This is a genomic window from Spirosoma agri, assembly GCF_010747415.1.
GTDB classification, from domain to species: Bacteria; Bacteroidota; Bacteroidia; order Cytophagales; family Spirosomataceae; genus Spirosoma; species Spirosoma agri.
In genome coordinates this window covers 230,687-1,153,432 of record NZ_JAAGNZ010000002.1, presented here as the reverse complement: position 1 = coordinate 1,153,432, position 922,746 = coordinate 230,687, and the positions used below count along the sequence as shown (strand labels likewise).

General features: G+C 50.5%; 739 protein-coding genes and 1 tRNA gene (1 of these 740 running past the window's edge). 393 read left to right on the top strand and 347 right to left on the bottom strand.

The genetic code is table 11. The features are described 5' to 3' along the window. The 3 genes from GK091_RS21410 to GK091_RS21400 all read right to left on the bottom strand — a co-directional run. Positions 1 to 357 carry the 5' portion of a hypothetical protein gene (locus tag GK091_RS21410; protein WP_164041910.1) on the bottom strand. Its footprint begins 30 nt before the window's first position, so 357 of the gene's 387 nt are visible here — the first part of the coding sequence; it begins with the start codon at positions 355 to 357; the stop codon falls past the left edge of the window. 176 nt (positions 358 to 533) lie between these two features. Continuing rightward, positions 534 to 3,053 (bottom strand): PspC domain-containing protein, encoded by a 2,520-nt coding sequence (locus GK091_RS21405; RefSeq protein WP_164041909.1) that lies wholly within the window; start codon positions 3,051 to 3,053, stop codon positions 534 to 536. A 21-nt stretch (positions 3,054 to 3,074) separates the two neighbouring features. Beyond that, the gene (locus tag GK091_RS21400) at positions 3,075 to 3,485 is read right to left on the bottom strand and encodes a PadR family transcriptional regulator (RefSeq protein ID WP_164041908.1); all 411 of its coding nucleotides are present in this window, start codon (positions 3,483 to 3,485) and stop codon (positions 3,075 to 3,077) included. A gap of 296 nt (positions 3,486 to 3,781) precedes the next feature. On the opposite strand from GK091_RS21400, the gene porU2 reads away from it, so the two are divergent. Next, positions 3,782 to 7,798 carry a putative type IX secretion system sortase PorU2 gene (porU2, locus tag GK091_RS21395; RefSeq protein ID WP_164041907.1) on the top strand — a complete coding sequence of 1,339 codons (4,017 nt, stop codon included), beginning with the start codon at positions 3,782 to 3,784 and terminating at the stop codon, positions 7,796 to 7,798. Continuing rightward, on the top strand, positions 7,798 to 8,880 hold the full coding sequence (locus GK091_RS21390) for an acyltransferase family protein (RefSeq protein WP_164041906.1): 1,083 nt from the start codon (positions 7,798 to 7,800) through the stop codon (positions 8,878 to 8,880). Before porU2 ends, GK091_RS21390 begins: the two co-directional genes overlap by 1 nt. Positions 8,881 to 8,894: 14 nt before the next feature. On the opposite strand, the gene GK091_RS21385 is transcribed toward GK091_RS21390, so the two are convergent. From GK091_RS21385 to moaC, 11 genes are all read right to left on the bottom strand, one after another. Then, complete coding sequence (locus GK091_RS21385; RefSeq protein ID WP_164041905.1) at positions 8,895 to 9,557, bottom strand: thiamine diphosphokinase; 663 nt, start codon at positions 9,555 to 9,557, stop codon at positions 8,895 to 8,897. Positions 9,558 to 9,831: 274 nt separating this feature from the next. Continuing rightward, positions 9,832 to 10,587 carry a 3-deoxy-manno-octulosonate cytidylyltransferase gene (gene kdsB, locus GK091_RS21380; protein WP_164041904.1) on the bottom strand — a complete coding sequence of 252 codons (756 nt, stop codon included), beginning with the start codon at positions 10,585 to 10,587 and terminating at the stop codon, positions 9,832 to 9,834. Positions 10,588 to 10,680: 93 nt separating this feature from the next. Further along, positions 10,681 to 11,412, bottom strand: coding sequence for a phosphatase (locus GK091_RS21375; RefSeq protein WP_317166335.1), 732 nt, complete (start codon positions 11,410 to 11,412; stop codon positions 10,681 to 10,683). Between the two features lie 41 nt (positions 11,413 to 11,453). Continuing rightward, the gene (gene kdsA / locus GK091_RS21370) at positions 11,454 to 12,305 is read right to left on the bottom strand and encodes a 3-deoxy-8-phosphooctulonate synthase (protein WP_164041903.1); all 852 of its coding nucleotides are present in this window, start codon (positions 12,303 to 12,305) and stop codon (positions 11,454 to 11,456) included. Between the two features lie 23 nt (positions 12,306 to 12,328). Further along, positions 12,329 to 13,432 carry an iron-containing alcohol dehydrogenase family protein gene (locus tag GK091_RS21365; RefSeq protein WP_164041902.1) on the bottom strand — a complete coding sequence of 368 codons (1,104 nt, stop codon included), beginning with the start codon at positions 13,430 to 13,432 and terminating at the stop codon, positions 12,329 to 12,331. A gap of 32 nt (positions 13,433 to 13,464) precedes the next feature. After that, the gene (locus GK091_RS21360; RefSeq protein WP_246202345.1) at positions 13,465 to 14,670 is read right to left on the bottom strand and encodes a DegT/DnrJ/EryC1/StrS family aminotransferase; all 1,206 of its coding nucleotides are present in this window, start codon (positions 14,668 to 14,670) and stop codon (positions 13,465 to 13,467) included. A 122-nt stretch (positions 14,671 to 14,792) separates the two neighbouring features. Next, the gene (locus GK091_RS21355) at positions 14,793 to 15,299 is read right to left on the bottom strand and encodes a nucleoside deaminase (protein WP_164041901.1); all 507 of its coding nucleotides are present in this window, start codon (positions 15,297 to 15,299) and stop codon (positions 14,793 to 14,795) included. 3 nt (positions 15,300 to 15,302) lie between these two features. Continuing rightward, the gene (locus GK091_RS21350; protein ID WP_164041900.1) at positions 15,303 to 16,088 is read right to left on the bottom strand and encodes a nucleotidyltransferase domain-containing protein; all 786 of its coding nucleotides are present in this window, start codon (positions 16,086 to 16,088) and stop codon (positions 15,303 to 15,305) included. A 101-nt stretch (positions 16,089 to 16,189) separates the two neighbouring features. After that, on the bottom strand, positions 16,190 to 16,798 hold the full coding sequence (locus GK091_RS21345; protein ID WP_164041899.1) for a DUF6992 family protein: 609 nt from the start codon (positions 16,796 to 16,798) through the stop codon (positions 16,190 to 16,192). A 29-nt stretch (positions 16,799 to 16,827) separates the two neighbouring features. Next, a complete protein-coding gene (locus GK091_RS21340; protein WP_317166334.1) occupies positions 16,828 to 17,430 on the bottom strand; it encodes an NTP transferase domain-containing protein in 603 nt (200 codons plus the stop codon). Further along, on the bottom strand, positions 17,402 to 17,890 hold the full coding sequence (moaC, locus tag GK091_RS21335) for a cyclic pyranopterin monophosphate synthase MoaC (RefSeq protein WP_164041898.1): 489 nt from the start codon (positions 17,888 to 17,890) through the stop codon (positions 17,402 to 17,404). The genes GK091_RS21340 and moaC overlap by 29 nt, the downstream gene beginning before the upstream one ends. A 122-nt stretch (positions 17,891 to 18,012) precedes the next feature. Between moaC and GK091_RS21330 the strand changes: the two genes are divergently transcribed. The 4 genes from GK091_RS21330 (at position 18,013) to GK091_RS21315 (ending at position 22,043) form a co-directional block, all read left to right on the top strand. After that, complete coding sequence (locus tag GK091_RS21330; RefSeq protein WP_164041897.1) at positions 18,013 to 19,203, top strand: molybdopterin molybdotransferase MoeA; 1,191 nt, start codon at positions 18,013 to 18,015, stop codon at positions 19,201 to 19,203. A 15-nt stretch (positions 19,204 to 19,218) separates the two neighbouring features. Beyond that, positions 19,219 to 20,151, top strand: a complete 933-nt coding sequence (locus GK091_RS21325) for a carbon-nitrogen hydrolase family protein (protein ID WP_164041896.1) — start codon at positions 19,219 to 19,221, stop codon at positions 20,149 to 20,151. A 29-nt stretch (positions 20,152 to 20,180) separates the two neighbouring features. After that, positions 20,181 to 20,999, top strand: a complete 819-nt coding sequence (locus GK091_RS21320; protein ID WP_164041895.1) for an AraC family transcriptional regulator — start codon at positions 20,181 to 20,183, stop codon at positions 20,997 to 20,999. Between the two features lie 75 nt (positions 21,000 to 21,074). Beyond that, positions 21,075 to 22,043: a nitrilase family protein gene (locus tag GK091_RS21315; protein ID WP_164041894.1), complete on the top strand. Its 969-nt coding sequence runs from the start codon at positions 21,075 to 21,077 to the stop codon at positions 22,041 to 22,043. Between the two features lie 43 nt (positions 22,044 to 22,086). Here the strand turns inward: GK091_RS21315 and GK091_RS21310 are convergent, their stop codons facing one another. The 4 genes from GK091_RS21310 to GK091_RS21295 form a co-directional block, all read right to left on the bottom strand. Continuing rightward, a complete protein-coding gene (locus GK091_RS21310) occupies positions 22,087 to 23,082 on the bottom strand; it encodes a glycosyltransferase family 9 protein (RefSeq protein WP_164041893.1) in 996 nt (331 codons plus the stop codon). 53 nt (positions 23,083 to 23,135) lie between these two features. Continuing rightward, entirely contained in the window at positions 23,136 to 24,194 is a 1,059-nt protein-coding gene (locus GK091_RS21305; RefSeq protein WP_164041892.1) for a DUF4249 domain-containing protein, read from the bottom strand. 2 nt (positions 24,195 to 24,196) lie between these two features. Further along, on the bottom strand, positions 24,197 to 26,608 hold the full coding sequence (locus GK091_RS21300; protein ID WP_164042964.1) for a TonB-dependent receptor: 2,412 nt from the start codon (positions 26,606 to 26,608) through the stop codon (positions 24,197 to 24,199). 146 nt (positions 26,609 to 26,754) lie between these two features. After that, the gene (locus GK091_RS21295; RefSeq protein WP_164041891.1) at positions 26,755 to 28,488 is read right to left on the bottom strand and encodes a helix-hairpin-helix domain-containing protein; all 1,734 of its coding nucleotides are present in this window, start codon (positions 28,486 to 28,488) and stop codon (positions 26,755 to 26,757) included. A gap of 114 nt (positions 28,489 to 28,602) precedes the next feature. Between GK091_RS21295 and GK091_RS21290 the strand changes: the two genes are divergently transcribed. Then, positions 28,603 to 28,935 (top strand): 2TM domain-containing protein, encoded by a 333-nt coding sequence (locus GK091_RS21290; RefSeq protein WP_246202344.1) that lies wholly within the window; start codon positions 28,603 to 28,605, stop codon positions 28,933 to 28,935. Positions 28,936 to 29,016: 81 nt separating this feature from the next. Here GK091_RS21290 and GK091_RS21285 read toward each other — a convergent pair whose 3' ends face one another. Continuing rightward, positions 29,017 to 29,811 carry a thymidylate synthase gene (locus GK091_RS21285; protein WP_164041890.1) on the bottom strand — a complete coding sequence of 265 codons (795 nt, stop codon included), beginning with the start codon at positions 29,809 to 29,811 and terminating at the stop codon, positions 29,017 to 29,019. A gap of 321 nt (positions 29,812 to 30,132) precedes the next feature. Here GK091_RS21285 and GK091_RS21280 point away from each other — a divergent pair, with 321 nt between their 5' ends. From GK091_RS21280 to topA, 6 genes are all read left to right on the top strand, one after another. After that, on the top strand, positions 30,133 to 32,739 hold the full coding sequence (locus GK091_RS21280) for a response regulator (protein ID WP_246202343.1): 2,607 nt from the start codon (positions 30,133 to 30,135) through the stop codon (positions 32,737 to 32,739). 233 nt (positions 32,740 to 32,972) lie between these two features. Next, positions 32,973 to 33,701: a hypothetical protein gene (locus GK091_RS21275; RefSeq protein ID WP_164041889.1), complete on the top strand. Its 729-nt coding sequence runs from the start codon at positions 32,973 to 32,975 to the stop codon at positions 33,699 to 33,701. 2 nt (positions 33,702 to 33,703) lie between these two features. After that, on the top strand, positions 33,704 to 36,475 hold the full coding sequence (locus tag GK091_RS21270; protein ID WP_164041888.1) for a TonB-dependent receptor: 2,772 nt from the start codon (positions 33,704 to 33,706) through the stop codon (positions 36,473 to 36,475). Between the two features lie 39 nt (positions 36,476 to 36,514). Further along, on the top strand, positions 36,515 to 37,630 hold the full coding sequence (locus tag GK091_RS21265; RefSeq protein WP_164041887.1) for a DUF4249 domain-containing protein: 1,116 nt from the start codon (positions 36,515 to 36,517) through the stop codon (positions 37,628 to 37,630). A 24-nt stretch (positions 37,631 to 37,654) separates the two neighbouring features. After that, complete coding sequence (locus tag GK091_RS21260) at positions 37,655 to 40,069, top strand: hypothetical protein (protein WP_164041886.1); 2,415 nt, start codon at positions 37,655 to 37,657, stop codon at positions 40,067 to 40,069. Between the two features lie 402 nt (positions 40,070 to 40,471). Next, positions 40,472 to 43,192, top strand: a complete 2,721-nt coding sequence (topA, locus tag GK091_RS21255; protein WP_164041885.1) for a type I DNA topoisomerase — start codon at positions 40,472 to 40,474, stop codon at positions 43,190 to 43,192. 124 nt (positions 43,193 to 43,316) lie between these two features. Here the strand turns inward: topA and GK091_RS21250 are convergent, their stop codons facing one another. After that, the gene (locus GK091_RS21250; RefSeq protein ID WP_164041884.1) at positions 43,317 to 43,568 is read right to left on the bottom strand and encodes a hypothetical protein; all 252 of its coding nucleotides are present in this window, start codon (positions 43,566 to 43,568) and stop codon (positions 43,317 to 43,319) included. Between the two features lie 271 nt (positions 43,569 to 43,839). Further along, positions 43,840 to 44,334: a DUF3299 domain-containing protein gene (locus GK091_RS21245; RefSeq protein ID WP_164041883.1), complete on the bottom strand. Its 495-nt coding sequence runs from the start codon at positions 44,332 to 44,334 to the stop codon at positions 43,840 to 43,842. 67 nt (positions 44,335 to 44,401) lie between these two features. Here GK091_RS21245 and GK091_RS21240 point away from each other — a divergent pair, with 67 nt between their 5' ends. From GK091_RS21240 to GK091_RS21215, 6 genes are all read left to right on the top strand, one after another. Further along, positions 44,402 to 45,967, top strand: a complete 1,566-nt coding sequence (locus tag GK091_RS21240; protein ID WP_246202342.1) for a sensor histidine kinase — start codon at positions 44,402 to 44,404, stop codon at positions 45,965 to 45,967. A gap of 4 nt (positions 45,968 to 45,971) precedes the next feature. Further along, on the top strand, positions 45,972 to 46,610 hold the full coding sequence (locus GK091_RS21235) for a response regulator transcription factor (RefSeq protein WP_164042957.1): 639 nt from the start codon (positions 45,972 to 45,974) through the stop codon (positions 46,608 to 46,610). Positions 46,611 to 46,807: 197 nt separating this feature from the next. Then, positions 46,808 to 47,443 carry a peroxiredoxin gene (locus tag GK091_RS21230; RefSeq protein ID WP_164041882.1) on the top strand — a complete coding sequence of 212 codons (636 nt, stop codon included), beginning with the start codon at positions 46,808 to 46,810 and terminating at the stop codon, positions 47,441 to 47,443. A 273-nt stretch (positions 47,444 to 47,716) separates the two neighbouring features. After that, on the top strand, positions 47,717 to 47,962 hold the full coding sequence (locus tag GK091_RS21225) for a hypothetical protein (RefSeq protein WP_164041881.1): 246 nt from the start codon (positions 47,717 to 47,719) through the stop codon (positions 47,960 to 47,962). 113 nt (positions 47,963 to 48,075) lie between these two features. Then, on the top strand, positions 48,076 to 48,849 hold the full coding sequence (locus GK091_RS21220; RefSeq protein WP_212592990.1) for a glycoside hydrolase family 25 protein: 774 nt from the start codon (positions 48,076 to 48,078) through the stop codon (positions 48,847 to 48,849). A 94-nt stretch (positions 48,850 to 48,943) separates the two neighbouring features. Beyond that, positions 48,944 to 49,183 carry a hypothetical protein gene (locus tag GK091_RS21215; RefSeq protein WP_164041880.1) on the top strand — a complete coding sequence of 80 codons (240 nt, stop codon included), beginning with the start codon at positions 48,944 to 48,946 and terminating at the stop codon, positions 49,181 to 49,183. A gap of 57 nt (positions 49,184 to 49,240) precedes the next feature. On the opposite strand, the gene GK091_RS21210 is transcribed toward GK091_RS21215, so the two are convergent. Next, the gene (locus GK091_RS21210) at positions 49,241 to 50,908 is read right to left on the bottom strand and encodes an ArnT family glycosyltransferase (protein WP_164041879.1); all 1,668 of its coding nucleotides are present in this window, start codon (positions 50,906 to 50,908) and stop codon (positions 49,241 to 49,243) included. 118 nt (positions 50,909 to 51,026) lie between these two features. Continuing rightward, entirely contained in the window at positions 51,027 to 51,875 is an 849-nt protein-coding gene (locus GK091_RS21205; RefSeq protein WP_164041878.1) for a 2OG-Fe(II) oxygenase, read from the bottom strand. 199 nt (positions 51,876 to 52,074) lie between these two features. Here GK091_RS21205 and pgi point away from each other — a divergent pair, with 199 nt between their 5' ends. From pgi to GK091_RS21185, 4 genes are all read left to right on the top strand, one after another. Further along, positions 52,075 to 53,730, top strand: coding sequence for a glucose-6-phosphate isomerase (gene pgi, locus GK091_RS21200; protein ID WP_164041877.1), 1,656 nt, complete (start codon positions 52,075 to 52,077; stop codon positions 53,728 to 53,730). 290 nt (positions 53,731 to 54,020) lie between these two features. After that, the gene (locus GK091_RS21195; RefSeq protein ID WP_164041876.1) at positions 54,021 to 54,896 is read left to right on the top strand and encodes a PorT family protein; all 876 of its coding nucleotides are present in this window, start codon (positions 54,021 to 54,023) and stop codon (positions 54,894 to 54,896) included. Between the two features lie 184 nt (positions 54,897 to 55,080). Then, complete coding sequence (locus tag GK091_RS21190; RefSeq protein ID WP_164041875.1) at positions 55,081 to 55,977, top strand: hypothetical protein; 897 nt, start codon at positions 55,081 to 55,083, stop codon at positions 55,975 to 55,977. A 99-nt stretch (positions 55,978 to 56,076) separates the two neighbouring features. Then, the gene (locus GK091_RS21185; RefSeq protein ID WP_164041874.1) at positions 56,077 to 56,643 is read left to right on the top strand and encodes a precorrin-2 dehydrogenase/sirohydrochlorin ferrochelatase family protein; all 567 of its coding nucleotides are present in this window, start codon (positions 56,077 to 56,079) and stop codon (positions 56,641 to 56,643) included. A 118-nt stretch (positions 56,644 to 56,761) separates the two neighbouring features. Here GK091_RS21185 and GK091_RS21180 read toward each other — a convergent pair whose 3' ends face one another. The 3 genes from GK091_RS21180 to GK091_RS21170 all read right to left on the bottom strand — a co-directional run bounded on the left by GK091_RS21180 (position 56,762) and on the right by GK091_RS21170 (position 58,699). Further along, a complete protein-coding gene (locus GK091_RS21180; RefSeq protein ID WP_164041873.1) occupies positions 56,762 to 57,568 on the bottom strand; it encodes a PhzF family phenazine biosynthesis protein in 807 nt (268 codons plus the stop codon). Between the two features lie 81 nt (positions 57,569 to 57,649). Then, positions 57,650 to 58,336 (bottom strand): HAD-IA family hydrolase, encoded by a 687-nt coding sequence (locus tag GK091_RS21175; protein WP_164041872.1) that lies wholly within the window; start codon positions 58,334 to 58,336, stop codon positions 57,650 to 57,652. Between the two features lie 75 nt (positions 58,337 to 58,411). Then, a complete protein-coding gene (locus GK091_RS21170) occupies positions 58,412 to 58,699 on the bottom strand; it encodes a YciI family protein (RefSeq protein ID WP_164041871.1) in 288 nt (95 codons plus the stop codon). A 219-nt stretch (positions 58,700 to 58,918) separates the two neighbouring features. Between GK091_RS21170 and GK091_RS21165 the strand changes: the two genes are divergently transcribed. Beyond that, complete coding sequence (locus GK091_RS21165; RefSeq protein WP_164041870.1) at positions 58,919 to 61,372, top strand: prolyl oligopeptidase family serine peptidase; 2,454 nt, start codon at positions 58,919 to 58,921, stop codon at positions 61,370 to 61,372. A gap of 61 nt (positions 61,373 to 61,433) precedes the next feature. On the opposite strand, the gene GK091_RS21160 is transcribed toward GK091_RS21165, so the two are convergent. Both GK091_RS21160 and GK091_RS21155 read right to left on the bottom strand, forming a co-directional pair. Beyond that, the gene (locus GK091_RS21160; protein ID WP_246202340.1) at positions 61,434 to 64,004 is read right to left on the bottom strand and encodes a T9SS type A sorting domain-containing protein; all 2,571 of its coding nucleotides are present in this window, start codon (positions 64,002 to 64,004) and stop codon (positions 61,434 to 61,436) included. Positions 64,005 to 64,318: 314 nt separating this feature from the next. Beyond that, entirely contained in the window at positions 64,319 to 64,813 is a 495-nt protein-coding gene (locus GK091_RS21155) for a hypothetical protein (RefSeq protein WP_077920058.1), read from the bottom strand. Between the two features lie 412 nt (positions 64,814 to 65,225). Between GK091_RS21155 and GK091_RS21150 the strand changes: the two genes are divergently transcribed. The 5 genes from GK091_RS21150 to GK091_RS21130 all read left to right on the top strand — a co-directional run bounded on the left by GK091_RS21150 (position 65,226) and on the right by GK091_RS21130 (position 71,746). Continuing rightward, positions 65,226 to 67,823, top strand: coding sequence for a sialate O-acetylesterase (locus tag GK091_RS21150; protein WP_164041869.1), 2,598 nt, complete (start codon positions 65,226 to 65,228; stop codon positions 67,821 to 67,823). Positions 67,824 to 67,922: 99 nt separating this feature from the next. After that, positions 67,923 to 68,663, top strand: coding sequence for a peptidase (locus tag GK091_RS21145; RefSeq protein ID WP_164041868.1), 741 nt, complete (start codon positions 67,923 to 67,925; stop codon positions 68,661 to 68,663). Between the two features lie 78 nt (positions 68,664 to 68,741). Next, positions 68,742 to 69,572: a transglutaminase family protein gene (locus GK091_RS21140; RefSeq protein ID WP_164041867.1), complete on the top strand. Its 831-nt coding sequence runs from the start codon at positions 68,742 to 68,744 to the stop codon at positions 69,570 to 69,572. Positions 69,573 to 69,691: 119 nt separating this feature from the next. Then, positions 69,692 to 71,086, top strand: coding sequence for a phosphoglucosamine mutase (gene glmM / locus GK091_RS21135; RefSeq protein WP_164041866.1), 1,395 nt, complete (start codon positions 69,692 to 69,694; stop codon positions 71,084 to 71,086). Between the two features lie 303 nt (positions 71,087 to 71,389). Next, positions 71,390 to 71,746 carry a YtxH domain-containing protein gene (locus GK091_RS21130; RefSeq protein WP_164041865.1) on the top strand — a complete coding sequence of 119 codons (357 nt, stop codon included), beginning with the start codon at positions 71,390 to 71,392 and terminating at the stop codon, positions 71,744 to 71,746. Between the two features lie 236 nt (positions 71,747 to 71,982). Here the strand turns inward: GK091_RS21130 and GK091_RS21125 are convergent, their stop codons facing one another. The 4 genes from GK091_RS21125 to GK091_RS21110 form a co-directional block, all read right to left on the bottom strand. After that, positions 71,983 to 72,516, bottom strand: coding sequence for a DUF2911 domain-containing protein (locus tag GK091_RS21125; protein ID WP_164041864.1), 534 nt, complete (start codon positions 72,514 to 72,516; stop codon positions 71,983 to 71,985). Positions 72,517 to 72,633: 117 nt separating this feature from the next. Continuing rightward, the gene (locus tag GK091_RS21120; protein WP_164041863.1) at positions 72,634 to 73,791 is read right to left on the bottom strand and encodes a PepSY-associated TM helix domain-containing protein; all 1,158 of its coding nucleotides are present in this window, start codon (positions 73,789 to 73,791) and stop codon (positions 72,634 to 72,636) included. 253 nt (positions 73,792 to 74,044) lie between these two features. Beyond that, complete coding sequence (guaA, locus tag GK091_RS21115) at positions 74,045 to 75,577, bottom strand: glutamine-hydrolyzing GMP synthase (protein WP_164041862.1); 1,533 nt, start codon at positions 75,575 to 75,577, stop codon at positions 74,045 to 74,047. A 141-nt stretch (positions 75,578 to 75,718) separates the two neighbouring features. Continuing rightward, positions 75,719 to 76,906 carry an exo-beta-N-acetylmuramidase NamZ family protein gene (locus tag GK091_RS21110; protein ID WP_164041861.1) on the bottom strand — a complete coding sequence of 396 codons (1,188 nt, stop codon included), beginning with the start codon at positions 76,904 to 76,906 and terminating at the stop codon, positions 75,719 to 75,721. A gap of 286 nt (positions 76,907 to 77,192) precedes the next feature. On the opposite strand from GK091_RS21110, the gene GK091_RS21105 reads away from it, so the two are divergent. After that, on the top strand, positions 77,193 to 78,419 hold the full coding sequence (locus GK091_RS21105) for an ABC transporter permease (RefSeq protein WP_164041860.1): 1,227 nt from the start codon (positions 77,193 to 77,195) through the stop codon (positions 78,417 to 78,419). A 27-nt stretch (positions 78,420 to 78,446) separates the two neighbouring features. On the opposite strand, the gene GK091_RS21100 is transcribed toward GK091_RS21105, so the two are convergent. Then, complete coding sequence (locus tag GK091_RS21100; protein WP_164041859.1) at positions 78,447 to 78,977, bottom strand: DNA/RNA non-specific endonuclease; 531 nt, start codon at positions 78,975 to 78,977, stop codon at positions 78,447 to 78,449. 398 nt (positions 78,978 to 79,375) lie between these two features. Between GK091_RS21100 and GK091_RS21095 the strand changes: the two genes are divergently transcribed. The 3 genes from GK091_RS21095 to GK091_RS21085 all read left to right on the top strand — a co-directional run bounded on the left by GK091_RS21095 (position 79,376) and on the right by GK091_RS21085 (position 85,861). After that, complete coding sequence (locus tag GK091_RS21095) at positions 79,376 to 82,747, top strand: methylmalonyl-CoA mutase family protein (protein ID WP_164041858.1); 3,372 nt, start codon at positions 79,376 to 79,378, stop codon at positions 82,745 to 82,747. A 199-nt stretch (positions 82,748 to 82,946) separates the two neighbouring features. Beyond that, positions 82,947 to 84,647: a sialate O-acetylesterase gene (locus tag GK091_RS21090; RefSeq protein WP_164041857.1), complete on the top strand. Its 1,701-nt coding sequence runs from the start codon at positions 82,947 to 82,949 to the stop codon at positions 84,645 to 84,647. Between the two features lie 113 nt (positions 84,648 to 84,760). Then, complete coding sequence (locus GK091_RS21085; protein ID WP_164041856.1) at positions 84,761 to 85,861, top strand: glutaminyl-peptide cyclotransferase; 1,101 nt, start codon at positions 84,761 to 84,763, stop codon at positions 85,859 to 85,861. Positions 85,862 to 85,945: 84 nt separating this feature from the next. Here the strand turns inward: GK091_RS21085 and GK091_RS21080 are convergent, their stop codons facing one another. Then, positions 85,946 to 86,278 carry a YegP family protein gene (locus GK091_RS21080; protein WP_164041855.1) on the bottom strand — a complete coding sequence of 111 codons (333 nt, stop codon included), beginning with the start codon at positions 86,276 to 86,278 and terminating at the stop codon, positions 85,946 to 85,948. A gap of 274 nt (positions 86,279 to 86,552) precedes the next feature. On the opposite strand from GK091_RS21080, the gene GK091_RS21075 reads away from it, so the two are divergent. From GK091_RS21075 to GK091_RS21055, 5 genes are all read left to right on the top strand, one after another. Beyond that, entirely contained in the window at positions 86,553 to 87,566 is a 1,014-nt protein-coding gene (locus tag GK091_RS21075) for a bile acid:sodium symporter family protein (RefSeq protein ID WP_164041854.1), read from the top strand. A 122-nt stretch (positions 87,567 to 87,688) separates the two neighbouring features. Beyond that, positions 87,689 to 88,084 carry a hypothetical protein gene (locus GK091_RS21070; protein ID WP_164041853.1) on the top strand — a complete coding sequence of 132 codons (396 nt, stop codon included), beginning with the start codon at positions 87,689 to 87,691 and terminating at the stop codon, positions 88,082 to 88,084. A gap of 133 nt (positions 88,085 to 88,217) precedes the next feature. Then, entirely contained in the window at positions 88,218 to 89,630 is a 1,413-nt protein-coding gene (locus GK091_RS21065; RefSeq protein WP_317166333.1) for a GH1 family beta-glucosidase, read from the top strand. Between the two features lie 96 nt (positions 89,631 to 89,726). Beyond that, positions 89,727 to 90,125: a DUF2267 domain-containing protein gene (locus GK091_RS21060; protein WP_164041852.1), complete on the top strand. Its 399-nt coding sequence runs from the start codon at positions 89,727 to 89,729 to the stop codon at positions 90,123 to 90,125. A gap of 219 nt (positions 90,126 to 90,344) precedes the next feature. Then, positions 90,345 to 91,859 carry a Gfo/Idh/MocA family protein gene (locus GK091_RS21055; protein WP_164041851.1) on the top strand — a complete coding sequence of 505 codons (1,515 nt, stop codon included), beginning with the start codon at positions 90,345 to 90,347 and terminating at the stop codon, positions 91,857 to 91,859. 92 nt (positions 91,860 to 91,951) lie between these two features. Here GK091_RS21055 and GK091_RS21050 read toward each other — a convergent pair whose 3' ends face one another. Beyond that, complete coding sequence (locus GK091_RS21050) at positions 91,952 to 92,353, bottom strand: hypothetical protein (RefSeq protein ID WP_164041850.1); 402 nt, start codon at positions 92,351 to 92,353, stop codon at positions 91,952 to 91,954. Between the two features lie 88 nt (positions 92,354 to 92,441). Next, the gene (locus GK091_RS21045; protein WP_164041849.1) at positions 92,442 to 93,587 is read right to left on the bottom strand and encodes an FG-GAP repeat domain-containing protein; all 1,146 of its coding nucleotides are present in this window, start codon (positions 93,585 to 93,587) and stop codon (positions 92,442 to 92,444) included. 72 nt (positions 93,588 to 93,659) lie between these two features. On the opposite strand from GK091_RS21045, the gene GK091_RS21040 reads away from it, so the two are divergent. Continuing rightward, entirely contained in the window at positions 93,660 to 94,673 is a 1,014-nt protein-coding gene (locus GK091_RS21040) for a glycoside hydrolase family 113 (RefSeq protein ID WP_246202339.1), read from the top strand. Between the two features lie 19 nt (positions 94,674 to 94,692). Here the strand turns inward: GK091_RS21040 and GK091_RS21035 are convergent, their stop codons facing one another. Further along, positions 94,693 to 95,541: a helix-turn-helix domain-containing protein gene (locus GK091_RS21035; RefSeq protein WP_164041848.1), complete on the bottom strand. Its 849-nt coding sequence runs from the start codon at positions 95,539 to 95,541 to the stop codon at positions 94,693 to 94,695. A 109-nt stretch (positions 95,542 to 95,650) separates the two neighbouring features. Between GK091_RS21035 and msrA the strand changes: the two genes are divergently transcribed. The 4 genes from msrA (at position 95,651) to GK091_RS21015 (ending at position 99,193) form a co-directional block, all read left to right on the top strand. Further along, a complete protein-coding gene (gene msrA, locus GK091_RS21030; RefSeq protein WP_164041847.1) occupies positions 95,651 to 96,310 on the top strand; it encodes a peptide-methionine (S)-S-oxide reductase MsrA in 660 nt (219 codons plus the stop codon). A gap of 88 nt (positions 96,311 to 96,398) precedes the next feature. Beyond that, on the top strand, positions 96,399 to 97,607 hold the full coding sequence (locus tag GK091_RS21025) for an MFS transporter (RefSeq protein ID WP_164041846.1): 1,209 nt from the start codon (positions 96,399 to 96,401) through the stop codon (positions 97,605 to 97,607). Between the two features lie 35 nt (positions 97,608 to 97,642). Beyond that, complete coding sequence (locus GK091_RS21020; RefSeq protein WP_164041845.1) at positions 97,643 to 98,305, top strand: HAD family hydrolase; 663 nt, start codon at positions 97,643 to 97,645, stop codon at positions 98,303 to 98,305. A gap of 108 nt (positions 98,306 to 98,413) precedes the next feature. Further along, complete coding sequence (locus GK091_RS21015; protein ID WP_164041844.1) at positions 98,414 to 99,193, top strand: carboxypeptidase-like regulatory domain-containing protein; 780 nt, start codon at positions 98,414 to 98,416, stop codon at positions 99,191 to 99,193. Positions 99,194 to 99,219: 26 nt separating this feature from the next. On the opposite strand, the gene GK091_RS21010 is transcribed toward GK091_RS21015, so the two are convergent. From GK091_RS21010 to GK091_RS20990, 5 genes are all read right to left on the bottom strand, one after another. Then, positions 99,220 to 99,621, bottom strand: a complete 402-nt coding sequence (locus GK091_RS21010; protein ID WP_164041843.1) for a hypothetical protein — start codon at positions 99,619 to 99,621, stop codon at positions 99,220 to 99,222. 286 nt (positions 99,622 to 99,907) lie between these two features. Continuing rightward, complete coding sequence (locus GK091_RS21005; RefSeq protein WP_164041842.1) at positions 99,908 to 100,390, bottom strand: MOSC domain-containing protein; 483 nt, start codon at positions 100,388 to 100,390, stop codon at positions 99,908 to 99,910. 53 nt (positions 100,391 to 100,443) lie between these two features. Then, a complete protein-coding gene (locus GK091_RS21000; protein WP_164041841.1) occupies positions 100,444 to 101,448 on the bottom strand; it encodes an NAD(P)H-dependent glycerol-3-phosphate dehydrogenase in 1,005 nt (334 codons plus the stop codon). A 172-nt stretch (positions 101,449 to 101,620) separates the two neighbouring features. Further along, positions 101,621 to 103,042, bottom strand: coding sequence for an efflux RND transporter periplasmic adaptor subunit (locus tag GK091_RS20995; protein ID WP_164041840.1), 1,422 nt, complete (start codon positions 103,040 to 103,042; stop codon positions 101,621 to 101,623). 95 nt (positions 103,043 to 103,137) lie between these two features. Then, positions 103,138 to 104,646 (bottom strand): TolC family protein, encoded by a 1,509-nt coding sequence (locus tag GK091_RS20990; protein ID WP_164041839.1) that lies wholly within the window; start codon positions 104,644 to 104,646, stop codon positions 103,138 to 103,140. An 82-nt stretch (positions 104,647 to 104,728) separates the two neighbouring features. Here GK091_RS20990 and GK091_RS20985 point away from each other — a divergent pair, with 82 nt between their 5' ends. The 4 genes from GK091_RS20985 (at position 104,729) to GK091_RS20970 (ending at position 108,491) form a co-directional block, all read left to right on the top strand. Next, entirely contained in the window at positions 104,729 to 105,526 is a 798-nt protein-coding gene (locus GK091_RS20985) for an aminotransferase class IV (RefSeq protein ID WP_164041838.1), read from the top strand. A 382-nt stretch (positions 105,527 to 105,908) separates the two neighbouring features. Continuing rightward, the gene (gene mazG, locus GK091_RS20980; protein ID WP_164041837.1) at positions 105,909 to 106,733 is read left to right on the top strand and encodes a nucleoside triphosphate pyrophosphohydrolase; all 825 of its coding nucleotides are present in this window, start codon (positions 105,909 to 105,911) and stop codon (positions 106,731 to 106,733) included. A gap of 33 nt (positions 106,734 to 106,766) precedes the next feature. Further along, positions 106,767 to 107,498: a metallophosphoesterase family protein gene (locus GK091_RS20975; RefSeq protein WP_164041836.1), complete on the top strand. Its 732-nt coding sequence runs from the start codon at positions 106,767 to 106,769 to the stop codon at positions 107,496 to 107,498. A gap of 30 nt (positions 107,499 to 107,528) precedes the next feature. Continuing rightward, entirely contained in the window at positions 107,529 to 108,491 is a 963-nt protein-coding gene (locus tag GK091_RS20970; RefSeq protein WP_212592989.1) for a polysaccharide deacetylase family protein, read from the top strand. Between the two features lie 44 nt (positions 108,492 to 108,535). Here GK091_RS20970 and GK091_RS20965 read toward each other — a convergent pair whose 3' ends face one another. The 5 genes from GK091_RS20965 to GK091_RS20945 all read right to left on the bottom strand — a co-directional run bounded on the left by GK091_RS20965 (position 108,536) and on the right by GK091_RS20945 (position 114,331). Beyond that, complete coding sequence (locus GK091_RS20965; RefSeq protein ID WP_164041835.1) at positions 108,536 to 109,273, bottom strand: potassium channel family protein; 738 nt, start codon at positions 109,271 to 109,273, stop codon at positions 108,536 to 108,538. A gap of 153 nt (positions 109,274 to 109,426) precedes the next feature. Next, complete coding sequence (locus GK091_RS20960) at positions 109,427 to 110,377, bottom strand: aldo/keto reductase (protein ID WP_164041834.1); 951 nt, start codon at positions 110,375 to 110,377, stop codon at positions 109,427 to 109,429. Between the two features lie 143 nt (positions 110,378 to 110,520). Beyond that, positions 110,521 to 111,993, bottom strand: a complete 1,473-nt coding sequence (gene guaB, locus GK091_RS20955) for an IMP dehydrogenase (protein ID WP_164041833.1) — start codon at positions 111,991 to 111,993, stop codon at positions 110,521 to 110,523. Between the two features lie 203 nt (positions 111,994 to 112,196). Then, entirely contained in the window at positions 112,197 to 113,543 is a 1,347-nt protein-coding gene (locus GK091_RS20950; protein ID WP_164041832.1) for a leucine-rich repeat domain-containing protein, read from the bottom strand. A 365-nt stretch (positions 113,544 to 113,908) separates the two neighbouring features. Then, a complete protein-coding gene (locus tag GK091_RS20945) occupies positions 113,909 to 114,331 on the bottom strand; it encodes a DUF2141 domain-containing protein (protein WP_164041831.1) in 423 nt (140 codons plus the stop codon). 40 nt (positions 114,332 to 114,371) lie between these two features. On the opposite strand from GK091_RS20945, the gene recJ reads away from it, so the two are divergent. Continuing rightward, positions 114,372 to 116,111, top strand: a complete 1,740-nt coding sequence (recJ, locus tag GK091_RS20940; RefSeq protein ID WP_164041830.1) for a single-stranded-DNA-specific exonuclease RecJ — start codon at positions 114,372 to 114,374, stop codon at positions 116,109 to 116,111. Between the two features lie 211 nt (positions 116,112 to 116,322). Further along, complete coding sequence (locus tag GK091_RS20935) at positions 116,323 to 117,585, top strand: chorismate-binding protein (protein ID WP_164041829.1); 1,263 nt, start codon at positions 116,323 to 116,325, stop codon at positions 117,583 to 117,585. 39 nt (positions 117,586 to 117,624) lie between these two features. Here GK091_RS20935 and GK091_RS29400 read toward each other — a convergent pair whose 3' ends face one another. Further along, positions 117,625 to 117,792 carry a hypothetical protein gene (locus GK091_RS29400; RefSeq protein WP_170312759.1) on the bottom strand — a complete coding sequence of 56 codons (168 nt, stop codon included), beginning with the start codon at positions 117,790 to 117,792 and terminating at the stop codon, positions 117,625 to 117,627. Positions 117,793 to 117,834: 42 nt separating this feature from the next. Further along, on the bottom strand, positions 117,835 to 118,095 hold the full coding sequence (locus tag GK091_RS20930) for an adhesin (RefSeq protein WP_164041828.1): 261 nt from the start codon (positions 118,093 to 118,095) through the stop codon (positions 117,835 to 117,837). Positions 118,096 to 118,291: 196 nt separating this feature from the next. On the opposite strand from GK091_RS20930, the gene GK091_RS20925 reads away from it, so the two are divergent. The 4 genes from GK091_RS20925 to GK091_RS20915 all read left to right on the top strand — a co-directional run bounded on the left by GK091_RS20925 (position 118,292) and on the right by GK091_RS20915 (position 122,226). Continuing rightward, entirely contained in the window at positions 118,292 to 119,335 is a 1,044-nt protein-coding gene (locus GK091_RS20925) for a glycoside hydrolase family 130 protein (RefSeq protein ID WP_164041827.1), read from the top strand. 69 nt (positions 119,336 to 119,404) lie between these two features. Beyond that, a complete protein-coding gene (locus GK091_RS29630; protein ID WP_246202338.1) occupies positions 119,405 to 120,052 on the top strand; it encodes an ABC transporter permease in 648 nt (215 codons plus the stop codon). Continuing rightward, positions 120,025 to 121,131, top strand: coding sequence for an ABC transporter permease (locus tag GK091_RS20920; protein WP_317166344.1), 1,107 nt, complete (start codon positions 120,025 to 120,027; stop codon positions 121,129 to 121,131). Before GK091_RS29630 ends, GK091_RS20920 begins: the two co-directional genes overlap by 28 nt. Before the next feature lie 21 nt (positions 121,132 to 121,152). Next, a complete protein-coding gene (locus GK091_RS20915; protein ID WP_164041825.1) occupies positions 121,153 to 122,226 on the top strand; it encodes a gluzincin family metallopeptidase in 1,074 nt (357 codons plus the stop codon). Between the two features lie 27 nt (positions 122,227 to 122,253). On the opposite strand, the gene GK091_RS20910 is transcribed toward GK091_RS20915, so the two are convergent. Then, positions 122,254 to 122,925 carry a DUF6624 domain-containing protein gene (locus tag GK091_RS20910; protein ID WP_164041824.1) on the bottom strand — a complete coding sequence of 224 codons (672 nt, stop codon included), beginning with the start codon at positions 122,923 to 122,925 and terminating at the stop codon, positions 122,254 to 122,256. 82 nt (positions 122,926 to 123,007) lie between these two features. On the opposite strand from GK091_RS20910, the gene GK091_RS20905 reads away from it, so the two are divergent. Next, positions 123,008 to 125,995, top strand: coding sequence for a S9 family peptidase (locus GK091_RS20905; protein ID WP_164041823.1), 2,988 nt, complete (start codon positions 123,008 to 123,010; stop codon positions 125,993 to 125,995). A gap of 99 nt (positions 125,996 to 126,094) precedes the next feature. Here GK091_RS20905 and GK091_RS20900 read toward each other — a convergent pair whose 3' ends face one another. Then, positions 126,095 to 126,487, bottom strand: coding sequence for a DUF1573 domain-containing protein (locus GK091_RS20900; RefSeq protein ID WP_164041822.1), 393 nt, complete (start codon positions 126,485 to 126,487; stop codon positions 126,095 to 126,097). A gap of 221 nt (positions 126,488 to 126,708) precedes the next feature. On the opposite strand from GK091_RS20900, the gene GK091_RS20895 reads away from it, so the two are divergent. The 3 genes from GK091_RS20895 to GK091_RS20885 all read left to right on the top strand — a co-directional run bounded on the left by GK091_RS20895 (position 126,709) and on the right by GK091_RS20885 (position 129,933). After that, a complete protein-coding gene (locus GK091_RS20895; protein ID WP_164041821.1) occupies positions 126,709 to 128,019 on the top strand; it encodes a sensor histidine kinase in 1,311 nt (436 codons plus the stop codon). Then, the gene (locus tag GK091_RS20890; protein ID WP_164041820.1) at positions 128,016 to 128,687 is read left to right on the top strand and encodes a response regulator transcription factor; all 672 of its coding nucleotides are present in this window, start codon (positions 128,016 to 128,018) and stop codon (positions 128,685 to 128,687) included. Before GK091_RS20895 ends, GK091_RS20890 begins: the two co-directional genes overlap by 4 nt. 136 nt (positions 128,688 to 128,823) lie before the next feature. Further along, positions 128,824 to 129,933, top strand: coding sequence for a hypothetical protein (locus GK091_RS20885; protein ID WP_164041819.1), 1,110 nt, complete (start codon positions 128,824 to 128,826; stop codon positions 129,931 to 129,933). A 67-nt stretch (positions 129,934 to 130,000) separates the two neighbouring features. Here the strand turns inward: GK091_RS20885 and GK091_RS20880 are convergent, their stop codons facing one another. After that, positions 130,001 to 131,212, bottom strand: a complete 1,212-nt coding sequence (locus GK091_RS20880) for an alpha/beta hydrolase family protein (protein WP_164041818.1) — start codon at positions 131,210 to 131,212, stop codon at positions 130,001 to 130,003. 469 nt (positions 131,213 to 131,681) lie between these two features. Here GK091_RS20880 and GK091_RS20875 point away from each other — a divergent pair, with 469 nt between their 5' ends. From GK091_RS20875 to glgX, 5 genes are all read left to right on the top strand, one after another. Next, entirely contained in the window at positions 131,682 to 132,407 is a 726-nt protein-coding gene (locus tag GK091_RS20875) for an OmpA family protein (RefSeq protein WP_164041817.1), read from the top strand. A gap of 9 nt (positions 132,408 to 132,416) precedes the next feature. Then, the gene (locus GK091_RS20870) at positions 132,417 to 132,629 is read left to right on the top strand and encodes a hypervirulence associated TUDOR domain-containing protein (protein WP_164041816.1); all 213 of its coding nucleotides are present in this window, start codon (positions 132,417 to 132,419) and stop codon (positions 132,627 to 132,629) included. Between the two features lie 8 nt (positions 132,630 to 132,637). Then, positions 132,638 to 132,985 (top strand): DUF3140 domain-containing protein, encoded by a 348-nt coding sequence (locus GK091_RS20865; RefSeq protein WP_164041815.1) that lies wholly within the window; start codon positions 132,638 to 132,640, stop codon positions 132,983 to 132,985. A 137-nt stretch (positions 132,986 to 133,122) separates the two neighbouring features. Then, positions 133,123 to 133,578 (top strand): ferritin-like domain-containing protein, encoded by a 456-nt coding sequence (locus GK091_RS20860; RefSeq protein WP_164041814.1) that lies wholly within the window; start codon positions 133,123 to 133,125, stop codon positions 133,576 to 133,578. 236 nt (positions 133,579 to 133,814) lie between these two features. After that, positions 133,815 to 135,929, top strand: coding sequence for a glycogen debranching protein GlgX (gene glgX, locus GK091_RS20855; protein WP_164041813.1), 2,115 nt, complete (start codon positions 133,815 to 133,817; stop codon positions 135,927 to 135,929). An 82-nt stretch (positions 135,930 to 136,011) separates the two neighbouring features. Here glgX and GK091_RS20850 read toward each other — a convergent pair whose 3' ends face one another. From GK091_RS20850 to GK091_RS20835, 4 genes are all read right to left on the bottom strand, one after another. Then, positions 136,012 to 136,740, bottom strand: coding sequence for a DUF3891 family protein (locus tag GK091_RS20850; protein ID WP_164041812.1), 729 nt, complete (start codon positions 136,738 to 136,740; stop codon positions 136,012 to 136,014). Between the two features lie 83 nt (positions 136,741 to 136,823). Then, a complete protein-coding gene (locus GK091_RS20845; RefSeq protein ID WP_164041811.1) occupies positions 136,824 to 137,327 on the bottom strand; it encodes a pyridoxamine 5'-phosphate oxidase family protein in 504 nt (167 codons plus the stop codon). Positions 137,328 to 137,425: 98 nt separating this feature from the next. Beyond that, positions 137,426 to 137,842: a four-helix bundle copper-binding protein gene (locus GK091_RS20840; RefSeq protein ID WP_164041810.1), complete on the bottom strand. Its 417-nt coding sequence runs from the start codon at positions 137,840 to 137,842 to the stop codon at positions 137,426 to 137,428. Between the two features lie 36 nt (positions 137,843 to 137,878). Then, positions 137,879 to 138,100 (bottom strand): DUF2188 domain-containing protein, encoded by a 222-nt coding sequence (locus GK091_RS20835; protein WP_246202337.1) that lies wholly within the window; start codon positions 138,098 to 138,100, stop codon positions 137,879 to 137,881. A gap of 487 nt (positions 138,101 to 138,587) precedes the next feature. Between GK091_RS20835 and GK091_RS20830 the strand changes: the two genes are divergently transcribed. From GK091_RS20830 to GK091_RS20810, 5 genes are all read left to right on the top strand, one after another. Next, on the top strand, positions 138,588 to 139,265 hold the full coding sequence (locus GK091_RS20830; RefSeq protein WP_212592988.1) for a response regulator: 678 nt from the start codon (positions 138,588 to 138,590) through the stop codon (positions 139,263 to 139,265). An 82-nt stretch (positions 139,266 to 139,347) separates the two neighbouring features. Beyond that, complete coding sequence (locus tag GK091_RS20825; protein ID WP_164041808.1) at positions 139,348 to 140,757, top strand: sensor histidine kinase; 1,410 nt, start codon at positions 139,348 to 139,350, stop codon at positions 140,755 to 140,757. A gap of 157 nt (positions 140,758 to 140,914) precedes the next feature. Further along, positions 140,915 to 141,727: an acyl-[acyl-carrier-protein] thioesterase gene (locus tag GK091_RS20820; protein ID WP_164041807.1), complete on the top strand. Its 813-nt coding sequence runs from the start codon at positions 140,915 to 140,917 to the stop codon at positions 141,725 to 141,727. After that, positions 141,702 to 142,616 (top strand): DUF1338 domain-containing protein, encoded by a 915-nt coding sequence (locus GK091_RS20815; protein ID WP_164041806.1) that lies wholly within the window; start codon positions 141,702 to 141,704, stop codon positions 142,614 to 142,616. Before GK091_RS20820 ends, GK091_RS20815 begins: the two co-directional genes overlap by 26 nt. Before the next feature lie 34 nt (positions 142,617 to 142,650). Then, entirely contained in the window at positions 142,651 to 143,481 is an 831-nt protein-coding gene (locus GK091_RS20810) for a sugar phosphate isomerase/epimerase family protein (protein ID WP_164041805.1), read from the top strand. Positions 143,482 to 143,488: 7 nt separating this feature from the next. Here the strand turns inward: GK091_RS20810 and GK091_RS20805 are convergent, their stop codons facing one another. The 4 genes from GK091_RS20805 to GK091_RS20790 all read right to left on the bottom strand — a co-directional run bounded on the left by GK091_RS20805 (position 143,489) and on the right by GK091_RS20790 (position 147,956). Then, the gene (locus tag GK091_RS20805; protein ID WP_164041804.1) at positions 143,489 to 144,550 is read right to left on the bottom strand and encodes an aminotransferase class I/II-fold pyridoxal phosphate-dependent enzyme; all 1,062 of its coding nucleotides are present in this window, start codon (positions 144,548 to 144,550) and stop codon (positions 143,489 to 143,491) included. Between the two features lie 38 nt (positions 144,551 to 144,588). Further along, positions 144,589 to 145,608, bottom strand: coding sequence for a dipeptide epimerase (locus GK091_RS20800; RefSeq protein ID WP_164041803.1), 1,020 nt, complete (start codon positions 145,606 to 145,608; stop codon positions 144,589 to 144,591). Between the two features lie 107 nt (positions 145,609 to 145,715). Beyond that, positions 145,716 to 147,341, bottom strand: coding sequence for a hypothetical protein (locus tag GK091_RS20795; protein WP_164041802.1), 1,626 nt, complete (start codon positions 147,339 to 147,341; stop codon positions 145,716 to 145,718). A 12-nt stretch (positions 147,342 to 147,353) separates the two neighbouring features. Further along, a complete protein-coding gene (locus GK091_RS20790; RefSeq protein ID WP_164041801.1) occupies positions 147,354 to 147,956 on the bottom strand; it encodes a hypothetical protein in 603 nt (200 codons plus the stop codon). A gap of 660 nt (positions 147,957 to 148,616) precedes the next feature. On the opposite strand from GK091_RS20790, the gene GK091_RS20785 reads away from it, so the two are divergent. The 18 genes from GK091_RS20785 (at position 148,617) to GK091_RS20700 (ending at position 168,610) form a co-directional block, all read left to right on the top strand. Continuing rightward, positions 148,617 to 149,444 carry a polysaccharide biosynthesis/export family protein gene (locus GK091_RS20785; RefSeq protein ID WP_164041800.1) on the top strand — a complete coding sequence of 276 codons (828 nt, stop codon included), beginning with the start codon at positions 148,617 to 148,619 and terminating at the stop codon, positions 149,442 to 149,444. A gap of 39 nt (positions 149,445 to 149,483) precedes the next feature. Next, on the top strand, positions 149,484 to 151,835 hold the full coding sequence (locus GK091_RS20780) for a GumC family protein (protein ID WP_164041799.1): 2,352 nt from the start codon (positions 149,484 to 149,486) through the stop codon (positions 151,833 to 151,835). Between the two features lie 42 nt (positions 151,836 to 151,877). Next, positions 151,878 to 152,564: a sugar transferase gene (locus tag GK091_RS20775; protein ID WP_164041798.1), complete on the top strand. Its 687-nt coding sequence runs from the start codon at positions 151,878 to 151,880 to the stop codon at positions 152,562 to 152,564. Between the two features lie 9 nt (positions 152,565 to 152,573). Then, positions 152,574 to 153,902, top strand: coding sequence for a flippase (locus tag GK091_RS20770; RefSeq protein WP_164041797.1), 1,329 nt, complete (start codon positions 152,574 to 152,576; stop codon positions 153,900 to 153,902). Between the two features lie 42 nt (positions 153,903 to 153,944). Next, positions 153,945 to 154,952 carry a glycosyltransferase gene (locus tag GK091_RS20765; protein WP_164041796.1) on the top strand — a complete coding sequence of 336 codons (1,008 nt, stop codon included), beginning with the start codon at positions 153,945 to 153,947 and terminating at the stop codon, positions 154,950 to 154,952. Continuing rightward, positions 154,949 to 155,599 carry an acyltransferase gene (locus tag GK091_RS20760; protein WP_164041795.1) on the top strand — a complete coding sequence of 217 codons (651 nt, stop codon included), beginning with the start codon at positions 154,949 to 154,951 and terminating at the stop codon, positions 155,597 to 155,599. The genes GK091_RS20765 and GK091_RS20760 overlap by 4 nt, the downstream gene beginning before the upstream one ends. 12 nt (positions 155,600 to 155,611) lie before the next feature. Then, complete coding sequence (locus GK091_RS20755) at positions 155,612 to 157,006, top strand: hypothetical protein (protein ID WP_164041794.1); 1,395 nt, start codon at positions 155,612 to 155,614, stop codon at positions 157,004 to 157,006. After that, the gene (locus GK091_RS20750) at positions 157,003 to 157,776 is read left to right on the top strand and encodes a glycosyltransferase family 2 protein (RefSeq protein WP_164041793.1); all 774 of its coding nucleotides are present in this window, start codon (positions 157,003 to 157,005) and stop codon (positions 157,774 to 157,776) included. Before GK091_RS20755 ends, GK091_RS20750 begins: the two co-directional genes overlap by 4 nt. 27 nt (positions 157,777 to 157,803) lie before the next feature. Continuing rightward, entirely contained in the window at positions 157,804 to 158,352 is a 549-nt protein-coding gene (locus GK091_RS20745) for a serine O-acetyltransferase (RefSeq protein ID WP_164041792.1), read from the top strand. 5 nt (positions 158,353 to 158,357) lie between these two features. Next, positions 158,358 to 159,440: a glycosyltransferase gene (locus tag GK091_RS20740; RefSeq protein WP_164041791.1), complete on the top strand. Its 1,083-nt coding sequence runs from the start codon at positions 158,358 to 158,360 to the stop codon at positions 159,438 to 159,440. Further along, positions 159,437 to 160,567 carry a glycosyltransferase family 4 protein gene (locus GK091_RS20735; RefSeq protein WP_164041790.1) on the top strand — a complete coding sequence of 377 codons (1,131 nt, stop codon included), beginning with the start codon at positions 159,437 to 159,439 and terminating at the stop codon, positions 160,565 to 160,567. The genes GK091_RS20740 and GK091_RS20735 overlap by 4 nt, the downstream gene beginning before the upstream one ends. A 1-nt stretch (position 160,568) precedes the next feature. Then, a complete protein-coding gene (locus GK091_RS20730) occupies positions 160,569 to 161,699 on the top strand; it encodes an acyltransferase family protein (RefSeq protein WP_164041789.1) in 1,131 nt (376 codons plus the stop codon). An 18-nt stretch (positions 161,700 to 161,717) separates the two neighbouring features. Next, positions 161,718 to 163,082 carry an MBOAT family O-acyltransferase gene (locus GK091_RS20725; protein WP_164041788.1) on the top strand — a complete coding sequence of 455 codons (1,365 nt, stop codon included), beginning with the start codon at positions 161,718 to 161,720 and terminating at the stop codon, positions 163,080 to 163,082. Between the two features lie 6 nt (positions 163,083 to 163,088). Continuing rightward, entirely contained in the window at positions 163,089 to 164,102 is a 1,014-nt protein-coding gene (locus GK091_RS20720; protein WP_164041787.1) for a hypothetical protein, read from the top strand. After that, the gene (locus GK091_RS20715; RefSeq protein ID WP_164041786.1) at positions 164,099 to 164,776 is read left to right on the top strand and encodes an acyltransferase; all 678 of its coding nucleotides are present in this window, start codon (positions 164,099 to 164,101) and stop codon (positions 164,774 to 164,776) included. Before GK091_RS20720 ends, GK091_RS20715 begins: the two co-directional genes overlap by 4 nt. A gap of 529 nt (positions 164,777 to 165,305) precedes the next feature. Continuing rightward, positions 165,306 to 166,073 carry a polysaccharide lyase gene (locus tag GK091_RS29860; protein ID WP_164041785.1) on the top strand — a complete coding sequence of 256 codons (768 nt, stop codon included), beginning with the start codon at positions 165,306 to 165,308 and terminating at the stop codon, positions 166,071 to 166,073. Positions 166,074 to 166,271: 198 nt separating this feature from the next. Then, positions 166,272 to 167,450: an acyltransferase family protein gene (locus tag GK091_RS20705; RefSeq protein ID WP_164041784.1), complete on the top strand. Its 1,179-nt coding sequence runs from the start codon at positions 166,272 to 166,274 to the stop codon at positions 167,448 to 167,450. A 65-nt stretch (positions 167,451 to 167,515) separates the two neighbouring features. Next, positions 167,516 to 168,610, top strand: coding sequence for an acyltransferase family protein (locus GK091_RS20700; protein WP_164041783.1), 1,095 nt, complete (start codon positions 167,516 to 167,518; stop codon positions 168,608 to 168,610). A 124-nt stretch (positions 168,611 to 168,734) separates the two neighbouring features. On the opposite strand, the gene GK091_RS20695 is transcribed toward GK091_RS20700, so the two are convergent. Both GK091_RS20695 and GK091_RS20690 read right to left on the bottom strand, forming a co-directional pair. Further along, entirely contained in the window at positions 168,735 to 170,240 is a 1,506-nt protein-coding gene (locus tag GK091_RS20695) for a capsule assembly Wzi family protein (protein WP_164041782.1), read from the bottom strand. Between the two features lie 251 nt (positions 170,241 to 170,491). Further along, positions 170,492 to 172,111, bottom strand: coding sequence for a carboxylesterase/lipase family protein (locus GK091_RS20690; protein WP_164041781.1), 1,620 nt, complete (start codon positions 172,109 to 172,111; stop codon positions 170,492 to 170,494). 153 nt (positions 172,112 to 172,264) lie between these two features. Here GK091_RS20690 and GK091_RS20685 point away from each other — a divergent pair, with 153 nt between their 5' ends. Continuing rightward, on the top strand, positions 172,265 to 172,996 hold the full coding sequence (locus GK091_RS20685) for an NUDIX hydrolase (RefSeq protein ID WP_164041780.1): 732 nt from the start codon (positions 172,265 to 172,267) through the stop codon (positions 172,994 to 172,996). A 76-nt stretch (positions 172,997 to 173,072) separates the two neighbouring features. Here GK091_RS20685 and GK091_RS20680 read toward each other — a convergent pair whose 3' ends face one another. Then, positions 173,073 to 174,548: a hybrid sensor histidine kinase/response regulator gene (locus GK091_RS20680; protein ID WP_164041779.1), complete on the bottom strand. Its 1,476-nt coding sequence runs from the start codon at positions 174,546 to 174,548 to the stop codon at positions 173,073 to 173,075. A 91-nt stretch (positions 174,549 to 174,639) separates the two neighbouring features. After that, positions 174,640 to 175,059 (bottom strand): response regulator, encoded by a 420-nt coding sequence (locus tag GK091_RS20675; protein ID WP_164041778.1) that lies wholly within the window; start codon positions 175,057 to 175,059, stop codon positions 174,640 to 174,642. Positions 175,060 to 175,585: 526 nt separating this feature from the next. Between GK091_RS20675 and GK091_RS20670 the strand changes: the two genes are divergently transcribed. Further along, positions 175,586 to 176,230 (top strand): porin family protein, encoded by a 645-nt coding sequence (locus GK091_RS20670; RefSeq protein ID WP_164041777.1) that lies wholly within the window; start codon positions 175,586 to 175,588, stop codon positions 176,228 to 176,230. 53 nt (positions 176,231 to 176,283) lie between these two features. On the opposite strand, the gene GK091_RS20665 is transcribed toward GK091_RS20670, so the two are convergent. Beyond that, entirely contained in the window at positions 176,284 to 177,750 is a 1,467-nt protein-coding gene (locus GK091_RS20665; RefSeq protein ID WP_164041776.1) for a sigma-54-dependent transcriptional regulator, read from the bottom strand. A 91-nt stretch (positions 177,751 to 177,841) separates the two neighbouring features. Beyond that, the gene (locus GK091_RS20660; protein ID WP_164042946.1) at positions 177,842 to 178,255 is read right to left on the bottom strand and encodes a response regulator transcription factor; all 414 of its coding nucleotides are present in this window, start codon (positions 178,253 to 178,255) and stop codon (positions 177,842 to 177,844) included. Between the two features lie 431 nt (positions 178,256 to 178,686). On the opposite strand from GK091_RS20660, the gene GK091_RS20655 reads away from it, so the two are divergent. The 5 genes from GK091_RS20655 to GK091_RS20635 all read left to right on the top strand — a co-directional run bounded on the left by GK091_RS20655 (position 178,687) and on the right by GK091_RS20635 (position 182,716). Beyond that, complete coding sequence (locus GK091_RS20655) at positions 178,687 to 178,848, top strand: lmo0937 family membrane protein (RefSeq protein ID WP_164041775.1); 162 nt, start codon at positions 178,687 to 178,689, stop codon at positions 178,846 to 178,848. Between the two features lie 447 nt (positions 178,849 to 179,295). Further along, positions 179,296 to 179,547 carry a YtxH domain-containing protein gene (locus GK091_RS20650; RefSeq protein ID WP_164041774.1) on the top strand — a complete coding sequence of 84 codons (252 nt, stop codon included), beginning with the start codon at positions 179,296 to 179,298 and terminating at the stop codon, positions 179,545 to 179,547. Positions 179,548 to 179,583: 36 nt separating this feature from the next. Further along, positions 179,584 to 179,958 carry a YtxH domain-containing protein gene (locus GK091_RS20645; RefSeq protein WP_164041773.1) on the top strand — a complete coding sequence of 125 codons (375 nt, stop codon included), beginning with the start codon at positions 179,584 to 179,586 and terminating at the stop codon, positions 179,956 to 179,958. Positions 179,959 to 180,106: 148 nt separating this feature from the next. Next, positions 180,107 to 181,495: a TolC family protein gene (locus GK091_RS20640; RefSeq protein ID WP_164041772.1), complete on the top strand. Its 1,389-nt coding sequence runs from the start codon at positions 180,107 to 180,109 to the stop codon at positions 181,493 to 181,495. Between the two features lie 84 nt (positions 181,496 to 181,579). Continuing rightward, complete coding sequence (locus tag GK091_RS20635; protein ID WP_246202336.1) at positions 181,580 to 182,716, top strand: efflux RND transporter periplasmic adaptor subunit; 1,137 nt, start codon at positions 181,580 to 181,582, stop codon at positions 182,714 to 182,716. 119 nt (positions 182,717 to 182,835) lie between these two features. Here the strand turns inward: GK091_RS20635 and GK091_RS20630 are convergent, their stop codons facing one another. Beyond that, positions 182,836 to 183,300, bottom strand: a complete 465-nt coding sequence (locus GK091_RS20630) for an Lrp/AsnC family transcriptional regulator (RefSeq protein ID WP_164041770.1) — start codon at positions 183,298 to 183,300, stop codon at positions 182,836 to 182,838. Positions 183,301 to 183,474: 174 nt separating this feature from the next. Between GK091_RS20630 and ald the strand changes: the two genes are divergently transcribed. Both ald and GK091_RS20620 read left to right on the top strand, forming a co-directional pair. Beyond that, a complete protein-coding gene (gene ald / locus GK091_RS20625; protein ID WP_164041769.1) occupies positions 183,475 to 184,608 on the top strand; it encodes an alanine dehydrogenase in 1,134 nt (377 codons plus the stop codon). A gap of 232 nt (positions 184,609 to 184,840) precedes the next feature. Beyond that, positions 184,841 to 185,116 carry a globin family protein gene (locus GK091_RS20620; RefSeq protein ID WP_246202335.1) on the top strand — a complete coding sequence of 92 codons (276 nt, stop codon included), beginning with the start codon at positions 184,841 to 184,843 and terminating at the stop codon, positions 185,114 to 185,116. Positions 185,117 to 185,119: 3 nt separating this feature from the next. On the opposite strand, the gene GK091_RS20615 is transcribed toward GK091_RS20620, so the two are convergent. From GK091_RS20615 to GK091_RS20595, 5 genes are all read right to left on the bottom strand, one after another. Continuing rightward, on the bottom strand, positions 185,120 to 185,410 hold the full coding sequence (locus GK091_RS20615) for a hypothetical protein (RefSeq protein ID WP_164041768.1): 291 nt from the start codon (positions 185,408 to 185,410) through the stop codon (positions 185,120 to 185,122). Positions 185,411 to 185,440: 30 nt separating this feature from the next. After that, entirely contained in the window at positions 185,441 to 186,238 is a 798-nt protein-coding gene (locus GK091_RS20610; protein WP_164041767.1) for a DUF3298 and DUF4163 domain-containing protein, read from the bottom strand. A 134-nt stretch (positions 186,239 to 186,372) separates the two neighbouring features. After that, positions 186,373 to 187,116 (bottom strand): LytR/AlgR family response regulator transcription factor, encoded by a 744-nt coding sequence (locus tag GK091_RS20605; RefSeq protein WP_164041766.1) that lies wholly within the window; start codon positions 187,114 to 187,116, stop codon positions 186,373 to 186,375. Positions 187,117 to 187,223: 107 nt separating this feature from the next. After that, complete coding sequence (locus GK091_RS20600; RefSeq protein ID WP_246202334.1) at positions 187,224 to 188,249, bottom strand: sensor histidine kinase; 1,026 nt, start codon at positions 188,247 to 188,249, stop codon at positions 187,224 to 187,226. A 234-nt stretch (positions 188,250 to 188,483) separates the two neighbouring features. Beyond that, a complete protein-coding gene (locus GK091_RS20595) occupies positions 188,484 to 189,176 on the bottom strand; it encodes a histidine phosphatase family protein (protein ID WP_394351882.1) in 693 nt (230 codons plus the stop codon). 1 nt (position 189,177) lies between these two features. Here GK091_RS20595 and GK091_RS20590 point away from each other — a divergent pair, with 1 nt between their 5' ends. Together GK091_RS20590 and GK091_RS20585 are read left to right on the top strand one after the other, a co-directional pair. After that, the gene (locus GK091_RS20590; RefSeq protein WP_164041764.1) at positions 189,178 to 189,594 is read left to right on the top strand and encodes a hotdog fold thioesterase; all 417 of its coding nucleotides are present in this window, start codon (positions 189,178 to 189,180) and stop codon (positions 189,592 to 189,594) included. Between the two features lie 47 nt (positions 189,595 to 189,641). Next, positions 189,642 to 190,925: a Gfo/Idh/MocA family protein gene (locus GK091_RS20585; protein ID WP_164041763.1), complete on the top strand. Its 1,284-nt coding sequence runs from the start codon at positions 189,642 to 189,644 to the stop codon at positions 190,923 to 190,925. A 161-nt stretch (positions 190,926 to 191,086) separates the two neighbouring features. Here GK091_RS20585 and GK091_RS20580 read toward each other — a convergent pair whose 3' ends face one another. From GK091_RS20580 to GK091_RS20570, 3 genes are all read right to left on the bottom strand, one after another. Beyond that, positions 191,087 to 194,065 carry a DUF7149 domain-containing protein gene (locus tag GK091_RS20580; protein ID WP_164041762.1) on the bottom strand — a complete coding sequence of 993 codons (2,979 nt, stop codon included), beginning with the start codon at positions 194,063 to 194,065 and terminating at the stop codon, positions 191,087 to 191,089. Positions 194,066 to 194,171: 106 nt separating this feature from the next. Next, complete coding sequence (locus tag GK091_RS20575) at positions 194,172 to 194,651, bottom strand: hypothetical protein (RefSeq protein ID WP_164041761.1); 480 nt, start codon at positions 194,649 to 194,651, stop codon at positions 194,172 to 194,174. 145 nt (positions 194,652 to 194,796) lie between these two features. Next, complete coding sequence (locus tag GK091_RS20570) at positions 194,797 to 195,363, bottom strand: hypothetical protein (protein WP_164041760.1); 567 nt, start codon at positions 195,361 to 195,363, stop codon at positions 194,797 to 194,799. Between the two features lie 153 nt (positions 195,364 to 195,516). Here GK091_RS20570 and GK091_RS20565 point away from each other — a divergent pair, with 153 nt between their 5' ends. After that, positions 195,517 to 196,386, top strand: a complete 870-nt coding sequence (locus GK091_RS20565) for an SDR family NAD(P)-dependent oxidoreductase (protein ID WP_164041759.1) — start codon at positions 195,517 to 195,519, stop codon at positions 196,384 to 196,386. Positions 196,387 to 196,473: 87 nt separating this feature from the next. Further along, positions 196,474 to 197,712 (top strand): FG-GAP repeat domain-containing protein, encoded by a 1,239-nt coding sequence (locus GK091_RS20560; RefSeq protein WP_164041758.1) that lies wholly within the window; start codon positions 196,474 to 196,476, stop codon positions 197,710 to 197,712. 79 nt (positions 197,713 to 197,791) lie between these two features. Here GK091_RS20560 and GK091_RS20555 read toward each other — a convergent pair whose 3' ends face one another. The 7 genes from GK091_RS20555 to GK091_RS20525 all read right to left on the bottom strand — a co-directional run bounded on the left by GK091_RS20555 (position 197,792) and on the right by GK091_RS20525 (position 200,930). Continuing rightward, the gene (locus GK091_RS20555; protein WP_164041757.1) at positions 197,792 to 198,142 is read right to left on the bottom strand and encodes a hypothetical protein; all 351 of its coding nucleotides are present in this window, start codon (positions 198,140 to 198,142) and stop codon (positions 197,792 to 197,794) included. A gap of 1 nt (position 198,143) precedes the next feature. Then, positions 198,144 to 198,491, bottom strand: coding sequence for a hypothetical protein (locus GK091_RS20550; RefSeq protein WP_164041756.1), 348 nt, complete (start codon positions 198,489 to 198,491; stop codon positions 198,144 to 198,146). Positions 198,492 to 198,552: 61 nt separating this feature from the next. Next, entirely contained in the window at positions 198,553 to 198,897 is a 345-nt protein-coding gene (locus GK091_RS20545; protein WP_164041755.1) for a hypothetical protein, read from the bottom strand. Positions 198,898 to 198,974: 77 nt separating this feature from the next. Then, positions 198,975 to 199,313 (bottom strand): hypothetical protein, encoded by a 339-nt coding sequence (locus GK091_RS20540; protein WP_164041754.1) that lies wholly within the window; start codon positions 199,311 to 199,313, stop codon positions 198,975 to 198,977. A 90-nt stretch (positions 199,314 to 199,403) separates the two neighbouring features. Continuing rightward, positions 199,404 to 199,766, bottom strand: a complete 363-nt coding sequence (locus GK091_RS20535; RefSeq protein WP_164041753.1) for a hypothetical protein — start codon at positions 199,764 to 199,766, stop codon at positions 199,404 to 199,406. A gap of 138 nt (positions 199,767 to 199,904) precedes the next feature. Further along, positions 199,905 to 200,525: a hypothetical protein gene (locus tag GK091_RS20530; protein ID WP_164041752.1), complete on the bottom strand. Its 621-nt coding sequence runs from the start codon at positions 200,523 to 200,525 to the stop codon at positions 199,905 to 199,907. Between the two features lie 24 nt (positions 200,526 to 200,549). Then, a complete protein-coding gene (locus tag GK091_RS20525; RefSeq protein ID WP_164041751.1) occupies positions 200,550 to 200,930 on the bottom strand; it encodes a hypothetical protein in 381 nt (126 codons plus the stop codon). Positions 200,931 to 201,197: 267 nt separating this feature from the next. Between GK091_RS20525 and arfB the strand changes: the two genes are divergently transcribed. Continuing rightward, positions 201,198 to 201,599, top strand: a complete 402-nt coding sequence (gene arfB, locus GK091_RS20520) for an alternative ribosome rescue aminoacyl-tRNA hydrolase ArfB (RefSeq protein ID WP_164041750.1) — start codon at positions 201,198 to 201,200, stop codon at positions 201,597 to 201,599. Between the two features lie 57 nt (positions 201,600 to 201,656). On the opposite strand, the gene GK091_RS20515 is transcribed toward arfB, so the two are convergent. The 8 genes from GK091_RS20515 to GK091_RS20480 form a co-directional block, all read right to left on the bottom strand. After that, positions 201,657 to 202,928, bottom strand: a complete 1,272-nt coding sequence (locus tag GK091_RS20515) for a dipeptidase (RefSeq protein WP_164041749.1) — start codon at positions 202,926 to 202,928, stop codon at positions 201,657 to 201,659. 49 nt (positions 202,929 to 202,977) lie between these two features. Next, positions 202,978 to 204,441 carry a SusD/RagB family nutrient-binding outer membrane lipoprotein gene (locus GK091_RS20510; protein WP_164041748.1) on the bottom strand — a complete coding sequence of 488 codons (1,464 nt, stop codon included), beginning with the start codon at positions 204,439 to 204,441 and terminating at the stop codon, positions 202,978 to 202,980. A gap of 87 nt (positions 204,442 to 204,528) precedes the next feature. Beyond that, on the bottom strand, positions 204,529 to 207,672 hold the full coding sequence (locus GK091_RS20505; RefSeq protein WP_164041747.1) for a SusC/RagA family TonB-linked outer membrane protein: 3,144 nt from the start codon (positions 207,670 to 207,672) through the stop codon (positions 204,529 to 204,531). A gap of 393 nt (positions 207,673 to 208,065) precedes the next feature. Then, positions 208,066 to 208,758 carry a 3-keto-disaccharide hydrolase gene (locus GK091_RS20500; protein ID WP_164041746.1) on the bottom strand — a complete coding sequence of 231 codons (693 nt, stop codon included), beginning with the start codon at positions 208,756 to 208,758 and terminating at the stop codon, positions 208,066 to 208,068. A gap of 123 nt (positions 208,759 to 208,881) precedes the next feature. Then, positions 208,882 to 209,940 carry a hypothetical protein gene (locus tag GK091_RS20495; protein ID WP_164041745.1) on the bottom strand — a complete coding sequence of 353 codons (1,059 nt, stop codon included), beginning with the start codon at positions 209,938 to 209,940 and terminating at the stop codon, positions 208,882 to 208,884. 76 nt (positions 209,941 to 210,016) lie between these two features. Continuing rightward, a complete protein-coding gene (locus tag GK091_RS20490) occupies positions 210,017 to 213,073 on the bottom strand; it encodes an FAD-binding and (Fe-S)-binding domain-containing protein (protein WP_164041744.1) in 3,057 nt (1,018 codons plus the stop codon). Positions 213,074 to 213,098: 25 nt separating this feature from the next. Beyond that, positions 213,099 to 213,578 (bottom strand): DUF1648 domain-containing protein, encoded by a 480-nt coding sequence (locus tag GK091_RS20485; RefSeq protein ID WP_164041743.1) that lies wholly within the window; start codon positions 213,576 to 213,578, stop codon positions 213,099 to 213,101. A gap of 200 nt (positions 213,579 to 213,778) precedes the next feature. Then, entirely contained in the window at positions 213,779 to 214,807 is a 1,029-nt protein-coding gene (locus GK091_RS20480) for a DUF4097 family beta strand repeat-containing protein (protein ID WP_164041742.1), read from the bottom strand. Positions 214,808 to 215,631: 824 nt separating this feature from the next. Here GK091_RS20480 and GK091_RS20475 point away from each other — a divergent pair. Then, complete coding sequence (locus GK091_RS20475) at positions 215,632 to 218,877, top strand: SusC/RagA family TonB-linked outer membrane protein (protein WP_164041741.1); 3,246 nt, start codon at positions 215,632 to 215,634, stop codon at positions 218,875 to 218,877. Between the two features lie 23 nt (positions 218,878 to 218,900). Beyond that, positions 218,901 to 220,337 (top strand): SusD/RagB family nutrient-binding outer membrane lipoprotein, encoded by a 1,437-nt coding sequence (locus GK091_RS20470; RefSeq protein ID WP_164041740.1) that lies wholly within the window; start codon positions 218,901 to 218,903, stop codon positions 220,335 to 220,337. A gap of 140 nt (positions 220,338 to 220,477) precedes the next feature. Here the strand turns inward: GK091_RS20470 and GK091_RS20465 are convergent, their stop codons facing one another. The 22 genes from GK091_RS20465 to GK091_RS20360 all read right to left on the bottom strand — a co-directional run bounded on the left by GK091_RS20465 (position 220,478) and on the right by GK091_RS20360 (position 266,971). After that, positions 220,478 to 221,614, bottom strand: a complete 1,137-nt coding sequence (locus GK091_RS20465; RefSeq protein ID WP_246202333.1) for a PA14 domain-containing protein — start codon at positions 221,612 to 221,614, stop codon at positions 220,478 to 220,480. 65 nt (positions 221,615 to 221,679) lie between these two features. Further along, positions 221,680 to 224,064: an ABC transporter permease gene (locus GK091_RS20460; protein WP_164041739.1), complete on the bottom strand. Its 2,385-nt coding sequence runs from the start codon at positions 224,062 to 224,064 to the stop codon at positions 221,680 to 221,682. A 319-nt stretch (positions 224,065 to 224,383) separates the two neighbouring features. Continuing rightward, positions 224,384 to 226,762: an ABC transporter permease gene (locus tag GK091_RS20455; protein ID WP_164041738.1), complete on the bottom strand. Its 2,379-nt coding sequence runs from the start codon at positions 226,760 to 226,762 to the stop codon at positions 224,384 to 224,386. A gap of 207 nt (positions 226,763 to 226,969) precedes the next feature. Beyond that, positions 226,970 to 229,423, bottom strand: coding sequence for an ABC transporter permease (locus GK091_RS20450; RefSeq protein ID WP_164041737.1), 2,454 nt, complete (start codon positions 229,421 to 229,423; stop codon positions 226,970 to 226,972). 266 nt (positions 229,424 to 229,689) lie between these two features. Then, a complete protein-coding gene (locus GK091_RS20445; RefSeq protein WP_164041736.1) occupies positions 229,690 to 232,095 on the bottom strand; it encodes an ABC transporter permease in 2,406 nt (801 codons plus the stop codon). A 39-nt stretch (positions 232,096 to 232,134) separates the two neighbouring features. Continuing rightward, positions 232,135 to 232,431, bottom strand: coding sequence for a hypothetical protein (locus GK091_RS20440; RefSeq protein ID WP_164041735.1), 297 nt, complete (start codon positions 232,429 to 232,431; stop codon positions 232,135 to 232,137). Between the two features lie 47 nt (positions 232,432 to 232,478). Continuing rightward, positions 232,479 to 234,899, bottom strand: a complete 2,421-nt coding sequence (locus tag GK091_RS20435; protein ID WP_164041734.1) for an ABC transporter permease — start codon at positions 234,897 to 234,899, stop codon at positions 232,479 to 232,481. Position 234,900: 1 nt separating this feature from the next. After that, entirely contained in the window at positions 234,901 to 237,324 is a 2,424-nt protein-coding gene (locus GK091_RS20430; RefSeq protein WP_164041733.1) for an ABC transporter permease, read from the bottom strand. Between the two features lie 46 nt (positions 237,325 to 237,370). Continuing rightward, a complete protein-coding gene (locus GK091_RS20425) occupies positions 237,371 to 239,761 on the bottom strand; it encodes an ABC transporter permease (RefSeq protein ID WP_164041732.1) in 2,391 nt (796 codons plus the stop codon). A gap of 64 nt (positions 239,762 to 239,825) precedes the next feature. Next, positions 239,826 to 242,252 (bottom strand): ABC transporter permease, encoded by a 2,427-nt coding sequence (locus GK091_RS20420; protein ID WP_164041731.1) that lies wholly within the window; start codon positions 242,250 to 242,252, stop codon positions 239,826 to 239,828. A gap of 22 nt (positions 242,253 to 242,274) precedes the next feature. Next, positions 242,275 to 244,737 carry an ABC transporter permease gene (locus tag GK091_RS20415; RefSeq protein WP_164041730.1) on the bottom strand — a complete coding sequence of 821 codons (2,463 nt, stop codon included), beginning with the start codon at positions 244,735 to 244,737 and terminating at the stop codon, positions 242,275 to 242,277. A gap of 6 nt (positions 244,738 to 244,743) precedes the next feature. Next, a complete protein-coding gene (locus tag GK091_RS20410) occupies positions 244,744 to 247,170 on the bottom strand; it encodes an ABC transporter permease (protein ID WP_164041729.1) in 2,427 nt (808 codons plus the stop codon). An 11-nt stretch (positions 247,171 to 247,181) separates the two neighbouring features. Then, positions 247,182 to 249,605 carry an ABC transporter permease gene (locus GK091_RS20405; protein ID WP_164041728.1) on the bottom strand — a complete coding sequence of 808 codons (2,424 nt, stop codon included), beginning with the start codon at positions 249,603 to 249,605 and terminating at the stop codon, positions 247,182 to 247,184. Between the two features lie 65 nt (positions 249,606 to 249,670). Next, entirely contained in the window at positions 249,671 to 252,088 is a 2,418-nt protein-coding gene (locus GK091_RS20400) for an ABC transporter permease (protein WP_164041727.1), read from the bottom strand. A gap of 105 nt (positions 252,089 to 252,193) precedes the next feature. Continuing rightward, positions 252,194 to 254,563 (bottom strand): ABC transporter permease, encoded by a 2,370-nt coding sequence (locus tag GK091_RS20395; protein ID WP_164041726.1) that lies wholly within the window; start codon positions 254,561 to 254,563, stop codon positions 252,194 to 252,196. 44 nt (positions 254,564 to 254,607) lie between these two features. Then, positions 254,608 to 255,237, bottom strand: coding sequence for a hypothetical protein (locus GK091_RS20390; protein WP_164041725.1), 630 nt, complete (start codon positions 255,235 to 255,237; stop codon positions 254,608 to 254,610). Positions 255,238 to 255,439: 202 nt separating this feature from the next. Continuing rightward, positions 255,440 to 258,073 carry an ABC transporter permease gene (locus GK091_RS20385; RefSeq protein ID WP_246202332.1) on the bottom strand — a complete coding sequence of 878 codons (2,634 nt, stop codon included), beginning with the start codon at positions 258,071 to 258,073 and terminating at the stop codon, positions 255,440 to 255,442. Between the two features lie 41 nt (positions 258,074 to 258,114). After that, on the bottom strand, positions 258,115 to 260,823 hold the full coding sequence (locus GK091_RS20380) for an ABC transporter permease (RefSeq protein WP_164041724.1): 2,709 nt from the start codon (positions 260,821 to 260,823) through the stop codon (positions 258,115 to 258,117). Between the two features lie 11 nt (positions 260,824 to 260,834). Next, positions 260,835 to 263,453 carry an ABC transporter permease gene (locus GK091_RS20375; protein WP_246202331.1) on the bottom strand — a complete coding sequence of 873 codons (2,619 nt, stop codon included), beginning with the start codon at positions 263,451 to 263,453 and terminating at the stop codon, positions 260,835 to 260,837. Between the two features lie 13 nt (positions 263,454 to 263,466). Continuing rightward, positions 263,467 to 263,802 (bottom strand): PadR family transcriptional regulator, encoded by a 336-nt coding sequence (locus GK091_RS20370; RefSeq protein ID WP_164041723.1) that lies wholly within the window; start codon positions 263,800 to 263,802, stop codon positions 263,467 to 263,469. A 219-nt stretch (positions 263,803 to 264,021) separates the two neighbouring features. After that, the gene (locus GK091_RS20365; protein ID WP_164041722.1) at positions 264,022 to 266,631 is read right to left on the bottom strand and encodes an ABC transporter permease; all 2,610 of its coding nucleotides are present in this window, start codon (positions 266,629 to 266,631) and stop codon (positions 264,022 to 264,024) included. A 1-nt stretch (position 266,632) separates the two neighbouring features. After that, positions 266,633 to 266,971, bottom strand: a complete 339-nt coding sequence (locus GK091_RS20360) for a PadR family transcriptional regulator (protein ID WP_164041721.1) — start codon at positions 266,969 to 266,971, stop codon at positions 266,633 to 266,635. Positions 266,972 to 267,329: 358 nt separating this feature from the next. Between GK091_RS20360 and GK091_RS20355 the strand changes: the two genes are divergently transcribed. Beyond that, on the top strand, positions 267,330 to 267,902 hold the full coding sequence (locus tag GK091_RS20355; RefSeq protein WP_164041720.1) for a hypothetical protein: 573 nt from the start codon (positions 267,330 to 267,332) through the stop codon (positions 267,900 to 267,902). A 37-nt stretch (positions 267,903 to 267,939) separates the two neighbouring features. Continuing rightward, a complete protein-coding gene (locus tag GK091_RS20350; RefSeq protein ID WP_164041719.1) occupies positions 267,940 to 268,320 on the top strand; it encodes a PH domain-containing protein in 381 nt (126 codons plus the stop codon). A gap of 241 nt (positions 268,321 to 268,561) precedes the next feature. On the opposite strand, the gene GK091_RS20345 is transcribed toward GK091_RS20350, so the two are convergent. From GK091_RS20345 to GK091_RS20285, 13 genes are all read right to left on the bottom strand, one after another. After that, a complete protein-coding gene (locus GK091_RS20345) occupies positions 268,562 to 271,165 on the bottom strand; it encodes a permease prefix domain 2-containing transporter (RefSeq protein WP_170312758.1) in 2,604 nt (867 codons plus the stop codon). A 77-nt stretch (positions 271,166 to 271,242) separates the two neighbouring features. Continuing rightward, complete coding sequence (locus GK091_RS20340) at positions 271,243 to 273,852, bottom strand: ABC transporter permease (protein WP_246202330.1); 2,610 nt, start codon at positions 273,850 to 273,852, stop codon at positions 271,243 to 271,245. Continuing rightward, positions 273,849 to 274,193 (bottom strand): PadR family transcriptional regulator, encoded by a 345-nt coding sequence (locus GK091_RS20335; protein ID WP_164041717.1) that lies wholly within the window; start codon positions 274,191 to 274,193, stop codon positions 273,849 to 273,851. Before GK091_RS20335 ends, GK091_RS20340 begins: the two co-directional genes overlap by 4 nt. 148 nt (positions 274,194 to 274,341) lie before the next feature. After that, entirely contained in the window at positions 274,342 to 275,286 is a 945-nt protein-coding gene (locus GK091_RS20330) for a winged helix-turn-helix domain-containing protein (RefSeq protein ID WP_246202329.1), read from the bottom strand. Between the two features lie 102 nt (positions 275,287 to 275,388). Continuing rightward, positions 275,389 to 275,913 carry a hypothetical protein gene (locus GK091_RS20325; RefSeq protein ID WP_164041716.1) on the bottom strand — a complete coding sequence of 175 codons (525 nt, stop codon included), beginning with the start codon at positions 275,911 to 275,913 and terminating at the stop codon, positions 275,389 to 275,391. Positions 275,914 to 275,926: 13 nt separating this feature from the next. Then, the gene (locus GK091_RS20320; RefSeq protein WP_246202328.1) at positions 275,927 to 276,337 is read right to left on the bottom strand and encodes a hypothetical protein; all 411 of its coding nucleotides are present in this window, start codon (positions 276,335 to 276,337) and stop codon (positions 275,927 to 275,929) included. 240 nt (positions 276,338 to 276,577) lie between these two features. Continuing rightward, positions 276,578 to 278,995 carry an ABC transporter permease gene (locus tag GK091_RS20315; protein ID WP_164041715.1) on the bottom strand — a complete coding sequence of 806 codons (2,418 nt, stop codon included), beginning with the start codon at positions 278,993 to 278,995 and terminating at the stop codon, positions 276,578 to 276,580. 181 nt (positions 278,996 to 279,176) lie between these two features. Beyond that, positions 279,177 to 279,779, bottom strand: coding sequence for a hypothetical protein (locus tag GK091_RS20310; RefSeq protein ID WP_164041714.1), 603 nt, complete (start codon positions 279,777 to 279,779; stop codon positions 279,177 to 279,179). A 167-nt stretch (positions 279,780 to 279,946) separates the two neighbouring features. Continuing rightward, positions 279,947 to 282,364 carry an ABC transporter permease gene (locus tag GK091_RS20305; RefSeq protein ID WP_164041713.1) on the bottom strand — a complete coding sequence of 806 codons (2,418 nt, stop codon included), beginning with the start codon at positions 282,362 to 282,364 and terminating at the stop codon, positions 279,947 to 279,949. A gap of 183 nt (positions 282,365 to 282,547) precedes the next feature. After that, the gene (locus GK091_RS20300) at positions 282,548 to 284,905 is read right to left on the bottom strand and encodes an ABC transporter permease (protein WP_164041712.1); all 2,358 of its coding nucleotides are present in this window, start codon (positions 284,903 to 284,905) and stop codon (positions 282,548 to 282,550) included. 91 nt (positions 284,906 to 284,996) lie between these two features. Further along, complete coding sequence (locus GK091_RS20295; protein WP_164041711.1) at positions 284,997 to 285,674, bottom strand: ABC transporter ATP-binding protein; 678 nt, start codon at positions 285,672 to 285,674, stop codon at positions 284,997 to 284,999. Positions 285,675 to 285,728: 54 nt separating this feature from the next. After that, the gene (locus tag GK091_RS20290) at positions 285,729 to 286,976 is read right to left on the bottom strand and encodes an efflux RND transporter periplasmic adaptor subunit (RefSeq protein ID WP_164041710.1); all 1,248 of its coding nucleotides are present in this window, start codon (positions 286,974 to 286,976) and stop codon (positions 285,729 to 285,731) included. Between the two features lie 178 nt (positions 286,977 to 287,154). Continuing rightward, positions 287,155 to 288,861, bottom strand: a complete 1,707-nt coding sequence (locus GK091_RS20285; RefSeq protein WP_164041709.1) for an ArnT family glycosyltransferase — start codon at positions 288,859 to 288,861, stop codon at positions 287,155 to 287,157. Positions 288,862 to 289,030: 169 nt separating this feature from the next. Here GK091_RS20285 and GK091_RS20280 point away from each other — a divergent pair, with 169 nt between their 5' ends. Further along, positions 289,031 to 290,407 (top strand): sigma-54-dependent transcriptional regulator, encoded by a 1,377-nt coding sequence (locus GK091_RS20280; protein ID WP_164041708.1) that lies wholly within the window; start codon positions 289,031 to 289,033, stop codon positions 290,405 to 290,407. A 68-nt stretch (positions 290,408 to 290,475) separates the two neighbouring features. On the opposite strand, the gene GK091_RS20275 is transcribed toward GK091_RS20280, so the two are convergent. Continuing rightward, a complete protein-coding gene (locus GK091_RS20275) occupies positions 290,476 to 290,967 on the bottom strand; it encodes a hypothetical protein (RefSeq protein WP_164041707.1) in 492 nt (163 codons plus the stop codon). Positions 290,968 to 291,060: 93 nt separating this feature from the next. Continuing rightward, the gene (locus GK091_RS20270; RefSeq protein WP_164041706.1) at positions 291,061 to 291,813 is read right to left on the bottom strand and encodes a lysophospholipid acyltransferase family protein; all 753 of its coding nucleotides are present in this window, start codon (positions 291,811 to 291,813) and stop codon (positions 291,061 to 291,063) included. A gap of 199 nt (positions 291,814 to 292,012) precedes the next feature. Here GK091_RS20270 and GK091_RS20265 point away from each other — a divergent pair, with 199 nt between their 5' ends. Continuing rightward, positions 292,013 to 292,957, top strand: a complete 945-nt coding sequence (locus GK091_RS20265; RefSeq protein WP_164041705.1) for an acyl-ACP desaturase — start codon at positions 292,013 to 292,015, stop codon at positions 292,955 to 292,957. Between the two features lie 3 nt (positions 292,958 to 292,960). Continuing rightward, complete coding sequence (locus tag GK091_RS20260; RefSeq protein ID WP_164041704.1) at positions 292,961 to 294,343, top strand: sensor histidine kinase; 1,383 nt, start codon at positions 292,961 to 292,963, stop codon at positions 294,341 to 294,343. A gap of 106 nt (positions 294,344 to 294,449) precedes the next feature. On the opposite strand, the gene GK091_RS20255 is transcribed toward GK091_RS20260, so the two are convergent. The 3 genes from GK091_RS20255 to GK091_RS20245 all read right to left on the bottom strand — a co-directional run bounded on the left by GK091_RS20255 (position 294,450) and on the right by GK091_RS20245 (position 300,788). Beyond that, entirely contained in the window at positions 294,450 to 295,832 is a 1,383-nt protein-coding gene (locus tag GK091_RS20255) for a RagB/SusD family nutrient uptake outer membrane protein (RefSeq protein WP_164041703.1), read from the bottom strand. A gap of 6 nt (positions 295,833 to 295,838) precedes the next feature. Further along, the gene (locus tag GK091_RS20250; protein ID WP_164041702.1) at positions 295,839 to 299,057 is read right to left on the bottom strand and encodes a SusC/RagA family TonB-linked outer membrane protein; all 3,219 of its coding nucleotides are present in this window, start codon (positions 299,055 to 299,057) and stop codon (positions 295,839 to 295,841) included. A 345-nt stretch (positions 299,058 to 299,402) separates the two neighbouring features. Beyond that, on the bottom strand, positions 299,403 to 300,788 hold the full coding sequence (locus tag GK091_RS20245; RefSeq protein ID WP_164041701.1) for an MATE family efflux transporter: 1,386 nt from the start codon (positions 300,786 to 300,788) through the stop codon (positions 299,403 to 299,405). Between the two features lie 197 nt (positions 300,789 to 300,985). Between GK091_RS20245 and GK091_RS20240 the strand changes: the two genes are divergently transcribed. The 3 genes from GK091_RS20240 (at position 300,986) to GK091_RS20230 (ending at position 303,787) form a co-directional block, all read left to right on the top strand. Beyond that, positions 300,986 to 301,801 carry a DUF4290 domain-containing protein gene (locus GK091_RS20240; RefSeq protein WP_164042929.1) on the top strand — a complete coding sequence of 272 codons (816 nt, stop codon included), beginning with the start codon at positions 300,986 to 300,988 and terminating at the stop codon, positions 301,799 to 301,801. Positions 301,802 to 301,886: 85 nt separating this feature from the next. Further along, positions 301,887 to 303,194, top strand: a complete 1,308-nt coding sequence (gene murA, locus GK091_RS20235; RefSeq protein WP_164041700.1) for a UDP-N-acetylglucosamine 1-carboxyvinyltransferase — start codon at positions 301,887 to 301,889, stop codon at positions 303,192 to 303,194. A gap of 137 nt (positions 303,195 to 303,331) precedes the next feature. Then, positions 303,332 to 303,787 carry a ferritin-like domain-containing protein gene (locus GK091_RS20230; RefSeq protein ID WP_164041699.1) on the top strand — a complete coding sequence of 152 codons (456 nt, stop codon included), beginning with the start codon at positions 303,332 to 303,334 and terminating at the stop codon, positions 303,785 to 303,787. A 144-nt stretch (positions 303,788 to 303,931) separates the two neighbouring features. Here the strand turns inward: GK091_RS20230 and GK091_RS20225 are convergent, their stop codons facing one another. The 5 genes from GK091_RS20225 to GK091_RS20205 all read right to left on the bottom strand — a co-directional run bounded on the left by GK091_RS20225 (position 303,932) and on the right by GK091_RS20205 (position 308,918). After that, positions 303,932 to 304,795, bottom strand: coding sequence for an aldo/keto reductase (locus GK091_RS20225; protein WP_164041698.1), 864 nt, complete (start codon positions 304,793 to 304,795; stop codon positions 303,932 to 303,934). Between the two features lie 110 nt (positions 304,796 to 304,905). Further along, on the bottom strand, positions 304,906 to 305,763 hold the full coding sequence (locus tag GK091_RS20220; protein ID WP_164041697.1) for a prephenate dehydrogenase: 858 nt from the start codon (positions 305,761 to 305,763) through the stop codon (positions 304,906 to 304,908). Next, positions 305,760 to 306,920 (bottom strand): pyridoxal phosphate-dependent aminotransferase, encoded by a 1,161-nt coding sequence (locus GK091_RS20215; RefSeq protein WP_164041696.1) that lies wholly within the window; start codon positions 306,918 to 306,920, stop codon positions 305,760 to 305,762. Before GK091_RS20215 ends, GK091_RS20220 begins: the two co-directional genes overlap by 4 nt. Positions 306,921 to 307,078: 158 nt before the next feature. Beyond that, a complete protein-coding gene (locus GK091_RS20210) occupies positions 307,079 to 307,630 on the bottom strand; it encodes an NUDIX hydrolase (protein ID WP_164041695.1) in 552 nt (183 codons plus the stop codon). Positions 307,631 to 307,649: 19 nt separating this feature from the next. Then, complete coding sequence (locus tag GK091_RS20205) at positions 307,650 to 308,918, bottom strand: glucuronyl esterase domain-containing protein (protein WP_164041694.1); 1,269 nt, start codon at positions 308,916 to 308,918, stop codon at positions 307,650 to 307,652. A 178-nt stretch (positions 308,919 to 309,096) separates the two neighbouring features. On the opposite strand from GK091_RS20205, the gene GK091_RS20200 reads away from it, so the two are divergent. Beyond that, complete coding sequence (locus GK091_RS20200) at positions 309,097 to 309,684, top strand: hypothetical protein (protein ID WP_164041693.1); 588 nt, start codon at positions 309,097 to 309,099, stop codon at positions 309,682 to 309,684. 93 nt (positions 309,685 to 309,777) lie between these two features. Here the strand turns inward: GK091_RS20200 and GK091_RS20195 are convergent, their stop codons facing one another. After that, positions 309,778 to 310,716, bottom strand: a complete 939-nt coding sequence (locus tag GK091_RS20195) for a nucleoside hydrolase (RefSeq protein ID WP_164041692.1) — start codon at positions 310,714 to 310,716, stop codon at positions 309,778 to 309,780. A gap of 290 nt (positions 310,717 to 311,006) precedes the next feature. On the opposite strand from GK091_RS20195, the gene GK091_RS20190 reads away from it, so the two are divergent. The 4 genes from GK091_RS20190 to kdpA all read left to right on the top strand — a co-directional run bounded on the left by GK091_RS20190 (position 311,007) and on the right by kdpA (position 316,413). Beyond that, positions 311,007 to 312,674: a M28 family metallopeptidase gene (locus GK091_RS20190; RefSeq protein ID WP_164041691.1), complete on the top strand. Its 1,668-nt coding sequence runs from the start codon at positions 311,007 to 311,009 to the stop codon at positions 312,672 to 312,674. Between the two features lie 162 nt (positions 312,675 to 312,836). Further along, complete coding sequence (locus tag GK091_RS20185; protein ID WP_164041690.1) at positions 312,837 to 314,180, top strand: sigma-54-dependent transcriptional regulator; 1,344 nt, start codon at positions 312,837 to 312,839, stop codon at positions 314,178 to 314,180. A 358-nt stretch (positions 314,181 to 314,538) separates the two neighbouring features. Next, positions 314,539 to 314,619 carry a potassium-transporting ATPase subunit F gene (locus tag GK091_RS20180; protein ID WP_100990970.1) on the top strand — a complete coding sequence of 27 codons (81 nt, stop codon included), beginning with the start codon at positions 314,539 to 314,541 and terminating at the stop codon, positions 314,617 to 314,619. Between the two features lie 90 nt (positions 314,620 to 314,709). Continuing rightward, a complete protein-coding gene (kdpA, locus tag GK091_RS20175) occupies positions 314,710 to 316,413 on the top strand; it encodes a potassium-transporting ATPase subunit KdpA (protein WP_164041689.1) in 1,704 nt (567 codons plus the stop codon). On the opposite strand, the gene GK091_RS20170 is transcribed toward kdpA, so the two are convergent. Further along, complete coding sequence (locus GK091_RS20170; protein WP_164041688.1) at positions 316,400 to 316,750, bottom strand: toxin-antitoxin system TumE family protein; 351 nt, start codon at positions 316,748 to 316,750, stop codon at positions 316,400 to 316,402. The genes kdpA and GK091_RS20170 overlap by 14 nt on opposite strands. Then, on the bottom strand, positions 316,747 to 317,043 hold the full coding sequence (locus GK091_RS20165) for a hypothetical protein (RefSeq protein ID WP_164041687.1): 297 nt from the start codon (positions 317,041 to 317,043) through the stop codon (positions 316,747 to 316,749). Before GK091_RS20165 ends, GK091_RS20170 begins: the two co-directional genes overlap by 4 nt. 31 nt (positions 317,044 to 317,074) lie before the next feature. On the opposite strand from GK091_RS20165, the gene kdpB reads away from it, so the two are divergent. From kdpB to GK091_RS20130, 7 genes are all read left to right on the top strand, one after another. Next, complete coding sequence (kdpB, locus tag GK091_RS20160; RefSeq protein ID WP_164041686.1) at positions 317,075 to 319,159, top strand: potassium-transporting ATPase subunit KdpB; 2,085 nt, start codon at positions 317,075 to 317,077, stop codon at positions 319,157 to 319,159. Between the two features lie 118 nt (positions 319,160 to 319,277). Beyond that, positions 319,278 to 319,841: a K(+)-transporting ATPase subunit C gene (locus tag GK091_RS20155; protein ID WP_164041685.1), complete on the top strand. Its 564-nt coding sequence runs from the start codon at positions 319,278 to 319,280 to the stop codon at positions 319,839 to 319,841. Positions 319,842 to 319,954: 113 nt separating this feature from the next. Further along, on the top strand, positions 319,955 to 321,097 hold the full coding sequence (locus GK091_RS20150; protein WP_164041684.1) for a porin: 1,143 nt from the start codon (positions 319,955 to 319,957) through the stop codon (positions 321,095 to 321,097). A gap of 17 nt (positions 321,098 to 321,114) precedes the next feature. Continuing rightward, complete coding sequence (locus tag GK091_RS20145; RefSeq protein WP_164041683.1) at positions 321,115 to 322,245, top strand: sensor protein KdpD; 1,131 nt, start codon at positions 321,115 to 321,117, stop codon at positions 322,243 to 322,245. Then, positions 322,242 to 324,035: a sensor histidine kinase gene (locus GK091_RS20140; protein ID WP_164041682.1), complete on the top strand. Its 1,794-nt coding sequence runs from the start codon at positions 322,242 to 322,244 to the stop codon at positions 324,033 to 324,035. The genes GK091_RS20145 and GK091_RS20140 overlap by 4 nt, the downstream gene beginning before the upstream one ends. A gap of 32 nt (positions 324,036 to 324,067) precedes the next feature. Next, entirely contained in the window at positions 324,068 to 326,017 is a 1,950-nt protein-coding gene (locus GK091_RS20135) for a KUP/HAK/KT family potassium transporter (RefSeq protein ID WP_164041681.1), read from the top strand. Between the two features lie 158 nt (positions 326,018 to 326,175). Further along, a complete protein-coding gene (locus tag GK091_RS20130; protein WP_164041680.1) occupies positions 326,176 to 326,481 on the top strand; it encodes a plasmid stabilization protein in 306 nt (101 codons plus the stop codon). Positions 326,482 to 326,672: 191 nt separating this feature from the next. Here the strand turns inward: GK091_RS20130 and GK091_RS20125 are convergent, their stop codons facing one another. The 4 genes from GK091_RS20125 to GK091_RS20115 all read right to left on the bottom strand — a co-directional run bounded on the left by GK091_RS20125 (position 326,673) and on the right by GK091_RS20115 (position 330,790). After that, the gene (locus tag GK091_RS20125) at positions 326,673 to 328,244 is read right to left on the bottom strand and encodes a SulP family inorganic anion transporter (protein ID WP_164041679.1); all 1,572 of its coding nucleotides are present in this window, start codon (positions 328,242 to 328,244) and stop codon (positions 326,673 to 326,675) included. Positions 328,245 to 328,477: 233 nt separating this feature from the next. After that, positions 328,478 to 328,609 (bottom strand): hypothetical protein, encoded by a 132-nt coding sequence (locus GK091_RS29855; protein WP_262889201.1) that lies wholly within the window; start codon positions 328,607 to 328,609, stop codon positions 328,478 to 328,480. A gap of 126 nt (positions 328,610 to 328,735) precedes the next feature. Next, complete coding sequence (locus tag GK091_RS20120; RefSeq protein ID WP_164041678.1) at positions 328,736 to 330,103, bottom strand: HAMP domain-containing sensor histidine kinase; 1,368 nt, start codon at positions 330,101 to 330,103, stop codon at positions 328,736 to 328,738. A 3-nt stretch (positions 330,104 to 330,106) separates the two neighbouring features. Beyond that, positions 330,107 to 330,790, bottom strand: a complete 684-nt coding sequence (locus GK091_RS20115) for a response regulator transcription factor (RefSeq protein WP_164041677.1) — start codon at positions 330,788 to 330,790, stop codon at positions 330,107 to 330,109. A 493-nt stretch (positions 330,791 to 331,283) separates the two neighbouring features. Here GK091_RS20115 and GK091_RS20110 point away from each other — a divergent pair, with 493 nt between their 5' ends. The 8 genes from GK091_RS20110 (at position 331,284) to GK091_RS20075 (ending at position 337,582) form a co-directional block, all read left to right on the top strand. Further along, positions 331,284 to 332,498: a sterol desaturase family protein gene (locus GK091_RS20110; protein WP_164041676.1), complete on the top strand. Its 1,215-nt coding sequence runs from the start codon at positions 331,284 to 331,286 to the stop codon at positions 332,496 to 332,498. Between the two features lie 17 nt (positions 332,499 to 332,515). Beyond that, a complete protein-coding gene (locus GK091_RS20105) occupies positions 332,516 to 333,526 on the top strand; it encodes a DUF1684 domain-containing protein (protein ID WP_246202327.1) in 1,011 nt (336 codons plus the stop codon). 15 nt (positions 333,527 to 333,541) lie between these two features. Continuing rightward, a complete protein-coding gene (locus tag GK091_RS20100) occupies positions 333,542 to 333,811 on the top strand; it encodes a hypothetical protein (RefSeq protein ID WP_164041675.1) in 270 nt (89 codons plus the stop codon). Positions 333,812 to 333,832: 21 nt separating this feature from the next. Further along, entirely contained in the window at positions 333,833 to 335,023 is a 1,191-nt protein-coding gene (locus GK091_RS20095; RefSeq protein WP_164041674.1) for a methionine aminotransferase, read from the top strand. Between the two features lie 15 nt (positions 335,024 to 335,038). Next, positions 335,039 to 335,512: a DUF4395 domain-containing protein gene (locus GK091_RS20090; RefSeq protein ID WP_164041673.1), complete on the top strand. Its 474-nt coding sequence runs from the start codon at positions 335,039 to 335,041 to the stop codon at positions 335,510 to 335,512. 9 nt (positions 335,513 to 335,521) lie between these two features. Continuing rightward, a complete protein-coding gene (locus GK091_RS20085) occupies positions 335,522 to 336,070 on the top strand; it encodes a carboxymuconolactone decarboxylase family protein (RefSeq protein ID WP_164041672.1) in 549 nt (182 codons plus the stop codon). Beyond that, a complete protein-coding gene (locus GK091_RS20080) occupies positions 336,070 to 336,873 on the top strand; it encodes a mycofactocin-coupled SDR family oxidoreductase (RefSeq protein WP_164041671.1) in 804 nt (267 codons plus the stop codon). The genes GK091_RS20085 and GK091_RS20080 overlap by 1 nt, the downstream gene beginning before the upstream one ends. 310 nt (positions 336,874 to 337,183) lie before the next feature. Further along, complete coding sequence (locus GK091_RS20075) at positions 337,184 to 337,582, top strand: hypothetical protein (protein ID WP_164041670.1); 399 nt, start codon at positions 337,184 to 337,186, stop codon at positions 337,580 to 337,582. Between the two features lie 156 nt (positions 337,583 to 337,738). Here GK091_RS20075 and GK091_RS20070 read toward each other — a convergent pair whose 3' ends face one another. Next, the gene (locus GK091_RS20070; RefSeq protein ID WP_164041669.1) at positions 337,739 to 338,806 is read right to left on the bottom strand and encodes a PLP-dependent cysteine synthase family protein; all 1,068 of its coding nucleotides are present in this window, start codon (positions 338,804 to 338,806) and stop codon (positions 337,739 to 337,741) included. Between the two features lie 282 nt (positions 338,807 to 339,088). Here GK091_RS20070 and GK091_RS20065 point away from each other — a divergent pair, with 282 nt between their 5' ends. The 5 genes from GK091_RS20065 (at position 339,089) to GK091_RS20045 (ending at position 346,695) form a co-directional block, all read left to right on the top strand. Further along, positions 339,089 to 340,372, top strand: coding sequence for a TolC family protein (locus GK091_RS20065; protein ID WP_164041668.1), 1,284 nt, complete (start codon positions 339,089 to 339,091; stop codon positions 340,370 to 340,372). Between the two features lie 2 nt (positions 340,373 to 340,374). After that, positions 340,375 to 341,334 carry an efflux RND transporter periplasmic adaptor subunit gene (locus tag GK091_RS20060; protein ID WP_164041667.1) on the top strand — a complete coding sequence of 320 codons (960 nt, stop codon included), beginning with the start codon at positions 340,375 to 340,377 and terminating at the stop codon, positions 341,332 to 341,334. 85 nt (positions 341,335 to 341,419) lie between these two features. Then, a complete protein-coding gene (locus GK091_RS20055) occupies positions 341,420 to 344,602 on the top strand; it encodes an efflux RND transporter permease subunit (protein WP_164041666.1) in 3,183 nt (1,060 codons plus the stop codon). 862 nt (positions 344,603 to 345,464) lie between these two features. Next, on the top strand, positions 345,465 to 345,971 hold the full coding sequence (locus GK091_RS20050; protein WP_164041665.1) for a hypothetical protein: 507 nt from the start codon (positions 345,465 to 345,467) through the stop codon (positions 345,969 to 345,971). Between the two features lie 175 nt (positions 345,972 to 346,146). Then, positions 346,147 to 346,695, top strand: coding sequence for a DUF4468 domain-containing protein (locus GK091_RS20045; protein ID WP_164041664.1), 549 nt, complete (start codon positions 346,147 to 346,149; stop codon positions 346,693 to 346,695). Positions 346,696 to 346,707: 12 nt separating this feature from the next. On the opposite strand, the gene GK091_RS20040 is transcribed toward GK091_RS20045, so the two are convergent. Beyond that, positions 346,708 to 347,370, bottom strand: coding sequence for an endonuclease III domain-containing protein (locus tag GK091_RS20040; protein WP_164041663.1), 663 nt, complete (start codon positions 347,368 to 347,370; stop codon positions 346,708 to 346,710). Between the two features lie 33 nt (positions 347,371 to 347,403). Continuing rightward, positions 347,404 to 348,702, bottom strand: a complete 1,299-nt coding sequence (locus GK091_RS20035; RefSeq protein WP_164041662.1) for an OmpA family protein — start codon at positions 348,700 to 348,702, stop codon at positions 347,404 to 347,406. Between the two features lie 297 nt (positions 348,703 to 348,999). Here GK091_RS20035 and GK091_RS20030 point away from each other — a divergent pair, with 297 nt between their 5' ends. Together GK091_RS20030 and GK091_RS20025 are read left to right on the top strand one after the other, a co-directional pair. Continuing rightward, positions 349,000 to 352,071, top strand: a complete 3,072-nt coding sequence (locus GK091_RS20030; RefSeq protein WP_164041661.1) for a SusC/RagA family TonB-linked outer membrane protein — start codon at positions 349,000 to 349,002, stop codon at positions 352,069 to 352,071. A 44-nt stretch (positions 352,072 to 352,115) separates the two neighbouring features. Beyond that, complete coding sequence (locus GK091_RS20025; RefSeq protein ID WP_164041660.1) at positions 352,116 to 353,468, top strand: RagB/SusD family nutrient uptake outer membrane protein; 1,353 nt, start codon at positions 352,116 to 352,118, stop codon at positions 353,466 to 353,468. Between the two features lie 101 nt (positions 353,469 to 353,569). On the opposite strand, the gene GK091_RS20020 is transcribed toward GK091_RS20025, so the two are convergent. The 6 genes from GK091_RS20020 to GK091_RS19995 all read right to left on the bottom strand — a co-directional run bounded on the left by GK091_RS20020 (position 353,570) and on the right by GK091_RS19995 (position 360,301). Continuing rightward, complete coding sequence (locus tag GK091_RS20020) at positions 353,570 to 356,383, bottom strand: M14 family metallopeptidase (protein WP_164041659.1); 2,814 nt, start codon at positions 356,381 to 356,383, stop codon at positions 353,570 to 353,572. 345 nt (positions 356,384 to 356,728) lie between these two features. Next, the gene (locus GK091_RS20015; RefSeq protein WP_164041658.1) at positions 356,729 to 356,956 is read right to left on the bottom strand and encodes a hypothetical protein; all 228 of its coding nucleotides are present in this window, start codon (positions 356,954 to 356,956) and stop codon (positions 356,729 to 356,731) included. A 111-nt stretch (positions 356,957 to 357,067) separates the two neighbouring features. Continuing rightward, the gene (locus GK091_RS20010; RefSeq protein WP_164041657.1) at positions 357,068 to 357,397 is read right to left on the bottom strand and encodes a hypothetical protein; all 330 of its coding nucleotides are present in this window, start codon (positions 357,395 to 357,397) and stop codon (positions 357,068 to 357,070) included. Between the two features lie 84 nt (positions 357,398 to 357,481). Next, on the bottom strand, positions 357,482 to 359,077 hold the full coding sequence (locus tag GK091_RS20005; RefSeq protein ID WP_164041656.1) for a peptide chain release factor 3: 1,596 nt from the start codon (positions 359,075 to 359,077) through the stop codon (positions 357,482 to 357,484). Positions 359,078 to 359,177: 100 nt separating this feature from the next. Further along, complete coding sequence (locus tag GK091_RS20000) at positions 359,178 to 359,555, bottom strand: DUF423 domain-containing protein (RefSeq protein WP_164041655.1); 378 nt, start codon at positions 359,553 to 359,555, stop codon at positions 359,178 to 359,180. Positions 359,556 to 359,641: 86 nt separating this feature from the next. Continuing rightward, positions 359,642 to 360,301, bottom strand: coding sequence for a YggS family pyridoxal phosphate-dependent enzyme (locus tag GK091_RS19995; RefSeq protein ID WP_164041654.1), 660 nt, complete (start codon positions 360,299 to 360,301; stop codon positions 359,642 to 359,644). 186 nt (positions 360,302 to 360,487) lie between these two features. Between GK091_RS19995 and GK091_RS19990 the strand changes: the two genes are divergently transcribed. The 4 genes from GK091_RS19990 (at position 360,488) to rplI (ending at position 362,721) form a co-directional block, all read left to right on the top strand. After that, positions 360,488 to 361,429, top strand: coding sequence for a hypothetical protein (locus GK091_RS19990; protein WP_164041653.1), 942 nt, complete (start codon positions 360,488 to 360,490; stop codon positions 361,427 to 361,429). Between the two features lie 124 nt (positions 361,430 to 361,553). Then, positions 361,554 to 361,928, top strand: a complete 375-nt coding sequence (gene rpsF, locus GK091_RS19985; RefSeq protein WP_164041652.1) for a 30S ribosomal protein S6 — start codon at positions 361,554 to 361,556, stop codon at positions 361,926 to 361,928. Between the two features lie 2 nt (positions 361,929 to 361,930). Then, entirely contained in the window at positions 361,931 to 362,182 is a 252-nt protein-coding gene (gene rpsR, locus GK091_RS19980) for a 30S ribosomal protein S18 (protein ID WP_012925715.1), read from the top strand. Positions 362,183 to 362,277: 95 nt separating this feature from the next. Further along, a complete protein-coding gene (gene rplI, locus GK091_RS19975; protein WP_164041651.1) occupies positions 362,278 to 362,721 on the top strand; it encodes a 50S ribosomal protein L9 in 444 nt (147 codons plus the stop codon). A gap of 59 nt (positions 362,722 to 362,780) precedes the next feature. Here rplI and GK091_RS19970 read toward each other — a convergent pair whose 3' ends face one another. Continuing rightward, positions 362,781 to 363,152, bottom strand: coding sequence for a hypothetical protein (locus GK091_RS19970; RefSeq protein WP_164041650.1), 372 nt, complete (start codon positions 363,150 to 363,152; stop codon positions 362,781 to 362,783). 268 nt (positions 363,153 to 363,420) lie between these two features. Here GK091_RS19970 and GK091_RS19965 point away from each other — a divergent pair, with 268 nt between their 5' ends. From GK091_RS19965 to GK091_RS19880, 18 genes are all read left to right on the top strand, one after another. Beyond that, complete coding sequence (locus GK091_RS19965; RefSeq protein ID WP_164041649.1) at positions 363,421 to 364,455, top strand: GSCFA domain-containing protein; 1,035 nt, start codon at positions 363,421 to 363,423, stop codon at positions 364,453 to 364,455. Between the two features lie 51 nt (positions 364,456 to 364,506). Next, positions 364,507 to 365,610 carry an Mrp/NBP35 family ATP-binding protein gene (locus GK091_RS19960; protein WP_164041648.1) on the top strand — a complete coding sequence of 368 codons (1,104 nt, stop codon included), beginning with the start codon at positions 364,507 to 364,509 and terminating at the stop codon, positions 365,608 to 365,610. An 87-nt stretch (positions 365,611 to 365,697) separates the two neighbouring features. After that, positions 365,698 to 365,964, top strand: a complete 267-nt coding sequence (locus GK091_RS19955) for a NifU family protein (RefSeq protein WP_164041647.1) — start codon at positions 365,698 to 365,700, stop codon at positions 365,962 to 365,964. 12 nt (positions 365,965 to 365,976) lie between these two features. Next, complete coding sequence (locus GK091_RS29625) at positions 365,977 to 366,102, top strand: DUF433 domain-containing protein (protein WP_317166343.1); 126 nt, start codon at positions 365,977 to 365,979, stop codon at positions 366,100 to 366,102. Between the two features lie 233 nt (positions 366,103 to 366,335). Then, positions 366,336 to 367,994: a D-alanine--D-alanine ligase family protein gene (locus GK091_RS19945; protein ID WP_164041646.1), complete on the top strand. Its 1,659-nt coding sequence runs from the start codon at positions 366,336 to 366,338 to the stop codon at positions 367,992 to 367,994. A 179-nt stretch (positions 367,995 to 368,173) separates the two neighbouring features. Then, positions 368,174 to 369,931: a phospho-sugar mutase gene (locus GK091_RS19940; protein WP_164041645.1), complete on the top strand. Its 1,758-nt coding sequence runs from the start codon at positions 368,174 to 368,176 to the stop codon at positions 369,929 to 369,931. Between the two features lie 180 nt (positions 369,932 to 370,111). Then, positions 370,112 to 373,363, top strand: a complete 3,252-nt coding sequence (locus GK091_RS19935; RefSeq protein WP_164041644.1) for a SusC/RagA family TonB-linked outer membrane protein — start codon at positions 370,112 to 370,114, stop codon at positions 373,361 to 373,363. Positions 373,364 to 373,381: 18 nt separating this feature from the next. After that, positions 373,382 to 375,112: a RagB/SusD family nutrient uptake outer membrane protein gene (locus GK091_RS19930; protein ID WP_164041643.1), complete on the top strand. Its 1,731-nt coding sequence runs from the start codon at positions 373,382 to 373,384 to the stop codon at positions 375,110 to 375,112. A 122-nt stretch (positions 375,113 to 375,234) separates the two neighbouring features. Then, positions 375,235 to 376,524 carry a Gfo/Idh/MocA family protein gene (locus GK091_RS19925; RefSeq protein ID WP_164041642.1) on the top strand — a complete coding sequence of 430 codons (1,290 nt, stop codon included), beginning with the start codon at positions 375,235 to 375,237 and terminating at the stop codon, positions 376,522 to 376,524. A 66-nt stretch (positions 376,525 to 376,590) separates the two neighbouring features. Then, on the top strand, positions 376,591 to 377,010 hold the full coding sequence (gene tsaE / locus GK091_RS19920; RefSeq protein WP_164041641.1) for a tRNA (adenosine(37)-N6)-threonylcarbamoyltransferase complex ATPase subunit type 1 TsaE: 420 nt from the start codon (positions 376,591 to 376,593) through the stop codon (positions 377,008 to 377,010). Positions 377,011 to 377,059: 49 nt separating this feature from the next. Further along, complete coding sequence (locus GK091_RS19915; protein WP_164041640.1) at positions 377,060 to 378,271, top strand: alanine dehydrogenase; 1,212 nt, start codon at positions 377,060 to 377,062, stop codon at positions 378,269 to 378,271. A gap of 73 nt (positions 378,272 to 378,344) precedes the next feature. Beyond that, positions 378,345 to 378,749 (top strand): hypothetical protein, encoded by a 405-nt coding sequence (locus tag GK091_RS19910; RefSeq protein WP_164041639.1) that lies wholly within the window; start codon positions 378,345 to 378,347, stop codon positions 378,747 to 378,749. A 462-nt stretch (positions 378,750 to 379,211) separates the two neighbouring features. Then, on the top strand, positions 379,212 to 381,212 hold the full coding sequence (gene gyrB / locus GK091_RS19905; RefSeq protein ID WP_164041638.1) for a DNA topoisomerase (ATP-hydrolyzing) subunit B: 2,001 nt from the start codon (positions 379,212 to 379,214) through the stop codon (positions 381,210 to 381,212). Positions 381,213 to 381,281: 69 nt separating this feature from the next. Beyond that, on the top strand, positions 381,282 to 383,627 hold the full coding sequence (gene ppk1 / locus GK091_RS19900) for a polyphosphate kinase 1 (RefSeq protein WP_164041637.1): 2,346 nt from the start codon (positions 381,282 to 381,284) through the stop codon (positions 383,625 to 383,627). 41 nt (positions 383,628 to 383,668) lie between these two features. Then, complete coding sequence (locus GK091_RS19895; protein WP_164041636.1) at positions 383,669 to 384,247, top strand: Uma2 family endonuclease; 579 nt, start codon at positions 383,669 to 383,671, stop codon at positions 384,245 to 384,247. A gap of 147 nt (positions 384,248 to 384,394) precedes the next feature. Beyond that, positions 384,395 to 385,636: a NupC/NupG family nucleoside CNT transporter gene (locus GK091_RS19890; RefSeq protein WP_164041635.1), complete on the top strand. Its 1,242-nt coding sequence runs from the start codon at positions 384,395 to 384,397 to the stop codon at positions 385,634 to 385,636. Positions 385,637 to 385,842: 206 nt separating this feature from the next. Further along, a complete protein-coding gene (locus GK091_RS19885; protein ID WP_164041634.1) occupies positions 385,843 to 387,222 on the top strand; it encodes a glutamine synthetase family protein in 1,380 nt (459 codons plus the stop codon). An 88-nt stretch (positions 387,223 to 387,310) separates the two neighbouring features. Beyond that, entirely contained in the window at positions 387,311 to 388,354 is a 1,044-nt protein-coding gene (locus GK091_RS19880) for an aminoglycoside phosphotransferase/kinase family protein (protein WP_164041633.1), read from the top strand. Between the two features lie 82 nt (positions 388,355 to 388,436). On the opposite strand, the gene GK091_RS19875 is transcribed toward GK091_RS19880, so the two are convergent. The 3 genes from GK091_RS19875 to GK091_RS19865 form a co-directional block, all read right to left on the bottom strand. Continuing rightward, the gene (locus GK091_RS19875) at positions 388,437 to 389,513 is read right to left on the bottom strand and encodes a phosphotransferase family protein (protein ID WP_164041632.1); all 1,077 of its coding nucleotides are present in this window, start codon (positions 389,511 to 389,513) and stop codon (positions 388,437 to 388,439) included. Positions 389,514 to 389,647: 134 nt separating this feature from the next. Then, on the bottom strand, positions 389,648 to 390,907 hold the full coding sequence (locus GK091_RS19870) for an acyl-CoA dehydrogenase family protein (RefSeq protein WP_164041631.1): 1,260 nt from the start codon (positions 390,905 to 390,907) through the stop codon (positions 389,648 to 389,650). A gap of 127 nt (positions 390,908 to 391,034) precedes the next feature. Then, the gene (locus GK091_RS19865) at positions 391,035 to 391,742 is read right to left on the bottom strand and encodes a hypothetical protein (protein ID WP_164041630.1); all 708 of its coding nucleotides are present in this window, start codon (positions 391,740 to 391,742) and stop codon (positions 391,035 to 391,037) included. A gap of 456 nt (positions 391,743 to 392,198) precedes the next feature. Between GK091_RS19865 and GK091_RS19860 the strand changes: the two genes are divergently transcribed. Then, positions 392,199 to 392,567: a DUF7674 family protein gene (locus GK091_RS19860; protein ID WP_164041629.1), complete on the top strand. Its 369-nt coding sequence runs from the start codon at positions 392,199 to 392,201 to the stop codon at positions 392,565 to 392,567. 38 nt (positions 392,568 to 392,605) lie between these two features. Further along, positions 392,606 to 393,160 (top strand): GNAT family N-acetyltransferase, encoded by a 555-nt coding sequence (locus GK091_RS19855; protein ID WP_164041628.1) that lies wholly within the window; start codon positions 392,606 to 392,608, stop codon positions 393,158 to 393,160. Positions 393,161 to 393,268: 108 nt separating this feature from the next. Here the strand turns inward: GK091_RS19855 and GK091_RS19850 are convergent, their stop codons facing one another. From GK091_RS19850 to GK091_RS19835, 4 genes are all read right to left on the bottom strand, one after another. Further along, on the bottom strand, positions 393,269 to 394,015 hold the full coding sequence (locus GK091_RS19850; RefSeq protein ID WP_164041627.1) for a GLPGLI family protein: 747 nt from the start codon (positions 394,013 to 394,015) through the stop codon (positions 393,269 to 393,271). A gap of 35 nt (positions 394,016 to 394,050) precedes the next feature. Further along, on the bottom strand, positions 394,051 to 396,897 hold the full coding sequence (locus GK091_RS19845; RefSeq protein WP_164041626.1) for a TonB-dependent receptor domain-containing protein: 2,847 nt from the start codon (positions 396,895 to 396,897) through the stop codon (positions 394,051 to 394,053). Positions 396,898 to 397,151: 254 nt separating this feature from the next. Next, complete coding sequence (gene pabB, locus GK091_RS19840; RefSeq protein ID WP_164041625.1) at positions 397,152 to 398,471, bottom strand: aminodeoxychorismate synthase component I; 1,320 nt, start codon at positions 398,469 to 398,471, stop codon at positions 397,152 to 397,154. Positions 398,472 to 398,473: 2 nt separating this feature from the next. Beyond that, a complete protein-coding gene (locus tag GK091_RS19835) occupies positions 398,474 to 399,505 on the bottom strand; it encodes an NYN domain-containing protein (RefSeq protein WP_164041624.1) in 1,032 nt (343 codons plus the stop codon). A gap of 253 nt (positions 399,506 to 399,758) precedes the next feature. Here GK091_RS19835 and hisB point away from each other — a divergent pair, with 253 nt between their 5' ends. Beyond that, a complete protein-coding gene (gene hisB / locus GK091_RS19830; RefSeq protein ID WP_164041623.1) occupies positions 399,759 to 400,907 on the top strand; it encodes a bifunctional histidinol-phosphatase/imidazoleglycerol-phosphate dehydratase HisB in 1,149 nt (382 codons plus the stop codon). Between the two features lie 327 nt (positions 400,908 to 401,234). Then, positions 401,235 to 401,804, top strand: coding sequence for a 1-acyl-sn-glycerol-3-phosphate acyltransferase (locus tag GK091_RS19825; RefSeq protein ID WP_164041622.1), 570 nt, complete (start codon positions 401,235 to 401,237; stop codon positions 401,802 to 401,804). A gap of 11 nt (positions 401,805 to 401,815) precedes the next feature. Here the strand turns inward: GK091_RS19825 and lpxB are convergent, their stop codons facing one another. Next, positions 401,816 to 402,943 carry a lipid-A-disaccharide synthase gene (gene lpxB, locus GK091_RS19820; RefSeq protein WP_164041621.1) on the bottom strand — a complete coding sequence of 376 codons (1,128 nt, stop codon included), beginning with the start codon at positions 402,941 to 402,943 and terminating at the stop codon, positions 401,816 to 401,818. Between the two features lie 3 nt (positions 402,944 to 402,946). Continuing rightward, positions 402,947 to 403,363, bottom strand: coding sequence for a 6-pyruvoyl trahydropterin synthase family protein (locus GK091_RS19815; RefSeq protein WP_164041620.1), 417 nt, complete (start codon positions 403,361 to 403,363; stop codon positions 402,947 to 402,949). Between the two features lie 268 nt (positions 403,364 to 403,631). Here GK091_RS19815 and rfaD point away from each other — a divergent pair, with 268 nt between their 5' ends. Continuing rightward, positions 403,632 to 404,597: an ADP-glyceromanno-heptose 6-epimerase gene (gene rfaD, locus GK091_RS19810; protein ID WP_164041619.1), complete on the top strand. Its 966-nt coding sequence runs from the start codon at positions 403,632 to 403,634 to the stop codon at positions 404,595 to 404,597. A 69-nt stretch (positions 404,598 to 404,666) separates the two neighbouring features. Here rfaD and GK091_RS19805 read toward each other — a convergent pair whose 3' ends face one another. The 4 genes from GK091_RS19805 to GK091_RS19790 all read right to left on the bottom strand — a co-directional run bounded on the left by GK091_RS19805 (position 404,667) and on the right by GK091_RS19790 (position 409,258). Continuing rightward, entirely contained in the window at positions 404,667 to 406,001 is a 1,335-nt protein-coding gene (locus GK091_RS19805) for a HAMP domain-containing sensor histidine kinase (RefSeq protein WP_164041618.1), read from the bottom strand. Beyond that, a complete protein-coding gene (locus GK091_RS19800; protein ID WP_164041617.1) occupies positions 405,998 to 406,669 on the bottom strand; it encodes a response regulator transcription factor in 672 nt (223 codons plus the stop codon). Before GK091_RS19800 ends, GK091_RS19805 begins: the two co-directional genes overlap by 4 nt. A 54-nt stretch (positions 406,670 to 406,723) precedes the next feature. Beyond that, on the bottom strand, positions 406,724 to 407,563 hold the full coding sequence (locus GK091_RS19795) for a hypothetical protein (protein WP_164041616.1): 840 nt from the start codon (positions 407,561 to 407,563) through the stop codon (positions 406,724 to 406,726). Positions 407,564 to 407,659: 96 nt separating this feature from the next. Next, on the bottom strand, positions 407,660 to 409,258 hold the full coding sequence (locus GK091_RS19790; protein ID WP_164041615.1) for a S8 family serine peptidase: 1,599 nt from the start codon (positions 409,256 to 409,258) through the stop codon (positions 407,660 to 407,662). 125 nt (positions 409,259 to 409,383) lie between these two features. Between GK091_RS19790 and GK091_RS19785 the strand changes: the two genes are divergently transcribed. Beyond that, the gene (locus GK091_RS19785) at positions 409,384 to 410,679 is read left to right on the top strand and encodes an aminopeptidase P N-terminal domain-containing protein (protein WP_164041614.1); all 1,296 of its coding nucleotides are present in this window, start codon (positions 409,384 to 409,386) and stop codon (positions 410,677 to 410,679) included. A gap of 78 nt (positions 410,680 to 410,757) precedes the next feature. On the opposite strand, the gene GK091_RS19780 is transcribed toward GK091_RS19785, so the two are convergent. Together GK091_RS19780 and GK091_RS19775 are read right to left on the bottom strand one after the other, a co-directional pair. Further along, the gene (locus GK091_RS19780) at positions 410,758 to 411,375 is read right to left on the bottom strand and encodes a TetR/AcrR family transcriptional regulator (RefSeq protein WP_164042923.1); all 618 of its coding nucleotides are present in this window, start codon (positions 411,373 to 411,375) and stop codon (positions 410,758 to 410,760) included. 499 nt (positions 411,376 to 411,874) lie between these two features. Then, positions 411,875 to 412,306: a WapI family immunity protein gene (locus GK091_RS19775; RefSeq protein WP_164041613.1), complete on the bottom strand. Its 432-nt coding sequence runs from the start codon at positions 412,304 to 412,306 to the stop codon at positions 411,875 to 411,877. A 203-nt stretch (positions 412,307 to 412,509) separates the two neighbouring features. Between GK091_RS19775 and GK091_RS19770 the strand changes: the two genes are divergently transcribed. From GK091_RS19770 to GK091_RS19750, 5 genes are all read left to right on the top strand, one after another. Continuing rightward, on the top strand, positions 412,510 to 413,718 hold the full coding sequence (locus GK091_RS19770; RefSeq protein ID WP_164041612.1) for a saccharopine dehydrogenase family protein: 1,209 nt from the start codon (positions 412,510 to 412,512) through the stop codon (positions 413,716 to 413,718). A 108-nt stretch (positions 413,719 to 413,826) separates the two neighbouring features. Continuing rightward, positions 413,827 to 414,552, top strand: coding sequence for a hypothetical protein (locus GK091_RS19765; protein ID WP_164041611.1), 726 nt, complete (start codon positions 413,827 to 413,829; stop codon positions 414,550 to 414,552). Between the two features lie 93 nt (positions 414,553 to 414,645). Further along, positions 414,646 to 415,428, top strand: coding sequence for a hypothetical protein (locus GK091_RS19760; RefSeq protein WP_164041610.1), 783 nt, complete (start codon positions 414,646 to 414,648; stop codon positions 415,426 to 415,428). 63 nt (positions 415,429 to 415,491) lie between these two features. After that, positions 415,492 to 416,313, top strand: coding sequence for an energy transducer TonB (locus GK091_RS19755; RefSeq protein WP_164041609.1), 822 nt, complete (start codon positions 415,492 to 415,494; stop codon positions 416,311 to 416,313). Positions 416,314 to 416,317: 4 nt separating this feature from the next. Further along, positions 416,318 to 416,743 carry an energy transducer TonB gene (locus tag GK091_RS19750; protein WP_164041608.1) on the top strand — a complete coding sequence of 142 codons (426 nt, stop codon included), beginning with the start codon at positions 416,318 to 416,320 and terminating at the stop codon, positions 416,741 to 416,743. An 81-nt stretch (positions 416,744 to 416,824) separates the two neighbouring features. Here the strand turns inward: GK091_RS19750 and GK091_RS19745 are convergent, their stop codons facing one another. Beyond that, the gene (locus GK091_RS19745) at positions 416,825 to 418,507 is read right to left on the bottom strand and encodes an amino acid permease (RefSeq protein ID WP_164041607.1); all 1,683 of its coding nucleotides are present in this window, start codon (positions 418,505 to 418,507) and stop codon (positions 416,825 to 416,827) included. Positions 418,508 to 418,704: 197 nt separating this feature from the next. Between GK091_RS19745 and gldA the strand changes: the two genes are divergently transcribed. Both gldA and GK091_RS19735 read left to right on the top strand, forming a co-directional pair. Further along, entirely contained in the window at positions 418,705 to 419,622 is a 918-nt protein-coding gene (gene gldA / locus GK091_RS19740; protein WP_164041606.1) for a gliding motility-associated ABC transporter ATP-binding subunit GldA, read from the top strand. Positions 419,623 to 419,787: 165 nt separating this feature from the next. Continuing rightward, positions 419,788 to 420,405 (top strand): REP-associated tyrosine transposase, encoded by a 618-nt coding sequence (locus tag GK091_RS19735; protein ID WP_164041605.1) that lies wholly within the window; start codon positions 419,788 to 419,790, stop codon positions 420,403 to 420,405. A 161-nt stretch (positions 420,406 to 420,566) separates the two neighbouring features. Here the strand turns inward: GK091_RS19735 and GK091_RS19730 are convergent, their stop codons facing one another. After that, positions 420,567 to 421,100 (bottom strand): DUF4136 domain-containing protein, encoded by a 534-nt coding sequence (locus GK091_RS19730; protein ID WP_164041604.1) that lies wholly within the window; start codon positions 421,098 to 421,100, stop codon positions 420,567 to 420,569. A 120-nt stretch (positions 421,101 to 421,220) separates the two neighbouring features. Then, on the bottom strand, positions 421,221 to 422,261 hold the full coding sequence (aroB, locus tag GK091_RS19725) for a 3-dehydroquinate synthase (RefSeq protein WP_164041603.1): 1,041 nt from the start codon (positions 422,259 to 422,261) through the stop codon (positions 421,221 to 421,223). Positions 422,262 to 422,383: 122 nt separating this feature from the next. On the opposite strand from aroB, the gene GK091_RS19720 reads away from it, so the two are divergent. Then, positions 422,384 to 423,628 (top strand): MFS transporter, encoded by a 1,245-nt coding sequence (locus GK091_RS19720; RefSeq protein WP_164041602.1) that lies wholly within the window; start codon positions 422,384 to 422,386, stop codon positions 423,626 to 423,628. Between the two features lie 191 nt (positions 423,629 to 423,819). Beyond that, positions 423,820 to 424,728: a manganese catalase family protein gene (locus GK091_RS19715; protein ID WP_164041601.1), complete on the top strand. Its 909-nt coding sequence runs from the start codon at positions 423,820 to 423,822 to the stop codon at positions 424,726 to 424,728. Between the two features lie 130 nt (positions 424,729 to 424,858). On the opposite strand, the gene GK091_RS19710 is transcribed toward GK091_RS19715, so the two are convergent. Further along, complete coding sequence (locus tag GK091_RS19710; RefSeq protein ID WP_164041600.1) at positions 424,859 to 426,001, bottom strand: pyridoxal phosphate-dependent aminotransferase; 1,143 nt, start codon at positions 425,999 to 426,001, stop codon at positions 424,859 to 424,861. 381 nt (positions 426,002 to 426,382) lie between these two features. Here GK091_RS19710 and GK091_RS19705 point away from each other — a divergent pair, with 381 nt between their 5' ends. The 3 genes from GK091_RS19705 to GK091_RS19695 all read left to right on the top strand — a co-directional run bounded on the left by GK091_RS19705 (position 426,383) and on the right by GK091_RS19695 (position 431,964). Then, positions 426,383 to 429,550 carry a SusC/RagA family TonB-linked outer membrane protein gene (locus GK091_RS19705; RefSeq protein ID WP_164041599.1) on the top strand — a complete coding sequence of 1,056 codons (3,168 nt, stop codon included), beginning with the start codon at positions 426,383 to 426,385 and terminating at the stop codon, positions 429,548 to 429,550. Between the two features lie 42 nt (positions 429,551 to 429,592). Beyond that, a complete protein-coding gene (locus GK091_RS19700) occupies positions 429,593 to 431,116 on the top strand; it encodes a SusD/RagB family nutrient-binding outer membrane lipoprotein (RefSeq protein ID WP_164041598.1) in 1,524 nt (507 codons plus the stop codon). An 80-nt stretch (positions 431,117 to 431,196) separates the two neighbouring features. Next, the gene (locus GK091_RS19695) at positions 431,197 to 431,964 is read left to right on the top strand and encodes a DUF4397 domain-containing protein (RefSeq protein WP_164041597.1); all 768 of its coding nucleotides are present in this window, start codon (positions 431,197 to 431,199) and stop codon (positions 431,962 to 431,964) included. Positions 431,965 to 432,068: 104 nt separating this feature from the next. Here the strand turns inward: GK091_RS19695 and GK091_RS19690 are convergent, their stop codons facing one another. Continuing rightward, positions 432,069 to 433,208: a T9SS type A sorting domain-containing protein gene (locus tag GK091_RS19690; RefSeq protein WP_164041596.1), complete on the bottom strand. Its 1,140-nt coding sequence runs from the start codon at positions 433,206 to 433,208 to the stop codon at positions 432,069 to 432,071. A gap of 160 nt (positions 433,209 to 433,368) precedes the next feature. Further along, positions 433,369 to 434,082, bottom strand: coding sequence for a GNAT family N-acetyltransferase (locus GK091_RS19685; RefSeq protein WP_164041595.1), 714 nt, complete (start codon positions 434,080 to 434,082; stop codon positions 433,369 to 433,371). Between the two features lie 366 nt (positions 434,083 to 434,448). Here GK091_RS19685 and GK091_RS19680 point away from each other — a divergent pair, with 366 nt between their 5' ends. Then, positions 434,449 to 435,762, top strand: coding sequence for an MFS transporter (locus tag GK091_RS19680; RefSeq protein ID WP_164041594.1), 1,314 nt, complete (start codon positions 434,449 to 434,451; stop codon positions 435,760 to 435,762). A gap of 3 nt (positions 435,763 to 435,765) precedes the next feature. On the opposite strand, the gene GK091_RS19675 is transcribed toward GK091_RS19680, so the two are convergent. The 5 genes from GK091_RS19675 to GK091_RS19655 form a co-directional block, all read right to left on the bottom strand. Then, positions 435,766 to 436,875 (bottom strand): ABC transporter ATP-binding protein, encoded by a 1,110-nt coding sequence (locus GK091_RS19675; RefSeq protein ID WP_164041593.1) that lies wholly within the window; start codon positions 436,873 to 436,875, stop codon positions 435,766 to 435,768. A gap of 175 nt (positions 436,876 to 437,050) precedes the next feature. Beyond that, entirely contained in the window at positions 437,051 to 438,388 is a 1,338-nt protein-coding gene (locus GK091_RS19670) for a hypothetical protein (RefSeq protein WP_164041592.1), read from the bottom strand. Positions 438,389 to 438,391: 3 nt separating this feature from the next. Beyond that, positions 438,392 to 439,201: a carbohydrate ABC transporter permease gene (locus GK091_RS19665; protein ID WP_164041591.1), complete on the bottom strand. Its 810-nt coding sequence runs from the start codon at positions 439,199 to 439,201 to the stop codon at positions 438,392 to 438,394. A gap of 21 nt (positions 439,202 to 439,222) precedes the next feature. Beyond that, a complete protein-coding gene (locus GK091_RS19660; RefSeq protein WP_164041590.1) occupies positions 439,223 to 440,074 on the bottom strand; it encodes a carbohydrate ABC transporter permease in 852 nt (283 codons plus the stop codon). Beyond that, a complete protein-coding gene (locus tag GK091_RS19655; RefSeq protein ID WP_164041589.1) occupies positions 440,071 to 441,396 on the bottom strand; it encodes an extracellular solute-binding protein in 1,326 nt (441 codons plus the stop codon). Before GK091_RS19655 ends, GK091_RS19660 begins: the two co-directional genes overlap by 4 nt. 201 nt (positions 441,397 to 441,597) lie before the next feature. Between GK091_RS19655 and GK091_RS19650 the strand changes: the two genes are divergently transcribed. After that, the gene (locus GK091_RS19650) at positions 441,598 to 443,508 is read left to right on the top strand and encodes a DNA polymerase III subunit gamma/tau (protein ID WP_164041588.1); all 1,911 of its coding nucleotides are present in this window, start codon (positions 441,598 to 441,600) and stop codon (positions 443,506 to 443,508) included. A 129-nt stretch (positions 443,509 to 443,637) separates the two neighbouring features. Here GK091_RS19650 and GK091_RS19645 read toward each other — a convergent pair whose 3' ends face one another. Together GK091_RS19645 and GK091_RS19640 are read right to left on the bottom strand one after the other, a co-directional pair. Further along, positions 443,638 to 444,021 (bottom strand): hypothetical protein, encoded by a 384-nt coding sequence (locus GK091_RS19645; protein ID WP_164041587.1) that lies wholly within the window; start codon positions 444,019 to 444,021, stop codon positions 443,638 to 443,640. A 447-nt stretch (positions 444,022 to 444,468) separates the two neighbouring features. Further along, on the bottom strand, positions 444,469 to 445,575 hold the full coding sequence (locus GK091_RS19640) for a tetratricopeptide repeat protein (protein WP_246202326.1): 1,107 nt from the start codon (positions 445,573 to 445,575) through the stop codon (positions 444,469 to 444,471). Between the two features lie 108 nt (positions 445,576 to 445,683). Here GK091_RS19640 and GK091_RS19635 point away from each other — a divergent pair, with 108 nt between their 5' ends. The 15 genes from GK091_RS19635 to GK091_RS19565 all read left to right on the top strand — a co-directional run bounded on the left by GK091_RS19635 (position 445,684) and on the right by GK091_RS19565 (position 460,246). Further along, complete coding sequence (locus tag GK091_RS19635; RefSeq protein WP_164041585.1) at positions 445,684 to 446,925, top strand: M16 family metallopeptidase; 1,242 nt, start codon at positions 445,684 to 445,686, stop codon at positions 446,923 to 446,925. 12 nt (positions 446,926 to 446,937) lie between these two features. Next, positions 446,938 to 447,291, top strand: a complete 354-nt coding sequence (locus GK091_RS19630; protein ID WP_164041584.1) for a nucleotidyltransferase domain-containing protein — start codon at positions 446,938 to 446,940, stop codon at positions 447,289 to 447,291. 20 nt (positions 447,292 to 447,311) lie between these two features. Then, a complete protein-coding gene (locus GK091_RS19625) occupies positions 447,312 to 447,680 on the top strand; it encodes a HEPN domain-containing protein (protein WP_164041583.1) in 369 nt (122 codons plus the stop codon). After that, positions 447,677 to 448,156, top strand: a complete 480-nt coding sequence (gene ispF, locus GK091_RS19620; RefSeq protein WP_164041582.1) for a 2-C-methyl-D-erythritol 2,4-cyclodiphosphate synthase — start codon at positions 447,677 to 447,679, stop codon at positions 448,154 to 448,156. Before GK091_RS19625 ends, ispF begins: the two co-directional genes overlap by 4 nt. Positions 448,157 to 448,177: 21 nt before the next feature. Next, positions 448,178 to 449,305, top strand: coding sequence for an amidohydrolase family protein (locus GK091_RS19615; protein WP_164041581.1), 1,128 nt, complete (start codon positions 448,178 to 448,180; stop codon positions 449,303 to 449,305). Positions 449,306 to 449,339: 34 nt separating this feature from the next. After that, entirely contained in the window at positions 449,340 to 450,440 is a 1,101-nt protein-coding gene (locus GK091_RS19610) for a mandelate racemase/muconate lactonizing enzyme family protein (protein WP_164041580.1), read from the top strand. 28 nt (positions 450,441 to 450,468) lie between these two features. Then, complete coding sequence (locus GK091_RS19605; protein ID WP_164041579.1) at positions 450,469 to 451,029, top strand: GNAT family N-acetyltransferase; 561 nt, start codon at positions 450,469 to 450,471, stop codon at positions 451,027 to 451,029. A gap of 82 nt (positions 451,030 to 451,111) precedes the next feature. Next, on the top strand, positions 451,112 to 452,398 hold the full coding sequence (locus tag GK091_RS19600; protein WP_164041578.1) for a serine hydrolase domain-containing protein: 1,287 nt from the start codon (positions 451,112 to 451,114) through the stop codon (positions 452,396 to 452,398). 239 nt (positions 452,399 to 452,637) lie between these two features. Continuing rightward, complete coding sequence (rhaT, locus tag GK091_RS19595) at positions 452,638 to 453,672, top strand: L-rhamnose/proton symporter RhaT (RefSeq protein ID WP_164041577.1); 1,035 nt, start codon at positions 452,638 to 452,640, stop codon at positions 453,670 to 453,672. A gap of 89 nt (positions 453,673 to 453,761) precedes the next feature. Continuing rightward, positions 453,762 to 454,502, top strand: coding sequence for a (Fe-S)-binding protein (locus GK091_RS19590; protein WP_164041576.1), 741 nt, complete (start codon positions 453,762 to 453,764; stop codon positions 454,500 to 454,502). Positions 454,503 to 454,513: 11 nt separating this feature from the next. Next, on the top strand, positions 454,514 to 455,902 hold the full coding sequence (locus tag GK091_RS19585; RefSeq protein WP_164041575.1) for a lactate utilization protein B: 1,389 nt from the start codon (positions 454,514 to 454,516) through the stop codon (positions 455,900 to 455,902). After that, on the top strand, positions 455,895 to 456,485 hold the full coding sequence (locus GK091_RS19580) for a LutC/YkgG family protein (RefSeq protein WP_164041574.1): 591 nt from the start codon (positions 455,895 to 455,897) through the stop codon (positions 456,483 to 456,485). The genes GK091_RS19585 and GK091_RS19580 overlap by 8 nt, the downstream gene beginning before the upstream one ends. A gap of 158 nt (positions 456,486 to 456,643) precedes the next feature. Next, positions 456,644 to 458,221, top strand: coding sequence for a serine hydrolase domain-containing protein (locus GK091_RS19575; RefSeq protein ID WP_164041573.1), 1,578 nt, complete (start codon positions 456,644 to 456,646; stop codon positions 458,219 to 458,221). A gap of 161 nt (positions 458,222 to 458,382) precedes the next feature. Next, entirely contained in the window at positions 458,383 to 459,429 is a 1,047-nt protein-coding gene (locus tag GK091_RS19570) for an aminopeptidase (RefSeq protein ID WP_164041572.1), read from the top strand. Between the two features lie 28 nt (positions 459,430 to 459,457). Then, positions 459,458 to 460,246 (top strand): DUF3108 domain-containing protein, encoded by a 789-nt coding sequence (locus tag GK091_RS19565; RefSeq protein WP_164041571.1) that lies wholly within the window; start codon positions 459,458 to 459,460, stop codon positions 460,244 to 460,246. Positions 460,247 to 460,334: 88 nt separating this feature from the next. Here the strand turns inward: GK091_RS19565 and GK091_RS19560 are convergent, their stop codons facing one another. Beyond that, positions 460,335 to 461,417: a GNAT family N-acetyltransferase gene (locus tag GK091_RS19560; protein WP_164041570.1), complete on the bottom strand. Its 1,083-nt coding sequence runs from the start codon at positions 461,415 to 461,417 to the stop codon at positions 460,335 to 460,337. Positions 461,418 to 461,445: 28 nt separating this feature from the next. Continuing rightward, positions 461,446 to 462,855 (bottom strand): chromosomal replication initiator protein DnaA, encoded by a 1,410-nt coding sequence (gene dnaA / locus GK091_RS19555; protein WP_164042921.1) that lies wholly within the window; start codon positions 462,853 to 462,855, stop codon positions 461,446 to 461,448. 300 nt (positions 462,856 to 463,155) lie between these two features. Between dnaA and GK091_RS19550 the strand changes: the two genes are divergently transcribed. Both GK091_RS19550 and scpA read left to right on the top strand, forming a co-directional pair. Then, complete coding sequence (locus GK091_RS19550; protein ID WP_164041569.1) at positions 463,156 to 464,532, top strand: methylmalonyl-CoA mutase family protein; 1,377 nt, start codon at positions 463,156 to 463,158, stop codon at positions 464,530 to 464,532. 15 nt (positions 464,533 to 464,547) lie between these two features. Continuing rightward, the gene (gene scpA / locus GK091_RS19545) at positions 464,548 to 466,740 is read left to right on the top strand and encodes a methylmalonyl-CoA mutase (RefSeq protein WP_164041568.1); all 2,193 of its coding nucleotides are present in this window, start codon (positions 464,548 to 464,550) and stop codon (positions 466,738 to 466,740) included. A 38-nt stretch (positions 466,741 to 466,778) separates the two neighbouring features. On the opposite strand, the gene GK091_RS19540 is transcribed toward scpA, so the two are convergent. From GK091_RS19540 to GK091_RS19520, 5 genes are all read right to left on the bottom strand, one after another. Beyond that, the gene (locus GK091_RS19540; protein ID WP_164041567.1) at positions 466,779 to 468,206 is read right to left on the bottom strand and encodes a hypothetical protein; all 1,428 of its coding nucleotides are present in this window, start codon (positions 468,204 to 468,206) and stop codon (positions 466,779 to 466,781) included. 274 nt (positions 468,207 to 468,480) lie between these two features. Next, positions 468,481 to 471,630 (bottom strand): efflux RND transporter permease subunit, encoded by a 3,150-nt coding sequence (locus tag GK091_RS19535; protein WP_164041566.1) that lies wholly within the window; start codon positions 471,628 to 471,630, stop codon positions 468,481 to 468,483. A gap of 84 nt (positions 471,631 to 471,714) precedes the next feature. Next, positions 471,715 to 472,818: an efflux RND transporter periplasmic adaptor subunit gene (locus tag GK091_RS19530; RefSeq protein ID WP_164041565.1), complete on the bottom strand. Its 1,104-nt coding sequence runs from the start codon at positions 472,816 to 472,818 to the stop codon at positions 471,715 to 471,717. A gap of 10 nt (positions 472,819 to 472,828) precedes the next feature. Further along, complete coding sequence (locus tag GK091_RS19525) at positions 472,829 to 474,262, bottom strand: TolC family protein (RefSeq protein WP_164041564.1); 1,434 nt, start codon at positions 474,260 to 474,262, stop codon at positions 472,829 to 472,831. A 39-nt stretch (positions 474,263 to 474,301) separates the two neighbouring features. Next, positions 474,302 to 474,925, bottom strand: a complete 624-nt coding sequence (locus GK091_RS19520; protein ID WP_164041563.1) for a TetR/AcrR family transcriptional regulator — start codon at positions 474,923 to 474,925, stop codon at positions 474,302 to 474,304. A 341-nt stretch (positions 474,926 to 475,266) separates the two neighbouring features. On the opposite strand from GK091_RS19520, the gene GK091_RS19515 reads away from it, so the two are divergent. Beyond that, positions 475,267 to 477,696: a TonB-dependent receptor gene (locus tag GK091_RS19515; RefSeq protein ID WP_164041562.1), complete on the top strand. Its 2,430-nt coding sequence runs from the start codon at positions 475,267 to 475,269 to the stop codon at positions 477,694 to 477,696. A 69-nt stretch (positions 477,697 to 477,765) separates the two neighbouring features. Here the strand turns inward: GK091_RS19515 and GK091_RS19510 are convergent, their stop codons facing one another. The 5 genes from GK091_RS19510 to GK091_RS19495 form a co-directional block, all read right to left on the bottom strand. Then, positions 477,766 to 480,240: a zinc-dependent metalloprotease gene (locus GK091_RS19510; RefSeq protein WP_164041561.1), complete on the bottom strand. Its 2,475-nt coding sequence runs from the start codon at positions 480,238 to 480,240 to the stop codon at positions 477,766 to 477,768. A 210-nt stretch (positions 480,241 to 480,450) separates the two neighbouring features. After that, complete coding sequence (locus GK091_RS19505) at positions 480,451 to 481,317, bottom strand: tetratricopeptide repeat protein (protein ID WP_164041560.1); 867 nt, start codon at positions 481,315 to 481,317, stop codon at positions 480,451 to 480,453. Positions 481,318 to 481,424: 107 nt separating this feature from the next. Beyond that, on the bottom strand, positions 481,425 to 482,474 hold the full coding sequence (locus tag GK091_RS19500; protein WP_164041559.1) for a lipid A deacylase LpxR family protein: 1,050 nt from the start codon (positions 482,472 to 482,474) through the stop codon (positions 481,425 to 481,427). 173 nt (positions 482,475 to 482,647) lie between these two features. Continuing rightward, positions 482,648 to 482,782 carry a hypothetical protein gene (locus GK091_RS29850; protein ID WP_262889200.1) on the bottom strand — a complete coding sequence of 45 codons (135 nt, stop codon included), beginning with the start codon at positions 482,780 to 482,782 and terminating at the stop codon, positions 482,648 to 482,650. Positions 482,783 to 483,052: 270 nt separating this feature from the next. Further along, positions 483,053 to 485,284 carry a S9 family peptidase gene (locus tag GK091_RS19495; protein ID WP_164041558.1) on the bottom strand — a complete coding sequence of 744 codons (2,232 nt, stop codon included), beginning with the start codon at positions 485,282 to 485,284 and terminating at the stop codon, positions 483,053 to 483,055. Between the two features lie 248 nt (positions 485,285 to 485,532). Between GK091_RS19495 and GK091_RS19490 the strand changes: the two genes are divergently transcribed. Both GK091_RS19490 and GK091_RS19485 read left to right on the top strand, forming a co-directional pair. Continuing rightward, positions 485,533 to 488,727 (top strand): SusC/RagA family TonB-linked outer membrane protein, encoded by a 3,195-nt coding sequence (locus GK091_RS19490; protein ID WP_246202324.1) that lies wholly within the window; start codon positions 485,533 to 485,535, stop codon positions 488,725 to 488,727. 23 nt (positions 488,728 to 488,750) lie between these two features. Continuing rightward, positions 488,751 to 490,055, top strand: a complete 1,305-nt coding sequence (locus GK091_RS19485) for a RagB/SusD family nutrient uptake outer membrane protein (RefSeq protein WP_164041557.1) — start codon at positions 488,751 to 488,753, stop codon at positions 490,053 to 490,055. Positions 490,056 to 490,118: 63 nt separating this feature from the next. Here the strand turns inward: GK091_RS19485 and GK091_RS19480 are convergent, their stop codons facing one another. The 3 genes from GK091_RS19480 to GK091_RS19470 form a co-directional block, all read right to left on the bottom strand. Further along, positions 490,119 to 491,183, bottom strand: coding sequence for a Gfo/Idh/MocA family protein (locus GK091_RS19480; RefSeq protein WP_164041556.1), 1,065 nt, complete (start codon positions 491,181 to 491,183; stop codon positions 490,119 to 490,121). Positions 491,184 to 491,457: 274 nt separating this feature from the next. After that, entirely contained in the window at positions 491,458 to 492,489 is a 1,032-nt protein-coding gene (locus GK091_RS19475; RefSeq protein WP_164041555.1) for a galactitol-1-phosphate 5-dehydrogenase, read from the bottom strand. A 73-nt stretch (positions 492,490 to 492,562) separates the two neighbouring features. Then, a complete protein-coding gene (locus GK091_RS19470; RefSeq protein WP_164041554.1) occupies positions 492,563 to 494,167 on the bottom strand; it encodes an McrB family protein in 1,605 nt (534 codons plus the stop codon). 163 nt (positions 494,168 to 494,330) lie between these two features. Between GK091_RS19470 and GK091_RS19465 the strand changes: the two genes are divergently transcribed. After that, complete coding sequence (locus GK091_RS19465) at positions 494,331 to 495,197, top strand: hypothetical protein (protein ID WP_164041553.1); 867 nt, start codon at positions 494,331 to 494,333, stop codon at positions 495,195 to 495,197. Here GK091_RS19465 and thrA read toward each other — a convergent pair whose 3' ends face one another. The 3 genes from thrA to GK091_RS19450 all read right to left on the bottom strand — a co-directional run bounded on the left by thrA (position 495,198) and on the right by GK091_RS19450 (position 499,016). After that, positions 495,198 to 497,669, bottom strand: a complete 2,472-nt coding sequence (thrA, locus tag GK091_RS19460) for a bifunctional aspartate kinase/homoserine dehydrogenase I (protein ID WP_164042917.1) — start codon at positions 497,667 to 497,669, stop codon at positions 495,198 to 495,200. It abuts the gene before it with no gap. Between the two features lie 233 nt (positions 497,670 to 497,902). Then, positions 497,903 to 498,406, bottom strand: coding sequence for a DUF4126 family protein (locus tag GK091_RS19455; protein WP_164041552.1), 504 nt, complete (start codon positions 498,404 to 498,406; stop codon positions 497,903 to 497,905). Between the two features lie 211 nt (positions 498,407 to 498,617). After that, a complete protein-coding gene (locus GK091_RS19450; RefSeq protein ID WP_164041551.1) occupies positions 498,618 to 499,016 on the bottom strand; it encodes a nuclear transport factor 2 family protein in 399 nt (132 codons plus the stop codon). A gap of 243 nt (positions 499,017 to 499,259) precedes the next feature. On the opposite strand from GK091_RS19450, the gene GK091_RS19445 reads away from it, so the two are divergent. The 14 genes from GK091_RS19445 (at position 499,260) to GK091_RS19380 (ending at position 518,864) form a co-directional block, all read left to right on the top strand. Further along, entirely contained in the window at positions 499,260 to 499,979 is a 720-nt protein-coding gene (locus GK091_RS19445) for a ferritin-like domain-containing protein (RefSeq protein ID WP_164041550.1), read from the top strand. A gap of 14 nt (positions 499,980 to 499,993) precedes the next feature. Then, positions 499,994 to 500,731: a ferritin-like domain-containing protein gene (locus GK091_RS19440; protein ID WP_164041549.1), complete on the top strand. Its 738-nt coding sequence runs from the start codon at positions 499,994 to 499,996 to the stop codon at positions 500,729 to 500,731. 132 nt (positions 500,732 to 500,863) lie between these two features. Continuing rightward, entirely contained in the window at positions 500,864 to 502,222 is a 1,359-nt protein-coding gene (locus GK091_RS19435) for a neutral/alkaline non-lysosomal ceramidase N-terminal domain-containing protein (RefSeq protein WP_164041548.1), read from the top strand. Between the two features lie 113 nt (positions 502,223 to 502,335). Continuing rightward, positions 502,336 to 502,932: a Holliday junction branch migration protein RuvA gene (ruvA, locus tag GK091_RS19430; protein ID WP_164041547.1), complete on the top strand. Its 597-nt coding sequence runs from the start codon at positions 502,336 to 502,338 to the stop codon at positions 502,930 to 502,932. Between the two features lie 667 nt (positions 502,933 to 503,599). Continuing rightward, complete coding sequence (gene sov, locus GK091_RS19425) at positions 503,600 to 511,246, top strand: T9SS outer membrane translocon Sov/SprA (RefSeq protein WP_164042915.1); 7,647 nt, start codon at positions 503,600 to 503,602, stop codon at positions 511,244 to 511,246. Between the two features lie 144 nt (positions 511,247 to 511,390). Further along, positions 511,391 to 512,449, top strand: coding sequence for an aldo/keto reductase (locus tag GK091_RS19420; protein WP_164041546.1), 1,059 nt, complete (start codon positions 511,391 to 511,393; stop codon positions 512,447 to 512,449). Between the two features lie 74 nt (positions 512,450 to 512,523). Next, positions 512,524 to 512,907, top strand: coding sequence for a glycine cleavage system protein GcvH (gene gcvH, locus GK091_RS19415; RefSeq protein WP_164041545.1), 384 nt, complete (start codon positions 512,524 to 512,526; stop codon positions 512,905 to 512,907). 116 nt (positions 512,908 to 513,023) lie between these two features. Next, complete coding sequence (locus tag GK091_RS19410) at positions 513,024 to 514,328, top strand: dihydroorotase (protein ID WP_164041544.1); 1,305 nt, start codon at positions 513,024 to 513,026, stop codon at positions 514,326 to 514,328. Continuing rightward, the gene (locus GK091_RS19405) at positions 514,325 to 514,876 is read left to right on the top strand and encodes a DUF4199 domain-containing protein (protein ID WP_164041543.1); all 552 of its coding nucleotides are present in this window, start codon (positions 514,325 to 514,327) and stop codon (positions 514,874 to 514,876) included. The genes GK091_RS19410 and GK091_RS19405 overlap by 4 nt, the downstream gene beginning before the upstream one ends. Before the next feature lie 49 nt (positions 514,877 to 514,925). Beyond that, entirely contained in the window at positions 514,926 to 515,447 is a 522-nt protein-coding gene (locus GK091_RS19400; RefSeq protein WP_164041542.1) for a DUF4199 domain-containing protein, read from the top strand. A gap of 70 nt (positions 515,448 to 515,517) precedes the next feature. Beyond that, positions 515,518 to 516,243, top strand: coding sequence for a gliding motility-associated ABC transporter permease subunit GldF (gene gldF, locus GK091_RS19395; RefSeq protein ID WP_164041541.1), 726 nt, complete (start codon positions 515,518 to 515,520; stop codon positions 516,241 to 516,243). Further along, on the top strand, positions 516,236 to 516,616 hold the full coding sequence (locus GK091_RS19390; RefSeq protein ID WP_212592987.1) for a VanZ family protein: 381 nt from the start codon (positions 516,236 to 516,238) through the stop codon (positions 516,614 to 516,616). Before gldF ends, GK091_RS19390 begins: the two co-directional genes overlap by 8 nt. A 68-nt stretch (positions 516,617 to 516,684) precedes the next feature. Beyond that, positions 516,685 to 517,581 carry a phosphogluconate dehydrogenase (NAD(+)-dependent, decarboxylating) gene (gene gnd / locus GK091_RS19385; protein WP_164041540.1) on the top strand — a complete coding sequence of 299 codons (897 nt, stop codon included), beginning with the start codon at positions 516,685 to 516,687 and terminating at the stop codon, positions 517,579 to 517,581. Between the two features lie 215 nt (positions 517,582 to 517,796). Beyond that, positions 517,797 to 518,864: a fatty acid desaturase family protein gene (locus GK091_RS19380; protein WP_164041539.1), complete on the top strand. Its 1,068-nt coding sequence runs from the start codon at positions 517,797 to 517,799 to the stop codon at positions 518,862 to 518,864. Positions 518,865 to 518,915: 51 nt separating this feature from the next. Here the strand turns inward: GK091_RS19380 and GK091_RS19375 are convergent, their stop codons facing one another. Continuing rightward, on the bottom strand, positions 518,916 to 519,803 hold the full coding sequence (locus GK091_RS19375) for a DNA/RNA non-specific endonuclease (protein WP_164041538.1): 888 nt from the start codon (positions 519,801 to 519,803) through the stop codon (positions 518,916 to 518,918). A 109-nt stretch (positions 519,804 to 519,912) separates the two neighbouring features. On the opposite strand from GK091_RS19375, the gene GK091_RS19370 reads away from it, so the two are divergent. Further along, positions 519,913 to 521,961 (top strand): tetratricopeptide repeat protein, encoded by a 2,049-nt coding sequence (locus GK091_RS19370; RefSeq protein ID WP_246202323.1) that lies wholly within the window; start codon positions 519,913 to 519,915, stop codon positions 521,959 to 521,961. Between the two features lie 95 nt (positions 521,962 to 522,056). Here the strand turns inward: GK091_RS19370 and GK091_RS19365 are convergent, their stop codons facing one another. After that, entirely contained in the window at positions 522,057 to 522,506 is a 450-nt protein-coding gene (locus GK091_RS19365) for a DUF2846 domain-containing protein (protein WP_164041537.1), read from the bottom strand. Positions 522,507 to 522,648: 142 nt separating this feature from the next. Further along, a complete protein-coding gene (gene mdh / locus GK091_RS19360) occupies positions 522,649 to 523,590 on the bottom strand; it encodes a malate dehydrogenase (RefSeq protein WP_164041536.1) in 942 nt (313 codons plus the stop codon). Between the two features lie 219 nt (positions 523,591 to 523,809). Here mdh and GK091_RS19355 point away from each other — a divergent pair, with 219 nt between their 5' ends. From GK091_RS19355 to GK091_RS19340, 4 genes are all read left to right on the top strand, one after another. Next, complete coding sequence (locus GK091_RS19355; RefSeq protein WP_164041535.1) at positions 523,810 to 524,271, top strand: YkvA family protein; 462 nt, start codon at positions 523,810 to 523,812, stop codon at positions 524,269 to 524,271. A gap of 170 nt (positions 524,272 to 524,441) precedes the next feature. Then, entirely contained in the window at positions 524,442 to 524,645 is a 204-nt protein-coding gene (locus tag GK091_RS19350) for a Sec-independent protein translocase subunit TatA/TatB (RefSeq protein ID WP_164041534.1), read from the top strand. A 138-nt stretch (positions 524,646 to 524,783) separates the two neighbouring features. Next, positions 524,784 to 526,220, top strand: coding sequence for an Asp-tRNA(Asn)/Glu-tRNA(Gln) amidotransferase subunit GatA (gene gatA, locus GK091_RS19345; RefSeq protein WP_164041533.1), 1,437 nt, complete (start codon positions 524,784 to 524,786; stop codon positions 526,218 to 526,220). A gap of 87 nt (positions 526,221 to 526,307) precedes the next feature. Beyond that, entirely contained in the window at positions 526,308 to 527,942 is a 1,635-nt protein-coding gene (locus GK091_RS19340; RefSeq protein WP_164041532.1) for a lytic transglycosylase domain-containing protein, read from the top strand. A gap of 102 nt (positions 527,943 to 528,044) precedes the next feature. Here the strand turns inward: GK091_RS19340 and GK091_RS19335 are convergent, their stop codons facing one another. Both GK091_RS19335 and GK091_RS19330 read right to left on the bottom strand, forming a co-directional pair. After that, positions 528,045 to 529,826: an ABC transporter ATP-binding protein gene (locus GK091_RS19335; protein WP_164041531.1), complete on the bottom strand. Its 1,782-nt coding sequence runs from the start codon at positions 529,824 to 529,826 to the stop codon at positions 528,045 to 528,047. Between the two features lie 146 nt (positions 529,827 to 529,972). Beyond that, the gene (locus GK091_RS19330) at positions 529,973 to 530,674 is read right to left on the bottom strand and encodes a hypothetical protein (protein ID WP_164041530.1); all 702 of its coding nucleotides are present in this window, start codon (positions 530,672 to 530,674) and stop codon (positions 529,973 to 529,975) included. A gap of 156 nt (positions 530,675 to 530,830) precedes the next feature. Here GK091_RS19330 and nusB point away from each other — a divergent pair, with 156 nt between their 5' ends. From nusB to GK091_RS19290, 8 genes are all read left to right on the top strand, one after another. Beyond that, entirely contained in the window at positions 530,831 to 531,967 is a 1,137-nt protein-coding gene (gene nusB, locus GK091_RS19325) for a transcription antitermination factor NusB (protein WP_164042909.1), read from the top strand. A 121-nt stretch (positions 531,968 to 532,088) separates the two neighbouring features. After that, the gene (locus GK091_RS19320) at positions 532,089 to 532,391 is read left to right on the top strand and encodes a YtxH domain-containing protein (RefSeq protein WP_164041529.1); all 303 of its coding nucleotides are present in this window, start codon (positions 532,089 to 532,091) and stop codon (positions 532,389 to 532,391) included. A 100-nt stretch (positions 532,392 to 532,491) separates the two neighbouring features. Next, positions 532,492 to 532,944, top strand: a complete 453-nt coding sequence (locus tag GK091_RS19315) for a DUF1573 domain-containing protein (RefSeq protein ID WP_164041528.1) — start codon at positions 532,492 to 532,494, stop codon at positions 532,942 to 532,944. 11 nt (positions 532,945 to 532,955) lie between these two features. Then, positions 532,956 to 533,279 (top strand): preprotein translocase subunit YajC, encoded by a 324-nt coding sequence (gene yajC, locus GK091_RS19310; RefSeq protein ID WP_164041527.1) that lies wholly within the window; start codon positions 532,956 to 532,958, stop codon positions 533,277 to 533,279. A 65-nt stretch (positions 533,280 to 533,344) separates the two neighbouring features. After that, the gene (locus GK091_RS19305; protein ID WP_164041526.1) at positions 533,345 to 534,040 is read left to right on the top strand and encodes a YbbR-like domain-containing protein; all 696 of its coding nucleotides are present in this window, start codon (positions 533,345 to 533,347) and stop codon (positions 534,038 to 534,040) included. Positions 534,041 to 534,097: 57 nt separating this feature from the next. Beyond that, positions 534,098 to 534,706 carry a dephospho-CoA kinase gene (gene coaE, locus GK091_RS19300; protein ID WP_164041525.1) on the top strand — a complete coding sequence of 203 codons (609 nt, stop codon included), beginning with the start codon at positions 534,098 to 534,100 and terminating at the stop codon, positions 534,704 to 534,706. 50 nt (positions 534,707 to 534,756) lie between these two features. Next, a complete protein-coding gene (locus tag GK091_RS19295; RefSeq protein WP_164041524.1) occupies positions 534,757 to 536,421 on the top strand; it encodes an amidase in 1,665 nt (554 codons plus the stop codon). Between the two features lie 131 nt (positions 536,422 to 536,552). Beyond that, positions 536,553 to 537,125 (top strand): DUF4136 domain-containing protein, encoded by a 573-nt coding sequence (locus GK091_RS19290; protein ID WP_164041523.1) that lies wholly within the window; start codon positions 536,553 to 536,555, stop codon positions 537,123 to 537,125. Positions 537,126 to 537,206: 81 nt separating this feature from the next. Here the strand turns inward: GK091_RS19290 and GK091_RS19285 are convergent, their stop codons facing one another. Beyond that, the gene (locus GK091_RS19285) at positions 537,207 to 538,103 is read right to left on the bottom strand and encodes a nucleotidyltransferase family protein (protein ID WP_164041522.1); all 897 of its coding nucleotides are present in this window, start codon (positions 538,101 to 538,103) and stop codon (positions 537,207 to 537,209) included. A 229-nt stretch (positions 538,104 to 538,332) separates the two neighbouring features. Here GK091_RS19285 and GK091_RS19280 point away from each other — a divergent pair, with 229 nt between their 5' ends. The 7 genes from GK091_RS19280 (at position 538,333) to GK091_RS19250 (ending at position 544,808) form a co-directional block, all read left to right on the top strand. After that, positions 538,333 to 539,520, top strand: a complete 1,188-nt coding sequence (locus GK091_RS19280; protein WP_164041521.1) for a homogentisate 1,2-dioxygenase — start codon at positions 538,333 to 538,335, stop codon at positions 539,518 to 539,520. 73 nt (positions 539,521 to 539,593) lie between these two features. Beyond that, the gene (hppD, locus tag GK091_RS19275) at positions 539,594 to 540,730 is read left to right on the top strand and encodes a 4-hydroxyphenylpyruvate dioxygenase (RefSeq protein ID WP_164041520.1); all 1,137 of its coding nucleotides are present in this window, start codon (positions 539,594 to 539,596) and stop codon (positions 540,728 to 540,730) included. Between the two features lie 25 nt (positions 540,731 to 540,755). Beyond that, complete coding sequence (phhA, locus tag GK091_RS19270) at positions 540,756 to 541,481, top strand: phenylalanine 4-monooxygenase (protein WP_164041519.1); 726 nt, start codon at positions 540,756 to 540,758, stop codon at positions 541,479 to 541,481. A gap of 94 nt (positions 541,482 to 541,575) precedes the next feature. After that, a complete protein-coding gene (locus tag GK091_RS19265) occupies positions 541,576 to 542,013 on the top strand; it encodes a MarR family winged helix-turn-helix transcriptional regulator (RefSeq protein WP_164041518.1) in 438 nt (145 codons plus the stop codon). 35 nt (positions 542,014 to 542,048) lie between these two features. Continuing rightward, a complete protein-coding gene (gene fahA / locus GK091_RS19260) occupies positions 542,049 to 543,221 on the top strand; it encodes a fumarylacetoacetase (protein ID WP_164041517.1) in 1,173 nt (390 codons plus the stop codon). Between the two features lie 44 nt (positions 543,222 to 543,265). Then, entirely contained in the window at positions 543,266 to 544,165 is a 900-nt protein-coding gene (locus tag GK091_RS19255) for a flavin reductase family protein (protein ID WP_164042907.1), read from the top strand. 52 nt (positions 544,166 to 544,217) lie between these two features. Further along, positions 544,218 to 544,808 (top strand): DUF4142 domain-containing protein, encoded by a 591-nt coding sequence (locus GK091_RS19250; protein WP_164041516.1) that lies wholly within the window; start codon positions 544,218 to 544,220, stop codon positions 544,806 to 544,808. Between the two features lie 83 nt (positions 544,809 to 544,891). Here GK091_RS19250 and ggt read toward each other — a convergent pair whose 3' ends face one another. Beyond that, positions 544,892 to 546,694, bottom strand: coding sequence for a gamma-glutamyltransferase (gene ggt / locus GK091_RS19245; RefSeq protein WP_164041515.1), 1,803 nt, complete (start codon positions 546,692 to 546,694; stop codon positions 544,892 to 544,894). A 227-nt stretch (positions 546,695 to 546,921) separates the two neighbouring features. Between ggt and GK091_RS19240 the strand changes: the two genes are divergently transcribed. The 4 genes from GK091_RS19240 to GK091_RS19220 all read left to right on the top strand — a co-directional run bounded on the left by GK091_RS19240 (position 546,922) and on the right by GK091_RS19220 (position 551,693). After that, on the top strand, positions 546,922 to 548,163 hold the full coding sequence (locus GK091_RS19240) for an ABC transporter permease (RefSeq protein ID WP_164041514.1): 1,242 nt from the start codon (positions 546,922 to 546,924) through the stop codon (positions 548,161 to 548,163). A 154-nt stretch (positions 548,164 to 548,317) separates the two neighbouring features. After that, the gene (locus GK091_RS19235) at positions 548,318 to 548,806 is read left to right on the top strand and encodes a hypothetical protein (RefSeq protein ID WP_164041513.1); all 489 of its coding nucleotides are present in this window, start codon (positions 548,318 to 548,320) and stop codon (positions 548,804 to 548,806) included. 353 nt (positions 548,807 to 549,159) lie between these two features. After that, positions 549,160 to 550,254 carry a recombinase RecA gene (gene recA / locus GK091_RS19230; RefSeq protein WP_164041512.1) on the top strand — a complete coding sequence of 365 codons (1,095 nt, stop codon included), beginning with the start codon at positions 549,160 to 549,162 and terminating at the stop codon, positions 550,252 to 550,254. Positions 550,255 to 550,370: 116 nt separating this feature from the next. Then, positions 550,371 to 551,693 (top strand): DUF3667 domain-containing protein, encoded by a 1,323-nt coding sequence (locus tag GK091_RS19220; protein ID WP_317166342.1) that lies wholly within the window; start codon positions 550,371 to 550,373, stop codon positions 551,691 to 551,693. 177 nt (positions 551,694 to 551,870) lie between these two features. Here GK091_RS19220 and GK091_RS19215 read toward each other — a convergent pair whose 3' ends face one another. The 8 genes from GK091_RS19215 to GK091_RS19185 form a co-directional block, all read right to left on the bottom strand. Next, entirely contained in the window at positions 551,871 to 553,151 is a 1,281-nt protein-coding gene (locus GK091_RS19215) for a citrate synthase (protein WP_164041511.1), read from the bottom strand. A 194-nt stretch (positions 553,152 to 553,345) separates the two neighbouring features. Beyond that, positions 553,346 to 554,575, bottom strand: coding sequence for a metal-dependent hydrolase family protein (locus GK091_RS19210; RefSeq protein ID WP_246202377.1), 1,230 nt, complete (start codon positions 554,573 to 554,575; stop codon positions 553,346 to 553,348). 134 nt (positions 554,576 to 554,709) lie between these two features. Then, on the bottom strand, positions 554,710 to 555,105 hold the full coding sequence (locus GK091_RS19205) for a hypothetical protein (RefSeq protein WP_164041509.1): 396 nt from the start codon (positions 555,103 to 555,105) through the stop codon (positions 554,710 to 554,712). Between the two features lie 57 nt (positions 555,106 to 555,162). Beyond that, positions 555,163 to 558,054, bottom strand: a complete 2,892-nt coding sequence (gene uvrA / locus GK091_RS19200) for an excinuclease ABC subunit UvrA (RefSeq protein ID WP_317166329.1) — start codon at positions 558,052 to 558,054, stop codon at positions 555,163 to 555,165. Between the two features lie 249 nt (positions 558,055 to 558,303). After that, positions 558,304 to 559,908 carry a S8 family peptidase gene (locus GK091_RS19195; protein WP_164041508.1) on the bottom strand — a complete coding sequence of 535 codons (1,605 nt, stop codon included), beginning with the start codon at positions 559,906 to 559,908 and terminating at the stop codon, positions 558,304 to 558,306. A gap of 138 nt (positions 559,909 to 560,046) precedes the next feature. Continuing rightward, positions 560,047 to 560,973, bottom strand: coding sequence for a sugar phosphate isomerase/epimerase family protein (locus GK091_RS19190; RefSeq protein ID WP_164041507.1), 927 nt, complete (start codon positions 560,971 to 560,973; stop codon positions 560,047 to 560,049). A 36-nt stretch (positions 560,974 to 561,009) separates the two neighbouring features. Continuing rightward, positions 561,010 to 561,132 carry a hypothetical protein gene (locus GK091_RS29845; protein WP_262889199.1) on the bottom strand — a complete coding sequence of 41 codons (123 nt, stop codon included), beginning with the start codon at positions 561,130 to 561,132 and terminating at the stop codon, positions 561,010 to 561,012. Positions 561,133 to 561,155: 23 nt separating this feature from the next. After that, the gene (locus GK091_RS19185; RefSeq protein ID WP_164041506.1) at positions 561,156 to 562,265 is read right to left on the bottom strand and encodes a DUF3500 domain-containing protein; all 1,110 of its coding nucleotides are present in this window, start codon (positions 562,263 to 562,265) and stop codon (positions 561,156 to 561,158) included. 252 nt (positions 562,266 to 562,517) lie between these two features. On the opposite strand from GK091_RS19185, the gene GK091_RS19180 reads away from it, so the two are divergent. Beyond that, entirely contained in the window at positions 562,518 to 563,576 is a 1,059-nt protein-coding gene (locus tag GK091_RS19180; protein WP_164041505.1) for an LBF_2804 family protein, read from the top strand. Positions 563,577 to 563,589: 13 nt separating this feature from the next. Here the strand turns inward: GK091_RS19180 and gldE are convergent, their stop codons facing one another. From gldE to mutY, 3 genes are all read right to left on the bottom strand, one after another. Further along, positions 563,590 to 564,936 carry a gliding motility-associated protein GldE gene (gene gldE / locus GK091_RS19175; RefSeq protein ID WP_164041504.1) on the bottom strand — a complete coding sequence of 449 codons (1,347 nt, stop codon included), beginning with the start codon at positions 564,934 to 564,936 and terminating at the stop codon, positions 563,590 to 563,592. Between the two features lie 39 nt (positions 564,937 to 564,975). Next, a complete protein-coding gene (locus GK091_RS19170) occupies positions 564,976 to 565,539 on the bottom strand; it encodes a single-stranded DNA-binding protein (RefSeq protein ID WP_164041503.1) in 564 nt (187 codons plus the stop codon). 75 nt (positions 565,540 to 565,614) lie between these two features. After that, positions 565,615 to 566,703 carry an A/G-specific adenine glycosylase gene (mutY, locus tag GK091_RS19165; RefSeq protein ID WP_164041502.1) on the bottom strand — a complete coding sequence of 363 codons (1,089 nt, stop codon included), beginning with the start codon at positions 566,701 to 566,703 and terminating at the stop codon, positions 565,615 to 565,617. 141 nt (positions 566,704 to 566,844) lie between these two features. On the opposite strand from mutY, the gene GK091_RS19160 reads away from it, so the two are divergent. The 3 genes from GK091_RS19160 to GK091_RS19150 all read left to right on the top strand — a co-directional run bounded on the left by GK091_RS19160 (position 566,845) and on the right by GK091_RS19150 (position 570,040). Then, positions 566,845 to 567,147 carry an HU family DNA-binding protein gene (locus tag GK091_RS19160; protein ID WP_164041501.1) on the top strand — a complete coding sequence of 101 codons (303 nt, stop codon included), beginning with the start codon at positions 566,845 to 566,847 and terminating at the stop codon, positions 567,145 to 567,147. A 65-nt stretch (positions 567,148 to 567,212) separates the two neighbouring features. Further along, on the top strand, positions 567,213 to 568,079 hold the full coding sequence (locus tag GK091_RS19155; RefSeq protein WP_164041500.1) for a tetratricopeptide repeat protein: 867 nt from the start codon (positions 567,213 to 567,215) through the stop codon (positions 568,077 to 568,079). A 398-nt stretch (positions 568,080 to 568,477) separates the two neighbouring features. Then, positions 568,478 to 570,040, top strand: a complete 1,563-nt coding sequence (locus GK091_RS19150; RefSeq protein ID WP_317166328.1) for an Rne/Rng family ribonuclease — start codon at positions 568,478 to 568,480, stop codon at positions 570,038 to 570,040. Positions 570,041 to 570,145: 105 nt separating this feature from the next. On the opposite strand, the gene GK091_RS19145 is transcribed toward GK091_RS19150, so the two are convergent. Together GK091_RS19145 and GK091_RS19140 are read right to left on the bottom strand one after the other, a co-directional pair. Beyond that, positions 570,146 to 571,261, bottom strand: coding sequence for a lysophospholipid acyltransferase family protein (locus GK091_RS19145; RefSeq protein WP_164041499.1), 1,116 nt, complete (start codon positions 571,259 to 571,261; stop codon positions 570,146 to 570,148). Positions 571,262 to 571,273: 12 nt separating this feature from the next. After that, a complete protein-coding gene (locus tag GK091_RS19140; protein ID WP_164041498.1) occupies positions 571,274 to 571,450 on the bottom strand; it encodes a hypothetical protein in 177 nt (58 codons plus the stop codon). A 252-nt stretch (positions 571,451 to 571,702) separates the two neighbouring features. Here GK091_RS19140 and GK091_RS19135 point away from each other — a divergent pair, with 252 nt between their 5' ends. Beyond that, complete coding sequence (locus GK091_RS19135) at positions 571,703 to 572,668, top strand: LytTR family DNA-binding domain-containing protein (protein WP_317166327.1); 966 nt, start codon at positions 571,703 to 571,705, stop codon at positions 572,666 to 572,668. 9 nt (positions 572,669 to 572,677) lie between these two features. On the opposite strand, the gene GK091_RS19130 is transcribed toward GK091_RS19135, so the two are convergent. Beyond that, complete coding sequence (locus tag GK091_RS19130; protein WP_246202321.1) at positions 572,678 to 573,412, bottom strand: response regulator transcription factor; 735 nt, start codon at positions 573,410 to 573,412, stop codon at positions 572,678 to 572,680. Positions 573,413 to 573,604: 192 nt separating this feature from the next. Between GK091_RS19130 and GK091_RS19125 the strand changes: the two genes are divergently transcribed. Continuing rightward, the gene (locus GK091_RS19125; RefSeq protein ID WP_164041496.1) at positions 573,605 to 573,994 is read left to right on the top strand and encodes a hypothetical protein; all 390 of its coding nucleotides are present in this window, start codon (positions 573,605 to 573,607) and stop codon (positions 573,992 to 573,994) included. A gap of 176 nt (positions 573,995 to 574,170) precedes the next feature. Here GK091_RS19125 and dnaG read toward each other — a convergent pair whose 3' ends face one another. The 4 genes from dnaG to GK091_RS19105 form a co-directional block, all read right to left on the bottom strand. Then, positions 574,171 to 576,222, bottom strand: coding sequence for a DNA primase (dnaG, locus tag GK091_RS19120; protein WP_164041495.1), 2,052 nt, complete (start codon positions 576,220 to 576,222; stop codon positions 574,171 to 574,173). Positions 576,223 to 576,580: 358 nt separating this feature from the next. Further along, positions 576,581 to 576,820 carry a hypothetical protein gene (locus GK091_RS19115; protein WP_164041494.1) on the bottom strand — a complete coding sequence of 80 codons (240 nt, stop codon included), beginning with the start codon at positions 576,818 to 576,820 and terminating at the stop codon, positions 576,581 to 576,583. Positions 576,821 to 576,915: 95 nt separating this feature from the next. After that, positions 576,916 to 579,015, bottom strand: a complete 2,100-nt coding sequence (locus GK091_RS19110; RefSeq protein ID WP_164041493.1) for a carboxy terminal-processing peptidase — start codon at positions 579,013 to 579,015, stop codon at positions 576,916 to 576,918. Positions 579,016 to 579,115: 100 nt separating this feature from the next. Further along, the gene (locus tag GK091_RS19105) at positions 579,116 to 579,889 is read right to left on the bottom strand and encodes an FKBP-type peptidyl-prolyl cis-trans isomerase (RefSeq protein ID WP_262889197.1); all 774 of its coding nucleotides are present in this window, start codon (positions 579,887 to 579,889) and stop codon (positions 579,116 to 579,118) included. A 385-nt stretch (positions 579,890 to 580,274) separates the two neighbouring features. On the opposite strand from GK091_RS19105, the gene atpA reads away from it, so the two are divergent. From atpA to GK091_RS19085, 4 genes are all read left to right on the top strand, one after another. Next, positions 580,275 to 581,849 (top strand): F0F1 ATP synthase subunit alpha, encoded by a 1,575-nt coding sequence (gene atpA / locus GK091_RS19100; protein ID WP_164041492.1) that lies wholly within the window; start codon positions 580,275 to 580,277, stop codon positions 581,847 to 581,849. Positions 581,850 to 581,932: 83 nt separating this feature from the next. Continuing rightward, entirely contained in the window at positions 581,933 to 582,820 is an 888-nt protein-coding gene (gene atpG, locus GK091_RS19095) for an ATP synthase F1 subunit gamma (protein WP_164041491.1), read from the top strand. Positions 582,821 to 583,097: 277 nt separating this feature from the next. Then, positions 583,098 to 583,667, top strand: coding sequence for a DUF4136 domain-containing protein (locus tag GK091_RS19090; RefSeq protein WP_164041490.1), 570 nt, complete (start codon positions 583,098 to 583,100; stop codon positions 583,665 to 583,667). Positions 583,668 to 583,777: 110 nt separating this feature from the next. Then, positions 583,778 to 584,065 carry a hypothetical protein gene (locus GK091_RS19085; RefSeq protein ID WP_164041489.1) on the top strand — a complete coding sequence of 96 codons (288 nt, stop codon included), beginning with the start codon at positions 583,778 to 583,780 and terminating at the stop codon, positions 584,063 to 584,065. 186 nt (positions 584,066 to 584,251) lie between these two features. On the opposite strand, the gene GK091_RS19080 is transcribed toward GK091_RS19085, so the two are convergent. Next, complete coding sequence (locus GK091_RS19080) at positions 584,252 to 585,181, bottom strand: DUF6607 family protein (RefSeq protein ID WP_164041488.1); 930 nt, start codon at positions 585,179 to 585,181, stop codon at positions 584,252 to 584,254. A 220-nt stretch (positions 585,182 to 585,401) separates the two neighbouring features. Between GK091_RS19080 and GK091_RS19075 the strand changes: the two genes are divergently transcribed. Next, entirely contained in the window at positions 585,402 to 585,746 is a 345-nt protein-coding gene (locus GK091_RS19075) for a DUF6686 family protein (RefSeq protein ID WP_164041487.1), read from the top strand. Positions 585,747 to 585,755: 9 nt separating this feature from the next. Further along, positions 585,756 to 585,971 (top strand): hypothetical protein, encoded by a 216-nt coding sequence (locus GK091_RS19070; protein ID WP_164041486.1) that lies wholly within the window; start codon positions 585,756 to 585,758, stop codon positions 585,969 to 585,971. A gap of 70 nt (positions 585,972 to 586,041) precedes the next feature. On the opposite strand, the gene GK091_RS19065 is transcribed toward GK091_RS19070, so the two are convergent. The 3 genes from GK091_RS19065 to GK091_RS19055 form a co-directional block, all read right to left on the bottom strand. After that, positions 586,042 to 586,575, bottom strand: coding sequence for a ferritin (locus tag GK091_RS19065; RefSeq protein ID WP_164041485.1), 534 nt, complete (start codon positions 586,573 to 586,575; stop codon positions 586,042 to 586,044). A 109-nt stretch (positions 586,576 to 586,684) separates the two neighbouring features. Continuing rightward, positions 586,685 to 587,044 carry a hypothetical protein gene (locus GK091_RS19060; protein WP_164041484.1) on the bottom strand — a complete coding sequence of 120 codons (360 nt, stop codon included), beginning with the start codon at positions 587,042 to 587,044 and terminating at the stop codon, positions 586,685 to 586,687. A gap of 74 nt (positions 587,045 to 587,118) precedes the next feature. Further along, on the bottom strand, positions 587,119 to 588,465 hold the full coding sequence (locus GK091_RS19055) for a peptidoglycan DD-metalloendopeptidase family protein (protein WP_164041483.1): 1,347 nt from the start codon (positions 588,463 to 588,465) through the stop codon (positions 587,119 to 587,121). A gap of 227 nt (positions 588,466 to 588,692) precedes the next feature. Between GK091_RS19055 and GK091_RS19050 the strand changes: the two genes are divergently transcribed. Continuing rightward, positions 588,693 to 589,646: a homoserine kinase gene (locus GK091_RS19050; protein ID WP_164041482.1), complete on the top strand. Its 954-nt coding sequence runs from the start codon at positions 588,693 to 588,695 to the stop codon at positions 589,644 to 589,646. 41 nt (positions 589,647 to 589,687) lie between these two features. On the opposite strand, the gene GK091_RS19045 is transcribed toward GK091_RS19050, so the two are convergent. After that, a complete protein-coding gene (locus GK091_RS19045; RefSeq protein WP_164041481.1) occupies positions 589,688 to 591,013 on the bottom strand; it encodes a lytic transglycosylase domain-containing protein in 1,326 nt (441 codons plus the stop codon). Positions 591,014 to 591,784: 771 nt separating this feature from the next. Here GK091_RS19045 and GK091_RS19040 point away from each other — a divergent pair. Next, positions 591,785 to 594,148 carry a glycoside hydrolase family 20 protein gene (locus GK091_RS19040; RefSeq protein WP_164041480.1) on the top strand — a complete coding sequence of 788 codons (2,364 nt, stop codon included), beginning with the start codon at positions 591,785 to 591,787 and terminating at the stop codon, positions 594,146 to 594,148. On the opposite strand, the gene ubiG is transcribed toward GK091_RS19040, so the two are convergent. Beyond that, complete coding sequence (gene ubiG, locus GK091_RS19035; RefSeq protein WP_164041479.1) at positions 594,149 to 594,967, bottom strand: bifunctional 2-polyprenyl-6-hydroxyphenol methylase/3-demethylubiquinol 3-O-methyltransferase UbiG; 819 nt, start codon at positions 594,965 to 594,967, stop codon at positions 594,149 to 594,151. A 441-nt stretch (positions 594,968 to 595,408) separates the two neighbouring features. Here ubiG and GK091_RS19030 point away from each other — a divergent pair, with 441 nt between their 5' ends. Beyond that, on the top strand, positions 595,409 to 596,884 hold the full coding sequence (locus GK091_RS19030; protein ID WP_164041478.1) for an APC family permease: 1,476 nt from the start codon (positions 595,409 to 595,411) through the stop codon (positions 596,882 to 596,884). Positions 596,885 to 596,915: 31 nt separating this feature from the next. Here GK091_RS19030 and GK091_RS19025 read toward each other — a convergent pair whose 3' ends face one another. After that, a complete protein-coding gene (locus tag GK091_RS19025; protein ID WP_164041477.1) occupies positions 596,916 to 597,929 on the bottom strand; it encodes a LacI family DNA-binding transcriptional regulator in 1,014 nt (337 codons plus the stop codon). A gap of 275 nt (positions 597,930 to 598,204) precedes the next feature. Between GK091_RS19025 and GK091_RS19020 the strand changes: the two genes are divergently transcribed. From GK091_RS19020 to GK091_RS18995, 6 genes are all read left to right on the top strand, one after another. Further along, the gene (locus GK091_RS19020) at positions 598,205 to 601,237 is read left to right on the top strand and encodes a SusC/RagA family TonB-linked outer membrane protein (RefSeq protein ID WP_164041476.1); all 3,033 of its coding nucleotides are present in this window, start codon (positions 598,205 to 598,207) and stop codon (positions 601,235 to 601,237) included. A gap of 121 nt (positions 601,238 to 601,358) precedes the next feature. Further along, positions 601,359 to 602,834 carry a RagB/SusD family nutrient uptake outer membrane protein gene (locus GK091_RS19015; RefSeq protein ID WP_164041475.1) on the top strand — a complete coding sequence of 492 codons (1,476 nt, stop codon included), beginning with the start codon at positions 601,359 to 601,361 and terminating at the stop codon, positions 602,832 to 602,834. Positions 602,835 to 602,961: 127 nt separating this feature from the next. After that, positions 602,962 to 605,496, top strand: a complete 2,535-nt coding sequence (locus GK091_RS19010; RefSeq protein WP_164041474.1) for a glycoside hydrolase family protein — start codon at positions 602,962 to 602,964, stop codon at positions 605,494 to 605,496. A gap of 18 nt (positions 605,497 to 605,514) precedes the next feature. Further along, the gene (locus tag GK091_RS19005) at positions 605,515 to 607,251 is read left to right on the top strand and encodes a sodium:solute symporter family protein (protein WP_164041473.1); all 1,737 of its coding nucleotides are present in this window, start codon (positions 605,515 to 605,517) and stop codon (positions 607,249 to 607,251) included. Positions 607,252 to 607,346: 95 nt separating this feature from the next. Continuing rightward, positions 607,347 to 609,398: a glycoside hydrolase family 2 protein gene (locus GK091_RS19000; RefSeq protein WP_317166325.1), complete on the top strand. Its 2,052-nt coding sequence runs from the start codon at positions 607,347 to 607,349 to the stop codon at positions 609,396 to 609,398. Beyond that, on the top strand, positions 609,373 to 611,736 hold the full coding sequence (locus tag GK091_RS18995) for an FAD-dependent oxidoreductase (protein WP_164041471.1): 2,364 nt from the start codon (positions 609,373 to 609,375) through the stop codon (positions 611,734 to 611,736). Before GK091_RS19000 ends, GK091_RS18995 begins: the two co-directional genes overlap by 26 nt. A gap of 106 nt (positions 611,737 to 611,842) precedes the next feature. Here the strand turns inward: GK091_RS18995 and GK091_RS18990 are convergent, their stop codons facing one another. The 10 genes from GK091_RS18990 to GK091_RS18945 all read right to left on the bottom strand — a co-directional run bounded on the left by GK091_RS18990 (position 611,843) and on the right by GK091_RS18945 (position 624,602). Further along, complete coding sequence (locus tag GK091_RS18990; RefSeq protein ID WP_164041470.1) at positions 611,843 to 612,631, bottom strand: hypothetical protein; 789 nt, start codon at positions 612,629 to 612,631, stop codon at positions 611,843 to 611,845. A gap of 163 nt (positions 612,632 to 612,794) precedes the next feature. Beyond that, a complete protein-coding gene (locus tag GK091_RS18985; protein ID WP_164041469.1) occupies positions 612,795 to 613,571 on the bottom strand; it encodes an SDR family NAD(P)-dependent oxidoreductase in 777 nt (258 codons plus the stop codon). 71 nt (positions 613,572 to 613,642) lie between these two features. Further along, positions 613,643 to 614,473: a ThuA domain-containing protein gene (locus tag GK091_RS18980; RefSeq protein ID WP_164041468.1), complete on the bottom strand. Its 831-nt coding sequence runs from the start codon at positions 614,471 to 614,473 to the stop codon at positions 613,643 to 613,645. 33 nt (positions 614,474 to 614,506) lie between these two features. After that, on the bottom strand, positions 614,507 to 615,676 hold the full coding sequence (locus GK091_RS18975) for a Gfo/Idh/MocA family protein (protein WP_164041467.1): 1,170 nt from the start codon (positions 615,674 to 615,676) through the stop codon (positions 614,507 to 614,509). An 87-nt stretch (positions 615,677 to 615,763) separates the two neighbouring features. Then, complete coding sequence (locus GK091_RS18970; RefSeq protein ID WP_164041466.1) at positions 615,764 to 617,152, bottom strand: putative oxidoreductase C-terminal domain-containing protein; 1,389 nt, start codon at positions 617,150 to 617,152, stop codon at positions 615,764 to 615,766. A gap of 92 nt (positions 617,153 to 617,244) precedes the next feature. Beyond that, entirely contained in the window at positions 617,245 to 618,663 is a 1,419-nt protein-coding gene (locus tag GK091_RS18965; RefSeq protein ID WP_164041465.1) for a Gfo/Idh/MocA family protein, read from the bottom strand. Between the two features lie 125 nt (positions 618,664 to 618,788). Continuing rightward, entirely contained in the window at positions 618,789 to 620,957 is a 2,169-nt protein-coding gene (locus GK091_RS18960; RefSeq protein ID WP_164041464.1) for an alpha-glucuronidase family glycosyl hydrolase, read from the bottom strand. Positions 620,958 to 620,996: 39 nt separating this feature from the next. Beyond that, positions 620,997 to 622,208 (bottom strand): mannonate dehydratase, encoded by a 1,212-nt coding sequence (gene uxuA, locus GK091_RS18955; RefSeq protein WP_164041463.1) that lies wholly within the window; start codon positions 622,206 to 622,208, stop codon positions 620,997 to 620,999. Positions 622,209 to 622,350: 142 nt separating this feature from the next. Further along, positions 622,351 to 623,634, bottom strand: a complete 1,284-nt coding sequence (locus GK091_RS18950) for a mandelate racemase/muconate lactonizing enzyme family protein (RefSeq protein ID WP_164041462.1) — start codon at positions 623,632 to 623,634, stop codon at positions 622,351 to 622,353. 23 nt (positions 623,635 to 623,657) lie between these two features. After that, positions 623,658 to 624,602 carry an RraA family protein gene (locus GK091_RS18945; protein WP_164041461.1) on the bottom strand — a complete coding sequence of 315 codons (945 nt, stop codon included), beginning with the start codon at positions 624,600 to 624,602 and terminating at the stop codon, positions 623,658 to 623,660. Between the two features lie 411 nt (positions 624,603 to 625,013). Between GK091_RS18945 and GK091_RS18940 the strand changes: the two genes are divergently transcribed. The 4 genes from GK091_RS18940 (at position 625,014) to GK091_RS29390 (ending at position 631,104) form a co-directional block, all read left to right on the top strand. After that, positions 625,014 to 626,042, top strand: a complete 1,029-nt coding sequence (locus tag GK091_RS18940; protein ID WP_164041460.1) for a LacI family DNA-binding transcriptional regulator — start codon at positions 625,014 to 625,016, stop codon at positions 626,040 to 626,042. 369 nt (positions 626,043 to 626,411) lie between these two features. Continuing rightward, a complete protein-coding gene (locus GK091_RS18935; protein ID WP_164041459.1) occupies positions 626,412 to 629,384 on the top strand; it encodes a DEAD/DEAH box helicase in 2,973 nt (990 codons plus the stop codon). A 191-nt stretch (positions 629,385 to 629,575) separates the two neighbouring features. After that, positions 629,576 to 630,832, top strand: a complete 1,257-nt coding sequence (locus tag GK091_RS18930) for a DUF418 domain-containing protein (protein ID WP_164041458.1) — start codon at positions 629,576 to 629,578, stop codon at positions 630,830 to 630,832. 95 nt (positions 630,833 to 630,927) lie between these two features. Continuing rightward, on the top strand, positions 630,928 to 631,104 hold the full coding sequence (locus GK091_RS29390; RefSeq protein WP_170312755.1) for a hypothetical protein: 177 nt from the start codon (positions 630,928 to 630,930) through the stop codon (positions 631,102 to 631,104). A gap of 68 nt (positions 631,105 to 631,172) precedes the next feature. Here the strand turns inward: GK091_RS29390 and GK091_RS18925 are convergent, their stop codons facing one another. Further along, positions 631,173 to 631,685 carry a phosphoribosyltransferase family protein gene (locus GK091_RS18925; protein ID WP_164041457.1) on the bottom strand — a complete coding sequence of 171 codons (513 nt, stop codon included), beginning with the start codon at positions 631,683 to 631,685 and terminating at the stop codon, positions 631,173 to 631,175. Between the two features lie 211 nt (positions 631,686 to 631,896). Here GK091_RS18925 and GK091_RS18920 point away from each other — a divergent pair, with 211 nt between their 5' ends. From GK091_RS18920 to GK091_RS18910, 3 genes are all read left to right on the top strand, one after another. Then, positions 631,897 to 632,481, top strand: coding sequence for a YcxB family protein (locus GK091_RS18920; RefSeq protein ID WP_164041456.1), 585 nt, complete (start codon positions 631,897 to 631,899; stop codon positions 632,479 to 632,481). Positions 632,482 to 632,590: 109 nt separating this feature from the next. Beyond that, positions 632,591 to 634,846, top strand: coding sequence for a S9 family peptidase (locus tag GK091_RS18915; protein WP_164041455.1), 2,256 nt, complete (start codon positions 632,591 to 632,593; stop codon positions 634,844 to 634,846). Between the two features lie 86 nt (positions 634,847 to 634,932). Continuing rightward, positions 634,933 to 635,097 carry a hypothetical protein gene (locus GK091_RS18910; RefSeq protein ID WP_246202320.1) on the top strand — a complete coding sequence of 55 codons (165 nt, stop codon included), beginning with the start codon at positions 634,933 to 634,935 and terminating at the stop codon, positions 635,095 to 635,097. A gap of 80 nt (positions 635,098 to 635,177) precedes the next feature. Here the strand turns inward: GK091_RS18910 and GK091_RS18905 are convergent, their stop codons facing one another. Both GK091_RS18905 and GK091_RS18900 read right to left on the bottom strand, forming a co-directional pair. After that, positions 635,178 to 635,585 (bottom strand): Dabb family protein, encoded by a 408-nt coding sequence (locus tag GK091_RS18905; protein WP_164041454.1) that lies wholly within the window; start codon positions 635,583 to 635,585, stop codon positions 635,178 to 635,180. A 192-nt stretch (positions 635,586 to 635,777) separates the two neighbouring features. After that, on the bottom strand, positions 635,778 to 636,995 hold the full coding sequence (locus tag GK091_RS18900) for an NADP-dependent isocitrate dehydrogenase (protein WP_164041453.1): 1,218 nt from the start codon (positions 636,993 to 636,995) through the stop codon (positions 635,778 to 635,780). Between the two features lie 189 nt (positions 636,996 to 637,184). On the opposite strand from GK091_RS18900, the gene GK091_RS18895 reads away from it, so the two are divergent. Beyond that, complete coding sequence (locus GK091_RS18895; protein ID WP_164041452.1) at positions 637,185 to 638,924, top strand: amidohydrolase; 1,740 nt, start codon at positions 637,185 to 637,187, stop codon at positions 638,922 to 638,924. A gap of 136 nt (positions 638,925 to 639,060) precedes the next feature. Here the strand turns inward: GK091_RS18895 and GK091_RS18890 are convergent, their stop codons facing one another. Both GK091_RS18890 and GK091_RS18885 read right to left on the bottom strand, forming a co-directional pair. Continuing rightward, a complete protein-coding gene (locus tag GK091_RS18890) occupies positions 639,061 to 639,903 on the bottom strand; it encodes an endonuclease/exonuclease/phosphatase family protein (protein ID WP_164041451.1) in 843 nt (280 codons plus the stop codon). A gap of 293 nt (positions 639,904 to 640,196) precedes the next feature. Then, entirely contained in the window at positions 640,197 to 640,550 is a 354-nt protein-coding gene (locus GK091_RS18885; protein WP_164041450.1) for a hypothetical protein, read from the bottom strand. 376 nt (positions 640,551 to 640,926) lie between these two features. Between GK091_RS18885 and ffh the strand changes: the two genes are divergently transcribed. Further along, complete coding sequence (gene ffh / locus GK091_RS18880; RefSeq protein ID WP_164041449.1) at positions 640,927 to 642,246, top strand: signal recognition particle protein; 1,320 nt, start codon at positions 640,927 to 640,929, stop codon at positions 642,244 to 642,246. 171 nt (positions 642,247 to 642,417) lie between these two features. Further along, positions 642,418 to 642,861 (top strand): hypothetical protein, encoded by a 444-nt coding sequence (locus tag GK091_RS18875; protein ID WP_164041448.1) that lies wholly within the window; start codon positions 642,418 to 642,420, stop codon positions 642,859 to 642,861. 70 nt (positions 642,862 to 642,931) lie between these two features. Here the strand turns inward: GK091_RS18875 and GK091_RS18870 are convergent, their stop codons facing one another. Continuing rightward, entirely contained in the window at positions 642,932 to 644,662 is a 1,731-nt protein-coding gene (locus tag GK091_RS18870; protein WP_164041447.1) for a S41 family peptidase, read from the bottom strand. 164 nt (positions 644,663 to 644,826) lie between these two features. Then, positions 644,827 to 646,809 (bottom strand): acetoacetate--CoA ligase, encoded by a 1,983-nt coding sequence (locus tag GK091_RS18865; protein ID WP_164041446.1) that lies wholly within the window; start codon positions 646,807 to 646,809, stop codon positions 644,827 to 644,829. A 245-nt stretch (positions 646,810 to 647,054) separates the two neighbouring features. Between GK091_RS18865 and GK091_RS18860 the strand changes: the two genes are divergently transcribed. The 5 genes from GK091_RS18860 to GK091_RS18840 all read left to right on the top strand — a co-directional run bounded on the left by GK091_RS18860 (position 647,055) and on the right by GK091_RS18840 (position 653,208). Continuing rightward, complete coding sequence (locus GK091_RS18860; protein WP_164041445.1) at positions 647,055 to 649,010, top strand: pseudouridine synthase; 1,956 nt, start codon at positions 647,055 to 647,057, stop codon at positions 649,008 to 649,010. Between the two features lie 86 nt (positions 649,011 to 649,096). Then, positions 649,097 to 649,756: a deoxyribose-phosphate aldolase gene (locus tag GK091_RS18855; RefSeq protein WP_164041444.1), complete on the top strand. Its 660-nt coding sequence runs from the start codon at positions 649,097 to 649,099 to the stop codon at positions 649,754 to 649,756. A 71-nt stretch (positions 649,757 to 649,827) separates the two neighbouring features. Further along, positions 649,828 to 651,285 carry a TonB family protein gene (locus tag GK091_RS18850; RefSeq protein ID WP_164041443.1) on the top strand — a complete coding sequence of 486 codons (1,458 nt, stop codon included), beginning with the start codon at positions 649,828 to 649,830 and terminating at the stop codon, positions 651,283 to 651,285. Between the two features lie 70 nt (positions 651,286 to 651,355). Further along, complete coding sequence (gene gcvT / locus GK091_RS18845; RefSeq protein ID WP_164041442.1) at positions 651,356 to 652,462, top strand: glycine cleavage system aminomethyltransferase GcvT; 1,107 nt, start codon at positions 651,356 to 651,358, stop codon at positions 652,460 to 652,462. A 35-nt stretch (positions 652,463 to 652,497) separates the two neighbouring features. Next, positions 652,498 to 653,208, top strand: a complete 711-nt coding sequence (locus GK091_RS18840) for a 2-phosphosulfolactate phosphatase (protein WP_164041441.1) — start codon at positions 652,498 to 652,500, stop codon at positions 653,206 to 653,208. A gap of 78 nt (positions 653,209 to 653,286) precedes the next feature. Here the strand turns inward: GK091_RS18840 and acpP are convergent, their stop codons facing one another. The 3 genes from acpP to GK091_RS18825 all read right to left on the bottom strand — a co-directional run bounded on the left by acpP (position 653,287) and on the right by GK091_RS18825 (position 656,250). Then, positions 653,287 to 653,526, bottom strand: coding sequence for an acyl carrier protein (acpP, locus tag GK091_RS18835; RefSeq protein WP_164041440.1), 240 nt, complete (start codon positions 653,524 to 653,526; stop codon positions 653,287 to 653,289). A gap of 138 nt (positions 653,527 to 653,664) precedes the next feature. Continuing rightward, positions 653,665 to 654,999 (bottom strand): TolC family protein, encoded by a 1,335-nt coding sequence (locus GK091_RS18830; RefSeq protein ID WP_164041439.1) that lies wholly within the window; start codon positions 654,997 to 654,999, stop codon positions 653,665 to 653,667. A 132-nt stretch (positions 655,000 to 655,131) separates the two neighbouring features. After that, complete coding sequence (locus GK091_RS18825) at positions 655,132 to 656,250, bottom strand: HlyD family secretion protein (protein ID WP_164041438.1); 1,119 nt, start codon at positions 656,248 to 656,250, stop codon at positions 655,132 to 655,134. A 176-nt stretch (positions 656,251 to 656,426) separates the two neighbouring features. On the opposite strand from GK091_RS18825, the gene GK091_RS18820 reads away from it, so the two are divergent. The 3 genes from GK091_RS18820 to GK091_RS18810 are packed head-to-tail and all read left to right on the top strand — an operon-like array spanning position 656,427 to position 658,968. After that, positions 656,427 to 656,924, top strand: a complete 498-nt coding sequence (locus tag GK091_RS18820) for a MarR family winged helix-turn-helix transcriptional regulator (protein ID WP_164041437.1) — start codon at positions 656,427 to 656,429, stop codon at positions 656,922 to 656,924. Continuing rightward, the gene (locus GK091_RS18815; protein WP_164042895.1) at positions 656,924 to 658,309 is read left to right on the top strand and encodes an NAD-dependent succinate-semialdehyde dehydrogenase; all 1,386 of its coding nucleotides are present in this window, start codon (positions 656,924 to 656,926) and stop codon (positions 658,307 to 658,309) included. Before GK091_RS18820 ends, GK091_RS18815 begins: the two co-directional genes overlap by 1 nt. A gap of 35 nt (positions 658,310 to 658,344) precedes the next feature. Further along, positions 658,345 to 658,968, top strand: a complete 624-nt coding sequence (locus GK091_RS18810; RefSeq protein ID WP_164041436.1) for an HAD family hydrolase — start codon at positions 658,345 to 658,347, stop codon at positions 658,966 to 658,968. Positions 658,969 to 659,059: 91 nt separating this feature from the next. Here GK091_RS18810 and GK091_RS18805 read toward each other — a convergent pair whose 3' ends face one another. Continuing rightward, positions 659,060 to 659,515: a hypothetical protein gene (locus GK091_RS18805; RefSeq protein WP_164041435.1), complete on the bottom strand. Its 456-nt coding sequence runs from the start codon at positions 659,513 to 659,515 to the stop codon at positions 659,060 to 659,062. A 130-nt stretch (positions 659,516 to 659,645) separates the two neighbouring features. Between GK091_RS18805 and GK091_RS18800 the strand changes: the two genes are divergently transcribed. From GK091_RS18800 to GK091_RS18765, 8 genes are all read left to right on the top strand, one after another. Then, positions 659,646 to 659,942, top strand: a complete 297-nt coding sequence (locus GK091_RS18800; protein WP_164041434.1) for an SCP2 sterol-binding domain-containing protein — start codon at positions 659,646 to 659,648, stop codon at positions 659,940 to 659,942. A 253-nt stretch (positions 659,943 to 660,195) separates the two neighbouring features. Further along, entirely contained in the window at positions 660,196 to 662,169 is a 1,974-nt protein-coding gene (locus GK091_RS18795; RefSeq protein WP_164041433.1) for a sensor histidine kinase, read from the top strand. A gap of 156 nt (positions 662,170 to 662,325) precedes the next feature. Beyond that, positions 662,326 to 664,167: a malto-oligosyltrehalose trehalohydrolase gene (treZ, locus tag GK091_RS18790; RefSeq protein ID WP_164041432.1), complete on the top strand. Its 1,842-nt coding sequence runs from the start codon at positions 662,326 to 662,328 to the stop codon at positions 664,165 to 664,167. A gap of 32 nt (positions 664,168 to 664,199) precedes the next feature. Further along, positions 664,200 to 667,001 (top strand): malto-oligosyltrehalose synthase, encoded by a 2,802-nt coding sequence (treY, locus tag GK091_RS18785; protein WP_164041431.1) that lies wholly within the window; start codon positions 664,200 to 664,202, stop codon positions 666,999 to 667,001. A 291-nt stretch (positions 667,002 to 667,292) separates the two neighbouring features. Next, positions 667,293 to 668,231: an SDR family oxidoreductase gene (locus GK091_RS18780; protein WP_164041430.1), complete on the top strand. Its 939-nt coding sequence runs from the start codon at positions 667,293 to 667,295 to the stop codon at positions 668,229 to 668,231. A gap of 249 nt (positions 668,232 to 668,480) precedes the next feature. Continuing rightward, positions 668,481 to 668,852, top strand: coding sequence for a BlaI/MecI/CopY family transcriptional regulator (locus GK091_RS18775; RefSeq protein WP_164041429.1), 372 nt, complete (start codon positions 668,481 to 668,483; stop codon positions 668,850 to 668,852). Further along, the gene (locus tag GK091_RS18770; protein WP_164041428.1) at positions 668,849 to 670,738 is read left to right on the top strand and encodes a M56 family metallopeptidase; all 1,890 of its coding nucleotides are present in this window, start codon (positions 668,849 to 668,851) and stop codon (positions 670,736 to 670,738) included. The genes GK091_RS18775 and GK091_RS18770 overlap by 4 nt, the downstream gene beginning before the upstream one ends. Then, positions 670,735 to 672,114 (top strand): M56 family metallopeptidase, encoded by a 1,380-nt coding sequence (locus tag GK091_RS18765; RefSeq protein WP_164041427.1) that lies wholly within the window; start codon positions 670,735 to 670,737, stop codon positions 672,112 to 672,114. Before GK091_RS18770 ends, GK091_RS18765 begins: the two co-directional genes overlap by 4 nt. 109 nt (positions 672,115 to 672,223) lie before the next feature. Here GK091_RS18765 and GK091_RS18760 read toward each other — a convergent pair whose 3' ends face one another. Together GK091_RS18760 and GK091_RS18755 are read right to left on the bottom strand one after the other, a co-directional pair. Then, positions 672,224 to 672,727 (bottom strand): SixA phosphatase family protein, encoded by a 504-nt coding sequence (locus tag GK091_RS18760; protein WP_164041426.1) that lies wholly within the window; start codon positions 672,725 to 672,727, stop codon positions 672,224 to 672,226. A gap of 149 nt (positions 672,728 to 672,876) precedes the next feature. Beyond that, a complete protein-coding gene (locus GK091_RS18755) occupies positions 672,877 to 673,683 on the bottom strand; it encodes a 3-keto-disaccharide hydrolase (protein WP_164041425.1) in 807 nt (268 codons plus the stop codon). A gap of 119 nt (positions 673,684 to 673,802) precedes the next feature. Between GK091_RS18755 and GK091_RS18750 the strand changes: the two genes are divergently transcribed. The 4 genes from GK091_RS18750 to GK091_RS18735 all read left to right on the top strand — a co-directional run bounded on the left by GK091_RS18750 (position 673,803) and on the right by GK091_RS18735 (position 682,800). Continuing rightward, the gene (locus GK091_RS18750; protein WP_164041424.1) at positions 673,803 to 675,716 is read left to right on the top strand and encodes a family 16 glycoside hydrolase; all 1,914 of its coding nucleotides are present in this window, start codon (positions 673,803 to 673,805) and stop codon (positions 675,714 to 675,716) included. A 30-nt stretch (positions 675,717 to 675,746) separates the two neighbouring features. Continuing rightward, a complete protein-coding gene (locus GK091_RS18745; RefSeq protein WP_164041423.1) occupies positions 675,747 to 677,804 on the top strand; it encodes a c-type cytochrome in 2,058 nt (685 codons plus the stop codon). 231 nt (positions 677,805 to 678,035) lie between these two features. Continuing rightward, a complete protein-coding gene (locus tag GK091_RS18740; RefSeq protein WP_164041422.1) occupies positions 678,036 to 681,221 on the top strand; it encodes a SusC/RagA family TonB-linked outer membrane protein in 3,186 nt (1,061 codons plus the stop codon). A 46-nt stretch (positions 681,222 to 681,267) separates the two neighbouring features. Then, complete coding sequence (locus GK091_RS18735) at positions 681,268 to 682,800, top strand: SusD/RagB family nutrient-binding outer membrane lipoprotein (RefSeq protein ID WP_164041421.1); 1,533 nt, start codon at positions 681,268 to 681,270, stop codon at positions 682,798 to 682,800. A 132-nt stretch (positions 682,801 to 682,932) separates the two neighbouring features. Here GK091_RS18735 and GK091_RS18730 read toward each other — a convergent pair whose 3' ends face one another. The 8 genes from GK091_RS18730 to GK091_RS18695 all read right to left on the bottom strand — a co-directional run bounded on the left by GK091_RS18730 (position 682,933) and on the right by GK091_RS18695 (position 690,491). Continuing rightward, positions 682,933 to 683,379, bottom strand: coding sequence for a hypothetical protein (locus GK091_RS18730; protein ID WP_212592985.1), 447 nt, complete (start codon positions 683,377 to 683,379; stop codon positions 682,933 to 682,935). An 89-nt stretch (positions 683,380 to 683,468) separates the two neighbouring features. Beyond that, a complete protein-coding gene (locus GK091_RS18725; RefSeq protein ID WP_164041420.1) occupies positions 683,469 to 683,807 on the bottom strand; it encodes a hypothetical protein in 339 nt (112 codons plus the stop codon). A gap of 49 nt (positions 683,808 to 683,856) precedes the next feature. Then, entirely contained in the window at positions 683,857 to 684,468 is a 612-nt protein-coding gene (locus GK091_RS18720) for an RNA polymerase sigma factor (RefSeq protein WP_170312753.1), read from the bottom strand. A 215-nt stretch (positions 684,469 to 684,683) separates the two neighbouring features. Then, positions 684,684 to 685,676: an L-histidine N(alpha)-methyltransferase gene (gene egtD / locus GK091_RS18715; RefSeq protein ID WP_164041418.1), complete on the bottom strand. Its 993-nt coding sequence runs from the start codon at positions 685,674 to 685,676 to the stop codon at positions 684,684 to 684,686. Next, positions 685,643 to 686,824, bottom strand: coding sequence for an ergothioneine biosynthesis protein EgtB (egtB, locus tag GK091_RS18710; protein WP_164041417.1), 1,182 nt, complete (start codon positions 686,822 to 686,824; stop codon positions 685,643 to 685,645). Before egtB ends, egtD begins: the two co-directional genes overlap by 34 nt. Positions 686,825 to 686,900: 76 nt before the next feature. Beyond that, on the bottom strand, positions 686,901 to 687,173 hold the full coding sequence (locus tag GK091_RS18705) for a UBP-type zinc finger domain-containing protein (RefSeq protein ID WP_164041416.1): 273 nt from the start codon (positions 687,171 to 687,173) through the stop codon (positions 686,901 to 686,903). 134 nt (positions 687,174 to 687,307) lie between these two features. Continuing rightward, on the bottom strand, positions 687,308 to 688,969 hold the full coding sequence (locus GK091_RS18700; protein ID WP_164041415.1) for an FAD-dependent oxidoreductase: 1,662 nt from the start codon (positions 688,967 to 688,969) through the stop codon (positions 687,308 to 687,310). A 112-nt stretch (positions 688,970 to 689,081) separates the two neighbouring features. Then, the gene (locus tag GK091_RS18695) at positions 689,082 to 690,491 is read right to left on the bottom strand and encodes an ATP-binding protein (RefSeq protein ID WP_164041414.1); all 1,410 of its coding nucleotides are present in this window, start codon (positions 690,489 to 690,491) and stop codon (positions 689,082 to 689,084) included. A gap of 146 nt (positions 690,492 to 690,637) precedes the next feature. On the opposite strand from GK091_RS18695, the gene GK091_RS18690 reads away from it, so the two are divergent. Next, complete coding sequence (locus GK091_RS18690; protein WP_164041413.1) at positions 690,638 to 691,543, top strand: ChaN family lipoprotein; 906 nt, start codon at positions 690,638 to 690,640, stop codon at positions 691,541 to 691,543. 14 nt (positions 691,544 to 691,557) lie between these two features. Here the strand turns inward: GK091_RS18690 and GK091_RS18685 are convergent, their stop codons facing one another. Continuing rightward, positions 691,558 to 692,631: a hypothetical protein gene (locus tag GK091_RS18685; RefSeq protein WP_164041412.1), complete on the bottom strand. Its 1,074-nt coding sequence runs from the start codon at positions 692,629 to 692,631 to the stop codon at positions 691,558 to 691,560. Between the two features lie 147 nt (positions 692,632 to 692,778). On the opposite strand from GK091_RS18685, the gene GK091_RS18680 reads away from it, so the two are divergent. From GK091_RS18680 to GK091_RS18655, 6 genes are all read left to right on the top strand, one after another. Beyond that, positions 692,779 to 694,008, top strand: coding sequence for a putative sugar nucleotidyl transferase (locus tag GK091_RS18680; RefSeq protein WP_164041411.1), 1,230 nt, complete (start codon positions 692,779 to 692,781; stop codon positions 694,006 to 694,008). 55 nt (positions 694,009 to 694,063) lie between these two features. Then, positions 694,064 to 695,203 (top strand): DNA polymerase III subunit, encoded by a 1,140-nt coding sequence (locus GK091_RS18675; RefSeq protein ID WP_164041410.1) that lies wholly within the window; start codon positions 694,064 to 694,066, stop codon positions 695,201 to 695,203. Positions 695,204 to 695,279: 76 nt separating this feature from the next. Further along, positions 695,280 to 695,768 carry an ATP-dependent zinc protease family protein gene (locus GK091_RS18670; RefSeq protein WP_246202319.1) on the top strand — a complete coding sequence of 163 codons (489 nt, stop codon included), beginning with the start codon at positions 695,280 to 695,282 and terminating at the stop codon, positions 695,766 to 695,768. A 71-nt stretch (positions 695,769 to 695,839) separates the two neighbouring features. Next, on the top strand, positions 695,840 to 696,748 hold the full coding sequence (rimK, locus tag GK091_RS18665) for a 30S ribosomal protein S6--L-glutamate ligase (protein WP_164041409.1): 909 nt from the start codon (positions 695,840 to 695,842) through the stop codon (positions 696,746 to 696,748). A gap of 53 nt (positions 696,749 to 696,801) precedes the next feature. Beyond that, positions 696,802 to 697,353: a hypothetical protein gene (locus GK091_RS18660; RefSeq protein ID WP_164041408.1), complete on the top strand. Its 552-nt coding sequence runs from the start codon at positions 696,802 to 696,804 to the stop codon at positions 697,351 to 697,353. Positions 697,354 to 697,637: 284 nt separating this feature from the next. After that, on the top strand, positions 697,638 to 698,549 hold the full coding sequence (locus GK091_RS18655; RefSeq protein ID WP_164041407.1) for a TIGR01777 family oxidoreductase: 912 nt from the start codon (positions 697,638 to 697,640) through the stop codon (positions 698,547 to 698,549). 95 nt (positions 698,550 to 698,644) lie between these two features. Here GK091_RS18655 and GK091_RS18650 read toward each other — a convergent pair whose 3' ends face one another. Continuing rightward, the gene (locus GK091_RS18650; RefSeq protein ID WP_164041406.1) at positions 698,645 to 700,084 is read right to left on the bottom strand and encodes a mandelate racemase/muconate lactonizing enzyme family protein; all 1,440 of its coding nucleotides are present in this window, start codon (positions 700,082 to 700,084) and stop codon (positions 698,645 to 698,647) included. A 198-nt stretch (positions 700,085 to 700,282) separates the two neighbouring features. Between GK091_RS18650 and GK091_RS18645 the strand changes: the two genes are divergently transcribed. The 4 genes from GK091_RS18645 to GK091_RS18630 all read left to right on the top strand — a co-directional run bounded on the left by GK091_RS18645 (position 700,283) and on the right by GK091_RS18630 (position 703,785). Beyond that, positions 700,283 to 701,221, top strand: coding sequence for an RraA family protein (locus tag GK091_RS18645; protein ID WP_164041405.1), 939 nt, complete (start codon positions 700,283 to 700,285; stop codon positions 701,219 to 701,221). A gap of 12 nt (positions 701,222 to 701,233) precedes the next feature. Continuing rightward, positions 701,234 to 702,166, top strand: coding sequence for an RraA family protein (locus GK091_RS18640; RefSeq protein ID WP_164041404.1), 933 nt, complete (start codon positions 701,234 to 701,236; stop codon positions 702,164 to 702,166). A 161-nt stretch (positions 702,167 to 702,327) separates the two neighbouring features. Further along, complete coding sequence (locus GK091_RS18635; protein WP_164041403.1) at positions 702,328 to 702,786, top strand: regulatory protein RecX; 459 nt, start codon at positions 702,328 to 702,330, stop codon at positions 702,784 to 702,786. An 81-nt stretch (positions 702,787 to 702,867) separates the two neighbouring features. Beyond that, positions 702,868 to 703,785 (top strand): glycosyltransferase, encoded by a 918-nt coding sequence (locus GK091_RS18630; protein WP_164041402.1) that lies wholly within the window; start codon positions 702,868 to 702,870, stop codon positions 703,783 to 703,785. A gap of 131 nt (positions 703,786 to 703,916) precedes the next feature. Here GK091_RS18630 and GK091_RS18625 read toward each other — a convergent pair whose 3' ends face one another. Beyond that, positions 703,917 to 704,966 carry a ribonucleotide-diphosphate reductase subunit beta gene (locus GK091_RS18625; protein ID WP_164041401.1) on the bottom strand — a complete coding sequence of 350 codons (1,050 nt, stop codon included), beginning with the start codon at positions 704,964 to 704,966 and terminating at the stop codon, positions 703,917 to 703,919. 380 nt (positions 704,967 to 705,346) lie between these two features. After that, positions 705,347 to 705,754 (bottom strand): Hsp20/alpha crystallin family protein, encoded by a 408-nt coding sequence (locus GK091_RS18620; protein WP_164041400.1) that lies wholly within the window; start codon positions 705,752 to 705,754, stop codon positions 705,347 to 705,349. A 378-nt stretch (positions 705,755 to 706,132) separates the two neighbouring features. On the opposite strand from GK091_RS18620, the gene hemC reads away from it, so the two are divergent. The 7 genes from hemC to GK091_RS18585 all read left to right on the top strand — a co-directional run bounded on the left by hemC (position 706,133) and on the right by GK091_RS18585 (position 713,881). Next, complete coding sequence (gene hemC / locus GK091_RS18615) at positions 706,133 to 707,059, top strand: hydroxymethylbilane synthase (protein ID WP_164041399.1); 927 nt, start codon at positions 706,133 to 706,135, stop codon at positions 707,057 to 707,059. Then, the gene (locus GK091_RS18610) at positions 707,056 to 707,493 is read left to right on the top strand and encodes a GNAT family N-acetyltransferase (RefSeq protein ID WP_164041398.1); all 438 of its coding nucleotides are present in this window, start codon (positions 707,056 to 707,058) and stop codon (positions 707,491 to 707,493) included. The genes hemC and GK091_RS18610 overlap by 4 nt, the downstream gene beginning before the upstream one ends. Positions 707,494 to 707,561: 68 nt before the next feature. Then, on the top strand, positions 707,562 to 708,791 hold the full coding sequence (locus tag GK091_RS18605) for an ABC transporter permease (protein WP_164041397.1): 1,230 nt from the start codon (positions 707,562 to 707,564) through the stop codon (positions 708,789 to 708,791). Positions 708,792 to 708,989: 198 nt separating this feature from the next. After that, on the top strand, positions 708,990 to 710,657 hold the full coding sequence (locus GK091_RS18600; RefSeq protein ID WP_164041396.1) for a M1 family metallopeptidase: 1,668 nt from the start codon (positions 708,990 to 708,992) through the stop codon (positions 710,655 to 710,657). A 37-nt stretch (positions 710,658 to 710,694) separates the two neighbouring features. After that, positions 710,695 to 711,819 carry an AAA family ATPase gene (locus GK091_RS18595; RefSeq protein ID WP_164041395.1) on the top strand — a complete coding sequence of 375 codons (1,125 nt, stop codon included), beginning with the start codon at positions 710,695 to 710,697 and terminating at the stop codon, positions 711,817 to 711,819. Beyond that, positions 711,816 to 712,382: a hypothetical protein gene (locus tag GK091_RS18590; protein WP_164041394.1), complete on the top strand. Its 567-nt coding sequence runs from the start codon at positions 711,816 to 711,818 to the stop codon at positions 712,380 to 712,382. The genes GK091_RS18595 and GK091_RS18590 overlap by 4 nt, the downstream gene beginning before the upstream one ends. A gap of 122 nt (positions 712,383 to 712,504) precedes the next feature. Then, on the top strand, positions 712,505 to 713,881 hold the full coding sequence (locus GK091_RS18585) for a cystathionine beta-synthase (RefSeq protein WP_164041393.1): 1,377 nt from the start codon (positions 712,505 to 712,507) through the stop codon (positions 713,879 to 713,881). A 143-nt stretch (positions 713,882 to 714,024) separates the two neighbouring features. Here the strand turns inward: GK091_RS18585 and rsgA are convergent, their stop codons facing one another. After that, entirely contained in the window at positions 714,025 to 714,951 is a 927-nt protein-coding gene (gene rsgA, locus GK091_RS18580) for a ribosome small subunit-dependent GTPase A (protein WP_164041392.1), read from the bottom strand. Positions 714,952 to 715,005: 54 nt separating this feature from the next. Beyond that, positions 715,006 to 716,286, bottom strand: a complete 1,281-nt coding sequence (locus GK091_RS18575) for a 3-deoxy-D-manno-octulosonic acid transferase (RefSeq protein WP_164041391.1) — start codon at positions 716,284 to 716,286, stop codon at positions 715,006 to 715,008. Positions 716,287 to 716,348: 62 nt separating this feature from the next. On the opposite strand from GK091_RS18575, the gene GK091_RS18570 reads away from it, so the two are divergent. Further along, positions 716,349 to 716,657 (top strand): phosphoribosylpyrophosphate synthetase, encoded by a 309-nt coding sequence (locus GK091_RS18570; RefSeq protein WP_164041390.1) that lies wholly within the window; start codon positions 716,349 to 716,351, stop codon positions 716,655 to 716,657. 54 nt (positions 716,658 to 716,711) lie between these two features. After that, complete coding sequence (ytxJ, locus tag GK091_RS18565) at positions 716,712 to 717,041, top strand: bacillithiol system redox-active protein YtxJ (RefSeq protein WP_164041389.1); 330 nt, start codon at positions 716,712 to 716,714, stop codon at positions 717,039 to 717,041. Between the two features lie 63 nt (positions 717,042 to 717,104). Here the strand turns inward: ytxJ and folB are convergent, their stop codons facing one another. From folB to GK091_RS18550, 3 genes are all read right to left on the bottom strand, one after another. Next, positions 717,105 to 717,455, bottom strand: coding sequence for a dihydroneopterin aldolase (folB, locus tag GK091_RS18560; protein WP_164041388.1), 351 nt, complete (start codon positions 717,453 to 717,455; stop codon positions 717,105 to 717,107). A gap of 83 nt (positions 717,456 to 717,538) precedes the next feature. Then, positions 717,539 to 718,441, bottom strand: coding sequence for a DivIVA domain-containing protein (locus GK091_RS18555; RefSeq protein ID WP_164041387.1), 903 nt, complete (start codon positions 718,439 to 718,441; stop codon positions 717,539 to 717,541). A 118-nt stretch (positions 718,442 to 718,559) separates the two neighbouring features. Beyond that, positions 718,560 to 719,459: a WD40 repeat domain-containing protein gene (locus tag GK091_RS18550; protein ID WP_164041386.1), complete on the bottom strand. Its 900-nt coding sequence runs from the start codon at positions 719,457 to 719,459 to the stop codon at positions 718,560 to 718,562. Positions 719,460 to 719,535: 76 nt separating this feature from the next. On the opposite strand from GK091_RS18550, the gene GK091_RS18545 reads away from it, so the two are divergent. Then, positions 719,536 to 720,162: a 4'-phosphopantetheinyl transferase family protein gene (locus GK091_RS18545; protein ID WP_164041385.1), complete on the top strand. Its 627-nt coding sequence runs from the start codon at positions 719,536 to 719,538 to the stop codon at positions 720,160 to 720,162. Between the two features lie 155 nt (positions 720,163 to 720,317). On the opposite strand, the gene GK091_RS18540 is transcribed toward GK091_RS18545, so the two are convergent. After that, positions 720,318 to 721,193, bottom strand: coding sequence for a transglutaminase-like domain-containing protein (locus GK091_RS18540; RefSeq protein ID WP_164041384.1), 876 nt, complete (start codon positions 721,191 to 721,193; stop codon positions 720,318 to 720,320). 130 nt (positions 721,194 to 721,323) lie between these two features. On the opposite strand from GK091_RS18540, the gene galE reads away from it, so the two are divergent. The 9 genes from galE (at position 721,324) to GK091_RS18495 (ending at position 730,284) form a co-directional block, all read left to right on the top strand. Beyond that, positions 721,324 to 722,358, top strand: a complete 1,035-nt coding sequence (galE, locus tag GK091_RS18535) for a UDP-glucose 4-epimerase GalE (protein WP_212592984.1) — start codon at positions 721,324 to 721,326, stop codon at positions 722,356 to 722,358. Positions 722,359 to 722,439: 81 nt separating this feature from the next. Continuing rightward, positions 722,440 to 723,501 carry a dTDP-glucose 4,6-dehydratase gene (gene rfbB, locus GK091_RS18530; protein ID WP_164041382.1) on the top strand — a complete coding sequence of 354 codons (1,062 nt, stop codon included), beginning with the start codon at positions 722,440 to 722,442 and terminating at the stop codon, positions 723,499 to 723,501. A 79-nt stretch (positions 723,502 to 723,580) separates the two neighbouring features. Then, entirely contained in the window at positions 723,581 to 724,441 is an 861-nt protein-coding gene (gene rfbA / locus GK091_RS18525; protein WP_164041381.1) for a glucose-1-phosphate thymidylyltransferase RfbA, read from the top strand. Positions 724,442 to 724,826: 385 nt separating this feature from the next. Beyond that, positions 724,827 to 725,123, top strand: a complete 297-nt coding sequence (locus GK091_RS18520) for a hypothetical protein (RefSeq protein ID WP_164041380.1) — start codon at positions 724,827 to 724,829, stop codon at positions 725,121 to 725,123. Between the two features lie 376 nt (positions 725,124 to 725,499). Next, positions 725,500 to 727,014: a glycoside hydrolase family 43 protein gene (locus GK091_RS18515; RefSeq protein WP_246202318.1), complete on the top strand. Its 1,515-nt coding sequence runs from the start codon at positions 725,500 to 725,502 to the stop codon at positions 727,012 to 727,014. A gap of 439 nt (positions 727,015 to 727,453) precedes the next feature. After that, positions 727,454 to 727,864: a PH domain-containing protein gene (locus GK091_RS18510; RefSeq protein ID WP_164041378.1), complete on the top strand. Its 411-nt coding sequence runs from the start codon at positions 727,454 to 727,456 to the stop codon at positions 727,862 to 727,864. A 190-nt stretch (positions 727,865 to 728,054) separates the two neighbouring features. Further along, positions 728,055 to 728,552 (top strand): hypothetical protein, encoded by a 498-nt coding sequence (locus GK091_RS18505; RefSeq protein WP_164041377.1) that lies wholly within the window; start codon positions 728,055 to 728,057, stop codon positions 728,550 to 728,552. A 135-nt stretch (positions 728,553 to 728,687) separates the two neighbouring features. Next, the gene (locus GK091_RS18500) at positions 728,688 to 729,497 is read left to right on the top strand and encodes a sensor histidine kinase (RefSeq protein ID WP_164041376.1); all 810 of its coding nucleotides are present in this window, start codon (positions 728,688 to 728,690) and stop codon (positions 729,495 to 729,497) included. Positions 729,498 to 729,624: 127 nt separating this feature from the next. Continuing rightward, positions 729,625 to 730,284, top strand: a complete 660-nt coding sequence (locus GK091_RS18495) for a response regulator transcription factor (protein WP_164041375.1) — start codon at positions 729,625 to 729,627, stop codon at positions 730,282 to 730,284. A gap of 40 nt (positions 730,285 to 730,324) precedes the next feature. On the opposite strand, the gene GK091_RS18490 is transcribed toward GK091_RS18495, so the two are convergent. After that, the gene (locus GK091_RS18490) at positions 730,325 to 731,113 is read right to left on the bottom strand and encodes an SDR family oxidoreductase (RefSeq protein ID WP_164041374.1); all 789 of its coding nucleotides are present in this window, start codon (positions 731,111 to 731,113) and stop codon (positions 730,325 to 730,327) included. An 87-nt stretch (positions 731,114 to 731,200) separates the two neighbouring features. Here GK091_RS18490 and GK091_RS18485 point away from each other — a divergent pair, with 87 nt between their 5' ends. From GK091_RS18485 to GK091_RS18465, 5 genes are all read left to right on the top strand, one after another. After that, positions 731,201 to 732,007 (top strand): DUF547 domain-containing protein, encoded by an 807-nt coding sequence (locus GK091_RS18485; protein WP_164041373.1) that lies wholly within the window; start codon positions 731,201 to 731,203, stop codon positions 732,005 to 732,007. Positions 732,008 to 732,116: 109 nt separating this feature from the next. Further along, positions 732,117 to 733,580: a DASH family cryptochrome gene (locus GK091_RS18480; RefSeq protein WP_164041372.1), complete on the top strand. Its 1,464-nt coding sequence runs from the start codon at positions 732,117 to 732,119 to the stop codon at positions 733,578 to 733,580. 75 nt (positions 733,581 to 733,655) lie between these two features. Beyond that, positions 733,656 to 734,237: a LemA family protein gene (locus tag GK091_RS18475; RefSeq protein WP_164041371.1), complete on the top strand. Its 582-nt coding sequence runs from the start codon at positions 733,656 to 733,658 to the stop codon at positions 734,235 to 734,237. 90 nt (positions 734,238 to 734,327) lie between these two features. Then, positions 734,328 to 734,762, top strand: coding sequence for a TPM domain-containing protein (locus GK091_RS18470; protein ID WP_164041370.1), 435 nt, complete (start codon positions 734,328 to 734,330; stop codon positions 734,760 to 734,762). Next, positions 734,743 to 735,606: a TPM domain-containing protein gene (locus GK091_RS18465; RefSeq protein WP_212592983.1), complete on the top strand. Its 864-nt coding sequence runs from the start codon at positions 734,743 to 734,745 to the stop codon at positions 735,604 to 735,606. The genes GK091_RS18470 and GK091_RS18465 overlap by 20 nt, the downstream gene beginning before the upstream one ends. A gap of 92 nt (positions 735,607 to 735,698) precedes the next feature. Here GK091_RS18465 and GK091_RS18460 read toward each other — a convergent pair whose 3' ends face one another. The 3 genes from GK091_RS18460 to GK091_RS18450 form a co-directional block, all read right to left on the bottom strand. Then, positions 735,699 to 736,241, bottom strand: coding sequence for an NADH-quinone oxidoreductase subunit J family protein (locus GK091_RS18460; RefSeq protein ID WP_164041369.1), 543 nt, complete (start codon positions 736,239 to 736,241; stop codon positions 735,699 to 735,701). A 19-nt stretch (positions 736,242 to 736,260) separates the two neighbouring features. Beyond that, the gene (locus GK091_RS18455; RefSeq protein ID WP_164041368.1) at positions 736,261 to 738,015 is read right to left on the bottom strand and encodes a 4Fe-4S dicluster domain-containing protein; all 1,755 of its coding nucleotides are present in this window, start codon (positions 738,013 to 738,015) and stop codon (positions 736,261 to 736,263) included. 87 nt (positions 738,016 to 738,102) lie between these two features. Beyond that, the gene (locus GK091_RS18450; protein WP_164041367.1) at positions 738,103 to 740,511 is read right to left on the bottom strand and encodes an alpha-ketoacid dehydrogenase subunit alpha/beta; all 2,409 of its coding nucleotides are present in this window, start codon (positions 740,509 to 740,511) and stop codon (positions 738,103 to 738,105) included. A 243-nt stretch (positions 740,512 to 740,754) separates the two neighbouring features. Here GK091_RS18450 and GK091_RS18445 point away from each other — a divergent pair, with 243 nt between their 5' ends. Further along, positions 740,755 to 741,195 (top strand): DUF1573 domain-containing protein, encoded by a 441-nt coding sequence (locus GK091_RS18445; protein WP_164041366.1) that lies wholly within the window; start codon positions 740,755 to 740,757, stop codon positions 741,193 to 741,195. 121 nt (positions 741,196 to 741,316) lie between these two features. Here GK091_RS18445 and GK091_RS18440 read toward each other — a convergent pair whose 3' ends face one another. Together GK091_RS18440 and GK091_RS18435 are read right to left on the bottom strand one after the other, a co-directional pair. Further along, positions 741,317 to 741,586 carry a hypothetical protein gene (locus tag GK091_RS18440; RefSeq protein ID WP_164041365.1) on the bottom strand — a complete coding sequence of 90 codons (270 nt, stop codon included), beginning with the start codon at positions 741,584 to 741,586 and terminating at the stop codon, positions 741,317 to 741,319. A 181-nt stretch (positions 741,587 to 741,767) separates the two neighbouring features. Next, positions 741,768 to 742,559: a matrixin family metalloprotease gene (locus tag GK091_RS18435; protein WP_164041364.1), complete on the bottom strand. Its 792-nt coding sequence runs from the start codon at positions 742,557 to 742,559 to the stop codon at positions 741,768 to 741,770. A 174-nt stretch (positions 742,560 to 742,733) separates the two neighbouring features. On the opposite strand from GK091_RS18435, the gene GK091_RS18430 reads away from it, so the two are divergent. After that, a complete protein-coding gene (locus GK091_RS18430; protein WP_164041363.1) occupies positions 742,734 to 743,882 on the top strand; it encodes an acyltransferase family protein in 1,149 nt (382 codons plus the stop codon). 2 nt (positions 743,883 to 743,884) lie between these two features. Here the strand turns inward: GK091_RS18430 and GK091_RS18425 are convergent, their stop codons facing one another. The 8 genes from GK091_RS18425 to GK091_RS18390 all read right to left on the bottom strand — a co-directional run bounded on the left by GK091_RS18425 (position 743,885) and on the right by GK091_RS18390 (position 755,884). After that, complete coding sequence (locus GK091_RS18425; RefSeq protein ID WP_170312752.1) at positions 743,885 to 744,805, bottom strand: alpha/beta hydrolase; 921 nt, start codon at positions 744,803 to 744,805, stop codon at positions 743,885 to 743,887. A 64-nt stretch (positions 744,806 to 744,869) separates the two neighbouring features. Beyond that, complete coding sequence (locus GK091_RS18420; protein WP_246202317.1) at positions 744,870 to 746,102, bottom strand: serine hydrolase domain-containing protein; 1,233 nt, start codon at positions 746,100 to 746,102, stop codon at positions 744,870 to 744,872. A gap of 139 nt (positions 746,103 to 746,241) precedes the next feature. Then, positions 746,242 to 747,798: a capsule assembly Wzi family protein gene (locus GK091_RS18415; protein WP_164041361.1), complete on the bottom strand. Its 1,557-nt coding sequence runs from the start codon at positions 747,796 to 747,798 to the stop codon at positions 746,242 to 746,244. A gap of 43 nt (positions 747,799 to 747,841) precedes the next feature. Further along, on the bottom strand, positions 747,842 to 749,221 hold the full coding sequence (locus GK091_RS18410; RefSeq protein ID WP_164041360.1) for a sugar transferase: 1,380 nt from the start codon (positions 749,219 to 749,221) through the stop codon (positions 747,842 to 747,844). Positions 749,222 to 749,410: 189 nt separating this feature from the next. Beyond that, on the bottom strand, positions 749,411 to 750,934 hold the full coding sequence (locus GK091_RS18405) for a capsule assembly Wzi family protein (RefSeq protein WP_164041359.1): 1,524 nt from the start codon (positions 750,932 to 750,934) through the stop codon (positions 749,411 to 749,413). 164 nt (positions 750,935 to 751,098) lie between these two features. After that, positions 751,099 to 751,632, bottom strand: coding sequence for a T9SS type A sorting domain-containing protein (locus tag GK091_RS18400; protein ID WP_164041358.1), 534 nt, complete (start codon positions 751,630 to 751,632; stop codon positions 751,099 to 751,101). Between the two features lies 1 nt (position 751,633). After that, positions 751,634 to 753,319 (bottom strand): beta strand repeat-containing protein, encoded by a 1,686-nt coding sequence (locus GK091_RS18395; protein WP_317166323.1) that lies wholly within the window; start codon positions 753,317 to 753,319, stop codon positions 751,634 to 751,636. A 1,917-nt stretch (positions 753,320 to 755,236) separates the two neighbouring features. Continuing rightward, positions 755,237 to 755,884, bottom strand: coding sequence for a transposase (locus GK091_RS18390; RefSeq protein WP_246202316.1), 648 nt, complete (start codon positions 755,882 to 755,884; stop codon positions 755,237 to 755,239). A 257-nt stretch (positions 755,885 to 756,141) separates the two neighbouring features. Here GK091_RS18390 and GK091_RS18385 point away from each other — a divergent pair, with 257 nt between their 5' ends. The 6 genes from GK091_RS18385 (at position 756,142) to GK091_RS18360 (ending at position 761,570) form a co-directional block, all read left to right on the top strand. Continuing rightward, a complete protein-coding gene (locus GK091_RS18385; RefSeq protein WP_164041357.1) occupies positions 756,142 to 756,813 on the top strand; it encodes a class I SAM-dependent methyltransferase in 672 nt (223 codons plus the stop codon). Positions 756,814 to 756,934: 121 nt separating this feature from the next. Next, complete coding sequence (locus GK091_RS18380; RefSeq protein ID WP_164041356.1) at positions 756,935 to 757,681, top strand: glycosyltransferase family 2 protein; 747 nt, start codon at positions 756,935 to 756,937, stop codon at positions 757,679 to 757,681. 42 nt (positions 757,682 to 757,723) lie between these two features. Next, the gene (locus tag GK091_RS18375; protein WP_164041355.1) at positions 757,724 to 758,581 is read left to right on the top strand and encodes a glycosyltransferase; all 858 of its coding nucleotides are present in this window, start codon (positions 757,724 to 757,726) and stop codon (positions 758,579 to 758,581) included. Positions 758,582 to 758,585: 4 nt separating this feature from the next. Then, positions 758,586 to 759,902, top strand: a complete 1,317-nt coding sequence (locus tag GK091_RS18370) for an O-antigen polymerase (RefSeq protein WP_164041354.1) — start codon at positions 758,586 to 758,588, stop codon at positions 759,900 to 759,902. A 26-nt stretch (positions 759,903 to 759,928) separates the two neighbouring features. Next, complete coding sequence (locus GK091_RS18365; RefSeq protein WP_246202315.1) at positions 759,929 to 760,612, top strand: glycosyltransferase family 2 protein; 684 nt, start codon at positions 759,929 to 759,931, stop codon at positions 760,610 to 760,612. 25 nt (positions 760,613 to 760,637) lie between these two features. Beyond that, positions 760,638 to 761,570, top strand: a complete 933-nt coding sequence (locus GK091_RS18360; RefSeq protein ID WP_164041352.1) for a glycosyltransferase family 2 protein — start codon at positions 760,638 to 760,640, stop codon at positions 761,568 to 761,570. Here the strand turns inward: GK091_RS18360 and GK091_RS18355 are convergent. From GK091_RS18355 to GK091_RS18340, 4 genes are all read right to left on the bottom strand, one after another. Further along, complete coding sequence (locus GK091_RS18355; RefSeq protein ID WP_164041351.1) at positions 761,548 to 763,176, bottom strand: glycosyl hydrolase family 28-related protein; 1,629 nt, start codon at positions 763,174 to 763,176, stop codon at positions 761,548 to 761,550. The genes GK091_RS18360 and GK091_RS18355 overlap by 23 nt on opposite strands. A 98-nt stretch (positions 763,177 to 763,274) precedes the next feature. Further along, positions 763,275 to 765,083 (bottom strand): glycoside hydrolase family 71/99 protein, encoded by a 1,809-nt coding sequence (locus GK091_RS18350; RefSeq protein ID WP_164041350.1) that lies wholly within the window; start codon positions 765,081 to 765,083, stop codon positions 763,275 to 763,277. 724 nt (positions 765,084 to 765,807) lie between these two features. After that, positions 765,808 to 767,187 (bottom strand): autotransporter outer membrane beta-barrel domain-containing protein, encoded by a 1,380-nt coding sequence (locus GK091_RS18345; RefSeq protein ID WP_164041349.1) that lies wholly within the window; start codon positions 767,185 to 767,187, stop codon positions 765,808 to 765,810. A 107-nt stretch (positions 767,188 to 767,294) separates the two neighbouring features. Then, positions 767,295 to 769,019, bottom strand: a complete 1,725-nt coding sequence (locus GK091_RS18340) for a tail fiber domain-containing protein (protein WP_164041348.1) — start codon at positions 769,017 to 769,019, stop codon at positions 767,295 to 767,297. A 1,181-nt stretch (positions 769,020 to 770,200) separates the two neighbouring features. Between GK091_RS18340 and GK091_RS29620 the strand changes: the two genes are divergently transcribed. Next, positions 770,201 to 770,500: a transposase gene (locus tag GK091_RS29620; RefSeq protein WP_246202314.1), complete on the top strand. Its 300-nt coding sequence runs from the start codon at positions 770,201 to 770,203 to the stop codon at positions 770,498 to 770,500. A gap of 161 nt (positions 770,501 to 770,661) precedes the next feature. Here GK091_RS29620 and GK091_RS29615 read toward each other — a convergent pair whose 3' ends face one another. The 7 genes from GK091_RS29615 to GK091_RS18305 all read right to left on the bottom strand — a co-directional run bounded on the left by GK091_RS29615 (position 770,662) and on the right by GK091_RS18305 (position 779,511). Then, the gene (locus GK091_RS29615) at positions 770,662 to 770,856 is read right to left on the bottom strand and encodes a hypothetical protein (RefSeq protein ID WP_246202313.1); all 195 of its coding nucleotides are present in this window, start codon (positions 770,854 to 770,856) and stop codon (positions 770,662 to 770,664) included. A gap of 180 nt (positions 770,857 to 771,036) precedes the next feature. After that, entirely contained in the window at positions 771,037 to 771,804 is a 768-nt protein-coding gene (locus GK091_RS18330) for a glycosyltransferase family 2 protein (RefSeq protein WP_164041347.1), read from the bottom strand. 868 nt (positions 771,805 to 772,672) lie between these two features. Next, positions 772,673 to 773,419, bottom strand: a complete 747-nt coding sequence (locus GK091_RS18325; protein WP_164041346.1) for a hypothetical protein — start codon at positions 773,417 to 773,419, stop codon at positions 772,673 to 772,675. Between the two features lie 4 nt (positions 773,420 to 773,423). Further along, a complete protein-coding gene (locus GK091_RS18320) occupies positions 773,424 to 775,010 on the bottom strand; it encodes a lipopolysaccharide biosynthesis protein (RefSeq protein WP_164041345.1) in 1,587 nt (528 codons plus the stop codon). Positions 775,011 to 775,048: 38 nt separating this feature from the next. Further along, positions 775,049 to 776,014, bottom strand: a complete 966-nt coding sequence (locus GK091_RS18315; protein ID WP_164041344.1) for a GDP-mannose 4,6-dehydratase — start codon at positions 776,012 to 776,014, stop codon at positions 775,049 to 775,051. Continuing rightward, the gene (locus GK091_RS18310; RefSeq protein ID WP_164041343.1) at positions 776,011 to 777,105 is read right to left on the bottom strand and encodes a Wzz/FepE/Etk N-terminal domain-containing protein; all 1,095 of its coding nucleotides are present in this window, start codon (positions 777,103 to 777,105) and stop codon (positions 776,011 to 776,013) included. The genes GK091_RS18315 and GK091_RS18310 overlap by 4 nt, the downstream gene beginning before the upstream one ends. An 18-nt stretch (positions 777,106 to 777,123) precedes the next feature. Then, positions 777,124 to 779,511, bottom strand: a complete 2,388-nt coding sequence (locus GK091_RS18305; RefSeq protein ID WP_164041342.1) for an SLBB domain-containing protein — start codon at positions 779,509 to 779,511, stop codon at positions 777,124 to 777,126. A gap of 218 nt (positions 779,512 to 779,729) precedes the next feature. On the opposite strand from GK091_RS18305, the gene secA reads away from it, so the two are divergent. The 4 genes from secA (at position 779,730) to GK091_RS18285 (ending at position 786,933) form a co-directional block, all read left to right on the top strand. Next, on the top strand, positions 779,730 to 783,134 hold the full coding sequence (gene secA, locus GK091_RS18300; protein ID WP_164041341.1) for a preprotein translocase subunit SecA: 3,405 nt from the start codon (positions 779,730 to 779,732) through the stop codon (positions 783,132 to 783,134). Between the two features lie 118 nt (positions 783,135 to 783,252). Next, a complete protein-coding gene (locus tag GK091_RS18295; RefSeq protein WP_164041340.1) occupies positions 783,253 to 784,335 on the top strand; it encodes a hypothetical protein in 1,083 nt (360 codons plus the stop codon). A 79-nt stretch (positions 784,336 to 784,414) separates the two neighbouring features. Then, complete coding sequence (locus tag GK091_RS18290; protein ID WP_164041339.1) at positions 784,415 to 785,542, top strand: glycosyltransferase; 1,128 nt, start codon at positions 784,415 to 784,417, stop codon at positions 785,540 to 785,542. Positions 785,543 to 785,994: 452 nt separating this feature from the next. After that, positions 785,995 to 786,933, top strand: a complete 939-nt coding sequence (locus GK091_RS18285; RefSeq protein WP_164041338.1) for a 3-oxoacyl-ACP synthase III family protein — start codon at positions 785,995 to 785,997, stop codon at positions 786,931 to 786,933. Between the two features lie 80 nt (positions 786,934 to 787,013). Here GK091_RS18285 and GK091_RS18280 read toward each other — a convergent pair whose 3' ends face one another. The 11 genes from GK091_RS18280 to GK091_RS18230 form a co-directional block, all read right to left on the bottom strand. Beyond that, the gene (locus GK091_RS18280; protein WP_164041337.1) at positions 787,014 to 788,990 is read right to left on the bottom strand and encodes a M1 family metallopeptidase; all 1,977 of its coding nucleotides are present in this window, start codon (positions 788,988 to 788,990) and stop codon (positions 787,014 to 787,016) included. A gap of 76 nt (positions 788,991 to 789,066) precedes the next feature. Then, the gene (locus GK091_RS18275; protein ID WP_164041336.1) at positions 789,067 to 789,675 is read right to left on the bottom strand and encodes a cytochrome c oxidase subunit 3; all 609 of its coding nucleotides are present in this window, start codon (positions 789,673 to 789,675) and stop codon (positions 789,067 to 789,069) included. A gap of 91 nt (positions 789,676 to 789,766) precedes the next feature. Further along, a complete protein-coding gene (ispE, locus tag GK091_RS18270) occupies positions 789,767 to 790,573 on the bottom strand; it encodes a 4-(cytidine 5'-diphospho)-2-C-methyl-D-erythritol kinase (protein WP_164041335.1) in 807 nt (268 codons plus the stop codon). Positions 790,574 to 790,677: 104 nt separating this feature from the next. Continuing rightward, positions 790,678 to 793,131: an OmpA family protein gene (locus GK091_RS18265; protein ID WP_164041334.1), complete on the bottom strand. Its 2,454-nt coding sequence runs from the start codon at positions 793,129 to 793,131 to the stop codon at positions 790,678 to 790,680. 817 nt (positions 793,132 to 793,948) lie between these two features. Then, entirely contained in the window at positions 793,949 to 795,346 is a 1,398-nt protein-coding gene (locus GK091_RS18260; RefSeq protein ID WP_164041333.1) for an ATP-binding cassette domain-containing protein, read from the bottom strand. A 64-nt stretch (positions 795,347 to 795,410) separates the two neighbouring features. Continuing rightward, positions 795,411 to 795,971 carry a hypothetical protein gene (locus tag GK091_RS18255; RefSeq protein ID WP_164041332.1) on the bottom strand — a complete coding sequence of 187 codons (561 nt, stop codon included), beginning with the start codon at positions 795,969 to 795,971 and terminating at the stop codon, positions 795,411 to 795,413. Between the two features lie 150 nt (positions 795,972 to 796,121). Further along, positions 796,122 to 797,840, bottom strand: a complete 1,719-nt coding sequence (locus tag GK091_RS18250; RefSeq protein WP_164041331.1) for a GMC oxidoreductase — start codon at positions 797,838 to 797,840, stop codon at positions 796,122 to 796,124. A gap of 88 nt (positions 797,841 to 797,928) precedes the next feature. Next, complete coding sequence (locus tag GK091_RS18245; protein WP_246202312.1) at positions 797,929 to 798,570, bottom strand: gluconate 2-dehydrogenase subunit 3 family protein; 642 nt, start codon at positions 798,568 to 798,570, stop codon at positions 797,929 to 797,931. 473 nt (positions 798,571 to 799,043) lie between these two features. Then, on the bottom strand, positions 799,044 to 799,661 hold the full coding sequence (locus GK091_RS18240; protein ID WP_164041330.1) for a prolyl oligopeptidase family protein: 618 nt from the start codon (positions 799,659 to 799,661) through the stop codon (positions 799,044 to 799,046). A gap of 105 nt (positions 799,662 to 799,766) precedes the next feature. Further along, a complete protein-coding gene (locus GK091_RS18235; protein WP_164041329.1) occupies positions 799,767 to 800,966 on the bottom strand; it encodes a M20 metallopeptidase family protein in 1,200 nt (399 codons plus the stop codon). Between the two features lie 71 nt (positions 800,967 to 801,037). Then, positions 801,038 to 801,733: an RDD family protein gene (locus GK091_RS18230; RefSeq protein ID WP_164041328.1), complete on the bottom strand. Its 696-nt coding sequence runs from the start codon at positions 801,731 to 801,733 to the stop codon at positions 801,038 to 801,040. Between the two features lie 169 nt (positions 801,734 to 801,902). Here GK091_RS18230 and GK091_RS18225 point away from each other — a divergent pair, with 169 nt between their 5' ends. From GK091_RS18225 to GK091_RS18190, 8 genes are all read left to right on the top strand, one after another. Continuing rightward, positions 801,903 to 802,856 (top strand): stage II sporulation protein M, encoded by a 954-nt coding sequence (locus tag GK091_RS18225; RefSeq protein WP_164041327.1) that lies wholly within the window; start codon positions 801,903 to 801,905, stop codon positions 802,854 to 802,856. Then, positions 802,853 to 803,743 carry a hypothetical protein gene (locus tag GK091_RS18220; RefSeq protein ID WP_164041326.1) on the top strand — a complete coding sequence of 297 codons (891 nt, stop codon included), beginning with the start codon at positions 802,853 to 802,855 and terminating at the stop codon, positions 803,741 to 803,743. Before GK091_RS18225 ends, GK091_RS18220 begins: the two co-directional genes overlap by 4 nt. After that, a complete protein-coding gene (locus GK091_RS18215) occupies positions 803,727 to 804,524 on the top strand; it encodes a DUF4129 domain-containing protein (protein WP_164041325.1) in 798 nt (265 codons plus the stop codon). Before GK091_RS18220 ends, GK091_RS18215 begins: the two co-directional genes overlap by 17 nt. Beyond that, positions 804,517 to 805,710 (top strand): DUF4350 domain-containing protein, encoded by a 1,194-nt coding sequence (locus GK091_RS18210; protein ID WP_164042883.1) that lies wholly within the window; start codon positions 804,517 to 804,519, stop codon positions 805,708 to 805,710. The genes GK091_RS18215 and GK091_RS18210 overlap by 8 nt, the downstream gene beginning before the upstream one ends. 109 nt (positions 805,711 to 805,819) lie before the next feature. Then, positions 805,820 to 806,794 carry an AAA family ATPase gene (locus tag GK091_RS18205; protein WP_164041324.1) on the top strand — a complete coding sequence of 325 codons (975 nt, stop codon included), beginning with the start codon at positions 805,820 to 805,822 and terminating at the stop codon, positions 806,792 to 806,794. A 19-nt stretch (positions 806,795 to 806,813) separates the two neighbouring features. Continuing rightward, positions 806,814 to 807,947, top strand: a complete 1,134-nt coding sequence (locus GK091_RS18200; RefSeq protein ID WP_164041323.1) for a hypothetical protein — start codon at positions 806,814 to 806,816, stop codon at positions 807,945 to 807,947. Next, positions 807,944 to 808,753 (top strand): tetratricopeptide repeat protein, encoded by an 810-nt coding sequence (locus GK091_RS18195; RefSeq protein ID WP_164041322.1) that lies wholly within the window; start codon positions 807,944 to 807,946, stop codon positions 808,751 to 808,753. Before GK091_RS18200 ends, GK091_RS18195 begins: the two co-directional genes overlap by 4 nt. 4 nt (positions 808,754 to 808,757) lie before the next feature. Then, positions 808,758 to 810,119 carry a DUF58 domain-containing protein gene (locus GK091_RS18190; protein WP_164041321.1) on the top strand — a complete coding sequence of 454 codons (1,362 nt, stop codon included), beginning with the start codon at positions 808,758 to 808,760 and terminating at the stop codon, positions 810,117 to 810,119. A gap of 72 nt (positions 810,120 to 810,191) precedes the next feature. Here the strand turns inward: GK091_RS18190 and GK091_RS18185 are convergent, their stop codons facing one another. The 4 genes from GK091_RS18185 to GK091_RS18170 form a co-directional block, all read right to left on the bottom strand. Next, positions 810,192 to 810,413, bottom strand: a complete 222-nt coding sequence (locus GK091_RS18185) for a hypothetical protein (protein ID WP_212592996.1) — start codon at positions 810,411 to 810,413, stop codon at positions 810,192 to 810,194. Between the two features lie 82 nt (positions 810,414 to 810,495). Then, positions 810,496 to 811,350, bottom strand: a complete 855-nt coding sequence (tatC, locus tag GK091_RS18180) for a twin-arginine translocase subunit TatC (protein ID WP_164041320.1) — start codon at positions 811,348 to 811,350, stop codon at positions 810,496 to 810,498. A gap of 101 nt (positions 811,351 to 811,451) precedes the next feature. Further along, the gene (locus GK091_RS18175; protein ID WP_164041319.1) at positions 811,452 to 812,741 is read right to left on the bottom strand and encodes a serine hydroxymethyltransferase; all 1,290 of its coding nucleotides are present in this window, start codon (positions 812,739 to 812,741) and stop codon (positions 811,452 to 811,454) included. 225 nt (positions 812,742 to 812,966) lie between these two features. After that, positions 812,967 to 813,836 carry a helix-turn-helix domain-containing protein gene (locus GK091_RS18170; protein ID WP_164041318.1) on the bottom strand — a complete coding sequence of 290 codons (870 nt, stop codon included), beginning with the start codon at positions 813,834 to 813,836 and terminating at the stop codon, positions 812,967 to 812,969. 155 nt (positions 813,837 to 813,991) lie between these two features. Here GK091_RS18170 and GK091_RS18165 point away from each other — a divergent pair, with 155 nt between their 5' ends. Continuing rightward, positions 813,992 to 814,825: a phytanoyl-CoA dioxygenase family protein gene (locus tag GK091_RS18165; RefSeq protein WP_164041317.1), complete on the top strand. Its 834-nt coding sequence runs from the start codon at positions 813,992 to 813,994 to the stop codon at positions 814,823 to 814,825. Positions 814,826 to 814,957: 132 nt separating this feature from the next. Then, positions 814,958 to 817,066 (top strand): protein-disulfide reductase DsbD family protein, encoded by a 2,109-nt coding sequence (locus GK091_RS18160; protein ID WP_164041316.1) that lies wholly within the window; start codon positions 814,958 to 814,960, stop codon positions 817,064 to 817,066. An 87-nt stretch (positions 817,067 to 817,153) separates the two neighbouring features. Here the strand turns inward: GK091_RS18160 and GK091_RS18155 are convergent, their stop codons facing one another. The 4 genes from GK091_RS18155 to GK091_RS18140 form a co-directional block, all read right to left on the bottom strand. Further along, complete coding sequence (locus GK091_RS18155; RefSeq protein ID WP_164041315.1) at positions 817,154 to 818,191, bottom strand: fatty acid desaturase; 1,038 nt, start codon at positions 818,189 to 818,191, stop codon at positions 817,154 to 817,156. Between the two features lie 1,063 nt (positions 818,192 to 819,254). Continuing rightward, on the bottom strand, positions 819,255 to 820,472 hold the full coding sequence (locus GK091_RS18150) for a pyridoxal phosphate-dependent aminotransferase (protein ID WP_164041314.1): 1,218 nt from the start codon (positions 820,470 to 820,472) through the stop codon (positions 819,255 to 819,257). A 77-nt stretch (positions 820,473 to 820,549) separates the two neighbouring features. Continuing rightward, a complete protein-coding gene (gene folK / locus GK091_RS18145) occupies positions 820,550 to 821,032 on the bottom strand; it encodes a 2-amino-4-hydroxy-6-hydroxymethyldihydropteridine diphosphokinase (protein WP_164041313.1) in 483 nt (160 codons plus the stop codon). 75 nt (positions 821,033 to 821,107) lie between these two features. Beyond that, a complete protein-coding gene (locus tag GK091_RS18140) occupies positions 821,108 to 822,121 on the bottom strand; it encodes a formylglycine-generating enzyme family protein (RefSeq protein ID WP_164041312.1) in 1,014 nt (337 codons plus the stop codon). 174 nt (positions 822,122 to 822,295) lie between these two features. Between GK091_RS18140 and GK091_RS18135 the strand changes: the two genes are divergently transcribed. Next, positions 822,296 to 824,197, top strand: coding sequence for an ABC-F family ATP-binding cassette domain-containing protein (locus tag GK091_RS18135; protein ID WP_164041311.1), 1,902 nt, complete (start codon positions 822,296 to 822,298; stop codon positions 824,195 to 824,197). An 88-nt stretch (positions 824,198 to 824,285) separates the two neighbouring features. After that, on the top strand, positions 824,286 to 824,927 hold the full coding sequence (locus tag GK091_RS18130; RefSeq protein ID WP_164041310.1) for a DedA family protein: 642 nt from the start codon (positions 824,286 to 824,288) through the stop codon (positions 824,925 to 824,927). Positions 824,928 to 824,993: 66 nt separating this feature from the next. Here GK091_RS18130 and GK091_RS18125 read toward each other — a convergent pair whose 3' ends face one another. The 3 genes from GK091_RS18125 to GK091_RS18115 all read right to left on the bottom strand — a co-directional run bounded on the left by GK091_RS18125 (position 824,994) and on the right by GK091_RS18115 (position 829,330). Further along, on the bottom strand, positions 824,994 to 827,429 hold the full coding sequence (locus GK091_RS18125) for a 3-hydroxyacyl-CoA dehydrogenase/enoyl-CoA hydratase family protein (protein WP_164041309.1): 2,436 nt from the start codon (positions 827,427 to 827,429) through the stop codon (positions 824,994 to 824,996). Between the two features lie 71 nt (positions 827,430 to 827,500). Beyond that, positions 827,501 to 827,971, bottom strand: coding sequence for a MarR family winged helix-turn-helix transcriptional regulator (locus GK091_RS18120; protein ID WP_164041308.1), 471 nt, complete (start codon positions 827,969 to 827,971; stop codon positions 827,501 to 827,503). A 102-nt stretch (positions 827,972 to 828,073) separates the two neighbouring features. After that, positions 828,074 to 829,330: a TlpA family protein disulfide reductase gene (locus GK091_RS18115; protein ID WP_164042879.1), complete on the bottom strand. Its 1,257-nt coding sequence runs from the start codon at positions 829,328 to 829,330 to the stop codon at positions 828,074 to 828,076. Between the two features lie 128 nt (positions 829,331 to 829,458). Between GK091_RS18115 and rsmH the strand changes: the two genes are divergently transcribed. The 3 genes from rsmH (at position 829,459) to GK091_RS18100 (ending at position 833,529) form a co-directional block, all read left to right on the top strand. Continuing rightward, positions 829,459 to 830,379 carry a 16S rRNA (cytosine(1402)-N(4))-methyltransferase RsmH gene (rsmH, locus tag GK091_RS18110; RefSeq protein WP_164041307.1) on the top strand — a complete coding sequence of 307 codons (921 nt, stop codon included), beginning with the start codon at positions 829,459 to 829,461 and terminating at the stop codon, positions 830,377 to 830,379. 123 nt (positions 830,380 to 830,502) lie between these two features. After that, on the top strand, positions 830,503 to 832,044 hold the full coding sequence (locus tag GK091_RS18105) for a YifB family Mg chelatase-like AAA ATPase (RefSeq protein ID WP_164041306.1): 1,542 nt from the start codon (positions 830,503 to 830,505) through the stop codon (positions 832,042 to 832,044). A gap of 129 nt (positions 832,045 to 832,173) precedes the next feature. Continuing rightward, positions 832,174 to 833,529: an AGE family epimerase/isomerase gene (locus tag GK091_RS18100; RefSeq protein ID WP_164041305.1), complete on the top strand. Its 1,356-nt coding sequence runs from the start codon at positions 832,174 to 832,176 to the stop codon at positions 833,527 to 833,529. A gap of 99 nt (positions 833,530 to 833,628) precedes the next feature. On the opposite strand, the gene GK091_RS18095 is transcribed toward GK091_RS18100, so the two are convergent. The 8 genes from GK091_RS18095 to GK091_RS18060 form a co-directional block, all read right to left on the bottom strand. Continuing rightward, positions 833,629 to 837,198 carry a ThuA domain-containing protein gene (locus GK091_RS18095; protein ID WP_164041304.1) on the bottom strand — a complete coding sequence of 1,190 codons (3,570 nt, stop codon included), beginning with the start codon at positions 837,196 to 837,198 and terminating at the stop codon, positions 833,629 to 833,631. Between the two features lie 248 nt (positions 837,199 to 837,446). Further along, complete coding sequence (locus tag GK091_RS18090) at positions 837,447 to 838,604, bottom strand: aldose epimerase family protein (protein ID WP_164041303.1); 1,158 nt, start codon at positions 838,602 to 838,604, stop codon at positions 837,447 to 837,449. 68 nt (positions 838,605 to 838,672) lie between these two features. After that, entirely contained in the window at positions 838,673 to 840,328 is a 1,656-nt protein-coding gene (locus GK091_RS18085) for a sodium/sugar symporter (RefSeq protein ID WP_164041302.1), read from the bottom strand. A 78-nt stretch (positions 840,329 to 840,406) separates the two neighbouring features. Continuing rightward, positions 840,407 to 841,105, bottom strand: a complete 699-nt coding sequence (locus GK091_RS18080; RefSeq protein WP_164041301.1) for an L-ribulose-5-phosphate 4-epimerase — start codon at positions 841,103 to 841,105, stop codon at positions 840,407 to 840,409. Between the two features lie 88 nt (positions 841,106 to 841,193). Beyond that, complete coding sequence (locus tag GK091_RS18075) at positions 841,194 to 842,735, bottom strand: alpha-N-arabinofuranosidase (protein WP_164041300.1); 1,542 nt, start codon at positions 842,733 to 842,735, stop codon at positions 841,194 to 841,196. Between the two features lie 80 nt (positions 842,736 to 842,815). Next, complete coding sequence (gene araA / locus GK091_RS18070; protein ID WP_164041299.1) at positions 842,816 to 844,306, bottom strand: L-arabinose isomerase; 1,491 nt, start codon at positions 844,304 to 844,306, stop codon at positions 842,816 to 842,818. Further along, positions 844,284 to 845,969: a ribulokinase gene (locus GK091_RS18065; protein ID WP_164041298.1), complete on the bottom strand. Its 1,686-nt coding sequence runs from the start codon at positions 845,967 to 845,969 to the stop codon at positions 844,284 to 844,286. Before GK091_RS18065 ends, araA begins: the two co-directional genes overlap by 23 nt. A 156-nt stretch (positions 845,970 to 846,125) precedes the next feature. After that, positions 846,126 to 846,827: an NUDIX hydrolase gene (locus GK091_RS18060; RefSeq protein WP_164041297.1), complete on the bottom strand. Its 702-nt coding sequence runs from the start codon at positions 846,825 to 846,827 to the stop codon at positions 846,126 to 846,128. 376 nt (positions 846,828 to 847,203) lie between these two features. Here GK091_RS18060 and GK091_RS18055 point away from each other — a divergent pair, with 376 nt between their 5' ends. From GK091_RS18055 to GK091_RS18045, 3 genes are all read left to right on the top strand, one after another. Next, positions 847,204 to 848,652, top strand: coding sequence for a glycoside hydrolase family 125 protein (locus tag GK091_RS18055; protein WP_164041296.1), 1,449 nt, complete (start codon positions 847,204 to 847,206; stop codon positions 848,650 to 848,652). Between the two features lie 118 nt (positions 848,653 to 848,770). Further along, positions 848,771 to 849,115, top strand: coding sequence for a hypothetical protein (locus GK091_RS18050; RefSeq protein ID WP_164041295.1), 345 nt, complete (start codon positions 848,771 to 848,773; stop codon positions 849,113 to 849,115). A gap of 64 nt (positions 849,116 to 849,179) precedes the next feature. After that, entirely contained in the window at positions 849,180 to 849,707 is a 528-nt protein-coding gene (locus GK091_RS18045; protein ID WP_164041294.1) for an ABC transporter permease, read from the top strand. Positions 849,708 to 849,739: 32 nt separating this feature from the next. Here GK091_RS18045 and GK091_RS18040 read toward each other — a convergent pair whose 3' ends face one another. Continuing rightward, on the bottom strand, positions 849,740 to 850,672 hold the full coding sequence (locus tag GK091_RS18040) for a sugar phosphate isomerase/epimerase family protein (RefSeq protein WP_164041293.1): 933 nt from the start codon (positions 850,670 to 850,672) through the stop codon (positions 849,740 to 849,742). 179 nt (positions 850,673 to 850,851) lie between these two features. Between GK091_RS18040 and GK091_RS18035 the strand changes: the two genes are divergently transcribed. After that, positions 850,852 to 852,303 carry a Gfo/Idh/MocA family protein gene (locus tag GK091_RS18035; protein ID WP_164041292.1) on the top strand — a complete coding sequence of 484 codons (1,452 nt, stop codon included), beginning with the start codon at positions 850,852 to 850,854 and terminating at the stop codon, positions 852,301 to 852,303. Between the two features lie 150 nt (positions 852,304 to 852,453). After that, positions 852,454 to 853,155, top strand: a complete 702-nt coding sequence (locus GK091_RS18030; RefSeq protein ID WP_164041291.1) for a hypothetical protein — start codon at positions 852,454 to 852,456, stop codon at positions 853,153 to 853,155. 71 nt (positions 853,156 to 853,226) lie between these two features. Here the strand turns inward: GK091_RS18030 and GK091_RS18025 are convergent, their stop codons facing one another. Then, positions 853,227 to 855,746, bottom strand: a complete 2,520-nt coding sequence (locus tag GK091_RS18025) for an NHL repeat-containing protein (RefSeq protein WP_164041290.1) — start codon at positions 855,744 to 855,746, stop codon at positions 853,227 to 853,229. A gap of 207 nt (positions 855,747 to 855,953) precedes the next feature. Between GK091_RS18025 and GK091_RS18020 the strand changes: the two genes are divergently transcribed. The 7 genes from GK091_RS18020 to GK091_RS17995 all read left to right on the top strand — a co-directional run bounded on the left by GK091_RS18020 (position 855,954) and on the right by GK091_RS17995 (position 859,732). After that, a complete protein-coding gene (locus tag GK091_RS18020; RefSeq protein WP_164041289.1) occupies positions 855,954 to 856,997 on the top strand; it encodes a class I SAM-dependent methyltransferase in 1,044 nt (347 codons plus the stop codon). A gap of 96 nt (positions 856,998 to 857,093) precedes the next feature. Beyond that, positions 857,094 to 857,399 carry a (2Fe-2S) ferredoxin domain-containing protein gene (locus GK091_RS18015; protein WP_164041288.1) on the top strand — a complete coding sequence of 102 codons (306 nt, stop codon included), beginning with the start codon at positions 857,094 to 857,096 and terminating at the stop codon, positions 857,397 to 857,399. A 67-nt stretch (positions 857,400 to 857,466) separates the two neighbouring features. Further along, on the top strand, positions 857,467 to 858,156 hold the full coding sequence (locus GK091_RS18010) for a YjjG family noncanonical pyrimidine nucleotidase (protein ID WP_164041287.1): 690 nt from the start codon (positions 857,467 to 857,469) through the stop codon (positions 858,154 to 858,156). A gap of 49 nt (positions 858,157 to 858,205) precedes the next feature. Further along, positions 858,206 to 858,985, top strand: coding sequence for a 3-hydroxyacyl-CoA dehydrogenase (locus tag GK091_RS18005; RefSeq protein WP_164041286.1), 780 nt, complete (start codon positions 858,206 to 858,208; stop codon positions 858,983 to 858,985). 157 nt (positions 858,986 to 859,142) lie between these two features. Next, a complete protein-coding gene (locus tag GK091_RS29610) occupies positions 859,143 to 859,283 on the top strand; it encodes a hypothetical protein (protein WP_246202311.1) in 141 nt (46 codons plus the stop codon). A 3-nt stretch (positions 859,284 to 859,286) separates the two neighbouring features. Beyond that, the gene (locus GK091_RS29605) at positions 859,287 to 859,421 is read left to right on the top strand and encodes a type II toxin-antitoxin system RelE/ParE family toxin (protein ID WP_246202310.1); all 135 of its coding nucleotides are present in this window, start codon (positions 859,287 to 859,289) and stop codon (positions 859,419 to 859,421) included. Positions 859,422 to 859,423: 2 nt separating this feature from the next. Further along, entirely contained in the window at positions 859,424 to 859,732 is a 309-nt protein-coding gene (locus GK091_RS17995) for a HigA family addiction module antitoxin (RefSeq protein ID WP_164041285.1), read from the top strand. Between the two features lie 230 nt (positions 859,733 to 859,962). Here GK091_RS17995 and GK091_RS17990 read toward each other — a convergent pair whose 3' ends face one another. The 4 genes from GK091_RS17990 to GK091_RS17975 all read right to left on the bottom strand — a co-directional run bounded on the left by GK091_RS17990 (position 859,963) and on the right by GK091_RS17975 (position 866,323). Beyond that, entirely contained in the window at positions 859,963 to 862,896 is a 2,934-nt protein-coding gene (locus GK091_RS17990) for a TonB-dependent receptor (protein ID WP_164041284.1), read from the bottom strand. Positions 862,897 to 863,293: 397 nt separating this feature from the next. Further along, positions 863,294 to 864,184 (bottom strand): FKBP-type peptidyl-prolyl cis-trans isomerase, encoded by an 891-nt coding sequence (locus GK091_RS17985; RefSeq protein ID WP_164041283.1) that lies wholly within the window; start codon positions 864,182 to 864,184, stop codon positions 863,294 to 863,296. 87 nt (positions 864,185 to 864,271) lie between these two features. Further along, positions 864,272 to 865,327, bottom strand: coding sequence for an MBL fold metallo-hydrolase (locus tag GK091_RS17980; protein WP_164041282.1), 1,056 nt, complete (start codon positions 865,325 to 865,327; stop codon positions 864,272 to 864,274). 39 nt (positions 865,328 to 865,366) lie between these two features. Beyond that, a complete protein-coding gene (locus GK091_RS17975) occupies positions 865,367 to 866,323 on the bottom strand; it encodes a fasciclin domain-containing protein (RefSeq protein WP_164041281.1) in 957 nt (318 codons plus the stop codon). Between the two features lie 370 nt (positions 866,324 to 866,693). On the opposite strand from GK091_RS17975, the gene GK091_RS17970 reads away from it, so the two are divergent. The 5 genes from GK091_RS17970 (at position 866,694) to GK091_RS17950 (ending at position 873,414) form a co-directional block, all read left to right on the top strand. Next, positions 866,694 to 867,431 (top strand): isoprenyl transferase, encoded by a 738-nt coding sequence (locus GK091_RS17970; protein ID WP_164041280.1) that lies wholly within the window; start codon positions 866,694 to 866,696, stop codon positions 867,429 to 867,431. 97 nt (positions 867,432 to 867,528) lie between these two features. Beyond that, positions 867,529 to 870,120: an outer membrane protein assembly factor BamA gene (gene bamA, locus GK091_RS17965; protein WP_164041279.1), complete on the top strand. Its 2,592-nt coding sequence runs from the start codon at positions 867,529 to 867,531 to the stop codon at positions 870,118 to 870,120. Between the two features lie 168 nt (positions 870,121 to 870,288). After that, positions 870,289 to 870,897, top strand: coding sequence for an OmpH family outer membrane protein (locus GK091_RS17960; protein WP_164041278.1), 609 nt, complete (start codon positions 870,289 to 870,291; stop codon positions 870,895 to 870,897). Between the two features lie 19 nt (positions 870,898 to 870,916). Then, positions 870,917 to 871,573 (top strand): OmpH family outer membrane protein, encoded by a 657-nt coding sequence (locus tag GK091_RS17955; RefSeq protein ID WP_164041277.1) that lies wholly within the window; start codon positions 870,917 to 870,919, stop codon positions 871,571 to 871,573. Between the two features lie 269 nt (positions 871,574 to 871,842). After that, on the top strand, positions 871,843 to 873,414 hold the full coding sequence (locus tag GK091_RS17950) for a hypothetical protein (RefSeq protein ID WP_164041276.1): 1,572 nt from the start codon (positions 871,843 to 871,845) through the stop codon (positions 873,412 to 873,414). Positions 873,415 to 873,494: 80 nt separating this feature from the next. On the opposite strand, the gene GK091_RS17945 is transcribed toward GK091_RS17950, so the two are convergent. Both GK091_RS17945 and GK091_RS17940 read right to left on the bottom strand, forming a co-directional pair. Next, positions 873,495 to 874,310, bottom strand: a complete 816-nt coding sequence (locus GK091_RS17945; RefSeq protein ID WP_164042877.1) for a lipoprotein signal peptidase — start codon at positions 874,308 to 874,310, stop codon at positions 873,495 to 873,497. An 84-nt stretch (positions 874,311 to 874,394) separates the two neighbouring features. Continuing rightward, complete coding sequence (locus tag GK091_RS17940) at positions 874,395 to 875,630, bottom strand: proline dehydrogenase family protein (RefSeq protein WP_164041275.1); 1,236 nt, start codon at positions 875,628 to 875,630, stop codon at positions 874,395 to 874,397. A 275-nt stretch (positions 875,631 to 875,905) separates the two neighbouring features. Between GK091_RS17940 and GK091_RS17935 the strand changes: the two genes are divergently transcribed. Continuing rightward, positions 875,906 to 877,009, top strand: a complete 1,104-nt coding sequence (locus GK091_RS17935) for a chorismate mutase (protein ID WP_164041274.1) — start codon at positions 875,906 to 875,908, stop codon at positions 877,007 to 877,009. Positions 877,010 to 877,111: 102 nt separating this feature from the next. Here the strand turns inward: GK091_RS17935 and GK091_RS17930 are convergent, their stop codons facing one another. Then, entirely contained in the window at positions 877,112 to 878,044 is a 933-nt protein-coding gene (locus GK091_RS17930) for a DUF4249 domain-containing protein (RefSeq protein ID WP_164041273.1), read from the bottom strand. Positions 878,045 to 878,056: 12 nt separating this feature from the next. Then, positions 878,057 to 880,474, bottom strand: a complete 2,418-nt coding sequence (locus GK091_RS17925) for a TonB-dependent receptor (protein ID WP_164041272.1) — start codon at positions 880,472 to 880,474, stop codon at positions 878,057 to 878,059. Between the two features lie 228 nt (positions 880,475 to 880,702). Between GK091_RS17925 and GK091_RS17920 the strand changes: the two genes are divergently transcribed. The 6 genes from GK091_RS17920 to GK091_RS17895 all read left to right on the top strand — a co-directional run bounded on the left by GK091_RS17920 (position 880,703) and on the right by GK091_RS17895 (position 887,910). Then, entirely contained in the window at positions 880,703 to 882,043 is a 1,341-nt protein-coding gene (locus GK091_RS17920) for an NAD(P)/FAD-dependent oxidoreductase (RefSeq protein WP_164041271.1), read from the top strand. A 384-nt stretch (positions 882,044 to 882,427) separates the two neighbouring features. After that, positions 882,428 to 882,844 carry a hypothetical protein gene (locus tag GK091_RS17915; RefSeq protein ID WP_164041270.1) on the top strand — a complete coding sequence of 139 codons (417 nt, stop codon included), beginning with the start codon at positions 882,428 to 882,430 and terminating at the stop codon, positions 882,842 to 882,844. Between the two features lie 433 nt (positions 882,845 to 883,277). Next, the gene (locus tag GK091_RS17910) at positions 883,278 to 885,452 is read left to right on the top strand and encodes a S46 family peptidase (protein ID WP_164041269.1); all 2,175 of its coding nucleotides are present in this window, start codon (positions 883,278 to 883,280) and stop codon (positions 885,450 to 885,452) included. Positions 885,453 to 885,671: 219 nt separating this feature from the next. Then, positions 885,672 to 886,232 carry an RNA polymerase sigma factor gene (locus GK091_RS17905; protein ID WP_164041268.1) on the top strand — a complete coding sequence of 187 codons (561 nt, stop codon included), beginning with the start codon at positions 885,672 to 885,674 and terminating at the stop codon, positions 886,230 to 886,232. Between the two features lie 15 nt (positions 886,233 to 886,247). Then, on the top strand, positions 886,248 to 886,871 hold the full coding sequence (locus GK091_RS17900; RefSeq protein WP_164042875.1) for a hypothetical protein: 624 nt from the start codon (positions 886,248 to 886,250) through the stop codon (positions 886,869 to 886,871). After that, complete coding sequence (locus tag GK091_RS17895) at positions 886,855 to 887,910, top strand: hypothetical protein (RefSeq protein ID WP_164041267.1); 1,056 nt, start codon at positions 886,855 to 886,857, stop codon at positions 887,908 to 887,910. Before GK091_RS17900 ends, GK091_RS17895 begins: the two co-directional genes overlap by 17 nt. Here GK091_RS17895 and GK091_RS17890 read toward each other — a convergent pair. Next, the gene (locus GK091_RS17890; protein WP_164041266.1) at positions 887,903 to 888,430 is read right to left on the bottom strand and encodes a cupin domain-containing protein; all 528 of its coding nucleotides are present in this window, start codon (positions 888,428 to 888,430) and stop codon (positions 887,903 to 887,905) included. The genes GK091_RS17895 and GK091_RS17890 overlap by 8 nt on opposite strands. A gap of 123 nt (positions 888,431 to 888,553) precedes the next feature. Next, complete coding sequence (tpiA, locus tag GK091_RS17885) at positions 888,554 to 889,318, bottom strand: triose-phosphate isomerase (protein WP_164041265.1); 765 nt, start codon at positions 889,316 to 889,318, stop codon at positions 888,554 to 888,556. Between the two features lie 239 nt (positions 889,319 to 889,557). On the opposite strand from tpiA, the gene GK091_RS17880 reads away from it, so the two are divergent. Next, the gene (locus tag GK091_RS17880) at positions 889,558 to 890,823 is read left to right on the top strand and encodes an aspartyl protease family protein (RefSeq protein ID WP_164041264.1); all 1,266 of its coding nucleotides are present in this window, start codon (positions 889,558 to 889,560) and stop codon (positions 890,821 to 890,823) included. Between the two features lie 24 nt (positions 890,824 to 890,847). Here GK091_RS17880 and GK091_RS17875 read toward each other — a convergent pair whose 3' ends face one another. Both GK091_RS17875 and GK091_RS17870 read right to left on the bottom strand, forming a co-directional pair. Then, positions 890,848 to 891,882, bottom strand: coding sequence for a sensor histidine kinase (locus tag GK091_RS17875; protein WP_164041263.1), 1,035 nt, complete (start codon positions 891,880 to 891,882; stop codon positions 890,848 to 890,850). An 84-nt stretch (positions 891,883 to 891,966) separates the two neighbouring features. Next, positions 891,967 to 892,677, bottom strand: coding sequence for a response regulator transcription factor (locus GK091_RS17870; protein ID WP_164041262.1), 711 nt, complete (start codon positions 892,675 to 892,677; stop codon positions 891,967 to 891,969). A gap of 285 nt (positions 892,678 to 892,962) precedes the next feature. On the opposite strand from GK091_RS17870, the gene GK091_RS17865 reads away from it, so the two are divergent. The 7 genes from GK091_RS17865 to GK091_RS17835 all read left to right on the top strand — a co-directional run bounded on the left by GK091_RS17865 (position 892,963) and on the right by GK091_RS17835 (position 899,242). Further along, the gene (locus GK091_RS17865; RefSeq protein ID WP_164041261.1) at positions 892,963 to 894,114 is read left to right on the top strand and encodes an AI-2E family transporter; all 1,152 of its coding nucleotides are present in this window, start codon (positions 892,963 to 892,965) and stop codon (positions 894,112 to 894,114) included. 172 nt (positions 894,115 to 894,286) lie between these two features. Then, positions 894,287 to 894,358 (top strand) — tRNA-Arg (locus tag GK091_RS17860). Between the two features lie 182 nt (positions 894,359 to 894,540). Continuing rightward, on the top strand, positions 894,541 to 895,845 hold the full coding sequence (locus GK091_RS17855; RefSeq protein ID WP_164041260.1) for a site-specific integrase: 1,305 nt from the start codon (positions 894,541 to 894,543) through the stop codon (positions 895,843 to 895,845). A gap of 115 nt (positions 895,846 to 895,960) precedes the next feature. Continuing rightward, on the top strand, positions 895,961 to 896,836 hold the full coding sequence (locus GK091_RS17850; RefSeq protein WP_164041259.1) for a hypothetical protein: 876 nt from the start codon (positions 895,961 to 895,963) through the stop codon (positions 896,834 to 896,836). 91 nt (positions 896,837 to 896,927) lie between these two features. Further along, the gene (locus GK091_RS17845) at positions 896,928 to 897,260 is read left to right on the top strand and encodes a helix-turn-helix domain-containing protein (protein ID WP_164041258.1); all 333 of its coding nucleotides are present in this window, start codon (positions 896,928 to 896,930) and stop codon (positions 897,258 to 897,260) included. Beyond that, positions 897,257 to 897,691 carry a hypothetical protein gene (locus tag GK091_RS17840; RefSeq protein ID WP_164041257.1) on the top strand — a complete coding sequence of 145 codons (435 nt, stop codon included), beginning with the start codon at positions 897,257 to 897,259 and terminating at the stop codon, positions 897,689 to 897,691. The genes GK091_RS17845 and GK091_RS17840 overlap by 4 nt, the downstream gene beginning before the upstream one ends. 75 nt (positions 897,692 to 897,766) lie before the next feature. Beyond that, the gene (locus tag GK091_RS17835; protein WP_164041256.1) at positions 897,767 to 899,242 is read left to right on the top strand and encodes a hypothetical protein; all 1,476 of its coding nucleotides are present in this window, start codon (positions 897,767 to 897,769) and stop codon (positions 899,240 to 899,242) included. Between the two features lie 54 nt (positions 899,243 to 899,296). Here GK091_RS17835 and darG read toward each other — a convergent pair whose 3' ends face one another. The 3 genes from darG to GK091_RS17820 form a co-directional block, all read right to left on the bottom strand. Further along, positions 899,297 to 900,346: a type II toxin-antitoxin system antitoxin DNA ADP-ribosyl glycohydrolase DarG gene (gene darG, locus GK091_RS17830; protein WP_164041255.1), complete on the bottom strand. Its 1,050-nt coding sequence runs from the start codon at positions 900,344 to 900,346 to the stop codon at positions 899,297 to 899,299. After that, a complete protein-coding gene (gene darT, locus GK091_RS17825; RefSeq protein ID WP_164041254.1) occupies positions 900,346 to 900,981 on the bottom strand; it encodes a type II toxin-antitoxin system toxin DNA ADP-ribosyl transferase DarT in 636 nt (211 codons plus the stop codon). The genes darG and darT overlap by 1 nt, the downstream gene beginning before the upstream one ends. Positions 900,982 to 901,326: 345 nt before the next feature. Next, positions 901,327 to 904,791 (bottom strand): class I SAM-dependent DNA methyltransferase, encoded by a 3,465-nt coding sequence (locus tag GK091_RS17820; RefSeq protein ID WP_164041253.1) that lies wholly within the window; start codon positions 904,789 to 904,791, stop codon positions 901,327 to 901,329. A gap of 309 nt (positions 904,792 to 905,100) precedes the next feature. Here GK091_RS17820 and GK091_RS17815 point away from each other — a divergent pair, with 309 nt between their 5' ends. Then, complete coding sequence (locus tag GK091_RS17815) at positions 905,101 to 905,931, top strand: hypothetical protein (protein WP_164041252.1); 831 nt, start codon at positions 905,101 to 905,103, stop codon at positions 905,929 to 905,931. Positions 905,932 to 906,605: 674 nt separating this feature from the next. Here the strand turns inward: GK091_RS17815 and GK091_RS30080 are convergent. Further along, positions 906,606 to 907,610: an acyltransferase family protein gene (locus GK091_RS30080; RefSeq protein ID WP_164041251.1), complete on the bottom strand. Its 1,005-nt coding sequence runs from the start codon at positions 907,608 to 907,610 to the stop codon at positions 906,606 to 906,608. Positions 907,611 to 908,376: 766 nt separating this feature from the next. On the opposite strand from GK091_RS30080, the gene GK091_RS17805 reads away from it, so the two are divergent. Further along, positions 908,377 to 910,080 (top strand): AMP-binding protein, encoded by a 1,704-nt coding sequence (locus GK091_RS17805; protein ID WP_164041250.1) that lies wholly within the window; start codon positions 908,377 to 908,379, stop codon positions 910,078 to 910,080. Positions 910,081 to 910,168: 88 nt separating this feature from the next. Here the strand turns inward: GK091_RS17805 and GK091_RS17800 are convergent, their stop codons facing one another. Beyond that, positions 910,169 to 910,639 carry a LytR/AlgR family response regulator transcription factor gene (locus tag GK091_RS17800; protein WP_164041249.1) on the bottom strand — a complete coding sequence of 157 codons (471 nt, stop codon included), beginning with the start codon at positions 910,637 to 910,639 and terminating at the stop codon, positions 910,169 to 910,171. 259 nt (positions 910,640 to 910,898) lie between these two features. Between GK091_RS17800 and cysM the strand changes: the two genes are divergently transcribed. The 4 genes from cysM (at position 910,899) to GK091_RS17780 (ending at position 916,414) form a co-directional block, all read left to right on the top strand. Continuing rightward, complete coding sequence (gene cysM, locus GK091_RS17795; protein ID WP_164041248.1) at positions 910,899 to 911,771, top strand: cysteine synthase CysM; 873 nt, start codon at positions 910,899 to 910,901, stop codon at positions 911,769 to 911,771. A 51-nt stretch (positions 911,772 to 911,822) separates the two neighbouring features. Next, the gene (locus GK091_RS17790; protein WP_164041247.1) at positions 911,823 to 912,899 is read left to right on the top strand and encodes a quinone-dependent dihydroorotate dehydrogenase; all 1,077 of its coding nucleotides are present in this window, start codon (positions 911,823 to 911,825) and stop codon (positions 912,897 to 912,899) included. A 116-nt stretch (positions 912,900 to 913,015) separates the two neighbouring features. Continuing rightward, positions 913,016 to 915,643, top strand: a complete 2,628-nt coding sequence (locus tag GK091_RS17785; protein WP_164041246.1) for an FtsK/SpoIIIE family DNA translocase — start codon at positions 913,016 to 913,018, stop codon at positions 915,641 to 915,643. A 129-nt stretch (positions 915,644 to 915,772) separates the two neighbouring features. Beyond that, on the top strand, positions 915,773 to 916,414 hold the full coding sequence (locus tag GK091_RS17780) for a LolA family protein (RefSeq protein ID WP_164041245.1): 642 nt from the start codon (positions 915,773 to 915,775) through the stop codon (positions 916,412 to 916,414). A gap of 86 nt (positions 916,415 to 916,500) precedes the next feature. Here the strand turns inward: GK091_RS17780 and upp are convergent, their stop codons facing one another. Beyond that, positions 916,501 to 917,148 (bottom strand): uracil phosphoribosyltransferase, encoded by a 648-nt coding sequence (gene upp, locus GK091_RS17775; protein ID WP_164041244.1) that lies wholly within the window; start codon positions 917,146 to 917,148, stop codon positions 916,501 to 916,503. Between the two features lie 130 nt (positions 917,149 to 917,278). Here upp and GK091_RS17770 point away from each other — a divergent pair, with 130 nt between their 5' ends. The 4 genes from GK091_RS17770 to GK091_RS17755 all read left to right on the top strand — a co-directional run bounded on the left by GK091_RS17770 (position 917,279) and on the right by GK091_RS17755 (position 922,163). Next, positions 917,279 to 919,078 (top strand): hypothetical protein, encoded by a 1,800-nt coding sequence (locus tag GK091_RS17770; RefSeq protein WP_164041243.1) that lies wholly within the window; start codon positions 917,279 to 917,281, stop codon positions 919,076 to 919,078. 112 nt (positions 919,079 to 919,190) lie between these two features. Then, positions 919,191 to 919,778 carry a D-sedoheptulose 7-phosphate isomerase gene (lpcA, locus tag GK091_RS17765; protein ID WP_164041242.1) on the top strand — a complete coding sequence of 196 codons (588 nt, stop codon included), beginning with the start codon at positions 919,191 to 919,193 and terminating at the stop codon, positions 919,776 to 919,778. Positions 919,779 to 921,153: 1,375 nt separating this feature from the next. Further along, positions 921,154 to 921,657, top strand: coding sequence for a DUF6265 family protein (locus GK091_RS17760; RefSeq protein WP_164041241.1), 504 nt, complete (start codon positions 921,154 to 921,156; stop codon positions 921,655 to 921,657). Positions 921,658 to 921,734: 77 nt separating this feature from the next. After that, positions 921,735 to 922,163 (top strand): GNAT family N-acetyltransferase, encoded by a 429-nt coding sequence (locus GK091_RS17755; RefSeq protein ID WP_164041240.1) that lies wholly within the window; start codon positions 921,735 to 921,737, stop codon positions 922,161 to 922,163. Between the two features lie 33 nt (positions 922,164 to 922,196). On the opposite strand, the gene GK091_RS17750 is transcribed toward GK091_RS17755, so the two are convergent. Beyond that, a complete protein-coding gene (locus GK091_RS17750; RefSeq protein ID WP_164041239.1) occupies positions 922,197 to 922,646 on the bottom strand; it encodes a hypothetical protein in 450 nt (149 codons plus the stop codon). Positions 922,647 to 922,746: the final 100 nt, after the last annotated feature.

The following is a 922,746-nucleotide window of genomic DNA, read 5'->3' as shown; positions in this document are numbered from 1 at the left end:
ACGGGCGTTGCTTGCGGCTGCGGTTAGCAAGAATTCCCGCTCCGACTTTTCGGTCATCGTGAGGTGGGCTGTGGGGCCTGCCTGCGCAACGAAGTAATATGGTTTACCCGGCTCGAAGTGAATGGAATAAGGCTTCTTGTTTATGATCAGGGCTAAACTGTCGCCAGTGGTCTGGACAATAATCCAGGTGCGGGATTTGATGTGAATGGGCTTCTCCGGACTATTGGCCGTTTGTATGTCGACCGAAACACCGGCAGCCGCATTGAAGATATTCACCTTTACCAAAGCTGCTGCCTGTGCATTGACCAGTGAATGCGTTAACAACGTAATAAAAATAATACTGAGTAACTTTTTCATAGCGTTCGAACGTGCCTGACTACGTTTAGTCTACGGTAATCTGATTTAAATATAACGTTCCTCGCCGAATCGCCATCAATTCTATCAATATTACCAAAAGTAAACGGGTACCGGAGTTAATCAGACCCCAGTCACCCGTTTATTTTACGTACTTGTTTGTATAGGTACCGATCAGCTTACTGGCGAGTCACTTTGCTGGCTCCCGATGTTTCGGAATCGAGCGAACCCACCTGACCTAGTGTTGCGTGACTGGCTCCCGTTGCATCAACCGACGCTTTGTCGATACCCATGCTGGTGGCTTCTACCTTACTGGCTCCATTCAGATCGGCCTCTAGCTCATTGGCGTGGCCGCGCAAGACCGCATTCGATGCACCGGACAGGCTGAGGGTAAGTTTTTTGACTGAACCATCGAACACCGTTCGGCACGCACCACTCATCTCAATATTCAGGTCGTTGTAGTTCGGGAAACCGGTCAGACTGGCTTTCGAGGCCCCCGACAGTTTAAGTTCGTTGATGGACGGAACCGTGATGGTCAGGCCAATACGTTTGCGGTTGCTCCAGTCGAACAGGCCGTTACGGTCAATCGATACGTTCAACGTATTCCCATCGACCTTCACGTTTACCTCTTCCAGATCTTTTTCGCGACCATCAGCAACCACTTTGTAGGTAGTACCCTGACGGAAACGAACCACAAACGCGCCCCCAACGTCTACTTTCGAAAAATTGTTTACGTTGAACTGACGGGTATGATCGCCAACATGGTCAAAGTCGTCGCCCAATTCGTCAGTTACGGCGTTCTGCACATCATCGGTGATGTCGGTCACATCGTTGTCTTCACTAGTATAGTCGCGGTCTTTTTCGCGTGGGTAGTTGATACAGACCAGCCCATCATTTTTCGTAAACTTCCAGAGGCTCGACGACATCCGGTCAATTTCTTTTCCACCAAATTCATTCCGGATAAAGCGGGCGAAATCTTCGGTCATCCGGAATGGTTTCTCGTACGGAATCATCAATTCGATATCCAGATCCTGCGCCCGGAAACGCGCATTCGGTTTCAGTTCAAGTGCGTTGTCGAAGCGTACGGTCGAATCTTTAATGGTGTAGGTGTATTTGATCTCACGGGCGTTCTGCTGCGCTTCGGTCCGGTTCGAGCCCTGTGCTTTAAACTGTTGCACCAGATTTAGCGTCGTACCTTCGTACCCTTTCAGCTCGATGGACGGACGCCAGTCGTCGTTGTCCTGATCGTTCATGGCGAAGGTCGGCGTTGCCGCTGGCACCGTCAGTACGCTGGTTTCTTCGACCGTTCCCCGGCGCTGGAAGCTATTGATCAGGGGGGCAGCGGTTCCGGCAAATATAACCAGACTGACAAGCCACACACCCGCTATCGTTAACGCTGTACGGCTGCTCAACACGTTGCGTGTCGTGATGAGCATGACGCCTAAAATAGCCAGGCCAAAGGAGGGCAGGAAACCAGCCAGGAAGGCCGATAGTACCATGGGAGCCGTTATATCATTGCGAATCATGTTGATGGGTATGCTGCCAAAGTGAGCACCCGATTCAAACCCGATAAAAGCACCCACCACAGCCAAACAGGCTACCATACAGGCGAAAGCAACCACCAGCATCAACAGACCAGCAAAGACCCGGATAATCGTCAGCGTACCCGCCAAGAGCGGACCCAGCGCGCTACCCAATCCACCAATGATCGTCGCAATTGCCCGGAAGGGGAAGAGCAATATCCGCGTCAGCGTACTCTCATTATTGGGCGACTCGTTGATATTCAGGTTTTGTTTGATGCTATTCTCGATGTTCGAGAGCGTGATGGGCTGCCCCTGCATTTCCATTTTCTCAGTCAGCGTATTGGCCTGTGGCGCAATGATCCACAAAACCAGATAGAGCAGGAAGCCAACGCCGAAGAACACGATCCCCAGCACAAACAATAACCGGATAATACCCCGATCAACGCCGAAGTAAGCTGCAATTCCTGAGGCTACACCACCGAGTACCTTGTCTTCCGGATTTCGGAAGAACTTTTTAACCGTTTTGTCTTCTTCAATCGTAGTGACTCCTGGTAAAGCAATCCACATGGCGATGTAAATAATGACCGTGAAGCCACTCAGCCCACCAAAAAAATCACCGTTCGACGCGCCACCTAGTGCGGGTAAACCAGCCACCAGCAGAACGAATATCAGGCGCACCCAAACAACGTCCATGTTGAAGTAATGGGCCAGGCCAGCGGCCACCCCACCCAACGTTTTCCGGCGCATATCCCGAACGAGTCGGCGGGGTTCGGCATACGTTCCGCCTACGGGTTGCGATGCGTAGTCACCCGTGTTTTGACTTCCCGTCTGGTTGCCCGTTGCCTGCGAGCTACCCGATGCAGCCGCCGAATGGCGACCACCGCTGGTGACCAGCACCTCTTCTTCCTCAACGGCTTCAAAATCGGCAACGGTCCCCATAGCCGCAACGAGTTCGTTCACGTCTTCGAGCGATACCGCCTGCTTGTCGGCGGCTTTGAGTTTAGCCAGCAGTTTTTCCGCGATCCGGTTCTCAATGTCCGTGACGATTTCCTGGCTGTCTTCATAGGTCGAAAAGTACTGCTGTACCGACGTCAGGTAGCCCCTGAGCTTGTCGTAGCCATCCTCTTCAATGTGGAAGATGACCCCACTTATGTTGATACTTATTGTCTTTTTCATGGCGATTGAAACGTGAATAGGTTAAGCGTTGGTTGAAGGAGTGATGGGATCGGACGCATTCGTCATGGGTGCGGCATTGCCGTTGGCCGGTTTCTTGTGCTGATCAGTCTTGCCAACGATGGAGTTCACGGATTCGGCAAGTTCCTGCCAGGTATCGTTAAGCGACCCAAGCGAATCACGGCCCAGATCGGTCAGAATGTAATATTTTCGCGGTGGCCCTGACGTTGATTCTACCCATTTGTAGTCGAGCAAGCCCGCATTTTTGAGTCGAGTCAGCAGTGGATAAAGGGTACCTTCCACCACCATGATTCGCGCAGACGTCAGTTCATCGAGCATATCGGAGGCATACACTTCGCCCCTCGATATGATGTGCAGTATGCAGAATTCCAAAATTCCCTTTCGCATCTGCACCTGAGCATTTTCAATATTCATCGGTGTTTGTGATTTAAGTAGTTGTTCCAATCCGACGTTGGACAATCCGGGGCGTCGACTCTGGCAGTTACGAACTCCTGATTACAACGACTGAATGCGATCGGGTTTACCACCGACGGTTAATCATCATCCGAAATCCGTGCATCAAAGGTAGCATAAGGTACTATGTGATGCAAGGTACCTTTTTAAAAATTTCAGCTTGATCTGATCAACGGCAAAAAAAACGGGTGAGTGGTAGTCTTACGGTATGGCTGGAGACGAAGTTTTTGTAACTTTATCTACCATAATGTACCCTTATGCATAACTATTGGCTTTGCGGTCTTTGTAGCCTGATTTTCAGTCACCTGTCCTTGGCGCAGCGTCCGGTGGCGGGGAACGAGTGGATTCGCTACGACCAGACGTATTTCAAGTTACCGATTGCCCAACGTAATGTGTATCGGGTCACCATGGCTGACCTACAGCAGGCAGGCGTTCCCGTTCAGACGATCAATCCGAAGACGTTACAACTCTTCCATCGCGGTATTGAACAGGCGATTTACGTAGACGGCGAAGCGGATAACCGATTCGATACAACTGATTTCGTGGAATTCTACGGTCGTGGCAACGATGGCGCGCAGGATTCATTACTCTACCGACCCATCAGTGCCCAGCCCCACAAGTACTACAGCCTTTTCAACGACACAACGGCCTATTTTCTGACCTGGCGGCTCGACGGTAAGCCCGGAAAACGAATGGATACCTACACTGATACCGATCTTACGCGGTTGACACCCGACCCCTATCACTGGGCAGAAGACATACGCGTATTTACCGACACCTATCCGGGCTGGGCAGCGGGCATTCCTCCCAAGGTTGAGTACAGCTATTTTGAAGCGGGTGAAGGCTATACGGGCATTGTCCAGCAGAAAGGTAAATTCTACGATAATACGTTTACCACGACGAATGCTTTTCGCGCTGGGCCATCACCGCAACTGGCGGTCTTGCTGGTCGGTCGCGACTACATCAATCATACGGTTCAATGCCACGTTGGGTCCTCTACGGCGTCACGACGTTTACTCGATTCACTGCGTTTTCAACGCTATGACAATACCCTCCTGCTCAGCGAGTTACGCTGGTCTGACGTTGGCGAAGATGGGCAATTCGTGGTTTCGACCGTCTCGTTGGGTGAACAGTTTACAGCCGATCCGTATTCTGTATCCTACATTCGGTTGCGTTATCCCCAGCGTTTCGTGGGCAACGGACTGCCTCTGCAAACCTTTCAACTTACGGCAAATACAGCTGGCCGTTCGCTGGTAACCATTGAAAGTGTGCCTGCTGCTTCCCAATTCTGGGACATTTCAGATCCTACGGCTCCAATTCGAATGGGCAGTACCACCTCGTCCGGATATTCCGTCAGTCTGGTTGTGCGTGATACAGAGAGCAGTCGTACGCTGCTCCGTTGCAGCGAACCCATACGAGTTTCCCGCATCTCGCCCGTAACGTTTACGAACTGGTCAGGTCGCCGGCCAACGTACGTCATTATCAGCCACGAATCCCTGATGAAACCGGCCAGTGGGCAACCCGATGCAGTACAAGCCTATGCTGCCTACCGAGCATCCATCGCTGGTGGTCAGCATGATACACTCACAACAACCGTCCAGCAGCTCTTCGATCAGTTCAGCTACGGCGAACGCCATCCACTCGCCATTCGGCGGTTTGCCGATCAGCTGCTTCGGCAGAGTAGTGGCGCGGTCAACCGACCCCGTTTCTTGCTGCTCATTGGCCAGGGTCGCAGCACACCCGGCGTACGGCGTAACCCCAATCAGGCGACAATCGATCTGGTCCCCACGGCGGGGTTTCCCGGCTCCGATGTTGTGTTTACGGCTGGTTTGGATGGGAAACCGCAGGATGTACCGGCGATTCCGACGGGCCGGCTCAATGCGACAAAACCACAGCAGGTCATCGATTATCTGAATAAGGTCAGGGAGTTTGAAGCACTACCGGCAACCCAGCCGTGGCGCAAAAAACTACTGCACCTGAGCGGTGGCTATACGACGAACGAAGCGATTTTATTTCACGCATTGCTAAAGGGATACGAAAAACAAGCCGCAGCCGAATCGCTGGGGGCGCACGTAATAACCGTTGCCAAGCAAACCGATAGTCCGGTTGAGACGATCAACGTCGCCAGACAAGTCAATGAGGGGGTGGGGCTTATGACATTTTTCGGCCATTCGAGCCTCGATGTAACGGATTTGGATATTGGCTTTTGCTCAAACGACGCATTGGGCTACGCGAATAAAGGCCAGTATCCACTCATGCTAATCAATGGCTGCGCCAGCGGGAACATCTTTTACAGTCAGCCAACCTTTAGTGCCGACTGGCTACTAACGCCCAACCGGGGCGCTATTGCTGTTATTGCCAACAGCCACTTGGGGTATGTTGATGTGCTGGATCGATACAGCCGCCATTTCTACGACTTACTAGCCGACAGCACGTTTCTGACAAAGCCGATTGGCGAGATCCAGCAGGAAACCATCCGGCGCACCCTGGTACAGACACCCGATGGCTTCGATTTATCAAACACGCAACAGATGGTTTTACAGGGCGACCCGGCCATTCGGATCTTCCCGTTCGACACGCCCGATTACGCTATGGCAGCCGGTGGGATCACCATTCGTGATTCGAAAAATCAGGCCCTCTCGACACTGAGCGACTCGGTACGGGTAACGATGGTAGTCGAAAATCAGGGGCAATACCGGAAAGAGTTAATTTCTGTTCGCATCAGCAGACAAGTCAATGGCCGCCAATCGGGTGTGTATACCCTAACCTTACCACACGCGGTTGCCTTTCGCGACACGTTCACGCTAAGTCTGCCCAACGACCATTACGCGATTGGCCTGAATCAGTTCGACGTTACGCTCAACCCGACGAATAGTATACACGAACGCAATCGGACTAATAATCAGGTCAGTATAGAATGGATGGTTACCGGCCCAGGTATCGCGCTGATTTATCCGCCGGTCTCCGACACGATCAACTCGCGCACCGTCCGACTAACTGCTCAGTCTTTTGCTCGTGACGTACGCTCCTTTGAGCTGGAACTGGACACGACAACCCGGTTCGACAGTCCCAACCGACTCAGCCAGCGCATCAGGGCTGAAACCACGATTAGCTACCCGGCTACACTGACCGCTCAGTCCGGAACAAGGTATTATTGGCGAGTCCGGGAGTCAGACATCGCGCCGAACGAATGGGTAACCGGTTCCTTTACGTTTGACTCCACCAGCACTATGCAGGGTTTGCCCGAAGGTCAGATTCAACTGGGCGCGGCCTTACCAGCCGATCGTCAACAGGGTGATGTGGTTGCGATACCTATACTGTTCACCAATCTAAGCGCCTACGCCTTCACCGACTCGCTAACCGTACAACAATCCATCTATACAGCAAAATTTACCCAGTCGCTCACCACCCAATGGCGGATAAAAGCCCCCGCTCCTGGTGACACGACGCGTTTCATCACCCACATTCCGACCGAAAATCTGGCAGGCACGAACCGACTCATTCTGACGGTAAACCCACGAATCTTACCGGAATATTCCTTTATCAATAACACCGTTGACCTGCCGATACAGGTACGACCGGATCCGGTTGGGCCGCTACTGGAAGTCGCCATCGATGGCAACCGAATTGACGATGGTGCACCCGTATCTGCGCGACCGACCATTGACGTGTTGGTAGCCGATGACAACCGCTCCCTAATCCGGCGCGATACGGTGGGAATAGATATGTTTTTGCAACGGCCCGGAAACGATAATCTGTTCGAACGACTTAGCTGGCGCAATGCGACGAGTCAACCCGCCGGAGCCGATACTATTTTTCGGATTCGCTATGCATCACCGCTATTGACCGAGGGCCTTTATCAGCTGCGCGTCACCGCCCGCGACGCGGTAGGCAATGCCGCAGCCCCGTATCAGATCAGTTTTCGGGTGATCAACGAGCGGGAACTAACAGACTTTACGATCTATCCAAATCCGTTTCGCGATCGGGTGACGTTTGCATTTCGCCTGACGGGCGACAAAGCACCCGACGCGATTACACTGACAATCACAGACCTGAATGGGCATGTACTACGTCAGTTGACCGCGAATCCGGCAAATTTTTCTAGCCGCATCGGTCTGAACGAATGGCACTGGGATGGCTGTACCGATTCGGGCGAACCAGTCCCGGCCGGGTTGTATTTCCACCATTTCATGATTCATGAAGCTGGACAAGATTGGCCCCTTGCCGACACGGTACGGAACAAACTTCGCGGTCGTCTGATTCTTATCCGTTGATGGTTGCGCGAAATCCGAATCAGGGCAATACTGTTCCCCGTTATATTCCCGCGTTGACGGGACTACGAGCGGTAGCGGCTTATCTGGTTTTCGTGCATCACTACAACCCAGTTGCAGACGATGGCTGGTTACATAGACTGGTAGCGCAGGGGTACGCAGGTGTCACGATTTTCTTTGCTCTCAGTGGCTTTCTGATCTATCACCGATACGCTAATGCTTACCTTGATACGACAAACTGGTCATGGCGAGCATATTACCAGAACCGGTTTGCCCGAATTTTTCCAGTATACATACTGGTACTGGCCTTAACGATTGGTGTTGCGATCTGGCGCGGTCAATCGGTGAGTTGGTTTGAGGTTGGCGTTAACCTGACATTGATCAAAGGTTTTTTCGAGCCGTACAAATTCAGTGGCCTTGCCCAAAGCTGGAGCCTGACCGTCGAGGAATGTTTCTACTTAACAGCGCCCTGGTTGTTCGTCGTTCTCCGCCGTTGGGGACCGATATGGCTCACGGCTTTTCTGGTCAGCGCCGGTCTCTTTTTGTGGCTGGTCGTCGGCGGACTACACTGGCATGGTTTGTTCGGGAGCGTGCCTTTTGTGCTTTTTTACACGTTTTTCGGGCGCTCTTTCGATTTCATCGTTGGTATGTGGCTTGCCTGGCAGTGGCATTCCGGCAGGTTAACGGGCGTACGCTATACGACCATATATGGTCTCGTGCTAGTAGCGGTCTGTGTAGGTTGGCAAACCTGGATAACGGGTCAGGCCAGCAGCTCGACCACACTCGTATGGAGCGAATTTATTGCCTATAACCTTGGCCTATCCGTTGGTATTGGCTTCTTCGTGCATGGGCTGCTCTGCGAACCATCTCGTTTAAAACGAGTTTTAGCCCAACCCATAGCACTCGCTTTAGGCCAAAGTTCCTACGCGTTTTACCTGATTCACATTGGCGTCATCAGCAAACTCATTCAGCAAAAATTGACCGGTACAAACCTAGGATTCCTGTTTATGTGTTTAATAGCCCTTGCTTACGGTTTGTACCGCTGGGTGGAGAAACCCCTGCAACAGCGCTTTAGAGCGGGGTAAGTACTACTGACAACCTAATCCCAGCATTCCATAATGAGCAAATCGCCGGTTTGCGCTTCGACACGAACGAACCCATCGACAGCCGCTTCGTTACTGCTGCTGGTCCGGTAACCAAGCGTCAACGTAGCGTCCTGAAGGTTGTAGGTTAACCCTTCAGATGTGAAACCCGTTACCGTTCCGACCGGGATCAGCGAAATGGGGGTTCCGGCTGCGTACCACTTCTCAAACCGGCCAACCAGTGGAAATATTCGGGAGTGATCATCGATCATGACGATACGAATCCGGTCCTTGTAGCGCACGATATTTGTCATATTCGTCAGGCTATGATCAGCCCGGCGACCCGTTGCCCAGACAATATTGACAGCCGGATAACCGCGTTCAATGAGGTACTCAATACCTTTATCGAGGTCCGTTTTGTCCTGGTCCGGCGTATGGACGATGTCGATCGGGTATTGCTGCGACCGAACCTGATCAAGGTCCATATCGCGGTCAAAATCGCCGAGCAGCACGTCGATTTTAATACCCAGTTCCAGCACCCGCCAGATCGCACTGTCGAGCACAACTACCGTCGGGCTCCACTCCAGCAATTGCCCCAATAGGTCGGGCTGGCAGGCTTCGCCATTGGCAATTAGTAGAGCAGGCTCTTGTTTTTCGCGGACAACGTGATGTGAGGACATAGTTGGGCAAAGATAAATCGGCAAGTCGTATCGATACCGATTATTTTTGGTCTGATTGATGGGGCCGTTCTAATACCTGCTCAACTGGCTCGGCTAGATTAAGCCCTACGGGTTCTGGTGATTAGTTTCACTTCGCTCGCCCCACCGACATGTTCCTGTTTTCCGTCCAGACGTACTTTCTCCAGCCCTACACACTCAAAGCAGTGGCGTGTTTATTGGTGTGGGCCGGGTACAGTATCAACTCTGGACGCAACTCAAAACCAACCGTTCTCAGCTATTGCACGCTGCGTAGCGCCTTTTCGATGTCGGCAGGATCGTCAATGCTCGGCGTTTGATACCGCGTTTCGATAAGCTTGATCCGGTAACCGGCTTCGAGCCAGCGGAGTTGTTCCAGCGACTCCGCCTGTTCGAGCGGAGAAGGGGGCAGTAGGGTGATCTTTTCCAGAACATCAGCCCGATACGCGTATAACCCAACGTGCCGATGATAAACATGGTGCTGGTGCCAGACAGCCGGATCTAAACCCCACAGGTACGGGATGGCCGACCGGCTAAAATACAATGCTTCATTGCGCGCGTTGACCGTAATTTTGGCCTCTTTGGGATTGTGCAGCAAGTCAGCGGAATCGACGGACGCCATTTGCGTGGCTAATTCGACCGAACCATCCAGCATGGCCGCCAGCTCGTCAATTTGCTCAGGATCAATGAAGGGTTCGTCACCCTGAATGTTAATCACATAATCCGACGAAAGCGAGCGAACATCCGCTTCGGCAATCAGTCGGCTGTACGCTTCCCAGCATCGATCCGTACCGCTCGGGTGGTCGGTCCGCGTCATAACAGCCTCACCACCAATACGCAGAACCGCTTCCACAATGCGCTCGTCATCCGTTGCCACAACGACTTTGTCCAATGACTTCGCCTGCCAGGCCTGTTCCAGAACGCGCTGGATCATTGACTTGCCACCGATGTCAGCCAGTGGTTTCCCCGGAAACCGGGTTGACCCGTAGCGCGCAGGAATTATTCCGATAATCATAATTGGCTTAATGAATGTGAGATTTTAAACACCGGATTATGGACGCTATTCGTAGAACAACCTAGTATCCTTCATCCAGTATCTAGCATTTATTTACACGGTTTTAGGTTCCGGGCCATCCGGTCCGACGAGCCAGTAGCTGGGTTCGATGGCTTGCCGCTGCTGGTAATACTGGTCATAAACGGGTCGGTAGCGCAGTCGTTCACCCATGACGGAATCGAACTGACCGAGCAATCCTAACATCAGTTCACACCCTTCACGCACCGCAAAATGACCGCTCTCATTACCCGTCACGTAATCGGCGTACCCGTTGCGAATCACATAATCGGTAAACAGTGGGTTGGCATTCCGACGCACCATGATGCGCACGCCAGCGACTTGGGCAACGGACAGATCGAGGGCATCATCGAAAAAAAACGCGACTTCGCTCGGTTGTAGCTTGTGCTGATCCAGAAAATGAGCCAGCACCTCTACCTTGTTCTTAGCCTGTGAATAACAGGCATGAAAATGTTCCCGACGTACGAGGGCATCGGCCAGGCCGTTGATCACGCCCGTGATGATCGCAACGGCGGGCAATTGCCCTCCATGATGCAGCCAGAAACCAAATCGGAGCAGGTTGGTACCCATCGAATCGACCTCACTGAACGAACTGCTGCCCGCTTCGGTTTTGACCCCGTCGTTGAACACGCCATCCCAGTCGAACACGATGGCCCGAACGGCCTTGAGCTTCTCAGTCAGTACGTCGGGAGCTGTTACAAATTGGCCGCCAAGCGCCGTAAAAGTCTGTTCGATATCAATCATAAAAAAGATGTAGGAATTGGGCATAGGATCTGGTTGATAGATCCTATGCCCAATACCCTACATCATTAAGCTAGTTCTGGTAACGTGTTCCGGTATTTTACTTCGACTGCGTGCAGTTCGAGCAAAGGCTTCAAAAATTCCTCCAGATAGCGAATATCCAATTGGCTGGCGGCATCGCAAAGGGCCTCCGATGGGCAGGTGTGCGTTTCCACGAACAACCCATCAACACCCGCAGCCACCCCCGCCCGAGCCAATACGGGCAGGTATTCCCGTGCTCCGCCTTTAGCATCAGCCGATGGAATCCCGTATTTCCGGATGGCATGGGTTACGTCGAACACCACGGGGTAGTTAGTGCGTGCCATGTGGTAGAAACTGCGCGGATCAACCACTAAGTCGTTGTAACCGAAGGTATAACCGCGCTCGGTCAGGATGATCTGGTCATTGCCGGAATCTTCGACTTTTTTGACCGGATGCTTCATATTTTCCGGAGCCAGGAACTGACCGTGTTTGATGTTCACGACTTTTCCCGTTTTTGCCGCTGCCACCACGAGCATGGTCTGCATACAGAGATAAGCCGGAATTTGCAGGACATCAACTACGTCGGCAGCGGGTGCGCACTGGTCAGGATAGTGCACATCGGTCAGCAATGGAAAGCCGAACTGCTCCTTTACCTTAGCCAGAATCTTCATGCCTTTGTCGATACCAGGGCCATTGTAATAGTTCAGGCTGGACCGATTATCTTTCTGGAACGACGATTTGTAAATGATCTTGATGCCAACCCGCTCCTGGATTTCCCGGAGTTGTTCGGCTACCGTCATCATGATTTTTTCGTCTTCAATAACGCAAGGTCCGGAAATGAGGAACAACTCATCCGACCCGCATTCGATGTCGCCAACGCGAACGATTTTTTGAGACATTGTAGTCAACAGTTAGAATAAATTTATAGCCGCCGGAACAGATCTTTCAGTACATCAATGGTGATGACCTCCTGCCAGTTGTCGCCGATAGCGTGTAGCCACATGTGCGGCAGATTGTACGATACGTGCGCCATCTGCGTGATTGTATCGTCGCTCCAGTCTTTGGACAAGCCCTGCGGCAGGTCGATCTGGTGATAGGCGACCATTTCCTTGAACTCAGCAACGCCCTGCGGATAGTAATCCTCGAGGTGATTCATGATCAGGCAGTTGGCATAGCAGTGGCGGGTTCCCAGAATCTTCGACAGTCCGTAGCTCAACGCATGGCAAACGCCCACCTCAGAGTAGGTCAGGCTAAGCCCGCCCATCATCGAAGCAACCATCAGTTTGTCGTCGTTTTCGGGGGTCTGACCGGAGTGTTCGCCCAGATACACTTCCCGGCAAAGCTTCATCGACTGCTCGGCATAGGCGTGTGAATAGGCGTTGTTCAGTCGACCATTCTCCGATTCTACGCAGTGGATGTAGGTATCCATACCGGTGTAGAACCACCAGTTACGGGGCACGCTGGCAATCAGTTCGGGGTCGAGCACGATCTGGTTGAACACGGTCCATTCGCACTTCAGGCCAAGTTTTTTAACCGGACCGGTCAGTACAGCCGTCATCGACACCTCAGCGCCCGTTCCCGAAATGGTCGGTACACCAACGTGGTAAACCCCTGGCTTTTTGATCAGGTTCAGGCCCTGATAGAGCGTCGATGATCCTTCGTTGGTCAGCATCAGCGACAGCGCTTTGGCAATGTCCATGATGCTACCACCGCCGATACCAACAACGCCCGATGGCAGCCCTTTTTTGGCCAGAATCTCATCGCGGAGCTGATCGATCTGATCGGTTGTGGGCTCGTGTTCTTCGACGCTGATGTAATAACTCAGATCTTCGGCATGAGCCGGAACCTGCCCTTCGAGCGGTTTGCCCTTGAAGTAATTGTCGACCAGAAAGACAAAATAGCCTTCGTTGTCGGCACGATGCGGAGCCAGAATAGCATCAAGTTGCCCGAAACTACCCCGTCCGTAAACGGTTTTCTCGACCCCCTTGAAATTTTTGTGTATAGTTGGTGTTGGCGTTGCTACCATTGTGTTGTTAAACCGTATTGGTTATAAAGACTTTACGCTTCTACCAGGGTTGCTTTCCGAGCGGCCGCTTCGATGTTTGCCGCCAGCGCAGCGACTTCATCGTTTGTCCACGTAGCGCGAATACCAAACGAAACCAGCCGACCGATCACCGCTTGTGCATTCGGAATATCAAGGTTATTGTAGTCTTGCGGAGCGCCGAATTTTTCGATGGGCAAAGCCGAAGCCGTACGCATCTCTTTGATATGGTCCCACTGGTTGATGAAGTGGTACATATTCGTGAACCAGTAGTTGAATCCACCAACGCCAGCGGCATTTAGTTCGGCAACAAACCGGCCAGCCGTTTCGGTATCCGGTAAGAGTAAATTCAGGAACGTAGCCGAGTCGCCATTCGTGTCGGGAATGCGGGCAAACGAAACACCCGGCACCTGACCCAATGCCGTCATGAGCTGCTTTTTATGCGCATTATTGTTCTGAATAATCTCCGGCACCCGGCGCGTTTGGACTAGACCAACCGCTGCGTGAAGTTCGCTGATCCGGTAGTTGAAACCCAAAACCGGATGTTGTTCCATACCCCGGTTAGAGCCAATATGGTCGTGGCCGTGGTCCGAGTACGAGTCAGCATAGTTGTAAGCCTTCTCATCATTTGTGACCATGATACCTCCTTCGCCAGCCGTAGCAATCTTGAAAAAATCGAACGAATAAGCGCCGGTTTTACCCCACAAGCCTGTCGACACGCCTTTGTAGCTCGCGCCCATAGCCTGTCCGGCATCTTCGACCAACACGAGGTTATGCTCATTAATGACCGCCATGATAGCGTCCATATCCGCCATTTGTCCACACATGTGCACCAGACAAACACCTTTGGTACGGGGTGTGATAGCCTTCCGGATGCCATCGGCACTTAGGCAAAGCGTCTCGTCGATGTCGGCAAAAACAGGTAGTGCGCCCACCATCAGGACCGCTTCGATAGTCGCAATGTACGTGAACGGGGGGACGATTACCTCATCGCCCGCGCCAATGCCAGCTGCGACCATAGCGCACAAAGCCGCCGTGGAACCGCTCGATACGGCATGGGCGTATGTCGCGCCGACTAGTTTAGCAACCTCAGCCTCAAACTCGCGGGCTTTGTAAATATTGTTGCGTATCGCTTCGTGATTGTATCGAAACAGGATGCCGGTCTCCAGCACATCGTTGATTTCTTTGCGCTCGTCCGCTCCGAAGAATTCCATTCCTGGCATAACGTAATCAGTTTTTTACAAAAGTACAGTTTTTCTCTTTGACGGGATTTACCTGATTAACAGGATTTAGTCTTGAGAAGCCAAATCCGGTTAATCAGGTAAATCCCGTCGGATTGGTTTCATCAATAGGCTATTCGTTTTTCCTGGGCAATCCACTCGTTGAAGACAACGTTGGCTTCGTCGCGCAACACTTGCTGCATCGGAATGCGACGCTCCTCGCGGGGTTTCTCTAACTCACTGTAAATGAAATGATCATCAAACCCGGCACGGGCCGCGTCGTAATGAAAAGCCCCGTAAACAATTCGGCTGGGCCGCGCCCAGTAGATAGCGCCCAGGCACATCGGGCACGGTTCGCAGGAGGCATAGAGTGTACAGCCGTCCAACTGAAACGTGCCCAGCTTTTGGCAGGCATCGCGGATGGCAACGACCTCAGCATGTGCAGTCGGGTCGTTTGTCGAGGTCACCTGGTTGCTACCCCGGCCAACAATTTCGCCGTTGCGTACAATAACCGAACCAAAGGGACCGCCCTGTCCGGACATCATACCCTCGCGAGCCAGCCGGATGGCTTCCCGCAAAAAATCATCGTCGTTAGCCAGGGGCTGACTCGTCTTTATTTGCTGCTGTTGCATTTGCTAAACTGTGGTCAAATAAGTCATAACGGCCTTCTGTGCCGCATCGTTCCGGTGCAATGCAGCCGGAGCCTGTACATCACGCAACGCAAGGTATAAACGGACACAGGCCTGTAGACTGTCAACTAACGCATTTCGGTCAGGCGTCGCGATGGTTTGTATCAAGCTCACCAAATCTGCGGGATCAGCAATAGTTTCCAGTCGTCGTACCCCTCTGGGCAGACTCCCTTTTTTCAGGTGCAGCATAGGCCCAAGCACTACATTTCGCACAAACGAAAGGAAATCCATAGCCTCAAAATACTCACCCCGTCCAACTTTCAAGGCCGCATAGTGCATCCATATCCAGAAGCGATCTTCGGTCCGCTGGTAATCAAAGGGTGGATACAGAGCCTGCGACTGTTGAAGAACGCTCGTCAATGCACCATCGCGTTCCCAGACAATGACCGGGTCTTCGACACGCTGGTCAAATTCATCGATGGTCAAAAACTTAATATCGACATGCAGCAAAGGTGATTCGTACAACGCAATCAGCAAGCGCGGCTCACCAACGTGATCACCCCGAAACGACGATAACAGCGTACCGAACCGGGATGCGTAAGCGCGCATCGCATTCTCATCTGGCGCTACAGCGTTGGCTGTTATCAGTACCAGATCGAGATCCGAGTAGGCATCCATAGCGCCTGTTATCCAGGAGCCGCCAACGGCTAATCCGATGGCATCCGGGTCGTTACAAAGCAGCGCAATAGCGTTATCAATAAACGATTGAAAAGGCAGTAAATGGTCTTTCATGTCTCCTGCGCCGGAGCGCTAGTGCGATTAGTGAATTATCGCAAAACCGAGCCTCACACCGATAAGTTCAGCGATTAACCAGACCCCTACAACCCTAACCGTTACTTGATTGGCACAACGATCCCTACACCCATCGGGCCGGCGGATATGAGTTTGACCTCTTGTTTGTCACCCCTGTTTTTAAAAATAACGTAGTTAACCAGATCGAACGCGAACAGGAACCCACCCTGTATCATAATCGATTTACCATATCCCTGCAACTGATCGCTCTTGTCGGGATGCGATTGACTGCGTTCGCGCAGATACGCCCCACCCACGACATACGCAACATCTAACCCCACGTTCAGCAGCAGGATTTGCTTCATGGTTTCGTGCCGTCGGACGGCCTGCGCCAGCGTTTCGCCCTTGGCATCTGCTTTTCGTGAGCCCAACAAACCGACTCCCGCAATGCCCAGATTGACGAGATTCCAGTATACATTCATTTGGTGAAAATACTTCGTCTCACCCGATGCTTGACCAGCGGCAATACTACCAACCGCAATATTCGCCAGTGCGTAACCGCCCAGCGTCAGCCCAAGCGTTTTCTGGTGCCGAATCCGCTGCTCACTAAAGTCGCGCAGTTCGGGTGAAGGCGTAACCCGCTGAGCGGGCGCCGCCGTCCCCAAAAGCACGGACCCGGCAGCGAACAGTAATCGTCTGAATGGATTCATCGCATAGCGTTTTCCTGTAAACCTCTGGCTTAGGACCGATGTTTTAGCGCAGCCTGCGCAGCGGGATCGTTGATGTTCACCAGCTCACGAATGTCGGGAGCGGTCAGCAGGTGGGCATCGGTGATCATCAGCATCTGACGGGGTGAATAACGGCCAGCCGCAACAGCGTTTTGCAGAGTCGGCAGGATCAGTGGTTCCCAGATGCAGAGCAACGGTTCCGGAAACCGACCGTCAGAATCGTAAAAAGCGGTCGCCGGCTTCGACGCATCACGCCCCCCGACCAGCGCATCGAAGGAGCGCGTCGTCAGCAGCGGCATATCGCAAGCCACCACCAGCCAGGCAGCATCGGGCGCGATCTGAAACGCGGATAAAATTCCATTCATTGGACCGACCAGATTGGCAAATGCGTCCACGATCAGGGGCTGCGCCGAGTCGGTCAGTTCAGCCGCCTGCCCCGGGTTGACCGACCAGAACACCGTATCGCAATACGGCAGAAGCAGATCAGTCATGTGTTCGCGCTGGGGTTTATGGTGGTAGGTCAGTACCGATTTATCCTGACCCATACGCGTACTGCGCCCGCCAATCAGCACAAGGCCACTGAGTTTACGCCCGCTTGAAATCCCGTTTTCCACCTGTTTTTTCCATCAATTTAGTTTCCTTGATCACAATGTCATGCGACAGGGCTTTGCACATGTCGTAGATGGTCAATGCAGCCACCGATGCGCCGACCAGTGCTTCCATTTCGACGCCGGTTTTTCCTTCGGTCGACACCAGACAGTCGATAATGGCATCTGGCCCATCGGTCGTGATTATGATCTGGCAACTGTCGAGTCCGAGGGAGTGGCAAAGCGGAATCAGGTCGTCGGTTCGTTTGGCTGCCATCGTACCGGCAATGATCGCCGTCTGAAAAACAGGCCCTTTTTTCGTTTGAATATCAGAACCAGACAAGCCAGACTTACTTAGATGCTGCATGATGTCGGGGCCCAACGCGACCACACTGCGGGCGCGGGCCGTTCGGCGACTACTGGTTTTGGCCCCCACATCGACCATCGCCGGGTTGCCGTTTGCGTCAAGGTGCGATAACGTACTCATAAGCTTTTCAACGGGTGATTAAATCGGCCAGACACCTGGCACTGCGAAGAGGCAAAGGTATTCATCCATTTGTAGAGTAGCGTTTTTTCGGCGTACATTGTGCGTTCATTCTCCCACTGTTTATGCTCTCCGTTGCCGACGCTTTTTCCATCACTCAACAGCACCTGTTGACGCTACCCGCTGAAACGGTCCTACTCACCGAGGCCACTGGCCGCACACTCCGCGAAGCCGTTCGTGCCGACCGCGATTTCCCCCCCTTCAACCGGGTTGCCATGGATGGAATCGGCATTCAGTTTTCGACCTACGCCACCGGGCAACGGATATTCCCCGTAGCTGGCCGACAGCTGGCCGGGCAACCGCAGCAAACCCTAACCGACGCAGGTGCCTGCCTGGAAGTAATGACAGGCGCGATACTTCCCGACGGGATCGATACGGTTGTTCGCTACGAAGATATAACAGTTACGGATGGTCAGGCAACGGTGACGATCAGCGGCATTGAGCTGGGTCAGCATATTCACCGTCAGGCGGTTGATCGCCGGGCAGGCGATGAATTGCTGCCCGTTGGCACACGGCTTGATCCGTCGGCCATTGCCGTAGCTGCTTCAGTGGGCCAAGCCACCTTGTCGGTCACTGTCCTCCCCCGCGTGGCGCTGATCTCAACGGGTGATGAGTTGGTGGATGTCGATGAAACGCCCCTCCCCTACCAGATCCGTCGGTCGAATACCTACATGCTTCGGGCGTCACTGTTGACGATGGGTATATCGGCCACGTTGCACCACATCATCGACGACGAAGCGGTATTGGCCGACCGATTGGCCAGTCTGCTGGAAACGAACGATGTTTTGATTTTGAGCGGGGGCGTTTCAGCGGGGAAAGCCGATTTCGTTCCGGCAGTTCTGACGCAACTTGGTGTTCAAAAACAGTTTCACCAGATCGCTCAGCGCCCTGGAAAACCACTTTGGTTCGGCACGACCGCCGACAAGACAGTTTTTGCGCTGCCCGGCAATCCGGTTTCAACGGTGTTGTGCGCGTATCGCTACGTATTGCCTTACCTGCGGGCGTCGCTGGGGTTAGCACCCGCCCCGCCACGTTATGCGCAACTGGCCACACCCGTTACGTTCAAGCCCGCGGTTACGTATTTCCTGCCGGTCCGGCTCACGTCCGAACCCGACGGTCGGATGTTGGCGCACCCACTGCCCGGTTCAGGTTCCGCCGATTTTGCGAATCTGTTAGCGGCCGACGCGTTCATGGAATTACCCGCCGATCAGTCTTCGTTTGGCGCGGGCGAAGCGTTCCGGGTATGGGGTAACTAAAAGCAGACAGCGTCAATGAGAACGTTTAAAACCGTAAAGGTTGGCGTCGTACAGGCAACGCCCGCATTATTCGATCTGGAAGCGAGTATCGATCTTGTTGTTTCCTGGATCGAGCGGGCAGCGCAGGAAGGTTGTCAACTGCTGCTTTTCCCCGAGTCGTTCATTCCCTGCTATCCGCGCGGCCTGACGTTCGACGCTATCGTTGGACGACGTACCGATAAAGGCCGGGCCATGTGGCTGGATTACTGGTCGAACAGCATCGAGGTGCCATCCGTACAGGTCGATCGAATTAGTGAGGCTGTAAAAAAAGCGGGGATTTTTATCGCACTTGGCGTAACCGAACGGGAACCACTCGGCGGTACCTTACACTGCGCTTTGCTCTATTTTGGTCCCGATGGCACATTCCTGGGGAAACACCGCAAGCTAAAGCCAACCGGTCTTGAGCGATACATCTGGGGCGAAAGCGACGGCAGTACACTCGTTAGTTTCGATACGGAACTGGGGCGCATCGGGGGGCTGATCTGCTGGGAAAACTACATGCCGTTAGCCCGGATGGCAATGTATCAAAAAGGTGTCGAGCTTTATCTGGCGCCTACTGCGGACGCGCGCGACTCCTGGCAATCGACCATGCAACATATCGCGTTGGAAGGTCGCTGCTTCGTACTGGCAAGCAATCAATTCGTTCGAAAGGCGGATTACCCAACGCGGTATCAGGACGATCTGGCCGATGAACCGGATATGATGAGCCGGGGCGGCAGCGTTATTATTTCGCCACTCGGCGAGATCTTGGCGGGACCGCTCTGGAATCAGGAAGGATTATTGACCGCAGAACTGGACTTCACGACGCTAGCCAAGAGCAAGCTGGATTTCGACTGCATTGGTCACTACGCGCGACCCGATGTCTTTAAACTGGACGTAGTTGGTCAGCCGGCCAGCATCAAGGTTTGACGGTAACCCAGAGAGCGAAGACAACGTTTATGCAATTAACGCCATCACCAGAACTTGCGGGACTTGTCAAGCACTACCTGATTATCGAGAGTCAGGCAGTGACTGGTCGCAACCACCGTTTTTTTCCCGATGGGCATCCCGGCCTTGTTTTCTCTTATGCGGATTCCATTTTCCAGCCTACGACGAACACACAAAATGGCAGTCCGCTAGATAGCTTCGTTTACGGGCAGTTGGATCGGTATCACAACCTACGCTCCGGGAAAAATATTGGTATGCTTATCGTTGTTTTGCATCCCTGGGGATTACACGCCATTTCGGGCATTCCCGGCATCGAAACGACGAACTATCTGATTACTCTTTCCGACGTGTTTGGTTACGAAGGCGTACAGTTACAGGAACAAGTAGTATCGGAAGTGACCACAATCAGCCGCATTAACCGAATCGAGCATTTCCTTCTTAAACGCTGGAAAAATATCAACCATGAGTCAGTTTCCATTCAAACGGGGATTCAGCTTATTCACAGTACGCAGGGAATGGTGCCGATTCAGGCACTGACCCGTCAACTGAACATGACGGAACGTAGTCTGGAGCGTCGTTTCGACAAGTTTGTTGGCCTTAGTCCGAAACAATATTCCCGAATAGCGCGTCTACAAAACTGCCTCAAAATTCACCGGAGCAACCATGCCATGAGTTTGACCGAGCTGGCGTACACGGCTGGTTATTACGATCAGGCCCATTTCATCCGCGAGTTTACGAATCTCGTCGGTATAACACCCAGCCAGTACAATGCCAATACACAACGTCTGGCCGTGAACGTGATGCTGCTGACAACTCCGCCTGTCCTCTGATCTGTTTGTCGGATTTATACAATTGTCTGGTTTCACCGTCATTTACTTTTGTTTCAACCAACAAAAACAGACAGGATGAATAACCTTCTTATTGCAACGGCTCAGTTTGAAAACGCAAGTGGTGATAAAGCCTATAATCTGGGTATGATTCGGGAGCTATCAGCCAAGGCCGCCCAGCAAGGTGCTCAGGTCGTCGCCTTTCATGAGTGTTCTGTAACCGGCTACACCTTCGCCCGTCAGCTTTCCAGAAACCAGATGCTGGACCTGGCCGAACGTATTCCAGATGGCGACAGTACTCAGGCGTTGACGCGTATTGCTCGTGACAACAATATTGTGGTGCTGGCGGGTCTGTTCGAAAAAGATGAACAGGATCAGTTATTCAAAGCCTACGTATGTGTCGGGAAAGATGGGCTGATCGCAAAATACCGAAAACTACATCCCTTTATCAATCCCCATCTGTTGCCCGGCGATCGGTACGTGGTATTTGACCTGTTCGGCTGGACATGCGGTATTTTGATCTGCTACGACAACAATATCATCGAGAATGTACGCGCTACGGCTTTGCTGGGGGCTGACATTATTTTCATGCCGCACGTTACCATGTGTACCCCATCGCCACGACCCGGCGCAGGCTTCGTGGACCCGGCGTTGTGGGAAAATCGGGAACTGGACCCAACTTCTCTTCGGTTGGAATTTGACGGGTTGAAAGGTCGGGCGTGGTTGATGAAATGGCTCCCCGCCCGCGCTTACGACAATGGCGTGTACGTTGTCTTCAGTAATCCAATCGGGATGGATGACGACCAGTTAAAGAATGGCTGTTCGATGATTCTGGACCCATTCGGCGACGTTGTAGCCGAATGCAAGCAGTTAGGCGACGAGGTCGTCACCGCAACGTGTGATCCCGAAAAGCTCTGGAAGGCCGGTGGTCATCGTTACCGCAATGCCCGACGCCCTGAACTGTACCGCAACATACTGGGTCAACCGCATGTTGCCGAACAAAAAGTTGTTTGGTTAGAAGATCAACCGTCTTCCGGCGATCAATAGCGAGACGACGAGTGGCTGTTTTCAGGAAAACCAGTAATGGAATTTATTCCAGATTTTTCTTCTTGCGAAGCTCCTTGATTTCGAAATCGAGTGGGAGTTCGTTCATGCACTTGAAGTGCTTCAGCGGGCACTGATCGAAACCGATTTTGGAGCACGGACGACACTCCAGCCCCGTTTTTTCGAGCACGACGTACGGTGTCTTGTAGGGGTACATACCCAGTTGGGGCGTAGTATTTCCCCAGATCGAGTAGACTTTTTTCCGGAGGGCAGCCGCAATGTGCATGAGTCCGGTGTCATGGCTGAATACGATCCGCGCGCCCTGAAGAATGGACGCCGATTGGTTCAGATTGTATTGACCACAGGCGTTGTAAACCAGTTGATCACCAACGGCACGTATTATTTCATCGCCCGCTTCGCGGTCTTCTTTGCCCCCCAGCAAAATGATGGGGTGGTTTATTTTCCAGCAAAGTTCGATCATCCGTAGCACCGGCAACTTTTTGGTCGCGTGCTGCCCGCCGATGGCGTAGGCCACATAATCGTGGCGGTGGGTTTCGGGCAGCCAGTCGGTTTCTACCTGATCTTTGTAGGGAATAAAATAATCCAGTCCCCGCCCATCATTCTGAACGCCCAGCGGCTGCACGGTTGCCATGTAGCGATCCACAATGTGGATGTTCGGCATGGCATTCACCTTCCAGCGGACGTAGAGCCATTTGCGCAGATTCAGTTTGTCGAAGCTGTAGGATCGAACGCCCAGACGGAGCTTGATGATGCGCGTCCGCAGGTTGTTATGCAGATCGATAATGTAGTCGTACCGTTCGGCCCGGAGCTGGCCAATCAGGTCGTTCAAGCTATCATCGAGAAAATAACTTTTATCGATATACGGGTTATTCTCGACAATGGACTGATACCCCCGTTTGGTACAGAAATGCACCTCAGCACCCGATAACTGCTGTTTCAGGCATCGCACAACGGGCGTCGTCAGAACAATGTCGCCGATGGATGAGAAGCGTAAAACGAGGATTTTTACCGGGGGGGCCATAGTATGCTGTATTTTCGCAAAAATACTATTTTTTCAAGAGGCAACCAAACCATTCAATAGGACCACCAACGCGGTGTCACAGGAGTTCGGTACAGGCTGTTTTCGCATTCGACACAGGCGGCCCGGTCCGGCACATAGAAGGGCGCATCGACATCGGGCGTACCCTGTCCGGTACTCCGGTCGACGAAGATGTATTGTTCGGCAAGACCCGTTGCGCCGAAGTAGCCAAACACCATAGTAGCCGGGTCGCTCACACAATGCATATTCCCCTGCACCGTTGCCGGAGCGGCATCGAACAGGCCGCCCGTGTTGGTCGTCAGTTGCCGTACGCTCTTCCAGAATGTGTAGGCTCCTTTGCTGATGGCCTGCTGCTGCACCTCCAGATAATACCGGCTGGTTGCTTTGTAAGGTACGCGCATAATGAATTGCCGGCTGATTTCGCGCCCGTTGATGTTGGCGTCGGAATTCACGCTGATACAATTGTAGCAGCGCACAATATCCCAGCAGGGCGAACAGCAGGGCAATCCCAGAATCCGGCCATCGAGTTGTTCTTTTTTGGAGCAGATATCGATCCCTTCATAGTGCGCCCAGTCCCATTTGTAGTAGTCGCCGGTCGTTTCGGGGTCTTTCATGTCCAGATACACATTCCAGCCCTGGTTTTTAGCGCTGACAAGCGACTCGCCTTCGACGGTATATTCGTAGTACAATTTCTGAATTGGTGGAGCGGCCCGCAATACTTCGGTATCTGATTCATAACGCTTTCCATTTTTCGTCACAATCGTCACTTTATACGTTCGTCCGGCCACCCCCTGCATACCCGTCGCTTTTGTTCGGTAAATCCCACCCGATGATAGTTCGGTCAATGTCTCGCGATTACCCTGATTGTCGTCAATGGTTACGATGGCCCCCGTTTCGAGAAGGTTTAAACTTTTGTACGAATAATCGGCGGTGCGCGTCAGTTTGATGGTGTACGGGCCGGGCTGGTTAGTAATCTGGCCTTCCACGACGAGCGAGACGGGAATACTAACCGTATCGGGCTGAAATTCAGTCACGCAGGAGAGGACACCCAGCAGCACGCCAAACCCACACAGTAGTAGTCTGAAATGATTCATGATCAGAACTTAAAATTATAGGTGAGGGATGGGAAGGCGGTTCCGAAAATAGACAGCTTGTACGCATCTGACGAGGAAGCCGGACTTAGCTTGTAGAAGACCGAGTAGGCATTCTTGTGGGCGTACACGTTATAAATCGCGAATACCCAACTGCTCTGGTTGCGCTTTTTCTTGATCGGATTCTGCTCGAATGTCATCGAAAAGTCGAGCCGGTGGTAATCCGGCACCCGTTGTTGATTCCGGTCGAGGTAAATAGGAACGAGTACCCCGCCGATGCTGGCCAGCGCCGACGGTTGTGTTGTTGGTCGACCCGTGCTGTACGTAAAATTCAACGACAAGCTGAACCAGGCCGACGGACGGTAAACGGCCAGTGCGTTTAAGGTGTGCGGTTTATCGTAATTAGCCGCGTAGGCCCGTCCGTTGTTCACCCGTTCTTCGGGGTATGGACTGTCCATCGTCAGAAACGTACGGGCGTAGGTATAGCTGATGAAACCACTCCAGAGCCCTTTATTTTTACGCACTAAACCTTCAAACCCATACGCCCGGCCACTGCCCTGCACGATTTGGGTTTCAACCGCTTCGGCCAGTTGCAGCTCAGCCCCATCCCGGTAGTCAATGGCATTGGTCAACGTTTTGTAGTACACTTCACCCGATGCTTCGATGACGTTGTTGGTGGAATTATGGAAATAGCCCAGCGACCACTGATCGGCAATCTGCGGCTTTGTGTAGTTATCGCTCAAATGCCAGCGTGAGGTAGGTAAAGCCGCCGTCGTATTCGTGATTTGCTGGATATACTGCCGGAGCCGACTATAGCCGGCCTTGATGGCGTTACCCTCACCTACCGACCAGCGAACGGCCAGCCGGGGTTCTAGTCCACCCGCCGTGTGGTAAACCGCACCTTTCCCGTAAGCCTCCGTCGAGGTCACCGTTTCGTCCTGACGAGGGCCATTTTCCTGATACGTCCGAACCGTTTCAGGCCCCCGGTTGAGCAACGTGGAATACCGTAACCCCGCGATCAGCGACACATTGGCGTTTACTTTCCATTCGTCCTGGATATAGGCCGCCAGTTCGTAAGCCCGTTCCCGCGCCAGATCGATCGGTAACACATTGGACGATGGACCGGGTATGCGGGTGTTGGGCTGAATGAGGTAATCGATGGCGCTGATCCCGACCTGCCACTGGTGCGTCTCGTTGGGCGTGTACGTCAGATCGGATTTTAACTGACGATGCCAGATGCCCGACTTCAACTGGAACGCATTCGACGAATCGGGCGACGACAGATCAGCCTGATAGCGGCTGAGTATGGCCGACGTGGCCAGGTTCAACTGTTTGCTGACGAAGTAATTCCAGCGCAGTGATCCGGTCAGGGTCTGGTAATTGAACTGGGTCGATGACGCGTTGATCTCCTGCCCCGACAGCGAGTCCGAAGCCAGCTTAAATATATCCCGACTCACGTAGCCCGTGAAGGTAAACGTGTGCTGTTCGCTCAGCTGGTATTTGAGCTTAGTTGTCAGGTCGTAGAAATTGGCCTTTGTGTCTTTCAGGTTTGGGGGGGCCAGCTTAAATAGGAAATCATTGAACGAAGCTCGGGCGGCCAGCAGAAACGATAGTTTGTTTTTGACGATCGGCCCTTCAATACCTAACCGGCTCGAAATAATACCGATACCGCCATTTACGAGCCATTTGGTAGCATCTGGTTCCCGAATTTTCACATCCAGCACCGACGAAGCCCGTCCGCCGTACGTAGCCGCTACCCCACCCCGATTGAGGGTTACATCGCGAACGACATCGGGATTGAAGACCGAAAAGAACCCCATCAGATGGCTTGAATTAAAGATCGGCGCATCGTCGAACAGGATCAGGTTCTGGTCGGCGCTGCCCCCCCGAACGTTGAAACCCGGCGCTCCTTCACCCACGGTCGTGACGCCCGGCAGCAGTAATAGACTACGCACAATATCGACCTCACCCATCAAGGGCGGAATGCGCCGGATGCTACGAATCGACAGTTGCGAAACGCCAATCTCGACCTTCCGCACATTCCGATCCGGCGTTTCACTCGTTACGACAACCTCTTCCAGATCTTTGGCGTCATCGTCCATCAGCACTTCCCGAAAGAGCGTTTTTTGCAGCGATATCGTGTCCTCTTTTGTTCGGTAACCAACGTGTGAGAACCGGAGAATGTACTTACCGGGCGGTAACTGCACGATATAGAAGCCATCTTTGGCCGTTACGTACCCTTTCGATACGTCAACGACCACAATGTTGGCCCCCTGAATGGGTTTACCGGTTTTGGCATCCCGCACGTAGCCCGTCGCCGGGAACAGTGTCGGTGGAGCATTGGGAGCACCCCGTTGCTGAGCAAATGCCCTGTTAAGCAGACAAACTCCTAGGAACAGTAACGGTAAGAAGCGCATGGAACTGGGTTTAGGAAGCGCAGCATCGGCGGCCAGAAATTGCCAATAATAGAATGTATCAGTGACATAAAGGGATAAATTCACGGATTTACCCTGTTTTCACGAATCGTTAACCTATTATTAATTTCTATGGCCGCTATACTTTCTTACCTACGGGTGCGTTCCCGGCGTTTTTGCAGGTAATCACTCATTTCGGTCAACGTCAGGGCGTTAAAGGTCATCTCCTTGGTCAACCCGCCTTTACGACCGATGGCGACGCCGTAGTGCATATCGAGCAAGCCGGCCAGATCGTGCGCATCAGGGTTGATGCTCAACATCACGCCCTGCTGCATGGCATAATCGATCCAGTGCCAGTCGATATCGAGTCGGTAGGGGCTGGCGTTAATTTCGATCACAACCTGGTGCTCCGCGCAGGCGTCGATGATAGCCCGGTGGTCAATGGGGTAGCCTTCGCGGGCGAGTAAGAGCCGGCCGGTTGGATGACCCAGAATAGTCGTGTAGGGATTTTCGATGGCCCGGAGTAAACGCGTAGTAGCTTTTTCGAGCGACATGGTCAGGGTCTGGTGTACGGAAGCCACCACATAGTCGAAAGAAGCCAGCGTAGCGTCGTCGTAATCCAGCGAACCGTCGCCCAGAATGTCCGACTCAATGCCTTTAAATATCCGGAAGTCACTCCCGAAACCGGCGTTTAGCTGATCGATCTCCTGTTGCTGCTGCCGAACCCGATCACTGTCGAGACCATTGGCATAGCTGGCCGTTTTGGAGTGGTCGGCAATGCCGAAGTACGTGAGTCCGAGTTCGCGGCAATAGGCAGCCATGTTCGCTACGGATTGCTTACCATCCGACCAGGTGCTGTGGTTATGCAAGGTGCCCCGGAGGTCTTCCCACGTAACCAGTTCATCGTTCTGATGGCGGCTGGCCCAGCGAAACGCAAACGCATCTTCGCGCATTTCAGGAACGATGTAGGGCAACCCGGCTTTCGCATAAATACCCACTTCTACTTCGGCGGTTTCCAGGTCGGCCTCTGCCGCGTTTCCAAGGCCCAGCTGCGCTACATGAAGCAGCGGAAAGCCCCCGTTACCAACCTGTTGAAGATGCGCATCGGTTGCCGTCTGGATAAATAACTGGCGATTCAGCTGAGCGGCCGGATAGAACAGCAATTCAACCTGCACATCAAAACCTTGCAGTTTTCCCCGCCACACAAACGGCGATGACGCTAATTCGTTCTGCTCCAGATTGGGGAGACTCGCCAGCGTTTTCATCGCCGAAATCGGGTCGCTGGTTTGTATCAGCAGTTGGACCGCATCGACCTCCTGCGCCTTCCTCCGGACCTGACCGCTGATCTCGACCCGGTCGAACTGTTTTATCAGTTCATCGTGCAACAGGTTGGCAATCATAGCTGCTTTGTCCATGCGCACCTTTCCCTGTTGCTCCTGCAAGAACTCCAGTGCAGCCAGAATCTTCTCCTGCGTATTGGCCCCGAATCCCTTGATTTTGGCAATCTGCCCCGTTTCGCCAGCCAGTTGCAGGTCGCGAAGGTTGTCGATACCCAGTTCCTGCCAAAGCGTCCGTACCTTTTTAACACCCAATCCCTTGATCCGGAACATATCCAGAACGCCCGTTGGCGTCTGAGTCAGTAGCTCATCCAGATCGGTCAGGTGCCCCGTTTCTATGATTTCACGAATTTTACCGGCCATGGATTTACCAACACCGGGCAGTTGGATCAGCTCATCGACCGACAGTTGGGCCAGGTCAGCGGTGGTTTTATCCAGGTTGAAGGCAGCCGTCTGGAAGGTTCGGGTACGGAACGCATCCCGATCATGGAGTTCCATCAGGCGGGCTGTCTGTTCGAGTAAATCAACGATTTCGGAATTGGTCATAGCAATACAGGTATTCACTCCGCAAGTTAGGCAATTGGTCAGATTTGACGCGCAAGGCAGCCACGGATCAGCCTACCTTTATTCCATAAATCAGCGCACCGAACACGACTCACAATGAACACATATCAGTTTGCTATGGAAACTCCTTCTGTAAGTTCCGCCGACCGTAATCCTCTTCTGTGGAAACAAGCGAAAGCCCGCGTCGGCTTTAAGCTGCATCTACGGTCTTATCTGGTTGTCAATGCGGGTCTGTGGCTCCTGTGGGCCGCAATGGCGCTTCTAATTCATACGCCGGGTCGAGACGGGCTCTTTTTCCCGTGGCCTGTCTTCTCCTCACTTGGCTGGGGCTTTGGCCTGGCTGCGCATTACTTCCGCGTTTACAGCAACGGCGGCAGTGCGGAAACTATGATCGAGCAGGAATATCAGAAGCTGGCAAGCCAACAGTAATTGGCTATTGAGGAGACTAGATAATTGGGTAACTAAAGTGACTGGCTTCGACTGGTTACTCTAGTTACCCAGTTCCGTTTTTTACACCGCAACCGGCGCTTTTATGGCCGGGTATGGGTTATAATTTTCCAGCGAAAAATCGTCGTACGTAAAGTCGAAGATCGATTTCACGGCCGGGTTCAGACGCATCGTTGGCAACGGGCGCGGTTCGCGGGAAAGCTGTGTGTCAACCTGTTCGAGGTGGTTCAGATACAGATGCGTATCGCCCCCCGTCCAGATGAACTCGTGTGCCTCAAGCCCGCATTCCTGAGCGATCATCATCGTCAAGAGCGCATACGAGGCAATGTTGAACGGAACGCCCAAGAACACATCGGCACTCCGCTGATACAACTGGCAGGACAGTTTTCCATCGGCCACGTAGAACTGAAACAGCGCGTGGCAGGGCGGCAGCGCCATACCCGGCACATCGGCTGGGTTCCAGGCGGAAACGATCATCCGGCGCGAATCCGGCGAATTTTTGAGTTGTTTCAATACGTCGCTCAACTGATCGATCGAGCGACCATCCGTAGTGGCCCAGCTTCGCCACTGACGACCATATACCGGCCCCAGATCGCCGTTCTCGTCGGCCCAGTCATCCCAGATCGAAACGCCGTTGTCTTTGAGGTACTTAATATTGGTATCGCCTTTGATGAACCAGAGCAGTTCATGAATGATCGACTTGGTATGAACCTTTTTGGTCGTCAGCAGAGGGAACCCTTCCTGTAAGTTAAACCGCATCTGGTAACCGAATACGCTGATGGTTCCGGTGCCGGTCCGATCGGTTTTACGCGTGCCCGTTGCGAGAATATGGCGCAGTAGGTCGTGGTATTGTTGCATCCGGCAAAGTAACGAAAAAGCGGTTGTATTCGGTAGTTTTACTGAATGCGTGTTCCCTGAACGAGGTTGGCTACCTGTTTACCAACTACCAGCAACAGCGTTTGCCGTGTGAACAAGTGAGCCGAATTTAACCAGACAGCTTTGTTTATGTTTTATCGTTTACAAAAAACTTATTATTTATTTATTTTTATATTTACGACTTCCTCTACCTTTCCTCCCTCAGCGTTAAACCCATTACTTCGACTAGCTATGACCGTATGTTGAAGCCCATTATCTTTAGCAGGAACTCATACCCATCTCTATTTTGCCTGGTTCTATTTTATGAATGCGACTACACGTATTGGCTGGATGCTAGCTGTTGGCTTATTGATCCCAATACTTATCGGTATAAATGCGCAACGCACAACGCAACGAATGGTCAACCAGAATACGTGGCTCATTCATACGCATTTGGTCTTACAGCGAACGCAGCAGGTACAGGCGCATTTAACGAATCTGGACAACGATCTGCGGGGCTTCCTGCTTAGTCAGAACAACTCGGTTTTTAAAGCGGACTATGACCGGAATGCCCGGATCATGACGCAGTACCTGCAACAGGTAGCCAAGCTAACCGCTGACAATTCACCCCAGTATAAACGGGTGCAGACCATTCGCCAACTTCTCGGGCAAAAGCTGAACTACGGCAACTTATTGTTCACAAAAAGTACGGACGACAAAGGGCTTACCCGGCTCGATTCGGTAGAGACCTTTATGGGATTGAGTGATAATTTATTTCATGAACTTCGGACGATAGAAGCGGTTGAAAATGAGCTCTTAAACGTCCGGGCCAACGCCAGCGAGGAGTCTGCCTCCTACGCCAATCAAAGTAGTCTGGTGGGTGCTATTGCGGCTCTGGTGATCATCATGTGGGCATTTTACCGGCTCATGAAGACGGTGAAAGATACGACCCGGCTGAATCAGCAACTCAAACACAATGAAGATCAGCTTAAACGATTCATGGAAGCGGTGCCCGTCTCCATACTGGTTATCAATAAAGATGGGAATCTGTTTTACGCCAATCAGGCCGCATCCGATCTGTTTGGCGGCATTACCCAACTCACGTCCTATTCTGACATCCTGAACCGACTCACCGTTTATCAGTTTCCTGACGGTAAGCCCTATCCAATGGAACGGCGGCCCGCCTACCGGGCGCTGCGTGGCGAAACGTCGCAGGTAGACGACATGGAACTACGAATCGGCGATAAGCGCATTCAGATCCTGAGTTCCTCCCGTCCGATCTACGATGCCGATGGAACCCTGCAATACGTCATTTCGTCCAATATGGACATCAGTGACCGGGTCCTGTCGGAAGGTCGCTTGCAGGAAGCGAAAGAACTGGCCGAACAGGCATCCCGGCTGAAAGAGAATTTCCTGGCCAATATGAGTCACGAGATTCGCACCCCCCTGAACGCGGTGATCGGTTTCTCGAATCTGCTGGAAGTGACGCCCCTCAACGAGGAACAGGCCGAGTTCGTGAAGCTTGTTCAAACGGCCGGAAAAAATCTGCTGACGATCGTCAATGATATTTTAGATATATCCAAGATCGAAGCGGGCATGATTCAGATGGAGTCAATCCCGTTTAGTATCCGCTCACTGGTGGTTTCCCTGCAAACGATGCTCCAGTCGTCGGTGGCCGACAAAAATCTAACATTGGTCGTTGACATCGACCCAACGCTGCCCCCAATGGTGCTGGGCGACCCAACCCGGCTCACCCAGATTTTACTGAACCTGCTCAGTAATGCGATCAAATTCACCAAAGAAGGCGCTGTAACGGCCCGGATCTCGCGGCAGGACAACCATGAAAAGTTGGTTCGTGTGCAGTTCAAGGTAAACGATACTGGCATTGGCATTGACGCGAATGCATTACCACACGTCTTTGAACGGTTCCGGCAGGCGAGCGATTTCACAACCCGCTACTACGGGGGTACGGGCCTGGGACTCAACATCGTCAAGTCGCTGACCCAGATGCAGGGCGGCTCAATTACCGTAAGCAGCGAACCCGGCGTAGGCTCGGAATTTACGGTGGAACTCACCTACCCCATCGCGCTGGAACTGGACCAGCATGCCCTTGGCAAGCGTTTAAACGAGTCGGAATCGGGCAAAAAAACACTGACGATTCTAGCCGTGGAAGACAATGTCATGAATCAGAAGCTGGTTTTGCAGGTCATCAAACGGTTAGGCTACAAGGCCGAACTGGCCGAGAACGGTCAGCAGGCATTGGCTATGCTTAAGGAGAACGCATTCGATCTGATCCTGATGGATATTCAGATGCCGGTGATGGATGGTTACCAGACGACCCGACACATCCGGTCGACGCTCAACAGTACCATTCCAATCATTGCCATGACGGCCCACGCGCTGGCCAGTGAGCGTGAGCAGTGTTTGCAGGCGGGGATGAACGACTTTTTGCCCAAGCCGTTTCAGATGGAGGATTTGCACCGGATGATCCAGCACTATGGGTATAATGCCATCGAACAGGCTCCCGTCGTACCGATACCGGAACCTCAACCCGTCCAGCCCGTGCCCGTAGCCACAACCGCCTTCTCGATGGACCCCCTGCTCAACTCGGTGGGTCACGATATGGAACTGGCGCTGGAATTACTGGAAATTTACCTGGATAAGACACCCGCCGAACTCAGTCAGTTACGGCAATTGCTGACGGACGGTGACGTAGCTGCGATTGGCCGTATTCTGCACACGCAGAAAGCACCGGGCATGATGATGGGGCTCCAAAAAGCCACGGATCTTAATTTGATAATCGAAAAACTGGTTCGATCGGATAAAGACATCACGGAGATCGAGCCGCTCCTGCAACAATACATTACCGTTGTGGAAGACGGGCTACCCCTCATTCAGGAAGCGATGCAGAACGGTATCAATCAGGAATAGGGTCTGGCTGGATCAATACGAACAAATTAGTTAGCAGCTATTGGACCAAGCAGATGAGAAACTAGTCGGTGAACTGGGTATAAACTAGCCGTCTTTGTCTCTGTCAAGACAGGAATTAGTTAAGTTTTTGTGTCGCCTTCCAACGGTGCGGCAGCATTTAGAATCGGACAATATTGTGTCATCCCTATTCTAAAGCAGAACTTATACTATTTTTATGGCTTCATGCAGACGATATGCACCACCGAATTCTTACACTTAGCTGCCTCTCTCTGTTTCTCATCGGCAAGGCTGTCGGACAACCGGTAAGCGCGGACAGTTCGTTTCTGGCTGCGGCCCGGAACCAGGCCGTCACTAGCTACGAGACTGCGCTTACCGAGAAGACCCATTTATACACCGGGCACGAGTTCATTCCGCACGACCGTCGCATAAAAATTCACCCCTATTTTGCGACCGATAGCCTGCAATCAGGGTCGATCACCTACAACGGGCTGGTGTATCACGATGTGATGATGTTGTATGACGTTGTCCGTGACGAGCTGGCTATTCAGGCTCCCAAAAATGTGTTCCGGATTCGGCCACACACCGAACAGGTTCGTACTTTTTCGTTGGGAAATCATCAGTTCGCCCGCATTGTCGGCGATAGTGCCGCCGGGGTTCGCACGGGCTTTTATAACATCCTGCACAAGGGCCGCGTCCAGTTTCTGGCGAAGCGCATCAAAGCGGTTCACGAAGATATTTCGGGCGGTGTCTACAAGGCCGATTACCTGGTCAAAGACCGCTACTACATTCTGAAGGACGGACTTTACCACGAAGTACGAACCAAGCGGTCGGTATTCAGACTATTTCCCGACCAGTCCGCTTCGCTCCGGAAATACCTTCGCTCGGCCCGGCTCAAGTTCAGCGAGCAGCGTGAGGAGGCCATAACGGCACTTGTGAAGCAGTACGAAAAACTAACGCCTTAACGATGGCCCAACTCTACCGCACCATTCTTCTTTTCGTTACCCTGACCGGCATGTTCACCCACGCATCGGGGCAACAACAGCCAGCGAAACCAATCAGCGGAGACTTCGCAAACCTCCGTTTCGAGCAGTTTGCGAAAGAAATCGAACGCGTCAGTCCCTACCGCTTTTTTTACAACGCCAGCGAAGTCGACAGTCTGGTGGTCAATTTACAGGTCAAAAATCAGCCCCTTCAGGCAGTGCTGCGGCAGTTTTTTGAGGGGACCAGGTATTTCTTCGCCATTGACCAGAACCAACGGGTCTACATAACGCTGGATCGACCGATACGAACCGAGTTACCCATTGGCTTTTTCCGGGGTGGTAACGGCCAGACAACCCTCGATTCAACGGCGAACGACTACCTGACGCAGGGGAAGACCAAACGCGTTGAAACCGAAACGAAGGTGTACGACATCGGCAAACGGACCAATCCCATACGGCCCGGTCGCTCAACCATTGCCGGTTCGGTGCGCAGTACGTTGTCGGGCGAGCCAATTGTCGGAGCGGCTGTTTACGTCGAAAATCCGCGGATGGGCACCGTAACGGACCAGTTCGGCTATTACTCCATCACGCTCCCCAGGGGCCGCTACGACCTGAAACTCCGCAGTATTGGTCAGAAAGATACCCGTCGCCGGATCATTCTCTACGCGGATGGCAAGCTGGATATTGAGATGGAAGACGATGTGATTGCGCTGAGAGAAGTCGTGATCGAGGCCGAAAAAGACGTGAACGTGTCGGGAATGCAGATGGGTCAGCAACGGGTCGACATCAAGACCATCCGGCAGGTTCCAACGGCGCTGGGTGAAGCCGATCTGCTGCGGGTCATTCTGACGTTACCGGGTGTAAAATCGGTGGGCGAAAGCTCAACGGGGCTTAACGTGCGGGGGGGCGCTACCGACCAGAACCTGATTCTGTACAACGACGCGCCAATCTATAACACCTCGCACCTGTTTGGCTTCTTCTCGGCCTTCAATCCGGACATTATCAAGAGCGCCGAACTCTATAAAAGTGGCATTCCGTCCCGGTTTGGCGGCAGGCTGTCGTCGGTACTAGAGGTGCAGACGCGCGACGGCAACAAAAAGAAACTCGTGGGTTCGGGCGGTATTGGTCTGCTGACGGGTCGGCTAACGCTGGAAGGACCGCTGATCAAAGACAAAACGTCGTTCATCATCGGTGGTCGCTCGACATATTCCAACTGGCTGCTGAAGCAACTGCCAAACTCCTCGTTCAAGAACAGCTCGGCCAATTTTTACGATCTGAACCTGCACGTTACGCACGATGTCAACGAGAAAAATACGTTGTACCTGACGGGTTACCTGAGCAAAGACGACTTCCGGCTCAACAGCGACACAACTTACCAATACCAGAATCAGACCGCCACGCTGAAGTGGAAACATATCATCAATAACAAGCTGTACAGCGTTTTTACGGGTAGTTACAGCGGCTATAAATACAACGTCTACAGCGATAAAAACCCGGTCAATGCCTATAAGCTGGATTTCGCGATCAGCCAGTCGCAAGTAAAGGCGGATTTCAATTATTATCCGACCAACAAGCACGCGGTCGATTTCGGGATCAGTTCAACGTATTACAAAATTGCACCCGGCAATTTCCAGCCGCGGGGCAGCGAATCGTTGATTCTTCCGGATGTGGTTTCGGGCGAGCAGGGCGTCGAAAGCGCGGTGTACATTGGCGACAAATTCGACATCACCGATCAGTTGTCGATCAGTGGTGGCCTGCGTTACTCAGCCTACACGTATCTGGGACCAAGATCGGTTTTCCAATACGCGCCGGGTGTGGCCAAAACGACAAACACGATTACGGACACCATCGCGTATACCAACAATCAGGCAATTCAGACCTATCACGGCCCCGAGTATCGGCTGGCCCTTCGCTATGCCCTCTCGCCAACGACCTCCATCAAGGCGAGTTTCAACCGGATGCGGCAGTACATTCAGATGCTCTCCAACACAACGGTCATCTCCCCCACCGACATCTGGAAACTGAGCGATCCGAACATTAAGCCACAGATTGGCGATCAGTACGCGCTGGGCTTTTACCGGAATAACCGCACCAACACCATCGAAACGTCCGTTGAGGTTTATTACAAGACCATGCAGAACATGCTCGACTACCGGAGCGGGGCCGTTCTGTTCCTGAATCACCATATCGAAACGGATGTTGTCAATGCGCAGGGAAAAGCGTACGGTATCGAATTTCTGGTCAAAAAATCGACGGGTAAACTAAACGGCTGGCTTAGCTATACCTACGCCCGGACGCTTCTACGGACCAATAGCCTCAATAGTGCGGAGACGATCAATCAGGGAGCCTATTACCCAAGCAATTACGACAAGCCACACGATGTTACCATGATCGGTAATTACAAGATCAACCGGCGGTTTAGCCTGTCGCTGAATTTTACGTACAGCACAGGTCGCCCCATCACGCTACCCATCTCAAAATTTACGCTCGACGGGGCGCAGCGGCTGCTTTACTCCGAACGCAACCAGTACCGGGTTCCAGACTACTACCGCGCTGACTTTGCAATGAACATCGAAGGCAATCACAAAGTCAAAAAGCTGGCGCACAGTTCCTGGACCATTGCAGTCTATAACCTGACGGGTCGGCGGAATGTCTATTCGGTCTACTTTAAGTCGGAGAACGGCGTCATCAATGGGTATAAATTATCCATTTTCGGGCAGCCGATACCGTCGATTACCTACAATTTCAGATTCTAAGAACGCGGTCAACACACGTGCATTCAGCACATTATAGACATGAAAAAATCAATTTTACTACAGTCTGTGATCTGGGTAGTGGTGCTGCTAGCTGCCGGCTGCGTTGATCCCTACCGCCCGCCCGAAGTTACCTCACCCAACACCTACCTGGTGGTGAGTGGCTTCGTCAACAGCGCACCGGGCACCACATCTACCATTCAACTGTCGCGCACGCAAAACCTGACGGATAAGAAGGCGCCAACCGTCGAAACAAAGGCGGTGGTCACGGTCGAAAGTTCAACGAAGGCAACCTACACCTTTCAGGAGGGAAGCGGTGGCGTTTATACACTGTCGGGTGTGGTGCCGCGCGCGGGTGAGACGTATCGGCTCCGCATCCGTACGGCGCAGGGAAAAGAATACCTGTCTGATTTTGTACCGGTTAATGTTACCCCACCCATCGATAGCGTAAGCTGGCGCGTGGAGAACGATGGCGTTCAGATCAACGTCAATGCGCACGACGCAACGAACAAAACACGCTATTATCGCTGGGAATTCGATGAAACCTGGGTCTACACGTCGGCGTACAACTCTCATTACGAGCTTGTAAATAAACAAATTTTACGCCGAACGGAAAGTGTTTATCAGTGCTGGGGAAGTTCGACCGACAAAACGATTCAACTGGGTTCGTCGGCCCGGTTGAGCAACGATGTTATCAGCCAGCGGCCACTGCTCTTTATTGACGGCGCATCGGTCAAGCTCAGTACGCGATACAGCATACAGGTCAAACAATATGCACTGACCCAGGCGGCTTATGATTATTACGACCAGCTGGCCAAAATAACGCAGAGTGTCGGGTCAATTTTCGATCCGCAACCGTCGCAAATTACGGGCAACATTCACTCAACGACCAACACCGGGGAGCTGGTTATGGGCTTCTTCCGGGTTGGATCGGTCGAAGCCCGTCGTATTTACATCGCGAAGACACAGTTACCACCCTGGATTCCAGGAACGGGCCACGGTAGTTGTGATGTCGATACTATGTCAGCCAGCGATATTCTCATGAAAGAGCCAGGTATCATCGACGAAGTGGATCGATTATACCTGACGACTTCCCTATACTGCCTCGACTGTCGATTGAAGGGTGGCGTAACCAAAAAACCAGACTTCTGGGAATAACCGGCTTTTTCCGCTTCTTATCCGATGCATTCATTTCAAAAACGATACCTGTTCTTTATTGCGCTGCTGCTGAGTGAATTGGCTACGTTTGCCCAGTCGCCAACAGCCGTTAACCCGATCGCTCAGTCCTTTGACACCTATCGGCGGCAGACGCTTCAGGAAAAATTATTCGTGCACGTGGATCAGGCATTGCACTTCACCGGCGAAACGGTGTGGTTTAAACTCGCCTACGTAGATGCCACGTTTCATCGCCCGCTCGATGTCAGTAAAGTCGCCCATGTCGAACTGCTGGACCACGATCAGAAACCAATTCTACAAACTAAAGTGTCTCTGTCAGCGGGTGCTGGCAACGGCAGTTTATTTCTGCCCGCATCGATTAATTCGGGCCATTATCTGCTTCGGGCGTATACAAGCTGGATGCGCAATTTCAGCACAGACTACTTTTTCGAACAACCCCTTACGATCATCAATCCCTTCAGACCGCTGGACGTACCGGCAGCGAAAGAAGCCGCCAGCCCGGTCGTTCAGGTATTTCCGGAAGGGGGCAATCTTGTTCGCAACCTACCAAGTAAGGTGGCGTTCAGCGTAGTCGATGCGGCTGGCAAGGGCATAACGGCCAAGGGCTGGCTGCTAACGGCGCAGAACGACACGGTGGCCCGGTTTAACACCCTTGCATTCGGTATTGGCAGCTTCTCATTTACGCCATCAGGTACGAACGTGTATCGGGTCGTCGTGACCGATACCAAAGGCCTGACCATTACGAAATCCTTACCGACGATTTATGAACAGGGCTACACCATGCACCTCGATGAAGCGGAAGGCAATCAGATAAAACTAACCGTCAACACCACCAATGCGTCGGCGTCGGGCGTTTACCTGTTTGCGCATACCCGGCAGCTCATCAAGGTGGCCGAAATGCGCCAGCTTCAGGGCGAAACGACGTTTCTTATCGATAAAAGCAAACTCGGTGAGGGCATTTCTCACCTGACCCTTTTCGACGCCGACCGTAAGCCCGTTTGCGAACGGTTGTATTTCAAACGGCCAGCGGAACCGCTCGCCATGACGCTGGCCACCGATCAGAAACGGTACCCCTACCGAACCAAAGTAACGCTGACCGCTTCCGTTCAGGCAACTGCGCCAAAAACCGACCAGGCTGACTTGTCGGTTGCCGTTTACCGCGTTGATTCACTATCGGCCGTCAATCCGAACGATATTCTGAGTTATCTGTGGCTGTCGTCCGATCTACAAGGGGTTGTCGAGTCGCCAGCCTATTATTTTCAGCCGGAGAATGCCGACGTTCGACAGGCAACCGACAACCTGATGCTGACCCACGGCTGGCGTCGGTTTAACTGGGAAACGGTGCTGGCCGATCAGACCAATAAAAACGCGAAAAAGGGTTTCCAGTTCATCCCCGATTACAACGGCCTGCTTATTCAGGGGCGCGTTACGAACCCTACCACGAATGCCCCCGTCCCGAATGTGCTGGCGTATCTATCCGCGCCGGGCAAACCGGTTCGTCTGTTTGCGGCCCGGAGTGATTCGACAGGGCGGCTTCGGTTCGAAATGCAGGATTTTTACGGTACGCAGGATGTGATCGTTCAGACTAATCCGCAGGACAGCCTCTACCGATTGACGATCGACAGCCCATTCGCGGAGCAGCCCCCCGCCACCCGTCTGCCGGCATTAGTCCTTGATGAGAACCAGACCGAGCCTATTCAAAATCGGTCGGTAGCGATGCAGGTCCAGAATACATTCTGGAATGAGCAGTCACTTCGCTATACGTATCCGACCGTCGATAGTGCGGCTTTTTATGGCATTCCCGATGAATCGTATCGGTTAGATGCCTACACCCGCTTCCCGACGATGGAAGATGTGCTCCGAGAGTATGTACTGGGCGTGCAACCCCGGCAGCGGCAGGGTCACTTTCGACTTGTCGTACCCAATGCGCCGTATCGCGAACTTTTTGACGAGAATCCGCTAGTTCTGATCGATGGCGTTCCGGTGTTCGATATGGATAAAGTGATGGCGTTCAGTCCACTCAAAGTGCAGAAGCTGGACGTAATCACGAGCCGTTTTTTTCTGGGTTCTATGGTTTTTTCGGGCATTGTCAGCTACATGACCTACAAAGGCGATCTGGCGAGCTTTCCCCTCGATACGCGCCTGCTGAAACTCGACTACGACGGATTACAGCTTCAACGCGAATTTTACGCGCCCCGCTACACGACAGACAAACAACGGACAAGCCGCCTGCCCGATGCCCGCACGCTCCTGTACTGGAACCCGTCGCTACGGACCAATGATCAGGGAAAGGGTCAGATCGATTTCTTCACATCCGATGTGGCCGGTTCGTATCTCGTTGAGGTAAATGGCCTTACAGCCAGCGGTAAGGCCGGATATCAGCGACTGATTTTCGAAGTACAAAAGCAGGACATTCCCTAAGTCCGGTTCTATGGGAAACCAAATTTCCGGCTGCGGACGGTCATAACCCGATTCCAGGGCTATCGGGTAACCGGTAAACGCCATAAATCACGGCTGTTCGGGCGATTTAGGATACGATGTAAGCCGGTACTGTACACCTTTGTTAAATTTCTGCCACGTTCATGTGAGATCAGGACCGCGCACATGTAAAATAAAAGCATCTATTACCTTCTTTTTGATGCCATTACGGGCTACGCTCGAACGTTGAGCCCTTACATCGTGTTAATTTAGAATAGATACGCTCCCTTCTTTATTTCAGTGCCCATAACTTGTCGATTTGCACAAGTGAGCACTTTTGCGTCTATATTTGACGCGGACGATGAGGAAGAACCAGAGGAGACAGTACCAACCTGAACACCAACTATGTCGAAAAACTTAGTCATTGTGGAGTCGCCGGCGAAGGCGAAAACCATAGAAGGCTATCTGGGTAAGGACTTTACGGTGAAGTCAAGTTTCGGTCACGTTCGCGATTTGCCCAAAGACGGGCTGGCCGTAGACGTGGCGAACGGCTTCCAACCGTCTTACGAAATTTCGCCCGATAAGAAGAAACTGGTTAGTGAACTGAAATCGCTCGCAAAATCGGCGGACGAAGTTTGGCTCGCTACTGACGATGACCGCGAAGGAGAAGCCATTTCCTGGCACCTTAAGGAAGCACTCGGCCTTCGCGACAATACCAAGCGTATTGTTTTCCGCGAAATCACAAAGAATGCCATCCAGAATGCCATTAAGACCCCGCGCACGATTGATGTGGATTTGGTGAATGCCCAACAGGCCCGGCGTGTTCTCGACCGGCTGGTCGGGTATGAACTGTCGCCGGTGTTGTGGCGTAAAATCAAAGGCGGTAGTGCTGGACTGTCGGCGGGTCGCGTTCAATCGGTTGCGTTGCGGCTGGTTGTTGAACGCGAACGAGAGATCGACAAGCACCAGTCGAAGTCTTCGTTCAAGGTATCGGCCCAGTTCATCGTTGACGGCTCCAAAGTGCTGAACGCCGAACTACCAAAAAACTTTGCGACAGCGGCCGAAGCGCGGAATTTTCTGGAAGCGTGTATCGGTGCTTCGTTCACGATCAAGAACCTGGAGGTAAAACCGGCCAAGAAATCACCGGCTCCACCCTTTACGACCTCAACGCTTCAACAGGAATCGTCACGTAAGCTCGGTTACTCCGTCGACCGCACCATGCGGATCGCGCAGAACCTGTACGAAGCCGGTAAGATCTCGTACATGCGTACTGACTCGACCAATCTCTCGCAGGAAGCGATTGACAAGGCGGTTGCTGAGATTGGCAGCGAGTTCGGGCAAAAATATATTCAGACACGTCAGTTCAAGACGAAAAATGAATCGGCTCAGGAGGCTCACGAAGCCATCCGCCCGACGAATTTCAACGATCGCAATGCCGGAGCCGACCGCGACCAGAAACGGTTATACGAGCTGATCTGGAAACGGGCGATCGCGTCGCAAATGGCCGATGCCCAGCTCGAACGGACCACCGTAACGATCAGCATCCGGTTTGCGAATGGAGCCACCGTAACGGTTCAGACGAACGTTGACGACAGCCCGTTTGCGGATACACCAGCCACCCCGGCGAAGGGCTTCCCCAGCGAACTCGTTGCGCAGGGTGAAGTGATCAAGTTTGACGGTTTTCTGCGCGTTTATCTCGAATCGAAAGATGATGAGGAAGACGAAGACGCCAAAGGCATGTTGCCTCCCCTCTCGGTGGGTCAGGTGCTGAACCTCGGCCAGATGAAGGCGACGGAGAAGTTCTCGCGTCCGCAACCGCGTTACGCCGAAGCATCGCTGGTGAAAAAACTCGAAGAAATGGGAATCGGTCGTCCATCGACCTATGCGCCAACCATCTCGACGATTGTTAATCGGGGTTATGTTATCAAGCAGGACAAGCCGGGGCAGGAGCGTAAATACCTGGAATACACACTTCAACGCGATCAGATCAGCGAAACGAGCGGTAAAGAAACGTTCGGCTCCGAAAAAGCCAAGCTGTTTCCGACCAACACGGGTATTGTCGTCAGTGACTTTCTGGTCGAATACTTCCCCGATATTGTGGATTACAAATTCACGGCGACGGTTGAGAAGGATTTCGATGAGATTGCCGATGGCCGCATGAACTGGAAAACGATGCTGGAAGGTTTCTACGGCGATTTCCACAAAAATATTGAAGAAATTCAGGGCTCGTCGGTCGTGTCGTTCAAGACTGGCGCGCGCGATTTGGGCCTTGATCCACGAACGGGCAAAAAGATCTCGGCGCGGCTTGGCCGATACGGTGCTTATGCTCAGATTGGCGAATCGACCGATGAGGAGAAGCCGCAGTATGCAAACCTGCGCGATGGGCAGCTGATCGAAACCATTACAATTCAGGAGGCTCTTGACCTCTTCGCATTGCCGCGTGAAGTGGGTTTCTTTGAAGACAAGCCCATGACCATCGGAATTGGCAAGTTTGGCCCCTATGTGAAGCACGACGACAAATACGTTTCGCTGACCAAGGAGGATGACCCCTATTCGATTGATGCCGACCGCGCAACGGCCCTAATCCAGGCGAAACGGGCCGAATCGGTCAGCGAAGCGCTGGGTGAGTTTGAAGGCAAGCTTGTCTCAACCGGTAAAGGTCGTTTCGGACCATACGTTAAATTCGAAGATAAGTATGTTTCGCTGCCCCGCAACGAATCGCTGGCTGGTCTGACGCTTGAGCGTGCCATCGAGCTGATTCTGGCCAAACGCGAGGTCGAAGCAAAAAAATACATTAAGGAGTTTCCCGAAAATCCAGCGATCAAAGTCATTAACGGTCAATACGGTCCGTATCTGGCTGTTGGCAAACGAAACGTTAAGATACCCAAGGATATTGATCCGGCGACACTAACCCTGGAAGATTGCCTACAACTGGCGGGCGACGATCCGGCGGCTTCCAAGACTAAGGCTCCGGCGAAGAAAGCGGCTTCCGCAAAACCAACGTCAGCGAAGACAACTTCCACAAAAGCAACGTCAACGAAGGTAAAAGCAACCGACACGACGGCCAAAAAGCCAGCAGCGAAGAAAACGACTGCCACCGTAAAAAAAACGGTAGCGAAAAAGTAAGTACGTCCGCCTAACAGTGGCGTATTCTCTTTGGCAAAAGCTGTTATAGAAGCAACAATCCCGCAGTCAGACGATTGCGGGATTGTTGCTTTTGTGGCTAGTGCCTGACCATTGACCACTCCTTTTAGATTCGGCGCCAGCTTTTGAGCTGAGCGACAAAAAGCCGCTTTTTCAGTCTTACCTGAGCCTTGTCCGAAGAAACTTCAGGGGCTGATTTGCTTGTAGCGAAACGACTCAGAAAAAAACGGGTACTGGCCGTAGGCTCTCCTTCCGGCGGTTTCTGTATCGAACGGATATAATTCTGCTGAACACCGACGAGCTTAACGCCAGCCACAAACAGAATACACAAAATTAGGTAGGTGAAGAATGATTTCATGACGAACAGTTTAGTGGATAGAGTCCGGTATAGTTGATGACAAAGTCGATTAGCAACTATATTGACCGGATCAAACATACATCATTTAATCGTTCGCTCAACGATCACTACACAATTGGTGCGTTTCGCTCAACGAATGGTCAGTTTTGCTTTGCGTACGGTCTACAGGAACGGTTCAGCCGTCAAATTGACGAAACAAAAAAAGTCCCCAACCCTGTCAGTTAGGATTGGGGACTTTTGAAAGAGCTAGGTATAGTAGCGCCGTATTGCTTTACTCCTCGATCATCTCGGCGTCGGCCAGAATGTAGTTGAGTTCGTAAATATTATCGGCGTTCAGTTTAAGCGTTCCCCGGAAGGTACGGCGCTCATCGGTTTTAAATTTCTTTCCTGTTTTTTTGAATTTCAGCGACACGACAGACTCCGGTCCTGCGCCACCGCAAAAGAAACAGGCGCTGTAGGGAAAAGCCGACAAAACGTACAGATTCGACTCCAGATCAACCGGCAATACATAACCCGTTAGGTCAACGGTTTTGCCGTTGAGTTTCTGAATACCCTGTCCAAACGTCGGATAAAGCATATAAACAGACTCTTCGGCGTACCACTTCTTCTTGAACGTGACATCACGTAAAACCTCCCACGACAATTTTACCGGCTCAGCAGAAGCGGTTGTTGGTGTGGTTTCACGGCCTGGGCGTACAGGCTCCAGTGGCCGGAAAGAGAAGGCAACAAAACTGGCGAATAGCAGAGCGACGAGTAACCGGTTCATGGCGTTGGGCACAGTATGGGACAAGTGTGAAGTAAAACTACGAAATTTACTACATTTACTCAATATTTTGGCTTCGATCAAACTGACCGTGACCGACTTTCTCAGCGATAACACAAAAAACGATCAGGCAATTCCCTTTCGCTTCACGCGCCTGTATGTTACCTTATTTCTCATCCTGGCAGTACTGCTTACGGGTGGACAACTTCTCACACAATGGCGGCTTAGCACAGTGCAGGATGAATTGTGGATCATCCGGTACACGGCTCTTCAGCGGCATCAAAGCCAGCAAATTGTTAAGCAGGCACTTCAGGTGACCGACAGCAAGGAGGGCAGTGACTTCAATCAGAACCTGGCCGAACTGCGCCATGTGTTCAGCGCCTTCGAACGTTATCATCTGGAGAGCCGTCAGGGACAAGTTACGGACCATAATGTCCTGATTCCCAATTCCGACACCATCCAGCGGCTCTACACCAACATCAGTCCGGAATTTAACGCTATTCAGCAAAGTATCGGCAATCTGATCAAGTTACAGCGCCCGGAAGATGTGTCGCAGCCCGTCGTTCAGGCCAGCCTGAAATTGCTTCTTGCCAATGAAAAGCCTTTTCTGGAAGAGATCGATGGTATCGTACGCCAACATACCAGTGAATTGCGTAACCAGTTGATCCGGCTGGAATCGATCGAATTGTATTTATACATAATCTCCATTGCCGTCATGCTCGGCATCGGTTTCCTGATTTTTCGGCCTGCCACTCACCGATTAAAACAGACGATTGCCCAACTTATCGAAGCGGAACGTCAGGCCAGTATTGCCAATAAGGAATTATTATACGTCAATAAGTCGCTGAACGAAACACGTCAAAAATTATTCGAAGCTACTCGATTGCAGTATCAGCAGGAGATCGACGAACAGAAAATCCGTACGTCTTACCTGATGGCCGGTCAGGAGGATGAGCGCAAACGCCTGTCCCGCGAACTGCACGACGGGCTGGGGCAAATGTTAACCGCGATCAAACTACAAATTGAGGGACTGGAAGCCGGACTCAGACGCGCATCGGCGGAACCCGGCAAAACTGATCTAATGGCACATTCGAAAAGTATTACGAACCTCAAAAAATTAGTTACGCAAACAATCCAGGAAACGAGAACAATTTCTAACAATTTGATGCCTAGCGTGTTGAGTGATTTCGGCATCGTCCCCGCTATCAAAATGCTGGCAGAAAATGACCGCAGTGAGACTGTCGATGTAACATTCGAATCGAACCTTACTGCGGATGATCCTCGTTTAGATAAAAACGTAGAAATCATGCTCTATCGGATCACGCAGGAAGCGCTTAGTAATGCCGTGCGCCATGCACACCCCTCGCACATTCATATCGAATTGATCGAACGGCAAAACTATGTTCACCTGCTTGTCACCGACGATGGGCGAGGTTTCAGACCGGTAAGCCAACGCTCAAAGCTTCCCAGCCCAACCAAAAATGGACGTGCTCCTTCGCAGGGTTTACACAACATGGAGGAACGAGCGAAACTCCTTAATGGTCGATTGAAAATCAGTTCAGTGCCCGGAAAAGGCACCAAAGTTCAAGTAAGTATTCCGTATAAGTTGCAATCTGCTCACTATGACGCCAATTAAATTAATGCTGGTGGACGATCACTCGATTGTCCGCGACGGAATTCGGCTACTCCTGGAACAGGCCGAAGGATTAGAAATTATCGATGAAGCCAACGACGGCGAGGAAGCGCTCGAAAAACTTAAATCGCATCAGCCCGATCTGGTCCTGATGGACATATCGCTTCCCGGTATGTCGGGCATTCAGACGACGCAGGTTGTCAGCCGGTTGTATAAGAATGTGCGAGTTTTGATGCTGTCCATGCACAACAATGAAGATTACATTCTTCGGTCGGTAGAAGCCGGCGCCTATGGCTACATCCTTAAAGATTCGTCGTCCGATGAAATGATCAAGGCGATACGCATGATCGCGCTTGGTGAAAAATATTACAGTTCACCCGTGGCATCGATCATTCTGAGCGGCTACATGCAGCAGCTCAAAAAAGGCAGCAAACAAAGTCGGGAAGTACAACCATCGCGTTTGTCCAACAAAGAAAAAGAGATATTGCAGTTTCTGGTCGATGGCATGAGCAGCCGCGAAATTGCCGAACGCCTTCAACTCAGCGTCCGCACGGTCGACAACCACCGCGCGAACATGATGCGCCGGTTACAGGTGCGCAATGCCGCTGAACTGGTTCGGATTGCAGTCGAAGAAAAGCTCATTTGATATGTGATCGGCAATCAGACAACTTGCCACTGGTAAGCGTCTCAATTGCCAATTTACCTTTTTCCCAATACCTGAATTGTGAACCTAGAAAATCTTTTCTACGTTTGCCCTGTAAAACCGGTTTAATACGCCGGTTTTTCCATTTCACCATTACTATATTAAGTTTATAGATTTAATCAACAAAACCTTTTTCTATTATGTCACTTCGCTTAGGAGACATCGCGCCCGATTTTGAGGCCGACACAACGCAAGGTCATATTCATTTCCACGAGTGGCTCGGAAATTCGTGGGGAATGTTGTTCTCCCACCCTGCTGACTTTACACCGGTCTGCACCACTGAATTGGGCCGGACTGCCCTATTGAAAGACGAATTTGGTAAGCGTAACGTAAAAGTTATTGCCGTGTCGATCGATGACCTCGAATCGCACAATCGTTGGACACCCGATATTAAAGACGTAACCGGATCAGAAGTCAACTTCCCGATCATTGCAGACGCCGACCGGAACGTGGCCACGCTATATGACATGATCCACCCTAACGCCAGCGAGAAAACAACGGTGCGGTCAGTATTCGTGATTGGACCCGATAAAAAAATCAAGTTGACCCTGACTTATCCAGCTTCCACGGGTCGTAACTTCAACGAGTTGATTCGCGTTATCGATTCGCTGCAATTAACGGCCGATTACCAGGTCGCAACACCCGCCGACTGGCAGCAAGGCGACGACGTCATTGTGACCCCAGCGGTATCGAACGATCAGTTGGAGGAAAAATTCCCGAAAGGCGTAACGTTTGTTAAACCTTATCTGCGCACAACACCACAGCCTAATAAATAGGCTTGACCCTTTGCGCCATCTCGCGGTAGAAGCCGCTGGTTAGTAGTCAGGTAGACTGGGTGTAGCCCGGACAAAAGCTGACTGATAACCAGCGGCTTTTCAGCAAATTTTCAGAAAGCCAGCGCATTAAATGATCGCGTTCAGTACCTATTTATCGACCCGCTGTTCCCATATCCTAATCATTCAGACTGACTTCAGCCTATCGTAAACAAATACATTGACCGACTCGTTAAGCCTTCGTTACGTATCAAATGCACTAAACTATTCAACGTTATGGCTAAGCAAAGCAATACCAACCCACAGCACGACGAAGGCCCAGTTGCAACAGCAATTGAAGAGCAAACTGCCAAATTACCATCCGACATTTTTCTGTGGGCGGCTCTAGGGTCGATGGGTGCCTCGTTGTATTTACAATACCAGGGCGACAGAGATCGTAGCTTGTTTGTTGGCCAATGGGCCGCTCCTTTCCTGATCCTGGGTCTTTATAATAAGCTGGTTAAACTCGAAGGTCACGATTGATTCCAGCCTGATCATCTAGTACTTGGCTCTCTGCACCCTGTAGAGAGCTTTTTTTTGTTCGTCACATTCGCGGGTAAACCTGTATTTTCGCCCCTGAACGTAAGTAGTCCTGCATGAAAGCACGCGTTTTAATCAATATCATTCTTCGACGCTATGGTCTCTGGATTGCCGCGTTCATGGTGTTGCTCATTGGGTATTTAATTTTTCGGTCCTATCGGCAGGATGATATGGACTGGCGTTTTGTGCGGGCTTTCGGGATTCGTCTACCGATGCGCTACGGCATTCATGGGATCGACGTATCGCGGCACAACGACCGCATCAACTGGAAACGGGTGCGGCAGATGGAAGCCGATGGCGTACGACTGCAATTTGTTTTTGTAAAAGCGACCGAAGGGGCAACGATGACCGATAAACACTTCGGTAAAAACTGGCAGGAAGCAAAGAACTCAACGCTCCGCCGGGGAGCGTATCATTTCTACCATCCAACCCGCGACCCCGTTAAACAGGCCCAGAATTTCATCCGGCACGTTGATCTGACAACCGGTGATTTTGCGCCCGTTGTCGATTTTGAGGTTACGAACGGCCAGTCCGACGAAACCATTATCAATGGCCTTCGCCTATGGCTGGAAACCGTAGAAGAACATTATCAGGCCCGACCGATCATTTATACCAACGGAAATCTTTATAAGCGGTATATAAAAGGAAATCTGGATGAGTATCCGCTCTGGATTGCCGACTACTCCACAAAGCACCTCCGCTCCTACGATGCCGATCACCTGTATTTGTGGCAGCACAATCAAAGCGGCTGGGTACAGGGCATTCGCGGACAGGTCGATTTCAATGTCTTCGTTATGGACGAAAAACGCTTGGGCGAGATCTGTTTGTAGGTTCGTTTTTCCAATTAGCGACCACACAATTCAAGAAAGTAGAAACAAAATAGTAGCTTTGCAGTTCAGTAAAAGAAAAATAACGTTACAGACCATGAATAAAAAACATTTGCTACTTGGCTTATGCTTCGCTTTTATCGGAGCTACGTCGCTCACCAGCTGCGACTCGAAAAAAGAAAACAAAGCCGAAGAGGTGCAGGATCAGAAAGAAGACGTGATCGAAGCACAAAACGAAGGCGACACAGCAGCCGTGCGTGAAGAGCAGGGTGAGTTGGATTCTGCCCGTAAAGATTACCGCGAAGCTGTTCGCGATTCAGTTAAGAAAGCTAACTAGTACAAATAAAGTTGTTAACGCAAAAACCAGCCAAGAGCTGGTTTTTTGCGTTACTGATCAGGGCTGATGACGGCGGAGGTAAAAGACAAATCCATTCTCCTCGCCTGTCTTCTGAATATCGGGCAACGAATCAAGTACGGTATGGGTTTCGACGTTCTTCTTGATAAACCAGACATCCTTATCGATCTTACCGCGTAGAAGCCAATTTTCGTCGTAATACTTGGGATTGGTCACGGCCGGTTTCTGGGTATAAAAGAAAGGCCCGTAACTCCGGTAACCATATGATTTTACGTATACATCCTGCCCCTGCGCCTTCTCAAAAAAACGCATGGCCGCATCCTGCGAAATGCCTTCAATGCGGCCAATGAAGAACCACAAGGTCAGCGTTATAAAGACGGCCATACCACCGAACAACGCAACAATGGCCCGTTCGGTCTGTCGTTGACTGAACCAGATCAGGCTCAGCGTCAGAACAATGAACAGCCAGACACCCGGAATGACCTCCCAGCCCGTCCAGTTGATTTTTGCGTCGAGGTTAGCCTGCGTGAACGCATCCTGATCGGCAAACGATTTCACCAGATCCATCCGGTGCGCAAGGATAGGTAAGCCAATCGTTGCCAGCACATAAACACCGCCAATACCGATCAGTCCCGCCCGGAACCAGTTGTTGAACCGGATCTTGTTCGCTTCCAGCTGCGTCAGGGTAAGGGTAGCCATGTACGTCAGCGGAAAGTAACACATCGACGAATAGTGGACAATTTTGGACTGGACGATACTGAACAGAATCAGAACGACCCAGAACAAGATCAGCATCCACTTCCGAAACTCACGCTGGTAGTTGCGTTCGATCATCAGCGGAGCAAACGCCCGAAGTGCGAAGATGGACGCCGGAAAACACCCGACCAGCAATATGACGAAGTGATAGCCAAGAAATCCGGAATGGCCGGCGTCGGGTGTACTGAAGAGCCGGAAGTTGTATTTGATAAATTCGGTGATGAAAATCGGGCCTTGCAGGAAGGTTTCGAGACCATACCAGGCTACCGAAATCAGCGTGGCCGATACCGAATAAAACAAAAACTGCACGGGCGTGATAAACCAGCGAAAACGGCTCAGTACCCAATAAACGCCCAGCGTCAGACAGACGATCAGATACGCTACCGGTCCTTTCGTGTTGATACCCATTCCCAGGATAAACCCACCGACAAACAGATATCCCCACACACTGCGGGGAATCAGCGTACTGCTGGCGGTACCTTCCCGCTTCCAGGAAGCAAAGATCAGATTAACCAAGCCAATGAAAATAAACAGATTAAAAAACGGATCGATGATGCCTGATCGAAAATAGAGATGCGGAGTAACTGAACCCAAATAGGTTAGTGCCCAGATCAGACCAAACCGATGACCATGCAGCTTCGCGCCCAGATTATAGAGATAAACCAGCGAAATAATTCCGCAGATAGCATTCGGCAGGCGAGCCGCAAATTCATTGGTGCCAAAGATGTTCATCATCAACGACTGGCACCAGAAAAAAAACGGAGGTTTTTCGTAGAACGGTTTGAAATCAATGTGAACCCGCACATAATCGCCCAGCACAACCATTTCGCGGGAACACTCGGCAAAGTTGATTTCGTCCCAGTCAAATAGCCGGACACCCCCCAGAAAAGGAATGAACAGCAGAATGCCCACAGCAGTAAAGAGGAGCGAATAGAAAAGTTTTTGATTCATACGTAACGCAAAAAAGCCCTGTCCACAAGGGTGAACAGGGCCGTAAAAGTAATCAAAAAGGTTTAGCCAGCGTTCCGACAGGTTTTATCCGACTCAGATGTGTCATTCGTAGGCCGGCTTATTTCTTGCCACTGAGTCGATTCAGTACAGAACTGATGAACGCATCGTCAATGCTGAGCGTACGCTTGAGCATAGTATAGGTAGCTACCATTTTCTTGTCCAGCCAGATCAGAATCGCTTTGGCCCCATCATCCGGACGAGCTTTGTAATTCGTTGACCGCAAGGTTGGCGTTACGGCTTCTTCCGTAAAATAGTACAGCGCAATCGACTTACGGGTTCTGTCGTCCGGACACAGGATCGGATCGGGCAGACCGTGGTATGAATCCTCGTCGGTGTTAAAAATAACGCACCGGTTAAAGATTGGCGCTATTTTCTCCACAACACCTTTCATCTGGCGGTCCCAGAGTTCGAGGTCACCCCGGTACTCCGGCTTCCAGTCGTGGTTGAGGTAGATCAGCAGATTCACCCGCCGACGCCAGTTCCGTTTGTGCGGGTGAACCGTGAAATCAGCGTGGACGTTCAGAAAGCCATTACGCTTGGACTGGTGAAGCCCACCGCCTTCCAGCGAATCATCGGAAATCAGGTTGGGAATGCCCGTCAGTTCGCTAAGATACGCGACGAATTTAGGCGAGTTCATTTCACGAATAACCTCCTGGATGGCCGCTGGCAACAAGCCCATTTTGTTGAGACCGTGCTTTTTCTCATTCACGTGAACGTAATGAATCCAACCAGCATCACCCACGGCCGGAAAAGACGCGAGCGCACGTTCGGCGGCCCAGGGTTCCAGAAAATTCTCAAGCGCAATGTGCGGGTAAGGTTGGTTCTGCTGGTAACGCTGAGCATCGGCTGGCAGGGTTTTCTGCCAACGATCATAGTCGAAAAGCGTATCGGTCGCAATGGTATTCATACCACAGGGGTAAGTTGATAGTTGAGGTAGTTTACAAGGAAACCGTTTTGAACTAAAAAAGATTGCGCTGGAAATACGATATTCGCGCCGAGATTCTGAACCGATTTATTGGTTTTAGCTTTCAGTTCTTAGGTAGGCGATCAGAGTATTGCCCGTCAGCAACCGAAAACCAAACCGGTAAACACTAAACTCTCTTCCCATGCTCCCGAATCATCGATTTACCAGCCTCCCGGCTTATGCTCAGTTACAGGCTCATTACGACGTTCTGAAAGACCGACACTTACGCGATCTGTTCGCTGACGATGCGGAGCGTTTTCCGAAGTTTACCCGGCAGTTTGACGACATCTTGCTCGATTTCTCGAAAAATCGTATCACCGATGAAACGCTCGGCTTACTGCTCCAGCTGGCCGAACAGGCTGGCCTGACCGAAGCCATTGGCAAGATGTTTTCAGGCGATAAAATCAACCGGACCGAAGATCGTGCGGTGTTGCACGTTGCCCTGCGCAACCGCGCCAATACGCCCGTAATCGTCGACGGAGCCGATGTGATGCCGGACGTCAATGAGGTGCTGGCGCATATGAAGGAATTTTCGGAGCGTATCCGGTCGGGCGCGTGGAAAGGCTACACCGGTGAAGCCATCACTGACGTGGTCAATATCGGTATCGGGGGTTCTGACCTCGGTCCGGTCATGGTAACCGAAGCGCTGAAACCGTATGCAAGCCCCAACCTCCGGGTACATTTTGTATCGAACGTCGATGGTGTTCACATCTACGAAACGTTGCAGACGGTGAAGCCTGAAACGACGCTGTTTTTGATCGCATCGAAGACGTTTACAACGCAGGAAACAATGACCAATGCCCAGACCGCCCGACAGTGGTTTCTGGACACGGCCAAAGACGAAGCAGCCATCGCGAAACACTTTGCCGCTCTGTCTACGAACAAGTCGGCGGTTGAGAAATTCGGGATCGATCCGGCCAATATGTTCGGCTTCTGGGATTGGGTTGGCGGGCGCTATTCGCTCTGGTCAGCCATTGGTCTGTCAATTGCGCTGTACATTGGCTACGCTAACTTCGAGGAGTTGCTGGAAGGCGGTCATGCGATGGACGTGCATTTCCGGGACACACCGCCTGAACAGAATTTGCCGGTCCTTCTGGCATTGGTTGGTATCTGGTACAATAATTTCTTCGGTGCGCAGACGGAGGCTATTCTCCCCTACGATCAGTACATGCACCGGTTCGCGGCTTATTTTCAGCAGGGCGACATGGAAAGTAATGGTAAATCGGTTGACCGCGAAGGCAATCCAGTCGACTGGCAAACGGGCCCGATCATTTGGGGAGAGCCTGGAACTAATGGCCAACATGCCTTTTATCAACTGATTCACCAGGGAACGAAGCTGATTCCCTGCGACTTTCTGGCTCCGGCCATCAGTCAGCGCCCGCTTGGCGATCACCACAAGATTCTGCTGGCCAATTATTTTGCGCAGACCGAAGCGCTGATGAACGGAAAAACCGCCGATGAAGCCGCCGACGAGCTCCGCAAAGCGGGTAAAAGCGAGGACGAAATCAATTTCCTGACTCCGTTTAAAGAGTTTTCGGGGAACCGGCCAACCAACTCGATTCTCTTCAAGCGGTTGACACCCCACACGCTGGGCAGCCTGATTGCGCTCTACGAACACAAGATATTCACACAGGGCATCATCTGGGATATTTACAGTTTTGACCAGTGGGGCGTGGAGCTGGGTAAACAACTGGCCAGCCGGATTCTGCCCGAGTTGCAGGACGATGTACCAGTGAGTACCCACGACAGTTCGACCAATGGACTGATCAATGCGTATAAAAAACTCCGTGGCGAATAAAATTTTGTTTATCTCCGAGATTCGTTGATTAAGAGGTGTTTCACCAAATACTGACGATATCTTTCGATTTTCTTCCATTAGACGTTCAAATCGATCTGTTAAATTGATTATAACGGACCATTTAAGGAAGTTTGGCTCATTTCGTAAAAATAGAAGTAAACAAACGAAGCATATTACTAGAGCAAGAAATTAGAATAATCTAAAAACATTGTTTGTAACAGGGCTGTTAATGGGGTGTGGTAGCAATATCACACCCTTGTTATATACAACTCAACGCTGTTTAAAACACTATGAGAACTCAACTTACTCTGCTGGCATCGTGCCTGCTTGGTGTTGGCCTTGCAACAGGTCAGAGCACCACTAACATGTCCTCGACCACATCGGGCACATCTACCTACAATGCGTCGCCAGTAACCGACACAACCAGTACGTCGAACACCACGTATTCAACGACACCAACCACAACGGACAATTCGTCGAACACGAACAGCACCTACTCGACAACGCCATCGACAAATAGCTACAACAACGCTAACGCTGGCACCACGACAACAACAACGACGGATTACAACACGACAAGTACCCGCGATAAAAAGGCGAACGATTACAAAAACTTCGTATTCGGTATCTACGCTGGTTTGAACACAACGAAATTCAAAGGTGAAGCAGTCAATCCAACCGGCGGAAACGACAAACTGACGGGTCGCCTTGGCTACCAGGCTGGTTTCTTCGTACGGGGCGGTGGCCGTTTGTTTGGTCAGATCGGTGCTGAATACTTTGCGTCGAGTTCTAACTATTTCGTTGCCGGATCGGGCCAGTCGGCCTCGGACATCAAAGATCGGATCGATCTTAAATACATTCAGGTTCCTGTTTACATCGGTTACAAACTGGTCGAATCGGATCGGGGTATCTCGGCTGTTCGTTTACAGTTAGGTGTGGAATATGCTAACCGGATTGGCTCGAGCAGCAATTCATTCGGTAACCTGAACAACCTTGAGTTCAAAAATGGTACGTTCAACGGATTGGGTCAGTTAGGCTTCGATGCGGGCCCGGTATTTCTTGACCTGACCTACCACTATGGCTTCAGCAACACAATCGCTCAGAACAATGGTTTTGCTGGATCAGCTCGTAGAATCCTGAGCGCCAGCGTAGGCTTCAAGTTCTAGTACGACAAATAAATAATCAGTAAAGAAAGGCCGTCTCCATAAAAGGCGGCTTTTTTTTGACTGGTCTGGTCAGCATCGTTACTGGAAAATAGTAATGCTGACCAGTAAGGAAGCCAAACATTCGATAAGGGTACCTAGTTGTTAGACCATACAGGCTTACGCCTTTTTCTCAACTCAACACGTTATGAAAACATCACTAAACGCAGCACTATTGCTGGCCGGCGTATGCACTGCCAGTCTATCATTCGGTCAGCAAAACTCAAATAACGACCGTTATGACCGGGATTACCGCCCATCGCGTCAGGACGAACGTCGCAACGAACAGCGGTTTGATGATCGTATGGACGAACGACGGGATTACAACCGCCGGAATGACGAATACCAGCGGTACGATAATCGGTATGAAGACCGGATGGGCAATAGCCGGAATAACAATCGGTCATTCGACGAACGCGATCTGAGCAGAGCGTATGATGAGGGTTTTGAGGACGGGCAGCGTAGTGTAGCTGTTGAAGAACGTAAAGAGCGTCGGGAGAACTACAAAAACTTTACATTTGGCGTATATGCCGGTGCTAACTCAACCCGTTTCCAGGGCGAGGACGTACAGGGTAATAATTTGAGCGGTCGGCTTGGGTATCAACTGGGCTTTCTGGTACGCGGTGGTGGTCGTTTCTACGGTCAGATTGGTGCTGAATACTTAACATCGAGTTCTGATTTTTTCCGGGCTGGCGATGGTCAGGTAACGGGTGTGAAAGACATTACATCGAACGTCGATCAGAAATACATTCACGTTCCAGCTTATATCGGGGTTAAACTGGCTCAGTCAGAGCGTGGTATCTCGGGTGTTCGTCTGCAAGTGGGTGCTGAATACGCGGCCCCCCTTGGTGTGAACAACAACGCGTTTAACTTCACACAGGGCGATTTCGCTGCGGCTACTATCAATGGACTGGCAAATATCGGTTTCGATGCGGGTCCGCTGTTCCTGGATTTTGTTTACCACTACGGTTTTGCTGATGTACTTAACAGTGTTAGCAACACCAAGCGCCGGATTCTGGGCGTTAACCTGGGCGTGAAGTTTTAATTGATATCCATATCGGTTAATAATCGGTAGTGGTTCGTTAATAGTCGTAAGTTTGCTAATAGCTACTTCAATCGACTGTCGACGAACCACTTCTTTTTTATGAACACCCTATTCCCGATTTTTGTAAAAGCCGAAAACCTCCACATACTTATCGTGGGTGGCGGTTATGTGGGACTGGAGAAAACAACGGCATTGCTGGCTAATTCGCCCAATGCCCGGCTTACACTTGTCGCGCCCGAGATTCGGGATGAAATCCGGGAACTAGCGCAACAGTATCCCAAAATGGAGCTGATTCAGGAGCCGTACCACGCACTTTTTCTGGCCGATAAAGATCTGGTCATCGTCGGCACAAATGACAAAGACGTAAACCGTCAAGTACAGGCGGATTGTAAAAATCGCCGTATTCTGGTCAATGTGGCCGACACGCCCGATCTGTGCGATTTTTACCTGAGTTCGGTCGTAAAAAAAGGTGACCTCAAGATTGCGATCTCGACCAATGGCAAGTCGCCAACGTTTGCCAAGCGGTTCCGCGAAGTACTGGAAGAGATTCTGCCCGACAGTTTGCAGGAAACGCTCGATAACCTGACGGCCATTCGAAATAAGCTCAAAGGCGATTTCGTGCAAAAAATGGAGAAACTCAACGAGATTACGAAGGTGTTGAAATGAGACTCGTCAGCGTCTGTGACGAACTGGGTCCGATAGGCCGTATTTTAAAAATACGGCCTATCGGACCCAGTTTTTGCAGTCATCCTGTTTGGTAATTCAGGACCCGCAAACCCAACAATCAATCACCCGATACGATCTCACCGGTCAGGTACAGCTGCACCTGCCCCGAAATATCGACACGTTCGCCATTAAGTTTGCAGCGCAGATCACCCCCTCGTTTAGAGAGTTGGCGGGCAGTCAGTTCCGTTTTACCAAGTTGTTCGGCCCAGTACGGAACAAGCGTCGTATGAGCCGAACCCGTTACCGGGTCTTCATCGATACCGGATTGAGGACCAAAAAAGCGGGAAACGAAATCAACACCCGAATCAGCGTCACCAGGGGCTGTTACGATAACACCCCGCGCGGGCACGGTGCTCATCTCCCGAAAATCGGGGTCCAGTGCTTCAATCTGAGCTTGTGATGTATAGACCAGCATGTAATCGGTTTTGCCTTTGTAAACAGCTAGAGGCTTTTCGTTAAGGCTGGCCAGGAGCGCGGGCGGCTGTAGATTGGCCTTGTGCACACTATCAACGGGGAAATCGAGCGTAAGCCAGCCATCTTTGCCCCGACACACTTTTAGCGAACCACTGCGGGAATTAAAAAAAAGCTGCTCCGCTTCAGGTTTCTGTTCCAGAAAAAAGACGACATAGCCCGTAGCCAATGTAGCATGACCGCACAGATCAACCTCAACGGTCGGCGTAAACCAGCGGATGTGGTAGGTGTCTTCGTCTTCCGTTTTAACGTAAAAAGCCGTTTCTGCCAGATTGTTTTCAGCCGCTATTTGCTGCATCCGTTCGTCAGGTAACCACTCGGTTAGCGGGACAACAGCCGCCGGATTACCGGAGAAAAGCTGGTCGGTAAACGCATCAAGTTGATAAATACGCATGGTATTAACGGGAAAGGCCATTAACGGTACGAATCTGTTTTACAGACTGATTACGTTCGACCAGGTTCGGGTTTATGTTGGTTAGGACTGTTTTTCGTGTTGTATTGCCGTTAACGTGTCCAGCGAAAACTTGGTCAGGGCGGGTATGATCAGATCAGCAATGGCAAATTTGGGGTGATCCAGTTCGAAGAGTGCCGGAACCGCTACCGTAATCATGCCTGCCGAGTGGGCCGATGTCAAGCCACTGCCTGAGTCTTCGAATGCAACACAGTCTGCCGGTAGCACACCTAACTTACGGGCCGTTCCCAGATACACATCGGGAGCAGGTTTATTACGCGCTTCCAGTGTGGCGGAGTGCCAGAGCGTCAGGTAATCGCGGATGCGAAGCCGGTCAACCACAACCTCGATCAGGCTCATAGGTGATGCCGACGCAATGGCCGTGGGTATGCCGAGCCGGAAAAATAGCTCTAGTATGCCGATGGCACCCGGCATTGGTTCAGCCAGGTTAGCAATGCGCTCATGAACACCAGCGGTGATGGCACTGCCCAGGTCGGCATTCGTACGACCGGCCAACGCTTCGTCACTCCAGGGGGCGCGGGCATACCAATAATTCACCACATCCGGAATCGGTAAGCCGGTTGTTTGTTTACATTCGTCATCAGTCAGGAACAAGCCTACGGTCGCGAATACCTCGCGTTCCATAGCCCGCCAGTGGGGTTCCGAGTCCACCAGCAGCCCATCCATATCAAATATTGCTGCGTGTATCAAAATAAGTTGGTAGTAATTAAAGCAATGCGGTCAGCGACGAACGACAATTCGGTATTTGTTTGCTGACCACGTTATTCATACGTCGGCTTTGCGAAAAGGCTTCACGTCGATTTTTTCCCAAACGCCCTGCACGATGTACGGATCAGCGTTGAGATAATCGGCCAGTTGCTCTTCCGTTTCCAGGTCAAGCAGCAGCATCGAGCCGATCATGTTTCCAGCCGGATCAAGGAGCGCCCCACCAAGGATGAACTGGCCTTTTGCTTTTAGCTCACGCACGAAGTCAAGGTGAGCAGGCCGGACAGCCATACGCCGTTCAGGCGCATCGGCACTGGTGTGATCATAAGCATGAACAACGTATTGCATTGACGCAAGGAAAGATTTTGTTAGGCAAGATACCATCTTTCAGGAAACTTACCGAGTAACCAATCCAACCCCGGCCATAAAAACTTTATCGTTTACCCACGTTGCCCGGCTTTTGAATCACTTATTTCGCATTTCCTGATCGCTTCTTCACCGATAAGCTACGTCATTAGCGGGTTTGTGGCTAATTTGAGCCTCGCAACTTGAATTCGTATCGCTTTTATGACAAAAACTACTCTTCATCAACGTGGTTCGTCCCTCTACGGGCCACTCCTGCTGGCGTTGGTTTCGGTTAACGTCTTTGCCCAGCCAGCTCCGAAACAGGCCCCGACAGCCGCACGTATTCCGCTTACCATCGAGACGATCATGCAGGACCCGAAGGTATGGATTGGCACCTCTCCCTCAAATCCCTACTGGTCCGACGACTCGAAAACGCTGTATTTCAACTGGAATCCCGACAAGAACAAAAGCGATTCGCTGTATAAGGTGAGCTTCACGGGTACCAGGACGCTCACTCCCTCGCAGCCCCAGAAAGTCAGTCCGGCGGAGCGTCGTTTGCTTCCCACCGAACCCATTGCTGCCTTCAATCGGGCGCGTACGCAACGCCTTTTCGAACGGCAGGACGACATTTATTGGCTTGATGTCAAGAGCGGGAAAATCCGTCAACTGACCAATACGGTCGAGGCTGAAAGTAATCCCGTTTTCTCGGGCGATGAACAACAGGCTATCTTCCGGCGTTCGTCCAACCTGTTCAGCATCAATCTCCAGACCGGCGAACTGATCCAGCTGACTGACTTCCGGCCAGGGACTAAAAAAGCCGATGCGAAACTAACCGACGAAGAAAAATTTCTGAAGCAGGACCAGCTTCGACTCTCGACGGTGCTGAAAGAGCGGAAAGAAAAGAAAGATGAAGCCGACCGGATCAGCAAGGCCGACCTGCCCAAACGGCCCAAAGAAATTTACCTCGACGACAAACAGCTGTTCAATCCACAGGTGAGCCCCAACGGTCGCTTTGTCACCTATCGCCTGTCGAAAAATCCCGCCAATGCAAAAACGGCTCAGGTACCGACCTACGTTACGGAGTCGGGCTACACCGAAGAACTACGGGCTCGCACGAAAGTGGGTACGCCGATGGCGACGCAGGAATTTTTTGTCTACGATAGCGTCAAGGATACAGTTCGGGCGGTGAGTGTCAAGGATATTCCCGGCATTGGCGACAAACCAGAGTATTTAAAAACGGCGGCTAAAGCAAAAGCGGATACGGCAAAAAAAACACGGCCCGTTAGTATCGCTGGTCCCGTCTGGTCGGAAGATGGTAAGATAGGGGTGGTCGTTGTTCGATCGCAGGACAACAAAGACCGGTGGATCATGCGCTTGGATCCGGAAACCCTCAAGCTAACGCTGCTCGATCGACAGCACGACGAAGCGTGGATTGGCGGACCGGGGATCGGCTCTGCGAATACGCCGGGCAACATGGGTTTTCTGGCCGATAATCAAACGCTCTGGTTTCAGTCGGAAGCGGATGGTTATTCGCATGTTTATTCGATCAATGCGCTGACGGGCGGCCAGAAAAAGCAGTTGACCTCGGGCAAGTTCGAAGTGCAGCAGATCCTCGTTTCCAAAGACAAATCGCACTTTTTTATTCAGACCAACGAAGTCCATCCCGGCGAGCAGCACTTTTACCGAATGGCTGTAACGGGTGGTGAGCGTGTTCGGCTGACAACGATGACGGGTGCCAATGAAGTAACGCTTTCGCCCGACGAAACGCGGCTGGCCATTCGCTATTCGTCCACCAACCAGCCCTGGGAATTGTACGTAGCAGAATTAAAGGCCGATGGCAAAAAAGGAGCAGGACTCACGACCGCGCTGAAACTGACCAACTCGCAGACGGATAACTTCAAGAGCTACCCCTGGCGCGAACCAACGCTCGTCACCATTCCGGCCAGTGATGGGCAACCGATTTACGCCCGCCTGTATAAGCCCGATAAACCGACTGGTAAGAGTGTTGTGTTCGTTCACGGGGCGGGTTATCTGCAAAATGCCCACAAGTGGTGGAGCCAGTACTTCCGCGAATATATGTTCCATAACCTACTCGTAGACAAGGGCTATACGGTACTTGACATCGATTATCGGGCGAGTTCGGGTTATGGTCGCGACTGGCGTACGGGCATCTACCGGCATATGGGCGGCAAGGACCTGACCGACCATGTCGATGCGGCCAAATGGCTGGTGCAGACGCAGGGTGTCGATGCCAAACGGATCGGCATTTACGGCGGTTCGTACGGCGGCTTCATCACGCTGATGGCCATGTTTACGACACCGGATGTATTCAAAGCGGGGGCCGCACTTCGTCCCGTAACCGACTGGGCGGCCTACAACCAGCAATACACCGCGAACATTCTGAACGAGCCCCAATCCGACTCGTTATCGTATCGCCAGTCGTCCCCCATTTATTTTGCCGAGGGGTTAAAAGGCTACCTGCTCATTTGCCACGGCATGGTCGATGTCAACGTACATTTTCAGGATACGGTCCGGCTGATGCAACGGCTTATCGAACTGAAGAAGGATAATTGGGAAGTGGCCGCGTATCCGATGGAAGATCACGGATTTGTGGAACCAACCAGCTGGATGGACGAATACAAACGCATCCTGAAATTATTCGAGGAACGATTGTGATTACTTGATATGGTAAAGGCTTCCGCAACGTCGGAAGCCTTTACTTTTTTATATCTGTGTGTTACTCGACCAGTACCCGAATGACCGATTGACGGCTACCAGCGTTAGCTTTCAGCAGATACTGACCCGGTGTAATACCCGCCAAAGGCCACTCCGCCTGTCGTTTGCCCGTGAACGCGGGTATCTCATATGCCCGAACCGAACGACCCGATATATCCAGCAACTGCACCTGCACTGACTGGCGCTGCGTCTGTTCAATGTCGAGCCGCAAGCGATCCGTGACTGGGTTCGGCACGACTCGCACCGACAAATCGCCCACGGGTTCCGACAAAGCCGTTACGACAAACGCAACATAATCGGAGGGGGGCGACGCACAGCCATTCTGGGTGACAATAACATAGTAACGGCCACTCTGAAAGGGCACCAGCGTAGACGATGTCGCATTTGGTAACGGTTTGCCAGCGGTCGTATCGACCCGGATATACCATTGAATACCCGTCACCTCAACGACCGAAAGCGAGTTGCTGTTCTTTACAACAACGGGTTTGGGTGGAACGGGAGCCAGGGCTTTTACCGTGACAAACGTAGTGGTCGTGGTACATCGGTTACTGTCTGACACACTAACCGTATACGTACCCTCGGCCAACCCCGTCTGCGCCTGGGTATAGGCTCGCAACGTGTCTCTGTTTTCGGTTTGCCAGTAATAAACGAACGGTTTGGTCCCTCCCACAACCTGAACAGCCGCTTCGCCATCGCGCCCACCCGTACAGGCAACATCTTTGATTCGTCCTGCCGTGAGCGATATCGACGCGGCATCGGTAACGGCCGCTGTTACCGAATCGGCACAACCAACTTCATCCGTAACCCGGAAGCGGTATGTGCCGGGCGGTAACCCGGCAAATTGATTGCTAACCTGAAGAGGGCGACCGAGCAGCTGAAACTGGCGGCCGGTTCCGGTACCACCGGCAACGGTTAGCGCAACACTGCCCGTCGGACATACGCAACAGGTGGCCGCCACCGTGGACGCCTGTATTTTTAACGCATCGGATTTACCAACCTTAACTGGTAATAAGGCGGTACAGCCATTGGAATCGGTGCCGACGACCGTGTAATCACCCAAGGCAAGGTTTTTGAACGTAGCACTCGCCTGTGGGATTTTCGTGGATGCCAACTGGTACTGCACTGAGCCAGTTCCACCGCTTGGTTTCAGCGTAACACTCCCGCTGTTGTCCCCAAAACAGTTGACGGGTGTGACGGTAGCCGTAAGCTGCAAAGGCTGCGGTTGTGGAACCGCCACTGATTTTTTACCCAAACAACCATTGCCATCCTTAACCGTAATCTCATACGTAGTGGCGGCTAAGCCCGTGAACAACGTACCGGCCTGGAAAACACCCGTTCCAATCTGGTATTGGTACGATCCGGTGCCACCCGTCGAGGACACGTTGATCGTTCCATCGGCTGAACCGGTACATTTGGCCGACGCGACGGTTGTTTTAATATCAAAGCCCTGAGGAGCACCAATGACGGCGGTCTGCGAGGTGGCACAACCCGTTCCATCAACCACCGTAACAACGTAGGTCGATTTATCTTTCAAATCGAAGAACGATTCACCCGTTTGCAGGGGGCCTCCGTTGATCTGAAATTTATAGGGCGCATTGCCTCCACTGGCGGCTACCAGTATACCCCCGTCGGACCCACCCGAGCATTTGGCGTTCACCGCTTTTGCCGTCAATACTACGGGCACCGGCTGCTTTATTTCCGCCGTTGTCTGAGCACTACAGCCGAGCACATCTCTGACCGAAACCTGGTAGGTACCGGCTTTCAGATTGGCGAAAATATTGGACGTTTGCGTAGACTGGCCATTCAACTGAAACTGTTGAGGACCCGTACCACCCGTGGCACCGATAAAGATCTGGCCGGTGCTGGACCCAAAGCAATTGGCCGGTGTAGGAATAGCTTTTATCTCTATACCGGGTGCAATGGTGAGTGCTACGGGGACACTGGATACCGTATTGCATTGGTTCGACAAGGTAACGGCGTAAGCACCAGCCTGGGCCAGGCTGACGCTGGGAAGCATTAGTTGGGCGCTGGTCGCACCAGCAATGGCTGCCCCATTTCGCGACCAGGCGTAAGTAATGGGAGAGCCGGTTGCTGTTGCCGAAAATGTTACGGCCATTCCTTCACAGGCAGATGCAGCCGATGGTCCGGCGGTAATAGTAATCGGTTGATGAACCGTAACCAGACTACTAGCCGATGTAGTTGTTCCCTGTGGGCCGCTAACCGAACAGGTAGCGGTGTAGCTCGTTGACTGGGCTGGCCTGACGCTGATACTCGCTCCCGTCTGACCGGTTGACCACCGAACCATTCCGGTGGCAGGGCAACCCGCCAACGCCAGAGAAATGCTCCCTCCCGAACAAACAGCGGGCGAAGCGGGCGTAAACGTCAATACCGGATCGGCCAGCGGGCTGTTACCCAACACAGAACCGGTCCCAGCGAGTTTGGCGTCGGTATGAAGATAGGTTACGGCTTTTGCTGCTTGTGGTGCCGCTACCAACAGGAATAGAGAACACGTAATTGCCAGCCAGCAATGCGTGAGGTTAAGCCAATAAAAAAATGGTAAACGTACGTTCATGAATCAAGTTGAAATTGTTAGACTTAGCGCAGGGCAAAGTTATTCGATTACAGGTACCAGTCTACAGCCGTGGGAGTGTACTTTTTATAGTGGTGCCGGAGAAGTATGTTGAAGGGTGTCTTTGCGCCGGTTGATGGTAGATTTCCGGCATTTCGGTTCGTATAAAGCTTATGAAATCAACGATCTAGCTGAGTGTAAATCGCCAGCGCATCGGCTATGTTCGGTCTCTCTCCCTCTACTTGTACGGCGACGATCTTAGGACGGGCGAAGCGGATAAATCCGGTCTGGAGTGGTGTTCGGGTTTATTGTGTTACTTAGTAAAACAGGCCCCAATCGTCGGGAGCGTCGTTGTCTTTATCGAAACCATTTACCCACTCGACGAACAGTAATCGAAACTGCTCGATCTCATCCCGCAACACGTTCAGGTAAGCCGGTGTAGCCAATTTTTCAGCCTTGCAGTAAGAGGTTTGGGCTAACAATTCCCGAGCGTGCATTTTAATGATAACCGCATTTTCCATGCGCAGCGTGTACAGATCACCTCCTTCAGCCCCAACGATTTTAGGAGCCAGCATCATCGCGTTTGCCAGCATCTGCTCATGCATCATCAGCACATCGTCTTCTTTGTTGATTGTCTCGACGATGGCCTGCGTCAACTCCATGAGTTCATTGGCCTTCCGTAAAATGGGCAGGTTCTTGATGCGCCGGTTCTCGGCTTCCATTTCAGCGCGGGCTTCCTCGGGGTCGTAATCCTCGTCGAAACCGTCCCAGTCCATGAAACTGTCGTCGTCGTCCTCGTCGTCAAAGTTCATCGCGAATTGGCAAAGGGGTTCAATACCTTCTTATTGACAAAGTAACACAAACCTTTCTCCAAAACAAACCGATTGAATCGAAAACTACCCGTGCCACAACGTTGATGATCAGGGTATCCGTGATTTAGTTTGAGCTATCCATATGATCTGTTTCTTTATACTGTTTTACGAAGGACTACTTCTGGCCCGTCTCCCGATTGTTGCCATACGAAGCGCGCAGTTCGGCCTTAGGTACGGATTAAAATTTTACATATCAGTAACTTTATATATAACCAATAAATAGTCTAGCACTATATTTGAGTATAGTACAAGTAGTAGTGTTGTTATTTCGCCAATAAGGTATACATACAATTAATAACCTTAGCAAACGAAGTAGTATTTCTCGTAGTAAACGTGTAGCGCTTTATTCATTATGAAATTAGTTGTACAACCCTTCTTACTAGTGGGTTTGACGGTTATGTTGTGGATCATTGGACCAATGCAGGTTGTTGCTCAAATCGATGTTACCTACCCCGTCAGCCGGATGATCGTCCAACGCGACAATAACAACAAAGCCCTTGTCCAGATTGCTGGCAGCTATGCCCAACCTATTGATGCTGTGGAGGCCAGGGCCGTAGTTCGTACAGCCGGACAGGGCACAACAACCAACTGGACAACCATTCAGACAAATCCGCTCAATGGTCAGTTCAATGGTACGATGACCATCACGGGAGGCTGGTATCAACTTGAGGTGCGGGGCAAATTAAACGGAGCAGTTGTAGCAACGGATGCGGTAGACCGGTTTGGCGTTGGCGAAGTCTTTGCGATTCTGGGTCACTCCAATGCGCAGGGATCGAGTTGTATCGATTCGAATGGCAACGACAACTGTCCAACCATAGCGGGAGCCGTTGACGACCGCGTAACCGTCGTACCAGTTGACCAGACTACGCCCGAATTTCTACAGTACGAAAAAACTGCCGATACCCGCTACCTCCCCGGTCTGGTGTTCAGCCAGCTGGCTACATTCAGTGGCATATCTCCGTTCGCCAAAATGTCGTGGTTCTGGGGGCGTATGGGTGATCTGCTGGTGCAGCGCATCAATGTGCCAGTCCTGATTTATAATGCCGGTTTTGGGGGAACCAACATGGAACAGAACTACAAAGCAGCCTCCAATATCCCGTTCGATCATTGGTTTGTTAACTACAGCATACGGATGCCTTACGCTAATCTGCGTAACCTGATGAATCTCTACGTTCCCTCAACAGGGATTCGGGCGGTGCTGCTGCAACATGGTGAAAATGATAGGAACAACGCAACAGACCTCATCGTCACGCATCATTATGGCGTCATTGATTCGGTACGGCGTCAATTCAACAAACCCAATCTGGCCTGGATCATTGCCTTGTCTTCCTACGTTGGCGGTCGCTTCGAGAATGTCCGGGCGGCACAGCAGACAGTCATCAACCGGGCCAACTACCTGACCTATCAGGGACCCGATCTCGACGAGGTAACGGACCGCCCCGATGGTATCCACTTTTCGCCTACGGGTCAGACGAAGGTGGGCGAACGATGGGCCAATGCCATTACAGATACGTATTTGCAGACGATACAACCGTATGCCGCTGAAGTTCAGCCCCTCACCAGCCTTTCCTGCGCCACGGGTAACCAATTGACACTAACGCAACCCAGCGGGTACGAATATACCTGGAGCACGGGAAGTACATCACAAGGGCTAACGGTTGGTGCCGGAACGTACTCAGCACGATTACGCAACCCCCAGAATAAAGTCATTTTTCCGCCCGCGGTTACTGTCCCGAGCATTGTTCGTCCCGCCGTACCGACGATCACAACCAGCGGGTCGATGTCGTTATGTGAACCGGGAAGTGTTACCCTAACGTCCAGTTATACAGGAAAAAACCTTTGGAATACCTTCGAGACGACCTCGTCCATTCAGGCGAATGCAGTAGGCACGTATTACTTGAAGGCGATTAACTCCGTGTATGGTTGTCAATCCGATGCCGCCAGCACGTACATCAGTAATGCCATGACCGATCTGTCGTTGGCCCTGGCCGTCAGTCGCCGAACGCTAGCACCGGGCGATACCGTCACGGTTACGTTAACGGTTACCAACGAAGGTGGCTGCGATGCCGGAGCCGTTACAATGCAGAATCGATTACCCAGCAACATGACCTTCGTTTCATCGGCCGATTTGACCGCATCAAACGGCGTTGTCACCGGTAATCTTACCAACGTAGCCCCCGGCCAGTCCGTTTCACGTCGGTTTGTGGCCCGTCTTACGGCTGAAGGCACTTATTCGAACGCGGCCCAATTGATCGCTCAATCGAGACTGGATCCCGACAGCCAGCCAAATTCAGGTACTGGCGACGGGCAGGATGATGCGGCAATGGTCGATCTGCGCACAAAGTCCGTAGGGACACTCGCTTTATTTTCGTCGCCTAATCCCTATCAGACGCCCCTCCCAGCCCTGCAAAGTAATCAACCCAAGCCTGATTCTAACAAGGCCGATCTAAGCCTGGCGATAGAGCTTGGTCAGCGGAACGGTAAGCCCGGACAGACAGTTACCATTACGCTTAAAGTAGCGAATCAGGGCGGCTTGGCTGCCACTGGAATTCGGGTTTTGCACAACTTACCCACGGGCTTACAGGTGGTCGCAACTTCGTTGCCAGCCAATATGACGGCGAATGGCTCAACGGTAACGGGTTCGATCAGCCAGCTGGCGGCAGGTCAGACAGCAAGCTTAACCTTCACTGCTACCGTCACTGGCCAGGGTAACCTGATCAATACGGCACAGATCATGGCTGCCGACCAGCCTGACCCAGACAGTACACCCGGCAATGGCACGACCAATGGCGAAGATGACACCGCTCAGGCTGATTTTCGCTCAGCCGGTGCAGCAGGAGCACGAATGGCAGCCACTCCCGCTGCGACGGTTTCGCCTAGACAAGTAACCGATCTACCCAAAGTAAATGGCCAGATTCAGCATCGCTTTTCGGGTAACGGCCAGCAGTAAAAAGGGAGTTTTTGAGAAAACCAATCGTTAAAATCGAACAAAAATGGGGGTAACCCGTATATTTGTTGGGTTTAGCACCTGCTTTTCCCACTGTACATAATGACATATTGTTTAGGAATTAAAGTCGCGTCGGGTTTGGTGGCCATCGCCGACAGACGGTTGACCTCCGGCTCCGAAGTCTCATCGAATCGAAAAATTTCGGTTCATGAAGTTGAGAATCACTCCCTGTTTATCATGACATCGGGGTTGCGATCCGTACGCGACAAGGCCATTACGTACTTCAAAGAAGTGATTTCTGAACAGGATCGCTCGTTCAATAAATTGTACAAGGCCGTCAATGCCTTTGGCGAACAGGTCAAGCGCGTTGCGCAGGAAGATAAAGAATCAATTACGGCTAGCGGTTTGAATTTCAATCTGAATGCCATCGTTGGTGGTCAGCTGGAGGACGACGAGGAACATAAACTGTTTATGTTGTATCCCGAAGGTAACTGGGTTGAGGTCGATCAGGGCTCGCCGTTCAAGATCATCGGTAATTCGGGCTACGGAAAACCACTTCTGTTTCGAAACCTGTCCTATGAAACCAGTCTCCCCGAAGCCTTAAAAATCGGATTTCTGGCTTTCGATGCCACCCGAGTCAGCGCCAACGACGTAGATTATCCATTAGACGTTGTCATTTATCCCAAAGACAGCTTCCACATGACCGAATACCGGCTGGAAAAGGAGGACATGGACGAAGTGTCGCACCAGTGGAGTGCCCTACTCAGCAACTCTGTCCGAAAATTACCTACTGACTGGATGGACCCAATTTTCGAGAAAGTACGTTCGGTTAAAAATGTATAACCACTTCTACGTGGTGACGTATATCTGTTGATCTGGTAGTAAACTACAATCGACTGGTATACGTCATCATTCCAGCACATGCTTCTCCACGTCCGGCACGAATCCGAATACACCTATGATAGTCCGGTTGCATTAGGCCCTCAAACGCTGTATCTGTACCCCCGGACGTATCCTTATCAACGGTTGCAGGAATACAAACTGAGTATCGACCCAAAGCCGTCGCGCGTTGTCCGGAATATCGACGTAGAAGGCAATGTACAGCAGTTAGCCTATTTTAGCCACCCGACGCACCATCTGCACGTAACGGCCGAGATAACGCTCCAGTCCGACGAGTTCAATTCATTCGACTTCGTTTTATTCCCCTTCGATACGCAGCAGGTGCCATTTCGGTATCCGAAATATGAGCAGGATTTGTTACAACCATACATGGAGCGGGTTGGCGTGACGCCCCGAATAGAAGACTGGGCCAAACAGATAGCCGCGAAAGCAGGCTGGCGAACGACGGGTTTTCTGATGATGCTGAATCAGACCATCCGGCAGTTCACATACGAGATTCGGGAAGTAGGGGCTCCTTTTCCACCGGAACAGACGCTCACCCTGCGCAAAGGCTCCTGCCGGGATTATACCACACTGTTCATGGCTGCCTGTCGGAGTCTGGGTATTGCCGCCCGCTTTGTGAGCGGTTACCTGTTCGGAAATCCACAGCAGGAGCACCAGCTACACGCCTGGGTGGAGGTGTATCTTCCCGGCGCTGGCTGGCGGGGCTTCGACCCAACCGAAGGGTCACTAGTGGTCAATCGGCACATATTTCTGACCTCGACGGCTAAACCGGAGTTAGCCGCTCCAATTAGTGGTACCTTTACGGGGCGGGCAAACTCGACCCTGCGATCGGAGCTACTATTTGCCTGACCAGCTGTGAGTCGGCACTAGGGGCAAAGTTTTTTTGCGCTTACACTATTGCCCCTTGCCCCTTACTCCATCAAACTTATCTTTGCACAGTTATCAGAATTCTTATCAGACCCTTCAACGTGGCATTAATTAAGTCTATTTCCGGGATACGAGGAACGATTGGAGGGCGCAGCGGAAACGGACTGACGCCCTTGGATGTGGTTAAATTTACAGCTGCCTTTGGGCAGTGGCTCCGGCAACGTAACACAGATAAACAAACGGTTGTAATTGGTCGTGATGGTCGCCTGTCGGGCGAAATGGTATCGAAGTTGGTAACCGCAACCCTACAGGGACTTGGTTTACATGTGATTGATCTGGGTCTCTCAACGACACCTACCGTTGAACTTGCCGTAACAGCAGAAGGCGCGTCGGGTGGAATTATCATTACCGCCAGTCATAACCCAATACAATGGAATGCGCTCAAGCTTCTCAATGAAGCGGGCGAATTTATATCGGCAACAGACGGAGCCGAAGTGCTGGCAATTGCGGATGATGAATCGTTTGATTTTGCCGAAGCTCGTAAACTGGGCCAGTACCGCGCTGATACAAGCTGGCTCCAGAAACACATCGATCTGATTCTGGCACTTCCCCTCGTTGATCGTGATGCGGTTGCCGCCCGCAATTTTCGGGTCATCATCGATGCCGTCAACTCGACGGGGGGGATTGCGGTTCCGATGTTGCTCGAAGCATTGGGCGTAGAGAAAGTGGCGAAGCTGCACTGCGAACCGACGGGCAATTTTGCGCATAATCCAGAACCGCTGCCCGAAAATCTTCGGGACATTATTAAGGAAATGGAAAAAGGGAATGCTGACCTTGGCATTGTGGTAGACCCCGATGTTGACCGGCTTGCCTTGATCTGTGAAGACGGTTCGCCGTTCGGCGAAGAATATACACTGGTGGCCGTTGCCGATTACGTGCTGAAGCGCAAACCGGGCAACACTGTATCGAACTTATCGAGTACCGTTGCTCTGCGTGATATCACGCAAAAATATGCCGGACAGCATTTTGCTTCAGCCGTTGGCGAAGTCAACGTGGTCGACATGATGAAGGAAAAAGACGCGGTGATTGGTGGCGAAGGCAATGGGGGTATCATCTATCCAGACCTCCATTATGGCCGCGATGCGCTGGTAGGCATTGCGCTCTTCCTGACGCACCTGGCAAAGTCGGGTAAGTCGGCTTCTATGCTGCGACGAACCTATCCGAACTACTATATTTCCAAAAACAAAATTGAACTGACCCCCGACATTGATGTTGATGCAGTGCTTGACCGGATCCAGGCTAAATACGCCAAAAATCCGATCAACACGATCGATGGCGTGAAGATTGAATTCGATAAAGAATGGGTTCACCTACGTAAATCGAATACTGAACCGATCATTCGTATCTACTCCGAGTCAGACACGCTGGCTACTGCCGATCATCTGGCCGGAAAAATCATCAACGACATTCGCGAGGTTCTTGCCGAGAAACGATAAGAAACTAGTTGGCACCATTTTCTAAGCTGGTGGGTCTATCAACTATAGGCCCACCAGCGCTGTTTATAGCCGGTCTGCCCGTTTGGTGACCGGCTTTGCTTTGACATGTGCTGGAACTCTCCGCGCATTATCAACTACTATCTTGTGGAATAAACTACTCATTTAACGACATAAGAAAGCTTGACTATACTGCATAGTAATTTCTAACCAGTTGTTTACCAGAAACATAGCGATTAGCTATGTCTATGGCATAGTTTTTATGGAATAGAGGTAATCCCAACATGAATCTAAACAACCAAAATTATGAGTTTTCTTAAAGGAGTACTGGCAGGATTAGCTATCGGTTATTTAACAGCTCCCCGCAGTGGTAAAGAAACCCGCGATAAATTAACGCAACGTGCCAACGATCTACAAGGTCAGTGGGAAGATGGCGTTTCGCAGGTGAAATCACAAATTGATAGCCTGGTAGGCAAAGTCGAAAACAAAGCTGATCAGTATGCCGATAAGGCCGAACAGAAGTTTGATCAGTATAAAAACGATGCGCAGTCGACATACAACAAAGAAAAAGCGAAATCATCGTACAACAATACGGTAGATGACGCAGCAGACGCAGCAAAGTCAGGCATCAACAAGGCCGAAGACGCGCTGAAGTTTAACTAGTCGTCTGTAATAGAATAGATCGTCACTCACCTGTTGACTGATGATGATCTACTCACAAATTGCTAAGACAAAGAAAAAGCCTCTACCGATCTGGTGGAGGCTTTTTCTTTGTGGGTTAACTAATTACTGAGCTGTTATCAACTAGCGAACACGCTGATCCGGACGGTATAAAGGTAAAAAAGCACAGTTCTTTTGGTAGCATTTGTGCCATTTCATGAGCGGATTACTCAGCTCCCCTATTGAATAGCAATGGGTACTTCAACGTTCTCCCACTTTAGTACGACGCCTTTGTTGGTTACATCATACACCAGTTTCTCATTCATTTGTGCTGACTTTTTCGGCTTGGCTGTTACGCGAAGCTGATCCTGCGCCTGATCATATTTGAACGCACCCCATTGATTCGGCACTTTGTTAAAAATGATGGTCCACTCCTTCTCGTCGGGAATCGCAAAAAAACCGTACTTACCAGCGGGCAATTCTTTACCCTCTACCTTGATAGCTTTGTCAGTCTCAAAGGTCGTTGCTTCGTTCGCACCAGCGCGCCAAACCTGACCGTAGGGAGCCAGTTTACCGCTTGGTTCCCAAACTGAACGTCCTTTCACGGATGGACTACTGTAATTGATGGTGATGGTAGCATCTTTTACTTTTCCGCTAGCCACAGCAGGTGGGCTTGGCCGATTCGCTTTATCGCCTTGCGCCCATGCCATCATGGTCATCAGAACCCCGGCGAGTGTCAGGGCAAGTATCCGGTTAATGCGTGTCGTTGTCATTATCGTAAAGGTGTTAGAATTGACGCCTAAAATTGAGAAATCTTTCGGCCAAAACCGCGCAGGTACAGCTGGTTTTTTAGCTTACAGCCCGCAATCGTCAACATGCTGTTATCCATACTACGCCATCGAACGAACGCGCACCTGGCGGCTCACTGGTTTTTTCTTGTTCCGGCGGCCCCACCAGACTAGCATGCCTGTTACGGGTAAGCTGGCGCAGATCAGGCTGGCGCAAAACGCCAGAATTTTACCGGGCAGTCCCCAGATAGCGCCGACATGAATGTCATAATTCATCCGCCGAAGCGTATTCGCTATGGTCACGTTATCGTGGTTGCCACTGTAAGGGCTGTCAACCGGAAGTTCTTTCAGCGTACGCTGGTCGAAATAGTGGTAGTCAACTTTGTAATACGTACCGGGCCGATAATTGACATACGAATAAATTGACTCACCGGGCAATTTCGGGAAGGAAAGATTGATCCCCTGCTGGGTCGGATTTTCCCGACGAAGTTTCAGCCAAATTCGGTCCACGCCCGTTGCCACCGATGCCACAATAGGCGTAGCAGTCGTATCGGACGGCGGTATCACGTACTCAACCGATCCGGTGCCGCCCGTGGCCCGATAGACCGCTTTCGAAAACCATTGAAAGCCCCACACCAGGCCCGTTACGGCAAACACCAGACCAACAGCCAGCACATAAAAGCCCAGTACATTATGCAGGTCGTAGTTTTTCCGGCGCCAGGCCGCGTTCCATTTGATGCTGAATCGCTGTTTAGCGGCACTTTTGTTTTTTGGCCACCACAACATCAGTCCGCTGATCAACAAAAACAGAAAAACAAGTGTACCTGATGCCGCGACTGGTTGCCCGATTTTTTCGGGTAACCACAGGTAATAATGCCCGTGCAGGATGAAATGAAAGAAGTCTTCGTCCTCGTCCCATACCTTCAGTACGTCGCCGGAATAGGGGTTCAGGTAGACGACATAATAATACTCAGGATCAGCGTTGTAAAAGCCCACGGTTGCGCTTCGGCCGGTTTCCTCATAGAGAACGCCATTGGCCGTTTTTCCTGGCAGAGCGGCTTCAGCCTTCGCTTTTAATATGGAGGGTGGCAGCAACTTCCCCCCGACTGGTGGCTGCACGAAACGATACGACTGGGTTGCATTCTTGATCTCCTGCTCGAAAGCCAGTATGCAACCCGTAACGCTAATTATAAAGACAATCAGTCCGGATGAGAGTCCGAGCCAGAGGTGAATTTTCCCAATTAGTTTTTTTCCTGTCATCGTCGGCTTGTCCAGTCGTTAGATGTGCTACCAGCAATAGTCACGGGTACAATCGCTATTCCTTATTTCTATTTATATTAATTCTTAATTGCAAAGCTAAGTACTGATTCTATATAATAGCCACATTTCTCGTAAAATCTGAAAATCAGACTTCCTACTACCGACTCTTACCGATATGTCAGCAAAAAAAACGTCCAGCACTGGCTAGTACTGGACGTTCTGCATCGAATTAATTCAACCGTAAACACTCAATTTATTCCCACTCAATGGTTGCGGGGGGCTTCGATGAGATGTCATAAACAACCCGGTTGACCCCTTTGACGCGATTGATGATTTCGTTGGAAATATCGGCCAGGAACTCGTATGGAAGATGAGCCCAGTCGGCGGTCATACCGTCGATGCTCGTTACAGCCCGCAAGGCAACAACCCGTTCGTAGGTACGCTCGTCGCCCATGACACCAACCGATTGTACGGGTAACAACATGGCTCCGGCCTGCCATACTTTGTCGTATAAGCCTTCGCGCTTCAGACCATCGATGAACAACGCATCAACCTGTTGCAATATCTCTACTTTCTCCGGAGTTACATCGCCCAGAATACGAATGGCCAGACCAGGACCGGGGAACGGGTGACGGCCCAGAATAGCTTCGGGCAAACCGAGCGTGCGACCAACCGACCGCACCTCGTCTTTGAATAGTGTATTGAGCGGCTCTACTACCTTCAACTTCATAAAGTCGGGCAAGCCACCCACGTTGTGGTGCGATTTGATCGTGGCCGAAGGACCTTTCACCGAAACCGATTCGATAATGTCGGGATAAATGGTTCCCTGACCAAGCCATGACACACCCTCGATGAGATGCGCTTCATGATCGAATACATCGATGAAGGTTTTACCAATAGCTTTGCGTTTGGCTTCCGGATCGCTCAGACCAGCGAGTGCTGTATAGAACTGCTCCTTGGAATCGACTCCTTTAACGTTCAGCCCCAGCGTTTTGTACGATTCCAGAACGCCGGAAAATTCATCTTTCCGGAGTACACCGTTATCGACAAAAATGCAATACAGATTCTCGCCAATGGCCTGATGGATAAGCATGGCCGCTACGGACGAATCGACCCCGCCCGACAAACCCAGTACGACCTTATCCGTACCGATTTTCTCCTTCAACTGAGCAACGGTGGTCTCTACGAATGACTCTGCCGTCCAGTTTTGGGAGCAGCCGCAAATGTCAACCACAAAATTTTGGAGCAACTTTTGTCCCTGGAGCGAGTGCGTCACTTCGGGGTGAAACTGGATGCCGTAGGTGTCTTCACCGTCAACCTGAAAAGCAGCCACATGAACGGTATCCGTAGACGCGATGATCTTGAAATTGTCGGGAACACTCGTGATCGTGTCCGCGTGGGACATCCAGACCTGCGAATGCGGATCGATGCCCTGCATCAGCGGACTATCGGTGTTGACGGTGCCTAGTTTAGCCCGGCCATACTCCCGAATAGCGGATGCCTTCACTTCGCCCCCGCTGGTATGCGCCAGCAATTGAGCACCGTAGCACACACCCAGAAGCGGTAATTTGTGCCGGAAAGCGGCCAGATGCACCTCAGGTGAATCAGCGTCGCGGACGGATGACGGACTACCCGAAAGAATAATACCCTTAACGTCAGCGGTAATTGTTGGGATGTGATTGTATGGATGGATTTCGCAATAAACGTTCAGTTCGCGCACCCGACGGGCAATAAGTTGGGTGTACTGTGAACCAAAATCCAGAATCAGAATCTGTTCAGTGGCCATGATGGGTCTCTAAAATGCAAAGTTAGGTCATTTTTTGAGACAACCTTTACCGGAATGCTTCTTTTCAGACAGGATTTACGGGATGGACAGTGCGCTACGAACCCAGAAACCGTGCTCATCCTGCAAATCCTGTCCTACACGTTACGGGTACAGCAAATACTTCGCCCGGGTTTGTTTGTAAGCGCCAAGGGCCGGTTGCCAGCTTTTTCGGATGGTGGCTTCCGACACGCCCGCGATCATCTGCAAGCGAAGTTGATCGGTTCCCGCCAGTCGGTCAATCCCTCCATTAGCCAGGAAAAACTTACTTTTATCGCTGGCTTTCTTATAAAAGTCGAAGAAGTAATCCAGCATCATTTGTTTCTTCGAGATACTGACTGTCGACAGATCCAGGCCGTAGCAAAGCTGGCCTTCCATCGGTGGATTGATGGAACCGGGTTTATCGACCGGGGTAAACGTGTACGCTCCATATTGGGTGTAAGGCGAACCGATGACCTGAAATTGCTTATCGGTCCCACGCCCGACACTGACCACCGTTCCTTCAAAAAAGCAGAGTGACGGATACAGCAATACCGCCTGTTGATTCGGCAGGTTCGGCGACGGGCGGACAGGCAGCACGTACGGCGTCTGGTGGGTGTAGTTTTTGACGGGCACTACCGTCAGCGGGCAGGTTTTACGTCCGGCCAGCCATCCTTCGCCGTTGATCATCCGGGCCAGCTCGCCAACGGTCAATCCATGAACCACCGGTATGGGGTGCATACCGACAAACGATTTAAATTTCGGGTCGAGCACCGGCCCATCGATGTAATGTCCGTTGGGATTCGGACGATCAAGAACAATGAGGGGCTTATTGTTTTCCGCGCAGGCTTCCATAACATAATGCATGGTGCTGATGTACGTATAAAACCGCGTCCCTACGTCCTGAATGTCGAAAATGACCACATCCAGCGAATCCATCTGAGCAGGCGACGGTTTTCGGTTCTGACCATATAAAGAAGTGATGAACACGTTAGTTCGTTGATCGCGGCTGTTACTAATTTTTTCACCGTCGGTGGCTTCCCCCCGAAAACCGTGCTCCGGCGCGAAGATTGTTTTTATCGTCACCCCTCGGGCAATCAGGCTATCGACCAGATGCGATGTGCCGATCCGCGACGTATGATTGACAACCATGCCAACGCGCTTTCCCTGTAAGGCAGGCAGGTAAAGGGCCATCTGATCAGCACCCGTCTGTATGGGTCCGGACGATACGGACGAGGTCTGGGCTTGACAAGCAATACTCATCACGCTGAAAGCGATGAGGAAGATAGTACGGACGTTACGAAATAAAGTCATGACTGTATGGTAAAAGCAAGTCCTGCAAAACTCACACTTTTTAGCATGTGAACCGTTGACAACGCGCAAAACTTTGTCAACGACTGGCCTCTGCTGTATTTTTTGTGCCAGTTCATCGACTTGTCCGTTAGCTTTGCAGTTACATACAATACCAATACACGTAGATTGTGCTGTACTTTGCGTATCAACCCGTATTGCTTCGCATCGAACTAGAACGGTTCCCGGTGTTCAGTCTACAACAGTAGCAGCAAACACACAAACCGTGAACCCTAAATAGAAACCCGCTTTGAACGTTCCCATCTTTCTAGCCCGCAAGGTACGAAACGCGCCTGAGGGCAGTTTTTCTGCGACTGTCACTCGTGTTGGTGTTGTCAGCATTGCACTTGGTCTGTCCATTCTGATCGTTGCGTTTGCGGTATTGTTCGGTTTCAAAAACAATATTCAGCAGAAGATTTTTCTATTCGGAGCCCATTTGCAGGCTGGCAAATTCACGAATAACAATTCGTATATGGAAACGCCCCTGTCCCTCAATACGCAACTCTATCGTGATAGTACCAACATTCCGGGCGTCAAGCATATCCAGGCCGTCGCGTTAAAAGCCGGTATTCTAAAAACCAGCGAAGAGCTGACGGGAGTAATTCTGAAAGGGGTAGGCAAGGATTATGACTGGAACCTGTTTCAGGGATCGCTCGTGGCTGGTACGGTGCCAACCGTTGGCGCTGATACCGGCAACGGATCAACGCAGCTGATGATCAGTCAGTACATGGCCAATCAGCTAAAGGTTAAGGTCGGTGAGACGATTCCGCTGTACTTTCTTGGCAATCCGCCCCGCGCCCGCAAAATGACCGTAGTAGGCATCTACGAAACGGGGCTGGAAGAGGTGGACAAGACCATTGCCCTCGGCGACATTCGACTCATTCAGCGCCTGAACAAATGGGGAATCGATTCGGTAGGCAGCTACGAGATTTTTGTGAACGACTTCAAGCGCCTGAACCAAACGGCCAATACGATCTTCGACGTGATGGCTCCCGACATGCGTCTGACCCGCGTCACCGATCAGTATCGACCGCTCTTCGACTGGATGGTGCTGCTCGACCGAAATATGGTGATCCTGCTGGCGCTGATTACGTTTGTGGCTTCCTTCAACATGGTATCGGTTCTGCTGGTCCTGATGATGGAGCGAACGCCGATGATCGGATTGTTGAAAGCACTGGGTAGTCAGGACCCGCTCATCCGGCGCATGTTCCTGTTTGTTGGTCTGAACATGGTCGGTTGGGGATTACTCATCGGCAATGTGGTCGGGTTGGGACTCTGCTTCATTCAGGATCGCTTCAAACTGATTCCGCTCGACCCCAAAAATTATTTTATGAATTACGTTCCCATTGTCTGGGACTGGCCAACCATTCTGGCGCTGAATGGCGCAGCCGTGGTACTTATTGCGCTTGTTCTCTGGTTATCGACGTTTATCATCAGCCGGATTCAGCCGGTAAAGGCGCTGTCGTTCAAGAAATAGCTCAGAAACGCGTGGGCATAAACCTGCTCAGTTTGGGTGTCTGCGTACTTCGAGTGGCATACCGGGCTTGCTCAGTCCCTGTTCGACCCAGAGAGGCCGCTGGCTATCCGTATCTTGAGCCCGATAAATCCAGTAGGTAAAATATAGCGCGCCCGGTGTAGCAACGGCCTCTCGTTCAAGCGCCCGAAACGGGCCGACGTTCACCGAACCCAACTGAGGAACCAGGTTAATATCCGTTGGCCCACCAAGCGTATGCGGAATAGCATGGCCCCGATGATAGAGCGGTCCGCCACCGAGTGGCGCATCCGCCATGCGTGCTTTGGGACGCGGTTCCATATTCTTTCCCGTACTGAATCCCCAGGCCGCAATGAGTCGGCTGCACGCGATATCAAACAGATAGGAAAACGTACCGGAACGGGTTTCGATCACGTCGTTGTCCGACGTCAGGTGGTCATACTCTCCTAGCCAGATGGAGATCAAATCCGGAATTACACGTCGCTGATAATCAGCGGGTGATGCATGATGGGGCAAGGTCTGTATAAACGAGTAAGTAGCCATTAGGAATACGATTTTCGACTATTTATCGAGCTTTCAACTCAGTGTAAACTTACCCAGACGCTCAACACTAAACTGACTCAGCTCCCCAGAACTAGTGCTTTACCAGATTAATCCGGAGCTGAAAATTGATCAGCAGATAGGTTGGCCCAAGCGGGAGCTTAGCCCGACCAAACCCGCTACTCTTCAGTTTAGTAGCGTACAGATGAAACGTCTTTCGGAACCTTAGTCGGTAAAACCGCGGAAATCGGTATCATTTGGCGTATACACACGTTGGCTGGCATAACTTTCAATAAAAAGAAATGCCCCTGATCAGGAATAGAATAGTGCTTGCGTTTACCGCATAAATTTGTATAATTTCGTTATTTAACAAAAATAATCGAATATCTATTTCTCGTCCGATGATTGCTCAACAGCCAATTCCCAGTCAGCCAGCGGCCCGCTCCTTTACGAACAAGATTCGCATCGTAACCGCAGCGTCGTTGTTCGATGGTCACGATGCGGCCATTAATCTGATGCGCCGGTTGATGCAGGCATCGGGTGCTGAGGTTATTCATTTGGGCCACAATCGGTCAGTCGCTGACATTGTCGACTGCGCTATTCAGGAGGATGTACAGGGTATTGCGGTAACGAGCTATCAGGGCGGCCATCTGGAATTTTTCAAATACATGCACGATCTGCTGAACGAACGCGGAGCGGGCCACATCAAAATCTTCGGTGGAGGGGGCGGCACGATTCTACCAGCGGAAATTGACGAACTACACGCGTACGGCATCGCGCGTATCTACTCGCCCGACGATGGCCGGACAATGGGGTTGCAGGGCATGATTGACAATCTGCTAACACAATGCGATTTTGATCTTGTAGAGACCGGTCGGAATGCCGCATCACCGCCGGTGCGGCATTCCGACCGGTCTCTACGTAGGACGGCAAACCAAAACCAGATCGCGCGGCTGATCACCACGGCCGAAAACAGGCCGGAAAAATTCGATCATTCGGGGTTAGCCCTTGCCCATAGCTTCACTAAAGTGCTGGGTATTACAGGTACAGGTGGCGCGGGCAAATCGTCGCTGGTCGATGAGTTGGTACTTCGGTTTCTGCGCACATTTCCCGACAAAACATTGGCCATCATTTCGGTCGATCCCTCGAAGCGCAAAACGGGTGGGGCGCTGCTCGGCGACCGCATCCGGATGAACGCCATCCATTCGCCAGCCGACGCAGTCCCACGTGTATACATGCGCTCACTGGCGACGCGGCAATCGAATCTGGCATTGAGCCGCCATGTGCAGGATGCGATTGATATATGCAAAGCCGCTCATTTTGATCTGATCATTGTCGAAACGTCGGGCATTGGCCAATCAGACACCGAAATTACCGAACACGCCGACAAAACGCTGTACGTGATGACGGCGGAGTACGGTGCGGCCACACAGCTGGAAAAGATCGATATGCTCGACTTCGCCGATGTCATTGCGATCAACAAATTCGATAAGCGCGGTTCGCTGGATGCGCTGCGAGACGTCCGCAAACAATACCGGCGGAATCATAACCTATGGGATAGTCCGGACGAAGACCTGCCGATTCTGGGAACCATTGCCGCTCAGTTCAATGATCCGGGCATGAACGCTCTGTTTGCGAGACTGGTGTCAATTCTCGGTTTACCCGAACCCACAGCATCAACAACCGAACCGCATACGCCGGGTATTTCGATCATCGCACCGGATCGCGTTCGCTACTTGGCGGAGATCGTGGAAGAAAGTCGCCGGTATGACTCGTTTGTGCGCGAACAAACAACCTTAGCGCGGCAGCTTTACCAGCTTGATGGTACGATAAAAATGGTACCGGACAGCCCCCTCAGTGACGAATTGCAGAAACTATACATTGAACTGAACGCTCGTTTCAATCCCGACTGCCGTGCTCTAGTGCAGCAGTGGCCAGCGATGCAGAAACGCTATACAGCCCCGTTTTATGAGTTCACTGTTCGGGGGAAAACCATTCGGCAGCCGCTCTATTCGGAAACGCTTTCGCACCTGAGCATACCCAAAGTCAGCTTACCAAACTACCACGATTGGGGCGATGTGTTGCAGTGGCTACTCACCGAAAACGTACCGGGGGAGTTTCCGTACACAGCGGGCGTGTTTCCACTCAAACGTGAGGGTGAGGACCCAACGCGCATGTTTGCGGGTGAAGGCGGACCGGAGCGAACTAACCGGCGCTTCCATTATGTATCGAAGGGCTTACCCGCCAAGCGTCTTTCAACGGCGTTTGACTCCGTTACCTTATACGGCGAAGATCCCGCCATGCGACCGGACATTTTCGGCAAAGTTGGCAACTCAGGCGTCAGCGTCTGCACGCTTGACGACGCCAAAAAGCTCTATTCCGGCTTCGACCTGTGCGATCCGGCTACCTCCGTTTCGATGACCATCAACGGTCCTGCCCCCATGTTGCTGGCCTTTTTCCTGAACGCAGCCATCGACCAGCAATGCGAGAAATACATGGCACAGGCGGGAATTTCTGTTGACGGGCTGGGCACGGACTTCCACCCACGCTACCAGGGGAAGCTGCCCGATGGCAACAATGGTCTCGGGCTGCTGCTGCTGGGCACTACGGGCGACAAGGTATTACCTCGGGAGGTCTACGAAAAAATAAAAGCCGATACGCTTCGAACGGTGCGGGGAACGGTACAAGCCGATATTCTGAAGGAAGATCAGGCGCAAAACACCTGTATCTTCTCGACCGAATTTGCGCTCAGGATGATGGGCGACAGTCAACAGTACTTCATCGATAATCAGGTGCAGAATTTCTACTCCGTTTCCATTTCGGGGTATCACATCGCCGAAGCCGGGGCCAATCCAATCTCGCAGTTGGCCTTCACCCTATCCAATGGGTTTACGTTCGTTGAATACTACCTCAGCCGGGGTATGAACATAGACGATTTCGCCCCAAATCTATCGTTTTTCTTCTCGAATGGTATGGACCCGGAATACACGGTGCTGGGCCGCGTGGCCCGACGGATCTGGGCGAAAGCCATGCGCAATAAGTACAAAGCCAGCGACCGTTCGCAGAAACTCAAATACCACATTCAGACATCGGGCCGGAGCCTGCACGCGCAGGAAATAGCTTTCAACGACATTCGCACCACGCTACAGGCGGTACTGGCTATTTACGACAACTGCAACTCCCTGCATACCAACGCCTACGACGAAGCGATCACCACGCCTACCGAAGAATCAGTCCGTCGAGCAATGGCTATCCAGCTGGTTATCAACCGCGAGTTTGGGTTGACTAAGAATGAAAATCCCTTGCAGGGTTCATTTATCGTTGAGGAGCTAACGAATCTGGTCGAAGAAGCGGTCTACCAGGAATTTCTGGCGATCAATGAACGGGGTGGTGTATTGGGAGCGATGGAACGCATGTACCAGCGCAGCAAAATTCAGGAGGAATCGATGTACTACGAGACGCTGAAACACAACGGCCAGCTGCCCATCGTTGGCGTCAACACCTTCCTGGACCCTGCCGGTTCGCCAACTATCGTCCCAAAAGAAGTCATCCGCTCCACCGACGAGGAGAAACGCTACGCCGTTGATTCCTGCCAGGCTTTTCAGCACCAGCACCGGGCTGAATCGGCAACGGCACTGGCGGCTTTACAAACAACGGCACTGGCTAACGGCAACATCTTCGAGAGTCTGATGGAAGCGGCAAAAGTATGCTCACTAGGGCAGTTATCCAATGCCCTTTATGCCGTGGGCGGTCAGTATAGACGCAACATGTGACGACCCTGAACCCTCAATATCTACTATTCGTATCAACTACCTGTTTATAAGCCAATTACCACCTTCAAAACAACGCAAATCGTTTATTGAACGGTGTATTCCACTCATACAACCAGGTATCGCAAAGTCATTGTAATGCATTTTCCGTTTATTTACGGCATCATTTTACGGCCTCAGGTATCCACACGGGTTTTGCATCATGACAGTTGTGTTACGTTTATTGAAAACGGCTCAATTTCTTTTCCTGTTTGTATCGTATACCGGTTTCGCGCAGTTACAGCTTACGTTTCCAACCAGCCGATTGGTGCTCCAGCGTAACAATAACAACCAGGCGAATGTACCGGTAGCAGGCCAGTGTCCTGCCAATGCGACCCAAGTCAGGGCTCAGTTAACGGTTCGTCAGGGAGGTCTGTCTACGGGTTGGATCGTTCTGGATAACGCGCCCAGCAGTGGGTCCTTTCAGGGAACATTCACCGGCGTAACGGGTGGCTGGTATGATCTCGAAGTGAAGGCTTATGCGGGCGCAACCGAACTGGCGTCTCTAACAACACCACGCATTGGCGTTGGTGAAGTGTTCATCACGTCCGGGCAATCCAATTCCTGGGGCGTCAACTGCTACAGCGGACAGGCCAGTGATGACCGGGTATCCATCATCAATTATTGGACCGGGCAGGCGGGGCAATTCTCGGAAAGTTCGTTACCGTTTGTGGTTAGTCACGCCGATCTGGCGACGGGCATTACCAATACGGGCATGTTTCCGGGTGCTTACCTGTATGTGTGGGGAGCCCTTGGCGAACGACTGGTTTCTCAATTGGGTGTACCGGTCATGTTCTATGGCGCTTCGTATTCAGGCACGAACTCCAAGCACTGGGTACACTCGGCCAATGGCGAAGAAAGTTTTCAGAATTTATCGCAAAATATGCCGTATCGGTTGTTGGGGGCAACCATCCAGCACTACCTGAAGCGAACGGGCGTACGGGCGGTTTTGTGGCATCAGGGCGAGGGTGATAACTACTACCAGTCACGAGACGATTACCTGACCAATATTGGTACGGTCATCAATAAATCGCGCGCGCAGCTGGGCTTCGGCAACCTGAGCTGGGTCGTTTCGCGGGTTAGTTACATTCCTGCCGCCCTGGGTAGTGAATACGCCAACCACGAAACGGATCAGAACATCATTGATGCGCAGAACATTCTCGCGGGGCAGCCCAATAACTGGACAGGACCGGCTACAGATGGCATGATTTACCCGAACTATCGGCGAGCCGACTATTTTCATCTTCACTTCGATGCCGACGACTGCCCGGCATTGACTGATGTGTGGACGCAGGCACTCCCCCCAACCTACTTCACAAGCACTCAGCCTTCGCTGCCGGATCGAACGGTCTTGCTGACAACGGGTTACGTTTTCCCCTTTACTACCTCGGCGGGTCAGTCGGTTCAGGTTCCTTATTTTTCGCGGGTTCCGGTGCGGGCCGATAACCAATATACCGTCGATATGCTGACTGAGACCGGCTGTTACCTGGGCACCCTGACGGCAGGCACCGCCAATCCTCTATCCGTTACGTTACCGAGCTGGGCGAATGGCCGGTATCGTTTTCGAGTCAACTCCACATCACCCGCCACAACCGGCGAACCTAACGAACCAATAACCGTCAACGGCTCGGGTAGTGGATTACCGCCGAACCTGCCGGCATTGGTATTGAGTACGGTGCAGAACGGCAACTGGGATAATCCACAGGTATGGTCGTGCGGACGCATCCCTACCGTAGCCGATACGACCGAGCTCAGACACGTCATTACGATACCCGCTGGCGTTCAGGCACAAACGGGTTTTCTTTATTATAAAAATGGCGCTCAGCTGATCTACCAGAGCGGGGGTTCGCTCCGAATCAAGTAACTTCGGTTTTTAATCCTCTTTCCAGCCTCAGACTGCTAATAGCTATTTTTCGATCTTGGTAATCTGTAGCCTTTCATCCCGTATCTTTCTGCGTCTAAACAGGTCAGCAATCAATGCAGGTTTTTCGAGAGTGCCATCGCGTCATTTACTTTTTTCTGATCCTGTTGACGTGCTTTTGGGGTTCATCATGCCAGAACAAAAAGGAATCAGCCACAACAACTAACGAGCCGGAAACGCCGTCGATCGTTGCACTCACTAAGACAACCTACAAACTTGGGGACACGATTTCCATTCAGCTTAGCCAGCCACTTACGCAGGTTGCCGTCCGCGTTGATTCTAATTCAGCGTCCATCCTTCAACAGACGAATGATCAGTTGCGGGTGCGATCTGCCGATCAGAAATTAGGGATGCACCAGTTGATCATCAGCGGAACAACAGCCAATAAAGTCTCCTTTTCGGATACACTTGGCGTTGAATTCTGGTCCGATGTTACGCCGACAACGCTGGCTTATTCGGTTCTCAAGACTTATCCACACGATTCAACGAGTTTTACACAGGGACTGGAGTTTTATCGGGGAAATTTATACGAAAGCACCGGCCTGAATGGGAAGTCGAAGCTGATGCAAGTCGATTTATCCACAGGGGCCATTCGTCAGTCGGTGCCGCTGCCGGAGCAATACTTCGGCGAAGGGATCACCATCGTGAACGACAAAATTTACCAGCTGACCTGGACGTCGGGTGTTTGCTTTCGCTATTCGATGAAGTTTACGCTGGAAAAAACGCTCACCTACCACACGCAGGGCTGGGGATTGACCCACAATGAATCGACACTTATTCTGAGTGATGGCACCAACCGGCTTTATTTCCTCACCCCCGACTTTCAGCCGAAGGGCAGCGTATCCGTTTACGACGACAAGGGACCGGTTGTGAATCTGAATGAGCTGGAGTACGTGAACGGGTATGTGTTTGCGAATGTCTGGCAAACCAATCGGATCGTTCAAATAGACATGGCATCGGGGAAAGTCGTCGGGAATTTGAACATGGATGGTCATTTACCGAAGGGTGTCAACACGCAGATCAATGTACTAAACGGGATTGCGTTTCAGCCCACGGAAAAGGCTTTTTATGTCACGGGTAAAAACTGGCCCACTTTATATAAACTAAACGTCAAGCTACCACCGGCTCTCGGAAAGCCAGGGTCAATCGCGCTTTGATGACCATCTGGTAAGGCACAAATCCGGTGCTGTTCGTACTGAGCCAGATTTACCTCAAACAGCACCGGACGTTAGGAATACCCGCTAGTTGGCCGTGTCTTCGATGACTGCACCAGGTGCCATGCTTTTCACCGAGTCAATGCCCGCTTCGCGACCCGACTCACGCTCATTCAACGGGCTTGTACCAATAACCTGACCGTTTGTCGCCTTCAGATTGAAGTAGAATTTACTATTGACCGATACTTTCCGATCATAACGGCTATCAGTCGCCGAGTTTTTCCGAACGGATTCAACGCCATTATAGCAGTTAGCCTTGGTGGTATAGCCTTCACTCGATAACACAGTTTGCCCATTGTCCGCTTTGAGCACGAACTGAAACTCGCCGTTTGTTCTCGTCGAAATAAGAAATTTTCCCATATAGTGAATGCTGGCTTTAGGCTAACGAGTTAGTTATCAGTTAATACTATAAAGAAGTGAATAATTTTATGACAATTAGTCAAGTTATACGAAAATAAGTTACATAGACTGGTAGGATGTCTGTGTAGCGGTTGCAGCGCGGGAGGGATCCCGCGATTTTTAGCTAGCCAGCACGAGTTTCCACCCGCGCTACAGTGATTACACACCTATTAATTTACCCAATCGACGGAGGACGTTCTAAACGAAAGCGTTTCCAGGCCAGTTACCAGTTTGTATGGCAAAGACTTCGTTAAGTACACTGCTGGCCCGCGTTGGGCTCGATTGGTTCATTCTCGCTTTACTGGCGATGATCGGACTGGCTAAAATCTGGCCCGAACCCGGCATTCAGGAAGGCCCCTTATCTTTATCGTCGATTGCTACGTATGGCGTTTCGCTGATCTTTTTCTTCTATGGTCTGCGCCTGAACTTCGATCAGCTACGGGTCGGCCTGCGAAATTATAAACTGCACTTGGTCATTCACCTGACCACCTTCATTGTCTTTCCGGCGATTGTGCTGGCTGCCCGTTACTGGCTCATGACACCCGATACCGAACTAGTATGGCTGGGTATTTTTTACGTAGCCGCTCTACCGTCCACCGTTTCGTCATCGGTGGTGATGGTTTCCATTGCGGGTGGAAACATTCCGGCGGCTATTTTCAACGCCAGCATCTCCAGTCTGATCGGCGTATTTATAACGCCACTCTGGATGAGCTATTTGCTGAGCAGTACAACCGGTCAATATGACCTGGCGGGTGTGATCGGGAAACTGACGCTACAAGTTATCGTTCCTGTTATTCTGGGTCTGTTGCTCAACCGGCGGCTTGGGTGGTTTGCGGAGCGGCACAAATCGCTGCTCCGTTACTTCGATCAGGTTACTATTTTATTGATTGTTTACACCGCCTTCTGCGAGTCGTTCAAGCTCAATTTGTTTGCCGCTTATTCGCCCAGTGATCTGCTATGGCTGGCGGCTCTGCTGCTCGGGCTCTTTTTTCTGGTCTTTGGTTTTATCACGCTACTCAGCAAACCGCTTCATTTTAGTCGCGAAGACCGCATTACAGCTCTGTTCTGCGGCTCAAAAAAGTCGCTGGTACAAGGTAGTGTTATGGCTAATGTCCTGTTTCCGGGTACAATGGCTGGTGTGGCCCTCCTACCGATCATGATCTATCACGCCCTACAACTCATCGTCGCCAGCATAATCGCCCAGGCTATGGCACAACGGCAGGCCACGTCTGCGGTCACTCGAAAGTAATTTCAGCGGGTTCAGCCCTTAAAATCCGGCATTCAGCCAGAATGCCTCATAGGTCGGTTAAACGTTGATCCTCGGTTCGCTTCTAAGAATCAGTAACGCAAAACAATAAACACATACTGATCATGAAAAAGACAATCGCAGCCGCCCTTACTTTCTTCGCCCTGTCAACCGGTGCAACCTTCGCGCAACGCGTTTATTCGCAGCCTTTCGATAATCGTGGCCCACAACAAGGTGGCGCTCGTTATGACAAAGATCAGCGTCAGGACGACCTGAAAATAGACCGGATCGATGCCATCGTTGGCTTATCGCGTCGCCAGGAAAAACAGTTGCATAAAATCGAAGACAACTACGACCGCATGGCGTCAACGTCCCGGCTGACTCCCGACGGATACCGTCAGCTCCAGCTTCGCAAACGGCAGGATATGCTGGCCGTACTGACCTCAGCCCAACGCGATCGCTTATTCGCCCAGCAACAACAATACCGTCCAGGCAACGCGCCATTTGGCCGCCGAGGCTAAACGTCAGCTCGTTTGAACCAACATTCGCCAGTCAGGGTAGTTATTTACCTGACTGGCGAAGCTGTTTTAGGGCAAATCGCTACTTTTGAGGGCCTCGTAGTCAACGAAACGTATTTATAGTCTCCACAAAATCGTGCCTGCTCCACTGACCGATTATTCAACTTTTGGCCGTCATTCATTTGGTCCTGACTTTATTTGGGGAACGGCCACAGCCGCCTACCAGATCGAAGGAGCCGTTGACCGCGATGGCCGATCACCCAGCGTCTGGGATACGTTTAGCCATCAGAAGGGAAAAATAAAAACGGGCGAAACCGCCGATAGTGCCTGCGAATTCTACGACCGCTATGAATCCGACCTGCTGCTGCATAAAGAGTTAGGTTTTGATTCATTCCGGTTCTCACTGTCTTGGTCGCGCATTCTGCCCGATGGCGTTGGCCCCAGTCAGGGTGGTCGTCTGAACGAAGCAGGGCTTGCCTTCTATGACCGACTTATCGATCACTGCCTGGCCCTCGGCATAACCCCCTGGATCACGCTCTACCACTGGGATTTACCACAGGCGCTCGAAACGAAGGGCGGCTGGCCCAATCGCAGTATCGTCAACTGGTTTTCGGAATTTGCCGATGTCTGCACCAAAGCTTTCGGTCATAAAGTCAAGCACTGGATCATTCTGAACGAACCGCTGGCCTTCTCAGTGCTGGGTTATTTCACGGGCCAGCATGCCCCCGGTCGGCGGAGTTTCCGGAACTTACTTCCCGTCATTCACCATACCGCGCTGGCTCAGGCCGAGGGGGGGCGTGTTGTCCGGCGCAACGTGTCGGGGGCACACGTCGGTACTACGTTTTCCTGCTCCCCCATCGACCCGTTTACCTCCTCCACTCGCGATCAGGCGGCTGCCGTTCGCGTGGATGCGCTCCTGAACCGGCTCTTCATCGAACCGTCGCTTGGTCTGGGTTATCCTAAAGAACTGTCGTTTCTGGCTGGAATCACGAAAAAAGTAGCGAAACCCGGCGATATGGAACAACTTGCGTTCAACTTCGATTTTATCGGGCTGCAACACTATTTCCGGGCGGTCGTGGAGGGATCTTATTTTATCCCTTACCTGTGGGCCTCTCAGGTATCGCCCCTTCAACGCAACGTTCAGACCATTACCGAGATGGGCTGGGAAGTGTATCCGGAGAGCATGTACCGTGTCATCCAGCAGTTTTCGCAGTACGAAGGCATCAAAAAGATCTACATCACCGAAAGTGGAGCGGCTTTTTTTGACACGGTTCAGCAGGGTGCCGTGAACGATGTAGCCCGACTCGATTACCACCGAAACTACCTGCAACAGGTCTTGCGAGCGAAACGCGACGGATTCGCGGTGGACGGTTATTTCGCCTGGACGTTTCTAGACAATTTCGAATGGGCCGAAGGATACCGACCGCGCTTTGGGCTAGTGCACGTCGATTTCCGAACCCAGCAGCGAATCATAAAAGCATCGGGACGCTGGTTTCAGCAACTGCTGTCGAATGAACATCAGCTGGCTAACCTGACCTCGACCGTATGACCGGTCCGGCATGACTTATACGCAGCTATGTTGTTTCAACTCTTTTCAAACTCCGTCCTTCATCCGGTAGTTAACGGGCAAACAACTAACAACGTTATGCAGTATCCAGAATTCATCCATGAAGCCAAAGAAACACTAGGCGTACAAACCGAAACCGAGGTTCTCGACATCACACGGGCCTTTTTGCACACACTTACCGAACATCTGGCGGGCAATGCCGCTGATAACCTCGGTGCGCAACTCCCCGCCCCCCTGCTCGACATCATTCGGGAAGTCAGCCCCGAAGAGCGCGATCAGGGACAACGCTTCAAACTAACAGAATTTTATCAGCGTGTAGCGGACAAACTCGACACCGATGAAGAAGCGGGACAGCGGTATACGCAGCAGTTCGTTCACCTGCTAAGCCGGATGGTCACCGAAGGCGAGTTACACAAAATAAAAATTACCCTATCCGACGATTACGCGCCCTTGTTTGAGTCGATCCAATCCGCGTAGTTTACACGAACAGAAGATCTGCCAAAACCCGGACGACTTGATTCTTATCTTTTCGTCCGGGTTTTAGTATAAAAATAACCTCAACTTAACCACAACGGACCAGTTATAACAGAGCGTTTTCCCCGTTACTATTGATTTACTGGAAAAAACCGCTCAGGACAGCGGTAGATAAACAAATGAACCTGCTTTTGTAAAATGGATCTGTACAATACTCATTTTATGAATCAACCAGATAATTCAACGCCCGGCCCGAATTCGCCAACGTCCGACAAAGCAGTAACGTCACGGCGGCAATTCATCCAGGCTGGCGCTTTGGCTGCAACCAGCTTTTTGATCGTTCCCCGTCACGTATTAGGCGGTAAAGGCTTCATTGCCCCCAGCGATAAGCTCAATATTGCCGGCGTTGGTATCGGCGGTAAAGGGTTCGGCGACGTAAACAATTCGTTCAATAACGGCGCTAACAACGTTTCGGCGCTATGCGACGTGGATTGGGGCCTTCCCCGCGTTAAAGAAATTTTCGGAAAATTCCCGAATGCCAAGCGGTACAAGGACTTCCGGGAAATGCTCGATAAGGAGGGTAAAAATATAGATGCGGTAACAGTTTCGACGGCTGACCATACCCACGCTATCGTAGCCATGGCGGCTATGCAACGTGGCAAACACGTGTACGTTCAGAAACCAATGACCCACAACATCTACGAAGCCCGGATGCTTACCGAAGCAGCCCGCAAGTATAAAGTGGTGACGCAGATGGGCAATCAGGGGTCATCGAACCCACAGCAGAAACAAATGGTCGAGTGGTACGACAAAGGGTTACTTGGAACGGTGCACACGGTACACCTGTGGACAAACCGTCCTGTCTGGCCACAAGGAATTCCCGTTCCCACACCCGCTTCCGAAACCCCCGTCGATCTGGATTGGGATCTCTGGCTCGGACCGGCTCAGAAAGTGGGTTATACGCCCGCTTATCACCCCTTCAAATGGCGTGGCTGGTGGAACTTTGGCGCGGGTGCGCTGGGTGATATCGGTTGCCACATCATGGACGTACCCTTCCGCGTACTTGGCCTGGGTTACCCAACCGAAGTGGAAACCAGCGTTGGCGCCGTATTCCTGAAAGACTGGACGCCCGAATACATTCCCGAAGGTTGCCCACCATCATCGCGGGTGGAGTTGAAGTTCCCGGCATCTTCCAAAAACAAGTCAGCCGTTACAATGACCTGGGCAGATGGGGGTATCCGTCCGTTCCGGCCAGAAATGCTGCCAGCGGGTGAGCCATTCCCGGAAAACGGGGAGAACGGCGTATTCCTGATTGGTGACAAAGGCATGATTGCCTGTGGTATGTACGGCGACGATCCGAAGTTTTACTCGAAGAGCGGTCAGAAACTGGAAGCCGCTCCGAAGCCAAAAAGTGGACCGAACGGCGTTGCTCTACCCGAGAACGGCCACCAGGTTTACTGGACCGAAGCGTGTAAAGCAGGGTTCAACAGCAAGGAGCACAAAGCACTTACCTCATCGTTCGATTTTGCCGGTCCGCTGACGGAATCGGTGCTGATGGGTAACCTGGCCATCCGTAGTTATATGGTTCGTTCGCCGAAAGCAGACGGCAAAGGATTTAACTACACCGGTCGCAAGCAGCTGACCTGGGATGGTAAGAACATGAAGATCACGAACTTCGACGAGGCTAACCAGTTCGTTAAGCGCGAATACCGTGAGGGCTGGTCGCTGAACGCCTAAGCGGGTTCTTAGTCAAGGGTAAAAAAGTAATCGGGTGCTTGAGAAGTAGATGTCATCTACCTGTCAAGCACCCGATTACTTTTTCGCTCGATTTACTCCTTCACAAATAACGACTGCACCATTGTCCGAAGGCGTTCGTGGCTGACGTAGGCCCAGATGAGGAGCATGTACATGGAGAAATCCTGGTAAGATACGGGAAAAGGCGTGTTGTTAAGATAGTACCGCGTTGCCGTAAAATCGAGCGTTGGCGTGAAGCCCAGCAGGTTTTCATAACCGAGTAAAAAGGTCAGCCCAAGGGCGTAGAACAGATACTGCGGCTTGCGAAACGCCCACAAAACGCCCGCCAAAACGGTGGCACCAAAGCCAAGGTAGTGCTTCCAGGTGAGCGACACGTCGGTCGTTGTGGCGATGTAAACGGAGTAAAGTTGTGCGGCTGCCAGTACAATTAGAATCAGACCATAGCCATAGAATTCTTTTAATTGAGCACGTTGCATAAAGACAGATAGCTTCTTTAGAGGTTCATACAAAAAATACGGATGTTAAAAATACAACAAAACCTCTACATAGATAGACTAACTGTCCTTATTTTTTTTGCCCTGTTTCATTAAAAAATACTACTAATCCATCTTTACCAGCTACTATAATGTCTTTACGACCGGTTTTGTGCAAATCGGCGATGGCAAAATAAATACCAGTCCCTTTCCCCACACCGGCCTCTCCGTACGCGATATCATGCTTCACGAATTGCTTCCGGGCGCTGTTCCACGTAAAATAATAGAGTCCAACGGGATCATAGCAACCCGCGTCATTGTCGTTGTGCGCCCGAAAACGCTTACCCGTTACCAGATCAGGCCGACCATCGCCCGTGATGTCAACCCATTCGAGACAATGGTACTGCGAGTTTTTATCGTCGATTAGGTGTTTGGTCCAGCTCCGCTGCCCGTTGCCATCCGTAGTTTGTTCGTACCAATGCAACCCGTAACCGTGTCCCTGCCCGACAATAAGGTCGTTGAGCCGATCACCGTTTACGTCAGCCACAATGATGGGCACACTAGCCGTACCAAGCGCGAACTCTTTGTGCAGTGTCCACGGTCCGGTCGTCCGGTCGGCGGGTGCTTCGAGCCAGCCATCGCTCACGACAAAATCGCCATGCCCATCCTGGTTCACATCGCCGAAGCCTAAGCCGTGGCCCTGCGTTGGCGCAACGGTCACCATCTTGAACACACCCGGACTGGTTAGCTTGGCGTACTTTAGCGCATGACCCGGATTATTCGGAACGATCTCGAGGGTACCATCGCCGTCAACATCCCAGGCACGGGTGGTTTCTACATTGCCCACGTTCCCAATCTCATGCAACGGCCAGAGTTTAGCGTCTTTACCCGATCCCGGATTTTCGACCCAGCGAAGCGTTTGATCGAACCAGCCACCCGTCACAAAATCCAAACGACCATCGGCATTTACGTCCATTGGAATCGTCGAAAAATCATCGAAGTACTGGTCCTTCCGGGGCTCGTTCCCGATTAGATGCCGACGGCGAAAATTGGGTCCTTCATACCAGAAATCACCCGAAACAAGATCGAGCGTATCATTTTTATCAACGTCGAAAACGCCAACAGATTCGTAACTTTCGGAAGCGACAAAATAGCGTCTGAAACGGGGGGTCGGGTCCGGCGCAATGGAGCCGCTGACAGTACAGAGAACAAGCAGGCCAATGACAATTCGTTGCATACGCAAATTAGGTTGACGGATAGCTTAGACTATAATAAATCCATTTCCCAATGTAATTTACTTACCGTCCTTATGACCAATCGTTTCTTTTTGATTGTATGCGCCTTCCTGAGCTGTCAGACGCAGCCGCCTTTTCAGTACAGCGGTCCCAAGTTCAAGGGGGTCAATCTGGTGGCTCCACCGCGTCAGCCCGACTCGCTGGCACTGGCACCGGTTCGGGCCATCGGTGGCGACTGGGTAGCGATCGTGCCGTACGGCTTCTGCAAAAAGGGCGATCCACATTTTTTCTTTAGTGAAAATCGCAAAGAACAGAGCAAGTGGCAATGGTGGGGCGAAACAACGGCGGGTGTGACCGGCACCGTACAAATGGCCAAGCGGCAGGGCCTGAAAACGATGCTGAAACCACATGTCTGGATGCAGGGAGGCTCCCACCTCGACCTCGAATTTACGACGGAAAGCGACTGGCAGTCGTTCGAACACGATTACGCGCAGTACATCCTGCACTTTGCCAAACTTGCCGATTCGTTGCAGGTCGATCTGTACTGCATCACAACTGAGCTGGACCGGTTCGCCATTGCCCGTCCGGCTTTCTGGCAATCCCTGATCGGGCAGGTCAGACAGATCTATAAAGGTCCCCTGACCTACGCGGCCAACTGGGACCGCTATGAGAAAATTCCCTTCTGGAAACAGCTCGATTACGTTGGGGTCGATGCTTATTTTCCAATCGCCGACGAACGCGAACCAACAGTGGCCGAACTCGCACGGGGCTGGAAAAAACCCATGAAAGCCTTGCAGCAGCTAAGCAGTCAGGTGGAAAAACCGATTTTGTTCACCGAATTTGGCTACCGCAGTTGTGATCATGCGGCCCAGCGTCCGTGGGAATCCGAAACGGACTGCATACCGAATGCAACCGTTCAGGCCAATGCCTATGCGGCTTTACTCGAAACGGTCTGGCCACAGTCCTGGTTTGCGGGTGGTTTTCTGTGGAAATGGTTCATAGATGCCGATCCGCGTCATCGCGATCGTGACCAATTCAGTCCACAGGGTAAAGCGGCAGAGATCGTACTGACAAAAAACTGGAACTAACAACGCGAACGCCAGCCACTTAGCCAACCAACGCCTTACGGTAGGCACTAGGCGTCTGCCCCGTCACAGCCCGGAACGTTTTGTTGAAATGAGAAAGATTGTTGAATCCGACCGCAAAACCCACGTCGGCCACCGTTCGGGAGGATTGCAGCAGTCGCCGGGCCTGGTTGACCCGATATTCATTCACGAAATCGGTAAACGTCAGTTGCGTTATGCGTTTGAAATACCGACAAAACGCCGGGACAGTCAGGTTGGCCAGATCCGCCACGTTCCGAACGTCCATTGGCTGCGCATAATGCGTTTCAACGTACTGACACACCTGATTGATCCGCTCCTGCTCTTTCGGATTTAGATCAAACCGAATCCCATCGGCGTGGAGCGGCTGGCCATCGGGCGCATCGGCCAATTGCTGTAACACCCGCAACAAAGTCAGCAGTCGCTCGAAGGGCGGCTGATCAGGAAGTTGGGCTAGCCACGGCCCTACCAGTTTCTTGGTCTCATTGCCGAAGGTCAACCCCCTATGTGCCCGTTCGAACAAACGCCGGACGGAGGTCAATTCCGGCTTATGCAGAAATGGTTCACCCAGAAAGTCATCGCGCATCTGCACGACGATTTCTTCAAATTGCCCCTCCTTCCCGTAACTGAAGTTCAGGTGGGGCAGGTTTGGGCCGATAAATATCAGTTCACCCTCGTCGTACCGAGAAACGTTGGTGCCGACGCGTCGCTGCCCATCCCCAAACGGAATAAAAACGATCTCATACTCGGGATGATAATGCCAATAGACCCGGCAGGTTTCAGGCTCGGTAGTATGAATAACCCGAAACGAACTGCCGGCTTCGGGCTCTATTTTTTCGAATTGTAACTTCATAATCTTCCGTCAGGAACTCGCGCAAAAATATCGTCCAACCAACCCACCAAAGAAACCGCAACCCATTTTTAAACGTTTATGAAGTAACAGAATGCTAACGACAAATTGCATGAAACGGATTCACTTATTTGCGCTGACGATACTCCTGCTGGCGGGGTGCGCACAAGGCCAGTCTCAGGATTACACACCAGCGAAATTACCGACGCCTAAAGCGGGTGAAGCCGTAGCCACCTTTGCCGGTGGGTGCTTCTGGGCTATGGAAGAAGGGATGAACCAGCTCAAAGGCGTCAACGAAGTCATTTCGGGCTATTCGGGGGGTACGGTCAAAAACCCAACGTACGAACAGGTCGGCACGGATCAAACGGGTCACGCGGAGTCAGTACAGGTTTATTACGACCCTAAGGTAATCACCTATCCGCAATTGCTCGATGCGTTTTTTGCGGGTCATGATCCAACCACGCTAAACCGCCAGGGACCCGATGTTGGCCGCGATTACCGGTCGGTCGCTTTTTACCGGACACCCGCCGAGAAAGCAGAAATTGAAGAAGCCATCCAACGCGTGAACAGTTCCAAACACTACAGCGGTAAAGTGGTAACGGAAGTAGTGCCGTTCAAGGTTTTCTACACCGCCGAGAACTATCACCAGAACTATTTCGCGCTGCACCCCGACCAGCCTTACATTCAGCGGGTGTCGCTGCCTAAGGTTGAAAAGCTTCGAAAAGCGATGGCGGGTCACCTGAAAAATAGTACGGGGTTGACAATGAATTAGTCTATTCCGACCTGAAATAGGTAATACACCATCAGTTACGGATAATAGATTAGTGAAATAGCCAGCAATTGCTGGCTATTTTTGCAGTATGAATACTACATTTTCGGTCGATAAGCCGCATCGGAATCCGTTCGTCCGCAACCTGCTGACGTTTTTTCTGAACCGGCATGCCTTAGCGGTTGGACTGGTCTTTGCTTCCGATAGCATTCTCTTTGGTAGTTGGGTGGCTCACATTCCACACGTGAAGGAGAAACTGCACCTTTCCGACGCAGAACTGGGCTTAACGCTCTTTGCCATGCCCGTTGGCTTGCTCATTATGAATCCCGTATCGGGTTGGGTTATTGCCAAACTGGGTGAAGCGAAAGCGTGTTTCTGGTCGGCAATCGGGCTGGCACTGGCGGTTTTAATTCCACTCAATGCGCCAAATCCGGCGATTCTGGCCATTGGTCTATTTTTGATGGGTCTTAACGCAGCCCTCATTAATGTCGCCATGAACACCAGCGCAACCAATCTGGAACGGTCGCAGGGCATTGTCATTATGTCTTCGTGTCATGGTATGTGGAGTCTGGGGGGCCTGCTGGGATCGGGTATTGCCGGAGGGGTTATTGCGCTGCATGTTTCGCCATCGGTCCACGTCGTGGTCATGTCGGGCCTGATTCTTGTCCTAACGCTGGTTCTACAACCTATACTCGCCCAGATTCCGTCGAGCAGCCGAACGGAAACCGGCGAGAAAGCGGGGTCTTCGTTCGTTATGCCGAACGTTGATCTGTTGCTGATGATCCTGATTGGTTTGGCACTGGCCATGGGCGAAGGGGCCGCTTTCGACTGGAGTGCGGTTTACCTACGGGAAACGCTTGGTGCCAGTAGTCAGATTGCTGCGCTTGGCTTCGGCAGCTTCTCGCTGATGATGACAAGCTTTCGCTTCCTGGGGGATGCTATCATTCCAAAAATCGGCCCGAAACGCTGGTTGCAGATCGGGGGGTTGTTGGCTGCCTTCGGACTGTTCGTTGCCATCGCCTTTCCGTACCCGGCAACGGCCCTGATCGGCTTTGCCATACTCGGAGCAGGCTGTTCATTGGGCGCGCCTATACTCTATGCAGCTTCCATGCGCGTACCGGGCATTCCTCCCGCTGCCGGGCTGGCTACGTTCGCGACGTTTAGCTTCATCGGCTTTTTGGCTGGGCCACCCATTATCGGGTTTGTAGCCGAAGGGTTTGGCTTGTATTACGGCCTTGGTTTCGTCGCTATCATGCTTTTGATCTCTGCCGGTCTGTCCCGGATTGTAAACTTATTTTAACGCCTGCCTGTGCAAATCAGGGTTCGGCTACAACTATGAAAGCAGTAATTTTTGATATGGATGGCGTGATCGTAGATACGAATCCGCATCACCGCATTGCCTGGCGCGAGTATTATCAACGCTACGGAAAAACATTGAGTGACAGCGATTTCATTCAGTATGTATCGGGCAAGCACAATACCGATATTGTAGCTCATTTATTTGCCGACCGTACACTTTCGGCTGAAGAGTCTGCACGATTAGCGCATGAAAAAGAAGCGTTATTTCGCGAACTCTATCAGCACGACATTACGCCCGTTGCCGGTATCGTTGACTTTTTGAAAGCCCTGAAAGCGGCTGGTATTCGTACGGCGGTGGCGACTTCGGCACCGGCCGAGAACCTCGATTTCATTATCGATGCGCTCAATATTCGTTCCTATTTCGACGCACTGCTGAACGAAAGCATGGTGAATCACCCCAAACCTGATCCGGAAATCTACGAGAAGGCCATGGCGCAACTAGGCGTTGAGCCGTCGGATTGTGTTGTCTTTGAGGATTCGATGACGGGCATTCAGGCGGGTAAAGCATCGGGAGCGCGCGTGGTTGGTCTGGCTACAACCGAGACGCCCGACGAGCTTCGTCCTTTCGTGGATGATGTTATTCATGACTTTACGGAAATGAATCTGGATCGTCTTCAGCAACTCGTTAAGGTTTTTTAACGCCGGAATTACCTTTTGCAAAACCAAAAAAAACGTAACTTTACGTACTGACTGTGTTCAACCTGTGCCATTGCGCTGAGCAGTGGCACAGGTTGTTTTATAAGCCCTATGCGTTATCTCATCGTCTTTTTTCTGATCGTATCAATGGCACTCGTCCAGCCGGGCACTGCACTGGCCCAGGGCAAATATGTGATTGGAACCGTTATTGATCAGACGAATCAGAAAGGGGTTGACAAAGTGACGGTCATCAACCAGCGAACCCGCCAACGTGCTCGTACGAATGCAACGGGTCGTTTTTTCCTGACCGCGGTCCCCGGCGACTCGCTCATCCTGACAAGCCAGCTTTATAACCGTATCGGCATTCGCTACGACGGGTCCGATAACCCGACCATTACGGCGCTGGCCTTGCCGCCCATGCCCTATCGCGTTGTCGATCTGGCAGAAGTAACGGTTACGGGGAAACGGTACGAAGAAGTGAAGCGCGAAATTCAGCAGATACTGGACGAACCCACGGCGTCAAAGAAAGTAACGGGTGAACAGGCGTTTGATCGGCTGGCCGACGGCGCGGGCGTTACGCTGCTGTACGAAATGTTCGCTAAACGACCTAAATCAGATCGCAAGGCTTATTTTATCATGCAACAGGATCGTCGTCATGCGCTCGCGCTGGAACGCTTTCGGTTACTGGTCGAGCAATCAACGAACTTGAAAACGGACGAGGTCGATCGATTCTTCGACTTCTGCGATCTGGATGATGAATTTCTGCTCAAGGCCGAAGACTACGACCTTATCAACACCATTCAGCAGTTGAGAAACCGCTACCGGGATGGCTTCAATCGACCCAGTCGCCTTTCCTCTGACCCGGCGGATAAAACACCCAAGCAACGCTAGGTTTGTTGCTAATTTACTACAATCGTTTACTTTGTTTTCGCGTCCTCCTTTGGCTTCAGGGCACCGCGCGCGATGGGTTCCGGCTTTGATTTTGGTGTTGTAAAGCGAAGCAACGTAGCGGTTGGGAACGACGATTTCGGTAATCGGGTGATCAGTAACTGATAGGACCGCGTGCCGATAACCAGATTGTAATACGTCATATTGTTCGACTCCTGCGCTAGTCCCCAGTTAGCGACCGGTTCTTTAGCCAGTAATGTCTGGTCTTCCTCCGACAAGGCCGCAAAAGCCGTATCGGGTTGAAAGTGTTTGCCGGTAATATCTTCGATCGTTGTGACGACGGCGGAGGGCGTAGTTGGAGGGGTTGTCGTTTGAGCTGCGGCTGACACGCCGATCAGCAGTAATGGCAGCATGTTGAGTATTCTGTTCATAACGTTGTGTCAAAGCAATGCCTTTTTGATGTATAGCTGGTTACTGTATCAATCGACAGCAGACGCAGCGGAAAACAGCCATGTCAACGAGTAAGCAGCCATGCGTTTCGCTCGTTCTTCAGTATAAACTCATTTTTTTGGATTAAGTCCCTGACACAAGGGCGATTAATTTAGTGGCTATCGACCAAAGTAGACGAAACAAGCAAGCCTGCACCCATATGCTCCAATCTCACAAAGGTCGACCGGATCAATACCTGTGTGTTTGTTGGGCAACTAGTAAATGCCTTTAGTTAGCCATTACAACCACGTCATCACCCACGCTTATTGTCCCACCGGTCACTACTTTTGCGGTCATGCCACCGTGCCCGCGCATGGCATTATAGCCACCCGGCCCCAAAGCAGTTTCCATTTTAGAACATGGGTGACACTGGCCCGTAATTTTCAGGACTACATCGCCAATATGAATCTGCTGGTCTTTCAGCGCCAGCAAGTTCAAACCCGACACCACGATGTTTCGACGGACGAGCGATGGATCCAGCACGTCGCGACCCGTCAAGGCTGCCACGACCGGTAAGTGCTCGGCCTGAATGAGCGTAACGTGTCGATTGCCACTCTGTCCGCTATAGTGATCACCAATAAGCCCCTTCTTTTCAGACACCTCGACCGATTGAACGACCTCGGGCGATACACGCCTTTCGGCTCGGATACCAATCCACTCAACCCGACCGGGCCGGGGAAACACGTTAAACAAGTCTTTGATATTCTCCATGCGTAGCCTTTGATCGCCCGAAAATAGCCCGGTAGACGAGCACGTTGACCAGATTATTTCAATAACTCTTTAAGCGTATTCATTGCGGCACCGGGCGCTGCTTTTTCGTAAAGAATTGTATAAACAGCATCAACAATCGGCATTCTGACGCCGAAACGCTGGTTGACTTCGTAGATACTTTTCACGGCATAATACCCTTCGGCAATCATGTTCATTTCAGCCTGCGCCGATTGAATCGTATAGCCACGACCGATGAGCGTGCCGAACGTTCGGTTTCGGCTAAAGGGCGAATAGGCCGTTACCAGTAAGTCACCCAGGTAGGCTGACCCACTCAAATCGCGGTGCTTGGCATGAATCGCGTCCACAAATCGCCGAATTTCCTGCATCGCGTTAGACACCAGTACCGCCTGAAAATTGTCGCCATAACCCAGGCCGCGCGTAATACCACAGGCCAAAGCGATGATGTTTTTCATAACGGCACTGTATTCAATTCCGTAGATATCATCGACCGGTGTTGTCTGCACAAACCGGCAGCGCAGCAGGTCAGACACGTTCTCGGCACAAACCGGATCGGGCGAAGCAATTGTCAGGTAGGACTGTTTCTCGAGCGCAACCTCTTCGGCATGACAGGGTCCGGCAATGACCGACATTCGTTGAGTGGGCACGTTGTATTGTTCACTGACCCAATCTGTTACGAGCTGATTCGCCCCCGGTATCATCCCTTTGATCGCCGAGATAACACATTTGCCGTCGAAATGCTCGGGTCTGATTCCTGTCAACGCATCGGATACGAAAGCCGCTGGAACGGCCAGCACGATATACTGACTATCGCGAAACGCGTCCCGAATTTTCGTACAGACTTTCACCTTTCGGGTATTAATCTGCACATCACTGAGGTAACTGGGATTGTGGCCAAATTGCTTAATATGCTCCGCGTCAGACGTTTTGCGAAGCCACCACTTTATACTGACATTGTTCTCGGAAAGGATTTTGACGAGCGCCGTTGCCCAACTTCCTCCACCTACCATAGTCAGCCGAACGGGTTGCGATACTTTCATGGGGTAAAGAAAGGAAGAAAGCCGATGCAGGACAAATTTTGTGGCCTAGCCTTACCCAGCTAATCACCCAATACTCAACACTGAAGAGGGCAAAAGAAATGGTAACCTACCCGCCAGTTTTTTAAAGCTGACCCGGTAGATTACCATCCATTGATGCAGATTGACTAGTACGTTACTCCTTCTCGTCTTCTTTCTTTTTATTCTTGTTCGGATCGCGCTTGATGATCAGTTCACCATCCTTGAGTTTCTTCGACACGGCAACGAACGGACCTGATACAATCTGTTCGCCCTGTTTCAGCCCCGACATAATTTCGATATTCTCAAAATCGCTGATTCCTGTTTTCACCTCGCGCTGCGTGGCTTTTCCGCCCACGTTGACAAAAACGATCTCTTTGGGTTTTTCTTTCCGTTCGATCTGTTCGACCGGTTTCTGAACCGCGTTAGTAGCCTCTTCGCTTTCCTGCTCTTCTTTTTCTACCTGTCCCGTAGCGTCGATACCAGCACCCCGCGTCGTAACGGCAGCGATAGGAACGGATAGTACGCCATTTTTCCGGTCGGTGATGATCTCGACCGAAGCGGTCATGCCGGGCTTGAACGGATAGCCTTTCTTATCTTTTTGTGCCAGTAAATCTGAGTAGGAATTATTCAGAATCTTGACCTTCACCTCGAACTCGGTAACCGCATCGGCCGAAACCGTAGCGGCCGCACCTGATGAACTTGTTAATCCATTGGCCGTATTGGCGATTTCATAGACGATACCCTTGAATTTACGCCCGGCCATCGTGTAGGAGTCAACTTCAATATCTGCTGTATCGCCCATATTGACCCGAACAATGTCGTTTTCATTGACATTGATTCGCACCTCCATATTCTGGAGATTGGCGATCCGCATAATCTCGGTCCCGGCCATCTGCGACGTACCTACCACGCGTTCGCCCAGTTCGATATTCAGCTTCGAGACCGTTCCACCAACCGGCGCATAAATCGTGGTTTTACGCAGGTTCTCGTTGGCATCGCGCAGACTGGCTTCCGCGCTCTGTATATTGAACTGCGAAGCACGAACGTTGGCATTGGCCGCTTCGACCTCCTGTTTGGCCACGTTGAAGTTGGCTTCGCTCGTTTCCAGGTCGGCGGAAGAGACTACCTTGTCGGCATATAGTTTACGGGTTCGGTCGTAGTCGGCTTTGGCCCGAATCAACCGGGCACTCGACTGGGCTACGGACGCTTTGGACTGCTCCAGTTGGGCACGACTCTGGTTGACGGTTGCTTTGGCCCGCGCCAGCAGCGATTCGTAATTATCAGGGCGAATACGGCACAACAGCTGGCCCGCTTTGACGGGATCACCTTCGTTCACATAGAGCCCGATTATTTCTCCCGATACGTCGGGACTGATTTTCACTTCAACCTGTGGCTGCACCCGTCCTGATGCACTAACCCGCTCGGTAATGTTTGTTCGATTAACGGTCGCAAAATCTACTTCTGTCGATTTCGGTTTTCCGATTATCCCGGCCTGTTTAGCGGCTACTAAACCGCCAACGACCAGAATGATCAGCCCTCCTAGTATCCACCAAATTCTGTTTGATTTCTGTTTCATGCTGGTTGACTTGTGAATGAGCGAATATATGAATAGTTTGACGAGAAATTAGCCTCGGGAACACCAGTCCGGTCATTCATCAATTCACCCGTTCACTAATTGAATGCAAGTGGTTTATTTTGGTAATAGTCTAAAATCTTGGTTCTGAACACATAATCGTACTTGGACTGAACCAGACTGGCACGGGCACGATCGAGATTTGTTTTGGCAATGCTGTAATCAGTCGCGTTGATAGCACCGGCATTTAACCGGCTTTCGGCAACCTGAAACGCCTTTTCAAGTGAAGTAACCTGCACCTGTGTCGCACGGAATTTATTGGCAGCCGCCCGCATGCCCGTATAAGCCGTTTCAATTTGCTGACGGAGCGTCAGGCGCGTGTTCTGAGCCGTTAACTCGGCGGTCTGCTGCTGAATTTTCGCCGTCGTGATCCGATTTCGGGATAGATTACCCTGAAAAATAGGCACCCGCAAAAAGAGTGACGCCGACCGGTTGAAGTTATTTTTCAACTGATCAGCATACGTTACATCGGCAATATTGAAATTCGTGACATTGGAATAGACGGGTTGTTGCGCGCCCGTGGCATCGGTGAAGAACCCGGTGATCTGCTGGCTCGACGTACCGGTCGCCACTTGCTGCTTGTTAGCCGCACTGGAATAAATACTGCTCAAGTTCCCGTTCAGCGATAAGGTTGGGTAAAGCGCCCCTTTGGCCACCTGAACGCCCAACGCGGCACTTTGCACGCGCATATCGGCTCCTTTCACCTCCGGCAGATTCGTAGCTGCAATATCAAACAGTTGCTGCACAGTTGCCGTGTAGGGATCAAGACCGGGATCGGGCACATTGATGGGCTCAACCTCAAAAGCCTGATTGATTGGTACGTTCATGGCCTGAAGTAAGGCAACGCGAGCCAGATCAAGCGTGTTTTGCGCCGTAATCACATCAACGTCATTACCGGCCAACGTCGCACGGAGTTCAAACAGGTTCGCTTCGGGTGCTGATCCCGCATTGACCAGTCGCTGGGTACGATCGAGTTGAGCCTGCGTCACTTCGGCCTGACGCTGGGCAACCGCCAGTTGCTCCGCGCCCGTCAGTACATTCAGGTAATTCTGGGCAACCGTCAGCGACACGTTGTTTTGCGTAGCGTTTAACTCGTGGCGGCTGGCCTGAAGGATCAGGTCATTCTGCTTGATGGTGTTGCGCAGGGTCATGCCATTGTAAAGCGTGACGGCCCCGTTCAGCTGATAACTGCCCGAGACAATAGACTGCTGGATAAATCCGTTCGATTGCGGGTTAATACTCCGTCCACCGTTTAGTCCCTGGTTGGCCTGAAAGTTAGTCGTCGGTAACAGGTTTAACCGGGACTGGCGTAACTGCAAGTCGCTGTTAGCGACGGTCAATTGCCCTTGCCGAACCTGAATGTTGTTCTGTTGAGCGATATCGATACATTGCTGTAAATTCAGCCGGGTTGCCGTACCATTCGCCAGGGATGTCGTTGCAGCGCCAGCCGGTAATGCACTGGATGTGGTCTGTGCGTACGTTCCTGATAAACCTGTTGTTAGGATCAGAGCGACAACGGCCCCGATTTGTTTCCACGCCACGTGCATGTTCGCTGGATTTTGATGGTTCAATGTTACAAACTTACCTTCGGGGCAACTATCATTTTGGGATAAACGGCGCAAACTAATCATGTTTCTGGTCTATAATTCGGATATACAAACGGAAGACGAATTTCGAGTACCGGCCAACGACCGGGCTTTTCAGTATGGGGACGGGCTTTTTGAAACCATCCGCTACGAACACAACCACCTCTGGTTCCTGCCTGACCACATGGCCCGGTTAACGTCAGGAATGGCCGCTCTGCATTTAAAGTTACCTATACACGTTACTGAACTATCGATTCAGCAGCTTATCCATAAGCTGCTTTTGGCCAATGGATTAGTTAACCAACCGGCCCGCATTAAACTTCAGGTCTGGCGCAAGCCCGGTGGCCTGTACACGCCCACCTGCCAGGAAGCCAATTATCTGATCACGGCTCAACCGGGAAACCCATTCCGTATAACCGAACCAACAAAAATAGGAATTTATGAAGACGTTCGGTTAGCGGAATCTCCAATATCGGCTTATAAAACGTTAAATTCGTTACCCTATGTTTTGGCCGGTTTATACAAGCAACAGCACGGGTTCGCCGACGTGCTCCTCCTGAACACGGATGGCTACCTAGCCGAATGCGTGGCGTCTAACCTGTTCTGGTTTAGTCAGCAAAGGCTTTTTACGCCTTCGCTCAAAACGGGTTGCATCAATGGCATCGCCCGGCGGCAGCTACTTCGGCATTTTTCCGATCAGGAAGAAGGCTTTTTCCTGCCTTCCGCGCTGGCGACGGCTGATGCTGTTTTTGCCGCAAATGTTATGGGTATTCAGGTGTTCAGCGGTAAACTGGATGAGGATCAGCTTAATTCATTCAACTTGCTTTTTACGGAGTGTTAGTTTTCATGTTGTCTCTACACCCATCAAGTGCCGTGCCAGCGTTGATTATCCTTTGTCTGTCAATGTGTTACAAAAACGATATCTAGTCTCTCGTCCGTTCTCGGACAGTTCATCGATCGAAACCGGACACGTTATTTCCTGCGTATTGAGGCAACAACTTTGAGAAACATGTGGCTCGTTAAGTCGTCATCTGTTTTGTGGCGATCAATCCAGATACTCGCCTTCTTTTCGCACCTTTTCTGCTATCTTTACCTATAGAGATCTGTAGCCACGGTGGCATTAAGTTCATGCAGTGGCCAACCCTATTTGTCCCCGGCTTTCCATACAAGTCATTTTCTACGAACCGATAAGGCCAGACGAGTCTTATTGATTGATGAGCCCAATGAAGCAATTTCAAGAGTTACCGCCCCGCCGTCAGGAACAGTTGATGGCGTTCGATCGATTACTAACCATCATGGATGAGCTGCGCGCCCAGTGCCCCTGGGATCGCAAACAAACGATGGATACGCTTCGGCATTTGACCATCGAAGAGACCTACGAACTCTCCGATGCCATTCTGGAGAAAGACAGATCCGAAATCCGCAAAGAGCTGGGTGACATTCAGTTACACCTTGTTTTCTACGCCAAAATTGCGTCGGAAGCTGCGGCCGACTCATCCGATCATTTCGATATGACCGACGTACTGAACAGCGTCTGCGAGAAACTGATCAGTCGACACCCGCATATTTACGGCGATGTCGTTGCCGAAACCGAAGAACAGGTAAAAGCAAACTGGGAGCAGCTTAAGCTGAAAGAGGGGAATAAATCGGTGCTGGGTGGCGTACCGGGCTCGCTGCCTGCGCTGGTGAAGGCCATGCGGATTCAGGAGAAAGCGCGGGGAGCGGGTTTCGACTGGGAAGAAAAGCAGCAGGTGTGGGAAAAAGTCGAAGAGGAGATGCAGGAATTTAAAGCCGAATTCAACACCGATACCAACGAAGCAATCGACTCCAGCCGAGCCGAAGGTGAGTTTGGTGATCTCCTGTTTTCGCTTGTCAACTATGCCCGTTTTATCGATATTAATCCTGAAACAGCCCTTGAGCGTACAAACAAAAAGTTTATTAAACGCTTTACGTATCTGGAACAACAGGCCCGTGCCGATGGCAAATCGCTTAGTGACATGACGCTGGCCGAGATGGACGTTTACTGGAACGAAGCAAAAACGATCTAAAAGAACTGCCCTTACGGCTTACACTCTCAGTCTATGCGCATCGCCTTTATCACTGATTTACACATCGACACGGCTGACAAAAAGCCCCAGGGTGTCGATGTGCGGCAAAATTTCCTGAATGCGCTGGCTTCTCTCGCCGAGCTGCAACCTAGTTGCCTGGTGATCGGCGGAGACATTTGTAACACGGTTGGCGATCGATCGATTTACACGTGGGTGAAGCAGGAACTGGACAAACTGCCTTTTCCATCGTACGTCATTGCCGGTAACCACGACGATTCAGCATTACTCGCCGATGTATTCAAACGACAGAACCACCTCCACAGCAACGAGCTTTACTACGCGTTACCGCTCGAAGGTCGGCCGACGTTGTTTTTAGATACATCGAAGGGAGTTCTATCGCCCGAGCAATGGTCCTGGTTGCAAGAATATATGGCCGCGCTCCGCGACAACAACGTGCTAATTTTTATGCACCACCCGCCCCTGCCCGCTGATGTGACCTACATGGATACCCACTACCCCTTTCGGCAGAGTGAGGAGTTTCTTGAGTTAGTCAAAGAGTTACCGTGTCACGTTACGGTTGTTTGTGGACATTATCACGTCGAAAAAGTCGTTCAGCGGGGCAATCTGCTCGTGTTGTTAACGCCATCGACCTTTATTCAGATGAAGCACGATCCGGCAGACATGGTCATCGATAATCATTGTGTTGGCATTCGGGAAATTAACCTGACCACCCACGGAACCAATAGCACCGTGCATTATCTTTGAGTCCATTTTCGTGCCGATTTCTTTTCAGTAATGCCTCGCTTCCTGTCTATCAGCTGTTTGATCCTGCTGATCTGTACAAAAACCAGTGGTCAGATCAGCAATTACCGGGTTTATTTTGGTGCTACGCGGACACAACCTCAGCAGATTATTCTGCGCCAATGGCAACAGAACCGCGAAACCCGCTATCTGACGGTCAACCCCCAAACGCTAAAAACAGCCGTCGTCAATTTACCGGCCAGTGCGGTTCAGCCGCTATCATGGCCCCAAATAGGTCAACAGTTTAACCGAACCCCTTACCTGCGTGCGTGGCAGGGCGAACAGCAGCGGGACCACAACTTACAGGACGCCGGTCTGGAACGAGCCGATACCACCGAGCGCGGCTTTAGCTTAACGATCGATCTGTGCCCATCGCATAAACCACTCGATCGTTCGGTTTTTGAGCAGTTGATTGCGTCTTTTGAACCGGAAGAAAAACCCGTCCCGGTAACGATAACGATTACGGGGCTGTGGATGGAGAGTCATGCTCAGGATCTGGCGTATCTGAAGGGACTGGCGAACCGGGGCGATCTGGACATTACGTGGGTCAATCATTCGTACCACCACCGCTTCGATCCTCGCCTGCCGCTGGCGGTCAATTTCCTGCTGGAACCCAACACAAATCTGAACGACGAAATTCTGCTCAACGAACAGGCAATGCTCAGCAATGGCCTCATTCCTTCGCCTTTCTTTCGGTTTCCGGGTCTGGTCTCCGATAAAGCCGTGTTCGACCGTGTGCTCACTTTCGGTTTATTGCCAATAGGCAGTGATGCCTGGCTTGCCAAAAATCAACAGCCGAAGCAGGGTAGTCTGGTGCTTATCCACGCCAACGGGAATGAGCCGCTGGGCATTGCCGACTTTATCAAGCTCATTCGGCAGAAATCAACGGCCATTCGAAACAAGACCTGGCTGCTGTATGAACTACCAACCAGTGTCGCCGACGCGTCAGAAAAGTGATCAGATGAGAAACTTGGCTGACTTTAGAACAGATGAGTTAGTGGCTACGCGTCAAGGCGTTTCTCCAACGCATCGATTTTCTGCTTCAACTCCCGGATTTCGTTGATGAGCACCTCCAGGTCGTCCTTTTCTTTTTCCTGATCCTCTTCCAGAAAGAAGTTGGCAACGTAACCGGTGAATGTACCGAACAGGCCCACCCCGGCAATCATGAGTACGGCGGCAATAAACCGACCTAATGTCGTAACGGGAAATTTGTCGCCGTAACCCACGGTCGTGATCGTGACGAATGCCCACCAGAGCGCATCGGACGGTGTTTTGATATTTGCTTCCGGTACTCGTTCGACGTACAAGATCGCGACCGCACCAAAGATCATCAGCAAGACCGAACTGAGCAAGACGACGGACAGTGTCCCGTTGGCGCGGTTCCGGAAGATATAGGCCAGAAATTCGCGCATCGAACGAAACGCCCGCACCATGCGCAGGATACGAAAAACACGGATCAATTGCCCCAGCCGAAACCAGTCCAAAGCCGGGATACTAGCCAGCAGATCGATCCAGCCCCAGCGTAAAAATTCCAGTTTGCTGGGAGCCTGATAGAGCCGTAAAAAGAAATCGAACAGGAAGTAGACGCAAATACCTGAATCGATCTCATCGAGCAATTGCCGGGTATCCTCGTGGAGCGGCACCAGTTCACGAAAGAGCAGTGCCAATACGACATAGACCGACAACACCAGCATAATAACCTGATGCAGCGTCAGTCTTGAAGGCGTCGGTTGATTCATTCGTTAGCAGGCGGTTTGAAACCGTAAACCTATAACTAGAATCTTAAATCTACTTGCAAGAACGACTAATTTACGTATCGTGGCCTTTAGTCTGCACAGCTGTAGTCTGGCGATCTGCGGCTACGTGGACTAAAGGCCGCGATACGTAACTAGCTATTGGGCGCTGGCTGTCGTTAGCTTGTCGATGGCCTGCTGATCCAGTTTTAACTCGGCGGCTTTGGCAATATCATGCAACTGATCAACGGTGGTGGCACTGGCAATAGGCGCGGCAATACCCGGCTGCGCAATCAGCCAGGCCAACGATACCTGAGCCGGTGTAGCCCCATACTGCTCCCCTACTTCATCAAGTGCTTTCAGGATAGCAAAACCCCGATCGTCTAGGTATTTTTTAACGCCCTGCCCGCGCGGACTCTTCGACAGATCCGCTTCCGACCGGTATTTACCCGTCAGAAAACCACTTGCCAGGGAGTAATAACTGATCACGCTCAAGCCGTACTGCTCAACAATGGGTGCGTACTTCGTTTCGTAGCTCTCCCGTTCGTACAGATTGTACTCCGGTTGCAAACTCTGGTAAGCGGCATAATTCAGGTTATCGCTGATCTTCAACGATTCGATCAGTCGCTCGGGGGTAAAATTTGACGCGCCAATGACCCGGATTTTACCTGCCTTGATCAATTTATCGAATCCGTCGAGGGTTTCCTGAATGGGCGTATTCAGATCGTCGTAGTGCGATTGATACAGGTCGATATAATCCGTTTGCAGCCGACGAAGCGAATCCTCAACGGCAGTCTGTATGTAGTTTTTGCCTAATCCCTTTTTATCGGGGGCCATTTCTGCGCCAAGCTTGGTAGCGATCACCACCTGATCACGCTTTCCGCTCTTTTTCAGCCAGTTGCCAATGATTGTTTCCGACTCGCCACCCTGATTACTGGGCACCCAGCGCGAATACACATCAGCGGTGTCGATCAGGTTGAAACCGGCGTCGACAAAGGCATCCAATAGTTGAAAAGAGGTAGACTCGTCGGCTGTCCACCCGAATACGTTACCGCCGAAGGCCAGCGGAGCTACCGACAGATGCGAACTGCCAATGGTACGTTTTTCCATTACGTTGTTGGTTTTGTTGCCATAGCCTGATAAATAGCCGTGGTTTTCTGACAACGGACCCAATCCATGAACAGTTTCGTACAAACGCAGAAAGGAGCTAACAGTATCTGCTGGCTCCTTTCTGCGTTTTAAGGCAGTGATCACTATCTCACCGAATAGTTCGGCGCTTCTTTCTGAATCGAAATGTCGTGCGGATGGCTTTCGCGCGAACCAGCCGTGGTGATTTTCACGAATTTAGCTTGTTGCAGCGCCGTAATATCAGCGGCACCGCAGTAGCCCATACCCGCTTTCAACCCACCAACCATCTGGTAAACGATCTCGGAAACTTTGCCCTTGAACGGAACCCGTCCGACAATACCTTCCGGCACCAGTTTTTTGATGTCGTCTTCGGCATCCTGGAAGTACCGGTCTTTTGACCCATCTTCCATCGCTTCTACCGATCCCATACCCCGGTACGTCTTGAACCGACGCCCTTCGTATAGAACAACTTCACCCGGTGCTTCTTCCGTTCCGGCCAACAGTGATCCGATCATAACCGTGCTGGCTCCACCGGCAATAGCCTTCGTAATATCGCCCGAAAAGCGAATACCACCATCGGCAATAACTGGAACGCCTGTGCCCTGCAATGCCTTGGCCGATTCATAAACGGCTGTCAGCTGTGGCATACCGATACCAGCAATAATTCGGGTGGTACAGATGCTTCCCGGTCCGACGCCTACTTTCACGGCGTCGGCACCCGCGTCGGCAAGGGCTTTGGCCCCTTCGCCCGTAGCTACGTTCCCGGCAATGACCTGAAGTTTTGGGAAACGCTCTTTAATGGCACGAACTGCATTCAAAACGCCAATATGGTGGCCGTGGGCCGTATCGACACTGATAACATCAACACCCGCTTTGACCAGAGCTTCGATACGCTGTACATAATCGTGCGTAACGCCCACAGCCGCACCAACACGTAACCGGCCCAGTTCGTCCTTGCAGGCGTTCGGGTGACTCTTTTTCTTCAGAATATCTTTGTACGTAATTAAACCAACAAGTTGATACTCGTTATTAACGATCGGCAATTTTTCGATGCGGTGCTCCTGAAGAATACTTTCGGCCTCTTCCAGCGTTAGCCCTTCGCGCGCTGTGATCAGCTTTTCGCGGGTCATAACGTCGGTAACCGGTCGAGAGAAATCAGTCTGGAAGCGTAGATCACGGTTGGTCAGAATACCAACCAATGTACCCGAATCGTCAACGACCGGGATGCCCCCGATCTTGAACTCACGCATAATTTTGTGCGCGTCGCCCAGGTTGGCGGTTTCAGCGAGCGTAATGGGATCGATGATCATCCCACTTTCTGAACGCTTGACCTTGCGGACCTGATCCGCCTGGGCCTCAATACTCATGTTTTTATGAATAATTCCGATGCCTCCTTCCTGCGCCATCGCGATCGCCAGCGCCGACTCCGTAACGGTGTCCATAGCCGCTGAGATGAGCGGAATGTTCAATCGGATGGTTCTGGTAAGTTGGGTGGTGGTTTGCGTATCGCGTGGGAGAACCTCCGAATAGGCAGGCAGCAGCAATACGTCGTCGTAGGTGAGAGCCTCGTAAAGAAACTTACTCGTATCTAAGCTCATGGCAATTAACAAGTGATGTTATTTGCCGGATAAAATTACGAATAAATTTTGAATCGCCAAAAAGCAGCCTCTTACTTTCTATTGCAGACGCAGGCCACAAGCCATCGTTTATGATGGGTTTGCAGGTGGTGATTACTCGAACAGACAAAGCCCGTATGACCGATTTCGGCCAATCGTACGGGCTGTCGATGAGCACTTAGCAATTATGGGCAAACCTGGTAATTAGCGGACGCATCCTTGCTCCAGTCTTTGGTGACGATGGAAAGACTACTGACGCAGATAGTTTGAATATTGTTTTTGGCACAAGACACTTGACTTAGCTTGGTATTACTTCTAAGATCTAATGCCGTTAATTGATTACCGTAGCAACCCAGAAACGTTAACTCCCTCGCGTTGGTAACATTTAACGTGGTTAGCTTATTCCCAGCACAAACCAAACGACCCAACGCTACGTTTTTACTGACATCCAGTGCGGTTAGATTATTAGCATTGCATTCCAGTGTTCCCAGCCCTACGTTTTTACTGACATCCAGCATTGTCAGCCGACAGCCGTTGCAGTATAGAAAAATTAGCGCCGTGTTGTTGCTAACGTCCAGCGCGCTCAAACCATAACATTGCAGATAAATTAGCGCCTTATTTTTGCTAATATCCAGTGTGTTTAAATTGCTACAGGATAAGAAGGTCAGGGCTGTGTTTTTACTGACATCCACCGAACCGACGCTACTACCAGCAAAAGATAGATAGGTCAGGGCTGTATTTTTGCTCACATCTAACGAAGCCAGGCGAATACCTGGTGAGATAACAGCGTCGGTGTTGCAACTAAGTTTTGTCAGCATTGTATTGGCACTAAGATTTAACGAGGTTAGGTGATTGCTGCTACAATCCAGTTCCGATAGCAACACGTTTTGGCTAATGGCCAACTCGGTTAGCTGATTAAACGAGCAGTCCAGCTTTGACAGCGGATTTTTACTAACATCCAGTACGGTCAGGCTATTAGCGGGACAACTCAATTTAGTCAGACTGGAAAAGGCCTCAATACCTTGCAGGCTTTTGATTCCTCTTGCCGCTAGATCGAGCCCTATCACGGTTTGCGCAGTAGCGGTCAGTATTTTTCCATCCTGAACATCGTCGATTTTAAGGTCGATCAGGGCTTTCTCAAAATTGACGTCGGGAATTGCAGAGTACGGATACCCACCAGTAGTAAAACTAAAAACAGCTGTAGTCGTCGCTTTTTTGCTATCGGTAGCTACAACAGTACCGCTCAGCACAGCCGTGTAGCCAACATTCTTGAGCGTGTACGTGGTATCGGTCAGATTGTTGGCCAGCGTGTCTTTCCAGACTACGTCGTACGTGACCGGGTCACCGTCAGGGTCTTTGGCTTTGGTCCAGGTGAGGATTACATCGGCATTGACCGCAGCTTGCTTAGCTGATACCGAAAAGGCAGCTGGGGGGCGGTTAACAGGAGGTTGGTCAGGTTGCGGATTATCTGTTTTACGGCAAGCAGCAACAAACAGAGTAAGAAGGAAAACAAGGGTAAACGATTTACGCATTATTGACGTGACGTTTATGAATATAGGCAAAAAGTTACGGATGGAACAGGAGTCGGCTAAACGTTACCAACGGGTCTTTACCTGAACAGAACAAGATGCTTCAGACGAGTTGGCTCCAGAGCGACGGGCAGGCGAAACCGTTAGATACGTTCGAAGAGAGAAAACAGGCTTGTTTCGCCTGATCAAGAAGGTTCTCATGGACACACGTTCTGTAAAGACCTAACGCTTCACGACGGCTTGATCGGTACAGAAACGACCATGAGAACACAGTACGACGTTAAGCACTTTAAAGAAAGAGCTAAAATACCTTACATCGAAGCGGAGAGACTATATTTGTTTACGGCCATATGTGCTCCTACACCCGTCTAATTCAGTTTTATGCTGATCGATTTATTGCTGTTACCGACGCTGAACTGACAGTCGCTGAATTTTGGTGCCGACATGGTTGGCCGGAAATTATTGCTGAATCCATAAGGTTCCTTGGGAATGCCGAATACGCGCTTGTCCATTTTGCCATTCCCGTTTTCGTCGTGATAAACAGCAATGGCGTATTCGCCCGGATCAACGGAAAACGTTGTCTGAACGCTCTTTTCTTTGGCTTCCAGTTTCTTGCCTTCCAATGGTTTTCCTTCGGGAAACGTATTCTTCGCGTTAAATAACGCAATGTAAACATCTCCCTTCATGGTACGGACGTTCTGTACATCGACCTGTAGATTAGCCTTTTTAGGCGATTTAACCGGCTCACCGCCGGACATGAACAGGCTTAAAGCCGAAAGCAAAATGAACATAGACGCAGTGTTTTTGTAAAAACGGATTTATCTTGCAATTATGATAGCCCAACCGCCACCTCCTCAAAAACGATGGATCACAAAACCCTTCCCCGATTCGGTGGAACAACGGTCTGCTATCGAATCATTAACCCAGTCGCTCAACGTCAGCCCTTTTCTGGCAGCGTTGCTGGTGCAGCGTGGTGTGTATAACTACGACGCGGCCCGTGTGTTTTTTCGACCAGAAATCGGCCACCTTCATGACCCCTTTGCCATGAAGGATATGGACCGCGCGGTTGCCCGTCTGAAGCGCGCCATGCAGCCCGAACGGCAGGAAAAAATCCTGATTTATGGCGATTACGACGTCGATGGCACAACGTCCGTGTCATTAGTCTATGGCTTTTTGAAAAATTATCACCCAGCCATCGATTACTATATTCCGGATCGGTACAAAGAAGGCTACGGCATCTCGCAGCAGGGTATTCAGTGGGCCGCCGAAAACGGATTTTCATTGATCATTGCGCTCGACTGCGGCATCAAATCCATTGAGCGTGTGGCCGAAGCGAAGGCACTTGGCGTCGATTTCATCATCTGCGACCACCACCGGCCCGGTACCGAACTGCCCGATGCAGCCGCTGTGCTGGACCCCAAACGGGACGATTGCGACTACCCCTACAAAGAACTGAGCGGCTGCGGGGTGGGGTTCAAATTGCTACAGGCGTTCTGTCAGCACGAGCAGATCGACATCCAGCAGTTGTATCCTTATCTCGATCTGGTAGCGGTCAGCATTGCCTCCGATATTGTTCCGCTCACGGGCGAGAATCGCGTAATGGCTCATCACGGCCTGAAGTACCTGAATGCAGCCCCGCGCACAGGTCTGAAGGCGTTGATCAAAATAGCGGGCTTTTCGAAGGAGCTAGATATTACCAATCTTGTGTTTGGCCTGGGTCCCCGGATCAATGCCGCCGGCCGAATTCAACACGCCAAAGCCGCCGTACAGCTTCTGCTGGCCGAATCGGAGGAAGAAGCCGATGGGTTCGCGATGGCGATCAACAAGCATAACAACAGCCGACGCGAATTCGATAGCAGCATCACCGAACAGGCACTGGCTATGATCCGGCAAAATGAAGCCATGCTCAGCGCCAAGACGACCGTTCTCTACGATGCGACTTGGCACAAAGGCGTCATCGGTATCGTTGCCTCACGTTGTATCGAGCATTTCCATCGCCCGACCATTATCCTGACGCAATCGCACGATAAAGCCGCCGGATCAGCACGGTCGGTGCCGGGCTTCGATGTATACGAAGCCATTGAAGAATGCGCTGACCTGCTGGAACAGTTCGGTGGTCACACGTTTGCGGCTGGCATGACGATGTCCGTCGATAACATCGATGCCTTCCGGCAAAAGTTCGAAGAAGTCGTGTCGCGCAAAATAACCGACGAGCACCTGACGCCCCTCATCGATATTGATCTGCCGCTGGATTTCAGTGAGATCAACGATAAGCTCGTCCGAATTCTTAAGCAGATGGGGCCCTTCGGTCCACACAATATGCAGCCCCTATTCATGACGGAGAACGTCTACTTAGCCAGCGACCCGATCATCATGAAGGAAAAGCATTTAAAAATCAGTGTGAAGCAAAGTCGGTCGGGCCATACGATCACCGCCATTGGCTTCGGTTTTGCGCACATGGCCGATCAGCTCCGTCGTGGAATGCCCTTTTCGATCTGCTACCAGGTGGAACAGAACGTCTTCAACGGGAACGTGTCGTTGCAACTGATGCTGAAAGACATCCGGATTTGACCGTAACGCGGGCACCCTGTCCGCATTGACTTCACGTTCGCGCCAATGCGGACAGGATGTCCGCGTTACATGGCTCCTTTGATTAAGTCTATCGGGGAATGATCAGAAGAATCAGAACGAGAGTTTCACAACTGTTTTGTTATAGTTCGCACAAATTCCCCTTACAAACTGTTATGCCAGTAATCGTCCCTAATCCGGTCGATTATTGACTATGCAATCTGATAACGTTAGCTCGATCGTTTCAACAACCCATTCTTCCGGACGTTGGCCCAGTCCTGTTGATTTTTGGGAAACGGCTCGCACCATAGGCTTGCCCGCTGCTCTCTGGCGCTTGCCTAATCAGCAGACTAAACATCTGATCGTCTCCTTCGACGAGGTAGTACCCCGCGTTTCGGCCGATCTGGAAGAACTACCCGCCGGTTTTCTCGTTAGTCCCTTCGACAATTTTAACTCCGATACGGCATCACCCGCTCAAACCTTATTTCTGCGCGCTGATATCCAGGCTATTTTTTCCGACGCGGAGCCGACACACGTCACCGTCACGCCCGGTGAAACAGCTGACCAGTTCAGCGATCTTCTCGCAAAGCAACCTGAACATAATAGCCACGTGAGCCTGGTAGCTCCGACGCCAATTGCCGATCCGGAAGCCGAAGCGCAGTACATAGCCAATGTTGCCGAAGCCGTTAGCGCCATGCAACGGGGTGAATTCAGAAAGGTAGTATTATCCAGAACGAAACAGCTACAGTTTGACGATGCGCCGAATGCCGTTGCGCTGTTCGATAAGCTGTGCAAGAAATACCCGACTGCGTTTATTTCAGCCGTATCCATCCCCGAAAAAGGGCAGATATGGATAAGCGCGACACCTGAACGGTTGGTTAGCATCGATGCCAACGGCATTTTCCAAACGAATGCTTTAGCCGGAACACAGTCGGCATTTGAATCCGATGGTACAATGAAGCGTCCGTCGGAAGCGATGTGGTCGCAGAAAGAAATTGAGGAACAGGCGCTGGTAAGTCGCTACATCATCGAGTGTTTCAAGCGAATCCGGCTACGGGAATATATTGAAGAAGGACCAAAAACGGTTGTTGCCGGCAATTTGATGCACCTTGGCAGCAGCTTTACCGTTGATACGCAGGCTGTGCGATACCCGCAACTTGGAACCGTGATGTTGCGCCTACTTCACCCAACGTCAGCCGTTTGCGGAACACCCCGCGATGTGGCTGTCAACTTTATCCGGCAGCACGAAAACCACGATCGTGATCTGTACAGCGGGTTTCTTGGCCCGGTAAACACCGGCACGGCGAGTGAATCACCAGCCAGCGATCTGTTTGTGCATATCCGCTGCATGAAACTGGAAGGTACACTAGCCACCCTATACGCCGGTGCCGGCCTGACCGAATACTCGGTGCCCGAACGCGAGTGGCAGGAAACCGAGTTGAAATGCCAGACGCTGCTGTCCGTCATTATCGACTAATAAGCAACCAACAGCGGCCACTTATTAGTCGATAAAATTTTATTCGTCTGCACCTTCAGCAGGATCGTTTGGCGCGCGGGACCCTTCTTCTGATGTACGATCACCAGCCTCGCTGGCTGCCGATGACTGAGTTTCAGAGTCTGGAGCAGTCCCTTCGTTGTCGGCATTGGCCGTCGTAACCAATGGTTCTTCTTCGGATGGTGTCATGCTTTCTGTCAATTAAAGGGTTAATGTAACGTAGAGTGGGGTTTACTCCATGCTGTCGTCGTCCAGGTCGTCTTCGATACTGTCATCGTCCAGATCCTCGTCCAGGTCGATGTCATCTTCGCTGAACTCGTCTTCGATATCGGCTAAATCGTCTTCACCATAGCCACTGGCAGCTCCAGTGCCCAGTTCATCAAATTCAGCTCCGTCGAAGTCGTCCTCATCGTCGTCGAAGGCGGCAGTTTCAGGGTCAGGGTTCAACATCAGCACGTCTTCGTCCTGATCAAACGTTGGCTGGTAAATCATGGTTGGAAATGTCTGTTAAGTGATTTCAATCGTCATAACGCGGCTATTTGCCGGATGTTTGGCCGCGCCGTAAATTTATTGACTAATCGCACATAAACACCACCTCAAATTTTGAGTTGATCAATTTATGGCGCTGAGCGAGCCGTGTATGGGTGATACACAGTAAACTACAGGCCGGTGAACCTAAAAAATCCCGATGAAAAATTATCAACTCCGCCGATTATCCGACCAGCCCATTCTAAAAACGAGCGATGTTAAACCCTCTGTCGATGGATTCAACGTTCTGGGTGCCTTTAATCCAGCGGCCTGTCTTTTCGGCGATGAGGTTATTTTGCTCCTACGGGTGGCCGAAGCACCAGCTCTGGAAGCAGGGCGCATCAATATACCGCTCATCGAAGAGCAGGATGGTGTTCTGGGGCTAACCGTAAAGCAGTTTGATGAACCCAGTGATCCCTACGATCCGCGCGTGGTCCCACTGGACGGTAAAGTTTATCTAACGTCATTAAGCCATCTGCGTATCGCCCGCAGCAGCGACGGCATTCACTTCACCATCGATGACGAGCCGTTCCTGTTTCCCGCCCGGATGGACGAATCGTTTGGTGTCGAAGACGCCCGCATCACGTTTCTGGACGGTAAGTACTGGATTACGTATACAGCCGTGTCGGAACATGGTCCGGGTGTGGGACTGGCCGTAACGACCGATTTCAAAACGGTTGAGCGTATCGGCATGATCTTACCGCCACCCAATAAAGATGTCGCTCTGTTTCCGCAGAAGATCAACGGTAAATACATGCTTCTGCACCGGCCTATGGTGTCGGACATTGGTAAACCATCGATCTGGCTGGCGGAATCGGAAGACGGCATTCACTGGGGAAATCACCGGTTTCTGTTTGGCGGTCGCGGCTTACCCGACAACCCGTTTGCGTGGGAAGGCGGCAAAATTGGTGCCGGACCTGAGCCAATCCTGACCGACGAAGGCTGGCTTTTGTGCTACCACGGTGCCGACCCGACCCACGCCTATTCACTGGCCCTGGCTCTGCTCGACAAAAACGATCCGGCAACGGTGCTCGACCGATCCGACGCCCCCCTGCTGACGCCCGAACTAGCCTGGGAACGCGAAGGATTCTTCCCGAATGTCGTCTTCTCGAACGGATGGGTTCAGTGGCCCGACGGTCGTATCTGGGTCTATTACGGTGCCGCCGACTCGGGCGTGGGCCTGGCCGAGCTGGTTCGGGCGTAAGTTCAGGCATGTCTTCAAGATCCTGATTTTAATTGACTTAATTACGCTGTTACGTATCTTGTGGACCTTATGAATCCACTCCTGACCATTGCCCGCTTTGAGTACTCGTATAACCTCCGCCAGCCAACATTTTATCTATTTGTGGCGCTGGTTTTGGGGCAGGGCATTTGGTCAGGCTATCAACAGGAAGTCCTATTTCCAGTTGCCAGTCCAGCGGCAGGTACTTATCACGTTCTTTCTTCCTTCGGAGCGGTCGTAGCGTTCATTACAGTCCTACTCGCTGGCCAATCGCTGACGAAAGATAATGAGTTTAACACAACCTCCCTCCTGTATACCTTACCCATAACCAGCCGAACGCACTTTGCGGGTCGGTTTTCAGGAACATACGCAACGGCCCTCACCCTGGCTGCCTTTTACCCGATCGGGGCACTGCTCTATTCAATCGTCTACACACACGCTGTAACCACTATTTCCGGGGAAGCCTTAATCGACGGTTTTATTCGGCTAGTAGCCCTAAACTGCTTTATCCTTGTCAGCATCACCTTGTCGCTGACTGTTTTTTTTCGAAGTGTATGGGCGCTTATGTCGTTCTTTTTCTGGCCGTTCTGTACTTCATACTGGCTGAATCCGACAGAACAACCCAGTTCAACGCCGACATCTGGCTTTTGCTCGATCCGTTTGGCGTTGCTATGGTTCGGGATTCCATTGATAGCATGACCACCGATACGGACCTGCTCACGTTCTCTGACCTGCTTTTCATTAACCGTTTGTTATGGATTGGGCTGGCGTTAGGTATGCTGGCTCAGGCAGAAGCCCACTTCTCATTCGATACGTTCCGCAATGATCAGGCGGCCAGGGCATCCACGACCGACAAACCAGCCGACCCCGTAGTGAACGCCTACGCTGTTCCAGCCGTACGCTTGCGTTTTGATTGGCGGGCGCGCTGGCGAACCACGCTACATTTAGCCAGACTGGAGTTCGTGAATTTGGAGCGGCAGCCTTCGTTTCAGATTACAACTGGTTTGCTGGTTGTTCTGGCGGTGTTGCTGGCAACCGTTTTTACGGTAAATCCTGATTTTCCGGAGTTGCCTATCACATCGCGCATGACGGCGCTACGTCTGCCGATGGGTTTATTTATCGGTCTATTTTTAGTCCTCATGACCGGAGAGTTGATTTTTACGGAACGCACAACCGGTTTCTGGCCTATTTACGATGCCCTGCCTCAGCCTGATTCAGTGCTGTTTGTTTCCAAACTACTGGTGCTGGCTGGCTCAGCGATCATCTTGACGTTTGTCCTCTTTCTCACCGGTATCGGCATACAGCTGGGCCAGGGATTTTACCGTATCGACTGGGGCCAATATGCATCCGATTTGCTCTTAGATGGTTTTATGCGGTACTGCCAACTGATTGCTCTCGCATCGCTGGTTGCGGTGCTGACCAACAACCGCGTTATCTGCCACCTAGTCAACGTCTTCATTTTCCTGACCTTGACCCTCGTTTATCAGTTTGGTGCACACGCTGATTTCACCTGTCTATATTCGTTCCTCCCCGGCTCCAGTCGCTATTCTGAGTTGATCGGCTACGGCGCAAACATGCCTGTCCGGCCCACGGTACACCTCATTTGGTGGGGCGTGGCGGGTTTGTTGGTTATTGGCTCTGTTCTGGGTTGGAATCGTGGTTTGCCTGACAGTTTACCATTGCGCTTCAAACAGTGGTCTTCACGATTTAGTTGGTGTTATGGTTTGGTAAGCTTGTTCCTGGTGCTGTTTGTACTTTTTTTCTCCCTTCAACTCTAGACGCGCCGACAACAGGCTGCGATGGCTCAAACAGCCATTACGTATAACCGCCAAATTATTCTGGTTCAGTCAGTATCCGGTGAAGTCATTCGTGTTCAGATAAAATACCACCACCCTTATCAGGTACGACAACTACGGAATGCCGTTCAATTCGCCATCCACAAAGGCGAACGATTGTTTGGTCATTATCCTTATCCCTCCCTTGAGATTCTGGAAGTGCCTACTGGCTCTGCTCCCATCTGGTCAAAGCCGGGTCAGATTGCCATCTCCGAGAAACAAGGCTGGACAGCCGATTATCGACAGCCCGAGAAGCTGGACCATATTGACTATCTGGTTTCACGAGAAGTGTTCAGGCAGTGGCTAGTTCATCGCATTCAGCCATCGCATCAGCCGGGCGAGGGTTTCGTTCGCCAGAGTCTGGCCGACTATTTGGCCCTGGACATAATTTCCAGACAATACGGAACCGACCGACTGACGCAGCGGCTTCTACAGCGCAAAGCTTTGTATGTACGGAACCGGAACCGTATTCATAAACCGGAGGTTCCGGTATTGAAATCCACTGGCAACGATGCACTGGAATACGGTCGGGCAGCCCTTGCCCTGAACAGCATTGGTCAGATATGGGGCAGTAAACCGCTTAGCCTGACAATCGCTCAATTTTATAGGCAGGCGGTTCAAAAACCCGGTTCAGCAACGGCCAGCGCCTTTGCCAATACGCTGGCAAACAACCTCCCCGATTCACTTCACTATTTGACTACCTATCTCAGTGATCAACTGTGGTTTGATTTTAAGGTGGGACGCATTGCTGCGCTACCCGATAGAATGACCATCAGTGTTTTCGCGACCAAATGGCGCGAAAACACTGATGGTCAACGGCACTACATACCCATTAATGATTTTGTTCCCCTTGTTGTAGTGGATGAGCAGGGACGGGAGATATACCGCCAGCTTGCCCATCCCAACCCAGACAAACCAGAGGTTTCGCTCCCTGCGCTACCAACAGCGAGAGCCGTACTCATCGACCCACTCGGCGCCTGGCCCGAACTCAGCAGACACGATAACAATAAGCTGCTTAAAGCAGCAACGTCCCTGTAAGTAACACGATCAACGGCTAGACCTTCATCAGTCCAAACGGTATGTTTTACGCATAAGCTCAATCGTCAGGGCCGGATCATACGACGCATTCACCCGATTCGCGTTTTCGGCAACGGTGAGCGGAAAGCCAGCCTGTTTGCGCCGTTCGTTTACACCTCGGTAGTCATCGATGGGCCACACAAAACAACGCGACTGCGCCGACCCTTTGATTGGCTTACACGTCACCTGCGAACCGTACATCTGCGGCTTCCCGGCGCGCATCAGCGACTGATCGAGCATCAGCGCGTAGTGGTACAGAGGCAGCTCACCAGACTCGGCGGCTTTTTTCACGGCCGGCAAATAGGCATCCACCTGACGGGCATGCTGAAGAATATAAAAAGCAAACTCGTTTGTGGGTGTACCAACCAGCGTTTTGCCTGGATAGCCATGCTCATTCATCAGCGCCACAACCCGGTGGAGGTTACTGGTATCAATTTTAGCCTGCTCAGCCCAGAGCATACTCGCCAGTTTGATGCGTGTTGTCTTGTACACCGCGCTCAAGCTATCGCTTAGTGGCCTGTTATTGCCAAGCTTCGTCAACAGTTGCCGGTTGCGCTGGTCCAGCACGTACATGCTATCCAGTTCTTCTTTAAGTTTAGTTTCCTTCTGACCGAATGAGCAAAAAGGTAAACAAATGATCAATAGTAGTACAATTCTCATAATCGAACGATAATTCACGCAATAATCCCTTTAATATGGCCCATTTCTCCGTATTTTCGTTGGTTGTTAACGTTTCTCCTTTATGTGTCGCTTCAATCAACTTTTATTCTGTTTACTCCTCTCGGGTTCTCTGATTGCCCAAAATCAGAAACGACCGCTGAATGCCTCAGACTACGACCGCTGGCAAGGCGTGCGGCTCGAAAAATTATCCAACGATGGCCGCTGGATCGCTTATCAGATTGACCCACAGGAAGGTGATGGCCGGCTGGAAGTGGTCAGCACCGGCTCCGCCACCAATCGAACCCGCTACGTCTTCCCAAGAGGGTACATGGCTCAGTTTACGCCCGACAGCAAGTTTCTGGTAATGAAACTAAAAGCGAAGGCGGCTGATACAAAAAAAGCCAAATTAAAAAAGAGAAAGCCGGACGAAATGCCGAAAGATAGCTTATTGGCCTTGAATCTGGCAACGGGTAAGCCAACAAAACTACCGAACGTCAAATCATTTGCCTTCGGAAAAGAGGCAGGTTCCTGGCTGGCTATTGTGCAGGAACGCCGGGACACCAAAGAAGCACCCGTGGCTAAGCCGATGATGACGACAAAAGATACGTTGACGCCATCGGCCCCGATTTCGACAACGACCGTAGCTACCCGGAAGGGATCCGTCAAAAAGCCGAAAGGTGACGATCTGACCCTTCTGAACATGGCCGATGGTACCCGCAAAACCGTCCGCTTCGTCTCTAATGTGGTTATTTCCGACAATGGGCATACGGTATTCTACAGTAAGGAATCGGCGAATGACTCGCTGAAAACGGGCGATAATGCGGTGCCTGGGGTGTTCCTGTTCAACACGATCAATGGCCAGACAATGCTGGTCGATACCAGTTCGAAACGAAAGATCTACAAAGGGCTGGCGATCGACAAAACGGGCGATCAACTGGCGTGGATGGCCTCCGCCGATAGCGCGGGTGCCGACGTAAAAGTGTTCTCGCTCTACTACAAAAATTTGTCATCAGCGACTCCGGCAAAAGGTAAAAAAAGTAAAACTGCTTCGGTCGAACCACCCTTTCGCGTGATTGCCGACACCCTGACAACCGCACTGCCCAAAGGCTGGTCGGTGAATGAATTTCGTGAACCCAAGTTTGCGAGCGACGGGAAAAGGCTCTACTTCTCAACATCCCCTATCGCGCCAAAACCAACGAAAGATACGCTGACGCCCGACGATGAGAAAGTAAAAATGGATATCTGGACCTGGACTGACAGTCGCCTGCAACCCATGCAGCAACGTCGGCTCAAGGAAGAGAAAGAACGCGGTTTTCTCACGCTGTATGACCTCACTTCGGGCAAGGTAATTCCCCTGGCCAACCGGGAAGTGCCGACCGTTACGTTTGATGAAAAGAAGAACACCCGCTACCTGCTGGGCCTGAGCGACCTCCCCTATCAGGTACAGGCATCGTGGGACCCCGGCCATACGGATCTGTATCTGATCGACACCCAGACCGGCACTAAAAAGCGGATTGCCAACGATGTAATGGCTTCGCAGCCCCGCCTTTCACCCGAGGGTAACTATGCGTACTGGTTCGATGAGCGCGATTCGCTCTGGCGGGCGTGGTCGGTCATGGATGGTAAACGCCTGGACCTGACACGCGGCTTGCCCAGTAAGTTTTTTGACGAAGAGCACGATACGCCCAACCTTCCGGGTGCCTATGGATCAGCAGGCTGGACGTCCGGCGACCGCTACCTCTGGCTCTACGATCGCTACGATATCTGGCAAATCGACCCCACGGGCCGCGAGAAACCCACCAACCTGACTGCTGGCTGGGGCCGTAAGAACAAAATCCGGTTGCGTCGCGCGGAGATCGACGATGATGACGACATGTCATTCAACCGGCGTTCGGCAGAAAAATCGATCGATCCTAAGTCTGAATTATTTCTGACGGGCGTTTGGGAAAGTGATAAGGCAACAGGCATTCTAAAGAGCAAGAATGGCCTTGCCGTGACCGAACCAACGGTATTGACCCGCAGCAACCACCGCTATTTCGGTTTGAATAAGGCCAAAAATGCGCCAGTAATGACCTTTTATCGGGGTAATTATCAGGAGCCGATCAATCTCTTTCAGATAGATACGACCCTGGCCTCGCCGGTGCAATTGACCCGCGTTAATCCGCAACAGGACAGCATCCGCTGGGGCTCCGTGGAAATCGTAAAATGGATCGGTACGAACGGGATCAAGCTGGAAGGATTACTCTTTAAGCCAGAAGGTTTTGACCCAGCCAAGAAATATCCGATGCTAACGTATTTCTACGAACGAAACGCCGAAACGCTCAATGATTATCGGGCTCCATCGCCCAGCCGCTCAACGATCAATATACCGTACTGCGTCTCGAATGGGTATCTGGTCTTCGTGCCGGACATCGTGTACACGACCGGACAGCCAGGACCGAATGCGTATGATTGTATTGTTCCCGGTGTGCTGAGCCTGCTCGATAAAGGGTTCGTTGACCGCGATAGACTCGGCATTCAGGGGCAGAGCTGGGGTGGTTACCAGACGGCCTACATCATCACCCGCACCAACCTGTTCCGGGCCGCCGAAGCGGGTGCCCCCGTTGCCAACATGACCTCGGCCTACGGTGGAATTCGCTGGGAAACAGGCATTAGCCGGGCCTTCCAGTACGAAAAAACGCAGAGCCGCATCGGTGGTACGCTGTGGGACAAACCAATGAATTACATCGAGAACTCGCCGTTGTTCTTTGCCAACCGCATCGAAACGCCCCTGATGATGACCCACAATGACGCCGACGGAGCCGTCCCCTGGTATCAGGGTATCGAGTTGTTTTCGGCCCTGCGCCGGTTGAACAAGCCCGTCTGGATGCTGGTCTACAATGGGGAAGGCCATAACCTGACCCAGCGTCATAACGCCAAAGATTTAAGCATCCGGCTCTATCAGTTCTTTGATTACTACCTCAAAGATGCTCCCATGCCAATCTGGATGAAAGAAGGGCGTTCAGCCGTTGAGAAGGACCGTGGTGAGATGAAATACGGACCCAACATGAGTGATTCTCCGAAAGAGTAAATCAACCGTTTTTCTGTAATCAGCGGAATGGGTTGCTAATGCATACGCCGTATCTTGAAGATACGGCGTATGCATTAGCAACCCATTCCGCTGGCTGTTTTACTGAGCTGACGCTGGTTCCTTTACAACCTCGCCTTTGATGTAAAGAGTCTGCGCACCGCCTTCGGCATTGGACTCCACCGTTACGGTTTTATTAAACGCCCCTGCCGAAGCCGCGTTGAACGTCGCCTTGATCGTTCCTGACTGACCAGGAGCAATAGCGGCTTTCGGATAATCGACCCCCGTACACCCGCAGGAGCCTTGAGCACGGTTAATAATAAGCGGTAATTCGCCTTTGTTCTTAAACGTAAAATCAGCCGTGACGGGCTTGCCCTGGGCTATCTTCCCAAAATCATGCGTTGATTTATTCCAGGTAAACAACGCCGACGGAGCAACCATCGCTACCGAAGCCAGCAACACAACCAGTGAACCAAAAAACAGGATACGTTTCATAAATACAATTGATTTTTAGGGTTTGTAACCTCACTTGCCGCTCACCCGAACGACGCAACAAACCTACACCATCGATGACCAACCGCCTGTTAAGCGATTCCTAACGTTTGTTAATGAGTTGTTAACGAAGCCGAATTGAGCGATTGAGGTATTGAGCGAATGCGTGAATAAGCCGTACTTTACAAGCAGGAATCCGTATTCGACTGTCTACTCGTCAAAGCATGTCCCGTCTTCGTCTGCTGGTTGTTCTTTCGGTGTTGTCCATCATTGGCATTCTGGCCGTGCAAGCCGTGTGGGTGCGTAGTGCCTATGCCCTTCGAGAGCGACAGTTTCGGCAATCAGCCTTTATTGCCTTGCAGGACGTAGCCGACGAGGTAGCACGGCTGAACCGGTTTACGTTGAACCGGTACGCCGTCACGCAACTTTCGGCAGACTATTTTATCGTTAATACCGACGCACCTATCGATCCGGTAACCCTCGAATCGTTTATCCAGAAATCGCTACAACAGCATAATCTCATCACTGATTTTGAGTACGGCATCTACAATTGCGAGAGCGATCGGATGGTTTACGGCGCTTATGTCAGCACCGGCAGCACGACGGTTAAGAAGAGCCGTAATTTCCCCAAATCAGCCCGGTACACCTATTATTTCGGCATTCGTTTTCCGAACCAGTCGGGTTTTGTCGCGGGCCAGTTGAGTGGATGGGTGTGGTCAACGGTAGCGGTGTTGCTGGTGGTTGTCTTCTTCGGCTACACACTGATTGTGGTCCTTAAACAACGGCGGCTGACCGAGGTGCAGCGCGACTTTATCAACAACATCACGCATGAGTTACAGACGCCCGTTTCAACCATTCGGATCGCGGCTGATGTGCTGCAATCCGACACGATTACGCAGCAACCCGATCGACTCAAACAGTATGCCCGCGTGTTGAGCGAAGAAAGCCAGCGACTGCAGAAGCAGGTAAGTAACGTATTGCAATTGGCCCGCTCCGAGCGTAACGGCTTTCTACTGGAGTTAACAACCGTTGATCTGCACGAGATCATGACCGCTGCGGCCACTGCGTTTGCGCCCCACATCGAACTCGATCTAACTGCGACTAATCCCATCATCCGGGCGGATCGCTATCATCTGGAAACGATGCTGAATAACCTGATCGACAACGCGTTAAAATATTGCGACAAACCACCCTGCATCGTTCTGCACACCCACACCGAACGGGGTACATTACGCTGGTCGGTGGGTGATAACGGGATGGGGATTGCACCCGAACACCAGCAGGCTATTTTCAGGCAATTTTTTCGCGTACAGTCCGGTCATACGCATACCGTGAAAGGCTTCGGGCTGGGTTTGTATTATGTTCGACAGATCATTCGGGCGCATGGCTGGACCCTTACGCTGACTAGTAAGCCGGGCGAGGGCAGTACGTTCGTCATCAGCGAACGAATTGCCCTCGCCCGGCTTACGTCGATTGCTTCCCGGTTTGCGCTGTTACGGGTTTATACGCGACTTTTCCCTCTACTACGACCTTGACACCGGCCCGCATTCTGTTCGTTGAAGATGACGTTAATCTCGGTTTTGTGATTCGGGATACGCTCGAAAATGTGCCGTTTGCGGTGACGCACTGCATCAATGGTGTCGACGCCTGGGTTACTTTTCAGACCGAGCGATTTGACATATGCCTGCTGGATGTGATGCTACCACAGAGCGACGGATTTACGTTGGCGCGCCAAATCAGGGCCATCAACGCGCGGATTCCGATTCTGTTCCTGAGTGCGCTGGCCAACAAGGACGATCGCCTGGAGGGACTTCGGCTTGGTGCCGACGATTACCTGACCAAACCGTTCAGCATCGAAGAACTGATCCTGAAAATCAACGTGTTTCTTCGCCGAACGGCACCGATAACGGAACCGAAGGCGCTGGCCTCTGTCCTGCTCGACTATCCGAATCTAACCCTTACGCTCAATGGGCAAACGCAAATCCTTACGCATCGCGAAGCCGATGTAATGGCCTATCTGCTCGCCCATCCCAATGTGCTTGTCCGGCGGGATGAACTGCTGCGGGCGGTTTGGGGTGACGACGATTATTTTATGGGTCGCAGCCTTGATGTGTTCATCTCCCGACTTCGCAAACGACTCGCGAATACTCCCGGCATCCGGATCGACAATGTGCACGGCGTAGGATTCGTTCTGCGTCAGTAGTCGCTTCGTTTGCTGGCTCGCTAATTTTTCCGAATTTTGGCTGCCGGATGTTGGCCATTCGCTAAACGGCCAGCACTAATTGATCGATTAGTGCTGATAGCCGAACTGTCCACGATCTAACCAAACCATTCAGTTTATGACTTACCGAATACCGGCCATACTGCTGGTAATCATTGGGTTTTCCTGTAGTTGTAGAACGACAAAATTACCCACTAATACCGCGCCGACTACGGCTTCCATCACCGAAGAGGGCTTGTTAAATTGCTTCACGGCAGGTACTTCCCTGAATGGCCAACCCGTTTGGTGCGAAGCGTCAGCCGTACTGTTCGACGGTAGCAACCTGTTGATCGCGAATGACAAAGATATGCCTGCCGGGCTGAGTCCGGTTTTCACAAAACCACTGGTAACACGGGCCGACTCGACCAAACCACCGACCTATCTGACAAATCCGGCTTTTGCAGCGGCTCGAAAATATGAAGATTTTGCCCGCACACCGGACGGAAAATTTGTCTTGCTAACCACCGCTTTCGATCGGGTAAAGCCCGGCAGTCACGACTGGGACGGCTACAATACCATCCTGTATTGGCGAAACGGTGACCCGGAACACCCGCTCGTCCTGGCTCCTGACGATACCAGTCGCACGTCTATTGCCTATCGGCAGCGGATTGCGCAGGTGTTGGCGACGGATGAGTTCCCCGGCTCGATCCCCTATTTCAAGGTCGAAGGACTAGCCGCTACCGACAGCCACTTATTGTTCGGTATTCGGGAAGAGGGTAAGTCGTACAGTGAGTTTAAACATCGGATCAAAGTGGTTAGCGTTTCCTATACCGTCGAAAAAGCTGGTGATATGTCCCGTATTCGCCTGGCTGATGACTGGAAACTAATCGCGGATTTCAACCCCGTTCTGACGGAACCCAGTCTGCCTCAACCATTGGCGCTTTCCAGCCTAGAGTACGATGCGAAACGCAACCGGTTCTGGCTGGTAACCTCGCTCGAAGCCAATGGAAAACTAGATGCGTATTTGTGGTCAATCAGTCCAGATAACCTCTACGCCAACAAGCCATTCACGCTCATCCGTGACTTACAGGGACAACCCCTGCGCATGAACCACAAAGCCGAGGATATAACCCCGCTGGATGCCAACCGACTGCTGCTCATTCACGACGATGATCGCACGCAAACTACAATCGGTTCACGGACGCGCCAACCTAATCAGGCCGCTTATACCATCGTTACGGTCCGCTAAAACGCAACGCTGCCCGAAAGAATGGTCTTTCGGGCAGCGTTTTTACTACAATCGGGAAGTTAGTCTACTACTGAATCGAACTAAAGAAATCGTACGTACCACTGATGTACGGCAGTATAGACGACGCGTGATTACCACCGGGTATGGTAATCAATTGTACATTAGCAGCGCCTTGCTTCTTCATGGCGTCGTAAGCGTTCTGCGAATTCAGGAAAAATACCGTATCGTCCGCATCACCGTGATAAAGCCGGAGTGGCGTTTTAGGCTTCCAGTCGTGAATGTCATTATCCTGAACCGCAGCCAGAAAGGCATTGTCGGTACCATCGATGACTCCTTTTTTGAACGTATCCGTGAACGTCTGATTCAGACTGACGTTAATGTTGATGTCTAAACTATTGGCCGCCACCTGCGTAGCGATCTGCGTGGCATACGGTTCTTTGAAGTAGTAGGATACCGGACGATTAAGACCATAAAGCCGATCGTAGGTTAACAGCACCCATACGTAAAGCCGGTTGATACTGGCCACACCGCTTGTCGTTCCGTTGATGATCTGCTTCATAAAAGCGGGCTTGTCGTAAGCCCCTGCCCCGCAACTCGACGCGACCAGATTGAACTCGCTACCCGTTTCTTCCTCAATTTTCTTCTGCAAAGCCAGCGTTGCATACCCCCCTTCGGAGTAGCCCGCGATAAACAGCCGCTTGTTCCAGTTAATGCTCTTGTCGCTCAGAAAATCACGCGTTGCGCGGATCATATCCAACGACGCAGTGGCTAAGCCCTTACGGTGTTCATACGTATGTAGAATGTCCTTCGATGCCCCATAACCGATATAGTCAGGCGCGGATATAACGTATCCCTGCGAAGCAAACAGGGTCCCGAACGTATACACTTCACTACTCGAACTAAAATTTGATGGTGCTTCACTGTCCCCAATAATTGTACCGTGTTGCAGACTCAGCATCGGGGTGGCATTGGTCGTTGTTGGCACAACCACCGCCCCCGAAGCCGTGATGGATTTACCATCGGTATTGGTCGTTGTGTACTCCAATCGGTATACGCTGACGCCGAACTTTATAAATGCCTGGAGTAGCTGAGACGAGCCGGTGTAGCGACTTCGTAACTGTTCGGGTGTGAAAGTGCCAAGCAGTGTGCTTTTCGTCAATACACGGGCAGGAGCGGGTGTTATCGGATCCGAACCGTTTGACTGTTTACAACTTGTGGGAACAAGGAAAAGCATACTGCTGATCAGCAGCAGGGATAAAATCGATTTAGGTGTAACCATGAACGAGCGATAAGGAAACTGTAGAGGTACTTTCCAATAAATTAACGCGATTCGGCGTGTTTTCGTTTGTCCTGTTCTGGATAAATTCATAGCGCACGAAAAAGCCTATACCTCTGATTATCAGCAATAAAACTAGTTAACAGCCTGTACATAAGAACGCTTACTCATCTTGACAGCTACCTTGGGTAAGGCCATTTGATTACTCTACTAAAAGAGTGTGGTATTTGTGGAGTCGTTTCCACAAAGTAGGCATTCGGCTTCCCGCTTCACCCTATTTATCCCCGGCCAGCTCAAAACGCTGAAATGTTTTTTCACTGGACTTACGTACTTACCAACTCACTGTATATTAACTGATTATAAGACTGTTCATTAGCTATACCGTTTGATAGATTCCGGCTCCTATTAAACTTTAATTAAACTGGTATAGCTTTTGGGCATCTACAGGTAGTACCAATCATTCACGATAACTATGAAAGTTCAGCTTAAATCAGTCGGGACGAGAACACTTGCCATTCTCTTAGCAGCAAGCCTTTTGTCGGCCGGAACCATCACAAGTTGTAAGTCTCAGAAGAACAACATGAACAAGACCCAGAAGGGTGCTGCTGTCGGTGCTGGTGGTGGAGCCTTAGTGGGAGGTATTATTGGTAAAAAATACGCAAAAGGAAACACTGTTCTTGGTGCGATCATCGGAGCTACGGTTGGTGGTGCAGCGGGTGCTGTCATTGGCCGTAAGATGGATAAACAGGCCGAGGAGATGAAACGTAGCATGCCAAACGCTCAGGTTGAACGGGTTGGTGAAGGTATCAAAATCACATTTGGTTCTGATATTTTATTCGATGTCAACTCATACACGCTAAAGCCTGAAACGAAAAGACAGCTGACAGAATTTGCCCAGACGCTTAACAAATACGAAGATACCGATATCCGGATCGAAGGTCATGCCGACGCAACGGGTTCCGATGATCTCAATCTGAAGTTGTCGCGCCAACGGGCCGATGCTGTCGGTAGTTACCTGGAGTCGCAGGGAGTCAAAACATCTCGTGTGGACGAAATTGGTTATGGCGAGGCACAGCCTATCGCCGACAATTCAACCGAGGCTGGCCGTCGGAAAAACCGTCGGGTTGACATAGCAGTATCTGCCAACAAGCAGATGCAGCGTGATGCCAAAGACGGAAAATTGGATTCAACTAACTAAGCGATAGCGATGGCAACGGTGCAAAAAGGTGATAAAGTTGAGTGGAAGTACGGAAAAGGTAATGCCGAAGGCACCGTTACTGAAGTTCATGAAGAAGATATTAGCAAAACCGTTCAGGGAACGAAAGTCAAGCGGAAAGGCTCGGCGGAGGAACCCGCACTCGTTCTCAAGCAGGGCGATAAGAAGATTGTAAAGTCAGCCAGTGAAGTGACAAAGAAATAAAGGTACGTATGGCAACGACAGCAATTGACGATACAGAGAAAAAGCAGATTAAACACGAGTTCGACGACGTTGTAAACATGTCAGCTTCTCAAATAGAGAAGTGGCTGGAAACGGAAGAGTCGAAATCGGTGGGTCAGAAAAAAGACGGTGACAGCGAGTCCGTCGGTCATCAGTCTGGCGAGAAGATCATCAAAATCCTCTCGAAGAAGTCCGGCGAGCTTTCTGACGATGATTATGCGCACATGCAGAAAGTCGTTAGCTATGTCAAACGGCACAGTGCTCAGAAACCAGACAAAGTCGAAGGCTCGAATTGGGAATATTCGTTGAAGAATTGGGGACATGATCCCCGCAAGTAATGTACAGCAATCGTTTATGATCTATCTATTGATTTGTAATCGACCACTGTGAACCGTTGCCCTTCTGATTTACTCAATACTCAAGAACGTTAAGCAGTTTTTTAATTCACTCAATACACAACCAAATCAAAACCGTTATGGATGTCAAAGAATCACGTGGAGAAATCCTAGACCAGCTCAATCGTTTGCTAACCCGGAACCATGATGCCGAAAAAGGCTATCAGGAAGCCGCTGAGAACGTTAAAGACTCAGAACTTAAAAGCTTATTTCTGGCCCAATCGCGCCAGCGCGGAGAGTTTGCCCTTGAAATAGACCGGGAAATCCGGACCCTAGGCGGAGAACCAGACAACGGTACGAGTATCGCTTCTGATCTGCACCGTGCCTGGATCAATATAAAGTCGACGTTTTCCAGCGACGATGATAAAGCAACTGTCGAGGAGTGCAAACGGGGTGACCAGGAAGCCCTCGAAAACTACAATTCTGTTCTTCAGGAAACGGACTTAGTTGCCAGCACCCGAGAATTACTGTTGCGTCAAAAACAGAGCATCGATTCGGCTCATGCCTCGATGTCTCGACTGGCCTTGGTAGTGTAGTGAATGGTGGGATCGGAAAGCCTGCGCCCATTGGGAGCAGGCTTTTTTGTTTGTTTGCCAACTCTCATTATCAAATTCCTGGTATACTACAAACCGCTCTTCAGAGGCAAAACATTATCTTTTATCAGGCAGTTAATTCAAGTAGAGTCAGTCTCTCAATTATTGAAATGCGCCACGCTGACTCGATTAAACAGATTGCCTTAATCGGCGTATGAATCATTCCTACAAACAACGTTATGAGTAAACGTACATCGGAAGCCTCCGGCCAGGAGACGGTCCAATCAAAACCAGGTAAACCTTATCCCCTTGGTGCCACTTATGATGGCGAAGGCGTAAACTTTGCCTTATTTAGTGAGAACAGCACCGCTGCTTTCCTTTGCCTGTATGATTCAGCGGATCCCAGCCGGGAAACAGCCCGCATTCCACTTACCGAGCGTACGGAATTAGTATGGCACATTTATTTGGACGGCTTACAGCCAGGACAGCTCTACGGGTATCGTGTCGATGGCGAGTATGATCCAAAATCGGGCTATTTCTTCAACCCAAACAAGCTCCTTCTGGATCCGTACGCTCGCGCGATCAACGCGCCGGTCAATCACGATGATTCATGGCTTGGATACGATTACAAAAGCACCTCCGATGAGCGTTATTTGATCCTGAGTAAGGAAGACAGCGGCCCTACCATGCCAAAGTCAGTGATTGTAGACTCCGCTTTCGACTGGGATGATGACCAGGCTCCTTCGGTTCCATTGCATCGTTCGGTCATGTATGAGATGCACGTCAAAGGCTTCAGCCACTTGCATCCTACCATGGAGGAAAGCATCCGGGGTACATACGCAGGATTGGGCTCACAAGAAAGTATCGATTATCTGAAGAAACTGGGCATTACGGCGGTGGAACTCTTGCCTGTTCACCAGTTCACCGATGAGAGCTATTGGGGCTATAACAGCATCGGCTTCTTTGCTCCTCAAAATACGTATTCGTCATCGGGCATGGCGGGCCAGCAGGTGACGGAATTCAAGCAGATGGTCAAAAATCTGCACAAAGCCGGACTGGAAGTTATTCTGGACGTAGTGTACAACCACACCGCAGAAGGCAACCAGTTTGGTCCAATGCTGTCGTTTCAGGGAATCGACAACCGAGCTTATTATCACCAGGTCGGCGATCAACCTGAGTATTACATGGATTACACGGGTACGGGTAATACGCTTAACCTGAGTCATCCACGTGTTCTGCAACTGGTTATGGACAGCCTGCGCTATTGGGTAACGGAGATGCACGTTGATGGATTCCGGTTTGACCTTGCCGCTGCGCTCATTCGTACGGATGAAGAAATCGGCCGTGTATCCTCCTTCCTCGACACGGTAGCCCAAGATCCTATTCTGGCACAGGTGAAACTCATTGCCGAACCTTGGGATATTCAGTCGTATCAGGTTGGTAACTTCCCGGTTCGCTGGTCAGAATGGAACGGTAAGTTCCGCGATGCCCTTCGTGGCTTCTGGAAAGGTGATGACGGTCAGGCAGCCGAAACGGCACTTCGGGTATTGGGCAGCCCCGACCTGTATGCCAACGATGGCCGTTCACCGGCTAACAGCGTTAACCTCATTACGGCACACGATGGCTTCACGCTGAACGATCTGGTGAGCTATAATGAAAAGCATAACGAAGCCAATGGTGAAGATAACAATGACGGCTCGAACGACAACCTGAGCTGGAACTGTGGAGCTGAAGGGCCAACAGATGATGAGGAAATCAATGCGTTGCGCGAGCGGCAAAAACGTAATTTCCTGGCAACATTGCTGCTTAGCCAGGGAACGCCAATGATCGTGATGGGTGACGAATGTGGTCGTACCCAGCATGGTAACAACAATGGCTACAACCAGGATAGTGAGATTAGCTGGATGGACTGGCATTGGAATGAGAAACAACAGGCGTTGTTCGACTTTACCAGCCAGTTAACGGCACTTCGCCAAGAAATGCCAATCTTGAGCCGACGCAAATTTTTCGGCAATGAGCAGGTTAACTACGTGCGCCCCGACGGTCAGGAAATGACGTCCGACGACCTCAACAATCCCGGTACACATTGCCTGGCGTTGTTCATCGACGGGGTTCGCGTGACGGAACAAACCGAAGATGGCCAGGATATTGGCGACGAGCAACTGCTATGGGTAATGAATGCGTTCTGGGAAGATATTCCGTTCATGCTTCCTAAGATTGGTCGTAAACAGTCCACGTGGGAAGTTGTTGTCGATACGTTCGATGGCAAAGTCAATCCCAAAACTGATCCGATTAAAGGAGGCCACGAATTTACGGTTCCAGCCCGCTCGTCGGTGTTGTTACGCGTGAAATAAGCTTCGTTTACAATCAGGTTCAAACGCAACGCGGGGATAGAGTCAATACTCTATCCCCGCGTTGCGTTTGAAAAAGCTACCGTTACTTCTTCTCGAATTTCCATTCTTTGTTGATCACTTCGGCGTCCTGAATTGCATTATACAGTTCTTTGTCATCAGCGAAAGCCAACTTGGTTAGTTGAAACGCTTCGACATGAACGGTAAACGAAGGATCCTCAAACGGCCACGGATCAACACACAGCGAGCCATTTGCCTGTTCGTAAATGTAGTACGATACACCATCCGGACCAAGACTGATCTCCGAACGCCGTCCTTCAGGCTGAACCTGATCCATGCACAGAATCAACGATAACGCATCGCACCACTGCACAAACGCATACGCGTACTGAGCATCCGACTTGGTTGCTTTGTACTGCTTTCGCCACTTCTTCTGATTACCAACCTGCTGGTCGAGAAACTGATCCAGTTCCTTTTCCTGACCCCGTTTCGACTCATACAAAAACGACGTATGCATTGACATCATCAATGCATTCCAGCGGCTTTTCTGCAAACCGATCTGAATCATGTTTCGGCACTGCTCAACAGAATACTGAAGCAGTTTGAAATCGAGTGGAGCACCGGCGGTTGTCAGATGATTTCGCCCCTCCCACGGATCCTGTCCGTCATCGTGCTCCGTCAACGCAACCAACGTCTCTATCCAGTTTGTGGGGCGTTTGCTCACCTTCCACTGCAAAGCCAGCTGGAAAGCCAGCATTCCATGTGCCTGCTGATTAATAATCTGCCATCCCGAATCGATTTGGGTAACAATCATAGCCTGTAAACGCAGGAACGAGTGCATCAGCGACCCTGTCAGGTTTTCGCTAACGCACTCGTTCCTGCTTCCTTATTTTTATATTAGTTGTATACTTTTTCGTTCTCGCCCATTTTTGGTGGGTTGCCCGTTATGGCCGCTGCCGCCTGCTGGAACAACCGGACCATTGTGCTATCGCTGGAGTCCCAATACTCAGCCATCTGGGTGTGTACCTTCAACAAAATCAGTTCCGGATCATCTTTGCCCTTTGGAAACCAAGCTTTAGCCTGCGGGTTCCAGAGTTCATCAATTTTTGCCCGGTCATCAAGCTCGTCGGCTGTACCCGAGATCGACACATAATTTGCATCACCAACATCTGAGAATGACAGATTGACCCGATGCTGGTTATTATCGATCTGATCTACTTTAGGAGACGTGCGTTTTGTAAAGAACCAGATGGTTCCGTCTTCATCCATTTGCAAGGCAGCCATTGGCCGACTGACAAGGTTCCCCTGATCGTCAACGGTGGTCATCATAGCCATGCGGATATCTTCGACCATTTCCTGGATTTTTTCCAGTTGTTTGTTCTTTTGTGGTTTAGTTTCCATAGCGTGAGTGAAAAAGAATCAGCCGATAGTCGTCCGTCAGTAGCCTGAGCTGATACCCGACTAACGACCGTGACTATCGACCGACAATTATTAACTGATTAATTATAAAGTGTTTCGCGTAGATCGATGCCATAAAACAGCGACGCAGGCGTATTGGTTGGGTTTTTCGACTGGCCCTCTGTCTGATAAGCCATGGCCAGAATGCCAACACAACTGCATATCGTTTGCTGACACATGGCATATACCTGCTGACAACGCTGCGTATCGAACTGGCTTACTTCCTGGGAACACTTTTCGCACACTTCGATGCATGCTTTCGCCAGCAAACGCGTGTTTTCCGAACCCCGGACATAAAGCATAGCCAACTGGCGACACAGGTCGGCGCAATCGAGGTTTAAAAAAATACTCCGGTACCAGCTTTCGATGTCTTCGGAACGAGAACACTCCGTCGCGAACTCATCACACAAAGCAGCACAACTGATTAGTGTATCGTAAATGTTTTTTTTCCAGATCATCGCTCGTTGAGTTTGTAAGATAGATTAGGAGATTCGCTACACGTGTGGTTGCCAACTCGGATTGACCGGACTTGCCTGCGCCAAACGTGCCCACTGGCGAGCTTCACTAACGCTAAATGCTATTACCCGCTGTTTATCGAGCGCGCCCTGTTCCAACAGGCGATTCGCAATTTCGATAGCCTTCGCCCGTGTACTTGGGCTGAGTGAGCGCATGGCGGCAGGAAAGTGAGTCGGTGTCCACATGGGGGTGTTAGTCATCTTGTTACGATACGTAATGCGTTTATTGTGCCAGTTCTTTTCACGGCAGTTACACATCTTACGCATAGCAGCACACACCTCTCATTGTCAATACCATAGAGCAAAAAATAGTGTATATATTCTCACTCACACCCTTATCGTTCAGAGACACTGTGTAGAAATTATCTGGTGAGTGTGGATGATTTTACCCACTACATTCCCCAACATTTAGTCACCCATCAGCTGTATGACTCATCCCGGTATCAGACTATACACAAACATGCCGTTATTTATCTGGCTTATCTACCTGAAATGGAGTCAGCTTAAAAGTGCATTAATAATTGATGATCTATACTAAAAAGACGCTCAACATCAGTTATAAGAAAACAAGCCTGATTAAGCCGAGCAAATGGCTTTCTACGACAATTTCCCGACCAATGTTACCACTATAGGCGAATAAAGAGGGTTGTCGCTTTTAAATCAGAAAATAGCTATGTATGTTGCCGATATGAAGATTCTTGTGGTTGAAGATGAGCCAAAATTGGCTTCGTTCGTAAAAAAAGGGCTGGAGGAGCAATCCTGCGAGGTCGATGTCGCCTACGACGGGCAACTGGGGCGCAATATGGCCCTCAGCAACACCTACGACGTCATTGTGATGGACGTTAACCTTCCTAAAATGAATGGATTCGATGTTGTCCAAGCACTCCGACAGGAACGGGTCAGTACACCCGTGCTGATGCTGACGGCCATGAGCTCCGTAGACGACAAATTGACGGGTTTCGAATCAGGTGCCGACGATTACCTGGTAAAACCGTTCGAGTTCCGGGAGTTGATGGCGCGGCTGCGGGCGCTCACCAAACGGGGCAGCGAAGCCGGTATGCAGGCCAACGTATTGAAGGTGGCCGATCTGGAACTGGATCTGAATGAAAAGATCGCCCGTCGGGGGGATAAACGTATAGAGCTTACCGCCAAAGAATTCGGGCTGCTCGATTACCTCATGCGCAACCGGGGACGCGTCGTATCACGGGTGGACATTGCCGAAAAAGTCTGGGATATTCACTTCGACACCGGAACAAACGTGATCGATGTGTACGTGAACTTTCTGCGTAAAAAAATCGACAAGGATTTTCCAAACAAACTGATCCACACCGTGATTGGGATGGGATACATGCTCAAAGAGGAGTAAGCGTCAAGAAGTGGGATAATAGGTAACCAGGGGCCTGATTCGCTCTTCGTTTAGCCCGTTCGCTCCTAACTACTCAGAAAGAATGAATATCCGTACCCGCTTAACGTTACTGTTCGTCCTGCTGGTTGCTTCGATCCTGCTCTTGTTTTCGGTGTCGGTCTATTATCTCTACGATCAGTTTCGCCAACAGGAGTTCGAGCAGCGGCTGGCAGAAAAGGCACTCACTACCGTGCGGTTACGCGAAGATGTTGGTGAAGTGCCAAGGGCCGATCTACCGGTCATGGCCGATGAGCAGGTTACGATATACAATAATCGGGGTATTGTTCTTTACAACCAGGGTAGGCAACGGCCGCGCTTTCCCATATCGCCTGGACTGATCCAGAAGATCACCGTCAAAAAACCCCAATACGTTCGTGCAGGAGCCATCGAGGCTGTGGGTGTTCGGTACACAAATCATAGTGGAGCTACCTTTGTTATTGTCGCTTCGGGGAATGATCGCTATGGGTTCAGTAAACTCGACCGACTGCGGCAGATTCTGATTTTTGGCTGGATTCTGTGCCTGTTTATCGTCGGTATTGCGGGTTATCTCTTTGCTACCGATGCCCTGAGACCAGTAGCCGAGTTGATTGCGCAGGTCAATTCGATTTCGGCGACGAACATTCACGAGCGACTTCGTGTCGGACGCCAGCGCGATGAACTGGCCGATCTGGCCCGTACGTTCAACGCCTTACTCAGTCGGCTCGAAGAAGCCTTCGTTTCGCAGAAGAGTTTCGTTTCCCATGCCTCCCATGAGCTGCGCACTCCACTGACGGTAATGATGGGCCAGATCGAGGTAACCCGTCTTCAGGCCCGTTCCACCAACGAATACGAAGCGGCTTTCGATGGGCTGCTCGATGAGGTAAAAAACATGATCCGGCTTGTCAATGGCCTGCTCGAACTGGCCCGTGCCAGTGCCGATGCCGCCACCCTTAATTACCAGTCGGTCCGGATCGATGAACTACTCTGGCAGGCCCAGAGCCAGCTTATTCAGAAACGCCCTAACTACCAGATTGATATCGACTTCGAAAACCTGCCCAGTCAGGAAGAAGACCTGGTCATTATTGGCGAGGAATCACTGTTGCAAACGGCCTTCCAGAATCTGATGGAGAACGGCTGCAAATACTCGCCCGACGAACGCGTATCCGTTCGGCTATCGTTTGAGCCTGGTCAGGTTCAGCTTACCTTCGCCAATCGGGGCTATGGGATTCAGCCGGCCGATTTACCCCACATCTTTGAACCGTTCTACCGCTCCGAGTCCACAATGACGATTCAGGGGCACGGTATTGGGTTGGCGCTGACACAACGAATCATCGAGCTGCACAAGGGAAAAATCAGCGTAGAGTCGGTTATCGGCAACGAGACGAAATTTCGAATAATCCTGCCGAGTCCCCTTGCCGCCCTTCCGGATTCCGTTGGCACGACTAGCTCGACAAAAATAGTACAGCAAAGTTGACTCCTCAGAACGGATAGCACCGCTCATTCATTCACGATGATAACCTGTGGCAGGGACCACTTTTGGTTGTACGTTCATCCCTAAATGATTAGTAGAAATAGCACTCCTGCTAACCGGTAGACGGAAATCAATCTGTACATCATGCTACCTTTGCCTCATGGCATTTATCCAGACGGACACCTTTACATTACGCGGCTACGAAACCGATGCGTTCGGGCGACTGAGCGTCCCGGCCCTGATGAACCTGATGCAGGAATCGGCCAATCGAAACGCGATTGAATACGGGATCGGCATCAACGATCTGGCCCGGCAAGGGTACGGCTGGATGCTGATGCGCTTCCGGTTGCGGATGCACACGTATCCTCGCTACGGGCAGACGATTCAGGTTATGACCTATCCCACGAGTGTCGAAAAGTACTTCATTCATCGTGATTTTCGAGTACTGGCCGACGATGGTACATTACTGGCAGATGCGGTCAGTATCTGGCTTGTCTTCAGCATGGATAAACGGGCAATGGTTCCCCTGCCTGACTTCATTCGTGCCTTATCGCTGCCGCCCGGTATAGACCCGTTGCCCAAATTAGCCCTTAAACCTGATTTCCAGAACAAGCCCTTTGCGCCTACTCACGAAAACGAAGTAACGGTTGGCTGGTTCAGTATCGATCAGAATCAGCATGTTAACAACGTATCGTATGTGGAATGGTTGCTCGACGCGGTGGATAGCAATACGTTACAAACGCGGGAATTAGCCGAAATTGATTTAGTTTACCGGACCGAAAGCCATTGGAAAGATCGACTCCTGATCCGGTCGGTTTCAGAATCGGACGACACGATCAATCACCGGATCGAACAGAGCAACCGGCAACCGGGCGAATCGGGTAAAGATGTACTGCTGGCGCAAAGCCGGTGGCGGACAAACAAGAACGACAACGCACAAACCTACGATGAACTCTCCCAGCACAACCGATAAGCAGACACTTGACGCGGTCCTCGATGGGCTGATGCGCCGGTACACTGAACGCGTGCCCGACGTGCGAGCCGTAATCGATGCGATGATCGATGCGGGCATTATTCAAACGTCCGATGAGATCGAAAATGACCACATCGCGTTCCGGACCATGGGCGTTCCTAACCTCGGACTAGCGTCGTTCGAGAAAATTTTCCTGCATTACGGCTACGAACGGCGCGACGAGTACAACTTCATCGAAAAGAAATTATCGGCCTATTGGTATGCCCCACCGGCCCCCGAATACCCCCGCATCTTTGCCAGTGAACTGCGCGTCGACGAGTTGTCGGACGAGGCACAGCGCATCATTCACAACTACACCGACACCGTCACGAGCGACCCCGTCGATGCCCTAAATCTGGACGATGCGGAAGCCGTTGATCAGTTTCTGCACCAGCCCCTCTGGCAAACACCTACATTAGCTGATTATCAGACGCTGTTGAAAGAAAGTGAATATGCGGCCTGGGTGATTTACAACCGCTATTACCTGAATCATTTTACAATCAGTGTTCACAATCTTAAGCCGGGGTACAGTACGATCGACGAGTTCGTTGCTTTTTTGACCGACCGTGGTTTACGGCTCAATTCGGCAGGCGGCACCATCAAAGTCAGCCCCGATGGCGATTTACGACAGGCATCAACGGTTGCCCAGATGATCGACGCTGAGTTTACCGGTGGTGATGTGTTTCGTATTGCCGGATCGTATGTCGAATTTGCCGAACGGCGCGTACTACCTCCCTTCCGCGACTTGCCCGCCGATCAGATCACTCGTCAGCACCGGCGCGAGGGATTTGAGACCGGCAACGCCGACAAGATTTTTGAGAGTACGTTTACCACCCAGACCGGCAACTAGTTTATCCAACCCCCTAAACCTACGCCTTACGAACATGAAACTCTCCCTCCTACTTGCCGGACTGTTGTCTGGTTTTCTGGCACTGGCGCAAAAACCGGCACCCGTCGGTCTGCAACTCTACAGCTTCCGGAGTCAGTTTGCCAAAGACGTTCCCGGTACAATGGCAAAGGTAAAACAGCTGGGCTTCCGGGAGGCCGAGATCGCGGGCACCTATGGGCTGTCTCTAACCGACTTCCGTCAATTGCTGGATCAGAACGGCATCAAAGCCATCAGTACAGGTGCCAGCTATGAGGACCTCGACAACAATGTTCCGAAAATACTCGCAGAAGCAAAGGCATTGGGGGCAAAGTACGTTACCTGCGCCTGGATTCCTCACGGTGGCGACGCCTTCACGATCTACGATGCCGACCGCGCTATCGATGTGTTCAACACCGCCGGGCGACTGCTGGCCGACAATGGAATTACGTTCTGCTACCACACGCACGGGTACGAATTTCAGACGTATCAGAACGGTACCTTTTTCGATTACCTGGCGCAAAATTTCGACCCCAAATTCGTGAACTTTGAGATGGACGTCTTTTGGGTGAAAGCGCCGGGTTATGATCCGGTCGCTCTGTTACAAAAGTATCCGAAACGCTTCCTGTTGATGCACCTCAAAGATCGCAAACCCGGCACACCCGATACCAACACCGGCCATTCGGATATTGAGTCGAACGTGACGCTCGGGCAGGGCGACGTGGGCATTGCCGCCATCATGAAACAGGCAAAAAAATCAGGCGTCAAGCACTTTTTTATTGAAGACGAATCTTCGCGTTCGATGGAGCAGATGCAGGGCAGTTTAGCTTTTCTGGAAGGCTTAAAATAAGGAGCACTTAAAAACAATAGGCATAGACGCATTCGGCCAGCTTCTGTATATCCGCCAGTTCGTGGAAAGCGCTGATCACGATGCGGGTATTGGCACGATCGGCGGCTGTTGGATAAGCAAACGAATAAATGAAGATGCCCTTTTCCAGCAGAAATGGATATAAATCATCGTGATCAGTAAAAAACACGGGATACCCACTGGCGTGCGTGAACAAGCCGGTTGGCATCAATAGTTTTTCCGCTAGAATCAGATTCTGTCGGAGTTTCTCCCGACTCTCGGCATAAAGCACATCGGCCTGTACGTAAGCCGCCAGATAAGCCGGTGGAATGGGTGAGCAGGAGCCAAAAAAGGCCGTCCTACGGATTGCCTTGAGGGTTTCAGCAGTGCCTAAAATTACCCCACCCGGCAGTCCCATTGCCTTCGCAGTAGATGCCGTAACAAGCAGGTTAATGGTATCCTTCTGCGCTATCTGGGGCCAGATACCACGCCCCGCATTAAGCACACCCAGCCCATGCGAATCATCGATAACGAGTGTAATGGGACGATCATCTGGCAAGTCCCGTACCCAACCGAACGAGTAATATTCAGAACGGACAGCCTCGATTGAATTGAGCAGAATCGCGACGGGTCCGGGCTTTATCGTTTGCAACTGAGCCGGTAGTTGGGCCACCCAATCAGCGAAGGGCATAATTGGTAAAGACACCGTTGGTCCGTTCCAGATGGCAGGATGGGCATTTGGTCCGTAGACGAACTCAGTATAGCCCAGCCGCAACCAATTGACGACTGCCTGGCCGGCCATCATTCCCGACGAGAGCGTCAACGCTGTCTCTGCGCCCACAAATTGGGCTAGTTTCGCTTCGGCTTCTTCGTAGACACTCAGTTGCAGATTACCGTTCCGTGAACTACCGAATACCGTGCCATATCGACCAATAGCGTCTGTCAGCAGTTGCTGAAAGGCCAGGTTTTGTGGTAAGCCCAGATAGGCCGTACCGCTAAAAAACAGATACTCCCGATCGTCATGCTTGATTATGCGATTGGGAAGGCTATCTATGGCAAACGTTGTTGACATCGTAAAAGTCATAAAATCGGAACGAAACACAACTCAGGCTATCGGGTGAGCAAACGGGCTCCTGTGCCACTGCTATTAGCGTAAATAACGCGTCCGTAATCGAACGTGACGCCCGTAGCCGGATCGTTGGCAATAAGTAGTGAACCATCAAGGTCGGCGTAATCGAGTAAAGGAAGTAGCTGGGCAATGGCTGAAATACCAACGCTCGATTCGGTCATGCAGCCGACCATGACCCGCAGGTTCAGTTCACGAGCACGGGCAATCATACGTCGGGCGGGCGTCAAGCCACCGCACTTCGTCAGTTTGATGTTGACACCGTGAAAATACCCGGCGCAGCGCTCGACATCGGCCTCAACGATACAACTCTCGTCGGCGATGATGGGCAGTGTCGATTGGTCAAACACCATCTTCGCTCCTTCCCAATCGCTGGCGGGTAAGGGCTGTTCAATAAATTCGACGCCCAATTCGGCCAGCACCTGCGATTTCGCCAGGGTATCGGCCACGGTCCAGCCGCAATTGGCATCGACCCGAAACACAGCCTCGGTATACTGGCGTAGCGTCCGAATGATTGACAGGTCAGTTTCTGGTCGTCCCAGTTTAATCTTATACAGTGGCCAGGGCAACTCCTGCATTTTTTCGACCATTCGCTCGGGAGTATCCAGCCCGATGGTATAATTGGTCAGCGGACTGTTGGCCGGATCGAGCCCCCAGAGTTCATAGAGTGGCTTTTCCTGTTTTTTGGCCCATAAGTCCCACGCAGCCTGATCAAGCGCACACAGCGCGAACGGGTTCTGCGCCAGAGACTGATGCATGTCAGCCCAGAACGTTTCAGGATCAGTGAGCGTATAGGCTTCTATCTGCGGGCGAATTGATTCGAGGGCCGTGACCATGCCGTCCATGGTGATACCATAATAGCGGGTAGCCGTTGCTTCGCCAAATCCCCGATACGCTCCGTCCCGAAGTTCAACGATCAGCGTAGGCTGTACATCCCGACTATCATGAGCAATGGTAAATGTATGGTTCAGGCGTAAATCGACGCGGTGAAGGAACAACTGCATGACGTATTTCTTACGTTTTCAGCCGAAAGTTACGGGGCAGAATTCATAAAAGCCCACAACTACGCCTACCCGGTCAATCCCAGCACGGGTTACCCGTCAATCTACCGTCATTTACAGTACATTTCAGCCTTGATTTTCAGCACCCATTCGGGTTTATCGACCAGATAATCATTCTGCCGTAGCGGCCAGGAAGCCCCGCCATCGGTACTGGCCCGGAAGTCGTACGTTTTGCCAAGCTGTAGTTTATAGGAAGCCACTTTACGCTGGGTGCGCGTGGCAATGATCAGGTCGCGCCATTCGTCCTGACCCGATAGACTATACTGCGTCCGAATTTCGGCGGGTAGTGCCGATTCATCGAGTTTCATTCCGCCGGGGCAGGAGAAATAAAACTCCAGTTTCATAACAGGCGGTACAGGCAGCTCGCTCAGGCTAAGCGGGATCGGGGTCTCATTACAGGTAGCGACCTTAACCGACTCCGCAATCAAACCCCCTTTCGATCCCTTTCCCCAGGCGTCCGTTTCATCGTAAATCTGTAATTTCAACTGACGCCCCCGCGCCTGATTATAGACCCGAATCACTGAGCCGTTATTGACATTGGCATAAAAGCCACCCACCTGAGCGCCCGTAGCGACATCGATCAGTTTGCACAAGTAATTAACGTCAACGTTATTCAGCTTACTGCTAACGATTTTGAACACAGGTCCGACATCGCAGACCGATTCCGTCCAGGTAGCGACATAGGCCGCAGCAGACGGTGCCAGCGCCTGGTACTCGAGATTACCAGTTTGTGCATTTCGCCTAACTACGCCGGGTACTTCTTCCTGCCATCGGTTGGCAAATGCGTCGTAGCTATACAACGGTATCGAATCACCTACCTGAACCGCCCGACCCGTTTTACCATTGACCGTTGCCGGATTCAGTTCCATTGACCACGGCACAGGTTGCGAAAATTTAGTCGCCAATTGGTACAACTCGTTATAGACCTCCACCGTCATTGACCCGGCAATGGACGATACACGCAACGTGCCGGGTGATGGTGACCCATTTCGGCCATTGACATACGACAGAATGCCACCGCCCGGCACCTGACTCGTCGCATCGCTGGTGGTCCGGGCGTTCGTGTGAATAACGGACATGGTGAGCGATCCACCTACTGGTTGACCGTCGCGGTCGGTAAGTTTCGTGCCAGATTGAATGGTAACGGTAGCCTGATCGACGGTTTTCGTTTGCTCAGCCGTGGTAAGCTTTATGACGGCTGACACAGTGCCATCCGTACCTGCCCGTCCGGTTGTGCGGGCGGCTGTAAGCGTGCGGGGTGGTTTGAGCAGATTGATCCGGCGAATATAACGCGTCACCCGATTTGAATTAGTCAGGGTAGTCGGCTGAACAACGGTCAGGTAATCGTCGGCGGCCACGACGGCCGTAAACCGGAACGGCTTCTGCGCCGACAACGCAACGGCAGGCGATGCCGCCAGTAGTAGATTGCCGTCCGAGTTTATTTTATAGCGCGTCGTATTCAGCGTCGTCACGACCTGGCTGGCATCAGGTCCGGCCACGACAACCTGATTATTCTGGGGCAGACTATTTCCGGCAGGATCGTAGAAGCGATACTCAACAACACCCGCCTGAATCGGATCTTTCACGCGAAGCTGAATTCCGTCGAGCGGGTTATGGCAGGAATCTATCGACGCAGCTACGACGATCAGGCAATACAACAGGTTACGACGTTTCATACAGACCGGCAATTAATGGGAGCGATTGAGGGCGTACGATAGTGTGATATTGACAGAAGGCAGGTAGCGGTAGTTCGACAGGTTACGCTCAACGATGGGCACCTGTTCATCGATGTTCGTCGTTTCTAGAAAGCCCTCGTATGCAAGCTGAACGCGGGGCCGACCGAGGTAATAAACGCCCATCTCGAATCCTATATTCAGGCGCTTACCGGGCATCATCTGACCAAATCCCCAACCGGCATACCCCACGACCGACTGCCAGCGGAAGCCCAGATCGACAGTGCCAACATCGTCAGGCGTTAATTCCAGCCCACCCAGGTTCAATTTATTGGTGGCCGTAATCACGAAATTCATTGCCGGATGCCAGGTATAACCAGCACCTGCTGTCACGAAAAAGGAGCCATGCGTCAACGGATACCACTTCAGACTGGCTTCGGCAAAGCCAATGGTAAAGTCAGGAGCTATAACTATATAGGAGTCGGGGGCTGTTTTGACACGAACCTCCTTGCGATAGGCTATGTATTGACCACCAAACCGGGCAACCAGGCGTTTAGGTGAATTTAGTACCCGATTGTAATACAAGCCAATACCCGTCGTGCCGACTCTGATACTCACAGACGGCGGTGTTAGTCTCTTGTCTGTCGAGTCTGGCTTTAACTGCGCTGAGTGGGCTAAAGTGACCACCGTGAGCAAGTAAGCTACCAAAAGCATATTTCGCATATCACTAAACTCCCTCCACCTCTTGTTAAATATTCAACAATAAAGGTAACATAAATTTATGGATGAGTAGGGCTATTTAGCTAGAAAAATACCCGATTTTTAGTTAAACTATATAAAATAAGGTAACACTACATTTAATTTATAATTAAATCTAAGCAAAATATAATTTGGTCAATTCTAACTTAAACAGAATTAACACTATAGAAGCGAGCATGCTGAATTTTATTTAGATACCTTCTGATAAATATCCATGACCATTTTTATGATTATTCTACCTACGACTATAACTAAACAAAGCAAATGAACCATTTTGGCTATAATCGACAAGAATTAAGATATAAATTAACTTTTTAAGATTTTTGTAAATAAATAATTTACTAAATTTGTATAAAGCTTTTCATAGCAACAACTAGTATATATACTCAGCCAGAAGACATGAATATATTAAACAATTGTGACTCATACTCACCTTAGTGAACGTCCAATGCTTTGTCAGCGGACGTTGATCGCCACTCTTTTCTTTCTCATTCCAGACGTTTTATACTCTTTGATCGCATGAAATCATTTTTAACACACTTTATACGTAATCAACACTTAGGAGTTATCATAGTAACGCTTGCATTAGGTAGTAATCTCCTGACTGGCTGCGTCTCAACAAAGCAATTATCTTATTTTCAAGATGAAGCGGGAAAGCTGGATACACTAACCGTGGCCGCCCGCTACGTACCTACTATTCAGCCCGGTGATGTTCTCTCCGTGCAGGTAAGCAGTCTGAATCCGGAGGCATCTGCTTTCTTTAATCCATACACCTCGTTTGCCGTGGCCGACCGCAGCCCCCAAGCTAGTTCATCGGCTAGTACCACCCCACTTCCCGCCGTAAACGGCTATCTGGTTGACAATACCGGCATGATCGAATTACCGGTATTAGGTAAAGTAAACGTCAGCGGCCGAACGGTCAACCAACTCAAAGATCAACTGCGTGGATCGCTGAAAGAATACCTGAAAGAACCGACAGTAAACATCAGAAATCAGAACTTCCGGATTTCGGTTATGGGTGAAGTCACCAGACCGTCATTGTTTACGATTCCCAACGAGCAGATCACGTTGCTTGAAGCACTGAGTCTGTCGGGCGATGTAACGATCTATGGCCGCCGGGACAACGTGCTGGTGATCCGGGAAGAAAACGGTAAGCGCACCTTCTCACGCATTGATCTTACGAAACGGGACCTGTTCACTTCCCCCTTCTACTACCTACATCCAAACGACGTAGTCTACGTTGAGCCAGGTCGGGTTCGGGCCGCTACCGCCGACAGAACGAACCAGCTTGCCCCAGTCATACTGGCTGCTATGTCCTTTCTGGCCATTATCGCTTCCCGATTCTAACCTCATTCCTTATCCAATAGTAAATAAACAGGCATTACTATGTCGAATCAGAACAACTATGCCTATACGCCTTATCAGGTGTATGAGGCTGACAACACGCCCAATCTTCGGATGCTGCTGATGCGCTATGCCCGACACTGGAAGTGGTTCATCTTGTCCGTGCTGCTGGCCATTGGTGCTGCTTATGCCTATCTGTTATATCAGACACCAATTTATACGATAGAAACAACCCTCCTTATCAAGGATGACAAGAAGGGACTAAGTGAAGAGAATATTCTGAAAGAGATGGATATCTTCTCGCCCAAAAAAGTCATCGAAAATGAGATGGAAATTCTGAGATCACGCGCCCTGATGGGCAAAGTGGTTGAAAGCCTAGGCCTTGATGTCCAGTACTTCAGGCCCACCAATACCGTCAAAAAGGAAATCTTTGATGAATCACCCGTGCGTCTTATCGTCGAAAAGGCCAATCCTTCACTATACGGTACGGAGCTGGAACTGACTGTACCTAGCTCCAACAAGGTTCGGATCAACAATGTCGATTACCCGATCAACCAGAGCATACAAACATCCTACGGCCGTCTGCGCGTATTTGCCCGTCATGCGCTGAAAGCGAGTGCCGAGCCCCTGCTTATTCAGGCGCAGCCAAAACGCATCGCGATCAATAATTACTTGAAAAACCTGACGATTGCGCCCAGTAGCAAAGCATCAACTGTATTGCAAATGACGCTTGACGATGCGGTTCCTCACAAGGGAGAAGCCATCCTGAACAAGCTTGTCAGCGAGTATAATCAGGCAGCTATTGTCGATAAGAACATTGCCGCATCGAATACCCTAAACTTTATTGAGGATCGGCTGCAATTGATCGCCGGTGAGTTGTCGACTGTCGAAAAAGGAGTTGAATCGTACAAGTCGGCAGAGGGGATCACAGACCTGAGTTCGCAGGCCCAAGTATTTTTGGAAACGGTGAAAGACAATGACAACCGCCTGAATCAGACAACCATTCAACTGGCTGCCATTCAGGATATCGAGCGTTACGTTGCCCGAAAAGCTACCGAACGGGGTGTCGCTCCGTCAACGGTTACAATCAGCGATCCGGTCCTCATCGGCCTTGTCACCAAAATGGGCGAATTAGAGCTTCAGCGCGACCAGCTGAGTCGGACAACGACGGCCAGCAACCCCATCCTGCTGTCGCTGGAAAGTCAGATAAGCGCCACGAAAGCGAGCCTGGCGGAGAACATCAGCAACGTTAAACAGGCCGTACTAGGTACCCAGCAGCGCCTACGTATTACGAATCAGCAACTTGAGAATCAGATCAGAACCATACCGCACAAAGAGCGCGCGCTGGTTAACATCACCCGTCAGCAGGTCATTAAAAATAACCTGTATACCTATTTGCTGGAAAAACGCGAAGAAACAGCACTTTCCTACGCATCGACCGTGGCCGACAGCCGTACGATTGATCCACCCAGCAGCGGTACCGATCCAGTGAAACCGGTTCAGCGAACGATTTTCATGTTGTTTGGCCTTGTCGGACTTCTATTACCAATCGGTGTTCTTGGCGCGCGGGATGCGCTCAATAACCGGGTTAGCCGCCGGTCCGATGTCGAAGCTATCTCCCAGGTGCCGATTTTAGGGGAGATCGCTTCCAGCCGTAATGTCGATCCAATGGTTATGATTTCGGGTCAACGTTCTGTCATTGCGGAACAGATCCGGGCACTGCGAACAAATCTCCAGTTTCTGCGCAGCAATCCCGTCGACAGTCAGGTGGTGATGTTCACATCAAGCATCAGCGGTGAGGGCAAGTCTTTTTTATCACTGAACCTTGGCGCAAGTCTGGCACTGGTCGGTCGGCCAACGGTAATTCTGGAAATGGACCTGCGCAAGCCTAAAATTCATTCGGTTGTGGGTGTGAACAATACGGTTGGTATCAGCAATTACCTGATTCAGGAAGCCACCCTGGACGATGTGTTACAGGAGATTCCCGGCTTTCCGAATTACTATATCATCACCTGCGGACCCATTCCACCAAACCCCGCCGAATTGCTGAGTAGTCCCGCACTGGGTCAGTTGTTCCGTGAACTACGCGAGCGGTTCGACTATGTAATCGTCGATTCTCCGCCGGTTGGTCTGGTAACGGATGCGCAATTGATTTCGCCCTACGTGGATGCAACGATGTTCATGGTGCGCCATGACCATACACCAAAAGCGTACCTGCGCATGATCGACAATCTGTATAAAGAGCATCGATTCCAGCGGTTAAACCTGATTCTGAACGCTGTCGGTGGCGGTGAGTCGTATCAGTATGGCTACGGGTACGGCTACAACAACTACGGTGGCTACTACGAAGAGTCTACTAAAATAGCCAAGACTTCGACCCGTAAACGCAAATAGTACAGTGAGTTATCGTCACGATCTATATTCTATCTTATTGATATGCTTGACTTTTCTTTGCAATCGCTTAACGACCCAGCGGTACTCAATGAATCGTTTTCGGCAGACGGTAATGCACTATTCCGATCGGACCGAAAGTACGAACGGCTAAAACGTTTATTCGACATTTTAGTGGCTGGTATTGTGTGTATGTCGTTACTGCTTTGGTTGGTGCCGGTCATTGGTCTGTTAATCCGGCTCACCTCACCCGGTCCCATGCTGTTCATGCAATTGCGTACCGGTCGAAACGGGCGTCCGTTCCGGTGTCTGAAGTTTCGCACGATGGCTCATACGACGGATGGGGAGTTCAAACAGGCTACCAAAAACGACCTGCGGGTCACGCGTGTTGGCCGGTTTCTGCGTAAGTCGAATCTGGACGAGCTACCCCAGGTGTTCAATGTGCTCCTGGGCGACATGAGCATCGTGGGACCCCGCCCCCACCCCATCCAACTCGATGCAAAGCACTGGAAAACGCTGCCGGGTTATCAGGCCCGGTATGCCGTCAAACCTGGCATAACGGGGTTGGCCCAGTCTCGTGGCTGCCGGGGAGAAACCGCGCAACTGGTTGACATGCAGCACCGGATCAAGTACGACCACTTTTACATCCGGAAACAATCGCTGCCGCTGGATCTGAAAATCTGTCTATGGACGGCCTACAAAATGGTTACCGGTGACGAAAAAGCTCATTGAGCCTACCCTATGATAAAAGCTTTCCAGAGACGAGTGAAGAGTGGTCTGGCTCAAACGCTGGACGTGAATAGTGCCGAAACAGCATCCATTCTGAAGAATATCGGATGGCTGCTTCAGGGCAAACTCATTAATTACATCCTGATTTTCGCGGTTGGTATCTATACGATCAACCGGCTGGGGCCGGAACGATACGGTGTCTTTACGTACTGTTATGCGCTCTCATCCTTTTTTACAACGCTGGTTGGCTTTGGCTTGCGGGAAATCGTTATTCGGGAATTGGCCAAAAACGCCGAAAATCGACGTACAATCCTCGGCACGGCGGGTGCATTGATGGGCGGTTTCAGCCTTGTGTCCTATGGCCTTGTTATCGGTGTCGTTTATGTGTTGCGACCCAGCGATGATTTTTCGCATCAGTTGGTTTCGCTGCTGGGGGTATCGCTGTTCTTCGTTCCGCTTACCGTCTTTTCGTTTTACTTCGATGCACAGTTACAATCGAAAAAAGCGGTCGGTGCGGCCAACATAGCATCGATAGCCACCAGCGCGGCTAAAGTGACGGTAGCAACGGTCTCGAAAAATCTGTTTCTGTACGGCGTAGCTACGCTGACCGAAAGCTTCATCACGGGCATTGGCCTGCTGTATCTGGCGATCAAAGAACAATTGCTGAACGGGTTGCGATTTGACCGGAGGTTCGCCCGAATGCTGTTGCGTGATAGCTGGCCATTAGCGGTATCGAACATGGCGATCTGGCTGTTTATGCGAGTTGACCAAATTTTGGTTCGTGACATGGCGGGCGATTTCGAAAGCGGCATCTACGCAACGGCCAATCGATTCGTCGATGCGGTGTACTTCGTACCGATGATCATTCAGTCATCTTTTCTACCCAAAATTGTCAAGGCGCACCAGAAAAGTCTGGCCGAATTTCTTCAAAGTCTGGCCCACCTCCACAAAATAATGGTTGGTGCCGCCTATGCCATCATTGTCGGCTTCGTGCTGTTCATCAAACCGTTCATTGTCTTCTTTCTGGGAAATCGGTTTGAAGCGAGTGCAGACGTTAGTTTGGTACTGGTCATTACGCTCTTGTTCGTTGCCCTTGGTGTAGCCCGGAATGCGTATGTCTACACCCTCAACCTGTCGCACCTGTTTCTACGCATTACCCTGATCGGTTCGGTACTGAATATTGGGATGAATATGTTTCTGATTCCCCGTTACGGTGCGTACGGGGCTGCTATATCGGTGCTGGTTACACAGTTTTACGTAACGTTTCTGAGCAGCTTCATCCATAAACCATTACGTCCGACCGGCAAGATCGCGCTGAAGGCATTATTGCTTCAAAGCTGAGCTATTTCCTGGAAAGCCAACGTACACATAACGTTTAAACTCATGAACAAAGGTGTTTCGGTTGTTATTTGCTGCTACAACAGTGCCGCCCGGTTGCCGGAAACACTGGAGCATCTGACAAAGCAACGCGTATCTGATAAAATCAAGTGGGAAGTCGTTGTTGTCGACAATAATTCTACGGACGAAACCGCGCAGGTGGCTCAGCGACTGTGGGATTCGTATTTGACAACTATTCCGCTGACGATCGTTAATGAGCCGCAACAGGGCCTTATCCATGCCCGTATGACGGGAATACGGGCCGCTACCTACGAGTACCTTATTTTCTGCGATGATGATAACTGGCTCTGCACGAACTACGTGACTGACAGTTTTCGGATTCTGGAATCGAACGATCGAATCGGTGCTTGTGGTGGTCAGGGTGCTCCGGTTTTTGGTGGTAACAAGCCGGATTTCTTCGATGGTTGTGTGCACGGGTATGCACTTGGTCCACAAGGCCGGAACGAGGGTGAAGTGATGGGCAGCACGCTCTACGGAGCGGGTTTGGTTGTGCGACGTTCGGTCATTCTGCGGGTACTGGACTCCGGATTCCAGACCAAGTTAAGTGGCCGTTCGGGTAAAACATTGTCGGCCGGTGACGATGGCGAACTGACCACACTAATCAAGATTCTGGGATATCAGCTTTGGTACAGTCCGTATCTCGAATTTGAGCATTACCTGCCCGAAGGTCGACTACAATGGTCATACATCACTCGCATGTTTCAGCAATTCGGTAAAGGCAACGGGGTCCTTCAACCATACTATGCGCTAGCCGAACAAACCAACAGCCGAAGCTGGACGTATCACTTTTTTCGGCGCGTTTATTATACGCTGCGTCGATTGACCGCACCCAGATCCGTTCGAGAAAAATATATTGTTCTCCTAATGGATGCCACGATGCTTACCACGATGGTCTCGCAACGTAAGCACTTCTCATCCACCATGCAGGACCTGCTACGGGTTAAGAAAAACTTTACGGCGCTTACGCCACAACCTATTCTGAACCGGTCATGAGATCTGCAATCAGTTTAGTCCTCAATTCAATACGCAACTGGCAGCTGGCGTTGCAAACGGCTCTTTTTTATCAGAAGATGCGGTTATTCTACCCTAACGTAACACTAGGCAAGAACATACGACTGTATGGTAAGCTGATCTGGAAAGTAGCGCCGGGTGCAAAAATCGTCATCGGCGACAATGTCGTTTTTCGCTCATCGACCCAGTACAATGCCATTGGTCTCTACAATCCCGTAATCATTTCGGTCGCTAATGGCGCAACACTACACATTGACCACGACTGCGGTTTTTCGGGTACATCCATCAATGTTACGTCATCGGTAACGATCGGTCCGTACTGCAACCTAGGCGGCAACACGTCGATATGGGATAATGACTTCCATCCGCTTGATTATCAGTTGCGACGGACCCAACTGGAAGGGTTTCGGAAGGCTGCTATCGCTATTGGTGCTGACTCGTTTATCGGCGCGAACTCCATCATCCTGAAAGGAGTCACCATTGGTGAAAGGTCGATTGTTGGAGCGGGCTCAGTCGTTACCCGCACGATCCCCGACGATCAGATCTGGGCGGGGAACCCAGCTCGCTTCATTCGGGATGTACCAGCTTCGACGTTAGCCGAAATCACTCGGCCAGCCTATTCACTCTAAACCGAACGAATCATGCTTGGACTCCTACTGACCGGGCTGGCGATCTACCAGTTTATTTTCACCAGAAATTATTATTGTTCCTTACTCATCTTTTTCGGCCTGATAACCAATGGTTTTCAACTCATTCCGGCCTCTATTTTAATGGCGGCTTCGCCGGTCGATAAACTAACAGACTTAGCGCTATTGTACATTGTCGTACTGCTGTTTTATCGGTTCGACACGCTTCAGAATGTGATTCGTCGCGAAGGCGTTTTCAAATGGGTAGCGGCCTTTGTTATCTTCGTACTGGCCGACGCGTTCTATAGCTGCGTTGTGCTGGACTACAGTTTCTCCGGAGTTCTCAAAGTACTGAGAGCCAATCTGTTTTTGTTGAGCTTCGGCGTTTTCTTCATCGTGCCGACACACGTATTGATTCGTGTTATGCGCACAGTGTGTGCCATCACAGTCGTACTGTGTGTAATTTTTCTGATTCAGATTCCGCTTAAAACATCATTTCTGGCAGCGCAGGCAGCCGGTAGTGAAGCCATCACACACGATATAGAAGGTTTCGGATTTACCCGTTTCTACAACACACCGGTCTACCTGACACCCGTATTTTTCTACTATCTGTTTGTGCATCAGTTCCGCTCAAAAATGATGCAGGTTAGTGTAGTCGGCATTCTGGTACTAACCGTAGTGGCCCCTATGCACCGTTCCTATATCATCACACTCTTTTTTGTCATTGTTCTGTACGTGTTGGTCACGCAACGGAACAAGCGAACGATGTACCTAAGCGCGATCAGCGTTGTTGCCTACCTAGTTTCGCTGATCGATGTGGTCAGTTACCGGATCAACGAAGCGTTTACGGATCTCGGCCGGACGTTGTCGGGCTCCATGGTGCTCGGTCAGATGGACTACAGCGACAATACGCTCACGTTTAGAATTGCCCACTTGCTCGAACGGTTTCAATACATTATGTCGCTGCCATTGGGTTGGCTGTTTGGTATTGGCCTCCTGGGAGAAGATACCAAGCAAGCTAATAAGCTACCCTTCGAGGTTGGTATTTTTCAGGAGCGCTACGATCGCGTCGCGCAGATCGAAACCGGCGATATTCCGTGGTCAATGCTACTGTTACAGGTTGGCCTCGTCGGTGCCATTTTCTACACAATCGTACTGGTGATGTTGGCAAAGCATTTTTACAAACGGAAAGCAACCTTATACAGTGTTGCCGGATTGCTCTGGGTTACAGAAGCTCTGCTTGCCTCAATGCTTGGCGTAGAAATGATTCTGATCCCATTCCGGGTATTCATGCTGTTCATTGCGGTAATAGCAACGAAAGCGTCAGGAACTATCCCCAGTATAGTATTTCCCGCCGAACCACCTGTTCAGAAAACAAACTACTCATCTTTTGAAACGATACCCGTATGATCGCTACCAAGCTGCCCAAAGTATCTATTGTTACACCATCGTATAATCAGGGTCAGTTTATCGAAGCAACCATTCAATCGGTTCTTGGTCAAACGTATAAGAACATCGAATACATCCTTGTCGACGGCAAGTCTACCGACGAAACAATGGCTGTGGTCGATCGGTATCGTGATAAAATCGACATCGTTATCCACGAGAAAGACCGGGGCCAGTCCGATGCGATCAACAAGGGGTTTCGGGCGGCTACCGGCGATCTGGTGGGCTGGATCAATTCCGATGATTTGCTTCACGCTGATTGTGTCGAGCAGATTGTCCGGCTCTATCAACAGCATCAGGACGGTTCTATTTACTACGGCAGCCGGGTAGACTGGATCGACGGGAAGGGCAATTTCATCGAAACCCGGCAAGTGACCATATCCGGCAAATCGCAACTGCTGACCAGCAATTATGATGTCATGCAACCCGGCTCCTTTTACCCGACCGAGCTCATTCAACGCGTGGGGTACGTAGACGAGTCGATTCATTATTGCATGGATCTGGACCTGTGGCTGCGTTTGCTCAACCATGGACCCATTTATTACTACTCCGATAAATCATCGGCCTGTTACCGTCGGTGGGAAGCGACAAAAACCAGCACGGGGGGGCATCTGTTCCTACGCGACATTCGTCAGGTTTTGCGCAAACACGGAGCAACTCCCTACTCCAAAGCAACGCTGAAAACTCGTTACCGGGCTTTCAAAAGTATCGTTAAGGCAACGCTGTCACAATAAACTGTATTCCTTCGGGACATCAAGATCATGGACGCGATCATAAAGGCTGATTTATACCGGTATACAGGCCAGACAGGTTTTCGGGCTTTCATGAAGTGTTTGCTGACACCCGGATTTCGGTACACGTACTGCTTTCGGAAGGTATCCCGACACGGCAAATTTAGTCTGCCCGGTGCCTTTTATCGGTTGTTTTATTACCACTACACGTTCAAGTTTGGCTTCCAGATCAATCACAACACCAAAGTTGGTAAAGGGCTGGTCATTCAGCACTTTGGCCCGATCGTTATCAATAAACAGGCCGTCATTGGCGACAATTGTTACATCGCCCATAACGTCACGATCGGGCAAACAAACCGGGGCGAACGCAAGGGATGTCCAACAATTGGCAACAAGGTCTGGATTGGAACCGGCGCCGTTATCGTCGGCCGAATCACGGTGGGCGATAACGTTCTGATCGCACCCAACACATTCGTCAATTTCGACATACCCGCCGATAGCGTCGTTATCGGTAGTCCGGCAAAAGTGATTGCGAATAAAGAAGCAACGGCAGATTACATCGTTAACACGGTTGATTAAAAGTTATGCGAATCATACATCTAAACTTTGGTTTGGAAACTGGCGGCACGGAAACCATGCTGGTGGATATTCTCAACGAGCAATGTCAGTTTGTGGATTTGCATCTGGTCATTATCAATGCAACCTACAATCCGGCATTGCTGGCCCGGATCGACCAGCGCGTTCAGGTTCACCTGATCGACCGGCCGGCAGGGAGCCGCAATCCAGGGTATCTTGTCAAGCTAAACAGGCTACTATGGCGGCTTAAGCCCGACGTTATCCACTGTCATAATCCCAAAGCCGTGACGTTGTTACGTCAGTCATGCCGGAAGTACCTCACGGTTCATGACGTTACAGTACCAACTACGTATTTCCGCCAATACAACCGCCTGTTTGCTATTTCTTCGATTGTTCAAACCGATATCAAACAACGTTCAGGGCTGGATGCTGCCGTAATTTATAACGGTGTTCCTGCGGCAACGATCCGTCAAAAATATCCACCCTACAGCAATGGTCCTTTCCGGATGGTTCAGATTAGCCGGCTGATGCACCAGAAAAAAGGCCAGCACATTCTGTTGCATGCACTTAATCAGCTGATTACAGAGTTTGGTCTGGATACGATACACCTCGATTTTATTGGCGAAGGTGATTCATGGGCTATACTGAAAAATATGGTAACCGAGCTGAAACTGGAACCATATGTTTCGTTCCTCGGCCTGAAAGACCGTGCTTACATCTACCAGCAGTTAGCCGAGTATGATCTGCTTGTGCAGCCTTCGCTTTATGAGGGATTCGGTCTGACGGTGGTTGAAGCCATGGCGGCTGGCGTTCCGGTTCTGGTATCCGACATCGATGGACCGCTGGAAATCATAAACACAGGCACGTTCGGCACCTCGTTTACAACCGGCAACGCCGATGATTGCGCTGATCATATCCGAACAATAATAAGCGAGTCCACGACCGATCATTTCCAGCAGAAAATATATCAGGCGAAAGTACACGCCCGGTCAGCCTTTACGGTACAGCGTACTGCTCAGGAGTACCTGGATGCCTACGCGTTGCCTGATAACGTACCCTTTATTTCTTTTTTATCTGCCAAAACTGTATGATAACCGCTAGCGCACCTCCTGTAACATCCGTTTCAATTCCGAGGGAAGTAGCCGAAAAGGTGCTGACCGTTGGTTTCCGCCACCGCCCCTATGAAGGCGGCATCGGTTACCTGATTTACGTGTACGAAAAGTATTTCGGCGTATTCAAGTACATCACCACGCACCGAATGGTCCCTAACAAGCTTCAATTGGTGTGGTATTTTATCGGTCAGTATGTTAACCTACTACGAACCCTGATCAAGGACCAGTCGATCCGGATCGTTCACATTCATGGGGCATCTTATGGTAGTTTCTATCGAAAATTCATCGTATTCCTGACGGCTAAATATTTATTCGGGCGGCAGACGATTTACCACATGAATGGCTCGGAGTTCAAAGTATTTTTCACCGAAAGCAGCCCTGTCATGAAAAATCTGGTGCGCTTTATGGTTGAGAACACCGATGTTATGCTCTGTCTGTCCGAATCTTGGAAAACATTTTTCGAGGCTAATTTCCGGATGAAGCGAATTGAAATATTGGGCAATGTTATCGATATGCCCCAACGCAGTACGGCGTTGACAAATCCGCTGGGAAGCGGTCCGCTCCGGGTTCTTTTCCTGGGCCTGATTGGCAACCGGAAAGGTATATTCGATCTGCTGGATGTGGTCCGACAGCACAAAGCCGATTGGAACGGTAAACTTGAGCTAACCATCGGCGGTAATGGTGAAGTCGAAAAACTTCAGGCATTCATCGAACAGCACCGCCTGGAGACGATCGTTCGTTTTGAAGGCTGGGTATCGGGTGATCACAAGCAAAAGCTACTCTCCGAAAGCGACGTATATATCCTGCCGTCATATAACGAAGGGCTGCCCTTATCTATTCTGGAAGCAATGAGTTATCACCTGCCGGTCATCTCGACGCCGGTTGGCGGCACAGCCGAAGCCGTTGTCGACGGTGTCAATGGCTATCTGGTACAACCCGGTGATAAACAGGCAATTTATGAACGGCTGAATGGCTTCATCGAAAATCCGTGTCTGGTTCGCCAGATGGGCGATGAGTCGGGCTATATCATTCAGCGTTACCTGCCGGATGCTATTTTCCCGAAGCTCCATTCAATTTACAAGGACTTACTCGCTCAACCACAGTAACATGTCACAACTAAGTCAACAACGAGCCAATACAAACTATATTCCAGGGCTGGACGGTTTCCGAGGTGTAGCCATACTGCTGGTGGTATTCAGCCACTACGGGTATGGTCATATTCTTCCCGGCGGTTTTGGCGTAACGCTTTTTTTCTTCATCAGTGGCCTGTTGATCACCCGGCTCATGATTGCCGAGTATGAGAAAAAGCAACGCATCGACATGAAAAGTTTCTACGCCCGGCGGCTTCTTCGGCTTTATCCGGCACTGCTGTTCATGGTCGTCATTGCGGTTCTGTTCACGATCCTGATTGGCTGTGAGGTGAACATGAATGAGATTTTATCGACCGTATTTTACTACCGGAACTATTACATGATCTATGCCACGCCCGAGGTATCGGCGATGTGTTCGAAGGTGTATAACATTGTCTGGTCACTGGCGGTCGAGGAGCATTTTTACATCGTTTTTCCAATCCTCTTCATCGTCCTGTTCCGGTGGAACAATCTGTTTATTGGTATTCTGATTGCAGCGATAATCGGGGCTATGTGCTGGCGATTGCATATTGCCTCGACGCAGGGATTGAGCTATGCCGTAACGGATCGGATCTACCGTTCTACCGACACACGCTTCGACGCCATTCTGTTCGGTTGCCTGACCAGTCTGGTCTTACATCGTACGCCAAACGGCTCCTACATTCGCTTTGCCGGTCACTGGCTGCCGTATGGTGTAGCTGCGCTGCTGTTGCTGTTCACGCTGGTCTACCGTGACCTGTTTTTCCGCGAAACGATCCGGTATACGGTTCAGGGAATGGCTTTATCTGTACTCGTTCCAGCGACCCTATATCACAAAACATATAGCTGGCTGTTGACCAAGTTAAGTGTCCCCTGGCTGATTCAGGTGGGGAAAGTCAGTTACTCGCTGTATATGTTTCACTGGGTGGGCGTTTGCTTTGCGGAACATTACGTAACGCCTTACCGCGCCACCTTACCCTGGATGGCGGTGGCGGCATCCGTTGGCATCGTTCTTACCCTGATCAGTTACCTCTATGTTGAAAAACCGACCATGAAACTCCGAAAACGCTTCGGCTCCAACGTCGACGTGACCGAGAAAATGAACATCAATCCGGTGGCCAGTCATTAAGTTAACCGCTCTTTTGTCATGCTTTTCAACTCAATTCAATTTTTCATCTTCTTCCCGATCGTCACGGCGCTGTATTTCTGGCTGCCGCAACGCTTTCGATGGATCTTACTGCTCGTTGCCAGTTGCTACTTCTACATGGCCTTCATTCCGGTCTACGTGCTGATCCTGCTCTTCACGATCGTTATCGATTACTACGCAGGTATTCTCATCGAACAGTCGACCGGGCAGCGACGAAAGCTTTTTCTGGTGATGAGTCTGGTTGCGAACATTGGCGTACTGGCCGTTTTCAAGTATTATAACTTCTTCATTGATAACATCAACGTGCTGCTGGGCATCACCGGGCAGGATCAGATGAGCTACTGGAAACTTATTCTTCCCATCGGCCTGTCGTTCCACACGTTTCAGGCAATGAGCTATACCATTGAAGTCTATCGGGGCAATTTTCCGGCAGAACGGCATCTGGGTTATTATGCCCTGTATGTGATGTATTACCCGCAACTGGTTGCCGGTCCGATTGAACGCCCGCAAAACGTGCTGCATCAATTTAAGGTGAAGCACGATTTTGATTACGACCGGGCCGTCGATGGGCTAAAAATGATGACGTATGGGTTATTCAAGAAAGTCGTTATTGCCGATAATCTGGCCGCTTACGTTGACTATTATTACGGCCATCTGGGCACCCAATCCTACAATTCGATCGCGGCCATTTTCTTCTTTTCAATCCAGATCTACTGCGATTTCTCGGGCTATTCCGACATGGCGCTGGGCGCATCGAAAGTGATGGGTATCGAGTTGCTGAAAAACTTCAATTATCCCTATTTTTCGCATTCCATTACGGAGTTCTGGCGCAAGTGGCACATGTCGCTGTCGACCTGGTTCCGCGACTACCTCTACATACCGCTGGGCGGCAACCGGAAGCACAAACACCTCAACGTATTTATCGTATTTATGACATCCGGCTTATGGCATGGTGCCAACTGGACCTTCGTTATCTGGGGAGCCATTCACGGCGCGTTTCAAATTCTGGAAGACACCTTCAATTTGAAGCAGAACAAAGGCATCGTTGCTCTCCTGCTGACCAACGTGGTTGTTGCGCTGGCCTGGGTTTTCTTCCGTGCGTCCGATGTTCGTACCGCGCTGCACGTCATTGCAAACAGCGTCAACACGCGCTTCGACTGGCATAATCCGCTTCTGTCCAAGAAGATCATGCTGGTAACAGCGTTATTCATGGCCTGGGAGTATGTCATCAGCCGGAACGGATTTCTGCCCGTGCTCAACGCCTTACGACCTGCGGCTCGCTACAGCATGTACTACATCATTGTGATTGCCATTCTGTTCCTTGGCCGATTTGGTAGTGGTCAATTTATCTACTTTCAATTCTGATCGGCCATGAAAAAATTCGTAAAAAAGCTCGTCTTCCACAGCTTTCTACTGTCAATAGCCACGGTCGGTATCATTCTGGTCCGCTACGTGGAGCGTACGCACCAGGCCATGCCTGACCTGCGTAGTCTACCAACCAATTTTATTTCTAACTCGGTCTGTTTTAACGCTAAGCTCGATCACGCCAGACAAGGCAACCGGTTTCTTTCTGCCAAAACGCTGATCATGGGTTCGTCGATGGGTTTGAATAATATCTCGGGGGATATTTTGACGAAAACTTTCGGCGACAGATCCTATAATTTCTCGTCGTGGGGATTCAAGCCGCACGAAACGTATCAGGTGCTAAAACAGATGGAAGGCAAACTTTCGGCCCAGCGGCTGATTATACCGTTCAACAACACCGAGTTCCTAAATGATGCTAAGCAGATTGATTACAAAGGGGTTTACGATCATTTTTTCGTAGCCAATATGGTCAGTGTACTTCATAATTTCTTTACCAATTTTTCGATAGACAGCTTCGTTAAAGATTGGTCGTTCCGGACAAAATACATCTATTTCGACAATGCAGGCTTCACGCTGAAATTCGCAGAAGACGGCTCCGTTCCGTTAAGACCGAAGAATTTCATTCGCCCACTGGAAGCAAAGGGACTTATCTATTACGATACGACTGGCTTTTCAAAATTCAGCCGCAGCCTCGACTCCATAAGCCGCTATTGTGATCGTAATCACATCGAACTAACCTTCGTTTACCTACCCTGGCGGAAAGACATTCTGACGCCTGAGCGAATAAAACAGGTTCAGTACGTGTCTACGTATCTGACGGCGAAACATCATGACAAATTCGTGAACTTATCGCGGCTGGCGGTTGACGATCATGATTTTGTTGATGTTGGCCACATGTTCCAGGGGGGTGCTGCCACGGTAACGAATGCATTAGTCGATAGTCTGACGACGCGTAAAACCATCGCAAATCTCCGAAAACAGGACACAGCTTCTCCACGTAATAGACTAGCGTCGTTATGAAACGGCTTCTGACTACTATTGCCAAACTAGCCCGCGATATTCGGCATCTGCCCAATACGATACGGTTCAATTTCCATTACTTTCCGGTCAGAACAGCCATGCACTTGCCTGTAATGGTTTCGGCGAATGTCAGACTGGTCGAGTTGAAAGGGAATGTAATTCTCAAGGGCCCTGTCGAGCATCGAATGATTCGCATCGGTTTTGGGCACGTTGGTATTTTCGATCAGAAAAACTCCAGGTCCATTTGGGAAGTATCCGGAACGGTACAGTTTGATGGCACAGCGCAGATTGGCCACGGGTCGAAAATCTGCGTACGGGGCAATCTGCGCATAGGCACAAATTTTACCATCACGGCCGAGAGTCAGATTGTCTGCTTTCATGAGATTGTGTTCGGACGCGACTGTCTGCTATCTTGGGAGATCCTGGTCATGGATACCGATTTTCACAAGCTTTACAATGGTGGCGGTCAGCAGATCAATAAAAACCGATCGATTAGGGTCGGCAATAAAAACTGGATCGGATGCCGCGCACTCATCTTAAAGGGCGCATCGACCCCCGATAACTGCATCATCGCAGCTGGCAGCACGGTAAGCCGACAACTACTAACGGGCGATGTCGTTCTGGCGGGTTCACCCGCTGATGTAATCCGAACAGGTGTCACCTGGGAAAAATAAAATCATTATCACGTATAAACCGGCCTGAACACACTGTTCAGGCCGGTTTATTTTTGCTGTCACATTAATATCAGATTATAAATACAGCGCCAGAACAGGCCATGGTCTTTAATGTTTATTAAATATATCTTAAAAGGATAAACTGATAGTTATCATATCATCCAATAAAAGACTTTATATTGAACAAATCGAAGTATACATTAAAATTAAAATACAATTAAAGTCTGATTATCAACACATTATACAACATAAGGGCAGATTAAATTTAATACTTATCCAAGTTGCCGGTTTGTGACTGTATTTAGATTGTCTTGTCAAAAAGACAAATCAATGTAAATACATGAAATTTCTTAATACCTTCGATTTTACCTTTTCTTCAGTAAACGTCACTCTTCGTTTTTTTGTAAATTGCCTTACAAACACTCGCAGCTCCCTCCGTATCTTGTTAACCCTAGTATTCCCTTTCATACTGAATGCAGGATTGAGCAGCTGTTCTGCCCCTGACACAGTTACTCCCCAGACAAGCGAAGTGTACAGCTCTAGCCGGGAAGCCGCCAGCAGCCTAAGCGTCGAAGGTTTTGAACAGAATACGCTAGCCAGCTCCTGGTATACTGAACTACGAGCCGATAACGCAGGTAAACTTGACGATAAGTTTGCCCGTGTAGGCAGACAGGCAATGCGCTTTAGTTGGAAACCAAGCCAATATGATGGCACGAACAACTCGTGCCATGCTGAACTAGCCAGCGCATTTTTAGACAGAAACGAGAATGAGCGCTGGTACGGTTTCAGTGTATACATGCCAGCAGCAAACATGGCTGACGACGCCGAAATTGCTAATATCATGCAGTGGCACGCTTTTCCAGATCCTGGCTTTGAAGGTACAGTACCCCCGATCAATATGACGCTGGAAGCAAACAACAAACTGACATTCAGTTATCGGGCTTCCAACGTAGCTATTACGAAACCATTGCAACATGCTACCAGCCAAAAAATTATGAGCCTGGGTACCGCTCAGTATGACCGCTGGGTTGATTATGTAGTTCATATCAAATGGGATCCAAGCGGCACGCAGGGTATCGTACAGGTCTGGCAGGACGGAAAGCTGAAAATCGATGAGCAGAATGTATCGGTCGGCTATCCTAACTCACGCAACTATTGGAAATTTGGCTTATACTGCTGGACAGGTAAAGCCACGCACAGCGAACGTGTCGTTTACTACGACGAAATGCGGGTAGGTAACGCCGATGCCAAATACAGCACAGTAGCTCCAGGACGTGGAAACAACTCGGCGAAATAATTCTTTAGACCATTCTCTTTCACCTATGCTGTAAGTTCATTAGACTGACTACCACCTTTAGTAGTAGCTTTTATTGAGGTCTAGTCGTAATTTTTTACGAACAGACCTCTTTTTTTTTGTAGTCAACTGTTCTTTTTTACTTTACTAATTTTTATAATCATTAACTTTATGTAGTTTTATTCGTCAAGAATTAACTATATGCAGAACAGCTACACACCAGAGTCTACAGCGGTTTCACAAGATGGTCATCTACGTTTTTTAGACGGTCTGCGTGCTGTTGCGGCCGTGTTTGTGGTCATTCACCATCAGCAACAGCCTCTGCCGACCGGCGATAAGCCTCTACTCCTTCAGCTTTTGTATCGTTTCTTTTTCCATGGTCATTATGCCGTGGATCTGTTCATTGTCTTATCCGGTTTCTGTTTGATGCTGCCGGCGCTGCGTAATAATAATCAGCTGGTGAGCAATTCACCCCTCCTCTTTTTTCGCAAACGTGCCCAGCGAATCCTGCCCCCTTACTTTCTGGCGATGGCCTTGTCGTTGCTACTGATCAGTACGGTGATCGGCCAGAAGACCGGTACCCGCTGGGATGCGTCCATTCCCGTTTTACCATTCGATCTGTTCACGCACGTTCTCATGATTCATGACATCTTCACCAGCACGGCGCCTAAAATCAACGGCGTTTTCTGGTCGATTGCGGTCGAGTGGCGGATTTATCTTGTCTTTCCGCTGCTCTTATTGCTGTGGCGACGCCTAGGTGGCTTTACAACGACACTGCTGACGACGACCCTTTCGCTGTTGGTCTGGCATGTGCTTTCGGTAATGCAGTTGCCAGACATCAACCTGACTCAATGGGGACTTTGTCCTCATTATCTGGGTCTCTTTACGATGGGCATGATGGCCGCTTACATTGCATACTCACCGTCGCCGTTGTGTGCAGTTATTCAGAAAAAGACGCCCTGGTTGCTACTAACTACTGTTTTCGGCGTTAGCATTCTTCTGGCAACGCGATTCGACACGCTGCTTCCCTGGGTATATACGGATGTGCTGGTAGGACTGGGATCCGTCTGTTTGCTGGTTGCCCTAAAAACTGGTCGATTCGGCCGGTTGAAAGCGTGGTTGTCCTGGCAGCCCTTGGTACTGATCGGTACCTTTTCGTACAGCATTTATTTAATTCACATGCCCATCTTACAGGTTATTCAGCAATACCTGATTTTTCCGCTGAATCTCGATGCATTGGGCACGACACTTTACCTGCTTTTCATCGGCACCGCTTTGGTCATTTGTCTGTCTTACCTGTTTTATCTTCTCGCCGAGCGCCCGTTCATTCCGAAGAAGAAGACTACCTATCAACAGGTTAGTTCCATTTCTGTATCCTAGCAAACAACCGGACAGACGGTTATCTACTATCTAAGTCTTACTACTTATTAAAAATAATAAACAGCATGTCTGGTACCCGTAAACACGTAAAAAATCTTGATGGCGTTCGTGGAATTGCAGTCGTATTAGTGTTGCTCGTGCATGGCGGTCATGGGCATTTCGAGGGTGGCTGGATTGGGGTTGATATATTTTTTGTGCTAAGCGGTTACCTGATCACGTCGCTTCTCCAGAACGAATTCGCGCAAACGGGAACAATCGACCTCAAGAAGTTTTATGCACGACGAGCCCTTCGATTAGTTCCTGCGCTGTTGATCGGAGTCCTGCTTGGTAACCTCATATGGCCTTACTGGCAACGTATGGGTGGTGGTGATGGCGACCGAACGTTGGCTACTATGTCCAGTCTTTTCTACTTCACGAACTGCATTTCCGGCTCTCTGTCAGGTCCGATGGCTCACCTTTGGTCCTTATCCGTCGAAGAGCATTTTTATTTTTTCTGGCCGCTGGTCGTTTTGTTTTTCCTTTTCTCGGCTCCTTTTTCGGCCCGGTTACTATTCATCGGTGCCTTGATCGCAGGGGTGTCAGCATTTCGCATTTACGTGTATTCGGCGGGAAATCCTACGTTCGGCCTGTTCATGCTCGACTCCTATCGATTTACCTTCTGCCGGATCGACACGATTTTACTGGGTTCGGGGCTGGCGATTTACCTGAAACATAAGCCCGCTGTTGCCCTGAGTCGCAAAACCTATACGGCTGCTCTGTTTACATCACTGGGACTTCTGGCGATTGTTACGACAACCATTGTCAGAGAAAATGAAGTATGGAATCTGGGTGGTTTCCTGGCCAGTGATCTATTGTGTTTAGCGATCGTATGTATTGCCATCAACATGCCCGATCACGTTCTACTTACCAATCCGGTCATTCGGTGGTTCGGTACGCGTTCCTATGGTTTGTACGTCTATCACATTTCCATATTTTTTGCGTTCGAGCTTTTCAGAGAACCGCACAATACCCGTAACCTTCTCATGATTTCGGTCCTGCGCTTTGCCACTTCGTTCATCATCGCCGAACTATCTTACCGCTACCTCGAACAACCTATTTTACGATACAAAGCCAGATTCAAGGCATCAACGGAGTTCGTTGAACTCGAGCCTGCGAAGTAACTAATCGGGACACCATCCAATCCACAATCACCCGCGCAGTGTTAGTCGACTGTACCTGACACTACGCGGGTGATTGTATCGTTAGTGGCCTTGCCAATTCGTAAAGCACTAGTCTTTCTTGTACTTATTTAACGCTTCGCCAGACTTTCCGAATGCTGATGCGACCGCCGACGCTGTTGTTGAGTAATTGCCCCTGATCGACAGCGACTGCCGTTTTTAACTCCGAGCCACCTAACCATTTCAACGGCCATATAACCCAGCATACACCCGAAAACTGGCTGACAGGCTCATCGAACGGCGTCCGGAACGTGCCGTAATTATGGCTATACGATAATTGGGTTTGCAAGCGTACACCCGACGAAAACGATCCTGATGCGCCCACATAAACTACCTGCACCCGATTATTGGCAATGGCCCACTTATTGTAGATACTAAGGTTTGGCTTCGCGTTCTGTAATTCCGGACGGAGATCCTGCCGACGGGTTAGAAACGGATTCCCAATGACACGGCCCTTCTGAACCCATCCATTCATGTACTGGTAGTTGTTGAAATAATCATCCCGACCATCATAATGATTCCCTGTGCTGGACATGGGGCCGCTCTGATCCATGGTGTTCATGTATTCGAAAAGAAGGTGCTGTAGTTGAAAACCAGATCGGGCCGTTGGCTGCCGCTGCATACGAAAACCATACAATCCGTCGGGAAAATTAGCAAACGCAACGCCGGACTTATCCTCGAACGGATGCTGGTAATACCCCATCGTTTGCCACTGACCCAGTTTAATTTCTGCCCCTACATCGATCGATCCCAAGTGATTACCGAACCGATTAATGCCATCGAACGCAGTATGGCTGGTCGATTCCAGTTCATCAGGCTGCTGGGTCGTTACGACATACAGGTAGTCGTTGAATGAATTCGGTAATTGGCCATTACGCGCAACCAGGTCTGGCAGATAGGCCGAATGTCCTCCCCACTGAGCATTATGCAGTATACCGCCGGTTAAACGAATACGCCAGTTTGGGCGGCCAATTCGCACATAGAGTGCTTTCTGGTGCAAATAAGACTGCTGGATCGAATCAGAATTAGCAAACCAGCCATGCGCGAAAAAAGCGTGAACCGAAACAACATTACCCGTGAAACCCAAAGGCGTGAAGTCGTTTGTGCCGATCTGTATTTTGGTAAGCGGCAGCGCATTGCCCGACCAAGAATAGAAGCCGGAAGACAGCGTTGAATCGCCCAAGCCAATCCGTTCTTTCCGGCGACCTACCCATAGGCTAAAGTGACTCAGATCAAGCGATATATACGCCTGCGGCAACAGAACAGCCGACGATTGAGCCGCATTACCAACCGCCTGTACAGCATAACTTATGAATCGTTGGGGGTGCTTGTTACTGAGTCGGAACCGTTCGCTAAGCCCAACACTGAATGACCCCGCCGGGCTATTGGCCGGAATGACACCAAATTGATTTGCCTGTAACCAAAACGGGATTCGCCCACCCGATGCCGACATTCCACTTAAATCGATGTCCAGCACGGTTACTCGGTGCGCTGACAAAGGGAGCGAATCAATCTGCGCTGTTGCTGATAGACTACCGGTTACCATACTGATGATCAGGAAAAATTGCTTCACAGATTTTACGGTTTGTAGTATGTCAAAACTAGTATCGACCCAAGAGAGGCAGTTATAGCCTATATAGACAATCTCTAATTATAAATTTACAAATAAAATAAACTTATAATTAAAATTAGAAGGAATTTAGCTCTTATTGGCCAATGGTTTATTTGCTTGCCAGTCAATCTGATTCATACAGGTCCGTAAAAAGGAAAAGGTTCTGAGTAGCAAAGCCGCCCAGAACCTTTTCAACCTGATTGGTAAAACGCCTACTTTGTGTATAGTGGATCGAGGAACAAGTAGCGGTCTCTGTGTTGCTCCGGCTCCTGCCGGGTGTTTACGTCGATATGCATAACCGGAACGGCACTACCCGCCTTGATCGCCGACCAGGTGGGTAACCCAGCACCGTTTGGATTACCGGTTTTTATGAAGTTAGCAAAATAGTTTTGCATCACTTCCGACACTTTATAATCATCGGGTGTCCAGGCATAGACTTTATTCGCGGCCAGATTACCCATGGCGTATTCAATTTCAGCAGAATGAACAGCCCCACGAGCGGGTGGTGCTTTAGGAGCTGGCGCATCGCTTTTGACAACACCTCCGGCCAGGCCCGGTGTGGCATTGCCCATTTCGGGTGTCATGGCAGGCCGGGGCCGGGAATACAGATACCGATATACTGGCTTACCACCTGTTTTGCTTTGTATATCCGCCCATTTCCAGGTGCTGTATCCAATGAATCGGTCACTGGCCAGATCGGTAGCTGCCTGTGTGATTTCTTCTTCGGTGGTGCCTGTGTATAGTTTTGATGCTTCAGCCGCACGGTCACCATACAGCTTCTGTAATGCTTTCGTGTAGTTTTCGGGTGTTGGTTGTTCCTGCCCCAATACAGCCCGACCACTCATCTCTTCCGAGTTCCAGCCAACCAGCAGCGGGACATGCGCCTGTTCGCCGGCAGCATAAAGCTGAGATGGTGCTTTTGGGAAGAAATAACCGTCAACTGTCGTGGGGAACCGGCTGAACTGTGGTTTTGCCGTTGCTTCCAGAAGCTGCTCGGCGGGCATAGCCCGTAGTTCAGCGAGTGATTTTGCACCCATACCCGTTGCAAAATCGACACCGTATTTCTCCCCTTCCGCCAGTGGAGCAGGCGGCAACGTACCTAATAATGAACCACTTTCGCCAATAGCACCAGCAATGAGATTTTTCGACAGTGGCGACACCATCTGCGCACTAACCGATACTGATCCCGCTGATTCGCCGGCAATGGTTACCCGTTTCGGATCACCACCAAAGGCAGCAATGTTCTGCTGCACCCAGCGTAAAGCTGCGCTTTGATCCAAATAGCCGTAGTTACCTGACGCCTTATGTGGTGATTCCTTGGTGAGTTCGGGGTGAGCCATGAAGCCGAACAGGCCCAGGCGATAATTGACCGTAACCGCTACAATACCTTTGCTGGCCATATTTTCGCCATCGTAACGAGGCTCCGACCCGTCACCAGCCACAAAGCCACCGCCGTAAAAGTAGACCAGCACCGGCAATCGTTCTTTGGCCGATTTTGCGGGTGTCCATACGTTCAGGTACAGGCAATCTTCGCTCACGCCATCCGAACGAAAACCCATATCCCCGAACAGGGCGCGCTGCATGGCCCGTGGTCCAAATTTTTTCGCCTGACGAACACCCTGCCAGTTTTTAGCCGGTTGCGGTTCTTTCCAGCGTAATTCGCCAACGGGAGGCTGCGCAAATGGAATGCCTTTGAATGAATTGACTCCACTCGGTTCCGCGATGCCCTCCAGCGTGCCATTAACGGTTTTGGCTTGGGGTGCTTCTTTGCTTGTCTGCGCAACAGCGGTAGTTAGTTGCATGACGGCCAAAAGAATAAAAACATGTTTCATAGGTAAGAATTTGACAGCAAAAATTTGACAGTGTAACAGGTTAAATAAGCGTAGGAATCCAATTTAGCCTATATTGTAGCAGATTGAGACAATAATAGATAGTTTACCCGTAATCACCAAATTTTTGTTAGTTGCGGTTGTAAATTGGCGCCTATGAACAACCCGTTTAGTCAGGACGAAATCAGAGCAGACGGGGCGGGTTTTCTACCTGGCCTTGCCATCGACTGCGTTATTTTTGGTTTTCACGACAACCAGTTAAAAATTCTGCTGCTGGAATATCAGAACACGGACCTGTTTGCGTTACCGGGTGGTTTTATTCAGGAGAACGAAAATCTGAACGACGCGTCGAAGCGCATTTTGGTCCAACGGACGAGTTTGACCGACATTTATCTTGAGCAGTTCTATACGTTCGGAAGTATGGAACGGCATAATCCGGATCCGTTACGGGCCATTCTGATAGGCAAGGGCATACAAGCCACTGACAATCATTGGCTGCTAAACCGTTTTGTCACCGTGGGCTATTACGCGCTCATCGACTTCACAAAGGCAGTACCGATTCCGGACCTACTCTCGGACACATGCGCCTGGTATGATCTGGTTCGATTGCCCCCGCTAATGCTGGATCATCAGTTGATTGTGCAGAAAGCATTGGAGACGCTACAAGACGACCTTGATCGTAAGTTGATCGGGTTCAATCTACTGCCCGATGTGTTTACAATGAATGACCTACAAAGCCTGTATGAAACCATTCTGGGTCAGCCGCTGCACCGGTCCAGTTTTCAACGAAAGATTCTCGGACTGGGTATTCTGGAACGGCTCGACAAACACTACAGTGGTGGAGCGCACAAAGCGCCTTACCTGTACCGGTTTCTGCCGGACAAGTGACGCAGCCTGCTAGACACCGGACAGCATGAATAATCAACTATTCCCTGTCCGATGTCTACCAGCCAGCAGCAACAAGTTATTTAGGAAAATAGAGTCGGAACGTAGTTCCGTGCCCGACCAGACTGTCTACTTCAATGGAGCCCTTATGGCCATTGATTATGTTTTGCGTGGCCGTCAGACCCAGGCCCATACCGCCAGATTTCCCCGTAAAAAATGGATCGAAGAGTCGTTTTCTGTCCGCTTCGGTGATGCCTCCGCCATTATCGGCGACCTCTACGTACACCCGACTGTCTTCGGTACAGCCCGTTTTCACGGTCAGCATTCCTTTCCCTTCTTCCATCGCTTCAACCGCATTGACAAGAATATTGACCAGCGCAGTTTTCACCTGCTCTTTGTCGATAAGCGCGCTGCAATCGTCTGTCGAGTAGTGCACGTCAAGACGCATCCGTTTCAACTTAATGCGATCGCTGATGAACTGAAGCGTAGCTTTCACGACGTCGTTAAAATCTTGCCGACGGCGCTCAAGTTCGCGGGGTTTAGACGAGTTGAGCATCTCGGTGATGAGTTGCCCGATACGATCCACGTTTCGACCGATAATGTCCGTGAACATCGTCACATACTCATTATCCATTTCCAGCTCATCTTTGAGTTGTTCCAGCGCCAGGCTCAGGTTGGTCAGCGGATTCCGGACTTCGTGAGCAATACTGCGGGCAATCTTGCCCGTCATGGTTAGCTTCTCAGCCAGGATCAAATCCTGCTGTGCCCGTTTCTGATCGGTAATATCACGAACAATGCCCTGATACCATTCGGGCAGACCGGCTCTGTCTTCTACGGCCCAGACAGAGATCAGGCAAATCCGTTTACGGCCACTTTTACTGATCAGCGTCGTCTCAAAGTCTTTGATCTGCCCATGCTCACGGACGTTAAAGCGCAGCTCACGCAGGAAATCCAGTTCTGTGAAAAGTCGGGCGGGTTTCAGTTTGCGCAGTTCATCGCGACTATAGCCCAGCAGCCGCTCTACGGACGGGTTAGCATCCTGAAAGCGCAGCTGTTCATCAGCAACGAAAATAGCATCGATCGAGCGCTCAAAGAGTGAACGGTATTTATTTTCTTTCTCGGCCACCTCAGCCAGCACACTGGCTTGCCGAAGCGCGTACCGAATACTGCGTCCCAGCAGTTGCGCATCGATTCGACCTTTTACCAGATAATCAGCCGCCCCAAGTTCGAGCGCCGACTGATCGACCGTCAGATCGTCCTGACCCGTCAGCAGGATCATCGGTGCGCGGCATCCGAGTCGAAACGCTTCCTGAATAAGATGAATACCCGTATGGTGGCCCAGCCGATAATCGATCAGATAAACGTCGTGATCGTTCTGTTCGAGGGCTTCCAAGCCCCGCTCATAGCTATCGACCCAGTCGAGTTTAATGTTTGCGTTTTCGCGAGCCGATACAAGTGCTTTGGTAAGCATGTAGTCATCCTCATCGTCTTCGATCAGAAGAACGCGGATAATGTCATTTTTTATAGATACGTTGAGAGTAGGTTCGGCAGTCATACAATTTTCGGGTTATCCCCCACAGTTTGGGCTTATATCATGAACTAGTCAACTTTCTTTAATTGATACTCTTAAGACGCAGCCTAATCGCCTAAGGTAACTTTACCGTATCCATCCAATACGTTTTAAGGGCACCTATCATTTCAACCATCCGATTGAAACTAAACGGTTTTGTTATAAACGAGTTAACGCCCAGATTATAACTTCTGATCACATCCTCGTCGGTCGATGATGTTGTCATGACCACGATTGGCAAACGCCGGAGTGCCGGATCAGCTTTGATTTCAGTAAGTGCCTGAAAGCCGTTTTTACGAGGCATATTCAGATCTAGAATCAACAGGCTGGGCCAGGGAGCCGTTTGCTCAGTAAATCGCCCCTCCCGTCTCATATACTCCATGAGTTGTTCGCCATCTTCAACGAACTTAATCTGTTTGTCGTAGCCATTCTGTCGCATTGCCTGCTCCAGAAGCATGCGATCATCGGCATCGTCGTCGGCAATAAGCACAGTCATCGCAGTAGATTTCAGACTCATACAATTAAAATCAAGCAGTTACGGGTAAGAAAACCTGGCGGTAGTTATCGCCGAGAGGCAAGTCGCACACATGACAACCTTATCAACTGGCATCGTGCTGTTTAGACGTAGTTACCGTTATCAAAAGTAAAGAAAAACTGTCAGCTATAACGTGTTCACAACGAACAAAGTACTAACGCCACACCTCATTCTGATTACCTATTACTATTCGCCTTGCCTGACAAGTAACGTTCACCAGCAGGCTAATTTTACCCCGAAACAAGAGGATGAACCAAATTGACCCTTACTATGAACGTTTATTCCCTATTCTGTGGAAACAGGTCCGCACTATTCGCTGACAGAGGAACAAATTAGAAAAGTCCAATTAAACACAAAATTCCCAAAGGCCCTGAAATACAGACAAACACAGTAACTAACCGAAATTTTTGCCGAATCTGGCACGAATTTTTAACGGTGAGTCCGGCAACGGGACGTGTTCCTGCTACAAAGTCCAACATTCAACACTATGAAAATCTCAGCAAGTACTCTCTTTACAGCAGCTATCCTAACGATTGGTACTTACGTGTCAACGTCAACCGAAGCGGTGGCCCAAGGCAAAGTTCGGGCGGGTATCAAGGGTGGTTTAAACGCAAGTTCACTTTATTATGACAGTCAGGGTGTAGCGAACAAAAATGAACGGATCGGCTTTCACCTTGGTGTGTTTGCGCAGGCACCTATTGGCGAGTTCTTTGCCATTCAACCGGAGTTATTGTATACCACGAAGGGTGCATCAGCCGATTATAACGTTCTGGGCTTCAACGGAAAAAACACCTTCCGGCTCAACTACGCCGAACTACCGGTTCTGGCTACATTCAAGCTAGGCCAATCGGTTGAATTGCAGGCAGGTCCCTATGTTTCTTACCTACTGAATTCCAACGTTAACTCAAACGGCGATTTTGGCTCTGGCACATCAGCGATTAACCGCGATAACTTCAATAAAGTCGATTATGGTCTGGCCGGTGGACTGAATGTCTATTTCGGAAAAGCATTCATTGGTGCAAGGTATGCGCAAGGCTTTCAAAATATTGCGAACACGGGGGCTGCTCGTACAGTACTGGGTAACGCGAAAAACGGAGTAGGTCTACTTTCGGTAGGTTTCAGCATCAACTAAGTCAAAAAGCAGGGGGTGAATCGAATTATCGGTCCACCCCCTACTTTTTTGACCTACAAATGAATATCATACGCTTTGAGCTTATTGTAAAGCGTTTTACGATCAATGTTCAGGACTTCAGCAGCCTTTGTCTTGTTGTAGCCCGTCTTTTCGAGTACTTTCAGGATGGCAGCCCGTTCTGCATTTTCGGAAACCGATTTCAGATTAGCCGCTGACTGACTAATGACCGGAACACCGGGACGAGCCACGTCATAGCTTACCTGAGCCCCATTGCTCAATGTATCTGAAGCCGTCAAGTACTGAGGAGTAACAATTTCTTGCGGCAACACATCGGCCTCTATGTAGTCACCCTGCGTAAGCAATACAGAGCGTTTCACCACATTCTGTAGTTCACGAAGGTTGCCATGCCAAAAGTATTCTTTTAACTTCTCCTTCGCTTCGTCATTGAAACCGATAATGTCTTTCTCCAATTGCTGATTGGCCAGCTCCAGAAAATGTTCGGCGAAGATCATCACATCCGCCTTGCGTTCGCGAAGGGGGGCCAGATGAATCTCAAACTCAGCAATCCGATGGTAGATATCTTCCCGGAATCGTCCCTGCCGAACGGCTTCGCGCAGATCCTCATTCGTAGCGACGATGATCCGTACGTCAACGGCAATATCCTGGTTAGACCCAATCCGCCGAATTTTACGCTCCTGGAGAACCCGTAACAGCTTGATCTGATTATCGTACGACAGGTTACCGATTTCATCCAGAAACAACGTTCCGCCATTAGCAAACTCGAAGCTACCGGCTTTATCGGCCATCGCCCCTGTAAATGAGCCCTTGACGTGGCCAAACAGCTCACTACCTGCTAGGTCTTTACTTAGTGCGCCACAGTCGATGGCGACGAACGGCTTATCGGCGCGTTTACTTTTGAGGTGAATCGCATTAGCGACAAACTCTTTACCCGTGCCGGTTTCGCCAGTAATGATGACCGACATATCCGTCGGAGCAATCAGATCAATATGCTTCTGAAGTTGTTCGGCCACCCGGCTCTTGCCGAAGATGAATCGTTTGCCATCGGGTGCGATGAGACTTTTGGCCGCTCTGGTCGGCTTCACCGACGTTGCAGTTGCAGCCGATGCAGACGAGTCGGCCGGCTGACTCAGCGATTGAAGACGACGTTCGAGCGCACTCTTAATCGTATACAGGATCTCATCGGGGTAAAGGGGCTTGGTAACATAATCATAAGCTCCGTGTTTGACGGTTTGAACCGCAACCCGCACATCAGAATAGCCCGTAATTATTATAACAGCCGTTGAGGGGTGTAATACCTTTATCCGGCGCAACATCTCTAAACCGTCAATATCAGGTAATTTGAAGTCACAGATAACCAGTTCGAACGATTCTTTCCGTAGTAAAACGAGACCGTCCTCACCCCGTTGGACCGACGCCGTTTTATAACCTTGCTTACTCAGAAAACGCTCAAGAAGCAGGCATATATCATTGTTATCGTCAACGATTAAAATCTTTTCCATGAAGTAGTAGCAGCCGATTCGAACAACCTATGCCAATTAGTAACGAATGAATGGTCGAGAATGATGCTCCCGGCTACATAAACAAAGATACTCAAACCTGAATGGTTTGCAAAGCCAGTTCAACCGAGCGACGCGTGAATGGTTTTCCTACAAAATAGTCGGCTCCCTGTTCCGTAGCCCGCTTACGTTCCGCCTGTCCGTCGAAGGCGCTTATCATGATTATCTTGGCTTGTGCCTGATCTTCTTTGATAAACGGCAGTAGATCAAAGCCAATCCCATCGGGCAGGTTCAGGTCCAGAAAAATAGCGTCGAATTTCTGTGTGTTCAAACACTGACGGCCTTCTTCAATAAAATGAGCGCAAGTTGGAATATAACCAAGCTTCCGAAGTAGGCCTGACAATAATAAACAAATATCCGCTTCGTCGTCAATAATCAGAATCCTCTTCGTACTGGTGGCTGTATTCACTATGGCTGGCCTAAACTTTGGTCTGGTGCTAACTCCCATCATCGCTGTTACTACAATTAATCCTATGGATCGATCCTCTTACTTTATATATAAATCTATGCCGAAGAATGTCAGGCACTTACCGAAAACGTATATATACTTAGTAAAGCCCACATTATAGGCAGTTTACGTTTTTTGAGCGGCCAGTAAATCGGGCTACAAAGCCGATCTTATCCATCAACCCCGTTTGTAGAGTGGGGCATTTTTTCACGCTATTTCTACAACTGTAGAATTTAGTCTACAACTTCACTATGCATTATTGGCTAAATCTATACAATACGATCTGCGCTGTTCTGCTGACTAGATGCTCATTTACAACGCACTAAGATATGTTTTGTTTCGATTTTAGGTAGGGTGATCCTTTTGGCATAACTTTTTCTACTAAGAATGACAAGTGCGAGACAATCAGCTCTGATTTACTCAACAACGTCATGGGAAATTTGCTGTATATAATAGCCGTTGTGTTGGTCATTATCTGGCTCCTTGGCTTCATAGGATTTGGTAGTTTTGGTCTGGGTAATTTGATTCACGTGTTACTGGTTATTGCAGTTATTGCAGTCATTTTGCGCCTAGTTCAAGGAAGAGGTGTTTAAGGCGCTCATCATCAATTACTACCTTTTCATCCATAGTTTTGGATTCAAAGACATACAGAACATACCTAGTCAGAGTAAGATCTAGGTAATATCATTTTAGGTTAAGTACAAGTTACGGTGGGTACGGAATCCCTACGCCAAGTTGAGCGTGGGGATTTTTTGTTGTTGGACCAATCCGTTCATCAACTTAAAGCGCCTTCGTCGTCGTAGCTGATTCATTAATCATACAGGGAATGGCCCTTGTCGCTGAAATGGGGTGAGGAACTATTGGGGCCCTTTGTAGAAAATAATCCTCACATCGTCTCTTTACTTAACGGCGAGACATAAACACTAACTCTCTATAAATCATCAACTTAGTTTATTTACAGCGTTCTGGTACAGATTTTTCTAAGCAAAAGGAGTAATAAGCAAAAGGAGTAATCAGTCACACACTAAATCTGAGAAATCATGAAATCGTTACCCGGAATAGTAGTTGGATTAGCCGTTGGCGCTGTTGTTGGTCTTTTACTTGCACCTGAAAGCGGCAAGAAAACCCGCAAGCGGATCACGTCTGAGTCAGATTCGTTCTTCAAAGATCTTCAGGATCAGTTGCAGTCTGGTTTGGATAACATTCGTAGCCAGTATAACGACTATGTTGATAATGCTTCTGAGAAAACGCAGGATGTCGTCAGCAAAGTGAAGAAGAAAGCTAACTACTAATTAAAAAGTCACCAATCACCTAAATTGAATAAAAACATGAGAAGCACAAGAGATTTTCTAACGGGCATAATCACTGGCGTTGTTATTGGTATTCTTACAGCTCCCCGGAGTGGTAAAGAAACGCGGGATAAGTTAACTGAAGAAGCCAGCAAACGCACTGACGGTCTTAAAGATCAGCTTCAAAAAGGTGTTTCACAGGTGAAAGAAGGATTTGAGCAGGCAAAGTCTCAGGTTGGTCAGTATGCTGACAAAGCAAAAGATCAGTATAATCAATACAAAGATCAAGCCCAGGAAACGATCAACGATAAGAAAGACGACTTTGCCACGAAATACAACAATAAAGTTGACGAACTAGCCGACGACGCGAAAGCTGGTGTTGAAGATTCAAAAGATTCGATTAAAGTCAGCTAGTACCGAATTTACTATACTCAACGTCTTGAAAATTGCAGCGACCTGTTCCAGTTATGGAGCAGGTCGTTGTTCGTTTACGGCGTTCGTGGTTTACGCAAACGTTTAACTGCCTTTTAATTCCGGTTTAAGCAGCCTTTAATTGCGTCTGATGACCTTTGCTGTTGACATAGTGCTACCCACATTGTTCAACATGGTCCTGCGCATACTATCGATTCGTTTTCCTTCATTTCATACCGCCCTGGCGGTAGGTGTCGCCCTGAGTTTATCAGTTGGCCGTTCGTTTGCGCAAACGCCGGTTATCAATACCAATCCGCCCGCGCTCCCGCCTACCGATACGCTGAAGCTGACCATCAATCAGGCAGATGAGCAGTTCAAGGCTCACAATCTAACCGTTCTGGCTACCCAACTAGGTATCAGCGAAAACAAAGCCTACGAAATTCAGTCGCAGTTACGGGTCAATCCAGCCGTTTATGTTGAGACGATGCCATATAACCAGCAAACTAGGGAGTTGTTGCCGTTTAAACAGACCAATGCCCAGCAGGTTGTACAAGTCCAGCAACTGATCAGGCTGGCGGGCAAACGGAACAAACAACTCGCCATCGCCAGAACAAACACAGAATTAGCCGCCGACCGATTTTACGACCTGCTGCGCACCCTTACCTATCAGCTTCACACGACGTTTTACGATTTGTTCTACGCTCGTCAAACGCTGAACGTCTATAACCAGGAAATTGCCACGCTTCAGCAGACGGTTTCTCTGTATCAACAGCAATTTGATAAGGGCAATGTACCGTTAAAAGATTTGACCCGCTTAAAGGCCTACCTCTTTAGCCTGACCACCGAACGGCAGCAGTTACTCCGCCGACTGATCGACGATCAGGCTGACTTGGTCGTATTGCTGAATACCAGCCCGACAGCTGCCATTCAGCCGGTAGTCGCTCCCGAAGCACTCGACCGCTTCACGATCAACAGCCTAAACGTAAGCACATTGGTGCAACTAGCCGAACAGAATCGGTTCGATTTGAAAGGTTACCGCGATCTGGCAAAGCAGGAGCAGCAGAACCTGACATTACAACGCGCCATGGCCGTTCCCGATCTGACGCTCCAGGGGACATACGACCGCAATGGCAGTTATATTCCGAATTATTTCGGCGTCGGCGTGGGGATCAGTTTACCCGTACTTAATAAAAACCAAGGAAACATTCAGGCGGCCAAAGTTCGCATCCAGAGCAGCCAGCAACTAATGTCAGCGTATGTTTTACAGGTCGATAGCGATGTTGAGAAAGCCTTTACGAAAGCAGTTCAGACTGAACAACTCTACCGCACATTCGACCAGCGTTTCAACGATGATTTTGGCCGACTCATAGACGGTGTGACGACAAATTACAAGAAGCAAAATATTGATGTCGTTGAGTTTCTTGACTTTTTCGACTCCTATAAGAGTAGCCAAATCCAGTTTGCTCAACTTCAGAATGATCGTATGCAAAGTATGGAGGAAGTAAACTTTGCGGTCGGAACCAACCCCTTTCAAAAGTAAATCATGAAAAGATACCCCTTCATAGTACCGTGTTCCCGACCGCTTAAAATTCGTGATCGATTGGGACTAAGCATCGATAAACCAATGACTTCTGCTTTCGGTTTTTTAATTCACGCGACGGCAACTACTAAACCACGGCAACGGGCGCTGGCTGCGCTGGCAGGCTTGCTACTTGTGGGTGGTCTTAGCAGCTGTGGATCCTCGGCCAAATCCGACGAGACAACCCCGACCGAACGCAAGGAAACGAATTTGCTGGCAACGGCCCATTTTGATACGGCCCGTCTGGAAAATGCGGTTAACGAACTCAACCTGACTGGAAAAATAACGTTCAATCAGGATCAGGTCGTCAAAGTGTTTCCGTTAGTGGGCGGCCATATCGAATCGATAAAAGCTGATTTAGGCGATTTTGTAAAAAAAGGGCAAACGTTGGCCGTGATCCGGTCGGGCGATCTGGCTGACCTCGAGCAACAGGGAATAGCCGCCCGTGGCCAATTGTCGGTGGCGCAGAAAAATCTACAGGTGACTGAAGATATGTCTCAGGCTGGATTGAGTTCGCAGCGCGAGCTGGTAGCCAGCAAGGAACAGTTGCTGGCGGCTAAGGGTGAAGTCAATCGGGTGACCGAGCGACGCCGGATTCTGGGCGGCAATGGCTCGGTGTATGTGGTGAAAGCGCCCATGAGTGGGTTTGTCGTGGAAAAGACAGCGTCGCCGGGCATGGAGCTTCGCTCGGATGATCCGGAAAATTTATTTACTATCTCGAATCTGGACCGGGTTTGGGTTATGGCCAATGTGTATGAATCCGATCTCTCGAACGTACACGAAGGCGATCCGACAACCATCACGACCCTCTCCTACCCCGACAAGATTTTTCATGGCCGTATCGACAAGATTTTTAACGTGCTCGACCCTGATAGTAAGACGCTCAAAGTACGTGTCACGCTCGACAACGCCGACTACCGGTTGAAACCGGAGATGTTCGCGAATGTCAGTGTAACGTATGCGGGTCGCCACAAGCGTGTGATGGTTCCGGCGGGTGCCGTCGTCTTCGACAAGAATCGCAACTTCGTTGTGGCGGTCAACAAAGAGAATCAGCCTACAGTACGCGAGGTAAACATTTATAAAACGGTTGGACAGAAAACGTTCCTCACGAGTGGCCTGACTCCCGGCGATCGTGTTGTAACGACCAATCAATTGTTGATCTACAATGCATTAGGCAACTAAACTACCGGCGCACGATTATCCCACAGAAGCACAAAGAACACGGAGGTACGTATTTTACATCTCTGTGTTCTCTGTGCCTCTGTGGGATAAACCTTTTTTTATTAGTCTGGCTGAACGAATCATCCGACTGGTACGACAGTGGAATTTTTCATTTCTGCCATAACGAAAAAGCTGTTTATATGCAGCATACCCGGAATGACGGACAATCGTTCCTGATGAAACCGGTTATATGTTTCCATGTCCCGGCTAACGATTTTTAGCAGGTAATCGAACGTTCCCGATACCCGATTGCACTCCAGCACCTCCGGTAGCTCGCGTACAGCGGCATCAAAGTCCGCAAACGCATCGCGCGTTTGCCGATCCAGTGTTACTTGGCAATACACCATCAGTATATTCCCCAGTTTTTTCTTGTCCAGAATTGTCACGTAGCGATCAATGACCCCTTCGCGTTCGAGCCGTTTAATGCGCTCGTGAACCGGTGTTTTGGACAGATTGATCCGCTGCCCGATTTCCTGAATCGTCAGCCGGGCATTCTCCTGTAAAAGGCCCAGTATTTTACGGTCTGTCGAATCTAAATTAACCATAGGGAAATTGGTACGGTAGCAGTCAGAAAAACGGTATACTATCAGGACAATTTCCTGCTAATATATAGACAGGAAGCCATATTTCCCAAAAAGGGAGTAGTAGTTAGAAAATACTCCCGGTCAACTTACCTTTGTATACCTTACTAACTAACAAATTTTAACGTCCGAAACAGCATGGTTATTGGTGTTCCTAAGGAAATCAAAAACAATGAAAACCGAGTTGCTTTAACACCGGCTGGTGTAACCGAGCTTCGCAAACATGGCCATACGGTTTACGTACAGGTCAACGCTGGCGAAGGTAGTGGTTTTGAGGACGAAGAATATATTTCGGCGGGTGCCATTATGCTTCCATCAATCGAGGAAGTATACGGCATTGCGGAAATGATTATGAAGGTGAAAGAGCCGATAGCCTCTGAGTACGATCTTATCAAAGAAGACCAGTTGCTGTTCACCTACTTCCACTTTGCCTCATCGGAAGAGTTGACGCAGGCGATGCTGGCGAAAGGAGCCGTTTGCCTGGCTTACGAAACCGTTGAACGTCCGGATCGTAGCTTGCCGCTGCTGGTTCCCATGTCGGAAGTAGCGGGCCGGATGGCTATTCAGGAAGGCGCTAAATACCTCGAAAAACCGCTTAAGGGCCGTGGCATCCTGCTCGGTGGCGTACCGGGCGTAAAACCGGCTAACGTACTGATTCTGGGTGGTGGCATCGTTGGTACGCAGGCGGCTAAAATGGCGGCCGGTCTAGGGGCTCATGTCACCATCATGGACGTTAGCCTGGCACGGTTGCGTTACCTGTCGGACATCATGCCGCCAAACGTGCAGACAATGATGTCGAACGAATACAATATCCGTGATATGATCAAGGTCTGCGATCTGATCGTTGGCGCGGTATTGATTCCGGGCGCGAAGGCACCGCACCTGATCACCCGCGATATGCTAACGTTGATGCGGCCTGGTACGGTACTGGTCGACGTAGCCGTTGATCAGGGGGGGTGCATTGAAACCTGTCGGCCAACTACGCACGAAGATCCTACGTTCATTATCGATGGCGTTGTGCACTATTGCGTTGCCAACATGCCGGGAGCTGTGCCCTATACCAGCACATTGGCTTTGACGAACGCTACGCTGCCTTATGCGCTGCAACTGGCCAATAAAGGCTGGCAACAGGCTTGTCGCGACAATATGGACCTGCAACTGGGTCTGAATGTAGTGGACGGCAAGGTTGTTTATCAAGGTGTAGCTGATGCGTTCGGTCTACCATTGACTCCTGTCAGTGAGGTATTATCGGAAGAAGAACTGGCCAACTAGACTCAGATTAAAGAATTCAGAAACAGGCTAAAGGGCGTTGTTTTACAACTTCCCGACCTGTTCTAACTTATTACTTATTCATCGACAGACGCAGGCCGTTCCCGTTTAGGGAGCGGCCTTTTTTTGCACCAAATCCACGTATCTTGTATGGAATTAATTAGTAACCAGATGGAAACAGGACCAAAAGCGACGATCCCAACTTTATGCGAATGGGCGGGCGGAATGGAAAAGCTTGAAGCAAGGCAGTCATTATGACATGATTCACCACCACCTTGGCAAGCACCTGACCGAATCGCAACGTCGTCGGTGGGTCACGCTGATTCAGGAAGCTGCCGATGAGGTCGGTATGCCCGACAATCCGGAATTTCGCTCCGCGCTGGTAGGTTATCTGGAGTGGGGCTCGCGATTAGCAGTCATCAACTCGAATACCAATACGATTGGTGAAGCAATCGATGCGCCAATGCCCAAGTGGGGCTGGGGCGAAACAGGTGGACCTTATGTTCCGTGAGGGCTACGCCAGCAATTGCTTGACCAGAATGGCCCACTCCTCTTCCAGCGATCCATCGAAGAACGATACCCCCGCCCGACGATACCAGTAATTAGCATTAAAACGGTCACCTTCTTTTCGGTGCAGATACGCATGGATGCGATCATAAGACTTTTCGCCTTCTCGGGTTTGGGCAACGTTATGGGCGGCTTCCCAATTTCCCTGCGCATCGTACCAGAGCGCCTGGAGCAGTGGCGACAGCCCGGCGGGTGGCTGTGGTTTGTCGAGTGTGGCGGTGAATTGATCGAACGTCATACTATCAGAGGATGCTACCGTTTAATGGAGTTAATACCAGGTGCCGCGCATGATTCCATTGAGTTGTTCATACGGCACCGTCACTTCAATTGGCCCAACAGCGTAGGCGGCTATCTCGTACGGATTATAGTAGAAGATCAGCCCATCACGACCCACACCAACATTAGCGGGTAGAAAGAACCGACCGTCCCGCAGGAAATAACCGCGCTCCTCCAGATTATACTGCGGTCGCAGATCCTGCTGTTTTCGGAACGCTTTTTCGACGACACCGAGCAAAGCCGTTGTATCGGAGATCAGATCGTTCAGCGCCAGTGTTTTGCCCGTTTCCCGATCGAAGGTATAGAAGGCCAGGTTAGAATTGGGATGCGCTCCGCCCGTGTAGGCAAACGTCTCCACTTTGATCGTAATGGCGTTTGGACCCGTGTAGACCGTATCAGCCGTGGTTTTCAACTCCCAGCAACCACCCAACTTATCCATATCTTTCATCATGGATTCGTAGTCGGTCGCAAATAAGGTCGCGGCTTTATTGATATCAGTACGCACGTCGGGGTTATTCGCGACAGTCGCGCTGTCGAGCCAGCCCACGATGCTGCCAGCACTTATCTGCTGCATACTATCGTTGATCGTACGGGCAGCCTCCGACTCTTCGCTAAGTACGAAATACGACACCGACACATCGACGCCTTTGTTAATGGTCGTATCACAGGTACTCGCTCCGGCAAGGTTATACTGTTTACGCTCCAGAAGTGGCGGTCCGGCTTTAAAACGCGTACAGGATACCGTTAAACTTACTGAGCTTAAAAGAAACGCAGCGAGAAGATACTTCATGCGAGGGAATGTGTAGTAATCAGGTGTTGAGTAAATTAGTAGTACAGCAACTGGGCAATACAGGCAATGCCCTATTTAGTAGACTAATAATCTAATAACCGATTACCAATAACCTATCACCACAGTCGCTCGACCTACAAACTTAATAAATCTTTAAATCGTATTGCCTGACGACGACTAATTTCAATTTTATCTCCTCCGCGTAACGTAACCAGTAAGCCACCACTAAACCAGGGTTCAATTTTCTCGATCCATTGCAGATTGATGATATGCTTACGGTTTGCCCGGAAAAATGTGGCCGGATTTAGCCGATCCTCTAACGCGTTGAGCGACTTCAGTACCAACGGTTTCTGGTCGTCGAAGTACAGACGAACGTAGTTACCCATCGATTCGAACAACCGCACTTTACCCAGCTTGACAAACCAGCACTTTTCCCCGTCTTTCACAAACACCTGATCGTTCTCACCCAGAATTTTGGTAGCGCCCCCAATAGAGGCACCAGGACCGGCCGCTTCTGCCGCATGTTGCTGCTCCTCTTCAACGCGGTGTATCGCTTCCGACAAACGGCCCAGTTCAACGGGTTTGAGCAGGTAATCGAGCGCGTTGAACTCAAAGGCTTTGATGGCGTATTCATCGAAGGCCGTAGTAAAAATAACTTCCGGTGTTTTGCCTTCGATGGCCTGTAACAACTCGAACCCATTTTTCCCCGGCATCTGAATATCGAGGAACAGCAGTTCTGGCTCCAGTTCTTCGATCATCGGCAAGGCTTCATCTGCGTTGGCCGCTTCACCGATAATCTGAATTTTGGGGAAGTTCTCCAGCAACCGGCGTAGTTCGTTGCGGGCCAGCCGCTCGTCGTCAATGATAAGGGTCTTCATAAGGGAGATAGTGAATGATAACGGCTTGTCTCGGGCGTGAAGGTGTCACCGGATCGAGTCATTCATCATTCGTGATTTATTAGTTATCGTATACTGCTGATAGCTGCTTATAACTCACCATTTTTTACTTTCTCACGCCGGAATATTCCCTCGGACTGAGTAGGAATGGTGATTTCGGCGCAAACAACCGGCCCGTCGTAGTGGTCTTCTTCCTGAAAAATCCGGAAGGTAGCTTCAGGACCATAAAGCAGTTCGAGCCGCTGAGCCGTATTGGCCAGTCCAAAGCCGCCCGATGCTTCCTTATCGCCTAGTACCCCCGTATTCCGGATAGAAATATGCAGTTTATCGGCCACAATCGTTGACTGAACCTCAACAAAACCTCCCCCTATTGCGGTAGAAACGCCGTGCTTGATTGCATTTTCGACCAACGTCTGAAGCATCATGGGCGGCACCTGCCAGAACAGTGTCCGGCTGTCTAGATTGATCTGGCAGGCCAGTCGCTCTTCATAGCGGACTTTTTCAAGGGCCAGGTAATCTTCGACCGTTTTGATCTCTTCACGCAGTTCAACCGTTTTTCGCCGGTCGGCCAGTAATGAATTGCGGAGCAGGCTCGACAACTGCGTGATGCTCAGCTGCGCTTTGGTGGGGTTTTCGTAGACCAACGCCCGGATGCTGTTCAGTGCATTAAACACGAAGTGCGGATTCAGCTGCGACCGGAGCACTTTGGCTTCCGTCTCCCGAATGCTGGTTTTAAGCAGAATACGCTCGATTTCGGCATTCCGGTTCTCTTCAACATAATGATAAGCCGTATAGCTGAGTACCCAGGCCAGCATGGTCTTGCCAAAGCTCATGATATAGCCGATCAACAGCCAGGGTTCTTCGACCATACGCTGCGGCACCAGCAGCCGATCGATTGGCAGGTTCAGCATGGTCATGATCGATGCCATAACCAGCACTGACAGCAAAACGCGGGGGGCAAGCCGAAAAAAGGGCAACCGGACCCAATTCCAGCGCCGAATCATGAGCCGGTACAGGTGGGTTAAGGTAATTCCAAGAAAAATGTTGGCAATGGCTAAATAAAGAACATTAATATCGAACCCATCCTGCAACAGATAGGCCAGATACTCCACCATGGTCAGTAGAAACCAACCGAAGAACTGGCAGAACCAATATATTTTTTGCTTTGATGTGCTCATTCCATCGATCATCCCTTGCCGGACGATGAGCGAATGTACAAGATTTTAACTCAACTTTCGGGATAACTACACCAAAGGAAGAGGAAAAGGAGAAAAGGAAATAAGGACGGATAAAAACAGGTTGACCTTGCTGCCCAATTTCGCGTCAGTCACCACTCCCGATCACTGCGGTCACACCAGAGCCAGCGTCAGCAGGTGCGACGTGTCGTTGGCGACGTCAATTGTAAACGTGTTGCTGCCGTACTCGTAGCGGAGTTTGTAAAGACACAGATTGCTATGCTCGAACTGATCCATCATGGCCAGGGGTTTTGCCGTGAGCCAGCAAAGTAAAATCCGCATGGCCCTGCCGTGCATCGCAACCAGCACCGTCTCTTCGTTTGGACGCGACAGAATCGCATCGATAGCCACCTTCTGACGGGCCGCCACCTCGTCGGGACTTTCCCCCCCATCGGTTGGTAGCGCCGTATTGCCCGACGACCACGACTCGATCAGATTGCGGTAATATTCGTTGTCGGTATTTCCCGGAACCTTGCCTTCCATGATGCCCCAGCTGATCTCGTTCAGACCGGTCTGTTTCTCGTATGGAATGCCAAGTTCAATAAAGGACTCGACGGTCTGGTAGGTTCGCTGAAGGCCAGAAATGTAAACTTTCTGGAAGGGAACGTGCTGATAGGCCTGGAAAAACGCCATGGCCTGCGCGCGACCCATCTCATTGAGATCGGAGTCAACGCCACTTCCCTGCACCACGCCCCGCCGATTAAAATCGGTTTCGCCGTGGCGAATTAAATAGATGGTTTTTTGTTGCAAGCTCTTAGCTTTGTCTTCCGTTGTATTCGGGTGCAAAATTAACAAAATTCGCGGCATTATGAAAGCAGGCTTTGACCTGAGTAACCTTGAGTTTGCTCATGCCGACTCAATCGTCAACCATCTGGGTATTGAGTTTACCGAAGCGGGCGAAGGGTATCTGATCGCCCGGATGCCTGTAGATGGCCGCACGCACCAGCCATTTGGCATTTTACACGGGGGTGCGTCGGTTGTTCTGGCCGAATCGCTCGGTAGCGTCGCATCGTACATGCTGCTCGATGATCCATCGAAACAGCGAGCCGTTGGGTTAGAAATCAATGCCAATCACATTCGGTCAGTCCGATCCGGCTGGGTATATGGCCGCTGTACGCCCATTCATATTGGCCGCACAACCCATATCTGGGACATTCGCATCACAGACGAAAACGGAAAGCTTGTGTGCGTCAGCCGACTGACTATTGCTATCATCAACGCGTAACCAGATAGTGAACCGACCGTATCGATTAAGCCCGTCCCCTCTGCCGTATGACCAGTCAAACCACTCGCCGGGATTTTATTAAACAAAGTAGCGCGGCTGCGCTTGGTTTTGCCCTCTTTCCCGGTCAGAAGCGCAACGTAGCGCCCAGCGACCGCGTGCGGGTAGCCCACATTGGCCTCAACGGCATGGGCACAAATCACCTTAACTGGTTTGCCAATCTGCCCGAAGTAGAGGTTGTCGGTCTGTGCGATCTGGACGAAACACACCTGGCCAAATCACTGGACACGCTCCGGAAAATAACGCCAAACACGACAGCCAAAACCTACGCCGACTTCCGTCACCTCCTCGACCGCTCCGACATCGATGCAATCACCTGCGCAACGCCTGACCACTGGCACGCGCAGATTGCGATTATGGCCTTTCAGGCGGGAAAAGACGTGTACGGCGAGAAGCCGCTTTCCTACAGCGTCCGCGAGGGACAAAAAATGCTGAAGGCGCTGAATCGCTACGATCGCATTTTTCAGCTGGGCACCCAAATTCACGCGGGCGATAACTACCATCGCGTTGTCGAACTTATACAGAGCGGGGCCATTGGCAAAGTGCATACGGTACGGCTCTGGAAAACTGGCTTCCCGCCCGTACTTGGACCGGCGACTTATCAGACGCCACCATCGACGCTCAATTGGGACATGTGGCAGGGACCAGCCCCCGTTTCGCTCTACACACCAGAACGTTGTCATTTTACGTACCGTTATTTTCTCGATTATTCGGGTGGCGTGTTTCAGGATTTCTGGTGTCACATCGCCGATGTTGTCTGGTGGGCCATCAACCCGACTGGTCTGAAACGTATTTCGGCGAAGGGTGAAGCGCCCGAAGGTATTGGCGACGCGCCCAAATGGATCGATATTGATTACGAATTCGACGGTCTGAACCTACACTGGACCAGCATCCCGCCCAACGTGCCGGGTGCCGAAAAACGGGGTATCGGCGCTTATTTCGAGGGTGACAAAGGAACGTTGCTCTGCGATTACAACACCCGCGAGATTACGATCAACGGCGTGGTCATGAACGACATTACCGACATTCCAATCACGCTCGAACGGTCGCCGGGTCATCAGCAGAACTTCATCAATTCCGTAAAATCACGCAAGCAACCGGAGTCGAACCTAGCCTACGCCCGACAAATGACGATGCCCATGCACCTTGGCCTGATTTCGTACCGACTCGGTCAGCCGCTGGAGTGGAACGCCCGCAAAGAGAAATTCAGACACAACGCAGCCGCCAATGCGCTGCTGTTTCGGGAATACCGGAAGGAATGGGACTTGATTTAACCGCTGACTGTCGAGAACGGTCAAAATAGAGCACTACCCAAGTAAAGAATCGCCAGTCTGGTTGGGATAAGCGCCAGATTCGCCTTAGTGCATGGGTTGACGGACTAAGCTGGCGATTGGCCCAGCCAAAACACTGCTCAATTCTTAGCTCCGGATTAACGCTATGCCGTATCGCCGAGATTCGGCTGATTTGGTGGTGCAGTGGCGGGTGTAGTCTTCTGAATGATCAGCATACGTTGCATGTCAGCATTGTCAATCGGCGGTAGCGATTCTGCATGGTCAACTGCCGGGGCGGACCAGGTACTCAACCAGTCGCGTAATTTACCAGCGTTTCCGGATTTCAGCCAGTTTGTTGGAAGCCAGTAGACAAGCTCACCACCCGGTTTGAGCAACTTCATACCTAACTCCACAAGCAGTGCATACGGGTCGGCTTTACTGGAGTATGCGTTAGGAAACGCTCGTTGAAAATACGTTTTCACGCGGGCGAAACCCTCGGAACGGATAACGGGCGGATAACCTAACACAGCGTCAAACCCCACGTAATTACCCGAATCATCGAGCACTTCGGGAAACACATAACGCCACTCAACTGCCTGCTCGAACAGCCGTCGTTTATCAGTCAATGCCTTCTTTTGTACGGCCAGCTGATTGACCAGTTTCTGTAATCGTTCCTCCTGACCCGCTACATCAAAAGGCAGGGCCGACTGCGCCAATCTGGCTTCGAGCCGACGAATGGCTACCGTTTCTTTTTGGTCAACGGGAGACAGCAGATGTAAAGCAGACTCAATTTCCTGAATATGGGTATGGATTTGCTCTTTTTCGGTCGCTTCCCAGCTTTGTTTGTAAGCCAGTGCAGCAGCCTTGTACCGCTTGATCTCACTCAAAAAATCATTCCGACTCTGCATCTTCAGACCATCCCCCTGAAAATTCGGCTCAAAGCGCGACACCAGTGCATCACCGATTTTTAGATTGGTGGTAATTTGTAGAGACCGGTCGGAATGCCGCATCACCGCCGGTGCGGTCTCCTGCGCGTAAGCTTTATTGTACGTCAGCAATGAAACCATCTGGTCAGGAGACCGTACTGGCGGACCGGCAAGGGATTGCCGCACTGGCGGTGATGCGGCATTCCGACCGGTCTCTACAAAAAATGTGCTTTTTAATAATTCAGTCCATAACCGGAATTGACAGAAATTGATTGACACCGCCTTACGATCAACACCGAAAAGGCAGTTTTCAAGAAGCGTTTGCTTTTCCCGAAAAATCGTTTGCTGAATACGCTGTCTTTCCAATGCGGAAAAACTCGTAACGGTATCGTCCTCCAAGGCATACGAAAACAACTCGCCACTCGCATTGGTGATCAGCAGTTCGTCGTCAACTACGCTCACGTCAAGCCGGTGAATACGTTGGCCATCATGATCGATCAGCAGGCCAAGCTCCGCTTTGAGGGCGATCAGTTCGTTCAGCGCTGAAACCAGAAAACGACCGCTACCAACGGCGGGGTCAACGATACGCAGACGATTGATAACCGCGTTGACATGCAACAGTGAATCCGGCTCGTGAAATTGCCCGATATAGGTTTTTAGTACATCAACGGTGGTCATTTGTCCTGCTTCAGCTGCCAATTCCGGAAGGGCGGAAAAGACCGAAACGGCCGCCTGGCGAATGGTATGGCGAACCATGTGCGTAACAATTCTGCCGGGAATCAGCGAACCGGTATACTGATTATCAATTTTCTCAAAAACGATGCCCAAAATGGCAGCACTAATTCGCGGTCTGTCCGTTTCCCGGACCACGAGTAACGGTTTCGTAGAGAAATCGTAGCCATCCAGAAACGTTAGCAGGTAGTCAAGCGTCGTCGTTTGCGCTACGTCACTATCGGCGTTAGCCACAACGGTTTGCGCAAAGCGGGGCAGTTCGAGCGTATCGGCAAGCGTACGGATGGTAATAGTCTTTCGCTCAAGCTCCGTTTCGATAAACAGCGGACAGTTCAGATGAAGAACCTCGCCAAAACGGGCACTCACATCGTCCGAGCGCTGCTCATCGGGCACAGTTATCACGTCGAAAAATAGCTCGTTCAGCTCGGCAAAATTGCGAACAGCAGGCAGCCCCCTAGGAAACAGTTGTTCGTTGACTTTCAGAAAAAACACGCGCGTAAGCCAGGTCAGACACAGTTCCAGACCGACCGCAATAAGCTGGTCCTCTTCGGCTTCTCCGTACCTATCGGCATCATCCAGACCCGCCAGTACGCTATGGGTCCGTAGTTGGGTTATGGTGTTTTCTAACAGCGAGCCTGCCGACCGTTCAGTTTCGGGCAATCGCTGTAAGCGGCTACCCGATTTCTTAACTGACTGTTCATGGATACCGATGATGTGCAGTAACTCTTCATAAAACCGTTGATTGAAGGCATCGGTCCCGCTACTGAACGGCTGTTTGAGCAGGTGCGCAGGCGAAAAAAGCTTGACTACAGGAACCAGTAAGCGGTTACTCTGTTCCGGCAAAAGCGTAAGCGTATCGGCGACTTCCCGCAGATTCAGGTAGGTAACCGGTACTTCAGCGTCGAGGTCACGCAGGATACGTGCCGTTTCGGTGAAGAAATAGGTATCGCTTTTTTTTTGCTGCTGCCGGATCTGGAACAGCTTTTTGAGCCGAACATTGTCGTAGAAGAACCGGCGAAAATCGAGTTCGTCGAAAAGGAACCAGTTATAAACGTCGGTGATAACTAATTGACAAACGGCATTGGGTGATTCCCGCTCAGCATTCTCGAAATAAGACAAAATCAGCTCATGAAGGGCTCTGACGTTGTTTTTCAGGGGTGTCATCATCTCACCCGCAAACACCTTCCGGGTTTCGATGACCGCCGTAGACACCGTTTCATTCGTCATTCCTGAGGGAACCGGCTCAGCCTGAACAATCAAGTCAATAGCCTCCCCGACAGCAACCCGATACGTGTTGGCGGGGACTAATTCGCGCAGAAAATCCGCGACGATCGTTTGCTGATGCGCTTCGGATTCGTTCTCGTCAACCCTCGCAAACAGCTTCGCCAATGCTTGTCGAAAACCATCCAGTTGCTCCTGTGGTAGGGGCTGCCGGGCATATGCTTTGTCGAGTGCCTGAGAAGGTTTACGAAGTTGGAGCCTCATAAAGGCAAATTTAATCGTAAACAAAGAGAACACAGAGAGTACGCGGTGTCCATAGCGTTATTTCTATCCGCTTCCGTCTACTCGCTGTGTTCTACGCGTCTAGCTGTTACTTACCAAACAGTTGACTCCAGATGCCTTTCGCCTTTTCTTTGGCTTCTTCGATCTGGAGCGCGGCTTCAGCTTTCAGCTCATCGAGTTTAACCTGGGCCGCTTCCAGATGCACGGATGCTTCGGCCTTCATATCGTCAAACTTATCCTCAGCGACATTCGACAATTCATCGGCCTTAGCAGACGCTGCCGCAAAAATCGTTTCGGCCTGGGCTTGCAGCGTAGCCAGATTCTCGGAGGTCGATACTTTGACGGCCTCGAAATGCTCCGTTGCTTTCGCTTTTATGCCGTCAACATCAATATCTTTTCCGAACTCCTGGGCTTGTGCAACCAGCTTCTCTTTCAATTCATCAAGCTGAACGGCAGCATCGTTCAGGTGTTTACCCGCGTCGGCTTTAAACGACTCAAATTTCTCGGCAGTCGTCGTTTTTGCCGCCTGTACGTCTTCAGCGGCTGCTTTTTGTGCGTTGTTTTCCATGCGATTCGTTGTGGGCTGTTGATACTGAGCGAAAATTGACGGGAAATAAACACAGAACCTACGAGAAAGGGAAGAAGGGAAAGAGTAGAACGGGGATGGCAATAACGCCGGAAGAAAGGCGTACACCCTACCCGTTCAGACATTCTTACCCCAACCGCCGAACAATCAGACCATTGACCAGCTCGAACAGGTTTGCCGGCTTTAAGGTCCGCCAGTTGGCAATGTCGAGCGTACCACCAAAATTGATGTAATAATCCAGGTGGTATTTCTTCCATTCGCGTTCAATAAACTCCGGCGAATGAATAGCCGCAATCCAGCCATCTTCCACATCCTCAAACCATTCCTCATAATAGCTGTCATCGGAACCGTGGAAGTTAAGCACATTTTCGCAGATCAGGATGAAGTACTTGATCCCCTCATACACGAGCAGGTCTACAACCTGTCGTTTCAGAAACATAATGTCGTTGTGCAGCGTGTCGTTCCACTCCCCGAAAAGCTCGATCACCACAAATTGGCGGTCGTAGTTGGCAAATAAAATCTTGCAATACAGCGTTTCCGAACCAATCTCGTCCCATAGCGGATGAATATAGTAGCCGTATATGTTGTTCTCATACTGCTGCATATTATACTCCCGTTCGTGAAACGGAGATCGCTCGTCGTCCGACGACGAATAATATTTTTCCCAGCCGTAGAAGGGTTCAATGTCCTGCATAATCAATCAAGTGGCGAAGTGCAAATTAATAAATTAGCCAAAGCGGGCGTCGAAAAACCAGTCGCCTGTTCCCTACTTTACTCAGTCATAAATTAACAGCATAACGTCAATTTTCGATCGTTTGTTGAGCCGGATTATGGGTATGTTTACAGCATGAAACCCGTCAGCAAAAACATTCTCATCACTGGTGTCTCAACGGGCATCGGCTATGGTGCAACCAGTCAGTTTGTTCGGCGTGGCTACACGGTCTTCGGAAGTGTTCGCCATCAAGCAGATGCGGACCGGCTACAGACTGAGTTTGGCGACAAATTCGTCCCACTACTCTTCGACGTGACCGATGCAACGGCTGTTTCTGAAGCTGCCCATTTGCTCACGGACCGGTTAGAGGGCAGCGGTCTGGGCGGGCTGATCAACAACGCAGGCATTGCTATTGGGGGCCCACTACAACTTCAACCGCTGGAGACGATACGGAGCCATTTTGAGGTCAACGTGCTGGGATTACTCCAGGTTACGCAGGCGTTTCTGCCCCTGCTTGGTGCACGCGCGAATCATCCCGTTCAGCCGGGCCGGATTCAGAATATCAGTTCCGTGAACGGGCAGGTCGCCATTCCGTTCATGGGTGCGTATGTCGGCTCAAAACACGCCGTCGAAGGACTATCGCATAGTTTGCGACGCGAGCTGAAGCTGTTTGGTATCGAGGTGATCATTGTTGGGCCGGGAGCTGTCAAAACCCCGATCTGGGCTAAAGGAACGGATATCAGTGCCTATAAAGACAGCATTTACTACCCGGCGATGCAATGGTTTTTAAAACAGGTCGAAGCCGCCGAAAGCCGGGGTTTTTCGATCGATTACCTCGGCGAACGCATCGTACATATTCACGAAACAGCGCATCCCAAAACCCGGTATGCGCTAGTGCCGGGTAAACTAACGGGCTGGATACTTCCCCGCTTAGTGCCCGACCGGTGGCTGGACTGGGGCCTCGGCAAAGTGAGTGGCCTGCAAGCGAAACGCGAATCGACGTGAGTCCAATATCTGCCGTAAACGCGCTCTTCGAAAAAACAATACACGGCCAATCAGTAGCGAAGCCACCAGCCCTTAACCGACTCATCCATGAAAACGTCCTTTCTTTTCCATCTTTCAGCCTCGTTCCTGTTCGTCGCCCAACTCAGCACGGCGCAAACGACCGAGCCTAATTTCAAGATCCAGGTAGTCGATAATCAGATCGATATTGGCTATGGGCTGGCGATTGGTGATGTTGACGGCGACAAGCGGCCCGATATTTTGCTCGCCGACCAGAAGGAAATCGTATGGTATCAGAATCCGGGCGACAAAACCAGTTCCTGGAAACGGCATGTCATGGCCGAGAACCTGACCCCGCAGGATAACGTCTGCATTGCCGCCCGCGACCTGGATGGCGACGGACGCGTGGAAGTAGCCGTGGGCGCTGGCTGGAACCCCGCCGAAACCAGCGACAGCACGAAGTCAGGAGCTGTCTTTTACCTTCTTCGTCCAAAAGATCCCATGCAACGCTGGGAAGCGATACGTCTGCCCCACGAAGTGACAACCCATCGGATGCGCTGGGCGAGAGTGGGCAAGGCCAGCTACCAACTGATTGTTGTTCCGCTACACGGGTTGGGCAATAAAAATGGTGAGGGACGGGGTGTTCGGATATGGGGCTACGAATTTCCGGCCAATCCGCGCGCACCGTGGAAACGTCACCTGGTCGACTCTACCATGCATTTGACCCATAATTTCGAGATTTGGGAGGATGGCGAAAATGGTTCAGCTACGGGCGTGATCGTTGCAGGAAAAGAAGGCGGAGCTATTTTCGCGTGGAAGGGGAAGATGTGGCAGGCCGTTGACGATGAAGCCGCCGGGAATACGCTGCCCCTCCTGAACAAGGGCGTGGAAGGCATCGGCGAAATCCGGCGGTTGAACGGAGGCCGTGCCATTGCGACAATCCAGCCAATGCACGGGAATGTACTACAGGTAGAAAGCGGGGCTTACTCGTTCAAAAAATCACAGGTAAGAGGGGCCGATAAAGAAGTCGATGTGCTCACCGACATACTCAGTCAGGGACACGCGCTTGTCTGCGGTGACTTTCTGGGCATCGGTAGTGATCAGATCATAGCTGGCTGGCGCAATCCGAACGCAGCGGAGAAAGTTGGCATTCGTCTCTTCAAGCCCAAAGATCCGGGAAATATGGAGGGCTACATACTGGACGACAGCGTTCGGATGGCTTGTGAAGACATGCAGGCTGCTGACCTCGACGGCGACGGTGATCTGGATATCATCGCATCGGGCCGGGCAACACTGAACGTACTGATCTACTGGAATCAACGGAAATAACGAGCCCTCACCGACCCGTCGGACCGCACCAAAACGGGAGAGGGATTGGGACGGTCCGACGGGTCGGTGAGGGGGAATTTTACTGGTTTCCTAATTGTCCGGACAGCGAGCGCAAGGCTGACGACAATCCTTCGAGCCGGGGTGCAATATCGCCTTCCGACCCCATAAGGGTGCTGAATTCAGCAGTTTGGGTAGCCAGCGTGTCAAATAACTGACTCAACTCGGTCGCGTTGACCTGTCCGCTTTCCAACTGGGTTTTTACCTGTTCAAGCGTAGCCGTTATCTCGGTGGCATTTTCGGCCTTCCGGAGTTCTTCCAGCCACTCGTCGATAAGACCCGTACCACTTTGCGGGGTTGATGTCGTACTGTCAGCTCCCAACACATCCATGGTGGAGTCGAGCAGATCAGTTGATTTTTCGTGTGATAGCATATCAGAGTTGGCTGCTAAAGTTTCGTAAGGCATTGACTAACTGTTTCAGTTGCCCCGCCGTTGTCAGATCGACCCGTGGTTCATGCGACAGGGTCGAGGTGTGACTGGCCAGGCTCAGGAGTAAATGACGAATTTTTTCATTGTCATAATCATCCTGCTTGATGTGGTTGCGCAATTCGGCCAGTTCAGCCAGGATTCGTTCGGCACCGATATCACCCTGTAAGGCATTCAGCCATCCTTCCAGAAGCAGAATGCCCTGTTCGGCCGATAAAACGGTTGTTTTTCCCTCACCAAATGCGCCCAGTGTATCGTTGAGCATCCGGTGCTCGAGTGTGGTTTGTGTTTCCATGTTGTAGTGAATTAACTATTGATTCTGACGAACAGATTACTTATAAACAGACCGCCACCGGTTAGATCTTGTCCGCGAAATTGCGCAGGATCTTTGACAGACTTTCCAGACCGCCCGTCCAGGTACCTTCCGAATTCGGCCCTTCGGCAACAGCCTGCGTTTTATCGGCCAGACTCGTCATTAACGTCCGCACACGCGTCTCGTCGGGTTGCCCGCTCTGTAATTCTTCCCGAAGTTCGGTAAGCTCAGCCTCAAGCAGATCCAGATTCGAATCCCCCTGCAACGCCTGTAGCCAGCCATCAATCAACATTACTCCCTGCGCTGTCGAAATAGTCGACTCACTCCCTTCACGGAAGGTAGCCAGCGTATCCTGAAGCATCCGTTCTTCTAATATGTTCGATCCCATTTTGGTCGGTCGTTTAATCGGTATAGTTTGTCGTTCATCGCCCAGGCACCGTACCCCGACAAAACCACAACCTGGTTCTAGAGTTGTTCGGCTAGTTTCTGAATCGAATCGACCAGACCTTCCAGCTTTTGCACGATGGGGCCTTCGATAGCCGATCCCTGCGAAACCAGTTCGGTATGATCGGCCAGATCGAGCAGCAATCCACGAACTCGGTCTGTATCGGGATTGGCAAATTGCAGCTGACTACGCAGCTCTTTCAACTTCTCCTCGATCAGTTCGGTGCTTTTCGTTCCTTCGATAACGTTCAGCCAGCCGCTGATGAGTTGTACCCCATCGGTGGGTGACGGGGCCGTTTCTTTATCAGCGATGCCAGCCGTCTGGTCGAACAGGCGTTGGTCTAATGCGTGTGAAGCCATGAACTTTGCGTTTTGAGGTGAAACATGGGTTACAGCGCCGAACAGGTGTTTCCACAAGGAACCGTTCGGCGCTGTAGCTTCGAAATTCGTTTATACGGCGGTCGAGATTTGCCCGGCGAAATTGCGCAGTGCCGTTGCCAACGTCTGCAATCGAGACTGCATATCACCTTCGGCCTTGGGAGCCGTTTTTTCGGTCTCATCGGCCAACTCATTGAGCAACTGCTTAAGCCGTTGTGGTTCGGGCGCGCCGGACTGCAACTCGTTATGAAGCTGAGTAAGGGGTTCCACGATATCCTCGGTCAGGTGATTACTTTTTACGGACGAAAACCAGTCCGTAATCAATGACATGCCTTCCTGTGCGGATGCAGCCTGACCCTGATCGAAAGCAGCTACCGTAGCGTCGAGCAGCGTTGATGCCGACGAACCGCCCGTTTGTGAATGTTGATGTGCCATACTCGTTGAGAACCGCCGAAGCGGAGGTTAATTGGTTTTGTTACTTACTGAAACCCGCCAATCGATGCTTTGTTTGGCTTTAACAAAAAGAGAGAGCCTGCCTTTCAGACAACGCTCTCTCCTGTATTTAGTAGCCTGTTAATACTGCGAACGACCACCCGACGAACCCGTGTCCGTTTCTGATTCGTCCCGGGCGTTGTGGTCAGGCAGCGCGTCACTCGATACCCCCGATGAGCGTGTCCCAGACGCCGGACTGTAGTCGTCATCGACGGTTCCGCCCGTGTAACGAGTGTCGCCGTCACCAATGGTCGTATCGTCCGTATCAGTGGCCGACGTACCGGTTCCGCTGTTTGTCGATTCACCACCAACGGTGCTGGTCATGGGTGCCTGTCCACCCGTGTTGGCGGGTTTTGACGAACCACCGAGCTGATGACTGAACCCGTCCAATGCATCGACCAGGGTGTCTAATTTTTCTTTTACATCCTCATCAGCAGATTTTGCCGTCTCCTTTACCTGGTTGAGCAGATTTTCCAGAATACCCCGAACATGCCACCCGTTCGGGTTACTGCTTTGCAACTCGGCCTTTAGTTCGCTCAGTCCATTGGCAACGGAAATATTGCTTTTATCGTCGCCACGCAGGGCGGTTATCCAGCTGTCAATGAGTGAGATACCATCAACGGGTGAAACACTTGTCGATTCGCCGTTAAAGGCATTAACGGTTACGTCAACCAAATTCGATGCATGCTGATCTAATGCCATGTTTGTGGGATTTAGGTGTTTATATTAGTTCTGAGTGCTTTCCTGTGCGACTTGCCGATGCAGATTTTCGAGGGTCGCAATCAGTTGCGCGAGTTCGGTTTGTTCGGCGCTGGCTTCGGCGGAAGCGGCCACTTTCCTTGTCTGGTCGATCAAATCCACCAGCAACGCAGCGATCCGCTGGTTATCGGGCCGGTTGTGTTGCTGCGCCGTATGCACTTCCGCCCGCAGGCTTTCGAGCGTATCGGCAATGTCGTCGGTGTCTTCATCACCCGCTACGTCGAGCCGGTTCAGCCACTGATCGATGATTGATAATCCATCCACGGCGGTTGTTTCACCGATACTACCGTCGAACGTATTGACTGTCTGCTCGATGAGCGATGTCTGGTTCTGATCCTGAGTAATCATACGTTTCGTTTGTTGAGTAAGTGCATCGTGTCAGGCTACTTCGCCGATCGTCGCGTACCATCGGTTACCGTTGTCGATCGTTCGGCAAGCCCTGCCCGTATGCGTTCTGCCTGACTCACGGATACGTCAACATCGTGGTGATTTTTTGATCGTGATGCGCCGTAACGTTGAATCAGTTAGTTTTGACCAACAGAACTTCCCCCCAGGGGGATTGTTCGCTCAGGCATCGTTTTTTGACTATAAATCTACCAACTGACTCGATTAAAGATGGACGTAACCCGCCTACAGCCCGACATACACTACCAGTTTGCCCGAAGCGGTGGTGCCGGTGGGCAAAACGTCAATAAAGTGGCGACAAAAGCTGAACTCCGTTTCAATATTCGCGATTCAGCTTTGCTAACCGACGAAGAACGGGTCATTCTGGAAGAAAAGCTGGCGAACAAACTCACCACCGATGGCGAGCTGGTGCTTACTCACCAGACCGAACGGACGCAGTTAGCCAACAAGGAGAAGGTAACCAAAAAGTTTTACCGCCTGATCGAGAAAGCGTTCGAGAAGCCAAAACCCCGCCGGGCCACCAAACCGTCGAAAGCCTCGGTCGAAGAACGCATCACCGGGAAGAAACGGAAAGGCGATATAAAAGAGAACCGCAAACGGGTCGATTATTAAAAAAGCGGATGGCTCAATGCCATCCGCCTGGAACTAGAACGGCGTGAAAGAAGTGAATTAACGACTGGCCACCTCGGTGGTTTTTCCTTTATCGACAGCTTTCATCACCCGAAAAAAGTTGCCACTCCATATTTTTTCGATGTCTTTTTTCGAGTACCCCCGACGGACGAATTCGACCGTAAAGTTCTCGTACTGACTCACGTCGAAGCAGTCGGCCAGTGCGCCCCCGCCGTCGAAGTCGGCACCCATACCCACGTGATCAATGCCGATGAGCTTGACAATGTGGTCGATGTGATCAACCGCGTCTTTCACCGTAGCCAGTTGCACCGGGTATTTTTTGTTGATGTCCATGAACTCGTCGCGGAGTTTTTTCTGATCCTCTTCCGACAATTTGCTCATGGCACCCATCATCGACCGACGGTCTTTTACACCCCATTTCTCCATCATCGCTTTCTGAGCTGCTTCGCGCTCTGGGCTGGCCGGAATGGTTTTCACGTAGTCGCTCAACAGATTCAGCTGAACGACACCACCGTTTTTCGCCAGTGCTTTCAGCATGTCGTCGGTTAGGTTGCGTGGATGATCGCAGATGGCCTTTGCTCCCGAATGCGACGCAATGATGGGCACCTTCGACAGGCGAACCACATCATAAAAGGTCGAATCCGATACGTGCGACACATCGATCATCATGCCCAGCCGGTTCATTTCGACCACGACCTGCTCACCCAACGGGCTCAATCCCTGATACTCTGCCCCTTTCGGATCGGTCGATGAATCGCAGATGTCGTTATTGCTCGAATGGCAAAGCGTCATGTAGCGAGCGCCTTTGTCATAGAATTGTTTGAGCAGCGAAATATCGTGGCCCATCGGATAGCCATTTTCGACGCCGATGAAAATAACCCGCTTGCCGGTCTTGCTGATCTGGACGGCTTCGTCCGGCGTCGTTGCCAGGGCCGCTTCAGAAGCGGTGGTTTTTAGGGTTTTGTCAACAGCGTCAAAAATGTCGAGTGCCTTTTTCTTCGCCGTTTCGTGCCCTTCGGGTGTGCGCGGCCCCTGCCCCAGATACACGGCCCAGAAAATGGCGTCTAGTCCACCCCGTTTCATACGGGGATAATCGACCTTGCTGTTGGTCGTGCGCGGATCATTATCTTTCGTCACGTCGAAGCCGCCACGCGATAACAGCATGGGCGTATCCGCGTGTGTATCAACCGTAAACGCTTTGTCGTGAATCTTATGTGCTTTTTTTAGCAGCGCCTTATCGTCCTGCGCCGAAGCCGAGAAGACGGTCGTAGCCAGACAGGCCAACAAGGAGGTAGACAACCAGTATTTCATAAAAAGAGGAAGGTTATGGTAACGCGGGTAGGGACCCGCACTACACGATTTATTTAGCGAACCATAGTTTGAGTCTCATGTCGTTTTTGCCGCCCTGCCGGGTAAGCGCTTCGCTGAAATTGGTAAAGTTCAGTGACTCCTCCGATCCGGGATAGGGAAGCCGGGTCGGAATGATGCCCCCATTTGTGTTGATCACCGCCGGTGATAAGGCCGGGATGCCCGTCCGCCGATATTCGGCCCATGATTCCAGTCCCTGACCGTACAGCGCAATCCACTTCTGCTCCATGATCTGCGTATACCCATCGGCACCGCTCTTCAGCGCGTTCGCAGCCAGATAAGCCGAAGAAGCCGTGAGCTTGTACTGACTGAATGACGCGTTTATGCCGTTGGTGTAGTTGGTCGCGACGACACCCGCCGATGCAATGCCCTTATACGCGAACTCGGCTTTGATGAACTGTAACTCGGCGTAACTCATCACAACGCCCGGAGCCGTTGGCGACACAAAGAACGTACCCACTTTCGAGGTTTTCGACAGCCCGAGCGCGTTAGCATCGGCATTTGACAAACCATTCGGAACGCCTTTATAATCACCGCCATCGGCTGGCGTATTGGCGTAGACCGCTAACCGGTCATCGCTCATGGCTTTGAGCTTGTTGATCAGCGTTGCACTCACCCGGTGATCATCGCGCGTTTTGCGGTTCTGGTTGATCGGGTTGTTGTTGTTCGTGGCATCGAGGTAGTTCAGCTGTACATTATCGGAGTTCGAAGCCAGCACCGGATACTTGGTCGGGTCACTCAGAATTCGGTTGATTTCCGATTTCACGTCGATCGGCGCGTCCGCTTTATTGAGCATCCGATTGAGTAACCGTAGACTGAGCGAGTTGGCAAATTTCTTCCACTTTGTCAGGTCGTTACCCAGCAAAATGTCACCTGCGATCGCTTTGCTGTTGTCGTTGAGAACAATCATGTCGTTGGCCGCTTTCAGCTCGGCGACCAGGCCTGCATACACATCTTTCTGCGCGTCGTATTTCGGCTGTAGCGTTCCTTCGATCCCTTTGATGGCATCCTTGTACGGAATATCGCCGTAAATGTCCGTCAGCAACGAGAACACCCAGGAGCGCATAATAACGGCTACGGCCTGGTAGTTCGGATTACTCGACTCGGCACCCATTTTATAAATGCGCTGAAAATCGGCCTGCGATTCGATGAAGAAAACCTGCCACGATGCCGTGCCGTACACATCGCTCGTGATGGTATACTGGTCAATATCGGTGTACTGAATGCGCGCCCAATATTGCGAAATAAGGTCACCCACATCCATGCCCAGCGATCCGCCCCAGTAGGCATCAACCGCGCTCTGAATGCCGTGCGGCAGAAACAGATCGGCGGTCGCAACGGTCGGCGCATTCGGGTTGGTATTGATCTGATCAAACTTTTCAGTACAGGCAGCCGTTCCCAGCAGCATGGCCGCAAACAGGGCTTTATAGCGGAAAGAAGAGACGATACGTTTCATAAAAACAGTCTATGAGTTTTGGGTTTGAAGCTATGGCGCAACCGTTCAAGAGTTCCCTGATCTGCTGAGCCACAGCCTCATACCTGCTTACAAGTTGAAGTTGAGATTAAAGCCAATCGTCCGTGTGGTTGGAATCTGCCCATTCTCGATGCCTTGCAGATTGCCGTCGTTGTAATAGCTGGTTTCCGGATCGATGTGCGGAATGTTGCTTTGCAGCAAAGCCAGATTGCGACCAACCACCGAGATGGCAATATCCCGGAACGGCAATCGCTTGAATACCTGACCCGACAGCATATAGGTCAGTTTTACCTCGCGCAGTTTGACGAAACTTCCGTCGAACAGGGTGGCTTCGTTATTCGATAGCGAGTAGTATTTTTTGTGCCACTCTTCCGATGAGATCCGAGTTGTATTTGGCGTGTACACCGGATTTTCGCTCGTTCCGGTATTGACGACACCCTGACCAACGATACCCTCTTCGCGGCCAACCAGCGTTTCTTTCAGTACGCCCGTATACCGACCGATGTTAACGGTTTGCGAGAATACATCACCCCCGTGCCGCACATCGATCAGCGTACTCAGCGACAGACGCTTGTAGCTGAATGTATTCTGGAAACCACCGATCCATTTTGGCGTAAAATTGCCCAGAATCCGGCGGGTCGGATCTAGCTGTGGATACCCACTTTTGTCGTAGATGATGCTGCCGGACGGATCGCGCAGGAAGCCCTGCCCGAAGAACGTACCGTACGGCTGACCAACCCGCGCTTCGACCGAAACACCCCGGAAGGAGTTGGTTGTCGTTGCGCCCGTCAGTGGGTTATACGAGGTGTTAAGCTGGTAGGTCGTCAACCCTTCCGAGAGTTCGAGCACCTTGTTCCGGTTCTGTGCCCAGTTCACCATGATATCCCACTTGAAAGGGCCCGCCTTGATCGGCGTTGCGCTCAACTGCACTTCAACGCCCCGGTTTTGTAATTTACCAGCATTCAGCAGTTTCGAGTTGAAGCCCGATGCCTGCGAGACGTTGACGTCCAGAATCTGATTGGATGACTCCTTGTCGTAGTACGTGACATCCAGCCCAACCCGGTTATTCCAGAGCTTTATTTCGGCCCCAATTTCGTAGGAATTCGTTATCTCCGGCTTCAGGAACGCGTTGAGCATCGCGTTGTTTTCTGACAGCGAAGGCGTTGATCCCCAAGGATTTTCGTAGCGGTACGACTGGATCAACCGGTACGGATCGGTATCGTTACCAACGCGGGCAATACCGGCCCGAAGTTTCGCAAACGACAGCACCGGCGAGTTCACATTGAACATATCGGTCAGAATGGCGCTCACTGCCGCCGACGGATAAAAATACGACCGGTTGCTGGCTGGCAGGGCACTGGACCAGTCGTTCCGGGCAGTCAGATCCACGAACAGGTAATTCCGGAACCCGATATTTGCCGACGCATAAGCACTGTTGACCGTCTTTTCGGTGTAGGTCTGTTCGGCCACCTTCGCCTGCCGTGAGTTACCCAGGTTCCACACGCGCGGAATGGCCAGTTCGGTAGCGCCCATGTAGTTACGCTGGGCGTAGTTGTAGCGGTGGTTTCCGCCGATATTGGCCGTCACGTCAAACTCGCCAAATTTATGCGTTGCGTTCAGCAGGAAATCAGAGTTGGATTCCCGGATGAAAATCTGCTCCTCGTTGTAGCTGTCAAATTGTTTGGCACCGTTGAGGTTATCGATGCGCGCGGCATTTTTCGTTTTGCGACGGTCTTCGTACACATCCGTACCGGTGCGGGCGGTGAGGCTCAGCCAGGGCGTAAATTTGTACGTAGCTGACATATTGCCGTATAGCCGATCTTTATCATTTGCCCGGGTGCTCAGGTTCAGGAAGTAATAGGGGTTCGTCCAGTAGTTGTAGTTCCAGTTATACTGGTAGATGCTGTTCGGTGCTTGGTAGTTCTGCAATTTCTCCATGTCGACCTGACGACCGAACCAGATGAAGTACAGCCCCCAGTTCGTACGGTTATCGCTTCCATCCCGCACGTAATTGCCGGTTGCACGCACGCTCAGTTTTGGGGTTAAGTTCCAGCCCGCATTGAGCGACACCGTCCGCCGTTTGTAGTCCGTGTTCGGCAGGATACCCGTCTGGTTCAGATCCGTGAACGATATCCGGAAGTCGCCTTTATCATTGGCTCCCGTAACCGAAATGTTATTAGTGAGCGTACGGCCCGTCCGGTAGAACTGGTTCACGTTATCGGGATGCGCAACCCAGGGTGTTGGCGTGCGGGTTCCGTCGGCGGCAATCGGCGAATCGAATTGCGGAATCAGACGACCGTCCAGTTTAGGCCCCCAGCTTTCGTCAACACCATCGTTGACCCCTTTACCGGTTCCATCGACAAACGAAAACTGACCCTTGTTCCCCTGACCGTATTCGTTCTGCCATTCGGGCTGACGGAACGGACTATCGAAGGCGGTGTTCGTATTGACCGAAACGCCGATGCCTTTTGTGCCTTTCCCGCTTTTGGTCGTGATCAGAATAACGCCGTTTGCCCCCCGTGAGCCATACAACGCAGCCGCACTGGGTCCTTTCAAGACGCTGACGTTATCAATATCGTCCGGATTTATGGACGCAGCGGCATTACCATAGTCGACGCCGGTACCGGAGCCAAAATTACTGTTATCAATAGGCACGCCATCGACAACAAAAAGCGGCTGGTTATTACTCCCAATCGAACTGGCTCCCCGAATCAGAATACGCGACGATGCGCCGGGTGCGCCATTGGAACCCGTAACCTGTACCCCGGCAATTTTACCCGACAAGGCGTTGACGAAGTTGGTCGCGCGGGCCTGCGTCAGCTGTTTCCCGCCCACTTCCTGAACAGAATAGCCCAATGCTTTCTTTTCCCGCGTGATACCCAGAGCCGTTACAACAATTTCGCTCAGGTTGGAGGCATCTTCCTCCAGCGACACATCAATGACGGACTTCGCACCAACGGCTACCTCTACGGGCTTGAACCCAATGTAGGAGACAATCAGAATCGCATTATCCGGACTGTTCAGCGTGAATTCGCCATTGACATTGGTCGTACTTCCCCGGTCAGTGCCTTTGATCAGGACGTTTGCACCCGGCAAACCCGCTCCATCCGATTTCGATGTTACACGGCCCTTCAGTGTTTTGTCCTGTGCATAACCGGCTACACTCAGTAGCAGGAAAGACAGCAGACACAATCGCGTAAAAATTTCTCTCATTGGTCGTAAAGAGTTAGTTAGAAAATGATAATCAGACGGTTCCGAGGAAGACCAGTAAACCAGAATAGGGCAGTTACGTATCCCATGACGATCGACCAATTAGCGAGGCAGATCGTACAGCCTTCTACGTATTCCTACAACGAATCTAATGCATTACTAATCAATACTTAATTTATATTCTATTTTTAATAAAAAATTCAAAATTTATATTGGCATATTACACAATAATCAATCTTTTAGATGGGTAATGAAGAAACAATCCCTGCTCCTAAACCGTTACGGGATTCGTTAGCGATCTTAATCAGGCTGGCTTGCCTCTTCGTGATAAAACACAAAAAGGCGTCATGAACGATCTCGATCGTTCATGACGCCTTTTCAGGAACTATTGGTTACCTACAACTCCCGAATCTGGATATTACGATACCAGACGCGCTCTTTGGGACTGTGGTTCTGTAACGCAATTTTACCTTTGGCGTGAGCCGTAGCGTACGGCCAGTTGGCAAATTTGCTCTTGGCAACCAGTTGCTTCCAGTTATCGGAGCCGTATTCGTAATCGACAACTTTCTTTCCGTTCACAAAATGTTCGATGTGGTTGTTATTGACTACAATACGGCCTTTGTTCCATTCGCCGGGTGCCTTTGCGGCACTCATATCGCCGGGAGGAATCATATCATAATTGGCTCCTGTTAGTTGGGTATCTTTCAGTTTATACGGTTTACCCTCACCATCCAGATACCCTTTATCGTCAATAACCTGGTACTCAGGACCAGACATGTACGTAGACTTAATATCGGGGCTGTCGATGATCTTGTAAACGACACCGCTATTGCTGCCCTTCGGAATTTTGAAGTCAAATTCGAGTTCAAAATTTTCGTATTCTTTATCTGTCACCAGGTCACCACCCGTTCCGTCGGGGGTCATGGCTCCATCCTCAACGCTCCAGCCAACCACGCCGTCTTTATGATAGCTGTGCCATCCTTTAATTTCTTTTCCGTCAAAGAGCGCCGTCCACTTTGGCTTTTTACCGGGGGGCGTTGCCACTGCCATTACGCTCAGCAGCAGGCAGGGAATCAGTATTTTTTTCATGGGTTCAAACAGATTTAGCGATCAAAAATAGGCAAAAAGTAATGCGGGTGGAAACCCGCGCCTGGTGTGTGCACGAACTGTGCTAACCAGGCGCGGGTTTCCACCCGCATTACTTTGTCGATTCTAGCTCGCCATATCGCGGGCCGCTTCGGGATCATTGTATTTTCGGTCGAGCCCATCGGTCGATTTCTGGTCGGATCGATCGGGTCCCGAAATCATGTCCTGAGCCGTAACGCTGCTTTCGTCCAGCATTTCGCGGGGATGCTCCTGCGTTTCTTTTTTCTCTTCCGGGCGTTCGCCGGGCTGATAGACATCCGCGTCTTTCGCGTTTACGTCGTAGGGATGGGCCGAATCGCCGGTATCCGGTTTTTCGTCCATGCCCTGATCATCGGGTCCGGCGGCCAGTCCTTGATATTGAGTGCCCGGTACAGCCGACTCCGGATCATTTTCATCGATCAGGCCCGACACCTCGGCGGTATAGGTCAGGAAGTTGCCCGTAGCCGTATGGTGTTGCGCGGTGGTCAGACCAGCGTTGATTTCGTGCGACCGGTCGGGCTGGGAAGGCTCCTGAATTTCGGGCGTCGTTGGATTCGGCGACCCCGGCAGATCAGGAATCTCAGGTCCCGGATAAGGTGTTGCCGGCGGTGTTTCCGGAATACCCGGTACTGGCTGGGTCGGATCGGGTGATGGTGGTGTCGTTGGCACCGAGTTCTGCACCGATATTTCTCCTACGCCAGCCGGAAATGACCAGGAGCCAAACGCACTGGTTGGGGTAGCGTCTGCATCCTTTTCGGTACGATCGTTCGGTGCATCTTCTGAAGGCAGCCCGGTATTGACCGTAGCCCCTGCATCCGGATTACCGGTCAATTCACCGACCGCGATCGGGTCATTCGGCATCACCGACGGATCGAACATCGTGCCCGCCCGCAACGCTGCCTCTGAATTTTCGTATTTCTTCTTATCGTCACCCGTCAAAGCCCGTTCTTCATCGCTGCCTAACCGAATACGCGGCATATCGTCAGAGACATCGGACTCTGTATCGCCGATTGATACTAGTTTGCCATCGACCAGCTTAACCATATTGGTTTCGGCTTGATCGGCACTGAACATCGTTTCGGCATGTTCGCTGGAAACGGTGTCGGCCTGTCTGGCTCCATCGGAAAGATTTGCGTTGTTTTCCATATTCATGTGAATGTTTTAGGTCTATGAAGAACCAATGGAAACGCAAAAGGTTTTTCGCATGAACCGGATGTGCGCGTTACCGGAGTGCATCGAACAGAATCTCGGCGGGGTGTTGCGCTTTGCGACCCGTTCCATCTTTGATCTGGTGCCGACAACTGGTCCCGGCAGCCGCAATGATGGCTCCCTCCGCCTGGCGAACCGCCGGAAACAAGACCAGCTCGCCAATTTGCATCGATAACTCGTAGTGTTCGGTTTCGTACCCAAAGGAGCCAGCCATGCCGCAGCAACCCGAGGGTATCAACTGGACCTGGTAGTTTTTGGGAAGGGCCAATGCCTTTTTCACCGGCACCATCGACGATAACGCTTTCTGATGACAGTGGCCATGTATTCTCACCTGCCGGGCCTCGGTCGTGAAGAAAGCCGAATCAATCTGTTTACGCTCGATTTCCTGCGCAAACCATTCTTCGAAGAGGAAAACATGCTGCGCGATTCGCTGGGCATCGGCTTTGAGTTCCGGGGGAACCAGATCTGGATATTCGTCGCGGAACGTCAGGATGGCAGACGGTTCCAGACCAATCAGTGGTGTCTGGTCCGTAACGATGTCGTTGAGCAGTGTAACATTCCGGATAGCAATCGTCCGGGCCTCCTCCACCAGTCCCTTCGATAAATACGTCCGGCCACTTTCTACATGCTCGGGAATAATGACGGTATAACCCAGTCGCTCCAGCAACTGAATCGCCTTCTGTCCGACTTCAACATCGTTGTAGTTCGTAAATTCGTCGCAAAACAGGTACACGGTCCGGGTCTGCTGACTGCCTACAGGTTTGGCATCAGTGCCTCGATTGGCTGATCGATGCGTCGAATACCATTTTCGTAACGTCGTTCCGGCCAGTTCGGGCATCGTCCGGTCGGGGTGAAAGCCAACAGTCCGGTTTGCCAGCTTACGGAGAGCGGGCGTATCGTATATCGCGTTATAGGCCCAGGGAACCAGGCTCGCCAATGACATTAGTCTGGTAAAATTGCCGACGAGTTTGGCCCGCATCGGAACGCCATTTTCGCGATAGGTCTGCTGGGTAAATTCAGCCTTCATCCGGGTCATGTCCACACTCGATGGGCATTCCGCTTTGCAGGCTTTACACGACAAACACAGATCCAGTACGTCCTTAACGGCTTCGTAGTCGTGATCCGTCGGTTTTTGGGTACTGCTGTAAAAATGGCGGAGGATGTTGGCCCGCGCCCGCGTCGTGTCGCGTTCGCGTCGGGTAGCCATGTAGCTGGGACACATCGTTCCGCCCGAAATAGCTGTTTTCCGACAATCGCCTGATCCGGAACACTTTTCAGCCAGTTCGAGCAGCCCCCCATCGTTCGAAAAGTCGAACACGGTTTTCGGCTGCGGAATCACCACGTCAGCTTCCGAGCGTAGCGACTCGTTCATGGGTGGTGTATCGACCACCTTGCCGGGATTGAAGGTATTCTGCGGGTCCCAGAGCGCCTTCACGTCTTTGCACAACTGGTAATTTTCGGGACCGAGCATGAACGCAATACATTCGCCCCGTAGTCGCCCGTCGCCGTGTTCGCCGGAAAGCGAACCGCCATATCGTTTCACCAGCTGCGCCGTATCCATCAGCAACGCCCGGAATTTAGCGCGCCCCTCCGACGATTTGAGATTAATGAGCGGTAATACGTGAATCTCCCCGGCCCCGGCGTGTGCCGAATATTCCAGCTTGAGACCGTGGTTTTCCCACGCCATCTGGTCCAGTTCGTCGATGTAGTCGGGCAGATCGTGGACATCGACCGCCGTATCCTCAATGACGTTGGCGGGTTTTTCGTCGCCGGGGATATTGTACATGATGCTCAATCCGGCTTTGCGAAGCGCCCAGGGCTTTTTGGTCTCTTCATCAAACAGGATCGGATACGCATAGCCCAACGCCTTCGTCCGAAGATCAGCCACGAATTGCTCGGCCTTTTGCTGAACGCCCGCTGCGGTATCATCGAAAAATTCAACCATCAGAATCGCCTTCGGATCACCTTCCACAAACGTGCGATTCTTCATCTGTTCGATATTGGTCTTCGTCAGTTGCAGGATATAATCATCCACCAGTTCCGACGCGTAGCACTGATGCGCCAACGCAACCAGATTAGCTTCCAGCGACTGCCGGATGGTATCGAAATGGGCACAGACCAGCGCGGTTTCTTTCGGAGGCAGGGGCAGTAAATTCAGTTTTGCTTCGATGATGAAGCAGAGCGTCCCCTCAGAGCCCGCAATCAGGTGCGAGAAGTTGAAGGTTTCCGTAACGTCTCCATTTCCTCTCTCCCGTTTCGGGCGGTTCGCCGTTGCGGGAGGGGTCGGGGCGGTCCGACGGGTTGGTGAAGACAGTTCAAAAAAATCAACCAGCGCATCAAGCGCGTACCCCGTATTGCGACGCGAAACCGTTGGTTTCGGATAACCGTCGCGGATATGGCGTTGAACGGTTTCGTCGATGAGCCAGTCGCGGAACTGCACATAAAGCCGTTGCTCCAACGGACTGACAACGTTTTCACCCCGACATTTGGCCTCGAACTGATCGCGGGTAAGTGACCCGAATGTTACTTCAGCCCCATCACTCAGCAGCGCCCGGACTTCGAGCAGGTGATCGCGGGTAGTGCCCCACACGATCGAGTGAAGACCGCAGGAATTATTACCGATCATGCCGCCAATCATCGCCCGGCTGGCCGTTGACGTTTCCGGCCCGAACATGACACCATACGGCTTCAGATGGGCATTCAGATCGTCGCGGATAACGCCTGGTTGCACCCGTACCCAACGCTCGGCGGCATTGACGTCCAGGATCTGCCCAAAATACTTCGAAATATCGACAACAATACCGCTACCCACGACCTGACCGGCCAGCGAGGTTCCGGCGGCACGCGGAATCAGGCCCAACTTGTGCTGCTGAGCGAATCGCAACAGCTGCTTGATGTCAGCAACCGACTTCGGCAACGCTACTGCAATCGGCATCTCCTGGTATACCGACGCATCCGTTGCATAGAGGATACGCTGGGCGGTATGTTCGGGCGATTCATCAAAATACAGGTCTCCCTCAAATGAGGGAAGCAGGCTGGAAAAAGGCGGTATAGGCGTATGACGAAACATACATCAAAGATACGACGAAAACTGGTTAGCGCTCCGCCGATAAGCGGAAGGCGTTGAGCAGCCCAACAATCGTACTCGCAAAAATCAGCACGATGAACAGCCAGGACGGCCACGGAATAATCTGTTTTTGTTTGTAGATACTCGCCCACATGATCTGGCTGATGACCCCCAAGAACAACCCCGTTATTATGACCCGATTGGTAGCCAGTAGCTCATCAATATTCTGCCGCTGTTGAGCCACATTTTCAGGTGTGCGGGGACCGGGAAAATTCATCTGCTCAGTAGGTATGCGCCGAATTAGCCAGAATAGCCCGACCACACAACTACAGACAAAGGCCAGGACCAGCAGCGTGGCCGGACTCCCCCACCGGTTCGCTTCCCCCTTGCCGTTAAAGTGGATGGGAATGGGGCCGGGTAACCAGACCGTCCCGCCAATGGATAGCAGCACCACGACGACAAGCAGAAAAATAGTCAGCCGGTTGGCCTTACGCTCATAGCTACTCATGTCGAAATCGATAATGGACTATCCTCTGAGGATAAAGGTAAAGACTAACTCGATTTTATGGCAATAAATAGAGTAGCCAGTCAATGATATAACCCAGTCCAGCAGTCTCTATCAGCTCCAGAGCGCATAACAAAGGCCCGTCAGCGAATCCGACGGGCCTTTGCATCCTTCGATGTATTACTTTGTCAATAACGACGTGCTTACTGGTTCACGTATACGCTACCGCTGCTTGCGGCAAGGGTTACAGGGATACCACCACCATTCAGGGTTCCTTTGATGCGATCTTTTTCGGTATCACCACTAAAGTTATGAAGGGGAATTTTAATATTATTACCGCTCAAATTCAGCGTAATGCCCTTATCTAACGGCATTTTGACCCGAACGCTACCCGCGCTGGTCGTTAACCGGACGTAACTGCCCAGTTTTGTAATGCTTACGTCAACACCGCCCGCGCTGGTGCTGGCGTCAATACTACCCGACACGTTGGCGAGCCGAACCGAACCACCCGATGTGCTTGCCTTGATGTCGCCGTCGACGCCGTCGCCACTCACACTGCCACCGCTGGTCTGGGCGTCGATGTCACCCTTCAGTTCGGTCAGCCGAATACTGCCACCTGATGTATGCAACCGCATTTTTCCCGACGACTCCCTGGCTTCAATCGATCCGCCCGATGTTTGCAGGTCAATGTCTTTATGGCAACGATCCATATGAATAGAGCCGCCCGATGTTTGTCCGTCAATGTCGCCTTCAATGTCGGTCAGGTTCAGACTACCGCCACTCGTGCGAAACTTCTGGACACCGGAAAGCGAAGTCAGCCGAATACTACCGCCCGATGTCCGCAGATCCGTGGCGACATTGCGTGGCGTGTAGAATTTAAAGCTGATGCTCAATCCCCGCTTCCAGTCGTCGTTGTTTTTACGCTTGGATGTAGCCACGATCGTGTTGTTATCCATCGCGATGGTAATGTCATAGTCTTTCAGCCGTTCTTCGATTTCAGCTTTATCGAGGTTGTTATTCCCATTATTAGACCGCACAAACATTTCGACTTTCGCATTCATATCCGTACCACCTTCGATGGTCAGGCTCCCCCCCGACGTTTCGGCGCGGACAGCCTTTATATTTCCCGAAAACGTCTTCGTCTGGTAGGGTGTATCCCGGTCTTGTGCCTGGGAGGTCAACGCGAGCGTGGCGACGCTCACAAGGGTAAGTAGAAACTGGGTGCGTTTCATATGATTTCTCTGTTTATGTACCAAAGATGCAGGCCGCATCAGGAAGGTTGCACGCGTCCCCAACAAATTACCGTACTCTTCGCTCAGTGGTTGATAGCCATACGCCGTATCTTCGAGATACGGCGTATGGCTATCAACCACCAACTAGCACTTTTCCTATAAGAAAGAGAGTTTGACGCTCTTGCTGATTCCTGCACATTAGACTGATGGTGAGCAGTCAGCGTGTCCGACAAAACCTGCTCAGCCTTTTTTGAGATTGCCTACCGATAGTTGACTAGTTCCGCGCTCAGGCTTGCGGGTACAAATAGGTTCGCCTTGTTAGTCCACGCACGTCTGGCTTGCATTTAGCCCTGGCTGAACGATAGCAGCAGTAAAACCAATCAGCAATTCCAGTGCATTAACCCATTATTTTATAGACACTTACCAGGAAAGAAACTGCTTGTGCCAATTGCGCTGAAATCAAACAAATTAGTGGCAAATAGAATCAAACTAGAATATTATTTCAACTATTCGATTTTTAAATATAATATAATCCGAAAAATAACTTTAATGTAATATTATATCTTGACTATGAATTAATAACAGTATTATATTTGGAATTATAGAAGACATACCTGTTCATTATTTTTCATCCAGACACGTTCGTATTCATTTACTTCTGATGCGCCTAGGCCAGCAAACAGCCGATATGTATTCGAAAACGCTCCACGAGCCCGTTCTGGTTTTAACCGTTGTTAGCACGAAACTAGCCCGTTGCCAACAGCTATAGGTTCCATTCTCTAATTAACCAAAATAGTACTTTTTCAATCCTAAAACGAAGTGAGATGCGAAACAGACATTTACTGCTAATCCTGTTATTCTCCCTCTATGTACCTCTCCAGCTCATGGCACAGAGTCGGGTTATTAAAGGGATAATTACATCTGGCGACGATAATTCCCCCACACCCGGCGTCAACGTGGTTGTTAAAGGCACAACAATCGGTGCATCGACCAATGCCGAAGGAGCCTATACCATTTCCGTTCCGGCGGGTATGACGAAAGAAGGTTCGCTGGTCTTTTCCTTCATCGGCATGAAAACCGCTGAGGTTCCGATTGGCAACCAGAGCACGATCTCGATCAGACTTCAGCACGACGCAACCTCACTAGATGAGGTAATCGTTAGTGCGCTGGGTTTTAAGGAGAATGCCGACAAACGGGGCGCTACAGCCTCTAAAATCGAAGCGAAAGACATCGTTCGTTCGGGCGAAACGGGCGTTATCAATGGTATGTCCGGGAAGGCTGCCGGGGTACAGATCACGAAATCAGCCGGTGACCCCGGTGCCGGTTCGTATATCCAGATTCGGGGTCAGAACACAATCACGGGGTCAACGCAGCCACTGGTTATCGTTGACGGTATTCCGATCAGTAATTCGACGCTTGGCGATCAGGCAGCCGGTGTAACGCAGCAATCCCGCCTGAATGACATCAACCCCGAAGACATTGCGTCGATGCAGATTTTGAAGGGTGCTTCGGCGGCTGCTCTGTGGGGATCGCGGGCGGCCAATGGTGTCATCGTGATCACGACAAAAAAAGGCGCAAACAGCGACAAGGTCAACATCTCGTATAGCTCTACCGTTTCGTTCGATAAGCCGAACCTGCTCCATCCGCTACAAAGCAACTACGGCCAGGGTTCCGATGGCGTCTATAACCCGACCGTCGCCAATTCGTGGGGAGATAAGATTGCCAACCGGGCCGGGGGCGACGATGTCGTCAACATGAACGCGGGACGCTTCGAATCGTACAGTGGTAAAACATATTATCCGATACTCACCAAGAACTCGAAGGAAACGTACAACGACGCGCGTAAAGACGCGGTATTCCGTACGGGTACGTACATCGATAACAACCTGGCGATCAGCGGTGGTAATGAAAAGGGAAATTTTTACATGAGCATTGGCGATCTGCGCCAGAAAGGCATCATCAACGGCCAGAGCGATTACAACCGGACCACGCTCCGGTTTAACTCCGAACGTCGTTTCAACGATGTGATTAAAGCCACGACCAATGCAACTTACGCCCGGACAACATCGAACCGGATTCAGCGCAGTAACAGTGTCAATGGCCTTTACATCGGCTACCTGCGCTCTGCTCCTGATTTCGACAGCCGCGATTACAAGGGCAATTATTTTTCGTCACCAACGGCCAGTGCCATCCCGAACCGGCAACGGTCGTACCGGAATTACCTCGGCGCTTTGGCGAACCCGATTTACAACGATCCACTTTGGGCCATTAAGGAGTTGACTAATTTCTCGGAAGTCGACCGATTCATTCTAAGCTCCGAACTGCTCATTACGCCCTCAAAATGGTTCGACGTAACCGTTCGTGGCGGTATTGACGCGAACACCGATCACCGCATCACGAACTATCCGGTCAACTCAGCCGTGAACAGTGGCCTGGGCAGTTTCGAGGAAGCGATCTACAAAGAGTCGGAAATGAACGGCGACATCATTGGTCGTGCCTTCGGCGATTTTGGCAAGAACATTACCAGCACGCTGATCGTAGGCTTTAACCTCAACGACCGGAAATACCTCAATCTGGGCGGCACGATGAATACATTCATTATTCCCGATGCACCAGCCAACTTCGGTAACTCGCTGACCTCGAACGATGCGCCGTACCGGACCACCACGCACCGCCGGATGGCCCGTCTCTACTCGACCCTGAACGTTGGGTTTTACAACCAGTTGTATGTCAATGCGTCGGTAGCCGCTGAATCGGGCTCTACGTTCGGTAGCCAGACGAAATCGACGTTCTATTACCCATCTGCCGATCTTGCCTGGCAGTTTACGCAATTGCCGATGCTGCGCGACAACCGGATTCTGTCATTCGGCAAACTCCGCGCTTCGTATGGTACAGTGGGCGTACAACCCGATGCCTATCGGAATGCCACAACGTACGTCAATGCGTCGTTTAGCAGTTGGGCCAATCCACTCAGCGGATCAGGCTATGGCAACGGCGCGTACGTACGCAGCAGCACGCAGGGTGACCCCTTCCTGCAACCCGAACGGAAGACGGAATACGAAGTGGGTGCCGATCTTCGCTTCCTGAACAACCGCCTGACCGCCGGTTTCACCTATTATAAAAACAACATTGATAATCTTCTGCTCAATGTCGCTGCGGCTGGTTCGACAGGTTATACGTCGAAGTACACCAATGCCGGTTCGATGAGCAACAAGGGCTGGGAGCTTGAACTGAATTACGCCATTCTGAGCAAGAACTCCTTCAACTGGAATGTTTTCGGAAACGTGAGCCGCAACATCAACCGCGTCACCAACCTGGCGGGAACGGACATCATCACGCTTGGCGGATTCAGCAGCACGGCCAGCACCGTCGCGAAAGTAGGCTACGCCATGTCGTCGCTCTACGGGGGTACGTATCTGCGTACAGAAACGGGCGCGTTGCAGCTTAACGCCAATGGTTTCCCACAGGTAGCCTCGCAGTTCGGCGTTGTGGGTGACCCGAACCCGGACTATCGGGGCGGTTTTGGTACCAATTTTTCCTACAAGAAAGTTACGCTGAACGTCCTTTTCGAGACCTTCCAGGGGGGGGATTTCTACAATGGCACACGCGGGGTTCTGTATAACTTCGGCACCCATGCCGACGTTGGCAACGAGGTAACGCTGACGCAGGATATGAAGAACTACGCCGGTAAAACCATCACAGCCGGTAGTACCGTACGCGGCAATATCGGGAACTTCGGGGCCGGGCCGGTGCTGCTTGATCAGTCGTATTATACCTCGATCGGGGGTGGATTCAGCACGTTGGTCGAACAGTTCATTACGGATGCCAGCTGGACGCGTTTGCGCGAAGTATCGGTGGGCTACTCAATCAGTTCGCCAAAATTTCGTCAGAAAACCAAGCTACAATCCATCGACCTGACCGTAACGGGACGTAACCCAATCCTGTGGACGAAAATGGTTGGTATCGATCCGGAAACGGCACTGAACGGAGCCAGCAACTCGCGGGGCCAGGACTACTTCAACAGCCCAAATACCAAGTCGCTGCTGTTCAGCGTAAAAATCAATTACTAATTCTCACGAAGAAAAGCGCTATCATGAAACGAGTCTATAAATCGATTGTCGCCGTTGTGCTTGGTCTCCAGTTTTTCGGCTGTTCGTCTATCGTCGAGAACCTGAACGTAGATCCCAACAACCCGACCAAATCAACGGGCAGTCTGCTGCTGACAGGTACGGAGCTTGCCAATATGGCCACGCAGGAAGGTATGGCCAGCCGACTGACAACCATCTGGAGTGGGTATGCCACGGGTGCTGACCGACAATGGCTGGATTACTACAATTACAACGTTACTGCCGGCGTTTACGATGGCGACTGGAACCTGGTCTTTCAGGCAACGAACGCCAACGCGCTGCTCACCATCGAGCAGGCAAATGCGCTCGGCAATCGTAAAATGGTCGCTATCGCCAAGATCCTGCGGGCCAATGCACTGGCTACCGGCACTGAACTGTGGGGTGATATTCCGTTCGATCAGGCGGGTGATATTGCTAAGTATCCAAATCCGGCCTTCGAACCGCAGGCGACGGTTTACACAAAGTTGCTGGCGTTGCTGGACGATGCCATCACCGACCTGAAATCAGGCGTAGGCACCGTTACAAACGATGATATTCATTTTGGTGGTGATGCGGCCAAATGGTTACAGGTAGCCTACACGCTGAAAGCCCGGTTATTGACCGATACCAAACAATACGATGCTGCGTATACGGCCGCCCAAAGCGGGATAAGTACCTACGCCAATTCGATGTATGCCCCCCACGGCAACATCGCCAACGTAAACCAGAATTCGTATTTCTCGTTTCTGGCCAGCGCACGAACCGGTGATATCAACGCCGTTGGTGCCTACAATGTTGGCCTACTGAATCCTGCCAGCACCAGAAACCGGAACAACGCAAAAACCATCGAGACAGCCCGGTTTAAGTTTTACTATCTAGAAGTAGGCGTCAACAGCCCTGGTAAAATTGAACCAAATACGACGGGTACAACCGGCTTTTTTGCCCAGAGTGCCAGTTTCCCCCTCGTCACGTATCAAGAGAATAGTCTGACGCTGGCGGAGATGGCTTTGCGCTCCGGAAAAGGGTTCACGACGGCCTTGGGTCACCTGAATGCGTACCGGGCATTTCTGGCTACGGGCGGCTACATCAACTCGGCGTATCTGACCGCTGGAGCGTACAAATATGATCCTTACGTAGCGGCTGACTTTGCGGCTGGCGGCATCGAAAATACGGATGGCATTACGGCGGATAACGCCCTGCTTCGCGAAATTCTGGAGGAACGCTATGTTTCATTTTATGGACAGCACCTTGGCTGGAACGATGAGCGCCGTACCCGTGCCGAAGCCTACGGTATCAAGCTGACCCCTAACAACGGCACTCAGCTTCCGTGGCGGTTCATTTATCCACAGAACGAACTGAACTCGAATCCGAACGCCCCCAAACCAGTACCGGCTACGTTTGAAGCACCCGCTATTTACAGGTAGAGACGCATCATTGCGTCTCCTGTGCGTCAGCAATTGTCCGTGCGTCAGCAATTACCTGTGCGTCAGCAACTAGCTACGTATTAATTGCTGACGCACAGGTAGTTGCTGACGCGAATGAGACGCAATGATGCGTCTCTACATTATCGAACTGTGATTGCTACGCGCCGGTTTTTGACGCGTTCAGTTTCGATAGCGTTGTCGGCAATGGGTTGTGAACCTCCGTATCCTTTCGTCTCGATACGCTCTTCAGCAATGCCGTGCCGAATCAGGTAGGTAGCAACCACTTTCGCGCGATTTTCGGAAAGCGCCCGATTTAGTCGCGGATCACCTACGTTGTCGGTATGGCCAGCGACGTCAATACGCCATTGCGCGTTTGTTTTCAACGCAGCAACCAACTTATCCAGCTCTATCGACGATTCGGGTAACAGGCTATAACTACTCTGTTCAAACTGAACGTTACGCAACACAACGGTTTCTCCGGCCGTTAGTCCCGATTGAGGTTCAGGAGCCGATGCCGGTTGGGGAGTAACGGCGATCACTGTTGTTTCCGAAACAGGTTTGGGCACTATCACGGGCTTGGCAACAGGCGATGCCGGACTGACTGGTTTTGGCGTTACTTTTGCGATGTCGCGTACAGGCTTACCGATTGGTTGCGCAGGCTTGGGCGGTGGTGGTATAGGAGCCGGTTTTACTGGTTTGGCTTCAACAGCAACGGGTGGGGCTGCTTGTCGAAAATACTGCGCCGTTATCAGATCACCGGAATTATCAGAAAAACGAATCAATGGTTTTTTCTGATCGGGGCGCTTCCAGTGAAGTTCGAGTTCGCCCCCCAGCATGGCATTGAAGTAATCGACCCGTAAATCGTAATAACGACCTGCTTCCAGCAGTATCGTACCACTGTAGTTTTTAGAGTCGTTGAGCTGCCAGGAATCCATCACTTTTTTATTGCCGACCCAGACGCGTATACCGTCATCTACTTTGGCAAAAAAACCGTACTGCCCCGTAACCGGTGCCATAATTTTACCCGTCCACCGAATCGAATAATACGAGCGAGGCATGTTTGTAGCAGGGCCATTTCGATTCCAGTGAAAATTAAGTTCCGGGTCGACGCGCGTCAAAATCTTCCGCTCGAAATTGGTTCCGGTGTAGTAGTCGCCCTTCAGGCCCGGCTGAGCTTTAGCGTAGAGGACCATAACCAGGTAAGCAGCAAGCCAAATGGCTAGTCTACCAACGTTCAGGCTAGTATGTTGCCTGTTTCGACTCAGATTCCGAAGCATCGTTAGTCAATCTAGGTAGAAACGCCACGGAATGCCGCATCCCGGTGCGGCATTCCGTGGCGTTTCTACTCACTTCTTAAACTTTTCACCGGATTCATCAGAGCCGCTTTCACACTCTGAAAACTAACGGTTAGTAAGGCGATACCAATCGCTAGTACACCCGCTACCGCAAAGACCCACCACTCGATATTCACTTTATAGGCGAAGTTCTGAAGCCAGCGGTGCATGGCAAACCACGCAACGGGCGTAGCCAACACAACGGCAATAAGAACCAGCTTCAGAAAGTCGCGGGAAAGCATCACGACGATGCTACTCACCGATGCACCCAGCACCTTGCGGACGCCAATTTCTTTGGTGCGCTGTTCGGCGGCAAAAGCAGCCAGCCCAAACAAGCCCAAACACGCGATCAGAACGGCCAGCATCGTAAACGTTAGCAAAACTTCACCCTGCTTCTGCTCTGCTTTATATTGTTTGGAGAAGTTCTCGTCAAGAAAGTGAAAATCCAGCGTAGCCGTCGGGTCAAAGGTCTGATAAACCGATTTGATGAACGCCAGGGCGTCAGTCGTTTTGGCGGGCTGAATCCGGACGTACACATTGTCTCTGTCAGCCGGTGCGGGCATTTGTAGAACCAGCGGCTCGATCTTGTGCTGAAGTGAATAGGTGTGAAAATCGGCGATGGCGCCCACCACCCGTGCTTCAGCCGTATGTTTTTCGTTATCGATGTAGTAGCGAATGCGTTTCCCGATTGGGTCTTTCCAACCCATTTTCTTTACCAGCGTTTCATTTACCAACACCGCATTCGTCAAGTCGCTTTTAAAAGACTTCGAAAAGCTACGACCGCTCACTAATTTGATTTCTAGTGTCTTGAGGTAGTCTGAATCAACCAGAAACCGCTGCACTACCTGCGCAGATGACCCCATTACTCCGTTCTGTTCGAAAAACATACTACCACCACCAATATTGTTATTGCCAATTGGATTACTGGCGGTAGCGACGCTTTCGATCAACGGACTTTGCCCCAGCCGTTCTTTCAGGGCCTCAACCCGTAGCCGAACGTCTTCGTTATCAATGTGAAAGGTAAGTACCTGCTCTTTGTTGAAGCCCAGATCTTTATGCCGTACAAATTCCATTTGCCGATAAACAATACCCGAGCAGGCAATCAACGCGACGGTTGCCACAAACTGAAACACAACCATCGACTGCTTAAACGTAACACTCCCGAGCTGGCTACCGACCAATCCCTTCAAAGCCGCTACGGGTCGAAAAGTAGACAGCAGCCACGCGGGATACAGCCCGCTCAACGCTCCAATGACCAGGGCGAACAGCGTCACGATAAACAGCCGCTGACCGGTTCCACCGATTGACAGCGTTTTATCGGCCATCTGATTAAAGTAGGGCAACGTCATTGTCGCCAAAGCAACACCAACCAGACCCGCCATAAACGTCATTAGCACGGACTCGGTCAAAAACTGCCCGACAAGCTGCAATCGGTGCGAACCGATTGCTTTCCGAACGCCAACTTCACAGGTCCGTTTGAGGGAGCGGGCGGTGTACAAATTCACGTAATTGATGCAGGCAATCAGTAAGATCAATGCTGCCACCAGTCCGAAAATAGATACGGTAGCCATGTTGCCGTTTGGACCTAGTTCATAATCCAGATGCGAATGCAGGTGAATCGATGTCAAGGGTTGAAGCTCCATGCGGTAATTGATCTCACCCATTTCTTTCTTTACATATTTTTGATAGAAACCGGGCAGTTTCGCTTCCAGAGCCTTGTAATCGCTTTCTTTCGTCAGCAGCAGATAGGTGTATAATTCAAAACTCTGCCAGCCATTGGTGTAGTTCGAGGGTAGGGAACGCAACGCCCTGAACTGGAGATGCGAATTAGCCGGAACATCATCCATAACACCCGTGACGGTATTCGGAAAGTGGTTGTCGAACTCAACGACCTGACCAATCGCTTTTCGAGCTTCACCAAACAGCGTTTCGGCAATGCTTTTTGTCAGAACAATACTTTGCGGTTTTGCCAGCGCGGTTACCGGATCGCCGTAAAGGAACGGAAAGGTAAAGACATCGAAGATCGTTTTATCGGTGAAATAGATATCCCCTACATCTATTTTTTTGTTCTTGACCGTTAGCGTGCCGCCCCCTTCCGGAACGATCCGAACGGTTTTCTCAATTTCCGGATAATCGTTTTGCAGCGCAGACGCGTACGGAGCCGATGTTGAAGCTAATTTGAGGTTACCTCCGGGCCATTCGGCGAAATGCGTTACCCGAACGATGCGATTAGCATTCGTATGGAACCGGTCGTAGCTCAGTTCATCGCTAACGTACAACACCATCAGCCATACGGCCGCCATCCCGATGCCCAGCCCAACGATGTTAAGGCCACTGAAGAGTTTGTTTTTCCAGAGTGTCCGGACGGTTATTTTCAGGTAGTTGCGTAACATACAGCGCGTAGTTTAGGTAAAACGATAACAGGAATCGCCCAAATGACGTACCAAAACATCAACTAACTCATTATCTTGCAATTACATTTATGAAAACTAGCAGATTGTCCGCAAATGGACGGTTTCAATGACCAATTACGGACAGCGATTCCCTTGTAGAGACCGGTCCGCCGGTGCGGCAATCCCTTGCCGGTCGGAATGCCGCATCACCGACAGTGCGGTCTCATTCGCGTCAGCAATACCATCCGGCCAAGAGACGCAAGGGATTGCCGCACCGGCGGACCGGTCTCTACTACTAAGGTTTCCCAATGGTTCAGCATTATTCACTGCGTAAACTCTTCACCGGATTGACCAGCGCGGCACGAACACCCTGGAAACTGACGGTGAGTAAAGCGATCAACAGTGCTAAACCACTCGCCAGCACGAAGACCCAGGCATTCAGGCTGATCCGATACGAATAGTTGTCCAGCCAGTTCGTCAGGAACACGGCAGCTATGGGCGATGCAATCAGACAGGCAATCCCGACCAGCCAGACAAACTCCCGCGCCAAGAGCCCCCATACACTCAAAAAACTTGCGCCCAGTACTTTCCGGATGCCGACCTCTTTGGTACGTTGTTCAGCAAGGTGTGCCGCCAACCCGAATAAACCCAGGCAGCTGATAAAAATAGCCAGCACAGCGAACACGCCAGCGAGCTTGCCAACCAGTTCTTCCTGTCTGAATTTGCGCCCGTACTCATCATTGACGAACTGGTAATCGAAAGGATAAGCGGGGTTGAACTTTTGAAAAATCGGCTGAATTTGCGCCAGTGCACCCTGCGTAGTTATCCCGTTCCGAAGCCGGAAAATGATGGTATTCTCAAACGATGGGTTGTAGGCGAGTACAAGCGGATTGATCGGGTCATACGGCGATTCGATCACCGAGTTTTCGACTACCCCAATGACCCGAAGTTTGCGACTGGGGTCCCAGACCATCGTCAACTCCTGGTTGAGTGGGTTTTGCAGGCGCATGGCCTTCACCGCAGCTTCGTTCAAAATCACAGACAGCGAATCGGCCCCATCCGTACGAAAGTCACGACCGGCGATCAGCTTCGTATCCATTGTGTTGAGATAGTCAGGCGATGTAGAAACCAGGTTAACCCGCATAATTTCGTCCGATGCTTTACCGGCCCAGTCGATCCGGGTATCGTTCAGAATCGTCGTTGCCGGGCTTGATGCCTTCGTCACACGTTCGACCACACCCGACCGGATCAACGCATTCCGAACGGCTTCATAATTCCGACTCAGATCGGCGGTCAGCGATACCATCATCAGGCGGTCAGGATTGTAACCAACGGGTCGCTGCTTGGCGTATTGAATCTGCTGATAGACTACAACCATACTGATAATGAAGGTAATCGACACCGTGAACTGCGCAACAACCAGTAACTTTCTGGGCCAGTTAGCGCGACGACCGGTGTGAACGCTTCCTTTTAGTACGCGTATGGCCTGAAATGAGGACAGATAAAAGGCGGGATAACTACCGGCCAGCAAGCCCGTAATTAGCGTAAAGCCGAGCGTTAGTAGCCAGAAAACAGGTTCACGCCAGGGTAACGAGAGTTGTTTTTGCGTCAACCCATTGAACAGACCCAGCGTTGCCAGAACCAGTAACAAACTCAGTACAAGTGCCAGACCAGCCACCAACAACGACTCGATCAGAAACTGCCCGATGAGTTGCGACCGCAGCGACCCCGCCGACTTGCGAATGCCCACTTCTTTCGCCCGCTTTTCGGAACGAGCCGTGGAAAGATTCATGAAGTTGATACAGGCAATCAGCAGAACGAACAAGCCAACCAGACCAAACAAACGCACGTAGCCAATAAAACCGCCTACGTTCTTACCGTTCTGAAATTCGTCGTACAAATGCCATTTCGATACCGGGTGGAGAAATACCTCGAAGATCGATTCGGGATAATGGCGTTTGATGATGCCTTTGAGCTTCGGAGCCAGCGCCTTATCATCTACGTTTGGCTGTAGCTCAACCAGCAGATTGATCGCGTTATTGTTCCAATCCATTCGGCTACCTGACATCCAAGGCGTATTGAGTTCATACTGTCGGAACGGCACCAGAAACTGAAAATCCCAGGCGGTGTTAGCGGGTAGCTTGGTCAGTACACCCGTCACTTTCAAATCGAACTGATTATTGAGCCGGACGAGCTTACCCATTGGGTCAGCTGCACCAAATAGCGCACTGGCGGTTTCTTCCGTCAGCACAATTGAGTTAGGGTCACGAAGCGACGTGGTCCAGTTGCCGTGGCGCATCGGGAAACGGAACTGTTGGAGAAATTGCTCGCCCACATGTTGCCGCTTCCGCAGAATCTTCGTTTCACCCACCTGTAATCCATCATCAGCCTGTAATGATGTTGTCAGGCTCTCGGTAACGGACTTAATTTCCGGCACCTCGTTCCGCAGGGCATCAACCAGCGGCAACGGTCCATTGGACTGCGTGGTTGTGGTGCCATTCGCCGTCCGATTGAGCATGACCCGATACAGACGCGATTCATTGTCGTAAAACCGGTCGAACGTCAACTCATCCCATACCCAAAGCTCAATCAGCATGGCAACGGCCATACCAACCGCCAGGCCGGTGATGTTTATGAAGCTGAACCCTTTGTTTTTGCGCAGACCGCGCCAGGCAATCTTGAGGTAATTCTTGATCATCGTGCGTACGTAACTAATTGTTGGTCAAGGTACGTACACACGAAGAATTCGCTCTGTTAAAAAAAGTTAAGGTTTTGTTTGTAGAGATCGCACCGGCGGTGCGGTCTCATTCGCGTCAGCAATGGTTACCATCTGCTTCGTGCCCTTGTTCCTCGTCGGGGTGGTCATTGCTGACGCATGAGAGACGCAAAGGATTGCGTCTCTACGTTAGTCGCTGCGTAGGGATTTGACGGGGTTCATTAAGGCCGCTTTGATGCTCTGAAAACTGACCGTGGCAACGGCGATCCCGGTGGCCAGTAAAGCGGCCAGTGCAAAAATCCACCATTCGAAACCTACCTTGTAGGCAAACGTCTGTAGCCAGCTATTCATGCCCCACCAGGCCAGCGGAGACGCGATACCGATAGCAACCAGCACTAGTTTTAAGAAGTCTTTGGAAAGCAGCGCGACAATACTCGTGATCGATGCGCCCAATACCTTCCGAACCCCGATTTCTTTCGTGCGTTGTTCGGTAGTGTAGGCTACTAGACCAAACAGTCCCAGACACGCAATAAAAATAGCGAGTACCGATGCCAGCGTAAACACCTGTCCATACTGCTGTTCGCTTTGGTATTGTCTGTTGTAGTTCTCGTCGGCGAAGTAAAATTCGAACGGATTACCGGGGTAACTGGCTTTGTAGAGTCGCTCCAGTTCAGCCAGTTTATCCTGAATACGGCCACCCTGCGTGGGGTCCGTGGTCAGCTGTACCGTCAGGTCGCTAACCGATCGGCGCGGCATAAAAATGACCGGATCAATGGCTTTTTGCAGGCCCTGATGGTGGTAATCCTTCACAACGCCAACGATTTCAAACGGCTGTCCCCAGTTGATAATCTGACCGACCGCTTTCTCGGGAGACGCAAAACCCAGCTGACGCGCACTGGTTTCGTTGATCATCAGTTTAGCACTTTTCTCATAGCCTAGTTCGGCCTCGCGAACGGTAAAATTCCGACCAGCCGCTAGTTTAATTTCGTAGGTTTTCAGGAAACGGTCATCGACGATACCCATCGAATAGCTTTTCTTATCATCGCCGATCCGGGGATTTTGTTTGGCAATTCCATTCGCCGTGAAGTTGTAGAAATTACCCGGCACGATGCTTGTCTGGCAGAAGTTTTTCACGTACGACAACTGGCTAAGCTCGTGCTCAAGGGCTTCGGTTCCGGGTTTGAACGACCCATTCAGATTGACCGATGGGCCTTTGATAACGACTCGCTGCGCCAGCCGGACACCGAGATCCTTACTCTGCATATACTGCAACTGCCGGTACAGCACCAGCGTGGCAATCACCAGTGCTATCGACGCACTGAACTGTGCAACCACCAGCGTTTTACGTAACCACCCGCCTTTACCAGCCTGATACGTGCCTTTCAGCGTCTGAATGGGCTGGAACGACGTTAGCGCGAAGGCAACATACCCCCCCGATACGATGGCCCCGACCACCAATAGGACAGCCCCGACCAGCCAAAAGCCATCCGTATTCAAAATACTCAAGGACAACTCTTTCCCGACAAACTGGTTGAAAATCCCTTGCAGCGCCATTACCAGCAGTAACGCAGTCACAAATCCGACGACATTCAGCAGGAATGATTCGCCGAGGAATTGCCAAATGAGTTGCCCCTGCCCGGCACCGATCACTTTTCGAACACCGACCTCTTTAGCGCGCTTCAAAGCCCCCGCCGTGGACAGATTTACGTAATTGAACCAGGCGATCAACAGAATCAGACCGGCAATACCGCTAAGCAGGTACACGAACCCCAGACTGCCGCTCGTTTGATACACATCGCTCAAAGAGGCTGCCAGATGGATGTTGGCAGCGGGTTGCAGCAGGAATAGATTCTCGTCTTTAGGGTTTGCTTTTTTGTTGAACGCATTAAATTTCGCAGCCAGAACGCTGGCGTCGAACGGTTGCGCCGGTAGCTGTAGAAATGTCGTCAGGTACGTACCGTAGAAACTGTCCAGTCGGGCCCAGTCGTTGCCATTCAGGTTAGCCGGATTAGCCAGTGTCTGAAGCGAAAAGATCGCATCAAAAAACAGATCGGAGTTTGGGGGCATATCGGCGTACACCGCCGTAACGGTATACAGCGTCTTTCCAAACTGGTTGTTAAGCGTCAGAGTGCGGCCAAGTGGTTTTGCATCGCCGAAATACTTCCGGGCCTGCGACTGCGACAGCGCAACCGTGTTGGGTTGAGTGAGAGCCGCCGATGCCGTGCCCTTGATGAGCGGAAATGTGAAGAGCGTGAAGAAACTGGCATCGGCATACGCTAGTTTACTTTCCCGGAACGACAGAGGTACCTGAGCATCACGCCCGTTTGTCAGGCTTACGATGCCATTTGCGGAATGTTCGGCGATACGACAGTAGTCCTTGACTTCCGGAAATTCGCGTTTAGCCAGTGGTGCCACGGCCGGGGCCATATCAACCCAAACATCACCCTCCGGCGTTTGCGTGGACAGCCGATACAGGGTGGCTAGTTTCTCCTGAAACCGGTTGACGCTGCGTTCGTAGGCAACGTATTCCAGAATCAGGACGAAGGCCGCGATGCCCAGCGCCAGCCCGGCAATGTTGATCAGGGAGAACACCCGATTTTTCCGCAGATTGCGCAGGGCGATTTTCAGGTAGTTGAGAAGCATAGATCTAGTAGCTTAGGTAGAACGATGATACTATTCACACAAACGGCGCACCAAACTATTAAATACCTAAATATCAACATCTTATACTTTTAACAATAAGCCTATTGTCCGCAAATGGACGATTTTCCCGACCAGTTACGGACAGTAATGTTGGTGCAAAGTAGAGACGCAATCCCTTGCGTCTCCTGACCGGATGGGTTTGCTGACGCACAGGAGACGCAAGGAGTTGCGTTTCTACTCAAGACAACCGCCGGAACAGCACAGGATCATTCACTGCGCAAACTTTTCACCGGATTCATCAAGGCGGCTTTGAGGCTTTGGAAACTGATGGTCAGCAGCGCAATGCCAACCGCCAGAACCGCAGCCAAGGCAAATACCCATACGCTGAGCGAGGTATGATAAGCGAAACTATCGAGCCATTGCGCCATAGCCCAGCCTGCCACCGGCGACGCAATCAAAATAGCAATACCAACCAGTTTTAGAAAGTCCTGCGATAGCAACGCAACCAGACTCGACACCGACGCACCGAGTACTTTACGAACCCCGATTTCTTTCGTGCGCTGCTCGGCCATGAACATGGATAAACCAAACAAACCCAGACAGGAGATCAAAATGGCGACGCTGGCAAACACCGTAAACAACGTCTGCTGCGTTTGCTCCAGGGCATAGAGTCGGCCAAAGCGTTCGTCCAGAAATTGATAATCGAAAGGACGTTGCGGAAAAAATCGCTTCCAGACTGCTTCCACTCGTTTGACACCAGCGGGAACGTTTCCCTTGATCGGAACGGACAGCCAGTTGAGGTTTTTGGTTGACATGACCATAGCAATGGCACCTACTTTCTGATGCAGCGACTCGAAATGATAGTCCTTCGTCACGCCGATAATTTGACCCTTAGTCGGGCCATATCGAAACGACTTGCCAATCGCCTGCTGCGGTGTCCAGCCCAGGAGCCGGACCGCCGTTTCGTTCAGTACGATCATGGATGTATCCGTGGAAAAAGACCGGGAGAAATTGCGACCAGCCACCATACCAATCTGATACGCCGGAATAAAATCGTAGTCGATCTGCAAACGACGCAGGTTGACCGTAATCGGGGCCAGGCTATCTCCTTTCTGCGCAGCGGCATCGTATGAATCCAGCAATCGGCCCGACGGAATCCGCGAGGAACGCCCCACCTCACCGACCACACCCGTTTCGGTCAACTGCTGCTTGAACGTCTCGTAGTTCGTTGTCGAGTCACCAATGTCGGGTAGCAACAAAACCTGATCTTTCTGAAAGCCCAGGCGATAATCCTGAATATAGGTCATCTGGTTGTAGACTACCGCCGTACTGATAATCAGCGCAACAGCAATGGCAAACTGCGTAATCACCAGCGTCTGTCGTAATGTACCGGTGCGAACAGCCGCTGTGATCTGCCCTTTCAGAACGCCGAGCGGTCGGAATGATGTCAGGAAAAACGCGGGATAGCTACCCGCTACCAGGCCCGTCAACAGCGTAATACCGATCAGAATACTCAGGAAAACCGGATCGACAAGCTGGTTAAAATCGAGCTGTTTGTGGGTGAAGCTATTCAGCGCGGGCAGGCACAGCATAACCAGCACTACGGCAACGCCCAGCGCGAACAGAACCACAATGACCGATTCACTCAGAAACTGACTGATGAGCTGGCTGCGCAAGGCCCCTACAACCTTGCGCATACCAACCTCTCTTGCGCGCCCAGCCGAGCGAGCGGTTGCCAGATTCATGTAATTGATGCAGGCAATGAGCAGAATGAATAAACCGATAGCCGAAAACAGGTAAACATACCGGATATCGCCGGTTGGTTCTACTTCCGAATCAGTGTGTGAATGCAAATGAATAGCCGCCACGTTCTGTAGGTTCAGCACCGACCAAGTCGATGGTTTGCTGCCCTCTCCGGCGCCCATGTGCTTGTCCTGAAACGCCGGTAAGGCCGCTTCCATCCGCTGTGGACTGGCACCAGCTTTCAGCAGCACGTAGGTGTTAAACGCGTTATTGCTCCAGTTCGTCCGCAATCCTTCGGCGCCATAGATGCGCGGGTCGTTCAGCGTAGAAAAAGACAGCAGAAACTGGGGATGAACGTGCGCCTGCGCAGGCAGCGGCTCGTAAACGCCCGTAACGGTCAGATCATACTGGTTGTCGAGCCGAACCGTCTTACCAATCGGGTTTTCGCGGCCGAAGTATTTCTCCGCCATTGGCCGCGAAAACAGAATCGAAAATGGATTTACCAACGCCTGGTCGGGATTGCCGCTCACAAACTGAACATCAAACACCTTGAACAGATTATGTTCTGCGAAGAACATGTCCTGTTCGTTGAACGCGTGTTCGCCGTACCGAAGCAGCCCACCATTGTTGAGGGTGCGAACAACCTGTTCAGCCTCGGGAAAGTCCTGTTTGATCAGCGGCCCAAATGGCGGAGCAATCTGCGCCAGCTTCAACGAAGCGCTTCCCTGCGACGACAGGAATGTCCGCGAAATCCGATAAATCCGGTCGACGTTTGTGTTATATCGATCATAACTCAGTTCGTCTCTGACGTAGAGCGCAATGAGCAGAAAACACGCCAGTCCGACAGCAACACCCGTGATGTTGATAAAGCTGAATGCTTTATGTTTCGTCAGATTACGTAAGGCAATTTTGATGTAGTTGCGGAACATGGCCTTATATTGATATTGATGGAGTACTGTGTTGATCGGCTATACGGCTCCAACCAGTAATTTACGCTGTACCTCACGATCGCCTTTTTTCATAAAGGCAATCGGAACAAAATCGTCCGTTGGCGCGCCGATGTAATAGAGCGACCAGTCCTGATCGTACTGCGACAGCATTTCCCGCAGACAGTCCACCCGGTCGAAGGTTGGTACGGTACAGTCGCCCCAATAGAAAAGCTCGACGCGGTAGTGCAGTTCGTGCTTTTTACCGTTGATGGTCACGTCAATTTCGATGTCCTGTTTGCCGGGTGCCGACGGGATGGGAATAGCGATGTGTGCCATAGTAGTTTAGATCTAGATAAGAAGAAACTTGATTTTCACTTCATTACTTACTCCGTTCGTAAACTCTTTACCGGATTCGTCAGCGCGGCTTTTAACGATTGAACGGAGACGGTCATGAGTGTGATCAGGACAGCCAGCCCAATCGTCAGCAGAAACATCCACCCCTCAAGTCGAATACGGTAGCTATAATCCTGTAACCAGGCATTCATCAGCCACCAGCCCAGTGGTGCCGCTACCAGAAAACCCAGTCCTATCAGGCGACCGAACTCACGACCAAACAACCAGAGAACTTGAAAAGCACTGGCTCCTAAAACCTTGCGGACGCCAATTTCTTTGCTCTTTGTTTCCACCATGAACGACACCAGCCCGTACATACCCAGGCAGCCGATCAGTATGGCAATCAGCGAAAACACTTGCGTCAACGCCAGCATGATGCGGTCCCCCCGGTAAAACTCATCCAGAATTTCGTCGACGAACTGGTGTTTGTAAACCTGCTCCGGGAAGAATTCAGTATAAATCGCTTCAACGGTTTTCAAGGTCTGAGGCAAATCGGCTGCGCTAACATTCAACGCAACTACGCGGTTTTGAACCGGGTCATTGACGATAACAACGGGCTTTACGGCGCTCCGTAATGAATTGGTATAGAAGTCATTGATGACCCCAACAATTGTTTTGTCCGTATTCCAGATGCGGAGTCGTTTGCCCAGCACACCGCCGGGCGAACGTACACCCAATCGGTTGACGACCGCTTCGCTCACGATTACTTCCTGATTGGTCGTGTCGTCCGAGCGAAAATTACGCCCCGCCAGTAATTTCATACCGAACAAAGGCAGGTAGTGCTGATCACCAATTTTCGCCTGAACCTCGAAGCCTTCCGGTTTTGTCCGCGTGTCGTACGAAAAAGGAAACTGATTGATATTGCCTGATGCGGGCGGCTGATTGCCCAGCGCTACCTCCCGTACCCCTCTGACCTGAGCCAGTCGCTGCTGTAAGGTCTCCTGTTTAAGCGGATCAATCAGAGTGGCTTCACCCTTTGGCAAGTCCACCAGCATAATTCCGTCTTTTTTGAAGCCGAGATCCGCCTGCCGGACGTGATGCAGTTGCGCCATCACGACAACAACGCCAATAGTGAACAACTGGGTGATAAAAAACTGAACAACAATCAATCCTCGGCGCAACGAAAAACCACCAATCGCCTGCGTTGTTAGCCGACCCCGCAGTGCTGCTATAGGATTGAAGCCAGCCATCATCAGCGATGGATAAAAACCAGCCAGTACCGTAACCAGCAAAACCGATGCGCTCAGAATCAGCAGCGGTTCTGGGTGCATCAGATCCATCAGCGACATGTTTGCGTTGAACACCGACATGGCACCATTCATGGCTGGAAGCCCAACGTTAGCCAGCATCAGCGCGACAACGACCGCAATCAGCACAATGATAGCAGTTTCGGCCATGAACTGACTGAACAACTGCCAACGGGTACTACCCATCACCTTCCGAACACCCACTTCTTTCGAGCGTTTCAGCGCATGGGCCGTAGCCATATTGACGAAGTTGATACAAGCCGAAATCACCAGAAACAAACCAACCAGGCTCATGGCGAACAAAATCGTTTTGTTCATTCGTCCGCCGTATTGGGTGTTAAAATGAATATCGCGGAGCGGTTGCAGTGCGAAACTATAGACCTTCTGATTATCAGAGCTGTAGTGCGTTTTCTGAATAGCCGGAAACACACCAGCCAATCGGCCAAGGGGTACATCAGGCGGCACAACAACGTAACACATAGCTTCACTATTGACGTTTGTCCAGTCTTGCAACGACTCACGGGCTCCCGTCATACCAGCAATGGTACTGTACGAAATATAAGCTTCGTAGTTGAGATTCGTATTGGCCGGATGGTCTTTGAGCACACCCGTTACCGTCAGATTCAGTTGGTTATCGAAGCGCAGTATTCGGCCAATCGGATTGGCATTACCAAAATATTTATGCGCGTATTTTTCGGTCAATACCACCGAATTCGGGGCCGATAAGGTTGATTTTGGCTCACCGATCAACCAGTCATAATCAAAGATGCTGAACAACTGCGGCTCCGCGAAGCAAATCGTTTTGGTCTCGTCAAACTTCGTGTACCCATTACCACGGGCAATTGTTACACCGACGGTTCGATTATGCAGACGCTCCAGGCGGGCGACCTGCTCCAGCATCGGATAGTCCCGACGCAGTACGTTACCCAGCGGCTTGGGTGTTCCCCGCGAGAAACGCACTTCCTCATTCCTGATCTGCGTGACGACGCGATAAATACGATCCGCTTTAGCGTGATGTGTGTCGAAACTAAGGTGAAATTCCGTTGTCAGATAAATCAGAATACCGCATGTCAAACCGACCGCCAGGCCCAGGATATTGAGCAGGCTATACGTCCGGTAACGCACCAGATTACGCCAGGCAATTTTGATATAGTTATAAATCATGCTAGTCGCTTTTCAAGGATTTGACCGGATTCATCAGGGCGGCTTTGATACTCTGGAAACTCACCGTCAACAAGGCGATGGCAACGGCCAGCAAACCCGCCAGCGCGAAAATCCACCAGTCGAGCTCAATACGGTAGGCAAAACCCTTTAGCCATTGGTGCATGGCAAACCACGCGACGGGTACGGCCAGAACGACGGCGATCAGGACCAGCGTCAAAAAGTCTCTGGACAGCAGGGCGATAATGCTGGTGACCGATGCGCCGAGCACTTTACGCACCCCGATTTCTTTGGTGCGTTGCTCGGCGGTGAACGCAGCCAGTCCGAACAGGCCCAGGCACGCAATAATGATGGAAATCGCGGCAAAAATGGTGAACAGCTGACTTGTTTTCTGCTCGGCTTCGTACATAAACGCGAAACGCTCATCCAAAAACGAATATGTGAACGGAGCCGGTGGGTTAAAGGCGTCCCATTGCTTCCTGAATGCATCAATGACAGGGGCCGCGTCGGCAGATTTTACTTTCACGATAATGGCCCCGGAGTTACGCCCTGACAGCATCATCAGAGGGCCGATTTTCTGCCGCGCCGACGCATAGTGGAAGTCTTTGACAACACCAATGATGGTAAACTCGCGCTGTCCGGAACGAACGATGGTTTTCCCCAGCGGGCTGTCAGTTCCCAAACCCAATTCGCGTGCCGCCGTCTCGTTGATGATCGTAGCCGCCGAGTCAGTTGAAAAGCCTTTCGAAAAGCTCCGGCCTTCTTTGAGTTGCATACCCAGCGTTTTCAAATAGTCCTCGTCGACCTGGTAAATCGCCGTTTGAATCTCGGCGTTGTGTTCCTTCCCATTCTCCCGTTTGACGTAGATCTGCGTTCCGGCCATATTGCTGGCCCCCACCGGAATACTGGACGATAGACTGGCCTCAAGTACTCGGCTATCTTTCTGAAGCTGCTGTTTGAAAGCCCGTTCGTTCTGTCCCAGCATGTACGAATCCTGAATGACCAGCACCTGGTCTTTATCAAAACCCATTTTCTTGTTTTGCATGAACCGCAGCTGCTGATAGGTCACCATCGTAGCCACGATCAGCGTTCCGGAAACGGCGAACTGGAAGATCACTAACCCATTTCTGAGGGTACTGCGACGGCTTGTCTGCACCGCTGATCCGCCTTTTAGAACCGCCGTAATTTTTGAGAAGGAAAGCAGAAACGCCGGGTAAGCACCCGCCAGCACACCAACAAAAAATCCGAATGCCAGCAGGGCAACCAGATTTCTTACCGTCAGCAGTGTATTAACCGAAATGTCTTTCCCCGCCAGATGGTTGAAATAAGGCAGCAGCAACACAACGACAACAACCGCCAGCAGTAAAGCCATAAAGGTGAGCAGCGTGGATTCGAGCAAAAACTGCTTTATCAGCTGGGCTTTGACCGAGCCCATCACCTTGCGAATGCCAATCTCTTTCGACCGACTTGCAGCCCCCACCGTCGAAAGGTTGGTGAAGTTAACAATGGCCAGCAGCAGAATAAAGACCGCCAAAATACTGAATATATACACCGAATTGATATCACCGTTGGCAGCCAGTTCATACTTCGTTGCCGAATGCAGGTGAATGTCAGTCAGGGGCATCAGGAAAAACCGGAACGTATTCACCGACTTCTGCGCGTCGGCCAAACTCACGCCCATGTCCCGCTGGATTTCCGGCACGACGTATTTGGCGACCAGTTCAGGGAATCTGGCTTCCAGTTTCTTCGGATCAGCTCCTTTGTTGAGGACCAGGTAGGTGTAAATGCCGACGTTGCTCCAAGTTGGTGATTTTGTTGTTAGATCACCCATGCTCAGAAACGCATCGAAATGGAAGTGTGTGTTGCTGGGCACTTTGTCGATTACACCCGTCACTCGGCGCGCTTCCTGTTCTTTACCGAAAAGGATAGTCTTCCCCATCGCCGAACTCGTCCCAAAGTATTTCTGCGCGAAGGCTTTGGTTACGACAAGCGTCCCCGGCTCGGCCAACGCCGTTTTCAGGTTGCCTTCCAGCAACGGAATAGAAAAGATTTCCAGGAAATTAGAGTCGGCCATAGCAATGGCTTGTTCTTTGAACTGCTTATCCCCGTAGCGCATAAACACCTCTCCCCACGGCAGCAGACGGGTAGCCGCCTGTACATCCGAGAACGCCTGTTTAATACCCGGCCCAACGGCCCAGTCAACATTCGAGAAATCAGTAAACCCACCGTTTTCGGTCAGGTGAAGTTCGACCCGGTACATCCGGTCTGCCTGCGCCGGATAGTGGTCGTAGCTCAGTTCATCGGTAACGAAAGCGGCAATCAGGATGCAGCAAGTCATTCCGACCGCCAGCCCCACGATGTTGATGAACGAAAAAGCCTTTTTCTTCATCAGATTGCGCCAGGAAATCTTGACATAGTTTGTCAGCATAGTTTTAGTTTTTTATGTAGAGACGCAACCCCTTTCGTCTCTACGGTTAGTCGCTTCGTAAACTCTTGACCGGGTTCATCAAAGCCGCTTTGATACTCTGAAAACTCACCGTCAATAAGGCAATAAGTGTTGTAAAGCAAGCCGCCCCAACAAACAGCCACACACTCAGCTGTACGTGAAATGGATACGTGGCCAACCAGCGATTTATGGATAACCAGGCCACCGGCATAGCTAGCAACAGTGACAACAGAACGAGCCAGCATAGATCGCGGGATAGCAAAGAGACAATCTCACCCGTTGAAGCGCCCAGCACTTTGCGAACCCCAATTTCTTTCGTACGACGCTCGGCGGAGAACGTTGCAATGCCGAACAAACCCAGACACGAAATGAACAGACAAAGCCCGGCGGCCCAGGTGATGATTTGCCGAAGCCGGGTTTCGAGTTCGTATTGTTTGGCAAGGATCGTATCGAGAAACTGGTAGTGATAATAATGTTGCGGAACGACCTGATGATACACGCGATCGAGCATAGCCATTGTCTGAGCCACGCGTTGCGGGCGTATACGAACCCAGATTTCTCCGAATGTCAGCGACGCATCGCCAATGAAAACCTGTGGCCGGATGTCTTCGTGTAGTGACGAAAAATGGTAATCCCGCACTACCCCCACAATAGTATAGATCTTACCCGTCCCGTCCGGAAACGTAACTCGCTGACCGATTGGCTTCTTCCAGCCCGCTTCCCGAACAAAACGTTCGTTGACCAGCGCATTGTCGAGCGTATCGGACGCATAAGCCGTCGAAAAATTACGGCCCGCAGCCAGGTTGATACCCAGCGTTGGCAAGTAATTTTCGTCGATGCGCAGGTAATTAACGTCGATTTCTTTGTCCTCCGTCCGTACGGTGGTGTATTCATCGAGCCGGTCTTTGGCGGTCACACTAACTACATCGGGCTGATTGGCGAGCTTCTGTTTAATTAGTTTTACCCGATCATCATTATCGTTCCGAATGGTCGGCAGCTCAATCCGAACCAGTTGTTCGGGGTTGTAACCAAGCGCTTTAGTGGTTAGAAAATCAAACTGGGCAAAAACGGCCAGCGTTGCCACGATCAGAAAGATCGACAGCGCGAACTGCACCACGACCAATCCCTGACTGAGGTGGTTTTTGCCCTGAAATCCAGCCCGTCCAGCCAGCACCCGAACCGGATTGAACCGCGATAGCACAAAGGCCGGATACGCGCCAGCCAGCAGCGTCGTGATGACGAGTAAACCGACGTAAAGCGCAATCAGGCGCGTATCGAGCAGGTACGACAGGCGAAGCTCCGTTCCGGCAATAGCGTTAAAGAAAGGCAGCACCAACTGGGCCAGTCCCAGCGCCAGCCCAAAAGCAATTGCACTCAACAGAAAGGACTCGCTCAAAAACTGCCCGATCAGCTGACCCCGTTGGCCGCCCATCACCTTCCGAACGCCCACCTCCCGCGCTCGGCGCAGCGACCGGGCCGTCGTCAGGTTGACAAAGTTGATGCAGGCAATCAGCAGAATAAACCCCGCAATTCCTCCCAGCAGATACAGTACCATTGGCGTATTGGGAGCCGCCAGTTCGTTTCCTCCGCCGTAGTCAAGCGTCAGGTGAATGGCCGACAGGGGTTGAAGCCCAAAGTGTCGCCGTTCTTCATATCCCCGTTCTTTGGCGGCCTTCGTCAGTTGTTCTTTACCCAGCGCCGTGAAAACCCGCTCAAGTTGCTGCTCAACGCGTGCGATTGACGCGCCAGGTCGTAACACAAAAAAGGTAGCCAGATATTGACTAAGCCACTGATCGTCCTGGTAGTTCTTGAACGGTAACACCATCTCAATTTGCAGGGACGAATTGGGCCGTGGGTTAGCCGCAACCCCTGTTACCGTGAAGGGTTCGAATTTTCCGTTGATTTCCAGGCTAAGTCGTTGACCTACTGCGCGCGTCGTTCCGAAATATTTCTGCGCCATTTTTTCGGTCAAGACCACCGAGTTGGCCGATGCGAGTGCCGATTGGGGCGACCCATCCAGCAGCGGCAACGTAAACGTCTGAAAGAAATTAGCATCGACATAATGAGCATCCTGATAAAACCCCTCGGTACCCCGCCGAACGTTAAACGACACACCCATCATCCGGGTCACAGCCTCAATCTCAGGGATACTGGCGGCAAACGCGGGCCCATGAACGGCCCCGGTATTACCCGTTCGGTTTTTGATTTCGGAACCACTCTTGTTGGTTGTTGTGGTTGTCAGTCGGTAGATGCGATCAGCGTTAGCCTGAAACCCATCGAAGGTCATTTCATTTTTCAGGTACAGCGTAACGACTAGCACACAGGTTAGACCAAGGGTCAATCCCGATAAATTAAGCAGGCTATAAACCCGTTGGTTGGCAATCGTCCGCCAGGCAATTTTGAGGTAGTTTCTAACCATAGTGTTGAGATGGTTATTTCTTCCCTGAGCGGGCGGTTTAAACCGCCCGCTCAGGGAAAGCTATTTATTCGCTTCGTAAACTTTTCACCGGATTCATTAGGGCGGTGGCAATCGTTTTGCTACCAATCGATACCAATACCAGCAACAGGATCAACAGAGCGGGCACCGCAAAAAGCCACCAGCTCAGTTCAATTCGAACCGCGTAATTGGCCAGCCAATTGCTGACCAATAAATACGTAATGGGCAGCCCGATCAGCATGGCTAGCAGGACCGTTTTTATGAAATCCTTCGAGAGTAGCAGCATCAGATTCGTGGTGCTGGCCCCGATTACTTTGCGAATGCCAATCTCCTTCGTTCGCTTGGAAACGGTAAACGTGGCCAGGCCGAACAGCCCTAAGCAGGAGATCAGAATAGCGAAACCCGTTAAGGCCCCAAACACCTGCTGAAAGCGATCATCGGCTTTGTACTGCTTGTCGTACTCGCTATCCAGAAAGAAATAGCTGAATGGCGAATACGGGAAATTAGCTTTGTAAACCTTTTTTAGCAGGGCGAGTTGCTCCGCCGTGTTTCCCCCCGTAAACTTCACACTGGCAAACGCGTCAAAAGTGGGCGAGTACATATGAATGATCGGAATGTAGGCCGCTTTGGGCGATTCGTAATGGTAATTTTTGACAACACCCCGAATCGTGGCCTGCTGCCCCCAGATATCTACCCGTCGGCCAATGGCTTCTTCGGGTGTGGCAATGCCCCAAAGCCGGAGGGTTTCCTCATTGACAATGAGTTGCCGGTTTGTCGCATCCGGGAAAGCCGCTTTCGTGGTGGCATCAAAGTTTTTACCCGCCAGCAGCGGAATACCCATCAGGTCGAGAAATGACGTATCGATCTGAGTCAGGTAGTAATTGTACGATGTTTTCTTAACAGCGTCCGACAAATTGATGCTTGTCGTCGTACCCATCTGGGCCGATCCCATACCCGGTACGGTGCCGGAAAGCGATACGGCCTTTACCTGTGCCTGATTGAGTAGCATTTGCCGAAACGTACCATAGTCCTTCTGAGCATTGCTTCCCACCGGGGCTTTCACGACAAGCGTATGGTCTATAGATACACCCAGGTTCTGTTCCCGCAGAAAATCGACCTGTCGGTAAACGGCGAACGTCTGCACCAGCAGAATCAGAGTAATCGCAAATTGAAAAACCACCAGCGACTTGCGTAGAAAGATACCTTTGGTAGAGTGCGAGAAATTGCCTTTGAGAACGGTGATTGGATCGAACGAAGACAGAACGAACGCTGGGTAAAACCCCGACAGCACAATGCTCAGCGACAGAAATACCCCGACGCTGCCCCAGAAAAATGCGTCCTGAAATACGGTAAAGCCTTCGGGCAAACCCGCCACCTCAACAAATACCGGACGTAGGACCGCGACCAACCCCACCGCCAGAAGCCCGGCAACGACATTGATCAGGACGGTTTCCGTGAAAATCTGTGCTTTTATCTGGCGCTGGGTAGAGCCAACAACCTTTCTCATCCCAATTTCGCGCGCCCGGTCGAGGGCTTTGGCTGTGGTCAGGTTCACATAGTTGACCAGAGCACTCAGGAGTACCAGAAACGCTACACCCAGCAAGAAATACACCGACTGTGCTTCGCCATTCGGTTCCGTTTCGAAGTTTTTGTGGGAATACAGATGGATATCGCCGATTTTCTGACCGATCACCCGATGATTTTTGAGCTTTTTTTCATTGACCAACCGCTCGTTGAAGGCCACCAGCGATTTTGTAAACCCTTCGTAACTGGCGTTATCGGCTAGTTGCAGGTAGGTCAGGGTGTTGTTTCCATTCCAGTTGTCTTCCCGCTCGCCAAAGTCGGACAGCATCGTCGGGTACGAGACCAGCATATCGAATTTCATGTGCGTGTTGGCCGGACTGTCCGGCACGACGCCAACTACGTCGAACAAGACGTTACCTTCCGATTTCGCAATCTTCAGGGTTTTGCCCAGCACATCCAGGGTATTGAAGTAGGTCAACGCCATTTTCTTCGTCAGAACAACCTGCCGGGGTCTGGTGAAAAGACCGGCGCGACTTCCCCGAAGTCGCGGATAGTTGAACATGGCAAAAAAGGACGAATCGACCGCATACACTTTGTCGACTAGGTAATAGGTCTCCCCAATCTGAACCGTCACGTTAGGCTCGCCAATCGGATAGGCGCGGGTGTAATTCACGACCTCACTCATTTTCCGTTTCGCTTCAGGTCCAATCGGAGGGTTCGTTTCCGTATCCTGCGCGTCGACCGTGCCACCATTCATGTAGTCCAGGGTAAGACGCACGAGCCGATTCGCCAACGGGTTTGTAGTCTCGTAACTCAGCTCAAAGCGCACATACTGAATGATCAGCAACGCCACGGCCAGCCCCGTAGCCAGCCCCACTACGTTGATGAGCGTGAACGTGTTGTCTTTCCTGAAGATTCGCAGGGCGATTTTTAGATAGTTGGTGAGCATGGTTATTCCGTTTATGGCTGCCCTATTCGCTTCGTAGACTCTTGACCGGATTCATCAAAGCCGCTTTGATACTCTGGAAACTCACCGTCAGCAGCGCAATGCCAACCGCCAGCACACCCGCTAACGCGAACATCCACCACTCGATCGTAATTTTATAGGCGAACGTCTGCAACCATTGATTCATGATGTACCAGGCCAGGGGCGAACTAAGCACCAGGGCAATTAGTACCAGCCTGACAAAATCAAGGGAGAACAGGCCGAATATGTGGCCGGTGGTCGCTCCCAGCGCTTTACGGATGCCTACCTCCTTGGTTCGTGTTTCGACCATAAACGATACGACCCCATAGAGACCCAGACAACCGATAAAAATGGCAATACCAGCCAGCAGTTGAAACAGCGAATACATCCGCTCCTCGCCCTTGTAGAAATTAGCCAGTGTTTCGTCCAGGAAGTTGTATTTGAACACGAAATCCGGGAACGTGTCATTCCAGCTGGCTTCAATTTTCTTCAGCAACTGGCTAACGGATTCGGCGCTTTGTCCCGCCGAGAGCTTAATACCCAAACTGCGGTATTGGTCCCGGTAGGAGGTTAATACACTGGGCTCAATTTTCTGATGCAGCGAAAAGGCGTTGAAATCTTTGACAACCCCGACGATCGGCTTTTTCACCGTTTCGCCATTAACCGTCATCAGCTTACCAATTACCTGCTCAGGCTTTTGAAAACCTAGTCGCTTCATGAACGCTTCGTTAATGACAAACTCCCGCATGGTATCGGCGGACTGGAACATCCGCCCCGCAATCAAGTTGAGCCCATACGTGCGCACGTAAGCCGAATCGGCAGGGCGCATCAACACACCATAATCAGGTTCTTTTTCGTCGTTTTCAAAGCGAAAGCCGGTTGTCCAGTTGCTGGTCGAGGAGGGTGTCGTCATGGCGTAACTCATAGACTGTATGCCGGGCAGACCCGTCAGTTTCGCGTTCAGTCCCTCCAGCTGGCCCGGATTTTTCTCCGGTATCAACACCGTCAATACCGCATCCCGGCTAAAACCTAAATCGGCGGAGCGGAAATACGTCATCTGGCTGTAGGCGATGATCGTACCGATGATCAGCAGTTGCGAAATGGCAAATTGCCCAACGATCAGCCCCCGCCGAAGCGTCAACTGATTAATACCCGATGAGCCACCCTGACCAGACGCCCGGATTTTACCTTTCAAAGCCACAATGGGTTGGTAGCCCGACAGTACTAACGCCGGATAGAAACCCGCCAAACCAGTCGTGAGTAAGCCCAGCGTCATCAGAAAAATAAATACCGTTGGGTCGAGTAAGGTGGCCGTTCCCGGTTTGATGTTGAGCAATTCGCCCACGTAAGGCAGGGTCAGCTGCGCCACAACCAGAGCCAGCACGACAGCCAATCCGATCAGTACGCCGGTTTCGCCCAAAAATTGCCGCACCAGCTGCCCCCGTGAGCTGCCCAGCACCTTCCGAACCCCGACTTCCTTGGCCCGACGGATAGCCTGCGCCGTTGCCAGATTGATGAAGTTGACGCAAGCCGTAATCAGAATAAATAATCCGATCAGACCCATCGCCCAGATCATTTCTTTACTGACGGTCCGCTTGGCGTAGTTATCCGAACGAGCGTCGAAATGGATTGCCGTCAGCGGCTGTAATTCGTAGACCAGGTCTTTGGCATCGTCGGCTTTGTGGTATTTTTTGACGAAAGCCGCCAGCTGCTGATTCATCCGCGCTAACGCCGTTGGTTGATCCGCTACCGTACCGGGCAGCATCAGGTAAATCTGTGCACCGCCGTAGGTGGATTGCCAATCGTCCCAATTGGTCGAGGCTCCATACTGTTTCAGCGAAGCAAACGACAGCAGAACCTCAAAGGGCATACTGCTCGTGGCTGGCAGGTCCTGCACAACGCCCGTCACCACAAAATCCGTTTTGTTATTGACGCGAATTTTCTTCCCGATCGGAGTACTCATCCCAAAATATTTGTGGGCCATACGTTCCGACAGCACAACGCTGTTCGGGTTAGTGAGCGCGGTTTGTGCGCTGCCGCTTTTCCAGTTGACATCAAACAGTCGGAAGTATTCGGGTTCCACGAACGCCAATACTCCATCGCCTTCCTGAAACTTTCTGGTGGCCTGACCAGACTTCTCACCTGCCGTTACCACCACATTGGTAATCCGGTTGACCATCGTGACCTGGTGTTTCAGCTCGGGAAAGTCAGTACGAAGCGCGGGCAGGGCGGGTAACGGAATGCCAACGTTCAGTCGATCTTCGTTCGCGGTTTTAGAAAACGAAACCAGCCGGTACGTTTGATCGGCATGGGCATTGTGCCGGTCGAAGCTCAGCTCATAGCGAATCGCCAGAAACAGCAGCAGACAGCAGGCCAGGCTGAGTGTCAGCCCCAGCACGTTGATGACAGAATAACTCCAGTTGCGCTTCAGGGCACGCAGGGCGGTGGTAAAATAGCTCTTGATCATAGTTTGTTACTCGCTACGTAATGATTTGACCGGGTTCATCAGGGCGGCTCTGACACTCTGGACACTCACCGTCAACAGGGCGATGGTAACGGCCAGCGCACCCGCTAACGCGAACATCCACCACTCGATCGTAATTTTATAGGCGAACGTCTGCAACCATTGATTCATGATGTACCAAGCCAAGGGCGAACTAAGCACCAAGGCAATCAGTACCAGCTTGACAAAGTCAGCCGAGAACAAGCCAACAATATGACTGGTTGTGGCCCCCAGTACTTTTCGAATGCCGACTTCTTTGGTGCGCGACTCAGCCATGAAGGACACTACGCCATAAAGGCCCAGACAACCAATGAAAATGGCAATCCCCGCCAATAGCCGGAACAGCGCGTACATGCGTTCTTCACCCCGGTAGAAATTGGTCAGCGTTTGATCTAAAAATTCATACTTGAACACAAAGTCAGGAAAGGTAGCATTCCAGGCCGTTTCGACGTTGCCGATGAGTTGATGGATGGCTGCGGTGCCACCCTGCTTAGTCGATAGCTTGATACCGAGTATGTGGTACGCATCCCGGCGGGTGGTCAGTATGCTGGGGTTTGTTTGCTGGTGCAACGAGAATGTATTGAAATCCTTTACCACCCCTACAATTTGCTTGTTGACGTTACCAGTACCACCCAGTGCGAGGTATTTTCCAATAATCTGCTGCGGCTGCCGGAGGCCTAATTTTTTCACTAAGGATTCATTCACGACTACCTCCTGCGTGGTATCGGCGGGCAGATACATCCGCCCGGCAATCAATTTCAGACCATACGTACTAAGATAGGCCGTATCGGCAAAACGCATCACGACCCCAAAATCAGCGTCTTTTGCGGCATTATTATAGTTGAAACTGTTCCACCAATTGCCATCCGACGAGGGTATCGAAATTCCGTAGCTCATCGACCGGATGTTGGGCAGGCTCGTTAGTTTAGCCTTCAATGCTTCCAACTGGCCTGGTTTGCGTTCGGGTATTTGTACCGTCAGTATGGCATCTTTGTCATAACCCAAATCCGCGGAGCGGAAATATTTCATCTGGTTGTAGGCAATGATCGTACCGATGATAAGCATCTGCGAGATAGCGAACTGAAACACAATGAGGCTTCGGCGCAGGGCTAACTGGCCGTTGCCGGCTGTTCGCATTCTTCCCCGCAGCGCCAGTACCGGCTGATAGCCTGACAAGACCAACGCCGGATAAAACCCGGCCAGTACGGTTGTCAGCACGCCCAGCAATACCACAAAACCAATAACGAACGGGTCGAGCAGAGTCAAGGCGGCAACTTTAATGTCGAGCAGTTCGGCTACATAGGGCAATGACAGGTAAGCCACCATAAAGGCCAGCCCGACGGCCAGACTCGTCAGCAGACCCGTTTCGCCCAGAAACTGCCGCACCAACTGCGCCCGCGAACTACCCAGTACTTTGCGAACGCCCACCTCTTTGGCCCGACGAATCGCCTGTGCGGTAGCCAAGTTGATGAAGTTAATACAGGCCGTAATCAGAATAAACAGGCCAATCAGCGCCATCGCCCAAATCATTTGTTTGCTGACGGTGCGGTTAGCCGAATTGCCCGTGCGCGCGTCGAAATGAATATTGGTGAGCGGTTGTAATTCATATTGCAAGTGACTGGCATCCTCCGGGCGCATGTATTTACGAACAAATGGCACCAACGCTTTTTCCATCTGAGCGGACGAAAGAGTTGGGGGCAGCGTCAGGTAAATTTGAGCCCCACTATAGACCGCTTTCCATTCGTCCCAGCCGCCGTTGGCTCCGAATTGTTTGAGCGATGCAAACGATAGCAAAACCTCAAACGGGAGGTTGGTCGTAGCCGGTGGATTCTGCACCACGCCCGTTACGACGAAATCCAGTTTATTCTCAACCCGAATGGTTTTGCCCACTGGGTCAGCGTTGCCAAAATATTTGTGGGCCATCCGCTCTGATAGCACCACCGTGTTCGGATTCTTGACCGCCGTTTGCGGATTACCTTCTTTCCACTTATAATCGAACAACCGGAAATAGTTAGGTTCCACGAAGGCCAGAACACCCCCGTCTTCCAGAAACTTACTAGATTGATTATTGCCCGTTTTCACTAAGCCGCCATACAATTCGTACACCATTGTTAGTTGGTGTTTCAGCGCGGGGAAATCGGTGCGAAGAGCTGCTAAAGCGGGCAGCGTGACCCCTGTGTTGCGATCGTCTCCATCTGAATCACGATAATACGTGATCATCCGGTACGTATGATCGGCGTTGGCGTGATGGCGATCGTAACTGAGTTCGTAACGAATCGCGAGGAACAAAACCAGACAGCAGGACAAGCCAAAAGCCAGCCCGACAATGTTGATTATCGTATAATTCCAGTTGCGCTTCAGGGCGCGCAGGGCGGTAGTAAAATAGCTCTTGATCATGGTCGTAAGGGCTAGTCACTTTTCAGAGATTGCACGGGGTTCAGTAGGGCAGCCTTGATACTTTGAGAGCTCACCGTCAACAGGGCGATGGCAACGGCCAGCAAACCCGCCAAACCAAACATCCACCACGACATAGCAATCCGGTACGCGAATTCCTGAAGCCACCGGTCCATTACATACCAAGACACCGGAGTCGCAATAATCAGTGCAATGGCGACCAGTTTCAGAAAATCGATGGAGAGCAGAGAAACAATGCTCGCAACCGATGCGCCCAGCACTTTACGAACCCCGATTTCTTTGGTGCGTTGCTCGGCGGTGAACGTAGCCAGCCCGAACAGGCCCAAACACGCAACGAAGATGGTCAGACCGGCGAACAGACCCAGAATCTGCCCTATTTTCTGCTCGGCCCGGTAGGTTTCGGCAAAGCGATCATCGAGAAACGCATACGTGAACGGGGCATCGGTAGTGAGCTGGTTCCACTGTGTTTTCAGTGAGGCCAGTAAGCCTGTAATATCTTTAGTTTTTATTTTGACAATCACGGTTCCGGCGTCGTGGCCCAGCACCATTACCAGGGGCGAAATCGCTTCGTGGAGCGACTTAAAGTGAAAATCCTTGACAACGCCGATGACCCGGTACGTCACTTTCTTTCCTTCGTTGGTCGAATTCGTCAACGTACGACCCAGCGCTTTGTCGCCCCAGCCGAGCGTTTTTGCCGCCGTCTCGTTCAGAATGACGCCCGTTGAATCGGTGCCGTACGACTGCGAAAAGTTTCGACCGGCAGCCAGTTTTATCCCTAAGGTTGGAATGTAATTGTAATCGACATCGTAGCGAAGCGTCTTGACCAGTTGGGTCGTGTTGGTTTCGGGATAGACAAAAAAGTTATTGTTATTGCTGGGTCCGGCCGGTAGGTAGCCCGACGTGCTCACGTTCACCACGTTAGGATTCTGCATGATCAGGTTGCGGAACAGGGCTTCGTTTTTGCCCAGAAGCCACGTTTCGGGCAGCACCAGCACCTGCTCTTTCGAGTACCCCAACTTCTTATGCTGAATGTAGTTCAGTTGCCGATACACCACCGTTGTGCCGACCATGAGTGTAATCGAAATAAAGAACTGAAACACGACCAGACCGCTGCGCACCCCGATACTTTTACTGTTGCCTTTGAACGAAGATCCCTTCAGCACGGAAACGGGTTTGAAGGAAGACAGGAAAAAGGCGGGATAGCTACCCGCCAGAATCCCAACCAGCAAACCAAAGAACAATAGCGCCGGCAGTAGCCAGCCCGTAGTCAGAAAATTGAGGGTTAACGTCTTACCCGCCAGCTCGTTAAAGGCGGGCAGGGTCAGATACACCAACCCAACGGCCAGCAACAGCGCAATGACCGTCAGCAGCAGCGACTCGATCAGAAACTGATTGGTCAGACTCTGCCTCATGGACCCCAACACCTTCCGAATGCCCACCTCTTTCGCCCGCTTCGACGCGCCAGCGGTCGATAGGTTCATGAAGTTGATACAGGCGATCAGCAGCATAAACAACGCGATAGCCCCGAATATGTAGACGTACTGAATGTTACCGGGAGCCGACAGATCGTAGGCAAACGTCGAGCGCAAATGAATGTCCGTCAGCGGTTGCAGGTACAAACCAATGTCGTTGCCTTTCCTGCGAAACTGAGCGAGGCTCATGCCCATGCTCTGCTGCAATTGCGGCCCTATGTATTTTTCGACAACCTGCGGCAGTTTGGCTTCCAGCTTTTTGTAATCGTACCCTTTGGGAAGAACCAGATACGTAAAAAACTCGGAGGTTACCCAGGATGGCGATTTTGCATCCTGAAAACTCGCCATCGACACAAAGAGGTCAAAATGAAAATGTGAATTAACCGGTACGCGATCAATGACACCCGTAACCTGATACGATGCGTTCCAGCTCTTGATTGTCAGTACCTTACCAATCGGATTTTCTGTTCCGAAATAGTTGCGCGCTAATGCCTGGGTGATTACAACCGTATTGGGCCGAATCAGCGCCGTTTTCGCATCACCCTGTAGCAGCGGCAGCGTAAAAACCTGGAAAAAATTAGAGTCTACGTAGGCAATTGAGCCATCCCGAAATGTTTTGTCGCCGTAGGTAATGAACGGAGCCCCACCCATCCGAATCCGGGTAGCCTCTTCCACTTCCGGATAATCAGCCTTGAGCGCTTGCGCGGTAGGTGGCATCACATGCGCTTCGTTCATTTTTCCGCCCGCCGACGACCCCCGAAAAATGACGCGCACAATCCGATCCGCCTTTTCATTGAACCGATCATAACTCAGCTCGTCCAGAATGAACAGGCTGATGAGCAGACACGTAGCCAGGCCAATGGCCAGACCCGCAATATTGATCGCCGAGAAGGCGCGGTTGCGCACCAGATTACGCCAGGCGATTTTGATATAGTTCTGTAGCATCGTTTGTTAGGAGGTTATTTCTTCCGTGAGCGGACGATTTAAATCGTCCGCTCACGGAAAGCTTGTTAGTCGCTTTTCAGGGATTGCACCGGATTCATCAGAGCCGCTTTCACACTCTGGAAACTTACCGTCAGCAGCGCAATGCATACGGCCAGAATGCCTGCCAGGGCAAACATCCACCATTCGATGTCGATTTTATAGGCGAAGTCCTGTAGCCAGCGGTTCATGGCGTACCAGGCAACTGGACTGGCAATCACAATGGCAATCAAGACCAGTTTCAGGAAATCTTTGGACAGTAGTGAGATGATACTACCGACACTGGCTCCCAGCACTTTACGGACACCGATTTCTTTGGTGCGCTGTTGCGCCGTGAACGTGGCAAGGCCGAGCAGACCTAAGCAGGCTACCAGTATCGCCATCAGCGTGAAAAAGCCGAACACCTGCCCAAACCGCTCATCGGCCCGGTATTGTTTGTCGTACCGTTCATTTAAAAACGAGTACACAAACGGGTCGGTCGGGAAAAATTGCGACCAGGCTTCTCGTACCGTAGCGATTCCCTGCGCGGGATTACGGTCGGTCAGCTTAATAGACAACTGCCCGTTCACGCCGGGGTCAAGGCGTAAAATGAGCGGCTCGTAGGCTTCCCGTAGCGACTGCTGATGGAAATCATCGACTACCCCAACGATTGTGAGGATGTCTCCCCAGAAATCTATTTTCTGCCCCAGGGCTTTTTCCGGACTGGTGAATCCTAACTGCCTGATACCGGTTTTATTAAAAACCACGGCATCCTTTTCGCCCAGTTTTGTGTCGAAATTGCGCCCGGCAATGACCTTCATACCGAACGAATTGATAAAATCGTAGTCGACTCCAATCACGCGGTACTGTTTCCCGGCTTCCTGGGGCGTACCCGCCACGCGAATACCTCCCGCGTTGAACTCCACCTTTTCACCGGGAATTGACCCCGCTACGGCAATGCTTTTAATCGCCAATTGCTGAAGCAGGTACGTTTTGAAAGCCTTCGTTTTGGTTACGCGCGTGGAGTCGTTTATCGGCCGGTCTACCACCAGTGTCTGGCCAATATCGATCCCCAGATTCTGGCTACGCATAAACTGCAATTGACGGAATACGGTGATGGTGCCAACCAGCAGAAAAACCGAGGCCGAAAACTGGATAACGACCAACGATTTTCGCAGAAAAACACCCTCTTTAAACGCCGAAACGCCATTTTTGAGGACTGAAACCGGATTGAAGTTAGACAGTACAAACGCTGGATACGCCCCCGACAACAGGGTTCCAATGGCATACATCGATCCTAAGCCGAGCCAGAAACGGATCGACCACACGAATGAGTACGTTACCTCTTGATCCGTAAACTGATTGAACAGCGGAAGGGCCAGCAGGATACCGATAAAGGCCACGATAACGGCCATGAAGTTGAGTAGGGCCGACTCGATCAGGAACTGCCCGATCAACTGACTTCGGTACGACCCAACGGCTTTCCGAACGCCCACTTCTTTGGCCCGGCCAATGGCGCGGGCCGTGGCCAGATTGATGTAGTTGATCCAGGCAATGGAAATGATAAAAAAGGCCACGCACAGCAACACATACACCGAATTACCATCGCCGTTGGGGCTGGCTTCAAACATAAAATGGGAATACAGGTGAATGTCGGTCAGGCGCTGTAAATGCAGCATCAGCCCGTTGTCCATTTTTGGATCCAGCTGCTCTTTGCTCTTCAGAAAAGCAGGGAATTTTGCCGCTAGCTTTTCGGGATCTGTGCCCGGTTTTACCAGCAGATACGTCAGGCAACCATCCCAGTCCCAGGCATTTTCGAAAACTTTATCCGGTTCATTTTTGGGATTCGCCAACCGTTGAAAGGTACTGAACGACATCAGGTAGTCGGCTTTCAGATGAGAGTTTTTGGGGAAGTCCTGATAGACACCGGTTACTCGGATTGGAAATTCGCGTTCGATCAGGATGAGCTGCCCCATCGGATTTTTGGTCCCGAATAACCGCTTCGCCAGGGAGGCCGAAATAACCCCCGTATTGGGGTCGGTCAGCGCGGTTTGCTTACTGCCCGTCAGCAGCGGATAGGAGAAAACGTCGAAAAACGACGGGGTGGCAAATGCGCCTTGCTCTATTTTATACTTTCGGTTGTTTACTTCCAGCAACAGGTTATTCCGAACATAAATCTGGGCGTATTTTTCCACTTCCTGAAACGCAGCCTTCAGGTTGCTGCCAACGGCAAACGGACCGCCCGCCCACTCGGTCGATAGCACGCCTTTCTCGTACCGGTCGGCTTTGACGCGAAAAATACGGTCGGCATGTTCGTGGAATCGGTCGTAACTCCGTTCGAAAGCAACGTACTGGAAAATGAGCAGCGTAGCCGCCATGCCTACCGCCAGCCCACCGATATTGATGGCTGAATAGGCCTTGTTGGTGATGAGATTCCGCCAGGCGATTTTAAGGTAGTTCCGTAGCATAATTATTTGGTTTGTAGTCAACCTGTATAGCCGCAACCCTTTGCGGCTTAATACCCGGATGGTTTTTGCTGACGCATAAGAGCCGCAAAGAGTTGCGGCTCTACATCATTCCGATCGTAATGACCGTACTGGATTGGTCAGAGCCGCTTTGATACTTTGAAAACTTATTGTTACAAACGCAATCACGATGGCCAGCAACCCCGCTAGCGCGAACATCCACCACGACAGCTCAGTCTTGTAGGCGTAGCTGTGCAACCACTGGTTCATCGCATACCAGGCCAGTGGGGAAGCAATGACAATAGCCAGCAGTACCAGCTTCAGGAAATCCTGCGAGAGCAGTCCAACAATACTGCCTACCGATGCGCCAAGTACTTTCCGAACACCGATTTCTTTGGTGCGTTGCTCAGCGGTGAATGCCGACAAGCCAAATAGACCCAGGCAGGAAATGAAAATGGCCAGAAACGCGAAGTAATTCGTCAAACTACCAACAACGGTCTCGCTTCTGTATAGCTTCTGGTACTCCTCGTCTACAAACTTGTAGGCGAACGGAACCTTGGGATTGAACGCTTTACTGAACGATTCCAGACTAGCCAGTGCCTGTTTCGTCTGGCCCGGCTGCGTACGAACCAGAATACTTTTGCCTGACACCTCGGGACTCAGCCGAACAATAAGCGGCTGAATGGATTCGTGCAGAGACTGGAAGTGAAAATCATCCAGCACACCGATAATTTTGCCCGATTTGCCCCACATAGTCAGTGGTTGACCGATTGGATTTTGGTAGCCAATACGTTTGAGCGCGGCTTTGTTGATCAGGTAGTTGCTGGAATCGGTGCCAAACTCCTTCGAAAAGTCGCGACCTTGCACCTTGGTTTTCAAGGCTTTCAAAAAATCATAGCCGACGCTCACGTGCGTGAAAAGAATATCCACGTTGGGATCTTTTCCAGGCCATTGTATCCCCCCCGTGTTGTTGCCTAAGCCCGTCGGCGACTCATCCATGTACGACACTACCTGAACACCGGGCAATTGCAAAGCCTCATTCTTGAACGTTTCAAATTTCGTTCCTACCTCGCCGTCGGAAGAGAGCAGGATCAAATTTTCGCGGTCGTAACCGAGATTTTTGGTTTGCACATAATTCACCTGCCGGTATACGACCATCGTGCCCACGATCAGCAGCATCGATAGCACAAACTGAAAGACGACCAACCCCTGCCGAAACAACCGCGCACCCGCCCCAAATTTGAGCGAACCCTTCAGCACCCGAACCGGATTGAGCGATGACAGAAATAACGCCGGATAACTCCCCGCCACGATGCCCGTAACGAGCGTCATGCCCAGCAACATCAGCCAAAAAGAAGCCTGCGTTGGTTGCAACCCAATGTGTTTGCCCGTCAGGGTATTAAAAGCGGGCAGGATCAACACGACGAGAGAAAGAGCAATCAGCAAAGCGAGTACCGTCAGCAGCAGGGCTTCGCCAACGAACTGACCAACCAGCAAACTCCGCATAGCCCCAACCACTTTCCGAACACCGACCTCCCGCGCCCGACGAGCTGAGCGAGCCGTAGCCAGGTTCATGAAGTTGATGCAGGCGATCAGCAAGAGGAAAACGGCAACGACGCCAAACAGACGCACGTATTCAATTCGCCCACCCGATTGCTGCCCATTTTCAAAGTTTGAGTACAGATAAGCTTCGCCATATGGTTGCAGGAACAACTCGATGTTGAAGTTAGGGCCAAGGCCATTGTTGTACTTTTTCAGAAACGTTTTCAGCTTGGCTTCCAGGTTCACCACGTTCGCGTCGGGGCGAAGCATGATGCGTGTCCGGGGTCCGTTGTTATCCCATTGTTTCATCCAATCGTTCCGACGGATGCAATCCTCCCAGTTAAGCAAAAAATCGTACTTGTCGGTAGATTGCTCGGGCATATTCTCAAAAACGGCACTGACCCGATAGTCCTTCTGATTATCAATTCGCATCGACTTTCCCAGGGCAGCCTGTGCACTGCCAAAATAGTTTTCGGCTACCTTCCGGGAAATCGCGAGGTTATTGGGTTCGTTCAGGGCCGTTTGGGGCGTTCCGGCCAGCAGCGGAATGCTAAACATCTTGAACCAGTCGGCACCGACCCACCGGCCAGCTTCTTTGTTTAGTTTGTTGCCGACGGTAAAGGTCAGGTGGGCATCCCAACCGGTAAACCCTGCCGCATACAGCACCTCCGGAAACTGTTTTTTCAACTCGTAGGCCAGCAAACCCGGTGTCGCCCCATGCGCAACAACCTTACCATCGTAGAACTGGCGCTCCATGACGTTGTACAGCTGAGGGCCATTGGCGTGGTAATTATCCACGCGTAGCTCATCCTGAATCCACAAGAAAATCAGGAGGCTACACGCCATACCCAGCGCAAGGCCGAGCATGTTGATGGCCGAAAATGTCTTGTTACGAACGATGTTTCGCCAGGCTATTTTAAGGTAATTTCGTAGCATAGTGATCAGGAAGCGTAGGCGTGTACAAAACGGGCAACGCCGAATTATTTAATGACAACCGTATTCGCTTCGCCCACTTTAGCCGTGAATTTGGACTGAGTTTGTAGCACGCCGTTCTGGTAATACTTGAGGGTGTACTCACCGGGGCTCAGCGTCAACTGGTACGGGAAGAAGCGTTTGTCAGTGTTTACTTTCGTGTCCCGTTCAATGGCGTAGTCCTCCGTTGGGCTGGCCACTTCCAGCTTCACTTTGCCCGCGCAGCTTTCACACTGAAACGTAACCGTCGCCTGACCCGCGTTTGCCGATGTGCCCGTCGAAACGGATGGTCCCGAACCGCTCATCGGTCCATTCTTGGCAGGTTTCGGTGGAGTAGGTCCGCCGACGGTCCCGCGGGGTGTTCGATCCCGGCTCGTAACGGCTTCCGACCCAAGCGCAGACTCACCGACCCCCAGCGAATCCAGCACCCGGCTTTTGAGGGCATCTTTATCGGCAGCACTCAATTTACGTACGTCAAATTTTTGATTATACTTAATGGCCTGTCCATTGCGATCGCCTTCGATCAGAATAGACATTGTTTTATCGTCGTCATTGATGACTGTACTGAGTGACGACGATGATTGTGCCAACGCGCCGAAACCAGCACCAAGCAACAGGAACGTAAGAATAGATTTCATAAAGTATGTCAGACTAACCAGCAACTGTTCAACAGCCGTGCCATGAACCAAAAAGGCCGTTTCTGTATCAGAAACGGCCTTACACTAATTATCGTTGTCCGAAAGTGGACAATTCACGTCCGATTGTGAACGGCAGTATCCCGTCTCGAAAAGGCCGGGCAAACCTACGAGTCACCCACCAGCAATCACAGCCGCAGCGTCCTCACTCACTTCTTAAACTTTTTACCGGATTCATCAGGGCCGCTTTGATACTCTGATAACTGATGGTCAGCAGCGCAATGCCAACCGACAGCAGTCCCGCCAGCGCAAAAACCCACCACTCGATTTCTGTCCTGTAAATAAAGCCTTTCAACCATTGACTCATCACATACCAGGCAACGGGTGATGCCAACATAATAGCAATCAGGACCAGCTTCAGAAAGTCTTTCGATAACATCGCAACGACACTGGTTACCGATGCGCCCAGTACTTTGCGCACCCCAATTTCTTTGGTACGCTGCTCAGCGGTAAAGGCAGCCAGACCAAACAAGCCCAGGCAGGAAATGAAAACGGCCAGAATAGCGAAATAGTTGACCAACTGACTCACCACCTGCTCACTACGGTATAGTTTTGCGTATTCCTGATCCGAAAACTGGTACGTAAACGGCGTTTTAGGATTCAATTCTTTGTAGACTTTTTCCAGGCTGGCGATGGCCTCCTGGGTCTTGCCCGCTTCGGTGCGAATCAAGATGGTACCCCATACGGCGTTTTTATCCAGTCTGATAATCAATGGCTCGATGGATTGACGCATCGAATTAAAATGAAAATCGGCTAGCACACCAATGATTCTGCCCGTTCGTCTCCCCCACTCCAGGGATTGACCAATCGGATTTTTATAGCCGATTTTAGCCAGTGCCGTTTCGTTAATGATGTAACTCGTCGAGTCTGTACCAAATGCTGGCGAGAAATCACGGCCATCGTTGAGTTTCAGTTTCAGTGTTTTCACAAAATCATACCCAACGGCGGTATTGGCAAAAGCGGTTCTCAGATTCGGATCTTTACCCGACCAGCTAACATCGTCAACGTGATGGCCGATCTCAGTTGGCGATTCGCGCATTCGGGAAATAGACACGATGCCTGCCTGCTTACCCAGCTCGTCTTTGAACAGCTCGTATTTCTGCATTAAATCGCCCTCGATGGGTACGTAGATCAGATTTTCGCGATTGTAGCCGAGGTTCTTCGTTTGCACGTAGCTCATCTGACGATAGATCACAATCGTACCGACAATGAGCAGAATCGACAGGCCAAACTGAACGACGACCAAGCCCTGCCGAAAGAACGTTACGCCTGACCCGAACCGCAGTCCTGCCGACGAAAGGCTCCCTTTCAGCACCCTGATCGGACTCAACGACGACAGAAACAGCGCGGGATAACTACCTGCTACGAAACCAGTCAATGCGAGTAACCCCAACAAAGACGCCCAAAACCTGGGTTGACCAAGTGGCAGGATCAGCATCTTTCCTGTAAGCGTACTAAAAGCCGGCAGTAGCAAAGCCACCAGCGCAATGGCGATCATGATCGACAAGAACGTGAGCAGCAACGCTTCCCCCACAAACTGCCCGATCAGGGATGAACGACCCGCCCCGACCACTTTGCGAACGCCTACTTCCTTAGCCCGTTTGGTAGACCGGGCCGTGGCCAGATTCATGAAGTTGATGCAGGCAATCAGCAGAATAACGACCGCCACGATGCTGAACAGTCGAACGTATTCGATGCGTCCCCCATCGAGTTGGCCATTCTTGAACGTCGAATGCAGGTATTTTTCAGGATACGGTTGTAGCCCTAGTTCAACGATAAACCCTTTATTTTTTGGCACGTATCGAGAAAGAAAGTCCTTGATTTTGGCTTCGACCTTTGCCGCGTCAGCTGGTTTTCCGGCCCGATCCGGGCGCAGTTGTACATAGGTCATGGGGTCGGTGCTCGTCCAGGTTTTTGCCCACGGATTCTCGTTGACAAAATCCGTCCACGGCCTCAAAAAATCGAATTGCTGCGATGAATTGGCGGGCAGGTCATCAAACACGGCCGTTATACGCAAGTTCTGCCGGTTCTCGTACCGGATCGATTTGCCCATTGCCTGCTCGGGACTACCAAAAAACTGTTCGGCCATTTTCCGGGAGATGGCGATGCCGCCGGGACTGCCCAAAGCCGCAGCGGGTGTTCCCTGCAAAAACGGATAGGAGAACATGCGAAAAAAGTCCGCTCCCGCAAATGTCCCGCTCATTTTAATGGTTTTGTCGCCCGTGTCAAATGTAGTCGGGTAGCTTGCTTCTATCGCACTGGCGTACTGGACTTCGGGAATCGTGCGCTTGAGCTCATCGGCCAACAAGCCCTGCGTAAAATAGCTGGCATGGGCCTGCCCGTCAAAATACTGGCGTTCATACACCTGATAAAGGTGGTCGCCGTTGGCGTGAAAGCCATCCACACCGCGTTCGTCCTGCACCCACAGCATGATCAGGAGGCTACAGGCCATACCCAGGGCGAGCCCTAACAGGTTGATGGTCGAAAACGATTTGTTGCGAATCAGGTTTCGCCAAGCGACAGTGACATAATTTCGTAGCATATCCGGACGTAAAAAATAAGGTGAAGCATACGCATTCGTAGCGTTTCGTTTCATAACCGACGGGCGCAGGTAAGCCAGCACCTCCCGCCAATACAGGCGCCGGGCTTTAGCTGGCCCCAGTCGTTGCACCCGCCGGGCGTAGCGTTCGTGGAGGTCGCCCAGAACCTCCTCCCGCAGCTGCGGAGCCACCAGCCAACCAAGCAACGTATCGACCCATTTAGGCGGTGACTTGGACATCTTAGACGGTTTCGGACTCATCGGGCTTCCAGGCTTAGGCACTATTCGCTCCGCAAACTCCTGACCGGATTGACCAGTGCCGCTCGAATGGCCTGGTAGCTGACTGTCGACAAGGCGATAGCAACGGCCAGCACACCCGCAACGGCAAAGAACCACCATTCGATCTGGATGTGGTACGCAAATTCGTTGAGCCACTGATCGGCAGCCCACCATGCAATGGGAAAGGCAATGCCATTCGCGATCAGAACCAATTTCAAAAAATCCTTTGATAGCAACACTGTCAGATTCAGTACGCTGGCTCCCAATACTTTCCGCACGCCAATTTCCTTAATGCGTTGTTCGGCGGCATACGTTGCCAGCCCAAACAGGCCCAGACAGGCAATGGCGATGGTCACGAGCGCCACCCAGATCAGCAGGGTTTCACGGCGTTGATCCTCCGCGTAAAAACGCGCCAGTTGCTCATCCAGAAAGTGATATTCCAGCAGGTGCGTCGGGTCTATTTTGGTCAGGATATCGTTCATGCGGGCCAGCGTTGCCGGAATAGCGCGCCCTTCGATTCGGGCGGTAAAGTAGTCGATGTTATGCACCGGATTTTTCTGATAAGCCAGCACCAGCGGGGCAATTTTTTCGCGTAGCGACTGGAAATGAAAATCGTTTACAATACCAACGACCCTGGCCCTAAAGGGCTGATTGGCCTTGTTGAGTGGCTGGTAGCTGCCGCCCATCGCCCGCGCGGGTATTTCGACCAATTGGCCCGACGCTTCCCTGATGTGGAGCATTTTAGCCGCCGTTTCGTTGAGGATGACCGAAGACGAATCGCTCAGTCCGCCAAAGTTTCGACCGGCCAGCAGCTTCACGTCAAAGGTTCTGGCAAAGTTTTCGTCGGCTCCTATCCAGTACGCAACGTTATGTTGATCGGTATTGCCCACGGTCCTGATTTTGACCGTTGGAATCGCTTTCCATTCACCGGGCACGCGGGAAGTAACCGATACATTTTTTACCGTTGGTATCCGGCTGAATTCAGCCTTAATCGTTTCGGCACTACTTCGTATATCACCGCTGTTGATATCGACGACCAGCAGGAGTTCCTTGTTAAAGCCCAAATCCTTGTTGTTCGCAAACCGGACTTGCTGGAAAAGCACGATCGTAGCAATCATCATAACCACCGAAATCGTAAACTGGAAAACGACCAGTCCTTTTCGCAACGATAAGTCACCTTTGTTCTGGCTTTTGAGATTTTTCAGTAGTAGCAGCGGGCTAAACCGTGACAGCAGAAAGGCCGGATAACTCCCTGACAATAAGCCAGTGATAACAATCGCAAGTAGCATGTAAAGCCAGATCCGGTAGTCGCTGTGAATACCCAGCGAGAGTTCTTTGCCGGTAAACTGATTGAAGGCGGGCAGTAGTACATTGACCAGCACCACGGCCAATAGGAACGAGATCGTGGTTACGACCAGTGCTTCGGTCAGAAACTGATAAATGAGATGACGCTGAAACGCACCATTGGCTTTGCGAACGCCTATTTCTTTCGATCGGTTAGAAGCCCTGGCCGTAGCGAGGTTCATGTAGTTGATGCAGGCAATGAGCAATACAAACAGCCCGACAAGTGCAAAGATCCTGATGTAGAGCAAAACGCCCTGACTCATGGCGTCTACATTCGCATTTCTGGCCCCGTCCACAATCGTTTCGGAGTACAAGTGCATGTCAGTCAGGGGTTGCAGGGTGTAGGTCATTGAATGGCCCGCTTCCCAGTTCACATGGGCATTCAGCAGATCGGTTAGTTTCCGGGCTGCGATTTCTGGATTAGCCTTTTCTTTCAGCAGAAAGAACGTCGTGAACGTTTGGGAGTCCCAATCCGCTATCCAGTTGGCAAATTCGTCATCGCTGCTGATGGTCGCTTCCGAAACGACCGCCTTGAAATCGAGACTCGAATTGCGGGGGTGGTTTTTCAGCACAGCGGTTATTTTCAGCGGTCGATTAAGCTCGAAATCGACGGTCTTGCCCACAACGTCCGTTCGGCCAAACAGTCGTTGCGCTACTTCTTCGACGATAACGATGGCGTTTGGCTCGGTCAATCCTGACTTAGCATCCCCATCAATGGCGTCAAAATCAAATAAGCTCAGCAGACCGGGAGTGCCAAACGTGACGTTTTCCTGAAACGCATGCTTGTTTTCCGGATTTGATAAATTGGCTCGTCCGGTCCGGACAATCCGAGCCGAATTTTCTATTTCGCCAATGCTCTTCTTCGCTTCTTCGGCTATTTTGTAGCTCGATGCCGCAATCGTCAGCGCTTCGGTCGGTGTTTTTTTATGCTGAATAGCCCGGTATATTCGATTTGCCTGCCGGTGTTGCTGATCAAACGTCAGCTCATCGAAGAGGTATAACCCAATCAGCACAAAACAGGTGATACCGAATGTCAGACCCGCCACGTTGAGAGCGGTATAGAGTTTATGGCGACTCAGGGTTCGAAAGGCGATTGTCAGGTAATTTGCAAACATGGCTATAGTCGTTGGTTGGGGGTATTCTCCCGGTTGACGTTTTATAAAAGAAGGTCGCAGGTAAGCCAGCACCTCCCGCCAGTACAAGCGCCGGGCTTTAGCTGGCCCCAGTCGTTGCACCCGCCGGGCATAGCGTTCGTGGAGGTCGCCCAAGACCTCCTCCCGCAGCTGAGGAGCCACCAGCCAACCGAGCAACGTATCGACCCATTTAGGCGGTCCAGTCCGGTTCCGGGGAAACGGATTATTAGCCATACGTTGACGATCTACTCAATTTTCAAACTCTTCACCGGGTCCAGCAAAGCCGCTTTCACGCTCTGAAAACTAACGGTGAGCAACGTAATAGCCACAGCACCCAGACCCGTCAGGGCAAAAATCCACCAGGATATCTCCGTCCGGTATTCGTACTTCTGCAACCAGTTTGAGAGCAGGTAGTAAGCTACTGGCGTAGCGATGAGAAAAGCGATGCCAACCAGGTAGACAAATTCTTTGGACAGGAGTCCCCAGACGTTGAGTATCGACGCGCCCAGCACTTTGCGAACACCAATCTCCTTCGTGCGTCGTTCAGCCATAAACGACGCCAGACCAAACAAGCCCAGGCAACTAATAAAAATGGCCAAACCCGCGAAAATACCGGCCAGTTTCCCAATGAGCGATTCCAGCTTGAACTTAGCCGCGTAGCTCTCATCGGCGAACTGATAACTATAGGCATACGACGGGTTATATTTAGTAAACAAAGCCGTCATCCGAGCGAGGGCATCCTGAGTCGTCAGCCGGGGCGCAATCCGGTATAAAAGAACGTTGAGTGGAACAGGCGTACAGAGAAACATCGTTGGGTCCGCTTTGGTAAAGGGTGATTGCATCAGGGCGTCTTTGGCAACGCCAGCAATCCGTAACGGCCTCCCCTGCCAGGTGATGAGCTGACCAACCGGGTTCTGCAACCGAAACCGTTTGATGGCCGCTTCGTTGAAAATAACGCTGGTTGTATCGTTTCCGCTACTAAAGTCCCGACCCTCTGCCAACGTCATGCCTACCGTTTTGAAATAGTCGTTAGCAACCAGTATAACACCCAGTTCCACCGTTTCGCCCGCGTTTTTACCGGGCCAGTTGTCCAGATCGGAATGCCACCAGATATCCGTCGCCGGACTTGATGACTGCGATACCTGTTCGGCAATTCCGGTTTTGATTAATTCGTCTTTTAGCGCCGTGACGTTCTGGCCTAACTCAGTGTTCATGTTGGTCGTCAGCAGCCGGTTAACATTGTACCCCGTCGGCCTGTTCTTCGCGTGCTGGATTTGTTTAAAAACGACGATGGCACTCAAAATCAAGGCAATGGAGCAGCTAAACTGAGCGACTACCAATACCTTACGCGGGAACGAAGCGGCTTTCCCAACTTGCATCGTACCTTTCAGCACCTTTACGGGCTGAAACGAGGACAGATAAAAGGCGGGCAGGCTGCCGGCCAGCAAAGCCGTTATCAGGAGGCAGCCCAGCACAGCCATCCAGAATCCGGTCGTGGCGTAAGGAATAACGATCTGATTATCGGTCAGTCCGTTGAACGCGGGCAACAGCAGTTGTACCAGAAGCAGTGAGAACAGAAAGGCCACAAACGTAAGCAGGAATGACTCGATCAGAAATTGACTGATGAGCTGCTGCCGTTGCGAACCAACTGCTTTTCGGATGCCTACTTCTTTAGCGCGTCTGACTGAACGGGCGGTGGTCAGGTTAACAAAGTTGATGCAGGCAATCAGAACGACCAGAACGCCAATGACGCTAAACATCTGGATGTACTCGATGAATCCACCCGTTTCTTTGCCATTCTGGTAAGTCGAGTATAGATGCCAGTTTTGCAGCGGTTGCAGAATCACCACCGAATTCATTGCATTACTGCTATTTCGCTCCGTATGCTCGATCAGCGCAATTTTGTCGGCGACCTGTGCGTAGGATACGCCGGGTTTGAGTTTGACGAAAAGTTGAAACGCGTTATTGCTAAAGCTGCCGCTGCGGGCCATGTGCACGTTATTGACCGTTGCTTCGTAATAACTGAACGGAACCAGGTAATTAAACCGCAACGATGAATTGGTGGGTAGATCTTTCAGAATACCTGTTACTTTCAAGTCACTCTTGTTGTCAAACCGCACGATCTTGCCCATTGGATTTTCGCTCCCAAAGAGGGTTTTGGCAGTCGATTCGGTCAGGACAATCGAATACGGATCGTTCAGCACCCGGCTAGCCTCGCCTTCGATCAGTGGGTATTGAAACATTTGCAGAAAGTCACCCCCGATCTGGGCACCGTCTACGTAAATTTTTTTATCGCCGACCTTGAGCCCATGCGCACCCATGTGATCGCTCTCGGCGACCTGTTCGACCTCGGGTATCTGATAGCGTAGGGCGTCGGCCAGCTTGAGCGATGTCGTCGTGAAGGTAAGCGTGTCGCCGTTGCTATTGTAATTTCGTCGTACCTGATACAATTGCTCATAGCCCGGCAGAAACTTGTCATACGAATACTCGTGGTGTATCCACAGGCCAATGAGCATGGCAACCGCCATCCCAACGGATAAACCCGCGATGTTAATAAATGAATAGCCCTTTTGTCTGGTCAGGTTGCGAAAAGCAATTTTCAAATAGTTCCGTAGCATGTCTGTGTAGTTTGGCGTCGAATACGGTGATGGTTTACGGGTAATGAATGCGGGCCTTGCATACGCCAGCATCTCCTGCCAGTATAAACGTTGGGCTTTGGCTAGTCCCAGTCGTTGAACGCGCCGGTAATAGCGTTCATGGAGATCGCCCAGCACTTCCTCCCGCAGGTGCGGAGCAATCAGCCAGGTCAACAGCCGGTCGAACCCCGGTGGTGGCTTAGGCGTTTTGGATTGATTCGGGTTCATACGGCAAACCGGGTTAGCTCCAGGTAAGTATCGTTTGCGGTACGATGCGCTCCCAAAGCCGATTCCGGACCGAATGCACATCGCTCAGCACCCGGCCACCCAGCGCCGTAACCGCGAACAGACGTTTCCGACGGCCACCCCGTTCGGCGGTTGCATCGCCTAGGTGTGAAGTCAGATACCCTTTCTGTTCAAGCCGTTGCAGTGCCGCATGGACCGCTCCCGTACTTACGGTCTGTCCGGTTTCCCGTTCAAGTTCTTCGGCGATAACTACCGAATAACTTTTGGGGGAGAGCACCGCCACGGCCAGCAAAACCACCTCCTCAAACTCGCCTAAATCGCTCCGTCGCATACGGTAAAAGTTGCCTTTAGAATCGTCGTTTTATTTCCTCCATTTCTGTATGTCAAATGCCTTGCCAAACTGATTGATATGCCTTTAGACATTATTACGGCCTATTTTTAGCAAAACACAAGAAGACCGCTGTCCAGAAACGGACAAATGTTGTTCACCAGCGGACACGAAAAAGCACTGCCCGCCAAGCAGTGCTTTTTCGTGGTACAGTAGATGCGTTTATTCGCTTCGTAAACTCTTGACCGGATTCATCAGAGCCGTTTTGATACTTTGGTAGCTGACCGTTAGCAGAGCAATTCCCACTGCCAAGCCACCCGCCAGGACGAAGACCCACCACGATAGCTCAACCCGGTAAGCAAAGCCAGTCAGCCACTGCTGCATAACATAATAGGCCACAGGGCTGGCAAGGATAAAAGCGATAAGCACCAGTTTCAGGAAATCGGTCGATAGCAGGGCTACAAGGCTACCAATGGATGCGCCCAGCACTTTGCGAATGCCAATCTCTTTGGTGCGTTGTTCGGCCGAGAAGGCAGCTAACCCGAACAGGCCCAAACACGAGATCAGAATGGCCAGTATGCCGAAGTAATTGATCAGTACGCTGACCTGCTGCTCGCGGTGATATAACCTTTGGTACGCTTCATCCAGAAAGTGGTAGCTGAATGGATAGTCGCCGTTAAACTGATTGACCAATCGTTCCAGATCAGCCAGAGCCTGCGCGGTTTGCCCGGCGCGTGGTTTGATCAGCAGATACTGTGCGCTCGGTGGCATGTACGTGATGACAAGCGGCTTAATGGCCTCACGCAGCGAGCCGAGGTGAAAATCCTTCATCAGACCGATGATAGGACCCTTTCCAAACCAAAATGTGATGTGCTGGCCCACGGGTTTGTTCATTCCCATCAGTCTGGCTGCCGCTTCGTTGATAAGGTAGCAGGCCGTGTCGGCAAGTGCGTTGGGGCGGAAGTCGCGTCCGTCGAGTAGTTTGATACCGGTTGTTTTTATAAAATCGTTCCCGACGGACATGGCCGATACGCTTACCAACTGCTTTTCATTCTGACCTGACCAATGCAGATCGGTGGTGTTGCTCTGTATGTTAAGCGGTAGGTGAGCGGCTGTTGTTGCCCCCGCCACCGACGGTAGTTGTATCAGTTCATGGCGCAGGGCTTCTGTTTTCTGATAGTCATTCAGTTGGCCCTCCAGGTTCAGATAAACTACGTTGCCACGGTCGAGTCCGAGATGTTTGGTACGCAGGTAGCTCATCTGTCGCCCGATAACCAGCATGCCAACGATCAGGAAGGTAGACAACGCAAACTGAAACACTACCAGTACCTGCCGAAGCTGAGCCGGCCCGGCTCGATGATTGCTGAATCGGAAATGAAGCCCCTGTAAAATCCGGGCGGGTTGTCCCCCCGACAGAAACAGTGCGGGGTAACTACCCGCCAGTAAACCAGTAATCAGGACCAATCCCGTAATACCGATCCAGCGTACTGGGTCGGCAAAGTCAAGAGTGATCTGTTTGTCGAACAGCGTATTGAAGGCCGGCAAGGTGAGCCATACCAGTACCAGCGCTATTACTGCCGACAGCAGACTCAATATGGTGGACTCACTCAGGAATTGCCCCACCAGCGCGAGACGTCTGGCCCCGATAACTTTTCTGACGCCTACCTCCCGCGACCGTTTGGCACTGCGGGCCGTGCTCAGATTCATAAAATTGATGCAGGCAATCAAGAGAATAAACAGGGCCACTATCCCAAAAATCCGGACGTATTCGATTTGTCCACCCACCGCTACACCGTTTTCGTAATCGCCCCAGAGGTGCAGGTCCGTGATTGGCTGCAAAACTATGTGCTCGTTATTGTTGAATGTAGCGTACCGGCGGAACATCCCTTTCATTGAGGCTTCCGCCTGTAGAGCCGTGGTGGCTGGTTTCAGACGCAGGTACGTTTGCACCGCGTTGTATCCCCACTGCGTTTGCCATTCTTCTTCCTGCGCTTTGAAATTGACGAGCCAGTCGAACTGAAGCGTACTGGTAGGGGGGAGGTTCTTCAGGACGGCCCCCACCACAAACCGTTTGTTATTGTCGAGTTGCAGTGACTGCCCAACGGCCTGACTATTCGGAAAATAGATTTCGGCCAGTCGTTGGCTGATAACGATCTGATTCAGGTTTGCGAGAGCTGACCTGGGGTTACCCGATACAGCGGGCAGGTCAAACACATCGAAGAAGCCTACCGATGCGTATTGCCCCTGTTCTTTCGCTACCCGGTCGCCAACGTGAACCAGTCGTTCAGAGGGCCATGTCAGTTTTGTAACAGCGGCCACCTGGGGTATGTCGCGGGTAATCGCTTCACTCAGCGGACCGGGTGTAGCAGATGCCGTCTGGATTTCGTTACCCCGGAAACTGTAGTTTACCCGCACGTAGTGGATTTGGGCATGGTAAGGCAAAAACCGGTCGTAGTTCAACTCGTCGTACACCCATAAACCGATGAGTAGACTACAGGCCATGCCCAGTGCCAGCCCGACGATATTAATCAGCGAATACGCCTTATGCCTGAGCAGGTTTCTCAGGGCGATTTTTACATAATTTTGAATCATAGCCGGGCTTAAGAAGAAAGGAGTTGAATAGTCGGTCGATTGGTTCCGGACGGCAAAGGGCCGCAGCAGTTTCAGCACGTTCAGGCTATAGCGCCAGCGGGCTTTGCGCTCCCCCACTGTCGCCACCCAATGGGCATACAGTTCCAGCAGGTCACCCGTCACCTCTTCCTGCGTATCGGGATGGCCAAACGTTTTCAGGAGCCAGTTAGCCCAGCCGGGTGTCTTATTTTTCGCATCCATATCACCCACCCATTAGTTGTAGCGTTTGCGGAGGCAGTGCGTTCCACAACTGCTCGCGAACCTGTTTCACCTCGGCCAACGCCTTCCGGCCAGCGGCTGTAACCACAAAGAACCGCTTTCGCCGACCACCACGCTCGGCAGTGGCCCCGCCCATTTCAGAGGCCAGAAAGCCTTTTTCTTGCAGCCGTTGCAACGTTGTATGGACAGTACTAAACCCAACGGCACGACCCGTTTTCTGCTCGATCTCCTGCGTAACCGTGACGCCGTAAGCACCCTCGTCCAGAATCGCTACGGTCAGAAGAACTACTTCTTCAAATTCTCCGAGAAAGGCTCGTTTCATCCAGTATCTATTTTATACGATAATGCCGATCAAATGCGATGCCAACTATAAACTATGGCCCTACGCTACGAAAAAAGAGCATTTTACAAATTTTAGGATTACACACTTGTCCGTTTCTGGACACTCGCCCGTCCGATACCGAACGGGTGGAACGGGTCAGGTACCGACAGGCGTATACGCATTTTGACGGCACCCCTGCCCAACTGATCGTGCATCAAAACAGCTTACTCCCTTTGTTTCAGCTACTTTGCGATTGCTATCAAATGAAAGGTTACTTTTGATACTTGTTGACTTCTATACAGGCGTGTGATCCTTACCTAAAAACAGACCGTTTTCTGTTTACAATAGGCTCCTTCTTTTGATGAGTAAGGAACCTGTTCAAGCCTTTGCTCCACCAGTATTGTATCGGGAATTTTTAACTTTATTCAATAACCTACTTTTCAATAGAATGAGACTACTACTTTTACTAGCTATATGCCTGATACCCATTCGTTTATTTGCTCAAAACCAAGTTAAAGAGGTCAGTGCTGCCGCCGTAGATCTGGAAAACTGTCAGTACGAACTTGGCGTGGTTAGTAAGCAACTCCGAGACGTTCGCAATCAGGCTAAAAGCGAGTTAAAGCCCTTGCAAGACCGAATCAGCAGTCAGGAAAAAGAATTGGAGGCCTATCGTAAGGAAATAGCCAGTTTGAAGGCTAAAAATGAAGACCTTCACGATAAATACAGTCGTTTACAGGCCAGTTCGGACGCGACAATACAATCTGGTCGCGTCGGTACAGTTGATGGTAGTAGCCGTTCAGGCAGTTACCATGCTACGAGCAGCTATCGAACATCACAAGCCAGAACTTATTACACAGGTCCTCGTGGTGGATGCTATTACCTCACAGGCAGTGGACGTAAACAATATGTTGATCGCAGTTTGTGCAATTAACATCTATACCTATTACCAATCGATTTAAACCACATATATGGGACTATTTTCCGCTTTACTAGGCAATGCGGGTACCGTAACGCCTGAAACACTCCATAAAGACTACGGACACTTGCTATCAGATTCGGAGTCTATTGAAATCGGTTTTACGCTCATCCGAGACGTGTTCATGTTTACCAACAAACGATTGATTCTGGTAGATAAGCAAGGGCTTACGGGTCGCAAAATCGACTATTTATCCATTCCCTATAAGAGTATTACACGCTTTAGCATTGAAACCGCCGGTCATCTAGACCTGGATGCAGAATTGAAAATATGGGTTTCGAGTGAGCAGGTGCCTAGTATCGCTAAGAAGTTTAATAAGAGCGTCAATATCTACGATCTGCAAAAGGTCCTGGCAAACCACGTTCTGGGCTAAATGGAGTTTAAACCACAAGGAGGGGTGCCAGATGCACCCCTCCTCCCCTTTTTTTCTCAAAATAGCTTATCCTACACTACCGATTTAAGCAAACTCAATTTGAGGCCAATCCAGGCTGTCTTCTGCTTTTCAATCTACTGATTTCCTACCTATCAGACTGCTAATAAGGAGAGAGTCTCCCACCCTTTTCCACTGTCCTCCACACAGATACCTGTATTGCTACACATGCTCTGTCTACGGCTTATTCGCTCCGTAGTGACTTGACCGGATTTGTCAGGGCGGCTTTTACGCTCTGAAACGAGATGGTTATAATCGCGATACCCGTTGCCAGTCCAGCAGCCAATGCGAAGACCCACCACTCGATGTCGATCTTGTAGGTAAAGTTTTGAAGCCATTTGTTCATCGCCCACCAGGCCACTGGCGAGGCAATTAAAATGGCAAGCACTACCAGCTTCAGAAAGTCTTTTGAGAGTAAAACGACAATGCCAGCAACCGATGCACCTAGCACCTTACGCACACCAATTTCTTTGGTACGAACGTCGACGGAGAACGTCATTAATCCCAGTAGGCCCAGACAGGCAACCAATAACGTGAGTACCGTAAATCCGTTGAACAACTGCATCAATCGCGTTTCTTTCGCATAGAGTTTGTCGTAGGCTTCATCCAGAAAATAATAGTCGAAGGGCGACGTTGGCTGGTGCGCATTATACACCGCTTTAAGCTGATCCAGCGCCTGCGACACATCCGTTTTCGGACTCAACCGAACCAGAATATACCCACCATTGGCCATCATAGATCGGTTGGTATCACTAACCACGGTTAACTGCATCGGTGAAACGGGACCGTGCAAACTACGCACGTGAAAATCCGCGACGACACCATCGGTGTGCTGGTCTTTGAACGGCGAAGGCTGCTGAATTGGATCTCCTTTTATACCAGCCTCGTTGAGCAGCGTTTGGTTATAGACCGTGAGTTCTTTGGTGATTGGCCTTGCATTCCAACCCACCGGACTGGTCTGCCAGCGAACGCCCATCATGGCAAAAAAAGGCTTGTCGACAGTCAGGACATTGACCATCAACTGCTTTTTTGTCTTCTCTGTTTTCATGAACCAGGTGGCAATATTGTTGGTAAACAACGCAGTGTTGGAGACAGCTACGTTGCCACTACCGGCCCACTGGCGAATACCATCGCGCAACGCAGGAAACTGTGATACCATATCACCGTCGATACGAATCCCCACAACCTGCGCCCGGTTGATACCCAGGTTTTGGGTTCGCAGGAAGCGCATCTGCGAATACAGCACCAGACTACAGATCAGTAGCCCAATTGACGCCGTAAACTGAACGGTTGTAAACACCCGGCGAACGCCAGCGCCACTGTGCCGTCCGCTCGCTGCTCCTTTGAGCACAGCTGCAGGCCGAAACCCAGACAGCAACAAGGCGGGATACCCTCCCGACAGCAGGGAACAGCATAGCCACAAGGTGAGCATTAACCCCAGGTACGGCCCCTGCGTCAACAGGCGGGTATCCATGTGCAAATCAAGCGTTTGGTTCGCCCACGGAAAAAGCAGTTGCAACAACACCAGCGACAACACGAACGCCAGTGTCGTCGTCAGGAATGATTCCATAAAAAACTGGCTTACCAATTCATTACGCTGCCCACCAACGGCCTTTCGAATACCGACTTCACGCGCCCGCTTGGTCGCGCGGGCTGTGGTGAGGCTCACATAATTAATAACAGCCAGGCCCAGAATGATCAGCGCAATCGTTAGCAGGATGTACAAGGACTGCCGCGTGTCTGTCGGCTGACCACGACCATCCAGGTGCACTGAGGGCAGCGCTTCGAGAAAGTAACTAGCCGACGTATCGGCAAACAGCACATCCGACTTTACGCTCTTTAGTTTCTGCTCGATCAGCCTGACGTTCGCGTCCGGGCGCACCAGCAGATAGGTAGTCAGGAAACCACCTCCTTTGTAGGCATTCTGCTGATGAGCGCCGAGCGTGGGCATGGAACTCAACGAGACCAGGCCATTAAACTGAATGATCGAATTTGTGGGCAAATCGTCCGTAATACCCGATACCGTCATGGGATACTGCTTATCAAAAATCAGTGTCTTACCGAGGGGGTTCTGCCGTCCGAAATACTTTTCAGCCAACTGTCGGGTCAGCACGATCTGATTGGGCTCCCGAAGCGCCGTTTGACTATTTCCCTGAAGAAGCCGGATGCCCATTACGGTCAACATCGATTCATCAGCGAAGCCAATGTTCGTTTCTTTAAACCGGTGGTTTTGGTCAGTCTGCAACACGACGTCGCCCATACCATCCGAAAAGCGAACGACCATTTCTACTTCGGGAATCTGCCGTTTTATCTCGCGTCCAAATGATTCGTGCAATCCTGAAAAGATCACTTCCTGATCGCCATATTTCGCCACCGACGCAATCCGGTATATCCGGCTGGCCGATGGTTCGAAACGGTCGTAATGAAACTCGTGCCAGACGTACAGCGCGATGAACATACTGACCGCCAGACCGACCGTTAACCCAATGATGTTTATCGCACTGAACAACGGGTTTTTCCAAAGCTGGCGAAACGCAATGGCGAAATAATTTCGTAGCATAGCTGGGCTGAGTATAGAAATTGAATAGTCCTGTTTTTCTCGTTTCATAGCGAATGGCTTCACGAATCCCAGCACATCCCACCAGTAACGCCACCTAGCCCGGCGCGCGCCAATGCGATCGACCTGATACGCGAACTCTTCGTGCAGATCACCCTGCACCTCTTCCAGTCGATGAGGAGCGCAGAAAAATGCCAGTAGGCGGTCCGCTAAACGGGGTGGACGTGTCATAAGTTCTGTTTTGTAGAGACCGGTCCGCCGGTGCGGCAATCCCTTGCGTCTCATTAGCGTCAGCAATACCATCTACGTTAGTCGCTTCGTAATGATTTTACGGGATTCATCAAGGCGGCTTTGATGCTCTGGAAACTGACGGTAAGCAGGGCAATTGCCAGGGCTAGCAGGCCCGCCAGGGCAAAGACCCACCACTGGATGTCGATTCGATAGGCGAAATCCTGTAACCATTGGTTCATAGACCACCACGCGATTGGAACGGCAATGACAATAGCAATAATGACCAGTTGAACAAAGTCTTTGGCTAATAACTGAATAATACCGGTCACACTGGCCCCCAGCACTTTACGAACGCCAATTTCACGGGTCCGTACCTGCGCGGTATACGTTGCCAGACCAAACAGACCCAGGCAGGAAATCAGAATGGCAATAGAGGCAAAGATGGTAAACAGGAGCCCCGTTTGCTGTTCCGACTTATAAAGATCATCGAACAGTGCGTCCAGGAAAAAGTATTCGAACGGGTAATCGGCATTGTATTGCTTCCACGATTGCTGAGCTTGCGCAATGGCCTGTGCAGCCTCCTTGCCGGTCGTTTTGATGTAAATTGATCCCAATCGGGCCGGTTCGTAATAGAAGATAGCCGGTTCTATTTTCTGCCGCATCGACGCAAAGTGAAAGTCCTTCACAACGCCAACGATGGTTCCGTTACGCTCCCATAACCGAAATCGCTTCCCGATGGGATCGTTGATGCGGGCGGCCTTTACCGCAGCTTCATTCAGAATAAAGTGTAGTGAATCCGATACGGCACCCGTAAAATTCGTGCCCTTCAGCAGCTTCATCTTGAAGAAAGGAATAAAGTCCTTATCAATAGCCAAGGGTCGCATCATCATGGTTTCGCCCTGCTCCTTTCCTTCCCAGTCATTATTGCCGGTTTGCCCCCCAAGCTGGATAATGTTCGCGTTAGCCCGCGTAACGCCCGTAACACCGGGTTGCTTCAATAAATCTGCTTTCACCGCATCATAGTGCTTACCCATGTCGCGCATGAAGAAGGCGAATACGTGCGTTTTGTCGTACCCCAGCTCTTTAGCCCGAATGTATTGCAGCTGATTACTGATGATGAACGTGCCCGCAATGAGAATAACCGAAACCGCAAATTGAATCACGACCAACGCTTTCCGGAAGGTAGCTTCGTTGATTCGTCCCGACACTTTCCCTTTCAGTGCTTTAAGGGGTTCGAAGGAGGAAAGCAGCAGGGCGGGATAAATGCTCGATGCGGCCAGCGTTCCGGTAATGGTCAACCCAATCACCGCCCAGATGTGATAGTCGGTAAAATCGAGCGCGAGTTGTTTACCCGATAGCTGATTATAAGCCGGCAGCAACAGATAGATCAAGCCAAGTGCCAGTACCGCAGCGAATGAAAAAAGCAGAGCCGTTTCCACCAGAAACTGAACGAACAACTGGATTCGGGCCGCACCCACAATTTTGCGCATACTGATTTCCTTGGAACGCAGCAGGGACCGAGCCGTTGACAGATTTACGTAATTGATACAGGCAATAACCAGAATAAGCAGCGCAATGATGGAAAACATCCGAACCGTTTCGATACCCCCCTCCGCGCCGTCGGCCTTGTAAAGGTGCATCGCCGACAACGGTTGCAGCAGATAGGTCAGATCCGTGTCGTCTGGTTTGTTGCGCAGGTGAATCGTGCGCAGTTTAACGGCTAGATTCGCCACCGACGCGCCCGGCTGTAGCAACAGATACGTGTCGTAGCTGAACTCACTAAAATCAGTATCCATAGTTCGCCCATCCGTGCGGTTTTTGTACATGGAATCGAACAACAGGGAAATCGGCAGAAACAGGTCGCCCTGTATACTGGAATTTTTCGGAAAATCCCGGATTACGCCACTCACCGTAAAGGCAATCTTGTCCCTACCCGACAGCACTTTACCGATTGGATTTTCGTCACCGAAATACCGTTTAGCGGTGGTTTCCGTAAGCACAACGGAGTATTTATCCGGAAACGGTTTTGCCGGATTCCCCTTGATGAGGGTATAGTCGAACATCGAAAAGAACGCTGGGTCAGTAAACGACGAATGGTCTTCGTTGACTGTTTTGTCCTTGTATTTGAACAGGGTATACATGCTATTATAGGCCAGCCGAACTGCGTCTTTTACTTCAGGCACCTCCCGCTTTGCGAAACTGGCAATCGGAGCTACGGTCGTTGTCCAGATTTGCTGACTGGTCCCTGTACCAACGCGATTTTCGAGCCGGTAAATGGCGTCGGATTGCCGATGAAAGCGATCGAAACTTAGCTCATCCTGCACCCAGAGCAGGATCAGAATACCCACCGCCAACCCGGCAGTTAGCCCCGTAATGTTGAGCAGCGAATAGAACTTGTTCTTCAACAAATTACGCCAGGCGGTCCTAAAATAATTACGTATCATACCAATACTGAATAAAGTTGTTGAATACTGCGTTGATTCTCGTTTCATGGCGAATGGCTTCACAAACCCCAGCACATCCCACCAGTAGCGCCACCTAGCCCGGCGCGCGCCAATGCGATCGACCTGATACGCGAACTCTTCGTGCAGATCGCCCTGGACCTCTTCCAGACGATGTGGTGCACAAAGGAGTCGGAGCAAACGATCCGCTAAGCGGGGTGCGGTCCGACGATTTAGCTCTGTCATACGCTGGTAACCAGTTTAAACGGACTGATCAACCGCGTCCATAAGCTCGCCCGTACTTCCTGGATTTCCTGTAGCGTCCGACGGCCATAGGCCGTAACCATAAAGAGCCGTTTCCGGCGGCCACCGCGTTCGGCCGTTGGTTCGCCCATTTCGGAGATCACCATCCCTTTGTCTTCGAGCCGTTGCAACGCGGCATGAATCTGGTTCAAGCGAACCGATCGGCCCGTCTCCTCAATGATTTCGTGGGTAATGGCTACACCATACGCCAGCCGCTCCAGTTCCAGCACAGCAACCGTCAGCAAAACCACTTCTTCAAACTCCCCCAGCGAAGCCCGTTTCATGTTACCCGATTTAGTTCTACTTTTGCTGAGCAAATGATTTGCCAGAAAATAAAAAGCGGCTCAAGATCAACTGAGCCGCTTTTTTACTGATCATACGAAAAATCAATGTCCGATTATGGACAACCAATCGTCCGGTTCAGGACGACAGCTACGCCGAACCTTGTATCAACGTAACCTCCAGCCGATAACCGACGCCATGAACGGCAACGATTCGAACGGCGGGATCTGTTTGCAGCAGCTTACGCAGTCGGGACACAAACACATCGACGCTGCGCCCGACGATAATTCCTTCATCTTCCCAAACTGATTTGAGGATAAAATCACGTTCCAGTAGCTGGTTCGGATGACGCATAAACAGGTGCAGTAATTTGGCTTCGCGATAAGTGAGCGTATGTTGTACACCAGCCACGGTTACGACCTGATTCGTGTTACTAAATGTCAGTTGGCCTACCCGAATCAACATGCCAGCATTAGGTACGGTATCGTTGGTCAGCGTAATTGACTTATTCGATTCTTTATTCGCCCTGATCCAGAAAACGTAGGCTCCACCCAGCAGCAGAAACCCGAGCAGTCCCGCCCCCCAAACCGTGCCCGGCTGGTTCTGAGTCGTTGGAGCCGTAAAAACAAGTTGGAGGTTGTAGCAACCCGGCCCCTGCTTTCGACCGACACAGGGTACGCCACTGTCTTTACGCAAATCCAGAAAATTATACCCCAGTTGCAGTTCTCCACTGACGCAATCCAGCACCGTAACATCGTAGTTGCCATTGATACCATGAATAGCCAATGATTGCTCCAATAGCGTCGGCAACCGACCGTAGTCGAATGGCTGTTCGAGACGGACACGAAACACAGTCGTATTTAGTTGTTGAACGGGCGGAATGCGGGATATGGAATCGCCTTTTTCAGCGAGCAGATGGTGCGCGGTTCGGCGGAGAGCCAGATTCACTTTCTGAGCAAAACGCAGGTCATCGGTATTCCCAACCGTAGGAGTCAACCCAACAAACTGCACAAACAGCAGCCCAACCGATACCAACACAAGCACAACCGCTACTTTTCTCATAACCATACCCGTTTTCACTGTAAACGTAGCCATTTTATTCCGTTACCAGGTAAGTGTATTACGACCGTAAACAGGCACTGTCTATTGACGTGTCGATCAATCAGCCAGAACCTATTAAGTCATTGACAATGAGCGTTAACAGCCGTTCCCCTTGTTTGGCCAGAAGGAAAACAAGTCTTTATGCGATTTGAGAAAATAGTCAAAATAACCGATCAGACGAATGGTTCGTCGGGCCGTAGCGTCCTCTTTTCGCGTTGGTTCAATAACCAGCACGTCGCCGGGTTTGGCCATAGCCAGTACGGGAGCGATATCAATTTCAGACACAGCCCGGTTGTTGACAGACGCGCCGTTATTGATTAGTTGCTCGTTCCGTTTCAGATAAATCCGGAATGGTATTCTTTTGCTACAAGTCGTTCCGGAACCGCCTGACAGGACGGCCAGTGTACCCTTGCTGGCCAGCGAAAATGTACTGTAATTCAACGGTTGATTATTCAGCAACAGCGGATTGCGGTAAGCGTTGATTTCACCAATCACAGTAGCGTTTTCAGATCTATCCGTCGCTAAACGTATGCCGTTGTCACCATGCGCTATGATCCCGAACGACACAAAAAGCAGGGTCAGGTATGTCATCAGATGAGCGGTTATGAGTTGAGTTTTCATAGACGATAGCTGGTTAGTTGACCAAAATTTCATTGTGTGGCAGCGCATACTGATCATCCGGCGTTAGCAAAACGATTCGGTCATCTTTCCTACATTTCGACCGCACATTCCTGACATCGATCTGCTTCACTTTATTTTTGGTGGGCAGCACTACCGTTTTCGTAGCCTTGTCTCTAATGGCAACTCGAAACGGTATTTTATCGACGGCTTTGGTGACCGTAGTCGAAAGGGTCACCGTTCGCAGAGTAAACTCGCTAGTCGCGGTCGGAGGAATCGTGCATCTGCCTTTATCGATGTACTGATCGGCAATCTGTTGACAGTTCGGAAAGGCCGCTGAACAAATACGAAAGGTTTGCTGACCAAAACAGGTGGCAGACAGTAGGGTACAAAAAAGGGCAAGACCAAATCCAGTTGCTTTCTTCATGATTCGTGCTGGTTATAATTAACACTGAATCAAAAGTATAAGCCCACCTTCCGGCAGATGAAAAAGGTCTGTAAAACATTGTTAAGGAATTGTAAAACTAATCGCTGGTAGCAAACGTAGAGACCGGTCCGCCGGTGCGGTCTCCTATGCGTCAGCAATACCTGTGCGTCAGCAATACCATCCGGTCAGGAGACGCAAGGGATTGCCGCACCGGCGGTGATGCGGCATTCCGACCGGTCTCTACTCGCTTCGTAATGACTTTACGGGGTCCATCAGGGCGGCTTTGAGGCTTTGGTAACCTACGGTCAGGAACGCAATGCCGGTGGCAAATACACCGGCTAGGGCAACGATCCACCATTGAATGTCAACTTTGTAGGCGAAGTCCTGCAACCACTGATTCATCGCGTACCACGCAACGGGCGAAGCAATGACGATGGCGATCAACACGAGTTTAAGGAAGTCTCGGGTGAGTAGCGAAACGATACTGACTATTGACGCGCCCAGCACTTTTCGAATACCGATTTCTCGGGTCCGCTGCCCTACCGTGAAGGAAACAAGGCCATATAAACCCAGTCCGCAAATGAGCATGGCCGTCAGCGCAAACACATTGACGAGCGTCGAAATGGTCGTTTCCGTTTCATAAAATCGACTGAGCTGGTCCGTCAAAAACTCGTATTCGAAAACGTCGTTCGGGTACGTGCGTTGCCAGACCGACCGGATATGCGCTACCGTTTTCGCTGTTGACTGGCCCGAAATCCGAATCCCGATCTGCTGATACATTTCAGGAAATGACGCAATAAAACAGGGGCCAATAACCTCATGCAACGACCGTTGGTGAAAATCGCTGACGACGCCGACAATCGGCAGCGGCACTGGCGACAGGTAGTATTGCATGTGCTTACCGATAATGTCCTGTGGATTGCGAAAACCCAGTTTATGGGCCAGCGTTTCGTTAATGACGTACTCCCGAATCGAGTCGCTCTCTACCAGATTACGACCGGCTACCAGCCGCAGGTTGTACGTTTGCAGATAATCGGCATCGGCAAGTCGTTCGCGAACGGGAAACGTAGTCCAGTCCGTCGTACTGCCAAATTTGAACGAACCGCCGTTCATGACCTTCGCCGACGGTGGCCGGTATTGTAGCGAAACCGATTTAACATCGGGATACTGGCCAAGTTCGCTTTTAAGCGCCTGCCAGGATTTCTTTTCCGAAGCGGGCAAGTTGACAATGAGCACATCGTCTCGCCGGAAACCGAGGTCTGTTTTTTGTATGAACTGAATTTGCCGCATCACCACCAGCGATCCAACCAGTAGCGCCTGACAGATAACAAACTGGAGTATAACCAGCCCTTTTCGTAACGAGTACCCACCCCCTGAACCGGCCGTGAATTTACCGGGCAAACCGGTCCCCCGAAGTGCCGAATCAGGGCTAAACCCGGACAGGACAAAGGCCGGATAACCACCCGCCAGAACGATCACGACAAGCAGCAAAGACCCAATGAATAGCAGTAACGAACCATCAAGTTGAAGGGAAAGCCGAACGTGAACCCAACTGGTAAACAGCGGTAAACTAACAGCCGTCAGCAACACCGACAGAAGAGCGGCTGTCATCACAATCAGACTGGTTTCGAGCAGAAACTGCCAGGCTAATTGACGTCGTGAACTACCCATCGTTTTGCGGATTCCCACTTCTTTACTTCGCCGAAACGCCTGAGCCGTCGCCAGATTTACAAAGTTGATGCAGGCAATCAGGACCAGAAATGCGCCAATCAGCGCCAGCGACCACAGTAGCGACAATCGAATGACCCCACCGACACGCTGAACGTCAAAATGCACATCAGCCAGCGGTTGAATATGAAATTGAAAAATGTGAGCTGACGTCCCAAAATGCGTTTTTGCTAAGGCTGGCAGAGCTGCTTCTACCTGATTGGCCGTCGTTTGTTCAGCGTCATTAAGGGTACAATACAGCCGGTAATTACTGTTAAGCTGGTCCCAGGCGTTCATGTTAAACTCAGGGTCGATCTGCCGGAGAGTGGGCATCGAGATAAACAGGCCCATGTTGATGTCCGTCGGTTGCGCAGGGTCGGCAACTACACCCGTAACGATCGCATTGATCCGGTGATCAAGTTCAATGCGTTGACCGACAGGATTTGTATCACCAAAATAGCGTTTGGCCCACGATTCGGTCAGCACAACGCTGTTGGGTTCACGCAGCGCTGTTTTGGCGTCACCTTTCAGCCAGTGATAATCGAAAATCTGAAACAGTTCGGCTTCCGTAACAGCCGTATTATCGTGCTCCAGAAATCGAACAGGTGTGGCCTGCCCCGGCCGAAACAGACTTATCGTCAGGGATCTGTTCACGATAAAAAACGCAGCCTGCTCGACCTGCGGAAACGATTTTCGTAGCTCAGCGGCCATTGGCAACGGCGCTTCGGGATAGTGTTCAACGGAACCGTCGTCGAGGTGCAGATCCGTGACGATCCGAACTGTGCGTTCGAATTTAGCATGGTGCCGGTCAGTGCTCAGGTGGTGGCGGATGAATAAAAAAATGAGTAATCCACCCGCCATACCAACGGTAAGACCGATGGTATTAAGCAGCGTGTAAGCGCGTTGTGAACGCAGCGTACGGAGGGCAATTTTGAAGTAGTTCTGAAACATAGTGCCTGCACGTTACCAGGTTACAGCAAGGTACGGGCAAACCTGTTAGTCAACGTGTTAAAAAAAGTTAAGCGTATTTCCGCCGTGACTTTCGACCGGCATGTCTATGTTAGCATCGGAACAGGACATAAAAAAAGCAGGCGAAAAGCCTGCTTTCATTCCTTATCGTATGGATTGATGCTTATTGATTCATGGCTTTGATGCCCATGCTGCGCTCGGTTTCTTTGATGATCGCTTTTTTCTCACTTTCGCTTTTACCGAGAACATTGGCCGTTCGTTCAAACACGAGTTCGTCCCCGTCTTTTTTAAACGTATACTGCATCCACAGCCGACCGTTTTCTTTGTCTTCGCGATGAATGACCGACGATGGAGCAGCCTCGTTCGGCGTTAGTTCCCGACTCGATCGGGCTGTCATGGATTGATCACGACTATCGTTTTCGTCTACATCGACATGAACACTGGCAACAGAAACCACGTCATCGTCGCGCTGAATTTTCCGTTGTTTTACCTCACGCTTACGTTCCTTAAACAATCCGGCATAACGACCATCAAACTCCTGGTCCAGCGAATCGAGAATATGACTTTCCAGCGCTTTAACCGCTCTGGCGTCCAGTTCCGACACATCGAATGACCGATTATAATGAAGCGAATGGCCTTCCTGTTCGGCATCGACACGAATGCGAAGTTGCTGACCGTTGGTCGTCACTTCTTTGCTGAACGACGACCGTTGCGCCACTGCGCTGAAGCCGATTGCTAGGAGGAGAAAAGTAAAGAACGTTTTCATGAATCGGCAGCGGTTATATCTTAATTAGAAGTAGGCGGAGTCGTGCTACAGTTTTACAGCCAGGATCATGCCAAGCAAAAATTTTACTGACTATCAATTGATTAACTCACTAATAACAAAAAAAACGTCCGATATCGGACGTTTTTCGTACGCCAATGGACAATTTTTTATTCGCTACGCAGACTTTTCACCGGATTCATCAGCGCAGCTTTGATGCTCTGATAACTCACCGTCAGCAAGGCAATAACAATAGCCAATAGACCCGCTACCGCAAAAACCCACCACTGAATGTCGATCTTGTAGGCGAAATCCTGCAACCACTTATCCATAGCATACCAGGCAATAGGCGAGGCAATCAGGATAGCGGCCACGACGAGTTTCATAAAGTCTCTGGAGAGTAAACTCACGATGCTGAACACCGATGCGCCCAACACTTTTCGAACCCCAATTTCTTTGGTACGCTGCTGAATCGTCAGCAAGGCAATCGCAAACAATCCCATACACGAGAGAATGATAGCAATCGCGGCGGCTGACGAAAAAATGTTGGACAGCCGTAGCTCCCGTTTGTACCACCGTTCGGTGTTTTCGTCCAGAAACGACCCGATAAACTCCTGTTTTGGCGCTACCGTTTTCCAGGTAGATTTAATTGTTTCCATCGCCTGGGTCAGATTCTTCGGGTTCACCCGTACCAGCACGTACTGAATAGGGTAACTTGATTGCATTTGCAGCACAATTGGATTGGCTTCCTGACGCAGCGAATACAGGTTGAAATCCGACACGACACCAACAATCTGGAATTGCTTATTATCCGGCTTGATGAATTTGCCCACCGGATTCGTTTCGCCCAGCCGTTTGGCCATACTTTGCGTGATCAGAACGTTCGTGCTCGAATCAGTACCGTAGGCTGCACTGAAATCCCGACCCTGCAAAAGCTTGATACCCATCGTTTTCAGGTAATCAGTATCGACCCGCAGCCAGTCGCAGGAGATATCCCGTTTCCCGTACATGAATCCGTAAACCGTCTGCGATGAACTACCATCCAGCCCGGCACCGATGTTGACACCACTCCCTGATACGGCAACGATGTTAGGCTGATTAGCCAACCGGTCGCGCATGGTCTTCAGTGCTTCACTGCCGTTCAGCTCATTCGACACGGGTATGCTCACGACCTGCTCCTTGTCCAATCCCACTGGCTTGTGCTGAAGATAATTGATCTGCTGACGGACAATAACGGTACAGACAATTAACAGACAGGCAATTGTGAACTGAGTGATAATGAGTGAGTTTCGCAACAAGCCAGGCCGACTTACTTTCACCCTTCCTTTCAGCACTTCCACCGCATTGAAACGGGTCACGAACCAGGACGGATAGCCACCAGCCACCAGCGTAATCAGCAAAAAGCCCAGGGCGGTTACCAGCAGGACCGACGGGGTCAGAAAATCGGCTATCGTCAGCTGGCTCCTAAACAGGCGATTAAACACAGGCATGAGGCCATACGCTATACCCAGGCCAATGAGCAAAGCAACAAAGCACAGTAGCACCGTTTCGCCCCATATCTGACCGAATAACTGGCTCCGTTTGGCACCCAGCGATTTCCGGACACCCACTTCCCGCGCCCGCGAGAGGGACTGAGCAATGGTCAGGTTAATAAAATTGATACAGGCAATAGCCAGGATGAACAGACCAACGAGCAGCAGCGTGAACACATAAGTCCGGCTAATGCCCGCACCATTCGTCGTTTCGGTATCAAAGTGAACAGTCAGCATGGGTTGAAGCAGCAGACTCCGCTGAAAACCCAGTTCATTAGTCGGATACCCCTGCTCCTTTCGTTCTTTTATGTCGCTGGCAAAATACTTATCCATGAATGCCTGGGTTCGCCGTTGCAGCGTTTGCGGGTCCGTACCGGCTTTCAGCTTGACGTACACATCGTGATTGCCATGATTCCATCGGTCTTTATACTCTTGATAATCAGCTGAATTTTCACTCCGTATCAACGCATCGTAGGAGATCGACGAATTTTTAGGGGCCTCACTGATGACACCGGTTACGTTAAACGTTTGCCAGTTGCCGTTCATCCGAAGCTGAAGGGGTTTACCAATGGGGTCTTCCTTGCCAAAAATGTCTTTAGCCATACGCTCGCTGATCACAATATCGCTCAGGCTGCTCATGGCGGTTCGAGCGTTCCCTTTCAGCATCGGAAACGAAAACATGTGCAGGAAATCAGCATCAGCCATGCGGACGTCTTTCGTGTACGTCTGATTATTCCGCCGAACACTCGCGCTCCGGTCGAACCAGCGCGTTACCCCTTCTATCTCCGGAAATTCGGCCTTGAGGTTGGGCGAAATCGGGTAAGGCATCGTGGATCCTTTTTCGGGTGTGCCATCCCGGTTCGACGACAGGAAATTCAGCCGGAAAATCTGATCGGCATTAGCATGGAATTTATCATACGATAACTCGAAACTGGCCGTCAGAAAGAGTAGTATCCCCGTGCCAAACGCTACCGACAGGCCAACGATATTGATCAGCGTGTGCGTACGATTTTTCCGAAGGGTACGAAAAGCAATTTTCAGATAATTACGAAACATGGCATTATGATGTGTTTTATTCCTCTGTAGAGACCGGTCGGAATGCCGCATCACCGCCGGTGCGGCATTACTATGTGTCTCATAGGCGTCAGCAATAATTCTGCGCTGAAAATAGGCTGACGTCAACAATTGCAGAATCGTTGCTGACGCATAGGAGACCGCACCGGCGGACCGGTCTCTACGTTAGTCGCCCCGCAGACTTGTTACGGGATTCATCAGCGCGGCTTTAATGCTTTGGTAACTCACGGTCAGGAACGCGATCAACACGGCAGAGACACCCGCCACGCCAAAAATCCACCAACCCAGATCAGTATGGTAAGCAAACGTTCCGAGCCACGTACTCACGGCCCACCAGGCCAGCGGGGAAGCCAGCACAAGTGCCATCAAGACCAGTTTCAGAAAATCTTTAGACAGTAGACCGACGATGTTTGTTACGCTGGCACCCAGCACTTTCCGAACGCTGATTTCTTTTGTACGCTGTTCGGCGGTGAAGGCTGCGAGCGCAAATAAACCCAGGCACGAAATCAGGATAGCCAGCAGTCCAAAGTAGTTGACCAACGTATTCACCTGTTGCTCACTCCGGTACAGACTCTCATATTCCTCGTCCACGAAATGATAGTTGAACGGATAATTCGGGTTGAATTCTTTCGAAAGCCGTTCCAGGTCAGCGATGGCCTGTTGGGTCTGTCCAGCCTGGGTTTTCACCAGCAGATAGCTCGTATTACGGGCATCGTACATGAGAATCATCGGCTTGATAGCCTCATGCAGCGAGTTGATATGGAAATCTTTCATCAACCCAATTATCTGCCCCTTGCCGGGCCAGAACTCAACTACTTTGCCAACTGGATCGTTCATACCCATTAGTTTGGCCGCAGCTTCATTGATGAGATAATTTGTGGAATCGGCAGGGTTGTCGGCCCGAAAGTCACGGCCATCAAGCAGTTTGATGTTCATGGTTTTCGTGAAATCACCCCCCACGAACATGCATGACACGCTGGTTTGCAGGTTCGGATCTTTACCCGGCCACTTGAGATCACCCGACGCGCTTTGCACGTTCACAGGCAGTGACATAGCCGTTGTTGCTGACACAATCGATGGGGTCCGCAGCACCTCCTGCCTGAATGCTTCTACCTTTTTGGGCTGACCGATTTCGCCCTCCAACGGCAGATAAACCACGTTTTCGCGGCCAAGGCCGAGATTCTTGGTACGCAGGTAGTTCATCTGCTTGCCGACCGCCAACATGCCAACGATGAGGAAAATGGACAGTGAGAACTGGAAAATGACCAGCGCCCGCCGGAACAGCGCGGGACCGGCACCGAACTGTAAACGCCCTTTGAGAATCTTGATCGGTTGCAGAGATGACAGAAAGAAAGCCGGATAACTACCCGACACAATACCGGTTATCAGCACCAGTACCAGAATGATAAGCCAGAGCGCTGGCTCAGCCAGATTGATCGTTAATTGTTTTTCAAACGTAGCATTGAACGAGGGCAGCACTGACCAGACCAACCCCAGCGCCAGAATGGCGGCCAGTAAACTCGTCAGCAGCGACTCGCTCAAAAACTGACCGACCAGCGATGATCGCATGGCCCCGACCACTTTCCGAACACCTACCTCTTTAGCCCGTATCGCCGAACGCGCCGTGGCCAGGTTCATGAAATTGATGCAGGCAATCAGCAGGATGAACAGCGCTACAATCGAAAATATGCGTACGTACTCGATCCGACCACCAATCGATTTACCATTTTTGTAATCGGCATATAAGCGCAGATCGGTAATGGGTTGCAGCGTCGGCCGTCCTGTCTCGAAATTCTTCCCGGCAAATCGTGGGTAAATATCGCTCATGGCCCGTTCGGCCTGGGCAGCCGTTGTATTGGGCTTCAGGCGCAGAAACGTCTGGAAAGAGTTGTTCCCCCAGGTTTTCATCCAGTCCTGCTCGTGCACTTTCCAGTTGACCAGCCAGCCGAATTGCAGTGTCGAATTGGTTGGCAAATTCTCGATAACAGCGCCGACAACATAAAATTTAGCGTTGTCGAGTTGCAGCGTTTTACCAACGGCCACCCCATTCGGGAAAAATTTTTCCGCTACTTTCCGGGTAATGACAATTTTGTTCGTTTGCGCTAACGCAGCTTTCGGGTTTCCGTCGACGGCAGGCAGATCGAACACGCTAAAGAAGTCGGGCGTAGCGAAATTGCCTTTTTCTTTGGCCGTTTTTTCCCCGACTTTAATCAGAAATTCCTGGCCGTAGTTGATTTTCGTTACTGCCGCTACTTCCGGAACGTCTTTCGCGATGGCTTCCTGCAACGGACCCGGCGTTACGGAGTTCGTCACGGTTTCCCCGTTATACGGAAAATTGACCCGGACATACTGAATGTTTTCGGCGTCGGGCAGAAACCGATCATAGCTAAGTTCATCCCCTACCCAGAGCCCAATCAAGAGACTACACGCCATACCCAGCGCCAAGCCAAACACGTTGATGGACGAGTAGAGCTTCTGTTTCAGCAGACTCCGAATAGCGATCTTAACGTAATTACGAAACATAAGGGTATGGTTTTGTAGAGACGCAATCCCTTGCGTCTCCTATGCGTCAGCAAAACCATCCGGCTAGGAGACGCAAGGGATTGCGTCTCTACTACACGTGGAAATTTTCGGTTACAACTTTACCATCGAACAGATTCACAATACGGTGCGCAAATCCGGCATCGTAGGGTGAGTGCGTGACCATGATGATTGTTGTACCTTCGTCGTTTAGTTCGCCCAGGAGTTTCATTACTTCCTCGCCATTTTTCGAATCGAGGTTACCGGTCGGTTCATCGGCCAGAATCAGCTTGGGTTTGGCCACCACGGCCCGCGCAATGGCTGTCCGTTGCTGCTGTCCACCCGACAGTTGCTGCGGGAAGTGATTGCGCCGGTGCATGATGCTCATGCGTTCCAGGGCCTCTTCGACCCGCGCTTTGCGCTCGTCGGCGGGCGTTTTGAGATAGAGCAGCGGCAGTTCGACGTTTTCGTATACGGTCAGTTCGTCGATCAGGTTAAAACTCTGAAACACGAACCCGATCGAGCCTTTCCGCAACTGGGCCCGCTGCCGCTCCGTCATTCGGGCTACTGCCGTGCCGTAGAAATTGTATTCGCCTTCGCTCGGATTATCCAACAGGCCGAGGATGTTCAGCAACGTGGATTTACCGCAACCCGACGGACCCATGATGGCCACGAATTCGCCGTCTTTAACGTCCATGTTGATACCATTGAGAGCGGTAGTTTCTACTTCTTCGGTAGCGAAGAGTTTCTGAAGGTTAACTGTCTGGATCATAATTTATAAGATGATTTCTAAACCGCTCAGGCGACCCTGCGGGATTCGGCTGATTTAAAATTCAAGTACTTCGTTATCACCAAAATTTTCGTACGAACTTGTTATCACCTGATCGCCGGGTTGCAGGCCATCCAGCACTTCGTAATATTCAGGGTTTTTACGGCCCAGCGTAATCTGACGTTTTACGGCCCGCTTGCCCGATTTATCCAGCACGTAGACCCAGTTGCCACCCGTGTCGGAGAAGAAACCACCAACCGGAAGCAGCGTAGCTTTGGCCGCTTTCCCTAACTCCAGTTGAATGGGCGACGATTGACCCCGTTTGATGCCTTCGGGCGTTCCTTTCGGAAAAATCATATCGACTTCAAACCGACCACTTTTCACTTCAGGATAGACCCGGCTAATGGCGAGTTCATGCGTTTTACCGTTGAACTCAAACGAGCCTTTCAGTCCCGAAAATACGCGGCTGATGTAATGTTCATCAATGCCAACCCGCATTTTAAACCCGTTCAGGTCATCGATCTGGCCGATGTTTTGGCCCCGGTTGATGTTTGAACCAACCTCCACGTCAATGCTCGACAACTGCCCGGACACCGGCGCTTTCACGACCAGATTATCCAGCGTCTGCTGCCAAAGAGCAACATTTCGCTGTGTGCGTTGCAGCGTACCTTCCAATTGCTGAATCTGGAGCTTCGAATTGTCTTCCTGATATTTCTGCGATTCAACTTCGATCTTCCGCTGTTCGATCAGTTTATTATAATCGATCTTCGCTTTCTGATAGTCCTGTTCCGAGATGACTTTATCTTTAAAAAGCTTCGTTTGACGATCAAAAATATCTTTCGCCTGTTCGGTTTGATAATCCAGATCCGACAGCGTTTTGCGAAGTGTATAGCGCTCAACCCGCAGCCGCTGACGGGTATTTTGTAAATCGTTGACGAGCCGGTTAGCTTCCGTTTCTGATTGCAGGAAGCTCAGTTTGAGACTCTGGTTTTCGAGCTTCAGCAGCACATCGCCCTTTTTGACCATCGTACCCCCTTCAACTAGTTTTTGGGTTACGTAGCCTCCTTCGATGGCATCCAGCCGGATCGTTTTCAGTGGCTGAACTACGCCCGTAACGGCGATAAAGTCTTCAAAGGGTCCGGTAGCGACGTTCGATACGGTTATTTTATCTTTTTCGACGTTCAGCTTCGACCGGCGGTCAGCAAACATGAACGTGTAAGCCAATAAGCCCAACACCAGCGTACTACCACCAAAAATTGCGATGCGTTGGGTTGTCCAGAAACGTTTAGGTAAGGCGCGATCCATTGTAATATTCTAGTAGCACAGTTAAGAAATAAGGCACTACGGTTGTGCTTTTCTCCTGTTGGGCCAATAGTCGTGCCAACTAATCGTACGTATTGATAATCAACAAACTAGCAAAAAAGACAACTGAACGCCTGTCCGCTTTCGGACAACTGGCTGTCCGGTTTCAAAACCGCGTCATTTACCGTCTGACATCGAGCAGAACATAAGGCTTCAGCGTCGTGGCCCGCGTGTTGTAATTCAGGAAATCGCCGGTCAGTTGGCTGATGTGAAAGTACGGAAAAATAGCCATGCGCCGAACGTGAAAACCGCGTACCTCCAGCGAATCGGCGTAGGTACTGGTAGTAAACACCTGTACAGACTGCCGACTGCTTAGTTGTCGCAATACCGAATCATCGCGAACATATTGAGTGGGAGCATGGGCGTAAAACTCATAGGACCAGGAGCTTTCGCCAAATGTGTCAGGGCCGTATAGTAGGGTGGGCCGCTGGGCGAGTTTCGGTTGGTCATTCACAAACTCGGCGGCTGTTAACCCCGCCTGATACTGCATGAATGTAGGATACAGAAACAGGTTCAGTACCCCCGCTACCAACAGCATCGTCCCCACCATGCGGCCCAGCAGCGACAGCATCGTGTTCTGCCGAAACAGCGTGAACGTAGCGAACACAATGACCAGTACCCAAACCAGCGCAATGCCCAGGTGGGTAGGCCGTACCACAACCAGCAGGGCAACAATCAGAACAACCAGTAAGCAGCCGATCACCGTTTGGCCGGTAATCCATCGACGGAGATTTGTTGGATTCAGACTAACCAGAAACTGCGCAGTAAGTACCGCGTAGAAGGGAAACACGATATTTATGTAATGCGGCAGCTGAAATCCGGATAGCGAAAACAGCGCAAATGTGGCCAGTCCCGACCCCAGCGAAACGTATTCTGGACATGGGTCCCGGCGTTTCACTATCCCAATAACGGCCTTTCCAACGCCGATATAGAGCGGCAGCGACCACGGCAGAAACGCCCAGAGCAACGTATGGACGAAGAAAAATTTGTCGCCCGCGCCCTTGATCGGACCTGTATTGAAAAAACGCCCGAACTGACTGTCCCAGAAGAAAAACCGGATACCCGACACACCTGTGCTGCCGAATATGACTTTCTCGGGATGGCTGTCAAATTGCGCGTACAAACAATAAATTTCGGGTAATGTGAAGACGAATGATAGAAGCACGGCCAGATACCAGCGGGGTTTCAGCAACTCGCGCCAGTTGCCGGTCAGCAGCCAGTGCAGCCCCAATCCCGCACCAATCGGAACGATCACAAATACGCCTTTGGTCATCATGGCGCAGCCCGTCAGAAACGAACCCGCAATCAGATGCAACCAGTTTTCAGATTGCGCATTGCCCGCAGTTTTGCCACCCAGAAAAACCCGATAAAAGTGGTAGACCGGCCCAATGATAAGCAACGTCAGGTACGGTTCGGCCCGCACGTCGCTGTTTGACAATACGCCGTGGAAGGCAGTCAGTAACACCAGCACCGCAATCTGTGCGGTCAGTTTGGGGTACGAAAGCCGAACAAACTTGTAGGTATAGACGGCGCTGCCCAGGTAAAAGAGCAGCGCGGGAAATTTATAGGCAAACGTGTTAATGCCGAAAACGAGGTAACCCAGGGCCGACACCCAGAACGGGAAATGGGGTTTATCGAGCCAGTCGAGACCAACGGCGTACAGATTGACAAAATCGCCGGTCTGAGCCATCGTTTTGGCAATGCAGGCATACAAGGCCCCATCAGGTTCCAGAATCGGCGCAAACAAACCAGTGGCGTTCAGAAATACGCCGGCGGCTACCAAAGCGTAAAACCAGCGATCGTTGAAAGGTGGGGTACTATCCGTCATTAGTAGGCGTAAATTCGTCGGTCAACGATCGACTGCCAGTAAATGACCATAAATCCCGACCAATGACCGCTTAACGACTTTTAACGGCGAAAGTACGTAAGAAATACTTAATTCGTTGTCGAAACGATACCTGCGTGCAACAATTCGATCGACTCTCTATCTTTGATCTATGCAAGATGCTAAACTCCTACTCGTCGACGATGATCCCGACGTGCTGCTGGCTGCCCGGTTGCTGCTAAAACGGCACGTTGGCGCGGTAGATATCGAAAAAAATCCCGAAAAACTGCCTTTCCTGCTCAACAACAATCGATACGATGCCATTGTGCTCGACATGAATTTCCAGCGCGATGTCAGCAGTGGCCGTGAAGGATTTGCCTGGCTTGATCGTATCTTAGACATCGACCCTGCTGCCCGTGTGATTCTGTTCACGGCCTATGGCGACGTTGAAATGGCCGTGCGGGCCATCAAAGCGGGTGCCGTTGATTTTGTGCTCAAACCCTGGCAAAACGATAAGTTTCTGGATACCATCCGGGGCGCGGTCGAAGGGCGCAAAGACGATAAAGACGATAGTGACAAGGGCGGGAAAGATAAACAATCGGCAAAAACCGCGGGAAAACATACGTCCATCATTGGCTCGGCCATGCGCCCGATACTGGAAACCGTCGAGCGGGTAGCCCCAACTGACGCCAACGTCCTGATCCTGGGCGAAAACGGAACCGGCAAAGATTTGATCGCGCGCGCCATTCACGAGCATTCGGACCGGAAAGACAAGCCGTTCGTGAGTGTGGATGTGGGCGCTCTGACCGAAAGCCTGTTCGAGAGCGAATTATTCGGTCACGTAAAGGGTGCGTTCACCGATGCCCGCGACGATCGCGCCGGTCGTTTTGAGGAAGCCAATGGGGGCACCATTTTCCTGGACGAGATTGGCAACCTGACCGCTTCACAACAGGCGCGGTTGCTGACGGTGTTGCAGCAACGGCAGGTAACCCGCGTAGGATCGAATAAAGCCCGTTCGGTCGATGTGCGGCTCGTCTGCGCGACGAACGCCGATCTCAACCAGCGCGTAGAAGAGCGGCAGTTCCGACAGGATTTACTGTACCGCATCAACACGATCGAACTTCACCTGCCCCCCTTGCGCGAGCGTCCGTCCGACATTGGGTTACTGGCCGAACATTTCCTGAAAAAATACGCAAAGCAATACAACCGGTCCGTTTCGGGACTGAGCCCGGCCTTGCTGGCCGAAATGAAACAATACCGCTGGCCGGGCAACGTCCGTGAGTTGCAACATGCGGTTGAACGGGCGGTGATTCTGGCTCGTCCGGAACTGGCGCAGGGCACCTTGCTCGAACCGGGTAATTTTGTCTTCCGGAAAGATTCATCGGCAACCGCGTCGCCGGTAAACGAAACGCTGCAGTTGGAGGATATGGAGCGGCAACTGATTCAGCAGGCCATGCAAAAACACCGGGGCAGCATCACGGACGTGGCGCGGGAGCTGGGCGTATCGCGGCAGGCCCTCTACCGACGACTGGAGAAATTCGGACTATAAGTTTTGTTTGATATGGAGTCGTTTTGGCTTACTACTAGTTCAAAACGACTCCATATCAGGCAAGGGATTTATCCCAGACGTTCCCGTAAAATAGCCAGAATTTGTTGCTGATTTTCTTCGATACGAGATTGGCCTTTCTGAAGGTCAACCACGTTTACTTTCAACTCCTGAATATTGGTTCCCTGCTCATCTAGGCGATCATATACCGTATCGAAACGGCCGTTGACTCCCTCGAAGCGATCGTCTACCGTATCGAAACGGCCGTTAACCGCTTCGAAGCGATCGTCTACCATATCAAAACGGCTGTTGACTCCCTCGAAGCGATCATCCACCATATCGAAACGGCCGTTAACTCCCTCGAAGCGACTATCCACTGCGTTGAAGCGGCCATTAACTAGTACGGTCAGATCAGCCAATCCTTTAGCTGTTATCTCAATAACAGTATTGTTTTTGGTCGCTAACTCAAAAATTTGTCCGTTGGATTCAATAAGTCGATCCGTTTTTTGAGCTACATCAGCTAGGACAGGCTCTATCTGATCAAGGCGTCTACCAGGTGTCATACAATCAGTACGGTTTTGCCGTAAATATACGCGAATAGAAATTACAACGACAAACACTACTGAACTAGTTCATATTCATTGAAAAGCAGTTCGTCAACTAACAACACTGCTTGATACGCCAAGCTCCTGCGCAATAGCCTCCTGCGATAGTCGCACAAGCTCATCCGGCGTTTGACCAGCGGGTTCAATGCCCGACAGCACCGTCCACGACATAGCCGAAAAAGAGGTTAGCGGAAATATACCGGTTGGGTTAAAATGACCGGTACCCCGAATGGCAATGGGAACGACGAGCGCAGACGGTGCCCGTTTCAGTAACATAGCCAGTCCACCAGCCACAAAAGGGCGCATCGTACCCGAAGCCGACCGCGTTCCCTCCGGAAAAATAACCGCCGAGTGTTTCGTCTGCTCGATGTGTTTGCCCAGCCGGGCAATCTCAACAATTGCCTGCTTCGGATCGTTACGATTGATCAGTGCGGCACCACTTTTGCGCAGATTGTACGATACGCCGGGTATACCACGCGCCAGTTCGACTTTCGACACAAAAATGGGCGTGTGCCGACGCATAAACCAGATGATCGGTGAAATATCGAACATACTCTGGTGGTTGGCCACAAAAATAATCGGGCGATTGGGGGGCAGGTCGGACCGTTGCCGAAGCTGTATGGTACTTCCGGTCAGGTACCAGCCATAAGCAATGAACGCGTTCATCCAGTCCACTACTTTTTTGTGCGCCGGTTTCCCAAATACGTGAAACGCAACGACCTGAAAGACGTGGAAAATAACCAGCGTCAAGCCGAAGTAGAGCAGATAAACCGCGCTTAACAGATAATCTAAAACTTTTTTCATAGAGCCGCGTTCGGCATTGCAATACGCCTGTTGCTAATTTTGCCCAAAAATAACAATCGGTGCGTTTTTGTTCGGCAGAAAAGATGAAGTAGACGAAATCTATGCTTTGTTTTTAACTGTACCTTGCAGGTTTATTGAATTGATTGCTCATATTCTTTGTTGATTTTACATGATTCTATCGGCTTCTCGTGTAGACGTAATGCGTTTCGTCGGCGAAAAAATAAACGCCTTGATTGGGGAGTATCTCAAACCCATCGAAACAAACTGGCAACCGACTGACTTTTTGCCGGATACCACGCAGGACAATTTTCTGGAGGAGATCAAACTTCTTCGCGAGAGTGTCCGCGAGTTATCTTACGACTACGTGGCTGTGCTCGTTGGTGACACCATTACCGAAGAAGCGTTACCCACCTACGAATCGTGGCTGATGGGTATGGAAGGCGTTGACCAGAGCAGTCCGCAGCACTGGACCCAGTGGATACGCGGCTGGACAGCGGAAGAAAACCGGCATGGCGACCTCCTCAATAAATTTTTGTACCTCTCGGGACGGGTCAATATGCGGGCGATGGAAGTATCGACGCAGTACCTGATCGCCGACGGTTTCGACATTGGTACAGGGCGCGATCCGTACCGCAACTTTGTTTATACATCGTTTCAGGAGCTGGCTACCAATATTTCGCACCGCCGAACGGCTACCCTATCTAAACAGTCGGGCTGTCCGCAGTTGTCGAAGATCTGTGGCGTGATTGCTTCGGACGAAATGCGCCATGCCAAAGCCTATAAAGCCTTTGTTGGTCAGATCTTCGAGGTCGATCCAACGGAAATGATGCTGGCCTTTGAGGATATGATGAAGAAAAAGATTGTGATGCCTGCTCATTTCCTGCGCGAAACCGGCGTTAAGATCGGGCAGACGTTCAGTCATTTTTCCGATGCAGCGCAACGGCTTGGTGTCTACACTGTTCATGATTACATCGACATTCTAGATGACCTGCTAGTTGACTGGAACATTGCGTCGATCAATGAGCTGGACGATGCTGGTCAGCGGGCCCGCGACTATTTGATGGCGCTCCCCAATCGACTGCGCCGGATCGCCGACCGGACAAAAGTGCCAACACTGGAGTATCCGTTCAGCTGGATCGCCTAGCTCATGGATCGCTTTGCCATAGGCATCGGGTGGCGCATTGCGGTTATGGTAATGCTAACCATTGCGCTAACCTACTTTTATCTCCAGGGTAGTAATGGTTTACTACTTTTCCCCCTCGTTATTCTCCAGCTAGTCGTATCGGTAAACCTTTACCGATACGTCACTAGTTTGAATCGCAAGCTGACCCGATTTCTGGAATCGGTACGCTATTCTGATTTCGCCGTTGCGTTTCGGGCCGACAGCAACCTAGGCTCATCGTTTCACGAACTCAACGACCAGTTCAACGAAGTCCTCGATGCGTTTCGTCAGGCACGGGCGGAGAAGGAGGCCAATCTGCACTATGTCAATACGATTGTTCAGCACGTTAGCGTAGGCTTGCTGACGTTCGATGCCGCCGGTCAGGTGGAGCTGGTCAATCAGACCGCCCTGCGGTTATTGGGTACTTATCGCCTTCGTACACTCAGCGACCTCAACGCTACCCACGCGGACCTGGTGACGGTACTCAAATCGTCAACCGCGTCATCGACACCCGTTTCTTACCAAACCGGCACCGATGGTGAATTATCGGTTCGTTGCACAGCCGTTCGACTGCGGGGTCGGCTGGTAACCGTCGCATCGTTGCAAAACATTCGCTCTGAATTGCAGCAGCGGGAACTTGATGCGTGGCAAAATCTGACCAAAGTGCTTCGTCACGAAATCATGAACTCGATCACGCCCATTGTGTCGCTGGCCGGTACGATGCGAGATATTGTCGAAACCGATCTGGTGCCTATTGCTGAAGCGGGTATTCTTCTGGAGACAGGCAGTCCGGATTCACGTTCATCGTCTACCCTATCTTCTTCCGTGACCGATCTGCGGGATGCCTTAACAACCATTGAGCAGCGAGGTGCGGGGGTAATGCGCTTCGTCGATGCGTATCGTCACTTCACAACAATTCCGCAACCGAACTTTGCCGAGGTATCGGTCGATCAATTGCTACGCCATGTCGTACAACTCACGCAGGCGAACAACCAGAAACATCCGGTCAACATCACAACGACTATCGTGCTTCCGAACCTGGCCATTCGGGCCGATGCCGACCAGATCGAAATGGTACTGATCAATCTGCTCAAGAATGCAGTAGAGAGCATGGAGAAAACGCCTAATCCGGCCATTCATCTGGAAGCGTTGGCCGATGGACCGCGCGTTATTATCAGTGTCTCAGACAACGGCCCAGGCATCGAACCCGAAGCGCTGGAACAAATATTCATCCCGTTCTACACAACAAAAAAGACGGGTTCCGGCATTGGGCTCAGTCTGTCCCGCCAGATCATGCAGCTTCACGACGGTCAGTTGACGGCCACATCAACGCCTGGAAAAGGCAGTACATTTAACCTGGCGTTTTAACGGATCGCGGGCGGCAACCCGCGAAGCCGAAGGCTATATGATCGAATCAATACTCGACAACATAGCCTTCGGCTTCGCGGGCTGCCGCCCGCGTTACAAGCTCAACTCAATATCCTTCGTTTTGCGGGAAACTGGTCTTGTTGTTGTACACATCAATTTCCGATTGCGGAATTGGGTAAACCGTGCGATACGCGGGCATGGTAATACCCGTCACTTTAATCGCATCTACCGCCGTACCCGTACGAATTAGGTCGAACCAGCGGTCGCTTTCCAGCGCCAGTTCGAGACGACGCTCGTTAATGATTGCCGTTTGGAAGGCTTCTTTGGTAGCGAGCTGAGCCGACGTGTAGTTTGCAACACCCGCGCGGGTTCGCACCCGGTTCAATGCCGTAAAGGCATCACCGCTGGCCTGATAGCCAACGCCGTTCAGTGCTTCGGCATATAACAACAGGACATCGGCAAAGCGCAGCACCGGGAAGTCGTTGCCTACATCACTCGTTGCCGATAGTTCGTCATAGAACTTTCTCGGTACGGCATTGATACTCGTCGGAACAGGAACCTGTACGGTTAGCGGAAGACGCTTATCCCCCGCCGAATACGCGGCCCGCAGCGACGGCTCAATGTTATCGCCGATGCTCGTCCCGAACCACGAACCGTGTCCTTCGCCCAGTAAGCCACCTTTTCTAAATTTCACCGCAAACAGAAGCTCCGCATTGTTCTTGTTCGTTACGGAAAATACGTCGGCAACATTGGGAAGCAACTGATACGTTGTACCCGTCACGACATCCCTCAGAACAGCCACGGCCAGATCATATTTCTTTTCGGTTACGTATACTTTGCCAAGCAGCCCTTTCGCCGAACCCGACGTGGCCCGACCAATGTCAGTACCCGTGTAGCTAGCGGGCAAACCAGCCGCAGCCGCTGTCAGATCCTTTTCGATGGCCGCATAAATATCCGCGATTTCATTCCGCGTGTAGGCACGGGCGTCGGTCGTCGAACCAGCCGTCAGAACAAGGGGTACTTTTCCCCACAGCCGAACCAGGTTGAAATACGACAACGCCCGGATAAACTGCGCTTCCCCTTTGTAGCGGGCTTTCAGCGTAGCGTCCATCGTCACCGCGTCGATCTTATCCAGGATCAGATTACACCGGTTGATACCCGTGTACAGGCTTCCCCACGTATCGCGCAGAACCGAATTCGTTGTTGGCTCAATGAAACGGTCGATGTTGTAGCGCAATCCCGAACCCGACGATGGGTCATTATCGAGTACATTATCGCTCCGGGTTTCGATCACGGTGTTGTAATCGCCACCGTATTGGGTCGAGCTCTGTAAAGCATCGTACGCTCCGTTGACCGCATTGCCAAAGTCGTTGGCGGTTTTGTAAAAGTTATCGACGTTCGGTTGTGACAAGGGCTTCAAATCCAGAAAATCTTTCTGGCAGGCGGTCAGACCCATGAAGACCGCAACAAGTAAGGTTAGTTTTTTCATGGCTGTTTAGAACGATAAGTTGAGGCCAACCGATGTTGTGCGGGGCAATGGATACGTTCCATAATCTTCACCCGATGACAACGCACTGTCGGGACGGCTGTTTACTTCGGGATTGTAGCCGAGGTACTTGGTAAACGTGAACGGATTTTGGGTGGTCACGTAAAGCCGGGCACGACTCAGGCGTATCTTCTGCAAGAGGGCGGTTGGCAGCGTGTAGCCCAGCGTAATGTTCCGGATACGTACGTACGATCCGCTTTCGATGTGCCAGGTCGAAATCTCCCCGTTCGATCCCGAAGCCAGCCGATTCGCGCGGTTGACCAGTCCATTACCCGGATTGTCAGCTGATTGCCAGCGATCCAGCGCACCAACGAACAGGTTACCGTTGCCTTCCATGTTATAGACGTAGCGACGCAGCAGGTTCAGAATTTTATGTCCCTGAACACCCTGAATCGCAAAGCTCAAATCGAACCCTTTGTAGGCGAAGTTGTTCGTAAAGCCGAACGTGTATTTCGGGAAGTAGCTGCCCGTAACCGTCCGGTCGCTGCTCAGGTCGAACTTACCGTCGGGTACGCCATTGGGGCCGCTCACATCACGGAATTTGAAATCGCCGGGCCGGGCTGTCGACACGTGCAGGGCTGGATTGGCATCCAGTTCAGCCTGATTCTTATAAACACCATCGTTGACATACGTGTAATACTCACCAATCGGGTGACCGATCTGGGTAATGAACTGCGCACCCGCTACGCCACCCGCCACAATAATGGGATCGCCCGAGGGTCCGAGTGCTTTTACTTTGTTGCGGTTAGCGGCAATGTTCGCGCTAGCTTCCCAGCGGAACTGACCAAACGTCTGGCGCGTCCCCAGCGTAAACTCAACCCCTTGATTGTTCACCTTGCCGATATTCTGCAATTCAGTACTGAACCCCGATGCGCGCGGCACGGGCACATTCAGCAGCAGATCCGAGGTATTGGCATTGTAATAATCGACCGTCAGGTTCAGGCGATTGCGAAGAAAACTAACGTCGAAGCCAATATCGAACATGGCCGTTTTTTCCCACTTCAGTTTATCATTGGCCGAGTTACCCGGTGCCAGACCACTCACGATAGTCTCGTTGCCAAGAATGTAGTTCTGATAGCTAAGCAGACTGATCGAGCCGTAGTTCGGAATCTGGAAGTTACCCGTCAATCCATAGCTGGCGCGTAGTTTCAGGTCGCTCAACCACGTAACCGGTTTCAGAAACGACTCCTGGGATATATTCCAGCCAGCCGATACAGATGGGAAGTAACCGTAGCGGTTATTCCGTCCGAAGCGTGATGAGCCATCGGCCCGTACCGCTGCCGAGAGGAGGTATTTGCCGTTGTAGTCATACTGCACCCGACCCAGATACGACAGCAATGACCACTCCTGAACATCGGAACTACCCGACGAAACCTGACCGGCGTTGAGCGTATAGACCAGATCATTCGGGAAGTTGGTAGCGGTCAGTTCATTGGCGACCCGACGGTCTTTCTGCGATGAGAAACCCGCCAGCGCCGAAACGGTATGCAGCCCGAACGAATGGTTATAGTTCAGCGTGTTTTCAACGAGCCAGTCTACGAAATTCTGTGCCCGCGAAAATCCGGTTGGCGTTGATGCCCCCTTACGATCCCGAATTTCGAGCGTCGAGGGCCGGTAATAATCACGCTGGAACGTATTGATGTCAGTGCCAAGGCTAAGCCGGTACGACAAGTCTTTCGTAATATTATATTGCGCGTACACGTTGCCCAGTACCCGAAGCTGGCTCAGTTTGTCACTCACCTGATTGGCAATCGCCACCGGATTCAGGATAGACGTGGCCCCATAGCCCCAGCCATTATTACCGAAATTGTAGGTTCCGTCGGCATTGGTCACCGGAAAGATCGGGGCCGCCTGTAACGCTAAACCCACAACGCCTTCGCCCAGGTAGGGCCCTTCGGCCTTAACAAGATCGTGGTAAGCGTACGTTGGATTCAGGTTGACACCAGCCGTCAGCCGACCGCTTTTCACCTCCACGTTGGCGCGGGCACTGTAGCGCTTGAAACCCGAACTAATCACGACGCCCCGCTGGTTCATGTAATTTCCCGATACGTAGAACTTCACGTTCTCCTTCCCGCCGGAAATAGACAACGTATGGTTCGTAATCGCGGCTGACCGGAAAATAGCATCCTGCCAGTCCGTGTTGGTCAAACCAGACTGATTGGATAGATAAGGAACAATTTCGGGCTGAATGAGCGTACTCGGTGCACCCACGCCCTTACTCCGAATATCGTTCGAATCGGTAGCTCGGCCCGTTGGATTCCGGTCGAGGTAAGCGTTGTTTTTCGCTTCGTAGCTGATCTGCGAATACTGATAAGCATCGAGCAAATCGATCTTTTTCGACACCTGCTGAACACCCACATACGAGTCATAATTAACTACCGTTTTACCTTCTTTACCCCGCTTTGTGGTCAACAGTACTACCCCGTTCGACCCGCGTGAACCGTAAATGGCCGCAGCCGACGCATCTTTCAGCACTTCGATACTCTCAATATCATCGGTATTGATCGTACTCAGAACGTTGATCGGGTTATCAGGAAACTGCGTGTTAGTACTCCCGGTAGCAAATTTGGTATCGCGCGAGAGGGGGATACCATCGATCACATACAGTGGGTCATTTCCAGCACTGATCGAGCCAGTTCCCCGCACCCGGACGGACAAAGCGGCACCCGGCGCACCTGACGTTTGCGAAACCTGTACCCCGGCGATTTTAGCGGTCAACGCCTGATCAAAACTGGCAACTGGCTGATTCGCCAGATCCCGCGCCTTCACCGAGCCGATAGAGGTGGTAATGTCACGCCGATTCTGCACCCCATACCCGACCACGACAACCTCGCTCAGTGCGTTGTCGGTGGCGGTCAGCTTGGCATCAACTACACTCCGGTTACCTACTGTAATTTCGAGGGGTTGGTAACCGATAAATGAGAACACAAGTACCTTGCCGGTGGCGGGTAGCGTAATCTGATACTGACCTTTCGAGTCGCTCGTCGCACCAACATTGGTTCCTTTGACCTGGATCGTCGTCCCGGCCAGTGCTTCGCCAGTGGCCCCATCGGTGACCGTTCCGGTGATTGTCTGGGCATAACTAACGGCGGAGGTCAGCAGAAAAAGGATTAGCAGCCACCACTGCCGAAGTCCTTTCCGCTCATAATTGAGTAAATAAATGGGCATAAAACGGGGTTTATAGGTACATGAATAAGGTAATGGGTTGACGGAACCGGCTGCTCATCTTGTACAGACACGTTCGTCAAATCAGGTGATGCACAATGATACCGACATCTATCTAGTTTCCAGATATATTCCAATAGTTTAATTCTATACTCAAATTATTATCCTACTTTATCCTGGTTTGATTATAATTGATAGTCAATTGTTTATAGAATCTATATAATAAATTATCTTGACAGCTGTAAGTAAGCCTACCTACACTATATACTATATTAAAGTCAATTCTTGTAGGATGTTTCCCTCACCGACCCCTCTCCCGCAACGGGAGAGGGGTCGGTGAGGGAAAACTCAGTGAACCCCAGCACTAGTCTGCGGACTAATCAGTGTTTGGTCGAAGCGATGTAACCGCCTGAAAAATCGGACGGTAAGTAGCACGGCGGCAATGCTCAACCCCAGCAACAGGCCGATCCAGACACCAATCGCATCCATCTTAAAAGGGAACGCGAGCACGTAGCTTAGCGGCAAAGCCACGACCCAATAGGCAAAGAGGGTAATGATCGTCGGTACGTTCACGTCCGACAAGCCGCGGAGACAGCCCAGCGCCACCACCTGAACGCCATCGGAGAGCTGAAAAAATCCGCCAACGATAACCAGTGAAGCCGCAATGCGCATCACGTCGGGACTATCGCGAATGTACAGCGATACGAGCCAGTCATTCGCCGTAAGAAACAGTACGGCAGCCAGACTCATAAAGCCAACGGACAGCATAAAGGCGGCTACGCCCGCCCGAAAAGCGCCCTCACGACTGCTCTTCCCTACAGCCGCACTCACACGAATGGCCGCAGCCGACGAAATGCCCGTAGCCATCATGTACGTTACGGACGCCATGTTGATCGCAATTTGGTGAGCCGCCAGTCTGTCCTCGCCTAGCCAGCCCACAATCACGACGGCTAGCGAAAAGGTAGCGACCTCAAAGAAAAAGGTCAATCCACCCGGAATGCCCAACCGTAGCGTGGTTCTGACTTCGTCAGTCGTTGGCAGGTTTGAGAACGCTTTCAATAGATAGGGCCGAAATCGCGCGGATCGATACACGTAGGCCAGCATAGCTCCGGCCATGAACAGGCGCGAAAGCAGCGTAGCCGTAGCTGACCCCATCAGCCCTAATTCCGGAAACGGCCCCACGCCTTTGATGAGTACGTAATTGAAAAAAGCATTCAATCCCAGCGCTGACATCGTGATCGCCATAGCCACGCGGGGGTAGCGCAACCCATCGGCGAGTTGCCGGGTGGCCACGAAGACGAGCAACGGAAACAGCGACAGGCTCAGCATCAGCATGAAGTCCCGCGCTAGTTTGGTCACCTCGGCGGTCTGCCCGAACAGGTCAAAATTAAACGCCAGCAGGACAGATAAACCGCCGAATACCATACTAAACAGCATGGCTACCCGTGACCCGCCCCGAAACAACCGATTGACGGCAGCCGCATCGTTCTGGCTGTGCGCTTTCGACACGAGGGCCGCGACAACGGTCAACCCGCCAACCCCGATGCTCGACATCAAAAATGATAATGAGTTCGCTAGTCCGGCCGCACCCAGAGGTACGGCCCCCAGTAATCGACCGACGAACAGGTTGTCCGTAACGCCCATCAGTACAACACCCAGTTGGGCAATGATAATAGGCACACTCAGCCGAAGGGTGTCTACGAATTCAGCGCGATACGTACGAAAGGTGGACATTGATAAGCAATTGATAGCGTGAACAAAGATACAGCTTTGCCCTGATCATGCCTTGTAGCGACTCGCAGACAAGCGTTTTGTTCAAACCAGCCTTCAACACAAGCGACGGTGAATGATGGTCCCTAAAAACAGCCCCTTGCCCCTTGCAGCATTCTTCGTACTTTTGTTTTCTTTACATCACGAATCAGGCAACGCCCTTGAAAGAATACGGGAGCAGTATCCAGAAACTGGTTGACAACATGGTCAACATTGAAGACCGGGAAAAACGCATTCGCTATGCGCATATCCTGGTTGAGTTGATGCGGCAAATTCACCCGAATATGAAAGATGGTCAGGATTACTACAACAAGTTGTGGGATGACCTGTACATCATGTCGGGCTTTACATTAGACGTAGACAGTCCTTACCCCCCGCCGTCGGAAGAGGCTTTGGGCAAAAAGCCGCAGCGCGTTCCCTATAATACGCACCACCTGAAGTTTAAACACTTTGGCCGCAACGTCGATCTGCTGATCGCCAAAGCCATTGCTGTCGAAGATCCGGAAGAAAAGCGGGCGTTCGTGTCCTATCTGACCCGAATCATGCGGACGTTTTACCAAGCCTGGAACAAAGAATCCGTTGAAGATGAGACTATTTACCAGAGCCTGATCGAACTATCGAATGGTAAACTGGCCGCTGATATTCAGCTGATTCGCGAACAGGGTCTGGTTGAAGCCACCCCTCGTGAGCGTACCGGCGATCAGACGCAGCCGCAACGGGTTGGTGGCAATTTTGGCGGTAACCAGAATCGCAATAACCGGGGTAATGAAGGGCAGCAGGGCCGACCCAACAACCGCAACGAGGGGGGCAACCAGCGCAGTAATTTCGGTAACCGCAACAACCGGGGTGATGGGACGCAGAGCCGACCTAACAACCGCAACGACGGCGGCACTCCCCGTAACTTCGGCAACGGTCCAACGCAGGGCGGTGGCCGACCCAATAATAACAACCGCAATAACGACCGTCGGAGACGATAATTCCAACCTAATCATACCTGCTGAGTAGTGAGTTATAACTAGTTTATACGTCACTGTTCAGCAGGTATGCTTTATCATTCAATCAATGGCTTCTTTTCAAATTACGGGTGGGCGTAAGCTCAAAGGTGAACTGATTCCTCAGGGGGCGAAAAACGAAGCCCTACAAATTTTGTGCGCCGTTTTGCTGACGAAAGAACCCGTCACAATCCATAACATTCCGAATATCCGCGACGTCAATCAATTGATCGATCTGTTGGGAGATCTGGGTGTGTGGGTTACTAAAATCGGCGAATATTCGTACCGGTTCGTCGCATCAGATGTCAACATCGATTACCTCGAAAGCGATACCTACAAGCGCAAAGCGGCTGCCCTTCGCGGTTCGGTCATGCTGCTTGGCCCCATGCTTGCCCGTTTTAAGAAAGGCCGGATTCCGCGCCCCGGTGGTGACAAAATAGGTCGTCGGCGGCTGGATACGCACTTCCTCGGTTTCGAGAAACTAGGCGCTCAGTTCAATTACGACGCCAACGATGGTGGCTATTATCAGGTCGATGCCAGCAACCTGCGCGGCACTTACATGCTCCTTGACGAAGCCTCGGTAACGGGTACAGCCAACGTATTGATGGCTGCGGTTATGGCCGAAGGCACGACCACCATTTATAATGCCGCCTGTGAGCCCTACCTCCAGCAACTGAGCAAGATGCTCAACTCGATGGGGGCCAAAATTTCGGGCGTTGGTTCTAACCTGCTCACGATTGAAGGCGTTTCGGAGCTCACTGGCACAGAACATACGATGCTGCCAGACATGATCGAAATCGGTTCGTTCATTGGACTGGCAGCGATGACGCAATCAGAAATTACGATCAAAAACTGTCGTATTCCTGAACTTGGCATTATTCCCGATCAGTTCAAGCGGCTGGGTATCCAGATGGAATTCCGGGGCGACGATATTTTTATTCCGGCTCAGGAGCGTTACCAGATCGAAACGTTCCTGGACGGTGGCATGATGACCGTTGCCGATGCCCCCTGGCCCGGCTTTACGCCCGATTTGCTGAGCATTGTTCTCGTTACGGCTGTTCAGGCGCAGGGAACGCTCCTGATCCACCAGAAAATGTTTGAAAGTCGATTGTTCTTTGTAGATAAACTCATCGACATGGGTGCTCAGATCATTCTTTGCGATCCGCACCGGGCTACCGTTGTCGGACTGAATCGGCAATTACCGCTTAAAGGCATTCGCATGTCATCGCCGGATATTCGGGCGGGGGTTGCTTTACTAATTGCGGCCATGTCGGCGAAGGGTACCAGCATTATTGACAACATCGAGCAGATCGATCGGGGCTACCAGCATATTGATACCCGGTTAAACGCAATCGGCGCGGAGATTATCCGGTTGTAATTGTCGATGAATCATTCCGTAAAAAAAAGAGACTTTGACCGGTCTCTTTTTTTGTTGTCTTCTGGTTTTATGGCAAACAATTAGTCAGGGCGGGGGTTATTAACCTGTAATTCATTAACTATCAAAAATTAACTGTCATGATTCAGAACAAAGAAATCGTTGACGACCTCAACGACCTGGTTAAAATCAACAATGACCGGATTCACGGCTACGAAGATGCCATTAAGGATAATGAAGACACCTCATTGAACGACCTGTTCCGTCACATGGTCATTCAGAGCGAACAGTTCCGCAGCCAGTTGGCTGAGCACATTGTTCGGATCGATGGCAAAGGGGTTGCTGATTTCGATTCAACCGACCTGACCAGCAAACTACACCGTGCCTGGATCGATATCAAATCGGCAGTTACGGGTAAAGATCGCTCGACGATCCTGAGTTCCGTAGAGTTTGGCGAAAATGCGGCTGTAGAAGCCTATAAAGATGCGATTGAGAAAGATCAAATCCCAGCTTACATCAAAGAGGACCTGCAAAAGCAGCTGAGCGAGCTGACAGCAGCTTACGATAAAATCAAAGGTTTGCATACAGCCGCCTAATTGATCAAGACTAACAAAAAGGGAATGCCATGTGGCATTCCCTTTTTGTTGCTGGTAACTAATGATTACTTCATGACTCGTAGTCAGCCAACTCAACGCAGAAACTCACGGTGTAGACTGGCTACGAGTCATCAGTCATACCTGCTATTCGGGCAGTGGCATATCCTGCAAATCTTCATCGGTCAACTTGATAGTTGCTGCCAGCGCATTTTCTTCAAGGTGCTTCACGGATGAGGTTCCGGCGATGGGTAGCATCACGGGCGAAGCAGCCAGCAGCCACGCAAGCGCAATCTGGTAGTCCGTTGCATCGTGCCGTTTGGCTACTTTCTTGATCGCTTCCTGCGCCGAAATGTTCCCGGCGTTGAGCGGAAACCACGGAATGAAGGCAATGTCATTTTTTTCGCAGTATTTCAGCACATCATTCCAGCGCTGCTCGCCGAAGTTGTACATGTTCTGCACCGACACAACGTCGAAATACTGTTTAGCTTCTTCGATCTGCTCGATGCTTACCTCCGACAAACCAATGTGCTTGATCTTACCCTGTTGTTGGGCCTCCTTCAAAAAGCCCAGAAACTCTTCTGATGGCACTTTGCTGTCAAAACGGTGGAGTTGATACAGGTCGATCTGATCAAGTTTGAGCCGTTTCAGACTACCATCAAGAGCCTCTTCGAGGTGTTTCCGGCTACCATCTACGGGCCACTGGTTCGGCCCTGTCCGCAACAATCCGCCTTTGGTCGCGATGACCAGGCCATCGGCATACGGGTGAAGGGCTTCCGCAATCAATTCTTCGGCAACGTGCGGGCCGTAACTATCAGCGGTATCAATAAAGTTAATACCCAGTTCGAGCGTACGTTTCAGTACACGAATACACTCGTCATGATCTTTGGGTGGTCCCCAGATACCCTCGCCGGTTAGGCGCATGGCTCCGTAGGCCAGTCTGTTAACGGTTAAATCACCGCCAATCGTAATCGTTCCAGCTTGTGCTGCTGGTGTTTCCGTAGCTTGCATACTAGTTCTTGTTGTTAATTGTCGAAACAGGACGACTCAGCCCGTCCTGTAGCTTCTTTATTAACCACCAGAATCGGTTTTTGTATGACTCAGCCGACGAAGTTTTTACGTCACCGCTTCTCGATTCCGTCCAGAACCCGCCGAATTACGTTAGCGCGCTGCATGAATTCGAGTGAGGTCGTTACGTCCTGATCGTCGATCACCTGCTTAAACTGCTGAAGAAACTCGATATACGCGGCCAGTGCATCCGACACATTGACCCGGTTCTGGTCGAAAATGGGTGCCCACATTTGCGGTGAGCTTTTGGCCAGTCGCACCGTCGAGCTAAAGCCCGTACTGGCCATATCGAAAATCGCCTGCTCGTCTTTCTCTTTTTCCAGTACGGTCAGACCAAGGGCAAAGGCACTGATGTGACTCAGGTGTGAAACATAAGCCAGATGCAGGTCATGCTCCTGCGGGGTCATGTAGAACAGTTTCATCCCCGCGTCCCGGAACAAGCTTTCGGTAAGCGTCAGGCTATCGGGATTGCTTTTCTCCCGGTCGCAGATAATCAGGTTTTTGCCCGGAAGCAACTCTTTGAAGGCCGCACTGGGACCGGAATTTTCGGTGCCCGCCATCGGATGAACCGCTACGAACTGGGACCGTTTGGGATGCGCATCGGCTATACCACAAATCAGTTCTTTGGTCGATCCTAAATCAACAACCGTTGCACCGGTGGGTAACAGATCAAGCACAACCGGCAACAGATCAATAATGACGTTAACGGGTGTCGCCATGACGACCAGCGTACTTTGCGCTACGGCCTCAGCCAACGGTAGTACTTCATCAACAATACCTTTAGCCAGCGCTAATTGCCCATTTACGGCTGACGCATCGACGCCGACGAAGCGTATCTTCGGGTATTTTTCGCGTATGGCCAGTGCGAACGAACCACCTAGTAACCCTACGCCTATTATTGAAACAGTCATTCTTTTACTCGTTTTACAGCCTCTTCTATTCGCTCTTTCGGCATGCATAGGGATACCCGAATGTAACGATTTCCCTTCGGGCCAAAGATGAAGCCCGGCGCGATGAACACGTGTTTATTGAGCAGCAGGTCGTTCACAAACTGTTCCGCCGATGCTACCGAGTCGGGTAGTTTTGCCCAAATGAATAGCCCCTCCTGATCGGTCGTGTACGAGCAATTCAGGGCGTCTAGTAAAGCATGAACAGCATCCAGCCGCCCCTGGTACACCGCGTTGCGTTCCCGGTGCCACTCGTCGGTGTTCGTAAGCGCTTCGGTAGCCGCGTCCATCAGTGGCTTGAACTGCCCCGAATCGACGTTGCTTTTGATCGTCAGCACCGCATCGACGTACGCCTTTTCACCAGCCATCCAACCAATACGCCAGCCGGCCATGTTGTGCGACTTACTCAGCGAATTCAATTCTACGGCTACTTCTCGTGCGCCATCGATCGACAACAGACTGATGGGTGCTTTTTTATTCAGAATCAGGCTGTATGGATTGTCGTGGCACAGCAACAACTGGTGATCATGCGCAAACCGCACTGCCCGCTCAAACAAGGCGCGGGTTGCGGGTGCCCCCGTCGGCATGTGCGGGTAATTCATCCAGATGATCTTCGTCGACAAACGGCTCACCAGATCGGTCATAGCTTCCCAATCGGGTTGCCAACCGCCGTGTTCGAGCAATGGATATTCCTGAACCGTGGCACCCACCATCTGGCTCACGGCGCGATAAGCAGGATAGCCCAATTCCGGCACCAACACGCCATCACCTTCATTTAGGAAGGTTAGCGAAATATGGGTAATTCCTTCTTTGGACCCGATCAATGGCAGAATTTCGGTATCGGCGTCGAGTGTGACGCCGTACGTATGCCCATAAAACGCAGCGATAGCCTGCCGAAAGCCCGGTGTTCCTTTGTAGGGTTGATACCCATGTGCGGTTGGCTGTTGCACCGATTGCACCAGCGCATCGAGCGTGTTGGCCGATGGCATGAGATCGGGATTGCCAATACCCATATTTATAATGTCATGTCCAGCCGCCTGAAGGCGACGCACTTCGGCCAGTTTTACCGAAAAGTAGTACTCTTGCGTTTGATCGGCTCGGTGAGCCAGGGGAATTATCATTCTGAACGGTAATTTTCGGATTGATCGGATCAGCCGCGTGTATAGTAAAAGTAGGCTGCCAGTCAATTTGAACGACAAAGATACTGGTTTAGAAAGTCCTGGAAACTCAAAATCATTAACATCATCGAAATCAATGTTCGTCGGCTGACTCACGCGAATCACAGCCCGGACAGGTATTTCAGGAGCGGGGCTATGTGCAGCGACTGCATCATTTCACCCTGATTGATGATCTCCACCATCCGATTGGGGGATATAATATGCACCGTAATTTCTTCCGTTGATTCAAGATGCTGGGCCTGTTTCTGGTCAACACCCATTGCCAGAAACGAATAGGTCAGGTTGGCGTGCGTGCCCGGATTGGCCGACAGGGTTAGCAACGGTGTCCATTGTCCTCCACCGAAACCCGTTTCTTCCAGCAATTCGCGCTGAGCCGCAGCGAGTGGCTCTTCACCCGGATCAACGACGCCCGCGCATAGCTCGTAATGCACGCCCGCAATGCCATGTCTGTACTGTCGGATCAGAACAAGTTGCCCTTCCGTCGTAACCGCCACTACGTTGATCCAGGCGGGGTATTCGAAGACGAAATAATCGGGAATAGCGCCACCCTTTTCCATTTTGATGGCATCTTTTCGAACGGTAAACCAGGGCAACCGATAAAGATATTCGGAATTTTCGACCGTCCAGGGCCGGGGATCATTTTCTGGAATCATGCCACAAAGGTAGGCAGGACTACCGGACTAATGCATCCGCAAAGCGCAAGTATTGTGCCCAATCGTAGTCGGTGACGTCGTGCTTACCGCTTCGCATATGGTAGCGGACGGTGTGCCCAACCGGTTGATTAACGGCGGGAAATGTAGTTGTACCCAGTCCGATTTTGCCATACAGTCGGTAAACGGGCTCCGTTTGAGCCGCGCCCAGAAACTCCCCTTTGGGATCTGACCATTGATCTTCCTCGGCGCTGGCAACATAAAGCGGGCGCGGTGCTACCAGCGCCAGCAACTCATGCTGATCGACGGGCAAGTCAGCGACACGCTTACTGAACGTTTTATACCGATCACAAAACCAGTGCGGAAAAGACGTATTGATTCGTTCGACAGTTTCGCCATACCAACGCCGGGCCAGCGCCGATCCGCCTTCGCCAGCTTCATTGGCAATGACGGCTACGAACCGTTTGTCCTGTGCACCGGCCCATATGGCCGCTTTCCCGATGCGGGAATGACCGATACTATTGATTCGCTGCGCGTCAAGAGCGGGTTCAGTGGCGAGGTAATCGGCAATGCGACTCATCCCCCAGGCCCAGGCCCCGATGGCTCCCCAATTGTCGGCACGCGAGGTATCGCCCAGAACAGAACGAATTCCGGAACGCCACCCTTGCGGATGATCAGGTTCGATGTCGCCATAATAGGCGGTTGCTACGGCGTAGCCGCGTTTTAATATTGTTTCAATGGGCCAGCGCCGGGCCTGCATGCCACGCGCTTTTTGGGTAGCCTTGTTGTTTTGTGACACGTCGCCCGGTCCGTCGCCCATCCAGCGCGTAGAAAGTGGAATGTCGGCTTCCGTGGTGACGCAATGGTTTCCGCAAAAATTCAGGCCCAGAAATACCGGAACCGGCTTATTCGCAGCCTTTGGTATGTACACTAACACGTCAATTGGCGGCAGTTGTGGGTAGTCGACAAAGAAAATAGACACCTGTTTCCGGATAGCCAGTCCATTCAGCGCATTGTCCGTTGTCTGTACCGTCTGGAACCGAAGCTTGACGTTTTGTTGAGGTGTCTTTCCGTAGACGTTCTCCGCAAATAGCTGGATTAATTCGGCCCGGCGACGCTCCCAGTCGGCAACATTTGTCACGCGCTTGCCTTTACTAGTGAGCAGCGGATCAGGTAAGGTATACGCTCCCACGCTGGCTTCGTCGTAGTTGTAAGCCGGATCAGCCTGCTGCCCGCTGGCCATACTAACGGCGAAGAAAGGGAGCACGAACCAGAGCGGGATACGATTCATAAAACAGGATTTTCTGCAAAAGAAAGGCCCTTGGCCTCTCCTACTTATCCGACTTCGTTCCGGGCTACGATCAGGCTATTTTGTAGGCTTTTTTTCGTTATTCATATCAACCGGCCTTTCCGGTTCGTTGTAAAGTGAACATTTGCTTCCGTAATTGCCGATCGTTTAACTCTACCTAATGAAAAATACCGCTGTCCTTTTCGTCGCTGCGTTATGTCTTTTCTTTTCGTCCTGCCATCGGCCCGTTGCGTATTTCCAACCAACGTCACATCCAGCGGCTGCACGCATAGCCCTCGAAAAACGAGTTGATGAAGCGGCTAGTTCACGACCGGATTTGGTCTTACTCTCGGAGCAACTCGTAGCTATTATGCCGGAATCAGCCGTTCCGGCGGTTGCCAGTACGAGAAGTCAGCTAGTCCAATCGACAGCTAGCCACGTCGAACGCCGGATGCAGCACATACAGTCGTTATTGGCTAAGGCCACCGAAGCCGTTGACCAACAGCCGAAGCCCAAGCCGAAACCCAAGGGTCAGCTTCGGCTCGGCAACAAGATTCGTCAGGGCCTTGGCATACCCTTACGGGAGGAGTTAAACTGGTGGCAACGAATCAGTTGGAAACTCAAAGCATCGGTTATTATTCTTTTGGTCGCCATTCTGTTCGCCATTTTGCACGTCACCATACTGGCCATTATTTTCGGTATCGTTGGTGCGTTCCTGATGATCAGCGGTCTGAAACGATCATTCAAAGTCAGGCGACCCTGGTTTTAATTAGTAGCTCAAACTAGTTGTCGACGTACCCCATAAATCAGAAGCGCCCGAAAAGTGACATTTTCGGGCGCTTCTGATTTACGACCTTACCCATTAGGGCAGCTTCTTGACTGAATCGTAGATTAGTTTTATGTACTTCTCCCGGTCGATGTCATAGACGACTTCCGCGTTTGGCGTCTTTTTCAACACATCGAAGAAATCGACAACGGTGGTGCCCATCGTCAACTTGCCCGTCACTTCTACATCGACGTAGCAGGTCTTTGACTGGAACATAGACGGATCGATCAGCCAGGCAATTGCGCACGGATCGTGCAGAGCGGCTCCCCCATTCAATTCCGTCCGTTCCTTCCGATAAAAGATAGAGAAAAAATCCATCAGGTCCGCGAGTACCGTTCCCGTCTTGTTGCCTATCGACCTGAACAGATCAATATCTTCCTGAAAAACTAATGCTTTGTGTGTAACATCCAGCCCACACATGGTAATCGGAACGCCCGAGTTGAACACGACAGCAGCGGCTTCGGGGTCGACATAGATATTGAACTCAGCCGTTGGTGTCATATTCCCCCGGAAAGCACCACCGCCCATCAGCGAAATTCGCGCAATCCGGGGTTTTAGATGTGGGTAGGCCAGCAGAAAGGTAGCAATATTAGTCAATGGACCGGTAGGTACAATCGTTATCTTTTCCGAACTGTTGGTCAGAATAGCGGCAATGGCCTCAACGGCGGACAGGGATTCGGGGTTGATCGTAGGATCGGGTAGAATAGGGCCGTCCATTCCCATTTCGCCGTGCACGTAGTCGGCAATGATAAGTTCGCGAAACAACGGCTTTTCACATCCTTTGTAGATGGGAGTCTCGATTTCCAACAAGGCCTTGAGCCGCAACGCATTCTTCAGCGTTTTTTCCTGAGTCTGGTTTCCGGCGGAAGTGGTGATCGCCTTGATGTCAAATAGGCCGCTACCAACGGCCAGCATGAGCATCACGGCATCGTCGTGACCGGGGTCACAATCGATGATTACGGGTAGTTTCTTCACGATGAGGTGGTTTTGTCTAGTTGCCGGTTGCGACGGAATTAAATTTGGTTCGATTGGCCCGGCGAATATACCAGTCCTTCGCCAATTTAACCCGTGGCTATTATTTTAGCTACGGCAAGTTCGAGATTGGCCTTGGTAGATCAGTTGACGGGCTAAGCGGGAGCCTGACCCAGCCAACGTAACGCATAGGTTTCAGCCACTCACGAATCCACCGAGGCCGTTCCAAAATTTGATCTACAGAAATCGTCGGTTATCTTAGTCGACTCGTTTTGCACTTCACACATCATAGCATGCGTTTTTTTCCCTCTCTTTCTTGTTGCGTCGTCCTCAGTCTATTGAGTCTGCGTCCATCGCTGGCTCAGTCTGGCAGCATTTCCGCAGAAGCCCAAACCGTGGCTAAAACGGTCCGGCCCGAAGCAATCCGGGCCGCCATGCGTTTTCTGTCGGATGATGCTCTCGAAGGGCGTAAACCCGGTACACGGGGGTTTGCGTTGGCAGCGAACTACATGCAAACCCAGCTCGAAGCGTTGGGCCTGCAACCGGCGGGTGAGAACAACACCTACCGTCAGGCTGTACCTCTGCGCCGGTGGCAGGTTCGAGAAAAAGCCAGTTTTTTAGCGTTCGACTCAAAGGATAACGAGAAAATTCTGCTCTACGGTAAGCAGTTTATTCTGAACCCTAACCCTGACCACGCCAACAGCGACGTCACGGCACCAGTCATATTTGTAGGTTATGGGGTATCAGCGCCTGAATTGAATTACGACGATTACGCAGGTATCGATGTGAAAGGAAAAATTGTGGCCTACGTGAACGGGGCGCCATCCACGTTCCCATCCAATCAACGGGCTTTTTATTCATCGGCAAAAGCCGAGATAGCCGCAGCACACGGAGCCGTGGGAGTACTGTCATTCAGTTTACCCACCGATCTACGCAACCGAATCGAGACAGCCGCGCCCCGCGCCCGACAGGGGATTTACCGCTGGCTGGATAAACGCGGAAAACCACAACGGACCTTTCCGGCACTGAAGGGTTCTGCTTCGCTGAGTGATTCGGCGGCCCGCTTGTTGTTCACCAACGCCGGAACGTCGTTCAGCGATGCGGTATCTGCCGCGCTGAAAAACCGGTCCCAGTCGTTTCCGCTCAACATGTCGGCCCACCTGCATACCCAGACGGATATGGTGGAAGATGTAGCCGGACAAAATGTAGTGGCGGTGCTCCCCGGAACGGACCCTGTGCTCAAAAATGAATACATCGTCTACGTGGCCCACCTCGATCATCTGGGCATTGGCCGGCCTGTCAAGGGCGATTCGATCTACAACGGTGCGCACGATAACGCGTCGGGCGTGGCCATCAACCTCGAAACGGCCCGGCTGTTTGCGTCGTTACCGAAAGCCCCCCGGCGTTCGATTCTGTTCGTAGGGGTAACAGGCGAAGAAATGGGCCTGCTCGGTTCCGATTATTTCGCCAGTAATCCGACAGTGCCGAAAGAGAAAATCGTGGCGAATCTGTGCCTGGACATGCCGTTCTTTTTTCATCCGCTGCTCGACATTGTTCCCTACGGCGCACAGCATTCGAGTCTGGGTCACGAAACAGAAGTGGCAGCCGCCTTCGTGGGTGTTCAGATCAGCCCCGACCCGATTCCCGAACAAACGGTATTCATGCGCAGCGATCATTTTAGTTTTGTTCGGCAGGGCATTCCGGCGCTTTTCATCAAGAGTGGCTCCCAAACGGGCAATCCCAATCTCGACGGCACGAAACTTAATCTCGACTGGCGGGCAACGATCTACCATTCACCACAGGATGACATGAACCAGCCGTTCGATTTCAACGCTGCGGCTAAACACGTACAGCTTCAATTCCTGATCGGTTATTTGACCGCCCAGGCCGACAGCCGCCCCACCTGGAATAAAGACGACTTTTTCGGAACGAAGTTTGGGCCAGCCCGTGTCGTGAAATAGTCATCCCTCAGTCATCGGGTGAATAAAAAATTCACCCGATGACTGAGGGATTTTCCAATTTATTCAGTCACGAGTAGTAAGAAAGCCCGCTGGTTTATCATCTTTGCCAGCGAATCAGGTCGATTCATGCCTTCCCGCTCCGCCTAAACGGCACCCAATGCTATGCCTGGCACCATTCTCCTCATTGACGACGAACCCAAACTCCGCCAACTGCTGGCCCGAATCCTGACATTGGAGGATTATCAGGTGATGGAGGCCGACGATGCCCGCAGTGGATTGCGCATCCTGGAACGCACCGAGATTGACCTGGTTATCAGTGATGTAAAACTCCCCGATGGTAACGGTATCGACCTGACCGCTCAGGTCAAAACGATTCAGCCAGCTACCGAAATCATCGTTCTGACCGCCTACGGAACCATTGCCGACGGAGTGAAAGCCATTAAAAACGGGGCCTTCGATTATATCACCAAAGGCGACGACAACGACCGAATTATTCCGCTGGTCAGCCGGGCTATCGAGAAAGCACAGTTACAATTTCGGATCAAGCGGCTGGAAGAACAGGTTCAGCAAAAATACGGTTTTGAGAAAATTATCGGTCAGTCGCGGGCTATTCAGCAGGCGATTGCTTTAGCCCGTAAAGTCGCCGTTACCGATACGACGGTGCTATTAACGGGCGAAACCGGAACCGGGAAAGAGGTTTTCGCGCAGGCTATTCATCAGGCAAGTCTACGCCGGGCGGGGTCATTTGTGGCCGTCAACTGTAGCGCCTTGGGTAAAGAAATTCTGGAAAGCGAACTCTTCGGACATCGGGCGGGATCGTTCACGGGGGCTACGCGCGATAAAAAGGGGCTGTTCGAGGAAGCCAACAAAGGGACGATTTTTCTGGATGAGATCGGCGAGATGGCGCTCGACCTTCAGGCAAAATTATTACGTGTGCTCGAAACCCATGAGTTCATGCGCGTTGGCGACACCAAGCCAACTAAAACCGATGTTCGGGTCGTTGCTGCCACCAACCGCGACCTGAAACATGATGCTGAAACCGCCCAGTTCCGGTCTGACTTATACTACCGACTTTCCGTGTTTTCCATCGAACTGCCTCCCCTACGCGACCGGCGCGATGACATTCCGGTTCTGGCCGACGTATTGACCCGGCAGGAGGCTGCTAAAGTCGGTAAAAAAGACATGACACTTAGCCCGGCTTTTATCGAAACGCTAACCCGATACAGCTGGAAAGGCAATATCCGCGAATTGAAGAACGTCATTGAACGAGCGGTCATTTTGAGTGACGGCCAAACGCTGGTGCCCGACTACCTGCCGCTGGATGTTCAGTCGCCAGCTGGTCCGGCGGCTGTTTTTTCTTACGATCTCGCTACGGTCGAGAAACACCACATCGAACAGGTATTGCGCCACACCAGTGGCAACAAAGCCGAAGCCGCCCGGCTCCTCGGCATCAGCCTTAGCACGCTCTATCGCAAATACGAAGAGTATCAGCTAGGCTACTTATAGCCCTAATTCAGCATTCCCAAAATGAGAATAGACCTTGTCAAAATGAGAAGGTCAGCGGAGCTATGCGGTCTCAGCCCCACATCCATCTTATTAATAATCACTTAACTATCAACACAATACGCATATTGTTTTTCTACTACCTACGCTGTGGACTGCTTTTTGGCATACCCTGTTCGAACTAAACGGAATTGCTTTTATGGAAATCGTCCTCCTCGTTGCAACGGCGGTGATCTGCTTCACCTTCTTCTATAAATTCATCAAATGGTTTGAACACATTTAGATCGATTGTACCATGAGTGAATGATTACAGGCAGATCGCAACTACTCATTCGCCACTTCACGCTTTCGCTCAATACGCATGCTCACAGGCTTATTTATCATCGCATTGCTGGTTTTCGCGTACATGCTGTACGTCCTGATCAAACCAGAAAATTTTTAACCCAACAAGAGGCAGGGTCGCATTTAGTGTTGCGGCTTCAACGTCGGAAACGGCACTCTTTCGCTCTTTCTCACTCTCGTTTTTAAACAGATGTCAACTGAATTACTGGGCGTTGTGGCCATGTACGGGCTAACCGTTCTGCTGGCCATCCCACTGGGCAACTACATTGCCAACGTCTTTCGACCTGAATCGGCCAACGGGCCGCTGGAACGGTTCATTTATCGCATCGGCGGCATTGACCCGACCCGCGAAATGAACTGGAAAGAAAACCTTGCCGCCCTCCTGACGATCAACGCCGTATGGCTGGCCTTCGCCTTTACGCTATTGCTATTGCAAGGTACGCTGCCGCTCAATCCAGACGGCAACCCATCCATGACGCCGGACCTGGCCTTTAATACGGCGATCAGCTTTATGGTCAACTGCGATTTGCAGCACTATTCCGGCGAATCGGGCGCAACCTACCTGACCCAGTTATTCGTCATGAACTTTCTGATGTTTACGTCAGCCGCAACGGGTATCGCTTCGCTTCTGCTGATCATCCGGTCGTTTCTGCCCAAAGTGGTTGATACGGTCGGCAACTTCTACGTATTTTTCGTGAAGGCGCTTACCCGAATTTTATTGCCCATTGCGTTTGTAGTAGCCCTACTCCTGGCGTTCAATGGTACCCCGGCCAGTTTCGACGGTAAGGACAGTATCGTGACGATGCAGGGCGACACGGTCGGCGTTTCGCGCGGACCAGCAGCGGGCATGATTGCGATCAAACACGTCGGGACCAACGGTGGAGGCTGGTTCGGGGCCAACTCGGCGCACCCCCTCGAAAACCCCAGCTATTTTACCAACATGGTTGAAATGATAGCGCAGGTAATTTTACCGATTGCAATGCTCTTCGCCCTGGGCTTTTTGATCAATCGTCGGCGGTTTACGTGGGTCATCTACGGCGTCATGACGCTCGGTATGCTCTGTCTACTCATTCCTACGCTGATCACCGAAGTGCATGGTAACCCCGCCATTGCGCAACTGGGTGTAGGTCAGCCCACGGGTGCGATGGAAGGCAAGGAGGCTCGGTTCGGGCCACTGGCGTCGGCGTACTGGAGTATCATGACGACGATTATTTCGACCGGGTCGGTCAACTCCATGCACGATTCGTCGATGGCTCTGTCGGGTACGATGGAACTGCTCGGCATGATGACCAACGCGTTCTACGGCGGTTGCGGTGTCGGTTTCCTGAACTACTATTATTACCTGATCATCGCCGTCTTTATTTCTGGATTAATGGTCGGTCGAACGCCGGAATTGTTCGGACGGAAGGTCGAAGCGCGGGAAATCAAAATTGCGTCTATCGTGGCCCTGCTGAGTACGTTGCTCGTGAAAGGTGGTACGGCTTTGGCGGCCTGGCTGTTTGTTCATTATGGCGATGCAGCCTGGCTCGTCAAACCATCGGCCTGGCTCAACAACCCAACGAATCACGGCTTTACGGAACTGCTGTATGAGTTCACGTCCGCGAACGCCAACAACGGTTCGGGCTTCGAAGGACTTGGCGACAATAACTTTTTCTGGAACTACGCAACGGGTATCGTGCTGATTCTGGGCCGGTTCATTCCAATCATCGGGCCAGTAGCGATTGCGGGTCTGCTGGCGAACAAAAAGTTCGTACCCGAATCGTCAGGAACGCTACCGACCGATACGGTCACCTTCGGACTCATGACCTTCGCCGTCATCCTTATCATTACCGCACTCTCGTTCTTCCCGGCACTGGCGCTGGGACCGCTGGCCGAATATTTTAGTCTGAAGTGATGCGACTGGCAATGAAAGCGAGGACTTTTTCGAGCGTCATTGGTTCAGAAGGGTGAACATTATTTTCTGAGCCAATATGCTGATGGTGCGGAGAAGTTGATAGATCGACCGGGTGAGCATTGTCCCAACGGTGAATAAATTGATGCGTATCCGTTTGCCAGTGATAGGAGTAGTCGATCCAGCCAGTAGCAACAATGTAATTTTCACGCACATGTAGCACTGACTGGTCGGTGAAGATCAGATGACCTCGCACCTGTGTGATCTCTGGCCGGTGGACTGGTTCAAACGATGTAGATGCGACAATCAGATGGCGAAACGAGTGAAAATTATGAATCATTTCACCAGCAGGGTCAATCGTTTCTCAACGCCCCGTAGCACGGTAAGTTCGGCCCGCCAGTCCATGCTATCATCTTCACGCTCAAACAGCCCAAACTGAGTCAGTTCACTAAACCGCTTGGAAAATTCATCATAGCTCACACCATATTTTTCTTCAAATTTTTCAATCCGTTCCATACAGACTTTAAGCTCGTACAAGAGCTCTTCCCGTACCTTTTTGATGGCATAGTCCGTGCTGGATGTATAGCCCATCTCGTGGAAGATGTTCTCAACGGATGTTTGTTGAACCGTCATAACGAATTACGTTTTTATCAAAGATACAAAAATGACAAAGCAAAATTCATCTCCTTCACTGTTCCAGCGCGAACTCGTTGGCACCGCAATTCGGGAGTCATTTGTCAAATTAAGCCCCTCGATTCTGATTAAGAATCCGGTCATGTTTACCGTCGAAATTGGCACCGTCGTCATGGTACTGGTAACGGCTTATATTGCCACAACGGGCGATACATCACAGGGATCACTGGCTTATAACATAGCCATCACGTTTATTCTGCTATTGACAATTCTGTTCGCCAACTTCGCCGAAGCCATTGCCGAAGCGCGGGGTAAAGCGCAAGCGGAATCGTTACGCAAAACGCGTCAGGAAACGCCAGCGAAAGTGATCCGTTCGGTCGGCACGATGTACACGAACGAAGTGGAAACCATCTCGTCGGCCCAACTCGTGAAAGGCGACATATTTCTCTGCGAACCGGGCGACATTATCCCATCCGATGGTGAAATTATCGAAGGACTGGCAACGATCGACGAGTCAGCCATTACGGGCGAATCTGCGCCGGTGATTCGCGAAGCGGGTGGCGATAAATCGTCGGTGACGGGCGGCACCAAAGTACTATCTGACCGCATCAAAGTGCAGGTCACAACGCAGCCTGGTGAGTCGTTTCTCGACAAGATGATTGCGCTGGTCGAAGGGGCGAGTCGCCAGAAAACGCCGAACGAGATTGCGCTGACGATTCTATTGGCGGGGTTCACGCTGATCTTCATCATTGTCTGCGTTGCGTTGAAACCGTTCGCGGAGTACGCCAACACACCGATCACGATTGCCGCGCTGATCTCGCTCTTTGTCTGCCTGATTCCCACCACGATTGGCGGTCTGTTATCGGCGATCGGGATTGCGGGCATGGACCGCGCCTTACGCGCAAACGTGATCGCGAAGTCTGGCCGTGCCGTCGAAACAGCGGGCGACATCGACACGCTGCTGCTGGACAAGACCGGAACGATCACGATCGGCAACCGGAAGGCAACCCACTTCTATCCGGCTCCGGGTGTCTCCGAAGAGGACATGATTCGGGCATCGGCGCTCAGCTCACTGGCCGACGAAACGCCGGAAGGTAAATCGATCGTCGAACTGGCCCGAAGTGGAGACTGGGGATCGAAAGTGACCAGTAAACTATCGACCGATGGGGCAACGATGATTAAGTTCACCGCCGAAACGCGTTCGTCAGGGATCGATATGCCTACTGGTCAGAACGGCTCGGTTGTTCGGATTCGCAAGGGCGCTACGGATTCGATCCGGACTATTGTTACGCGGGCTGGCAATCTGTTTCCGGGTGAAACCGATGAACAGGCCAAAACGATTGCCGCCAACGGTGGTACGCCATTGGTCGTATCTGAAAATGACGTGGTGAAAGGTGTCATCGAATTGCAGGACATTATCAAACCCGGCATTTCGGAACGTTTTGACCGACTCCGGAAAATGGGCGTAAAAACGGTGATGGTGACGGGCGACAACCCACTAACGGCCAAGTTCATTGCTGAAAAAGCAGGAGTAGACGATTACATCGCCGAAGCCAAACCGGAAGACAAAATGAACTACATCCGCCACGAGCAAACCGGTGGCAAGCTCGTCGCGATGATGGGCGATGGCACGAACGACGCTCCGGCACTGGCGCAGGCCGACGTAGGTGTGGCGATGAATTCCGGCACGCAGGCCGCTAAAGAAGCGGGTAACATGGTCGATCTGGACAATGACCCGACGAAACTGATCGAAATCGTTGAAATTGGTAAGCAGTTGCTCATCACGCGGGGTACGCTGACAACCTTTTCGATCGCCAACGACGTAGCCAAATATTTCGCGATTGTGCCCGCCCTGTTCGTAATGTCGATCCCGGCTTTGCAGGCCATCAACATCATGAAATTACACAGTTCAGAATCAGCCATTCTGTCGGCGGTGATCTTCAACGCGATCATTATTCCGATGCTGATTCCGCTGGCCCTGCGTGGCGTTGAATACAAACCGATTGGCGCATCAGCCCTGCTTCGCCGGAACCTGTTCATCTACGGTTTAGGCGGTATCGTTGCGCCATTCATCGGTATAAAATTAATTGATCTGGTCGTCGGCCTGTTCGTGTAATAACGACCCGAAGAGACGCAAGGTATTGCGTCTCATGACCGGATGGTTTTTGCTGTCGCACAGGAGACGCATGGGAATGCCGCAACGGCGGACCGGTCTCTACAAAAAAAATAAACTCATGAAAAATCACATTGGACCAGCCATTCGGCTTACGCTTGTACTGCTGGTGATACTCTCAGTCATTTATCCATTGGTTATTGCGGGTGTCAGCCGGTTCGCGCCCGGCGGAGGAAAAGGGGAAACCGTTGTCGTTAACGGTAAGGTAGTCGGCTACGCATTGGTCGGACAGAAATTTACCAACGATCGTTACTTCAACAGCCGTCCGTCGGCAGTAGAGTATAACGCAGCCGGATCAGCCGGATCGAACAAAGGTCCGTCGAACCCCGATTATCTGAAAGCAGTTCAGGCTCGTATCGACACCTTTCTGGTTCATAATCCAGGTATTCAGAAAGCCGCTATTCCGGCCGAACTGGTAACCGCATCAGGTTCGGGGCTGGACCCGGACTTATCGCCCGAGGCTGCTAAAATTCAGGTGGCCCGGATTGCAAAAGTTCGTGGTATCAACACCGAGCGGTTGAATCAACTGGTCGATGACCATACGGAAGGTCCGTTTATCGGCCTCTTCGGTCCATCGAAAGTGAACGTTCTCAAACTGAACGTAGCGCTGGATGGTCTAAAATAACAATTGGCTCGAACAGGCTCCGGCTGTTTGCGAATGGATTACTTTATACAATTTTCCCATTACCCGAATAGCCGGAGCCTATTCGGACCTGTAAACTGAGTACAACAAAAATCATGAAATACACCGTTTACGTCATGCTAGCTGTCGCTGGTTCAGCAATGGCACAACCTTCGTTCGCGCAACAGGCAACCGATACGACCGCTAGTACAAGTACAGTGCAACCCGTGCAAAATTCGCTGACAGTCAGCGGCTACATAGAAGCCTACTACGCCCACGATTTCACGGCGCCGAAAACCAGTCAGGAACGCCCCGGCTTTCTTTATAACCACAAGCGAAACCGCGAAATTAACGTGAATCTGGCCTTCATCAAAGCCGCTTACGCCAGTGAGCGCGTTCGTGGTAATCTGGCGATTCAGGTGGGTACGTATGCGCAGTACAACTATACCGCCGAGCAACCGTTGCTGAGAAATGTTTACGAGGCCAATGCGGGTGTAAAGCTCAGCAAAACGCGCGATCTGTGGCTGGACGCGGGTATTTTTACATCGCACATCGGTTTTGAAAGCGCCATCTCGAAAGATTGCTGGACGCTGACCCGGAGTCTGCTGGCCGAGAATTCACCGTATTATTTGTCAGGAGCCAAGTTGACATACAATACTTCCAATGGAAAATGGACGCTGCTTGGTTCGGTTGTCAATGGGTGGCAACGGATTGCAAAACTACCGGGCTACACCGGCCCGGCAATCAGCACGCAGGTGCAGTATAAACCCAGCGCCAACGTCGTTCTGAATTGGAGTACGTTTCTCGGCAGCGACCGGCCCGATTCACTGAAACAGTCGCGCTTTTTCAATAATTTCTACGCGATACTAAATCCGAACGGGACGATCAGTACCATTCTGGGTTTTGACATTGGCTCTGATCGGAAGCCGATCGGTTCGGACGGACAGCGGGTAGGCAGCGGCCGTTACGTCTGGTATTCGCCGGTAGCGATCGTGCGGTATTCGGTCAGTGATGCGGTGAAACTAGCGGGACGGGTTGAGTATTACGACGACAAAAATGGTGTAATCATCGCTACCGGAACGGCAAACGGGTTCAAAACCTGGGGCTATTCGCTGAACGCCGACTACTTCATTTTGCCCACAGCCGTGTTCCGAATCGAAGGCAAAGTCTATTCCAGCCAGGACGCTATCTTCGAGACCAGTACCAACCCTAGCCGCACAAACACCTCATTGACAACCAGTTTAGCCATATCATTTTAACCGTCCACTAGTTTGTCATGCTGAGCGACAACCGCGACCAGAATGCCGAGCACTTTTTGAACCTCCTCCGTCAGTCAAGGCGGGGGAAGTTCAAGATTTATATTGGCATGAGCGCCGGGGTCGGCAAAACGTATCGGATGTTGCAGGAGGCCCACGCCTTGTTACGCGGGGGAATTGACGTCAGGATCGGCTTTGTCGAAACGCATAACCGGGCTGAAACGCAGGCGCTGGTCACGGGATTGCCCGTTATTGCCCGTCGGCGGCTGTTTTACAAAGGGCGCGAACTGGACGAGATGGACCTACAGACGGTCATCAACCTCCACCCCGAGCTGGTGATCGTCGATGAACTGGCGCATACGAACATTCCCGGTTCGAAAAATGAAAAACGCTGGCAGGATGTGCTGGACATTCTGGATGCGGGTATCAATGTGATCAGTGCCGTTAACATTCAGCATATCGAGAGCCTTCACACGTCCGTTCGGCAAATCACCGGCATCGACGTTGCCGAGCGCGTTCCCGACCGCATCCTGCAACTGGCCGATGAAGTCGTCAACATCGACCTGACCGCCGATGAGCTGATTACACGGCTTAAGGACGGTAAGATTTATGACCGCGCGAAAGTCGAAACGGCACTGGGTAATTTTTTTCAGCCGGACAAGATTCTACAACTGCGCGAACTGGCGCTTAAAGAAGTGGCCACCGCCGTTGAGCGTAAGATTGAAACGCAGGTCGCTCCCGGCACCCAGTTGAAACCGGAGCGATTTTTGGCGGCCATAAGCAGTAATCACGAAATAGCCCGACGGGTTATTCGCAAGACGGCGCGTCTGGCCAGTTACTATCAGTCCCGCTGGTTTGTGCTTTACGTTCAGACGCCTTCCGAAGATTCCGACCGGATCAAGCTGGACGTACAGCGTCATTTGATCAACAACCTGAAACTGGCTACTGAACTGGGGGCCGAAGTCATTCAGATAAAGAGCAACCATATTGTCAACGCCATTGCCGAAACCGTCGAACAGCGTAACATTACGACAGTTTGCATCGGTAAACCACACATTACCCTGATTCAGGTCATTTTGCGCACCAATGCCTTCAACCAGCTGTTGACTAAATTATCCGAATCCGCCACCGACCTGATCATTCTCTCATGACGATTAAAGCAAAAATATCGCTCGGTCTGGCCTTCATGTTCGCCATCATTCTCGGACTGGGCGGATTGAGCGCGTATTACCTGGGCGAACTGGCCGACGATTCGCAGGCGATCCTGAAGGATAATTACATTTCGCTTCAGTACGTCAGCGACATGCAGAAAGCTCTGTTCGACCGCGCTACCGATCCCAACGCACTGACCCAGTTCGACGAGAACCTGCGCAAGCAGGAAGTCAATGTGACGGAAGAAGGTGAACAGGAACTGACGACAGCCTTGCGCCGTGATCTGAACCGCTTAAAAGCTACTCCCACCGATACCGTAGCAATCAAGCGACTGCAAACTAATCTGTTGCAGCTGGACGACATCAACCGACAGGCCATGTTTCGAAAAAATGGCACCGCCGAAAAAACCGCTAAGGATGCGCTGTTGCTGCTGGCAGTTGTCGGTACGGTATGCTTCCTGATCATCCTGTCGTTCATTGTCAACTTTCCCGGTTATATCGCCCGTCCGGTTCGGGAACTGACGCGCGGTATTCGGGAGATAACCAGCCGGAATTTTGAAGAACGTTTGCACTTCCGCTCCAGCGATGAGTTTGGCGAACTGGCCCGTTCGTTCAATTCAATGGCGCAGAAACTGGATGAATATGAGCACTCGAACCTGGCCAAACTCCTGTTCGAGAAAAAACGGATTGATACGCTGATCCAGTTGATGAGCGATGGTATTCTGGGTCTGGATGAGAACAAGAAAATTCTCTTTGCCAACCCCGTCGCCTGTCGCCTGCTGGGTATCGACGAAGCAAAGCTGATTGGCCGATACGCGCCCGACGTGGCTTCGGTCAATGATCTGATGCGCACGCTGATTCAGGACCTAATGATCGAAGACTGGCCGGAAAGTCCCGCTCGAACCGATAACAAGGGGCTGTTGAAAATCTACGACCCAGGGGTCAACGGCCTGGAACCGTCCAGTCCGGGACCATCCAGTCCGGGAAAAGAAAGCTATTTCAACAAGCAAATCCACGCCGTTACGGTAGCGCCCACGGGCGACGGTGAACCGCGTCCGGCGGGTTGGGTGATTGTACTGGAAAACATCACTTCGTTTACAGAACTCGATCAGGCAAAGACAAACTTCATCGCCACCGTTTCGCACGAGCTAAAAACGCCGATCAGTAGTATTAAACTCAGCCTTAAACTGCTGGACGATTCGCGGGTAGGTCAGCTCAACGACGAACAGAAACAACTCGTTGGTCACGTCCGTGATGATGCCGAACGGTTGCTGAGCATTACGGGGGAACTGGTCAACATGGCGCAGGTCGAGTCAGGGCAGATTCAGTTGAAGATCGAAAATGTAGCGCCGTCAGCGATCGTCCGGTATGCAACTCATGCGCTCCAAGTGTCGGCGAACCAGAAGCACCTTCGTTTCGACATCAATGCGTCGGATGACCTGCCCACCGTTAAGGCTGATCCGGACAAGGCCTCGTGGGTACTGGTCAATTTTCTGTCCAACGCCGTTCGGCACAGCCCCGAAGACAACGCAATCGAGATATCAGTGCGATCGATTGGCAGTCAGGTTGAGTTTGTCGTCCGCGATCATGGATCAGGTATTCGACCGGAGCACCAGAAACGCATTTTTGATCGCTATTTTCGGGCACCCGGCAATAACGGACAATCGAGCGGAACCGGCCTGGGGCTGGCGATTGCGAAGGAATTTATTGAATCGATGGGCGGAGAAATTGGCTTACAAACCGATCTGGCCGATGGCGCAGCCTTTTACTTTCGACTACCGCGTAACTAAACCAATTTGATAGCATTTAGTTACTTTCCGGTATGAACTCATCTACCAATTCGCATCTCAATAAAGTTTCCCTTTCCGGTCTGTTGATTTCTATCGGTATCGTGTTCGGCGACATCGGCACGTCACCGCTCTACACGTACAAAGCCATTTTCGGCGACCGTATTTTAACCGAGAATCTGGTTCTGGGATCATTCTCGGCGGTTTTCTGGACGCTCACCTTTCAGACTACCCTTAAATACGTCATCATCACCCTCAATGCCGATAACAACGGCGAAGGCGGGATTTTCTCGCTCTATACGCTTATTCGCCGATACACCGGCAAATGGATGCTCTACCCGGCGATCATCGGCGGTAGTTTTCTGCTCGCCGACGGGATCATTACGCCACCCATCTCCGTGTCGTCGGCGATTGAGGGCTTGCTGATCTATTACCCAAACCTCGACACTGTCCCCATTGTGCTTACCATCATTGTCCTGCTGTTTGTCACGCAACAATTTGGTACCCAATGGCTTGGCCGTCTGTTCGGACCGATCATGGTTGTCTGGTTTACGTTCATCGGGATCATGGGGTTTCTATCGCTGATTCAACATCCGAGCGTATTACGAGCGCTGAACCCCTGGCACGTCGTTACCCTCCTGCGCGATTATCCGGGTGGATTCTGGCTGCTGGGCGGGGTTTTCCTTTGCACAACCGGGGCCGAAGCCCTCTATTCCGACATGGGTCATTGTGGTCGGGGAAACATCCGGATCAGCTGGATCTTTGTGAAACTAATGTTGCTGCTTTCCTACGCCGGGCAGTCGGCGTGGCTGATGCAACACCTGGGCAAACGACTTGGCCCGACGAGTTCATTTTATGAGATTGTGCCGCCCTCTATCCTGGTTTTCGCCATTGGCATCGCCACATTGGCAACCATCATTGCCAGTCAGGCACTCATCAGCGGATCGTTTACGCTCATTGGTGAAGCCATCCGGTTGCATTTGTGGCCGCGTCAGCGCGTGATCTACCCGACCGATTTTCGGGGTCAATTGTATATTCCGCAAATCAACTGGTTGCTCATGGCGGGTTGCATCGGGGTTGTGCTGCACTTTCGCGAGTCGAAGAATATGGAAGCGGCTTTTGGGCTGGCCGTCACACTCACCATGCTCATGTCAACCGTGCTGATGAATGCGTATCTGCGCTCAAAGCGGGTTCATCCACTGGCGACACTGGCCATTACGGCGCTCTTCCTGACCATCGAAACGTCCTTTCTGATCGCTAACCTGATCAAGTTTGAAGAAGGCGGCTGGATTTCAATTCTGCTGGGATTAATGCTCATCACGGTGATGACGCTCTGGCACAAGGGGAAACAACTAAAGCACAGTTTCGTCCAGTTCGAGCCCCTTCCTCCGTTTATCGACACGCTCAAGGAACTCAGCAATGACGAAACCATTCCCAAATATGCCACCCACCTCGTTTACCTGACCGGCTCCGAAACGTCGGCTAGCATTGAATCGGAAACGATCGAGTCGATACTGTATCGCACGCCAAAACGGGCCGACGTCTACTGGCTGTTACACGTCCACGTTGAAGATGAGCCCTTTACGATGCGCTACAAAGTCGAGACACTGGCCGATCAGGATGTGTATTACATTACGTTTCACTTAGGCTTCCGCATCGAACCACGACTCAATTTATTCTTCCGGCTGGCCGTCGAAGACATGGTTAGAGGCAAAGAAGTAGAAATAACCAGTCGATACCAGTCGCTAAATCAGAAGAACCTGACGGGCGACTTCCGGTTCGTGGTGTTCAAAAACTTCCTGTCGTACGAAAACGATCTGCCGCTTGGTCAAAAGATCATCATGAACAGTTATTTCCTGATCCGGCGAACCGCGTTGCACGAAAACTCAGCCTATGGTCTGGATACTAGTAATGTAGTCGTTGAAGACGTGCCCCTGCTGTTTTCGCATCCCAAAAATATTCGACTGACCCGTGATCGAGACTAATCCCATTTTAGACGAGAGATAGAGTTTCTGCTGATTTTTGGGGCCGCTGGATAACGTTCAACCGCGTTGCTGCGGGTCATCTTTCCAATATAAAACACATGTCTGGCGGTCATGGTTACGGAGTAGAATTGAGTGTTGACCCATAACCAATTACGACGATGCCACAAGGAGATAAGTCGGCTTATACCGATAAACAAAAACGGCAGGCCGAACACATTGAGGAAAGCTACGAAGCGCGTGGAGTGCCCGAGGAAGAAGCAGAAAGTCGCGCCTGGGCAACTGTTAACGCCATTTCAGGTGGTGGCAAAAAGAGTGGTTCAGGACGCGGTCGTGCCGAAAACAAGGAGCCGGAACGTAAGGGTGGTAAAAAAGGGGGCGCAGCATCGGCGTCACGCACAGCCGAAGAACGTTCGGCGTCTGCGAAAAAAGCAGCGGCTACCCGGAAGAAGAATGCTGCCCGCTGACTGGTTTTCTGAACGCATTGGTGTTTTCGCGGCCCAATACCAAACGTGCCCGTTAGCTTGCCAACGCACCTACAGCCAGATAGCCACTTCTTACCCGTTATTACTGCAAATTTTTCGGGAAGTTCATCAAAACGTACGCCGTATCGTCAAGATACGGCGTATGTCCTATCATCCCAATCTATCACCCTTACTTAGTCAAACACGTCCATTGCTAGTTCAGATCGGGAGCGACTGATCTGAAACTCGTCGTCCTGCTTTTGCAGAAAAATAAGTTGAATACCCCGTTGCTGGGCAGCGGTCGAAAAATTTCGAATGGCAGTAACAACGTCACTGTCGATATAAGAAGACGCGGTTCCGTCAATTTCGAGGATCGAATTATCAGGCACATTTTTGAGCAGCTTCATCAATCGGGCTTTGCTGAGAAATGATACGTGATCGCCGAGCTGCACATAAATGCGTGTTCGATCTTTGCTGCTGTCCCAGGCGGTACGGACACGGTGCGCGTTGAGGTAATGATCACGAAGAATGAAGAAGATGCCGGCAACCATACCGATGGCAATACCGCTCAACAAATCGGTCAGCAGAATCGCCATAACCGTCACGACAAACGGGATAAATTTCTCGATACCCTCCGCAAAAACCGCTTTCACGATCTCGATACGGGCCAGTTTATAACCGGTAACCAGCAGGATGGCAGCCAGAGCAGCCCACGGTATTTTGTTCAGCAGCGTCGGCAGCGTAACCACGCAAACCAGCAGTAACGATCCGTGGACCAGTGCCGCCAGTTTGTTCCGCGCCCCGGCATTGATGCTGACCGAACTCCGCACAATGACCGATGTCAGCGGTATACCGCCAATCAGACCGCTCACCAGATTACCAATACCCTGCGCTTTCAGTTCGTGATTGGTTGGCGTTTTGCGTTTCAATGGATCGAGTTCATCGGACGCTTCCACCGACAGGAGCGCTTCCAGACTGGCAACCAGCGCAATAGCTACCGCCGAGGTATAGACCAACGGATTGTTCCACTGCGAAAAATCAGGAAACGTAAACAGGTTCAGAAATTCACCCGCGCTGGCCGGTACCGGCAGTTGCACCAGATGATTGCCCTGCAAAGCCCATGCCGGGAAAAACGCCCGGACAAGTTCGTTGGTACAGATGCCCAGCACGACCACCACCAGCGCAGCGGGTATGGTTCGGGTCATTTTGCTCGTCTGAAAAGCCGGATGGCCCCATGCGTAAAAGACCCCCAGCGAAAGCAGTGCGATCAGAATAGCTACGCCATTAAGCTGCCCAAGTGCCATGTGCAGTTGCTCGATGATGTTGAAACCACCGGGCTGAAACAGCGCAAAACCTTCGGCAGCATCGGCATCGTAGCCAACGAGGTGAGGTATCTGCTTTATAATCAGAATAATGCCGATACCGGCCAGCATTCCCTTGATAACCGATGAGGGAAAAAAGTTACTGATGGTACCCGCTTTGGCAAAGCCCAGTCCAATCTGAATAACACCCGCCAGACATGTCGCCAGCAGAAAAGCCGGAAACGATCCTAATGACTGAATGGCACCTAACGTCACAATGATCAGGCCGGCTTCCGGTCCTGAAATACTCAGCGCCGAACGACTGAAAGCACCGACGACCAGCCCCCCGACGATACCGGCAATAATACCGGCAAACAGCGGAGCACCCGACGCCAGCGCGATACCTAAACACAACGGTACGGCCACCAGAAAGGAGATCGCTCCGCCCCGAATGTCACCCGGCATTGTGCTTAGATTAATTATTTGAAACCCGTTTTTACCTGCGTTTATCATTAGCTGTTGTTGCGTTTTTTATGGGTGCGTACCTTACAACTCACTGGCCACCATTACCTTGGGTTGAGCGTCGTTTGTTGAACTACCGACACGCGTCGATTCGTTGTCGTTTCCAATTCACGCAGGCGTTGCTCTAGTCGTGTTTTTTCGATGAGCAACGAATCAGCCCGGCGGCTTTCGACCTTTTACTGAGCGTGATACAGCTTTTTCTGCTGTTGGTTACTGGTGTAGACGTTGAAGGCAATACAGGCAATGATGAGGCCCCACACAGTCAGCCAGTTCACCAGATGGCCCGCTTTTTCACCGTTGTCACGCATGGTTCAATACCGTTTGGCCGTGTACTGAAAACTTCACGCAACAAAGATAAAGCACCCCTCAACGGAGATAATTAGGGATCTGTTAGAAGATGATGAGAATCCGGTTAGAGATCGATTAGAAATCGATTAGAGCATTTTGGGCAGGCGAATCGTGAATGTCGTGCCCTGGTTGATCTGCGATGCAACCGTAATCTGACCGTGGTGCAACTGAACGATCCGATACGTCAGGGGCAGCCCAACGCCATGCCCGTGAATCCGCTTGACGTTTTCGGCCCGGAAGAACGGTTCGTAGATACTCTTGATGTCTGATTCCAGAATACCGACCCCTTCGTCTTTGAATTCGATCGTTATCCACCGGTCATTGGCACCGAGCGTTACCTGCACGCGCTTGTTTTCGGAAAACTTACAGCCGTTCTCCATCAGATTAAAGAAGGCCGAATACAGCAACGATTTGTTTCCCTCGATGGTCAGCGACGGCTGAATCGTCTCCATCTGCCCGTCGAACGAGAACACGACCGAATAGTCAGGCTGCCGGGTCATGAGCATTTGGGAAACCTGATAAATAACCTCATCAATCGATACTTCACTGAATTTCAGGGGCGTAGACTCCAGACTAACCAGCGTCAGATCCAGCAGATTGTTGGTCAGCTTGTTCATCCGGTGGATCACCTCCAGCACCGATTTCCACTTCGCTTCGTGTTCTTCGACCGTACGCCGTTTGAGCAGCGTTACCTCAATCTGGCCGGTAATGATGGTGAGCGGAGTACGCAGTTCGTGCGATGCGTTGGACACGAAATTGCGCTGCATCTCGAAGGCTTCCTGTACCCGGTCGAGCATAAGGTTAAACGTGTGCGCCAGTTGCGATAACTCGTCCTGATCGTTTCCGGCGGTTACGCGCTGGTTCAGATTCGACGCGGTTATCCGGTCAACCTGCTGAATGACGTCGGAAATAGGGCGTAGCGAGCGTCCGGCATACGCCCAGCCCACCGCTCCCATCACGGCCAGACTGCACAGCAACCCTACCCCCATGATGGCGCTCAAATGCCGCATTTCTTCTAGTCCGTACTGATCAAAAGCGGACGCGACAAGGATATAGTCCTGGTTATTATGCCGATGAACGAACCCGACGATCTCTTTCCGTTGCTGGCGAAAGAACACTTCCTTCTTCTTTCGGATAAGCACCAGCGCTTCCGGCTTTATGATGGCACTGTCCTGTGTCGCGTAGATCATCTGGTTATTCTGACCATAGACATTGATCTGTTCTTCCGGGAGCGCCGTGAGATTATTTTTCTCAATGACTCTCAGCAGGCGGGTCGTAATTTCGTCTTCGTCGAGCAGAAGCCGGGCCGTGGTTCTTGCCTTGTCGCTGAGTCGCAGGTAAAAATCGCGTTGCCGGAAATATTCGGCGGTAGCATACACAACGAACGAGAAAATGAGGAGAAGGGCAGCAACAATGCCAACAAACGTGAAGGAAAGACGGGCACGTATTTTCATGAATTAGTCGTCGGTAGCCTGCATGATATAGCCGATGCCGCTGATCGTGTGGATCAGCTTTGGCGTAAAATCCTTATCTATCTTTTTTCGTAAGTAATTGACGTACACATCGACCACATTCGTACCCGTGTCAAAGTTGAGTTCCCAAACGTGCGCCATGATCTCATTACGGCTAAGTGCCTTGTTCTGATTTTTCAGAAAAAATTCGAGCAATGTCAACTCACGGGCCGTCAGCATGAGTTTCTGATTGCCCCGCTTCACGGTTTTGCTCTGCTGATTCAGTTCCAGATCAGCAATTTTAAGAATCGGGTTCTCCACCGAGGGGGCCGCGTTTCGGCGGGTGAGCGCCCGCAACCGGGCAACCAGTTCACGAAACTCGAACGGTTTCACCAGATAATCGTCGGCTCCTGCGTCGAATCCGTTCAGTTTACTATCCGTATTTCCCAACGCGGTCAGCATCAGGATCGGCAATGTTTCGAATCGGCTTCGAATCATCCGACATAAATCGAACCCACTGATTACCGGCAGGTTGACATCAAGAATGATAATATCATACTCCGTCTCGGCCAGCTTTAGCTGAGCCTCCTTCGCATCGCCGGCAATATCGGCGGTGAAGCCGTAATCTTCCAAACCCGTTTCGATGAGCGTTGCGACTTCCCATTCATCTTCAACGATCAAAATACGCATAGTGTGCTATGTAGAATAGGCTTTTCAACGAGCCCGCGATAAAAGGAACAACATGACCCGGCAAATCCAGTACTAGTAGTAGTCGTATTGAACAGGGCAAGTTCCAACGGTTGTCAGATTGCCGGTAATTTATTCCGTGTTTTTTGTGATCAGTACGCCTAGTAAATTAATGAGCTACCCGTAGCGTCGCCAATCTATTATCCAATAATACATACACAAAAGTCTATTTACCATGAAATCAACTCGCTAGCTGTAAAAAAAGGGAGTGCGCCGTTGCTTCGTAGTCAAAAACCAATAAGTTTGCAGCAAAACGACCAACATACAATAAATAAATCTACTTAACCTATCGACTAAATAACATTTACTCGTTTTTCTGGCCCCCTATTCGCGTTTGTTCCCGCCAGTTGATGAGCGAACAGAGCGAAAAAGAAGAGCGTGGTGCTATCAGCATTCAGCATCGAACAACGTAGCAGACGAGTAGTAAAAACCGCGTATGGAGATTAACTGGATTGCCTTTGCCGTTCCACTGTTCCTGTTTTTTATGGGAGCGGAATATCTCGTTGCCCGATGGCAGAAGAAAAAATATTTCACCTTCAACAATTCGGTTGCCAACCTGAACGTCGGCATTGCTGAACGATTGATCGATAGTTTTACCGTTGGAGCATTCTATTTCGTATATGACTACCTGCACCGGCACTACGCACTTTTCGACATTAAAGCCAGTGCCCTAGGCTGGATTGGGTTGCTCATCGCCACCGATTTTGTGTGGTACTGGTATCATCGACTAGCTCACGAAATTAACGTGTTCTGGGCGGTGCACGTCGTCCATCACCAGAGCGAAGACTTTAACTATACCGTCTCGGCCCGGATCACGGTCTTCCAGGCATTGGTCAGAACGGGTTTCTGGTCGATCTTACCCGTTATCGGTTTTCCCGCCGAAATGATCACGACCATGTTACTGGTTCATGGGTTGTATCCATTTTTTATCCATACCCGCACCGTCGGCAAGCTGGGCTGGCTCGAATATGTGTTCGTCACCCCGTCGCACCACCGGGTTCACCACGCGAGCAATCCCGAGTATCTGGACAAAAACTACGGCGATGTCTTTATTTTCTGGGATAAGCTCTTTGGCACATTCGTCGAAGAGCAGGAGGAAGCCGTGTACGGTCTGACCAAACAGCTCGACAGTCATAGTTTTCTCTGGCAGCATTTTCACTTCCTGCTCGAACTGCTTGAACAGGCCCGTCGAACGCCCGGTCTCCGCGCAAAGGTCAGGCTGTTATTCGACAAACCCGACGCGGTCGATCCGACCATTCGCGATGGGCTGGCGGACAGACTTTTGTTGCGCTCCTCCGTACGATCGACCAGTCGACGGTTCCGGGGTTACGTTGTCGGGCAGCTGACGGGCATACTTCTTATACTCTTCTGCTACCTGCTTTTTGAAGATTACGTATCGGTTCCGCTCAAGATCATAACGACCTTATTTATTCTGTTCACACTCGTAAATTGTGGAGCGCTTCTGGAACAGCGGCAGTGGGTAGTATACCCGGAAATTGGCCGGTTGGTCGTGCTTTGGCTGGGCTTGTACCTAACACTGGGTTACCCTATGCTCGTAATCCTGGCCTATATCGGCGGGCTGTCGCTCTGGGTCTATTTTTCACTTATCCAGAAACGCTATTTCCGGCTTGTATATGGGAAAAGTGTATAACGTAGAAACCGGTCGGAATGCCGCATCACCGCCGGTGCGGCATTCCGACCGGTCTCTACAATAATCTGAATATTATGAACTATCAAATCAACACATTAGTAAAGATGAGAAATGGCGACTCTACTAAAAGAATAACATCATTACACTGGTCGGTCACTCTATGCCTACTGGCGATTTTACTCACCGCTGGCTTTCGCGTTGCCGACGATCCGGCCTATCGGGAAAAGATTGACGCCTGGCATCAGGAACGCATCACGTCGCTGAAAAGTGAAAACGGCTGGCTCAATCTGGTAGGTCTGGTCTGGTTAAAGGCCGGTAAAAACGCGCTGGGTCGAGGCTCGGGTTTCGATGTATCGTTCCCAACGGACGACGCTCCGGCTAGCTTGGGGACCCTTTACCTTGATAAAGGCGAAGTACGGTTTGTGCCGAACCAGGGAGTTGATGTGTCGGCAGACGGAAAAGTGCTTACCGAGTCCACCGTTGTTTTTAGCCCGAACGATAAACCAGCGACATTGGCACACGGTTCGTTGCGATGGCTCATTATCAAGCGGGGCGACAAATACGGCGTTCGGATGCGCGACCTGAAAAGTCCTTACCTGAGTGAGTTTCACGGCGTCAACCGCTTTCCGGTCGATGAAAGCTGGCAGGTGAAAGCGCGCGTCGAAACCCCTTCGGTCCCGAAAACGATTCCCATTCTGGATGTGCTTGGCCTCACGTCCCAGCAGCCACTAGCCGGTACGCTTGTTTTTGAGCGAGCGGGTAAAACCTACCGGCTGGATGCCGTTGGCGAAGGCAAGAAATTATTTATCCTGTTTGGTGATGCGACCAACGCCCACGACAGTTACGGATCGGGGCGGTTCCTGTACGCGGATAAACCAGGACCGGATGGCATAACCACGCTTGACTTCAACCAGGCAATCAATCCGCCCTGCGCCTTTACCCCTTACGCGACCTGCCCGTTGCCCCCGAAGCAGAACAAACTGGCACTGGCCGTTACAGCTGGCGAAAAACGATACGGAGACCATTGATCAACGGCTTATCGTATGCAAAGCAATCAGAATCGATCGACTCATTTCTACAACCTAACGTATCAAGAGCAGATCGATACCGTATGGAGGCAGGGGAAACCACTCCAGACCAGACGCATTCCTGATTTCTGGATTCATCTGTATGCTGTTGATGCGCTTTTTGTGGAACTATGGATTTGTCAGCGGCACTTTGATGTTATGGTACTGCGCGTACTGTCGACGACCAACGAGTTGGAGCCGTATCTGCAACTCATTCAGCTATCACTCCACGAGCTACTACCCTAATTGACATCAACCAACCCATTCATGAACACGACATTCAGGCCGAGTCTTCAATCGAAATTACCCGCTGTTGGCACCACTATTTTCACCGTCATGTCGAAGCTGGCGGCTGAAACGGGAGCCATTAATCTCTCGCAGGGGTTTCCGGGTTTCGATTGTTCGCCCGAACTGGTGTCGCTGGTGGAGCGCTACCTGCGCAAGGGGTTCAACCAATATGCGCCCATGACAGGCGTTCCGGCCCTGCGTGAAGCCCTGGCGCAGAAAGCCCTGGAGCAGTATGCTGTTGCCTATGACCCCGATTCGGAAGTGACGGTTACGTCGGGTGCGACGGAGGCCCTCTTTGCGGCCATCACGGCGGTAGTGCGGCCCGGCGACGAAGTCATTGTGTTTGAGCCCGCTTATGATAGCTACGTTCCGGCCATTGAACTAAACGGCGGCATTCCGGTCTTCGTGACGTTGACGCCGTCTGAGGTGGATTCGTCTATCGCCAATGCGTCCGACTACACCATCGACTGGCAGGAAGTAAGTCACAAAATCACAGATAAGACCCGGTTGATTCTGGTCAATACGCCCCACAATCCGACCGGCCGCGTCTGGACAGCGGACGATATTCAGCAACTGGCCGACCTGGTTCACGATCGGGATATCTGGGTTGTAAGCGACGAAGTGTATGAACACATTCTGTTCGATGGCCGGGTTCATCATTCGCTAATGACGCATCCGACGTTGCAGGAACGGACGTTTGTGGTTGGTTCATTCGGAAAGACATTCCACATTACCGGCTGGAAAGTCGGCTATTGTCTAGCACCCAAAGCACTGACCACCGAGTTTCGAAAGATCCATCAATACCTGACATTCAGCACAGTTACGCCTATTCAGTACGCACTGGCCGATTACTTACAGAATCCCGGTCACTATCGACAGCTACCCGACTTTTACCAGCGAAAGCGCGATCTGTTTCTGGATGGTCTGCGTCAGTCTCGCTTCCGGTTCAACCCGGCGGAGGGCAGTTTTTTTCAGACCGTTTCTTACGCTGACATTACGGACGAACCGGATTACGAACTGGCGGTACGGCTCACGAAGGAAATTGGGGTTGCTTCAATTCCGGTTTCGGTGTTTTACAAGCAGAAAAACGATTACCGGGTGTTGCGGTTCTGCTTCGCCAAAGACGACGCCATTCTACGGGAAGCTGCTGAACGACTCAGTCACTTATAAACAGACAACGTGAACATGAAAAATACAGGCATTCAGACCTATCTAAATCAATTCCAAACCGAACTGGATTGCCCCGTGGACGGGGTAAAAATCAATGAGAACAAAGTACGGACGATCGCCTTTTTTGTCCTGCTGACGGGCATTGCCTACATCGTTACCTCGTATTGGCTACTACCACTTTTTCTGACCGTTGACTTTGCACTGCGGGCGTTCGACTACGGAAAATTTAGTCCACTGGCGCAACTGAGCGATGCTGTTGTGAAGGGGCTGAACTTTCCGGTTCGCCCCATCGACCAGGCTCCCAAACGGTTTGCGGCTGGCGTCGGTATGGTATTCACCACGGCAATGCTGATCTTGCACGCAATAGGCATCAATACCCTGATTCTAACGAGTGTACTGCTTATTTTCGCAGCACTGGAATTGCTGGCCGGTATTTGCGCCGGTTGTTATGTATACACGATCCTGAAACGAAGCAAACTCATTCGCTAAGCAGTTCTTATGCCCCGTATCACGCCCCTACCCGCCAGTGAAGTAACGCCCGATATACAGGCGGCCTTCGACGCACACGTCAATGATTACCCTGGTAGTCGCATCACGAACATGAAAGCCACGCTGGGTCGCTCACTGCTGTCTTTCCAGGTGTATATGCAGTGGTATCCGCTCTACGAAGACGTGAAGAAAATACTGGGCGGTCGGCTGGCTTATCTATTCGCCCATGCGATTTCGGAGGGATCGAACTGCCCGCTGTGTACTACCTTTTTCCGACGGATCATTATCGACAATGGCGAACAACCCGACAATTTGCAGCTGACGAACCACGAACAGGCCGTTATCAACTTCGGGAGTGCCATTGCGGTGCATAAGGGTGAGGTTCCGGATGATCTTTATGATCCCATTGCCGAGCGGTATACCGAGCCGGAACTTGTCGTACTGGTTGCGTTTGCCGGGCAAATGATTGCCACGAACGTATTCAACAACGTGCTGGACGTGACTATTGATGAGTACCTCTACCCCTATCTACCTCTCACCCAACAACCCCAACCCTAATGGCTGATTTTCAAGGGCAGGTAGCTTTCATCACCGGCGCGGCTCACGGTCAGGGGCGGGCGGTAGCACTAGCACTGGCTACCGAAGGCGCGTCTATCGTCGCGTTCGATCTGGCTAAACCGCTGGCCTATCCCGGTTATACGCTCGGCTCGGAAACCGAACTCGACTCGTTGAAGCATGCGGTAGAGGCCCTTGGCGTTTCGTGTCTGACCGCGCAGGGTGACGTTCGGCGGAACGAAGACGTGAAACGGGCCGTCGATGCAGCCGTCGATCAATTTGGGCGTATCGATATTCTGTTCAACAATGCCGGAATCTGCGCCTACGGACTAGCCCACGAACTACCCGAAGAGGAATGGGACGCCATGCTCGACATCAACCTGAAAGGAGCCTGGCTGGTCGCTAAACACATCATCCCGGTTATGATCAAGCAGCAATCGGGCGTGATCATCAACAATTCATCCATTGCCGGACTGCGGGGCATGAATCGTCTGAGTCATTATGCGGCTTCCAAATGGGGGCTGGTCGGCTTAACCAAATCGTGGGCTATTGAACTGGCTCCACACACAATCCGGGTCAACTCAATCCATCCAACGGGTGTCAACACGCCCATGAACGATGGGCTGGCCGAACTGGAAGGAACCACGACGCAGGAAATTGCCGAACGCTCGGCGGGCAATCTATTGCCCGTTCCGTGGGTTGAACCGGAGGACGTGTCCAGCATGGTACTTTATCTGGCTTCCGACAAAGCCCGCTACATAACTGGCTCGCAGTTTGTGCTGGATGCCGGACTGCTAACGCGTTGATTAACGACCAAACGACGATCACCAGGACACCCTTTGCAAACGTAACGTGGACTTCCAGTCCGCGAGTCGCAGGCTACGTTGTAGTAAAAAAATAGCTTACTACAACGTAGCCTGCGACTCGCGGACTGGAAGTCCACGCTACGTTTATAAAGCCATTCAATCAGCCGCCCTTCATTTTATCCACTCATCCAGAAAAATAACCGTTCCGGTAGTTTGCAATACATAGTACCAACTACTGCCCATATCTTTGTTTCACCAATCGGGAATAACCCGGCTAACGTTTACACAAACACAAAAAAACATACATACCATGAAAACCCTCATCCAATCACTCGCATTAGCCCTTACGTTAGGTTTCGTTAGCACTGCCGCTTCATTTGCGGAAACGAACCCAGGTGGCCGTCAGGCTGCTGTTGCTACGTACAAAACGGGTATTTACACATCAATCGATGGTAAACTAAACATCGCTCTCGATAAAGCAACCGGCGGTGCTGTCGACATTTGCCTGAAAAATCCAGATGGTTCGATCGCCTTCAACAAACACCTCGGCAAAGGCGAAAGCAAATCGCGTATCCGACTGAATTTGAGCGATTTACCTGATGGTGTATACAAAGTAGAGATTACCAATGGCGTTGATGTTACGAGTCAAAGCGTGACGTTATCCACGCAAAAACCAACAACACCCAGTCGTCTGGTTGCCATAAATTAACGGTTTGCACCTGATTCCCAGTAAAAATCCCCGCCTATCCGACAGGCGGGGATTTTTCTTTTTATGTAGTAAACGTAATGTGGGTGGAAACCTGCGAAGGCACAAATATCCGGGTTGAAATTCTTTCGCGGGTTTCCACCCGCGCTACTCGCAGACTTAGAATACACCCGGCCGACCAACCAACAGGCGGCTGATGGGCCGGTAATCGGTAAACTCAATATCGGGAGCGACGTACCCCCGTTTTATGGGTTCCTCTTTCACGAGGTCAGTACTGAGGTATTTTTTATTACTGTCGCACAGGATGGTCACCACGCGAGCCGCCGAGCCCATTTCGCGCTGAAGATTGATGGCTCCAATCAGGTTGGCGCCCGACGAAATACCAACGGCTACGCCCAGTTGAAGCGCTAGCTTCTGAGCCACCAGAATCGAATCCCCATCACTGGCCTGCACAACCCGATCCAGTTCGTTCAGCTTAAGAATGTCCGGAATAAATTCGTCAAAAAAGCCCTGGATCCGGTGTGTTCCGTTTTTATAACCTACCGACAGCGTGGGCGATTCGGCGGGTTCGAGCGGGTGGATGCGAATATCGGGCTTGCGGGATTTGAGGTATCGACCAACACCCATCACCGTACCACCCGTACCAACACCCGCCACGAACGCATCGGGCGTAATATCAACGCTTTGTAGTTGTAGCCAGATCTCCTTGCCCGTCGTCAGCCGGTGGGACTCGGCGTTGTATTGATTAGCAAACTGGCGGGGCAGAAAAACACGCGGATTCGCAGCGGCCATGTCTTCCGACCGACGGATTGCCCCCATAAATCCACCTTCCTCCTTCGTGAACAGGATGATGTCAGCCCCCAGGCTTCGGATAATGTCGATTCGCTCCTGACTGATTCCCGCGGGCATGATGATCGTGACGGGATGGCCCAACGCCCGACCCACTGCCGAAAAAGCAATGCCCGAACTACCACTGGTGGCTTCGACAATACGATCGCCGGGTTGTATGTGACCCTGCCGGTATGCCTGGTGCAGTACATGCAACGCCATCCGGTCTTTCATACTACCGGTCAGGTTATAATGCTCACACTTGACGTATAGCGAACGCGGTAGCCCCTGATCCGTGTAAAATAACTCCAGCATCGGAGTGTTGCCAACCAAATGCCATAGGTGTTCAAACTTTTCCTGAATCGCCGGTTTAATGCCACTCTCGATGGGTGTATTCATGAGTATTGCTGGAAAGCACTGATGATCAGCACTGTATTTCGGTACTGTCGGTCATGAGGCAGCGACAACGAAGTTATTCGTGGGATACGATACCTCATCTCGCCCCAATGTATCGGTAAGATAAGCAGGACTAAGTAATCATTTTTACGAAAGGGCCGCAAAATTCAGATTATGAGCTATTATTCGGCAATGGACTAAGTATATTTAACAACCTTTTAATTAACGATCTATCGATTTTAGCGGGCAGGCGTTGTTACTTTGCTGAGTTCTCTCTTTGATCGAATGCTGGTAAAAAGAATACTATATTGCCTGCTGTGCCTTAGTTCTGTAAGTCTGGAAGCCGTGTCCCAAACACCCATCACCTTACGGCAGGCACTGCAACAAGTTCGCACGAATAGTCCCGCCCTACGGGTTGAGCGACTGAACATTAATGCGGCTCAAGCGGACCAGACAACGGCTAATTTACGGCCAAACCCAGTTCTAAATAACCAAACGCTGATTCAGTTGACCCCGACTCCCGGAGCGGAAGCGGTAGGACCTTTTGGTCGGCAACGACGGCAGTTCTGGCTTCAGGCAACCAAAGAGTTCGACATTCATAACAAGCGCCTGTACCGGAATCGCTTTGCCGAAGCCAATACTGCCCTAGCGACCCGGAGCGTTGACGAAACGGAACGTACGTTACTGTTCGATGTTGCCAATCGGTTTCTGGATGCGTGGTATGCCCGAATTCAGCTTGCCTTGCTGCAACGTGCCAAAGCAAACGTTGATACGCTGGTTCAGTTGAACAGGGTACGCCTGAAAAATCTGGTCATCAGCAATACCGACCTGATGCGTACGCAGCTCATTTCTGACCAGTATGCTATTCAGACGCGTACGGCACAGCAGGACCTTAACAACCGGTTAGCGGAACTACGGCTCGCGCTGGCAACGACCGACAGCATCACCGTCGCCATGAACGATTCGGTTATCAGTGCCACCGTCTTTAACCCGCTCGGTTTTTACCCAACTGTGAAAGCCAGTGCCGATAGTCTGCTTCGGCTGGCATCGGCAACCCGCGCCGACGTGAAAGTCGCGGAGGCCAATCTCGAAACGGCCCGTCGCAATGTGGATTTGCAGCAGGTGCTGGCCAAACCCCGCAACGAAGCGGGCTTCATCTGGAACCCACAAAATGCGATCCCGTATGCCGGTGTTTTTCTAACCCTCGAACTACCTGTTTATAGTCGAAATCAGGGTGAAATCCAGAAATCCCGCATTTTGCAGGAGCAGGCCGGACAAGCAGCTGCGCTGGTACAAGCCCGTATACGCTCTGAAGTCGAAACGGCCTACCAGTCGTTACTAACCAGCCGCCAGAACGTCGACCGGTTCACCGCGATCCGGCGCGACGCCGATCAGGTACTGGCTTCGGTGCGGTACGCGTATCTGCGGGGTGCCACAACGCTCATCGATCTCCTTCAGGCGCAAACAGCGTGGTTCGACACACAAACGGCCTATTACCAGAACCTGTATATCTACCGACAGAACTATGTTCGCCTGCTGTATGCAACGGGTGAGATCAACACATACTAACCATGAAACTGTATCCCATCCTTGTCGTCCTTACGATTCTGACCATTGGTTGTAAAGACAAACCAAAGCCGGTCGTTAAGTCGATACCCCGCCCTACCGTGAGCAACGATGGCAATCGCATAACGTTTCCGGATACGGTCATGATGCGCTCGTTTACGACCGAACCGGCTCATTCGGAAGTAATCCGCACTGATTTTTCGGCACCGGGACACGTAGCCGCCATGGTGTTGAAGTCTACGGAAAACCCAGCCGAGCGGCTCGTCTTATTCGACGAACCCAGTTTGTCCGAAAACTACACGGCTATTTTGCAGCATCGGATCAATATCCAGACCGAGCGCGGTAATCTGGGCCGGGTAAAGGATTTACAGGCCCACGGAGCCGCATCGGGCAAAGAAGTCATCGAGGCTCAAACACAACTGGCCAATGAACAGGCAGCCATTATTTCGGACGAAGCCACACTCAAACTGGCTGGTTTCGACCCCGAAGAATTACGACGGGCGCGGCCAAACACGATTCTGGTCGTTTGCGAAATACCGGAAAATCAGTTTGGTATGATCAAAAAGGGCTTACCCTGTACCCTTAATTTCACGTCGTTCCCCAACGAGCGGTTTGTTGGGCGGATCGATAATGTCAATGACTACGTGGACAATACAACACGTCAGATCAAACTACGCATTTCAGTGCCGAATCCCGATGGTCGGCTCAAAGCAGGCATGTTTGCTACGGTTGGGTTTGGCGTTACCGAAGGAAAGTTCATGACCGTTTCGCGGGATGCAGTGGTGACGGTGCAGGGTCGCGATTATGTCTTTGTCAAGACCGGACCGCAAGCCATTGAACGCCGGGAACTGCAACTCGGTCAGCAACGACAGGATCGGGTGGTCGTGCTTGGCGGCTTGCGCGAGAACGAGCCGGTCACGGTGGTCAATACGCTGCAATTGAAAGGCTTAAGTTTCGGGTATTGATCAGATTAGGCAGGGCCAGCCGCTGGGTTGGCCCGTGTCAGAACCTTATGATTGGCCAACCCAGCGGCTGGCCCTGCCTACCTAAATGATTCAGAAATTAATTACATTCTCCCTCAGAAATCGCTGGGTCGTTGTCGGGCTGGCGGTCGCTGTTATGGGACTGGGTTTGTGGTGTTTCAAACTGCTGAAGATTGAAGCCTACCCCGACATTGCCGATACGAACGTTATCATCATCGCTAAATACGATGGCCGCGCAGCCGAAGAGGTCGAGCAGCAGGTAACGATCCCAATCGAGCGGGTACTGAACAATGTGCCGCACGTTACGGACCGACGTTCCCGGACCATTTTCGGGCTGTCGGTCGTTCAACTGAACTTCGACGAAACCGTAACGGACTATTTTGCCCGGCAGCAGGTTATCGAGCGGTTGAGTGGAGCGCAGCTTCCTGATGGCGTCGAACCGGAACTGGCCCCGCTGACCACGGCGGTGGGTGAAATCTACCGCTATGTCATTGAAGCGCCGGCCAGCATGACGCCCATGCAGTTGCGTGATTTGCAGGACTGGACCATCATTCCTCAACTGTTGCAGGTGCCGGGTCTGGCCGATGTTACGACCTTCGGTGGACCGATCAAACAGTATCAGGTGATTCCTGATCCGGCCAAACTGCGCAAATACAGCCTGACCCTGCAGGAAGTGATCGAAGCCGTTCAGAAGAACAACCAGAACACGGGCGGCAATATCATTGCCCGAGGTGGTCAGGGGTTTGCGGTACGTGGGTTGGGCGCGCTCAAATCGCCGGAAGACATCCAGAACATCGTCCTGAAAACCAATGAGGGCGTACCGGTTCTCGTCCGCGATGTGGCCAGCGTTGAAATCAACCCGCCAGCGCCATCGGGTATTCTGGGCTACCGGATTCCCGACGAAGGACTCGACGTGATCGGTGCCACCGAAGGCATCGTGCTACTGCGACGGGGCGAAAATCCGAGTGAAGTGCTGGAGCTGCTCAAAGAGAAAATTGCTGATCTCGAAGCGCGGGAATTACCCAAAGGCGTTCATTTACGTATTCTCTATGACCGGGGGTTCCTGATCGACCATTCGCTCGAAACGGTTGCGCACACCCTCATCGAAGGTATTTCGATCGTTGTGATTCTTCTCGTGCTGTTTCTGGGCAGTTTGCGGGCGGCTCTGGTGGTTACGGTTACGATTCCGTTCTCGCTGCTCTTTGCGTTCATTCTGATGAAGCTGGTGGGCATTCCGGCAAACTTGCTGTCGCTGGGTGCGATTGATTTTGGGATCATTGTCGATGGGGCCAGCGTAATGGCCGAACACCTCATCCGACGCTACCGATCATCCGGACCAGGCGATCGAAATAAAGGCATCGTAACGGTTACGGCCCTATCGGCGGGGGAAGTAGCCCGGGAGATTTTCTTCTCGGTTACGATCATCGTGCTGGCCTACATGCCCATTCTGCTCATGCAGCGGGTCGAAGGCAAGCTGTTCAGCCCGATGGCGCTGACGTTATCGTTTGCAGTAATTGGTTCGCTGCTGTGCGCCCTCACGGTTATACCCGTGCTGATCTCGTTTGCCTTCCGGAAAGCACTGGCACCCGATGGAAAACCGCTGAAAGAGCACAAAAATTTCCTGCTATCTCCGCTGGAAAAAGGCTATCAGTGGCTGTTACAATCGACATTGCTCAAAGCCCCGAAACTGGTCGTCGGTGTTGGGTTGACGGTCGTGCTGGTCATGATCGGATTCGGCCTGAAGCTCGGCACCGAGTTTTTGCCGGAGCTCGACGAAGGGTCCATTTTCATGCGGGCGTTCATGCCGTCGGGGATTACCATTCAGGAAAACGCCAAGATCGCGCCCAAAATCCGCGACATTATTGCCAAATATAAACCCGTTAGTTTCGTCATTACCCAATCGGGCCGCAACGACGATGGCACCGACCCGTTCCCGTCCGATCGTACCGAAATTCTGGTTGGCTTAAAGGATTACAGCACCTGGTCGGATAGCATCTCGAAGAAAGAAATTGTCAGCTCGGTGCAAAATGAGTTGCAGGAAGCCTTTCCGGGTGCCTTCTTTTCATCGGGTCAGCCGATTATCGATCAGGTCATGGAGATCGTAACGGGTAGCGCAGCCGATCTGGCTATTTCGGTCGTCGGTAACGATCTGACAGTTATGCGCGCCAAAGCCGATAGCATTGCCGCCCTGGTACGGGGCATGAATGGCGCCGTGTCCGTAAATATCGAGCAGGAAGGGCCGCAGGATCAACTGGCGATCAAGATCAATCGTCCGGCTGCTGCCCGGTACGGCATCAACGTATCGGAGATCGAGAACATGATCGAAGCGGCCATTGGCGGCAAAGCTATCGGCACTATCTACGACGAAGCCAAACGCTACGATATTGTTGTACGGTTCACGCCCGAAAGTCGGGGCAGTATCGACGCCATCCGGCTGCTGCAAGTTCCTTCGGCTACGGGAGCGCTGATCCCGATGAACGAGCTGGCCGATATTCGGTATGTGCAGGGCCAGACCAATATTTACCGCATCAACGGCAAGCGGATGGTCACCGTCCGGACCAATATCCGCGGACGGGACCAGGGCGGTTTCGTAAAAGAAATCAGCCAGAAGGTTGAGCAGCACGTCAAGATTCCAGAAGGGTACAGCGTCATCTACGGCGGTCAATACGAGAATTTGGAACGAGCGGGCGGTCAATTGAGTATCTCAATCCCGCTGACGATCGTTGTTGTGTTCTTATTTCTCTTTATGCTCTATGGTAATGTGCGTGATACGTTGCTCACCCTGACCTGCCTGCTGTTTGCGCTGGCAGGTGGTATTGGTGCGCTGTTATTGCGGGGCTATAACTTCAACGTGTCGGCGGGGGTTGGCTTCGTATCGATTTTCGGTATTTCCGTTATGGCGGGCGTATTGCTGGTTTCAGCCTTGAATCGCAATTTGATGGGTAGCACCAAGCCCTTACTGGAAGTCACCATCGAAACGGCGCAGGAACAGTTTCGAGCGATCATGGCCATTATGGTCGTCGCCATCATCGGCCTTGTGCCAGCCGCGATTTCGAGCGGTATCGGCTCAGACGTACAGCGTCCGCTTGCTACGGTGATCATCGGGGGCCTAACCACAACACTCTTTTTTACACCGCTTATTATCCCCCCTCTTTTCTACCTGGTGTATCGTCGGCGGCCCCGGCCCACTCCACTGGATTCAGCCGGCAAACACATTCCCGAACCAATCGAGGAAGGAACGGAGCTGTAGGTAATACATAGAAAGCACAAACCATTAACAACGGATTACCCTCTAGCCCAAATACTCTGTTTAAAGTAACAGGATTTGGGCTTTATTTTTGCGCTTTCCGGGCAAAATCAGCGAGCGACGACTGGGTCTTTCCGATCGAACACGGGTAAACTCACGGCAAACTTGATTAATCGATTTCCAGCCTACTCTGCGACTATAGCCCTTGACAGAATGGAACTATAGTACCTTTTATGCGATTATTGCTTACTTAAAACACAGAAAAACAACGGCCAAACCTGCTAAAAACAGGTGATCGTTCTCCGCAAAAACTGTGTAAAATTTTATTTTTGAAGAAATACGCATAAACTGAGCGTTTATACGACACTAGCCAACATACCTAAATGACTAAAGCGCGACCAAGTCATTTACGTCTACTCAACAAATGACTACGACAATATTACCAATACAAAAATAGACAAACAAAATAAATACCCTATTTTCCGTTTATGGGCACAATAGATTTTGTGTTATTTTATGACAATTTCTGACCGGCTTTTCTGGTACAAAATTTGATTATTTCAACAGCAGACCGCTTTACCAATGGTCTCATCAGCACTTGGATAAGTCAAAAGCGAGGCATCTGATAAGAGGAATCGTACCAAACTGACAAGGCTACGGGCTGTTGTGGTCAACGTTTAACGTAAACTAGCTCCTGCTCTAAGTAATCAATCCCGCGTAAGCAGGTAGACTTCAGCGTGTTCTGAACGATCTTAATTGTCATTTTAATGAACTTAGTAACGCATTAAGGTATTAAATTTGTTTAACCGACGTATTACAGATGACCCTTTCTAATCAAGTACCAACACACTACCCAATACAACTAATGAAGACACGTACGACAGGGTTGACAGTTCAGGAACTGGCTCGCTATTTAGGTAGCCGGGTTCAGGTCGACAGCCCGGACGCCCAAAGCCGGAATGCTAAACTCGTAACCGTGGACATTGCCAACGACGAAGTGAAGGTCTGCTACGACGGTAGTCGCATTGAACACGAACTGTCTCCCGAACTAATTCGTCCCGTACTTCGCAAGCTGGTAACGATTACGGACGAAGAAGCACGTACCTGTTTCAAAGAAGCCTATTCATGGGAGGAAGAAGTTGCTGTTACAGTAACGCGGGGGAACGATTATATTGAGCTATTTGCGGATCCTATTACGCTGATTATCACGTCGAGAGGAGTTATTGCATCCAGTAAAGACAGCGGCTACCGGGTCGGGCCCGCGCGTATCAATGCCCGTGCTATACTAAACTACCTGGATCTTCAGGGTTTTGACCTTGATGGATTGATCGAAGCTGGCCTTGCCATCGATGATGAAACAGCCGCCGTATAGTTGCTCGGCACCCGGCAGTAAATTGAAGAAGCCGTCCGCGAAATGCCTGTAAGCTTTATCTTTGTATACTGGAAGTCCTGGACTCCAGCATGAAGTTAGTTACTCACGCTTTCGCAGTTGATATACAGCACGTTACTCCTGTATGTCGGCACGCGCCAAAACGCTATTGCCAGCCATGAAAATCTTATTACCCATTTTTATCCTGTTATCGCTTACGGTTGTGGCTCAGGTCAAGCTACCAACCAATGAGACCGGACAGGTTCAGTATCAGGAATTAGTACGTCTGCCTGATGCGACCCGGCCAGCCCGACAGATCAGCAGCGAAGCCCGTTTATGGCTCCAACAGCAGTTTCCGAACGAAAGCGATGCGGAACAGCAGTTCGATCAGGAAAACAATATACTGTTTGTCAAATCGGCCTTCCGAATTAGTGAGCAACTGATCCGGTATACGCTCACGATCGAATCTAAATTCGGGCGTTACCGCGCTACCATCACCGATCTGATTACGGAAAGCAAAGGTCTTTCGCTACCCGTTCGACCAACAAGTCCAACCGCCGAAGAAATGAGTCGGGCGTCTGACAAGGCGGCTAAAAGTGCGGAGGTTGTCAAGCAGGCCGTTACGCAACAAGCTGATTTATATCGGCAGTTGGACAAAGAATGCCGTGCTATGCTGGCAAGTCTGAACGAATACATGAAGTCGCGCCCGGCAAGAAAAACGGAGTAGCCAGCTCGTCGCTTACCGGTGCCGTTCCACGCCCACCTGCTCACACCAGTCCAGCACCGGGCAGGTTGAACAGCGAGGCAGCGTACCCGTACAGATGTGCTTACCGAAGGGCATAAGTAAGCGATTGATATTGACCCATTGATCGTGGGGAACCAACGCTTCCAGCGCTTTCAATGTTTGCTCCGGCTGTTTGGTTCGTACGTACCCCCACCGGTTTACGACCCGATGAACGTGCACATCGACGCTGATCGCGGCCTGTCCAGTAGCAACACCCAGGGTCAGATTGGCGCATTTCGGTCCCACGCCTTTCAGTGACGTCAGCGTGGCAAAATCGGCGGGCAACTGACCACCAAATTCATTGATAACCCGGTCGGCAATGCCATGCATGGTGTAGGCTTTCTGTTCTGGATAGGTCGTACCAAACAGCAAGTCGGTCAGCGTCGGCATGTCGAGCGCCAACAGTTGTTCGGGTGTTCGGGCCACTTCGAACAGGCGTAATGAGACCGGTATCGTCGTTTCATCGAGCGTACGAATGGATATGATACAGGAGATTAGCTGCTCAAATACAGTGTTGTAGCCCCGTTCGGCCAGGTCGAACATGGCCGCTTTCGGATACGACCGAACGGCTTCTTCGATTCGCGTTAAGGCAACATTAAGATCAAAGTCGGGTTTCATAGACAGGAAACCCGAAACGGATCGTCAGGGTTTTTATACCTTTATAATGGCCATTTCCACCCGCCGGTTTTCGGGCCGCTCTTTCAGGCTTTTGTTCTTATTAATAGGACGTGAGGGGCCATAGCCTACCGTGTCGATCCGGCCCGCACTAATGCCTTTCGCAACCAGATAACGCTTTACTTCGTTGACCCGATTCCGGGACAGTTCGACGTTGGCGTCAAAATCACCAACGGTATCAGTATGCCCTTCCAGTCGGATCGTCATGGTCGGATTTTCCTGCATGACAATGGCGAGCCGGTCCAGTTCGGGGTACGATTCGGGCTTCAGATCAAACTCCGATGCGTTGAAGTAGATGTTCTTTAGCGTGATCGTGGCACCCGCCACAATAGGCACCAGATCGAAATCGAGGTTGACGTTCGTGCGGTTCGTCGCTAATGTATCGCTCTTGGTGAAGTACCCTTTTGCCGAAGCCGTGATGACGTATACACCACGCCGATCAACCGGTATGGTATAAGCACCCGTGGCCCGATTACTGCGAACCGAATCAATTCGACCATCGCCCGCTGATTCGGCTGCGGATATCAGTCGGTAACTAACCGTTGCCGCCATCAACCCTTTTGTTTTTGCATCGCGCGTCACTCCATTAATCGCCACGCTCGACGGGGTTGCTTGCGGTTGAGGCTGCGTCGTCGGAGGTGTCGAATTCGGAACTCCAGCCCCCGGTGTTCCAGCTCCTGGCGTAGTACGAGGCTGATAGCGCGGTTGCTGCACTCTGGGCTGAACCGGCACTTTAGGCTTCTGCTGCGAATAGGTTTTTTTCAGCGGATTGATGATGTGCACTCCCCAGAAATTGAAGCAGACGTAGCCACCGCCGTCTCTACACTCAAACAGATCGAACGTCGTATAACCCGGATCGACTCGCTCAAAATAGGCGACAAAATCAACCCGTTCGCCGGGAGCAACGGGGCGACGGGTTTCAGCCGGTATATTTTCGGCCCGGATCAGTTTGTACGAACGTTCGCCCTCGTTCACATATAGACGCGCCGTTGGCTGAAAGCCGATGTTACTGGTATTGGGACTTTCCAGCTGCCTACCCCGACCATTCGGCAGTGGGACCGAGAAAGGCCACCCCCGGTTTGATGACCGACGCTCGCTGGATTCAAATTTCATGTATATGATCGTGTACTGCGCCGTCAGCTCAACGCGCTGAATCGTTACATCGCGGTCGTTTACGTCATCGACGCGTGGGGACTCGGTTGCGTACTGCACCTGCGCCCGCAGCCCTGATGTGGTCAGTAGCAGAACGAAGAACAGAAATATTAGGCGGTTCATAAGTGTTGTTTTGAGGGAGTTGCTCCTTGATAAACGTTTGACTAGGTCGAGTAGTTTATGGTTTAATTTTTCAAGTCCGGAATATATCCCCTGAACAATTTATATAAACAAAACAAGATATATTTATTTTATACCATTATTTCCCAATAAGACATATTTTATTCTATAGAATAACCAATTCTCCGATCAATATTTTGATTCTTTATCTATACCTATTCTTCATTATGTGAGTTTTCTTCTATTAATCACCATTTCATTGTACTTTTACAATTCTTTTCACCTTTCATTTTTAGTAACATGAGTAAACTCTTACTACTTAGCTGCCTGCTACTCGTTACAGTTTGGGGGAGTTATGCACAGGGGCAGGCCGTTTCGGGTAAGGTCACGTCATCCGACGATGGTGCCGGTCTACCAGGCGTATCAATTAGTGTCAAGGGCCGGTCGCAGGGGACCTTGACGGATGCATCGGGCAACTACCGTCTATCGGTTGATGGCGATGTCACACTCGTTTATAGCTTCATTGGCTTCACAACCATCGAAGAACGTGTCAATAACCGGTCGGTGATCAACGTACAGCTGAAGTCAGATGTGCGGAATCTGAATGAGATTGTTGTTACGGGCTACGGCCAGCAGATCAAGCGCGACCTGACGGGCAATATTGCCAAAGTAAAAGCAAGCGACATTCAGGATCAGCCCGTTACTACCTTTGATCAGGCCCTTCAGGGAAAAGCCGCTGGCGTTCAGATCAATGCTGGTTCGGGTAAGCTGGGTCAGGGCATTCAGGTGCGCGTGCGGGGTCAATCGTCGGTATCAGCCTCCAACCAGCCGCTCTACATTGTCGATGGCACACCCGTTACCACCGATAATTTGAGTTTCAACAGTGCATCTACGAACCCACTGGCCGATATAAACCCGCAGGATATTGAGTCGGTCGATATTTTAAAGGATGCATCAGCCGGTGCTATTTATGGGGCGCGGGCGGCAAACGGTGTTGTACTGATCACGACCAAGCGCGGAAAAGCCGGTCGGACCAACATCAATTTTGGTGCGCAGTACGGATCGAGCAAACCCACTAAAAAGCTTCAATTCCTGAACACCGAGCAGTACGTCAATTTTTACAACCAGGCCGCGGCCAATGCTGACCGTCTCGATGGGTTTGACCCCAGCGATCCTGCTTCCAATTCGTCCTACATGAAAAGCTTCTACGAAACGCAGGGGCTGGGCACGTATGGAACAGCCAATCAGGCAAGCACCAACTGGGGGGATCTGGCGTATCAGGATGCCCCGTACCAGCAATACGATTTGAACATAAACGGCGGTAACGAGAAAACGACGTTCTATCTGTCGGGTCAGTTACTGGATCAAAAAGGTATTCTGATCGGCAACGCACTGCAACGCTATTCGGGTCGTCTGAACCTCGACCATCAAGTGTCGGATCGCTTCCGCGCAGGCTTCAACATTGGCCTGACCCGTACATTCAATCAGCGTCTTTCGGCGGATAATCAGTTCGATAATCCAATGCAGATGGTCGCGCTTCCACCAATGACGCCTGCTACGGACCCGACCACGGGCCTTCCGGTCGGAACTCCGCCTGGCGATCTGAGCATCCCGGTTTATTACAACCCGTTGATCAACCAGGGCAATGCCTATTTCAACACGACTGTTTACCGGAATATCAGCAACGTATACGGTCAGTTACAGATTGCCAAAGGGCTCAGTTTCCGCACCGAATTTGGTCTGGACGTGCTGAATCAGCAGGAAGAGCTGTACTACAACAGTAAAACGCAACGCAACTTCAGCGCTCCGCAGGGTATTGGTCAGAATCGCTTTGTGCGCGTCGAGAACTACACAACCAACAACTTCTTCTCGTATGCCACCCTCTTCGGTAAACACGCCGTCGATGCTACGCTGGGGATGTCGTATCAGCAGTCGCAGCAGAAAACGAATTTCACCGAAGGCCGGGACTTTCCATCGGATGCGTATCGCCAGATCATCAGTGCGGCCCGCAAAACGGATGGTAGCTCAACCCAAACCGACTTCCGCTTCCTGTCGTACTTTGCGCGGGCTAACTACAAATTTTCGGACCGGTATCTGCTGGGTGTAAGTGCCCGTATCGATGGCTCGTCACGCTTCGGTCGTAACAGCCGGTACGGTTTTTTCCCGGCGGTCTCTGCAGGCTGGGTATTGTCGGAAGAAGGTTTCCTAAAGAATAACAATACCATCAGCTTTCTGAAGCTCCGGTCAAGTTATGGGCGTACGGGTAACGCTGAAATCCTGAACTTCCCGCAATTGGGTCTGTTCACAGGTGATGCCAGCTACGGTACACTACCGGGTCAGCGACCATCGCAACTCGCCAATCCAGACCTGAAATGGGAAACTACCGACCAGTTCGATATTGGTATCGATTTTGGCATTCTCAACAACCGCATCAACGGCGAAATCGACTACTACAACAAACAAACGTCTGGGTTGCTGCTAAACGTGAACGTGCCGGGCACCACCGGTTTTTCGACACAGTTCAGAAACGTTGGTAGTCTGGAAAACAAAGGGTTCGAGTTTGTGCTAAACACGGAAAACCTCACCGGTGCGTTCCGCTGGACAACGAGCTTCAACGCAGCCGCGAACCGGAACAAGATCACTAATCTACAAGGGCAAATCATCGAAGGCGGTATCAATGCCATGAGCCGAGCCGTTGAAGGACAGCCACTTGGCGCATTTTTTACGCAGGAATACGCGGGCGTCGATCCGGCCAATGGCAATGCGCTTTGGTATAAGAATTCGACGAACACCGATGGCTCGCTGGATCGCTCGACGACGAGTACATACAGCCAGGCCCAGCGCGTCGTAGTTGGCAGTCCACTACCGAAATGGACGGGTGGCATCACCAACACGTTCAGCTACAAGGGAATTACCCTAAGCGTATTGTTCAACGGGGTGTTTGGCAACAAGCTCAATTTCTACGGCGTGGGTCGCTACTCATCAGCAAATGGCCGTTTTGAAGATAATCAGACCGTCGATCAGTTGGCCGCCTGGACCCCACAGAATACAAACACGAACATCCCGGAAGCCCGGCTGTATTATAACAACGGTGCCCAGTCGTCGAGCCGCTTCATCTACGATGGAACGTTTGTCCGGCTACGCACGGCTACCTTGTCGTACAACTTGCCCAAAACGCTAATCAACCGTCTGAAACTGAATACGGTTCGCTTTTTCGTAACGGGTCAGAACCTGCTCACCTTCACGGGCTACAAAGGCTGGGACCCCGAGGTGAATGCCGATTACATTGTTTCGAACATTGCGCAGGGTTATGATTTCTACACGGCTCCACAGGCGCGGACGATCACCGGCGGCATCAACATCGGTTTCTAACCCAGACACGTTACAACTGAACTTTTCAAAAACGAAATTTTAGTATGAATTCATCCATAAAACAGTGGTTATTCGTCGGTGTCTTCGGGTTGTTCGTTACAGCCTGCGACAACCGACTGAACGTTGAACCGACGCAGAGCATCGAGCAGAGTCAGGCGTTGAACACCGAACAGGACGTACAGATAACGCTGACCGGTGCTTACGATGGCCTGAGCGATGTTAACCTATACGGCGGTGGTATTCAATACATTGGCGACTTAACCGGCGACAACCGGGATGTTGTTTTTGCGGGTACGTATGCGACGATCGATGAGATCTGGCGCAAAACAGTTACAACGTCCAATACCGTTACGCGGGATTTTTGGCTGGATGGCTACAACGCGATCAACCGGACCAACAGTGTTTTGTCAGCCCTGACCAAAGTTAGCGAAGCCAATCGCGGTTCGATCGAAGGGCAAGCCCTCTTTATCAGAGGTGCTTTGTATTTTGAACTGGTTAAAGCGTTTAGCAAGAGCTGGAACGATGGTACGCCAACGGCCAATCCCGGCGTTCCGCTGGTACTCACGCCAACCACGTCGGTTACTGATGCGGACTACCGCGCCCGGAATACAGTGGCCGAAGTGTATACGCAAGTACTGAATGACTTAACAAAAGCCGAAAGTCTGTTGCCCGCCACCCAGTCGGGCGGAAACGGGTTCGCAACCAAAGGAGCGGCTGCGGCCATTCTTGCCCGCGTTTATCTCCAACAGCAGAACTTCGCAGCGGCCCGCGATGCCGCGAATCGGGTGATTACGTCAGGGACCTACAGCCTAGTGAGCGACTTTGCGGATGTGTTTAAAGATGCAACGAATGCCTCGGAGATCATCTTCAAAATCATCGTTACCGACCAGGATGGAGCCAACGACCTGAACACGTTCTACGCGTCCTCGCTGAATCAGGGCCGGGGTGACGTGCGGGTACAAACCAAGTTCCGGCAGCTCTACGCGACTGGCGATGTACGGGGTACGTTCTTCAACACGGCGGGTCAGAACACGTTCACCAGTAAGTTCAACGATCAGTATGGCGACGTTCCGGTCGTGCGGCTGGCGGAAATGTATCTGGTACGGGCCGAAACGAACCTGCGTCTGAATACGGCTGTCGGCGCAACGCCGTTAGCCGATGTTAACCTGATCCGTAACCGCGCCAAAGCTACTGCGTTGACGACAGTTGACCTAGCAGCTATTTTGCTCGAACGCCGGCTTGAGCTGGCTTTCGAAGGCCAGCAGCTGGCCGATATTAAGCGCACGGCAGGCACAGTTGGTACGGTAGCTTACAACGCGAACAACCTGGTTCTGCCCATTCCCCAACGGGAAATTGACACGAACAAAAATCTGGTTCAGAATCCGGGCTACAATTAAGCAGCACGGCTAGTACCAGTAAATGAAACGGGGTGCCAGGTTCTCAAGCCTGGCACCCCGTTTTTGTACACGCTTATTGTGCGTCAGTGGTCAACAACGCGTTAATTACCATTTGTAGCACTGCCGGCTGCTGAACCAGACGAATAAAGCTGATTGAACAGCAGTTTGAACGTTCCGTGCGACTGCGCCCGGAAGGTAATCTCCGGACCAAAGGCGTACAGTTTCCCCGCCCCGACGGGTGCCATAAAGGCCGCAATACCATCCTGCAAATAGGACTGGCCCCACGCCCAACCACTGCGCAGTGGCTTACCCGTAGCGAACCAGGCCAGGGGTTTCACTTTCCCCGTAGCAATCGCATCCGGCGATACTTTAAAGACCGGGCTGGCATCGAAATAGACGTCCGTTAGCGTGGGTAAGCCCCAGGTTGCCTGTTGGGTTGAGTCAACGGTCATCTGCAACACGCTACCTGGAATATAGTATTTCTCACCCGGCAGCGGCTTTTCCTGACCCGTCGTTGTCATTTCCGTCAACGCATTCTTAACCGGAAGTTTCAGATGATAAGCCAGATTGGTACTCGAGCCGATGGTAACGACGGTTCCGCCCGCTTCCATGAATGTCTTCAATTGCGGTATCGACTTGGTAGCGGTAATCTTACCCAACCAGGGCTGGTATTCGGCAGGAGTCGTTTCCGGTTTGGGCTCCGTTCCGAATAAGCTGTACAGATCGACGTCCTTGCTGTTCATCGACGGAATAGCGCGGGTAACGAACACGATCACGTCAAATTTCTTGCGAAGATCGCCCGCGTCGATGTCCTGTGCATAAACAACTTTCATGGGAAAGTGATACTGCTCCATCATCCAGCGTATCCAACCGGAAGGCATTGACCCACCGTAGGTATCCCACAAGGCAATGCGCATGGGCGTTACTTTTGCCATAGTTGTGGTGGGGCGTTTAGCGATACTGGTCACGTCGATGCCAAGCTCTCTAGCCGACTTGTCGAGTAACGATTTTGCTTTCGCCGAAGCCGGAACGAAAAACGTGCCGGACTCAGCCGCCGATTTCAGACCCGTGCCATTTGGTAAACGATAGACCTCAACACCCGACGCCAGCAGATCATTGACGGCAATAAACGAATTATTGGCGCGTGCGCTCAGCAGATACCCTTCGCCAGAAGCTTCGGCAATGTGTCCTTGCGGGGCCTGAAGCTCGCCAATGGGCAGTTTCTTGAAAGGCCCGTCAAACCCATCCAGAATCCGGTCGAATTGAACATTCATCAGGTAGGCCAGCGTCCAGCCAGCTGCGTCGTACGGACGAACCGGCGGACCGCCCGGATACTGAAAATCGTTGGGGTGATCCTGTGGTTCGAACATGTCGAGCAGGTGAGGACGGAATGCCTGATCGGATTTGACAACGTATGAGCCAGCGGGATACGTCTTACCCGCAACAGTGAAGTCAGCCGTCGCCTGCTGCACCTGAATCCCCGTTTTGATCAACGCATTGACAAATTTCACTGCCGTTGCAAAATCGGCCTGGTTGGCCGGAATGATAAATCCACGCGGATCGCGCAACACGGGCGCTTTCATGATGGTGTCGTAATACTTCATTGGCATACCACCGCCTTTGGGAATGAAACCATACTGCGCCAGAGCCGCATTCGTGGGCGAAACGACTTTCTTCGGGTCAGCGTCGTACGCACCGGCGATCGCATCGATTCGTTTGGGCGACAAGGCCCAGGTGTCTTTGCTTCCGCGCTCGATGGAGTTTTTTCCCATCCGATAGATATTGAACAGCACCTCGTCGCGATACCGGGCGGCATACCCCAATACGGCGTAGTTCAGCGACACCGAATAATCGATCGACTGCCGGAAGTGCCATTTTTGCGGAGTCACGGGAAAAGGTGTAGCACCGTTAGGTATCAACCGCTTAGGAACCAATGGCACCTCTTCGGGCGTCGGGCCGCCGATAATCTCGGTCAGCAGACCAATCATATTATGAAAGTGCGTTGTGGTGCGAAGGCCACCGTTATACCAGGTCGAGAAAACAGAACCACTCAAACGCGTAAATCCGGGTTTGTTCTCTGCATTCAGTCGGTTGATCATAGCCGCACCCAGCGCATCGATACCCGTTACCATGAGCGGATCAAACACGTAGTTGAAGGGGTCACGATACGGAGGGCCAGCCAGCACCGATCCGGCCGGACCGCTCTGGTGGTGATTGTACATAATCTGCGGAATCCACTCGACAAATAACTGACGACCGATATTCTGCGTTTCTTTCATGTTCATGATGAAGAAGTCGCGGTTGTTGTCGTGGCCAATGTATTTCTGGTATAGTCTCGGCACATTGTCGAGCGACCGTTTTTCGGGCGTTGCTTCACGCATGTACCAGTTCGTGACAATCTCCTGCCCATCCGGATTGGCGTGCGTCAGCAGAATGATGTCGTCATTCAGGATGCGCATCGTTTCGGGGTCCTTGCGACTCGCCAGTTGCCACGCGGTTTCGATCAGTTGCATCGTGCCAACGGTTTCGGTAGCGTGCAAGCCGCCATCGATCCAGACAACGGCTTTCCCTTCCATTGCCAATGCACGAGCCTGATCGTCGTTCATGTTCTCGGCGCGGGCCAGCTTTTGGGAGATCTCCTTGTAGCGGCTTAGTTTCTTAAGGTTAGCGGGCGACGATACAACGAGCATCAACTGCCGACGACCTTCTTCCGTTGGCCCGATATCGACCAGTTTAACCCGGTCAGAGGTAGCCGCCAGCTTTCTGAAGTAAGCTTCTGTCTGCGTGTAGGTAGCGAGTTGATAGTCATCGCCAATGGTAAAGCCGAAATGCTGCTTAGGCGCTGGAATCTGCGCCCAAACCATGTTCAGGCTTAGCAGCAACATGGCTAGTGGCCGTAAAAAGTAACGAATCATAGAGTGGTTGATTTAGAGGAAATTTGTGTGTATCAGTCAGTCGTAACGCGGGGATGTCAAGATGTTGAACGAGGTGAGCGAAACGTTTAACCAGACATAAAATTACGTAAGAACAGGCGTCCTTAACCGTTAAAATGCCAATTATATTTTTTACTATTCATTTACTACAGAATAAAAGTTCGTTATAGTAATTTATTTAAATATAATCTAGTCAAACTCACATAGAGGCTATTTATAAACTATATCGGGACAGACTAATCTAATGAGAAGTGACCCGATGAATCTCCAGACCATAAAAAAGCCTCCCGATTGCTCAGGAGGCTTTCGCCATTTATATACCGAATTCTACCGATTCGTCGATACTTTCTTCGCTTCTTTTTTCATGCTCTTATGCATGTGCTTCATATCTTTGGCCGCATCAGCTTTCGCGTCGTCGCCCTCTTTTTTGGCCTCCTTTTTCATCTGTTTGGCCTCTTTCTTCATCTCTTTGTGAGCTGCTTTCGCGTCATCCTGAGCAAAAGCCGAACTGGTCATTACCAGCACTGCAACAGCAGCAATCATTGCCTTTTTCATAGTTAGTATTAGCTAAGTGAAAGAATGAATACAAAGGATAAACAGTCTATCAGGTAAAAGGTTATTAAACCTCTGTTAAATCAGGGCTTCACTTCGTCAAAAGTTGACGCGTTAGTTACCCGATTTAGGTGCTTTTTTCTTTGCCTTCACGTCTGACGCACTAGTCCGGACGCTGCTAGCCGGATCAACCGATGTCGGGCGGGCGCTGGTTGCGTTACTGGCCTGATTTTGTTCGAGCGTCGTTCCAGTTCCGGTCGATGCGCCCATGGTGCCATCGTGCGTATTGGCAGCCGATGGATTCGAACGAGCCGCGTCAACGGGCGTGATCGTCCCGCTCTTTTTTGACGTACCTGAGGTTTTGGATGCGGGTTGCTTTTGTTGGGCTACAGCGGAACCAGCTAGTAGCAAGACAAAAGCAGCGGTTGCAAGTGAATTCATCATCAGTAGGTTTGTTTAGTGATGATAACCTAACTTGCAGCCGCTGCCTGTAGTTTTCGACAACGAAAGAATCCAAGCGAACGGTATCTAAACCGCCACTTTGAACTCCGAGGTGAGGTGGAACTGGATGTCGGGATTGTTCTGCTGATTCATGCGCAACATCCAGTCCGATTCGGCCAGAAAGACCGGATTCAGGTCTTTGTCGTAAGCGATCTGGTTGCCTTTTAAGCGGATAAATTCAGCGAGTTTAGCCGGATTTTCGGCGGTGATCCAGCAGGCTTTCGTATAGTTCAGCGGCACCCACCGGCACTTGGCCCCGTATTCATTTTCCAGACGATACTGGATCACTTCAAATTGCAGTTCACCAACCGTTCCGACGAACTTACGATTCCCCAGTTCAAGCGTAAATAACTGCGCCACGCCTTCATCGGTCAACTGCTGAATCCCTTTGTCCAACTGTTTGGATTTCATAGGGTCCAGGTTAACAAGCTCTTTGAAGATCTCGGGCGAAAAACTTGGAATACCCTGAAACTGTAACTCCTCCCCTTCTGTCAGCGTATCACCGATCTTAAACGTACCGGTATCGTACAGACCGACAACATCGCCGGGAAAGCCTTCTTCAACGACACTTTTACTATCGGCCATAAAGCTGAACGGCGAAGCAAAGCGGACATTCTTGTCCAGGCGCGTGTGGTGGTAGAATTTCCCGCGCTCAAAAACCCCCGAACAGATACGCAGAAACGCGATCCGGTCGCGGTGGCGCGGATCAAGATTGGCGTGAATTTTAAAGACAAAGCCGCTAAAATTCTTTTCACCGGGTAGCACTTCCCGCTTGTCGGTTGGACGCGCAATAGGTTCGGGTGAGATGTCGCAGAAGCCTTCCAGCAACTCTTTCACACCAAAATTATTAACCGCCGATCCAAAAAACACCGGAGCCAGCTGACCGTCCATATACGCCTGCCGGTCGAACGAGTCATACACCCCTTCGATTAACTCCACATCTTCCCGAAGCTGGGCAGCATCCCGCTCGCCCACTTTCTGGTCTAATAATGAATCAGCCAGTTCGATCGGCAGAACATCATCTTCGACTTTAGTTTTGTTGACTTTGAAGAAATATAATTTTTTTTCGATCAGGCTATAAACACCTTTAAAGTCGGAACCCATATTGACCGGCCATGTCATTGGCCGAACGCGAATGTTGAGCTTCTCTTCGAGTTCGTCGAGCAGATCGAACGGATTACGGCCTTCGCGGTCGAGTTTATTGATAAAAATGATGACCGGCGTATCGCGCATCCGGCACACTTCCATTAATCGTTCGGTTTGTTCCTCAACGCCTTTTACGCAGTCGATCACCAGAATAACGCTGTCAACGGCGGTCAGCGTCCGGTAAGTGTCTTCCGCAAAGTCTTTGTGACCAGGGGTATCAAGAATATTGATTTTAAGGTTATCGTATTCAAACGTCATCACCGACGTAGCGACCGAAATACCCCGCTGCTTTTCGATTTCCATGAAGTCGGAAGTAGCCGACTTCTTGATTTTGTTGGATTTCACCGCGCCCGCCGTTTGAATAGCGCCACCAAAGAGAAGTAACTTCTCAGTTAATGTCGTTTTACCGGCGTCAGGGTGACTAATGATGGCGAACGTCCGTCGACGGGCGGTTTCAGCCTGTATATTGGTTTGCATTATTCTTAGAATCAGACAACAAAGATACGAAGAGAAATGATGCGACATAAAAGGGGATGACGACCAGTCAGCTACCCGTTATTCGACATGGCTCCTTTTTTTATAAAAACGCCCAGAGCAAGAGTGCCCAGCCCGCAATCATACCAACTCCGCCCAACGGTGTAATGGCACCCAGCCACGTCACACCCGTAAAGCAAAGAATATAGAGGGAACCGGAAAAAATCAGCGTCCCCCCCAAAAAGGAGTACCCCGCCCAGTTAAGCAATTTCACAATGGACGGGTTGCTCCCGAACAACTGCATCAACATACCCACCAATACCAGCGCGAGGGCGTGGTAAAACTGGTACTTGACGGCGGTTTCAAACGTGTCACTCCGCCCCGATGCGTCGAGCATTGCCCGCAATGCATGAGCACCAAATGCGCCAATCCCGACGCCCAGCAACCCTAAAACAGCACCTGCCTGAATAAAAAATTTCATTTCTCTTTTTGTTATGCCGACGAAGCCAGACGGCCGGAGCCGAAGATGCTTCGGCCGCCTGGCTTCGTCGGCATGATAAAAAACAATTATGTTCTGCTCCCGAAAATTGCACTGCCAACCCGGACCAGCGTACTGCCTTCGTCAACGGCGATGCGGTAGTCGCCACTCATGCCCATCGACAGTTCGGAGAAATTCAGATTTGCGCCCTCTATCGCACCGAGTTTGTCGTAAAGCTGCTTCAAACCGCGAAATTCAGCGCGAATCTGCTCCTCGTTGTCGGTATTCGTGGCCAGCCCCATTAGACCAACAATGCGAATGCTCAATAGATTCTCAAGAGTCGGGTCATTTATCAAACCCTCGGCTTCATCTGCGCTCAGGCCGAACTTGGTTTCCTCATCGGCAATGTAGATTTGCAGCAGACAGTCGATGACTCGGTTCTGTTTGGCAGCTTGTTTATTGATTTCCTGCAACAGTTTAAGGCTGTCTACCGAATGAATGAGGGCAACAAACGGGGCAATGTATTTCACTTTATTGGTTTGCAGATGGCCAATCAGATGCCACGCTACATCGGCGGGTAGCTGAGGCTGTTTCTCCGCCATTTCCTGCACCTTATTCTCACCAAACATCCGGCAACCAGCCTCGTAAGCCTCGCGCAACAGCTCAACAGGCTTGGTTTTAGTGACGGCAATCAGCTGGGCGCGGCCAGCCAGTTCGGTTTCGATCTGACGAATTGTATCGGCAATCATAGTGCTCAAAAGTCGGTTCAGCGCCGACCGTTTATTAATATTGTGCAAAGATAGGTTTGAGAACTACGTGAAATGGCGTAGTTTTTGGCCATGAACCGTCTTGATGATGCAATAAAGCGCCAGATGATATAGTTTTGGTAAGGATTTACCGCCCAACCCGTTCGATCAGTTTAACAAATGTCCCCAATGGAACCGAAACCCCAACCCCGAAACAATAGTCGTAGCTATTTGCTGGCCGCCCTACTGATTCTGGCTGCATTGAATATTCTTTTAGTGTATTTCTATTATCAGGAACGGCAGGATAATAAGTCTAAAGATGCCACCATTGCGGTTAAAACGGAAGAATTTCTGGCCGCAAAAACAAAGCTGGACTCTATTTCTGCCCAGCTGGACGCCAAAATCGCTGAAATTCAGCGGCTAGGTGGCAGTGTCGATTCACTCATGAAAGTCAAAACCCAGCTGGAAGTTGACAAACGGGCATTGCGTAATGTTGGCACGTTCGACAGCAAGAAATACGACCAGAAAATACGAAACTACCAGGAACTCCTTGCTCAGAAAGACCAGGAGATTGCCCGACTAAAAGAGGAAAATGGGCTATTGACCCAGAAAAATGATTCATTATATCAGGAAAACAGCAGTCTGAAAGCCGAAAGACAGTCGCTGAGTGATTCTGTGGTTGCCGTCGCGTCGAAAAATCAGGAGCTAAGCGAAAAAGTTACGATAGCCGCTGCCCTGCGGGCGGAGAATGTGACCGTCAATGCCATCAACGCACGGGGTAAGGAGAGCGACGGTGGCAGTTATAAGGCCAAACGAATTGACAAGATCCGGGTATCGGTCCGGCTGGCACCTAACGGTCTGGCTAAGCAGGAAGAAAAAGTACTCTATATGCGGGTTCTGGACCCAGCTGGTGCCGTTGTCTCCGATCTGGCTACGGGATCGGGCGAGTTTACGTACAACGGCGAGGGCATGATCTACACGGCCATGCAACGCTTTACCTTCGATAACAGCCGCCAGCAGGTCGATTTCATTTACGGTCGCGGTGGCCAGCGATTCAACGAAGGCCGCTACGCCATTGAGATCTACTGCGAAGGATTCCGGATCGGCGAGGGCGAATTTACGGTGAAATAACTAACAGTGACCCAGTCCTGCGAGGCAGCCAACAGATGTATGGCTGCCTCTTTTTTTGATCAACGCTGGTGATTATCAACTTTTTTCTTACCTTTGCGCCCTCATTTCAAACCAATTAAGTACAATGTTTCCTAATAACTACGAAACGGTGTTCATTTTAACTCCCGTTTTATCTGAGATTCAGATAAAGGACACCGTTGACAAGTTTCGCAAAGTGCTGACCGACAACGGTGCGGAACTCGTTCACGAAGAAAACATGGGCCTCCGCAAACTGGCCTATCCAATTCAGCACAAGAACACGGGTTACTACCAACTCTTTGAGTTCAAGGCTCCCGGCACGATCATCGAGAAACTCAACACCGAGTATCTCCGTGATGAGCGTATCATCCGTCACCTGACGGTTTCGCTCGATAAACACGCTGTTGCTTACAATGACCGCAAGAAGAACGGCCTAGTGGGTAAGAAAAAACAAACTGAAAACGCCGGGGAGGCCAAGTAATCATGAGTTTGCAAAACGAATCAGTCTCGAAAACCGAGAACCGCAAAAAATACGACCGCTTCAAGAAAGCCGGTATCAAATACATCGACTACAAAGACGGCAACTTCCTGCTGAAACTGTTGAACGAACAGGGTAAGATTCTTCCCCGTCGGTTAACGGGTACAAGCCTGAAAAACCAGCGCAAAGTAGCCCAGGCCGTTAAACGCGCTCGTCATCTGGCCATACTGCCGTACGTAGGCGATTCTCTGAAATAAAGTATGTAGTGTGTAGTTTGCCTTATCCGGTCGCACTAAGCGGGTAGATGAGATCGACAAACCACCACCTACAGGCTACAAACCTTTTTCAAAAAATGGATATCATTTTAAAGACCGATATTGCCGGCCTGGGCTATAAGAACGACACCGTAGCGGTGAAGCCTGGTTACGGCCGCAACTACCTGATTCCTCAGGGATTTGCGATGATGGCGACTGACTCTAACAAGAAAATCGTTGCCGAAAACATTCGTCAGGCGGCTCACAAAGCCGAAAAAATCAAGAACGACGCACAGGCAATTGCTGATGGCATTGGTGATATTGTTCTGACCATCCCAGCGAAAGCGGGTGACAGCGGCAAAATCTTCGGTCGGGTTACCAACACCCAGGTAGCTGACGCCCTGCGCGAAAAAGGCTTCGACATCGACCGGAAGAAAATTACGGTTGATGACGTTAAGACGCTTGGCACCTACGAGGCTTCACTTGATCTGCACAAGGATGTGAAGCACAAAGTGAAATTTGAAGTAGTTGCTGCTGAATAAGCACTGATCATACAGAACGGTCGGCCTGATACTTTATCAGGCCGACCGTTTTTTTATGTCTAAACGTTTCCCTCCACTTCATTATAATACCATTCCAGCGGAGCTTTGTAGTGTTGAAACAGCGCGCATAGCTCACTGAATACCTTGGTATTCTTGTAGTTAATTTGCCGCCAGTCTGCCGGTTCCAGCAGTTGTAATGTCTCGCCCAGCGTTAACTTTTGCGCGTCTTGCCAGTAAACAAGTTTCTTCTTATCTGCAATGGTTCGATACAACAAATCGCGGGCACGCACGGAGAAGGATAGGTCCTGAAGTTTTAGCGGAGGAATGCGTTTGATAAATTCCTGTCGACGGTTGATTTCATGGTGTGCCTGGTTGATTAATTCGTGTAGTGAGTCAAAACTAAGGGTTTTAATGCGCTTCTGAAGGGACATTGCGATTGGCTATGCGGAGTATGTACTGACTGTGAAAGTAAAAACAAACGCGACCATCTCCATGCGGAAACGGAGATAAAGGGATAAATCAATCCATCGGTCTACAATTTATACATAACCGGTGGCTGATGGGTCAGCTCTATCGAAGCTATATACACGACCATAGCAATAATCTCGCCAGAGCTAATCACCGTTCAATCAGACCACTATACTAGAAATTATCAACCAGATCAAGGAGCTAAATGCTTTCTTTTTTTGTTAGATACGTATGCAGTTTCATACCGAAATTTCACCTGAACCTCTCCCCCATCGTATTGGTCTGAAGAGCCGTATCGTGACGATTGGTTCGTGCTTTGCCGAAGTCATGGGCCGTCGCCTGACCGACCACAAGCTAGCCGTTCTGGATAACCCCTTTGGTACAGTCTTCAATCCAACGTCAATCGCCAAACTGCTGACAGCAGCCCTTTACGGCGGTGCTCCTGATGAAACGCTTTATGTAGAACGCAATGGTGTTTGGTTTCATTACGATTTTCATTCATCGCTCTGGGCCAACAGCCGGAACGAATTGCACGATAAACTGACCGAGCGTTTGGCCCAAACCGGCGATGCCATTCGACAGGCCGATTTTCTGTTTCTCACGCTTGGCTCGGCGATCGTTTACCGGCACATTGAAACGGGTAAAGTCGTCGCCAACTGCCATAAAATGCCGGGACAGCTTTTTGAGAAATACCTGTACCAGATCGATCATCTCCGCGATGACCTGACGCGTTCCCTAAAAACGCTGCGCAGAATCAATCCCCAATTAAAAATCCTGCTGACAGTGAGTCCCGTGCGGCATATCCGCGATACGTTGCCGCTCAACCAGGTCAGTAAATCCCTGTTGCGCGCACTGGCCCACGAACTGACGGTCTGGAACGATTGGGTATCGTATTTTCCGGCCTACGAACTGATGGTTGACGATCTGCGTGATTATCGATTTTACGAAGCCGATCTGATTCATCCCAATGCGCAGGCCCATGATTATATTTTTGCCAAACTTGCTGAAAGTGCCTTCGACACCGATCTTCAGGACTTCATCAAGGAGTGGGCTCAGGTTCGTAAATCGCTGTTTCATCGGCCTCTTTACGGCGATAGTCCGGCTCATCACCAGTTTTTGCGCAAGTTATTCGCCCAATTGCAGGGCTTATCGGAGCGAGTGGACGTTTCGGCGGAACTGGCAGAGGTGCATCGTCGTTTAAACTGGGAAGAAAACACGGAAAGCCAGGACACAGACCGGGAAGAAGAGACGAAAGAGTTCGTTTAATTCCCAAACGCTCCATCGGCCTTTTCACCTTCCTCCCTTTTTTATCGTTTTATGTCTGATTATCAATTATCGAAAGAAGCTGTCTTACAGGCCTTAAGCACCGTCGAAGAGCCTGATCTGAAAAATGATCTGGTTTCGCTCAACATGGTGAAAGATATCGAGCTGGGAATTGGCCAGGTTCGATTTACTGTCGTACTGACCACCCCAGCCTGCCCGCTGAAAGAGGTTATCCGGAAACGGTGCGAAGATGCCATTCATGCGCACATCGGACCCGAAATCGAGGTTAAGATCAACATGGTTTCGGACGTTACCTCGACGCGGGCCAATGCACCAACGCTGCCGGGGGTGAAAAATATTATTGCCGTGTCGTCTGGTAAGGGCGGAGTCGGGAAATCGACCGTAACGGCAAACCTGGCAATTGCGTTGCACAAGTCCGGCGCTAAAGTAGGCATCATCGACGCCGACATTTATGGTCCGTCCATGCCGACGATGTTCGGTGCCGAAAATATCCAGCCACGGATTTATCAGGTAGATGGCCAGACCAAGATGGAGCCGATCCAGCAGTTTGGCATCAAGATTCTGTCGATGGGTTTTCTGGTGGCACCGGGTCAGGCAATTGTTTGGCGCGGCACAATGGCCGGACGGGCTCTCCAGCAGTTCTTTTCCGATGCCGAGTGGGGCGAGTTAGACTACCTGCTTATCGACCTGCCACCGGGAACAGGCGATATTCACCTGACGCTGGTGCAAACGGTGCCGGTGACGGGGGCAATTATCGTGACGACTCCGCAGAAAGTAGCCCTGGCCGATGCGACAAAGGGACTGGCCATGTTTCGGCAACCCCAGATCAACGTACCCGTGCTGGGCGTTATCGAAAATATGTCATTCTTCACGCCCGCCGAGCTGCCTGATCATAAGTATTACATCTTCGGCAAAGGCGGTGGGAAAGAGCTGGCGGATCAGTTTGATGTTCCGCTGCTGGGCCAGATTCCGCTCGTACAGAGCATTCGTGAAGCGGGTGATGAAGGTCGTCCGGCCATTAGCATCGGCGAACCGATAGCGAGCAATGCCTTCCGGTCAGCCGCCGAAGCACTCGCTCAGCAGGTCGCTATCCGGAACTCGACCATCGATCGCACCCAGCGCGTTGAATTAGCGTAACTATTTATCTGGACCAAATCTGAGCTAGGCAAAGGAAGTTGCATAAAACCTCGATAGCCTGTAACTTTACCCTAAATACAAAATCGCATGGAGACGGTAGTTAACAACGACCAACTAATTACGAAGATTGAACGAGCGCTCGACAGCATGCGGCCTTATCTGGCTGCTGACGGCGGCAACGTGAAAGTGCTGGAAGTGACCGACGACAAAACTGTACGCCTTGAACTTATGGGTTCGTGCGGCTCGTGTCCGATGTCGGCTATGACTTTCAAAGGCGGTCTGGAAGAAGCAATTCTACGGGCGGTTCCTGAAATCACAAAAGTTGAAGCGGTCAACATTACACCTGCCTTTTAATCGAGTAGGGTTATCGCAGCTAGGGAATTAATAAATGTAGATCCCGAAATTATGGACGGAGTCCCTGTTTTTCGGGGTACACGCGTACCAATTCAGCACTTGCTTGATCACCTTGAAAAGCAACTCGACGATCGATGAATTTTGGCAGGCTTCCCGACTGTATCGATGGAGCAAGTTGTTGCAACATTGAAAATAGCTGCACGTTTACTTACAGCGGCTAACCTCAATGCCTTGTATGAGGCTGCTGCCTGAGCAAACGCTAAAGCAGTTTTTGATTTCTGTGTAGTGAATAGTAGATTCTAAAATTAAGCCGCCTGTTCAAAACGAGCGGCTTTTTCGTTTCTTTGCAGCCATAATTATTCCGAAAGTTCGTGAAAATAGGCATTTTCTTCGGGGGGCCGGCGCGTGAGCGTGAGGTGTCCTATGCAGGTGGGCGTACTGCTCTGGCAAATTTAGATAAAGGCTTGTTCGAGCCAGTTCTGGTATTTGTAGATGGCCGGGGACGGTTCAGGCTCGTGGAACCCGATTTTCTGGATTTTCTGTCACTGCGCGACGCACTGCCCCAGGATAGTTCAGGTTTTTCAGTCTATGACGAATCGCTCGACATCGCGGTACTGGAAGCCACCTTACCCGAAATCCGTCCCGAGAATTTTCGAGATCACTTCGATCTGGCCTTTCTGGCGATGCACGGCCCCGATTGCGAAGACGGCGCTGTGCAGGGACTACTGGAGTGGTATAAGATGCCTTACACCGGACCGGGCCTGGTTGGGTCGGCGGTGGGTATCAACAAGATTCTGCAAAACGAACTGATTGCGCTGGCCAATGGTCAGCAGAAAAAAACCGCCACGATCAGCCGCGACGCGTACGAAAAAGCCGACAAAGCGCAGTTTTTCCAGTCGCTGACCAGTCATCTGGGTCTGCCGATCGTTGTGAAAGCTCCTCATCAGGGTTCATCCATTGGTGTGGTCATTGTTCGTGAGCCCGATCTGGCGCAATTCTGTCGGGCCGTCGAACAGTGCTTTTTTACGATGACCATTCAACCGGATGGCTGGAGCAAACTAAGCGAATGGGCTGGCTTATCGACCGATGCAAAGCACGAACTGGCGCAGAAAATGGTTAGCCTGGATTCGGGCATCAGCTTTCCGGTCGTTATCGAGCAAACGGGCGAAGTGATCCGGCACCCTGGCGATTTCGTAAAAAAACTCGATGCACTCACGGCTACATCAGCTCTGACAACCAGTACGCTGGCATCGCTAAATGCCGAAGATGAAGTACTGTTCGAGGAATTTATCAGCGGTCAGGAATTTTCGTGTGGCGTCATTCAGGACGACGACCAGATTGCTATTGCGCTGCCACCGACAGAAATCTATAACGTAACCAGCTTCGACTTCGAATCAAAATATAAGCTCAATACGACAAAAAAACGGATTCCGGTTGAAACGACGCTCGAAAACAACCGTAAGATTCAACAGGCTGTAGCCGACGTATTTACGCGCCTTGGCATCAACGTGTATTCACGGATTGACGGTTTTCTAACGCCCGACGGACGCGTGTTACTCCACGATCCAAACACAATTCCGGGCATGTCGCCATCGTCGCTTATCTTTAAACAGATGGCCGAAATCGGCCTCGATCTATCAAAATCGCTGACGTATCTCATTCGTCAGTCGCTGCGGGAGCGTATTCGTACCGGTAAAGATACGTTTCATCTGAAACAGCTGCTGGCAGATCTCGACGCGCAACTCGCCAACCGGAAGGCGAATCCGCTGCCCGAACGCGTGATTTCGTTCGGTTCCAGCGATGAAGAACTGGCCGCAGCGAAGCAGCAGTACAACGAACTGGCCGCAGCGGGTACCGTCCGACCATCGCTCATGTACATCAAAAGCAAGGCCGAAGCGCACGAAATACCGGTTCACTTTCTGTTTAAGGATACAATCGCCGATCTGGAGGCAGCCTTGAGCCAGCCCCGCCATCCGCTCCTGTTGGAAACCGCCGAACGAACTGCCCATATCACCGAACGGTATACGTAGGCTGAGTATCATTGGAAATAGATAACTAAGACGTTACGGCAGTTCCGGTTGAAGCTGTCTAAACCACGCTAATTTATTCAAACGTATCTTCTAATGAATCTATCATAAGGATTTGGTGGACAAACGGGGAATCGTAATTTTGACGCAATATTTGATCGACTCTAAAAGTACATTTTAAGATGACAACGACCCTTGACGCTTCTACCCAACAGCGCATAGACCAGTGGCTTGGCGGCAACTACGACGCCGATAGTAAAGAAGCAATTCAACACCTGATCGACTCAGGCAACGTTACCGAACTGACCGACTCGTTCTACCGCGATCTCGAATTCGGAACGGGTGGCCTGCGTGGGGTGGTTGGGGTAGGCTCTAACCGCATGAATCGCTACACCGTTGGCGCAGCCACGCAAGGGTTATCCAACTACATCAACGCAGCGTTTCCAGGTGAAGACATAAGCGTAGCCATTGCCCACGATAGTCGTCGGATGAGCCCTGAGTTTGCGCGGCTCGTCGCCGATATTTTTACGGCCAATGGCATTAAAGTGTATCTGTTCAGCGCGTTACGGCCAACACCCGAGTTATCGTTTGCCATCCGGCAGCTGGGTTGCCAGAGCGGTATCGTCGTAACGGCCTCGCATAACCCGCCCGAGTACAATGGTTACAAGGTGTACTGGAACGATGGCGCGCAGGTTGTAGCCCCACACGACAAGGCCATCATCGATGAGGTGAATAAGATCACCTCGGTCGATGACATTAAGTTCGAAGGTGTTCCAGAGAAAATTCAATTGATTGACGAAGAGATCGATGCGCCCTACATCGAGCGGATCAAATCGAACGCCGTTAATCCGGATGTCATCAAGCGGCAGGCGAACCTCAACATTGTGTACACACCCATCCACGGAACCGGTATTACGCTCGTTCCCCGTGCGCTGGATGCACTGGGCTTCACCAATGTTCATATCGTTGAGCAACAGGCGACTCCCGATGGCAACTTCCCAACCGTAAAATCGCCGAACCCGGAAGAACGGGCTGCCATGCAACTGGCGCTTGATCTGGCGGTGTCACTGGATGCCGATCTGATCATGGCAACCGATCCCGATGCTGACCGTGTCGGTGCCGGTGCGCGGAATCACCACGGCGAATTTGAGTTACTGAACGGTAACCAGATGGCGAGCCTGATCATCTATTACCTGCTGAATGCCTGGAAAGACGCGGGCAAACTCACTGGCAAAGAGTTCATTGCCAAGACGATCGTAACGACCGATCTCATCGACCGAATGTGCGAACGGTATGGCGTAAACTGCTACAATACGCTGACTGGCTTCAAATACATTGCTGAAGTTATCCGCGAACTGGAAGGCAAAGAGAAGTTTATTGGTGGTGGTGAAGAGAGCTACGGCTACCTCATCGGCGATTTTGTGCGGGATAAGGACGCCATTGCCTCCTGCGCCATGATTGCCGAGCTGACGGCCTATGCCAAAGACAAAGGACAGAGTCTGTTCGACTTACTGATGACGATGTATCAGGAAAACGGCTTCTACTACGAGTCGCTGGTGTCGCTGACCAAAAAGGGCAAATCGGGTGCCGAAGAAATTCAGCAGATGATGGCCGACTTCCGGGCGAATCCGCCGAAAGAGATTGCCGGTTCGGCGGTTGTGCGCGTCGACGATTATAAAGCACTGACCCGGTTAGACGCACAGAGCGGCCAGACGAGCGCCATCGAAGCGGGGAAAATGGGCATCGAATCGTCGAACGTACTTCAGTTCTTCACCGCTGATGGTACGAAAGTGTCGGCCCGTCCTTCGGGAACCGAACCGAAAATCAAGTTCTACGTCAGCGTTCGCGAACCACTCGAAAGCAAAGAAGCGTTTGACGATACATATGCCCAACTAAAAGCGAAAGTTCAGCGCGTCATCGACGATCTGCAACTCGTTTAGGTAGCGTACAGGTAGTAACAGTGCAAGCAAAACCCGGTTATTTACATGACCGGGTTTTTGTTTACGCAAATAAAATAGTAGAATTAAGATAAGATTAATTAGAATTAAGAAAGTAAGTACTTTCAGGGAATAATACCTAAGTACATTCCCTAATTACCATCACTTATTCTAATTAATTGTATGACTTACATTGTTTTACAAAAACTGTATCGCACAGTTCCTTTGCTCATGTTGAGCTGGGCTCTGTGCGTTGGGGCCTTTGCCCAGGATCGAAAAATTTCTGGTCGGATCACCGATGGAAATGACAATTCGGGGCTACCCGGTGCCAATGTCGTTGTCAAAGGAACAAAGACAGGGGTAGTTACCGATGCTGACGGTCAATTTTCACTCAATGTAGCGTCTGAACGAGATGTGTTGACAGTTTCAGCCATTGGTTATGCTCCGCAGGACGTTACCATAGGCTCGCGGACAACCCTTACCATTGCGCTGGCTCCCGACGTGAAAACGCTCAACGAGGTCGTTGTGACGGGTTATGGAGCGCAGGCCAAACGAGACATTACGGGGGCCGTTGCTACGGTCGATACCAAACAACTGCTTTCGGTTCCCGCTACCAACGTCGGACAGGCCTTGCAGGGCCGCGTGGCAGGCGTACAGGTCGGCAATGAGAATTCGCCCGGTGGTGGCGTTATGGTGCGTATCCGGGGCTTCGGTACGATCAACGACAACTCTCCGCTCTACGTTATTGATGGCGTTCCAACCAAAGGCAACCTCAACACCCTCAATCTCAACGATGTGGAGAGTATGCAGATTCTGAAAGATGCGTCAGCCGCTTCTATTTACGGATCAAGAGCCGGTAATGGTGTCGTTATTATCACTACGAAAAAAGGCAAAGCCGGTAAACCCAAATTTACGTACGATACCTACTACGGCTCGCAACGGCACGGTAAGCTGCTCGACATGCTGAACACGCAGGAATATGCTAACCTGATCTGGGAGTCCCGCAAAAATTCGGGGGTCGTCTCGAGTAATGGAAACCCGCTTCACTCACAGTTTGGGAACGGCGCTACCCCGGTTATTCCAGATTATATTTTGCCAAGTGGCGCTATGGAAGGCGACTCGCGGGTTGCCCGAAACGCCGACGGTACGTATGTCAACTACAATAGTGACATCAACTCCTCTAAATTCCTGCTGATTACGAAAGCCAACAAAACAGGCACGGACTGGATGGAGGAAATTTTCCGGACAGCCCCGATCCAGAACCACCAACTGGGCGTATCAGGCGGCAGCGAAAACGGTCGTTATGCGATGTCACTCAATTATTTCAATCAGGATGGAATCATGAAATACACGGGTTACAAACGGTATTCGCTCCGCGCCAACACTGAATTCAACGTAACAAAACGGGTGCGGCTTGGGCAGAATTTCCAAGTAGCCTATGGTGAACGTGTTGGTCAGCCGAATGGTAACAATGCGGAGAGTAACCCCATTTCATTTGCCTACCGGATTCAGCCGATCATTCCCGTGTATGATGTAGCGGGTAATTTTGCCGGTACACGCGGAGGAGATCTTGACAATGCCTTCAATCCAATGGCTGACCTCTACCGAAACAAAGATAATAAAGAGATCGAGGTTCGGTTGTTTGGCAATGCGTTCGCCGAAGTAGACATTCTGCCTAATCTGACGGCCCGTACTAGTTTCGGGATTGACTACAACAACTATAACTACCGCAACTATTCAATTCGGAATATCGAAGCATCAGAAGCACGTGGATCCAACAGCCTGACAACCAACAATAACTACGGCTGGACATGGACCTGGTACAATACGCTGACCTATAACATTAATCTGGGCGACCGGCACCGGTTCAACATCATTGCGGGTACAGAAGCGATCAAAAACTACTACGAAACGTTCGACGCTACCCGTACCAATTTCTTCGTGGATGACCTGGACAATCGCTACCTCAGCTCGGGCACCGGGGTTCAGACAAACAACGGCAGCGCATCGAACTGGAGCCTGGCCTCCGAATTCGCGAAGATCAACTATGGCCTGGACGATAAATACCTGCTTGATCTGACGGTCCGCCGGGACCGTTCCTCCCGATTTGCCCCGGAGTATCGGTCAGCGGTATTTCCGGCAGCCAGTGCGGGGTGGCGTATTTCAAAAGAGAATTTCTTCAAGCCCCTTACGTTTGTCGATGACCTGAAATTCCGGGTCGGGTTCGGTCAAACGGGTAACCAGGAAATTGGTAACTACAACTCCTTTACGCAGTTCAGTACCAACCCGATTACGTCGTTCTACGACATCAACGGCACGCGCACGTCGGCCGTATCGGGTTACGAACTAACGCAGTTTGGGAACATTCAGGCCAAGTGGGAAACGACGACCAGTCTGAACATCGGCTTTGATGCATCCCTGCTGAAGAATCGACTGAGTGTTGGTTTCGACTGGTACACCCGCACGACGTCAGACATGCTTTTCCCCGTTCAGCCCCCACTCACGCAAGGCGTCGCAACCAATCCGTTCCGGAATATTGGTTCGATGCGCAACCGGGGGGTTGACCTCATGATCGGTTACGGCGATAAAATTGGCACCCGCGGTTTAACCTACAACGTCAACGCCAATTTCAGCACGTATCGCAATGTCGTCACGAAAACGAACGGCGACCCCAGCACCCAGTATTTTGGTATCAATGATGAGCGCATCCAGAACTTCGTCGTAACGCAGCAGAATTATCCGATTGCCTCCTTTTTCGGCTATACGATCGATGGTATTTTCCAGTCTAACGAAGAAGCCAAAGCGCACCCTGTCCAGTTTGGGAACGCGGCTTCCGAAAACGTAGCCGGACGCTTTAAATTCCGGGATGTTAATGGCGATGGCGTTATCAACTCGCAGGACCTGAGCATCATTGGAAGCCCACACCCCAAGTTTACCTACGGCCTGAACGTTAGTCTGAACTACAAAAACTTCGGGCTGACCGTGTTCGGACAAGGTGTTCAGGGGAATCAGATTTTTAACTACGTTAAATACTGGACCGATTTTCCAACATTTGGCGGTAACCGCAGCACCCGAATGCTGTATCAATCCTGGCGTCCGGGCAGTACCGACGCCGTTCTGCCCCAGCTGCGGTCGAGCGATCAGGTGAGTATCCAGCCGTCGACCTACTATCTCGAAAGTGGCTCCTACTTTCGGATGAAGAATATTCAGCTCACCTACCAACTCCCGCAGGCCCTGCTGTCTCGCCTGAAACTGGGCGCTACGTCGGTCTATGTTCAGGGACAGAACCTGTTTACCGTCACGAAGTACTCGGGAATGGACCCGGAAATCAATCTGCGTTCGTACTCAGCTGGTAACGATCGGCAAATCGGTGTCGACGGTGGCTCGTATCCCGTAGCGAAAACCGTATTGGTCGGCCTGAACCTTTCTTTTTAACGTACCCCATTCATCGCCATGAAAAAAACAACTTTATTCATAACAGCGGTCTCGCTGGCTCTGGCTACGTCTTGCTCCGACAAGTTTCTGGATGTTCAGCCTAAAGCAGCTTTACTGATCGATCCACTGCAAAACAAAGCGGGCGTAAATGCGCTGCTTATTGGGGCTTACTCCCTGCTCGATGGGTGGGCCACTCCCGAAGGAGCCTATCGGTCTTATCAGGTAGGAGCCGACAACTGGGTCTACGGCAGCGTAGCGTCCGACGATGCTTACAAAGGAACCATTGCCGGTGACCAACCCCCTATTTCGCTCATCGAACAGGCGAACATTCAATCGGACAATATTTATTTTCGGGGCAAATGGCGCGGTATGTATGATGGCATCGCCCGGTCGAACGATGTGTTACAGACCATGGCCGTCGCCAAGGATATGACTGATTCGGAGAAGCAGCAGGTAACGGCCGAAGCGCGTTTCCTGCGAGGCCACTACCATTTTGAACTCAAGAAGATGTTCAATATGGTTCCCTACATCGACGAGAAAACGTACAATCCCAGCGATCTCGAAAGTACGAAGATGCCGAACACATCGGATATCTGGCCCAGCATCCTGGCCGATCTGAAAGCGGCTTACGACGTGTTGCCCGCCAAGCAATCGCAGGTGGGTCGTCCTACGAAATGGGCGGCTGCTGCTGAGCTTGGCAAAGCGTATCTGTTCCAGAAGAAATATTCCGACGCAAAACCGTTCCTCGAAGCCATCGTGGCCAGCGGTCAGTACCGGTTAATGGATCGCTACCACGATAATTTCAAAGCCGTTACAAACAACAATGCCGAGTCGATTTTCGAAGTGCAGTACTCGGTCAATGATGGCGCATCGGGTGGTGAAAACGGTAACATTGGCTCAACGCTAAACTATCCATATGGTGGCGGTGGCGTAACAACGTGCTGTGGATTTTTCCAGCCTTCGCAGAATCTGGTCAATGCCTTCAAAACCGATGCCAATGGCCTGCCCTTGCTCGACTCGTTCAATGCAACGGATATAACCAACGATCAGGGAATCGAATCGACCGCGGCTTTTACACCCTATACCGGCAATCTTGACCCTCGTCTGGACTGGACGGTGGGCCGTCGGGGTATTCCATATCTGGACTGGGGCGTTCACCCAGGTAAGGCGTATGTCCGCGATCAGTCGTACGGCGGTCCGTATTCACCCAAGAAACACGTCATGTATCGTTCGGATGTAGGCACGAATACGTTCGCGGGGAACCCGCGTCTGAATGCCAACAACTACCGCCTGATCCGCTATGATCACATATTGCTCTGGCTGGCTGAAGTCGAGGTAGAAGTCGGTGATCTGGAGAAAGCGCGAACCTACGTGAACCAGGTACGTCGGCGAGCCGCTAACCCCGATGGCTTCGTTAAAAATTCGGACGGAACAGCCGCTGCAACTTACGTCATCAAAGAGTATTCCGCAGCCTGGACCGACAAAGCCACCGCCCGGAAGGCCGTGCAGTTCGAAGAGCGGCTGGAGTTTGGCATGGAAGGCCATCGCCGGTTCGATCTGGTCCGCTGGGATCTGGCTGACCAAACGCTGAACGCGTATTATTCAACGGAATCAATTAAGCGCTCCTATTTGAAAGGGGTTAAGTTCATCAAGGGCCAGCACGAATATTTCCCCATTCCGATTCAGGAGATTTTCAACAGTAAAAAAGGGGGCGCAGCCACGCTAACGCAAAATCCCGGTTACAATTAAACGGGACCCTGTCAACGGGTTAGCTGTTGATCGCTGGTAAGCTGACCGGAAACGACACAGAGGGTAGTGCGTAAGTATAGCTTGCTCGCTACCCTCTTTTGCTTGTATCAACTCTTGTCCCTATGAACGACTCACTTGCTTCACCCAATCGCCGAACATTTTTGAAACAGGCCGCTGGACTGGCTACATTCTATATTGTGCCGCGTCACGTGCTGGGCCGTGGTTTTCTGGCCCCCAGTGATCAGACAACCGTAGGATTCATCGGACTCGGCAAACAGGCCAATGGCCTCCGGGGGCAGTTTCTCAAGAACGACGCCCGCGTTATTGCTGCCTGCGACGTTGACAAAACCAAGGTGTCGGCGTTTGCCGAAGCGGTCAACAAGCACTATGCCGAAAAGGCGGAGACATCGACCTACAACGGTTGCCAGTCGTATGATGATTACCGGGCGTTGCTGGGCAATAAGGCTATCGATGCCGTTGTCATTGCTACGCCGGACCACTGGCACAGCGTCATTGCCATTCAGTCGGCTAAGGCGGGGAAGGACATTTACTGCGAGAAACCGCTGTCGCTCACCATTCAGGAAGGCCGCGACATGGTCAATGCCACACGCAAGTACAAGCGCATTTTTCAGACGGGTAATATGCAGCGGTCGTGGAAGGAATTTCGGCAGGCGGTCGAACTGGTACGCAATGGCTACATCGGCCAGATAAAAACGGTGAACGTCAACGTGGGTGGTCCGCCCCACGAATTCGACCTCACGGCGGAACCCGTTCCCGCTGGCCTTAACTGGAACGCGTGGCTTGGCCCTAACACCATCGAACGACCGTATAATAACGTTCTCGACCCGTCGCTGACCGCTACGTTTTGGGGTAAATGGCGCGACATTCGTGATTTTGGCGGTGGGGGAATGACCGATTGGGGCGCTCACATGTTCGATATTGCGCAGTGGGGTCTGGACATGGACAACTCCGGTCCCGTTGAGCTACAACCCGGAAAAGACGGTAAGGGACTGATCTACCGCTACGCCAATGGTGTCGAAATGCATCACACACCCGCCGAAGGCCCCCAGTTCTGCCAGTTTATCGGCACCGAAGGCACGATCAAAGTTGCCCGAAAAGAATTGACCACAACGCCCGCCAGCCTTCAGGACAAGGTTATTGGCGAGAACGAAAAGCGGGTTTATTTCAGCGATAATCACTACAAAGATTTCCTGGACGCGATCAAAAGTCGAAAAGCCCCGATCTGCGATGTCGAGGTTGGACACCGCACGGCTTCGGTCTGTACATTGGGTAACATTGCCTACCAGCTCGGCCGGCCGCTTCGCTGGAATCCGGCCAACGAGAAATTCGAGAATGATGCTGATGCGAATAAGCTGTTAAGTCGCCCGATGAGGAAGGAGTGGACCGCCTAAAATTCTGTATCTTTGCGCGCCGTTGGGTTCCGGTTCAACTAGATCGAAACCCGACACCGATCTATTATGACCGTACACTTTCATCGACTCGACGAACTGGACAAGGTAGCGCACCAGTTGCTGACCGAAGGGCGTAACCAGTCCGTATGGCTGTTTGAAGGCGAAATGGGGGCTGGTAAAACCACGCTGATCAAAGCGCTCTGCCGGGCGCTGGGTGTGGTCAGTATGGTGCAGAGCCCAACCTTTTCGATCGTAAATGAGTATACCACCCACGAAGGCCATTCGGTGTATCACTTCGATTGCTACCGACTGCGCAACGAAGCCGAAGCGCTGGACATTGGCATTGAAGAATATTTCGATTCGGGTGATTACTGTTTCATTGAGTGGCCGGAACGCATCGAATCGCTGTGGCCCGCTACCTATTATCAGGTTCACCTCTCAGCCGACCACGTCGGTCGCCGAACGGTAGAAACGCAACTAGTTTAACAGCTCGTGATTCACTAACAATGAACCACAAACTACAAACGCTTAGCAAGTGACTGGATTCGAGGAACTGGCCAAACAAACGGCATTATATCCACAAGAAGCACCGATGGCGGTAAAGACCAGCCGGAACGGTTTGCTCATCGGCCTACCGAAAGAGGTCTCACTTCAGGAGAACCGGATTGCCCTGACGCCCGAGGCCGTAGCCATACTGGTGCGCAATGGGCATAATGTAATCGTCGAAAAAGCCGCTGGCGAGAAAGCCAAGTTCACGGATAACGAATACAGCGAAGCCGGTGCGCAGATTGCTCAGTCACCCCAGGAAGTCTACGAAGCCAACCTGATTCTGAAAGTTGAACCACTCGTCGAGGCCGAATTTGAGCACGTCAAATCGGGAAGTACGGTTATTTCGGCCCTGAACCTGCCCGCTCATGACCGGGGCTATTTCGAGAAAATCAACAACAAGAATCTCACTGCCTTCGGCTACGAATACATTGAAGATCAGGCCGGAAACATGCTCATTATCCGATCCATGAGCGAAATTGCGGGGAGTACCGTCATGCTTATTGCGGGCGAATACCTGAGCAATGCCGACAATGGCCGGGGCATCATTCTGGGTGGCATTACGGGCGTCCCTCCGACCAAGGTCGTGATGCTTGGCGCCGGAACCGTGACGGAGTATGCCGTTCGGACCGCACTCGGCATGGGTTCGGATGTGAAAGTATTCGATAAGCATCTGTATAAACTCCAGCGGCTCAAATATTCCGTTGGCCAGCACGTCTACACCTCCATTATCGACTCCGACACGATGGCCGAAGCCATTCAGCGGGCCGACGTTGTGATCGGTGCCATGCGGGCCGAAGACGGGCTGAGTCCGGTTGTCGTCACCGAAGAAATGATCAGCCGCATGAAACCCGGCTCCGTGATCATCGACGTGTCCATCGATCAGGGTGGCAACTTCGAAACCTCGCGTATGACCACGCACAAGCAGCCGACGTTTAAGCATATGGGTGTTATTCATTACTGCGTCCCCAACATTGCCGCTCGTGTTGCCTACACAGCCAGTATGGCCCTCAGTAACATTTTTCTGCCCTTTCTGCTGGAAACGGGTACGACCGGCGGAATCGAGCAGATGATGTACGCGAACCGATGGTTTATGAAAGGTGTTTATGCGCATAAAGGGACACTGACCAACGCCTACATCGCCCGGAAGTTCAATATGCGCTTCAAGGACCTTGATCTGCTGCTGGCAGCCCGATTTTAACAGTACGCGGGATCTTTCTCGGATCGAGTGAGGCAAAAACCGGCTGGCTGTTGGCTATTAACTGTTTGCTGAAATGATTAATCACAGTAACGAAAATACACTACTCGACGACGCGAACTCCTACGATGTCAATAAGGAGCTGATGGGTCTTATCTCGTCCGATTTTATTAAAGTGGCCGACCAGCTCAAAGAAGCGTCGTACCAGATCAAAAAACGCGGCTTCTCGGAATATCCCGTTTTTGTTGCGTCCCGCCGGGATGTCCCGGTTGGTCAGTTGCTGATTGGTGCTACTGAACTCGACAATCAGTGGAATTATAAAGCCTCGTTTCTGGACGAATTCATACAACGCAACCTGATCGGGCCTGACTCGGCGGACTTGTGGAAAGAGAACTATAAATCACCCGACGAATATTGCTGCCTGTTCGTTGTTCACGGCGATTTTGCCGGGTTTGTTTACATTCCTTACCCGGAAGATTAAACAAAAGGTTTAATCGTGTTTGCGAAGCCGAATCATCACGATTCGGCTTTCTTTTTGTCGAACTACGTATAGAGGTAGGCTGGTAGTTTGTGTTTAACGAAGCGTTGTCTTCAGGACCCGTTATTCTGGGCAAACAAGCGGGTCCTTTTGAGTCTGTCAATAATACTTTTTCGAGAAAACGGGTTGCGAAGAAATGTCAGCAAAAAATAGTCTTTTCCGGGCGGGTTCCTGACTTTCTGTTTATTGGAAAATAGGCCCTGAAATGATGTAGAAAGCCATAAAATCCAATAGTTATCCAACGGATTGGGGCATAAATTATTTTTTTGTATATTAAGCCACTCTTACCAAAACGGCTAGGAAAAAAGAACTTTTTTTTGTATTTTTACAATCTATTAGACTCAATTGTGTGTGCTGTTTTACCGAGTCTAAACTACTATTTTTTTGACACGCTCCCATTCCAATATGACCAACGAACTGATTGACGCAGAGGCTCCCGTTGAAACCGCGTTAGGCAACTATGGTGCCGATAATATTCAGGTGCTGGAAGGTCTTGAAGCCGTTCGCAAACGGCCATCTATGTACATTGGCGACGTAGGTACGCGCGGCTTGCATCACCTCATCTGGGAAGTTGTTGATAACTCCATCGATGAAGCGTTAGCGGGCTACTGCGACAAGATTACCGTGACAATCAATCCCGATAATTCGGTTACCGTTCAGGACAATGGCCGGGGTATTCCGACGGGTATCAATACCAAAATGGGTAAGTCGGCCCTTGAGATCGCCATGACGATCCTGCACGCCGGTGGTAAGTTCGACAAAGATACCTACAAAGTTTCCGGTGGTTTGCACGGTGTTGGCGTATCCTGCGTAAACGCGCTCTCGACCGACGTTCGCGTGGAAGTGCACCGCGAAGGCAGAATCTTCGAACAGGAGTACAAAATAGGCGTTCCTCAGTACAACGTTCGCGTTATTGGTGAAGCCGACGATACCGGCACCACGACGCATTTCAAGCCCGACGCCAGTATTTTCACCGATACAGTTTATAAGTACGACACCGTAGCCGGTCGCCTGCGCGAACTGGCCTATCTGAATAAAGGTATCCACGTTTTCCTGAAAGATCTGCGTGAACTCGACGAAGCGGGTGAACCCATTCGTCAGGACGATTTCTTCTCGGAAGGGGGCCTGATCGAATTCGTGCAGTTTCTGGACGAAACCCGTCCTGCCCTGGATGGCATGAAGCCGATCTACATGGAGAGTACCAAAGGGGCTACTCCTGTGCAGGTTGCTCTGGTTTACAATTACGAAGCGGGTGAGAACGTGCTGTCGTATGTCAACAACATCAACACGCACGAAGGCGGGACGCACGTACAGGGCTTCCGCTCGGCGCTGACGCGGGTGTTGAAGAACTACGCGGACAAGAATCCCGGTGTGTTACCCAAGAATTCGGGTAAAGTGCCCTTCAGTGGCGAAGATTTCCGTAAAGGGCTGACGGCAGTTATTTCGGTAAAGGTACAGGAACCCCAGTTTGAGGGCCAGACCAAGACTAAGCTGGGCAACCAGGAGGTCGTCAGCGCGGTGAGCCAGACCATGGCTGACCTGCTCGAAACGTGGCTGGAGGAAAATCCAAAGACGGCAGCAGGTATCGTTAAGAAAGTACTTGTATCAGCACAGGCGCGGATTGCCGCTGATCTGGCGTACAAGCGCATCATGACCGAGCGCAAGGACTTTATGGGCGGTATGGGTCTGCCCGGTAAACTGGCCGACTGCTCCGATACCGATCCCGAAAAATGCGAACTCTACCTCGTAGAGGGCGATTCGGCGGGAGGAACCGCCAAACAGGGTCGAAACCGGGCATTTCAGGCCATCCTGCCTTTACGTGGTAAGATCCTGAACGTTGAGAAGGCCATGGAGCACAAGATCTACGAAAACGAAGAGATCAAGAACATATGGACGGCGCTCGGTATTCGGCTTGAGAAGAAAGATGATGAAACGGTAATGAATCTCGAAAAGCTTCGTTATCACAAGATCATCATCATGACCGATGCCGACGTTGATGGTAGCCACATCCGGACGTTGATCCTGACGTTGTTTTATCGCAATATGAAAGCGCTGATCGACAACGGGTATATTTATATTGCACAGCCTCCGCTTTACCTGATCAAAAAAGGCAAAGAGGAACGCTACTGCTGGACCGAAGCCCAGCGGGAAGCTGCCGTTAAAGAACTTGCCGGTGGTGGTCGAGAAGAAAACGTCGGTGTTCAGCGTTATAAGGGTCTTGGTGAGATGAACGCCGAACAGCTCTGGAGCACTACGATGAACCCCGATACACGAAGTCTGAAAATCGTGACGGTGGAGTCGGCGGCCGATGCTGATCACGTGTTCTCAACCCTGATGGGCGATGAAGTTGCTCCCCGACGCGAGTTCATCGAACGAAACGCTAAATATGCCCGAGTGGATGTTTAACCGAATGATAACATAGAGCGGGCTTTTAAAGCCCGCTTTTTTGTTGTACTTCACAGTTTTTAATTCAGTATGCGTTATTCCCTTAATCCCAACCGCACGATACTGGGTAACATAGTTTCCCGATTCACACACCGTCAGCAGGAACAGGCTGCGTCAGTACCCGATAAAATGGCGAAGGTTAGCGAAAAAGTTAGTAGTGTCATTGACCAGAGCGACTACCTCAGCCGCGACTTGAGCTGGCTTAAATTCAATGAGCGCGTACTGGATCAGGCGCGTAGTGTAGTGCTTCCGCTCAAAGACCGGACCCTTATGGAGCGGCTGAAATTCCTGGCCATATCGGCTTCGAATCTCGACGAGTTCTTCATGATCCGCGTCGGAAGTTTATACAATTACCTCGACTACCACAAGCAGCGGGTCGATTATTCAGGCTTGCGGGAAGTCCCGTTCCGAAAAGCGCTGTATACCAGTTCGCAACAGTTCTTCCGCGATCAGCAATCTGTTTTTCTGGACCAGTTATTACCGCTATTTCCGGAAAATGGTCTTCAGCTCGCTACGTACGCTGATCTGACCGACGATGAAAAAACCGAAGCGACGGGTTACTTTGATCGGGCCATTTACCCGACGCTGACCCCGATGCTCTATGATTATACACACACGTTTCCGGTCCTGTTGGCTAAAGTCCTGATCTTCGGCGTTGTAACCCAGAGCCCTGACGATTCGCATCCGCAGAGCAATCGATCCGACGATGAAGATGACCATCAGCGACTTTCCTTTGTACAGATTCCGGCCAACCTGCCCCGCTTTGTTTCGTTTGAGCGCGAAGACATCATGGTTTTTGTGCCCATCGAAGAAATCGTCCGGGAGAACATCAAAAAGCTGTACCGAAACGTCAACATTCTGTCCCTGAACCTGTTTCGGATTACGCGAAACGGTGATTTTACGCTGGATGAAAACGACGACGATGAAGTTGATTTTCTGGACGAAGTACGCCAAAAGATAAAAAGCCGCCGTCTGGGTCGTGTGACGCGGGTTGAGGTGGAAACTAGCGGCAGTGGCGAAGTGGGTTCCCCCTGGATGATGAACCTCCTCAAAAAACGCTGGGAAATCGACGATCTGAACATTTTCGAATCACGAACAATGCTCGATTTTTCGGCATTCTGGCAGATCATCGGCAACCCGGAGTTTAAGGACGATATGCCGCGCCCCCATGCACCCGTCCCGCCCCTTGGCCTTGGCCGTGACAAAACCGACGATATTTTTGAGATCATCAAGCAGCGTGATCTACTGCTGCACCACCCGTACAACAACTTTGAGCCCGTACTGCAACTGCTCGAACAGGCTGCGGAAGATCCCAACGTGCTGGCGATAAAAATCACTGTTTACCGACTGGCGAAGCGGTCGCGGGTTACCGAAGCCTTGCTGAAAGCCGCCGAAAACGGCAAACACGTGTCGGTGTTGTTCGAGGTGAAAGCCCGATTCGACGAAGAAAACAACATCCGTGAAGCACAGCGACTGCAAAAGGCGGGTTGCTTTGTCATCTACGGGATTAGCCGGTACAAAACACACACCAAGCTGCTGCTGGTGGTACGTAACGAAGGAAGCCGTGTCGTCCGTTACGCGCACATGGCGACCGGGAACTACAACGAGGATACGTCGAAGCTGTATACCGACATTGGTCTGTTGACCACCAATGAGATCTATACACACGACATCTCGGAGTTCTTTAACGTTATAACGGGCCATTCACTGCCCAACGAGTACCAGTATCTTATTACGGCACCCCGTGACATGCGCGAACAATTGCTTCGACTCATTAGAATCGAAGCCGACAACGCACAGCGTGGTTTACCAAGCGGCATTTGCATCAAAGCTAACTCGCTGGAAGATAAGCTGGTCATCGACGAATTGTACAAAGCGTCACAGGCTGGCGTACCTATCCGACTGATTGTCAGAAGTATTTGCTGCCTGCGTCCGCAACGCGCCGGTTTAAGCGACAACATTACAGTCCGGTCTATCGTGGGCGACTTCCTGGAACACACCCGTATTTATTATTTCCATAACAACAGCGATCCGAAAGTATATGGCGGCAGCGCCGATGTGATGGTACGGAGTTTCGACCGGCGTATCGAGTCGTTGTTTTTTCTGGCCGACAGTCGCGTAAAACAGTTAGCCATTCTGATTCTGGACTACAACCTGAAGGACAATGTCAATTCGTACGAGTTGATGGAAGACGGTGACTTCAAGAAGTGCGAAGTGGGTAGCGAACCGTTCAGCATACACGAGCGCTTTTTTGAGGTAACAGAGAAGGAAGCGATGGATACACACCTATTCGATTCTGAAACGAAACCCGCCGAAGTCGCCAAGCTAGAAGAAGAATATCAGGAAGGGGCTGAACGGGCCATTGCCAATATTTAAAGCAATAAATTTGTAGTTTTGGTTGCTTAATCCACAGGAGCGTGGAATCGATACGCGTACATCTGCCGGAAGACTTACGAATGAACGACGATGAGTTCATCCGCTTCTGTCAGGACAATCCCGACCTGAAGTTTGAGCGTCGAAAGAACGGTGATGTTGCTTTTATAGCATACGCAGACGGAGAAACGGGTAATTACAATCTTGAAATAGGTGCTGAGTTTGGCATTTGGAATAGGCAAGCCCGATTCGGTAAGTTTTTTGATTCGTCGACAGCCTTCCAACTCGCCGACACATTGATCATGTCTCCAGATATTGCAGGTATTGCTCAAAGTCGCTGGGACGAATTGAGCGCGGAACAACGTCGAAAAATTGTAGCCCTGTGCCCTGATTTTATCCTTGAATTGCGATCACCAAATGATCGATTGAGAGATTGCTTCGAGAAGATGGATGACTGGATGGCCAATGGTTGCCGGTTAGGCTGGCTTATCGATCTGACAAACCAGATCACGTACATCTACCGCCCTAATCAGGCACGGCAGGAAACGGTCGGACTAGGTGAATTATACGGCGAAAATGTGCTGCCCGGCTTTTCATTGAACCTGTCGACGTTGGGTAGCTAACGGATTGCTACGACATGAAAAGAGGCTGAACCGGCAAATAATATTTGTCGATTCAGCCTCTTTTCATGTCGCGGTTCGTATGAAAGCCTCATTCCTTACCTTCTTGTTGTATATTCGCCAACCTAACTGAATTTGTATTTTTACTAAATGGATCGTTTTACCGGACTCATTGGCATTGTTTTAATTCTCGGCGTCGCCTATGCCCTCTCCGAAAACAGAAAAGCAATAAATTACCGAACCGTTGGCGTTGGGCTGGCTCTTCAGTTCGGGCTGGCAGTTTTTGTCCTGAAAACGGACATTGGCCAGCAGGTTTTTCAGGGGCTGGGCTACTACGTGGATAGACTTCTGCAAAAGGCGAATAAAGGGGCAGAGTTTGTGTTTTCCACACTAGTTAGGCCCGACGTTCTTGGTAAAGTTTTCGGTCCCGACAACAGCTTTATCTTCTTCTTCAAAGTCATCCCGACGATTATATTCGTCGCCGTACTCGTCAATATTTTCTACCATCTGGGTATTATGCAGCGCATCGTGGCGGTAATGGCACGGGCAATGAAATGGCTGATGGGAGTCAGTGGTGCTGAAGCCCTGTCGAACGTTGCCAGCACGTTTGTGGGGCAGGTCGAAGCGCAGATCATGATTAAACCGTACCTAAACGGCATGACGAATTCGGAGTTGATGGCCTCCATGACGGGTTCGTTTGCCTGCATTGCGGGTGGTGTTCTGGCCGTTTACATTTCTCTTGGCGTACCGGCCCCTTATCTACTGGCAGCCAGTATCATGGCCGCACCGGGCGCGCTCGTGATCAGCAAAATTGTTATGCCGGAAACGCAGGTTTCTGAAACACAGGGCATTATAAAAGTAGAAATTAAAAAAGCACACGCTAACCTGCTCGATGCCATTGCGGCAGGTGCCAGCGAAGGCTTGAAAGTTGGCCTCAACGTGGTAGCGATGCTGATCGGTTTTATCGCGCTGATTGCTCTGGTCGATAGCCTGATGTTCCGGCTGGGTTTTTACGTTTTCGGTATGAGCAATTTGAGCCTGAACTTCCTGCTGGGCAAATTCTTTTCCATTTTTGCCTGGGCAATGGGTGTACCGAGCAAGGATATTGAGGCTGCCGGAGCGCTGATGGGTACCAAAATGGTGATCAACGAGTTTGTCGCTTACCTCGATCTGGTCAAGATCAAATCGACACTCGACCCTAAAACCATTGCAATCACCAGCTTTGCGCTGTGCGGTTTCGCCAATTTCAGTTCGATCGCCATTCAAGTTGGTGGTATCGGTGAGCTGGCACCATCACGGCGTGGTGATCTGGCCAGAATTGGGTTTAAAGCCCTGATTTGTGGAACATTGGCCAGCTATATGTCCGCTACGTTAGCGGGTTTGCTTCTGTAGACCGATTTTTTTCACTAAGTGATCGTTAGTTATACAGACAGGCTGCTTATACAGATAAGTGGTCTGTTTTTGTTTGTCTAAATCGCACGGCCTACGTTACTCCCGTGGCTTTTCACGCAAACCAACGTTGCTGGCTTAGCAGTTTTTGTTACCTTACAGGCGCAGGCTACATCGCATTAGTTGTTCATCGTCACGGATAACACACCATGAATCAGCAAGAAGTTATTTCCTTCATCGAACAAAACGACAGTACTAAAATCAAATTCGCCTTCGCTGATATAGATGGTGTGCTTCGGGGAAAAATCATTAGCCGTCAAAAATTTCTGGATGGTCTAGCCGATGGGTACGGTTTCTGCGACGTTGTCTGGGGCTGGGATTCAACGGATACACCCTACGACAATAGCCGAACGACTGGCTGGCATTCCGGCTACCCCGATGCCCCGGTCCGGCTCGACCTGGCTACGTTTCGGCAGGTTCCGTGGGAAGATGGCATACCATTCTTTCTAGCCGATTTTAGTGCCGGGCAAGCTAATAGCAATAGCACGTTGGGGATTGATTTACCGGCTTGCCCCCGATCCCTGCTCAAACGCGTGGCTGCTCAGTGCCGCGACATGGGGTTCCATGCGGAATATGCGCAGGAGTTCGAATGGTTCAACTTCCGGGAGACGCCACAGAGCCTGCAACAAAAAGGGTTCCGGGACCTGGAACCGCTGACGCCCGGCATGTTTGGCTACTCGATTTTGCGGCCTTCACTCGAAAGCGCATTCTACCACGACCTGTTCGACTTATTGGGTGAATTCGATATACCGCTCGAAGGATTGCATACCGAAACGGGACCCGGTGTCTACGAAGCAGCCATCATGCACGATGAAGTCATTCGGGCCGCCGACAAAGCGATTCTGTTCAAGACGGCGGTTCGGGAAATTGCCTATCGTCACGGGTTGGTGGCTACGTTCATGGCCAAATGGAACGCGGACCTCCCTGGTTGCAGCGGCCATATTCACCAGAGTCTGTGGAATCCCGAACGGACAAAAAACCTGTTCTACGATCCGGCCCAACCGAACAAAATGAGTGAACTGATGAGCCAGTTCATCGCTGGTCAGCTGTACTGTCTACCCCACATCACACCCATGTTTGCCCCCACCATCAATAGCTATAAACGACTGGTCGAAGGGGCCTGGGCACCCACAACCGTGACTTGGTCGGTCGATAACCGCACAACGGCATTGCGCGTACTGAACCGCACCGAAGCGTATACGCGCGTAGAACACCGGGTTTCGGGCTCCGATTCCAACCCCTATCTGGCTATTGCTGCGGCCTTGGCATCAGGCTTATATGGCATCCGCCACCAGTTAACGCTTGACATTCCGGCTTCTGTCGGCAATGGTTATACCGATAGAAGCCACGGCGTTTTACCCGCTAATTTGTCTGAGGCCACCCGAGCCATGACAAATTCACCCGTCGCAACTGAACTGTTTGGCCCCGAATTTGTTGACCATTTCACCCGTACGCGTGACTGGGAATGGCGGCAATATGCCGGTCAGGTCAGCGACTGGGAATTAAAACGATATTTCGAAATTATTTGATTAAACACTGGCTCTCTGGCATTAGACGTGCAAGTTATTTTAAGGCGCTCATGTCCACCATTCAGGGTTTATAATACACTGCCTTTTCATGCGTCTTGTTGATTACCCGAGTATCATAAAAAAAGCCTGGGCCAGCTTCGATTCGTCGGTACAGATTCAGGTCATTACGGACATAAGCGCCAAGGTCTCGACAAACCACGTCTTCAAAGTCACCTTCGAGGATGGGGAACATATTATTGCCAAACTTTCGTACTTCGGTAAGTATGAGCATTTTGTCGAAGATCACCGCATCATTCACGCGCTGGCCAACAATCTCCTCTATCCATTCGAGAATGTACTCGCCAAATCGCTGGTCTTGGACGGGCAGGTTTACACCTATCGGCATAAAGACGGGTTTGTCGATGCCTGGGTCGTGTTTTACAATCCGATCCGAAGTCAGTTCAAGCTGCCCCGCCGGTTAGAAGACGATCACATTCGAAAGCTCGGCGCACAGGTTGCCAGGTTCCACAAGGCGTGCTCCCGCGTGAGTACGGTTCTGCCAAAATCATCGAAAACCTTGCGCTCTGATGTCTGGGATTTGCTGGATATGCTCGAAACGGATTCCGGGCAGTTCGAACACCGGATGCACGTCGATGAGCTAAGGCGGCAGTGTAATCTGTTTCTGGAAAATCGGCAGAAACTCGTTGCTAAAACGGTTGAAACCATGCCCGTTTTCGTGGACTGGAACATCGGAAATTTCTCCGTCACCGAAAACCTGGAACTCTATTCGCGCTGGGATTATGACTGGTTCAGGATCAGTTATCGGGTCATGGATTTTTATTTCTTCAGCCGGGTCGTTTCCAACGCGGGCGACCGTACCGTGTTCAGCTATGTCATCGGGCCGCTGATGGAAGACCGCTTCCTGATGTTTTTACAGGAGTACCACCGGGTATATCCGCTGACGGAGAATGAAATACGGTTTCTGCCCGAAGCCTATCGTTTCTTCATTCTGAACTACGTCATCAAATACGGGCGTTATTTTTTCCACCGTACCTACGCGACCAAACTTCAGCGCGAAGCCTATCAGACTTATTTCCCGTCGATAGATACGTTCGATGCAGATAAAATCCTGAAGGTATTGGGTATAACGTAACGCGGACGGCCCCATTCCAGTCCGCATAGATTACGTAAAGACATCTGCGCAGACTGGGACGGGTTCACCCGAGCGGTCTACGTTACGTCAGCTGGCCACTTTCTATAGCTCCGGCGGCTTTATTGGCCAGTTCGACAACCATGGGCAGGATTTTCCCGAAACGTTCGTCTTGGCTGTAGCCCTGTTTCCAGCGGGCATAAATCTGCTGCGCGATGACGGCGTTTTTGTAGAGACCAAACACGTAATAGAAGACGATGTTCGACAGATCGCGGCCACTGCGCTGCGCATAGCGGTCGGCCACTTCCTGCCGGGTCAGATTACCGGGTAACCAGGTGAGGTTGAACGTTCGGTAAGCGGGCGTATCCGTTGCCTCCGACCAGTAAGCCAGCGTTGCCCCCAGATCCATGAGCGGATCGCCGACGGTAGCCATTTCCCAGTCCAAAACACCCCGAATCGCTGGCATTGGTTCGCCGGTCGATTCATCGGGTGCGAACAAAACGTTATCGAACTTATAGTCATTGTGAAGGAAAGCAGGTGGCTGTTCAGCGGGGTAATTTTGGGCCAACCAATTACCTACTATGTCCATTGCCGGAATCGCATCCGTCCGCGCGTTACGGTATCGCTTCGTCCAGCCTTCTACCTGCCGTTGCACATAACCTTCCGGTTTCCCGAGCTGAATCAAACCCGTTTCTACGATATCCAACGCATGAATAGTCACCAGATTATCAATCAGCGCTTCCGATAGCTGGCGCATCAGCCGTGGTGGCAGATTCAGTGTCGGCGCCATCGGAGCACGCAGAATCAAGCCCGCAATGCGTTCCATCACGTAAAACGATGCGCCTAGTATACCATCTGTTTCGCAGTAAGCGACCGGGTTTGGCATGTGCGCGTAATGCCCCTGTAGCAATGACAACACCCGAAATTCCCGGCCCATGTCGTGACCACCTTTGATGGTTGCGCCAACCGGCGGCCGACGAAGCACGTACTCCTGATCGGCGGTTTTAAGTGAGTACGTTAGGTTCGAAAAACCACCGGGAAACTGGCCTACCTCCAGCACCTCTCCCACCTCGGGCGCGTGTTCGTGCAGGTACGCGTTCAGCAGGGTTAAATCAAGTTCTTCACCCATCCGAACGGGGCGGGGAGCATCAGGAGTAATCATTGTGCTAATGTTGTGTTTAGGGCATTGCCCAGTCGGTGCTGGTCAGCAGTTGATAAGTGTATAGCTTGATGAGCTGGTCCATCGTTTAGTGTCCACGCGCTAACGTCCAATGGCCTGAATGCAGCGTTCATACACTAGTGGCTTTCGTCCATCATCCGGCGAAACGCCTGGAGTTCGCGGGTCTTTTTCTTGACATCCAGACCGTATTTTTTGAGAATACTGAGGGCCAGATTCTGTTTGTGAACCTCGTCGGCACCATCCCAGATGCGGGCTCCGCGCTCATGGCGGTACATAGCCGCTAGTACTGTGTCGTCGGTAACGCCCAGCGCACCGTGCACCTGTATAGCCCGGTCGAGTACGCGCAGAAAGGCATTAGCTACATAGAACTTGATAGCCGACACCGCATCGCGCACGTTCGCAACGCCAACGGTATCAATCATATGGGCCGTGTTGAGCACATATAACCGACTAGCGTCAATCTCCGCCCGACTTTCGGCAATAAAATCCTGTATGAATTGCTTTTCGCCCAGCATGACCCCATCTTCAATTTCGCGGGAGACGGCACGTTTGCAAAGCAGATCCAGCGCTTTTTCGGCGTTTCCGATCCAGCGCATACAGTGATGAATACGACCGGGGCCGAGTCGTTCCTGTGCGAGTCGAAACCCCATCCCCTCGCCCCCAATCAGATTAGACACTGGTACCCGACAATCGGTATAACTTATTTCGGCGTGGCTAAACCAGCCCTGTCCGACATCGCCAAAAACCGGAATATTGCGCTCAATCGTAAAGCCAGGTGTATCTGTCGGCACAATGATCATACTCGCCCGCTGGTGCGGAGCCGCATCGGGATTCGTGACGACCATGGCAATGGCAAACGCAGCCCCATCGGCCGAGGAGGTAAACCACTTACGCCCATTGATAACGTACGCATCCCCGTCGCGAACCGCTCCCGTAGCCATTCGGGTTGGGTTCGATCCGGCATAGTCGGGCTCAGTCATCGAAAAACAACTCCGGATTTCGCCGTCCATAAGGGGTTTTAGATACCGTTCTTTGATTGCTGGCGAGGCAAATTTGTGGAGTAATTCAGTGTTGCCGATATCAGGAGCCTGACAGCCGAACACATAGTGGCCGAAGAAAGGCGCGTGAGCTAGTTGTTCGCTAATCTGCCCAAATTCGCAAAGGGTCAAGCCATGACCGCCTTCGGCTATTGGCAGATGCAGTCCCCAAAGTCCGGCGGCTTTTACTTGTTCGCGCTTCTGGTCAAGTATCGGAATTAGCGCGCCGAGGTTATGATGTGAGAAGCCTTTTTCGAGAGGGATCAATTCGTCGGCCACAAAGTCACGAACGCGTGCCAGCAACGGCCGGACGCGGTCGGTGGTGAATATTGTTTCCATTCAGATTATCGGTTTAGGTGCGCCGTGCGACCGAACGTGTCCGTATGCTGCGCCAGCTACTAAGGTAGTCGTTCCCGAACGAAGGGGCAAGTGAATGACAAGCGTGATCGTGATACGGCTACCTCGCCTAAGTCGTTGTCCATTCGTACCAGTTGCCGCTAATGTTAACCCACTTCGTTAGTTGTCCACAATCGTTGTAGTCTGGTCTTCTCCCCGTTTCTGAATAGGCAATGCCACGACAGTTATCAATAAAACCATCCCTCATAAACGAAATTGTTCCGTCTGGAAGAATCGTAAAGCTTATAAATCCAGCCTCTCTCAGGCTCTGCCGAAACGATTCGTAGTGACGCTTATCGATCCCCTGTTTTTTCAGCACCTCAGGGAGCAACTGCTTTCCGGGTGACGTACTGAATTCCCGGACCGTATCTTTGGGGTTTATCTCGTAGGCGATCTTATTTATTGTCTTCCAGAATCGTAACCCGTCCGACATCTCCTCTATTTTACGATACTTTTTCACCTCGATGACCAAGTTCGTTAGCGTCTCTTCTTTTCGTTTAAAATAAAGGTAATTACCCACTCGGGCCTGGAATCGGTAGCTAAGAAAGTAAAAAATGACAACCCCAACTGCCGCCCATGAATAATGTTTCTTTCGCGCTTCTACTGGCTCCTCTTCCCTGAGTATCGCCCTGGCAATGATTACAAAAAATAACGACAAGGCGTTTAGCATTACGGTGAGAACAAAGTCGATGTCACGCAGAAAGAAGATTGTCAATAGGTAAGGCGTGAGCGCACCTATGCCAAAAAGAACAACTCCTGTAGTCAGTTTAACGGGCATTTACGTTTATTTTCTTTTCGTTTGACGCTACTAATTAACCGTATTTGTTGGTCTTTTCAATTCTTCCCACGTTCGCTTTCCTGCTTATGCCAGGGCAAAAACACAGGAGTAATCGACACAAAATCCGATAGCTGTATACTTATCATTTCCGGATAATCCATAGGCCGTATCGTCAAGATACGGCCTATGGATCGATCAATCTGAAAACTGGTCGTTCTGACTAACACGCGATCCTGTAACAGCCGTATGGTTCGCTGGTTCAGCAGCATGCGGCATGGCCACTCGTATCGACAGGCTACCATTTTGACAGGCAGTCTTCTCAAAATGATAGGCTTACGCCGGTACCCATGAAGCTTGTTCGAGCCTAACGAGCTAATCGTCAACCGTATAACCACAGCACTCTGGACTTGGCACAGATTTGTTAAGCACTGCGTTAGTATTTTAACAAGCATGGCTATGAACGATGTCATCAGTAAAACCGATCTGCTCAATGTGCTGATCAACCGAATACCGGAAGCTCGTCAGGATTTTATGGTCTTACCGCGTGAGACTGGGGTATATACCGTCTTACATAAGCTATGCGAGGTAACGTCCGTTCTGGCTTATCAAAACAAGTTCAGAGCCGTCAAACGCTGTCTTTTGGCCGCCGAAGAGTTACTGAAAGAAGGGGATAAACAAGTTAGCAATGCAGTTTGTACAGTCTACGTTTTCCGCCTGTCTATGTTACTAGATAAACGGGATGCCCGGTCAGAAGTCATTCACTACCTACTACCTCGTGCCTTACGCACGGAGTATCATCGTCAACTACATACGTGCCTCCCTTAACCGCTGTATCAGACGAGCTGTCTTACAGGAATTTACGTATGGAACCAGATTTAACGATTACCGTGGCATCAGCTATACACCTGGTCCACATCGATTCGATCTGCTGCACGATAGCCGAAAGCGCCCAGGTCCGAGGAACGGGTATCAGCGGGCGCTCTCCGGCCTATCTTCGGCAAAAAATGCTGGACGGGAAAGCCGTGATTGCCACGTTACCAATGGGCCAATGGGTCGGCTTCGCTTACCTCGATGTTTGGGAGAACGGGCAGTTTGTGTCGCACTCGGGCCTGATTGTCGATCCTGATTATCGTCGGCATGGAGTTGCGCAACAGGTTAAACAGGCCTTGTTTCGCCTGAGCCGCCAGTTGTTCCCAGGGGCAAAACTGTTCAGCATTACGACCGGCCAAGCTGTTATGAACCTAAATACGCAGCTTGGTTTCCGACCGGTCGCTTTTGGGGAGCTGCCGCAGGATGAACGCTTCTGGAACCAGTGTTCATCCTGTCAGAACTGCGATATTCTGGCCCGAACCGCCCGAAAGTACTGCCTTTGTACGGGCATGTTATACGAACCTAACGCGCCCGAAAAAGCAGCTTAAGCTGTAAAACCTGCTCACCTCGCTCCTTGCATAGGTCAGCGGAGCGGGGTAAGCAGGTTTTACAGTTTAAGTAACGAGCACGAAGCGAACCAACGTGCGGTAAATTCATTAGTACCGGATTTCCCAATATGGGTTTTGGTGAGCCTTGATTTGCTGGGCAATATACTCCTTGATCAATGTATCGTAAGCCGGGTCATTAATTTTCTTGCCCTTTACTTTGGGTAGCTTAAACTCGTCGGGAGTTACCTTCTTAAAGGCCACATTGGTTGCTTCAATGACAACGTCGCCATCGTTCAGGTTCAATTCCAGAATGAGGCCAGGCAATCCGTGATATCGTTCGGGACCCGCCGGAACCGGAATATCCTGCGCGAACCAGGCCGTAATTTTCTGCTTTTTGATCGGATCCTCGGTTTCGGCTTTCATGCAGATAAAGCCGGCAATGTCCTTGATCTGATTGCCTATTTTCCAGACAGGCGTGTGCAACGAATCCTCAATGACGTACGTTTTCCCCAGCATTTCGATAACGTCCGTTTGCTGCTCTTTAGCGAAGTTACGATATAGGACCAACTCCTGATTGCGCCATGTGTAGCGGCCATCTTCGGTGCTCCCCATCTCGTTCATGTACGTGTATAGACTGGCGTCCTGATTGAAGGTCAGCTTCATTTTTTCTTTGTTCTCTTCGTCATTCTTCCAGGTCTGCGAAATCCGGTCTTTCTGTTCCTGACTCAGGTACGTCATCCGGTTATAAATTTTCGTCCAGTACGTCTTTCGTTCGTACGTAACAACGCCTTCCGTGTTCTGAGCCGTTGCCGATAAGCCGATCAGCAGGGCGGCAAGTAGTAATATATGTTTCATAGCACACTAAGTAATCAGTTATATAGCTCTACCTGTTAGAATCCATCCCGGCGCATTTTCGCCGTAACACCACGCATGTTGTACGTAAAGCCGAGCATGAAATAGCGGGCCAGCGTCTGAATACGTTCATACTGCGCGTAGTTCTGGCTGGCGTTGGCCGTGATGGCGATATTCCGATTGAGCAGATCGACCGACGACAGCCGGATTTCGGCCCGTTTGGCTTTTCCGAGAATGTGATAAATCGACGCGTTCAGGATGGGAATACGCTGATCGAAATTGAGTAGGTCATTCTTGCTGACCCGATAATTGAGCGTGCTGTTGATGTAAAAGTCGTGCGGCAGTTTCACGGTCAGGTCACCACCGAAGTTGTTATTGATAAACACCTGATCCTGCCCTGAACTGATCGAATAGCGCGTATTACTAATGCCAATGTTCGCATTACCGTAGAACGTCAGCCAGTCGACCGGTGTCAGGCTAAGCCGCGTTCCGAAGCCGTAGTTCTGACCGCGTGTTTCGTTGGTAATCCCATTGATTTTAGCCGGATTCGTGTTAAAGTTCAGATTCGCGTTCAGATCGAGAGTTGCTTTGGTCTTTTTGAGGGGGAAGCCAAAACCTACATACGAACCAACCATACGCCCGCCCGACTGATTTTCGGGCATGATCTCCGTAATAAGTGTTTGCGGATCTGTGTTCCGGCTGTACACAATCTGATTGACATACTGAGTTCCATTCACGCCAACATACAGATTGATAAAACTACCCGGATTGAAGTAGTTGTAGCCAATGTTTATATTATGACCCAGCTGCGGCAGCAAATTTGGATTTCCCCGGTTGATAAACAGCGGGTTACTGTTGTTCGTCACCGGTTGCAGGTCACGGGACGTTGGAATCTGTACGCTCACGTTATACCCTCCGTAGAGATAGCGGTTGTTCTTCAAATCATAGTTCAAACTTACGTTCGGAATAACCGTCGTGAATACACGATTGATTTGTCTGAACGAGGTAGCCGACTGATCGGGGGCAAATTCTCCGTTTAGTGTGAAGCGCTGCACCGCCACCCCGCCCGATATGTTCAGGCCCTTGTTGGTATACCGGATACTACTGCCAAGTCGGTTGTAGACGTAATTATTTTTGTAGTACAAACTCAATGAGTCGTTGCGCACCCGATCGCTGTTGTTTTCGCTTCGATCAATTACGTCGCGATCAACTTCGTCGTAGCGCAGGCTGAAGTTGTAGAATGTTTCCCAGAAAAATTTCTTGGCAAACGGTTCCACAAACTGTAGGCTGGCTTTGTACTCGCTCCGGTGGCTGTTGGTCCCCTGATCCTGTCGAATAATCCGTAATGTTTCATTGACGCTGGTTGGCTGCGAAAACTGATTCGTAGCATCAAGCTTTAAGTTAGCGTCGTTGGTATTGATTTCGTAGGTAGTACTGGCCGCAAAACTCCGACCTTTCTTTTTCATCTTCAGCCGGTAAATCAGCGAACTGGAGGAGCCGACCTGCCGTTGGGTGCTGCTGTTTCTCGTCGTGTTCTGTGTCGTTATGCCGTTGTTACGGTCCAGATCCTGTATCCGGTTAAGACCAGCATTGCCATTGCCTAATCGGCTATTGTTGATAAAGACCAGCGTATTGACGGAATCCAACTCATTCTCATACCGTAGGCTAACCCGGTGATTCCCGTTGAAATTCAACTGATTGCTCGTTTCATTGATCTGATATTGGCCCTGTGGGAGGTAATACGTCTGATTTCGGATAGCGTCCAGTTCCAGCCGGGTCTGGTTGTAATAATAGCTGCTACTGAACTTCTTTTTCTTGGTGTCGTAATTGTAGTTGATGCCACCAGCCGCATTGTTGGAGAATCCGGTCCCCTGCCGACCGCTGACGGGAATGCCCAATCCTTCGTCGCCACTGTCGGAAAAATAGAAGAAGTTGCCCCCGCTGAAACCAAAATCCGCGTTCTGATTCCCGTTGTACGCGTTACTCCCCCGAAAATCCTGGTAATCGTTGTACGACAAGCCCTGCTGGTTGGTGTTATTACCCAGCCCAACCAGCGAAAACTGGTTCTTCGCGTTGAACTTGTTGTAGCTACCCTTGATTTCTCCCCGCAACGGAATGTCATTGGAAGCGGGTCCCGCACTGGCCGTTACTTTACCAAAACCCCCTTTTTTGAATTCTTCTTTCAGCTCTAGGTTTACCGTTTTTTCTTTTTTCCCGTCATCGACGCCCGTCAGCTTGGCCTGATCCGTCTTGTCGTTGAAGACCTGCACTTTCGATATGGATTCGGCCTGAAGGTTCTTGGTTGCCTGCTTGGGATCATTGCCGAAAAAGTTCTTCCCATCGACCGTTACCCGCTTCACTTCCTGCCCCTGCGCCCGAATGTTACCATCCTGATCGACCTGAACTCCTGGTAGCTTCCGTAGCAGATCCTCGACCGTCGAGCCGGGCGGCACCTTGAACGAACTGGCGTTGTATTCAATGGTATCGCCCTTGATCGTAAGGGGAGCCTTTGCCGTTCTGACAACGACTTCCATCAGTTCTCTGGTGATTGGTTTCAGTTTCAGCGCACCCAGATCAATAACAGCGTCGCTACCTGACTTGATTACCTGATTATAAGGAATATAGCCAACGAATGAGATTTTCAGAACGTAACTGCCGGCTTTGATATTCTTGAAGGTGAATGCCCCTTTTTCGTCCGCTCGCGTAAAATTGACCAGCGATGAATCTTTGGGGCTCAACAACATCACGGTTGACGAAGCGAGTGGAGCGGCAGCCGTATCAACAGCTTTGCCTTGTAGCGTAAAGCGCGATGGTGCCGTTGGGTTTTGGGCATACGCAGCCACCGTGAACAGGCATAGCACGGCCAGCATGAAGAAGTTTTTCATCAGTGAATAGGTAAAGGTTAACGGGTGTATTGCGGGCAAATATAATCGGGTAACTGAGCGCTGGTTACAAGATTAACGTTTTTTAACTAAATTTATAGTAGTAAATTTAACGAACGGTAGCACTCCCTAGCAAGGAGGGGTTTTGCTCACAAAATGTTGCTTCGTTTACAGGAGAAGAGTAAAATAACTGGTTAGTTCCACACGAAAGAAGTCGTTATCTATTAAGCGGTATGAGCGCCGGGCTGCTCCCTCGGTCAATGAGTTCCGGCAGCCAGATACTGCTCAAGCACCTCTCGAATCGCGCGGGCTTTTAGTAAACATTCTTCCCACTCCTGCTCCGGGTCGGCGTCGTAAGTGATAGCGCTCCCGACCGAAAAGGACGCATAGTGGGTTTCCGCGTTGTAGAGCAACGTCCGGATAACCACATTGAAATCAAAGTTACCGTTGGGAGTTATGAAACCGATAGCCCCGGAGTACACCCCCCGACGACTAACTTCCAGCTCGTCGATCAGTTCCATGGCCCGGATTTTTGGTGCGCCGGTCATACTACCCATTGGAAAGGCATTGTGAATGGCATCGACCCAGGTTGCCGAATCCCGTATCGTAGCCGAAACGGTCGAAATCATCTGGTAAACCTGCTGAAAGCCGTATATGCCGAAAAGCTCATCGACGCGAACAGACCCCGTTTTGGCACTCCGCGCCAGATCGTTGCGTACCAGATCGACGATCATCAGATTTTCGGCCCGCTCTTTTTCTGAGTTTAGTAGCTGCTCACGAAGCGCAACGTCTTCATCCGGCGTTTTCCCGCGTCGGATCGTTCCTTTGATCGGCTGCGACAACAGGCTCTGGCCTTGTTTCCGGAGAAAACGCTCGGGTGAAGCACCCATCACATACCGATCGCCCAGTTTAAGAAAACTCGAAAAGGGCATCGGCGAACGCTCATTCAGCAATCGGTAGACAGTCAATGGGTCAAGGTCGATGACCTCGGCAAAAAATTCGATGCAGTAATTTAATTCGTACACATCCCCCGCCAGAATGTGCTGTTGTATCCGCCGGACGGTTGCCTGATAGTTTTCAGCCGAAACGCGGCATTGAATAGGCGGTCCGCCGTTGCGGGAGGGGCCAGGGCGGTCCAACGGGTCGGCAAGAGAAATTTCGCGCAAAACAGCCTTACCATCACCTTCTCCCGAAACCACGACTTCATTATCCACGAAGTCGATCATCCATTCCGGCTCAACAAAATAAGCGTTGGGGAAACCCAGACGGTCAGGATTATGGCTGGTCAACGCTTCCAGTTCATTTTTTATATCATATCCGAAATAGCCGACCAGGTAGCCGGGTCGTTCGGCATGAGCGCGGTATAACTCCCGAAAGGTATCAACATCCGAAAACGAAACGACCCGCTTCGCCCCGACAAATAGCCGGTTCGGAAACGGGTCGTTTGGATAAGCGATCTGGTTGTTCGTCAGGAACGCAACGAAGCCATCTTCACGCGATTGTTGGGTCAGCGCCCACGTCAATGCCTGCCATTGGAACGCCTGTACATCATCAACGGGCACGCGTTCACTAGTCATACTCAGGCGCGTAACAGCCGAACGTCGATAGCAATATCTTTCCCTTCGGCATTCTGGCCAATCGTAAACTCCACTTCGTCGTCTATCTGTAATTCATTAAAATCCGTATCAATCAGGCTTGTGTAATGAAAAAACAGGTTGTTTGGTGGGTAATTAACAAACCCATACCCCGTTTTCAGGCTGCGCACGGTACTGATCTTACGCCCTTCAGGATCATCGTCTACCGTATCGGCCACATTGTAGTTTGGCTCATCGGATTGCGTATATCCTTCGTACTCATCATTGGCCGAGAACCCGTTCGCGAAACTATTGCTGTAGCTTCCACCATTGCTGGCAGCGGCTACCGCCGTAAACGTTGGGCGGGCCTGTTGCTGTTGCTGCTTGACGAATAGATTCTGGATCACCATATCGTTCCGACGGCTCCGATCATCGATCAGTCCGTGCATGGCTACCGGATACGACACTTCTTCCAGTAAATCCTGCGACGTACGGGTCACCTGCTTTTCGCCCTGCTCATTCAAAAACTCAAAGTCCCAGCTCAGCACCATAATGCGCGACCCAAGCGTGTTCAATTTACGAATCAAGGGAACATAATCGCCGTCGGACGTGATTAGAACAACGACGTCAAATTTCTTGTATTGAGCCAGTTCAAAGGCTTCGAGCGCCAGCCACACATCGATCCCCTTTTCCTGCCGGTAGCCTTGATAGGTTTTTACGGGCAGGTAATGGGTTACGACCCCTTCCGACATCAGAATATCATCGAACAGACGGTCATAAAATAATTGATTACCCCGCTGATTCGCTTCGTGGGCATTCAAACGCCCTCTGAAATAGTGGGCATCAACGATTTGGCAGAGCCGTTCGTTTACGCCTTCTTCTTCGGCTACCTGCCGACGTATAAATGCATGTAATCCTGAGATACTAATCCGGCTGCGCCGTTCGTGAGAATAATTATAATAGTTACTTACGTGTAGAAAATAGTTACCGTCATAAAAAACCCCTATTCGGGTCAATCTGGATGATCCTGTTGGCATAAGTTTATTTGGTAGTATATGTATGGTACAAGATGAAAATTTACTCCTAGCGTAGTATGTGATGGGATAGATTTATGGCTCCTAAGGAAAGCGAATTACGAACTGATAAGACTTTTAATGTATAAAAACCAGAGGAGTATATCAGTAAGCCTGGGTACAGTATGTATCGAAAACGCTAAAACACTGCAAAATTAGCAGGTTTTCGCTTACAATACGGTCGGTGCGGTATCTTTGTCGCCCAGATACTCTCTTTATGCGAAAAATTTTATTCATCGACCGTGACGGCACCCTCATCGTTGAGCCGCAACCCGATCAGCAAGTCGACTCGTTAGCTAAACTAGATTATATTCCAAAAGTTATTTCAGCAATGCGAAACATTGCTGAAGAGACCGATTATGAACTGGTTATGGTCACCAATCAGGATGGACTCGGTACCGTTTCCTTTCCGGAAGAGACGTTCTGGCCTGCTCACAACAAAATGATGGCTACGTTTGCGGGCGAAAATATTTCGTTTGCCGCTGTTCATATCGATCGCCATTTCCCGCGCGATAACTCGACGACCCGTAAGCCTGGAACTGGCATGCTGACCCAGTATTTCAGCGACGCCTACGATCTGGCCAACAGCTACGTTATCGGCGACCGGCTCACCGACGTACAGTTAGCGGTCAATCTGGGTGCCAAAGCAATTCTATTTTTGCCACCCGATGGTTTGGCGACCGTGCAGGCCGCTGACGTTACGGGGCTGACCGATGCGATGCAAAACGCCATTGCGCTCAAAACCGATGACTGGGATACGATCTACGAATTTCTGCGCTTGCCCGCCCGAACGGCCACCGTTGACCGACACACCAAAGAAACACAGATTCGGGTTGACTTGAATCTCGATGGTAGCGGTAAGGCCGATATTCATACGGGGCTTGGTTTCTTCGATCACATGCTCGACCAGGTAGCCAAACATTCGGGGGCCGACCTGACCATTCAGGTGCAGGGCGATTTACACATCGATGAGCATCACACGATTGAGGATACGGCGTTGGCTCTTGGCGAAGCGTACCGGCGCGCGCTGGGCGACAAACGGGGCATTAGCCGCTACGGTTTCTTGCTGCCCATGGATGAAGCACTCGCGCAGGTCGCCATTGATTTTTCCGGACGTCCCTGGCTGGTTTGGGAAGCGGAATTCCGGCGTGAAAAAATTGGGGATATGCCAACTGAGATGTTCTTTCATTTTTTCAAGTCCTTCTCCGACACCGCCCTTTGCAACCTGAATGTGAAAGTCGAAGGCGACAATGAGCACCACAAGATCGAATCTATTTTTAAGGCCTTTGCCAAAGCGATAAAAATGGCCGTTCGTCGCGATATCAAGGAATTGGATAACCTCCCCAGTACGAAGGGAGTTTTGTAGGTATGGATAGGATTCTGGACACCTGCCACGAGTTTTTCATTTTTGTCTGACTTCTGGTGTCTAATATCCAACGTCTATTGTACTTTTGCGTACGAATTCAACCGAATACAGATATGGATTTATCAACTCCGCTAACGCTTTTGTTCTATGTTGTCCTGCTAGTGGCTTCATTTATGACGGGCAAGTGGCTGGAACGCAAGGACCGGAAATACTAATTTGATTTCAGGGTACCTGCCGTACCGGTTCATACTTTTTGGTCTATTAGCTGTTCAGGCTGATCGACTGAAAAGTATGTACTGTTACGACGAATTTTTAGAAACGTAAGAAATGCTAGGTGCCCTCACCCGATGGTTGTTTAAAGTCGCCGGATGGCGCGTTGTTGGTCCTATACCAAACGTGCCGAAGGGTCTCTGGGTGGTAGCTCCCCATACCACAAACTGGGATTTTCTGATCGGGCTGAGTATCCGCCCGACCATCCATATCTGGATTCAATACTTGGCCAAAAGTTCGCTTTTCAAGTGGTATTCCGGCTGGCTTTTTCGATTGCTGGGCGGTCAGCCGGTCTATCGGGACAAGTCGCACAACATGGTTGATTCCATTGTCGATGTGTTCAACCGCAACGAGCGAATTCATGTTTGCATCGCCCCCGAAGGTACGCGCAGCAATGTGTCAAAGTTAAAGACGGGATTCTACTACATTGCTCTTCAGGCCAACGTACCAATCATTCCGGTCGGCTTCGACTGGCCCCGCAAGCTGGCGGTTCTGGGTGAGCCCATCTACGTAACGGGTAATTATGAACAGGACATGATTCCGTTCTATGAATTCGTTTCAGAGATTCACGGTGTCAAGAAAGACTGGTTGAAGAAATGGGAAGCAACGGGCGTTATTGAGCGCTAATACGTTTGTTTTCAGCGAGACTTCGACCATTCACTCGCGAGTTCGACCATTCGCTTTCCCGCCCGTTCCGACGCGCCCGGTTCGCCCATCTTTTCCTGAACATCGGCGTAACCGGTCAACTGCGCTTCACGGCGCGGACCACCTGGCAAAACAGCCCGTAGCTCATCAGCGATATGATCGGCAGTTAGATCGTTCTGAATCAGTTCTTTTACTACTTCGCGGTTTGCGATGAGGTTCACAAGCGCAATGAATGGGACAGCAATCAACCGTTTGGCAATTGCGTAGGATACGGTCGTTGTTTTGTAACAGACGACCTGCGGCACATTGAAAAGAGCCGTCTCGAGCGTAGCAGTACCCGACGTGACCAGCGCAGCCGTGGCAACAGTCAGCAAGTCATAGGCCGAATCGCTAACGCGCTTAACCGTTGGATAACCGCCCAGCAGGTTGCCATAAAGTGGTGCCGGCAAATTACTGACGGTCCCGACAACAAACTGATGGTTTGGAAATTGGCGCGTTGCAGCCAGCATAGCCGGTAGTATCGACGTGATTTCCTGACGACGACTACCGGGCAGTAGAGCAATGACGGGTCGCTCGTCCAGTTTTAACTTTGCCCGAAAGTCAGGGTCTGGCTCGAAATCAGCAAAGGCATCGAGTAGCGGATTACCGACATATTCTACCTTGTAATCGTAAGTAGCAAAAAACTCCGTCTCAAATGGCAGGATGGTAAACAGCCGATCGACGGTTTCTTTGATTTTCAGGGCCCGACGCTGGTTCCAGGCCCAAACCTTCGGCGAAATATAGTAGAATACCCGAATGCCGTGTTTTTTCGCAAACCGGGCCATACGCAGATTGAACCCGGCATAATCGATCAAAATAAGCGCGTCAGGACGATGGGTGAGCAGATCATCCTGACACTCACGCATGATCCGGCGGATTGTGACCAGATTTTTCACTACCTCCAGAAAACCCATGAACGCCATATCGCGGTAATGGCGAACCAGAACGGCCCCGGCTTCTTCCATCTGTTCGCCACCGTACGCCCGACACTGCGCATCGGAATCGTGACGGCGAATGGCGCGAATCAGGTTGGCACCGTGGAGGTCGCCGGAACGTTCTCCGGCAATGAGGTAATAGTTCATGACTTATTCGCCGAAATAATCCACGAAATTTTTCGGTGTTTCATAAAGTCGAAGCTGGTGTAAGTGGGCTTCTGTCACGTCGGCCAGTGCCCGTTCCAGAATTTTCCAGATTTCCATGATAAAGATTTCGCAACTGGCCATTTTGCCCTGCATGAAGTCCACATCAAGGTTCAGGTTTTTGTGATCCACTTTCTCGATGACCTCCCGTTTGACAATATCGCCCAGCAGTTTCAGGTCAATGACAAAGCCCGTATTGGGGTCCGGCTCGCCCTTCACCGTTACGATAAGCTCGAAGTTGTGGCCGTGCCAGTTCATGTTCGCGCAGGGACCAAAAACCTCCTTGTTTCGCTCCTCAGACCAGGCCGGATTGTAGAGCCGGTGGGCAGCGTTGAAATGTTCGATTCTGTTTATATAGACCATTTTTCTGGTTTAGATGGGGCGGTTGCCAGAAACGCCGATTTTAAAAATAGGCCACAAAGGTACGAACTCTTTAAGCGTGATGAAACCTTACATCGGTTGAAAACGACCAATACCATCCAAAAAGCCTGTATAAGAAAAATGCAATTTAATCGTTAAAAACGCTATTCCTTTGTTCGTCTTAAAATCAGTATCTTTACACCCGCTTTCACTTCATTCAGTCCGACTTCCTTCTCATTATCGACATCAATACGTTTACTACTAGTACTTTATGATTATTGTCACAGGGGCTGCTGGCTTTATCGGAAGCTGTTTGATCAGCAAATTGAATCAGGAAAACTTCAATTTTATTGTCGCTGTCGATGACTTTTCAAACCCGGATAAAGAAGCGAATCTGACGGGTAAACGTATTCAGGAACGGGTTGACCGGGAAGATTTTTTCGGCTGGCTCGACACAAACTATCATGAGATCGAGTTCATTTTCCACATCGGCGCCCGTACGGACACGACTGAATTTGACCGTCAGATTTTTGAACACCTGAACGTCGAATACTCCAAGCAGATCTGGAATCGCTGTATTGAGTACCAGATTCCGCTCGTATATGCTTCATCAGCAGCCACCTATGGACTCGGCGAATTTGGGTATGACGATAATGAGTCGCTGATTCCGCAGTTGAAGCCGCTCAATCCCTACGGCGATTCGAAGAATGAGTTCGACATTTGGGTTTTAGAGCAGGAGCGTAAACCTTTTTTCTGGGCGGGCCTGAAATTCTTCAATGTGTACGGCCCCAATGAATACCATAAAGACCGAATGGCATCGGTAATTTTCCATGCCTACAATCAGATCTGCCAGTCCGGCACGATGAAGTTGTTCAGGTCGCACAATCCCGATTATACGGACGGCGGGCAGATGCGGGATTTCATCTATGTGAAAGACATCGTTGACGTTTGCTCCTTCCTGATGCATCACCGACGTAATTCAGGCATTTATAATCTGGGCAGCGGCAAAGCCCGGACCTTCCTCGATCTGGCCACGCTCACCTTCCAGGCTATGGGTCGCGATCCGCAGATCGAATTTATCGACACCCCCATCGACATCCGCGACAAATACCAATATTTTACCCAAGCCAATATGGCTAAGCTTCGCTCCATTGGTTACGATCGCCCTTTCTGCTCCCTCGAAGAAGGTATTGGCGATTACGTAAAAAACTACCTGAAAGAAAAACAATATCTTTAATTATCCGCCGAAAGACCACGCCAGACCCGTAGCGTGAAGATGATCGCTGATGGGATTGGTAGAAAGCGTTCAGGATTTTATTGGTTGGCCGGAACGTACTTCTTGCGGTAGAACAAGCGTGCTGACAAAGATAAATCCCTGCCATTCGAGGTGTAGTTCGCCACCCAGCAGCGTTGTTAGCTGATGGCTGATCCATAAGCCGAGTCCATGCCCATCTTTGAACGGATTGGCCCGGAAATACGGCTGCATCAGGTCAAGTACGGGTCCCGTTTCGCAAACGGTCTGGTTCTGCACCCGGATCATCGGTACGGTTTCCCCGCTTAGTTGCACTACCACAACGCTATTCGGAACGGCGTATTTGATGGCATTTTCAACGAGATTCAAGACGACATGCGCCAGTTTGACACCATCCGTGGAGATCGGCTGAATGGCAAAATCAGGCTCATCGAATCGCGTCGATACCTCATAATCAGTAGCAGCGCCGGCCAATTGCGAAAGACACTGGTTTATCAATGTGGCCAAATCAACCGATTCAATTCGGAGAGACTGGCTGGTTTTATCGGGGCGACTAAGGGTCAGAAATTCGTCGAGAAGGCGCGTTAAACGTCGTACCTCATCCAACTGGCCCAGCAGGAATGGGGCCGTTCGCCCATCGACCTGACCGCTGTCGAGCGTTACTTCAAGACCCGTTTTCATCACGGCGAGGGGCGTTCGAAGCTCGTGCGCTGCAGCTCCGAAGAAGTTTTGCTGTAGCTCGGCACTTTCCCGAATACGGGCCAGCATCTGATTCAGCGTATTGGTCAGCTGGTACAATTCATCCTGCGTAGCGGGCAGGTCCAGCGGCTCAATGGTGGTTGTGTTTGTGATTTTACTTGCTTGATTCACAATGGCCTGAATCGGTTTCAGTAACCACCCCGCCACCGCATAGCCACCGAGAAATGCCAAGATCAACCCAACGAACCAGCCCAGCCCAAATACCCAGCGCAACCGCTCTATATCCTGGATCAGACTCGCATCGGGCACGGCTAATGTTAGGTTAAGCTGCCCGTTTGACAGTTGAAGAGACGAGTTCTGAACCGTTTTTGACCGATACGAGCGCGGGTGTCGATTGGCATCACGGCCAATGCCAGATGCAGCAGGAAAACCGGGACTGCGGAAAAGCTCCCGCCATCGACCGTAGGTTTGGTAGGTCACCAGCATCTGCTCGCTCTCAGTGGGTAGCGGCAACACAACCGGATCGACGCTTACCTGGGAAAGCAACCAGCCCGCCCGCGTCTGAACCGCCCGGTCGAAAGCATTCTGAAGGCTTTTTTCCGCACGGGTCAGCATCAGCCAGCCCGCCAGCAGGCTCACAGCCGCAAATACAGCCGTTATGGCTAGAACGATCCGGCTACGCAGATTCATGCTGATTTCAGGCGATAACCACGGCCAATAATCGTTTCGATCAATCCACGCGTACCTAATGCGTCCAGTTTCCGGCGCAACTGGTAAATATGCACTTCAATAACGTTGCTCCCCATATCGTAATCGACGGCCCAGACCTTTTCAGCAATCTCGTTTTTAGTTACCAGCTGACCGGCCCGACGCAATAGTAGTTCGAGTAAAGCGAACTCCCGATTGGTCAATTCTAGTTTCACGTTGGCTTTGAAAACCTCATGAGATACGAGCCTCATTTCCAGATCGTCCAGACGAAGTACTACGCTATCGCCCGTTTGCGTTCGTCGCTGTAAAACCCGAATACGGGCTAATAACTCGTTGAAATCGAAGGGTTTTCGTAAGTAATCAACTGCACCCAGATCTAATCCTTCCACGACTTTATCGGGATCGCTCAGGGCGGATAGGATCATTACCGGCACAGCCAGGCCAAAAGCACGAAGATTTTTCAGCACCTCAAAGCCGGTTTGCCCCGGCAGCATCAAATCCAGCAACACCAGATCATACAATCCACCGGCAACATGGTTGAGCCCCTCCGACCCGGAATAGGCCAGATCGGCGACGTGTCCGTGTTGCTCCAGACCCTGTTTCATGAACCGGGCCAGCTTGCGTTCATCTTCGATAATGAGGATTTTCATACAAAAAATGCTTCGACCTGTATCACAGGTCGAAGCGAGCTTCATTTACGTAAGTTAGCGTACAAGGTATTGCTGACCGTTGATTGTCAACACGGAAGCGTTCAGGATGTTCGTTTTTTCGAGCTGCACCTGCCCATCCCGAAGACTCTTGGGAGAGCCCTGAACCGTAATCGTAGTACCCTTCGTCGCCAGGTTTGTCAGCTGGTACGCTACGTGGGCCGGAACGCGAACAATCGTTTTATCGTCCAGCACCAATCCATTCACCCGACCATCCCGACCTAAACGATAATCGGCGATTTTGCCCGTAACGGTGGTTTGTGCAGGAGCAGCCGGTGCCGTGGCAGGAGCAACTGGCGGTGCATCCGTGATTGTCGTTTTTCCGGACGTGAGGCTGGTCATCCGAAAGCGAGATTCTCCGTTCGGTGTAGTTTCCGTGTAGCCGGTCACGCTGACGTTGCCACCGGGTTTGATGGCTTTCTGTACCTGCTGACCAAGGTGCGCGGGAAATTTTACGGTCGTCGGCGCATTTGTCGATCCGGTGAATGTAAATCCTTCCAGGATGGCGTCATCATTACCTACCCACTGACCCACAGTACCCGAAACGGTTGTTAGTGAGGTAAGGCCCCGATCCGGACCGTTTCCACCTGGGCGACCAGGTTGTTTCTGGGCGCCACGATTCTTACCCGGACCGTCCGGTCTGGGACCACCAGGTTGATGACGACCACCGGGACCGTCCGGTCCAGGAGCGTCCACTCCGGGAGCGTTCAAGGCGATGGGCGCTGGCGTTCCCTGATTGGTTTTTCCTGACTCCGTTGGCGTTTGGGCTTTAACGTAGGAAGCACTCAGTACGACTGCAACCAGAAGGGGGGCGATTAATTTTGCGTTATCTTTCATTATCAATTGTTGTTTACTGTTGATTACGAAAGCAAAGCTATATACGCCACTTAAGGCCCATGTGAAGTCGAAATTAATTTTTCTTCATGCAGCGCATTACTCCCAGATCACTTCAATCACTTCTTTCTTGAGATCGACGGTCGTTTGCTTCTCTCCCGATGACCGACGCAATGCCAGCTTGCCATTATTGACCTTCATAGCCTCCTGCTGTAAGATGTGCGTTGCATCTTTTTTGTGAAAGACCGACACAACCGACTCATTCGACGTAACGGGCAGCGTAAATGACTTGCCGGATGCTCTTACCGATCGGGCCGTCGCGGGTAGCGGCTGGTTGCGGAGCAGCGCAATAGCCCTCGAAGCCTGTGGCACACCGTAACCGACGTAGTTATTACCGTACGGGTACAGATGCGACGATTTTTCGATGATAGCCATCACTTCTTTATTAGTTAGTCTGGGGTTTGCCTGCATGATACAAGCCGCAAATCCGGTAATGACGGGCGCGGACAAAGATGTTCCGTACAGCGAGAAACACGAAACGTTGGGTTTCAAATACGGCAGACTTTCGGGCCCAATGCTGCTGTAGCCAATTCGATTCCAGAGACGTGAGTTCGTTGCACCAATAGCCATAACCCCCTGTGCATCAGCGGGCGTACTAATGATCCGCCACGAACGGTCGTCGCCCTCGTTACCAGCCGACACGATGATCAGGATGCCTTTTTTGTCGGCAGCAATCTGCGCGGCCCGGCTGATCAGGCTCGTGTGACCGTCCATCTGGCTCGGTTCGTAGTTCTCTTTGGGATTGCTCATGCCTTTGGCGTAACCCAGCGACGTGTTGATGAGCCGTACGCCCAGACTATCCATCCATTCCATCGCAGCAACCCAGTTATCTTCTTCGCCCCGGTATTCGCGATTGCCCTGATCTGACCGCGCGAGGTAAAACGTTGCGTCAGTAGCCAGACCGTATTGGGTATTTTCGACGGGGTCATTACCGGCAATTGCGGCCAGCACCTCGGTGCCGTGAAAGTCCGACATCGTTTCGAGCGTGTGAAACAGATCGCCGTGGGTCTTTTTATCATTCACGTAATCACGAACACGCTTCACCCCCGCCCGAGCAAATACGTGCTTCAGCGCATTGGCCGAATCAGCACCGAAAAAACCAGCGTCGATAACACCCACGTTGACGAATCGGCCGGTCAGTCCCGCCTGCGCAAAATCGGTAGCCTGAATCTGGGTCATGACCGGCGCCATATGCGGACTGGCTCCGTGCGGCTGGTCCTGACCACCAATTGAGGTAATAATAATGGCCGGATCAATCGCCTGAATGCCAGCTACAAAAGGCAGATTAGTTACCTGCGCATACTGTTCAGCCGTGAGCCGGGCCGATACGGCATTCAGCCAGCGCGATTTGTTCAGTGGCAAAACTCCTTCACGCTGTAGTTGATCCAGATAAGCCGCCGATACAGGTCGATCGGAGTCGTCGAGTGGCAGGTTTTGCGCCTGTCTTCGGGAGATAGCGCTTTCGGATAGGGCGGGCAACCCGTGCTGATCTTTGGCTTTAAAAAGAATCCAGTACTTAGGGCGATCCGAGCCACCTTCGTTTACCGATAAGAGGGGCCTGTGGGGACGAGCTACGCCATGATTCGGTTGAATCAACAGCGCGATCAGGCAAACGAATACGTTTAGGCGGAGCGTCATGAAGCAGGAAAAGCGATTAACCCTGTTCGGGTACAGTAAAACATTAACAAGCAAACACGTAAAAACTCTTATAGCTTTGAGTTTTCTTTGCAATTTAATTAGAAAAGCAGTTTCAACGTCCTGATATGCGCTACTTGCCCATTGACAACCAACTTTTCATTCAGAACCGCCAGCGGCTCGCTCCATTACTGAAACCCAAGTCGATGGTGGTTCTGAACGCAAATGACATCATGCCAACCAATGCCGATGGCACGATGACATTCCGCCAGAACAACGACTTATTCTACCTAACGGGTGTCGATCAGGAAGAAACGCGACTCGTTCTGTTCCCTGACCATCCCGATCCTAAATTTCGTGAAGTACTATTCCTGCGTGAAACCAGCGAACTGATCGAGATCTGGGAAGGCCATAAGCTCACCAAGAAAGAAGCCGAACAAACATCGGGCATATCGGAAAAGCAGGTTTACTGGACGCATCAGTTCGAGCAGATTTTCGTGCAGATGATCTTCGAGGCCGATTACGTTTACCTGAACACGAACGAACATACCCGCGCCGGTGTGGCAGTACAAAGCCGTGATGCGCGCTTTATCGACGAGTTCAAACAGAAATACCCGCTCCATCATCTGGAACGTGCGGCACCGCTGATGCATTTTCTGCGCGCCATCAAACAGCCGCAGGAAGTTCAGCTTCTGCAAACGGCCATCGACATCACCGAAAAAATGTTCCGGCGGTTGCTGGGCTTCATCAAGCCGGGCGTATGGGAGTATGAGATTGAGGCCGAAATGATGCATGAGTACCTAAAAAACAGGTCGCGGGGGGCGGCTTACTCCCCGATCATCGCATCGGGTGCCAACGCGTGCGTGCTGCACTACATCGATAACAGCCAGCAATGCCAGGATGGCGACGTGATTCTGCTCGATATAGGGGCCGAGTACGCAAACTACAATGCCGATATGACCCGGTCAGTACCGGTTAATGGCCGGTTTACCGAACGGCAGCGGGCCGTTTACGATGCCGTATTGCGTGTGCTGAGAGAATCCAGCCAAATGCTTCGCCCCGGCAACCTGTGGGACGAGTACCACCGCGAAGTAGGTAAAGTGATGGAATCGGAGCTGATTGGTTTGGGCTTACTGAACCGTAGTGAAGTCGACAAACAGGATCCGGACGCACCGCTGTACAAGAAATACTTTATGCACGGCACCTCTCATTTTCTGGGACTGGACGTCCACGATGTAGGCAATAAATACCGGCGCATGGAGGCTGGTATGGTCTTTACTGTTGAGCCTGGTATCTATATTCCGGGAGAAAAGCTCGGTATCAGGTTGGAGAACAACGTCCTCATCACCGAGTCAGGTAACATTGATCTAATGGCAAACATCCCGATCGAAGCCGATGAGATCGAAGCGTTGATGAACCGATAAAAAAAATGGTGCTCACGAAATGACAACTACCTTACTATGAGCATAGTTGCCGTTTCGTGAGCACCATTATTCGCTTGACTACACTTCTGCTTTTTTAGTCGTTTCGCGTTCGAGGGCGATGCTCAGGCTCGAGTAGATACGACGAATTGCCGTTTCCAGGCGATCCCAGCCAGCGTCGGAACTCAGGTCAATATCACCGATATGATCACGCTGGGTGCTGTTCAGTACGATATGAGTTACCGCAGCAACCATCAGGCTTGTAATGGCAATGGGGTCGTAGTCGGAGAAGGGAGCCAGCTTGTCGACCAGTTTTTTATACGAGCTATCGCGAAACTCAGCCAGTCTACGGGCGAGTTCGGTTTCGCCGTGGCTCATCTCCCACCGGATCAACTCCTGCGAGGGTTTACGGGCACGAAATTCCTGCATGAACTGGATAGTGTATTCAGACCATACTTTGCTCCGGTTGTCAGGCGGTAGGTTATCCGGTACAGCGTCCAGAAATTTTTCGTTAAACATTGATAGGAAGAAACCGCGCTGTACATAGGCTTCCAATAGACCATTCCAGCCACCGAAGTACCGGTAAATGAGAACTTTATTAACACCAGCCTTTTCGGCTACTGCGTTAATACCGGCCTTTTCGGTCCCCCGTTCAGCCATCACTTCGCCCATGGCGCGCAAGATGCGCTCCATAGTCATCTGGCGGTTTCTACGTTTAACAATTTTCATAATGCTAGCAGCTTTTTACGTTAAAGGAAAGAGGGGCGTCATGTCTCTGTATTTCTATAGAAACAAACAAAGAAATCTACTGAAACTTCACTCTAGCTACAAATATGAGAATTACAAGTGAGGTAATCAAGAGGTGACCTTATCCCAGTCGGGGAAACTGCACACATTATTTTTACAATTATCCAATGGTATACACGATCTGCTTTCGGCAACAACAGCGGCTGTCCGAACCAGTAAATGTGTCATTATAAATCCTATACGCCCATTCTGCGCTCTGATACAATGCGTAGTTCAGGCAGACGATCGGTTCAGGCATTTAGATTATAACCAGATCCGATAATTCGCATATCGAGCACCAAAAAACGCAACTACAGGCAAGAAACTGTAATTTTTCTACGTGGCAACAAAAAATCCCGGCGAGTTACAAGGCTCATCGGGATTCACAGATCGTACTGATAAACGCGAGAAATTATCGTTCTGGATAAATGGCTAACTGGCTTGACAAATCCCTGATCGCTTCGTCCAGCTGGGTACGGTTCAGCATCATGTTCATTTCCAGCGGAAAATCAGGATAGGCATGCCAGGAAGGCGTCAACGAATGATCCAACTGGATCTGTAATTTGTAGTTGTCACCGGGTAAAGCCGTGGCTTCAACACTTAATCCCGGTTCTGAAAAGCTCATTGTCACGTGATTGGCAGCTTTGCTCCAGAGCGAACGCAGACCGCTTAATAAACGCCGGACCTCCCACGTTTGCAATGGTGTAGCCTGTGAATCATGTTGTTGGCGCCAGATTGTCGACACCCGGCACCGCAGATTGTTTCGCTCGCGCCAGTTAGTCGTTTTGCTGCCATAACCGAGTATGGAGAATTCGAATGAGCCAGTGGAAGAAATAAGTTTCATAACGATGAGAGGCTTTAGTGAGTACGTAGATCTAGTTGTCTACTTAACAAATATACTACTCATTTGTTTGCTGACCAAGCGATTTGGCCAATTAACTGACCACTATCCCAGTGAGTTATGGGTTCCTCAGGAGAACACAATCTATTAACCGACTCTATACACGACTTTGTCTATCTTTGCGGCCAAAAATCTGATCTAACAACATGGCAAATGTGCTCATTATTGGAGCGGGTGGAGTTGGTAGCGTAGTAGCGCACAAATGTGCGATGAACAGCGATGTCTTCACAAGTATAGTGCTGGCTAGCCGTACTCAATCGAAATGTGACCGAATTGCAGCCGAAGTTCAGGAAATGCACGGGATAACGATCCAGACAGCGCAGGTTGATGCAGATGTCGTTGCCGAGGTCGTTGCGCTGATCCGGACGTTTAACCCCTTTCTGGTCATCAATGTAGCCCTTCCCTATCAGGACCTGCCCATTATGGATGCCTGTCTCGAAGCGGGTGTGCATTACATGGACACGGCTAATTACGAACCGAAAGACGTTGCTAAATTTGAGTATAGCTGGCAGTGGGCTTATAAAGAACGGTTCGAACAAGCCGGGCTGATGGCCTTGCTGGGCTGTGGTTTCGATCCGGGTGCTACGCAGGTCTTCACGGCTTATGCCAACAAGCATCATTTCGACCGGATGGATTATCTGGATATCGTCGATTGTAACGCGGGGAATCACGGCAAAGCTTTCGCGACGAATTTCAATCCCGAAATCAATATTCGTGAGATTACGCAGCCAGGTCGGTACTGGGAAAATGGCGAATGGATTGAAATTCCGGCCATGAGTATTCACAAGCCCATCGAGTATCCGGAAATAGGCCCGCGTGAGTCGTACGTCCTGTACCACGAAGAGCTGGAATCGCTGGTTAAGAACTTCCCTACGCTAAAGCGCGCCCGCTTCTGGATGACCTTCGGCCAGGCCTACCTGACCCACCTTGAGGTGCTGCAAAACGTCGGCATGACCCGTATCGATTCCGTGAAATTCAACGGTATGGACATTGTACCGCTCGAATTCCTGAAAGCGGTGCTGCCCGCTCCCGACTCGCTCGGCGAAAACTATACTGGTCAAACCAGTATCGGCTGCCAGATCAAAGGCGTGAAGGATGGCGCAGACCGTACGTACTTCATCTGGAACAATTGTGATCATGCCGAAACCTACCGGGAAGTGCGGGGGCAGGCGGTTAGCTACACAACGGGTGTACCGGCTATGATCGGGGCAATGCTGCTGGTAACGGGTGTCTGGCTGAAACCGGGCGTCTGGAACTGCGAAGAGCTGGATCCGGATCCGTTTATCGAGCAGATGAACAAACAGGGCCTCCCGGTCAATGAACGGGTCGATATACCGCTGCCCCACGAGTATTAGTAAGCTATTGTTTGCATTAAAAGCCGTGCTGTGATTAATTTGAGTGACATCAGATATCCGGCACGGCTTTCTGTTTCGTCTCATTCAAACTATACGCACTTGTTACGCATGAAATGTAACCTCGTTTGTCTGCTGATGGCGCTGAGCGGAGCGGTATCAGCTCAAACACAAACAACTGACCCAACCGTTGATCTGCGACTCAACAACCTGAATAACCCATCGAGCGGACCGTTGATTTTCCGGGTCGATTCGCGGTACGAGGGCCAGCATGGATCACCCTATTTACTCCCTGACTGGACCAAGGGTCAGGTCAGTTTACGCGATGGTCGCCAATACAAAGATGTGCCACTCAAGTTCGACGCTTACCGACAGGCGTTGATTTTGCTCCGCCCGAAATCGGGCAACGACTCGATCATCATTGACCGGCAAACCATAGCCCGTTTTTTACTGATAAATCCGGATGGCCAGCCGTACTTATTCAGTCGATACCCAACGGCTAAGTTAAGCGATGAGGAAGTCAGGGATGGCTTTTTTCTGATCCTGTATGAAGGAAAAACGGCCCTGCTCAAGCGTATAGCCAAGGTATTCAAATCCGCTGATTACAAGGGTGGTTATTCAGCGAACATACGCTACGATTCCTTCAGCGATGCGATTTCGTACTACATTCTGAAACCCGATCAGACCCTCACGAAGATCAAGCTGTCGAAGAAGGCCATGCTGGACGCAATGATCGACAAAGAAGCAGCTCTCAAGCCTTTTATTGATCAGCAAAAACTATCATTCAAAACAGAGGAAGACGCCATAACCCTCGTCAAACAGTACGACAGTCTGTAGCAGTTGGGCATAGAAAAATCTGTTCAACGGAGTATTACCAAATTGACCGAAATTTTCGTTATTTCGGTGACCCTTAGTTGACGTCTTGTTCCCATGAAATTCGTACTCATTTCGGCTCTCCTTATACTACCCTGCGCTGGTGCGGCAGCTCAGACTCGTGATTCGACCAAAACGAAATCACCGGCAGCTGTTGTGTTCAATCCAAACAGTCGGCGCAACGGCTACGAAACGTATCAATCGACCGACCAGATAGTCGGTTCGGGGCCATACGGAATGCTCAACACGATTGATCATCGGTACGAAGGGCTGCGCGGAACGCCTTATTTTCTGCCGACGTGGAACAAAGGAAAGATCGAGATGGCGGGTGGTCAGAGTTATACCGAAGTACCGATTAAGTTCGACGCGTTTCGGCAGCATCTGCTACTCCTTCGAACATGGGTGGGTAATGATTCGATCATTATCAATGCCGAACAGGTCAAATCCTTTCAACTGCGCGACGAAGTAGGCCACTCCTACCTATTCCGGCGGTTTCCAACGGCTAAAACGGACGACGAATCGTTGAAAGAGGGCTATTTTATGGTGTTGTACGAAGGAAAAACGGCCTTGCTCAAACGCGTGCTCAAGCGGTTCAAGCAGGCTGATTATAAGAACACGTATTCGAACGATACCCGTTACGATTCATTCAACGACGCTTTTTCGTATTATCTTCTCAAACCCGATCAAACGCTGGTTAAGGTAAAGCTAACTCAGAAGGCGCTTTTGGACGCCCTGAGCGATCAGAAGGACGCCCTGAAAGCATTTATGGAACAGCATGACCTAACGTTGAAAGCAGAAGCTGATGCCGTATCGCTGGTGAAGCAGTACGATAGTTTATAACGCCCTTTGTGGAATTTTACCGGCGCAGCCATCTATGCGGTACAGACTAAATCCGCATAAGCCATGTTCCGTCCGTCTACCACAACGCTCTCCTTCGACGAGGTTATTTTTCAGGCTCGCCATCGCGCTTACGGTGCCTTCGACCTGCGCCAGCATTACCGCCCAACGCTTACTCGGGCCCTGGGGATGGGCGTCGGTTTGTTTTTACTGGGCCTATCCGCGCCTATGCTCTACGCCCGGTTGTGGCCTGCCGATTTATTCAAAACGCAGCAGTCCATGACCGAGGTGACCCTGGCGAAAATCGCGGAACCACCCGTCGAAACGCCTGTCCCGATTCCCCCGGCAGAACAGGCTCCGGCGGTCAACACCGTACGCAATCTGCCCCTTGTCGTTATGCCCGAAGCCGACGTGGTCGAGGAAGTCTTGCCACCCACGACGGAACAACTTCAGGATGCAACATCTGGGACGCAAACGGCGGAGGGAACAGGTGACATAGACGTTATTGCCGCTCCCGAAGCCACCGCACCGACGGCGGTTGAGAAGGCCATTGAAGTGGCCCCCAAGCCCGATGAAGTATTCATTGCCGTTGAGCAGCAACCTGAATACCCCGGAGGTATTGATGCGCTACGCACGTTTCTCTCGAAAAATTTAACCTACCCCCGCCCGGCGGCTTCGTCCGGTATTGCTGGCCGTGTTTACGTAAGTTTTGTTGTCAACTCCGACGGTAGCCTGACCGATGTGCACGTGCAGAAAGGGATTGGCTTTGGGTGCGATGAAGAAGCGGTCCGTGTGATCCAAAAAATGCCGCGATGGAAACCGGGCAAACAGGCCGGCAGGCCTGTTCGAGTGAGATACAATTTACCGATCGTGTTTACGCTCGAATAAAGTCATGAATGCTACCTCAATTTTGTCCGTGCTAGTCGGTTGGTCCCTGTCGATGACTATCGGGTTCGGTCAATCAATCTCATCACTCGACACAACCGTTTTCACCATTGTCGAAAAACAACCTGAGTTTCCGGGTGGTAAGGATTCGTTAGATGCGTTCATAAAACGAAACCTTCACTATTCCCCAGAAGCCCGGAAAGCGGGCATTAAAGGCCGCGTTTTAAGCTCTTTTATCGTGGAAACAGACGGGCGACTAACGGATGTCCGACTATTAACGGGCATTGGCGCGGGGTGCGACGAAGAAGCGATTCGGATCATTAGAGCGATGCCGCGCTGGCTACCGGGCAGACAATCGGGTACGCCAATTCGGGTGAAATATACCTTGCCCATATGGTTTGGCGTTGATGCACCCCGCCGGAAGAAACCGTAGCGGGAATTCTCTGATTCATATGCCGTATCTCGAAGATACGGCATATGAATCAGAGAATTCCTTAGCTATTACGAACTGGTTTTATACCTCAACGACGCTTTCGCCGTGTCTCAGTTTGCTCTTTCTGAAACCGTACGAGAAGTAGATCACGAGGCCGATAATTAACCAGATACCAAAAATCTGCCAGTTACTGGCTCCTAATTCGGTCATCAGGTACAGGTTTGTTAAAATACCAATAACCGGAAGCAGCGAGAAATTAGCACGGAAGCCCTGAACGGCTAAAAATGCCCAAACGCCCCAGAACACGAAGAGCAAGGGCTTGCTTTCCATCGTAACCAATAAATCGGTTCCCGTCAGGGCGTAACCGGCAACGCATAGGAAGACCAAACCAATAATGTATTTGCCGTTTACGTAAGGGACTTTGAATTTTGACTGTGCACTCAGTCCTTTAGCATCCAGGAACAGAATACCGGCACAGACCAGAATAAAGGCAAAAAACGTTCCGACGCTGGTTAGATCCACAAAAAATTTAAGATCCATAAACATGGAAGGGACGGCTACGATAATGCCCGTGATGATGGTAGCAAACGAAGGCGTTTTGAATCTGGGGTGAATGGTTGAAAAGCGTTTCCAGAGTAGACCATCGCGGCTCATGGTCATCCAGATGCGGGGCTGACCAAGTTGGTAGACCAGTAGCGCGCTGGTGATGGCAACGACGGCGCTCACCGAAATTACACCAGCCACAAAATCGAGGTTTATTTTCTGAAACACATAGGCCAGCGGATCGCTTACGCCCAGTTCCTTATAATTGACCATACCCGTTAGCACCAGCGTGATCAGGACGTACAGCACCGTACAGATTGCCAGGCAGTATAGCATGGCTCGCGGCAGATCGCGTTGCGGGTTTTTACATTCTTCGGCAGTGGTTGAAATGGAGTCGAACCCGATAAAGGCGAAAAACACGGATGCTACACCACTCAATACCCCCGAAATCCCATTCGGCGCAAACGGTGACCAGTTGGCGGGCTTCACGTAAAAAGCACCCACCGAAATAACCAGCGCAATAACAGCCAGTTTCAGCACCACCAGAATGTTACTGGCCGCACGGGATTCTTTGATACCGATATAAACCAGCGCCGTGATCAGAACGGTAACCGCACCAGCCGGGAGGTTGGCAATCAACTTCAAACTACCCAGTTCCGGCGCGTTTGCGTAGGCATCGGCCAGTACGCGCGTATTTTCGGGCAATGTACTTAGTGCCGTACCGCTTTGCTGCGTTTGCTGTACCAAATCGAAAGCTCTGGATGCTGAACCGTAATCGATCGCCAGATATTTGGGAAACGTTATCCCGAAACCGCTCAGCATCGACGTGAAGTACTCCGACCACGAAATGGCTACGACCATGTTGCTAACGGCGTATTCGAGAATGAGCGCCCACCCGATGACCCAGGCAAAAATCTCCCCAAACGCAACGTATGCGTATGTGTAAGCACTCCCGCTAACCGGAACCGTACTGGCAAACTGCGCGTAGCTGAGCGCGGTAAAAACGCAGGCAATGGCCGTAAAGACAAACAGCAGTGACACCGCCGGACCGCCATTGTAACTTGCCAATCCGATGGTGCTGAAGATACCCGCCCCGATGATGGCCGCAATCCCGAACGACGTTAAATCCCGAACGCCTAGTGTTTTTACTAGCTTGCTCGATTCGCCTTCAGCGGCATCACTGAGAATTTGCTTTACAGTTTTTTTGCGAAAAATGGACATGTACAGGTTGTAGAAAACGGTGTCTATTCACGTTAAACGATAAAAATAGCTATTCTTTCCGGTTTTTTGTACGTTGCCGGTACATTCAATGCCGTCCTTTGGACGTTAGATACGGGATGTTGGACAAAACGTCTAAAGTCCGTTTGGTCTGTCCAAGGTACGTCGCTTAGTTCGTCGTTCAGTAATTTAGTACGCTTATGTCTATCCGGGTTCAGAACCTAACAAAGGAATATAACAGCCAGAAAGCCGTCAACCAAATTTCGCTGACGGTGCAACCGGGCGAAATTGTTGGGTTCCTGGGGCCCAATGGCGCCGGTAAATCGACAACGATGAAGGTAGCAACGGGCTACCTCTCGCCCACGGATGGCACCGTGGAGGTAAACGGGTTCGATGTTCGCACGCACCCGATGGACGTTCGCCGGAGCATTGGCTATCTGCCGGAGCACAACCCGCTCTACCTCGATTTGTACGTCAAGGAATACCTGCGTTTTTCGGGCTCTTTGCACGGCCTCCGCAGTTCAGACCTGACCCGGCGCGTGAGCGACACGGTTGAACTAGTTGGATTGGGGCGCGAGCAGCATAAACGAATCGGACAACTCTCGAAAGGATACCGTCAGCGTGTCGGCTTAGCCCAGGCACTCCTGCACAACCCGCCCGTTCTGATCCTTGACGAACCAACGACGGGTCTGGACCCTAATCAGCTAGCTGAAATTCGGCAGGTAATCCGCGACGCAGGCCGTGACAAAACGGTTCTCTTCTCGACTCACATCATGCAGGAAGTTGAGGCCGTCTGCGATCGTGTTATCATCATTAACCGGGGACAGATTGTCGCCGATGGGTCACTGACTCAGTTAAGAAGCGCATCGACGGGCGAGGGTATTGTCGTTGTAGCCGAGTTCGAGCAGGACCTGTCCAGGCCTGATGTACTGGACACTGTAGCGGGTGTTGAACGGGTAGAAGCACTGGGTCAGGGGCAATATCGAATCACAGCAGGGCCCAACACAGATCTACGGGCTGCTATTTTCCGGCTTGCCGCCGATCAGAACCTAACCCTTGTTGGCCTCCGTCAGCAGGAAAGCTCGCTGGAAGGCATCTTCAAAGAATTAACGAAGTAGCGCGGGTGGAAACCCACTATTAATGAATAGTAGCAACTTATCTGTCAGTCGCGGGTTTCCACCCGCGTTACTGTTATGGGTGGTCCGATCGTTGTGATTCAGCTTATCTTAATCGCGCGGGCTTCCACCCGCGTTACTTTTGGGTACTGGGTTCGTATACATACTATGCATGAACCCTACCGTCGACGATTGCCGCACATCATGCCACCTGGCGAAACGTTGTTTATTACATTCCGGCTTCACGGAACACTTCCTTATGCTCTTCTGGAAGGGTTACAGCTTGAACATGAGGCCTTCTTAGCCAGGCAGATTGTCAGAACCCCTCATGAATCAGTTGTTGCTATCAAGCAGCAATGGGAAGCCCGCTATTTTCTTGCGATTGATACAAGCTTAGATGCAGACAAGATAGGCTCACAATGGCTTTCGGACGAAACAGTGGCGGGGATTGTCAAAGAGGCTATTCATTACAGAGACAATCGACAGTATATTGTTCATGCTTACACCATAATGCCTAATCATGTCCATCTTCTTGTCACGAACACAAGTGAGCATAAACCATTTCAGCAGGTCTTGGGTAGTTTAAAAGCAAATTCTGCCAAACGGGTCAATGAATACATGGACCAACCTAATCAGCCTTTCTGGCAGGCCGAAAGCTACGATCACATTGTCCGAAACGCAAAGTCATTTGAGCGTATCATCAATTATATTCTGAATAATCCTGTCAAAGCAGAACTGGCTGAAAACTGGGAAGATTGGCCCCACACCTATCTGAAATACAAGTAAGGCGGGTGGAAACCCGCGATTCGTCAAGCGCAGATAGAGTGGATAAAAATCCTCAATTCGTCAGGTACAAGTAAGGCGGGTGGAAACCAGCGATTCGTAGAGACTGATTTGCTTCTACGAATCGCGGGTTTCCACCCGCCTTACTTGTAAGTTTTAAATACCTACCGTGCTGTTGCCATCAGGGGGTACTGGTCGAAGATCGATCGGACAATACCTTTGAAGTAATTGTTCTTGAAATTCGGATTACGCATCATCTTCGACGCGTAGCCTTTCCAGATTACCTGATACGACTCGGCGTCGATCAGCGAAATCATCAGCGTACCCTCGTCCAGGTTGTAATCGATACGTTTGTAGGTTGCATCATCGTCTTCACGCACAACCCAGTCTTTGATGACTGGCTGCTGATAGCCCCGGAACCGGAGGTCGGACCGGAAAATATTATACGAGATCAGGAGATTTGGGCTGCGGTTGCTGACACGGTAGCCACGAGCTTCCATCTGGTGACGGATTGCATCCTGAATATCGGAGCATAGAAGTGTTGAATCGACGAACTCGCACTCTAAGAAATTGAAGGACTCGTAATTTTTAAAATGGCCTTCGTAGCTATAATCATGCTCCACAAACAGTCTACTGGGCGAACAACCCGCCATAGCGACGATAGCCAGTACAAACAAAACACCAATGCACGTTTTCATACTCAAGCTCGTAAAGGTTTTCGATAAATATACTTAGATGAATTAGTAGTGAAATCTTTCTATTGGTCGAACTCAAATATAACCGTAAATGTTTGGCAAACAATAGTCTAGTACCAAATTTTAACTCTTATTTACCCCCCGGTAAAACTCAAGTGCCCGGCGCATTTCGGATGCGGTAACCGGCACATCGAAGGTGCAACTACCCAATCCGTCGAGCAGGGCCATCCGTACCTGATTTCCCCGATTTTTCTTGTCCTGTAAGGTGAGGGCAAGAATCGGTTCGGTATCGGCATCGGTCAGTCGAACATTTCCATATACGGCGAACACATACTCTTCGATTTGTGTCAGCAGGTTTTCGTCAATCATTTTTTTGTGAAAGGCGATATACGCTTCGGCTACCATGCCAACGGCAATGGCTTCACCGTGTAATAAACGCTTCCGGGGTTGGGTCAGGAAATAGGTTTCGACAGCGTGACCCAGGGTATGGCCGAAGTTCAGAATCTTACGCAGTCCCTTCTCGGTAGGGTCTTCAGCAACGATACGCTGTTTCACCGCTACTGAATGCGCAACCAGTGCCGCCCAGTCCTGTTCGTCGAGATCGCGATGACGAATGTTGTCCCACATGGCTGCATCGGCAATCAGGCAATGCTTGATGATTTCGGCAAAACCAGATCGAAGTTCACGGTCGGGCAGGGTTGTCAGAAACGTAGGATCGATCAGTACGGCATCGGGCTGCTGAAAAACACCAATGTGATTTTTGTAGCCCCGAAAATCGATGCCCAGCTTTCCACCCACACTCGCATCGACCTGCGATAGCAGCGTCGTCGGCAGTTGAACAAAAGCAATTCCGCGCTTGTACGTAGCGGCACAAAAGCCCCCCATGTCGCCAATAACCCCTCCGCCCAGATTGATGACCAACGCGTAACGGTCGAAATTAGCGCGCGTGAGGGCATCCCAGATCAACTCGCAGGTAGCAATGTGTTTCTGTTCTTCACCAGCCTTGATCCGGACAAGGGTATGCTTAGGCAACAGCGCCTTCAATTCAGGGTAACAGAACCGAAATGTGTGGTTATCGGCAATGACGGCGATGGCCGAAAAATCGTAGGATTCCAGGAAAGCAGGCAGGCTTTCGGCAAGTGGGGCAATAACTACTGTTGACATACTGTAAAAGTACGGCAGCCAACTGTTGGTACATAAGTTCGCCAACAAGTATTTTTACTATCGACCGAAATTATAGCTTTGTAGATACTAATCTGACTTAACCTATACGCCTTCTGCCTTTTATGAAATTTCGCTACCGCGTTCTGGCAGGCCTGTTCCTGCTATCGACCATCACCTACCTCGATCGGGTTTGCATGAATGTGGTCAGCAAATATGTCAAAGCCGATCTCCATCTCGACAATCAGCAGTTTGGCTATATTCTGGGGGCCTTCTCGCTATCGTATGCGCTGTTCGAAATACCAACGGGTTCCCTCGGTGACAAAATTGGTCCCCGTCGTATTCTGACGCGCGTCGTTTTATGGTGGTCCGGTTTTACCGTATTGACGGGTACGGCCATCAATTTTCTGTATCTCCTGATCGTTCGATTTTTGTTCGGTGCCGGAGAAGCCGGCGCGTATCCCAATGCCTCGATCGTCATTGCCCGCTGGTTTCCGGCGGTGGAAGTGGGCCGGGCGCAGTCGGTCATCTGGGCCGCCGGGCGATTGGGGGGCGCGTTGACGCCATTGGTTGTCATTCCGCTCGTTCACTGGGCTGGCTGGCGCTGGGCCTTTGCCGTATTGGGCGTTTTAGGCGCGTTGTGGGCCTTGGGCTGGTATCTCTCATTTCGCGATGAGCCAGCCGCGCAGCCGGGCATCAGCGATGAAGAAGTGAGCGAGATCGAAAAGGGGCGTAAGATCAAATACGCCGACCACCGCATTCCGTGGCAGACCATCCTCCGAAATCCTGATCTGTGGGCGCTGATGCTAATGTGTCACCTGTTTTTTTACGGCTCGTATTTCTTCACGAACTGGTCGTCGGTCTATTTCCAGGAGGGTCGCGGCCTGAGCGAAGACCAGACCAAGAACTTTATCTCACTCTCTTACTTTCTGGGGGCTATCGGCTGCATTGTCGGTGGTTTGCTGAGTGATGTCTTGAGTAAACGCTACGGGCTGAAGGTTGGCCGCAGGGTGGTAGGCATAGGTGGTCTGGGTATGTCCAGCTTGTTTTTTCTGCTGGCAGGACTAACGACCGATAACCAGATGGCAGGCTATCTGCTTGCTATCTGTGTGCTATTAAAAGACCTGGCCTTGCCGGTTGCGTTTGCGGTATGTGTCGATATTGGGCAGCGAAACGCGGGCGTAGTAGCGGGTTCGATGAACTTTGCCGGTCAGTTGGGCGGATTCTTCATCACAATTCTGTTTGGTATTATCGTCGAACAAACCAAAAACTTCAATTATCCACTCTTTATGATAGCGGGGTGCCTGCTCATTAGCGCCCTGCTGTGGTTCCGGATCGATCCGACCAAGCCCGTAACCATAGCGGAGTGACCCTGTTTACTCAATTTCCCTCACGGCAACGGCCGACCGTCCTCGCCCCCTCGCCCAGCATGGGATAGGGGAAATGAGTGTAAACGGGCCGTAGCCTTTTTAATTACTCTCTTTAACTGAACATAGTTTCTCGTAGTATGTAATCCCTGTGGCAGTAGAGTTTCAACTCACTTCAACTAAACCACAAGATTATGATTCTAAAAATGGACCAGCTCCCTATCGAGCTACCAGTTCCCAATAATCCTTCGGCGAACAATGCCGCAGCTGTTCAAGAATTGCTGGGTGGCAAGTTCGGCGAGATGTCAACCCTGATGAACTACACTTTTCAGTCGTTTAATTTCCGTGGACGCAAGAAGCTACGGCCTTTCTACGATTTGATCTGTAGCATTGCGGGTGAAGAATATGGCCACGTTGAAGTAGTAGCCTACACCACAAATCTGTTGCTATCTGGTACCAGCAAACGCGGTTTTGACCCAACGACCACGCCATTGGCCAGTGCCGTCGATGTCCGTAACACGAGCCATTTTATTGCCAGTGGTCAGTCGGCCCTGCCGATGGATTCGATGGGTCGCTTCTGGACGGGCGAAAACGTTTTTAGCAGTGGCAACCTGAAACTCGATCTGCTTCATAACTTCTTCCTGGAGTGCGGAGCGCGGGCCAACAAGATGCGGGTGTATGAAATGGTCGATACGCCAACGGCCCGTACAATGGTCGGTTACCTGCTCGTACGCGGTGGGCTGCACGTAGTAGCTTACGCCAAAGCGCTGGAAAAACTAACGGGCGTTGAAGTAACGAAATTGCTACCGATTCCGAACCTGAGCAACGACGCTTTTCCGGAGGCTAAGAAGTTCATGGATGAGAAGATGCACCTTAAGTTGTACACGTTCAGCCAGAATGATTACAAACAGGCGGGTTTGATCTGGAACGGCCCGCACCCGGACGACGGACAGGAATGCGTAGTCGTTGAGGGAGCGATTCCCGGCTATACACCGCCCGATCTGGATGAAGAGCCTCAGCTCAACGCGCCTGGTGCCGAAGACTTCGATCCGCAGGTGTTCTCGGATATGGCGAAGAAAATGGGTATCGATTATAAGTACTAGTAAAGGGTTTACCGATCACTGCAATCCATTTTTCAAGAGCGGTGCGGTAGTCGGTGAAGCGATAAAAGGAAAAGGGGTAAATCAGTCAATATCGGCTGATTTACCCCTTTTTGCGAAACTGGACAATCACTTACGAAACCAGCTTTAACCCATCGGCGAATGCCTGCATCTGAGGCATTGTACCCAGGCTAACGCGGCACCAGTACTGACCATCGAATTTCCACTGGCGAATGCTCACGCCCTGCTCCATCATACGCGTTACGAAGTCCTCCCCTTTCATCCGAATCGGGAACATCACGAAGTTTGCTCCCGATGGTAGCGGCTCGTAATTGTGTTGCTTCAGTACACCGTGCAGATAATCTTTCGACTCCTGCGTTTTGCCGAGTGAGAACTTAATAAAATCCTTGTCCTGTAAACTTACCATAGCCGCCCGCAGTGTGGTCATGCTTAGGCAGCCGCCACCGGTAGCAAACTTGCTGATCTGTTCCAGCAGTTCAGGCTTGGCAATCATATAGCCCGTCCGCAGTCCCGCGAAACCGTGTACTTTCGAGAATGTCTTGGTTATGATGACGTTACTGCCCTTCTTAACCATATCGACCATCGAGTAGGCTTTTGGATCGGGCGTGTAGTCAATATAGGCTTCATCGACCAGAATTGGCGTCTTGGCTCCTACCGCTTCGCAAAAAGCCCGCAGTTTGGCCGGATCAACCGTGATGGCCGTTGGGTTGTTCGGATTACAGAGGTAAACCATTCCTGTCTGGCTTCCAACCCGTTCGTTGAGTTTGTTCAGGTTAATATCGTAGCCATCTGCCGCCACGAGTGGCACCTTGTCCATCGTGATACCGTGTTTAACGGCGGCCCTTGGCAACGCATCAAACGTCGGATCAGGGGCAACGATCGTACGTCCGGCGTTTGGGCGATACGCGGCCCAGAGCGAAGCCGCCGTCAGCAACTCACCAGAACCAGCTCCCAAAAGAATGTGATCTTCGGGAACGCCTTCCGTTTCAGCAACCTGCTTGCGGAACTGCCGGGCATACTCCATCGCGTACAGATACCCGTCGGGGGCAGCCTCCGTGATGGTTTTGAGCGCCTTTGGCGAAGGGCCGTACGGATTTTCGTTGGCCGAAAGACGCGCCTTCAGCGGACCGCCTTTAAACCCCTTGAAACCTGCTGGCATTTCTGGTTCCGGTTCGCAAAAAGCAGCCGGGGCAGCAGCCAGGCTCAAACCAGATAACATACTGGTACGGAGCCAGTCACGACGATTGATTGACATAGATGAGCGTTGATGGTAAAACAAAAGGGATGTTGAAGCGATGTGCAAATACCTGTTTTGAGTAAGCGATTACGGCCCGCCTGCATCTGACCAATAACTGGTGTGTGAAGATCAAGCCATTACGCCTACGGCTAACACAACAAAGATAAGTACTTACTTTAATTGTCAAATATTATTTTGATAAAAACCATATAAACAGCTATAAATTCTAACTAATTACACAAATACGAAATATAAGCTAAAACTATAAATCTATTTTATACCGCTATAATTCAAAAAAATCGCTTCACTGCATAATTCAGTTCGTCGAGTTGCGTGTTTGCTTTTTTTAAGACAATTTTGACCTAGTTTTCCTTATCATTTTCTTAACCATTTCTGCTTATGCAATCAGTTCTACGCAGCTTAATTCTGCTGTTGATTGGGTTATCTGCGCTGACAGAGACCTATGCTCAGGATCGTGTGATCACGGGCAAAGTCACCTCAGCTACCGATGGCGGGGTCTTGCCGGGTGCCAATGTCCAGGTTAAAGGCACAAGCCGGGGAACCACAACGGATGGCAACGGGAATTTCAAAATTGCCGTTAACCAAAACGCATCACTGGTTGTCAGCCTGATCGGTATGATCAGCCAGACCGTCGAAGTCGGCACCCAAAGCCAGCTCAATATTACCCTGGTCGAATCATCCTCCGAGTTGAATGAAGTCGTTGTAACGGCGCTCGGTATCCGGCAGGAAAAGCGAACGCTTGGCTATTCGGTAGGCGAGGTAAAAGGGGCCGACATTGCCAATGCCCAGCGCGACAATTTTCTGGTCGGGATGCAGGGCCGCGTTGCCGGTCTGACCATGACGACGACCTCCGGTACGCCGGGCGCATCGGCCTCGATTCAGTTACGCGGAGCCAGCTCGATCGGCGGGAATAACCAGCCACTATTCGTTGTCGATGGGTTACCGATCGATAACCGTACCTTCAATCAGGGCGCACTGGTATCGAACCGGCCAAACCGTGACAATGACTACCTGAACCGCGCTGCCGACATCAACCCCAATGACATTGAAAGCATTACGGTTCTGAAAGGTCCCGAAGCAGCTGCCCTCTACGGCATCGATGCGTCGTCGGGTGCGATTGTGATCACGACAAAAAAAGGCGGAAAAGGTCCCGGTCGTGTAACGTATGACAACCGGTTTCAGAGCACGGAGACCTATCGGTTTCCGGAAGCCCAAACGACCTATGGACGGGGTACGCAAGGCTTTTCGAATGCCAATGCGATCACCTATTTCGGACCTAAATACGGGGCCGATGTACCGATTTATGACAATGTTCGCAGCTTTTTCAAGAAAGGATTTACGCAGGTCCACAATTTGGGCATCGAAGGCGGAAGCGACAATGCTACCTATCGGCTATCGACCAACTACACCAACCAGTCAGGTGTCGTACCGTCAACGGGCTACAAGCGGCTGTCCGTGCGCCTGACGGGAACGGCAAAAATCAGCCCCAAGCTGGATGTAATGACCTCGTTCAACTACGTCAACACGAAGGTTGACAAAGCTATTCGCGGTAACAACGGGTTTCTGCTCGGCTTACTGAGCTGGCCCGCCAACGACGACATTACCAATTACCTCAATCCGGACGGGACGCGCCGGATTCTGTTGGGCAGTATCAACCAGCAGGAACCCGACAACCCATTCTTCTCGATCAACAAAAACAAGAGTGGCGACATTACGAACCGTACGATCACCAATTTCCAGTTGAACTACAATCCGGCATCGTGGTTGAGCCTGACGGGCCGGTTTGGCGCGGACATTTATTCGACCCAGAGCAATCTCTTCCTGAGCCCCGAATCGTGGCAGGGAACGGACGTAACGCTGGGCGGCTACTCCACACGAGGGTCGGTCGAAAACGCGCTCGAAAACAGTCAGTTACTGAACGGAAACCTGCTGGCTACGGTGAAGAAAACATTCGGCAAATTAAGCACGTCGCTGTTGCTGGGTACAACCATCGATGACCGGAACTACAAGGTCACGACGGCCTACGGCGAGAAACTGTATCTGCCCGATTTCAATTCGACCAACAACACGGACCCAACCACGCAACGCAACAAATACACGCAGACCATGCAGCGGTTGCAGAGTGTGCTGGGAAGCCTGACGCTGAACTACGACGAGTTACTGATTCTGACCCTAACGGGCCGGAACGACTGGTCATCGACACTGCCTGCGGCCAACCGGAGCTTCTTCTACCCGGCGGCTTCGCTGGCGTTCAATTTCTCCGATCTGCCGGGGCTAAAGAACCGGGGACCGCTGTTCTATTACGGCAAACTGCGGGCCAGCTACGGACAAACCGGACGGGATGCGCCACCTTATAAAGTGAATGCGACGCTGGTGCCACAAACCTCAACCGGTGGTGGGTTTGCTTATGATTTCTACGGCAGCAATCCGAACCTGAAACCGGAACGGGGCGAAAGCTACGAACTGGGTACGGAGCTGATGTTCTGGGGCGGTCGGCTAGGACTCGACTTTGCCTATTACAACAAGACCCTGTCGCAGCAAATCGTGACCCAGCGGCTCAGCTATGGCACCGGCTATATTTTCGGTCTGTTGAACGGGGGTACGTTCAATAACCAGGGTGTCGAACTTCAACTGAAAGGGTCGCCGGTTAAGAAAGCCGATTTTGGCTGGGATGTGATCCTGAACTTCTCGAAGTTGAAAACGGATGTCAAAAACCTCCCCGCCGACGTTCCGGAATACTACAACTCCGACACCTGGGTGTATCTCAACGCCCGTTCCAGCGCGTTCGTGAGTAACCTTCAGTCCTATTTCCCAAGCACCAATACGGCCTACCGGAGCTACAACTTCGATTACTACCAGCGGGGCAGCGGCTCGGCAACGGCCATTGGCGGATACAGTTACGCCCGTAATCAGAACGGCGACATTCTGATCAACCCCACCAACGGGCTGCCCATTACGAATAACAACTTCCTGCCCATCGGTGACCGGAACCCTGATTTTACGATTGGATTAACGAACTCATTCCGGTACAAATCGCTGAGCCTGTCCTTCCTGCTCGATATCCGGAAAGGGGGCGATGTGTTCAACGGTACGGCAATGTATCTGTGGCGTAATGGTCTGAGCAAACGTTCGCTCGACCGCGATACGCCGGTAACCTTCAAAGGTGTTTTGCGGGATGGCAAAGAGGACAGCAGCACCCCAACGGCCAATACGATCCAGGTCATTCCATCACTTCGCTCGACCGATTATTACACGTCGATTCCTGAGTCCGAATTTGTGGAGAAAGACATCAACTGGCTACGGCTGCGCGATGTCACGATCAGTTATGTGTTGCCCGCATCGGTATTGAGCCGGACAAAGGTTTTCAAACAAGCCAGTGTGTTCGTGAATGGTACAGACCTGTTTCTACTCACAAATTACACCGGAGCCGATCCGAACGTGAACGGAACAACCGCTACGTCGGGTGGCGTCGGTGCGGGCGGTATCGACTACGGTACGCTGTCGGTTCCCCGTGGGTTGTCGGCAGGTTTCCGCATTGGATTCTAGGAAATGGGATTCTTTCCCAACGTCATAAACTTCTTTATAGCAATGAAACGATTTACTTTTCTCACGCTGCTGCTGGGCTTGTTTACGCTAAGTAGCTGCGAAAAATACCTCGACATAAACCGTGACCCGTCGAACCCGCAGGTGGCGGAGGGCTACGTTCTGCTACCGCCGATGGTTGCGCAGATGGCTTTCGGCGAACAGTTCGATTCTCGCTTTATCGGGAAATACATTCAGAACTGGGGCGAAGCCACCGCCAACGACACCTGGGATCGGATGGGCTACAACGCGGGTTCTGACAATGCGGGCCTTATCTGGCGTATGCATTACTGGAATCTGGGTGAGAATATTCGGCTCGTCCTGGATGACGCTAACGCTAAACAGAAGTGGGATTATAGTGGGGTTGCCAAAGCCATGTTCGCCTGGAGCTGGCAGACAACCACCGACTACCACGGCGAAATCATCCTGAAACAAGCGTTCGAGCCAAACCGGTACGTATTCGATTACGATACGCAGGAAGAGGTATATGCCTATGTCAAGGAATTGGCGAACAACGCCCTGACCGATCTGAATCGCACGGATGGTGCCGTTTCGCAGGCATCGTTGGCGCGGGGTGATCTGGTTTATGCCGGCGATCGCAGTAAGTGGATCAAGTTCGTTTACGGCGTACTGGCCCGCAATGCAAATCACCTCAGCAACAAGAGCACGTATAATCCAGACGCGGTCATTGATTTCTGCAACAAGTCGCTGGCCAGCAATGCCGACAACTTCAACGTCCCCTTCACGGCGGGCGGCAACTCGGCGCTGGCCAATTTCTTCGGCCCGTCGCGGAGTAATTTGGGAACGTACCGACAAACCGATTTTCTGGTCAGTCTGCTGGACGGTCGGGTATTTAAGGGCGTTATCGATCCTCGCCAGTCAATTCTGACCACACCCTCACCCGATGGCGTTTATCGGGGTGTGGTAATGACCCAGGGCGATCCAAATAACGTAAACGGGAACACGAAGCGAATTCCAACGGTCTGGGGTGAATTGCCCAATCTGGTCGTGGTAGGTACGACGCCGGGTAAGTACGTTTACCGGGATGGTGCACCGTTTCCGATCCTGACCTATGCCGAAATTCAGTTCATCAAGGCCGAAGCCGCTTTCATCAAAGGCGATAAGGCAACGGCCCTGAGCGCCTATCAGGCAGGTATCGGAGCGGCCCTCGATTATGCGGGCGTGTCGGCAGCCGACAAGGCAAAGTACCTGGCCAGCGCAGCCGTAGCGCAATCGACGGGTGATCTGAAAATCAGTGACGTTATGCTTCAGAAATACCTGGCGCTGGTTGGACACGGTGTCATTGAAAGCTGGGTCGATCTGCGCCGGTATCGCTATTCATCGACGGTCTACACCGGTTTTACACCGCCGACCGCCGAGCAATTGTTTCCCGATAACAATGGAAAACTAGCGTATAGGGTACGGCCACGCTACAACTCGGAGTATGTCTGGAACCGGGCATCACTGGACAAATACGGTGGTAACGCGCTTGATTATCATACCGTTGAGCCCTGGTTCATTCAGAAATAAACTACATGGTGTCGGCTCGAAGAAGCCGACATTTAGTCAAGTAACTCAAAGACAGGTACAAACCCGTTGCCCCGTCAATTATGAAACATAGTCTAAAATCAATGCTGCTTTTTGGCCTGGGTCTGCTCCTGCTGGCTTGTGGTAACGAAGCTAATTTTCTAAACTCCGTAGCGCCGGCATCGGGTGCCCGCGTGAAATTTTACCACCTAGCTCCCGACGCTGCGGGGATTGATATTTACCTGAACGACCAGAAGTTTTCGGGCGTGAACACCGTACCACCTGCCGTCGCGGCTCCGTTAAGTTACACCAACTCCTTCCCGAATCAGGACTACGCGACGGTAACGCCTGGCACGGTTAAAGTGAAAATTGTAGCGCCCGCCAGCACTACCGCGACCACGGATGCCACGCTGGCAACGACCGATCTGACGACCCAGGCCGATACGTATTACTCGGTTTTTCTTTATGGCGTATCGCCAACCTACAGTAGTCTGGTCCTGACCGATAATCTAACGGCTGCCGATCCAACGAAAGCCTACGTTCGGCTGATCAATCTGGTGTCGGGAGCGGATGCGAGTGCTACTTACGACCTCGCGATCAACGGCGTAGTGGTTGCCGCCGGCGTTGCGCCACTGAAAGGAGCGGCTACCTTCACGGCGATTCCGGCCATTGGGTATGCCACCACCGCCGTACCGGTTCAACTTCGGGCGGCAGGTACGACAACCGTTGTTGGAACGACCACCTTGACCATACAGCCCTACGCGGGTCGTTTTTATACGTTCATTGCCCGAGGTCTGGTTGGCGGAACAGGTACGAGAGCGGTTAATCTAACCCCCTCGACAAACCGATAACAATACCGAAGCAAGTACAAAAAAAGGCCTCCACGCGCGTGAAGGCCTTTTTTTGTACTTGCTTCAATGGATTTTACCAGTATGAAATCCATTGGAACAAAGAGTTACAGTTTCAGAAATCGCTGGCGTAACGCTCGGTTGTCGCTCGTTTGCACTTCCAGAATATAGATTCCTGCTGGCAAACCGGATACATTAATTGGGTTCGTTACGTCATTCGACTGAAACACGACACGACCCTGCATTGTGTAAATGATACAATTGATGAGTACGGCATTGCCATTTAGGCGAACAGACAAATCATGGGTAGCTAAATTAAGTGACAGAATCAGTTCGTTTACGCCTGATGAGTATTCATTGAAAACGGCTAACGCTTTGGAATAGCTCGTTTTTCCGTCGGTATCTACCTGTTTAAGCCGGTAGTAGTTCCAGCCTGCCATTGGTGTTTCATCAGTCAACGAGTAATGCTGCTGCGTGAAGCTGGTCCCTTTGCCATCTATCCGACCTATTGTCTGAAATGTACCGAGGTCGGCACTTCGTTCAACGGCAAAATAAGCGTTATTCTGCTCGGTCGACGTCGACCAGGTCACGGCCACGGTCTTCGATGAGGTGTATTGCGCATTGAAAGCATAGTACGTAACGGGCATTGCGCTGTTCGCACCCTGAACGGTTACCATATCGAAGCGATACGTACCGACGGTGCTATAGTTGCCACCACCAGCGGGTACATACGTGTTACCGCTGTTAAACGTAGACACGATACGGAAGCGGGCATTGGCGTTATTATTCAGCGCAGTGACCGAAGAGAAATCGACCGTGTTGCTGTTCACCCAGTTATTACCACCAGCCGCCGAAACCGTGCTGAAATCAACCCAGGTAGTACCGCCGTCCGTCGAGTACTGAACAGTAGCCAGGTTGGCTGCGGCCGTGCTGAAACGGAGATCGAACGAAAGCTTGATGTTTTGCTTACCGACCGTCGACACCTGAACGTCCAGCCCTGCCGTTTTACTGCCAGTTCCCTGAACCGGAAAATTATCCAGATTATAGGCCTGGTCAGCTGTAGTGGCGGGATCAGAACTTCCTGTTCCGCTGGCAATGGCACCCGTTGTTCCGCCAATTGCCGTCACGGCTCCCGAACCCGTAGACGGTACCGTTGTACCGGCATTGAAGTTCCACTGCGTGATAATCTGGCCTTGTGAAGACAACGTCGCCAATAAACAAAGAATAGCTATGTAAAACTGTTTCATGTATAAATAATTTATATAAACTCAAATAAATAAAAAGTATATAAATTAGTAAACAGCAAGAAATAATAAACTCATAAATTGATGATTAACTAAACCTAACGGCACAAAAAAAGCCCTCGGCTTTTGAGACCAAGGGCTTTAAACTGGAATCTATTGATGGTTAAGCCACCGACTCCAATTCACGGTTTGCCTTACGGGAACGCGAACGATCAGTGGGACTCAGGCGAAGTAAAATACGATTCTTGATTCGCATCCACCGCTCATATAGTGAAGACTCTTTCAGAAAATTCCAGTTTTCCGTTTTCTCTTCCTGCTTATGCTCTTCCGGATCATAGAGCATACCTGTGCACAGGCAGTGCTTCCGGTTAGTACGGGTCAGAATATCGAAATTGGCGCAGGTCTGGCACCCTTTCCAGAAAGCATCATCACCCGGTAGCTCACTGAGCGTTACAGGCTGATAACCAAGGTCAGAGTTAATTTTCAGAACGGCCAGACTAGTCGTTATACCAATGATTTTCGCATTGGGAAACATCTTCCGCGACAGCTCGAACGCTTTCGCTTTGATGCGCGTGGCAATGCCACTCTTGCGGTGCTCAGGGTGAACAATAAGGCCGGAGTTCGCGACAAACTTACCGTGTTCCCACGTTTCGATGTAACAAAATCCAACCCAGTCGCCCGATAACGTCATCGCAATGATGGCCTTACCTTCGAGCATTTTTTCCATGACGTAAATGGGTGAGCGCTTGGCGATACCGGTTCCCCGGGCTTTCGCGCTCTCTTCCATTTCATGGCAAATTGTTTCGGCCAGCCGAAGATGGTTCTCATTGGCTACCTGAACAATGTATTGGTCGTTGACTATTTCGGGAGTAATCATCGTCGATTAATGGGGCGGTTAGTTAACCGCAAACGGAGACGGCGTAATCCGTGCTGTTTGTTAAGATGAAAAAACGAGAAAAATGGCGGAAGACGTTTACCACATAGGCAAACACAATGATGTAGTCCTTTCGGACCTAAACCGAAATGGCGTAGTATGGAAGAAGGTCGGTATGTAAACGAGCTTAGCCATTGGTTTTTTGCGCTGAAAACGCGGACAATGTTATAGAGATTATCCGGGTCTTGCAATAGAATAACGGATTTTTTTTAAGATAGTTCGAGAATGGCTAAACATTATTAGCGATCGCTGGGTCATACACGTCTACCCACTAAGCCGACCTTGTCAATTGGTTTACTAGATAACCGTATGCTCACCGCGCCCGCAGCCTCGTACCCATTAACGCTAAGCCAGAGCAGACCATTGCGCTATGCGGTCTTTTTTTACTTATACGTCATGCAGGGTATTCCGGCGGGATTTTCGTTGACAGCCCTGGCAAACTACCTGACCGCCGAGGGGGTAAAACCGTCCGTCATTGGCTCCTTTGCCGCAATCGTCGGCTTACCCTGGGCTTTTCAATTCGTGTGGGGACCTGTTATCGACCGCTATCAACGGTCAGTAATGGGCCGCCGAAAACCCTGGGTGGTCGGCGCACAGTCCATGGCGGTTCTGGCGTCGCTGGGTATCTTGTTCGTGCACGATCCAGTCGCTCAGGTACAGACACTGGCGTGGTTATTTTTCAGTCACAGTATTTTTGCCGCCATTCAGGATGCCAGCGTCGATGCTATGGCTATCACCGTGATACCGAGCGACGAACGGGGTCGGGTCAACGCATTCATGCGCGGGGGTTTTCTGATAGGCACGGGTGTAGGAGCCGCTCTGTTCTCGCAACTCCTGCGCACGTATGGTTTCTTCAGCGCGGCCCTGATTCAATCAGCTTTGCTGCTCCTCCTAACCATTCTGACCTTCTTCATTCGGGAACGGCCCGACGATCAGCTTTTACCATCGTTCTCAACCAGAACGAAAATACCGCTTTCGTCAACAACAGGCACTCGTCAATCCTTATCCGACCCCAGTTTCAGGTGGTTATTTACGGAACTGATCAAAGGCTTATTTGCTAAACGGAGTATGTTATTATTCGGCGCTATAGTCGCAGCCTATGTGAGTATCAGTCTGTTTTCACGCGCGTATAATTATCACCTGATTCAAAAACTTGGCTGGGCGGATACATCTGTGTCGCTTCTGACGGGTACGTATGGGATGCTGGTTGCCACGGTTGCGGCTCTGACAGGGGGCTATATTGCGGATCGTATTGGCCCGCGTCGTCTCCTGCTCATCGTACTGTCGATGGTAGCGGTTTACCTGATCAGTTTCAACCTTATCGACAGCCTGTGGAGCAATTCTTCAGTGTCTCAATCCGGTCTGGTAGCGCTGTATTTTATGGACCCAAGTATCAGTGTAGCGGCTATGCCGGTTCTGATGGCAATTTGTCGGCCAGGCGTCGAAGGATCACAGTTTACGACATACATGGCCTTCGTCAATTTGTCCGATATTGCCGGATCATACCTTACGGGTCACGCGCTGACTTACGTGCAGGCACCAACTATTGGTTTAGTGGCGGGTGGCCTGACCGTCGTCGCCATGTGCGTGGCGCTGTTCACCTTACGACGCTACCCGAACTAGCGATTACCGAATCACCTGCTCCGTTTGCGCATCGAAAAAATGCACCTTGCCGATGTCCCACGATAAGAACACGGACTGGCCAAATTCCAGCTTCGTATCTCCCGGTAGCTTGGCAATGAACCGCCGACGCTCAACGGTAAAATAAGCCAGCACTTCGCTACCCATGTGCTCTATGGCATCGATGGACGTTCTAATTCCAGTCGAATTACGTTCCTGCAAGTCAGCCAACCGCACCCGAATCTGTTCGGCCCGAATACCCATCACCACCTCGCGGCCAATAGGCGACGTCATAAGCGTGTTCCCAGCGGTTTCGAGCGCAACCTGAACTGTGCCTTCTACGCTCTCAAACCGGACAGTGCCCCCTTCCCTCGTAATTCGTCCGGGCAGAAAGTTCATGGGAGGAGTCCCGATAAAACCGGCGACAAACAGATTCACGGGCTGGTTGTAGAGCATCAGCGGTGTGTCATATTGCATAACATCGCCCCCGCGCAGCACAACAATGCGGTCGCCGAGCGTCATTGCCTCTACCTGATCGTGCGTGACGTAAATCATTGTGGCCTGAAGATCGCGGTGGAGTTTCTGTAACTCAATGCGGGTTTGCCCCCGTAGTTTGGCGTCGAGGTTACTCAATGGTTCGTCGAACAGAAACACTTTGGGGTTTCGCACGATGGCCCGGCCAATGGCCACCCGCTGGCGTTGTCCCCCCGACATGTCTTTGGGCTTTCGGTCGAGCAGCGTTTCTATTTCCAGCATGTTAGCCGCCTGCGTAACCCGTTGCCGGATGTCGTCCTTACTCATGTTGCGCAGCTTCAGCCCGAACGCCATATTGTCGTAAACGGTCATGTGCGGATAGAGCGCATAGTTCTGAAACACCATCGCAATGTCGCGGTCTTTCGGTGCCAGATCGTTGATGCGTTGCCCATCAAGCAGTAAGTCACCGTCGGTAATTTCTTCCAGTCCGGCAATCATGCGCAACAATGTCGATTTGCCGCAACCCGATGGGCCAACCAGCACGACAAACTCGCGATCTTTCACGTCGATCGTTACGTCTTTGATCACCCTTGGCCCACCTGCGTAGGCTTTGGCAATGTGACGTAGTATAACCTCTGCCATAATTTCCTTCTTTGTAGAGACGTAATCCCTTACGTCTCCTGTGCGTCAGCAATTTGTACGTCAGCAATGTAGTTACGTCTCCTAGGCGTCAGCAATATGTACGATCAGATTTGACGACGCAGAGATGCGTAGCATGACTATTGCTGACGCACAGGAGACGTAAGGGATTACGTCTCTACTTATATTTTTCCATTGCTTTAACGGCTACCGGGTAACGCTCCAGTCGCTGAAACGCCCATAGCGATTCGATTGTCGATTCGGCTCCGGAATTGCGATTGATTTTTCCGGATGATACGATACCATCGTAACCCCTACCCGTTGCCGGGTCATACATGGGTGTTTTGGCTACATTGTTCCCTAGAAACCAACTCGCCAACCGCCCGGCCAGATCCGCGTATTTAACTTCATTCGTCTGGTCGTACGCTTCGAGGGCGGCCCACACCATCGGTCGAATGCCATAGGCAATCTGCGAAAACTGACTCCGCTTGAACAGTCGACGCTCGTCGCCCGTTTGAATGACCTCAAACGATTCCAGGAAACCCTGTTCAATCAAATACGGATAAAAATAATTGATTTCCTGCCGGGCAACGGCCTGCCACTCCGGTTTGTTGAGACTTTTACCGGCACGCTGTAACGCATAGGCCTGATCACTGGCGTAAGCATGCCAGTTATTTTCGAAACTCAGCATGGCTCCGTACGGAAATTGACCCGGTCCGCCCTGCCGCATGGCCACAATACCGTCGCCAAGCTGATCGATCAGGCCGAGTACAGCCGGTGTAGGGTTCTGCTCGTAGACATTGAGCAGACCCAGGAGCATGATCGCAGCCTGGTCGGAGCCGGAACCGAAGGGCAACCACGTTGGCACCTGAACACCCCGAACCGTCGTAAACGTGCGCGGTTTGTGGCTAAAATCGCGCAGCATAACCTTCAGTAGCTTCTGGTTCGCCAGCTCGATACGGGCCGCCAGTTTTGGCTCTTTTTCGAGAAAATAGGGATACACTTCCGACAAACACCAAAATGCCCGCCACGACCAGAAATTAGGGCTGGCAATACTGGTTCTGAACGTTTTATTGATCGTTTCCGAAGGTCGCTTGTGAAGAAAATTGTAGAAATAACCAGCAGCACTATCCGGCTCCGTCGCCTGAAGTTGCAGCACCATCTCGGTCATTTTTCGTAGTTTCTCCTGCTTGTCGCCATTTGTCGGCAAGTCCGGTTCATGACGTAAAAACAAAGCGGCCCGCGCCACATCATCTACGCAGGTAAATCCCTCATCCGAATCGGCGACGAGACCATAGCCCGGTGCTTCGCTGTAAATGTAAACCGTCCCGACTTCAGTACCATTTGATAGGGTAAAGGGTTGATACAGATGATTAAAGTGTGCAACGTTCACGTAGCGTTTCCCAACCGGAGGTGGGGCAGTAGAACGCTGTCCAGCAAGACGTTGCCCGACCGAATGCTGCCCGGCAAGATCGGTGGCGATGACTGAAAGTAGTAGAAGTATGACGAAGCGCATGGTTTAATCTTTCAACCCCGAAGACGCCATGCTCCGGATAAAGTGTTTTTGAAAAAACAGGTACAACACCACAATGGGTATCGCCAGCAGGACGGCTGCCGCAATTTTGACCCCTAACTGACCTTCTGCCCGGCCACCCACCGAAAACAACGTCACCAGTTGCGGCATGGTCATCGTCGATTCATCGCGGATCACGATCAGGGGCCACAAGGCTTCATTCCAGAGTCCCATAAAGGTCAGGATGGTAATGGTCAGCACCGTTGGCAGGATGTTTGGCACCAGTATCTGAAAAATGATCCGCAACTCATTGCCCCCATCCATTCGGGCGGCATCGATCAGCGCCTGTGGTAAGCTCTGGAATGCCTGCCGGAACAGGAGAATGGACAAGGAGTTCAGCGCAAACGGCACGATGAGCGCCAGATACGTGTCGACCCAGCCAAACCGGACCATCGTGATGTAGTTCGGGATAAGCGTGATCTGGAAGGGCAACGTCATCGTAAAAATGATCAGGTAAAAAATGCCGTTGCGCCCCCTGAAGTCGAGACGGGCCAGCGCATAACCGACCATCGCCCCCGAGACAAGCACCAGTCCCGTTGTCAATACGGCCACGAAAGCACTGTTCACAAACGCCCGGTCGAGCGGAATTTTCGTAAAGACTGTCGCGTAGTTACTCCAGGTGAAGCCTACCGGCAATAGCGTCAGTTCGCTCAAACCACTCTCCGACGACAGCGACGCACTCACCATCCAGATAAAGGGGTAGATGAACGACAGAGCTGCCAACGTAAGAAGTGCATACCGGATAAACGGATTCATAGTTCAGCGTGGCAAAGGCCGTTATAGTTCCTGTTCGACATAGCGTCGCTGAATGATGACGACAAACAGAATGATCAGCGCAAAACAAAACCCCAGCGTGGCCGAATAGCCCATATGGTAATATTGAAAGGCTTGTCTATAGATGTACATCACCGCCGAAAGCGTCGTGTTCATGGGTCCGCCCTGCGTCATAATGTAAGGTTCGACAAAAAGCGAGAAACCGCTGATTGTTGACAGTACGACCACCGTAAAAATCGTAGGGTTGATCATGGGTAATGTGATATACCGAAACTTCTGCCAACTGGAAGCCCCCTCAATATCGGCGGCTTCGTAGTATTGCATCGGCACCGATTGCAGACCGACCAGGAACAGAATGACGTAGAGCCCAACGTTTTTCCAGGTGGCCATGGCCGCAATCGAGTACATGGCAATAGCCGGATCATCGAGCCAGGCCACGCGCGGCAGGGCTATAGCGGTGAGCATTCGGTTCAGTATTCCCGAATTAAAACTGAGCAGTTGCTGCCATAAAATCGTGACCACCACCCCCGATACGATGACAGGCAGAAAGAAAGCCGCCCGAAAAAAGGCCGCGCCAGTAATTGTTCGATTCAGTAATTCGGCCAGTAGCAAGGCCAGTACGATTTGTAGCGGAATATGCACCAGCAGAAAACGAAGGGTGTTCCAGACGGCCTGCCAGAACAACCGGTCTTTCAGCACATGCTCATAGTTGGCGAGTCCAACGTACCTCATGGGTGAAATAATGTTCCAGCTATGGAATGTCAGTATCACCGAAAATACGACCGGAAACGCCACAAACACCGCAAAATGCAGGATGTAGGGTGATACGAGCAAGTAAGGCATCCATTTTTTCATTCGTTCGCCCGTTCACTCGTTAGTAATACATCGACCGCCCGGGCTGCATCGCGAATGGCGGCTTCGGGCGTTTTTTTGTTGAAAAGCACACAGGCCTCGTACTCCTGCGAAATAATGTCGAATACGTCAACGATCACCTCGCAGTTATCGACACCTTTAATGTAGCGCGTCTGCCGGGCAAACGGCAGCAATCGTGGATTCTTGCTCAGAAAACTGGCAAAATACGAATCGGTATCGACATTTTTTCGGCGGGGGAACTGGCCTGTCAATTCCATCAGCCGTCGATCGCCGGGTTTATCGACCAATGTTTTAACGAATTCCCAGGCAGCCTGCGGGTCGCGGCAGGTGTTGAAGAGTACGATGTTTTTTGGGTCACCATATGTGTAAACGGGCCCCCGATGGTCATTGGGCACGGGCATGGCGTACGTGTCGTAGTCGAAACCGGCATCTTTAAATTTTTCAAGAAACCCAACTGTCCACGGGCCGGTAAACTGCGTGGAAATGCGTTGGGCCAGAAACGGATCGCGGGTGGCCGATAGCCGTTCTCGGGCGAAATAATTAGCCTTGTATAAGGTCTGCAAAAACCGGAAAACGTCAACGGCGTAGCGGTTATTGAATGCGGCATGCAGATCACCAGTAGCGTCCGGCGCAATCAGCGGAGCCCCGTTGGAAGCGGCCAGATAAAGCGGATAAAAATTAAACAACCGCTCGTACCAGATCGCTTTGACCTCCGTGTAGCCAAGCCACTGATCGACGTAACCGTCGCCATTCGCATCACGGCTCAACTGCCGGCCCGCATCCAGGTAACCCGCGTACGTATAAGGCGGTTTTGCCCCGTTCAATGCGCTGATCGTGTGTGTGTTACAGACCAGCATGATTGGGTTGACCTTCCACGGCACCTGGTAAATGTGCCCGTCCGACGAGGTGATCTCCCGGATTACGGCACTGTCGCAACGGGCCGTAATAAACTCCCAAAACCCCTTCAGTGTATCCAGAGGAATCAGAACCCCCGCTTTGGCGTACATCTCGACACTGCCCTGCCACATGTTGGCGTAAATATCGGGGGTGGTTTTACCGACTACCGATGCCAGAATGATTTCTTCGCTCGATTGCCCTTCCGGAATAGGCTGATAACGCAGCGGTTTATTGGGTCGTAGTTGCTGCCACTGCTGCACAAATTCCTTCGCAAACGCAATTTCCCCGGCATTATTGGAACACCAGAAGGTCAGCGAACGGTCGGCCAGCGGCTTTTGGGTACAACCTGCCAGCAGCATGCCGAACACACAAATAAATAGCCTCGAAAGCCACCAGGCATTGATCATAGAAGACGACGTAGGGCCACTAATAATACAAATAAACCCATAAACAATCGTATTTGCGCTACGGCGGGCCGATTACTGCCTCATTTGCTAATTACGCAACGAATCGGCCATCCTGCTAAATAGGGGCACATGACCGCATTAATGAACGGAACAGAAGCAATCCTTCGTTTGAAATCCGCCCCCGCCTTGTTAACTTTGAGTATGGAAAATTTCGTGGTCTCGGCCCGCAAGTACCGCCCCGCCACCTTCGACACCGTTGTCGGACAGGAGCACATCACCACCACACTCAAGAACGCAATCAAGACCAATCACTTAGCGTCTGCGTTTCTGTTTTGTGGCCCGCGTGGCGTCGGCAAGACGACCTGCGCCCGTATTCTGGCCAAGACAATCAATTGCCAAAACCTGACCGCCGAAGGCGAAGCCTGCGATACCTGTGAGTCGTGCGTGAGCTTCAACCAGAGCGCGTCGTTCAATATTCACGAACTGGATGCGGCTTCCAACAACTCCGTTGAAGACATCCGCAATCTAATCGATCAGGTTCGGTATCCGCCCCAATCAGGAAAATATAAAATCTACATTATTGACGAGGTGCACATGCTCTCGTCGGCGGCTTTCAATGCGTTCCTGAAAACGCTGGAGGAGCCTCCGGCATACGCTATTTTCATCCTGGCGACGACCGAAAAACACAAGATTCTGCCGACGATTCTATCGCGTTGCCAGATTTTCGATTTCAACCGGATTCAGCCCCAACACATTGCCAGCCATCTGGCCGATATTGCCGCCAAAGAGGGGATCACCGCCGAAAGCGAAGCGCTCGATCTGATCGCTCAAAAGGCCGATGGCGGTCTGCGCGATGCGCTGTCGATGTTTGATCTGAACGTCACTTTTGCAGCAGATCGAATCATTCGGTATAAGGAGGTGCTCGATAACCTGCACATTCTTGATTACGATTATTACTTCAAACTGACAGACCTGCTGCTGGCGGGCAATCTGCCCCAAAGCCTGTTGACGGTGGACGAAATTCTGCGTAAAGGCTTCGATGGTCACCAGTTTGTGGTTGGTCTGTGTCGTCACTTCCGCGATTTGCTGGTTGGTAAAGATGCCGCTACAGTTCAGCTCTTGCAGGTGACCGAAAACGTTCGGCGCCAATACCTCGATCAGTCGGTGCGGGCTCCGATGTCGTTTTTACTATCGGCGTTAAGTCTTGGCGGCCAGTGCGATATGAACTACAAACAGGCCAAAGACCAGCGGCTGCATACCGAACTCTGGTTGATGAAGCTGGCTAATTTGCGCAATCTGCTGAACTGGGATGCGTTGCCAGAGTTTCCGGTCAATGGTTCACAACATCAGGAACGTTTAACTGCCGATCTATCGGGAGACGAAAAAAAAAACAACCAGCCAGCGCCCGTCCCCTCGCAGCAGTCAGCTACTAGCGTCGGCAAACTGATCGAACACCATCCGATGACGAGTGAGCCCGTGAGTACCTACCGGACTACTCCTGTCCCCAACGGTGGCAATGGCACAATAGCTGCGGAAATGACTGCGCCTGCTCATGCTGCCAACAGCGTAGCTACAGCGACTATTACTCCCTCTCCGGTAGAGTCGCAACTAAAACCCAAAATGGCTCCGCCAGCGCGCCCGGCTACCAGTCGGCTCCGGTCGACGATACCACTAACGAGCGGGCCTCTTCAGCCGGTGGCCGATACGGCCGAAGAGGTTATTGTCACAACAGCAGCCCGGCCCGATAAATCATTCAGCCAGGAAGAGTTACAGGATGTATGGGTGACGTTCGCCAAAATTCGACACAGCCAATATGACTCGGCTACCGAGCAGTTGGTGCTGAACCGCGAATTAACCCTCGATGGGACGACCATCCATATAACGCTTGACAACACGTTGCAAGTGGGTTACCTCACCGACCTCAAACCAGAACTGCTGGGGTATTTGCGCAACGAACTTCAGAACAGCCGCATACAGCTTGACCATACCGTCACGGTGCAGGAGGTCAAGAAGATGATCTACAGTTCGCAGGACAAGTTCAATTACATGGCGGAGAAAAATCCGGCCCTCCATGAACTCCGCAAAGTACTTAATCTGGAAGTTGATTATTGACCACCATGAGCTTACCCGGGGATTGGCACGAATCCCTGATCACGTACGGGAACTGGAAGAAATCTCATCAAAGCATCACATAATGAGCGAATCACCTCATTATGTGATGCATACGGTCAAGAAACGAACCTAGGACGCGGGCAGGGTGGCCAAATAAAGCCGGGTCTGCGCCTGGTGATTCAGCTGTTTTAGCCGCATCGTATGGCTCTTTAATTGGTCGAAGCTCGCAATGGACTTCGTACGCGTATCACACTGCTCAATATCGTTCGACAACCTTTTCAACTCACGCGTCATTGTCGCCTGCAATGTAATAACAGCATTCACCGGGCACTGACCGACATAGCTTACGGCGTTTGCTGCGCTCGTTTGTTCGAGTACCCGTTCCCGAATACCACACTCCAGCTGCTTATAGCATTGCTGAAAGTTGAAAATCTCTTTCAACCAGTCGGTTAAAACACCATCGGGGTTAAATTCATTATCGGTTGAATCAATCAGTAATGGAGTAATGTTCATTGTTACCAGTTAACGTTAAAAAAAGAGGAAAATCCTAGTACGTTGTAGCAGCGATGTAGGACGTATTATGCCAGTTGATCAGTCCATTTATTTGTGATAACCCACGTTCTGGCCCACTCACTTGTTTGGACATATTTTTTCGGCTCAGGCCACTATTTTATTTACAAACGGCTCAATTTGTGGACGCAACTTCTCAGCTGGACAGACTATTTGATCTGTTCTGGCTTCTGAACCAAGCGAATAGGCCGTCCTCGTTTAAGAACATCTCGAAAAATTTCAGTATCAATTACCGAACCAAACTCGCCCGACCCAAAATGGGTATATACGGACTCCTATGAAAGAGGTTGTTCGCTGAGCGGTGCTTTATACGCCGTATCTTGGAGATACGGCGTATAAAGCACCGCTCAGCGAACAACCTGACGCACACACGCAATAGACTATCTGCAATCACTTGTACGCTTTGGCTTCCCGCACCAGCGATTTGTACTCACCAACGGCAAGTGCTTTTTTGTAGTACATTTTAGCCCGATTCGGATCGTTGGCGCGGGCGGCAATCCGGGCAATTCCCGAATAGTCGAATGCGTGATACTCTTTGGTATACGATTCACTGAACGGCAATTTGAGCCCGGCCTCGTAAAATTGTAGGGCCTCCTTATCGTCTTTGTCGGCATACTCGGCCAGCATTCCCTCAAATGTGTTGACCGCCAGCGGCACGAGCTTATTCGACATTTGCTTCAGCCGCTGCACGTACGGACGCGCTTCGGCGTAGCGACCCGACAGCAGCAGTGCTTCGGCGTTGATCATCCCAAACAGGGGGTTATTAGGGTATTTATCAGCCAGGTATTTTGTGTAAACAGCGGCCTTACTGGGGCTCATTTCGTGTTTCAGATAAATGTGAGCCAGGTAATAATTAGCGCCTACCCGCATGAACGCCCCTTTTCTGGCAGCCATATCCATTTGTTTCAAACCTTGCGCCATATCACCATCCTGAAAGAAAAACATGAATGGTCGCACAATCGAATGATCCATGGGGTAGCGTTCGATGTAATAATTATACAGCCCCGACGTGAAATGAAAATCCGGATTTTTGTTGGCCAGATCGAATCCCGTTCTCAGAAAATTATACGCTTTTTTCGACTCACCAACGGCTTTCAACGACTCACCTTTATTGTTGTATAAGGAGGCTAAATAACTGTGGGCAGTCAAGGCGAAAAAGACGCCTTCCGGATCATTTTCGTTCTTGTCAAGCATCTTTTTAGCCAGATCAAGCCCTTGATTGGCCGCCTGAATAAACTGGGCCGTCGCGGCTTTATTTTCATGAAGCGGCAGGTACTGCAACTCCAGTTGGGTAGCCCGCAGAATGGGACTGATCGGATGCTGGGGATAGCGGGTCTGAATCTGCCGAATCAACACATCGGCTTCTGTAAACTCGAAATTATAGATCAGGTCAAGCGTTTTAAGAACAGTTTGTTGCAGACCCGACTCGGTCAGTGCCTGTGCACGAGCCAACACTGACAGACAGAGAAAACTAAGCAGAAAAAAGATATTTTTCAAGATCAATACAGTTGGAGTCCAGAACCAGCGTTTGATTCTATACTAGGAGGACCGTACTTTTGTTAACGGCGTATTATCTAACGAGGGCTATACGCAAAAGTTTTATCCATGATTCATTACGAACAGTTTGTGCTCGACAATGGCCTTCGGGTGTTTGTCCATGAAGATGCATCCACGCCGATTGCGGCTGTTAATATTCTATATAATGTTGGCTCCCGCGATGAAGACCCGTCCCGCACGGGTTTTGCTCATTTGTTCGAGCATCTGATGTTCGGCGGATCGCGCCATATACCGAGTTACGACGAGCCGTTACAGAAGGTTGGTGGCGAAAACAATGCCTTCACCAGCCCTGATATCACGAACTACTACATCACCCTGCCGGCTGCTAACCTGGAAACGGCCTTCTGGCTCGAATCAGATCGGATGCTGGGCCTTTCTTTCGATCCGCAGGTGCTTGATGTTCAACAGAAAGTAGTCATCGAAGAATTCAAGCAGCGATATCTGAACCAGCCTTACGGCGATGTGTGGCTCAAGCTACGGCCGCTGACGTACCAGCAGCACCCTTACCGTTGGGCAACAATTGGTAAAGACATTAGCCATATCGAAGAAGCTACGCTGGATGATGTGAAGTCGTTTTTCTATAAATACTACCTGCCAAACAACGCCATTCTGGTGGTGGCAGGTAACGTCACGGTCGAACAGGTAAAGCAATTGTGCGCCAAGTGGTTCGAGCCAATTCCGGCGGGGGAACAGTACATTCGGCAACTGCCGGTAGAACCCGTTCAGACCGCAGCCCGCAAGCTGGAAACCTCGGCAAAAGTGCCGCTCGATGGGCTTTATAAAGCCTACCATATGCCGGGCCGATTCGATGCTAATTTCTACCGTACGGACCTCCTCAGCGATATGCTTGGCCGGAGCAAATCGTCCCGGTTATACCAGCAGCTACTTCGCGACAACCCACTGTTCAGCAATGTCGGTGCGTACCTGACCTCGTCTATTGACCCCGGCCTGCTGGTTGTTCAGGGCACGCTGAACGCGGGCGTGACGCTCGAAGAAGCCGATGCTGCGGTAGAAGCTATTTTACAGGAATTTGTTGAGCAGGCCGTGCCGGACGATGAACTGGCGAAGGTGAAAAATCAGGCCGAAGCAACACTTGCGTTCTCGGAAGTCGAATTGCTGAACCGGGCTATGAACCTCGCCTTTGCCGCCAACGCGGGCGATCCCGACCTCGTCAATCAGGAAGCGGCTCTTATCCAGTCCGTCAACCCCGACGATGTACAGGCCAGTGCCCGTGAGGTATTACGCAAAGAAAACAGTTCGACGCTTTATTATCGGCGGGCCGAAGCCTAATCTACCACTGGTATGGAAACGATCTATCAACCCAAAGCCCTCACCCCCGACGAGTTAAAGAAGTTATCGGGGGAAGTAAAACGCGCCCTTACCGATTTATACGGTGATCGACTTGACCGGATCATCCTGTTCGGGTCCTACGCACGGGGCGATTTCCATGCCGAATCCGATGTCGACTACATGGTGGTGCTAAAGGACGAAGAAATTAAAGCAGGCAACGAAATCAGGTGCATGGTTGATCGTATTTATGATTTATCGGATGATCACCACGCACTCGTATCGGTTAAACCGACTTCATTGACCAAGTACTTACAATCGAACCTGTTTCTTTATCAGAATGTCCGGCGCGAGGGCTTGCTTATATGAATGAAAATGTGTCGGCTTACATGCTTCTGGCGGAACAATGTCTGAAAGATGCTCAATCTTTATTCAGAAACGAAAGTTACAGGAGTGCCGCCGGTCGTGCTTATTATGCTTACTTTGATGCAGTTAGAGCCTTACTTGCCAGCAAAAATATAGCTGTAAAATCACATTCGGCGATCAGGATGTTATTCGGTGAGCATTTCGTTCAGGAGGGGCACTTCGACAAAAAAGATGCGAAGGATTTCCATCGACTGTTTCAATTACGCCAGGATAGTGACTACGAAATAGACGAAGATGTTTCGGAGATTGATGCGCTTGATGCTGTTGACACAGCCACCGAATTTCTTCTTCAAACCGAAGCTTATCTTCGCCAAAATGGTTTTGCCTCATGAAAATACGAGTTGGTCAGGGATACGACGTTCACCGGCTGGAAGTGGGAAGACCCTTCTGGCTGGGTGGCATTCAGATTCCGAGTACATTTGGTCCCGTTGGTCATTCCGACGCCGATGTGGTATGCCATGTGTTGTGCGATGCGCTGTTGGGAGCGGCTAATATGCGTAACATTGGCTATCATTTTTCCGACAAAGATCCGCGCTGGAAAGGCGTAGACAGTAAATTATTGCTGGCCGAAGTGCTCCAGATGGTGCGTGAAGCCGGGTATGACGTATCGAACGTTGACGTGACGGTCGTACTACAGGAGCCAAAACTGAATCCTCACATTCCAGCCATGAAAACCTGTCTGGCGGGCGTAATGGCTATCCCCGAAGATGATATTTCTATCAAAGCGACCACGTCCGAACACATTGGGTTCGTGGGACGGGGTGAAGGTATTGCGGCTCATTGTGTGGCCCTTATCGTTAAGGATTAGTTTATGAACTACCACCTGTCTATGAAAAATTTCCTCTACCTACCGGCCCTTCTGCTGACCGGACTCGTTGCCTGTGGTCAATCCAAACCGGCTCAGATGGCCGAACCGCTGGGCTTTGAAGAATATGATCCGGTTTCGACGCTGAAAGTGCCGGAGCACAAAATGACCCGTTCGAAATACCCGTTCATTGATGTCCATAATCACCAGTGGGACATGGACAAGGCGAACCTTCGTCCGCTGCTTACCCAGATGGACAGCCTGAATATGGGGATCATGGTTAATCTCAGTGGCCGGGGTTGGGGCAGTGTAGAGCAGGGAACGCAATTCTTCGATAAGGCCTTAGCAAACGCTAACAAGACCGACGCGAAGCGGCTGGTGCTGTTCACAAACCTGAACTTCGACGACATCGGCCGCAAAGGCTGGACCGAAGAGGCCGTTAACCTGCTGGAAGCCGACGTAAAAAAAGGCGCACACGGCTTGAAAATTTTCAAGAATCTGGGTTTGACTAACAAGGACGAATCCGGGCACCGCGTTGCCGTCGATGATCCACGCCTTGACCCGATCTGGGCTAAATGTGGTGAGCTGGGTATTCCAGTGATCATCCACACCGCCGATCCAAAACCATTTTGGGACCCAATGGACCGTTACAATGAACGCTGGCTTGAGCTTAAGCTTCACGGTGGACGAAAACGCGCGGCTAATGATCCCGTTCCCTGGGACAAACTCATCGCCGAGCAGCACAACGTGTTTCGCAAGCATCCGAAAACAACGTTCATTGCCGCGCACATGGGCTGGTTTCCCAATGACCTCACCAAGCTTGACAGTTTGATGACCGTTTTCCCGAATATGAACGTCGAAATTGGTGCCGTTATCGCGGAATTGGGCCGTCAGCCGAGAGCCAGCCGGAAATTTTTCGAGAAATACCAAGATCGGATTCTGTTCGGCAAAGACAGTTGGGTACCGTCCGAATACGCGACCTATTTCCGCGTCCTCGAAACCGATGATGAATATTTTCCGTACCACAAAAAATACCATGCTTTCTGGCGAATGTATGGCATGGGCCTTTCCGACGAGGTACTGAAAAAAGTCTATTACAAAAACGCCCTGCGCATTATTCCCGGTCTCGATAAGAGCCAGTTTCCGAAGTAACGACCGTAACAGCCAGTGCTGGTTATTACCTATTATGAAAATTACCGCCATCAAGCTGTATCGCTTCGACATTCCGCTCAAAGCGCCGATTGCTATCTCACTGGGCACCATTGAGAACGCCCGAAATATATTGGTTGAGATTCAGACCGACGAACGCATTACGGGTTGGGGCGAAGGATCGCCGTTCTGGATGATCGTTGGTGAAACACAGGCATCAGGACTGGCAGCCGCCGATGATATGGCGCGTCTCCTGATCGGTCGTGATCCGCTCGACATTGAGGGGTGTATTGGTGCCGTAACGCGTTATCTGCCCGGCCACCCAACCACGCGTTCAGCCTTCGATATGGCGCTTCATGACATTGCCGCCAAAACCGCCGGGATGCCCCTGTACCAGTTTCTGGGTGGTTCAAAACGATCACTTATCACGGACGAAACGATCTACATCAGTTCGCCCGAACGAATGGTTGACGATGCGCTACGAATCCAGGCGAAGGGTGCCGAAGCCATAAAAGTTAAGCTTGGCACTACGTTACGCGACGACATCGGACGCGTAGAAGCCATTCGGAAAGCCATTGGCGATACCATTCCGATCCGCACCGATGCCAATCAGGGATGGGATGTTGTCACGGCGTCGGGCGTTCTGCGGGCCATTGGCGACTGGAACGTACAATACTGCGAACAACCGATCAAACGTCACGATATTGCCGGACTGCGCCAGATCCGACGGAACACGACCGTACCGATCATGGCCGACGAAAGTCTGTTCGACTCGACAGACGCCATTCGGCTCGTGCGCGAAGAAGCCGTCGATTATTTCAACATCAAGCTCTCCAAAAGCGGTGGTATTTTTGACGCCCTCAAGATCAACGCCATTGCTGAAGCAGCGGGCATTCCCTGCATGATCGGCTGTATGTCGGAGTCGCGACTGGCCTTAACGGCAAACGCTCATTATGCGGCAGCCCGGCAAAACGTACGTTTCTGTGATCTGGATGGCTGTTTTGAACATGCCAGTGATCCAATCCAGGGCGGTATCACCTACAGCGGTTACCAGATCGAGCTACCCGATGCACCGGGCATTGGTGCCGAAGTCGATCCAGCATTTTTACGGCAATGCCCAGTGACTACGATAACGTAAGGCGGACGGTCGGCCTAAAATAGCTAGCATGATTATAATTACCACCGTTCAGTCGGAAGCTGATGTGCAGGGTATTTTAACGCTGCAACAGGCTAACCTCCGCAAAAATGTGCCGCTTGCTGTTCAGATCGATCAGGGATTTGTAACCGTTGAGCATGACCCGGCTGTGCTTACCCGGATGAACCAGGCCGCGCCAAGCATTATCGCCAAAGACGGCGAAACCGTTGTCGGGTATTGCCTGACCATGCTCCCCGAATTTGGGACCGATGTACCCGAACTGGTCCCACTTTTCACGCTCATAAACACACTGGACTACAACGGCAAACCGCTGAGCGACTACCCCTATTATGTGATGGGCCAGGTGTGCGTTGCCGACGGCTATCGGGGACAGCGGCTTTTCGACCGAATGTATCAGCACCACCGCGCTGTGTACAGCGATCGCTATCGGTTACTGATCACCGACATTTCGGCCAACAATGTCCGTTCGCTACGCGCCCACGCTCGTGTGGGATTTGAGCCGCTGCACGAGTTTCATGACCCGGTCATTGGCGAAACCTGGGTCGTCGTACTGTGGGACTTTCAGCAGTAAAATACGGGCAATTGCTGGTTTGTACTGGACAGACCCGTTATTCCCGGAACCGAGCATCAGCTACCCACAAATCGACGAACCAATGCGCGTATTCATACTCCTTCTTTTTGTCACCTCTTCTGTATTCGCCCAGCCCCTACCGCAAACGTTCACTTCATCAAAATCACCGTCTGATGCTGGCTTTTCGGGGGATCGACTCAACCGGCTGGACACGTGGTTACAGGGCTTAATTGACCAGAACATCGCGCCCAACGCCGTGACCTTCGTGGCGCATCGGGGTAAAATCGTGCATTACAAAGCGTTCGGCTACAGCAATCTGGAAAAGAAAACGCCCCTCAAACGCGATGACATGTACCGCATTGCCTCGCAGACGAAAGCGATCACGACCACAACGCTGATGACGCTGTTCGAGGAAGAAAAGTTTTTGCTGGACGACCCCATCTCGAAGTATATCCCGGCGTTTAAAAACCCCAAAGTACTGGTCAGGTACGACAAAAAAGATCCGGTTGGCGGGAGTTACGATACGCGTCCGGCGAAAGGCGAGATCACGATCCGGCAACTGTTAAGCCACAACGCGGGGATTCCCTACGAACATCCGCTCGACCAGCGACCCGAGTTCAGCGTGCCGTTTTTCAACTCGACGAAGGCCGATAAACTCGAAGACGTGATCAACAAACTGGCGAAACGCCCGCTCCTGCGCGATCCGGGTCAGACCGACTCAACCGGCGTTGGTTTTACCTATGGATTGAATACTGACATCATCGGGCGGCTGGTTGAAATTCTGTCCGGCAAACCCCTCGATGTAGCCATGCGCGAACGGGTGCTGGAGCCGCTCGGCATGACCGATACCTATTTCTACCTGCCTGCTAGTAAAGCCAGTCGATTGGTGGAACTGTACAGCAAAGCGAATATGGACAAACCGTTGACGCTCCATACCAACGAAGCGTACCGCAATTCAGCCACGTCGGGCGCGAAAACGTACTTTTCGGGGGGAGCCGGACTGATCAGTACGGTCGAAGATTATGCCAAACTTTGCCAGATGCTGCTGAACGGCGGCACGTTCAACAACAAGCGCATTCTGGGTCGTAAGACGATCGATATGATGGTTCGCAACCAGATCGGCACGGCTGACGTTTGGGACCGTAAAGACAAGTTCGGACTAGGTTTCGAGTTGATTACCGAAAATTCCCACTACGGCGATCAAGCGTCGCTAGGCTCGTTTACGTGGGGTGGCATGTATTGTTCGGAATTCACTATTGATCCAAAAGAAGAGCTCATTATGCTCATTTTCACAAACGTGCAGCCGTACGCGTACTACGGCGATTTTGTCAAAAAATTTAGGATTGCGGTCTATCAGGCCCTGGAGTAACGGGAAAATCAAAACACGGTAGACTATAGTTTTCAAGCAACACCCACGCGCGTACGGGGATGAGTAGGCCAACCGCTTAATTTTCTTCTCCGTGCGTCGATAAAACGCCTATTCTTTGCTACGTCCTAGGAAAGAACAGGAAAGTTCTGTCGGTATTGACGACCATCTTTACACATCGCTGTCATTTCCCCACGATTGATGGGCGAATGAGCCACCGACTGTTCCTAACCCGTTTCGCTATGAATGCCATTTTGGGAGTTTTTTATCATGCTGTCGGCGGTTTTGCTTCCGGCAGTTTTTATTTGCCTTTCCGTAACGTAAAACAGTGGTCGTGGGAGAGTGCGTGGATTGTTGGCGGAGTTGCGTCGTGGATCATCGTACCGTGGGTTATGGGAAGCCTAACCGTTCACGGACTGGTACCCAGCATTATGGCTGCCGACAGTTCTACGCTTTTCTGGACTTTTTTCTTCGGCGTTCTCTGGGGCATCGGCGGCTTAACGTTCGGACTGACCATGCGTTATCTCGGCATTTCGCTGGGCATGGCCGTAGCGCTGGGATTTTGTTCCGCCTTCGGAACGCTTGTGCCACCCATCTGGGACGGGAAGATCGATTTGTTACTTCACACCCGAACGGGTCATTTTACGCTGGGTGGAGTCGGATTATGTTTGGTAGGAATCGCCGTCTGTGGGGTTGCGGGTGTCTTGAAAGAGCGCGAGCTCAATCCGGAGCAACAGAAAGCGACCGTTGCCGAATTCGATCTAAAAAAAGGAATTATTGTTGCTACAGTGTCGGGCGTTCTGAGCGCCTGTTTCGCTTTTGCCCTAACCGCCGGACGGCCCATTGCGCAAATGGCGGTTACGAACGGGACGGACCCGCTGTGGCAAAATAACGCCATTTATCCGGTGCTGATGTTCGGCGGATTTGTGACCAATTTTATCTGGTGCATGATCCTGAATCGCCGGAATCGCTCGTTCAGTGATTACACCGATCCCCAAACGCCTTTGCTCCGTAATTACGTCTGGGCCATGCTTGCCGGTACGACCTGGTATTTTCAGTTCTTTTTCTACGGGATGGGCGATAACTACCTTCCGGACGGTATCCGGTTTGCGGGCTGGACAATGCACATGGCGTTCATTATTACCTTCAGCACGCTTTGGGGACTGGTGCTCTGGGAGTGGCGGGGGGCCAGTCGCCGGACCTACAGTGTTGTCTTTGCCGGTCTCTTTCTGATCGTGCTGTCAACCGTATTGATTGGTATAGGCACGCAGTCGTAACAGCCAGATCAGTGGGTGAGTTTATTCGGGTAGATTCGACCCTTTGTAGGTCATATTTCGTTAGTTTAGTAGGTGATTAGTTGTAAAAGATGAACGTAGGCTTATTTATTCCCTGTTACGTCGATCAATTTTATCCGAACGTTGGCATTGCCACCCTGCGATTACTGGAGTCGCTCGATGTAAAGGTCATTTTTCCGATGGAGCAGACTTGTTGTGGCCAGCCAATGGCTAACTCCGGTTTTCAGCGTCTATCGGCGGGTTGCGACAAGAATTTTATCCAGAATTTTGCCGATTGCGACGTCGTTGTTGGCCCCTCCGGCAGTTGTGTGCTGCATTTGAAAGAGCACCTTCACTCCAGCGAACAGCCCGAAGAAGCCGCCCGACTGCGGGGCAATGTGTATGAACTCTGCGAATTTCTGACCGATGTGCTGAAAGTCGACGCGTTGCCCAAAGCCCGGTTTCCGCATCGGGTCGGATTACATACCAGTTGCCACGGGCAGCGCGGGCTGGGTTTATCGTCCATGTCGGAGTTAGTCGCGCCTAAATTCTCGAAGCCCGAACACTTACTGCGGTTGGTGGACGGCCTCGACCTCGTTCCTCTGACTCACCCGGACGAATGCTGTGGGTTTGGCGGAACATTCTGTGTATTCGAAGAAGCACTATCGTCGAAGATGGGGAAAGATCGCGTCAACGATCACCTCCGGCACGGTGCCGAAGTGATTACAGGTGGCGACATGTCGTGCCTGATGCAGTTGGAAGGCGTATTGCGTCGTCAGAAAAGTTCGGTGCGCGTGATGCACATTGCGGAGATTCTGACATCAGGTAACTAAACAACAAACCGATGAATACTGCTTCACCCAAACACGCCAAAAACGCGGAGGCTTTCCTGCGTGATGAGGAAAATACCGATTGGCACAATGAAACCCTGTGGTTCGTTCGCAGTAAGCGCGACCGAGCGGCCCAATCGCTCCCGGAGTGGGAAGAGTTGCGCGAACAGGCCTCCCAGATCAAGGCGCATGCGCTCTCGAAGCTGGACGATTACCTGATTCAGCTGGAAGAGAATGCCCGTAAAAACGGCATCATTGTCCACTGGGCGGCTAATGCCGATGAGCATAATCAGATTGTGCTCGACATTATGCGCAAGCATAAGGCCACCAAAATCGTCAAGAGCAAGTCCATGCTCACCGAGGAATGTCACCTGAACCCGTTCCTGATCAAGCAGGGCATTGAGGTCATTGACACGGATCTGGGCGAGCGCATCATCCAGCTGCGGAATGAACCACCAAGCCACATCGTGATGCCCGCGATTCACCTCAAAAAGAAGCACATCGGCGATCTGTTCCATCTGCATCTGGGCACCGATGCCGGAGCGGACGACCCGCAATACCTCACCGAAGCCGCCCGGATTCACCTCCGCCAGAAATTTCTGCTGGCTGACTTAGCCATTACGGGCGTCAATTTCGCCATTGCAGAAACGGGTGGCTTTGTGGTTTGCACCAATGAAGGTAATGCGGATCTGGGCGCGCATCTGGCTAAAGTCCATATTGCCTGCATGGGCATCGAAAAAGTCATTCCAAAGGCTGAACACCTCGGTGTCTTTCTTCGGCTGCTGGCTCGTTCAGCAACGGGTCAGGCCGTGACGACTTATTCCAGCCATTTCCGAAAACCGGCACCAGGCCAGGAAATGCACCTCGTGCTGGTCGACAATGGGCGGACGCGCCAACTGGCCAGCCCCGACTTCCGGAACTCGCTGAAGTGTATTCGCTGCGGAGCGTGTATGAACACCTGTCCGGTCTATCGGCGCAGTGGTGGCCACAGCTACCACACGGCCGTTGCCGGGCCAATCGGCTCGATTCTGGCTCCGAACATCGATATGAAAGAATACGCCGATCTGCCCTTTGCCTCAACGCTCTGCGGTTCCTGCACAAATGTGTGTCCGGTGAAGATCGATATTCACCAGCAGTTGTATAAATGGCGACAGGTTTTGGGTGAAGCCGGTGTCGTTGAGCCCGCGAAGAAAGTAGGCATGAGCGGCATGGATGTGCTGTTCAGCCGTCCGTGGCTCTACCGGTTTGCGGGCCGGGCCGGACGCTGGCTCATGCAGACGTTTCCAACACTGGCCAACAAAGCCAGCCTGAATCCGTGGGCGATCCACCGCGATATGCCCAAACCACCCGAACAAAGCTTCCGGGACTGGTATGCGCAACAAAACAAGAAAACCAATGGCTGAACCAACCACCCGCGACACGATTCTAGCGGCCATCCGACAAGGCAAACCAGACTTGCTTCCCTTACCCGCAACCATTGGCTTTCCCCCCAACATTTCGGCGGAGAACCTTGTCGAGTCGTTTATGACGATGGTGAAAACCAACGGCGGACAGGCCATTCGGGTAGCGTCATTGGCAGAAGCTCGTGCATTCCTGGCCGAAGATTACGACCTTACCTTGCCTGTTCTAAGCCACGTTGAAGGGCTGGACATCAGTAATTTTACACCAGCGGAAGAGCTTCGTCTGTTAGACACGCTGCATCTGTTCGTGCTGGAAGGCAAGGTGGGCGTTGCCGAAAATGCCGCCGTCTGGGTTGACGAAGCAGCTATCGGTATTCGGGCTTTACCATTCATTACGCTCAATCTGTCGATTGTCTTGTCCGAAAAAAATCTCGTCGGCAATATGCACGAGGCTTATCGGCTTATTGACACCAGCACGGGTTTCGGAACGTTCATTGCCGGACCGTCCAAAACCGCCGATATTGAGCAGTCCTTAGTCATCGGTGCCCACGGCTCAAAGACGCTGACCGTGTTTTTGTTGCCTTGATCGGGTGAATGCCGGAGAGCGGCCATCGGACAGGGGGTGCTGTTCAATACCACTCCGCTTGCTGGTTAAAAATTCAGCATCCACTATCTTTTTCTGCTCTTGAATAGGAGAATCGGACGTGATCCGGCTTTTGGCTGCACACGTTTAGTCAAACACACATGCAGCTCAATCGCAGGCTCTTCCTGAAACAACTAGGTTTTGGTGCCGCCGGTATCGGTCTTCTGTCGTCGCTCCCCGGCGATGTATGGGCCAAAGGCACGACGAAACTTCTTCGCAGCACGCCCGAAGCACAGGGTATAGCCTCATCGAGCTTGCTGAATTTTGCCAATGCCATCGAAGCGCAGAAACTTAATGTGCATAGCCTGATGGTCTTACGCCATGGTAACATAGTTGCCGAAGGCTGGTGGGCTCCCTACGCGCCCGACCTGAAGCATACACTTTATTCCCTGAGTAAAAGCTTTACTTCTACAGCCGTTGGTATGGCGGTCGCCGAAAAACGCCTGACGGTTAACGATAAGGTCATTACGTTTTTTCCGGACGATGCGCCCGCTACCGTTAGCGACAATCTGGCGGCCATGCGCGTAAAAGACCTGCTTTCTATGGCAACCGGTCACAGCAAGGAGCCAGCGGTTCGTGGGGACAAGAACTGGGTCAAAGCGTTTCTGGCACAGCCGGTCGAGCATGAGCCCGGCACGTTCTTTCTGTACAACAGCATAGCCACCTACATGCTGTCGGCGATTGTCCAGAAGCTGACCGGCCAGACCGTTCTGGCTTATCTGAAGTCCCGCCTTTTCGATCCGCTGGCGATCGAAGGAGCCGACTGGGAAGTCGATCCGAACGGAATCAACACCGGCGGATGGGGCCTCCGTCTCAAAACCGAAGACATCGCGAAATTCGGGCAACTTTACTTGCAAAAGGGCGTCTGGAACGGGAAACGACTTATTGCCGCAGACTGGATTGAGGATGCGACCAAGTTCGAAATTCAATCCAAGGGTGGGTCGCGTCCGAAAGAAGAAAATGACTGGTTACAGGGATACGGGTATCAATTCTGGCGTTGTCGACACGACGCCTACCGGGGCGATGGTGCGTTCGGTCAGTATTGCATCGTCATGCCTAAAGACGATATGGTTGTCGCCATCACCAGCGAAACGAGCGATATGCAGGGCATTCTAGACAACGTCTGGACTCATATTCTGGGTGGTGTCAAGGGCAAGACGTTACCTTCGGATACGAAGGCGCAGGCTGAGTTAAAACAAAAACTAACGACGTTGGCACTGCCGATTCTGAACGTAAAATCAACTTCGCCCATCATCGCTCAGATCGACAATAAACCATTCAACATCGCCGAGAACTCCCTGAACGTGAAGGCCATCTCGCTGAATTTCGGGAAAGACGGCGGCATCTTCAGAATGCTGGATGATAAGGGTGATCACCAGATTAACTGCGGCATGGGTCGCTGGGTCGAGCGGGAAACCGACCTGTCTGCTCTTCCGCTCAAACTGACACCCACGTTGATTCCAGGCGAGACGAAAACCAAGATTGCGTCCAGCGGCACCTGGACCGATGACAACACATTCGTGCTGACGGTGCGCTTCATCGAAACGGCTCATTATGAAACCATAACCTGCAATTTCGACAAAGACACGGTAAAAGTTGAATTCAAAAAGAGTCTGGCGATCCTCAACGCAGCGGTGAAGGACGACCGGCCGGTTTTGCAGGGCCGTTTGCTGGCTTAATACCAGCCAGAACGCATCGTCTGATATGCGTTGTAACACATTCCACAACTCATACTAGACGATGCGGTTTAAGTTATCACATCCCGCAATACAGCTAGTTCCTGTTCCCTACTGTTCGCCGTATCTTGTATGTTTGTAATCAGATTACTGGCCGCTTCGGGATGTGGAAAAAAATTGGTGTAGGGGTGTTACTGGTTCTGGTTGTCCTGGGATTATGGCAGCGTGAACTGGTGAGTTATGGCTGGATGCAGGCTCGGGGCCAACTTCGTATCTTGTGGAATACAAAGCCAGTGGACGAAGTATTGGCCGACAAGACGTATCCGGATTCGTTAAAACAAAAGATAGCACTTATCCGCGAGATCAAGCGGTTTGCTATCGACTCGCTTGGGCTGGATAAATCGGGGAGTTATGAGTCATTTTATGACCAGCAGGGCAAACCGATTCTGTGGGTTATTACGGCGGCTGAGCCTTATCGGCTTGTTGCCCGACAATGGAATTTTCCGATACTCGGCACGTTTTCGTATAAGGGTTTTTTTGAGAAAGACCGCGCCGATTCAACGGTAGCGGAGCTGAAACGGGAAGGGCTGGACACGCGTATTGGTGAAGTGTCGGCCTGGTCAACGTTAGGTTTTTTGAATGACCCCATTCTGTCCAGTTTTCTCGACCGACCAGTCGGCAGTCTGGCAGAACTGATCATTCATGAGTTGACGCACGGAACCCTGTTCATAAAAAACAGTTTGGAATACAACGAGAATCTGGCTGACTTCGTGGGCGAATACGGTGCCCTGCGTTTTCTGGCTCAGAAATACGGAACGAGTTCACCGGTCTACCGCGACTATCTGGCGACGAAAGCGTTCTACGAACGATACGATCAGCACATTTTGCGGGGAACACGAACACTCGATAGTTTATACCGAACGTTTAAACCTAGTACGGCCGTCGTAGTCAAAGATTCGTTGAAGTGGCAAACGATCCGGCAGATCGTCGTCTCGTCCGATACGATCACCGACGAACGAAGCAAGGATAGTATACGTTTAGTAAAAAAACGTCGTCTAGACAAACTAAACCTACCCAATAATGCGTACTTTATTGGGTATCTGACGTATCGAAAACAGCAGAATCGGTTCCGGCAGGAATTTGACACTAAATTTGGCGGAGACTTTAACCGGTATCTGACTTATCTTAAACAAACCTATCCATCTTTATAAGCGATGCCCGAATTGGGCGGTTGTTCCTATGAAGAAGTATTTAATCGGCTTTGGTATTATCTCTGTTTTGGCGACTGGCTTCTCGGCCCTGAACGCATACCGACGTGTAACCAACACCAGTTTTGGACCGGGTGAACACCTCGAATACCGGGTTCACTATGGCTTCATTAACGCGGCCGAGGCTATAGTCGATGTCAGTCCCACTCTGTATAAGGTCAATGAGCGGCCCTGCTACCGCGTCAATGTCGATGGTCGTACCGTTGGTGCATTTGACCTCGTGACGCGCATCCGGGATACCTGGCGGTCGTACATTGACACATCTGCCATTCTGCCGCAGAAATTCTATTCGAATCTTCAGGAGAATGACTACCGAAAGGAGGAAAACATCACCTTCAATCACGAAGCCAATACGGTAAAGGCAGAAGAACGCACGGAACGGGATATTTTCAAGGTTCCCGACAATGTTCACGATTTTATCAGTGGCTATTATTTCCTGCGTACGATCGATTTCAACAAGCTCAGCAGTGGGCAGGTCATCGAAGTACCCGCCTTCTATGATGATACGGTCTACAACATGAAGGTTCGGTATCGAGGAAAAGACGTTGTCAAAACGAAGCAGGGAAAAGTCAATGTCCTGCGCCTGAATCCCGTCTTACCACAAAACAAACTGTTCAAAGACGAAGAATCGATCCGCATCTTCGTGTCCGACGACGCGAACAAAGTACCTGTCAAAGTGGAGGTCGATTTGTGGGTAGGCTCAATGGTTATGGACTTAAAACGCAATGGCGGCTTGAAGCAGCCCCTGAAGTATTTTTAGTAACTCGTGGCTAAACTGTTCTGAACTGCGTACGCCGTATCTTAGAGATACGGCGTACGCAGTTCAGAACAGTTTAGCCACCCTATTTTTAGGTATTACCTTTATCCGACTTCGTTAGTAGCAGCCGCCTTATACGCAGAAACGCCCGTTCTAAAACCGTGAACCGGTTCCATCGGACAGCCTGAAATACCTCGTCGGTTGCACCAAAGCTCCGATAGAAATTGGCGATAGATGGCTTCTGCGGACTTTCAAAATCGAACATAACATTTTGTCCTGCATACGCCCGGATAACCTGATCGATCAGGAGCGTCCGGGCATTTTTTTGTCGACCTGTTTTCGAAGCCGCATTGAACAGGTAGATAATCCGGTTACCCTCCCGCACAAAAAGCGCCCCAGCTTCAATCGTTCCCTCATAAACAGCATACCGTATCAGGCTAAGACTGCGGTGGTTCATCGCATCATTCAGCTTTCTGAACAGATCATACGCCCAGTCGGCAACGCCACCATGGATCGTATCCGCATGGTTTTCACGAAATAAGGTCAACAGTGGTTCGATATTGGTCGACTCAATGAGGGTCCAGTTGGCGGCTTTCGCCCGGCGTAGGTTCAGCTTCCGATCGCGGGAATAGCTGGCGTATACCTGCTCATAACCAGGCGACAGATCGAGTATGTAATTTATACGTACCTGCACCTCACTATCAGCTAGCTCAACAGCGTTATCGTGATGCGGGAGGAATCCCGCGATTTGTAGCCAGCCAGCGCGGGATTCCTCCCGAGTTACCACTTCACTATTAAGTAATTCAGCCATAGTTAGCACCGATCCGTAGCGAAATCGTTGCTGAATAGCCGTCAGAAAAGGCATTGGATCAAGGACTCGATCTGAACCGAAAACCGCAAGGAACTGACAGAAAAAAGGTTGATGAACGACCCATCGAGAGATTCCAACCACGCGCTTCCGGCGAAGCGGCACGGGCATGACGGCTTGGTACCCGCCCCGTTCATCGTGGAGCACCAAACCCATCCATTGCCAGTCTGGGGCTGGTAGTACCGCGTCCAGATACCACGAATAACCGTACATGACTCGATGGGGTGAGGTCGCTACGCAGGCGTCCCAGACAACCGTATCGAGCTGTTGGCGAGCCAAAAACACGGGTAGCGGGGATTGGCTCATGGCCGGATTTGTTAGTCTGGTACTCGGCCTACTTGAAGAGGGCTTTAAGCTTCTCCATCGATGCACGCGACTCGGGATTTTTGGTCACCAGATCGCTGATCGTCTGGATGGCATGAATGACCGTGCTGTGGTCGCGACCACCGAAATGATACCCGATCGATTTGAGCGACAGATCCGTTTTTTCTTTAGCCAGATACATAGCCACCTGGCGGGGATGAACCAGTTCCCGCTTACGGCTTTTGGCTTTCAGATCGGCAATGGTCACGTTGAAGAAGTCGGCGACGGTTTCCTGTACCGAGTCGATAGTCACTTCCCGCTCGGAGTCTACGACAATATTCCGAAGGGTGTGTTTCGCCAGTTCAAGATCGATTTCGCGCCGATTCAGCGACGCTTGCGCCATCAGGGAAACAATGACACCCTCTAACTCGCGGACGTTCGTATTGATACTGTGAGCCAGATATTCAATGACGTTGTTCTCAATGTAGATACCTTCGGCCTGAAGTTTCTTCTGGATAATGGCAATACGCGTTTCCAGATCCGGCGTTTGTAAATCGGCGGAAAGGCCCCACTTAAAACGGGATAACAAGCGATCTTCCAATCCATCCAGCGCCCGCGGAGCCCGGTCAGAAGTCATAATGATCTGCTTTCCCGACTGATGAAGGTGGTTGAAAATATGGAAGAAAATTTCCTGCGTTTTCTCTTTTTTCTGTAAAAACTGCACATCATCGATAACCAGCACGTCTACCTGCATGTAGAAACTGGTAAAGTCACGGATACCATCCGACCGAATCGCGTTCAGGAACTGATTCGTGAATTTCTCCGACGTTACGTACAGCACAAACTTGTTGTGGTTATTATTCTTGATGTAGTTACCGATTGCCTGTACCAGATGCGTTTTGCCCAGCCCTACCCCACCGTGGATCATAAGCGGGTTGAACGAGGTAATGCCCGGACGCTCGGCTACGGCATAACCAGCCTGCCGCGCCAGCCGGTTGCAGTCGCCTTCAACGTAATTATCGAACGTATAGGTTGGATTCAGGTAGGAGTCAAGCGTTAGCGAATCAAGGTCTTTGAGCACGAATGGGCTCTTCAGAATATCGGGATTGACGTTGTCGGGCTTTGCCGACTGGGGGGTCTTGGTTGTTGGGACATTGACCGTTAAAGGTCTGTTCTGCTCGTTTCCTTTATCAACAATGATCGAGTATTCGAGCTGACCGTCGCGGCCAATAGCCGTGTCAAGGGCCTTGCGCAGCGCATGCACGAAGTTCTCTTCGAGCCACTCGTAAAAAAATTCACTTGGAACCTGAATGGTCAGCACATTCCCGTTAAGCCGTAGTGGAACGATCGGCTCAAACCACGTATTGAAGCTTTGTTCAGGCACAATTCCCCGAATAACGCTCAGACAGCGATTCCATACCGTCATTACTTCACGCTGCATGGCTGGCTGGGTAGTTACATTCACGGGAGTACATTATTGTTACGTTGGTATCGCAAAAAAGGGAGACAAATGTAGGGAATTATCTAACCGAACGTACCCTGCCCGTTGGCGTTTTTTTCGGTACGTACTACTGCGCGCTCGTTCATTTAGCTAAAATTAACCGTTTCAAACGGAAGGTCAAGGACTTACACCAATCCCTTCGAATAATCCAGCCGAGTTCTTATCAAAGGGAACATAAAAGCCTTTTTGTCCTCAACTGGAGAAAGTGCTACATTTACTTACCTATCTCATACGTAGCCAATGGAGCCGATTTTTTCTGACCTATTTCCAACCGTCGACAAGGCTGCCTGGCTGACGCAGGTTCAAAAAGAGCTAAACAATGCCCGGACGGGCGACGTGCCCTACGAACGCTTACGCTGGCATGTAAACGACGGCTTTACGATTGAGCCCTACTACACCCATGACGACTTGAACGAGCTTCCCCTCGAAACGATTCAACACGCACAAAAGCCGTTTCCGGGGTGGCTTACGGCTCCGGCCTATGTGGTTACGAACGAAAAACAGGGAAATACCGTACTCCGAAACCACCTTGCTAACGGAGCCGACGCGCTTGTCATTGCCCTGTCTGACCCGTCGAATTTGGCACACCTGCTGAATGGTATCAAACTGAGCGACACACCCGTCTTTTTTCGGACCGACAACTCTACTCAACTCGTTGCGACGCTGAACACCATCGCTCCCTATCGGTTGCGGGGTGGCTTACTGGTTGATCCGGCGGCTCATTGGATACAATCAAACCAACAATTAACTACTGGTTATCAATCCGTTGTCGATTTAACAAAGGCAACATCAGATTCGCCCCAGTTCCGTACCGTTTGCGCCACAAGCCATCCGTTCCACAACGCAGGTGCCACTGCAACGCAGGAACTGGCTTTTCTGTTCGCGTCGCTGGCCGATCAGTACGATTACCTAACCGATGCAGGCTTATCGATTGACCAGATCGTCACCAAAACCATCTTGTCGGTGTCCGTTGGCATCAGCTATTTTATCGAGATTGCCAAACTGCGGGCGTTGCGGGTGTTAATGAACCGATTCAACAGCTGTTACTCGTCAGCCATCGACACGGTTCCGCTCATTCACGGCCAGACCTCAACCTTCTACGACGCGACGGCTACGCCCTACACAAACCTGCTTCGGGGAACAACGGAGGCCATGTCAGCCGTTATCGGTGGCTGCGATGTGCTGACTGTTCGTCCATTCGATGCCGTATTGACGCGATCAAGCGCATCCGAAGCTAGCGCATTCTCAGACCGGATTGCCCGAAACGTTTCGACATTGTTGAAAGAAGAGAGTTATCTGAATAAGGTCGCTGATCCGTCGGCAGGTTCGTACTACATTGAGTATGTAACGCACCAGCTGATCGAAGCGGCCTGGACCCTGTTTCTGGACATAGAAAAGCGGGGCGGGTTCGCAAAAGCGTTTACGGATGGGTTCATTCCGGCGCAAATCGAACAGGCGTATCACGACAAGGTTGCTGCGGTGCGAAACGGAAACGTGATTGTAGGTGTGACGAAATTCCGATTTGATGAACCAACAAATCAACTCAATACCGACGCCGAAGGCCAATCCACAACCAGCTTATTACCCGACCGCCGGTTGGCCGCCGAATTTGAGTAAATTAACGCTCAACATATGAAACCCGATTTTACCAATACATCCATTCAGAAAGCCACCGAAACTAGCCAGCAGTCAACTCCGGCGGAAAAGCCGTTCACTACGGCCGAAGGTATCAGACTGAAACCGCATTTCACGGTTGCCGATGCTGAAACGCAGGCCGTAGCCGACCAACAGGCTGGCATTCCACCTTTTCTGCGGGGTCCCTACGCCAGCATGTACGTCCGTCAGCCCTGGACAATCCGGCAATACGCGGGTTTTTCGACCGCCGAAGAATCGAATGCTTTTTACCGTCGGAATCTGGCAGCGGGGCAGAAAGGGTTGTCGGTCGCCTTCGATCTGGCGACGCACCGGGGTTACGACTCCGATCATCCGCGCGTCGTGGGCGATGTAGGCAAAGCGGGAGTAGCTATTGATTCGGTCGAGGATATGAAAATCCTGTTCGACCAGATTCCCCTCGATCAGATGTCGGTGTCGATGACCATGAACGGAGCCGTACTGCCGATCATGGCGTTTTTTATCGTGGCCGCCGAAGAACAGGGCGTCTCACCCGAAAAACTATCCGGTACCATCCAGAACGACATTCTGAAAGAATTCATGGTTCGGAATACGTACATCTACCCGCCCGAACCGTCGATGCGGATCGTTGGTGATATTTTTGCGTATACCAGCCAGCACATGCCCCGGTTCAACTCCATCAGTATCAGCGGCTATCACATGCACGAAGCGGGCGCACCGGCTCACCTCGAACTGGCGTATACCCTCGCCGATGGCCTTGAATACATTCGTACGGGACTAGGGGCCGGTATGGCCATCGATGATTTCGCGCCCAGGCTCTCGTTTTTCTGGGGAATCGGCATGAATCACTTTATGGAGATCGCCAAGCTTCGGGCGGGGCGGTTGTTGTGGGCTAGAATCGTCAAGCAGTTCAACCCGAAAAACGCCAAATCGCTCGCGTTGCGCACCCACTGCCAGACCTCGGGTTACAGCCTCACCGAGCAGGACCCATTCAATAATGTTGCTCGTACCACCGTCGAAGCACTCGCGGCTGTGCTGGGTGGTACGCAGAGTTTACACACAAACTCGCTCGATGAAGCCATTGCCTTACCAACCGATTTCTCGGCCCGGATCGCCCGGAATACCCAGTTGTATTTACAGCACGAAACCGACATTACCCGCGCCGTCGATCCGTGGGGGGGCTCCTATTACGTTGAATTTCTGACCAACGAACTGATCGAAAAGGCGTGGGCGCTCATTGACGAAGTGGAGCAGTTGGGTGGTATGACCAAAGCGATCGAAACAGGTCTGCCCAAACTCAAAATCGAAGAAGCAGCCGCCCGCAAACAGGCGCGTATCGATGGCGGAAAAGACGTGATTGTGGGAGTCAATCGCTATAAATCGGATTCGGCAACTGAAATTGACCTACTCGATATTGATAATCAGGCTGTTCGGGAAGCGCAGTTGAAGCGACTGAAAACGGTAAAAGCTAACCGCGATCCGGAGAAGGTAAACGCGGCATTGGACGCCATTACGGAAGCAGCTTTTCCTATACTGCCCTCACCGACCCCTCTCACAACAGCGGACCAAAAGTTGGGTGAGGAGAAAGTGGAAAAAGAAACCAATCTCCTCGCACTTGCGGTCGAAGCAGCCCGGCATCGGGCAACACTTGGCGAAATTTCTGACGCTATGGAGAAAGCATTCGGCCGACACAAGGCCACGATCCGGTCCATATCGGGCATTTACGCATCGGAGGTATCCGATGATGAGAATTTCCGCATCGCGCGGGAGATGAGCAATCGATTTGCCGATCTCGATGGACGCCGTCCAAGGATTCTGGTAGCCAAAATGGGACAGGATGGTCACGACCGGGGCGCTAAAATCATTGCCACCAGCTTTGCCGATCTGGGTTTCGATGTCGACATGGGACCGCTGTTCCAGACACCCGCCGAAGTGGCCCGGCAGGCAGCCGAGAATGATGTTCATATTGTCGGGGTATCGAGTCTGGCAGCGGGTCACAAAACATTGGTACCGCAACTCATCGACGAGTTGAAGAAGCTGGGCCGGGACGATATTATTGTCATTGCCGGGGGCGTTATTCCGGCAGGCGACTACCAGTACCTGTACGATGCGGGGGTGAAAGGCATTTTCGGGCCGGGAACTATCATCTCGATCGCAGCTCAGAAAATTCTGGCCGAGTTGATGGCTGACTAGCAACCACCTACCCGGAACGCTCGGTTTGCTGTTCAGCTTCAAATAAATACCTGATATTGAAGTGTTAATTGTCCACGTCGACCACCCGCCGAAAGCGGGGACGTACCGGATGAGGGTTCGTAATAGGGCCGGTTCTGGTAATCGATGGTCACCTTTCCATTGTGGCCGTTGATCAGGTAGTTGATCCCAACGTTATAGACGCCGAGCGTGTTCGATACGCGCTGATAGCTGGCAAGCTGAACCTGCACGTAGGGCATGAGCGTACCGTTGCCCGCACCAAACAGGTCACGTTTCATCAGGTAACCAAACTGTCCGTACACAACATTGCCCGTACCAAACATGGGAAAGGCATTGCCCTGAGTGCCGCCCAATCCGCCGGGGCGTTGCGCAGCGGCAATATCACTGGCGGGATTCATCGCTCCATTGTAGCGCAGGTAGTTGGTCCCGTAGTCGGTATGGAAATAACCCAGGTAGGCATTGACCGCCGTGCCTGTTGAGCGATTCAAAGGCATATCCAGAAACGACGCAACCGACCACAGGTTCATGTTCTGATAGGTCGTATCGCCGGGTGCAGCAACCCGTACCATTGCATTTTCCTGCGTAATAAACCCGGCTTCTAGGTTGAACACTTTCTTTGCACCAAGGTAAGTACCCGTGTTATACCCGGGCGTCTTGTGCGCTTCTTTGTCGAAGAACTGCCACATAAATAGGCCCTGAAGCTGCTTCTCGTGACCTTTCAGCGCAAAAATAGAATTTGGACCGTACGATGGCAGTGCTGAACCGTTGGTTTGAATCGGGAACGGATCACTGATGGCTACCCGGTAATCGAGGTGACCAACCTGACCACGTGCATACACGCTCAACTTACGGGAGAATTGGTCCGTCTGGTCAACGGTAGCCTGCGCAAATACGGGTACGTCCATTGTCATGATCGTAGCCACGCTGGGCGCACTGAATCGCGATAAACCGTTGACGATCGTCAGACCACCACCAATGTTGAGGTAATTTTTGTTCTTGAAGACCAAGTATTCACCAACTGCATCGTGAAAAAAGGCCTGTACTTTCCGCTGCGATGATGCGTTCTGGTTGAATCCGCCGTTCAGGTAATTGAAGTTGTTCATCCCAAACTGGAGATACAGAAACACGTGGTCGCTAAGCTGACCGAAGAGCTGCATCCGCGTCCGGCGCAGACCAATCGAGAACGTATTATCCTTTGGCACACCGACAACAGTTGATCCGGGGTTGCTCTGATTGACTTGAAGCCACGCCTGGTTCAGAAAAGTAACCTTGACAAAGTGCGAACCCGATTCGTTGAGGTTATATTTCAGCTCATTTTTTTCTACCAACGGCTTATTCGTAGAGACTGCTGGTTTGGTTGTATCAGAAGTAAAAACTTGTTGAGCGAAGGCAAACTGACTGGCAGCCAGCAGGGCACCTACCCAGACCATTTTCAGAAATGTAGTCATAATACTGCGTTTTTTATTCCGACGCAAACCCAAAACGGCATTGAGTGGTACGCGCGTCGAAACGGGTCGAGTTACCGGTGAACGAAGAGCAAAGGTCAGCAATACCAGTAGTTATACCGTTGAGCAAGACAAAAAAAGCCGTCTGTTTGTCCAACAGACGGCTTCTATCCGTATAATCCTTTCGCCAACACAGCGCCATGTTTCCCAACGACACCCTAAACGAGTCCGGCACTGTATTGACGAAAGGGTCAGGTCCGCTTAACGAACGTTGTCTTTATACCTTAGCGGGTTTGGCGGGTACTGGTTCGTCCTTCTTACCCGACACCCGCCCCATCAGACGACGAGCCGCATTGAACCCATTTTCAAAGGTTAAGTAAACCGTTGGCACCAATACCAGCGTCAGCAAAAGCGAGCTGATCAGACCACCGATGATTACCCATGCCAACCCATTCTTCGATTCCGAGCCATCGCCCGTTGCCAGCGCCATTGGCAGCAGCCCGATCGCCATCGCAATGGTTGTCATCAGAATAGGACGAATCCGTTCGCGACCGGCTTCAACAAGCGCATCGACGGTACTTTTGCCCTCCTCTTTCTGAGCATTGGCAAAGTCGACCAGCAGAATTGCGTTTTTAGCTACCAGACCGATCAGCATGATCATTCCCAACATAACAAAGAACGAGATCGCTTGTTCAGCCAGCGCCAGCGCCAGAAAGGCCCCAATAACGGCCATCGGGATCGAGAAAAGAACGACGAATGGGCGAAAGTACGAGTTATACAACGCGACCATGAGCAGATAAACGAACGTTACCGCCATGCCAAGCGCGATTCCAAGACTGCCGAATGCATCGGACTGGCGTTCCAGATCGCCCTTAAGCCGGTACGTCACACCACCCGGTAGTTCTTTCGTTTTCAGAATATTATCGATCTCCGTACCGACCGTACCCGTTGGGCGACCCACGACGTTGGCGTTGACGAACAGGGACGCAACCCGGTTGTAACGAGTCAACTGAGTGGCCCCCGTACCCAGATCGAGATCGGCAATCTGCTGAATTTCAATCAACTTGCCCTGACCATCGGGTACGGTCAACTTACCGACATCGTCTTTGCTCTGACGATTAAACTTGTTCAATTCGACCCGAATGTCGTAGTCGCGGCTGCCAACCCGGTATTTGCTATCCGTATTTCCCGAAAAAGCCGTTTGCAGCGTCGCCCCTACGTTAGCCACAGAAACCCCGTACTGCGCCATTTTCCGACGATCGAGGTTGACTTTAAGCTCTGGCTTCGGATCATCAACGGCTAGTTCAACGTCGGTCGTTCCGCTCACCGATTTGATCACCTGTTTCACAATGGCGGCAGACTGCTGCAAATCCTGCTGCGAGTTACCCTGCAACAGAATCTGAATCGGTGCCGCATTGGCTCCCCCCGTAATGGCGATCGGTGCCGATTTAACGTTCAGACCCGCTATTTTCGAGATCTGGGCTTTCGTCTGTGCCGCAAACTTTTCAACCGAAATGGTCCGCTCCTGTTTCGGCAGGATCGTTACCGTAATCTCAGCTTTGTGGTACGGCGTTGAGCCCAGTCCACCACCGGAGGCTGACGATGAATAGCCAACGTTGCTGTTCACTTTCGTTACCAGCTTGTTCTGCATCAACTGCTTCTCAATGATCTGACAAACGCGGTTCGTCTCGGCCAGACTATTGTAGGGTTCACCTTCGATCTGGATGACAAATTCGCCCTGGTCACTCTGCGGGAAGAAGGTCGTTCCGATAAAGCCGCCCGTTACCAGACCAATTGACCCCACCAATAAACCAATCGCGGTGATATATACCCAGCGTTTGTGTCGCAGACTCCAGCCTAACAGGTTGGCGTAGCCGTGTTTGAGCGAATCGAACTGACGCTCGAACCAGGCCAGGAACCGCTTGCCAGGACTCCGTCCGCTTAGGTCAGTTTCTTTGGCGAAACGCGACGCCAATAAAGGTGTTATGGTGAACGACACGATCAGCGACATCAGCGTCGAGAACACGACAACGAGAGCGAATTCCCGAATGATATTAGCAATCAGCCCCTGCACGAAGACAAGCGGCAGGAAAACCACCACGTCGACCATAGTAATGGCCAGCGCAGTAAATCCGATCTCATTCCGACCATCGAGCGAAGCCGTTCGGCGGTCTTTGCCCATTTCGAGGTGGCGGTAAATATTCTCCAGGACCACAATCGAGTCATCGACCAGAATACCAACGACCAGCGATAACGCCATCAGGGTCATCAGGTTAAGCGTGAACCCCAGCAGATACATCGGCACGAAAACGGCAACGATCGAAGCGGGTACGGATACCATGACGATGAAGGCATTCCGGATGCTGTGTAAAAACAGCAGCATCACCAGCGCCACCAGTACAACGGCAAACTCAAGGTCAAAAATTACCCCTTCCGCCGAAGCTAATGTGTACGTCGATGAATCGCTGGTCACTTCGAATTTCAGGCCGATGTTGGCGTATTGTTTTTCAATACCCCCCAGAATGGCCCGTACCTGCTGACTAATGGCGACGGCGTTGGCATCGGTCTGTTTTTGAATCGCAATACCGATCGATTCGCGTCCATTGATCCGGTTGATGGTCGTCGCATCCGAAACGCCATCGGTTACCGATGCGACATCGCTCAATTTAACGCTCGTTCCGTTTGCTGCTGTTAGCAAGGTTGCATTCCGGATCTGGTTGATATCGGTGAATTTACCCGCCAGCCGGATAGCGTACTGCGCCTGATCCGTTTCGATACGCCCGGTTGGATAATCGAGGTTGGCCGAGTTGACCGCCTGCGTTACCTGCGCCAGCGAGAGATTATAAAGCTTAATTTTGTCGGGATCGACCGCAATTCGAATTTCACGCTCGCGGCCACCGGTCAGGGTAACCTGCCCTACCCCATCAACTTTCGTAAGCTGCGTCCGAATCTGATCATCGACCAGATCGTAGAGTTTGGTCGATTCCAGATTGGCCCGTACGCCCATCCGGATAACCGGCACATCGTCAGTCGAGAATTTTTGGAGCGTCGGCGATTCCACTTCATCCGGCAACTGCGAGAGAACAGCGTTCACTTTTCGCTGCGCATCCTGCAAGGCCAGGTTCGGGTCGGCACTGGCATTTAATTCGAGCTGAATTACAGAAAGTCCTTCCTGACTGGTTGAACTAATGTTTTTCAGATTTTCCAGCGATGATACCGCATCTTCGAGCTTGCGCGTTACCGAGTTTTCAACCTCCCCGGCAGCCGCTCCCGGATAGGTCGTAATGACCGTTACAACGGCCGCATCGAACTTCGGCAACAGAGTATAGTTGAGGCTTTTATACGAAATAAAACCCAGAATACTCAGGACAGTAAACGCCACGACAACCAGCGTTGGGCGTTTAATGGCTATTTCGGTTACTGACATTAGACTGTATAGAGTTTGTTATTTATGGCTTATCCCCGATTAGTACACGAACCGCGCCCGCATCGACGTCACCCATGAACGCGTTTATGGATTGACCGCTACTGACGTGTCCGTTTTTTCCTGCATCGCGCCGTTTTGATTGACGGTCACTTTGGCCCCGTTCGTCAGATTCAACTGACCGTTGACAACCACTGGCTCACCCTGTTTCAGCCCATCGAGTACCTGATACAGATCGCCATTGTCAGAGCCAAGCCGGATTTTACGCAGCCGGGCCGTATTGTTCTGTACAACGTAGACGCTCGCGCTGTCGGCACCACCCACCAGCGCCCGGCGGGGGATGAATAGCCCGGCGATACCTTTCGCAAAGGTAAACTTCGCGTTTGCCAGCGTTCCCGCTTTCAGCTGATTCTTGCTGTTGTTAGTCAGGTAGATCTCAACAGGATAATTATGCAGATCGTCCCCTTTCGGGCTGATATAGTGAACGCTTCCCGAAAAGGTTACGCCCGGAAATGCCTGCGCCGTAATGGTCGCTTTATCGCCCTGCTTAAGTTGATAAACCGCCTGCTCCGGCACATTGACCACCAGTTTCAACTCCTGCAAATTGATAACCGATGCCAGCACGGCACCTACGGCCACGTATTCGCCGTTTTCAACTTTTTTGTCATATACATAACCACTGATCGGCGCCACAACGGCCCCATTACCGAGCACACGCTGTTGCTGCTTGGTATTTAGAAGGGCGGTTGCATACTGGTCTTTATATTTCTGGTACGTTTCCTGGGTCACGGCACCACCTTTCAGCAGTCGTTCGTACCGTTCCATTTCGCGTTTGGCGTTTTCGACGGCAGTCTGGTTGTTCTCGACAACAATGCCCTGCACATCATCCTGGATATAACCGACCTGCTGGCCTTTTTTGACGAACGTACCCAATACTAACCGGAAGTTCTGAAGCTTACCGCGTGTTTCGGCAATGATGTTGCCTTCGTTCTGCGCGGCCACCGTGCCGAGTAGCGACAGATTCTGGTCGAGCTGCGCATACGTAACGGGCTGCACATCGACAACGGGCGTTGTCTGGAACTGCACCGACGACGTTTTGGCAGCATCGATTTCTTTTTTGCTGTTTATTAACCGGAAGGCGATCAGCGCGATCAGGGCAGCTACCGCTCCAATAATGAGAATTCGTTTCATGGTAACTGGTTTATTTTTGAGTGACGTAATCGAGAATAGTACCCTGCGAGTTTTCGTAATCCAGCCGGGATTGATACAGACTAATTAGTTTGTTGGCCAAGTTGTTTTGAGCCGTGGTCAGCGCGTCTTTGGCGTCGATCAGCGTCACCGAAGTAGCGATACCTTCTCTATATTCAAGCTCCGTAACGCTCAGAATCTTACGGGCCAGCTCAATGTTGTCGCGCTCCCGCTGAATGTCGGTCACCAGGTTTTGGTAGCTCACCTGCGCGTTACTCAGATTCAACTGCGCCGACTCACGGGCCAGAATCTGCTGAAGCCGGAGCGTTTCCAGGTTCAGGCGATTTTCGCGATCACGCTGGTGGCGCTGGTTGCCATCGAAAATGGTCCAGTTCAACGTGAGGCCAATCGCACCACTCTGGAACCAGGGAAATCCGCTTTTAAAGAAATTGAACTCCTGCCGTTGCGCGTTCGTACCATACGTACCATAGATGCCGAACGAAGGCAAGTACCCTCGATTGTTCGACTGTCGGTTCAGATCCTGCAACTGCGTGTTGATCAGGAGTTGCTTGAAATCCGGACGATTCTCGAAAAAGCGTTGGTCTGGTGTCGCCAGGTCTGTTACAACCAATTGGTTTTCAATTTCCAGCGCCTGTAACGCAATCGACTCCTGCATGGGCATTCCCATCTGAAATTTCAACTGGTTCAACGCCTGTTCGTAGTTACGGGTCTGCTGTTCAAGTTGCGATTGCAGGTTGTTGCGGTTGAGCTGGATACGGCCAAAGTCAATTTCGCGGGTAGTCCCATTTTTTAACCGCACCTGTTCCTGCTGCAACAGCGTATCCGACGAAGCCATATCGCGCAGTGTTAGCCGACGCTGTAGGTCAATCACCAACGTTTGGTAATAGGCCTGGGCAATGTTGTAGGCCTGCGTTTGTTCAGCCTGCGCCGTTACCTGTGCCTGCAACTTCGTACTTAATTTGGCTGCTTTGAGTGCCAGACCCAACGACGGATCGAATAGTTTCTGATCAACGCGACCCGTCAGTGTAGCGGTATACTGGGTTCCGAACTTGACGGGTATAAACTGGTCACTACCCGTACCGCCAACCGCCGTCGAACTCCCCACGCCCCCAGTTGTGCTGGTCGTTGAGCCGGGAGCCGCCGATGCTAAACTGCCGGGAAGTAACGTTACGGGTATTTTGTAGTTATCGACCACGGAGCCCGAAACAGCCACCTGCGGTAGGTTTTGACTAATGATCTGTTGCACCTGCACCCCCGATATCTGTTCATTAATCCGGGCTATCTTGATATTGACATTGTTCACCCGCGCGTATTCGACGCATTGGGCGAGTGTATAACCACCCGATGGCGCAGTCTGCGCACGGACCCAACTAGCCAACAGGCTCAGGGTCAGCATCATCAGCGTAGTTCGCGTTATGCCTCTCATTGGTTTTAAAAATCTAATGCTAGTGAAGTAGGAATGGAGTTATACACTTTTTATGAATCGACGGATAGCCCGCTCAAAAAGGAGTGCCGGTTGTTGAAGAAGCGCCACCATTTTAGGGTCTTCCACTTTCTCCAGCAGCTTGGCTCCCTGTTGTGGCTGAATGCTGGTAATCAGGTTAATGTAGCCGTGCATCAGGCAGAACCAGTTAAAAATTACTTCGCCTATGTTTTCCGAATCGGTCGTAACTTCCAGAAACAGGCTTTCAATTTTCTGTTTAGCATCCTGCATACCTTCCCGAACCATTTCCCGTTGCTGTTCCATCCGCTCCGGGTTGTGCATCAGCCGAAACACCTCGGGCCGTTCGTGGGCAAACGTCCATTGAAGCATCGATAACCGAACGATTTTTTCTTCTGCGCTCAGTTCCATAGCCAGCGTTTCGTCAAAGGCGCGCCGATTCTCGAGATGCCCTTCTTTGACAATATTGAGCAGGACATCTTCCTTGTTTTCAAAATGCTCGTAAACAATAGGCGGGGTATAATCGATAGCCTCGGCAATGTTCCGGATGGTAACGGCATTCCAGTCTTTTTCGCGGGCGATCTGCCGGGCCGCATCCAGAATTCGCTGTCGAATTTCCGCTTTTTGCCGCGTTCTGCGATCTGTCACACTCATCATCTAACGTCTTATAAATTATCTAACAAAGATAGATTTTATTTGTTTCGTCAAATTGTCTTTTTTCTAAAAAGTTGATAATCGGTCATTTTTACGTGGTAAGTGGCAACTGTTCGCAAGTTGTCATCGTCCGACTTCTTACTTAAATTATATTTCTTAATTTCTAAATACAGGCTTTTCATAAACCAGCACCAATGCTCTTACCAGCCACACCGATAGTGGAGTATCCGGATGCGGACTACCCAAGGAATTATTATTTAGAATAATTAAAGATAATTTTTATTAGTGCGCTTTTTGCCGTTGTTTTGCTGTCCGAAATAATTGCAGCCTATATAATGAAGCATCTACAACTTGTTAACGTTCTTATAATCTTATGTTTACCTCTCTTATCACTGGCTCAGCAGGCAGGAACGATACGAGGTAGAGTTACGACAGCGGACGGCGATCCAGCCGAATATGTAACGGTCAGTTTGAAAGGGAAAGGACAGGGAAGTGTCACAAACGGCAAGGGTGAATACGTGATCAGCCGCGTGAAGGCGGGCACCTACACGGTTCTCGCATCGGCCATCGGCCTTAAAACCAGCGAAAAAGAAGTTACGCTCAACGGCACAGAACCGGCAACGCTGAATTTTGCGCTGACCGAAAGCACCGCTCAGCTTCAGGAGGTCATTGTCAGCACGGGACGGATCAACAAGTTTGCCCGCACCAACAGCGATTACGTATCTAAAATGCCGCTCAAAAATCTGGAAAACCCGCAGGTTTACAATACGATCGGTAAAGAGATTCTGGCGGAACAGCTCGTCTTCTCGGTTGATGATGCCATGCGCAATGCACCTGGTGTGCAGAAAATGTGGGAAGCAACAGGACGGGCGGGAGACGGCGGCAGTTATTACAGCACGCGTGGATTCATTGTGCAGAGCCAGCTTCGGAATGGTTTGGCGGGTAACGTAACCAGCGACATTGACGCCGTCAATCTGGAAAAACTGGAAACGATCAAAGGGCCATCCGCTACCCTGTTCGGCAGTGCCCTCACGTCCTACGGCGGCCTGATTAACCGGGTGACTAAAAAACCGTACGAAACGTTCGGTGGCGAAGTAGCCGTATCGGCGGGAAGCTATGACTTTCAGCGGGTTAGCGTCGACGTGAATACGCCCCTGACCAGCAGCCGTAATCTGTTGCTGCGCGTGAATACGGCATTCAGTCATCAGGGTACCTTCCAGACGGTAGGTTTCAACCGGAATTTTGCCCTGGCCCCTAGCCTGTTGTTCAAGCCCACCGATCGACTATCGATCCAGCTCGATGCGGAGATTTTCCGGTCCGAGAATGTGGGCAAACAGATTTTCTTCTTTTACGTTCCGGGTTCCACCCTCGGGGCAACCCGTGCCGATCAGTTGAACGTCGATTATCGCAACTCCTACATGGGCGGGGGACTCACGCAGCAGTCACGCAGTACCAACCTGTTCGGGCAGGTGAACTACCGAATTTCGTCGGCGTTCACATCATCGACTAACTTTAGCTCAAGCCATAGTTTTTCGAACGGTTTCGGGCCATACTTTTATATTATTCCTGGTGGCACAACGCTGGGTGTAAACAACCTCGTGCGGGCCGACCAGTCAACCCGCAACAGTACCAACAACGTTGTTGAGGTTCAGCAACTGTTCAACGGCGATTTCCGGCTTGGCAGTTTGCGGAACCGTATTGTTGTTGGTCTGGATTACCTGCGCGTAAACGCCAATCAGCTATTTTTTGGCAGCACATACGATACCGTACCCATTACCGAAAACTACGATTACAGTAAATTCAGCGGAGCGGCCCTGACGACTCTTTACGCCAACAAAACGCCTGATTTCACCTATCCGATCACCGGTATCCGCAACACATCCAGCGCGTTTGTTTCTGATGTGCTGAGTCTGACGGACCGCCTGAGTGTGCTGGCTGCATTGCGGGTCGATCACTTCAATAATAAAGGGGGTACAGAAGGCAGCGCCGTAGCAGGCTATGATCAAACGGCCTTGTCGCCGAAGTTCGGTCTGGTATTTCAACCAATAAAGGATCGCGTCTCGTTGTTTGCCAATTACCAGAACAGCTTCAACAACCGGGGCCTGTACAATGCGTATGACGTAACGGCATCGGATAGCATCACGCAGCGATTCGCTAAACTCGAACGAGCCAACCAGTTCGAAGCGGGTGTCAAACTCGATGCTTTTTCCGGAAAACTAAGTGCAACGGTAAGCTATTACAACATCCGGGTCAGCAACTTGCTTCGCACAGACCCGAACCCATTAGCCGCGGCTAAATTTGCGCAGACGCAGGATGGTCAGCAGGCAAGCAAAGGCATTGAAGTGGACATCATCGCCAATCCGTTCAGTGGATTCAATATTGTGGGCGGGTTTAGCTACAACGATTCGAAGCTCGAAAAAGCAGACGCCGATGTGAACGGACGCCGACCTACTACAGCCTCTTCTCCCGTAATCGCAAACTTGTGGATGAGCTACCGGTTACCCGATTACCTGGTTAAAGGGCTTGGTTTCGGTTTCGGTGGTAACTACGCCAGTGACAACAAAATTCAGAACAGCATTAGCCAAGGCGAATTTATTTTACCCGCCTACACCGTCCTGAACGCGTCGGCCTTCTACGATCAGCGGAAGTTTCGCATCTCGGCGAAGGTGGACAACCTCACGAACCAGCATTACTGGATTGGGTATACGACGATGAACGCACAGAAACTGCGAAGTTTTGTGGGCAGTGTCGCCTATAAATTTTAGTAAATAGAACGGACCGAATGCAAAAACGGTATCGAGCCTCTCGATACCGTTTTTTCTTTTAGTGGAAGCTTATGGTTTCCAGTCACAATCCGGCGACAGCCACTCCTGACCCGGATCGATCGGCGCGCCATCGGGGGGAGCCTGTGCGCTGGTTGGTCGTACATCGGCAATATTCCCTTCCGTCCGGCGAATTTGATCGAGCGCAAACAGATGGTGAGCGGCCAACTTGGGCGTTTCGTACGGAACCTTCAATTTACTCTTCATCTCACTCAGCTTGAGCAAGGCAATGGCCCGAACCTGTGACGCAACCTCCTGATTGCCCGCCAAATCAATCATCCGTTGCAGCAGTAATTTATCCGTCAACCGTTTCACTTCCGCCTGATACCCATCGGCGGGATCAGCTTTGTACCACGTGGCCGCCAGCAATTGATCGAGCATCGATTCGAGGCTAACCTGCGTCGGGTCCATCGCGGACTGATCGACCAGACGACTTACCCGTTCGGGATTGAACAACATTTGTAACGTCATGCCAGCTGCAGCTTCAGGGGCCGCCATTGGATCGAACGTAATACCCGTACGTCGTTTGAACACCTCACGCGGGTTAGGATCATACCGGAACGGACGCGGTGGAATTAAGGCTATAATTGATTTAGGCAGTGCCAGAAAAGCCGGATCGATGGTTGTCAGCAGCGCATCCAAAGCCCGCTTCTGCTCCTGCGCCGGAACGGTCGACATCACAGCCTGTCCGTCGCCCCGCAAGGCATTTGTGTAGGTTTGTCCGCCCACTACTTTAGCCGCCGATTCGACCTGATACCGGTGGAACATATACATCGGTACGAGTACTTCTTCGAGCGTCGCCATGGGTGCACCAGCCGGTATTTTTTTATCGCTGAACGTAGCCAGCGCAATCCGCCGAACATCCGACACGCGCTTCAACTCATCAACGGCATTGGCCCCGTTGTCCCACAAGTGCGTACCGGGGTGCGATGACCCCTCCGGACGCGCATCCTGATCAGTCAGAAAAGTCAGACCAGCTTTGTGCATATCGGTTACGATCTTGTTCAGCGACTGCTTTTCGTCCACTCCGGTCGGAAACTGCTCATAACCGTACCGAATGCTCCATTTGTCGTAATCGCCAATTCCTTTCGCATAGGCATCGGACAGGTCAATGCTGGCTCCCTTCACCTTCGCGACCATCGTTGGGTAGTCCATTACCGACGCTCTATTCTGCGTACTAGCGATGTAGTTGTGAGGTAGCCCCAGCGTGTGACCGACCTCATGGGCTGCCAGCTGCCGCAACCGATCCAGTGACATTTGCATCATCGGGTCCGCTGAAGACGTGGTAATACCCGAAAAGTCGCCGACCAATCCTTGGGCAATCAGGTAGTCCTGCCGAACGCGCAATGAACCGAGCGTAACTTTCCCTTTGATGATTTCGCCGGTACGCGGATCAATGATACTACCACCGTACGACCAGCCCCGCGTTGAGCGATGAACCCACTGTACCAGATTATACCGAACATCCATCGGGTCGGCATCGGCGGGAAGCAATTTAACCTGGAACGCATCTTTGTAGCCAGCCGCTTCAAATGCCTGATTCCACCAGGCCGTACCTTCCATCAGCGCCGAACGAATGGGCTCGGGCGTGCCGGGGTCGAGGTAATACACGATTGGCTTGACGGCTTCGCTCACCGCTGCCGACGGATCTTTTTTCTCCAGCCGATGCCGAGAAATATAGCGTTTCATGATCGGCTGGCTAACGGGCGTAGCGTAGTCGAAGTACTCGATACCACCGTATCCAATACGCGGATCAAAAGCCCGTGACTTATACCCTGCGTCGGGAAGCTGCACGAACGAATGATGCTGGTGCATCGTCACGGCAGTCGGTGTTGGTACTACTTCACGGAGATAACCACCCGGATTTTCGCCCGTGATGGTAATGATCGTCTCGAACTCCGTATTCTGCGGGAATGATTTCGTGCGCGGCAGATACATGGCACTCCGTAACGGATCGAATTTGAAGCTACCCTGCTTAGTTCGGGTGATAGCCTGCACCGCACCGACGGCATCCTGCATCAGAAAGGGAGTCAGGTCGACCAGCGCCTTCCCACTTTCTTCGGCTGCGATGTCGAAACCGGCATGGACCGACTTAGCGAATGATTCCTCGACAGCCCGGCGCTCAAGCTGATCGCTGGTGATGGCCCGGTAGGCGTAGTTCGGTTCGATGAGCAATATTTTCGGCCCACTGCGCTGAAACTTCACGATGTGCTCCTGCCCCAGCCGCCCCCGATCGAGGCCAATATCGTTGGAGCCAACACCCTGCGCCAAAGTCGGATAATACAGAAACTCGGTATCGAACTTGTCAATCTCAAGCCAGACCTTCCCTTTTTTAGCGTCCCAGTAATAGGTCATAAAACCAGTATTGCGCTCCATACCGGCAGTAAACGTGGCGATACTAGTAGTCCCGCCAGGAGGAGCCTGCGCATTAATTTGGCTATTAAGCGTTAATAGGAGATAAAAAAGAGGAAATAAGCGTTTTTTCATACTAAATGAACGGTTGTATTTGTCGCTCAAGATACGGCCAAATCGCTTATGTATCGACCTGAAAGCGTAGTGTGTTCGCCAACAAGATTGAGAGGGGTTCGTTTTGACGGGTAGAACGTACATGTTCGCCTTGCCTACATGTAACGCAGGCCGATCAATCCTAACAAATACAGTCTTTATTAGACGAGTTGAACACACGCCGTTCATCGCTTACCGGGCGAGTTGTCGCTTAAGAACTCCACCAATAAAACTGCCAATAAAGGTCAACACGATAGATCCGTAAAGCCCAAATGATTCTAATTCCCGGGAGCCGCTGGTTTGGGGGGCGGTCGTAAAAAATGTGTAGCCAATCCAGAGCAAAAAGGCCTGTAATAGTGCCAGTGCCCATCCTTTTTTGGGCTCAATAAACCCAATCGTGGCGGCTGCGACGGCCGCCAGCAGGTAAGGCAGGTGAATAACCGTCGCTTCCTTGATTACGACCAGTAAAATGGCACTGTTGACCAGAATAAGCAGAACATGGCTTAGAAACTTTCGGTCTAGGAAGGTCGTATGCTCCGAATGGTTAACGGGCGGAACCGTTTCGGCGGTTAGTTGAAGAGCAACTGCCCGATCCAGATCCTGTTGTGCGTCAGCCGCTTGGTTGAGCTGTTGCCGAGTCAAACCCCGCCAGTGGTACGGAGTCGCCTGGGCACCTTTCGCGTGAAAGACGGCTTTATCGAATTCCAGAAAAGCAGCCTGATAATTCTGTTGATCGTACAAAATCTGCCCCATCTCTACGTGTAGATCAGCGACCGTATCGTCGTAACTTTCACCCGTTTTCAAGGCAGTTACCGCAGCGGGCACATTACCCAACGCACGATAGCAGCGGGCTAAGTAAAGATACGCGATGCTGGATTTGGGTTCGCTCCGAATATACGCAGTGAAGTAGTCGAGAGTCTCATCAAACTGGCCGGCATTATACAGGTTGATGCCTGATTGCACCTGTTCTACCTCCTTTTCGGACTTGTTCCGTAAGTCTGCGTAGTAGCGGAGATAGATAATATAACCAATAATAGCGGCTGTTACGAGAATTTCCATACGCTAGTAAAGCCGAATAAGCAGACGAAGTTCAGTGGGCTTACTGAATGGTTACGTTAATTGATTGAGAAGCTAAAACCAGATCGCCAGGCAGGGCCGTTTATCAATTATTTTCCGCAACGGAATAACAGGTTCACGCGCCCCCACTGGTGGTCCAGCCCGTTCTTAAATTCCTGCGTACGCACCGATTGCGTGAACGAAAGCTGAACATTCCGGTAGGCAACGACAGCGCCAAAATCCATCAATCCCAGAAAATGTTTCAGTTCAACCGCTGGCAGCGCATAATAATTGTCAACTCCATTGAACCAGCCTCCCTGAAGAATTGAGTTATCGAGTACGGCCCGGAACGCCATGCCCATCGTTGCGTATACCTGCACCCGCCGACGCGAGTGTCCCATGGACGGATCATATAAGCCGGTAGCGTTCTGAAAATAATCATTGAAGAGGCCAATCCGTAACAGTGTACCCATGCTGGCCTGGTTACTCAGCATCCCAAGAGTAGCATCGACCCGGCCGATAACATCAAAGAAGGGGGTATAACGCGGAATTAGCCGCGCTTCATACCCAATAGAGTAACTGATTACGGGATCGTTGGGCATCTGAGTCCCCCACCCCATTGGCTTACTAAATTTCTCAGCCACGTGAAATTCGCGCTGTACTTCCGCAGCTCCACTGAGTGGGCCGATAACACCCAACACAAGTTTTGACGTTAGCTTTCTGCCGCCTACAACATCACTGGTCACTAGTCCCCACGACATATACAGGAAGCCGGCGTAAGGATGATCATTCGGATAGAGCGGGCGATTGGCAACCGTCAGATTGCGGGGTGTATACATCTCCTGACCGACACCAAAATCATACTGGTAATCGTAACGACGGTTGTCTTTAGGTGCCAGTTTCAATAAGGTGTACTGCGTCGGCCACTTACGCCAGTAGTTACTGAGTACTTTAAGATGAATGCCGTTGGTGTAGTACCGATCTGAAGTATTCTTTGCTCTGAGTTGGAAGGCATCGTTATCCCACGTCAGTTGGAGATAACTCCCCGTTTTTATACTGTCAGTAGATGCGGCAGATTGGGCAAATCCACAAACGGTTTTCAATGCCAACAGGCATACTACTATTGCCCGCTGAATACTCAGCCTAGGTAGTGGGGTCACGAAGGAAACTAGTGAATGAGCCCAAATATAGCCTATTCAAAACTTACCAACCTTTAGTTTACTTAAATTAATTTTTATAAACTAACTATTGTAGCATGGCGGTGAGCGCACCATTCTGGGCTACTGTATATAGCTGTGAACTTCATTTAGTAAGCTACAGGCCTGGTGCTGAACTACAAATGTCCACCCATCATGTCTGTGTTTGACCCTGTTTTTAGCGTCAGCTTTTTGACATTGCCCAGCGTCTTGATTTTGGGAGTTTGGTAGGCTTTTCGGATAGCTGGCCGGGTAACAATTTTATTGGTCATTTTACAAGAGATAAGTATACGGTGGGTACTTGACGTATTCAGTCCAGCGCATAATTGATAAAGAATACCAACCTGCTAGTCTTATTTATATACATTTATGACAAATATAGACACAAATATTTAATTCCAATGCATCCCCTCAGATCTTGCCAAAGAAAATGAAAAGGCTGGTGTCTTATCGCGTTCGGGCAATAAAACACCAGCCTGAGGATTGCTAGGTAACGATTCTATCCGGTACTCAACTCAGCCGCCGATCAGCCTAAACTAGTCTTAATTGACACCGGTCGCTTTCAAATTGGTTTCCAGATAGGTCGTATACTGCTGGTAGAGTAACAACTGCGTCGCTGCACTATAGGCCACGCCATGTGCACCCGGCGGGTAAATACGCAAATCAACATCTTTGCCCGCATCTTCGAAGGCGTTCATCAGCTGGAACGTATTGCGAACGTGTACATTTTCGTCCATTGTTGAGTGGGCGACGAACATCTTTCCCACGAGGTTTTTAGCGTAGGGTGATACGGCACTGACTTTGTATTTTTCGTCATTCTCGGGCAGCAGACCCATGTACCGTTCGGTGTAGATCGAATCATAGAGCCGCCAGTCCGTAACGGGTGCCCCAACGAGCGAAACCTTAAATACGCCCGGATGGGTCAGCATCGTGTAGCTACTCATGTAACCGCCGTAACTATGGCCCCGGATCGCCATGCGGTTTCCATCGACCCACGGTTGTTTGGCCAGGTACGCAGCCGTTTCGGCAAAATCCAGTCCTTCGTATTTACCCAGTTTCTCGTAAACGACTTTTTCGAAATCGCGCCCGTAGCCACCGCTGCCCCGGTTGTTGACACCCACAACGATATAGCCGGTCTGCGCTAACCATTGATGCCAGCCCGTTGCCGCAAACTCGTTGTAGACCGATTGCGCCCCCGGACCGCCGTAAATGTCGAGCACAACGGGGTACTTTTTGGCTGGGTCAAAATCGAGTGGTTTGATGATCGAAATGTCAATAGCCTGCCCATCGGACGTTGTGAACGTGGTCAGTTCTTTCGGTGCATACGCGTGGCCAGCGACGTATTCCGACACCTTTTTATTGGTTTCGAGCGCCTTAATGAGCTGACCTTTCGTGTCGCGCAGTTCCACCTGAGTAGGCGTCGAGACGTTTGAATACCTGTCAATAAAATACTGACCATTCGGAGAGAAGTTGACCGTATGCCGACCAGCAATCGTGGTTAACCGGCGTTTGTTTTTACCGTCCAGATCAGCTACGAACAACTGCCGCTCCAATGGTGATGCCTCAGTTGAGGTGAAGTAGACTTTCTTCGTTTTGGGATCGATGTGGTGCACATACGTCACTTCCCATTTGCCACTCGTTACGGCGTTCAGCAGCTTGCCCGTATAATCGTAGCGGTAGAGATGCGCAAAGCCGTCGCGATCCGATACCCAATAAAATTCCTGCGTACCCGCCGGAAAGTAGATCAGGTGATTGATACCGGCAAAGAAATCAAAGACATCAACCCAGGTCGTTGATTTTTCTTCCATGATCTGACGGGCATCGCCAGTGCGGACGTTCGCCATAAATAGACGCAGGTGATTCTGTTTGCGGTTCAGGTGCATCAGCGCAAGCTGTCCTTCCTGCGAGGTCCAGTAAATACGCGGAATATACCCATCTCCCAAATCGACCTTCATCCACTGTTTTGCTTTGTTGGCGATCTCAATGACACCGATGCGAACGGTCGGATTTTTATCGCCAACGCGCGGGTACGGTAGCGAATCGAATTTCTCGTCAAACCCTTTATAGTCGGTCAGTTTGTAGATGGGCACCTCCCGTTCGTCGGATTGCCAGAACGCAATGAACTTGCTATCGGGCGACCAGTCCCAGGCCTGCGCTAATCCGAACTCTTCTTCGTAGGCCCAGCCAAAACGACCATTGTAAAACGCGGGTTTGGCATCGTCGGTAAGCTGCGTTTCTTTCTGGGTACTAAAATCAAATGTGAACAGATTACCACCACGCTCATAACCAACTTTCTGTCCATCGGGAGCCAGTTCAGCCGTTTGCGCATCTTTGGCCACCAGTTTCAGACTTTTGTCTGCCACGGCATACACATAGTAATCGGACACCCCCGACCGTCGGTAAACGGGTCGAAAATTGGTTTGAAACAAAAGGTTCTTCGAATCCTTCGACCACTGAAACGAACCGTAGGTAAACGGCTTTTCAGTGCCGGGAAATTTCAGTTGGCTACCGTCGAAGATAACCTCTTCTTTCTGATCCTTCGGCGATAGCGTTTTAATGACACTTTGCCCGTCGCTGAACGAGAATTTACTACCCCCTTCGATCCAGTTCACACTGCGTGGGCCAGATGATCCGTTCAGTTGTCCCGTTGCCGATAGCGCCTGCTGAAGACCCTGGTAACGCGGCTTCGACGAAGCAGGCGATTGACCCGATGCCGGCCAGTTTAAGAAGACAGCCAGGCAAACAAGCCAGCTAGCTTTTGTACGTACGATCATGCGTCTGTTGACTTGGTTAAAAGCATCAAAGCTACTGAAAAATGACCTTTGGAAAGCATGAATGCCCCTAATCGACCAAGACCAAATGTGGAAGTTTGACAAGAATGGACAGTACAAAAAAAATGATTTAAGCCCTCCCTGTCCGCCCTGGGCAAAATTCGGATGAGCGGCAATTGCACAAAATTTTTTATGGGTATCTTGCGATTTTCGACAAATCTTTCATTCATCGTACTAACCACTACTTATCTATGACTGACAGGTACTCTCCCATTGGCCCCAGCATTCAGAAGCTTTGGATGCTATGGCTTACCCTGTTACTGGGCGTAAATGCGTTCGCGCAGACCCCCCGTTTTACCCTTAAAGGGCGCGTAATTGATGCCAATGGCGCGGGAATTCCCGGCGTTACGGTACAAGTTGTCGGGACCACCACCGGTTCAGCCTCCGATGTGGATGGCAATTACTCATTCGCTACCAGCCTGTCCCCTGGCACCTATACGCTGAACTTTTCGGCGGTTGGTTATTCACCAGCGAAGCAGACGATTACCCTTGGCAATGCCGAAACCGTAACGGCCAATACAACCCTGAAGGAAGACATCGCCAACCTGGATGAGGTCGTTGTAACGGGTTCGACCAATAAATCAGCAAGGCGGGAACTGGGCAATGCGATCAGCACAATCAAAGCCGGTGACTTACAGCAAGCGGGGTCGGGCGGATTGCTCAATGCCTTGCAGGGCAAAGTGCCGGGCGCGCAGATAACGCAAAACTCCGGCGATCCGTCGGGTTCGATCTCGATTCGGTTGCGCGGGGTCAAGTCGCTGTCGGGCTCATCCGATCCGCTTTACGTGATCGACGGTGTTATTGTCAGCAACCAGAGTGCTAACGTCTCGCAGCTGGCCGTCGCCGATCAGGTTGGCTCGGCCCAGCCCGGCACCAACCGCCTGGCCGACATAAATCCCAATGACATCGCCAGCTTAAACGTCATCAACGGCGCGGCTGCGGCTGCTCAGTATGGGTCGCGCGCGGCCAATGGTGTTGTGCTGATCACGACGAAACGCGGCTCGACGGGTGCCCCCCGCGTCACGTTCTCGACTTCGTTCAATGTCAACGAACTGCGTAAGAGTGTTCCGGTCAATCTGTATAACAAAACGTTCGGCAACGCCCAGCAACGGCTCTACACAATCAATGCCTTTAATACGGCCACTGCCCAACAGGATGCGATCAAGTTAAACCCAGCGACAACGTTTACACCCATCGTTCGGGATGGAACGACCAACAACCTGCTCTCGAACGTAGTCGATAATGTGCCCCGCTACAATTATTTCGACCAGATTTTCCGGACTGGCTACGGCACCGACAATGCGTTATCCATTTCCGGCGGTCGCGACAATACGCAATATTATGTTTCGTTCGGGTACCTGCGCAATGAGGGTATTATCAAGGGAACCGACTTTACGCGCTATAACCTCCGCGCCCGCATCGATCAGCGGCTGACCAACTGGGCAAAACTTTCAGCCGGTCTGAGCTACGTGAACAGCTTCGCCAATGAGAAAGCGAACGGCAACGTGTTCTACAGCCCGATCAACTCAGTTAACATCGTTAACAACATCTACGACATCACCCAGCGTGACGCGTCGGGGAATCTGCAAGCCGTTGAAGGGCCACGCGTAAACCCGCTTTCGACGATCGAGGACATGAAGTTCACGCAGTCGGTCAACCGTACGATCAGTGACGTACAACTGAACCTGACTCCCCTGAAAGGACTGAGTGTCGATTACATTTTTGGCGTCGATACCTACGGGCAGATCGGGCAGAACTACATTCGCCCCTACCCCTACGTGGCGCAGGCATCACTGGGTGCCAATCTGTATCCACTGGGGTTCTCGGCGACCGGAACGAACACCGTGCTGCAACTCAACTCCGACCTGAACGTCAGCTATGAACGGCAACTAACGGAGCAGTTCAAACTGAATGCGATAGCGGGTTACAACTACCAGTTTTTCCGGTCCGACTACGCCACATCGCAAGGTCAGAATCTGGCCCCCTTTATCGAAACCGTGCGCGGAGCCGCCAGCACAACGGTTCTCGCCGATTTCAGCCTCGACCGGTATAATCTGAGTGGCTATTACGTTCAGGCTACATTGGGCTACCGGAATCTGGCATTTTTAACGGGTGCGATCCGCCGTGACCAGTCATCCAAATTCTCGCCATCGGTAACCAATCAGTTCTATCCCAAAGTAAGTGGTTCGTTTGTGGTATCAGATTTGGGATTCTGGAAGAGTGGGTCTTTTACCGACGCCTTCAACAGCCTTAAACTACGATTAAGTTATGGCGAAGCCGGGAACCTATCGGGCGTTGGCTCCTACAGCCGGTTCTATCAGTTCTCACCAGTGGCTTATCTGGGAAAGAACACCTTGCTACCCGGCTCGCAGCTGGCTAACCCACTGGTACGGCCTGAGCGCATGGCCGAATTGGAAGCCGGAGCCGACCTGTCGTTTCTCAAAAACCGCGTTGGCTTGGGCGTAACGGTCTACAATCAGCAGATTAAAGATCTGGTCGTGAACCGCGTTCTGGCCCCATCGTCGGGCGGAACGAGCATCATCAACAACGTTGGCACGATGGAAAACAAGGGTCTTGAACTGGTGCTGGACGTTGTACCGGTAAAAACGAAAGACTTCAGCTGGGATTTTACAGCTATTTTCAACCGGAACCGCAACAAAGTGCTGACGCTGGGTAGCCCAACCATTGCCATTGCGTCACCCGCCGGATCACCTTATCTGATTCAGGGGCAACCCGCCGGTGTCTATTTCGGAACGGGTTACGCGCGCAATCCGGATGGATCGTTGCTATTAACCTCAGCCGGTTTTCCCCAGTCGGAGCGGGCATCGAGTCAGGTTCCGGGTTCGATCGACTACACCCCGGCCCGTACGGCAGAAGGCCAGCCCGACACCCGCTTTCCAACGGCTAATATTGTTATTGCCAATCCGAATCCGAAATGGACGGGCTCATTCAGTACGAACCTGAACTACAAGGCGCTGACCTTGCATGTGTTGCTGGATATGGTTCAGGGCGTTCAGGTGTTCAACGCGGATAAACGCACTCGGCAGGGTGTGGGCCTGGGCGAATACGCTGAACAGGAACTACGCGGAGAGCTGAAGCGCGGTTATATTTTCGCGATCTACAATACCGAAGAGTGGCGCGTGGACAACGGGTCGTATACCAAACTGCGGGAGGTTTCGCTCAGCTATTCGCTGCCCAAACTGATCAAATCGGTGAGTACCATCAATGTGGCGCTCATTGGCCGCAACCTGTACTCGTGGGATAAATACCCCGGCTTCGATCCGGAAACCAACGCCGGTGGCACCAACGATCTGCTTCGTGGCCTCGACTTCGGAAACGTCCCCATTCCCCGTACGTATCAGCTCAAGCTGTCAGCCACATTCTAAAACTTGTTCATAGTCCTACACGTATGAAACGAATCCTCACATTACTCCTCCTGTCGGGCCTGCTGATTACGCAGAATGCCTGTAACAAGGAATACCTTAACCCCAGTACGGCTAGCCAGCCGCAGGTGATCAGTTCGGCCGATGGGTTAATTACCGTTTGTAATAGCCTGCAATACCGGTTCACGGTCGGTGGGTCTACCAGTGTCATCTACAATACCGTGGCGGGTGGTGGACTAACAACGGGCGAATTGGTTGTGCTCAACCAGGGTAACGGCGATGAGTTCGCGCTCAATCAGGGACAGGCCAATGTCACCAACACCAACGCGGTCGTCCGCAACTTATGGACGCAGTGTCAGTTGGTACGCGCCAATGCGGATCTGGTCCTGGCCAATGCAGGTCTGGTAGCTACCGATGCGGGCACGAAAAGTGGCATCGTTGCCTACGCATCTATTTTTCGGGCTTTATCGCTTGGCACCCTGGCTCAGTTTTTTCAGGCGGCACCCATCACATCGCAGGAAAACGCGCCTTTCGTCGATCGAGCGCAATTGCTGAAAGAAGCCATCGCGTCGCTTGAGTCGGCAGCTACCCAGGTAGCGTCCGCTCCAATTTCGACCAACTTTACAGGAAAAATCGTGTCGGGTATCGACATTACGAACACGATTCAGGCACTGATTGCCCGGTATGCGCTGTTCGCTGGCGACTATGACAAAGCCCTGACCGCAGCCGCGAAAGTCGATTTAACGAAGAAATCGGTCTATAATTTCGACGATAATTCGCGGAATCCGGTCTTTTTCTATGCCTTCGGGAACGTCAATGTCTTTGCGCCGACAAACACAAATCTAGGTCTGTCGACAGCACTCGCTCCGGCTGCTGCCGATAAGCGCATCGCGTTTTATACCCAAACAACCAACACCAAAGCTAACCTCGGCACCGGCTTTTACACGGCCAATGCGACGCCAATTCCTGTTTACTTACCCGGCGAAATCCTGCTGATCCAGGCGGAGGCATCGGCCCGCAAAAATGATTTGACCGGGGCCGTAACGGCCCTGAACAAAGTGCTGACCAAAACAGCTACGACGGATGTCTTTGGCTTAGGCGCGGCTCTACCCGCTTACAGTGGTGCGCAAACGACGGATGCTATTCTGCTGGAAATTCTGCGCAATCGTACCATCGAACTGGCATACACGGGATTTCGGCTCGAAGACAGCCGCCGGTTTAGTCGTCCGGGACCGGGCGTGACCGGATCAGAGCGGAACCGCAACTATTTCCCGTATCCGCGTACCGAGCGCGACAATAACACCGCCACGCCCAAAGACCCGGAAAGCTGAAACTAGTGATTGAGTGATTTGTGACTGGGTAATCACAAATCACTCAATCAAAAATCGCTCACTCTACATCTTCACGGGTAAGCCCGTTCGGGTTGATTCATAAATGGCCTGGAAAAGCGCCACAACGTTACGCCCCTCATCGCCAGTAACGGACGGCGGACGCTCTTCCCGAATGGCATCACGAAACTCAGCGATCTGTAAGCCGAAATAATAAACCGTCGCGTCGATTGTGTTGAAAAAAGCGGTGTCTTCGGCGACAAAATCGGCAAGTTTAGTTTCTTCGCCCGGTACGGTCCAGAGATCGTTGACGGGCGGATCGGTAATGCTCGACATGCCCGCGATAAACAAAGCCCCGCCATCGGTCTGTACCCCCACCGATGCGCCGTTTTCCCCGTGAACGTGCACTTTCCCGAAAATGCCGGGCTTTTGCGAATTGCTCACGATAATATTCCCTAATCCACCATTCTTGAATTTTACGATGGCCAGTGCCGTATCATCCACCTCGATATACGGATGATTGAGGTTGCGCCAGACGCCATAGACTTCTTCAGCCTCGCCCATGTACCACAGCAGCAAATCCAGCTGATGCGGAGCCTGATTGACCAGAACACCACCGCCTTCGTCGGCCCAGGTGCCGCGCCAGGCATCGCTTTGGTAATAGGCTTCGCTGCGCCAGCCAAGCATCTGAACGGTTCCAAGCACAGGTTTCCCAATCTTACCTTCGTCAATTGCCCGACGAATGCGCTGGCTAGGCTCGTAAAACCGTCGTTGGCTAATCGTACCGAGATACCGATTCGCTTGTCGGGCAGCGGCAATCATGGCGTCGCAATCGGCAAGCGATGACGCCAGCGGCTTCTCGACCAGCACGTGCGATCCGGCCATGAGGGCAGCAACGGTTGGTTCGCGGTGGGCCGGGTGCGTGGTACAAACCAGACAGAGGTCTACGTGTTCGCGGTCAACCATTTCCGCCACGTCGCTGTATGCCTTGATGCCATAGTGCGTAGCGAAGTCTTGTGCTTTCTGATGGGTACGACCGTAAACCGCAACCAGTTTCGTGTCAGTCGTTTGCAGCACAGCCTGGGCGTGTAAATGGGCCACTTTACCAGGACCAATAATGGCGATATTCATACGATATTATTAATGTTCAGAAGTTCAGTTTTTCTAACATGCGTGACGATCGATTCTAACGCTTCTACCTGAATGTGCATCATTGGCGCTTATTCAAGCACAAACCGTTCGAAAGGATACAGGCCAGTATTAAGAACGGAATGGTCACTGACCGGGGATTTCGGCGGTTCGGGGGTTCGATCAGGAATTGCTGACACGCTACCAAACCAGAAAGCCGGGCCAAACCGTCGCTGATTTGTACCCGGCCATCATCGTGTGAGCAGGAAAGCAGTAATTACGGCTTCAGCACCACCTTGATCAACCCTTTTTCTTTATCGTATAACCGACGGAACCAGTCAGCTCCTTCTTCGAGTGGCACTTCGGCGCTTAGAATCGCTTCGACGTTCATGCGACCCGACGAAATCAGGGCCAGAGCCGCTTCGTATTCGCCGTTGATGGCGCAGGAACCCTGAAGCCGCAACTGGCGGGTTACGATGGCCTGTAACGGTACCTCGACCGTTGGAGCCAGATTGCCGACCAGGGTCACCGTAGCCCCTTTGCGGACGCAATCAATCGCGGTTTTAACGGTTGGCCCCGCACCTACTACCTCGAACGACACATCGGCTCCGCGTCCTTGCGTGAGTGCCTGTACCTGCTTCGCCATGTCGCCATCTTTCGCGTTGAGCGTATGCGTCGCGCCCAGTGTTTTGGCCAGTGCCAGCCGGTCGTCGTCAAGGTCAATGGCGATAATCGAGCCGCAGCCCGACAGTTTCAGCACCTGAATTACGAAGAGGCCGATCATACCCGCCCCGACAACCACCGCCGAATCATTAACCTGAATGGGCGTCAGACTGACCGCGTGCAAAGCGACCGCGACGGGCTCAACCAACGCAGCCTGTGTGAACGAAACATTGTCGGGAACGGCGTACAGAATATGCTGTGGCACGGCGACGTATTCCGCAAAGGCCCCCTGCCGTTTGAAATCCGGCGTCGAAACGCCTACGACTTCGCGACCATCGCTAAGGTTGTACATCCCCCGGCGGCTATACCAATCGTCAAGGGCATAGACCGTCGAGTCGAACGTAACGCGGTCGCCAGTGGCCCAGTCACGTACGTCGGCACCCACTTCGGCGATGATTCCTGATGCTTCGTGCCCCATCACGATGGGCGGAATCCGACGTCCACTGCTCCCATCCATCCCATGCACATCGGAGCCGCAAATGCCAACGGCCTGGACCCGCACCAGTACCTCATTGGGCTTTACAGTCGGCTTAGGCAGGTCCTGTAGGTCGAACTGATTGTATTCGGTTAAAACGAGTGCTTTCATAGGAAACGCGGCCTTACGGTCCGTTTTTGTACCAACCAATTATATACTAACCAAAGCGGACTGGAAGGCCGCGTTACTGTTTCTGGTAAATTTTAATAAACGTGTCGATAGGCACCTGGTCGTATTCGGTTCGTTGCAGGTGCGGATTGATTTCATAGGTAACCACATCGTCGGTCGAATCGGGGGTTTCGCCGAACAGTTTGGTAGCGACCGAAACCGTGTATTTTTTCTTGACCCAGACCAGTCGCTGATCCGGTTCTTTTCCCCAGGCCGGATTGTCGCCCAGCACCAGCTGGATTTTTGCCCAATCGTTGAAAAAATACTCCTGCAACAAGGGAATGATCCGATCCCGAAAAACCGCGCACAGATCCGCATAGGTGGTTACACCGGTCAGGTACGCGTGCCCGATCAGGTGATCGCGGTCGAGCAGGTATTCGATGCGTTCGTTGATGGTCCGGAGCAATTGTGGCAAATCGATCCCGTCCAGTACAGACAAAACGGTTGGGTCCGGCGTCATCTCCTGAAAAGCGAACCGCCGACGTAAGGCAATGTCCAGCAGGGCAATGGATCGGTCAGTCGTATTCATGGTACCAATCACGAACAGGTTGACCGGCACCCCAAACCGCTCCTGCGAATAGGGCAATGTTAGCCATAATTCATGCACGGCCCCGAGTCGTTTATCCGTTTCGAGAAGTGTGATCAAATCCCCAAAGACGCTGGCAACGTTGGCCCGGTTCACTTCGTCGATGAGCAAATAGTGCGCGGGGGCTTTCCGAAGCTTATGGTTACGATTTTCGGGCGTATCGTTCAGGCAATCGGCCATTGTTGGATACCCCGCCTTGTGAATAGCCGACAGACAGGCTTTGTGAAAAATCCCTTTCCGAATTCGATAACTAATCTGTCCGTTGATCACCTCAGGCCGTATTCCCTCCACAAACTCTTCGTAGCTGTAGGACGGGTGAAACGTGATCAGGCTCGAATTCTCATCCTGAAGAAAAGGCTGTAAAGCAAAGGTCTTTCCCGTCCCCGGTGGGCCGAACAAGATCAGGTTATGGGGGCGATTCGGCAGCTCCGGTTCAGCCGCATACGCTACGTCGGATTCCTCAACGATCTGTCCATCAACCCGTTCTCCCCCGGCATACTGCCCCAGTGTTGGATCATCGGCGAGTCTTTCAAGATCGCTCAGGAATCCTTCATCTTCAGCAGCCCGGTAGACATCGGCATTATGCCGGGCTGAGTGCGGCCCCCGCTTGGTGCTTTCAACAAGTTCGAGCAAACAGTCTTCCCAACACGTCCGGAGTGCTGGCTGATAGAGCAGGTGCACGTTTGATTGCCCGACAACAACAGCCAGATAATCAGACTTTTCCGTGATTGGCTCAAAGACCAGTTCTTCGATACTTTTCAGCCGATCCCGGCATGTTTTTTTGACCGTCAGGTGGTACTCGACCTCACCACGACGGGGCTTCTGAATGCGCAGGGCCTGAAAGAAATTAATGTCTGCCTCGATAACACCCTTCTCGCGCCGGGCTGGTGCAAACGCTAACCGCGCGTCGCCATTGGGCAGGTTAATGATATCGATCAACTCTTTCAGCAAGCCGAAGAAACGCCGGACCGCTTCGGGATGGCCGATGGTGCGGATACTATCGATAAGTGATTGCTGCTGCGTTTCTGCTGGCACGTGAATACAACGGTTTTCTTAGTTTTCGTGTCCTAAACTATAGTAACGTTTCGTTCGCTCAAAACACGCTTATAACCGGTCGCGAAGCTACAATTTTTTACGCGTACACTGTAGGTTAGCGCACACCAGACGTATACATTTGCCATGACTTATCCAGCTTCTTATGAAAACTACATCTATACGAATTTACTTATTCGTTGCAGTTTTACTAACCAGTTTGTATGCCTGTAACTCAGAAGATAATCCAACAATTGCCACCTGCCTGCTGACCAGTACAACCGATCAACTGGTCGAGCAAAGTGGTCAGCTGACCGACGAGTTAAAACGCACATTCACCTATACGAGCAGTACGTTAACGTCGCTGGCAGAAAAATCGACGAGCAAAGAGGCCGCCTTTCAAGTCGAGTATGCCAACAGTCAGGTGATCCGGGCCACGAGTGGTCAGGACGTGGTTGCACTCGCCTACGGAACGGGCACCAGGCCATCGAGTTCGACGTTCAGCCGGGGTGGTGCAACGATGTCTACGTTTGCGATGGACTACGACGCGTCGGGCCGAATGACAAAAATCACCGAGGATCGGCAGGTCTTACCGGCCAATTCGCTGACTAAACAACGGGCTTTTACGTTCACGTACGATGCTGACGGCAATTTGACCAACGAACGCGTTCGGTTCACGTTAACCGATGGGTCCGTCGTCGAGCAGGAAACCGAGTACACGTTTGACGCCAAACCGTCGCCCTACAAACGCTTCTCGGAACTGTCCTTATTGACGGCTGTTGCGCTAAGTCAGGCCGTTGAAACGCGTCCCAGCCGGTTCTGGCACATTAATGCTCCCATTTCGCTAAAATCGTATAATCTGACCAGTACGGGCACCCGTTCCAATCTCCGGGAATCATCGACATTCGCGCCCGTCTATGATTCTGACAACAAGCTCATGAATCAGGATCAGAACGCGTTACTGTACCAAGCAAGCGTTCCTACTCCCGTAACGAAGAAAAACCGGCAGACCTTCACCTATTCGTGCATGTAATTACGCCAGATAGCTTCCGATACTGACCACATCAGCAAATACGCCCGAAGCTGTTACTTCGGCACCAGCGCCCGGACCTTTGATAACCAGCGGCCGTTCTTTGTAGCGCTCCGTAGTAAACGAAACAATATTGTCGGCTCCGGTCAGCTGATAAAATGGGTGCTCTCGGTCCACGGCCCGTAAGCCAATGGTCGCTTTGTTATTCTCGAAAGTGGCCACGAACCGGAGTTTTTTTCCGTTTGATTCAGCATCAGCGAGCAGGTTCTCAAAATAAGCATTGTTTCGCTCCATCTCCTCGAAAAAGGCCGGAATGGTTGGCGCATCCAGGCAGGACTGGGGCAGAAGCGTATTGATGGTCACATCCTCGGGTTCGAGGGGAAAACCCGCTTCACGCGCCAGAATCAGGATTTTCCGGGCTACATCCAGACCGCTCAAATCATCGCGGGGATCGGGTTCGGTGTAGCCTTTTTCTTTGGCCTCGCGCACCACTTCGGCGAATGAAATACCGGGCTGGAACGTGTTAAAAATGAATGATAGTGTCCCCGACAGAATCGCTTCGATTTTCAGGAAACGGTCACCCGATGTCATTAGCCCCTGAACCGTATTGATGATGGGCAGACCCGCCCCAACATTGGTTTCGTAGAGGAACTTGACACCCCGATTCAGAGCCGTGCGCTGCAACCGCCGGTATTCAGCGTACGAACCGGAATTGGCTACTTTGTTGGGCGTTACAACCGAAATGTTGGCATCCAGCAATGACTCGTAAAACTGTACGATGTCTTTGTCCGACGTACAGTCGATGAACACCGAGTTGGGCAGGTTGTAATCTTTTATTTTCTCCACGAAGGCGGGCAACGACGTTGTTACCCCCTCGGCCAGCAGTCGTTCCCGCCAGTCGTCCAAAGCGACACCTTTGGGATCGAGCAGCATCTTTTTGGTATTGGTCATACCCACCACGCAGACCTTCAGCAGCTTCTCGGTCCGCAGGAATTCGAACTGGTTAAAAATCTGGTTCAGCAGGGTCTTACCAATCAGCCCGGTACCGACCAGGTACAGATTCAGTACCCTGGCTTCAGACTGGAAAAAGATGTTGTGCAGTGAGTTAAGTGCTTTCGAGAGGTTGTTTTTGTTGATAACCACCGAGATATTGATCTCCGACGACCCCTGAGCAACGGCCACAATATTAACCCCGTTTTTACCCAGTACCGAAAATAACTTCCCGGCAATACCGGAGCTTTTCTTCATCCCCTCGCCCACGGTCGCAATGACCGACAGGTCGCGCTCAATGGCAATATTATCGATGTGCCCATGTGCGATTTCGGTCGCAAACTCAGCATCCAGAATTGTCTTCACATTTTCGGCACCGCGCGGGTCGATAGCGAAACAGATGGAATGTTCCGACGACGCCTGAGAGATCAGAATGACGCTGATCTTATGCGCAGCCAGCACCCCGAACAACTTCGCCGAGACACCCGCAACCCCAATCATCCCCGATCCCTGAACGTTCACGAGCGCAATGTCATCGATGCTGGAAATGCCCGTAATCGTGTACTGACGCCGTTCGGCGGTCCGGCTCACCACCGTACCGTCGTGGGTTGGGTTGAACGTGTTCAGCACCCGAATCGGAATGTTTCGGGCAAACGCCGGTTGCAGACTCGGTGGGTAGATCACCTTTGCCCCGAAGTGCGACAGCTCCATCGCTTCGGCATAAGTGATCGTCGGAATGTTGAACGCGTTAGGCACTTTGCGCGGATCAGCGGTCATCATTCCATCAACGTCGGTCCAGATATCGATTATCGTCGCATTCAGGGCCGCACCAATGATAGAAGCCGTGTAATCAGAACCACCCCGGCCAAGGGTAGTCGTTTCGTTCTTTTCGGTCGAGCCAATGAAGCCCGTAATCATCTGAAGGTCGGTCGTTTTGGCAAAATGCTCCTGGATCAGCTGGTTCGTGAGCGGGTAATTCACCTCGGCCTGACCAAACTGCGCATCCGTTTTGATCAGGGTACGGGCATCCACAAACTGCGCCGGTATGCCCCGACTTTTTACACATTCTGTGATGACCGTTGTGGATAACCGCTCGCCGAAACTGGTGATGAGATCAAGCGTACGGGCCGACAACTCACGAATGAGCGATACCCCCCGCAACAAATCTTCTAACTCGTTGATAATACCCCGAACGTGCGCAAACACTTTACTCTGTTCTTTTATTGGGATCAGCGCCTTAATGACGTTAAAATGTCGATCTTCAATACGCCGGACCAGCTCCATGTAATCAATGTTACCAAGGGTAGCCATACGCCCGATTTCGATGAGCTGGTTCGTAATACCGCCCATCGCAGAAAATACAACCGCCAATCGATCCCCCGGTTGCGCACTATCACCACGGCGTTGATTGTCAATGATCTGTATAACCTGCTTTATACTTTCTACGGAGCCGACCGATGTACCGCCAAATTTCAGAACCTGCATTACTAGAAAAACGAAAAAGTGAATGAGCACAAGAGCGGGCCGCTGATCAATACGCATCAGCAAACAGACCGCCACCGTTTCGATAACGAGCCGCTCGTCGCAAATTAATTAAGATGCCGCTGATGAAGGTAGTTTTGGGAGGGCAAAGATAACAGGGGTCGCACACATTCGGACGATTAACAACAGAAAAGGCGCATCACCGACGCGCCTTTTCGTATTCTGTTCACGGTATGTTATGAATCGTAGCCGTATAAATCCACCAGCTCCTGCTGATTGATCAATCGCCAGCCCGTTCCGATAGCAATGGCATCTTCGGCCAGTGCGACCAGTGGATCGGGCAGGTTCTGTTCGTGGGTGAGCCAGTGGCGAAGATGAAAAAAAGCAAAGCTACCTACTAGTGCGCCCAGTCCACCGGCAACCGCCCCGTAGCCAGCCGTTTGCCCGTCGATCTCCGACAACGCAGCTCCCGATACCGCGCCTGACATAACCCGACCGGTTAATGCAAATGGCGTAGTACGATCCGGCGCACTGGGCCGTTTATCACCAATGAGTTCACCCGCTGCCAGTACGTTGAGTACCGTAGCCGTTTTCGGTGATGCCAATAGGTGAAAGCTGGACTTGGGCGGCAACTGACCACCCATATGCGCCAGTTTATGGCTAACAAATGCAGGGGCCGACATAGCACGCATACCGGCGACGATGCCGATCTGAAAAGCGGTCAGGTACGTTCGGATCATAGTTTCAGTGCGTTGGGTGCAGGATTTTAGCGACAGCCAGAGGCTACCGTATGTAGTCACAACAGCCGCCGTGCCCGTTTGTTTGATCAGCCTGGCTTGTAACAATCATTTCCGCCAGGTACAACCCGTTATCAACACGCGGTTGACCATGCGCATCTTGCAGAGACCGAATGAGTCCCCACGGTTCAGTTTATGGGGGTCCAGTACACCGCTAAAACATCGTGTTTGGATTGGCGGCTGTATCGGGCACGACTTGTAGAACGTCCCAATGCTCAACGATTTTCCCCTCGCTGTCAAAACGAAAAATATCCATCCCAGCCCAGTCTTCAACGCCAGTACCATCCGCCGTGGGCCACTGTTGAAAACAGTGAAGTACGACCAGATCATTCTCGGCAATGGCTCGTTTGACTTCCATTCGCTTACCCGGATACTCAGCGTTCATCCGGTCGAAATAAGCAATAAATCCCGCTTTACCATCCGTAACCATTGGATTATGCTGGATGTATTCATCGCCTACATAGCGCGCAATAGCCTCGGCAGGCTGGCACTGATTAAACATAAGATCGTAGAAGGCAATGGCGCTCTGTTTATTTTTATCCGCTTGATTCATAATAGATTACTTTATCTAGAACAGACAAGATTTCAAGCACGAGATCATGGCTAATCACTAGCTTACCAAAGAGGAAAGTAGCGATTTATTGGTAAACGCCCCAGCGGACAAAACGGCTGTTATTAACGGGTCCGCCTGGTTATTTATTAACAAAAATAAATCCAAGCCAGAAAAGCCGCCGTAAGTGTGTATGTAACCGTTAGTAAACGACGGTCATTTCGACACATATAACGTTTCCTCGATATGAGCAAAGAACAGAACGATTCGGGCCTGACCACGTTGCCAGGTCAGCTGGAGCCGGTGATGGTAGGGCGTCGATTATTTCTGCGGTACGCAGGAGCAGCGGTAGCCGGAGGAGCAGTCTTAGCTTCTTGTAAAGACGAAGAAAATCCAACCACAGTGCCCTCATCAGTTGACTTAGGTACGGGTGACGTCGGTATTTTGAACTATGCCTTTGCGCTCGAGCAACTGGAAGCCGCTTTCTACACGCAGGTGATCGCTACGCCCTACACCGGCATGACGGACGCGGAAAAGACGCTGCTGACGGATATTCGTGACCACGAAATCATTCACCGCGAGTTTTTCAAAGCGGCTATTCCTGCCGCCAACCGCATCACCGACCTGACCCCCAATTTCACGGGTATCACGTTCACCGATCGGACGAGTGTGTTAAGTACGGCAAAGGCATTCGAAGATCTGGGCGTAGCTGCTTACAACGGGGCTGGCCGACTGATCAAAGATGCTAATTACCTATTGCTGGCTGGAAAAATTGTGTCCGTAGAAGCCCGTCACGCAGCGGCTATTCGGGATTTGCTCAATCCGAAATCAGCCGATTTCGCTGGTGACGACATTGTTTCGCCAACGACCGGCCTCGACCCGGCAACTAAACCGGCGGATGTATTACCGACCGCGCAAAAGTTTGTGCAAACACCCTTGAGCGGTGCTAATCTTCCAACCGCCTAACCCGACACAACGCCATGAATTTATTTAAGCTAATCTCTGAAATTGAGCAAATTGATCCGGAAGCAAACGAGCGGTACAGCTTTTACTCGCGTCGGAATCTGATCAAATACGGCACTAATCTAGCAGCAGCGGCCATTCCAACGCTGATGGCAACCACATTTAACCAGGCATTTGCCCAGACGACCACGGCACCCTCGCAGGCAGCTATCGACGTCGCTAATTTTGCCCTGACACTCGAATACCTCGAAGACGAATTTTATAAGAACGGACTCGCAGCCTCCGGTCTTATTCCGACTACCGACAGAACGGTGATCAGTCAGATCAGCAAACACGAAACGGCGCACGTTAACCTGCTGAAAACGGCACTCGGTGCCGGGGCCGTAGCAAAGCCAACGTTCAAGTTCCCGACGGGCACGTTCACGACCTACACGACGTTTCTTGCCACCGCACGTGCCTTCGAAGACACAGGCGTTCAGGCGTATAAAGGACAGGCTGGTACGCTGATCAACGATAAAGATATTCTTCAGATAGCCCTTCAGATCCATTCAGTCGAAGCCCGGCACGCGTCGGAAATTCGCCGGATGCAGGGATTGAAAGGCTGGGTTTCTGATACCTCGCAAACTTCGTTTACGCAGGCCGGGATTAACTTGAAAACCCTGACCGGCAAATCGGATGACGCTATCCGTGAAGCGTTCGACGAGCCGCTGACGAAAGATGCGGTACTAGCCATCGTGAAGCCGTTTTTGGCTTAAACCCAATTACGGCCACGTATAGGGAGGCCGGGAAACCGGCAGGGTGACGAAAGGCATCGGAGATTTTCTCTGGTGCCTTTTTTTGTTTTCCTTTCCCGCTCTTTTTTTGTTGCTTGCGGGCAAAGTCGCCCCATGAAATTCGTTCGTATCGTTCTTAAAGTCCTGCTGGGACTCGTTCTGTTTATCATTTTTTTCCTGGCCATCAGTCTGGCTCCCGTCGATGAGACACCCTATCGCGAGATGCCTTATTACGCCCAGACGAAGCAACATCTTACCCAACTTCCAATTTCGCCGGCTGGCCGTCAGTCATTACGGGCAGGTTGGGCGAAAGTGAACATTACGCCCCCCTACACCACACCGACGGGCGGCTATGGTGAACGACTGGGCAAACACTGGCACATTCTCAGCGACTCTATTTTTGTGCGCGCGATCATGCTCGACAACGGCGGCACCAAAGTAGCCGTGGTTGGGCTCGATCTGGTTATTACGCCCCCCACCGTGGCCGAAGCGCTCAAAAAACGATTACCCGAAGTCGGACTTCGGTGGGAAAATCTATACATGGGCGCGATCCACTCGCATAACAGCGTGGGCGGCTGGGCACCCCGGTTGGTTGGTCAGTTGATAGCGGGGAAGTATGACGAGAAAATTGTGAATCGCATTACCGACTGTGTCCTGGAAGCCATTCGCAAGGCACAATCGACAATGGCACCCGTACAAATTGGCTTTGGTGAAACCGATGCCACGGACCTCATCGACAATCGACTAAGTTCTTCGGGGCCAACCGGTCCGCTCGACGGAAAAATCCGACTGCTGGAACTGCGAAAAAATTCCGGCGAGTCGGCCTTACTCTGCACATTTGCGGGCCATCCAACGCTTTTCGACGGTGATAACAGCAATTACCTCAGCCGCGATTATCCGGGATCGCTGGTCGATCGGCTGGAGAAAAAAACAACCGACTTTGCCGTATTCCTGGCGGGTTCGGTTGGCAGTACCGCACCCGTGCCACGCGGCAAAACCGACTTTCAGGAGATTCGAAACTACGCAGGTGATCTGGCCGTCCGCATCGAGCGCGTCGCCCCAACCATTCAAACTCACCCCGATAGTACGCTGTCGATACTGACACTACCCCTCGGCCTGCGCGAGCCAAATCCACGGGTAGTTGGTAACTGGCGCGTACGGCCCTGGCTGTTTTATGCCCTCTACGGTGATTACCCCTCCGATCTCAAAGCCCTACGTATCGGCCAGACCGTGCTGCTTGGCACCCCCTGTGATTTCTCCGGCGAACTGGCGGCCGAACTGAATCCGATAGCCGCGAAGAAGGGCCTTAACCTGATGGTCACCAGCTTCGACGGCGGCTATATCGGCTACATCACCCCCGACCGTTACTACAACCGGCAAGCCTACGAAGTCCGCGATATGAACTGGTTTGGCCCCTACAATGGTGATTACTTCAAAGAAATGATGACCGGCTTACTGGAAAAGATCGACTAAATTAGATCGGGAAAGTTGATTGTTCTGTAGATGCCGCTTATTAGAGAAGTCCCTTATTTTTCGTACCTTTACGTTACTTAATTGCTTCGATTACAAGCCATTTTAACGTCTGAATGATTGCTTTCCTAGACGGAGTGCTGGCCTACAAAGAACCAACATACGTCATTATCGACGTGCATGGTGTAGGGTACGCAGTCCATATTTCTCTCCAAACCTACTCGACACTGCCCGGCGGTGGCGAACGAGTCAAACTATTTACGCATCACCTCTTCCGCGAAGACGCCCAGCTCTTGTACGGGTTCGCCATTGCCGACGAAAAATCCCTCTTTCTTGACCTCATCGGAGTTTCCGGTGTAGGACCCAATACGGCGCTGGGTATGCTCTCGGCCATGCAACCGGGTGATCTGCGGCTGGCGATTCTGGGCGAGAACGTCCGGGCAGTGCAGGCAATTAAAGGAATCGGAGCCAAAACAGCCCAGCGGATTATTCTGGAATTGCGCGACAAGATGAAAAAATCGGGGGTTGTACCCGGAGGTCCGACGTATCGGCAACAACCAGCGGCCAACCCAATTCGGGAAGAAGCACTGGCGGCATTGGTTGCCCTGGGTTTTCCAAAGCCAACGGCCGAGAAAAGCGTCGACGATGCATTGAAAGCCGAACCGGATTTGACCGTGGAAGACGTTATCCGTCGGGCCCTACGGCAAGGGTAATATCACCCCGGACAACATTGTATTGTCTACAACTTACATCGAACAGGTCGAATTCCTGTTATACTCGATTGACCTCAGCTCACAGCCTGAACCAGCATGATTGGTTCGGGCTGTGAGCGTTTGTGAGCCGACCGTCGGCTAGGCTCTCCCCGGTAACTGTCCCTTTTCAGACCAGAAATAGATGAAGCGTTTTTAGGCTCTCTTATACGCTGCCCAGTCGCTTATCTTGTAAAACCGCCCGTTCGTGATCGATAAATTTGTCGACAAACAGGTTTTCAGAAAGACGCTGAATAAAAACGAAGCCAGTATGTCGACTAGACGATAGGTTTGGCTATCATTGGTCAAAACTGCTCCCTCCGAGCAAGTCACTTTTTTAGCGTATGGTCCGGAAGTGGCTGAACGACAGATCGAAGATCATAAGAATAACGCAATCGGTGATGACGATATGTCGAAATAAAACATTTTACGTTTACTTAACTGCAAAGGAATTAAAGTAGTGTTAAAAAAGATTACTTTTACGATTCGCCGGGCTCTAACAACATCGTAGGTTTGTTTGTTTGGCCGCCTGTAAAAAATCTATCGCTTGATTAGACGATTGGCCCAATTTTGGCCGTTTAAGGAAAGGCGTCAGAATGCACTGCCACTACCGAACCTGAACGTATTGCTGATGGTGAACCCTTACCTTGTTCACAAATACATAATTAATACCTGTTTCCTGGCCGTAGGGAGATTTGCGCTTGCCCGAAACAGGACATTAATACCCTTGCTGTGGCTCCTACTGGGCACGGGTCTGGCCATTGCTCAGAACCAGCCTGCCGCGCCCACCCGCCGGGGAGCTGCGGGCCGTCGTCAGCAGGCAATACAGGATTCGGCCCGCGCTGAAGCCCGACGCCGTTCGACGATGCGGGCAGATTCGATCAAACAGGCTATTAAGGACCGGAATGACAGCATCCGTGCGGTACGCAGCGCCAATCGCCGGCCAACCGTCAACTGGCCTGACCGACGCGCTACACGTTTCTCCGAACGGCAATCGCGCTCTCCGTTTATCTTACGAGATCCGAAAGGCGTAGCAACCGATTTCCACCTTGATCCAGAAGGGCGGGTTGACATTTCGGAGCGGGTTCGCTCAGGCGTGTCGCTGTCCGGTGCGCCCATGCCGAACAACGTACAGGGGCGAACGAACAATACCGTACCCGGCAGCTCGACGGCTACGTTCCCGGATGCTGCGTCACCCAACACGACGCCACCGGGGACTATTTCACCCGGCATTCCGGTACCGGGTCTGGCCTTGCCGCCTTCGCAGTTTGGCATGCCCTACCGCCCGTCGGAATCTGTCCCGTATGCCACGTATAATCAGCTTCAGAACCAGCGCGTTGGACAGAATACATTGCGCGAGTACAGTGCCCGAAGCGAAGGACAAAGTGCGGTAACAGGCCGTGGTCTGATCCCGAAACTGGAACTCCCCCCCGTTATTGACCGACTCTTTGGCGGGAGCAACATCGACTTTAAACCCAACGGGTTCGTTACGCTCGACTTCGGTTATCTGTACCAGTTTATCGACAACCCGGTGCTACCCGTGCGCCAACGTCGGAATGGCAACTTCCTGTTCAATGAGCAGATTAGCATCAACTTTAACGGAAAGATCGGGGAAAAACTGGGCGTACTGGCCAATTTTGACACGAAAGCGAGTTTCAATTTCGAGAACGCACTGAAAGTAAACTACAAACCGGGTGGCGGCCTACCCGCTTTTGGCTCTGGGCAGGGTTTACCCAATTTACCATCGGTTCCAAACCTACCCGGTGTTCCGGGCGCAAGTGGTAGTTTACCCGGCTTTACCCCCCAGAACGAGAGTATCTTGCAGGGTTTGGAAGTCGGTAATATTAGCTGGGCCGTTAACAGCCAGTTGATTCCGGGTGTCCAGAATCTGTTCGGGATTAAGTCTCAGTTACGCTTCGGTAAGCTGAACGCAACGGTTGTGTTATCGCAGCAGCGCTCGCGCAAGAATGAGATCGTCCTGCGGGGTGGCACCTCGAACCGCCCTTTTGAGATTCGGGCCGACCAATACGACGAGAACCGCCACTTTTTCCTGTCTCAGTTTTTCCGCAACATCTACGAGCAATCGTTGCGGTCGCTGCCCCAGGTCACCTCAGGGGTGAACGTAACCCGAATCGAGGTGTATGTCACCAACCGGACCAACACGACGGAATCGCTTCGCAACATCGTTGGCTTTCAGGATTTGGGGGAAGGCAATCCCTACAACCAGACGAACCCGAATTTACAACCCTTTTCAACCAGCAGCCGGACGCCCGCGAGCAACACGGCAAACGGACTATACAGTAAACTTACCGCGAACACCAACGCGTTGTTCCGGCAGGTTGACCAGACATCGGATCAGCTAACCAGCGCCTTCGGTCTGGTGAAAGGAACGGATTACGACCTGCTGCGTGGGTCCAAACGGCTAACCGATCGTGAGTACAAACTACAGCCGGAACTGGGTTACATCTCGCTGGTAACACCCCTGCGTAATGATGAAATTCTGGCGGTTGCTTACGAGTACACCTATCAGGGCCGTCGTTACAAGGTCGGTGAACTGACCGAGGATTACCAGTCCCGCAAGGACGACGAGGTGCTGGTGCTGAAACTGCTGAAATCATCGACCATCCGCAACAACCTCCAGTTGCCTATGTGGAACCTGATGATGAAGAACATCTACTCGCTTAATTCGGCGCAGATCGTTCGTCAGGGTTTTCAGTTACGGATCATTTACAAAGACGACTTGACTGGGATCGACAACCCCAACCTTCAGGAAGGTCGTCTGACGCAAAACCGTCCGCTGGTGCAGCTATTTGGCATGGACCGGCTTAATCAGCAGCTGGACGCGCAACCCGATGGTAACTTCGACTTTGTGGAAAACATCACCGTAGACAGTCGATACGGCAAGGTTATTTTCCCGGTGCTGGAACCCTTCGGCTCTTATCTGGAACGACAGTTTGGGGCCGACGAGGATGCCTTAAAATCTAAATATGTCTTCAATCAGCTGTATCGAACGACGCTGGCCGACGCGCAGCAGCTGGCCGACCGGAACAAATTTTTCCTGAAAGGCTCCCTGCAATCGGGCAATGGTGTCGAAGTGCAGTTACCCTACGGCGTCAATGAGCAGTCGATCACGGTTACGGCGGGGGGCGTTCCGCTGTCGCCGGGCGGTGATTATGTGTTCGAAGCGCAAACGGGTCGGTTGCGGATCATCAACGAAAGTGTCAGCAATTCGGGTCGCGAAATTCGGATTGGTTACGAACAGCCGGATTTGTTCCAGAATCAGATCCGGTCGCTGATCGGTACGCACCTGGACTATGCCATCAACCGCGACTTCAGCCTGGGCTTCACGGCCATGCACATGAAGGAAACGCCCGCTGGGTACCTGACACGGGTGGCCATCGGCAACGAACCGGTCAACAATACCATTCTGGGTCTGAACGCTAACTTTCGCCGGGATGCGCCCGGCCTGACCCGGCTGCTGGACAAGCTGCCAATGATACAGACGAAAGAGCTGTCGACCGTTCAGGTAAGCGGTGAGGTAGCCCAACTGCTGCCCGGCACCAATCCCCGCGCCCGTAACGAGAGTTACCTGGACGACTTTGAGGCTGCCCGTACGATTTTCGATCTGACCCGCCAACCGACGCGCTGGCGGCTCGGCGCAACGCCCCAGCAGTTCCCCCAGGGCACATTCCAGAATCCGCTGGAATCGGCCTATAATCGGGCGCACATGTCGGTTTATTCCGTCGATCCGACGCTGTATACACCGGGTTCGCAGGGCGTTGTCTCGAACATCGACCCCGATGAGGTGAAAAAGAATGTCTACGAACGTTATTTCCTGCCGCAGGATCTGTTCCCCGGTCGGTCGGTTCGGCCCGTTCAGTTGCCCGAAAGTATTCTGGACGTGTCGTATTTCCCGTCAGAACGGGGTATGTACAACTACAACACGAGCCTTGACGCGAACGGTCGGTTGCTAAACCCTAAACGCAACTTTGGTGCCGTAACGCGGGCCATTGCATCGGACATCGATTTCGACAATGCCAACATCGAAAACCTTACGTTCTGGCTCATGGACCCGTTCGTGCAGGGCACTGCCGGGGTCGTTCGCGGGAGCAACGATCCGAACATACAAAACACCAACAACACTACGGGCGGAAAGCTGATCTTCAACATTGGCGATATTTCGGAAGATGTTATCAAAGACAGCCGGTACGAATTTGAGAATGGCTTCCCGGTCGATTCGACCGTCAGCTCCCGCAATCCCGGCACCGAACAAACCGCCTGGGGAAGGGCCCCTACGCAGCAGTTCGTGACGAACGCGTTCCAGAGTGGCGGTCGCGAGCGGCAGGATGTGGGACTGGATGGGCTGGGCAACGCAGCGGAACGAACCCGCTTCCAAAGTTACCTGAACTCGATTGGTACTACGGTCACCAACCCAACGGCGCTCTCGGCCATCCGGCAGGACCCCGCTAACGACGATTTCAAATTCTACCTCGGTGACGAAGCCGATCAGCAGCGCTATATCGTAGCGCGGTACAAGAACTACATGGGCATGGAAAACAACTCGCCCGAAAACACGTCTACAAACCAGTTCCTGACCCCCGCGTCAACAACATTGCCTGATATTGAAGACCTCAACATCGACAACACGATCAACGACACCGAGGCTTATTATGAATACGAACTTGATCTGCGTCCGGGTAAGCTGGAAGTCGGCCAGAACAAGTACATCATCGATAAGGTGACAGTTCCGTCCGAAGGCGCACCGGGTGGCGTGGTGACGTGGTATCAATTCCGGGTTCCGATCCGGGAACCAACGCGTAAAGTAGGCGGCATTAATGGGTTCAAATCCATGCGGTTTATCCGGATGTACATGACCGATTTCGCGGAACCGGTCGTGCTGCGGTTTGCCGAGCTGCAAATGGAAGCCAATCAGTACCGTAAGTACACGGGCGACCTCAACCAGCGCGGCTTACAGGAAGTACCAGAGCCCTACGATGCCCAGTTCACAGTATCTACAGTCAATATTGAAGAAAACAGCAGCCAGCAGGTATCGCAGGGGGGTGAGAAGTACATTTACACCGTTCCACCAGGTTACGTTCGTGACCGCGATTATACGCAGGTAAGCACCGTTGAACTGAACGAGCAGTCAATGCGGATGAGCGTTACGAACCTGCGTGACGGCGATTCGCGCGGTGCCTTCCGCAACACGAACATTGACCTGTTGTTCCGTGAGCGGCTTAAGATGTTCGTTCACATGCACAACCCCGACAAGGAAGACGGTCAGGTTTCGGCTTTCGTTCGGGTGGGAACCGACTATACGGACAACTATTATGAGATCGAGATTCCAAATCTGATCCATACGCCACCCAACCTGACGGGCGACGCAGCCAATGATGAAGGGTTGCGTTTACAGGTCTGGCCCGAAGCGAATAATCTGGACATTGCCCTGGCAGACCTGATCAATCTGAAAGCGAACCGAAACCGCCTGCTCACCCGCCGAACCTCGTTGCCTTACTCCGAGATGACGCCTGACGGACGTTACCGAATTACCGTTATCGGGAATCCGGACCTAAGCTCGGTGCAGTCAGTGATGATCGGGATGCGAAACCCCCGAATGGCGGGCGACGGCGAACGGTCCAAGTCCTTCACGATCTGGGTCGATGAGTTGCGGGCCTATGGCTACGACCAGCACGCGGGTATGGCGGCCATCGGGTTCGTGAACATGAAACTGGCTGATCTGGCAACGGTAACGGCATCGGGGCGACTGACAACGTTCGGTTTTGGTGGCGTACAGACGCGCATCGGCGACCGCGCTCGCGAAACGACATCGGAGTTTGGTGTCTCGTCGGCCATTTCGCTGGATAAGTTTTTACCGCAGAACTGGGGGTTCCGGATTCCGCTGTACGTCAATTACGACCACCGGAATGTCGATCCTCATTTCGATCCGCTCGATCCCGATACACCGCTGGAAACATCTCTTTCGACCCGGGCCGAAGGAGCCGAGCGCAACAACTACCGGCAACTTGTTCAGGATAATACCACCCGTCGGGGGTACAATTTCTCGAATGTGAGGAAGGTGAAGACGAATACCAACGCGAAATCACACTTCTACGATTTCGAGAACCTGTCGTTCACCTATGCCTACAACGACATGAAGCGGACCAACATCCTGACGCAGGAGTATCTGCAACAACAGACCCGGGGTGGCATTGCATACACGTACAGCGGTCAGCCGAAAACATTCGAACCGTTCCGCAACAAAGCATCGTTTGAGGCTCCGTACCTACGCTGGCTCAAGGATTTCAACATCACGCCCTTGCCAACCTTGGTGTCGATCCGGACCGATATGGACCGGAGTTTTATCAAAACGCAGCTTCGCTCGTCGGACCTGACAACGAATGGCATTGCCCCCCAGTACGAAAAATACTTCCTCTTCAACCGGTACTATGATCTGACCTGGAACCTGACGCGAAGCCTTGTCCTGACCTACAAAGCCCAGGCGAACGCCATCATCGATGAACCCGCCGGCGACATCAATACGCAGGCAAAGCGCGATTCGATCATCAACAGCATCAAGCACCTGGGTCGGATCAAAAATTTCGTGCAGGACATCCGGGCAACCTACCGCTTACCGCTTGACAAAATTCCGCTGCTCGACTGGATGTCGGCGGATGCGTTGTATGGTGTCGGGTATCAGTTCCAGGCCAACTCGTTTGGCGTGGCCGATTCGTCGGGAGTGCCGTTCGGGAACATCCTGCGCAATAATCGCGAACGGGGCATTACGGGCCGCGTCGACCTGATCCGGCTTTATAACAAGATTCGCTATTTGCGGTTTGCCAATACGCCCTCTCCGCTTCGCAAGAATTTTGCCCGGAACCCCGGCGACATCGAAGACATTGACCGGAGCGAAAGCCGGATTCTGAAGAATTTCACGCGGGCACTGCTAACCGTTCGGGGTATCAACTTCTCGTATACGGTGCAGGAATCCACCATTCTACCGGGCTTTCTGCCCACACCCCGCTTCTTTGGTCTGAGTCAGGAAAATGCGCCGGGGCTCGGGTTCGTGATGGGCGGACAGGATTATAGCATTGCGCAGCGAGCGGCTCAGAAAGGCTGGCTGTCGCCGAGTACGGTACAGAATACGGCGTTCCAGCAGACCCTTGCCAAAAATTTCAGTGCCCGAACCACGCTGGAACCGTTCAAGGATTTCAGGATGCAGGTCGAATGGCGGCTTACCCGCTCGGACGCCTACCAGGAATACTACCGGCCCGCTACGCAGGGCGGCCCGTTCGAAACCCAGTCACCGGTTCGGAACGGTCAGTTCAGTATGTCGTTCTGGTCATTCCGGACGGCGTTCATCGGACTGCGCAAAGACAACACGTCACCGATATTTGACCGGTTTGAAGAAAACCGGCAGTATTTCCTTGAGCGGCTGACAGCGCTTAACAAAGAGGGCGTTGGTCAATATACTAAAACGTCGCAGGATGTCCTAATTCCGGCATTCTTCGCGGCCTACAGCGGTCAGCCGAAAGAAAAAGCGCAGCTATCGCCGTTCTACAGTTTCCCACTACCTAACTGGCGAATCGACTACAACGGGCTGTCGGGGCTTGACTTTATCCGGAAAAAATTCAGCGCCTTCACCATCACGCACAGCTATAACTCGAACTACAGCGTCGGCAATTTTATCTCCAATCTGGAGTATGGAGCCGCGTATGTCAATCTGGCCGTTCAGAACTTTTCTCCTGCCGCCATCGTGAACCAACTGAATCAGTACGTGCCGGTCGTTGCGATGAGCACGATCACGATGTCGGAGAAGTTCGCGCCGATGCTGGGGGTGCAGTTCCAGACGAAGAATCGGGTCAGTGGTCGGTTGGAATATAACCAGAGTCGCGATATTGCACTAAGCCTGTCGAATTCACAGGTGGCTGAACTGAGTAACCGGGACCTCACCGCATCGGTTGGTTTTACGCGCCAGAACTTCCGGATTCCATTCCGTATCAATGGTGCTTACAAACGGCTGAAGAACGACCTGACGTTCTCCTGCAACGTCACCTTCCGCGATACCCGCTCGATTCAGCGCAAGCTGGATGCCGAGCAGATCATTACGGCCGGCAACGTGAACTTCCAGCTACGACCACAGGTTAGCTACATCGTCAATCGCCGGTTGAACCTGAATTTCTACTTCGACCGGACATTCAATGATCCGCTCGTGTCGAACTCATTCCGTCGGGCAACGACCGCCGGAGGTATTCAGGTCAAGTTCAATCTGGCCGAATAATGCTTCGTCTATTTTTATGTAACCTGGACTCTGGTCCGGATAACAGCCAATTGGATTGTTATCCGGACTAAAGTCCAGGCTACATAAAATCAACAATGCGGTTCGTTTGCAGGTTGACAGTAGTATACCTCAACTAAACGAACTATGAATTACAACTTTCTCGGAAATACCGGTGTACTGGTCTCCGAACTTTGCCTGGGCACCATGACTTTCGGCGGTGAAGGCTACTGGCAGGCCATTGGTGAACTCAAGCAGGATAGCGTTAATGAACTCATAAAGACGGCGGTTGATGAAGGCATTAACTTTATCGACACGGCCAATGTCTATTCATTCGGCCAGTCAGAAACCCTGCTGGGACAATCCATCAAGGATCTGGGGTTATCGCGCAACGATCTGGTCATTGCCACGAAAGTTCGCGGGCGGATGGGGGAAGGCAAAAATCAGGTCGGCTTGGGTCGCTTACAGATCATGCAACAGCTGGACGATAGCCTGAAACGACTCCAAATGGACCATGTCGACCTGTACCAGATCCACGGCTTCGATCCATCAACACCCTTGGAAGAAACCATGCGCGGGCTCGAAGACGTGGTTCGCAGTGGTAAAGTTCGCTACATCGGCTGCTCCAATCTGGCGGCCTGGCAGGTCATGAAAGCCAATGGCATTGCCGATAAATACGGCTGGAGCAAATTTGTTTCTACCCAGAATTACTACTCCATTGCGGGTCGCGATCTCGAAAATGAACTGGTTCCGATGGTGGAAGACCAACACATGGGCATTTTGCCGTGGAGCCCATTGGCGGGCGGTTTTTTATCCGGCAAGTACACCCGCGACAACAAGCCCGAGGACGGTTCGCGTCGCCTTAATTTTGATTTCCCGCCCGTTGATCAGGAGAAAGCATACGACATTATCGACGTCATGCAGCAGATCGCGGAAGAACACGGTGTCTCCGTCGCACGAATTGCGCTGGCATGGGTCTTGACCAAACCCGGCGTTACGAGCGTGATCATTGGGGCGAAAAACACCGATCAGCTTATCGACAATATCAAAGCTGCTGAACTTAGCCTGACGACTGAACAGCTGGAAAAACTCGACGAAATCAGCGCGAGGCCAAAACCGTATCCACAGTGGATGATCGAGCGGCAGGCCCGCGATCGATTAGCCCCGGCCAGTTTTTCGCCAACCCAGTCAGCAGTCACCAAATAACCTTGACTGATTTATACGTTTGCAAATCCGGCCTAGTCTACCGTATTTTGTAGGTATAAATCAATCACCCTGAAATGAATTTTCCCGCAGAACTGAGTTATACGCAGGATCACGAGTGGATTCGACTAGAAGCTGACGGCACAGCCGTGATCGGCATTACTGACTTCGCACAGCACGAACTGGGCGACATCGTGTACATCGACGTGGCCAGCATTGGGCAGTCGCTTGCCAAAGGCGACGTTTTTGGTTCGGTGGAAGCGGTCAAGACGGTGTCTGATCTTTTCTTACCCATTGAAGGCGAAGTACTTGAGCTAAATCCGGCCATTGAGAAATCGCCCGAACTACTCAACACCGACCCATACGGCGAAGGCTGGATCATCCGCATGAAGCCTGTCGATGCCAGTCAGAACGATGAGCTGCTGACAGCTGATGCCTACCAGGAATTGGTTGGTGCCTGATTCACTTTTTGACAAAACTTGAGAAGGCTCCGACAGGCTGATTGCCCGTGGAGCCTTTTTTTTACATCTATTTTACCCCATATCCTCCTCTTTCCAGACAAAAGAGGATGAAGGTTATGCAACTCTTACTCCGCTCCGCCCGTGTTGTTGATGCTGCTTCGTCGTTCGATGGGCAGGTATGTGATCTGTTGCTTGAAAACGGGTTGATCCGAAAAATCGGCACGAACCTGCCAGCCGCCGAGGGCGTTCGCGTTGTCGAAGCCGATAATCTGCACGTTTCGCCGGGTTGGGTTGATATGCGCGTATTGGCACAGGACCCCGGTTTTGAACACAAAGAAGACATTACAAGCGTGTGTCACGCAGCTCAGGTTGGTGGCTTTACGACTATCGTTCTTCTGCCGAACACGCAACCTGTCATTGATGCCAAAGGATCACTCGGGTATGTCCAACGCATGGCCGAAGGGCAACCGGTGAGTGTTCATGTGACAGCCGCGGTAACGAAAAAAGCCGCCGGAGAGGACTTTACGGAGATGCTTGATTTGCACCACGCCGGGGCTATCGCCTTCACGGACGGGCACCATCCCCTTCAGAATCCCGACCTGCTGCTCAAGACATTGCAATACCTGCAACCAATCAATGGATTGCTCATGAACCGGCCCGAAGAACAGCTGTTGACGCTTTTCGGGCAGATGCACGAAGGTATTCAGAGCACATTGCTCGGGTTGAAGGGGCTGCCCGCTCTGGCCGAAGAATTGATGATCGAGCGCGATCTGCGGTTACTCGATTACGTGCTGGGAACGAAGCCGATGGAGCGGAAAACGGAAAATCCTCCACTGCCCATTCTCCACTTTTCAACGATTTCGTCGGCTCGCTCGGTTGAGCTGATCCGGCAGGCGAAGGCGCAGGGAATGCCCGTCAGTTGTGATGTGGCCGCTCACCAGCTTGTCTTCGATGACTCGGCATTGGCCGGTTTCGACACCAATCTTAAAGTCAATCCTCCGTTCCGTTCCGTCGATGATGTAGCGGCTCTGTGGGCGGGTCTGGCCGATGACACGATCGATGCCATCGTATCGGATCATACGCCACAGGATGCTGAGAGCAAAAATCTGGAATTCGATCAGGCTGAGTTCGGCATCATCGGACTGGAAACACTTTTTGCCGCAGCGATAAGCTACAATCAGAATCTGTCACTGACTCAGCTGATAACCAAACTGACGATTCGCCCCCGTCAAATTCTGCGCTTGCCCGCCGTGACGATTGCCGAAGAACAACCCGCCAGTCTTACGCTGTTCGATCCAACGGCAAGCTGGGTCTACGACCGAACGGTCTCTAAATCAAAAAACTCGCCCTTTTTAGGCCAGACACTTACCGGACGTGTTATCGGGACGGTGCATCAAGGTCATTTCAACCATAGCGCATGAAAGCTATTACTGCTTACTTCAACCATCCACTGCTAAAGATTCCATTCCTATCCGGGCTAGCTACGGGTGTTTTGTGTTTCCTTTACTTTCTGGGGCTTTACGCGCTGGGGGTCCCTCCTCTGGGCAATATTCGGGTACTGGACTTTGGTATTCACATTATCATGATGGTGGCCGCCGTCTGGTATTACCGCAAATACATCGGGCACGGTATGCTGCACTTGTGGGAGGGCATCACGATTTGCTACGTGCTTAACACTATAGCCGCTCTTGTGACGGGATGGCTTGTCTATTTTTTCGTAACTCAGGTCAGTCCGGACGTATTTGCCGAGTATGTCGTTAACTCAAAAAAATTATTGCTGGAAGGTAAAAAGCAGTTGACGGATCAGTTTGGCCCGGAAACCTTCAACGAACAGTGGGCAAAGGTCAGCAACATGAAGCCCGGCGTACTGCTTCCCGACGAACTGACCAAGAAAACAGCCCTGGCCGTGTTACCCGTGCTTATCGTTTCGCTTATTTTCCGGAAGCAGGATTACAATGTTCTGGAATAGTCCGACAATCAATTTTTATCCAAACACCTATGCTAAACTCTATTCCAGTATGAACGAACAACTAACTCCTACCCGTGTCGCGTTGAAATGGGGTGCCTTCCTCGGGCTTTCCCTGATTCTGATCACCTCAGCCATGTACCTGACCGGACAGACCAGTAATATGTGGTTCAATGTACTGACGCTTGTTACTATGGTTGCCTGTCTGGCGCTGGCCATGCGTGAATACAAGGTGAGTACCGGTGGCTACATAGCCTTTGGCGAGGGTTTCGGCATGGGTGCCCTCCTGTCGGCGGTAGCGGGCCTGATCTCGGCGGCCTTCATTACTTTCTACAACGTCTTTATCGATCCAAGTATTCAGCAACGCGCCTTTGCGCAGGCCCGCGAACAGCTGGAAGAACAGGGAAAACTATCTGATGAGCAAATTGACCAGGCGCTCGAATTCTCACAGAAATTCCAGTCGCCGGGGTTTACGTTCATTGCCGGGGTGTTCGGTACGCTGATTATTGGGGCTCTGCTCTCCTTAATTATTGCCGCTGTTATACGTCGGGACAAGGCAAATCCGTTTGACTAAACAGGTAACGGGCGAAGTCAGTTTTCACGCAATTCAGCTACCTGACCACTATCTACTTTATTGACAATACGTGCTAGCCATTTTTCGTAAAGAAGTCAACCAGTTCTTCTCCTCGCCGATCGCCTACATCATCATGGCCGTGTTTCTAACGGCTATCGGACTGCTGTTGTGGGTCTTCCCCGATACAAGCCTGCTCGAAAACGGTTACGCGGATATGGGTACGTTTTTCAACCTAACTCCCTATGTCATGCTGTTTCTGGTGCCAGCTATTACGATGCGCTCCATTGCCGATGAGGTTCGTTCCGGCACACTCGAATGGCTCCTGACCAAGCCTGTCAGCCGGTGGGGTGTTGTGGGCGGAAAATTTCTGGCGAGCTGGCTACTGGTCATCGTCACGCTACTGCCCACGATTCTTTACTACGTTTCGCTCTATCAACTCGGTTCGCCGGTTGGTAATATCGACTCGGCCGGTGTTTTCGGTTCATATGCGGGGTTGGTTCTGTTGGGCGGGGTTTTTGTTGCTATTGGTTTATGGGCCTCGTCGCTTAATGACAACCAGGTTGTTGCTTTTGTCTTAGGCGTATTTTTCAGTTTTCTGCTCTACAGCGGTCTGAGCGCCCTTGCCGGGTTGTCTTTTTTTGGTAATCTATCCTACTACCTAGCCTATTTTGCGCTGGATGACCAGTACCAGGCGCTGGGCCGTGGACTCATCGACTCGCGCAACGTCATTTATCTGGTTAGTTTAATGGTGTTTTTTCTGCTGTTAACCGTAAACCGACTGAAAACAAATGCATAAGACGACTCGCACAGGTATAACGTACCTGACCCTCGCTCGTTGGGCGGCAATCGGCTGGATGGTCATTATTCTGATTGGCTGTCTGACACCGCATGATGAGATACCCGATGTGCTGACGGGTTGGGATGACAAATTTCAGCACCTCGCCATCTTTGCGGGCTTCGGATTTCTCTGGCGGGAAGCGGATTTTGAGGTGGTTCCCGTTCTGATCGCCGGGCTGCTTTTTGGGGGTTTGATCGAAATTCTTCAGTATGTATTACCAATTAACCGCAGTGGGGATTGGCTAGACCTCGCAGCCGACTTCGCGGGAACGATTGTGGGTGTGGTGCTGGCCCTTGTCTGGTCGCGACTCTATCCCGATCGTCGTTTTTAAATTCTATCGGCTAAGGGGCGGTCTTTCAAAAAAAATCGCCAATTTGACCGCTCAAATCATTGATCACTATGAACATTGGATTTATTGGCTTAGGCAAAATGGGGTTCAACCTCGTTAGTAACCTGGTTCGTCATGGCCATACAGTTGTTGGCTACGACATCAACGAAACACTGGTTGAAGCCATCAAAGCAGAAGGTGCTCAGGGTTTTACAACCCTACAGGACTTATATGACGCCCTGCCCGAAAAACGCGTCTTGTGGCTGATGATCCCGGCGGGTCCACTCATCGATAATGTTATTGAGCAATTACTGGCCGTTATGCACCCCGGCGACGTGGTTATCGATGGTGGTAACTCGCATTATCAGGATTCGCTGCGCAGACATGCTTATCTGAAAGAAAAAGGCATCGGCTTCCTCGACTGCGGAACCAGTGGCGGAATCAGCGGGGCCCTGAACGGTGCCTGTACGATGGTTGGCGGAGACGCGGATGTGATCGAACCGCTGCACGCCGTGTTTAACGACATTTCGGTCAAGGATGGTTATCTCTACACCGGTCCGGCAGGGAGTGGCCACTTTACTAAAATGGTGCACAACGGCATCGAATATGGTATGATGCAGTCCATTGCCGAAGGCTTTGAAGTATTGCAGAAAAGCCAGTTCCCGATAGATTACGAAGCTGTAGCCCGCATGTGGAGCCACGGTTCGGTTATTCGGGGCTGGTTGATGGAACTGACCGAAAGCGCCTTCAAAAAAGACGCGAATCTGGATGAGATTAAGGGCAGAATGTTCTCGTCGGGTGAGGGTAAATGGACGCTCGAAACGGCTCTTGACCTGGGTGTACCAACGCCCGTCATTGCGCTATCGCTCATTATGCGTTACCGTTCGTTACAGGACGATACCTTTACCGGTAAGGTCGTAGCGGCTCTTCGCAACGAGTTCGGCGGTCACGCTGTTGAGAAGAAATAGCCCCTACTTACTTACAGGGAAGGCAATTCAGTATCAATCAATAAGTTGCTTATCCACTTATTCTTCGTTCTTTTGTCTATTAAATCAGTAGTTCAGTCAATTTGACTTCTGTTTTTTTCGTTATACAGGCAAGCAGGGCGGTTTCGATTGTCGCACATCCAACAATCAAGACCGCCCTATTTTTATTTTTCAATCCTTTAACCACCGTACAGTATATGAAAGTGCTGGGCACCATTCACGACCCTACGTTTACGGGCCGGACCTACAGTCGGCTTGATCAGTTTTTCCTCAAGTACATCAAAGATGAACGCGACCTGCCCTTCGTCTACCTCACGATCCGCATTAGTTTGATTCTGATTCCTCTGAGCGCACTGCTGTTCATGCCGTTTGTGACGGGTTGGATGTGGTGGGCGGTAGCGATTGTTCATTTCTGCTTCAGCAATTTTGGCATAAAGGGACCTTTCGGGCTAATGTTACACTGCACGAGCCACCGGCAGTTTTTCAAATCTGAATACGACTGGATGAACAAGTATCTGCCCTGGATACTCGCTCCGTTTTTTGGTCATACGCCTGAAACCTACTACAGCCATCACATCGGTATGCACCATCCGGAGAATAATCTTGAGGATGACGATAGCAGTACGATGACTTTTCAACGCGATAGCGTTCGTGGTTTTCTCGCTTATTTTGGCCGCTTCTTCGTAGTAGGTGTGCGTAATATGCTGACTTACCTTCGCCAGAAGAACCGTTCCAAACTGGCGGTCCGCGCGCTGACCGGAGAAATCATTTTCGGCGTCGTTTGTGTGCTGTTAAGCTTCATCAGCCTGCCTGCTACGATAGCGGTCTTTATTTTCCCGCTGTTTATCTATCGGCTGATCGCTATGCTGGGCAACTGGACGCAGCATGCGTTTGTGGATAACGATGATCCGGGCAATGCCTACAAAAACAGCTTGACGTGCATCAATGTGAAGTACAACAAGAAGTGCTGGAATGACGGCTACCATATCAGCCACCACGTTCGACCCGCTATGCACTGGAGCGAACACCCGACGTTTTTCCTGAAAACGCTCGATAAATACGCCCAGAACAAAGCCATTATTTTCGATGGGCTGGATTTTGGTCAGGTCTTCTTCCTGCTGATGCGTAAACGATATGATATACTGGCAAGCCATATGGTCAACGTCAATAACACGTTCGCCAACGATGAGGAAGCCATCGCTTTACTGCGCCGACGCACCCGACGCATTCAGGCAGAGGCCCCGCTCGAAGTGGCTATGGCTTAAAATGAAAAAAGCGGACAAACGTCCGCTTTTTTCATTTCGAGAAAACTGACTTTAGCTGTTGCTGCCATCGATCCGGGCCTCAATGATACGCTGAATTTCAGTTGGCACGTTCGATAGGAAATCGTAGCCCGTCTGTTTTTCCAGCGCGTCGACGCTGATTATATAGGCCCGCCAGGGTTTGTCAGCAGCCGTTTGATTATTTGGAATACTGACGGTAATGACTCGGGTGTCGGTGGCGATGCGTTCGGCGTCGTTGGTCGAACCAGTCGGCAACACCACAATAACTTTCCAGAGCGTGGCCGGAACAGTTATTTTTCCGTTGGGAAGCGTCGTTGCGTATCCGTTCTGCCCGGTACCTCCCGTTCCGGAAGTTCCCGCAATAATGTAAACCTCGTTCCCGGTCGTGGTTAGTTGCCGTTCGTACTCCTCCAGGTTTTTCCAGACTTCACGATTATGACGCGGTGCCTGCGGTACGATGTTGGTCAACAGAAAGGTGGCCGAATTGTCTTCCGGCGAACCGTCGCGGTCGTCGGACGGACAAAGGTGACCCCGATCGAATCCCGAGTTGGTGTAGTCGGACGTCCGGGCGGCAAACCAACCGGCGGGCAGCGTTTGATCGGGTCGGAAATCATCTGTTCGGCGACTATCGCCCTTCCAGGCCGGGCTCAGGTGCCAGCTAACCCAGTTGGCGATACCCCGGCTGCGACTGTACGAAAGTACATAGGCCGATTTGGTGAGCAGATAATTTTCGGGATCGCTGACCGATGCTCCGCTTGGATTTCCAAGCGCAAGATTATCGTCACGCGAGGGCTCGGTGGACCCCCGACCCGTCGATTTTGGCGTTGCGTTTGGTATACAACCCGTAAGCAACGAAATCAGGCTAAGCCCGATCAGGATACTTTTAAATTGAGAATACACTTTTGTTGATTTTACTGACATTCTTACGGAACTTTACCACTAGGAAGAACTACCGTAACTCTACTTAGCCGCTATGGTTAGCTAAGTTATCACAAATTTGTCCATAAAATAAGACAAGCTATCTGCTAGTATGGCTAAAAAGAAACAACCTTCCGGGCCAGGCCAGGATAGACCCGGACCAGATCGGCCAAGTCGCCCGGTTGCGCCTAAATCCACACCTGTCTCTGCGACAAATCGACCAATACCCGTCCGGCCAACCGAATCTACTGTTCGCCCGCCCGTTCGATCAACCGCACCCAAGTCAGTCGATCCGCCTTCCATAACCGACCTGCACCTGCCCATTGCCGTACGTCCGGTTGTCTGGTGGCCACTGGCGGTGCTGGCTATTCTTGGCTTTGCGCTGTATGCGAATACTTTCGGCCATCAATACGCGCTGGATGACATTGCCGCCGTAAGCCAAAACCTGTTTGTAAAAAGAGGGCTGGCGGGTATTCCCGATCTGATGCGAACGGAATTCTGGCATTTCAGCAATATCTCGCTGGGTTATTACCGTCCCCTCTCGCTGATCACGTTTGCCATCGAGCAGGAATATTTCAAAGACAATCCGAATATCAGCCACATGATCAATGCCGGTCTGTACGCGCTGACGGGTCTGTCAATCGGGGCATTGCTTCAAAAATGGTTGCCCGGTCAAACGATCACGGCGTTTCTGATTGGGCTGGTCTTTATTGCTCATCCGCTTCACACCGAAATTGTTGCCAACATCAAGGGACGGGACGAAATTCTGAGCTTCCTGTTCATCTCCCTGATGCTGCTGGCCTACTGGCGCTACCTGGAAACGAAACAGTGGGGATGGATACTGGGAGCCTGTGTATCGCTTTATCTGGCCTTTTTGTCCAAAGAATCATCCATTGTCAGTCTGGGTCTCATTCCCGCCATGCAGTACTGGTTCGCACGGCGTAATGTCTGGCAATCGCTCATCAGTATGGGACCGTTTCTGATCGTAGCCGCCCTGTTTTTCTATCAGAAGAAGATGATGATCGGTACGCTGAGCGGTACGCCCCCCGTCGATTGGGCGAACTACCCATACGCCATCGAGAAGACGCAGAAATCGACCACGTTCAAGTTTCTGATCTACTACATTCGACTGTTAGCGTTTCCACACCCACTGGTATACGATTATTCGTACAACGTTATTCCATCGGGTGGCAAAGGCGATTTGCTGACGTGGGCAGGCTTCTTTGCCTTTGTCGGTATGATCTGGCTGACCTGGAAAGGCTTCGTTAAGCGGACGTTGTGGGGCTTTGGTTTGTTCTGGTTCTTCGTTACGATGGCACCGGGTCTTGGCTTCATCTGGCTCCGGGGTGGTATTTTCGCCGAACGGTTTGCCTATGCCGCCGTAATGGGCTTTGGCTTCGTTCTGGTCTGGGCTTTGCAGAAGTTACTGGTTAGAGATGCAACGGCTGGCAGTCCGGATGTGACACCGAAGCCCGTGCTGGCCCGTTACGCACCGCTGCTGGGCCTAATGGCGGTGGTGATCGGACTGTATTCATTCAAGACCATCGAACGCAATCCAGACTGGGAAAACAACTTTGTCCTTTTTAACTCCGCTCTCCCCTACGCACCCAACAGCTGCCAGGTGCAGCGACATGTTGCCAACGAATGGATCGAGAAAGGACTCAAGGATCGGAACAAAGCGGATTCTATTGCCAACGCAACGAATGCCATTAAACCCAAACCATCCGTCGAGCAGATCAAGAAAGCCCAGACGCTGATCGATACGAACATTGCTCACGCGAATATCCACGGACGCTGGGCGCTGGACCACTTGCAACAATCGACCCGGATCTACCCAAACTTCGGTGAAGCCTATTTCTCGATGGCGTATGTATTCCAGAAAATTACGCCGAACGTCGATTCAGCCAAGTACTACTACAAACAGACCATCCGGGCAGCCAACGCGTACGCACCAGCCTACAACAACCTGGGTGTCATTTATCAGGGCGAAGGCTTTGCCCAGAACAACCGGCAAAAACTGGAACTGGCCTCATATTATTACAATCGGTCGATGGTCGTGAATCCAGCTTATGTAGACGGTCAGAACAATCGGATGAATCTGATGAAAGCCAGCGGCATCGATACAAAATTCCTGCCCGATTCGATTTTGAATAAGTATTAGAGAATCATCAGGGGTAAATCTCTACCATACTAAAAAGGTCCGCCTAATGATTGGGCGGACCTTTTTCATGTGCCGAATGCCAGCAAGAACAGAACCTATTGTTTGTTCAACGCTTCCTGACAATTATCAATCGTCATGCCGTTCATATCGCGCTTGGCCGTGTTTTCAGTCACCTCCGACATGTCCAGGCGGGTCCGGGTGATACTCGATTTCACATCGCCTTTCACGTAGTATTTCTTGCCCGCTTCCGCGTCCAGCTCGAGCGCGGTTTCGCGTTTGAACACTTCGATACCACCCCGCTGCGCCGTTATGGACAGCTTGCCCGGTTTGGCTTTATACTCGATATATTTGTTGTTGCTCAGCTTACAGATTTTCTCACCGTTGACGTAAATACTGTAGTTCAGGGTCGAACCGAAGAACTGCCCACCCCGGTACACGTATACGGTCGCAAAATCGTCCGCCCGATCAACGCTTTTTTTGTCGCTTCGAAAAGCGGATGTGATCAGACCCAAACAAAGCAGGAAAAATAGCGAAAGTCTCTTCATGGCAAATGGGATCAAGGAGTACAGATTTTCTGGCTAAAATAATGTGTGATACGTTCTCGATTTACGGATTGCTTAGGAAACGGCAAAAAAAAAAGCTTCGCGAACGAAGCTTTTTTTTGAGCAGTTGATTCATAGAATCTGATTATACCCCGATGTTCAGCGTACTCAGTACACCGTTCATGTTCCGAACGGCATCAGCCGATTTATTGAACGCAGCCTGCTCTTCGTCGTTCAGTTTATAATCGATGATCTCTTCCCAGCCATTACGCCCCAGAACAACCGGTACGCCCAGACAAATGTCCGATTGACCATATTCGCCTTCGAGCAACACGCAGGAGGGAATAACGCGTTTCTGATCGCGTAGAATGCTTTCAACCATGTAGGCTCCGGCAGCACCGGGTGCATACCAGGCCGATGTACCGATCAATCCCGTCAGCGTAGCACCACCAACCATCGTATCGGCAGCCACCTTTTTGAGGGTTTCCTCATCCAAAAACTGGCTCACCGGAACGCCTGCTTTGGTAGCCAGCCGTGTCAGCGGAATCATGGTTGTATCACCGTGACCGCCAATTACCGACGCCTGTAAATCGTTGGGCGAACAGTTCAGGGACAGTGACAGATAGGTTTTGAAACGGGCCGAATCCAGCGCCCCACCCAGACCGATCACTCGATTTTTTGGCAACCCCGACGACTTCAACGCGAGGTACGTCATCGTGTCCATTGGGTTCGAGATAATGACGAAAATCGTGTCTGGTGAGTGTTTAAGGATGTTTTCTGTTACCCCTTTCACGATACCGGCGTTGATACCGATCAGGTCTTCACGGGTCATGCCCGGCTTGCGCGGCAGACCCGATGTGATCACGACAACATCCGAACCGGCCGTTTTTTCGTAATCATTAGTAGAGCCCGTTAGTTTTACGTCGCAGTCGAGTAATGTGGAGGCTTGGAGCATATCGAGGGACTTTCCTTCACTGATGCCTTCTTTGATGTCCAAAAGCACAACTTCATGAGCGAGTTCACGGCGGGCGATATTATCAGCGCAAGTGGCTCCAACGGCCCCGGCACCTACTACGGTAACTTTCATACAGAATTCGGAATTAAAGGGTTATCAAGCAACGCAAAAGTACGGACCCCGGTCCTGACAAACCAATGGGTTTATGATAAACTTCCGGTCCTGTTAATCACTTTATGGACTATTTGACGATTTTTTTTGTTAGATGAATTGACATTGAGCAGTGGATGCGGTCCCAGAAGCAGTTGAGTCAGGCATCCATCAGTTACTACCTAATACCTAATCAAACGAATGGCAAACAAGGGTCTTTTAACACGCATTTTAACCTCTATCTTCTTCAAGCGGGCCAACATTGGCGCCGTCCGATACGCCCGTAACTCCCGCAGTCTATACACGCTGATTCGGGAAGCGCTTGACAAAAGTGGTGGCTTATCAGGGGCTAATATTTCGGCTTTTCGTGAGCAGCTAGGCGTTGTCACCCGTCTGCTCAAGGCCTATGCGTCCGGTGAGTATCGGCAGCTGCCCTGGAAAACGTTGATTCGGGTTATTGCCGTTCTTATTTACTTCGTTTCACCGATTGATATATTACCCGATTTTCTGCCCATCGTGGGCCTGACCGATGACATTGCGTTAATGCTTTGGCTCTTCAGCGGCATTAAAGATGATATTGATAAGTTCCGGCAGTGGGAAGTTACGGGTGCAACTGCCAGTAACGAAGCACCTCGCCGGACCGAAACGATCAAGATCGGTTAGTGACTCAACGCGCGAAAAGAGAACGTAGAAACAAACTTGATTAAGACAGGTTAGAATCGCTTCGCATACTTCTTTCCTGTTTTAGAGAAATACTAGTAAGTTTCATTCTCTTTTAATAGATTGTACGAGAGAGTTTTTTTAATTTTGCATACATTCAAATCCTAAAAATCATGATTTTGGCAAGTATTTTTGCAATTATGGGTTTGGGCGGTCAGGAAATGGTGTTCATTTTCTTAGCACTGCTCCTGTTGTTCGGCGCTAAGAAAATTCCCGAACTCGCACGCGGCCTTGGAAAAGGCATTAAAGAGTTCAAAGACGCCACCAAGGACGTTCGCGAAAACATCGAAGAAGGTCTGAAAGAGTCGGAGAAGTAGTTGACTTTCCTATAAGCAGACAATCAGGCGGTCCCGATCTGGAGCCGTCTGATTGTCTGTTTTCATATTTAGTGCTGGCAGCTTCTACGCGTTCGCAAAACAGAATAGGCGGAAGCGATCAGCCAAAACCGTTGACTTTTGACGTACTACTGCAACTTCGCTACCGTTCAAGCCGATCTCCGATCCGGTGCCGTTACCTGCCGCCAACTGGTGGATCATTACCTCGCCCGCATTGACGAACACCAGCATCTCAATGTTTTTACGGAAGTCTATGCCGATGGAGCCAGAACACAGGCCGATGCGGTTGATCAGAAATTAGCATCAGGTACTGCCGGACGCCTGGCGGGTATGGTGATCGGAATTAAAGATGTGCTGAGCTATAAGGATCACGGCCTCCGGGCCGGTAGCCGAATCCTCGATAAGTTTACGGCCCAATTCACCGCCACCGCCATTCAGCGCCTTCTCGATGACGATGTGATCATTATCGGACGGCAAAACTGCGACGAATTTGCGATGGGTTCGTCAAACGAAAACTCGGCGTTTGGTCCTGTTCGCAATGCAGCCGATCCGAGCCGGGTGCCGGGCGGATCGAGTGGTGGGTCAGCCGTAGCGGTGCAGGCTGGACTTTGTCTGGCTAGTATTGGCTCCGACACGGGAGGCTCTGTCCGTCAGCCGGCCGCCTTCTGCGGAGTGGTGGGCCTGAAACCTACCTATGGGCGTATCAGTCGGTGGGGATTGATCGCCTATGCATCGTCATTCGATTGCATCGGCCCGATCGCCAATACCGTCGAAGATGCGGCTCTTTTGCTCGAAATCATGGCGGGACCCGACGACTTTGATAGTACCGTTTCGAGCCAGCCCGTTCAGGCGTATTCGCAGGAACAGCTCCCGAATCGTCCGCTGCGCATTGCCTATCTGCGCGATGGTGTTGAAAGTCCGGGTATCGATGCCAGTATTCGCGAGGCTACCCAACGCAAACTGGATGACCTCCGGGCAGCGGGCCACACGGTCGAGCCCGTCGACCTATCGTTGCTCCAGTATCTATTACCGACCTATTACATTCTCACAACCGCCGAAGCGTCGTCAAATCTTTCCCGGTTTGATGGGGTTCGTTACGGCTATCGCAGCCAATCTGACGCATCGGACGTATCTACGCTGGATCTTTTGTCGTTGTACAAAAAAAGCCGTACCGAAGGCTTTGGTGCAGAGGTGCGTCGGCGGATATTACTGGGTACGTTTGCCTTGAGTGCCAGCTACTACGATGCCTATTATACCAAAGCGCAGCAGGTTCGACGGCTAATCCGGCAGGAAACCGAACGCGTCTTCGAACACTACGATTTTCTGTTGTCACCGACCACGCCAACACCCGCATTCAAACTAGGCGAGAAAACCGGTGATCCATTACAAATGTACCTCGCCGATATTTTTACCGTGCAGGCGAATGTGGTCGGTTATCCGGCTATTTCTATTCCTAACGGTTCGGATGGCGACCTGCCGATCGGTATACAATTGATGGCTCCGCCTTTTGCCGAAGGAGCACTGGTTGCACTGGCAAAAGAAATGCAGAAGGCATAGATTAGTTAGTGATGACGGCTGTATCGTACCACACGAACAGCCGTCATCGACCCGAAAGCGTAACGATCACCTAACCAATAAAACTGCATGAACCACTTGAACCGTAGCCTGTTACGAATGGGGCTGTTGAGTGCGGTACTGGGCTTGTTTACCATAGCTCATGCCGGGACTACGATTCAATCCGGGCAAAGCGTGTCTGGTCATCAATCATCCGATACAACCATTGTCAAAAAAGATACCGTTGCTCTCGTGCCGACGGTCAATGACAGTTTACTCCGCGAGCGGCTGACGAAACTGCAAAAGGATATTCCGCTGAACTACCATAAATCGGTTCAGGCGTATGTCGATTATTTTACCTTCCGGAAAGCCAGTACCACCAAGCTCATGCTTGAGCGGATGCCGTTGTTCTTCCCGCTCTATGAGCGAATGCTTTCCGATTACGGATTGCCCGATGAGTTAAAATACCTGTCCATTGTTGAGTCCGCGTTGAATCCACGCGCTATTTCACGAGCCGGAGCGGGTGGACTTTGGCAGATTATGCCCGGTACGGGCCGTGACCTCAAGCTGTATCAGGACGACTACGTAGACGAACGTATGGACCCGGTTAAAGCAACCGAAGCGGCCTGCAAATACCTCCGTGATCTCTATACCATCTTCGGTGACTGGGAGCTGGCTATGGCGGCTTACAACTGTGGACCGGGTGCCGTAAAACGGGCGATGCGTCGGTCGGGTGGCGATTCGTTCTACACCATTTTCGATGCGCTTCCCAAAGAAACCAGAGGGTACGTTCCTCAGTTTGTAGCGTTCATGTATCTGATGAACTACGCCAATGACCACGGCATCGTCGCCGAGAATTATGAATACCCGATTCCGCACGATACGATTCAAGTTACAGGTTATTTCAATCTGGAAACCTTTGCCCGGCACAGCACAATGCCGCTGGCCGATTTGCAGAAGATGAATCCGGCGGTGACGACGAGCATTTTACCGGAAGCAACCAAACGGTATCCGCTTCGGATTCCTCGCCAACAGTACGCCTATTTTTCGTCCCGCCGTCAGGCCATTATGGATTCGGCCAGCCAGATACCACCGGCTATGGCGCACATGTTACTCGCCAATGCAGAAGACGTGCGCTACGGTGATGATTCGATTGGGAACTGGTCAAGACTCGGCGCGAACCCGCTGGCGCGGCTAACTCTGGACGAAACACCTTCTGTAGACGCTGCCTCATTGGAAAAAGCAGTCGAAAAGCCAGCTAAACTAGCGGCTCAGTTAGCCATAGCCGAATCAGCGGATGAGCCCGAAGAGGATATGGAAACGGTCGTTTTACGGAAGCCGAAGAAGCAGTCGTACGTTGTTAAAAAAGGAGATAATCTCGGCGAAATCGCGGATCGGTTCCACGTTGAACAATATGACCTGAAACGCTGGAATCACTTACGGTCGACCCGAATCCAGAAGGGGCAGAAATTAATTATCCTGAAAGAAGCCGCCGAAACCCGCGCCGAACGCCTGGCCGATCAGGGAACAGCCAAGGGACGCAAAAAAGCCGAAGTGGTTGCCAAAACGAAACGGTACAAGCCGAAGTACCACCGCGTTCAGGAAGGTGACACGCTCTGGAACATTGCCCAGCGCTACGATGGCTTGACAATCGATCAGCTCAAGAAGCTGAACCACATGCGTAACACCGCCCTGCGGCCCGGCCAAAAGCTGATAGTGGGATGACGTAACGCGGCTGGAAAGCCGCGCAGCCAAAGGCCATGTTACAGCTCAATTAACCGCTCCACAACGTAACCTTTAGCTGTGCGGTTTTCCAACCGCATTACACTAGGCTTCTTCGGTCTGCAACTGTTTTTCGTACAGTTCGCGATAAGCACCGTTTTTAGCAAGTAGCTTCTCGTGGGTGCCCTCCTCGACAATTTCTCCGTCGTCGAGCATAATGATGTAATCGGCCAGTTTCGCTGACGAAACGCGGTGCGAAATGATCACCGACGTACGGTCGGCCATAATGCGTTTCAGGTTGTTGAGAATAATATTTTCCGTATTCGTATCGACCGCCGATAAACAATCGTCCAGAATCAGAATGTTGGGATCGCGGACAATGGCACGTGCAATGCTCAACCGTTGTTTCTGACCACCCGAAAGCGTGACTCCCCGCTCACCAACGGGCGTCTCAAACTGCTCCGGAAAATCGATAACATTCTGATACAGATCGGCGTCCCGGACAGCCTGTTCGACGCGCTCCTGCGGCAGGTTGGGTTTGCCGAAACGAACATTGTTGCTGATCGTTTCCGAGAAAAGGAACACATCCTGCGGCACGTAGCCCATCTGCTCACGAACAGATGTCAGGTTGTAATCCTTGATCGGAACATCGTCAATCCGAATCTCGCCCGACGATACATCATACATCCGCGTCAGCAGATTAGCGAGCGTCGTTTTACCCGAGCCAGTTGTTCCCAAGATAGCCACCGTTTCGCCCGCCCGGACACGCATCGAAAAATTCCGGATTGCGACAATACCCGAATCGGGATAGACGAATCGAACGTTTTTAAATTCAATTCCGCCATTGATTTTCCGCTGGATATTCTTCTGCGAAACAATGTCAGTTTTAATGCTCAGGAACTCATTGATCCGCTGTTGCGAAGCAGCCGCCCGTTGCGTCTGGCTGGTTGTCCAGCCGAGTGCCATCACCGGCCAAGTCAGCATGTTTACGTACAGGATGAACTCCGTGATGTTACCCGGTGTCAGTCGACCGGCCATAATTTCCTGGCCGCCAACGAAGACGACCAGTACGTTACTGAGTCCTACCAGAATAGCGACGATGGGGAAAAATAGCGAATCAACGCGGGTTAGGCTGAGCGATTTGTTTCGGTATTCGTCGCTCTCCAGCTCGAACCGGGTTGCCGAATTGGTTTCCTGAACAAACGCTTTCAGTACTCGAATTCCCGAAAAAGCTTCCTGTACATACGTCGACAGCCGCGATAAACTCCGCTGAATTTCTTCCGACCGTTGAATGATGATGTTGTTAACCAGATAAATGGCTACCGACAGAATCGGCAGAGGCAGCAACACATACAGCGACAACCGGGCGTTGATGCTCACCATATACGAAATGACCAGAATGAACAGGACGATTAAGTTCAGTCCATACATGATGCTGGGTCCGACGTACATCCGTACTTTGCTGACATCTTCCGAAATCCGCGCCATCAGATCGCCCGTGCTGTGCTGCCGGTAAAAGCTCAGCGGCAGCGTCTGGTAATGGTCATAGATCTCGTTCTTAAGATCGTACTCGACATGCCGTGACATCACGATGAGTGTTTGCCGGACCAGGAACAGGAAGAACCCTTTCAGCAGTGCCAGAACAAGGGTAAGCAGGCCAAACAGCAGTAAACTGAACGCAAAAACATCGTAGAGCGCTGACTGTAACGGCGACTTATCGTAGAGGTAATAAATGTCGAGTGTTTCGCGTACCAGATCCAGCGCATAACGCACGAGCTGGGCAGGAAAAATACCAAAGAGATTCGATATGATGGTGAATACCGTTCCCCAAATCAAATACCATTTATACTTGAGGAGATATTTATTCAGGTAAGAAAGTGCTTTCACAGGACGACCAAACGGCTTTACTTTTGTAACCGTCCGACACTTCGAAAAGTTGCACCCCTTTTTGAGTGGTCGTGACCTATCAGGCCATACGCCATATCTCGAAGATACGGCGTATGGCCTGATAGGTCACGACCACTGTTTGCTGATTACCGGCTGATTGTTTCAGATACGGAGAGGGCTGCCAGCGCGACAAGGGCCAATCCTAACAGACCGGTGCCGATCATAATGGCGGCCATCGCCCATCCTTTCCCGCGAAAACGGTCCGGATTACGCTTGATAGTCGCTAAACTGGCCGTGCCCAGTAAAGTAGCCGTTAGGGGAAGTGTTATTTCTGTCACCAACATCAGCACTCCTCCCCCAGCAAGGAATAAGGAGCCGAACGACAACACAGCAAATCCTAGAGCAACAAGAGCCAGTTTATAGGTTTTCCGGCTTGGGCTGTTTCGATCGATCATGTGTGTCCGGGGAGCTACGTGAGCCAGAGGAAGCGAGCGAAACCAACGCCCGAACCGTTGGGTACGGTAGCTCTCAGGGTTGCGATGCCGTGATGGGTTGGCCAGCAGTTGCGCTGTAGCAGCGGCCGTGGTCTGGATACGCGTAGCTGTTGCGGTTACGGCCGTCGATGAACTGGTTGCTGTTGGTTCGGTTGTCAAACCGGAAACCGTCAGCGGTGTCAGCGTGTCTACCGATGTGACTAGGTCAGCGGTGGTTGGGTTTACGCGTTGAACAGCATTTCGCTGCGGCTGAAAGTAGGCATAGCGAGACGAACCGCAGCCAGATAGCAGGGTCAGGATGCAGACCAGGAACAAAGCCAGACGGCTTCCCGGTTGCCAGCAGGAAGAGGACATGTAAAAGTTAAGTATAGGTTAAGTCATACGGTTCTATTGGGAAAACTACGAATAAAGCCGTATTTTTGCAATCGATATAAGCAGTTCTTTTTTTTATCGGTAGACATACTAGTTTTATCCGGGATGCTCAACAGGCGACTACTCCGAATAAAGGTCATGCAGGCGTTATACGCGCTTCGGCAGGCTGAATTCTCAAATCAACAAATAGCCCTCGACGGCATCGCGGACCTCTTTCAGCCAGATCTGAACTCGATGTTACCGCAGGATAAACGGCAGCTGGAAGGCTACCGACAGTTAGCTGGTATTCTTTTTGAAGAAGCCATCAAAACCGATCAGCCTGCTCAGGATGACGACGCTCCTCAGAAAGTTCTGAAAGCCGCCAATGACGGGTTACTCTACTACCGGATTCGTACCAAAAAAGACCGCCAGCATTTCGCTCAGATGATGCTTAAACAGGTCAACGGCATCTACGAAGATTACCTTCGGGTTCTTCTGCTTCTCGTTGAACTCGGCCATGCGGCCCGCACCGACCGTGAACGTCAGTATCGGGATGTTGACGAGGTGCCTTTCCCGTTCGAGTCCGATTTGAACAATAACACCGTTATCCAGGCGCTGGCAGCACTTCAGCCCCTTCAGAATGAAGCCCTTCGCCATGGCATTTCCTGGTCCGAAGAGTTGGGGTTCGTTCGTAAAGCCGTGCGTGAGGTACTAAAAACGGACGAAACCTACCGCGCTTACTGCGAGAAGAAAACGCACACTGCCGACGAAGACCAGGCCCTGGTCCAGTACATTTTACGCACACTCGTTTTCAAACACGAAGGTATTCGCGACCGCCTGGCCGAGATTGACCTGAGCTGGGCCGAGAACAGTGAAGTTGTACGGGGTCTATCGATAAAAACCCTCAAATCCGCACAGAGTCCAACAGGTTTACAGCTTGAACCCCTGACCGATGACTGGGAAGAAGACGAACTGTTCCTGAACACGCTCTTTGGCAAATCGCTGGAAAATGACGCCGATTACGAACAGTTACTGGTTGACCAACTCCAAAACTGGGATGTAGAACGGGTCGCTATGATCGATAAAATCATTTTGAAACTGGCGGTTTGTGAATTGCTTACCTTTTCAAACATTCCGGTCAAAGTAACGATTAATGAATATATTGAGCTGGCAAAAGCGTACAGTACGCCTAAAAGCGGTAAATTTGTCAACGGAATTTTGGATAACCTCTCCGAAAAGCTACAAGCGTCGGGGCGTCTGCGCAAGAGTGGACGCGGGTTGCTGGACAATAAATAAATGAGTTTATTGTTTGTGACAGTACGCTGTGTTGAGTTAGCGTTCAGCCGCTTTTTAGCCCGAACAATAAACAGACACGGCAAATCGTCATAGACAACAGAACGACAAAACTTTTCTAGAAATGAGCAGAATTGGCCGCGATTTAACCTTTTTGCTAACCGGAATCTCAGCGGGTGCTATTGTTGGATTACTATACGCTCCCGATAAGGGAAAAGTCACCCGTGATCGGCTGACGTTCCGGCTGTCGAAATATCGGGAACAGATCGAAATCATGATCAACGACTTAGTCAATTCGGCGGAGCTGCCCGAGAATCTGTCGAAAAACGAAGGCCAGCGCGTCGTTAATGACGCACGGGAGAAAGCTGAACGACTGTTGGAAGATGTTGACCGTCTTATGGCGCAGATCAAACAGCAAAACGCCTAAATGAACCAGCTTCCGGTTGTCAATTTTCCGGTCCTCCGTTGTTGATTGAACGACAGGAACGGTAAGTCGAAAACCGGAAGCCGAAACGAATAAACGACGAATGTATTTACCAAAATGGCTTCTTGTCGTAGCTGTTGCTTCGGTGAGTTTCGGGCAAATCAGTTGCGATAATCGGAAGCAGGGCGAAACGGCCAAGGCGACCACAACGGGCAAGATGCCCAGAATTACGTTCGCGGAAAAAGGCATTCATGACTTCGGCGCGCTAACAGAAGGAGATACCGTTGAGCATGTATTTAAATTCACCAACACCGGTGAATTTCCGCTGATTATCAATAACATTACCGTTTCATGCGGCTGCACAACGCCCGAATGGCCCCGCGAACCTGTCGCGCCCGGTGCATCGTCATCGATTCGGGTGCGGTTCAACAGCCGGGGCAAAAGTGGCGAGCAGAACAAAACCGTTACAGTCATTGCCAACACCGATCCTGCCATGACTGATCTGCAATTCCGGGCGTTGGTGAATCCCAAGGCCGATTCAACAAAAAATTCATAATTCACGCACTCATGCATTCCATTCTAGTACAGTCTTTACTAACCGGTTCCAACACATCCATGCTTTACAACGTATTGTTATGGGTGGGCATCATCGGCGTGTTTTACTTCTTCATGATTCGTCCACAGCAGAAGAAGCAGAAAGACCAGAAGAACTTTGTCGACAACCTCAAGAAAGGGGATAGCGTGGTAACAATTGGTGGTTTACACGGTCGTATCTCCTCTGTTGACGGCACAACGGTTACGCTTGAAGTGGACCGGGGTGTAAAAATGACCTTTGAAAAATCGTCTATTTCGCGCGAAGCCACGGCCAAACCAGCTGAAATAGAAAAATAAGCGATACGCCGATGCGGTAAGGTGCGGTGCATCTGATTCCATCGGGTTCACCACCGATCTGTCTCGTGACTCCCCCCCCAGCTAACCGACCATTTCAGCCAACGAAGGCCCTATTATGTTTGGGAGCCGCTGCGCTATTCTGGTTTCTGAGTGCACTCAATAAGACTGGTTATACGATAAACGTCGAGTACCCAATTCGGTTTGTCTACAACGATTCGCTTTTTGTACCCACAAAGCCGCTGCCCCGCACGGTGCTGGTCAATGTATCGGGTGACGGTTGGGGGCTTTTGCGTCATTCGTGGCTCCCCTTTCGGGTCGATCCCATTGATTATAACGTGCCAAACCCGTTACGAGCGTCGATCATTAACACGTCTTCGTTGACGGCGGCCTTTGCCGAACACATTAAGAAACTGCACGTTAACTACGTCATCGCCGACACCGTTGAGATGGGGTTCGACCGGCGCATGACGAAAACAATCCGGTTGATTCCTGATAGTCTTCATATCGATCTGGCTCCCCGCTACATCGTATCGAGCGTGATCAACATGACTCCCCATACCATTGTGGTCGAAGGACCGGAGCGGCTAGTGCGTGGTATTTCGGATACGCTGTCCGTATCGATTCCCGGTAAACGTATTGTTGACAATTACGACAACGAAGTGCCGCTGAATCATTTCCACCATCCGTTTCTTCGCGTCAGCGCCGACCGAGTAACCGTGAGTTTTGAGGTTGGCGAGTTATTATCGCCACCAACAAAGTAGCGGAATCGGGTGATCGGAGCAACTGATGCTATCCGGTGACCGCGACCCAGTCAGATCATGAAAACTCCTCTTCAGATAGGTGTAACGGGCGGCATTGGAGCGGGCAAAAGCATCGTGTGTCGATTGTTTCAGGCGTTGGGCATTCCCGTTTATCAGGCAGACGAACGGGCAAAGTGGCTCACCGAACACGACCCCATTCTGAAAGCCGACATTATCCGTGTGCTGGGTCCGAACGCTTACGATGCCACAGGCCACTACAACCGGGCCTGGGTAGCGTCGCAGGTTTTTACCGATCCAGCTTTATTGACGCAACTCAACGCCGTGATTCATCCGCGAGTCATGAGCGACACAGACGCGTGGGTTAACGAGCATTCGGACAAACCGTACGTGCTCAAAGAGGCTGCACTTATGAAAGCCGCTGGCGATAACAATTCGCTCGATAAAGTTATTGTTGTGCAGGCTCCTCTATCCCTGCGTGTCGAACGCATTCGCCAGCGGGACCCGCACCGTTCCGAAGCCGAAATCAGAAACATCATCGATCGGCAAATCAGTGACGATGATCGGTTACAACTGGCCAACTACGTCATCGACAATGACGAAACCCAGCTACTGATTCCCCAAGTGGTGACGCTCCACCATGAATTTTTACGACAGTCGGCAACTTAATGCCCCGCTTGCCGTAACTTAGGCTATTGCTCTGTCAACAGCCTGATCCGATGAAACAATTGTTTACACTCATTGCTGCCTGTATTGGCAGTTTTCTCCTTGGCGCGTTTATCGTCGCCGACGATCCCAAAAAACCGGTAACGTCTGAAATGGCGGAAGTGGCCGCCCGCGTCTTTGGGCTGGACTTTACGCCCGCCGAGCGCGATTCGATGCTCGACAATCTGAACGATTTTCGCGCGGATTATGACGCATTGCGCAAAATCGACTTACCAAACGACATTGCCCCGGCCCTGTATTTCAACCCGCTTCCGGCTGGTTTTAAAATGCCGGTCGGTACGTCTTCCTGCAAACCATCGGCCACCCAAAAGACTACGCTGCCCGCGAATCGAAATGACCTCGCCTTTTACACAGTCACGCAACTGGGCGAGCTGATCCGAAAGCGGCAAATTTCATCGGTCGAGTTGACCAAGTTCTTCCTCAACCGACTAGAAACCTACGATCCTAAGTTACATTGCGTCATTACACTGACGAAAGATTTAGCCCTGCAACAGGCTGAGCGGGCTGATGCTGAACTGAAAGCGGGTAAATACCGGGGGCCGCTGCATGGCATCCCATACGGAGCCAAGGACTTACTGGCAAAAAAAGGCTACAAAACTACTTGGGGGTCGGTGCCTTACAAAGACCAAACGCTGAATCTCGACGCGACCGTTATTCAGAAGCTTGAAGCGGCTGGGGCGGTACTATGCGCTAAAACAACGCTCGGTGAACTGGCCTGGGGTGATGTCTGGTTCGGCGCGATGACGCGTAATCCGTGGAAACCCGAAACCGGTTCCAGTGGCTCGTCGGCCGGAACTGCTTCGGCCGTCTCGGCGGGTTTACTTCCCTTTGGCATTGGCACAGAAACGCTCGGGTCCATCGTCTCCCCATCGACCGTGTGTGGCACGACGGGGTTACGGCCAACGTTCGGGCGGGTGAGTCGTCATGGGGCTATGGCCTTGAGCTGGAGCATGGACAAAATCGGTCCGATTACCCGCTCTGTTGAGGATTGTGCGCTTGTTTTCGATGCCATTTATGGACCCGACGGCCATGACCCAACGGTTATGGCGGCTCCGTTTCGCTACGCACCCCTGGCGTCGCTGAAAGGGATGCGCATTGGGTACGTCAAAAAAGCGTTTGAAAGCACTTATCCGAACCGGGCTAACGACTCGCTGACGCTGCAAACCCTTCGAACATTAGGGGCCGAACTGGTGCCCTTCGACCTGCCTGCGAGTATAGCGCCAAATCGAATTTCGTTTTTGCTGGGAGTTGAAGCAGCAGCAGCCTTCGACGAGTTGACTCGATCGGGCAACGACGATCTGCTGGTTCGACAGATAAAAAACGCGTGGCCGAACGAGTTTCGCTCGTCGCGGTTTGTGCCGGCGGTCGAGTACATTCAGGCTAATCGGGCGCGGACCAAACTGATCAACGAAATGGCTATGCAGTTTAAAAAAGCCGCGATAGATGTGTACATCAGTCCGACGAACGCTGGCGGCAATCTGACACTGACCAACCTAACGGGTCACCCATGCGTTGTGCTGCCAAACGGTTTCAACAGGCAGAACACACCGAGCAGCGTTACATTCATGGGACAGTTGTTTGAAGAAGGGAAAGTGCTGGCCGTTGCCAAAGCGTACCAAGATGCAACCAGCTGGCATAAAAAGCATCCGGTGCTGTAGCCGGTGGACTTTAGACGCTGAAGAAGAATAATAAGCACTGAACCCCTATTACAGCCTAAATCCAGACCCCAAATCCCGAAAACTTTTCCATATTTCCTGTCGTTTATAAAGAACGTAAACAACAAAACGGTATGAAAAAGGGATTGATGCTGGCCAGTCTACTGGCCCTTATTTATGCATGCTCACCGCGCGTAGCGGTCGATAAAAGCAGCAAAGCTGACTTCAGTAAATACAAAACATTCGCCTGGATGGATTCGGACGTAAAGGCCGGACAGAATCCAGTTTATTACAATCAGCTAGCTACGGAGAGTGTCGAAAACACAATGAGTGGCGTTTTATCGCAAAAGGGATTTAAACCAGTAGAAGCGAAACCAGATTTGCTGGTTGGATACCATTTTTTTGTGGAAGATAAAACGCGGACCGTATCAACACCCACCTCGGCCTTTTATGGTCCTTACGCGGGCTGGGGACGGTGGGGTTATGGCGGCTGGGGACCCGGCTGGTGGGGCTGGGGTGGTCAGCAGTACACACAAGAACAGTACAAAGCCGGCACGCTTGTCGTTGATATGGTTGATGCCCGCACCCGTAAGTTAGTGTGGCGAGGTTCGGTAGAAAATGCCCTTTCCGATCCATCGCGTATAACGGCTCAACTTAATAAAGAAGCCGAACGGATTGTAGAGAAATTTCCGGATAGAAAAGGCTAAACAGTTCATCATAAAGCAGAAACGCCCAACCTAGTTCAAACAGGTTGGGCGTTTTTAGTTTATTTCGTTCGTGCAGCGTTTTTACCACAATGTGGACGGGTACTTACCCTCGTCGTGCTGACGCTTTAAAGCTTCCTGAACAACGGGCTTATCTTCGGGATACGTCACACCGAACCACTCCGACTGACTGCGGAATACTTTACAATGGCCGAGGTCCGTTTGAATAAGCGTTGTCATCACCGTTGGAATATAAAATTCGGCTTTCGGCGAGTCGATATTGGCAATGGCGTAGCTTTCGAACTGTTGTTGCAGCAGTGGGAATACGGATGGCTTGAACCCCCAGAAATTCATCGAAACGGGTGTTTCCGGCGACAACGGCGTTAATCCGTCCGATTCTTCGTACACAATTCTACCTTCTTGTTCGTATATTTTTGTGCGCTCTACTACAGACGATAGATTACCGTTATCATTCACTTCGCACACGCCCCGCGATACCGACCCGTTTTCCGATAACGTGTTTTTTACTTCGTAACCCACCATCGCATGAAGCTGGTCGTCAGTATCCGTTTTCAGAAACTCGCTGATGAGTTGAAAGGCTTCAAGGCCATAGAAATCATCAGCATTGATAATAGCGAACGGCGTTTGCGTATGCTCCTTAGCGCAAAGCATGGCATGACCAGTACCCCAGGGCTTCGTCCGTCTGACCTCGCCTAACTCCGCTGGAACATACGAAGTCAGCGCCTGGATCGCATAATCTACCTCAATTTTTCCGGCTAATTTCTGGCCAAATACTTCGTCAAAATCGGCGCGTAGTTCCTCGCGTATAATGAAGACAACCTTTCCGAATCCCGCCCGGATGGCATCGAATAAAGAATAATCAATGATGGTCTCGCCATTAGGACCAAATTGGTCGAGTTGTTTAACACCGCCATAACGGCTGCCCATACCAGCCGCTAGAATCAAAAGGGTAGGTTGCATTATTGTTCAGTTGTTAGTCAACAGTTAATTATCGTCCGTCGGGGCAAAATTAGGCAAAAGGATTTCTGCTACCTATTCAAAGACGGACTACCGTTCGTTTAACCAGTCAATCAAACTTTAGGTTAATTTTTTCTTAACAATATGCAATTTATAATAGTTAGTAGTATAATTATACGCAAAACAATTGTTGCCTTAACAACGATCTGTATTTATCAACGAGACAGACTCTATGCCATTCTATCATACACTCGGCCAAATGCCTTCGAAGCGGCACACGCAGTTTGAAAAACCGGTCAAAACTGGCACGTCTACGAGTTTATATTATGAGCAATTATTCGGCACCATTGGTTTCGAAGGCATGTCGTCCCTGCTCTATCACGTACATCGTCCTACGATGGTGCGCGAGGTGCTTGGCAGCGTGGATCTTACGCCGAAACTAGCCGTAGAAAAAAATATACTCTCCCGAAAGTTCACTGGTTTTACGATCGAACCCGTCGATGATTTTTTGGAAAGTCGGGTGCCGCTGCTAGTCAATAGTGATTTGATTTTCGGCTTGGCGGCTCCGCGTCAGTCCATGACAACCTATTTCTATAAAAATGCTGATGCCGACGAATTGCTCTTCGTGCATCGGGGGTCGGGTACGTTACGGACTCTATTTGGCTCAATACCATTTCAGTATGGTGACTATCTGGTGATTCCACGCGGGACGATTTATCAGATTGACTTTGATTCGGTAACCGCTGGTAGTGATCAGCCGAGGTTGCTCTACGTCGAGTCGCATTCCCCGATTTATACGCCTAAACGCTATCGGAATCAGTTTGGTCAACTGCTCGAACACGCACCGTATTGTGAACGCGATATTGTGCGTCCAATTGGTCTGGAAACCCACGACGAGACCGGTGATTTTCTCGTCAAGATCAAGAAGCAAGGCTCGCTTCACTCGCTGGTTTACGCCAGCCACCCATTCGATGTGGTCGGGTGGGATGGGTACAACTATCCATACAGCTTCTCAATTTTTAATTTTGAACCCATAACGGGTCGGGTGCATCAGCCACCGCCTGTGCATCAGACGTTTCAGACGGATTCGTTCGTGGTGTGCTCGTTCGTACCTCGTCTCTATGACTATCATCCAAAGGCCATTCCTGCCCCCTATAACCATTCGAATATCGATTCCGACGAAGTCATTTATTACGTAGACGGTGATTTTATGTCGCGTAACGACATCGCACCGGGCCACATTACGTTACACCCCGGCGGCATCCCACATGGCCCGGCACCTGGTGCGATGGAGCGCAGTATCGGCAAGAAAGAAACGCAGGAATACGCTGTTATGGTCGACACGTTTCGCCCATTGATGGTTACCGAACAGGCGCTGAAAATCGACGACGGCACCTATTATAAATCATGGCTTGACTAACGTCGAGGGGGCTACAATTGTATTGAAACGTTACTTACACAGGTTTCCACCCGCGCTACATCGACAAACAACAATGGAAGCACTAGAGATAACATCAGCGCAAACGGGATCATCGGATCACGTTGATTTTCTGCCCCTTAACGGCACGGACTACATCGAGCTTTACGTGGGCAACGCCCGCCAGTCAGCCCACTACTTTCAGACCGCGTTCGGTTTTCAACCGGTGGCTCATGCCGGGCTGGAAACGGGTCTGAAGGATCGGGAATCGTATGTCTTACAGCAGGATAAAATCAGGCTGGTGCTCACATCGCCCCTACACGGAGACACACCCATTGGTGCGCACCTCGACCAGCATGGTGACGGTGTCCGCGTCGTTGCCTTGTGGGTCGATGATGCCCAACGAGCTTTCGCAGAAACAGTTCGGCGGGGTGCCCGCGCCTTCATGGAACCAACCCGCGAGGAGGACGAAAAGGGCTACGTGGTGCGGTCAGGTATTCATGCATACGGCGATATGGTGCATGTCTTCGTCGAGCGAACCGACTACAACGGTGTATTTCTACCGGGCTATAAACCCTGGAATCCGGCGTATCAACCAACCGGTGTGGGCCTGCGCTACGTAGACCACATGGTTGGTAACGTGGGCTGGAATGAGATGAACGACTGGATGAATTTCTACCGGGATGTGATGGGTTTCCAGCAACTCGTATCGTTCGATGATAAAGACATTTCGACTGATTACACGGCTCTGATGAGCAAGGTGATGAGCAACGGCAATGGGCGCGTGAAATTCCCGATCAACGAACCAGCCGAAGGAAAGAAGAAGTCGCAGATCGAAGAATACCTGGATTTTTACGGCGGCCCCGGCATTCAGCACATCGCCGTGGCAACCGACAATATTGTTGAAACGGTTGTGGCTCTGCGCGATCGAGGGGTTGAATTTTTGACCGTTCCCGAAGCATATTACGAAACACTGGCCGAACGCGTCGGCCCTATCGACGAAGAAATCGACCGACTAAAACCGCTGGGCATTCTGGTCGACCGCGACGACGAAGGCTATCTGCTTCAGATTTTTACGAAGCCAGTTTGTCCACGCCCGACATTATTCTTCGAGATCATCCAGCGCAAAGGAGCCCGTTCGTTCGGGAAAGGCAACTTCAAAGCCCTCTTCGAAGCCATCGAACGCGAACAGGAATTACGCGGAACGCTCTAACGCGGCCACTAATCGCTCCATATCCATGAATCAGACCTATTCAGCTTACACGCCCGACGATCAGGCGGTGTGGCGGTTGTTAGTTGACCGGCAGATGGCGCAGCTGCCGGGTAAAGCCAGTCAGGCGTATCTGGACGGTATCTCGGCAACCGGCTTTCGGGCCGACCGGATACCTGATTTCGAGCGGGATCTAAATCCCCGGTTGCAGCCATTGACGGGCTGGCAGGTTTACGCGGTCAAGGGGCTGATCGCAAATCGTGCGTTTTTCGAGCTGATGGCGAACCGGAATTTTCCAGCAACGACCTGGCTCCGTCGACGCGATCAACTCGATTATTTGCCCGAACCTGACATGTTTCACGATACCTTCGGCCACGTACCAATGTTGTCCAATCAGGCATTTTGTGATTTCTTGGCCGCACTCAGCCACATTGCACTGCGGTTTGTCGATCACGACGAAGCCATCGATATGATTTCCCGACTGTACTGGTACACCGTTGAGTTTGGGCTGATTCAGGAAGCTGACGGTTTACGGATTTACGGTGGTGGCATCCTGTCATCCGTTGGTGAAACGACGTACAGTCTATTCAGCAAGGAACCAAAGCGGGTGCCCTACGATGTCGATACGTTGCTCAGAACGCCCTACGTGATCGACCATTTTCAGGAGCAGTATTTTGTAATTAACTCTTACGAACAGCTTTACCGGTCCGTCCCGGAAATCGAAGCAACGCTGGAGGGGTTATTAGTCAGTTAGCGTTATTGTGACTAGCTTCGCGTTAGTAAAAATCCTTGCAATAGCTCTTCACAAGCATAGTGCAAGGACACGAGTTAATCAATGATCGTTACTAATGACGCATCCTTCCGACAGCCGAGCCTACTTTTTCAAAATTGACACGACCATCAAGAAAATCCGCAACGCTCTTCAAAAACAGTTTAACGACGCCGGGTTTGGCCTGACGGTGGACCAGTGGGTCGTTATCGATCACCTGTATCGCAACCCCGGTATCAGTCAGAATACGATTTCGGACATGACTACCAAAGATGCGCCGACGGTTACGCGGATCATTGATCTGCTGTCGCAAAAAGGGCTGACCGAACGACGCATGGCCGATAGTGACCGGCGGAAGTTTCTGGTTTATTTGACGGAAGCAGGCGAAGCTAAGTACAGTGAAGTATTACCCATTGTGTCGGCTATGCGTCGCAAAGGCTGGGGCAACCTGAGTGATGAAGACTATCATCATTTTGTCCGCATTATGGACTCGATCTATAACAACGTCAGTGAGTAGTCTGGTGAAATCGAGTCAACGAACGATCCGATCGTATGTACGGTATTTTCAGTTACGATAACGCTCCGCCCAGAGTAGGGCTGAAACACGGTAGCCAGATTCTGGACCTTGAACTAGTCAGTCTGTTGGGCTATTTCGATGAGCTGGCGATTGACTCGACCGTATTTGCTCAACCAACACTGAATACATTCATCGGGCTGGGCAAATCCCGCCACCGGCTTGTCCGAGAACGGCTAGACGAGCTGCTACGTGGCGAAAACACCGAATTCAGCAAGGTTCACGACCAGATCTTTATTAATGCATCGCGGGTGACGATGCATCTGCCCGTGCAGGTTGGTGACTATACCGATTTCTACGCGGGCATTCACCATGCCGAAAACGTTGGTCGAATGTTCCGGCCAGATGCCGAGCCGTTGCTACCAAACTACCGGCACATGCCCGTAGCTTATCATGGCCGGGCTTCGTCGATCGTCGTATCGGAAACACCCATTCAGCGACCATCCGGTCAATATTTAGGACCTGACAACCAACCCGTTTTTGGTCCATCAACGGCTTTGGATTTCGAGCTTGAGCTGGCGCTGATTGTTGGTAAAAGCAACCCGCTAGGCGAGCCAATTCCGGTCGACGAAGCGGAAGACTTCATTTTTGGCGTCGCGCTTTTCAACGACTGGTCAGCGCGCGACATTCAACGGTGGGAATACCAGCCATTGGGTCCTTTTCTGGGCAAGAATTTTGCGTCGAGCTTATCGGCCTGGATCGTGCCCCTTGATGAACTGGAACCCTTCCGCGTTGCCGGTCCGCACCAGACACCCACGCCCCTACCCTATCTCCAGCAATCGAAACCGGCTCATTTTAGTCTTGATATGGAGGTTGTACTGCACACCAAAACGGGCGACGAAGTCATCATCAGCCGCACCAACGCGCAATACCTGTACTGGAGTTTCGCCCAGATGATTGCCCATCACACCGTTGGTGGCTGTAACCTCAACATCGGCGACGTACTGGCGACGGGCACCATTTCCGGAGATACACCCGGCTCCTACGGCTCACTGCTCGAACTCAGCGGGAACGGCACCCGTCCACTTCATTTACCCGACGCAACGACACGAACGTTTCTGGCCGATGGCGATCGAGTCACATTTCGAGGGTGGGGCTTTTCCGATGGCATTCGGGTCGATTTGGGTGATGTATCCGGAACGATTCGTTGAAAACAGGAGTACTTGTAGCAACAGCCCGCTTTCGCAACGAAATGATCAAGACAATCAACCCCGCCGATCTGCAACCCAATGAGTTTTATCGGTACATGATCGGTACGATTGGCCCCCGGCCCATTGCCTTTGCCAGCACCATCGACGCACAGGGTCAAGTCAATCTAAGTCCGTTCAGTTTCTTCAATGTCTTTGGCTACAATCCGCCAACGCTGGTATTTGCGCCCAGTATCAACCGGCATGGCCAAAAGAAACACACCCTACTGAATCTGGAAGAAGTCGGTGAGGTTGTGATCAATATTGTCAATTATGCCATGGTTGAGCAGATGTCGCTGGCGAGTGCGGAGTTTGAGCGGGGCATCAACGAGTTTAAAAAGGCCGGATTCACGACTATTGCTTCTGATAAGGTTCGTCCGCCAAGAGTAGCTGAATCACCGGCTGCTTTTGAGTGCATCGTTAAACAAATCATTCCAACGAATGAGCGCCCTTCTGACGAAACGCCCGGCGCGGGTCATCTGGTTATCTGCGAAGTTGTCATGGCGCATCTGCACGATACTATTTTCAACGAAACCGGCGCCATCGATCCGCATCGGCTTGATCTGATCGGTCGACTCGGGGGAGACTGGTACGCCCGTGCGCACGGCGACGCGCTGTTTGAAGTAGCACGACCCAAAATTGGCATTGGTGTCGATCAGATTCCCGATTCAATCCGAAACAGCGCTATCTTATCGGGTAATGATCTGGGTAAATTAGGCAGTTTTGCAGCCCTGCCTACGGTCGATGAGGCCAATGCGTATAAAGCGTCCGGGGTATTGACGGAGTTAATCGACGAAGCCCGGTATGGCTGTCAGTATTTGCCCGATCTACTGCATCTAAGAGCGAAGCAGTTACTGGCCAACAATAACGTAAAAGAAGCCTGGCTTACGCTGCTACAGGTTCACTGAACAAGACGCGGGAAAGTAAGTTGTCATAGAACAACAAGATAGACTTATTCCCATGAAACCCACTACCGTACTCGCACTGGTGATTGGCACGCTGCTCACGACGTTTAGTTGTTCGTCTGGTGACGGCAGTACAGACAAGGCCGACAAGATTAATGACGAACGCATTGACAAACAAGCCATAGCCGTTAGTAACGATGCCAAAGAAGACGCTAAGAAAGTGAGTCGTTATATAGTCCATTTATCGAACAGCGGCATGACCGAGTACGAATTGAGCAAGGTCGCCCTCCAGAAAGCGACCAATCCGGAGGTACGAGGGTTTGCCCAGCGGGCTATGAACGAGCATCAGCAGAATGACAAAAGCTTACAGACACTGGCCAAACAAATGAACGTGACCTTACCCGTTGGCCTTTCCGACAAAAGCAAGAACGCTTTGGAAAAGCTGACGGGAATGGATAAGGGTACAGAGTTTGATCTGCAATACCTCGATACTATGGCGACCATGAACGACGATGCTCTCGACGTGGCCGATGATCTTCAGGATCTTGCGCCTAACGATGGTGTAAAGACGTATACGAAGAAACTGCTGGAGAATGACAGCAAGCACCGAGATTTAGCCAAACAGTTGAAGAACGTCCTTAATTAGTGTAACACGGCCATCCCGTCCGAAGCGCGGAGACAACTCTAAGTCAGCCTTCTACGCTACGGACAGGATGATCGCGTTACAAGTTAGTAGCCTCGTGCAGTGTTATCGGCCCGTGGGTCTGATGCTCCCTCATACGAACCATCCGGACGAATCAGCACACAGTCCATGCGGCCCAGGGTGTTGGTCAGCTTTTCGAGTATATAGCCGCGATTTTGCAGGTTCCCCACGGTAGCATCCGAAAAGGCACCGTTCTCGAAAATCGTCTTGTCGGGCAGCCACTGATGGTGAAATTTGAGCGCATTGACGGCCTGCTGCATCGTCATGCCGTGTTCAATAACGTTCAGAATGGTCTGGTAAACCGATGTGATGATCGTTGAGCCGCCCGGCGTACCGACCACCATAAACAGCTTTCCGTCTTTTTCCAGAATAGTAGGCGTCATGGACGAGAGCATTCGTTTGTTCGGCGCGATGGCGTTGGCCTGATTACCGATCAATCCAAACATATTCGGTACGCCCGGCTTAACGCTGAAATCGTCCATCTCGTTGTTCATGAAGAAACCCGCCCCGCCAACAACAACCCGGCTGCCATAACCGCCATTTAGCGTAGTTGTGATACTCACCGCATTACCCTCTTTGTCGACAACCGAAAAATGGGTTGTCTCCAGACTTTCGTAGCCCGGAATTGAACCACCTTTTATAGCTTTGCTATCGGTCGCTTTGGCAAATGAAAAGTCAGTCCAGCGGGTTTTCAGATAATCCGGGCTCATCAATTTATTCGTAGGCACTTTCACAAAGTCCGGGTCGCCCAAAAACTTGGCCCGATCGGCGTAAACACGCCGTTCGGCCTCAACCATGACCTGCACCGTCGAATCACGATTCCAGCCCCATTTGCGCAATGGATAAGGCTCAGTAAAGCGCATTAACTGTACGAGTGCCACGCCCCCGCTGGAGGTTGGCGGCATGGTGATGATCGTATAATTTTTGTATTTAGCCTGAATCGGGTCACGCCAGACAGAATGGTAGTTTTTAAGATCTTCTTCGCTGATCAACCCCTTTCCGCGTTGCATTTCTTCGGCCAACAGCCGGGCCGTCTCGCCTTCGTAGAATCCAGCCCGGCCCTGCGCCTGAATCCGTTGCAGCGTTTTGGCCAGATCAGCCTGAATCAACAGATCGCCTTTGTGCCAGGTGACAGTATCGGTCGGTACGGTACTTTTGAGAAAATAGGGTTTGCCGGGATTGATCGTATTTAGGTCTGTTTTGATGCGGTTCAGCCCCAGCGCATCGCGTTCGGTCAGCGCAAATCCTTTGGCCGCCAGATCGACGGCAGGTTGAATGATTTGTGCCCACGCCAATTTGCCGAACCGTTTGTGGGCTTCAGCCATACCATCCACCGAGCCGGGAACACCACTGGCCAGATGCCCGCTGATACTTAACCCCTGCCGAACGTTACCGAGCGAATCAAGGTACATATTCTGACTGGCACGACCGGGTGCTTTTTCGCGGTAGTCGAGGGTATACGCCTTGCCCGCATTGTCGCGATACACCATGAATCCACCCCCACCGATGTTGCCCGCTCCCGGGTAAACGACGGCTAACGCAAACTGGATGGCCACGGCTGCATCGACGGCACTTCCGCCCGCTTTTAGAATGTCCAGCCCCACTTGAGACGCTTCGGGATGCGCTGAGGCAACCATGCCATTGCGCCCAATAAACCCCTGACGATCGGAGAAGAACGGTTTAACGGCTGCGTCTTCGTCACGGTATTGGTAAACACCCTGACTCTGTTCTACCTTCGTACTGGCAGTTGTTGATGGTGCCTGCGTTTTGCAGGAAGCAATAGCGAAGAAAGCGATCAGTAACGGATAATACGTACTATTTTTTTTCATGTAGCATTGCGGCTAGGCGGTTGTAAACCACTAAACTACAAAAAATGCGCATTCCGATAGCGTAGCCGTGGGGAACAACGGTCTCAAACGCAGGTCTATCGCGGACTGGCATCAACCATTTGTCCGGCAGAATGGTATGCTCGTCCAAAATGCCTGGATAAGAATCCGTTTTATTTCTTTCTTTGTTACGCTGAGTAGATCAGATCGGCCAGAATTATAAAAGCACCATGCAGTTTCTTCGTCAGGTATTTGAAAGTTTTCGGTTTGCGTGGCAGGCACTGCGGTCAAATCTCCTTCGGACGACGCTTTCGCTGCTGGGCGTAACAGTTGGTATCTTTGCGATTATTGCGGTATTTACCCTGGTCGACTCGCTGGAACGAAATATCAAGGAAAGTATAAATGTGCTGGGGAATAATTCGCTTTATGTTCAGAAGCTCCCCTGGACTTTCGATGGTCCCTATCAATGGTGGAAATACTTCCAGCGTCCTGAATTAACGTATTCCGATTTTCGCTACCTGAACGAACACCTCGAAAATGCCGATGCCGTGGCGGCTGCGGGCGGCAAGGGCGGTGTAACAGTCAAGAATGGTAACAACAGTATGCCCTGTCGGATATCGGGCGTGACGATGGACTATAACCGCGTTACCGATGTCGTTCTGGCAACTGGTCGCTATTTCACAGCACAGGAACAGGATGGCTCCCGCAACGCGGTCATTCTGGGGGCTGAAGTGGCCGAAAACCTGTTTCCGAATCAGATCGCGGTCGGGCAGACGATGAAAGTGGCCGGGCTTAATTTCATCGTGATCGGGGTTCAGGAGAAAAAGGGAGCGAGTATTCTGGAGGTTGGCGGTAACGTGGACCGACGCTGCCTGATTCCCTATACCACGTATGCCAAGCTGTTTCAATCCCTCAATCCAAGCATCAGCATCTTCGTCAAAGGCTACGACACCGATCCCGGCCTGGAAGACTTGGAAGGTGAAATACGGGGTATTATGCGCGCCCGTCGCAGCCTGAAACCGACCCAGACCGACAATTTTGCCATCAATCGGCCGGAAGCTCTTTTCAAATTCATTGGTGCCATTTTTGCCGTATTAACGACCGCCGGCTGGGTCATCGGCGGCTTTTCAATTCTGATCGGCGGTTTTGGGATCGCCAACATCATGTTCGTCAGTGTGAAAGAACGAACCAACATAATCGGTATTCAGAAATCGTTGGGCGCCAAGAATTACTTCATTCTCTTTCAGTTCTTATTCGAAGCCGTGCTGTTAAGCCTGGTAGGTGGTCTGGCGGGTATTGCGCTGGTGTATCTGCTGTCGTTCATTCAGCTGGGCACCCTGGAACTGCATCTGACCGCCGGAAACATTACGCTGGGCCTGGGCGTATCGAGTATCATCGGGATTTTATCAGGGATCATTCCGGCCTTTTCAGCGTCCCGTCTCGATCCGGTTATTGCGATACGGGCAAAGTGATTTGATCTGGTCACCAGGGTCGGTTCATTCGTTTCTATTTAGTACGAATAGCGTCTTTCGGAACAATTTCAGCCCGACTCCGTTCTGTTTTCTGAACTTGTTCAAAAAATTTGTCTATTTACACGGCACAAACTGCAACTTAACGAACCAAATCATGCGAGGGTTACTATACTTCCTGCTATTCTTATTAGTTGTTTTTGGGGTTCTCTATGCACTTACCGGCTGGAGCTTCAGTGATGGCGAACGAGCCGGAACAATTTCAAAGTTCAGCCGACGGGGCTACATGTTCAAAACGTACGAAGGCGTATTGAACGTTGGTGGTTTCTCCGGCGAAACGGGCTCGCTGACACCCCAGTATTTCGACTTTTCTGTTAAAGATGAAGCCGTGGCCAAACAGATTACGGATGCGGTAAAAACCGGTCAGCGCGTCACGCTTCACTACGAGGAAAAGATCCTGAGATTCCCGTGGAACGGTGAAACCAAATACTACATCACACACGTAGAATCGATCGGGGCTCCCCCAATGCCTTACGGTACAAATCCGGGCTATCCAGGTGGTCAGCCGCAGCAGACTACCCCGCAGCAGCAACCCCAGCAAACGCAGCCACAACAGCAACCTGCAACGGCTGACTCGTTGTTGTAATCGCCCTGTTGAGTGACCAGAAAAAGCGGACGCATCCATCGTGGATGCGTCCGCTTTTTTTATTCTTTGATCAGCTAGTAATCTGGCCGTTAACCATCCGTATGAATCCAAATCCGTCGAAGAAAAGCCAGTATTGCTAGCGATCAACCAAGTTAATTCGGAGTGGAAAATTGACCAATCTGCCAAAAGAAATAAGTAAACACTTTTTTGTTATTGGTTTTATTAATTATTTAGCTGCCATGACCAAAGCTGGTCTGTTTTCTGCGCTTTTACCCCCTCAATTATTTCAAAAAACCGTTTGGTAATCCGGCCCTTTTTGGTTAATTTTATCTGTTTAAAACAACCATCCCAACATGGCAAAATCAGATACGGCGCAAGCCACGGCATCTGCTAATGACAACAAGCTAAAGGCCCTTCAAACAACTATTGAGAAATTAGATAAAGCGTTCGGTAAGGGCACAGTGATGCGCTTGAGCGAAACCAAGGTCATCGATATTCCTGTCATTTCGACGGGTTCATTGGGTCTTGATTTAGCTTTAGGCACCGGTGGAATGCCCCGTGGCCGCGTCGTTGAAATCTATGGTCCGGAATCGTCAGGTAAAACGACCCTGACGCTGCACTGCATTGCTGAAGCGCAAAAAGCAGGTGGTCTGGCCGCATTTATCGATGCAGAACATGCGTTCGACCGCGTCTACGCTGAAAAGCTGGGTATCGATACAAAAAATCTTCTGATCTCGCAGCCTGACAACGGTGAGCAAGCGCTCGAAATTGCTGAGCATTTGATCAGCTCAGGCGCTATTGATATCATCGTTATTGACTCCGTTGCCGCTCTCGTTCCAAAAGCTGAAATTGAAGGCGAGATGGGCGAAAGCAAAATGGGTCTGCAAGCCCGGTTAATGTCGCAGGCGTTACGGAAATTGACCGGTACGATCAACAAGACGGGTTGCTGCTGTATTTTCATCAACCAGCTTCGTGAGAAGATCGGTGTGATGTTTGGTAACCCCGAAACAACGACGGGTGGTAACGCGCTGAAATTCTACGCTTCGGTGCGGATTGATATTCGTCGTATTGGCCAGATCAAAGAAGGTGCTGACAACATCGTTGGTAACCGCACGAAGGTGAAGGTCGTTAAAAACAAACTCGCAGCGCCGTTCAAAGTTGTTGAGTTTGACATCATGTATGGTCAGGGTATTTCTAAAGTTGGTGAAATACTTGATTTGGCCGTCGAAATGGAAATCGTTAAGAAATCGGGATCGTGGTTCTCATACGGAACCAGCCGGTTGGCGCAAGGACGCGACGCCGTTAAAGAGTTGTTGCTCGACAATCCTGAACTAATGGCTGAACTGGAAGGTAAAATCCGGGCCAAAATTTCGGAAGACGATGAAGCTCTGGTTGATCCTGTTCTGGCAGCCACTGCTGCTGACGATGAAGGTGAAATCGACGATTAATTCCTGTTATTTTATAGTGAAAGAGGTGGTTGGGTTTTCTCAGCCACCTCTTTTTTTATTTTTGCAGCGACACAACAGGGACGAACCGATTATCAGATAGCTGAACCTACCGCAAGATCAGTTCGTCCGCTCCCCACCCACCGATATATGGCCCGGCTGGTACACAACCCCAACCAAGCTACACAGCAACGTCCGATCATCATAACAAGCTTTCCGTCTGTCCAAACTGTGGAACAGATCTTGGCCCAAACGACAATTTCTGTCCAACCTGCGGGCAGGAGAACCACGAAGTCAAACTGCCCCTGGGCCATATTTTTTATGAGTTTGTCGAGAGCATCACTCACTTCGATAACAAACTGTGGAACTCGTTAAAAGCGATCTTCACCCGTCCGGGCAAGATGACCGCCGAATTTCTGGAAGGCAAACGAGCCCGTTATGTGCCACCGGCCCGATTGTACGTTTTTGTGAGCGTTATCTTTTTCTTTCTGGTTGGCAAGTTTGCTGATCACCAGTTGGAAGAGGGTATGAAAGCGATATACGGTACATCTGACAAGCGATCAGACGGTGATACAACTGACACGAATGGAATACTAAAGATCGATTTGAGTGATCTGATCAACAATAAAAGTCTGCTACGTAGCCGTGGCCTGTATAAACTGGGCAAAAAAATCAACCTGAATACGACATTTTCTAAAGAGGGGCTGGCACGGGTCGCCCGTCGTCTTAAACGTCTACAGCCACATCAACTGGACTCTTTGCTGACGCAAGATGACGTGCCGTTGGCGGACTCGAACCGAACCAAGCTTCGTGAGTTAATCGCTCTTGTGCCTAAGGACCCAATGGTATCGATCGTATCGACGGATTTTTCTTCTATGATGGGTAAAAACTTCAAAACCGAAGAAGAGAGAGAAAAATACGAGGAGAAATTGAGCCACATGTCCGATGCGCAGATCGATTCGCTTATTCGGGCAGATGGCAGTAAGCCAAACTGGTTCATGCGAAAATTCTATCAGCGACAGGGTAAGTTCTCACATCTGGGAAAGGGGGAAAATACGCATGAACTGATACACTCGATCACTAAGAATCTTTCCGTGGTGATGTTCGTACTGATGCCGTTCGTTGCCATTCTCCTGCTGCTTTTCTACTTCCGGCGCGGACGTTACTACTACGAACACTTGATTTTTTCGGTTCATATTCACATGGTCCTCTTTCTGCTGTTCTCAATGGCACTGCTGACTACCTACGTTACCAGCCCGAAGGTTACATCGTCTGTGCTGCTATGGACATTCTGGATCAGTTGGTTCTATTTTTTGCTATCGCTTAAACGGGTATATAACCAATCCTGGTCTAAAACCATTTTGAAGTGTCTTTTGCTCAGTATGATGTATGGCTTTAGCGCTGTTCTGTTTATGCTGGGTGCGTTGACGTCGGTTTATTAACGTTCTAAGAAATAAACCTCCCGTTGGTAATCACTTATGCCAGCTATTGTCCTTGTTCCGGCAATGACCCATTTGTGATTCGCACACCTTTCCCGCAACAACATGACAAAAGGCGTCTGGAAGCTTCCAGACGCCTTTTACAACTAGTTTATGATCCTGTAAATCAGCTCACCTTTCTTAGCGTTCGTCGATCGATTTGAATTCCCGCAGCGTAGCACCGGTATAAATCTGACGAGGACGACCGATCGGTTCCTTCTGTTCACGCATTTCTTTCCACTGCGCGATCCAGCCCGGTAACCGACCAATGGCGAACATAACGGTAAACATGTTCGTTGGAATGCCCAGTGCGCGGTAGATAATTCCCGAATAGAAATCGACGTTCGGATACAGTTTGCGCGATACGAAGTATTCGTCGTTCAGCGCAGCTTCTTCCAGACCTTTTGCAATTTCCAGAACCGGATCATTGACGCCCAGCTTGCTCAACACGTCGTCAGCCGCTTTCTTGATGATCTTGGCACGGGGATCGAAGTTTTTGTAGACGCGGTGACCAAAGCCAAACAGACGGAATCCCGTCGTTTTCGCATTTTTAGCCATCTCAACGTATTTGCTCACATCGCCCCCATCGGCTTTGATTGCTTCGAGCATTTCAATCACTTCCTGGTTGGCTCCACCATGCAGAGGACCCCACAAGGCGCTAACGCCCGCCGAGATAGACGAGTAAATATTGGCCTGCGATGAACCAACCAACCGAACAGTTGATGTGGAACAGTTCTGTTCGTGATCGGCGTGAAGAATGAGCAGAACGTTCAGGGCTTCGGCCACAACCGGATCTACCTTATAGTCTTCGACCGGCAGCGCGAACATCATATTCAGGAAGTTCGGAATGTAGTCAAGATTATTTTTGGGGTAATTGGTCGGATGCCCCAGCGAACGTTTATACGACCACGTAGCAATTGTCGGTAATTTAGCCAACAACCGAACGATGTGCCGATCAACATCGCCTTTTTCGTCCTGAGAATCGGGATAGAAAGCACTCATGGCGCTCACCAACGACGATAAGACAGCCATTGGATGGGCACTTACCGGAAAACCGTCGAAGATTTTCCGCATATCCTCATTGACTAAGGTATGCCGACGAATGGACGTTTCAAATTTAGCATACTGCTCTTTATCAGGCAGTTCACCATAAATGAGCAAGTACGCAACTTCCAGAAACGACGCTTTTGCAGCTAAGTCTTCGATTGAGTACCCCCGATATTGCAGGATACCTTCCTCACCGTCCAGAAAAGTGATGGCGCTCTTCGTGGCACCAGTATTTTTATAGCCCCGGTCTAAGGTAACGTAGCCGGTTTGGTCACGGAGGTTAGAGATATCGAAGGCTTTTTCGTGTTCCGTTCCTTCAAATGTCGGGAATTGGTACGATTTACCATCGACAGTAAGTTCAGCAGTGTTGGCCATACAAAAAATCAGGGTAGAGTAATTCAGAAATAACGGGTTAGCGGCTTGTCGAGCGTCGGGGCAAGTCCATGCCGGGTACCCCCATGCCGGGCGAAATTAACCCAAAAACCTAAACGGCGGATGAAATTATGTGAAAAAAGGCGTATTACGTTTGTATTAAAATGTAACAGGCAAAAAGCGCAATTAGTTTTTGTCTATCGCTTATAGAAAATTCCACCTTTCATCACGGTCTTAACACGGTGTAGATCGGCAATCGTTTTTGTTGGATCGCCTTCCACAGCTACCAGGTCGGCCAGCAGGCCAGCCTTTAGCCGCCCCCGGTTAGCGAGGTGAAACACATCGGCATTGACAGACGTAGCCGAGCGCAGCACATCAAGCGGCTTCATGCCATAATCGACCATCATAACCAGTTCACGGGCATTATCACCGTGACTGAAAACGCCTACATCACCACCGGCACAAATCGTGACACCCGCGTCGAGCGCCTGTTTGAAAGTTACCCGTTTTTGTTTGATCCGGTCGGGTTCCGGCTCCTGTCCTTTTTTCCAGCCCCGGTATTGACTGACGGCATCACCGGCTGCCAGCGTCGGGCAAAGCGCCGTACCGTGTTGTTTCATCAACGCAAAGATTTCAGGTGTCCCGGCGTCGCCATGTTCTACGGTTTCACAACCGCCCACAATAGCCCGTCGCATTCCCTCAGCCGTGCTGGCATGGGCAACCACCCCCCGACCGCTGCTTTTTGCCACTTCCACAATAAGCTTGATCTCGTCAACGGTGTACGTCGGACGCGCTTCGGCCATGAGCCCCCAGCGATAATCAGCGTAGATTTTTATGGCATCAGCCCCTTTTCCGATCTGCCGCCGAACGGCCTGAATCAACGCATCGTGTCCGTCCGCTTCTTCGGCACCCTGTGGCACATCGATGTCCGTACTGAACCCTTTCGGTCCGTAACTACCGGTAGCAATCAGCGCCCGCGTCACCACGATCATGCGTGGACCAGGAATAATGCCCTGATTGATGGCTTGCTTAAGGCCCACATCATCATAATCAGCGCCTTCTGTTCCAAGATCGCGCACGGTGGTGAAGCCCGCCAGCAACGTTTTTTCCGCGTGAACTGTCGCTCGGGCTACCCGCAATGAACGAGCTTCTTTCAGAACCTGATCGTCCCAGGGCGTTTCGTTATAAGGATGCAGCAGCAAATGCGAATGCCCCTCAATCAGACCCGGAACCAGGGTCTGGCCTTTCAGGTCAACAACTTCAGCCCCATCGGCGGCAACTGAATTAGCCGATCCAACCGCTTCGATTTTATCGCCTTTTACCCGTACGACCCACCCTTCGTGGGTGGTCTCTCCATCAAAAATACGATCGGGCCGAAGCAAATACGTCTGGGCCAAGCTCTGACTTGGCCTGCACAACAGCATCATAAAAAAACATGGGACAAACCAGAGCTTAGCCCAGACAGTAGTCAACGTCATTGTGTTCAGGTTTTATGTTCGTCCATACGCAATCCGGCCAGCGCGCGTAAGGCCTGACTTTGTCTATTTTCTACCGAATACGATCACGACCGCAACCGCCGAAGCAGGGCCTCGCCGAACACAAGGACAATCAACCCCGGCAGAAGGATCGCACCAGCCCGGAAGCCAGCACCCGTCAACTTATAAATACCCGTATTGTACTGGGTGAAGCTCTGAAATAGGTAGTATACCGATGCGGCCAGTAGCGCAACGGTAATACCGATGGCCACCGGCTGGCTCAAGCGCCCTATAAGCCAGGCAATGAGCAACGATACACCGACCACAATCGACACGGTTCCCAATGCCTTCGGGAATGTTTCGAGATAAGTATAATCAAAAAAGAACACCCCAGCCTGACCAATCAGATTGGGGTGTGACACCAGCCAGCCGTCGAGAACGACCAGCACAAGTAGTAAAATGTAAAAGAAGGGGTTACGCATAAATCTATTTCTCAGGCTGTTTTTATGAGCAGCGAAGATAACAGCTTTTACCGATCGTTACCCCGCCAGTTCCATCTTCAGAAACTTACCCGTATAGCTTCCTTTCACCTCTGCCACTTTCTCAGGGGTGCCTTCGGCGATAATATAACCACCTTTGTTACCACCCTCCGGGCCGAGGTCAATCAGGTGGTCGGATACCTTGATGACATCCAGGTTGTGTTCGATGATCAGCACCGTATTACCCTTATTGGCTAGTTTATTCAGTACGTCGAGCAGGTGAGCAATATCCTGGAAATGCAGACCCGTAGTCGGTTCATCGAGAATATACAGCGTCTTACCCGTGTCTTTCTTCGACAGTTCTTCGGCAAGTTTGACGCGTTGCGCTTCACCACCCGATAGCGTCGTCGCGTGCTGACCAAGCGTAATATAGCCTAAGCCAACGTCGTTCAGCGTTGTTACTTTACGCAGAATTTTGGGCTGGCTGGCAAAAAAGTCCAGCGCCTGTTCCACGGTCATGTCGAGCACATCGGCGATTGATTTACCCTTAAAGCGCACTTCCAGCGTTTCCCGGTTGAAGCGTTTGCCTTTGCAAGTCTCGCACATGACGTGTACATCGGGCAGAAACTCCATCTCGATTTTCTTCATGCCTGCGCCTTCACAATCCTCACAGCGTCCGCCTTTTACGTTGAACGAGAACCGGCCAGGTTTGTAACCCCTAATTTTAGCTTCGGCAAGTTCGGCAAAAAGCGTCCGGATTTCGGAGAACATGCCCGTGTACGTTGCTGGATTTGAGCGCGGTGTGCGACCAATCGGCGACTGATCGACCTCAATCACTTTATCCAGATGCTCCAGGCCATCCACCGTTTTGAACGGCAGCGGTTCGCGCTTGGACTTATAGAAATGGCGATTCAGAACCGGGAACAGCGTTTCGTGAATCAGCGATGATTTGCCGCTACCCGACACACCCGTAATGGTAACCATGCGACCAAGCGGCAACTTGAGCGTCACATTCTTGAGATTGTGGCCCGTTGCATTCTTGATAATCAGAAACTTACCATTACCCTTACGCCGTTCGGTTGGCACTTCAATAGCGCGTCGTCCGCTCAGATAGTCCGATGTGGTACTGCTGCCTGCCACACCACTGTACGTATTGTTCAGAAACTCGCCGGGCGTTCCCTGATTGACAACCTGACCGCCGTGTCGTCCTGCACCGGGACCAATGTCTAGAATAAAATCCGATTCGAGCATCATGTCCTTATCATGCTCAACGACCAGTACGGTGTTGCCCAGATCACGCAGATTCTTAAGTGAATCGATCAGCTTGACGTTATCGCGTTGGTGGAGTCCGATACTGGGTTCATCCATAATATACAGTACACCAACCAGTTGCGTCCCGATTTGCGTAGCTAGGCGAATGCGTTGCGCTTCGCCCCCCGATAAGGTGCGCAGCGACCGATCAAGCGTGAGGTAATCCAGTCCGATGTCTAGCAGGAAGCCAATACGCTTGCGAATTTCTTTCAGAATTTCTTTCCCGATTATATTCTGGCGATCGGTCAGGCGACTCTCTACGCCATCGAACCAGTTGGTCAATTCCGAAATGTCCATGCGGGCCAGTTCAGAGATATTTTTCTGGTCGATTTTAAAGAACAGCGATTCTTTTTTGAGTCGCGCACCGTCGCATTCGGGGCAGGTTTTCACGACCATAAAGTCCTTGAGCCACTCCTGAATCTTATCGGTGCTGTTTTCCTGCTGCCGCTTCAAAAAATTGACGATACCCTCGAATTTGAAATTATAGGGCTCATCCTTACCTGAATCTTTCTTTGGGATAACCGCTTCGTCTTCCGTTCCATACATCAGCGCGTGAAGCAGATCGTCCGGAAACTTGGCTACGGGTGTCGTCAGGTTAAGTTTATATTTTTTCAGGATCGCTTCGATTTCCTTAAAAATCCACAGCTCCCGGTACTCACCCAATGGTGCAATAGCACCGCGACTGATACTTAATGACTTGTCCGGAATCACCGACTCTTCGGTAATTTCCTCGACAACACCCAATCCATTACAAACCGGGCAGGCACCGTAAGGCGAGTTAAATGAGAATGAATTCGGCGACGGTTCGTCGTAGCTAATCCCCGATTCGGGGTCCATCAGATTCTGCGAGAAATAGACCAGCTGCCCTTCTCCGTCCAGCATCTGCATGGCACCCTTACCCTGCTTTATAGCCGTTTGCACTGACTGGCTCAACCGGTAGCGATCATCCGCTTTTGGCACGAGCCGATCGATCACGATTTCGATATCGTGAATCTTATACCGGTCCAGTTGCATTTTCGGCGTAATGTCCAGCACGACCCCATCGACCCGGACTTTGGTATAGCCTGTCTTGGCAATCTGAACGAAAAGTTCGCGATAGTGTCCTTTACGACTTTTGATGACCGGGGCCAGTAAGGTCAGCTTCTGTCCGGCATACTGCTCCAGAATCGTATCAATGATCTGATCCTGCGATTGCCGTTCCATTTTACGACCCGTCAGGTACGAATACGCTTCACCAGCGCGGGCGTAGAGCAGACGCAGAAAGTCGTAAATTTCGGTTGTTGTGCCGACCGTCGAGCGCGGATTTTTGGAGGTCGTTTTCTGTTCGATGGAGATCACCGGGCTTAGTCCGTTGATTTTATCCACGTCGGGCCGCTCCATATCGCCGATAAACGACCGGGCATAGGCCGAAAAACTCTCCATATAACGCCGTTGGCCTTCGGCGTAAATCGTATCAAACGCCAGCGACGATTTGCCGCTACCGCTGATGCCAGTCACGACCACCAGCTTGTTGCGGGGAATCGTAACGTCAATATTTTTCAGGTTGTGTTCGCGGGCGCCGAGGACTTCGATCTGGTCGTAACCCGTCAGGTCAATATCGGTAAGTCCGGAACGCCGGTCCGCTGTTTTTTCTTCAGTCACGTTGCCATTGGCTTATTCCAAAGAACAACGTAAAATGGACAGGTGTAGTTTCCGAAAAATGTAGAAACGCAATCGCACCGGCGGACTGGTTTTCGTGTCTCGTGACCGGATAGATTTTTTGCGTCTTACAGGCTGACGCATAGGAGACGCGAGGGATCGCGTCTCTACATAGGTTAATCAATAGAATCAAACAAGCCAGCCACCGCTCTTTAGCGATAGCTGGCTTTGTGTTTTCGAATTCAATAGTTTCTACTTCCCCTTGCTCGAGCCGCCTTCCTGGGCAATAGCCAGTTTGACCGCTTCGTAGAGATTGACGATACCACCCGTTTTTGATAGCGTGGCGAAATCAACGGTGTCGGTCGATTCGGGTCTACGAACCTTTGTTTTATACGGTGTCGCCGATTGTACGATGATCCGTTTGATATCGGCGTAAGTCAGTTTCGGGAAATACGACTTCAACACAGCAGCAACACCCGCAACAACCGGCGAAGCCATGCTTGTGCCGCTGTTGTTCTCATATTTGCTACCCGGAACCGTAGAGTAAATGTCTTTACCCGGCGCGAACACATCGACGTTCTGCTTGCCGTAGTTCGAGAAACTAGCCACCAGATCAGCCGTGTTCGGTTTGGCACTGGCGCCAACTGTGATCACATTCGGAATTGCCGAGCCATCCATAAACCGGGGTGATGGATAATTGGCAGCGGTGTCGATGTCCTTCCCGTCATTGCCTGCCGCATGAACCATCAACACGCCTTTCGACAGAGCATACCGCTCCGCATCTTCAACGGTTTTGCGTTGGGGCGAATAGTCTTTACCGAAGCTCATGTTAATGATCTGCGCGCCATTATCGACAGCGTAGCGAATGGCGTTGGCGATGTCTTTATCGCGCTCATCGCCGTCGGGAACGGCCCGGACACCCATGATCTGAACCGCGTCCGAGATACCCATGACGCCAAGCGTGTTGGTCCGGTCAGCGCCAATAATTCCCGCCACGTGCGTACCGTGATCAGGACGGGGACCAGCAATATCGGGATTGCCATAGTCACGCTGGTTCATGTCGTTCGGATTATCGCCAACGATGGCCCGACTGTCGAAGTCCGGATTGTAGTTGTATTCAGCCCGCGACTTTAGCTGCTCGTTTGCTTTTTCGAGTTCCTCCGTCACAACGTCGGCATCGGCAGCTCCCTGCTGGCGTAACAGGCGTAAAACACCCGTTATTGGCCGTTTGAGTGCTGCATCGGTGAGCGTATCAGCGGCTTTTCGTAGAGTCACCGTATCCAGTTTCGTTACGTTAAGCGCCTTTTTTAGCGCAGCAACCGCTGTCGAATACTGCTCGTAAAACTGGCTGATTCCCTGGTACTGCGCTTTGTACTGCGCCTGATTCTTTTCGACTTCCGCTTTTGTTTTCACATACAGATCATATTCTTTCTGCTGATCCGGTTTTAACGAAGAACGGGTCTTACCGTCGTATTTTGGCTTAAGTTGAGCATACAGCCGAGTTACTTCAGCCGTTTCGTAGCTTACGTTGCGGCCGTCTTTCCCGCCAATGAAGTTCCAGCCATGAACATCGTCCACGTATCCGTTTTTATCATCGTCTTTGCCATTGCCAGCCACTTCTTTGGGATTGACCCAAAGTACCCGTTTGAGGTCTTCGTGGGTGGTGTCGATACCGCCATCAATCACGGCAACGATAACAGGTGTGGCTTTGCGATCTTTGAGCAGTTCGCGGTACGTGCGATCGACGCTAATACCGGCTGTACTATCGGTTTTATCCCGCAGATACCACTGCGTTTCCTGCGCCATTGCTGCTCCGGAAAGCAGACAAACAGACGCGCTGATAAGGAGTTTCTTCATGAATTGGTAACAAATAATCTTCACAAATTACGACGAAACTGGTCGTCGCAAGACTTAAAAGTTGTTAAATGGTCTACTTATTTTCAGATGTCGACCGAAAAAGATGCCAGCCTACATACGTAGAACCGTTTATCTTCCTTATTTGATGCCTGAATGGTAAAATTCGTCAAACATGCTGGGATATAGGGGAAAAACAACGTCGGGTTCTTCCAGATCAGGATGCCACGTTTTCTCCCATTCGAAACTATAATAACCGGAATATCCGCCTTTTTTCAGCGCAGCAATAGCCTCGAAAATAGGCGACTCTCCCTGTCCAAGCGCGGTATAGCGGTATTTACCATCGATCAATTTTGCGTCTTTGACATGGACGTGCCGGATGTAGGGCCGCAGTTGTCCATATACGCCTGCCGGTGGTTCTTTAGTGACCGACCACATATTGAACACATCCCAGATCAGGCCAACGTTGGGTGAGCTGGCCCCCTGCATCAGGCGCATTAGTTCGTGCGTCTGAACCCCATCGCCATGTGTTTCGAGCAACACACTCACCTGACTTTTTTTTGCATAATCGGACAGTTCGATCAGGCCCTGCGTAATTCGGTCCAGTGTGGCATTACGACTCTGATCCCCAGGCAACGCGTCCGGAAATACCCGAACATAAGGACATTGCAACTGATCAGCCAGCGTAATAAACCGTTTTGCTTCATCCAAATGGCGCTGTCGAGTCGAAGGGTCAGCATGATGGAGCTGGGTAGACGTGCCCAAGTTGATGATTTTCAATCCTTTATCGGCTACAAGTCGACGGGTTTCGGCGATATGAGCTGGACTGTCAAATGCCGGGCTTTTCATCAAATTCATTTCTCCCTGCAACCCCCTGATTTCGAAGCCGTCGTATCCGTCTTTGACAGCCGCATCCAAAATAGTGGGCAATGACCATTTGGGACAACCAAGCGTCGAAAAGGCCAGTAACGGCTTTTCGTTGGCCGACCGGAAAGCCGTCACTGTACCAATGGTTGCCAGTAGGCCCAGGGTCGTCTGTAAAAAATCCCGACGGGTTAGATCATTCACAGGCTTATTGTCTTGGATAAATTTGGCACCGTCAACCTACAGATTTCCGGCTCTCAACTGCGTCAGTTCTTTCGCGGCCAAACCGGCTGAAATGCCTGAAACTGCGACAATAACGTCAGACGGGCGCGCGGCCATGCTATCGCCGATGATGTTCGCCATACGTCATAGAAACAAGTGGCTGATCAGGGCTTTCCGTGAGCAGTAGCCTTATAATGTTCTTTTAGCAGATCTTCACCGAAATCATTCGTCAGATCACGCACGACCGTGTGAATATGATTCGCATTCGTCTGTGAGTTGTCGTACTCGATAAGAATAGTCGGCCCATGAATCCGGTAATACCACCCCTTGCCTTCACCTAGTTCGGGCGTAAGATCGCCCGCCCAGCCAAAACGCAAACTGTCTAAACCTGATTTTTGCAGTTTGGCCAGTTGCTGATTCGCTAGTGTGATCCGGTAGTTGCTCATGTAGACCTGTAACAACTCCAGAAATAGTTTACGCTGATCGGCAGTCATGTCGGCTAGCATCAGGCCATCCATTTTTTCCAAAACGGCACTCCGGCGATTGCTGGTAACCATTTCGGGGTAAGCCACGGCTGCGAGCACAGCTTTTTTACGCTGGTCAGCGTTCAGGGTTTTCAGCAGTGCGAATGCACGTTCTGTTTCCTGTTTTAATATCTGACGGCCTTTTTGGGGCAGATCAGCGATGCGTGGGTTGGCCATGCGTTTATCGGCCATTGTCGAGTCTAGCCGCAGCACACCCGGATTACTGCCAAAAAACGTGGGCGTTTGGGCCAGCACCTTGCCGGTCAACGACATAAACTGAAGTGACAGATGATGGCCCTCAATGCGCCAGCTCCACGGGTTTTTCGTTTCCGGATCGCCGAAAATGGTGAACGAATAATTTTCCGGATCGCGGTAGGTATCGTTTGGTGGCCGCTTATCGATTACACGCAATACGTTTTCCATATCGATGATGGCCGTTGCTTTCTCGTAACCCTGATCGCTTAAACCCGTTTTGAGCATTGCCATAGCGGCCTGTCGCTGCTCGGGAGTCATTTGTTTGAGGGGCAGCCCTTTTCGCTCTCTGGGCACAAAATGCCAGTTAAACCGTTCCTCGTTATCGAACGGGAACATGGTCTTTTGCCGTTGCTCAGGCGTTAGGGTCTGGAGAAATGTCTGAACTGCTTCTCGCATCTCATCACGCACTTTCTGCGTTGCCGTCTTTTTTGGCGGAGCAACCGATTGAGCCAGAATCTGTCCCACGATCATACAGCAGAATAGAATACGAATCATGGTCAACATAAGTAGGAGTTTTTTTAACTAAAGCACCTTACCGGTTGAATTTACTGAGGGTAAAATTGGACGCTGGCTCTAATTATCACTGGGCCGATTGTTCTAAGTGTAGTGCGCTGATCTTTCGCGATTTCGGCCTTTTTACTAACAACCCGACCGCTTCCGTAGTTGTAGAAATAAATCCACTGTTACATCACGAGCATGTCAACCCGGCCACCGAACAACAGTTTTGGTCCCTTAGACCATCTGGCTATGCGTTATCTGAGGCAGGCGCTCGACACGTCGCATCCGACGGATGAGCCATATGTACTCAATCCGGTTGAAAGCCTCGTTATACGGCGCACTAAAGTACTGACCCTGAGCTTATCAGCTTTGCTTGGCGTTCTAGGTGTTGTCTTCCTATACCTTCCCCAATACCACTGGCCAGACCTGTTTCAGAATACGCCAATTGTCCTTTTCGGCACAACGTATAGTGTCCCGATCATCACCACACTTTACGGCCTGCTGTTGGTTTATATTGAAGTTAACCTGCTTGTTGGCCTAAATCTGCTGGGGGTAAAAGCCATCATGCAGGTGTGCCAGTTTCCACGCGCTCACGATGCGCAATACGACCGTCATCTACAGGCCCTTGCCGACGCAGCGCTTGAAAAAACCAATCGCGGTATATTACGCTTCGGCATTGACCCCTACCTGAATATGCCGCGCTGGGGCCTGACAATTTATTTCCTGCTCAATATCATAAAAGCAGCGTTGAGTACTCTTTTCCTGAAGTTCTTCCTTAAACGTTTCTTGGGACGGTTTGCGCTCCGGCAGGTGACAGATTTAGCTGGAATGCCCATCTACGCAGTTTGGAATGCCTATGCTTCGTGGCAGGTTTTACACGAAGCGCAGATCAGGGTAATGGCTCCCCTCACGATTCGCGAATTTGTTAATGAGCTGCACGACGAATGGGGCAATAACGAACAGTTTCGACCGCTTATCATGGAAGCGTTACAGTACGTGGCCATTCTGAAGCGTCAGTACAATTATGCGCATTTCCTGCTGACAGATACACTGGTTGACCGATTCAATCTACGAACTAGTACTCCCCTAACCGGTAATTTCGTTGAACAGGTGGCCAGTGCACCGATCGAAGTGCGAAAGAGTCTGGAACGGCTTATCGTGTTTGGTGTACTGGTTGATGGCCATTTGTCGTGGATCGAAAAGAAACGACTGCGCCAGCTTCGTGAAAATAAGTTCCTGACCTATTCAGCCGAGGACATACAACGTATTGGCAACGAGTACAACAAAGGGAAAGGCCTTTGGGTATAGCCTGCTGAACACTCTACGAGTTCACTTCAACCTGGTCATCTTTCGTTACCCGAACTTCATTGATGCGCTTGTCGTCGGCAGATAATACGTGAAACGTAAAGCCGCCGTAGGTCGTCTGATCACCGGATTTGGGTAACCGGCTAAACAACTCGAGCAGTAAACCGCCCAACGATTCGCTGTCGCCCTGCACAGCCTCGAACGTCGTTGCATCCACATTCAGAATCCGGCATACATCCGTGATTGGGACTTTACCTTCAACGATTACGGTTCGCTCATCTTCGCGCCGGTAGCCAGCGGGTGTCTCATCATCGAACTCGTCGTTGATATCCCCAAAAATTTCTTCGATAATATCTTCCAGTGTTACCAGGCCACGCGTTCCTCCGTACTCATCAACAACGATAGCCATGTGCACACGTCGTTTCTGGAAATCCTGCAACAGATCATCAACTTTCTTGTTCTCAGGGATGAAAAATGCAGGACGTACCAGTGACTGCCAGCGAAACAGGTCATCTTCGTGAATGTGGGGCAGCAGGTCTTTGATGTAAAGTATGCCCTCGATCTGGTCCAGTGACTCTTTGTGAACCGGCACCCGCGAATAGCCCGATGCGTTAATCTGGACCATCAGTTCCGAAAAGGTCAGATCGTCCTCCACTGCCGAAATATCGAGTCGGGCGCGCATCACTTGACGAGCAGTCAGATTACTAAAGTTAACAATTCCTTTCAGGATTTCCTTCTCCTCCGTCGTTGCGTCAGCACCGGTCAGTTCAACTGCCTGACTAAGCTCTTCAACGGATAATTTGTATCCCTTACGCTCAATTCGTTTATCGACCTGATTGCTCAAGTTGACCAACATCATAGCCAGCGGACGTAACACCGCTAACCCGATCTGAGCCAATGGAGCTGTTCGACGGGCAACCATCATGTTATTCTGACTGGCGTATACTTTGGGCACAATTTCACCAAAAAGAACGATGGCTAATGTTGTTGCCAGCGTTACACCAGACAATACCCAACCCGACGCGTGAGTGGCCTGCGAGAGTTCCCAGGTCAGATACGTGACAATAACGACAATAGCGATGTTCAGTAGATTATTGAAGATAACCAACGAGGCAAGCAGCCGTTTGGGGCGGTCAAGCAAGTTAGCGATACGCTGGTCGCCAGTATGATCGCTATGGCGACAACGCGCACGATCATCGGGAGATAAAGAGAAGAAGGCCGCTTCGGAAGCGGATACAAGACCAGCTACCAACAACAGCAGCAGGATTAAAGCCGCGTAAGGAGCGTATAAATCAAAATAGGTGCTCCAGCCATCTGCGGCTGGGAGCACCTGTCGGGGAAGAGGATCACTACTAGGGTCCATGTATATCAAATCTCGTTCAACAATAGAGCGTTGAGTGGTTTAGAACGGAAGATCGTCATCCCCACTGTTACTCTCAAAAGGCACTGGGTCCGGCTCCCTGCGCGGAGGTTGCTGGCGTGGTGGCTGTTGTACCGGAGCAGCCTGCTGACGCGGTGCCTGAGCGGCCTGTTGTGCAGGAGCGGCTTGCGGTACGGGTTGCTGTTGCTGCCGGGGGGGAGCTGCCTGTTGCGCAGGGGCCGCCGGTGCCTCGTACGAACCACCGTCCCGATCGTTCGGGCCACCCAGAAACTGAAACGTTGTCGCCCGAACACCAAGCGAAAACTTTTCTTTGCCTTCCCGGTCTGTATACGTTTCTGTGCGCAAGCGGCCCTCTACATAAATCTGCTGCCCTTTACGCACATATTTTTCAATTGTCTTTGCCTGATCGTTCCAGACTTCCACCCGAAACCACTCCGTCGATTCAACTTGCTCGCCGGTGCGGGTCGTATATCGTTCATTGGTGGCAACACTAAACTTGGCCACAACCGAACCACCGTCCAGATAACGGACCTCCGGATCATTGCCAACGTTACCGATAAGAATTACTTTGTTAAGGCTTGCCATACAGTGTGTTTTGTTAGGTAAGAGCGATAAATTACGTGGGTATTAAAGAGACTAAAGTTACTGAAATAAACGCACTTATCCAAACGACTTTTCCAAATAGTTAGTGATCAAAACAGGCTTCGGCAAGTTGCCTGTTTCTACTATTGAATACCATGTAAAGCCTATGGGCAACCGGTCAATTAACGCGTCAGGTACATCAATTACGTAAAATAATGCACGAATACGCTGATGTGACAACAACTGTATCGACTCCGCTGGTACCGACGCCTGAACGCCTGACACAACCAATTCGTTCACAGAATCAGGCAATAACAGGTCGCGCAAGGCCGTTTTCGGCTCATCCGTTTCAAGCAGGTAGAAATCATACAGGTTCTGCCAAATATCGCGGTCGGTCCGCTCCCGCATGGCTATTCGATCATTATTCCTAAAAACCAGGTACTGAAAATACCGATCCCGGACGGGTGCTTTTTTCGCCTTGACAGGTAAGCGATGCTGCTGGCCCGTCAGATAAGCGACACAGTGTTGCTGCACCGGACACAACAGGCAATCGGGCGCTACGGGTGTACACTGAATTGCCCCAAACTCCATGATCGACTGGTTGTACGTAGCCGGATCATCAGCTCGCTGAATGAGCCGGGTTGCCAAAGCCGCAAATGTTTTTTTAGCACCGGTTGTGGTAATGTCCTCCTGAATACCAAACATGCGCGCCAGCACCCGATACACGTTCCCGTCGACCACAGGAACACGCTCCCCGAAGGCAAACGAAGCAACCGCAGCGGCTGTATAAACGCCTATACCCTTCATTTTCAAGAGGTCATGATAGGTATCCGGAAACTTTCCGTCCAGTTGATCCGTTACATAGCGGGCTGTCTGATGCAAATTCCGGGCTCGGGAATAATACCCAAGCCCTTGCCAGAGCCGAAGCAATTCGCGCTCATCAGCACGGGCCATATCGTGGATTGTCGGATAAGTCGATACGAAGCGTTCGTAGTACGGTTTCCCTTGCGCAACCCGGGTTTGCTGAAGAATTACTTCAGACAACCATATATAGTACGGATCGCGTGTGTGACGCCACGGCAGATCCCGTTTATGGTACTCATACCAGCGTTCGAGGCTAAGTACAAATACGCTTTCGTTATCGTTAAGGTCTGATTGCCAATTCAAAATAAAAAAGGAAAAAGCGTCGCTGATGACGAAAAACTGGAACACAGGGTTTTATAATTTCTGAGAAAACCCTACCTTTGTGCTCCCATTTTTGACACCCGAATTTTCAACAACACAGTAAACGTTAAAGTTTAAGAAGTCGTGACGAAAGCAGACGTAATTGCAGAGATCGCCGATAAGACCGGAATTGATAAGGCCGAGGTAACGAACACCCTTGAGACCTTCTTTTCTGTGGTTAAGGACTCGTTGGCCGAGGGAGAGAATATCTATGTGAGAGGGTTCGGCAGTTTCATCAATAAGAAAAGAGCCAAAAAGGTAGCCCGGAACATTTCGAAGAACACCGCTATGGTGATTGACGAGCATTTCATCCCGAGCTTCAAACCCGCCAAGGTTTTCGTTGAACAAGTGAAAACTAGCGACAAAGCCAAAGTAACGGCTGAGTAAGCAAACAAGCGGTCCCTAAAGGCTGAGCATCAGCCAAGACATTCGCTACGTGATTAGCTCCCATCATGAATAAATCAGTATTGTTTGTTATCGTTCTCGCTTCAGCCCTAACGGCTGGGTTATATACCCTGCCCAAGGTTGTTGTACGCAATGAGAGCAAGCAGTTAGCCGAATCAGGATCGGGAGGTCGCACAACGCAAACGCCAATGGCTACTCAGCCAGGGGCAACCGCCAGCAATGGAGCGCCGGATCGGTCAACGATTCATGCGCAACCATTATCACCAGAAAAGCAAAAGCAACTGGACAAGCTGAAAGATCAGTTCTTGACCACTGGTTCAGTCCAGAAAGAAGCCGCAGCTGTAAAATTGATCGCTCTGCTCCGGGAGGTTACTCAGTACGATAGTGCGGCCTATTATGCCGATTTGCTAGCGGTTGATCAGCCAACGGAAAAAAACTTGCTCCAGGCAGGCGATTCTTATTTTGAAGCGTACACGTTCGCTGTTGACGAAAAGAAAACAGCATCGCTGGGTCAAAAGACCCGCGACTTTTACCAGCGCGCTCTTGCAAAGAATTCGAGTTTACTGGCGGCCAAGGCCAATATGGCCATGACGTATGTAAACACGGATACACCGATGCAGGGCATCATGCTTTTGCGCGACGTACTGAAGCAGGACCCAACCAATGAGCTGGCTCTGTTCAATCTCGGGTTATTGTCGATGCGATCAGGCCAGTATGAACGCGCGGTCGAGCGATTCCGCCAGATTCTGATTACGAATCCAGCGAGTCGTAAGGCACAGTTTTATCTGGGTGTCAGCCTGGCCGAATCCGGGCAAAAGGAAGAAGCAAAGAAAGTATTGGCGCAGGTAAAGGCGCAGGAAAAAGACCCACAAATTCTGGCTGCTGTTCAGGAGTATGAAGAGCGGCTAAAGTAAGTGAGTTATACAGTTGAAACGGTATCGAGTCAGTCCATCGATTGGCGTGTCGAAAACACGATAACGGCTCAATTTTAAAACTATACACTTTTCGGGTTTACCGAGTGGTAAGCCGACACCTATTTTCAACCATTAAAACAGCACTTGCACTATGCCTTGCGGTAAAAAACGGAAACGGCACAAGATTGCCACCCACAAGCGGAAGAAACGGCTTAGAAAAAACCGGCACAAGAAAAAGTAGTAAGTAGTCGGCAGTTTACAGTCGGCATTTTCGCCGATAGCTGCCTACTGTAAACTTGTCTACCGCCTATTCATTTTGGAAGCCTCGTGCCGGTCTGCAAAGCCCGAGCGTGGCTTCTATTTTTTTTTATAGCCATTCTTAACCGTTCATTCATCTTGTGAGTAATGAATTAGTTATCAGTTCGACTCAAAAAGGTGATCGGATTGCACTCTTGCAAAACAAGAGATTGCTGGAATATCACGAAGAAGAGTTAGACAGCAACTTCACCGTTGGCGATCTTTATTTAGGAACAGTCAAGAAACTATCCTCTGGCCTCAATGCTGCTTTTGTGGATGTTGGCCATGAGAAAGACGGTTTTTTGCACTATCAGGACTTAGGGCCGAATATTAATTCGCTCAACAAGTTTGTTAAAGACATCATCGCCAAGCGCGTCACCACCGGACGACTCAGCAACACGAAGCTGGAGCCAGTCATCGAAAAAATTGGGAAAATCGATAAGGTACTGACGAAAAATGCTCCCATCTTGGTTCAGGTGGTTAAAGAACCCATCTCAACCAAAGGTCCACGCCTTTCCTGCGACATTTCAATTGCGGGCCGTTATCTGGTCCTTGTCCCGTTTTCGGACGGCGTAAATTTATCCAAGAAAATTACTGACCGCGCTGAACGGTCGCGGCTGCTTCGGCTCATGTCGTCGCTGAAGCCGCAGAATTTTGGTGTTATCGTGCGCACCGTTGCGCAGGATAAAGATGTTGAAGAGTTGGATCGTGACCTCCAGAACTCACTCGCTAAGTGGGAACAGGCAGTCAAGACATTAGCCGATGCAAAACCTCGTGACCGGGTGCTGGGAGAAATGAACCGGGCTTCCTCTATATTACGAGATATGCTCAATGAGTCATTCGAGAGCATCACGGTAGATACACGCGAGTCCTTCGACGAGATAAGAGACTTTATTCATACTATCGCGCCCGATAAAGAGAAAATAGTTAAGCTTCATACCGGTAAGATGAAGGTTTTTGAAGCCATGGGGCTTGAAAAACAGCTAAAATCGTTATTCGGTCGTTCTGTAAGTTTACCTGGCGGAGGTTACCTGATCATTGAGCATACTGAAGCGTTGCACGTAATTGACGTCAACAGCGGCAATAAATCAAATTCGGAAGAAGATCAGGAAGCGACAGCGATCAGTGTTAATCGGGAAGCAGCCAAGGAAATAGCCCGCCAGCTTCGCCTGCGTGACATGGGCGGCATTATCGTGATTGACTTCATTGACATGAAGAAGGCAGAAAACAAGAAAATTCTGCAGGACATCATGCGTGATGAAATGAAAACGGATCGCTCCAAATTCACGATTTTACCGTTGACGAAGTTCGGGCTAATGCAGATTACACGCCAGCGTGTACGGCCCGAAATGAACATCGTTACCCGTGAGGTTTGCCCGACCTGCGGTGGCACAGGGACCATACAGGCCAGCGTTCTGGTTACGGACGTTATCGAAAACAATCTAGACTACATTCTGACAAAGCAGAATGAAACAGGTATCTCAATAGGCATGCACCCGTTCTTATATGCTTACTATACCAAGGGCTTTTATTCAAAGCAAATGCAGTGGTTTGTAAAGTATAAAAACTGGATAAAGCTAGTCAAGGATAGCTCACTGGGTATCGTAAATTTCAAATTCTTCAACAAATCCGGCGAAGAAATAGAAACGGGCAGTGGTGCGTAATATCTTCAAGTTACGCTACAAATAAATCCGTATAATCCATTAATTGTCAACGGGCTCAATCTATACATGATAGATTGAGCCCGTTTTGTTCGTACTAAAAAAATCTTAGCGGAGAACCTCCATCTCCATTAACTCGCCGAACATCTCTTTGCCGACGAGCCCTTCTACTGAATCAACCGTGTTGATATTTAAAAGCAGATCACGCAGGTCTTCCGTAATTTCGTAAGTCTGATATGATCGCCGATCGAAAAGAATCGGCGATTGTTCCAGATCACAGAGTGAGTAGCGATCCTGGTTAAAGGTTGGTTTAGCTGGCCAACCGGCAAACCGCTTACTCTTTGGTTCTTCCGGCTGTAGAAATGACTGGACAAATGTCCATCCTTCCCACTGGGCCGGGTAACGCTTCAAGAACGGCCAAAAGGCGGTATAAAGCTGAGTCATTGCCTCCTGGCAGTACATATCCCGGTCACTGTTCCGGATTGGTCGGATCGGGTCAAGACACTGCAACACCGGTGTCAGATCGGACTGACGGTAGCTAACGACTGGTACAATTGGAACTCCAGTCGCATGGGATAAATAGCCAACCCCTTTTCGTGTCAATACACGTCGATCGCCCAGCGTCACTGACAAGAACTTGTCTTCCTCTCCCGGCTGAGGGGCCGTTTCTGGACTCCCATCGACATAGACAATCAATGATCGGCCCGCTTTCAATTCCCTCAGGACCGTAAGGCCGGCAGTCGGATGCCCTGCTTCGACGATGCGGAAGCTGTTCGTTAGCCCATGCTTTTCGCGCAGCGATTCAATGTGTTCCGTCATATCATCGCCCTGCGTACGGTTCATATTGTTGCCTACCAACAATACGCAATCTACTCCCCGGCGGAACAGCACACTTGTCAATAGCCGATATGAGCCAAGGTGGTATGTACAATAAATCCGGGGACCGTCCTGCTTAACAAGTAATTCTTCTGAGCCACGCACCTTCACAAGATCACCAGCCGTTAAGCACTTTTGATCGAAGCTTGTGAAAATCTGTTGCAACAATAACTCCTGAAACATCGTCTCGTGCTGGCTTCGGGGAATTGTTGGCATGATATTTTCTACATTCGCAGAGAACGTGGTAAATTTCATGAGATACCCTTTTTCCTTCTCCAGATCAATCTGTCTGAAGTGGTCACGACAACGGGTGAGTTCTTGTTTATATAGACTGAGTGCGGATGGCATAGCTCGTACCTATTAAAGCGAGAAAGATGTTTTAGGCTTTAATCCTACAAATTGTGGCTGGAAGCCTGAGCAGCACACTGAGTCTGAAAGCCAGAGCGAACCGAGCGAATTGTTAGACTCTTTTTTAGCAACAACTGAAGCAATAACTTTAGATACGTTAACTGATTTGATGGCGAATTGCTTTTTCATGATCGTTTTCTGTTTTTAGATTGATTTGTTTGTCCTGATTGGCGTTGGTTTTTTTGCGCCGTTTGACTGATACAAAATTAGGTCAACCAGGGAGGGTCATCAATCGCAGAAAATTCTCATTCCACGGTATTGGATTAGTCAATAATTACCACTATTTTAGTCGAGATTTTTGCTAAGGGCCACATGAAAGTTGTACACCTGACCAGAATACTTCTACGAAAACCACTCTACAGCATCGGACTTTTGCTGTGTGTGATTTTACTTATCGAAGGGCTGGCATGGACAATCGCTTACAACCCAAAGTTGGCACTTGTCGCCCGTGCAGGGGGCTTCTTACCGTATATAAGCGTCTTTTTCAGGACTCTTTTCCTGCCAGAGGTTTGCACGGTCGTTATTTTGACAACGTTGCTCGATCAGCAGCATATACGGCTCAAGCTGAACTCCGTTGGATTGACACTACGAGACATTAGTCGCTACGAACTTTCCTTTCTACCGACCATTCTCTTCTCCTTTTTTCTATTCAATCCTGCTACCCAAACGGTACGTTTTCTTCTGGAAGCGTTTCCCAGCTATACGTTCTCGAATTATTGGCATGGTTATCTAGAAGGTACATTCACAATGTCCACGTACCTTCAGTACCTATCCCCTATATTCATCATCGGCTACGTATTATTGAATATTTCTTTCATTTCCGATTACTTTAAACAGCGCCAAAAAGCACAGGAAGAAGCCGAAAATCAGGCCACGTTAGCTATTCAGGCGGCACAGGCAGCTATTGCAGCCAAGACTGCGACCGTTACTGCGACCAGCAGTAATTACTTATCCCATTTGAAAGGGAAGAACCAGCATGGTGAACTCGATTTTCCAGTTGACGATGTCTATTTCTTCACGATCGAAGATCGATACTATTATGCCCAGCTTGAAAAGGGACAGTATCTGGTCGGAAAGACCTTGAATGAGTTAGAGACCGAATTAGACCCAAGTCGTTTCTTTCGCATAAAGCGTGATTATATTGTCAATCGTCAGTCAGTACTCAATTACGCCTACTGGGAAAACGGCAAATACATTGTCCGTCTGAACACACCTGATCGACACGAAATAGTCGTCCCGCGTGCCCGTATGCAGGAATTCCGTGAGTGGTTACAAGGCAATCAGAGTGGTACGAATCAGCAACCGTATGCTGACTCCTCAACTGATTCTTTTATTTTAGCTAATTAACTAGCTGATTTACAAGTAATTTTTTACGGATATTCCATAACGTGGCAGCTGACGGCAGCTACTTAATTCCAGTTTTTTCGCAATATGTACTTTGTGATTCACGGCGGTTCGGTAGCTAATTCCTAATTGATCGGCAATCTCATTGGCAGTCGATCCATTAGCAATCATACGTAAGACCTCCTTTTCGCGGTTACTCAGCCGATTCAGTTCATTACGTGTGGTATCTGACAATACTTCGACACCGAAATTCTTTAGCAGGCCCATGAAACCGTTGCTGTAGTAGCATCCCCCGGCACTAACGGTTTGGAAACAGCGATATAGCTCATCGAGTCCGTCACTAGCATATAAGAAACCGAAAAAGCCCATTTGCATAGCTTTGGCGATCATTCGCAAGTCGGGTTTACTGGTATACAGTATAAATTTAGTCTGATAATTGGACTGCTGCATCTCCTGAACGATGTCAAAGCCACGCTGACCCGATATCTCAGCCTCTAAAATGACACATTGCGGTCGTTTGACACGAATCTGCTGGAGCGTATCTTCCATTTCAACAGCTCGACCCACAACGTTGTAGCCCTGCTCTTTTAGTAACTGGCTCAGAACTTCGCAGTTAAAAACTTCAGACTGTGCTACCAGAATCGAAAAATCCCGACGTCGTAGCGCGAAATTTTTAGTAGCCTCCTGACTTGTCGTTGACTCGCTCATAGTATGTGATAGTAAAAGAGTGGTTGAATCTACAACCATAATAATACTGTTAATAATGCCTGCCTACCGAAATCACCATTTCTCCGGATGAAATCACCTAAATGGGGATTGTTATATGGGTGATTTCGTCCGGAGAAATGGTGATTTCACGCAAAACGACTTGTTTTACCCTGCTCTACCGTACTACTTTTGATCATCAGCCAAAATATCTGTCTACTCAGAAACTAGTGTATGATGATCCAGGAAGAAAAAGTGTCGCCAGCTTACGAAGCCTCATCGACTGAAATACAAAGCATAATTATGGAGTGGGTTGAAGCAACCGAACAGTTTCATCGTCGTTACGCTAAACTTACTGATGCCATTAATTCTCTTCAATCTGCTGGTCGTCGCCAATCGAGTTCCATGGCGAACCGATCACGTCTGCGTAAACTGATTACATTACGTCATCACATGAGTGATGTCTTAATGACATTGATGCTGGATATGAATGGCCAGAAAGCAGGTCGGTCACTCCAGTCATCTAAGCCTGGTCAACTTCACTCGCACGCTCGTTTATTATCTGAACTGAATCGTGAAATCGATGCCGAACTGACTAATGTCAAAACGGTAGCTCAAGCATAGTGTTCACCTCTCCCTCTTGATAAAGGCAAGTTCCCCGAGAAATTGGGGAGCTTTTTTTTAGGAGTAACTGTAGTAAAAAATTACTACTCGACTCGATTTCATAGGTAATCAGAGAATTCTTCCTCTTAGTTACCTTTCAGTTACTTAGCCACTGTCTATTACAGGAACTACTTAGTTTACCCGGATATGACAGTACCCAGTAATCGCGATATCTCCACATCGATGCGCTTGAAGTGCATGTACTCGGTCATGAGCTGATCAGCTTCATCAGCGGTCTTATTTTTAGTATCCCTGAGTTGCTGTTGTAATGCCATCATTCGTTGTTCGGCCAGCATCTTTTTAACACGTAGGATATTGCGGTAAGCAGCATCAGCTAGAATACCAACTTCTTCTTCGGAGGGTACGTATATCTCGTGCTTCAACCAGCCTTCACTAATTTCGTATCGGGGAGTCGTCAAGTGAATAGCCTTGTTCTGAATTTCAATCTCATCCTGCGAACGACGATTCATAAAGTCACCTGCTGTCAGGATTTCTCCGCGCTGGAAAGCCTCTCGAAATAACGTAAGGATTAAATCGAAAGGTGATGTCTGAAACTCTATCTCGTGGAGTTCACTGAGTATGTATTGACATAGCGTAATACCAGGCTCCAGCTCGCGGGCTCCGTAGTTGATCAGCAATCGTATACATTCCTCCTCCTGGTACGAGATAGGCGTTCTAACCGCATTTAAACGCTCTGTAGACGTAGCAACGGGTGGCCGTGGGGAGTTTGTCGATTCTGAGCTGGCAATGCCCGCTTCTGCAAATAACGCGCTGAGCTCATCTGCTGTGGGTTCACCCTGCGACGTTGTCTGCTGCCGTTGCTGACGTTCCTGCTGCCGATCAAATTCTTTTTTGCTTTGATCCTGCTGCTTTCTGAGCAACCGGTTGATTTCAGAAATGACTGATTGCTCGCTGACGTGGAAAACCTGAGCAACCCGCTGTGAGAGCGTTTGCCGCTTCAGGGGATCGGGTATCCGGGTAATACTGGCACAGACATCCGATATTCCTTCAGCACGTTTGAGTGGATCATCGCCCGCTTCGGCAAGCCATTGCCCTGCCTTGAAGTCAATAAAGTCTTTTGATTCGGTCTTTACGTACGCCTTGAATGCTTCAGCGCCAACTTTGTGAACGTAGCTGTCCGGATCTTCACCATCGGGCAACAAGAGCAGTTTTAGATTTAGCCCTTCTTCAAGTACCATATCCAGCCCTCGCAGAGCGGCTTTTATCCCGGCAGCATCACCATCATACAGGATCGTAACGTTGGGTGTAAACCGGGCAATAAGCCTGATCTGCTCGGTCGTTAGTGAGGTACCCGATGACGCCACTACGTTTTTGATACCCGCCTGATGAAGCGAAATCACATCGGTATAGCCTTCGGTCAGGTAACAGATGTCTTCCTGCCGGATCGTCTGCTTAGCCTGATAAATTCCGTACAGGACCTGGCTCTTATGGTAAACTGTTGTCTCGGGAGAGTTTAGGTACTTAGGCTGATTCTTATCCGTCTTCAGGATACGAGCTCCGAACGCGATGACACGCCCGGACACATTATGAATCGGAAACATAACGCGACCCCGGAAACGGTCAAAGACTTTATGATTTCCACCTGCTTCGCTTTCTTTGTTGATAACAAGGCCAGCTTTCTCCAGAAGATCACGGTTATAGCCTCGGCGTGTCCCCTCCTGCATCAGCGCATCCCACTGATCGAAGCTGTACCCCAGCTCAAAAGCATCAATGGTCGGGTTAGTCAAACCCCGTTCACGAAAATAGCTCAGTCCTATGCTCTTACCCTCATCTGACTTCTGCAATGCTTCCTGAAAGAACGTTTTGGCGAAGTTCAGCACAATGAGCAGACTCTCACGCTCATTCTGGCGCAACAGATCCTCCGGGGTTCGCTCCTGTTCCTCAATCTCAATGCCATACTTCTTTGCCAGATAACGCAACGCTTCTCCGTAGCCGATATTTTCGACATCCATTACGAATCGCACCGCGTCACCCGCTTTTCCGCACCCAAAGCACTTATAGATCTGACGCGTCGGGTTAACGTTGAAGGACGGTGTTTTCTCGTTATGGAATGGGCAACAAGCGATGTAGTTACTACCCCGCTTTTTCAGTGAGACAAAATCATTAATTACCTCCAGAATATCGGTAGCCTGTCGGATTCGGTCAATCGTTTCTTCGGGAATGCGCATGGTAATCGCGACGGAGGGGACTAGAAGAGTGAAGGTTCAAATTTACGCGGAAAGTTGACGTATATGCCAGTTTGTTACTACAAATAGGCAAACAAACATTGATTAGACGGTATTAATTTAAAAAATAATAAGAACTGCACTGTGTCAAAAATTAACAATGTAACTCTATCATTTTCAGTAGTATCATCTAGTATATAAGAATTATCATTTTAACATTTGATCTAGTTTTTAGGCTAATTCAGTAACTGTACACGATCGCAGTAGTGTCTTGCCATCAACTGATTCAAATAAGGCTAACTACAGGCACCCCAACCAACCGATGATAGCCAATCACGAAGTCGTGGAAATAAGACAGTTATTATTTCATATCAGCTACCATTTCATCCCTGGTAGGGCGATCAGCTTTAAGATCATAACCAATTCCTTCGCGATCCAGGAAATCCATAAAGCCGGTATAATGATCTCGTTCGATCGAAAATATATACCAATTCTCATATGGCTCATTGAAAAGCTCAACTTCTGTTAATGAGGCCTTTCGTTGTAGAGCCTGGTATTGACTCATTTCCAACGCGGCCTGCTTAATAAGGAAATACCACATAATGACGTTACCGTTTACAGCAGTAAACGAAAACCCCGCATAACAGTTTGCTATGCGGGGTTTTCGTTTAGTAAGCTAAGCTGCTCTAATGACGATTACTTGTTAGCCGCCAGAATATAATCGGCAAGTACCAAACCTGCCTCATTCAGATACAGATCCTTTTTCTTCTTCGGCGTGGCTGGCGTTCCGGTCTCGTCCACCGGAGCCGATGCCTGCGATACTTTGTTGGCCGCAGCACGCTTACGTTCAGCTTCGTCGCGTTCTTTCCGACGTTTGGTTTCCTGCAACGACACAACCGTGTTTTCCTTGGCCTTTTTGAAGTCAGCTAGATCCTGCGCCAGTTGTTTCAGCTCTGGATCTGATTTCAGACGCTGGTCAAAACGCTCACGCAGACGGGTGATGATCTTATCATCGAGACCGCGCGATTGCTCGTAACGCGTTGAATTGATCTGATCCCAGGGCAACGCACTTGGCTGCGAACTTTCACCGTACTCTTCCGCCGAGAAAGCAGAAGGCAGTTCAATATCGGGCGTAACGCCTTTATGCTGCGTGCTGCTGCCATTGATGCGATAGAACTTCTGGATGGTCATCTTCACCTGTCCAACCTTCTCGGGCTCTTTTGGCAACCACTGGTTCAAATCGATCAGCGTCTGAACCGTACCCTTACCAAAGGTCTGTCCACCAACGATAACACCACGCTTATAGTCCTGAATAGCAGCGGCAAAGATCTCCGATGCCGATGCACTAAAGCGGTTTACAAGAACAGCCATTGGCCCGTCATAGGTTATCGACGGATCTGGGTCAGTATATACTTCCGTTTCGCCGGTCGATTCACGTACCTGCACTACCGGTCCTTTCGGAATGAAAAGGCCTGTCAGGTTGATTGCTTCGGTCAGGGAACCACCGCCATTATCGCGGAGGTCAATAACGATACCGTCGACTTTTTCACCTTTGAGTTCTTCAACAAACTTCTTAACGTCGTTCGTCGTACTGCTAAACCCTTCTTCGCGTTTCCGGGCACCCTCAAAATCTCGGTAGAACATAGGAATGTTGATCACACCAATTTTGAATGAGCGGCCATTGTCCGACACTTCAATTACTTCCTTCTTAGCCCGCTGTTCTTCGAGTTTCACTTTCTCACGCACCAGCCGAATTTCTTTGGGAGGTGCACCAGCGATCGCATTTGGCGATATGATCTGTAACCGAACAACCGTTCCTTTGGGTCCTTTGATGAGTTTGACAACATCATCGACCTGCCAGTTCATCGTATTAACCATGGCGCCGTTGTCGCCTTGAGCAACCCCAGCAATTTTATCTTCTTTGTTGAGCAACTTACTCTTGAATGCCGGACCGCCGGGCAGTACATCCGTGATACGGATATAATCGCCGTCCTCACGAAGCATAGCACCGATACCTTCCAGCGACTGGCTCATTTCCTGATTAAACCGGTCGGCATTGGTAGGCGACAGGTAATTGGTATGTGGGTCAAGCGCTTCGGCAAACGAGTTCATATACATCTGAAACACGTCAGCGCTCTTCACCCGATTGATCGCTTTGTCAAGGTTTGTGTACCGCTGCGTCATCAACGCGGCCACGGCACTATCCTTACGATTGCCCAATCGAAGTTCCAGCTCCTGATTTTTCAGAATCTTCCGCCACAGTTCATTTTGCTCTTCAGCGGTTTTTGGCCAAGCGGCTTTTTCGCGATCCGTATTGAACGTTTCATCCGCCGTGAATGTGAACGGCTTCTTCAACTGCTCCTTGATAAAATCGCTGCGTTCCTGGTAGCGTTTCCGGAATACGTTATACAGGTCATAGGCAGCCGTCAGATCGCCGTTGACGAGCGCATCATCGATCTGGTAGCGGTATTTTTCAAAAGCAGCCACATCCGATGCCAGCAAATACGTTTTGCTATTGTCTACCTCCTTGAGGTAATTATCCCATACGACCGATGACAAAGAGTCATTCAGCCGCACTTTGCGATAGTGATACGTCGTTAGTAGCTTAGCCACCAGCGTTTCTACTTTCTCCTGCGAGATAGAAGGTTTCAAGTCGTCGGCCGTTGACGACGTTGCTGTCCCATTACGGGCCACATCACCTGACTTAGACGCCCCCGGAGTAAACGCTCCAGAAGGCGAATCCGGCTGAAAACTTAGCATCAGCACGGGCAAAAGGGTCACCAGATACTTCTTCATCTACATTACCCAAGTTAGTTGCGGCAATGCGAACAGGCGAACGCGTCAATAAAAACCAGTCTTGATGACTACCGACGCATTCGCCTGTTCGCACACTCGCTTATTGTTTAACAATATCAAGCAACTCGACATCAAACACCAGCGTCGAGCCTGGTTTAATGTCAGCACCGGCTCCCCGATCGCCGTACGCCAGATCCGATGGAATGTACAGTTTCCATTTAGAACCAACAGGCATCAACTGAAGAGCCTCGGTCCATCCTTTAATAACTTCACCCACACCAAACTCCGCAGGCTGACCACGTTCAACCGAGCTATCGAATACTTTTCCATCCAGCAACTTGCCAGTGTAATGTACTTTAACCCGATCCGTAGCGGTTGGTTTAGCGCCGGTTCCTTCTTTTTCGATCGAATACTGCAAACCGCTCGCCGTTGTCACCACACCCGTCTTCGTTTTATTTTCGGTCAGGAACGCCGTACCGATCTTTTTATTCTCCGATGACGCTTTCATACCTTCGGCATTTTTGAGGGCGTACTGTTTTTGCATGAACGTGTTCATCACCATGCCGGCCTGTTCCTGGGTCAGCAACGTCTTCTGCCCTTTCATGGCATCCTCCAGACCACGCGTGAGCAAAGTATTATTCAGATCGCCCATGCCCTGCTGTTTCAGGTTTTGCGCCATAAAAAGGCCAATGCTGTAGCTGATTGAATCCTGAGATGATGTTAAAGACCCACCCATGGCAGGTTTTGCGGCTGTTGCGGGTTTAGCACCCGAAACTGGCTTCTTGGCAACTGGCTTTTTGACTTGGGCAGTCGCAACACCGGCGACAAAAACGGCTGACACAATACCGGCCAGCATCAATTGGTTGAACTTCATGCGAACGTTTAAACGGAGTGATATGCAGTAAACTGATTTATTGATAAAACGTGAACCGATAGCAGAAAAGTTTGGAGAACAACCGTTTCACTGAAATTTAACTTTATTTATGAACCGCTGGCAGCGAAGATGCCGCCGTGGAAGACTATTCTGCGTACTTTATAAAAGTAGCTGATACTGTCTGTTTTTGCTAATCATACTTTCTTTAAATACTCCAAATTTGGGCAAACGGTTAAATTGTTGGCTCAGTGGCTTAGGCACTGCTACTTATTTTACCGGAAAAGTCTAAGATTCAGCCGTTGATTATAGCTTATCTCATAATTTTATCGAATTTTAATCGTACCTTTGCGGCCGAAAATCAATCACTAAATTTCATTCTACTTATATGGAATCCGTAAGACCCGACGAGATATCAGCCATTCTGCGCCAGCAGTTAGCCGGTACACAAACCGAGGCTGAACTCGAAGAAGTCGGTACGGTGCTGCAAATCGGCGACGGCGTAGCGCGTATCTACGGCCTCTCGAAAGTGCAGGCCGGTGAATTGCTGTCGTTCAACAACGGGCTGCAGGCTATGGCGCTGAACCTGGAAGAAGACAACGTCGGAGCTGTATTGCTCGGCGATTATTCGGACGTCAAAGAAGGTGATACCGTTAAGCGGACGGATCAGATTGCCTACGTAAACGTTGGCGATGGTATCCTTGGCCGGGTCGTAAACACCCTGGGCCATCCAATTGACGGTATGGGTCCCATTCAGGGCGAGTTGTTTCAAATGCCGCTGGAGCGAAAAGCACCGGGTGTTATTTTCCGGCAGCCAGTAAACGAACCCCTGCAAACAGGAATCAAAGCGATCGACGCCATGATCCCCATCGGTCGGGGTCAGCGCGAATTGATCATCGGTGACCGTCAGACGGGTAAAACCGCCGTGGCTATCGATACGATCATCAACCAGAAAGAATTCTACGATAAGGGACAGCCTGTATTCTGTATCTACGTTGCCTGTGGTCAGAAAGCATCGACGGTAAAACAGGTAGAGCAAACACTGCGTAAGGCTGGTGCTATGGATTACACAGTGATCGTAGCAGCCAATGCATCCGATCCGTCGCCAATGCAGTTCTTTGCTCCTTTTACGGGTGCTGCCATTGGCGAATTCTTCCGCGATACAGGTCGCCCGGCGCTAGTTGTTTATGACGATTTGTCAAAACAGGCCGTTGCGTACCGTGAAGTATCGTTGCTGTTGCGTCGCCCACCAGGCCGTGAGGCTTATCCGGGAGACGTGTTCTACCTGCACAGCCGCTTGCTGGAACGGGCCGCTAAGGTTAACTCCAACGATGAGATCGCCAAGAACATGAACGATCTGCCACCTTCGTTGAAAGACCGGGTTAAGGGCGGTGGTTCATTGACAGCATTACCGATCATCGAAACCCAGGCGGGTGACGTATCGGCTTACATTCCTACGAACGTAATCTCGATTACAGACGGACAGATCTTCCTGGAGTCGAACTTGTTCAACTCGGGTATTCGTCCGGCGATCAACGTAGGTATTTCGGTATCGCGTGTGGGTGGTAATGCTCAGATCAAATCGATGAAGAAAGTGGCTGGTACGCTGAAACTCGACCAGGCCCAGTTCCGTGAGCTGGAAGCCTTCGCCAAGTTCGGCTCTGACCTTGATGCATCGACAAAACTGACGATCGAACGTGGTCGCCGGAACCAGGAGATGCTGAAACAACCTCAGTATTCGCCGGTACCGGTCGAACAGCAGGTTGCCATTATTTACGCGTCGACGAACGGCTTACTCGATAAAGTTCCTGTCAATAAAGTGAAGGCGTTCGAGAGCGAATTTGCCATGGTGTTAAGTGCTCAGTATCCGAACGTTCTGAACGATCTTCGGGCGGGTAAACTTACCGATGAAGCAACGGCTGCGCTTAAGAAAGTAGCTGCTGATCTGTCGGCACAATACTAATAGTTGACGGCGTGAGGAATTGGGTATAAGAAACCATCCGGTTTGTTATACCCGATTCCTCACCCTTGACTCCTACCAAAAACATGGCATCACTAAAAGAAGTACGCGCCCGGATTACGTCGATCAACTCTACGCAGCAAATCACGAAAGCCATGAAAATGGTGGCAGCGGCAAAACTGCGTCGGGCACAGGATAACATTACACAACTACGCCCATACGCGAAGAAACTGAGCCAGATGCTCGGTACTGTATCGGCAGGCGCCGAAACGGCGTCGGAAAGCCCTTACAAGCAGGTTCGTCCCATTGACCGGGTGCTGCTGATCGTTGTCACATCGGATCGTGGACTGTGTGGCGCGTTCAACACGAACGTTGTCAAGGCTGCTCTGACCCTGATCGATGAAAAATACGCGTCACAGGCGCGGTCGGGCAATGTTGAAATTATGCCCATTGGCAAGAAAGGGGCGGAAGCGTTCCAACGACGTGGTTTTAAAGTAAACACGGCTCACGTTGATGCATTTCAATCGTTGAGCTTTGCTACTGTCCGGACCGCAGCCGAAGAAGCGATGGCCGGATTCGCAGCTGGCCGCTATGATGTCGTTGAGGTAATTTACAACGAATTCAAGAATGCAGCGATGCAGATCGTGCGGACTGAGCAAATGTTGCCAATCGTGGCTACTGAAGCGCCCGCAGGTTCGGCAGCATCAGCCATCAATTATACCTTCGAGCCATCGGAAGAAGAAATCATTACAGAGCTGATTCCGAAAACACTCAAGATTCAACTATACAAAGCTGTCCTCGACTCCAACGCATCGGAACACGGTGCCCGGATGACGGCCATGGATAAAGCAACTGAAAACGCTGGGGAGCTTCTTAAAGAACTCCGCCTGGTATACAACCGGACACGTCAGGCCGCCATTACGACCGAGATTCTCGAAATCGTAGGTGGTGCCGAAGCACTGGCCAGCGCATAATTCTTTTTTTCTGGATTGCGGAAAAACACGACTGTTTCGGTCGTGTTTTTTTATGGGCAGCACGCTAGTATAATCGTGCTGCCAGATGACTGACAGCCACCAATTAAAATGTCATTAATGCTTGACTATCAGAAACTTAATTATAAATCGAGCCCTATCTTTGCGACTAAGAATCGGAACTAATACCCACGCTATTTAGTTATTTGAGTGTCATATACGAATGAGCGTTTTTCCAGCGTTTATTAATCGATTTGACACAACATAACGATCCAAATACATGAAACTCAAAGGCATAATCAGCAGTATTTTTATCGCCGGCACGCTGGCGTCCTGCGCCCCGGCCATTACGGTTAAGTACGACTATGATCCTAAAGTGAACGTTCGGCAGTTTGCCACGTATCGTATCGAAGCGGACCGTCAGCGTAACGCCGATCCAATTGTTGGTAGCAACCTAAACCAGCGCCGGATAGCGGATGCACTGGATCTGTCACTCAAAGCACGCGGTTACAAACCCGTTACGCAGGGCGAAGCGGACCTTATCGTTCGGTTCTTTACCGACTCACGCGACCGTCAGCAGATTCAGTCGAACAACATGTACTCGCCGTACTCCTGGTGGTACGGTGGTATGGGTAACAATGTTTACTCGCGGCAGTACGAAGAAAACCGTGTCGTTGTGAACGTATCGGATGCGCGTACGAACGATATCATCTGGCAGGGCTGGGCAACGGGCCAGTTGAACAACCGGAATAAAGAACGGGATCGTGATCAGACATTCCGCGAAACCGTGACAAGCATTATGAAAAACTTCCCGGAAAGTGCCGGGCAGGATTACGGTGCCGCTCGATAAGCATTCATCAGTCAATGTATAAAGAAACCTATGACGCATATGTGCCATAGGTTTTTTTATGGAGTCAGCTTTTTGTTTCTTTGCAACTTTCGCTTTTCCATCTAAACCTCATGTCTGTTGCTAGTCGAGGAGTCGTATATTCACTCCTGACGGTAGTGTTTGTACTACTGTTGGGAATGGCGGCATTGCTGGCAGTGGCTTATAACCGGCACCAGCGTCTTGAAGATGCCACGCAGGATCTTCGTCGGAATGTTACTCAGCAGGAATCCCAGATCAAAAATTTGCAGCAACGGCTTCAGGATTGTGATACGGTAGCAGCCAGCGTACCCATCGATACCGCTTCAGGATGGGGACCGGTTTCCGTTAATGACTCGACAAGCACTTTTGCCAATCCGTAGGATCAACGTCAGCTTCTCCGTTCTGCTACAACTTAGGCCTGTTCTGTCACTGCTCTACAAATTGCTCTGGCAAAATCTGTTGGTGCTCTTCCAAGTGATGACTAAGTTAACTGGACAAGCGGGAGCTTGGCCCAGCCGAACCAGCTACTTTTAATTTTGGTAGGTTACCAGTCTAATCAACAGTCGCTACTTCAGATATTTTTCGATGGTCTGACGGATGAGCTGTTTATTTGTTACGGAGGCAACGGGCTGCTGCTGGTACGTTCGCTCCAGTTCGTCCAGTTCGCGACTCAATACGCCCCCTTTTACCTGTCCCCGAATAGCAACCGTTTCCCGCTTAGCCAATACATCGTTCCAGACCGAACGCACGTCAGCCCAATAGGCCCGGTTCCTGGCCCACCACGCTTTGGCAGACTGGCATTTTTTCTCATCGGTCCGACGGTACACATTCTGGCCCTTCTCCGAAACAATCAACTGATCGCCAGCTTCGGAGCGGATGAGTTTGTCGTTATCCTGTTCATGCACATACCCATCAGGGCGAATTTCGTGATGATTGGTCCGACGCATAACATTGTAATCCGTACGTTTGGTATATTCCCGACGCGGTAGCGGTGCGTCGGTTGTATTTTCCCAGTAATGCCGTCCGTCGGCATGAATCCATGTTGCTGATCCTTCATAACGCGGACTATCATCGACCTCGAATACTTTTTGCGTCCATTGGCCTTTGGCCTGAGCGGGGGTGATGTCAGCCCGTTTCCAGGAAGCATTCTGGTCAAACCGGAGCAGCCTGGTATTCTGATAAATCCAGTCCTCGCGCCAGTGCTTGATGACGATGCTGTCGCCAGCAACCAACAGATGTTGAATGACCAGCTTAGTCGGCCGGGACGCCGGGCCGGATTCTTCCTCGACAAATACCCACTCCGTACCTTTAGCCGTATAGCGATCCTTAAACACGTAGCTCTTCTCGGGTGCAAAGGTTTCAGCGTACAAAAAGCTCACATCATGACAGCCACATTGGCCCTTAATGGCTGCAATATCTTCGTTTTTGGGCTGTGCCTGCACCAGAACAGCGCTAGCGCCCAGCATAAGTAGTGAACACGATAAGAGTAGACGCATAGGTAGTAATGCCTTCGTAAAGGTCAATTCAGACTTATAAATTAACAATATAGCGCATCAGAACGAATAAATCCAACCCTTTGTTTGGAATAATTCTAAATAGAGAATACGTTTGCAGTGTCGACGTTGTCATCAGGAATTCAGGTTATACAATCGCCGTTGTATTCGGTGCCTTAACCCGACAGTTCTTCATCATTAACCAACTAAGGCCTCAACGCGTATGCAATGTCAATGCCATCTCTTGTCCGAATCAGTTAGTGGCCGGATCGTGCTTTACGGACATCCCGCCCCTGATGATGCCCATAACATTGCTTTACAGTTCAACAACATTACACAATGGCTATGCTACGATGATTTTCTGGCGCTTGAATGGAATGTGAGAAGTATTGATATGAATGTATATTTTGAGGTGCATCCGCACGAAGATCGGGTTCACCTTAGCACACCTTCTCGTTACTTGAGCTTTAGCTTTAAACCGCACGAACTGACCGAATTAAAACGAATGCTCAGTAAAGCCGTAGCCCGGTTACATTGGTTTGAGACACTTCGGAATGCCCAGAATTGACCGATGCTTATGCGAAACGTACTTGTTTTCCGAACGAATATCAACTCAGACCAGCGGATTCACCGGGCGGCCTGCCGCTTATGCAAATTACGGGGTATCTGCCGCTGGAGCATCGATCTGGAGGACTGCGACTGTGTGTTACGTATCGAAACGGAATCGCTCACGGAGTCTGATATAATCCGGCTGCTGACAAAGGCTGGCTTGCAGTGCACGGTATTGAATTAACTAGAGATCATAGCCAGCAACAAAAAAGGCATCCTGACCAGGATGCCTTTTTTTGGTTCTCGTTAACTTCCTATTCGCCAAAGACGTTGTCCTCGTAGGTAACGCTGGACACTTTCTTGTCCAAATAATATAGCTGGTCGGCAGGAATCTGGTCGAAGAGGTCCAGGCAACGACGGGCGATGTATTCTTCTTCCATTTGCTCTCTCACGTACCACTTCATCAACTCTTCGGTAGCGTAATCGCTTTCGCGACGGCATACGCCAATGATCCGATTGATGGAATCCGTTACCGCAATTTCCTGTTCGAGTGCCGTTTCAAATACAGCCCGCAGCGAATCAAATTCCTGACCTACTGCTGGTACTTCGGGCGAAAACGCCATTGCTCCCTGGTCGCAGAGATAATGGAAAATTTTCATACCATGCTTGCGCTCTTCTTCCGACTGTTTGTAGAAAAAACCCGCGCTATGATCAAGTCCGTTACGGTCACACCAGCCCGCCATCGCCAGGTACTTCGACGACGAAACCATTTCCATTTGTATCTGTTGGTTCAGCGCTAGTTCGACACTTTCTTTGATCGACGTGCGCAGTCTTGCTAAATCTTTCATACTGAGTTACCGTATCTGGTGAGTTAATTTCTTAACAAAACAACAACAAAAAACCGGTCGTTGTTGCGCAGCCGGTTGATTATCAAGAAATTTAGAAAAGGTCTATTTATTATGATTCGACTGTTGAACAGCCGCACTCACGAAGCATCGCATTCAGGTCGAGCATAAGTCTGGCACCGGTGAGCAGTTCGCGCAGATGAACAATCTCGCATAGTGTGAGTACGTAGCAGCGCTCGGAACGCGGTGGCGTAAGAATCTCAACGTCGTGGGCGGCATCCGTGCTCAACGCCATCTGCCGGATATCTACCGTCTCGACCATTCGCCGAAATTGCGCAAAGTCGCGGGCCGACAGCGCCGTGTGCGTATCCCAGAATTCGAGAATCAGTCGATTCGTTGCATCGCACTGGTAAACGACTCCTTTATCCGTTTTGAAGACCTCCTTGTAAGTTGTCGGTACGTTACTCGTCATGATCGCAGTATAGCTACACAAAGATACAACGTAATTTGCAATTTAGATAGCTTCTAAACAATTTTATCATCCATTTATGGAGCGGCTAATCGGGACAGCCAACCTGTGTAGCCATCGGCACTCCGCACGAGCTGAAAACCAGCAAAAACAGACAATATATCGACCGGCGAACCCGTGGCCAATGTTTTCAGTACGCCAGCCCGGCTGTCGGCAGCATCGAGCAGATTGCCAGACGACGTAAGCGTTAGTCGTCGAAGCGGTCGTTTCAAGGTTTCTGTAGTGTTACTGGCAACGTAGCCGGTTTGTCCATTGGGCAGTTCGACACGCAGCCAGGCATCCGTGCCACCCACAATCAGCAGGCTTGTCGCTTTTGGTACATCGCCTACAACGCGGGCATCGCTGGCTGGCGCAGACCGAACAAAAGTTCGATTAGCCGATACACGGACAGAATCACCCAATCGCGACACAGGAAGCAGGCTCTGGCGGGCGGGCCCACGTCCCAGCCGAATGAAGGGCAACGGGTCGGTCGCTCCATCGCTGAAACCATAGATACCAAAATGCAGGTGTGGGCCAGTGGTACGGGCATTTCCGGTATTGCCAACAAATCCGACTGTGTCGCCTATTGATACATGCTGACCGGCACTGACGTTCCAGCGATCGAGATGGGCGTAGTAAAGCCGGATATTCCGTTCGTTGTCCGACAAAAACACGACATTTCCACCTAAGCTATTCGTGCTGACACTCGTGATCGTCCCATCGACCGAGGCTACGGCGGGTGTTCCTTTGGGCGCAAAGATGTCAACCCCTTCGTGACGTCGGCGTCCGGCATCGCGGGATGCGCCAAAAAAACTACTGATCTGGCGGCTGTCACGTCCCTGCACCGGAAAGCTTAGCGCCGGTTCGCGCGTGATTGAAATGGTATAGCTCCCACTTCGCAGCAGTTCGGGCTGAATGCGGATCAGAAAATTCTGTGTCCGTCGGGGTTCCCACGCAAGCACGTTGGTATCGGCCTTCGACGCCGTAAGCAGCGTGGTCCGGTTGCGATCATCCAGCGCAAAGACATCGATGAACACCTGGGCATCTTTCTGCCCCTGGGTTTCTACCCGCACCAGGAACCGGTCGCCCCGCTGAGCACTCATCCGATACCCGACAGCAAACGGCTTATTGGCCGCAAAATAGCCGCTTTCCCGGTAGGGAATCGAAATGGTCAGCGAGTCGCGCAGTGCCCGTTCGCCAGCCGCAACCCAATCAATGCCGAGAGCGGTCCGGTCTAGTTTAGCGGCCTTGAGCGACTGACCATACTGCTCATGCGGAGACGAAGAACGGAATAAATTCGTGGTAGGACCAACGCCCGTGCAAGCGTGTAACGAAGCAACGGCAATACAAGCAAAAAGAAAACGTACTACTGATCTAAATTCCATAGTAAAACTATAGTGTTAAACGATTATCTCGTGGAGAATATTTTTGACAACTGGTCATCCAATCGGACCTACTTCAAGAAGCAGTGCTACCTATACTAACCTCAATTGCTAAAGCTTTGATCAGAAATAGGTTATCAGATCGTGTGGATTAGGGCAAGAACGACGACTAAATTGATTTTCCGGGCTAAAATCATTAAACTTGCGTTAACGTTGCTCCTTTTTCCACCGTGAATTCAATTACTGTATTTGCTCCTGCTACCGTTGCCAATGTGGCCTGCGGATTTGACATATTTGGTTTTGCCGTCGATAATCCCGGCGATCAGGTTACCTTGACTGCCAGTCCAGAACCGGGCGTTCGGATCACAGACATTATTGGTGATGATGGACGACTACCCCGCGAAACCGGGCGCAACACGGCGGGTATTGCCATTCAGACCTATCTTCAACACATTAATCGAACGGATGTTGGCGTCGATGTAGTGCTGCGAAAGCAGATGCCACTCGGTAGTGGCTTAGGTTCCAGCGCGGCTAGTTCCGTTGCCGGTGTTTTCGCGATAAACGAACTGCTCGGTCGGCCCTTGCCTACGCTGAAACTGCTGCCTTTTGCTATGGAGGGTGAGCGGATCGCGTGTGGGTCGGCCCACGCTGACAATGTAGCCCCGTCTCTGCTGGGTGGGTTCGTCGTTATCCGGAGCTATCAGCCATTGGACGTTGTTCGAATCGATACCCCGGCGACGCTGTTCTGCACGCTCGTCCATCCTGATATTGAAGTTAATACGAAAGATGCGCGGTTCATCCTTAAAAATGAGGTGTCTTTGAAGAATACCATCATCCAGATGGGGAATGTGGCGGGTCTGATAGCGGGCTTGATGAAACCCGATTATGACCTGATCAGCCGGTCGCTGGTCGACGTTATTATCGAACCGGTTCGCTCTATTTTGATCCCCGAATTCAACGAAGCGAAAAAAGCGGCTCTGGCGAATGGTGCCTTGGGTTGCAGTATTTCGGGATCAGGACCGTCGATGTTTGCGCTTAGCCGCGATGCCCGGACAGCCGAGCAGGTTGGAGCCGCGATGCAGCAAGCCTTTTTATCGGTCGGTATCACCAGCGAAGCTTACGTTTCAGAGATCAATCGGCAGGGACCCAAAGTTCTTGCAGCTCCCCACGAGGTCGCGCATTAACAATCAGTAGCGCGGCCTTCCGACCGCGCTACGTTTATCCTCTACAATTGCTCCCAGGTCAGTCGCCAGCCATCGAGTCGGGCTGGTCGGGCCACTCCCGGTTGTTTGGGTTGCTCGGTCGCCACTAATGCCAGCGGAATCGTTTCCTGTGTCTGAGCCGTTATAAGCCGGTCCGTTCGTAAAAAAGCCCGGCCGGAAGCGGCATCGATCAGTTCGACATGTGCGTGAATCACATCGCCAACGGCAAACGTACGTCCATTGATCAGGATAGGTTCTACCACCTGGAATACGTAAATCTGTCCCTCGGCCAGTGGGCCTTCGTTTAAACTCCTGGTCACTAACCGATTTGCTGACCCAACCGTCTGAGGCAACAAAGCCGGTTTGCCCGACAGCGCGGTAGTGGGGTCTATCCGGGCAGAATCGGCTGGTTCAACCGCATCAGAATCGGCTTCATTATCAGTCAGCAGGACAACCGCCGTCGTCGAATCAGCTACGAAGGTTAGCTTATTTTCCTCCGATCGCCCTTCTGATATAGCCGCTAAAGCCGATTCATCCATATCGAATGAGGCCAGAATAGCCGCTCGTTCCAGGGACGATATGGGTGTTTCCAGATCGCTGAGGGCGGCCAGATGACGACTACTTAACTGATCACTGTAAGCCTGCGGATGCGTCAGTAATTCTTTAATCACTACGGTCTGAAAGAGATAGGCCCTGGTTTCAGCAGCCCGATAGGGCAAGGCCATCGGGTGCATATCAGGATACCGGCGACTCAATTGCTGAATATAATTCGGGCCGGCATTGTAGGCCGTTGCGACCAGCATCCACGAGCCGAGCTGATCATACAGTTCGTTCAGATAGCGACAGGCGGCATGGGTTGCTTTGCGAAGATCGAACCGCTCATCGTGTCGGCGCGATACGCTCAACCCGAGTGACTGAGCCGTCTGGGGCATCAGTTGCCAGAAACCAGCCGCCCCTCTCCGCGAAACAGCCCGGTTTGTCACGGCACTTTCGAGTAGTGGTAGAAACTTAAAATCGGACGGAATCCGGTATTGGTTGAGAATAGGCTCGATCAGTGGGAAAACCACGGCTGCCCGGCGCTTTAATAGCGTAAGATTACCGGCCAAAGCCGCCTGACGACTAAGTGTACGTAGCCAGTGGGCTGTAATGGTGGGCTGATTCGTGGGCACGTCTTCGCCACAGAAGTGAACAGCCTCGTCAAGCGTGCGGCCCGCTCGTAGTGACGATTCAACGGACAGATTGGCGGTGTTGAGCGCGAGAAAATGGGTGGGTTGGGCAACGGCAGACAGGCTGGCAAGGGTGGTTAGACAGCCGAAACCGGCTGCAACCATCTGGAACAGTTTCGTCATTGATAACTGGGGTTACGGTGGTACGCTACTCGGCCATTCAACGTGAATGGTAATCGATATTCGGCGGCTTCTCCTTCCTCTCCCCTGTTCGATCTATGCTGTACTACGCCAGCAACCGCCCGGTAAAATTCGTTGTTGAGTTTGGTTGAGTATCGCTACCGGTCGACTACGCTGGTATCGATGCTCACCTGCCCGGTCGTTCGACATGACGCGATACGTTCCGGCGAGCGTTTATTTAAGGCTAAAAAAAATGTTGTAAACCTTATTTTGCCCAGAATGTTCGTAAAAGTACAACGATCGAGCGGGAAAATCAACGTTTTGTGACTTGACCGCTTATTATTGGTTCGTTCGGATCGACATAAATTATATAAGAATCATTTTTTCCATTCAGCACCTAACACGTAATTTTCGCGATTTTCGTACATTTTGGCCGTTGTTAACCTCCTTCTCCCCAGCGTCAAGCTGCACAATAACGTTGCATTAAATTTTTGCTGTATACCCCAGTAGAGACAATTTTACGTCGCCGAACAGCGCGTACATCGTGCAATTTTCGGTTTAAAATGAAAGAACAGAAGCTATCCTGCTGGCGCAGACACAGGTCACTTCGAGGGTATAGTATCAAGGGTAATCAACAAAATCGCTCGTGTCAGGAAACGACCAAATTAGCCAGTCATGGGTAACGAGAACACGTGTAGACATACACTTTATCTACCTTTACGCGTTGAAACGGCAGGCTAGACTCCTTTTCTCCCGCCGTCCGATCATGATTCTATGGTAAAGCGTCTCATTCTGGTCGTGGCCTTGCTTCTGCCGCTACCTGTTGCATTCAGCCAGTCGGTTGAGCGATACACAATTATTCCGCGTCCTGCCCAACTAGAACCCCGTGCCGGTGAATTCAGCATCAGCCGTACGACCATCATTGGCGTGTCATTCGCGCAGGCCGATGTCAAAGCCATAGTCGATACGTTCGCCCATCACATCAGTCGCAGTACCGGCCTAACCATTCCCGTTCGGAACGGCAACAAGCTGACGCTGCCCGAAAACCTGATCGAGTTCCTGTCATCTACCGATACGACACTCGGCGCGGAAGGCTATCGCATCGACATCACCGATAGGCTCGTAACTATCGAAGCAACGGGGCCAAAAGGCTTTTTTTACGCGGTTCAGACGCTCTATCAGCTACTGCCCCCAACAACGCTGGCCGCCAGCCATCCGATACCCGCCACCAATCTAACAACCTTAATGATTCCGGCCTGCCGCATTCAGGATCAACCCCGCTATAGCTACCGGGGGCTACACCTTGATGTCGGGCGGCACTTCTTTTCGGTTGCCTATATCAAGAAATACCTTGATCTGATGGCGCTACACAAATTCAATACCTTCCACTGGCATCTGACCGACGATCAGGGCTGGCGCATCGAAATCAAAAAGTACCCGAAACTGACGCAGATCGGCTCGCAGCGACGGGAAACCATCGTTGGGCATTACGATGAGTACGACCCACAGGTTTTTGACGGCAAACCCTACGGCGGTTTTTACACGCAGGACGAGGTACGCGAGGTCGTGCGTTATGCTGCGTCGAAATACATTAACGTCGTGCCCGAAATCGAACTACCGGGCCACGCACTGGCGGCTTTAGCGGCTTATCCCGAATTAGGCTGTAACGCGACGTCCTACCAGGTAGCGACGAAGTGGGGCGTTTTTGATGACGTATTCTGTCCAACCGAAAAGACGTTTTCGTTTTTGCAGGATGTGCTGACGGAAGTAATTGGCCTGTTTCCGGGCAAATACATTCACATTGGCGGTGACGAATGCCCAAAGACGGTATGGCGTAAAAGTGCCTTTTGCCAGCAGTTGATCAAGCGCGAAGGGCTGAAGGACGAGAACGGCCTGCAACGTTATTTCGTCAACCGCATCGATAAATTCGTAACCTCGAAAGGACGCCGAATCATTGGCTGGGACGAAATACTGGAGGGGAACAACCCGTCGATTCGGTTGTCACCGAACGCTACGGTAATGAGCTGGCGGGGTATAAAAGGGGGTATCCAGGCGGCCCGCCAGAACCACGACGTCATTATGACACCCGGCCAGTTCTGTTACCTCGATCATTTTCAGGGCGATCCGGCCCAGGAACCAACCGGTTTCGGCGGCTTACTTCCGCTGGCTATGGTCTACTCGTATAACCCGACTCCACCCGAATTATCGCCCAGCGAAGCAACGCACATTCTGGGTGCACAGGCCAATGTCTGGACTGAGTACATCAAGACTTCGGATCAGTTGGAGTACATGGTCTGGCCCAGGGCGGCTGCTTTGGCCGAGGTGGTCTGGACACCGTTGAGCCAGAAAAATTACGATGATTTTACCCGGCGGTTACCCGTTCACTTCGAGCGCCTGGCCGCCCTGAACGTCAATTATTCCCGGACAGTTTATGATCCTTCCTTCTCGGCCAAACCCACGGCTGATGGTAAAGTTGCTATTACGATAGCAGCCAGCAACCAGGTTCCGGACATTCGGTACACGCTCGATGGCAGCATCCCTTCCGGCGAGTCGGCCCGGTACGGTAACCCGCTGGTGCTGGATAAGACGACCACCATCCGGACAGCGGCATTCGCCGACAGAAAACCGCTCAGTCGACCGGCGAAAGTGCAGAAAGAGTTTCTTGTCTCGAAAGCGACGGGCAAACCGTATACGTTATTGACTGCGCCAACCACGGGCAGACCCGACAAAAATTACAGCCTGACCGATGGTACTACCGGCGGCATGGGCGGCTACGAAATAGCGGGCGTCGTATCGTTCATCAGTGACATCAACGCGGTTGTCGATCTCGGCCAGTCGCAGTCCGTAACGAGCGTTCGGGTTGGCTTCCTTAAATACACCGCCCGTAATATCTGTCTACCCAAACAGGTTGAGATTTCCGTTTCGGACGATGGGAAAACATTTACCCCGGTCCTGTCGAGAAAAACCGATGCTGCCGAGGGAGGAAAGCGGGCATTTGTCCGGCTCCCGTTCGATTTTTCGCCCACTACTGCCCGCTACGTACGCATCATTGCCCGAAATATTGGCCGGGTGCCATCGGGTTTACGCAATCCCGGCAAACCGGCGCAACTTATGGTCGATGAGATCGAAATACGGTAACTATTTCCTTGCCCAGCCCATGTAACAAAAATTCGTATCGCGCCCTTCGCGCATTTTCATTCGTTCGCCCAGTTCGCGGAATGTCCAATCGCCGGAGGTTCGCTTGCGGAGCCAGTAAAGCGTTTTCAGTATAGGATAATCAGCGACCATACCGCGCGTATCCTGGTTCGTCAGGCCCAGCCGCTCCATTTTCTGATGCAGTTCGTCGGGTTTAACAAATCGGTGGTACAGATGCTGGTTGGGTTTCATGAACGCCCATCGTTTCCAGTCCTGGGCAACTTTGATCAGAAATAACCAGCTTAGCCAGGTCCGGTTAACGGTATCGTAGAAAAAGAAACCACCCGGTTTTAGCACGCGGCTGATTTCCATTAGCACTGCATCGACATCCTGAACGTGCTCCAGTACATCGCAGCAACTCACAAAGTCGAACGAAGCATCGGGAAATGGCAACCGTTCCCCCGTTCCGGTCCTGTACGTGATGGATAGCCCCCCCTGACCAGCATGACGACGAGCCGTATCAATAGCTGAAGCGGACGGATCGATACCCGTTACGGCAATGCCCAGATTCGCAAACGCTTCAGCCAGAATTCCTCCCCCGCAGCCAACATCCAACAACGTTTTACCAGCGACATCGGGCAAATGTTGCTGCACGATGCGACTGAAATAACCCATCCGCGCCGGGTTGACGGAGGTTTTAAGCATGAAGAACAACGCGTCAGGATGCCACCAGATGTCATGATCGGCCTCATAAACAGTATTGTTGGTATAGGAATGTTTCCCATCGGATTGATCTGCGTGTGTGTTGGCAGAATGAGCCATATAGATTGAGTTTCTAAAGTGCCTTTTTTACCTGGACCGCACATGTGGGTTTGAAGAATGGCGAAGTCGGTAACTACCCGAATTCGGTATCGTCGCTGATCCAGTGTCTATCTCCGCGTTAGCAGACCAGACGGAATTACGTTTGTTAACGCCTGTCTGTAGAACAAATTTTCTGGCTGGTGTTCTCCTGACTTCCCCGTTCTGGGCCTTATTCCGGCGTAGTTGTGTTATCAGATTGGTCGTTAAGCAGTAACTCGGGGCAACAATTTTCTTTTGACCGCACCTATTCTTTTCCTGACGTTTGGCCGTTACCCCCCACAAAATAAATTCTGCCATTCAGCAAACCAACAGAATTTTAAGCGGTCAGACGGTGCGGTTTTATGCGTAAAGGTTTGTTATTTTGCGCAATGGGCCGCTTCTTGCGCCTACATCCTCTTCTTCATGGCAGACAAACTACCCAATACGCTTTACTCGGATGACGTAACCTCCGAACCAACCGAATTCAAACGCTCACTCAGTCTGATCGACTCCACCCTGATTGTTTCAGGTTCGATGATCGGCTCGGGGGTGTTCATCGTTACCGCCGACATGGCCCGTAATCTTGGCTCATCGGGGTGGCTATTAATGCTTTGGGTCTTGACGGGCGTACTAACGGTGGCGGCTGCACTTAGCTATGGGGAGCTGGCCGGTATGATGCCCAAAGCAGGCGGACAGTACATTTATATTCAGCGGGCCTACGGTCGCCTGACGGGTTTTGTCTACGGGTGGACGGTGTTTACGGTCATTCAAACGGGCACGATTGCTGCGGTAGCCGTTGCGTTCACTAAATATACGGCGGTGTTTATTCCGGCCCTTGGCCCCGACAATGTCCTGCTGGCGCTGGGGCCCATCAAAATCACGCTGGGATCACTCTTCGCCATCTCGAGTCTGGTCCTGCTGACGTGGCTCAACAGCCGGGGGGTGCAAAGCGGCAAGCTGATTCAGAACGTGTTCACATCCGCCAAACTGATCGCTTTGCTTGGATTGATTGTGATCGGTATTACCATTGGACTCAGCAGTGGGTTGCTATCGACTAACCTCAGTAACGCCTGGGATGCGAGCAGTACGTCGGCAACGGGCGAGGTTATTCCGTTGGCGGGCATGGCGTTGATTTTAGCATTTGGCACGTCGATGATCGGGTCTTTATTTTCGGCGGATGCGTGGAATAATGTGACGTTTATTGCCGGAGAAATTAAGAATCCGCGCCGAAACATTCCGCTGGCTCTGTTTTTCGGTACACTCATTGTGACGACGATCTATTTCCTGGCGAACGTTTCCTACCTCTCCCTATTACCCCTCAAAGGCTTGCCAACGGCTACAGACATTGTTGGTCGTGGTATCCAGTTTGCCGATGCCGACCGCGTAGCAACAGCCGCCGTCGAAACGGTTTTTGGCAATGTAGCCGTTGCCATCATGGCCGTTCTGATCATGGTGTCGACCTTTGGTTGTAACAACGGGCTGATTCTGGCTGGCGCACGACTCTACTATGCTATGGCTAAAGACGGGCTGTTCATCAAGCAGGCATCCCACCTGAACGAAAATGCGGTTCCGGGTCGGGCGTTGTGGCTTCAATGCATCTGGGCGTCGATCCTTTGTTTGTCCGGTAAATACGGCGATCTGCTTGATTACTGCACCTTTGCGTCGCTGCTTTTCTACATGGTCACGATTGCCGGCCTGTTCCGACTCCGGCGGACCGAACCGAATGCCGAGCGTCCGTATCGTGCGTTTGGATATCCGGTTGTTCCCGCGCTCTATGTCATTGCTGCCCTGACGATCTGTGGCATTCTGCTCTATACCAAAACCTTCAACACGGGCATGGGCCTGCTGATCGCCGGACTCGGTATTCCGGTGTATTACCTGAGCACGCGCAACAAATAACGTTTCGCCCATAATTTGGACTACCTACCTGCTACGATGATCCCCGTACAATAAGCTGCGTTTCCAGTACAATTGTGCGGGGCGGTTTGCTGTGATCTTTATCGGTCATTTGCTCCATCAGTAGCGTAGCCGCCTGCTGCCCGATTTCGCTGACGGGCTGTGATACCGTTGTCAGGCTCGGCTCGACCAAGGCCGAAATCGGGTCATTACTGAATCCAACGATGGCAATGTCGTCGGGAATGCGCAGTCCCCGGCTTTTGATCACTTTCAACGCTTCAATAGCCGTCGGGTCATTGATGGTAAATAAAGCGTCGGGCGGCTGGGCCAGATTCAGGAGGTGATTCACGTAAATATTGGCCTTCTCCAGGGTCAGATCATACGAAATGATCAGTTCCGATTCTTCGGCGATACCATACTGCCGCAGCGCATCACGATAGCCATTGAGCCGGTCGCGGCTATTGGGTAAACTGTCGGGCCCTGCAAGGTGAGCAATCCGTCGCCGACCAGTCTGGATCAGGTGTTCCACCGCCCGAAAAGCACCCTCATAATCATTGACCGTCACCTTCGATACATCCATATCCTCGCACACGCGGTTGAAGAAGACCACCGGCACACCCTTCCGCTGAAAAATCCGGAAGTGATCGAAGTTGCGGGTTTCTTTCGTATGCGACACGATCAGTCCATCGACGCGGCTGGCCAGTAACGCTTTGGCATTTGCGACTTCGGTTTCGTACGATTCGTTTGAGTGGCAAATCACCACGTTATAACCCGCTTCCGCCAGCACTTCCTGTGCGCCAATGATCACTTTCGGGAAGAAAAAACTGATAAATTCCGGCACCATGATGCCCACCGTACGGGTCTGATTGGTTAGCAGCGAAATGGCCAGTTGATTACGCTGGTAGTCCAGTTGCTCGGCCAGTTCCAGCACCCGCTGGCGTGTTTTCGCATTCACATTTGGATGACCCGTCAACGCCCGCGAAACGGTGGATTTGGATATTCCCAGTTGACGGGCAATATCAATGATCGTAGTTAGATGCTGCTGCATAAAATTGTACTTTTCTTAAGTAACGATAATACCGGCCAAAGCCCAGTCCATAAATCTCTATTTTCCTGGGAACATTCCCAATTTAAATTGGGAATGTTCCCAGGAAAATAAGTAAAGTTTTTCTTGACATAAGGCATTTCCTGCCGGAAATTCAATCAATTCGTGGTCAAACAGCTCATTTAAGCGCATACACCCTCTTTTATCTTCAGTTAGTTGCCAGAAAGCGAATCGACGACCTGAAGACCAAAAATTAAACTATTCCTATAATTACCCTTATGAAAAAAAGAATACGTTTCGTAGTATGCCTTGTCCTTACAACCCTAACATCGGTCGCGGTTGTGTTAGCGCAGAGCAGTACTGTCAGTGGACGCGTAACGGGGGCAGACGGTAGTGCCTTACCGGGTGTCAGCGTTATTCTGAAAAACACCCAGCGGGGTACAACCACCAACGCAGATGGTCAGTATTCGTTACCCAACGTACCGACCTCATCGGCAGTCCTTACCTTTTCGTTTATTGGTTATGTTTCGCAGGACATCACGGTAGGCAACCGCACCGTCATTGACCTGACGCTTCAGTCCGACGACCGGTCGCTAAACGAAGTGGTTGTGGTTGGGTACGGAACCCAGCGTAAGATTGAAACCACGGGTGCCATTGCTTCGGTAAAGTCCACGGACCTGGTACAGACGCCGGTGGCCAACGTGGCGCAGGGTCTTCAGGCGCGGGTGGCGGGGGTACAGGTCAGCCAGAATACCGGCGCTCCGGGTGGTAACATCAGCGTCCGGATTCGGGGTACGAACTCGATCAATGGAAACTCTGAACCGCTGTATGTAGTCGATGGGATTCAGATTTCCAATAGCGGTGGCATCAATGACGTCAGCCCGCTGTCAACGATCAATCCGAACGATATTGAGTCGGTCGAAATCCTGAAAGATGCTTCCGCGTCGGCAATTTACGGATCACGGGCGGCCAACGGCGTCGTACTGATCACGACCAAGCGGGGCAAAACGGGGGCTACCCGCGTAACGGTCGAGAGCTACTATGGCGTTCAAAAAGTAAACAAGACACTACCGGTTCTGAATGCGGCTCAATTTGGCCAACTGGAAAATGAGGTGTTCAAAAACAATTACTACCCCGATCCGGCATCCCTGGGCGAAGGTACAAATTGGCAAAGCCTCATTTTCCGTCAGGCACCCATCCAAAACCACCAGTTGTCGATCAACGGCGGAACCGAAAAAACCCAGGTGGCCCTTTCGGCTAATTACTTTAATCAGGACGGCATTATTATCAATTCGGCCTTTAAGCGCTATTCGTACCGGCTGAATGTTGACCATCGAGTGAGTGATCGGATCAAAATAGGCACCAGCATTTTGGGCAGTTACGCCATCAACTCGGGAATCACAACCGGTTCTGAAGCGATCGGCGACGCACCCGTCGTGACGAATTCCATCCTCGGCGCGGCCATTGGGGCACCACCAACACTGGTCCCCTACCGGGCGGATGGCTCGCTCTTCCCCTTCGGCGAGCAGGCCGGTGGTCAATATCGGGAAGTTACCAATCCGCTTAACTTCGCCAGCGTCCTGAACCGGAACGCCATCAAACGAACGCTCATCAATCTCTACGCCGATTTCACCATTCTGAAAGGGCTAACGTACCGGGCCTCGTTCAATACGGATCTGCAAAGCAGCCTGCGCGATGGCTATTCGCCCCGCTCGATCGTCAACCGGTCCGATTTGAACGACAATTCGGGTTCAGGATTTAAAATAAATAACAATGGACTGGCGCTACTGCACGAAAGCATCTTGACGTACAGCACTCTGTTCGCCAAGCACCATTCGGTCAAAGCAACGGCTGTAGTCGCTTCTCAGTCGGAGGCCTATGACTCCAATCAAATCAACGCCAATGGTTTCCCGAACGATGCTACCCAGAACGAAGCCCTGCAACTGGCCCTGAACCGTACGGTTTCCAGCAGCCGGAACCGTACCCGCCTGGATTCGTACCTGGCCCGGATCAATTACGGCTACAAAGACAAGTATTTTCTGGATTTGACCGCCCGGATCGATGGCTCAAGCAAGTTCGGCGCAAACCGCAAGTATGGCTTGTTCCCCGCCGTTTCCGCAGCTTGGCGGATCATTGAGGAGCCGTTTGTCAAGAATGTTTCCTGGCTTTCAGATTTAAAACTACGCGGTAGCTACGGTATTACCGGAAATGCGGGTGGTCTCAACCCATACCAATCGCTGGCAACGGTGGCGGCTTTGGGGAGTGACTACAATATCAACCACGCCTACATAACCGGTATCAATCCATCGGGCATCGCCAACCCCGATCTGCGCTGGGAAAAATCGGCCCAGGCTGACATCGGCCTTGACATTGGTCTGTTTAACAACCGCATTAGCTTCATTATCGATGCCTACCAAAAGACGACGAAAGATCTATTGTACGTAAAAGGGCTGCCGTTGAGTTCGGGGTATAGCACGATTACCGGCAATTTTGCCTCATTGCAAAACAAGGGGCTGGAATTCGCCGTGAACGCCCGAGTTCTGGATGGTCCGCTGAAGTGGAACGTGTCCGGCAATCTGACTATGAACCGCAATAAGGTACTGGATCTGGATGGAGGGACCACGCAGGAGCGGTTTATCACGACCTATTCGATCTTGGGCATTGGCCAGCCGCTGGGCGTCTTTAAAACCTACGTTTTCGACGGCATCAACCAGACGGGCGAATCAATCCTACCCGGCTACGACGGTCGTTTGGGTGGTTTGAAAGTGAAAGACATTAACGGCGATGGTGTCATTTCGGCGGCTGACCAGGTAATTACCGGCAACCCGAATCCGGCGTTTATTTATGGCTTTTCAACCAATCTGTCGTTCAAAGGATTTGACCTAAACCTGTTTCTGTCGGGCTCTCAGGGCAACGACATTTACAACGCGAGCCGGCTTTCGTTCGAAATGCCCTTAGGACAACGGAACCAGTTGGCAGGGCTTGCCAATCGCTGGTCGGCCACCAATCCAAGCAATCAGTACGTGAGTGGTTTCCAGGCGGGTCGTCTGCCCATAACCAGCCAGGTGGTTGAAGACGGCTCGTACCTGCGCTGCAAGAACCTGACGCTGGGTTATACGCTGCCACGAATCAAAGGACTTCAGCAAGTTCGCGTGTATGTGAGCACCAACAACCTGTTCACGATCACGAACTACAGCGGTTTCGACCCGGAAGTGAACACCTACGCCGGATCAAACACCGCCATTGGTATCGACAATCTCGTGTATCCACAAGCCAAATCATTCCTGGGTGGTCTTCAGGTAACCTTTTAATTGAGTGAAAGAGTGATTGAGTGAACGAGCGGCTGGCTATCAGCACAAAATGCGTCGATCACTCTTTATCCGATGGGACAAATCGCTCTTTCGCTCATGCACTCTTTCGCTCTTTAAGCAAATGAAAAAAATACTCATTCCTATACTCCTCGCCGTCGGTCTGACTGCCTGCGAACTGGACGAGACCATCTACTCATCCATCTACACCGAAGCGTTTTACAAAACCGCAGCCGATGCCGAAAAAGGACTCATCGCGGCCTACGATCCATTTGCGGATATGTACAACGGTCCGGCCGGTACCTTGATCGCTGATTTTAGCGACGATCAGACTTACCCACGCGGAGTCGTAGGCCGTAACACGCTGACGCTCTTCACCTACGATGTCAATTACACGACGCAGAAGAGTAACTCCCGTATCTACGAATCTCCGCAGCAAATCTGGATATCCGGTTACGACGGCATCGAAAAAGCCAACTGGATCATTGCCAAAGTTCCGGCAGCTGTGATGGACGAGACCCGCAAAAAGCAGATCATCGGCGAAGCTTATTACCTACGGGCGTTCTATCTCTGGATGCTCACCAAAAACTTCGGCGACGTACCCATCAAGACCACCCCCAGCTATTCGCAGGCCGACGCTATCGTTGGCAAAAGCAGCAAAGCCGATGTATACAAACAGATTTATGCCGATCTAGACATGGCTCTGGCAGCCGGCTTGCCGTCGTACCCGGCGGTCGATAAAGGTCGTCCGGCCAAAGAAGTGGCGAATGCGCTTTATGCGAAAGCGGCTTTGTACAACGAGGACTGGCAAAAAGCGCTCGAAAAAGCGCAGGCGGTCATCACGTCGGGCAAATACGCGCTGATGTCAGACGTCCGCAACGTGTATAAATACGATCAGGAAGATGCGGCCCGCGTCGAAAACATGTGGGCGTATGAAGTCGATCCGATTTCGCCGGGTCGGTCGCACCAGTTGACGGGTCTGTGTGGCCCACCCGCCAGCGCCGGACCCGAATACGGCAGAACGACGTTCGGGTCAATGTTCGCCTATCAGTCCTTTTACAATTCGTTTAACCCGCAGGATAAGCGCCGGTTGCTGCTCGACACAACTTATGTGGACAAAAATGGCAAAACCATTCCGCAACGGAGCGTGACGCCTATCACGACCGACGGCGTACTGATCAAGAAATACCAGGATCCCATTTCGACGCAGAATCTGATTCCGAACATTCCGATTCTACGACTGGCCGATATGTACCTGATCGCTGCCGAAGCCGAAGGCCGCCTGAACGGAGCTACCCCTTTGGCCTACGGCTATATTAACACCGTTCGGAAGCGGGCCGGACTGACGGACTTACCAACGGGCCTGTCGAAAGATGCGTTTGTCGATGCCGTTATTCAGGAACGGGCGTGGGAGTTTTTTGCCGAAGGCGACCGCTGGTATGACCTCACCCGCACGGGCAAATTCCTGACGGTCATTCCCAAAGCGGTCAACGCCGTTTATCCAGTCCGCAACGTAACGGCGAAGAACAAATACTTCCCCATCCCACAGGACGAGCTAAACGCAAATCCGAAACTTGACCAAAATTCGGCCTGGAAGTAAAGTTGCTGTAGGCCCTCTCCCATTTTGGACGGTCCGTCGTTGCGGGGGAGAGGGTTGGGGCGGTGAGGAGAACCTCCCTTCCTGTTGGCGATAACAAAAACCGAAGAAAATAGCTTTGACAACCGCTATGAAGATCAGATCCTTAACCGCTGTTTATCTATTGACAGCCTGCACTTTGTTCGGGGCCATATCGGTAAACGCGCAAACGACTTCACCGCACCTAACCAACGGTCGGATTCGCCTTGTCTGGGCCAAAACGGCTCGTGGCTTCGAGGAAAAACAGCTTCAGATCCGTAAAGGTGACCGCTGGCAAAACGTAGGCATACCATCCGGTGAAACGACATTGCTTTACGCAGCCGAAAAACCTAATGAGAAGCCCGATACGACGTTTAAGGATCGTACGGGCACCGTTTTCCCCGGCGAAAAATACCATTACCAGCAGGTTCAATGGGCGGAAAGCACCAATCCCGTTTCGCTCAACACCGCCGGGAAAGCCATTCATTTTTTTCCGCAGAAAGCCGAGCAGCGAACGAAGAACACGGTTGTTTTTAGTCAGGAAACCGACGTCGCTACGATTGTTTCGGAATGGACGCTGGACCCAACGTTCGCGTCTGACATCATCGTCAACCAGACGATTACGCCGAAAAAGGCTGGTTATTTCTCACTCGCCAGCCCGACGCTTGCCACTATTTCAACGCAGGATATGTCCTGGGCAACGGTACCGGGCTATTTTCAGGGCAACAAAATTCAGCCCAACTTCGCGCTGGCCTACGCCTATGGGCACGGCATCCCCTCGCTGCCGGTCATCTATCGCGAACGGTGTGCCAGTACGCTTTCGCCGATGGTGAGCACCAAGAATGGGGTTACACTTTCCGTTATTCCCGAACCGGGTTTGGCGCGTGATCCGTGGGCGACTGATAAAATCACGCAAACGGACTGGAACGTCGGCCTGTCGCATATGAACCGCAAAGCCCAGTTGTCACCAACGCTCTATTATCCAGTGTTGGGTGAACCGAAATCGCGGTTGCAGTCGGGTGAGTCCATCAGTTATAGCTTCCGTTACAGTCTCACCGATGGCGATTGGTTTAAAGCGCTCAACCACGCGGTCTATGACATCTACCAGTTCAAGGAATCCGTGGCCTTGCGGCAGAGCAAACAATCGCTGACCGACCGCATCACGAAAATGCACCACTACCTGACCGATCCGAAAACGTCCTTGTGGAACATCGAAGAGTTCGACGGCAAAAAGATAGGAGCACAGTCCTACCTGGGCGGAGTTGTCGGATCGAACAAAGACGCGATGAAGAATTCTGACTACGGAGCCATGTGGATGCTGGCCACAGCTACCAGCGATTCGTTGCTAACGAAAAATGTTCTTCCCTACGCCGAGAATTTCAAGCTGGCTCAGCAGGAAACGGGTAACAGCTTTTTCAAGGGCGCGCCCGAAGGCCAATATTATCTGGCAAAAGCCCATAAGTTCGTTGAAGAATGGGGCGAAGTCGTCGAACCGATTGGGCTGACGTACTATACGATGCTCGACATTGGCAATATGCTGTTATTCGAGCCAGCGAACACCGAGCTAAAAGAACGCTTGCGGCTTGGTGCTGACCGGCTCCTGACCTGGCAGAAACCGGACGGTCATTGGGCCGTTGCGTATGATCGTCACTCAGAACAGGAAATTTTCAACGACATTCAGGATCTCAGACCAACGTTCTACGGCCTGATTGTGGCGTACCGTGTTTTGAACGATCCAAAATACCTCGCTGCCGCCCGCAAAGGGGCTGACTGGCTCATCAAAAACGCCGTTGAGACGGGGAGTTTTTTGGGCGTCTGTGGAGATGCCCGGTATGCGCCTGACTTCGCTACCGGTCAATCGGCGCAGGCCTTTCTGGATTTGTATGATCTGACCAGCGACGCCCGCTACAAAGAAGCAGCAATCACAGCGGCCAAAATTTATACCACCTCGATTTATACCCATCCCATTGCCAGCCATCAACTTAAAACCGTCAATGGAATGCAGCGCGAAGATTGGGAGATCAGCCAAACGGGGTTAAGCTTCGAACACGGCGGTATTTTTGGTTCGGCAACCCGCCACGGTCCCATTCAATTGTGCAGCCACGCCGGTCTGTTTATTCGGATGTACGGGTTGACCAGGGAACCAATTTTTGCGGACATGGCCCGTTCGGGCGCTATCGGACGCGATGCCTTCGTCGATCCCAAAACCAGCGTTGCCTCGTACTACTGGCAGGCCATGAACAAAGGATCCGGACCGTATCCGCACCATGCCTGGTGGCAAATCGGCTGGCTCACCGACTACCTGATGGCCGAAGCAGAGCTACGCTCCGGTGGCAAAGTGACCTTTCCCCGTGGCTTTGTGACGCCCAAGGTAGGACCTCACCAAACGTACGGGTTCGCACCGGGAACAGTGAACGGCGAAAAAGCGAATCTGGTCATTGACGAGAACGCCGTCCAGATCAATAACCCGTCGATCGATTACCTGCTGGCTAAATCCGTGAATGGTAGAAAGTTGTTTGTTATCTTGTTAAACAACCGGGCACAGTCCTCTGATTGTCAACTAACTACTAAAAGCAAAAAAGCTATCTCGAAGCAATTGCCCGCCTTTGGGATCGACGTCGTTACCATTAAAGACAACGATTTATAATCGCTAATTTACCTACTCTTGAACACAACCATTGATACCGCCGTCATCGTCCTGTTCTCTGCCTTTGTGCTGGGAATCGGCATGCTCTTTGCCCGGACGGGACGTAATCTGAAATCGTTTTTTGCGGGTGGCGAGGCCGTACCCTGGTTCATTGGTGGCCTGTCGCTGTTCATGAGCTTCTTCTCCGCCGGAACGTTCGTAGCCTGGGGATCGATTGCGTACAAATACGGCTGGGTCGCCATCACGATTCAATGGACTATGTGCATTGGTGCATTGGTTACGGGCCTGTACCTTGCCCCGCGCTGGAAAGCGGCTGGCGCGTTGACGGCGGCTGAGTTCATTCGCGAACGACTTGGCTTAACGGTTCAGAAAGTATACATTTTCATTTTTACGCTGGTCAGCGTTTTCATCAAAGGATCAGTGCTGTATCCGGTTGCCAAGCTGGTTAGTTCGTCGCTCAATCTGCCGCTGGTTCCCTGCACCATTGGGCTGGGTCTGTTCATGATCGCTTATACCGCCGTGGGTGGCTTATGGGCCGTGATGGTCACGGATATTCTGCAATTTGTGGTCTTATCGGCGGCTGTGTTCATTCTGTTACCGCTATCACTGGATCGGGTCGGTGGCTTCGACGGGTTTACAAAAGCAGTGCCGGACGACTTTTTCAATCTGCTCAACGGCGAGTACACCATTGGCTTCGTCCTGGCGTTTGTCCTCTATCACATTGCGTACATTGGCGGCAACTGGACATTCGTGCAACGTTACACCAGCGTAGACAGTCCCAAATCAGCGCGAAAAGTGGCGTTTCTGTTCGCGGGTCTTTACCTCATCAGTCCGATCATTTGGATGATGCCGCCCATGATCTACAAAGCCATCAATCCGGGGCTGGTAGGACTGGACACGGAGAACGCCTATCTGAAAATATGCCAGCTCGTGTTGCCGCCCGGCCTGCTGGGCCTGATGCTGACCGGTATGTATTTTTCCACCTCGGCCAGCGCCAACACCGCGCTGAATGTCGTATCCGCCGTTTTTACGAACGATATTTACAAAGGACTGATCAACCCCGCTGCTTCTGACAGACAACTGATTCGGGTGGCTCGTGGCTCGTCGTGGGTATTCGGGCTGGGCATGATCGGCATTGCGTTGCTGGTTCCGGCGGCAGGCGGCATCGTTGAAGTTGTGTTGAGTATTTCGGCTATTTCGGGCGGACCATTGCTGGCTCCTCCCCTTTGGGCGCTGTTTTCCAAACGCCTGACCAGCCGCGCTACGCTCTGGATCACGGGCATTGGCCTGTCAGTCAATCTATTCGCCAAAATTCTTTTACCGATTCTTTTCGATTATAAGCTGACGCGTGCCTGGGAAACGGCGATTGGCATGGGCATACCGCTATTGCTGCTGCTCGGCTATGAGCTTTGGGCACGCTCGCAGGGTCGAATGGCCGATGCCTATTACCGCTATCTGGTGGCCCGGCAGCAGAAGCGGGATGATGCACAGACAGTTAACGCGCAAACCGAACTGGCGATCGAAGCCGTTGAAGTCAAAAAACAAAATCGGTTCGGTCTACAGGTCATTGCCGGATCGCTGGTTTTCACGGCCGTGATGCTGTTCGGGTTAAGTTTCCTGACAACCACGGGCGCAGGCATCACCGCAACCATCGCAGGGGTCGTTTTACTGGCGGCCCTAATTCCCTGGCGGGCATCGCGCGTCGTTGCTACGGCTCCAATTAACACACCTGTTAACGAACAAATCACCGAATGATAGGAACCAACGTACCACGGACTTTAGTCCGTGTCCATCAACTCACGCGTGCCATACGGACCAACGTTCGTGTAACATTAACAGCACTTAGTTGCGTGTACAGCCTGATTTTGCTAACTGGCCTGAGCGGTTCAGTACAGGCCCAATATTCCATTCGCGATCCGAAAGCCATTCCGCTGCATGGTGAATGGCGGTTCGCGCTCGATCCGGTTGGCGTTGGCGAAGCGGAAGAATGGTTTAGTACAAAAATACCGACCAACGGCTGGGATAAGGTCAACGTCCCGCATTGCTTTTCGGTCGATCCGCGGTATCAGTTTTACACAGGTACAACCTGGTACCGGCGTACGTTTACCTGGCAACCAACTGCCAAAAAACGCGTGCTGCTGCATATTGATGGCGCTTACTATACGACCGTCGTATGGCTCAACGGTAAAAAAGTCACGTCGCACGAGGGGGGCTACACGCCGTTCAGCGTTGACGTGACGGACTTCTTAACTGGCGACACGGAAAATAATCTGGCGATTTCGGTCAATAATAACACCTGGCTACCGGGCAGTATTCCGGGGGCCAAAGACAATGGTCGGCCAAATGATCCGTTTCCCGGCTGGATGAACTACGGAGGATTGGTTCGTCCGGTTTACTTAACCGTGGAGCCGGATGTGTACGTAGAGAATCTGAAAGTAGAAGCCACTCCCGATCTGAACCCCGGATCACGGGCGAAAGGTAGCGCCGTCGTAACGGTCAAAACCCGCATCCGGAACGCATCCGGTCAGGCCGTTACCCCATCCATTCAGTACCAGATCAGACAGGGAGCGAAAACGCTGATGCTAAAGTGGAAGAACAGCACTGGTGCTATCGGTCCTAATCAAACGGCCATTCTGGAAGCCGAAACGACTCTTAAGGCGGCTGATGTGGCCCTTTGGCGTGTTGATCAGCCAACGCTTTATGCGATACAGGTTGTTGCAGGAGTCGACACAACAACGACGAACTTCGGTATTCGGAAGGTTGAAGTTCGAAACGCGCAGCTGCTCCTGAATGGTCAGCCCATCAAAGTGGCGGGTGGTAACCGCGTAGTCGATTATCCGGGTCTGGGATCAATGGAACCCGACTGGCTTATCGAGAAAGATCTGCGGCTGATGAAAGAAGCGGGGATGGAATTTCACCGCCTGACGCATTACACGCCCAGCGAAGCCGTTTACGACTGGGCCGACCGCAACGGCATGTTGATCATTTCGGAAGCGGGTAACTGGCAACTGACGCAAAAGCAGATGGATAATGACACCATTCGCCGAAAGTTCCAGCAGCAGTTCCGCGAAATGGCCGAGCGCGACTGGAGTCACCCCAGCATCATTGCCTACAGCGTCGGGAACGAATATCTGTCGGAAACGCCCTCCGGTCAACGGTGGACGAAAGACATGATCGCCTTCGCCCGCACCCTCGATCCTACCCGACTTTATACGTTCGCGTCCATGCGGCTGAATATTCTCCCCAAAAAACCGGAGGATGAAGCGAGCCAGTACTGCGATTTTGTCTCGACGAATACGTACGGAAACCATGCCAAAGCGCTGGATCATATTCACCAGCTCTACCCGGATAAGCCCATTCTGATCAGCGAATGGGGACGTCGGGCCGATACCGAAACGGGCGAAGCCGGGCAGATTGCCGATGTTGAGAACGTAGTTCGGGAGATTCGGAAGCGGCCCTACGTCATTGGTGCGTCGTGGTGGTCATTCAACGATTACCAAAGCCGCCATCAGGGGACCAACCCGAACGGCTATCGTCCGTGGGGTCTGGTCGGACCTGAGCGTGGCAAACGGCCTGCGTATGCGACTTACCAGCGCGAGATGGCACCCGTAACTATCGAGAAAACGAGTTGGAAACCCGGTCCGGAAGGTGTTCACTCGCTTATTCTTCAGGTCACGGCCCGAGCGGATTTCCCCGCCTATACCCTACAGAACTACACGCTCAACATCAACGGTGTACATACAAGCACGCTCGCCCTTCAACCGGGCCAGCGCATCGATCTCACGATTCCGGTTCGTGGCTTCGATAAGACCCTTACTGTAGCCGTTGTGAAACCGACGGGCTTTACTATTCTTACGCAAACGATTGATCTAACGAATGATACGCGAACAAGCAACCGATAAACGAACCTTAAAAACCATCCGACACGATGCCGATCTGATTGTAGTAGGCGGAGGCTTATCGGGTGTATGTTGCGCGATCACAGCAGCTCGGGCTGGCATTCGCGTGCTGCTGGTGCAGGATCGTCCCGTGCTGGGCGGCAACGCATCAAGTGAAGTACGGCTGTGGGTACTGGGCGCTACGTCGCACATGGGTAACAACAACCGCTGGGCGCGGGAAGGTGGTGTCATTGACGAAGTGTTACTCGAAAACTGGTATCGTAATCCCGAAGGCAATCCACTGATTTTCGACACGATTCTCCTCGAAAAAGTCATTGGTGAGGCCAACATCACCCTTCTATTGAACACCGCCGTGTATGAAGTAGAGAAATCATCGCCTGACACGATCAGTAGCGTGAAAGCGTTTTGCAGTCAGAACAGCACGATGTACGATCTGGTAGCACCCCTGTTTTGCGATGCGTCCGGCGACGGAATCGTAGGCTTTCAGGCTGGTGCTGCCTTCCGGATGGGTGCCGAATCAGCGGAAGAATTTGGTGAAAAATTCGCCCCTTCGGCTGAATACGGTGAGTTACTGGGGCATTCGCTTTATTTCTACACAAAAGATACGGGTCGGCCGGTTCGCTTCGTTCCGCCGGCCTACGCGCTGGATGACATTACCAAAATCCCCCGGTACCGTCGGTTCAATGCGCAGGAGTACGGCTGCCAATTGTGGTGGATCGAATATGGGGGGCGGTTGGACACCGTTCACGACACGGAACGGATCAAATGGGAGTTGTGGAAAGTGGTATACGGCGTCTGGAATCACATCAAAAATTCGGGTCAGTTTCCCGAAGCCGACACGCTCACGCTCGAATGGGTCGGCCACATACCCGGCAAACGTGAAAGCCGTCGGTTCGAGGGTGACTACATTCTCTGCCAGCAGGATATTGTGGAGCAGCGCGAATATGCGGATGCGGTCGCGTTTGGTGGCTGGAGCATCGATTTACACCCCGCTGATGGCGTATTTAGCGAAAAACCCGGCTGCAACCAATGGCACAGCAAGGGTATTTACCAGATTCCGTACCGGTGCCTGTATTCCCGAAACATTAGCAATTTGTTCCTAGCGGGCCGTATCATTTCGGCCTCCCACGTCGCGTTCGGTTCCTCGCGGGTGATGGGTACCAGTGCTTATGTCGGTCAGGCCGTGGGTATGGCGGCCGCCCTCTGCACCCGCGACGGGTTGAAACCACGCGACCTATCCGTAGAGACCGCACCGGCGGACCGGCAATCCCTTGCGTCTCATGTGCGTCAGCAAATACCATCCGGTCAGAAGACGCAAGGGATTGCCGGTCCGCCGGTGCGGTCTCTACAGCAGGAACTACTAAAAATCGGGCATCACATACCCGGACTTAAACTACTGGACAATAATGACTTGGCGCAACAGGCGCAGGTATCTGCTTCCAGCGAGTTGATGTTGACCAGTTTGCCGCCTGACGGGCCGCTGGTTCCGCTACTACAATCGGCTGCTCAGATGCTGCCCCTCTCAGCCGGTCCGGTTCCCAAACTAACGGCTTACGTGACGGCTGATCAGGATACAACGCTGGTTGTGGAACTGCGCAAAAGTAATAAACCGGGCAACCATACGCCGGATGTAACACTACACACGTTGACCATTCCGCTGCGCAAAGGGAAGCAGGAAATCCCGTTAGCGTTTGACACCCAACTTGATCAGACGGAATATGTATTCGTTACGTTCCTGAAGAATGACGCTGTTCGTTTGCAGTACAGCCAGTTGAGAGCAACGGGTGTTTTATCGGTGTTCAACAAGACCAATCCGGCGGTATCAAACTACGGAAAACAGGAACCAACCGACGACATCGGCGTCGATACGTTTGAGTTTTGGTGCCCCGAACGACGACCCAAAGGTCACAACATCACACTGACTATTGAGCCGGGCATTCGCTTGTTCGAAGCCAAGAACGTCCGCAATGGTATCCAGCGTCCCACCAACCAACCGAACGCCTGGGTGGCCTCCCCGACCGATACAGACCCGACAATCACGCTCCACTGGGCAGAAAAGAAGAAAATCAGGCGCGTCGAATTGTTTTTCGATACGGATTTCGACCACCCGCTCGAATCGGTGATCATGATTCATCCCGAAACGGCCTCCCCGTTCTGCGTTCGGGAGTATGTACTTTGCAACGACCAGAACGAACGAATTTTTCACCAAACCGAAAACCACCAGAGCCGGAACACGATCCGCTTTGATCAGCCCCTCGCTACCAGTAGCCTAACCATTCATCTAAAAGCCATGAATGGAGCAGCTCCGGCTGCGCTGATGGAGGTTCGGGTTTATGCGTGATTGCTGTGGTAAAGTATATGTCAGATCAAGTAGCGAGTTGGGTACATTGGTGGTTAACGTAAGCAAGCTCGATCACCAATGTACCCAGTCAATGTTTCCCGGACGACTACTTTGCGGGTCTTTTCGTGTATTCCATAGCGCGTAGAACCTCTTCCCGTACGATGTCTAGTGAACTATTGAATTGATTCCGCAGCTTTACGACTTCGGAGGTTGCATCATCGATCACATTCAAACTGGTCACGTTCTGGAATGAAAGCATACTATAGCCTTTTTCACTCCCATTCGGGACGACCAATCCCGAAAGTCCTCCCCCGAGCAGTTCGTTGCGTTTCATTCCTTCGCGGTAGAATTGCATTAACGGTGGGAAGACCATCCATTTATTGGATGAATCACGTGGCTTCATAAAATCGACCAGCAGCAGAGGTGACTTTTCGGGAGCAAAACCGGAGCCAAAGGAAGCAATCATGGTTTTCCAGATTTCCATTTTCACGACCGGGGCCGTCGCGCGATCCCGGTTTTGCAGACTGGTCATGCGGGTCTGCACGCTATCGCCGTAGATCTTTTTCATAGCCTCTGGTGATGCCCCTTTCATGTTCATTTCCGGTGAAACGATCACAGTTATGTAATCGTACTCCGCGTTCGGATCCGAACTCATCTGCTTGACCATCATGTACCAGCCAATGAGTTTACCTTCGTCCACTGCCGCCTGATTGATGGCACGCCATTCGCGCTCAACGGGCAATGCATCCTGTATGGTCAACCCGGGTGATAACTTATGGTAGATCAGGTAGGTATACGTTTGCTCGGGTAAGGCCGTCTGAGCCAGCGACGGAATCACCGGTATGCTAAATAGGCAAAGCAGGGCTATACGATATACTAAAACTAGTTGCTTCATACGATAATGTCTGAGTAGTACGGGGTATTACTAATTCGCATCAATGGCATTAATCCACTCATTTGCAACTGCTTTTGGTACGACTTCGCTGCTTTCGGCAATACGGCCTACTTGTTAATAGATGGACTTCTATCGAGTTACGCTTCTTCGATGACAGGTTCCCCTAAAAGCCAATCGAGTTGCCACCATCTACCGGCAACGACACGCCTGTGATGTACTTGGCAGCCTCCGAGGCCAGAAAAACGGCGGCCCACCCAATGTCGTCAGGCTTGCCAAAATAACCCATCGGGGTTCGGCGCATGGCACGGGCAAACCGGTCCGGATCGCCCCCCATCGCCGTTTTGCTCATCGCCGTTTCAATGAAGCCCGGCGCAATCGAATTGACACGCACCCCATTGCCCGAAAATTCCGACGCCAGTACCTTGACCATGCCTTCTACCGCCGATTTAGAAGCCGCATACGCCACCACCCGGTCGATCCCGTAATAGGCCGCCATCGACGAAATCATGATGATCGAGCCACGTTTGCGAGCCATCATCCGCTGAGCGCAGGCACGGGTCAAGCTGAAAACGGAGTTTAGATTCGTGTGAACGATCCGGTCGAAATCTTCGTCAGTAACCTCCAAAGCCGGCTTTTTCATATTGACACCCGCATTGTTGACCAGAATATCGATGGGTCCATGCGTCGTTTCAATTTCTTCGACCAGACCGTCCAGCGACTCGCGGGCTGTCACGTCATTGACAACGTAATGCGCGTTTTCGCCCAGCGTTGCCACAGCGTCCTGCAACGGCTGTTCCCGACGGCCCGTGATCACCACCCGACCACCGGCCTCGACCATGCAGCGGGCAATATCGAAGCCAATGCCGCTACCGCCACCGGTAATGAGGGCCAGTTTTCCGTCGAGCGAGAAAACGGTCTGATAGGTAGTTCGTTGTTCCATTCTATTCGTTAATAATGGCTTAGCACCGATGTAAGTTACTTGTAATGATATGGTTGCTATACAACCGTGTTCTAATACCGAATCGGTGTATCCCTCGAATCGGCATAGGCTCTGCTGAAATCGACTTTTTTCACCTGACTGGCCACGAAGCGCAATCCCTGAAAAATGTGTTGGGTAAACGTGGGGTCTTCGTAATCTTTTTTGTCGTGACCGAGGGCCGTACACCACGTATGTCCTCCATCGAAATGATAGAACCAGGCCGCTGGGTATACCTCGGTGTATGAGCCACCGAACGTTTTTATCTTCTCTTTTTCGGTCTGATCCAGTGCGGTCAGGTCGTACACCATCACAACTGTCGGGCCGGGCGACATGTCCTTCGCAAAGTAGCACTCGTCTTCCTTTTCCCACGTTTTAGGTAGTCCCTGCATGGATGGATGTTTTGTGTCGATAACGGTCAACCGGAGTTTCTGAAAACGGGGATGCCAGGCAAACGTGCCACCGAGCATCCGCTTAAACCAAGTCCAGTTTCGCTCCGTTCCCATCACGGAATGGATGCCGACAAAGCCACCACCCGCTTCGATGTAGCGTCGGAAAGCCAGCCGCTGCGCGTCGGTATCGAACACATCGTTGTTGGTACTCGGAAAGATCAGCGCGGTGTATTGTGCCAGATTATTTTCGGTAAAAACGCCCGGCTGATCCGACACATCGACCGTGAAGCCATGCTGCTGTCCGAGTTTCTGAATGCACAAAACCGCATTCGGAATATTGTCGTGGACGTAGCCTTTCCCATTTTTCATATAGACCAGCACCCTGACTTTTTTCCAGTTCACCTTGTCGTCCATCGCCCAGCTGGCACGTACGCTGATCAGGATAAAAAATAGAAGTAGGCTATAGCGATTCATGGCTGTTTCGAACGGGCTTCGGTGTAGGATGATTTAACGTTTACTCGTTAAATGAATCATCTGAGCCTGTTTCTGGGCTTTGAGTGCCAGCTCGGTAGCCAGAAAACAATGCTCCTGGGTCATAGCGGTTTCCGTACGATTCAGAATATCGTCGACCAGCTGTTCGCCGTAGGGCAGCGCTTCTTTGCTGCAATCGAAGTAGCGCGTTTCTTTTTTGTCGGTCAGGAACAGGTGATTACCCCCATCACGCCCGCCGGGGTCGATGTTCTTCCGGATTTCGATAAACCCGTCGGTTCCCAATATGGTCAGGCGGCCATCACCCCACGATTTCAGGCCGTCGGGCGAGAACCAGTCAACGCGGATGTAGCCCACGCCCCCATCACCCCGTAGCATGACATCACCAAAATCTTCGAAGTTCGGATACTGCGGGTGGTTCGTGTTCCCGATCTGCGAAGCGACGATATCCGCTTTCGTCGAACCCGTGAAGTACAGAAATTGATCGAACTGGTGCGAACCAATATCGCAGATGATCCCGCCAAACCGTTTGCGATCAAAGAACCATTCCGGACGAGATTGGGGTGTCATGCGGTGCGGTCCCAGCCCAATGGTCTGAATCACCTTCCCGATAGCCCCCGCCTTAACCAGATCACCCGCCTTGACCGTCGCTCTGTTCTCGAACCGTTCGCTGTACATGATCGAATAAATGCGCTTCGTCGCTTTCTGCACACGACGCACTTCGGCCAGTTGGTCAAGGGTGGTGATGCCGGGTTTGTCGGACATGTAATCTTTCCCGGCCTTCATAACCCGAACGCCCAATGGTGCCCGTTCGTCGGGAATGATCGAACTCAATACCAGTTGAATGGCTTTATCATCCAGAATCTCCTGTTCACTTTTGGCCTGCTTTGCCTGTGGGTAACGCTTGGCAAAGGCAGCCGCCAGATCGGGCTCTTTCGAGTAAAACGAAACCAGTTCACCACCGCCCCGAACGGTCGCTTCTACCTGGCTGTAAATGTGGCCGTGGTTCATGCCAATGACCGCGAACTTGATGCGGGACGCTTTGGGCGCAGCCGAATCAGCCGGTTCGTTTTCGGTGATCAGCCGATTGGGCATGGTGAACGTTTCGCCGGGTAGCATGACCAGCCCAGCCGCCGTAGCGACTGAATCCCGAAGAAACTTGCGCCGATTATCCTGTGGATTGTGCATAAGAGTTGTAGGTGTAGTTTGGACAGCCACGTCCGGTTCGTGTCAATGCGTTATTGTACCCAGACGTGGCCGCCCAGCTCACGTTCTTCATTTTGATTTCTTCGCCAGGTCGAGCGCCTGCGTCGTTGTGTAGTATTTGGCAATCATGTTCGGCACTTCCCAGCCTGGCATTTTACCTTCTTTCAGGTATTGCAGGTATTTTTGCGTTACCCGGCCAAAGTGCGCTTCGTGACCTTCTTTGTATTTTTCAGGAATAATCACTTCCCACCCTTTTGCTATCTTCTTGATCTCCACACCCGGAAATTCGTTTTGAATGGCGGGCAAGGCCGTTTTTAGCGAGGATTCCAGTGTTTTATTGCCCGCTACGGCTTCAATGTATAAGGTCGGTTTATACATCTGTTCAGCCCCTTGGCGAATAATCAGATTAGCTTTTGTACCGCGCATGATCGAATAATGCGTATCACCCGCGCCTTCCGGTGCCTTATAAGCCCACGTAACCGACACCTTAGCGTGTACTCCCCGCAGTTGGTAATTGATTTCGCCATTGCTGTACACGCGCAGGATGCTGTCCTTCACCACGTCTTTTTTGAGGTAATCCGGAAATGCGTTCTGCTTCGTAATGGCCTTGAACTGACTCAGGCTCATGTCGGTTGTCCACCGCCGGGCGGATGTCAACTGAATGTCTTTCTGATAATCGATCGTTTGCTCCGGAAAGCATTCCCACTGCACCAGATCGACCAAATGGGTCGTAACATCCACGATGCCTTCGCCCTGCTGGGCCACATCCATAAACCACGACGGCCGCGTCAATATGCTGCCCGACACGTTTTTGTAGAAGTGGTGAACGCTCTCTTTGGTAACGGCGGGCTTGGTCGGCGTTCCTTTTTCCAGCGTACCGAACACGTCGGCCTGTCTCGAAAACGCGCGCTGGAGCATGGTCGAAATTTCGTACCGCTCGGTCATGATATCGTAGAGCAGCACGTTGTTCTTCTCCGCCGTTTTGAACGCGTCCTGCAATTGCCCGAAATTCGCCGAGCTGATCACCATCGGCTTATCAGCCAGCACGTTGAATCCGGCCCCGATGGTTTTCTGAATATAGTCCGTTTTCAGGCGATTGTTCCCGGCCATGACCACAACATTTCCCGCTTTATCGGTCAGCATCTTATCCAGAAAATCCGCGCCTTTGTACACCGCTTCCTTCCAGTGGGTTGGGTCATCAGGCCGCGTATTATAGCCCTGAATTTTGTCCAGATGTAATTGTAAATCAGGTCCGTCTGGTGCGTATACGTGCACGACCGAATCGACACCATCGTACATCGTTTTCTGCACCAGAGCCGCGTGAAAATGGCCGGGGTCTAAGGTGATCAGGCGAATCATACTGTCTGCCGAATCCTGTCCGGCTTTTTTTTCCGACGATTGACAGGCGGCTAACAAGGCAGCCAGAAACAGACTCCCAACGGTGGGTAATAGCTTCATTCTTCAATAGGTAGGTTAATGGTCTCCGGAGCACGTATGAATAAGCTCCTTTAAAACGGTTGCGCTTTGCGGACGCTGATCGTCAACAGTTTTTATCGCCCCTTTATGGATGCTACGGTTTTGATGGCATAGGCTGACCGTTGCGGACGGGAGAGCAGTTTGTTGGCTTCCGGGTCGTTTTTGAACTGTTCTTTCTTCGGGTCCCAATAGAGTTTACGGTCCAGTTTCATGGCTGCATGATGAAGCAGACAAGCCGAACAGGACCGATGCCCAACCTCAGCGGGCGCGATAGGCTGCTTGCGACTGACGACACTTTCGAGCCAGTTGCCATGGTGTTCTTTACTGACCGTCAGATGAACTTCATTCGGCCCGATGACGGAGGTAAGCAGTTTAGGATCACTGGCGTCGAGTTTTTTAGCGGCATTCTGCTTGGCAACGGGATCGCTGGCCGTTACGGCTGCATCGCCACGCGACACGAAAATCCAGCCCTCCGTTCCTTCGAACCGAATACCATTCGGAATCTCGTTACTAACAATCATGTGTACGCCGTTTTCGTAGCGAGCTTCCGTCCGGAAGATGCCATGTACATCCCACAGCCCTTTTTTCGGAAAATCGGCATGTCCCCAGATTTCGATTGGGCCCGTATGCTCGGTGTTCATGGCCCAGTGCGAGCAGTCGATGTGGTGCGAACCCCAGCCGGTGATCATGCCCGCGCCAAACTGTTCGCAACGCAGCCAGCCGGGTCGGTCGTAGCCACTCTGTGGATGTACCCGCTTTTCGGTGTAGTACACGTCGGGCGTTGTGCCCAGCCACATGTCGTAGTTCAGGTTTTTCGGGATAGGCATCTGCGGTTCTTCATCCCCTGCCGGATCGCCGGGAAGACCCACGTACACCGTTTTCAACTGCCCGATACGCCCATTCCGGACCAGTTCGGCAGCATACCGAAACTGCTCTGATGATCGCTGCTGACTGCCCACCTGTACAATCTGCTTCGACTGATTAACGGCGTCGGCCATCATGCGCCCTTCGGCAATGGTCAGCGAAGCCGGTTTCTGCATGTACACGTCCTTTTTGGCCCGGACGGCGTCGACCACAATGGGTGCGTGCCAGTGATCGGGCGTACTGACGATGACCGCGTCAATGTCTTTGTTATTCAGCAGTTCACGGTAGTCGGTATAGACCCGAACACCATCGTAGTCTTTGCCGTTTTTCTTGGTGTAGTACTCATTAACCAGCTTTTTCGCATCCTCGGCCCGATTGCTATCCAGATCGCAGACGGCCATGATCAGGGCGTTATCGTACTGCCAAACGCCGGGCATATCGTGTCCGCGCGAGATCCGGCCCGTACCAATGGCGGCAACATTGATTCGGTTACTGGGAGCATTTTTCCCGAACACCGACGCAGGTACAATTGTCGGGAAACCGCCCATGACCGTTGTAGCGAACGCTCCTTTGGCGGTTGTCTTTAGAAAACTGCGTCTTGACGCATCCACTACTTCGTCGTTTTTCATAGTCTTAAGGGGTTAGGACTTAAAAGCTATTTCTGCATTACATCTATCTGTTTTCCTGCGTAGTGCGGGTAGAAAACCCATGATTTTTGATGCACTGGTGCAGATTCCCACCCGCGTTACAAGCGTCACCGAAGCAAGTAAATATCGACAAGAGCTTTGACTTCGTCGAGTGTACGATCCGGCTTTTTATACGGTGCGGGTATCGGCTGGCGGGCAAACTCCTGAAGGTATAAAACCCAGGCGTCGCGCCACCAGATGGCTTCCTTGTGCTGCGTTTCCAGACGGGCGGCTACATCGGCATACGTACCGGGGTCGACATTATTCTTCACCAGCGCCCATTGCTGCTGCATCCAGCGAACAGAATTGGCACCCGTGTAGAAACGGGTACAAAGTTCATCCCACAACGTTCGGCCCGTCGACAGCTTTTTCGTCCAGGGCACATGGTGGAACCAGAGCAGATAAGGCAATGGGCAGGTTTCGGGGTTGTTCCAGCGCTGCTGCACCTCGGGGTTGTACTGCGCCAGGGCATTGCTACCCGTCGATGTTCGATCGTAACCCAGTCCCAGCGAATCGGCCCGGTGGTAGTAAATAGCGGTCCAGTCGGGCCGGGAGCTTTTGTTCTGCCAGGGTTCGGGTGCGAAGTGAACACCCGTCCACGGACGGGAAAGCCCTAACGGCGTATTGTAATTGACGTAAATTTCCCGCGACTTCAGCATCAAATCGGCAATGCGTTTAACGGCCTGGGGTTCGTTGGTGAGTGTCATGTTGATCCACTCATTCGCGATTGCTTCGGATGATAGCGTATGATCCCACGCCAGCCGCCCAAACGCGTACCAGTTGGCCTGCGCCATCGGGTGACCCGTCCAGTTGCGGTCGGACCCGGTGTTGGCAACGCCCGCCATAGCGGTTAGGGCATATCCGTGCAAGCTTCCATCCACGACGTTAGCAACGGTAGTTCCACTCGCTGACTTTGCGCCCGATGATGCCCCTTTAGCATAGGTATCCGTGTCCAGACATTCTTTAAAAATCGGGGCTTCATAGACCAGGTGCGTGGCGAAACCCAGGTATTCCTGCGTAAGCTGAAACTCGATCGATAACGGCGTTTTCGGCATTTTGCCAAACAGGGGCGAAAACGGTTCGCGGGGCTGAAAATCGATCGGCCCGTTCTTGACCTGCACAATTACTTTCTTATCGAATTTGCCGTCCAGATCGCCAAACTCCTCATAAGCGGCTGTGAATCGGTCGGCTTTAGGACGGTCCGGCGTGCCAGCGGCTTTGTACACGAAGGCACGCCACATCACCACGCCATCGTACGGAGCGAGTGCTGCCGCCAGCATATTGGCACCATCGGCATGCGTTCGGCCATAATCCTGCGGACCAGGTTCGCCTTCTGAATTGGCTTTCACCAGAAATCCGCCAAAATCGGGAATGAGCCCGTATATTTCTTTCGCTTTATTGGCCCACCAGCTACGCACTTCCGGATCAAGCGGATCAGCCGTTTTGAGACCACCGATCACTTTCGGAGCGGGAAAGTAAACCGACAGATACACCTTAACGCCGTAGGGCCGGAATGCGGTTGCCAGCGCGGCTACTTTTGCTAAATATTCACCCGTCAGAAACCGGGCACTGGCATTGACGTTATTGACAACGGTTCCGTTGATTCCCAGCGACGCATTGGCACGGGCGTAGTCGCGGTAGCGTGGGTCGATACGCTCGGGAAGTTCATACCATTTCCAGAGCGTTTCGCCCGCGTAGCCCCGTTCGATGGTACCGTTCGGATTGTCCCAGTGGTTGAGCATCCGATAGCGTACTTTGGGATTGCTGGTCAACGACAGTGCCGTGACGGGCTGTAATGTCTGAAACTGACGAAGCAGGGCAAACGCGCCATAAAGCACCCCGGCATCGGTTTTACCTTTGATGATAATGTTATCGGATCGGTTCGTGATCTGATACCCCTCCGCGTTTAGAGCCTGCTGCTCGACGGTTGGCCCATTCCCTGCGGTCAGGATAATCCCGCCTTTTCGCGCACCCGCACTGGCAATGATCGGAATTGATTTACCCAATAATCCCTGTAGTCCGGTTTGCAACTCGTCAGCCGCCGATTTCAGCATCTGACTCGTCCCGTTGACCGCAATGAACTGCACCGAACGGGCATAAGTCTCCCGCTTGCTAACATCCTTGATCAGATCGTATTTCAACCAAAGGCGATAGCCATCGTCGGGCGGGCCGGCATAACTACCGGTTGTCACCAGGAGCAACAGGATAAAAAAGCTATTGAGTTTTTTATAAATCATGTAGTATGTATTGGTAGTGTTGGACTGCTCGAATTCCCCTCACCGATCTTCCAGTGATCGGCTGATGCCAAGCTCAAGCCCCCGCAGTTCAGCCAGCCCGCGCAGACGGCCAATGGCCGAATAACCCGGATAGGTTCGCTTGGTCAAATCGTCGAGCATTTGGTGGCCGTGATCGGGGCGCATCGGTATCGACGGTTCGCCAATACCCTGCTGAGTGCGTCGATTCTGTTCCTGTACAATGGCCTTCACAACCGCATACATATCGACGTCACCGGCCAGATGGTCAGCTTCATAAAAATTACTGGGGTTATCGGTTTCCCGTTTTGTCGTTCGGAGATGGATGAAATGAATCCGATTCCCGAACAGACGAATCATTCCCGGCAAGTCATTATCGGGCCGGATACCGAGCGAGCCGGTACAGAACGTAATCCCATTGGCAACCAGATCGGAAGCCGCCATAAGCTGGGCCAAATCAGCCTCCGTGCTGACAACGCGGGGTAAACCCAATAGTGGATACGGCGGATCGTCGGGATGGATGCACAGATTGATACCCACCTCGTCGGCGACGGGGGCCACCTCCCGGATAAAGTAATACAGATGCTCCCGTAACCGCTGCTCATCGATTTCGGCGTATTCGTTCAGCAACCCCTGAAAGGTATCGAGCGTGAAGGCTTCTTCCGAACCGGGCAAGCCAAGCAAGACAGTGTTTGTCAGCTGGGCTACCTCATCGGCCGTCATGCGCGCAAATTTCTGCCGGGCAGCGTCTGCCACGTCAGGCTCGTAATCCGATTCGGCTCCCGGACGTTTCAGAATGCACAGATCGAACAGCGCGAAATCTGCCCACACGAACCGCAACGCCAGCGAGCCGTCCGGCATCTCGTAGGTGAGGTTAGTGCGTGACCAGTCGAGCACGGGCATAAAGTTGTAACAGACCGTTCGAATGCCACAGGCGGCCAGATTGCGCAACGACTGCTTATAATTTTCGATACACGCCGTTCGACCCTCACGACCTTTTTTGATGTCTTCGTGGACGGGTAAGCTCTCCACTACGGCCCAATGCAGGGGCGAATACCGGTCATTGGCCGCTTCAACAAGGCTGATCCGTTCATTGATTGCGTCGACGGACCACACCTCCCCCACCGGAATCTGGTGCAGTGCCGTAACGACGCCCGTACAACCTGCCTGCCGAATAGCCATCAATGAAACCGGATCGTTCGGCCCGAACCAGCGCATAGTTTGTAACATTCCCATGTAAGCTCTACTGTCTTTTTTTGCCGGCGACAATCAGCCTCCCGACTGGTTATTTTGTCGTTTAATTGTCGTGTTTTGTGTATTGGTCGATTGGCCTTACGCTATGTAAAGTGATAACGAAAGGCCAATCGGGGGCATATAATCAAACGAAGAAAGGCACGTCTTTCGGTGCGTATTTTTTCATACCCTCTTCGTTGATTTCGACACCGATACCCGGCTTTTCCGACAGCGGAATAAATCCTTTCTCGATCATCGGTCCATCGAAGGTGACGATATCCTTGAACATTGGCTCTTCATGGAAATAGATCTGCCATTCCAGAATCAAGAAGTTTGGCACCGATGCACAGACGTGGCTCGACGCCATGGCTCCCAGATAAGAGGCTACCATGTGCGGGGCAAAGGGCACGTAATACAGGTTAGCCAGATTGGCAATGCGCTGACCTTCACCCAATCCACCAGCTTTCTGCAAATCAGGCATGATGATGTCAACAGCCCCAATTTCGAGTAACTTTCGGAAACCATGCGCCAGGTAATGATTCTCGCCGGCGCAGATCGGTGTATTGGATGCCTCACGAATTTGCTTGTAGGCTTCGGGGTTTTCTGCCGGAATCGGCTCTTCGAGAAACAGCAGATTCAGCGGTTCCATCAGTTTTGCGACCCGTCGGCCCGTGGTTACGTCATACCGCCCGTGCATGTCTACGCATATGTCAATTTTGGGTCCGACGGCTTTCCGGACACCCGCAATCTGGTTGTACATCCGTTCGAGTTCACCCTGGCTGGCTGTCCAGTTATACGCGTCGAATTTGTTCGGGTCGTTGCGCTCATCGATATCGTATTTGACGGCGGTAAACCCCATATCTACCGCTTTTTTGGCGCTCTTGCCAAAGGCTTCGGCACTAGTGTCGGTTTCCCGGTAAGCGCCGGTATCGCAGTAGACCCGGACTTTGTCCCGGAACTTGCCGCCGAGCAATTGGTAAACGGGCATCCCCAGCGCCTTACCGACCAGATCCCACAAGGCCGTTTCGATGGCCGACAGCACGGAGATGTACATACCGGCCTGTGCGCCCTCAAAAAAGCCGGATTTGCGAACGTCTTCGAAGAGCCGATTCACGTTGAGCGGACTTTTACCTTTGATCCGTTCGCCGATCAGCTTCACCAGATGGTAGGTCCCTACGGATGCATCAACCGCTTCGCCACAGCCCCAGATTCCCTGATTGGTATGCACTTTTACGAACAGGCTGTGACCGCCCCGCGTGTAGCCACATTTAATGTCGGTGACTTTCAGTTGCGAGGGGGCCGACGAAAGCGGAGCGCGGTCGACAGCCGTTTCGAGCCCTTCGCCAAAGCCAGCGAAGGAAGTCGTGCTGAAGACACCGGCTAGTGCGCTTTTCGTCAAAAAAGAACGTCGGGATGTAGTCGTTTTCATAAATAAAAGAGGCTTAGGTCGGTTTACCAGGTTCGGGTTTTGAGGTAGTCCTGTATTTGCTCTTTCGGAACGGGTAGTTCGTTCACGTGCGCGTTGAGCCATTGCGAAAAGTCTTTTTCGATGTCGTCGGACCAGCGGGAGTCGATCTGGCCGGGTGTGTATTTCTGCTCGCGCAGACGCAGGTGCCCGAACATGTCACGTAGGCGGATAATTTCCGAGGTTTTCACGACTTTCTCAGCCAGGTGGGGCGGAATGAAGCAGACACCCCCATCGCGTCCCAGCACGATATCACCCGGCATGACCATGACCCTACCGATGCGCGTTGGCCGATTGATCCCGACCAGCGTGGTGTTCAGATCGCCCTCCGGATTGTGGTGCGAAGGGTGGTAACTCCGAAAATAGGACGTAAAACCGCCAATCTCTTTCAGTCCGGCAACATCCCGAACGGCCCCTTCGTAGACAATGCCATTACCGGTTTTAGCGTAGATCGAGTTGCCCAGATTATCGCCGATGGTCGGTCCATCCTCGTGCATCCCAAACTGATCCACAACATAGACATCCCCCTTAACGAGCATATCGATCGGCCAGGCATTCTGCGATTTAACGCGCCCATCTTTCGTGTGCCCCTTATCGTCCGTAACGCGGTGAACATCGGGCCGACCCGGCATAAACGTTGCCGTAAGCGCGCGCCCAACGAGTACGCTATCCGGATTGATGGTCTGCCAGTCACCGGCAAACTGGTATCGATACTTTTCACCTTTGAGTACCGCCCAGGCTTCTTCCTGCGTAACGCGTTTCATGCGTTTCAGAATAGCATCCGGCACCTTCGGACGACCGTCGGGGAATCGTTCTCCTTTCCAGTCGGGGGTCAGAAAAATGAGTTCTTCCCGGGAAATCTGCTGGCCCAGTGACCTCGTTACCACGCCGGTCAGCGAAAGCACAGCCGCGACAAAGACGACCAATTTCATAGCGAAAAAATAGAGATGTAAGGATTCAGGATTTGTCCGGAATAAGACCATCGCCCTACGCTTCTACCTATGCAATCGATTGAATTACTTTTTTTATTGCCTATTTTTATTTTGCTGTCATGCTATGGCAAGCCAGCGAATAAACAAACTTTGGTCATGTAAAATATAAAAGTATTACAATAATGCTGTTCTCCAACCTTCTGCTTTACTTCGCACTCAGTTCAGCGAAACTGATCAATAGAAAGCAAGATCAACAAAATAATCAGCTACTAGTCAGTGCGTTATATTAAACTGTCACTAACTAATTAGTAATAATTGACTAGCCCACCAACCTGCAATGGATTGCATTAAAACTGATGCTCCTGCTATGTGCTTCACCTTAAAGGCTATTTGTAGAGTTTGTTTTAATTTATGGAGAAAGAAACAACCATATACGATATTGCGAAGCTGCTGAATCTTTCACCAGCCACCGTTAGCCGAGCCCTGAATGACCATCCAGCGATTAATAGCAACACCAAACGCATCATTACCGCTACAGCTACGGAGATGGGCTATCGCTCAAACACGTTTGCCAGTAACTTAAGACGCCAGCGAACGAACACAATCGGCGTTATTGTGCCCCGACTGAACAGCAACTTTATGTCGACCGTATTGGCGGGTATGGAAAAGGTCGCGAATAAATCTTCGTACAACCTGATCATCAGCCAATCACTGGAATCGGTCAAGAAAGAAGTGGCTAATGCAAAGACAATGTTCAACAGCCGCGTCGATGGCCTGCTGGTGTCCGTTGCCTACGACACGGAGAAGACGGACCATTTCGACGCGTTTACCAAAAAAGGCGTTCCGTTGCTGTTCTTTGACCGGGTACTTGATCACAAACAGGGCACCAGCATTGTGATCGACAACGTTAAAGCGGGCTACGAAGCAACCGCGCATCTGATCGGGCAGGGTTGTCGGCGGATAATGCACGTAACGGGTAGTCTGAAGCGGAACGTGTACATCGATCGCCTGGAAGGCTACCGGCTGGCCCTGCTGGAAGCGGGCTTACCCTACGAAGAAGAACTGATCAGGATGACAGACCTGAGTGAGGAAGCGGGCATTGAAGCGGCCAGCCATATTCAGTCGATGGCAGGGCGTCCCGACGGACTTTTTATTGCCAACGATTTTTGTGCGGTAAGCTGCATGAGTGCACTCAAACGGGCTGGCCTGTCGATCCCTTCCGATATTGCCGTGGTAGGATTCAACAATGATCCGGTATCGACCGTTATCGAGCCTAACCTGACTACCATCGATTACCCCGGCGAAAAGATGGGCGAAGTGGCGGCTCAAAGTCTGATCAATCATTTGAACGGCACTATGAACATTCAGACGACAAACCGAATTGTTCTGCACTCGGAATTGATCGTCCGGGAGTCTTCGCTTAAATCCGCTATCTTTTGAGTTGATCGCTTCAACAAGACTGATCGATATGTTTGTGCATCGCCAGACGGGCGCAGACAGCGGAAAACCGTGGCTATTGTTAACAGATTCAATACCCTAGTGTAACGCTACGGATTTGTCGGTTCGTTTTACAACGAATAGTAACACGTAAATAAACTCAGCCAAAGATTTCTTCTCCGGCCAACACTTCGGTTGGGTTTCTTATTTCTGTTCGTATATTTGAAACCTGTAGCCATACCGGAACGAGCCTAACTTGCTCGTATTCAGTTGCTCCTTTGTCATTATCCAACGGATTAGTAAGTAGCCTGTTACCTCACTTTTCTAGCTGATTATCCGTAGTTAAGCTGTTCATTCTGTTGTTGCTGTACCATGAAAGTTTCGCCGTCCGAACCCTTCCAGATTGTTTACTCGCTTTTGGCGCACGAGTTCCTGGGCTATCTCATTGAAGCCTTTGTCGTACAGCTAAATGGTCGGGGCGAACTAACCTTGTTGAATCAAACACTTTCTACGCAAAATGTTAGCGAATTTTCGCAGGAACTGGACGAACGCGATTTTGAACTCGTTCGGCTTATCGAAAGCATTCAGCAGGACACCATCGTTAAGAAGTTCAACACACGAAAATTACCCGCCGTCGATTTCTTCCTGAAGATATACGATCCGCACAAGGGCGATAAACTCGTTCAGGAAGCCATCTGTGGCTATCTGGACACCATTAAAGCGCAGATTATGGCTCTCCTTGCCGGAAAGCCATTTTATGTCATGGGTAACGATGGCAACCCGGCCTGGCTATCGATCGAGTGGAAACCGGAACCGGCCAAGGTTCATTTCCACTTTATCCGCAACGCCGACTCAACCCATTATTTTCCCATTATCCGCTACCCGACCGGCACGCCCGGCGAGACCGAACGGGTCGAATTCCAGTTTAAGGGGGCCCTGATGATCTGTGACGAACCGGCCTATATGCTGGTGTCGAACCAGGTTTATCATTTCAGTAAAAATGTAGATGGTAAAAAACTGCGGCCTTTCTTCACGAAGAACCACATTGTAATACCCAAAAATATTGAGCAGCAGTATTACGAACGTTTCGTAACCCAGCTCATAGCCGCTTACGACGTATATGCTAAAGGGTTCGAAATACGGTCTGAGGTTATTGAACCCGTAGCGGTGCTGACGGTGTCAGAAATGGTTACGTCGAGCCGAACCGTATCGGCAGGCGTACTTGCTGACGGGGCTGATTATGAGGATGAAGCAGGGCAGCGGATTGCGTTTGACCTGTCCTTTCAATACGGCGAGTTCATGTTCCGGTTCGATAGTTTCGGCCCATCGGCCAACGTCAGCCTGGAGAAGAAGGGTGAAGACTATGTGTTCCATAAAATTCGTCGCGACCAGCGGTTGGAACGGCAGAAGCTGGGCTTTTTGCGCGATACGGGACTCGATCTACGGCACGGGCGATTGGCGATTTCCAAGTCAGAAGCGTTTACGTGGCTGTCGACCAACAACGTAGCCCTGAATGACGCTGGCTTTCTGCTCCGGCAGAACGTGCAGGATTCGAAACGATATTTTCTGGGTTATTCGAGCATCAGCGTGTCCATTGAAGAAGGGCGCGACTGGTTCGATATTTACGCCAACGTGCGGTTTGGCGACTTTGAGATCCCGTTTCTTAAACTGCGGACGCTCATCCTGAACAAAAAACACGAGTTCACCCTACCGAATGGCGAAGTAGCAGTCATTCCGGAGGTGTGGTTTACCAAATATTCCGAGTTGTTTGGTTTTATCGAGCAACCCGATAGCGTCGATCCGCGCGACATTGACCGACTTGTGCTGCAAAAGCACCACCTCGCGCTGGTTCAGGAACTGGAACGCGATAATCTGGCTACGACGGTTATGAGCCGCAAGCTCGAACGGCTGCGCGACTTCGAGGAGATCGAGTCGTTTGCGCTGCCTGACGGTTTCCACGGTACGCTACGCCCCTATCAGCAGGCGGGTTACGACTGGATGAATTTCCTGCGGCAGTATCATTTTGGCGGCTGCCTTGCCGACGACATGGGCCTGGGAAAAACCGTTATGACGCTGGCCATGCTTCAGGGACAGAAAGAAGCGGGAGCCACGCATCCGACCCTGTTGGTGATGCCGACCTCGCTCCTGTACAACTGGGAGTTGGAAGCCCGAAAATTCACGCCCGATTTACGCCTGATGGTCTATACGGGCACCTACCGGGAGAAAAATACAGCTCAGTTCGACGGCTACGATGTGATTCTTACCTCATACGGCATCGTTCGGATTGACATTGATCTACTGAGCGATTACCGGTTCAATTACGTAATTCTGGATGAATCGCAGGCCATCAAGAACCCATCGTCGCATATCACCAAAGCGGTGATGCAACTCAATACGGCCAATCGGCTGATTCTGACCGGTACGCCCCTCGAAAACAGTACGATGGATATCTGGACCCAGATGTCTTTCATCAATCCGGGGTTGCTGGGCAGTCAGTCGTTCTTCCGCAACGAGTTTCAGATACCCATCGAGAAGCGTCACGACGAAGCCAAAACCGGGCGACTGTATAGCCTGATCAAACCGTTTATGCTCCGGCGCAACAAGTCGCAGGTAGCCACGGACCTGCCCGAAAAAGTAGAGAGTGTCCTCTATTCGGAGATGACCCCCGATCAGGAAAAACAGTACGAAGAGGCCAAATCCTACTATCGAAACCTGATTCTGGAGCGTATTGAAGAAGAGGGTATGGCTAAATCGCAAATGGTCGTCTTACAGGGTCTGACCAAGCTTCGGCAGATTGCGAACCACCCCCGTATGGTCGATGATGAGTACGAGGGCGATTCGGGCAAGCTATCGGATGTGTTGATGCGGCTGGAAAGTGCCATGATCGAGCACCACAAAGTACTGGTTTTCAGTCAGTTCATTAAGCACCTAAACGTTGTCCGGCAATATCTGAAAGAGAAAAATATCAAGTACGCTTACCTGGATGGCTCTACGCAGGACCGACAGAGTCAGGTACAACTGTTTCAGACCGACGAATCCGTCAAATTATTCCTGATTTCGCTCAAGGCGGGTGGTCTGGGTCATAACCTGACCGCTGCCGATTACGTGTTTATCCTGGATCCCTGGTGGAATCCGGCCATTGAGGCTCAGGCGGTTGACCGGGCTCACCGGATCGGACAGCAAAAGACGGTGTTCACCTACAAGTTTATCGCTAAGAACACCGTCGAAGAAAAAATTCTGTCGTTGCAACGGGCTAAACAGCAACTGGCTGGTAGTCTGATTTCGACCGAAGAGAACTTTATGAAATCGCTGACCAAGGAAGATATTATGGTCTTGCTGGAATAAGCGAGGCTGCTACGTTAGACCACGCCATTTCAGGCAAACCAGCGCACTCGAGTCGAGTGCGTTTTTTTGTGCTAGAAGATGAACTACCAGGTTTCCCGTTCATACCCTCTTTCCGGCATTTCGTACAACTTTCTCTTGTAACTCGTTGATCAGCACCGCTATATTGAGCGATAACTCCTTACCCTCCTGTTATGAATTCTACAATCGATCTCACCCGTACCGCACGTGCAACCGAAGCGGAACCGGGCGTCCGTATTCAGGTTGTCGATGCGTTGCGCGGTTTTGCCCTGTTTGGCATCTTACTCGTCCACAGTGCGCAGTGGTTTGCCGCTGGTGCCTTGCCGGGGGACGTCTATCAACTTCATGCCAGCGGACCGGCCAATGGTGTTGCTCAAACAATCGTTGGCTTATTTTTCGACGGCAAATTTTACACCTTTTTCTCCTTTTTGTTCGGGCTGAGTTTTGCGCTCATGCTGACCCGATCGCAGGATTCGCCAACGGTATTTTACCTGCGCTTTGCGTGGCGGCTAGTCATTCTGGGAGCCATCGGTTTTCTGCACCATTTGCAATGGCGGGGCGACATTCTATCCATCTACGCCCTGTTGGGTTTTCTGATGCTTCCTTTCGGTAAAGCCGCTAACAAGTTTATTCTGACCATGGCCCTACTGCTAGTCATGAACATTCCCACCCGCCTGGGAAGCGTCTACACCGAATTGATCAATCCACCAGATAAAGCGCAGCCACAGGCGGATCAGAAAACGGTCGAGAATGACCCAAAAACGTATTACAATATCCTGAAAAACGGTAGTTACGGCGACCTGGTCAATTTCAACCTGAATGCGTTCGACGATAAAATGCGCTTTCAAGTCGAGAGTGGACGGCTTTACATCACACTCGGTTTCTTTTTGTTGGGATTGTATGCCGGTCGGAAACGGCTCTTTCAGCAATTGGCCGATAACCGTTCTTTTTTCCGCAAACTCACGCGATACAGTGGCTTCACGGTGCTAGGCATTACAGCCATCGGTGCCGGGCTTATGGTTTTATATGGCAATGCTCAGCAGCCGCCAAAAGCCATCGAACTCCTGTTTATGACGTTGTTCGATAGCCACAGCGCCCTGATGACCGTGTTTTACATCAGTGGGTTGACGCTCCTTTTTCAGAGACAATCGTGGAACGGGGTAGTATCGTCGCTAGCATTAGTCGGTAAAATGGCACTCACCAGTTATGTCCTCCAGACGCTGATCGGTACGTTCCTGTTTTTCAGTTACGGCTTTCATCTGCTGGCCGAGATCGATCTGTGGGTAGCGGCTCTGCTCACGATTCCGATTTTCATCGTGCAGGTACTGTTCAGCCAATGGTGGCTTTCCCGGTTTCGATATGGGCCGCTGGAATGGCTCTGGCGATCGCTCACGTACGGAAAAGCGCAGTCCATGCTGCGTCGATCCTAAGCACATCATAGATATTCAGCGAGTTTTCGGGAAGAAATTGGTCCGCGTTAGTTAGTATAGCAAATCACTATCATTCACCCCTGAAAAGTCAACGCATGAACGTTAAAAGCATTTTCGGTATTATTCTGACGCTGGTTGGCCTGATCGGTCTGGTATACGGCGGCATAGACTTCACCAAAGGCGGAGTTTCTCAGTCTTCCTTCGTCTACGTTATTCTGGGCGGCATTTTCTTCTTTACGGGCGTCAGTCTGATTCGCGGCACAAGAGCCTAAAAACCAGGTGTCAGTTTGATAGAAACGGTGTTCTGTCACACTGACACCTGTGCTTATATGCCTATAAACTAGCGCAAATAGACACCCATATCACTCGAATTACTGAGCACAACATCGACGTGTTCGGTTAAGGTTGTGCTTAATTCGTAGCCTTTGTAATCGGCGGCAACCGGATAGCGTGGGTAATTGCGGTCGATAAGCACAGCTACCTGCAACTTGCGCACCGGAACGCTCAGAAACGGCTGTAGGCTGAACGCCAGCGTCCGGCCCGTGTACAGGACATCGTCGATTACGATGACAACCTTATCCGTAAACGCACTCGTCGGACGGTCCGTTTGAACTACCGGCTGCGACAGTTGCGTTTTGTCGAGGTCGATCTGGATCAACTCCACGGAAAAAGGCGCAATGAGTTTCAACGCCTGCGCCAACGCCTGCGCCAGCATATACCCTTCACCAGCGACCCCGGCCAGAAACAGGTCGGTTTCCTCAAAATTGTTTTCATAAATCTGAAAAGCAATCCGTCGAATTTTCTGGCGGATTTGTTCAGCATTCAGAATAAGCGTCGGTTGAGCGGTTTTCATAAAGACGGCAAATGCAATTGACGGCGCAAAGATGAGAAAATAGCCTGAATCAACGCTCGACCCATCAGGAAAGAATGATTTGTGATGGATGTTAGTTAACGGATACTGTATTGGCGTGATTCCTGGACCATATAGCCGAAATCATATATCATACATTTCCAAATCACTGTATCTTTGTGTTTCATTTTGACGCCTGGACGTTGCCAGTACTATGATTGTTAAGACCAAAAAATACGCGTTAGACCAGAAAACGTACATTAATCTCGCCTTGCGGCAGTGGGTAAAAGATAACTGGAAATGGGGTTTTGTACCGTTGGGGCTTATTTTATTGAACGTTGTGCTAAGTCTGACAGGCGTTTACCCGAATTACTGGATTTATATCGTAATTGTGCTGCTCACCATTCTATATGTGCTCTTCTGGGCAGTTCAGATCACGGGTATCGCTCAGATGGAGCAAAGCAAGGCCCTTTTTCAGAAATACATCTACGAAATTGATAGCCGTCAGATTCTGATGCGCATCAATGTCAAGGAAGGAGGTATTCTGAAATGGGATCAGATCAGCAATGTAGTGAAGGACAAGGACGCCTATATCCTGTTTCTTGACAACGGTGAAGCGCTCAAGAACGTAAAGGCCAACTGGTTTGCCAAGACCGTAACGAAAGGGCTGTCTAAAGCCCAGTTCATCTATCTGCCCTACAGCATTTTCAACAGCGATCACGACCTGAAATTCACCGATGCCGTCATGCGTCGGAAAGGTCTGCTGCCCGAAACCGCCGTAGCGGAGCCTGTCAAGTAATTTTAGTCTATAAGCCTGTCGAAACGAAGGCACGAAGCACACAAAGAAATCCGGATAACGGGCAACTCGGTGTGCTTCGTGCCTTCGTTTGTGCTCAATTCTCTTTTTCATGACTCTCACCCGCTCTTTACGTCGGCTATTCCTGCTTCTCCTTTCTATTCCGGCCCTAAGCCAGTCAAAAAAACCAGTTACGCTCGATGACATCTGGGGGAGCAATGCCGGAACGTTCAGTCAGCGAACGGTTGAGGGTGTTAACTGGATGAAGACCGGAGGTTTTTACACAACCCTGGATGGTGGCCGGATTGTGAAGTTCAACATCGTTACCGGCGCACCGGTTGACACGTTGTTCGACGAGCAGCAGGCAACCGTTTCCGGTACGGGGAAGCCGATTAGCATCGATGGGTATCAGCTTTCAACCGATGAGCGAAAACTACTGATCACAACGCAGGAAGAAGCCATTTATCGCCGGTCAAGCAAAGCGACCTTTTACGTATACGACCTAAAGACGAAGCGGTTAACATTACTCAGCAAGGGAGGAAAACAACAATTCGCCACGTTCTCGCCCGACGGAAAGCGGGCTGCGTTCGTTCGGGACAACAACCTGTTCACGGTTGATATAGCAACGGGTAATGAAATAAAACTGACCACCGACGGAAAACGAAACGCCATCATCAACGGTGCCGCCGACTGGGTTTACGAAGAAGAATTCAGTATGGCCCGCGCCTTCGAATGGTCGCCCGACAGTCGTCGTCTGGCCTGGATTCGGTTTGATGAACGTCGCGTTCCAGAATATGATATGCAGCTATGGGGCGGCTTATATCCAGTAGAATACAGATTCAAATACCCAAAAGCGGGTGAAGCGAATTCAGTCGTAACCGTCTGGATCGCCGACGTTGTCAGTGGCAACAAAGTAAAAGCCCAAACGGGTACAGATGCGGACCAGTATCTACCCCGGATTCAATGGACGATGCATGCAAATCTGCTCTCCGTCCGTCGGATGAATCGGCTGCAGAATAAGCTCGATCTGCTCCACATCAACGCAGCCACGGGTCAGGCAACGACTGTGCTGACGGAAACGCCCGGAACGACTGTGGCTACCGGACCTACCTACGTAGACCTGGAATTTACGGATGATCTGACCTATCTGAAGGACGGACAATCATTTATCTGGAGCAGCGAGCGTAATGGGTATAAGCACCTGTATCTGTACGCCATGAGCGGCAAACTGATCCGGCCAATTACCAGCGGTTCGTTTGAGGTAGCAACTGTGTTAGGCGTTGACGAGACGAACGGCACTCTTTTTTATACCTCCACCGAAGCTATTCCCAGACGGGCCTACGGATCGGCCAGTTCCCCGCTGGAACGTCATCTGTACCGAATCGGTATCGACGGTCAGCGTAAACAGCGGCTCACCACGGCAGCGGGCACTTACACCGCCAATTTCAGCCCCGACTTCGCCTATTACCTGCTTTATCATTCGTCGGCGTCAGCCCCATTAACGGTTAGCCTTCGTGATACCAGAACCAGCGGTGACCTGCGCATTCTGGAGTCGAACGAAGCGCTGAAAACACGACTGGCTACCTATTCCACTTCACCGAAGCAATTTTTCCAGACGAAAGCCGCCGATGGCACCCCACTGAACGGCTGGATGATTCGGCCCACAGCGTTCGACAGCACGGGCGCAACGAAGAAATACCCGGTCCTGCTATTTGTCTATGGCGGACCCGGATCGCAGACGGTTAAGAACGACTGGGATGCCCGTGATTTCTTCTGGTATCAGACGCTGGCGCAGAAGGGCTACATTATTGTGTCGGTAGACGGACGCGGCACGGGCGGACAGGGAACCGCCTTCCGGACAGTCACGTACGGGCAGCTTGGCAAACTTGAAACCGACGATCAGATTGCAACCGCCCGATACCTGAAAACGCTATCTTTCGTTGACCCGAATCGTGTTGGTATCTGGGGGTGGAGCTATGGCGGCTACATGACCGCACTCTGCATGACGCTCGGGGCTGACGTGTTCAAGATGGGAATTTCGGTGGCTCCCGTCACCAACTGGCGTTTCTACGATACCATTTATACGGAACGCTACCTCAAACGGCCACAGGACAACGCAGCGGGTTACGACGACAATTCACCCGTGACGCACGCGGCCAAATTACGTGGCCCTTTTCTGCTCATTCACGGTACGGGCGACGACAATGTCCATTTCCAGAACTCAGTCGAACTGGAAGATGCGTTGATTGCTGCGGGCAAGCAGTTTCAATCGTTCTACTACCCAAACCGTAACCACGGCATCTACGGAGGTAACACCCGACTGCATCTGTACACGATGATGACCGAGTTTCTGGAAAAGAATTTGTAGCAGAGGAGCATGAAGGAGTTTCTACATTCCTTTCTCTACTACCCTTTTTCCTCCATTTTCATTATAGTTGATAAGAAGCCTTACGTATGTATATGCAGGCCATCACGCTAACCATACCGCCGAATTTAAACGTCTTTTCGGACGACGAACTGTACGCGTTCTGTTTGGCTAATCCCGAACTGCGTATAGAACGCGATGAAACAGGTCACATTATCATTACCCTGACTGTTCAGGACGTTCTAACGTATTGAAGAAGTCTCAAAGCGAAGCATCCCGAAAGGTCAGGTATTGTGCCCAACCTTTCGGGATGCTTTGGTAAAGATGGTATTTGTTATTTGGCCTGATCGGTAAAATCAACGACCGTAACGTCAGCCAGCCATGGGCCAACGATGGTTCCGAACTTTTTGTGGGCCGGATGGGGCAGGTAAGTATCCCGGTCTTTTTCGTTATCGAACGTCAGGATGAAGGCATGCGTCAACCCTTTGTCCAGTTTTTCGGGACTGTTGTTCGTCCCCCATTTGAACCCTTTGATTTCTTTGATCTGCGATGGTAGCGCTTCAAACGCAGCTACGATCTCGTTTACTTTTTCCGGTGTGGCGTCGGGCTTGAACTTAAAGAGCACAATGTGCTGAACAGAACTCGTCTTCATGGGCTTTGTGGGCGGATCGCCGGTAAGTGTGTGAGCGTAAGTCGTGATCGACAGGAGAGCCAGCGCCACGATAGCGAAAATATGTTTCATAAAGCAACAATCGGTTTTAGGGATAAAGGTAAAAGAAATGCCGCCCTACTATGAGCGGCATTGTCTGAACTGTGATTTCTTTGATTTTCCTGACCGACTACGATTTTGTTTCCGCTTCGTTGAAGCGTTGTACGACCAACAAGTTACGGTCGGTCAGAAAAATTAAAAAAATCCAGCGGGGGCGCCCGGCGGTTACGCCAGTTTCGTTTGCAGATTCTCGTCCAGTGCTTCGAGGAAATCTTCGGTGTTGAGGTAATGCTCACCAGCCACCAGTTTCGTACCGGCAGGATAAGCAGACAACGCCAGATCTTTCGTCATTTTACCGCTTTCAACCGTTTCAACGCAGACCGCTTCGAGCGCGTTAGCGAAGTCGATCAGTGGTTGGTTATCGTCGAGTTTGCCCCGGAACGCCAGACCACGTGTCCAGGCGTAGATCGACGCAATCGGGTTGGTCGACGTTTTGTTACCCTTCTGGTATTCGCGGTAGTGACGCGTCACCGTGCCGTGAGCCGCTTCGGCTTCCATCGTTTTGCCATCGGGCGTAACCAGTACCGATGTCATCAGCCCTAATGAACCAAAGCCCTGCGCTACCGTATCCGACTGAACGTCGCCATCGTAGTTTTTGCAGGCCCACACAAAATTACCTTCCCATTTCAAGGCCGAAGCAACCATGTCATCGATCAGGCGGTGTTCGTAATGCACTTTACCAGCGTACTCCGCGTCGTAGATCTCCTGAAAGATATCTTTGAAACGACCATCGTATTTTTTGAGGATCGTGTTTTTGGTCGACAGGTACAGCGGCCAGCCTTTGTCCAGCGCAACGTTGAAACAAGCCCGGGCGAAGCCACGAATCGACTCATCAACGTTGTACATGCCCATGGCTACACCACCCGCTTTGAACTGGTATACGTCGAAGTCCATCACCGTACCGTCTTCACCTTCGAACTTCATCGTCAGTTTACCGGGACCGGGTACGACGAAATCGGTAGCGCGGTACTGATCACCAAATGCGTGACGACCGATGATGATCGGAGCCGTCCAGTTCGTAACCAGACGTGGCACGTTGCTCATCACGATTGGCTCGCGGAACACCGTACCATCCAGAATATTACGGATCGTACCGTTCGGCGATTTCCACATCTGCTTCAGATTGAACTCTTTAACGCGGTCTTCGTCGGGCGTAATAGTCGCACACTTGATACCAACACCATACTCTTTGATAGCGTTGGCCGCGTCGATCGTTACTTGATCGTTGGTCTCGTCACGGTATTCGATCCCTAGGTCATAGTATTTAATATCAACATCAACATAAGGCAAGATCAGCTTGTCTTTGATGAATTTCCAGATGATACGGGTCATTTCGTCGCCATCCAGTTCGACAACCGGATTCGCCACTTTAATTTTTTCCATTGGACTGGGGTATATAAACGATTGAAAACGATACTAAACCTGGTCGACCGGCGACCCTGCGCAAAAATAGTGAATTAGGGGCAACGGGTGAAATAGAAAATCAGAAACTGACTATTCGCACAAACAGCATATTTTCCGTATTTTTAGGAAGTTCTACCCAATCATACCTCATAAAATTTGGCATTACCGATGAAAAAGTGCACAAATCTATTAATAGCCTTCTTTTTAATCCCGGCCTTACTCTTTGGGCAGACAAAAAAATCGGCGAAGTCAGGCGACCGCCGACCGTTGGACCGCCAACCGTTGGGCCGTATCGAGAAATTGAAGCAGGAAGCCGTTGCTGCTGTCGAAGCCAATACGGTTATGGCGCAGCAGATCAACGATAAGCTTTTCAGCTTTGCGGAACTGGGCTTTCAGGAAGAGGAGTCGTTTAAGTACTTAACGGAACTGCTCGAAAAAGAAGGGTTCACCGTAAAAAAAGGCATTGCCGGTATTCCAACGGCTTGGATAGCGACCTGGGGTTCGGGTAAGCCGCTCATCGCGGTTGGCTCCGACATCGACTGTATCCCGAAAGCCAGTCAGAAACCCGGTGTAGCCTACAAAGATCCGATCGTTGAAGGGGCACCCGGTCACGGTGAAGGTCATAATTCGGGTCAGGCGCTGAACATCGTTGCGGTTCTGGCCGTCAAGAAACTGATGGAACGCGAGAAAATTCCCGGCACGTTGATGCTCTGGCCGGGTGTTGCCGAAGAGCTTGTTGGCACGAAAGCGTTCTACGTTCGCGATGGCTATTTTAAAGATGTCGATGCCTGTATCTTCACGCACGTCGGCAATAACCTGGGCGTATCGTGGGGCGACAACGGCAATAATGGACTGGTTTCCGTACGATTCAATTTTGAAGGCCAGGCGGCCCACGCGGCCGGTGCTCCCTGGCGCGGTCGCAGCGCACTGGATGCCGTTGAGCTGATGAACATCGGCTGGAACTTCCGGCGCGAACACCTTGAACTAACCCAGCGCTCCCATTATGTCATCTCGGACGGGGGTGACCAACCAAACGTTGTTCCTTCCAAAGCCGCCGTCTGGTATTACTTCCGCGAGCGAACTTATCCAAAAATCAAAAAGCTGTTTGAAACGGGGGTGAAAATTGCGGAAGGGGCCGCGCTGATGACCGACACGAAGTTCACCTACGAAATTCTGGGCTCGGCCTGGCCCGTGCACACCAACCGTGTTATTGCAGCCGCTGCTTACGACAACATCAAAAAGGTGGGTCTACCAACCTGGTCGGAAGACGATCAGTTGCTGGCGCGAGCATCACAACTTGAGTTACAGGCACCAAAGACCGAAGGTTTAGCCGTAAAACTGGATTCAATGGGTATGCCAACGTCGTCGGCTCCGGTCGTGATGATGGGTGGTCAGGCCATGACGCCAATGGGTGGTGGTTCCGACGATATTGCCGATATCTCATGGTCGCTGCCAACGATCGTGCTGCGGTATCCAAGCAACATTCCAGGTCTGCCGGGTCACCACTGGGCCAATGCGATTTCGATGGCGACGCCCATTGCGCACAAAGGGATTGTCTACGGGGCTAAAGCCGAAGCCATGACCCTACTGGACCTGCTCATGAAACCGGAACTGTTGAAAGAAGCGTGGTCTTATTACAAGGATGAGCAAACGAAGGACATCAAGTATGAACCGTTGATTTCGCCCAAAGAGCAGCCCGCGATCTACCTGAACAAGAAAATTATGGCCGAGTTCAGGCCGAAGCTGGAGAAGTTCTACTATGATCCCAGCAAATACAAAACGTATCTGGAACAGTTGGGCATTACTTATCCAACCGTTCGTGACGATCAGCGCGCAGCCGTGAAGAAAATTGTGGAGAAAGAGAAATCGACAGCCGCTAAAGTATCATCTTCATCGGCCCGCGACTAGGTTGTAGCACGATCGAAACGATCAACAGCCCGAAAGTCCTGAACTTTCGGGCTGCTTTTTGTAGCTTGGACGGCCATGTCCGGGTGGTGAAAACTGTTGTTACTTCAGTTACCCGGACGTGGCTGTCCAGACTACATCAATTAAGCACCACTTTTACCAAGACGGGTTGATGGTCAGAGGGATACCGCTGTTCTTTGGCATCCGTCAACACGCCGTATTTCAGTACGCTGAACTGTTTGCTGACGAAGATGTAGTCGATACGCTGGTCCATCGGTGCATCAAATTTGAACGCGTTGAACGTTCCCTCCGGGCCATAAGGCGGTCGAGCCGTAACGCTATGAGCATCGTTAAGCAGCGTTTGAATCGTTTTGACCTGCTCCGTGTCGGGCGTGGAATTTAGATCACCAACCAGAATGACGGGTGCATTTTTGGCGATTTCTTTAATCTTGGTGACCATCAGCTTCCCCGATTCCCGACGTGCTTCAACGCCCTGATGATCGAAGTGAACGCTGAAAAAGTAAAAGTCCTTCTTCGTTTGTAGATCCGTGAACTTCGCCCATGAACAGATGCGGTTGCAGCAGGTAGCATCCCAGCCTTTACCGGGCTTGTCAGGCGTTTCACTCAACCAGAAATTACCCGATTGGAGCATCTTGAACCGATCTTTCCGGTAGAAAATGGCCGAATGTTCACCCGCTTCCTTACCATCGTCGCGACCGGCCCCCACAAAGGCGTAATCCTTCATTTCGGCGATGTCGTTCAACTGATCGCGTAGTGCTTCCTGCGTTCCGAAAATATCGAACTCATGGAATTGGATCAACGCTTTCACGTTTTCTTTGCGGTTCGGCCAGGCGTTTATCCCATCACCTTTGTTATTATAACGCAGATTATACGTAGCCACATTAATGGGAGTAGACTTCTGAGCGACAACAGTTTGCGCCGTTAGTAGGCTACCCAATACGAGAAATAAGAGTACGCGCATTAGAGACTGGTTTTAGAAAAGCTTGCTATCTGAAGAAAAAATGGTCTCGTTTCTACCTAATCCAGACGATCGTACCGGACAGCAGACAGCTCAATGTCAAATTTGCCATTTGTGGCGTAAACTTACGATTGGTTGTATTACCAGACCGTTAAATGAATCGCCGTTATAGTACAAAAATCGTAACAGACCCAGCAAAAATGCAGGCGTAGTTACTTGAAAATCAACCGTGTATAAAACAAATAGCCCCCATACACTCTGGTGTATGGGGGCTTCTGCGTTCGTTTTCTTGCTACTTATTTATTGGCGTTCCGATGAGCGTGGTTGGCTTCACGAACCATGCCCATCAGCCGTTGCCAGCAACGGCTGATTGTTTTCGAGTCGTGTGTTTTCTGTGTTTTGGGAGCAGCTGTAGATGCTGCCGATGCGGTTTCTGTCTTCGCTACGGTGTTCCGCGCCAGCACGGGATTTTTAGCTAATCGCTCCGTCTCTGGCTTAATCCGGGAATCGGCCTCTACGGTTGACTTGGTACTAGCTGACATCCCACCCTGTGATGGCATTGAACTAGCTAGGGAAACTACGAACGGACAAGCTGTTAACGAGGCAAGGGCAACGAAGCCAGTTACTTTCCTGATTAAAATAGTTCTCATGAGGTCGTTTAGTAAAAGTTACTCTGGCGTCGTATAGGCAACTCATGCTCGTATGAAACACTGTCACAAATATAACGACTAGATTAGTACAATTGCCTCATATTTTTGCATTAAATTTTAAACTAATAAACTTAGTACGTTTTCATCATATCAACTATAATGCCAAAGATTATATTGTATAGAAAAGTATAAGGAGAACAGATTTTAATCAGTAACGACAAATATCACCTTTTTGGGCCTATTTTCGCGCTATAAAGCCTTAAATTGGCAGATTACTTAATCCGCTAAATGTATTTTCTTAAGTTAGCCAGATGACTATTCGGCAATCAATGCCTAGCGGAAACTGTTATCTTTGTGCTATCGTTTGTAATAGACTATGTTTGAGAATCTTCAGGATAAACTTAATAAGGCTATCAAGACCCTGAAAGGGCAGGGCCGCATTACCGAAATCAACGTTGCCGCAACGCTTAAGGAAGTGCGTAGAGCACTTACCGACGCCGATGTAAACTATAAGGTTGCGAAAGACATCACAGACCGCATTCGCGAAAAAGCCCTCGACCGGAAAGTACTGATCTCGGTGGAACCCGGCCAGCTGTTCGTCAAGATCGTACAGGAAGAATTGACCGAGCTCATGGGTGGCGAAGCCCAGGGCATCAACATCAAAGGGGATCCAGCCGTTATTTTAATTGCGGGGTTGCAGGGGTCTGGCAAAACGACGTTTTCCGGCAAGCTGGCGTCGTACCTCAAACGGCAGGGACGGAATGTATTGCTGGTTGCCGCTGACATCTACCGCCCGGCGGCTATCGATCAGTTGAAAGTACTGGGCGAGCAGGTTGGCGTGGAAGTCTACGCGGAACCCGACAATAAAAATGCGGTTCAGATCGCGCAGAACGGTATCAATCAGGCCCGGAAGACGGGAAAGAAAATCGTAATCGTCGATACGGCCGGTCGTCTGGCGGTAGATGAGGCCATGATGCAGGAGATTGAAGCCGTCAAACGCGCCATCGCTCCTACCGAAACGCTGTTCGTTGTCGATTCGATGACGGGTCAGGATGCGGTGAACACGGCCAAAACCTTTAACGAACGACTTAACTTCGATGGTGTTGTCTTAACCAAACTCGACGGTGACGCACGGGGTGGTGCCGCGTTGTCGATCAAAACGGTCGTTAACAAGCCCATCAAGTTCATCAGTACGGGCGAGAAAATGGAAGCTCTTGACGTGTTCTACCCCGACCGGATGGCAAGCCGGATTTTGGGTATGGGCGACGTTATCTCGCTGGTAGAACGGGCGCAACAGGCGTTCGACGAAGAAGAATCGAAACGTATCAACGCCAAGATGCGCAAGAACCAGTTCGACTTCGACGATTTCCTGAGCCAGCTTCAGCAGATCAAGAAAATGGGTAACGTCAAAGATCTGCTCGGTATGATTCCGGGAATGGGCAAAATGATCAAAGATCTGGATATCGACAATGATTCGTTCAAACCCATTGAAGCCATCATCAGCTCCATGACACCCAAGGAACGGCAACGGCCAGACATGATCGACGGGAGCCGCAAAAAACGGATCGCGGCTGGTAGCGGCACCAACATCACGCAAGTGAACAACCTCCTGAAACAGTTCGATGAGATGCGCAAGATGATGAAGAAAATGAACACCATGCAGGCATCGGGCAAGCTGAACAAGATGATGAAGTAGAAGTAATAGATAAAACTGAATCAGGGACCAGTCTCTGGTATGCCGTATCTTGGAGATACGGCATACCAGAGACTGGTCCCTGATTCAGTTTTAAATCTGCCAATAAAGCCAATGAGTCGTTTTACAGACCGTTGGCATTGTTTATGACCAGAATGTTGTTGTTTTGCGGCCATGAAACACGTATTGACCGCACTCCTGCTTAGCATTACGGCTGCTGCCTTTGGCCAGGCTTCCGTAGCCTATTATCCATTCAACTCCATCGTGTCGGTAAGCACCAACGCCGATCGCGGTTTCTGGCTCGATGCCCGGTTTCAGACCAACACCGCGTTCGAGTCGTTGAGCACCACGCTTTGTCCGATGGTCAACGTTGTCCGGCGCGATCAGGTAAATTACTACGCCGGGCTCGGCATCCGGGCTAACTTCCTGAACGGACTCGATAACCGCGACGTTCTGGAAGGCTATTCACTGCACTTGGGTGTTCGCGCCAAAGTTCCGTTTATTCCTAATCTCCGGGCTGCGTTTGAACTTGCCCCCTATTCGCGCAAGGATTTCAAATATGGCATTATGCAGACCTATCTGGGACTGGCCTATCAGTTCAGCAAGAAGCAGAAGTAGGTCCTGAACGACAAAGAGCCGGGAGAACGTGTTGTACGTTCTCCCGGCTCTTCTTTTAATTAACTCTCTCCTATTTCTTTTCCGGCGCGTTGTAGGTAAACGTACCGTGCTCCAGTTTATCAGCCCGGTCGAACAGTTTCAGCGCTTTCTGATACGTATCGTCCGACTCGCCGATCACGCGGAAGAATTCGTTGTTCTGACCGCCCTTATTGTTTTTCTGATAAATCGCGCGGGCAACCAGTGCTTTGATCTGCGTACGGATGTAATTCTTCGAGCGATTGTATTCTTTCTCGTTAAACTTGATCCCCTCCGCTGTCGCGTCTTTTACCAGTTTAGCCAGTTCCTCGTCATTGATCACCACACTCCGGTCAAACTCAGCGAATGGCATCTTTTCCAGTTTCTTCCGATTGTCATTGGTGTATTCCATGGCAAATTCGCGGATGATGTTCTTACCATACAAACGCACCAAATAGCTAGTCTGCCAGGTTGAATCACGCGGAATGAAATAGTCCGGTGTGATACCGCCACCACCGTAGACAACGCGACCACCGTCTGTTTTAAATTTCAGTTTCGGATCGTTTTTGATCGAATCAGCAATGTAATACTCGCCCCGCTTCGACCGCTGTTCGAGGTCTTTTTCGTAATCACCTTCCTGACCCGGTACGTATGGTTTCTGAATACTGCGACCACTTGGCGTGTAATAGCGCGAAATGGTCAGGCGTAGTTCAGAGCCGTCGGACAAGGTTACGGGCATTTGCACCAGACCCTTCCCGAAGGAACGACGACCAGCGATCAAGGCGCGGTCATGGTCCTGCAAGGCACCGGCCACAATTTCGGACGCAGATGCGCTGCCTTCGTCGAGCAGCACGATCAGCGGCCCTTCCTCAAACTGTCCGGCAATGCGAGCAAACGTCTGACGGTCATACCGGTTATCTTTACCGTCGGTGTAGACCAGCATTTTATTCCCTGCAATAAACTCATCGGCAATGCTCGTTGCCCGGTCCATATAACCACCCGGATTATTGCGCAAATCCATTAACAGCTGCGTCATTCCCTGCGCCTTAAGCGCAGTCAGTGCCGTTTTGAACTCGTCGTAAGTCGTTTCGGAGAACCGATTGACCTTGATATACCCCGTTTTGCCATCGACCATGTACGCTGCATCGACCGAATACGTTGGAATCCGATCGCGGGTGATGGTGAATACTTTAGGCTCTTTGTCGTTTTTCCGCAGAATGGTCAGTTTTACGGGCGTACCCCGTTTTCCGCGTAGTGCCTTAAAGACCGCACTGTTTTCGATTTTCTTGCCCGCCAAAGCCGTCTCGTCTACTTTGATGATCTTATCACCACTCTGAATGCCAGCTGCTTCGGAAGGACCACCCGCCAATGGCGTTACGACATAGACCGTATCCTTATAGATATTGAACTCAACCCCGATGCCATCGAAACCGCCTTCCAGCTGCGACCGGGCCGCAACAGCATCCTGAGGATTCATGTAGGCCGTATGCGGATCGAGCTTTTCGAGCATTTTCGTGATCGAAAAATCAACCAGCTCATCGGTATTGACCGTATCGACGTAATTGTTCTCGATAAGCTGTAAAATTTCGCGGTATTTGGTATAGCCCCGCCCGATGTTGTTTAGGCTTTTTGTACCGCCAAAAAACGTCGCTCCGATCAGCATTCCACCGGCCAGGGTTATACCTAGCAGCATTGGAAGCCGGACTGTTGCCTTACTATTTTTAATCTCGGACCGGGTGCCTTTTTGCCCCGTCGGATTAGTATTGAAGCGCTCTTCTGACTCCATTCGTTCGTCTCCTCGTTAACTCGTAGTGTATATCTCTAAACGAATCGAATATAGCTAAATGTTTGCCATAATGATGTATATACGATAAAAATATAGGGAACGTCGAAAACAGGCTGAATTTGTGTTGAATACGGCTTTGAAAAGCACTCGCTAGTGCCAGAAAGTCAGCTTTGTTTGCCGACGGTAAAGTTCGTGAATTGATCCAGTGATGCCGGGTTGCGCAGGGTATCTTTACTGGCAACCAGCGATGCATCGACACCCGCCAGAATTTTCTTGACCGGTGTCTCCAGTTTCTTCCCGCTCATTGTGTACGGCACCTCACTGATGGCATAGACGGCATCGGGCACATGACGAGGACTGAACTGACTTCGGATAACCTGCCTTATTCGTCCAATGAGTTCGTCCGTCAGTGAAAACCCTTCGCGCAGTACGACAAACAAAGGCATAAAGTAGCGACCGCCCGGCTGCTCCAAACCGACAACCAGACTGTCCACGATTTCGGGAAGGTTCTCGACTGCGCTGTATATTTCACTCGTTCCGATACGTACCCCATCGCGGTTCAGCGTCGCGTCAGAACGACCGTATATAATGACACCATTGCGTTCGGTAATGCGAATGTAGTCGCCATGCCGCCATACACCCGGATACTCATCGAAGTAGCTTTTGCGATAACGCTCGTTACCGGGGTCATTCCAGAAGTAAATGGGCATTGAGGGCATGGGTTGCAGAATAACCATCTCCCCCAGTTCACCGCGCACGGGTTTGCCTGCCGCATCAAACGCTTCGACTTTGCAACCCAACAGCCGACACTGAATTTCGCCTTCGTATACCGGCAGCAGCGGATTACCACCCACAAAGCCACTACAAACGTCGGTACCACCGCTGAACGAGATCAGCCAGACATCCGATTTAACGTTATTGTAAATCCATTGAAATCCTTCTAGCGGCAGGGGCGATCCGGTAGACCCGATCGTTCGAAGATGAGTCAGTTTTACTATGTCAGCCGGTTTCAGACCCGCCCGCATACAGGCCATGTAGTAGGCAGCACCGCCCCCAAAATGAGTGATCCGGGCTTCATCGGCCAGATGCCACAACACACTCAGGTCGGGGTTCCCGGCAGACCCTTCATAGAGCACGAGCGTTGCCCCGACCAGCATAGACCCCAGCGCAAAATTCCACATCATCCAGCCCGTAGTCGACTGCCAGAAATAACGGTCGCCAACGTGCACATCCTGATGCAAAGCCAGCACTTTGAGGTGTTCGAGCAAGCAACCGCCTACACTATGCGTAATGGCTTTCGGCTTGCCGGTCGTACCTGACGAAAAGAGAATCCAGATCGGATGCGAAAACGGCACCGGTTCAAACGTCAGTTCATCCGGGGTAGGTGTATCGACTACATCCTGCCACGACGTAGCCCGTTCGAGCCGACTATCGCGATTAAGATACGGAATCCAGATAACACGCTGCAACGTGGGCAGATTGATACGCAGCTCGCGGATAGCGTCTGTCTTATCGATCAGTTTACCATTATAGCTGTATCCATCAGCCGCAATCAATATTTTCGGCTCGATCTGCTGAAAACGATCAACGATACTGGTTGTGCCAAAATCGGGTGAGCAGCTCGACCAGATGGCACCAATGGCGTTTGTAGCCAGAAAAGCGACCACCGCTTCGGGTATGTTCGGCAGCACCGATACCACCCGATCGCCCACGCCCACGCCTTGCTGGCGCAGGTACGTAGCCACCGCGTTGACCTCATGTTCGAGTGCTTCCCACGACAGATACCGCAAATTAGGCCCCAATTCCGACGCGTACATGATGGCCGGCCGCTGCGCCGTTTTATGCCGGAAAATATGCTCGGCATAATTGAGCGTCGCCCCCCGAAACCACTCCGTACCGATCATGTCGCGGGCATTGCCTTCCAGCACGACCTGGTGGTAAGGCGAATGCGCCTGCACACCGAAAAACTGCCAGATACTTTCCCAGAAATCTTCCAGATCCGTTACCGACCAATCCCAGAGATCATCATAATCGCGGAAGTAAAGGCCTTTCTTGATGAAGAGCCAGTCCATGTATTTTTTCAGGAGTGACTGCTCACTAACACGTCGGGCGGGAGTATATAAAGGAGTGAGGGTTGGGCGAGACATAGAGATAGCCAGTAGCCGTTAAGGGTTAGTCGTCAGTAGCTCCGCCAGAGACCGATGATAAACCTTTAACGACTAAGTGCACCAATGGATTGTTTTTGACGTAAAATGCGTTGTCACAAAAACGGGAATAGCAGGCTTACCCAAAAAAGCCGTAGCTTTGCATCCCTTTTGACCTACGCTTCAGCAAACAAGCTGATAATCAGCAAACAAATTACGCACAGCAGTACGATTTACTGTATTTTTCCATGAATCAGGATTCAGATAAGAACGACCGCCGTGACGGTGAGTCTCGTTCCTCCGGTCGTCGCGATGACGGCCCACGTTTCAACCGGGCAACTGGCCCAGGTAATCGCAGCGACAAGCCACGGGACAACAATGATCGTCCGCGCTTCAGCCGCTCCAATGACCGCCCCGACGGCGACAAACCACGGTTCTCCCGCGATTCGAACCGCGACGACAAACCACGATTCAACAGCAACCGCAACGACCGGCCGACCACTAGCCGGGACAATAGCGATACCAAACGCCCTGATAGCTTCGGCGACCGCCGGCCACGCACGGATCGGGATGAACGCTCTGGTAGCAGCTTCAACCGGGATCGCAACAATGAGCGCCCTAGTGGTGGATTCAACCGGGATCGCAACGAGGAGCGCCCACGGTTCCCCCGCAGCAACGACCGCGACGATAAACCCCGTTTCGGTAGCAATCGCAACGACGCCCCACGCGGTCGTAGTCAGGATCGCTCCGGCGATTCGCGTCCTGCCCGTGATGGCGAACGGCCTCGGTTCAACCGCGACGACAAACCCGGTTTCGAACGCAACAACGATCGTTTCGGCACCGAACGGAAATTCAACGACCGATCTGATGATCGCTCACGCGCAGACCGATCAGGCAACAATCGATTTGGTAATGACTCGGGTCGTTCCAACAACCGTACTGACGGTGATCGCCCACGGTTCCCCCGCAGCAACGACCGTCCGCGCGACGAACGCGCTGGTGGTGGCTTCAACCGGGATCGCAACGAGGAGCGTCCACGGTTCCCCCGCAGCAACGACCGCGACGACAAACCCCGCTTCAACAGTAATCGCAGCGACCGCCCGGATTCGCGCGGCAGCGACCGGAATACAGGTAACAATTCCCGATTCCCTCGTGAGCGTACCGGCGATTCTAGATTCGGCAATTCAGACAAGCCTGCGTTCAAACGGGTTGGTGGTTTTAGCCGCGAAGCCGATGAGCGCAACCGCTTAGACAGCGACGATAATAACCGGCGCAATTCGCGTCAAGGTGATGCACCGGACCCAAATGCTCGTTTTTCGGGTGAACAACGGAAAGAGTCGGGTGACCGGCGCACGGGCCGTTACGAAAAAGCGCCAGACTACAACCTGGAGAAGATTCGCGCCGAACGGTATGAGAAACCACGTGGCAATCCACGCCAGAAAGACGATAGCGACCGTCCCAAACGGGCGACTGACGACGATCGCGATGCCGATGGCCTGACTCGCCTGAACCGCTACATTGCCAATTCGGGTGTGTGTTCGCGTCGGGAAGCCGATGAACTCATCGCGCGGGGCGACATTTCCGTCAATGGAAAGACCGTGACCGAAATGGGTTTCAAGGTGAAAGAGGGTGACACCGTTAAGTACGGCACAAAAATCCTTAACCCTGAGCGCTTTGTGTACGTGCTGATGAACAAGCCCAAAGATTACATCACCACGACCGAAGATCCGGAAGAACGGAAAACCGTTATGCAACTGGTTGCCGATGCGGGTAATTTCCGGATGTATCCGGTTGGTCGCCTGGACCGTAACACGACGGGACTACTACTGCTGACAAACGATGGCGAACTGGCTGACAAGCTGACTCACCCATCCAACAATATCCGGAAAATCTATCAGGTCGAGCTGAACAAGCCGATCACGACTGAGCACTTCGAGGAAATTCAGAAGGGATTAACGCTGGAAGATGGTCCGATCAAACCGGATGCATTCAGCATCGTAACCCCCGACGCTCACGTTGTTGGCATTGAGATTCACTCGGGTCGCAATCGGATCGTGCGTCGTATTTTCGAACACCTCGGTTACGACGTGACCAAGCTTGACCGTACTACCTATGCAGGCCTGACCAAAAAAGACCTGCCACGCGGCAAATGGCGGTTCCTCGATCCGAAAGAGGTCGTGAAGCTGAAGTATTTCAATAACTAGAAAAGAGCGAAAGAGTGAATGTATGAAAGAGCGGATTACTGGTGCAGGCCTGTTTCGCTCTTTCACACATTCACTCTTTACTTTATATGAACCACCTCTTCCCCTATATCGAACGAACGTTGCTGCATCCTGGGGTGACGCTCAATGAGCAATACGAAGCGCTCGATGAAGTGACTCAACTTGGGTTGGTGGGAATGACCGTGGCTCCCTTCTGGGTCAAAAAATTTCGGCGCGAACTGGGCGATACGCATCCGGCCATCCTGTCGACGGTTATCGGCTATCCGTTTGGCTACCAGCGTACCGAAGCCAAACAGACCGAGCTTGAATGGGCACTTCGTGACGGAGCCAGCGAGATTGAAGTCGTTCTGAATACGTCGGCGCTATTCTCCCCCACGTCGGTCTGGCTGAAAATTGAACTGGCTAAATTAGTCGCGCTGGTTCATGCACAGGAAAAATTCTTCACCGTTATTCTGGAATCGTCCTTGCTCGACCCGAACCAGCTTCGGGCCATGATCAAACTCGCTACCGACACTGGTGCTGATTTCATCAAAAATTCGACGGGGGCACGCTTGACCGGGCCACGATTGGCTACTGACTTTTCGCTTGAAGAAGCACTAGCCTTCCGGCAACTTGTTCCGCAAATGGTTGGTGTTAAGATCGTCGTCGATGAGGCATCGCAGGAGCAGATGGAAACGCTTGTTTCGGCGGGTGTCGAACGACTTTCTCTGGGGAAACCGATCGCTTAATTTTAGCAAAGTAAGTATTGACAGGAACAAGCCTTTAGTATACTTTAGTGGCTTTCTATCCCGTCGATACAATGAACCGATTCCTACTTCTCAGCTTACTTCTTCTTTCATTCTCCGCCTTCGCTCAGCAAACGGCTTATCAGGTTTTTGAGGTAGACAGCACCGCCGAACCTCGTGGTGGAGTTGCCGTTTTAAATACGTATATCCAGGCCAATCTGCGCAAACCGACAGCGGCTGAAGCCGAAGGCAAGGGCGGACGGGTTGTTATCAGCAGCATTGTTGAACCGGATGGTAGTGTGTCTGACGTGAAGATTCTGAGCGGCATACGTCCCGACTGCGATCGGGAAGCCTTGCGGGTAATCAAGAATTTTAGCGCCTGGAAACCAGCGCTAAAAGGCGGTAAGGCCGTTCGCCAGCAGATGACAACGTCGGTAGTATTCAAACCAAATCCTCCGTTCATTTACCGGAATGGAGCACAAATCCGGTATTTCGACGCTGACCGAAAACTACTGGCCGACAGCAGTGATAAGGCTCGCTTCAAACAAGCGTACCCGCTGGATTCGATTGGGCTACCCAATGGTGACATGATCGTGTACAAAGCCAAAGGGTCAGGCTGGAAAGAAGAGTACCGTATCCCTTTTTCACGCGAGAGAAACAAGCCAACGAGTTATACTGATCAACCGACAACTACGGTTGGCTACCGGAATGACTCTAAACTTTGGGATGGAAAAACGTTTTTATTGACGGAATCCGGTTCCGTTCTTAGACAGTCGTATTATAAAAATGGTATCCCTACAGGCGCGAGCATCGACTATCACCCAAACGGTCTAGTAGCGAAAAAAACCGACGAAGTAGACGATGGTTTACTCGTTACATCCTGGTATCCAACCGGGCAGATCAAGGAGATTCGGCTCAACAAAAAACTGAAAGCAATGGTTGTACAGAGCCCCAACTTAGTTACTGCTTTTTGGGCTCCGGAAGGCAAACAGCTCGTAACCAATGGAAACGGTAAAGCCCTTTACACAGACCTGGTCCAATCACGGGCGGACAGTACTCAGAAGACCGCATTTACAGAGCAGGGTGTATACGAGAACGGAGCGAAGCAGGGCGTTTGGACCGGTCGATACGCCGATGGCTCCTATTTCTATCAGGAGCTGTACGACAAAGGCGTTTGCCAGCAGGGAAAAGCATTTACTGCCGGGAGCGACACACTCCGCTACACCGAACTCGATCACCAACCGGAATTTCCGGGGGGCATGTCCGGTCTAGGGCAGTTCCTGTCGCAGAATCTCCGCTATCCGGTCAATGCCCATAAAGCAGGTGCCCAGGGTAAAGTATTTGTCAGCTTCGTGGTTTGTACGGATGGAACATTGTGTGACTATGAGGTTCTTAACGACGTTCATCCTGAGCTGGATCAGGAAGCCATACGTGTTGTTCAGAAGATGAGCGGTCATTGGAAACCGGGGGTACAACGTGGACAGAAAGTGCGCGTGAAGTACAATCTGCCCATCAATTTTACGCTTCAGTGACGTTAATCTGAACGATCACCGATAGAAACGGTCAATCTGTTCGTAAATTTGCGGGATAACACCCGCGCCAATGTCGCTCAAGCAAGTCCCCCTCCATCACATTCATCAGCAAGCAGGCGCGAAGATCGTGCCGTTCGCCGGCTTCGAAATGCCCGTTCGTTACTCATCCGACCTCGACGAACATAACACGGTTCGCAATGCGGTTGGCATCTTCGATGTCTCGCATATGGGCGAATTTATTCTGAAAGGCGAAGGGGCGCTGGCCCTGATTCAGCGCGTTTCGGCGAACGATGCCAGCACCCTTTTCGACGGTAAGGTTCAGTACAGCTACCTGCCCAACGGTCGGGGTGGCATTGTCGATGACCTGCTGGTCTACCGAATCAGTTCGCTGGAGTATATGCTCGTTGTCAACGCGTCGAACATCGAAAAAGACTGGAACTGGATCAGTCAGTACGTGGCAGACTATGACAAAGAAGGCGCACCACTCTCGATGGTCAACGTGTCGGACGATATGTGCCTGTTTGCCGTACAGGGACCACTGGCGGCCAAAGCGCTGGAATCGCTCACTCCGGCCAAGCTGGATTCAATGGATTATTACACCTTCGAGAAAACCGATTTTGCCGGGTACGCCAATGTGATCGTGTCGGCAACGGGTTATACGGGAGCCGGTGGTTTCGAAATTTACGTGTCGAATCACCAGGCTGAAGGCGTATGGAATGCAATCATGGAAGCCGGAAAACCGTACGGAATCAAACCCATTGGTTTGGGCGCACGGGATACGCTCCGGCTCGAAATGGGCTATAACCTGTACGGCAACGATATTACCGACGAGACGTCACCGATCGAAGCGGGTCTTGGCTGGGTCACGAAATTTACCCATGATTTCATCGATGCCGATGTGCTGAAACAGCAGAAAGAGCAGGGCATCAGCAAAAAATTAGTGGCCTTTGAAATGATCGATCGGGGCATTCCCCGTGGTCATTACGAACTGGCCGATGCAGACGGCAACACCATTGGCGAGGTTACATCCGGCACGCAATCGCCGACGCTTGGCAAAGGCATTGGTATGGGTTATGTACCAACCGCATTCAGTAAGCCCGGATCGCCAGTCTTCGTAAAAGTTCGTGACCGCCTGCTCAAAGCAGCCGTTGTTAAACTTCCTTTCGTTAAAAAATAATCCTGCAGGGCCGCCTGAGCGGTTCAGACAGCTATATGAAACAAATTGACGTTTGCTTAACGCCTGATTTATTACATCTCTACCCGACCGAAAATACGATTGTCGTGGTTGCCGATGTATTCCGGGCAACTTCGTGCATGGTGACGGCTTTCGCCTATGGTGTAAAAAGCATTATTCCGGTAGCCACCGTCGATGAATGCCGCTTGTGGCAGGAGCGTGGCTATCTGGCGGCTGCCGAGCGCAACGCTCGCAAAGTAGAAGGCTTCGAGCTTGATAATTCGCCCTTCACCTATATGGATGAAGAGATCCGCGGGTCTGATATTGCCATGACAACCACCAACGGAACACTGGCGATCACACGATCGCGGGGAGCCGTAAAAGTGCTGGTCGGCTCGTTCCTGAATTTGGACGCGATTGCCCAAACCCTGAAAACGGAACCTTACGATGTGCTGGTTTTGTGCGCAGGCTGGAAAGGCCGCGTCAATATGGAAGATACGCTGTTTGCCGGTGCCTTGGTTGACCGCCTGAAGGAGAGTTACGCGATGGCCGAAGATAGTGCCATCATGGCCTGGCGGCTTTACGGTCAGGGTAAAGATAATCTGGCCAGCTATCTGTCGAATTCGTCCCACATCCGTCGCCTGCAACGGCTGGGCATCCAGAAAGACATTACCTACTGCCTGCAACACGATCTTTACGATGTCGTTCCGGTGTTGCGGGGCAATGCGCTGGTGAGTATGGAATTATAAAGGAAGACAGGTAGTCAATCCGTTACGCCGTTTCGTCAGCCTGTGGCGAATCGACGCGCTAACGGATTGACTACCCATTCATGCAGTTACCGGTACGTGCTGTTCGTGATGCAGATAGTCGAGAACATGTTGCATCGTATCCAGTTTGGGATAGTCTTCATCGGGAATTCGGATGCCAAACTCCCGTTCCAGTTGCATAATCAGATCGACGGTATCAAGACTGTCAAGACCAAGATCGCGAACGAAGTGTACCTCGTTCGTAATGGCAGTTTCGTCAACGCCAAAGTTTTTCAATATCTCTGTAATCCGCTCTCTCATGATAAGCTTGGGATGAAGCCCGCTGCCATTGGCTAGTAACGGTCAGTTGTTCTTCTTTGTTGCTGCACTAATAATTTTTTAACGAATGAACCGAACTCGTTAACAATCGTCACGTACCTTCAAAATCAATCCATTCGGTTAGAACAACGGCTCGCCCAATAGTCGCTTTAGATCCAGTTGATTGAGCAACAACTGGTATTGAAAATTCAGACGGCCCAGTTCTGCTTCCTCCACGCCGGTTTCGGCACTTTGTAGCTCTACGTTCGTAATAACGCCGTTCCGTAGCCGGGCATTGGCAATTTCCAGCGCTTTCCGGGACTGTAGAACCTGCGTTTCCAGGTTTGTTAACCGAGCCTGATTACTACGGATGTCAGCGTTCAATTGCGCGATATTCTGGCGCAACTGCGCATTGGCCGTTTCAACGGCAAAACGACTGGCGTTCAGGTTTAACTGAGCCGCCTGATTTTGCAGTTTGTAGCGTTTCCCGGAATAAATCGGAGCCACGATATTTACCCCAGCCGCCATGTTGGCCCGAAGTTGGTCGACATTGAGTGGATAGCCATTTTTGTAACCCGCATTGCCGCTAAAGTTAATGCTGGGTTGCCCGGCCCGGTTGAAAACCAGAATGTCAGTTTCCGCAGCCTTCACCCGATCCTGAGCCAGCTGAATATCTTTGTTTCCCGTCGTAGCTACCTGGAATTGACCATCCAGATCAAACAGTTGCACCTGAGCCGACTGAGCGCCCAACTGAAACTGCTGGCTGGCTTGTGCCGTATTCGGTTTCGAATCGCCCGTTAGGAAGGTTAACGTTGCCAACTGGCGTTCCAGCTGATTTTGCAGTTCTATCTTGCGGTTCGCAGCGACTTTTAACCGGACTTCCTGCGTCAGCACGTCGTATTGAAGCGCATCGCCATTCTGCAAGCGGGACACCAGCAGCCGAACGTTGGCCGATGCGGTTTTGATCACCGAATCCTGAACGATGATGCCCTGTCGTAAAAAGCCAACGCCATAGTAAGCCGCTGCCACCTGATAGCCCAGTGTTTGCTGGGTCAGTTCGTAACCCCGGCGTAGAACCTGCACATTATCAGCCGCCTGCCTGATAGCGGCATCGGTACGACCAAAATCGTAGATCGTTTGGCCAACAGATATGTTCGTGTTAATGCTGTTGTTCGGCGCTAGTTTGGCAATGACTTCCTGCCCGTTCAACGGAATGGCAAACTGGGGGACGGGCGTTATGTACGTGTAATTCCCGTTGAAATTGACGTTGGGCCGCATGGATGTCCGGGCAATATCGACCCGAACTTCACCCGCCTGTATTTGCTGTTGCTGCTGTTTCAGAACGGGGTAATTGGTGTTGGCTTGCTGCACCAGCGCTTTCAGATCGTCGGGAACGCTAACCGTTACCGGTTGATTCTGAGCCTGAACAGTGCCAGCTATGATCAATGCAGACGCAATGAAAAGTTGTGTTTTCATTTTCTAAGGTTTTCAGTTCCGGTTTATCGTGTTCGGCAGAAGACGTTCTTCCCCCAAACAACCCATCGGAAATGCACTCATGTTAGTGGGAAGTGTCGGTGCTACTTGGTACTTATGCTCTTCTGAAACGGTCTAGTTGACAACCCGCACTTCAGCGTCTACGCTTAGACCGGCGCGCAGTTGACTTTTGTACTTTTCCGGATTCAGGATTTCGATTTTTACCGGAACACGCTGGGTAATTTTCACGAAGTTGCCCGATGCATTGTCCGGGGGCAGCAGCGAAAACCGGGCACCCGTTGCTTCGGAGAGCGAACTAACCCGACCCTTCACGTCAAGATCAGGATAGGCATCCAGCTTGATGTCAACCGGCTGACCGATCTGCATTTTCTCCAGCTGCGTCTCTTTGAAGTTAGCGACGATCCAGAAGGTCGAGTCGGCAACGATCGTAAATAAGGTCTGACCGGGCTGCACGTACTGGCCCACAATAACATTTTTACGACCAATCTTACCGGAAATCGGTGCGGTCAGATGGGCGTACCCAACTCTCAGCTTCGCATTGTCAATAGCCGCCTGCTTTACTTTCAATACGGCCTGAATTTTCTGGATGTTGGCCTGCGCCTTGGCAATACCCGCCTGAGCAACACCTTCCGATGTTTTAGCCAGATTGATCTGTTCTACGTTGGCCGAATACTGCCGCGCCTGTACTTCGACGTTGTTCTGGGTGTCTTCCAGTTGTTTTCGGGTCAGCGACTGCTCTTTGTACAGATTCTGATCCCGTTGCAAATCCTGTTGGGCTTTGTCCCGACGGGCAGCCTGCACCTGTGCGTTCGACTGCGCCAGACGAGCGTTCTGCACAACGTTACGAGCCGTGGCTTGTGCATTCTGAAGGTCAGCGCGGGCCGTAGCCAAGTCGGCCACCGATTGCTGATAATCCGCTTCGACCTGCGCCAGCGCAACATCGTATTCCTGAGGATCAATGGAAACGAGCGGCTGTCCCTGCTTCACGATCGTATAATCCTCAACATTGACAGACTGCACATAACCAGCGACTCGGGCCAGTACCGGCACTGAGTTCCCTTCGATCTGGGCATTGTCGGTCGATTCATAATGCTGACCGTGAACGTATGCTTTGTACGCAAAATAACCACCCACCAATACGATGAGTCCGATGATGATACGGGGTAAATAAGTCTGTAGCGCGCTTTTTTCGTTGGTAGTCAATTCGTCTTCGGTTGCCATGGTGGTTGCCATCAATTGTAGTAGTTAATCAGCACCTGTTGATAGTTAGTACAGAACATTTCGCATAGTCAACTTGTTTGACTACTAGTAAGCAAAAGTAAACCCAGTTGACTAAGAAGTCAAGCAAGTTGACTATATTTGTACAATAAATAGTCGCAGTTGGTTTCAAAGTTTTTTATTTTGCGCGTATGATCGTGGAAAGAGACAAAAAAGCATTTGATTATAAACAATTTTGGTCTTTTCGGGAGCGAGCCGTTGGCCGTTTGATGGGACGATTGAAGCGTCATTTTGACTCCATTATCGAGCCGCGTCTCCATGAGATGGGGTTCACCGATTTCAAATTGAGTTATATGGGCTTTCTGGCTAACCTGACGCCTGAAGGTATTACCAATAATGAGTTGGCCAAACGCGCCTGCGTTACCAAACAGGCTATGAGCAAAGTGGTTAGCCTGCTGGAAAGCGAAGGTTACATTCATATGGAGAAAAACCACAACGACTCCCGCTCTAGTGTTATTCATCTGAGCAGTCGTGGCGAAGCGTTACTTCGGGCCGTATTTGACAGCGTGGATGACGTACAGCAGCAGTTCATCGGCGTGGTGGGTAATGAACGATGGGAACAAATGATCGACACAATGGTTGTTCTGGTGCAACACATTGATCAGCAAGCCGATCAGCAGCAGCCATGATAGTTGAGTCAATCAATCCATACGACCAGCGCAAGCTAAAAACATACCGCGCCGATAGCACTGCAACTGTCGAGCGAAAACTGAAACAAGCCGACCGGGCATTTGCCGACTGGTCGGCTTTGTCATTAGTCGATCGTACGAATTTTCTTCGCGATGTGGGCGCATATCTGGTAGCAAACAAGCAGCGTTATGGCGAGCTGATAACCGCTGAAATGGGCAAACCACGCCAGGAAGCCATCGCCGAGGTCGAAAAGTGCGCCACGACCTGTACGTTTTACGCCGATCATGCCGCAGCTTTTCTGGCTGATCAATCCATCGAGTCGGATCAAAACGCTGGCCCGGCGGCCCACAGCGTCATTATCTATCAACCACTCGGACCCGTACTGGCGATCATGCCCTGGAATTTTCCGTTCTGGCAGGCCATGCGCTTTGCCATTCCGGGTTTGATCGCGGGCAATGTCGGGTTGCTCAAACACGCACCCAACGTGCCTGGCTGTGCGCTGGCGCTCGAAGAAATTTTCCGCGAATCGGGCTTGCCGAACGGTGTTTTTCAGACACTGCTAATCGACGTTCCGGTTGTAGAAACGTTGTTAAAAGACCGGCGGGTGAAGGCCGTTACGCTCACCGGTAGCGGACGGGCGGGGGCATCGGTGGCGTCGATTGCGGGTAGTCAGATCAAAAAATCGGTATTGGAATTGGGTGGTTCCGACGCGCTTATTGTGCTGGCCGACGCCGATCTGGAGAAAGCCGCCGAAACAGCCGTTAAATCGCGCATGCAAAACGCGGGGCAGAGCTGTATTGCGGCCAAACGGTTTATCGTCGAGAAGTCGGTCAAAAAACGATTCACCGATCTGGTTATTCAGCATGTTCAGGCGATCAAGCAAGGTGATCCGATGGACGATACAACCACGATGGGACCCATGGCCCGGCTCGATCTGGCCAATAGTATTGAACGTCAATTCCACGAAACCCTTGCCAAAGGGGCCAAAGCCCTGACGGGAGCCAACGGTTCAGCGATGCAGCGATCGGGTTGTAATGTGCAGCCAGTCGTACTGGATAACGTAAAGCCGGGTATGGCCGCTTTCGATGAGGAAACGTTTGGACCACTGGCCGTGATCATCGAAGCCAAAGACGAAACTGACGCGATCCGGCTGGCGAATCAATCTGATTTTGGCCTGGGTGCGGCTCTGTGGACGCAGGATTTGGACAAAGCCGATCGACTGGCCCGGCAGATTCAGGCCGGTTCCGTTTTTATCAACGGCCTGATGCGTTCAGACCCGCGTGTTCCATTTGGCGGCATCAAAACGTCGGGCTTCGGGCGCGAACTTTCGGAAGCGGGTATCAAAGAATTTACGAACGTGAAGACCATTTGGGTAGAACGTTGATCGTTTTATTAATCAGTACAAACCATTCATCACGCATGACATCGACGCAACCCATCAAAGCGCTTTTTTTAGATATAGGCGGAGTTTTATTGACAAATGGCTGGGACCGTAACGCCCGCCGTCGGGCTGCCGAACTCTTCAATCTTGATTTAGAACAGCTTAACGAGCGGCACCACCTGACGTTCGATACCTACGAGTCGGGCAAATTGAGCCTGGACGATTATCTGAAGCGGATCGTCTTTTACGAAAAGCGACCCTATTCGCCCCTCGAATTCACGAAGTTCATTATGGAGCAGTCGCATCCGTATCCGGATATGATCCAGTTAATGAGCCAGTTGAAGCAGGAACACGGGCTAAAATTACTAGCGGTCAACAACGAAGGCCGGGAGATCAACGCCTATCGCATCCGGCAATTCGGGCTCGATACTTTTTTCGATGCGTTTGTGTCCTCGTGCTACGTTCACCTGCGCAAGCCGGACACCGATATTTTCCAACTGGCTTTGGACATCGCGCAGGTAGAGCCCGATCAGGTCGTTTACATCGACGACCGGCTCCTGTTTGTGCAGGTCGCCCGAAAACTGGGTATGCACTGTATTCAGCACACCAGCTACGAGTCGACCCGCGACAAATTAGCGGCTGTGGGTCTAACGCTTCCTTAAAGCTTTGGGACGCAGAATGTTGGGTGCCGGATACCGTTGAAATCCGGAAAATCCAATGGCTACTGTATGGTATCCAGCGTCTACTATCCGCCTACTGCATTTCTTTTATGTTCAGCCAATAGAGCCCGGCGAAGATAAGACTAAAAAATACGCCAAACGATGTGTTCAACGCACTGAAACCCACCAGAACGATGGGCAGTAAAACGCCGACAGCGACTCCGGCCACATAGATCCAGTAACCGATTCGGCGTAAGCGAAACATCAGAATGGCCCCGATAAGCGTGAGGAGCGAATAAATGAACTGAGACAGCGATAGCCACCGAATGGCTTCCGGGTCGCCGGGCATCGGTTGTTCGCCGGTAGCCGCCCGGTCTTCGAAATATTGCTGCGGCTGCTTCTTGCGCTCTTCGGCACTGTACTTACGCTTGACGTAGGAGGTTTCGGCGACGGCATTGGTCCGAAAAAACGAGATGACCGAATCAAACAGGCCCAGGCCGCAGCTGATAAACGTGAGAACGCATAGTAGCGTTAAGAATTGAGAACGCATTGATGGATCGACCGAATTGGCCGTTTTTTTTATCGGTTCGCAAGTTACTCGAACATCAGCCGGTCTTCACTACGTAAAAACCTTATTTTCGCGGCAGAGTTTCATAACCAATCAACGAAATAGACCAAACATGACCCTGCAAGACTTAACGGATCAGATCCGGACCAAAGCTACCCATGCCGACAGCCTCAATGCAACAGCGAAGCTCGTAACGGATCAGGGTGTTGTTTATATCGATGCAACCCAGTCGCCGGTCGTGGTGTCGAACGACGATAAACCTGCTGACTGCGACCTTCACGTTAGCGTCGACAACCTGATAAAGATGGGCAATGGTGACCTCAACCCAATGATGGCTTTTATGACCGGCAAGCTCAAAGTGAAAGGCGATATGGGTATTGCCATGAAAATGGGTCAGGTGATGGCCTAACTTTGTTCTCCGCGACCATCAGGTATTGGACGTTGGCTTTTTTGCATAAGGTCAGCGTCCAGTATTTTCCAGTCAGGCGACTTCTCAATATAAGTTCCTACATAATATTGATAGGGTTTTCCGTAACGCGGGTGGCCAATCCTCTGCGGCACAAACCAAACATTGGCTGACAATCTGTTAGAGATTGTCAATGAGTTCATTAGCTTTGTTTCTATCCGAATACCCATTACAGTTGTGATAGACCAACCTGCTGATGAGCCTACTCCTCCGACTGGTACTTGTTCTCTGGCTTAGTTGTCTGATAGCGTCGCCGTTGTCGGGTCAGCCTCTGAGCGGACAGCGGGTTATTGTTCTGCCAAACGACTTAGATCAGGTATCGTTGCAAGGCAGTCTGGCATCGTTTCGGGATTCGTCGGAAAAGCGATCTATTCTCGATGTGATCAAGCCAGTCGTAACGTCGGCATTTCAGCCTGTCACAACAGGAGTTCCAAACTTTGGTGTTATCACCGGGGTCAAAGCAGCAAAGCCGGTCTGGTTACGATTTGCCCTTCAGAATGCATCGGATCAGTCCCAAAATTGGCTGGCTGAAATCGATTTCTGGTGCTTCGATGAACTTCAGTTTTTTCTGGTAAATGACCGGCATCAGGTGCTGTCTGCCTCACCCGTTGTTGGCTGGAAAACACCCGTAGCCGAGCGCCCCATCAATCATCGACACTACTGGTTTCCGATTAAACTAGCTGCCCATCAGCACGCAACGGCCTATTTGCGCATGGTCAAACACCGTGGCACCCAGATTGTGCCGATTGAACTTATTCGGGCATCGGCTTATGAATCTACCCTTCAGAAAAGTTACTTGTTCTGGGGTGGTGTGCTGTTTACACTGGCCTTCGTAGCCGTGATGAGCTTCATTTTCTTTCTGATTACCCTCGACCGTATCTATTCAAAATACATTTTCTGCCTGCTGGGCCTCGTTGGTTTTTTCTTTATCAACGATGGGTTCATGAACCAATTCGCCTTTCAGACGCAGTTCTGGCTACCCCGTCAAAACGTCTATTTTCTGTTTCCACTAATTCTTTTTTATTCGCAGCTGCTGTTTATTCGTACGTTCCTTCCTCTTAAAAATACCCCATCGCATCGCTGGCATACGGTTGGAACCGTCGTTCTGTGGTGTGGCGTTTGCTGCCTGATCGCCCTGATCATCGAACGTTTTGTCCCCTACTCGGCACTGATGGAATTAATTCTGGTGCGGCTGTTCTCGATTTTCTACTGGTTTCCGATGCCCGTCATTGTCGCTTATATTGTTGTCAGTATTGTCCGGAAATACCACGTTCAGGAAGGGTGGCTGTATTTTGTAGCCGTTGCGCCGTTCTACACACTGAATCTTGGGCAGGTGTTCGCCAATTTCGGTCTTCTGCCCACCTACGAGCCACTGGCTAACTTTGCGTATTACGCGCCAACGGCTCTGTTTGAAGTATTGGTACTAACCGTTGGACTGGCCTACCGCTACAAAACGAACCGCGATCAAACGGAGCGGCTGCTCAGCGAACGCACCCGTCAGCAGGAACGCGCTTACGAATCGGAGGTTCAGACACTGGCCTTGAAAAACAGCCTGCTGGTTGAAAAAGAACGCATTGCCCGCGATTTGCACGATAACGTCGGTGCTCATCTGGCCTTTGTCGTCACCAATCTCACTCACATCAGTAACCAGGCCGAGAAACAACCCCAACTGAACGGACGGCAGTGGTCCGACCAGTTACGAACCATTGTAAGCTATACCCGTGAAGCGGTCAAACTCCTTCGCGAAACAATCTGGGCAATCCACCAGGAGAATTTCACCGTCGAGGAATTTTCAGAACGGCTCAATCAGTACATCAACCGCTACGTTCAGGAAACAGATGGGCTTCACGTTGATGTACAAGTGACTAGTGATCAAGCCCAACGGCTTACTTCAACGCAGGTATTGAACCTGTTTCGAATCGTTCAGGAAGCGCTCAACAATGTGATCAAACATGCCCAGGCAACTCAATCCACAGTCCGGTTGCAGGTTCGGCCCGGTGGGCACATCAGTTTGCGTATTCACGACAACGGCAAAGGATTTGCGTGGGTAAACGGTGCTATTTCCGAACAGCACTACGGCTTGCGAAACATGCAGACCCGCGCCGAGGAATTGGGTGGAGCTTTCCGCGTTTTTGCCGAAAACGGCACCACAGTAGAAGTGGAGATTTGATGCAAATTCGTGCCACCCTTCGTCGTCGATCTCGCTAGCAAACGCTACAGGCAGGAAGAGGCCGTATGCGTTTTTTTAGCTCTCTTGGTTAACACATCCGGTTTTCACTGAGTTAGTCTTTACACGTATCGACTACCATCTCACCATTCTTACCGTATGAACGAATCTTTAATCAGCCGACGAACGCTTGGCGTAACGTTCACTGCCGATGGTGCCACCGTGCGGGTTTGGGCACCGCTGGCCGAAACCCTGTCCATTCGCCTTTGCCAACAGGATCTGGTCATTCCACTCCAGAACGACGGTTCGTACTGGCAAACGACAACAGATCAGCTTCAATCCGGTGACACGTACACATTCGTTCTGAACAACGTCGAACGGTCTGATCCGGCATCGCTGTCGCAGCCGGAAGGCGTTCACGGACCCTCGCAGGCAATCGATACGGCCCGGTTCGTCTGGACAGATGCCAACTGGGCCAATATACCGCTGGACGAGTACCTGATGTATGAGCTTCACACCGGCACGTTCTCGCCCGAAGGTACGTTTGCCGGTATCGAGGCCAAGCTTGATTACTTCGTCGAACTAGGCATCAACGCCATTGAATTAATGCCGGTAGCGCAGTTCCCCGGTACACGCAACTGGGGCTACGATGGCGTCTGTCCGTATGCCGTCCAGAACTCCTACGGCGGAGCAGCCGGCTTGCAGCAACTGGTCGATGCCTGCCACCGAAAAGGGTTAGCGGTGATCCTCGACGTTGTTTACAACCACATGGGGCCGGAAGGCAATCACTTTACGGACTACGGTCCCTATTTCACGAACAAACACCGAACGCCTTGGGGTGACGCGCTCAACTTCGACGATACCGACAGCGACAATGTCCGGCGTTATTTTGTCGAGAATGTGCTGATGTGGTTTCGTGATTTTCACATCGATGCCCTTCGTCTGGACGCGGTTCATGCCATTCATGATGAGAGCGACTTGCATATCCTTCGCGAAATCAAACAGTATACGGATCTACTCATGCAGGAAACTGGTCGGCAACATTACCTCATTATTGAGTCCGATCAGAACGAAACCCGGTTCATTCAACCCATAGCCAGTGATGGCTACGGCATGGATGCGCAGTGGAACGATGAGTTTCACCATGCCTTACGCGTTACGGCCGGTGGCGAGCGAAGCGGCTATTATGCCGATTATGAAGGCATCCGGCACCTGGCTAAATCCTACCGCGACGCATATGTATACGACGGCACCTATATGGCCCGACGCGCGAAGATTGTCGGAAAGTCAACGGCCAGCCATCCCGGTCAGCAGTTTGTCGTTTTCTCGCAAAACCACGATCAGATTGGCAATCGGATGCTGGGCGAGCGGCCAAGTCAGCTGGTTAGTTTTTCCATGCAGAAACTGATGGCTGGCGCCGTGATGAGCAGCCCGTTTTTGCCAATGCTGTTTATGGGCGAAGAATGGGGCGAACTGAATCCGTTTCTGTATTTCGTCAGCCATTCTGACCCATCGCTGATCGAAGCGGTTCGGCAGGGGCGCAAGCGGGAATTTGCGGCCTTTCAAACATCAGTTGAAGCCCCCGATCCGCAAGCCGAGCAGACATTTGATCAATCAAAACTGATGTGGGATCGGCTGACGCAGGAACCGCACCAGACCCTGTTTCGCTATTACCAAACCCTGCTGGCTCTCCGGAAACAATCGTCCTTACGTCACCCCAACCGCGAGTCGGTGGCTGTCGTGATGGACGAGGTTAAGCAAACGCTCACGCTCATTCGTCAGCATCAGCCCGATGCGTCGCTCGTTTGCCTGATGAATTTCTCACCGCAGCCCGAAGCCCTGATCCTGCCGACCAGTGTTCAGCCCTGGAAAAAACTGATCGACTCAGCCGATCCGCAATGGCTTGGTCCGCTGGCATCCCCACCAGAAATAGCGGGTGATGCATCCGTTCTGGTACAGGCCGAATCCATTCTGATTTATACGACTGGCTCGACCTCCTGATCCTGGCCCGTCTCTTACTTTTACTCAACCTTATGTACAATCCAGTTTCTACGTACCGCATTCAGTTTCAGAAAGAATTCAATTTCGACCAGTTTGATAAGTTAGCACTTCCCTACTTCCACAATCTTGGCGTATCCACCATTTACGCATCGCCGGTTTTTGTGGCTGTCCCCGAAAGTGTTCATGGGTACGATAGTGTCGATCCCAACACCATAAACCCGGAGATTGGCACGGAGGATCAGCTACGGGCGATCAATCAGCGACTGCAACAGGCAGGAATGGGTTGGTTACAGGACATTGTTCCCAATCATATGGCCTATCATGCCACGAACCACTGGCTGATGGATACGCTGGAAAAAGGGTCGTTATCCCGTTTTGCGGCTTTTTTCGATACCTCACTGTCTACATCATTCTTTCAGGGTCGAATCATGGCTCCCTTCCTTAGTGAATCGCTGGACGAAACGCTAAAAAAAGGTGACCTGACACTCGACTACGCCGACGCGCAGTTTGTGTTGGCACTTGGGGAGACCAAACTACCGCTGAAGCCAGGGAGCTACGCAACAGTTCTGAAAGCAGGTGCCGACAAACCATCCGACGCCATAGCTCAATTGCTCGATCAACTCGACCAGATTCGGCACATTGACGAGCCCGAAGCGTACACCATTGCCTGGGCTGAATTTCGGCAGCAGTTAGGCGCATTGACCAAATCAGACTCGATTGACGCGTACATTCAGGACTGTCTGAAAGCCGTAAACAATACCTTGCCGGTGCTGCACCAGCTGGCGGACGAACAGCATTACCGCTTTTGCGAAGAGCCAGAAACGCGAGCAGCCATGACATACCGCCGTTTTTTTGCGGTCAATGACCTGATCTGCCTGAACATGGACGACGAGACCGTTTTCCAGCAACACCATCACCTGACAGCGAATCTTGTCAAAGACGGAATTTTTAAGGGACTCCGGATTGATCATATTGACGGCTTGTTCGACGCGAACCGCTACCTGGATCGGCTGCGGGCGTTGACCGGTGAAGACACGTATATCGTAGCGGAAAAAATACTTCAAGCGGACGAAGACTTACCTGAACACTGGCCGATACAGGGAACATCGGGGTATGATTTTCTGGCGCTGGTGAACAATCTGTTAACGAACCAGCAAAGCGAAACCACCTTCCGAGATTTTTACCATGCACTGATTGGTAGCGACACCCCCCTGCCGGAACGCATCCGGGATCGAAAAGCGTATTTTCTGGCTCAATTCATGGGGGGTGAACTTACCAACCTTCATACGTATTTTCTCGACCTGAACCTGGCCAGCGAAGCCGAACTGGCGGAGCTCGCTGAAGGTGCGTTAAAGCAGACGATCGGCGAATTGCTGATCGAATGTCCGGTTTACCGCTACTACGGTAACCAGTTGCCACTGGCCGACGATGAGTCCGAAGCCTTCCGGGCAATGCTCCGTGCGGTACAGAAAACGAAACCTGAACTGGCCTCGGCTATTACATTGCTGGAAAAAACGATACTGGAAAAACCAGTGGCGGCCGATGCTGATTTCAACCGGCGGGCTACCTCTTTTTATATGCGGCTCATGCAATTTTCGGGGCCGCTAATGGCCAAAGGGGTTGAAGATACGCTGCTGTATACGTACAATTGTTTTGTTGGTCGCAACGAGGTCGGTGATTCGCCCGAACGGTTTGGTATGTCGATAGACGCCTTTCACCGGGCGATGCAGAATCGGCAACGCTCCTGGCCACTGGCCCAGAATGCCACCGCCACGCATGATACCAAACGGGGCGAAGATGTACGCGCGCGACTCAACGTGCTGACCGACCTGCCCGACGAATGGCTGGCCGAAGTTCAGGCGTGGCAACAGCTAAACACAGCTAAAAAGAAAGTAGGCGAAGACACCGCGACCGTACCAGACCAGAACGACGAATACTTCATCTACCAAAATTTGCTCGGTGCTTACCCGATGCCCGGCGTGGATTCGCCCGGCCGGTCCGCCGGTGCGGTGGATTCGCCCAGCGTGGATTCGCCGGGCATGCATGAGGATGACTTTCCGGAACGGTTTCAGGACTACCTGGAAAAAGCGTTACAGGAAGCCAAACGGCATACAACTGGCTGGACGGTCGATGACCCTTATAGTGAAGGCGTCAAGTCCTTTACTAACCAGTTACTGGACCGTGAAGGTACGTTCTGGACACGATTCGAGTCTTTTCACCGCCAAATAGCGGACTTTGGCGTGCTCAACTCCCTGACTCAGCTCGTGCTTAAATTTACGTGTCCCGGTGTCCCTGACATTTATCAGGGAACGGAAGGTTGGGATTTGAGCCTCGTCGATCCAGATAACCGACGACCCGTCGATTTTGACCGTCGGCAACAGTGGCTGTCCGAACTACAATCCAGTGCCGACACCACGAACGAAACCCGTTGGCTCGATCTCTGGCAAAATCGCTTCGATGGCCGGATCAAATTCTGGTTTATGCATACCCTACTCCAGCAACGCCAGCAACACACGGCCTTGTTCTCCGACGGCGATTACCTAGCGTTAGTTGTGGAAGGACCTCACCGCGACTACGTGCTGGCCTTTGCCCGGCGGCTCGGTGATTCGTGGTTTGTCGTTATGGTTCCGCTTCACGCTGCCCAACTCTGTCGTCAACAGGGCAAAGACGTTCTTAACATCGACTGGCAGGATACTTATGTCGTATTGCCAGACGACGCGCCCGAAACATGGACGACCGATCAGGATCAGGCAATCGGCAGCACGAACAATCGTCTTTCCGTGCAAACCTGTTTTAATCCGTTACCAATCGGTCTTTTACGCAACCCTTCGTAGAAACCGACTACGGTTCGGCAATACATGGCGTCTTCTATGCGTCAGCAATCGATAACTGGCGCCGATTGCTGACGCGCAGGGATCGCATTATCTCACTACTCATCACGAACTGACTGGTTGAGTTGATCTGCTAACTCAACCAGTCACCGACGTGTGGCTTCGTTTTCTTACAATTTTGCCCGTTGGCAGAAGTAGACCTTTGCGTAGTTAAAACCAGCATTGAATCAGCGAATAACGATTAGGCTGAACGATACCGGTTTTGTTAAATCACGTTTTAACTACGACAAACGCATGCATACGCCGTTAATTTCCGCTTCACAACCCGCAAACGCAACAGGTTCAGTCAACGCACCGACCATTCTTATTACCGGGGCTACCGGTACCATTGGGACTGAACTCAGCCGGATTTTATCCGAACGGGCCGTACCGTTTCGAGTTATGGTCCGATCACCAAAAGACGTACGGCGATTCGAAAACCTGACCGGGGCTGACGTTGTCATCGGTGATTTCAACGATGTAGATACAATCACCCCGGCGCTGGCTGGTATCGAACGAGCCTTCCTCCTGACGAACTCATCGGAACAGGCCGAACAGCAGCAGCTCGATTTCGTCGCGGAAGCGCAGCGGAGTGGCGTCAGACACCTTGTCAAGTTATCGCAGTTCGCGGCTTCGCTGGATTCGCCGGTACGGTTCCTGCGTTACCATGCCGCCGTTGAACAGGCCATTGAGGCATCTGGACTGGATTTCACGTTCCTTCGTCCAAATTTGTTCATGCAGGGATTGCTCGGTTTTCGAGCCTCGATTGTGGAGCAGGGCTTCTTCTTTGCTGCGATTGGTGATGCCCGCATCAGTACCATCGACATACGCGATATTGCAGCCGTTGCGGCTGAGGCACTGACGGGTTCCGGCCATGAACGCAACATCTATACGCTTACGGGTCCCGAAGCGCTAACCCATACGGAAATGGCCAACACCTTATCAGCTGCGCTTGAGCGGCCCGTTTCTTTTGTCGATGTACCGGCCACGGCGATGCGGGACGCCTTGCTCAATGCCGGCTTTCCGGCGTGGCAGGCCGATGGTTTACTGGAAGACTATGCGCACTACAGTCGCAACGAAGCATCAGGTATTACGTCGGATGTTGAGACCGTGACGGGCAAGCCACCCCGAACGTTTGCCACATTTGCGCATGAGTACGCACCCGCCTTTCTGGGGTCGGTCAATATCCATTGACTAGCTGATTGTTGATAATAACTTAAAGCCGAACACGATTAGGAATATGGTAGTCGAACTGTGTGCGCAGTTCGACTACCATATTCTTTTTTACACACCTTTCCTGCCAAAATCAACAGACTAATTATCAGTATTTTACAAGCAAATCGCTCGACCATTTAATTTTTTACAACAAATCAACTAATAGATTAGTTGTAAAACTAAACTATTAGTCATACCTTTCGTTTACCAATCGATCCGACCAAAACTATGCCGTTGCGCGAACTCACAAAAGCCGAAGAAGAAATCATGCGGGTGCTATGGCAACTCAAAAAAGGCTTCGTCAAAGATGTGCTGACTGAACTGCCCGAACCCAAACCAGCATACAATACCGTCTCGACGATTATCCGGATTCTGGAGAAAAAAGAGATGGTCGGCTACACCGCCTACGGCAAAACGCACGAATATTATCCGCTCATTACGGAAGAAGAATACCGCCGTTTTCAGACCGAGCAATTGATGGCGAACTACTTCGATAATTCGCTCAAAAAGCTGGTATCGTTTTTCGTGCAGGATAAAAATATCAGCCTTTCCGAAGCCGATGAAATCATTAACCTCCTAAACAAAAAGAAAGACCAATGACCGCCCTCGACTATTTCCTGAAAGCCAACCTATACGGCCTGTTGTTCACGGGCTGTTACTGGTTGCTGTTGCGCCGACACACATTCTTCGGGTTAAACCGGGCGTATCTGCTGGTGTCTGTGCTGTTGACCCTAGCCTTACCGCTCGTCAGTATTCCCACTCGAACCGTTGAGGAGTTGCCCATACCAACCGGAGTCATCACCATACCAACAGCACCGCTGCTCATAACCGAGGCAAGTCCATCAGTAGCCGCAGCGGGTTCTGACTGGGAATGGATGGGTAGGCTGGCCTACGCACTGGTAGCTTTAGGGTTATTGATTCGTCTGACCATCCGGATCAGAAGCCTGCTCCTGTTTATACAGCATGCTCAACGGCAGTCCTATGATCGCTACACACTTGTAGAGGCTATCGATTTAACGACACCGACGTTCTCGTTCTTTCGGTACATTATTCTGAACCCAGCCGACCGCCAGAATGACCAGATTCTGAACCATGAGTTAGTCCACGTTCGGCAAAAGCACAGCATCGATGTAATGAGCCTGGCCCTGCTGCGAGCCTTACTCTGGGCGTGTCCTGCTTTATGGCTGCTCGATCGTATGCTCCGGCAGGTGCACGAATTTCTGGCCGATCAGCACACGGACCAACCAACTCACTATGCCCATTTTCTGGTTGCCTACAGCTTCGGGCTGCGACCTGGTCCGCTAACGAACGGCTTTTTCAATCCATCACTGCTAAAACAACGTGTTCAGATGCTGCATCGCCGTGCCACGACCCGGTGGGCTTTGGGAAAATACGTACTGATTCTTCCGCTCGCGCTTGCCTTGTTGGCCATGACCACGGCACAGGAGCAGATCAAAGCGGTCGTGAATCAGGCAACGGATGAGCCGATTACCGTATCGGGGCGAGTAACCAACTCGGCGGGCAAACCGCTGGCGGGGGGGCACGTGGGTGTTGCCAATACGGGTAAGGGCACCACAACCGACCGAAACGGTTTTTATAGACTCACTAATGTACCGAAGTCGTCGCAACTGGCCTACAGCTACCTGGGTTATCGAATGGATGTGTTGCAACTGGACGCATTTGATCATCAGATCCGGAATAACACGCTGACAGTGAGCCCAAAATTGACCCCGATTATCGAAGATGAATTACCGGCAATGGGGGCAACGGCTATGTACAGAGCCGTTAAACCGAACCCGGCCATACCATTGGTAAGCCCGCCATCATCACAAACGATCAACGGTAAGGTGCTGACGGCAGTGGAAGAAAAAGCTGTTTTCCCGACGGGTGTTCCGGGTCTGATGCAGTACGTTGCGCATTCATTACGCTATCCCGCCAAGGCTAAAGCGGCTGGTATTGAAGGCGATGTATATGTCCTTTTCACCATACTGCCAACGGGTGCGGTCAGTGAAGCCAGCGTGAACAAAAACACCGAACGGGTTGGTGGAGGTTGCGAAGAAGAAGCCATTCGCGTTGTGAGCCACATGCCGAAATGGATTCCGGCGAAACAAAACGGTAAAGCGGTGGCCGTACGCTATCAGATTCCAATTCGCTTTGCGCTGGAAACGAACGACGACAAACGAACAGGGCAATTCCGGACAAATAGCCTGGATACTAAACGGGCAGTCTTTGCCCTCTCCCTACCCGACACTATTGGCCGAAAGCAAGCGGCCAGCGTAACTATTCGGGCAAAAGGTCCACTGGGCCAGTTGGGCCCCGGACCACTCTATATACTGGATGATGTGGAGGTTCCGGGCGATACCGTGAAATCAATGAATCCCAAAACGATCAGCAATGTCAATGTTCTGAAAGACGCATCAGCAATGGCACAATATGGCGAAAGGGGCAGAAATGGCGTCGTCATCATAACCACGAAAAAACAATGAGCGGTCTTCCTTATTTTCTCGTCACCAGTCTTTACATGCTGTTGTTCTACAGTTGCTACTGGCTTTTCCTGCGCCAAAACACGTTTTTCGGGCTGAACCGGGCCTATCTGCTTACCTCGATTCTTCTGTCGCTGGTGCTGCCCTTCCTCCACCTACCGGGCGGTGCTTCCGATGCATTACCAGTGGGCACGATTACCCTGGCAGATTTTACGGTTGGTGTAGCTCCCGCTCAGACCGATGGATTGACCGTAACGCAGTGGATATGGCTGATTTATGGTCTGGGTATCGTGTCCATGCTTATTCGCCTGGGTCTGAACTTGCGTTCTGTTTTCCGGCTTATCCGGAGCGGTTCATCCCAAAGACAGACGGATTTTACACTCGTGCGCCTACGCAGCGATTCGTCTCCCTCCTTTTCGTTTGGGCGGTATTTGGTGCTTAACCGCACGGACTCGCTAAACCAGCCCGCTGCGTTACTCCGGCATGAAGAAGCGCATATTCGCCAGCGCCATACCGCCGATGTTCTATTCCTGGAGCTGGTCCAGGTTGCCTTCTGGTTCAATCCGGTCCTGTGGCTCTATAAACACGCCTTGCAGGAAGTTCACGAATTTCTGGCCGACCGGGCCGTGCTGAAAACGCCACAGCCTGACTATCCGCATCAACTGGTTGCTTACGCACTTAACGTACCGGCAGCCGCGCTCATTACCCCTTTTGTGTCTAAATCAACCCTTAAACAACGAATTGTTATGTTGCAAAAACCCGCTTCCAATCACCGGGCACTGCTTGGCTATGCCCTTGTTCTCCCATTTGCCACGCTGCTGGCTATGTGTACACAGCAGGAACGTGATCTTCCGCAAAGTGCTACAGCCCAGGTTACGGCTCGTAAAGCCGTGAAGGTGGAAGGTGAGGTACTTACGGTCGTCGAGAATAACCCTGAATTTCCGGGTGGCATGAAAAAGATGGGCGAATACCTACAACAGAATTTAAAATACCCCGCAGCCGCTCAGAAAGTCAATGCACAGGGCCGGGTGTTCGTCAATTTTATTGTCACAAAAACGGGCGAAATTACTGATGTTCAACTGTTGAAAGGCATTGGCTTCGGTGCTGATGAGGAAGCTGTGCGGGCAGTGGCGCGGATGCCCCGCTGGAAACCAGGCACGCAAAATGGGCAGGCGGTGAACGTTCGCTACAATCTCCCGATCAACTTTCAACTGGACGAAAAAACCGCCGATAACAAGTCGGCGTTCAGTGGGGCAAAACAGTTTCTGATTGATGGCAAAAAAGTAACGGAAGCCGAATTGACCGAATTCTCTCCTGACAAAATCAAGCGCATGGACGTCGACAAGGATAAAGGCATAATTTCGATCACGACCAAGTAAATAGTCGTTTGTACCATCATTGTACTGCGGGCGAAAACCCGCGATGTCTGATCTGTACATCGCGGGTTCCCGCCCGCAGTACAACCCGATTAGTATCCCCGACGTCGAATTAAGGAGCCGTTAGCTGGCCGTAGGTCGTTTGTGTTAGGTCGACCGACTTCCGGAATGGTCCACGGTGGATGCGTACCCGCAGTAAGTTGTCGAAATCTCCGGACTCTATTTTAGTCATTGCCGGTTGCGTACCGAGCCCTTTCGCGATGTCCAGAATGGTATTACTATGGCCAACAACGAGAACCGTTTTGTTCCGGATTCGCCCGACGCGTTCAGCAATATCGGCTGGTTTGGCCGCGTAATCAACGATGCTCACGCCAATGCGTTTGGCCAGTGGTTCGGCGGTTTGGCGCGTGCGTCGGTAGGGTGTTGAGAAGATGGAATCGATTCCCCGATCGCCCAATGTTTCGGCTAGTGCAGCAGCCCGCGCGAAACCCGCCGGACTAAGATTCGTCGAATCGCTGTCGTCGACTTTTTCGGCGTGACGAACGATGTAGACCGTGGTTGTAGAACAGCCTGCCAGCAGCGCAAGCAGAATTATAGAAAGGAAGAAAGAGCGCATCGGATTAGCCGTTTTTGTTCACAATGATACAAAAAGCCACGGCTGGAACCTGTCAACATAGCGCTCGTAAAAAAAGAAAACCGGACAAAAGAGACGTTGTACCTGTCTCCTTTGTCCGGTTTCCGCATACTTGGAATGACTGGTGAACCCTACAATTCCCGCACCCAGATGTTACGGAAACCAACCGGATTGCCATGATCCTGAAGCAGAATCGGACCGGCACCGTGAGGTTGCACTTTTGGGTAACCAATATATTCGGTCGTTCCGCGAATGGCCGTATGATTCTGTACCAGTATGCCGTTGAGTAGCACCGTTACATAAGCGAAATCGCTCATCATACCCGCTTTGTTGAATTTTGGTGCCTGATAGATGACATCATACGTTTGCCACTCACCTGGTTTACGGCTGGGATTGGCCAGCGGAATCGCCTGTTTGTAGATCGAGCCTACCATACCGTCGACGTATGTTGGGTTTTCGTAGTTATCGAGTACCTGCAATTCGTAACGACCTTGCAAGAAGATACCACTGTTACCACGGCCCTGACCGGTACCTTCTACCTTTTCGGGTGTTTTGAATTCAATGTGAAGCTGAAAATCATTGAACTCTTTCTTTGAACGGGCCGAAAAACCCTTCGTTGAGTACATGATCCCATTCTCTACCGGCCATTTCAGCGGTCCTTCGTTGGTTTTTTCCCAGCTGGACGGGGCGTACCCTTTGATAGCCACCCACTGGTCGGTGTTCTTACCATCGAAAAGTACAATAGCATCGGATGGTGGGGTGAAACCCGTCGTATTTGCGGAGTTCATACCGGGCGTAACAACAGGCGGAACAGGTTCCCATATCTCGGTGGACTGGGGTGTTTGCTTACTCGGTTCAGGCTGAGCCGTGGCTGAGTGGGTAAAGGCTAAGCCTACGATACCAACGCAAATAGCGAGCGATAACGGAGCGTTTTTCATGGAAATGTAAACGGGTTAATGAATTCGCAAATAAAACCCTCAAAGATAGAGCAATTGCTGAATTGCATCCTTTTGTAGGGAAAAAATGGTAAATTTCGAGCCAAAATTTCCAATTCTACATGTCAAGACCAACTATTGCAGCACGCTTTCGCTGGCTGTTGGGTGTCGGCTGGATCATCGGGGCAGGATTCGCTATGGCCCAGCCCGTTCCGGCACCCGGCACGCCCCTCCTCTTAAACGATCTGAGTGCTTTTAAACCAGCAACGCCAAACTGGCGAATTGTCGGCAGTGCCCGCGCTGAATTAGGTAAACCCAATGTAATCACTACCGAAAAAGGTACGGGTGTGCTGGCCAGCATTCCGCTCGACAAAGCCCCCGCAGACCCTAAAAATCCGTATAAATACAACCTGTTCACCACCTTCGAACACGGCGATATCGATCTGGAACTGGAGTATATGATGGCGTCAAAATCTAACTCGGGCGTCTATCTGCAAGGCCGTTACGAAATTCAGCTGTTCGATAGCTGGGATAACGTAGGCTGGGGTCTTCGCAGCCCCCGAACGGTAGATAATGGTTCGATCTATGAGCGCTCGGACGCCAGACGCCCCGAAGGTCAGCAGAACTACGATGGCCACCCCGCCCGTCAGAACGCCAGTCGCGCGCCCGGCTTATGGCAACACCTGAAAATTTCCTTTCAGGCCCCGCGTTTCACCGCCAACGGCTCCGGAACACCGCAAAAGACAGCGAACGCCCGGATGATTCGCGTTGAACTGAACGGTGTTATCATTCACGAAGATGTTGAGCTGACCGGTCCAACACTCGCGGCTGCTTTCGACGACGAAAAAGCGCTTGGACCGCTCATGCTCCAGGGCGATCACGGGGCGGTGGCCTTTCGCAATATTCGCTACATCTCGTACGACAAACCCCGGCCCGAACTTCGGGATCTGAAGTATGCCGTTTACAAAGGCAAATACGAAAAAGAGTCCGAATACGACAAAACGGCACCCGAATCGGAAGGATCGTCACCGGTGCTGTCGTCTTCGGTGAGCCGCATACCAAATGATTTTCTGATCCGGTATACGGGTACGTTCCGGGTTAACGAACCCGGCGATTATACCTTCAATCTCGGCGCTACGGGCGGAAACGGGATGCTCAAAGTCAACAATCAGTCGGTTATAACGCCGGGCAGTACCAACAGCCGGGGTAAGGTAACGCTACCCAAAGGGGATCTACCCTTTGAACTTTATTATTCTAAATTCGTCGGCTGGTTTCAGCCCGCGCTGGGGTTGACCGTGGCCGGACCGGGCATTCGCGAGCACCTGATCAGTGATGCTGTTGGCGCGAACAACGATGATGTCGACCCTATTCTGATCGATGCGTCTACGAATACGATTCTCCGGAGCTTTATGGATATGCCCGGCGACAAGAGTACGCAGGGCAAACCCGTTCGCATTACGCACGGCATTTCGGTTGGTAGTCCCGAGCAGGTGCATTACACCTATGATCTGGACAAAGGGGCCGTGGTGCAGGTGTGGCGCGGTCAGTTCCTCGACACGACGCCCATGTGGCACGACCGGGGCGATGGGTCATCCCGTCCACTGGGCATGGTGCAGCGCCTGGGTACGCCCGTTCTTTTCCTGACCAAACTGGCATCGCCCCAAAGCAACTGGACAACCGACACGACCGGCTCATCGTATCGTCCGAAAGGATACGTACTGGATGGTAGCGACCGCCCCACATTCCGATACCAAAGCTACGGCAGTTCCGTGGATGACAAAATTCGGGTACTTGATGCGGGTCAGGGCATTCAGCGCGAGGTGACGATCACCAATCCGACCGCTAACCTGTACGCCCGGTTAGCGAGTGGCAGCGTTATTAACGCGTTAGACAATGGCCTGTACATGGTTGATGAACATGAATACGTTCGCGTTGACGACGCTGGCGGAGCCAAACCGATGATTCGGGAATCCAACGGCCAGAAGGAATTGCTGATCCCCGTAAAGGGCAAATTGACCTATTCGATCCTGTTTTGAGTTAATCCCGGCCGTTAACCGGGTTACGATATGAAAAAACTATTGACAACCCTCTTTGCTGTTGCCAGTTTGACCGCAATTCAGGCACAGGAGTCGCCGAAAGAGGAAGATTTTTACAAAATTCTGAAAGTAACGGCCCCCGAAGGTACCCTGCTCGAAGTGGGTGGACTAACGGTGCTACCCGATGGTAGTCTTGGTGTAGCCACGCGTCGGGGTGATGTTTGGATTGTCGAAAATCCGACCAGCCGCAAGCCGTTTTTCCGAAAATTTGCGTCGGGACTCCACGAGGTTCTGGGGCTGACCTATAAAGACGGTGCGCTCTACTGCGCCCAACGTGGCGAATTGACCAAGATGGTTGATACCAACAAGGATGGGAAAGCCGACGTTTTCGAAACAGTGTATGCCTGGCCCTTGTCGGGTCATTACCACGAATACAGCTTCGGGCCGAAGATAGCGCCGGACGGTACCTTTTTCGTTACGGGCAATGTTGCCTTTGGCGACGAAGAGTGGTGGAGGGGCGAAAGCCGTGTCCCCTGGAGAGGCTGGACGATGAACATCACCGAAAACGGCACCATGCAGCCCTGGGCAACCGGTATGCGTTCGCCCTGCGGATTGGGTATCTACGACGGTCAGCTGTTCTACGCCGACAACCAGGGCGACTGGATGGGATCAGGTGGTATCGTTCACGTTAAAAAAGGAGCCTTTGTGGGTCACCCCGCTGGTTTACGCTGGACCGGCATGGCTAATTCGCCGGTTAAACTGACGTCGGAGCAGTTCTACGCCAAGATCGACGAACGTCGGCGGAAAGACGAAAACGGACGGGCAATCAAACCCGAAAACGTGGTCAACGAAACGCCCGCACTGCTCTATACCATGAAAGATCAATTCCCGAATACCGACGTTCAGACGCCCGCCGTTTGGCTGCCGCATGGTGTTCTGGGCATTTCAAACTCCGAGATTCTGGAAATTCCGGAAGGCGCATTCGGTCCGTTTTCCGGTCAGTTGCTGGTCGGTGATCAGGGCATGAGCAAAATCTCGCGGGTGTTCATGGAAAAAGTGAACGGCGAATACCAGGGCGGAGCCATCGAATTTCGAAATGGATTCCGGTCAGGTGTGTTACGCATGGCCTGGGGTAAAGATGGCTCTCTTTTCGTGGGCGAAACCAACCGGGGCTGGGGATCGGCGGGTGAAGCCAACGATGGATTGCAACGACTAGCCTGGAATGGCAGTATGCCGTTTGAAATGCGCACGGTAAAGGCGATGCCCGACGGCTTTGAAATCGAGTTCACCAAACCCGTTGACCGCAAATCGGCGGAAGATCTGGCATCCTACCGGGTTGAGAGTTTTCTTTACAAATACCATTCGGTGTATGGTAGCCCAACGATCAATAAGGAAGCACTGCCGCTCAAAGGCGTACAGGTGTCGGCTGACGGGATGAAGGCCCGATTAATTGTTGGTGATCTGCGGAAGTATTACATTCACCAACTAACACTCGACGGCGTTCGGGGTCAGGAGGGTTCCTACTCGCTCGTTCACCCGATCGCTTATTACACGCTAAACAACATCCCTGACGGTCAGAAACTGGCGATGAGTGCAGTGAGCACAAAGAACTCCGCGACCGCGCCAGCAGCAACGCCATCTACGGCACCAGCATCCGATAAAAAAGCCATGCCAGGCACCTCCATGCCGGGCAAGAAATCGGTGAAGGGGGCGAGTGCATCCACACCGGGTACATCCATGCCCGGCGGTAAGCCTAAGCTAGTCGAAGGGCAGGCTGTAACGATGGCGAAGGCCCCAACGTATGAGGAAGTGAAAGGACTCCTAACCCGTCATACATGCGCGGCCTGCCACCAGGCAAACAAGCGTCAGGTAGGCCCGGCCTTCGCCGACGTTGCCAAACGCAAGTATACGAACGATCAGATCGTCGATCTAATCTACAGTCCCAAGCCTAAAAACTGGCCGGATTATGCCACGGAAATGCCACCCATGCCCCAGGTTCCAAAGGCGGATGCGCTGAAAATTGCTGCCTGGATCAACTCGCTCGGCGCAGCAGCGAAGCCTGAAGCTGCCAGCGAGCCAAAACCATAGCTCGCGAAGTAAACCGGTTACTGATCAAATCACTACCGTTAAAACGCGAAGAAGCCCGGCCAAATGGTCGGGCTTCTTCGCGTTTTAACGGTAAAATACACAAACCATAGTATAAATACTTAACAACTATAGTAGAAGATGTCAGAAAGACACTTTTATTCGCATTGAAACTGATCAAGATTATTTTGTTTTATTTAAATACAGAGTCAGTTTATAAACCCCTTACCTCTTATGAAACACCACTTACACACCAAGGTCTGGTCATCTGGTTTGCTGCTCTGGGCCATTTTTCTGCTCACGACAGTAGCACAGGCCCAGGATCGACGAGTAACAGGGCGCGTCGTGTCTGGAAAAGACCAACAGGCCATTCCGGGCGTGAATATCCTGGTCAGAAATACACAATTGGGTACAACCACCGATGGGAACGGCGGCTTTTCCCTGAGCGTACCGGCCAGTTCGACGTTAGTATTTAGCGCAATCGGCTATACGGGACGCACCATCGATGTCGGGAATCAAACACAGTTGACCGTTACGCTTCAGGAAGCGGAGCAAAGTTTAGGCGAAGTCGTCGTAACGGCGTTAGGTATCAAAAAAGAATCCAAACGGTTAGGGTACGCTACTGCCATTGTGAACCCCGAACAGGTGACGACCAACCGTACGGTTAACTTTATGAACGCCCTGCAAGGAAAAATTGCGGGGGTGAATATTTCCGGCCTGGGCACGGGTGCAGCCGGAACCAGCAAAATCAGGATTCGGGGTCAGTCGTCCTTTTCGGGGCAGAACAGCCCGCTCATCGTTGTCAATGGTGTGCCGATCGATAACACCAATTTCGGCCAGAACAACGGTAATAACGGTAGCGATGCCTCGATTGCCAACCGGGGCTCCAACTACTCCGACGGTGGCGACGGCCTGTCGTCGATCAATCCGGACGATATTGAAGGCATGACCGTACTGAAAGGCGGCACCGCTGCGGCCCTTTACGGCTCTCGAGCAAAGGATGGCGTGATCATGATCACGACCAAAACCAAAGGTACGGGTCAGGGTATTGGCGTAACGTACAACAGCAACTATACGACTGATCACGCGCTGGATTATACGGACTACCAGTACGAATACGGGCAGGGCGAATACGGAGTTCGGCCTTCGGCGCCTAACCCAACCTCGGGCGTGTGGAGCTTTGGCGAGAAGTTTGCCGGCCAGTCACAGGTTCTGTTCGGGGGCATAACGGTACCGTATGTTCCGATTCGCAACCACATCGGCCAATTCTATCGGGAAGGATCGACCTGGACAAACTCCGTCGCCATTTCTACGGGTAACGAGAAAGGTGGTCTAAATCTGTCACTATCGAATCTGGATAACAAAGGTATTACGCCAAACAATACTTTCAGCCGGAAAACCATCAACCTGGGCTTCAGCTACAATCTGTCAGCCCGCTTATCGGTAACGGGGACGATCAACTATTCGAACGAGCTGAACAAAAACCCACCCCAGATAGCCCAGCAGGACAACAGTATGCCTACTGTGCTGTACACACTAGCGAACTCAATGCCGCTGGACCTGCTCGAAGCCAATCAGATAAATCCGGCAACTGGCAACGAGTATATCTGGTCGCGGTTCATGAACCGGACAAATCCTTATTTTTCAATGAGTTACAAATTTGAAAATATCCGTCGGGATCGTCTGTTCGGTAATTTATCGGCCCGGTATAACGTAACCGACTGGTTATACGTACAGGGACGGATCGGTCAGGATTACTGGTCGCGTGATCAGGATTACAATTTCCCAACGGGTGCGGCTTCGTTAGCGGCTGCTCCAGCGGGTTTTGTCAATGGTAACTACGTGCAGGAAACCCGTCGGTTCCGAGAGCTGAACACCGACTTTCTGATCGGTGCCAATCATAAATTTGGCGTCTTTGGGATTGATGTCACCGCCGGTGGTAACCAGTTGTATCGCCGGAGTGATCTGAATAGCGTACTGGGTACCGATTTTATCGTTCGGGGACTGTATACGGTTCAGAATTCACGCGTTAAAGATCCCGTCTACAGCCCAAGCGAGCGCAAAGTCAACTCGCTATACGCAGCCGCTGAGTTCTCTTACAAGGATTTCATTTACCTGAATGCTACCGCCCGGAATGACTGGTTTTCGACCCTGGCACCCGCCAACCGCAGCATCCTGTATCCATCGTTGACCGGTAGCTTCGTCTTTTCGCAAGCCTTCAACAACCTGCCCCCCTGGCTGAATTTCGGGAAATTCCGGGCAGCTTATGCAGAAGTCGGTAGCGATGGGGACGTTGGCCCCTACTCGAACGGACTGTTCTACGCCACCAACGCCAACTTATTCCCGAACCCGGCGGGTGCTGGTCAACCAGTGGGGAATATCACCTCGAACACCGTTCCGAGCGCAACCCTGAAACCAAGCCGGACGGCCGAAACCGAAGTAGGACTGGAGTTAAAACTATTCAACAACCGGGTTGGCGTCGATCTGGCCGTGTATCGGAAAATCACGAGCGATCAGATCGTTGCCGCTCAATCGTCCGACGCATCGGGCTACACGAATATTCTGATCAACAACGGAAAAAGCCAGAATCAGGGCGTTGAATTACTGATCAACCTCTCGCCCATCCGGACGAAAAATTTCTTCTGGGATGTAACGCTGAACGGGGCGTATAATAAAACGAAACTCCTCAAATTACTGACTGACGTTCCTGGTGAGCAAATCGTTGTTGGCACCGGCGTTTACGTTGGTGATCTGCGGCAGGTTGTCGGCGAAGAGTTAGGACAATTGTATTCCTACGGATACGCCCGCGACGCACAGGGCCGCATTATTCACGGTAGCGATGGCCTGCCAAACCGCACCGCAGCACCAATTTCGTTCGGTTCGGCCTTGCCTAAATACACGGGTGGCATTACCAATACGTTCAATTACAAAGGCATAAACCTATCGTTCCTGATCGACTTCAAACTGGGCGGCAAAATGATCTCGGGTACCAACCTGAACGCGTTCCGGCACGGTTTACAGAAAGAAACGCTGGTGGGCCGAGGTGATGCCGACAACAAAATGGTGGGCGTCGGTGTGAACGCTAACGGGGAAACAAACGCCGTTCGGGCCTTTGTACAGGATTATTATTCGGTAGGTCGTTCCAAAGCCCTTGGTGAGCAGGTTGTTTACGACGCTGGTCTATGGAAACTCCGCCAGATCAGCCTCGGCTACGACTTCACTAAATTCTTACCTAAAACGTTATTCATCAAAGGCATACGCTTAAGCGCGGTCGCCAATAACGTCGCGATTCTGAAGAAATGGGTGCCAAATATCGACCCCGAACAATTCGGGTTCAGTTCCGACAACCTGGTTGGTCTTGAATCGACGGGTTTACCTACGACACGCAGCATCGGTTTCAACCTGAACGTTAAATTTTAACCTAAGTCCATAGCGATCAGCTACCGGCTTCGATACTAGACATCTCATGAAAAAAATAACGCTCACTATTGGTCTTTTGGCCCTGCTCGGCTGGATGAGCAGTTGCGAAAAAGGGTTCGACCAATTGAATGTGAACCCGGCGGCCGCCACCGCCATCAATCCCGTGTATACCTTCAATAATGCTATTGTCAATAGTTCATTTCCGGCATCGATCCTCATCTTTGAGGAAGCGATTGTTCAGCAGATGTTTTCGCCAAACTCGGGCATCACCCAGGGCGGGAACTTCAACGTCGATAACCGGGGTGTAAGTGGCTCCAATGCGGCCATCTGGCAACGTTTCTACCGGGACAACATGCGCTACCTGGTCGATGGTATTGCGAAAACCCAAACTGATGCCAGCCGGACCAATCTCTACAACATGATGCGGATTCTGAAGGCTCACACCGCTATCGTACTGACGGACACTTATGGCGACGTTCCCTACTCCGAAGCGGGTGTCGGGTATCTAAGTTCCAACGTATTGCCCAAGTACGATACGCAGGAAAGCATTTATAACGACGTCATCAAGGAGCTTACCGAAGCGACGGCGGGTCTGGACGCGACCAAAGCCACTGAAGCGGGCGATATCATGTTTGGTGGTGACATAGCCAAGTGGAGAAAGACCGGTTACTCGCTCCTGCTCCGGGCTGGCATGCGCCTGTCGAAAGTCAACCCAACGCTGGCTCAATCGACGGTACAGAAGGCCGTAGCGGGTGGAGTGATGCAATCGAACGCAGATAACTTCGTCGTTCGGCATAACGCCAATTTCACCAACTCGGTGGGAGCCACGCTCAACTCGACCGAAGCGGCCAACTATTACCTGACCAGTAATTTTGTTTCGTATTTGAAATCGACCGCCGATCCCCGGCTAGCATCGATTGCGGTGCGGTATGTAGGGGCTAAGAGTGGTGCCGAGCAACTACCGGCCAAAGCGGTTCGTACGGCGGATGTACAGATTGGTATGCCACTTGGGTATGACAATGGCACAGTTGGTGCCAGGGCCATAGCCGATGGACTGGCTAGTTTCTACGATTATTCACAGCTGGATCGGACCCGGATGGGAAGTCAGTTTGCCCCCTGCTACCTCGTGACCTACGCCGAAACACAGCTTCTGCTGGCCGAAGCGGCCCAACGCACCTGGACGACGGGCAGTGCTGCTGATTTCTACAATGCGGGCGTAACGGCACACATGAAGCAGCTCGGAGATTATGATGCTTCGTCGTTGGTATCCGACGCCAATATTGCGGCTTATTTACAGAAGAATCCATACGTAGCCGCCAAAGGACTGGAGCTGATCAATACGCAATACTGGATTGCCGCTTTCCTGAATGGTCCTGAAGTATTCGCTAACTTTCGGCGGAGTGGCTTCCCGACGCTGACCCCGAATCCGTATCCGGGTAAAGAAATCAAGGGCAACTTCATCAATCGCCTAAGTTATCCGGATTCCGAGCAGTCGGTCAATGCGGCAAAACGGCAGGAAGCGGTCAACCGTCAAGGGCCTGACAACCTGGATACGCGCGTCTGGTGGGATAAGCAGTAAATCATAAACGCTGGACGTCGATTTATACGCCATATTTCTAAAATATGGCGTATAAATCGACGTCCAGCGTTTTCAGTAGCGAAGACGGAACCCAGTCGTAGTGGCTGGGTTCCGTCTTTTCTATAATTCATATTAGAAAGCAGTCGGTTTAGACTCGCCTTTATCGGGATCATCATTTTTCTGACTCCCCCACCGACCACGTCCCCAACTACGGCATCGGTCGCGCCATTGTTTTTTCATCTGATCGCGCTGTTCGGGCGTCATCTGCTCCCAGCGCTCGGCCATTTTCTGTTTCCATTCGTGCCGACTGGCCCCGAAACCACCGCCCCACTCAGCGTCGTTACGCTCGTTACCGTTACGGAATCCGCGCCCCCCGAATCCACGGGGGCCAAATCCACCAAACAGAATTCGGCTTAACACCAGTAACCCCAATGCCTGCCAGAAACTGATTGTCGCTACGCCCAGAATGGTCGGCAACAATGCGTTCCAGAGCGCCATAACGACGAACCCCATCAGACCAACGAACACTAGTGCGAAGCCGAGGAAACGTAATCCCCGGCGAAACCAGAATTTTCTCATTATCACGTTTAGCCCGATCACAACGGCAAACCGTTTTCATCGGGCTGATTAAAGTTAGTTGGGTAGCGTTGGCAGACCAACCTTGCCCTTTATTCTCTTTCTTGGTTCGACTCAGGCGCTGGTTCAGTTGGTTTTATCCGTTGTTCGTCACGCGCTGACCGATCCGGATGCCAGCTACGTTCCGAACCGTTATGTTTCCAATGATTATGCTGACCAAAGCGTCCACTGTGCCCGAAGCTACCGTGACCACCGAAGCCAACCAGCAGCCGGACCAGAACGAACAAACCCAGTGCCTGTACAAACCGCAGTCGGGGACCATTGAACAGCGACGGAACGAGCCAGTTCCAGAGTCGCATCACAAGGTAGGTTATCAACAAAAAGAACCCAATACCCAATAAAGCAAAACCAATTCCTTTTACGATCATCATGACTTTTACCAGTTACTTGTTGACTTAGTAATCGACTCTACCAACTTGGCTAGTCATCAAAGAAATCATCGTACAAATCCTGCAATCGTTCGCGGAGGTGCAGGACCGCATACCGTTTCCTCGATAGCAACGTATTGACCGAAACACCCCGCTCATCGGCCATGTCTTTAAAACTCCGCCCCTCCAGCTCGTGCTGCACGAACACATCGCGCTGATCAGCGGGTAATTCAGCAAGGGCATCGGTTAGCGCATCCATCAGCGTTTCGCGAAAAAATTCACTCTCCGGACTCGAATCGTCGGCTACAGCCAGCCACTCACCCAGCACGGGGCCCTCATCGTCATCGGAATAGTCCGACGAATCGAGCGAAACGGTACGTACCCCATTCGGCTGGCTTTTACGGTACCAATCGCTAATCTTGTTTCGCGCTACCGAAAACAGCCACGACGCAACCCGTTCGATCGGTTTGGCCAACTGGTAAGCCTCCGTCAGTTCAACGAATACATCCTGCAATACATCCTCGGCCTCATCGGGATCGGGCAGTCGTCGGCGAATAAACGCCAGCAATCGACCGCGCTCTTTGCGGACCGTTTCACCAAGCGTCTGGGGCGTGTCCTGCGTACGCTCAGTAGCTTTGGTGTTTGATGCTGGTCGATTTATCAAAGTTGTATTCACGTTCTGACTGGTCAATGGCCAGTATCCTTATAAAAGGGTAGTCGGAATCAGAAGGAAAATATTTTACGGCGGGTGCCGAACGATGACGATAATGGGATGAAGGGCGGAAATAGCAGACAAAAGGTTGAAAGGTGTAGCTCAAATCTAAAAAAAAAGGCGCTGAGTTCAGAAACTCAACGCCATTCCAAAAAAATTCCGTATGCTTACTGCCGGACAAAAACCACATCGGCGAAGTACCCTTTACTGTCTGTAAACCAGCCCGTAACCGAGAATCCGGTTCGCTGGGCGAGTTGCGCGATCTGAACGCGGGTAAACTTGCGCGATATTTCGGTATGAATAATTTCGCCATCCTCGAACGGTACGGTCATGTCCAGAGTCTTGATGTCGACCGTTTGCGGTTTCTGACTTACCAGATAGGACCGTGCTTCACCCGTTTCTGGGTTATAGGTTTCGTAATGATCGAACGCGTCCAGATCGAATGTGGCGTCAAGATCGTGGTTGATACGCCGGAGCAGATTGAGATTGAAGTCTCGCGTTAGCCCCCCCCGGTCGTTGTAAGCCGCGTGAATGACAGCCGGATTCTTTTGCAGATCGAAACCGGTCAGGACAATGTCACCCGGTAACAGTCGGTCGTGAAGCTGACTATAAAAATCGACCGCTTCATCGGGCGCAAAATTACCGATGTTCGATCCCAAGAACAAGACGACGCGTCGGGCATCGGATTCCGTCGATAACTGCCGGAGCGAATTAAAGTAATCGTCGTGTTGCGGTTTAAGCTGAAGATCAGGCCACTGCTTGCGAACGTCGACAACCAACCCATCGAGTGCATCAGCCGAAATATCGACCGGTGCATAAGCGAAATCAGCCTGTTGTCCCGCAAAAAAACCAAGCAGAATCTTCGTTTTCAGCCCGTCACCCGCCCCCAATTCGACCAGATCGAATGCGCGTTGATCGGGCGCAAACAGGTTAAGCAGATCCGCCTTATACGTTTCCAGAATTTCGTACTCCGAGCGGGTCAGATAATACTCAGGACAATGCATGATTTCCTGAAAGATCCGACTGCCTTCGGCATCATAAAAAAACCGGGATGATAAACGCTTTGGTGTTTGTACCAGGCCAGTTTTCACTTCGCTGGCTAATGCAGCATCGAGGTCATTTTCTATTACTTCGCCAAGCGTATTCCCGTGAACTGCCATCGTTTGTCAGGTTGAAAAAAATTGCGGTACGTTGGTCGCGAATGCCCGTCGGGTGTAGCCACCGAAGCACCACGCAGCACAATCTGCCCACTCATAAACTTACCATTGTATTCGCCTACGGCTCCTTCGGCGGTTGAGAAACCGGGATAAGGCAGATAGGCCGAATTAGTCCACTCCCAGCGAGTCCCCCAGTTCAGCTCACTGGCTGCGGCTTCCCATTCAAATTCAGTCGGTAAGCGCTGACCTTTCCAACGGGCATACGCATCGGCTTCGTACTGGCTAACGTGACAGACTGGCTCGTTTATATCGACAGGCACCAACCCATCGAAGGTATAATTCCACCATACTCCGTCAATTTTGTGCCAATACAACGGAGCCAAAATACCGTTGGCATTAACCCAGGCCCAGCCGTCGGCAAACCAATACCTGAAATTCTGGTAGCCCCCCGCTTCCATAAATTCCAGGTATTCGCCATTGGTGGTCAAACTACCTGTTAACGTAGTTTTGTTCAGATAAACGTTGTGTCGATCCAGCTCATTATCGAAGCAGAACGAGCCACCTTCCTGGCCGGTATCCTGATAACCGATGGTGTAGATGCCTTCGGAAAGGATTATGTCTTTTGCCTCATCATTACGCCCTTCCTCGAAACGAGTAAGTGGCATCTCAATAGCCGGAAGCAATGGATTATGGCCCAGAATATACTTGATGTCCGTGATAAGGAGTTCCTGGTGCTGCTGCTCGTGGTTCAGACCAAGCAGGATGAGTGCGTAAAGGTCGGGGGATAGATCGGCCGTATCCAGAAACCGGCCCATGTGCTCGTCCACGTAAGCACGATACGCATAGACGCCCGCAACGGTCGGCCGACTCATGTTACCCCGATCGGTACGCAGAACGCGCTTGCCAACGGTTTCGTAATAGCTGTTGAAAACGTAGCTGAAATCGTCGTGAAAAAGACGATAGCCGGGCGCATTGGGAATCAGGACAAACGTCTCCCAGAACCATGTCGTGTGGCCCATGTGCCATTTAGGAGGACTGACATCGGCAATGGGTTGCACAACGTAATCCTCCGTTTCCAGCCCCCGGCAAATGGCTTCGGAGTGCATTCGAACCTGGACGTATTGCGCAGTAAGCGTTTGTTCAGCAATCATTTACTGGTTTATGATTAGTAGTGTGATGAAGTCTATAGACAATTACAAATTACTAACCATAAACCATGCACCTTGTTTAGTATCCTGCCATTTGTTCGTCAACGTAACACCAGACCCATCGCTCGCCGGGTTCAGCTGAAGACACAACGGGATGAGCACTGTGGTGAAAGTGCTTGGTCGCGTGTTTGTTAGGTGACGAGTCGCAGCAGTGCGTTTTGCCGCAGGTCTGGCAGGTACGCAAATGCACCCACGAACTACCGGTTTTGATGCATTCTTCACACACGTACTCATCGGTGGTTTTGATCTCGGTCAGCGCAGCCAAGTGCCCGCAGGTTGTTTGTTGAGCCATACGATTCGGAGAAAAGACTTGTCTATCTGTTAATAGAGGAAGGTGCTATACGTAGAGTCTTTTTTGCAAAGGGTGTTTCATATGCCGTATCTTGAAGATACGGCATATGAAACACCCTTTGCAAAAAAGACTATTTAGTTATCGGCCAGGTATTTGTGAACGAAGCTGACCGCCATCGCGCCTTCGCCCACGGCTGAGGCTACGCGGTTCATCGCGCCAGCTCGTACGTCGCCCGCTGCGAAAATACCCGCGCTGCATGTTTCGAGCAGGTATGGCTCTCGATCGTGATTCCAGACTTTCTTAAAATCGGCGTATTTGGCCAGATCGCGACCCGTCGCAATAAACCCTTTCGGATCTTTGAGAATATCCATTTCGATCCAGTCGGTCAGTGGCTTTGTCCCGATGAATATGAATAGCCCGGCGGCATTCACGGTTTGGCGTTCGTGCGTGTCCATGTTTTCCAGTACCAGGCATTCCAGCCGTTCCTTACCTAGTCCCTCAACGACTTCCGTACAGCCCAACACCTTGATGTTCGGTGTCTGTTCAATCTGGTCGACCAGGTACTGCGACATGGTTTCAGTCAGGTCTGGACGACGTACGCAGATGAACACCTCCGATGCCGTTCTCGACAGATACATGGCTCCCTGCCCCGCTGAATTACCGCCCCCAACAATGTAGACCGGTTTACCTTTGAACGCGTAGGCTTCGGTTGTGGCCGCTCCATAGTAAACGCCCGCACTCGTAAATTTGTCGAGACTTTCGTTTTCCAGTTTGTGGTACGATACACCTGTGCTCAGCACAATGGCCCGCGTCACGATCTCGCTGCCGTCGGCCATTCTGATGTGCTTGTACAAACCCTGTGGTCTGATGGAAACAACTTCCTGCGGAGCCAGAAACTCAACACCGAACCGCTGCGCCTGCGTAATGGCCCGGCGTGTCAGATCAGCACCGCTGAGGCCATTGGGAAAGCCCAGGTAGTTTTCAATCCGCGAGCTCGTACCTGCCTGTCCGCCGGGGGCCCGTTTGTCGACCAGAATCGTTTTCAACCCTTCCGAACCACCGTACACCGCAGCCGCCAGTCCGGCAGGCCCCGCGCCGATAATGGCCAGATCATACAGACTCTGCGTTGCTTTAGGCTGCAAACCCAGCTTTTCGCCCAGATCACCGATGGTGGGCTGCGTTAGGGTCGTTCCGTCTTCAAACACAATAGCAGGCAGATTACTGCGATCGATGCCGTGCAGATCGAGCAATGCCTGCGCCTGCGGATCACCTTCGATATCAAGCCACTGGTACGGGAACAGATTGCCCGCCAGGAAATCTTTCAGGTCATGCGAGCGGGGCGAAAACTGATAACCAACCAGTTTCAAGCCGCCGTATGAGGGCCGGTAGTCCGACTGCCAGTCACTGAGCAGGTCGTCGAGTACGGGATATAATTTTTCTTCGGGCGGGTCCCAGGGTTTGGCAATGTAATAATCCAGTTGCACCTCGTTGATCGCGCGAATGGCCGCATCGATGTCCGAATACGCCGTCAGCAGCGCCCGTTTCGCGTTGGGAAATAGTTTACGGGCCTGCGACAGAAATTCGACGCCACTCATGGCGGGCATTCGCTGATCGGAGAGAAACAGGGCCACCTCCTCCCCTTTTTTCTTTAGCTCGGGTAACGAATCAAGAGCCTCCTGCGCCGAACTGGTACACAGAATGCGGTATTTTTTACGGTATTGCTGCCGCAGATCATGCTGAATGGCTTTCAACACCTGCTGGTCGTCGTCGATAGAAAAAATGATCGGTAGCTTCATGGAGATAAAAGAGGGAAAGCTTGGGACTACTCGCTGACCGTTGATTCATACGCCGTACCTCTGAGATACGGCTATGAATCAACGGTCAGCGAGTAGTCTTCTCATTGGATAGTTATTGAGTTGGCAAACAAATGCTGAACGCTGTATGGCCCGGCACCGATTTCAGCTTGATCGAGCCATTGTGGTGGTCAACGATACCCTTTACAATGTCGAGGCCAAGGCCGGTTCCTTTGCCTATTTCCTTGGTCGTAAAAAACGGCTCGAATATTTTATCCTGAATGTCTTCCGGAATACCCGTGCCGTTGTCGGTAATGGTGGTCAGAACGAACTCCGACCCATCAGATCGCCGGTCGGGTTGACTGCTGATTTCGATTTTACCCCCATCGGGCAGCGCGTCGATGGCGTTGTCGATCAAATTTGTCCAGACCTGATTCAGCTCGCCCGGCCAGCCGCAAACGACCGGCAGATCGTCCGGGATAAGAATCGACAGATCAATGTGTTTGCTTTTGATTTTGTGGTTCAGCAGCGTAATGGTGCTACGAATACCTTCGGCGAGCAGTACCTGTTCTTTACCACCGCCCCGATCCATGTGGGTATAATTTTTGATAGAGCCGATCAGCGTTGATATCCGTTTAGAAGCCTCGCTGATGTCCGAAACCAGTTTCTCGGTCACCAGATTATTGACGATCCAGTTGGTAACCCCTGCCAGGTTCTCGTCACCGATTTTCTCCAGCAGCCAATCCAGATCATCGACCGTAAAGCCGTAATCCACCAGTGGACCGGCCAGATCCATGCTGTCATCAATCGCGTGATCGTCCAGCCAGTCGGTCAGATCATCTTCCAAACTGGTGCGTTCGAGTAGTGTGAGCGGACGCGTTTCGCCGGCTGTCTGCTGGTCCATTTTCTTAAAAAACACTTCCTGCACACAATCGACCTGGTCGTTGGCCAGATCGAGGCTCATCACGGTCTTGAACGATTCGGGCGTGGCCCGCAAATGAGTACTCAGCGTATCGACTGAGCGCACAACGGCTGACACGGGGTTGTTCAGCTCGTGAGCCAGCCCCGCCGACAGGCGACCAAGCGACGCCAGTTTATCGGTCTGCTGCGCCAGTTTCGTAAAATCCCGGACCCGCGTCGTCATCTGATGAACAAGAGCTTCGGTCAGTTCATACTGGGTCTGGGCCAGTTCACGCAGTTTGTCGCGATGAAGCCGGAGTATGCGTGATGGTTTGTCGGTAATGATTCGGTTTCGGATGGTCTGAATGCGGGAATAAGGCAGTACCCCCAGCACCGACTTCGGTTCGTAGATCAGAATTTCCTCACCCGACCCGGATGTGCCCGTATCGACACGAATCCGCCCCTCCAGGAGCAGCATCATGTACTCTACAAAATCCCCCGCATGCAAGATCGTATGCTCTCCGGGCAGACTTATTTCTTCGGACTGATCAATGAGCCACTGCACCTGCTCGTCGGGCACAAGATCGAAAAGTGAAAACTGACGAAGGGTTTCTAGACGTGTCATGGCTACGCGCGAACGTTGATGGGCAATAGGCAACTAATTACGAACTTGATTAGCTACAGAAAAGCACTGGGCGTAAATTACGACCGCCAACCAGGCATTGATCGTTCAATATATACGTTTTTTCTGATATACAGCCTCTCGTCAAGATGCGCACTGTCCTGCTTCTGCTCTGCCTGTTTGCTGTCGCCTTCCGACCCGACAAGCCCGCTTATCGCCTTTACGGCCCCGACCTGAAAACCAAAACCTACGCAAAGCTCGTCCGTCAGGCGACCGATGCCGATGTTGTATTGTTCGGTGAGCTGCACAATAACCCCATCTGCCACTGGCTTGAACTTCAGTTGACGAAAGATTTACAATCAGCCAAAAATGGCGCGCTGGTACTGGGAGCTGAGATGTTCGAGGCCGATAACCAAACGGCGCTCAACGACTTCGTGCAGGGACGAACGACCAGCAAAGAACTGGCTGCGCAGGCCCGGTTATGGCCTAACTTCGACACCGATTACAGCCCCATTGTCAACTTCGCCCGCGAGCAGAAAATTCCGTTCATTGCCACCAATGTGCCGCGTAAATATGCCACGCTGGTTGCCCGCAAAGGACTGGCCGCGCTGGACACGCTTCCGGCAGAAGCCAAGAAGCAAATGGCTCCGCTACCGCTTACGGTGGACCTTACCTTACCCGGCTACAAAGCCATGCTCGATATGATGGAGTCGCACGGCGGCAGCAACCCGTCAACGCAAACGACAACCACCGATACCAAAGCCAGTAGCCCAGCCGCTAATTTTGCGCGCGCTCAGGCCATCAAAGATGCGACCATGGCCTACTTTATTGTACAGAATCTGAAAGCCGGTCAGACACTCCTGCACGTAAACGGCGACTATCATTCCAAAAACTTCGACGGCATTGTCTGGTATCTGCGCCAGCAACGGCCTGACCTTAAGATCGTAACGCTTTCCTCTGTCGAGATGGCCGATATCGACAAACCTACCGTCGAAGGGACTAAGCTTGCCGACTTTATTTTGGCCATTCCAGCCGATATGACCAAAACGTACTGAGAACAATACGGCCCTCATGCAGCACTGATCAGCAGGTCGTTGTATTCGGTTACGAGTGCCCAGCAGTGGGCCTCGCAGTGCCATTGCATCTGCATTAGTGGTCGATCCGCAAAGCGACGCAGCCAGGGTTGTTCGTAGGCCGTGAGTAACCCGGCGATGAAGAAAGTAAACGTACTGAACTCTCGTTCGATGGCGTTCGTATCGATACGGGGTGTCGCTTCGCCCAGGCGCAGCAGCGAGCTGGCCAGTATCATTTGTTCGATGCGATTGCTGGCTTTTTTTAGTTCATGAACAGCATCCGCAACGAGTCGTGCGCGTATAGGCTCCAGTTCGGGAATCATGAAATCACCCATAAGCCGCGCCAGGTGGTAGATGATCAATGAGGCTCGGGCGTAATGGGGCGCGCAACGAAACGGCTCATCAGTATAACGTCCGGACTCGACCACCGACCGCAGATACAACAAAGCGTCGCTATCGTGCTGGTTGCGGGGTAGCTTAAACTGATAGATGCAGTATAGGATGTTGCTTAATGCACAGGCATCAAAATCGATACCCATATTTTTGCCAAACCAGGTCGAGTAAGCACGAAGGGTACGATAATCGGGGTACGTATTTTTGATCGGGTGGCGTTGACTACCGTTGGCGTGCTGGGCCAGCTTTGCTTTAAGCCAGTTCAACCGGTCGGTGGAGGGCGGGTTCGAACGCTGCGTCAGATACACCATTGCGGTGTCGTCAATGTCGTCGGGAATGCGAAAATGCTCGAAATGCCGAAAAATATGGCCGTTCGGAAAATGACGCGATGGGCGTGTTGGCCAGAAATTATAGGTATCCAACCCATCTTTATTCTGGAAACGGGCATAGGCTCGTTCGGCGTTCTCTGAAATCTGGCTTATTAATTGCTGGCTTTCAGGCGAACGAACCGAACGCAACGACTGCAACACAAAGACCGTACTGGCGGTAAAGAACATATTGGTATCCAGACGACGATAGAAAATCGCCGGATTACTGCGGAACGACGGAAACAACCCGGTGCTATCCTGCAAACCAGCAATCGTTCTTATACCATAATCCGTAGAGAATTCTGTCATTGTTTTCATAAACGCTCAATCCGCTACATTCTATCCATTCGGGCAGACGAAAGGGCCATTGCGTCAGAATGCGAAAAATGTACCGGTCATTACGTTCTTTTTTGTCAAATTAAGCGTGAATATTTGCGCCTATAATTGCTCTTACGCATGTTCAATTTAATAGTCTTTGATGATCCGACCATTCGTCCGGCGCTGCTGCCTTTCACCTTCACGCGGCCTGTCGCCGAGATACGGGTTGGTATTCTGACCATTGCCGAAAAATGGGCGATGCGCCTGAATACGACGCCCTCCTTCCTGACCGAAATCTATCTTAAAGGTAAATATCCGCTGCAAACAACCACCGACAATCTGTACGTCAACGGAGCTTTGTGCCCCACTCCTGAACTGGTTGATCGGATCAATACGCTGTCCATTGGCGAGAGCCTGATTTCGCCCGACGGACTGCTGATGGCCCTCCGCACCGATTATGCCGTCGAAGAGGCCGCTCAGCTCGTGGACGTACCGCAACATACGGAAACATTTACGGCTCCGGTGCCGACGATTCGTCAACTCTGGAGCATAGTGGCTGCCAACGGCAATCAGATTCAGGCCGACTTTACGCTGCTTACCGCCGGTCGCCAGTCGGAGCCGATCACGGATCAGTTCACGCACTGCTACGCGCCCGAAAACGTGTTCATCGAAAAAGGGGCTACCATCCGGGCCGCTATCCTGAACGCGGAAGATGGTCCCATCTACATCGGCAAAAACGTGACCATCAGCGAAGGCAGTGTTGTGATCGGGCCCTGTTCGTTCGGCGAGGGAACGATGGTGCATTATAACAGTAAAATGCGCAAAAATACCAGCGCAGGGCCCTACTGCAAGGTTGGGGGCGAAATCGGGAACTCCATTTTGTTTGCCAACAGCGGGAAAGGTCACGAAGGGTATCTCGGCGATTCGGTAGTAGGTGAGTGGTGTAATCTGGGGGCCAGCACGAACACCTCGAACCTGAAAAACGACTACTCGAACGTCAAGCTTTACAATTACGCGGAGCGCAGACTGGTTAATACGGGACGCATGTTCTGTGGGTTGTTCATGGGCGATTTCACGCGGGCGGGCATTGGAACGATGTTCAATACCGGAACCGTTGTCGGGGTCAACGTCAACGTGTTTGGCAGTGGGCTGCCCCCCAAACACATTCCCTCGTTTTCGTGGGGTGGAGCCATCGACGGTTTCATGACCTACCGGCTTGAGAAAGCGATTCAGGTAGCGACCGAAGCGTTCAAGCGACGCGACCGGGAATTTGACGAACAGGAAGCAGGCATTTTACGGGAGATTTTTAACCAGGAACGTCTGGGACCGCATAACGAAACGCCCCTTAGCCTGCTGAACAATTTTTAGCCAGTAAAGGACCACGGAGCCGCACCAACGGCTGGCTCTGGCAGGTCAATCGATCATGCAATTTTCAGAAATAATAGGCCAGACCGAAACCAAACAGCTGTTGGTGAGGGCCGTTCAGACGAACCACCTTGCTCACGCCCTCCTGTTCGATGGCCCGGCGGGTAGTGCAAACCTATCGTTGGCGCTGGCCCTGGCTCAATATGTTAACTGCGAAGACAAACAGCGAACCGGCGAACCCGATGCCGACTCCTGTGGCCGGTGTGCGTCCTGCATAAAAATCCAGAAACTCGTTCACCCCGATTTACACATGGTTTTTCCGGTCGCCAATCTGGCCAAAGGAAAAAATTCGGAAGCGTATCTGACCAGCTGGCGTAAATTTCTGCTCGACCAGCCCTACCGAACGCTGCCCGAATGGCTCGAAACAATGGGGGCCGACAACAAACAGGGCAATATTTCCGCCGAAGAAGCCCGGAATATTCTGCAAAAGCTGTCACTGAAAGCCTACGAAGGGGCTTACAAAATCATGCTGATCTGGCTCCCTGAACTGATGAACGTAACGTCGGCCAATGCGTTGCTGAAAGTACTCGAAGAGCCCCCCGCGCAGACGCTGTTCCTGCTCGTTACGAACCAGCCCGACAAATTACTGATCACAATTCTGTCGCGTACGCAACGGATAGCGGTTCGGGCGTTTACGGACGAAGAGGTAGCTACGTACCTGCGTCAGCACCTTAATCTGGACGAAACGACAGCCCGTCGGATCGCCTACCTGGCCGACGGTGATCTGTCGGTGGGACTGAACCTGAGTCGTACCGAATCCGATCAGCCCATGACATCGGACCGGCACACCTGGTTTGCCGACTGGATGCGCACCTGCTACCGGCAGGATTTAATCACGCTGGTCAAACAAGCCGATCAGTTTGACAGTTTCACCAAAGAAAAACAGAAGGGATTACTGGAGTACAGTATCCGGCTGTACCGCGATCTGTTCTTATGGCAACAGGGAGCGGGCGCGTTACTTCGTTTGCCCGACGATGAAATGGCTTTTGTCAAAAACTTTTCTAAAATATTGACCATCAATCATATTGAGCGAATCGTGAATGACCTCAACGAAGCAACCTACCACCTTGAACGGAATGCCCGAGCCAAAATGATTATGCTTGACATGTCACTCACCTTTAGCCGGTTGATCCGATGAAACGCGCCAGTCAAACCCGCGGTTGTGACGATCTTTAGTCGACAACGATGCAACGTCATAACGGTACACAGATCGCATGAGCGCCCTAAATCCGAAGCCCAAACAGGTTATTGGCATGACCGATCTGGTCGATTTTCCGGATCTGAAACTTTTCGATGCACAGGCTAAAGTTGATACCGGTGCCTACACGTCGGCGCTTCATTGCAAAGACGTTCGACTCGTGAGGGCGGGCGGAAAACAAAAATTACGGTTTGAGCTAATTGACAAAACCGGAGACAAGGTAAAGCGGTTTTATAGTGACGAATTCAGCCAGCGAATGATTCGTAATTCGTTTGGCGTGGCCGAAAAACGGTATGTGATTCAAACGCGTATTGTCCTGTTCGGGCGGACCATCCGGGCCGAATTTACACTGGCCGACCGTGAACAACTGAAAAACCCGATTCTACTAGGCCGTAAACTACTCCGCAACCGGTTTATCGTCGACGTTTCACAGAAAAATCTGTCCTATACGGCCAAAGCCAGCAACCGCCCGACGATCGCTAAACCCGCCACCAGTCCCGAGTAGACACGTTTATTCCTCAGCGTTAATCGCCTTTCTGAGCCCCACCCCAACACCGTCTATTAAACACTACACAAATGCGTATTGCCATTTTATCGGCCAATCCGAATTTATATTCTACCCAGCGACTCTTAACGGCGGCCAATGATCGCGGCCATGAGGGACTGGTTGTCAATCACCTGAACTGCCAGGTTATGATTGAGGGCGGCAAGCCATCCGTACTATACGAAGGCCGTGAGCTGGAACCGTTCGACGCGATTGTTCCCCGCATCGGCGCTTCCGTTACGGACTACGGCTGTGCGATCGTGCGGCAGTTCGAGATGATGAAAGTCTTCACAACGGCCAAATCGCAGGCCATTACCCGATCGCGAAACAAACTGCGGAGTTTGCAGGTGCTGTCGAAAGCAGGTGTTGGTTTGCCCAAAACCGTCTTCGCCAATCACCCGAAAAATGGCAATGTTACGCAGCTCATCGAACTGGTCGGCGGCCCCCCGGTAGTGATCAAACTACTGGAAGGAACGCAGGGGATCGGTGTGGTGCTGGCCGAAACGACGAAGGCGGCCAAATCGACCATCGAAGCGTTCTACGGGCTGAAAAAACACGTTTTAGTGCAGGAATTCGTCGCCGAAGCCAAAGGGTCCGACATCAGAGCGTTCGTTATTGGTGGTCGGGTCGTGGGTGCGATGAAACGCCAGGGACTAGAGGGCGAATTCCGGTCAAATATCCACCGCGGAGGCAATGCCGTTGCGGTACGTCTTACCCCCGACGAGGAGCAGACGGCCATCGAAGCGGCCCGCGCCCTTGGCCTGAAAGTGGCGGGCGTCGATATGCTTCCCTCCGACCGGGGGCCGCTGGTCCTCGAAGTCAACTCATCGCCGGGTCTGGAAGGCTTCGAAACGGCCACCGGCATCAATGTCGCCGACCAGATCATCGCCTATATCGAAGAGAAAATACGGGCCGACGAAGGCGATATGGTTGGCGTGTAGGTCATGGCGAATGCGAAAGGATGGGTTAACTTAGCAGCCGTAATTCATTAGCGATGCCTATTGATCCCGAACTTAAGAAAGCCATTGTCCGGATGCCGGGCGTGGAAAAAGATAAAATCCTGCTTCGGCTCATTGCCAAAGATGCGGTGCTGACCGAAAAACTCCAGTTCGAGCTGGTCGAAGAGAGTAGTACGCTCGACGAACGGCGCGATCTGATCCGGCAGTTCATTCGGCGGACGGCCAATCTACATCAGGATTCGGCGGGTTGGGTCATGATGGACATGCGTACCGTCAGCGGCTACATCAGCCGTCATTTGAAGGTAACGAAAGATAAGTACGGTGAGGTCGATCTGATGCTGGACATGCTCAATACCTTTTACGACCACAATGCGCACCTGCTCCAAAAGTACAATTCCCGCACCGACAAAGCAGCAGAGTACATCGCCAAGCGTACGGATCAGGTGCTGAAAAAAGTCAGCAAACTCGATCCGGATTACCACATTGAATTTGCCGACGAGATCAATAAACTACTGCGCTGGGTTCATTCCGCAGCACCAGCCCATTACGCCCGAACGCTGGCTTTGCCGAAAGAGTGGGTTATTTAGTACGGTCCGCATAGTCGAATACGAATACACGGACTGGAAGTCCGCGTTACGTTCACTAAACAACTTTTCCCGTTACTAACCAGTTTTTTTTACCCGATCAGAATCGCGCTGATGGCAACAGGCATTCCCAACTACATAACGTACTGACAGCCATCAGGTAGCCCGTTACGGACTCGTATTTTCATAGCCAGCCACGCAACGACCTGTGATCAGGTAGTAAATCCCCCATTTGAAACCTCAACCGTTCTCAGTAGTTATAAGTCTAACAAACCCACTTAGAACTCATGAACGAAACTGTTCTTATCACCGGCGGCACCGGCTCAATTGGTCGCCACTTGATTCCGTTGCTTCGACAACAGGGGTTTCAGATTTCGTTGCTCAGCCGGGAACGCAAATCGATTCCGGACGTGACGGTTTATCAGTGGGACATCAAAAAAGGCCATATCGACCCAAAAGCGATCCAGACTGCCGACCACATCATTCACCTCGCCGGAGCAGGCATCGCCGACGAACGTTGGACCGACGCCCGCAAGGACGAGATTTTGACCAGTCGCACCCAGTCGACGGAGTTGATTGCGCAGGCGCTGGCTAAAAATCCGCATAAGGTAAAGTCATTCATCGGGGCCTCGGCTATCGGCTACTATGGTGGCGATACCGCAGATCGGCCATTGATCGAAACGAGTCAGGGAGGATCGGACTTTCTGGCGCAAGTGGTTCGGGCCTGGGAGCGGTCGGAAGATTCGGTTGCGGCTCTCGGCATCCGGACGGTTAAGTTACGAACGGGGGTCGCGTTGACGATGGATGGCGGTGCCTTGCCGAAACTGGCGCAACCTGTCCGGCTGGGGGCTGGCGCACCGATTGGCTCCGGGCAGCAATACATTTCGTGGATTCACATCGACGATCTTTGCCGGATGTATTGTCAGGCATTGACCGACGAATCGTGGCAGGGCGTGTATAACGCCGTTGCGCCTAATCCAGCTACTAACGAATCACTGACGAAAGCCATCGCCAGCGTGCTGCACCGGCCTATGATACTACCTAACATTCCGGCTTTTGTGATCAAGATGATGTTCGGCGAACTGGCCATAACGGTGATCGGTGGCAATTACGTCCTCAACAAACGCATTACGGACGAAACAACATTCCGCTACAAGTACGCTGATCTGACAAACGCCCTGAGCGATTTATTGACGTAACGCGGACATCCTGTCCGCAGAGCCGATAAGTTAACGAGTTATAATAACTAAAACTCAATCTTTGGCTCTGCGGACAGGATGTCCACGTTACTTTTTTAACTCCACTCCCGGTCGGCAGAATCTTTCGTATTCCACACGTCGGTTGGGGCAAACCAGGTCGCTCCTTTTTTGAGGAATTTCTTAGCCACATCCTCATTCAGTTCGACACCCAGGCCCGGCTTGTCAGGCACTCTGACGAACCCTTTATCGACAATCGGCTTCATACCCGTCACAATATCTTCCCAGCCCGATACATCGACGCCGTGGTGCTCAAGCGCGACAAAATTCTCGGTAGCGGCTGCGCAGTGTACGTTGGCCATCATGCAAATCGGCGAACCGGCAAAGTGCATGGCCATTGGAATACCCTTCTCTTCGGCGTAATCGCCAATCTTCTTGGTTTCCAGCAAACCACCCGACGTCGCTAGATCCGGATGAATCATGTCAATGGCTTTGGCATCGATGAGCTTCATAAAATCTTCTTTCAGATAAATATCTTCGCCTGTCAGCGTCGGCGTATCAATAGCATCCGAAATTTGCTTCCATTGGTCGGTATACATCCAGGGGACCAGATCTTCCAGCCAGGCTAGCCGGAACGGTTCCATCGCTTTACCGATCTGGATGGCGGTATTGACGTCGAAATGACCGAAGTGGTCAGCCGCCAGCGGCATATCATAGCCAACAATCTCGCGCACTTTACTAACGTGTTCGACCAGGGCGTCCAACCCTTTCTTGGTCACCTGAATGCGGGTGAAGGGGTGCTTGGTGTTCGCATAGTTGCCGAGTTTTCCCGTTTCCTTGTCATCCCACTGCCGCTTTACACTCCAGTTGTTGGCATTGACCAGCATACCCGGCTTATCGGCCAGCATACTGATACCAAAATCCATTTTCAGGAAGGTGTAGCCCTGGTCCCGGCGTTTTTGCATATTCTTGGCAAAGCCTTCGTAGGTATCGGCTTCGGGCGTATCGGCATACAACCGGATAAAATCGCGGTATTTACCGCCGAGCAATTGATAAGCGGGCACGTTATAGGCTTTACCGGCTAAGTCCCAGAGCGCCATTTCAACGCCACACACACCACCGGCGGCCCGGCTGTGTCCACCAAACTGCTTGATCTGTTTAAAGATCTGCTCAACATTACACGGATTTTTGCCCAGCAGGCGGCTTTTGAGCATCAGCGCATAATTGGCACTGGCCCCGTCGCGCACCTCGCCCCAGCCAACCAGACCCTGGTTCGTATCGATCCGGATGATGGGGCTACCGAACGGCACACCCGCCAGAACCGCTACGCGTAAATCCGTAATTTTCAGTTCCGCCGGTTTAGAATCACGGTTGACTTTCTGCGTGATGAACTCCATTTCCTGCTCGACCGCGTGGGGACCGGGCTGCTTGTCGAACATGAAACCAAGCGACAGACCACCTAGTCCGGCCTTGCGCAGGAAATCACGGCGATCAGATGATTTGTCCGATAAAGACAATCGGGATAAACTGTTTTTCATAATTAAAGGATTCCTGAGGGTTTATGGCTAATCGGTTATAAAATGAGTGTATGTCAGTATTTTACTTATTCAGCTGCCTTTTTATTCATAATAAGCGCAAACGCCTGGTTCCTAACGGAAAGGCTGATGCCAGTCGGCTTTTCTAGTTTCACCTTCCGGCTCATCCGATTTTTATTGACTAGTCAACCCTATAAAACAATGATCAAGAAAACAGTAATCGCGTGGACGGTGATCACCCTCTCGGGCCTCTTATCAGCCCAGGCCCAGCGGATAGGCTCAACGCCGGAGTATGTTACGGCCCTGACCGCCAACTGGAAAGGCGAACGATTGCCCGATGGCCGTCCGAAAGTGCCTGAACTAGTACTGGACCGATTACAGAATTGTACGCTTGAACAGATTTGGGGTTTTCTGGGAAAGAAAGGCTACCGCAACCAGGTTGAAAAGAACTGGGTCATTCTCAAGCCCGGCGAAACCATGACAGGACGCGTCGTTACGGCGCAGTTTATGCCTACCCGGCCCGACCTCGACAGTTTGGTGCGGTCGCAGGGGAAAGCCGAAGGTCGTTCGCAAAAAGGCGGCATCAACATCTGGCCGATTGATGTGCTCACGAAAGGCGATATCTACGTGGCCGATGGCTATGGGAAAATTAAGGATGGGACGTTGATCGGGTCGAGCCTGGGCAACGCCATTTACGGAAAAACCGGCAAGGGTGTCATCTTCTACGGATCGGTTCGGGACATGCAGGAACTGAAAGATACGAAAGGCTTCAACGCGTGGGTGAAAGGACACGACCCTTCCTACATCAAAGACATGACCCCAACCTCCATCAACGCTCCCATCCGCATTGGTGAGGTTACCGTGCTTCCCGGCGATGTGGTGTTTGCCAACGAGTACGGAACGGTGTTTATCCCCGCTCACCTGGTTGAAGAACTGGTGTCGGCTTCTGAAATGACCGCCCTGCGCGACGAATTTGAACGGGTACTGTTACAGCAGGGCAAATACCCATCCGGCGAAATTCACGGCGACTGGTCCGACAAGATCAAAGGCGAATTCAGAACGTGGGTGGGCAAGTACCCCAAGAAATTAGCGATCACCCAAAAAGACATAGACGCCTATCTGGCGAAAGAGGGCCATTAATTACGTTGACGCATGAAATCCAGCATTGCTACTTTATTTTCCTTTATTACGCTTATTGGCGTTGCCGGTCAGCTATCGGCTCAGACAATACCGAAAGATGAACTCGTATTTTTAACCGCCGAATGGAAGGGCGACCGGTTCCCTGATGGCCGCCCAAAACTACCCGATGAGCTGGTCGAACGAGCCAAGCACATTGGTATCGACGATGCCTGGACAGTCCTGAAAAATGAAGGCTACACGAATCAGTTTGAAGGTGGCTGGAAGCTGATCAAAGACGACGTACCGGTTACGGGCCGGGCGGTTACGGCGATGTTCATGCCTAGCCGACCCGATGTGGAAAAGATCATCAAGGAGCGCGGCATCAGCAAGCAGGGCAGAAAGGGTAACACCAACACCTGGCCGATCGAAACGCTCACGAAAGGTGATGTTTACGTGGCGGATGCGTTCGGTAAAATTGGCGGTGGCACGCTGATGGGTGCTACGCTGGGCAATGCTATTTTCAGCAAAACCGGCAACGGTGTCGTGTTCAACGGAGCCGCCCGAGACTTGCAGGAATTGCAGAATATCCAGGGATTCAATGCTTTTGTCCGTGATTTTCACCCGTCGTTTCTCGAAGAAATGGTCCTGATGGGGTTGAATGCGCCGATCCGCATCGGTAACGTGATGGTACTGCCCGGCGATCTGGTCATTGCCCAGCGGGAAGGCGTTTTGTTCGTGCCCGCTCACATGGCCGATCAGGTCGTTAGCACCGCCGAATTTGTCACCCGCAAAGATCAGTTTGGCTTTGAGATGGTCAAATCGGGACGGTACACGACCGGGCAGATCGACAGCCAATGGACAGACGAACTCAAGACTAATTTCCTTAAATGGCTCGGTCAGCATCCGGAACTGGGGGCCATGACCAGACCCGAGCTGGATAAAGTGATGAGCAAACGGACATGGTGAGTGCGAATGTGGTATGTATGATATAGTGTGTATGCTGTATGTTTTGCCAGCGAAGCAATATACCACAAGTGACTCATTTCAAACACATTATTTTGTTTTTTGTCATGCTGACAAAAAAATAACAAACCGAACCTCTCCCCGTTCCTACGTGTTTTTTATGTATGACCGATCTGTTGAAAGATGCACTGCGCAAAGCGGCTATGTTTTGCGCGTATCAGGAACGAACCCAGCAGGAAGTGCGCAACCGGCTGAAGGAATGGGGCATTTACGGCGATGATGCCGAAGAAGTAATTGCCGAGCTGATTCAGCAGAATTACCTCAACGAAGAACGGTTCGCCCAAAGCTTTGCGGGGGGTAAGTTCCGGATAAAAGGCTGGGGAAAACGAAAGATCAAGCAACACCTGCAACAACGGGGCATTACGGGTTATAATCTCGATCAGGCGATGAACGGAATTGCGCCGGACGACTACCGAACGACCCTCAGCGAGCTTCTAGACAAAAAACGCCGTAGCCTTCGCGACGACAATCCCCTGATTATTAAGCAAAAACTGGCTCGTTATGCCTTCAGCAAAGGCTACGAGCCGGATCTGGTCTGGCAAGTGCTCGAAAACACCGATTAAGTGTCCGTAAAGCCGGTGACAGTTGTTTTATGACCCAAAAAACTGGTTCTTTGCGGTTTGGCCGATCATCTATCGTGGGTAATGAATCAGCGTTTTGTCTCCATCATCCTGCTCAATTACAACTCTCATCAATTTACGTTTGACTGCGTTGATTCGATCAATGAAAAAACGCAGAACGTTCAGTATGAGATTATTGTCGTTGATAATAATTCTGCTCCCGACAAGTACGAAGCGCTGCAACCCGTTGCCGATCGCCCAAATGTCCGGCTCATCCGCAGCCGCATCAATCTTGGCTTTTCGGGCGGTAATATGCTGGGCGTTCAGTTCGCCAACCCAACAGCCGACTACTACTATTTCCTGAACAATGACTGCATCCTCCGGACGAATGTGTGCAGCCAGTTGACGCTGTTCATGGACGCCACACCGGATGCGGGTCTGTGTGGTGCCCAGATGTTTACCGGTGATGGCTCACGAGAAGCCACGTTTGGGTATCTACCCACACTGGGCAGTAAAATTATTGGGCACAGTTTCGTCCGTACGTTCAATCCGGCTCTGTACCCAGCCATTCAGCAGGTCTATACCGAACCGATACGCGTCCCTTTCATTATGGGCAGTACCTTATTCGTGCGGGCGTCGGCTTTCCACGCTATCGGCGGGTTCGATGTTGCTCATTTCCTGTATGTCGAAGAAGAAGATGTGGCCAAGCGATTGTTACAAATCGGCTTTTATGCCTATCTGGTTCCACAGGCAGAATACGTGCATTTTACGGGTCAGAGCACAACCCGCAACTACGACGTTGAAAAGGAGTACTACATTTCACTGTTCCACTACTTTCGCAAATACCACTCCTGGCCCGCAAGAGCCTTATTTCGCGCCTATTACGTTATCAAAAACGGTCGAAAATTTTACCAGGATCGTATTTATGCCCGGTTAGCGGGATTCATCTGGCGCGGTAGTCCCATGCGCGAAAGCCTACGTCATCGTCAGAAAATCAGGTAGTATCTCGCCAGTCAAGCCGTGCTTACAGAGCGTAGCCCCAACGTAGAAAGACCCGCGCCATAGGTTAATTGGCGCGGGTCTCTCTGCAAACAGACGGGATTTACATGACTCAAAAAGTCGTGTAGTTTCCCTTAAAAATCGGCATCGAACGTAATTCCTTTAGGCTCTTCGGCAACAGCAACGGGCATTGGCTCACCAGCCTCATTCGACTGGTTGGCGGCTGCTTTCGACGCTTTGAATTTAGCCATAACTTCACCACGCTGGTATTCGCCAACCCGCTTCTCGAAGAAGTTGGTTTTGCCCTGAAGCGAAATCATGTCCATGAAATCGAACGGATTCGACACATTGTACAGTTTTTTCAGTCCAAGCGTAACCAGCAGGTGATCGGCGACGAACGCAATGTACTGCTTCATCAGTTCGGCATTCATACCAATGAGCGACACGGGTAGTGCATCAACCACGAACTCCTGCTCGATTTCGACAGCATTGCGAATGATGTCGTAAATCTGCGATTCGGGCATTTTGTTGATGATGTGATCGGTGTAGAGCAGACACGCGAAATCACGGTGCAAGCCTTCGTCACGCGAGATCAGCTCGTTCGAGAAGGTCAGCCCCGGCATCAGTCCCCGCTTTTTGAGCCAGTAGATGGAGCAGAACGAACCGGAGAAGAAAATGCCTTCCACAGCCGCAAATGCGATCAACCGCTCAGCAAACGTTCCGTTATCGATCCAGCGCAAGGCCCACTCCGCTTTTTTCTGTACGCACGGAATCGTGTCCATAGCGTTCAGCAAGCGATCTTTTTCAGACGCATCTTTAATGTAGGTATCGATCAGCAGCGAATAGGTTTCAGAGTGGATGTTCTCCATCATCACCTGGAAGCCATAGAAACACTTGGCTTCGGCATACTGTACTTCCGAAAGGAAATTGACCGCGAGGTTTTCGTTTACGATTCCGTCAGAAGCCGCAAAGAACGCCAAAACGTGCGAAATGAAATGCCGTTCACCATCGTTCAGGTTGTTCCAGTCTTTCATGTCCTGGCCGAGGTCAATTTCTTCAGCGGTCCAGAACGACGCCTGGTGCGTTTTGTAATACTCCCAGATATCCCAGTGTTCAATTGGGAAGAGTACGAAGCGGCCTTTGTCTTCCTGTAGAATCGGTTCGATTACTTCGTTTTGTACCATAATGGCATTAATGTTTATAGTTGGTCATCAGCCGTGCAGAACTGGCTGATAAACGTGTCCGTATGTTGTATCGTTTCAACAAAATTAACCGTTCAGGCCACTTCTACAAGCCTATTCGCTGAATGATTTTTGGTCGATTAACGGCTCGTTGCCGGTAAACAGAACGCAATCAGCACGTTGGCCGATCAGGCTCCACCTAAGTTCTTGAAATAGTTCTACTAAAACCTGTCACCCTGATTGTCAATCAATTGACGTATAGACAGCCGTTATTGCACTGACACTGAAGGGCACAAAAAAAGGCCGCTTCCGTAGAAACGACCCGCATTCTGATCTATAGGCTACAGGGCCACGCAGAGCCCCGGACAGGGAAAAAAGGCACACTAAAATAAATCCTTGATGTCAATCCGGCGGTGCTGGTGTTCTTCGTCTTTAAAGGGCAGCATTACCCGGACCTGACCGTGTTCATGAACGGCTTCGATCTGTTCGGCATCCACAAAGGATGGAATGTCGAGTACCCGTAAAAACATTGGCACAGCCAGCCGCTGGGTAGTGCCATCTTCTTCGCTACGGCCCGATGTGCTGACCAATAGCGTATACAAAACCAGCTTGTTTCCTTCGACCAATACGTTAAACGAATTGGCACTGACACCCGGAGCTGACAATTTTATAATGAGTCGTTCGTCCTCCCGATCAACTTTCATTGTCGTTTGGCTCGAACCGCCGTATAGGGTATTGAGCAAATCGACCTGACCGCCCGTTCCCTGAAATACATTTTCTATCGCTTTCATAGGAGTTGCTGTTTACTGTCCAAGTAATGACTTATAGACAAACCTCGTGCCTAATGGTTTAGGATTAGTTAATCCCGACATGCTGTCAGCAAATGACTGTGTATTTTCCCTGTTTTATGCCGTTTTGGCGCGATCAGCCCCTGTTTCTATTTTTTATGCCAGATCGTCCGGTAGGCCGAAGTGGGGAATTTTGGTCGTGTAGACTGGGGTTTTGTGTGGTTTCCGTTCTACAGACCAATACGACGTATTTCTAGCGGTAAAGACCTGTTTTGGTGACTGCTAAGCCGTACCTTTGCGGGAAATAAGGTTCGGTCCACGTTTCCCGATTGTTGCTGGCAAGCGCCTGTCCACAAAACCAACGTACCGAAAACGTCACTCATGCATATTCGAATCGGAACGCGCGGCAGCCGTCTGGCGCTGTGGCAGGCGGAACATATACAAACGCTTTTACAGGCCGGGGGATTAACCTCCGAACTGGTACTTATCGACACCAAGGGCGATCAGGTGCTGGACCGATCCCTGTCGAAAATCGGCAGCAAAGGCGTCTTTACACAGGAACTGGAAGATCAGCTCTGGGTAGGCTCGATCGATATTGCGGTGCACAGTGCCAAAGATCTGCCGTCGAGCTTGCCCAATGGCTTATCGATCATTGCCTTCACCGAACGCGAACTGCCGAACGATGTGCTGGTTAGCCGGGATAAGAACCTCTCGCTCACGAGCGGACGGGAGTTTACGATTGGTACCTCATCGACTCGCCGGGTTGCTATGCTGAAGCACTACTGCCCACACGTCACAACGGTCGATATGCGGGGCAACCTTCAGACACGCATCCGTAAACTCGACGAAGGCCAATGTGATGCGCTGCTTCTGGCGTATGCGGGCGTTCACCGGATGGGCTACGATGACCTGATCGTCGAACAATTACCCCTGTCGGACTTCACTCCCGCCGTTGGGCAGGGTAGTATCGCGATCGAAGCCGCCGATACGCTGTCGATCGACAAAATTGACCGCGTTCGCCAGCTGACCAATCATGGCCTGACCGAAGCCTGTCTCCGCGCCGAACGGTCGTTTCTGGCTCGGCTGGAAGGTGGTTGCAGCATTCCGTCTTTCGCGCTGGCCCAGTGGTCGCCCGAACAAACCATCACCCTGACGGGCGGTCTAGTCAGTCTGGATGGCAGTCAGCTTCTCCGCGAAAACTTTACTGGCGCTCCGGAAGAGGCATCGATGCTGGGCCACGAACTGGCCGAAAGCATTCTGACTCGTGGTGGCGACGTCTTACTAACCGAAATTCGCGCTCACCTATGACCCCAACCATTGCTACCACCGACGCTGATATTCGTCGTTGTTTACCCGCCATGCTAGCCCTGCGCCCACACCTGACCAGCGAGCAGGCGCTTGAGCAAATCCGGTATCAACAGGAAAACGAACGGTTTGTACTGGCATTCATCAACGAAGGAGATCACTCCCACCCAGCACCCGCCGTGGTCGGCTATCGCTACATGAACCTGCTCTACAGCGGCAAGACGCTGTACATCGACGACCTGTCGACCTTGCCGGAGGGGCGCGGGAAAGGGTACGCCAGCACCCTGCTCGACTTCGTTATTGAGCAAGCCCGGCAGGCAGGCTGTCAGTGCGTTTCGCTCGATTCGGGTCAGAATCCGGCCCGCTACGATGCACATCGGCTCTACCTGAACAAACGATTCAACATTACCAGCCATCATTTTAAACTGGATTTATGAGTTACTCTGTAAACCAGTACTTTGCGTTTGCTTTTTTGACCAACTGACTAACAGCCTGATCTTCAACCATGAATCTATTCCGAATTAGCTGGAGCAACCTGAAAGACAAGCCCCTGAGCAGTTTCCTGAGCGGTCTGCTGATGACCTTCGGCATTACGATTATTTCGCTACTGCTGCTCCTCAATAAGCAGTTGGATGACCAGTTCCGGAAAAATATCAAAGGAATAGACATGGTGCTGGGCGCCAAGGGAAGCCCCTTGCAGTTGATTCTGTCGAGCATTTATCAGATCGATTCACCAACGGGTAATATTCCGCTTGACGAAGCTGAAAAGCTGACGCGAAACCCAATGATCAAAACGGCCATTCCGCTGGCGATGGGCGATAATTACCGCTCGTTCCGGATCATTGGCACGAACAAGAAATACATCGATCATTTCGGGGCCACTATCGGGCAAGGACGGCTGTTTCAGCAGGACCTCGAAACCGTGATTGGTCCGCGCGTAGCCGAAGTCGCGGGGCTAAAATTGGGTGACACCTTCTCCGGATCGCACGGTCTGGATGCCGAGGGCGAAGAACATGCCGACACGAAATACAAGGTTGTCGGTATCCTGAGTCCCAGCAATACGGTTGTCGACCAACTCATTCTGACGCCCGTATCGAGCGTGTGGGCCATTCATGAACACCACGACGAACACGGGGAAGAACACGAACATGAAGCCGGTGAAGCACATGAGGAAGAAGGCCACGAAGAAGCCCCGCGCGAGATCACGAGTATGCTGATCCAGTTTCGGAATCCGCTAGGCATGATGATCGCGCGAGGAATCAATACGAACTCCAAACTACAGGCGGCTCTACCGAATATTGAGATCAATCGGTTGTTTTCATTGCTCGGCGTTGGTGTCGAAACCCTGCGCGGACTCGCTGTTGTGATCATGCTCATTTCGGGCATCAGCGTATTTGTATCGCTCTATAATTCGTTGAAAGAGCGTCGGTACGAAATGGCACTGATGCTGTCGATGGGAGCCACACGGGCGCAGTTGTTTGGTATGTTGCTGCTGGAAGGCTTAGTGCTGGCGCTGATCGGTTTTGGTCTGGGTATTCTGCTCAGCCGCGTAGGACTGTGGTTGTTCTCAAACAGCGTTTCCTCCGAGTATCACTACAACCTGGCCGCCTTCGGTATTTTGCCTGAAGAATGGGTCTTGTTAGGCGTTGCCGTGTTCATTGGTCTACTGGCCGCAGCCCTACCGGCATTAGGTGTCTACCGCATGAACATTTCACGGACACTGGCCGAAGAGTAGAAGGCGGGTAACCAGCGATCGGGTAACTTCCAAGTCACTCGACCACTACTAAGCCCCAGTTTGACTAGTAAAGACTTAGTAGCTCAAGGGAGTCGTTGAGAGAGAGTGTGTGACCGGGTGACTCATAAGTCACCCGGTCACACACTCTCTCTCAACGACTCCCTTCTAAATCCCGATTTGACTATTACCCAATCATCGATGACTCAATTACGCTTTAAGATCTGGTTCCTTTTCCTACTCCTGACGACTGCTTCGTACGCCCAGTTACCAGGCAATACTGCTCGTTACACCCAACCCGGCGTTGACGTGCTGCACTATGCGTTCGTCCTGACATTGAGCGATTCAACCAATCAAATCAAGGGCGAAACAACAATCCGGTTCACCCGCGCCGACGACCGCCAGACTGTCTGGTTCGACCTGATCGGCGGAAAGGCCGATTCGACACAGACAGGGATGAAAGTCCGTGAGGTACGCCTGTCCGACGGAAAAGCCACCCCATTCAGTCATCGCAACGACCGGGTGTTTGTCAATCTGCCCTCGGCGCAGCCCGGCCAGCCCACCGAATTGACCATTCGCTACGACGGTGTTCCGGCACGGGGCCTGATCATCAGCCAGAACAAATTTGGTGAACGTACCTTTTTCGGCGACAACTGGCCCAACAATGCCCGTAACTACCTGCCCGTTATCGATCACCCATCCGACAAAGCGACCTGTGCCTTTACCGTCAATGCGCCAGCAACCTACCGCGTCATTGCCAACGGCAAACTGCTGGGCGAAAGCAATTTACCCGCAACATCGGGTGGCCCTCCGCGAAAACTAACGCGCTGGCAGGAAAATACGCCCATCCCGACAAAAGTGATGGTGATTGGTGCCGCTCGATTTGCGGTTGAGGAAGTTGGCTCAGTGGGTGCGGTGCCGGTGCAGAGCTGGCTTTATCCCAAAGACAGTCAGAAGGGATTTATTGACTATCGACCCGCGAAAGAGATCCTCCAGTATTTTGTGGATAAGGTTGGCCCTTACTCCTACGAGAAACTGGCCAATGTGGAGTCGACCACGATTTTTGGGGGTATGGAAAATGCCAGCTGTATTTTTTACAACGAGAAGGTGATCGTTGGCCGCAAGGATTCGGATGTGGAAGCCTTGCTTGCCCACGAGATTGCACACCAGTGGTTTGGCAACTCGGCCACGGAAGCCGACTGGTCACAGCTATGGCTGAGCGAAGGGTTCGCCACCTATTTCTCAGCGCTCTACCTTGAACATGCGTACGGCAAAGACACGCTCAATGCGGTTTTGAACCAGAACAAAGGTCAGATTCTGCGCTATACGGCGCTTAAACCCAAAGGTACCATCGTCGATTCGACCACTACGAACCTGATGGATCTGCTGAACCCAAATTCCTACCAGAAAGGCGGCTGGGTATTGCACATGCTCCGCCACGAACTCGGCGACGACGTTTTCTGGCAGGGTATACGCGCTTACTACGCAAAATTCCGGAATGCCAACGCGCAGAGCAGCGACTTACAGGCGGTAATGGAAAGCGTATCGGGCAAGAGACTAGGGCCGTTTTTTAAACAATGGCTCTACCAGCCCGGCTACCCCGAAGTAGTTTGGGGGTCTAGCTACGACGCGGCAAAAAAGGCGCTGGTCATCGACGTACGGCAATCGCAACGTAGTGGTGTCTTCTTCACCATACCACTTACGTTCAGCATGCGCGACGCACGGGGCCGTGAGGTGACGCGCTCCCCCCGCCTGACCATGACCGAGGCTACGCAGACGTTTACGATCCCGCTGGCCACCCAACCGGCTTCGGTCGTGATCGACCCGGATAATACCGTATTGATGCGGGCTTCACAAATGGGTAAGTAAATTGGCTAACTTACCGGCTAGATAACTGCTCCTTCCCATGCTCAAGCGCGTTTCGATCCAGAACTTCAAGAGCCTGAAAGACGTCACGCTCGACCTTCAGAAAGTCAATTTACTAATCGGCCCGAACAACTCCGGCAAGACGAATTTTCTAAAGGCGCTAGAGTTTTTTGAGTTGTTTGCAAATGAGAAAGCGAGTATAAATAATAGTATACTATTTCACAAAGATCCGTCGAACAGAATGTCTCTGAAGGTTTCATTTGAGCATACTTTTGGAAACGATAAAAAGTATTTTGTGCATTATTCATTATCGTCATCTGTAAGCTCATCTGAAGTAATTTTTAACAAGAATAATTTTCAACTTTTAGTATTTAACAGCCAAAAAGTAGATTCTGAGGAAGAAAATAAAGAGACAGTTTCACAAAACTCTACTGCACAAGGTTTGCAAGTAAGGTTTGGATCGTTAAAATTATACAAACCAGATCCCAATAAACTCGACAAACCAGCCCCAGTTGGATTAGGAGATGATTCAGTGGTTGCGGATGCGTCTAACTTAATAGCTTTTTTCGATCGGATTAGAGACGAATATCCAGAATCGTTTGCGCAGATAAAAGCGGATTTAGCTACCTGCGTTCCGGAGTTTACGGAGATCAATTTCCAGAATGTTCCGTCCACAGATGAGCTTGTAAAACAGTTTGGCGATAAAACCTTTAAGCGAATTGGCCTAACAAACGGCAAGCAGAAAACAATCTACTGGGCCGACGAACTCTCCGAAGGTACGCTTTATTTCATCGCCCTTCTTTGTATCATCAACCAACCAAATCCCCCCAAACTTTTACTTCTGGAAGAACCCGAAAAAGGAATTCACCCGCGCCGGATTTTTGAGGTGGTACAATTTATTTTTAGACTGGCGGAGGAAAAGGATGTACAGGTTATTATGACGACACACAGCCCAATTGTGGTTGATATGTTCAAAGACATGCCAGAATCGGTCTTTATTTTTGACAAAGACGACAAAGGGGCTACCCATGTTAAGAACTTACAGCATGACGTAATAGAGCCAGAGATAATTAAGAGTAAGGAGTTAGGGATTGAGCCTCCGCACTATACGGATTCATTGGGTGATGCCTGGACGGTTGGTTTTTTGGGAGGAGTACCAAAATGAGCCGGATCATCACGTATGGCTTTTTTGGAGAAGATAAGGCTCAGCGTAACTTTCTCGAAAAATACCTTCATCAGCAATATCCTGAAACATTTATTGAGGATGAAACAGAACGTTGGCGATTCAAAGCGGCAAATGGTAGTCAAGTGGACAAACTGCTACCAGACGCTTTAAGGCAACGAGCTTTATTAGGATTGGATATATTATTTGTCAGCCGTGATATAGATACTGAACATAAACCTACAATTAAGGCAAGGCAGGAACTATATACAAGTAAATGTGCGAGTCATCCCGTCATATTGATGCTTCCCGTTCAGTGTATCGAATATTGGCTTTGGTACATTAAACGCCATAATGAAGAGGCAGGAAAAAATACCCCGCTAGAATCATATCCACGTTCAGAAGCCAAGCGAGCAGTTTATGGAGACACAAACCTCGTCAGTAAGCAAATTCTCCTAGCTGATGGTATTTTAATCAATTTTGATATTTCTTGGCTCGAACAGCGTTCCGAAAGTTTCAAGCATTTTCACCATCAGGTAAACGCATTCGTTAGCCAACTACCCTAATCATGTTCAACGTAGGACCGAGCGATTGGTAAGCCAGTGAACGAACTGCCTGATTGGTGGTTTATTGAGAAAGGAACATTAATACAACAACCACAGCTAAGCCATAAACGGCCTTACTCACGATGAACTACTATAATTCCATAATCGAGACCATTGGCAATACGCCCCTGGTGAAGCTCAACAAAGTCACGAAAGGAATACGTGGAACAATTCTGGCGAAAGTCGAGTATTTCAATCCCGGTAACTCGGTCAAAGACCGGATCGCTATCCGTATGATTGAAGACGCCGAAGCGCGGGGTATTCTCAAACCTGGTGGCACCATCATCGAAGGTACCAGTGGTAATACGGGGATGGGCCTTGCCCTGGCGGCTATTGGCAAGGGCTACAAGTGCATTTTCACAATGGCCGATAAGCAATCGCAGGAGAAGATCGACATTCTGCGGGCGGTTGGCGCAGAGGTCGTCGTTTGCCCAACGAACGTAGCGCCCGACGATCCGCGTTCGTATTATTCCGTCGCGAAGAAGCTCAACCGCGATATTCCAAACTCGCTTTATCCGAATCAGTACGACAACCCGGCCAATACAGCGGCTCACTACGAAACGACCGGCCCCGAAATCTGGCGCGACACCGACGGAAAAATTACGCACTTCGCGGCTGGTGTCGGCACGGGTGGGACCATCTGTGGTACGTCAAAATTCCTGAAAGAACAGAATCCGACGGTTGTATCCGTTGGGCTAGATACCTACGGTTCCGTTTTCAAGAAGTACAAAGAAACTGGCCAGTTCGACGAGGGTGAAATTTACCCGTATCTGACCGAAGGTATCGGCGAAGACATTCTGCCCCAGAACGTTGACTTTAGCGTGATCGATCATTTCGTGAAAGTCACCGATAAAGATGCGGCTATCATGGCCCGGCGATTATCGCGCGAGGAAGGGCTTTTTGTGGGCTGGTCGTGCGGTACGGCGGTGCATGGTGCACTGGAATGGGCGAAGGAGAACCTGACCGACGACGATGTGCTGGTGATCCTCCTCCCCGACCACGGTACGCGCTACCTCGCCAAGATTTACAACGATACCTGGATGAAGGATCACGGCTTTCTGGAAGATCGGGCGTTCAAAACGGCCCGTGACATTATCCATAACAAAAATGGGCAGTCGCAGCTAACGACCATCGGTTCCAACGTATCGGTTGGGCAGGCGATTCATGTGCTGAACCGACACAGCATCTCTCAGATTCCCATTGTCGACGAAGATGGCCATATTGTAGGCAGCCTTACCGACTCTACGATTCTGACTAAGCTCATTGAAGACCCATCGGTGAAAGAGAAACCAGTAAGCGATGTCATGGACAAACCGTTCAAGTTCGTTGGTCTCGACAATACGATTGATTCTCTGTCGTCGCTGATCGACCGTGACAACAAAGCGTTACTGGTTCGGGACGAAAAAGAGCAGGTTCATATCATTACGCAGGCTGATCTGCTAGCTGCAATGACAAATTAATACGTAGAGACGCGTCTTTGCGTCTCCTGATCGGACTCGCCCAGACCGGGGGTTTTGCTAGAATACAATGAGACGCAACAAGTAATCAACTTGTCCAGACCGGGGGCTTTGCTGACGCCAATGAGACGCAAAGGGTTGCGTCTCTACCGTCGGTTATCGCCACCATCTACCATGCTGAGGTAGCTCATGTAACGGCTTTCGGCAATTTCGTCCTCGGCAACGGCATCTTTTATGGCGCAACCCGGCTCGTTGACGTGTAGACAATTGTGAAAACGGCACTGATTTAATCGATCGCGCATCTCCGGAAAGTAGTGACTGATTTCTTCCTTGGCGGTATCCATCAGCCCAAGCTCCTTAATACCCGGAGTGTCGATGATGTAGGTGTCGGGGGCCAGTTCGAACATTTCGGCGAACGTTGTCGTGTGAACCCCTTTGTTAGCAAACGTAGAAACCTCATTTGTCCGCAGGTTCAGGTCGGGTGCGATGGCGTTCACCAGCGACGATTTACCGACGCCCGAATGCCCTGATAATAAGGTCACTTTGCGATCGAGCAGCTGTCTGAATGCTTCGACCCCCTCGCCCTCCGTCGCCGATGTGGGCAGACATTGGTAGCCGATACGCTCGTACATATCCATGATCTCCTGCTGATACGCCAGTCCTTCATCGTTCAGAATATCGGTTTTATTGAAGACAATGGTCGTTGCGATGCGGAAGGATTCAGCCGATACCAGAAAGCGATCGATGAACCCCAGTGACGTACGGGGCAGCGTAAGCGTTGCCAGCAACACCGCCCGATCGATGTTGGCCGCCAGAATATGGCCATGGGCCGTTTTGTGGACCGACTGCCGAATGATGTAGTTTTCGCGGGGTGAAATATCGGTAATGACGGCCGTGTTCTCGGCTTCGTCTTCGACATCAAACTCGACACGGTCGCCTACGGCAATCGGGTTCGTGACTTTGAGCCCCTTGATCTTGAACTTGCCCTTCAGCCGACCCTTAAAAATATGACCATCCTCGTTACGAATGTCATACCAGGAACCAGTGGAGCGTATAATTAAGCCTTGTTTCAATGGTGAACGTGCGAAAAAGTGACTAAGTGAAAGAGCGAAATGGTAGTGCGTCTTTTATTCGCTCTGTCTCCCGTTCCCTCTTTCGCTCATTAGTTGTGTTACAATCTTCATAACCTGCGCCGTTGCGCCAATGTTCCGTTCTACATAACTACGGCTGATTTTAGCGGCTTCGGCGGTATTTATGTACTGATCGTCGAATCGTACCAATAACTCGTCGGTGGTATTGATTGGGAAAGCAGCCCCTTCCTTCACTAAATCAATAGCCTCCTGAAACTTATCGTACTCGGGACCGAAAAAGAGAGGCACACCAAAGGTAGCGGCTTCCAGAATGTTGTGCAGCCCCTGCTTGAATGCCCCACCAATGTAGGCAAACTTGCCGTACTGATAGAGTGAGGACAGCATCCCGACATTGTCGATGAAAAGCGTTTGCGATTGACGGAGCAGATCATTAGCTGACGGGCTATTTTTGTCAACCTCCGAATAGCGTATCGACGGTTTGTGAAGCTGACTACGCCATTTCTCAATGACCTCTCCGTGAATCTCATGCGGGGCAATGATGGCTTTCAGCGGTTTATCGAACTGGTTTAGAAACGGAATAAGTACGTTCATATCTTCCTGCCACGCACTGCCCACCACCAGAACCGGCTTTCCGTTTGTAAATGCCTCGGCAATCGGAATAGCTTTTTTGGCCGTAGCGACCGCAGCGACCCGGTCAAAGCGCGTATCGCCAGCGAGTGTGACGTTGGTAATTCCAATCGTTTTCAGCAGGTCGACGGACTCCTGATTCTGCACCAGAATGTGATCGAAATAGCGAAGCATATCCCGGTAAAAACCGCCGTACGGTTTAAAAAAAAGCTGATCGGGGCGAAAAATGGCCGAAAACGAAATAACAGGTACTTGAGCCGTTTTTAGCTCATGAAGGTAATTATACCAGAATTCGTACTTGATAAAAAAGGCGATTTTTGGTTTCACGATAGCCACAAACTGGCGGGCATTGGCGGGCGTATCGGCGGGCAGGTAAACGACAAAATCAGCGCTGTCGTAGTCCTTCCGAACTTCGTAGCCTGAAGGCGAAAAAAAAGTCAGCAGAATCGTATGATCGGGATACTGGGTCCGGTACGTTTCGATCACGGGTCGGCCCTGTTCGAACTCACCCAATGAAGCCGCATGAAACCAGACGATCGGCTTTTCAATGCCCGAAATTTTTTCGGCCAGCTTACCGGACCAGCCGCGCCGGCCATCGACCCATAGCCTGGCTTTGGCATTGAACGGAGCGACGAGCCGTAGTATAGTCTGAAAAACAAAAATGCCGGTGTTATATAATCCCGAAAACAAGCGAATAGATGGTTGGTTATACGTACAAAGCTAACCAGTTGCTGCCAAACCATTCGAAAACTATGCAATCATACGATACACTCACCGAAGCACTTACCGATCTTCAGAAGAAGGGGTTCACACTCGATTACAACCTGAAAGACGATCATCTGCATTGTTCGAAAGACGATATTATGTTGCGACCAGCGGACTTCGATGTTGTGGATGTGTACCGCTTTGAGGGCATGACCGATCCGGGCGACGAATCTGTCTTATACGCCATCGAAGCAAAAAATGGCCAGCATGGCACCCTTGTCGATGCCTATGGTGCCTACTCGGAAGCTATATCGCCCGAGATGGCCGAGAAACTACGCTACACGCCCAAAGAATGACGAACTTTTCACGTAAAAAATTGATTTTACGTCAACAGAACGTGTGTCGATACAATGAACTGGAATAAACTAACAAGCGACGCTCAACTCGCAACAATCAAGGAAGAGTCGGCAAAGCAGCCAGTGCTGATATTTAAACACAGCACGACCTGTTCGATCAGCGCCATGGCACTCAGCCGCATGGAACGCAACTGGAGTGATCAGCTCGGGGTGAAACCTTATTACCTCGACTTACTGGCTAACCGGCCAATCTCTAATAAAATTGAAAGCGAATTCGGTGTAGAACACGAGTCCCCGCAAGTGTTGCTGATTCGTAATGGCGAATGCATTTATGATGCCTCCCATATGTCTATTTCGTTTGCCGGTTTGCAGCAGGCAGTATAGTAAAGAGGGCAAGAAAAGCGTGACGAGGATAACGTGTTAACGACCGTTATTCCCGTCACGCTTTTATTCGTTCAGGGTGATCTTCGCCCGATGGCAAACGCCCCCGATCGGCGGATTGAATTTTGACACGCTCACCTGCACTGACAAAAGGTCCGTGTATTTGGTGCGTATCTCCTGAATGATTCGGTGCGCAATGTGTTCCAGTAACCGCGCAGGTTGCTGCATCACCGTCGCTGTAATCCGGTACAGATCTTCGTAATTGACGGTCGCGCTCAGTCGATCGCGTCGGGCAGCTTCCGAAAAATCGGCTGTTACAACAATATCTACCGAATATTTATTACCAATTTTTTGCTCCTCATCGTAAAAACCGTGGTAGGAGAAAAATTCAAGTCCTTCTAGAGCAATTGTACCCATTTGTCGTGTGGACGGTCCACCTTTACGAAAATCCCTGTTACGCGAGTAACGCACGGACTTTCATGGCAAGTTATCAGACGTATTTAGATCTGATCAAAGAATGACCCACCTCGTTTCGGCTGCGATTCGGTTGCGGGTTCGTTGGTCGCCGGATCGGCGGTGTTCACTTCGGCAAGCACCGACTCTGGAGCGGTTTCGAAGGGGTCAGGTTGATTTTTAGCGACAGAATCCGGCGTTTCCAGCTGGGCATTAAGTTTGTCAACAAGCGGCTCGTCAACCGGTATCGATTCCGGCACCGACGTTTCGCGTTCGATCAGCGGGGGTAGTTCATCGACCGGGGCAGCCGCCAACTCCGGCATTGGCTCGGCAGACGTTTCGGGAGCGGGGTTTTGCTGCGCATCGTCCTGCTTCAATTCACCCTGAATCTGCGTGGCAACCTCATCAATTTTTCCTTTAAGATCCTGCTTGGCAAATTTTTTCTCGAACCGCTCTACACTATCAACCGCATTGCCCGCGAGGGTACGAATCTGATTCGCCAGATTGTCTTTGTAGCCTTCAAGTGCTTTGAAATCGTATTCCAGGGCCTTAAGGTCATTAAGTATGTTATCTTTCAGGTAGCGGGCCTGGTTTTCCGCATCCTGTACCATCAGTGACGATTTTTTACGAGCGTCACCGAGTATGTCATCTGCCTTTTGTCTTGCATCTGCCAGATGATGTTCAGCCGCTTTGGTAGCTTGGTCGGTGATTTGGGTGCTGGTATCCTCGGCGGTTTTAAGCGTCCGGAACAGCGTCATTTCAACTTCTTTCAGTTTACCCAGATCTTTCTCAGCGATCTCGAGCTGCATTTTAAGCATTTTATACTCACCCGTCAGGCGTTCCCATTCCTGAGAGAGTGAAACCAGAAAGGCGTCAACGTCTTCGGTTCTATAACCACGCAGCCCCCGTTCAAATGTGTGCTGCCGGATTTCGATGGGCGTGATTTTCATCGGTGCGCTTCGGTTAGGGAAATTATGAACATACCTAGTAAAGGTGAAGTAACGCCCATTATACGTATTTCGCAATAAATAGCAAGGAAAATCCGCTTCTTCGGTCAGAAATAGCCAATCAGCTCACCTTCCACACGGAGACTGTACGATCATCACTGGCAGAAAGTAACTGATTATCATAATTTGTCCACAACAATTTATTGACGGATGTACCATGTCCAGCATGCCGGGCCCGATCGACAACTTTTAGTAATTTATACGTCTCGGCATCCCAGATTTTGATGGATTTATCCATACTGGCCGTAGCGAACAACGTACCTTCCGCATTGTAGGTCAGGTGGTTGATAGCAAACATGTGCGCCACTATTTCTCGATGCAATGCATACCCATTTTCGACGTCCCATACTTTTAGATGGGCATCTCGCCCGGCTGTTAGCAAAAAACGAAAATCCGGCGAGTACACCACCGTAAATACCGAATTGGTGTGCGCCGGAATCGTTCGTTTAAGTGCGTAGGTGGTCAGATCAAAAATGCGCACGCTATGATCACTATACCCCACCGCCATTTCACGCTCGACGGGATTGACAGCTACACACCGCGCTGACTGATCCGATGTTTTCAGGTGTTTCTTGACTGCCAGTTGTTCGGCATCGACAATCGCAACGACACCATCGGAGAGGGCTATAATGGCTTCGTGTCTATAAAACTTAATGTCGAAGATGGCCGCAGACGTTAGCTTTAGCGAGTTAACTTCCTGTTTACGAATTGTATCAATTAGATGCAATCCTTCGTAATTTTGGCCAACCCATAATAAACCACTCTCGGGATGTAGGGCCAGTGAGTAGATCGAAGCAGGAATTTTTGCTACTAATTCGCCGAGATCGGGCCGGTCAAGTTGCCAGCGCACAACCAGTCCATCGGCTCCGGCCGAGAAAACCTGATTGGATTGCAGACCTTGTTCGAGTGCGTACACACAGTCGCGATGGCCGCCAAACGTATCAATTTTATCAATAATCACGAATCATAAACCAAAAATCGGGTATCAAAGGTCGCTAAACCTTTCTTTTTCTCGAACGACTTCCGACTTTTGATTCGTGACTGTCCAATTAACGATAAATAGTGATTGCGTGGCCGTGCTCCGGCCCATCACCGAAGACGAACCAACGCTCAGGGAAAATCTTCCGTTGACCCTGGCAGAGCAGGAAGAACTGGCAACGATTACTCATCCGGCTCAGCGGGTCGAGTGGCTAGCCAGTCGAACGGCTATTCGCCAGTTGATCGACGCGCAGGGCCTGGTCTATGCGGGTCTGCATAAGGACGAATTTGGGAAACCTCATCTAATCGGTACCCCCTGGCATGTTTCGCTGTCGCACACCAGCGGCTGGGCGGCTGCGGTGTTGCATCGAACGCGCCCGGTCGGCATTGATATCGAACCAATCCGCGATCAGTTTCGGCGCGTGGTGCCCCGTGTGTTATCGGAAGATGAAGTAAACCACGCAGCGGGCGAACCGAGCCGACTGGCTGTTTACTGGTGCGCTAAGGAAGCGTTGTATAAACTCTATGGCAAACGCCAACTCACATTCCGTGAACACCTGCACGTTGAACCGTTTGCCGATGGAGCCGAACACCTCATCGGCCATGTTCGCTTGCCCGACCACAAAGCTCAGCTGACGATCCGCTGTTTCCAGATCGGCCCCGGTTTACTGGCGGTGGCGTTCTAACTGTATAGACCAGTCCGCTGATGCGGCAATCCGTTGCGTCTCCTGTGCGCCAGCTAATTCGTTGCGCTAGCTTGACTTAGCATCATCACGCCCCCCGATTCTGCGGTTTTGCTGACGCTCAAGAGACGCACTCCCATGCGTCTCTACATGGGATGTTACCGTTGTGTATAATCGGATAGGGGAAGGCCATCGCCGTCGTCCCGAACCATGTCCAGAATTTGTTCTACTTCCCGGACCCGGTCGGTATCTCCGTTTTTTTCAAAGGCCAGCGTCAGATTCCGCAATACCCGGCGAACAATGTCGGCGTTGGTGCAGGGTTGATAGAATGTATCCAGCCGTTTTAAATTTAACTGATCGATATACTGATCGATGTCTTTCTTGGTAAAGACCAGTCCCCGGTTGAACACGTTGATGTAGAACTGAACACCGTTATCGTTCTTGTAGGTCAGCACGAAGAGGTTCGGCAGGTTTACCCCGTAGATCGGTAAGTTTAGCCGTTTCGCGATGAGCATATAAAGCACACAAAGCGTAATCGGATTTCCCCGACGCGTTTCCAGCACCTGATTGATCATGGAGTTGGATGGCGAATGAAAGTGCTTTGTATTGGGGGCAAATTTCAGCTTCGTAAAAAAGGCATTGTTCATAGACCGAACCTGCTCATCGGGGTGCATGTCCGCTTTGATGTCAATCCAGACATCGTAATACAGCTGTTCGATATCCTGCCTCAGCTTGTTGAGCGACAGATCGGGATATTGGTAGGTTGCCACGATCCAAAGTCCTTCCAGGAGATCCATAGCCCCCCCGTTTTTCCAGTCGCGCATGCGCTCCAGAACGGATTCATATTGCAGGTCGTGGATAATTTCTTCGATGCGTTTTTGCAGAGCCGGATTAAAACTTCCCTCCCATTCTGTCTCCAGCAGTGGGATCATTTGTCCGCCTATTTGTCGGATTTGCTGTTCGACATGCTCAACCACTTCCATGTCTTCATCGTCCAGCAGCGAGATCAAAGCTTTTAATTCGTTGTCGCTCATGCTTTTTTGTCACGTTTTAGTATGGCCCCTGGATAAAAACTACTTTCGGAAACCTCTTGAATATACTACTTTTGTCAGGCTTAACGAGCTGTTATCCCAAAGTAACAACAAAATTTTTATAAAAAACGGTTTGACTCCTACAGGTAATTCCCCCAAAATTCTGGTAACCGGCGGAGCAGGTTTTATTGGCTCACACACGGTCGTTTCTCTGGTTGAAGCTGGCTTCGAACCGGTCATTGTCGACGATTTCTCCAACTCTGAACGTTCCGTTCTCGCCGGTTTGCGGACCATATTGGGTCGCGATGTAGTCTGCTACCCAGCCGATTGTAACGATGCTGCTGCCATGGAAGCGATTCTTCAGAAAGAAGCGATTTCGGGCGTCATTCACTTTGCGGCTTACAAAGCGGTAGGAGAATCCGTTCAGCAGCCGATGAAGTACTATCGGAACAATCTTGATTCGCTGATGCTTCTGCTCGAATTGATGCCAAAATATGGGATTAAGAACCTCGTGTTCTCGTCATCCTGTACGGTCTATGGCCAGCCCGAGCAGTTGCCAGTTACAGAAGAAACGCCCCGACTACCGGCTCAGTCGCCATACGGTAATACCAAAGCAATCAGTGAAGACATCATCCGCGATACGGTTCAGGCCAACGTGCCCATACGAGCTTTAGCGTTGCGCTATTTCAACCCAATCGGGGCTCATCCGTCGGCAGAAATTGGCGAATTGCCGTTGGGTGTTCCGGCCAATCTGATTCCGTTCATCACCCAGACAGCCGCCGGGATTCGTCCGAGCCTGACTGTCTATGGAGATGATTATAACACGCCCGATGGGACGTGCATTCGCGATTACATTCACGTTGTCGATCTGGCCGAAGCGCACGTTCAGGCGTTGCGCAAACTGAGCGAACTGACTACAGACGCCAGTTACGACGTTATCAACATCGGTACAGGCCGGGGCGAGACGGTCCTGAACATCATCAAAACATTTGAACAGGAAACCGGTGTCAAGCTCAATTACACGCTTGGCCCCCGTCGTCCGGGTGATGTTGAGCAGGTCTATGCTGATGTGACCAAAGCTAACAACGTGCTTGACTGGACAGCGAGTCGTTCGCTAGCCGAATCGCTACGGGACGCCTGGCGGTGGCAGCAGAAATTAGGTTCATAATCATCCACACAGTAGGATAGCAACTAGCCTGATCATAAACAAGTACTGCTCCTAATAAACTAAAATCGATAAAAAGAGCTCATGAAACTTCTCATTACGGGCGGTGCCGGATTCATCGGGTCGCATGTTGTTCGGTTATTCGTCACGAAATACCCGGAGTATCAAATTTATAACCTCGACAATCTGACGTATGCCGGTAACCTGGCGAACCTGTCGGACATTGAACATGCGCCGAACTACACCTTTATAAAAGGCGATATTACGGACGCGAAGTTTCTGGAAGACATGTTCACCGAGATTCCGTTCGATGGAGTTATCCACCTTGCCGCCGAATCGCACGTCGACCGTTCCATCACCGATCCTATGGCATTCGTGATGACCAACGTCGTCGGCACGGTGAATTTGCTCAACGCAGCAAAAAACAGCTGGAAAGCCGTATCGGACAGCTTCGAGGGCAACCGGTTCTACCACGTCTCCACGGACGAAGTATATGGTTCACTCCATAATCCGGAAGACTTCTTCACCGAAGACACCGCTTATGATCCGCAGTCGCCTTATTCGGCTTCCAAAGCAGCTTCGGATCATTTCGTTCGGGCCTACGGTAATACGTACAAGCTGCCGGTTGTGCTCTCGAACTGTTCCAATAATTACGGCCCGAATCATTTCCCGGAAAAACTGATTCCGCTGATGATTCACAACATCCAGACAAACAAACCGCTACCCGTTTACGGTAAGGGGGAGAATGTTCGCGACTGGCTCTACGTGGTAGACCATGCGCGCGCCATCGACGCCGTTTTCCATACCGGTAAACTAGGCGAAACGTATAACATTGGCGGCTTCAACGAGTGGAAAAATCTCGATCTTGTCAACCTGTTGTGCTCGATTATGGACCGTAAACTTGGCCGTCAAGAGGGCACATCGGCCCAACTGATCACCTACGTAACCGACCGCGCCGGACACGATCTGCGCTATGCTATCGACGCTAACAAGATCATGAACGAACTGGGCTGGCAACCATCTCTCCAGTTCGAAGAAGGTCTCGAAAAAACAGTAGACTGGTTTTTAGCCAATCAGGATTGGCTGGAAAACGTCACCTCGGGTGCTTACCAGTCGTATTACCAGGGCATGTACACAAACAGATAAGTAGTGAGCGAGCGATTGTATGACTGGCTAAAACCAGCAACATTCACTCAATCGCTCATCCACCATTCACGCATTCATCATGAAAGGAATCATCCTTGCCGGCGGCTCCGGTACCCGCCTTCATCCGCTTACATTGGCCGTTAGCAAGCAGCTGATGCCCGTTTACGATAAGCCAATGATCTATTATCCGCTCTCGATTCTGATGCTGGCGGGTATTCGCGACATTCTTATCATCTCAACCCCGCATGACCTGCCGCATTTCGAGAAACTACTCGGCGATGGCACACGGATCGGCTGCAACTTCAGCTATGCGGTGCAGCCAAGTCCCGATGGACTGGCGCAGGCTTTTGTTATCGGCGAAGAATTCATTGGCGACGACAAGGTAGCGCTGGTTCTGGGTGACAACATTTTCTACGGATCAGGCTTATCGAAACTACTTCAGGCCAATAACGATCCCACGGGGGGCGTGGTTTATGCGTATCAGGTTCAGGACCCGGAACGGTATGGCGTTGTTGAATTCGATGATGCGTTCAATGTTCTCTCCATCGAAGAAAAGCCCGAAAGTCCGAAATCTCATTATGCGGTTCCTGGCCTGTATTTTTATGACAATGAAGTCGTTGAAATCGCCAAAAACATTAAACCTTCGCCCAGAGGTGAGTTGGAAATTACGGATATAAACCGGGTATACCTGGAGCGTGGCAGTCTGAAAGTTGGTGTTCTGGACCGGGGAACGGCCTGGCTCGATACCGGCACGTTTGCTTCATTAATGCAGGCGGGTCAGTTTGTTCAGGTTATCGAAGAACGGCAAGGCCTGAAGATCGGCTGTATCGAAGAGATCGCTTACCGGATGAAATTCATCGACGCGAATCAGTTGGCAGAGATTGCCAAGCCACTCGTCAAAAGTGGCTATGGCGAGTACCTGCTCAATATACTGAAATAGCATAACAGCCTATAGTTCGCACTAAAAAGCGCCAGGGGATCACCTCTGGCGCTTTTTTATATGTCTAATTACAACACGAATTCAACCACTGGATAAATTAAATAGTTACTAATTTGTAGTAAAGGTGAAAGAGCGAATCCTCTGCGGCAAAAACAAACAGACTACAATTCCCTAAATACCAATTAGTTAAACGATTATTATTACTTACAGAGCACCTAAACTATAAAGATTAACGACAAAGTAACCAATATACATTTTATTGACTACTACGATACTAAATTTTCTATCTTTCGTCATAAGCTGTAAGCTTAGGTTATCGATGTGACGAAACGTAGCCTACTTCGCCCGCAATCAGTCATTTTCTATTAATGAATCTACAGTTATTATGAAACAACATGCAGACACGCTCACAAACGAGCTAGAAACATTTCGGACAAATGTAAAAGCGCTGATTCTACGGTTATACCGTGCTAATGTAAAAAACCATGTAGGCGAAGTGATGCCCGAAGTTTACCTGTCTGAGGAGTGGGAGTACGAAGGACAGGTCTTTAACGCATTGACTGAACGTGGACTTGCTTACATCGTTAAAGAAGAGCTTATCGAAGAATTTACCTGGAACGATCTGGATATAGAGTCTTTGGTTGAGATTGTTACTATTTTGGAAGACAAAGAATTTGATTGAATTTTACAGTATTGCTAGGCATCGGCTACGTACAGGCATATAGTCGTAGTCATTCATATAGCCGTGTGTTTTCAAACGAAGCCGTACTTGAAAATACACGGCTAATAAAAGCAAGTTTCTGTATTCCTTTCCTGAACCAGCTACAGTCAGGCAAAATCCAGCGACATTGAAAACGACCCATCAGTTTGTTTCCGCTCTTTATAGTTCGTAGCTGTGCTATAGCCCAGTGCTGTCTTTACCTGACAATACCAACCCTACATTGTCAGCCACGGCGAGAAAAGGTATATTGCGAAATAAACCCGCACAAACTAACCGATTTCGCCTAATGAGATTGCTGTTAATGAGCCTTGCCGCTATGTTGATACTCAACGTATGTATGGCACAGTCTACTCATCTTCCTCAGACCAGAACAACCTACCGAAATCCGGTCATTGCAGGCGATTTTGCTGATCCGTCGATTATACGCGTCGGCAATACCTATTACGCTGCCGGAACTTCATCAGAGTGGGGACCTGCTTACCCAATCTATACGTCGAAGGACTTGGTCAACTGGGCCTATGTCGGACCCGTTTTTGAGACTATACCAGCCTGGACAATGGGCAGTTTTTGGGCACCAGAGCTTTTTTATCGAAATGATACATTTTATGTTTATTACACTGCTCGCCGAAAATCCGACAAACGTTCATACATAGGGGTTGCCTCGACCCGCGATCTTCGCAAGGGCTTTACGGATCACGGATTATTACTCGAATGGACCACTGAAGCGATTGATGCCTTCGTAATTGACGATTCAGGCAAGCTATACCTCACCTGGAAGGCGTACGGACTCGACAAAGGCAAAGCCATTGAAATTCTCGGCGCTGAACTGTCTGACGACGGCCTGAAGGTTACGGGAAAGGCGTTTACGCTGATCAAAGCGGAACCTGCCAATTGGGAATCCGGCGGTGCCGAAGGACAGGCCATTTTCAAGCGCGGGCGTTATTATTACATGACCTATTCGGGCAATGCCTGCTGTGGCCCCCGTTGTAATTACCAGGTTGGGCTGGCTCGTGCCGAAACGCTACAGGGTCCTTGGGAAAAATATGTAGGCAATCCGGTGCTGGTCAGCGACGAAACCTGGAAATGTCCCGGACATGGAACCGTAGTCACGACGCCAGACAATCGCTACGTTTATCTTCACCACGCTTACCATGGTACTGATTTTACCTTCACCGGTCGGCAGGGTGTATTGAGCGAACTAATTTGGAACGATACAACGCAGTGGCCCGCTTTTCGATACGGCAAAACAACGCCCGCCCAGGCTGAGTCACCACTTGGTGCTAGTCAGAAAAAAGAACCGGATTTGACCGTCGACTTTAGCAAAACAATACCGGAAATTCCCTGGGTGTGGGATGTGAGTTTACCGAAGCCCGCGTTCGCTGTTCAGAATGGGCAATTACAGCTGGTCAACAGCACGGCTGAGCCAGCCGGGAGTTTCCTTGGCCTAGTCGTAAAAGATAGCACGTACACGTTCTCATCATCAGTGAATCCGCAAACCGACGTGCTGCAAAGTATATGCTTGTACGGTGATGCCAGTAATGCACTAGGGTTTGGTGTAAAAAGAGGATTAATAGAGCTTTGGCAGGTAAAAGAGGGTGTCCGTAGCGTACTAAAAACCCAGTCGATACCGGAGACAACAAACCCAATCACGATGCGGTTGCACAGCCGTTCTGGTCAATTTTATTCGTTTGACTGGAGCGCTACCGATAAAAAACCTCAGCCCTTCAACGATACACCGTTGGACGGCTCATTCCTACCCCGCTGGGACAGGGCACCACGCGTAGGCATAAGCGTATCAGGCGACCAGAAAAACCCCAGCCTTATTCGCTCCATTCAGATCGCATATGATTAGCGGAGCCAATCTGGATGCGGCATGAATACAGTGATCGTTCCATTCCGCACGGGCAACAAGAATGCGATTTCATTTAAAATGAGCGTTTAGGTAAGTCCATGATCATCAGATCGGAGATTTTCTCTATGTAAAAATCCCTGTCAATCAATACGTTGACAGGGATATCCTAACCTAACCTATGAGATGAAAAATAGTATTGCTGAGGTTGCGTATCAGCTACGATACAAAGGTAAGCAGTGAGCCAATGGTTAGGCGAGAGCAGAAACCCTCTTTTTAGGTAACGCGACACAATCGGGCAGAAGTCCGTACTTTACTACGTAGAACTACCTGATTGCTTCTTGAGAATACCGTTTAATAGACAACTACAATGTAGCCTATTGTTTGTCACAAGGTTTAGCGATAGTTTTCGGCTAAAATTCTCTCATCATTTATTACTGGAATGGCTACTATTTTCACTGAAAACGCCGGGCGTTTTTTAACTCCTCAGGAAACGAAGGCAATGACCAGGTCCTACCGTGACCAAAAATTGGCGGTGGGTCTATCGGCCAACGATTACGTTCGTTCAGAGTATTTTGGCATTAATCAAATAAACGAACTGCTCAACAAGGAAGGCTGTGTGGGTTTGCGCATTCACCACGCCAAACGCTGGGAAGATGCGGAGGGCAACCCCACGAAAGAAGGTACCGGACAACTCAAACCCCGCGTATTGTTAACGGCGGTCGATGCCAGAGGCCAGGACATTGTTACCAAGCAGGACAACCGGAGCCTGAAGGATATGTCTGTCAACAGGGGTGACGATACCCTGGGTGACGGATACACCTGCCCGCAGCACTGCCCCACTAATTCTTAGTCGTTTTGCGCTTATGGAAAGGCTGTTGCATTTTTTTGAGCGCTATCCACTTGATTTACTAGCCCATTTAAGTAGTCTCTTACCGATAATCGTTGGCTTTTTGAGACTTGACCTGTTGAAGCTTGGGATAAAATTTGTCTGGCTGTTTTTTATTTTTCACTTCCTGAAAGATACATACGCGCTGATATACATGTTCATAGTCCCGAATAATCTGTTTCTACAAAATATAGAGCCAATTATTGAGTCAATCCTGCTCGGTTTCATATTTGTCAGCTGTTACGAAAATCCTGCCCATAAGCGGCTCATCACATCGTTCACGCTGATTTGTACCCTTGTCACCCTGGCTGCCTATAAAAGCGAAGAGGTGTCATCCATCAGCTTATCCGCGTTTAGGCTGCTTGCTATTGCGCTGTCGCTCAGCTACTTTAATAAGATTCTGACCGATATGCGTGTAAAGCGCATTACAAAACATACCATGTTCTGGTTTGTCGCCGGATTGCTTATTTACTCATCGGGTACCTTTTTTATTGTGCTTTTCAGTGAATACTGGTACAAAGACATAAACAAGGTACCCGCTGAAATTTTTGATAAATACTGGAATGCCAGTCAGATTCTATACATACTATTTTGCTTCATATCGGCTCTGGGACTCTGGGTAAGCAAATACGATCAGGAAAATCTGGCATAGTAACTTATTGACGCCAAAAGAGTTAATATACTGTGTTTCACCACTTGCTCACGGGTGCGGTCAACCGTTTGGAGTAAGCCTATGATTAACCAATTTTACTGTGATAGGCTTTGGGCCTAGTTTAGATATGCATTCATGGATTCTGGCTTCGTAATTGCTTTTGGTACGGCAGTACTGTTGACGATGGCTGTGTTCATCATCATCTTTGTGGCCTATTATCAGCAAAAACAGGCCAAACAACTACTGGCACTCAAAGAATTACAGGAACAACACCGGCGTGAGCTGATGGCGGCTACCTTCCGGGGACAGGAAGAAGAACGCAGGCGACTGGCTGAAGATCTGCACGATGGCATTGGTACGATGCTGTCGGTGACGAAAATGAGCCTCAATCAACTGGAGCGGCAGATAGAGGGCGATACGATCCGGATGAATCTTCAGATTACGAAAACCCGGTTGATGATTGATGAGACAATGACCAACGTCCGACGCATCAGCCGGGATCTGGTACCGACCACGCTCGAACGGTTCGGATTGATAGCAGCGCTGGAGGAGCTGATCGATCGAGCCAGTGACCATGAACTACAGGTGCACCTGAACTGCCCCGAACATATGGATCAGTTGTCGCCCGCTATTGACCTGATGCTGTATCGAATTGCGCAGGAACTAGTCAACAATGCCATTCGACATGCCCGCGCCCACTCCGTTACCGTTCAATTGCAGTTCGACAACGAAGCCGTACGATTATCTGTTCTGGATGACGGTGTCGGGTTCGATTTTGACGCCGTTACCGAAAATAAACTGAGTGGGCTGGGTCTTCGCAATATAGAAAGCCGTCTGAGCGTCGTTGATGGCCACGCTACCTTCGATGTGGCACCAGGACGGGGGTCTCAGATTCACGTGCAAATCTATCTGCAAAGCCCGCAGGCGGTTGCCTTGTCCAGTTAATTTGCTTGTCTGTGTAGTTGTTCGTTTGTTTGCTTACTTATTTCACCGTTTGGTTGTTTGCGTTGTGCCCGCTAACTACGACAAATAGACCAACATAGTACCAAACAGCACCTTACCTCCCACTCCCATGCGAAAAATTAAACTGGCACTTTGCGACGACCATACGTTATTCCGGGTCGGACTGGCTACAATTCTGGGACAGATTTATGATTTCGACTTGATTCTCGAAGCCGGAAATGGCCGGGAGCTTATCGACAAAATTTCCCGTAAAATGCCCGATGTCGTACTGCTCGATCTGCAAATGCCAGTCATGGACGGGACCGCCACCGCTGACTATCTCCGCGAAAATCATCCATTAATCAAGATTGTTGTACTCACCATGCACGATGAAGATCGGATGGTGCTTCATTTGCTCGAAAAAGGCGTTAGCGGCTATTTGCTCAAGGATGCCGAAGCGGGCGAGGTAGAAAAAGCGATCCGAAAGGTAATGGACGAGGGCGTTTATCTGAACGAATTCGTTTCGAAAGCGATGCTCCGGAAGATGACCAACAAAACGACTGTTACCAAACCAGCAAACCCGTTTTATAACAGTAAAATTCTGCTATCAGAACGCGAGAAAGAAGTATTGGTACTCATTTGCGAAGGGCTGTCCACCAACGAAATCAGCGAGAAAATCTTCCTTAGTCCACGTACCGTCGAAGGTCACCGGCTGCGTATTCTCGAGAAAACGGGCACAAAAAATACGGCGGGTATGGTAGCCTATGCCTTTAAAAACAGCCTCGTTTGAGGTGTAGGATCGAAACGAAAATCCTACACCCCGAAGCGATTTACAAACTTCCCGTCTTCCCGCCATCAACCGGTACATTGATACCATTGATCGATGCCGCTGCGGGCGTACACAGAAAGGCTACCGCAGCCGCGACCTCTTCGGCGGTGGTGAAACGGCCTGTCGGGATTTCGCTCTCCATCTGCTTCGCCACTTCCTCTTCAGTTTTGCCCGATGATGTTGCGCGCATGGACAACACAGCATCCAGACGGGCTGTACGCGTGTAGCCGGGCAACACATTATTGACCGTAATACCAAACTGGGCAATTTCCAGCGACAGCGTTTTAGCCCACTGCGCCACCGCTCCCCGGATCGTATTGGACACGCCCAGACCCGGAATGGGTTGTTTAACCGATGTGGAAATGATGTTTACAATTCGCCCGTAACCCGCTCGTTTCATGGCCGGAACAACCGCCTGAACCAGGGTCTGGTTATTCAGTAAATGATTATGAAAGGTTGTCACAAACTCGTCCGGTTTGGCGTCAATCAGGGGACCACCCGCCGGACCGCCCGTATTGTTGATGAGGATATGAACGTCAGGAAATTTTTCTAAATGATCTGCGATAGCGGTAGCAACGGCTCCCGGCTGGCTAAAATCGGCGACCAGATAACGGTGGGTTTGCCCTTTTGTCGTATCCAGATCGGCTACTGTCGTTTTGAGGGTCTCTTCATTTCTGGCAATGAGAACAATAGAGGCACCCAGCAAAGCCAGTTCGATAGCCGATGCGCGGCCAATTCCCTGTGTGCTACCGCCAACGAGGGCCGTTTTTCCGGTTAAATCAAGATTCATCGTGTTGGGTTGTCTGTTAGTCTGCCAATTGGCAGTTAAACCATTTGGAACGTACATGCGTATGTTTCGTAAACAAACGAAAAATTCATGACACGTTCTACGATTCCGGTAGTGGCAATCGGGCTGATAGGGTCCATGCTGGTAGAATTAACGGCATTGACAACACCCGATCCAAAAATTAGTACAGCCCCCCTTAATTCATCGATGCTGAGTGTGCCGGTCGACCATAGCGCCTATGACCGACTTCTGAAAAAGTACGTAAACGAACGAGGGCTTGTCAATTACAAAGGCTTCAAACGTGACGAGAAAGAGCTGCAAAAGTACCTCGACTTGATCAGTAAGAACCCGCCAACCGACAAATGGAGCAAAAATGAGCAAATGGCGTACTGGATCAACGCGTATAATGCCTATACGATTCAACTGGTCCTGAAACATTATCCAATTGCCAGCATTAAGGACATTGGCTCCAAGATCCAGATTCCCTTCGTCACGACGCCCTGGGCCAGTAAGTTTTTTAAAATTGGTGATGAAGAAATGAGCCTCGATAACATCGAACATAGCATACTCCGCAAGAAATTCAACGAACCACGTATTCACTTTGCGCTGGTGTGTGCCGCCCGGTCGTGTCCCCGGTTACGGACCGAAGCGTATACCGCCGACAAGCTCATTGCTCAACTGGACGACCAGGGAAGTGATTTCCTAAATAACCCGGCTAAAAATGCGATTACTCCCCAAAAGGCCAGTTTGTCTAAATACTTTGACTGGTACAAGGGCGACTGGAAGGAAAACAACAAGTCAGTTGATTACTGGGTCAATCAGTATTCCAAGACCAAAATTAATAAGGATACCCCTATCTCGTACCTGGATTACAACTGGGCGCTCAACGAACAGTAACGCGTGGCCCGTTGAGGAAGTCGCAAAAGCAGTTTATGACACCTGGCCTGAACTGTATTGACCTTACGTTGTTTTCTGTTTATTGGACCTATGCCTACTGCTACTTGCCATGCCTAAACGTATTTTATACTGGTTCCGTAACGATCTGCGCCTGCACGATAATGAAGGATTCGCGCAAGCGGTTGCTACCGCCGATGAGGTGCTGCCGGTCTTTGTTTTCGAACCTCGTTGGTTTGACGAATTGCCGGAACTGGGTTTTCGAAAAACCGGCACATTCCGTACTACGTTCCTGCTTGAGGCCGTAGCTGACCTGCGCAAATCGCTACAAGCCAGAGGAGCTGATCTGATCATACGAGTCGGCCATTCGGCGAAGATTCTGGCTCAACTGGCCGAAGATAGTGAAGCCGACGCTATTTACGCCAGTAAGGAAGTGACAGAGGACGAGACGGATACCGAGTCGGACCTGAGCAAGCGGCTGAAACCGCTCAATATCGATCTTGACCTGTTCTGGGTATCGACGCTGTATCACGTTCGCGATTTGCCGTTCTGGGTTTCGCGGTTACCGAATAGCTTCACCAAGTTTCGTCATGAGGTTGAAACGTACACAAACGTCAGACAACTGATCCCTACGCCCCAGACGGTTCAGCCTGTTCATAGCGTTGATGCCGGAGAGTTGCCCACCCTAGCCGAACTCGGTTTTTCGGACGAGGAGATCACGCAATCAAAGCAGTCAGCCAGTTCGACCGCCATTCGCTTTACCGGCGGAGAAACGGCCGGTCTGGAGCGACTACAGCGATACATCTGGGAAAATGAATTGATCAAAACGTATAAAGAAACCCGTAACGGTCTCCTAGGTGAGGATTATTCGTCCAAATTTTCGGCCTGGCTCGCCTTGGGCTGTTTATCGCCCAGGTTTATCTATCACGAGATCAGTCGATTTGAAGTGGAGCGCGTCAAAAACGACTCGACCTATTGGCTGATATTCGAACTGATGTGGCGCGATTTCTTCCGTTTTGTCGGGCTTCGTTACGGAACTCGGCTCTTTAAGCCCAGCGGCATTCAGCAAAATCTGGCCAAAACCTGGGTTCGTGATCCGGCACTGTTCAGACGATGGGCTGAAGGAAAAACCGGCATTCCATTTATTGATGCCAACATGCGCGAGTTGAACACCACCGGTTTCATGTCCAACCGGGGTCGGCAGAATGTCGCCAGTTTTCTGGCCCATGACCTCGGTATTCTCTGGACATGGGGTGCCGCTTATTTTGAAAGCCTGCTCATCGACTATGATCCTTGCAGCAATTGGGGCAATTGGAACTATGTTGCCGGCGTCGGAAATGATCCCCGTCCCGATCGCTGGTTCAACGTATATAGCCAGGCAAAGCGTTATGACGAGCAGGGTGAATTCGTGAAGCACTGGCTTCCTGAACTGGCAACCGTTCCATCCGCGAACGTACACGCGGTCTACAATTTGTCGCCGAGTGAGCAGGCGCAATACGGTGTGATTCTTGGTGAAACCTACCCTTTACCAGTCATCAGCCCAGACAAATGGATAACAGAAGAAAAAAACCGTTGACGTATATTTCAGGTTACAGTGTAGTGGGTTTTGTTCATCTTTGACCCAGCAACAACTTTTCCCATCTTAACAGACATGTCAAAAACATTAATTATTGTGGTGGTTCTTGCCCTGATTTTGGGCATGTATGGCTGTAGTTCGTACAACGGCCTTGTTCAGAACGATACGAACGTACAGGAGAAATGGGCGCAGGTTCAGACGCAGTATCAACGTCGGGCCGACCTGATTCCAAACCTGGTTCGGACAGTTCAGGGAGCTGCTAATTTCGAGAAGAGCACATTAACGGCCGTCATTCAGGCGCGGGCCAACGCAACAGGAATAAACCTGAACGCCGACCAACTGACTCCCGAAAATATCAAGAAGTTCCAGGCCGCGCAGGATCAATTGAGTGGTTCGTTGTCTAGACTGTTGGCGGTAGCAGAAAGTTACCCGAACCTAAAGGCAAACCAGAACTTCTCAGAGTTACAAGCCCAATTGGAGGGAACAGAAAATCGTATTTCTGTCGCGCGAAACGACTTTAATGGCTCCGTGAAGACCTATAATCAGTCCGTACGGTCATTCCCGAACAATATCTTCGCCGGTATTTTCGGCTTCCCGGTCAAAGGATTCTTCGAAGCGTCGCAGGCAGCGCAGAACGCACCTACGGTTCAGTTTTAAGGCATAAAGTATATTTATTGACTAGTTGTAAAGTCCTGCTTGTTGAGGCTTTATAACTAGTCAATTTCATAAGGCTGTAACTTCCCCGCTATGACGAACCCGTTCACTTCCGAAGACCAGCAACGTATTGTGGATGCCATTCGACAGGCTGAAAAAGCGACATCGGGTGAAATTCGGGTCCATGTCGAGCGGCACTGTGCCACCGCCGATCCCGTTCAGCGGGCCATTGAGGTATTTGCGCAGTTAGGTATGCACAAGACTAAACTGCAAAACGGCGTCCTGTTTTATCTTGCCCATGCTGACCGGAAATTCGCGGTAGTAGGCGATAAAGGGATCAATGCCAAAGTTCCTGCTGATTTCTGGGAGACTACGAAAACATTGCTCCGTGGCCACTTCTCGACCGGGCATTACGCCGACGGCTTACGCCTGGGCATTGAAAAAGCGGGCCAGCAACTCCAGCAGTACTTTCCGTACGACGGCGCAACCGACACTAACGAACTCGCCGATGAAATTTCGTTTGACTGACACTTCCGTGAATGTACCCACCTTTTTATACCAAACGATTAAAACGATTGGACTGGTAATTCTGCTGCTGTTCCTTGCCGTTCCGGGCAATTTACGGGCACAGGATTCGGCAACTGACGACCCCAGCAATCCGAATAACGTTATACCGAACAAGCCAAACCCACCCCGATTAGTTAATGACTTTGCGGGCATCCTGAGCAGCAACGAAAAAAGCCAGCTTGAACAAAAACTACGAACGTATAACGATTCGACATCGACGCAGATCACAATTGTCATTGTCAAAACGACCGAGCCGTATCCTATCGGCGATTTCGCCTTTCAGGTTGGCCGAAAGTGGGGTGTAGGACAGCAGGGAAAAAATAACGGGATGGTGATTGCCTGGGCAACGCAGACGCGCAAGGTCTTCATCGCACCCGGCTACGGCCTTGAGGGAGCCATTCCTGACGCCATTGCGAAACGGATTATTACCAACATCATAGCGCCAGCGTTCAAGCAGGAACAGTATTATCAGGGTCTTGATGCAGCAACGACGGAAATCATCAAGCGGGCCAATGGCGAATACAAAGCCGATCCGGCTCAGGCCGATGGTGATGGCTGGGGTCAGTTCCTGATCTGGGGAATTGTGATCTTCGTTATTATCATCTTTATCTCGCGTCGGAGCGGTGGTGGTAGCAGTGGCAGTAATCGTGGCGGAGGTTTCTTTCCACCGGTCTTTTTCCCAACGTCAGGCTGGGGTAACTCTGGCGGAGGAGGCTGGAGCGGTGGCGGTGGTAGTAGTGGTGGCGGCTTCGGCGGATTTGGTGGCGGTAGCTTTGGTGGCGGTGGAGCTGGCGGAGATTACTAAGTCTAGATCGATAGCATCGATAACAGGGAAATAGGTAATTGGTAGAATCGGGTAATTCCCAACTACGAATTACCCATTTTTCGTTCATCCCCTCATTTGCGTCTCCGTCCCAGCGGAGCGGCAAGGTACGTAGCACCGACCAGCGCAGCCAGCAATAGAATTCCAACGATTTCAAAGGGCAACACATACTCGGTCATGAGCTGTTTACCAACCGTATTGACCGTCGTCTGCCAACCGATCGGTCGAGTCAACAGCGTAAAATTGGCCCGTGCCAGCAGGGTATACAAAGCGATGAACAAAGCTCCAGCCACAACCAACGCAATTAGCCAGGAATAAGCCCCGGCCCGATTCAGCGCAGGAATGCTGTTCGGCAACTGGCTGGTCGTATCGACGGGTGAGGGTGCTTTGTGCGTGAGCATAATCCCGAAAATAACCAGTACCAATACGCCCCCTACATAAATCATGATTTGCGCCACTGCCAGAAAATCAGCGCTGGCTAACACGAATAAGCCGGCGGCTCCCAACAGGGTTAACAAAAGAAAAAAGGCAGCATACAGTACGTTACGGGTCAGTAACACAGCCAGTGCTCCGCCTAAGGTCAGAGCGGAAAATCCATAAAAAGCTAGTTGAACCACTACTTTGTCTGTTTTCTGATTAGGCTGATGGTAACTCGTCGTCCGACGGCGGGTTTGGCGGAACCACTTTCGGCTTCATAGTTGGTCGAAAGGCGGGTTTTGGCTTAGGCGCTTCCGCAATGAGCGTTTCCGGAGATTCTCCTGCCTCCTCGGCTGTTGACGGTTCCATGGCTGGTTCCGCAGGCTCAGTAGCAACGGGAACCGGCTTAGGCTTCATGGTTGGCCGAAAACCGCCCACTGGTTTTGGTGTGGGCACTTCAACTGCTGGCGGTGCAAGCGTTTGGCTATCTACCGCATCCGTACGGACTTCTGGTTTATCTGAATCTACAGCCGTAGCAGACTGAGTAGCCTTAGGTTCTATGCTTGGCGGAGAACCTGAGACGACAGGGTCAACTTCCGCCAACACAGGAATTTCATTACCCTTCTTATCCGTATTAGTTTCGCTTTCGTCGGCGGGTGAGGGTGTGCTCGTCGAAACCGTTTTCGGTTTCATAGTCGGGCGGAAAGCGGGTTTCGGTTTAGGAATCTCCAAAACGGGCGCTTCCTGAGGTTCCTTTGCGTCATCGGCTGTTGATTCCGTAGCAGATTCAGCAGCGGACAGAGCCGATTTGGGCTTCATTGTCGGACGAAATGCCGGACGAGTGGTTGCTGCTGGCGCAGAAGTTTCGCTGTTAAGTGGAGGCTCGGAGGTTATGGCGGGTTCCTCTGTTGACAGCTGTGGTGGCTTCATCGTCGGACGAAAGGCCGGTTTAGGCTTGGCAACTTCAGGAGCATCTGGATCGGTAGGTTGCCCGGCAGGTTCACTACTGGCAGGTTTTGGCGGCTTCATCGTTGGCCGGAAGCCGCCGGGAGCCGCCTTAGGTTTTGGTGTATCATCCACCGGTTTCTCCACATCAGCTGACCCTTGTTCCAGCACGTCTTTACGTGCCTCTACGGGAACATTGGTTGGGACAACCGGTTTTTTCGTCGGTCGAAATACTGGTTTTTTTACTGTTTCTAACCCGCCCTGCGCAATCTGTTGCATTTCCTCCGGCGTAGCATCCGTCAATGGGTGCTCGATCGATGAACCTTCGGAATTAGCCGGCTCGGCAGGTGGTGTAGTTGCGGCAGGTTTGGAAGTTGGTCGAAACGCGGGTCTGGGTTTAGCCGCCGGACTCGCAACGTCCGAGCTGTCTATCGTAGGCTGAGCCGCAGCCTTTGCCGCAGCCTGAGCGGCCTTATGCTCTTCTTTTTCCCGAAGAAACTGCTCATACAATGACCGTTTTTCGTCGGCGACTTCGGGGGTCAGGGTAGCGAACTCATACGTCAGTTTCCCCAGTTCAAACTCACTGTAGTCGAACTTCTTGTCCATCGTCAGGCATTCCGTTGGGCAAACTACCGTGCACAAACCACAATAGCAGCACTTGGCCATATCGATGTCAAACTTGGCCGCATACAACCGAATGGGTGACCCATCCGATGCTCGGCCAACTTCTTCTGTTGCCTTAATGGCATCGATCGTAATGCAGTCTACGGGGCATATTTTTGCGCATTTGTCACAAACAATGCAATCGTCGATCTCATTACGGAGCCGATAACGGCCATTATCCGGAATAGGAAGCTGCTCGTGGGGGTACTGGAGTGTAACGAGGCCATTCTGCTGATCAAAATAGGTCGCATCAGCAATGCCCTGGGGCGTTCGGCGCTGGGTTGCATTCCGTATGTGACGGAACGTCAGACTTAGTCCTTTCAGCGTGGTTCGGATACCTGCTTTTATATCGTTGAAATAAGCCATTTTTTACAGAGCAAAGGAACAAAATCAAGACGACGAATCGGCAGAAGAACGAACAATTTCTTCTGCCGATTCGGTATCACGACTTCGTTATAGAGCTGGGAACCGATCGGGTTCGCATTCGCTCATAAGCGCATAAACCGTGTCAATGACATCATCTGCGCTTGGTTTTGAAAAATAATCACCGTCCGATCCATACGGCGTACGGTGCGCCTTGGCCGAAAGTGTTTTAGGGGCAGAATCCAGGTAGCGATACGCATTTTGCTCTTCCAGTACCTGCTGCATCATATAGGCTGATGCGCCACCCGGCACATCTTCGTCGGTAAATATGACCCGGTTCGTCTTTTTGATGGACTCGACAGTAAGCTGATGAACATCGAACGGCAATAGTGACTGAACATCGATCACCTCAATGTGTATGCCTATGTCGGCCAATTGAACAGCGGCTTCCATCACAATCCGGCACATGGAACCATACGTAACAACGGTCACGTCGGAGCCCGTTCGCAATATTTCCGGCACTCCAAGTGGCACGCAGAACTCAGCTAGATTGTCGGGCAATTTCTCCTTGAGCCGGTAGCCATTCAAACACTCGATCAACAGAGCCGGATCATCGCTTTTGATCAGGGTGTTGTAAAAACCGGCCGCCTGTGTCATATTACGCGGAACCAATACGTGAAGGCCACGTAAGCTGCCCAGCATCGCTCCCATCGGCGACCCCGAGTGCCATATTCCTTCAAGTCGATGGCCACGAGTCCGAATAATGAGTGGCGCTTTCTGACCGCCTTTCGTGCGATACAACAGGGTTGCCAGATCGTCGGTGAGGGTTGCCAGTGCGTAATAAATATAGTCAAAGTACTGAATCTCAACGATTGGTCGCAGACCACGCATGGCCAGGCCGATACCTTGTCCGATGATACTTGCCTCGCGAATACCCGTATCCGTAATCCGTATCTCGCCATATTTTTCCTGTAACCCGGCGAACCCCTGATTGACATCTCCAATCAGCCCCACATCTTCGCCAAGGGCCACCACGCGGGCATCACGGGCAAACAGGCTGTCGAAATAACGCTGCATCAATATATACCCATCCACAGGTACAGCATCATCAGCATATTGAGCCGGTACAGCCTCAACCAGCATCGGCGATTCCGGCGATTGACTGTACAGATACGAATTGTACCGGTCTGCGTTTCCCTCCTGTGTCTGCTCAAGCCAGGTTTTTAAGGGTTGTCGGGTAGAACTTGTCTCATTTCGCAGAATCCGAAGCGCTTTTCGAATCGCACTGACAGCGTCCCGGCGCAAGGGATGAATCGTTCGACGAAGTTCTTCCCGAATAGCCATCAGTTCAGCGGATCTCGGATTATGACGCGCTACCTGTTGGAGTAGGCTTACAGCCGAATCGAAATCGTCTTTCGTTGATAGTTCAAATGCACTCCAGGCTTCGGCACGCGCCTTTTTGGCCGTTTGCTTGGCATCCGCTTCAATACGTTCCAGTTCATCCTGAGTAGCGTATCCGTTGGTCAGAATCCACTCCCGAAACATCCGATTGCAATCATGTTCGGCTTCCCACGTCAATCGATCCTTTGTTTTGTAGCGTTCATGCGACCCCGATGACGAGTGCCCCTGCGGCTGGGTAAGCTCCTGCACGTGAACCAGTACGGGAACGTGCTCCTCCCGGCAGATGCGGGCTGCCTGTAGATAAGTTTCCAGCAACGCCACGTAGTCCCACCCCTTTACGGTGAAAATCTCGATGCCTTTTTCGTCATTACTTTCCCGCTGGAAGCCGGCCAATGCTTTCGAAATACTTCCTTTTGTCGTCTGGTATTCGACAGGTACCGAAATCCCGTATCCATCGTCCCAAACTGACATCAACAGAGGCACCTGCAAGACACCGGCCGCGTTCATGGTTTCCCAGAACATGCCCTGCGATGTAGAAGCATCACCGATTGTGGCAAATACTATCTCATCGCCATGATGCGAAAAATTGGTCAGGGACTGGAGCACCTCATTATTCCGGAACAATTTGGACGCATAGGCTAAACCGAGCGCCCTCGGAATCTGTCCGGCAGTTGGCGATATATCACAAACGGAATTGAACAGTTCCGTCTGATTCCGCCATAACCCATTTTCATCAAGCCATCGTGTAGCGAAATGACCGTTCATAGACCGACCTGCGGTATTGGGTTCGGCCGCGATATCGGTATGAGCGTATAGCTGGGCAAAAAGCTCTGTCCATTGAAGTTCGCCCAGGGCGGCTACGAACGTTTGATCGCGGTAATAGCCCGAACGAAAATCGCCCCGGTGAAACGCACTGGCGGCTGCAATCTGCGCCAGCTCTTTGCCATCGCCGAAGATTCCGAATTTTGCGCGTCCGCCCATCACATCACGACGACCCAGTATGCTTACCTGTCGGCTTTCACAAGCCATTCGATAATCAAGTAGGATTTTTTCGCGAGTCAGAATATCGGTTGAGAGGAGTTGTTCGTTGGCTATCACAGCAGAGCTACGGGTTGAAAGCGTCCAACATTTTATTTTTTTGATGAGGTGGTCAACACGGGTCGTCCAGCTATCATACGAAAGTAAATTTAAGGCAAAACAACTCAGCTTTCAAAAAAACGATTTTTTCTGTTTCTTTGTTAAGTCAACAACAGGCAGTTAGCGTTTGGCAAACTCTTTGCTACTGTGTTGATTTGTTCCGTTTCTTATTTAAACAGCCAAACCGTAATTCCGTTTAGTCAAATGAAAAAATTTCTTTCACTTTTCGTAGCTTTATTTGTGTTCGTAGCAGTTGGTTACGCGCAAAAGGGAGTCCTGAAGTTCGCTAAAGAAACGCACGACTTTGGTAAAGTTGAGCAAGGCAAGCCAGTAACCTACGTGTTTGAGTTCAAAAACACGGGTACTGATCCTGTCGTAATCAACGATGCTACCGCTTCCTGTGGTTGCACAAAGCCAAGCTGGAGCCGCGAACCAGTAATGCCAGGCAAAACGGGCAACGTATCGGCTACGTTCAACGCTGCTGCTGCCGGCCCGTTCAATAAAGCCGTTACAGTAACGAGCAATGCAGAAAGTGGCCAAACGGTCCTTTATCTGAAAGGTGAAGTCGTTGCGCAGAAAGAAGCACAAACGGTCGCTACGCCCGCTGTCGCTCCAGCCGGTAAAGACAAGAAAAAATCACGCTAACACGCTGAAGGGTTAATAGTGTGGTCAAGAAAAGCATCTGGTCGTTTACTGGATGCTTTTTTTTGTGCAGTATCTGTTCGGTTATGACGTATCTACTATCGACCGGACGGTTCCTCTCCCGTCAATATTCTTCTTCTTCACTAAGAGTCCGGGACAGCGCTAGAGCAATACGTGGGCCAACATCGCCAGGCAAATTTTCCGTTGAAACACTTAATACACCTGGTTTGGCAATCGCAATTTTGAAGAAGTCTACATCACCAGCCGGATGAACAGCGGTTTTAAGGGCCTGCCCACTACTGACCTGTTTGGCGGTGATGAATGATTTATTGCACTCGAATATATCTGAATCATTCAGTGTTATCTTACAATGCTTATAGCGCTGAGTTCTCATCACTATAAGCATTCCGTATAAGCACATAATACGTACCAGCATCACAAACCAGAGAGCTCAAGTACATATTTTTACCCTGATAGTTATAGTCATCCGCAATTCCCTGTGTTGCGGCATTGTACACTACAATACGTACACCTACATTACTGGGCACGTTCTCAACAGCAATATCCAAAACGCCTTATTTTGTCGTCACGATTTTAAAATAATCAAGGAACGGATAGCTGGCAATTTTCAGCGCCTGTCCGCTTGTGATTTCTTTTGCTGTCGTAAACGAGTTGTTACATTCAAAAACGTCTATACTATTCAGCACGACTTTGAATTGAACGGAGTCGCGCTCGCTAAGGTAACTGGCACAGGGCGATACATACAACCGGTTGAGCGCAACCGAATCGGCTTTGATAGGTACGGCCATCCGATTTTGCATCACCGGCGACATGAGTGCCCCCGCATCGGCGGACGTAGCCATACCCAGCAATAATCCTGCATGATAGGCAATCGACCGGGTCAGCATGTTGGTACTCCACTTGACATCGTTACTGAGCAGGATCGTATAGGAGCCGTTACTTTCCTGCCGAAGTGCCGATGCTATCATAGCCGGACCACGTAGAAGGCCCTCCGACACGACAATCGGCTTGGCCTGAAGCTGATCCGGGTTTACAAAACGAACAAAGAGAATGGCCCGCTCAGAAGTTGCAAATTCCAGAAAGCTGACATTTGGACTCATTTTCTGCCACATAGCAAAACCAGCCCGGATGGCTTCCCGCTGGCTGTTGTTGTCGAGTTGAGCAGACGAATTGGCAATGGTATACCGAAAGGCGCACTCGTTAGACAGGCGCTGGCTGGCTTCATTCCGGTCCGCGCTCACATACACCTGTGGGGAGGCAGCTGGTATCTTGTCCTGATCCTGGCACTGCCAGAACGAACTACCCAGTAATAGAATGGAAATTATTGATGTAGATAGGTTTTTCATGCATACGGATCGAAACGAATAGCTGCGACTCCACCGGGTAATTTACAACTGGCGTTAATCCGTTGGTCATCAAAAATTCCCTTTTTACTAAGCGTATGCAATCGATCCGTTTGTACCAGGTTTGACGGGTTTTGTTTTTTGCGTATCATTGCTTTCGTCCCAAACGACCCATTCATGCACTCCTCTACTGTCGCCACTCCGGAGCCTGCCGTTGCTCAGCCTGCTCCCGTCCGACGCTTACTTTCCCTTGATGCTCTACGCGGCTTCGATATGTTCTGGATTATGGGCGGTGAAGAAGTGATTCATGTACTGGCAAAAACCACTGGGTGGGCCTGGGCGTTAGTCATGGCCGATCAGTTGACGCACGCGCAGTGGAACGGATTTCGTGCTTATGACTGTATTTTTCCGCTCTTTCTCTTTCTGGCAGGCGTATCAACCCCCTATTCACTCGGCAGCCGGCTTGACAAAGGCGATAGCCGGTCAAAACTAGCTCGCAAAGTCATTATACGCGGGCTAATTCTCGTACTGCTGGGAATTATTTACAACAACGGACTTTTCGAGAAACCCATCGCCGAAATGCGGTTCGGCAGCGTACTGGCCCGTATTGGTTTGGGAGGAATGTTTGCCCAATTGATCTACCTGTATATTCGCAACGAGCGGACGCGTTACGGAATTTTTGCCGGTATACTTTTAGGTTACTGGGCCTTACTATTGCTCGTGCCTGTACCGGGCTTCGGGGCAGGAAACCTAAGCATGGAGGGAAGTCTAGTCGGTTATGTAGATCGCTTGTTTATGCCGGGTCGATTACACAAAGTCATTCATGACCCCGAAGGGCTACTATCTACATTACCAGCCATTTGCACCGGGTTGCTTGGCATATTTGCCGGAACTGCCCTTCGATATGCTGGCTTAAGCGATGGCAAAAAACTTCAGCGACTCGTCGTTGGGGGCGTTGCCTGCTTGGCGTTGGGTTGGCTGTGGAATCTGGTTTTTCCAGTCAACAAAAACCTCTGGACAAGTTCATTCGTACTGGTAGCCGGTGGCTGGAGTCTACTAATGCTGAGTCTGTTTTACTGGATTATCGACATACAGAACCTGCGCCGATGGACGTTTTTCTTCATCGTTATTGGCATGAATTCGATCCTGATCTATCTGGCGAATCGCGTTATTGATTTCGAGTATACAGCGCATTTCCTGTTTAGCGGCATCCTGCACTTCTTCAGCGAGCCAATACAGCTAGTCGGTGGAACACTCGCGTTTCTGGCCGTGAAATGGCTTTTTCTTTATTTTCTGTATACCAAAAAAGTCTTTCTACGGGTCTAGTTTTACTTGGTAGCGGTCAACGCCATCAACCAAGCCTTGCAGGTTTCGGGCCATGTATTGAGCGATCCGAACTTCGCGGTACGGAGCCCATAACCATGTCCGCCGGTTGGATACAAGTGCATTTCGACCGGAACACCGTTCTTCAGACAAGCCAGGTAATAATTGATGCTATTTTCAACCGGCACCGCCTTATCGTCCTCCGAGTGTACGAGAAACGTTGGTGGCGTTTGACTAGTGACCTGTAATTCATTCGAATAATAAGCCACCAATTCCGGGGATGTATTGAGTTTACCCAGCAACTTATCCCGTGAGCCAGTGTGCGCTTTCTCACCAAACGTCACAACCGGATACAGCAGTATAGCAAAATTCGGTTTAGCCTGTTCGCTCGCTTTAGGCCCCCGGTTGTAATGTGTTGCCAGCGTTGAAGCCAGATGCCCTCCCGCCGAGAATCCCATAACCCCAATTTTAGTAGGGTCGATGCCATATTTGGCTGCATTTTGCCGAATCAGCGTCATCCCCTGCATCGCATCCAGAAGGGGCACTTCCTGCTGGTTCGTCATTAGTTTCGCATCGGGCAAGCGATATTTCAGCACAAAAGCCGTCACACCCATCTCATTGAACCATTTGGCAACGTCTACGCCCTCATGGCCCGATGCCAGAATTGAATAACCCCCTCCGGGACAAATCATAATAGCAGCACCCGTCGCTTTCTCCTTAGTCGGTATATAAGCGGTAAGCGTCGGTACCGATACGTTACTGATCCGCATAATCCCATCACTGCCCGGATCGGCTTTTTCGTCAATTTGAACTCCGGCAATGGCATTAGGAATGTTTCCGTCGGGCCATAGCTTGATAATTTCCTGTGAACGAACAGTTTGCGAGAAAAGCATAGTTAGAAACGTAGTGGCCAGTAGTGTGCGCATAGAAGATAGCAGATTAACGACTATGATAGGAGAACAGAAAAGCCGACCAGGGGGTCGGCTCTACTCATATTTCAGCTTCTGCGTCTTCAGCTTCTGTGCTACTCTTCGAACCGCCGTGTAGGATATCAATGAGTTCTTTGACCCGGTAGACCGTTTTATTGTATTTGTTGCCCAGCATGATGATGACATATTCATCTTTAGGACTGAACCAGAACATTGTATTATACCCTTTCCACCAGCCGGAGTGATATATAAATTCAGGTTTATTTCCTTCGTCCAGCATCATTCGGAACCCATACCCGTAATTCTTGGCCCCTTTCTTTTCAAAGCTGCGGGGAATAAAAGCTTCCTGGAGCGTCTTTTTCTGCAACACACAGTCACCATTAAGAGCTCTGTACCAACGAAATAGATCGCCAGTAGTGGAGTAAATTCCCTTATCGCCTACAACATCGTCGTAATAGTCTTTTGGAATTCGGCGGTTCCATTGGTAGCCCGCAGTGCGATGGTAATTCAGTGAATCGTTTTTAGTGGTCGCCACAAAGGTCTGGTGCATACCCAAGGGTTCGAAGATAGCCGAGTGAATATACGATTCGTAGCTTTTACCCGTAACTTTTTCAATGATCGATGCCAGCACCATGTAGTTAGTATTGCTATAACTAAACCCGCGTCCCGGAATATTGTATGCCCTGGGAGTGGGTTTCACGGTAGCGAACCAATGCATAATGGTAGCATTACTTGGGTAGGGTTTCTCCTTTTTGTAAAAGTTCACCTTCATGCTATCATCAAACGCGTAGGCATAATTAGGCAGCCCACTTCGATGACTGAGCAACTGGCGAATTGTAATGCCGTGGTAAGGAAAGTCGGGGTAAAATTTCTGGATAGTATCCTCGAACTGGAGCTTGCCGAGTTCAATCAGCTTGAGCGTCCCAACGGCGGTAAAGGTTTTCGAGAGCGACGCCAGCTGAAATTTAGAGTCTTCAACCAACGTATCGCGTTCACCCCGTTCAAAATGGCCCAGACCAAAGCAATGTTTGTACAAAACCATCCCTTTTTGGGCGACCAGAACATTACCATTGAACCCTTCGCGGACCTTCTGCTGAAAAATGCGCTCAATTTTCTGCGTCTTTTCGTCTGAATTAATTTGTCGCCGGATAGTCGTTTGCTGGTCGGCAGTCAGACGTTGTTCATCGGCACACGTACGCAGGGCACTCGCCGATTTGTCTAACTGTTTCTGTGTACTTTGTCCACAGGAAATAATAAGGTTTAGAAAAACTAAAACACTTATTGCACTCCACATTTTATTCATCAGCACCATCCTCACGCACCGTTTTACGCTTACTATACCTTAAACTTAGAAATAAACTCGGTTCTTGTGCAGCAACTGCTAGTCTTTTCGAAATTAACTAAAAAACTAACGATTAATACCTAACTAAGCGCTACCGATTATTCACTGGCCAATACCCTGAACGCTTGCTGGTCGCACTATATGGTCTCATCCGAGCCGGTTTATTCCCTAAGAAACCTGACTTACGTATACCCAGATAAGCGCCAAAACTGTCGGGTAGTAGTTGCCCAACGTCGGCAGCAATAGAGCCATTGATGCTGGCACCACCCAGTATATTGACAGGCACGGCGACGTTTAACAAGCCGGAAAATTGACGGGGTAATGTTATAAAAGGTATATCGTAGGTTCCGGCGTTGATGCTGTATGACAATCGTGTGGTCAAATCCACCTTGTCGAACAGCAAAGCACTTAAGCCAAGGTGGAACGCACTAACCCGATTGTTGGCAATAGCGGGGCTATACGTGGATAAACTAGGGTTCACATCTGCCCTTGGCATCAAGAAAGGACTACCGATGGTACGGCCAAAATAAGTCCACCCATCGACAAACTGGCTATGGTTAAAATAATTATCGCGACCACGGCGTTTCGGATCGTCGATAACAAATTCGGGCCCACCCTGACTGCCAGTAAAGAGATATTCCAAGGTAATTTGTCTCAGAAAAAACGCGTCTCCCGTCGGCTGATTCCGATTTTTGACACGTAAGCCATTCAAGCCATCCTGTATGTTAGTGCCGTAAAACAAGGAACCATCATCATATAGGAATTGCCGATAGGCATAAATATTCCAATCATTCAGGTCAACGTCGGCTGCTAGATCGAGTGATCCTAGATGGTTACCAATGCGATTGTCCTCAAAGGAAGTGAGATTATTGTCGTTTTGATAATCATTCCCGCGTGTACCAAATACAACATTGGGATAATACTGTAAACTCGATGGAAGTTTTCCGTCTACGGCTACTACAGGCCCTAACACATTGGGATCGGCGTACCCTCCCCAGATTACCTGATGATTAAAACCTGCGTATAAACGAACCCGCCACGATGGTTTACCTAACCTTGCATAAAAGTACTTTTGATGCAAATAGGATCCTTTTACCAACCGGTCTGAGTTTTCAAACCACCCATGTGACCAGGCTCCCAATACAGAAATAACACCTTTTGTAAATGGAAGTGGCGTATAAGAGGTTAAACCAATTTGTATTTTTGGAATGGGCAGCGCGTTACCCGACCAGGCATAGGCACCAGTTGTCAGCAACGTATCGACTAAACCTACAACTTCTTTACGACGACCAGCGTAAAGTTCAAATGCCCCCAGCCGTGTTTTAATATAGGCCTCAGCCAATAAAATCTGATTACTCTGCCCAGCATTGGCGACAACGTTTAGGCCGTATCCCCAATCTGCTTTAGGGCGGTTGCCTGTGCTATCACTAAGTTGGTATTCTGAATGCAAGTTCACATTCAGGCGCAGTAAAGGATTAGTTAGTGGAACAGTACCGTATTGATTTGCTCTCAACCAGAACGGCGTTTGACTCGAAGAGGCCATCCCTCCTGCTTCTACCGAATACTGAGTAATCCGTTGACCGTAGGAGGCAGTGCCGGGTGTAAACAACGAACTAAGCAGAAAGAAACTAAAAAGGGCAATTCTCATAAAGTGAGGAAAAAGATAGCCTAGTGCCAATCCATTACAACGGCTATTTGCCCCTGCCCTGCACCATCACCCGGACCGTCTGGGCGATAATCCAAATGTCAAATAGAAAGGATCGGCGTTCTGGATAAAGAAGGTCATACCGTAGCCGTTGCACCATTTCTTCAATACTGGCTGCGTAGCCAAACTTGATCTGCCCGATAGACGTGATACCCGGCTTTACCTTCAGGAGTGTCCTGTATTCAGGAGCAACCTCTACAATCTGGTCGATAAAAAACTGCCGTTCAGGTCTTGGCCCCACCACTGACATATCACCGCGGAGTACATTATAAAACTGGGGTAACTCATCCAAACGTGTTTGCCGCATAAAACGCCCCCAAGGCGTAATCCGGTTATCTCGATCTCCTCCTGACAATACTGGGCCCCCTTGTTCCGCATTTACATACATGCTACGAAACTTATAGATGAGAAATGGTCGCCCTTCACGACCAATGCGTTCTTGTGCATAAAGAACTGGGCCTTTGGAGCTCAGCCACGTAACAATAGCAACCAATACAAAAAAGGGTAATCCTAAGCTTATTATTCCCAAGGAGAACACAATATCAAATCCGCGTTTGAGGGTATTCACCTGAAAATCAACCAGCATCTGCGAAGACAAATTCAGAACTGGCAGAAAGTCGTGGTATTCGACAGAAGCTCCACGTGCTAGAAATCCCCTGAAATCAACCAATAGTTTTACCTGATAATCGACATCTTCTGCATCATCTACAATATCTTTTAGACGACTATTATCAATGTAAGGCATACAACAATAAACGCAGTCTATCTGATTAAGACGAACATAATCCAGCAATTCGTTATAATTACCTCTAAGCAAGTCCGATGTTTCAGCTGTCGGTTCGTCAAAGTAACCGTAAAAATGAAATCCCATCTCGGGATGAGCGTCATAAAACCCTCTGATCGTCGTGGCTAATTTACCATATCCGACTACTATGTATTTTCGATTATTATAGCCCCGAGCCCGGTATTCTTTCAGGAATATCAGCCCCCCAATACGAAAGGCCATACCCAATACAGCAAATATCCCATACGTAATAGCGATATGCTCTCTTGAGTAATAATAACCTTTTACAGCCACCCAGTAAATAGCCAACACGGCTACATGTACGGCCATCAATATAAATAACTTTTTGATTAAATGGTCGGCTTTGAATAGCTGCCGAGGGAAAATATAAGGCTTAAACAGTAAGATTTCAGCCAGCCAAATTAAGTTAAAGACCCACCATAAGGTGGCATAAGGTGGCTCGAAAATAGGATTGATTGTTCCAAACTTTATTCCATACGCCCCTACAAAAGCCGCGTTCAGGCTTAGGAAGTCGACAATAATGTGAAGCGGAAAGAATAATATGGAATAGCGATGCCTCATCTTTTACTGGTTTGCTGTGCGGGTACAATTCACAACTTTATCATGCTTGGATGAGCGAATATAGGCAGTGAAACTGGCCGTATTTCTTAAAATTATCCTACGGTTGTAGAAATTGCCCCGCAATGTAATAATTTTTATCCTATTTGTTGACAAGATCTGATTATTACTACATTCCAGACGGTTATTGTTTTATCTAGATAACCAGTTTTTTTTCAAACTGATATATCCTCCTACCCCATTTTGATAGAGCTTTCCCTCATCAATAGCAATACTCCCGGTCAAATTGATACCCCCTAGAATAGCGAGGGGGGTTACTATACTGGCATATCCCGAAAATTGATTTCGGATAGGTTGATAGGGATTATCATATGTACCTAGATTTCGACTATACGATAGCTTGATTTGGTACGAAATCAAGCCTGCCAGCATAGTTCCTCGCCATGGCAGGCTGCCAGCGAGCCCTGTATGAAAAACATACATTCTGTTATTGGCGGTAAAGGTGCCATACGGATACTGATCCTGCGGTCCGAGTGCGGGTGCGATGAACGGTGTGCCGATCGTATGCTGTCGATAAGCCCAACCATCTCGATACTGCTGGTGATTAAAATAATCATCTTTGCCCCGTTTGTCAGGATCATCGATAATAAATTCAGGGCCGCCCTGACTGGTGGTGTTCAAAAACTCGAACAGAATATCACGGACCAGAGCATCGGGATCATTCCTACGAATGCGTAATCCATTTAACCCATCAGCAATGTTGATCAAATAAAATAACGACCCATCTTCATATAAATTCTGACGGTATAAATACAGTGTATGACGAACAAGATCCAGTTCGACCGCCATATCTACCGAACCCAAATGGTTACCAACTCGGTTTGTCATATCAAAAAAGCTATATTGCTGTGGATCAGTACGGCCGGAGTTAAGTGTCGTAACCACGTAAAAATAGTTCAACAATCCATTCGGTAACTTGCCTCCTACTGGTATTGTACCTGGGATGCCTGTAGGATCTGTAGCTTGCCCACCCCAAACGGCTTGATGATTAATACCTCCGTAGATACGTATGGGATCCCGTTCCCGCCCTAATCGTAGATACAGTGATTTCTGATGTAACATGGTATTTTTGATATACCCTTTAGCATCCAGATAACCATGCGCAAACGTTCCCTGAACCGCAAGCCAGCCTTTCGTAAAACCAATAGGCGTAAAGACAGGTATGGAAATCTGAATCTTAGGAACTGGCATCGCATTGCCAGACCACGCGTATGAGCCTGTTGATAACGTTGAATCTGCCAGACCAAACTTCTCCCGTTGTCGCCCAATGTATAACTCAAAAATACCCCGACGTACTTTCACGTACGCTTCTGGCAATAAAACCGTATTTTCATACGCTAATTGATTTGGGGAATTGTTGACCACTACATTTAATCCATAGCCAAAGTCAAACTTTGAATCATGCCAGTGTCCAGTGCTATGACGGGCACTATCATAATCGCTATATACTCCAGCCCGGAATGTCAACGCTGACGATCGATTCGGCACAATACCGTATTGATTGGCCCTCAGCCAAAACGGGGTTTCGGTTGATGAAGAAGTGTATGTTCCTACTTCAGCCGAGTAGTGATTAGGTCGACGTAGAGATTGTGCTTTTAAAATAATGGAGGCACTAACAAAACAGAGTAAAAGACCCGACTTTAAGCGGAAGTGCATTGATTGTCGAAGTGAGTGAATAAATAGACTTACAATATTAATGCCTTAAATCGATGTTTATTGTGATTCTGGCTTCTTTCAATCCATTGTGCCGAACAAGTGATGAATAGAAATAAAGAAAGCCTACGTTTATCACGCAGGCTTTCTTTATTAAGTTGTAGAAATTATTTTTTGATAAGACGACTTGTTACTTTTTGTTGATTGGCCTCTATAATAGGAATATACACGCCAGCATCTATGTTTTGGGGTTTCCACTCGATTTGGTGTCTACCGGCAGATTGGTTTTCTTCTTTCACCAACTGACCAACAACTTTCCCCTGTGTATCTATTATCCATAGGTTCACTTTACCGTCAGCAGGGAGAAGATAATCTATTTTTGTGGAATGATCGAACGGATTGGGGTAAGCTTTCAGCTCCAACGCGAGTTCATTAGCTCCAATTATTGGCTGGATAGCTGCGGTGAATGTGCTCCCTAATTTAGCTTCAAAACCAGTTGATAGCGTTACGGAACGACCAGCCTTGTAATCAACAGTGCTAGCCGTGCCAATTACATTTACAGCTTCTATTGTTTCAACGGCTTGCTGAATATACTGACCAGCTCGTTCATAACTCAATTGAACACGCAGGTTATTGGCAGGTGCCTGCCCCATGCTATTTACAGCGAATCCACATCCTAATAGTAAAAATAATAGTTTCATATTATTTGCGTTTAGTATTCAATTTGTTAAGACGATGTTCCAATTGAGCGCTTTTCCGAGTTAAAGCATCGTTTTGCTTTTTCAGATTGATAACGTACAAGGTTAATTCTTCCACTTTCTCAAGTAGTTTAGCCTGCATTTGTCCTACATCGACACCTTCCTTAACAACTTCCTCTGCCGATGGAACTCCAGGCAAATGCTTCGATTGGCGAATAAACGTTTCAACATCTGATAAGCTTTTTAATCGATAACCCTTCTCAAAAACCCGGTCAGACCAATCGTTTGTGCTTCTAACAGCCACTTTTACTTTTTCTGTCAATACACCATCAGCCACGTATAACCGGTAACCCGCGGGAGTTTTACTGATTCCCGGGCCAATAACAACTCCACCAGTATTGCTATTTTGAATGTTCTCACCAATTACCTGCCAATTATCAGATACGTCATCGGCACCTATCCGCGCTGAACCATTTAAGCTCCCCAGAATAACATCTCCCTGCGCGTTAACTGTTAAGAATTTTGTTTGGTTAACAGCACTAGCGGTAGAGGAGGCAGTCAAATTAGTAAAGCGTAAACCACTATTGCCCGAATTTCCTTGGGTGATTTCCAACTTATTAGCCGGAGCGGATGTACCAATACCTACATTTGCTCCGGCACCTAATACTATACTGTTACTTTGACTGACTCTGGCTCGCGCACCAATGGCGACTACATTTGTCAAATTTGGGGTAGCTGGCGTTACATCAGCAGCAAAACCAATAAAGACGTTTTCATCTCCCTTACTTTCAACACCTGCGTACTGACCAATTGCAGAATTATGAATACCTGTACTGTTTCGCAGTAAAGATCCATCTCCAATAGCAGTATTTCCAATCCCAGTTGTGGTAGCGCTTCCGGAGCTGTTACCCATAAACAAGTTGTAGTTACCTGTTGTATTATTGAATCCTGCCTGCTGACCTAGAAACATATTACTGAGTCCTGCAGTATTGTTTGCACCAGCCGATGAGCCAATAAACACGTTATAGGCGCCAGACTGATTATTCTGACCTGCTTGAAATCCAAGAAATGTATTTGCGATTCCGGTATTACTTGATCCCGTGTTAGCGCCAACGAAGGTATTTTGAGCTGTATTATTACCTGACGCACCTGACAGCGACCCCATATAGGTATTGCCTGACCCTGTGGTATTTGCACTTCCAGCATCAGCTCCTATGAATGTGTTACTGCTACCTTGCGAGTTAGCATAACCGGCACCGCTGCCGAAAAACGCGTTGTAATTGCCCTGTGAATTAAAGTACCCGGCGTTATAGCCGGCAAACGCATTGTTATAACCTGTTCCATTCGTATAGCCAGCCCCAGACCCTAAAAAGGTATTATTATTACCCGTACTGTTGCTGAAGCCCGACCTGTATCCCACGAAAGAATTGTTCTGACCAGACGTATTCTGGTTGCCAGCCAAAGCCCCCAAAAATGCATTTTGAGTGCCAGCCATGTTCTGAATGCCGGTTCCACGGCCAATGAATAAATTACTGGCTCCGCTCATATTCAAATTTCCCGCTCCTACCCCTACCAAAGTGTTGTCAGACCCTGGAGTAGTCGAAGAAGGTGTAGTGGCTACAAAATTTGTTTGAGCGAAAACAGTCAAACTTAAGGAACAAAAGCTAAATGCAAATAAAAAAATTTTCACATTCTGTTTAGTTTAAATAAAACATTACTATCTCCACAAATTCCCTTACTTAACTATGTACACAATCCAAGCCAGTGATGGCTACAATTTTCAACATATAAACTCGAAAAGGCTACTAATGTGCTCTAATAGTCTCCTAAAGGTATCATATTTTTGCAATAAGAAACATAGTAGCGGGAGTTTTGTTACTTCACAACATTCTCTTAAATCTATTTATTTTGTGTTCAAGTCAGTAATGCGAGAATCTGCCTTCAACATACCTTGAAACAAGCAAACTAGCTCCTGCTTCAAGGTATGTTGAAGGCCACCATAAAATTAAGTAAAGGACATCTAATATCTAATAAACAATCATAAAAAAGATCAGTATCACAAAAATACTGCTATGAGATTAGATTTGGTTGAACAACAAATCCATTTCAACATGATTTTAAATGTTAGCTCAATGGTGATAATGTTGCTTAAAGGGTAATATAGCAGGTAGCGGTGCTTTTCCGAGAAAATGCCCTCCGTTCATGGTAAAGTTTCGAATCAAACTCCTGCCTAAAAAACGGGCTGAATTAGTAGCCAAAGCTTAGAAAGGTAAAGCAACAGTCAAAATTGCCTTGAATACCAACGTCCTGTTGGCGAGCGATGAGGCCATTGAACGACGAAGTGAGCCGATGTTGCCACTATAAACCATCTCTCCACACGCAGCAAGGCCTTTTTTGAACAAGACATGGCTGTATTCACAGTACGATCAAAAAAAACACTGTTGAGTTAGAATCTCATTTGATTGCAATCGTTTGTAACCCGCCACTCGTAAGAGAAAGCCGTTGAAAATTACAGACCATTGTAGACCGCCTGATTAAATTACAGGTGGTGGAGAGTGTCTTGCAAACCAGCGTAGCAACAGCACTAAAAAAAAGAATTAACGTCTTGACGGGTCAACGGATGGATCGTTCCACCTAAGTAGAATGCTGATTTTGTGTATCATGTGAGGCAAGTCTTGTCTATGTGTAAGCATCATTATAATAAGCGATTTCCAGTTGTTTGTCTGGATAAGCCACCCAAATAGCTTATAGAGATTATGCATCATCGATCATCCAATAGGATGCGATAGAAGATTCTGAATACATCCGTCACAGCGTACGTAAGCGAGATTTATATGGTCTTTGAACCACTAGCAGGTCACCAATTTTGATTATCAAAGACGATTATAAGGCCGCCACTTGAGTGGACATAATCATTAATTTAATGGGTCGAGTTTACGCCAGATATTTGAAAATGATAGTAATTAGCGACAATTTAAGTACGCACAAGCCTAGCGCTTTTACACGGTTTTAAGGCCGGAGAAAGCCAAAAAGTATCTGGATCGGCTGGAATCTGTCTACACTCATAAGCATGGCAGTTGGTTAGAGATAGCCGGGGTTGAGCTAGCTATCTTACAACGTGATTGTCCAAGTCGCCATATCGCCATCAAAGAGTTGTTGGTGGCTTAAATCAGTGCTTGGCAAACCAAGCGGAACGCTAAACAAGCTAAAACCGATTGGTAGTTCACCACTAAAGACGCCCGCAGCAAATTGCACAAGCTATACCTGACTGCTTAGCCTTCAACACTAGTATGTGAATCATACTATAAAAAACCTAGTATTATCACGATGCCATTATTTCTCAGCACTTTCTTAAACAGTCTACTCATTTATAGCGATTTGTAGCTGTACAATAGCAGTTGAGCAGATAAAAGCTTGACATCAACCTGGATAGGACAACGTGAACAATTGATCAAACGGTCCGATCATCAAACAAGGTACCCGGTAAGTGATACCAAAAAGACCTTACTACTAGCAAATTTATTTTAGAAGGGGTTGGGGAATTGTCTCCGGTAATAAGGTTAGCTTCGCTGAAGCATTGGTTGAATGGTAGCAAAATACAGCCAACTCACCGTAGATAATAGCGTATACTCGTAATCTTTGACGATTCGGCGGAAGAACGGGGTCGCCCGTGCGATTCGTCCAGGCAATACTCCGTTCCACAACCCATCGCTTGGCGATAGGTACGAAACCCTGAGTCGATTCCGGCCGAGAAGCTTTCTCGAACCGGGTCGCTGGTGCGATAAATACCCCAATCAACTAAGGCCTTGGCAAAAACTCCGTTGTCCGGCTGGTCTCCATACACTTTTTCTAACCGTTCGCCCACTCGCCAAAGAATATCGCCAACTAGTGAAACCGCAGCAGGCCCATCGCCCTGATTGGCAGCATGAACAGCGGCTATCCAGAGTCGACCTTGTGTATCGACCACAAACTGTCGTTTACGGCCGTTGACGCGTTTATTGGCATCTATACCTCGATACTCGCAGATCATAGGATTTAACTTAACGCTTTGTTTATCAATTGATAACACCGATGGGTGAGCTTCTTTGCCGCCCCCTTCACGATCCAGTTGATTCAGCGTCGAATTGATTCGCTCGAAGGTGCCATCCTGTTTCCATCGCTCAAACTGGGCCACCGGTGCGGTAATAATAAACGGCCTGCCAGTTAGGCCATTCTTCGGGTAGATTACGCCACTGAGCGCCTGTGCATCAACCATAAGATGATGTTCACTATTTGACGTAGATCGTGTTTGCGCTTGCGTTTAAGCCGGGTGGCCGGTAGCATCAAAAAAGGGAGAAATTGCGTCTCATTGAAGGTCGGTCAGTGGCTTTGTTGCTTGCCGGGCCGCCGGGCGGTCGCTGCAAAGTTGGCAAGACTCTTAACCTTTCTCAATTCCCAAACACATTCTTATTATAGAAATTAACTTATATTTGTAATGTTCAATAAAGTCTTACGCAAAAATGTATATTAGTGATGAATATATTGGAGAAGGAATACAATGAAAAAGATGCCGCCTATTTTGCGCATGAACGTAATGAGATGCTAAAATATATACCGAAACACGTAAAATATGTTTTAGATGTAGGTTGTAGCAGCGGATCGTTTGGTAGTTCTGTCAAAAAAGAATTTAATTGTGAAGTTTGGGGTATTGAGCCGGACAAAAGGGCATCCGAAAAAGCTGAGCTAGTTTTAGATAAAGTTTATAATACTATTTTTAGTGCCGATATTAATTTAAACAATCAAAAATTCGATTGTATATTCTTCAATGATGTTTTAGAACATTTAATCAACCCATTTGAAGCTCTCGAATTATGTAAATCCTATTTATCTGAAGGAGGAGTTATAATTGCATCTGTTCCTAATATAAGATTTTTTGATGCAATCTACCATATCTTGGTTCATAAAGATTTCCATTATGTTAACGCCGGTATTTTTGACAAAACTCATTTAAGATTTTTTACAAAGAAAAGCGCTGAAAGAATGTTTTTAGAGGCTAACTATAAGATAAAGGTAATAGAAGGAATTAACTCTATTAAGGAATTGAATTATAAGGGGTACAAAAATTTCAGAATCTTAAATAAAATTCTTCTTAATAGCATATCTGATATGGAATACCTACAATTCGCTGTTGTTGCACACCTCTGAATGTTTTCAAGGAGATGAGCATGCAATTCAGTGTGTTTACTGTACAACTTCCTTCACAATTATGCAGTTAAAAGCAGCATAATAATGTGCAATATAAATTCGTTACAAGTAGTGCTAATTTATGAAACTTATTAAGGCTACTCCTCTCATTTCGATCATAACAGTTGTTTATAATTCTGCTTCTACTTTAGAAACTACAATACTAAGCGTATTGAATCAGAAGCAAGACTTGATCGATTATTGGATAATTGATGGAGGCAGTACTGATGGGTCTATTGACATTATTAAGCGATATGAGCACATGCTCTCAGGTTGGATCAGTGAACCTGATAAAGGGATCTACGATGCTATGAACAAAGGGATCGATCGTGTTAATGGAAAATGGATTTATTTTCTTGGCGCTGATGACGTATTAAATCTCAAAGTTTTAGAGCAGATAAGCCCTTATTTGAAAACGGAATATTCGTTGGTATTTGGCCAGGTAGTGTTTGACAATAATTATCAGATGAATTCTTATTTAGGCAAACGAACATTATTTCAAAATACTGTACATCATCAAAGTGCATTTTATAATAAATCTGTATTCTCTGAATTCCGCTATGACTCTTCACTTAAAATATTAGCAGATTATGAACTTAATTTACTACTGTATATTCGAAAATCTTTAACATTATTTGTCCCTTTGGTGATCGCAACCTGTGCAACGGGGGGAGCCAGTAGTGAGTTTAGTCGATCATTGAAAGAAACGAATATTGTGAGAAATCGTAATATAAAAAGCCAGGTTAAAGGTAAATTCCTTTCTATCATTCTGTCGTTGTACTATTTCCAAAAAAAAATGCGATATTATATATACGGTCATCAAGTATAAAATTGAAAACTAAAATGCTATTTTACGAATAAAGAAAATGCTATGCAAGAATCAAATCTGAATGAGACAATAGCTGGCGTCGTTGTTTTATATAACAGTGGTGTAGAAGTTATTAATAATATAAATACGTATATTGATCAAATAAAAAAACTATATGTTATTGATAACTCGGATAGCCCTAACTTAGATTTGGTCAATCAATTGCAATCATTCCGCTCAATAGTTTACATACCAAATATTGGCAATTATGGTGTTGCAGACGCTCTAAATATTGCTGCTCACCGGGCTATTAACGATAATTTTACGTACCTTTTGACAATGGATGATGACAGCCGAGCACCATCAAACATGATTTCTAGTATGATTGATTTTATTAACAATTATGCAAATCCAGAAGAGCTAGGTATTGTGTCAGTTGATCACAGTGGGTCACTTTCCGCTGATGCATACAAAGAAGTCAATCTTACAATGACTTCAGGAAATCTCTTGAGCCTTCATGCCTATCAGAAGGTCGGACCTTTCAATAAAAATTTATTTATAGATCACGTAGATCATGAATATAATTTACGCCTTTACCTAAATAAATTTAAAATTATTGAAATTACTAACTTAAAGCTGAATCACAAACTAGGCACAGTTAAAAAATTTAACCTTTATACATTAAATATAAGCTATATATCACACAATCCAGTAAGATTATATTATTTTATTAGAAATGCTATCTATATATCACGTACGTATTTTAATATTAATCCAAAAGTTTGTTTATTTCTGCTACAGCTAAGTGTGAAAGAAATAGTAAAGTCGTCCTTGTTAGAAGATCACAAATATCTTCGTTTAATGTATATTAAGAAGGCTTTATCAGCCGGATGGCAGGGGCGTTTAGGTAAACTAAGTTAATGAAATGGAAGTTGATTATAGCATACTATTTGTTGTCATCGGATCTGCTGCAATATTGCTCGCCATTTATGCTATGCTATATCGCAAATTTGTATATTCAGTAATTGATCCTTTGTTTGTTTGGATATTCACTACTTCTTTTGCTAGCGTTTTAGCTCTTCAAATAATTCCTAGTTTGCAAGATATTATTCACTTTTTTGCTTGCCAGTTATCTTTATGGTTTGGTTTCAAAATTGCTTATTCAAGGCATTATAACTTAAACCCTAATATTGAAAGACAAAATGTGCATTATAAATTTTCTGATCAACTTATTTTACAATGGACTACCTATTTTCTTTTGTTGGTCTATATTTCATCTAATGTCATTATAGGTTATAACAAAGGTTTTGCTTTATTGTCTGACGCACCTACGGAATCCAAGATTGCTAATTTCCAACAAGGTTTTGGTTTGTTCAGAAAGATAAATTGGAGTACCGGAACATTTGTAAGCACTGCTCTTATTTTCATGTATTTTGTAAATAGGAAACGAATTAATTTAATTTTTTTAGTTATTGTTGCTTTTTTTTCTTCATTAGAAGGATCTAAATCCGCTTTGTTACAATTTGCTATTTCCGCTGGAATTGTATTTTATCATCCACTATTTTCGGATAAACAAGTTTTTATAAAGAAATTCAAAAGATATATACCTCTTTTTTTCGTAGCTACAATGAGTGTTTTCTTTGCCGTACTGTGGAAAGAGAATAGCGATTTAGATAGTGTCTTTTTTGCATTCATTAAACGCTTATTATATAGTGGGGATTCAATTTTGTACTACTACCAACCCGTTAACATTAGCTATTTTGAAAACTACTCGTTCTTAAACTATATTTCTGTATTAACGAACCCTATTTTAGGGTTCTTTCGCATACAGCCTTACCAGGAAGCAGTTGGCAACATTATGGTCGACAATTTGCGCGCACCAGGTCCAATGACACCTATTACCGTAGGCCCTAATGCACCATTCTATATTGAAGGACGCATCTACTTCTATTATTGGGGTGCTTTCCCTTTCAGCTTCTTGGTAGGTTATATATATTCGCTTCTCAGAATTCATTATTTTTCACTCAAATCGACAAGCGCTTTTTATTTTGTCTACATGGGTAGTTTCTTTCATCTTGCAAGCACGATGATTAATGACATCAGCCTTGCTATCACTCAATCATTTGATCTGGCTTTCTTTGTCATTCCACCTTATATAGTAGTTAGCTTTTTACTGACTCGTCGATTACATTTGCGATTGGGCTCAACTTCATTTAAGTTGTATAAACTTTTTAAAACTTGACTGGAATGAGTTTTATCAGCATTTGTATGGCTACTTACAACGGTAGCCAATTTATAGAGCAGCAGCTAATTTCGATTTTACAACAGCTAGATGAAGATGATGAAATTATTATATCCGATGATGGATCTACTGACGATACTCTGGAAATAATAAAACAATTTTCGGATCAGAGAATTAAGATTTTCATTAATGCTAATATCCACGGGCCTACAGGAAATTTCGAAAATGCCCTCGAGCATTGTTCTGGACGTTATATTTTTTTAGCTGACCAAGATGATATTTGGTTGCCCGATAAAGTGGCGGTAATAAGTAATTTGTTGATCGATTATGATCTGGTACTCACAGATTGCGAAGTGGTTAATCAGATGGGCCATCAAATACATTCCTCATTTTTCGAACATAGAGGAAGCCGGAAAGGGTTTTGGACTAACTTATATAAGAACTCATATATAGGTTGCTGTATGGCTTTTCGACGTGATATTTTGCAGTATATACTTCCTTTTCCAAAACAAATTCATATGCACGATTGGTGGATCGGCTTACTTGTTGAGGCAAAAGGTAAAACTATATTCTACAAAAAACCTTTAATAAAATATGTGAGGCATGGTGGTAATGCCTCTCCCACAGGAGAAACAGGTTATAGCTTTGCCAAGCAGTTATTAAATCGCCTGTTTCTCTTTTTCAATGTAGCTAAACGACTGTTGGCGTAAGTTCACTTGATTCTTTTTAATGAAGATGTTATCTATTGTCATACCTACTTATAATGCTGCCGCTTATCTCCCCCTTTTATTGCAAAAACTTCGTGAACAGACAATACAAAACGAAATAATAATAATTGATTCTGAGTCGACGGACAATACACAAGAGATAGCACGCAAAGAAGGAGTACAACTCGTTCCAATCAAAAAAGTATCGTTTAATCACGGCAACAGTCGAAATCTTGGACTACAATTGGCCAATTCAAGTGTAGTTGTTTTTATGACTCAAGATGCCTTGCCTGCCTCTCCACAAACTTTAGAAAATTTATTAAGTATGTTAAATAGCCAGGATGATATTGCTATGGCTTATGGGCGGCAACTACCTTATCCTGAAACAGGAGTTTTTGGCCGATTTGCTCGCTTGGCAAACTACCCTGCTCATAGCGTGGTCAAAACGAAAGCCTCAATTCCTGAAATGGGGATTAAAACTTGCTCTTGCTCCAATTCATTTGCGGCTTACCGTAAACTTGATTTACTTTCGGTTGGGGGGTTTCCATCAGATACAATATTAGGTGAAGATGTGTCTGTAGCTGCTCGCTTCATCATGCAAAATAAAGCGGTGGCTTATTGTGCAGATGCGCAAGTATTTCATTCTCACGATTATACCATCTTAGAAGAATTCAAACGTTACTTTGATATAGGTGTATTTCATCAAGAGCAGCAAGCGATTTTAAGTAAATTTTCAGGAGCTGATTCTGAAGGTTTTAAATACGTTGTCCAAGAACTGCAATACCTTAGCCGCAATGGATATAAAAGATTGATTCCTGCACAGTTGATCCGAACGCTGGCAAAATATATCGGGTATAAAATGGGAAAAAAAGAGAATCGATTTCCAATATCCTTGAAACGTCGGATAAGCATGCATCCAGGATTTTGGCTAACTTCTTCTAAAGAGGAATCGAGCCATTAACTAAAAAATCGCTTTGCAGTTCTGTAACTCCGTCATAGCTGATAGATTCACTACTAGCATTTCCTACAACTCTGGGGTTTACCGTAACAGTACCAACGCCACTTGCAAAACTAATGTCAACTATCACACCGACAATATCCAGGTAAGCAGGATTAGTAACACTTTTATCTAAAATAATTACGGTTGCTGAAGGCGGATCTACAGTGCCTATATTATTTTGATTAACGATTATTTGTGCCTGGAATGACAATACTGCGCTACCTCCTGATCCATAACTCCCTGCTCGTACAACGCCGTCAATCCAAATTCTGTAATATCCGCCACGCCCGTTAGAGGAGTTTAAATTATCTGCCTGCAAAAACCGGAATACAGGTGCAGACTGTGGTGAACTTTTTGTCCCAGCGCTTACATTATTATTTGATAATTGACGAATACGTCCTCCTCTCTTCTCAAATGGTCGTGACGTTGTAAATTCCACATTGTCTGCTTTCTTAAGCAGGTTGGCAGAAATAATGTACTGATTAGAATTTATATCGTAACAAACGATTTTACTATTGGAAATTGCTCCTGCTGCCTGTTGGTTTGGATCTGTAGATGGTGCGTGAAATAGCACATACCGATTGTCACGTTCTTCCAATACTGGTAGTGAAATTCTAACATTTAATCCTTTTACAAAACAGCCAGTGATATTTATTAACTCAGTTGAGGGAGCAGTTGCATTAGCTGAGACAATTGTCAAATCGTTCCCTTCGAAACCACTATTCGCGAGTACTTGCAAAATTCGTGAAAATGACTCAACAGTAGCGTGAACACGCATATTGGTCGTATACTGAGTACAGAAAATTGCTGTTTCATTATTGCCGTTACTAGCAGAAACACGGCTAATATATCCCTGGAAGTTAAGACTATTTGTTCCATTTAATATTAGAGCCGGTTGCCGTCTCTCATAGTTCTCAAGAGAAGTTGACTGAATATTGGTAACTCCCATAGAACCAATACCTGAAACAAGAGTCTGGAAGCGACTAGTGGCTGTGAAAGTAGTCGATGGACCAGTCACGGAGGTTGAATTACCTAGTACCACAGATACATTGGCCCGGATTAGGCAAGCATCTATAAAAAACTCTTCCGAGCGGATATTTAAAACACCGATGGTACCGAGTCCATTGTTCGCAGTTGCGAAATCTTCCATTTGGAAGGAACACTGTCGTATACCGCAGTTGAGCCCACCATTAGCGGTTAGCGCGAATTGTACACCGATCGTTGATCGAGTATTGCCAAATCCAGTACTCGATAGAAAGAAAAAATTTTCGCAGCCCGACAATGAGGATCCACTAAAATCAAATATGGCGCCACTCGTGTTACCAATAATTCCCGTGTTGATATATTGGCCACCATCTCCTGTTAACCAAATACCGTTAGAATTTGTAATGTCAATAGGTGATGATACATAATAATAACCAGCTGGGAAGAAAACAGTTGCCCGGTAGTTACCTCCACCTGGTGCTGTTAATGACTTTGCAAAATTAATAGCACGCTGAATAGCAGAAGTGTCGTCAGTTTGTCCATTACCAACGGCACCAAACTGTGAATCCTTAACATTTATCATAAAAGTAAACCAAGCACTGACAATTATATGTATTGAATGTCTACATGAATTCCGGCATACGGACTGTTGTTACACAGTCTTAAATGTATGACGTTTTTTCAATTTACATATGAATAATTAAAACGGCGATCTGGAGCACTGTCACCATTTGTAAAAAATTCAGTTATATTGTTCAACTGCTGTATGTTATCCGCCCAATGGAAATCTATTTTTACTTTTCCTGCGGTTTGTTTAAGGGCGCTTAAGGGGACACTAAGTTCGAGTTCGTTGTTAGTATATCGGAAAGTGCCTGTTGCTACAGGTGTCCATGCTTTCCCATTCCATCGATTGACGGTTGACTTATTTCCCTTGTATGTGTGGGTAATTAAATAATCGTATCCGGCCCAACCTGTTTTTATGGATTGGTCAGCATCAACAAATAACAACATCCAGTTTTTATCGGTCGCAGCCGAGATTTTTTGAGCTGTTTTCACGTAAAAGAAGGCGTTTGTTTTATCATAAGTTACTCTACAACTTGTGATATCATTACGTCCGGTTTTATTCAAATAATTAATTTTATTGTCAGCTCTTGGCCAGTTTCTATGAAGCACATCATCTGCAGGATCAAAAAAAGCAGGCTTTACTTGGTTCCATTCATCAAATTTTCCGTCAATAGAAATTGTCCGGGCAGGAGTGGCTTGCTCAGGGGCGGGTATTCCTTTAAACCGACGAATATTAGCTACCAGTTGATAGTAATAATTATCTGTATAACCTCCTTTCATCGGTTCAATATCTCTATTGTACTCTTCATTATATAAATCAATAAAAAACGTTTGGCCTGGTTTCATTGGTTTCCCCATAAACTTAAAAGGCTTTGCTTTTGCAGCTGAATCTGGCCTGTTAATGAAACGCTGAGCTACCCACTCATTCCATCCTGAAACAAAGACTACTGCCGGGTTTACCTGTAAGGCTCGTTTCCATTGTTCGTCAAAGTACAATCCGTTTTGGGTAACGTTAGTAATACCATTTCTATTTATAACTCCTTGACGTCCTTGCCGAAAACTCTTACCAATACTATTATCGAATGGATGACTGGCAACAGCAACGGGAATTTGCTCTGGCACAGAAGGATCTTTATCCCAACCGTAATTTTGTGGAGTTCGATCAAGCCATTGCCAATTATGAGGCTCATTGCGAGTATTAGTCCATGCCCAACTATAGCGCCAAGTAAAGAAATCACGGATACCGGTATCTGTCATCTCTCCTATTTTACCTAGTATTAATGGTTTCCCCTGCCACCGGAACCACAGCTCCGAATATTTATTCTGGTTATAAATTTGCTCATATAGTGTTGCCACGGTCTGAGCACTTCTCGTATATGTGACAAAACAGATATATGGGGTAGGCATACCCTTATGACGCATATCTATTGATATTTCGCAAATTTTTTTAACTACAGTAAGATATGTGTCACCATTAGTTACATCGAAAAAAAGAATATCGACACCGGCTAGCGTCAACAATTGCAGATTACGTCGAATAACCCATGGGTCATCAGCTTTGTAGTAACCAGCTTCAGGTTCGCCCCACCAATGCCAAGTAGTTTCTGGACCGAACTTTGGACTGGTTGGATTTGCTCTCGTTATAGCCGAAATGTCATATACTGCCTTATCATTGTACTGGCCGTGCAGGAGAAAGTAAAAGATACCTACATATTTATTCCTTTTAAAATCACCTGTCGAGGCTCTTTTTGGTAATGTACGGCCAACTCCATCTGTAGCCGCCCAGTTCGCACTTATCGGCGGAATAATGGGGGAACCCGTTTCTTGTGATTGATATACATTAGAATTACGCGTATCAAATTCTGGTAAAAAAAATGAAGTGATAGTAATACCTATCCATACTACACTAAGAATAAACCACTTCATATTTATATGGAAGCCTGTGCCACCGATTGAGTTGGTCGTTATTAAAATTGTCGAAATAATACTCTACTCCTTCACACCTCACTTTTTTTACAAGTGCTGGCATGTGTTTGACCTCTACGTGTGCCTGTACTCTAGTTAAGAGGTTGAATAACTCAACTATGTATAAGCCAAACTATATTATAAGGACAATTTTCCTAATTTCCCTTCTCTTTAATCAGCTAAAAAGAGAAGGGAAACTAGAATTTAGTCAAAAAATTTCCTTGCATAAACACGGTATTTATTTGCCTGTTGAATTATCATTCAAAGCATTCATTCGTTTTTATACTTGGTAATCATGGACAATATTAAAAATAGTTTCTTGGTCATAACACGCTGTAGCAAGAAGTAAATTCGTCCACTTTAAACCGTGTCTTATTGCAATGCAAATTGGCAGTCTTTTCATTGAAAACTGCCAATTTGTACTCAGATTGTCTGACCAAAAAAACGGTTTTGAGGTTTCAAGATGTTTTTTTCAAACGGTTACCGTAGAGCTAGCAATCATGGCGCAATAGATGTATGCCTATACCGTCTATTGATTCCTCAAATTTAACGGTTTAAATCAACGCAAGGTGATATACTTCTACGACTTTCAGGGCGAAGAGATACTATTTCCTCGATGTTATTAAACCCAAGCGTACGTGTCAATGACAGTGCCGCAATTACTAACTTCAACAGCACATACCTGCTATTTTTTGTTTCTTGATTGTCTAATCAGTTGTTTAAGCTCATTAATCTCAGCCTGATGTTGACGCTTTAAAATCTGAAGACTACGCGACTGCTTTTGATTGTCTTTAGCCAATTGAATCGTGTATAAGGTCAGCTCTTCAATCTTTTCCAGCAATTTAGTATCTGTTTTGTGGAGGTCATTTCCCTGCTCCACCATCTCTACTGCCGATGGAACGCCAGGTAGATGGCCATTCTTTTTGATATGCAACTCGACTTCTTTCAGGCTCTTCAGCGGATAATTCTTCTCAAATACCTTATCGCTCCATTCATTTGTGTTTTTAACAGCAACCTTTACTTTTTCGGTTAGGATACCTTTGCTAACAAACAGGTTATAGTCCGTTGGCGTCTTATCCACACCCTGGCCAATGATAATCGATTCGCCGTTTGTGCTTTGCAGGAATGAACCCTTCCGCTGCCAAAGCGCATCTGATGCTCCTTCACGAGCCGAACCGTTTAGGCTCCCCAAAATTACATTCCCGTTACCATCTACTGTGAGAAATTTGGTCTGGTTTGTCACACTAGCTGTGTTGCTGCTGGTCAGGTTTTGTAAACGAAGACCAGAAGTACCAGTAACTCCAGTGGTAATGTGCAGCTTGGCGGTGGGAGCTCCGGTACCAATACCAACATTCGCATTAGCGCCTAGAACGATACTGTTGCTCTGGCTAACCCGAGCGCGAGCCCCAATAGCGGTAGCATTGGTCAGATTAGGGGTATCAGGGGTAACATCAGCGGCAAAACCGATAAAAGTGTTCTCATCGTTACGGCTTTCTACGCCCGCAAAGCGACCGATAGCCACATTATGGGTACCCACGCTATTGCGTAACAGGGAGCCATCCCCGATAGCCGTATTACCCAAACCAGTAGTATTTGTACTGCCTGAAGAGTTACCCATGAAGAGATTATAGCTGGCAGTACTATTATAACCTGCTTGCTGGCCTAAAAACATGTTACCCGTACCTGTGGTATTGGTGTATCCGGCTTGGCTACCGATAAAGACGTTAGCTGTACCACTCGTATTGGTACGGCCAGCCTGAAAACCTAAAAAGGTATTGGCTCCTGCCGTATTGCTGTAGCCAGATTGATATCCTATGAACGTATTTTGAGTACCTTGTGTACTGTTGCCAGATTCAATACCTAAATACGTGTTAAAAGAGCCTGCAGCAGGGCCCCTTAGGATTGTCTGAGCGTTGTACTGCAAAGAGAAACCGGTTGGAAGATTAAGATTACCATTTATTGTCAACGGACTTCCTGTAGGGACATCAATAGTCTGTCCTATGGCTTGAACTTGTACAATAAGTACACACAGGACACTGAGAAAAGAGTAGATATTATGCCTCATGTTAAATTTAAGTTAGTTTTACTTTAAGCCGTAATTAGGTAAAAAGTAAAGTTCAAAAAAATAAATTAGAAAAAAACTAAAATTCATACTTACCAAACCTTCCAGGCCTATTTCTTGCCCATTTTGGTACTTACATCTACCTTAGATACTCCTAGCGTTTGTTGCATTTGCTTGACTTGATCGGCTAAAAGAGCATAAGCAGTCTCGTTCGCCTGCACTTTAGCTTTGAGCGTTTCTATCTCTGTATTAAGCTCCTTAACCGCTTGAACCAGGGGTATGACAAAAAGCGTATATCCCAAAGTATAATATCGGCCCCCTTCTTCCTGGCGAACACCTTCAAAATTATAGCCTACTTCTTTAGCTGCTTTCTCAACATCTTGAGCTAAAAAACCACTATGAAGCGTTCTATCTTCTTTAACAAGATTTGATGAATATCCTATCAGTTTAGCTTCCTTGAATTTATTTACATGATAAGTAACAGGAGTAAGTTTGGTAATGAAAGTTAAACCAGGCACATTCTTTTGGACATCCTCCTTGATACGTTTATCTGAAAGTGAGGAAATGGTTTGTACATTACAGCGTAAAGATGTAATGCTATTATCACCTAGCACGATCTGGTTGCTAGCGTTAGTTATTGCATTAGCGCCAATAGCCGTTGAATTGTTTAGGTTGCCAACCGAAGACCCAGCATTGAAACCAAGCGACGAATTGAGATTACCGGTAGTGTTGTTTTGCAACCCAATAGTTCCGACTGCGGTATTAGAATTACCGGTCGTGTTAAGACGTAAAGCAAGGTTACCCGAAGCCATATTTCCGTTACCCGTTGTGCTGGATAGCAGAGCAGACCCCCCAAAGGCTGTATTATCATTACCAATTGTGTTGCTTGACAATGCATCTGTGCCAACAGCTATGTTTGAATAGCCACTCGTGTTAGCGGCTTGGGAATTCGATCCAATTGCTGTGTTTTCGTAGCCCGTGGTATTTTTTTGTAAAGCACCAGCACCTGCAGCTGTATTATTAGCACCAGTTGTATTTGACTGTAAAGCCACAGTCCCTAATCCTGTATTATTATTGCCGGTCGTATTATCCTGTAAAGCCACTGAGCCCAAAGCTGTATTTCCCTGCCCACTTGTATTTGTAAACAATGCTTTGTAGCCAGAAGCTGTATTGTTTTGCCCAGTTGTGTTGGCTAATAAAGCCACTGTCCCTAATCCTGTATTTCCTGTTCCAGTCGTATTATTCTGTAACGCCTGTAGTCCCATTGCTGTATTATAGCTACCCGACGTTGTATTCGCCAATGCCAAAGTTCCAATAGCCGTATTACCAGTTCCAGTTGCACTGCTGCTGTAAGCTAGATAACCTAACGCTACGTTGTTAAGAAGTTGATCAATCCGTCCCGAATTTTGGTTATTAACTCTAAAATAAAACGGGACATTACTAGTGGTTCCCAAAAAGTTGCCGTTAGTAGTACCAGCATTACCATTTAAATTCCAGGAGTTACCGCCAGCAGTGGAAGCTCCACCCGCTGTCCAAACTGGCGAGCTTGACGTGCCTGTATTTACCTCTATCTGATTTGTGCTACTGTTGAAAATGATCAGACCAGTAGATGGATTTTGAATTTGATCACGTTGTGATGTAGTTACAGTAGGAGCTAGCAAACCTCGATAGGGACTACCTGACGAGTAGGGACCTGATCTGACATCTAGCGATGCGGATCCGTCTACTGTTCCAGAAGGAGACCCGACTCTAATTTGAGCAGTAGCACCAGTAGCCACGACGAGCAACTGAAGTGCAAAAACTATGTGTCGTTTACGTATATTCACTTTTTTCATAAATTTTAGTATTTATAAGTAAAAATTTGACTATCAAAGTAATTACAAATTACTTAAAAATGAGTACTCAACAACAAAAAATTATTATATCAATCTTGTACCTATGTGGATTTTATGCAAATTCTTTGTTAGGTGCAAATCTTTAATAGATATAACAACAGTAATTGCTGACAAAGCTATAATTGAATTATGAATTTACATACACTTGCCAGTCGGATGAAAGAACTTTAAAACAAAGATTACCCATATCAAGGGTACACGGTTCTGTTTCTCGAATGAAAACGGATTGTTAATGGTTAAAACGGCAAAGAAAATAGCTCTTCTCTGACAGAATACGTTAAAAGAACCCTGTTTTACTTTAAATGATAATAAATTGCTATGTGGTGCCACCAGATAAAATGCCTCTCAAGGCTTCTCGTAGCATGGTTTGATTTATCCGGTGATACGTGGTCTGTTTCCACAAAATTTTGATCAGATTTATCTCAGGACTCTGAACTAGAGTAAATCATATCAGTATAGATAGTATAGACCGTACCGCTCTCAATCGATTAAACCAATTGATTTAATAGGCATATTTGTCATTCAGATTCTCCACAGTAGGTTTGCTCAAGCTAGCCACAAATTCATCAAAACACCGTAACACCAGTTCCGAACTGGCTGCCCCTGACAAATAAAATCCTCAAATGGTCAGATTACCGCCTAGTATAGTGTGTACAAAGGCTATACCTATTGCTTGCGATTGCTTGCGCAGGCCCCCAATGATCCTACCTCGCCATGAAGACACAAGTTAACTTCATGGGTGGCTTGCTTCTCTTAAAAGACTTCTGATCTGAATATAAAGGCCTCGTAAATAGCGTGCACTTTTCTGAATGCGCTCACAAAATCAGCGGACTACATCCCAACAGCCGTCAACTAGAGTAAGTGGCCACTACGCATGCCAAAGATGCTGATGCACTGGGTAAAGGCTACAATTCGACAACAGCATTAGAGGGTGTTTGGGAATTGAGAAAGGTTGAGAGTCGTGCCAACTTTATGATCGCCAAACTTCAAAGATGTGACCAAATAGTGGAAGCCACTGACCGACTCTCAATGGGCCGCAATCGCTCCGGCGACCCGATTCGCCTTTCTTTCAGTTAAAACGCAAACGAAAGCACGATCTAAGGCAGATTGTTAACATCATTTTGTGGCTGCTTAGAACGGGTGGTCAATGGCGAAATCTGCCTGATTGTTGGCCACCTTGGCAGGCTGTTTACGCCCATTTTAACATCTGGAAGTCGGACGGCACGTTTGAACGGCTCAACGCTGCCTTGAATGAGTTAGATCGACTAATGGCAGACCGGGATGCATTGCCATCGGCCGTGCGTGTTGATTCACAGTTGGTTAAATTGGCGTTTTTGATCGGGGAAGACCGTGGTCTTGATGCGCACAAACGGGTTAGTGCGAGGTCGCCCGAGCGGTCACAAACGCACACTTGTGGTTGATACACAAGGGCGATTATGGGTGGCTGCTGGTCAGGCCGACGGTCCAGCAGCGGTTGGCTTGGTAGAGTCGATTCTTTGGCGAGTAGGCGAGCGGTTAGAAAAAGCCTATGGTGATCAAGCCGCTTCGGGGGTCCGATTACAACGGCGTTTTTGCCCGAGCTTCAGCTGATTGGAGCATTGATCGCACCGGCGACCCGGTCTGAGAAAGCATCGCGGCCACCGTGGCGCGGCCCGAGTCCGCTCAAGGTTTTGTTCCCCTTGCCAAACGTTGGGTAGTAGAGCGGACCACTGCTTGGCTCAATCGCACAGGCGACCCCATTCTTCCGGCGGATCGTCAAAGACGATGAGTAAACCATATCATCTTCGGTAAGGTGGCTTTACTTAGCCAACATTCAGATTATGTAGCAACGAATAGGTGTTTTTGGCTAAACCTAATTCCCAAACATATTCTTAAAGACCTGTCGACAGATAAACGATCATCAGTTTTGAAGAGAACGCAAAATTTATAGCTATTCGTGGGAGTAAAATTATTCATCTCAAATAGATCTAAATATCAAACGTGCTCTATCTATATAGCGAAGTAAGTTCCCTAAAAATGGAGATAGTAGTCCATTTTTGATCTTAGCATTGTAGGTTTCATTACTCGCATCAATCAGCCTATTATTACTAAGTCCACCATTACGCATCTTGACAGTTCTTACATTGATGTAAGAAGCGTTAAGAAGATCCTTAGGCCTTAGTAAAAATTCATAATCACCAGATATCTTATAACTAGAATCAAACAACCCATATTTATCAAATAATTGTCTCGAGTGGAAAGAGCCTACATGCCAAGTAACCATCGATTGCTTGAAGGAATGCCAATTCCATGGTTCTCCAACTATTTTAACCAAAGCCAAATCATTATCGACAAGGTCAATCTTTGATGAGACAAACTCTAGCTCTTTACTATTATCGTAACTAATTATATGTTTGACGTAAAGTTCTAAAGCATTTGGATAGAAAATATCATCAGAACCTATGAATGTAAGCCAGCTTCCCGAAGATTTATCTATGGCCTTATTCCATGCATCATACACACCTTTATCCGGCTCACTAATCCAATATTTTATTACGCTTTCGTATTTTTTAATTATAGATACAGTTTTATCTGTGCTACCGCCATCGATAATCAATAGCTCAAATTTTGAATAGGTTTGGTTCAAAATGCTGTTTATACATTGCTCTAAGTATAAATCAGAATTATACGTAGCAATGATCACGCTTACTAACGGCTCCTGATTATTTTCGAACACTTTAATCATTATTTTATGGCCAGTAATTGAGGGGACGTGTCACATAAAACTATTTTAACATATATAAAATTTATTTATGTTTAAAATAGACGAACAATGACATGCGATGTGACATCGTAAATGTACACTTATTTATGATAAATAACTTAATTATAAGACCTGATGTTGTCCACTTTCCAGCACTTAAAGACTTTATTTGGCTAAAAAGACGACTTGGCTATTGTCCTCATAAGACCATGTCTAAATAAGTAATCACATTCTACTTTAAGTTTATCGCCCAAACAGTCAAAGTACAGACTATCAGCTTATTAGAAAAAGGTATATCATAACCACATCATGAATAAACAGGCCAGGTTTTAAGCAAGTTCCCCTAAATGTGGGCCGCCCCGGATATTTCCTAATCTATTGAACCGATTAACGATTGAGAAAATAACGGTCTTTAAGATCAGTCTGGGGAAAGGTATTGTACGGTTTTGGGCAAACTGTGTGGCTGACATTACAAGCGAGACCTACTTATTGTCTAGGTTAGTGCTTCAATTCATAAAAAGGAAACAGTCAAGAGCTTTTATGGCCGTGTTCACTTAAGACATCTACCTACTTATAGTTTAAAACTGGTCTGGTCTTAGATTGGCTCAAAAAGGAACTCAGAAATCGCGCTTTTTTCATTAAAGAACTCAATAAAAGTAGTACGGAAGCAGATTAACTTGTTGCGAAAAAGCGCCAGGACGATGCAGTTTTTTTCAGAAGTGGGTAGTTTCTTTCTTTACAGACTAATTTTACAAGTCGATAAGACTATTTCATAAAAATTATTTACTGACATAGAAAAAGTAGTCAGGTTAAGCCGCTCTCAATAAATTTTCATCAGTTTGACTTGTTATTATATATCAGGCATATGTCCCAAGCCTATACTTTTATATTTCAAATAATATTTAACTTTATGTCTTAACCAATGTAAATAACTACTATTATATCTAACACCTAAGCTTCCACTGTAACCGCTAATTCTAGGCAAAGCGTAAAGAGGTCTGTATACATATCCATCTGATATAGCAATTAGTGCGGCTTTAATTAAAATATTCTCGAAATAGATACCTTCAGAATCATTAACTATAGATTCAAAACGCATCAAATAGTCCTTGACGAATTTTTTTGTAAATCCGAAAAATCTAGAATCGGAGAAAGTCAAATTTAATTTAAAATCGATTAGTAAATCTATATTGGGCTCTTTTCTAAAATTCTCCAGAAAGGTATTAAAATTCAACACTTTGTACCTCCCAGTAACTTTGAATATAAATGTTGCTTCAGAAATAAATTTTGAATGCAGTACTGCATACTCTATACACTTGAGTTCGCCGTAACCTTTTCCTAAACTTTTATTATACTCATTACCATCAAAGGTTAAAAATTCAAATTTATCTATATCTGTAAAGTCAGCTACCTCTGACTTTATATTTGTGTTAGAGTTCTCTACAAAAACAATTTGTATTTCAGGTATTTTTTTCCAGTATCTTAAAGATTCTATATAGTGTTCTTTTCTTTTTTCTACGTCTTGTATGTGCGTTAATGACATACCATTAGGATTTACAGTTCCTGTTAACAAAAGAACTATTTTAAGATTGTTCATATCTTCACTTCGAATAGTTATCGAACGCGTTCGTACTTACATTTTTAGTTTTGACTATAACAGTTTGATACAAGTTTAAGAAATGACTTTTAAAGATTATGCTTGTTAACAAAACTAATGTCATAAAACTTGATATTGACACCATTACAACTATAAGGAAAATATTCAAATTTAGAGTCTGCAGAAATACTTTTAGATAAAAATTAACAACAAGTAAAATTAATAGAGTTCCAACTAAAGGGACAAACGTCTTGAATAGATAGTCCTTCACAAACATGCCTAATTGCTTTAAACAATAGTAAATTACAAACCAATTCAAAGTAACCAATTTAGAAACAAAGGTAGCAAAAGCCATTCCAATCAAACCATAATATTTACCCAACAAATAGCCTAAAAGTACATTAAAAATCCCAGCAGCTAACGTCCATCCATTAAAGGGCCATGAACTTGTATTCCATACAAAATTACCTCCTACTGAATGATTAACTTCTAAAAATGTAATCAGGGCAAAGACAACAGAAAAAGTAACTCCCAAATAATGTTCGCTACCAACCCACATGTCTATTATTTCATACCCGCACACCAATTGAATTATCAAGAGAAGACTAACAATTGACAGGCATATAATAGTGGTACTCGAATACAACTCCTTCAAAGCCTCATGCTTATTTTGAATATAATATTTAGCGATAAAAGGGCCCATGGTTTGATTAATCACCAATGATATCGAAGCTATATATGTGAATACCTGCTGATTGATTGCATAATCGGATATTTGTGTTGACCCAACCACAAGGTATGCAACGAAGATATTACCTTGACTTATTAACCACCCACCCATCTGGTTAATTACAAGTGGCATTGACTGTTTATAAACACTGTAAGATATATTAAATTGAATCAGCTTTTTTGAAGGCACAAATTCTTTGAAAATTTTGTTGTGTCTGACAAAAAAAGTAAAATGAAGCACTACAAATTGCCCTACATTCTGAATCAGGAAAATAAAAGAAACAAACAGTATTGATTTGTAAAATGGTAATCCTCCTAGCAGTAAAAGAAAATAAAGAATTTGAAAAATACTTCTTACAATGCTTTCTGGGCCTACATCACGATAACCAACTAGCATTGCACCTGGCACGTTCGACAAAAGCGCAAACATGATGCCAATGATGTATAGAAAGAAGGAAGCTTTTAACTCATATGAAAGTGCTTCATGTGAGTACAAAAACGATACATATACTATAAAACTAATTAAAATTAAAATACACGTAAATGAGAAGAGAGTTGTAACATATATTTGTTTAGTCTTGTATTTAGATAAAATACCAATAATATCTTTTTCCGAAACCTCACTACTATTGTCTATATAAGCTATCAATCTGGAAATCGTCTGAACAAGTCCCAAATCAGCCATCTGAAGAAAGGCTCCAAATGAAAAGAAAACATACCAAAAGTTTAGCTCATTACTAGTAAGATTTTTGAATAAAATGGGAGTTTGTACAAGACCAATACCAATTGTTAGGATAAATCTTAACCACGAAAAGGAAATACCTCTTATAAGCTTATTCGTATCTCCTTTTAATTTAAACATACTTATTAATTATTAGATTTTCCTATTAATTTTTATGACTACACTTGTGTTTTTACCAAGTGAGCTTTAACCATTTCCTGAGCAACCTGTTCCATACTGTATTTTGCAACCCAATTCAACTCTTTCTGCGCTTTACTTGAGTTTGCATATCCCTCAGCAATGTCAGTTGGCCGAAAAAAAGTTACGTCGGTACGAATATGGTCCTTCCAGCGAAGACCTAATGAGTTAAAAATAACTTGAATAAACTCTCTAAGTTTATGCGTTTTACCCGTTGCAATTACATAGTCATCTGGCACTTCTTTTTGAAGCATAAGCCACATAGCTTCAACGTAATCAGGCGCCCACCCCCAATCGCGAGCAATATCAATGTTTCCTAACGTTAGCACTTCGGGGCTACCAGCAGCAATACGACATGCAGTTGCTACAATCTTTTGCGTAACGAACCTCTCGGGACGCAATGGAGACTCATGATTAAACAAAATTCCAGTACTAGCGTGCAGTTTGTATGCTTCACGGTAATTAGCTACTTGCCAAAAAGCGGCTGCTTTTGCGACTCCGTATGGACTTCTCGGTCTGAACGGCGTCATTTCATCGGCAGCTTCACTCCCTGTATCACCAAAGCATTCACTTGAGCCTGCATTATAAAATTTAATTGGTAAGTTACTAAATCTGATAGCTTCTAATAAATTTAGAGTCCCAACACTTATACTTTCCAACGTTTCAACAGGCTGTTCAAACGACAGACTAACAGAACTCTGCCCAGCTAGATTATATATCTCGTCTGGTTTTACTTTTAAAATAGTTTGTAATACGCTTCTGAAATCATTGATACTAATTGAAACTAATTTGATTTTCTCTTTAATAGATAATCGATCTAAGTTTGCGAACGAAGCCATCTGCGCATCACGCGAACCACCATATACATGATAATTCTTTTCGAGCAGTAATTTTGCTAAGTAAGCTCCATCCTGCCCTGATACACCACATATTAATGCTGTTTTCATAAAATGTGTGTTGTAGTACGATTTAACACTAGTCGTATCAAAAGAATAAAAAACGTAACAGCTACACCCGCGGCCATAAATCCAAACATAATTAGTGTGCGTTTAGGACCGCTCTTAGTCAAAGGTATCGTTGGCGGCTCAAGTGTTTTAAACACGGGTGTATCTTCCTGCACTTTAATCTTTGCTTGTTCTAACTGCTTTGATAGATCGTTATATATCGTTTGGGTAAGTATGTAGTCAGCTTGAAGTCGTTGCTCATCTATTTTAGCAGTATTCAGATATAAGTTTCTATTGCGGTCACGGTAGCTCGATAAAGCCAGTTCAGCATACTGATATCGACTTTTAGCCTCTAATACCTGTTTTAGTAAAAAATCAACTTGTTTACGAGCTTTTTCAGTACGGTACGTAGTCACATAATTTGTCAAATAGTCTAGTGATAAACGAGCAACAGTAGCCGCTACAACGGGGTCAGGTTCAATAGCCGTAATTAAAAGCATACCTGTTTTTTTGTCATACGTAGCAGTTGTACTGTTTTGTACTATTTTAATTAGTTCGTCCTGTTCTTTAGTTACTTGAACAGCTTGACTAAAGTTCTTAGGATCAAGCTTTTCTTCAGCTTTTTTCTCATCTTTAGGAAATAGACCTCCTAACCAACCTTTATATACACTATCATTTATTTTATATATAAATTCCTTAAAAGACATTTCACCCTTAAGTTTTTGAGAGTATACTCGCTGTTCTAATAAGTGAAGAGCAAAGGGAACACTTAGTAGAACGTTAGGATATAAGTCAGGACGTATCGCATCCTGACCATTTACATTATCAAGATTTATACCCGCTAAGCCCGCTAATGACCCTAAACCACCTAAATTACCTGCGCCTTTCCCTTGTATTTCAGGAAGCACTGTAACTTCAGATGTGTACATATTGTGTTTGGAAAAAGCATACAACGCACCAATTAAGAGACCTATCAATGCTCCTACTATCATCAGCCGTCGGCTACTTTTCAAAAATTGTACAATATCAATTAATCGGATTTCTATTTCGTGCCCTTTATTGGGTTCCTCTTCTCCAGTATCAGTGAATGACATTATTATATTGAATAATAATTAACGAAGTATGACATTAACTAAGGCGATAGATACCGTTGCTAGTAGAGAGAAAATACCGATGCGTTCACCTGGTGTTAATCTGTTTGTATCTAAAGGCTTAAATGGTACAATCACTGTAGAACCAGGCTCTACATGAGGCCTCGAGGTAAAAAACAAAAATTTGTGAGTACGATCTTTACGCCCATTTGGATAGACAACATACGCCTTATTTTTTCGAGCGTTATCCGTAAATCCCCCAGCTTCACTGAGGTAGTCATCAAACGAATAATCTGTTTTGAAACTAACGGATGACGGATTTAATACAGCTCCCTGCATCGAAACAATTTCTGAACGGCGAGGAATTGATAACGTATCTCTGTCCTGAAGCAACAAATTTTCTTCAGATCCGGGTTCGTTGATAATATTCCGCAAATCGTTACCGATGACCTGCCCTTGTCGCCGGAGTTGGGCACCAGCCATATACGCTTCAGGTTTTAAGCCACCAACTCGTTTGATCAAATCACTAATTCGTTCCTCACGGCTGTAGATCGCGTAGTTACCGGGCTGCATTACCTCTCCTAAAATGGTTACCTGTTTCTGCGTTTCGTAATTAGCCGACGTGCGCACATATACGATATCAAATGGTTGAAGCTGAAACTCCCGCGAGCTTCCTCCTACGGCAGTAATTTGCAAATTACGATCAATCGAAAAACGATATACTTCAAGCATAGTCGTCCGTATACCTGCGGAGTCCTGCCGAATGCGTCTGGCCACTTCGATCAGATTGGGTTTGGCCCCTTCCTGAAAACCACCTGCTTGAGCAATCAGGTCAGCTACGCTCATGTTGGACACGTAAGCAATAGTATCTGGCCGATTGACAGCCCCCTCGATTGTCACGTAATAGGCTTCTCGCAAATCCCGAATCGAGAACACGGTTAGGCTATCCTGGCGTTGAAGGGGAATGTCAGCAACCTCACCTCTCAGCAGTTTACCTAAGTCGAAGGATAAATTTTCCCGGTCCATATCCGCACGCTCGCGTATGATGGTGGCTCGGTTTGTGAAGGCATCTTTACGTAAACCTTCTGCCCGAGCAATCAATTGCTTGACCGTTTCAAGGCCTGGCTCGAGTGCATAATCGCCCGGTCTCATTACAGCGCCTGCTACCTGAATCCTGTTTTCGTAGCGCTCCAGAATTTTTCCGACAAAGTATTTATCACCACGCTGTGGAACAAACGTGTTCAGTTGTTCTTCAGTGATCGTTGCGATGCGGAGTTCCCGGGCGGTGTTGCGCCGGAGGGTGATGGAAGCCCGGTAAGCATCGTCACCAAAACCACCAGCAAAACCAAGCACCGTTTTAAGCGTCTCACCGGGCAGCACTTCAAAAATAGCAGGTCTACGTACTTGTCCTGTCAGTTCAACCCGAGTTTCGTAATCAGCAACCCGGATGACATCCTGATCCTGTAACCGGATATTATCTCGCTGATCAGCTCTGAGGATAAAATCGTACAAGTCAATCGTACGTATAACGCGGTTACCTCTGATAATATTAATCTTCCGGAAAGACCCCGTTTGCGGATTAGGACCTCCAGCCAGATAAAGAGCATTGAAGGCTGTTCCCAGTGATGATATGGTATACGTACCGGGACGCACGACTTCACCTACCAGTGTAATACGAATGCTTCGAATATTGGTCAGCGTTACGTTGGCAGTCGTACCGCTACCAGCTTGCCCCAGGCCCTGGTACCCTCCCTGCCGCAGACGAGAGATAATTCGCTGCTCAGCCTGTTCAATGGTAAGGCCTGCCACAAAAACAGGCGCTAAATTGGGCACTTTGACCGTGCCATCAGGTGTAACCTTTAGTTGAAACTCACCAGTCGAAGCGCCGGAGATATCGATCCGGATTTCATCGTCGGGGCCAACCACATAACTTTTGGGTGTGGCAATACGCAGATTTGGTTCGAATGACAGGTTGGCATTTTCAAACAAGGAAGCCCCAAAAACCGGTAGGCCACGATTTGTATCTCTACGCGCTCTACTAGTTGCCAATGAATCGGTTCGACGGGAGAGATCAGTGGGGAAAGACCGACCTGTTGTAGTTATCGTTTGACTTTTTGGTGATGATGACGATGACGCGCGAATATCGTTGATACGTCTGCGCATTTTAGCTATGTCATCGAGCGTATACCCCTGCGACATGGCAGCTTGTTCTATCTGAACTTCGCTAAGACCGCTAGCCTGCGCACGCTTGTAAAAATTTTGAACATCTTCGTCGCTTAGCTGATCAACCCTAGAACGGGGGGCTTGAGCGGTTACCAGATAGGTCCCAGACAGCATTAATAGCAATAAACCAATACGAAACGGCCCTGAAAGAAAGATATAACGTGACAATTTGTCGGTGGTACGCATGAACAATGGCTATTGGGCCAAAATTTGATTCGCAAAAGTAATAGATTCCTTTTAAAACACAGTTCCCATATAATAAGGTGTCCCCATCTGTGGGCTATTCACCTTGTAGTCCCACGGTAATGCACTAAATTTGTAGAAAAATAAATCGTTCGCCGTCAGCCCTTATTCGCCTGTAAACAAAGATTAACCGGCAGCGAACGATTACTGACAAAAACAAAATGATTAATCTCATAGCTAAGTTTTTCGGCACTAAATCGCAACGGGACATTAAGGAATTATTTCCTTACGTTGAGAAAGTGAATACCGAATTTGCTCGGTTAAAAGACCTTTCCAACGATGAGTTGCGTCGGGTATCAGCCGAATTGAAAGCTCAGATCGCTGATGAACTTGGCGGCATTGATAACCAGCTTGCTGAACTGACGGAGTCGGTGAACCATCCAGATGTGGATGTCAATGAGAAAGAGCGCCTGTTTAACCAGATTGACAAACTCGAAGCCGATCGTAACGTCGAGCTGGAGCGGGTTCTGTTAGCTATCCTGCCCCGCGCTTTCGCGGTTGTGAAAGAAACCGCCCGCCGGTTTACCAATAACGAGCAGTTGACGGTCACGGCTGACGACTTCGATCGGGAGATTGCTTCCCGTAAGAAAAATGTCGTTATCGATGGCGATCAGGCTCATTGGGCGAACCGCTGGGACGCTGCCGGAACAGCCATCAAGTGGGATATGGTCCACTACGATGTTCAGATCATAGGCGGTGTGGTGCTTCATCAGGGCAAAATTGCGGAGATGGCTACGGGTGAGGGGAAGACCCTTGTGGCTACATTCCCTGCTTTCCTGAATGGCCTCGCCGGACGGGGTGTGCACATTGTCACGGTCAATGATTATCTGGCCAAGCGTGACTCTGAGTGGATGGCCCCACTCTTCGAATTTCATGGTCTGCGGGTAGATTGTATCGACAAGCACCAGCCCAACTCAGCGGCTCGTAAGAACGCGTATCTCGCCGATATCACCTACGGTACGAACAATGAATTTGGCTTCGATTACCTGCGCGATAACATGGCCCGTGAAACCGGCGAACTCGTGCAGCGGAAACACCACTATGCCATGGTGGATGAGGTTGACTCCGTATTGATCGATGACGCCCGGACGCCACTGATCATCAGCGGACCAGTGCCGCGTGGTGATGAACAGGATTATATCGAATTGAAGCCCCGCGTTTCCCGGGTCGTCGAAGCACAACGGAAGCTGGTGTATGACTACCTGAACGAAGCGAAGAAGAAAATTGCGGCTGGCGATGAAAAAGAAGGAGGGCTTGCGCTGTTCCGGGCTCATCGTGGTTTGCCAAAGCACAAACCGCTCATTAAGTTCCTGAGCGAAACGGGCAATAAAGCACTCTTGCAACGAACGGAATCCATCTATCTGGCCGAAAACCAGAAACTGATGCCCGAAGCCGATGCACCCCTGTATTTTACCATCGATGAGCGTCATAATGGCATTGACCTGACTGAGAAAGGCATCGATTTCATTACCGGCTCGGGCGAAGATCCGAATTTCTTTATCCTGCCCGATCTGTCGATTGACCTCAATACCATCGATAAAGACAGCGATTTTTCGGAACAGGAAAAGATTCTGCATAAAGAAGCGGTAGTGCGTGACTATGCGGTCAAAACGCAGCGGATCAACACGGTCAATCAGCTACTGAAAGCCTACTGTTTGTTCGAACGCGATACGGAGTACGTCATCATGGACGGCAAGGTAAAAATCGTAGATGAGCAGACGGGCCGGATCATGGAAGGTCGCCGGTGGTCGGATGGGCTGCACCAGGCGGTTGAAGCAAAGGAAAACGTAAAAGTTGAAGACGCCACCCAGACCTACGCAACCGTTACGCTCCAGAACTATTTCCGGATGTATCACAAGCGGGCTGGCATGACGGGTACGGCCGAAACCGAAGCATCGGAATTCTGGCAGATTTATAAAATGGACGTGGTCGTCGTTCCGACGAACCGATCCATTAGCCGGGTTGATGAAGAAGATAAGGTTTACCGGTCAGTACGCGAGAAATACAACGCGGTAGTGGATGAGATCGCCAGTCTGGTCGAGAAAGGACGACCTGTACTGGTTGGTACAACGTCGGTCGAAAACTCTGAATTGCTGAGCCGGTTTCTGACCATCCGTAAAATACAGCACCAGGTTCTAAACGCGAAGTACCACCAGCGCGAGGCCGAAATTGTTGCATCGGCGGGTCTGCCCGGCACTGTAACCATTGCCACGAACATGGCCGGTCGCGGTACTGATATCAAGCTGACACCGGAATCGCGGGCGGCTGGTGGTCTGGCTATCATCGGTACGGAACGCCACGAATCGCGCCGGGTTGACCGTCAGTTACGCGGTCGTTCGGGTCGCCAGGGTGATCCGGGGACAACGCAGTTCTTCGTTTCGCTCGAAGACAGCCTAATGCGCTTGTTCGGTTCAGAACGGATTGCCAAAGTGATGGACCGTATGGGTCTGGAAGAAGGCGAAGTGATTCAGCACTCGATGATCACGAAGTCAATCGAGCGGGCGCAGAAGAAAGTCGAAGAAAACAACTTCGGTATTCGGAAGCGGTTGCTGGAATATGACGACGTTATGAACTACCAGCGTGAGGCTATTTACAAACGTCGTCGGAATGCACTCTTTGGCGATCGGCTGCCGCTCGATATCGCCAACACAATGTATGACGTTGTGGAAGAAACCGTCAACAACGCTGAAGGAAATTACGAAGAAATAAAGCTTCAGCTTCTGACTACGCTCGGCGTTGTTCCTGAACTGACAACAGAAGAGTTTGCCCGCATGAAAAAGCCGGATCAGATTCGTCGGTTGTATGATGAGTCAGAGCAGCAATATCAGGCGAAGAACCACGCGATTGCCGATAAAGCATTGCCGGTATTGACGCAGGTTCTGAATGAGCAGGGTAGCCAGATCAAAAATATCGTGGTCCCCTTCTCGGATGGTCTCCATGAGCTGACTGTCGTTTCTGACCTGCGCGATGCGGTGGCATCGGGTGGTAAGGATATCGTGACCGAGATGGAAAAGGCCGTGACGCTATCGGTAATCGATCAGGAGTGGAAGGAACACCTTCGCGAAATGGATGATCTGAAGCAGTCGGTACAAAACGCGGTGTTTGAGCAGAAAGACCCGTTACTGGTCTATAAGTTCGAGTCGGTCGAGCTGTTCAAACGGTTCCTCAACAAGGTCAATTTCGATACGATCAGTTTCCTGACCAAGGCGGATATTCCGGCACAGGAACCCGAAGAGGTTCAGCAGGAAATTCGGCAGGCCCCAGCCCAGCATCGGCCGGAGCCACAACCGAAACTACATACGAATATCGAGGACTTTGACGATGACCATCTCGCCACGGGACCGGAAGAATATGCGCGCCGAATGGCCGAGAACAATGCGATGGGGGCCGGAGCGCCACCAATGCCCGCTCAGGCAGGACCTCCCCGCGTACCCGCTCGTGTTGCCAAACTTGACCGGAATGCCCGCGTAAACGTTCAATATGCGGACGGCTCGGTAAAGCGCGACGTTAAATTCAAAACGGTTGAAAGTGATGTGATCAGCGGCAAGGCAATGCTGATCGATTAACGGTAGCAACTATTGATAAAACGCCCCCTGGATTGTATATTCGGGGGGCGTTTTTGTCAGAAACCATTCCTGACGAAAGCAGTTCTCTCAACCGTAACGAGCCGTTTTTTTCAGGTAAATGAATAAACTCTTTTTGGGTCTGATTTTAGTCGTACTCCCCGCTTTTCTGTCTCCGGTCGTACCCATTCGACTCAGTCCTCAACCGCTGCCGTTCACGCCCAAAGAATACTACATTGCCGCTGTCACTGATCAACGGACCGAACGTGGTCCCGTCGCCCGATTAGCCTTAACACTCAATCAGCCAACTCAACCCGTTGATCTGGATAACGGCGTTGCGTCAAGCTTCAGGCAGTTCATCAATCAGAACCTAAAACAAAACCGGTCATTACGTCCGATTGCCATGCGTATTCGCCAGTGCCGGGTAAGCGAAACGGCAGATGGCAATCGCGTGACGGGTCATTTTGTCTTTTCCGCTGCCTTTGAACTAGTAGGAAAAGACGACGCGGGTAATGAGACCAGCACCCGCCTGACCGAGTACAGCGGAAGCGCCAATTACACTCGTCCGCTTAGCCAGACAACTATTCTTGAACCAACGATCCGGCAGGCACTCGTAGCCGCACTGCGGAGTTTGAATGAGTACATGAACCGGGAAGCGGGCAAAAACGAAAAACTTGCCAAAAGCCTCACGGTGATTGTTACGGATGACTCACGCATTACCAACGACGATACGGTTCATTATAACCCTTCCCGTAAACTAACCTGGGCCGACTTTCGGGCCGAACCGCGCCGGGGAAGCCATTACGCAGCGGAGGTGTTCACGAGCTTTGCCTACGAAGGGAAAAGTAGTGTGAAAGATGGGATCATCAATCTCAACCTGAACGTGAAGGGTTATATGCTGAAAGAGTCCTCCTGGGGCCGGACGGAAGCCCGCAATGACTACTCCCTCAATCACGAACAACGCCATTTTGACGTCACCAAGATTATTGTTGAGCGCTTCAAGCGTAAAATTCACCCGGATAGTCTCACGCTCGAAGACTATAACAGCATTATTCAATATCAGTTTATTGAATCCTATCGGGAGATGAATCGGATGCAGGAGCAGTACGATAGCGAAACCAATCATGGTATCAACCAGGTTGCTCAGGAACGCTGGAATCAGAAAATTGACGCAGAGCTGCGTAGTTTTGGCGTAAAGAAGTAGCTATCCAGCCAGAAACGCAACAAGTAGCCTCTGGCAAATTGATTCGTGCAGACGTCATTAGCTACATTCCTGTTCCTTCATGAAGAAAGTCCGCATCCTGCACGTCAGTACAGCTCATCCTGCTCACGATCCACGTCTGATTTATCGGGTCATTCCCAGCCTGGCCCCTCACTACGACTTAATTGCCGCCTTACCTCGCACACCGACTGGCATCAGAAATGACGTTGATTACCGCTGGCTCCCCCGATTCCGGCGCGTATGGCTGCGGCTGATTTTTAGCCACCCCCTCGTCCTCTGGTATGCGTTGCGCATTCGTCCCAACCTGTTCCACATCTACGATCCAGAGCTAGTACCCATTGCTCGGTTAATTCAGCTGATCTTTCGCATACCCGTTATTTACGAGGTCCACGAGAATCTTTATAAAAAAGCAGACGAAAAGTCGGCTAATCAGGGCAGGATGTTGATAAGGCTGTTCTTCTGGTTCGATGCGATGGCTCAACGCCGGTTCTACCTGATTTTTACGGAACATGCTTATCTTGATACCTACGACCATTTAGCGAAACCCCATGCCATCATCTATAATTACCCGCTGCTCCCCTTTATGAATACGTTTCGGAAACCATACGCGCCAAATCAGTTACGACCTACATTTTTTTATATTGGCTGGATTAGTCTGGAGCGGGCCTTCGATACGCTGGTTGCCGGCTTGGCTTTGCTGAAGAATACGTACCCTGATTTCCAATGCCATCTTTTTGGCGAACGGACTCTTAATGATCGTGCGGTTGAGCAACTACCCGGTTTTACGACTGTTCAGGATAACGTGCATTTCTACGGCTACACAGACCAGCGTCATGCGTTCGTACACGCTGCCCAATCGACCGTTGGTATCGCCCTGCTTAAAGCCGTTGGTGATTATCCCGACTCGTACACGACCAAACTGTTTGAGTACATGGCCCTGGGACTGCCGGTCATCACATCAAACTTTCCGCTCTACCGCCACGTAGTCGAGCGACACCAGTGCGGTTTTTGTATCGACCCAACCGATGCCCGCCAATTGGCTGCCGTCTTAACCTACCTGATCGAACACCCAGCCGAAAGTAAAGCAATGGGAGAGCGGGGGCGGCTGGCCGTCGAGAATGAGTACAACTGGGACTCTGAAACGCAAAAACTACTGACCTTTTACCAGACAGTTTTACATCGATCATAAGCACCGTCCTGGTTGACCATGCGGATGCTGCCGAGCTGCACCCGAGCGAATAAGCCTGCGTCGAAGCCTTACAGATACGGAACTTGACATAAACTAGTCCCTTATAAACCGAGTCTATAATCAGCAACGCAAACCTCAATAACTCAAAAATGCCCTTTTATTCGTAGATTTGCCACAAATGCAGGATGTTCGACCCACTGGTGTAAAGCCTGATGCGCGTGAGCACCACTGAAAATGTAGGCTTGCAACGAACAGGTTCGCTGTTTTCTGAAGCCACCGATGACAGCTAGTTTACGCACAAGCGATTGACTAGCGACAAGACAGGCAATTTATATCACTTACACCTCACATTATAGTATTGTTCTAATGTTTAATACCACGATTTCACGGAAGTATTTAACTTTCGCCGTTGATTCGGGTTATTCCTGCATTAGCCTTACTTTTTTGACCTGATGTACATTCATGCAGTAAGTCATTATCTTCCTACAGAGGTAATTGGCAATGAACATTTTACAAGGCTAAATGGCCTATCCAGCGACTGGATAATCGAGCGTACCGGTATTGAGGAACGACGCAAAGCGGCACCTGGGGAAAATACGAATACCATGACAGTCGAGGTTGTTCGGCGGCTTGCTCAAAAAGTCGACCTCTCCACTGTCGATCTGATTGTTGGCGCCACCTACACGCCTTACGACACGATTGTCTCTCTTGCTCACGAGGCCCAGCATTTTCTCGAAATTGCCGATATTCCGGTGGTGTCTATCTCGACGGCCTGTTCGTCGTTGCTTAATGCCATCGAGGTCGTTGAGGGGTACTTCGCGCTCAACAAAGCCAGCCGCGCCATCGTTATCGTCTCTGAACATAATACAGCGTATAATAACGAGAACGACACCATTTCCGGGCATTTGTGGGGCGATGGGGCCGCAGCCCTGCTGATCACCAAAGAACGCCAGAGCGAAGGTGACTTCGTTATAAAAGCCCTACTGACCGGAGGTGCGGCTCACACAGCGAAAGCCACAACGGCGGTCATGATGAAACCGGTAGACGGCGGTGTTACGATGCCGTTCGGTCGTGATGTGTTCATCAATGCCTGTCAGTACATGCCAAAAGCCACGCTACAGGTACTCGACCGATGCGGCTTGACGCTTGCTGATGTCGATTACGTATTGCCTCACCAGGCCAATCTGCGCATTTCGCGCAATGTCATGAATACGCTTGGTCTGCCCGAAGAAAAATTGATCTCTAACATTCAACGATACGGGAACACGGGTTGTGCGGGTTGCGCCATAGCCCTCTCCGAGCAGTGGGACACATTTCAGAAAGGGCAGCGCATAGCCGTAACCGTTTTTGGTGGTGGTTATTCCTTCGGTGCCATGTTGGTTGAAGTATAGAAAAGCACAAAAAAGGGATTGGGGTAATTGATAGCTATGCTGCCTATCAGTTACCCCAATCCCTTTTTTACCGATTTACTTTACTGGGCTTCGGCCCGCCAGGTATTGTTTTTCTCGTTGATGTCCGGCAATTTCTCGTCCGGATCAAGAACAACCGTTTTTATTGGCGACGTTGAATTGTATTTAAACGTCCAGGAGCTACCGCGCTGCCACACTTCGATCGGCAGGTTGACACGGCCTTTTTTACCGTTATTTTCGGTCACTTCGATGGTAACGGGCATGGCAAATTTCTCCAGATTTTCAATGGAGATCAGCGAGCCCTTTTCAGCAGACCCATCGACGTATTTTACCTCTTTGACGGCCTGATCCAGTTTCCAGGTTTCGTAGAAGAAGCCACGCCAGAACCAGCCTAAGTCTTCGCCTGCACCGTCTTCCATACTCCGGAAAAAATCGTAAGGCGTCGGGTGTTTAAAGGCCCAGCGATCGACATAATTCTTGAAGGCAAAATCGAAACGGTTAGGCCCAAGAATCACATCGCGCAGCAGCTTCAACCCCATACCGGGCTTGTAATAGGCTAGTATGCCCAATGCCCGCGGCTGTTGTACGTCCGGGATTGTCATAACCGGTTCCGTGGGATAAAACAGCGCAGGCGCAATGTCGTGCATCGTACCCCGCTCCCGGTCATACTCGCCTTTGTTAAAATTGGCGGTAGACAGCGTGTTGATGAACGTGTTGAACCCTTCGTCCATCCATGGAAACTTCCGCTCGTTGTTACCTACGATCATCGGGAACCAGTTGTGACCGAACTCATGGTCCGTTACGCCCCATAAGCCATCTTTGCGGCTCTTGTGATCGCAGAAGATGATGCCGGGATATTCCATGCCACCCACAATGCCCGCTACGTTGGTAGCCACCGGATAGCTGAACTCGTAGAGGTATTTCGAATAGTACTCGATGCTGCCCTTCACGTACTCCGTAGAGCGACCCCACGAATCGTTGGTTGCACTCTCAACGGGGTAGACGGACTGAGCAAGGGCTGGCTTACCGCTCGGCAGGTTCAGCTTAGCCGCATCCCACACAAATGATTTCGACGAAGCCCAGGCAACATCGCGGGTGTTCTGACAACGGAATTTCCAGGTCAGCGTACCAGATTTTTTTGGACGCGTGTTTGGATTGGTCACTTCATCCTTACCGCGAATGATCACCGTCTGATCGCTCTGCCGGGCCTGCGCCAGCCGCTTGATCTGGTCAGCCGTCAAAACGTCGTTCGGGTTCAGCAATTCGCCCGAGCCAACCACGATATGATCCCAGGGGACGGTTACGTTGTATTCGTAATCGCCATAGTCGAGATAAAACTCGCCCGCTCCCAAGTAAGGAAGTACGTTCCAGCCTTCGATGTCGTCGTAAACACACATGCGTGGATACCACTGCGCAATTTCGTAGATGATACCATCTTTCCGTTGCAACTGCCCCATCCGATCGGAGCCGTATTCCGGGATTTTGAACGAATAAGCTACTTTCAACTTTACTACGTCACCATTGGGCTTCACCGGCTCCGCCAGACGCACCTGCATCCGGGTATCGGTAATCTCGTACGGAACCGCAGCCCCTTTACTTTTTCCCTGCTCAACGGTTACACTAGTGATCGTAAGCCCACCCGCAAAGCCCAGATTACCAAACCGTCCCCCGGCAACCGGTGTTGTTTTGGCCGCTCGGGATGTATCGCTGAACGCATTCTGATCGAGCTGCAACCAGAGATACCCCAGCGTTTCGGGCGAATTGTTTTTGTACGTGATCGTTACCTCACCCGTAATGGTTTTCTGCTGATCGTCGAGGGCAACGTTGATCTGATAATCCGAACGGTTTTGCCAGTAGCGAGGGCCGGGAGCGCCACTACCCGTCCGGTAATCGTTGCCCGGCTGCATATTAAATAGAGGATGAAACAACGCAAGCGGGTCATATTTCGACCCTGCTGCCGATGTTGACGACGGTGCATTCTGCGCGAAAGCAACTAAGCTTAGCACCCATAGCCCCGCCCCAAGAGCGATTTTTTTCATGAAGCGATTAAAAAACAGATTTTATACAAATAACGCTATAAAGCCGTAAAACTGGATAACTCTACTAGTCAAGTAGCTACAGCGATAGGCGCAGATCGAGTCCGTGATGGATCAATAAGAAGATAAACAGACCGACCCAGAGTATATCAACAAAGTGCCAGTATAGGGTTATAAGCCGGATTTTAAGCTGATTTGGCGGATTGACACTGTACACAAAGGAGTCTACGTAGGGCCGCCGACGTAAGGCTTCGGCCAAAGCGATCACCAAAAAAATCAACCCGATCAGGATATGTACGAGGTGTATTCCTGATATGACATACACAAAACTACCGGACGGATTACCCTCCATCTTGATACCCGCCAGAATCATTTGCCGCCATCCCCAGCCCTGTAATAGAATGAATAACGTTCCCAGAACCAGCGTGGTCGCGATGTTCGTGCGATAGCTACTGAATCGCTCATGCCGAAACGCCTGATTTGCGTTATTGAGCGTGAAGCTGCTCAGAATGATCACAAACGTACTGATTAAGAACACATTCGGCAGTTTCACATCGGTCCAGTCAGGAGCCGTCCGGCGAATAACGTACGTCACCAGCAGCATGGTGAATAGCATGACGCTGCTGGCAATGCCAAGCCAGAGCATAAAGCGGAACGGCTCCCGCCGTTTCGTGATGAAGTTACTCATTGGGGGGATTCACGGATTGTCAGTATCGCTTAGGCTTGTAGCACTGCCGGTCCACCGCTGAACCAAAAACTACAGGCCAACGACAAACAGATTAGAGTCTTCCTTGCCAAACGCTGTAATTCGAAAATTGGTTTGTAACGAGCGGAGGAGCGTCAAAAATCCCGTATACCGTTGAGCCAGAACCGCTCATGCTCGCATAAACGGCTCCCAGCCCATACAACGTCTGCTTAATTTCTGCCAGAATCGGATAGGTTGGAAAGAGACTGGTTTCGAAATCGTTATGGACGGCATCCCGCCACGTTTCTATCGGTTTTTGAAGCTGCTCACGTAACGATTGTGCGGGTAGTTTCGGGCGCACATTTGCATAAGCTTCAGCTGTAGAAATGGCCAGATTTGGGTAAACCAAAAGCAGGTAATAGCCGCTGAGGTCAAGCGCAATCTCTTCGAACACATCCCCTTTCTCAACGCAATAGACGGGTCTATTTTCGATAAAGAACGCGCAATCACTTCCCAGCCTGCGGGCATATGCCTGCAATTGTGAGGAACTCAATCCAAGGTTGAACTGATCATTAATAAGCCGAAGCGCGAAAGCGGCATCGGCCGATCCCCCACCTAAGCCTGCACCGATCGGAACCAGTTTGTGGAGGTGCATTTGAACCGGCGGCAGATCGAAATCGGTCTGTAGTGATTCATAGGCCCGAACGCAGAGATTGGTCCCATCATCCCCTGGGATGGGGAGGCCGCTGCTGGTAAACTGGAAGGTGTCAGCCGGAATCAGCTCCAGCGCATCGGTCCAGCCAACCGGGTAAAAACAAGATTGCAGGTTATGAAAGCTATCAGGCCGCTTTTCGGTGATGAGCAGGCCCAGGTTAATTTTGGCGTTGGGGAAAGAAAGCATTAGACGACTGATACTAGGTTAGCCAACCCATAGCGGATCAGCCAGCCTATATTATGAACGATGAATGTACTATAGCCGATTCATCATTCATAATCCGTACCGCATCATTTTATCGCAATCACTTTGAATTCCGTTCGCCGATTGCGCTGGTGTTCGGCGTCGGTGCAGATAACGCCATCCGTACAATTATTGACCAACTGCGACTCACCCATACCAACTGCCACCATTCGCTTACGGCTGATTCCTTTGGAGTTCAGGTAGCTGGCAACGGCTTTGGCCCGTTCGGTCGATAAAATTTTGTTGTGCGTGGCATCACCCCGACTATCGGTGTGCGAACGAATTTCGATCACTAACGACGGGTATTTTCGCATGGTAGCTACCAGCCGATCCAGTTCGCGCGATGCATCGGACCGCAAGCTAAACCGGTCCAGATCATAGTAAATATTGTCGATGGTGACCACATCACCCACACTAAGCATCGGCAAATCAGCCGATAGTTCTCTTGGATTTTCCTTCTTAGGCAGGCGTTTGATCCGATTCGTATTGGTCCCAAACTCGGGCTTAGAGGCAATCAGTGTATAGTCACAACCGGGGTCGAGATCAAAGCTATAGCGCCCATCGGCTCTGGTTACGTACTCGCTCAGGCGTTTATTACACTCATTGCGCAGCCGAACCGTTACGCCCTCGATAGGACGACGATTCCGTTCACCGATCACGACACCCCGAATGCGTGAACGGGCTAATGAAGCGGCACCCGTTGATGTAGCCGCAATCGTATCCATGATCACGGTGGGCTTCATCATCGACATCTCAAGCCTTGTTGGTTGATCATCGGTCAGCGAACGGGTCATAAATCCAACGGTACTATTGATGTACCCATCGCGGCTGGCCTGGAAAATGAAATTGTTGTTCCCTTCCAGACACAGCTGTACCTGTCCATTTCCGTCGGTCACAATCGTCTGGTCCGGCCGGCCTTCGACTTTTGATTTCACGACTATGCTAACGCTGTCTAGGGGCATATCCGATTCAGCATCGTAAAGCCGGATGGTCAGATCGCGGCATCCGTACAGCGAACTTTCCCGTACGAACCGGAAGATGTCGTCGTTCCCGTCACGTCGGCTGCTGCTGAAATAGCCACTCCGTCGACCGGCATCGGTAATGAGGCCAAAATCATCCTCTGCGGAGTTGATCGGTGCATCGAGATGTTCTACGGATTGTACCGTTGAGCCATTGGACAGATTAGCAAAAAAGATATCCAGGGCCCCAAGGCCACCTCGCCCATCGGAAGAGAAATAGAGATTTCCGGCTTCGTCAACGAAGGGGAACAGTTCATTTTTTCGGGTGTTGATACTAGCCCCCAAATTGACAGGCTTACCCCACTTCCCGTTTTGGTAGCGACTCACGTAAATATCCGTTCCGCCAAGACCACCCGGCATATCCGATGCAAAATAGAGCAGCTGCTCATCGTTGCTCAGGGCCGGGTGCCCTACTGAATACTCGTCGCTGTTGAACGGTAACTCTTCCACATCGACCCATGTTCCGTTTTGTTGGCGAGCCGTATATAATTTGAGTTTATTGACACCTTCCGTGCTTTTTCCGGAGCGCCCTTCATTGTAGTTATTCCGTGTAAAAATGATGCGGGAACCATCCCGCGAGAACGTTGCGGGCCCTTCGTGATACTTGGTGTTCAGCGTTTTACTAAGTTTTTGAACGGAATTTGATGAGCGGGGCACATACCCCAATCCTTCGGTGATGTTAATACTCGCATTGAAACCGGGCACCGTTCGCGAATCGTTGGCAGTAGGACGCGTGTACGCATCACGGCCAAGGCTCCGTTCGCCTTTGACACGCTCGTTAACGGGCTTGCTGACCGTACCATCTGTATTGAGAATACCGTCAATTTTCAGGTTATTTCGATGTGGCGCGTAAAAGAGATCAAGATAGCCCGCACCACCACCGCTTCCCTGCGTTTCGATAGCCGCACCGCCTTTTTTACCCGATACGTAGACAAGGCCATCCTGGTAAAACGCGGGACTAAACTCCTCTCCCTGCGAATTCAGAGACAGATACTCTAATCGATAACGAACGGCTTCTTTACGGCCTCCTGCGCTGACTGCATCGCCTTCGGGCACAGACGCAACCCGACGCGGAGGGGCTTTCTGTTTCAATTGCAGGTATCGTTCATATTGCTTCTGCGCTTCCTGAAACTTCCCGTTACCCGCCAGCATCTGCGCAAACTGCAACGCCTGCTGTGGGTCGCCATCCATGTCGCTGTTGCTGAATGCTTCGCGATAGTATCGTTCGGCTTTAGCGCCATCGCCAACCTGCTGATAAGCGTACGCTAATTTCGACTGCGCCATAGCCTTCTGAGCGGGCGTAAGCTGATCACCGTCTTCCTTCAGTATCTGCGAATAGGCATCGATAGCACGCCCGTAAGCTTTGAAGCCAAGCAACCGCTCTGCCTGCCGCAACAGCGAATCTGTCTGCGACCAAGCCGCAGTCGAACAGCTCATCCACAGTAATACACCCAAAACCTGCTTCACCCAACTTGCTTTCATCGGTGTTATACTTACGTCCGGCCAATCCGAAGGCTTATCTATAAATCGGCAACTTGTTCTGTCTTATGATCACTCTTTAACAATCAATGTGCCAACCTCTCAACATTAGAAGCTGGTAAAGCTTAATTGGTACCTCAATTAGCGAACAACGTATTACGACACTTGTCGTAATATCGGCATCAGTGACTTACCGACCATAATATCGCCTGTTCTTTAGTCCAAGCGCGTTCACTTTTTTGTTTATCATACGGCTATTAAAACGTCAGCAAAAAACATGCTCACATGAAAATACGATTAGACAAACATAACGATAACCGTGTCGCTTTGTTGATTACAGCTTTGAAGAAGATTGCATCTACGTAAAATAGCGTAAACTCCCGAGCACCGTCATTTCTTTTCGTGACAGTAAGTCGACCAAATCTTCTTTCTTATTTACTATTCTATCGACAGTTTTTATGTGACTGTTCAATTCGGAACACAAGGTGAATCACTCAGTCGAAACAGTATATTATTGTGACATAATCTGAAGTTAACCGTCACCCGCTATTGACTTTCACGCTATCTAACGGCATTATCATTGAAAACGCCGTAGATTCTTGTCCTCCATTGTAGTAGTTAATGGAGCTGGTGTGCAATAATTGCCTTATTTATTCCCTGATCACAGTACTTGTCAATTGAATTAGCTGAGAGCGCCCAGATTCATAATCATCATAAACCATGCCAGCGTTAGCGGATACAAGTGGTTACAGTAACAACGAGGATAACGAAGTTGGTATAGCTTTACAAGAAAATGCCATTTGACGTCTTGTTCATCCGGTTACAGTAACTCAAAAATTTGATCGACGCTAGCGGGGAATTCAGTGCGATCGTGCGTAACGAACAGAATCGTTTTGTCAGTAAATGAGTCCAGTAACCGTCTGGCCAGTTGAATTCGCCGATCGTCTATAGCTTGAAAGGGCTCATCCAGGATCAATACGGACGGATTTTTAAGCAACGCTCTTATCAACAGAACAAGCCGCTGCTCCCCAACGGATAGCGTTCCGAATGTCCGATCGACAAGGTTGGTGATACCAAAATAATCCAGCAACGAATGAAAATCAGCTTCGGCACTGGCGGGCACATGAGCCGGGACAGTCAATGTATCGGTCAGGCCAGTAAAGGCGACCTGCCTAACAGAAAGGCTTTGTGGAAAGTATAGATGCAATTCAGGTGACACAAAGCCGATTCGTCGCTTAACGTCCCAGATGCTTTCTCCCCTACCCCGCCGATGCCCGAAGACACGAACATCGTTGGCGTAAGCCTGTGGATGGTCACCGTACAGCAAGCTCAACAGCACAGACTTTCCAGCTCCGTTTCGGCCCATCAGTCCCCAGCGCTCATTTGCCTTCACAACCCAGTTAATCGCATTGAGAATGACGCGTTCACCATACTGCACCGTTACATCAGTAAGTCGGAAGGCTTCCTCAAAATCAGCCGGCTTCGGCAGAGTCTGTAGTTGCGGTATTGATGTATTTTTCGTTATTTTTTCTTTCCAGTCAATGGTCTCCTTAGGACCAGCTTCCACCAAGCGGCCCTTTTCCAGCACCAACACGTGAGTGATAAAGGCAGGCATTTTGGTTATCTCTGTTGCAATGATCACCGTAAGACCCTGATGGGTGAGATTACCCAACCACTGACTCAACTCCTGCCGAAACGCAGCATCCAGTCCAACGAAAGGATCATCGAGCAAAAGCAATTCAGGATGCTGAAGTAAGGCCCGGCCAATACGTGCTTTCCGGGTCTGGCCGTTGGATAACTTTATAAAAGCGGAGTCAAGAAATGGCTCCAGACCGAGTCGCTGTACGAGGGTAGTATCTTCTGCTGATCCGGAAAATCGCAGGTATTCACGCACGGTGAGGGCGGGCTTTCCCTCATGCGAATCACTCAGCGTTGAATGATACCGTTGTTGATAGAAATGCCCGCTGTATGAGAACTGGCTCGACGCTTCTTTGAAGGAGACAAAAGCAACAGACTGGTTACGCGTCAGTGTTCCCGGCGTTGTGGGCAACTGGCCAGCCAACGCTTGCAGAAAGGTGGTTTTTCCGCTGCCGGTGGGTCCAACTAAAGCCCAGCATTCACCTGACTTAATGGTAACGCTCACATCGGCTAACACGAGTTGCCCACCTCGGCGGACGGAGAGATGTTGGGTACTAATCGAATCGAGTTGACTTGGCATGAAAAAGCCGGATGGATAACCTTACAAAGGTATCCATCCGGCTTAATTCTTTATGCAGTATATACTATTTGTTGGTCATAGAAGACGGTCTTGTCGTCGTTGACGATGACCGGCTTTTTGTGCGGGTTGCTGGATTGCCCGTCGTACCACCATTCATGCGATCGCTGGTTCCTGTTTGTGGCTGAGTCCCGGTAGTTGTACCGCTGTTCATCGTGCCTGTACCAGTCGAAGTACCCGTGTTCATTGTGCCTGTACCGGTCGAAGTACCATTATTCATAGTACCAGTGGTGCCAGTGCCGTACGTTCCGGTGTTGGTTGTTCCAGCACCAGTAGTCGTACCAGTGTTCATGGTACCCGTACCTGTACCCGCTGGTGGCTGGGTTTGGTATGTACCGGTTCCCGTGCCTGTATTCTGACCGTTCGTATAGGTTCCGGTGTTCGTTGTACCAGCACCAGTAGTACCCGTGTTAGTATTCGTTGTACCCATAGTACCCATGCCGGCTCCAGTGGTTGTTCCTGCACCAGTCGTACCAGCACCTGTTGTGCCTGAATTCGTTGTCTGCGCTTGCGCATTTAGGGTCAGGCCGGCTGCCAGCATGAAACCCATTATCAATACCTTTTTCATAGTTGAGTTCTTGTTTATATCGCTTTTATCTGATATTCTATAGTATAACTCAACTAGTCGCAAACTGTTTAATTCTCTTTTAATTTTCTCTAACAAAAAAAGGTAGTAAACAGCTGACGTTTACTACCTTCCCTATGACTAAGCGATACGTTAGAGGTTTCCCTTTTTCATTTCCTTAACGGCAAAATCGGCAGCGCGCGCTGTTAGGGCCATATAAGTCAGTGACGGATTTACACAGGATGCCGAAGTCATACACGCGCCATCCGTATTAAATACGTTTTTCACCGAGTGAATCTGGTTGTGCGCATTTAGCACCGATGTTTTTGGGTCACGTCCCATGCGGGCAGTTCCCATTTCGTGAATACCGATACCGGGGTGTTTCGACTCATCGTTATAAGCCGTCACGTTTTTCAGACCGGCCGCTTCGAGCATTTCCGCAGCATCGTTCATCATGTCGATCCGCATCTTTTTCTCGTTCTCACCATACGCTGCGTCGAACTCGATAAGCGGTAAGCCCCACTTATCTTTCTGAGTGGGTGACAGGGTCATGCGGTTGTTCGGATCAGCAATCATTTCACCGAAGCCACCTAAGCTCATCGTCCAGGGGCCCGGCGTTGTCAGGCTGTCTTTGAAATCGCCACCGAAGCCTTCCATACCATTGCCACGACCCCAGCCGCCCCGACCAGCACCGCCCTGGTAGCCAAAGCCACGAACGTAATCGCGCTTGTCGCCCGCCCAGTTCCGATAGCGTGGTACGTACACACCATTGGCCCGACGACCGTAGTAGTACTGATCTTCCATACCATCAAACGTACCAGCCGCGCCAACCGCCAGGTGGTGGTCCATGATGTTCCGGCCAAGCTGATCGGATTCATTACCCATCCCATTCGGGAACCGGTGCGACTTGGAGTTCATCAGGATCGATGTACTGGCGAAAGCCGACGCATTCAGGAAGATGATTCGGGCAAAGTATTCACGTACTTCTTTGGTGTTCTGATCGATGACCCGAACGCCGGTCGCTTTGCCTTTTTTCTCGTCGAAAATCACTTCCGACACGATCGAATCAGGACGGAGTGTTAATCGACCTGTTTTCACCGCTGCTGGCAACGTCGCCGATTGTGTGCTGAAATATGCACCGTAAGGGCAACCCCGCATACATTGGTTCCGGAACTGACAGGCAGCCCGGCCCAGATCGTAGTGGAGTTGTTTAGGGGCGGTCAGGTGAGCCGCCCGACCCATCGTAACCGTGCGAGCCGGAAATGCCTTCTCAATTTTCTTCTTAGCTTCTTTTTCCAGACAGTTCATCTGCATGGGCGGCAGGTAATTGCCATCCGGCAGTACGTCCAGCCCATCCTTGCTACCCGAAATACCCGCAAATCCTTCTACATATGTGTACCAGGGAGCCAGATCTTCGTAACGAATGGGCCAATCGACACCAATACCTTCTTTAGCATTGGCCATGAAATCTTCTTTGTTCAGGCGGTAGCTTTGGCGGCCCCACATCAGCGACCGGCCACCCACGTGGTAGCCCCGAATCCAGTCTACTTTCCGTTTTTCGAGATACGGGTTTTCTTTGTCGTTTTCAAAAAAGTGGCGCCACTCTTCATTGGCGGTGTAACCCGTACGCATGTTGGCCCAGTATTCTTCGGCAGCCATCGTTGTAATGCGTCCCCGGTGCGGAAAATCCCACGGGTTGTTGGTAGCTGTTGGATAGCCTTCAATGTGTTTTACATCGCGGCCACGTTCCAGCATAAGTACTTTGAGGCCCTTTTCAGTCAGCTCTTTAGCCGCCCAACCTCCCGAAATACCAGATCCTACGACAATTGCGTCGTAGGTCATATCCTTTTTTGCGTCAATATTGAGGTTCATAATTTTTGAAGGAGTGAGAAGCGAAGGTCGACGTGTACTCGATCAGGAGCCTTATCACGTCTTGTTCTTCGCGTCTGGATACTACAAGTTAGATGGCCCACGCCTTCTGGCCGGGTTTGATGGTTACACAACCGTCGTAACGACCTGGAACGGCTACATACTCCAACGCCTGTGTACAGCCTATTTCAGACGTGAAATAGCCCGTCAGCGTGAGGTCTTTCATCATCGTGAAGAAAGGAGTAAATCGTTTCTTAGCACCGGGCATTTGAAGGTCAGCCTGTGAGTTCTCCACTTTCGTAGCACTCTTTTCTTCGTTCATTTGCGCCAGTTTCTGCTGCTTAGCGTCGGCTTCGAGTTTCTTCACAACCTCAATGCGTTGTGCTGGATCGAGCTGTACGAATGCCTTACCGTAGGCATCCTGACTCAGTTTGTTAGTCTGCGCAAGTCCTTCCAAAAAGCGTTGCTGATCGTCAGGCTTGTAGCAGTCCTTCACTATAATATCAATGACTTCGTTAACCTTTGCGGCTTTGGCACCAGGGGTCTTGGTCGTCGGAATAATGGTATCAGCCAGTTCAGCGACGGTCGCATCCTGATCGGCCGTAAAAAAGAGCGGCTTGCCCGTTAAGGCGCGTCGGGTAGCCGAAGCTTCGAGTGTATCAGCCAAAGCAGGCAACGACATGGTTGCACCGGCCAATGCAGCTACCCGCATGAGGGCGTCTCTTCTATTCATAATGCTTAGAGCGAGTTAAACTTTCAAATAGAACGATATAAGGAAATACAAATGTATAACAATCAAGGAATGGATTGTGCAATTTTCAGACACAGTTTCAATAGATCGGATCAATTCTAAGATCGATTGTCAGATAACTGAAAACGCCCAAAACTATACGCGCGTTGACACGAACAGCACTAAGCGTTTCTAACCAGGCTTTAGTTGTTGCTCAAAGATTTACAAACTACTGATAGTTAAGTATTTATACCTACAAGTCTTGCGTGGTGTCACCGAAATGCATCGTAGGTAAGCGTATGAATTTTCTATCCACACTGGCTAGTTGAGCCGCGTTTTTCTCATAAGTGGCCTGCGGACTAATGCAATTTTAATGCAACTATTTTTTGGCTACTCCGGCTGGCTGGAAATCCGGGTGACCTACCTGCCAGAGCGCGAAGGCATACCTGTTCACAAAGTTGCGGAACGTCACCTTTTTATCTTCCGTAAAATGGCCAGACTACCCCTCCCCCGAAAACGGCGGTGATATTTTCGGGCCGAAAAGTTTTGGTATCGACAGCCATCGTGCGCAGGATCGAAATTTCAGTGCCACCCTCCTGCAAGCCAATAGCTATATGGGGTCCCTGATCGCTGGGCGAGCAACCCGATATGGAATAGGTCTTTTTCGTATCGTAGGCGACGGGGTCGAAAAGTAATACCTCCGGACCGGTTTTTCCTTCCCGATAATACAGTTTGCCCACGTTCTCCGACGACAGCGTTTTTCGGTAGAAATAGCGATTGCCCCGCTGTCTGACATCGCCATACCGAACTGACCGCAACGCGTCGTACTGCAAGAAGGTATTGACCAGACTATCGCGGCCCGGAATCTGGTAGAGTAGTTCGTTTGTGTGGTCACCCTGCGCCTTGAACCAGTCTTTCACCTCCGGCTTATTCATGTCTTCGAGCCATCGATAATTATCGACTACCGCTTTACCGAAGTAGGTGTCTGTAACGGGTTGTTGGCGAGTCGCTGGAGGATCAGACTCGTGACTTTTCTGCGAGCAGCCACTAACCATAGTGGTCAGTTCGAGACCAAGTAGGATGGGTAATTTCATACCGAAAAAGGATAAGGTTTCGGCATGAAATTACCAGGAACAGGCAGCCCCCAAAAGCGTATAACTACTTGATCTTATGACCTTTTGACAAACTTAACCCTTAGACTACATCACACTCAGCTCCTGAACCGCCAGCCAGCTCATAAGCCCGGCCCCGGTTTCCAGAGCGGCTTCATCGATGTCGAATGTCGGCGTGTGGACCCCGGAAATGATTCCCCGTGCTTCGTTACGGGTTCCGAGTCGATAGAAACAGGAATCGACTATCTGCGAGTAGAACGCAAAATCTTCTCCGGCCATCCACAAATCGAGATCGACGATATTTTCAGCACCCATGTATTCGGTTGCCTGTGCCCGGACGCGACGGGTCAATTCGGGGTGATTTTTCAGGAAAGGATAACCATGTACGACCGTAAACTCACACGAACCACCCATTGCTTCAGCAATGCCCTGGGCCAGTTTGACCATGCGCTGTTTACCCTCTTCCCGCCATTCTTCGTTCATGCACCGGAACGTACCTTCGATCTTGACTTCGTTGGGAATCACATTCGTAACGCCATCGGCAATGAAGCGACCGAACGACAATACGGATGGGCTGGCTGGTGGCCGGTTCCGGCTGATGATCTGTTGCAGCGCCACGATAATGTGAGACGCGATCAGGACCGGGTCAACGAGGTTGTCGGGCATAGCAGCATGACCACCTTTACCCCGGACAGTCATGTAAATCTCGTCCGTACTGGCCATGTACATACCTTCGCGGAACCCAATCTTACCAACCGGAATGTTGGGGGCGACGTGCTGCCCGATCATACTGATGGGCGCGGGATTGGTCAGTACACCCTCTTTGATCATGAGCGACGCGCCACCGGGCGCTTTTTCTTCGCCGGGCTGGAAAACCAGTTTTACCGTTCCCTCGAACTGATCACGCAGCACATGCAGGATGCGGGCTACCCCAAGCAGGCTGGCCGTGTGGGCATCGTGTCCGCAGGCGTGCATCACCCCTTCAACGGTCGATTTGTAGGGTACGTTATTCGCTTCATGAATTGGAAGGGCGTCCATATCGGCCCGCAGGCCAATTACTTTCGAGGTAGTTGCCGAAGCGCCTTTGGTTCCTTCGATGAGGGCAACCAGACCCGTATCCGCTACGCCTTCCTGTGGCGTGATGCCAATAGCCTTCAATTGATCGGCCACAAAACGAGCCGTGTTATGTTCATGGAAGGAAAGCTCCGGGTACGCGTGAAGGTGCCGACGGGTTTGCACAATATCAGCCGCGTACTGCCGGGCGAGCGATTTGATTGATTCGAGCATGAGCGTAGCCCGGACGTGATCGACCGGGCGTTCAATAATAGATTACTGATACCCAGACATAGTTGTCCGGGCTACTGTGTTGTTATAAACTGATAATCGCTGAGAACCGTTTCCAGAAAGGCCCGATCGGTCAGGCTCGTTTGAATACCCGTTACTTCTTTCAGCTTGTCGGCCGTACGCATTACTATCTGCGGATCGCCCCACCGTAACGCTTCCCGAACGATACCGATATCGCGATCGCTCAGCATGCGGATATCCGGAAACTGAACGACGTACTGTTCATCCAGCGGACGAATCAGAATGTCGTCCAGCGAAACCGCCGGTTTCAGCTTAACGACCGTCGTTCCAGCGGCAATATCGCCCAGCCGCTGCCCTTTTCCATTGACAGCTACAGTAATAATCGGCACAACACCCCCCAGAAAAGCCGCGGACTCTACGATCCGAAGTACCCACCGAATCAGGTAAGCACCGATACCGGGCGGTGACCCATCGAGCATGACGACCCGGATGCCTAGGGCTAGTTTACCGATACTTCGGCCATTGAGAAACCATTCAGAAATCAGGTCATACGCAACTACGGGGAACATTACGAAAATGACATAAAATCGGCCCGTTCGTATGCCTGACTGAGCCGGCAGCATGATCATGAGCGCCACCCAACCGAAGATCACCAGGTAATCGGTCATGGCAGCCAGAATCCGTTCACCAACGCTGGCCGGTTCGTATTCCAGTAAGACATTTTGGGACGTGCGGATTGCAACAGCCATGATCGGTGCGTTGTCGTCGGTAGAAACGTGTCAGCGGCAACTTACCGCTTAAACAGTCGAATCGTCAAAATTAACAACCTTTCTTTTGTTCTTAGTCAACAAATAACCAAATTTCACCACCGACATTATCAACCCGTACGCTAGCACAGCACCAACGAACCGATACCTTATGCGTGAAGCCCTTTTCGTTAAACGCAACACCGACAAATGGCGTGCTATCGAACAAAATTCGGCAGTAGTGCGGACAGATCCGGATGAACTGACGGATCGCTTCGTGGAGCTGACCGATGATCTGTCGTATGCCCGGACGTTCTATCCAGACTCCAATGTTACGCGCTACCTCAACGGGTTGACCGCCCAGATGCACCGGGGGCTGATGCAAAATCGGCGCGATGATCGCAGCCGGTTCATCACGTTCTGGAAATATGAGTTGCCGCTGTTGTTTCGTCAGTCGCACCGGTTGCTGGCCGTATCGGCGATTATTTTCCTGGTTGCCTGCCTGCTGGGATGGGTCTCGGCGGCCCATGACAACACGTTCGTTCGGTTAATTCTGGGCGATCAGTACGTGAACATGACGCTCGAAAACATCAAAAAAGGTGATCCGCTGGGCGTATATAGCAGCCATGATCAGGGGTCCATGTTTATCCAGATCACCCTCAACAACATTTACGTGGCCTTCCGCACATTTATATTCGGCCTGTTTGCCTCGTTCGGCACGATGGCTATGCTGTTCTACAACGGCGTTATGCTCGGTTCTTTTCAATATTTTTTCTACGAACGCGGCTTACTGCTCGACTCGGTGCTTAAAATCTGGATACACGGCACACTCGAAATTTCGGCGATCGTGATTGCCGGTTGTGCCGGACTGACGGTCGGGAACAGTTTGCTTTTTCCGGGGACTTACTCCCGGCTGGAATCATTCAAGCGGGGAAGTAAACAGGGCCTCAAAATTGCCATTGGGCTTGTTCCGATCTTCATTATGGCCGGTTTTCTGGAAAGTTTCATTACCCGGCTAATCCTACCGCCCGTTGTCAGCGGCAGTATAATTTTGGTTTCTGCCGCCTTCATCATCTGGTATTTTATCCTGTATCCTATCTCACTTAACCGTACTGGCCAACCATGATTCCACTTTTTCAACAGCGCGATTTTGGCAACAAGATCAATGTAACGTTTCAGTACATCAGCGAAAACTTCCGTAGCCTGGGCCTATCCTTGCTGTACATCGTTGGTCCGGTGGCCCTGGGAGCCGGCATTGCCACGGGCATTCTCCAGTCGAGAGTGCTGGCGATCGCGGCAGAAACAAGCAATGGCAAAAGCCCTAACCCAATGGCCATCTTTCAGGTTATGAGCCAGTTTGCTTCCCCCACGTTCTGGCTGGTGATCATACTGGGTATTCTGGCCAATGTGGTCGTTATTCTGACGACGTATGCCCACATGAAGGTGTATGAACGCACGAACGGCGGACCGATCATGGTTTCGGATGTATGGGCTGAAGTTCAGCCGATGATTGGTCGTGCGGTCGTCATTTCGATCCTTAGTTCGATCGTTACGGGCGTCGGCTTCGTCTTTCTCTTTATTCCGGGTGTGTACGTTGCCGTCGTCTTATCGCTCGCGCTGGCCGTCACAGCCTTCGAGGGAACCGACTTCGGCATGACCTGGGAACGTTGTTTTAGACTCATTCGAGATAAGTGGTGGTCGACCTTCGGAATTATTCTTGTGATAGGCATCATCGTCGCGATCGTAGGACTCATTTTTCAGCTTCCGAATGGCGTGATTGGCTTTCTTATCGGTGCGAAACTACTGCCCAATTTGTCGACGGTGTGGTTCACGCTGGCCAGCGTTATCGGTATTGTGGGTCGAACGTTACTCAATGCGGTACTTTACACAGCCATTGGGTTTCAATACACAAATCTGGTCGAACGGCAGGAAGGTCGCGGGCTGATTTCAGCCATCGACTCGATCGGTACAAACCCCAGTCAACCCCGATCAACGGATGAAGGTAGTTTTTAAGACTTACCGGCTACTTTGGGCCGCTACGCTGATCATGCTGCTGGCCTGCGCTTCTGTGCCCCTATCAGCTCAGCCGACAAAGCCCATCAGCCAGTCGGTGGCGGCTCCCGACGACCGCTCACCTGTCCGGGTGCGTTACCCCACGCCCGAAAAGATCCGTGATTACCAGACCGATCACGATTACCAATACGATAATGAAGGCCCACCACCCGAAAATCCGGTAGCCCGTATTCTGAACTGGCTCTACCGTCGGTTCGTGGATTTTCTGAACAGTGCGGCTTATAAAAATGTCTGGCAATACGCTATTCTGGCGGGGGTTGCTGCGGCTGTTATCTATCTGCTCATGAAAGCCGAAGTGCTTGGGGAGTTGTTCAGTAAGAGGGCGCAGCCAGGTGGGCTGGATTACGAGAATCTGGTCGAAAACATTCACGAGATCGATTTCGATACTGTTATTGACGAAGCCATCAGTCAGGGTAATTTTCGCCTTGCCGTTCGCTTATCGTATCTGCAAACGCTTAAACGCCTGACCGACTCGGGATTGATTGTCTATAAACCCGACAAAACCAATCGACAGTACGTTTATGAATTGGCGAACACAACCATTCGGGCTGATTTTGAGGAACTGACCCGGCAATTCGAATTTATCTGGTACGGTAATTTTCCCGTAAATGAAGCCAGTTTTCAAGCGGTTAGGCAGCAGTTTACGGTAGTCAATCAAGCCGTTTCTCAACCGAATACTGTAAAACGCACGGGTAGTCCTGTGAAGACCGATGTTGCGTAAACCCAATAAATACCTACTTATTCTGCTTGTCACCGTCGCGGGCTATGTACTCGTCGAGTATTATAAACCCAAGCCGCTCGACTGGAAAGCGACCTACGAAAACGACGACAAAATCCCGTTTGGCACCCAAGCGTTGTATGAACTGTTGCCGGGTGTTGTGCAGTTAGCGAACGTAAAAACCGTACGGTTGCCGGTCTATAACTTTTTGACCGAAACCAAACCAGCGGGTCGTAGCAATTACCTGTTCATCTGCCGGGATCTGAATATCGACGGGAACGATCAGAAACAGTTATTGGCTTATGTTCGGCGCGGCAACAACGTCTTCATCTCGGCCTACGACTTACCTGATTCGCTGTGCTCTGTATTAGGATTTAAAGCCACCGTGAAAGAATCGGGCAAGGCAGACTCGACCCTCCGTCAGAATTTCGTCAACCCACAGCTCACCAAAGCAAGCGGCTATAATTTCTTCCACGACGATGGGCGCAACTTCCTGACTATCAACAACAATAAACAGATTACGGTGTTGGGTCGAAATGCCCGAAAGGAACCCGTGTTCATTCGGTTTGTGTACGGGAAAGGACAATTCTTTATTCATAACCTGCCGCTGGCTTTCACCAACTACTACGTGTTGTCGCCCAAAACGTCGGATTATGCATTCAAAGCGCTTTCCTATTTGCCTGCATTGCCTACGTATTGGGACGAGTACCAGAAGCAAGGGCGGTTTGACGAAGATCAGCAGTCGATTCTGCGGTATATATGGAGCCAGCCAGCCCTGAACTGGGCCTACTATCTGGTTGTATTCGGCTTAATTTTTTACGCTCTTTTTGCGGGGAAGCGAACCCAGCGGATTATTCCCGTCGTTGAGCCACCCCAGAACACCTCACTTGATTTTGTAAAAACAGTTGGTCGGTTGTATTTTCAGCAAGGCGATCACGATAACCTGACCCGTAAGCAAATCCAGTATTTTCTGGCTGATATTCGGGAGCAATACGGGTTGACAACGACGGTTCTGGACAACGAATTTGCCGAAACGCTGGCCCGAAAAAGCAGTACATCGCTGGCCGAAACGGACGAGCTAGTCAGGCTCCTGCGTAATGCGCAGAAAAGCGTTTCGCTATCCGAATTTGACCTCATAACGCTGAATGCAGCAATAGAACGATTTAAAACCGGGATTTATGGGATTTAACGAACCGACTCTGATTTTGCCAGCCTGCTTCCTGCGAAAGCAAAATCATAGCTACTCATAAAAATCAAACAAATCCCGCAGGGCCGTCTGAGCGGTTCAGATACTTTATATGGAAAACACACAAATACGCATCGATCTTGCACCCCTCAAAACTGCCGTTGATGCGATTCGGGCAGAGGTCGGTAAAATCATCGTTGGCCAGCACCAGACAATTGATTTATTATTGACAGCACTGCTGGCCGATGGACACGTTCTGATCGAGGGTGTGCCGGGTGTGGCCAAAACGCTAACGGCCAAACTCCTGGCCAAAACACTGTCGGTGGGGTTCAGCCGGATTCAGTTTACGCCCGACTTGATGCCCTCCGACGTGCTGGGGACCTCGGTCTTTCTGCCCAAAACGGGTGATTTCGTCTTCAGGCAGGGGCCTATTTTCTCCAATCTTATTCTGATTGACGAGATTAACCGGGCTCCGGCCAAAACCCAGGCTGCGCTTTTTGAAGTGATGGAGGAACGACAGGTCACCAACGACGGGACAACTTATTACCTCGACGAGCCCTTTATGGTGCTAGCCACGCAAAACCCAATCGAGCAGGAAGGCACATATCGGTTACCCGAAGCACAGCTGGACCGTTTCCTGTTCAAAATTGTAGTCGGTTATCCTGATGCGGCTGCGGAGGTGGATATTCTGCGCGGACACCACCTGCGACGAAACCTCAGCGACGCCCTCGATGCCGTCGACGCGATTCTGACGGCGGAACAACTGGCAACCTTACGAGGACAGGTTCATCAGGTTCACGTTGAAGATAAACTTTTCGACTACATAGCCCAGATTGTACAGGCTACCCGCGCCAACAAATCGTTGTATCTGGGCGCGTCGCCCCGTGCATCGGTTGCCCTGCTGAATAGTGCCAAAGCACTGGCTACGCTTCGGGGCCGCGACTTCATTACGCCGGAAGATGTACAGGAACTGACCGCTCCGGTGCTGCGTCACCGCGTTCTGCTGTCGCCCGAACGCGAGATGGAAGGCGGCACGGCCGATGAGGTCATCAGTCAGCTGGTTCAGAAGATTGAGGTGCCACGATGAACTAACGGATCAATGCAGCATGATTAACGTATACGGTAAACGAGTCTGTTTTTTGTCTGACCAACCTCGACTTGGGCTGCTCACGTTACTGTGTATTTTTTTCATTGCTTCCCCATCCATTGCGCAAACACCCACGCGAACACAGTTGATTGGTACCTGGATTGGCGTTCATTCCCAGTGGGATACGGACAATTTCTGTTCACTCCCAACATACATTCAGCTTGACGCTGACAGTACCTATACACTCGGCATGGTAGACGGTTCAGCCGCTGCCGTTCCGTCGACCTGGGCCATTGATGGTGATCGGGTGCGGTTGGACACGGTTCATTTTGCTCCGAAACTGATCACCGTCGATGGCGATTTGTTACGCATCGGCAGCAACTATCCGATGGTTTTTCGACGCTTCACGGACATTCCGCTCGATTCGGTCGCTACCTACCGGCAGTTGAGCGGGCGGGTATGGCAATCCGATAGCCTAACCGTATCGTTCTATACCAATGGCCAGATTGCGCTGGAAAACACCCGTTCCCGACAGCGTACCGCCACCGCCCATTACTGGCGGCTGGCCAGGTTCGGTTCATCGCTATTCATCGTCATTCTAGGGAATCAGTATCGACGGGAGGGCAATTATAAGTTTTTGTGGCAGATCAGCAGTCAGTCATCGACCCAAGTACAAACTATGGGCTGGCACGGACACGCTATTGGCCCGAAGACCTTTCGCTTTCTCAGAAACCTGATGCCCGGCGACTCATGCCGCCCCAATAGCTTCCAAACCTGTGATAATTGCTTTACGCCCTTGCTAGGAGAAGCAGCAATCGGTCGATCAGCCAGACGTTACGCGCTTACGCAGCTACTGACCAACCAATACCGGCCCATTACCCGAACGGACCAGTCAGGGTTGATTCATATTCAGTTTATCATCAATTGCGAGGGCGAGTCTGGTCGGTTTTCGATGAGCAGTCTGGGTAACGACTATTGCCCGAAAACATTTGCGCCACAGATAACGGATCAGTTACTGGCCATTTGTCGGAATACCATCGCTACCGATTCGTCATTCCTCCCTGACAACAAATCCGGTGAACGACCGATGGATACCACGATTTCGTTTACGGTCCGACTCCAGAATGGCTCGATAACTGACATTTTGCCATGAAGTACGCTTATCTACTGCTTTTTTTTATATCCATCCGGGCAAACGCTCAGGATAGCGAACGGTTTATACAGAACGCCCAGTCCGTGCTGGCGATGAATCGGTCCGCTCAGATGACGTTTTTTACGAGCGCACGACGTGATCATACTCGATTACATACGACCGTAGCTTCCCCCCGCGACTACCACATGCAAGCCATGGTTTACATCTGGAAGCATGACTATGAACAGGCTGTCGTGTGGCTGGAGAAAACCGCTTCGCTCTATCCCAAAGAGCTTGGCTTTGTGGGCGAAACGTACCTATCCTCACTCCACGATTACGAACGGGCTTTGCAACATCTTACTGCCTACGACGCCCTGACACCTGCCGTCAACGACATGATTGGGAATAATCCGGTCAGTTACCTGATCGGCCTTGCGTATCGTGGCCTTGGGAATCAACCCAAGGCGATTGAACAGTTCTCTATTGGCATCGACTCGCTCGCCGTAAAACACGGACCGGAATGGGTCAACTACCGACATTTTATCAGTCGGGCGGTGAGCTATCTGGCTGTTCAGCAACCGGAAAAAGCCCTCGCCGATCTGGATAATGCCCTGAAGAACTTTAACCGGAGTGCACTTGCACAATATTATAAAGGGCAGGCTTTGTGTCAACTGAACCGACAGAACGAAGCCCGAACCGCGTTTAACGATGCCTCTTTTTTCATTAAAGCACTGCGCGTTGAGCGGAAAGGCGACTATCAGGAAGACGAGGCAAACCCGCTCTACGAGCCAGAAATTGACGACGCACTAGCCAACCTGAAACTATAATCCGTTGACAATCATTCGTCCTTTATTTATTGCCACCCGGCTGTGGTTTGCCCTGGTAGCGTTCGTATTGCTGTTTGTGGCGGCCTACGCCCTACCGATTCTGTTTCCACTCGTACAGGTAGCGTTTGTGGTATTCGTTCTACTGATCGGGCTGGATGGCTGGCTGCTCTTCAGAACGAACAATCGGGTTACGACGCCATCCTTTTTCGCGCGACGTGAAGTGCCCGACCGCCTGTCGAACGGCGACGAAAATCCGCTCACGATCTATCTGGAAAACCGCTATTCGTTTCGGGCAGATGTGGAGGTCATTGACGAAATACCGTTTCAGTTTCAACGGCGCGATGTGTTGTTCAACGCACGCTTGAATGCCCGCGAAACGCAGGCCATCCGCTACGAACTCAGGCCGACACGGCGGGGTGAGTACAACTTTGGCGCTATCAATGTCTTTGTGATGACGCCCCTGGGCTTGGTGAAACGGCGTTTTCAGTTTGAACAGGGCAAACAGGTCGCGGTGTATCCGTCGTTTTTGCAGATGCGCCAATATGAGCTGCTGGCCGCTACGAATCGATTGAACGAGGTCGGTATCAAGCGGATTCGGCGCATCGGCCATAGTATGGAGTTTGAGCAGGTACGCCCCTACTCGACCGGCGACGATGTTCGAACGGTCAACTGGAAAGCGACCGCCCGACGTATCGATTCGCAGGGTGCGTCGCTGATGATCAATGCCTACCAGGACGAACGTTCCCAACCCGTTTACTGCCTAATCGACAAAGGCCGCGTGATGCAATCACCGTTCGAGGGGCTAACGCTACTCGATTATGCCATTAATGCCAGTCTAGTATTGAGCAACATTGCGTTACTTAAACAGGATCGGGCGGGTATACTGACTTTTTCCGATCACGTTGGCCAGTTACTTCCCGCCGATCGCCGTACGGGGCACATGCTAAAAATTCTGGAACTGCTCTATCGGCAGAAAACGCGCTTTCTGGAAACGGATTACGAAAGTCTGTATGTCAGCGTTCGCAGTCATATACGCCAGCGCAGTTTGCTCCTGCTCTTCACGAACTTCGAAACGGTCAGCGCCATGCATCGGCAGTTGCCTTATCTCCGCCGATTGGCCAAAGATCATCTGCTTCTCATTATTTTCTTTGAGAACACCGAACTCCGTAGCTTACTCGACCAGCCCGCGTCGGACACGGAACAGATTTACCTTAAGACGATTGGGGAAAAGTTCGCTTTCGAGAAGAAGCAGATTGTAAAAGAGCTAACTCAATACGGCATTCAAACCATTCTGACGGCACCGCAAAACCTGACGGCAAATACGGTAAACAAGTACCTAGAACTGAAAGCGCGTGGTCTGATTTAAGTCTCTATCTTGAAAAAGGGTAGGCCGTACCTTTAGGATACAGCCTACCCTTTTTCAAGATAGAGGCTATCGTTAATTATCGCCCAAACCACCTTTGACTGATTCGTAGTCAGATTTCAAACGACCCATTTCTTTCGCCAGGAATGTTTGTAACTGGCGGTTAAAATCCTCTTTTTCCGCATCGGGTAATGAGTTATAAAGATCCTTTAGCTCCTGATTGATAGCGGCTCGTTCTGTGTCGTTGATCGCGTTGATGGATCGATAATGGTATTTTCGAAAATCGTACTGCATCAGTTTTTACAAAGAGACTGGACGTTAACGACTGAACATATTCGTTCAGTCGTTAACGTCCAGTAAGTCGTTCGTTAGATTAACGTTATTTCAACAGTTCGGCCTGTGCTTTTAAGCGGGCTTTCTCAATACGGGCCGAGACAATGATACTCACTTCATATAACAGCGACAAGGGTAGCGCCACCAGCACCTGGCTGTAAATGTCCGGCGATGGAGTGATGATACCAGCCACAACAAGAATCACAATCCAGGCGTGTTTACGGTATTCGCGCATGTATTTCGGTGTCAGCACGCCAACTTTCGATAATACATAGGCAACTATAGGCATCTGAAAAATTAAAGCGCATCCCAGCGAAAGCGTCACCAGAATACCGATGTACGAGGTAATATCGAACTGGTTTTTGATTTCAGGCGTGATCTGATAATTCGCCAGGAAATTGATCGCCAACGGAGAAACGATGTAATAGCCGAAAAGCAATCCAAGCAGAAACAGCATTGACACATAAAAAACAGCGCCACGAGCCGCTTGCTTTTCTTCTTGCCGTAACCCAGGCTTGATAAATCGCCAAACTTCCCAAAAGGTATACGGAAACGCAAAGCATAAGCCAATCACCAGCGACGATGTCATCGCCATTGTGAAGGGATCAGACATGCCAAGAGCCTGCAACGTGAAATTCAGCTTATCAACACACAGATCCGAATAACCCGTCAGCTGCGACAGCTTACACATCATCCTGTACGTCCAGAAATCAGGATGTTTAGGCGCTAGAATTACCTTATCAAAAATCTCCTCGATGTAAATGAAGGCAATAATAGCAAACAGAAATATGGATCCAACGGCCCGGATTATGTGCCAGCGGAGTTCCTCCAAATGGTCCAGAAAGGACATCTCCTTGCCTTCTGTGTCGATTTCTTCGTCGGTCAGTTGATCGAGTGGCATTGTGTGTAAAGAGTGAAAGAGTAGAAGAGTGAAAGAGTAGTAAAAGAGTGCGATCAGATACGTTCGCTCTTCCGTTCTTTCACTCTTTCGCCTTTTATTCGTTAACTTTTATAGAGCGGAAATGCTTTCATCCACTCGTTGATTTCTTCTTTAACGGTTGCTAACGTGGCCTCATCATCGTGGTTCATCAGCACTTTGTCGATATATACGACGATTTGCTCCATATCCGATTCTTTCAGCCCGCGCGTTGTCATAGCTGCCGTACCAACCCGCATACCTGAGGTGATCATCGGCGACTTATCGTCGAACGGAACCATGTTCTTGTTGATCGTGATGTCCGCCTTAATAAGCGTATTTTCGGCCAATTTACCCGTCAGCCCTTTCGACCGCAGGTCGATGAGCATCAGGTGATTGTCGGTTCCTCCCGAAATGATTTTATACCCAAGGTTCAGAAACGCATTGGCCATGGCCTGTGCATTTGCTTTTACCTGTACCGCATAGTCGTAGAAATCGTCGGTCAGTGCTTCGCCGAAGGCAATCGCTTTAGCCGCAATAATGTGTTCCAGCGGTCCACCCTGCGTACCGGGGAATACACCCGAATCCAGCAGTGATGACATCAACCGGAGCTCACCTTTGGGCGTTTTTATGCCAAATGGATTCTCGAAATCATCACGCATCATGATCATACCGCCACGCGTACCACGCAGCGTTTTGTGGGTCGTAGTCGTGACGATGTGCGAGTGAGCAAGCGGGTCGTTCAGCAATCCTTTGGCAATCAGACCAGCGGGGTGCGAAACGTCAGCGAGCATTAAGGCTCCTACCTCATCGGCAATGGCGCGCAGGCGGGCATAATCCCAGTCGCGGCTGTAGGCTGATGCACCACAGATCAGCATTTTAGGCCGTTCCCGCTTGGCGGTTTCCTCCACGACATCGTAGTTGATAACGCCCGTTTCCTGTTCTACGCCGTAGAATGTAGGACGGAAATATTTACCCGAAATATTTACCGGTGAACCGTGCGTCAGGTGACCACCATGCGACAGGTCGAATCCCAGAATTGTATCGCCGGGCTTCAGGGCAGCCAGAAATACAGCGGTGTTGGCCTGTGCGCCTGAGTGGGGCTGCACATTGACCCAGGTAGCACCGAATAATTCTTTGGCCCGGTCGATGGCAATCTGCTCGATCTGATCTACCACCTCGCAGCCGCCGTAATAGCGTTTGCCGGGCAAGCCTTCAGCATATTTATTAGTCAGTACGCTCCCGGCCGCTTCCATGACGGCAGGTGATACGAAATTTTCAGAGGCAATCAGTTCAATACCCGACTCTTGCCGGTGTTGTTCTTTGGCAATCAGGTCAAATACCTGCGTGTCGCGGGTGGTGGTGACGGTAGTCATGCTTCGAGCGGTTTGTGCGTTCGGTTGTTTCACTATCTGGTTGCAAGAGCGCTACTTACTTAGTCAACCAAACAAGCAATTATACACAAAGGTACAGCGGAAAACGGTACAATAAGAAGGAGATTTTCAAGGTTAGTTAAACCTCAATCAAATAACGTTTCCACAGCGCAGTCAACTCCCGTTTTTCCGTTTTCAGTAACGTGGTAGGCTTACAGTTACACCTCTTTATTTTTCCTTGGCCAGCGTCTGGTACTGCAAGGGTGTCATTCCTGTCTGTAATTTAAACTGACGGTGAAAATGAGAACTGGTATTGAACCCGCAGTCAATCCCTACTAGTCCAATGCTCATATCAGCGTCGGTAAGTAGTTTGCGTGCATGACCAATGCGAAGTTCATTCAGGTATTCGACAAATGATTTTCGGGTTCGTTTCTTGAAATACCGGCAGAAAGCCGCCGGAGCCATTCCGGCTATTGATGCAATTTGCTCTACCCGTATTTCGTCGCGGAAGTTGGTAAGCATAAATTCAAGCACCCGTTTCATTCGCTCCGTTTCAGCCGCACCGGGAGCAAGCTGATAGCCGTCGCTTGCCAGTAGAACGGCATCACGATCGCCACCCAATAAATCCAATATAGTCAGTAAACCGAGCAATTGACGAAAGCCCGATTGATTCGGTAACTTTTCCAGGTGAGGAATAACCATAGCGGTAGCCTCCCGACTAAAATGCAAGCCATGTAAGGATCGTCCGAGTAGTTGTCGAACAGCACTGGCTTCCGGTACAGTGGCTAGCCCCTGCTGGACGAATTCACCCGGAAATTGAATGACGATCGATTCAACATCCAAACCAGCAGCCGACTGGTAGAACTCGTCATCGCTTCGCCAGAAATGGGGCAGGTCGGGGCCTAGCAATACCAAATCCCCTGCTTCGAACGAGTCAACGTGGTCGCCCACGAAACGGCGTCCATAGCCCTTAACAATGTAGGTAAGTTCATACTCTGGATGGTAATGCCAGGGCGCATCGAAATAGGGCATTTTGAACCGACGAACCAATAGCGAGCTTTGTCCCGCAAACGTTAGTTTCTCAAACAACGCCTTCATACATAGATTATCTTGACCTCACTCCTGAACCAAACTCGATCTAGTAGTCAAAATTAAACACAAATCAGCAAAAACAGCCGATTTTCTGGACACTATGCTCTGCTATTTTTGTACATCCTTTACTCATTCCTACATCAACCATCAACGTCGGTCTTATGGAAGCCACAATCGATAAAGAAACGTTACGTCAGGAGTTGAACACGCCTTACGAAGTTAGTCAGGAAGCCATCGACTTTTATCAGAAAAATGGCTATGTCAAACTCAGGCAGGTGCTGAGCCCGGCCGTTCTCGACTACTACGGGGCTATTATTACGGAACTGGTTTTTCGACTCAACACGCTCATTAAACCGATGGAGGAGCGCACAACGTATGAGCGGGCGTTCTTGCAGATCATGAACCTGTGGGTCGACGACGAACAGGCCAGAGAATTTGTTTTTTCAAGGCGGCTGGCCAAAGTCGCTACTGATTTGATGGGTGTTCAGGGGGTTCGCATTTACCACGATCAGGCGCTTTACAAAGAACCATCGGGCGGAATTACGCCCTGGCATGCCGACCAATTCTACTGGCCACTGGCCTCCCCGAACACCGTCACGGTTTGGATTCCGTTGCAGGCTACGCCAATGGAAATGGGTCCGCTGGCTTTTGCGGAAGGTAGTCAGCACGTTGAGCTGGGGCGGGACGTGGAAATCAGCGACGAAAGTGAGAAAGTGCTGGCTGGCGAGCTGCAAAAACAAAATTTTAGCGTTCACGACACGCCATTCGATCTTGGCGAAGTGAGTTATCATGCCGGCTGGACGTTTCATCGTGCTGGCCCAAATGTTTCGGATCGTGCCCGCAAGGTCATGACCATGATTTATATGGATAAAGACCAGATTATCACGCAACCACGTAACAAATTTCAGGAAGCCGATCATGCCAAATGGCTCAACAACGCGCCAATTGGCGGCACACCACAAGACGAGCTAAACCCGATCTTATTCAGCTACTAAGCCGTAACTTTTCGTCTTTAGTGAGATACCCTGGTCTATGCCGGGGTTTTCTATTATGCATAAAGTCCAAAAATGGAAATATTTTTGTGGTATTTCTGTTGTCTTACCAAACCATCACTTACCCAAAGCGGTATGAAATCATTTTTCGCACTTGTGGTCGGGCTGTTTATCAGCTTTATTGCAACAGCGCAGATTCGGAAAGACCCCACGAGTTGGTCGGCTAAGGTCGACAAACAGCCAGCTAAAGTCGGCGATGTGATTAGCGTCAAGATTCAGGTCAGTATCGGCGACGGCTGGCATATGTATTCGAATGATCTTGATCCGAACGTCGGCCCAATTCCTACCACATTCAAATTTGCGGGTTCCGATGCGTTTTCGCTGGTCGGCAAAGCAACACCCGTTGGTGTCGAAGAAGTGTTTGAAGAAGTGTGGGGCGCAAAAGTCCGGCAGTTCAAAAACAAAGCTGTTTTTATTCAGAAGGTCAAAGTGCTGAAGCCCAATGCTACGTTTGCGGGTTCGGCGGAGTATCAGGTCTGCTCTGACAAAGATGGCGTTTGCTTACCACCTACCGAAGTAGAGTTTTCGACAGACATTAAGGCCGTGGCTATGGCAACCTCCCCCGCTGCCACCAGCACGGCAGTAGCTGCTGCGCCATCAACATCATCGGCGGCAACGTCATCAGCGACCGAAACCGCCGTTGCCGCTTCAGCCCCAGCCCTGACAGCAACCGAAGCAACTGCCTCAGCCAAACCGACCGTCAACGAAGCGGTGGACGAACCCATTCAGGCGCTCGATAAGGGTGCTACGGCACCGAACGAGTCGCTATTAGGCTTCATGCTGGCGGCTTTCTTATCCGGTCTGGTTGCCTTGCTGACGCCCTGCGTGTTCCCGATCATCCCGGCAACGGTTAGTTTCTTTACCAATCAGCAGGGCGGCCAATGGAAGGCGTTGTTATATGGGGCCTTTATCATCGGCATCTACGTATTGATCGGCACGGTCGTGTCACGCTTTAACGGCCCGGCTTTCGCCAATTTCGTTAGCACGCACTGGCTACCGAACATTCTGTTTTTCGCGGTATTCTTCATATTCGGTCTGTCTTTCCTGGGCCTGTTCGAAATTGTATTACCGAATTCGCTGATCAATCAGGCCGACGCCCGTTCGGAGAAAGGCGGTATCGCCGGGATTTTCTTTATGGCGTTTACGCTCGTTCTGGTATCATTTTCCTGCACGGGTCCCATTGTCGGAAGTTTACTGGTCGCTTCGGCAGGTGGTGAAGTTGTTAAACCTATTCTGGGCATGGCCGCTTTCTCGTCGGCTTTTGCAATACCATTTACGTTGTTTGCCGCATTTCCCCAGTGGCTTAAAAATTTGCCCCGGTCGGGTGGCTGGCTCAATTCCGTCAAAGTTATTCTTGGCTTTCTGGAGTTGGCGCTGGCGCTGAAATTTCTGAGTGTTGCCGATCAGGTTTACCACTGGCATTTGCTCGATCGTGAAGTTTTCCTCTCGCTCTGGATTGTCATTTTCGCGCTGATCGGCTTTTATTTCCTGGGCAAGCTTCGGCTACCGCATGATAGCGAAGTGAAGTACATCAGCGTTCAGAAGCTCCTGATGTCCATCATCACGTTCGCCTTCGTTGTCTACATGATTCCGGGCTTGTGGGGAGCGCCCTTGAAGGCACTTTCGGGTTACTTACCTCCCGAAACGTCGCAGGATTTCAACAGTAATCAGCAGTCGGGCGGTGGTGATCAGCAGTCGGCGGCCAATGCAGCAACGGGCAACGAAACCGTCAAATACGCGGACTTATTCCATTTTCCGCGCGGCTTGCAGGGATTCTTCGATTACAAACAAGGATTGGCCTATGCCAAGAAAGTAAATAAACCCGTATTCATTGATTTTACGGGTCATGGTTGCGTCAACTGCCGCGAGATGGAAGCCCGTGTCTGGTCAGATCCTGCGGTCAAGTCACGGCTCCAAAACGATTTTGTTTTGATAGCTCTGTACGTGGACGACAAAACAGAACTTCCCGAAGGTGACTGGTACACGTCTACGTACGATCAGAAGGTTAAGAAAACGATTGGCGGCCAAAACGCTGACCTCCAAATCACGAAATACAATAACAATGCGCAACCGCACTATTGCCTCGTGAATAGTGATGGAAAGCTGCTGGTGTCCCCGAAGAACTACGATAAAAGCGTCGAGAATTTCGTAGCCTTCCTGGAGTCGGGCAAAGCAAAGTTTTAGCAAGCCAGTTACCGCGCAAAATTGCCAACAAAAAAGTCCCGCTGACGATCAGCGGGACTTTTTTGTTGGCAGGTAGACCAACTTAACTTATACGGTAGCTCCAACCTTAGCGGGATAATCCTGCGTCTGTACAAATTCCATATCTGGTTTCGACTGATCGGCTATCGTTACACGACCGCGTTCTTTCCGAACAATACGCGAGTAGAGCGAAATCTCCTGATCGAACAGGAAGCGGAAAAACAACCGCACAAACGAGGTATGATACTTCAGCGAATCGTAGTATTCAGGAGCCGTTTTCTTGATATCCGGCAGTCTGTTCCACGGAATCGATGGAAAATCGTGGTGCTCGTTGTGAAAGCCTACGTTCAGGTTAGGCACGTTGAGACGACCATAGTAACTGTATGTTTCCTGCTCAGGATCGAGCGTCAGAAAGTGCTCCTGAATCCAGCGGGCACCTAGTGGGTGAAAACCGACGGAGAAGAATAAACAGAGACCCATAAAGGCCAGCGCCTTCCAGCCAAAAAACACGACAATCAGTATATCGAATGTAAACTGAATGGCAAAGTTTAGCATTACCCATTTATCAAAAACGGCTAATTCTTTCATACGGAGTGTACGAACACCTTGGAAGAGAGGAAACAGCAAAAGCCAAATAGCCTTACCGATCGCATAGTTATTGATAAGCTTAGCCTCATACCAGTCCGGTAGATCAGCGTCTAGCTCATGAACACCCTGGAAAGCGTGGTGTTTGATGTGGAAGTTCTTAAAGGTCAACGCCGTTGGAAATACGGTCGGCAGGTTGGCCAAAATAGCCGCCCACATGTTGGCAGCCGGCTTGCGGAAAATCAGATTGTGAGCTGCTTCATGAATACAGACAAACAAGGTATGGGCAGGAAACGCACCGATAAACCAGGCAGCTGCCACAACAATCCACCAGGATTGATCATGAACAAGATAGGCCATCCCCGTCATCATGGTGACGCAGCCCAGAATAACCCAGAACGTCGTCGGGTTTTTCTGACCAATCAGTTTCTTGATTTCGGGGTGGGCTTTCAGGATTTGCCGCGTACGAATACGGTGCGGTTCGGTGGTATTTGACCGAACAAAATCTGTTAACGTTGCCATAAATAAGTGTTGCCGGTACAATTCGGGGAATAACGAACGGTAAATTTAACAACTTTTCCGATTGTATTCGTTGCCTGACTGGCCGAATTTAGAGAATCTTTGCTGCACATTTTCGATGAAGCGGTTAACCTATCTGCCTTAAATACCGCTGCAATTCCTGACAACCATTCTTCATTGCCCATTTTCGAAGTTCTGGTGTGGCTGCCCTCTGCGCTCGCTGATGGCATTTACAAGTTGCTTTAACTTGTTATTTAATCTTAATTTAACAAATAAAGCCACGGCTTCTTGTTCAAGAAACCATGGCTCCACTTTAGTACAACCAACTTTAGCAGAAATTTAATTAGTCCATAAAAGGCTGGGCTTCGCTCTGCGACAGCACATCCGCCTTTATTTGCTCAATCACTCGTTCAACCATTTGGGCAGCACCACGTAGTGCACCAAATAGTACACATAATGGTAAAATTACGGGCAGAAAAAATACCCATTGAAAAACCATATATAAGCGAAATTTCCTCATCAGTTTGGCTAGTGATTAAGTATATTAAGTTAACGGTTATTTCTTTCGGTAAGAGTAAACATTGACTTCACCGGTTGTTGACTAATCATAGTTAAAATTAAACTTGTATTAATACAAAAGCAAGTTAATTCTAAAAAAGTTCATCAGACAACATTTACTTCAATCAGGGCAGCGGACCTAATCCTGACAAGCGTGAGTCACTCATGTTAACGTCAATTTCAATGCCACTTAATGAGCGTCATAAAATTGATTATCTGCGAATTAACTAAATCATAGTCAACTTTATACAATTCCAACAATGATTTTAATTTATACTTAATTTTAAGTAAACATATTTTTCTTTCGGTATCTCTTATATACTATTTAAAAAAAAAATAGCGCGGAATAATCTCCCGCGCTACTCAATTTATTTTTTATTATGATGTGCTAAGAGGATCTGGCTTGACTATCGCTAACGTAGGTAAAACTACCCAATTGCTACAATTCAGTATTGCTACGTCCTCGCGTACGACAATATATATCGATCTAACTACAGCTACGCCTGTCCTATTTCAACGTGGCAACAGCGTCTTTGATGCGCTGTACAGCTTCAACGAGCGACTCGTCAGCCGCAGCGGTTGATATACGCAGGCAGTCAGGCGCACCAAAACCCGAACCGGCAACAGTTGCCACATACGCTGTATTCAACAGCCAGCCGGCGAAATCATCGGAGTTATTGATGGTTGTCGTTCCATCTGATTTACCGTAATAATAACTAATGTCAGGGAAAGCATAAAAAGCGCCTTCAGGCACGTTTGTGCGGAAGCCGGGTACTTCTTTCAACAGCTTCACGACCAGGTCACGCCGACGGTGATACGCTTTCGTCATCTCAAACGATGAATCTAGAGGACCATTCAGAGCAGCCACGGTCGCTTTTTGAGCGATCGAGTTCGTACCCGATGTAACTTGTCCCTGTAGTTTCTCAACGCCATCCGCAATCCATTTAGCCGCTCCGATATAGCCAATGCGCCAGCCGGTCATCGCAAAGCCTTTGGCAACGCCATTGACCGTAATAACACGATCGGCAATTTCGGGAATTGAACCGATACTGAAATGGCCTTCGGGGGTGAAATTGATGTACTCGTAAATTTCATCCGCCAGCACGTAAACGTTTTCGTTGCGGGCCACCACATCGGCAATGGCGCGCAGTTCAGCTTCCGAATAAATCGATCCCGTCGGGTTGTTGGGCGATGCATACATAACGATCTTGGTCCGATCCGTAATGGCGGCTTCAAACTGCTCGGGCGTCACTTTGAAATTGTTGTCGAACGAACCGTCAACGACGACAGCTTTGCCTTCAGCCAGTTTCACCATTTCTGAGTAGCTAACCCAGTACGGCGAGAAAATGACCACTTCATCACCCGGATTGATCAACACCTGAATGACGTTGGCCAGCGAGTGTTTTGCACCGGTTGAGACAACGATATTTTCGGGTTTCCAGTCGATATTATTGTCCCGTTTGAATTTATCAGCAATGGCTTTGCGGAGATCAGGATAACCAGCAACGGGCGAGTAGCCATGAAAACCATCGTCGATGGCCTTTTTGGCAGCGTCGCAAATGTGTTGGGGTGTTTTGAAGTCCGGTTCACCAACGCTCAGGCTGATTACTTTGTGGCCCAAAGCGGCTAATTCACGAGCTTTTTTGGTCATCGCCAGCGTGGACGACTCTTCCAGCGCGTTGATGCGGTCGGCTAACAAACTCACGGTGTCAAGCGTGGCAGACATAATCGGTGTTTATTTTGAGAAATTTATAACAAACTGGCCACAAAGGTACTATCTTTTCAATGTAGCGGTACTATTTTTCAGCTATTAAAAATGGTGACCTCACTCGTATCCGGACACTTTTCCAACAGTTTCAGAGTCGTTTCCCGCAAAACCGGATGAACATAAGCAGGGGAAATCTCAGCCAGTGGCACAAGCGTGAACCGGCGCAGATGCAGATATGGGTGTGGGACGGTCAATGTTTCGGTTTGCAGAATCTGATGTCCGTAATATAGTATGTCGATATCAATAACCCGCGAACCCCATTTCTCGAGCCGAACCCGGCCTAGTTCCTGCTCGATTACCTGCGCTACATCCAATACCCGTTGTGGTGCATGATCAGTAGCAACCGCCAACACCTGATTCAGATAGGTCGGTTGATCCACAACGCCCCAGGGAGCCGTTTCGTATAGACTCGATTTTTGCTCAATCCGACCAACTCGTTCGGCGATTAATGCAACGGCCCGGTTTAGCGTGGCTACACGGTCGCCCAGATTAGCACCAAGAAGGAGGAAAATTTCCATTGAGTGAACGAGTGATTTATGATTGAGTGGATAGGCAAATGGCGGCTTTCGCTCACTCACTCATTTACCAGTCACTCAATAGTCTTTGATCGGTTTGATTCCGTAATAAGCATTGATCTCATCATCGCTGGGTACTTTGGCCGGGCGAACGATTCGAAAACCAACGAATGAAGCCGATGTCAGCCACCAGTCCGATTTCGGGCTCTGCGGATCGAGTACTTTCCAGGCCGGAGCCGAAGGGGTTCGGGCCGCCGAGCGCAGTACAGCTGGCTCATCGTCCCAGGAACCACCGCGAACCGCATTCGGATACAGGGTAGTCGTTGGTGCATACGGTTCTTTGACAGTTCCTTTCGCTACCGACGCGTAGTAATCCTCGATGTACTGGTCCTGCGTCCATTCCATCACGTTGCCGTGCATGTCGTACAGCCCGAATGAATTTGGCTTTTTGGTGCCGACTTTTTTGTACGCTCCCCCGCTGTTACTGGCAAAAACGGCATACTCGCCCAGCTTGGCCACATCATTTCCGAATGAGTAAGCCATCGTGGCATTCTTGTCGTTTCCCCGGCAGGCATACTCCCATTCCGCTTCGGTGGGTAGCCGATAAAAGATGCCTGTTTTAGCGTATAGCCAGGCGCAGAATTTTATGGCCGCATATTGTGTCATGTTGATGGCCGGATAACCTGCCCGGCCCATCCCGAACGACATATCGACGTAGGGCGGACTTGGCCGCGTGGTCGCGTCGGTTTTTGTCAGATTTGCGTCTTTGTCCGTGTATTTAGCCGCCATTTCTTTCTCCATATTGGTGAAAGCGAACAGATCATACAGATCCCATGTGACCTCGTATTTGCCCATATAGAAAGGGTCAATGGCAACGCTGTGCTTGGGACCTTCGTCGGGCTTATGGCCTTTCTCATCGGGCAGACTGCCCATCATAAATTTACCGCCCGGAATGGCAACCATCGCGTACGTTTGATTGCTGCCCGGAACGACCTGCGTGTACGATTTGAAATCAGTAGTTGTTTGCGCATTTGTTCGACCAACCGCACCAATTGCAATCGCAACGACTACACTGAGATGTTTCAGATGCATTGTTTGTTAGAAGGGAAAGGATTCTCGTTGAGTGTAAAAGTACGAACGATTTTCTTTCTTGTACATTTGTAGCTATAGATGAGCGGCCAGTTGAACAGACTTGCCAGTCGAATTAAGAAATACCGACAAAAAGAGATACGTCTTTATCTCATCTGATTGATCTAAGACTAAGTAATGAATTACCTTTCAGCCGAAAACTTAACAAAATCATACGGTGATCGTATGCTGTTCCGTAACCTGACGTTCGGGATAAATCGGGGCGACAAGGTTGCCATTGTCGGAGCGAATGGCTCAGGCAAAACAACATTGCTCTCTATTCTGGCCGGGGCTATGCCGCCTGATTCAGGTATCGTCAGCCATCGAAAAGATATTACGATCGGTTACCTCGACCAGCAGCCGGACCTCAACGACGCCATGACCGTTATGGAAGTGGTGCTTGCGGGCGAAAGTGCCCAACTCGATGCCGTGCGAGCCTATGAACATGCGCTCTTGCATGACGACCACGCGGCTCTCGAAAGCGCCATGTCAGATATGGAAAAGCTCGAAGCGTGGGATTATGAGGCCCAAATCCGGCAGATTCTGGGTGAGCTGGGGATTCAGGATGTCGAGCAACGGATCGGGTCGTTATCGGGTGGGCAGCGCAAGCGGGTCGCGCTGGCAAGGGTGCTGATTCAGAGTCCGGATCTTCTCATTCTGGATGAGCCAACTAACCACCTTGATCTGGAAGCGATCGAATACCTGGAAAGCTTTCTGAATACGAACAATGGCACGCTGCTGATGGTCTCCCACGACCGCTACTTCCTGGATCGGGTCTGCAATCAGATTGCGGAGATGGACAATGGCCAGCTTTACACCTATAAAGGAAACTACGCTTATTTTCTAGAGAAGAAAGACGAACGCGAAATGGCTGCGGCCTCCGAGTTGGCTAAAGACCGCAACACCTTCCGGCGCGAGCTGGAGTGGATGCGTCGGCAACCAAAAGCGCGGGGTACAAAAGCTCAATACCGAATCGATGCGTTCGATGAACTGAAAGAGAAAACCAGTGGCAAGCGCAGCGACGGCGAACTGGATTTAAATCTCCGCACCTCTCGTCTCGGTAGCAAAATTCTTGAGGTCGAGAACCTGAGCAAGCGGTTTGGCGACAAAATACTGCTCGATCACTTTAACTATACGTTCCAGCGAATGGATCGCGTCGGGCTGATCGGCAAGAACGGCATGGGTAAAACCACGCTGATGAACATGATGACGGGCCAGATCCGCCCCGATTCGGGGAAAATCACGGCGGGTGGTACGGTCAAATTTGGTTATTACACCCAAACCGAACTCGATCTTCCCGAAACGCAGCGCGTTATTGACGTGGTACAGGACGTAGCCGAAGTGATGAAGCTAGCCAACGGCGATACGATCACGGCCAGTCAATTGCTAAGTCGGTTTCTGTTCGATCGGTCAAAACAGTACGATTACGTTGCCAAACTAAGCGGGGGCGAAAAACGGCGGTTGCAATTGCTGCTCGTGCTGGTGCAGAATCCGAATTTCCTGATTCTTGACGAGCCGACCAATGACCTTGATATCACGACGCTCAACGTACTGGAAGATTTCCTGCTTAATTTTTCCGGCTGCGTTCTGATCGTCACACACGATCGTTACTTCATGGACCGGCTCGTCGACCACGTTTTTGTGATGGAAGGCGCGGGTAAAGTCCGTGATTATCCCGGCAACTACACTGACTACCGCGAGTGGCGCGATTCTCAACCGAAGAACACGTCGCAAAACGCTAAAGCAGCATTGGCCTCGAAGAATCAGCCGGTAACGCCTGAGGTTTCGGTTTCCCCCACGACGATCCCCATGCCTGTTGTTGAAGCGAAGAAAAAACTGTCGTTCAAAGAAATAAAGGAGTACGAAACGCTCGAAAAAGAAATCGAGTCGCTGGAGCAACGGAAGACGGTTGTTATCGGTCTTCTCGATACGGGTGGTCACCACGAGCAACTAACGGCCTGGGCGCGGGAAATTGAAGAAATCGACCAGGCTATTACCAAAAAATCAGATCGCTGGCTTGAGCTGGCAGACTATATTTAACGAGTGACCGTGCGCGTGCGTGGCTGATCGACTAAAGGAATACAAGCTTATTCATCTAACCACGCACACGCCCAATCATGCATTGACAATGAACCAGATCATTGATTTTTTTCAGTACCTGCTTAATTCAGAAGAAATTATCCGGACGGGTGGTTTAGTGCTGATTACGCTCATCATCTTCGTTGAGAATGGCATCATCTTCGGCTTTTTTTTGCCGGGCGACTACCTGCTGTTTTTGTCGGGCGTATTTGCAGGAACGAAAATTCTGAACGTTCCACTCTGGCTCCTGCTTCTCTGCATTTTTGGCGCGGCCGTCTTCGGTTCGCTGACGGGTTACCTGACGGGCTATTATTTTGGTGCCCGTATCAAAAACCGGCCTGATTCACTATTTTTCAAGCAGAAATACATCGACGACACACGAGCGGCTTTCCTGCGATATGGCAACGGAGCACTAATCGTAGCCCGTTTTCTTCCCGTTGTTCGCACGTTTGCGCCTATCCTGGCGGGGCTGATTCACATGCCCGCCCAGTTTTTTGTCCTGTATAATATTGTTGGAGCTTCCGTATGGGTACTGACCCTCGTTGGTGGGGGCTTTTATTTTGGTGAGCGGTTTCCGTGGATTATCAATTATGTCCACTGGATTATCCTTTTCTTTCTGGCCGTTACGACATTTACCGTGGTCAAAGGCTACCTGAACGCTCGCAAAGAAAAACAGGCCGAAAACGTCTAGCGTCTTTGATGGTTCATACGCCGTATCTTCGAGATACGGCGTATGAACCATCAATCAAATCAACCCTTAATTCCGCAGGGGTTTACCACCCGTGAGCAGACTCTGAATCCGTTCCAGTGTCTTCTTCTCGCCCGACAACGATAGGAAGGCTTCGCGCTCCAGATCAAGCAAATACTGTTCAGATACGTTTTGGGGAGCACTCAGATCGCCACCGCAGATAACGTACGCCAGTTTATCGGCAATCTTCCGGTCATGATCCGAAATGTATCGGCCCATGTGCATCGCCGTGATACCCGCTTTGAACAAAGCAATACCTGTTTTGCCCTGTACTTTTATGTCCGTGCGTGGTTTGGGCTGTGTGTATCCATCTTCGGCCAGTTCAATCGCGGCCTGTTTAGCTTCGGCCAACAGACGACTACGATTCAGCACGATCTGATCCGTCGAGCGCAGGTAGTTCATGTCGCGCGCTTCCTGGGCCGACGTTGACACCTTTGCCGTAGCGATGTTCATGAATACATTTTGCAGGATATTCAGTTCAGGATCGCCGGATTGGTAGAGGTCAGACGCACGAGCCGCCATCTCTTTTGTGCCACCACCCGCCGGAATCAAGCCAACGCCCACTTCAACCAGACCGATGTAACTTTCGGCGTGAGCCACGGCCCGGTCAGCGTGCAGAACGGCCTCGCAGCCACCGCCAAGCGTGAGTGTATGCGGAGCCACGACGACCGGGATTGATGAGTAGCGCAAGCGCGTGATCAGTTTCTGGAACTGGGCGATCATCAGGTTCACCTCATCGAACTCCTGCTCAACGGCGTACATAAACAAGGTACCCAGATTGGCCCCTGCCGAAAACGCATCAGCTGAATCATTGCCTACGACCAGGCCCCGAAAATCCTTCTCGGCCAGCGAAATACCCTTCAGCAACGCTTCCGACACTTCCTGACCGAACGTATTCATTTTACTGCGGAACTCCACGTTCAGAATGCCATCACCAAGATCAACGACGTTTGCTCCCGAATTTTTCCAGACAATGTTGTTGCTCAGGTTTTCCAGAATGGTAAATGCCTCCGTGCCCGGAATTACTTTGTAACTCTTTGTCGGAATGTCGTAGTATTTTCGTTTGCCGTTCTCAACCTTATAAAATGAGTCAAAACCCGCATCCAGCATGTCATAGACCCACTGGGCTGGCTTTTGACCGAACGACTCGATTAGTTCGACACCTTGTTTGACGCCGATAGCATCCCACGTTTCGAACAAGCCCAACTGCCAGCCGAAACCAGCCGTAATGGCGGCATCGATCCGATAAAGCTCATCCGAAATTTCGGGAATACGGTAGGTGGCATACCGGAACCCATCGGCAAACGTCTGGCGATAAAATTCACCCGCCTTGTCTTTGCCAGCAATCAATACGGGGAAGCGTTTCTTCAGATTGTCGATCGCCTTTGTACTTTCCAGCGTCCCGAATTTTACTTTGGCCGACGGCTTATACTCGAACGTTTTCAGGTCCAGCGCCAGAATCAGCGTCTGCCCTTTCTCGTCCTTCGTTTTCTTGTAATACCCCTGACCGGTTTTGTCACCCAGCCATTTGTTTTCCATCAGCTTCTGTACCGAAGCGGGAAGCTCGAACGACGACCGCGATTCGTCGTGCTCCATGTTGACGAGGTTACCAGCCACGTTGACGGTCGTATCCAGACCCACAACGTCCGATAACCGGAACGTACCCGATTTTGGGCGTCCCACAACCGGTCCCGTTAGCTTGTCAACTTCTTCGACGGTCAGGCCGAGCTGTTCAGCCACGCGGATAGTCTGAATCAATGATTGGATACCCAGCCGGTTTGCAATGAACCCAGGCGTGTCTTTGCACAATACAGTCGTTTTACCAAGGTACAAATCGCCATAATTCATCAGGAAATCAATGACAGCCGGGTCAGTGTCGGGACCGGGAATGATTTCGAGCAGGCGCAGGTAACGGGGCGGATTAAAGAAGTGCGTTCCGCAGAAGTTACGCCGAAAATCTTCACTTCGGCCTTCCGTCAGCAAGTGCATGGGAATACCCGATGTATTCGAGGTGATCAGCGTTCCCGGTTTGCGAAACTGCTCAATCCGCTCATAGACAGATCGTTTAATATCCAGCCGTTCAACGACGACCTCAATCACCCAATCGTACGTAGCAATTTCTTTTAAGTTATCGTCGAAATTACCCAGCTTAACCCGGTCAGCAAATTTAGGAGTATACAATGAGGCCGGACTGGCTTTCAGCATGGTCTGAAACGCATCGTTGACAATCCGATTACGCACCGCGGGGTTTTCGGTGGTCAGCCCCTTTGCCTGTTCAGCAGCATTCGGCTCTTTCGGAACAATATCAAGCAGCAGGACATCCACACCAATATTGGCAAAATGGGCGGCAATACGCGATCCCATAATGCCAGAACCTAACACGGCCACGCGCCGGATGGTCCGATTTTTTGTCTGACTTTTGGGTTTTTCCAGGGTAGCTTCCATGGCTTTGTTATAGTAGGAATGGGTTGAACACGTGATTTGTCGTTCAAGCCACGTTCCGGTTTTTAGTTTACTTAGTCGAGTGGTAATTCCTCCGGTTCGGCGGCTTTGATTTTCGCGTTCTCGTCTTCTACCATTAAGTTGATCTCTTTGATAACGTCTAGAAAAACAACCAGTTTGTCGAGAGGAATTCGTTCGCGAAGCATATTATTAAACTGAATGACGCCTTCACGAGCCATTTCCCGCTTGATTTTCCCTTCTTCGGTCAGGTAGATCCGCACGAACCGCTTATCATTTTCGTCTACCTCACGACGGATCAGCCCCCGTTCTTCCAGACTTTTCAGCATACGAACCAGCGAACGCGGTTCCATACCCAGTAACGGACCAATTTTGGTCGCGGGTGTGCCCTCGTCGAGATCAATATTCAGCAACACATAGCCGATTGCCATCGTAATGCCAAAGCGTCCCGCATGTGCATTATACATGCGCGAAATAGCATGCCAGGCCCACTTTATATGAAAATCTACTGTTTTCTCTTTTTTCATGGCGGTGTTGCGCTGTCCAATTTCTGGACGTAAATCTACTACTTTTTTCCAAAATAGTATGCATGCATACAGTCTAAACCGCCCGGCGGTCTAGACTATACCTTACGACTCAGCCAGCATCTTCTCGATCAGTTGATTGAACTCTTCCACGTACTGATCGTAGTATTTACCCGTGCCAGGACCGGAAAAACCCGTGTGGATATGGCGTACCTGTCCTTTTTTGTCGATAAAAATTGTCGTCGGGAAAGCTACTACCGCGTTCAGATCGGGCAACGCCTTGGATGCTTTTGCTTTGTCATTCGTACCGGCCAGTACAATCGGATAGTCGATGTTGAACCGCTGCTTCATTCGCTCGATCTTCGGTCCGGACTCAGCCATCTCGGGCGACCGTTCAAAAGCCAGTCCTAATATCTCGACGCCCCGCTGTTTGTTCCGCTTATACCACGGGCTTAGAAAATTAGTCTCGTCCATGCAGTTCGGACACCACGAACCCAGAATCTGTACAATCGTCACTTTATTCTTGAAACGCGGATCAGCCAGCGAGACCAGCTTTCCGTTTGGTTCGGGAAACGACACGTTGAGCGTTTTCGAGCCCGGTTTTAAGAATGTCAGCTTCGTCGGATCGGGTAACTCTGCTTTCGGATCGAAACGGGCTACCCACGATTCATAGCCCGACACCCCGGCCCAAAAACCACCCGTGAGCGTTTTGGTAGCTGCATTGTGTTTCGCCTTGAAGAGAAACAGGTGCGACCCATCGAAACAGGACAGGAATAAACTATCTCCCACCACGTTTCCGTCGAGGTAGCGATAATCACCGGTGGGCGTTAAAAACGTGCCCGTCACCTGATTCCCTTTCTGCTCAAATACGCCCACCGCGTTGACCGTATCGACTTTCCCGCTTTTGCTGCCAAAATCAGCCGCCCATTTACCCGTCAGGTTAGCCGATGCCGGTTTTGTGTCGGCCGTAAACCGATACGAAAGGCCCTGTTGGGCTTCAAACGGCAATGTCTGGTATTGTTGCGCCGTCCGGCGTCGACGCCAGACGCCACGGAGCGTATTATCCGTTATCTTTGCCACTAATTCCGATTCGAACAACGCCATTGGGATCCGAATCGAATCACCCTGCACGATAGCCGGGTCCATTGGTAGCCGTTCGCTGCCATTCAGCGCAAAAACCGTGTAGGTTTTAGGATCGCCGGCTGTGGGTTGAATGGACAAGCCGAAGGGCAGGTCACCCCCTTTGGTTTTCAGAACAGCGCGGTACGTACCGGGTTTGACCGTTGCCGGTGTAGATTGGCCCGAACAGGCGGCTGTCGCTGACAGCAACGTGACGGCTACGATAGGAAGGAGTTTTTTCATTGTTTTGATCAATTCAGGATGCAGGTTATAGCTGGTAGACAAAAATACGCTTTTACGCGTACGCATAACGTCCGGTAGCTGAGCTTCAACGTCCAAAATAACGACCTCTAGTGAAGGTTAGTTTCTGAATGACAACGTACCACGAACCTGTTTTACTGCAAGCCTGCATCGATGGCCTCAATCTGCAACCGGGCGGCACCTACGTCGACATCACATTTGGTGGGGGCGGGCATAGCCGCGAAATCCTCAACCAGCTTGAGCCGGGGCCAGATTCGCCTGGGCGACTGTTTGGCTTCGATCAGGATGTTGATGCACGCGCCAACGCTCAGGCAATCGGCGACTCGCGGCTGACGTTCGTAGCCTCTAATTTCCGCAATATCAAACGATACCTGCGTCTGTATAAAGCAGAACAGGTTGACGGAATTCTGGCCGATCTGGGTATTTCATCGCACCAGATCGATACGCCCGAACGTGGTTTCTCGACCCGCTTCGATGCCGACCTCGATATGCGTATGAACCAACAGGCCGACCGCACGGCCCGGCAGGTGGTCAATGAGTATTCCGAAGCTGATCTGCACCGGATTCTGGGTATGTATGGCGAGATCACTAATGCCCGAACGGCAGCAACTGCTCTTGTGTCGGCCCGCTCGAATCGCCCACTCAACACGGTCAACGATCTCAAAAATGCGCTTCAACGCTACGCGCCACGCGGCAAGGAAAATAAATATTTCGCGCAGGTTTTTCAGGCATTGCGCATTGAAGTAAACGAAGAATTGCAGGCCCTGGAAGAATTTCTGGAACAGGTTCCGGAGATACTAAAGCCAGGCGGCCGACTGGTGGTTATGTCGTATCATTCTCTCGAAGACCGGCTGGTAAAAAACTTCATCAACAAAGGGAAATTTCAGGGAGAAGTCGAGAAGGATTTGTTCGGCAACGATCTAAAACCGCTGCAATCCATCACGCGGAAACCGGTTGAAGCTACCCCTGAAGAGATTGCCCGCAACCCCCGCGCCCGAAGTGCAAAACTGCGTATTGCCGAAAAAATCTGACAGCGTTTTAGTGTACAGCGCTTCTTCGGGAAGTCGTAAAAAGTGATTCGTTACTTTTTTATTGGCTCGCCATACTGTACTTTTAAAACCTATTCTCAAAAATAGTTTACTTAAGAACTTCTCATGCTAGCTAAAACCTTCGGCGCGGCTGTGTATGGCGTCAATGCCAGTCTGATTACCATTGAAGTCGTCGTCGCGCAGGGTTTGCATTTCCACCTGGTTGGTCTGCCCGACAGCGCCGTTAAAGAGAGCGAACAACGGGTTGAAGCCTCGCTCAAGTTTTTCGGTTACCGAATGCCGCGTCAGAAAGTGGTTGTCAATTTAGCGCCCGCCGATATTCGGAAAGAAGGTTCCGCCTATGACCTGCCGATTGGTCTTTGCGTACTTCAGGCGTCTGAACAAATGACGACGAAACGAAATCTTGAGGACTACGTCATCATGGGCGAGTTAGCGCTCGATGGCACCCTGCGGCCAATTAAAGGGGTTTTGCCAATAGCGATTGAAGCGCGTAAACAGGGGTATAAGGGGTTTGTCCTTCCGGTCGAAAACGCGCAGGAAGCCTCCATTGTCAATAATCTGGACGTTATTGGGGTAACAACAATTCTGGAAGCCATCGAATTTTTTGAAGGCAAGCGAGCTATTGAACCCGTAGTGAGCGACACCCGCGATTTGTTCATGAGCCAGTTGAATGCCTACGACGTCGATTTCTCGCACGTGCAGGGTCAGGAAAACATCAAGCGAGCTCTGGAAATTGCTGCGGCTGGTGGTCATAACGTCATCATGATCGGGCCGCCGGGGGCTGGTAAAACGATGTTGGCGAAGCGGTTACCCAGTATTCTCCCTCCGTTGACGTTACAGGAAGCCCTGGAAACAACCAAGATTCATTCCGTTGCGGGAAAACTCGGCAGTCGCGCCAACCTGATTGCGACCCGCCCCTACCGCTCTCCGCACCATACCATTTCCGATGCTGCGCTGGTGGGCGGTGGCAGTTTTCCGCAGCCGGGCGAGATTTCATTAGCACACAACGGGGTGCTGTTTCTGGACGAGTTACCCGAGTTCAAACGGTCGGCGCTGGAAGTCATGCGTCAGCCCCTCGAAGATCGTAAAGTCAGTATTTCGCGGGCCAAGTGGGCGGTAGAGTTTCCGGCCAGTTTTATGCTGATCGCCAGCATGAACCCCTGCCCGTGCGGTTACTACAACCACCCCGAAAAAGAATGCGTCTGTGGACCCGGTGTTGTTCAGAAATACCTGGCCAAAGTAAGCGGCCCTCTGCTCGACCGGATTGATCTGCACGTTGAGGTGACACCGGTTTCGTTCGACCAGATGACGGCGAACCGACCTGCCGAATCCAGTGAAGTTATTCGGGAGCGCGTCATTCGGGCGCGGGCGATGCAAACAACCCGCTTTGCCGATCAGCCGGGTATTTATTCCAACGCGATGATGCCCTCGCAAATGGTGAAGGAAATCTGCGTCATCAGCGATCCTGGTAAAGCATTACTCCGAAAGGCCATGGAACGGCTTGGCTTATCGGCCCGCGCCTATGACCGCATCCTGAAAGTATCCCGTACCATCGCTGATCTGGGGGCCAGTGACGATATTGGTATCGAGCATCTTGCCGAAGCCATTCAGTACCGGAGTTTGGACCGGGAAAACTGGGCTGGTTAACCCTTCCCGATTAGCTAAGATGACAGACGTTCAGTTCCGGGTAAACTCGGCATCATCGCACATCTGACGATGTCGAGTGATTATAAAAACCAGCTATTTTTCTTTTCCTCTGGTCCTGATCGTACCCACATGAACGTCAAAACAATTCTCCTCATTACGCTGACAACGGGTTTCTCACAGCTGTCCCTAGCCCAAAAACCGATTACTGACCGCTCGCGCATTGCGGATGAGATGGAGAAATCGGTTCGTACCGAGATGCTGAATGACTGGTACCCGCAAGCGGTGGATAAGGAATTCGGCGGATTTCTCAGCACGTTTACCTACGATTTTAAGCCAACGGGTCCACAGGATAAGATGATCGTGACCCAGGCCCGCCACGTCTGGACGACCGCCAAAGCCGCTGAACGCTACCCGACGATTACGTACTACAAAAGCAATTCACGACACGGCTTCCAGTTTTTGCGGGATGTGATGTGGGATAAGGAATTCGGTGGTTTCTACACCCTGGTTGACCGCAAAGGGACCGTTAAAGGCGAGGGCAACAAAGAAGCGTATGGCAATGCGTTCGGCTTGTATGCGCTGAGTGCTTATTACCACATGTCGCACGATACGGCTACGCTGAATCTGGCGAAAAAATCGTTCGGCTGGCTGGAACAACACAGTCACGACCCCGTTCACAAAGGCTATTTTCAACACTTGCGCCGGGATGGAACACCCATCAAACGGGACGCGTCTGTATCCTCTACGTCAGATATTGGCTATAAAGACCAGAACAGTTCGATTCACCTGCTCGAAGCGCTCACCGAGCTTTACGCGGTATGGCCCGATCCGCTGGTTCGCGAACGGCTGAACGAAATGCTGTTGCTAATCCGGGACACGATCACCACGCCAAAAGGTAGTCTAGTGCTCTTTTTCAAACCCGACTGGACACCGGTATCGTTCCGGGATTCGTCGGAAGCGGTGATTTTAAAACACCGAAACCTGGACCATGTTTCGTTTGGGCACGACGTCGAAACGGCTTACCTGATGCTGGAGGCTTCTCATGCACTGGGACTGAAAAACGATACCAAAACGCTGGCGGTGGGCAAGCGCATGGTCGATCATGCCCTGTCCACTGGCTTCGACAAAACGGTGGGCGGCTTCTACGATCAGGGGTATTATTTTAAGGACAAACCCGGCATGTCGATCATTCGGGAAAGCAAAAACTGGTGGTCGCAGGCTGAAGGACTCAATACGCTCCTGCTCATGGCGGATAAATTTCCGAACGACCCCATACGGTATTTTGACAACTACAAGCTGCTTTGGCAATACTGTCAAACGTACCTGATCGACCACGAACACGGGGAATGGTACGAAGAGGGATTGGACAAAGATCCCCAACGCAAGACGGGTTTGAAGGGCCATATCTGGAAAGCGGCCTATCACACGTATCGAGCCCTGACGAGTTGTATCGATCGGTCCAGAGCGAAACCGGCTGGCCACTAGTTACTAGGATTGCCATACTAAACCCTCCTGTCATTGTCTTGTGGACAACAACAGGAGGGTTGATGTGAACAGAAGAACAGAACCTATTTTACGATAAGCCTACTGATTGAACTGAACGCTGTTCAGCTGAATGATATCGGTGTTTGGTTTATCGCGTTTCACTACGACGATATACACATCGTGTTTTCCAGTTATGGGTTTGTCGAACGTGCCCGTTATTTCGCCATTCTTTTTCCAGTCGCCAGTCGCTTTATAGGCCGTTCGGCTGACGACCGGTGCCGCGTAGGAGTCGAGCCGCACTTCAATTTCACCGTCTTTATTGACCGACGAATAATCATAGGTGAGCGACTTGATCGTGGTCAGATCAATATCTTTTAACAGAATGTAGGCTTTGTGCCCCCCGGCGCTTAACCGGCTGCCCCAGCGCGGGAACCCCACATAGGCGTCGGCGTTCAGGGTTTTGACCTTAGCATTTCGTAATGTGACAACATCGGTACTGGTTAGCGGTCCAACAACATCCCCCCCCTTATCCGTGTAAGATGCTAACAGCGTGTATTGACCGCGCGCATCTTCGGCTTTGTGTTCGTTCAGCGTTAGTGTACCCTGCGCCGGAACCGCTTTTTGATTCTGCTTATCGGTCAGCGAAAAGATGTATTTCACCATTTCCTGCGCATCCTGAACCGGAATCTGCGGGTGTGCGCTCATCAGATGGTCTTTGCTCCAGTTACCACCCCCGCCTTCAATGATCTTTTTCGCCAATCGTTCAACCGTTCCCGGCTGGCCTTTGTAGCGACTGGCAACGGCTACGAAGGTTGGCCCCACTGATGGCTTATCGATGGTATGGCACGCTTTACAATCGCTGCTGGCGACCAGCGTTTTCCCTAACGACCCGTTGCCGATGGCGGATAAATCCTGATGCCCCTGCTGAGGAGCCGCCGTTGGTGCGCCACCAGCCTGCGGACTGTAGGCGTAGAGGACTTTAACTTTCTTAGGATCGACTGTTTTGTCTTCTTTGTCGGTCACTTTTACAGCGTAGGTGAACGGTTTACCCTCCCAGAAAAAAGATTTATTACCCGTCGTCGTAATCGCCACCTCAGGCTTGGCGTTACCCACTTTCACCAGAATGGTGTCCATTCCAACCTGCCCTGTCTGATCCGTTACTTTGAGGATGGCGTTGTACACACCCGGCTTCGTATAGGTGTAGGTCGCGTTGGGTTGCGTTGCTCCGACGGTCTTCCCATCGAATAACCATTGGTACGTAACTGCGTCGTCATCGTCCAGATCAGTGCCGCGTCCGGTGAACTTTACCCGCAGGGGTGCCTGCCCAATGGCCTCCCGGATAATGGGCGCATTCCGTCCGTCGGAAGTCAGGTACGACCGTGCATTCCGTTGCGCAACACCGATCGAGTCAACAACGCCCGCTTTAGCGATGGGTGCCCGATTGCCGGTATTATAGTCAATTTTTACCAACCGCGCATCGTCGTTATCCGCGCCATAGACCGAGCCGTATTCCAGCATGTACATGACACCATCCTTACCAAAGGCCAGATCGATTGGCCGACGAAAATCGCCGTTCGCGGCCATGAATGGTTCGTTCCGGACATAGTTTTCGTCTTTGTCGAACCGGGCGGCTACGACCCAGTTTCGCATCCAGTCGAAGATAAACAACGCACCATCGTAGTATTCGGGAAACTTGTTTTTTGACGTTGCGCTTTTGTCGAATGTATAGAACTCACCTGCCATTGCGCTTCGTCCGCCCAAGCCCAATTCCGGAAACTCCTTGGAAGCCGCGTAGGGATACCAGATCATCGCCGAATTAGCGGGTGGCAGATTTTTCAGGCCGGTATTATTAGGAGAACTGTTGACCGGCGCTTTCGGATCGAATTTCGGTCCGGCGGCATTGGTCGCAAAATCCAGATCGGGATACGGCTGACTGTTTCCGATAAACAACGGCCAGCCATAGTTACCGGGCTTTTTGGCCTGATTGAACTCATCATAGCCCCGGGGGCCAATCGTGCTATCCTTCCCGGCATCTGGGCCGATTTCCCCCCAATACAAGACAGATGATTTCGGGTTAACGGCAATACGGTACGGATTTCGCAAGCCCATCGTGTAAATCTCCGGACGTGTCTGCGCGGTTCCTTTCGGGAATAGATTGCCGTCCGGAATCGTGTAGGTACCGTCAGCCTGTGCAACATCCGTTGTGGGATGAATTCGCAGCACTTTTCCCCGCAGATCGTTCGTGTTAGCCGCCGAACGTTGCGCATCAAGGGTTATGTGATCCGGGCGCTCATCGATCGGCGCGTAGCCATTTGAGGGAAACGGATTCGTATTGTCGCCCGTCGAAAGGAACAGATTGCCGGCTTTATCCCACGCCAGCGACCCGCCGTGGTGCGCACTGGCTTCGAATTCACCGGGAACTTTCAGCACTATTTTTTCCGAAGCGAGGTCGAGCGTATTATCACTCTTGACGACAAAACGCGATAAGTGATACGTCGGATCTTTGTCAGTATTGGGCGAATAATAAATGTAGAGATACTGATTGCTGGCGAAGTTCGGATCAAGCGTAATACCCTGAACGCCGAACCCCTGTTTGGTCGTCACCGCAAATTTATGCATGACCTTATTCGTGTTCGTCCGCGTGTCGTAAACCGACAGATTACCGCTTCGTTCGGTATAAAACACCCGACCATCGGCAGCAACGGCTAATTCCATCGGCTCATTAAGGTCATTGACAAGCACCTTCTTGACGAAGCGATTTTCCTCCGGCATCACCACGGCGTAGGCTTTGCCGTAATCGAGAGCTTTACCATCGCCCATCGCCCATTTCAGCCCACCCAACACGTGCTGAACAAACAGCGGTTCGCTGAAACTGGCATCTTCGTGACCACCACCCGTGTAAAAGGCCCGGCCACCATCAAAATCGTGATACCACGCAATGGGATGATTGCTGCCGTTGGTCCCACCGTCGTAGGTACTTTCGTCCAGATTGGCCAGCACGTTCAGATCCGTGTAGAAAGATCGGTAGTTATACCATTCGTCCGTGCGCTCCCAGTGATCAGGGAGGTGAGCGGTAGAAATGTGGCTTTTGTCAGTTACGTCAACGGTAGCTTTGCGCACATTGGAATTGCTCGGATGACTTGCGAAGTAGCCACCCACCAGCTTATTATACCACGGCCAGTCATATTCGGTATCAGCAGCCGCATGTATACCCATATAACCACCCCCGGCTTGTATGTAACGCTCGAACGCAGCCTGTTGCGTCTGATTCAGCACATTACCGGTTGTGCTAAGAAACACAACGGCCTGATAATGCTTTAAGCTGTCGTCGTTGAAGTAGTCAGCGTTTTTCGTCGTATCGACCTGAAAATTATTTTCCCGGCCCAGCTTCTGAATAGCCGCAATCCCGAACGGAATCGACGTATGTTTCCAGCCTTTCGTTTTAGAGAAAACCAACACACGAGCGGGATTGGCCCGTGCGGTCGGGACGGGACCCTCAGTGGTCGCAGCATTGGCCTCGTCGGCGGATGCCGTTGTACCGACCGAATTGCCCCCGGCCTGATTGGTAAGATTTTGGGGGCTGATACAGGCGTATAAGCCAATGGAAATACCCGCCGTAGCCAGAAACCGGAGCCAGTTTCTACGGGTTGATGTCAATGAGGAGAACATAAGGAGTAGCGGTTGAGCAGACGTATTAGGTATTGCCTATTTAGGAATTTTTAGAACTGATTACCTGATCGATACAGATGGTTAACCAATAAGTCCTATTTATTCACAAACTACCCACTATGTAGCAACAACTTCCTCTGACAGCTACGCGTTTACGTAGTTCGGCCTGGAATCCGGGTAGCCGAAGGCTGGAAAATCGAGCGACAACCAAGCCTTCAGCTCCCCGGATTCCAGGCCGAACTACATGATTACTTCACCGAGAAGCGATATTCCGTTGTGGTCTTGTAGGTCTGACCGGGGCGCAATTCGGTGGTTGGGAACGACGACTGATTGGGCGAATCAGGATAATGTTGGGTTTCCAGACACAGACCGTACCGTTTTTTATAAACGACACCGCCGGGACCCGTTGTTTTACCATCCAGAAAATTGCCGGTGTAGAACTGTACGGCCGGTTCGGTGGTGCGCACCTCCATCACCCGTCCGCTGGTTGGTTCATAGACCGTAGCCGCCAGTTTAAGTGAATTGGCCGGGCCGTTGAGTATCCAGCAATGGTCATAGCCAAGACCGTACTTAATCTGTACATCGCTCGAATCATTGATTCGCGTGCCAATTACGGTTGGTTTGGTAAAGTCGAATGGTGTGCCCGATACGGGCTTCAGCTCGCCGGTTGGAATCAACGTTTCATTGACGGGCAGGAACCGATCGGCATTTAGTGTAACAACGTGATCGAGAATATCACGCTTGACGCCACCCGTCAGATTGAAGTAAGTATGATTGGTCAGGTTTACCACGGTTAGTTTATCCGTTGTCGCCTGATAGTCGATCTTCAGCGCATTATCTTTCGTTAGCGTGTACGTTACCTCAACGGCCAGATTACCGGGGTATCCTTCTTCCCCATCTTTCGCCGTGTAGGCCAGTTTCAGGGCGGGTTCTTCGCCATCGACGGGCGTAGCGGTCCAGAGCACCTTATCGAACCCTACTTTCCCACCGTGCAGGTGATTACCCATGTTGTTGGTCAGCAGCGAATACGATTTACCATCGAGCGTAAATTTCCCTTTGGCAATACGATTCCCGTAGCGACCAACCAGCGCGCCAAAAAAGGGATTACCCGCTAGGTATGTAGACAGCGAATCAAACCGCAGTGTCACTTCGTCAAACGTACCTTCTTTGTCGGGCGTCCGCAACGATACGACAATGCCGCCGTAATTCGTGATTTGCGCGGTCATTCCGGACGAATTACGGAGCGTATAGAGATCAGCCGTTTGGCCATCGGGCAATTGACCGAATGGGGCTTTGGCAATGCCAGCTTTCTGGCTGTCGTCGGAGTTTTTCTTTGAACTACAGGAGGTCATCAGGATACAGCCCGTCAGCAGGGCAACAGCAACAAGTTGTGTTAAATGATTCATGAATGATCAGGGGGGTTTAGGCATGTAGCGGAAAGCGATCCTGCTCTCTCCTACACAAAGGCGACTAGCTACCAGAAAATAACGTATACCAACGCCAGTAAACAACAGATGGCTACCGCACCAACCCGGAATGACGAGCTGGTTTTAAACCAATTGCTGTTGACAACAAAGGCTCTCGGATTAGTCTGTCCACGCGATTCGATCAGGCTGATAGTAACATGAACGGCTACGCAAATCCAGAATACCGTGCCCATACGATTCAGGAAGGGCATATCGGGTAACTGGTATTTGAACAGCGTCGATAGAGGTATACTGATGACCGCAGCCGCCAGTGCCCCGTTGGACGAAGCCCGTTTCCAGAACATGCCCAGTAGAAAAATGCACAGAATTCCCGGCGAAATAAACCCGGTGTATTCCTGAATATATTCGAATCCCTGTCCAAAGTTTTTCAGGAACGGGCTAATGACCAGCGCAATGATAAACGAAATGATAATAACCACCCGGCCCAGCAAAACCGTTTGCTTCTCGCTGATGTTCGGATTAAAAAATTTCTTGTGAATATCAAGCATGTAAATCGTCGAGATGCTGTTGGCTTTCCCGGCAAGCGACGCGACAATGGCTGCCGTCAATGCCGCGAACGATAGCCCCTTCAGCCCCGTTGGCAGGATGTTAAGCAACACCGGATAGGCGTTGTCGGGCTTGACGATGTTGTTGTCGGTGATGCCCTGTACAATAGCGGCATCGGCATTTTCCTGAAACAACACATAAGCCGCCAGACCGGGCAGAACCACAATGAACGGCATCAAAATTTTCAGGAAAGCTGCGAACAAAACGCCGTTACGAGCCGTGTTCAGATCGGCCCCCAGCGCCCGCTGAATCATGTACTGGTTGCAGCCGAAGTAATTGAAGTTGACAATCCATTGCCCCCCGATGATAAACATCATCAGACCGGGAAGCTGGTTATACGCATCGATTTTACCTCCGCGCCCGTCATGCACAAAGTACTCCCCTTTCTGGAAAACCATGTGCATGTGGTGATCCGCCTTTTGCCGGAGCAGGTTCAGCCCCTCGAACACACCCTCGCCCGTACCTACTTTGTCGGAAAGCAGACTCAGCGCCAGATACGTTGTCGCCAGTCCACCCACAACCAGACAAACCACCTGGATCACGTCGGTATAACCAATCACTTTCATTCCACCCAGCGTGATGAAGACGGCGAAAATGGTCAGAAAAACGGCACAGGCCATGAAATCGAACCCGGTCATCTTCTCCAGACTCAGTGCGCCCAGGTAAATAATGGACGTCAGGTTAACCAGAATGTACAGAAACAGCCAGAACACTGCCATGATCGTTGCCAGCCGCTTATCGTAGCGCATTTGCAGAAACTGCGGCATAGTGTAGATCTTGTTATTGATGTACATCGGCAGAAAATAAATCGCGATGATCACCAGCGATAAACCGCCCACCAGTTCATAAACCGAAATGGCCAGACCCAGTTGAAACGCCTGTCCGCTCATGCCGATAAACTGCTCCGCCGAAATGTTGGAAGCAATGATGGATGCGCCGATAGCCCACCAGGTCAGTGATCCCTCGGCCAGAAAGAAGTCTTTGGAATCGGCGGTTTGGTTGCCTTTGTTGCGGTATACCCAATACCCGTAGGTAGCTACGATAATGAAATAGACCAGGAAAATTACGTAGTCCAGGGTTTCGAGTCCGAGTTTCATGTTGGTTTAGGGTTTTGTCGTGCTTTTGTTCCGGTAGCCCGGTCTCATGGCACGGCAGGAATGAATGGGTCAGGTGATCTAGCAACCCTGGCCGTAGTACGCATTGGTGCCGTGCTTGCGCTCGTAATGCTTCAACCGGAGCGTGTCTTTAATGCGGGGCGTGTTGGGATTAATCTGTAGCGTCAGATAGGCCATCTTAGCCAGTTCTTCCAGCACAGCTGAGTTATAGACGGCTTTTTCAGCATTTTCCCCCCACGTAAACGGACCGTGATTCTGCAACATGACCATTTCCATCTCACTATAGATCAAGCCTTTGTCAGCAAAGCAATTGAAGATCTGGTGACCGGTCTCATGTTCATAGTCGCCCTGGATCATTTCGTCGGTCAGCGCGGGTGCACACGGAATATCCTGATGGGTGTGGTCCGCGTGGGTCGTTCCAAAAATGGGGATGTCCATACCCGCCTGCGACCAGGCCACCGCGTAGGTACTGTGCGTGTGCGAGATCCCACCGATCTTATCCCAGGTTTTGTAAAGCAGCGCGTGGGTTTTCGTATCGGACGATGGCCGCATGGTTCCCTCGACAACCTTAGCGTCGTAATCGCAAATGACAATATCGCTGGGCTGGAGTTTTTCGTAAGGCACACCGCTGGGTTTGATGGCAAACACGCCACGCTCGCGGTCGACGGCGCTCACGTTACCAAACGTAAACAAGACAAGGCCCAGCTTCGGAAGCTGCATATTGGCCTCGTAACACTCTTCTTTTAAGGACGTGTACATAAGTGAAAGAGAGAAAAGGCGAAAGAGTGATTGAGGGAATTATGTAGCAATTTTTTTTCGCTCTTTCACTCATTCACTCTTTCGCTCATTAGAGTTCCAGCACCACCACCGACACCGGGGGCAGGGTTACGGTTAGTTCGTCGCCGGCGAGTTTGGCACCGGAGAAAGGCACGGGTTTTACTTTGTTCGGCTGAGCGAAGGTGTTGAAGTCCTGTACTTTTGCCGACGTCAGAATACGACCCGACACGCTTTTCGCACTGATCCCTTTCAGGTTCACCGTGATTGTCTGCGGCTTACCCGCGTCGATGTTGACCAGCGAAATATGCGTTTTTCCGGCTTTGTCGCGCGAGGCAGACACCGACACGGCAGGCAGTTTGTACTCACCCACTTTGTAGTCGTCCGCTTTCACATCGACCGGCAGCATGGTCGCGTCCTGGTGAACGTTATACATCTCCAGCACGTGATAGGTTGGCGTCAGCAGCATCTTCGGACCGTCGGTCAGGATAACCGCCTGTAGTACGTTGATCGCCTGCGCCAGGTTAGCCATCCGAACCCGTTCAGCGTGCTTGTGAAAAATATTGAGCGTAGCCCCCGCCAGTACGGCGTCGCGCATGGTATTCTGCTGGAAAAGGAATCCCGGATTCGTACCCGGCTCAACGTTATACCACGCACCCCACTCGTCGACGACCAGCGCAACCTTTTTCTTCGGGTCGTACTTGTCCATGATCTCCGAATGCTTCTGCACGAACTCATCCATTTTCAGCGCTTCGTTCATAGTGTGGGCGTAGTCGGTTTCGGTAAAATTCGTGGCCGAGCCTTTCGCATTTTCCCCCCAGCCGAACACTGAGTAGTGGTGCATCGCCACGCCTTCGAGCATGTTGCCGGGAATATTTTTCATCAGCGTTTCGGTCCAGTTGTAATCGTCTGAACTGGCTCCTGATGCGATACGAAAGATCTTTTCCTTGCCAACCTGCCCATTCATGAACGTACTGTACTGCCGGTAGATATTGGCGTAGTAGTCGGGTTTCATGTTGCCCCCACAACCCCACGCTTCGTTGCCAACACCCCAGTATTTAACGTTCCAGGGGGTCGACCGCCCGTTCTGCTGCCGCAGCGCCGACATGGGACTGTTGCTCGGGAAATTGACGTACTGAACCCATTCGCTGAGGTCCTGCACGGTGCCGCTCCCCACGTTACCTGCCAGGTACGGCTCTGTGCCCAGCAGCTCGCACATGTTCAGAAAATCGTGCGTACCGAAGCTGTTATCTTCCGTGACACCGCCCCACCAGGTGTTCACAATCTTCGGGCGTTTTCCTTTCGGTCCGATACCATCTTTCCAGTGATACGTATCGGCAAAACAACCACCCGGCCAGCGTAGATTCGGAATTTTCATCTTCTTCAACGCATCGACCACATCAAGCCGCACCCCATTTTTGTTCGGGATGGTCTTATTGTTATCGCCGACGTAGAAACCGCCGTAAATACAACGACCCAGGTGTTCGGCAAAGTGGCCGTAGATATGGCGGCTAATGATGTGCTTACCTTCATCGGCTCTGATCGTTGCTTTGCTCTGCGCCGAAACGACAAAACTCAGGCAGGCGAAGGCCAGGGTCAAGGATACTTTTTTCATAAAAAATGGAACGTTTGTGTACGGCGGCCCTCTCCAAGAACGGAAGAGGGCCGGGCGGTGAGGGTATGAGGGTCTGTGGATTACCGGAACGAGGCTTCGCTCCAGCGCAATTCATTTTTCAGCTGCCGGATCGTTGTGTTCTTATCGATCACGACCAGCTCAACCCCGAACATATCGGCGAAATCTTCGATGTGTTCGGTCGTTAGGTTTTGGCTGTATACCGTGTGGTGGGCTCCCCCCGCCAGAATCCAGGCGGCACAACCCGTTTGCATATCGGGCATGGGTTTCCACAACGCGCGGGCAACGGGCAATTTGGGCAGGGCTTCCGTTACCGCTACAGCTTCTACTTCGTTGACCAGCAGCCGGAACCGATTCCCCATATCGATCAGCGATACATTAATGGCCGGACCGGCGGGTGCGTTGAATACCAACCGGACTGGATCGGCCTTGCCGCCAATACCGAGTGGATGAATTTCGCAGGTGGGTTTCTCGGCGGCAATCGATGGACAGATTTCGAGCATGTGCGAACCAAGCACCAGTGGGTTAGCCGGATCGAAGTGGTAGGTATAATCTTCCATAAACGAGTTCCCTCCTTTCAGACCCGACGCCATCACTTTCAGCGTACGGACCATCGCGGCTGTTTTCCAGTCGCCTTCGCCACCGAACCCGTACCCATCGGCCATCAGCCGCTGCGACGCAATGCCCGGCAACTGTTTCATGCCGTGCAGATCTTCAAATGTGTCGGTGTAAGCGCCGAAGTTTCCATCTTTCAGAAAAGCGCGCATACCCACCTCAATCCGGGCGGCATCCCGTAGCGAATTATGTTGCGCTCCGCCTTTCAGCAGCGAGTCCATGAGCGTATAGCTGTCGGCATATTCCTCCACAAGTCGGTCTACGTCGGTGTCAGTCACCTGGTCGATCACCGCCACCAAGTCGCCAATACCATACGTGTTGACGGACATGCCAAAGGTCATTTCGGCAGCTACCTTATCGCCTTCCGTTACGGCAACCTGGCGCATATTGTCGCCAAAACGAGCCACTTTCATGGTCTTCAGTTCATACGCGGCAACCGACACCCGCGCCCAGGCGGCAATCTTATCAAGCACATCGTCCTGCTGCCAGTAACCAACCACAACCTTCCGGTTCAGGCGCATCCGTGACACCATGAACCCAAACTCCCGGTCACCGTGCGCCGATTGATTCAGGTTCATGAAGTCCATATCGATACTGCCCCACGGAATGTCGCGGTTGAATTGGGTATGTAGATGCAGAAGCGGTTTCTTCAGCACGGTCAGCCCACGTATCCACATTTTTGCGGGCGAAAACGTGTGCATCCAGGTAATAATGCCCACGCAATTTGGGGCGACATTCGCTTCCTGACAGATGCTATAAATCTCGTCCGGTGTTTTCACGACCGGCTTGAACACAACGCGCACCGGGATGGTCGGCGTGTCATTCAGGAATCCGGCAATAATCTGGGAGTGAGTATCTACTTGCTGAAGGGTCTCTTCACCGTATAAGTGCTGGCTTCCGGTGATAAACCAGACTTCATATTGATTCAGATTGAGCATACTGCTTGCTAGATTGAGTACTGCTTGGTTGTTTATTTTCGATGAATGCACCCAGGTTCAGGTACTTCTGGTATAACTTTTCGTAGACAGCGACCTGCTCAGGCCGAGGCTGGTATTCGGCGTCGAAGCCCGAACCCATGGCCTGTTGAGCCGCTTCCATTGTCGGATGGACACCGGCGGCTACGGCTGCGCACATGGCGGCTCCCAACGCACAGGCCTGGTCGGAACTGGCGACCTGAATGGGCTTGTTGAGTACGTCAGCCAATGTCTGCATCACAAATGGCGATTTTTTGGCAACACCGCCGATGGCAATGACTTTTTTGATCGGGACACCTTCTTCTATAAACCGATCGACAATGCTGCGTGACCCGAAGGTCGTAGCCTCCACCAGCGCTTTGAAGATTTTAGCGGCATCCGTACCAAGATTCAACCCGGCAATGGCTGATTTGAGCGTGTGATTGGCATCGGGCGTTCGCCGTCCATTGATCCAGTCCAGCGCAATCAGATCATGCTCCGTGACGGGTAATTTAGCCGCCTGCTCCGATAGGTGCGGAATAAGCTGACGGCTTAGCGTGTCGGCGGCTTCGTCGCCCAGTAGCTCACGGACGGGTCCGGTTATCAGGCGGGCAAACCAGGCATAGACATCACCGAAGGCCGACTGTCCGGCTTCCAGTCCGAGCATGCCGGGCGCGACTGACCCATCCACCTGCCCGCAAATACCCCGAATAAGCCGATGACCGATTTCCTCGATAGGAGCCATCAGAATATCGCAGGTCGATGTGCCAATGATCCGAACGAAGGCATAGGGTTCAATTTCGGCACCGATGGCACCCATGTGCGCATCAAAGGCACCCACCCCAATGACAACACCAGTCGAAAGGCCCAGCTTTTCGGCCCACTCAGCCGACAGATTACCCATCGATTGATCGGCGGTGTACGTATCCCGAAACAGGCGGTCACGTTGTCCGCTCAATAACGGATCGAGCCGGGTCAAAAATTCGTCCGACGGCAGACCATCAAATTCACGGTGCCACAAGGCTTTGTGGCCAGCCGCACAACGCGACCGGCGAAGGGTCAATGGGTTTGTGTTGCCGGTCAGTACCGCCGATATCCAGTCGCAGTGTTCGACCCACGAAAAAGCGTGCTGCCGAACGGCTTCATCAACCCGGAGTGTTCGCAGCATCTTAGACCAGAACCACTCCGACGAGTAAATGCCGCCCACGTATTTGGTATAGTCCGTATCCCAGTGGTGCGCCAGATCGTTGATTTCTTCCGCTTCGGCATTGGCGGTATGATCTTTCCACAAAATGAACATGCCGTTGGGATTCTCGGTAAAATCGGGACGAAGCGCCAGCGGCAAACCCGTTTCATCGACGGCAACGGGGGTCGACCCTGTTGTGTCGATAGAGATGCCGACGATGTGTTGCCGAACGTCGTCTGGGGCTTTTGCCAGCGATGCTGTAATGGTGGCTTCCAGCCCTTCCAGATAGTCGAGCGGATGCTGCCGAAACTGCGACGTGGCCGGGTCGCAATAAAGCCCTTTTTTCCAGCGCTGGTATTCGTGGACGTGCGTTCCAACGGCCTGCCCCGTCTGCGTATCAACGATCAGCGCCCTGACCGAATCAGTGCCGAAGTCAACACCGATAACGTATGAATTGCTCATAATGATGACTTACTTCTATAGCTCAACGCTCATCAATCAACGGCTGATTGTGAAGGTTAAAATACGTCTTTTTGCGAATAGTGTTTATCAGACACAATACTACAAATTCGTTGTGTTCTTTCAACAAGAAATAGTAATTATTTTTTATACCAAGTTCTACAGCAGGGTTAGCTCCGGGAAGAAACTTACGTAATCGGTTAAGTATCGCTGGTATTTTTCGGCATTCAGCTTATACAACTGTCCTTTTTTGGTAGCCGAGTTGGTATCTTTTTCGCCGGTACTGACCAGAAGATCGGTCGATATAATTTTCCGGCTGAAATTTCGGCGGTCGAGTTTCGTGTTGTAAATCGCTTCGTACAGTTTCTGAAGCTGAGGAATCGTGAATTTTTCCGGCAGCAGTTCAAACCCGATCGCGTGCAAAGCCGCTTTGTAGCGCAACTGCCGCAGCGCCTGTTCAACCATAGCATCGTGGTCAAAAATCAACTCAGGCTTATTTTTCAGGCTAATCCAATAGGCATTATGCGCCTTGATGGTCGTTACGTCTTGCTGCTCGATGTTGACGAGTGCGTAATAAACGACTGAAATAGTACGCTCGACGGGGTCGCGGCTTACCGAGCCAAACGTTTGCAGTTGCTCAAGGTAGTTGTTGGTTAGTCCGGTCAGCTCGTATAAAATACGCTGGGAAGCTACTTCGAGGTCTTCCGTTTCGTTCAGGAAACCGCCCATGAGTGACCATTTTCCTTTTTCCGGCTCGAAATTTCGTTTGATCAACAGCAGTTTGATTTCTTCTCCATCGAAGCCAAAAATGATACAGTCCAGTGCTACCAGAATTCGACTGGGGTGTGTATAATGAATCATAAGCAGGTAAGCTGATCGATACGCCTAGAAATAGCCAGCAGTAAGGCTCGAAGTCAAATGAACAAACATACGCTTATTCACCATAAATACGTTTATTGACCGCAAAATTTGGCGCGTTTCCGCCTGCCATGAGCAGGTCATTGAAAATCCGTTAGGTTATCTTTCGTTATGCTGACGAAGCCAACGTAAACCACGCTAAATGAGTTATGCTTGACAGTACTTTGTAAAAGTTGACTATGATTTCGCTGGATGTTGATCGCAGCCTACCAGCCGCGTTACGGTCACTATTTGAGAAATAATAGGAGCTGGGGAGCCGATTGTAGGCAAGGCTTCTTTTTCTTTGCTTCTTTTATAGTCAATTCATTTTTGTCGTTTCATGAATCGTCGTCAGTTTATTCAACAGTCTGGTGCAGCTAGCGCGGGCATATTGCTAAGTTCTCAGTCCGCATGGGCACAGGCTGGTTCCGATTTCCCCCTCGTTCGGACGGCTACCGGTAAGCGTCAGTTTACCAGCGCGGCCGTTGAACAAACCATCGAGCGGATACACAAAACCGTTCGTGACCCTGAACTAGCCTGGTTATTTGAAAACTGTTTTCCCAATACGCTCGACACGACGGTTCAAGTGAGCACCGCTGCCGGTAAGCCAGATACGTTTGTCATTACCGGCGATATCGACGCCATGTGGTTGCGCGACAGCACGGCGCAGGTGTGGCCTTACTTACCCCTGATCAAACAGGATAAGCCATTACAACAACTCATCGAAGGCGTTATCCGGCGGCAAAACCAGTGCATCATTCGGGACCCGTACGCCAATGCTTTTTACGCCGATGCGGCCAAAGAGGGCGAGTGGAAAAAAGACGTTACCACGATGAAACCGGGCCTCCATGAACGCAAATGGGAACTGGATTCTCTTTGTTACCCCATTCGACTAGCCCACAATTACTGGAAACTAACCGGCGACATCGGCCCATTCGATGCAGACTGGCTAAAGGCGATGAAACTGTCGCTGCAAACCTGCCGGGAACAACAACGTAAAACCAGCCGGGGGCAATCCAGCCGGGGGCCCTACCATTTTAGCCGCACAACGTCATGGTCAACGGATACCGTACCGGGCGATGGCTACGGCAATCCGACCCGGCCAACCGGTATGATTCACAGCATTTTTCGACCATCCGACGACGCGACGGTTTTCCCGTTTTACGTGCCATCGAACTGGTTTGCGGTTGTCTCGTTCCGGCAGTTGGCAACCATGCTTGGTCAGATTCACCCTACTGAAACCGCCTTTGCGAACGACTGTCGGGCACTGGCCAGCGAAGTCGAGGCCGCGTTGAAACAGTACGCTATTTACAATCACCCCAAATACGGCAAAATGTACGCGCTGGAAGTAGACGGTTACGGTAATCACCTGCTTCAGGACGATGCCAATGTGCCGAATCTGCTGGCTCTGCCCTACTTGGGCGCTTTCCCGGCAAGTGACCCGCTTTATCGAAATACCCGGCGTTTCGTGCTTAGCGCCGACAACCCTTATTTTTTCAAAGGCAAAGCCGCTGAAGGGATTGGCAGTCCACATACATTGGTCAATAGCATCTGGCCGATGAGCCTGATCATGCGGGCACTGACCTCCACCGACGATCAGGAAATTTTGGCGCAACTTCGCCAGTTGAAGAAAACCCACGCGGGTACGGGCTTTATGCACGAGTCGTTCAATCAGGATGATCCGGCTAAATTTACCCGCAAATGGTTCGCCTGGGCCAATACGCTTTTTGGCGAACTCATACTGAAAGTGGCGAATGAACGTCCGCATCTGCTAAGCAAGCCCGTCTGATCCCGTCAGCACCGCTGAAAACTATTGGAATTGGTTCACCAGGCTGATTTCGTGTTGTCAGTGCGTCAACGCTAACAACACGAAATCAGCCTTACTATTTATAACCAGCTTACTGGCGATGCAATACCACAAGATAGCGCTATCGACCCTGCTCTTTCTGATTGGCTCTGTTGGACACTGGTACATTATGTATTGGCAGTTTAAAAATAGCAAATGGATTCAATCGCCCATGCCTTACGTACTAGCCGTAGCCTGCGCGTGGTTGTGGATTCAGGCATCAAAATTTGGTGTCGAGGGATTTAACGGATCTATGTGGTCGAATCGCTTTTTGTTCTTTGTAACGGGCGTGATCGTTGGTGCTATTTTATACCCAATCCATTATGGTCAATCGTTCACGTTAAAAATAGTTGTCCAGTTAGTGCTGGCACTATCAATCATTCTGATTGCCGTTTTATGGAAGTAGTGGCCCAGACTTGCCTGATATAGTGGTCGCTATGTATTTTTATGCCGTTAAGCCACCGATGAATATGATTCGTTTCCTGACCTGTTGCCTGCTAACCTTGTCCGTATATTGTCCGCTTTTTGCTCAACAGGCTTATGAGATTGAAGCCGGAAAGCCAGCCCAGCTAAACGGTATTGATTATGGCTTTGAGATCAATAATGAACGCCGTATCGAAATCAGCGGAGAGCCCTTTATGCGGTATGAGGTAACGATTTACGTTACGAACAAGAGTAACTGCACAAAAATATTTTTTCCCCGGCAGACCGTATTTGGCCAGGAAAACCTCAACGAACTGGCCACGTTCGATTGCCTCAACGCGAATGGCAAACGATTGACCGCAAAGAGCGGCAAGATCATGGCACGCCCGTTTACAGTCCCCTACCAGCAAAAAGTGAAAAATTCGGAAGGGAAAGAAGTAACGACAACCACCAATATTCAGGCGGGCCACATGATTCGCAACGGCGAAACGGTCAATAACACATTCGTCGCGATTGTCCCCAATGGCGAGCGTCCACACATGAAGGTACGAATTCGCGAAATCCCCGATTTATAAACGGAATAGGTCCGTGGCCGGTCAGTTTCGTTTCAGGCGAGTTGAATCTTTGCTTTAGTAGCCTGATTGATAACGAATTGCCGGGCTTCGTCATACTCTTCGGGCGTCCGTAGATGCTCTAGTAACAGGGGAACTTCTCGCGGTAGTGCTGTCACATTACGGAGGTACGCGCCATAATCTATCCCGCCACGGCCGGGCATTGTTTCGGCAAAGTGCCCGTCTTTCCCGTAAACATCTTTAGCGTGAGACGACGCAATCCAGCGGCCTAAAATGCGGAAGGTTTCGTTGATCAGCGCTGTATTGTTGTAATATCGGGAAGGGCTGTTGATAATGTTGGCAATGTCGATGTGGGCCCCAAAAGCAGGCCGGTCAACGGCTTTTATAAACTTCAGGTACGATTCCGGTCCATCGGGCAGGCTCCACCCCATCATCTCCAGCGAGAATTTTGCCCGTTTCGGTTTTACGGCATCGATCACATTGCGACAGTTCTCGACCGTAGCATCGACGTAGTCGGTCGTCAGGTTGCGGGCGTCGGGGCCGTCCCAGTGCTTGGGGTTGTAGGAACCGGCAATGTTCACGCAGGTCAGTGCGCCGACCGCTTCTGCCAGTGCCAGCCGTTCGATCACGTAGGTCAAATTTTTACGGCGCTTTTCAGCGTCCTCGTCGAGCATATTCACCCAGGCACCTACTTCGGCGATCAGGATGTTTTGATCAGCAAACGCTTTTCGAATGGCGTTAATTTTTGCCGTGTCCTTCAACTCGACCGGGGGAACATAAGCAGAACTGTATTGCAACCGCCGGTGCTCCCGGGCCAGTGCGTCGGGGTCGTCGCTTTTCAGAAAAATAGGACCGCCCAGCCGCAGTGCCTTCTGCAACCCAGCAAATGCCGGTCCTGACGGAAGCAGGAGATTTCCCGCCAGCAAAGCCGACGATTGGAGGAATGAACGACGCGAAACGGGAGGCATAAATTCTCGACAACAGGATTTGACCGGATTGCACGTAAAAGTTGGTATTGATTTTATCCTACTCCCTACCTACAATCAATACCCGACCAGCTTTTTCGGGAGCCAACCAACTATTTTTCTAAGGGGTAAAACAAGGGGTCTTTTCGCTTTAGTGATCATACGTGTAAAGCACATCGCTCATGCAATCCAATAGACGAACATTCATAAAGAGCCTGTCGGCGGCTTCGGCCCTGGTCGCAACCGAAAGTATTGCCCGACCTTTTGGCATGCCCGCTTATATTCCTAATCTGATGAAGATTAGCCCGAATGACAAAATCCGCATTGCGACGATCGGCATGGGCATCCAAGGAAATTTTGATACTCAGGCTGCACTCCGAAACCCCGATATAGAGCTAGTTGGCGTTGCTGATCTCTACACTGGACGGCTCGAACACGCAAAAACGGCCTTTGGCAAAGACAAGGAGTTGTTCACGACCCGTGACTACCGGGAAATTCTGGCCCGCCCGGATGTCGATGCCGTCCTTGTCGTAACGCCCGATCACTGGCACGATCACATCACGATTGCCGCGCTCAAAGCGGGCAAGCACGTCTATTGCGAGAAGCCGATGGTTCAGCACCTGAATGAAGGTAAGGCGGTGATCGATGCCTGGAAAAAATCGGGCAAGACCATGCAGGTCGGTAGCCAGCGGATCAGCAGTGCGGCATTTAAAGAAGCCAAGCGACTCGTGGAAGCAGGCGATATTGGCCAGATCAACTACATCGAATCCAACAGCGACCGGTTCAACGCCATCGGGGCCTGGCAATACTCGATTCCAACCGATGCATCGACCCAAACCGTTGACTGGGACCGATTCCTTGGCGATGCACCCAAACATGCCTTTGATGCCAAACGCTTTTTCCGCTGGCGGAACTATAAAGACTACGGTACGGGTGTTGCGGGCGATTTGTTCATTCACCTGATCACGGGCGTTCATTACGTGACCAACACACTCGGTCCAACGCGCATCTACTCGTCAGGAAATCTAGCCTATTGGAAAGATGGCCGTGATGTGCCCGATATTATGGCCTGTATTATGGATTATCCCAAAACAGACCAGCACGAAGCCTTCCAGATGGTACTTCGGGTGAACTTCGCCAATGCCGGAAAGATCAACGACGTGACGCGCATTATCGGGAACGAAGGGCAGATCGAATTTTCCGAAAACAACCTGATCATGACCAAAAAGAAACTTCCCGTTGCGCCTGGCTATGGCGGTTACGACAGCTTCTTCACCTTCACCGAACCGGTCCAGCAGGAATTTACGCGTCAGTACGATGCCCAGTATCCGCCCGACACCCGCAAGGCCGAGCCGGTTAAAGAAGTGAAGTTTGAAGCGCCCAAAGACGATGATGCTCACGCGAAACACTTCGCGGATTTCTTCGACAACGTACGCCGGGGCAGTCAGGGGACGCTCGAAGATCCGGTCTTCGGTTTCCGGGCAGCCGCACCAGTACTGGCCTGCAACGAAAGTTACTTTGACCAGAAAGTCGTGCATTGGGACCCAGTGACCATGATCCAGAAAAATCCGGCTGCCAAAGCCGCCCCCAAAAAGACGATTGCTTCTCAAAAAGCGGCCTCTAAAAAAGCGTAGGGAATTCTCAAAAAACCGCGAAGGTTGTTATGTGTGTTTGTCACTTGTTACCCGTTGACACCACACGTAGCAACCTTTTCGATTTCCAGAAAACCAGAAGTTGGGCTTTCTAGGTATATAGTCGGTCCGTTATCAGCGTTTATAACCTGTATGAATAGCCCTGCCCCCGTATCGAATATACCCCGTCGTCCCAGACTAAGCCAACGACTAGGACGCATTACCCTGTTAGCTTTTCTCCTCTGGATCGTCATCGATTTGGTTGTGCCGACCAAGCACGACATACGGCAGTTTGATGCCCGCACAGTCGCGACGATTGAAACGGCGATGTGGCGATCCTACTACGAACGAAAACCGGTGCTTCTTTTCTGGCAACTGGCGTCGGGTCTGCGTCAACAATTTCACACCCGGTTCTGGCGATCATTTCGGCTGGGTTATCAGGCAACCAAATCAGCCTTCATTTTCAAACAGGGTAAAACGCGGGCTGATTACCAGCGGGCGCTCCCCGAGCTCATTTCGTATTACGAGTCGATTCATTCGCTCAGCACCAATTCATTCGATGTACACAAGGTAGCCGCGCTGGAGCTGGACTGGTGGATTATACATCGTCAGCGCGAACGGTATTCGTACGCCAACTTAGCCAATGCGCTGGCGGCAACGGCTGCGGCTCAGTACAATTTACCGGTGGCTCCTTTCCAGACGTACGCCCGACTTCGCGCGAATGCGATGCGTATGCGCGACGACTCCGTTCTGAAACCGGGCGGCACGACCGAAGCCGACTGGACAGTTATCGAGCAGGCGTTAGATCAGGCTTGGGGCGCTCTGCACGAAGCCGTTCAGCCGAATCGGCAGTGAGATTAGTATTTTTAGTCTGCAAAATCAGCTGCCGACAACAGGCTTACCCCTTCAGAGCATTGACCGTATCATTAGCGCGCAAGCCGTAACGTTGCTCCCGTAGCCACGTTCAGACGGCCACCTGTCTCGTATCGAATAGCTCGTGCCTCGGCCTGATAGTTTGGCGATAGGTCAATTGCGTGTAAAATTCGAACCTGCTGTGTAGCGTTAGGGACCACTCCACAAGACCATACAGTTGAATCAGTCCAGTTACCGGCTTTAAGTGTGTAAAAATCACCAATCGATACGCTTGCGGTAGCCGAGCCAGCCGGGGAGCCAAAGATAGAGGTCGTTACGGTAACGGAATAGGTTCCTGACGCCTGTACAACAGCCTGATTGGTAGTACCAATCTGAGTAGCACCGGGGCCAAACTGATAGGCAAATCCTTCGCCCGATGGTTGCGCTGTCAGTGTGACAGACGTTGCTGAACAGTTTATCGGCTCGTTGACAGCCAATGTAGGCCGGATCGGATACGTCACTTTTCTGACGCGCTGATTGCCTGTTTCAGCTATGTATAGATTACCCGCTACATCAACCGTAATACCTTTTGGACCTACTAATTTAGCGTTGACGGCTGGAATTCCATCACTGTTTGCCCCTTGTGCGCCACTCTCGACCGCAGTGGTAATTAGTCCGTTGCGGTCGACTCGACGAATTCGATTGTAATACGACTCCGAAATATACATTGTTCCATTCCCATCAAAGGCCACTTCATAAGGTCCGTTCACAGGGCTGTTCGTTGCCAGAATATTTTCGCTCCCGTAATACAGGAAACCGTTGCCAGCTACCGTAGTGATGATGCCGCTGGCATCAACCTTTCTGACCCGGTTATTAGAGAAATCAGCAATGTAAAGGTTTTCGTCTTTGTCCAGCGTTACACTGGTCGGGTTGTTTAATTGCGCATTGACGGCCAGTCCGCCATCACCACTGTAGCCGCTACTGGCGGTTGTTCCTGCCACGATAGAAATGATACCAGCAGGGGTAATCTTTAAGATACACTTACTGGTAGGAACATAGACCGTCCCGGCTTTCGAAACAGCGATTCCGCTGGAGTTGTAAATGTCAGCGCTTGACCCTGAGTATCTATTCTCAATAAAACTCGGAGTCCCGTCGCCAGCCACCGTCGTGATCGTACCATTCACCGCGATTTTTCGAATACGCGCGTTGCTCTGATCGATAAAATACAAATTACCTGTAGCGTCAAGACCTGCACCACGTGGATATCGCAATTGAGCTTCCGTAGCAGGACCACTATCTCCAGTATACCCGTTGACACCCGTTCCGGCAACCGTGCTAATGATACCATTGGGACTAACTTTACGCAGGCGATGGCTAAACTGATCCGTTACGTACACATTTCCCTTCGTGTCGACCGTGAGATTGGCAGGTGTTTTCGTAGCAAAAAGAAGTTTTCGGAAGAACGCATTAGTAGCGGGACCACCATCGCCCGTAAATCCACCAGCGATGGTATTGATAACGCCATCGCTGGTTATTCGACGTATCCGATAATTATCCTGATCAGCGATATAAACATTTCCTGAAGCGTCCACGTCAACGCCCGGAACGGCGCTAATCTGTGCATTAACGGCTAGACCGCCATCGCCACTGAACCCACTCGTACCATTTCCGGCTACGGGTTCTATGATACCGTTTGTGTTTATTTTTCGAACCCGTCCGTCTTGTTGAGAAAGGTATATAACGCCAGCGTCATCGATAGTCAAATCATTGGGTCTGTACACTGACGCATTGATCGCCAATCCGCCGTCACCCCTGGACTGCAAAGACCCATCACCGGCCACGGTGGTTATCACGCCATTCACGTCGACTTTACGAATCCGGTTATTATAAGTATCAGCGATATACAGATTGCCCGAATTATCCACAGCAACGGCACTGGGGTATTGTAACTGAGCACTGGTGGCTGGGCCACCATCACCGCCAAAAGACGGGGTTCCGTTGCCAGCCACCGTATTGATAACACCATCGACACCCACTTTTCGGATACGGTTGTTGCCCGAATCGACAATGTACAGATTACCATCCTTATCAATCACGACACAAGTAGGGAAACGTAAGGTAGCATTTACCGCTAGTCCACCATCTCCGCCATATCCATTGATACCATTTCCGGCTATGGTGGTAATAACACCATTAAGGTCGATTCTTCGAACACGGTGATTTTGAGAATCGGCAATATACACCCGTCCCGTAGCATCTATTGCCATTCCGAGAGGCTGAATGAATTTGGCATTGGTAGCCGGACCGTTGTCACCCTCGAAACCAACCTCTCCAGTTCCTGCCAATGTAGTAACGATTCCATTTGCATCGATTTTGCGAACCCGATAGCCTTCCGTATCCATGATGAAGGAGTTTCCGTTCTGGTCGAACCCAATGGCGGTGGGGCTACAAAAACCGGCATTGAGCGCTGGCCCGCCATCGCCTATAGTCGTACCGGAAACAATGGTTGTTATAACCTGAGAGTAAGCAACGTGGGTAAGAAAACAGCAAAACACGATTGCTATTTTCAGAAAGCGGGTAATAGTACTGGTCACGGAGAGAAATAGGTAAGTGGTACGAGTAGTATATGCGTCCAGCAAAATTATTTAGTGGAACGGTCAACGCAAATACGCTGAGGAAGAAGCTGTCTACTTTTTATCGCAACCAAATGGTATAAACTAAAACAGATTCGGAACTAAAGTTTAGTCGATTTAAGCCAAGTTAGGCGTTAGTGAGTTGTAGGTATAGACGCCCTATTACCTATGCAACTGACAATCTCACCGGAAAATCCACTTGAATGGCTGGCTCTGCGCGCTAACCTGGCTCCGATTCCGCTTCTTCACGTTCAGATTATGCCGGTTCTGGCAAAAGCCGTTCTCGAAGCCGCTGACAAAGGCGTATTTGACGCGGTTAACAATGGAGCCAATACACTGGATGAGCTCGCGGCTGTGCTCAACCTGAATCCTAAAGCACTAGGCGAATTAATGGGTCTATTAACTGCTATGGGCTATTTTACCTTCCATAACGATCGCTTTACGCTAACGAAAATGGCCCGGCGATTTGCGACGAAAGATGACCCTTACTCGGTTCATGGCATGATGATTTTCAACAATCGCGTTGTTTGGGATTGGATGAATCATCTGGGCGACTATCTGCAAACGGGTAAAGGCATTCAATACCACGATAGCCTGTCGACAGAACAATGGCGTTATTACCAGGAAGCCATGGTGGCCGCCAGCAGTACCGAAGCGCGGGAATTCGGTCGACGTGCACCGGTACCGAAGTCGGCCACAACAATGCTGGACATTGGTGGCTCCCATGGTCAGCATTCGGTGGCGCTCTGCCGGAAACTTCCGGCCTTAACATCAGTCATTCTTGATTTGCCAGCCGCCATTGAACAGGCCGCTCCGTTGCTGGATCGGCAGGGTATGGGCGACCGGATCACCTACCGACCCGGCAATGCACTCACCGACGATTTTGGCGAAAATACGTTTGATATTGTGCTGCTCTCAAGCCTAGCCCATCATTTTACCCCGGATCAAAATCAGCTCGTTACCACAAAAGTAGCCAGGGCTTTGCGACCGGGGGGCGTTTTTATCGTCAACGAATTCAGCCGACCGGAGCTGGGCGCAAAACCAAACCTGATTGGCAGCAGCACGGATCTGTTTTATGGATTGAGCAGTACCGCCGGTAACTACTCAGTCGCCGAAATTCAGCAATGGCAACAAACGGCCGGATTAAAACAACACAAAGTCGTTACGTACCGCACCATGCCCGGTCGGGTGATGGTCGTAGCCAAAAAATAATCCGCCGGGCAGCAAAAACAGATCCGCCGTTCGTTCATCACTTGTTGCAGGCGCGAAGGTTCGTTACGTACCTTTGCGTATAGATCAACACAACCTATGAAATACAAAAAGCACGTTTTCATTTGCGCGAATCAGAAAGCAGCTCCTAAAAAATCGTGTGGTGAAGCGCACGGTAACGAACTGGTTGACGCCTTCAAAGCAGCACTGGCCGAACGCGGTCTGCTGAAAGAAATGCGCGCTCAACGGACCGCTTGTCTCGATGCCTGCGCCTTCGGTCCGGCCCTGGTCGTTTACCCGGAAGGCACCTACTACGGCAATGTTCAACTATCCGATGTGAACGAGATCATAGAAAGCGACTTACTGAACAACCAGCCGGTTGAGCGGCTCAAGCTGAATTATTAACGGTTTTGGGTGCTGGTCGAGGTGAAGTACGTATCAGCAAAACCAGTACCCGAACCTACTTGCATCAATGTACAAGCACCTTTTCTTTGACCTCGATCACACGCTTTGGGATTTCGACCGTAATTCGGCGGAGTCACTTGCGGAGCTGTTCGAGACGTTTCGTCTGGCCGATCTGGGCATTCCCTCAGCGGAGGAATTCAGCCGTCATTTTATTGCGATCAACAAGCAGCTGTGGGTTGATTACGACCGAAACCTCATTGAACATACGTACATCCGGAAGCACCGGTTTCCTATGGTCTTTCGGGCGCTTGGCGTCGATGAGTCGGCGGTCCATGCTGATCTGAATGTCGAATACCTGCGATTGCTTCCCCGGAAACCGCATTTGCTGGAGTCGGCCCGCGAGGTGCTGGATCATCTGAAAGGTCGCTATACGATGCACATCATCACGAATGGGTTTGCGGATATCCAATCCATCAAAATGGCTAGTGCCGACATCGCCCATTATTTCACCCATGTCGTCACCAGCGAAAACGCCAATGCGAAGAAGCCCAATCCGCTGGTATTCCAGTACGCCATGGAGATCAGCGGCACGACCGCAGCGGAAAGCCTGATGATCGGCGATAATTACGAGGCTGACATTCTGGGAGCCAAAGGTGTTGGCTTGGATACAGTTTTCTACAATCCTTCCGGCCTGCTCGTCGACGATCAGCCAACCTACGACATTCGCCACTGGAACGAGTTGATGGCTATTCTGTAGACTAGACTGGTTTATTGATGCGTTCAGGGAACTAAACAAAAGGTACGGTATGAACATAACTGCAGCAACCGCCTTAGTCACCGGGGGCGCTTCCGGACTCGGTGAAGCCACGACACGACTCCTGGCCTCGAAGGGCGCCAATGTTATCATCGCTGATCTGAATGAGGAACGGGGTAATGCGTTAGCCGATGAATTAGGGCCTGCGGTCCGGTTTATCAGCACCAACGTTACCAGTGAAACCGATGTGCAGGCGGCTGTCAATCTGGCGGTAGAAACCTTCGGTGGTTTACACATCAACGTCAATTGCGCCGGTATCGCCGAAGCCCGCAAAACCCTCGGCAAAGTCGATGGCGTGTATGGCGCTCATTCGCTGGCGGCCTTTCAAAAGGTCGTTTCCGTCAACCTTATCGGGACGTTCAATGTCATTCGACTCGCAGCTTTGGCAATGGAACGCAACAGCCCCAATAACGAGGGTGAGCGGGGCATCATCATCAATACAGCATCCGTAGCCGCTTATGACGGGCAAATGGGACAGGCCGCTTATTCGGCATCAAAGGGAGGCATTGTCGGCATGACGCTTCCCATTGCCCGCGACCTGGCCCGTTCCGGCATTCGGGTCATGACCATTGCGCCCGGCCTGTTCGAAACGCCTTTACTGCTGGGGCTTCCCGAAGAAGCTCGTCTGTCACTGGGGCAACAGGTCCCTTTTCCCTCCCGGCTTGGCCGCCCGGCTGAGTATGCTATTTTGGTCAAAAGCATCATCGAAAATCCCATGTTAAACGGCGAAGTCATTCGGCTCGATGGTGCTATTCGTATGGGACCGAAGTAGGGTACTTATCGGCGTTGGGTGCTTGCTTAAGTCGTTCTTTCATTTCCAGCGTCCGGTCGGTTGGTTAGCCCCCGTGGACACGAGAAACGCCGAATTGATGTGGCACTATTTTCCTTTTGGTTTGTAATGTGTAGTATTACACGCTACAAAGCGAACAATGATCGTTAACTTCAAACACAAAGGGCTTCATCAGTATTATGAAGCAGGCAATGGTTCCAGGTTACCCGCTCAATACCTGCGCAAGATTAACCGGCTCTTTGACCAGTTGGATGCCCTGACCTCTGTCAGAGATATTTAACAGATGGGGTCTGGCATCCATAAACTCACGGGCGATTTGGCAGAATTCTGGGCCATTACTGTGACGCCCAACTACCGGATTATTTTTCGCTTTGAAGCCGGTGATGTGTACGATGTTGACTATGTAGATTACCATTGATTATGATACGCAACCTACCCCCAGTGCATCCCGGCGAGATTTTGCGGGAGGACTACATTAAAGAGAGGAATTTGACTATAACGGAAGTCGCACAGGGTTTAGGCGTTGCCCGCGCCAATCTCTCGGCTATCGTCAACGAGCGAGCTGGTATTAGCCCAGAGTTAGCCGTCAAGTTGTCAGAAGCATTTGGCAACACGGCTCAATTCTGGGTCAACTTACAAAAGAACTATGAGTTGTGGCATGCTGAACGCAAAGTCAACCGTTCAGCCATTCGCCATTTCAATCAGGCAAGTGGTCTACAAACTGCGTAACATTCCGCTCCGCATAGGGTAGTTGCCGGATGCTAGGAAGTAGGCTTCCGAAGGCCGAGTCTAGCAGCCCAACCAAACGAGGCCGGGCCGCCGATGCGGTGTAAAGGTTTGAATTCTTTGTTGTTCAGTTGTTTTGCGTCATCATCTATTAGCCCTCGGGGGCGAAGTACAGTAAAAGAGCCGCCCTCGTAAGGGCGGCTCTTTTACTGTACTTAAGACGGTGTCAGTCTTTAGAAATTCACGCTAACACGGCCAAATACGTAGCGACCGTTGTAACCGCCCTGGTTTGGTGAGAACAGGAATCGACCCCGGTTCGAGTTGTCGCGTCCTGACGCATAATCGGTGCTACCTAGCGCATTGCGTGGGTCGATATAAAGTTGATCAGGATACACATCGAACACGTTGTTGGCTCCAACGGTAACGCCGATGGCTTTCGTTAAGCGATAGGTCACCGTCAAATCCGTGATCCAAACAGGCTTGAACGTCTGATCGATGAAGGCATGACCCGTTTCGTCACGAGAAAACTGCGTATTCCAGTACGTTCCATCGGCTCGCTTAGCATCGGGATCAGTGGCCGTTTTGAATTTCACCTCGCCAAAGCGTACGGTACGGGCAGCAATGTCAAACTTACCGATCGTGTAAGTTGCGCTCAGGTTCCACTTGCTGCGGGGCAGGTAATCTTCAATGATCGAAATCTGGTTGCGGTCAAACAACGAGGTGCGATACCAGGTGCTTGGATTCGCACCGACCGGATTGTTTTTCGGATCATCGATCAACGGTGTGCTGTTGATCGCCGTCACCGTATTTTTGTTGAAGTTCAACGCAGCCGTCAGGACCAACTGACCTTTGCCAACGCTAAGCCGTTCAGCCGCTACAATGTCAAGGCCACGAGTCCGGGTGTTAATCGCATTGGCGAAAAAACGAACCAGGTTCACGCCCAGGTAATCGTTCGTCCCAAAGCCCAGCTGCGCACGGGTAAACGATCCCGAATACACAATCCGGTTCGTAATGTCGATCTGGTAAGCATCGACAGTTAAGGTGAACGCACGGCCAGCGCGGGCAGTCACACCCAGAGCCAGGTTAACCGACGTTTCGGGCTTTAGCGCATCAACGCCGATCACGTTTCTGACAATGGGGCTATCGTTATTGAGTGTCAGCGTGTTCGACGGCAACCCATTGACAAACTGGGTACTGGTGTTCTGGAAATACCGCTGATGAAGCGACGGTGCCCGGAAACCGGTGCTGGCCGATCCTCGCACGGCAAGGGCGGGCGTCACCTGAAAACGGGCGGTCAGTTTACCGTTAATAGTTGAGCCAAAATCGCTGTAGTGTTCAAAACGGCCAGCCGCACCGACTAACAGTTTTCCCCGTTCACCTTCCAGATCAAGGTAAAGGGCCTGGCTGTTGCGCGACTTGTTCACCTCATCGCTTGGCTGAAGTCCGGGGAATACCTGCGCGCCCGGAGCCGCTACTACCGTTCCCGATAGTGGCGGAGCTATGGGCAAAATACGGTTCGGATCGCCGGAGTACGAACCTGATTCACCCGCGTGGGTCTGGAAATTTTCGAACCGGAGTTCACCCCCGTAGGCTACGTTCAGCGTGGTATTGCTGGCCGATACAAACCGGCGGCTAAGGTCTGCATTGACCGTATTTTGCAAAAACTGAAGCTTACCCGCATCGAATGTCGTCTGTGGGTTATTGTTCGCGGGCAGCGACGCGTTACCGGAGTTCGTAACCGTAAAGCCGAACGTGTTCTGTCCGATTACGTTACTGATCTCGGCATTCCACTGGCCCAGCATCGTTTTGTAACCCAGAATCAACGACTGGTCATTGATACTCGACTGAATACCGGGCAGGAAACCATCCGGATAATAGAGCGTACCATCGGCTTTCAGCGGTTGCTGATTACGCGAGTTCGGGATTCGGTTGTTGCCATAGCCTGTACCGGTACGGTGTGTAATACCGCCTGAGAAGTAAAACTCCGACTTCGTACCGACCGGAATGCCACCGTTAACAAATATGCCCAGGTTCTTGGCATTTGAGTTACCGACAATCATGTTCTGGCGATTGTAACCCCGTTGCTGAATGATGGCCTGATCCTGCGCAATCAGATCCTTGCGGAACGCCGTAGCATCCTGCCCTGCTGGCGTCGTTGGGAAACCACCGGCAGAACCCAGGTAGATGGTGGGTGCATTGTCATTGGCACTGCGGTTGGTCCGGTCGTGCGAATTATACTGGCCACTAACGGTCAGACGGCCCTCTTTACCCAACCGGAACCCTTTCGAGAAATCGAATTGAAGTAAGCTACCATCATTAATTTTCTGGTTTCTTGCGTCCGAACCACCGTTGATGTTGGGAATAACGTACTTCATATTCGTCATGTTCTGACCACCCGTCAGCGATGCCGAAAAGCCGTTGTAGTTCTTTTTCAGTACGACGTTGATCACACCCGCAATCGCATCTGTACCGTATTGGGCAGCGGCCCCATCACGCAACACTTCGATGCGCTCTACAGCAGCTACCGGGATCACGTTCATGTCCGTACCGACCGAACCCCGGCCAACCGAGCCATTGATGTTTACCAACGCCGTTGTGTGACGACGTTTCCCATTCACCAGTACCAGTACCTGATCGGGACCCAGACCGCGTAACGAGGCCGGGTCAATATGATCCGTTCCATCCGTAACCGTCTGGCGATTCGAGTTGAACGAAGGGGCCACAAAGTTCAGAACCTGGCTGATGTCCACCTGCGGAAAGCCTTTCAGCTCTTTCGTCGAAATAACGTCGACAGGCGCGGCCGTTTGCACATTGGTCCGGGCCGTTTGCGAACGCGAGCCAATGACGACAACTTCACTGAGTGCCGAAGCACTTTCTTTCAATTCACCGTTCGCAACGACGTCACCACTCGTTACCGTGACGGGAAGACTCAACGTTTCATAGCCCACAAAGCTAATCTTGAGGGTGTAGCTTCCGGGCTTCAACTTCAGGGAGTAGTCGCCACTGGCATCAGCCGTCGTTCCAACACTGCTATTCATAACAACAACGGTTGCTCCGGGAATGGCGGATTTCGTTGTTACATCCGTCACACGGCCCCGTATACCCTGGGCTAACGCACTAGTCAGTGTAACCAGCCAAATTGTAGCCCATAACAAATAACGACTCATAGTAGAGATATTATACATAGGTTATATTTTTAAAACAACGCGCAAAATAGAATAAAATATCGATACATACAGCGTTACCCGTACTAGTTTCAAAAGACGACAAGTATACTTATTAAAAGGGACTAGTTCCGTTATAATGTCAACTAGAAAAACTTTACTCACTCTGACTGTCAGACCATTAACAAAAAAAAAGACGCTAAAAACCGTTAATTTATCGATGAACTATGTTTGCAAATCCGTTCTCCTACGGACCATGTCAACCGGCTTTGCGATCAGCTTAATCGATAAACCAGCCTATGACGGTACCGATCTCTGTAGTCAAATCACAGCTTATTGATAGGCACAAAAAAATGGTCTGGACTTCCGCACAGACCATCTATTTATACTAGACGAAAACCTACTTGACTGAAACTACTTCCAGTTCGAATTGTAGTGGTGCGTACGGCGTAATTACATACCGGTTGTTAGTAACGACCCCAGTTGTTCCGTACCCAATAGACGAGGGAAAAACAATTGTTGCCTGCTCACCTACGCGTAATTTGGATAAGCCCTCTTCAAATCCTTTGACGTATCTATTTTGCCCCAGAATGGCATCGAACGTACCGGTTCCAGTACTGTCGAAAGCGGAAGCGCTACGAAGCTGTTTACCTTTATATTTTATAGTAACCGTCTGACCGGAGGTGTTAGATAACGCGGCCCCGGTAGGGTTGCTTACTGTCTTGATTATCTTCAGACCAGTCGTTGACGAGTCGGTAACGACCAGTTTCTTGTCCGCAATGTACTGTCTGATCTGCTGCTCCTCCGAACGGGATCTGTTCAGTTGGACATCGAACCGCACTACAGAATAAGCCGGTAAATTAGCATTAAGGGCCGAATTGCCATAAGCCAGATAGGACGGAAGCAGGAGCGTCGACTTTTCGCCTTCGTGCATTAACGCAAGACCTTCTTCCAGACCAGGCAGAATAGACTGGATACCCAACGGATAATAAACAGGCCGGCCATTTACGGTACTGTCGACAACAGCCCCGCCCAGATTATAAGCCTTATAGGTAAATTCGACTTCTTCGTTACGAGTGGCCAGTTTTCCGGTTGGATTGGCCTGGGTAATGACATAATATAGTCCGGTTGCCGTTGTTTTCCCGTTCAGGTTATTTTTGGTCGCATAACTCTGAATATCAGCATCGTTTTGGTCGTAGTAGGTGCTCGATGGGTCAACATCCTGTTTGCCACAGGCGGCTAGCCCACTGATCAGTAGAGCACTCCAAATGGTTAAATGAAACGTACGCATGGAATTAAATTAACAAAGAGAGACACTAGGTAATACGCATAAAGACCCCATATCGTGGCGTAACGTTGGGAGTCGACACACTTTTTTTTAATTCAGGACTAAGCTTGTCCCTGCTTTTAACGCCTGAAAACGCTCCGCCGGTATCCTTTTCGCGGCCAACGCCTTCGCCAGATCATCGACAGGTTCGTTCGCACCATCGTCGGCCAGCGGGAACGTTCCGAAGTGAATAGCTACGCTTTGCTCGGATTGGCTATCCATGTGAATCTGCACAGCCTCCGCCGGTGAACAGTGGATCGGCGACATAAACGCGGGGGGTTTGTAGGCCCCGATCGGTATGAGCGCCAGCCGCAACGGACCAAACTGGTTGCCGATGGCGTTGACATGATTGCCATAGCCACTATCACCCGCAAAATACAATTTTCCGGCTACTTTACTGTCAATCACGTAACCAGCCCAAAGAGTCGCGTTCCGGTCGAAGAAGCCCCGACCCGAGAAATGCTGCGCCGGCACGCAATGGATTGTCGTACTGTCGTTATACACAACTGACTGCAGCCAATCCATTTCCTGAACAGCACCACAACCCTCTTCGTCCAGAAAGGCTTTTACACCCAGCGGGCAATATACCTGCGGATGGTCACGGTCACACAGTTTTCGTACGGTTCCAATATCGAGGTGGTCCCAATGATTGTGGCTCAATAACAAGACGTCGATTTTGGGTAGATCATCGAACCGGATACCGGGCGGATTGTTACGTTTAGGCCCGACAAACTGAAATGGACTGACGCGCTCGTAATACACCGGATCAGTCAGCACGTTAATGCCATCGAACTGAAGCAACACAGTTGAATGGTTGATAAACGTAACCCGAACCGTTCGTCCATTGACCCGGTCGGGTGGTGGGGGCCCCGGCGGATCGTCGTGATAAGCCGGCCAGGGCCCCGGATGGCGATTGAAAATCCAGCCACCCATTTCGAGGAAGCCTTTAGGCTTCACACCGTCAAGATTATAAAATTCGCTCCCGTCGAAATGGTCGCTGACGGGTCCGGTGTACCGGGGAGCCGAAACCTTGTAGCCAACGATTATAGCCACGATAATAAACACCAGAATCAGCAATCCCAGTATAAGCAGTAGTTTGGACCCCATAGACTGTGTAGCAGCAAACCGATTAATCGTCCGATCCGGTTACGGCTGCAAAACTTGGTCAATAATATGAATGACTCCGTTATTGGCAACCAGATCGGGCGTCTTGATGATGGCCGCAGTGGTGTTCTTGTTTCCTTTAACCGCAAGAACGCCATTGCTCGACGTTAAATTCAGCTTATTTCCACTCAGCAGGGTATTGACTGACCCCGTCTGAATCTGATAGGAGAGCGACACACCCGGCACAATATGGTACGACAGGAGCGACGAAAGCGTTTGTGACGAAGCCGTTTCAATGGCGGATATCGTTCGGTAGCCGGCGGCTATAAACGCATCATCATTTGGCGCATACAACGTCAGCGGGTTTGTGGAAGCGGTACTACTAAGCGAAGTCACCAGGGTAGTGTTGGCCGCGCCAATTCGTTTTATGGCCGCAGCCAGAAACGTCAGTTTTGAGTTTGCCTGAACTGTCGCCAGCAGTGAACCACCCGAAGGCGTCAATACCCGATCGATGACGTGGATAATTCCATTCGCTGCTTTGAGATCGGCTTTGGTGATTTTTGCGCTATTGACATAAATGGTCCCATTCCCGGTGTTGTTCAGGTAGGCAACGCCCTGACTGGCCGTTTGAACGGTATTTTGTCCGGATGGAATGGCCGTTGATAACACGGGCGCATAGAGCACATGATACAGCAACAAGTTTTTTACCTGCTCCTTGGTCATTGTCATGATCGTTGCCGCCGATGATAGGCCCGATGCCTGAAAGGCCGCATCGTTCGGGGCAAAAAACGTCAGGTTGGCAGCTTTAAGCGCATCACCAGCGTCGGCATAATTCATAGCCGCCTTGAGCAGACTGAATTGAGGATCTTCTAAAACCTGATCGGTAATGGTTTTCGGGTCAGCAACCGTATTGTCGTTTTTGCTGCAACTCAGCGACACCATCAGCAAGAGCCCCAGCACAGCCAATCGGCTCAGGAGCAACGAAAAAGAGTTAGTCATACAGAATGAACGATGTAATACCAGGTCTGTCAGCCTAGAACGTACGAAAATGGCTTATGTTTCCTGCCAACAAAGATAAGAGAGTTAGCGATAGTTATCAGCGGACCGCTGCCGCCAGTATTCTCCCAACCAGTCTGGACAGTTTTGATCAAAAATCGGTCCCCGCCACAGAGACGCATCGACTCGTCGGCAAACACGGAAATTGGCTTTACGGCTTCATCCAGGACCAAACGAATCAGTACATTACTGCCTAATTATCGACAATTTCCAACTCGGTGTGATCTATAGATCGTACTGGTTAAGAAATTATTGGAATTGAGGTATCTTTGTAGAATTGATTCTTAATTAATGTTAAAACTCCCCTATTGGGATGAAGGAACTCATTGACCCGAGCAATCTGCCCCGACACATAGCCGTTATCATGGACGGAAACGGACGTTGGGCAAAACGGCAGGGCGCTGCCCGGGTGTTTGGCCATCGGAATGCCATCAAGGCTGTGCGCGAAGTAACGGAGGGTTGTGCCGAGTTGGGCGTTAAGTTTTTAACGCTCTACGCATTTTCAACGGAGAACTGGAATCGACCGAAATTTGAAGTCGATGCCCTCATGACGCTGTTGGTTCACACCATTCGGGGCGAAATAAAAACCCTGATGGACAACAACGTGCGGCTGACGACCATCGGCAACACGGAGAGTCTGCCCAAAGACTGCCAGCGCGAACTGGCCGAAGCCATGCGCGAAACAGCCGGCAATACTGGTTTAACGCTGGTGTTGGCGTTAAGTTATAGCGGACGGTGGGAAATTCTGGAAGCGGTTCGGCAGATTGCAACGGATGTGAGTGCCGGACGACTGACAACGAGTGACATTAATGATACGCTTTTCGGGAGCTATCTGACGACCGATGGCATTCCCGATCCGGAGTTGATGATTCGGACCAGTGGCGAAATGCGGATCAGTAACTTCATGCTCTGGCAGCTGGCTTACTCGGAACTCTATATGCCGGACGTCCTCTGGCCCGATTTCCGCAGAAACCACTTGTACGAAGCCATTTTAAACTATCAACAACGCGAACGCCGGTTTGGGAAAACCAGCGAGCAACTAGTTAAATAAAGTTTTCAGTTTTGTTTGTCGGTACTCAGTTACTGCCGCTCTGCTCAACTGACTGCTGCTATCCGACAATTGACAATCACAAACGAAAGACCATAACTTGGAACACCGTATAAAACTCGTACTGGGAGCCCTTTTGTTGCTCATTAGCTTTTATCCGGCCACGCTTCGGGCGCAGGTACGTGTAGGCGCTGGGCGAGCCACTGAAACGCCCCTCAGCAATGATGAACTGCTGAATTATGCCAGTCCCAAAGATTATGAAATTGCCGGGTTAACCGTGACGGGTACCCGCTACCTCGACCCCAACTCGCTGGTGTCGCTGGGGGGACTGAAAGTCGGCGATAAAATTCGCATTCCAGGTGAAGCCGTTGGTTCATCGGTGCGTAAACTAATGGAGTCCGGGCTGCTCGACAACGTAGAGCTGTTCGCCAATCATGCCGGTGAGGGTAAAGTAACCCTCATGTTCCGTGTTCAGGAGCGCCCCCGGTTGTATCGGGTTAGTTTCTTGGGCGTCAAAAAAGGTGAGCAGGACCAACTCAAAGACAAAGTGAAACTGAATCTGGGTAAGATCGTCTCGAACACGATCACCAAAAATACGCAGATGGCGGTTCGCAAATATTTTGTGGACAAAGGTTACCTGAACACGAAAGTTAAAATCACAACCATACCGGATAGTGCCCGTAACAACGCAACGATGCGGGTATTGGTCGATAAAGGCCAGAAAGTAAAAATTGCCAAAATCACATTCGACGGAGACAACGAACTGGAGGAATCGGCCATCCGGATGAAGATGAAGAGTACTAAGGAGAAACGGTTTGGTCGTTTGTTCACTCCATCGAAATTCGTTCCGAAAAAGTACGAGGAAGACAAAGTAAAACTGATTGAGTATTACAACAAACTCGGTTACCGTGATGCGGTTATCGAAAGTGATACCATTATTCACAACAGCGACAATACGATCAACATTAATCTGGCGGTAAACGAAGGGCACAAATATTATTACCGCCATGTTGACTTCTCGGGTAATTACCTCTACCCGGCAGCCCGGCTACGCGATGTACTCGGTGTTCAGAAAGGCGATGTTTACAATCCGGAAGATCTGGAAAAAAAGCTGAGCGGTAATCCCGGACAGGATTTGAGTTCCCTGTACATGGATGACGGCTATCTATATTATAATGCCCAGCCTATCGAAAAAAGCATTGACGGTGATTCGATCGATCTTGAAATCCGGATCTTTGAAGGTAAACAGGCGACCATCAACCGGGTTATTCTGAACGGTAACAGCAAAACCAGCGATCACGTGGTGATGCGTTCCATCCGGACGCTGCCCGGCCAGAAGTTCTCGAAAACGAACCTGATCCGTACCCAGCGTGAATTATCTACCCTGGGCTACTTCGACCCGGAGAAGATCGGCATCAATCCAATACCGCAAAGTGATGGCACGGTAGACATTGAGTACAGCGTCGAAGAAAAACCGTCTGACCAGATCGAGTTATCGGGTGGTTGGGGTGGTTACGTCGGTTTCGTTGGAACACTCGGGTTGACGTTCAATAACTTCTCGGCCCGTAATATTCCGAACTTCAGCGCATGGCGGCCCTTACCAGCCGGTGATGGACAGCGGGTACAGGTGCGTTTCCAGGCCAATGGTAGCCAGTATCAGGTGTATTCGCTCTCGTTCACTGAGCCCTGGCTCGGCGGCCGGAAGCCAAACGCGCTGACGGTTAGTGCCAGCCATACGGTTTACAAGACGTTCTACGATCCCAATAACCCGTATAGTATCTACCAGAGTCTGAAAGGGAAAACGCCAACCGGATCGTATACCAACACAGCCATCACAATTGGCCTGGGTCGTCAATTGAAAGTCCCCGATGACTATTTCTCGCTGAGCAATTCGCTGTCTTACCAACGGTATGACCTGAATAACCTGGATTTATTCTACATCGGTTACAAGGACGGTATTTCGAACAACTTTACGTTCAACACAACCCTCTCGCGGAACAGCATCGATAACCCACAGTTCCCACGGGCTGGTTCGTCGTTTACATTGAGTGGTTCGTTTACACCGCCTTACTCGGCTTTCCGTACCACCACTGTATCGGAGAAGCCAGAGGATAAATACAAGTTCGTTGAATACCACAAATGGATGTTCGATGCAAGCTGGTTCCAGACGGTATTCGGCAAACTGGTTCTGAACACACGGGCTCACATGGGCTTCCTGGGTAGCTATAACAAGCGTACTACGATCGGGCCGTTTGAACGCTTCGTACTGGGTGGTTCAGGTCTGGCCGGACAGGGGCAGTTTGCGCTGGCGCAGGACATTATCGGTCTGCGTGGTTATGATGATCGTAGCGTGTATACTGCCGATTACGACCGGGTGCCAGAAGGCAATGCCCGCAGTCAGGGTGGTGTTGTCTATAACAAATTCGTCGCTGAATTACGCTACCCAGTGTCACTCAATCCGTCGGCTACTATTTTCGTACTGACCTTCCTGGAGGCAGGCAACAACTGGGCAAGCTACAAGCAGTACAACCCATTCGATCTGAAACGGTCGGTTGGTTTTGGTGCCCGTATCTTTATGCCCGCCTTCGGCCTGATCGGTATTGACTATGGATACGGTTTCGACAAAATTCCGGGCATCAAGGACAAAGCATCGGGTCAGTTCCACTTTACCATCGGCCAGCAGTTCAGATAAGATTCGGGTAAACGAAACGTTAACTATAGATACTGATTGCTAGTTGCCAACGCAACTAACCGCTGGTTAAGCACCGAGGGAATGGCCACGTGAACTCGGTATTGACTCAACTGCCTGACATCCGTAATTGACAATCAATTAGTTCGCGTAAAATTTGATCGGCTAATAATGAAAAAGGGCCTTTTTTTCGTACTTTTGTGCGCCGTTTGTCTGGCTTTACCCGCACAGGCACAAAAGTTCGGGTATGTCGATTCAGAATTCATTTTAGGCAAGATGCCGGAATACCAAAAGGCATTGAGCGAAATTGATAAGTTCGCGGATAAGTGGTCGAAGGACATTCAGGATAAGTACGTCGAGATTGAGAAGTTGCAGAAGACGTACCTGGCTGAAGAAATCCTGCTGACCGAAGACATGAAACGCGATCGGCAACGGGTACTGAGCGATAAGGAACGCGAAGCAAGGGAGTATAACAACAAGGTATTTGGCTATCAGGGGTTGCTTTTTGAGAAGAAAAAAGAACTGATGAAATCCCCGATGGAAACGGTCAACCGGGCCATTGAAAAAATATCCTTGCAGAAAAAGCTGGACTTCATGTTCGACAAAGCGTCTGATTTTGTGATGCTGTATACGAATCCGCACCACGATTACACGGACTACGTAATGGAGGAGCTGGGTCTGGATGCAACCAGTAAGCCCAACAAATCAACGGCGGCAACAACAACAGTACCACCGGTAGCAGGTAGTCCTGACAATAAAACAACCACAAAACCGAAGTAGTACAAACTAGTAAACTGAGATGAACAAAAACCTCGTCGTGGCATTCGCAGCAGCCCTATTGGTAGGCGGCCTGAATGCACAGGCACAAGCTCAAACAACAACGGCGGCTCCGACCACAACCGCAGCAAGCGCGCTGAAGTTAGGCTATACCAACATTGACTATGTCCTGGCTCAGACACCTGAAGCAAAAGACATCCAGAACCAATTGACCATCCAACGCACGCAGTCTGAAAACGAACTGAAGCGGATGCAGAAAGAGCTGGAAGATAAATACGGCGCTTACGAAAAAGGAGCTGCGCAGATGACGGACGTTATCCGCAAAGACCGTGAAACCGAATTACAAGGTCTTCAGGGTCGGATTCAGGAGTTCGGTCGGACCGCTGAGCAATCGCTGCAAACGAAATACGGACAACTGGTGAACCCTGTTGTACAGAAAATTCAAAAAGCGATTGATGCCGTGGCGAAAGAGAATGCGTATACCTACGTCTTCAATCTGGATGCTGGTGCCAACACAACGCCAATTCTGTTGGTAGCTCCGGAAGAAAACAATATTACGGAGCTGGTACTGAAAAAGTTAGGTATCGATCCAACCAAAATTGCAGCACCAGCCAACAACGCGAACAAACCCGCTAACGCAGGTAGTGGCGCAACGGCAGCACCAGCCAAGAAGAACTAAGTAACGATTTACTAGTACCCTAATGACAACGTCGCTCCCTGATCTTCGGGGAGCGATTTTTTTATTGGCTCATCGTTCATCATCTACATGGTAACATCTGTTTTGTCCGATTACACGGTAGAACGGTTTCAACTGAAAAACATAATTATTACCAGTTATTATAAAACTTTACAGAAGAAAAGTAGCAAAACGCCTAGATTGAACCAGCCAGACGAAATCTTAGCCTTACTTTTACGTTTTTCAAGACAGACCACCTCTTATTGTTGCTTATGAACCGAACTGTCGGTACTGTAACGTGGGTGCTGATACTCATCTCAGTTGTTAGTAGCTACGCGCAGGATTCAAAACCATTGCAATTACTTCTGCCCACCCAAACAAACTGGAATGTGGTACCGGAAGGCACCCCTGTTCAATTTGATCTAAAAACCAATGCGGGCCCCGGTGATACAGTGATTTATTCCTTTGGGCGGGACAAGCAGGACGGCATGCAGCTCGACTCATTGGGTCATTTCAGCTGGACGCCCGGCTTCAATCTAGCTGATCGTCTTCAAACGGCTAAAATGTACCCGGTAAGTTTTGAAGCTCGGAACCGACGTGGTCAAACGACTTCGCAAACGGTTGAATTCAAGATTCTGCACGTCAACCGCCCCCCCGTTGTAGGTGATTTACAGCCTTTTTACGTCAGTTACCGGGTACAGAACACGTATAAAATCGATCCGGAAGTGGTGCACGACGATGATGGCGATCCCATCGCGTTCATTCCCATTGCCGACCAGATGCCCGAAGCCAGTAAATTATCGTCGCAGGGCGAATTAACCTGGACATTGTCACTGAATCAGTTCAACAAGCTGAAACAGAACCCGCAGTATATCGAATTTTGGGTAGAAGACCAGCCGGCCAAAACCCGCACGAAAGGTCGGCTGAAGGTACAGGTGACGGAGATGGACCTCCCCCCCATCATTCAGGTTATCCCCAAAGAATCGCACTACCGGCTGAAAGAAAACACGACGGTGAATCTCAAATTTTATTTATCTGACCCTAACGGCGAAGATGACGTCAACACCTTCGGCTTTCTGTCCGATAACCAGCAAATTCCCAAAACGGCGCTGATCAAGAATACGGATAATCAATTTGAATTTATTTGGCAGCCAACCTACGATTTTGTCAAAGATCCCTACGACTCATTGAATGTTCAGATCACATTCTACGCCCTCGACAAGGCAAAAAATCGGGAAGAACGCCGAATTACGTTTACCGTTTTCAACACGGTCAACGAACTCGAAAAAGACCGCTACTATTATGCCCTGTACCGCCAGGCGCTCGTACAGGCATGGGGATTGGTCGAACAGTTGGGCGACAAAGAGGAACAGCTTAAACACGATTACAAACGCGCTAAAGGTGGCAAACGAAACCGGTCGGTTGCCAACGCATCGCTGGGAGCCGTTACGGGCGTATCACCGGCAATAACGGCCAATGATCCTAGCTCACAACGACTGATTTCGGCCGTTGGCGGCACTGCCGTTCTGACAATGGGAACGCTCGAAGCAACGGAAGTGATTGGAAAATCGATGAAAGATCTGCTCGATCGCTATAATTACGTGTTAGGCAAGAAGTCGGAATTGCAGAACAAAGGCGATGTGTTTGCCCGCGAGTTCTCGCTCAGATCCTCCCGCAGAAACAATGAGTTTGTCAGAAAGCTGGACGATTTTCGCAATGCCATGAGCTTAAGCGGTCTGGTCGCCCTGGAACTTGACGCCAACTGGCAAAGTAAGAAAGAAGCCACAGACAAAGCGCTAAAACGCACGTTCAAGGACTTTACCGAACTCGAAGAAACCCAGTAGCCTGATTGCTAACTCGTCATAAAACAGATAGGGCGCTGATCGATCAGCGCCCTATCTGTTTTATTCACTACTTCCAACAGTTACGAATTCCTCATGCTTTGAGCACTAGGTTGATCCGGTTGCTTTGGTTCTTCGGAAATGATGGTTTCGGAAGCTGATGGTTTTATCTCTTCGTCTGAGTTGTCTGGTGCAGCCACATCATCCTTTTCAGATTGCTCTTCGGCAGGCTTATCATCCGTTAGTTCAGCCATCGGCAACACCTCCGCCTGCGTAGCATCTGGGCCAGAGGTTGGCAACAACCCATCTTCCAGCGTATATCCGCCAAAGAAGCGCCGCTGAAACAGGAGAATCATACAAACACCAATGAAAATGCAGGAATCAGCGATATTGAAAATCGGAGTCGAATAATACTGCCCCCCCCAGACCGGCACCCATTCAGGAATAAATCCCTCCCAAACATCGACAAAAACCATGTCGATCACCTGCCCATGAAACCAAGGGGTTGGTGATCCATAAGGAGCATTGTTCAGAAAAACCCCATAAAATGTGCTGTCAATCACATTACCCACTGCCCCGGCCAGAATTAAAGACATGGCCCAGAGCAGGCCATTTGGTGCACCATGATGAGCCAGATGAACCAAGTAGTAGCCAATCCCAACCATCGCAAACAACCTGAATACGCTCAACAGCAACTTGCCGTACTCGTAGCCCAGTTGCATACCGAAGGCCATACCAGGATTTAGTACATAATGCAGCTTGAGCCAGTCGCCAATTACTTTTATCTGACCTGCAAAGCCAGGAGCCATGTAATGATGAACGGCTAATTTCACGCCCTGGTCGATGGCAATTAAAAGCAGGGTTAGCAGAAAAAATTTAAAGGGACTTTTCTTAATCATAAAAGGCAGGCACAGCATTGCTGCTGTGCCGTTATAAAACAGGAAAGCACAGCATTTTTCTGCTGTGCCTCTCCACAAACTTACTTACAAACACCCCTTCCGGCGCTTCAACTCATCGCTAACCAGCGTAAACTCCCGACTACTTTGCCCCGCAATGGATTTGTTTTCATCGGCTCGACGGAACAAGTACGGCATCACCGCTTCAACCGGGCCGTAAGGAACGTACTTCGCTACGTTATAGCCTGCACTAGCGAGATTATACGATATGTTATCACTCATACCCAGCAACTGCGCGAAGTAGATGTGTGGATCATTGGGTAATAGACCCAGCTGCTTCATCTGCTGAATACAATACTGGCAACTGTATTCGTTATGCGTGCCTAAACAAAAGGATACCAGATCACGGTTTTCCAGACAGAAATCAATGGCGGCATTAAAATCCCGATCCGTGTCTTCTTTGGTCGCCTGAATGGGATCCTGGTATTCTTCTTCGTGCGAACGAAGCCGCTCTTTTTCCAGATACGCGCCCCGAACCAGCTTAGCGCCTAAAAAATACCCTTTCGCATGTGCTTCGTTAACATCCCGATGCAGACGGTCCAGGCTCTCCCACCGGTACATCTGGTACGTGTTGTAGACAACGGGCCGCTCATGGTTATAGCGATCCATCATTTCGTAGGCCAGCGTATCAATCGTGTCCTGAATCCAGCTTTCTTCGGCGTCGATGAAGATTCGCACATTGCGTTCGTGTGCCCGGCGGCACAGCGTATCGACTCGTTTCAAGACCCGATCAAACTGTGCTTTCTGGTCCTTATCGAGTGAATCGCCGATCTGAACCGCTTCGAGAAGTTCGGTGGAAGCCAGTCCAGTGATCTTAAATACAGAAAATGGAATGTCGTCTGATTCGCTGGCCCGCTCGATGGTACGCAGAATTTCGAGTGCTGTTTCGTCGAAGCTTTTCTCATTCTCCTCACCTTCAACCGAATAGTCGAGAATCGTTCCTACATGTACGTTGTGCAGATACTGGATGGTCTTTTCCGAATCCTGGATGCTTTCACCCCCACAGAATTGTTCAAAAATCGTGTTTTTAATGAGGAATTTAATCGGTAGATGCAGGCGTAGGGCAATCTTTATGAAAAAAGTCCCTAAATTTACCAGCCATCCCTTATTCATTAACGCAAATAACCAGTAAGTCTTTCGCAGTTTGAAGTTCGACTGGGAGGAAAAAGCAATCGAAGTGTTCTCGAAAGAGACAGGCCTTGGTTCGGTCGCAAGTGACCCAGCCTGAAATGAGCCATCGAACCGTTCGACGGTCTCCGGCATTACATTACTTCGGTTCGACATATCAGTGCTCCGTTCTGACGGCGCTACATCTATAGCTTAGGTTCGTATTTGTCTAACACGACCGAAATATATAACGAAATTTCGGTCAATAGGTTAAAATTGCAGATACGACCTGTTTGACAAAGTGAAAACTGTTTTAGACAAATGAAGGAACTAGCTTGACTGACAGCTGGTTCCTTCTGCAAATATACCATATTTTTGCATTGAAAGTTCCCCATAGAGTAGCGGTGTTACTCGCAGATTAAGCGTTTAGTATGAAAGTAGAATTAGCCGTAGAGCCGCTTGGATCGTGGATTGAGACCAACGGCAAGCCCCTGATCATCGCTGGCCCTTGTAGCGCCGAAACCGAAGATCAGTTAGTTGAAACCGCCCGCCAGCTGAAAGCACTTGGGGCCGTTCATGTTATTCGCGCAGGTGTATGGAAACCCCGTACCCGGCCGGGTAGTTTTGAAGGAATGGGCGAAGCTGCTTTACCCTGGATTCAGCGGGCCAAAGCCGAAACGGGTCTGCCGTTTGCGGTTGAAGTAGCCACGCCTGAACACATCGAACTAGCCCTGAAGTATGGCGTTGATATTCTGTGGGTTGGTGCCCGCACGACGGTCAACCCGTTCAACGTCCAGGAAATTGCGGATGCACTGCGGGGTGTTGACGTGCCGGTTCTGGTGAAGAATCCGGTCAATCCGGACCTGGCCCTCTGGGTCGGTGCCTTCGAACGGCTTGCCGGAGCGGGCATCAAGAAGCTGGGCGCTATTCACCGGGGATTTGCTACGGGCGAAGCCAGCAAATACCGGAACGTGCCGATGTGGCAAATGGCGATCGAGCTGAAATCTATTTTCCCACAACTGCCTCTTATCGGCGACCCAAGCCATATGGCGGGCAAACGCGCTTACCTGAATGAGCTGGCGCAGATGGCAATGGACCTCAACTACGACGGTCTGATCGTCGAATCGCACATTGACCCCGATAAAGCGTGGAGTGATGCCGCTCAGCAGTTGACGCCAGCCGCTTTCGGCGAAATGCTCGATCATCTGCAAATTCGTCAGGTTGAGTCGCAAAACCTTGAATTCCAAGGCTTCATTGATCAGTCACGGCGTAGCATCGATAACGTAGACCGTCAGATTGTCGAGATGCTGGCGGCTCGGATGGCCCTCGTTGAGCGGCTGGCCGAATACAAACGCGACAATAACGTGACCTTGTTCCAGCCTGATCGTTGGAAAGAAATATTGAAAACCCGTACTGATCTGGGCCAAAAACTGGGTCTGTATCCGGAACTCGTGGAAGAAATTTACAAAATCATCCACATGGAATCGATCCGGAAACAAACAGAAATCATTCACAGCGCGGTTCAGGGCGTGTAATGTTCTTACCTATACGAGAAGCGGGTAATTCGGTCAGTAGCAAAATGCTACCCCGAATTACCCGCTTTCTTTTTCTGTATCAGGTATTCTAGACAATTGGTATCATTTCAGTCTCAGTACGATAGTCGCGTTGTTGTAGCCCGCAAAGCAGCCCAACCCGCCCTGTATGTTACTGGGAATAAGAACCGGCTCAGCAAAGGGATTTCCGCGCGTCCGTCGCTGACGAATCACGGCCGACCAATATTGATAGTAGGCTTGATCGACACTGAACAGATTTATGGTTGCTTGGGCCCGCTTATACTGATTGAAAAAACCAGCCGGTTGATCGCCAGTTGGCAGATTCGCTCCGTTCAGGTAAGCCCTCCCGGAAATCATTGAGCTCCCGTCGATACCAGCGTCCGAGAAAAGTCCCCGATTATCGTCGTCGAATGACAGTCCGCTAAACTCTTCCTGATCCGGCTGGTCCTGAGCGCAGCTCTTGCAGTTCAGTACAAAGCGAAATACCCCTGCTGTCTGATAATAGTTCGTCAGTCCAATCGGGTCCTGCCAGCGAGCCCGGACAAAGTAACGCTGACTACGGCCACTGGCCAATGAATCGAACGTAACCGTATTGATACTAACCGGCCCCGGTATCGTACACGAACTCGTAGCCCGTTCACCCGTTGTGGTCTGCACCGAAAGCGAATAGGTTTTCCCGGCAACGATGGACAACTGACTGGCGCTGATACTGTAGTAAGGCTGCCCATCCGATTCGTAACGAAGCCTTACCGACCGCCCCCCTTCCGATAGGATAACAGTAGCGTCCGCAATATTATCGCCATCGATCAGGCCCCCGATACTATCGCCAACTACCGTTCGGGAACGGGCTACTTTCACCGTCAACAACGTATCCTGTGGCGATAGAAAGCTACTAACAACCAACTTGGCCGTTTCAGCGCCCAATGCCCCCGGATCGACCTCGTTGCGCAGACTACCGCATCCCCACAGAAAATAAATACTGAGCAACAGCGCACTAAGAACTGGAATAACTTTCATAGATGGGGTCGATCAGAATTTGAACATATAACTGACAGACGGAACGATCGGGAAAACAGAGTACCGGAACAAAGCAGTACGACTTGGCTCAGTGGCCGTTGCCGTGACCGACTCAAGCCGGTAGAAGTAAGGATTCCGGCGATTGTAAAGATTATAGATACTAACCTCCCAAGTGCGTTCGTGGTGCTTCTTCTGCTTATGAAATTGCACGCTGACATCGAATCGATGGTATGCTTCGGCCCGAAAACTGTTTTTCTGTGTACCGTAATCTTCAACGACACGGCTATTCTGGAAAATCTTCTGAATGATCTGCTTGGCATCATTGTAGGAAAAGGCCGTGCCGGGCCGATAAGCGTCGTAACTGCTGAGCGGCATGGTAAGGGCATTCCCGGTGCCGTATACCCACGTAGCAGACAGCGTAATCCGTTTGTTCAACTCGTAGATACCAACCAGCGAAACATCGTGCCGTCGGTCGTAGCGTGGGTAATAAGGTGCTCCGTTATTTAATTCCGCAAACTGCCATTGGGTCCAGGACAGCGTGTAACCCGCCCATCCCGAAAATCGGCCTACCTTCTTCTGCAACAGGAACTCCGCTCCGTACGACCAGCCGCGCCCCGCCGTTACGTTATCCTCCCAGCGAACGCTGTTGGCTGAAGTGGGATCATTAATCAACAGGAAGCTGGCTCCTTCCTTGTAGTTGATGATATTATTCATCTTCTTATAATAGCCCTCAACGGTCAGCGTCAGTCCTTTCTCAACAAAGTCCTTCGCGATACCAACTGCTACCTGCTGCGATTGCTGCGGCTTCACCCGGTCGGTCGTTGGCACCCACAGATCGGTAGGCAGGCCGATGCCCGTGTTCGACAACAGGTGAACGTATTGGTTCATCAGCGCGTACGACGCTTTCAGTGACAAATCGGGTTTGAGCATGTACGCGCCCGACAAACGAGGTTCTGGCCGAACGTAGCCAACAGCTTTTTGCTTAAAATAACTTAGCCGTAGTCCACCATTCACCCGCCAGCGACTGGATGGCCGCCAGGTGTCTTCCACGTAAACGCCCGCTTCGGCTACGTCGATGGTACTGACATTGCTGTTGAACTGACTGATAGCCGAATTCTGCAACACGACTGCACTGGGCGTGAACCGATGATAGGTTCCCTGAATACCCGCCCGCACCGAATGCTCGGGAGATGGATAGTAGTCCAGATCGTATTTAAGCGAAAAATCCCGAATGCCCGAATTGTACTGGAGCGAATACAGCTGATTATCCAGTGCGCCCCGTTCGACGGACGAAATCTGAAACTTATAATCGCTGAAAATCAGGGACGTATTGGAAAACAGTTTCTGGTTGAACAGGTGATTCCAGCGGAGGGTAGCGGTAGCGTTTCCCCAGCTCAGGTCGGTATCTGCATTTTCTACGTTATCACGGGAGTGGAACTTGTCCCGGCCAAAATAACCACTCAGGAAAAGTTTGTCTTTATCGCCCAGGTCGTAGTTCGCTTTGGCGTTCAAATCGTAGAAATAATAGCCGATTTTGGTCTGTCCGCGCGTTTCAGCGTTGATCAGCGGTGCCGCCAGAATATCCAGGTACGTCCGTCGCCCGGAAATAAGGAACGACCCCGGACTCCGCCCGCCTTTCTTACTTTTCGTCAGTGGTCCTTCGAGGGTCAATCTTGACGAAATGAGCCCAATGCCTCCTTCACCATGAAGTTTTTCGCGGTTACCATCTTTCAGGTTCAGTTCGATGACCGACGATAATCGGCCGCCGTACCGGGCGGGGAATCCCCCCTTTATCAACTCCACACTCTTAATGGCATCTCCGTTGAAGACCGAGAAGAAACCGAACAAATGGCTGGCATTATACACCACGGCATCGTCCAGTATAATCAGATTCTGATCCGGGCCGCCCCCCCGCACGTAGATACCCGTTTGCCCTTCTGAGCCTTTCTGCACACCGGGCATGAGCTGTATCACTTTCAGCACGTCTTTTTCGCCAAGGAAAGCCGGTATTTTTTTGACTTGCGCAATCGGAACATCGATCACGCTCATCTGCGCGCTTTCACTCACTTTTTCGCCCGTTGGTCCGGCGTTCACATTGACTTCAGTCAGCACTTGCCCCGGCGTAAGGTCGATCGTGATCGTGCGATTCGTGCGGAGTGAGACCGTGCGGGAAACCGTTTCGTACCCCACAAATGAATAAGCCAGCCGCGTACTATCCTGAACGGGCAACGTGAGCGAATAGAAGCCATAGGTATTCGTAACCGTACCGGTATTGGTGCCGGGCACATACACATTAACCCCGATCAAAGCCTCCTGACTACCCATTTCGCGAACATAGCCGCTGATGGTAATCCGACTGGCAGGACGCTGCGCCCGGATGGTTTGGCAGACTAGAATAAGGCCCAATAGACCATATAGACCTAAACGCATATGACTAAGACGAGATAAAGACAACTAGACCGCAGCACAGATCTACAGCATTGGTGAGAGGGATAACAAAGCTAATCAATCTATTAACCTTTCCAGCTCCTAAAATCGTATGTGAGCCCGCGGTAGACTAACCTGACGCTCCCTATTTTTTCAGGATTCGATCAAACAAAACACCTGATTATAAGGTAGTACAAGCGAAAACAACCGCCAGGATAAAACTTCACAACGATGCTTCAATTCGATAAACTTTCGCTCAATATACCGGATACGACCAAACCGCGTGTCGTAATTATAGGCGGAGGGTTTGGTGGCATGAACCTAGTCAAAAGTCTGAAAGATAGGGGTGTCCAAATTGTACTTTTTGACAAACAGAATTATAACGGTTTTTGGCCGCTGCTTTATCAGGTAGCTACTGCTGGTCTGGAAGCCGATGCAATTGCCGAACCCTTCCGAAAAATGTTCGACGATCAGACTGATTTTCACTATCGGATGGTTCGGGTGAATAAGATCGACCCGGCCACCAATACGGTAACGACATTAATCGGTGATCTGCACTACGACTATCTGATTATTGCTACGGGCTCAAAATCTAATTTTTTTGGGAATGAGCAGATTCAGAAGTACTCATTCCCGCTCAAGACTATTCCCGAAGCACTCAATGTTCGAAGTCAGTTTCTCCAGTGTTTTGAACAGGCCAGCGTCACAACTGATCCCGCTGAACGTCAGAGCCTGCTGACCTTTGTGGTTGCCGGAGCCGGACCAACGGGTGTTGAAATGGCGGGGTCACTGGCCGAAATGCGCAAACACGTTTTGCCGAATGATTACCCCGGACTGGATTTTAGCCAGATGCAGATATACGTCGTAGAGGGGTTGGGCAAAGTTTTACCGCCCATGTCTGAAGAAGCGGGCCAGAAAGCACAGCGTTACCTCGAAGATCTTGGCGTTATCATCAAACTGAATACGCTGGTTGAATCATACGATGGCGAAACGGTAACCTTCAAAGGAGGTGAACAGATCAGAACGCAAACGTTGGTTTGGGGCGCGGGTGTAACGGGCGCGTTGATCGAAGGCATACCCGCTGAGTCAATCGAAAAGGGCCGTATTCTGGTGGACCCGATCAACCGGGTGCAGGGGCTGACCGACGTGTTTGCCATCGGCGACATTGCGTTTATGAAGCTGGAAAAATATCCGAAAGGTCACCCTGGCGTAGCGCAACCCGCTATTCAACAGGGCGTCCATCTGGCCAAAAATATCCGGCGGTTGATGAAAAATGAGCCTACCGAACCGTTCGAGTACTTCGATAAGGGGTCGCTTGCCATTGTCGGTCGTAGTCGGGCCGTAGCTGATCTACCGGGCAATATTCATCTGGGCGGATTCATCGCCTGGATGTCCTGGCTATTTGTCCACATCTGGTATTTGGTTGGCTTCCGCAGCAAGCTGATCGTGTTCAGCAACTGGATATACCGGCTCTTCACCTACCAGCGCGGTACGCGGATCATCATCCGCCCCTTCGTCCGAAAGGATGATAAAGTCGGGCAGGAAATTCTCATGAAGAATGAAATGAGCTAACTGATTAATAAACAAAAAAGGATGGGGCACTTCTTGACTAAGAAGTGCCCCATCCTTTTTTGTCTTATATCATCCACCTGATCGCTCTCATTGCCCTCGTGAAGAGATTCGACAACCGATCTCATCGACCGTTCGCCTTGCTTGCATACATATAGCAGATAACATCTGGTTAGAATTGACCTACCTGAGTAACAAAATGCTTTATTGAATTACAGTAATAAAAACTGGCTTTTTATTAATCATTAAACAATTACTGTTAATCATCTATTAACTTTATATTAATATATTTAATTTATAACTCTAGTTTATTCTTTTTTTTATTTATTTGGAGATACATCCGCAAAAAGTTAGTTTTAGCACTGCACCCGCTTCATTCCTACATACATGGTAAAGAAACTTCTCATTGTGTCGGCTTGCTCCTGGCTTAGCTCATGCAACCCACCAATGCGCATTGTTCCGTCATCGAGCATTGCCGGTACTTACAAGTTTGCTCAATACAGCACGGCCAGTAAATCCGATCCGGCTCCGGTTGGACTCGTCACCATCACGGCCGTCGATGAGGATCACGTTAATCTGACTGCTACGGGTACGTCGAATAAGGCAAAGATCACTTATTCTTATCAGAATGTAGTTGTTACTCAAACAGACCCCAACTATCTAGGAGAAGATACGTTCAGCTTAGTCTACAAGAAAAAGCAGATCGGTTTTATTAACAGCAATGAACAGGGGCATTATATCTCCCTGACGCCTAAACCTGACGTAATTCTGGTTGCAGACATACCGACAGGAGACGATCAATAACTAGTTTTGGTGCATCTGCTTCCTTCCTGGACCCTCCGAACCACAAAATGGCTGGTGATCTGTTTGGCCATTGCCCGTTTCGGAGGGTCGTTAGCTCATTATTCCTTCGGGCTGTCCGGTTTCTTTTTTCGCAGATTTCCACGTTGGGCTACCTCTCCTCGGGCGATTCACGGTAACCCTTAACCTGATCGCCTTTTACCTCTCACGGTTTTAATTCGTGATTAAATCAAAAGAGTTAATCAACTGACTTATTACCGACCAGACTTTCATCGTTCACGGTATCAATCACCCCGGTAACAAACAGCTTGGCGACATGATGTATCGTCACCTTGGCTGAAATTTGCCGCCTGGATGCAGGATAAATGAGGTTGGGCAAAACGTTTGCGAAAAATTCACGTTTAAATTGGGAACAGTACTCCTAATTTTTCGCTAGATGCATCGGCTCAACCTTCGCTCCACATTGCTGACCAGTGTATTGCTGGCTACGTTGATCAGCCCACTCTCGGCTCAAACAGCTCCCTCCTCTACCAATACCGCGCCATCCGCTCAATCGGATAGTACAAAAGGGGGGCCGCTCGATCTGGGGAAAATGTGGACCTTCGACAGCCCGCCCAAGGAGTACTTCAGCAAGACGTATAACTTCAAACCCGACGACAAATGGTTCGACGAGGCCCGGCTGGCTTCCCTGCGCTTTGCAGACTATTGCTCGGCTTCGTTCGTATCGGCCAGTGGACTGGTTATGACCAACCACCACTGCGCCCGCGAGTCGGGAACGGGCGTTACCCGCAAGGGGGAAGATCTGAATGCAACCGGATTTTACGCGAAAACACTGGCCGAAGAGCGTAAAGTTGATGGTCTCTTCGTGGACCAGCTGGTAAAAATTGACGATGTCACGAAACAGGTGCAGGACGCGATGAACGGCGCGGGCTCCGAACAGGCCCAACTTCAGGCGCGGGAGCAGGTATTTACGACATTGAAGCAGGAATATGGCGGTAAAGAAGGCTGGCAGGGGCTGGAACTCCAGACGATCACATTTTACGATGGCGGTCGGTACGCTATGTACGGCTTCAAGCGCTACACTGATGTTCGGCTCGTATTCATGCCTGAGCTTCAGCTGGGCTTTTTCGGGGGTGATTATGACAACTTCACCTATCCGCGTTACGCGCTGGACTGCTCGTTTTTCCGGGTTTATGACAAGGGAAAACCGCTCCAAACGACTCACTTCTTCAAATTCAACACAAACGGTGTCCGCGACGGTGAGCCAATCTTTGTCATTGGCAATCCCGGCCACACTGAACGGCTGAAAACAGTTGCCGAGCTGGAATTTGATCGCGATTTACAGACGCCCGCTACTATTCAGCTATTACGCAACCGCTCCGCTGCCCTTCAGGCGTATAACGCAACAGCCAAAAACGATAGCGTTTTAAACGAGATTTTTAGCTACGAGAACAGCCTTAAAGCCTATGGCGGTCAGCTGGCCGGGCTACGCGATGACCAGTTGATGGCACGTAAAGTAGCCTTCGAGCAACAATTTCAGACCGCAGCAAAAGCGAAAAAACTACCCGCCGACCAGTTGAAAACCTGGGATGATATTGCGACGAATACGGCACAGCTCTGGAGTCTGTTCCGGGATGCGAACTATCTGGCTCCGAGTGAGCGGACAATGGGCGAATACCTGACCTTTGCGAGCGTTCTGACCCAATTTGGGGAGTTGCTCACTACACGTCCGCAGGATGCCGAGAGTGCCCGGTCGCTGGTTGTAACGCCAAACGTGAAAAGCATGGTACTGGAAGAATCGTACTTGGCGGCTCACCTGGCCGAAGCGCAGACCGGCCTTGGCAACGAAGATCCTTACGTGAAAGCGGCCTTGGGGACGGCGACGGGCCAACTGCGAACGCCCAAAGAAGCAGCGGCTTATCTGCTCAAAACGACAAAACTGAAAGATCCTGCTTATATTAAAGAACTAGCAACCCGTCCGGGCGCCATTACAGCCTCAAACGATCCGATGCTGGTGCTGGCTCGCATCAGCTTCCCGCGCTATGTGGCCGCAGCCCGGCAGGCCCGCCAGATTTCACAGCGTCAGGAAGTGTTGCGTGGTCAACTGGGGCGAATGCTGTATGACGTTTACGGTTCAGCCGTTCCACCTGATGCAACGTTTTCGCTCCGGATCAACGACGGTGTTGTACAGAGTTACGCGTACAATGGTACCAAAGCGCCGATCATGACTACGTTCTCCGGCCTGTATGATCGCAATTATTCCTTCGCCGACAAAGCACCCTGGAATCTACCAGCCCGCTGGAAGAACCCGCCAGCCGCTTTACTGAAAGAACCGATGTGTTTCATCTCGACCAATGACATTATTGGTGGTAATTCGGGAAGCCCGATGATCAATAAAAATCGGGAAGCCGTCGGGCTCGCCTTTGATGGCAATATGGAGAGTTTGCCCGGCGAGTTTATTTTCGTGCCGGATGCGAACCGTACGATTTCCGTACACACGGGTGGGATCGTGGCGGCAATGCGCTACATCTACAAAGCGGATCGACTGGTGAGTGAACTCACCGGAGGAGTCACTACTAACGCCACCGGCAAAATTTCTACAAAGAAATAATTATCAGCGACGAGCAGGTTAGTAGCTAAAAAAAATCTGCTTGTCGCTATGTATCAGCCACATACAAAGAGTCAGAACGGCTCTCTCTATTTTTTATTGCCTATTCTCCCTCAGCTATTTAGCGTAGCTACACTAATTTTCACAAAACCGTGCAACATTCGGTTTTTTCTCCCATCTTTTTAGCGATTACAACCTAAAGAACACAATACGCTGAAGCTGTTGGAACCTAAACCTTACCCGGATCGTCATGCTGACCTGGTCAAACGCTGCCAACAGGGTGAGCGACGGGCACAGTATGAACTCTACCAGCAGTACGTCAAGGCGATGTACAACGTCTGCCTGCGTATTCTCAACCACGAGGCCGAAGCCGAAGATGTGTTGCAGGAAGCATTCATGGATGCGTTCAACCACATTAATTCTTTTCGGGGACAAAGCACGTTCGGAGCCTGGTTGAAGCAAATTGTGGTGAACAGGGCCATCAATCACTTGCGAAGCCGTCGGCTAGAACTTGTCGACATGGAATCCAACCGATTCGGTGAAGACGATGGGCCCGACTTTGCCGATACGGAACCGTATGACGAAGCAGGCACCCTGCTGGAAGTAGAGCGGGTTCGGCGGGCCATGCAGCAACTGCCGGAAGGGTATCGCGTCGTCTTATCGCTGTATCTGTTCGAAGGATACGACCACGAAGAAATTGGCAACGTATTGAAAATAAGTGAAACAACGTCACGAACGCAGTATTTGCGTGGCAAGAAGCGGCTGCTTGAACTATTGACGTAAACAACAAAACCCATGATGAGAAAAGATAATCTGGAACGCTTCGTTCGCGACAACCGCGAAGCATTTGACGACAAGGAACCGCCACTAAACCTGTGGCAAAAAATAGAAGCTGGCCTACCTAAACAGGAATCGGATGGATCGACGCCGGAAAAGGAAGAACCAACGTCACCCTCCCCTTTTCAGCAGATACACAAGAATCCGTCCCGGTTCGGCAGCCGGCAAATTGGCTGGCCCGGTTTAGACTGGCGAGTGGCAGCATCCATTGCGGTCTTGTTGCTGGCAGGGAGTTTTCTGTACATGAACCACCAGTATGGCGTTACGCATCAGCCGGAGGTAGTAGCCGTCGGTCCGATCTACGCCAAAGAAGTGGTGCATTATACCCGACTGATCGACGACAAGCGTGCTGAACTGAAGCAAATGACCGAAGATAATCCGGGCCTTTATCAGGAATTTGCGACAGATCTGAATCGACTCGAAAACTCATACCAGTCGTTGAAAGCCGATCTGCCCAAAAATCCGAATCAGGAAATGCTCATTCAGGCCATGATTCAAAATTTGCAGCTCCAGATCAACCTGCTCAATGAACAGTTGCGCGTCATTCAGCGCATTAAACAACAGACAAATGAAAATCCTGTATAGCCTACTGCTCTGTCTGTGCCCGCTGATACTGTGGGCCGGGGACCCGATTGAGTCGGGCGCCGTTGAACGAAAGAAGACCATCATCAAGCTCTTCGACGTAAACTCGAAAGACAATCTGGTCATTGACAACCAGTTTGGTCAGGTCTCGATTGGCCTCTGGGATAAAAATGAGATCCGTGTTCAGATTGTAATCGTCGCCAATTCCGACTCAGATGAACGGGTTCAAAAGTTTCTGGATGCAGTTACCATCGAAGAAAAACGCAATGGTAACCAGATTCTGATTCGTACGAATTTTAGTCAGAACAGCCTCTCGAACTGGAGCGCCAATAGCTGGAGAAGCAACGGCGATCGGAACTTTGTGAAGATCAATTACGACGTGATGATGCCGAAGCAAAACTCGCTGACGATTCGTAACAAGTTTGGTAATACCAGTGTGCCTTCGTTTCATGCGGCCCTTTCTGTCCACTCTCGATACGGCAATTTCAGTGCTGATCAATTGACGGGTCGTCAGAACGATATTGATGTAGCCTACGGTAAAGCCGATATACGAACGCTCAACGAGGGCAAACTCGATATTGCCTATGCCACGCTTGACCTGGATCGGGTAAATGTGCTGACGTTGACCAATAAATTCGGCAAGATGACCATCGGTGATGTGGGCAAGCTGGATGCTGACATCAATTACTCAGGGGCCAAGATTGGTACATTGCGGGAATCCGGCAAAATCAAGCTTGATTTTTCGGGGGGATTCCGAATCGATCAACTGTCTAAAACGGCCGATAACGTCGATATCCAGGCCAACTACTCGTCCGTTGCCTTGCCGATGGAAAATGGCAACAGTTGCGACTTCGACGTGACGGTTAGCTACGGAAGCTTTAATTACACATCGGGCCAGGCCTTGCACTTCACAAGTCAGCCCGAAGACAGAAGCAGTCATGCTGGCCCCCGCCTGACGAAGCAATACATCGGCAAAATTGGCAGCGGCTCAGGCACCAAAGTTCGGGTCGTGTCAAAGTTCGGTAATGTGAACTTCAGATAGTCTGAACCGCCCGGCGGCCGGGCGGTTCAGACAGTTTCTCGATAACCGCTCGGTGCTGAGGATACTGCTGAAGTAAACTCGCCCGGTCGGCCATTTCAAAATCAGCGAAATCGAATCCGGGTGCGACGGTACAGCCTACCAGCGAGAAATCAGTTCCCGCAGCCGGTTTCGAGCCGAACCAGCATCCGGCTGGAACGACCGCCTGAAACACCTCGCCCTGCTCGACGTTTGTACCGAGTCGAATGATGGTCAGTTCACCGGCAGGATCGATCACGAATACCTCTAACGGACCTCCGGCGTAGAAATGCCATACTTCGTCCGCCTGAATCCGATGAAGTGCCGACGTGTGATGACTTTCGAGCAGGAAGTAAATGGCAGTTCCGAAGGCGCGTGCTCCCGTAAAGCGGCTGGGTAAAGCCGACTGCGGAATCGTTTCGGCAGATCGGTACGTTTCCGCGAAATAACCACCCTCCGGATGAGGTTGCATGTTGAAGGCTCTGACGTAATAGGCTGCGGTCATGAGGGGGCCAGATAAAAAGGATCTCTCACGGAGGCACAACGAACACAAAGAAACTGTAGTACTAAGTCTCTGTGTTCGTTGTGCCTCCGTGAGAGACAATAGATTTACTAATTTTTTAGCTTTCTATTGACGTGCCTTGATGACAGTCAGGAAATCCCGTGACTTCAGCGAAGCACCACCAATCAGACCGCCATCGACATCCGGCTGAGCAAAAAGTTCAGCGGCATTTTTGTCGTTGGCACTACCACCGTATAGAATTGAGATGTTCTGCGCAATTTCATCGCCATACTGTCCGGCAATGTGCTGACGGAGTTCGAAGTGCATGTCCTGTGCCTGCGCCGACGATGCCGTTAAGCCCGTACCGATAGCCCAGATTGGTTCGTAAGCAATCACGACTTTAGCAAATGATTCATCAGACAGATGAAACAGGCTGTCGGTAATCTGGTCTTTCACAAACCCGATGTAATCGCCGTTCTCGCGAAGATCACGTGATTCGCCACAGCAGAAAATAGGTGTCAGCCCGTTTTCAAGTACGCTATTGACCTTCTCGGCCAGTTGTGCGTTGGTTTCCTCAAAATATTGCCGACGTTCGCTGTGTCCCAAGATAACGTACTCAACACCAATTGACTGGAGCATCGGCGCCGAAATTTCGCCCGTATACGCGCCCGACGCTTTCTCGTGGCAATTCTGCGCTCCGATCGATACTTTACCGCCCGGCGTGATGTACTGACGCGATGTGGTCAGGTAGATCGACGGTGGGCAGAGAACAACCTCAACATCGCCCGTAACTTCATCCTTAACCATATTGACAACCTCCGAAAGCAGGGCTTGTGCTTCTTCGTAGGTTTTGTTCATTTTCCAGTTACCGGCAACTATCTTTTTACGCATAAAACAGGGAATAATAGGCTACTAATCAATTTGATCCGAATTGATAAACAAGCTCCTGTTCATCAACCACGGGCGAAATTAGGGGTTTTCGATCGAACCCCCCATCCAGCCCAGCGGTAAATTTTATAAAACAGCCCATGTTGCTGATAGCCCGTTCGTTAGGCATATAAACCAGTTATTCTTTTTTTGTGTTATTCTAGTAAAAAATACGTAATTTCAATGCTATAAAACACATTTACATGAAAACGGCGGTTTTAGTAATCGGGTTGCTTTGCACCTGTCTGGTCGCCTGGGGCGATGATGATCGTAAACACACGCCCGATCGGGAACGGTACGGTTTTTATATTGCCGGCAACCGATCCTGGACACGCATTCCGTTCCAACTTCACTCGAACCTGATCATAGTCCCTGTTCGGGTCAATGACTCGGACACGCTCCAGTTCATTCTGGATACGGGCGTTAGCAACACCATCATTACCGACCCCAGTATCTTCCGCAAACAACCGCTTACACTGGCCCGTAAAGTAAAACTGTCAGGAGCGGGTGAAGGCAGCAACCTAACGGCCTCTATCGCCATCAATACCAACATGAGCATGGGCGGTATGCGCGCATCGCACCATAACCTTGTCATCCTGGACGAAGATATTCTGAAGCTGTCGGAATACGTCGGCACACCCGTCCACGGCATTTTCGGCTATGAGATCTTTGCCAATTTTGTGGTCAATGTCGATTTTCAGCGTCGGGAGCTTATTATCATGAAGCCCCAGAAATACCAGTACAAGAAGCGAAAAGGCGATCGTTACCCCATTACCATTCAGGACACCAAAGCCTACACCGACGCTTTGGCTGTTTTTGACGGCGACAAATCAATGCCGCTACGGGTAGTTTTAGATACGGGTGCTGGCCACGCCCTCCTGCTCGACCGCTCGCGCAGTACCGCTGCCATGCCCCTACCGGCGAAGGTTGTCCGGGCTCAACTAGGTCGTGGTTTAAATGGTGTGATCAACGGCAGCATGGGCCGAATACAAAAAATCAAATTCGGTCGGTACGAACTGGACAATATTCTGGCGTCGTTTCCCGACAGCACCTCGTTCGGTATGAAGCTGATCAACATGCCCGAACGGCAGGGGAATGTGGGCTGTGAGTTGCTGCGCCGGTTTAATGTCACGTTCAATTATCCGGATCGCTACATCGTCATGAAGCCGATCAAACGGTTGATGCGCGAATCGTTCGAACACGACATGAGCGGGCTGGAACTTCGTGCCAAAGGGGAACGGTTCCGCAACTACTACGTCGCTAAACTTATTGATGGTTCACCGGCAGCGCTGTCGGGTTTGGTTGAGGGTGATGAGGTTCTGTTCGTCAATAACAGCTCCGCCAATGATCTAAGCATCACCGATATTTACAAGATTCTTCAGAAAGGGGAAGGAAAAGAGGTATCCGTACTGGTTCGGCGTAACGGACAAATCTTCGTCGCTAATTTTGCGCTCAAGCGACTGATCTGAACTATACAGAACAATTGTATTCCGTTACTCCATCCGTTCGAGTTTGAACCGGAAGGTTGTGCCTTTCTCCAGTTTGCTCATAACAGTGATTTTGGCTTTGTGCGCATTCAGGATGTGCTTCACAATAGCCAGGCCCAGGCCCGTGCCACCCCGATCTTTGGAACGGCTCTTCTCGACGCGGTAGAATCGCTCAAAAATCCGGCTTAAGTGTTCGGGTGGAATACCGGGGCCGTCGTCTCTCACGGCAATCAGCACATGTTTTTTGTCCTCTTCCAGACTGACGTAGACCTTACCATTTTCGTTACCGTACTTAACCGCATTCTCGATCAGGTTAGTCATCACCTGCATAATTCGTTGCTGATCAGCTTTGACCCAGATCGGACCGGGTCGGTCGACGCGCATTTTAAGAAACGTACGTTTCGTCTGGGCAATCTTTTCCAATTGCTCAAATACCTCCTGTATGACGTGCGCTATATCGACCTGCTCGAAATTCATTTTCACTTCACCGGTTTCCAACTGCGAGAGTGCCACCAGATCCTTTACCAGCGCATCGAGGCCATCCAGGCTTTTGGCTGCTTTTGCCAGAAATTTATCGCGTACGTGCTCATCATCAACGGCTCCATCGATGAGCGTATGAATGAAGCCCTGAGCGGCAAAAATGGGAGTTTTCAGTTCATGTGAAACGTCGGCCAGGAACTCCCGCCGAAACTGTTCCAGCCGCTTTAATTCGTCAATCTCTTTCTGCTTTTTCGCGACATAGACAAAAATCTCGTCGTTCAGCTTCTTGAAGGGATTGGTATTCTTAATGATCGTTTTGCGGGAGATCGCGAAATCGCGGATTTTAAGCTTGTGGATCGTCTTATACATCTTATTGACTTCCCGGAACACGAGCAGTTCGATGGCATATAAGACCAAAAAAAACGAGATAACAAACGACGAAATACCAACCACAAACAGCATGGTGCTGGTAACGCCGTCCACAAACGTCAGAAAGGCTACCGTCAGTGCCGAGATCAATGACGCCAGTAAAAGTGCTATAAAACGGGGACTCAGAGACATTAGGCAAATTCGTGAATGAGCGACGGCATGAAAAATAAACGCACGCCGTCATTGATCCGTAAACACATCTGCCTATTCACTAATTCACACATCAGGCTGATCCGTAAACATGTAGCCCACTCCTTTCAACGTCCGGATGTGCGTATCACCGATCTTCTCACGGAGTTTACGAATATGAACGTCTACCGTGCGTTCGAGGACATAAATATCAGCACCCCATATTTTTTGAAGAAGCTCTTCACGGCTAAATACTTTATTGGGATGCTGCGCCAGAAAGAACAGCAGTTCAAATTCTTTTTTGGGCAAAATCACCGACTTGTCATCCTGGCTAACCGAATAGTTTTTGCGGTTAATCACCAGTTCGGCGATATTGATCTGTTCACCCGGATCAGCTTTTTGCGCTTCGCGACGGAAAAGTGCATTGATCCGGCTCATCAGAGCACGTGGCTTGATCGGTTTAGTGATATAATCGTCGGCCCCTACATCAAAGGCCGCTACCTCCGAGTACTCTTCCGAACGAGCGGTCAGAAACAATATATACGTCTGTCGTAATTCCGGTATGTCACGCAGCTGTCGGCCCGCTTCGATGCCATCCATGTGCGGCATCATAATATCGAGCATAACCAGTTCGGGCAGATAAGTCCGGGCAATGTCAACCGCTTTACGTCCGTCTGTTGCGGTACGAACGTCGTAACCTTCTTTCGTAAGATTATATTCGAGCATTTCGACAATGTCAGCATCGTCGTCCACGACTAAAATGCGATGCAATGGTTGAGCAGCTTTAGCAGCACTCATGAGAAGCAGAGTTGGTGAGAACAGCCCTTTTTTACCGTAGGCTGCCCCGAAGTTACGTGGCTTATCCACAACGTTACGCTTACGAGACACATACTTAACAATTATTTAATAAGCTAGTAGGCTTTTTGGCCCTCCCTTACCGGTTGATTGTAAGCAAGTTATCAATTTATCGGATAGTCCGTTTGTCAAAAGACGAAATAGCCCTGCTGACGCCCCATTTCGTCGATGGAACAAATCACAAAAAGAAAATAACGATTAGTACTTATCTGGAGTTTATGTTCCATCATGAATATTCGCGCCCAGGAGATACAGCTCCCATCATACGCTAAAATTGCCTGCGTATTACTGTCATTGGTTATCATTGTTTATGGATTGCACACCCTGCAGGGATTACTTATTCCTCTGGTTTTTGCTATCTTATTTTCTGTGCTGCTATTCCCGTTGGCCCAACGGCTCGAGAACTGGGGGGTGCCGCGTATACTCGCTATTGCCCTATGCCTGATCTTGACGTTAACCGTCATTGTTGGTATTCTTTATGCCGTTTCGATGCAGATCAGCAGCTTTGCCGAAGTTATGCCGCAACTGATCACTCGCGTCAAGGAATACATAAGTCAACTGGGAACGTATGCCGACGAACACCTGAACATCGACCGTCAGCGGCAAGTGGCTGAAGTAACAAAATACGCGAATCAGGCCTTGTCCGAAGGCGGCACGATTCTGACCAGCACTCTTCTGGCAACCACCAGCACTTTAACCGATGTGTTTCTGGTCTTGCTCTTTATCTTCTTCTTTCTTCTTTACCGCGATTTTTTTCGGTCGTTTTTTTACAAAGTCTTCGACGGCACCCGACGGTCAAAAATTGACTTTGTCCTGAGTGGTATTTATAACGTGGTGAAAGACTACCTCGCCGGATTGGTACTGGTTATTTTGATCATCGGCACATTGATGACCGTCGGGTTGCTCATTCTGGGTATCGATTATGCTATTTTCTTTGGTTTCTTCGGTGCCTGCCTGGTGCTGATCCCTTATTTCGGCATCTCGTTAGGCTCCCTCCTACCCGCAGCTTACGCACTGGTTACGGAAGATAATCCGCTGAAGGCTCTTGGCGTAATTGGTATATTCCTCTTTGTACAGACGCTGGAAGGTAACTTCATCACGCCCTACATTGTCGGCTCTAAAGTTAGCATCAATCCACTAGCGGCCATTATCGTCCTCATTTTGTGGGAAAATGTCTGGGGATTTCCCGGTCTGGTGCTGGCTTTACCGATGACAGCCATTATAAAAGTGATTTTTGATGCTGTAGAATCACTGAATCCCTACGGTTTTTTGATTGGCGAAGCTGAAAAACCCCGGCCACCTATTGAAAACTTTCAGCAATTGGCTGACCATTTGCCCAAGCGAGCCAAGAAGATCGGGAACATAGAGGAGAAGACGTAGCCGCTGATAGTTAGCCCAGTACGTGTCTAATGTACATAAAGTAGGGCGTTATTCTCAATGTTAGTATGGCATAATAGCTGGTATTTTGTTTTTTGCAGCGAAATCATCGACCGACTCCCTTGCGTAATTAGCGTAGAATCCAGTATATTTGCACTCCCAAACGGGAAACACTGCTTCCGTAGTTCAATGGATAGAATTTCGGTTTCCGGTACCGACGATAGGGGTTCGAATCCCTTCGGGAGCACAAAGTACGTAGAAAGACTAATCAGGATTAGAGCTTAAAAACTCAAAATCAACTGATTAGTCTTTCTACTTTACTAAGGTTAACTGAAACAAATACGGTTTTATCAACTTCATTCGTCCCCTCGTTCGTCCCCTGCATTGATTTTATTTGTAACTTGGTTTTGACCAAACCAAGTTAAACCAATGAAAACTATTCAGGACAAAGACGTAAAGTTTTTGCTCAAAGACCCCCGCGCCGACCGCCCAACGCTCATTTATCTTGTATACCGATTCGATTACGGCCGGCTTAAGTATTCAACTGAACAAACGATTGAGCCGTACCAGTGGGACGCCAACGCCCAGCGGGTACGCGTTGCAACGAAATCGCGTTCAGAGCGGGAACGGCACGAAACGATTAATGGCAACCTTGAACGTCACCGGGCCGCGCTTAAACAGATTATTACAGCTCTGCAATTAGCCGGGTCGACGATCAGTAATGACCTCATTAAAGAACATCTTAACCAGACGTTAAAACGCGCTAAGACCAACCACCCAAAGAAAGACAAGACCGCAACACCCACCGAAACATTTATGGGCTACATCGAACGGTTTGTTGAGGAAGCCCGCGTTGGTCGTCGGCTTAACGCCAAAAGTTCGCAGTATTCCCGGTTTACGTTGAATGGCTACCTGAAACTAAAACGGTTATTAGAGGACTACAGTAAGGCAACCAGTCAACCTATTGACTACTCCGCGTTCAGCCTTGATTTTTACCACTTATTCAAATTGTGGCTAACTGGCCGCGGCTTGACGCTCAACTATGTTGGTTCGCTACTAAAAGACCTGAAAGTAATGCTGAAACAGGCGCACGCCGACGGGTTGCACTCGAACACTATATTTCAGCACAAAGACTTTAAAAAGTTTTCAGAGGACGTTGATAGCGTTTACCTCACTGACGACGAACTGACGCGTTTATATGCGCTTGGTCTGACCCATACACCGGGGATAGAGCGGGCGCGTGACCTGTTTTTGATTGGCTGTTACACCGGCCTACGGTTTTCCGACTTCACGCAACTACGGGCCGAAAACATCAACGGTCGTATTCTGACGCGCCGGACGCTCAAAACGTCCGAGCGGGTTTCAATACCCCTCAACTCCAAAGTTGTTTCAATTCTCAACAAATACAACGGTACGCCCCCGCGCCCGATCAGCAACCAACGGCTGAACGACCACTTGAAGGAGCTATGCAAAAGGGCGGGCCTAAATGACCGAATTGAGGTTAATCGGACACGGGGCGGACTAAACGAGCTACGTACCCTCGAAAAGTGGGAATTGGTTAGCTCTCACACCGCCCGGCGTTCGTTTGCGACAAATGCGTATTTGGCAAAGGTTCCAGTTATTCAGATTATGCAGATAACCGGCCACCGTTCGGAAAAGATGCTACTACGGTACATTAAGGTTTCGTCAGAGCAAAATGCAATCATGTTACTTGACCACGCACATTTTCAATGAGCATACTATTTGTAAATGGTACAGTCAGCATCCTAACAGGTGTTATCTGTACCATTTACTTGTTTTACCAGCTACAACAGAATAAACAAAATTACGACTAAAGCAAGTACAACCAATGGTAACAACTGATGTGCAAGAACGCATAATAGATGTTTTTAGCAGAGCCACCAAAAGTTTATCTAAGGAATTTCAAGAAATTAATATTGCAGGGAATTTTCAAGAAAGACATTCTTTGTATAAGGCTATTGAAACAGATTTTAAAGATTACTTATTGTTAGGGAGAGAACTAGTAGTAGAAGTTAAATCTAACATTTTATCAAAATTAAGACCCCTAGAACTAACAAGATACTCTACTAATTTAAACTCTTTTTTGAGCCAAGTAAGAGACGGATACGACTATTTAGAATCTGACGAATGGATAGATAGAATCTTTTTAGATTTTAAGACTTTTGAAGTATTTGGTTCTCATAAAAATAGAGTCCAATTAACCGAAGAAGATAAAAAGTGCATTTATAGCATAGTTGAAGAGGTTAGAGTCTGTTGCTATGAGTATGTAAAGGCAGCTGACGAACTAACTGCTGAGAGCCGTGATCCTCTTCCTGGTCTTGCTCAGAATTTTGGATACGTTGAAATGTCGCGAAAAATTGTTACCCCTCAACAGAGTGTAAACCCAAAATCACCTGTAACAGAAGATCATCCAAAAATCACTAATGCAAAACTTGTATGGAGAGATAATAGGGGCGACAAGACAGATTTTGCAGAATTGGTTTGGGCACTCGCAAAGTCACATAGAATCATTGACAACAAGACAGGAAAACCTGTGACAATTGACGTGCTAGCCAATCAGTTGGGTGCACTGCTTGGTATTTCAATAAGTAACCCAATGCAATTAATGCAAGGGCGTAAAGAATCATATAAGGCAACTGAAGATGGAATAACTTTTATCGCATCATTATCAGAATTGGTAGAAAAGTACATAGCCAACAAGTGATTAGTTATAGTCAGTTATAGTCAGAGTTGTAGTATAACTTTGACCAGATTCAACTCCGCCAACTTTGAGCCGTACTAAATCAATTACGGCCATGTACGGCACAATAACACAAATCAATGTCACACCTGACCAGCTAACAGAACTGGTTCGGGTAGCCGTTCGCTCGGAGTTAGCGAACTTCACACCACCCGCCCCTGCTGGTTCAGACCTTCCCGAACTGCTCACGCGCCGACAAACGGCTGAACACATCGGGGTTAGCCTGACCACCTTGCACGAATGGGCACAGGATAGCGACGACCGCCCGGCTGTGTTAGTTCCTCTTAAGATTAATGGGCGAGTTCGTTACCGTCGTGCTGACGTGTTAGCCGCGCTCAAAGAATCCCGTCGTTTTAAGAACAAGGCTGGGGAGGGCCGGGCGGCATGAACTATCTACCTATCTCCCATCGCCTGACCTACCGCCTTGACGTTGACCAAGGCAGATACATCGTCAAAGAATGTGAGCCAGGGTTTTGCAAGGTCCCGCGTGAGTTGACAGTTGAGGAACGGCGGTTCAATGACAAGATAGATGCAGAGTTCATCTTACGCGGTCCCGAAACACAGAAGAAAGGAACCGGCAAAGGCACAGGGCGAACGATCAAGTTCTTTACTGGCTTGCAACGTACCGACCATACAGGTGTTTACATTGGCAATGTTATGACGTTCGGACAGGGCGGTAGTAAAGTCCGTAACGGCATACTGGTTCACTTCTCAGCCGACGCCGGGCGTATGGTCCTCCGATACTTCCCGGCTTACTACCCTTTTCCTAAAGACCGGGCCGCCTTTGTGTCGGCTATTGTTGGCCGGGGTTTACTCTAATTCACTTCTCACGTAACGAACCGCCCCTACTAGGCAAGTACCGCACGCTAATCGTGAGGGCGGATTCACTATGATATGTTCGACGGAATCAAAATACAGGATGTTTCGGTAGAGGTTGACTCGCTGCTGAAGAATGACCGCCTAACGTTTGGGGGACTGGTTGATACGCAAACCGGCTTTATTCTCAGTCCGATACGAAGGGCACAGGACCGGGGGTTAAATTTCCAGCTAAAACCACGGCAAACGGGGGCAGGGTATCGGGTTGAGGTAAAGGGTAGTTTGCACAAATTCTACAACAACGGGCTTCACAATGCCGACCAATACACAGTAAACGACCTGCTACTGACGCTCGACAGGCTAGTCACTGACTACGGGTTCAACCTGTTTGAATCGAAAATCAACAATATTGAGTTTGGCGTAAACCTTGAATTACCATTTGCAATTAGCCAGGTATTTACAAACCTCATCTGCTACAAAAACCAGTCATTTGTAGTAGACAGCCACAGCCAAACGCCATATTACGCCTGTCACCGGCAACGCTACACGGTTAAGGTTTATGATAAGGGCAAACAAAATGGGTTAAACTGTAACCTGCTACGATTTGAGATCCGAGTTAGAAAGATGAGGTACTTTGACAGTACGGGCGTTCAGTTACGTACGTTGGCTGACTTACTAAATGTAGACAATTTTAGGCCGTTGGGGGCCTTGCTAGTCGGTACGTTTAACAACATCCTGTTTGATGATCCGGCAATAAACTCAAAGACGTTGACGGTTAAAGAACGGGTATTTTATCAGCAATGCCGTAACCCGCGTTACTGGCACACACCCGACGATTTAACCCCAAAACAGGCTGCAGCCCACCGCCAACGCCTGAGCCGCAATAAAGACCGTTTTCGGGCATTACTCAATCAACACGGTAGCAACTGGCAGAAAGACGTTTCAACGCTCATTGATCAAACGTGGACTCAACTAACGGCCGTGAATGACAACTTGCTGACACGATTTTGTAACTGCAAAACTGCATGGCAAAACGGGTTAAGAACTGACATTTGCGACACCATTGTAGACAGCAAAAACAGTGAAGAAACAGCGAGAAACCAAGAGGAAACGTGTCACAAATTAACCGACATCCCGAACAACGATATGTCACGAATTAACCCTTTATATTCCGAGGTACTTTGTGACAAGGGAAAACCGGACGAATACACAATGGGGGACGTTGTCTGTCCGGTTACGGGCGTGACGATCAACCAGCCGCAACCGCAACAACGGTTTGTGTCGGCGGCTATGCTTCGCAATAATGACGACCTGATGCTGACGCTCGAACGCCAACACCGGCAGTATGCCAAAGGCTCAAAAGAAGATCCTTACAGCCGGGCGGCTCACAACGTCAGAAATAAAGACAGTAACCGGCGCAATAACTTACGGCGCGACATCAATAAGATATACCGCAACCCTACCTTATTTGATGTAACCGACATGTTACGGCTGAATACTGACCAGTGGGTAATGCTTAACTACTGGCATGGGACGCCTTACGAAGTGCGTTAGTAAAACTGTAAGTTCTACGGGAGATTCACATTTTTGCGCGTTCTAGAGCCAATATTAAGCAAAGGCAGTACGTTGCTTATATGCGTTCAATTGCTCCAGAGCCACCGTAACATGACGTTCTTTAACGAGCCGTTTTTTCCGATCAGACCAATTTTGTAGCCGCTTAAATACATCTTCGGTCGGTAGAGGTCCTTCTCTGTCAGTAATGAAGTCAACAGACGCCAATACTTCTAAAGATAGTGCCGATTGAAAACCCGAAATCAACACAAGTAAATCATCTAACCGCTGACGTTGTTCTGACTTGAGATTGCTCTCAACAAAAGTCCGAACTTCATCATACTTGTCATAGCGTAAATGAAGCGGTTCAAATGCCTTTGCTTCTTTTTGCTCCATTCCAGTCATGTAGGAACCGTTTAATTTATATAATACATGTCCTACTTCGGTTGCGTAAGGTCCGTAGTGATGAGCAACAAAGTTGAGCCGTAGGTTTTCCCCAAGTCGTTGAAGAAAATATGCTAATTTATTTGCAACAAATAAACTAGCGTGTTCTCCCATTTTCTCATAGGAGAATAGGGCATACAGTAACATCGCTCTAGCAGGCGTCAAATGGGTGTGTTTCTTGACTTGCTGTTGTTGCAAGACTTGTTTTACCGCTTCATTCGGCTCATAAATGTACACATCAGATGAGACCCCGTTAAGGTAACTCTCCATCATAGGACGTACTTTCTCCCATTTGAGTCCACCATTACCACACCCTAAGGGAGGGATAGCAATACTTGTTATGCGTTCCTCATCAATAACACGAACTAACTCTTTTAAACCAGATTCAATGTATGCGTAACTCGACTTGTGTTTCCAGTCTGTTTTTGTCGGGAAATTGATTATTATTCGTTCTCCGTCGAGCGTTGGCTCGTGAACAACTAATAGTGTGCCTGGCTGAAGTTTATGGTTGTCGCAAGACTTCTTGTAGAGCTTGAAATTGAGTGGAAAGTGCTCTCTGAACTGTAACGCAATTCCCTTACCCATGACGCCTACTGTGTTAACAGTATTGACGAGCGCCTGTGCATTAGAACTCAATAAGTCGCCTGTCAGAAAGTGGATCATTAGTAATAAAAGTTATTTTTAGGATTGATGTACACCGGAATCTTAAGCCCTACCTGACGTAATAATTGATTCACAAAGTTAGCCTTTTCTTGGTTAAATACAACAATTGCACCGATTAATTCAGAATTAACTTTGTTATGTACAAGAAATTCGGCCTGTTTGCGTCGCTGGCGGTCTGGATTATCATCTATGTTTTTCCAGTATCTTTCTTTGACAATAGACCAGTCAACCTGCTCCAAATCATCAAGCGATTGATAGAAACCGGTCAGTTTATCTGTAGCATGACCATCAGTAAACACAAAGGGTAGATTAGCCTCAACTATACTCTCCACTTTACAGCATAAGTAGATAATTTCCTCTTGTGGTCGTTGTGGAACTCTAAAACCTGTTTTGATACTCAACAACATAGGTGACAAAGGCCCAAAGTAAAACGGTACATAGTCACCCAAATTACCGCAATCCGGTAAACCAACAGGCCATTTATCTCTGAATTCAGTTAGTTCACTATCGCCAATGAACACATAGTTTGTGGTCGTCGTTACTGCTCGACGTGACAACATTCCTTCTCTCAGAATGTTCAATAGGTTTTGCTCGTGTACAATACGATGAATCCAAACAGGTGATGGTACAGGCATTGAAATCTACTGTATACTTTTAGAAACAAATCAAAATGAACACAATCATACGTAATAAACACTTAAATAATCACATCAGCCCTGGACCTGTTTTATAGCTCATATAGAAACTCGTTTGAAAAGTAGGCGGTATGATGAGCTTCTACAGTTTGCCATGCCCAGGTAATTTCAGATGCACCAATTCATAAACTATAGCGCCTTCGCTTAACTCTGCTTCTAGTGTCAGTAATCCGCTATTAAATGTTAGCTAGCTCTTCGTGTAACGGAACGCTTACTTATGCCGTTTCACCCTGACGCCTATACGCAGTTAATAATATACAGTTGTTGTAATGACCTTTCCGCTGCTCATATCGCGTAGGCTCCTTCAGGCGTTTGGCGCACTAGAGCTAGCGCGGCCAAAGTATCTAATAGCGGTTGAACCTTCTCCGGTTTGGTACGCTGGAACAGAGCAGCTACCTGTTTTGCGTTTAGTGGAACGCCAGCCTGTTGAACGGCATCCCGAACAGCCTGCATTTGTTGAGCCAATTCTCTCGGCCATTCTTGTTTATTAGCTTCAGTAACGGGAGTATTTAATACTAAGACTGCTTTAGCTGGTAAGTCGATACCTAACTGCTGTTGACCGGGGGCCTGATACGACGGGCGTAAATAGCGAATATGCCCTGCGGTTTCCTCAGCGGCTCGTTCGTGGTTCAGCCGAACAAGGCGGGTTAAAATTTCGCTATCTGGTAAATCGTAAGGCCAACCGTATGCGTCTGCAACGGCCGCGTCAATCTGTTGGTGCAAACTGAGCACCACCGACGCTAACCCCATTTGATTAATCGTTTGCTCTTTGGCTGTTAAGGCTTCACCCGCCCGTAACTTTTCGACCACGTTGTATAGGTCGGTTAGTGTGAGCGTGGGGTGGGTAGCCTGTTGGCGTTTGCGGTGTGCGTCTAGCTGTTCAGCCAGTTCACGAATACGGGCCTGCTGTTGCGGTGTAGCATCGGGAAAGGGAAATGGGTCAAAACAACGTAGTTTCCTATATCGTGGGGTATTGCCTCCTAAATCCGCACCAGTTGCTAAAGCCCAAATAATATGGATTTGACTTGATAATATCCCTAAGTGGTATCCATCATCTAGTGCAATAACTATTATTGCATCTTCAGCTAAAATATCAGTGTTTAAGAATTGAAAAATTCTATGTTTAGCTGTTACCACTGTAGCAATGTAGCGGTTTAAATCTTTGATCGAAATACGAAGTTCGTCTCGTGTACGACCATGTAACCACCAGTTTTTTTTAACATTTGGTTCTTTGTTTACTTCCCGTTCAGGCTTAACTCGTTCTAAAATATGTTGATAGGGAACAGGATACAGTAAGAGCGCTTCTTTTTCGGATAGTCCGAAAAAATCTATTACTCTTAAGCTTCTATTGTCACTAGTAAAATCTTTCCCATTCATGTACTTTTTGATTACAAGTGCACTCGATGGCTCCAAGGCCATAATGCGCTCAAATTCTTTATCATTAAGTAAAAAACCGGCTCCGTACAATTGAATCCCTTTATTACTTAGGTCTGCATTACTTTTCAAAGGTATTGCACTATCTAAATCTGCACCAATTGTCAAATTAGCCTGAATTTGTCCTTGCTGATCAGAAAATGTTACCTCAGCAGCATCTTCTCCTATAGGGATTGTTTCGGTTCTAACGCTCAGTAACTGACCAATAGTGACTATTGATTGAAATGAAAAGGGTTCAACCACAGTCATTGCAATACGTACAGCCGCCCCATCGGAACTCTCAACCCAAGGGTGATCGGGGATAGCGAATTTGATCGCCAAAGTCGGAGAATCGCCCTCTAAAAAAGGCTGCATCACGCGTCGATTTAAAGTTTGTTTTATACTGTTCGTGGTGATCAAACCAAACCGTTCAGTACTGTTATTATTCACCGCGTTTGCGGCATTATACCACCAATACATTACCAAATCGGCCGAATCTGGTACTTTACCAACATACGCCTTACGTAAGGCTTGAGTATATCCTTCACCTAGAGAATCACGCATTCTGTTTGTTCCCATAAAAGGTGGGTTACCTACAATAAAATCTGCTTCAGGCCATTGTGCGGGTTGAGGGTTTGGATAATCGTAAACGACAGTACGGGCAGTTTCGTCAGGTATGAGTTGACCAGTTGCCGGGTGTAGTTTAGTCGTTACTCCATCCCAACGCGTTATAGGTTGACCGCTGACATCTAAACGAGGTACGGGTGGGCCGTGCTGTAATACGGCGTCCTGTTGGCGTATATTCTCGTATTCGTCTAATAATGGTTCAGGTAATTCACTAACGCCGTGGGTCCGTAGATGCCATTGCAAATAACCAATTTTTAGCACCACATCAGCAATAGCAGCCGCGCGGGGGTTCAATTCAAGACCCAATAGTTGCCGGGGGGAAATGGTTGTACCTCCGCTCAGGTTGAGAAGGGCGGTTTGTCCATATGAGTTAATAGCCGCTAATACTTCACCCTCTAACCGTTTTAAGTGTTCTAAAGTCACATAGAGGAAATTCCCTGAACCACATGCCGGGTCGAGAATTTTAATTGTAGTCAGTCGACGTAAAAATCGTTCCAGTTCGGCACGGGCGTTTTTGTCTTTGCCCTCGTTTAATATTTGTGCGGCGGCAGCTTGAGCAGCAGCCCACTCCCGGCGCAAGGGTTCCAGCACCGTAGGCAGTACCAACCGCTCAACATACCGGCGTGGGGTGTAGTGAGCACCTAAACTGTGCCGTTCGCGGGGGTCTAACGCCCGTTCTAACAGCGTCCCGAAAATAGCGGGTTCTACGGCCGTCCAGTCTGCTTCAGCCGCCTTTAGTAGTAAGGCTATTTGATCGGCCGTTAACGTGAACGCCCTAGCATCGTGAAACAGCTTACCATTAAATTTGCGTAAACGTGCCTTTAGATCGGGCGAAAAACCGCCCGTGTCCATCGTACGCCAAAGGGTTTGTAAGGCATCTGGCAAAAATTCGCGTAGGTTGGGTTGGGCATATTGCCGCAACATTCCGGTAAACGATTCTTTGGGTATCAGGCCCACGTCCTCCGAAAACATGGTAAACAGACAACGCATAAGGAACTGTGCCACTAAATCGGGTGAATGTCCCGCCCGCTCTAATTGTGTGGATAGTTTTGCTAGATATTCAGCCAGTTCACGCGTAACGCGGGCCGCACGTCGGCTAGGGTCAAGTTCTTTAGGGTTAGTAAAGATGAGCCGTAACAAGTCCCGCGTTTCTTCCTCAGCCAGTTTTGACAATGGGAGCCGATAACGCGTTTGATCAGGAAAAGGTACGAACTGATCACCTACCCCCGCAAAGTTGCTGTAGAGGTCAATACAATAACCAACGTCGGCTACCAGCACAAACAGGGGCCGAGGTTCGTCAGCCGGTAACGCCCGTACATAGCCTAACGCCTGTTGGCGGGCGGTCTGCATCATTTGTACCCATTTAGTCGTTCCCCGTATGGCATGACCTTTCCGGCGTTTTTCGGGCGGTAGTCCTAATTCAGCTCGTTCTGCGGTCTTTAGTTGATCGGGTGTTTCGGTTCCCTGTTTAGTTTCCAATACAAAACAGCCGCGTTTGTAGAGGTCGATTCGGCCAATAGTACGTTTGCCGTGGTCGTTAAACTCAACGGCCCGTTCGAGTACGTAGGCATCTTGAATAGGGCTGTCGGTAGTGGGATCAGGGCGGGCAACGCCGATGAGGTCGCAAAGGTCCTGTAGAAAAAGGCTATAATTAGCGCGTTCGGCACCACCGGCCGGTTTCCAACGGGCTTCAAATTCAGGGTAGGTCACAGGTGAATAGAATACGAACAGATGAGTACTTGAATGTAACAAAGGCTATTTAGCCCAAAAAATAACTGCAAGTGAGCTTTTATAAGTATTTCATTTAGTTGTGATTTAGCAGATAGGGAGGGGTATATCAATCCTCTAGTCATAAAGAAATTTACGACCGGTAGACCAGGTTGAAAAAAACGGTGTCAAAATTAAGGGAAGGTTAATGCCTTCATATGGTGAAAATGTATGTATAATTTTACAGTGAAATAGCCAATTTACTATTGCTTAGTTTCTTTACCTTATTCACTTCTCGGATATTCACATCTTATGCGCCATTTTTATTTAGGAGTTGTTGTACTACTTACTTTTTCTCAACCAGTTTTCTCGCAACCTAAGCGGCCAACCGATACTGCATTAAGCAAACCAAAAGCGGTGACTGTTAACCAGCTCAAGAAAGTGGTGACTGTTGCCCAACCTAAGAAAGAAAGTCCAGCTGAAAAAGAAAAGGATACAAGTTGGCTGTTTAGAGAGACAGACAATCTAGCAACACTTATCGGCTATGTTTTAGTGGCAACTGCCACTGTTTTGACGTTCTGTCAATGGCGAGCAGACCAAAAATGGAAACAAAAAGAAGCACTTATGAACCGGGTGACGTCGTTTGATTCCACCCCCGGAGTCTGGAACGCCCTATTAATGTTAGGAACTCCAGACCGACACGTTCCCTTGTGGGACAAGGAAAAACCAGAGGATAAATACGAAAGGGTTACAAGACGAGAGGTGGCAACTGCATTGTTGCCTCATGAGCTTTTAGCAATCACCTTTAGCCCCAAAGAAACGGCAATACGGGATTCATTCGACGACTTTTTAAAGAGACTATGCCATTTAGAAGTTTATCGAGAATCGAACCTACTAAGTGCAGATGAAATTAATTCAGCCATTCATTATTGGGCCATTACGATCCAGAAGTTAATGGCAAGTACGGACCCGAATGATCAGGCATTGATGAGAAATCTTTCCCTATACATTGAATATAAGGGACTAAAAAAAGTAATTACACTTTTTAGCGTTTTCAATATACAATTGGCTGATAAAATGGTAAAATATCGGGCAATTGCTAAGCAGGAGGTTGTCAATAATAAATGGCATAGATTACCATAAGCCTAAGCCTAATAAAATCTGCATCGTCAATGATGTAACTATTTTTCACTGTTCTTAGTAGTCTTTAAAACCCAATTCTAATTTATTCAGATGCGGGATAACTTTGCCGCGAACAAGTTAAAGGATTTGAATTTGTTCGCGGCCCGTATTCGCCCGGCTATGTACCCGCAGCTGTTTACCGATCCCAGCCCATTGGGAGACAGGAATCAATTCCACGGACAATATTGATTGAGCTTGATTGGTTATCTTAAATTGTTATCTCACAAATCAATGTCTTAAATACCAAACCTCGCTTGAGTTTGTGATACAATTAAAAAATAAAAAGGTCGGGGGAACCACCCACCCGACCCGATGAGCCGGGGGAACCACCCGTCCGGCTCTGACCAAACCAAGAATCAATAATTCTCGATTCATCTCAAAAATACAAACCCCTGTTGGCAGTCCGTCCCCCTATTTTTAAATTTGTCTAATCTATTAGATCATTCGTCCCCTTATTCGTCCCCTGCTGATTTTCACGAATAGTAAACCTCTAATAATCAATAAATTAAACTCAAAAGTTCAAGTCCCTTCGGGAGCACATACAAGTTAAAAGCCCTGTCAATCGTTGATTGACAGGGCTTTTTTCTGAGTAGAAATGGAATAGGCTTAGACTGCTAATTAGCCGTATCGTCCTGTCAACTAGGCTTTCCCTCTAGCCTAGGCTTCAACGCCAAGAATCCTCCGCTCAAAATTCGGAATAGAGCAGGCGCAAATTTATCCATGTATATGAATAGTAGTAAGGTAGCTGCCAGAGCCAATATCGGACTGAGCCAGTATATGACTGTGCCCATCAACACCGTTTCCAGGCTCTTATGGAGAAAATAGTTGATCAGCGGGTGATACAAGTACAAAGGAAATGAGTAGCGTCGCCCGTAATATCCCAGTATATTATCCTGAGAGACCACTAACTGAAGCGACAACAAAAACATCCCAATCGATACAAATAGCGTTCCTCCCAAGAAATTAACTCTCGACGAATCCTGTCCCTGGCTTGACAGGAACCAACCTTCTAGGAGTTGTATACCAATACCAAAGACGACTAGTAAACACGCAATTGGCTTCGAAATGCTACCATCGACCCCGTGTTTAGAAATTAAAAAACCGATACATAAGAAGGGAATCGACAAAAGTGACCGGGCGTAAATTGGGTGTGTTGCCATCCCAACCAAGTAATTGTAAGGGGTTAACAGTAAGACAAGGGCGATTGTCACAGCAGCCAGATAAGGCAACAGCTTTACTAGTTTGTAATTCAGGAAGAACCACAGCACTAGGTAACTAACGAGGAGCGACGTTAGGAACCACAAATGAAAATAGGTTCCTGTCAGTAAGGTAAAACGTGTTAACAATGGTCTGAAAGATCCTTCGGTCACCCCAACAAACGCTAGATAAAATAGATTGATGAATAAAGTAACCGACAGTAAGGCTATTATGGTTTTAGTGAACGCAGAAGTAGACCGACGAACATAACTTTTCTCAAAGTAATAGCCACTGACCAGAAAGAAAAATGGAAGAGCCCACCGTCCTACTATTCCCAGTACGACCAGTAACGATAAATGATTGGAATAGACACTATGGCTAATAAAAACTACGCAGGCAGCTAAAAAACGGAAAACATCAACACTTGCATTACGTTGATCCATAGCTTATAAATATGATGTGGCGGTTAAGCACTAACTTTTTAGAGTGATAGCAAAAACGGATTACAGAGTCATGTAAAGAAAATTACATCGACAGATCATGGCTACGTGTTGATAATGAAGTCATCCCGTCCATTGCTATCTGAGTTACATCCACTGCTTTTGCACAGTACTACTGGTAAGCATGTCAACTCATGTACACACTTCATCGCCTAGTATAGTACCTGTTACGATAATGCTAAGTTATTTAACTTTATATTTACTTATCAAATCTTTATCGAAATAAATTTCATTTTCTATATATAATTAATTAATACATCAATCTATAATATTTCTCCTCTTATGAGAATAATACACATTCGTTGGCCCATACACACAATTAGGTAAGTTTTGCCTTATTTAATTACTATTGCAATCAATTATATTCATTAACAGTAGCCGTATTTACCAGCTTGTCAGTCGGAATAATAAGAAGGCCAGAATATTGCTCAACGGAATTAGTTAATAAACCGTCAACCAATTGATCTGTAACTTATCTACAATTCCCCGCTAACCAATAACTGGATACATTAGTGTATTATTAATTCAGCAGTTGAGCTTTCCGACACTATAATTAGTGGCTAGGAATGGCATCAGCCGACTTAAACTACTATGTTTAGCGCTCAGGAATCTTTTCGCCTTATCCATACTCATTTTGTAAATTCCCACCCGCAACAGAACCATTCCTGATTTTGTTTTATTTTTGCTATAAAAGCTCCAATCCCTTCACATGGAAACGCCTACAACCAATCACACATATCCCTGGCTACGCTTTTACCCGAAAGGCGTTCCCCATGACATAAATCCCGATGCCTACCCATCATTGGCAGCGCTGATTGACGAGGGTTGTCAGCGTTTCAGGGACCGTCCCGCCTATGCTTGCATGGGTAAGCAGCTAACGTATGGTGAACTGGACAGTTTATCCAAGCAGTTTGCCTCTTTTCTGCAAAACGACCTGGGCCTGAAAAAAGGAGACCGACTGGCGATTCAAATGCCCAATACACTACAATATCCAGTGGCGATGTTTGGCGCTTTGCGAGCGGGGCTGGCCATAGTTAACACCAATCCGCTCTACACGTCGCGGGAGATGCAGCACCAGTTTAAAGACTCTGGTGCCAAAGCGATTGTTATCCTGTCGAACTTCGCGTCTAATCTGGAAAAGATCCTCGATAAAACGGATATTCAGCATGTCATCGTAACGCAACTCGGTGACTTACTGGGTTTTCCAAAAAAACAGATCGTTAATGCCGTTGTCAAATACGTCAAGAAACTGGTTCCTTCGTATAGCCTACCCAATGCGATTTCGTTCAACGATGCGCTAAGTAGGGGAAGCCGTCAGCCCTTCCAGCCCGTAGCTATTAAAAACACCGATCTTGCCTTCGTTCAATACACGGGCGGAACAACCGGTGTGTCGAAAGGAGCCATGCTCACCCAACGGAACATGATCGCCAATGTGGAAGGGCAGGATGTCTGGATGAAACCAGCAGGTATACCCGAAGGCGAAGGTGTTTTTGTGGCCGCTTTGCCCCTGTATCACGTTTATGCCCTGACAACCAATGCCTTGTCAGCCCTGAGGAGTGGCTGCATGAACCTACTGATTACCAACCCGCGTGATCTCAACGCCTTTATAGACGATCTGAAGAAGTATAAGATCTCCGCCTTTACCGGTGTAAACACACTTTATAACGGCCTGCTGAACCACCCACGAATTGGCGAAGTAGATTTCAGCAATTTGCGCGTAACCTCTGCCGGTGGCATGGCTCTACAGACATCGGTGGCAGAACGATGGAAAAAACTCACCGGTAACACACCCTGCGAAGGCTACGGACTGACCGAGACCTCACCCGTTTTGTCATCTAATCCGGTCGATGGGTCTGTTCGGGTAGGTACGATTGGCGTTCCCTGGCCCAGTACCGCCTTGAAAATTATTCATGATGATGGTACGGATGCCCCTTTGGGTGAGCCGGGTGAAATTGTCGCGCGCGGTCCGCAGGTGTTTTCAGGTTACTTCAACCGGCCTGACGAAACAGCTCAGGTAATGCTGGGCGACTGGTTCAAAACCGGCGATATTGGGATGATGGATAAAGACGGCTTTTTCAAGATTGTTGATCGTAAGAAAGACATGATTCTCGTGTCGGGCTTCAACGTTTACCCGAATGAAATCGAAGATGTCGTTTCACAATGCCCTGGTGTACTGGAAGTTGCCTGCATTGGGGTTCCCGATCAGAAATCGACCGAAATCGTTAAGATTTTTGTGGTGAAAAAAGATCCGGAACTGACGGTTGACTCGATAAAATCGTACTGCCGCGAAAATCTGACCCCCTACAAAATCCCTAAACAGATTGAGTTCCGATCCGAACTTCCAAAATCGAATGTTGGCAAGATTCTTCGCCGTCCGCTGCGAGATGAAGAACTAGCCAAGCAAAAAAAATAATCATCTTCCGAATAAGTGATCTCCGAATCAAGAAAGGGCTCACTAATTAATGAGCCCTTTCTTGATTCGGAGATCACTTATTCGGAAACTAGGCCACCAGAACGGCTTTCGCTGGCGACTGCACGTCCAGTAATTGCACTTCTTCCTGAAACCCTTTCACCTGTTTGATAAAACGGCTTGCTTTACGGCGTGATACCTCAACGCGGTGACCATTGACCAGACACGCACTCAGCTGAGGGCGTCCCGGTTGAAGCAAGTCGGGGTAGATACCTTCCAGATACAGGAGGTTGATGATATTTTTCTTGTGAGGGCGCACGAAAACTTTCGACGATAGCCGACCTTCCATTTTCTTGAGCGTCAGCGAAACCATGAGTTGCGTCCCGTCCGAGAAATGAAACAGCGTGTAGTTTCCTTCGCCTTCCAACCGGACAATTTGGTGCATCGGCATTTTTTTGCGGTATCCCCAGAATGGTAGGGTGAGGTCGGGCATTTCGAATTGCAGGGCAATTTGCTCGACATAGGCGCTGGATAGCGGCTTTGGGATTAAAGCTACTTTCATGATTAATTATTTGGGTGTGAATAAGGATACAGCGAACCCGCTGATGTAGCCTAAGCTACGTACAACGAAGTAAGCTTAAGCAAGTTTACAAAATTTTCAGTATCAACCTATTACGGGCAATTATTTTTTTGAATCAGCGAAATTATCCGGATTATCTAGTGCGTAGAACTCATCCGGTTGTAACAGGAAAAATAAAATTGCGAACTTATTGAGTCGATTTGACCTTAAATCGTCAAGAGTACTTTACAGATTTATTGGCATGGCAACCCTGCTTGATTTGGTCGGCAATACGCCGTTGGTAGAATTGAATCGCCTGAACCCAAACCCGAACGTTCGATTATATGGCAAGCTTGAGGGCAACAATCCCGGCGGCAGTGTAAAAGACAGAGCTGCGGTCAGCATGATTCAGGGCGCTTTGTCGCGGGGCGAGTTGAAACCCGGCATGAAGCTTATCGAAGCCACCAGTGGCAATACCGGCATTGCCCTGGCCATGATTGCCCGACTCTATGACATCGAGATTGAGTTGGTCATGCCCGAAAATTCAACTCGTGAGCGCGTATTGACGATGGAGGCATTCGGTGCCAAGGTAATTTTGACCGAAACCATTGAAGGCGCGCGCGACTACGCGGAAGAACAGGTCAAGAAAGGTGGCTATCTGTTGCTCAACCAGTTTGCGAACGCCGATAATTATTTAGCGCATTATCGCACGACCGGGCCGGAAATATGGCGCGATACCGATGGACAAGTCACCCATTTTGTCTCGTCGATGGGAACAACAGGTACGATAATGGGCACATCCCGCTACCTGAAAGAGCAGAATCCAGCCATCCAGATCGTCGGATGCCAGCCAACCGATGGTTCGTCGATACCGGGCATCCGGAAATGGCCTGTAGCGTATTTGCCCAGGATCTTTGAACCACAGCGGGTCGATCGCGTTATCGACGTGTCGGCCGACGATGCCACGCTCTTAACCCGAAAGCTGGCAAACGTAGAAGGTGTATTTGCGGGCATGAGCAGTGGTGGTGCAGTATGGGCGGCTTTGAAACTGGCGCAGGAGCTTGAGTCGGGCGTTATTGTCTGTATCATCTGTGATCGGGGTGATCGCTATCTCTCCTCTGACTTATTCGGCTAAACTTAGCGGGTCCTAGTGGCCTTATAGCGTTGAGACAGTACCTTTGCGCTCATGTATAAGCGCATTATTCTGCCCTTGCTGTTTCGTTTTGATGCTGAACTGATTCATCATAACGTAACGACGCTGCTTAAGTTTGCGCTGGCTATCCCCGGAGTGTCAGCTATTTGCCGCAAATTCTACGTTCTTAGTGATCGGCGCCTGGAGCGCACCGTTTTTGGCCTCACGTTTCCCAATCCGGTTGGGATGGCCGCTGGTTTCGACAAAAATGCCGATCTCGTCAGCGAATTGAGTGATTTAGGGTTTGGTTTCGTCGAGATTGGTACCGTCACTCCCCGCCCCCAACCGGGTAATCCAAAACCCCGTTTGTTTCGGTTAAAAGCGGATGGCGGTCTGATCAACCGAATGGGATTCAACAACAAAGGAGCCGGACCAGCCGGTGGCCGACTCCGCCATTTTGCCCAGAACCGGGGTGGACGAAATGTGATCATTGGTGGCAATATTGGTAAGAATAAAGACACGCCGAACGAGAGCGCCCTCACTGACTATCTGATTAGCTTCCGGGAATTGTTCGATGCCGTCGATTACTTCGTTGTGAACGTTAGCTCGCCCAACACACCAGGTCTGCGTGACCTTCAGGAGCGGGAACCCCTGACCCGCCTATTAACAGCCCTACAGACCGAAAATCGCCAGCGACCCGCGCCAAAACCGATTCTGCTGAAAATAGCCCCTGACCTGACCAATGGCCAGTTGGATGACATTATTGCCATTGTTGCGGAAACGGGTATCGCCGGCATCATCGCCACCAACACAACGATAAGCCGCGACGGATTACTGACAGACCCGGCCACCGTGTCGCAGATGGGTGCGGGGGGCGTAAGCGGGCGACCCGTACGAGAACGGTCAACTGAAGTCATTCGATACCTGCATCAGCAATCGGGTGGGGCGTTCCCGATCATTGGCGTCGGTGGTATTTTCTCTGCCGAAGATGCGCAGGAAAAGCTGCGCGCCGGTGCAAGCCTGATTCAGGTCTATACAAGTTTCATTTACGAAGGCCCAGGGCTCGCCAAACGGATCAATAAGGCACTACTGAATGAGTTGACTACGTCGCCCCTGGCGTTCCCACGTTAGCCGCAAGACATGGTTTAGGACCGTTCCTACATTTTCCCCTAATTCCGCGAGCAAATACGCAACTTTTCGCCAAAAAATGGGAAATTTACCACTGCCGCTAAGCTTTACTCCAACGAATGGTCCAACCAACAACATCACCCCGTCAAAATACAGTCCGTCAACCCACAGCAGACCGTACCAGGCAGACTGTGCCGCGCCCAGGCCGTGACAACGGCGCAGCGGGAAAGTTGCGGGACAAGGGTCCATCCCTGGATTGGGGAGCTGCGCTCGATCGGTGGTTTAGCGACCAGCGCTCAACGCTGACCCTGGGTGTTTTGCTCATGCTGGTAGCCGTCGGATTATTTGCCGCCTTCATCTCCTATTTAACAACCGGGCAAGCTGATCAAAGCGTAGTCGGGTCAGCCTTTTCTCAGCCGTTGGCGGAATCGGGTCAGGAAACCCGCAACTGGGCCGGTCTTGTAGGTGCTTTCATTGCCCACGTATTTGTATTTCGGTGGTTCGGCGTTGGTGCGTTGACGCTACCGATCATCATGTTTCTGGCCGGCTACAAACTGGCGCTCCGCCGGGAATTGCTTCCCCTGAGCCGCGCCACGACAGGGTTACTTTTTCTTGCGGTCTGGAGTAGCTTATTACTGGGTTATATCGTGCTCGTGACCGATTCTGCCGAGACGTCCAGTGTCTGGTGCGGGGGAATTGGTTATGAATTTAATGTATCGCTTTACAGTCTGTTTGGTTGGGGGAATCTGGCCTTTATCGCCTTTATCTTCTTTTTCTTCGTCATTTATTTCTTCGACGTTCGGAACATAAAAATTCCATCTCTTTCAATCCCTGACTTTAGCGGAAGCACAGGACCGGGATCGTCCAAACGTCCGGATGCTACCCTGCAATCGTATGAGGAAAGTGAGCTTGAAGACGAAGACGAGGTTCTAGTGGACAAGGCGCCCGCACCCGTATCGAATGAGTTCGTTGCCGATGAGCCCGACGAAGAGCCTGTTGTCGCTACTAAGCCCCCTGAGCCCGAACCCTTCACCGAAAGCACTGCTCCGGAAACACCCGCGCCCGTTCAGGAAGCCATGCCTAAACCAACGGGTGTTACCCTTACCATAAAAAACCGGGAGTCGGTCACCGATGAGGTAGGCGCGGATCAGGGCGAACTTAGCGCGACACCATCACCCACGTTCGAGCCTGATCCGTTTCAGGAAGATGACCTGGTGGCGCTACATGGTCTCTATGATCCAACGCTCGACTTGCCCCAGTACCAGTATCCGGTCAATGAGCTGCTTACCGATTATCAGAACAACCGGAAGGCGCAGGTTTCCGAAGACGAGTTAACAGCTAACAAGGAAAAGATTGAAAGTACGTTGCGCAATTTTGGCATCGAGATCGACTCCATTCAGGCTTCGATCGGGCCAACGGTTACGCTTTATGAGATCGTACCGGCAAAAGGCGTTCGTATTTCCAAGATCAAAAGCCTGGAAGATGACATTGCGCTCAACCTGTCCGCCCTCGGTATCCGGATTATTGCGCCGATGCCGGGCATGGGTACGATAGGGATCGAGGTGCCGAACAAAAACCGCGAAATGGTGTCGATGCGCTCGGTGATCATGAGCGACGTGTTCAGCAGCAGCAAATTCGATCTGCCGATCGTACTGGGCAAGACCATCTCCAATGAGATCTATGTGGCTGACCTGGCCAAAATGCCGCACTTGCTTATGGCGGGCGCTACTGGTCAGGGTAAATCCGTAGGGTTGAATGTTTTGCTGACGTCGCTGATCTACAAGAAACACCCCTCTCAGCTGAAGCTCGTTCTGGTTGATCCCAAAAAAGTGGAATTGACGCTTTTCAACAAGTTGGAGCGCCATTTTCTGGCGAAGCTCCCCGATGCCGAAGAGCCGATCATTACGGATACGAAAAAAGTTGTCAATACCCTTAATTCGCTCTGTATCGAGATGGATAATCGGTACAACTTGCTCAAAGATGCCGGTTGCCGAAACCTGAAAGAATACAATGCCAAATTTGTGAAACGTCGGTTAAATCCGGATAAAGGTCACCGTTTTCTGCCGTATATCGTTCTCATCATCGACGAGTTAGCCGACCTGATGATGACAGCCGGTAAGGAGGTAGAGCAGCCAATTGCCCGACTGGCGCAATTGGCGCGGGCCATTGGCATTCACCTGGTTGTGGCCACGCAACGGCCATCGGTCAACGTGATTACTGGCTTGATCAAAGCCAACTTCCCGGCCCGTCTGTCGTTCAAAGTAACGTCGAAAATCGACTCACGGACGATCCTGGACGCGGGTGGTGCTGAACAGCTGGTCGGTATGGGGGACATGCTGTTATCATCGAACTCTGACATCATCCGCTTGCAGTGTCCCTTTGTCGATACGAACGAAATCGAAGACCTATGTGATTTCGTTGGCAATCAGCGCGGTTACGATGACGCCTATGTGCTGCCCGAGTTTGTTGGGGACGACGGCGGTCAGAGCGACGATAAAGACATAGACCTTGACAATCGTGACCCGATGTTCGACGAAGCCGCCCGATTGATTGTTATTCATCAGCAAGGCAGTACGTCACTCATTCAGCGCAAGCTTAAACTTGGCTACAACCGTGCGGGCCGACTGATTGATCAACTGGAAGCCGCTAAAATTGTCGGCTCCTTCGAGGGCAGTAAGGCTCGGGACGTACTGGTTCAGGATCTGCAAATGCTGGAAGAAATCCTGAAACGCCTGAAGGGTGAGTAACTCAACAAGTCAGCGTGTTAATCGATACAGGTATTAAACTTTCTGCTTCACTTTTTAGTCTAAATAAAAGATGACTGCTTTATAACGAGGCCGTTCTACAACCCGAGATTTACGAGTAAATACACAAAAATGAAAAAAGTAGCATGGATGCTAGGGCTGGCCGTACTGATGTCGTTCCCGACGCTAGCTCAGAAAGATAAGCGGGCGAAAGACATTCTGGACGCGATGAGCAAGCAATATAAATCACTGAAATCGTACCAGGCTGCGTTCACGTATGCAAGTGTTGGCGCGGGGGCAAACGAATCCTACAAAGGCGATCTGAGTGTCAGAGGTTCGAAATTCCGGCTAAAATTAGGCGGACAGGAAGTTTTTTCGGATGGCCAGACGATGTCTACGTACATCAAGGAATCCAACGAGGTTAACGTGCAGGATTACGAGGCCGCAGCAAATGGCGAACTGAATCCGACTCAGATTTATACAATCTACAAACGTGGGTTCGATTATAAGTTTTTGAAAGAACAGAAGATGGGCGGTCGGTCATTGGAAGTTATTGAGTTGACCCCGAATCGTCAGAAGAGCCCGATTTCTACTATTCAGATTTCAGTCGACAAGGCTGACAAATCGGTACGTAACTGGCTGATCATTAACAAAGACGGCAAACGGACGACGTACAATATCACGAAGTTTACACCGAACGCCAACGTACCGGATTCAGCCTTTATTTTCGATAAATCGAAGTACCCCGGCGTTGAAGTTGTTGACCTACGATAGCGTAGTTCAAGTCTACATAGAAAGGGGATGAATGAGCAGACTTACCATAGCCAGCTCATTCATCCCCTTTACGTTATAGAGGATTTTTACACTTTACCCCCATAGGCCAGATCACCGGCATCGCCGAGCCCCGGAACAATGTAGGAGTGCTCATCCAGATGGCTATCGATCGCGCCAAGCCAGAGGTGGCACTGCGGTAACTGCCGCTGTACATGACGCACCCCTTCCGGACTGGCAATCACCGCAGCAATGTGCGTTTGCGCCGGAATTCCGTACCGGAGCATGGCATGGTAAACTTTTTCTAGCGAACGGCCCGTTGCCAGCATTGGATCGCTAAGAATGAGTGTTTTACCACTCAAATCGGGTCCAACAATGTAGTCCATCGTTATCTCGAAATCATCGCTATCACTGGCGCTCACCCCCCTGTACGCTCCCGCGAACGCGTTCTCGGCCTGATCGAAATAATTCGCCAGTCCCTGATGAAACGGTAGCCCTGCCCGTAAAATCGTTGCCAGAACGGGCTGTTGTCTAAGTAGTTGTGTCTCAGCGGTACCCAGTGGTGTTTGCACAGAGGCATTATGATAAGGCAGCGTCTTGGATATTTCGTAAGCCATCAATTCACCAATTCGTTCGAGATTCCGACGGAAGCGCAAGCGATCCTTCTGGATCGAGACATCACGAAGTTCGGCCACAAATTGGTTCGCCAGCGAGGGCTGTTGAGCAAAAACAAACATAGATAAAGGAGACTTTCCCCGTAAATTAGCCGCATGACTGGCGTATATCCAAACCAATTGCCTAATTTGTCGCTCAGATAAGGCAAATCGAGTGGATCAACGGAGTGGATTGAGCTATCTAGTGACTTGTATGCAGCGTTTTTTTTACGTTTTAGTTTTTTTTGTACTATCCTTTCCGGCCTGGTCCCAAAGTCCATTCGTACCACTTAATGCGGACTATTATCACCTGATCGACCGGCTGGAAATTCGGCAGGGCCACTGGGCCGAAGGGTTTCATAGCTCCGTGAAACCATACAACCGGCAGAGTATTGTTCAGCTTACGGACAGCCTACTGGCTAAACCTGGCCGAAATTTTTCTGACAGCGATTATTTCAATTTCAACTACTTACGGGATGATAGCTGGGAATGGGTACGCCAGGCGGCTGACTCCACCAGACGCGATCCGTTCACGAAACATTTGCTTCCCCCACCCGGTCCGGGCGATAGCCAAACACCGTTAGGCGATAAAGTAGGCTTTCTCAGACCGTTTTATCACAAAAAAGCCGATTTCTACAGTGTACAGACGCCCGACTTCGATTTGCACGTAAATCCGGTTTTCTATTTCGGCATTGGTGGTGAGCAGGTTTCCGGACAGGCAGCCAATCCGGATGAATCCCTGCGGAACCCTTTTGTGAATACCCGTGGTCTGGAGATCCGGGGAACAATCGGGAAGAAATTAGGCTTCTACACATTTTTTGCGGACAATCAGGCGCTTTACCCTCAGTACATAAACGATTATGGTCAACTCTATAGATCGCCGGAAGCGGGTGGTGGTTTTGCGCCCGGCGAAGGGTTTACCAAAGTGTTTCGGACTAAAGGAGCTGACTTCATTACGGCCCGAGGCTATTTTACGCTTAACATTCTGAAAATAATCAACTTACAGTTTGGCCATGACCGCAATTTCTTCGGCAATGGGTTTCGGTCGTTACTGCTTTCAGATAATAGCGCTCCTTATCTCTTTCTAAAGCTAACGACCCGGCTCGGCCGAAAAATACAATACACGAACCTGTTCACCGAATTACAAAATACGCAGGACGTTGTGGCTGCCAATACGCTCTTCAAGCAGAAGTTTGCGGCTATGCACCACCTCAGCATCAACATTACGCCCCAGATCAATCTGGGTGTATTCGAAGCTGAAGTGTTCAGCAGAGATCGGTTGGATCTAAACTACCTCAACCCAATAATTTTTTACCGCTTCGTCGAATCTTACAGAGGCAGCGCCGATAATGCGATGATCGGGATCGACTTCAAAGCCAATTTCCTGACTCAGTTCCTGGTTTACAGCCAGTTTCTGCTGGATGAGTTCAGACTGAGCGAAATGCTCTCCGGCAAAGGCAACTGGACCAATAAGTTTGCGCTTCAGGTGGGGGCCAAATACATTGATGCCTTCAACGTACCCAATCTCGATATTCAGGCCGAAATGAATCTGGCCCGCCCTTATACGTATTCCCATTTGACATCACCGGTTGTAACAGCAGGTCAGGCCAACTACGCCCACTATAGTCAGCCACTAGCTCATCCGCTCGGCGCTAACTTTGTTGAAGCACTTGGTATCGTGCGTTATCAGCATAAAAAATGGTCGGGCAACGGTATTTTCGGCATTATGACGTACGGAGCAGACCCATCGCCTGATCGAAATTATGGTGGCAATATTTTGCTCAATTATGATACGCGTGTTCAGGATGACGGCAACTACATTGGGCAGGGTCGTAAAACTGTCACTACGTACGCCGACCTTCGGGCTTCGTATATGATTCGGCACAACATTTTTCTGGAAGGGCGTTTTCTGTACCGGTTCAAGGATAGCGAGTATCGTCCAGACGGCTATACGGATAAACTGGCCAGTTTTGCGCTCCGCTGGAATCTTCCGTATCGCAACTGGGTATTTTGATCAAGCCATTCGCCATCACCTTTTGAGTTTTCGGGTATAGTAGCCAACTTTACCAACTGTTTGCTGTCTAATCAACCGAAGGTGGTAGCAAACCGCTCAAAACTGTCTTTCAATGCTTGATATTATTCGTCACGAACTAGCCGAAGCGCAATCGGTTTTAGATACATTTCTGAGTAACCCGGATCATCTTACAGCCATCGACAAGGCGGCTCGGCTCATGGCCGATTCGTTAAAAAAAGGTCGTAAGATCATCTCCTGCGGTAATGGAGGCTCCCATTGTGATGCCATGCACTTTGCGGAAGAACTTTCCGGACGTTACCGCGATGATCGTCGGTCGCTGGCCGCCATTGCCATATCGGATGTCAGCCATCTTTCCTGTGTGAGTAACGACTACGGCTACGATCACGTCTTTTCACGCTTTGTCGAAGGCCTGGGTAACGAAGGCGATATTCTGCTGGGCCTTAGCACCAGCGGTAACTCAGCCAATATCATTAAGGCTGTCGAAGCCGCTCGGCAGAAGGGTATGGGCGTTATCTTGTTGACAGGAAAAGACGGTGGTAAACTGGCGGGTAAAGCCGACGTTGAGATCAGAGTACCCCACTTCGGTTACGCCGACCGGATTCAGGAAATCCACATTAAAGTAATTCACCTGTTCATCCTGCTGATCGAGAAACAAGTGATTGGCAATCAGACCAATTAATATACAATATACACAATTCAGTATACTTATTTATAACAGTAAGGGGACAATTTTATAACCTATATGGGTCGTTTCCGGCGGGATATTAACGGTTAGCTTACCATTATTGCTGTTTTTTATCAAGCGGTACAAGTTGATTATCTAGTTTTCTAAAACGATACAAATCTCGATTTAAAAACTCTTTTGTGAAAACTTATATTTATTTATGTTTTCACAAAAGAGTTTTTTTATAATAAGCATTTGGGTGAAAAAGTAAACTCAGTTGGCCTTAGTCAATACCCCAACGCGTACAGCATTGTTGCTGCTCTGAATTCAGAAAGTAAACGTCAATACCTCTTTATCAAACACTAAGTATCGTATTTTTCACCAGCTCCCTGTTTCGTGGCCTGTTAGTATAGCATTACGCTTGATATTTACTGAACTGCTAAATAAACATTTTAAATACTTCAGCTATATTATGTTACCAGCCGTTCCAGTTGAAATATTAGTTTCGTTATAGATTTACTAGTTTAGGGAAATAAATAGGTCACATTGCGATCCTGATTATAGTATACCCTATAGCCTAAAAGTATATTTATTTGACTTATATGTCTGCTACTATTAACAAAATTCAGTACTTCGGTTGGTTGGACGGCCTCGTTTCCCAATAATAGTCATATATAAAATTCTCATTTATCATTTCCTTCACTATAATTGGGCGATGTTAGTACACACCAAGAGCATACATCAGCTGATTTTTTAGCCGCACCAAAACTCATGCTCGAACCACTCAGTCTATTCAATCTGTACACAAATCATGGCTAAATCCAGATGTCCACGTTGTCAACACACATCTTTCGAACTACAACCAGCCCCAGTCAAAAATAGCGTGTATCAACTTTACTTTATTCAGTGCACCGCCTGTGGAACAGTTGTGGGAGTGACCGACGACAGTATGCACCTGGTTGTTACCCTAATGGATACGCTGAATATAAAACTCTAATACCTTAATGTCAGATATTGATTAATATCTACGTTCAATGGCGTATCTGGACGAAAGATCCCGTTAACAACTATCCGTCCGGATAACTTTACGGTTAATCCTAACGATTCAGCCTGCGTAATCAACGCGTCAAGTTCAATTACTTTGGCTCGTATCTCGTCAGCTATCTGCTGTTTATCATCTAATCCCATCGGTGCTACAGGTAGAATTATTGGTTCTAAATCAGTATACTAAGTATATTTCTGTATCATGAATCATGCCGGGTTGTTGACAATTCAACAGTCTTTTTGAAAAACTATTGTAGGGATGTTAAGCCGGAAACCGGAAATAAGTAGTCACACCCGTATAAATTATCGCTGATGCGCTTTCTCTAAAAAACCAATCTCATCGCCTATGTTTTTCTTCAGACTACCTTTACTCTATAGTTTCGCCCTGCTGGTGAGCCTCACTACGTACGCCCAAATCTCATCCAAGGCTGGTACGCTTTCCGACATGGGTTTTCTGGAAGGACACTGGAAGGGAACATTCAACGGCGGACCGATCTATGCGGTCTGGATAGCACCCGCTGGCGATAACCTCACTGGGTTTATCCGAATGATGAAGGACAATAAGGTCACGATGTATGAAATGCTGATTTTTGAGCAAACAGAGCGCGGACCGGTTGCCTTGGTTAAGCACTTCAAACCAGGCCTGATCGGGCAGGAAGAAAAAGACAAACAGGACCGGTACGCCTTTATTGAAGCCAAAAAGGACTATGCATTGTACGAGAAAGAAGACGGCTCAATCCGGATCATCTACGAGAAACGCGCAAAAGACCAGCTAGTCATTCAGCGTGGCCAGAAACAGGATGGCAAATGGGTGTTCAATGACTTGTTCGTGTTTACTAAAGCTGACTAGAAGTTTCGATGACACATCCGGAAAGAGCCTGTTGACGAGCAAACCGGCTATCTGACTCTATTGAACGACCCAACCGCATGAACTGGCAGATTTGTGCCGTACAACCCGAGTACCTTGATGATCTGCGTCAGCTTTATCTGGAATCACGCATTCAGACCTTCACCTGGCTCGATGCGTCGACGTTCAAACGGGATGACTTCGACTCGGCAACGGCAGAAGAAAAGCTACTGGTTGCTATAACTGATGGGAAACCAATAGGCTTTATTTCGTGGTGGTTACCGGATAACTTTATTCATCATCTCTATGTCGATCCACGTTTTCTGCATCAGGGCGTTGGCACCGCATTACTTCGGCAGTGTTTGGCAAACATCGGCAGACCGGCTAGGCTGAAGTGTTTACAGCAAAATACAAACGCTCTGGCGTTTTATCTGGCACAGGGCTGGCGAATCAACGAAGAAGGCACCTCTGCTGAAGGTGCCTTCTGTCTTATGGTCTTTACCGGATAATGCAGCGAAAAGAAGAACGGATAGACTATAAACCTATTTCAACTGATTATAGGCTATAATGACCCCGAAGGTAAAAACGATATGGGCCACAAATAATGTCAGCAGGTAGGGCTTCAGCGGAATAGCAGGTGGGTTCGGATGAATAGCGAATAAACCGTACCAAAACGCGATAGCAACCAGGCCACTTCCAATCCCAAACCAAATACCCGACTGGAAATCAGGTTGCCCAACTCCCCGGGACCACAATAGCGAATAACAAAGTGTGAATACGATGCCAATAGCGTAGTGCGCGATGATCCCGACCGAAATAGCCCGTGGTCTATCAGATAGCTTACCATCCGGCGACGTCTGAAAGGTCAGCATCGTACCCAGAATTTTTACGACATTCATGATCCGGTCTGTCAGAAAGGTCATGATGTACATGAAGGCCGTCATGAGGGATGTACCGGCTACACTGGCCAAAATAAGGTTGAGTCCGTTCATTGCTTAGAATTTTGGCAATAGAGCCTGCTTTCATCAACCTGAATACTGCCGTAATTACTCGAACTTGTAGGCTACGTCCTCTCAACCGTTCCCGCTCAAA

Bases quoted from the DNA above. Each gene is read 5' to 3' on its own strand.
- GK091_RS21405 (WP_164041909.1), bottom strand. From the start codon at position 3,053: ATGAAAAAGACAATAAGTATCAACATAAGTGGGGTCATCTTCCACATT.
- GK091_RS21400 (WP_164041908.1), bottom strand. From the start codon at position 3,485: ATGAATATTGAAAATGCTCAGGTGCAGATGCGAAAGGGAATTTTGGAA.
- porU2 (WP_164041907.1), top strand. From the start codon at position 3,782: ATGCATAACTATTGGCTTTGCGGTCTTTGTAGCCTGATTTTCAGTCAC.
- GK091_RS21390 (WP_164041906.1), top strand. From the start codon at position 7,798: ATGGTTGCGCGAAATCCGAATCAGGGCAATACTGTTCCCCGTTATATT.
- GK091_RS21385 (WP_164041905.1), bottom strand. From the start codon at position 9,557: ATGTCCTCACATCACGTTGTCCGCGAAAAACAAGAGCCTGCTCTACTA.
- kdsB (WP_164041904.1), bottom strand. From the start codon at position 10,587: ATGATTATCGGAATAATTCCTGCGCGCTACGGGTCAACCCGGTTTCCG.
- GK091_RS21375 (WP_317166335.1), bottom strand. From the start codon at position 11,412: ATGCCCAATTCCTACATCTTTTTTATGATTGATATCGAACAGACTTTT.
- kdsA (WP_164041903.1), bottom strand. From the start codon at position 12,305: ATGTCTCAAAAAATCGTTCGCGTTGGCGACATCGAATGCGGGTCGGAT.
- GK091_RS21365 (WP_164041902.1), bottom strand. From the start codon at position 13,432: ATGGTAGCAACGCCAACACCAACTATACACAAAAATTTCAAGGGGGTC.
- GK091_RS21360 (WP_246202345.1), bottom strand. From the start codon at position 14,670: ATGCCAGGAATGGAATTCTTCGGAGCGGACGAGCGCAAAGAAATCAAC.
- GK091_RS21355 (WP_164041901.1), bottom strand. From the start codon at position 15,299: ATGCAACAGCAGCAAATAAAGACGAGTCAGCCCCTGGCTAACGACGAT.
- GK091_RS21350 (WP_164041900.1), bottom strand. From the start codon at position 16,088: ATGAAAGACCATTTACTGCCTTTTCAATCGTTTATTGATAACGCTATT.
- GK091_RS21345 (WP_164041899.1), bottom strand. From the start codon at position 16,798: ATGAATCCATTCAGACGATTACTGTTCGCTGCCGGGTCCGTGCTTTTG.
- moaC (WP_164041898.1), bottom strand. From the start codon at position 17,890: ATGAGTACGTTATCGCACCTTGACGCAAACGGCAACCCGGCGATGGTC.
- GK091_RS21330 (WP_164041897.1), top strand. From the start codon at position 18,013: ATGCTCTCCGTTGCCGACGCTTTTTCCATCACTCAACAGCACCTGTTG.
- GK091_RS21325 (WP_164041896.1), top strand. From the start codon at position 19,219: ATGAGAACGTTTAAAACCGTAAAGGTTGGCGTCGTACAGGCAACGCCC.
- GK091_RS21320 (WP_164041895.1), top strand. From the start codon at position 20,181: ATGCAATTAACGCCATCACCAGAACTTGCGGGACTTGTCAAGCACTAC.
- GK091_RS21315 (WP_164041894.1), top strand. From the start codon at position 21,075: ATGAATAACCTTCTTATTGCAACGGCTCAGTTTGAAAACGCAAGTGGT.
- GK091_RS21310 (WP_164041893.1), bottom strand. From the start codon at position 23,082: ATGGCCCCCCCGGTAAAAATCCTCGTTTTACGCTTCTCATCCATCGGC.
- GK091_RS21305 (WP_164041892.1), bottom strand. From the start codon at position 24,194: ATGAATCATTTCAGACTACTACTGTGTGGGTTTGGCGTGCTGCTGGGT.
- GK091_RS21300 (WP_164042964.1), bottom strand. From the start codon at position 26,608: ATGCGCTTCTTACCGTTACTGTTCCTAGGAGTTTGTCTGCTTAACAGG.
- GK091_RS21295 (WP_164041891.1), bottom strand. From the start codon at position 28,488: ATGACCAATTCCGAAATCGTTGATTTACTCGAACAGACAGCCCGCCTG.
- GK091_RS21290 (WP_246202344.1), top strand. From the start codon at position 28,603: ATGAACACATATCAGTTTGCTATGGAAACTCCTTCTGTAAGTTCCGCC.
- GK091_RS21285 (WP_164041890.1), bottom strand. From the start codon at position 29,811: ATGCAACAATACCACGACCTACTGCGCCATATTCTCGCAACGGGCACG.
- GK091_RS21280 (WP_246202343.1), top strand. From the start codon at position 30,133: ATGAATGCGACTACACGTATTGGCTGGATGCTAGCTGTTGGCTTATTG.
- GK091_RS21275 (WP_164041889.1), top strand. From the start codon at position 32,973: ATGCACCACCGAATTCTTACACTTAGCTGCCTCTCTCTGTTTCTCATC.
- GK091_RS21270 (WP_164041888.1), top strand. From the start codon at position 33,704: ATGGCCCAACTCTACCGCACCATTCTTCTTTTCGTTACCCTGACCGGC.
- GK091_RS21265 (WP_164041887.1), top strand. From the start codon at position 36,515: ATGAAAAAATCAATTTTACTACAGTCTGTGATCTGGGTAGTGGTGCTG.
- GK091_RS21260 (WP_164041886.1), top strand. From the start codon at position 37,655: ATGCATTCATTTCAAAAACGATACCTGTTCTTTATTGCGCTGCTGCTG.
- topA (WP_164041885.1), top strand. From the start codon at position 40,472: ATGTCGAAAAACTTAGTCATTGTGGAGTCGCCGGCGAAGGCGAAAACC.
- GK091_RS21250 (WP_164041884.1), bottom strand. From the start codon at position 43,568: ATGAAATCATTCTTCACCTACCTAATTTTGTGTATTCTGTTTGTGGCT.
- GK091_RS21245 (WP_164041883.1), bottom strand. From the start codon at position 44,334: ATGAACCGGTTACTCGTCGCTCTGCTATTCGCCAGTTTTGTTGCCTTC.
- GK091_RS21235 (WP_164042957.1), top strand. From the start codon at position 45,972: ATGCTGGTGGACGATCACTCGATTGTCCGCGACGGAATTCGGCTACTC.
- GK091_RS21230 (WP_164041882.1), top strand. From the start codon at position 46,808: ATGTCACTTCGCTTAGGAGACATCGCGCCCGATTTTGAGGCCGACACA.
- GK091_RS21225 (WP_164041881.1), top strand. From the start codon at position 47,717: ATGGCTAAGCAAAGCAATACCAACCCACAGCACGACGAAGGCCCAGTT.
- GK091_RS21220 (WP_212592990.1), top strand. From the start codon at position 48,076: ATGAAAGCACGCGTTTTAATCAATATCATTCTTCGACGCTATGGTCTC.
- GK091_RS21215 (WP_164041880.1), top strand. From the start codon at position 48,944: ATGAATAAAAAACATTTGCTACTTGGCTTATGCTTCGCTTTTATCGGA.
- GK091_RS21210 (WP_164041879.1), bottom strand. From the start codon at position 50,908: ATGAATCAAAAACTTTTCTATTCGCTCCTCTTTACTGCTGTGGGCATT.
- GK091_RS21205 (WP_164041878.1), bottom strand. From the start codon at position 51,875: ATGAATACCATTGCGACCGATACGCTTTTCGACTATGATCGTTGGCAG.
- pgi (WP_164041877.1), top strand. From the start codon at position 52,075: ATGCTCCCGAATCATCGATTTACCAGCCTCCCGGCTTATGCTCAGTTA.
- GK091_RS21195 (WP_164041876.1), top strand. From the start codon at position 54,021: ATGAGAACTCAACTTACTCTGCTGGCATCGTGCCTGCTTGGTGTTGGC.
- GK091_RS21190 (WP_164041875.1), top strand. From the start codon at position 55,081: ATGAAAACATCACTAAACGCAGCACTATTGCTGGCCGGCGTATGCACT.
- GK091_RS21185 (WP_164041874.1), top strand. From the start codon at position 56,077: ATGAACACCCTATTCCCGATTTTTGTAAAAGCCGAAAACCTCCACATA.
- GK091_RS21180 (WP_164041873.1), bottom strand. From the start codon at position 57,568: ATGCGTATTTATCAACTTGATGCGTTTACCGACCAGCTTTTCTCCGGT.
- GK091_RS21170 (WP_164041871.1), bottom strand. From the start codon at position 58,699: ATGCAATACGTTGTTCATGCTTATGATCACACCAGTGCCGATGCGCCT.
- GK091_RS21165 (WP_164041870.1), top strand. From the start codon at position 58,919: ATGACAAAAACTACTCTTCATCAACGTGGTTCGTCCCTCTACGGGCCA.
- GK091_RS21160 (WP_246202340.1), bottom strand. From the start codon at position 64,004: ATGAACGTACGTTTACCATTTTTTTATTGGCTTAACCTCACGCATTGC.
- GK091_RS21155 (WP_077920058.1), bottom strand. From the start codon at position 64,813: ATGAACTTTGACGACGAGGACGACGACGACAGTTTCATGGACTGGGAC.
- GK091_RS21150 (WP_164041869.1), top strand. From the start codon at position 65,226: ATGAAATTAGTTGTACAACCCTTCTTACTAGTGGGTTTGACGGTTATG.
- GK091_RS21145 (WP_164041868.1), top strand. From the start codon at position 67,923: ATGACATATTGTTTAGGAATTAAAGTCGCGTCGGGTTTGGTGGCCATC.
- GK091_RS21140 (WP_164041867.1), top strand. From the start codon at position 68,742: ATGCTTCTCCACGTCCGGCACGAATCCGAATACACCTATGATAGTCCG.
- GK091_RS21130 (WP_164041865.1), top strand. From the start codon at position 71,390: ATGAGTTTTCTTAAAGGAGTACTGGCAGGATTAGCTATCGGTTATTTA.
- GK091_RS21125 (WP_164041864.1), bottom strand. From the start codon at position 72,516: ATGACAACGACACGCATTAACCGGATACTTGCCCTGACACTCGCCGGG.
- GK091_RS21120 (WP_164041863.1), bottom strand. From the start codon at position 73,791: ATGACAGGAAAAAAACTAATTGGGAAAATTCACCTCTGGCTCGGACTC.
- guaA (WP_164041862.1), bottom strand. From the start codon at position 75,577: ATGGCCACTGAACAGATTCTGATTCTGGATTTTGGTTCACAGTACACC.
- GK091_RS21110 (WP_164041861.1), bottom strand. From the start codon at position 76,906: ATGACTTTATTTCGTAACGTCCGTACTATCTTCCTCATCGCTTTCAGC.
- GK091_RS21100 (WP_164041859.1), bottom strand. From the start codon at position 78,977: ATGGCTACTTACTCGTTTATACAGACCTTGCCCCATCATGCATCACCC.
- GK091_RS21095 (WP_164041858.1), top strand. From the start codon at position 79,376: ATGATTGCTCAACAGCCAATTCCCAGTCAGCCAGCGGCCCGCTCCTTT.
- GK091_RS21090 (WP_164041857.1), top strand. From the start codon at position 82,947: ATGACAGTTGTGTTACGTTTATTGAAAACGGCTCAATTTCTTTTCCTG.
- GK091_RS21085 (WP_164041856.1), top strand. From the start codon at position 84,761: ATGCAGGTTTTTCGAGAGTGCCATCGCGTCATTTACTTTTTTCTGATC.
- GK091_RS21080 (WP_164041855.1), bottom strand. From the start codon at position 86,278: ATGGGAAAATTTCTTATTTCGACGAGAACAAACGGCGAGTTTCAGTTC.
- GK091_RS21075 (WP_164041854.1), top strand. From the start codon at position 86,553: ATGGCAAAGACTTCGTTAAGTACACTGCTGGCCCGCGTTGGGCTCGAT.
- GK091_RS21070 (WP_164041853.1), top strand. From the start codon at position 87,689: ATGAAAAAGACAATCGCAGCCGCCCTTACTTTCTTCGCCCTGTCAACC.
- GK091_RS21060 (WP_164041852.1), top strand. From the start codon at position 89,727: ATGCAGTATCCAGAATTCATCCATGAAGCCAAAGAAACACTAGGCGTA.
- GK091_RS21055 (WP_164041851.1), top strand. From the start codon at position 90,345: ATGAATCAACCAGATAATTCAACGCCCGGCCCGAATTCGCCAACGTCC.
- GK091_RS21050 (WP_164041850.1), bottom strand. From the start codon at position 92,353: ATGCAACGTGCTCAATTAAAAGAATTCTATGGCTATGGTCTGATTCTA.
- GK091_RS21045 (WP_164041849.1), bottom strand. From the start codon at position 93,587: ATGCAACGAATTGTCATTGGCCTGCTTGTTCTCTGTACTGTCAGCGGC.
- GK091_RS21040 (WP_246202339.1), top strand. From the start codon at position 93,660: ATGACCAATCGTTTCTTTTTGATTGTATGCGCCTTCCTGAGCTGTCAG.
- GK091_RS21035 (WP_164041848.1), bottom strand. From the start codon at position 95,541: ATGAAGTTACAATTCGAAAAAATAGAGCCCGAAGCCGGCAGTTCGTTT.
- msrA (WP_164041847.1), top strand. From the start codon at position 95,651: ATGAAACGGATTCACTTATTTGCGCTGACGATACTCCTGCTGGCGGGG.
- GK091_RS21025 (WP_164041846.1), top strand. From the start codon at position 96,399: ATGAATACTACATTTTCGGTCGATAAGCCGCATCGGAATCCGTTCGTC.
- GK091_RS21020 (WP_164041845.1), top strand. From the start codon at position 97,643: ATGAAAGCAGTAATTTTTGATATGGATGGCGTGATCGTAGATACGAAT.
- GK091_RS21015 (WP_164041844.1), top strand. From the start codon at position 98,414: ATGCGTTATCTCATCGTCTTTTTTCTGATCGTATCAATGGCACTCGTC.
- GK091_RS21010 (WP_164041843.1), bottom strand. From the start codon at position 99,621: ATGAACAGAATACTCAACATGCTGCCATTACTGCTGATCGGCGTGTCA.
- GK091_RS21005 (WP_164041842.1), bottom strand. From the start codon at position 100,390: ATGGAGAATATCAAAGACTTGTTTAACGTGTTTCCCCGGCCCGGTCGG.
- GK091_RS21000 (WP_164041841.1), bottom strand. From the start codon at position 101,448: ATGAAAGTATCGCAACCCGTTCGGCTGACTATGGTAGGTGGAGGAAGT.
- GK091_RS20995 (WP_164041840.1), bottom strand. From the start codon at position 103,042: ATGAAACAGAAATCAAACAGAATTTGGTGGATACTAGGAGGGCTGATC.
- GK091_RS20990 (WP_164041839.1), bottom strand. From the start codon at position 104,646: ATGCACGTGGCGTGGAAACAAATCGGGGCCGTTGTCGCTCTGATCCTA.
- GK091_RS20985 (WP_164041838.1), top strand. From the start codon at position 104,729: ATGTTTCTGGTCTATAATTCGGATATACAAACGGAAGACGAATTTCGA.
- mazG (WP_164041837.1), top strand. From the start codon at position 105,909: ATGAAGCAATTTCAAGAGTTACCGCCCCGCCGTCAGGAACAGTTGATG.
- GK091_RS20975 (WP_164041836.1), top strand. From the start codon at position 106,767: ATGCGCATCGCCTTTATCACTGATTTACACATCGACACGGCTGACAAA.
- GK091_RS20970 (WP_212592989.1), top strand. From the start codon at position 107,529: ATGCCTCGCTTCCTGTCTATCAGCTGTTTGATCCTGCTGATCTGTACA.
- GK091_RS20965 (WP_164041835.1), bottom strand. From the start codon at position 109,273: ATGAATCAACCGACGCCTTCAAGACTGACGCTGCATCAGGTTATTATG.
- GK091_RS20960 (WP_164041834.1), bottom strand. From the start codon at position 110,377: ATGGAAAAACGTACCATTGGCAGTTCGCATCTGTCGGTAGCTCCGCTG.
- guaB (WP_164041833.1), bottom strand. From the start codon at position 111,993: ATGAGCTTAGATACGAGTAAGTTTCTTTACGAGGCTCTCACCTACGAC.
- GK091_RS20950 (WP_164041832.1), bottom strand. From the start codon at position 113,543: ATGCGTAAATCGTTTACCCTTGTTTTCCTTCTTACTCTGTTTGTTGCT.
- GK091_RS20945 (WP_164041831.1), bottom strand. From the start codon at position 114,331: ATGTTCATTTTGCTTTCGGCTTTAAGCCTGTTCATGTCCGGCGGTGAG.
- recJ (WP_164041830.1), top strand. From the start codon at position 114,372: ATGATAGCCCAACCGCCACCTCCTCAAAAACGATGGATCACAAAACCC.
- GK091_RS20935 (WP_164041829.1), top strand. From the start codon at position 116,323: ATGCAATCTGATAACGTTAGCTCGATCGTTTCAACAACCCATTCTTCC.
- GK091_RS29400 (WP_170312759.1), bottom strand. From the start codon at position 117,792: ATGACACCATCCGAAGAAGAACCATTGGTTACGACGGCCAATGCCGAC.
- GK091_RS20930 (WP_164041828.1), bottom strand. From the start codon at position 118,095: ATGATTTACCAGCCAACGTTTGATCAGGACGAAGACGTGCTGATGTTG.
- GK091_RS20925 (WP_164041827.1), top strand. From the start codon at position 118,292: ATGAAAAATTATCAACTCCGCCGATTATCCGACCAGCCCATTCTAAAA.
- GK091_RS29630 (WP_246202338.1), top strand. From the start codon at position 119,405: ATGAATCCACTCCTGACCATTGCCCGCTTTGAGTACTCGTATAACCTC.
- GK091_RS20920 (WP_317166344.1), top strand. From the start codon at position 120,025: ATGGTTCGGGATTCCATTGATAGCATGACCACCGATACGGACCTGCTC.
- GK091_RS20915 (WP_164041825.1), top strand. From the start codon at position 121,153: ATGGCTCAAACAGCCATTACGTATAACCGCCAAATTATTCTGGTTCAG.
- GK091_RS20910 (WP_164041824.1), bottom strand. From the start codon at position 122,925: ATGAGAATTGTACTACTATTGATCATTTGTTTACCTTTTTGCTCATTC.
- GK091_RS20905 (WP_164041823.1), top strand. From the start codon at position 123,008: ATGTGTCGCTTCAATCAACTTTTATTCTGTTTACTCCTCTCGGGTTCT.
- GK091_RS20900 (WP_164041822.1), bottom strand. From the start codon at position 126,487: ATGAAACGTATCCTGTTTTTTGGTTCACTGGTTGTGTTGCTGGCTTCG.
- GK091_RS20895 (WP_164041821.1), top strand. From the start codon at position 126,709: ATGTCCCGTCTTCGTCTGCTGGTTGTTCTTTCGGTGTTGTCCATCATT.
- GK091_RS20885 (WP_164041819.1), top strand. From the start codon at position 128,824: ATGACTTACCGAATACCGGCCATACTGCTGGTAATCATTGGGTTTTCC.
- GK091_RS20880 (WP_164041818.1), bottom strand. From the start codon at position 131,212: ATGGTTACACCTAAATCGATTTTATCCCTGCTGCTGATCAGCAGTATG.
- GK091_RS20875 (WP_164041817.1), top strand. From the start codon at position 131,682: ATGAAAGTTCAGCTTAAATCAGTCGGGACGAGAACACTTGCCATTCTC.
- GK091_RS20870 (WP_164041816.1), top strand. From the start codon at position 132,417: ATGGCAACGGTGCAAAAAGGTGATAAAGTTGAGTGGAAGTACGGAAAA.
- GK091_RS20865 (WP_164041815.1), top strand. From the start codon at position 132,638: ATGGCAACGACAGCAATTGACGATACAGAGAAAAAGCAGATTAAACAC.
- GK091_RS20860 (WP_164041814.1), top strand. From the start codon at position 133,123: ATGGATGTCAAAGAATCACGTGGAGAAATCCTAGACCAGCTCAATCGT.
- glgX (WP_164041813.1), top strand. From the start codon at position 133,815: ATGAGTAAACGTACATCGGAAGCCTCCGGCCAGGAGACGGTCCAATCA.
- GK091_RS20850 (WP_164041812.1), bottom strand. From the start codon at position 136,740: ATGATTGTTACCCAAATCGATTCGGGATGGCAGATTATTAATCAGCAG.
- GK091_RS20845 (WP_164041811.1), bottom strand. From the start codon at position 137,327: ATGGAAACTAAACCACAAAAGAACAAACAACTGGAAAAAATCCAGGAA.
- GK091_RS20840 (WP_164041810.1), bottom strand. From the start codon at position 137,842: ATGATCTGGAAAAAAAACATTTACGATACACTAATCAGTTGTGCTGCT.
- GK091_RS20835 (WP_246202337.1), bottom strand. From the start codon at position 138,100: ATGACTAACACCCCCATGTGGACACCGACTCACTTTCCTGCCGCCATG.
- GK091_RS20830 (WP_212592988.1), top strand. From the start codon at position 138,588: ATGAAGATTCTTGTGGTTGAAGATGAGCCAAAATTGGCTTCGTTCGTA.
- GK091_RS20825 (WP_164041808.1), top strand. From the start codon at position 139,348: ATGAATATCCGTACCCGCTTAACGTTACTGTTCGTCCTGCTGGTTGCT.
- GK091_RS20820 (WP_164041807.1), top strand. From the start codon at position 140,915: ATGGCATTTATCCAGACGGACACCTTTACATTACGCGGCTACGAAACC.
- GK091_RS20815 (WP_164041806.1), top strand. From the start codon at position 141,702: ATGAACTCTCCCAGCACAACCGATAAGCAGACACTTGACGCGGTCCTC.
- GK091_RS20810 (WP_164041805.1), top strand. From the start codon at position 142,651: ATGAAACTCTCCCTCCTACTTGCCGGACTGTTGTCTGGTTTTCTGGCA.
- GK091_RS20805 (WP_164041804.1), bottom strand. From the start codon at position 144,550: ATGTCAACAACGTTTGCCATAGATAGCCTTCCCAATCGCATAATCAAG.
- GK091_RS20800 (WP_164041803.1), bottom strand. From the start codon at position 145,608: ATGCAGTTGTTCCTTCACCGCGTCGATTTACGCCTGAACCATACATTT.
- GK091_RS20795 (WP_164041802.1), bottom strand. From the start codon at position 147,341: ATGAAACGTCGTAACCTGTTGTATTGCCTGATCGTCGTAGCTGCGTCG.
- GK091_RS20785 (WP_164041800.1), top strand. From the start codon at position 148,617: ATGAAATCATTTTTAACACACTTTATACGTAATCAACACTTAGGAGTT.
- GK091_RS20780 (WP_164041799.1), top strand. From the start codon at position 149,484: ATGTCGAATCAGAACAACTATGCCTATACGCCTTATCAGGTGTATGAG.
- GK091_RS20775 (WP_164041798.1), top strand. From the start codon at position 151,878: ATGCTTGACTTTTCTTTGCAATCGCTTAACGACCCAGCGGTACTCAAT.
- GK091_RS20770 (WP_164041797.1), top strand. From the start codon at position 152,574: ATGATAAAAGCTTTCCAGAGACGAGTGAAGAGTGGTCTGGCTCAAACG.
- GK091_RS20765 (WP_164041796.1), top strand. From the start codon at position 153,945: ATGAACAAAGGTGTTTCGGTTGTTATTTGCTGCTACAACAGTGCCGCC.
- GK091_RS20760 (WP_164041795.1), top strand. From the start codon at position 154,949: ATGAGATCTGCAATCAGTTTAGTCCTCAATTCAATACGCAACTGGCAG.
- GK091_RS20755 (WP_164041794.1), top strand. From the start codon at position 155,612: ATGCTTGGACTCCTACTGACCGGGCTGGCGATCTACCAGTTTATTTTC.
- GK091_RS20750 (WP_164041793.1), top strand. From the start codon at position 157,003: ATGATCGCTACCAAGCTGCCCAAAGTATCTATTGTTACACCATCGTAT.
- GK091_RS20745 (WP_164041792.1), top strand. From the start codon at position 157,804: ATGGACGCGATCATAAAGGCTGATTTATACCGGTATACAGGCCAGACA.
- GK091_RS20740 (WP_164041791.1), top strand. From the start codon at position 158,358: ATGCGAATCATACATCTAAACTTTGGTTTGGAAACTGGCGGCACGGAA.
- GK091_RS20735 (WP_164041790.1), top strand. From the start codon at position 159,437: ATGATAACCGCTAGCGCACCTCCTGTAACATCCGTTTCAATTCCGAGG.
- GK091_RS20730 (WP_164041789.1), top strand. From the start codon at position 160,569: ATGTCACAACTAAGTCAACAACGAGCCAATACAAACTATATTCCAGGG.
- GK091_RS20725 (WP_164041788.1), top strand. From the start codon at position 161,718: ATGCTTTTCAACTCAATTCAATTTTTCATCTTCTTCCCGATCGTCACG.
- GK091_RS20720 (WP_164041787.1), top strand. From the start codon at position 163,089: ATGAAAAAATTCGTAAAAAAGCTCGTCTTCCACAGCTTTCTACTGTCA.
- GK091_RS20715 (WP_164041786.1), top strand. From the start codon at position 164,099: ATGAAACGGCTTCTGACTACTATTGCCAAACTAGCCCGCGATATTCGG.
- GK091_RS20705 (WP_164041784.1), top strand. From the start codon at position 166,272: ATGCAGAACAGCTACACACCAGAGTCTACAGCGGTTTCACAAGATGGT.
- GK091_RS20700 (WP_164041783.1), top strand. From the start codon at position 167,516: ATGTCTGGTACCCGTAAACACGTAAAAAATCTTGATGGCGTTCGTGGA.
- GK091_RS20690 (WP_164041781.1), bottom strand. From the start codon at position 172,111: ATGAAACATGTTTTTATTCTTTTGGCCGTCATGCAACTAACTACCGCT.
- GK091_RS20685 (WP_164041780.1), top strand. From the start codon at position 172,265: ATGAACAACCCGTTTAGTCAGGACGAAATCAGAGCAGACGGGGCGGGT.
- GK091_RS20680 (WP_164041779.1), bottom strand. From the start codon at position 174,548: ATGACTGCCGAACCTACTCTCAACGTATCTATAAAAAATGACATTATC.
- GK091_RS20675 (WP_164041778.1), bottom strand. From the start codon at position 175,059: ATGACTGTGCTTATTGCCGACGACGATGCCGATGATCGCATGCTTCTG.
- GK091_RS20670 (WP_164041777.1), top strand. From the start codon at position 175,586: ATGAAAATCTCAGCAAGTACTCTCTTTACAGCAGCTATCCTAACGATT.
- GK091_RS20665 (WP_164041776.1), bottom strand. From the start codon at position 177,750: ATGGAAAAGATTTTAATCGTTGACGATAACAATGATATATGCCTGCTT.
- GK091_RS20660 (WP_164042946.1), bottom strand. From the start codon at position 178,255: ATGGGAGTTAGCACCAGACCAAAGTTTAGGCCAGCCATAGTGAATACA.
- GK091_RS20655 (WP_164041775.1), top strand. From the start codon at position 178,687: ATGGGAAATTTGCTGTATATAATAGCCGTTGTGTTGGTCATTATCTGG.
- GK091_RS20650 (WP_164041774.1), top strand. From the start codon at position 179,296: ATGAAATCGTTACCCGGAATAGTAGTTGGATTAGCCGTTGGCGCTGTT.
- GK091_RS20645 (WP_164041773.1), top strand. From the start codon at position 179,584: ATGAGAAGCACAAGAGATTTTCTAACGGGCATAATCACTGGCGTTGTT.
- GK091_RS20640 (WP_164041772.1), top strand. From the start codon at position 180,107: ATGACCTTTGCTGTTGACATAGTGCTACCCACATTGTTCAACATGGTC.
- GK091_RS20635 (WP_246202336.1), top strand. From the start codon at position 181,580: ATGACTTCTGCTTTCGGTTTTTTAATTCACGCGACGGCAACTACTAAA.
- GK091_RS20630 (WP_164041770.1), bottom strand. From the start codon at position 183,300: ATGGTTAATTTAGATTCGACAGACCGTAAAATACTGGGCCTTTTACAG.
- ald (WP_164041769.1), top strand. From the start codon at position 183,475: ATGGTTATTGGTGTTCCTAAGGAAATCAAAAACAATGAAAACCGAGTT.
- GK091_RS20615 (WP_164041768.1), bottom strand. From the start codon at position 185,410: ATGACGTTCGATCAATTCACCGCCACACTCGACAAACCACAGCCACCC.
- GK091_RS20610 (WP_164041767.1), bottom strand. From the start codon at position 186,238: ATGAAGTATCTTCTCGCTGCGTTTCTTTTAAGCTCAGTAAGTTTAACG.
- GK091_RS20605 (WP_164041766.1), bottom strand. From the start codon at position 187,116: ATGAAGACCCTTATCATTGACGACGAGCGGCTGGCCCGCAACGAACTA.
- GK091_RS20600 (WP_246202334.1), bottom strand. From the start codon at position 188,249: ATGGTGGAGTATCTGGCCTATCTGTTGCAGGATGGGTTCGATATTAAT.
- GK091_RS20595 (WP_394351882.1), bottom strand. From the start codon at position 189,176: ATGCCGCGAATTTTGTTAATTTTGCACCCGAATACAACGGAAGACAAA.
- GK091_RS20590 (WP_164041764.1), top strand. From the start codon at position 189,178: ATGAAAGCAGGCTTTGACCTGAGTAACCTTGAGTTTGCTCATGCCGAC.
- GK091_RS20585 (WP_164041763.1), top strand. From the start codon at position 189,642: ATGACCAGTCAAACCACTCGCCGGGATTTTATTAAACAAAGTAGCGCG.
- GK091_RS20580 (WP_164041762.1), bottom strand. From the start codon at position 194,065: ATGAGGCTCCAACTTCGTAAACCTTCTCAGGCACTCGACAAAGCATAT.
- GK091_RS20575 (WP_164041761.1), bottom strand. From the start codon at position 194,651: ATGGAAAACAACGCACAAAAAGCAGCCGCTGAAGACGTACAGGCGGCA.
- GK091_RS20570 (WP_164041760.1), bottom strand. From the start codon at position 195,363: ATGCAGGACATTGAACCCTTCTACGGCTGGGAAAAATATTATTCGTCG.
- GK091_RS20565 (WP_164041759.1), top strand. From the start codon at position 195,517: ATGAAACCCGTCAGCAAAAACATTCTCATCACTGGTGTCTCAACGGGC.
- GK091_RS20560 (WP_164041758.1), top strand. From the start codon at position 196,474: ATGAAAACGTCCTTTCTTTTCCATCTTTCAGCCTCGTTCCTGTTCGTC.
- GK091_RS20555 (WP_164041757.1), bottom strand. From the start codon at position 198,142: ATGCTATCACACGAAAAATCAACTGATCTGCTCGACTCCACCATGGAT.
- GK091_RS20550 (WP_164041756.1), bottom strand. From the start codon at position 198,491: ATGGAAACACAAACCACACTCGAGCACCGGATGCTCAACGATACACTG.
- GK091_RS20545 (WP_164041755.1), bottom strand. From the start codon at position 198,897: ATGGGATCGAACATATTAGAAGAACGGATGCTTCAGGATACGCTGGCT.
- GK091_RS20540 (WP_164041754.1), bottom strand. From the start codon at position 199,313: ATGGCTTCACACGCATTAGACCAACGCCTGTTCGACCAGACGGCTGGC.
- GK091_RS20535 (WP_164041753.1), bottom strand. From the start codon at position 199,766: ATGGCACATCAACATTCACAAACGGGCGGTTCGTCGGCATCAACGCTG.
- GK091_RS20530 (WP_164041752.1), bottom strand. From the start codon at position 200,525: ATGGCATTAGATCAGCATGCATCGAATTTGGTTGACGTAACCGTTAAT.
- GK091_RS20525 (WP_164041751.1), bottom strand. From the start codon at position 200,930: ATGATTACTCAGGATCAGAACCAGACATCGCTCATCGAGCAGACAGTC.
- arfB (WP_164041750.1), top strand. From the start codon at position 201,198: ATGGACGTAACCCGCCTACAGCCCGACATACACTACCAGTTTGCCCGA.
- GK091_RS20515 (WP_164041749.1), bottom strand. From the start codon at position 202,928: ATGAAATACTGGTTGTCTACCTCCTTGTTGGCCTGTCTGGCTACGACC.
- GK091_RS20510 (WP_164041748.1), bottom strand. From the start codon at position 204,441: ATGAAACGTATCGTCTCTTCTTTCCGCTATAAAGCCCTGTTTGCGGCC.
- GK091_RS20505 (WP_164041747.1), bottom strand. From the start codon at position 207,672: ATGAGAGAAATTTTTACGCGATTGTGTCTGCTGTCTTTCCTGCTACTG.
- GK091_RS20500 (WP_164041746.1), bottom strand. From the start codon at position 208,758: ATGAAAAAAATACTGATTCCCTGCCTGCTGCTGAGCGTAATGGCAGTG.
- GK091_RS20495 (WP_164041745.1), bottom strand. From the start codon at position 209,940: ATGGAAAACAACGCAAATCTTTCCGATGGAGCCAGACAGGCCGACACC.
- GK091_RS20490 (WP_164041744.1), bottom strand. From the start codon at position 213,073: ATGTTTCGTCATACGCCTATACCGCCTTTTTCCAGCCTGCTTCCCTCA.
- GK091_RS20485 (WP_164041743.1), bottom strand. From the start codon at position 213,578: ATGAGTAGCTATGAGCGTAAGGCCAACCGGCTGACTATTTTTCTGCTT.
- GK091_RS20480 (WP_164041742.1), bottom strand. From the start codon at position 214,807: ATGAAACGCACCCAGTTTCTACTTACCCTTGTGAGCGTCGCCACGCTC.
- GK091_RS20475 (WP_164041741.1), top strand. From the start codon at position 215,632: ATGCGAAACAGACATTTACTGCTAATCCTGTTATTCTCCCTCTATGTA.
- GK091_RS20470 (WP_164041740.1), top strand. From the start codon at position 218,901: ATGAAACGAGTCTATAAATCGATTGTCGCCGTTGTGCTTGGTCTCCAG.
- GK091_RS20465 (WP_246202333.1), bottom strand. From the start codon at position 221,614: ATGCTTCGGAATCTGAGTCGAAACAGGCAACATACTAGCCTGAACGTT.
- GK091_RS20460 (WP_164041739.1), bottom strand. From the start codon at position 224,064: ATGTTACGCAACTACCTGAAAATAACCGTCCGGACACTCTGGAAAAAC.
- GK091_RS20455 (WP_164041738.1), bottom strand. From the start codon at position 226,762: ATGATCAAGAATTACCTCAAGATTGCCTGGCGCGGTCTGCGCAAAAAC.
- GK091_RS20450 (WP_164041737.1), bottom strand. From the start codon at position 229,423: ATGCTTCTCAACTACCTGAAAATCGCCCTGCGCAATCTGCGGAAAAAT.
- GK091_RS20445 (WP_164041736.1), bottom strand. From the start codon at position 232,095: ATGTTCCGCAACTACATCAAAATTGCCTTACGTAATCTGACGAAACAT.
- GK091_RS20440 (WP_164041735.1), bottom strand. From the start codon at position 232,431: ATGGCACACATCGCTATTCCCATCCCGTCGGCACCCGGCAAACAGGAC.
- GK091_RS20435 (WP_164041734.1), bottom strand. From the start codon at position 234,899: ATGATTTATAACTATATCAAAATTGCCTGGCGTAATCTGGTGCGTTAC.
- GK091_RS20430 (WP_164041733.1), bottom strand. From the start codon at position 237,324: ATGCTGACAAACTATGTCAAGATTTCCTGGCGCAATCTGATGAAGAAA.
- GK091_RS20425 (WP_164041732.1), bottom strand. From the start codon at position 239,761: ATGGTTAGAAACTACCTCAAAATTGCCTGGCGGACGATTGCCAACCAA.
- GK091_RS20420 (WP_164041731.1), bottom strand. From the start codon at position 242,252: ATGCTCACCAACTATCTAAAAATCGCCCTGCGAATCTTCAGGAAAGAC.
- GK091_RS20415 (WP_164041730.1), bottom strand. From the start codon at position 244,737: ATGATCAAGAGCTATTTTACCACCGCCCTGCGTGCCCTGAAGCGCAAC.
- GK091_RS20410 (WP_164041729.1), bottom strand. From the start codon at position 247,170: ATGATCAAGAGCTATTTTACTACCGCCCTGCGCGCCCTGAAGCGCAAC.
- GK091_RS20405 (WP_164041728.1), bottom strand. From the start codon at position 249,605: ATGCTACAGAACTATATCAAAATCGCCTGGCGTAATCTGGTGCGCAAC.
- GK091_RS20400 (WP_164041727.1), bottom strand. From the start codon at position 252,088: ATGCTACGGAACTACCTTAAAATCGCCTGGCGGAATCTCATCACCAAC.
- GK091_RS20395 (WP_164041726.1), bottom strand. From the start codon at position 254,563: ATGCTACGAAATTACCTTAAAATAGCCTGGCGAAACATCGTTCGTAAC.
- GK091_RS20390 (WP_164041725.1), bottom strand. From the start codon at position 255,237: ATGAAATCTATTCTTACGTTCCTGTTGCTTGGTGCTGGTTTCGGCGCG.
- GK091_RS20385 (WP_246202332.1), bottom strand. From the start codon at position 258,073: ATGTCCAAGTCACCGCCTAAATGGGTCGATACGTTGCTTGGTTGGCTG.
- GK091_RS20380 (WP_164041724.1), bottom strand. From the start codon at position 260,823: ATGGCTAATAATCCGTTTCCCCGGAACCGGACTGGACCGCCTAAATGG.
- GK091_RS20375 (WP_246202331.1), bottom strand. From the start codon at position 263,453: ATGAACCCGAATCAATCCAAAACGCCTAAGCCACCACCGGGGTTCGAC.
- GK091_RS20370 (WP_164041723.1), bottom strand. From the start codon at position 263,802: ATGCGACGGAGCGATTTAGGCGAGTTTGAGGAGGTGGTTTTGCTGGCC.
- GK091_RS20365 (WP_164041722.1), bottom strand. From the start codon at position 266,631: ATGGATGCGAAAAATAAGACACCCGGCTGGGCTAACTGGCTCCTGAAA.
- GK091_RS20360 (WP_164041721.1), bottom strand. From the start codon at position 266,971: ATGAAACGAGCCTTTCTCGGAGAATTTGAAGAAGTAGTTCTTCTGACC.
- GK091_RS20350 (WP_164041719.1), top strand. From the start codon at position 267,940: ATGGGACTATTTTCCGCTTTACTAGGCAATGCGGGTACCGTAACGCCT.
- GK091_RS20345 (WP_170312758.1), bottom strand. From the start codon at position 271,165: ATGACACGTCCACCCCGTTTAGCGGACCGCCTACTGGCATTTTTCTGC.
- GK091_RS20340 (WP_246202330.1), bottom strand. From the start codon at position 273,852: ATGACAGAGCTAAATCGTCGGACCGCACCCCGCTTAGCGGATCGTTTG.
- GK091_RS20335 (WP_164041717.1), bottom strand. From the start codon at position 274,193: ATGAAACGGGCTTCGCTGGGGGAGTTTGAAGAAGTGGTTTTGCTGACG.
- GK091_RS20330 (WP_246202329.1), bottom strand. From the start codon at position 275,286: ATGGCTACGTTTACAGTGAAAACGGGTATGGTTATGAGAAAAGTAGCG.
- GK091_RS20325 (WP_164041716.1), bottom strand. From the start codon at position 275,913: ATGAAAACTCAACTCATAACCGCTCATCTGATGACATACCTGACCCTG.
- GK091_RS20320 (WP_246202328.1), bottom strand. From the start codon at position 276,337: ATGAAGAAAGCAACTGGATTTGGTCTTGCCCTTTTTTGTACCCTACTG.
- GK091_RS20315 (WP_164041715.1), bottom strand. From the start codon at position 278,995: ATGTTTCAGAACTACTTCAAAATTGCCCTCCGTACGCTGCGTTCACAA.
- GK091_RS20310 (WP_164041714.1), bottom strand. From the start codon at position 279,779: ATGAAAACGTTCTTTACTTTTCTCCTCCTAGCAATCGGCTTCAGCGCA.
- GK091_RS20305 (WP_164041713.1), bottom strand. From the start codon at position 282,364: ATGTTTCGTAATTATCTGAAAATTGCTTTTCGTACCCTTCGGAAAAAT.
- GK091_RS20300 (WP_164041712.1), bottom strand. From the start codon at position 284,905: ATGTTTCGTAATTACGTTAAGATCGCTATTCGGAGTCTGCTGAAACAG.
- GK091_RS20295 (WP_164041711.1), bottom strand. From the start codon at position 285,674: ATGATCCAGACAGTTAACCTTCAGAAACTCTTCGCTACCGAAGAAGTA.
- GK091_RS20290 (WP_164041710.1), bottom strand. From the start codon at position 286,976: ATGGATCGCGCCTTACCTAAACGTTTCTGGACAACCCAACGCATCGCA.
- GK091_RS20285 (WP_164041709.1), bottom strand. From the start codon at position 288,861: ATGACGGATAGTACCCCACCTTTCAACGATCGCTGGTTTTACGCTTTG.
- GK091_RS20280 (WP_164041708.1), top strand. From the start codon at position 289,031: ATGCAAGATGCTAAACTCCTACTCGTCGACGATGATCCCGACGTGCTG.
- GK091_RS20275 (WP_164041707.1), bottom strand. From the start codon at position 290,967: ATGACACCTGGTAGACGCCTTGATCAGATAGAGCCTGTCCTAGCTGAT.
- GK091_RS20270 (WP_164041706.1), bottom strand. From the start codon at position 291,813: ATGAAAAAAGTTTTAGATTATCTGTTAAGCGCGGTTTATCTGCTCTAC.
- GK091_RS20265 (WP_164041705.1), top strand. From the start codon at position 292,013: ATGCGTTTCGTCGGCGAAAAAATAAACGCCTTGATTGGGGAGTATCTC.
- GK091_RS20260 (WP_164041704.1), top strand. From the start codon at position 292,961: ATGGATCGCTTTGCCATAGGCATCGGGTGGCGCATTGCGGTTATGGTA.
- GK091_RS20255 (WP_164041703.1), bottom strand. From the start codon at position 295,832: ATGAAAAAACTAACCTTACTTGTTGCGGTCTTCATGGGTCTGACCGCC.
- GK091_RS20250 (WP_164041702.1), bottom strand. From the start codon at position 299,057: ATGCCCATTTATTTACTCAATTATGAGCGGAAAGGACTTCGGCAGTGG.
- GK091_RS20245 (WP_164041701.1), bottom strand. From the start codon at position 300,788: ATGTCCACCTTTCGTACGTATCGCGCTGAATTCGTAGACACCCTTCGG.
- murA (WP_164041700.1), top strand. From the start codon at position 301,887: ATGGCTTCTTTTCAAATTACGGGTGGGCGTAAGCTCAAAGGTGAACTG.
- GK091_RS20230 (WP_164041699.1), top strand. From the start codon at position 303,332: ATGATTCAGAACAAAGAAATCGTTGACGACCTCAACGACCTGGTTAAA.
- GK091_RS20225 (WP_164041698.1), bottom strand. From the start codon at position 304,795: ATGCAAGCTACGGAAACACCAGCAGCACAAGCTGGAACGATTACGATT.
- GK091_RS20220 (WP_164041697.1), bottom strand. From the start codon at position 305,763: ATGACTGTTTCAATAATAGGCGTAGGGTTACTAGGTGGTTCGTTCGCA.
- GK091_RS20215 (WP_164041696.1), bottom strand. From the start codon at position 306,920: ATGATAATTCCCCTGGCTCACCGAGCCGATCAAACGCAAGAGTACTAC.
- GK091_RS20210 (WP_164041695.1), bottom strand. From the start codon at position 307,630: ATGATTCCAGAAAATGATCCCCGGCCCTGGACGGTCGAAAATTCCGAA.
- GK091_RS20205 (WP_164041694.1), bottom strand. From the start codon at position 308,918: ATGAATCGTATCCCGCTCTGGTTCGTGCTCCCTTTCTTCGCCGTTAGT.
- GK091_RS20200 (WP_164041693.1), top strand. From the start codon at position 309,097: ATGAAAAATACCGCTGTCCTTTTCGTCGCTGCGTTATGTCTTTTCTTT.
- GK091_RS20190 (WP_164041691.1), top strand. From the start codon at position 311,007: ATGCGTTTTTTTCCCTCTCTTTCTTGTTGCGTCGTCCTCAGTCTATTG.
- GK091_RS20185 (WP_164041690.1), top strand. From the start codon at position 312,837: ATGCCTGGCACCATTCTCCTCATTGACGACGAACCCAAACTCCGCCAA.
- GK091_RS20180 (WP_100990970.1), top strand. From the start codon at position 314,539: ATGCTCACAGGCTTATTTATCATCGCATTGCTGGTTTTCGCGTACATG.
- kdpA (WP_164041689.1), top strand. From the start codon at position 314,710: ATGTCAACTGAATTACTGGGCGTTGTGGCCATGTACGGGCTAACCGTT.
- GK091_RS20170 (WP_164041688.1), bottom strand. From the start codon at position 316,750: ATGATTCATAATTTTCACTCGTTTCGCCATCTGATTGTCGCATCTACA.
- GK091_RS20165 (WP_164041687.1), bottom strand. From the start codon at position 317,043: ATGACGGTTCAACAAACATCCGTTGAGAACATCTTCCACGAGATGGGC.
- kdpB (WP_164041686.1), top strand. From the start codon at position 317,075: ATGACAAAGCAAAATTCATCTCCTTCACTGTTCCAGCGCGAACTCGTT.
- GK091_RS20155 (WP_164041685.1), top strand. From the start codon at position 319,278: ATGAAAAATCACATTGGACCAGCCATTCGGCTTACGCTTGTACTGCTG.
- GK091_RS20150 (WP_164041684.1), top strand. From the start codon at position 319,955: ATGAAATACACCGTTTACGTCATGCTAGCTGTCGCTGGTTCAGCAATG.
- GK091_RS20145 (WP_164041683.1), top strand. From the start codon at position 321,115: ATGCTGAGCGACAACCGCGACCAGAATGCCGAGCACTTTTTGAACCTC.
- GK091_RS20140 (WP_164041682.1), top strand. From the start codon at position 322,242: ATGACGATTAAAGCAAAAATATCGCTCGGTCTGGCCTTCATGTTCGCC.
- GK091_RS20135 (WP_164041681.1), top strand. From the start codon at position 324,068: ATGAACTCATCTACCAATTCGCATCTCAATAAAGTTTCCCTTTCCGGT.
- GK091_RS20130 (WP_164041680.1), top strand. From the start codon at position 326,176: ATGCCACAAGGAGATAAGTCGGCTTATACCGATAAACAAAAACGGCAG.
- GK091_RS20125 (WP_164041679.1), bottom strand. From the start codon at position 328,244: ATGCCGGGTGACATTCGGGGCGGAGCGATCTCCTTTCTGGTGGCCGTA.
- GK091_RS29855 (WP_262889201.1), bottom strand. From the start codon at position 328,609: ATGCGTGACAACGGTGAAAAAGCGGGCCATCTGGTGAACTGGCTGACT.
- GK091_RS20120 (WP_164041678.1), bottom strand. From the start codon at position 330,103: ATGAAAATACGTGCCCGTCTTTCCTTCACGTTTGTTGGCATTGTTGCT.
- GK091_RS20115 (WP_164041677.1), bottom strand. From the start codon at position 330,790: ATGCGTATTTTGATCGTTGAAGATGAATGGGAAGTCGCAACGCTCATC.
- GK091_RS20110 (WP_164041676.1), top strand. From the start codon at position 331,284: ATGGAGATTAACTGGATTGCCTTTGCCGTTCCACTGTTCCTGTTTTTT.
- GK091_RS20105 (WP_246202327.1), top strand. From the start codon at position 332,516: ATGCCGCATCACCGCCGGTGCGGCATTCCGACCGGTCTCTACAATAAT.
- GK091_RS20100 (WP_164041675.1), top strand. From the start codon at position 333,542: ATGCAAAGCAATCAGAATCGATCGACTCATTTCTACAACCTAACGTAT.
- GK091_RS20095 (WP_164041674.1), top strand. From the start codon at position 333,833: ATGAACACGACATTCAGGCCGAGTCTTCAATCGAAATTACCCGCTGTT.
- GK091_RS20090 (WP_164041673.1), top strand. From the start codon at position 335,039: ATGAAAAATACAGGCATTCAGACCTATCTAAATCAATTCCAAACCGAA.
- GK091_RS20085 (WP_164041672.1), top strand. From the start codon at position 335,522: ATGCCCCGTATCACGCCCCTACCCGCCAGTGAAGTAACGCCCGATATA.
- GK091_RS20080 (WP_164041671.1), top strand. From the start codon at position 336,070: ATGGCTGATTTTCAAGGGCAGGTAGCTTTCATCACCGGCGCGGCTCAC.
- GK091_RS20075 (WP_164041670.1), top strand. From the start codon at position 337,184: ATGAAAACCCTCATCCAATCACTCGCATTAGCCCTTACGTTAGGTTTC.
- GK091_RS20070 (WP_164041669.1), bottom strand. From the start codon at position 338,806: ATGAATACACCCATCGAGAGTGGCATTAAACCGGCGATTCAGGAAAAG.
- GK091_RS20065 (WP_164041668.1), top strand. From the start codon at position 339,089: ATGCTGGTAAAAAGAATACTATATTGCCTGCTGTGCCTTAGTTCTGTA.
- GK091_RS20060 (WP_164041667.1), top strand. From the start codon at position 340,375: ATGAAACTGTATCCCATCCTTGTCGTCCTTACGATTCTGACCATTGGT.
- GK091_RS20055 (WP_164041666.1), top strand. From the start codon at position 341,420: ATGATTCAGAAATTAATTACATTCTCCCTCAGAAATCGCTGGGTCGTT.
- GK091_RS20050 (WP_164041665.1), top strand. From the start codon at position 345,465: ATGAAGACACGTACGACAGGGTTGACAGTTCAGGAACTGGCTCGCTAT.
- GK091_RS20045 (WP_164041664.1), top strand. From the start codon at position 346,147: ATGAAAATCTTATTACCCATTTTTATCCTGTTATCGCTTACGGTTGTG.
- GK091_RS20040 (WP_164041663.1), bottom strand. From the start codon at position 347,370: ATGAAACCCGACTTTGATCTTAATGTTGCCTTAACGCGAATCGAAGAA.
- GK091_RS20035 (WP_164041662.1), bottom strand. From the start codon at position 348,702: ATGAACCGCCTAATATTTCTGTTCTTCGTTCTGCTACTGACCACATCA.
- GK091_RS20030 (WP_164041661.1), top strand. From the start codon at position 349,000: ATGAGTAAACTCTTACTACTTAGCTGCCTGCTACTCGTTACAGTTTGG.
- GK091_RS20025 (WP_164041660.1), top strand. From the start codon at position 352,116: ATGAATTCATCCATAAAACAGTGGTTATTCGTCGGTGTCTTCGGGTTG.
- GK091_RS20020 (WP_164041659.1), bottom strand. From the start codon at position 356,383: ATGATTCGTTACTTTTTACGGCCACTAGCCATGTTGCTGCTAAGCCTG.
- GK091_RS20015 (WP_164041658.1), bottom strand. From the start codon at position 356,956: ATGAAAAAGGCAATGATTGCTGCTGTTGCAGTGCTGGTAATGACCAGT.
- GK091_RS20010 (WP_164041657.1), bottom strand. From the start codon at position 357,397: ATGATGAATTCACTTGCAACCGCTGCTTTTGTCTTGCTACTAGCTGGT.
- GK091_RS20005 (WP_164041656.1), bottom strand. From the start codon at position 359,077: ATGCAAACCAATATACAGGCTGAAACCGCCCGTCGACGGACGTTCGCC.
- GK091_RS20000 (WP_164041655.1), bottom strand. From the start codon at position 359,555: ATGAAATTTTTTATTCAGGCAGGTGCTGTTTTAGGGTTGCTGGGCGTC.
- GK091_RS19995 (WP_164041654.1), bottom strand. From the start codon at position 360,301: ATGATTGCCGATACAATTCGTCAGATCGAAACCGAACTGGCTGGCCGC.
- GK091_RS19990 (WP_164041653.1), top strand. From the start codon at position 360,488: ATGGAACCGAAACCCCAACCCCGAAACAATAGTCGTAGCTATTTGCTG.
- rpsF (WP_164041652.1), top strand. From the start codon at position 361,554: ATGTTTCCTAATAACTACGAAACGGTGTTCATTTTAACTCCCGTTTTA.
- rpsR (WP_012925715.1), top strand. From the start codon at position 361,931: ATGAGTTTGCAAAACGAATCAGTCTCGAAAACCGAGAACCGCAAAAAA.
- rplI (WP_164041651.1), top strand. From the start codon at position 362,278: ATGGATATCATTTTAAAGACCGATATTGCCGGCCTGGGCTATAAGAAC.
- GK091_RS19970 (WP_164041650.1), bottom strand. From the start codon at position 363,152: ATGTCCCTTCAGAAGCGCATTAAAACCCTTAGTTTTGACTCACTACAC.
- GK091_RS19965 (WP_164041649.1), top strand. From the start codon at position 363,421: ATGCAGTTTCATACCGAAATTTCACCTGAACCTCTCCCCCATCGTATT.
- GK091_RS19960 (WP_164041648.1), top strand. From the start codon at position 364,507: ATGTCTGATTATCAATTATCGAAAGAAGCTGTCTTACAGGCCTTAAGC.
- GK091_RS19955 (WP_164041647.1), top strand. From the start codon at position 365,698: ATGGAGACGGTAGTTAACAACGACCAACTAATTACGAAGATTGAACGA.
- GK091_RS19940 (WP_164041645.1), top strand. From the start codon at position 368,174: ATGACAACGACCCTTGACGCTTCTACCCAACAGCGCATAGACCAGTGG.
- GK091_RS19935 (WP_164041644.1), top strand. From the start codon at position 370,112: ATGACTTACATTGTTTTACAAAAACTGTATCGCACAGTTCCTTTGCTC.
- GK091_RS19930 (WP_164041643.1), top strand. From the start codon at position 373,382: ATGAAAAAAACAACTTTATTCATAACAGCGGTCTCGCTGGCTCTGGCT.
- GK091_RS19925 (WP_164041642.1), top strand. From the start codon at position 375,235: ATGAACGACTCACTTGCTTCACCCAATCGCCGAACATTTTTGAAACAG.
- tsaE (WP_164041641.1), top strand. From the start codon at position 376,591: ATGACCGTACACTTTCATCGACTCGACGAACTGGACAAGGTAGCGCAC.
- GK091_RS19910 (WP_164041639.1), top strand. From the start codon at position 378,345: ATGATTAATCACAGTAACGAAAATACACTACTCGACGACGCGAACTCC.
- gyrB (WP_164041638.1), top strand. From the start codon at position 379,212: ATGACCAACGAACTGATTGACGCAGAGGCTCCCGTTGAAACCGCGTTA.
- ppk1 (WP_164041637.1), top strand. From the start codon at position 381,282: ATGCGTTATTCCCTTAATCCCAACCGCACGATACTGGGTAACATAGTT.
- GK091_RS19890 (WP_164041635.1), top strand. From the start codon at position 384,395: ATGGATCGTTTTACCGGACTCATTGGCATTGTTTTAATTCTCGGCGTC.
- GK091_RS19885 (WP_164041634.1), top strand. From the start codon at position 385,843: ATGAATCAGCAAGAAGTTATTTCCTTCATCGAACAAAACGACAGTACT.
- GK091_RS19880 (WP_164041633.1), top strand. From the start codon at position 387,311: ATGCGTCTTGTTGATTACCCGAGTATCATAAAAAAAGCCTGGGCCAGC.
- GK091_RS19875 (WP_164041632.1), bottom strand. From the start codon at position 389,513: ATGATTACTCCTGATGCTCCCCGCCCCGTTCGGATGGGTGAAGAACTT.
- GK091_RS19870 (WP_164041631.1), bottom strand. From the start codon at position 390,907: ATGGAAACAATATTCACCACCGACCGCGTCCGGCCGTTGCTGGCACGC.
- GK091_RS19865 (WP_164041630.1), bottom strand. From the start codon at position 391,742: ATGCCCGTTAAACTGACTACAGGAGTTGTTCTTTTTGGCATAGGTGCG.
- GK091_RS19860 (WP_164041629.1), top strand. From the start codon at position 392,199: ATGAACGATGTCATCAGTAAAACCGATCTGCTCAATGTGCTGATCAAC.
- GK091_RS19855 (WP_164041628.1), top strand. From the start codon at position 392,606: ATGGAACCAGATTTAACGATTACCGTGGCATCAGCTATACACCTGGTC.
- GK091_RS19850 (WP_164041627.1), bottom strand. From the start codon at position 394,015: ATGAAACATATATTACTACTTGCCGCCCTGCTGATCGGCTTATCGGCA.
- GK091_RS19845 (WP_164041626.1), bottom strand. From the start codon at position 396,897: ATGAAAAACTTCTTCATGCTGGCCGTGCTATGCCTGTTCACGGTGGCT.
- pabB (WP_164041625.1), bottom strand. From the start codon at position 398,471: ATGACTAGTGAACGCGTGCCCGTTGATGATGTACAGGCGTTCCAATGG.
- GK091_RS19835 (WP_164041624.1), bottom strand. From the start codon at position 399,505: ATGCCAACAGGATCATCCAGATTGACCCGAATAGGGGTTTTTTATGAC.
- hisB (WP_164041623.1), top strand. From the start codon at position 399,759: ATGCGAAAAATTTTATTCATCGACCGTGACGGCACCCTCATCGTTGAG.
- GK091_RS19825 (WP_164041622.1), top strand. From the start codon at position 401,235: ATGCTAGGTGCCCTCACCCGATGGTTGTTTAAAGTCGCCGGATGGCGC.
- lpxB (WP_164041621.1), bottom strand. From the start codon at position 402,943: ATGAACTATTACCTCATTGCCGGAGAACGTTCCGGCGACCTCCACGGT.
- GK091_RS19815 (WP_164041620.1), bottom strand. From the start codon at position 403,363: ATGGTCTATATAAACAGAATCGAACATTTCAACGCTGCCCACCGGCTC.
- rfaD (WP_164041619.1), top strand. From the start codon at position 403,632: ATGATTATTGTCACAGGGGCTGCTGGCTTTATCGGAAGCTGTTTGATC.
- GK091_RS19805 (WP_164041618.1), bottom strand. From the start codon at position 406,001: ATGAATCTGCGTAGCCGGATCGTTCTAGCCATAACGGCTGTATTTGCG.
- GK091_RS19800 (WP_164041617.1), bottom strand. From the start codon at position 406,669: ATGAAAATCCTCATTATCGAAGATGAACGCAAGCTGGCCCGGTTCATG.
- GK091_RS19795 (WP_164041616.1), bottom strand. From the start codon at position 407,563: ATGAAAGATAACGCAAAATTAATCGCCCCCCTTCTGGTTGCAGTCGTA.
- GK091_RS19790 (WP_164041615.1), bottom strand. From the start codon at position 409,258: ATGACGCTCCGCCTAAACGTATTCGTTTGCCTGATCGCGCTGTTGATT.
- GK091_RS19785 (WP_164041614.1), top strand. From the start codon at position 409,384: ATGCGCTACTTGCCCATTGACAACCAACTTTTCATTCAGAACCGCCAG.
- GK091_RS19780 (WP_164042923.1), bottom strand. From the start codon at position 411,375: ATGACTATGGAGCGCATCTTGCGCGCCATGGGCGAAGTGATGGCTGAA.
- GK091_RS19775 (WP_164041613.1), bottom strand. From the start codon at position 412,306: ATGAAACTTATTTCTTCCACTGGCTCATTCGAATTCTCCATACTCGGT.
- GK091_RS19770 (WP_164041612.1), top strand. From the start codon at position 412,510: ATGGCAAATGTGCTCATTATTGGAGCGGGTGGAGTTGGTAGCGTAGTA.
- GK091_RS19765 (WP_164041611.1), top strand. From the start codon at position 413,827: ATGAAATGTAACCTCGTTTGTCTGCTGATGGCGCTGAGCGGAGCGGTA.
- GK091_RS19760 (WP_164041610.1), top strand. From the start codon at position 414,646: ATGAAATTCGTACTCATTTCGGCTCTCCTTATACTACCCTGCGCTGGT.
- GK091_RS19755 (WP_164041609.1), top strand. From the start codon at position 415,492: ATGTTCCGTCCGTCTACCACAACGCTCTCCTTCGACGAGGTTATTTTT.
- GK091_RS19750 (WP_164041608.1), top strand. From the start codon at position 416,318: ATGAATGCTACCTCAATTTTGTCCGTGCTAGTCGGTTGGTCCCTGTCG.
- GK091_RS19745 (WP_164041607.1), bottom strand. From the start codon at position 418,507: ATGTCCATTTTTCGCAAAAAAACTGTAAAGCAAATTCTCAGTGATGCC.
- gldA (WP_164041606.1), top strand. From the start codon at position 418,705: ATGTCTATCCGGGTTCAGAACCTAACAAAGGAATATAACAGCCAGAAA.
- GK091_RS19735 (WP_164041605.1), top strand. From the start codon at position 419,788: ATGCATGAACCCTACCGTCGACGATTGCCGCACATCATGCCACCTGGC.
- GK091_RS19730 (WP_164041604.1), bottom strand. From the start codon at position 421,100: ATGAAAACGTGCATTGGTGTTTTGTTTGTACTGGCTATCGTCGCTATG.
- aroB (WP_164041603.1), bottom strand. From the start codon at position 422,261: ATGTCAACAGTAGTTATTGCCCCACTTGCCGAAAGCCTGCCTGCTTTC.
- GK091_RS19720 (WP_164041602.1), top strand. From the start codon at position 422,384: ATGAAATTTCGCTACCGCGTTCTGGCAGGCCTGTTCCTGCTATCGACC.
- GK091_RS19715 (WP_164041601.1), top strand. From the start codon at position 423,820: ATGATTCTAAAAATGGACCAGCTCCCTATCGAGCTACCAGTTCCCAAT.
- GK091_RS19710 (WP_164041600.1), bottom strand. From the start codon at position 426,001: ATGTCAATCAATCGTCGTGACTGGCTCCGTACCAGTATGTTATCTGGT.
- GK091_RS19705 (WP_164041599.1), top strand. From the start codon at position 426,383: ATGCAATCAGTTCTACGCAGCTTAATTCTGCTGTTGATTGGGTTATCT.
- GK091_RS19700 (WP_164041598.1), top strand. From the start codon at position 429,593: ATGAAACGATTTACTTTTCTCACGCTGCTGCTGGGCTTGTTTACGCTA.
- GK091_RS19695 (WP_164041597.1), top strand. From the start codon at position 431,197: ATGAAACATAGTCTAAAATCAATGCTGCTTTTTGGCCTGGGTCTGCTC.
- GK091_RS19690 (WP_164041596.1), bottom strand. From the start codon at position 433,208: ATGAAACAGTTTTACATAGCTATTCTTTGTTTATTGGCGACGTTGTCT.
- GK091_RS19685 (WP_164041595.1), bottom strand. From the start codon at position 434,082: ATGATTACTCCCGAAATAGTCAACGACCAATACATTGTTCAGGTAGCC.
- GK091_RS19680 (WP_164041594.1), top strand. From the start codon at position 434,449: ATGCTCACCGCGCCCGCAGCCTCGTACCCATTAACGCTAAGCCAGAGC.
- GK091_RS19675 (WP_164041593.1), bottom strand. From the start codon at position 436,875: ATGGCAGAGGTTATACTACGTCACATTGCCAAAGCCTACGCAGGTGGG.
- GK091_RS19670 (WP_164041592.1), bottom strand. From the start codon at position 438,388: ATGCGCTTCGTCATACTTCTACTACTTTCAGTCATCGCCACCGATCTT.
- GK091_RS19665 (WP_164041591.1), bottom strand. From the start codon at position 439,201: ATGAATCCGTTTATCCGGTATGCACTTCTTACGTTGGCAGCTCTGTCG.
- GK091_RS19660 (WP_164041590.1), bottom strand. From the start codon at position 440,074: ATGAAAAAATGGATGCCTTACTTGCTCGTATCACCCTACATCCTGCAT.
- GK091_RS19655 (WP_164041589.1), bottom strand. From the start codon at position 441,396: ATGATCAATGCCTGGTGGCTTTCGAGGCTATTTATTTGTGTGTTCGGC.
- GK091_RS19650 (WP_164041588.1), top strand. From the start codon at position 441,598: ATGGAAAATTTCGTGGTCTCGGCCCGCAAGTACCGCCCCGCCACCTTC.
- GK091_RS19645 (WP_164041587.1), bottom strand. From the start codon at position 444,021: ATGAACATTACTCCATTACTGATTGATTCAACCGATAATGAATTTAAC.
- GK091_RS19635 (WP_164041585.1), top strand. From the start codon at position 445,684: ATGATTCATTACGAACAGTTTGTGCTCGACAATGGCCTTCGGGTGTTT.
- GK091_RS19630 (WP_164041584.1), top strand. From the start codon at position 446,938: ATGGAAACGATCTATCAACCCAAAGCCCTCACCCCCGACGAGTTAAAG.
- GK091_RS19625 (WP_164041583.1), top strand. From the start codon at position 447,312: ATGCTTCTGGCGGAACAATGTCTGAAAGATGCTCAATCTTTATTCAGA.
- ispF (WP_164041582.1), top strand. From the start codon at position 447,677: ATGAAAATACGAGTTGGTCAGGGATACGACGTTCACCGGCTGGAAGTG.
- GK091_RS19615 (WP_164041581.1), top strand. From the start codon at position 448,178: ATGAAAAATTTCCTCTACCTACCGGCCCTTCTGCTGACCGGACTCGTT.
- GK091_RS19610 (WP_164041580.1), top strand. From the start codon at position 449,340: ATGAAAATTACCGCCATCAAGCTGTATCGCTTCGACATTCCGCTCAAA.
- GK091_RS19605 (WP_164041579.1), top strand. From the start codon at position 450,469: ATGATTATAATTACCACCGTTCAGTCGGAAGCTGATGTGCAGGGTATT.
- GK091_RS19600 (WP_164041578.1), top strand. From the start codon at position 451,112: ATGCGCGTATTCATACTCCTTCTTTTTGTCACCTCTTCTGTATTCGCC.
- rhaT (WP_164041577.1), top strand. From the start codon at position 452,638: ATGAATGCCATTTTGGGAGTTTTTTATCATGCTGTCGGCGGTTTTGCT.
- GK091_RS19590 (WP_164041576.1), top strand. From the start codon at position 453,762: ATGAACGTAGGCTTATTTATTCCCTGTTACGTCGATCAATTTTATCCG.
- GK091_RS19585 (WP_164041575.1), top strand. From the start codon at position 454,514: ATGAATACTGCTTCACCCAAACACGCCAAAAACGCGGAGGCTTTCCTG.
- GK091_RS19580 (WP_164041574.1), top strand. From the start codon at position 455,895: ATGGCTGAACCAACCACCCGCGACACGATTCTAGCGGCCATCCGACAA.
- GK091_RS19575 (WP_164041573.1), top strand. From the start codon at position 456,644: ATGCAGCTCAATCGCAGGCTCTTCCTGAAACAACTAGGTTTTGGTGCC.
- GK091_RS19570 (WP_164041572.1), top strand. From the start codon at position 458,383: ATGTGGAAAAAAATTGGTGTAGGGGTGTTACTGGTTCTGGTTGTCCTG.
- GK091_RS19565 (WP_164041571.1), top strand. From the start codon at position 459,458: ATGAAGAAGTATTTAATCGGCTTTGGTATTATCTCTGTTTTGGCGACT.
- GK091_RS19560 (WP_164041570.1), bottom strand. From the start codon at position 461,417: ATGAGCCAATCCCCGCTACCCGTGTTTTTGGCTCGCCAACAGCTCGAT.
- dnaA (WP_164042921.1), bottom strand. From the start codon at position 462,855: ATGCAGCGTGAAGTAATGACGGTATGGAATCGCTGTCTGAGCGTTATT.
- GK091_RS19550 (WP_164041569.1), top strand. From the start codon at position 463,156: ATGGAGCCGATTTTTTCTGACCTATTTCCAACCGTCGACAAGGCTGCC.
- scpA (WP_164041568.1), top strand. From the start codon at position 464,548: ATGAAACCCGATTTTACCAATACATCCATTCAGAAAGCCACCGAAACT.
- GK091_RS19540 (WP_164041567.1), bottom strand. From the start codon at position 468,206: ATGACTACATTTCTGAAAATGGTCTGGGTAGGTGCCCTGCTGGCTGCC.
- GK091_RS19535 (WP_164041566.1), bottom strand. From the start codon at position 471,630: ATGTCAGTAACCGAAATAGCCATTAAACGCCCAACGCTGGTTGTCGTG.
- GK091_RS19530 (WP_164041565.1), bottom strand. From the start codon at position 472,818: ATGAAACGAATTCTCATTATTGGAGCGGTAGCTGCCCTGATCGCGCTG.
- GK091_RS19525 (WP_164041564.1), bottom strand. From the start codon at position 474,262: ATGAGAGGCATAACGCGAACTACGCTGATGATGCTGACCCTGAGCCTG.
- GK091_RS19515 (WP_164041562.1), top strand. From the start codon at position 475,267: ATGAAGCATCTACAACTTGTTAACGTTCTTATAATCTTATGTTTACCT.
- GK091_RS19510 (WP_164041561.1), bottom strand. From the start codon at position 480,240: ATGAAAAAACGCTTATTTCCTCTTTTTTATCTCCTATTAACGCTTAAT.
- GK091_RS19505 (WP_164041560.1), bottom strand. From the start codon at position 481,317: ATGGAAATTCTCGTAACAGCCGCTATTATTGGTTATATTATCTATCTC.
- GK091_RS29850 (WP_262889200.1), bottom strand. From the start codon at position 482,782: ATGACCAATAAAATTGTTACCCGGCCAGCTATCCGAAAAGCCTACCAA.
- GK091_RS19495 (WP_164041558.1), bottom strand. From the start codon at position 485,284: ATGATCGTACGTACAAAAGCTAGCTGGCTTGTTTGCCTGGCTGTCTTC.
- GK091_RS19490 (WP_246202324.1), top strand. From the start codon at position 485,533: ATGACTGACAGGTACTCTCCCATTGGCCCCAGCATTCAGAAGCTTTGG.
- GK091_RS19485 (WP_164041557.1), top strand. From the start codon at position 488,751: ATGAAACGAATCCTCACATTACTCCTCCTGTCGGGCCTGCTGATTACG.
- GK091_RS19480 (WP_164041556.1), bottom strand. From the start codon at position 491,183: ATGAATATCGCCATTATTGGTCCTGGTAAAGTGGCCCATTTACACGCC.
- GK091_RS19475 (WP_164041555.1), bottom strand. From the start codon at position 492,489: ATGAAAGCACTCGTTTTAACCGAATACAATCAGTTCGACCTACAGGAC.
- GK091_RS19465 (WP_164041553.1), top strand. From the start codon at position 494,331: ATGAAAACTACATCTATACGAATTTACTTATTCGTTGCAGTTTTACTA.
- thrA (WP_164042917.1), bottom strand. From the start codon at position 497,669: ATGCAGGTTCTGAAATTTGGCGGTACATCGGTCGGCTCCGTAGAAAGT.
- GK091_RS19455 (WP_164041552.1), bottom strand. From the start codon at position 498,406: ATGATCCGAACGTACCTGACCGCTTTTCAGATCGGCATCGTCGCCGGT.
- GK091_RS19450 (WP_164041551.1), bottom strand. From the start codon at position 499,016: ATGAATCAAGCGGATAAAAATAAACAGAGCGCCATTGCCTTCTACGAT.
- GK091_RS19445 (WP_164041550.1), top strand. From the start codon at position 499,260: ATGAGCAAAGAACAGAACGATTCGGGCCTGACCACGTTGCCAGGTCAG.
- GK091_RS19440 (WP_164041549.1), top strand. From the start codon at position 499,994: ATGAATTTATTTAAGCTAATCTCTGAAATTGAGCAAATTGATCCGGAA.
- GK091_RS19435 (WP_164041548.1), top strand. From the start codon at position 500,864: ATGAAATTCGTTCGTATCGTTCTTAAAGTCCTGCTGGGACTCGTTCTG.
- ruvA (WP_164041547.1), top strand. From the start codon at position 502,336: ATGATTGCTTTCCTAGACGGAGTGCTGGCCTACAAAGAACCAACATAC.
- sov (WP_164042915.1), top strand. From the start codon at position 503,600: ATGGTGAACCCTTACCTTGTTCACAAATACATAATTAATACCTGTTTC.
- GK091_RS19420 (WP_164041546.1), top strand. From the start codon at position 511,391: ATGAATTACAACTTTCTCGGAAATACCGGTGTACTGGTCTCCGAACTT.
- gcvH (WP_164041545.1), top strand. From the start codon at position 512,524: ATGAATTTTCCCGCAGAACTGAGTTATACGCAGGATCACGAGTGGATT.
- GK091_RS19410 (WP_164041544.1), top strand. From the start codon at position 513,024: ATGCAACTCTTACTCCGCTCCGCCCGTGTTGTTGATGCTGCTTCGTCG.
- GK091_RS19405 (WP_164041543.1), top strand. From the start codon at position 514,325: ATGAAAGCTATTACTGCTTACTTCAACCATCCACTGCTAAAGATTCCA.
- GK091_RS19400 (WP_164041542.1), top strand. From the start codon at position 514,926: ATGAACGAACAACTAACTCCTACCCGTGTCGCGTTGAAATGGGGTGCC.
- GK091_RS19390 (WP_212592987.1), top strand. From the start codon at position 516,236: ATGCATAAGACGACTCGCACAGGTATAACGTACCTGACCCTCGCTCGT.
- gnd (WP_164041540.1), top strand. From the start codon at position 516,685: ATGAACATTGGATTTATTGGCTTAGGCAAAATGGGGTTCAACCTCGTT.
- GK091_RS19380 (WP_164041539.1), top strand. From the start codon at position 517,797: ATGAAAGTGCTGGGCACCATTCACGACCCTACGTTTACGGGCCGGACC.
- GK091_RS19375 (WP_164041538.1), bottom strand. From the start codon at position 519,803: ATGTCAGTAAAATCAACAAAAGTGTATTCTCAATTTAAAAGTATCCTG.
- GK091_RS19370 (WP_246202323.1), top strand. From the start codon at position 519,913: ATGGCTAAAAAGAAACAACCTTCCGGGCCAGGCCAGGATAGACCCGGA.
- GK091_RS19365 (WP_164041537.1), bottom strand. From the start codon at position 522,506: ATGAAGAGACTTTCGCTATTTTTCCTGCTTTGTTTGGGTCTGATCACA.
- mdh (WP_164041536.1), bottom strand. From the start codon at position 523,590: ATGAAAGTTACCGTAGTAGGTGCCGGGGCCGTTGGAGCCACTTGCGCT.
- GK091_RS19355 (WP_164041535.1), top strand. From the start codon at position 523,810: ATGGCAAACAAGGGTCTTTTAACACGCATTTTAACCTCTATCTTCTTC.
- GK091_RS19350 (WP_164041534.1), top strand. From the start codon at position 524,442: ATGATTTTGGCAAGTATTTTTGCAATTATGGGTTTGGGCGGTCAGGAA.
- GK091_RS19340 (WP_164041532.1), top strand. From the start codon at position 526,308: ATGAACCACTTGAACCGTAGCCTGTTACGAATGGGGCTGTTGAGTGCG.
- GK091_RS19330 (WP_164041530.1), bottom strand. From the start codon at position 530,674: ATGTCCTCTTCCTGCTGGCAACCGGGAAGCCGTCTGGCTTTGTTCCTG.
- nusB (WP_164042909.1), top strand. From the start codon at position 530,831: ATGCAGGCGTTATACGCGCTTCGGCAGGCTGAATTCTCAAATCAACAA.
- GK091_RS19320 (WP_164041529.1), top strand. From the start codon at position 532,089: ATGAGCAGAATTGGCCGCGATTTAACCTTTTTGCTAACCGGAATCTCA.
- GK091_RS19315 (WP_164041528.1), top strand. From the start codon at position 532,492: ATGTATTTACCAAAATGGCTTCTTGTCGTAGCTGTTGCTTCGGTGAGT.
- yajC (WP_164041527.1), top strand. From the start codon at position 532,956: ATGCATTCCATTCTAGTACAGTCTTTACTAACCGGTTCCAACACATCC.
- coaE (WP_164041525.1), top strand. From the start codon at position 534,098: ATGAAAACTCCTCTTCAGATAGGTGTAACGGGCGGCATTGGAGCGGGC.
- GK091_RS19295 (WP_164041524.1), top strand. From the start codon at position 534,757: ATGAAACAATTGTTTACACTCATTGCTGCCTGTATTGGCAGTTTTCTC.
- GK091_RS19290 (WP_164041523.1), top strand. From the start codon at position 536,553: ATGAAAAAGGGATTGATGCTGGCCAGTCTACTGGCCCTTATTTATGCA.
- GK091_RS19285 (WP_164041522.1), bottom strand. From the start codon at position 538,103: ATGCAACCTACCCTTTTGATTCTAGCGGCTGGTATGGGCAGCCGTTAT.
- GK091_RS19280 (WP_164041521.1), top strand. From the start codon at position 538,333: ATGCCATTCTATCATACACTCGGCCAAATGCCTTCGAAGCGGCACACG.
- hppD (WP_164041520.1), top strand. From the start codon at position 539,594: ATGGAAGCACTAGAGATAACATCAGCGCAAACGGGATCATCGGATCAC.
- phhA (WP_164041519.1), top strand. From the start codon at position 540,756: ATGAATCAGACCTATTCAGCTTACACGCCCGACGATCAGGCGGTGTGG.
- GK091_RS19265 (WP_164041518.1), top strand. From the start codon at position 541,576: ATGACGCATCCTTCCGACAGCCGAGCCTACTTTTTCAAAATTGACACG.
- fahA (WP_164041517.1), top strand. From the start codon at position 542,049: ATGTACGGTATTTTCAGTTACGATAACGCTCCGCCCAGAGTAGGGCTG.
- GK091_RS19250 (WP_164041516.1), top strand. From the start codon at position 544,218: ATGAAACCCACTACCGTACTCGCACTGGTGATTGGCACGCTGCTCACG.
- ggt (WP_164041515.1), bottom strand. From the start codon at position 546,694: ATGAAAAAAAATAGTACGTATTATCCGTTACTGATCGCTTTCTTCGCT.
- GK091_RS19240 (WP_164041514.1), top strand. From the start codon at position 546,922: ATGCAGTTTCTTCGTCAGGTATTTGAAAGTTTTCGGTTTGCGTGGCAG.
- GK091_RS19235 (WP_164041513.1), top strand. From the start codon at position 548,318: ATGCGAGGGTTACTATACTTCCTGCTATTCTTATTAGTTGTTTTTGGG.
- recA (WP_164041512.1), top strand. From the start codon at position 549,160: ATGGCAAAATCAGATACGGCGCAAGCCACGGCATCTGCTAATGACAAC.
- GK091_RS19215 (WP_164041511.1), bottom strand. From the start codon at position 553,151: ATGGCCAACACTGCTGAACTTACTGTCGATGGTAAATCGTACCAATTC.
- GK091_RS19210 (WP_246202377.1), bottom strand. From the start codon at position 554,575: ATGATGCTGTTGTGCAGGCCAAGTCAGAGCTTGGCCCAGACGTATTTG.
- GK091_RS19205 (WP_164041509.1), bottom strand. From the start codon at position 555,105: ATGCGTAACCCCTTCTTTTACATTTTACTACTTGTGCTGGTCGTTCTC.
- GK091_RS19195 (WP_164041508.1), bottom strand. From the start codon at position 559,908: ATGAAGAAACTCCTTATCAGCGCGTCTGTTTGTCTGCTTTCCGGAGCA.
- GK091_RS29845 (WP_262889199.1), bottom strand. From the start codon at position 561,132: ATGGCGAACATCATCGGCGATAGCATGGCCGCGCGCCCGTCTGACGTT.
- GK091_RS19185 (WP_164041506.1), bottom strand. From the start codon at position 562,265: ATGATTCGTATTCTATTCTGCTGTATGATCGTGGGACAGATTCTGGCT.
- GK091_RS19180 (WP_164041505.1), top strand. From the start codon at position 562,518: ATGCGTTATCTGAGGCAGGCGCTCGACACGTCGCATCCGACGGATGAG.
- gldE (WP_164041504.1), bottom strand. From the start codon at position 564,936: ATGGACCCTAGTAGTGATCCTCTTCCCCGACAGGTGCTCCCAGCCGCA.
- GK091_RS19170 (WP_164041503.1), bottom strand. From the start codon at position 565,539: ATGGCAAGCCTTAACAAAGTAATTCTTATCGGTAACGTTGGCAATGAT.
- GK091_RS19155 (WP_164041500.1), top strand. From the start codon at position 567,213: ATGAATAAATCAGTATTGTTTGTTATCGTTCTCGCTTCAGCCCTAACG.
- GK091_RS19145 (WP_164041499.1), bottom strand. From the start codon at position 571,261: ATGCCATCCGCACTCAGTCTATATAAACAAGAACTCACCCGTTGTCGT.
- GK091_RS19140 (WP_164041498.1), bottom strand. From the start codon at position 571,450: ATGAAAAAGCAATTCGCCATCAAATCAGTTAACGTATCTAAAGTTATT.
- GK091_RS19130 (WP_246202321.1), bottom strand. From the start codon at position 573,412: ATGGTTGTAGATTCAACCACTCTTTTACTATCACATACTATGAGCGAG.
- GK091_RS19125 (WP_164041496.1), top strand. From the start codon at position 573,605: ATGATGATCCAGGAAGAAAAAGTGTCGCCAGCTTACGAAGCCTCATCG.
- dnaG (WP_164041495.1), bottom strand. From the start codon at position 576,222: ATGCGCATTCCCGAAGAAACGATTGACCGAATCCGACAGGCTACCGAT.
- GK091_RS19115 (WP_164041494.1), bottom strand. From the start codon at position 576,820: ATGTGGTATTTCCTTATTAAGCAGGCCGCGTTGGAAATGAGTCAATAC.
- GK091_RS19110 (WP_164041493.1), bottom strand. From the start codon at position 579,015: ATGAAGAAGTATCTGGTGACCCTTTTGCCCGTGCTGATGCTAAGTTTT.
- GK091_RS19105 (WP_262889197.1), bottom strand. From the start codon at position 579,889: ATGAAGTTCAACCAATTGATGCTGGCCGGTATTGTGTCAGCCGTTTTT.
- atpA (WP_164041492.1), top strand. From the start codon at position 580,275: ATGGAATCCGTAAGACCCGACGAGATATCAGCCATTCTGCGCCAGCAG.
- atpG (WP_164041491.1), top strand. From the start codon at position 581,933: ATGGCATCACTAAAAGAAGTACGCGCCCGGATTACGTCGATCAACTCT.
- GK091_RS19090 (WP_164041490.1), top strand. From the start codon at position 583,098: ATGAAACTCAAAGGCATAATCAGCAGTATTTTTATCGCCGGCACGCTG.
- GK091_RS19085 (WP_164041489.1), top strand. From the start codon at position 583,778: ATGTCTGTTGCTAGTCGAGGAGTCGTATATTCACTCCTGACGGTAGTG.
- GK091_RS19080 (WP_164041488.1), bottom strand. From the start codon at position 585,181: ATGCGTCTACTCTTATCGTGTTCACTACTTATGCTGGGCGCTAGCGCT.
- GK091_RS19075 (WP_164041487.1), top strand. From the start codon at position 585,402: ATGCAATGTCAATGCCATCTCTTGTCCGAATCAGTTAGTGGCCGGATC.
- GK091_RS19070 (WP_164041486.1), top strand. From the start codon at position 585,756: ATGCGAAACGTACTTGTTTTCCGAACGAATATCAACTCAGACCAGCGG.
- GK091_RS19065 (WP_164041485.1), bottom strand. From the start codon at position 586,575: ATGAAAGATTTAGCAAGACTGCGCACGTCGATCAAAGAAAGTGTCGAA.
- GK091_RS19060 (WP_164041484.1), bottom strand. From the start codon at position 587,044: ATGACGAGTAACGTACCGACAACTTACAAGGAGGTCTTCAAAACGGAT.
- GK091_RS19055 (WP_164041483.1), bottom strand. From the start codon at position 588,465: ATGGAATTTAGATCAGTAGTACGTTTTCTTTTTGCTTGTATTGCCGTT.
- GK091_RS19045 (WP_164041481.1), bottom strand. From the start codon at position 591,013: ATGACGAAACTGTTCCAGATGGTTGCAGCCGGTTTCGGCTGTCTAACC.
- GK091_RS19040 (WP_164041480.1), top strand. From the start codon at position 591,785: ATGGTAAAGCGTCTCATTCTGGTCGTGGCCTTGCTTCTGCCGCTACCT.
- ubiG (WP_164041479.1), bottom strand. From the start codon at position 594,967: ATGGCTCATTCTGCCAACACACACGCAGATCAATCCGATGGGAAACAT.
- GK091_RS19030 (WP_164041478.1), top strand. From the start codon at position 595,409: ATGGCAGACAAACTACCCAATACGCTTTACTCGGATGACGTAACCTCC.
- GK091_RS19025 (WP_164041477.1), bottom strand. From the start codon at position 597,929: ATGCAGCAGCATCTAACTACGATCATTGATATTGCCCGTCAACTGGGA.
- GK091_RS19020 (WP_164041476.1), top strand. From the start codon at position 598,205: ATGAAAAAAAGAATACGTTTCGTAGTATGCCTTGTCCTTACAACCCTA.
- GK091_RS19015 (WP_164041475.1), top strand. From the start codon at position 601,359: ATGAAAAAAATACTCATTCCTATACTCCTCGCCGTCGGTCTGACTGCC.
- GK091_RS19010 (WP_164041474.1), top strand. From the start codon at position 602,962: ATGAAGATCAGATCCTTAACCGCTGTTTATCTATTGACAGCCTGCACT.
- GK091_RS18995 (WP_164041471.1), top strand. From the start codon at position 609,373: ATGATACGCGAACAAGCAACCGATAAACGAACCTTAAAAACCATCCGA.
- GK091_RS18990 (WP_164041470.1), bottom strand. From the start codon at position 612,631: ATGAAGCAACTAGTTTTAGTATATCGTATAGCCCTGCTTTGCCTATTT.
- GK091_RS18985 (WP_164041469.1), bottom strand. From the start codon at position 613,571: ATGGAACAACGAACTACCTATCAGACCGTTTTCTCGCTCGACGGAAAA.
- GK091_RS18980 (WP_164041468.1), bottom strand. From the start codon at position 614,473: ATGAATCGCTATAGCCTACTTCTATTTTTTATCCTGATCAGCGTACGT.
- GK091_RS18975 (WP_164041467.1), bottom strand. From the start codon at position 615,676: ATGCACAATCCACAGGATAATCGGCGCAAGTTTCTTCGGGATTCAGTC.
- GK091_RS18970 (WP_164041466.1), bottom strand. From the start codon at position 617,152: ATGAAGCTATTACCCACCGTTGGGAGTCTGTTTCTGGCTGCCTTGTTA.
- GK091_RS18965 (WP_164041465.1), bottom strand. From the start codon at position 618,663: ATGAAAAACGACGAAGTAGTGGATGCGTCAAGACGCAGTTTTCTAAAG.
- GK091_RS18960 (WP_164041464.1), bottom strand. From the start codon at position 620,957: ATGATTTATAAAAAACTCAATAGCTTTTTTATCCTGTTGCTCCTGGTG.
- uxuA (WP_164041463.1), bottom strand. From the start codon at position 622,208: ATGGGAATGTTACAAACTATGCGCTGGTTCGGGCCGAACGATCCGGTT.
- GK091_RS18950 (WP_164041462.1), bottom strand. From the start codon at position 623,634: ATGAAAACGACTACATCCCGACGTTCTTTTTTGACGAAAAGCGCACTA.
- GK091_RS18945 (WP_164041461.1), bottom strand. From the start codon at position 624,602: ATGAAATTGGTCGTCTTTGTCGCGGCTGTGCTTTCGCTGACCGGCGTG.
- GK091_RS18940 (WP_164041460.1), top strand. From the start codon at position 625,014: ATGGAGAAAGAAACAACCATATACGATATTGCGAAGCTGCTGAATCTT.
- GK091_RS18935 (WP_164041459.1), top strand. From the start codon at position 626,412: ATGAAAGTTTCGCCGTCCGAACCCTTCCAGATTGTTTACTCGCTTTTG.
- GK091_RS18930 (WP_164041458.1), top strand. From the start codon at position 629,576: ATGAATTCTACAATCGATCTCACCCGTACCGCACGTGCAACCGAAGCG.
- GK091_RS29390 (WP_170312755.1), top strand. From the start codon at position 630,928: ATGAACGTTAAAAGCATTTTCGGTATTATTCTGACGCTGGTTGGCCTG.
- GK091_RS18925 (WP_164041457.1), bottom strand. From the start codon at position 631,685: ATGAAAACCGCTCAACCGACGCTTATTCTGAATGCTGAACAAATCCGC.
- GK091_RS18920 (WP_164041456.1), top strand. From the start codon at position 631,897: ATGATTGTTAAGACCAAAAAATACGCGTTAGACCAGAAAACGTACATT.
- GK091_RS18915 (WP_164041455.1), top strand. From the start codon at position 632,591: ATGACTCTCACCCGCTCTTTACGTCGGCTATTCCTGCTTCTCCTTTCT.
- GK091_RS18910 (WP_246202320.1), top strand. From the start codon at position 634,933: ATGTATATGCAGGCCATCACGCTAACCATACCGCCGAATTTAAACGTC.
- GK091_RS18905 (WP_164041454.1), bottom strand. From the start codon at position 635,585: ATGAAACATATTTTCGCTATCGTGGCGCTGGCTCTCCTGTCGATCACG.
- GK091_RS18900 (WP_164041453.1), bottom strand. From the start codon at position 636,995: ATGGAAAAAATTAAAGTGGCGAATCCGGTTGTCGAACTGGATGGCGAC.
- GK091_RS18895 (WP_164041452.1), top strand. From the start codon at position 637,185: ATGAAAAAGTGCACAAATCTATTAATAGCCTTCTTTTTAATCCCGGCC.
- GK091_RS18890 (WP_164041451.1), bottom strand. From the start codon at position 639,903: ATGCGCGTACTCTTATTTCTCGTATTGGGTAGCCTACTAACGGCGCAA.
- GK091_RS18885 (WP_164041450.1), bottom strand. From the start codon at position 640,550: ATGAGAACTATTTTAATCAGGAAAGTAACTGGCTTCGTTGCCCTTGCC.
- ffh (WP_164041449.1), top strand. From the start codon at position 640,927: ATGTTTGAGAATCTTCAGGATAAACTTAATAAGGCTATCAAGACCCTG.
- GK091_RS18875 (WP_164041448.1), top strand. From the start codon at position 642,418: ATGAAACACGTATTGACCGCACTCCTGCTTAGCATTACGGCTGCTGCC.
- GK091_RS18870 (WP_164041447.1), bottom strand. From the start codon at position 644,662: ATGGAGTCAGAAGAGCGCTTCAATACTAATCCGACGGGGCAAAAAGGC.
- GK091_RS18865 (WP_164041446.1), bottom strand. From the start codon at position 646,809: ATGTCTCGCCCAACCCTCACTCCTTTATATACTCCCGCCCGACGTGTT.
- GK091_RS18860 (WP_164041445.1), top strand. From the start codon at position 647,055: ATGAATCAGGATTCAGATAAGAACGACCGCCGTGACGGTGAGTCTCGT.
- GK091_RS18855 (WP_164041444.1), top strand. From the start codon at position 649,097: ATGAACCACCTCTTCCCCTATATCGAACGAACGTTGCTGCATCCTGGG.
- GK091_RS18850 (WP_164041443.1), top strand. From the start codon at position 649,828: ATGAACCGATTCCTACTTCTCAGCTTACTTCTTCTTTCATTCTCCGCC.
- gcvT (WP_164041442.1), top strand. From the start codon at position 651,356: ATGTCGCTCAAGCAAGTCCCCCTCCATCACATTCATCAGCAAGCAGGC.
- GK091_RS18840 (WP_164041441.1), top strand. From the start codon at position 652,498: ATGAAACAAATTGACGTTTGCTTAACGCCTGATTTATTACATCTCTAC.
- acpP (WP_164041440.1), bottom strand. From the start codon at position 653,526: ATGAGAGAGCGGATTACAGAGATATTGAAAAACTTTGGCGTTGACGAA.
- GK091_RS18830 (WP_164041439.1), bottom strand. From the start codon at position 654,999: ATGAAAACACAACTTTTCATTGCGTCTGCATTGATCATAGCTGGCACT.
- GK091_RS18825 (WP_164041438.1), bottom strand. From the start codon at position 656,250: ATGGCAACCACCATGGCAACCGAAGACGAATTGACTACCAACGAAAAA.
- GK091_RS18820 (WP_164041437.1), top strand. From the start codon at position 656,427: ATGATCGTGGAAAGAGACAAAAAAGCATTTGATTATAAACAATTTTGG.
- GK091_RS18810 (WP_164041436.1), top strand. From the start codon at position 658,345: ATGACATCGACGCAACCCATCAAAGCGCTTTTTTTAGATATAGGCGGA.
- GK091_RS18805 (WP_164041435.1), bottom strand. From the start codon at position 659,515: ATGCGTTCTCAATTCTTAACGCTACTATGCGTTCTCACGTTTATCAGC.
- GK091_RS18800 (WP_164041434.1), top strand. From the start codon at position 659,646: ATGACCCTGCAAGACTTAACGGATCAGATCCGGACCAAAGCTACCCAT.
- GK091_RS18795 (WP_164041433.1), top strand. From the start codon at position 660,196: ATGAGCCTACTCCTCCGACTGGTACTTGTTCTCTGGCTTAGTTGTCTG.
- treZ (WP_164041432.1), top strand. From the start codon at position 662,326: ATGAACGAATCTTTAATCAGCCGACGAACGCTTGGCGTAACGTTCACT.
- treY (WP_164041431.1), top strand. From the start codon at position 664,200: ATGTACAATCCAGTTTCTACGTACCGCATTCAGTTTCAGAAAGAATTC.
- GK091_RS18780 (WP_164041430.1), top strand. From the start codon at position 667,293: ATGCATACGCCGTTAATTTCCGCTTCACAACCCGCAAACGCAACAGGT.
- GK091_RS18775 (WP_164041429.1), top strand. From the start codon at position 668,481: ATGCCGTTGCGCGAACTCACAAAAGCCGAAGAAGAAATCATGCGGGTG.
- GK091_RS18770 (WP_164041428.1), top strand. From the start codon at position 668,849: ATGACCGCCCTCGACTATTTCCTGAAAGCCAACCTATACGGCCTGTTG.
- GK091_RS18765 (WP_164041427.1), top strand. From the start codon at position 670,735: ATGAGCGGTCTTCCTTATTTTCTCGTCACCAGTCTTTACATGCTGTTG.
- GK091_RS18760 (WP_164041426.1), bottom strand. From the start codon at position 672,727: ATGCGCTCTTTCTTCCTTTCTATAATTCTGCTTGCGCTGCTGGCAGGC.
- GK091_RS18755 (WP_164041425.1), bottom strand. From the start codon at position 673,683: ATGAAAAACGCTCCGTTATCGCTCGCTATTTGCGTTGGTATCGTAGGC.
- GK091_RS18750 (WP_164041424.1), top strand. From the start codon at position 673,803: ATGTCAAGACCAACTATTGCAGCACGCTTTCGCTGGCTGTTGGGTGTC.
- GK091_RS18745 (WP_164041423.1), top strand. From the start codon at position 675,747: ATGAAAAAACTATTGACAACCCTCTTTGCTGTTGCCAGTTTGACCGCA.
- GK091_RS18740 (WP_164041422.1), top strand. From the start codon at position 678,036: ATGAAACACCACTTACACACCAAGGTCTGGTCATCTGGTTTGCTGCTC.
- GK091_RS18735 (WP_164041421.1), top strand. From the start codon at position 681,268: ATGAAAAAAATAACGCTCACTATTGGTCTTTTGGCCCTGCTCGGCTGG.
- GK091_RS18730 (WP_212592985.1), bottom strand. From the start codon at position 683,379: ATGAGAAAATTCTGGTTTCGCCGGGGATTACGTTTCCTCGGCTTCGCA.
- GK091_RS18725 (WP_164041420.1), bottom strand. From the start codon at position 683,807: ATGATGATCGTAAAAGGAATTGGTTTTGCTTTATTGGGTATTGGGTTC.
- egtD (WP_164041418.1), bottom strand. From the start codon at position 685,676: ATGGCAGTTCACGGGAATACGCTTGGCGAAGTAATAGAAAATGACCTC.
- egtB (WP_164041417.1), bottom strand. From the start codon at position 686,824: ATGATTGCTGAACAAACGCTTACTGCGCAATACGTCCAGGTTCGAATG.
- GK091_RS18705 (WP_164041416.1), bottom strand. From the start codon at position 687,173: ATGGCTCAACAAACAACCTGCGGGCACTTGGCTGCGCTGACCGAGATC.
- GK091_RS18700 (WP_164041415.1), bottom strand. From the start codon at position 688,969: ATGAAGCTACCGATCATTTTTTCTATCGACGACGACCAGCAGGTGTTG.
- GK091_RS18695 (WP_164041414.1), bottom strand. From the start codon at position 690,491: ATGACACGTCTAGAAACCCTTCGTCAGTTTTCACTTTTCGATCTTGTG.
- GK091_RS18690 (WP_164041413.1), top strand. From the start codon at position 690,638: ATGCGCACTGTCCTGCTTCTGCTCTGCCTGTTTGCTGTCGCCTTCCGA.
- GK091_RS18685 (WP_164041412.1), bottom strand. From the start codon at position 692,631: ATGACAGAATTCTCTACGGATTATGGTATAAGAACGATTGCTGGTTTG.
- GK091_RS18680 (WP_164041411.1), top strand. From the start codon at position 692,779: ATGTTCAATTTAATAGTCTTTGATGATCCGACCATTCGTCCGGCGCTG.
- GK091_RS18675 (WP_164041410.1), top strand. From the start codon at position 694,064: ATGCAATTTTCAGAAATAATAGGCCAGACCGAAACCAAACAGCTGTTG.
- GK091_RS18670 (WP_246202319.1), top strand. From the start codon at position 695,280: ATGAGCGCCCTAAATCCGAAGCCCAAACAGGTTATTGGCATGACCGAT.
- rimK (WP_164041409.1), top strand. From the start codon at position 695,840: ATGCGTATTGCCATTTTATCGGCCAATCCGAATTTATATTCTACCCAG.
- GK091_RS18660 (WP_164041408.1), top strand. From the start codon at position 696,802: ATGCCTATTGATCCCGAACTTAAGAAAGCCATTGTCCGGATGCCGGGC.
- GK091_RS18655 (WP_164041407.1), top strand. From the start codon at position 697,638: ATGAACGAAACTGTTCTTATCACCGGCGGCACCGGCTCAATTGGTCGC.
- GK091_RS18650 (WP_164041406.1), bottom strand. From the start codon at position 700,084: ATGAAAAACAGTTTATCCCGATTGTCTTTATCGGACAAATCATCTGAT.
- GK091_RS18645 (WP_164041405.1), top strand. From the start codon at position 700,283: ATGATCAAGAAAACAGTAATCGCGTGGACGGTGATCACCCTCTCGGGC.
- GK091_RS18640 (WP_164041404.1), top strand. From the start codon at position 701,234: ATGAAATCCAGCATTGCTACTTTATTTTCCTTTATTACGCTTATTGGC.
- GK091_RS18635 (WP_164041403.1), top strand. From the start codon at position 702,328: ATGACCGATCTGTTGAAAGATGCACTGCGCAAAGCGGCTATGTTTTGC.
- GK091_RS18630 (WP_164041402.1), top strand. From the start codon at position 702,868: ATGAATCAGCGTTTTGTCTCCATCATCCTGCTCAATTACAACTCTCAT.
- GK091_RS18625 (WP_164041401.1), bottom strand. From the start codon at position 704,966: ATGGTACAAAACGAAGTAATCGAACCGATTCTACAGGAAGACAAAGGC.
- GK091_RS18620 (WP_164041400.1), bottom strand. From the start codon at position 705,754: ATGAAAGCGATAGAAAATGTATTTCAGGGAACGGGCGGTCAGGTCGAT.
- hemC (WP_164041399.1), top strand. From the start codon at position 706,133: ATGCATATTCGAATCGGAACGCGCGGCAGCCGTCTGGCGCTGTGGCAG.
- GK091_RS18610 (WP_164041398.1), top strand. From the start codon at position 707,056: ATGACCCCAACCATTGCTACCACCGACGCTGATATTCGTCGTTGTTTA.
- GK091_RS18605 (WP_164041397.1), top strand. From the start codon at position 707,562: ATGAATCTATTCCGAATTAGCTGGAGCAACCTGAAAGACAAGCCCCTG.
- GK091_RS18600 (WP_164041396.1), top strand. From the start codon at position 708,990: ATGACTCAATTACGCTTTAAGATCTGGTTCCTTTTCCTACTCCTGACG.
- GK091_RS18595 (WP_164041395.1), top strand. From the start codon at position 710,695: ATGCTCAAGCGCGTTTCGATCCAGAACTTCAAGAGCCTGAAAGACGTC.
- GK091_RS18590 (WP_164041394.1), top strand. From the start codon at position 711,816: ATGAGCCGGATCATCACGTATGGCTTTTTTGGAGAAGATAAGGCTCAG.
- GK091_RS18585 (WP_164041393.1), top strand. From the start codon at position 712,505: ATGAACTACTATAATTCCATAATCGAGACCATTGGCAATACGCCCCTG.
- GK091_RS18570 (WP_164041390.1), top strand. From the start codon at position 716,349: ATGCAATCATACGATACACTCACCGAAGCACTTACCGATCTTCAGAAG.
- ytxJ (WP_164041389.1), top strand. From the start codon at position 716,712: ATGAACTGGAATAAACTAACAAGCGACGCTCAACTCGCAACAATCAAG.
- folB (WP_164041388.1), bottom strand. From the start codon at position 717,455: ATGGGTACAATTGCTCTAGAAGGACTTGAATTTTTCTCCTACCACGGT.
- GK091_RS18555 (WP_164041387.1), bottom strand. From the start codon at position 718,441: ATGAAAATCACGCCCATCGAAATCCGGCAGCACACATTTGAACGGGGG.
- GK091_RS18540 (WP_164041384.1), bottom strand. From the start codon at position 721,193: ATGAGCGACAACGAATTAAAAGCTTTGATCTCGCTGCTGGACGATGAA.
- rfbB (WP_164041382.1), top strand. From the start codon at position 722,440: ATGAAACTTCTCATTACGGGCGGTGCCGGATTCATCGGGTCGCATGTT.
- rfbA (WP_164041381.1), top strand. From the start codon at position 723,581: ATGAAAGGAATCATCCTTGCCGGCGGCTCCGGTACCCGCCTTCATCCG.
- GK091_RS18520 (WP_164041380.1), top strand. From the start codon at position 724,827: ATGAAACAACATGCAGACACGCTCACAAACGAGCTAGAAACATTTCGG.
- GK091_RS18515 (WP_246202318.1), top strand. From the start codon at position 725,500: ATGGCACAGTCTACTCATCTTCCTCAGACCAGAACAACCTACCGAAAT.
- GK091_RS18510 (WP_164041378.1), top strand. From the start codon at position 727,454: ATGGCTACTATTTTCACTGAAAACGCCGGGCGTTTTTTAACTCCTCAG.
- GK091_RS18505 (WP_164041377.1), top strand. From the start codon at position 728,055: ATGTTCATAGTCCCGAATAATCTGTTTCTACAAAATATAGAGCCAATT.
- GK091_RS18500 (WP_164041376.1), top strand. From the start codon at position 728,688: ATGGATTCTGGCTTCGTAATTGCTTTTGGTACGGCAGTACTGTTGACG.
- GK091_RS18495 (WP_164041375.1), top strand. From the start codon at position 729,625: ATGCGAAAAATTAAACTGGCACTTTGCGACGACCATACGTTATTCCGG.
- GK091_RS18490 (WP_164041374.1), bottom strand. From the start codon at position 731,113: ATGAATCTTGATTTAACCGGAAAAACGGCCCTCGTTGGCGGTAGCACA.
- GK091_RS18485 (WP_164041373.1), top strand. From the start codon at position 731,201: ATGACACGTTCTACGATTCCGGTAGTGGCAATCGGGCTGATAGGGTCC.
- GK091_RS18480 (WP_164041372.1), top strand. From the start codon at position 732,117: ATGCCTAAACGTATTTTATACTGGTTCCGTAACGATCTGCGCCTGCAC.
- GK091_RS18475 (WP_164041371.1), top strand. From the start codon at position 733,656: ATGTCAAAAACATTAATTATTGTGGTGGTTCTTGCCCTGATTTTGGGC.
- GK091_RS18470 (WP_164041370.1), top strand. From the start codon at position 734,328: ATGACGAACCCGTTCACTTCCGAAGACCAGCAACGTATTGTGGATGCC.
- GK091_RS18465 (WP_212592983.1), top strand. From the start codon at position 734,743: ATGAAATTTCGTTTGACTGACACTTCCGTGAATGTACCCACCTTTTTA.
- GK091_RS18455 (WP_164041368.1), bottom strand. From the start codon at position 738,015: ATGGCTTATTTCAACGATATAAAAGCAGGTATCCGAACCACGCTGAAA.
- GK091_RS18445 (WP_164041366.1), top strand. From the start codon at position 740,755: ATGAAAAAATTTCTTTCACTTTTCGTAGCTTTATTTGTGTTCGTAGCA.
- GK091_RS18440 (WP_164041365.1), bottom strand. From the start codon at position 741,586: ATGAGAACTCAGCGCTATAAGCATTGTAAGATAACACTGAATGATTCA.
- GK091_RS18435 (WP_164041364.1), bottom strand. From the start codon at position 742,559: ATGAAAAACCTATCTACATCAATAATTTCCATTCTATTACTGGGTAGT.
- GK091_RS18430 (WP_164041363.1), top strand. From the start codon at position 742,734: ATGCACTCCTCTACTGTCGCCACTCCGGAGCCTGCCGTTGCTCAGCCT.
- GK091_RS18425 (WP_170312752.1), bottom strand. From the start codon at position 744,805: ATGCGCACACTACTGGCCACTACGTTTCTAACTATGCTTTTCTCGCAA.
- GK091_RS18420 (WP_246202317.1), bottom strand. From the start codon at position 746,102: ATGTGGAGTGCAATAAGTGTTTTAGTTTTTCTAAACCTTATTATTTCC.
- GK091_RS18415 (WP_164041361.1), bottom strand. From the start codon at position 747,798: ATGAGAATTGCCCTTTTTAGTTTCTTTCTGCTTAGTTCGTTGTTTACA.
- GK091_RS18410 (WP_164041360.1), bottom strand. From the start codon at position 749,221: ATGAGGCATCGCTATTCCATATTATTCTTTCCGCTTCACATTATTGTC.
- GK091_RS18405 (WP_164041359.1), bottom strand. From the start codon at position 750,934: ATGCACTTCCGCTTAAAGTCGGGTCTTTTACTCTGTTTTGTTAGTGCC.
- GK091_RS18400 (WP_164041358.1), bottom strand. From the start codon at position 751,632: ATGAAACTATTATTTTTACTATTAGGATGTGGATTCGCTGTAAATAGC.
- GK091_RS18390 (WP_246202316.1), bottom strand. From the start codon at position 755,884: ATGGTTGATGCACAGGCGCTCAGTGGCGTAATCTACCCGAAGAATGGC.
- GK091_RS18385 (WP_164041357.1), top strand. From the start codon at position 756,142: ATGAATATATTGGAGAAGGAATACAATGAAAAAGATGCCGCCTATTTT.
- GK091_RS18380 (WP_164041356.1), top strand. From the start codon at position 756,935: ATGAAACTTATTAAGGCTACTCCTCTCATTTCGATCATAACAGTTGTT.
- GK091_RS18375 (WP_164041355.1), top strand. From the start codon at position 757,724: ATGCAAGAATCAAATCTGAATGAGACAATAGCTGGCGTCGTTGTTTTA.
- GK091_RS18370 (WP_164041354.1), top strand. From the start codon at position 758,586: ATGGAAGTTGATTATAGCATACTATTTGTTGTCATCGGATCTGCTGCA.
- GK091_RS18365 (WP_246202315.1), top strand. From the start codon at position 759,929: ATGGCTACTTACAACGGTAGCCAATTTATAGAGCAGCAGCTAATTTCG.
- GK091_RS18360 (WP_164041352.1), top strand. From the start codon at position 760,638: ATGTTATCTATTGTCATACCTACTTATAATGCTGCCGCTTATCTCCCC.
- GK091_RS18355 (WP_164041351.1), bottom strand. From the start codon at position 763,176: ATGATAAATGTTAAGGATTCACAGTTTGGTGCCGTTGGTAATGGACAA.
- GK091_RS18350 (WP_164041350.1), bottom strand. From the start codon at position 765,083: ATGAAGTGGTTTATTCTTAGTGTAGTATGGATAGGTATTACTATCACT.
- GK091_RS18345 (WP_164041349.1), bottom strand. From the start codon at position 767,187: ATGAGGCATAATATCTACTCTTTTCTCAGTGTCCTGTGTGTACTTATT.
- GK091_RS18340 (WP_164041348.1), bottom strand. From the start codon at position 769,019: ATGAAAAAAGTGAATATACGTAAACGACACATAGTTTTTGCACTTCAG.
- GK091_RS29615 (WP_246202313.1), bottom strand. From the start codon at position 770,856: ATGGTTTACTCATCGTCTTTGACGATCCGCCGGAAGAATGGGGTCGCC.
- GK091_RS18330 (WP_164041347.1), bottom strand. From the start codon at position 771,804: ATGATTAAAGTGTTCGAAAATAATCAGGAGCCGTTAGTAAGCGTGATC.
- GK091_RS18325 (WP_164041346.1), bottom strand. From the start codon at position 773,419: ATGAACAATCTTAAAATAGTTCTTTTGTTAACAGGAACTGTAAATCCT.
- GK091_RS18320 (WP_164041345.1), bottom strand. From the start codon at position 775,010: ATGTTTAAATTAAAAGGAGATACGAATAAGCTTATAAGAGGTATTTCC.
- GK091_RS18315 (WP_164041344.1), bottom strand. From the start codon at position 776,014: ATGAAAACAGCATTAATATGTGGTGTATCAGGGCAGGATGGAGCTTAC.
- GK091_RS18310 (WP_164041343.1), bottom strand. From the start codon at position 777,105: ATGTCATTCACTGATACTGGAGAAGAGGAACCCAATAAAGGGCACGAA.
- GK091_RS18305 (WP_164041342.1), bottom strand. From the start codon at position 779,511: ATGCGTACCACCGACAAATTGTCACGTTATATCTTTCTTTCAGGGCCG.
- secA (WP_164041341.1), top strand. From the start codon at position 779,730: ATGATTAATCTCATAGCTAAGTTTTTCGGCACTAAATCGCAACGGGAC.
- GK091_RS18295 (WP_164041340.1), top strand. From the start codon at position 783,253: ATGAATAAACTCTTTTTGGGTCTGATTTTAGTCGTACTCCCCGCTTTT.
- GK091_RS18290 (WP_164041339.1), top strand. From the start codon at position 784,415: ATGAAGAAAGTCCGCATCCTGCACGTCAGTACAGCTCATCCTGCTCAC.
- GK091_RS18285 (WP_164041338.1), top strand. From the start codon at position 785,995: ATGTACATTCATGCAGTAAGTCATTATCTTCCTACAGAGGTAATTGGC.
- GK091_RS18280 (WP_164041337.1), bottom strand. From the start codon at position 788,990: ATGAAAAAAATCGCTCTTGGGGCGGGGCTATGGGTGCTAAGCTTAGTT.
- GK091_RS18275 (WP_164041336.1), bottom strand. From the start codon at position 789,675: ATGAGTAACTTCATCACGAAACGGCGGGAGCCGTTCCGCTTTATGCTC.
- ispE (WP_164041335.1), bottom strand. From the start codon at position 790,573: ATGCTTTCTTTCCCCAACGCCAAAATTAACCTGGGCCTGCTCATCACC.
- GK091_RS18265 (WP_164041334.1), bottom strand. From the start codon at position 793,131: ATGAAAGCAAGTTGGGTGAAGCAGGTTTTGGGTGTATTACTGTGGATG.
- GK091_RS18260 (WP_164041333.1), bottom strand. From the start codon at position 795,346: ATGCCAAGTCAACTCGATTCGATTAGTACCCAACATCTCTCCGTCCGC.
- GK091_RS18255 (WP_164041332.1), bottom strand. From the start codon at position 795,971: ATGAAAAAGGTATTGATAATGGGTTTCATGCTGGCAGCCGGCCTGACC.
- GK091_RS18250 (WP_164041331.1), bottom strand. From the start codon at position 797,840: ATGAACCTCAATATTGACGCAAAAAAGGATATGACCTACGACGCAATT.
- GK091_RS18245 (WP_246202312.1), bottom strand. From the start codon at position 798,570: ATGAATAGAAGAGACGCCCTCATGCGGGTAGCTGCATTGGCCGGTGCA.
- GK091_RS18240 (WP_164041330.1), bottom strand. From the start codon at position 799,661: ATGAAATTACCCATCCTACTTGGTCTCGAACTGACCACTATGGTTAGT.
- GK091_RS18235 (WP_164041329.1), bottom strand. From the start codon at position 800,966: ATGCTCGAATCAATCAAATCGCTCGCCCGGCAGTACGCGGCTGATATT.
- GK091_RS18230 (WP_164041328.1), bottom strand. From the start codon at position 801,733: ATGGCTGTTGCAATCCGCACGTCCCAAAATGTCTTACTGGAATACGAA.
- GK091_RS18225 (WP_164041327.1), top strand. From the start codon at position 801,903: ATGCGTGAAGCCCTTTTCGTTAAACGCAACACCGACAAATGGCGTGCT.
- GK091_RS18220 (WP_164041326.1), top strand. From the start codon at position 802,853: ATGATTCCACTTTTTCAACAGCGCGATTTTGGCAACAAGATCAATGTA.
- GK091_RS18215 (WP_164041325.1), top strand. From the start codon at position 803,727: ATGAAGGTAGTTTTTAAGACTTACCGGCTACTTTGGGCCGCTACGCTG.
- GK091_RS18205 (WP_164041324.1), top strand. From the start codon at position 805,820: ATGGAAAACACACAAATACGCATCGATCTTGCACCCCTCAAAACTGCC.
- GK091_RS18200 (WP_164041323.1), top strand. From the start codon at position 806,814: ATGATTAACGTATACGGTAAACGAGTCTGTTTTTTGTCTGACCAACCT.
- GK091_RS18195 (WP_164041322.1), top strand. From the start codon at position 807,944: ATGAAGTACGCTTATCTACTGCTTTTTTTTATATCCATCCGGGCAAAC.
- tatC (WP_164041320.1), bottom strand. From the start codon at position 811,350: ATGCCACTCGATCAACTGACCGACGAAGAAATCGACACAGAAGGCAAG.
- GK091_RS18175 (WP_164041319.1), bottom strand. From the start codon at position 812,741: ATGACTACCGTCACCACCACCCGCGACACGCAGGTATTTGACCTGATT.
- GK091_RS18170 (WP_164041318.1), bottom strand. From the start codon at position 813,836: ATGAAGGCGTTGTTTGAGAAACTAACGTTTGCGGGACAAAGCTCGCTA.
- GK091_RS18165 (WP_164041317.1), top strand. From the start codon at position 813,992: ATGGAAGCCACAATCGATAAAGAAACGTTACGTCAGGAGTTGAACACG.
- GK091_RS18160 (WP_164041316.1), top strand. From the start codon at position 814,958: ATGAAATCATTTTTCGCACTTGTGGTCGGGCTGTTTATCAGCTTTATT.
- GK091_RS18155 (WP_164041315.1), bottom strand. From the start codon at position 818,191: ATGGCAACGTTAACAGATTTTGTTCGGTCAAATACCACCGAACCGCAC.
- GK091_RS18150 (WP_164041314.1), bottom strand. From the start codon at position 820,472: ATGTCTGCCACGCTTGACACCGTGAGTTTGTTAGCCGACCGCATCAAC.
- folK (WP_164041313.1), bottom strand. From the start codon at position 821,032: ATGGAAATTTTCCTCCTTCTTGGTGCTAATCTGGGCGACCGTGTAGCC.
- GK091_RS18140 (WP_164041312.1), bottom strand. From the start codon at position 822,121: ATGCATCTGAAACATCTCAGTGTAGTCGTTGCGATTGCAATTGGTGCG.
- GK091_RS18135 (WP_164041311.1), top strand. From the start codon at position 822,296: ATGAATTACCTTTCAGCCGAAAACTTAACAAAATCATACGGTGATCGT.
- GK091_RS18130 (WP_164041310.1), top strand. From the start codon at position 824,286: ATGAACCAGATCATTGATTTTTTTCAGTACCTGCTTAATTCAGAAGAA.
- GK091_RS18125 (WP_164041309.1), bottom strand. From the start codon at position 827,429: ATGGAAGCTACCCTGGAAAAACCCAAAAGTCAGACAAAAAATCGGACC.
- GK091_RS18120 (WP_164041308.1), bottom strand. From the start codon at position 827,971: ATGAAAAAAGAGAAAACAGTAGATTTTCATATAAAGTGGGCCTGGCAT.
- GK091_RS18115 (WP_164042879.1), bottom strand. From the start codon at position 829,330: ATGAAAAAACTCCTTCCTATCGTAGCCGTCACGTTGCTGTCAGCGACA.
- rsmH (WP_164041307.1), top strand. From the start codon at position 829,459: ATGACAACGTACCACGAACCTGTTTTACTGCAAGCCTGCATCGATGGC.
- GK091_RS18105 (WP_164041306.1), top strand. From the start codon at position 830,503: ATGCTAGCTAAAACCTTCGGCGCGGCTGTGTATGGCGTCAATGCCAGT.
- GK091_RS18100 (WP_164041305.1), top strand. From the start codon at position 832,174: ATGAACGTCAAAACAATTCTCCTCATTACGCTGACAACGGGTTTCTCA.
- GK091_RS18095 (WP_164041304.1), bottom strand. From the start codon at position 837,198: ATGTTCTCCTCATTGACATCAACCCGTAGAAACTGGCTCCGGTTTCTG.
- GK091_RS18090 (WP_164041303.1), bottom strand. From the start codon at position 838,604: ATGAATCATTTAACACAACTTGTTGCTGTTGCCCTGCTGACGGGCTGT.
- GK091_RS18085 (WP_164041302.1), bottom strand. From the start codon at position 840,328: ATGAAACTCGGACTCGAAACCCTGGACTACGTAATTTTCCTGGTCTAT.
- GK091_RS18080 (WP_164041301.1), bottom strand. From the start codon at position 841,105: ATGTACACGTCCTTAAAAGAAGAGTGTTACGAGGCCAATATGCAGCTT.
- GK091_RS18075 (WP_164041300.1), bottom strand. From the start codon at position 842,735: ATGAAAAAAGTATCCTTGACCCTGGCCTTCGCCTGCCTGAGTTTTGTC.
- araA (WP_164041299.1), bottom strand. From the start codon at position 844,306: ATGCTCAATCTGAATCAATATGAAGTCTGGTTTATCACCGGAAGCCAG.
- GK091_RS18065 (WP_164041298.1), bottom strand. From the start codon at position 845,969: ATGAGCAATTCATACGTTATCGGTGTTGACTTCGGCACTGATTCGGTC.
- GK091_RS18060 (WP_164041297.1), bottom strand. From the start codon at position 846,827: ATGATTCATTATACACACCCCAGTCGAATTCTGGTAGCACTGGACTGT.
- GK091_RS18055 (WP_164041296.1), top strand. From the start codon at position 847,204: ATGAATCGTCGTCAGTTTATTCAACAGTCTGGTGCAGCTAGCGCGGGC.
- GK091_RS18050 (WP_164041295.1), top strand. From the start codon at position 848,771: ATGCAATACCACAAGATAGCGCTATCGACCCTGCTCTTTCTGATTGGC.
- GK091_RS18045 (WP_164041294.1), top strand. From the start codon at position 849,180: ATGATTCGTTTCCTGACCTGTTGCCTGCTAACCTTGTCCGTATATTGT.
- GK091_RS18040 (WP_164041293.1), bottom strand. From the start codon at position 850,672: ATGCCTCCCGTTTCGCGTCGTTCATTCCTCCAATCGTCGGCTTTGCTG.
- GK091_RS18035 (WP_164041292.1), top strand. From the start codon at position 850,852: ATGCAATCCAATAGACGAACATTCATAAAGAGCCTGTCGGCGGCTTCG.
- GK091_RS18030 (WP_164041291.1), top strand. From the start codon at position 852,454: ATGAATAGCCCTGCCCCCGTATCGAATATACCCCGTCGTCCCAGACTA.
- GK091_RS18020 (WP_164041289.1), top strand. From the start codon at position 855,954: ATGCAACTGACAATCTCACCGGAAAATCCACTTGAATGGCTGGCTCTG.
- GK091_RS18015 (WP_164041288.1), top strand. From the start codon at position 857,094: ATGAAATACAAAAAGCACGTTTTCATTTGCGCGAATCAGAAAGCAGCT.
- GK091_RS18010 (WP_164041287.1), top strand. From the start codon at position 857,467: ATGTACAAGCACCTTTTCTTTGACCTCGATCACACGCTTTGGGATTTC.
- GK091_RS18005 (WP_164041286.1), top strand. From the start codon at position 858,206: ATGAACATAACTGCAGCAACCGCCTTAGTCACCGGGGGCGCTTCCGGA.
- GK091_RS29610 (WP_246202311.1), top strand. From the start codon at position 859,143: ATGATCGTTAACTTCAAACACAAAGGGCTTCATCAGTATTATGAAGCA.
- GK091_RS29605 (WP_246202310.1), top strand. From the start codon at position 859,287: ATGGGGTCTGGCATCCATAAACTCACGGGCGATTTGGCAGAATTCTGG.
- GK091_RS17995 (WP_164041285.1), top strand. From the start codon at position 859,424: ATGATACGCAACCTACCCCCAGTGCATCCCGGCGAGATTTTGCGGGAG.
- GK091_RS17990 (WP_164041284.1), bottom strand. From the start codon at position 862,896: ATGAGTCGTTATTTGTTATGGGCTACAATTTGGCTGGTTACACTGACT.
- GK091_RS17985 (WP_164041283.1), bottom strand. From the start codon at position 864,184: ATGCGTACGTTTCATTTAACCATTTGGAGTGCTCTACTGATCAGTGGG.
- GK091_RS17980 (WP_164041282.1), bottom strand. From the start codon at position 865,327: ATGGGGTCCAAACTACTGCTTATACTGGGATTGCTGATTCTGGTGTTT.
- GK091_RS17975 (WP_164041281.1), bottom strand. From the start codon at position 866,323: ATGACTAACTCTTTTTCGTTGCTCCTGAGCCGATTGGCTGTGCTGGGG.
- GK091_RS17970 (WP_164041280.1), top strand. From the start codon at position 866,694: ATGAAGGAACTCATTGACCCGAGCAATCTGCCCCGACACATAGCCGTT.
- GK091_RS17960 (WP_164041278.1), top strand. From the start codon at position 870,289: ATGAAAAAGGGCCTTTTTTTCGTACTTTTGTGCGCCGTTTGTCTGGCT.
- GK091_RS17955 (WP_164041277.1), top strand. From the start codon at position 870,917: ATGAACAAAAACCTCGTCGTGGCATTCGCAGCAGCCCTATTGGTAGGC.
- GK091_RS17950 (WP_164041276.1), top strand. From the start codon at position 871,843: ATGAACCGAACTGTCGGTACTGTAACGTGGGTGCTGATACTCATCTCA.
- GK091_RS17945 (WP_164042877.1), bottom strand. From the start codon at position 874,310: ATGATTAAGAAAAGTCCCTTTAAATTTTTTCTGCTAACCCTGCTTTTA.
- GK091_RS17940 (WP_164041275.1), bottom strand. From the start codon at position 875,630: ATGCCGGAGACCGTCGAACGGTTCGATGGCTCATTTCAGGCTGGGTCA.
- GK091_RS17935 (WP_164041274.1), top strand. From the start codon at position 875,906: ATGAAAGTAGAATTAGCCGTAGAGCCGCTTGGATCGTGGATTGAGACC.
- GK091_RS17930 (WP_164041273.1), bottom strand. From the start codon at position 878,044: ATGAAAGTTATTCCAGTTCTTAGTGCGCTGTTGCTCAGTATTTATTTT.
- GK091_RS17925 (WP_164041272.1), bottom strand. From the start codon at position 880,474: ATGCGTTTAGGTCTATATGGTCTATTGGGCCTTATTCTAGTCTGCCAA.
- GK091_RS17920 (WP_164041271.1), top strand. From the start codon at position 880,703: ATGCTTCAATTCGATAAACTTTCGCTCAATATACCGGATACGACCAAA.
- GK091_RS17915 (WP_164041270.1), top strand. From the start codon at position 882,428: ATGGTAAAGAAACTTCTCATTGTGTCGGCTTGCTCCTGGCTTAGCTCA.
- GK091_RS17910 (WP_164041269.1), top strand. From the start codon at position 883,278: ATGCATCGGCTCAACCTTCGCTCCACATTGCTGACCAGTGTATTGCTG.
- GK091_RS17900 (WP_164042875.1), top strand. From the start codon at position 886,248: ATGAGAAAAGATAATCTGGAACGCTTCGTTCGCGACAACCGCGAAGCA.
- GK091_RS17895 (WP_164041267.1), top strand. From the start codon at position 886,855: ATGAAAATCCTGTATAGCCTACTGCTCTGTCTGTGCCCGCTGATACTG.
- GK091_RS17890 (WP_164041266.1), bottom strand. From the start codon at position 888,430: ATGACCGCAGCCTATTACGTCAGAGCCTTCAACATGCAACCTCATCCG.
- tpiA (WP_164041265.1), bottom strand. From the start codon at position 889,318: ATGCGTAAAAAGATAGTTGCCGGTAACTGGAAAATGAACAAAACCTAC.
- GK091_RS17880 (WP_164041264.1), top strand. From the start codon at position 889,558: ATGAAAACGGCGGTTTTAGTAATCGGGTTGCTTTGCACCTGTCTGGTC.
- GK091_RS17875 (WP_164041263.1), bottom strand. From the start codon at position 891,882: ATGTCTCTGAGTCCCCGTTTTATAGCACTTTTACTGGCGTCATTGATC.
- GK091_RS17870 (WP_164041262.1), bottom strand. From the start codon at position 892,677: ATGAGTGCTGCTAAAGCTGCTCAACCATTGCATCGCATTTTAGTCGTG.
- GK091_RS17865 (WP_164041261.1), top strand. From the start codon at position 892,963: ATGAATATTCGCGCCCAGGAGATACAGCTCCCATCATACGCTAAAATT.
- GK091_RS17855 (WP_164041260.1), top strand. From the start codon at position 894,541: ATGAAAACTATTCAGGACAAAGACGTAAAGTTTTTGCTCAAAGACCCC.
- GK091_RS17850 (WP_164041259.1), top strand. From the start codon at position 895,961: ATGGTAACAACTGATGTGCAAGAACGCATAATAGATGTTTTTAGCAGA.
- GK091_RS17845 (WP_164041258.1), top strand. From the start codon at position 896,928: ATGTACGGCACAATAACACAAATCAATGTCACACCTGACCAGCTAACA.
- GK091_RS17840 (WP_164041257.1), top strand. From the start codon at position 897,257: ATGAACTATCTACCTATCTCCCATCGCCTGACCTACCGCCTTGACGTT.
- GK091_RS17835 (WP_164041256.1), top strand. From the start codon at position 897,767: ATGTTCGACGGAATCAAAATACAGGATGTTTCGGTAGAGGTTGACTCG.
- darG (WP_164041255.1), bottom strand. From the start codon at position 900,346: ATGATCCACTTTCTGACAGGCGACTTATTGAGTTCTAATGCACAGGCG.
- darT (WP_164041254.1), bottom strand. From the start codon at position 900,981: ATGCCTGTACCATCACCTGTTTGGATTCATCGTATTGTACACGAGCAA.
- GK091_RS17815 (WP_164041252.1), top strand. From the start codon at position 905,101: ATGCGCCATTTTTATTTAGGAGTTGTTGTACTACTTACTTTTTCTCAA.
- GK091_RS30080 (WP_164041251.1), bottom strand. From the start codon at position 907,610: ATGGATCAACGTAATGCAAGTGTTGATGTTTTCCGTTTTTTAGCTGCC.
- GK091_RS17805 (WP_164041250.1), top strand. From the start codon at position 908,377: ATGGAAACGCCTACAACCAATCACACATATCCCTGGCTACGCTTTTAC.
- GK091_RS17800 (WP_164041249.1), bottom strand. From the start codon at position 910,639: ATGAAAGTAGCTTTAATCCCAAAGCCGCTATCCAGCGCCTATGTCGAG.
- cysM (WP_164041248.1), top strand. From the start codon at position 910,899: ATGGCAACCCTGCTTGATTTGGTCGGCAATACGCCGTTGGTAGAATTG.
- GK091_RS17790 (WP_164041247.1), top strand. From the start codon at position 911,823: ATGTATAAGCGCATTATTCTGCCCTTGCTGTTTCGTTTTGATGCTGAA.
- GK091_RS17785 (WP_164041246.1), top strand. From the start codon at position 913,016: ATGGTCCAACCAACAACATCACCCCGTCAAAATACAGTCCGTCAACCC.
- GK091_RS17780 (WP_164041245.1), top strand. From the start codon at position 915,773: ATGAAAAAAGTAGCATGGATGCTAGGGCTGGCCGTACTGATGTCGTTC.
- upp (WP_164041244.1), bottom strand. From the start codon at position 917,148: ATGTTTGTTTTTGCTCAACAGCCCTCGCTGGCGAACCAATTTGTGGCC.
- GK091_RS17770 (WP_164041243.1), top strand. From the start codon at position 917,279: ATGCAGCGTTTTTTTTACGTTTTAGTTTTTTTTGTACTATCCTTTCCG.
- lpcA (WP_164041242.1), top strand. From the start codon at position 919,191: ATGCTTGATATTATTCGTCACGAACTAGCCGAAGCGCAATCGGTTTTA.
- GK091_RS17760 (WP_164041241.1), top strand. From the start codon at position 921,154: ATGTTTTTCTTCAGACTACCTTTACTCTATAGTTTCGCCCTGCTGGTG.
- GK091_RS17755 (WP_164041240.1), top strand. From the start codon at position 921,735: ATGAACTGGCAGATTTGTGCCGTACAACCCGAGTACCTTGATGATCTG.
- GK091_RS17750 (WP_164041239.1), bottom strand. From the start codon at position 922,646: ATGAACGGACTCAACCTTATTTTGGCCAGTGTAGCCGGTACATCCCTC.